This is a genomic window from Nisaea sp., assembly GCF_039990255.1.
In the GTDB taxonomy this organism is placed as follows: domain Bacteria; phylum Pseudomonadota; class Alphaproteobacteria; order Thalassobaculales; family Thalassobaculaceae; genus Nisaea.
In genome coordinates this window covers 685,237-1,590,523 of sequence record NZ_JBDXGG010000018.1, presented here as the reverse complement: position 1 = coordinate 1,590,523, position 905,287 = coordinate 685,237, and the positions used below count along the sequence as shown (strand labels likewise).

Sequence of the window (905,287 nt, the reverse complement as noted above, 5' to 3'; positions counted from 1 at the left end):
TGTCGAACGACAGTGTTCGACTAGATAGAGTTTTTCTAAGAAAAAACGCCGCCCCTCGGGGCGGCGTTAAGCTTGTTTAACAGAATACTCTCAGTCGTCTTATTGTATCGATCAAGCGTCCTGTTTGCGCTTGTCGTCAGAGTCATCGATCGCCGCCTGCGCCGCCGCCAGGCGGGCGATCGGGACCCGGTAGGGTGAGCAGGAGACGTATGTTAGGCCGACTTCGTGGCAGAAGCGGACCGACGCCGGGTCGCCACCATGCTCACCGCAGATCCCCATCTTCAGGTCCGGGCGGGTCTTTTTGCCTTTTTCGGCACCCATGCGTACGAGGGCGCCGACGCCATCCCGGTCAATGGTGATGAACGGATCGGCAGGCAGCAGGCCGCGCTGCAGATATTCGTCGATGAAGGACCCTGCATCATCCCGGGAGAAGCCGAAGGTGGTCTGCGTCAGGTCATTGGTGCCGAAGCTGAAGAATTCAGCCGTCTCCGCAATTTCGTCCGCGACCATGCAGGCGCGCGGCAGCTCGATCATGGTGCCGACCATATATTCAAAGTCTTCGCCGGTTTCCACTTTCACCGCGTCGGCGATGCGGCGGACGATTACAGCCTGATCGTCCATTTCGGCCTTGGTGCCGACCAGCGGGATCATCACTTCCGGAATGGCCTTGATGCCGTCCTTCTTTACTGCGACGACGGCTTCGAAGATCGCCCGGGCCTGCATTTCACAGAGTTCCGGATAGGTCACACCAAGACGGCAGCCGCGATGGCCCAGCATCGGGTTGGCTTCATCCAGTTCCGCTTTTCTGATCTGCAGGGCGCGGAGCGAGACGCCGGCGGCGTCGGCAACTGCCTGCATTTCCTCGTCCGTATGCGGCAGGAATTCGTTCAGCGGCGGGTCAAGCAGGCGAATGGTCGCCGGGAGGCCGTTCATGATGCGGAACAGGGCTGTGAAATCATCGCGCTGATACGGCAGCAGCTTGGTAATGGCCGCGCGGCGGGCTTCAGGATCACGGGCCAGAATCATTTCGCGCATGTGAACGATCCGCTCGGGATCGAAGAACATGTGCTCTGTGCGTGACAAGCCGATGCCTTCGGCGCCGAAATCGACGGCGGTCTGGGCATCCAGCGGGGTTTCCGCATTTGCCCGGACACCAAGGGTACGGAACTCATCCACCCAGCCCATCAGCTCACCAAAATCGCCGGTAAGCTCTGGTTTGATGGTGGCGACTTCGCCCTTCATCACCTCGCCGGTGGTGCCGTCCAAGGTGATAACATCACCTTCGGCGAATTCACGTCCGCCAGCCAGCATCACCTTGTTCTTGCCATCGACCTTGATTTCACCAGCACCGGAGACGCATGGGGTGCCCATGCCGCGAGCCACAACGGCCGCGTGGGATGTCATGCCACCGCGTGTGGTAAGGATGCCCTCGGCCACATGCATGCCTCCGATATCCTCGGGGCTGGTCTCGTTACGGACAAGGACAACCTTTTTGCCGGCCTTCACCCATTCTTCCGCCTCTTCGGCGGTGAACACGATCTGTCCATTTGCGGCGCCGGGAGAGGCTGGGAGGCCGCGGCCAACAACATCGCGTGTAGCATCAGGATCGAGGGTCGGGTGCAGCATCTGGTCGAGCTGCGCCGGATCGATACGCTGCACGGCCTCGCGCTTTTCGATGAGGCCTTCGCGCACCAGATCGCAGGCGATTTTTAGAGCGGCGGCCGCCGTGCGCTTGCCATTCCGGGTCTGCAGGATCCAGAGCCGGTTTTGCTGAACCGTGAACTCCATGTCCTGCATGTCGCAATAATGAGCTTCAAGTTTGTCGCGGATGGCAACGAGTTCCTTGAAGACGTCCGGCTGGGCCTCTTCCATGGAGGCGAGACTTCCGCCGCCTTCCTCGCGCTCGGCGATGGTCAGCGGCTGCGGAGTCCGAATCCCCGCAACCACATCTTCGCCCTGGGCGTTGACCAGGAACTCTCCATAGAAGCGATTGTCACCGGTCGAAGGGTTGCGGGAGAAGCAGACACCGGTCGAGCAATCATCGCCCATATTGCCGAATACCATGCTCTGCACGGAAACGGCGGTGCCCCAGGATTCGGGAATGTCATGCAGGCGCCGGTAGGTGTTTGCGCGCTGGTTCATCCAAGAGCCGAACACGGCGCTGATAGCGCCCCAGAGTTGTTCCTTCGGGTCTTCCGGGAAGTCCTTTCCCAGAACCTCTTTCACCCGCGCCTTGTATTCGGCGACGATGGCCTTCCAGTCGGTAGCCGACATTTCCGTGTCGAGACTGTAGTCCTTGAGCTCTTTGTATTCTTCGAGGATTTCCTCGAAATTGTAATGCTCCACCTCCAGCACGACGTCGCTGTACATCTGGATGAAGCGCCGGAAACTGTCATAGGCGAAACGCTCGTCATTGGTCTCGCGTGCGAGCGCCGCGACGGTGACGTCGTTAAGGCCGAGATTAAGGACAGTATCCATCATCCCCGGCATGGATGCGCGGGCGCCGGAGCGGACAGAAACCAGAAGCGGCTTCTCCGTCGAGCCGAAGCCGCGTCCAAGAGCTGTCTCAACCGCCTTCAGGCCGGCTTCGACCTGATCGGCGAGATCGCTCGGGTAGGTACGGCCGTTGGCATAATAATGCGTGCAGACCTCGGTCGAGATCGTAAAGCCCGGGGGAACAGGCAGCCCGAGATTGGCCATCTCAGCCAGGTTGGCGCCCTTGCCACCCAGAAGCTCCCGCAACTTGGCCGAACCGTCGGCCTTGCCCGCTCCGAAATTATACACCCACTTAGCCAAGAGCCGCACTCCGAGTCATTGTTCCGGTGCCTGGTGTCCGGAAAACTCTCGTCCGGGACGATTGGCATCGTTCGGTTGTTGCACCTGCGAAAAGGTCCAACGGGGTCGGATGGTGTTTACTCAAAGAAATGCGTCGTTGAAAGGAAAGAGTCACAGTTCGTGGCGGAAATTGACTCTTCCGTAACGCTGATTTTGTGAATCAGTGCGCCATCAGGACTGGAACGTTCAGGTTTTCCAGAACGTCGCGCGTGGTTCCCCCGAAAATATCCTCGCGGATGCGTGTCCTGCTATAGGCGCCCATAACGAGAATGTCCGGATTCGTGCTGTTGCAGTGCGTCAGGATCGTATTTGCGATGCCGCCCTTGTCTGGGAGGACAACTTGTCGGGCGTCGATTCCATGCCGTCGGAGATGGCGGAGAATGTCATGCCCGCAGTCGGGCGGTGTGTCTTTCGGGACAACGGTGACGATATCGATCCGGCTTTTGGTCTCCAGGATCTGCATCGCGTCCGTGAGGGCGCGGGCGGCCGGACGGCTTCCATCCCAAGCGACGACGGCAAATTCGTTGAAGGGGCGGTCCTCATAATGCTTGGGCACGACAATTACGGGTTTGCCGGAAAGCAGCACGATATCCTCGGGCCGAATTTCCGCTTTCACCCCGTTTGACGCAGTGAATTGACCGACCAGCAGGATGTCGAAATAGCGCGCACCTTTCGCCAAAACCCTGTTCGGCTCTCCCTGTTCAGCGATCCAGTCGCCATTGCTGGTGTGGCCCAGTGCCGTAAGTTCTTCCAGGAACTGTGCCTTGATGCCGGATACATTGTCCTGTTCCGCCTTTTGCAGGGTTTCCAGAATGCTGTCCGGTATCCACTGGCGGGTCTGGTTATCAAGATTAAGCGGCGGGTTCACATGCAGACCGGTGATGGATGCACCATATTTGGCAGCCATGCGCGCCGCCAAGCGGAGCGCAGCATGACTGTTGGCCGTGCCGTTATAGGCAACGGCCAGATCCTTGATTGCCATTCATTCCTCCCATGGCCGCTTATTCCGCGGCTTCCACACTTTCCTGCACTGCCTCGATCTTGGCAGCGCAGAATTTGAACTCCGGAATCTTGCCCATCGGATCGAGTTGCGGATTGGTCAGCAGGTTGGCGGCGGCCTCCGCAAAGCAGAACGGGATGAAGATCATGCCTTCTGGTACATCCACATCCTGACGGGCTTTCAGTGCGACCGTTCCGCGCCGGGTCGTGACCCGGACGTAATCGCCAGCCTGGACCTCCATCCGCTTCATGTCCCAGCGGTTGAGGCCGGCAATGGCTTCGGGTTCCAGCGCATCAAGCGTGGAGGAGCGCCGGGTCATGCTGCCTGTATGCCAGTGCTCCAACAGACGTCCTGTCGTGAGGATCATCGGGTAATCCGTGTCCGGCAACTCGGCAGGTGCGGTGACTTGGGCCGGAACAATTTTCGCGCGGCCGGACTCCGTGGGGAACCGGTCGCCGAAGATGATGTCGTTACCGGGCTTGTCCGGCGCATCGCAAGGATAGGTGACCGCTTCTTCGCGCTCCAGCCGCTCCCAGGTGATGTTCTTCAGGGAGGGCATGACCTCCGTCATCTCGGTGAAGATGTCGGAGGGGTGCTTGTAGTCCCAGTCGAGCCCGATACGCTGTGCCAATTCCTGCACCAGCTCCCAGTCCTGCCGGGCCTGTCCCGGAGCTGGAACCACGGGGCGGGCGATTTGAACCTGGCGGTTGGTGTTGGTGAAGGTGCCCCATTTCTCCGCATGGGCGGAGGCGGGCAGCACCACGTCGGCATGCCAGGCGGTCTCTGTCAGGAAGATGTCCTGAACGACCAGATGCTCAAGCCGGGCCAGGGCCGCCCGGGCATGGTTCTGGTCCGGGTCGGACATGGCCGGATTTTCGCCGAGAATATACATAGACTTGATTTCATCACGCAGGATCGCGTCGATGATTTCTACCACGGTGAGCCCCTTGACCGGCGGCAGGTCCGTTTTCCAGAACTCTTCATAAGCAGAGCGGATGCCGGGATCCTCGACCGACTTGTAGTCTGGGAAGACCATCGGGATCATACCGGCGTCGGACGCGCCCTGAACATTGTTCTGGCCGCGCAGCGGATGCAGGCCAGCGCCTTTCCGGCCGATCTGGCCGGTGGTCAGGGCCAGAGCGATTAGGCAGCGGGCATTGTCCGTGCCGTGGATATGCTGGGAGACGCCCATGCCCCAGAAGATCAGTGAAGCCGTCGAAGTGGCATAAAGCCGGGCGACGGAACGGATGGTTTCGGCGGGAATGCCGCAAATCTCTTCCATTTTCTCCGGCGCGAAATCCTTGATGCTGGATTTCAGCGCTTCGAAGCCCTCGGTATTCGCCGCGACATACTGAACGTCGTAGAGGTTTTCCTCGACGATCGTGTGCAGCATACCGTTCAGCAGGGCGACGTCAGAGCCGGGTTTGAATTGCAGGACTTTTGTCGCATGACGTGCGAGGCCGTTATTCTGGCCGCGCGGGTCCATGATGATCAGCTCTTTGCCATTCTTGGCCGCAGCTTTCAGGAAGGTCGCTGCGACCGGATGGTTTTCCGCCGGCCGGGCCCCGATCACGATAATGCAGTCGCTGTCCTCAGCGGCGGTGAAGGGAGCAGTCACGGCGCCGGAATTGAGCCCTTCCATAAGGGCTGCGACCGAGGAGGCGTGGCAGAGCCGGGTGCAGTGATCGACATTGTTGGTTCCGAAGCCCTGCCGGATCAGTTTTTGGAAGACGTAGGCTTCCTCGTTGGAGCATTTCGCCGACCCGAAACCGGCAAGTGCGTCGCCACCATCCCGATCAAGCACCTTTTTAAGGCCGGACGCTGCGCGCTCAAGCGCTTCTTCCCAGGTTGCCTCGCGGAAATACTTGGAGACATCGCCGCGATCGATCTGCATGTCGCCAGCTTTCGGCGCATCGTCGCGCCGGATCAGCGGCACGGTCAGCCGGTCGGGGTGGTGGATGTAATCAAAGCCGAAGCGGCCCTTGACGCAGAGTCGGTTGTTATTGGCCGGGCCGTCCCGTCCGTCGATATGCAGGATCTTGTCATCCTTCACGTGCACACGGGTCTGGCAGCCGACCCCGCAATAGGGGCAGAGGGTGTCGACGACGCGATCGGCGTATTCGGTGCGCTTGCCCTGATCGTTCAGCAGGTTGGCTTCCATCAGCGCACCGGTCGGGCAGGCCTGAACGCATTCGCCGCAGGCAACACAGGTGGATAAGCCCATGGCTTCGTCGAAATCGAATACGACTTTTGATCCATGACCGCGATAGGCCATGCCGATCACGTCATTCACCTGAACTTCCCGGCAGGCCCGGACGCAGAGATTGCAATTGATGCAGGCGTCCAGATTGACCGAGATGGCGGAGTGGGTCACATCGGCTTTAGGACGGTCGGCTGCCGGGAATCTGCTGGCATCCCCAATTTCCATCTGGTCGACCCAGTTCCAGAACTTTGAATCCGGATCGTGACTGGTTTCGCGTTCAGGCTGATCGGCGATCAGCAGTTCGAAAACCATATCTCGGGACTTTTTCGCTCGTTCGCTGGCTGTCTGCACCTTCATGCCCGGCGTCGGAGTACGGACGCAGGAGGCGGTGAGGGTGCGTTCTCCCTCGACCTCGACCATGCAGGCGCGGCAGTTGCCGTCGGCCCGGTAGTCTTTCTCCGGCTGCCAACAAAGATGCGGGATCTCGGTGCCGAGACGGTCTGCCACCTGCCAGATGGTTTCACCGGACAATGCTTCTACGGTTTCGCCGTTCAACTCGAAAGAGATGTTGCTGCTCATTTCAGGTCTCCCGGGAAATATTTAATAACAGATCGGATCGGGTTAGGTGCCGCCTGACCGAGCCCGCATATGGAGGCATCGGCCATGACTGCACTGAGGTCTTCGAGAAGATTCGTATCCCAGCGCGGCTGCTGCATCAGTTGAACAGCTTTCTCGGTCCCGTTGCGGCAGGGCGTGCACTGGCCGCAGCTTTCATCCTCGAAGAATTTCAGAAGGTTGAGGGCTACGTCCTTCATGTCGTCCTTGTCCGACAAGATGACAACCGCATGGGATCCGACGAAGGAGCCGTGTTTCTCCAGCTGGCCGAAGTCGAGTGGGATGTCGGCCATTTCCTTCGGCAGGATTCCGCCGGACGGGCCGCCGGGCAGGAAGCCCTTGAAGCTGTGTCCGTCGGCCATCCCGCCGGAATGCTCCTCGATCAGCTCGCGGGCCGTAGTCCCGGCCGGAACCAATTTAACGCCGGGGTTCTTCACCCGGCCCGAGACGGAATAGCTGCGCAGACCCTTGCAATCGTTCTTGCCTTGGTCGGCGAACCATTTGGCACCGTTCTTCAGTATCTCGGGCACCCAGTAGAGCGTCTCGATATTGTTTACCAGCGTCGGTCTGCCGAAAATGCCGTTGACCGAAACATAAGGCGGGCGGTGACGTGGCAGGCCGCGCTTGCCTTCGATAGACTCGATCATCGCGGACTCTTCACCGCAGATATAGGCGCCTGCGCCTCGGCGCAGAGTGATCTTGGTGTGTTTGGAGAGACCGGCCGCTTCCACGGCGGCGATTTCCTTCAGTAGAATTTCACGGGCAGCCGGATATTCGTCGCGCAGGTATATAAAAACCTCTTCGGCCTCGACGACCCAGGCGCCGATCAGCATTCCTTCGAGGAACTGATGCGGGTTGCTTTCAAGAAATATCCTGTCCTTGAAGGTCCCGGGCTCGCCTTCGTCACCATTGACGGCCATAAGGCGCGGGCCCGCCTCGGCCCTGACGAAACTCCATTTCCGGCCAGTCGGGAAACCGGCACCGCCCAGCCCCCGCAGGCCGCCGTCCGAAAGAGTCCCGATCACGTCATCGACAGCGCGCTTGCCAGAGGTGCAGGCCTCCAGCACGGCATAGCCGCCAGCCTGACGATAAGCGTCGAAGGCTTTGTACTCCGGGATGTGCGGATGCAGATGACCGCTTCCGGCGACTTCGAGCACTTTTTCGGATGTGCAGTTGTCGACATGCCGGTGCCCGACTTCGGCAGCCGGTGCCAAATCGCAGCGGCCCATGCAGGGCGCGCGCAGCACGCGGATGTCGGCATCGGCGTTGGTTTCGAGTTCGGAAATTAACCGCTCGGCGCCCGAAAGGGCGCAGCTCAAGGATTCACAAACCCGGATGGTCACCGGAGCAGGGCGTTCTTCACCGTCTCGGACGATGTCGAAATGCGCATAGAAGGACGCGACTTCATAGACCTCTGACATGGGAATACGCATTTCTGCGGCCAGACCGTGCAGCAAACCGGCCGGCAAACATCCCTCGCTGTCCTGTATCAGATGCAGATGTTCGATCAGCAGGTCACGCTGGCGCGGAAGGTCGCCGAGGATTTCGCGAACGCGGTCCCGGTCATCGCCATCAAGGAACCGTCCTTTCGGCAATGCTGGGGCTTTCCGTCGGCCCGAACCGGGATGGATCTTTTTCCCGACTTTAATCTGATTCATGGTCTTTGCGGCCTTTTTGTTGCTTCCTCAGCATATCCCGGACCCTTTTGACAGAATCCTGAGTTTCTCCAATTGCGTCCCGTTGAACGCTATCGACCAGTTCACAATTTGCTTCGCCCGTGCGCGTCATCATTTCGCTTCTGAGCGTCGCCTTTTATGTCTTGCGCGCTTTTCGCACGTCTACGCTTTCCTTGCCTGTCCTGATGCAGGCGGTGGCCGGAAGTCGCCAAAAAATCGAATAACCTCTTCTTTGCTGTGCTTGTATTACATCCGTATAGAACCGATCATTCTGCAGTGGCATCTTGTATACCATAACTGCACGCCATCAGGCTGTCGAGTGCTGGAGAACGTCACGTACCCGAAAACATTCAATAAATCTGCGGCGTTTTATCCGTGCTTTAGCGTATAGCGTGCCCACCTATCGTAGTGCTCAAGAGAAACTGGTATACAAGATACTTGGGCTTGGTATACCATTTTGGTGCCATGAAAAGTTGTTGGTCCTTGCTGAAAAGCCGGACTACGCTGTGGCGACGGACAAAAAGAAAAAAATAAATTTGTCCGGACACAACAAGGGAGGAGTTCAATGAAAATCTCAAGACGCAGTCTTATGGGCTTGGCTGTCTTTGCCGGCTTGGGTATGGCCGTCAATGCACCGGCACAGGCATTCGAGCCGGTAAAGCCGATCGATTTCATTATCATGGCTGGTAAAGGCGGCGGCGCCGACAAGATGGCCCGTCTGATGCAGACCATTGTTGAGAAACATAATATGGCTTCCAAGCCGTTGATCCCGATCAACAAGCCTGGTGGCTCGGGCGCTGAAGCCCTTGTGCATGTTCAGAATGCCAAGGATCAGGACCACACCATCATGGTGACCCTGAACAGTTTCTACACGACGCCGATGCGCCAGCCTGGCCTTGGCGTGGATTCCCTGAAGTTCGCGCCGGTGGCACGGATGGCGGAAGATACCTTCCTGCTTTGGGTGCATAAGGACGCAGGCCTGACCACGTTCGACCAGTGGGTCGACCATGTTAAAAGCGTTGGTGACAAGTGGGTCATGGGCGGCACCGGTAAGCTGCAGGAAGACCAGCTCATCACGGACTTCTTGAACGCCAATTTCGATCTTAAGATGAAGTATGTTCCCTATAAGGGTGGCGGAACGGTGGCCAAGCAGGTTGCCGGCAAGCACATCAACTCCTCCGTCAACAATCCTTCAGAGATCGAAGGCTTCTACAACGCTGGCGTTGCTATTCCGCTGGTGTCCTTCACCAAGGATCGTCTGGAGAAGTTCCCGAACGCTCCGACGATGACGGAAAAAGGGCAGAACTTCGCCTATTTCATGCAGCGGAGCGTTGTTGGCGCGCCGGGTATGTCGGCGGACGCCCAGGCCTATTACACATCCTTGTTCAGGAAGGTGTATGACAGCCAGGAATGGCAGGACTACCGCAAGGCGAAGAGCCTCTATGGCGAGTTCCTGTCCGGATCCGCGCTCCAGGATTACTGGAATGTGAATAACGAGACGCATCGAGCGATGCTGGCCAAGATGGGCGCCTCCTGATCGCCACACTGCGCAACCCCGGAGCCTAATAGCTCCGGGGTTGTAATTTAAGGGATCCGGCATCCCGTCTCTTTTTCTATTCATGATTGAATGAGGAAGGTCGCCGCACATGCGTCGCGCGGAACTGGTCACGGCTGTCATATTGGCAGTATTTTCCATCTATCTGATGTGGAAGAGCACCGAGCTGAATATTGGCTGGGTAGAGTATGAAGGTCCTGGAGGCGGCGCTTGGCCGTTCTGGCTGGCCGGGATGATGTTGGTTTGCAACATCTGGACGATTGTGAACTGGGTTCGAAAGGCGACGCCCCAATCGCGCTCGCAGGACCAGTTCATGGACGCCTACGCAGTCCGGATGTTCCTGCTGGTCGGTGGCAGTGTGGTTGGTCTTGTGGGCTTGGTCCATGTGGTCGGCGTCTATGGTGCTGTGCCGCTGTTCATGCTGTTCTACTTACGAGTTCTCGGACGGCATAACTGGGTACCGACCCTTGTGATCTCAGGGGTGGCGCCAGTCGTTATATTCTTTTTCTTCGATGTCGCGATGCGGATCGTGCTGCCCAAGGGATACTTGGAGCCGCTGTTCTATCCGCTCTACGACATTTTCCTTTAGACGCCGGCCTGGGGATTTAAGTTATGGAAATCATTCAACTTCTCTTGGACGGCTTTCTGATTGCGTTCGAACCGCTCAATCTAGGGCTGGTCGTCGTCGGTGTGACGATTGGCTTGTTCATTGGCGCGATGCCGGGGCTCGGATCTGTGAACGGGGTAGCGATCCTTTTGCCGCTCACCTTTCTCGTGCCGCCTACCTCGGCCATCATTTTTCTTGCCGCTATCTATTACGGCGCCATGTATGGCGGAGCGATCAGTTCGATCATGCTGGGGATACCGGGGGCATCGACCGCTGTTGCCACAACCTTTGACGGACGGCCGCTTGCCCTGAAAGGGCTGGCCGACAAGGCGCTTATCGCTGCCGCAGTGGCATCCTTTTTCGGCGGCACGATCTCGATCATTCTGTTCACCGGATTTGCGCCGGCGCTTGCCAGCGTTGCGCTCGACTTCGGTGACCAGGAGATCTTCGCCTTGATGCTTTTGGCCTTTGCGACCTTCGTCGGCCTAGGCGGTGATGATATCGCGAAGACCGTCTTCTCCATTTGTATCGGCCTGGTGTTCAGCGCTGTCGGAATGGACATCATCAGCGGTACACCACGGCTGGTGTTCTTCGATATCATCGGCTTTCTGCACGGGATCAATTTCCTGGTGCTGGCAATCGGCGTCTACGGCATCGGCGAAATGCTCTGGACGATCGATTCAACCCGCGGAAACCCGTCGATGTCCAAGGTCGAAATCTCGGCCAAGCGCACGGTCTCGCATCTGAAGGAAGTCTTGAAAGAGTGGAAGCCGGCATGGATCGGCTCACTGCTAGGGTTTTTCGTCGGTATCCTGCCGGCGGCGGGCGCGACACCAGGCTCTCTGATGGCCTATGGCATCTCGAAGATGACGTCGAAAAACCCTGATGGCTACGGCAAGGGTGAAGTCGGCGGTGTGATTGCTCCGGAAGCCGCGAACAACTCGGCGTCGACAGGCGCGATGCTGCCGATGCTCACGCTTGGTATTCCAGGCTCCCCGACGACTGCGATCCTGCTTGGCGGTATGGTTATCTGGGGATTGGTGCCTGGACCGATGATGTTCATTGAGCAATCGGACTTTGTTTGGGGACTGACTGCCAGCCTTTATGCTGCGAATTTCTTTGCGGTGATCATCAACATCCTCTTCATTCCGGTCTTCCTCTATGTGCTGAAGATGCCGTTCACCATACTGGCGCCAATTATCTTCGTACTCTGCCTCGTCGGTGGTTATGCGCCGACTGAGGATATGCACGATGTTTGGCTGATGGTGATCTTCGGCTTCGGGGCCTATCTTCTGCGCAAGCTGGACTATCCGCTTGCCCCTGCAGTGCTGGCAATTGTGCTTGGCCCGATCGCAGAGCCCGCTCTGCGGCAGAGCCTGATCATTTCCGGAGGCGACGCCACTGTGTTCTTCACGCGGCCGATCGCAGGACCAATCACGATTATCGCGATCATTCTGCTTATGCTGCCGCTGGTGCAGATTTTCCGGAAAAAGCGCAGGCAGGCGAAAAACGCCGAGGTGTGACGTCCCGATAATATCTTAGTCTGAACAGTAAAGGGCGGCCGTTGTGGCCGCCCTTTGCATTCAGCAGAGACGCCTGCCTCAGACCACGTTCACGACCAGATCGCCAACGCCTTCGACATAGCCATGCATGACATCGCCGCAGACGACCGGGCCAACGCCAGCAGGGGTTCCGGACATGATGATGTCGCCTGGGACCAGCTCGAACAGTCCGGAAAGGTAGGAGATCATTTCCGGAACCTTCCATAGCATCTGGTTCAGGTCGCCTTCCTGACGCATCTCGCCATTGACCTTGAGCCAGACGGCACCGTTTTCCGGGTGACCGATTTCGGAGGCGGGAACAATCTCACCGCACGGAGCGGACATCTCGAACGCTTTGCCGATTTCCCAGGGACGACCGGCTTTCTTCATCTGTGCCTGCAGATCGCGCCGGGTCATGTCGAGAGACACAGCGTAGCCGTAGACACAGTCAAGGGCGTTCTCGATAGGAATGTCAGTGCCGCCCTGCTTGAGTGCAACGACCATCTCGATTTCATGATGGACGTCGTTGGACTGCGGCGGGTAGGGGAACTTCAAATCAGGGACGATCAAGTTGTCCGGATTCTTCTGGAAGAAAAACGGCGGCTCCTTGTCCGGGTCATGTCCCATTTCAATGGCATGTTCGGCATAGTTACGCCCGACGCAGTAAACCCGATGCACGGGGAAGCGATCGTCCTGGCCGCGGACGGGCAGGGAGACTGCCGGGGGCGGTGTGAAAACATAGCTCATGTCGGACTCCTTGGTGGGAGGTTGCAGCGCGTAGCACGGCTTGCGCTCGCGTGCCTGTGAACAACAGCGATACATATCGGCCAGGGACATGAACCCGTCCAGTCCTATATTGGACCAGCTTTCTTCGTCATTATGATCGGGTCTCCGAAGGGATTGGGTACATGCGGGTTTCGATATTCCTGTTTACTGCCGTCATTGCGGTGGCGGTCATGCCTGTCTCCGCTGCCGAATTGGTGTCCCGTAAACTGGATCTGACAGATCCTGGCAGCAGGCTGATCAATTCGGCTGATCATGTGCTGGTGATGGCCGAGAATGGCGCGCTGTTTGAAGTCACCGGTGACGGACAGGTTATTGAGAGATCCGGATCAGCCCGCTTACCGGAGTCGAAGCCGTTGCGGTTGCCGCTCGTGAAGGACGGCCGCGTCGCAATCAGTCCGGATGGTTTGATAAGGGCTTGGTACACCGACGAGACGGAAAGCTACGGCCATGGCGCGCTTGGCGATGTGGTTGAAGCGCTGAGTCTGGTGGTACAGGAGGAGGGCGGCAAGTTGGCGGTCTACTCGGTGATCGCAGACGAAGTATTCGAGGATCTGGAGCCCCGGATTGTCGATTTGGATCGCTCACTGGCTGGTAGACCCGAAATCGTGGCCATCACGGCAACATCAACCGGTGGAGCCGGGATTGCCGTGTTCGGTATCGGCAGAGACAGTGATGGCAAGCCCGCGCTGCTCCGGCTAGCTAACTCCGCAAGGATCGGGACGCCTTACCGCTGGCTGAATATAGCAGGCATTGCCGACTTCGATGGCGACGGCTTTACGGAGATCGCCTATGTTGATCGGCCGCATATTCGCGGCGAGTTGGTCTTTCTTGAATGGCGTGGCGGCCGCCTGCGGGAACAGGCGCGCGAAGGCGGTTATGCCAACCATCATGGAGGCTCGACGGTCCAGGATATGTCGGAAGTCGCCGATGTCGACGGTGACGGCAATCCGGATCTTATTTTGCCCGTTCGGGGATATGGAAGAATTGCTGCTGTATCCCTTGCTGCTGAAGGTCTAAACCGGATCGCGGAAGTGGATATTCCATCGGCACCTCGGTCCGGCATCATCTCGACAAGCCCGCAAAGCGCGGTCTATCTCGACAGAGCTGGCGCGCTTTATGAGATCCGCTGGACGCCCTAGCGGCGCCAGACACCTTAGGTAAATCCGTTTTCCTTGAAAAAACGGTTCATCGCATCAGCCAGGAAGTCCGGTTGCTCTAGGCTTGGAATGTGACCGGCATTAGGAACTTCCACATAAGATGCATTCTTCATCGCATCGGCCATAGCCTTCACGAGAGCTGGAGGCGTTGCGCCGTCTTCCGCGCCACAGAGTACTAAAGTCGGAACGGTAAGTGAGAGGGTTGCTTCTGTCAGGTCGGCATCACGGATCGCCGCGCAGCAGCCGAGGTAACCTGTCTGTGTTGTCCTGGCGAGCAGATTGCGCCATCCCGCTGTAGCGGCCGGATTGTTCTTCCGGAAATCAGCCGAGAACCAGCGCTCCATGACACCATCGGCGATACTTTCGAGACCGTTCGCGGAGATCGCATCAATGCGATCCTGCCAAAGAGCGGCCTCGCCGATTTTGGGCGCGGTATCCATGCACACGAGTGCGTCTACCTGCTTTGGGTATCTGGTCGCAAAGTCTTGAGCAATCATCCCACCAATGGAAACGCCGCCGAGCAGAAAATGATCAAGCTCCGCATGGTCTGCGATGGTCTTCAGATCGGAACTCAGATCTTGAATGGAATAGGGCGCTTCGGATACGTCCGTCAGCCCATGACCGCGCTTGTCGTACCGGACAATGCGTCCGATCCCTTGAAGTTTCGGCAGCATCGGATCCCAAATACGGAAGTCTGTACCGAGAGAATTGGCGAGAACCAGTGTCGGGCCGGTCCCGATGGTTCGGTCGGAATAGTGAAATGTTCGTGATCCAGCTCTGAAGAACGCCATTTTATTCCCTCTTTCGCGATCTATTCCGCACCGTTTTTTGTACCCTTAACCTTAGGAAATTCCATCCTAATTCGGCGCCGCATAATAAATCGAGGTGCGATGAGCGCGGGGTGGCCGATCAGAAACTCTGAAAAGGGGCAACTTTTCAGCCGGAGCCCATCTTTTCGATAGGGATTCCTGCCCTATCTCCTAGTCATGAACTTTGTTCGGTCGAGGGAGGATTAAGATGACGAACGGTTTGAAAGCAATGACCCGGCGAGAGGCGATGTTCGCCGCTGCGGGTACTTTAGCTGCTCCGGCTGTGCTTACCAGCCTGCCGTCCGTGGCTGAGGCAGCGGCCCCGATGCAAGGGACGTCGCACCCGTCCCATTATCGTTTCAAGCTTGGCAAGTTCGAGGTGACCACGATCTCGGACGGAGCCATTCAGCTCGATGGTCCGCATCCGATTTTCGGGCAGAACCAGAAACAGGAAGATGTGGTGAGGCTCGCGGAGGAAAATCACCTGCCAGGGAACCGCATGGAGATCTCTTTCACGCCTGTAATCGTTAATACCGGCAACGAAGTTGTTATGTTCGATGCGGGTAACGGAAATGGCCGCCGGCCGAATGCGGGTCATCTCGCCGAGGCGCTGGGAAAGGCCGGGTTTACCGCGGACCAGATCGATATTGTCGTCCTGACTCATTTCCACCCGGACCATATCGGCGGTCTCATGGAGGGCGGGGGCGCATTGTTCCCCAACGCGCGATACGTAACGGGTGCGGCTGAATATGACTTCTGGTCTCCGCCGGAAGTGGCCGAGGGCAAGCTTGCGAGAGTAGGTAAGCTGGTACAGAGCAACGTTGTCCCGTTCGCGGAGAAAATGACGTTCCTCAAGCCCGGTGAGGATGTGGTGTCGGGTATTCAGGCTGTTGATGCAGCAGGGCATACTCCGGGGCATATGGCGTATCACTTCGAAAGTGACGGTCGCAGATTGCTGGCATGGGCCGACACAACTAATCACTACGTCGCATCGTTGCAGCGGCCGGATTGGCATGTGCGGTTTGACATGGATAAGGAAGCTGCCGCGGCGACACGCAAGCGCTTGCTGGATATGGCAGCGGTCGAGAAAATCCCGGCCACCGGGTATCACATGCCGTTCCCGTCCGTGGGGTATGTTGAGAAGCACGGGGCTGCCTATCGCTGGGTTCCGGCAAGCTACCAGCTTAATCTCTAGGCGTTCTGAACGCTGAAAATGCAAGAAGCGGCGCATTCTTTGAAGGCGCTGCTTCTTATACTTGCGCGAACTGTCATGAAATCTGCTACAGTTCATCAAGAGTGACGCATCATGTTACCGTTTGATAAGGAAACGTTAACCTTTGTTGCGGAACACTCAAACGCTATAAATGCAGCGGGATGTGAGGAAGCGCATGGTAAGCTCTGGTGACAGTGGCAATGGCGGTGGGGCACTTTCGGCGGCCGATGTGCAATCTCTGCTGAAAGATCCTTCTGCGGATAATCGCGCTGCGACGGTAGCCAAGGTCGCGGGTCAACTTTCGTCGTCCAGTTTTTCCTCGACGGAACTGCCGATGGCCCAGGAAATTCTCCGGGTCATGGCCCGTGATGCGGAACGCAGGGTTCGTGAAGCACTGGCCCGTGAGGCGAAGTCGGCGAAAGACCTTCCGCATGATGTTGCGCTGCTTCTTGCAAAAGACGTGGAATCGGTTGCAATGCCGGTCCTCGAGTTTTCCGAGGTGCTGCGCGAAGACGACTTGGTCGAGATCGCATCTGCTGCTGATGAGATGAAGCAATCTGCAATTGCCCGTCGGGAGAATGTCCCGGAGGCTGTTGCTGAAACTTTGATCGACAAAGGGAACCAGACTGTCGTTGAAACGTTGGTGCGTAACGAGGGCGCTGCGATTTCTGAAGAGGGTTTCAAGAAAGCGATCGACCGGTTTGGCGATGATGAAAACATCCAGGACGGTATGGTGAACCGAGCGTCACTGCCGGTCGGGATCTCCGAACGTCTGGTGTCTATTGTCTCGGATCGTCTGCGTGAGCATCTCGTAAAGCATCACGATCTGCCGTCAAATATTGCGACCGACTTGCTGCTCGAAGCCCGCGAGAATGCGACGCTCAGCCTTGTTTCCAATGGTGCGGGAGCGCAAAAGGTTGAAGATCTTGTCGCCGAACTGCATCGGAACCATCGTCTTACAGAGTCGATCGTTGTCAGGGCGGCTTGTCTTGGAGACCTGTCCTTTGCCCAGGCGGCATTGGCCGAACTGGCATCCGTCCCATTGCTCAATGCACAGAAGCTGTTCGACGATGAAGGCAATCGCGGATTGAGAGCGCTGTTCGAACGATCGGGTCTGCCGAAACGCTCTTTCCCGGTTCTGCGCAAGGCAATCGATGTGATGCGCGACACTGATTATGACGGACTGGAGAGTGACAGGGAGCGTTTCAGTCTCAAGGTGCTCGAACGTCTGCTGACAGCTTTTGAAACGGATGACTTCGGCCTCACTGAGGAAGATGTAGAGTATCTGTTGAAGCGGCTTACAGCTCTGACCTCAAGTACGGCTGAAGCGCGGGAGCACCTGCACTGATACCCGGTATTCGACGCTTGCCGAACGCCGCCTTGTAAGTTTCTTCAGGTATCCGCGTTACGGGAAATGCGCACGGTGAAGGTCGATCCTTCACCCAGGCTGCTTTCGACAGAGATGGCGCCTTGGTGGGCCTCCACTATTGGCCGGCAGATGCTCAGTCCCAAGCCGGTGCCGCCACTATGCCGGTCGTCGGCACTGTCCACCCGGAAGAAACGTGTGAATATCTGTTCTTGTTGCTCCTGGGAAATACCTTCCCCAAAATCCTTGACTGAAAATGTTAGTGTGTCTGCCGTACTTTTGGATCTGACTTCGACTTGCTGGCCGGATTTTGAAAATTTTATGCCGTTCGATATCAGGTTCGTAATGACCTGAGTGATCCGGTTTGAGTCTCCCATGAATACAGGATCGTCAGCCTTCCCGCAGATCTTGAGTCTGACACCGAACTTGTTCGAATACGGCTGCATGCTGACAACGCAGTCAGCAATCAACTGATCTATATTGCTCTCCTGCATATCGTAAGACATCTGGCCCGCGTCTATCTTCTCGATATCCAGAATATCGGTCACCAAGGTGCCGAGACGCTCACTATTCCGGTAAGCAATGTCGATGATATTCTGCATCTGCTCTGACAGCGAACCGACAGCACCACTGCGTGCGAGACCGAGGGCGCCGGTGATTGAGGTCAGCGGCGTTTTCAGCTCGTGACTAACTGTGGAAATGAATTCTCGCTTGATGCGCTCAAGCTGCTTGCGCTCAGAAATGTCACGGATAATTCCGACAAACCTCAAGTTTTCGCCAGAGAACATTTCACCGACCGCAAGTTCTACCGGGAAAATAGTGCCGTCCGCTTTTACAGCGGTGAACTCCCTGCTTTTACCAATCACGTTCTTGGTATGGCCGGCAAAATAATTTGCGATATAAAGCGAATGGTTTGTGTGGTGCTCCCCGGCCATGAGGGTATTGACGTTTTTCCCGAGAGCGTCTTTGCGTCTGATACCGAACATGCGTTCGGCCGCAGGGTTAAACGTGAGGATAACGCCATTGCTGTCTATTGTAACAATCGCGTCCACCACCGTGTCGAGGATGGCGCGAATGGACTCAGCGCGTTCGGCAAGAACTTCGGTGTTTCTGACATGTTCGGTTACGTCATGCGCAACGATCATGTGTTGAATGACTGAGCCATCGGTGTCCCGTATCGCCTGGCGTTCGAATTCGATCCAGATCGGATCACCGGTTTTCTTGTAGTGAAGCATTGTGCCGCTTACTGACTTGCCATCGTCAATGTCCTTGTCGACGGCTTGCGTGACCGACTTGTCAGTGTTTACTCCACGCATAATCGAGCGCGGGTCTTCGCCGGCCAATTCATGAATTGTGTATCCTGTGATTTCTGTGAATGCAGGATTTACCCATTCCACGCGACCATCCTTGTCGAGAATCGTGACCATGGATTTGGTACGGTCTGCGACAACAGACAGACGGCGAGCTTCAAGCTCGCTCTTCTGCAATCGTGCGAGAGTAGCCTTTAGCTCAGCTTCGTTCTGCTTCAGCTTGGTTATATCGATCCTCAGGCCGATACGCATGCCGTCAACTGTTTTGCGCTCGGCGATCCGGAGCCACCGACCGTCATCGAGGAGTTGTTCAATTTCCTGATCGGATGTCAGATGTTTAGCCAGTCGCTCCTTGAACCACTCTTCTTCACGTCCGATTGCATGTGTGTATTCGCCAGCGTCTAGCCCAGCCCGAATTACATCGGAGAATGTTGCGCCTGGTATCATCGCATGAGCAGATTTCGGATACAGATCGCGATATCTCTGATTGCAAACGACGAGACGGTCGTCGGAATCGTAGATGACAAATCCATCGTGTAATACATCTACGGCGTGGAGCAGTTTTTGTTCAGCCGAACGGGCGCGCTCCGCAAGGACCGTATTATCGGAAACGTCCTTGATGATGCCGCGGACAATCGATCGTTCTTCGTCTTGAAACGGGTCGACTCTCAGCATGTAGGTCACGGTGGAAGCGCTGTCGTCTGCCCGGGCTTCAAAGGTGATCGGATCTGGAATAGCGTTGCTGAAGATCATTTCGAACGTCTGACGCAACAGAGGCTGACTGGACGGGGCTACCAGCGAGGTGTCAATTTCACCGCTCGGCAGTAAATCTGGCTTCCAGATGGAAAGCATTTCAGCAGCATGAAACCGGAACTCTCTCCGCTCTGAATCCCATTCCCAGTAAAGCGCCTTCGCGAGTTGCTGGATTGCTTTCATTCGGTCCGCATCGCTGAAGCCTGGAGCAACGCTGGTCATCTTCAGTTTTTGCATCAAGCCCTCATCATTGCCCAATTGGCAGGCGCGCAACGCCGAGGCGCGCTTATGGCCAGCCATGATGCTCAATCCCCCTTTAGCCTGATGATCTCGGGAAACAGCCAGCACGAAACTGTGACATAGAGGAGTTAATACTTCGTTGTTACCTTATGAGGCGGTCGCCCTGCCGGATAAAGGGATGGTCTCGCGAATTTATTGACGGCCTTAACCTGATTTAAACCGCTGCCAGATACGTTATCCATCAACATAAATAGGCAACCAGCGCTTGGTTTGTTGGACAAGGCTCGGGATCGTACCCGATAAGTTGCTGAACGGAGATGTAGAGGCTCGAATGAAAAAAATGGCGCTTGGGAAATGACGGACGGCGGTCTTCGGCAGGCATTTCTGGCACTCCGTGACGAATTTCTTGAGATTTGTCGCGGCAGGATTGGTGTCGTCGAGCGGAACTGGTCGGAGATCACCTCCGGGTTAGCAGATGAAAACACCGCTGAGGCTCTGGAGTTCATTAAGCGCGAAGCGCATACGATAGCAGGGTCTTCCGGCACCTATGGTTATGCCGATATGTCGAAATCCGCGAGAGAGCTTGAAGTTATTTGCGCCAGGTTGATGGACGAGAAGGTTGGCGACATGAGCGTCGCACAAAAAGATGAACTTGAGGCAGCAGTGACTTTTTTGCGTGAGGAAAGCACACGCATGTTCGCGGACCCCGAAATCGGCACTATTCCGTTCTGATGATGGCGACAGTCAATCAATCAACCGGTAGGACGGGCGTTCCAGATGCGCTCGACCTCTTTGCTCAGTTGCATGGGGTCGAATGGTTTTGCGATCACGCCGATAGCTCCAACCTCCATGAGGCTGTCGATCTCGTCTTTCTGGCTCTTAGCTGTCATGAAGATAACCGGTACCCGGCTCGCACCCGGAATTTTCTGAAGCGCTGCGAATGTTCTCGGGCCATCCATCTCAGGCATCATGACATCCATGATGATCAGATCCGGCTCGGCCTCGGTAACAGCGGTCATCGCCTCTTTGCCAGAGGCGCAGGAGGTAATGTTGAACCCTCCTATCGATTCCAGGGCGAGCTTGGTAATCGACCGGATGTCGGCTTCATCGTCGACATGCAGAATTTTTATCATGCGTGTTGTTTTCCAAGCCTCCGAGTCCGGCGGGAGAGCGGAAGCACTTCGTACTTTGAGTATCGTGGCGTAAATGGCGCTACTAATTCCACTAGAAACTATAGAATCAACCCTAGCGCAATGGCGTCTCGCCAACGAGTGGTAACGTATGCCATATGATTTTGAGTGTTTGCGCAGGGTCCGGTTTGACGGCAAAAGGAAGGCTCGGTAGCTGATGGAAGATTTTGAGAAGCATCTGGCGCGGCTGCACCAGGAATTCATCGACTCTGCGAATGACAGCATAGGACAGCTCGATCAGATGCTCGACGGCGCTGCACAGCGAGGCGAAATTTCCCCACTGGAAATGGTCGACCTCGCTAGGATTGTTCATTCGCTGAAAGGGTCGGGAAGTACTTTCGGCTTCCCGAACCTGACAATCCTTGCGCATCGTTGCGAAGATTACATTTCAGCATCGGATTCCGGCGCGCCGCTCAAAATTTCCGATGTTCGTCTTTTTGTGGATCGGCTTGGAGATGTTATCGATGGACGGATTTCCAACGATGGCCCGATTGATACTGTTGTCCGATCTCTTCCGATGCGGTCCCGGTTCAATGTCTCTGACGTCACGGCAACGGAGGTTGAAGTCGGACTCGTCATGGAGCCTGGTGCACAAGCACGCCTCGTGACGAAAGAGCTTGAGGCTTGCGGTTATCGCGTGACTGGCATGCAGTCGTCGATCCAGGGCATCAGTTACATTTATCAGACTCGTCCGGACTGTGTATTTGTTTCGGCCAACATGCCGGGTATGGACGGTGTGGATCTTATCTGCGCCTTGAAAGCTATGAAGGTGACGAAAGACATTCCCTGCGCCCTGCTGACCTCCTTCACCAAGGACAACAAATTGCTGAAGGCGCTTCCAGAAACGGTTCCGATCGTGCGCAAAGGCAAAGATTTCGGAGATGATCTGGCGGAAGCTTTGCAGAAGCTTGGATTAATCTGATTTCGCTTGAATGCGTCGACTGGGAAATAAAAAGCGGAACAAAAGCTGGCAAAATTCGCCGGGTATTATATCCATCTTTGCTGGAATATTGGCCGCTCTTGTTTTATTGAGGGTGAATAGATTGAGAGTCGCCACCTTCTGTTAAACCTCCCGTCGACAACGAGTGACAATGACGCAAACTTGGACCAGCAACTTTGCCGTTGCCGTTGAAGAGGTTATAGACGGCGCCTTCGATGTCGCGCCAGATCCCGCGCGGGATGGTATTGTCATATGGAACTCCGACGGTCGTCTTAGCGCCTATAATCGGGCGATCTTTGGGCTGTTCGATTTACCGGACGGAACGCTGTCGCTTGGAATGGAAGAGCGGGATATTCATTCCCTTCAGTCCTCCTATGGTGACGCGAAGTTTCTCAACGGCTCTGGCGCGGCGCAGCTTGATGGCTCGGGGGCACCCGGTTCGGGAAATGAATATTGGCGTGCCGTGTTGCAGTCCGGCCGGGTCGTCCGCGTTGACACAAGACCGTTGAGGCAAGGGGGGGTTGCAACGGTTATTGCGGACATGTCGGAGAGTCCTTCCCGGCCGGTGGTTGAAGAAGAGGCTGCGGTGCTCCGCAAAACGATTGAAGATTGTCCGCTCGGCGCGCTCGTACTGAGTTGCGACAGTAACCGGTGTCTGGTTGCCAACTCTGCCCTTGTGACCTGGCTCGGTGAGGATTTCATCAAGACTCTCGCCGAGATTGCCCCGCAACCGGTCGGTGAGAATACAGACCGTCTTGAAGCAGTGCTGACTGACCCGGAATTCAGCGCCCGGCTCGCCGATTACGAGGTTCAGTGCACGGCGGCTGACGGTGAGACGCATTGGATCTTGTTGTCTGGGAGCTCACTCGAGTTTGAAGGATGTGCGGCGCGGATTATCTGGTTCCGAGATATCTCTGTTAGGCGGCGTCAGGCGCACGATCTTCAGATCAAGGTCGCTGATAAGACGCAGCAACTTGAAGAAGCTCTGCATCGCGCCGACCTAGCCAGCCTGGCAAAGACCCAGTTTCTTGCCAATATGAGCCACGAATTGCGAACACCTCTGAACAGCATCATCGGGTTTTCAGACCTTCTGCAAAAAGAGATGTTCGGGCCGATCGGCAGTGAGCGCTATACCGAGTTCGTCCAACATATTCATTCTGCCGGCGCCCACCTCCTCGAACTCATCAACGATATTCTCGATGTTTCGCGGATCGAGTTGGGAGAGATGGGACTGAAGGAAGATCTGTTCGACCTCGGCCGTTCGGTCTCAGCCACAATTGCCATGATCCGTCCGAAGCTTGCCGAGAAGTCACAACATTTCACGGCCGAGCTGCCGGACAGGCCAGTTGGGTTTACCGGGGACGAGAGGCAGATCCGTCAGGTTTTGATGAATTTGCTGACTAACGCCGTGAAATTTACCGACACGAATGGTGAGATCGCTCTTCGGCTGACCATCGATCCGGAAGAGGGCGCTGTGCTTGAGGTGAAGGATAACGGAATGGGGATTCGCGCAAGCGACCTTGATCGTGTCCTCAACCCCTTCGAGCAAGCGACGGACGAAACCTATAGCCGCTCGATCGAAGGGGCGGGACTTGGCCTGTATCTGACGCAGGCGATTGCCAAGTCCCATGGCGGTGATCTGAAAATAAGCAGCCAGTTGGGCGTCGGAACGATTGTTACCGTCACCTTGCCGGCCACCCGGATCGAGCCGCTTGGCTGATCCGGTCGTGCCGGTTTTGTTTATTCCAGATGTGCCTCAACTGGAACGCCGGCTGGCGTACGGATAAAAAGGGCAAGTACCGCACAGGCAGCGGGATACAGGGCGAGCCCCTGGATCATAAGGGTCGGCGATCCGAAATGATCGAACGCATAGCCGATCGGTAACGGTCCAATGGATGCGCCGACAACCCCGATCATTTGTCCGACACCCTGAATACTTCCAAGATGCGCCCGTCCGAAAAAGCGCGGCCAGACATAGCCGAAAAGAGTCATGCTGCAGGCATTCAGAAGACCGAACAGGGTTGCATAGGCAATGGCAGTAGGTACGTTGGTCACTTGCGTCACCATGAGCAGGGCCGATGCCTGGATCAGCAGGGCAATGGAGAATGCGTATCGAGACTTGATCCTGTCGAGCGTCCGCCCGACCAAAGGCATCATCGCCACCATTGTGCAAGCCGAGATCGGGAACATCCACGCGGCGACCTGTTCTTCCAGTCCCTGAGCGCTGAAGATCTTTACCTGATAGAAATGCAGGCTGGTCACCAGCATGGCGATGGAAACCATTCCGAGCCAGAGAAGGTGAAAGGTCGGTGTCCGAATCGCTTCGCCGAGGGACAGGCCCGTCATAGAGTCTGTTTGAACGGCGGCATCGTCAGCCTGTTTTTCCGGCGCGATCCCGTCGGGATGAAGGCCCTTTTGCTCAGGCTTGTCATGGACGAGCAGCCAGACGACCGGAAGCATCAGTATCCAGGTAGTCAGGCCGAGCACTGTCCATGCCTGACGCCAGCCCACAGTATCGATCAAATATTGCCCGAGCCTCGGGTGGATCGCCATCGAGGCGGCAAAACCAAGCGCCATGAGCCCCATGGCATAGCCCCGTTTTTTGCTGAACCATTGTGAGGTCATGTTGGCGCAGCTCAGCATGAGCGAGCCCTGACCGAAAAACCGCAGCAGAGCGAACCCTATGCCAAGCCAAAGCATGTTAGCGGCCGCACCGAAGAACAAGCAGGCAAAGCCGAGCAGGATGACGATCACACTGGCCATTATGCGAGGACCGAAACGATCGACGAGGCGTCCTGTAAACGGCAGACAGAATGCGGCGAGCAGGGTGGCTGTTCCGTAAGCCGACGCTATCTCGGTACTTGATATGCCGAGATCTTCACTGATCGGGTCGATGAAAACGCTGAAAGTGTGGGACTGCCCCGGGCCGCTGACAAAAAGGCCCAGTCCGGCGACGGAAAGAATGACCCATCCGTAAAAGATGCGGTCGTTCAGGTAGCCGAACAGCTGATCGCGAAGCGTCGCGACGGACATTTCTACCTCCCAGGTGATTTTTATCTTCGAGTTGAACTGCTCGATTACCTAAAGACTGTAGGTAAAAAGATCACAGAACAAGACAGATATCCGTCTCTTGGTTGAATTGCTCGACCCTGCTGATTGGTCACTTCCTGTGCGGCAACGGTTGACGCTGCTCGACATTCCGGACAAGTTCCGTAAGAGCGAATAAAAACAATGGAATGGGTAGCCCGTGGTCAAAATTGTCGAAGCCAGGTTCGGTATCGGCGCGGTTGTTCGGCACAAGATGTTCGATTTCCGGGGCGTTGTGTTTGATGTCGACCCCGAATTTGCCAACACCGAAGATTGGTATCTCGCCATTCCGGAAGATCGCCGCCCGAGGCGCGATCAGCCATTTTATCACCTTTTTGCCGAGAATCCGGAAACCTACTACGTCGCTTACGTGTCGGAGCAGAACCTGCTCGATGACAGCGACAATGGACCGGTGAACCATCCTTCTATTTCAGAGCAATTCACGGGGTTCGATGACGGCCGCTATATCGTTCGTCACCACGAAGCCTGACTCTGACTCACATCTTGTTGATGGCAATCCCGCCGGTCCTTTTGCGATCGGCGGAATAAGCCGTCTATGGTTTCGGCTTGTCTGTTCCAGTCGAATCTCCCGGATCAAGCGTTGCTTAAAACCAAAGACCCTTCGAAAATCAGTTTCGTCCGGCTACCGGAAATCGCTCTGGGCGAGATTGCTGTGCATATGTCAGATCCTCGCGTCGTCGAGCATATGCCGCTCGCGATAGGAGACTGGAATCAATCGCGCTGTAAGCAGTTCGTCGCGTACAAGGAAGAGTTCTGGCGCCGCGATGGTCTTGGCCATTGGGCCATTCTTTGCGATGGCGTTTATGCCGGGTGGGGAGGGTTTCAGAAAGAAGCCGGTGAATGGGATTTTGGCTTGGTGCTCAAACCGGGCAACTTTGGGCTCGGGATCCGGATTGCCGGGAGGGCGCTGGAATTCGCCCGATCCGACATACGCATTCCCTTTGTCACATTTCTGCTGCCGCTTTCGCGAAAGCATTTTCGCTGGACGGATCGGTTGGGCGCTGAGCTGGTCGGCGAGGTAGATTATGCTGGCAGTCTCTTCCGCAAGTATCGTTTGGACACCGAATGAGGCAAGTGGTGGAGAATTCCTCGCGGGTGTTCAGGCGGCGCTTTGACGTTGTCCCGGCCGAGCTGCTTGTTCCGAGTCATGTTTTTTGAATTTCCATACCCGGGCAGGCGGTAAATTGCGCCACGCCGTACCGACATGCTTAGCATTGATCCCGAGGCCATCCCGTAATGTTCGTGACACCGGACAGCTGGGGCCGTAGCTGTATTGGATGAGGCAGCCGTTTTCTCCCAACACCGCGAACGCTTCGGCGAGAATGACACTGCGTTGACTGCGAGGCAGCGATAGCAGGGGCAGGCTGGAAACGATCCGCCGAACCGGGCCCGCATTGTTCGATGCAAGATGACGCTGAAGATGCTCTGCATCCCCGGTAACGACCGTTACTTCCGGGAAAGCGCGCCGCAGCCAGTCGGACAAAGCCCGATCCCGTTCCAGAACGACCATGCGGTCTGGAGCGATACCGTTCTCAATCAAGGCTCTGGTTACCGCTCCCGTTCCGCCGCCAAGCTCGACGATCCAATCGTCAGGTGCCAGGTCGGCGACCGTGCCGGCGATCAATCGAGTCAGGTCCCGTCCACTGGGGCGGACAGACCCAGTCTTGAGTGGGGCACGAAGCCATCTTGAGAGGAAGAAAATTTCCTCTCTGGCTGTTCGAAGACCCATGAAGCACTCCCTGAATTCGGGTCACATTATTGACCTTGAGCTTTCATAGATAGGCGCAACGATCTTGCATCAAAAGCAGAAAAATCGAGGCCCTATGCCTGATACCCCGAACACCTCCCAATATTCTAGGTCTTTGGCAGTTTTGCTGCACGCCGAAGTTTCGGATCAAGCAGATCGCGAAGGCCATCTCCAAGCAGGTTCAGGCCGAGCACGGTGAACGCGATGCAGAATCCGGGGAGAATCGCCAGCATGGGCGCGAAGTACAGCATGGTCTGTGCTTCGTGCAGCATTTTACCCCAGCTCGGTTGCGGCGGCTGGGTGCCGAGACCAAGATAGCTGAGACCGGCCTCGGCCAGGATGGCGAGGGCGAACTGGATAGTTCCCTGCACGATCAGCGGGCTGGCAATGTTGGGTAGCATGTGGCGAAGGGCGATCTGCAGGGGCGGCACGCCGACAGCGCGGGCTGCCGTGACATATTCCATCTTCCAGACCGAAAGCGAGACGCCGCGGGTCAATCGGGCGAAGACCGGGATGTTGAAGATACCGATGGCGATGATCGAGTTCACGGTTCCTGGCCCGTAGATCGCCGTGATCATCACTGCTGTCAGCAGGGCGGGAAAGGCGAAGGCGAGGTCGCTTGCTCGCATCACAGCTTCGCTGATCAACCCGGGCCGCATTGCCGAGAGGAGCCCGAGAGGGCCGCCGACACCAATGCCAAGGCCGACCGCGACCAGACCAACTGCCACGGAATTGCCCGCGCCGACCATCAGCATGGAGAGGATGTCTCGGCCGAAATGGTCCGTACCGAGCGGGTGCGCAAAGGATGCAGCGTTGAGCTTTTCTGCAATATTCAGCACGGTGACAGGGTACGGCGTCCAGATCAGCGCGAGGACTGCTATCAGCAGGACGGACAGGGAGATGGCACCGCCGATCAGAAAGCCGGGGTGACGCATCGCACGGCGCCAAAAACCGGTTCGTTGGCGAATTGAGCCGAGAGTGGCGATATCAGACATTGCCGCCACCCTGTCTGAGACGCGGATCGGCCCATGCGTAGAGGATGTCGACGATGAAATTCACGGTGATAACGATGGCCACAAGCAGAACGACGATATCCTTCACCACGATCAGGTCCCGCTGTGCGATGGCCTGAAACATCAGACGACCCAAACCGGGTAGATAGAATACATTCTCGATGATCACGGTCCCAGCGAGCAGGAAGCTGAATTGCAGGCCCATGATGGTCAGCGGGGCGGCGAGCGCGTTGCGCACGGCGTGCCGCCAGATAACGGTGCCTCCGGGCAATCCCTTTGCGCGGGCCGTCCGGATGTAATCCTCGCCGAGTACCTCAATGACCGAAGAGCGTGTAACCCGGGCCAGAATGGCCGCCTGAGGCAGCGCCAGAGCGATGGCCGGTAGGAGAAGGGAGCCTAAGGCGGGCATGACGCCGTCCTCAAAGCCGGGGAAGCCGCCGGCGCTGGTCCAGCCGAGGGTAACGGCGAAAAGCAAGATCAGCAGAATTGCGAACCAGAAGTTCGGCACTGCAACGCCGAGCTGGGCAATCCCCATAATGACTGTATCGGCCGGCCGGCCCCAGAGCATGGCGGACAGTACACCGCTCGGAAGCGCGATGAGCGTTGATATCAGGATGGCCATCAATGCCAGCGGCAAGGTGACGACCATACGCTCTCCGATCAGCTCGGAAACCGGTACATCGTAGGTATAGCTGATCCCAAGGTCGCCGGAGAGGAAAGCGAAGATCCAGGCGACGAACCGTTCGGGAGCGGGACGGTCTAGTCCCATTTGCGCGCGCAAGGCCGCAAGCGTGTCCGGTTGCGCATTCAGGCCTAGCATGACCTCCGCCGGATCGCCCGGAAGCACTTCCATGACAAGGAAGACGATCAGGGCGGCGACCACCAGGGTCGCCGCCAGTGCCAATAGGCGTCGTACGATAAATTCAAGCATGGAGCAAAGTCCGGCGGGTTCGGCTTACTCCCAGTAAGCCGCGGTCACATCGTTGGCCTGGATCGGACGGTTCGTCCACAAACCCTTGACGCCTTTTTTCCAGACGCCGTTCTGGGCCAGCTCGAAAAGGAAGCCGTTGACGCTATCTTCCGCCAGAATTTTCTGGGCCTCTCCGATCAACTCTTTCCGTTTGGCTGGATCAACGGCTTCGGTCAGATCCGCATAGACCTTGTTAAAGCGCGCGCTCTTGTAATTGAAATAGTAGCTGTCGCGCGCATAGATGCCGATATCGAATGGCTCGGTGTGGGAAACGATGGTGAGATCGTAATCCGTCGTCTTGAATACCTGTTTGAGCCACTGTGCCCACTCTACGGGGATGATCTCGGCCTCGATGCCGACAGCAGCGAGCTGGGCCGCGATCACTTCACCGCCACGGCGGGCATAGCTTGGCGGCGGCAGGGTCAGGCGCAGTTTAAGGCCGCTCGCGTAACCGGCTTCCGCCAGCAATGACGTGGCTTTCTCCTGATCATGTGAATACATGCCGGTCAGATCGAGATAGGCCGGGTGATGCGGGGCAAAATGACTGCCGATGGGGGTGCCGGAGCCGAACATGGCGCCGTCGATGATGGCCTGTCGGTCAATGGCGTGGGCGATAGCGCGGCGGACACGGATGTCGCTGAGAGCTTTGCTCGTATTGTTCATGGAGAGGATGGTCTCCCCCTCCGTGGTGCCAACGACAACATTGAAGCGTGGATCGGCACGGAACTGCTCCAGCAACTCCGGCGCTCCGAAATTCGGGAAGACGTCGATATCACCGGACATCAGTGCGGCGGCCGAAGAGGCGGCGTCGGGCATTATCTTGAAGCTGACTTTCGCCAGTTTCGCAGCATCGCCCCAATAGGCATCGTTCCGCGTGAGGCGGATCTCGGAGCCCTTTGACCAGCGATCAAAAGTGAACGGGCCGGTGCCGACAGGTTTGGTCTTGTTCGTGTCCGCGCTTTCCGGCGCGACCATGACAACATCGCCCCAGCCCAGATTGAACAGGAAATGTCCTGTCGGGCGCTTCAAGGTGATGGTGACAGTGTTGGCGTCAGACGCCTCAACCTTGGCAATCGCCTCGAACAGGCCTTTCTGGGCGTTGGTGCTGTCTTCCGCCATGGCGCGGTCGATCGAGAAGAGAACGTCGGCGGAATCGAATGCCGTGCCATCGTGGAATTTCACACCGTCGCGGAGTGCGAATCTGTAGGTCAGGCCGTCGTCAGAGACGGTCCAGCTTTTTGCCAGTCCGGGCAATACGGCGCCGTCCGGACCAATCCGGGTCAGCCCCTGGAATATGTTCTGATAGACGACTTCATCAATCGCGGCGGCGGCGCCTGCGGTCGGATCCAGATGCGGCGGCTCAAGGGTTATTCCGAGCATCAGGCTATCTTTGGCGATAGCTTCCCCAGCTATACCGAGGCCAGCAGCCATAAGCGCCGCTGCGAACAGCTTGGTCTTCATTGTTTGTCTCCCTGTTCAAAGCGGCTCCGCACGAGGAGGCGCCCGAAAGGGAGCAAGCCTTACACGACCTCTGTTGCGCTGCAATAGCTGGAATGGAAATGTGGGATGCTTTGAGGGATGGCCTGCTGGGCTAGCTGTGGTCCTGCAAAATGCTTGTGAGCTTCGCAGATGCCTCAGCGAGAGCGGCTCGCTGCGGTGCTGCGATTTCTGCATTTTCGAGACAGTCGGCGGTTGCGGACAGGACATCCGCCAGGAGGTAATCGTGGAGATGGAATGACGCGACACGCTTGTCCTCTCCTGAGTGAACGAGCTTTACCGCGATGCCATCATCGTCACGCACCACATCGAATGTACTGTCGCGGCGGAAATAGCCGAGATAGGCCTTGTCGGGAAATTCGATGGAGACTTCAGCTCCATCTGTTATCGGTTTGCGCATAACTGCTCCAGTCCATCGATCATAATACGAATGCCGGTTACCTAAATGCTCGCGCGATGACTGGAGAACATTGATCCATATCAATGTTTTTGCCTTGTTTCCGGATATTGTTGAGAGTGACACTAGTACTGAATGAATCGCCGCGACGACGGCCCGGGATCGCCGGGCAAGCAATGAGAGCGGGCAAGAAAGACCGGAGGAATTTAATGGTGTCGATGGATACCATCCAGGCGCAAGGCAGCCGGATGGAGCCTGACGAACCTTGGGAATGGCTGGCAGCCGGGTGGCGTGACATCCTGGCGCGGCCGGCAATCAGCCTGACTTACGGGATCGCATTCTCCGTCGTTAGTCTCGGCCTTGCCGGTGCGCTGTTCTATTTTGATATTCCGCATCTTCTGCTGCCTCTTTCGGCCGGTTTCATGTTGATGGGGCCGATGCTGGCTGTTGGTCTCTATGAGACCAGCCGACGGCGTCAGGCGGGAGAGCCTGTCTCCCTGAGAACGGCGCTATTCGTACCGGTTCGCAATCCGACTCAGCTTGCCTCGCTAGGTGTGATTCTGATGGCTGCTCACCTGATCTGGATCCGCATCGCCACTCTGCTTTACGCGCTGTTTTTTGGCACCCAACCCTTTCCCGGGCTGGAGCAATCCATCAGCATTCTGTTCTTCACTTTCGATGGCCTTGGTCTGCTTGTCGTCGGAACGGCATTTGGAGGCGTGTTGGCGGCGGCGGTCTTCGCACTGACCGCCTTCTCCGTGCCGATTTTGATGGTACGGGACGTGGATGCGGTCACGGCCGTGCTGGAAAGCGTGAAAATGGTTCGGCAGAACCTCTGGCCAATGCTGGTTTGGGCTTGGCTCATTGTGATGCTGACGGCGGTTGGGATCGTGACCTGTTTCGTCGGTCTGGCGGTTACTTTCCCGCTGATCGGTCATGCGACCTGGCATGCCTATCGGCGTGCCTTTGACGGTGTCAGGCCTGACTAACCGGCCGGTTTTGCCTTTGCCGCGTCGTTGAGCCAGTCGAAGGCGCGCGGATACCAATCCTTCGGGGCTGCGTGGCCTCCATCATAGAGGCAGAGCGCGAGGCGTGATCCTCCGTCGCAGTCGTTCCATTCCTTGCAAAGCAGGCCGTTTGAACCCGTGCTCTCGATTTCCGGCAGCTTGCAATGATTATGGCCGCGCAGAAGCTCGAAGCTTTCAAGCACATCTCCCTGACGCCATTGACCGCGAATTGTGCGGCCCTCGAGTGGCATGACTTTGTCCCCGCGCCCATGCACATGGATCATTGTGACCGGACCTGCCGGGCACGCTTCCGGATGCGGACGCCAGAACGAGCCAGAAACCGGTAGAAATCCGGCATAGCGATCCCCGGCCAGACAGGCGATATCCCATGCCATGGAGGCGCCGAGAGAGAAACCGGAGACCCAAAGGCGGGACTGGTCAATGGGCCAGCGCCTGGCAACATCTTCAATCACGGCTGTCGCGAAGGCGATTTCGTCTCGTTTGTTCGGAGGCGCGCCGCGGACAGACCAGGCCTTGTCGATTCCGTTCGGGGCAATGATGAGCGCGCCGACGTCATTGGCTGCTTTGGTCAGCGCTTTCATCGCCATGACGGAGCGGCCTGTCTGTCCATATCCGTGAAAATAGGTCAAGACGGGAAGGGGACTTTCTCCGTCCCAATTAGCAGGTACTCTTGCGTGATAACTGCCGCCGTCAAGAATGCAGGCGTCTCTTGGGCCACATATGGGGGTGGCGCTCTGGGCTGCTGTAGAGGGCATGCCAGCAGAGAGGAAAAGCGCGAAAAGCGCAGCTTGAAGGATGTGCAACCATTTCATGGAGCTTAGTTTGGCCCGGTCGCACGCAATTTTAACCTGAGAACTTTCTCAATAACGGCGTTGTGACGACATGTCAGTCGTCGTCCAGCATGCGGTGTGCGGCGCCGTCCAGATCCTCGAACTGTCCGTTCTTGAGTGCCCAGAGAAAGGCGATCAAACCGATAAGCCCGAGAAACAGCGCGGCGGGAATAAGGAAGCTAAGGGCGGTCATTGTGAGGCTCCGGCAGGACCTGGCCGAGTTTAGTGCGTAGGGCATTCAGCGTCACCACCAGTGACGATGAGGACATTGCGATGGCGGCGACCAGCGGCGTGGCGAAGCCGGCGGCGGCAACCGGAACCGCGATCAGATTGTAGGCGAGGGCGAGGGTGAAATTCTGCATCACCAACGCGCGGGAAATTCTGGCGGTCTTTAGGCACTCCAGAACCGGTGCGAGATGCTGACCCTGGAAGATAAAGTCCGCTGCCGTCTGGCTCGCGTCTGCGGCGGTGCCGGGCGAGACCGAAGCAAAGGCGGCGGCAAGCGCCGGTGCATCGTTCAGGCCGTCGCCGACCATGCAGGCCAGACGTCCTTGTGCGCTGAGAGCGTCTAGCCGGGCGATCTTTTCCTGCGGTGTGCAGCCATGGCGCCAAGTCGTAATTCCGAGCTCCTTCGCAATCCGGGCAACCGCATCCTCTCGATCACCGGAAAGGAGCTCAATCGCGTAACCGTCCCGCTTCAGCGCGGAAATTACGGACGACGCATCGGACCGGACGGTATCGTTGAACCGGAACTGGACGTGACGGCCATTCTCGGAAAGCCAAAGCTCGGGTCCGTCATGGGCTAAGCCTTCACCAGGCGAAATACCCGCAAACTCACGCCGACCGAGGCGGATTTCGTTCTCACCGTCCGTGGCTATGAGGCCCTGACCTGGGATTTCCTCAACTGATTGGAGCGCGGCGACCGGGCCGGCTACCCGGCGCAGGGCGAGGGAAAGCGGGTGACGGCTGGCTGCAGCCAACGCAGCGGCGCGTTTCAGATCGGCGAGTGCGATATCGTGCTGGTCGAGCAACTCAGGCTGGCCGAGTGTAAGCGTACCGGTCTTGTCGAAGACCAAAGTGTCGACAGCGGCGAGCCTTTCGAGACCGTCTCCGGATTTGGCCAGGATGCCTGCTTTCAGCAATTGCCCGACAGCTCCCGCCTGGACCGCTGGAACAGCAAGTCCCAGAGCACACGGGCAGGTAACGATCAGAACGGTAATGGCAATCAAGAGCGAGCCCTGCCAACTCATCCCGCCTATCAGGAACCAGCCTAGGAAGGTGGCCAAAGAGACGGCGTGCACAACCGGGGCGTACCAGCGCGCCATTCGGTCGGCCAATCGGACATACCGGGCCCGACCTTGCTCGGCGGCTTCCATCAGTCCGACAATTTCGGAAAGCAGTGTTCCTTCGTCAGTAGCCGTCACTGTCACGGTGACCGGCGCTCCGATATTAACTGTCCCGGCGAAGACCTTGTCGCCGATCCGTGTCGCTCGAGGCAGGCTCTCGCCCGTGACCATGGACGTGTCGATCTCTGTCTGACCGCTGGCCAGCACGCCATCGACAGGGAAGCGCTCACCGGCGGCAACCGCGACACTCATCCCGGAGCGGATGCTGTCCATCGGCATTGAGACATAGCTGCCGTCCCGATTGATGACGGTCGCGGAGACGGCTTTCAGGGCCAGAAGATTCTGGGCCGCCGACTCGACCTTGCGCCTTAGTGAACGATCGAGAAAGCGTCCGATCAGCAGGAAGAAAAGCAGGCTGACGGCGGCGTCGAAATACACATGCTCGCTGCCCCGGGTGGTTTCGAACAGGCTCATCCCGCATGCGAGCAGCACCGCGAGCGAGATCGGCACGTCCATATTGGTGCGGCCGTGCGAGACGGCGGAGAGAGCAGAGCGGAAGAACGGGCGCCCGGCATAGGCGACGGCAGGCAGCGCGATCAGCGCGGCAAGCCAGTGCATCAGCGTCCGGGTGGCCTCGCCCATGTCCTGTGCAAGGCCGGCCCAGACAGCGACGGAAATCAGCATCACGTTGGCAGCGGCAAATCCGGCGACCGCCATGGCCTTCAGGAGGTCCCGGTCGTCCGTGCTGGCCGAAGCCGCGAGTTTAACCGGATCGTAGGGGCTGACTTCGTAGCCGAGATCAGCCAGGACGCCAACGAGGGAGGCCGCGTCTGTCTTTGCCCCGTCCCAGCGCAGATGCAGGCGGCGTGTTGTTGCGTTGAGTCTTGCCGTCAGGACGCCGGATTTTTCATTCAGGCTGCCCTCGATCTGACGAACGCAGGAGGGGCAATGCATGTTCCGGACAATAAGATGCAGGTCGGAGATACCGTCTTCACCGGCGGTGACGTAGGAGGCGACGTCCGCCGGACGGATGACGTCATCCGCGAGATCCATGGCCGCCGCAATCTCGCAGCAACTCGAGAGAGGGATCGCTTCTGTATTGCGTGTGCCTGTCGGCATGTCGGACGTGGCGTTCATGCTCGTGCCTATTCTATCCAGAGCGTTCCGTCCTGGCGGAACGGGGTCCCGTCAGCCATTTCCGATGTAAGGCGTGTGTCCCAGTTGCCTGTGACAGGAAGGGTAGCCTGCCCGACATAAAGTCCGTTGGTTGTCTCGGAGAGCGTCACAAGCTGGTCGTAGGTCTCGTTGATCGGGTGGCGGAAAGCGAGGGTGATGCTGTCGGGCATCAACGCCTTGCCAGCATTGTCTGCGAGGCGTGCCGAAACGGACATGGTGATGATCCCCGGCGGGGTCTGGTCTCGCAAAAACTCGATCTCCACCTGCCAGCCTCGCGCCCGCTGTGCTTCCGCGTCGCGGATCGCCGCGTTGTAGGTCAGTCCCTCCTGATAGGATTTGTGGCTGGTCAGCCCGGTCCAGGTGTCGAGGGCGACGAAGACGAAGGTGACGTTCACCGCGATCACGATGCCAAAGAAGGCGAGTAGCATCAGCAGGACATGTTTGCCGTTGATCTTCATGGGCGTGCTCATATGGGTGTCGCTCATTTTTCGGGGCCTCTGAATACCGTGTCGTTTACGGCGCTGTTGCCGTCGGCAAGGTCTGTGACGACGAAGTTGAAATCCTCTCGCCCGTCCGGTGCATTGGCTGCCGGGACGGCAACGAAAACTCGGAACTGGGCGAGACGATCGGCCGGAACCGTGAGGCCGCTGGTGCCGTCCAGTCCGATAACGCTGATCAACGCATTCTCCAGTCCCTCGACCGCGATCTCGAAGCGCCGTATCTCGTGCTGCTTGTTCAGGATCTTGATCGTATAGCCATTCCGGATACCGCCATCGGACAGTTTGACGAACAGCGGGTTCCGGTCATGCAGGATATTGATATCGAGTGTGGAACGGGTAACAAGGGCCGCCAGCATGATCAGCCCGACAATCGCTATCAGGGCCGCGTAGATGACGGTCCGGGCGCGGAAAATCCTTGGTCTCTGCTCCGGCTCGCCCGCCATTCGCCGCTCGTGATTGACGTAGGTGTCGTAGGAAATCAGGTTTAGCGGCCGATTAATCCGCGTCATCACGTCGTTGCAGGCGTCAATACAAAGTGCGCAATGGATGCATTCCAGTTGCTGGCCGTCGCGGATATCGATCCCCATCGGGCAGACCGCGACGCACTGATTGCAATCGATGCAGTCGCCTCGTGTCTCCCAGTTCATATCCTTTCTAAATGGCGCGCGCGGTTCTCCCCGGTCGTCCTTATACGAAACGATCAGCGAGTCCTCGTCGACCAATGCGCCCTGAATGCGCGGCCAGGGGCACATGAAGGTGCAGACCTGCTCGCGCATCATACCGCCGAAAATGTATGTGGTGGCGGTGAGTACCGCGACAGTGCTGTAAGCGACGATCGGGGCTTGCAAGGTGAAGAGATCGACCAGCAGCGTCGGCGCGTCGGCGAAGTAGAAGATCCAAGCCCCGCCGGTCGCCATGCCTATCAGCAACCAAAGCACGTGCTTGATGGCTTTGCGGGCGATCTTGTTGGCGGAAAATGGTGCTTTATCGAGCCGGATGCGGGCGCTGCGGTCTCCTTCGGTCAGACGCTCGACCCAGATAAAAAGGTCGGTCCACACCGTCTGTGGACAGGTATAACCGCACCAGATCCTGCCTGCGAGACTGGTTACCAGGAACAGGGCGAGGGCGGCGATAATCAAGAGCCCCGTCAGGTAATAGACTTCTTCGGGCCAGATCTCGATGAAGAAGAAGTAGAAACGCCGGGTCGGAAAATCGATCAGGATTGCCTGATCGGGCGCGTTCGGGCCGCGATCCCAGCGGATCCACGGCGCTAGGTAATAAACAGCCAGCGTGGCGGCCATGACCAGCCATTTGAGCTTTCGGAACACACCCTTGGCACGCTTCGGGTAGATCTTGACGCGCGCCTGGTAGAGGGAGCGTTCCTCCTTCTTGTTAACCGCATCGACATCGATCGTCTCGACATTTGCTGATGACGCCTTGACTTGGCTGGCTGCCTGGCTGGCCTGGTCCATTTGGGTGACCTGTTTGTCGGTTTACTGACGGGGGTCGGATATGGCCGGCCCCGGATCACGCACGAGATGGTCTGCCGCCGGCAAGCCGGCGGCAGACACAGGGGTTATTCGCCGCCGCCAAGCGAGTGAACATAGATGGCAAGCTGCTTGATGGTCGCCTCGTCGAGGCGGTTGGTCCATGCAGGCATTACGCCGAAGCGGGCATTGTTGACGGTCTCCCGCAGGGTCTGCCGGTCGCCGCCATAGAGCCAGATCGCATCAGTGAGGCGTGGTGCTCCGAAGTCGCGCATGCCTTCGCCCTTGTTGCCGTGACATGAAGCGCATTGCTCGACGAAGACTGTCTGACCTTCGGTAGCCTCTGCTTCGTCATGCTCCTGTCCCGAGATCTTCAGGACATATTCAACGACCTGATTGATCTGTTCCCGCTCCAGCAATTCGTCCCGGCCAAAGGCCGGCATTTCGCTGTAATGGGTGTCGTCATGGTCGGAGCGGATACCGTAATGGATGGTTGCCGAGATCTCTTCCGGCAAGCCACCCCAGATCCAGTCGTCGTCGTTCAGGTTCGGGTACCCTTTGAAGCCCTGAGCGCCCTGACCGTGGCACTGGGAGCAATTGACGGCGAAAGCCGACTTGCCGCCCGCGAGCGAGAAGTTCAGCAATTCGCTGTCATTCCGGATGTCGGCCAGCGACGCGACCTCAATCCGGTCGAGATACTGGGCCTGGGCCGCTTTTGCATCAGCGATCTTGTCCATCACATCCTGGCGGGAGGAATAGCCGATCACGCCCTTGGTATGGCTGCTGATCAGAGGCCAGGTCGGATAGATAACCCAATATCCAATTGACCAAATTATGCAGGCATAGAAAGTCCAGAGCCACCAGCGCGGGAGCGGATTGTTGAGTTCCTTGATCCCATCCCACTCATGACCGGTTGTCTCGATGCCGGTCACATCGTCTTTTTCAACATTGTGAGCCACGGTCAATCCTCCTCAAGCGGCACATGCGCGGCTTTCTTGAACTTGCTCTTGTTGCCGGGCCACAGCGCATAGACGACGGCGGTGCTGAACATCACGACCAGGAACACCAGGCCCCAGGATTGCGCGAAGGCGGAAACAGTCTGATATGTCATGGATTCCTCCTCCTACCTGAGTGCGGGGTCTTTGGCGTAGAGATCGAAGTCGACCAGAGTGCCGAGCATCTGGAGATAGGCGACCAGAGCGTCCAGCTCCGACAGCTTCTCCGGATTGCCGTCGAAGTCCCGTACCTGGGCTTTCGGATAGCGCTCCATGAAGGCATCGAAATCGTCGGCATCCGGATTGACCTGGGTGCGGGCGTCCTCAACGGCCATCTCGATCATCTCATCGGAATAGGGAACGCCAACGCCGCGATTGGCGGTGAGGTGTCCGGCGAGATTCTCGATCTTGAGTGCCTTTTCCGCGAGGAACGGATAGCCGGGCATGATCGATTCAGGCACCACTGAGCGCGGATTGTTCATGTGAGCCACGTGCCAATCGTCCGAGTAGCGTCCCCCGACCCGGGCGAGGTCTGGCCCGGTCCGCTTGGATCCCCATTGGAACGGATGGTCGTACATGCTTTCCGCAGCGAGGCTGTAATGACCGTAGCGTTCGGCCTCGTCACGGAACGGCCGCACCATCTGACTGTGGCAGTTGTAGCACCCTTCACGGATGTAGATGTTGCGCCCTGCCAGCTCCAGCGGAGTGTAGGGCCGCATGCCCTTCACCTTTTCGATGGTGCTCTCCAGGTAGAAAAGTGGTGCGATTTCAACCAGGCCGCCGATGGCGACGGTGATCAGAACGCCGACACAAAGCAGGATCGAGTTCTTCTCGAAGATCGCGTGTTTATTGAGAAGCGACATTGATCATTCTCCCGCCGCGACCGCAGCCTGGGGCGCGCGCACGGGCGCTCCCACAAAGGGGGCTTCATCGCGAAGATCGCCCCGCATGGTGCGGTAAAGATTATAGGCCATGACCAGGGAACCTGCGACGAAGACTGCTCCGCCAAGAGCCCGGATGACGTAAAAGGGGTGCATGGCTTCGACGGTCTCGACGAACGAATATTCGAGGAAGCCGAGGCTGTCATAAGCCCGCCACATAAGGCCTTGCAGGATACCGGACACCCACATCGAGGTGATGTAGAGCACGATGCCGATGGTCGAGATCCAGAAATGCCAGCCGACGAGGCGCAGCGAATAAAGCCGCTCCCGGCTCCACATGATCGGAACCACGCAATAGAGCGCGCCGAAGCTGACCATGCCGACCCAGCCGAGTGCACCGGAATGCACATGGCCGATGGTCCAGTCGGTGTAGTGGCTGAGGCCGTTCACCGCCTTGATGGACATGACCGGGCCTTCGAAGGTGCTCATGCCGTAGAAGGCGACGGAGGTCACCAGCATGCGCAGGACCGGGTCGGTGCGCAGCTTGTCCCATGCGCCCGAGAGGGTCATCAGGCCGTTGATCATGCCACCCCAGGACGGCATCCAGAGCATGATCGAGAAGGTCATGCCGAGAGTCTGTGCCCAGTCCGGAAGAGCCGTGTAGTGCAGGTGGTGCGGGCCAGCCCAGATATAGAGGAAGATCAGTGCCCAGAAGTGGATGATGGAGAGCCGGTAGGAATAGACCGGACGCTCCGCCCGCTTCGGGATGTAGTAATACATGATGGCGAGGAACCCGGCTGTCAGGAAGAAGCCGACGGCGTTATGGCCGTACCACCACTGGGTCAGCGCATCCTGGACCCCGGAGAAGGCTGAGTAGCTCTTCGCACCCGTCAGGGAAACTGGCAGGGAGAGGTTGTTCACGATGTGCAGCATCGCAATAGTGATGATGAACGCGAGATAGAACCAGTTCGCCACATAGATATGCGGCTCACGGCGCTTCCAGAGGGTGCCAAGGAAGACCAGGAGGTATGCTACCCAGACGATGGTGAGCCAAAGATCCACATACCATTCCGGCTCCGCATACTCCTTACTCTGGGTGATGCCGAGCAAGTAACCGGTTGCCGCCAGCACGATGAAAAGCTGATAGCCCCAGAACACGAACCACGGGGCGAGGCCGCCCGCAAGGCGTGCCTTGCAGGTGCGCTGTACGACATGGAACGACGTCATGATCAGCACGTTGCCGCCGAAGGCGAAGATAACGGCGGAGGTGTGCAGCGGGCGCAGCCGACCGAAATTTGTCCAGGGTAGATCGAAATTCAGGGCCGGGAAGGCGAGTTGCAGGGCAATTACCAGGCCGACTGTGAAGCCGACCACTCCCCAGAAGGTGGAAGCAATGGCACCTGCACGGATGACTCCGTCCATATAGCCGACATCGTCACCGGTAACAGGAGCTGCCGGGCTCTCGGACAAATCGTAATGGCGTTTCACCAGCACGAAACAGCCAAGTGTGAAGAATGCGAAGAACAGGAAGGCGTGGAAAGCCAATTCAGGGCTTGCAGCCTTCGCCATCCAAAGCAGACTGACGATGGAGCCAAGCGCAAAGAACACGCCCATGATCCATGCGCCGCCGCTGTCGCGGTTTGCGGTTAGTGTGCTGTTCATGACTTCCCTCGCGATACTGAACACACCTGATTGACCGCTCCATTCACGGAGTGGCCGCTAATGGGACGCTAGAAGCACTCGACCATAAGGACATTGATCCAGGTCAATTTCTTACGTCACCTCGGGCCCTAGGGCCGAAATTCTCTCGAAAGGCGAAAGCCGGCCATGTGGTCGGAACGCGCAGCGGCAATGCGCCGCATATTCAGTCCCGGAGTAATCTCCCGAGATCAAATGGCCCCCGAATGCCGGGCTTTTCCGGCTTGCAGATATGCGTCGAAGCTGGCTGCAACGACGCGGATATATGGTTGTCCGGCTGGAGTGATCTCGAGCATCTCCCCATCCCAGCTTAGGAGGCCGTCTGCCTGCATTTCATTCAGATCGGCCTGTTCATCGAGGAGTGCGCTGGTTGCAATTCCGGCATTGGCACAAAGCGCGACTAAGTCCGCCTTGCCTTCGCACATCAGACTTTCAATGATCTGCCGACGCAGCCGGTCGTCGGCACTGACCGTGATGCCCCGGGCGACCGCCAGCCCAGATTCTCTGACACTTTCCTCATAAAGCCGCGTGTCGGCGATATTCTGAACGTAGCCATTGGGCAGGGAGCCGATAGACGAGGCACCGAACCCGATCAGTGTGGATGCGCCGTCGGTGGTATAGCCCTGGAAATTGCGTTTCAGGGTGCCCGCTTCGATTGCTTTGACCATGCTGTCATCCGGGCGGGCGAAGTGGTCGAGGCCGATTTGCACATAGCCTGCTGCAACCAAAGTGTCGGCCATTGCCTTCGCCTGATCGCGCCTGATTTCTGGCGTCGGAAGAGCGTCGGTCGGTATCAGGTTCTGGTGTTTGCGCATCCATGGAACGTGCGCGTACCCAAATACAGCGACCCTGTCGGGGGCCAGGGTCAGGGCCAATTCGAGACTACGGACTGCATCGGAAATACTTTGATATGGCAGCCCGTACATCAGATCGAAATTAAGCGCATCGATACCGGCCGCGCGGAGCGCGCCGACGCGGTCGGCAACCAATTCGAACGATTGCTCCCGGTGAATGGCCTCCTGCACAGAAGGGGTAAAGTCTTGCAAGCCAAGGCTGGCCCGGTTGACACCGGCAAGTACGTAGGCTTCGACGAGACTGTCATCAAGGCTGCGCGGGTCGATTTCTATGGCAATTTCCGCATCTTCGGCGAAGGGAAAACGGCGGCGCAGCAACGCCATCAGACTGCTGAAATCGTGTGGGTTCAGGCGGTTCGGCGATCCGCCGCCCCAATGTAGGTGACGGACAGTTCCGGGGTGTCGAATGTAACCCGAGACGGTCTCGATTTCCTGCTCGAGAACACGGGCATATTCAGAAACAGGCCCATATTTCCGGGCGACCTGCATGGCGCAACCGCAATACCAGCAGAGCGCTTTGCAGAACGGCACGTGCAAGTAGATCGATAAAGATTCGTCCGGGCTCAGTGCGCCTAGCCATTGTTGGTAAGTTGTAGCGTCGATGCCCTCATGGAAGTGCGGAGCCGTAGGGTAGCTCGTGTAGCGCGGCACATTCCGCATTCCGTACTTTTGCAGGAGCGCATTCTTTGTCACACCTGCGGTGCGCATCATGTTCATTTCTTGATTCACCTGAATTGCCTGATGGCTGGGTTTTTTCTAGAGGCGCAGCTTGTGATCGCCGGGAGCATGGTCGTTGGCTGGCTCCCGTGCGCTCTGCCAGTCCATGATTTCCTGCCGCAAGGCCTCGAACTGGCCTTCCTTCTGACTGCCGAAGATCGGGTCCGCGGTGTCTGAAAGCTCAATGTCCAGTGAGGTCCAGTCTTCAGCGGTCAGAACACGCAAGGCCGTCGGAAAGAAGATGCTCTCCTCCATCCGGATGTGTCGGCGCTGGGATTCGATAAATTCGAGCGCCGCATTGGCGAACTGGCTGCGGGTGATGATGCCTGCGCCGAGGACATTCGACAGGGCGGCTGAGAAAGCCTTTATGAAAGCCTCACAGGCTTCATGCTCTTCTTCGAGCTGGCCGATCTCTTCTGCGGCAGAGGCATCGCGGGCGACAATTTTTTCGTAAATCCTGTCTTCGCGAGCGTGATGGAACTCGGCCGGGTAGGTCAGGAAATAGTCAACGATCGCGGACACGGTCTCGTAGTCGGGCTCACCTGTAAGATGTGCGTCCTTCACCTGATTCTCGAGGATCGACAAGAGAATGTCGTGATGCCGATGATCCTTTTGTAGTATTTCCAGTATCTTAGGCATAGAGACCTCCCTTGCTTAGGTCTTTGATGCCTGTAGCCTATGGAAGGTGGACCAGGTCGGCGTTGACCTATGTCAAGGCAACCCGAGCCGGGATTTTACAATGGCGAGCGTCGCTGCGGTGGTCCCCCCGGCCTTGATCTTCTCCCAGTCGCCGAGTGCCCCGTGTCCATGCTGGGCCTGTGTCAGCATCACTGTTTCGGTGGCATCCGATGCGTCATTGAACCGCGCGACAATCCTGCGTGCCATGACCTCTTCGGGGACCTCGAGCCAGAAACCCTTGAACGGAACGGAAAGAGATTTTGCCAGGGCCGCTATGGCGTGGCGGTCTTCTGGGCGATCGTTCACTGCATCCATGATCACGGGATAGCCAGCCTGCAATGCTTCGCCGGCTCTGGTCAGCATCGTGCGATAGACCTTTGCGCTGACGTCGGAGCTGTAGGCGGAAGCCGGAAGATGCTCTGTTAGGGCGTAGCCATGCTGTCGCTTCCGGATCACGTCGCTGCGCAGATGGATGGCGCCCCGGGCTGGGGATAGATGTTGCGCGAGAGCTTTCGCCAGAGTCGATTTGCCGGAACCCGAAAACCCTCCAACCCCGATCAGGACTGGTTTTGCCGGTTTGATCTGACGTTGTGCTGCATCAAAGGATTGGCGCGATTGCTCCAGCATTGCCTCTCTGATCGACGCGTCTTCTTGAGCTTCGGCGCCACTCACCATGATTTTCGCGCGCACGGCGGAGCGGGTCGACAGAAACAGGGGTAGGCACGGGAGCCCATCATAACCGCCATCAATGAAGTATCGGTTGAAGGCTATGCTGGCGAGGTCGGGAAGGCCCCGGCTGGTCAAATCGCTGAGGAAGTACGCCAGGTCGTAGAGCGTATCAATGCAGGCAAAGCGCGGATTGAATTCGAGGCCGTCAAAAAGGATCGGGTTTCCGTCGATCAGGCAGATGTTCCGGAGATGCAAATCGCCGTGACAATGTTTGGCATGACCGCTTTCGACCCGGTCATCGAGCAGCCGGGAGAGCTGTGAAAGCGCTTCGCGGGCGCGGGCTTTATAGGCGGCCGTTTCGTTTGGAGCGAAATGCTCCGGCTGGGATGCAAACTCCTCGAGGTTTTCCTCGATCACCCAGCGCATTCCCTCGGCGCCGGCTCCGGGCGCATCTTTGGCCGAAAGTGGCTCGGCGGCATCGTGAAAGGCGCGAATGCGCTCGGCCGTTTGCTCGATCAAATCCGGCGTGAGTTTGCCGTCTTCCGCCATTCTGTCGAGCAGGGCGTCCTGACCGAAGCGTTGCATTTCCAGAACATATTCAATGGTCTCTCCCGGCCCATCGAAAGCAAGTGCCCCGTCTGCGGCGCGGGTCAGGTGGCGAATGCCGATATAGAGCTCGGGCGCGGCGCGGCAGTTAAGCACCAGCTCTGCTTCTGTGCATTTTTTCCGGCGCTCCAGCGTGCCGAAATCCATATACGGGAAAGAGACTGCACGCTTGAGTTTGTAGGCCCTATCTCCTGCCAGGAAGACATGCGAGCCGTGTGTGACTATGTGGACCGGCTCATCAACCGGGCGGGGATCATAGTTTTCCGCGCGGGCCAGAAATTCCAAAGCCGCACTTTGGTCCTCTGTTTCTTTCGTGGTTCGATGGCTCATGGTGATCCGGTCCCGCATTCCCGTTGAGCGCCGATGCTGGCGCAGTGCTGGGCGCTCGACCATGACATGACTCAATTCGGGACGTGACTCAATCCGGCCTATGACTCAATGGCTCGGGCGAGCGAAGGAGGAAATTGTGGGTAGAGCGAGCCTCAATGATGCGGAGCAGGCAGGGCCGTCAGCGGCAACACGTGCGCTGGCGGACTGGATCGTCTCAACCGGCGTCGAAGATATTGGAGCCGTGCCGCGCGCCTGGGCGACCGATGCGGTGCTTGACTGGTTCGGGGTCACCGTCGCTGGAAGCCGTGAGCCGCTGAGCCATATCGTCTCTGAAACGATGGGAGAAGAGGGCAGCGGCCCGGCGCGTCTGATCGGTCGGGAGAATGCACTGAGCCCTCTCAATGCCGCGTTGGTAAACGGTGCGGCGTCCCATGCGCTCGATTATGACGACGTGAATTCCCGGATGCTGGGGCATCCGACCGTTCCGTTGGTTCCGGCATTGCTCGCGATTTCCGACATGCAGCCGGTGTCCGGGCGTGCCTTCCTCGAAGCTTTTATCGTCGGCTACGAAGCGGAAGTTCTGACAGCGGAAATGATCGGCCAGGGCCACTATGACCTCGGCTGGCACATGACTGCCACGGTCGGGACTGTTGGCGCTGCCGCAGCGTCGGCTCGCTTGCTCGGGCTCAACGCCGTGCAGACAGCCCACGCACTTGGTCTTGCCGTCGCGCAGGCTGCTGGTCTGAAGTCGATGTTCGGTACCATGTCCAAGCCATTCCAGGTCGGCAAGGCGGCGATGAACGGCTTGATGGCAGCCAGACTCGCAGAAAAAGGCATGACTTCGCGGACTGATGCGATCGAGTGCGCGCAAGGCCTTGCGGACACCCAGTCTGACGGGTTTTTTCCGGTCGAAATGACGTCGGGTGGTAATCGGGCTTTTGCGGTCGAGGAGAATCTCTTCAAGTATCACGCGGCCTGTTATCTGACCCATTCGCCGATCGAGGCAGCGCGCCGACTTCGGGAACTACATTCTATTGCGCCTGACGCGGTGGAGCGCGCGACCATCGAGGTGAACAAGGGGGCTTTGACCGTGTGCAATATCGAACGCCCGGAAACCGGCCTGGAGATCAAGTTCAGCCTGAAACATACGGTCGGATTGGCTCTGAGCGGTATGGATACAGGAGATCTTGACACATATTCGGATGAAAATGCCCAGGATGAGATGCTGCTCAAGTTTGGCGAGCGTTCGATGGTTGTTGGGATCGAGAGCGATATCTGGAGCTTCGGCCGGGTTAAACTCGACCTGAAAAATGGAGCGTCGGTCGAGGAAACACAGAATGTCGGAGTCCCGGCGTCAGATCAGCCGGAACAGCGTCGGCGCCTGCTGGCCAAGTTCAGAACCGTGAGTGAGCCGGTTCTAGGTATCCGCCGGAGTGATGAGCTTGCTGACAGTATCCTGTCGCTGGACGATATCTCTGACGCCAGCATCCTTTCGGAAATGGCGCAACCGAATTAAAGGCGTTCAGATCGCCCCTACTGCGACATTCGAAAGTGCTTTCAGGTCGGGGATGATGACCAATGACGGTCGCGGAAGTCGGATGATCGCGGCTTTCTTGAAGCTGGACATGATCCGGCTGATGGTTTCCGGTTGCATGCCCAGATGGTCGGCGATGCGTTCCCGCCGCATGCTGAGCTTCAGCTCTACTCCACGTTTGGTGGCCCGGCCGGTTCGATCGGCAAGATCCAGCAGAAAGCCGGCGAGGCGTTCGGCTGCGGAAGAGCGCGCGAGCAAGAACATCCGGGATTGGGTCCGGCTTACCTCATCGCGGGCGGCACCATAGAGAGCCTTCACCAACCCAGCCGCATCGGGTGTACTTTCTGTGATCGGATCGACGGAAATAATGCAGAGTTCGGTCGGTTGGACGGCTTCGTAATACTCCCGGATATCGCCTGGCTCCTGTTGCGGCAGTGGCCACGACAGATCGCCATTGGTTTTAAAAGCTGCGATATGACGGCGACCATCATTGGAAACATGTTCCTGCATAAGCATACCGTTGACGACACGAAAAACGGTGTCCGGCGCAAAGTCTGCAACATCCAGCTTTTCGCCCGCACGAGCTGAAACACGGCTAACAGCATTAGGAGATCCGGAGAGCCCGGCTGCGCCGACCACTTGACGGATTGGGCAAGTCAACTCTTCGCACCCACAACAGGGTCCGGTTTCAGCTCGTTCCATCAGTATGGTAGGTGCTCCATCCATCGCCGGTTCGCTTCCTTGTTTCATGGGTCGGTGGCATGAAAACAGATGAAGCATGCATACCGGAATTCGGACCGGCATTGATCCAGATCAATTGAATCGAAGAGGGGTCACCCCCGGGCGGCGAGGCGCATCTTGATCGGGCCACTGGCCCGGCTATTAATCATCTGGTCGAGATAGGGATTGTCTGCCGTCGTAACATTATTGCGCTTTCCGGACCATTTGATCTCTCCGTCGAACAGCATGGCGACATTATCGAAGCGGCTGCGCGCTGCCTTCATGTCGCCGGTCACGACAAGCACGGTCGTGCCTTTTCCAGATGTTTCACGCTCGATCAGAGAGAGGATCGTATTGGTCAGGATCGGATCGAGCCCAGCCGTCGGGTCGTCGAGGATCAGCAGCTCCGGGTTGCCGATCATGGCCCGTGCCACGCCGACCCGCTTTTGCATACCGCCCGACAATTCAACCGGATAGAGATCCGCCATTTCCTCGCCAAGTCCGACGGAAGCCATACGATTTATCGCTCGGTCACGGGCCTCGGCGCGTGCGACTCCCTCGTGACTGATCAGACGAAAGGCGATGTTTTCCCAGATCGTCATGCTGTCGAAGAGGGCATTCTGCTGAAAGAGCATGCCGACCCGGCCCTGGAAATCGCTCCACTCATCGGTACTCAGGCCGCTGAGTTCGAGATCGCCATAGCGCATGTGGCCGTTATCGACCTGCATCAGGCCGACCAGACATTTCAGCAAGACGGATTTACCACTCGCCGACGGTCCGATCAGGACCGTCGACTGTCCGGCGGGGATATTCAGGGAGACAGACCGAAGCACCTCGATATCGTTGAAACTCTTTGCGAGCCCATCGAGACGGATCTCCTGCGCACTTCCTGATCCCATGTTTTTCTTCCCTGGCTCCGCTTTAGCTGGTGGCGCGAAGATCCTTCGTTCGAGCTTCGTCCACCAAGCCTTTTCCATCGACGGCGACACCATATACCGTCTCTGCTGCTTCGGGCGAAACAAAGCCGAGCAGGACGTCGCGTGCAACCTCTGACGGTTCGCGTTCGTGCGGACTTCCGAGACCGCCGCCTCCCGGCATCGAAATCACCAGCTTGTCGTCTCCGTTGACGCTCTGTCGGCCTTTCGAGTTCAAGTGGCTGCCGTCATTTGCCCGTTCAATGATACCGGCCGTGCCATCACCGCCGCCATTTCGGCCGCGCGGGGGGTAGGTCACCCGGTCGAACATGCAGTTGATGGCGAAGGGGGCGTGCTGGGAATGGGAAATCTCCATCACCTGACCGACGCCGCCTCGATATTTTCCAGCGCCGCCGCTGTCGGCCCGATATTCCTTCCGCCAGATGATCAGGGGGGCGATGGTCTCATTCACCTCGATCGGGGTGTTGCGCACACCGGATGGGAAGGCGGTAGCGTTGAGGCCGTCCTTGTCCGGGCGGGCGCCCGTCCCGCCGGCATGGAAGGTGTTGATGGCGAACGGTGTCGCATCGCCATAGTCCGAATAAGTCAGGCCGTGCCCGCCAAGCAGGACGGGGTTCCAGAGACACGATGTGCCCTCAGCCGGTACCCGGTCCGGAATCACCTGATTGAGACAGCCAAGCACGACGTCCGGCAGCATCTGGCCGATCACGTGGCGGGCTGTTACGGCACAGGGGTGTGGCGCATTCAGGATGCTGCCTTCCGGCGCAGTGATGATGACCGGGGCAAGGGAGCCCGCATTGTTCGGGACCGCCCCGCCAACGACGCAGCGGATGCCGAAGCTGGCATAGGCCTGCGTGTAGGTCAGCGGCACGTTTATCCCAAAGCTCGATATGCCCGAGGTGCCGGTGAAATCGACCTCGATTTCCTCGTCACGGATCGTAAGCGCGGCAACAAGATCGATCGGGCTTTCATAGCCGTCGATCCGCATGGAGTTGTGGTAGGTGCCATTCGGCAATTCGCGGATTTCCGCCGCCATGCCTACCCGGGCACTCTCGATGACATAGTCGGCGAGCGTGTCGAGTGTCTCCATGCCGAACTCGCGCATCATGTCGATCAGGCGCGTGCCGCCGACATCGTTGCAGGCGGCGAGTGAGTAGAGATCGCCTTCGACTTCGATCGGATTTCGGACATTGTTTCGGATGATGGCTAGCACCGGTTCCACGAACTCGCCGTTCTCGGCGAGCCGTATGATCGGAATGTTGATGCCTTCCTCGTAGATCTGCCGGCCATCGGGGCCAAAACCCTTGCCGCCGACATCGACCACGTGGGTGGTGCAGGCAAAGAGGGCGACGATCTCGTTACCGAGGAATGTCGGGGTGACCACGGTGAAGTCGTTCAGGTGACCGGTGCCGCGCCAGGGATCGTTGGTGACGAAGACATCGCCGGGCTTCATGGTCGAAAGCGGGAACTTTTCCATGAAGAAACCGACCGAGGCGGCCATGGCATTGACGTGCCCCGGTGTGCCGGTGACCGCCTGGGCCAGCATGCGGCCATTGCAGTCATAGACACCTGCGGAAATGTCGCCGGCCTCGCGGGCCGAAGTGCTGAAAGCTGTCCGGATCAGGGTCTGGGCCTGCTCTTCCACGACGGAGAGCAGCCGGTTCCACTGGATCTGCATGCGGATCTGGTCGAGGGCTGAATTCTGGCTCATGTCTGTGCTCCCTCAGGCCGCTTGCTTGCGGGTAAGGATGAGGTACCCGAGTTCGTTGACGCTCGCGTCAAACGCGGAGGTCACGATGGTCGTTGTCTGGGATTCGGAGATGATCGCAGGCCCCGGAACAGATGCGCCAACTGGCAGACTGTCGCGCCAGAAGGTCTTGGCCTCGACATAAGTTCCGGTGGCAGGATCGAACAGCTCGCGATTGCCGGTTGCTTCCGCCGCACCGCCGCTGGGTGCGGTCAGTTCAGCCGGAACCTGCGGGCGCGGTGCGGTCATGGTCAGTGTCCAGCTCAGGATTTCCGGCTCCGGTCCGGGAATGATCCGGCCATAGAGCCGCTTGTACTCGCTCTCGAACGCGGCCCGGATTGTTTCCGCATGATCTGCTGTCAGGGCCCCGTCGGGCAGGGGGACGGCAATTTCATGGCCCTGTCCGACATAGCGCATGAAGGCTGTCCGGGTCTCCTGAAGCGCAGCACCGCCAGCACCGCTGGAAACAATGACACGCGCCTCGTCGGCCATACCAGAGAGCAGGGTATTGATTTCGCCCGCATCGAAGTCCGAAAGCTTCACATATCTGGAGCGGACGACTTCATAGGAGATTGGCGCGCGAAGGAAGCCGATCGCCGAGCCGACCCCGGCGCCGGTCGGCACCACGACGGTCGGAATATCGAGTTTCTCGGCCAGTCTGGCGGCATGCAGAGGTGCAGCGCCGCCGAAAGCGATCATGGCCCGGGCCGCGATATCCTTGCCCCACTCGATGGCATGGACGCGGGCCGCGTTGGCCATGTTCTCGTCGACGATCTCACACACACCGAAGGCGGAAAGCGCTTCGGAAAGGTCCATGTTGTCGCCGACTTCGGCCTTGAGGGCTGCTTTGGCCTTTTCGGGATTGAGGGTGACCGAGCCTCCGGCGAAGCTCGCCGGGTCTATCTTGCCAAGCACAACGTCCGCGTCGGTCACGGTCGGCTTTGTGCCGCCCTGATCGTAGCTGGCCGGTCCCGGGTCGGCGCCCGCGCTGTGCGGACCGACCGCAATCCGGCCAAGTTTGTCGACTGCCGCGATGGAGCCGCCGCCGGCGCCGATCTCGACCATCTCGATGGCGGGAATGCGAACAGGCCAGCCGCTGCCCTTCATGTTGCGGTAGACGCGCGCGACCTCGAAGGTGCGCGTGGTCTGAGGCATGAAGTCGTCCAGCAGGCAGATCTTCGCGGTGGTGCCGCCCATATCGTAGGAGACAACGCTGGCAAGGTCGCATTCGCGGGCAATCTCGCTCGCCAGGATGGCGCCGCCGGCAGGACCGGATTCGACCAGCCGGATCGGAAATTTCATTGCCGTGTCCAGTGTGGTCAGACCGCCGCCGGAGGTCATCAGCAGAACCGGGCAGGCGAACCCGCGCTTCTTCAGATCTTCGCGCAGGATGCCGAGATAGCGGGACATGATCGGCTGGACATAGGCGTTCGCCGATGCGGTTGACTGCCGTTCGTACTCGCGGATTTCCGGGCAAACCGCGCTCGACAGCGTGATGCTGAGGTCCGGACGCGCCTTGGTCAAGATCTCGCTCACACGCTCTTCATGTGCGCCGTTGGCGTAGGAGTGAATAAGGCCGATGGCGACAGAACCGATTTCATGACTGTCGATCAGCGGGATCAGCGCTTCGACGCTTGCTTCGTCCAGTGGGATCAGCACCTCGCCCTTGAAATTCAGGCGCTCGCGTACGGACCAGCGCAGATTGCGCGGAACCAGCGGATCAGGCCGATCAATATTGATATCGTATTGCTCGAACCTGTTCTCGAAGGCCATTTCTACTGAGTCCCGAAGGCCCTCCGTCGTAATCAGCGCCGTCTTTGCGCCTTTACGTTCGATCAGGGCATTCGTTGCCAGGGTGGTGCCGTGGATAATCAGTCCGATATCGGCGGGAGAGGCATTTGCCACCTCGAGCGCTTTCTCGATCCCCTCCATCACGCCGCGCTCGGGCATTGACGGGGTCGTCAGCACCTTCGCTGTGAAGCGCTTTGGGCCAAATTCGAGAGCGACATCCGTAAAGGTGCCGCCGACATCGACCGCGAGGCGGCCTTGCGCAGAGGTCTCAGTCATTTTGATACAATCGATTTTTACAAGAAAGTAGTCGGAGAGGATCTGGCGTTAGTAAAGCCGTATGGCCGCCGGCCGTCAATGAATGACACGGGTCACAAGCGGACAACATTGCCCGGCTCCGTTTTCAGCACTTCGACGCAATATCGCCGCGCCTCGACTTCCGCCTGCTCCTGATCCTCGTAGAGTGCAGATGCATGCGAGGATTCGACCTGACGGCCGTCCTGCCAGATTGACCACGGATACCGAATTCCGTCCGGGCTGGCCCAGCATTCTATGTAGATCTCGATCATGACCTCGATCCCAAAGCCGGTTGGATGAATTGCAGATATAAGCCGGTTGCGCATCCACTCTTTGACACTGGCTTATTTAATCATCTTGTCGGGGGGCATGGCGAGTGTCTGGTTCCGGTTTTTAGGCAGAAAGGGAATACCGGATTGAGGCAGTGGGTAAAATCAGATTGGGCGGGATGCATCTGTTCGGAACGCTCTACCGTGATCAGGAGATCGTTCCCTGAAACCGCGAGAAATATGCGTCTGACGGAGGTGGTAGAGAGCCATCCACTCCGCTGGCTGTATTCTCCAGATACGACTGTGCCGGCTGCTTGAGGATATCGTATATCCGCGCGGCAAGTTCGGTCGCCTGGCGTCCGCTCCATGTCTCCGGCATGATATCGGCCGGAAGGCCGGGGTCACGGAGCAAGGCGCGCCGGTAGACATGGATCATCAATATCCGCAGCGTGAAAGCGGTCTCCGGGGTCAATGACTTCCGGTCATTTTCCAGCGCGTTCAGTATCGGCGCGAAGCCATTAATAAATGCCCGGTACGCGCTATCGGTCTCTTCCAGATCCCAGGTTTCACGGCATAAGGCGCGTAAGGTCTCTATTGGGGAGCCTGGAGCGGCTTCGAACAAGGCAACCCTGCCTTCAAGCCCAAGATGTGTGAGCTCCTTTTTTGCTGCGTCCAGAGTGCCGCCGATGCCCAGTAGAACTTGTGGGCCGAGTGAACCGTATCCAATCCAGCCCAATGCTTTTCTGAGATTGTCCCGCTCCGTGCTGTCGATAGTGCTAGTGAGCAGGGCAATCTGCCAGGGTGCGCCGGTCGCCTCACGTACCCGGACAGGGGCATAGATTCGCCTTTGCGCGGCGTCGAAGTCTTGGTGGCCGCTTTCCGTCAAGGAATAGACGCTGCGGCGACCGATCTGCTGCGCTGTCAGGATGTCATCCTGTGCCAGCCTGAACACGGCCGTGCGAACAACCCGTTCGCCGATGTTGAAAATTTCCATCACCTTGATCAGATCACTGAGCCAGGCGGCGCCGCCATGCGGCAGAATCGCGTCCCCGTAGACGGTCACGATCAAGGATCTCGCACGCGGTTTCAGCCTCGAAAGCGTATCACGGGCGAGTATCGAAAGTATGTCGGGGCTGTTGGCGACGGTCATTATTGCGGCGCAGCACCGACAAGGGCACCGCCGATAGTGCGGGATTTTCCGCGAAAAAAGGCGACGCGCGTGCCATCGGATGTTTTCACAACGGTGTCGTAGATCCCAGAGCGGCCCCGGTGAAATTGTTCTTCGCAGGTAGCGATCAGATCGTCGCCTTCGCGTGCGGGATTAACGAAATTGATGTCACAGCTCTGGGCCACCGACAGAGCATTTCCTGAATTGCAGGCGAAAGCAAAGGCGCTGTCGGCGAGGGTAAATATCATGCCCCCGTGACAGGTTCCATGACCGTTCAGCATGTCCGCACGGACAGTCATTCGAAGTTGGGCATATCCGGGTGCAATTTCCTCCACCTGCATCCCGAGGGCCTTCGTCGCCGGGTCATTCGCGTACATCCAGTCGGCAACGCGCCGGGCCGTCTCTTCTGCGTTCTCCTGTGCGCCGCTGTTGGTCTGGCTATCGGTCATGCTGTCCTGTCCTCGTCATAAATTATGATACAGTTTTTCCTGGACGACTGGGAGATTATGTATCACATTGTTGGTGCTATTCGGCAACGTCCGAGTTAAGCGAGGAAACGCAATGGTGGAAAGCCAAAGTCCGGGTCAAGTCTCTGATATCGAAGAGGCGGCACGTTTCCAGGCGCGGGTCGATCAGGAAATCAAGATCGAGCCGCGCGACTGGATGCCTGAAGGTTATCGAAAAACTCTGGTTCGTCAGATTTCCCAGCATGCTCATTCCGAAATTGTCGGTATGCTTCCGGAAGGCTGCTGGGTTACCCGTGCGCCGTCCCTGCGCCGTAAAGTACAGCTTCTGGCGAAAATACAGGATGAGGCCGGTCACGGCCTTTATCTTTACAGCGCGGCCGAAACTCTCGGCACACCGCGCTCTGAGATGATCGACGCGCTGCATAGCGGCCGGGCAAAATATTCTAACATTTTCAACTACCCGGTTCTCTCCTGGGCGGATATTGGTACGATTGGCTGGCTGGTGGATGGTGCGGCCATCATCAACCAGATTGCGCTCTGCCGGTGCTCGTACGGACCGTATGCACGGGCGATGGAACGGATCTGTCGGGAGGAGAGTTTTCATCAGCGCCAAGGCTATGAAATTGTCATGTCCATGGCGTTTGGAACACCGGCGCAGAAGCGCATGGCGCAGAGCGCGCTGGACCGTTGGTGGGGGCCGTCTCTGATGATGTTCGGACCCAGCGATCGGGACACCGCGCATTCTTCCCAATCCGTGGCCTGGAAGATCAAGCGTGTCTCCAATGACGATCTGCGGCAGCAATTCGTGGATATGGCGGTGCCGCAGGCCGAATATCTGGGGCTTAAGATTCCCGACCCGGATCTGAAGTGGAACGAGGAGCGCGGCCATTACGATTTCGGTGAGATCGACTGGGCCGAACTGAAACGCGTCGTCTCCGGCGACGGACCCTGTAACAAGGAACGCATGGCGGCCCGGATCAAGGCGCATGAAGACGGTGCCTGGGTTCGAGAGGCCGCTGTGGCCTATGCGGAGAAGAAACGTCAGCGCGAAAGCGCGGCACGTATCGCCGCCGAATAATAGAACAAGAAACGTGGGCCGGAGCACTCGCGCCTGGCCGATCAGGAGAGAGAGCATGACAGCCGGGAACGACTGGCCGCTTTGGGAAGTTTTCATCCGTGCCCGCGAGGGCCTGTCCCACAAGCATGTAGGCTCATTGCATGCGTGCGACGCCGAGATGGCGCTGCAGCATGCCCGCGACGTCTATACGCGGCGGCGCGAAGGCGAGAGTATCTGGGTGGTGCAATCGACCGATATCATTGCTTCCGCTCCTGCGGACAAGGAATCCCTTTTCGATCCTGCCGATGCCAAGATCTACCGTCATCCGACCTTTTATAAAGTCCCGGATGAGGTGGAATGCCTGTGATCAGGACCTGATGGAGCGCATGACATGACGGCCGCTGCACAACGCGAAGCGCTTTTCGAATATCTGCTCCGTCTGGGGGACAATTGCCTGATCCTCGGGCACCGTTTGTCCGAATGGTGTGGCAAGGGGCCGGTACTGGAAGAGGACATTGCTCTTTCCAATATCGCGCTCGATCTCGTCGGCCAGTCGACCCTCTGGCTCGATCTGGCGGCAACGGTGGAAGGTGCCGGCCGGGATGCCGATGCCCTGGCCTTCAAGCGCGACGTGCTTGATTGGCGGAATTTCCTGCTGGTCGAACAGCCGAATGGCGATTTCGCCCAGACCATCGTCCGCCAGTTCCTGTTCGATTGTTTCCATGTCGAGTTGCTTCAGGCTCTGACGAAATCGGCCAACCAGGAAATTGCGAACATCGCAGCAAAAGCGATCAAGGAAGCGGTCTATCACCGTCGGCATAGTGGCCAGTGGGTGATTCGCCTCGGAGACGGTACGGAAGAGAGCCGGACGCGGGCACAGGCGGCGCTCGAACAGCTCTGGGGTTACACGCGCGAGCTGTTCGACGGCGATGCCGTCGACGAGATGATGATGCAGGCCGGGATTGCGATCGATCCGGGCGATTTCCATGAGAACTGGCGTGACGCGGTCACTGCTGTCCTTGGAGAGGCGACTCTCGCGGTTCCGGAAGCATCCTGGTCCATTGGGGGCGGCAAGAAGGGCGTTCATTCGGAGCATCTCGGATTCCTGCTTGCGGAAATGCAGTTCCTGCCGCGCGCCTATCCGGACGCAAAATGGTGAGGTGTGACGATGGCCGAACCCGCACCTACACCTATCCCTATCCCTGAAGGTCCGGAAGTGCGCCTCTGGCGTGCTCTTGAAGCCGTATCCGACCCTGAAATTCCGGTTCTGTCGGTGGTTGATCTCGGTGTGGTGCGGGACGTCGAAGTCTCCGGCGATGCTGCGGTCGTGACGATTACCCCGACCTATTCCGGCTGTCCGGCCATGGCCTATATCGAGATGATGGTACGTGACGCCTTGCTCGGAGCCGGTTTCGACAAGGCGGAAGTAAAGACGGTACTGGCGCCTGCCTGGACGACGGACTGGCTGAGCGAGGCCGGTCGGGAAAAGCTCAAGGCCATCGGTATCGCCCCTCCGGCGGAGCAATCCACCTCCAAGAAGTCATTGCTCGGCATTGATCCGGTCGTTGCCTGCCCGCGCTGTGGCTCGGAGCATACCGAAATTCTCAGTCAGTTCGGGTCGACCGCCTGCAAGGCGCTCTACCGGTGCGCTGACTGCGCCGAACCATTCGATTATTTCAAGTGTCTCTAGGGAGTGCTGCCATGGCGCGTTTCACCAGTCTGAAAGTGCGCGACGTGCGTCCGGAAACATCCGACAGTGTGTCCATCGCGCTCGATGTGCCGGAAGAGCAACGCGCCGCATTCCGGTATCTGCCGGGGCAGTATCTGACACTGCGCCACGAGATTGACGGTCATGACGTGCGCCGGTCCTATTCCATTTGCAGTGGTTTGGATGATGGCGAGATCAGGGTGGCGGTAAAACGGGTCGAAGGTGGCGCCTTTTCCGGCTTCGCGAATGACGCGCTGAAACCCGGGGATACGCTCGATGTCATGGTGCCGGAAGGGCGCTTCACGGCTAAGCCTGACCCGAACGCGACACGCACTTATGTGGCATTTGCAGCCGGAAGCGGAATCACGCCGGTTCTCTCGATCGCAAAGTCCGTTCTGGCTGCTGAGCCGGAGAGCCGCTTCACCCTGTTCTACGGCAACAGGTCGGTCCGGGAGATCATGTTCCGCGAGGCTTTGCTGGATCTGAAGAATCGTTATCCGTCGCGGTTCAGCGTTTTGCATGTGCTCAGCCGGGAGCCGCAGGAAGCGGCGCTGCTGAATGGCCGGATAGACAAGGAGAAATGCGAGAGCTTCTTTCGCGCGATCCTTAACGTACACGCGGTGGACCGGTTTTTCCTCTGTGGGCCGGAAGGCATGATCGGTGATGTGCGGGCTGCTCTGGCGGCGCATGGCGTCGAGGAGGACAAGATTCTCTTTGAATTGTTCGCGCCGTCAAACGATGCGGCGGCGAAAGCGGCCGCGGCCCGGCGCAGCCGCCTCGTAAATGAATCCGAAACGGTGCGCGCGGGAGCGGACGTCGCCATCATTCTCGATGGGGTGCGTACAGAGTTTACGCTCGGTGCTGACGACGTCTCCATTCTCGACGCAGCCCTTGGGGCAAGACCGGATTTGCCCTACGCCTGCAAGGGTGGGATGTGCTGCACGTGCAGGGCAAAGGTCTTAGAAGGCCGCGTCGAGATGGATCTGAATTACACACTTGCCAAGGAAGAGGTTGAGAGGGGCTTCGTTCTGACGTGTCAGTCTCATCCGGCAAGCGAGAAGGTGGTTCTGGACTTTGATGCCCGGTAGGCAGAGGCAGAGAGGGGTGCCGCGACGTTGAGGCCGCGACGCCCGCGAGGTTTTAGCGAATCCAGAACGGTTTGCTGACTTCGTACTCGACATCGCTGTGGCTGATGCCCATGTCGGTGAGCGAACGATCATCGAGCTCCAGAAGGGTCTGGCGCTGACGCAGCCGGTCCTGCCAGGTGAGCAGCGTTGTGACGATCGCATGCGCAACTCCATGACGGCCGCGCTTGTGCGTGAAGACCGAGCTATTGGTTCCTGCTGTCATGCATGCGGCAGGAGCGACGTTCAGGGTTTCGTTCTTGAACATGAAAGTTCTCCTTAATCAATTCGTCACACACGCTCATTCGTGTCTGTCGGTGTTTGAGAATTTGGGCTACAAATGACGGTTCATCAAACGAGTTAATCTGCCATATGGATTAGTTCAGCTAAATCATGTTGAGTCGTCTTCCCCTGAATGGCCTGCGCTGCTTTGAAGCGGCAGCGCGGCATATGAGTTTCAAGCTTGCGGCTGGCGAGCTGTTTGTGACGCCGGCTGCCGTCAGTCAGCAGATCAAGGCTCTGGAGGCGGAGCTAGGCTGTTCTCTGTTCCTGCGGCGTCCGAGGGCGCTTGAGTTAACGCCGGAAGGTGCGCGGCTTGCGCCGGCCGTGAGAGAGGCTTTTTCCCGCTTGTTGTCAGCGGTCAATGACCTTAAGGAGCATGAGGAGGGGCGCCCGCTGACGGTGAGCGTCCTGCCATCCTTTGCCGTTAAATGGTTGATCCCGAGACTGTCGCGGTTCCGCATGCGCTATCCTGAAATCGATGTTCGGATCGCGGCGGAAGACCGGAGGGCTGACTTCGTCACTGACGGTGTCGATGTGGCGCTGCGTCTTGGTGAGGGGAAGGAAGAGGGTGTCTACATTCAGCAGATCATGACCGAGTGTATCTATCCTGTCTGCAGTCCGGAATTAGCAGCCAGGCCACCGGGTCTGAAACGTCCGGAAGACCTGAAACACTACCCATTGCTGCATGACGTCAACAGTTTTGCCGGTGAAACCTGGGCGCATTTTCTTGAGCATTTCGGTATTGAGGGTGTGGATGTGCGTCGCGGAGCTTTCTTCACGCAGATGGACATGGTTCTGCAGGCAGCCATCGAAGGGCAGGGAGTTGCATTGGCCCGTTCGCAGCTGGTGACCGAGGATTTGCGTGCTGGGCGCCTGATCCGGCCGTTCGAAGTCGAGACACCGGCGCCGCTGGCTTACTATTTCGTTTGCCGGGAGGAATCCCTCCGTTCGAACAAGGTCTCTGTATTCCGCGACTGGATTCTCGACGAAGTCCGCCGGGATGGAGATACCGCAGACACTGTCTGATGGCGGAACGCGGACACTGGGACACCCGGATCGCTTTCATTCGTGCCGCGATCTGGTCTGTAACCCCCTGAGTTGCCTTGCCCGCTTGATCCCATTGAGCCGGGCGTCAGAGTGTTAGCGGCTGAAGTCGTAAATGCCGGGATGCGATATGGCGCCGGGATCTGTATCGTCGCGCTGTTTGCTCGCGACAGGCTCGCGGAAAGGATCGATTGATGACCAGAAACACATCCGAAATCCTCGGATACCACGCCCATATCTATTTTGGCTCGGAGAGCGCGGAGAATGCGCGCAGGCTCCGCGAAGCAATAGAGCAGCAGTTCGATATTGAAATGGGCCGTTTTCACGAAAAACCTGTTGGCCCACATCCTCAGTGGAGCTACCAGGTCGCCTTTAAGCCGGAACAGTTCGGGCAGATCGTTCCATGGCTCGCGCTTAATCGTGGAAACTTGACCGTCTTTGTCCATGCCGAGACTGGGAACGACTTGGCTGATCACACGCAGCATGTGATCTGGCTCGGCCCGTCCGATGATCTGAAAACGAGTATGTTCGAGGCGTAAAATCCGTCGACGCTTATGGTATCAGCCAGGTACCGGTCCCGCTCAAAACGTCGAGACGGTATCGGCGGTTGCCGCTCCGTGCGAGTTGCAGGATATCGACTGTTTCGGTTGTAAAGGTAAGCACGCTGAAATTCTCGAAACCTGACAGAGCGCCGGACGGGGCGATGCCGTCACCAGCAGCGCTGATTGCAGAACCTGTTGACAGGCTTGCCCGATAGTTTGGCCGGGTACTTGCTGGAAGCTTCTCCCAGATAGCTTTCAGTGCCGCCTTGTCTAGTTTTTGGCTAATTGTCCCTTTGAGCCGAAGCTGCATGCTGGCCTGTTGGTCATAGAACACCAGCATCGCCGCATCGTTTGCGGCGAGTTCTGCAACTTTCTCGGCCCGGCTGTCAGTATGCAATGTCGCTTGCCATGTTGCCGGGTTTGCAGTCCTGAGCACGAGCGTACGCCCGTTAGGACTCCCGTCCCGTGCGACCGTCGACAGCACGGGATAGCGGAACGGTGCATCGGCGTTTTCGGGAGCCTTTGAGAAGAGTGCGGACGCCCGGTCGATCAGGGCTATTGCTTCCGGATCCATGTCCTGCTTTTCGCTCATTCGGCCGGAGTTTTCTGTTCCAGCGGCTCGGGCGCCTGATTCTTGAACAGGAAGAGGCACGCCAGAGCGCAGCATGCGCCGATCATGACGGTCACCGCGAGCGCGATGAAGTCCGTATCGTTCTGGAAGTAGCCGACGGTAACGGTCGCAACACCGCCGAACACCATCTGCATGAAGCCCATGAGACCGGACGCCGCGCCAGCGATCAGTGGATTGACGCTGACGGCCCCCGCGATTGCGTTGGGTTGGCTCATGCCATTTCCAAACGCGACTAGGGCGAAGGGAAGGAAGATCGCTAATGCCGACAGAAACTCGAGGGTCGCCAACGCAGTCAGAACCAGTGCGCCTCCCATGGAGAAGCAACAGCCAAGCAGGATCATGCGATCAATGCCGAGCCGCCGCGATATCCGGGTAGCGACAAAATTGCCGGAAATGTAGGCCAGGGAAACGATAATGAAGAAGAATCCGTAGACATGCGGCGGGATCTTTAGGATCTCGATTGTCACGTAGGGAGCGGACGAGAGGAAGGCGAAGAAGCAGCCGATCGAGAAAGATGTATTCAGCGTATAGCCGAGATAGGCGCGTGATGTCAGCAGGGCGCCGTAGCTCCGGGCAATACTGCGAACATCGATCCGCTCGGCGCGAGCATGGTGCGTTTCATGCAGGGTCGGTATGGCATAAGCGAGAGCTGCGCCACCCATCGCGGCGACGACATAGAAACCTGCGTACCAGCCAAATGCGCTGTCCAGAAAGCCCCCGATGGCGGGGCCGATCATGGGGGCAACGGCCATGGCCATGGTGATGAACGCGATCACCGGGGCCGCTTCCTCGCGCTCATAAACATCCCGCACAATGGCACGCCCAAGAACCATCCCGGCACATCCGCCAAGGGCCTGGAAAATGCGGCCGGTAATCAGCCACTCGATGGAGCCCGCAAAGGCACAAAGGAGACTGGCGAGTGTATATATCGCCAGCCCAGCCAGCAGAGTCGGCCGGCGCCCGATCCGGTCCGAAATAGGACCGTATAGAAGTTGGCCAATGGCGATACCTGCGAGATACAGCGTCAGTGTGTATTGAACGGTATGATAATCGGTCCCGAAAATCGGCACGAGGCCAGGCATTGAGGGGACAAAAAGATTCAGAGCAAGTGGCCCGGTCGCTGTCGCGATAATGAGCACAAGAATTGGGGGAGCCTTACGTTGGGCTGTCACGGATTACCTGCTCTGATTTCGATGCTGGGGAGGACGATACCAATTTAGTCCGGAAGCTGAGCATCAATAGTGCAAATCCTGCGGGTTACAATTCTCAATTTGTGCGGAAGAGCACCTGCCTGTGATGCCGCCCTAGTTGACTGAAACGGGCTAAAGACTTAATTTGAAGTTTCGAATTGGCCCGGACAGAATTTCCGGCAGCAAGGGATAAGAATGGTCTCTGGTGTCGATACTAGTCTCATCATACGGATAAACAGCACGATATCCGCTGCGGGATTTTCCCAACAGACCGATGAAGACAATTCGCAAAACACGATCGACAGGACAGCTGCGCCGACGGCAGCGGGGCTGACAGATGCATCCGTACTGACGCCGTTTGATAATGGCGGCCAGGACGAGGAACCGATCTTTCTCTCGGGCTTGAACAGCTTGTTGGCGCCGCGTGGTATCGCTGCTGTCCAGGAAGAAAATGGAAGCTCCGAGCAGCGGGGCACTGCGGTTGATGGGGCACCAAGTGTTGCTTCCGATCCTGACGGCGGACCGGCGGAAGCTGCAAGCTCGGAAGATGAGGAAGGTCCCGACGGGCTGACCGAAGAAGAACAGGAAGTGGTTGACGAGCTGAAGCAGCGCGACGCCGAGGTGCGCCGCCATGAGCAGGCGCATAAGGCAGTCGGTGGCCAATATGCGGGAGCGATCTCCTACACCTATCAATCCGGGCCTGATGGGCGTCGCTATGCAGTCGGTGGAGAAGTGCCGATCGAGACGGGTCCGGTTGCCGGAGATCCGGAAGCAACGATCCGCAAGCTGGAGCAAGTACGCCGGGCCGCACTGGCCCCGGCGGAACCTTCTGCTGCAGATCAGGCTGTTGCGGCGCAGGCCAGCAAGGGTATTCAGCAGGCTAGAGCCGAACTGGCCCAGCAGAGTGCCGAGGAGTTGCAAGCCCTGACCGAAGGCGGAGAAGATCCAGGTGCAGAAGCGGGACAGGGCTCTCCTGGAGCGGCTGATTCGCCAGCTGAACAGGTGTCTGGGGTGGCCAACGGGTTCTTGCAGCCTCAAGGAGATGGTATCTCTGAAGGCGCTCAGAGGCTCCGCGGGAGCGAAGCAGCTTTGAGTGGCGCTTCACCGTTTTCGATCGCCGGTCGAAGTGGTTTCGAGAGCCTTACGGAAAAAGGTGATGATGATCGGGGTACGGGGTTCGGAGACCTTGGCCCGTCAGGCCAGTCACCGTTTGATTTCACGCCATCAAGTGGGCGGACAACGCTTGATGTATCAATATAATCAGACTCTTATCGCTCTTTATTCAGGCATTCTTTAAAGCTCTGTTCAGACTGATCCGGGCTCTCGCTACAGCTGACGAAACGGCTGCGGCAAGCTCCATAATCCGTATCGCTACCAACGAACCGGAGTTCTTCGCAGAAATCTAGATAGTGGCGGGCGACTGTTTCGAAAGTCTCGCTGCGGCGTTGTTGAGCAACCTCAGGCGCTTTCTTGAGCGGCGCGATGTTGAGCATTTGGGCGATGGCCTCGTTCGCGCGTTTCAAAGGGATTTCTGCCTGTTCCATTTCGTCGGTTGAGGTCCAGTAGCGAACGTTGAGCGTTTCGCCGAGCATGAAATTACGCAATGGTGGAGGAACCTGTCCCCGCTTCAATGCGCCCCAGAGAATGAATTGAACGCCTTTCTCACTGATCTCGTAAAGCGTGGGCTTGAAGCCGACTTCCAGCTCTTTCAGGGACTCAAGATTGACCGGATCATTTCCGTCGATCCAGTATGTGGGAAGGCGCTTTCGGCTTATTGCTTTCTCGATATGCCGCGGCATGCGGAACTCTGCCCAGAGCGAGTTATCATCCCGCTTCATGAAGTGAAAGCGGTAACCGCGGCGGGACAAAATACGTGCCTCAAGAATGGGAGCCTTGGTGATAGGGTCCGTCAGGACCTCTATGTACCACTGGATGGTCTGGGCTCGGACCGGCGTGGCCGTGATGAGAAACGGCACTAGCAACGCAAGCAGAAGGCCAGAGTGCCAGCCAGTACGGAAGAGGCGTTTGTCCATACCAGTGCGCGATCCTTTTGTTCATCCGAATGAATTTACTCACATAACACGTTACGGCAGATGGCGCACGCGGCGGGCGAAGACGGGTTTTTCTTGTAAAAGCGGCCGCTGGAAACTATTTTTTAAACCGATCAGGTTATTGGTAGGCGCATGAGCATTTCAGGTGCATTGAATACAGCGATGAGCGGCATTCTTGCGGCGGGTAACCAGACCCGTAATGCGGCAAACAATCTCGCCAACATCTCTAGCGTCGCTGCGCCGGCGGATGAGGTTTTGCGCCCGGGCCAGCCGATCCCCGAAACCAATGCCAATGGCGAGACGATTTTCCGTCCGACGGAGATCCAGTCAACCACTACCGGCGCCGCTGGTGTACGGACGCAAACATCGTTGGTCGATCCGGCGTCTTTTCCGATTTATGACCCGAGTGCGCCAGATGCGAATGCGGAGGGCCTCTCCTCTGTGGCGAACGTTTCAATCGCGGATGAGACGGTGAACCAGATCCAGGCCCAGCGTCAGCTCGAAGCGAATGTCGCGGTGCTGCGGACCGGCGATGAGCTACTCGAAGAAACCATCGATATTCTCACCTAGAACGCCGGATTTTTCTCCAGAGCGTCTTTCAGAGCATTAACCGTGGCATCGAATGGCAGGCGCACGCAGTCGTGCCGCGATTTGAAATCCCTCACAGGCGCAAACCTCTCAAGCTCCGACCACTCGGGGCTGTCTTCGCGGGTCCCTGCGAGATAATCCAGGAACTGTTGGCGAATCTTTTCCAGCTCGCTCAGGCTTCGGCCAGGGGCGTTCAGTTTGATCAGAGCAGCGGACGCCTCGCAGAGTGCGCATCCTTGGACCCGGTGTCCGACCGTGGAGATCGTCCCGTCGCTCATTTTCAGATCAACGGTCACCCGGTCGCCGCAAAGGGGATTGTCGACACGGGCAGAGCCGTCGGCATCCTCAAGTCTTTGATTGCCACGACCTTCCTTGGCCAGCCGGAGGATTTCCGCCTGATAGAGCGCGTCGCTCATCTTACTCCGCCTTCTCAAGCGTACCGCCGGCATCGGCCAGCATTTCCGGGGTGTCGATATCGAGATGGATCGCATTATCAGGCGCATCCACTTCAGCAACTAAATGAGCGAACTCGGCAAGTAGCCCGCGTGCACCCTTGTCGCCTTCCAGCTCCTGCATTTCCTCGAAGAATCGATGATCCCACAAGATGGGATTCCCGCGTTTGCCTCCGTGCACCGGCACCACGATGGCGCGCCCTTCGACCGGATCATAGGCCGCGATCAAGGCATCCAGCATTTGCGCCGTCATGGTCGGCATATCGCCGAGGCAGACGAGCGCTGCATCCGTGCCATCAGGCAGGGCGGAAAAACCCGCCTTGACGCTGGTGCTCATCCCAAGGGCGTATTGAGGGTTGTGGACGAATTCCGCGTCCAGACCTGAGAGGGCAGCGCTAACCTTTGTCGCCTCATGGCCGGTTACGACGATGAGGCGGCCTGCCGTGGATGCAAGGACCGCTTCCGCTACCCAGCGAACCAGTGGCTTGCCATCCAGCGTGCCGAGCAACTTGTTGGTTGCGCCCATGCGCGACGATTGTCCGGCCGCCAGCAGAATGGCAACAATGTCCGCACGGCGCGCCTCCGGTTCCCGAGCAGCGGGGGCATTGTCCGTGCGCCTGGCGCTGGCCCGCGGTAGCGGGCGATGAGGAACGTCCTTCAACAGGCCGCCCGCACCCATGCGCATAATGTCCCGGGGTTGAATATCGATACCGGCGCAGAGCCGCTGCAAGGCCCAGTCGAAACCGTTCAGTTTCGGGGAACGCGCGCAGCCCGGCATGCCGATGACCGGAATGTTGCCGATGCTCCCGATCAGCATCAGGTTCCCGGGATCGACCGGCATGCCGAAATGCAGGATTTCGCCACCAACACTTTCAATAGCGCTCGGTATGACATCGCGCCGGTCGACAACGGCGGAGGCGCCGGAGACCAGAATGAGCTTTGGGTCAGCCGCGACAGCGCGGCGCAGCGCATTCATGAGTGAGTCGTGATTGTGCTCACAGCGGGCTTCGGAGACCAGTGCGGAGCCGAGAGTGTCCAGCCGGTCTGATGTGACGCGCAGCGTACTATCGAGAACGCTTTCCTTGGTACCCGGTAGCCGGGACTGAATCATGATTGTGTTGCGCGGCTGGAACGGGGCAACTCGCAGAAGTGGCGTATCTTGGTTCGCCAAAGCCTCTGCAATACGAACGGGGCTTTCGGGCACGGCAAAGGGGATGATCTTCAGTGTGCCGATCATCTGGCCTCGCGTTACAGCTTGGTAGGGCGATACCAGTCCGAGGGTGATGGTCTCGTCAACCAGATTGAAGCCATCAAGCCGCTCTGGGTCGTACAGGACAATGCCGTCTGCTTCCGCGAACAGGTTCGCACGTCCGGTAAATGCCGGGCCGACACGGACCTGTGGGCCGCAACAGGCGCCGGCGAGTAGATCCGCCGCTTTGTCCTCCGGAATGTCATTCTCTTCGAGACGGGCGCAGACTATCCGTTCGATCCCGGCCGCCTTCAGCGCGGTAAGGTCTTCATTGTTGAGAACCCGGCCTTTTTTGAGAACCCGGCCATCCAGCCTGCGGCTATGGGCCAGGATTGAGCCTTCGGCCTCTGCGACCGGCTGTTCGCCGAAATACATATGCGTCTCAGGCCGCGGCTTTGAGCGGCTCGGCTCCATGTTTGATAGCGGTCATCTCCGCCATCACAGATATGGCAATCTCTGCCGGGGAGACAGCGCCGATGGGCAAGCCCGCAGGGCCGTTGAGACGGCGGAAGTCGGCGTCGGTGAAGCCTTCCTCGCGCAGCCTCTCTAGACGGCGTGCGTGGGTCCGTTTGCTGCCGAGGCATGCGATGTAGAAGGCATCGCTTTTCAGCGCCACATGAAGGGCTGGGTCGTCGAGTTTTGGATCGTGGGTCAGGGTGATAATCGCTGTGCGGCTATCCGGCTTGAGCGTTTCCATGGCTTCATCAGGCCAATCGTCATTCAGCTCTATGCCGGGGAAACGGTCCTCAGTCGCAAAGGAGGCACGCGGATCGATGATCGTTACTGTATAGCCGGAGAGCGTGGCCATGGGGGCCAGCAACTGACTTATATGGACCGCGCCGACAATGACCATGCGCAATGGCGGATTATGGACATGGGTGAAATGACTGCCGTCCGAACTGATCCCGCTGCGGTCGTCCCGTACGCGGGTGCGTGCTTCGTCGATCTGTGCGTTCGAAAGGTTGAGCACGCCTTCCGTGCCGGATGGCGTGACCAGTGCTTGTGCACCATCTTCCAGACGCGTGACCATTGCCACCGGCAGCTTTTGCTCCCGGTATGCCATCAGGGCGTCGAACAGCTCGGCTTGCATCTTATTGTCCTTCGATCCGTTCCACGTAAACTTTCACCTCGCCGCCACAGGCGAGCCCAATATCCCAGGCCTGCTCATCGCTGACGCCGAAGTCCAGCGTCCGGGGCAGGCCGTCCTGGATGGACTGCATGGCCTCGCGCACCACGGCGCCCTCAATACAGCCACCAGAAACCGAGCCGATCATGGCCCCACTGTCGTCTATGGCGAGTTGGCTGCCCACCGGGCGCGGAGAGCTGCCCCAGGTCTTGATAACCGTTGCCACCGCGATACGGCGCCCGTCGCGCCGCCACTCTGCGATCCGTCCAAGAATATCGTCCTGCTGCGCAGGATCGTATCTGTCCATTGCCGGTCTCCTTCTCGTCAAAGGGTCCGCAATTCCGGACCCAAATGCAGGAGAGGGGCTCCCTATGCCACCTCCGCCGCTTCGATCTCAGCCAGTTTACCGAGCCAGCCTGTCATGCCGCTCCGTCTAATTCCGGCAGGTTTTCCCAACAGCTCCGCGAGATCTTCAAGGCTGTCGAGCGAATGGACCGGCCGGAACTCGTCCACATGCGGCAACAAAGCCCTCACACCCATTGATTTGGGTGCGAAGCCATCGTACCGCAACAGCGGGTTCAGCCAGATCAGCCTGCGGCAGGACTTATGCAGTCGTTCCATTTCAGCACCAAGGCCCTTGCCGGCTTCCCGGTCGAGACCGTCGGTAATCAGAAGAACGACCGCTCCCTGGGTCAAAACCCGGCGGGACCAGTCACGGTTGAAGTCCTGAAGGCTATGCCCGATCCGGGTACCGCCGGACCAATCCTCCACCGCGCCGCTGATCTTGTCCAGAGCCTCGTCTACGTCCTTGTGCCGAAGATAGCGGGTGACATTGGTCAGGCGGGTGCCGAACAGGAAAGTATGCACCCGGTCCCGGTCGTTGGTCACAGCATGCATGAAATGCAGCAGCATGCGCGAATAGCGTGTCATGGAACCGGAGATGTCGCATAGCACGACCAGAGGGGGCGGCCTGGTCCGGCGTTTCTTGAGCTGCAGTGGAATAATATCCCCGCCAGACCGCAGGGACTGGCGCAGAGTGGCGCGCAGATCGACCTTATTGCCATACCGGCTGGGTGAGAAACGGCGGGTCGGAATGTCCGCTAGGGGCAGGCTCATTTTCTCGATGGCCCGGTGGGCAGCGCGAATTTCCTCCGCGCTCATCTTCTCGAAATCCATACTCTGCAGCAGTTCCTGCTCGGAATAGGTCATCACAGCGTCGAGCTGGATTTCCTGTTCTCTGTCCTCTTCAGGCGCACTGCTCTCTGTACCCGCTTCCTGCTGCTGGCTCAGCGCATCCGCGACACGGCGGCTGATTTCCTCAGCCTCGTCGTCATTACCGTCACTGGCGAGTTTCATTTCCGGCAGCACCATCTGCATCATCTTCTCGAGAATGCGAGGGTTGCGCCAGAAGATGTGGAAGGCTTGGTCGAAGATCTCGCGCTGGTCCCGACGGTTTACGAACACGGCATGCAGAGCCCAGTAGAAAACTGTTCGATCGGTGATGCCGACCGTGCGCACTGCCTCTATAGCGTCGAGCACCTTTCCGGGGCCGACCGGTAGGCCCGCTGCGCGGAGGACGCGGGCAAAGAACAGGATATTAATGACCAGCTTTCCGCTGCTGCCTTCGGGCGTTTCCGGAAGAGCAGGGAGTTCGCCTGGCGGTAAAATGTCGTCGAGCGGCGCCATGGCCGTTCTAACCGGCCATAGCCAACTCGCTCCTGACCTGAGTCAGGATACGGTTGGCTTCGCTGCCCTGGATCTTCTGGATGTCGTCCTGATATTTCAGAAGCACGCCGAGGGTGTTGTCGATGGCCGCCGGATCGAGCGCCAAATAATCGAGCTGCACCAAAGCGTGGGTCCAGTCGATAGTCTCGGCCACGCCCGGTTGCTTGAACAAGTCCATCTTGCGCAGTTCATTCACGAAAGCGACGACCTGTTGGCTCAGGGCTTCTGGTGCACCCGGCGCCTTCTTGCGCAGGATTTCCAGCTCGCGCTCAGCGTCCGGATAGTCGACCCAGTAATAGAAACAGCGACGCTTCAGAGCGTCGTGGATTTCTCGGGTCCTGTTCGAGGTGATGATCACGATCGGTGGCTCTTCGGCTTTGAATGGGCCGATCTCCGGAATTGTGACCTGATAGTCGGACAGCACTTCCAGCAAAAAAGCCTCGAATGGCTCGTCGGTCCGGTCCAACTCGTCGATAAGCAGAATGGGAGCGCCACCTTCGGTTTTCTCCAACGCCTGTAGGATCGGACGCTTGATCAGGAATTCATTCGAGAAAAGATCGGCTGCCAGAGCTTTCCGGTCTGTGCCGCCTTCGGCCTCCGCCATACGGATTTCCAGCATTTGCCGAGAATAATTCCATTCATATACGGCGGAGGAGACGTCGAGTCCCTCATAGCATTGCAAGCGGATCAGCTCCCGCCCCAGTGTCTCCGACAGGACCTTAGCAATCTCCGTTTTGCCGACACCTGCCTCGCCCTCAAGAAACAATGGGCGCTTCAGTTGCAGTGCCAGATGCAATGCAGTGGCTAGCGGTGTATCGGCGACATACTGTCCCTCGCCAAGGAGGGAAAGCGTATCGGCCACGGAAGCGGGAAGCGAAACGGTCATTGACTGGTCCGGATCATTGAGCGGTGATGGCCTTCAGATAGCATGCGGCAGGGGTGTATTAAAAGGGCGTGCGCCGCCGGAGCCGGTCTTGGGCCTGTTCTTGCTGCATTTTTGAAAGCAGTAGAAGCGATGTCATATGGCACCGAGCGGAATAACCACGCGTGGCGCGTCATCCCGCTCGAACCAGGTGGTTTGTCGGTCCGTGGTTGCGCTGATGCCGGTACAGTGCTCTGTAGACACGCGGCTTAATGTTCCGGCGACATATCGTGGAACACCTTCAGCGTCTGCGAACGGGCATCTTATGACTTCTATCTGGCTCCATTCCTGCTTTGAATAGACAACGCGCTCCGTTGTGGCGATGACGATTGGTTCAGCAAGGCAGCGTGTCAGCATGGTGTTAACATGATTGAAGTCCGACTCTTCCAAAACCTCATGCATGAAGCGCTTGGAATGCTCTCTACCTATAATGTCTGCTATTTTTGTGCCGAAAAGACGGAAGAAAAAACCCTGCGGCGGCGCTTCGACGATAAAGATCGTACTCAATACCGGCATGAGCACCTCCGGCATCAAGGCTTCCTTAGAGGGAACAGCGCTGCCTGCTGATAGTTGGGAGCGATAAAATTTGAGGAACCATTGCGCCTCGTCCGATCTGAGATTCGAAATATCCATTGGCATGCCAAATAGTTAATTTCGACCTTAGCCGGCAGGTCATTTAAACAAACTTGATCGCAGAATTTCCCCGGTTACAAAATTATCATATGTGCTGTGTCAGGGGGACTGCTTTACTGCGCCGGATTGCAGCAGATCATCAATTTTACCTTGTGCTATACCCACTTCGGCGAGGATTTGCAGGCTGTGTTCCCCAAGCTTCGGGGCGCCGAGGCGATATGATGCCGGTGTCGAATCGAAGCGAATTGGTTGACCCACTAAACGAATCTCTCCCTCACTCAGATGCTCAAAGAGAGGCCAGAATCCGATCTCGTCGAGATGTGGGTCTTGCAGCAAGGCCTCCGTACCCATGACCGGCATGGCCGGTACGTCGATCTTTGCAAAGAGTGCCAACCATTCCGCCGTGCTTCGGCCTGCCGTTGCCTCGGCGACGATCTCGTAAAGCCGACCTATATGACGGGAGCGGTCGGCTGGATCGGTCACCCAGCTCTCGGATGTAATGTCACTGCGCCCGATGGCATCGAGAAATGCGATCCAGTGCCGCGTCGTATAGGGCAGCAGAGCAACGTGCCCGTCACTGGTGCGATACGGCTTGCGATGCGGGGCGAGGACTCTTTCGTAACCGGTCGCACCGAGGGGAGGCTCGAAGCTCGCGCCCTGAAGATGTTCGACATGCATGAAAGCGACGAGGCTTTCGAACATCGGTACTTCGACGAACTGTCCCTTGCCGGTCCGGCCCCGGGCCACCAGCGCCATGGAGATGGCGGAGAGGCACATCAGGCCGGTTACCTTGTCGGCAAGCACTGTGCGACTGTAGGCCGGTGCGCCGTCCGCCCGTTCATGCAGGTCGGCTAGGCCACAGGCAGCCTGGATGATGTCGTCATAGGCTGGTCGACCTGCATAGGGACCGTTCTCGCTGAAGCCATAAGCGCCACAATAGATTAGCCCAGGATTGAGCGGCTTCAGGTCCTCGTATGAGAGGCCGAGGCGGCGCATGGCTCCAGGCCTGATCGAACAGACCAGTACATCCGCCTCTGGAACCAGTTTGAGGAATGCATCCCGTGCGTCGGCGTTCTTCAGGTCAATACTGAGCGACCTTTTGTTGCGATTCACATTCATGAAAACCGCGCCCATGCCAGGTGTCTTGAAGGGTGTCACGTTGCGGGTCACGTCTCCATCGAGAGACTCGACCTTGATGACATCGGCGCCCATGTCGCCCATGATCTGCGTGGCATAGGGTCCAAGCAGGACCGATGTCATATCCAGAACCCTGAGTCCCGCAAGGGGCCCGGTGGCAGTTTCACCAGCCATGTCGATCAATTTTCCCGAGAAGAGCCGTGACAGACGCACCGATCATAGAGACCGGATACGAAAATCTGAACCCTGTCGAGGAGGCCGTGTCGCAGCGCCGGTCCGTTCGTGCTTTCCTGCCTGAACCGGTACCTGAGGAAACCGTAGCCCGTATCCTCTATCTCGCTGGCCGTGCGCCAAGCGGGACCAATATGCAGCCCTGGAAGGTCGAGGTGGTGACCGGGAGCGCCCGTGACGCGCTTTGCGCGGATCTGGTGGAAGCGCACCATGAAGGCGGTCACAGCGGCGAGTATCAGTATTATCCGAAAGAGTTTTTCGAACCCTTCAAGGGGCGACGGCGCGCCGTCGGCTGGGCACTTTACGGATTGCTTGACATCAAGAAGGGGGATTTTGAGAAGACCAAGGCGCAGCATGCCAGGAACTTCACCTTCTTCGATGCGCCGGTCGGACTGATCTTCACCATCAATCGTGGGCTGGAAATTGGCAGCTGGCTTGATTTCGGCACGTTCATGCAGAACGTCATGGTGCTGGCCCGCAGCCATGGTTTGGAGACCTGTCCGCAGGCAGCCTTCGCTACCTTCCACAAGGTCATCCGGAACCATGTTCCGCTCGGTGACGAGGATGTGGTCGTTGCCGGTATGGCGCTGGGCAAGGCAGATTGGTCGCAAGCCGAGAATACACTCATTACAGAGCGCGTGCCGCTGGAGGATTACGTCCGCTTTCATCGGGGTTAAACTCATTTCAAACGAAATGAAAAAAATGACCCGGAGGAACGTTCATGGATTTCCAGCTGACCAGCGCGCAGCGCGAATTGCAGGAGGCCGCGCGCAGCTTCGCGACGCAGGAAATGACAGAAGTTGCCCGCGAACTTGAGGAAAAGGACGAGGCGCCGTCCCGAGAGCATATAAAGCGCTACGCGGAGATGGGCTTCCTCGGGATCAATGTGGCGGAAGAATATGGCGGGCTCGGCCTCGGCAATCTGGAAGCGCTGATCGTCCTTGAGGAATTTGCCAAGGTATCACCTGCAATCGCCTTTCCGATCTTCGAGTCCTCGGTTGGCCCTTGCCGCGCGGTCGAGCATTTCGCTTCGTCGGAGCTTGCAAAACAGGTTCTGCCCAAGGTCTGCGCCGGCGAGCTGACTGTTGCGGTCGCCATGTCTGAGCCTGATGCAGGATCGGCACTGACGGATCTGAAAACCCGGGTTCGCGAAGTGAACGGCAAGTTGATCCTGAACGGGCAAAAGCGCTGGTGCTCCGGTGGCGGCCATGCAGAGGACTATGTGGTCTATTGCAAAATGTCCGATGCACCGGGCGCCAAGGGAATCGGTGCAGTCTATGTCGAAAAGGACATGAACGGCGTCAGCTTCGGCGAACGGGAACGCCTGATGGGCTTCCGGGGCATTCCAAGCGCTGACATCTTCTTCGACACTGTAGAAATCCCGAAAGAGAACGTCATCGTTCCGGCAGGTGGTTTCCGCCAGCTGATGGAAGCGTTCGACCTGGAGCGCTGCGGTAATGCCACCATGTGCCTCGGCATCGCCTCGGCCGCCTTCGAGACCGCGCTTGCCTATACCCAAGAGCGCAAGGCCTTCGGCAAGGAACTGGTGGAGTTCCAGGCAGTGCAGATGAAGCTCGCCGAGATGGCCATGCGGGTCGAAGCATCGCGCCTGCTGATCTACCGCGCCGCCAAGAATGCCGAGGACGGCCTCCCGTCCGTACTGGATTCCAGCCTCGCCAAATGTTTCGCCAACGAGATCGTCCGCGATGTTGCCGGGTCCGCCCTGCAGGTCATGGGAGCTTACGGCTATTCCAAATCCTACGGCATGGAGCAACGGTTGCGTGACGGGTGGGGCTGGGGGATCGCTGGCGGGTCCATCGATATCCAGAAAGTGAATATCGCGGCTGCCCTGGTTGGCCGACGGTTTAATCAGCGAGCGTGAATGGGGAACAGAGAATGACGAAATTGGAGCCAGGTCTCGTCTGGGGGCCAGGTCTCGTCTGGGGGAAGGACTACAAGGCGCTGGTTTCTGCCTGCAAGGCCGGTGGTTATGCACTGCCGACTGTCAATGTGACCGGAATGAACTCACTCCAGGCATCAGATCGACCCCGTGAGCGGCGAGCCTTACAAAAAGCTCTATGACCCCAGGAAATGGCTGCGGTCCGGCGAAGAGGGCATTATTGCGCGTCTTGGGCAAGCGTTTGAGGAACTCGGATCTGCCGGGAAAAGCATCGCATTAGGCTGAGAATGGCTGTCTCTTCAGACAAAGGCTCGGAAATAGGCGATCGTCTTCTCAAGGCCGTCCCGTAGCCCGACTTTCGGCTCCCACCCCATAAGCTCTCTGGCTTTTGCGATGTTCGGCTGGCGTTGCATTGGATCGTCCTGTGGAAGTGGGTGGTGGGATATCCCATTCTTCCCGCCCGCGAGTCCCGTAACTGTCTCTGCCAACTCCTTCACGGTCATTTCCGTTGGATTGCCGATGTTGATAGGACCGGTCACGCTGTCTTCGCTGTCCATCTGCTTCGCCATGCTCAATAGACCATAGCGTTGCCCATCATTTGCACCTTACTAAGATAATGATTATCATTTGCAATTAGTGTGCGTATTTTAGCCGTTCACTTTTTCTTGATTAAGGTGCTTTTGAGTATGGGGGTATTTAACCCAGTAAAAAAGATTTTGCATGATTTTTGGAAATTTTCGTATCTGACAATCCTGCTGATCATTGCGATTGTGATCATCTCCTCCCTGAGTTCGGTATATGCGCCATACCTGTTTCTCACGGCTTGTGGACGAAGCGGCTTCCTCGGCTTCATATGAAAGCCTCCTGTACGGTTTCATTGCCTATGCATTGTTCATGGGCCTAGCCCATGCTTTGCAGCAATCAATCATCTATTTATCCACCATGTGTTCGGAGAGCCTGAGCTTCATAGCCTCGATCAGTTTTTTCAAAAAGCTGACGCGGAAGCGCGGGGATTTCTTCATCGAGCGCAATCCTACTGAGATACAATCTGCCCAGGCGCAGGGTAGGCAGGCCCTTGCCTCTCTGATGCAGCTCGGCCTGATTGTTTTTGCCCCCGGTATTGTCCGGATTCTGATGACGCTGTCGGTCCTCGGTTATGCGATCAATCTGGGTGTCGTCGCGGCCGTCCTTGTTTATGGCGTTGTTTTTGTCGGGCTGACTTATGTCGGTGCCCAACGTTCCCGGTCTTACCTGGATGACGCTATAAAGACGCAGCAGGAAAACGCCAAACTCGTAGGTAACGCTCTGAACTCAATGGAAACATTGCAATATTTCAGTAGTACATCTTGGATAACGGAGAGGTTCACGGAGGGCGCGCGAAGCGCTTACGGGAGTTGGAGGGTTTTTTGTCTAAATAAGTTGGTCTTTACCGTTTTCTTTGGGGCGGCGCTGGCGATCCAGATGGCTCTGACCTTGACGATGCTGATCCCCCGCTATCAGGACGGTGCAATCTCCATCGGGGATATAGTTCTGTTCAATACCTTGTTGCTCCAGCTTAACATCCCGTTTCAGATGATAGGCGGTGCTATCGATGATTTGAGCAAAGCATTCGCCAAGCTATCTGTTTTTAAAGATATTTGGGATGCACCTGAGGAAAGCGCGCAGGTTGGCTTGTTATTCTTCACACCCGAGGCCGGTGATCTAGAATTCCGGAATGTCTCTTTCAACTACGGGGAGGGGAGCGGCGTAGAAAATGTCAGTTTTACCGCTAGAAGAGGCCGGGTCACGTTCATTACCGGGAAAACGGGGGCTGGAAAGTCCACTCTCCTGAAACTCGCCCTGAAATCATTGGAACCAAGCAGCGGCGCCGTGTTCCTCGATGGAGTGGATGCGTTGAAAATTGACAAGCCTTCATGGCTACAGTCTGTCGGGGTGGTGCCGCAAGAGATCCTGCTGCTGAACGACACGTTGGGTGTGAATATTACCCTGGGGCGAGAGCAGGATCAGGATCGCTTGAGGCAAGCTGCGCGGAGAGCCTCGATCCTCGAGCGTATCGAGGCCATGCCGGACGGTTTCGACACAATCGTCGGGGAACGTGGGTTGAAACTCTCAGGGGGTGAGCAGCAACGGGTTGCGATTGCGCGGGCGCTCTATTCCAGTCCTGATTTCCTTATTCTCGACGAAGCGAGTTCGGCGCTTGATGAAGCGACTGAGCGCGAAATCATGGAATATGTGCGGCTCTTGGTGGATGAGGTGACGGTGCTTGTCGTCACGCACCGGAAGAGTTCGATCCGCCCGAGCGACTGCGTTGTCGAGCTCTAACGCTCATACAAATGCGCGGAAATAGTCGATTGTCTTGCCGAGGCCGGTGCGGAGATCGAGCTTTGGTTCCCATCCGAGCAGTGCCTTGGCCTTGGCGATGTTCGGCTGGCGTTGCATAGGGTCGTCCTGAGGTAGCGGGTGGTAGGTGATTCCGTTCTTCCCGCCCACGAGTGCCGTAACTGTCTCTGCCAACTCCTTCACTGTCATTTCCGTCGGATTACCGAGGTTGATCGGACCGGTCACGCTGTCTTCGCTGTCCATCAGCTTCATCAGGCCATCGACCAGATCGTCGACATAACAAAACGACCGCGTCTGGCTGCCATCGCCATAGAGTGTCAGATCCTCTCCTCGTAGGGCGGAGAGAACGAAGTTGGAAACCACGCGTCCGTCATTTGGATGCATGCGGGGGCCGTAGGTGTTGAAGATCCGGGCCACTTTTATTCGCAGATTGTGCTGGCGCAGATAATCGAAGAAGAGGGTCTCGGCGCAGCGCTTGCCCTCGTCATAACAGGCACGGATGCCGGTGGTGTTTACGTTGCCCCAGTATTCCTCGGTCTGCGGATGCACCGTAGGGTCGCCATAGACCTCTGATGTCGAGGCCTGCAACACCTTTGCCTTCACCCTTTTAGCCAAGCCCAGCACGTTTATGGCGCCGATCACGCTTGTTTTCGTCGTCTGAACCGGATCGCGCTGATAGTGGATCGGAGAGGCGGGGCAGGCGAGGTTAAAGATCTCGTCCACTTCGACATAGAGCGGGAAGGTGATGTCGTGCCGCATCAGCTCGAAGTTCGCATGATCGAGCAGGTGGGCCACATTATGCCGCATACCTGTATAGAAATTATCGACACAGAGAACGTCGTCGCCGCGCTCAAGAAGGCGCTCGCAAAGGTGAGAGCCGACAAAGCCGGCGCCTCCAGTCACAAGAACGCGCTTCGGAACTGTTTTCATGAGGCGCCCGCCGAGCTGTCACGTAAAAAGCATATCTTCATGTCTGCATACCGCATCCGCTTGCGTGTGAAAATGGGGCAGGTAAGGGCGCGGTTCAGGCCCCTGTTTGAGTCTTGTGAGAACGTTTCGCCGTAAGTCCTTGAATCGGTGAGAATCGTTTCGATCATTCCGAATCACCTTGTACAATATCCACTAGAAGGAGTAGGCTTGCCCTTACGTCGGCACAACATATTGCGTCTCTCAGATGCAGCGCGCACCGGATTAAACCGGGGGACAGCCGACAGTGGAACTTACATTTGGAGGGCACAATGGCTGATAGCGCAGTCAGCGCATGGACCGAGGATCGTCTGAGCCAGCTTACCCAGCTTTGGGCTGATGGATTGTCGATCACACAGATCGGAAACGAGCTCGGTGTTTCTCGGAATGCCGTGGTGGGAAAAGTCCACCGAATGGGATTGCCGAAGCGGCAGTCGCCGATTGTCCGTTCCGACAAGCCGGTTGAGCCGAAGAAGCGGAAAGTATCTCCGCTCGCGGCCCAGGAATGGGACCGGAACAAATGTTCCTGGCCCATCGGCGACCCGAAGTCTCCGGACTTCAAATTCTGTGGTGAAAAAGTGTCGCCCGGGCGGCCATACTGCTCCACGCATTGCGCGGTGGCTTACACCAACATGCGGGAAACCAAGGCGGCCTGATCCGTCTGGATTCGTTTCAAGATATGTTAGGGGGTGCTGCAGAATGCTGTGGCGCCCCTTAATTTTTGTTCGGCCTCCGCCACAATCCTAGGCACAAGGTCAGATGCGGACGGCACATCCCGGATGATGCCGGAAGCTTCCCCGGCAACGACCGGCGCAATATCCATGTTGGCCACTGTCGCTGCCTTTTCGAATTCCGCAATCGCGCTCTCCGGAAGGTCTTTGCCTTCCCAACGCTCGGCAAAACTATTCTGGAACGTGCGCAGAGCGTATGGAGCAGGCCAATTGAAGCCGCGTGCCTTGTCGAACGTACTGCCTTTCACGGTAACATCGCCACTTTCACTGGCTACGGCTTGTTTCGCGGCCTCCGGTGCCAAGGACTCTTCCGTTGCAACAAAGCGAGTTCCCAAAAGAACGCCACTTGCACCAAGCATCAAAGCGGCGGCCAGCCCGCGACCATCAGCGATGCCGCCTGCCGCGACGATGGGAGTCCCAGGCAAGGCATTGACGACTTCCGCTACGAGGGAAAAAGTGCCCCGGTTGGCGCCATGGCCACCCGCTTCACCCCCCTGAGCAATAACGATATCGGCTCCCGCATCCGCCGCCCGCTTGGCTTGATCCAGACTCTGCACTTGGGCGATGAGCGTTGCTCCGGCGGCTTTGATCTTGCCTGCAAATGGCCTCTCGTCGCCGAAAGAAAGCATCACGGCAGCCGGTTGGCGCTCAAGTGCGTGGTCAAGGGCACCAGGAAGCTGTTCAAGGCGCCAGGTAATAAAGCCGATGCCGATTCTGGCATTACCCGCAGCCGTTAACTCATTATTGATCCAGTCCTGATCGCAATATCCCCCGCCAATCAGGCCGAGGCCGCCTGCCTGGGACACCGCGGCTGCCAGCTTTCCTCCTGAAACCCGCGCCATTGGGGCGCAGAGAACCGGATGCTCGATGCCGAGAAGTTCCGTCAGTGCCGTGGTTATTGCCAAATCACCCTCCCCATTTATTGTTGAGTGAAGCCTAGTCGTCTCACAGGCGCGCCGCAATCCTTCCTCCCGCCCGCTGCGCGTGCTCAGACCCCGGAGATATCGATGCGCCTCAAAGACAGAACCGCGCTTATTACTGGTGCAGCTTCCGGCATCGGAAAAGCCATCGCGCTCCGATTTGCCGAAGAGGGCGCACGGATCGTAATTGCCGATCAAACGGATGAGCCGCGAGAGGGCGGCGCGAAGACTTTGGGTGAGATCGAGGCAATGGGCGGAGAGGCCGTCTTTACGGAAATGGATGTCGCGAACTGGACCTCTGTCGATTCGGCTGTCTCTTTTGCGGTCGAGAAATACGGCGCGCTCGACATCATTGTGAACAATGCGGCCATCGGGGTCAGCAAGCCGATCCTGGAGACGACTGAAGAGGATTGGGAGCGGGTCATGGGCGTGAATGCTCGTGGCGTCTTCTTCGGCTGCAAACGGGCCATTCAGCAAATGTTGACCCAGCCTGAGCGGGACGGAGTGCGCGGCCGCATCGTCAACATCTCTTCGCAGCACGGCATGGTTCGCTCGCCGAACGATTTCGCTTACGGGACGGGAAAGGCTGCCGTCGTTTATATGACGCGGCAGATCGCGGGCGATTATGCTGCGGACGGGATCGTTTGCAATGCCGTGGCGCCAGGCAAGATCCTGACCGGAAAGAGCGGTCCAGCCTCCGACCCGGCGATCCTGGCCTACTCGCATGCACGCACGCCCTGGCCACGGCTTGGCCTACCCCGAGATGTCGCCAATGCGGTTCTGTTTCTCGCCAGCGACGAGGCCACCTACATTACAGGCGAGAACCTGATGGTCGATGGCGGCTGGATGGCCAACTGACCCGACTAACCCCAATACACCGAATTGCGGAGCTGAAATGGAACGCGTTGGAAACGCCCCCCGAGCGAAAGTGAAAAATCTGGCGGACTATTCACCGCCGACTTTTCTTATCGACACGGTCGACCTCGATTTCGATCTCCGTGACGGTGAGACAATTGTCACTGCTACGCTGAAGGGGAGGCGTGATCCGCAAGGAGGCTCGGCGTCCGACATTCTGGAGCTGGACGGTCAGGATCTCCGGCTGGTTTCCCTGAGTCTCAACGGGGGTGCGGTTGGAGAAGACCGTTACGAGATTTCAGGCGATCGTCTGACGTTGCGAGGAGTGCCTGATGCATTCTCGCTTGAGGTGGTGACAGCGATTGTGCCGGAGAAAAATACGGCGCTTGAGGGGCTTTACATGTCTGAAGGCATGTATTGCACCCAATGCGAGGCCGAAGGCTTCAGGCGCATTACCTACTTCCCAGACCGGCCCGACGTGATGGCGGTCTATACGACGCGGCTCGAAGCAGACTTCGAGCGGTTTCCGGTGTTGTTATCCAACGGAAACCTGATTGAGACCGGTGAAGCACTTGAGGGGCGACATTTCGCGGTCTGGAACGATCCGTTCCCGAAGCCGTCCTACCTGTTTGCAGCGGTTGCCGGTGATCTCGCCTGCGTCTCCGACAGTTACCAAACGGCCTCTGGCCGGGACGTGGCGCTCCGTGTCTATGTCGAGCACGGCAACGAGCATCTTTGTGCCCACACCATGGACAGCCTGAAACGCTCCATGCGCTGGGACGAGGAGGTGTTCGGTCTGGAATACGACCTCGACCTCTTCATGATCGTCGCCGTCAGCCATTTCAACATGGGTGCGATGGAGAACAAGGGGCTCAATATCTTCAACAGCAAGTTCGTGCTGGCCGATCCGGAAACGGCGACAGATGCCGATTACGAGCGGCTGGAGGGGATCGTTGCCCACGAATACTTCCATAACTGGACCGGCAACCGCGTGACATGCCGGGACTGGTTCCAACTCAGCCTGAAGGAAGGCCTGACGGTATTCCGGGACCAGGAGTTCACTTCCGACACGCATTCGCGCGGGGTCAAGCGGGTTGCTGACGCCCGCTTGCTGCGTGCAGCGCAATTCCCCGAGGATTCCGGACCGACCGCCCATCCGATCCGTCCGGAAAGTTATACCGAGATCAACAATTTCTACACCGTGACGATTTACGAAAAGGGCGCCGAGGTCATCCGCATGATCTACAACCTGCTCGGCGCCAAGGCGTTTAGGCAGGGGATGGATCTTTATTTCAAACGGCATGACGGTCAGGCGGTCCGCTGCGAGGATTTCGTCGTCGCGATGGAAGATGCAAGCGGTGTCGATCTTGGCCAATTCAGGCTCTGGTACAGCCAGTCGGGAACGCCGGAGCTTGAGGTCTCACTGAGCCATGACATGGCGACGAAAACTGCGACGCTAAAGGTCCGCCAAACAGTACCGCCGACGCCGGGGCAGCCAGACAAGAAACCGATGCTGGTCCCGCTCTCGATGGCGCTGCTCGATAGCGCGGGCGTAGAGATGCCGTTACAGCTGCGCGGGGAAAGTGTGGAAGAGGTGCCGGTAAGCCGGGTTCTTCCCGTTACCGAGCAGGAACAGGAGTTCGTATTCGAGAATGTCGAAACAACACCGGTTCCCTCTTTGTTACGTGGATTCTCCGCTCCGGTGAAGTTGCGGAGCAACCTCGGCGGGGATGGGGAACGCTTTCTCTTCCAGCATGACAGCGATCCCTTTGCGCGTTGGGACGCCGGACAAAGCTATCTCACCCGAATGCTGCTCGATGCGGCTGTAGATGGGCGGGAAACCGTTCTTGAGGCGGCCTTCCACGACGCTGTTGCAGATATTCTGCGAGACCCGTCGATAGAGTCGGCCTTTGCCGCTGAACTTCTGACACTGCCTGGTGAGTCCGTGCTCGCTGAATCCATGCGGCCGGCCGACCCAGAGGCCATTTACCGGGTGCGTCGTGCAGCGTGGAAGGAAATTGGCCTGAAGCACGCCGAAGTTTTCAAGGCACTCTATGAGCGTCTGGCCGGGGCCTATGCGCCGGATGATATGTCGACGGATGCGATGGGCTCACGCGCTCTCAAGGCGCTCGCCGTGGGCTATCTGGTTGCTGGCGGAGAGGCGGATGCGCGTGCACTTGCTGCCCGTCAGGCATCGAATGCTGTGACCATGACGGAGTCAATGGCGGCCCTGCAGGCGCTGAATGGCACGGATTGTCCGGAACGGACGGCGGCTCTCGCCGCTTTTCATGACCGTTGGGAAGACACACCGCTGGTGCTCGACAAATGGTTCACTCTCAGGGCCACCAGCAGCTTGCCTGCCACTTTGTCCGAGGTTGAGGCACTGTTGGAACATCCGAAGTTCGATCTTGGGACGCCAAACCGGGTTAGAGCGCTCATAGGCGCTTTCGCTTCAGGAAATCCGGTACGGTTCCATGCGCTGGACGGCGCCGGCTACAGTTTCCTCGCCGATCAGATCATCAAGCTTGACGGTCTTAATCCACAAATTGCGGCTCGGCTTGTGGCCCCACTGACGCGCTGGAAGAAGTACGACGAAACGCGTCAGCGGATGATGCGGGAATGTCTTGAGAGAATCGTGAGGCAACCCGGCTTGTCGCCGGATGTCAGCGAGCTGGTAACCAAGGGACTGGGATAAGGGGAAAGCATGTGACGAAACCAATCGTCGTCATCAATCCGAACAGCACCGAAGCCGTAACCGAGGCGATGAGTGCAGCGCTCGACCCGTTGCGCCTGCCGGGCGGGCCGGAAATCGAATGCCTGACCAACGCGGACGGTCCGCCGGGGATCGAGAGTCAGGCAGATGTCGATCTTGCCGCCGTCCAGACAAGAGATGTCGTCGCCCGGCGTGCGAACAGTGCCTCGGCTTTCGTAATCGCCTGTTACTCCGACCCAGGCATTCATGCCTGCCGGGAGGCGACGGAGCAGCCGGTCTATGGCATCGCTGAATCGGGGGTGCTGAGTGCCATGAGTATGGTGGAGCGCTTTGGTGTGGTCGCGATCCTGGATAAATCCATCCCTAGGCATCTTCGCTATATCCGCACTCTCGGGTTCGAGTCGCGGCTTGCCGGAGAGCGTGCTCTTGGATTGGGAGTGGTAGAGCTTTCAAATGAAAGTGTGACCTATGGGCGCCTCTTGGAAACATGCAGACAGTTGAGGGATGTCGACGGAGCCCAGGCGATTGTCTTGGGCTGTGCGGGAATGGCACGTTACCGGCCATCGTTGGAAGATGACCTTGGCCTTTCAGTTATCGATCCAACTCAAGCAGCGGTTAGCAATGCATTAACCATTTCACTGCTAAAATCCTCATGAAATCAATACAATTCAATGTAAATTCAAGTACTATTGTAACTTTTAGTTCTTGAAAATATCAACAAAGAGCCGCTCTATAACCGTTGATGTATTTGTTACTGGGCGGCGGCGGAAAATATTCTCGATGGACGAAGCCACACTTAAAGAAGTTATAGTGCTCCACCGAGGATTCCTCGACGGCGTGCCCGGATGCAAGCGTGCGGATTTAAGAAATGCAAGCCTCAAAGGACTGCGCGCTCCCAACGCTAAGTTACACAATGCACTTCTGTCCGGCGCCGACTTGACCAGCGCGGCTTTTGTCCGTGGCGATTTTTCCGGTGCGGATATGTTCGGCGCGGTAATGCGTCGGGCAAACCTCGCCGGGTGTAACTTCTTCCGGGCTGATCTTCGCGGTACCAAGTTTACCGGCGCCCGTCTGGGGGGGGCGGATTTCCGTGAAGCTGACATGCGTCCCGGAGATATCCGGGACGCCGGCATGCAGCGGACGCAAAGCGTCGATATGTCGGACGCAGTGCTCGATAAATCAAACTTTTCGCGTGCAAACATGGAGGAAAGTAATCTCGAAGGAGCCTCCCTCCGCAACAGCAATCTTTCGGAAGCAGAGCTTGTTGCTGTGAATTTCTCTGGCGCTGATCTTGAAGGTGCGAACCTGGAATTGGCGCGGATGAAAAACGCGGTGATGGCCGGGACAAACCTCACCGGCGCAAGCCTGCGGGGGGCTGATCTTGAGGGAGCCTTGATGCGGAACGTGGACGTTTCGGTCTGCGATTTGAAGGGGGCACGCCTTGATAATTGCCGAGTCTTCCTGGGGATCCGTGATCTCAAAGAGGAACTCAAGGTCAAAGTCCAGCGCCATATGAAGTGGCTGGCAACCGATGGCAAGGAGGGAGAGCAGGCGGATTTCTCGGGCGCGGATCTATCCGGGATAGATTTTCAGTATGCTGATCTGAGCGTTGCCAAATTCACGGGCGCAAATCTCAAGAAGTGTAATCTTGGAAAATCATTTCTGACCATGGCCGATTTCACAGGAACCAATCTCGTGGAGGCCAATCTGAGAGGTGCCGATATGCGGGGCGTGATTCTTATGAACTCAGATTTGGCTTCGGCCAATCTGGCCGATGCCGATCTCAGTTTCGTAAATATTCTCAGTACCCGAGGTGACCGACGCGTGGTCCGCTTCCCGTCGACCCTGACGGGCGCCAATCTCGATAAGGCTATTTGTACCAACGCCGATTTCAGCGGTGCGCGGCTCGATGGTGTGTCGTTTGAAGCCGCCGCTACGGACGGCGCGATATTCGGTTCAGCCGAAGCTGACGGATCAGAAGCGCCTGAAGAGGCGTTTAAATCCGCCTAATCAACGCTATCCAAATGCTTTGAAGGTGATGATCGTGAATGTGTCCTTCACGCCTTTTATGCTGTGGATTTTTTCGGTCACGAACCGACCGATATCCGTATCGTCAGGCAGATAGCATTTCATCATCAGGTCATATTGCCCTGAGGTGGAATGCACCTCCGACACTTCTTCGAAATCCATGATGGCAGCGTCGGCGACATTATAGGCTTCGCTGAGTTCGCACTTAACCTGAACAAAAATCGTCTGCATCGGGGAACCCGGTATGTGGAAGCGAGAATCTTCCGATGGTTTCCAAAAAGGGCGCCACAATCAAGCGGCGCCGTCGGTTTGAGCCGCTTTCCTACTTGCGCAGAAGGAAAGCCGGAACATGATCGCCGAGGCCGACGACTTTTTCATTGTTGCCGGAATCGTCATCCCGATCACGACGGGATTTACGACTACGAGCCTCTTGCGCTGGGAACTCGGTAACGTTTCCTGGGCCCGGTGTCCGTTCTCCAGGGTAGGCGCGTTCCCGCTCCCGACCGCCACGCGATCGAGGCTTTTTTCGTCCGTTACTATTATCGCGGCCACCGCGTTTCTCGTCACTGCCCTCGGCGCTGTCAGAGCTTGCCACTTCGGCTGTATCTGGCGTATCCGCGGCGGGATTTTTGGCAACAGGTTTATCGGCTGCAGGTTCTTTAGCGGTTGGCCGCGCCTGCTCTTCGAAGAGAGGAATCTCCTTACCAATCAATTTAATAATGGCCTGGAGGTATTTACCGTCTTCAGGAGAGGCGAATGTAAAGGCGCGGCCTTCCTTGCCTGCGCGCCCGGTTCGTCCAATCCGGTGCACGTAGTCTTCCGCGTGAGACGGCACGTCGTAATTGAACACGTGGCTCAGGTCGGCAATGTCAAGTCCGCGAGCAGCTACATCGCTGGCGCAAAGAAGGTCAGCATCGCCATCCTTGAAGCGCTGAAGCGTCTTCATGCGGTCTGGTTGCGACATATCGCCATGCAACTCGACGGCATTGTAGCCGGACTTTTTCAGCGAACGATGCACGACACCGACGTCGCGCTTGCGATTGCAGAAGATGATTGCGTTGGTCGGCTTTTCACTGTCGATCAGGCGACGGAGCGTGTCGCGCTTGTCTTTCGTACCCACATTCACACGCCACTGGGTAACCGTCTCGGCAGCAGAGGAGGCGGCTGCAACGGTAATCTCGCGCGGATTAATCAGAAAAGCGTCCGCCAGTTTACGGATTTCTTTCGACAGCGTAGCAGAGAAGAAGAGGGTCTGCCGGATACGCGGCAGCAGCCCGACGATACGCTCGACGTCCGGGATAAAGCCCATATCGAGCATCCGGTCGGCTTCATCAATCACCAGAACCTTGACGTCGGTCATCAGGATCCGGCCGCGCTCGAAATGGTCGAGCAGGCGGCCTGGGGTCGCGATCAGAACATCGACACCACGATCAAGCTTCTTTTCCTGTTCGGCAAAGGCCACGCCACCGATCAGAAGAGCCATATTCAGTTGGTTGTATTTGCCATACTTGACGAAATTATCCGCGACCTGAGCTGCAAGCTCGCGCGTGGGGCAGAGGATCAGGGAGCGCGGCATCCGCGCTTTGGCTCGTCCAGCCGCCAGAATATCGATCATCGGCAGGGTGAAGGACGCGGTTTTTCCGGTGCCGGTTTGTGCGCATCCGAGAATGTCTCTTCCCATGAGAACATGGGGAATTGCCTGCTCCTGGATAGGAGTGGGTATTGTGTAACCAGCATCGGTTACCGCAGAAACAACTGCGTCGCTAAGTCCAAGGTCTGAAAACGTCAAGGTACCGCCTATTTTATCGCGTTGGCTGAGATTTACAGATTGTCTGCAACGTACTCGGCGCGAAGTTGAAGCGGATATTATGTGTAGCGCAGCCGCTGTCAACAAAGAGATCGTCTAATTCGCGCGCATCAGCCATGTTTTATGGTGTGTGTAGTATCCGTACCATACTTTCGTAATAAATATGAAACTCTACCTGCAATCGGTAATTCTGTCGTCGCTTTCCCTAGCCGTGATCAGACGTCGATATCCGTGACGAATTTTGCGTTTTCCTGAATAAATTGGAAACGAAGCTCAGGCTTCCGTCCCATCAGCGTTTCAACGGTCTGTTCCAGAGCCCGTCGTGCCTCTGCATTTTCGCTTTCAGGGTCGAGCCCCGCCAGAGCCGGCGGTACGGCGACTCGAAGCAGGATACGTTTTTCCGGGTCCATCGTGGTTTCTTTGAGCTGTTTAGGCGGCATTTCGCCAAGGCCTTTGAAGCGCGAGACTTCAATCTTGGCCCGCCCGGTCATTTCCGTCCGGATGAGTTCTTCACGATGGGCGTCGTCCCTTGCGTAGACCGATTTGGTTCCCTGGGTCAGGCGGTAGAGGGGGGGAAGAGCGAGATATAGATGGCCCTGCTCGACCATCTTGGGCATCTCCCGGAAAAAATAGGTCATCAGCAGAGAAGCGATGTGGGCGCCATCAACGTCGGCATCCGTCATGATGATGACCTTGCCGTAACGGAGTTGTTCCTCGTCATAACGATCTCCAGTGCCGCACCCTAGGGCAAGAGAGATGTCGGAAAGTTCCTGGTTGGCGCGCAGTTTTTCGATCGAGGCGCTGGCGACATTCAGAATCTTGCCCCGCAGGGGCAGGATGGCCTGGGTTGCACGATTGCGGGCCTGCTTGGCAGAGCCGCCGGCGCTATCGCCCTCGACCAGAAAAATCTCGGTGCTTTCTTGCTCTGATTTGCTGCAATCTGCAAGCTTGCCGGGAAGACGCAACTTGCGGGTCGCTGTCTTGCGGGAAACTTCTTTCTGTTGACGTCGGCGCAAGCGGTCGTCGGCCCGCTCTGTGACCCGTTCCAGTAACTGGTTGGATGTTTCGGGACTGGCAGAAAGCCAGTGATCGAAATGATCTTTGACCGCCTGCTCGACGAGCTTGGTTGCATGAGCGCTGACCAGTCGCTCTTTCGTCTGGCCCTGGAACTGAGGGTCTTTGACAAAGACCGAGAGCATGATGCAAGCGCCGCCCATGACATCTTCTGCGGTGATCTGTGCAGCTTTCTTCTGGCCGCCGACCATCTCTGCATAAGCACGAATGCCGCGTAGCAGGGCTGTGCGCAAGCCGGCTTCGTGCGTTCCGCCACTGGGTGTGGGAATCGTGTTGCAATAGGCGTTCATGAAGCCATCGTCGCGGTCGTCGGGCCAGGTCACTGCCCATTCGACCCGCTCACGCGTGGCGCCTTCCTCTTTGTCGCCGGAAAAGGCCTCACCGATCAAGGCGCGGTCACCGAGCGTGCTGGTCAGGAAGTCTGCAAGGCCGCCTGGATAGTGAAGGGTCGCTGCGGCCGGCGTCTCGTCCCCGTCGCCGATCAGGGCGGTGTCGCAGGACCAGCGTATCTCCACGCCCTTGAAGAGATAGGCTTTGGAGCGCGCGAGCCTGTAAAGATGGGACGGGCGGAAACGGGCCTTGCCGAAAATCTCCTCGTCCGGATGAAAGCGTACGGTTGTGCCGCGCCGGTTTTGCACCGGTCCCTTGGACTCAAGCGGTCCTTGGGTTATGCCGCGGCTGAAGCGCTGAGCATATAGCTGCTTATCCCGGGCGACTTCGACTTCCATCTCGTCGGAAAGCGCATTCACCACCGAAATGCCGACGCCGTGCAGGCCGCCTGAGGTGCTGTAGACCTTGTCAGAGAATTTACCGCCGGCATGCAGCGTCGACAGAATCACCTCAAGAGCAGACTTGTCCTTGAACTTGGGATGCGGATCGACCGGGATCCCCCGACCGTTATCCCGGATGGTGACGGTCATGTCGGCGCTGAGGTCGATCTCGATCCGGCTCGCGAACCCCGCAACCGCCTCATCCATAGAATTGTCCAGGACCTCGGCCACGAGGTGATGCATCGCTCGCTCGTCGGTGCCGCCAATATACATTCCAGGGCGCCGACGAACCGGCTCCAGACCCTCGAGAACCTCGATATCCTTCGCAGAATAGTCGTCATCGCTGCGGGCGGCGTTGCTTTGGAACAGGTCCGACATGGATGGTGTACGTCCTCAGAAGCCAGAAAATTGGTTTATCCTGTAGTCTGTCAGGCGAATACTACAAGATATGGGCGACACTCGCCAAGCAAACAGGAGTGATTATGACAGAAGTTGCACGTCAGCCGGTAGGGACGCTGCAGGTCCGCACGATCGCGATGCCGTCGGACACGAACCCGAGCGGCGATATTTTTGGTGGCTGGGTGCTCAGCCAGATGGATATTGCCGGAGGCACAGCCGCGGCGCAGCGGGCAAAAAGCCGCGTGGCTACGGTCGGCGTCGAGGCCATGTCCTTTCACAGACCAGTACGTGTCGGTGATGTCCTCTGCTGCTATGCCAGCCTCGAAAAGCAAGGCACGACGTCGCTGACCTTTCGGATCGAGGCATGGGTGATTCGTGCCGGAACCTATCAGGGCGATGAAGTTCTCGTGACAGAGGGCCATTTCACGTTCGTTGCGCTTGACGAAAGCGGTAGGAAGCGGAAGGTTTAAAACCTCTAAGGTGGGTTGCAAATAGAATGTCGGAGGCGTACTGTGTGCGCATATTTGACGTGATAAGTGATCGTCAGACATGGCATCGTATCAGCCTCCATGCGGCTGTCGCAGGGCTTTTTATGACCCTTGCCGGAGGCGCAGTGGCCGGTCAGGCAGACGTTGAGACTGTAAGTGTCGAGCGTGCTGCTGATGGCACGTACAGTTTTCACGTAACTGTGAGCCACGCCGATACGGGTTGGGACCATTATGCGAATGCCTGGTCTGTATTGGCACCGGACGGCACTTTGCTTGGCGAGCGCGTGCTCTATCACCCGCACGTCAACGAGCAACCGTTCACACGGTCGCTTTCCGGCGTTTCCATACCGGACGGCATCAGCAAGGTAATTGTGAGAGCGCGCGACAGCCAGCATGGCGAGGGAGGGCGCAGTCTCGAAGTCGAATTGCCGTGAGTCTGCCTGCAAAGGACCTTTACGGGGCGCGAGCCGCGGCAACGAAACGGAGAGATGATGTTTACCATTGCGGTAGCGAATACCAAGGGCGGCGCCGGCAAAACCACGCTGGCGACGACACTCGCTGCACACTATGCGGGTCGCGGCTTGCAGACAGCCTTGGGTGATTTGGATCTGCAGCAGAGCTCATTGGGCTGGCTACGCAGGCGTCCATCGGAAGTGCCGAAGATCAGCGGTGTCGATCTTGAAGAAGAAGGCGCCAAACCGCGCAAGAAGACAGATGTTCTCGTCGTGGATTGTGTCGCCGCGATGAGCCGGGATGTGGTGAAGGACGTGGTGAAACGCGCGGACGTCATCGTTATCCCTGTTCTGCCGTCAGCGTTCGACGAAGACGGGACCAGGCGCTTTATCGAACAGCTCGCGGAACTCAAGCCAATTCGTAAGAACAAGCGGGCGGTTGCGTTTGTCGGAAACCGGGTGCGTCTGCGCACCAAGGCGGCTGAGCGTCTGAATCATTTTCTCGAAGATCTTGGCTTCCCTACCGTCGCGATGCTGCGGGATACGCAACTCTTTGCTCAGGCCGCGCAGAATGGCATCGCCATAATGGAATTACCCAGCCGTCGCACCTACGATCATGTAATGGATCTTCAGCCGCTCATCGACTTTATCGAGGAATCACGTTTGTCCGCGTAGTTTCGAATTGGCGTCTCTCCTGTACATTTTTGTTCTTTCAGACTTCTAACAATGTTTGTTGCGGCTGGCTCCAGTGCTCCCGATGATCCGCCGATAGAAAATCTGACAGGACTCAGACAATGCCGGCGGGATACGCGTTTAAGACAGCTGTTCTTGTGGTGGTATCTTGTGCCTTTTTTGCAGGGGCCAATGCCTGCGCCAAGGGTGTGCAGATCCTGGAAGTCGGACCGGATCTTCATCCGCTGCAAATCGCCTTTGCACGGTTTGCATTCGGGTTTCTGACACTTCTGCCGTTCATTCTGCGTCGTGGTCGTGTTGTCTTCCGAACACAAGTGCCGGTCTAAACATGGGCTGCGCATCGTCTTTGGCGCGGCCGGCGTCACGGCGTCCTTTGCGGCTGTCGGAATGATGCCGTTGGCCGACGCGATCGCGATTGCCTGGACCAGCCCGATCTTCGCCATGATCTTCGCGATCCTCTTCCTGCGTGAGAGCATTGTGCCATTGCGCTGGGTTGGCGCCGCGCTTGGGCTTGTCGGAGTGGTGGTTATGAACCAGCCCGGAGCCGGTGTGCTTCAGGCCGGAGCCCTGGTGGCGCTCCTGTCTGCGGTTCTGGTCGGGGCTGAGGTGGTGACGATCCGTCTGCTCGCTCAATCAGACGATCCCCTTACCATCCTAGCCATTAACAACCTGGCGGGGGCGGTTATATCGGGATGTGCGGCAATTCCCGTCTTCCAGGTGCCTGACATCGCTCAGCTCCCTTATCTTGTCGGGGTTGGCTCAATCATGGTCTGCGGACAATTGCTTTTCATCCGGGCTGCGGCGATGGGTGAGGCCAGCTTTATCGCGCCGTTTTATTATAGCACGCTGATTTACGCGGCTCTTTTCGGGTTGCTGTTTTTCGGAGAGATCCCGGGGCTGAACCTGCTTGCCGGTGGTGCTCTTATCGTCGCCAGCGGTTTGGTTATCGCATTTGCCCGGCCACGCGCCGCCGCTTGAGCCGGCCCGCTGTCTTTACCTCACACGCGGTCTTTACTCAGACGAACACAAAAAAGGGCCGCGCGAGGCGGCCCGAGTTTTGGGAGGAAGCCTGTCACCGGATACAAGAGCACCGGTGACAGGACTTGGAGACGCCCAAGGCGAAGCGGCCGGAAAGCCCGGCCGCCCGTTGCCTTAGACGGAGTAGTACATCTCGAATTCGACCGGATGCGGGGTCTGTTCGAAGCGGATGACTTCATCCATTTTCAGTTCGATATAGGCATCGATCTGATCGTTGGTGAAGACATCGCCCTGTGTCAGGAACGAACGGTCCGCATCGAGGCTTTCCAACGCTTCGCGCAGGCTGCCGCAGACGGTCGGGATGTCGGCCAGTTCTTCCGGCGGCAGGTCGTACAGATCTTTATCCATCGGGTCGCCCGGATGGATCTTGTTCTGGATACCGTCAAGGCCGGCCATCAGCATGGCAGAGAAGGTCAGGTAAGGGTTGCCGGCAGGATCCGGGAACCGAACCTCGACGCGCTTGCCCTTCGGGCTGTTCACGAACGGGATCCGGCAGGAAGCGGAACGGTTGCGCGCGGAGTATGCGAGCAGAACCGGTGCTTCGAAACCGGGAACCAGACGCTTGTAGCTGTTGGTCGTCGGGTTCGAGAACGCGTTCAGAGCTTTGGCGTGCTTGATGATACCGCCGATATAGTAGAGGCACATTTCGGAGAGATCGGCATAGCCATTGCCGGCGAAGAGCGGCTTGCCGTCTTTCCAGATTGACTGGTGAACGTGCATACCGGAGCCGTTGTCGTCAGCGATCGGCTTTGGCATGAAGGTCGCGGTCTTGCCATAGGCATGAGCGACGTTATGCACGACGTATTTGTACATCTGCAGGGCATCTGCGGTATCGAGCAACGTGCCGAACTTCATGCCGAGTTCGTGCTGGGCCGGAGCGACCTCGTGATGGTGTTTCTCGATATCCACACCCATTTCGCCCATGACCGCGAGCATTTCGCTCCGCAGATCCTGTTCGCTGTCTACCGGCGGGACCGGGAAGTAACCACCCTTGACGCCCGGGCGGTGACCCATATTGCCCTCTTCGTAGGAGCGGGCAGAGTTGTACGGGCCTTCCGGGTGATCGACTTCGTAATATCCGATATTGGAGCCGGTTTTGATCTTCACGTCTTCAAAGATGAAGAACTCGGCTTCCGGGCCGAAGAACGCGGTGTCGCCGATGCCGAGGCCATTCAGATGGTTCAGCGCAGCTTTTGCCGTTGAGCGCGGGTCGCGCTCATAAGGCTGACCGGTAATAGGATCCATGACGTCGCAGAGGATCATCAGGGTCGGCTGAGCGAAGAACGGATCGACACGCGCCGTGGACAGGTCCAGCTTCAGGCTCATATCGGATTCGTTGATGGCTTTCCAACCGGCGATGGATGAACCGTCGAACATGAAGCCTTCAATGAGGCTTTCTTCGTCGATCGTCTCGATGGCCTGCGTCACGTGCTGCATCTTGCCGCGCGGATCCGTGAAACGGAGATCAACGAACTTGCAGTCGTGTTCCTTGATCATGCTCAAAACGGTGTTCACATCAGACATAGTCTTCCTTCCTGACTTGATGGGTCGTTGCCTCTCGGGGCGTTCGGAGCAACCTTTGGCGGTTTGTCCGAAAGCCTTTCTGGCCGAGCGTCCCTGGTTTGACGGGGTTCCGGAATCGTGTCCAGCCCCGACGAATTCATTAGCCCAGCCATGTCAGGCTGGACGGTTCTCGTCTTCCAACTAGGAGGACGGGTTCATTGGTCCCTAGAGGGCGTCGCCCCCGGCTTCACCGGTTCGGATTCGGATAACGTCGTCGACGGTGGATACAAAGATCTTTCCGTCACCGATACGGCCCGTGCGTGCTGCTGACTGAATGGCGTCCACTGCGCGCTCAACCAGCGAGTCCTCCATAACGACCTCGATTTTCACCTTCGGGAGAAAATCGACGACGTACTCGGCCCCGCGATAGAGTTCGGTGTGCCCTTTTTGACGTCCGAATCCTTTTGCTTCAGTCACGGTGATCCCCTGGATCCCGACTTCGTGCAGCGCTTCCTTTACCTCGTCCAGTTTGAAGGGCTTGATGATGGCTTCGATTTTTTTCATTGCGCCTTGCTCTTCTTCATTGATGTCCCGGTCCTCGGGTCACGCCTCCCTAAAAGCATGCTGCATGCCAGTTGGTCCGAAAATCGTAACTATCTGAAACTATTGAGAAGGCGGAGCCTGTCTAGAGGCATGCGAGGTGTTTTTATGCCCCAATTTCGCGCATCTGGTCAAAAAACGGGCAGCAAAAAACAGGCAGAGTTTCACCGGCGCGCGCTAGGCCAGGCATTTCCTGATGCGAGCGATAGCCTCGATGATGTTTTCTGTCGAATTGGCGTAGGAGAAGCGGAGATAGCCTTCGCCGAAGCCGCCAAAGCTTGTGCCGGCAATCACGGCCACACCGGCTTCCTCCAGAAGCTTCTCCTGCAGGGCCTGCGCTTGCATTCCTGTGCCCTCGATATTCGGGAAAGCATAGAATGCGCCGCCTGGCTCTATGCACCGAAAGCCGGGGACGTCGTTCAGTTCCTTGACGATCACCTTTCGGCGCGCGTCGAAGGCCACGAGCATTTCCGAAACGGCGTCCTGGGGCCCGGTCAGAGCTTCAAGGCCGGCGAACTGAGCCGACGCGTTGACGCAGGAATGAATGTTCACACACAGCTTCTCGGCGTGCGGGAAGATGTCTTTAGGCCAAACGCTGTAACCGAGGCGCCATCCGGTCATGGCATAGGTCTTGGACCAGCCGTCGAGCAGGATCAGGCGATCCGCGATTTCAGGATATTGCAGCAGGCTGACATGCTCGCGGCCGTCATAAAGCATCTCGCTGTAAATCTCGTCGCTCATGATGGCGACGTCCGGCCAGGCTTGCAGCCCGGCGACCAGTTTATCGAATTCGGCACGGGGCACGACGCCGCCGGTCGGGTTGGCCGGGCTGTTGACGATGATCAGCCGGGTTCGCTCTGTAATGCCTGCCAGAACTTCCTCGGCCGAAAAGGCAAAACCGTTCTCTTCGCGCAGCTGAATGGAGACAGCTTTCGCGCCGGAAAATTCGATGGCGGATTGGTAGATTGGAAAACCGGGGTCAGGAAACATGATTTTAGCGCCGGGTTCGCCGAAGATCATCATAGCGAGGAACATTGTTACCTTGCCGCCCGGGACAACCAGAACCCGGCCCGGATCGACTGCAACGCCATGCCGCTTTTCTAGGTTGGCGGCGACTGCTTCGCGGAGTGCCGGAATGCCGTTTGCCGGAGTGTAACCGTGATGCCCATCATGCAAGGCTTTTACCGCTGCCTCGACGATATTGTCCGGGGTCCGGAAATCCGGCTGACCGATTCCAAGATTGATGATGCTACGGCCTTCGGCAGCCAGTTTGTTGGCCCGCGCCAGAACGGAGAATGCGGTTTCCGTCCCAAGATGATTCAGTCGTTCCGCGAGCTTGGTCATAACCCTGTTCCTTCCGATTTTATCGGGAATTTATTTTTTCCGTGCCGACCTTATAGCGGTGCGGAAACGGCCGCTCAATTGGCAGTTTCGTCTTGTGCAATAAGTGTTGCGGTGCAGCACCGGTGCGGGAGCCTTGCATTGGCTGCGGCCTTGGGCTAAGCGCCATTCCTCTCTTTTTTGCGGAATACCTCGGAGTCGCGCCAATGAAGCCTGCAAACAGCCTCTTGTCCTCGTTCGGAACAACCGTGTTCGAGGTCATGTCGCGTCTGGCGATCGAGCACGGTTCCATCAATCTCGGACAAGGGTTCCCTGACGACAGCGGGCCGGACGCGGTTTTGCAGCAGGCGTCGAAATTTCTATTCGATAAGCCGAACCAGTATCCGCCAATGCTTGGTGTCCCGGAGTTGCGTCAGGCCGTCGCCAATCACAACAAGCGTTTCTATGACCTTGATGTGGATTGGCAAACGGAGGTCATCGTCACCACCGGGGCGACTGAAGGACTGGCCGCCTGTTTCTTTGGCCTGATCGAGCCGGGAGACGAGGTTGTATTGATCGAGCCGACGTATGATTGCTATCAGCCGATCATCAAGCGGGCAGGGGGGATTCCTAAGGTTGTGACTTTGAGGCCACCGGAATGGAAGCTCGACATTGCTGCCTTCAAGGCGGCGTTCACTGATAAGACAAAGCTCGTGGTCCTGAATTCGCCCATGAACCCGGCTTCCAAGGTATTCACCGAAGCCGAGCTGAAAGTAATCGCCGAGACCGTGATAAAGCACGATTGCTACGCGGTTTGTGACGAGGTTTACGAGCACATGGCCTTTGATGGCCGGCAACATCATCCGCTGATGACACTGCCGGGAATGCGTGAGCGCTCCGTCCGGATTGGCTCTGCCGGTAAGACTTTCTCGGTGACCGGGTGGAAGGTGGGCTATGTGACGGCGCCTGCCGATCTTTTGCAGCCAATTTCCAAGGCACACCAGTTCCTGGTTTTTACCACAGCACCAAATCTGCAGCGTGCAGTTGCCTTTGGTCTTGGACAGGATGACTGTTATTTCAATGGGTTGCGGGATACCATGCAGGCCAAGCGGGATCGTCTTGCCGATGGACTCAGCCGGGTCAACGGATTTGAATGTGTTGAGTGCGAGGGCACTTATTTTCAGTTCGTCGATATTTCCGGGCTCGGCTTTGATGGGGACGATGCTGCTTTTTGCCGCCATATCACCATAGAAGCCGGCGTCACGGCTTTGCCGGTTAGCGGCTTTTACTCCGGTGAGGCGTCGAAGAATTTCATTCGCTTTTGCTTCGCCAAGCAGGACGCTGTTCTGGACGAGGCGGTCGGCCGTTTGGCCGCGCATTTTGGCGGCTGATATGAACGGTAAGAAGGACTCGGTAAACCGGTTGACTGGCCTGCTGTGTTACAGTAGGTAAACGGCCCTCGCGATTGCGCGAGCGAATTTGTGGCGGGTGTAGCTCAGCTGGTTAGAGCGCCAGATTGTGGATCTGGAGGTCGTGGGTTCAAGACCCATCACTCGCCCCACTACCCATTTTCTAAGTACCTTCTACCGAACGGGCTCCGGCAACACCGAGAGTGAGCCATCCGAGCATGATGGATATGCCCCCATACGGCGCGAGCGCTGTCGGCGTGGCGCCTCCGCTGAATGCGCTGGCATAGAGCGATCCCGAGAAAAGCAACATCCCGAGCAGGAACAGGCAGGCGCTTGCCATGGCTAATGATGAGGCTTTCCGCCCGTTGAGCAGTAATGCAGCGGCTATCCCCGATAAGTGAATCAGATGATAGAGCAAGGCGTTGGTAAACCGGTCATTGGCGACGCGGTCGAACCCGGTTGCATGTGCGCCGTAAGCTCCAATGCCAACGGCAACGAGACCGGCGAGGCCGAGGGCGATCCACAGGGCGCGGTTCAGGGCTGTCATCGGGAATTCCAGAACTTGTTGTGAGCGCGGCGACTGAAGTAGCGCGGATTTACCGCATTCCATGACCGGCACTCTCGTCCTATCCTCCGCCCGACTCAAGGGCTGGAGAGGAATGTGGACGATCTGACGCTGCTCAGTGTCGAGGAGATGGGGGAGGCGGACCAGATAACGATTCGTGGCGGTACGCCCGGTATCGAGTTGATGGAAACCGCCGGTGCGACTGTCTCTGATGCTATTGCGGCCCGGTTTACGCCGCGCAGGACGCTTGTCGTCTGTGGTCCCGGGAACAATGGGGGTGACGGTTTTGTCGTTGCACGATTGCTGCGGGAGCAGGGCTGGGACGTTGCGCTGACGCTATTGGGGGAGTGTGACGATCTTCGGGGTGACGCTGCGCTTGCTGCTGCTAAGTGGGATGGCCAGGTTGCAGCGTTGACGCCTGATCTGCTCGATGGGGTTGAGTTGCTGGTCGATTCGCTTTTTGGCGCCGGGCTCGCGCGCGATATTGACGGTGTTGCGTTCGATTTCCTGGAGCGCGCCAGGACGATGGTGAACGATGGGGCTCTGACGTCTGTTGCGGTCGATATGCCGAGCGGCGTTGATGGAAACACCGGCGCAGTGCGCGGGGGCGCCGTCCCGGCTGTGATGACAGTTACGTTCTTCCGCAAGAAGCCTGGGCATATGCTTTATCCAGGACACGCCCTGTCGGGGGAAATCGTCGTTACTGATATCGGGATCAGGGCGGATGTGCTGCGCGAGATCGATCCCGCCACTTTTGAAAATGCGCGGGAGCTATGGGCTTTCGCGCTGCCGAGGCCGGATGTGGCCAGTCATAAATACACGCGCGGCCACGCTGTTATCAGCGGGGGAGCGATGACAGGGGCCGGGCGTCTCGCCGCGAGGGCTGCACGCCGGACCGGGGCCGGGCTATTGACTGTTGCTGCCCCCTCGGACCTGTGCCCGTTGTTTTCCGCCGACGCGCCGGGCGTTATTATGGCGCCAGTCGATGATGTTGCGGCATTCAGCGATCTCTTGAGCGACACTCGGAAGAACGCTGTGCTGGTTGGGCCCGGTCATGGTGTTTCCGAACACACGCGTTCAATCGCAGAGGAGGCGCTTTCGGGGGAGCGGGCTGTTGTACTTGATGCGGATGCGATTTCGGTTTTCGCAAGCGAGGTGGAAGCTCTCTCCAGCTTGATCCGGGCACCTGTCGTGCTGACCCCGCACCAGGGTGAGTTTGCACGCCTGTTTCCCAACCTGTCTGGCAGCAAGCTGGAGGTGGCGCGCGCTGCCGCAGAGCTGGTTGGCGCCGTCATTGTTTTAAAAGGATCAGATACGGTGATCGCTGCGCCAGACGGCCGGGCAGCAATTAACGGCAATGCGCCTCCTTGGCTGGCAACCGGTGGGACCGGTGATGTCCTCGCAGGGACGGTCCTTGGATTGCTGTCACAGGGTATGCCTGCTTTCGAAGCAGCCGCAGCGGCGGTTTGGATCAATGGTGCAGCGGCCAGCCGCTTCGGGCCGGGCCTGATTGCTGAAGATTTGCCGGAACTTTTCCCACGGATTTTTGCGGATGACCTCGGCTGGTCCGACATTTCCTCAAATTCTTCATCAAGAGAACGTTGAAGAGAACATGCAGCTGGGCCATCATTTAAGAATGCCAAATGATCAACCGACCAGTTTCATCGACCGGACCCTTTTGAACCTGCGCCAAGCATGGTCGGGGCTTTCGGATTCCACGCGTCACATGTTCTCTGGTTTGCCGCGTCCAGATCTTCCCGATGAGGATCTTGAACGTGTCCGTCAGCAAATGGAGAATTGCCTGACGGTTCGCGCGGACGAGGTTTCTGCCCGGGCACGTGCAGCCGACCTTGGACGGATGTATCTGGCACTGGAGCCAGCCGGTCAGCTGCGTTTTCTGAGGCTTCTCGCCGAGAATTACGGAATCGACCGTGCCGCCGTCGATACGGCGATTGATGGCGTCAAGGACGCGAAGGACGACGCGGCGCGCACAAAGGCGGAAGCGACATTGCGGCGTGCTCTAGAGCCGCGCTGGCGCCGTCTCCTGAAACGCTTCACGACATTACCCGAAGGCGTGAAATTCCTCGTCGACATGCGCGTGGTGATGCTTGAGTACGCCCGAACCGAGCCGGCGATCAAGGCGCTCTCGGACGATCTGCGCGAAATGCTGAGTGCGTGGTTCGATGTTGGGCTTCTGGAGCTGACGCAAATAACTTGGGAAAGCCCCGCGGCGATTCTAGAGAAGCTGATTGCCTATGAAGCCGTGCACGAAATCCGATCATGGGACGATCTGAAGAACCGGCTCGATTCCGACCGGCGCTGCTTCGCATATTTCCATCCGGCCATGCCGCACGAGCCGCTGATCTTTGTTGAAGTCGCCCTGGTGCCGGAAATGGCGGCCAACGTGCACGATATTCTCGATGCGGACGCGCCGATGGGCGATGTCTCGGCGGCGACGACGGCGATCTTCTATTCGATCTCGAATGCGCAGAAGGGGTTGGTTGGGATCAGTTTCGGCAACTTCCTGATCAAGCGGGTGGTCGAGCTTCTAAAGCACGATGTGCCGAATCTGAAAAAGTTCGCGACCCTGTCGCCTATTCCGGGCTTCGGTAAATGGTCGAAGCAGACGCTTGATGAAAACGCCTTCGAGCTGACCAACACGGAGCGTAAGGCGCTGGGTCAGCTGGTTGAAGGTGGGACCGACGGCGAATTGCTGAAATCCGCGCTCGGCCGGGCGAACTGGTTCAAGGACGAGCATCTCACGATTGCTTTGAAAACGCCGGTCAGCCGCATGGCGGCGCATTATCTCCATGGAGAACGCCGCCCGGACGGTAAGGCGAAAGACCCAGTCGCGCATTTCCATCTGTCGAACGGCGCTCGCATGGAACGCCTGAATTGGCTCGGAGATACGTCGCAAAAAGGTCTCGCACAAGCCCACGGCATGATGATCAATTACTTGTATCGGGTAAGTGACATTGAGGGTAATAGCGATGCCTATTCCTCCTCTGGAAAAATAGCGGTCTCTTCCTCCGTCAAACCGCTGCTTCGCGACTAATACCATAACAGTTGACGCGCCGGGCCGGTTCGGATAGCCATGCCGGTCCTATACGAGATGGCGCCTCCATGGACGCCGAGAGGGCTCGCGGGTGTGGTGGAATTGGTAGACACGCCAGATTTAGGTTCTGGTGGCGAAAGCCGTGGGGGTTCAAGTCCCTTCACCCGCACCATCTAATTGACCATGGCGCGAGTATCGTGGGCGTACGCAGACGAAGCAGATTGAGCGAAAACCAATGCAGGTTACTGAAACTTCCTCCGACGGCCTGAAGCGCGAATTCCAGGTCGTGATTCCCGCCGAGACCATTAACGGCGAGGTCGATGCGCGTCTGACGCAGATAGCCCCGACCATCAACATGCCGGGTTTCCGCCCGGGCAAGGTCCCCGTTGCGCTGCTTAAGAAGCGTTATGGCCCTTCCGTGATGGGCGAAGTGCTTGAGAAAACCGTCAATGAGACGTCTCAGAAGACTCTCGATGAGCGCGATCTCCGTGCAGCAACGCAGCCGCAGATCGAGATCACCAAATTCGACGAAGGCGGCGATCTCGAATTCAGCATGGTGGTCGACATCATGCCGGAAATTACTCCGATCGATTTCTCGACCCTTGAGCTTGAGCGCCTGTCCGCCGAGCCGAGCGATTCCGATCTGGATGAAGCCATCGGCAAACTCGCGACTCAGCACAAGAGCTCCGAGCCGATCAAGCGCAAGCGGAAGTCCAAGTCTGGTGACACAGTTGTCATCAACTTCAAGGGTACAGTCGACGGCGTGGCATTTGATGGCGGCGCCGCAGAAGGTCATCATCTGGAACTCGGATCCGGGACCTTTATCCCCGGCTTTGAAGAGCAGCTGATTGGCGTAAATGCCGAAGACAAGCTCGATGTAAAAGTTACCTTCCCGGAAGATTATGGTCAGGCCACCCTGGCGGGCAAGGAAGCGGTCTTCGAGACCGAAGTCACCGAGATCCGCGAGACCACCGATCCGACGATCGATGACGAGTTCGCCAAACTGTTCGGCATGGACGATCTCGACACCCTGAAGGAAGCGATCAAAGGCCAGCTTGCACAGGAATATGTCGGCGCTGCTCGCACGAAGCTGAAGCGGACGCTTCTCGATACGCTCGAGAAGCAGCATTCCTTTGAAGTGCCGGATGGCATGGTGCAGGCTGAATATGACGCGATCTGCCAGGCTGTGAAGCCTCAGGATGACGATCATGACCATGACCATGATAAGGAGCATCAGCACGCCGCTGACGAGTCGCTCAGCGACGAGGACAAGGCTGAGTATCGCGGTATCGCCGAACGTCGGGTCCGTCTTGGTCTCCTGCTGCAGGAAGTCGGCCGCCTGAACAATATTTCGATTGGTGACGAGGAAGTCGCCCGGGCGATCTATCAGGAAGCCAGCAAGTATCCTGGGCAAGAGCAGCAGGTTGTGCAGTTTTACCAGCAGAACGCCCAGGCTCAGGCCAACATCCGGGCTCCGCTGCTTGAGGACAAGATAGTCGACTTTATTGTCGAGATGGCCAAGGTGACCGACAAGACGGTGGCCGCGGAAGATCTCTTCAAGGAAGACGAAGACGATTCGGCCTCCGAGGACAAACCTGCGAAGAAAGCTGCGGCCAAAAAACCGGCAGCAAAAAAGAAAGCACCGGCGAAAAAACCCGCTGCAAAAGCTAAAAAAACAGACGACGCTGCGGAAGGGTAGTCATCTGGGGCTAAACGTCCCATATGCTGTCCACTAACCGATTGCGACGTAACCCGATGAAGGCCGACACAATGCATGATCCCGCAGAGATCTATATGAACTCCTTGGTCCCCATGGTGGTTGAACAAACCAACCGCGGGGAGCGGGCCTACGATATCTATTCCCGCCTCCTGAAGGAGCGGATCATCTTTGTTGTCGGCCCGATCAATGACGCGATTTCGAGCGTTGTATGTGCTCAGCTTCTGTACTTGGAAGCCGAGAACCCGAAAAAAGACATCTCGATGTACATCAACTCGCCGGGCGGCGTGGTCACTTCGGGACTGGCGATGTACGACACGATGGAATACATCCGCCCGGACGTGTCGACCGTCTGCATCGGTCAGGCGGCTTCCATGGGCTCTCTGTTGCTGACGGCAGGTGCCGCAGGCAAGCGCTATTGCCTCCCGAACGCAAAGATAATGATCCATCAGCCGTCTGGCGGATTCCAGGGCCAGGCCAGCGATATAGAGATCCATGCCCGTGAAATCCTCAAGACACGTGCACGCCTGAACGAAATTTACGTGAAGCATACCGGACGCAAGGTCGACGAGATTGAGACCGGTATGGAGCGCGATAATTTCATGGTGCCCGATGAAGCTAAAAAGTTCGGCTTGATCGACGAAGTCGTTGATAAACGGCCTGTCGATGCGAAGGAAGAAGACGCCAAGAGCTGACGGATCAGGTACGAGAGTGGCCCCGCCCGAGATGGCTGACGGGGCTGTTCTGCGGCATGTCCGCACCTGGCTCTAATGCCGTTGTTAGACATGACATGATTTTTTCACGTTGTGCGGCTTCGGCGCCTTTGGCTAACATGACCAATCAGCCGTCCCGTAACGAATGTGGATAAGATGAGCAAATCCGGCGGAAGCACGAACGGTGGTGATTCGAAGAACACCTTGTACTGCTCGTTCTGCGGCAAGAGTCAGCACGAGGTCCGCAAACTGATCGCGGGCCCAACGGTCTTTATCTGCGACGAATGCGTCGAGCTCTGCATGGATATCATCCGTGAAGAGCACAAGACCACGCTGGTAAAGTCGCGCGATGGAGTCCCGACCCCCCGTGACATTATGGATGTGTTGGACGATTACGTAATCGGTCAGCCCTATGCGAAGCGGATTCTGTCCGTCGCGGTGCACAACCATTACAAACGCCTTTCCCACTCCAGCAAGAACAACGATGTAGAGTTGGCGAAATCCAACATTCTTCTGGTTGGTCCGACTGGTTGCGGTAAGACGCTGCTGGCACAGACCCTGGCCCGGATCATTGATGTCCCCTTCACCATGGCGGACGCAACGACCCTGACCGAAGCGGGCTATGTTGGTGAGGATGTCGAGAACATCATCCTGAAACTTCTTCAGGCTGCCGATTACAATGTCGAGCGCGCCCAGCGTGGAATCGTCTATATTGACGAGGTCGACAAGATCAGCCGCAAGTCCGACAACCCGTCGATCACCCGCGATGTGTCGGGTGAGGGGGTACAGCAGGCCCTGCTGAAAATCATGGAAGGCACCGTTGCCTCCGTGCCGCCGCAAGGCGGGCGTAAGCATCCACAGCAGGAATTCCTTCAGGTCGACACGACCAACATCCTCTTCATCTGTGGCGGTGCCTTTGCCGGCCTCGAGAAGATTATCTCGAACCGCTCCCAGGGCTCTTCCATCGGCTTTGGTGCCGACGTGAAGGATCCGGACGACCGCCGCACCGGTGAGGTGCTGCGCGAGGTTGAGCCAGAGGATCTGCTGAAATTCGGACTTATTCCGGAATTCGTCGGCCGCTTGCCGGTCGTCGCTACGCTGGAAGATCTCGATAACGACGCACTGGTCGAAATTTTGACGAAGCCGAAGAACGCGCTCGTCAAGCAGTACCAGCGGCTGTTCGAGATGGAGAACGTCAATCTGGAATTCCGTGAAGAAGCCTTGAAGGCAATCGCCGACAAGGCCATCGAACGGAAGACCGGTGCGCGTGGTCTGCGATCCATCATGGAAGGCATTCTGCTCGATCCGATGTTTGATCTGCCCGGCATGGAAGATGTCGAGGAAATCATCATCAACGGTGAGACGGTCGAGAACGGTGCCGCGCCGATTATGGTGCACGGAGAGCGCCGTGAGGATGTTGGTTCCAGCGCATAAATAGCTCCCGACTTGAACGGTGTCGGGAGAGTGCCATCTAAATAGCGGTTCGCCGGGCGCTCTCCCCATCCCGGCAACCTTTTTGCAGAGGGGAGCGAGTTGAAAGACTGATGCAAGAGACAGGCACCTCGAGTTTCCCCGTCCTTCCGCTGCGCGACATCGTCGTCTTTCCGCACATGATCGTTCCGCTCTTTGTGGGCCGAGATAAATCTGTGCGTGCCCTCGAAGACGTTATGAAGGACGACAAGCAGATCCTTCTGGTGACGCAGAAAAACGCTGCCGATGACGATCCTTCACCTGATGACATCTATACTGTCGGCACAGTCGGTACCGTATTGCAGCTTCTGAAATTGCCCGATGGCACTGTTAAGGTGTTGGTTGAGGGCATTCAGCGCGCGCGGATCACCGAGTTCAAGGACAACGAAGATTTCTTCGAAGCCTTTGCAGAGCCGATGGTCGATGAGGAAAGTGACGATCCCGAACAGGAAGCGCTGTCCCGTGCCGTGGTCAGCCAGTTCGAGCAATATATTAAGCTGAACAAGAAGATCCCGCCGGAGGTGCTGGTTTCAGTCAACCAGATCGAAGATCCAGCCAAGCTGACGGACACCATCGCTTCCCATTTGGCGCTGAAGATTGCCGAAAAGCAGGAACTGCTTGAGAGCGAGACGGTTATTGAGCGTCTTGAGCGGGTCTACGGCTTTATGGAAGGCGAAATCGGCGTTCTGCAGGTTGAGAAACGCATCCGGAACCGTGTTAAGCGGCAGATGGAAAAGACCCAGCGCGAGTACTATCTGAATGAGCAGATGAAGGCCATTCAGAAAGAACTCGGCGAAACGGACGATAGTCGTGATGAATTGGTCGAACTTGAAGAGCGGATTCGCAAGACGAAGCTCAGCAAGGAAGCACGCGAGAAAGCCGATGCGGAGCTGAAGAAGCTGCGTAACATGAGCCAGATGTCCGCTGAAGCGACCGTTGTCCGTAATTATCTGGACTGGCTGCTGGCGATTCCGTGGAAGAAACGCTCGCGGGTTAAAAAAGATATCAAGCACGCCCAGTCGGTTCTTGATCGGGATCATTTCGGCCTTGAGAAGGTCAAGGAACGGATACTCGAGTACCTTGCCGTGCAGCAGCGTACTGGCAAGGTAAAGGGGCCGATTCTCTGCCTGGTCGGCCCTCCGGGTGTGGGTAAGACCTCACTCGGTAAGTCCATCGCTGAGTCGACCGGGCGTAACTTTGTTCGTATGTCGCTCGGTGGCGTCCGTGACGAGGCTGAAGTGCGCGGGCATCGCCGGACCTATATCGGCTCACTTCCGGGCAAGGTCATTCAGGGGATGAAGAAGGCCAAGTTCTCAAATCCCCTGTTCTTGCTCGACGAGATCGACAAGCTCGGTAACGACTACAGGGGGGACCCGTCTTCAGCTCTCCTGGAAGTGCTTGATCCGGAACAGAACACAACCTTCCAGGATCATTATCTGGAAGTCGATTACGACCTGTCGGACGTGATGTTTGTGACCACAGCGAATACGTTGCGTATGCCGCAGCCGCTTCTTGATCGGATGGAGATCATACGGATCTCTGGCTACACCGAAGATGAGAAGGTGGAGATCTGCAAGCGTCACCTGATCGGCAAGCAGGTGGAGCAGCACGGACTCAAGAAAGGCGAGTGGACAATCACAGATGGCGGTCTTCTTGATTTGGTCCGCTATTATACACGGGAGGCAGGAGTCCGTAATCTTGAGCGCGAGCTCGCCAATCTGGCGCGTAAGGCGGTCAAGGAAATCCTCATGGACGGGGTCAAATCAGTAGAGGTGACCCCGGAAAATCTGGAGAAATACGCGGGCGTTCGGAAGTACCGTTACGGTGAGGTCGAGGAGAGCGATCTGGTCGGTGTCACCACGGGCCTTGCCTGGACCGAGGTCGGCGGCGAACTGCTCTCTATCGAATCGGTGACCGTGCCCGGTAAAGGCAAAGTGATTTCGACCGGCAAGCTCGGCGACGTTATGCGCGAATCGATCCAGGCGGCTGAGAGTTTCGTCAAATCCCGATCATTCATGTTTGGGATTTCGCTGAAGAGCCTCGACAATCGGGATATTCACGTGCATGTGCCGGAAGGGGCTACACCGAAGGATGGTCCTTCTGCTGGCGTCGGTATGGTGACGTCGATCGTATCGGTCTTGACCGGTATCCCAGTGCGCCGCGACGTCGCCATGACCGGGGAAGTCACGTTGCGTGGCCGCGTTCTGCCTATCGGGGGTCTCAAGGAAAAACTCCTGGCGGCGCTTCGGGGCGGCCTCAAGGTTGTGTTGATCCCCAAGGACAACGAGAAAGACCTTGCGGAGATCCCTGACAACGTGAAGGAGGGCCTGGAGATTATCCCGGTCTCATCCGTCGATGAGGTTCTTGCAACAGCGCTGACAAACCCCTTGGTGCCGATCGATCCGGAAGAGATTGTTATCGAACCAGTGGCTGCGGCAGGCGGCAAAAAAGAAAAATCTCTAACAACACATTAGGTTGTTCAGCCAAAAGACAGGCGGAAACAGAGAATTGAGGTTTATCCCGGCTTTCGAGCCGGGGTTTCTTCATTTTGAACATTGTAAATTACCCGAATAATACCGGATTAAATTTGAGCAATCGCGAAAATCCCTGCAAACCTGCGGGAATCTGCCGGTTGTTCGATTGACGCCTGCGTTTTCTGCGATTTAAACTAAGATACCAGTTGGACCGGTAATCCGGCCAATTTCTGGGTGATTCTATCAATTGATAGGGGGCTATAAAGTGAATAAGAATGAGCTTGTCACAGCCGTTGCCGGTACCGCTGATATTACCAAAGCTGATGCGACTTCCGCTGTCGAAGCTGTCCTGGATTCCATTACTACCGCGCTGAAATCCGGTGATGAGGTGAGACTCGTCGGTTTTGGAACCTTCAGCGTTGCGTCCCGCGCTGCAAGCGAGGGCCGTAATCCGCGGACTGGTGAGAAAATACAAATTGCCGCGTCAAAACAGCCGAAATTCAAGGCTGGAAAGGGTCTGAAAGACGCTTTGAACTGACACTTACTATTTCTTCTCTTTTCGAGTGACGCCGTCCCTGTTAGAAGGGGCGGCGTTTTCGTTGGGGCTTGCCCCGATGCGGAACGGGCGCTTAGCTCAGCTGGCAGAGCATCTCGTTTACACCGAGAGGGTCGGCGGTTCGATCCCGTCAGCGCCCACCATCCTTTTAGGACACTAAACCTGTTCGAACGCTAGATGTGCCGACCTTGCACGATGGCATATCGGTACATAGCGTGCAGGTCGGCCCTGGTCTTGGGGCTCACCCGGTTCTCAGAAATTTCATTTGAATAGTCACGGATGTCCCGTTTGGTCTCGACCGAGACTCGTGGACTGGCCAATAGAATGTCGAACATCTGTTTTGGTGAGGCCTGTGTAGGGTCCGGCGGTTCGCTGTTCTTGGGCGCGACCGTGAGATCGTCACTCTGCGCGTCACGCACCTTCAGGAACTTCCTGGGCAGCAGGAGATCGTTCCAGACCAGCCCATACTGGTTCAGGAGGTTGCTTATGGCATCGACTGCGTTCAACACCTCTCCGTCATTCTCGCTGGCCAGCATGGCGGTGAGTTTCGTGAGTCGGCCGTAATCGCGTTCCGTCATCATCGGGTAGGGATCCTGTTCTGGTCCATAAGTCTTGTTTTTGTAACTTAAGCTTGGATGTCGGTCCGGGAAAACAAAGAATTTTCCGCGGAAAACCGGACAATTACAGCGGTTAAGTGAGGTTGGTCCAAAAAAGTGTAATTTTTCCAATCTATCGCGCTTGACACTCCATGGGGGGGCACGTAAATAAGCGCCTCCTCGTCGGGGGCGCCGCCAAACGGACGGCACCGCGGCCCAGAAAACGGGGGTGTAGCTCAGTTGGTTAGAGCGCCGGCCTGTCACGCCGGAGGCCGCGGGTTCGAGTCCCGTCACTCCCGCCATTCATCTTTAGTTAAATCAATTCTGAGATTGTAAGCGACCCGGTCTTTGACCGAGGTCGCAAGAAGCGTTCAAGCGCTGGAATTTAAAGAATTCTTTCGGTCGTTCTATGGCGACACGGGCTTTTCTTGGGCGCGCTATGGAACTATAGTGCGCCCGGTAACAAGGCGTAGGTGTATCTTTGAGATCACTTCAACGCGCCGGGCATGAGAGAGAGCTGACGATATGAGCGATATCCTCCGGGAATATTTGCCTATTCTGATTTTCCTCGCCGTTGCGATCGGGCTTTGCCTCGCAATGGTGATCGGATCTCTGGTGGTCGTGAAACAGCGGCCTGATTCGGAAAAGGTTTCGTCCTACGAATGTGGCTTTGAAGCGTTCAACGATTCCCGTGGCCAGTTCGATGTACGGTTCTATCTCGTTGCCATCCTCTTCATCATTTTTGACCTTGAAGTGGCCTTCCTGTTCCCCTGGGCGATCTCGCTCGGCGGAATCGGCCTCTTTGGTTTCTGGTCGATGATCATCTTCCTCAGCGTATTGACGATCGGTTTCGTCTACGAATGGCGCAAAGGGGCATTGGAATGGGAGTGAGACCCGTTATGCAGGCTTCGCAGGATCTTCGTCCGCTTCCGCCGGGTGCCGACCAGGATGCTATCCTGAAGGCTGTCGGTGACGAGCTGAATGAAAAGGGCTTTGTCGTTGCTCAGGCGGACAAGCTCTTCAACTGGGCCCGCAGCGGCTCGCTCTGGCCGATGACCTTTGGCCTTGCTTGCTGTGCCGTCGAGATGATGCATTCGGCAGCAAGCCGTTATGATCTTGACCGGTTCGGCATGGTCTTCCGGCCAAGCCCGCGCCAGTCGGACGTGATGATTGTAGCCGGGACGCTGACCAACAAGATGGCGCCGGCTCTGCGCAAGGTTTACGACCAGATGGCTGAGCCCCGTTGGGTGCTTTCAATGGGCTCCTGCGCGAATGGCGGCGGTTACTACCATTATTCCTATTCAGTGGTCCGCGGTTGCGACCGGGTCGTTCCGGTCGATGTCTATGTGCCGGGCTGTCCACCGACGGCCGAGGCGCTTCTTTACGGGCTTCTCCAGCTTCAGAAAAAGATCAAGCGCACTTCGACGATCGCCCGCTAAAACGGGTCCGGACCAACGCCAGGCAGAGGCAGACGACAGCATGGCAGAACCGACACAAATGCAGAGAGAGCTGGCGGACTATTTGTCTGGTCAGCTCGATACCGAGCTTGTCGAGATTGGCTTTGTCCTCGACGAACTCGTGATCCGCACCCGCCAGCAATACATACTGAAGGTGCTTACCTTCCTGCGGGATGATTCGCAGTGCCAGTTCAAGTGTCTCGTCGATCTCTGCGGTACCGATTTTCCGGAGCGGGAGCAGCGATTCGATGTCGTCTATAATCTCCTCAGTGTGCAGCAGAACAACCGGATACGGGTCAAGGTCGCGACTGATGAAGCGACACCGGTTCCTTCAGCCAATGGGGTTTTCCCGTCCGCCGGCTGGTTCGAGCGCGAGACATGGGATATGTACGGGGTATTTTTCTCCGAACATCCGGACCTGCGCAGGTTGCTGACGGATTACGGTTTTGAAGGCCATCCGTTGCGGAAGGATTTCCCGCTCACGGGGCATGTCGAAGTTCGCTACGACGACGAGCAGAAGCGGGTGGTCTATGAGCCGGTAAAATTGGTTCAGGATTTCCGCAGCTTCGATTTTCTCAGCCCGTGGGAAGGCGCGCGTTCGCTCCTGCCGGGTGACGAGAAGGCGGATGAGCAGTCCGAAGAGGGGGCTTCCTGATGGCTGAAGCGCATATCAAGCCGCTTACGCTGAATTTCGGCCCGCAGCACCCTGCCGCGCACGGTGTTTTGCGTCTGGTGCTGGAAATGGACGGTGAGATCGTCGAGCGGGCCGATCCGCATATCGGTCTTCTGCATCGCGGTACCGAAAAGCTGATCGAGTACAAAACCTACCTGCAGGCTGTTCCTTACTTTGACCGGCTCGATTACGTCGCGCCGATGTCTCAGGAACATGCTTATGCGCTGGCGGTCGAGAAGTTACTGGGTATAGAGGTGCCGAAGCGCGGACAGTATATCCGGGTGCTCTATGCCGAGATCTCCCGCATCCTGAACCACCTGCTCAACATCACCACCTTCGCCATCGACGTTGGCGCCATGACGCCGCTGCTCTGGGGCTTCGAAGAACGTGAAAAGCTCATGGAGTTCTATGAGCGGGCCTGCGGGGCGCGTCTTCATGCGGCCTATTTCCGCCCGGGCGGCGTGGCCATGGATATCCCGGCTGGCCTGCTGGACGACATCATGGCCTGGACCGAAACTTTCCCCGCCCTGATGGACGATATTGAGAGCCTGCTGACGGAAAACCGGATTTTCAAGCAGCGGACCGTCGATATCGGCATAGTTACGGCTGATGAGGCGCAGGCGCTCGGCTTCAGCGGCCCGTGTATTCGTGCTTCGGGTATGCCATGGGATCTGCGCAAGTCGCAGCCTTATGACGTCTATAATGAGCTCGATTTCGATATTCCGATCGGCAAGACCGGTGATTGCTACGCGCGCTATCTGGTGCGCATCAAGGAAGTCCGGGAGAGCCTGAAGCTTATCCGGCAGTGCGTCGAGAAAATGCCGGACGGCCCCGTCAAAACAGAAGACCGTAAAGTCGCCCCGCCGAGCCGCGGCGAAATGAAGCATTCGATGGAAGCACTGATCCATCACTTCAAGCTTTATACTGAGGGTTATCACGTGCCTGCTGGCGAGACATATACAGCCGTGGAAGCGCCGAAAGGCGAATTCGCAGTGTTTCTGGTCTCTGATGGCACCAACAAGCCCTATCGCTGCAAAATCCGGGCACCTGGATTTTCGTTCCTGTCCGCCATGGACTTCTTGTCTAAAGGCCACATGCTGGCCGATACGGTCGCCATCATTGGCTCGCTTGATATTGTGTTCGGGGAGATTGACCGGTGAGCGGTATCGACATCGCCGAGAACCAGCCCGAGAGCTTCGCCTTTACGCCGGAGAATATGGCTAAGGCAGATGCAATCATTTCCAAATATCCGGAAGGCCGTCAGGCCAGCGCGGTGATGCCGTTGCTCGACCTGGCCCAGCGCCAGCACGACAACTGGATTCCGCTGGCCGCGATCGACGTGATCTCCGAGAAGCTGAAAATGCCCCGGATTCGCGTTCTGGAAGTCGCTACCTTCTATACGATGTACAATCTGAAGCCGGTTGGGAAATATTTCCTGCAGGCCTGCACGACGACGCCGTGTTGGTTGCGCGGCTCCGACCAGATGATGAAGTGCATCAAGGATAAACTCGGCCTCGACAATCACCAGACCACCGACGACGGCATGTTTACCCTGCTTGAGGTCGAATGCCTCGGAGCCTGTGCCAACGCGCCGATCCTGCAGGTGAACGACGATTTCTATGAGGATGTCGATTACGAAAGCACGGCGAAGTTGCTCGACGCTCTGAAGAAGGGCGAGGTGCCGCCCGTGGGTTCACTCTCCGGACGAAACGTTTCCGAGCCGGAGAAGGGCGCGCAGACGCTGGTGACCTATAAGGACAGTGACGCCGCGCGGACATATGACGCTGAGGTCAGCGCCGGCAAGGCCACTGACGCCAAAGTGGGAGAGAAGTGATGTTGAGGGACGAGGACCGCATCTTCACAAATCTCTATGGCTGGTTCGACTGGGGGCTTGAGGGCGCCCGCAAGCGCGGCGACTGGAGCACGACGAAACAGATCCTTAGCCGCAGCCCGGAAGACATCGTTGAAGATGTGAAGAATTCTGGTTTGCGCGGACGTGGCGGTGCGGGCTTCCCGACCGGTGTTAAATGGTCCTTCATGCCGAAAGAGGTTAAGGACAAGCCGCATTATCTCGTGGTCAACGCGGATGAGTCTGAACCGGGCACTTGCAAGGACCGGGAAATCATCCGTAACGATCCGCACAAGCTGGTTGAAGGCTGTCTGATCGGCGGTTATGCGATGCGGGCGACTGCGGCTTTCATCTATATCAGAGGCGAGTTCTACAATGAGGCGATGCGCCTCCAGGCAGCGATTGATCAGGCTTACGAGGCCGGGCTGATCGGGAAGAACGCCTGCGGTTCTGGCTACGATTTTGACGTCATCCTGCATCGCGGTGCCGGCGCCTATATATGTGGCGAGGAAACGGCGCTGCTGGAAAGTCTGGAAGGCAAGAAAGGCCAGCCGCGTCTGAAGCCCCCGTTCCCGGCTGGTGTGGGTCTTTATGGCTCTCCGACGACCGTTAACAATGTCGAGAGCATTGCGGTTGTGCCGGAAATCTTGCGGCGTGGATCTCAGTGGTTTGCCGACCTTGGGACTCCGAAAAACTCCGGCACGAAACTTTTCTGCATTTCAGGGCATGTCGAACAGCCGTGCAATGTCGAGGAAGAGATGGGCATTCCGCTCAAGGAACTGCTCGAAAAGCATTGTGGCGGTGTGATCGGCGGCTGGGACAATCTATTGGCCGTCATCCCGGGCGGATCGTCCGTGCCGATGATGCCGAAATCGGTTTGTGACGACGTGATTATGGATTTCGACACCCTGCGTGGTGTTGGTTCCGGCCTCGGTACTGCCGCGGTTATCGTCATGAACAAGCAGACCGATATCGTCCGCGCCATCGCGCGTCTCTCTTACTTCTATAAGCATGAGAGCTGCGGCCAGTGCACGCCATGTCGCGAAGGCACCGGCTGGATGTACCGGGTCATGGACCGGCTGGTGCGGGGCGAGGCCGAGGTCGAGGAAATCGACGCGCTTTATCAAGTTACCAAGCAGATCGAAGGTCATACGATCTGTGCGCTGGGCGATGCGGCAGCTTGGCCGATTCAGGGGCTGCTACGGCATTTCCGGCCGGAAGTAGAGCGCCGGATAGCGGCCCGCAAGGCCGGCGAGCCGGTCGTACCGGTAATGGAGGCTGCGGAATGATGCGCCCGACGGGAACGCGCTTGCGGGGAGATCGCAATGCCTAAATTGACAGTCAACGGGACGGAGGTTGAGGTTCCGGCTGGTGCCTCCGTGTTGCAGGCCTGTGAAGAGGCCGGCGCCGAAGTGCCGCGCTTCTGTTACCACGAGCGCTTGTCGATTGCGGGTAATTGCCGCATGTGCCTCGTTGAGATGGAGCGCTCGCCGAAACCCGTCGCGTCATGTGCGATGCCGGCCGGCGAAGGCATGGTGATCCGCACGGATACCGATCTGGTCAAAAAAGCGCGGGAAGGGGTGATGGAGTTCCTCCTCATCAACCACCCGCTGGACTGCCCGATTTGCGATCAGGGCGGCGAATGCGACCTGCAGGATCAGGCGATGGCTTTCGGTCATCATTCCAGCCGCTATGACGAAAACAAGCGGGCCGTCGAAGACAAGTATATGGGCCCGCTGGTCAACACGATCATGACCCGCTGCATTCATTGTACGCGCTGTGTCAGGTTCTCGACCGAAGTGGCCGGTGTCACCGATATGGGCCTGCTCGGTCGCGGTGAGAATGCCGAAATCACGACCTATCTGGAGAAGGCGCTCGATAGCGAGCTGTCCGCCAACGTGATCGACCTTTGTCCGGTTGGCGCATTGACATCAAAGCCTTACGCGTTCGTGGCCCGGCCTTGGGAGCTGCGTAAGACCGAGACTATCGATGTGATGGATGCACTCGGCTCGAACATCCGGGTCGATGCCCGCGGCTCTGAAGTTCTCCGCGTCCTGCCGCGTCTGCATGAAGAGGTCAACGAAGAGTGGATCTCGGACAAGACGCGTTATGCCTGTGACGGTCTGAAACGCCAGCGGCTCGACCGGCCGTATCTGCGCAAAGATGGCAAGTTGCAGCCAGTGTCCTGGGATGACGCTTTCGCCGCTATCGCTGCGAAGCTCAAAGGCCTGAAGGGGGACGAAGTCGCCGCTGTTGCTGGCGATACGGTCGATGTTGAGTCGATGTTTGCCCTGCAGGGGGTGATGGCAGCGCTGGGGTCGCCGAACCTGGATTGCCGGCAGGACGGCGCGAAGCTCGATGCGACGACACGGGCCGGTTACCTCTTCAATGCGACGATTGCCGGGATCGAAGACGCCGACGCCATTCTGATCGTTGGTGCGAACCCGCGCTGGGATGCGGCCGTTCTGAACGCACGAATCCGCAAACGCTGGCTTGAGGGTGGTCTTAAGGTCGGTGTTATTGGTGCGCCGGTCGACCTGACATACAAATACGATCACCTGGGGGCCGGTACTCAGACCCTGACGGAACTGGCGGATGGCAAGAACGCTTTCGCTTCCGTTCTGAAGGACGCTAAGCGGCCGATGATTATCCTCGGTATGGGCGCGCTCACCCGTGACGACGGGGCGGCGGTTCTGGCGACGGCTCGGAATATCGCGGAAAGCACCGGGATGCTTGTGCCCGCCTCGAAGGACGAGGAAGGTAACGAGGTTCCGGCGTGGAATGGATTCAGTGTGTTGCACACAGCCGCATCCCGTGTCGGCGGCCTCGATATCGGCTTCCTGCCGGGCAAAGGCGGAGCGGATGTTGCTGGTATGCTCGACGGTGCTTCAAAGGGCACGATCAAGGCGGTCTACCTTCTTGGTGCGGACGAGATCGATACACAGCGTCTCGGCGATGCCTTCGTGATCTATCAAGGGCACCATGGTGATCGTGGCGCACACCGCGCGGACGTCATTCTTCCGGGTGCGGCCTATACTGAAAAAGACGGTCTTTACGTTAATACAGAAGGTCGGGTGCAAATGGGCTTGCGGGCCAGCTTCCCGCCAGGAGAAGCGCGCGAGGACTGGGCCATTATCCGGGCTCTATCGGCGCATCTCGGTGCGGCATTGCCCTATGATAGCCTCGAGCAGCTCCGTGCTGCTCTGCGTAAGTCGAACGAGATCTTTACAGAGGTCGATATCGCACCGGAAGCGGCTTGGGGGCCGTTTGGTGCCGAAGGCGAAATGTCCGACACAGGTTTTGGTACCACGGTTGAGAATTTCTATATGACCGACTCGATCAGCCGGGCCTCCCAGACAATGGCCGAATGCACGGAAGTCTTTGTCCTGTCGAAGCAGGCAAAGACTGGGACCGAGGGGTGAGGAGTTAAGTGGGTATGGATGCGATCCTCGAAACCTACGTGATCCCGACAGCGATCATCTTGGCGCAGATCCTCGCCATTGTGGTGCCGCTGCTGGTGGCCGTCGCGTATCTCACTTATTTTGAACGCAAGGTGATCGGCGCCATGCAGATGCGGAAGGGACCCAACGTTGTTGGCCCGTTCGGTCTGCTGCAGCCTCTTGCCGATGGCGTGAAGCTGTTCGCCAAGGAAACGATCCTGCCGGCGGGTGCGAACAAGATCATGTTCGCAATGGCGCCCATGCTGACCTTCATTCTTGCCATGATTGCCTGGGCTGTGATCCCGTTCGATGCGGGGATGGTCCTGGCGGATATCAATGTCGGCGTGCTGTATCTCTTCGCAATTTCCTCGCTCGGGGTCTATGGCGTGATCATGGCTGGTTGGGCGTCGAACTCGAAATACGCCTTTCTTGGCGCGCTTCGGTCCGCGGCGCAGATGGTGTCCTACGAAGTCTCTATCGGTTTCGTCATGATCACTGTGCTGCTCTGCGTGGGCTCGCTTAATCTCAGTGCTATTGTCGAGGCACAGAAGACGGTCTGGTTCGCCATTCCGCTGCTGCCGATGTTCGTGATCTTCTTCGTTTCGGCGCTGGCGGAGACTAACCGGGCGCCGTTTGACCTTCCTGAAGGAGAGTCGGAGCTGGTTGCGGGATATTTCGTCGAGTATTCCTCGATGACCTTCGCCCTGTTCTTCCTCGGTGAATACGCGAACATGATCCTGATGAGCGGGATCACCGTGATCCTGTTCATGGGTGGCTGGTTGCCGTTGTTCGATATCGCACCGTTCAACTGGATACCGGGACCGATCTGGTTCTTTGCCAAGATCGCCTTCGTGTTGTTCTTCTTCCTCTGGGTCCGGGCGACCTTCCCGCGCTACCGCTACGATCAGCTGATGCGGCTGGGCTGGAAAGTGTTCCTGCCATTCTCGCTGCTCTGGGTCGTGCTGACTGCAGGTGTGCTAGTGGCGTTCGACTGGGTACCAGCGCCGGTGCTGGGATGAGGACGGATCAAATGATGCCAGACGCGACTGAAACGCGCACGATGGAGAGAGGCTGAGCCATGAGCACGTTGCAACAAAGCGCGCGCGGCCTGCTGCTGTGGGAACTGCTTTCGGGGATGTATCTGACCCTGAAGTACTTCTTCAAGCCGAAGGTGACCATCAACTATCCCTACGAGAAGGGACCGATCAGCAGCCGTTTCCGTGGTGAGCACGCCTTGCGCCGGTATCCGAACGGGGAAGAGCGCTGCATCGCCTGCAAGCTGTGCGAAGCAATCTGCCCTGCGCAGGCCATCACAATCGAGGCCGAGCCGCGTGATGACGGTAGCCGCCGGACGACTCGCTATGACATCGACATGACGAAGTGCATCTATTGCGGCTTCTGTCAGGAAGCCTGCCCGGTCGATGCCATCGTCGAAGGCCCGAACTTTGAATTCGCCACGGAAACCCGTGAAGAGCTGTTCTACAACAAGGACAAGCTGCTCGCGAACGGGGACCGCTGGGAGCGCGAGATCGCGCATAATCTGACCGTCGAAGCGCCGTACCGTTAAGGCTGCTTGGGGGCGAGGGAACATGAAGAAAGCCGATAAAATGGCTGAGATGACTCACAAAATGTCTGCCGGACTTCCGGCGGACCGGGGGCGCGGATGATCCAGGCACTCATATTCTATGTCTTTGCCGCGATCACCATTGCCTCTGGCGTCATGGTGGTCTCGTCGCGGAACCCGGTTCACTCGGTCCTGTTCCTGATCCTCGCTTTCTTCAATGCCGCGGGCCTCTTCGTTCTGATCGGCGCCGAATTCATCGCAATGATCCTCGTGGTGGTCTATGTCGGCGCGGTTGCGGTGCTGTTCCTGTTTGTCGTCATGATGCTCGACATCAATTTCGTCGAGTTGCGTCAGGGCTTTATGAAGTATCTGCCGATCGGACTGCTGATCGGGGTGGTGATCTTCGCTGAACTGTTCTTCGTGGTGACCAGTTGGGTTATCGCACCGGAACTGATTACGGCGGCACCGGCACCTGATCCGGCGGCTGTGACCAATACACATGCGATCGGCGCATTGCTCTATACCCGCTATGTCTATCTCTTCCAGTCGGCTGGACTGATCCTTCTGATCGCCATGATCGGGGCCATCGTGCTTACGCTCCGCAGCCGTCCTGGGGTCAAGCGCCAGCGTATCTCTGAGCAACTTTCCCGGACGACGGACGAGACAGTTGAAGTCGTAAAAGTGCAGCGTGGGGAGGGGGTCTGATCATGTTGGAAATCGGCCTGGCACACTACCTGACGGTTGCCGCCGTCCTCTTCACGCTCGGTATGTTTGGGATCTTCCTGAACCGAAAGAACGTGATCATCATTATGATGTCGATTGAGCTCATGCTGCTCGCTGTGAACATCAACTTGGTCACTTTCTCCGTCTTCCTTAACGATCTCGTTGGCCAGGTATTTGCACTCTTCGTGCTGACCGTAGCCGCGGCGGAGGCCGCCATCGGCCTTGCCATCCTCGTGGTGTATTTCCGTAATCGCGGAAGCATCGCGGTCGAAGACATCAACCTGATGAAAGGGTAAGGCCGGATGTACGCCGCAATCGTCTTCCTGCCGCTGCTCGGCAGTCTCATCGCTGGCTTTGGTAACCGTGCCATCGGGGATCGCCCGGCACAGCTTGTTACCTGCGCCGGAATGTTCGGTGCGCTTGGGCTCTCGATCATCGCTTTCTTTGATGTCGCGCTCGGCGGTAACCCGATTACGATCGAGCTGTTTACCTGGATCTCTTCCGGGTCAATGGAAGCGTCCTGGGCGCTCAAGTTTGACACCCTGACTGCGGTCATGCTGATCGTTGTCACCGGCGTGTCGACCATGGTGCATGTCTATTCCATCGGATACATGAGCCACGATGCGTCGAAGCCGCGTTTCATGGCATATCTCAGCTTCTTCACCTTCTCCATGCTGATGCTGGTGACGGCGGACAATCTGGTACAGATGTTCTTCGGTTGGGAAGGTGTCGGCGTTGCCTCCTATCTGCTGATTGGCTTCTGGTTCCACAAGCCGTCTGCCAATGCAGCGGCGATGAAGGCCTTCATCGTGAACCGGGTCGGTGATTTCGGATTCGCTCTCGGTATCTTCGGCACCTATCTGCTGTTCGATACGGTCGTGTTGGACGATATCTTTGCGGCCGCCCCCGAGAAAGCGGGCATGACGCTCGAGTTCCTCGGCATGGAATGGCATGCGCTGACGATCATCTGCATGCTGCTGTTCATTGGCGCCATGGGCAAGTCGGCACAGCTCGGCTTGCACACCTGGCTGCCGGACGCCATGGAAGGACCGACGCCGGTCTCAGCGCTCATTCACGCGGCAACCATGGTCACGGCCGGTGTTTTCATGGTCGCGCGTCTGTCGCCGATGATGGAATTTTCGCCTGACACACTCATGGTCATCACGATCGTCGGGGCCACAACGGCCTTTTTCGCGGCGACCGTCGGTCTCTGCCAGAATGATATCAAGCGGGTGATCGCCTATTCGACCTGTAGCCAGCTCGGCTACATGTTCTTCGCCTGCGGTGTTTCCGCCTATTCCGCCGCCATTTTCCACCTGATGACGCATGCCTTCTTCAAGGCGCTGCTTTTCCTCGGTGCTGGCTCGGTTATCCACGCTATGTCGAATGAGCAGGACATGCGCAACATGGGCGGCATCTGGAAGCACATCAAGCTCACCTACATCATGATGTGGATAGGGAGCTGGGCGCTTGTCGGCCTTCCGCCGTTCTCCGGGTTCTTTTCAAAGGATCTCATCATTGAAGTGGCGTACGCCCGTCACACAGGCGTAGGTGATTACGCCTTCTGGCTCGGTGTCGGGGCGGCCTTCATGACCGCCTTCTACAGCTGGCGTTTGCTGATCATGACCTTCCATGGCGCACCACGTGCCAATAAAGAAGTCATGAGCCACATTCATGAATCCCCGCCGGTCATGACAATACCTCTGATCGTTCTTGCGATTGGTGCGGTGTTCGCAGGCTGGCTTGGCTACCAGTATTTCGGTGGCGATCTTCGCGATCAGTTCTGGGGAGCCGCGATCTTCGTGGCTGAGGGCAACGATACGATTGAGGGTGCGCACCATGTTCCGACATGGGTGAAACTGCTGCCGATCGTGGTCACCGTCGCCGGTATCGGACTTGCTTATCTGATGTATATGTTCGTACCTGGTTTGCCGGCGAAGGTCGCCTCGACCTTCCGGCCGATCTACCTGTTCCTTTTGAACAAGTGGTATTTCGACGAGTTGTACGACACCATCTTCGTGCGGCCTGCCATGAAACTGGGCCGCATATTCTGGAAGCGTGGTGACGGGGCCATCATCGACGGCTTTGGCCCCGATGGCATCAGCCTGATTACCAAACTCGCGGCGGTCCGTGCCGGCAAGATGCAATCCGGATATGTCTACCATTATGCTTTTGCGATGATGATCGGCGTGGTTGCGATCATCTCCTGGTACATGCTGATGAGCGGGAAGTAAGACCATGAGCGATTGGCCTCTCCTCTCTCTGGTAACATTCCTGCCGCTGGCAGGGGCATTCTTCATCGCGCTGACTCGCGGGGAGGAAGAACAGGTTGCCAAGAATGCCCGCTACGTGGCGCTCTGGACCTCGCTTATCACCTTCGTGGTCTCGCTGCTGATCTGGGCCGGGTTTGACCCGACCACAGCTGACTTCCAGTTTGTCGAAAAACGCGAGTGGCTGCCGGACTGGGGCATCGGCTATCACATGGGTGTCGACGGCATCTCCATGTGGTTCGTGCTGCTGTCCACGCTGCTGACGCCGATCTGCATTCTCTCAAGCTGGGAAGCGGTGCAGAAGCGGGTCAAGGAATACATGATCGCCTTTTTGGTCCTAGAGACCCTGATGGTCGGCATGTTCTGCGCGCTTGATATTCTGGTCTTCTACATCTTCTTTGAAGGCGTGCTGATCCCGATGTTCCTGATCATCGGTGTCTGGGGCGGTGCCCGCCGCGTCTATGCGGCGTTCAAGTTCTTCCTCTACACGTTACTCGGCTCCGTGCTGATGCTGATTGCCATCCTGACGATGTATCTGCAGGCAGGAACGACGGATATTCCGGCTCTGATGGAAGCAGGCTTCGCGTCGGAACTGCAGACATGGCTCTGGCTTGCTTTCTTTGCGTCATTCGCGGTCAAGGTGCCGATGTGGCCGGTCCATACCTGGCTGCCTGATGCGCATGTTGAGGCGCCGACGGCGGGGTCCGTGATTCTGGCAGGCGTGCTCCTGAAGATGGGCGGTTACGGTTTTTTGCGCTTCTCCATTCCGATGTTCCCGGAAGCGACCGAGTATTTCGCGCCTATGGTCTTCGGTCTCAGCATTGTGGCGGTGATCTACACCTCGCTTGTCGCTCTGGTTCAGGAGGACATGAAGAAGCTGATTGCATATTCCTCAGTTGCGCATATGGGCTTTGTCACCATCGGGATGTTCACGCTGAACACCCAGGGCGTGGAAGGCTCGATCTTCCAGATGCTGAGCCACGGTGTGGTCTCAGGCGCGCTCTTCCTCTGCGTCGGCGTGGTCTATGATCGGATGCACACTCGTGAAATCGCGGCCTATGGCGGTCTGGTCGAGCGCATGCCGCGCTATGCGTTGGTCTTCATGATCTTCACCATGGGCTCGGTTGGCTTGCCGGGCACCAGCGGGTTCGTCGGCGAATTCCTGGTCCTGATGGGTGCCTTCGAGGCCAGCACCTGGCTTGCAGCCTTTGCTGCGACCGGATTGATCCTCGGTGCTGCCTACATGCTCTATCTCTATCGCAGGATCATTTTCGGTGCGCTCGACAAGGAAGCTCTCAAGCAGATCCTTGACCTGTCGCCTCGAGAGATCGCGATCTTCGCACCGCTCATCATCCTCGTTTTCTGGATGGGCATTTATCCGTCGACTTTCCTCGACATCATGTCGGTGTCTGTCGATCACTTGATCAGCAACTACCAGGTTGCGCTCGGCGAAGCCGGCGTGGCCGTGGCCGCCCGTTAGAGCAGGAGTACGACCGATGGATGCGATCACAACGCTTCCCGTGATGAGCCCGGCGGCCGGGGAAATTTTCTTGGCGGCCGCCGCCATGGCGCTGCTCATGTTCGGCGTGTTCAAAGGCGGCAAAGCGCAGGACGCGACTTCCTGGCTCGCTGTTGCGGTGCTTCTTGTCGCCGGCGGTCTGGTGATGAGCGACGGCGGTGACACCACACTGGCCTTCTTTGGTATGTTCAAGACGGGGCCGTTTGCGCAGTTCGCCAAGCTTCTTATTCTGGCCGGCTCAATTCTCTCTATCATTATGTCCCGGAGCACGTTCCGGCAGGACAGTTTTGAGCGCTTCGAGTACCCGGTTCTGATTGTGCTCGCGACGCTCGGCATGCTGATGATGGTCTCAGCAAACGACCTGATTGCGCTCTATGTCGGTCTCGAGACCCAGAGCCTGGCGCTTTACGTCATTGCCTCTATCCGCCGTGATACGCTGAAATCCACCGAAGCCGGCTTGAAATACTTCGTGCTTGGTGCGCTGTCGTCCGGGATGCTGCTTTACGGATCTTCAATGGTCTACGGCTTCGCCGGGACGACCGAGTTTGAGGCTCTAGCGACCGTATTCTCCGGATTTGATGGTCAGCAACCTTCCGTCGGCCTGATCATCGGCCTCGTGTTCGTGATCTGCGGTCTTGCCTTCAAAGTTTCCGCCGTTCCGTTCCATATGTGGACGCCCGATGTATATGAAGGCGCTCCAACCCCGGTTACGGCACTGTTTGCAGTTGCGCCGAAAGTCGCGGCATTGGCGCTCTTCCTACGGGTTCTGCTGGAGCCGTTCGGTGCACTGGTTGGCGAGTGGCAGCAGATCATTTCCCTGATTGCGGTCCTCTCCATGGCGATCGGTGCCATCGCGGCGATTGTGCAGACCAATATCAAAAGGCTGATGGCCTACAGTTCCATCGGTCATATGGGCTATGCGCTGGTCGGCCTTGCCGCTGCGAATGAAGCAGGCGTAAGCGGCATTCTGGTTTATCTCGCTCTCTACCTCTTCATGAATGTTGGTACCTTTGCCTGCATCCTGGCGATGCGCCGGCAGGGGCGCCCTGTCGAAGGCATTCATGACTTGGCGGGGCTGTCGAAGACCCATCCGGGTATGGCCGCGATGATCATGATCTTTATGTTCTCGATGGCCGGCATTCCGCCGCTTGCCGGTTTCTTCGGCAAGTGGTTCGTCTTCATGGCGGCCGTCAATGCTGGGCTTTTCGCTCTCGCGATCCTTGGTGTGATCGCCAGTGTGATCGGCGCCTTCTATTATCTCCGTATCGTTAAGATCATGTATTTTGACGAGGCGGAAGAGCCGCTGGACAGCGCTGTTCCGGGGGATCTGAAGATCATCATGACGGTGATGGCAGCCGTGACGTTGCTGTTCTTCATCGTTCCCGCGCCGCTGGTCAGCAGCGCCAAGGCGGCGGCATCAGCCCTGTTCGCCGGTTAAAGTAAGCGGCCCGGACCTGACTGAGTGTCGCGCCGGGCCACGAAGGACCTGAATATTTGAACGACGAGCGCCAGAGCCACGGCTTCAGGATTGTTGGCTACGATTCTGTATCCAGCACGAATGATGAAGCAGGCAAGCTGGCGCAGAATGGGGCTCCTAATCGGACTTTGGTCTGGGCCCGGAGCCAGAATGCCGGACGAGGACGTCTTGGCCGAACCTGGCATTCTCCTGAAGGCAATCTCTATACAACGGCTCTGTTGGACCCCGGATTGCCGCTTAGTCGTTTGCAAGAACTCTCTTTCGTTGCGTCGCTCGCCGTTCACGATACCGTCTCTGGGCTGTTGTCTGATGTGGATCTGGTGCTGAAATGGCCAAACGATGTGTTGCTTGGCGGTGCCAAGATTTCCGGCATCCTGACGGAAACGCGTGTTTGTGGAGATCATGTTGCCGCGCTGCTCGGTGTCGGCATCAATCTCGCCCACGCTCCGGAGGCCGCCCGGTACCCGACAACGTCACTCGCGGATCATCTTGCCGTACCGCCGACGGTCGAGGGACTGCTTGATCTCTATCTGACGGCGCTGTCGGCACGCTATGCGCTCTGGTGTTCAGCTGGCTTTGCACCCATCAGAGCTGCATGGTCGGAGCGATCTCGCTGGATTGGGCAGAGAGTGTCCGTCGAGAACGGCGAGCAGAAGATCGTTGGTCGATATGATGGGGTAGAGGCTGACGGGGCGATGCTCGTCACGGTCGATAGCGGTGAGAAACACAGGATTTCTGCCGGCGATGTTCGGCTTGCGGAGGGCGGCTGATGCTGCTGACGATTGATTGCGGCAATACGAACACGGTGTTTGCGGTGTTCACAGGAAATGTGAAACGCGGATCCTGGAGAGCGTCGACCAATGTCGCGCGGACTGCTGATGAATATGCGGTCTGGCTGACCCAACTGATGGCGCTTGAGGGTATCGACCGGAGCGATATTGCCGACGTAATTGTGGCAACAGTCGTTCCTGAGGTGCTCTTCAATCTGGAAAACCTGTCCCGAAAGTATTTCGACGTGGATCCCATAATCGTTGGCCGTAAGGGCGTGGATCTCGGGATCGATGTTCGGATTGAGCGGCCGACTGAGGTCGGCGCGGACCGGTTGGTGAATGCCGTGGCCGCGCATGCGGCCTACGAGGGGGCTCTGATCGTCATTGATTTTGGCACCGCGACGACCTTCGACGTGGTTGAAGCGGATGGCGGATATGCAGGTGGGGTTATCGCGCCGGGGATCAATCTTTCACTCGACGCGCTTTACCGTGCGGCGGCGCAGTTGCCACGGCTTAGCATTCGGCCGCCGGAGATGCCGGAAGAAGGATCGAACAGCCCTGTGCGGGTTATCGGAAAATCGACGGTAAGTGCCATGCATTCGGGAATATTTTGGGGATATATCGGCCTGATCGAAGGGCTGGTATCCCGCATCAAAGCAGAATACGGAACTGATATGACGGTTATTGGAACGGGCGGACTTGCGGCGATCTTTGCCGACTGCACGCCGGTTATTGAACATGTGGACGAGTCGATCACGCTACGCGGTCTGTTGCTGATCCATGAGCGGAATAAAGCGCAATGACAGCTGTGCCGAAGATCAAGGATGAAGACTTCCTGTTCCTGCCTCTTGGCGGTAGTGACGAAATCGGGATGAACCTCAACCTTTACCATTATGGTGGTAAGTGGCTGATGGTGGATCTCGGAATCTCCTTCGGCGATGACACGATGCCCGGCATCGATGTTGTATTGCCTGATCCGGAATTCATTGAGCAGCGCCGGAAGGATCTGGTCGGGCTGGTTATCACCCACGGTCACGAAGATCATATTGGGGCTATTCCCCATCTATGGCCGCGCTTGCGCTGCCCAATCTATGCGACACCCTTCACCGCCACACTAATTCGCCGGAAGCTTACCGAAGTTGGAATCCTTGAACAGGTTCAACTTATCGAGGTCGATATCTCTGCGAATTTCGTTCTCGGCCCGTTCGAGCTTCAGTTTATTACGCTGACGCACTCCATTCCGGAGGCCAACGGATTGGCGATCCGGTGTGGCGGTGGCACCGTGATGCATACAGGAGACTGGAAGTTCGATCCGGACCCGGTAATCGGGCGGACAAGCGATATCAAGGCTCTCCGTGAACTTGGCGACGAAGGTGTCCTCGCTCTGATAGGTGATTCGACGAATGTCCTGGATCCGGGCCGGTCCGGTTCCGAAGCCAGCCTGACCGAGTCTCTCGCCGAATTGTTCCGGCAGCACGATCAACGTATCGCCATCACCTGTTTCGCTTCGAACGTTGGCCGGCTTGCTAACATATCGGCTGCGGCGGCAGCTGTCGGGCGTAATGTTGCGCTGGTCGGCCGCTCGCTTTGGCGCATGTATGAAGCATCCCTGCAGAATGGCTATCTCCGTGACATTCCCGAATTTCTTTCGGAGAAGGACGCAGGCTTCATTCCGCGCGACAAGCTGGTCTTGATCTGCACCGGTTCTCAAGGAGAGTCGCGGGCCGCTCTTGCCCGAATTGCCGAGAACGCACACCAGGAAATCACGCTCGAGCGCGGTGACGTCGTCATTTTCTCGTCTCGCGAGATTCCCGGAAACGAAACGGCGATTGGTCGAGTGCAGAGCCGGCTCGTGGCACGCGGTATCGAGGTGGTGACGGAGCGGGATCATCATGTCCATGTCTCGGGCCACCCAGCGCGCGAGGAAATGGTCGAGATGTACCAGTATATCCGCCCGAAAATTGCCGTTCCGGTGCATGGGAGCCCACGTCACCTGGAGGCACATGCTCGGCTCGCACGCGAATGCCAGGTGCCGGAATCAGTCGTGCCGGGTAACGGCAGCCTGATCCGCCTTCAGGAAGGTAACGTAGAGACAATCGGATGGGTTCCGACCGGTATGCTGACCGTCGACGGCGGTAGGATAATTCCGCTTGAGTCGAGCGTGATTGGTGACCGGAAGAAAATGCTGTTCAACGGTGCAGTCTCGGCGACCGTGCTGCTGAACGGGAAGGATCAATTACACAGCGATCCGGTGCTGACCTTCAACGGAATTGCCGATGAGGGCGAAATTGACGCATTGAGTGACACCGCGAAAGATCTCATATGGGAGACGGTTGGCGCGCTCGGCAAGAAGGCGCGAGCAGACGATGACGAGGTCGGAGAAGCGGTGCGCCGGGCTGTTCGCCGTGTCGTTCGTGCTGAATATGGAAAGCGCCCAGTCACGACAGTGCATGTGCTGCGTGTCTGACGAAGAATAAAGGGGAGAAAGCCATGATCGGCCGCCTGAACCATGTTGCCATTGCCGTGCCGGATCTGGATGCTGCATGTGCGATGTATCGCGGCGCGCTTGGCGCCGGCGTCAGTGCACCGGAAGATTTGCCCGAACATGGCGTGACCGTCGTTTTTGTCGATTTGCCGAATACCAAGATCGAGCTTTTGTATCCGCTTGGGGATTCTTCACCGATTTCGGCTTTCCTTGAAAAAAACCCGTCCGGGGGCATGCATCATGTCTGCTACGAGGTGGACGACATCCTCGCGGCGAGGGATCGCCTCAAGGCTGAAGGTGCTCGCGTTCTTGGGGACGGAGAGCCGAAGAATGGCGCTCATGGCAAACCGGTTTTGTTTCTGCACCCGAAAGATTTCGCCGGCACGCTGGTCGAGCTTGAGCAAGCCTAGTCGGAGCGCACGGGTATGAATGACTGGGTTTCTATCGTTGTTGTTTTTCTGCTGCTCTGGTGGTGGTTCTTCCTGATGGCTCTGCCGATCGGCGTGCGCGTTGTGGAGGAGCCCGAGGAGGGGCATGCTCCAAGTGCACCCAAGCGACCGCATCTCTGGAAGAAAGCATTGGGAGCCACGATTGTGGCACTCCTTGCCACAACCTTGATCAACTACATCATTGCAGCCGATCTGTTCTCGTTCCGGGATGCTATTCAGAATTGGTAACGGCTGGGCCGGGAGAGGCCGGGGCTGACAAGGAACCAAGTCTGATAAAGAAAAGGTGGCACCAAGAAAAACGGCAAGATCCATAAGATCTTGCCGGCGAATTTTTTTTATGATTCGACCGCAGCGCTTTAACGCTGTGGTTCGCTTCCTCCCTAAACTCGGGCCAAATTCGCGGCTCGGACTTATTCTTTTTTTTATTAATGGGGACCATATGACATGTTGGTGAAGGCGTCACTATTTTTTTTGCGCCTAGGTCAAATGATATCGATTCTCATCTAATTTTTGTTATCAAACGTCGTCTGGGGAGCGAATAGAGACATGATCATGTGCTTTTATACAAAGTTGAAGTTGTCGGCCCCTTTTCTGATTGTCGGAAGCCTTCTCCTTGCGGGTGCGGGATCAGGAAATGCTTTGGCAGATGAGCCGAAAGGTATCGAGATTTCGAAAGAGGATTGCGCACGGCTCATTGCCCATCAGCCTTCTGCCGATGTTGAGTACAAGCCGGGTGTCGATACCGCGGGAAGGCCGGTTGTATCGGCTGACTTGCCCGGGTCGGCCATCATCGAGGCGCCGACAAAGATCATCATTCCGCTCACACTTGATGTCGCCGATCTTTTCTCATTGCCGGAAGGTGTGGCAGGGGAAGCGGGTATCGGAGCAATAGAATACGACATCATGTCGGGACGGCTTGAATATAACGGCCAGCAGCTCACCGATCCGCAGATGGCGGCAATTTCCGCAGCCTGCGCGAATATGAAGAAATAAAAACGGCGGCGCCCTCAGGACGCCGCCGCTGGTATTCGTTCCGTGTGTCGCGTCAGGCGCCGGTGAAGGCCTGAAGCCCGGTCTGTGCACGGCCCAGGATCAAGGCGTGAACATCGTGGGTGCCTTCGTAAGTGTTCACGGCTTCCAGGTTCACGACGTGCCGGATCACATGATATTCGTCCGAGACGCCATTTCCGCCATGCATGTCGCGGGCAACGCGGGCGATGTCCAGAGACTTGCCGCAGTTGTTGCGCTTCATCAGAGAGATTGCTTCCGGCGCACCGTGGCCGCTGTCCATCATCCGTCCGAGACGCAGAGCACCATGCAAGCCGAGTGTGATCTCGGTCTGCATGTCTGCGAGCTTCTTCTGAATAAGCTGGTTAGCGGCGAGGGGGCGACCGAACTGCTTGCGGTCCATCGTGTACTGACGGGCCTGGTGCCAGCAGAACTCGGCGGCTCCGATGGCGCCCCAGGAAATGCCGAATCGGGCCTTGTTCAGGCAACCGAAAGGCCCCTTCAGGCCAGACACGTTCGGCAGCATGTTCTCTTCCGGGATCTCGACATTATCCATGACGATCTCGCCGGTGACGGAAGCGCGCAGGGAGAACTTGCCTTCAATCTTGGGCGCGGTCAGGCCCTTCATGCCTTTTTCAAGGACGAAGCCACGGATCTGGCCGTCGTCGGTCTTTGCCCAGACAACAAAGACATCGGCGATCGGTGAGTTGGTGATCCACATCTTCGCGCCATTGAGCAGATAGCCGCCCTGGACGCTTTTCGCGCGGGTGACCATGCTTCCCGGGTCGGAGCCGTGGTCCGGTTCGGTCAGGCCGAAACAGCCGACCCATTCGCCGGTTGCCAGCTTCGGCAGGTACTTCTGCTTCTGCTCTTCGCTGCCGTAAGCATAGATCGGGTGCATGACCAGACTGGACTGGACGCTCATGGCTGATCGGTAACCACTGTCGACCCGCTCGACTTCACGGGCAATCAGGCCGTAGCAGACATGGTTCACACCGGCGCAGCCATATCCATCGATAGTGCAGCCGAGAAAGCCCAGCTCTCCCATCTCGCTCATGATCTCGCGATGGAAGACTTCATCCCGGAAGGCCTCCTGAACCCGCGGCATTAGTTTGTCCTGACAATAAGCGCGCGCGGCATCGCGGATCATCCGCTCTTCCTCGGTCAGTTCCTGCTCGAGGAGGAGGGGATCTTCCCAGTCGAATTGCGGTCGTGAGGCTTTCGACGACTTCACGGAATCGACAACGGGTTGGACGGACATGGGGAGACTCCCAAAGTTGCTGAATTTATTGCAGAGGTATATACGCCGAAGCTGTTGCAGCTTCAAATTTCCGTTGGGGCACTGTTGCCGTTCCATGGCGCTTGCAAGAACAGCTTTTACTGCCGGGGAGAAAGATGGCGCGAAAGTTAAACGAGCAAAGGGTGATAATCGAGTTTTTGCAATCCGGGAGCTATGTCAAGGTCAGTGCCTTTGATCCCGTGAGCATGGTTGAAGTCTCGATCGTCGGTGATCCTGCCAGCGGTGAGGCCGTCCTTAAGCACGCGGTGTTGCGCAAACTGAAATACGTTCTTGAAAAGAAATCTCAATCGCAGCCGCGCGGTCGCGGGACGGTAGTTTGATTTTAGGCGTCAGGTTTGGTAAGCGCCAAGTCTGCAAAGAAGAAGCGCCGGATAATACCGGCGCTTCTTTAAAAACAGGCTTTGATGGGGTCAGGCGGTTTTCCGCTTGCGCCCACCACGTTTGACGGCGTTCCGGCCAAGGCCGATTTTCTTTGCGAACTCTGACCGCTGAGCGGCGTAATTCGGAGCAACCATAGGATAGTCTGCCGGCAGGCCCCATTTGACGCGGTATTCTTCCGGCGTCATATTGTAGGTCGTCCGGAGGTGACGCTTCAGCATTTTGAGGCGCTTGCCATCTTCGAGGCAGATGATGAACTCCGGGGTAATCGAACGGCGGATCGGCACTGCCGGTTTAGCGGGCTCGGCTTCCGGTTCGCTAACCTCAGTATTGAGGCGCGTCAGTGCTTCGTGAACCGTGCTGATAACCTCTGAAATCTGCGACGCTGCCACAGTGTTATTTCCAAGGTAAGCGGATACAACATCCGTGGTCATACGGAGTAGTTCAGAAGAGTCCAGATTGTCTTCACGGGTTTCGTCGGTCATTTCTAGATCCGAAATTTACAATGTATTGATTAGGGTGTCCTCGGAACATTGTCCCGGGCGAAATAGTTGTCAAGAAATAATGCTGCGTTCCGTTTCTTAAATCCTGAATACAAGTGTAATGATTTTCTGCCCTTTTTTGAGAACAGCTTCTTTCTGGAATATGCGGTCAAAATATTGCGGTGAATATTTTGTGGCGCGAGAGCGTATTCTTTTGTGCATCGCAGATGGCACGGGAGCGCAAATAGTGGTTCGCGGGCCTTCATGCCGTGTATATAGTAGGTACTTCTCTTGCTGGAACAATGAGCCTGACAGGTAATGACAGATAACGTGATCGTGATCGGTTCGGATCATGCCGGATATTCTCTGAAACAAGTACTGATAAGTCACCTTGAAGAAAAGGGGTGGCAGATCATCGATGTCGGCACAAACGGGGCGGACTCGGTCGATTACCCCGATTTCGGTGCCGCGGTCGCGCACGCTCTGAAGGATAGGAAGGCGCCTCGCGGAATAGCCGTGTGCGGAACAGGCATTGGCATAAGCATCGCAGCGAACCGGCATGATTGGGTCCGCGCGGGCCTTTGCCACGATATCACGTCGGCACGTTTTTGCCGGCAGCATAATGACGCCAATGTTCTTGCACTTGGTGCGCGCCTGATTGGTGAGGAAGTCGCGAAAGACTGTGTTGATGTCTTTCTTGCAACAGAATTCGAAGGCGGTCGGCATCAACGTCGGGTCGATAAACTTGGATTCGCCGAGAGCGCATAAATCACGTCCTTGCACTGCGATGCCTGAGCGAGTAGGCCACGGTGCATTGCGGGATACGAACAGGAGCTGTCATGTCCGCCTTTGAAACGAGCACAACCGATAACCCTTTCTTTGCCAGAGCCCTATCCGAGAGCGACCCCGCGCTTTACAGCGCGATCTCAGAGGAGCTGGAGCGGCAGAAAGACCAGATTGAACTGATCGCCTCGGAGAACATTGTCTCCCGCGCAGTCCTGGAAGCGCAGGGTTCTGTTCTGACGAACAAATATGCCGAAGGTTACCCTGGCCGACGGTATTATGGCGGTTGCGAATTCGTGGACAAAGCCGAGGCGCTGGCTATTGAACGCGCCTGTAAGCTGTTTGATTGCAGCTTCGCAAACGTACAGCCGCATTCCGGCGCACAGGCAAACCAGGCGGTCATGCTGGCACTTGTAGAGCCCGGCGATACAGTCATGGGCCTGTCTCTCGCGGCCGGGGGGCATCTTACCCATGGCGCGCCGCCGAACCTCTCCGGTAAATGGTTCAAAGCGGTCCAGTACGGTGTCCGCAAGGAAGATGCGCAGATCGATTTCGACCAGGTGAAGGCGCTTGCTGAAGAGCACAAGCCGAAGCTGATCATTGCCGGCGGCTCTGCCTATCCGCGTGAGATCGATTTCAAGCGATTCCGTGAGATCGCCGATTCCGTCGGTGCTTATTTCCATGTGGATATGGCGCATTTCGCTGGTCTCGTCGCTGGCGGCGCGCATCCGAGCCCGTTGCCCCATGCCCATGTGGTCACGACGACGACGCACAAGACCTTGCGCGGTCCGCGTGGGGGCATGATTCTTTCGAACGATCCGAATCTCGGTAAGAAAATCAACTCAGCTGTGTTCCCTGGCCTTCAGGGCGGCCCGCTGATGCATGTGATTGCGGCCAAGGCGGTGTCCTTCGCCGAAGCCTTGAGACCAGAATTCAAAGCGTATTCCCGTCAGGTCGTCGAGAACGCGAAGGCGCTCGGCGAAGTGCTGAAGTCGCGCGGCCTGGATATCGTCTCAGGCGGCACAGACACTCACGTTTTGCTCGTCGATCTGCGCCCGAAAGGCTTGACGGGCAATGTTGCAGAAGCCGCTCTTGAGCGAGCCGGTATCACCTGTAACAAAAACGGTGTTCCCTTCGACCCGGAGAAGCCGATGATCACGTCTGGGGTGCGTCTTGGCACACCGGCGGGGACCACGCGCGGCTTTGGCGTGGCGGAATTCCAGGAAATCGGAAACCTTATTGGCGACGTTCTGGATGCCGCCGCGCAGAATCCGGACGACAGCTCGTTGGCCGAAGAGAAGGTCAGCGGGCAAGTCAGGGTGTTGTGCGACCGGTTCCCGATCTACTAATCCCGGTCGCGGCCCGGGGAGGCCGCTGCCAGTTGACTGATTGAAGGGGGAAGACCATGCGTTGTCCGTTTTGCGGCCACACCGACACTCAGGTGAAGGACTCCCGTCCAACGGAAGACCATGCGGCAATTCGGCGGCGCCGGTTTTGCCCGGCCTGCGGTGCTCGTTTTACGACCTTTGAACGGGTTCAGCTCCGTGAGTTGACCGTGGTCAAGAAGACGGGCAAGCGCGCCCCCTTCGATCGGGACAAACTGGTCCGGTCTGTGCAGATCTCGATGCGCAAGCGCCCGGTCGAGCCGGAACGTATTGAGCGGATGGTGACCAGCATCGTCCGGCGTCTCGAAAGCATGGGCGAGGCAGAAATTCCGTCCGAAGTGATTGGTCAGATGGTTATGGAATCCCTCGCCAACCTGGACCAGGTTGCGTATGTCCGGTTTGCATCGGTCTATAAAAACTTCCGCGAAGCCAAAGACTTCGAGGAATTCGTTGAAGAAATCAGTCACGACGGCGACGACTGACCGTCCTCGCCGCCCGGCGTCTGGTGTTTCGCCCAAGATTTTCGCCTTTGGGTCAGGGCCGTGACGGGAGCGTGGAGCAATGAGCCAAGATATCTCCTTTATGCGGCATGCCTTGGCACTCGCCAGGCGCGGGCTCGGGAGGGTTGCGCCTAACCCGGCAGTCGGCTGTGTCATTGTCCGTGACGGCCGGATCATTGGCCGCGGCTGGACCCAGCCCGGCGGGCGCCCGCATGCGGAACCCGTTGCGCTGGCCGATGCTGGAGAAGCGGCTCGCGGGGCGACGGTTTATGTCTCTCTGGAGCCCTGCGCGCATCATGGCGCATCACCACCTTGCACGGATGCCCTGATCTCGGCTGGTGTGGCGAAGGTGGTCTACGCCCTGCGTGATCCAGATCCCCGGGTTGACGGCACAGGCCATACAAAGCTTGCAGAGGCAGGAATTGACGTTGTCTCTGGTGTTCTGGAAAAAGAAGCTGGGGAACTCAATCAAGGATTCCTCACCCGTATCCAGAAAAAGCGCCCATTTGTCACCTTGAAACTGGCAACCTCACTCGACGGCAAGGTGGCGCTGGTGAATGGGCGCAGCCAGTGGATTACTGGGCCGGGCGCCCGGGCAGTCTCTCACCAGATCCGCGCCAGTCATGACGCTGTCATGACCGGGATCGGGACTGTGCTGGCGGATGATCCGGCGCTGAGCTGCCGTTTACCAGGACTGGTGGCGCGCTCGCCGGACAGAGTGATCCTTGATGGCGCGTTACGGCTGACAACGGACCAGAACGTCGTTGAGACAGCGCGCGATATCCCTACGACGGTTTTCACAGCAATTGCCGCTGATGATCCCAAAGTGCAGGTTCTGACCGAGGCCGGAGTTGATGTGGCCGACGGAGTGGCGGTCAAGGACGGGCGGCTCGATCTCGACGCCGTCCTTCGCTTGCTCGCTGAAAGAGGCGTTACCAGGCTGATGGTCGAGTCAGGTGGTGAACTTGCCAGCACATTCGTGCGCGAGGAACGGGTCGACGAGCTGGTCTGGTTTCGCGCGCCCGCCATCATCGGCGGCGACGGATTGAGCGCTGTTCGGGATCTCGGTCTTGAGCTTCTCGAATTCATGCCGCGTTTCGAACGGCGTTATGTCCGGTCCGTGGGTGAAGATCTGGTGGAAACATACCGCCGTCGAAACTAGGTTACGGCCATGTTCACAGGAATCATCACGCATATCGGTACGGTCCGCCGTATCGAAAAGAGTGGCGACACGCGCATGACCGTGTCGGCCGCCTTCGATATGGACAGCGTTGCGCTGGGAGCGTCAATTGCCTGCTCCGGCTGCTGCCTAACCGTTGTCGACAAGGGGGACGGCTGGTTCGCTGCAGATGTCTCTGCTGAGACTCTCTCGAAGACCAATCTCGACGGTTGGGAAGAGGGCGTGCGGATCAATCTGGAACGCGCCCTCAAGGTTGGGGATGAGCTTGGCGGTCATATCGTCAGCGGGCATGTCGATGGGCTTGCGGAGATCGTTTCCATCGTTCCTGAGGGTGACAGCCGCCGGCTGACGCTCAGGCCCGATCCTTCGCTGGCCGCTTTCGTGGCGCCTAAAGGGTCGGTAACACTCGATGGTATCTCTTTGACCGTAAACGAAGTTTCCGCCGACACCTTCGGTGTGAACATCATCGACCACACCTGGAAAGAGACCACGTTGAGTGATCGGAAGCCCGGTGACGAATTGAACATGGAAGTCGACATGCTTGCCCGCTATGTTGCGCGCCTGTTGGACGTCCGGGAACCACGGAATGACTGAAACGGTTGAACCGCTTGGCGAGCTCTATCGCACTGCTCTCTCATCCATTGAGGAGGTGGTAGAGGAGGCGCGCCAGGGCCGCATCTTCATCCTTGTTGATGACGAGGATCGCGAGAACGAGGGTGATCTCTGCATCCCGGCCCAGATGGCCACGCCTGAAGCAATCAATTTCATGGCCAAATATGGCCGCGGACTGATCTGCCTCTCCATGGAGCGGGAGCGGATCGAGAAGCTCGGCCTGCCGCTGATGTCTTCGAACAATGGTACCCGGCATGAAACTGCTTTCACCGTTTCTATCGAGGCGCGCGAAGGGGTGACGACCGGTATTTCTGCGCATGACCGGGCCAGGACCGTTCAGGTTGCCATCGATCAGAAGGCGGCACGGGACGATATCGTGACGCCGGGGCATGTGTTTCCACTGATGGCCCGGGATGGCGGGACTTTGGTTCGGGCTGGGCACACGGAAGCCGTTGTTGATATCGCGCGGATGGCTGGGCTTAACCCGTCCGGCGTGATCTGCGAGATCATGAATGACGATGGCACCATGGCGCGGTTACCGGATTTGATTCAGTTCGCGCAGTTCCATGGTCTCAAGGTCGGAACGATTGCCGACCTGATCGAATATCGACGACGGACCGAATCCGTTGTGCAGCGCTCGGTCGAGACCACGCTTGACAGCGAGTATGGCGGCGACTGGCGGATGATCGTCTATGTCAACAAGATCACCTATGCCGAACATATAGCCTTGGTGAAAGGCGACATCACTAAGGGCGACCCGGTGCTGGTCCGCATGCATGCCCTGAGCATCATGGAAGATGTACTGGGTGACAGGACTGGGAAACGGGCCGGCGGTGAGCTACAGAACGCCATGCGCCAGATAGGCGAGGAGGGGGCTGGCGTTGTTGTCCTGATCCGCGAGCCGTCCGCAACGGCGCTTTCCGACAGGGTGCGCCGCAAGCTCCGCGCGGAGGTCGATGGCAAGAAGACCGAGAACGAATTGCGGGACTATGGTGTCGGTGCGCAGATTCTGCTGGATCTTGGCGTGCGTGAGATGATTTTGCTGAGCAACCACGACCGCAACATCGTTGGCCTTGAGGGCTACGGTCTGAGCATGATCGAGCGGCGCGGCGTGAAAACCGAGGACGAAGGAGCCGGCGAATGAGCCGTATTCTGATCGTAGAAGCACGTTTCTATGAGGATATCGCGGATGAATTGGTGAAGGGCGCCATTGCGGCGCTTGAGGAAGCCAGTGTGGAATTCGATCGGGTTGAGGTGCCGGGCGCGCTGGAAATTCCGGCTGCGATCGCCATCGCCTCGCAGCGTACGGATGCTGAGCCATATGCTGGCTATGTCGCCCTCGGCTGCGTCATTCGCGGCGAGACAAGCCATTACGACTATGTTTGCGGCGAGAGCGCCCGTGGATTGCAGGATCTGGCGCTTTGGGAAGGACTTTCCATCGGCAACGGTATCCTAACCGTTGAAAACCGGGACCAGGCATGGGCCCGCGCGGCAGTTGACAAGAAAAACAAAGGTAAGGATGCGGTGCAAGCCGCCCTCGCGCTGGTGGCGCTGAAGCGCCGCTTCGGTGTCGAGTGAGCAAAAACATGACAGTTTCCAAAGATCGTCTTCCAGAACGCCAGCGTCGAACCGCAGCACGTCTTGCCGCAGTTCAAAGCCTCTATCAGATGGCGATTACCGGGATTCCAGCTCCGCGTGTGATTTCAGAATTCAAGGAACTGCGTCTCGCCGGCGGCGCCGAGAACGAGAGTTTCGGCCCAGCCGATGCTGCCTTTTATGAGCGGCTTACAGCTGGGGTTACGTCTGATCTGGAAACGGTCGACGGGCTTATCTCAGGGGCTTTGTCCGACGATTGGTCGATTGATCGGCTGGAAACCATCGTCCGGAATATTCTGGAGTGCGGTGCGCATGAACTTCTGACCCATGGCGATGTTCCGGCTGCGGTCGTGATCTCGGAATATGTCGATGTGGCCCACGGATTTTTCTCTGAGAAGGAACCGGGCTTCATCAATGGTGTGCTGGACCGCATCGCACGCACCGTGCGTGATAACGAGAAGGAGCCCGCTCCGTCCGGCTCCGAAAGCGAATAACATGCCGGAGCTCGGCGAGTTCGAGCGTATTGCGCGTTTTTTCTCTCCCCTCGTCGAAGGCCAGAGCGATGCTCTTGGGCTGACCGACGATGCTGCTCTGGTAACACCTCCACCTGGCAAGCGTATGGCCGTTACAGCCGATGCGCTGATCGCCGGGGTTCATTTCCTAGCGGACGATCCGGCCGACCAGGTCGCGCGCAAAGCTCTCAGGGTCAATATATCCGATCTCGCCGCAATGGGGGCTGAGCCCTACGGCTACACGATCACGCTGGCATTGCCGCGCGGTATGGCGGATGCGGAGGCGTGGATTGAGCGGTTTGCCCGGGGGCAGGCCGCGGATCATGCGGAATACAACATCAGATTACTCGGAGGAGACAGCGTCTCCACGCCGGGACCACTATCCATATCTGTAACAGCATTCGGCTGGGTACCGTCGACCCTGGCACTTACACGCGGCGGAGCTAAGCCGGGAGACGATATCTATGTGTCCGGCAGCATTGGTGATTCGTTTCTGGGACTGGCTGTGCTGCAAGGCGAGGGATTTGACCTTACTGAGGCCGAACGTGCGATGCTTGCTGACCGGTATCTGCTCCCGCAACCGCGGCCGCGGCTTGGCCAACTGTTGCTTGATGTGGCCAGCGCCGGACTCGATGTGTCCGATGGACTGGTTCAGGATCTTGGTCATATTTGCGAGGTTTCCGGGTTTGGAGCAAAAGTTGAGCTTTCGCTCATCCCTTTCTCAGGCTTGGGACAACGACTGGTGCAGTGTGGGGCCGTGCTTGCCGAGGATCTCGTGAGCGGCGGGGACGATTACGAACTGCTTTTCACTGCTCCTGAAAGTGCGCGCGACACTGTGTTCGGCCTTGCGGGGCAAGCGGGTGTCCCGTTGACCCGGATCGGCAAGATGCACCCCGGCCGTGGTGTCGATTTACTGGACGCCACCGGAAAAATCATGGCCTTGGACAGGCGGGGCTATACCCATGCCTGACACGCGGGTTAAATGAAGCCATGAAAATCGTCGTTATCCTTGTTTTATTACTCGTACTTGCCGGCGGCGGCGTATTCGGAATCTCCATGTTTGCCCCTGGACTGCTCCCGCCGATGGTGCTTGAGATGCTGGGCAAAGAGGTTCCTCCGGAAGAGGAAAAGGTCGAAGTGCGGCCGGCTGTCACAGTCTTGGTCGATCTTGAGCCTCTGAGCATTCCGATTTTCAGCGATGGTCAGGTCGACCGCTTCCTGGTTTTGCATCTTTTGATAGAGGTTCGCCCTGGAGCGGATTTCGAGCTGATAAACCTCAAGAAAGTGCGGATCATTGATGCGATCCTGAAATATGTGCATGCGCTTTCCTCGCTTGATATCAAGCCCGGGGTGAACGACAGAGGCTTCCTGAAAGAGCGTCTTCTGGCGAAAATTGAGGAGGTCGTGGGCGAAGGGATCGTTGTCGAGCTTTTGTTCCAGAACGTTTTCGAGCGTCCTTTGTAGGGGAAAGAGGCGTCGGCGTGACCTCTCATATCTGGTCGCTTCGCCGACGCCGTGCTACCAGACGGTCCCCGTTTCTTTGAACTGCGAAAACCATGACCAGCTCGGCTGTTGAAGACCGCGACCCGACGGTTCGCAATGTAGTGCTGTTGGCGATCTGCCAGGCACTCGCCATGACCGGCATGTCTGTCAACATGACCGTGACAGCTCTTGTCGGTCAGCAGCTTGCGTCCGATCCGGCCTGGGCCACCGTGCCACTGGCGTTGCAATTCACCGCGACAATGCTGACAACTCTGCCCGCGTCTTTCCTTATGCGACGTATCGGCCGCCGCGCGGGTTTTGCCCTTGGTATCACTGTCGGCATTCTGGGAGCGTTGATCGCGTTCCACGGCATTTTTGAGAAGAGCTTCCTGATTTTTACCGCCGGATCGATGATGATCGGCTGCTTTCAGGGGTTTGCCGTATTCTACCGGCATGCTGCTGCGGATACCGCCAGTCCGAGTTTCCGCAGTAAGGCGATTTCTCTGGTTTTGGCGGGCGGTGTCTTTGCCGCACTGGTCGGACCGGAACTCTCGAAATGGTCCTACGACCTGTTCTCGCCAGTGATCTACGCCGGTTGTTTCATTGTTGTGGCGTGTGTTCAGGCCCTGTCATTCGCGTTTCTGTACTTCGTTCGCATCCCAACGGCTCCCAAGCCTGTCGAGGGTGTTCATGTCCGCCCGCTTTCTGTCATTGTCCGGCAGCCAACATTTCTGGTTGCCGCAATTGGCGCGATGATCGGCTACGGCGTTATGAGTTTTGTCATGACGGCGACGCCGCTGGCGATCATGGGATGCGGATATGAGTTCCGTGACGCGGCATTCGTGATTCAATGGCACGTATTGGCAATGTATGCGCCGTCTTTCTTTACGGGCTCATTGATCCAGCGATTCGGTGTTCGCCAGGTCATGTTGACGGGAGCCATCATTCTGACGGGAGCCGTCGTTGTTAACGTCGGCGGCATTGAAATCGAGCGCTTTTGGCTCGGCCTCGTGCTGCTTGGTGTCGGCTGGAACTTCATGTTTGTGGGCGGTACGTCGTTGTTGGCGGAATGCCACACACCCGAAGAACGGGCGAAGGTACAGGGATTGAACGATTTCCTAGTCTTTGGAACGGTTACAGCCTCATCCTTCGCATCTGGTGCCCTGCTGAATGCTTTTGGCTGGAACGCTGTGAATTACGGTGTGCTTCCCCTGCTTGGATTGGCGACTTCAGTGATCGCTATTGCTCTCTGGCGTCAAAGGGCTAGCGCGTAAACACCGTAAATGTAATTGCGTATTCAGTTAGACTCGCTTTACAGCCTTAGATTTTTTGCTACGGTTTCAACCTCTTCGATAGGTGGGGCGGGGACCGGCGAAATACTTTCCGCTGTCTGCCTTTTTCACCCTTCGATTTGATGTGCCAGCCGGAGCCCGGCGTAAAGACCGGGCCTTGCTGGGAGGAAATGTGCACAAGAGGAAAGAAGGGTTTCCGATATGAGCGGAACTTTGGCTTTTGTTATCCTTTGCGGGGTGGCAGCCTTGCTCTATGGGCTTTGGGCTATCCGGTCGGTACTGGCCGCGGATGCCGGGTCTGCACGGATGCAGGAAATTGCTGGCGCGATCCAAGAAGGCGCGGCGGCCTACCTAAATCGGCAATATACAACCATTGGAATCGTTGGGGTCGTTGTAGCCGTTATTCTCGGTCTGACGCTCGGCATGACTGTCGCGGTCGGCTTTGTTATCGGAGCGATCCTTTCGGGGGCCGCTGGCTACATTGGTATGCATGTTTCCGTGCGCGCCAATGTTCGTACAACGCAGGCCGCCACTGTTGGTATGGCCCCGGCTCTTAACATCGCTTTCAAGTCCGGCGCGATTACCGGAATGCTTGTTGTCGGCCTCGGGCTGCTCGGCGTTGCCGGGTACTATGCGGTCCTGCTCAATTTTTACGACGCAGGAACGGAAGGAGGCCTTAGGCATATTCTGGAAGCGCTTGTTGCGCTCAGTTTCGGTGCCTCGCTGATTTCCATCTTCGCCCGCCTTGGTGGCGGGATCTTTACCAAAGGTGCCGACGTAGGCGCCGACCTTGTCGGTAAGGTCGAAGCCGGCATCCCGGAGGACGACCCCCGGAACCCGGCCGTTATCGCTGACAATGTCGGCGACAATGTCGGCGATTGCGCGGGCATGGCGGCGGATTTGTTCGAGACCTACGCGGTGACCGTGGTTGCGACGATGCTGCTGGCGGCAATCTTCTTCACCGGCGAGGCCATGAGCCTGATGCTGACCTTCCCGCTCTTGATCGGTGCGGTCTGTATTCTGGCATCCGTGGTCGGTGCTTTCTTCGTCACGCTTGGACCCGACAAGAAGGTCATGAAGGCGCTTTATAAGGGCTTTATCGTCAGCGCCGTTCTGTCGGCGGTCCTGATCGGCGGCGTGATCAGCCAGACGCTTGGCTGGGATGCGGCGATGGTCATGAAGAACGGCCTGGAGGTAACCGGAAAAACGCTCTTCGGTTGCGCGATCGTCGGTCTTGTCGTCACTGGTCTCATTGTCTGGGTAACTGAGTATTACACCTCGACCGAATACCGTCCGGTGCGATCAATCGCGAAATCCTCGGAAACGGGTCACGGTACCAATGTGATCCAGGGGCTTGCGGTTTCCATGGAGGCCACGGCACTTCCGGCTCTGATTATTTCCGGCGGTATCATTGCCGCACATATGCTGGCTGGTGTCTTCGGCATTGGCATTGCGGCAACCACGATGCTGGCGCTTGCAGGTATGGTCGTTGCGCTCGATGCCTACGGTCCGGTGACGGACAATGCCGGCGGTATCGCGGAGATGGCGGACTTGCCCCCTGAGGTGCGCGAAATCACGGATGCGCTGGACGCAGTCGGCAATACCACCAAGGCAGTGACCAAGGGCTACGCGATCGGCTCCGCTGGTCTTGCCGCCCTGGTGTTGTTTGCGGCCTTCACCGAGGACCTGGCGCACTATTTCCCCCAACTGAACGTCAAGTTCGAGTTGCAGGATCCCTATGTCGTAGTAGGGCTCTTCATCGGCGGTCTCTTGCCGTACCTGTTCGGTGCGCTTGGCATGCAGGCTGTCGGCCGGGCAGGTGGGGCCGTCGTGGAAGAAGTGCGGCGTCAATTCCGTGAGCATCCGGGGATCATGAAGGGCACCGAAAAGCCCGAATACGGCCGGGCGGTCGACATGCTGACGAAAGCGGCGATCAGGGAAATGATCATCCCGTCGCTGCTGCCTGTGCTGGCTCCGGTCGTGGTCTACTTCGTGTTCAGCATGATTGGCGGGCAGGGCGCAGCCTTCACTGCGGTTGGCGCCATGCTGCTGGGAACCATCGTTACTGGGATCTTCGTCGCCATCTCCATGACCGCCGGTGGCGGTGCCTGGGACAATGCGAAGAAGTATATCGAGGACGGTAATCATGGCGGCAAGGGCTCGGAAGCCCACAAGGCTGCCGTTACTGGCGATACGGTCGGTGATCCCTACAAGGACACGGCCGGTCCTGCCGTGAACCCGATGATCAAGATTGCCAATATCGTTGCGCTGTTGCTGCTTGCGGCACTCGCCACCTAAGGATTCTCACTCGACCTGCGATTAAAAAGGCCCCGCTTCTGCGGGGCCTTTGACTCTCAAGCCAACGATTTGAGTTTTTATTGCAGGGTATCCTGATTAAAGCGCCCGATATTGCCAAACAGCTGCTGCAGGAAGGAAATGCGCTGCCCTGCAGTTTCCGTCTCTCGGTTTACATATTCGATCTGCTTGCCGTCTTCCTTGTTGAGTCGGCCGATACTGTCGACAACGCCGGTTTCGTCGAAGGCGATATAGATCACCCGCTGATCGATGACCTCTTCGGCGAAGAAAGCCGTCTGTTCTGTATGCCTGGCGATATACATCCAAGTTTCCTGGCCGTACTCACTCTCGGTCGAAGGGGAGCCGAGCAGGGCGAGGACGCGTCCTTTGTCACTCTTACCGGGCTCAATCGCCGCAAGATTATCGATATCTACCAAATTCCCATGAATCTCTACCCGCGGAGTGCACGCTAGCAGCAGCAGGGCAACCAGGGGAAAGGCTAGTCCGGTGCGCCAGAACGGAATGCGGCTCACTCACTGTCTCCGTTACATCTCGTCATTGCCTGAGGTCTCGCGCTGCCGTGAAATTTGCGCTAACGCTTGTGCGGCGGCGTTGCCAAGCATTCTGGCGACAATTTGGGCACGGCAGAGGCCAAGGTCAACATTCCTCTTAGCCGGCGTTGACGACTGAGGCCCGCGCCGCCATTTTGCGGCAAATGCAAACCGGAATTGGAAATCCCCGCGTGTTCAGCAAGTTTTTTAAGCGCGACGAAGTCGCCGACGCAGCCAGGGAAGCCTATCAGGCTGTCATTCGGCAGGCCCGGCAGCCGGATTTCTATACCCGGTACGGTGTCCCGGATACCCTGGACGGACGGTTTGACCTGCTCGTGCTGCATGCGGCGCTTATTCTGATTCGTCTGAAGCGGGACCGGGCCGAATCGGAGCGCTTTTCGCAGGCGCTGTTCGACACGCTGTTCGTCGATCTGGACCAGTCCTTGCGGGAAATTGGTGTCAGCGACATGTCCGTCGGGAAAAAAGTTAAGCAGATGGGGAAGGCCTTCTACGGTCGGCTGGATGCTTACCGGCTTGGCCTTGAAGCGGCGGACAGTGATGACGGACTGCTACTTGCCGATGCCTTGCACCGTAACCTGTATCGCGGCGCGCCTGAGGCTGAGCGTGAGAGCGCGCCGATGGCAAGCTATGTGATGCGGCAGTCGGCGCATCTTGATACGCTTCCCTTGGCGGAGATTATTTCCGGTAAGATAACTTTCGCCGCAGCGTAATTCTCTGTGCTTTGATGGACCATTCTCTTGTAGTTCTTGAGAGGCGGCGTCCCTGAGCATATTGTTCGCGTCTCATGGAAAACACACAGAATATAGAACTCGCCCGGCCGGTCCGGATAAAGGACCTTAAAAAACGGGTCACTCACGTCGATATCGAAGCCTCGGCAGAGGAGCTTTTGGCCCTCGCGGCGCGGTTCGGGTTGCCTGGCATCACCGGATTTCAGGCCAAAGTTCGGATTGAACGATTGGCGCGTGATCGGGCCGTGCGTGTCGAAGGAACGATATCGGCAAGGCTTTCTTACCAGTCGGTCGTTTCCCTCGAGCCATTCGAGACTGTTATAGAAGATTCTTTTTCGGAAATCCTAAGTGGTGAGGCGGCTCTGGATACTGACACGGAAATTGAGCTTACGCCGGATGATGAAAATATGGGAGTGATTGAAGACGGCGGGTTTGACCTGGGCGAGGTACTCTCTCAGAATTTGGCTCTGCTGCTCGATGATCATCCCAGAAAGCCGGAGGAAGAAGATGCTCCGGACGGCGTCATCTGGGCGGACAAGGATACAGAAGAAGCGAAGCAAAACCCGTTCTCGGTTCTGTCGGACATACGGGATCGATTGCGGAATGGGGACTAAAAATATTGAATTTTTGTGAACCTTTGCATATGACCCTCGATCACCTGCCTTCCCGTGGCGCGTCTATGTGGAAGGTTAATGACCGAGAGGTTTCGAAACGCGCCGTGTCGGCTGCGTCTTCAGCCCGGATGATGTCGAACATATGGTAGACGGTCCAACACTCGCCCTGGACGCCATGGGCGGCGATAACTCGCCTGATATTGTTGTTCGCGGAGCGGATATCGCTCTCGAACGGTTGCCTGACCTCAAGTTAATTCTGGTCGGTGATGAAACCAAGGTTCGCCCGCTGATCGAGAAGACCAAGCGGCTGCGGAATAGCAATTACACTTTGATCCATACGGACAAGGAAGTAGCAGCCTCGGAGAAACCATCCGTGGCGCTGCGGTCCGGACGTGATTCGAGTATGCGTATTGCGATCAATCAGGTCGCCGAGGGGGCGGCGAACGGGGTCGTTTCTGCCGGCAATACTGGTGCGCTGATGGCCATGTCGAAATTTGTGCTTCGTATGTGTCCAGGCATTGAACGCCCCGCGATAGCCAGTTTCTTTCCGACCAAACGCGGCGAGACCTGCATGCTGGATCTCGGCGCCAATGTCGATTGCGATGCGGAAAACCTGTTCCAGTTCGCTTTGATGGGAGAGATTTTCTCCCGCATGGTACTCGGCCTCAATAAGCCGACGGTCGGCCTGCTGAATGTTGGCAGCGAGGAGCAGAAGGGCAGCGAAGCGGTGCGCGGCGCTGCAGCCAAGTTGCGCGAGACCAAGTCCGACAATTTCGAGTATATCGGCTTCGTTGAAGGCGATGACATTACGGCCGGAACGGTCGACGTAATCGTCACGGACGGATTTTCCGGAAACATTGCGCTGAAGACCGCCGAGGGTACATCACGGATGATCACGCAGTTCCTGCGTGATGCTTTCCGATCTTCCTGGTCCGCCAGGATCGGCTACCTGCTGTGCCGCGGTGCGCTGGAACAAATGCGCAAGCGGCTCGACCCAAGGCGTTACAACGGGGCTGTGTTTCTTGGCTTGAATGGCATCAGTGTAAAGAGCCATGGCGGCACTGACGAGTTCGGTTTCGCCAATGCTGTTTGCGTGGCTGCCGATATGTGCCGTTATGACTTCCTGGACAAAGTAAAAGAAGAGATCGCGCTGTACGGAAATTCCGAAACCGCGGCCCTGACACGCCAGACATCGGTAGCTTCATGAATCTTAAAAAGTCTCTGTTGGTCGGCTGTGGCTCTTATTTGCCGCAGCGGATCGTGACGAATGACGAACTCTCCAAGACCGTTGATACCTCTGATGAGTGGATCACGAAACGGACGGGGATCAAGCAGCGTCACATCGCGGCGGAGGGTGAAGTCACCTCCGATCTCGCGGTGAATGCGGCGCGGGATGCGCTTGAGCGCGCAGGCATGACCATAGCCGACATTGATCTGATCATTGTCGCCACGACAACTCCCGACGATACCTTCCCGTCGACTGCAACGAAGGTTCAGGCAAAGCTGGGTATGGATCACGGCGCAGCCTTCGATATTCAGGCTGTGTGCGCTGGCTTTATCTACGCCCTTGCGACGGCCGATAACTTCATCAAAGCGGGGCAGGCGCAATCGGTGCTTGTCATTGGTGCTGAGACCTTCAGCCGTATTCTTGATTGGGAAGACCGTACAACCTGTGTTCTCTTCGGAGACGGTGCAGGCGCCATTGTGCTGCGCTCGGCAGAGGGCGGTGAGGTCGAGAGTGACTTTGGGGTGATGTCGACGCATCTGCATTCCGACGGTCGCCACCGGGACGTTCTTTATGTCGATGGCGGACCTTCATCGAGCCAGTCGGTCGGTCATGTCCGCATGGCTGGGCAGGAAGTGTTCCGGCATGCAGTTTCAAAACTGTCTGGCGTGATTGATGAGGCCTTGTCAGCTAACGGGCTGGATTCGTCAGCGGTCGACTGGCTGATCCCGCATCAGGCGAACAGCCGTATTATCAAGAGCATGGCGCAGAAAATGAAGCTGCCGGAAGAGAAGGTTGTTTCGACGATTGCCCGGCACGCAAATACCTCGGCGGCGTCTGTTCCGCTCGCATTGACGGAAGCTGTCGGAGATGGTCGCGTGAAGAATGGCGATCTGGTGCTGTTCGAAGCGATCGGCGGGGGGCTTGTATGGGGTGCCGGACTAGTCCGGATAGGTACTCCCTGAATACCTCATTGCGGTTGATAATCTATCGGAAATTGTCTTGTCGAACGGTGTGGTTGATGCCGTAATTCGTTGTCAAATCAGCGTGATAGAGCCCGATTCGGAAAGGCTTATTCGAAATGTGGTTTGGGGCTTCTCGTGGTTCGAAATTAGTTAAGAAAACCGCTCCAAATTCCTGTAATAAGTAGATTAATTGACTGTCTCAAATTTCCACGATACTTTGGGCGTCTAGGATGGGGGTGGCAATGACTGGTAAGACGGTTACACGGGCTCAACTGAGCGAGGCAGTGTATCAGGAAGTCGGTCTTTCTCGTAATGAGTCGGCCGAGTTGGTTGAATCTGTTCTCGAGGAAATCGCGCAATCCTTGTCTCGTGACGAGGTGGTCAAGATCTCGTCATTCGGAAGCTTTCTGGTTCGCCAGAAAGGGGAGCGCATTGGTCGAAATCCGAAGACCGGTGAGGAAGTTCCGATCCTGCCGCGTAAAGTCTTGGTCTTCAGGCCTTCCCACGTCCTCAAGAATCGGATCAACGAAGGGCTTGGCGGCGACGCCGGGTGAGTACGGAGGCATGACGCCTTATGGCTATGCAGACCGACCATCAAAGCACTGGGACTCGTAGAAACGGCAAGTCGGCTTCCGCTTTTCGTACAATCAGCGAGGTTGCCGACGATCTGGAAGTGCCTCCGCACGTCCTCCGTTTTTGGGAAACCAAGTTCTCGCAGGTGCGGCCGCTGAAACGCGGCGGTGGACGCCGCTATTATCGACCGGAAGATGTCGATCTGTTGCGGCGCATCCGTACTTTGCTTTACCAAGACGGCTACACCATTAAGGGCGTTCAAAAACTGCTCAAGGATGGCGGCGCCCGCGCAACTCTAAGGCACGATGAAGGCGGCGAATACGATCCGGAAATTCCGGGACCATCAGCCGCGCGTGTTGTCGAGGATGCGGAGCCTACCTTGCCGCTTGAAGCAGCCATCCAGGATGCCTCGGAGGCCGAGTCCGCTCCGATCGGAACGGACGCGTTGCAGGAGGTCCGCGCGGCGCTTGGTGAGCTGCAATCCCTGAAGAATGCACTCGACAAGGTGCGTCGTTAAGCATTGACACGCATGATGAATTCTAGGGATACGAAGGCGCTTGCGTCCGGCTGTCCGACAGGCTAGAGAAGCCCTTACAGATCGGTCGGAGCGTAGCGCAGCCTGGTAGCGCACTTCACTGGGGGTGAAGGGGTCGTGGGTTCGAATCCCGCCGCTCCGACCAAATCTCTGTAAATTGCGGAATGATGGATGGCTTTAAGGCCACGGTATCTCTGCTGGGACCATGCCAACACGCTTGAAATAGGCATTGAAACTGGTGTCCGGGCCGACCAGGCTATGCATCAGTCTGGCAACCTTCATGCGCCTTTCCGGCACCTTGTAGGGCGCCGTTTCCACATTCAGGGGCTGCGGTAGAATGCAGCGCCAGTTGTCAACGGCAATCAGTTTCTCCCGATAGACCAGCGCGCCATTGAACAGGAAGTCGAGAATGACGGTGTCGCCTCGTTTGTTCGCCAGCTTTTCAAGCCATGGCTCTTTGTAATTTTTGTTCGCGACCAGGCCCCAAGCCATTGAAAATCTGACATCTTCAGTGAAATTCAGCAGCACATTATGTTCCTGCAGCTCGAAGTCAGAGCCGGGCGTTCGGGACGGAACGATGCGGTGCATAAAAGTCGGAACGTTCGAGGCACGCCAATGATCGGGTTTGCTGCCGATGATGGTGCTCAGATACTCCTCAAGTGTCATTCCGCCTCCCTGAGCGGGTTTGCGCGGATTTAGTTGGTCCGCATATGAGGCACGTGTAACGGCGTCTAAATAGCGCTCTTACGGTTAAGAACAGCGCGGCCCTGATCGGTGATTTTGCAGACGAGCCAGTTTGGTTTTAGCGGGTTCTCAAACCATGGCTCGGCCCAGCCATGATCCAGACAGGACTTTACCATGCGATCATTGACCCTCTGCCCCTCAGTGGTGAAAAGCGGCAACTTTCCGCCAGGTTCGTCGAGACCGCGCGCCAGCCAGGAAATCTGGGCCTTTGTCGGCCGCTTGTCTCTGTGAGAGGTCGATCCTTTACTGGACGTCGGTGTGTCGGACTTTGTCGGCATCGTTACGGTTCCCGGCGGCCCGGCGTTCGGGCAAATCAGGGGCATGGTAAATGCCTGCCGGAATGAGTCAAATGCACAAAGAAGAGTTGTGAGCTAGTCGGCTTACTGCGACTGTTGGGCTTCAGAATCTGTGGAACCATCACAATGAGTGCTCTCTCGGATCGCTTGTCTCTGGGCTTTTCCAGTATTGGACACTTTTATTCTCACTTTTTCATGCTGCTCTATCCGACAGCGGTGATTGCTCTGCAGCGTGTGTTCGATGCCCCGTATCATGAGCTTATCGGATTGATGTTCCTGGGGAATTTGCTGTTCGGACTCTGCGCCATTCCGGCTGGGTACCTTGGGGACCGCTGGAGCGCGACGGGGATGATGGTGGTGTTTTTTCTCGGCACTGGCGCCATGTCGATCCTAACCGGATTTGCGACGTCGTTGTTCCAGATAGCGGCGGGCCTGACAGCGATTGGCTTCTTTGCGGCGATATATCATCCAGTTGGTATTGCCTGGGTTGTGCGGCATGTGACCAATCGCGGCAAGGCGCTTGGGATCAACGGTGTTTTCGGCAGTCTGGGGGTGGGTTCCGCTCCACTCATTGCCGCACTGCTCTCGGACCTTGGGTCGTGGCGTCTGGCCTTCATCCTTCCGGGGATCATCTGTGTGCTGACGGGTCTGTTTATGGCTGTTGGAATTTGGAAGGGATGGATCGAGCGTGATACCCGCAAAGGCGCTCCCGTAGCATCAGAGACGAATCGTAAGGATATGAGGCGCGGAGCGTTGGCTCTGGCTGTAACGGTGTGCTGTTCGGGCCTGATCTACCAGGCGACGTCCTTTGCCCTGCCGAAACTGTTCGAGGACCGTCTTGGCACGGGTGAGGGGCTTGTGGGGATCGGTCTTCTTGTTTCGGCGATCTATTTTTGCTCCGGCGGAGCGCAGATTGCTGGTGGGTGGCTGGCAGACAAGTTCAACAAGAAGCGGGTTTATGTGACTGCCTGGGTTCTGCAGATCCCGCTTTTGGTGATCGTGGCATTGCTGAATGGTTGGCTGCTGTTTCCAGTCGCGATTTGCATGGTGTTGTCGAACACTATCGCTGTTCCGACGGAGAACGCACTGTTCGCCCGCTTCACACCGCCGGCCTGGAGAGGCACGGCGTTCGGTGTGAAGTTTCTGCTGACGCTCGGCGTTTCGGCTGGAGCTGTGCCACTGTTGGCCTGGATTTACAGCGTGACCGGTGATTTCGAGTGGCTGTTCTTGATCCTGGGGGCTTTGGCGTTGGCAGCGCTTTCTGCCGCAGCTCTCTTGCCCACAGAAGAGACGCGAAATTCTCCGGACCTAGCCCCAGAGCCGGCGGAATAAATTTGGTTTAGATGTGCTCAGCAAGGCGTTGATTAATAGAAAAAATAAATGTTTTTCGGCTCCGTTTATCGTCTTGAAACGAATGTGAAACAGTTCGTCAGCTTGTACGCGCTGCGAATTTCACTGCTTCGTCGGCCGCGCGGAATAATGCACGGGCCTTGTTCACCGATTCCTGATATTCGCCTTCTGGGTCGCTGTCCGCCACAACGCCGCCGCCAGCCTGGACGTACATGGTCCCGTCCTTCACTACGGCCGTACGGAGGGCAATACAGGTATCCATCGAACCGTTGGCGCTGAAATAGCCGACAGCACCCGCATAGACACCGCGACGGGATTTCTCAAGCTCGTCGATGATCTCCATCGCCCTTACCTTGGGCGCGCCGGAGACAGTTCCGGCCGGAAAGCCACCCCAGAGGGCATCCAACGCATCCAGACCATCCCGCAGCTTTCCGTCGACATGGGAGGCGATATGCATGACGTGGGAATAATACTCGATCACGAACTGCTCGATAACTTTCACCGTGCCGATCTTAGAGACCCGACCGACATCGTTCCGTCCTAGATCCAGCAGCATTAGATGTTCGGCCCGCTCCTTCGGGTCGGACAGCAGCTCCGCGGCCAGTGCCTTGTCTTCCTCTGCCGTGGCGCCGCGCTTGCGGGTGCCGGCGAGGGGGCGCAGCGTGACGTCGCCGTCTCGCACGCGGACCAGAATTTCCGGGCTTGAGCCAACGATCGAGAAATCGCCAAAATCGAAATAGAAAAGAAACGGTGACGGGTTTAGCCGACGTAGCGAGCGGTACAGTGCCAGAGGCGAGAGTTTGAACGGCACGGAGAACCGTTGAGAAGGCACCACCTGGAACGCATCGCCAGCGGCAATGTAGTCCTTGGCCTTCTCCACCATCTGGTGGAACTCTTCATGTGTCGTATTTGAGCTTGGTTCTGGCTGCGGAGTCGCTTCGCCAACACCCTGACGGGTCATCGGCAGGTTCCTGTCGAAATCCTGCAGCACTTCCGCGAGCAGAGTGCGAGCCGCGTCATACGCCGCTTCCGCCGATAGGCCCTCGTTCGGCCGCACGGGCGTTACAATGGTAACGACATCCTCAAGCCTGTCGAAGATGCAGATCACTGTTGGGCGGAGGAACAATCCGTCAGGAACGCCGAGATCGTCTGGGTTCTCGTCCGGAATGCGCTCGGCCAACCGGACCGCGTCATACCCCATATAGCCGAACAGGCCCGACGCCATCGGCGGCAGATTCTCGGGCAGCTCAATTTCCGATTCCGCGAGCAGGCTGCGGAATGAGGCCTGCGGATCTTCGGCACAGGGCTCGAAGGCATGTGGATCAATCCGGGCTTGCCGATTGATTTCAGCCTGATTTTTCTTGAAACGCCAGATCACATCGGGCCGAAGACCGATGATCGAGAACCGGCCGCGTACGCTGCCACCTTCAACGGATTCCAGCAGGAACGCGTTTGCCCGGCGTTCCGCCAGTTTCATCATTGCCGAAACCGGTGTTTCCAGATCCGCAACAAGCGTCGTCCAGACGACCTGAGGAGCCCCGTCCGCGTAAGTCTTGGAGAACGGGGAGATTTCAGGCGAAACCTGCATCAGAACATTCCACCACTTTGATGCGCGTACCCGCCACCTTGACCCACACCTTCGATCACGCTGAGCGGCAGAGCCGGGTTGATGGATACGTCGTGGTTCTCGCGCAAGGCAGTAATGAGGCTCTCGACGGCATCCGAAGCGATCCCGGCCTTGAGCTGCTGGCCAAGCGGGCCCTCGGCGTCGTCGCTCCCCTCAGCGTCCTGGATGGCGGAAAGCTCCGTGATGTAGACCTGGGTCAGATCTTCGGACATGCCGATATCTCCGACCTTGAGGCCAAATGCGATTTCCGCGACATCTGCCGGCGCACCTTCAGGCAGGCCATCGCCTGTGCGGGCAAATGGCTCGGTTGTGACAACATCATAGCCTGCTTTCTCGGCAGCTGGCGACAGGCCGCCGGAGGCCGCAGCCTTCACCAGTTCCTGCGCCCGAACGAGATTCGCTGAGGCCCGCTGCTCTTCCATGTAATTGAGCTTTACCTGATCTTTCACCACGTCCAGCGGGCGGATCGCAGATTCGGAAATCCCGTCAACACGCAGGATGAAATATCCGCCGTTGCGGGTTTCCTCAAGTTGGCTCTGATCGTTCAGGGGCGTTGCAAAAAGCGTGGTGCGGAAGGACGGATCGCGAACAATCCCGTCGACCTGATTGCCGTCTGCATCGCGGCCCTGATTGTCGAGCGCCGCAAAATTCTGCACATCGACATCAACCGTCTTGGCGGCCTCCTCGATCGTATCTCCGCCGGCCAAAGCGTCTTCGATCTGATTGGCGATCTCGAAAATCCGGTCCAGCGCATCATTCTGAGCAAGATCGGTTTTGAGGCGTTCTTTCACATCGGCGAAGGGGTGGGTGGTTTCCTCGGTGATGTCCGTTACGCGGAAGATATGCCATCCCAGATCGCTCTCGACGGGCGCTGTCGGAACATTAAGCTCTGCGCCGAAGATCGAGTCGGCAAGGGCGGTTCCATCAAGATCGGCGCGTGTGATCGTTCCGAGCGATAGAGCGCCTTCTGGCAAATCGGCAACGTCTTTGGCTACAGCATCGAAGCTCTGACCCTCATTCAGCGCTGCGGCGGCTTTGTCGGCAGTTTCTTTATCGGCGAGGAAGATTTGATCGACCGTGCGCCGCGCGTCAGTACGGAATTCGTCCAGGCGTATTTCATAGGATTCAAGCAGGCGATCCTCGGAGATCTCAATATCGGCTGCCAATGCCTCAGCTGTCAGAGAAAGGACGGTCGCGGACCGATATTCCGGGGCACGGTATCTTTCCTTGTTCTCATTATAGAAACTGTCGAGCGCACTGTCTGTCGGGGCCGCCGGTTCCGGCAGGTTTTTGACATCGAGAGTAATCAGTTTGGCCACGCGGCGTTCGTTCCGGTAGCGATAAAGCAGATCTGTCACGACCTTCGGCGCTTCGATGCCGGCGGTCACAGCGTTGACGATCTGATCGCGCATGATCTCCTCACGCAGCAGCCGGACAAACCCGTCTTCGCTCAACTGAGCCCGGTAAAGCACCTGACGGAACATGTCTGGGTTGAACTGGCCCGTCTGATCCTTGAAGGCCGGCATGTCGCCGATACGCTGACGCACCAGATCCTCACCGACGGCAAGACCGAGGTCATTGCTTTCGGCGATGAAGAGGGCGCGGTTGGCAAGATCGTCCATGACCTGTTCGAGGACGCCGATCTCGGCGGCTTCCTGGGCGGTCATCTGCAGGCCGGTCGTGCGGCGTACGCGTTCGAACTCGTCCAGCACCTCGGCTGTTGTGATTTCTACACTGCCGACTTCGATTGCGGCCTTGCCGGTCGGCGAGCCGAGGAAGATATCCCCTATGCCCCAGACAGCGAAGGATGCAATCAGCAGAACAAACAGCGCCTTGACGAAGATGGATGTGACGCGGGATCGGATCAGTTGAAGCATGAGTAACGTCGCGGCCTTTTCGGGTTTCACGGCCCCTTATGGGGAGGCGCATAATAGAAGCGGCGCAATCTATGCCGCAACTCGCAATTCAGAAGGAATTTCCTGCCTCCCTCAGTCGTGACATGTGTGGTAAGCCGAACCTAGGTTTTCAAGCAAGCTCGAGGGAAGTGACAGAGATGACGCGCCGTGTCCTGATCGCCGGAAACTGGAAGATGAATATGCTGCGCGCCGATGGCGAGGCTTTGGCGACTGCCTTGGCCTCAGGCGTCGCGCCGGGATCTGCTGCGGATCTGCTGGTTTGCCCACCTGCAACTCTGATTGCGTCGGTAGCGGCGAAGCTGTCTGGCAGTGCTGTTTCCGTCGGCGGACAGGATTGTCATATGAATGAGAGCGGAGCCCATACCGGTGATATAGCCGCTGCGATGATCAAGGATCTTGGCGCGGGGTACGTCATTGTCGGTCATTCCGAGCGTCGGGCCGATCACGCTGAAAGCGACGAGACCGTTAAATCGAAGGCCTCCGCAGCGCTTGCTGCGGCGCTGATTCCGATTATCTGCGTCGGAGAGACCGAAGGCGAACGCGATGCCGGAAAAGCCGAATCTGTCGTGGGCTCGCAGCTTTGCGGGTCAATTCCTGAATCTGCGACAGAAGACACCATCGTCATTGCTTACGAACCTGTCTGGGCGATCGGCACCGGCCGGACGCCAACGGTTGATGACATAGCCGCCATGCATTCCCATATGCGGCAGGTGGCAGGCAGTGTGCTGGGCGGATCGGACAATCTTCGTCTGCTCTACGGGGGCTCTGTGAAGCCGGGGAATGCCATGGAAATCCTCGCGCTTAGGGATGTGGACGGTGCCCTTGTCGGCGGCGCCAGCCTCAAGGCGGAAGATTTTCTCGGTATCGCCGCGGCCGCTGAGTAAATCCGCCAGATAGAATTCGTCCTAGCCAAGCGCGGGTGAGGGAGCTAAAACGCGGCTTCAATGATTATGCCTTTCGGGGCGCGTCTATGTCGCTGCGTCGAAAGAGAGCCTGGAAAGAACCATGATCGAAGTCCTGCTTGTCGTTCATCTGATGATCGCTTTGGCCCTTGTCATTGTCGTTCTGCTGCAGCGGAGCGAAGGTGGCGGGCTCGGTATTGGCGGCGGTGGCGGTGCTGGTGGCGGTTTGATGTCCGCGCGCGGTACGGCCAACCTGCTGACCCGCAGCACCGCGATTCTTGCAGCCTGCTTCTTCGGCACCAGCATCCTGCTTGCGATTCTCGCTGAAACGAACACACGCGGCTCGATTGCCGACCAGGTTCCGGTGAGTTCTGAGCCTGCTGTTCCGACTGGTCCTGCGGCGCCAGTCTCAGAATAACTCTTAGTTTCCTGCGTGTTCGGCGCCCCGCTCGAAAACGGGCGGGCGTACGGGCGCGTTTTGTCTATGTCAGTTTCATCAATTCGGATATAACGCAGCTCCATGTCTCGCTTTATTTTCATTACCGGCGGCGTGGTTTCCTCCCTCGGCAAAGGTCTCGCCTCGGCAGCTCTCGGCTCGCTCCTGCAAGCCCGAGGCTATAAGGTCCGTCTGCGCAAGCTTGATCCTTACCTGAACGTGGATCCGGGCACGATGAGCCCGTATCAGCACGGCGAAGTCTTTGTCACCGACGACGGCGCGGAAACCGATCTCGATCTAGGCCATTACGAACGCTATACCGGGGTCTCTGCGACCAAGAACGACAGCGTGTCCACCGGCCAGATTTATATGGACGTGATCTCGCGGGAGCGGCGCGGAGATTATCTCGGCGCCACTATCCAGGTTATTCCGCACGTTACCGACGCCATCAAGGAATTCTGCAAGTCGAACCTCGGCGATGAGGATTTCGTGCTGTGCGAGATCGGTGGTACCGTTGGTGACATTGAAAGTCTGCCGTTCCTTGAAGCCATTCGGCAACTCGGTAATGAGCTCGGTCGCGAGCGCTCCCTGTTCGTCCATCTGACGCTTGTGCCTTGGATCGCCTCGGCTGGCGAGCTTAAGACCAAACCGACCCAGCACTCGGTGAAGGAATTGCAGAGCGTCGGCATTCAGCCTGACATTCTGCTTTGCCGCTCCGAGTACGATATCCCCGTCGAACAGCGCCGTAAGATTGCACTGTTCTGCAATATCCGGCCGGAAGCTGTGATCCCGGCGCTTGACGTCGATACGATTTATCACGTGCCGGTCGCCTATCATAATGACGGGTTCGACGTTGAGGTTTGCCGCCATTTCGGTTTGCTGGAAGAAGGCGAGCCGGAGCCGGATCTGAGCCGCTGGACCGATATCACCCACACCGTCCGCAATCCGGAAGGTACGGTGAAGATCGCTGTCGTTGGTAAATATACCAGCCTGCTCGACAGCTATAAGTCTCTCGCCGAATCCTTGGCCCATGGTGGTATCGCCAACAAGGTGAAGGTTGAGCTGGACTGGATCGACAGTGAGATCTTCGAGCGTGACGACACTATTCACCGCCTTGAGGATGTCCATGGCATCCTGGTGCCTGGCGGTTTTGGCGAACGTGGAGCTGAAGGTAAGGTCAAGGCTGTCACTTTCGCCCGTGAGCACAAGATTCCCTATTTCGGAATCTGTTTCGGCATGCAGATGGCGGTGATTGAAGCCGCTCGTGCGCTGGCCGGGATGGAAGGCGCGGGCTCGACGGAGTTCGGCCCGTGCGAGCTTCCGATTGTCGGTCTACTGACCGAGTGGGTTCGCGGCAACGAGACGGAACAGCGCGCCGCTGACGGCGACCTTGGCGGCACCATGCGTCTGGGCGCCTATGATTGCCGCCTAGTCTCCGATTCCAAGGTGCGTGAGATCTACGGCACCGAGATGATCAGCGAACGCCACCGGCATCGCTATGAAGTGAACATCAATCACAAGGCGGCTCTGGAAGCGGCTGGATTGCGATTCTCGGGCCTGTCCCCGGATGGTGAGCTGCCGGAGATTGTCGAGCTGCCGAACCACCCATGGTTTATCGGGGTGCAGTTCCATCCGGAGCTGAAGTCGAAGCCGTTCGATCCGCATCCGCTTTTCACCAGCTTTATCGAAGCAGCCGTTACCCAGTCCCGCCTCGTCTAGGGTGAGGCGGGCCTTTTAAGGCTTGGGAGACTCCATATGAGCGCGAAAACCGTCAAAGTCGGTTCCGTTGAGTTTGGCAATGATAAGCCCTTCGCGCTCATCGCCGGGCCTTGCGCCATGGAGAGTAGGGAACACGCGCTTGAGATGGCCGAGGCCCTGACTGGCATTTGCGGTGATCTCGGCATCGGCTTCATCTACAAAAGCTCCTACGACAAGGCGAACCGGACGAGTGCAGGCTCAGATCGCGGTATCGGCATGGATAATGGCCTGCCGATCCTGTCGGAAGTACGCGAGACATTTGGCTGCCCGGTGTTGACGGATGTGCATGAGCCGTCCCATTGCGCCATGGCCGCCGAGCATGTTGATATCCTGCAGATCCCTGCTTTCCTGTGCCGTCAGACTGACTTGCTGCTCGCCGCTGCGGCGACAGGCAAGGCTGTAAATGTGAAAAAGGGCCAGTTTCTTGCGCCCTGGGATATGCCCAATGTGGCGGCGAAGGTCGCAAGCAACGGCAATGAGAACATTCTGCTGACGGACCGGGGAACAAGCTTCGGCTACAACACGCTGGTCAGCGACATGCGCGGCCTGCCGACCATGGCCAAGACCGGCTACCCGATCATTTTCGACGCGACCCATTCGGTACAGCAGCCGGGCGGGCAGGGCGGTACGTCCGGCGGCCAGCGTGAATTCGTACCCGTGCTGGCGCGGGCGGCAATCTCTCTTGGGATTGCGGGCGTTTTCATCGAGACACACGAGAACCCGATGAGTGCGCCGAGCGACGGTCCGAACATGGTTCCTCTTGCGGAAATGCGTGCGCTGCTCGAAACTCTGAAGGCATTCGATACACTCGCGAAAGCGAATCCCATATCACTCGAATAAGCCTCAGGAGCGGAAAATGCCGGTTTTCTCGGACGGTCTCGGACTTTCAGTCACAGCAGCGTCCGAAGAGGCAGCCGCGGCTTTCGGCAGCACAGTCGACGGCTATGTCCGTTTTACCCGCGATACCGGTGACCGTTTGAAGGGTACCCTGACGGCCGATCCGGACATGCCAATCGCGCATGTGACCAAGGGCTATTTCATGAAGCTCTTCGGCACCAAGGCGATGGCATTGCGGGCTGACAAGGCGCTCGGAACTGCGAAAGAACTCTCCTCCAGAATAGCCATCACCGAACGGGAGCAGGGCCACCTCGCTGCCCTCGACAACTGGTGCGCTGGCAATATAGACGGCGCGTCGGATGCCTGGGAGAGCGTGCTGCTCGATCACCCGACCGATATGCTCGCTCTCCGGCTTGCTCACTTCGCCCATTTTTACGCGGGTGACGGCGCGAAAATGCGGGATAGCGTTGCTCGTGTGCTACCCGCCTGGGACCGCTCACATCCTCTCTACGGCAACCTGATCGGCATGTATGGGTTCGGGCTCGAAGAGTCCGGCGATTACCGCCAGGGAGAGAGGATGGCCCGCGAGGCCGTCGATATCGATCCGAAGGATGCCTGGAGCGTTCATGCCGTCGCCCATGTCATGGAGATGGAAGGACGCCACAAGGAAGGGATCGACTGGATCCAGGGCCTCGAGCCGCACTGGAGTTCCGTCCATAATTTCCGCTTCCACGTCTGGTGGCACCGCACGCTGTTTCATCTTGAGCGCTACGAGTTCGATACCGTGCTGGAACTCTACGACAGCCAGGTCGCCAGCGATCTTGAGGCAGACCAGTATCTCGACGTGGTGAACGCAGCGGCACTGCTCTGGCGCCTGGAGCTTTACGGCATAGACGTCGGGCCGGAGCGCTGGTCCGCACTGGCGGAGCTCGCCAAGAACCACCTGGATGACCACGAGCTGGTTTTCGTCAGCCTGCATTACCTGATGGCATTGCTCGGCGCAGGCCGGATGGAAGAGGCGGGGGAGCTGGTTGAGAAGCTGCGCGCCTATGCGGACGGGGAAGGCACCCGGGACGAAACCCAGGCGATGGTCACGAAGAAGGTCGGCCTCGCCCTGGCCGACGCCATGACAGCCATCCGCACAGGCAACCCGTCCCGCGCAGTCTCCCTGATCTGGCCGGTGCGCTACGACATCCGCCTGATTGGCGGTAGCCACGCCCAGCGTGATGTGTTCGAGGAAATGCTCGTCGATGCCAGCCTGAAAGGCAACGACCCCCGCATCGCCCGCGCCCTGCTGGCCGAGCGGACCACCCGCAAGCCGAACAGCGCCTGGAGCTGGCAGCGATACGGGGATGCGCTGGGGGACACTCCCGAGGCAACGACCGCCAGGTCCCGCACGGACGAGTTGCTCGCGTAAGCCTGACGACGCCTCCCCTTATTATTAGCCGTCACCCCGGCGTAGGCCGGGGCCCAGTGATCATGAAGCACGGTCCGTCATCCTTCTGGGGCCGGTCCTCCGACGGGATGACAAACTAGGGGGCGCGATGACGGGACTGGGAGGGATGACGCTGTTGGGGGAAGGGCGTCATCTCTCTTTCATCAGTCCAGCACGAGCTGCGGCGCGCCGTTTGAGGTTTTCTGAGGCGTTCTGCCATCAGGTGTCAGCGTGCAGGTGACGCGCTGGCGGAAGGACGAGAAACTTTCGAATGACACGACGTCCACCGGCTCGTCGAAATGCAGGGTGACACGGAAGCGGGCGTGCATCTCCATCGCGTGGACATCCAGAACGGTTGCCGTGAATGGCTGGCCGAGATAGCGGCCGGTCACGCGGTCGCCCTTGGAGGCTGGGCTGCGGATTTTTGGCCGGCTCGCTGCCGCCGACAGGTTGTTCCAGTCCTTGAAGCCCATATCGTGGGCAACCCGCTCAAGGGCCTGGCTGTGGGAAATGATGATCCCTTGAGCCGCGAGGTCCCGGCGTAATTCGCCGGCGCTGTATTTCAGCTCTTCGATAGAGGGAAGTGTTTCGGTGTCGGACATGATAAACCTTTCATCGTCACGACATGCGGAAAGTGAATGGTGCTCGCCTTGCCATTCCCGCATGCCGGAGACATCGGTTTGATCATCTGAACGCTCGGGCATTTCACCGTGGCAGTGCCGCGAGCGGCGGGCATCCCCTAGCCCGTCCGCGGAAAATACCGGCAAAAGCGTTCAAGTCAACAGCCCCTCAATAGGGCGTTCCGTCTTTTTTCTGGAACTGGTGATCCCCGTCGACCCAGTCGACGCGGAGATCGAGCCCCGGGTAAGCCACCTGGTCGCCGGGTGTCCTGTCTCCGATCTCAAGATAACTTGCCGGGGCATCGGACCGGTTCACCAGACAATGCCCATCGGGTTTGTTCTTCGGGAAGGCGGCGCACATGCCGGGTGTCAGGAGTTGCTCACCCGTATCGGTGATCAGTGTTAGCTCACCAGAGACGATAAAGACGAATTCATCCTGCATGGTGTGCCAATGGCGCAGGGCGGAGCCTTGTCCGGGCGGCACGGTCGTCAGGTTGACGCCGAAGTTGGTGAGGCCTCCGAAATCGCCGAGCTTACGCTTTTCGCGCAATTTGGAGCCATCCTGGAACTGGGCTGGGTAGTCGCTACCAACCCGTGCCGGAACGTCCATCGGGTCGAAGGCGGGGTTTGCCGGTTTGTTCATTTTAGTCTCTCCCACATTTGGTTAACAGGATCATAGAGGAGGCTTGCTCACACACAAATTCACCGTGATGGCATTGCAACCTTTCCCCGCGCCGAGTATGCCTCTTCCCGCCGGGCTTTCCGGCGATTTCAGATCCGATCACCGTCATTCTGGAGAACGAAACCATGAGCGCCATCGTCGATATTACCGGACGCGAGATTCTCGACAGCCGCGGTAACCCGACCGTCGAGGTTGATGTGACCCTTGAGACAGGCGCCATGGGCCGCGCCGCCGTGCCCTCAGGTGCCTCCACAGGCGCTTACGAGGCTCTGGAGCTGCGCGATCAGGATGCAGGGCGCTATGGCGGCAAGGGTGTGCTGCAAGCGGTCGACGCGGTGAATGGCGAGATTTTCGACGCGCTCTACGATATGGACGCGAGCGAGCAGCTGATCATCGACAGGACACTGCTCGATCTGGATGGCACCGATAAGAAGGAGCGTCTGGGCGCCAATGCGATGCTCGGTGTCAGTCTTGCCGTCGCCAAAGCTGCTGCCGACGATCACGAAATGCCGCTCTATCGCTATATAGGCGGGGCTTTTTCACATCTGTTGCCGACGCCGATGATGAACATCATCAATGGTGGGGCGCATGCGGATAATCCGATCGATTTCCAGGAATTCATGATCATGCCGCTCTCCGCTCCCAGCCTGGCGGAAGCTGTGCGCGTCGGCGCCGAAGTGTTCCACGCACTGAAGAAGAAGCTTTCCGAGGCCGGGCACAGCACCAATGTCGGGGATGAAGGTGGTTTCGCGCCGAACCTGAAGAGCGAGGAGGAAGCCCTCGGTTTTGTCATGTCCGCAATCGAAGCGGCGGGCTATAAGCCGGGTGATGACGTTGCCATCGCGCTCGATCCGGCCTCGACGGAATTCTTCAAGGACGGCAAGTATATTCTGGCCGGGCAGGGCAAGACGCTGGATGCCGGCGGCATGATCGATCTTTATGAAGATCTCTGCGCCCGTTTCCCGATCGTTTCCATTGAGGACGCACTCTCCGAAGATGACTGGGACGGTTTCAAAGCCCTGACCGATCGTATTGGCGGCAAGGTCCAGATCGTTGGCGATGACCTTTTCGTGACCAACCCGGCCCGGCTGCGCGAGGGCATCGTCAAAGGTGCAGCCAACTCCATCCTGGTCAAAGTGAACCAGATCGGCACCCTGAGCGAAACCCTGGAGACCTGCGAGACGGCGCACAAGGCAGGTTATACAACGGTCATGTCGCACCGTTCGGGCGAGACAGAGGACTCGACAATCGCCGACCTCGCGGTTGCCGTGAATGCAGGCCAGATCAAGACCGGTTCGCTCTCCCGCTCCGACCGGATGGCGAAATACAACCAGCTGATCCGGATAGAGGAAGACCTTGGTTCGGCGGCCCGCTATGCCGGTCGCGCAGCCCTCGGCCCGCGCGCCTAAAAAATTAGCGTGACAACCTCACTCGGAGGCACATAAGCCGCCTCCGAGTGAGTCCTTTTGGCAACATGTTGTTCTGATTGAGAACCTTAAATTGAAGGTTCTTATTTCGTTCACGTTGACCGTCCGATTCGCGAGTGATTCACTCGGATCTATTGGAGACAGGTCATGACCCTCGCATTTGAGATCAAACGGCGCGCACGGCACGTGGTTGGCCCGGTCATTGGCTGTCTGCTTCTTGGCTATTTCGTTTTCCATTCCGTTGAGGGCGACCGCGGCATCCATGCCTGGCGTGCGCTCGACAGCAAGATCGAAATCGCGGAGGCCAAGCTTGCCGTGCTCAAGGGCAAGCGTGAGTCGCTGGAAAAGAAGGTCGCCATGCTGCACCCGGACAGCATCGATCGTGACCTGCTGACAGAGCAGGCGCGCCGGGTTCTGAACTACCTGGATCAGGACGATTTCGTTATCTCCGGGATGTCGGCCACGGAGGTGCCAAATTCCGTTGGTGCGACGCAACAAGTCATTGATGCAGTGCAGCAATTTCCGAAAATGCGCGCAATTTCAACAGCTTCAGGCGTTAATTAGCCAAAATCAGGTTAAATATAGGATATCTCTTTATTTTCAATAAGTTAACTCTATTGAAAATCTAGGTAAATTGCATTACTTCTCTTCTTACATTTAATGAGGCGTTTGCGATCAACGGCGCCTTGTTCCGGTTGAAAGGGAGAGAGATGGCTCAAGCGAAGTCAGCTGCCGGCGCAAGCCGCAGCGCACCCACACGGACTCGTAAATCCCGTCCTGCAAAGCCACCGAAGAACAATGCTGCGGAGCTGCTGCCGTTTTATCGCGATATGCTGCTGATCCGCCGGTTCGAGGAAAAAGCGGGGCAGATGTACGGGATGGGCCTGATCGGCGGCTTCTGCCATCTCTATATCGGCCAGGAAGCGGTCGTTGTCGGTATGCAGTCCGCCATCGGCAAGGGCGACAAGGTGCTGACAAGCTATCGTGACCACGGCCACATGCTTGCCTGCGGTATGGATGCGCGCGGTGTCATGGCTGAGTTGACCGGCCGGATCGGCGGTTACTCCAAAGGCAAGGGCGGCTCGATGCACATGTTCAGCCGCGAGAAGGACTTTTACGGCGGCCACGGGATCGTCGGTGCGCAGGTTCCGATCGGCGCTGGGCTGGCCTTCTCGAACAAATATAAGGGTACGAACGAGGTCAGCCTTACCTATCTCGGAGATGGCGCCCTGAATCAGGGGCAGGTCTACGAGACTTTCAACATGGCGGCGCTCTGGAAGTTGCCGGTGATTTTCATCATCGAGAACAACAAATACGCCATGGGCACGTCGGTAACCCGGGCGGCTGCCGGTATTTCGCTTTACCAACGTGGCGCGGCCTACGGTATTCCGGGCGCTGAAGTGGATGGCATGGATGTCGTTGCAGTGCAGGAGGCGGCCGAGAAGGCCGTCAAGCATTGTCGCTCCGGCAAAGGCCCGTACATCCTGGAAATGAAGACCTACCGCTATCGAGGCCATTCCATGTCCGATCCGGCGAAGTACCGGACCAAGGACGAGGTCAACAAGATGCGTCAGGAGCATGACCCGATCGACCAGCTGCGCGCCAAGTTGTTGGAAATCGGTGTCGAGGAAGACGAGTTGAAAGGCATTGACCGCGAGATCAAGGCGATCGTCACCGACGCTGCCGATTTCGCTCAGTCCAGCCCGGAGCCGGATCCTTCCGAACTCTTCACGGATATTTTGGTCGAAGCCTGAGTAAGCGCGTGCTGCCTGCGCAGGTATTGCGCGGCGCCGCGGGAGGAAAAGCGAATGAGCGTACAAATCCTGATGCCGGCCCTGTCGCCGACCATGACCGAAGGCAAGCTTGCCACTTGGATGGTCAAGGAAGGGGACAGTGTTTCCGCCGGTGACGTTATCGCCGAGATCGAGACAGACAAGGCGACGATGGAAGTCGAAGCCGTGGATGAGGGGGTCATCGGCAAGATCCTGGTGGATGCCGGGACCGATGCCGTGGCGGTTAACACGCCGATTGCTGTACTGCTGGAAGAGGGCGAGGACGCAAGCGCTGTAGACAATGCGCCAGCCGCGCCAGCCCCTGCTGTCGCCGAAGCACCGGTTGCGGAGCCTGCCCCCGCAGCTGCACCGGTTGCGCCAGCGGCCGTGGCGCCAGCAAGCGACGAGGACAAGTATTTCGACAGCGTGAAAACCCAGACCATCCGCGAAGCCTTGCGCGATGCCATGGCCGAGGAAATGCGTGATGACGACCGTGTCTTCGTAATGGGCGAAGAGGTTGCTGAATATCAGGGTGCCTACAAAGTAACCCAGGGACTGCTGCAGGAATTCGGTGACAAGCGGGTTATCGACACGCCGATCACCGAGCATGGCTTTGCCGGCCTCGCCGTCGGTGCGGCCTTTGGCGGCCTGAAGCCGGTCGTCGAATTCATGACATTCAACTTCGCCATGCAGGCTATCGATCACATCATCAACTCTGCGGCGAAGACGCTTTACATGTCTGGCGGTCAGATGGGCTGCCCGATGGTATTCCGCGGTCCGAATGGCGCCGCCGCACGTGTCGGTGCGCAGCACTCCCAATGCTATGCCAGCTGGTACGCGCACTGCCCGGGCCTGAAAGTTGTGGCTCCTTATTCGGCGGCCGACGCCAAGGGGCTTCTGAAATCCGCCATCCGCGACCCGAACCCGGTGATCTTCCTTGAGAATGAAGTGCTCTACGGACAATCCTTCGACGTCCCGGTGAGCGAGGATTTCACGGTTCCGATTGGCAAGGCGAAGGTTGTCCGTGAGGGTACGGACGTCACCATAACAGCCTTCTCCATCATGGTCGGCAAGGCGCTTCAGGCGGCCGAAAAACTGGCGGAGCAGGGGATCAGTGCCGAGGTAATCGACCTGCGCACCATTCGGCCGTTAGACACCGCCACGATCATTGCTTCTGTGCAGAAAACCAATCGCCTCGTGACCTGCGAGGAAGGCTGGGCGACGTGCGGCATAGGCTCCGAAATTGCCACCATGGTGATGGAGCAGGCTTTCGATTATCTGGATGCGCCGGTTGCCCGTGTTGCCGGTGAGGACGTACCGATGCCCTACGCGGCTAATCTGGAAGCAATGGCTCTGCCGCAGGCGGAGAATATCGTAGAGGCGGCCAAGTCCGTCTGCTATCGCGGCTGAGGGAGAGACATAATGGCTATACCCGTTCTGATGCCTGCCCTGTCGCCGACCATGACGGAGGGAAAACTTGCCACTTGGATGGTAGCCGAAGGAGACAATATCTCCGCTGGTGACGTGATTGCTGAGATCGAGACAGACAAGGCGACAATGGAAGTCGAAGCCGTCGACGAAGGTGTGCTCGGCAAGATCATCGTTGCTGCCGGTACCGACAACGTGGCCGTGAATGCACCTATCGCCGTGATTCTGGAAGAGGGCGAAGACGCAGGCAGCGTGGATATGAATGCTGTGGCAGGAAGCGGCGGTCCCGCTCCGAAAGTGGAAGCAAAGCCGGAACCGGCCGCTGCGGCGCCGGTGCCTGCAGCTCCAGCGCCCAGACCTGATCCGGCGGCCCCGGCCGCTTCTTCCGGAGAGCGTGTGTTTGCCAGCCCGCTCGCGCGTCGTATGGCGGAGCAGGCCGGGCTCGATCTTGGTCAAATCGCGGGCTCCGGTCCGAACGGCCGTATCGTGAAGCATGATATCGAGAATGCGATCGCCGGCGGAACCGGCAAGGCTGCTCCGGCCGCTGCACCGGTACCCGCCGCCGCGCCGGCTCCGGCACCGTCTCTCGGTTCTGCTCCAAGCCCGGACGTGCCCGGCTTGCCGGCGTTCGATGAAATTCCGAACACCAACATGCGCAAGGTCATCGCCAAGCGTCTGGCCGAGTCCAAGCAATTTGCCCCGCACTTCTATCTAACCGTCGATTGCGAGATTGATGCGCTGTTGAACGTGCGCAAGGAACTGAACGCCAAGCTCGACGGCGAAAAAGTCTCGGTAAACGATCTTGTTATCAAGGCTTCAGCCCAGGCTCTGAAGAAAGTGCCTGCTGCCAATGCGAGTTGGACTGACGAAGCGATCCGGATCTTCAAATCCGTTGATATCTCCGTCGCGGTCGCCATTGAAGGCGGTTTGATCACTCCGGTTATTCGCGGCGCGCAGAACAAGGGCGCTCTTGATATTGCCCGTGAAATGAAAGACCTCGCGTCCCGTGCCCGTGATGGCAAGTTGATGCCCGAGGAATACCAAGGCGGCACCTTCTCGATTTCCAATCTCGGTATGTTTGGGATCAAGGATTTCTGCGCCGTGATCAATCCGCCGCAAGGTGCGATCCTGGCCATCGGTGCCGGTGAACAACGTCCGGTCGTGAAGGACGGCGCGCTCGCCGTTGCCACGGTCATGAGCTGCACGCTCTCGGTCGACCACCGGGTTGTCGACGGCGCGGTCGGAGCTGAGTTTCTGGCTGCCTTCAAGAAGCTGATCGAAGATCCGCTGACCATGCTGCTCTGATTGTTCGGGCGGCTAGGATGCCGCCCGTCCCATTTCAGGCGTTTCCAATTTCCGGAGCCTATAGGCCCAAGGGGCAGCGGCTTCGATCCGGAGGAAGTTATGGCTGACACCCAGTTCGATATCCTTGTCATCGGCGGCGGCCCGGGCGGGTATGTCTCCGCGATCCGTGCTGCCCAGCTCGGAATGAAGACGGCGCTGGTTGAGCGCGAGCATCTTGGCGGCATCTGCCTTAACTGGGGCTGCATCCCGACAAAAGCGCTGCTGCGCTCCGCCGAGATCTTCGATCATATGAAGCATGCCGAGAGCTTCGGCCTGAGCGCGGGCAACATCGGCTTCGACCTCGACAAGGTCGTGCAGCGCTCTCGCGGTGTGGCTAAGCAGCTCAATCAGGGCGTCGGCCATCTGCTGAAGAAGAACAAGGTCACGGTCTTCATGGCAGCGGCAAAACTCGCTGGTTCGGGCAAGGTCGAGATCGACGAGAAGGGCAAGAAGCAGACACTATCGGCAAAGCACATCATCCTGGCCACCGGCGCCCGCGCACGTGATCTGCCGGGCCTAGAAGCAGACGGAAAGCTGGTCTGGAACTACAAGCACGCGATGGTCGCGGACACCATGCCGAAGCGGCTTCTGGTGATCGGATCGGGTGCTATCGGAATTGAATTCGCCAGTTTCTTCAATAGCCTCGGGGCCGACGTTACAGTGGTTGAGGTGATGGATCGCGTGCTCCCGGTTGAGGATGCAGAGATCTCGGGCCTGGCCCACAAGGCCTTCGAGAAGAAGGGCATGAAGATCATGACGGGGGCAACGGTGAAGGGCCTCAAGCGCGGGACCAATGACGTCATAGCCACCATCGAGAAAGGTGGTAAAGCGATTGAACAGACCTTCGACCGGGTGATCTCCGCTGTCGGTATCGTCGGAAACGTTGAGGATCTCGGCCTTGAGGGCACCAAGGTGAAGGTCGACCGTACTCATGTTGTGATCGACGAATGGTGTCGCACTGGTGAGCCAGGCGTCTATGCCATTGGCGATATTGCCGGAGCGCCATGGCTGGCTCACAAGGCAAGCCACGAAGGTGTAATCTGTGTCGAGAAGATCGCTGGGCTGAAGGGCGTTCATCCGCTCGATGTGAAGCGGATTCCGGGTTGCACATATTGCCAGCCGCAGGTCGCCAGTGTCGGCCTGACCGAGGCGGCGGCGAAAGAGGCCGGGTATGAGCTGAAAGTCGGCCGTTTCCCCTTCATGGGCAACGGCAAGGCTATTGCTCTTGGTGAGCCGGAAGGTCTTGTGAAAACCGTGTTCGATGCCAAGACCGGGGAGTTGCTCGGCGCACATATGATCGGTGCGGAAGTAACAGAGCTGATCCAGGGCTACAGCGTTGCCAAAACTCTGGAGACTACGGAGGCTGATCTGATGCATACGGTGTTCCCGCATCCCACCCTGAGCGAGATGATGCACGAGTCTGTCCTTGACGCTTACGGGCGTGCGGTCCACTTCTAGGCTGATGACGGTCGCTTATCGGCCATTTAGATTGCGGATGTGACCAGATGGATCTGGACCTGAAACGGATCAAAGCATTGGATGGTGTGACGGCCATTCTCGTGCGGAGCAGCGCTGAAACTGAGGGTGACATCTCGCAGGAACTTGTCATCAAGGTGAACTTCCCGCTGGACGGCCCGGACGGTGGCAAGCACCGTAAGAAAGCGGACGCGGTTATTGAGACTGCGGAAGACGTAATCTCCGGCGGAGATTATTTTGACCGCGTCACGATCGAGCAGGTGCTCTGGTCGCGCGAAAGAGAGCTGCAATGAGCGAAAGCCAAGTTAAATCGCCTCGTATTGGCGCTGCACGCCACCCGGAAAAAGCACATCGCCCAGATAACGAGGTGAAGCGGAAGCCGTCCTGGATCAGGGTCAAGGCGCCAACATCCAAGGTGTATCTTGAGACCCGGCAGCTCATGCGGGACCATAAGCTGGTTACTGTTTGCGAGGAAGCGGCCTGCCCGAATATCGGCGAGTGCTGGTCCAAGAAGCACGCGACGATGATGATCCTCGGCTCGGTCTGCACCCGCGCTTGCGCCTTCTGCAACGTCGCTACAGGGCGTCCGGACAAGCTTGATCCGCATGAGCCGGACGAGGTTGCGGAAGCTGTTGCCAAACTCGGCCTGCGCCATGTGGTGATCACCTCTGTCGATAGGGATGATCTGGACGATGGCGGAGCCGGGCACTTCGCGCAGGTTATCCAAAAGATTCGCCTGATGTCTCCGGAAACCACCATTGAGGTGCTAACGCCGGACTTCATGCGCAAGGACGGCGCTTTGGAGATTGTCGTCGATGCTCGCCCTGACGTGTTTAATCACAATCTGGAGACGGTACCGCGTCTTTATCCCTCGATCCGTCCCGGTGCTCGCTATTTCCATTCCCTGAAGATCCTGGATCGGGCGAAGGAACTCGATCCGACGATCTTCACCAAGTCCGGCCTTATGGTTGGCTTAGGTGAAACGAAGGAAGAGATGTATCAGGTGATGGACGACATGCGCTCCGCCGATGTCGACTTCATCACCCTCGGCCAGTATTTGCAGCCGACCCCGAAGCACGCGGTGATTGATCGTTTCGCGACGCCAGATGAGTTCGAGGCATACAAGAAAACAGCCTACGGCAAAGGTTTCCTGATGGTGGCGTCATCTCCGCTTACGCGTTCCTCGTACCATGCAGATGAGGATTTTGCGCGGATGCGGGCTGAGCGTGACCGGCGCCATATCGGCGAGCGGGGAGGTTTGCGTGCTGATCTGTCGCTGACTGATCTTGCCGAAATGGCAGTATCCGCGTCCAAATGACGTGATATAAGCCCACCGATGCCCACCCATGCAGAACAGCGGGTTGTTCCATTTACCTCGGAGCAACTTTTTGACCTCATCGCGGATATTCAGCGTTACCCGGAGTTTCTTCCGTGGTGCGTTGGCGCGCGGATACGCAAACGCGACGGTAACCGGATCGTCGCGGACCTGGTGATCGGGTACAAGTTGATCCGGGAGCGTTTCACCTCGACGGTGACCCTCAGTCCTGAGCAGAACCGGATCGATGTCGAATATACCGACGGTCCGTTCAAGTATCTCAACAACCACTGGGTCTTCGAGCCGCATCCCGAAGGCTGCATGATCGATTTCTATGTGGATTTCGAATTCCGCTCGAAAATGCTGCAGAAGATCATTGAGGTGTTCTTTAATGAAGCTGTCCGCCGAATGGTGGGTGCGTTCGAAGCACGGGCGCATGAGCTGTATGGGCCCAAGTGAGGGTGCGCATGCAATCGGCTGGAAAATATAATTAAACTAAAATATTAGTTATTTAACTGAAAAACGGGTTTTCCATTTCGTTCGCGTTATGACCGGTTGGTGCCCGCTCAGCTATCCTCACCAAGTACGCTATTCGCGCTAGTCGCACTAATTTCTTCCCTGAAGGCATTGATACAGTCACGAACGATCTGTGACGGCGGAACGGCCGGAGGCCGCACAAGCAGGGTGCGGAATTCCAGCGACGGGCTGAAGGGCCGCAAGGCAATGCCCTTGCCCAGAAATGGCTCCGCGCAGATCGGGTTGATAAAACCAATCCCCAAACCGGCCTGAACCATGGCGCAAATGGTATTGGCAAAGGGTGTCTCAAGCACGGTCTTGACCCGGCTTCCGGAGCCGTCCAGCACCCGCTCCAGATCCTGACGCGTCGTATCTTCAGGAGAAAGTGCGATGAAGTCCTGATCGTTCAGGTCATGCGGCTCCAGATGTGCCTTGCGGCACAGAGGATGGTCATCCGGCAAGGCGATGGCTCCGCGAAACCTGGAGAGTGTCTGTGCTTCAATACCCGACAGGTCGATTTCGTCCGCAGCCAATCCCAGATCGAACTGACCGGCTGCCACGAGCTCCTTAACGGTCGAGGACATATGCGTCTGCAGTGTGATCGATACATCAGGATGGCGTTTGCGAAACCGGACCAGAGCACGGGGGACGATATTGGTACTGAGAGCAGAGAGCGTCGCAATCCGGATTTCGCCAGACCCAAAGTCGCGAATACGAGCAGCGGCGCTTCGCAGGCGGGAGAGGGCGGCGAAGGATTCCTCGACCTCGCGGAAATAGAAATGAGCTTCCGCCGTTGGCACCAATCGCCGCCGGGTCCGGTGAAACAGCGCAAAGCCGAGCTGCCGTTCCAGCTCCTGGATAGCCTTGCTGATGCCCGGCTGCGAGATATGCAACACTTCGGCGGCACGCTGGGTGGTTCCGTTGACCATGACAGCGTGAAAGATCTCCACCTGTCTTAAATTCAATGGGTTTTTCAGCATTGCATAACTAAAATATATCAATTGGTCTTAAATATGTATTTTTTTGATAAAACGACTCCGTCTACCGTCTGTGTAGTGGCAGATGGAGTTTCCGATGAAAGACCAGACAAGATGCGTTGTAGCGCCCGAGGTTAACGAGTCCGGGTACCGGTCCCTGGCCCCGGCAGTCCATCGTGCCTCGACAATCGTTTTCAAGGACGCGGCTGATTATGCGGCGCGCAGCGAACGTGGCCCTGACGGGTATTCCTATGGTCTCTACGGCACGCCGACCACGCGGCAGCTTGAGGCGAAGCTGAACGGGCTCGCCAGGGCGGCGAGAACGCTACTGGTACCGTCGGGACAGGCCGCCAACGCGGTTGCGGCTATGGCCCTGCTCTCGGCGGGAGACCATGTGCTGCTTGCGGATACCACATATCCTGTAATGCGTGCTCTTGCGGACGCGGATATGAAACGATCGGGAATCGAGCCCGAGTATTTCAATCCGACTTCGCTTGAAGACCTGGCCGGGCGTATCCGGCCGGAGACCAAACTCGTCTGGTGCGAGTCGCCAGGTTCCACCACACTGGAAGTGCAGGACCTTCCGGCTATCGCCGAAATTGCTCATAAGGCAGGCGCGCTGGTCGGGTGCGACAATACCTGGGCAACCTCGCTGGGCTGCAAGCCGATTTCTCTCGGTGTGGATATCGTGACCGAAGCTCTGACAAAGTATGCGTCAGGCCATTCGGACTTGCTGATGGGGGCGATGTCCTTTGCCAGCGACGATATTGCGCTGAATGTGCGCGACTTTATGGGCCGAATAGGGATTGGTGTTTCGCCGGACGATGCGGCTCTTGTCCTGCGCGGCATGGAGACCATGGCACTGCGCTTCAATCATGCGGCCGAAGGGGCGAGGCGCCTTATAGAGCGCCTGCAAAACCATCCGGCCGTTGCCAATATTCTCTGGCCGCCTTTGGAAAGTAGCCCAGGGCATGCCCTCTGGCTCAGGGATTTCACTGGTGCCGCCGGTGTATTCACGGTGATTTTGGCTGATGGAGCTTCAGCAAAGTTGGATGACGCGCTCGGCGCGTTAAAGACCTTTGCCATTGGCGCGTCTTGGGGCGGCACGCGAAGTCTGGTAGCACCAATGTCTATCGGGCACAGCCGCAGTGTCGGTCAGGTTGCTGGTGAGGATCTGTTCCTGCGTTTCAGCGTTGGTCTTGAAGCGCCGGAGGACCTGGATGCCGATATCGAGGCGTTTTTGGCGGTGCTTGGCTAGGAAGTCGCAGCGGAATCCCAAAACGCCCGGTAATGTGTAGATATTGCTGGAACATCGTTCGACCCGATTTAGCTGGTGGTTCAAGCTTGGTCTCGCCAAAGGTTCATCGAAGGGATGGCAATGAGCGTTCAGGTTATCGAAGAGTTTCGTCCCCGTGCTGTGTTAAATCTTGGTCTCTGGGAAGTTGGCCCGCTCCAGATCAAGGTTTACGGGCTTCTCGCTGAGGGTAGAGAGATCGCAGAAGATTTGTTGTCCAAGGCTGAGGCGTTTTTGATCAAGGATGTTCTGCCGCGTGTTGCTGCGGAAGGCGAAGACAATGGCTTGGGCTTTGTCATTCTTCACCCGGGTGATCTCGGGGTTTCGATTTCGGCGCATTGGTGGATACAGGGCTCGGTACTTTGTCAGCACAACTATCGTAAGCTGTACGATGCGAATGAGCCTATGAACACCGTGGAAAGACCTGCGGTCGCCTGTGTCTGGGAGCTGGCAATCATTAATGCCGAGCAGGAAGCCTGGCGAGAAACGATGATGACCCGTGCGCCTGATCAAAAGGCTTATTTGGAACGCCGAGCCGGTCTCTAGGTTGCCCCTAAATCCAATTTCACACCATCGCTTCTGCACGGAAAAGCATCATCTTGAGGGCATGCTGAACTGTCTGATGCCTGACGGCGCCCCTGTCGCCCTCGAAAACCCGATGTTCGGCGATGATGCCGTCGGGGGTTGCGGCGGCGAAATGCACGAGGCCGACCGGTTTTTCGGCGGACCCGCCGCCGGGGCCAGCGACGCCGGTGACGGCGACTGTCACCGTCGCATCCGAATTGGCGAGCGCACCTGACGCCATGGCGCGCGCGGTTTCCTCCGATACGGCACCATGTGCTGCAAGGGTTTCACGGGAGACGCCGAGCATCTGCATCTTTGCTTCATTTGAATAGGTGACGAAGCCACGATCTACGACATCGGACGATCCGGCGATTTCAGTCAGCGCTCCCGCGATCAGGCCGCCGGTGCAGCTTTCCGCTGTCGCCGCTTTCCAGCCGAGTGCCCTGCAGTGCTCCAGAACCGACGTCGCCAGTGTGCGCGTGGTTTCATCGAAATTGTCCATTTTCAGGCCCCCGACAATAGGAAGTACTGGGCGGCTAGTACGATCAGTGCCGCGTATATTCCGGCGAATATGTCGTCCAGCATGATACCAAGCGCGCCGGTCAGCTTCTTGTCGGCCCAACTCGCCGGAAATGGCTTGGTGATGTCGAGGATTCGAAAGGCGGCGAACCCGATAGCGAAGCTGACCGGATCGAGCGCTGCTGGCAGTAGTGCGATCCACTGCCCGGCCACTTCGTCGATCACAACGGACCCGGGGTCTTCATATCCAAGAGACTCGGCATAACGGCCGGCTGACCAGAAGCCGACGAGCGTCACGACGACAGCGGCTGCCAGCAGCAGCTGCCAGCCGCCGAGCCAGAGGAAAAGCCAGGCGAAGGGCAGGGCCGCGAGGGAGCCCGAGGTGCCCGGCGCGAAAGGTGCTTGCCCGCTCCAGAAGAAAGTGGCGGCGACCCTTACTGGATGACACAGCGGAAGCGGCCTGGTCATTGGTCGATTTCCGCCGGCAGCATAACTGTTGCTGCAGCCTGCGCCGCGATGCCTTCGCCACGACCGGTAAAGCCGAGTTTTTCCGATGTGGTCGCTTTGACGCTGATCCGGCTTTCCGGCAGATCCATGATCTCCGCGATTCTCCGGCGCATGGCCGGGCGATGCGGTCCGATTTTGGGACGCTCGCAGATCAGGGTGACGTCGATGTGCGTAATCCGACCGCCTTTTTTCACTACAAGGTCACGGGCATGCGCCAGAAACTGGTCTGACGCAGCACCTTTCCATTGCGGATCGCTTGGCGGGAAATGGCTTCCTATATCGCCGTCGGCAATGGCACCGAGCAGCGCGTCGGTGATGGCATGCAGGCCGACATCGGCGTCGGAGTGTCCGATCAGTGCGCGGTCATGTGCGATGTCGACACCGCAGAGCATGATACTTTCACCGGGGCCGAGCCGGTGCACGTCGAACCCCGTGCCGGTGCGCGGCTCCATGCTCGACGCCATCATGCATTCAGCCCGCATCAGGTCGGCCTCCGTGGTGATCTTGAAAAGGGATTCTGCGCCTTCGACAAGCTGGACATCCAGGCTATTTGCCTCAAACAGCGCCGCATCGTCCGTCGTGTTGGACTCCGCTGCCTCATGGGCGTCGAGGAGAGTGCGATAGTGAAACCCTTGCGGTGTCTGTGCCCGGAACAGGGTGTTGCGGTCGACCGTTCCCTTAATAGGCTCCCCAAGTTTCGCTGCCTGTTTAAGCGTGTCTGGCACTGGCAGGGCGGGAATAGCACCGGGGGCATTATCCAGTGCGGCGATCACGCGGTCGATCACGGCGCCATCGACAAACGGCCGTGCAGCGTCGTGGATTAGGACCGTTTCTGGGGCCTCTTCGAGCAACGCGCGGAGGCCGTTCAGCACGGAATGACTCCTCTCGGCTCCACCTTCGATCGGCGGCGGCAGATCGATTCCGGCCACGGCCTGCTCATAAAGACTACGATGATCCGGATCGATCACCACGCGAACGGTCCCGATCGCTTGATGCGCGCGGAAGCGAAGCACTGCGTGGCGCAGGACTGGCATCCCGCCGACCTTCAGATACTGCTTTGGAGTTTCGCTGCCGAGCCGGGTACCACGCCCGGCGGCGACGATCAGAAGAGCGGTCTTTGACCGGGACACAAATCACCTCAATTTGCTCTGGCACTTCGGAGCGGAGCGCATGATATAGTGCGGTCATGCCAATGTCTTTGCTCTTGAATATGTCAGCCTTGCTGGCTCTGGTTCCGGTGGGTCTGTTCTCGTTGCGCACGCCGCAGCGGACAGGTGGCCTTTTCTGGTGCCTGCTTTGCGTGGCCGCTGCCGGACCGTTGCTGTTTGTGCTGGTGTCCGTTGGCACTGCGTGGCGATCGGATCTCGCCATGGCGCTTTGGCTGGCGGTTTGCGCCAGCATGCTGATATATCTGCCGCTCTGCTGGTTCAAACTGGAAGCACGTGGGCTGACCGTTCTGCTGGTACCCTATCTCTTCCTTCTGACTCTGATCGCGACAATTGCCGGCGCAGCGCCGCATATCGTGTTGAACGAGGGGCTGCCGGGTACCTGGTTTTCAGCCCATATTGCCGTGGCGCTGACGACTTATGCCCTGCTGACACTTGCGGCCATCACGGGGCTTGCGATTTTTATCAAGGAGCGGGCCCTCAAACTGAAGCGTAGCGCGAGCGGAATTGCACCGATCCTCCCATCTGTCGCAGATTCCGAGAAGCTGCAAAGCCAGCTTCTCGGGGCAGCGGTCATTGTTCTGCTTTGCGGTCTGGCGACCGGTATCGCGTTGCAGAATTATCTGACCGGTCATGTACTCGAGTTCGACCATAAGACGGTTTTGTCGCTTGTCACTTTGGTAATAATGGCCTTCCTCTGGCTGGTGAACAGCCGGTTCGGCATGCGTGGCCGGACTGTGGCGAGACTGGTCCTCGTTGCCTATCTTCTGCTGACTCTGGCTTACCCAGGGGTGAAATTCGTGGCGGAAATTTTGAGCTAAATTAGTTTTTGTTCTAACGTCGTTTATTCGACATACAAAAATACCATTTTGACAATTTTGCGTGCAGTTGCTTAATTCATGGGCAGTGAATTGCGGGTGCATAGTTTATGACCATTCAAATCGGCCCAACAACTCTCGATAACCCGGTGTTTCTCGCTCCCATGTCCGGGGTGACGGATCGCCCGTTTCGCCGATTGGTTCGGGAGTTCGGGTGTGGTCTGGTCGTCTCTGAGATGATTGCAAGCGCCGCCGTTCTGCGAGACGTCCGTGAGGAAATGTTCAAGATCCCGGATGACATGGATGCCGAGCGCCCGTTGGCGGTGCAGCTCGCAGGCTGGGATCCGGAGATCATGGCGGAAGCAGCGAAATTCAATGTCGATCGCGGCGCCGAGATCATCGATATCAATATGGGATGTCCTGCCAAGAAAGTAGTCAACAAGCTCGCGGGCTCTGCACTGATGCGTGATGAGGCGTTGGCAGGCAAGATCATGGAGGCCGTCGTCAAGGCGGTGCCGGTTCCGGTGACACTAAAGATGCGGACGGGCTGGGATGACAGCGACCGGAACGCCCCGCGGCTTGCCCGGATAGCAGAAGAGGCAGGAATCCAGCTTTTGACAATCCACGGCCGGACCCGGTGTCAGATGTATAACGGGCATGCGGATTGGAACTTTATCCGCGAGGTTAAGAGCGAGGTCTCTCTGCCTGTCGTGGCCAATGGCGACATTGCGAATCTGGCTGATGTCGATACATGCCTTGCCCAATCGGGCGCTGACGGGGTGATGATTGGACGCGGTGCCTATGGGCGGCCCTGGTTCCCGGCTCAGGTGGCGGCCCATATCGCGGGCCGGCCAGTTCCCGCGGATCCTTCATTTGCGGAACGGGGTCAAATCATGCGTCGACATGTGGATGATATGCTGACGCACTATGGGAGTGCGCTTGGCCTCAGAATGGCCCGGAAGCATATAGGCTGGTACGCCAGCGGCATCAACGGTTCGGCCGAGTTCCGGAAGACAGTCAACAACACCATGGACCGCCGGGTCGTCGAGGATGCAATCCAGCGCTTCTTCCATGACGGGGCCGAACTGGACCGGCAGGCGGCATGAGTATGGTTGTTGAAACGGCGCCACGTTCGGTGTCGGCAGAACTTGACCCGACAGGCGTGCTCCATGCTGTGCCGACACCGGTAATCGGTCTCGATGAGAGCGACAGCATCGTCTATGTGAACATGGCAGCTGAACATTTCCTGCAGGGAAGTGCGTCGGTTCTTCAAGGCACAAAGCTTTCGGATCTGTTGCCGTTCGACAGCCCGGTCTTCAGCATGATCAGTCAGTCCCGGCGGCAGTCGTCGGTTCTGTTTGATTATGATCTGATTCTCGAAGGCCCGCGCATTGGCTCACATATCGTCAGCGTTCAGGTCTCTCCGGTAACGGACCGGGCAGGGGCTGTGATCGTGTCGCTGCAGATGCGATCTATCGCCAATCAGCTGTACCGGCAGTTCAATTTCAAAGGCGCGGCCCGTTCCGTGACTGCCATGGCGTCGATGCTGGCGCATGAGGTGAAAAACCCGCTGTCAGGCATCAAGGGTGCTGCGCAGCTGCTGGAGCAGAACGCGGTCGAAGCGGATCTGCCACTGACCAAGCTGATCTGTGACGAGACGGACCGAATCTGCAGTTTGGTCGACCGTATGGAAGTGTTCTCGGACGACCGTCCGATCGAACGCAGTCCAGTGAACATTCACGAGGTGCTGGACCACTGCCAGCGCATTGCGGAAACCGGCTTCGGCAGCTACGTGAAGTATCATGAGCGGTATGATCCATCGTTGCCGCCTGTGCTCGGCAACAGGGATATCCTGGTTCAGATTTTCCTCAACCTGCTGAAGAATGCATCCGAAGCTCTCGGCGAGATGGACGGGGGTGGAGAAATTCACATGTCGACGTCATATCGTCATGGCATGCGGGTTACCGTTCCTGGTTCGTCGCAGAGGGTGAATCTGCCGCTTCTGGTAACGATCCGGGACAATGGCCATGGAATTCCCGAGGACATGAAGGCGACAATCTTCGATCCTTTCGTCACATCTAAACGCAACGGGTCCGGCCTTGGGCTCGCCTTTGTTGCCAAGGCTGTTGCGGATCATGGCGGCGTGATCGAGGTCGATTCAGTGCCTAGGCGCACCGAGTTCAGGGTCTCGCTTCCCATCGCAGATATTTCAAAGGCCGACATACGGGCATGACAATGGACAACGCTTCGGTCCTGATCGCCGATGACGATCAGGCAATCCGTACTGTTTTAACCCAAGCCCTGACCCGGATCGGCATGGATGTTCGCTCGACGGGGAACGCGGCGACTCTCTGGCAGTGGGTCGAGCATGGGGAAGGGGATCTGGTTATTACCGACGTGGTGATGCCGGACGAAAATGGTCTCGATCTTCTGACCCGCATCCGAAAGGTCCGCCCGGACTTACGGGTGATCGTCATGAGTGCTCAGAACACATTGTTGACTGCGGTCAAGGCGAGCGAACGCGGCGCGTTTGAATATCTGCCGAAACCCTTCGATCTGGCCGAACTTGTACAGGTCGTGCGCAAGGCATTGATGGCGCGCTCGGAAAATCGCGTCCCGAAGCAGGCCGAGATTTCCGAAGAGGAATTGCCGCTGATCGGTCGTTCTCCGGCGATGCAGGAAATTTACCGCGTGCTGGCTCGTCTGATGGCAACGGACCTGACGGTGATGATCGCCGGCGAGTCGGGAACCGGCAAGGAGCTGGTTGCCCGTGCACTGCATGATTACGGCAAGCGTCGCGATGGCCCGTTCGTGGCTGTCAATATGGCAGCAATCCCGCGGGAGCTGATCGAAAGCGAATTGTTCGGGCACGAGAAAGGCGCCTTCACCGGTGCAACCACCCGGTCAAGCGGCCGGTTTGAGCAAGCACGGGGCGGCACGCTTTTCCTCGATGAAATCGGCGATATGCCGATTGAAGCGCAAACTCGTCTTCTGCGGGTCTTGCAAGAAGGTGAGTACACTACTGTTGGCGGGCGCTCGGCCATTCGCGTGGATGTTCGCATCGTTGCTGCCACACACCGTGATCTTAGGCAACTGATCCGACAGGGTATGTTCCGGGAAGATCTGTTCTATCGCTTGAACGTCGTTCCGATCCGCCTGCCTCCATTGCGGGAGCGGAAAGAGGATATTCCCGATCTCGTTCGGCATTTCCTGGCCCTGGCGCAAAGAGAAGGATTGCCGGAAAAAAGTGTTGATGGTGCCGCCATGCAGCGGTTGACTGCCTATAATTGGCCGGGGAACATCCGTGAGCTGGAGAATTTGGTTAAGCGCCTGGTTGCGCTCTATTCCGAAGAGGTAATCGGCTCAGCTGCTATTGACGAAGAGCTGCTGGACAGTCCCGCCGATGCGGACGAGGAGGCTTCCGACAAAAGCGAAAATCTTTCTGATGCGGTTGAACGGCACTTGCGCGCCTATTTCGGAGCTCATGGCGACAATTTGCCGCCAGCTGGACTGCATGACCGGATTTTGCGGGAAGTTGAGCGCCCACTGATCATGTTGTCTCTTGATGCGACCAAGGGAAACCAGCTTAAAGCCGCCTCAATGCTTGGTCTCAATCGCAATACTCTGCGCAAGAAGATCCGGGACCTTGGAATACCCGTCGTCAGAGGCGCGCGTTAGATAGAGCGGATCACAAGCGTGCGTGCGTAGGCCGATTAGGTTAAAAGTCATTTCGCGATCTGTCCTTTAATAGGTGAGACATGCCAGCGGAAGCAGGTACAGACGCCCATCACACTGAGGTTGCCCTGCCGCGTTCTGAAAACCGGCTCGGAAGCTATACACGGCGGTTCCGTATCTGGGCCCAGCGGATTGGGTTCGAGCGTAAGGCTGCCTATGTTCTGGCCGCGCTCGCCATCATGGCGGGGTTGGGGACCTATGCGGCCTTTACCCGTGCCGGTCCTGCTGGACCGGACCCGGATGTTGTTCTGGGTATCCTCTATCTCGATTTCTCCTTGCTTCTGTTGCTCGGTGTACTGGTGGCATACCGCCTGGCCCGTCTCTGGGTGGAGCGGCGGCAGGGGCTCGCCGGATCGCGGTTGCATGTTCGCCTCGTCGCCATGTTCTCTGTTCTGACCGTGGCTCCGACGATCCTGGTCTCTGTTTTTTCTTTGGTAATGTTCGATTTCGGTATCCGCTCCTGGTTCAGTGAGCGGGTCTCAACGGCTGTAACAGGCTCTGTCGCAGTGGCGGAGCGCTATCTTGAAGAGCATCGGCAGGTCATCCGCGGCGATGTTCTGGCTATGGCGAACGATATCAATCGGGAAGCGCCGTTCCTGGTGAACAACTCGGCGCGTTTCTCTCAGGTTCTGCGGGCGCAAGCCGCGCTCCGCAATTTGACGGAAGCCGTGGCATTTGACAGTACGGGCAGGGTTCTAGCCCGCACGAACCTTGCTCTTTCCTTCGATTACGAGCCGCTTCCCGAGGAGGCGATGGCCAAGGCTAAACTAGGCGAGGTGGTTGTCTTGACCACCGATGCGGATGATCGGATCCGTGCTTTTGTCCGGCTCGACCGATTTGTTGATGCCTATCTGTTTGTCGGCCGTTTCGTTGATTCCGAGATCCTCACCTATATCGAGCGTACGAAGGAGGCCGTTGACCAGTTTACCGAATTGGAAGGACGCCGGCTGGATATCCAGGTTTCCTTCATTATGATTTTCGCCATGGTAGCGTTGCTGCTGTTGCTGGCTGCAGTCTGGATCGGCCTCAATCTCGCCACCTGGTTGGTTCAGCCTATCAGTGACCTGATCGGGGCTGCTGAGCGGATTAGCTCTGGCGATCTCACGGCCAGGGTTACGGGACCGGTCGAAGCGGACGAGATGGGACTTCTTGCTAGAGCCTTCAACCGAATGACTCGGCAACTGGAAATGCAACGCAGCGAGTTGATGAGCGCCAACCGTCAGGTCGATGCGCGGCGCCGGTTCACAGAGGCTGTGCTTGGCGGGGTTTCCGCCGGTGTGATTGGTCTCGACGCGGATGCCAGGATCAATTTGCCGAATAGATCGGCTGCCAGTCTGTTGGGGGTGACAATCGAATCTCTCATTGGCCGGATGCTGTCGGAACAGATTCCGGAGATGAGCGAGCTTCTGGAGCAGGCAAGGCACAATCCTTACCGGCAATCCGAAAAACAGATCGAGCTAAACAGGGAAAGCGGAAAGATCACGCTTTTGGCACGTATCAAGGCCGAGATCGCGGACGGTAAGGTTTCGGGGTACGTTCTGACTTTCGATGATATTTCGGCGCTTCTTTCGGCGCAAAGGATGGCCGCTTGGGCGGATGTCGCGCGCCGGATCGCGCACGAAATCAAGAATCCCCTGACTCCGATTCAGCTTTCCGCCGAACGCCTTAAACGTAAGTATTTGAATCAGATAAGCGATGATCCTGAGACTTTTGTTGAATGTACCAGCACGATCGTTCGACAAGTCGGTGATATTGGCCGCATGGTTGATGAATTTTCAGCCTTCGCGCGGATGCCCGCCCCAGTTATGCGGTCTGAAAACCTGATCCAGCTGATTCGCGAGCAGGTGGTTCTTCAGAAGTCGGCGCAGTCCGGCATCGTATTTGATTTCGATGGGGATCAGGAAGCGGTCGAGCTCGAGTGCGATCAACGCCAGATCAGGCAGGTTTTGACCAACTTATTGCAGAACGCGATTGACGCAATCGATGCCGTCAATCCGTTGGAGCCAGACGGAAAGCGAGCACCGGGGCAACGGATCTCTGTTGCAATTAACCGGCAGGATCGAAGGATCGTGATTGACGTCGAGGATACGGGCCGGGGGCTTCCCTCGACGGACCGTGACCGCCTCACGGAGCCATATGTGACGACCCGGGAAAAAGGCACCGGGCTTGGTCTGGCAATTGTGAAGAGAATCATGGAAGATCATGGAGGCTCGATTTTGCTGATGGATCGCGAAGGTGGGGGGACAAGGGTCCGCCTGGTTTTTGGATCGGACATAGAAGTACGTCTGGATGAAGCGACATCGGACTCGCACGAAAATGACCTTGGGCTGAGCCATCATGGCGCATGACATTCTCATCGTAGATGATGAGGCCGATATCCGGTCTCTGCTCGCTGGCATCCTTGAGGATGAAGGCTACAAGACGCGGCAGGCGCGCAATAGTGACGAAGCTCTGGAAGCTGTCGATATTCGTCGCCCTGACCTCGTCATTCTTGATATCTGGCTGGAAAACAGCACGCTCGACGGTCTTAGAATTCTGGAGCGATTGAGTGCGGGACACCCTGATGTGCCGGTAATCATGATCAGTGGTCACGGCACTATCGAGACTGCGGTTTCTGCCATCAAGATCGGTGCTTACGATTTCATCGAAAAGCCGTTCGAGACCGAGCGTATGTTGCTGCAAGTCGGCAGGGCACTGGAGGCCGTGCAGCTCCGGCGTGAAAATGCGGAACTCCGGGCCCGGTCGGATACGGATGACAGACTTATTGGGGACTCTGCCGGAGTTACCCAGGTAGCGCAGGCTGTGGAGAAGGTGGCGCCGACGAACAGCCGGGTGCTGATCACCGGACCTGCGGGTGTAGGCAAAGAAGTCGTCGCCCGCATGATACATACGAATTCCGCACGTTCGAGCGGCCCATTCACGGTGTTGAACTGCGCGACGCTCAGCCCGGAGCGACTTGAGATTGAGCTGTTCGGTGCGGAACGGCGGGACGGTGATGCTGACGATGCAGTCCGCACCGTGGGGATGTTGGAACAGGCCCATAACGGTACGCTGTTTCTTGACGAGGTTGCGGACATGCCGAAGGAAACCCAGGGCAAGATTGTCCGGGTCCTGCAGGAGCAAAGGTTCCGGCGGGTCGGTGGAGAGCGAGAAATTGCGGTTGATGTGCGTGTCGTTGCGTCGACCAACAAAGACCTTCAACAGGAGATTTCTACAGGCCGTTTCCGCGAGGATCTCTATTACCGGCTGAATGTGGTGCCGATTATTGTGCCGGCCCTGTCCGAACGCCGTGAAGATATCCCGCTGCTCTGCCATTACTTTATCGAGCGCTCCGCGCGCAGCTCGGGTATGTTGCACCGGGTCCTCGCTGAGGATGCCATTGCGGCGCTGCAATCATACGATTGGCCGGGGAATGTTCGACAGCTTCGCAATGTAATCGATTGGCTGCTGATCATGGCTCCGGGTGACGCGAACGAGCCTGTGAAGGCTGATATGTTGCCGCCGGAAATTGGCTCCTCCGCGCCGATCAGCCTCAATTTCGACAAGGGGGTCGAAATCATGGGGATGCCACTGCGTGAGGCCCGCGAAATGTTTGAGCGGGAGTATCTGCTGGCTCAGGTCAACCGGTTCGGGGGCAATATCTCCAGGACAGCCAGTTTTGTGGGTATGGAGCGGTCTGCTCTGCATCGTAAATTGAAGTCGCTCGGCGTCAGCGCCGAACGCTCTGCTTAAACACCCTCTTCAGGACGGGATCACGGCATGAAAGTCGTCATCTGCGGGGCCGGTCAAGTCGGCACCAGCATCGCTCAGCACCTCGCGGGCGAGAACAACGACGTGACGGTCATCGACCAGGATGCGGCTCTGGTTCGAAAGATCACGGAAACGCTCGATGTGCGCGGTGTGCACGGGTTGGCATCTCTGCCGTCAATTCTTGAGGGGGCGGGGACCCGTGACGCGGACATGCTGATCGCGGTGACCTATTCCGACGAGGTCAATATGGTGGCCTGTCAGATCGCACACTCGCTCTTCAATGTGCCGTCGCGGATCGCCCGAATTAGGCAACAGGACTATCTGCAGCCTATTTGGGCGGATCTCTTCAGTCGCGAGAACATGCCGATTGACCACATCATTTCGCCGGAACGAGAAGTGGCAAAAGCAATCGGAAGGCGGCTTCAGGTGCCCGGCGCGTTCGATGTGCTGCCGATGGCGGACGGGAATGTCCGTGTCGTTGGCGTGCGCTGCGACGAGGAGTGCCCTATCGTCAACACGCCGTTGCGCCAGCTCACCAGCCTGTTCTCGGACCTCAGCATCGTTGTTGTCGGCATTATCCGGGATGACCGAGGGATCGTGCCAAAGCCGGACGATCACATGTTGCCGGGCGACGATGTCTATTTTGTCTGCGATGTCGATCATCTGTCTCGTGCCATGGCGGCGTTCGGCCATGAAGAGGAAGAGGGGCGGAGCGTTATTATTGCCGGCGGTGGCAATATCGGCCTGATGCTTGCCGAAGAGATAGAATCAAAGCATTCCGGCGTTAGCGTAAAGGTCATCGAGTATGATCGTGAACGGGCCAAGCTCGTCGCACAGACGCTTGATCACACCATGGTGCTGAACGGAGATGCGCTGGATACCGAAGTCCTTGAAGAGGCAAACGTCTCCAAGACGGAAACCTTTGTTGCCGTCTCCAACGACGATGAAGTGAACATTATCGGCTCGCTTCTGGCCAAGAGAGCCGGGGCGGACCGGACCGTGGCCCTTATCAACAAGGGCACCTACGCGTCTCTGATATCGACCCTTGGTGTTGATGCCGTGGTCAACCCCCGGGCTATTACGGTCTCTACGATCCTGCAGCACGTTCGTCGCGGTAGAATTCGCGGTGTCTACTCCCTGCGTGCCGATTTTGGCGAGGTGATTGAAGCGGAGGCTCTTGAAACATCATCACTCGTAGGTCATCCGCTGCGCGAAGCGAAGCTGCCATCGGGTGTGATCATCGGAGCGATCTATCGTGGGGGAAAGGTCTTGGTGCCGCGCGGGGACACGGTGATTCAAGCTAAGGACCGGGTGATCCTTTTCGCTACTTACGAAGTTGTAAAAAAGGTAGAGAAGCTGTTTGCCGTCCGGCTCGACTTTTTCTAGGCGGAGGCACTCCAATCATGTTGAAACCAAGCGCTGTTCTGTTCGACTGGGACAGCACGCTCGTTGACAATTGGCCGGGCGTGACAGTCGCCATGAATGCGGCACTTACGGCATTCGAGCTGCAAACCTGGACCGAGACGGAAATGCGCGCGCGGGCCAAGCGTTCGATGAGAGAGAATTTTCCCGGAATTTTCGGTCCGGAATGGGAAAGAGCTCGCGATATTTTTTATGCAACTTTCGAGGAGCGGCACCTCGATGGGCTGCGCGCATTGCCCGGTGCGGAAGAGTTGATCACTGAGCTTCAAGATCGGTCGATCATGCTCGGCGTGGTGAGCAACAAAAACGGAGATTTTCTTCGTGCTGAGGCGGAACGTCTTGGCTGGGTTGGATATTTCCACCGTATCATCGGCGCAACAGATGCCGCACAAGATAAGCCTGCCCGTGATCCGGTTGATTTGGCGCTCGCGGAGTCGGGCCATGAGCCAGGTGAGCGGGTATGGTTTGTTGGCGACTCCCTGGTGGATTTACAGTGTGGCCTGGCGAGCGGATGTGTCCCTGTTCTTGTCGGAAATGATCCGATTTCCGAGGAGGATCTGGAAAAATGGCCCCCCGCATTCCATTTCAGGGACTGTCACGATATGCGGCTATCTCTGACCGATTGAGTCATAGGGACAAATGGTTATATAAAGGGGGTGCTTATTTCGCATTTGCGAGATGAGGGCGGTGCCCAGGCTTTTTTGGCATGCGCTGAAACGAAACGAACAAAAGGTCCGTGCAATGGCCAACGAAAAGAATCAGAACGTTCAGGAAGTGTTCCTTAACGCGATCCGGAAGAACAAGACTGCGGTTACGATTTTTCTTATCAACGGCGTGAAACTTCAGGGCATCGTCACCTGGTTTGACAACTTCTCCCTGCTGTTGCGACGTGATGCTCATTCGCAGTTGGTCTATAAGCACGCGATTTCGACGATTATGCCATCTCAGCCAGTTCAGTTGTTTGAACCGGCGCGGGAAGAAGAAGAAACCACTTGATCCTGAAAGATCGGGGCGTGCATGGGTAGCACGCAGGACGCGAGCAGTGGCCTAGCGCTCGTCGTCCATCCTTTTGAGAAACAGAGAGCGGGTGAGCCCGCGGCGATGCGAGACCCGGAGGGGCGTCTTGCTGAAGCTGTCGGGCTTACGGCTGCTATAGAGCTCGACGTGGTGCACGCCGAGACCGTTTCGTTGTCCAAAGTCCGGCCCTCGACCTATCTGGGAGGCGGGGCCGTGGAACGGTTGGCTGGAACGGTCAAGGGGTTGGAAGTCGATGTTGTTATTGTCGACGCTTCGCTTTCACCGGTGCAGCAGCGCAACCTTGAAAAAGAGCTCGAATGTAAGGTTATCGACCGTACGGCCCTGATCCTTGAGATCTTTGGTGCCAGAGCACGGACCCATGAGGGGCGGCTTCAGGTCGAACTGGCGGCTCTGACTTTCCAGCGCAGCCGGTTGGTCCGGTCATGGACGCATCTAGAGCGACAGCGTGGTGGATTTGGTTTCGTCGGCGGGCCTGGCGAAAGCCAGTTGGAGATCGACAGGCGCTTGATCCTCGAACGTATTTCCAGGATCAAGAACGAGCTGGAGGATGTGAAGCGGACGCGCGAGTTACATCGCGAATCTCGGCGCAAAGTTCCATATCCGATTGTCGCGCTCGTTGGCTATACCAATGCTGGAAAGTCGACACTTTTCAATCGAATGACTGAGTCCGAAGTATTCGCCAAGGATTTGCTGTTTGCGACTCTGGATCCGACCATGCGCCGGGTCCAGCTGCCGTCAGGGCGGACGATTATCCTCTCCGATACGGTCGGTTTCATTTCAGACCTGCCGACACATTTGGTCGCCGCTTTCCGTGCGACGCTTGAGGAAGTTCTTGAGGCGGATATTCTGTTGCATGTTCGCGATTTCTCTCATCCGGACAGCGATGCGCAAAGAGACGACGTGCTTTCTGTCCTGCGGGATCTGGGGCTAGGTGAGCAGAAACTCGAAGACCAGATGGTTGAGGTTCTGAACAAAATCGACCTGATGGATGATCCAGCCAGTATCGATATCTCCGCTGAAACTGGCCGGCGGATTGCGGTTTCCGCACTCACAGGCGCCGGATGCGAAAACGTTCTTGCTCTACTGGACGAAATGATCGGCGCGAAGGATGTCATGCGGACCTTCGAGCTGGATTTCACTGACGGGGCGGCTTTGGCATGGTTGTACGAGCACGGGCGGGTCGTTGAGCGTGATGACCGAGAAGCCGATATCCAGGTGAAAGTGCGTTTGGCGCCCGTGGACTCGGAGCGTTTCGATGCGAAATTCAGTGTTTGAACAGGATATGCGTTAAGGTAAATAAGCTCGCTATTAGGAAGAGGTCTTTCCGGCTATCCCGTCAGACTCGCGCCGCACCGCCCGCATGCTCCATGTAAAAGGATCACATGATCAGACTTCCAGATCCCACCGCTGTCATCGACATCATGCGCGAAACGGCTGATGCCGTTATCCTCCCTCGTTTTCGGTCCCTCGAGACTGGAGATATTCGGGAGAAGACCGGGCCTGACGATCTGGTCACCATCGCCGATATAGAATCCGAGCGCCGCATGACGCCACTACTTCAGGAACTATTGCCAGGCTCAAGTGTGGTCGGTGAGGAAGCCGTTGCGCTCGATGCCGCGGTTCTCGATAACCTCACGGCTGACGTGCCAGCCTGGATTATTGATCCAGTGGACGGGACCCGGAATTTTACTAAGGGCAATTCCAAGTTTTGCGTCATGGTCGGCTTGGTCCATAGGCGTCAGCCAGTTCTGGGATTTATTCTCGATCCACTGGGGCAACGTTGTGCTTTTGCCATGCGCGGTGAGGGGGCCTGGATGTATGGCTATGACGGGCGAGAAGAGCGCCTTTCGGTACTCCAGGCGGCGCCAAGCGCTGATATGCGTGGAGCACTCAATTTCCGCTTCCTGCCGTCACCGCTGAAAGAAGAGATGAAGGAACGGGCGAAAACAGAAGTGGGTGAACATTTTCGTTTTGGTTGTGCCGGACACGAATATCTGAGCCTTCTAACCGGCGAAGCGCATTTCGCCATGCATCCAAAAAACATGCCGTGGGATCACGTTGCCGGTTCATTGATGCATCAGGAAGCGGGCGGTTTTCATGCTCGCTTCAACAAGCGTCCCTATTATCCCGATCAGCTCGATGGCGGCTTGCTAATGGCTCCAGACGAAGGATCCTGGGACGAACTCAGGGAAAAGCTCTGGCCGTAACAGGATCGAGGCTCAGGCCGCGCGCTTGTAGGAGAGCCCGAGACTTTCTTCCAGACCCAGCATCAGGTTCATGTTTTGAACCGCTGCACCTGAGGCGCCTTTGCCGAGGTTGTCGAGCGTCGCCGCCAGCATACAGTGTCCGCTCTTCTCGTTCGCAAAAACATAGAAGCGAATCATGTTGGTGTCGTTTTGCTCTTCCGGGTCAAGACGGGCAAGCGAAGCAGACCCGTCCAGCGGAGCCACTTTGGTGAAAAGGTGGCCGCTGTAATGATCGCTGAGGCACTCATGGATGCGGGCAGCACTGATACCGCCCTTTAGCGCCCAGAGATGCAGCGGCACATAGACAGCCATTCCTTTGTAGTAACGCCCAACGCTCGGCTGGAAGACCGGTGCATGCTCCAGCATGGAATACTGCTGCATTTCCGGCAGGTGCTTGTGCTGCAGATTAAGGCCGTAGGCGAATACGTTCGCGGAAACATGATCTGCGGAATTCGTGTCTTCCATTGATTGGATCAGTGCCTTGCCGCCGCCGGAATAGCCTGAGATGGCATTGACCGTGATCGGATGATCCGCCGGTAAAAGGGCATTCTCCACCAGCGGCCGGATCAGGCCTATGGCACCGGTCGGATAACAACCAGGATTGCTGACAAAGCGGGCATGGCGCACGGCTTCTTCATGACCGGCGCTGAGCTCCGGAAAACCATATACCCAATCGTTATCCACCCGGTGCGCGGTCGAAGCATCAATCACCTTGGCATCCGGGTTCTCGATAAGGGACACGGCTTCAATAGCGGCCGAATCCGGCAGGCACAGAATGGAGAGATCCGCTGTGTTCAGCGCACGGCGGCGGGCTTCGGTGTCCTTCCGTTCTTCCGCGCCGAGGCTGATCAGGGAGACATCGTCCCGTCCCGTCAGCCGCTCGCGGATCTGCAGGCCCGTCGTCCCGGCTTCACCGTCGATGAAAATACTTACCGCCATGGCGGATCTCCTCAATGCGTAGCCCAGTTGCCGCGCTTATTTCCGTACAATATTGAAAGGTTTGAAGTCTTGGCAACCCGCCATGACTTCAATCATCACCGCACGTGCGCTCGTCGGGCGATAATTGGTTCAGGAAACTTGCGTGTTCATCAGGCTTTGTCGAACTTCTTCGCGCGTTGCCAGAGCTCTTCAAGCTCTTCCAGTGCGGTCTGCTCCATCGAGCGTTTGGTCTCATCCTTAAGCATCGTTTCCATGGCGCGGAATCGGGTCTCGAATTTCCGGTTGCAGCGCCGGAGTGCACTCTCAGGATCGACATCGAGTTTGCGGGCCAGGTTGACGCAAACGAAAAGCAGGTCGCCTATCTCGTCCTCTATCCTGTTTGGATCGCGCTCTTTTAAATTGTCTTTCAGCTCGGCTTGGACTTCGGCGATTTCTTCTTCCAGCTTGTCGAAAACCTGATCCACTTCGGGCCAGTCGAAGCCGACGCGACCGGCGCGCTTCTGTAATTTGACGGCGCGCATCAGGGCGGGGAACGCTGATGAGACGCCATCGAGAGCACTTTCGCGGACATTATTTTTTAATGCCTTACGTGCGCGCTCCTCGGCTTTTTGAGACTCCCAGTTCAAGGTCTGCGTTTTGGCATCGGCGACATCAGCCGAGCCGAACACATGAGGATGTCGTCTGATCATCTTCTCGGTAATGGCGTGCGCCACGCTATCGAAGTCGAAATGCCCTGCCTCTTGGCCAATCTGGGTGTGATATATGACCTGGAGCAGCAGATCTCCGAGTTCTTCTTCCAGATGCGGCATATCTCCCTCGGTGATAGCGTCGGCCACCTCGTAGGCTTCTTCAATCGTGTAGGGAGCAATTGTCTCGAAACTCTGCTCGATATCCCAAGGGCACCCTCCATCCGGATCGCGCAGGTGCGTCATAACAAGCCGGAGTCTTTCAACAGGTGAAAGATCTAGAGAAGGAATTGGTTTCATCGGTGTTTTCCGGTTGATGTCGTTCGGTTGACGCCATTGTACGGTAGGATTTCGCGCATAAACGTCGCAATCGGTTTGCGAATGGTGGCCCCGGAGGGACTCGAACCCTCACGTCCTAAGACTCGCGATTTTAAGTCGCGTGCGTCTACCAGTTCCGCCACGGGGCCTGCCGGTCAATCGATTGCGGATACCTACAGGAACTCTCCGTCCCAGCCAAGATGCGATGCGGCGCATATCAACAGGAAATATACTTGCGTATTTGCCATTTATTTTCCCTACTGTCCCGCATCCTATCCAAACCACGAACAACGATGCGTGGATCCAACTGCAGTCACTTCCGGCTGCAAAATAAAAAATCGACTGAGGGAGCCGAAACCATGAAACGCAATTTTCTTGGCGCTTTTGCCGCTGTGGCGCTTTCTTCCAGTTTGGCCATTGCGGATTATCCGGAACGGGAAGTGCTTGGCGTTGTGATGTGGGGCGCCGGCGGCGCGACTGACACTGTTGCCCGCGCCGTTAATCCGGCGGCCGAGGAGGCTCTTGGCACGTCCATCGTCGTCTTGAACAAGTCGGGCGGTGCAGGGGCAATTTCGACGGCGTTTGTGAATGCTGCTCCGGCCGATGGTTATACTTTCCTCTATGGCGCCGAGAACCCGCAGCTTCATCCGGTTATGGGGGTTTCCAGCCTCGACTATTCCGCCTTTTATCCGATCAACATTCTGGGCCGAGGCGTCGCTGTGATCGCAGTTCCGGCGTCATCGAATTACAAGACAATGGGCGATCTCCTGGCTGACATAAAAGCCAACCCAGGTGTTGTGAAAATGGGATCGACCGGACCCGGCGGCTTGCCGAGTACGATCAGCGCATTGATCGCAAACGCAGCCGATTTCGAGGTCACCGCCATTCCGTTTGGAGGTGAAGGCCCAGGCCTGACCGCTATGCTGGGCGGTGAAGTGGATTTCATGCCGTCCGGTATTTCCGCTGCGGCTGAGCAGATCAAGGCAGGCAAGATGCGCGCGCTCGCAGTGGTCAATCCGGCTTCTGTCGACACGTTGCCGAACGTTCCGCCGATCACAGACGCGGTTCCTGAAATGAAGAAGTTCCTCCCGTGGGGGCCGTTCTATGGAGTTTTCGTGCGCAAGGATGCTCCGGCGGAGGTGAAGGCAACGCTTGAAAGCGCTTTCGGTAAGGCAGCAGAAAGCGCCCAATTCACCACGCTTATGGCCAATCGAGGCAATGTCGTAATGAATATCTCAGGCAGTGAAGCGGAAGCGTTCCTGAAGAAGTGGCAGCAGGTCACGGTCTGGGCTTTGCAGGATACAGGGGCGGCAAAAGTCGATCCGGCGTCTCTCGGTATCAAGCGGCCGTAAATGGTTGAACGCAGGCCCGCCTTTATGCGGGCCTGCGGCTGCTTTGAAGCTAATGAAAATTCGTGATGTTAAGGGGCGAGGCGAGGCTCTGTTTTCGCTGGTCCTTGTTCTGTTCAGTGCCGCTGCGTTTTGGCTGTCCTATGGTATTTCAGGATTTGGCGGTCTGACGACTGCTGGCGTCTTTCCCATGCTCGCTTCTGCGGCCATGCTGGTTTCTGCTTCGGTTTTATTGACCGAAGCATTGCGGAAACGTTCGCCTGACGGCGCTACAGAAAATGCGACGAAGGAAAGGGGGAGCGGCAAAGTATTTTCTAGAGATCTGGTGATTGTCGTCGCGATGGTCTCGGTCTATGTCGCGGTGATGCCATACTTGGGTTTCGTGGTGTCATCTGCCCTGTTCCTGTTCGCTGCGTTTTTCTATCTTTGGCGCAAAGGTGTATTGGCATCCTTGGCCATTACCGCGCTCTCGATCACTGTAATCTATGTTGTTTTCCGCCTCGGGTTTCAGGTTGTCCTGCCGGGCGGCACGTGGCTGCGGGGCATTTTCTGATATGCTGGAAATACTCTCCAACCTCTCGATTTCGTGGTTCGATCCCTGGTTGCTGTTTCTCACAGCAGCAGGAACCATGGCCGGCATCTACGTTGGAGCGATACCTGGCCTTTCAGTGACGATGGCGACGTCTATTCTGATTTCCTTTACATTCAAGTGGCCGGTGAACGACGCGCTTGCACTGATAGCGGGTGTCTTTGTCGGCGGTGTCTATGGCGGCGCGCGGACAGCCATTTTGTTGAATATCCCTGGCGCGCCAAGCGCTGTGGCGACCGCTATTGAAGGCTATCCGATGGCCCAGCGCGGCGAGGCCGGGCAGGCGATCGGCCTGACGACGGTGATGTCGGTTCTTGGTGGTTTGGTCGGGATTCTGGCATTGGCAGTGTTCGCACCAGCCATTGCGAATTTTGCGCTGATGTTTCAGTCACGGGATTATCTCTTACTCGGTCTGATCGGTATTCTGCTGGTCGGGGCATTGTCCGGCGAGAGTTTCGCCAAGGGTGTTTTTGCGGGCGCCCTCGGTGTGCTGATCGGGATGGTCGGCCTCGATCCGATGACGGCTGAACAGCGGCTGACTTTCGGGTCCGTTCAGTTGATGGGCGGTATTCCCTACGTTGCCGCCATGATCGGTTTTTTCGGTGTCGCCGAGGCCCTGGTGCAACTTCACAATCTTTCACTTCCGCCGATCCGACAGAAAATCGGTAGTGTAATTCCTGGGCTCAAGGACATACGACGTTTCCTCGGTTTGGCTCTGCGTTCCTCAGGTATCGGGACAATTATCGGAGCGTTGCCCGGAACTGGCGGGGATATTGCGGCGCTGCTTGCATACGATCATGCCAAGCGGTCAACAAAGTCCCCCGAAGTGCCGTTTGGGAAGGGAGCGAAGGAAGGATTGGTGGCGCCGGAAACGGCCAATAACGCGGCGGTAGGTGGCGCGTTCATCCCAATGCTGACACTCGGTATTCCGGGCGATGCGGTAACCGCAGTGATCATCGGCGCTCTGTTCATTCACGGCTTGAAACCAGGCCCGCTGCTGCTTGTCGAAACGCCGCATCTGTTCTGGTTCACCGTCGGTAATCTGACGCTAGCGAACCTGTTTCTGCTGATCTTCGGGCTGAGCGGTATCCGGATCTTCACCAAAATTGTCGAATGTCCGAAAGCCATCTTGATACCATTGATCATCGTGCTTTCAGCAGTCGGTACATATGCCATCCAGAATAACCCCGTCCATATTACCTGGATGCTGGGCTTTGGCATTGTCGGTTATTTCATGAAGGTCTTCGGTTTCCAGGTTGGGCCTGTCATTCTCGGGGTGATCCTGGGGCCGATGCTGGATAGTAATTATCGGCGGGCCATGATTGGCGCACGTCACGATGTGGGCGATTTCCTCTGGAACTTCATCGCCCATCCGATATCGCTCGTATTGAGCATATCGTTCCTGTTGCTTTTGTTGTCGCAAACGCCCTTCTGGCGCCGTTGGGTGAGCCCGCGGTCGCAAAAATAGAAGACTCCTCCACACCTTGTCGGTTCAGATATGGAGGAGTTTCTTCCTTACTCGGCGGCCTTTGCGGCTTGGCCGGAATAGACAGGCAGGCGCCATTCAGGATGGCTTTCTGTCTTGCCTTCACAGACATCGAAATAGGTCTGCTGCAAGCCTTTGGTAATTGTGCCGATGGCGCCGCTGCCGACGGGCAGACGGTCAATCGAGAGAATCGGCGTCACTTCCCAGGCGGTGCCGCAGAAGAAGGCCTCATCGGCGGCGGCGAGTTCGCTGCGGTCGATATCCCGTTCCACGGTCTCGTAACCGGCCTCACGGGCGAGCTGCAGAGCAGTTTCGCGGGTGATGCTTTCCAGCACGTCGCTTGAGGTATGCGGGGTGATGACCTGATTTCCGCGCACCATGAAGAAGCACATGCCGGGTCCTTCTGAGACCTTGCCGCGGCTGTTCAGGAAGAGGGCGGTGTCATATCCATCGACTGTCGCCTGCACCGTGGCAAGCCGGCCATTATTGTAATTGGCGTTGCATTTTACCCGCATTGGCATTGCGTTGTCCGGTACCCGCATCCAGGAGCTGACCTGAACGTTCACACCGTTCAGCACGTTGGCAGACCGGGGACGCTCCAGCGCTGTAATGGCGAGACCGACCGGACCACAAGCACCAGGGCCGCCCATTCCGGCGACATAGCAAGAGGTCATGATGTGCAGGTTCGTTCCCTTGAACTCGTTCGCATGTATCAGCTCGAGCGTTTTCTCTCTTACCAGCTTCGCTGGGATGGCATCTTCGAAGCGCATAAAGCGCTGGGAGAAATCCAGCCGATTCATATGTTCGGCCATGCGAAACAGGTAGAAGTCTTCGTCTTTCGCATTCCAGTAGGCGCGCAGGCCTTCGAATACAGTAGTGCCGAATTTGAAAGCGGCCGAGGCGACATGAACCGTCGCGTTTTCCCAGGCCACGATTTCGCCATCGATAACAGCATATTTCGGCGTCGACATAGCCGGTTCCTTTCATCTGAACTTGAGGTGGGATGCGGGACTGCCAAGAGGCGCCGGACGCTTATTGGCAGTCTGCTCCCGTGAATTGTTCTGGTGACAATCAGGCGTTTGTTGTCGCATTCGCCCGATGTCATATTCCGAGCCTAGAGCGTAGCCGGGCTGGTCACAAGCGCCCACGGCTCCTCCGTAAAAAAGGAATAAGCAAATGTCAGGTGCCAGCGGAAGCCAGGATTACAATATGCGGCTTGCCTATGTTGCGCTGTTTTGCGGCGGGATTATCGGCGCTCTCTCCTTCGGCATCCGATCGGGATTCGGTGTTTTTCTGCCACCGATCACAGCGGAACTCGGTGTAGGTCGTGAGGTTTTTGCCTTCTCTCTCGCTGTTCAGAACCTGATCTGGGGCGCGACCCAACCTTTCGCCGGCGCTATCGCGGATCGTTACGGACCGTTTCGGGCGATCTGCGGCGGCGCAATCGTCTATGCGGCAGGTACGGTTATGATCGCCTTCTCAGCCACACCGTCGATGCTGCATCTGAGTGCGGGAATGCTGGTTGGTGCCGGTCTTGCCGGTACGTCGTTTGGGATTATTCTCGGCGCGGTAGGTCAACTCTTCCCGCCGGAGCGGCGATCCTGGGCACTGGGTGTCACCGGAGCGTCCGGCTCACTCGGGCAGTTCCTGCTGGTTCCGGTCGCGGGCAGCCTCGTCGCCAGCTTCGGCTGGAAGGATGCCGCGCTCTTCATGGGGCTTGGCTCGCTGGTGATGGTGCCGCTTGCGATTGCCTTCTGGCCGATCAAGGGAACCAAGGCGAACCCGCTTTCGTCCGGTCAGAGCCTCGGCCAAGCGCTACGCGAGGCGTTTGGTTATAAAAGCTTCTGGCTGCTGACCAGCGGTTTCTTTGTCTGCGGTTTCCAGGTCGCTTTTATCGCCGTGCATCTGCCTGCCTATGTGAGCGATCTTGGAATGCCCGTCACAGTCGGCGCCAGTGCCTTGGCGCTGGTCGGGTTGTTTAATGTGATCGGTTCCTACAGCGCCGGTGTGCTGGGAGGTAAATTCTCGAAGAAGTATCTGTTGAACATGCTTTATCTCGGCCGCGCCGTGGTGATTGTGTTCTTGCTGCTGATGCCGCCGAGCGAATTGATGATCTACGTCTTTGCGTCGGCCATGGGTTTGCTCTGGCTTAGTACAGTGCCTCTGACGTCGGGGCTGGTGGGTCAGATTTTCGGCATGCGTTATATGAGTATGCTTTTCGGCATTGTCTTCTTCAGTCACCAGATCGGATCGTTCCTGGGGGTCTGGCTGGGCGGCATCGTTTTCGACCAGACAGGCTCCTATGATTTGATCTGGTATGTGTCGATCGCCCTTGCGCTGTTCGCCGGTTTCATCCACTGGCCGATCAAAGAAGAGGCTATCGAGCGGGCACCAGCTCCGGCGGAATAGAATCTGGAAGTTGAAGAGTCGGAATGGCTCTAGTAGTTGCGCAATAACTGTTCGCCTTCGAGCCGGAGCCGGTTAGCGATTTCTGGGCCAAGCAACAGTTCGGTGAGCCGTACCTTGGCGAAAAGCTGGCGCTCGGCTTCTTCCGGTTCGAGGGCGGCATGATCACGCTTTCTAAGGGCGTCGAGCAGGTTCCTGGATAGTTCGGCGACGTTTTCTTCTAGTTCGGCCAAACGCCTGTTTACGTCCCGATCAAGGCCCAGTTCGTCTGCAAACCTATCGGCGATCTGAAGTGAGATGATCCGGTCTTCCAAGCCTTTCTGGGCGGTGATCTGCTCTCTGGCGCTCGCACCGCCGCCAAGGCTGCTCATGTTAGCTGATGTAAGGTTATCCTGCGCTTCCAGCATTTCGCGGCGGACAAGATTAGCCATCTCGGTCTTCGTTCGTGCGACCTGTCGGCTTTGCATGCGGGACCCGGAATTACCAATGGCACTGGCGGCGCCAACAACCTCTTTGACGAAGGTTTCAGCTTCCAGAGCCATGTTCTTGCAGCTTGTAGATGAGTTGATTTTTTCCCCGAGTGTCCGGATTTTTTCTTCAGTTTGACTGACGATCGCCTCGTTAGCGACATTCGTCACTGCGGATACATCGGCCAGGGTGCCTGCTTCTTCCACGCGCTGCATGATCTCAACGATCATTGCCGGGCTGCGGAGGCGTGCAAGGATGACGAACACAACGAATTCCGCATTAGCCGGGCGTTTCTGGTGGACGGTGTTCAATGCGGCGCAAATATGCTCGAGGTTGGCGTTGGTAACATGGCTCATCCCCGTTGATGGCAATGCCTTGCGCAGCTCCATGATCGGGACGGCGACTTCCAGCACACCCAGAATCTCCTTGAGTGCAGAATAGAGGAACGGATCACCAAGACCTTCAATCAGCGCTTGCTTGGCTGCCTTGTCCCGTTCAGCCTCATCGACAACCCGGCGCAATTGCCCAGACGCATAGCGCCAAAAACCCGTGCCGAGAGTCATAAGGGCTTCATCGTTATCCGGCTCTATGGCATCGAGATCGTGCTGGTAGCGATTGATACGGGATGGCTCAGAGTGCTCCTGCAAGAGTTTGTAGCAGGGGACAATGGCGGTTCGCGGAATTCGGCCTACCGGTTTGCGCGGCTCGCCTGTGGTGTAGAGTAGATCCGCAAAGGGCTCGGCGAAGAAACGAACCAGCGTGGCTTGTCGTTGCGGCTTCAGGATGGCAAGCCTAGGGCGCAACTGGTCCAGGATTTTACCCACGCCCGGCGCCTTGCCGGGGTCCTGAGCGCGACGCTCCAGTTTTGCCACCAGTTCGGTCAAATCCTGTTCAGGGATTTTGAAGAGCTGGCCCTCTAGGTTGCCGAGGGGAATGTCGTTTGAATTAGAGCTCATGCACGGTTAACCAAGGCTCCGGGCTAGGACCTGTTCCTGCCGCAGCATGTTTTCGATACCGATATCGTTCTGGCTCCTCTGTTCATTCCGCGCGGCGAGCAGACTCAGCCGTTTGGCAAATTCCATCCAGTGCGGTCGGCGGTCCGACGCCACCTCATCGCGAGGCATGAGCGGTAATCCGGACAGTATAGTGCTGACGGTTTGGAGGCGGTTATCGTGATCTTCATGCAAAGCGTTTTCCCACATTGCGAAGATGACAGCCCATCCGTCTTCCAGCCAGGGTATGCGGCCACTCAAAGCTTCCAGAACGCTTTTGGCCTTGTCCCAGTTCTTGAGTGTAGAGCCTGGATCGTGCGCATAGACATCGGCTTCCTTAAAGGCCTTTTCCCAACTGAGAAGAGTTTCAGTGAGTATGTCTGAAATGAGTGTGGCCGGGTGATCGTCCGCAATGTCTCCGGTGCGCATCCAGTCGGCATAGGATGTCAGAAAGTGTGAGGCTTCGTCCAGAATTCGGCGATACCTGCCGCGGGGTTTATGATCAAGGACACCAAGCGCTTCGAGCAAATCCCCCCATTCCGTCAGCACACGGGAGAGGGTCTCCGGAGCAATCTCTTCTTTGCGGGCAATCCGGCCGAGAAGGTTCTGGACTTTCTGCTGACCGGTAGAGGTCGCAAGTTCTGCAAGGCCAATTTCCAGATCGTCTTCAAGGAAGTGTTTCACCAGATGCTGTGTCAGGGCGAGGCTGATCTTGATCCGGTCTTCGGTGATCTTGCTGCTCGACTGAATTGCCGCTTCGGCGGCGTCCTCTCCGGCCAGTCCAGTTGTTGTGGCACGAAGCACTGCTTCCCGCACCGTATCCGGCGTAACAGTATCGATCGTCTGGATATGCTCGTGCAGAACCCTGTCAAAAACCGTCAGTTTGAACGTCTGAGGAACAGCGCTCCAGCCGATAACATAGACGCCGCGGCTGCCGGAGAGGCCCGAAATCACCAGTTCTAGCCGGCCGCGCTCATCATTTCGTACACGTGCCATCGCGACGCTGGGGGTCGTAAAGGGCACGGCAATTCCGCGCTCTGCGAAACTGGTGGGCCAGAAATGGGTCGCTGTTGTCGAGCCGTTCGTCATACCTGCTTGTGGTTCCGTATTTAGCCCCACCAATCGCCCCCAAAATCGGGCGCTTTTTACTTGTGGCGGATACAGGGGTGATTTTCAATGGAATTTCTATGTTTTTTTAATAAAACCAAGACTCTACAAGTCCTTGGCTCCTTGTGGCCTGCTATTCACCGTAGAATCAATATTTGTCAGCATATCGTTCAGTTGCTCAAGCCTGAGCGTGTCTCTGGTGCCTTCCGATAGACAGCGCTCAAATATGTTCCGTGTGTGTATGAGCGCTGTACAGCAATAGCCAAGGAGCCAGTACCGATAATGTGATGTAATCAGGACATTTCGGAAGACTATCGGGTCTCCGTCATTGATAAGTTTGAGATAGTATGTGTCAAAATTTTTAAATATTTGATTAATATTAGCGAGCACATTCAGTGTTTTTTCAATACCTGCTGCTTGAATATTTCCTGCTGTGGGGGGAAGGCAACATGTTCTCGATGGTCAGTCGGCGTGGCGTTTTCCGATTTTAGCCACCAGATAATCTCAGCAATCAGAGGTTTGTTGATTTCGAACTGATATTGGTAAAAGGAAACGCCTTTCCATGCGCTGAACACATTCGCGACTTCCTCGCCGTCAATTTTGAACGCCTGGATTAATAGGGCTGCTTCCGGAATGGTTGGGTCCCAGATCACGGACTTGATTTTGTCCTCTTCGTCATCCCCCATCGTCAAATAGGCGGGATTGCACATCAATTTATGGCGCTCGAAGGCGGTTTTCAGCAAGAGCGGGTCCAGGGATGGAAGGTCATCGGGTCGTTTGCAGAAATGAGAAATCCCGCTTCATCTCATCCGTCATGTCATTCTGGGAGATCCCGACATAACGTTGCAGAAGTTTCTTGGCATCTTTCTGCCGTAGATAAACCGCATACCCGCCTTCATGCGGCCGTTCTTCGTCATTCGGGATGTAGAGCGCGGTTTCTACGGGCCGATCGTCCGATAGCTAGGCGTCCTTGTTCGTAAAATTGGCCGCAGCGGCATCCGATACCTCAACCTTGAAGTTCGGATACTTGAAAATGATAACGCGGTTCAGGCTGGCGATCTTGAAAAGCGGATCTCCGCTTTTCTGCTTCCGTGTCAATTCATGGATGTTCCAGGTGACGTTGGGCAGGCCATGGATAATCTGGTCCAGATTAGGTGAAAGTTTGCGCTTTTTTGCGATTTTTTAGTTGTTTGATCCTGCAACAGCATCTTGAACCTCTGAGCGATTCAGGTGTCATCAGTGACCTCATCTGCTCGCGCAGGTTGTGCCGGAACGTGCGTTCCGAATCCAGCGCCAGACGCCGTCAGATGGCGAGGGCCATTGTGCCATGCGTGTCTAGGTGCTGGGGCCGCCCAGAATACGAAATCGCTTGATATAGGCTTGTTTCGCGGCCGTCGGTGAGATTGGTTCGATCACGACATCGAGCCCGGCTTTCGGTTTCCCGAAAATCTTATTTGCTTCCGGCAAAGAAAAGCCGGCCAGCTGTGTTGCTTCGAGATAAGCGGCGATTTTATCGGCGCGTTTGATTTTCTTTACGGTGTCGGCTGGTAGGGCTGCGGGCAGACCAAAGCGGACATGAACCGCTTCTTCGAGCCGCCTCTCGACGGTTTTATAATCCGATCCAATAATCGACTTGAACGGAGTGATCATATCGCCAATCACATACTCGGCTGAATCGTGCAGTAGCGCTGCGAGGCGCCATTTCAGAGCAAGATCCGGATAAAGCCGGTGAATGAGGTTCTCTACCAGGATGGAGTGTTCGGCAACGGAATAGGGCCAGCGGCCTTCTGTTTGCCCATTCCAGCGCGCGACCCGGGAGAGGCCATGTGCGATGTCCTCTATTTCAATGTCAAGTGGGGACGGGTCTAGAAGGTCGAGCCTGCGTCCGCTGAGCATGCGCTGCCATGCCCGCGCGGGCGGACTGGATTTAGTGGATTTACCTGGTTTCACGAAGACTGTCCCTTTCCCCTTGACCGGCCCTGTGACCGGCGGCGTCTCAGATAGACGAGAAGCCCCAATCCGATCAAGGGCGGGGCCGCGCAGGCAAGAACCCGGTTGGCGGTCATGATGCTACGGGACTGAAAATGCTCAAGTTCCATGATCAGTAGGCAGCGGTCTTGTGCGTCCTGCTCCCGATAACTGGCTTTGCATGTCTGCGCTCGGAGCAAGTACGTGCGGTCGACCGGTGCCAGGTCTTGATCCCACCGGTTCAGGAAGAAAAAGGCGAGCGGGATAAGCCAGATCAGCGATATCAGGGCCCATGTAAATGAAAACCGGCTGAACAGTGCGGATACATGTGGCATTTTCTACATTCAGATTATTAAAAATCATAAAAATCAATAATTTGAAGGAATTTGTTCAGTTTTTTGATCTTGTTCTGATACTGTTGCCGCCGAATGAAAGTAGCACAATGAAAACGGAGATTTTACTGTGCATTTTAAGCGTTTCACCAAAATCGCATGTGCTGCTGTGGTGATGATCACCTGTGCCTCCGTTGTATCGGATGTAGCGCGCGCTTACGATCCGAGGGCGATGACCGGCCCGGGCTTTCTTGCTTTGGCGTCGGGTCGGATGATTTCCGGCTGGTTGAGCAACGGTAATCGTGCCTTCTACCTCAGGGTTGAGAAGGGCAAGGTCTATTCGATGACGGTGCCTGCCCAGAATGGTTTCCCTGAAGTGCATGAGACCGGGACGGTCCGGCCGACCAAGGAGCACTATTGTCTGACACCTTATGGCGGTGCAAAAGAGCGCTGCCTGCGAGTTCGCTTGCTGGAAGATAATGAGTTCGAAAGTACTGACGATTCAGGGAACCGGATTGCCCGCTGGTGGTTGGCACAACAGTAATCCCGTTTCGGGCGAGAGGGCGTACTTGACCTCTCGTCCTATGAGTTCCAGTTTGCAGGCAAATATCAGTTTTTCCGCCTGGAACCCAAAATGACCGCCGAAACGCATGCCGCACCGCCGGAAGGCGGATCACTTGCCGACTTCAAGGTGATTGGCCTTATCGGCGTCGCGCATTTTTTCAGTCATCTGTTCATTCTTCTTCTGCCGCCGCTGTTTCTGACGCTTCGCGACGAGTTCAACGTAAGCTTTCTTGAACTCGGTCTGATCATGACCGTGTTCAGCGGTGCCACGGCGAGTACGCAGCTTCCGTTCGGCTATTTAGTGGACAAGTTCGGAGCGCGCTGGATTCTGATCGGCGGCCTCGCTGCCGAATCACTGGCCTTTGTGATGATCGGTTTCGGGGACGGTTTCTGGGGCCTGCTTATGATGATGGCTATCGCCGGAATTGCTAATGGCGTTTATCACCCGGCGGATTATGCGATCCTGTCGGCCTCGGTTTCAGGGCCGCGCATGGGGCGTGCCTTCAGTTTGCATACCTTCGCAGGGTTTGCCGGCTTTGCCGTTGCACCGCCGCTGATTATTTTTCTGAGTGACGCTATCGGCTGGCGGATGGCCCTGGTCGGCGTTGGCGTTGCCGGTCTTGCGACTGCCGCTGTTCTGCTGGTGTTTGCTGGTAGTTTGCATAATAAGCAAAAGCCAGCGGCAGAGGAGACAAAGCGGGCCGACGCATCCAGTCGAGCGCTTTTGTTCTCGTTCCCGATCCTGATGTGTCTCGGCTTTTACATCATGACGGCGCTTGGCTCGGGCGGGCTCAACAACTTCCTGGTCTCAGCTCTTAACCTTCTGCACGGCACGGCCATTCCAATTGCGACCGGCGCTCTGACGGGCTATCTCGTCGGCACCACCGCCGGGATTCTGTTTGGCGGATATCTGGCGGACAAGACCTCCAATCACAATGTGATCGCGGCCTTCTGCTTCCTAGCGACGGCGGTGATGATTTCTGTTGTCGCGCTTGTCGACATGCCTGAGCCACTGCTGCTGGCATCGCTGACGCTGCAAGGCATCATGCACGGCGTTATCATGCCATCGCGGGATATGATCGTTCGCTCGGTCACGCCGGACGGGCAATACGGTAAGGTGTTCGGTTTCGTGACCACCGGCTTCAGCATTGGCGGGATTATCGCGCCGATGATCTTCGGTTTCATTCTCGACAAGAATGAGCCCGCTCTGGTGTTCTATGCCATCGCCGGGTTCATGTTCCTGTCGATGTTTACCGTTTTCACGTCGGCTCGCTGGCGCGGGCTTCGGTCGGCGTGATCTGTCGGATACGGGTTTCCCTCAGCCAGATATAGAGACCGGCGCCGATAATGAGTGTGGCGCCTATGCTAGTCCAGACGTCGGGAAGGCTGTTGAAGACGACCCAGCCCAGCAGTGTGGCCCAGAGCATCTGAATATACTGGAATGGCGCCAGCAGGGAGGCAGCGGCACAGCGGTAGCCGTGCACCAGGCATAACTCGGCCAAGAGAGCGAGCAAGCCGATCAGAATCAAGGTACCCCAGCTTGAGCCGGCGGCGATTGGCCAGGCATCGGCGAAGGGCAACAACGCGGCGGACCCGATCACGCCTGTAACTGCCGTCAAAAACAGGGTGGCGAGGGCCGGGGTCTCTTTCCCGGCATGCCGGGTCATCAATGAAAATGCTGAAAAACCAAACGCCGTGCCGAGCACCATAAGGTGCGCCATGGTCAGTTCTTGCAGGCCTGGCCTTAGAATGATCAGCACGCCCAGAAATCCGGCCGCAACCGCGCTCCAGCGCCGTATGCCAACGCTTTCTTTCAGGATCAATGCGGAGAGACCGACGGTCAGCACCGGTGCCATGAAGCTGATGGCTGCCGCTTCCGCGAGCGGCAGGCTGGCAATGGCACCAAAGAACAAAACGGTCGAGATGAACAGGAAAGCTCCGCGGATGGTCAGAAAACCGAGATTTGAACCCCCAAGGAAGGTCCTGATGCCGAAAAACGGGATAAGAACCATCAGCAATGCCAGATGCGCGGCATAACGTACGAATGTGATGTGCTCGATCGCAAATGTCTCGGCGCTGTGCTTCACCAACGCATCCATACAGGAGAACACGGTGAACCCGGAAATGATCAGGCAAATGCCGAGGGCAGGGCGAGGATGGTGTGCGCCTGACATGATCTTTTCCGTCTTTTGTACTTTGGGAGATTAATGCTGTGTGAGGGAGGTTGGCTTGATCCGTCGTTCACGGATCCAGACATAAATTCCGGCGATAACAATCAGAGCTGTACCCGCGAAAGTCCAGATATCCGGCCGGTCGCCAAAAACGAAGTATCCGTACATCGTTGCCCAGATAATAATGGTGTATTGGAAGGGTGCGAGTAGAGAGGCGCTGGCGTATCGAAAACCGAAGATAAGAATCTGGTGAGAGATGCCGCCTATGACGCCAATCACCATCAGTAAGCCCCATTCCCGGAGAGACGGTGTTTCCCAATAAAGAGCGGCCAGCATGCCGGTTCCGATAAAGCCGACCAGAGCTGTGTGGAAAAGCATTGCGACCGGATCTTCGGTACGGTTGAGCGACCGCGTAAGGAGGCTGAAAATGCTGAACATCGTGGCCATGGCGAAGACCAGTAAATAAGCCCAGTGGATTTCGTTGAATCCGGGCCGCAGCACGATCAGGACACCGACAAAACCAATCCCGACGGCAGACCATCGCCGAAGGCCGACTTTCTCTCGCAGCGCAAAGGCTGAAAGTGCGACGGTGATGAGCGGAGCCACGAAAACAATCGCATTTGCATCTGTCAGCGGTATCAGAGAGATCGCTGTAAAAAAGCAGATGGTGCAGCCGAGCAGCAGAAGGCCGCGTATGGTTACTTTCATCGGGTCGTTGACATGGAATGATCGCCGGATGCCAAGCAGAGGAAGCATCAGAACCATAGCGACGAAGTGAAAGAAGTATCGCCCCCAGATGACCATTTCGACCCGGATTGTCTCTGAAGAATATTTCGCCAGCGCATCCATGGTCGCAAACATCGATATTGCGACTATGGTCAGCCCGATGGCGCGGGCAGGATTGCTGAGCCCGCCATCTTCAAGGATTGCAGGACTTTTTTCAGTGTTCATCAGAGGACCTGAATTGAGAAGCGTTGATCGCGTCCGATGCTTATCCTGTCCCGCAGGGGCGCGCAATCCATTCCCGGTCTTGGCTCGCCGGCGGGTAGTCGAAAGGCTTAGCGTGCGATCCTGACGGCTTGACAGAACTGGCGCTTAGCTTTCATGGCGCTACAGGCCTGAAGAGCGTCTGCCCGGGTTTTGAAGGCCGCGCCAACCAGCCGGACGAATGTGCCGCGTCCGTCACCAGCATCAAATTCGACGGTCTTGAAGCTGAGATCCTTCAACTCGTTCGGGTACCGCTTTTCAAGAGCGGACCAGCCGCGCCGGGCACCCTGCATGGTTCTGTAGGATTCCAGATGGATGCCGTATTTGCCGTCCGGGCTTGCCGTTGCCATAGAGGATTTCGGATCGCTCTGACCGTCCGTTTTAGCGGCAGATTTCATCTCCGGCTCCGCTTTCGGAGCCATCATCTTGCCTTCGGACATGGTCTCCAGTTTGTCGACCACGGCTTCTAGCCGGGAGATCAGCGTCAGCATCCGGCTGTCGTCCATCTCCTCGTTCATTTGTTCAGCCTTTTTAGGCGCCGCCATCATTGCGTCCGGCTTGGCCATAGTCCCATGTGTGCTGGTCGCTGGGGCAACCATGTCAGTTAGTTTCGCCGGTTGATCAACTGTAACCGGCATCTCCGCCGTGCGGTTGTCGGCCAGGGAAACGGACATGAGTTCCTTGCGAGAACGAGAGTTCGCAAAAGTCCGCTCGCGCAACACGTAGTTCTGTGCAACTGGGGCATAATAAAGGCTGGAATCGACATTCTTCCGCTTGCAGTCGATCCGGTAGGTCGTGAAGGTTCCGGCTGGCACCGTGACATCTTCCTGTCCGGCTACCACGCAGCGCACTTCATCTTCCCACCCAGTTGGCACCTTCTCGCTGCTGCCACGGATTCCGTAGGCGACAATATTGCCTTCCTGCAGCGGGAAGAGGGTGCCCGGATTACCGATAATGCTCTGACGTCCGCGTCCGAGTTCCGGATGGGAGGACCAGGACAGTTGCGGTGTGACCAGCTCGTTCGTCGTGGTCCAGATCAGGCCGGAATCGTTGGTCCAGGTCACGCGGTCCGGCGTAACGCCGACAACCTGTTCCTGCACCACGTTCCCGTCGTCATTAAACACATAGGTATCGCCGGGCTGGTACAACGGCTGCGGTGCCGGCGGGAGCTGTGCGAGCGGAGCCTTGGCAGGAAGCGTATCGCTTTCGCTGAAGAGATCCAGATCCGGCATTTCGAATGAGCAGGCGGTAAGCGTGCCGACCAGAATGACAGGAACAAAGCGTCGGAACAGTTGCCGCATCGAAATAAAATCGCCGCCTGAAAGGGGCAGTCAACCCCGGATAAATAACTGGAAAAATATCCAATATCTTGGCGTTAGTGTCAACTGAACCCCAATATGATGTTGTTGTTTCAGGATCGAGAGAGACCCACGGTCGGGGCGTTGACAGAGCGTCTCTTCATCCGCAATCTGAGCATTCCTCCCGGCAGGCTCCCCGCATCTCCTCAGGGTTCGAGCTGGCCAGCACCGAAAGGAATTGCGACATGGTGACGGCGAAAGCTGATCTGGTATTGCGTGGCGGCAAGGTGTTCCTCGGCTTGGGGTCCGGCTTCACCGAATCGGTCGCGATCTGGGGCGGACGTGTCATCGCGCATGGCAGTGATAGTGAGCTCGAAGGGCTGGTCGGTGCCAATACTCGCCTGATCGAATTGAATGGTCGTCTGGCAGCACCGGGGCTGAACGATGCGCACCAGCATCTGATGTCCGTTGGCCTTGGTCTTTCGGAGGTCGATTGTAAGACCGACACCCAGTTGCAGGCGATGCTGGCCAAAATCAAGGCGCGCGCCGACAAGGCGAAACCAGGGGAATGGATCTTTGGCCGGGGATTCGATCATTTTGAGCTCGACGCCAAGCGTCATCCGTTCCGCGAAGAGTTGGACATGGTCGCGCCGAACAACCCGGTCTATGTCAAGCGCACCTGCGGCCATATGGGAGTCGCGAATAGTGCGGCCCTGAAACTTGCGAAGATTGACGAGGACACGGAACAGCCAGATGGCGGCCATATCGAAAGTCAGAACGGAAAGCTGACTGGCCTGTTGCAGGAACGCGCGCAGGAATTGATTACCAAGGTCCTGAGCGATCACACGATCGATGCTTTGGCGGAGGGTGCCCGAGCTGGACAGCAGCATAATCTCGCGCTGGGTTTCACCAGCGTTACCGATCCAGGTGTAGGGCTGCGCCAAGGCTATGACGAATGGCTTGGCTATCAACAACTCCGGCGTCAGGGCGGTTTCGGTCTGCGCATGCATCTGATGCCGCTTGCTGGCGCCAGCGGTTGGCCGGACCGGGCGATGGACCTCGGCCTGATGACCGGCGACGGCGACGAGTGGCTGCGCGTCGGCCCAATGAAGCTTTTCACCGACGGCAGCGCTGGCGGCAAGACGGCGGCGATGTTCGATCCCTATCTCGGTGAACCTGAAAATCGCGGCATTATGATCTATGAGGATCAACAGCTCTTCGACTATGTCCGCGACTATCACGACAGGGGCTATCAGGTTGCCGCCCACGCAATCGGAGATCGGGCCATAGAACAGATCCTGACTGCCTATGAGCTGGCCATTGGCAACGATGTCGAGACCCAAAGCAACCGTCGCCACCGTATCGAGCATTGCGGTTTCCTCAATGCGGACCAACTTGCCCGCATGCAGCGCATCGGCGTGTTGCCGGCACCGCAGTCGATCTTCATGTATGAGTTTGGTGATCTTTATGTCGACGTGCTGGGAGAGGATCTGTCAGCCAAGGCTTATCCGTTTCGTTCCTTTCTCGAAGCGGGGCTTCACCCGTCTGCCAGCTCCGACGCGCCGGTCTCCAGCACCAACCCATTCCAGAATCTCTATTCGATGGTTACCCGCAAGACCAAGCGCGGCACCCTGCTCGGCGCCAACGAAGCCTTGAGCCTGGAAGAGGCACTGCATTGCTACAGTTATTGCGGCGCCTACGGGTCTTTCGAAGAGGACATCAAGGGTACCTTGAAGCAAGGCCAGCTTGGCGATGTGACAGTGTTCGACCGGGATCTGTTCACCGTCGAGCCCGAGGAAATTCTGGAAGCGTCGGCGGACCTTGCCGTTGTCGGCGGTGAAATCATGTTTGACCGGCAGGCGGAAGCCGCCTGACACGAAAGACGAGGCCGGGAAGGCCCGCGAAGGAGAACCGGGATATGTCGAAAACAACTTTGATCAAGAACGCGTCCTGGGTGATCGGCTGGGAAGCAGACAAGAATGGCAGCGATGCAGGGCACCGCTTCTTCCGAAATGCCGACGTCGCTTTCAAGGACGGTGTTCTGATCCATGTCGGTCCGGGGTATTCCGGCACCGCGGACGAAACCATCGACGGCAGCCGTATGATGGTCATGCCGGGCTTCATAAGCATCCACAACCACCCGACCTCAGAGCCCGGTAACAAGGGCTTGAACGAGGAGCTGGGCAGCCCGAGACTGGGCCAGAGCGGGCTCTATGAGTATATGCCGGTTTTTCGGATCATGCCGGAAGCAGCGCCGTATACCAGCCGCTATGCCATTCACGAGATGCTGAAAAGCGGCGTGACCACCTATGCCGATCTGTCCGGCGCCCGTGAGAACTGGGTTGATGAGGTCGCTGATACCGGCATTCGCGGCGTGCTCTGCCCGATGTACCGTTCTGCCGCCTGGTCCACGAAGAACGGCCATTCGGTCGTTTATGACTGGGACCCGGAGGCTGGAGAGCGCGGCATAGAGCGCGCCATCGAGATCGTCGAGGAAGCGGATCGCCATCCGTCTGGTCGGATGTCCGGTATGATGGGGCCGTCCCAGATCGACACCTGTACGCCGGAATTGATCCAGGCCTCCCACGCGGAGGCGAAGAAGCGCGGCATCAAGATGCAAATCCACGCGGCCCAGAGTGTGGTCGAGTTCAACGAGATGACCCAGCGCCACGGTTTGACGCCGCTGGAGTGGCTGGACAGCATCGGTGTGCTCGACGAGAGCACCATCATCGGCCACTGTATTTTCCTGAACGATCATCCCTGGCTGCACTGGCCGCAGGCGGACGATTTCAATCTGTTGGTGAAGTCGGGCACTTCCGTCGCCCATTGCCCGACGGTGTTCTGGCGTCGCGGTATCGCCATGAACAATGTCGGCCGCTATGTGAAGGCGGGTATCCCGCTCGGGCTCGGAACCGACACCTTTCCGCACAACTTCATCCACGAGATGGAAGTCGCAATGATCGTCGGCCGCATCATGTCCGGGGACTATACCAACGCCTCGACGGAAGAGATCTTCGATGCCGGGACCATCGGCGCCGCGAAGACACTCGGCCGAAACGATATCGGCCGGCTCGAGGTCGGCTGCAAGGCGGACATGGTGTTGGTGGATCTCGATCACGCCTATATGCAGCCGGTCCGCGATCCGCTACGCAGCTTGCTTTATTCCGCCGGCGACCGCGCGGTGAAGCATGTCTATGTCGACGGCACACAGGTGGTGCGCGATGGTGAGGTGATCACGATAGATGTTGCCGAGGCAGCAGCAAAGATGACCGAATATCAGCAGGTCACCATGTCGAGCGTCCGCCAACGCGATTGGGCGCAGCGTCCGGTCGAGGAGCTGTCGCCACTGAGTTATCCGGAAGCGACGAACTGAGGAACGGGTCCATGAGCGAATTTGATCTGGTTATCCGCGGCGGTACCGTCGTCAACGCATCGGACACGGTGAAGGCCGATGTCGGCGTTCGTGATGGGCGCATTGTCGCCCTGGGTGAGACGCTGGGCGCGGGAACCAAAGAGCTGGATGCATCCGGCAAACTGGTCATGCCGGGCGGCGTTGACAGCCACTGCCATATCGACCAACCCTCGAGCACTGGTGGCCGAAATGCCGAGACCTTTGAGACTGCAACTCGGTCAGCCGCCTGCGGCGGCACGACCTCAGTGGTCTGTTTTGCTCCGCAGCAGAAAGGCGTTGGTCTGGCCGAGGGCGTCGCCGCCTATCATGAGCGGGCCAAGTCTGCCTGCATCGATTACAGCTTCCATATCGTGATCAATGATCCGAATGACGAGGTTGTCGGCACCGATCTGCCGAAACTGATCGGGGAGGGGCACCGCTCGATTAAGCTGTTCATGACCTATGCCAGCAATCGGGTCGATGACGGCCAGATCCTGCGCATTCTGGAAGTTGCGCGGCGCAATAAGGCATTGGTCTGCGTCCATGCCGAGAACCATGACGCCATCATGTTCATGACAGAGAAGCTGCTGGCGGCGGGCCATAACGGCACAAAATACCATGCCTGGTGCAAGCCTCCGCTGGTCGAGCGCGAGGCGACCTACCGGATGATCGCACTGGCCGAGCTGATGGACCAGCCGATCCAGATTTTCCATGTCACCTGTGGCGAGGCGGCGGAGGAAATCCGCCGAGCGCAGCAGCGCGGCCTGAAGATTTTCGCCGAGACCTGCCCGCAATATTTCGTCCTGACCGAGGATGATCTCGACCGTGACGTGCGGGAAGGGGCGAAATACCTGTGCTCCCCGGCACCGCGCACCAAGGCGGAGCAGGAAGCGCTCTGGGACTATGTGAAGTCAGGTACGCTCGGCAACGTCACCTCGGACCACGCACCCTACAATATTGGCGATCCGGACGGCAAATTTTGGGCTGGGGACAACGCGCCTTTCAGCTCCATCGCCAACGGCGTGCCGGGCCTGGAAACGCGGATGCCGATCCTGTTCCATGAAGGGGTAGTGAAAGGCCGGATCGACCTGCAGGACTTCGTTGCCATCACTTCGACCAACGCCGCCAAACTGTTCGGTCTGCATCCGCAGAAAGGCACGGTTTCAATAGGCGCCGACGCGGATATCGTGGTCTGGGACGCGGAGAAGAAAACCACTATCAGTCAGGACATCCTGCATCACGCAACGGACTACACGCCGTACGAGGGCATGGAAGTCACCGGTTGGCCGGCAGCCACGGTTGCGCGAGGGTCCGTGGTCTGGAAAGACGGCGAGGACTTCTGCGAGCCGGGCTTCGGCAATTTCCTCGCGCGCGAGCCGTACGACTACATCAAGCCGCGTGGTGTGTTCCCAACGCCGTTCAATCCTGTGGCCGATTAAAAACTGATATAATCCGGCTTAAACCGGAGGAACTTGAACAAGGAGATATTGATGTCCCGCATCGTTACCATCGGCGCCGCCCAACTCGGCCCGATTGCGCCGGATGAGTCCCGCGCCAGCGCCGTCAACCGCATGATCGAGCTGCTGAAGCAGGCGGGTGACCGCGGCTGTAATTTCGTCGTCTTTCCCGAACTGGCGCTGACCATTTTCTTCCCGCGCTATTACGAGGAAGACATCTCGAAAATGAATCACCATTACGAGCGCGAGATGCCGAGTGCGGAGACGCGGCCGTTGTTCGAGGCGGCGGCGGAGCGGGGGATCGGGTTTTATCTCGGTTATGCGGAGCTGACGCCGGACGGGCATCGCTATAACACGGCGATTCTGGTCGATGAGACGGGCAAGATCACCGGTAAATACCGCAAGGTGCATCTGCCGGGCCATTCCGAATACGATCCTAACCGTCCGTGGCAGCATCTCGAGAAGCGGTATTTCGAGCCGGGCGATCTCGGTTTCGGTGTCTGGCGCCAGCATGGCGGCATCATAGGCATGGCTATTTGTAACGACCGGCGCTGGCCGGAGACCTACCGGGTGATGAGCCTGAAGGGCGCGGAGGTTATCGTGCTCGGCTACAACACGCCGGATGTGAACACCTCGGCCTTCGAGCCAAACCATCTGCGCATGTTCCACAATCATCTGACCATGCAGGCCAATGCCTATATGAACTCCGCCTTTGTGGTCGGAGTGGCGAAAGCCGGCATGGAAGACGGCTGCATGCTGATCGGCGGCTCCTGCATCATTCAGCCGTCGGGCGAGATCGTCAGCCAGGTGTCATCCGTCGATGATGAGCTGATCACTTATTCGGCAGATCTCGACCTGGCCAAAATGGGTAAGGAGACGGTGTTTAACTATGCCAAGCACCGGCGGATCGAGCATTACGGTACTATCACGACGCAAACCGGTGTTGAGCTACCCCCCGAACTTTCCGAGGCGGCTGAATAGCTTCACGTCCTCGTCAGCGCAGGTGAGGCGGGCTTGGCGCTATAGTGGGATCACTATAGACAGATGGCCCGTCTGTCCGTGAAGCCGAGAAACAAGTGCCGGAGTTCTCATGTTACGGTTCGCCCGCTCATTCGCATTGGTTTTGCTCGTGGTTTTCCTGTCGATGCAGGGTGCCCGTGCAGATGATGTGAAGCGGATCCGTGTCGAGGGAGAGCTGATCGATACCTGGTGCTATGTCACCGAGATTATGTACGCACGCGGCTCCGCCCATTTCCAGTGCGCTGTCTGGTGTGCGGTCGGTGGCATTCCTGTAAGCATCCGAGCGAATGACGGCACGCTTTATATCGTGCTCCGGGTCGAGGATGACAGCCAGAACGTCTCCAACTCGGCAATGATCCGGATTCAGAGCCATCAAGTCACTGTCGATGGCGATTTGATAGAGCGGGACGGGGTCAAATATCTGCTGGTCACCCAGGTCGCCGATGACAAGGGCATCATCGATCTTACGCACGAAAAGTTCGGCATCCAGCCATGGGGGATGTGATCATGCGCAGGCTTTGCTCTCTTTTCATCGCAGCCGCACTTTATACAGGGGCGATCGTTCCGGCGGACGCGGCCCAGAAATGGGGCATCGATGGCGAGATGATCGCCCAGTTCGAAGCCAAGGTCGTCGATCTGCTCTGTGAGCTTAGCGGCGATTGCCCGGCGTCCTGCGGAGGCGGCAAACGTCAGCTTGGTCTGGTGCGGGATGACGGTACGCTGCTGCTTGCGGTGAAGAGCAACACTTTGTTCGCGGGCGCCGCGCTTGATCTGCTGCCCCATTGCGGTGAGCGCGTAGAGGTCGATGGCTTGATTATCTCCCACCCGGCCATGGTCATTTACATGTTGCAGCGCCTGCGCAAGCCCGGCGACACGGATTGGGTGAGGGCCACAGCCTTCGCGGAGGATTGGAAACGGCGCAATAATACGGAAAACGCCAAACGTTGGTTCCGTCGCGACAGCATTTCGGGCGAAGTGATCCGCACTTTCGGCAAGGTCGGCCGCCCTGATATCGTGCCGCCGCCGTCTGAATAATCGGATGTCTCGGCGCCGCACCGGTTTTTCTACGTTCATATTGATTGCGAGCCTGCTCGCTTCCGGCATGGCCGGGGCCGGGGAAAAAGTGCCGCGCCTGCTAAATCTGTTCGGCGGGCCGTTTCATCTCACCGATGAGCTGGGCCGACAGGTCAGCCCGGACACCTATGCAGGAAAGTTTATGCTGGTCTATTTCGGCTACAGCTACTGCCCGGATATTTGCCCGACTGATCTCACAATCATGGCATCCGCTTTGGATGCACTGGGCGAAAGTGCTGATCAAATTGAACCACTGCTGATCTCGGTCGACCCGCGCCGGGACACGCCGGAAGCACTTCGGGAGTTCACCGACGCTTTTCATCCCAACTTGATCGGGCTGACCGGAACGGAAGCGGAAGTCGCGTCAGTTGCGAAGGCGTACCGGGTGCATCGCCGCCGGTTCCAGATGGAAGGCATGTCCGGCGACGACTACCTCGTGGATCATTCAACGCTGACGTACCTGATGGGGAAGGACGGGCGCTTTGTGACCATGTTTCCTCGGGGCACGACGGCGGAAAAAATGTCGGAAACGCTCCAGAAATACATCCGCTCTGGGAGCTAACGGGGAGGGCGCCAGCCATGAAGATTCCCGATGGTCTGAAACATCTCAAAGGCTCACTGGAGGCGGCGCCATGGTTCCGAAATCTCCCAGCTTTGCTAAAAGAGATCGCCGCGGAATGGGATCTGACGCTGGGCGAGCCTTACGAGCGTTGCCATGTCTCCTACACAATGCCGGTCGGATCGCCGTTCGGTCCCACCGTTCTGAAATTGCAGTGGCCCCGCCCGGAATGCCTAATGGAGGCTGACGCGCTTATCCATTGGAATGGTGCCGGCGCGATTAAGTTGCTGGCGCATGACCCGAAGCGTCACGCGTTGCTGGTCGAGCGGTGCGAGCCCGGCAGGGCGTTTACCGAGTGTGAAACAGAGGACAGGATTGCCGTCTATCTGGATCTTCTCCGGCAATTGTCAGTGCCGACAGGTGCGCCGTTTCGCACTCTGCGAGAGGAGGCGGCGGAATGGCAAGGCTATCTGCTGTCCCGTTGGGAGGCCGCCGGGCGATCCCGTCCCGAGGCTCATATCCACGTGGCGCTAGACCTGCTCGAATGGCTCCCGGACAGTCAGGGCGAGCAGGTGTTGCTGCATCAGGGTCTGCATCCTGGAAACGTGCTCACGGCAAGCCGCGCGCCGTTTCTCGCCATCGATCCAAAGTCGCTTGTAGGTGAACGGGAATTCGCCCTGTCACCGATTATCAATGCCTTCGAACTAGGGCATTCCCCGGAAGACAAAAGCGCCCAGCTAGAGCGCCTGTGTGATGGTCTTGGACTTGATCGCAAAAGGGCACGGGGCTGGGCAATTGTTCAGGCTCTTGCCTGGAGCTTCAGCACGCCGTTCGCCGCCTATCGGCACGACACGGCGCGCTGGCTTATCGAGATGAGCGATTAGTCCGCTGTTTCAGTCTGGGCGGTTCATCTCAAAGACTTCACCGACGGCGCAATAATCCATGTAACCAAGGCGGCCGACCGGCTGGTACTTGGTCACATCGATACGGCCGTCGGCGACATACTTCTCGTCGATATGAATGCCGACAACTTCGCCGAGAATCATCCGATTGACCATAGTCTCGCTGACGGAGGGCAGCTCGATTGTTTTCAGGTATTTGCACTCAAGATGAACCGGCGCGTCCTTGACCCGGAGAGGCTTGATGTACTCGGACGGTATTCCTTCGAGGCCGGAATGCTGCATCTCGTCGGTACCGTGCGGGAAATGGATGGCAGTCTGGTTCATCTGCTGCGCCTGCGCCTTGCCGACGATATTACAGACGAACTCACCGGTTTTGGCCGCGTTCAACGCGCTATCCTTCGGCGATCCGTCGGGCCGTGAGCCGCTGGAGAAGACAACGCAGGGCGGAGCCCAGGAAACAGCATTGAAGAAGCTGTACGGGGCAAGATTGGTGACGCCGTTCTCATCGATTGTCGAGATCCAGCCGATCGGCCGAGGCGAGATGGTCGCCTTGAACGGGTCGAAGGTAAAACCATGGTTCTTGTGATCGCCGGGCTCGAAAAACATGCACCTGTTCCCTGTTCTTAACTATTCGCTGATGCGGAATGCCATAAAGCCGAGAACGGTGCAACGCCAGGCCGTCGCACTGGTGCCATTCCCCAGAGTAGTGGATCGTGCTACCGCTCAAGCGTGGGAGAGAAACGCAGATGACCGCATCGCCGGAAGAAGATGAAGCCCTGCTTGAGAACCTTCGCGCCGAGTTCGGCAAGAAGGAGACGATGGAGAAGTTGTTCCACACCGTCATTCCGCATCTGGAAGAGGGGAAGCGGACGCTTGTCTACATTTTGGCGCAGGTCGACCGGATCGGTCATACCGCCATGGAGCCTTTCTTCCTTAAGACCCTTTTCGGCCCGCATTATGATCGCATTATCCTGATCACGGGGCAAGGCGAGGGAGCGGGTTACAATCCCTTTATCCTGCAATGCCCTGGGGCGGAATTTGTTCATGTTTCGACGCCCGATCCGGTCCTTCCGATGCTTGGTTTCCTCGATGGAGGGGTGCTGGACCTGAAGCTGTTTCATCTTTGCCTTGCCTCGCCGCAACGGGTTGTGCGCGATTTTGGGCGCCATGTTACGACAGGCGGGGAGATTCGTTACTTCGAGCTGCCGGAAGCCATCCGCGTCGCCGGGGAAGCCTTCCTCAAAGAGGTCGGCATGCCAGTCGAAACGCCGTTCGTTGTCCTGCATGCGCGCGACATGAGTTACTTGCCGGAAAAGGCACATCATGCCTTCCGCTGCGCGGACATTCGCACTTATGAAGAAGCTATCCGGCGGTTTGTCGAGGCGGGCTATTGGGTTTTCCGACTGGGTGATAAGGGCGGCGTGCCGCTCGAAGGCTATCCTGAGCAGGTTGTCGATCTGCCGCGCCATCCATTTTACAGTCAGGCCTTGGACGTGTTTCTGTCCGCCCGTTGCGCCTTTGCGTTCAATCAGGCTTCCGGCCCGGAAGCACTAGTCAGGGCCTTCGGCCGTCCTGCCGCGACAGTAAATCTGGTCTACGAGCTCTTGCGGCTGCCTATGATAAACGACCTGTTGTTGTTCAAGCATTACCTCTCGGCACGTACTGGCGAGATCTTGTCATACGCGGAAATCCTGGAGCGCGGACTTCCGGCAATCGGAAAGGGAGAAGATTTCGAGGCGAACGGTGTCTCGATCCGTGAGAACAGCGCCGAGGAACTCGCCGAACTCGCTGAGATCATGATCGAACGTGACCGTTCTGGTGCGACGGTCGCCCCGGACGCCGACCGTCTGGCTCTGTTCCGGACTCTCGGCCGGAACTACGAGCGGACTGTGCTGGCAGATCCTGCGATGCAGACCGACAATCAGGATTTCTATGCTTATGCGCATGATTTCGGGCGGCCCGCGCCATCCGTTCTGCATCGCAAAGGATTTCTGGACCGTTTCTGAGCGCTGGTCTATCACCGTCGCGCCCCGCCACCCACGGAACCGCCTGCATGCTTTATCAGTTGTTCACGATCATCGTGCCCGTCTTCATTTGTGCTGGTATCGGCTATGCTTGGGCGCGCCTGAAACTGCAGTTCGATAACGAGACTATAACGTCGCTTGTGACTCTGGTTGGCACGCCCAGTTTGGTGTTCGGCACCCTGGTTGGCCTAGAGCTGTCGATGGAATCCTTGCTCCGTCTCGGCGCTGGCAGCGCTCTTGTGACCGCTGTCACGGTTGCTGTGGTGATACCGATCCTGTTTCTAGCCAAAAAGTCGGTGCGCGCCTTTTTGCCAGCTCTGATGTTTCCGAATACAGGCAATATTGGCTTGCCGCTGTGCCTTTTTGCATTTGGACAAGAGGGACTAGCGCTGGCGATTTCCTATTTCGCCGTGCAGGCCGTGGTGATGTTTACCATAGGCACCGGGATTGCCTCCGGTCAGTTCGGTCTCTCCTCGCTGACTCGTAACCCGATTATCTATGCGGTTGCCGCGGCGCTTGCCTGCATCTTCACCGATATCCAGGTACCAAAATGGATTATTGATACGGCGGATCTCGCCGGCGGTATGTGCATTCCGTTGCTTTTGTTCGCTTTAGGCGTGTCTCTTGCCAAACTCCGGGTCTCCAACCTGATGCAAAGCTTCGGAATCTCGGCTTTGCGGCTGGTGCTGGGGTTTGGTTCCGGGGTTCTTGGTGTCTGGATATTGGGAACTACCGCGATGGAGACAGGCGTGCTGATATTGATGTCGAGCATGCCCGTCGCGATTTTCCCTTATCTTTTCGCCGTTCGCTACAATCGGGAACCGGAAACCATTGCGGGCTGTGTCATCGTGTCAACAATCATCGGTTTCGTCACCATGCCGGGGCTGCTCTATCTGGTCTTCCGGCTTTCCGGCACGGCTGGCTGATTCCGAAAGCGCAACAATGCCGCTTTAAAGCTGAGGGGCATGAGTTGATCCGGGAAATGCGATCAGGCGAATTCGAGCGCAAGATAGGAGTTCATCACGCTCTCCACCGTTTTCTTCTCCAAGTCCCGGACGATGAAAACGAGGCGGGAGCGGCGGTCTTCGCTCGGCCATTTCTCGATCTTGGCTGGGGGATGGAACATGTGCTGGACGGCATGAACGACGACCGGCTGGTCGTTACCGAGCTCTTTCAGATTCAACAGACCCTTTATGCGCAGGATGTTAGCGCCGTGGGTCTGGGCCATCATGTCCAGCGCACCGGCGATCCGGTTCCATTCCAAAGGCTTGTCGAAATAGAGCACGAAGGAATGGATATGATCGCCGTGCCGATTGACATCGTGGTGGTGATGGTGGTCATGGCCATGATCTTCATCGTGGCTATGACCATGACCATGACCATGACCGTGATGATGCACATGGCCCTCGGTCGCCCTGTAGGCTTCCTCGCGCAGCCACTGGCCGACATCCGCGCTCTTGGTTTTGGGGTTATAGAGCCCGGCATCGAATAGCATTGACGGAGCCACGTCTCCCTGGACGGCCTTGATGACGGGGGCCGCGGGATTGAGCTCGTAGAGCCGCTTTTCGACTGCAGCGACCGACTGTGCGTCCGTGACGTCGATTTTGGTCAGGACGACCCGGTCGGCGACGGCGGCCTGCTTGATGCTCTCGAACTGTTTGTCGAACTGCTCCATCGCATGATGCGCGTCGACCACAGTGATGACGCCGTCGAGGCGGAATCGAGTTACCAGGAATGGGTCAGCCATCATAGTGTGCAGGATTGGCGCCGGGTCGGCGAGCCCGGTTGTCTCGACCACGATGCGGTCGAAATCGGGGATATTGCCTTTTGCCCGATCCTTGAACAGGCGTTTCAGCGTATCGACCAGATCGCCGCGCACGGTGCAGCAGAGGCAGCCGCTGTTCAGCAGCACGACATCCTCGTTCGACTCCATGACCAGCGCGTCGTCCAGCCCGACCTCTCCGAACTCATTCACGATGACGGCAATTCGATCCATTTCCGGGTGATGCATCAGTTTCGAGAGCAGGGTCGTTTTCCCGCTGCCTAGAAATCCGGTAAGGATGGATACTGGTAGCCGCTCCGGCTCGCTTGTCGTGCTTGTCATCTTAGTACTCTTGGTTTTTGGGCCAGTGTCGGTTGGCCGGTATGTAAGCGGATCAGTGATGATGGCTGCAATGGGGACCGTGTTCATGATCATGGGTATGATCGTGGTCGTGACGATAGGGCACAACGGCGGCTTCGTCCAAGCGCCCGAACAGGGCGCGGAAACTCGGATTGCGCTCCACTTCGGCCGGATGGCCGGTGCAGCAGACATGACCGTTGAGGCAGAGCACCCGGTCCGTGCCACGCATGACCAGATGCAAATCGTGAGAAACCATGATGACAGCGGCGCCGGTTTCCTCACGGATGGTTCCGATCAAGCGGAACAACTCCGACTGTGCAGCGACATCCATGCCCTGGGTCGGCTCATCCAGCACCAGGAAATCCGGCTGTTTCATGATTGCCCTGGCGAGCAGTACGCGCTGGGTTTCGCCACCGGAGAGGCCCGTCAGTTGCTGATCTAGCAGGTGGGTGATTCCGGTTCGCTCTGCCGTCTCCGTGACCCGGCCGCGCGCAGACTTCATACCGAGCGAGAGAAAACGGCGGGGCGTCAGCGGCATGGAATTATCGAGCGCGAGCCTCTGAGGCACATAACCAACGCTGGTGCCGAGTCTTAGCTGTGCCGTACCGCTGTCGGGGGTAAGCAATCCAAGAATGACCCGGAGCAAGGTGGTCTTGCCGCCACCGTTCGGGCCGATCACGCTCATGATCTCGCCACGGTCGAGGCTGAAACTGATTTTGTCGAGTATTGTCCGGCCGCTTCTGAGAACAGTGAGGTCGGAAACGTCGAGCAGGGTCGCGGCGGCTTTCAACATGGGTCAGGCCGCATGGGACTTACAGGACGGACAGAGTCCTTCGATCTCGACGGTGCTACGCCGTGACTCGAAGCCGTGCCGACTAGCAAGTTCGGAGAGCAGGTTGCTGAGAGCATCGTCACCGATCTCCAGTGCCGAACCGCATTCCTGGCAAATCAGGAAGCCGCAATCATGGCTCCCCTCCGGGTGGCTGCAGCCGATGTAGGCGTTCTGGGATTCAACTTTGTGTACAAGGCCCTGTTCTATCAGAAAATCGAGCGCCCGATAGACTGTTGGAGGGGCCACTTTCGCATCTGGCTTTCCGTCTTTCTCTGCATCCCGCTGCATCTCCGACAGGATGTCATAAGCTCCGATAGGCGCGTGACGCTGCCAGACCAGCTCCAGCACTCGGCGGCGGGCCGGCGTGATCCGCACGCCGCGCTCGGCACAAAGCCTCTCTGCGGCGCGGAGGGCGTCGTTCATGCACCGGCCATGGTCATGGTCCGGTTTTGGAAAGCTGTCACGGGCATGTGCCAATATGTGTGATCCATCGCGTTCGAAGCTGCGTCATTGCAATAGTATATCGTTTCGCACGCGCGATCCAAGGCCCGGCATTGATCCGGGCTTGTACTGCGGACGTAAAGTCATATGCGATCAATAACTGCCGATCGTTCACCGAGGCTTTCTGAGGGTTAGCTAAATGAGAAATCCGCTGTTTCGGGTCCGTCTGATTCCGGCTTTTCTCCTGCTTATTTCAATTGGAGCGTTCGTATTTTCGCCGCCAGTGCAGGCGAATGCACCGTCCGGCTGGGCGGAAGACGGGCTTATCAAATTTCGGGTCTTCAGGAACGACGCTCCATTGGGTGTCGTTATGCTGCGATTTAACATTAATAAAGATAAATACATCGTTGATACACAAACGTTATTTGATTATAAAATAGGTCCTTTCACACTCTATTACTACGCGCTCCGGGCGCGGGATGAATGGAATGGTACGCTCCTGCTCAAGGCCCGGGGGATGGTCAATGACGATGGTGAAATCTTCCGGGTGGAGGGGGAATCCGAGCCGAACGGTTTTCGGTTTTCTGGTGGCGAGGGAGTGCAATTGGCGCCGCTCGACGCGTCCGTTCCGTCTACCTATTGGAACACCGCGCTGACCAGGGCGAGCAAGTTGATCGACCTGCAATATGGCAAACTGCGCAAAATCACCATGACGAAGACCGGTTCGGAAACCATCCTGTCTGAAGGCAAGGAGATCGAAGCGGTCCGTTATGAGATGCGGGGCGAGCTTGACCTCGACATCTGGTACGACAAACGGGGCGAATGGGCGAAGATGACTTTTACCGTCAATGAGTCCGACTTTGAGTATGTCAGGGTCGTCCCACGCGCTGGTGACGAGGTCCGTTTTCTGGATCTGGAGAGCGTAAAGGATGTTGGCTCCGAAGAGATCCGGAATGTTCTCAAGGAACTTGAATAGCCTTACGTATGAGAGGGACCGGTATGGTGGCACGGTGTGTCTGGATTACTGGGGCGAGCTCCGGTATCGGGCTTGCTCTTGCTGAGCGAATGATGCGCGATGGCTGGATTGTTGCCGGCTCGGCCCGTTCAGCGGGTAGGCTTGAGGATTTGGCGGAAAGGCATCAGGGCAGGTTCTTCGCCTATCCGCTGGATGTGACAGACGCGGACGCGGCGGCTGTTATTGTTGCCCGCATCCGGGAGGAACAGGGCGGACTGGATATGGCTGTGCTCGCCGCCGGAACACACAAGCCCGTAGAGATCGAGGACTTCCGCATTGAGACGTTCCGTGACTTGATCGGTATCAACCTCATGGGAGTGGTGAATTGTCTGGCTGCGGTTACGCCGGGCTTTATTGCCACGCGCAGCGGTCACGTAGCCGTTGTCTCTTCTGTTGCCGGCTATGGCGGTTTACCGACCGCATCGGCGTACGGTGCGACCAAGGCAGCACTGATCAATCTCACTGAAGCGCTGAAACCGGATTTCGACCGGAACGGCCTGAAACTGCAACTGGTTTGCCCGGGCTTTGTCCGCACTCCGCTGACGGACCGGAATACGTTTCCAATGCCGTTTCTGATGGAGCCGGAGGATGCGGCACAGGCATTTTATCGTGGGCTTCAGTCAGACCGTTTCGAGATAACCTTCCCACGGATTTTCGCTGTTTTGTTACGTTTATTGAACATGTTGCCCTATAGCCTTTATTTCCGATTTTTGAAGCAAGGGACTGGCAAGTGACGGTGACTGGCAGAGCAGCGGCACTTGCAGCTTACGCGATCTGTTTCGAGGAGCTGCGTCCAGGTCGCCTCGAGACTCTTTCAGCGTTTCTTGCAGAAGATGTCCGTTTCCGGGACCCCTTCAGCGATGTCCAGGGCCGGCAGGCTGTGCTCGGTATTTTCAGTCATATGTTTGAAGCGATGGAGGACCCGGTCTTCGTCGTCCTAGATCGAGCCATTGGCGGAGAGGCATGTTACCTCAAGTGGCGGTTTTCCGGGTGCGTACGGGCAGGCGGCCGACGGCAGGTGGAAATCACCGGCATGAGCGAGGTGGTTTTCGATGAAAACGAGCGCGTCGTCTCACATGTCGATCATTGGGACGCGGCGTCCCAGGTGTTCGGTATGTTTCCGGTTCTCGGCCCGCTTTTGCGCTGGCTAGGCCGCGGTTTTTCGCCGGTCAGATGATGCATTCTTCGGCTGTGCGCCTTTTTTGAAAAACAGTGTGACAGTTCCAATCGTGATTCCGAATTTCGAGACATCGGCTTTGTTAATCAGCACACCGTCCGGCTGCAGGAACATCCAGTCGTCGAAACGGACCTTTACCCGGCTGTCGCCGATATTAAGCATCAGATCGTAAGACCAGTTCAGTGCCTTGCCCCGGGCAATGCCATTGGCAATACCGACCACATCGTCCGCGCGGCCTTCATAAATTCCGTCACCAGTTTTGGTGATACGCCAGATTCTCTGCTCCTTCTCACCGTCTGCATATTCGAAATCCTCGGTCAGAGTGAGCGTGCTGCCGTCCCAGTCGCCCTGCAGGTCAACGGTGAATTCTCGTTTCAGGTTACCAAAACGGTCCTCGAACATGCCCCAGGCCCGGCTTTGTCCGGCGAAATAGGTTTCCGGACGGAAGTCGGGTCCGGTCCCCGTGAAATCATCGATCTTCATTGAACTGCATGCTCCAAGGATCAACAGCACTACAATCAGATACGGCAGGCGACGGGTCATGGATCATCTCCGGAAGCTGTTGATCGGGCGTTTTCAGCGATCCTGCGTTGCAACTCGGTTTGCCGAGCCGCGGTGAGGGGAAATCCGCGCATGATGGCAATGGCTGTGAGTTTCAACAGAACGGGGACCGCGCCATAAAGCAGGGAAAGCGTTAGCAGGGCGCTTGAGTCATTGCTGCCATTGGCATCGAAACCCACTGCATCCAGCACTGGAAAGGCAATCCCGACGGCAAGGGCAAGGGCCAGCTTCGTCGCCATTCCCCAGAGAGCGAAATAGAGCCCGGTTCGATGACTGCCACCTTCGGCGGTATCGACATCCACCACGTCGGCCTGCATCGACGGAGGAAGTACGAGATCGGCGCCAAGACAGGCGCCTGTGCCAATGCAGATGGCAAGAAAGGCGAGATAATCGCCGGGGCCGAGCAGGGGCACGAGCGCGAAGATCGCACTGTTCGCCAGCATGGCGGCAATCCAGATACGGTGCTTGTCGGCTCGACGGCTGATGGTGAGCCAGACAGGGACGCTGAGGATCCCGGCAAGGAAGTAGACCAGCAACAGGCTGTCGGTCTCCTGCGGCATGCCCAGCCCCTTATCGACAAAAAGCACGAAGAGGGTAGCGGCAAGTCCGTTTGCCAGGCCGTTTAACAAGTAAGCGAGGATCAGTCTAAGAAAAGGCTTGTTGCGGAGTAGAAGTGCAACGCCGGCCTGCCAGTCGGGCGTGATCTTCTGGAGTGTGGCGGGTTTTGGGCGCTCCGGCATGATCGCTGTCGCGAGTGTTATGGCGACCGGAAGTGCAACGATCAGGAACAGCGCCAAGACGGTGAGCACGGTGCCGGTATCGTCACCACCGCCAGCAGCGGAGACGATGGCGGGCATTCCGGCGGCAACCAATGTGCCAAAAACCAGCATGCCTTCACGAAAAGCAGTGATGCGGGAACGTTCGTGATAATTCCCGCTAAGCTCTGCGCCCCACGCCGTATACGGCAGTTGCACCATGGTCCAGCCGAGATACAGAACGGCACTCCAGCCGAAGAGGTGGAGCGTGCCGGCGCCTTCGGGCGGGACGAACAGCATGTAGATTGCAAAGCATGTGATCGGGGTCCCGAGGAAGAGCCAGGGTTTTCGCCGGCCAAAGCGGGTTTCTATCCGGTCACTCAGCATCCCGATCAGTGGATCGGAGACGGCATCCCACAGTCGGGCCAGCAGCAGTGCGAAACCAACGGCCTCAAGGCTCAGGCCCTTGCTCTGTGCGTAGAAAGCAGGAAGGAAGATGAACAGCGGCACTCCGAGCCCGGCCAATGGCAATCCAGGCAACCCGTAGGCCAGAAGTTGGCCCCGCGAATAACGCGCTGGAGTGTTCTCGACCGGTGCCGTGGCCTCCATCCGTTCAGGCGTGCTTCAGCGCGATTTGCCGCACATCTATAAGCCCTGCGCGGAAACCGCCTTCGCAGTAGCAGAGGTAATATTCCCACATCCGCCGAAACCTCTCGTCGAAACCGAGGGAGGCGATTTCCGGCCAGCGGGCGAGGAACCTTTCCCGCCATAAGGCGAGCGTGCGCGCATAGTCGATGCCGAACCCATCATTGGCGACACACTTCAGACCAGAGGCGTCGAAGTGATCGGCCAGGCGTACCTCCGACGGCAGCATGCCGCCGGGAAAGATATATTTCTGGATGAAATCCGGGTTCCGGCGGTAGGACTCAAAATCCCGATCATTGATGGTGATGATCTGCAGAGCGGCGCGACCAGTATCGGTAAGCCTTGCTTTTAGCTGGTCGAAAAAGACAGGCCAGTATTGTTCGCCGACCGCCTCGAACATTTCGATGGAGGCGATATGGTCGAACCGTCCATCAATGTCGCGGTAGTCACAAAGCTGTATCGAAACCTTGTCGGCGATGCCCTCGCGTTTGGCTCGCTCGATCGCATAGTCATGTTGTTCCTGGGAGAGGGTGAGGCCGACGATTTTGGCCCCGTACTCGCGTGCGGCGACGGACGCAAAGCCTCCCCATCCGCAGCCAATTTCCAGCACGGTCTGGCCTGGCTCCAGCTGCAGCATGTCCGCGATGCGTCGGTACTTCCGGCGTTGCGCCGGTTCGAGATCTTCCACACCTGGATCAAAAACGGCAGATGAGTAGGTCATGGTCGGGTCCAGCCACTTCCCGTAAAAGGCGTTCCCGATATCGTAATGATGGGCGATGTTGCGCCGGCTTCCGCTTTTGGTGTTCCGGTTGGAAAAATGCCCAAGTGTTCTCATAATCCGGCCGAGGCGGGTTCCGTCGAGCGCTTTGGCGAGCGCATTGCGGTTCGCAGCGCCGAACGAGAGCAGCGCGGTCAAATCCGGCGTGTCCCAAGTGCCATCCATATAATCTTCGCCGAAACGGAGATCTCCTCCAAGCAAGAGGCGTCGGCACACGGCGTCGCTATGTAACTGTAAATGTGCTTTCGGGCCGGGTTCAGCCCCTTTGATGATATGCAGCTGTCCGTTGGGTGTCTGCAAATGCAATTCCCCCATCCGAACCGCCTTCAGCATTATCAGCACAGCCCGCGTCCAGGGCATGAATAAGTCCGGTTTGGTTGGGAAGGTTCCGCCGGACAAAGTGGATGTTTCGCAAATCTCGCGATCAGTCATTTCAACGCGCCCCAATTATGATCACTCGACTTACGCAGCACGTGGCCCAGTGGATGATTTATCTATGACGGATATCGGCTGTTCCGGAGCCGCAGGTCGTTTGTGGAAGACTGCTCCCTTGATCCAAAGCTTCAAGGCTTCCCAATGGATGCCTGCAACGACCTTGGCTGTGAGAAGCGGATACAGCAGGGCCATCTTGAGGAGAGCCTTGTCTGATATTGCCTCTCTGACTCCCGTGTGGGTCGCGACGAGGGTTTCTCCTTCCGGCGTTTCTTGCCGGATAAGGATAGAAAGCTTTTCGCCGGGTTCTTTCAGTCGGAAGCGATAGGTCGCGGTCATTTCCATGAAGGGAGAGACATAGAAACTCTTGTTGCAGCTCTGCCGGATCGGTGCACCGTCCCGCTGGTCCGGTGCGACCGGAATGAGGTAGCAGTGTTGCTGGCCGAACGTGTTTTTCACCTCATACAGGATCGCCTGCAGATGGCCGTCTCGATGGTGACAGAAATAGATAGAAAGCGGGTTGAACACATATCCAAGAATTCTGGGAAAACAATGTACTAAGACTCTTCCTTTATGTTGATCATAGCCCGCGTGTTGAAGCTGATGGCTGATCCATTCACTGACCGGTCTGCCGTCGCGTGAGGCGTGGTCTTTGTCGAAGAATGAGAACAAATTGAAGCGGTTATGGGAGAACAAATTAAGCCTGTTGGCGAGTGAATCGATCTCTCCCAAATCCAGTAGCATGGAGAAAACCCTATAGGCAAAGCGGTGCCGGAAGGGGATCAAACGCGCGTGCGTGACCATGCCCCTATAGAGGCAGGATTTTGCCAGTAAGGCCGTCTCGTTATCTCCGGATACTTCCATCTCAGTCGTCACCCGCAGCCTGTGCGGGGGCATCCGCTCCGTTTAGATTGAGCCAGTGCTGGCTTGCCGGAACGACCTCGGTTTCCCATGGAGGCACAACGCCAAGACTACGGGTGACGGCAATCGCTGCCTTCAACCCATCTTCATGGAATCCGTATCCGCAATAGCTGCCGCAGAACCAAGTGTCACGAACGCCCTGAATTGGCACTAGCTCGCCCTGCGCCCGGATGGCTGCACTATCGAAAACCGGATGGGTGTAGTTGAAACGCGCAAACTCAAGCGCAGGGTCGGGCTCCTCGAGCGGGTTCATTGTCACGAAGAGCGGAAATTCCTCGTTGATACCCTGCAGTCGGTTCATCCAGTATGTCAGCGCGACCGCGCGGTCCATATCGCGTCGGCCTTCCGAAAGATAGTTCCAGGACGCCCAAGCCTGACGACGTTTCGGCATAAGGCGTGGGTCTCTGTGCAGCACCGCGACATTGTCCTGATAACTGAAGCAGCCGAGCAAAGCGCGTTCCGCATCGCTGGCGTCACTCAGCATGGCGAGGGCCTCGTCGCCGTGGGCGCCAATGACGACCTGATCATAAAAGGTTTCTGAGCCGTCCGGTTCCCCGATCATGACGCCGGCCTCAAGGCGGCGGATGCTGCGAACGGGGGTGCTCGTCCGGATTTTGCCACCGCGCTGCTCAATTTCCGCGGCGAGCCGCATTACATAAGAGCGGGATCCGCCGTCGACAGTGAACCACTGAGGCCGATTGGTATGTTTAAGCAGGCCGTGGTTGACGAAAAAGCGGACAAAGCTGCGTGCCGGGAAAGCCAACATGGTTTCGACCGGACATGACCAGATCGCGGCACCCATCGGCAACAGATGATCGTAGAGAAAACCGTCACCATAACCTTCACGTTTCAGGAAGTCGCCGAGGGTGAGGCCCGGATCGCTTTCTTCCTCAAGCAGTCGAGGGGCGGCGGCGAAGAACCGCGCTACATCGGCCAGCATTTTGTAGTAGCTCGGTTTTAGGAGGTTGGTCGGTTGCGCAAAGAGTCCCTTGAGTGAGCCTTCATATTCGAGTGCACCGTTATCGACAGAAACACTGAATGACATATCGCTGAGCTTCGTCGGCACATCGAGGGCACCGAACATGCTAATCAGGTTTGGGTAGGTCGCTTCGTTGTAGACGATGAAGCCGGTATCGACCGGGATCTGCCGATCGTCATAATCAACGGAAACAGTGTTGCTGTGCCCGCCAAGCCTGTCGTTCGCCTCGTACACGGTAACCTGATAGCGCGAAGATAATAACCAAGCCGCGCTAAAACCGGCGATACCGCTTCCGATTACAGCTATGCGCATTCCAATGCCCCCAGGGAAAACTCTAATCATTATCGTGCTGACTATGCAGCATATCTCGTGTGGTTAAGCGCACGCGGCGATGTCGGAGGGAAGTCCCTCATTCAGCCGTTTGAACGCTGTAAGTGCTCTGGCGCGGCCGAAAGCGAGATCAACGATAGGCGAGTTATAATCCGGTGCCGAATTCTCCGGCGCCTCCCAGGGTTTGTGCAGGTATCGGTCAGGAACATTTGAAAGCTCCGGGACCCAGTGGCGCGTATATTCACCGTGTTTATCGAATTTTTCGCCTTGCAGAACGGGGTTGAATATTCGGAAGTACGGCGCTGCATCGGCGCCGGAGCCGGCGACCCATTGCCAGGAAGCGGCGTTACTCGCGAGGTCGGCATCTACCAGCGTATCCCAGAACCATGCCTCGCCCGCGCGCCAGTCCACCATCAGATGTTTCACCAGGAAGGATGCGCAAATCATCCGCACCCGGTTGTGCATGTAGCCGGTTTGCCAAAGCTCCCGCATGCCCGCATCGACAATCGGAATGCCAGTTTGTCCGCGCTGCCACGCCCGCAAAGGTTTTTCCGATCCGATCCACGGAAAGCCCTCATATTCCGGCCGCAGGCAGGCGTCCGGTAGGGTAGGGTTGTAATAAAGCTGAGCGTGAGAGAATTCACGCCAGACCAGTTCTTTGAGGAAATGCTCCGTCGACCCCGTGAAAGGATCGCGACCTGTCGTGATGCAATGCGCGACTGTGCGGTGCCAAACTTGGCGCGGGCCAATTTCACCGAAATGAAGATGCGGAGAGAGGCGCGAGACAAGAGGCTTTGAAGGGAAATCTCGGCCGGTTTTATAGTCTTCAAGGGCGTTTTCCAGAAACCGGTCAAGCTTGTTGAGCGCGCTCTGCTCACCCGGCAGCCAGAGCGCCGGGAAACCGGACGCCCAGTCGGGCTGGCTCGGCTGCAAGTGCCAGTCTTCAATCCGATCGCCTGCCGGAATTTCTCTGAGACGCGAGATCTTCTCGGGTGCGGCGCCTTCCGGTTCCGGGTCGCCGAGAAGGCGAATGGCCCGCCAGTAGGGCGAATAAACCTTCGGCGGTGTTCCGGATTTGGTCTTTACCTGCCAGGGTTCGAACAGAAGCGCCGCATTGAAACTCTCGACCTCGACGTCATCATCCTTAAGCGCGTTTTTCAGCGCGGTATCGCGGAGGATGGCGAAAGGCTCGTAGCACCTGTTCCAATAAACGGCGCGTGCATCGGTTTCCGCAACGAGCGAACGGATGACTTCTGCCCCAGTGCCGCGCCGCAACAGCAGCGGGCAGTCTATGGCGGCAAGGCTTTGTCCGAGTGCATATAGGCTCTGATGCAGCCACCAGCGGGATGCTCCGCCCGGTGACCATTTGCCCGGCGTTTCCTCATCGAGAACGAAAACTGGAAGGATTGGGGCTCCAGACGCAACCGCTGCCGCAAGGGCGGGATTGTCGCCGAGCCGGAGATCCTGGCGAAACCAGAGAATTATCGGTCGTTCGGTCACGCTACCATCCGTAAAACATTCAAAGTGAAATACGGGCCCGTTCCAGACTCGGATCACTTCCGTTCAGCAAAGTCCGTCTGTCGGAAACCGATAGATCCGTTTAGGCCCAAGGAAGAGAACATCGAATTGGTGGCCCAGGACGGCGCGAATGGCTGCGTCACGAACCGTTAGGCCGCCAGTTAATGCGCCGAAGGCCGGCATAATCAGCTTGTCACCGTTGTGAGCAAAACAGCGACCGCTCAAATAGCGCTGCCGGGTCCGTATTTGTGCCGACGGATGATAATGACCGCTGATCTCGCCACTTACCATGTGCCGAGAAGCCTCGTGGCGAAAGGTGAGGGCGCCAACGGTTTCTTCTGTCATGCATCGTCCGGGAAGGTCATCGGGCAGTTCAGGATCGTGGTTGCCGGTGATCCAGCGCCAATCATGCGCGGCAACCAGGTTTTCAAGAGTGTCTCGGTCGGCTTTTCCCATCCGCTCCGGCCCACCGGTGTCGTGAAAATTGTCACCGAGGCAAATCACGGATTCAGGCCTGTAACGATCGCAGACCTTTTTCAGCCGTTTCAGTGTGACGGCGGTATCGTAAGGCGGCAGATGAATGCCTTTTGCGGCGAAGCTCGACCCTTTCTCCAGATGCAGATCGGAGACAATGAGCAATGACCGGTCCGGCCAGAACAAGGCGCCGGTGAGATCTGCGAGAAGGGAGACGGTATTGAGGTGCAGCGGTTCAGAAGTCATGGCGTTGCTTTGGCCGATCCAAGGAACCGGGTCAACGGTCAAACCGAACAATACACAATGTGTAGTCGCGCCCTGGACCTCTGTTTGGCTGAGGAGGTGAATGTTTCAAAATGATGAAAACAGGGGATTGCGACGTAAAATAACTTGCGATTGCGTATATAGGTCCTATGTGTCTGTAGCGTTTAGAATTCGCTGTTAAAAGACTGCCTCGCCGCTTCGCCGACGACCAAGTTCCTTCTCCGATATTTTGAGCGTTACCCTAGGTCCGGCGCATTGGGCTTCGGATCGCTTCATTTGTCGTGAAAGGAAAAGTCATGACCATTGGTACCGTAAAATGGTTCAACGCAACCAAAGGCTACGGCTTCATCGAGCCGGAAGATGGGTCTAAAGACGCTTTTTTGCACATTTCCGCTCTTGAGCGTGCAGGCATTAATAGCGTCAGCGAAGGCCAGAAGGTCTCGTTCGATCTGGTTCCCGGTCAGGGCGGTAAATCGTCTGCCGAAAATGTAAAGATCGTCGACTAAAGTACTGATTTATAGAAATAGGGGCGGTTTCTGATCGCCCTTATTTACCCAGACAGCAGGTCGCGTTCGATCAAATTTGATCCGCCACTTCCTTAAGCTTTCTGCCAACTATCATGATCACGCACGGATAATATGAACTACGAATCTATTTTTCTTACAAACTACGGCCTTCAGAATTACGTCTCTTTTTCCCGATCAAGCGGTGCGAATGTTTTTTCCATTAAAGGCACCGAGAATTCCAAAATGATCGCGCATGCCCAGACCATCATCTCTGAAATGTATGGTGGGACGCCGACCATCGTCGTGAATTAACGCGTCTGGCTAGATCGGCAGATTTGCCTGCATTTGACCGCCGGTCGCTTCGTTGACCAGGTTGGCTTCCGCTTCCTCCAATAGGGTGTCGAGTGCGCCGCCGTAGACCTGTTCTTTGCCGATCTCAAGAAGAATCGGCACCGCGAGTGGTGAGACCTTGTCGAGGTGCCTGACGTCAATTTTACCATGCACCTGGACCAGAAGCTCGGCCAGACGGCGGATGTCCGTCAGGCCGCGTGCCGCGTCAGCGCGCGTGGCGCGGAGTAGGACATGATCTGGCTCATGGCTGCGGAGTACGTCATAAATCAGGTCGGCATTGAAAGTGACTTGCCGGCCCGTCTTCTCGTGCCCCGGCAGCTTGCGTTCGATTAGACCGGCAATCACCGCAACGTTGCGGAATGTGCGCTTCAGTAGCGTCGACTCCGCCATCCACTCCTCAAGATCGTCGCCCAGCATGTCTTGATCGAAAATGGCGGCGACATCTTCCGTCGTTGGCTCCTTCAGTCCCCAGATGGCAATCACATAATCACTGGCAACGAAACCGAGCGGATCGAGACCCGCCCGTTCCATCCGCCGTGTCAGCAGCATGCCAAGAGTCTGGTGCGCGTTCCGTCCGGCGAAGCAATAAGCGACAAGATAGAATTTCCCGCCTCGCGGAAACACTTCAACCAGAAGCCTGTCCTTTTTCGGCATGACCGAGCGCCATTGCTGCATGCGCAACCAGTCCTCGACGGGGGCGGGCAATGTCGGCCAGTTCCGGTCATCCTCAAGCATGGCGCGCACCCGGTCAGACAGGTGCGTAGTGAAGGGCAGGCGGCCGCCCATATACGCCGGAATTTCCGGATCATCTCCCTTGCCCGGGCTGACCTCGACAATTGTTTCGCGGACGCCCTCGAATTTCAGGAGTTGGCCCGCAAACAGAAAGGTGTCGCCAGGCGTCAGGCCCTGGACAAAATATTCCTCTATCTCGCCAAGGAAGCGCCCACGGCGCATCCGGACTTTAAGCGTGATCGCCTCGACAATGGTGCCGACATTCATTCTGTAGGATCGGGCGACTCGCTGATTGACAACGGTCAGCAATCCGTCGGGCGTCGGCCGTAAGCGGCGGAACCGGTCGTAGGTCCGCAAGGCGTATCCGCCATCCGTGACAAAACGAAGAACCGCATCGAAATCCTCCCGGCTAAGATCTGCATATGGCGCAGCGGTAAGGATTTCTTCATAAAGCTGATCCGGATGAAACAGGCCGGCACATGCTGTGCCGAGAATATGTTGTGCTAGTACGTCGAGAGTGCCTTCGCTCGGCAACTCTCCATCGAGGGTCATCTCGTTTACTGCATCAATGGCCGCCTGGCATTCCAGCACCTCGAATCGGTTCGCTGGAATCAGGATGGCGCGACTAGGCTGGTCGAGCCGGTGATTGGCACGTCCGATCCGCTGTAGCAGGCGAGAGGAGCCTTTTGGCGCGCCCACCTGAATGACCAGATCGACCGCCGCCCAGTCGATCCCGAGATCGAGGGATGAGGTCGCGACGACTGCCCGCAATCCGCCTTTCGACATGACAGCTTCGACCTTGCGCCGTTGCTCCGCTGCGAGCGAGCCATGATGCAAAGCGATTGGCAAGTTCTGCTCGTTGATCTTCCAGAGCGCCTGGAACAGGATCTCAGCCTGCGCCCGTGTGTTGACGAAGACCAACGTGGTCGCGGCACAGCAGATCTGCTCGTAGATATCCTCGACCGCGTAGCTGCCCATATGGCCGGACCAGGGAAAATGCCCACGCCCGATCATGATCCTCACATTGGCTGCGACCGCACCGCCACCCGTGACGCATTCAACCATCCCGCTTCCCGTCCGGCCGGTAGGAGATAGATAGGCTTCCAGTGCGTCGGGATAAGCGACAGTGGCCGAGAGCCCGACGCGGCGTGCTTCCGGTGCGAGTTTAGCCAGGCGGGCTAGGCCGAGCGACAGGAGCTCCCCGCGCTTGTTGGGGGCCAATGCATGCAGCTCATCGATGACAATGGTGCGCAGACGGCGGAAGATCTTCGGCGCGTCGGTATAGGAAAGCAGCAGGGCGAGGCTTTCCGGTGTTGTCAGCAGGATGTTGGGCGGGTTGCGACGCTGGCGTTGCTTTTTAGCTTGAGGAGTATCGCCGGTTCGGGTTTCCGCCGTCACCGGCAGGGCCATTTCCGCGATCGGCTGCGTCAGATTGCGATGGATATCGACAGCAAGGGCTTTCAACGGCGAGATATAAAGCGTGTGCAGACCGTCATAAGGTGATTCGGCCAACTCAACCAGGCTCGAAAGGAAACCTGCGAGGGTTTTACCGCCTCCGGTTGGCGCGATCAGCAAGGCATGTTTGCCCATACGTGCAGCTTCCAGCATTTCAAGCTGGTGCTGGTGCGGGTGCCAGTTTTTTCCGGCAAACCAGTCTCGGAAAGTTTTTGGCAGGCCTGTCATATCGGGTCGGGACTGAGCGGCTTTATCCAGCATGGTCCAAAAGTGGTCGCTGAGCGGGATTACAGCAAGCGGCTATTGCATTTCCGGCCGAGGGCCAGTGAGGGCCCATGCCGTTGCTTCCGCATGATCCTTGAAGCACTTGAATGTGCTGCCTGGAAAGATCGGGCCTAAGGCTTTGTTTACAAGCTGAGTGATCCAGTAATTCTCGGTGACGATGGCGACATGTTTGCCAGAGTTCCTGCCTTGTGCGTATGCCTGCCATTCCTGGGCGATAGTGAGCAGCCCGTTCCAGCTCCAGTTGTTTGTTTCGTCATTGCGGTGTTGATCGACAACCACGTTGAACCAGATGATGTCCGGATTTTCTTTCCAAATTGTCGGAATATGCTTTGTCAGGTCGTAATCTGTAAAGCCTGACGCCAGATCAATAAACAGCAATTGTCTATCCGTATCCACACGCCAGGACAGGGGCTCAACCTCGTTTGAGGGTGTGGCGCTCACTTTGGAAAGGGTCACGTTATGGCTGTGGGAGGTAGGTCGCTGTCAGTCGATAAAGCGAGGTGGGTAAGGAATGTCTTCATTTACTCCGCGCTCAATCCGGTTGCGATGGACTGTTGTGTACTTGGCTACGACGTTATGGCCAACATACGCTACTACCCATGATAAAAAAAAGATAAAACTGTCAGCTATGTAAGAATCAACCACCCAAACGGAACCCCACCGGGGATCGAACCCTGCCAAGTTTAGAATGTGACTTCTCAGGTCGCTCCTGGATACCAGGACGGCTCACGTTTCTCTGCGAAACTTGTCAGGCCTTCGGAGGCTTCATCCGATTGGCGTTTTGCCGCGTGCTGCGCGACCAATCGTTCAAAATAGGCATCTTCAAGCGCGATGTTGGCGTGTTCCAAGATGACCTGTTTGGTCTGTGTCATCGCCTCAGGTGCTGAAAGCAGCAGCTGGTCGATCACAGGTGCTGCGGCCTCGTCGAGTGTGCTGGTCGCGCAGACTTCATGCACTAACCCCATTTCTGCTGCCTTCGCAGCCTTGAACCGCTCGCAGGTAAGGGCGTAGCGGCGGACATTGCGCGGCCCCATGGCGGCGTTCAGGTGAGGCACGATTATCCCTGCCATCACACCCCAGCGGGCTTCGGTAATGGCGAAAATCGCATCCTTGCTTGCAATCACAACATCACAGGCAGCCACGATACCGACACCGCCCCCGAAACAACCGCCATGCACCAATGCCACGGTCGGTTTCGGAAAATCGTTTAAGCCGCAGACGGCAGAAGCCGTGCGACGCGAAACTTCGACATTTTCTTCCGGAGAGAGTGCGCCGATGGTGTTCAGCCATTTCAGATCGGCGCCGGCCTGGAAATGCTTACCGTTACCCCTGAGTACCACGACACGGACTGCGTCATCCGCGGCACAGTCGCCGAAAGCATCGATAAGCCCCTGGATGACGTCGCCGTTATAGGCGTTGTTTACCTCGGGTCGGTTGATCGTAACGGTAGCAACACCGCGTGTGTCTTTAGAAAGCAGAACAACGGGTTCGGGCATTGGGGGGCCTCTTCGAACGCTGAATATATGCTCCGGGTGGAGCCAGCGAAGAGTAGGCCGTGCTATCCAGTAATCCAACCCTGAGGCTGCGCTAACCGTGGGATCGGGCCGGGGAACAAAAAGCCGGAGAAACTGTTTTAGTCTTATTCGAATTTTATGTTCGCAGTCGCAATACTGTCAGGCGGCTTTCTGGTCTGCCGATGCAGTTTGACTTTCTGTATCGGTTGCATCGTTGTGACGTGCTAAGCCGTCGATCATTTCCTGAGCTGAGGCAGCCTGCAAAGTCGACCATTTGCGCTGTGTGTCAGAAAAATAGACCCGGGGTCGTTTGGTTTTTTCAGTGAACATGTACAGCTCCTGTTCGGGCAACAACATCTTGCGATCTTGTGTAGAAGATCGTCACGAGAGCGCGAATTGAAAATGTTGCAATGCAGCATTGAATTAACGCCAACTGATCACGAATAGGCCTGCAGCATGAAGGCTGATGAAAGAAACACTGCGTCGTGAGGCTGGAGTCTCATCCAGCGGTCGGCTAAGTTCCGGCATCTGGAAAACCTGATATTTCGAGGCTCCCTTGAACAGTTCCGACATCACTTCCCGCATCAAGATGATTCTGGATGCGGAAGCCGCAGCCATCAACGCGATCAAGGTCGATGAAAGCTATGAGAAGGCGCTGGATATTCTCCAGGGTACGCCGGGCAAAATCATCACGACCGGTATGGGCAAGGCGGGTTTCATTGCTCATAAATTTGCGGCGATCCTGAGCTCCACGGCATCACCGGCCTTCTTCATTCATCCGAGTGAGGCCGCACATGGCGATTTGGGCATGGTCGCGCCAGGGGATTGCATCGTTGCGTTCTCGACCAGTGGCAAGACCAGAGAAGTGCTGGAATTCATCGAACTCAGTCGTCATGTCGACGCCGGCAAGGTGATCGGTATCACCTCGCATCCTGATAGTGGCCTGCGGGACTTGTCGGACGTGATCGTCGATATGGGCGCGGTGAAAGAACCGTGTCCGTTGGGGCTTACACCGTCGGCGAGTATGGCCGTCATGTCCGCTGTCAGCGATGCGCTGGCATTGGTGCTGATGGAGCGCAAGGGCGTCTCGCGGCACGAATATGGACTTCGTCATCACGGCGGCTATCTGGGTAAGCAGGCACGTACGGACAATATCGAGTAGGAATGGCCAAAGCCGCGCGCAGGGCAAGCTGGATTAGGGTCAGGCCGGAAGGCCTGCATGTCGAGCCGGGCGGCTTTCATGTCGATCCGACCCGCGCGGTTGATCGTGCGATAATCACCCACGGCCACGCGGACCATGCCCGTCCAGGGCACGGCGCTGTCGCTGCCACAGCCGAGACGCTCGCCATTATGCGGGTCCGCTATGGCGAGATGCCGTTCAAGAGCAGCCAAGCCCTCCGCTTTGGAGAGAAGATCACCATCAATGGCGTGACGGTCTCGTTGATGCCGGCAGGGCATGTGCTTGGCAGTGCGCAGGTCGTCCTGGAATACAGGGGCGAAAGGGTCGTCGTTTCCGGTGATTATAAACGCCGACCCGATCTGACATGCACCGGTTTCGAGCCGGTGCCCTGCGATGTTTTCATCACCGAAGCGACGTTTGGTCTGCCGGTTTTTCGGCATCCGGAGGACCGCCATGAAATAGCAACACTGATGCATTCGCATGCGCTGTTTCCGGAGCGCTGCCATGTGATCGGAACTTATTCCCTTGGCAAGGCACAACGCCTGATATCGCTGATCCGGGCTGCGGGATATGACCGCCCGCTTTATCTCCATGGTGCGTTACTGCCTCTCTGCGCACTTTATCAGGAGCATGGTGTGGATCTTGGTGAACTGCTGCCCGCCACTGCGGGCGAGAAAGGCCAGCCACGCAATGCGTTGAAGGGTGAGATCGTGCTGGCACCACCATCTTCCATCGTCGACCGATGGGCCCGCCGACTGCCGGACCCTGTGATCTGTATGGCGTCTGGCTGGATGCGGGTGAAACAGCGGGCGAAGCAGGGCGGTGTCGAGCTTCCGCTAGTGATTTCGGATCATGCCGACTGGGATGAATTACTGGCGACGCTGGACGATGTCGGAGCGCCAGAGGTCTGGGTAACACACGGCCGCGAAGAAGCCCTGGTTCATGCCGCAGGTCTGAAAGGTATGGAGGCTCAGGCGCTCCGGCTCATAGGATATGAGGAGGAAGGCTGATGAAGCGTTTCTCCTACCTCCTCGACCGGTTGCTCTACGCGCCGCAACGCACTGTCAAACTGAAGTTGATGGCGGATTATTTCACGCATGCGTCCGACCCGGACCGGGGCATCGCTCTTGCGGCTCTGGCTGGCGCACTGGATCTTAAAAGCGCGAGACCTGCCCTGATACGGCAATTGGGCATGCAGCGCGTCGATCCGGAGCTATTTGGCTGGTCATATGACTTCGTCGGCGATCTTGCAGAGACCGTGGCGTTGATCTGGCCCGAGCGGCCAACAAATGCGGCCCCGCCTCGCTTGGGAGAGATTCCTGGTCAGCTTGCAGGTCTTAAGACGGCTGAAGCGGGTGAGCAGCTTGAACACTGGCTCGACACGCTTGATGCGACCGGACGCTGGGCCTTGCTGAAGCTGGTCACCGGCGGGCTGAGGGTCGGGGTTTCCTCGCGTCTCGCCAAGACAGCGCTAGGGGATGCTTTCGGGACATCAGCGGACGAAATAGAAGAAATATGGCACGGGCTGGAGCTGCCCTATGAGGCGCTGTTCGCCTGGCTGGAGGGGCGGGCGCCCCGTCCGGACATGAGTGACCGCGCTGTTTTCCGTCCTCTGATGCTGGCCAATCCGCTGGAGCAACTGGAGCTGGAGAAGCTGGATCTTGCGGACTATGCGGCGGAATGGAAGTGGGACGGGATAAGGGTTCAGCTTGCGGCCCGAGGCGGCGAGAGACGGCTATATTCCCGGACTGGCGACGATATTTCTGCAGCCTTTCCAGATATCGTTGATTCTATGACGTTCGAAGGTGTTCTCGATGGCGAGCTGCTGGTAGTCCGGGAGGGCGAAGTCGCTCCCTTCAACGATCTGCAACAGCGCCTTAATCGAAAGCGTGTGACCGCAAAGATGCTGCAACAGCATCCAGCCCATGTTCGGCTATACGACATCCTGTTCGACGGTATTCAGGATCTGCGTGGTCTCGGTTTTGAAGAACGGCGCACACGGCTGGGTGCCTTCTGGGATCGTGAACAGCCAGAACGCATGGACCTGTCGGAGCTGGTCTTGTTCGACAGTGTGGAAGCGCTTGAGGCGCTAAGGGCCGGATGCCGTGGCGAGCAGATCGAGGGGCTGATGCTGAAGCATCGGGACAGCGTTTATCAAGCCGGGCGACCTAAAGGGCCTTGGTTCAAGTGGAAACGGGATGCGCTCACCGTGGATACAGTCATTATGTATGCCCAGCGTGGTCACGGTCGGCGCTCGTCATTCTATTCGGACTATACGTTCGGTGCCTGGCGGGACGGGGAGGCGGGGCCGGAACTCGTTCCGGTCGGCAAAGCCTATTCCGGATTTACCGACGAGGAACTGAAAAAGCTGGATAAGTGGGTGCGCGATAACACGGTGAACCGGTTCGGGCCTGTTAGAGAGGTGACGCATTCACTTGTTGTCGAGGTTGCTTTCGACAGCGTGCACCGCTCATCTCGGCACAAGAGCGGGGTCGCCATGCGGTTTCCGCGCTTTCATCGTATCCGCTGGGATAAACCGTCGGAAGAGGCGGACCGTCTGGAAAGCCTTGAGAATCTGATTGACTGAAGTGATTTCTCGATCCTGCCTTTCCAAACCAAGCGTTTTCTTGATAAAGACTGGTAACGTCTTGGAAAACCGATATGAATGACCGCGCCGCTGATCGCATCCTGTTCCAACTGAAAACCCGAGGTCCGCAGACCATCGGAGAACTCGGAGCGCATTTCTCGATGACCGGGGAAGCGGCTCGCCAGCATCTGGCGAAACTCGCTGATGCCGGTTTTGTCGAGCCTGAGGACCGGCGCCAAGGGCGGGGACGGCCGAAGCGGTACTGGATGCTGACCGAGACAGGACACGCTAGGTTTCCAGACAATCACGCACAGCTGACCGTTGAGCTCCTGCAGTCCGTCCGAGAGCTGTTCGGGGATGCTGGGCTCGACCGTTTGATCGAGAAGCGACGGGTTGAAACCCTGAATGCCTACAGGGCTCAAACCGATGAAGCTGCAAGTCTCACGGACAGGCTCGATCGGCTGACCGCAATGCGGGAACGGGAAGGCTATATGGCCGATTGGTCGGAGGCGGAAAACGGCTCGTTCCTTCTCATTGAGAACCACTGCCCGATCTGTGCGGCAGCAACGGAATGCCAAGGCATATGCCGAGCCGAACTGGAGCTTTTTCAAGATGTTCTCGGACCGGATTGCGTGGTAGAGCGGACCGATCACATTCTTGCGGGCGCACGTCGTTGTGCCTATCGGATCACGCCTCAATGAATTCCATACGTCTATGAATCGCATACAACGGCACAAGGTTTCCGCGCTGGTCGGCCTGCGCAAAAGAGCGCCCATTGGCATCGGTCACAATATGGGGCCACCTCTGAGCAATGCCTACCATCTCAAATACTGGCGCAAAGCCGTTGCCAAGGCGTGGGAGCCGCCGCCGGACCGCCTGATCCTGCAGCGCCGGCTCAAGCGTGCGAAAGAACTCGGCATGACCTATCGGGAGTACATGCTGGAGATTCTAGAGCGCGGGCGGCATCTTTAGCGACCGCCGTTCCGCTTCACCATGCTGAAATTCTCTTCCACATAGGCCATCAGTTCGGCGACGGATTCATTCACTGTCCGATCCGCTGTCTCGACCGTGACTTCCGGCGTTACAGGTTCCTCATAGGGCGCTGAAACGCCCGTAAATTCCTTGATTTCGCCAGCTCGGGCCTTCTTGTAAAGGCCTTTCGGATCTCGTCCTTCGCAGGTCGCAACATCGGCCGCGATATAGACCTCGTGGAACATATCCGGGGCGATAGAGCGGGCTCGGTCGCGGTCGGCACGGTAAGGTGAGATGAAGGCCGTGATGACCAGCACGCCTGCGCTGGCGAAGAGTTTGGCTACCTCGCCGACGCGGCGGATGTTCTCCACCCGGTCTTCCGGGGCAAAGCCGAGATCGGAGGATAGCCCGAAGCGGACATTATCTCCGTCCAGCACATACACCTGATAGCCTTTGGCGAAGAGCTGCTGTTCCAGTTCAATCGCGATGGTTGACTTGCCTGCGCCGGAAAGGCCGGTCAGCCAGAGAATTCCACCCTCATGTCCGTTGGCATTGGCGCGCAACTCCGGTGTCACCCGGTGCTCGACTGCTGTGATGTTGGTCGAGCGCACGTCGGTGCGGGTGCGCTGGTCCGGGTAGCCTTCCATGAAGATCGTGCCGCCGCCGACTGTGTCGTACCCGTCGACGAGGACGAAGCGTCCTGTTTTCGGATTGTCGGAGAATTCATCAAGCGCCAGCATGGCGCGGGCGCGGAGCGTCACCTCTCCAATGGCGTTGCGCTCCAGCCGGTCACCCATGCCGGTCGTCAGGTTCTCGACATCGATCACGGTCTCGATCGACTGGACCTCGACAATCTGCTCGTTGGTGGCGAGCTTCAGTTTGTAGCGCTTGCCGACTTCCAGCGGATTGTGGCCGAGCCAGAAGATCCGGGCACGGAATACATTGGTTTCGAACGGAGCATTGGACTCGTGGCTGATCATCTGGCCGCGCTCGATGAAAAGCTGCTCGCTGAGCGTGATACCGACCGACTGACCGGCCGAAGCGCTGATTGCTGTTTCCTTGGTGCTCCAGCTCTCTATGCTTTTGACCGTCACTGTCTTGTTGGACGGGGATATCAGGATCGTGTCGCCTGTGTGGATGCGGCCGCTCTCGATCCGGCCTGCGATGATCCGTCGCTCATCGAACTTATAGACATCCTGCACCGGAAAGCGCAGCGGCCGCTCTGTAGGCAGCACCGGAGGCGTGAAGTTGTCGAGCACCTGGACGAGGGAAGGGCCTCGGTACCAGGGCATTTTGTCCGGCTCGGTGATCAGTCCCTGTCCCTCACGGGCGGAGACTGGGATGATGGCGGAAGCCTCGAGGCCCAACTCGGACAGATAATTCCGGACTTCGTTGGTGAGTTCCTGGAAACGTTCCTCGCGATAGTCCGCGAGATCCATCTTGTTGATGACGACCGCAACCTGCCGTACCCCGAGCAGGTGCAGGATATAGCCGTGCCGCCGGGATTGCTCCTGCATGCCGTCCTTGGCGTCGATCACCAGCACGGCCGCATCCGACAATGCCGCACCGGAAACCATATTCTTCAGGAATTCCTTGTGACCGGGCGCATCGATGATGACATAATTGCGATTCTCCGTATTGAAGAAGATCTGTGTCGTGTCGATGGTGATCCCCTGGTCGCGCTCCGCCTGCAGGGCGTCTAGCACGAAGGCCCATTCGACCGGCATGCCGCGCCGTTCGGACATGGCGATGACAGCCTCGGCCTTGCCGTCCGGCAGCGAGTTTGTCTCGTGCAGGAGGCGCCCGATCAGGGTCGACTTGCCATGATCGACATGTCCGACGACGACGAGCTTAAGAGGAGGAATTTCAGAAGAAACGTGCATTTTTAATTCTCGTGACCGGTCAAGTGCGGCAAAGGTTCTTACATATAGCCTGCGGTACGGAGCCGTTCGAAGGCGTCTTCCGCCTCGTGGTCCATGGCGCGGCCGCTCCGTTCGGCGATGGTGGTTCCTTCGAGTTCAGCAATGATCTCTTCGATTGTCGCCGCCTCGCTCTCGATCGGGTTCGTGATGTCCTGATCGCCAAGAGAGCGGTAGCGTTTGCCGTTTTTCGAGAAATACAGATCGACGATCGGAATGTTCTCTCGCTGGATATAGCGCCAGATGTCCAGCTCGGTCCAATGCAGGATCGGATGGATCCGGATGTGGGTGCCGGGCGCAAAATCCGTCTTGAACTGGTCCCAGAATTCCGGCGGCTGATCTCGGAAATCCCATTCGGCATTCGTTCCGCGTGGACTGAAGACGCGTTCCTTGGCGCGGGTCGCTTCTTCGTCCCGGCGAATACCGGCGACCACGGCCTGCATGTCCTGCTCGGCGATGAGACGCTTCAGTGCTTCGGTCTTACGGGCGGCGGAGCGCGTGGCCGGAGGCAGCGTCGGATCGATCTCCTCGATCGGCGGGCAGTCTCGGACGATAAGGTTCACACCCCACTCGGCGGAGTACTTCTTCTGGAAGTCGTACATCTCCGGAAATTTCTTTCCGGTGTCACAGAACATCAGCGGGAACGGGACATGGCCCAGGAACGCCTTGCGGGCGAGCCAGACCATGACATTCGAATCCTTGCCGAGGGACCAGAGCATGCCCATGCGGTCGAACTTGTTAAAGGCTTCACGCAGAATGTAGACACTCTGCGCTTCCAGCGCGTCGAGATGATCCATCGGGCCGGGTGTTCCGTTTAAAATCCAAGTGGAGCGCGGTTTCTAGGCGTCATATGGCTCCTTGTCAAAAGCACAAAAGAGCGTTGGGAACGATTTGCATAGTTCGGTCCTCTTTTTGCGGTCCGCAAGGAATTCCTAGTCTTTCTGTCCCGGTTCTGCAGAAATTATTTTCCCGCTCAGGATTCTGAACCTGTGAAGTAGGCTGCATCTGCAAGCGACGGGCGATCCGGAGCGAGATCGGCAATAGCGAGTCCCTCGGCTGCGACCTTATCGGGGAGGGGATTGCCTTGCGCCAGCGCGGCTGACGTCATTCCCATGGCGGCGGAAGTCTGGATGCCGTATCCGCCTTGTCCAGCAAGCCAGAAGAAGCCATCCAGATCGGGCTCGAAACCGACCACAGGGGATTTATCTTCGACGAAGGAGCGGAGGCCCGCCCAACGGCTGTGAAAGCGCCCTACCTTTAGTGTGGTGGCATTCTCGATCCGGTCGACGGCGATAGCGAGGTCGAGATCCTCAGGCTGTGCATCCGTCGGCATGGATGCGGTCTCATCTGCGGGGGAGCCAAGGAAGCGTCCGCCTTCCGGTTTGATGTACCAGTCCTCGTTCACGTTCACGACTGCGGGCAATGTATCCGGATTGATCCCTTCCGGTGGATCGAAGGTGAAGGCAGTGCGCCGTTTCGGTATAAGCCCGATCGGCTTGGCGCCGGCCATCTTACCGATCTCGTCCGCCCAAGCGCCGCCGGCATTGATGACAACGGGTGCAGTGAAGGTTCCGGCCCGTGTCTCGACCGTCCAGCCATCCGCAGTCCGGGTCAGCCCCTGGATTTCGGCGTCTGTCACGATTTCTCCGCCACTGGCGCGCATGCCGCGGATAAAGCCCCAATGGAGGGCATGGACATCCATGTCCATGTCGCTCGGATCGTAGAGGCCGCGCACGGTCTTGGCGGGATCGATAGCCGGGAATAGCTCCAGCAGGCGGGTGCCCTCGACGATCTCGATTCCGGTCGTGTTTGCCGCCAGTTCTTTATGTATGTCGGCCAGTGCATCGAGTTGATCTGCTTCGGCCAGAATCAGTGAGCCGCGAGGGGTCAGTATCGGGTCTTGGGCGAAGCCCTCCGGCGGGTTCAGAAAAAACGGCTTACCAGCACGGTTCAACGCGCGGATCGCAGCATTTCCATAGCTCTCGATATAAAGGGCAGCGGAGCGTCCGGTCGTGTGATAGCCGGGTTGGCTTTCCCGCTCCAGCAGCAGGACGGAACCATGCGGCGCAAGAAAGTAAGCGCAGGACGCGCCCGCCATACCGGCTCCAATGATGATGTAATCCGCGTGGCGGGTCGTGCTGGAAGTCATGTCGTGATCCACTTCGAGAGGGACCCAGAGCCTACGCCGTGACTTTCACCAATCTCAAGGTTTGTCCTACTTGTGCTGCTGGGCTCCGGCATAAATTCCGCCGCGGCCATTGACTTCATGCGCGCGTCCTCGTCCGATCTAGCCTGGAAATACCTAGGCTGAGGGGAACGGGTAATGGCAGAAGCAGGGTTCGATATCGTTTTGGAAGGCGGCGATATCGTCGACGGCACTGGAGCGCCGAGACGGCGTGCTGATGTCGGTATCCGGGATGAGCAGATTGCAGCCATCGGTGATCTGTCCGAATCGGACGCTGGACGACGGATTGATGTCAGCAACCGCATCGTTGCCCCGGGCTTCATCGACGTTCATACCCATGACGACCGTATGCTGCTGTGCGAGCCCGATTTCGATATGAAGGTCAGCCAGGGGGTGACGACTGTCGTCGTCGGCAATTGCGGCATCAGCCTCGCACCGCTGGTGACCGACGTGCCACCGCCGCCACTCGATCTGATCGGGGACGCTGACTGGTACAAGTTCGCCACATTCGATTCCTTCCTGAGCGCCGTCGAGCAGGCGCCGGCATCAGTGAACGCGGCTTTCCTCGTCGGCCATTCGACGCTCCGGGTCGGCATTATGGATCGCCTCGACCGGGCGGCGACCAACGAAGAAATCAAGTCCATGCGCGGTCTACTGGAAGAAGGACTGGAATCCGGTGCCGTCGGTTTCTCCACTGGCCTTTTCTACGCACCGTCGCAGAAAGCGCCGACTCAGGAGGTAATTGAACTTTCGCGCAGTCTGAAAGCTTTCGGCGCTCGCTATGTGACGCACATGCGGAACGAGTCAGATCAGGTCATCGACTCGCTTGAGGAAACCTTCTCCATCGGCCGCGAGGCGGACGTTCCGGTGATTGTTTCGCACCACAAGGTGCAGGGAAAACACAATTTTGGCCGCAGCTGCGAGACCTTGGCCTGCATCGAGAAACACATGCACCACCAGGATATCGGCCTTGATATCTATCCTTATGCGGCTTCCTCGACCGTGTTGAAGGCGGATGCAATTGCACTTGCAGAGAAGGTGAAAATCACTTGGTCGAAGGCGCGTCCGGATCTGGCGGGACGTATGCTCGATGATATTGCCAAGGAATTCAGCTGTGATGTCTTCGAGGCTGCCGAAATGCTGCAACCGGCCGGCGCGATCTATTTCAGCATGAGCGAGGAGGATGTGCAGTGCATTCTCAAGTTCGAGCATGCCATGATTGGCTCTGATGGTTTGCCCCATGACGAATTCCCGCATCCTCGGCTCTGGGGCACGTTTCCGCGCGTGCTGGGCCACTATTGCCGCGATCTCGAGTTGTTCGCGTTGGAAGAGGCGGTGCGCCGCATGACAGGACTTTCCGCCGATAAGTTTGGTCTGAAGGGGCGTGGCCGTATCGTCGAAGGTGATTTTGCCGATATCTGCGTGTTCGACGAGAAGACTGTGATCGATCGGGCCGATTTCGATAACCCCACAGCGCCGTCCGGCGGTATCGAAAGTGTGTTCGTGAATGGCCGTATGGTCTGGGGGGCAGGCGCCCACACGGGGGCACGTCCAGGCAAGGCCCTGCGCCGCGGCATGGGGCCGCTTGCTGCTTAAAGCGCTAAAGTGCGCAAACCGGAGAAAACCAAAATGAGCGATACGCCGAAAACACTTCTCCAGATGGCTGGCGTGCCCAACACGCCGCCAGCCCTCGGGGAGGCTGTTCTGTTGCTGATTGACGCCCAGAATGAATATGTCAGCGGTGCCCTGGCGTTACCGGGTGTGGCACCCGCAGCGGATGTGCTTGCCTCGGTGCTAGCGAAAGCACGGGCGGCAGGTACACCGGTCGTCCACGTCCGCCACAAGGGAAACCCTGGCGGGGCGTTCGATCCAGAGACGGACCGGTTTGACATCATCGACGCGGTGGAGCCGCACGCGGGCGAGGAAATTGTCGACAAGAAGCTGCCGAATTCCTTCGCAGGTACCAATCTTCAGGCCGTGCTTGAAGCTACAGGTCGGAAGAAGCTCATAATCGGCGGTTTCATGACCCACATGTGCGTCAGCTCAACCACCCGTGCGGCGTTGGATCTTGGCTGGAGTTCTGCGGTGATCTCTGATGGTTGCGCAACCCGTAATCTGCCGAGCCCCACGGGCGGCAAGGTCGTTGATGCCGATATGCTGCACGAAGTCAGTCTGGCGGGACTCTCGGACAGGTTCGCCATCATAGCGCCGGGTTCTGCATTTTAACGGGCGCCGGATTACTTGATGTAATGCGCTCTCATACTGTTGGCGATGGCAATCAGTTGCGGGTCACCGATGCTGTCGAATTGTACATGGACGCCGTTTTCGGTGCTGCAGACGACCCGAGCTGCCACGTTTCCGGCTTCCGGAATGTTCAGTTCAATTTCGGCGTCCGGCTTGACGGGCCAATCAGCGATGATAAAGGCGCCGCCGATTGACAGGTCCTCGATGGCGCAATCGACTTCCTTGCCGTCAATCCGGAAGATGGATATATCGCGGCGCGGCTCTCTCAGGTGGCGCCGCCGGTCTCTATCCTGTGGCAGACCGATGAGGAGACGGAGGGCCGCAAGCTCATGCAGCAGGTCGGCAACTTGGGAGGCGACAGTGTCTTCCGACATCCCCAAGTAAGCGTTCGGCCTGTCCCTGAATGCTTGAGAGGCCCTCAGAGAGGGTTTTAGTCTGGTCCGGATTCAGGTCAGGCATCTCAGCTACCTCTCACTATCGTGATTTAGGTCACTGTCCCAGTATGAGTATTCGCTTCTTTTCGCGATCTGTACAGGCTCGTGGTTGAGCGTTTTCAGCCGGCGATTGGCATTTTGAACGGACAAAGAGCTTCATAAGCAGCACTTGCCTGCAGCACTTTATCTTCCCGATATTTTTGTCCGACTATTTGCAACCCAGCAGGCAAACCCTCGCCGGTAAACCCGCATGGAACCGATGCCGCCGGATGTTGGGTCAGGTTGAACGGGTAGGAGAAAGCGGTCCATTCAGTCCAGCGTCGCATGCCCGAACCTTCCGGAACTTCAAGTCCGGCGTCGAAAGCCACGGTCGGCATTGCCGGTGTCAGCAACAAGTCATAGCGGTCCAGCAACTGATTGACTTCAAGCCCCAGTCTTTCCCTAGCCTGGATCCCATCCTGATATTCGGGGAGAGTGATTTCCAATCCTTCCAGGCAGACCTCAGCGAACCCGGGATCGAGCATCTCACGCTGTTCGGGGCTGAGGTTCCGGTAGGCATTAGCGGCACCGGTAAACCAGTGAAGTCTGAATGTTTCGGCGGAGGAGGAAAAGTCGAGATCGACTTCCTCTATGTGAGCGCCGAGTTCGGCCAGGCGTTTCACCGCCGCTGCGACCAGATCCGCAATCTCACGGTCGACTTTGGCGAAACCCAGATCAGGACTGTAAGCGATACGCATGCCCCGAACGGATTTTCCGGAGAGCTGTCTGAAATCACAGCCGTCATCGGGTGCTGTGTACCAGTCCATCACATGAGGACCACTCATGACGGTAAGCATCAAGGCTGAGTCGGCAACCGTCCGTGTCATCGGGCCTGCATGTGATACCGTGCCCATCACGCTCGCAGGATATTGCGGCACGCGACCAAAGGTCGGCTTGAGCCCGAAGATACCGGTATAGGCCGCAGGAATACGGATCGAGCCACCGCCGTCTGTCCCTTGGTTGAGCGCGCCCATGCCGAGTGCCGTCGCCACGGCCGCACCGCCGGAGGAGCCTCCTGGGGTTTTTGTCGGGTTCCAGGGATTGCGCGTAATGCCGCTGAGCGGGCTGTCTGTCACGCCTTTCCAACCATATTCCGGGGTCGTGGTCTTGCCCATAAAGACCGCGCCATGGTCGCGCAGACGGGCGACAAAGGGGGAATCCGCTATACTTCTGAAGTTGGGATCGCTGGTTCTGGAGCCGCGCCGGACCGGCCAGCCTTTAACTTCGGCCAAATCCTTGATCGTGGTCGGGACACCATCGACGATGCCTATTGGTGTGCCTGCCTTCCAGCGCTCTTCCGAGGCTTTTGCGGCCGCTAGAGTTGTGCCCTCGTCGATGTGGACAAAGGCATTGAACGTCTCGTTGTGCTTCCTGATCTCAACTAATGATGCCTTCACCACTTCGACCGGCGATATAGTTCCGGCGGCATAGGCTTGGACCAGATCGGTCGCACTCATCATTGCGAGATCGCGGCTCATAACAATACTCCTGGACTAAATTCTTTAGCGGACCGGGGAAGGCCAACTGGAATCCCTGAATTCCTGGATCTCGAAACGATAAGCACCGATCCCCCGAAAAAAGGCTGAATAGACGTTGAAGGTCTTGCTGTAGGCGGGCGGGGCATCGAAGACGACGCCCTTTGCTTTCATGCATTCGTAGAAACCGTCCACATCGTCTGACACAAAAGAGATCGTTACGGCCGGATCGTCTGCAGGAGGGCGGTTCGTACAAACGCCAAGAAAGGCGTTTGGCGCCACTTCGAAGATATGACATCGGTCATTCTGATTGAGCGCGAGGCGAAACCCGAGGGTCTTTCCGAGAAATGCGGAGGCGGACGCTAGGTCATCCGTGTAGATGAAAGACAGCATCTGGCCGATGGATGACATGGCTATTTTTCTCCCGTGGGCCGTGGCGAAGGAGAGGGGCCACGGAAAATCGAACGAAGCGGGAGTTTAGGACGCGAATTAATACATACGCAATTGGGTCATTCCGGTAATTCAGTATTCATATGGGGTGATCGCGTCAGCCTGAAGGCTGTAGCCGACTTCGGCCAAGTCCGTTTCCTCATCGAGGATACCAAGCACACCGGAGACATAAACAGGTTCGAACATCTCGCGCGGATTATAGGATTGCGCGATCCTGACAAGAATAAGCTGGTTCGGCGGCGGCGGCGGGACGTGAATGCAGGCGCCGACATAGGGCACGAGGATGAGCTCGTTCACGCCTTCGCCGCTATAATCCAGAGGAATGATATATCCTGGAATCCTGACATTGGTTCCGGCAAGCTCTCTGACAACGTCTTTCCCGACGGTGCTGTAAGCCGGAGCGGCGCGACTATGATCCGGAGCGGGTCCGATATTATCGAACAGTGACGTGCTTTTATCCGTTGGCTGAGGCGCACTGTCAAAGCCTGGAAGCAGGTCTTCCCAGAGAATATCGCGGGGCTTACCGGCGGCAAGAGCCGGATGGCGGCCTACCAGAAATGTCATGGCGGAGGCCGCCGCAATGCGCAGCGAGGCTCGGCGGCTGAATGCGAAATGTTTCATAGCGCTCTCCTCATTGCCGGACAGTCATACCATCAGCCAGGGACATCCGGTAGGCGCCGACGGCGGGCACAAGTCCAGAAAGAATACCACCGCAAGCGAAGCCGCCCAAAATCAAAAGCTCTTTCGCGGAGGGTAACGAGAAAGGCAGGAAGAGCCCATAGGCTTTGTCGACAATCGGGCCAGCGATAGCGAGTCCAGCAAGAAACAGGAAGGTTCCGAAAAGAGCACCTGCGAGAGCAAGGGTTCCAGCTTCCAGGACCATCAGACACCCAACTATTGAAGGTCCCGCGCCTGCGGCTCTCAGGATTGCCATCTCCCGTCGCCGTTCCGAAAGACTGGACAGGATTGCCGCCACCATGCCGATCATGGCTGTGAGCACCACCATACCTGAAATTCCGGCCAACGCCGACTCAGCGACGCCGATCAGGGACCAAAGCTCCTGCAGCGCAACTCCGGGCAGGACTGCGAGCAAGGGTTCTTCCGGATACTCGTTGATCCGGCGCTGCAGACGGAAGGTCTTCAGCTTAGATGTCACACCGACCAACACCGCTGTGATGCTCTTCGGTGTCAGATTCATAGTCCGGACCACATCGGCACCAGTGGATTGGCCCGGCTTGCGTGCGCCGCTTTGCCAATCGACATGGATCGCTTCTATTGCTTTCAGACTTACATGGACCGTGCGGTCAACTGGCGTGCCTGTTTTGTTGAGGATACCGGCGACACGGAACGGCATGTCTTCATGTTTCGTGAAACCGACTGCACCGAGACCGTGCGCCACGACAATCGGATCCCCGACCTTGTAGCCGAGATTCGCAGCCACGTCGGCGCCAAGTACGGCATCGAAAAGATCGTCGAAACGTTCACCCTCGGAGAAGGTAAGCGGGGCATTACCGCGAAACTTGTAATGATCGAAATAAGCGCCGGTCGTGCCCATGACGCGGAAGCCGCGGTGACTGTCACCGAGCGAGATAGGTACAGTCCAGGCTACTTCCGGCTGGTCGGCGATGTCGCGGTAGCTCTCCCAGGTAATGTTGTTCGTGGCATTGCCGATCCGGAACACCGAATAGAGCAATAATTGAACGCTGCCGCTGCGCGCGCCGACGATAAGATCGGTTCCGGCGATGGTGTTCGCGAAGCTCGCCCGGGCGCCTGTTCTGATCCGCTCCACACCAAGGAAGAGGGCGATACTGATGGCGAGCGCGAGAATGGTCAGCAGCGCCGTTGAACGCCGGTTCGCCAGTGATTGAAGGCTAAGACGCAGCAGCATCGGGTATTTCCTCGTGACGCTGTATGTCCGTCAAGCGAACCACGCGGTCGAACCAGCCAGCCAATCGTTCGTCGTGGCTGACCATCAGAAGCGATGATCCGCTTCGGTCCAGTTGTTTGAAAACCAGATCGAGAAAGGCTTTCTGGGATTCTCCGTCGAGAGCAGAGGTCGGCTCGTCTGCAATCACGAGTTCCGGGTCGCCGATCAATGCCCTGGCAGCGGCTACACGTTGCTGCTGACCTGAACTGAGCAGAGATGCGGGTTGCCCCGTCTGGATGTTTTCCGGCAGGCCGAGTGCGCTCAGGAGCCGTGCAGCCGCAGCCTCGGCTGTTTCCTGTTCCCGGACCCGGCGGCTTCGGTGCGGGGCGAAACTGAGGCCGATGCGGACATTGTCGAGGGCTGACGCATAGGGCAGCAGGTTGAACATCTGAAAAATGACGCCGAGATGTTCCGCCCGGAAGCGGTCGCGTTGCGCCGAAGAGAGGTTGGTCAGATCTGTTCCGAGAATTTCTATCCGGCCTTCCTGTGGTTGGGAGATCCCGGAAATCAGGCCGAGCAGAGTAGATTTTCCGCCTCCGGACGGGCCGAGCAGCAAAACCCGCTCGGCCCTTTCAATTCTGAACTGGTCTAGTCCGAACCGGAACGCGCTGCCTGGCCATTGGAACGCAATGTGTTCCAGAAGGACAGTTGGTGTTTCCGATGGTTCGGAGGGCTCGGTCATGGTGCTCAGTTCAGTGTCAGTGCCGGTTCGTCAGGGCTTACCTCAAACTGGAACTGACCTTTTGGCGAGACAATTTGAACTTCTAGCTCCTCGCTGTTCGGAAACTGTTTGAAGAAAGGAAAGGAAAATCCGGAGATCTTGGCAGTGTCCTCGCACGAGAAATGATAGCTCACATGGAATTCCATATGTTCTTCGTCATGCTCTGCTTCAGATGATTTTTTATCGTGGTCATGGTCATGATCTTCTTCCTCATGGAAATGGGTTTCCTTGAGGGCACAACCGGCTTCGCCGACGACACTGAACAAAGCATCACCTTCGGTGAGTTTGGCTTTTCCGGCATCGAATGCCTTGTGCTGTGCGTCCGTCTCCGGTGCATGCTCGAAGCCGACAATGTCCATGCCCGGGATTTCAATTTCCATTTCAACCTCAGCACCCGCTATGGCTATGGTGAGTTGGCCATGGCCATGTTCGTGTGCATCTGCTTGGCGCGTTTCACTGGCTGTAGCCAGGGTGCTCGTCGCGGTTAACGTAACTGCGAAGAGAAGGGGAAGTCGGATCATTTTCGAAGCTCCTGGGAGGGAAGACCGGGATTTAGAACAAATGTTATAACGTTACATTTTCTGCTATGGATCAACCGTTTTCTTCACGCTTCAATCCTGAGGTTGGATTTTGATTTGTGCTCCATCTCTGGGTGTGCAATCACCGCTAAGCCATTGCTGAACCATACTTTCCTTGCAGGCAGTCCAGGGGCGGTCGACGCCACCGCCAATTTCTTCCTGATAGATCGTTGCAAACACGACGACCAAGAGAATTGCGGCTAGGATCCACATATTCCGACTCATGACTTTGCTCCTCCGTTCGGCTTCAGATGGGAACCTTCTGATGTCGAGAAAAGGGTTAACGCTGCATTTTCCTATTCGACCCACTCGACAATATGGTCCAGTAGTTTTTCATCCGGCACAAACTCCTCGGACACAGCCCGGCCACGGACAGAGATACCTGCGGCATGAACCATGTCTGGATCGCCACAGACAAGATAATGCCAGTGCGGCAGATCCCGTCCTTCTTTGACAAGCCGATAGGCACAGGTCGAGGGCATCCAGATAAGGTCTTCCAGCACGCCCGGAGTCAGTATGACGCAATCGGGAACCTTCGCTTTGCGGTTTGGGTAATCTCCGCATCGGCATGAATGACAGTCAAGCAGGGTACAGGCGACATCGGTGTAGTGCAGCTCGTCTGTCACGTCGTCGATCAGCTTGACGAGGCAGCACTTGCCACAACCATCGCAAAGGGCTTCCCACTGCTCCGGATTCATTTGTTCCAGCGGGGTGGTTTTCCAGTACGGCGTCTCTGCCTCGTGTTGATCCGGAGCCATTCAGTCCTTGTCCGCAATTTTCGCCAGCACCGGGAGGATATGCTCTCGGAAGGCCGCCGGATTCTCCGACATGGGGAAGTGCCCCATATCGGCCATGATGATTGCTTCTGCACCTGGAATACGCTCTGCGGTACGCAGCGTGTCTTCCGGCGTGCAGGAGTAATCATATTCTCCGGTCATGAGATAGACGGGACAGTGCCCCGTGTCGATGGTGCTGCTCTCCTGGGCATAGTCGCTGTCAGTGCGGTAGAAGTGCATGTCGCCCTTAAAGACCTCCGGCCCGCCCTGATAATAATGCCAGAGAGTCTCCCAGCGGAATTCATTCGGGCTTTGCGGAGCAACGAGGCCGGAAACCAGAGCGGCACAGAAATCGCCGCGCAGGAACTCCGGGCTTTCAAGCCAGCTGTTATCGTACCAGGGCGAGGGGCTGTCGGAACCCTCAAGCCCAATGACACCGCGGAGGGCTTTGCCCTGTTCCAGAGCCAGCCGGACCACGACCCGTCCGCCCATGGAGCAGCCCATGACCACCGGACGTTCCAGCGCCATCGCCTGTGAAAAAGCGTCTATTACCGCCACGTAGAACTGGTCGGTCAGCTTGTATTCCTCGCCTTCCCAGCCGACGGGTGGGTTCGATTTTCCGTGCCAGGGAAGATCAAAGGCAATAACCCGAAATCTGTCCGTCACAGCCTCGTCGCACATCAAGTGCCTGTATTGGCTGGAATGGGCGCCGGCGGTATGGAGGCAGAGCAGAGGGATACCGCTGCCTGCCTCTTCGAAGTAGATCCGATAGGACCGTCCCTCGATATCCAGATTGATATAGCGTCCTGTGATCGGCTCGATACGCGCGGTCATTCTCCTGCCTCCTGGCGGAGGGTACGCGGCAGAGCCAGCAATTCCTTCACATAGCGAAGGTTGTGCAGCAGGGGCGCCGTGTTTCCTTCAAGGCTGGCATGACCGTAGCGGGTCATAGCAAATAGATCCTGATAACCAGGGGGGGGTATGTCCGAGCAAAACACGTCCCAGACATCCTTTGGTGCCCGGATGGCGAAATCCCAGCTCCGCATCTTGAACGGCCCAGTGTCGACCGCGGTTACGTGACCGTTCTCGACCGTGACATGATAGGGCGTGTCGCCGACCTCGATCAGGAACCGGGCATGCATGTAACGGCCGATCCGCTGCAGATCAGGTCGTGCGGCGACGGCATCTTTCAGGCATTCGTACACGGAAAATTTCCTTCTTCGGGAGAGCCTGCTCAGACGAACATGAGATCAGTAGACGGTGCGACCACCGGAAACATCGAAACAGGCGCCGGTACTAAAGCTGCACTCTTCGGAGAGCAGCCAGCACACCATGGAGGCGCATTCCTCTGCTGTTCCGAGACGCTTCAGCGGGCTTTTCGAGATCATGACCTCCACATGTTCGGGATCCATCCGGTCCACCATCTCTGTCTCGAGTGCGGCAGGGGCAACCGAATTGACCAGCACGCCGGTGCCCGCAAGCTCCTTGCCCATGGATTTGGTCAGGGCGATGACCCCGGCCTTTGCCGCGCTGTAAGCGGGCGCATTAGGGGTGCCCTCCTTGCCAGCGAGCGACGCGATATTCACGATCCGGCCGTATCCTCGGCCGACCATGCCTGGGGCGACGGTCTTGGAGCAGAGAAATACACCCGTAAGGTCAACATTCAGCACGCGTTGCCAGTCGGCGAGAGTATAGTCGATTGTGGAGACGGTCGGGCCCGCAATGCCAGCACTGTTTACCAATAGATCGATCGGCCCAAGAGCGCCCGTTGCCGAGGCATGGGCGACGCAGACGTCTGATTCGGAAGAGACGTCGACCGCAGTGGTGATCAGTCCATCCGGAGCACCGAGCGCTTCGGCAGCGGCAGCGAGGGCATCAGCGTCCTGATCCCAAAGGGTGACTTTTCCACCGTTTTCCAGAATCCGTATCGCGACGGCGAGACCGATACCCTTTGCGCCACCCGTCACAATCGCTGAGCGGCCGCTGAATTCCCCATCCTTCAAGGCGTTTCTCCCCAACGCATTCTGTAACTGGGCTCTTAACGGCCACTTGTTACCTGATTCCGAATCTTATTTTGGCACTGATCGCTACTTAGAGGCCCAATCGCTATTTTGGGGAAAGCGTAAATTCTCCCTCGCGAATGCGGTCCGGCCATTCGGCGACCATGTCCGCGACAGCTTGCTCACCATAGTTCTCGATCATATCCGTCAAGGCAGCAAAGATAGCGGACGAGGCGACCATTTCCGGGGCGCAACCGTTATCGACCGCTTCATCCCAGGCTTCGAGGATGAGTTTCAGGGCGATGCGTTTCTGTTCATCATCTGGCAAAACGCCCGCATCTGAGTCCGACATGTTTCTCTCCAGAAAGTATTCGGTTCCAGCTCCGTTTTGAGTGCCTCGCATTGTTTTAGTGTTGCTTGAGGCTGGAGCCTGCCGAAAGCTAGACTGAAACGATAAGCAGTGGGAGGAAAAACATGTCTGAACCTCATGACTTCTTGCATCACGTTGGCGACGAGCATCCATTCGTTGCGCGTGGTCTGAGAAACTATTTCGAGTATCGCGATCTGGGAATCGAGGGCGCATCGAAAGGCGATGTCGTCTCGCACGTCATCCGTGCCCGGGAAGGTCATAACGCTACTGGCGCCTGGCATGTGCATGATTGCAAGTTCCAGATGTTTTATGTGCTGAAGGGATGGGCCCGCTTCGAGTATGAGGGGCAGGGTGTGCACACCATGAAGGCTGGCGATTGCGTGATGCAACCGCCGATGATCAAGCACCGGGAGATTGAACATTCGGCGGATCTTGAACTTATCGAAGTGGTCTCTCCGGCCAATTTCAAAACCTACGAGGTCGACGGGCCCGAAGCCTGACGCCAATGGTCTGACACATGCCTGATCGGTCGATTCCGGAGGATCCAATGTCGGCGGACATGGCCTGGAAAGAAGGCGATTCTCCTTTTTCCGGCCGCTTCGGAGACGTCTATTTCTCGGCGGACGACGGGCTTGCGGAGAGTCGCCACGTCTTCCTGAAGGGAAACGGGTTGCCATTAGCATGGGCCGGGAGAAGTGATTTCACCATCGCGGAAACCGGCTTCGGGACGGGGCTGAATTTTTGTGCGGTAGTACAGCTTTGGCTGGAAATCCGGCCGCGGGGCGGGTTGCTACACTATGTCAGTGTTGAAGGTTATCCGCTAAGTGCCGACGAGTGTTTCCGAGCGCTTGCACGCTGGCCTGAACTGGGGGCAATCGCGGGTGCTTTGAGGCAGCGCTATCCAAAGCCCGTACCTGGAATGCACCGTATTCATTTCCAGGAATGGGGCGTTGTCCTGACGTTGGCCATCGGTGAGGTGGGGGCGATGCTATCCGGCCTGCATGGGCGCATTGATGCCTGGTTCCTTGATGGATTTGCCCCCTCCAAAAACCCGGAAATGTGGCGTGATGAGGTCCTGTCCGAAGTTGCAAGGCTAGCGGTTCCGGGCGGCAGCCTCGCCACCTTCACTGCGGCCGGGGCTGTCAGGAGAAGTCTTGCGACACTTGGATTCGAGATCTGCAAGGTGCCTGGATTCGGGCGGAAAAGAGAAATGGTCGTCGCTCGAAAGTTGCCTAGTTTACCGGACAGCAGGGCGTCTTTGTCAGCGCGGGCAGTGACGGTTCGCGAGCGGTCGCGGCTGGATCGGGTTGCTATTGTCGGCGGGGGCATCGCGGGCGCGTCTCTGGTAAGAGCCTTGCGGCGGCGCGGTATTGACCCGGTGTTATACGACGGAGCTGGGCAATGTGCGGGCGCATCCGGCAATGCTTTCGCACTCGTGACGCCACGGATGGACGCTGGAGACAGCGCTGTGGCGCGGTTTTTTGCGGCAGCCTACCGGTATGCGATTGCACAATATGATGAGGGCGCTGGTTGGGATCCGTGCGGCGTGATGGTCATGCTGGAAGATGAAGACACGCTGTTGCGGGCCAGAAAAGCCCAGGGCTTTACGTGGCAGCCGGCGGCTAGCGGCAATTTGCTTGACCGGTCACAGGCCAGCCAGGAAGCGGGGATAGAGTTGGGGTGTCCGGGGCTGTTCTATCGGTCTGCGGGACTTTTGCAACCCACGCGCCTGATCCGTGACTGGATCGGCTCAACGACGATTATTGAAACCGATATCGACCGCGTCTTGCGAACCGCGCGAGGATATTCATTATTGGATTCAAATGGAGGTCAAGCGGGGGAGGCGGATGTAGTCTTTCTTGCTGCTGGGGATGGCAACCGGCGCTTTGCAGAAACGCACTGGATTCCGCTTACGCCTGTGCGCGGGCAGGTTTCCGAGGCCCCGGCGACGGGTGCCGGCCGTGCTTTGAAATGCGCTCTGTCCTGGAGTGGATATCTTTCTCCGGTCCGGGATGGTCGCCATATGCTCGGTGCGACCAACGATAGAACCAACAGAATTGGAGGCGATTGGGGCTGGGCAGTTCTTGAGGAAGACCATCGCCATAACCACGGAAATATGCCGGAGTCCCTCGCGCATCTCGTGGACAAGCCTGATGCCGCATGGTCCGGGCGGGCTCGGTTGCGGTCGGCCACCCCTGATCGCGTTCCCCTGTTCGGTGCTGTTCCGGATGTCGCCAGTTTGGCTGACGCTTTCCGCAGGCCGGCGGGCCGGGGCTATGTAACATTTCCGGAGGGCGATCTACTTATCCTTGGAGGGCTGGGCTCACGCGGCTTTGTTACCGCACCACTTGCGGCCGAATTACTCGTAGCTCGTTTATTAGGTGAAGTCTGGCCAGTGGAGCAGTCTTTAGGAATCACCGGCGACCCAGCCCGGTTCGCGAGCAGAGCTCACCGGCATTCTCGGATTGACGAATTTCTAGGCTAACGTGTCAGACGAAAATAGTAACTTAACTATTAAAAAAGGAGTTTCTGTAAATCTCATGGCTGGAGAGCGGCTGCGGCCTGATGAGTTCTCCGCAGCGCGTTTATCGGTGTTCTCTCTGATGTAACAAGGTGGGAAGCAGATTGAGCGGTTCGAATAAATCGGATAACGGAATCTCGTCTGGTCTGCGAGCGCATCTCACTGCGTCTCCTCTTGTTGTCGCCGGGATTGCTTTTTTCGTCGTTCTTTCTGTTACGCTCTACGCCCATTTCACCATCGAAAAACGTGAAGATGAGGAACGGGTTGCTCATCATGAATTTGCTCGTGCGCACATTGGTCAGAATCTGAAAAGCTATCTTGAGGCCCGGTTTCTCTCGGTGAAAGGCATCGCCGCAGTATTGGAGAACGAGAGCCAACCACCAAGTAAAACTGAGTATGAGGCGCTAGCGCGACCGTTCCGTGAAAATTTCAGAGGCGTTCAAGCTGTTAACTGGGTTGATAGCTCAGGGACGGCGCGCTGGATCGTCCCCCTCGATGGTAATGAGCAGGTCAGAGGCAAGGATCTGACAGCTCTCAGGATTCCGAGCATAGCCATTGCTGCTGCGCGTTCAGATGGACTGGCTCACGCCACATCACCGATCACCTTACTTCAGGGCGAGATTGGTTTTGCGAGCTATTTTCCGGTTAGCCTAAATGGTGAAATTAGCGGCTTCATCAATGTCGTGTTCCGTTTTGCAGATCTTCTAGACAGCATCGCCGGTTTGGACCCGAGGGGATCGATCTCAGTGGCGCTTCACTATGACGGGGAATACTTGCTGTCCCAATCGGAGGGACCACGTGGCGAGGTTCAAAGTTCTCTTTTTTACGATCTGGATATACTTGACCGCACCTACCAGATTGAAATCCGGTCCCATGAAGCGCCAGTCTCATATATTGATCCGATCTTGCTCATCATTGTCGTCAACTTGTTGTTCGCAAGCGCTATTTATCTGTTGCTGAAGCAGATTGGATTATTGGCCAAGAGCGAGGCGCGTATTCGCGATTATACCGAAATTGCCTTTGACTACCTTTGGGAGTCGGATCAGGAGCAACGGATTACGTACCTTTCACCACGTTTCGAGGAAATCACCGGGCGTCCGGCAAGTGAATTCCTTGGGCGAAGGTTGAGTGAATGCAATATCCAAACCGCCACGGAGGATGGCCTCAGAGAACACGCTGATATGATGGCCCGCAAACAGCCTTTCGAGAGTTTTGTGTTTGCATCAGATACCGAAAACGGGAGAAAGACGTGGATATCATCATCGGGAAAACCACGTTTCTCGGCAGGGGGGCGTTTTCTTGGCTACAGGGGCGCAGACCGGTCCATCAATGAGCAGGTCAGCACGGAAAAACGTTTGCGTCGTGCTTGGGAACACGCTGAATCGGCTAATCAGGCAAAGAGCAATTTTCTCGCCGGTATGAGTCATGAGCTGCGGACACCCCTTAACTCGATCATAGGCTTTTCCGAAATCATCCGTGATCAGATGCTCGGCCCGGTCGGCAAACCGCAATACGCCGAATATGCGAGCGATGTTGTGTCATCAGGCAGACATCTGCTTTCGCTGGTTGATGATGTGCTCGATTTATCGAAGATAGAATCCTCCACATTCGAGCTGTCTGAAGACTCGATCGAGCTCGCCGATGCATTTGAATTCGTGCGGCGCGGGTTCAGGCGGCATGCGGAAGCGCGGGGGATCAGTATTCATCTTATTGTTGCAGATGACGCTGCCTTTATTCGTGCGGATACACGTATTGTGCGCCAGATGGTGATGAATCTCGTCTCGAACGCCATAAAATTTACGGATTACGGCGGTGTGATCAAGATCACCTCGGAACGTGACACTAACGGAAGTGTGCACATTAAGGTCACCGACACTGGCGCCGGCATCCCAAAAGAACATCTCGATCGGGTGTTCGAGCCGTTTGTCCAGGTTCGTGAGACGGCCTTACTGAGCCATGAGGGATCCGGGCTTGGTCTTTCCCTCGTGAAGAGATTTATTGAACTGCATGGTGGTACGATAGATCTGGTAAGTCGCGTTGGCGAGGGAACGTCTGTCGACCTTACATTTCCAAAACATCGTTCTCACTGAACACAGCTATCAGTAATAATAAGGGCTTATGTTCTTCTAATTATACTAAAATCCTAATGGAATTAATTTGAATTAACCTATAGGGTGCATTTTATCCTAAGGGTTATCAACGGTCCAAAATCAATTTTCGTCCCGCATCGATGTTCAAAATTTATGAAGGTTCAACGTGGCTAACAAAAATCGATCCTGCCTCGTTCGGCGCCATTTTCGTTTACGTGGAACTGATGGAGGTGAGCTGCGCCGCTCAATCGCTCTTGAACCAGGGTTTTGGTCGGCTTTAGATGACATTGCGCCGGGCGAAAAACTAAGGCTATTGATAGAAGAGTGCTTGGCGGGACTGTCTCCAGAAGAATCTCTCGTATCAATTCTGCGATGCTCTGTGCTGAACCATTATCGCGTTCTATGCAATGAACGGCGACCGGAGGTGAGGCCTAGCGATACTGAGGGGAAAAACGAGAAACTGGTCGCGGCGCAGAATCAATAACAATGGCCTTAAGATAGCATTCAATGAACGAGCTGTCGGCAATGGTGCCGGTTGAGGGACTTGAACCCCCGACCCCCTGATTACAAATCAGGTGCTCTACCAACTGAGCTAAACCGGCTATCAAACTGCGAAGCGGAATATCGCGTTTCTCGGCCACGGTCAACGGGATAGCACTTACAAAAATCAGTTTCGTCCAAGATGGACGTTGAAACTCTTTTTGGGCACGTTTCTAGCTGTTTGAAACGACGAGGCGTGGCCTCTCATAACGAGGCTGCGAGCCGGCGGCTACAACTTTGCGCGCTGCATCCATCAGGTTAGTAAGGGGGGCATCCTCCGAGCGCAGACTTGCCAGCATGCTGACTGCCCGTTGCAAAGCTGAAATCTGGTTGTCTGAGTAAACGAGAGCCTTGCGGGTCTGAACTGCGGCTTCTTCAAAGCGCGTAACGAGTTCGGATATCAGAAGGGATGTATCTTTAATCGCGCAATCAAGTTCTGTCCTTCCGCAGGTTGAGTTTTTCAATTGATAAAGCTGAACATTCAGCTCGAGCAGTGAATAAACCTGTTGGTGGCGGACATAGAGTTCGCGTCCACGGGGATCCCGATTGGTTAATTCTAAACGTTCGAGCATCTATCACTCCAAGTCGGTTGTAGCTGTGATTTGGTTTGCCTCGCGTCGCGGTTATGCGAGACGCCGTGTTTGTCTGAAGAGACTTTAGGCTTCAAAACGTGAATCGCTCGTGAATCATCAGCGCAAAAATCATGGAAAAAAGAAAAAGAAAAAAAGTATCCGTTTTGATCTCTTTATGTTCTTTTTATGTTCATGGTTTGCATATCTTTTTGCGTCGAATATAGGGTGAGATTTTCCGAAATTTGGCGTTGAATAGCCATTAGGCTTTTTTTAAATGAGACAATTTCGACGACATATCAGATTTTGGCTTTTAGATCTGAAAGCCGATATGGAAATGATGTATCGTCTACGAACTAGGTCGCAAGCTGTTTCGGCGGATACTGATGTGCTTATGTTTATTAAATCTTAAGCTCAATGGCTGATAAGTTGCGCGTGTACGGGACAAGAAAGAGCGCTTTTTATGAGTGTGGATTTGCAGGATAAAAAGTCGAACAAGGTCGAGGTTGACGAGGATGCCCTCGATTCGCTTCATACCTTGCCGCTTTCAATCATCCCCTTGCAGACGCCAGGTCTTAAGAAAGCCTTCATGATTAAGAATGCGCGCTTAGAAAGCGCGATTGAGCTTTTTCGTGATGGCGGATCGGGAAGCGGCCAGGTCGAGCCAAAGGAGCTGCACGGATATTTCCAGGATGTCGGCGGCGCTTTGTCTCACGACCTCATCATTCTGGACAGGCTGTCCTCCCTTGAGTCTTTTGACGTCTATTCGCTTCGCCTCGAGCTGCGCAATCTCGATATCGGATTTGAAGATTTTTCGGCATTGCAGCTTTCCGAATCCAAGCGCGCTGAACTGACCGAATATATGCGTGCCTTCACACGTCCGTTGATTCAGCGTGTTTATGGTGGCGATCAGTCGGACGAGATAAACGACGTCGGACAGATCATCAAGATGATGGCTTCTCCAAACCGGAACGAAGCCATGGCAAAACTGAAGCTTCTTGCCGAAGAGCTGAATACTGAGTTGACGGAAGTGCCGAAGTTTCTTGAACGCTATGGCGACATATTCCTGTCCTTGTCATATTTCCGGAACTGCCTCGACAAGATCATGCAGCAGCTCCCGCCCTTCATCTCCTGGATGGAAGAGCTGCATAGCAACTATCAAGTCCAAAACGACCGAAACCAGCTTAAAATCCTTAAGGAAATAGAGTCCGATCTGAATGAGATTTCGACATCCTTGGTTGGTCGATTTGAGTACTTCAACCACCGCTCCCACGATTTCTGGGACAATATCAGTGCGGACTCATTTCAGTCGTTCCAGGAATTGGTCACCGCACACCATGTGAGCATTGGTGCTGTTCTCTGTGGTCTCGCCGTGAAGATGGATCTCTACGAGACACGGTTTCCCAACCATGGAGGAGGGCCGGTGAAGCGCCTGGAGTTCATTAACTCCGAGATTAAACCGGGTTTAAAACGTATCAAGGATATCGAGCAAAGAGTGGGCGCGGTAAAATAACGCTGCATCCAACTTACCTCCGAATCTGGATCTCTCAATTTGAGACCGCTGAACGGATTGTAAGGTTTGGATTTTGGTAATTTTATCTTTCGGCAAACGCGGTCTGATGGCCGGCGTACGTTTACCTCTATAAAGTCAGGTTAATGACCTTGTATTCAGGTAGTGCCTTACTCGTCCGGAACGCGCTGCTCGCTCCGTATTTCCTTCACGGAATAGATGGCTCCAGCGAGAATCACCAGTGATCCGACGATAGTAAGTAGGCCCGGTGTCTCCTGGAAAAACAGAATCCCGATCAGACCCGCGAATAAAAGGCGGGTATATTCCATCGGCTGTACAGCAGATGCTTCGCCGTGTTTGTAGGCTTGGATATTTGAATATTGGGCCATGGACATGAGTCCGCCGATCAACACCATCGCGATGAGTTCAAACGCAGTCGGTGTTTCCCAATAAATATAGGCTGGAATCGCGAAGACGACGGCTAGTCCGAATGATTGGTACGTCATGATGGTCACCGGGCTCTCTGTCTTGGTTAGGACCCGGGTGACAATCATGACAACCGCGAGGAAAATCGCAGAGGCGAGCGCCAGGAAAGCGTAGTAATCGATCCCGTCGAAGCTGGGTTGCAACACGATCAAGACGCCAATGAATCCGAATATCGTCGGACCCCAACGCTTGAGGTCAACGACTTCCTTAAGCATTACAACCGCAAGCAGCGTGATGAACAATGTGCGAGCGAATGAAATCGCGGTCACATCGGCCAGAGGCATGTGAATCACCGCCGTGAAGCCGGTTGCCATGGCGCAAACTGAACAAAATATGCGTGCTCCATGGAGTTGCAGACGGTCGGTTTTGAACGCGTGCGGAAAGGACCGCAGTATCCGGGGGGAGAGGATGACGATCACACAAATCTGACGAATGAACAGGATTTCCCAGACCGGAATCCTTTGTCCCACATCCTTGATGGCCGCCATCATAATTGTAAAAATAAGCGAAGCGAGCATGAGCCAGATGCAGCCCTTCAGATTCTCGGGCAGGCGACTCCAGATTTGGAACGCCTTGCTCTGCACCTGTCGGCTTCCGAGCAGGTCTTTCCGAGATTCCAAGCTTTCAGGCATAAAGTTCGCTTACATATTTCTTGACGACGGTATTCGTGATGTATTTTAGGGTGTTGTCAATTGCTTTGTGCCCGAATCAACACTGATAAGTTGCTGCCTCATGCACCGTGGAATGGTCCTAAAACGGAGGGCCAATCTGCCTGCATATATGCTACAGACCATCGCTATTCCTATCCAGAGATTGAAATTCCGCGATTCTCATGTCTGAAAAATCTGCTGCAAAGGCAAACATCAAGCCTTTGATGGAAAACATCCTGAAGACTCTCCAAGAACAGGCACAGGTGATCGAAACTCCATGCGGTGATGGCCAAATGGTCTGGCGCAAATGGGGCGAGGGACCTTACATTGTTCTAGTGCATGGTGGATTCGGGTCGTGGAATCACTGGTGTCGGAACATCATGGCGCTGGCGCGTGAATTTACCGTGATTGCGCCGGATCTTCCGGGACTCGGCGATAGCGATGCGCCGGAAGATCCGAAAACGGCGGAACATATTGGCGAAATCCTGACCGATGGGCTTGATCGGGTCATCCCATCAGACGCCGGGTTTCATTTAGGCTGTTTCTCTTATGGTGCCGTTCCCGGAAGCGTAGCTGCTGTTCGCCATGGGAAACGTGTGAACAGCTTCACTCTGGTAGGAGCTGCGGGATTCGGCCCGCGCGAGCGACCGACTGACGGTCTGATCCGGATTCAGCCGAAAATGGATGCGGCCACGCGACGCGCAACAGCGCGTAACAATCTTGCGGTACTTATGTTTGCCGATCCTAGGAGCATTGACGATCTGGCTATTGATATTCAACTCGCAAATACGGCGCGGGCGAGATTCCGGTCACGACCGCTTTCGCTCTCTGACACGGTGTTGAGGAATTTGCCTCTGATTTCCGCGAGGCGGAATGCTATCTGGGGCAGGGAGGACATTACGGCGAAGGGCATGCTGACCCATCGGAATGCAGCCATAATGAACGCGGATTCTGGCGCTCAAATTGTCGTTATGGATGGTATTGGACACTGGGTTCAGTACGAGGCGGCTGACGCGTTCAATAAATGCTACCTCGGGATGCTCAAGCAGACACCCTGAGGTTCGACGATCCGGCAATCCAAATGCCGGACGAAAATATTGGAGGAAACAAGACATGAAGCTCGTTGTTCTGCCCGGAGACGGGATCGGTCCTGAAATTGTCGATGCTACACTGACAGTTCTGAGGGCCGCAGATCAGCGGTTTGGGCTTGGGTTGCAACTCGATGAGCATGCGATCGGCGAAGTTTCGCTCGCACGTGATGGCTCGACCCTGCCGGAGCCCGTATTCGAGAGTGCGTCGGCGGCGGACGGGGTTATTCTCGGCCCCGTCTCTACAGCAACTTATCCTTCGCCCGCTGAAGGCGGTCTCAATCCATCGGCCGAATTCAGGCGCCGTCTGGATCTGTTTGCCAATATCCGTCCGAGCCGATCAGTCGGACATGATGCGGCGTTGGTCAAGGATATGGACTTGGTGATCGTGCGCGAGAACACAGAGGGTTTTTATGCGGTTCGCACGATGTTCGCCGGCGGCGGAGAATTTATGCCGGATAAGGACATGGCCCTCGCCGTGCGCAAGATCACTCGACAGGGAGCGGAACGAATTGGCCGTGCTGCTGCCGAGCTCGCTATGACTCGACGCAAGAAACTGACAATCGTCACCAAGTCGAATGTCCTGAAACTGAGCGATGGGCTGTTCTTGGAGGCTGTGACTGCGGGCGCGAGCGCATTTCCGGATCTTGAGATCGAGGAAGTACTTGTCGATGCCATGGCATCTCACCTTGTCCGAAAACCGGCGGCGTTTGACGTTATCGTTACCTCCAATATGTTCGGCGATATCCTCTCGAACGAAGCGGCGGAGCTCGCAGGCGGGCTCGGTTTTGCTGGGTCGCTCAATGCCGGGAGCCGGCATGCTGTTGCTCAGGCCGCCCATGGATCGGCGCCGGATATAGCGGGTAAGAACGTCGCCAATCCGAGTTCCGTTATGCTGTCGACAGGAATGTTGCTCGAATGGCTCGCGGATCGCAGCGACAGCAACGCGCTGCGTGAAAGCGCGCGCGCAATTGAGCTGGCTGTCATGGCGTGTGTTGCGGATGCCGCTACCAGAACAGCGGATATGGGCGGCGCGCTGAGCACGGATGCATTCGGCGCCGCAGTTGCCCGACGGGTCGCTGAGGGTTGATTAAGTAATACTGCAATGAAGGAACGGACGATGCGCACCCTGACACTTCCGGACGGCCGTAATGTTTCGGCTCTTGGTCTCGGCACTTGGTATATGGGTGAGAGCGGCCGCGCCCATGAGGGTGAAGTCGGGGCTTTGCAGGCAGGTGTGGATCTCGGGATGACCCTGATCGATACGGCTGAAATGTATGCCGAAGGCGGAGCGGAAGAGGTTGTCGGCGACGCCATCAAGGGAAGGCGCGACCAAGTTTTTATCGTATCCAAGGTGCTGCCTTACAATGCCAGCCGGAAAGGGACGGTCGCCGCCTGTGAGGCCAGCCTCCGGCGGCTCGGAACCGATCATATAGATCTGTATCTATTGCATTGGCCGGGCTCCCATCCGCTTGCAGAGACGATTGAGGCCTTTGAAGCCCTGCAAGTGTCGGGGAAAATCGGCGGTTATGGTGTCAGCAATTTTGATGTGGCGGAGATGGCCGCATGGGAAAAGGCCGCCGGTCCTGGCGCCTGCCAGACAGATCAGGTGCTGTACAATCTCTCTCGACGCGGAATCGAGTGGGATCTTGTGCCGTGGGCGCGCGAACGGATGATCCCGCTTATGGCTTACTCGCCGCTTGAACAGGGGCGTTTGCAGGACGAGAGTCTGGATTTTGTTGCAGACAAGCACAATGTAACGGCGATGCAGGTCGCGTTAGCATGGGTCTTGAGGGACCCTTCGGTTATGGCTATTCCGAAAGCATCGAACCCTACTCATGTGCAGGCGAACAGGGCAGCCCTTGATCTTGTTCTCGATGATGACGACCTGGCATTGCTCGACCGTTCCTTTCCAGCACCGCGTCGAAAACAGGCATTGGAAATTCTTTAAAAACCTTCATCGAGACGAACTTTCGTCATTTAATGTTCATGTCCAATTTGCTTGGCATGTTGAAGGTGTTGTGGTTGTTAGGCGATTAATCCGGTGATGAATCAGTGAAATCGCATTTGCTATAAAAAGGGCTTGGAAAAATTTGGCCGAATCACCACAATATAAAGTATTGTGGCTTGAATACGCGACAACTTGGAGTAAAGGCAATGAGTGCCGTCGATAGTAAACATGTTGAGCGTAAGAGCCTTGAGATCCTCGCTGAAGCGATTGATCGCACGGTTGGGTCAGGCTTTGTCCACTCAGCAATTGCGAAAGCGGCCAAGACTCTCGAAGAGAAAGAATTCAATGCCGCGGATAAGGCATTCCGTATGCTGAACCCGCGTGAGACCCGAAAGGTTGAGAAATCGGCTCTTGAGAGCGCGTCGCTTTTTGTTGAGCACGGCGAGTATTCGGATCCGACCGATGATATGAAGCCGAATCCTGATTACAGCGAGATCCGGGCGCGGTCCGTAAAGCTGGGTTCCTGAGTTTATAAGCTTTTTCTGGCACCTCGAGCAGCCAGTGCGATTGTGCCTGCTCCGGTAACCGCCAGTATAGCGGTAACCATGAAGCTGCCGCTGTATGTGCCCAGCAACTGGTAGCCGAGTGTGAAAATTGCTGGCCCTACAATCACACCTGAAAATGTGAAGAAGAGCGCGGCGCCAGTCATGTTGCCAGCTTTCCCGTCAGGGCTGTGTTGAACGACGGCAGAGGCGAACACTCCGTTCCAGCCCATGGCAGTGAACCCGAAGACAAAAAACAGCGCATAAACAAGGCCAACGGGCCAATCTGGCGCGATGAAGACCGTCGCTAGTGCGGACAGTGCCGTGAGCAGTGCATTGATGATAAGCGCGGCAAATCCGCTCCGGATACGATCCGCAAGAACTCCCCATGCAATACGGCCGATGACGCCGGCAACCTGAACGGCAGTCAGCGCGAGACCTGCCGCGACCAGCGTATAGCCGGTTTCCTCAACCAAAAAGGTGACGGCGAACGCATTCAGGGAAAGTTGGATCGCGGCCAGAAACAGCCCGGTAAAGCAAAGCCAGCGGATAGCAGGCAGTTTCCAGGCGGCTTTGATGTCAGCAAGCGGGGACCGAATGAGCGGGGCTGCACGCGAACGGTCGCTATCCCAATGCTTCCGGAAGAACTCCATGACGAGCGCCATTGAGAGTGCGGCGAGGATGGTCACCAGCATGCTGCTCTGCCAATCCAGCGCCAGGGCAATGGCGGGGGCAAAGGTGCTGGCGGCGATGCCGCCGAGTGGTACGCCGGTAAACCGGATGGAGAAGACGAGATTGCGGTTCTTCGGTGTGACAATCTTCGACATCAGATGGGCCGCCGGCGGATTGATCAAGCCATAACCTAAGCCGATGATGAAGGAGCCGAGCGCCATCAGCGGCAGCTCTCCGCTGGCAATCACGAGGTGAGCAAGGGCGAACAGACAAAGGCTGACCTGGGAAACCCGCCAGGCACCAAGCCGCGCAACCAGACCTCCGGCAAACAGGCTGGTAACCATACCGCCGATATAGACCACAACGACCTGCAGGCCGATGAGCGAAGCATCGACGCCGAGCGCTGCAGCAGCCTCCGGCGCGATTGCCGGCAGCCATAGGGATGCCATCGAGCCAATCAGTTGAACCCAGATCATGAAGAAGACAACCGTCACCGTGTCGCGGAGAGGCGGTGACTGTCGGGGTTCTGTGGGGTGTGTCATTTCGGCGAGCGCCGTCAGTTCGGATGCAATGCCTTGTCCGGCCCGAGCACTGCACTGCGGAACGTGTTCTTCACGAACTTCCCGTCGCGTGGTGGCATGATAGTCTCACCGGTTGCTACATCGATTTTGATCACGGCAACGAGAGGGAACTGACCTTTTTCCAACACTGCGACCAATTCATCCAGTTCTTCATCATTCCGGACCGTCATTGTGTTGCCGATGCCGGCGCCGGCTGCCATTGCGGCGAGATCTGTGCCGCGCCCGGTTGGTGCGGCCTGCATGCCTGTCTCGCCGTAATGCTCATTGTCGAGCACAATGATGGCTAGGTTTTTCGGTTGTTGCAGGGCGATGGTTGAGAAACTGCCGACGCCCATGAGTTGTTCCCCATCTCCTGTCAGCACCCATATCGTGCGATCCGGTTGTGCCAGAGCAAGACCGAGCCCGGTCGGTGCCGCGCCGCCCATGCCGCCCCAGATATAAAAATTCTCCGGGCGGTGATCGATCGCCGCAAGGTCCCATGTTGGGGATCCGAGACCACTGATACACAGCGCATTACTACGTACTGCCATCAATTTTTTTACAACGTCGCGGCGGAAGAGTTTGTTATTGTTCAATATTCAATCTCCTGTCGCATCTTGCGCCGCTGGCGCTGCGAACGCTTTCGCACCGATCAGTTTCTGACTGATTAGAACGGCGACAGCCTCGCCACCATGAAAAGACATCATCAGTCCCGCTTGAATTGCATCTGCGGCATCCTCGGCTGTATCCGCGCGCAGGCAGCGCACACCGACCGCTTCAAGCACAGGCTCGACCGCACGCCCCATAGGCATTTGCCAGGGATTTGATTCGCCGTAATCACCGCGCATGGTGACGATCATGAAAAGCGGGAAGGCGCAGGTTGTGGTCAGGGATGCGATCATGTTGATCGTATTGCCGACGCCGCTGCTTTGCATCATGACTGCGCACTTCTGGCCGCCGAGCCAGGCACCTGCGGCAACCGCAACGCCTTCTTCCTCGGTTGTCAGCGGCACTGTCTGGATGTCGTTGTCTGCAAGGCTGGCTTTGATAATGCCGCTGAGGCCTGCATCCGGAACATAAGCGACCTGCTTGATTCCATGTTCCTTGAAGAGGCTGTGCGCGTTAGCGCTCCAATCGCCGCCCATCTGTTTCCTGCCCGTCTATTTGATTTGCAACATCATGGCCTGCCGCCGTTGCAACTGTCCATGCGCGGGTGGCAGGTTATTCGGCACCGGTCCCATTCCGCGATGTCCATATTGCCAAGCATTCCATTGTCTTGATCTGGCGGCTGTCTCATAGTCGTCGCGGATAGAAACCGGGAATTGACCATGTCGCTCAAGACCGACCGCCGCCTGATACCGACATCTGCCCATTGGGGTACCTATTTCGCCGAGGTTGAGAACGGCAAGCTTATCGCTGTGCGCGATTACGAGAAAGACCCGGCGCCGGCCATCATCGGTCCGGGCATTGTCGATGCGATCGATGACGAGGTGCGGGTGCGCCGCCCGATGATCCGCAAGGGCTGGCTGGAGAACGGACCGGCCTCGCGCGACGGGCGCGGCAGCGATCCTTATGTTGCCGTTCCATGGGACGAGGCGCTCGACATGGCGGGCGCTGAGTTGAAGCGGATCGCTGACAGTCACGGCAATGAGGCGATCTTCGGCGGCTCTTACGGCTGGTCCAGTTCAGGCCGCTTTCATCACGCGCAAAGCCAGGTACACCGGTTCCTGAACTGCATGGGCGGTTATGTGCGCCATGAGGGAACGTACAGCTATGCGGCAGGGCAGGCGATCACACCGCATGTTGTCGGTCACTTTAAGGAGCTGCTTGACGGGCACACGACCTGGCCTGTGATTGCCGAGACCAGCGAGTTGGTCGTGATGTTTGGCGGAGTGCCTGTGAAAAACGGGCAGGTGACGTCCGGCGGTGTTGGACGGCACACTGTTTTCGAAGGACTGAAAACCGCCTACGAGATGGGGGTTGAGTTCGTTAATGTCAGCCCGATCCGGAACGACGTTATCGAAATTGTCGAGCCTGAATGGATCGCGCCGCGGCCGAATACTGATGCGGCGATCATGCTCGCACTGGCTCACACCCTCTATACTGAGGGACTGCACGACGAGGGTTTCCTCGACGAGTATTGCGTTGGTTTCGACAAGTTCTTGCCCTACCTACTGGGCACGACTGACGGGCAGCCGAAAACGCCGGAATGGGCTGAAGGGATCTCCCAGGTCCCGGCCGAGACCCTGCGTTCGCTTGCCCGGCGTATGGCTGGCGGCCGTACCATGATCATGGTCGCCTGGAGCCTGCAGCGCGCGGATCATGGAGAGCAGCCTTATTGGCTCGCTATCCTGCTCGCTGCCATGCTCGGGCAGATCGGTTTGCCTGGGGGCGGTTTCGGGCTTGGCTATGGCTCCGAGAACGGCGTCGGCAATCCGGTCGAAATGTTCAAATGGCCGGCGCTGCCGCAGGGACGTAATCCGGTCGACAAGTTCATCCCGGTCGCGCGGATCTCTGACATGCTGCTCAATCCCGGCGGCAGTTTTGAATTCGACGGCGGAACGCATACCTACCCGGATATCAAGGCCGTCTATTGGGCGGGCGGAAACCCCTTCCATCATCATCAGGACCTGAACCGTCTGGTGAAGGCGATCCGCCGTCCGGACACCGTGTTCGTGAATGAGATCTGGTGGACGGCTCTGGCGCGGCATGCGGATTTTGTCTTCCCGACAACCACGGCTCTGGAGCGCAACGATCTATCGATGACGCACTGGGAGCAGACCATCGTCGCCATGCAAAAAGCTATCGAGCCGGTCGGCGACTCTCGGCACGACTATGACGTCTTTACCGGTCTTGCCGAGCGGTTGGGCGTTGCCGAAGCATTCACCGAGGGCCGGGATGAGGAAGCCTGGTTGCGCCATCTCTGGGATCAGGCACGCCAGCGTGCGGCGGAGGCCGATTTCGAGCTGCCCGATCTCGAGACCTTTCGCGAGATAGGCGCTATGGAGGTGCTTCAGCCGAAAGAACCTGTCGTTCTGCTGCGGAAGTTCCGGGAAGATCCGCAGGCCAATCCTCTGACCACGCCGAGCGGAAAGATCGAACTCTTCTCGGAGGCCATCGCGGGATTTGGTTATGCGGACACGCCGGGTCATCCAGCCTGGGTTGAGCCATATGAATGGCTTGGCTCGCCATTGACCGAGACTTACCCGCTGCATTTGATTTCGAATCAGCCGAAGACGCGCCTGCATAGCCAACTCGACAGCGGTGCTGTCAGCCGCGGCTCAAAGATCCAGGATCGGGAGCCGATGAGCATGAACCCGGCGGATGCCGCTGCGCGCGGTATCGAGAATGGGGACGTTGTGCGGCTCTACAATGACCGTGGAGCCTGCCTTGCCGGGGTGATTATCTCCGATGCCGTGCGGCCGGGTGTTGTGCAACTTTCGACCGGTGCCTGGTATGATCCTGAGGAGCCGGGCGTGGTCGGATCGCTCTGTAAACACGGCAACCCGAACGTGCTAACCCGCGATATCGGAACCTCCCGGATCGGGCAGGGGCCGAGCGCGCAGTCAGTGCTGATCGAGATAGAGAAGTATGAAGGAACGCCGCCGCCGGTGACGTCTTTCGTGCCGCCGAAGATTTTGGAGAAAGAATAAGGCACGGCGTTTAGTAAGCCGGGAAACCGATCAGAACTGGAAATACGATGATTCATTCCGCTCCAGCGCCGCGCACCAAGACTGAAGAGTTCTACCCCGGCTTCCGCTTCACGGAGCAGCCGGTGATCCGGACACGGGAATATCAGGACAGTCGGCTGAAAGCCTGCGGTGTTGATCCGGCGCTCTATGGCGATCAGGCGGCGGCCGGGCTGTTCGGGCAGGAGTGTTTCAAGGCAATGCGCGCGGCTGGTCATCAGGTTGATGGGCTGGTGCAGACAGAGCAGAGGTTCCGGCAGTTGGAGCCGGTCGCTGTCGGCGAAACCTTGACGCAGCGCGGCTGGATCGAGGCGTATGAAGAAGTTCCGCGTGGCCACCGGTTGCATCGTAAATTTGAGTTCGTATTGAAAGACGGCACAGTCGCGCTTACTGCGGATGTGATCGGCTTGGTACCCGACAAGGAGAAATGGGCCGCAGCCGCGACAGGGAAATCAATATCTCCACCATCAGATCCGCGTCTCGGATTTGAGTTGGAGTCAGAAAAAATGATGACACCAGAAGATGTTACGTTGTTTTCTTCTGACGTCGGAAACCTGATCCATTTCCAACCGGAGTTCGCTGCCAATCTCGGTTATCGCGCACCGCTGGCGCAAGGACTGCAGACTATGGTCTGGATGATGGGCAAGCTAACCGAGGATGGACCGCCGGCGTCTTTTGAATTGGTCGCGACCTTTCGGCGGCCGGTGTTCTGGGATGAAGCAACGAGTCTCTGGCTGAATCGGGGGAAGACAGGCTTTATAGACTCCATGCGCACCTTGAACGAGAGCGGTAAATTGACTGTCGAACTCATGGTCTCCTCGCTTTCCTATGTCTGAACCGTCGAGCGGAAAGACAGTCCGGAACATCCTCTTTGTGATGTGCGACCAGTTGCGTTGGGATTACCTTTCCTGCGCCGGTCATCCTCATCTCCAGACGCCTCATATCGACGCGCTGGCCGCGCGCGGGGTGCGATTCGACAGGGCGTTCTGCCAGTCCCCGATCTGCGGGCCGTCCCGTATGTCTTTCTATACGGGTCGCTACATGTTCAGCCACGGCGCCGGGTGGAATAATTATCCGTTGCGTGTCGATGAATGGACCCTTGGCGATTATCTCCGTCCGCTTGACCTAAGGGTCGCGCTGGCTGGTAAGACCCACATGAAGGAAGATCGCGCGGGAATGGCGCGGCTTGGCCTCGATCCGGTTTCCGAACACGGTGTGCTGGTCTCTGAATGCGGCTTTGAGCCTTTTGAGCGGGATGACGGCCTGCACCCGGACCGGAGCGTCGATCCGGATCTGCCCTATAACCACTATCTCCGTCAGAAGGGGTATTCCGGCGATAACCCCTGGTCCAGTCATGCGAACTCGGTGCTTGGCGGCGATGGCGCGACGCTGGACGGCTGGTACTGGGGACATTCGAACGGCGCCGCGCAGGTCCGGGAGGAAGACAGCGAAACGCCCTACATGACCGATCGGGCTATCGACTTTATCAATGAGATGGGCGAACAGCCCTGGTGCCTGCACCTGTCATATATAAAACCGCATTGGCCTTATGTTGTTCCTGAGCCCTACGCTTCTCTCTACGGGCAGGAGCATATCCTGCCGGTGCACCGGGATGCGGGAGAAGAAAAGGACCCGCATCCGGTCTACGGAGCGTTCATGCGGCATAAGGACAGCCGCCTGTTCCGGCGCCCGGAGGCGCGGGCGACGGTCGTTCCTGCGTATATGGGCTTGATCAAGCAGATCGACGATCATTTAGGTCGCCTGATGGCCGAACTGGAACGGCTTGGCCGCCTGGACGACACCATGATCGTTTTTACCTCCGATCACGGCGATTATCTTGGTGACCATTGGCTTGGCGAGAAGGACCTGTTTCACGAAGCGTCCGTGCGCATACCGATGATCGTCTACGATCCGCGTGTGGCAGCGGACGCAACGCGAGGGACTGTCTCCGATAAGCTGGTCGAGGCCATTGATCTCGTTCCCACTTTCGTCGAGGCGGCGGGGGGAGAGGTTCCCTATCATCGGCTGGAAGGCCGCTCCTTAATCCCGTTGCTTGAAGGCAGAGATATCGGCTGGCGGTCCTTTGCGGTTTCGGAGAGTGACTATTCAGGCCGAGATGCCCGTGCGGATCTCGATCTCGACCCGATGGACGCGCGCTGTTTCATGCTTCGGACAGAGCGTTGGAAGTATGTTTTTCATGAGAAGTTTCGCCCGCAACTCTTTGATCTGAAGGCAGACCCGGACGAATTCATGGACCTCGGCGCGGACCCGGACTACGCTGCAATTCGCGCCGATCTGCACGAGAAATTTTTTACCTGGTTCCGCAACCGAAGGCTCCGCGTCACGATTTCTGACGACGAGATCATCGCCAGAACCGGCGGTGCGGACAGGCAAGGGATCCTGATAGGCTATTGGAGACCGGATGATCCTTGAGCTATCGGCTGAACAAGGCAATTGCGTCGTTGTGCTGCGGAACCCAACCAAGTTCCCGTCTTATCTTCCCGCTGCCCATTCGTTGATCCAGCGCCGGGCCTGCAGCCCATGCGCCGTGACGGGTGATAGCATCTGCGACCGGAAGGATAGTGTGCGGTGCGGCTGAACCGAACCGCGCTCTGAAAGCATCAGCAAGAGCGCCGGTCTGGACCCCGTCTTCAGCCGCTACACAATAACTTTCACCGGAATTACCTCGCTCGAGAACGAGCCTGTAGGCCGATGCCAGATCGGCTCGGTGGACGAGTGGCCATCGTGCCTCTGCTGAACCCCATATCTCTATCGAGGTACCTTGGGTAGCCGCATCGATATAGCGATGAAGGACACCGCCAGCCAAGTCATAGACCATCGCCGGGTGAACAAAGGTGGGGGCAATGCTCGATTCATTGTTCAGCCATTCCCAATTATCCGCCATCCAGGCAAAGCTTGGCAGCGGACTGAATGGCGTGCGTTCGTCCGCGATTCTGTCGCCGGTTTCGCCGAAAAGCCAGCAACCCCCCGTATAGATCAAGCGGAGAGGGGCGTTACGTGCTGAGGCTGTTGCGGTGATCGCTTTGAGGGCGGCCTTGTCGATGGAGCCCATGTCGGTATCGAAAGCGGCGGCAACCTGAATTACGGCATCAATTTCGGCTGCGACCGGCACCCATTTACTTGGTTCTGTGAGATCTCCCGAAAGTGGTTCGGCACCTCTTTTGGTAAGATGCTCCGTCGCCGCGCTTGAGCGGGCGAGGGCGGTGACATGATGGCCGTGAGCAATCAGGTCTTCGAGGATGGCTGAACCGATGGAGCCGGTGCCACCGAGCAAGAGGACGTGCATATAAGATATTCCGGGCTGGATGGTGTGTGACCACTCGATTACAGCCATGCCCGAAATAAAAAACAAGAAAAATCTTGATAATAAATGCGCCGGACAAGGTTACGTCGCCCGGCGCATTCAGCTCAGTCGTTCGTCAGAACCACGCGGCCGACGATCTTGCCAGCGCGGAGTTCATCCAGGCTTCGTTGAACCTGGTCCATCGGACGGTTCTCGATGGGCACCTGCTTCACCTTGCCTGCCTTGACCAGTTCCATGAGCTCCTTCAGCTCCTTCAGGCTGCCGACATAGGAGCCGATGACCGAGGCAGCGCGAAGCGGAAGAGTGGGCAGCGGGATGGTGAAATCGCCGCCATAGAGACCGACAATGACATAGCGACCGCCCTTGACGAGCGATCCGTAGCCAAGTTTGGCTGTTGGATTTGCCCCGACCGTATCGACCACCGCACGCGGTCCGCCACCTGTCGCTTCGGCGAGGGCCTTGGCCACATCATCCCTGGAAATATTCAGGGTCGCCGTCACGCCCATATCCTTTGCAGCGGCCAGCTTATTGTCATCGATGTCACAGGACAGGATCTGTTTGATTCCCATGGCGCGGGCGATACCGACAGCCGCAAGGCCAAGCCCGCCAGCGCCCATGATCACCAGCCACTCGTCGTCGAGCACGGGCTGCGCCTTGCGTAGGGCGCTGTAGACCGTCACGCCGGAGCAGGCAAAGGGCGTTGCCTCAGAGGGGTCAACATCGCCAATATCGACCAGGAACATCGCGTGCGGGACGAGGATATATTCCTGATAACCGCCGTCCCGGTAGACCCCGAGGGTGCGCGGTTTGGCGCAATGATTTTCCTGTCCGGATTTGCAAATCGAGCATTCTCCGCAGCCGATCCAGGGATGGACCAGCTTGGTCTCGCCGGTCGGAACCGGGCCTGCATCGGGGCCACCCTTTACCACCTCGCCAAGGATCTCGTGACCCAGAACGTGGGGCAAAGGCACGCCGCGGTCGCCCATGTTGAGGCGCCCGGCGGAACCGAGGTCGAAATAACCGTCCCCGATATGCAGATCCGAATGACAGACCCCGCAGCGTGTCACTTTCACGAGCACCTCAGTACCTGTCGGCTCCGGAATTTCATGCTGGATCATTTCCAGCGGCTTCCCGAAATCGGTGACTTTCCAACTCCGCATTTGCATGGACCTGTTTCCTCCTGTTAATCGCTATTGCGAAATTCAATTTCGTTTTCGTAACTCTAGGCGGTCTTATGTGCCGCCAACAAGGTGCGAGACTGGCATTGTGTCGAAAAGCATTCTCGCGGAATCCGAAGGGGTTGCCGAGAATAGATCGGCGATAATCCGGCAAGAGACCGGAATCGACCGGATCGGGGAAGGGAAGAATAATGGGCGTGAGAACCGTTTTGGTTACAGGCGCGAGTCGTGGCATCGGACGATCCGTTGCCGCCTATCTTGCAGATCGTGGATATAGCGTTGTCGGTCTCGCGAGAACAGAGCCGACGGGGAGCTTCGACGGTGCTTTCAGAACTGCCGATCTTAGTGACGCGGACGCGACGCGTAAGACGTTGGCCGCAATAACCGATGAGTTCGATATCGATGTCCTGGTGAACAATGCGGGCATTGCACCGTTGGGCATTGTCGAAGAGGTGACGCCGGAAATTTTGCAGCAGCTGATGTCAGTTAATGTCCGGGCGCCATACCAATGCATGCAGGCAGTCTTGCCCGGCATGCGGCAGCGCGGGTTCGGACGTGTGATCAATATCGGCTCACGGGCAGCCCTCGGCAAATACGGGCGTAGTGCCTATGCGGTGACGAAAGGCGGTATCGCAGCCGCGACCAGGACTTGGGCCATTGAGGCCGGCCCGGACGGGATTACTGTGAATTGCGTCGCACCGGGTCCCATCGCCACGGAAATGTTCGAGGATGGTAATCCTGTTGGCTCGGACAGCCGTAATGCAATCGAGGCGGCGATTCCGGTCGGCCGGATCGGCCAGCCGGAGGATGTCGCCTCCGCTGTGGCGTTCTTCGCGGGCGAGGATGCCGGGTTCTGCACAGGTCAGGTTCTCTATATCTGCGGGGGTCTCTCTATAGGATCGGCACCGCTATGAACGACTTGAGCGATATCCGGAAACGCAATCTGGCGCGTCTTGTCGCGCCAAAATCCATTGCCGTAATTGGTGCGTCGGACGATCCGATGCGGATCGGTGGCCGTCCGATCGATTATTCCGTGCGTCATGGCTACAAGGGCGCGATATATCCGGTGAACCCGAAGCGGGAGACCGTTCAGGGCTTCAAGGCCTATCCGACGATCAACGATGTGCCGGAAGCCGTCGATGCCGCTATCATTGCATTGCCGGCCCCGATGGTTGTCGAGACGATAGAAGCCTGCGCTTCCAAGGGCGTCGGTGCGTGTATCGTCTTCAGCTCGGGCTTTTCCGAGCTTGGCGCCGAAGGCGAGGCCATGCAGGCGCGCCTGACGGAAATTTCCCAGAGGACTGGAATTCGCGTCCTCGGGCCAAACTGCCTTGGTGCCTTTAATGCATCAAGCGGCTGGACCGGTACCTTCTCCTCCTCGCCGCAAGTCGACCCGCCGGAACCGGGCCCCATCGCCATTGCCAGCCAGAGCGGCGCTTATGGCGGTCATATCTACAATCTCGCGCGCAAGCGGGGCCTCAAGGTTGGGCGTTGGATCACCACGGGTAACGAATCCGATGTCGAATTGTCGGAATGCATCTCCTACCTGCTCGACGACCCCGAGGTGAAGGTGGTGATGTCCTATGCCGAGGGCATTCGCGATGGAGAGGGGCTCCGGGCTGCTTTTGAAAAAGCGCGTACTATGCGCAAGCCAATCATCATGGTTAAGGTTGGGCGCAGCGATATAGGTGCGGCGGCGGCGGCCTCGCACACAGCAGCCCTGGCGGGTACAGATGCCGTCATCGACGGTATGTTCAAGCAGTACGGCGTCTATCGAGCGGACGATGCGAACGAGATGCTCGAGGTAGCCTATGGCTGCCAGCAAGGGCATTTTCCGGATGGTAACAAGATCGGTTTTATTACCATCTCTGGCGGGCTTGGCGTGCAGATGGCGGACAGCGCATCGGCGCTCGGCCTCGATGTCTCGAAATTCCCTGAGGCCGGGCAGAAGAAGATGCTGGAGCTTCTTCCTTTTGCAGCACCTCGCAATCCTGTGGATGTAACGGGACAGGTTTTCAACCAGCGCGATGCGATTGCCGCGTGCCTGAAGATCATGATGGAAGAGGGCGATTATGATGTTGTTATCTCGTTCTTCACTGCTGTCGCGGCCCGCCCCGAAATTGCACAGGACATTATCGAGACCCTGAAACCGCTCCGGCAGAGCCGTCCGGACATGCACCTGTTCTTTTCGATCCTGGCGAACGAAGAGAACACGCGGTTCTATGAAAGCAGTGGTTATCCGATGTTCGACGATCCGGTGCCAGCGATCACGGCGGCGAACGGTTTGATGTATTTCGGCCGTGCCTTCGCGGCGGCGCAGGGAACCGTTCCGAGCTTGCCGGCAAATGCAGAAACGGTGCCGGATCATCCGACGGCGGAGCATGAGGCAAAGCGGCTTCTTGCTTGTGCCGGGTTGCCTGTTGTTCGTGAGGAACTCGCGACTTCGGCTGAGGATGCCGTTTCGTATGCGGCATCTTTCGGCGGCAAGGTCGTGCTGAAGATTGCTTCGCCCGATATCGCCCACAAGACGGAGATAGGCGGTGTGCTGGTCGGACTTGAGGGCGCGGATGCTGTGCGGGATGGTTTCGCCACCCTGATGGCTCGGGCGGCGGAAATGCGCCCCGATGCCGTGATTGACGGGGTGATCGTCTGCGAGATGGTCTCCGGCGGGGTGGAAACGGTTGTCGGGGTGCAACTTGATCCCGTGTTGGGGCCGGCGGTCATGTTCGGGCTCGGCGGGATCCTGGTTGAGGTGCTGAAGGATGTTAGCTTCCGGTTGGCACCGTTCTCGGTCGAGGAAGCCTATCGGATGATCCGCGAGATCAAGGGATACAAAGTGCTTGAAGGTGTTCGCGGCGCACCACCCGCTGATATCGCTGCATTGGCAGATGCACTGTCGAAACTTTCCGTCTTTGCTGCGGCGAATGCGGAGAAGCTGGATAGTATCGATATCAATCCGTTTATCGTGCTGCCGGAAGGTCAGGGCGCTGTTGCCGTCGATGCACTGATCGTTCCCTCAACCAGCAGGAAGGATTGATCGCAATGAGGCCGCAAAGCGTCCGAACACGGATCACCGATCTCTTCGGCATCCGTCACCCGATCCTCTGTGGCGGCTTGATGTGGCTGTCCGATGCTAATTATGTCGCTGCCGCTGCCAATGCGGGATCTATCGGCTTCATGACAGCGAAGACCTTTCCTGACCCGGGCCGCTGGAAAGAGGAGTTGGAGAAAGCGAACGCGCTTTCGAAAGGCAATCCCATCGGCGTCAATCTCTACATCTCCCAACGTCCGGAAGAGAACGAGATGCTGACGGGACATGCCGACCTGGCTTTGCAGGCTGGTGTGCGCAGGTTCGAGACGGCAGCCATGCCGCCGGCAGAACTGGTGAAGCAGTTGAAGGATGCCGGTGCGGTTGTGATTCATAAGGTCGCGTCCGTTCGTCACGCCGTCTCGGCGGCAACCAAGCTCGATATCGATGCGGTGTCGGTTGTCGGCATGGAGTGTGGCGGCCATCCCGGGCTGAACATGATCGGTAACATGGTGCAGGGGGTGCTGGCAGCACTCCGCGTCGATATTCCTGTCGTGATTGGCGGCGGTATAGGTCATGGGCGGCAGGTGGCAGGTGCGCTGTCCTTCGGGGCGGAAGGCGTTATTCTTGGCACGCGTCTGCTGGTGGCGTCCGAGATCTGGAGCCACGATGCGGTTAAGAAACGCGTAATCGAGGCAGACGAAACCGGCTCCCGCCTGGTTCTGGCCTCGATGCGCAACACCTATCGGGTGATGGATAATCAGACAGCACGCACGGTTGCGGAACTCGAGGCGGCCGGGGCAAATGATTACGAGAGCTATCGCGCGCATGTACGCGGCACTCTCCAGAGGGAAGCTTATGAGGAAGGGGACCCGGAGAAGGGGCTTCTCTCCATGGGCCAGTCGGCCGTCTTCGCGGACCGTATTGAACCGCTGGGCGATATTATCGACAGAATGGTCGACGAAATGGATGAAGCACTGGATCGCCTCACTTCTCTTCGTGTGCCCAATAACGTGGCGGCGGAGTAGGGAGGCTGTACTTCCTCAGCCATGCTGATGTCGTCATTGATCCGGAAATCCCAATCACGGATTGGTGCCTTTCGGAACGTGGCCGGGAGCGAATTGTTGCGGGTCTTATGCAGCCTTGGCTGTCTTCAGTTACCGCGATCTGGTCGAGTACTGAGCGCAAGGCCCTCGATACAGCGGAGATTCTCGCGGATTTTCTTGGCTTGGAAGTGCAGGAGAGAGCCGATCTCGGCGAGAATGACCGCTCTTCCACGGGATATCTACCACGCGCGGAGTTCGAGAAAACAGCGCATGCATTCTTTGCCAACCCTGACCGTTCCGTGCGCGGTTGGGCGCCGGCCCGTGTAGAGCAGGGGCGAATTGTTTCCGCCTTTGATGAGGTCCGGCGTTTGGAGCCGAACGGCACACCACTGATCGTCTCTCACGGTGCTGTCGGAGCGCTGTTGCTGGCGCACTTGCTTGACCAGCCTATATCGCGTGACCTGGATCAACTGGCCAATGGCGGCGGAAATTGGTTCAGCGCCTTTGATCCATCACCGTCCTGGAAGGTGTTCGACGATTAGCAGACCTAGCTATCCAAGAAGTAGATGCCGGTGAGCAACTTGGTACAAGTCTCACCGTCGGTGCTGAGTGGGAGGACCAATCTCTCGGAGATGCGAAAGTCCTCGGCACCGGTATAGTTGATGAACGCGCCACGGAATTTAACAGGAGCCATCTCTGAAGCGGCAAGATTGTATTGTGCGAGAATTGACTGGCTCCGCCCGGCGAAGTTGATTTCCGATGCCGTCTTGCCGGAATCGTCCCGACCGAACTGTTCAGTAATCCAGGTTCCAATTACGCGAAATCGAATATCGGTGCCGTCATGCAGCAAATCTGAAAGCATCAAGTGTGGCAGCCACGGCAGTAGCTCGGGGACATCAAAATCATTTCGCGCCGGGGCTTTTCGGCCACCAGATTTTTGTTTCCAGAACTGGAACAATGACGAAAGCTCCGGTCGTATCAAGTCGTCCGTTCGGGTGACCTCTGAGAAAATTGTGTCAGTCGTTTTTGATGCCACAACGGCGTTGTGTTTATGTTTAGACAACGATCTAACCTCATGTAATACACGCGTGATCAAATATTCGTACGAAACGGAATCTTGGTCGCCGCCGATACGAGGAGTTCACCGCACCCGCTCGTATGTGGAGACCTAATCGCAGCGCGAAGACAAGAATGCTTTCGCCTTTGCCTTCACGAAGCGGGGCATAATGGTCAGCTTTGCTGGCTCGTCAATCACTGCGTGTGTGTTTGGGGCTGCGGCATGTCAGATATGCGGGATCGTAATGGGATGGACCCAGCATCCTGAAATTTAAATATCGCTGAATATGTTATTTACTATAGTGGCTTGTCAGCCCTCGTTAAGGTAGTAAATAGCGGAAATGACCTTGTTACAGGTTCGCCCATCTGCGCTAAGCGGTAGCATAAGGCGTTCTGCATTGGTGAACGCCTTGATCCCATTCTGATCATAAAAAGGGCGAGTAACACTTTGTGGCACCATACTTGTTGCAGTTACGAGAAACTCACTCGTGACTTCCTTGAGTTGTTCCGTCAGGCCGATTTCTGACATCGTCTGACCTGTATTATCCTCTCCATAACGCTCTACGATCCAGGTGCCGATGACGCGGTAACGAATGTCAGTGCTGTCCTCGATGACGTCCACGAGTTGAATGTGCGGTAGCCATTTTCTGAGTTCCAGAACGTCGAGATTTTGCCGGGTGGGCGCGGCACGGGTGCCGGTTTTGGTCTTCCAGAGCGAGAAGAGTGCGCGTAGTTCCGGGTGCACCAGATCGTCCAATGCGCTGACCGGAGCGAGATCTTTAAATTCGAAACCTGTCAATGGGTCCCTTGGTGGTTGGCGTGTTGCCATGGCATAGGCTCCGAACGCGCTATTGAGTGTCACTGAGCTGTGAGCGCCGGATCGTTGGCTATTGTAAGCTCGATTGGAGCGCTTGATCCAGATCGGCGATGATGTCCTCAGAAGTCTCGAGCCCGACCGAGATACGCATGACGTCATCTCCGGCACCTGCTGCAGTGCGTTGTTCTTCGGTGAGTTGCCTGTGCGTTGTCGAGGCTGGGTGCAGAATAAGTGATCTGGTATCGCCAATGTTGGCGAGGTGGCTTAGCAGCTCGACTCCCTCGACGATCCTGGTGCCGGCCTCATACCCGCCCTTGACCCCGAAGGTGAAGACCGAACCGGCTCCGCCGGGCAGGTATTTCCGGGCCAGTGCGTAATAGGGACTGCTTTCGAGGCCGGCATAGGAAACCCAGGATACGGCCGGATGTTTATCCAGATAGGCGGCAACCTTGGCTGCGTTGGCAACATGTCGTTCCATCCGCAGAGGCAGGGTCTCGATGCCGGTTATGGTGAGATAGGCATTCATTGGTGCCATGGTTGGCCCGAGGTCGCGCAAGCCGACTGCGTGGCCGTACGTGGTGAAGGCCAGATCGCCGAAACTCTCCCAGAACGAAATACCGTGATAGGCAGGCTCTGGCTCGGAGAGAGACGGGAACTTGTCGTTTTGGCCCCAGTCGAATTGCCCGGAATCGACAACGGCTCCCCCCATGGCATTCCCGTGGCCGGAGAGAAACTTGGTGGTCGAGTGCACGATAAGATCCGCGCCGTGCTCGAACGGACGGCAGAGATAGGGGGTCGCCATCGTATTATCGATGATCAGCGGGACGCCTGCCTCATGCGCAATTTCGGCCAGTGCCGCGATGTCACTGATCACGCCGCCCGGATTTGCAAGAGACTCAGCGAAGAGCGCCTTGCAGGATGGATTGGCGACAGCGGCACGTACCGCCTTCAGATCGTCCATATCGACGAAATCGCAGTCCCAGCCGAACTTCTTGAATGTCTTGCCGAACTGGGTAATCGAGCCGCCATAAAGCCGGGTGGAGGCAACCAGTCTGTCTCCCGGTTGCATCAGCGGGAAGAGGGCGAGCATCTGGGCTGAGTGTCCCGAGGCCGTGCAGGTTGTTCCCCGGCCACCCTCAAGACTGGCGATCCGCTCTTCCAGCACAGCAGTCGTCGGGTTCGAGAGGCGCGAATAAATATTGCCGAAAGTCTGCAGGTTGAACAGCGAGGCGGCGTGATCCGCATCCTCAAACACGTAAGCCGTGGTCTGATAGATCGGTGTCGAGCGTGCGCCAGTTGTCGGGTCCGGCGCCGCGCCAGCATGAATAGCGCGGGTCTCGAACCCGGCCCTTTCCCGAGGGGCGGCAGCCGGATTTGCTGCCTCCTCGGTACCTGGAGTGCCTACGGCGCGGCGCTTCGAGGAAATGACATTGCTGTCAAAACCGTGCCAGGAAAGCTCGCCATAGAGCCGGGAGAACTCGATTTTCGGGCAGCGGTTCATCACGACCTTGAGTCCGGCCTTTTCGGCTTTCTCCGCGCCTGCATCGTGGCGCACGCCAAGCTGCATCCAGACCACGTCGGCACCGATTTCGACGGCTTCCTCTGCGATCGGGCCTGCGGCTTCCGAATTTCGGAAAATATCAACCATATCAATCTTGAATGGGATGTCTTTAAGAGAGGCGTAGACCAGCTCACCGAGGATTTCTTGGCCCTCGATGCCGGGATTAACCGGAACGATCTGATAGCCCTTACCCTGGAGGTACTTCGCCATGAAGTAGCTCGGCCTGGTCCATTTCTGGCTTGCCCCGACGACAGCAATTGTGCGGACGGAGGAGAGGATCTCCTTGATGTAGCTATCCGGATAATTCTCGTGATCAATCGGGCGGGCAGCTTCGCTCTCGACCATCTTTATTCTCCAGTCCATTCGGGAGTCCGCTTCTCTATGAAAGCGTCGATCCCCTCCGCCGCATCGCGGGCCTGCATGTTGTCGACCATTACTTGGCTGGTATAGGCGTAGGCATCTGTGAGTGTCATTTCGAGCTGCCTATAAAAGGCCTTCTTACCCGTCGTCAGCACCAGCGGCGATTTTGATGCAATCTTCCCGACCATCTCCTGCACCGCATCTTCGAGCTCGCTCTCCGAAACCGCGCGATTGATCAGGCCATGGGAAACAGCGGTCTGGGCATCGATCATCTCGCCGGTCAGCAGCATCTCCATCACCTTCTTGCGCGGAATGGCTCGAGAGACCGCGACCATAGGGGTAGAGCAGAACAGGCCGATATTCACGCCTGGTGTGCCAAACAGGGTGCTCTCGGTCGCGATGGCCAGATCGGCCGTTGCGACGAGCTGACAGCCAGCGGCGGTCGCGATGCCGTGCACTTTGGCAATAACTGGCTGGGGCAGGTCCGTGACCGTCAGCATCAGCTTCGAGCACGCGGCGAACACCGTCTGATGAAAGGCCTCATCAGTGCGGGAGCGCATCTCCCGGAGGTCGTGTCCGGCGCAAAAACCTTTGCCGGAGCCTTCGATTATCACGGCCTTTACGGTCCGGCTGGCGGCGATCTCTTCCAGTTCGTTCTGGAGAGCGGCCATCAAGCCAAGTGAGAGCGCGTTATAGGCTTTCGGTCTATTCAGGGTGAGTCGGGCGATACCGTCCCGATCTTCGCGCAAGATAAGATCGGCCTCTAATTCTGCCGCGACAGACATGCATTCCTCCCGATTGGCTTTTTCGCCTTAGTTCATCGCGAACACTAACGCCGCAACGCGTCGAGTAACAGTCATGACGGCGGGATTTCGATGAATTGAGCGGCGAATTTAGCTGCTGACTTTCAACCACGTCATCATGCCGGCTGCGGCATGCTCGACCATATGGCAATGCAGCAGCCAGTCGCCGGGATTGTCGGCGACGAAGGCAATTTCTGCGACCTCGCCGGATTGAACCAGAAGTGTGTCGCGCAGCGGCCCCATACGCTCTTCTTGAATGACCTGCCTGAAATGATGGCCATGCAGGTGTATTGCGTGGGGCCAGCGGGACAGGTTGTCCATTCGAATGCGCACGGTCTCTCCGGTCCTGGCTGATAGCAAGGGCGTATCCGTCATCTCTGCGTGCCCGTTGAACGCCCAGGCCTTGCCCTTCCTGACGAGTGTGCGGATGTCGGTGTCAGTCTCATTCAGCATCGCGCTACGCATTCCGCCCATGGCGCCGCCATCCATCACAAGGTCGACCACTCGGGCACTCTGAAGCGGACCCGTTTCGGGGACGGGGTTTGCCGGGAGTGCTCCCGGGCCTTCACTTCGTCGCTCCGCCTCGGCTTTGTCGACGCGAAAGACGGCAACGGCATAACTGCCGCCGCGTTCGTGAGAGACCAGGGAGGCTTCAGTGCCAGCATCCGCCGTGACGTCAACAATAAGATCGACACGTTGTGCCGGAGCGAGCACTAGCGTTTCCGCTGGGTGAGGCTTCGAAAGCGGCTGACCGTCGAGCGCGATGACCCAGCCGGAGAGCCCTTTCAGGCTGAGATTGAAAATCCGCGCATTTGAAGGATTGACCAAGCGAAGGCGCAGCCGGTCATTCTGGCGTGCGTAGGACGTCCAGTAACCGTCGCCATTGACCGTGATCCAGTTGCCGATCCGGCCGCCATGGGACCAGTCGTGCATGGCGCCGAAGTTTTCTGCGATCTGCGCCGTTTCGGTCAGTCGCCAGTCGTCAATAAGCAGGACTTCGTCCCGGTCGACGTCAGGCGCTTCGGGTTCTTCGACGATGAGGGCGCCGTAGAGACCGCGCGCGAGTTGCTCCCAAGTCCGGTTGTGCGGATGATACCAATACGTGCCTGCATCCGGCAGGATGAAACCGTAGTCGAATGTTCCACCCGGAGGGACGGCGGCCTGGGTCAGTTCAGGAACCCCATCCATCGCATTGTCGATCCTGATGCCATGCCAGTGGATTGTGGAGGCTTGCGGCAGATTGTTGAGAAACTCCCGGTCGACCCGTTCGCCCTGCCGTACACGGATCGTAGGGCCGGGCACGCCGCCGTCATATCCCCAAATCGGTGTGGGCTCGTACTCTGCCGGTGCCAAGCGCGCCGTCCCGGGCCGTGCTTCCAGGCGTGTCTTCGACGTTACGGCAGCAAATCCCTGACGGCCGTCAACAGTACACGCAATGCCCGTCGCGCCCATGGCTCCGAGCAAGTTCCGTCTGGAGAGCTTCATTGCCTGGTCCGCCTTTCCCGGTTCTTCCGACCAGTCATGATATGGAGCTACCGAACGCCAAGGAAATGCAGAAGCAGGCCAATGGTGCCAAAAGACAGAAAGGTGGAGATCAGCATCGATGTGGCGGCGGCGGGTGCGCCGGCATCATAGCGGTCGGCAAACAGATAGACATTCACCCCGACCGGTAGCGCGGCCATAATGACCGCGATGTCACGCCAGAGTGGGGCCATGATGAAGACATGGGTCGCGATCACATAGGTGATGGCAGGAAAGGCGATCAGTTTCAGGACACTTCCGGCTAGAGCTTCCCAGATCGCCCCGGAAATCCTGTATCTGGCAAGCGAAGCGCCCATGGCGAAGACCGCGCAGGGCAATGCGGCGCGGCCGAGGAACCCGGTAATGTCGACAACGGGTTGGGGCAGTGGCAGCGCAAATATGTTCCAGGCGAGGCCCAGCAACAGCCCGATCAGAATCGGATTTTTTGACAGGCTTTTCAAGATGATCCAGGGAATCCCTATCATCGTACCCTTTTGCCCGCGGCCACCTTCGACAAGGATGGTGACGACCGCGAACCATTGCCAGGAGTGGAAAGCGATAATCAGAAAGACAGGTAGAGTTCCGGCGTCTCCGAAAGTGGTCAAAATCAATGGGATGCCGAGCAATACCGTATTGCCGAACGCGCCAGTCATCCCTGCCAACGAAGCATGAGCGAAGTCACGCCCGAACCACCAGAATGACAACAGCATGCCGAGTATCCAGACAAAATAACCGGCACCGAAGAACGAGATCAGGAACTCCCATTCGATTGGCTCGGGAAGTGTCTGGCGCGACATGTTGTGGAACAGCATTGTCGGGATGGCGAAATTGAAGACGAACTTGGACAGACCATCGATCGCCGATTTCGGAAACAGCCTGAGACGAACCGCGAAATAAGCAATGAAGACAGTGCCGAAGACCGGCAGGATGATGTCGATCAGGATTTCCATGAACGGTCCGGTACGGAAGAGAAGCGCCGTTAAAGCAGCTCGTAACTCTATCCTCGATAACGGAAAAACCCTTTAGATGACAGCCAAGACAGAGATCATCGATTCTACGGCGCATCCATTTCTGGAGGGGCCGATTGCCAGCAAGATCCTGCGACTGGCCGCTCCGGGGCTGCTCGGCAGCCTGCTGCAATCTGTTCTTTTCGTGGCGGATGGCTGGTTTGTCGGCAGGCTTGGTCCGCTGGCTCTTGCCGGTGTCGCACTGGTGTTTCCGTTGTTTGTCCTCTCCGTGATGTTCTCTGCCGGTGCGGTAGGTGGTGCAGTTGTCGCCGCAACTGCAAGGGCGCTTGGCGCGAAGGATCATGAAGCAGCAGGTGCGCTCGTGCGGACTGCGCTCATCCTTGCCGTATGCGGCGGGATTTTGAGTGCGTTGATCGTCTGGCTCTTCGGTCCGGCGCTTTTCCGTTTTCTCGGCGGTGAGGGGGTAATCCTGCAAACGGCAGTCGATTATGCGGCGGTGATTTTTCCCGGCATTTCTCTTGTCTGGCTGTTCAATATGCTGGCGAGCCTTATGCGCGGCAACGGAGATATGCTGCGCCCGTCTCTGGGGCTGGGTGTCGTTGTGCTTGTGCATTTCATAGCCGCATCGTTCCTGGTAACGGGGGCGGGTCCGGTGCCGTCACTCGGGATCAAAGGCGCAGCTCTGTCGATCCTCATCGGCTACAGCATTGGCTGCCTGTATCTCGCGGCCTATCTGTTCAGCATTAAACGGCCGGAATGGGTGCAGCTTGCAGGCACCATCCGATGGCAGCAGGTTCTGGTCGTCGGGCGTCGGGGGGCTCTCGCCAGCGTGCAGTCCGCGCTGACCATTGCAATGGCGATGGTGGTGACTGGCTATATGGCGCGAATTGGCCCTGAATCCCTCGCAGGGTACGGCATCGGCGTCCGGCTCGAGTTAATCCTCATTCCAATCATTTTCGCCTTCGGCAGCGCGAGCATAGCCATGGCGGGGCTTAGCGTTGGGGCCGGACTGCGAGAGCGTGCCTTGCGGGTCAGCTGGACTGGGAGCGGGTTCGCTGCTCTGTTTGTCGGCCTGATAGGCACTGTTCTTGCCATGGCGCCCTGGTTGTGGAGCGGGCTGTTCACCGACAACCTGGAAATCGCGGCAACGACGGCGCTCTACCTGCACATAGTTGGACCGGCATATGCGTTTTTTGGGCTGGGCTTGTGTCTCTATTTCGCAAGTCAGGCAATGAACACGTTACTTTGGCCGGTTGCCGGCGCCGGAATCCGGTTTGTCGTTCTGTTGGCGGGTGGGAGCCTTTTACTGGAGCCAACGACGCTCAACGAGACATCAATATTTGTTCTCGTAGCCGGTGCTATGGCGACCTACGGCCTGTTCAATGCCCTGACATTGAGACTGGGCCCCTGGCGGCACTAGAGAGCTGTCTAGCGGACTTGCAGCAGGCTGAGAATGATTGCAATGGTGCCAAATGACAGAAGTGTCGACAGCAGCATCGACGTCGCTGCTGCCGGCGCCCCGGCTTCGTAACGGTCCGCGAAAAGATAGACATTAAGGCCGACAGGAAGCGCCGCCATGACCACGGCGACATCGCGCCAGAGTGGCTCCATCGTGAAGATGTAGGTGGCTGCAAAGTAGGTGATGGCGGGGAATGCAATCAGCTTCAGCAGGCTGCCTGCGACGGCTTCTCCAATGGCGCCGGTAATGCGGAACTTCGCGAGAGACGCGCCCATGACGAAAACCGCGCAGGGCAAGGCAGCACGTCCCAGAAAGCTGGTGATGTCCGCAACTGGATCCGGCACCGGAATGGCGAGAATGTTGAACATCAGTCCGAGCATCAGCCCGACCAGGATGGGGTTGGTGGCAAGGCTTTTAGCGATGGTCCAGGGCAGAGCTTTAAGGGTGCCATTCTGCCTTCGGCTGCCCTCCAGCAGGATCGTTACAAGGGCGAAGAACTGCCAGGCATGGAAGGCGATGATCAGGAAAATCGGGATGGAGCCGGCGTCGCCGAAGGTGGTGAGCACCAGCGGCAGGCCAAGCATGGTATTTCCGAAGGCAGCGGTCATGCCGGCAAGGGAGGAATGCGCGAAATCCCGTCTGAAGATCCAGCGCGAGATCAGCAAACCGGCGAACCAGACCAGATATGCGGCACCAAAGAACGAGATCAGCAGTTCCCACTCAATTGGGTCGGGTAAGGGATGACGGCTGACATTGTCGAAAAGCAGTGACGGGACGGCGAAAGTGAAGACGAAGGTCGCAAGCCCCTCGGTCGCCTTTTTTGTAAACAGTCCTGTCCGGGCAACCAGATAGGCGACGAACAGCGTGCCGAAAATCGGCAACACAATGTCGATCAATATTTCCATGGATGGCCTGCGCCAATTGAGGAGAATACACTAGGTCAGTATTGCTTACATGTTTTCGCATTTTGTGCGATGCAGCAATAGTGTTTCTGCATGCCTTATCTGGCAGAGGCATGACTCTCAGCTTATAGTCGTCGAAAAACTAAGAATGGGAGGGAGAAATGGCCAATCTGGAAATCAATTCCGGTAACAGTCTCTACTATGAGTATCAGTCGCCGGGTGCCAAGGGGCAGACTTTCGTCTTTGTGAACGCGCTGACCGGCAATACCGGGATGTGGGAAGTCGACGGCATCGGCCCGGCTCTTAGGGCCGCCGGTTACGGCACGCTCGTCTATAATTTCCGTGGTCAGGCGGAAAGTACTTTCACTCCGGATGCAGATCTCGGACCGCTGACCATCGTCGATGATTTGAAACGGATCGTCGATCATGTGGCGCCGCCGCGTCCTATTCTCACCGGACTGTCCATTGGCGGACTGTTTGCCGCTCAGGCCTATCTGAAAGGAGCCTCTGCCGAAGGGCTGGTGCTGATCAACACTCTGCGCAAGCCGAGTCTCCGGTTGGAATGGATCAACAGCGCTATGGTCCGCATGGCGGCAATCGGCGGCGCGCAGCTCATCATGGAAGCCAATCTGCCGATGCTGGTCAATCCGGACCAGCTGGCGAAGATGCGGCCAACCTTGCTGCAGGGCGATTACCAAGGCATGAAAGACGGCGAGGGCCTTTACGAGCTGATGAAGGGATCGGTCAGCACGGAATGGGATTTCCCATACGAGAAGCTGGACATTCCCGTGCTGTTGATGACGGGGGAACATGACCGGGTGTTCCGTATCGAGGCAGACATTGCGGAGCTTGAAGCCCGGATCTCGAAGAAGTCCCATGTCGTGTTCGGTAACGCAGGACATCTGATCCCGGCAGAGCGGCCGGAGAAATTTTCTTCTGAAATCATGACGTTCTCCGCTTCTCTTTAAGCAGATTGCCCCTCTGGAGCGTCGCCTAGCGGCGCTCCTCCCCTCTGGCTTCGCGTACGGCGCTTTCAATGCTGTCTGAGTAGTGCACCAGGGGTGGCCGAAGGCCGTGCGCGACGAGGTCGCGGCGGGAGTCCGGGACCGCTCCTGTGAGATAAACGGAAACACCCCGCCGTTCGGCTTTCTGTGCGAGCACTTCTATCGTATTCGCAGCAGTTGAGTCGACGAAGGGCACGGCGCTGAAATCGATGATCAAGGCCCGGTGCGTGTCGGCTATCTGGTCGAGTACCGATCCTATGGAAGCGGCGGCGCCAAAAAAGAACACCCCCGAAATACGATAGATGACGATCTCGGGATCGTTCTCCGCATCCTCCTCATAGGGCGCTCGGTGACGGTTGGAATTGTCCGCCTCATCTTCCATAACGAACGGTCGCTGGGTCTCGATGGCCGTGGTCTTCGACATCCGGTGAATGAACAGGACCGATCCCAGGGCAAAGCCGACAATGATGGCTTCTGTAAGGTCCCTGAAGATGGTCAGCAGGAAGGTCGTCAGCAGAACGGCCGCATCCCCGCGTGAGGCCCGGAGCAGGGTGATAAAGGCGTGCTTTTCGACCATGTTCCAGGCCACCAGCGCCAGGACACCTGCGAGGCTGGCGAGCGGAATAAAACCGGCGAGCGGGGCCGCGATCAGAATGAAGGCCAACAGGAACAGCGCGTGCAGCATCCCCGCTATCGGGCCATGTGCGCCCGCCCGGACATTTGTCGCCGTCCGGGCGATGGTCCCGGTGACGCAGATCCCGGAAAACAGGCCCGACACGACATTGGCAGCGCCTTGCGCCACCAACTCGCAGTTGGAGCGGTGCCGTCGTCCTGTCATGCCGTCGGCAACCACTGCGGAGAGTAGGGATTCGATGGAGCCGAGCAAGGCAAAGGCAATCGCGTTCGGCAGAACGGCCACAATCTTTGCCGTGTCCAGAGATGGCAGGGACGGCAGGGGAAGGCTGCTGGGCACGCCGCCGAATCTTGACGCGATGGTGGCGACAGGAAGATCGAGCAGGGTGGTTGCGACTGCGGCACCGGCGACCGCGATGAGCATGCCGGGCCAATGCGGGCGGAAATATTTGAGCCCGGTGATGACGGCGATGGTCGCTGCCGCCATCACTATAGTGACAGGCTCGGCGGTCGGCAGGTCGATCCAGAGCGCGGGCAGTTTTTCCAGCAGCGGTCCCGGCTCCGGCTCGGAGAGGGTTAGGCCGAGCAGTTCCTTGATCTGACTGGCAAAGATGATGGCGGCAATGCCAGCGGTGAAACCGACAGTCACCGGATAGGGGATGAACTTGATGTAGGTGCCGAGTTGCAGCAGGCCGATGGCCGCCAGTATCAGGCCGGAGAGCATGGTGGCGATGATCAGCCCGTCCATGCCATGGGCCTGTGCTGTGGCTGCCACTAATACAATAAACGCGCCTGCCGGTCCGCCGATCTGGAACCGGCTGCCGCCGAGCAAGGAGACTAGAAAGCCGCCGAAAATCGCAGTGTAGAGGCCCTGTGCCGGGGTTGCCCCCGAGGCAATGGCGATGGCCATGGAAAGCGGCAGGGCAACAATGGCGACGGTCAGTCCAGCGAGAGCATCGGCCCGCAAATTCGCAAGCCCATATCCCTCGCGCAGGACTGTCACCAGCTTTGGGGTGAAAGCTTCAAGAAAGCTCGGCTCTTTGGATGCGGGAGAGGGGGCGACGTTGCTGCTCATGCGATGAAGCCGATCGGGCCGGGCGGCGTTAACCGGTCAATCCAAGTTGATGGTTAACAGATGAAAGCAAAAAAGGCCGGGACTGTCCCGGCCTTTTCCATGTGCAATAGTGCCGCAGGTCAGAGTGCGTCGTCGCCAACTTCGCCCGTGCGGACGCGAGTGGCTTTCGAGACGTCGAGTACAAAGATCTTGCCGTCGCCGATCTTGCCTGTCTTCGCGGCCTGGGCGATGGCCTCGACGGCCCGGTCAGCCAGCGTATCGCTGGTGACCACCTCGATCTTCACTTTGGGGACGAAATTGACCGTATATTCGGCGCCGCGATAAATCTCGCTATGACCACCTTGACGGCCATACCCTTTTACTTCGCTTGTTGTCATTCCGTGAACACCGACCTCGTTAAGCGCCTCGCGTACTGCGTCGAGGCGATGCGGTTTCACAATCGCGATAATCATCTTCATCACCGGTCTCCTCAGGTTAGGTCGTAGCCGCGCTCGCCATGCGCAATGATATCAAGGCCTTCGATCTCGCTCTCTTCGCTCACGCGCAGACCGATTGTCCGGGAAATAATCTGGGCAAGAACCCAGGTAATCACGCCAGACCAGAGTGCGACGGACAGGATGCCGATCATCTGTACCCAGAGCTGATCCGTAATCGTAATACCTTCAGCGAGGCCAAGGCCTCCGAAGTCCGGCATGGCGAAAACGGCAACCAGCAGCGTTCCTATAATGCCGCCAACACCGTGGACCGCAAAGACATCTAGAGAATCGTCTATCTTGATCTTGAATTTGATCCAGGTTGTGAACCACTGGCAGACGAAACCTGAAATCAGGCCGATGGCGATCGCGCCCATTGGACCGACAAATCCGGATGCGGGCGTGATGGCAGCAAGGCCGGCTACCATGCCCGTCACGATGCCGATCACGCTCGGTTTTCCAAATCTGAAATACTCAGTGACGGCCCAGACGAGAGAGGCAACCGCTGCTGAGATATGGGTCACGGTCATGGCCATTCCGGCATTTCCGTCCGCTGCCAGAGCGGAACCGGCGTTAAAGCCGAACCACCCAACCCACAGCATTGCCGCCCCGGTCACAGTCATGCCTGGGCTGTGCGGCGGGCGAATTTCATGCGGGAAGCCGCGACGGGGGCCAAGGACGATGGCGAGAACCAGCGCGGAGACACCGGCCGTGACATGAACGACGATACCGCCGGCAAAATCAAGCACGCCCATGTCAGAGAGCCAGCCGCCACCCCAGACCCAATGACAAGCGGGTGCGTAGACCAAAAAAAGCCAGGCCAGACTAAACGTCGCGACAGCGCCGAAGCGAATGCGTTCCGGATAGGCACCTACGATCAAAGCCGGTGTGATGATCGCGAAAGTCATCTGGAACATGAAGAACACGGTCTCCGGGATCGTGCCCGAGAGAGTGTCGGTACCGACACCGTCTAGGAACATCTTTCCGAGTCCGCCAATCCACTGTTGATTGGCGCCACCATCGTCGAAGGCCAGGCTATAGCCCGCGACTAGCCAGGCAATCGAGGCCACGCAGGCGACGGCAAAACAATGCATCAGGACGGACAGCACGTTACGGGCGCGCACGAGCCCGCCATAAAAAAGCGCCAGACCGGGCAGGGTCATAAATAGCACGAGCGCGGTAGCCGTCAGAATCCAGGCCGTATCCCCGCCGCTCAAAGCATCTGCCGCCCTGGCCTCACCGATGCCGAACCCGAAGGCGGCGGCAGTGGTGAAGCCGAGGGAGGCGAGCCTCCGGATATGTGTCATGAAAAGTGTTTCCCCCTAAAAGTAGGTTTTCGTCACGGGTACCCCCGTACCCGTCAGGCCGGAAGACTAATCACCATTGCCTGTTCCGCAAGCAGAAACGCAACCTGCATATTTTTTGACCAGAACTGACTATTGTACTTCCTGCTTTAGGGTCCAAAATTGTCTCGATACATTTGGTGACGAGACATGTCCTCGGCTGCTATACCGAAGACATGAAATGCGAACTCGTTATCTTTGATTGTGACGGTGTGCTGGTTGCCAGCGAAGCCATTGCAAACCGGATCATAGCCGCCGCCATGACCGAAGCCGGTGTCGAGATCATGGCTGAGGATGCGCTTAAGCGTTTTCTCGGCGGCAAGCTCACCTTCATCCAGAAGGACGTGGAAGCGATGCTTGGCCGGGAGCTGGGCGAAGACTGGGTCCCGAACATCTATGCCAAGCAGTTCAAGCTCTATCGCAAGGAGCTGCGGGCCATTCCCGGGATCGACAGCGCACTGTCCATAATCGCGGACTCCGGTACGAAAATCTGTGTTGGTAGCAACGGGCCGGTCGAAAAGATGGATGTCACGCTTGGTGTGACGAACCTGAAACGACATTTCGAAGGTCGTATCTTCTCGGCCGACATGGTCGGTATTCCGAAACCGGAGCCGGACCTCTATCTCTATTGCGCGGAGCGCATGGGGGTGGCGCCGGAGAACTGTGTCGTGGTCGAAGACAGTCCGACGGGCGCCCGCGCCGGAATTTCAGCCGGCATGCGGGTCTTTGGATATTATGCTGATCACGGCCCGGAAGGACTCGCCGCCGTCGGGGTACATGAGCTGTTTGACGATATGGCAAAGCTGCCAGAGCTACTGGGGATCGCGACCCCGGATGTTCCGTCGCGCGAAGTTGGCTGAAAGGGGAGCCGATCAGCCTCGTTCCAGCGGACGGGTAAGGCAGGTCGGTCCGCCACAGCCCTTGGCAGATATCTCTGACCCGTCATAGATATGAACGTCGACCCCGGCCTTTTCCAAGCACTGCCGGGTCACCGGATTGCCTTCCAGCATCACAGCAACCCGTGGGGCAACTGCCAGTACGTTGCAGGCCATGCTGTCATATTCCTCGTCCGGTACCTCGACCAGCGCGATACCGCGGTCTTGCAGCCAGTTGCGGAAGAAGACCGGCATCATCCGGGAGTAGACCAGCGCCAGGTCCGGTGCGATGGGGCTGATGAAAGACATCAGATGCAACACATCGCCGGGGCCATTCCAATGCGGCAGCGGGACGGTGATGACTTCGGAGACAGCATCTCCGAGAAGAGCCGTTAGCTGCCGGACACCTTCCGCATTGGTCCTGTAACCGTTGGCCACACATAGGACATTGCCGTCCAGCCAGATCAGATCGCCGCCCTCAATCTGCCCGGTACCGTCAATCTGGCCGAGGACAGGCGCTCCAGCCTGCTTCAGCCCCGGCGCCATCGCCGCAGGTTCCGGACGACGCGCTTCCTTGCCCATCCGGCAGAGGACAAGCCCGTTGTCTGAGGCGATAGCATTGTCGCGGACATAGATGGAATCGATACTGACTGTTTCGTCAGCCGCAAGCCATTCGACGGAACAGCCAAGGCTGATCAGAATGTCGGCCAGAGCGTCCGACTGGGCGCAAGCCTTCGAAAAATCCGGCTCCTCCAGATAGTTCAGGCTACGCCATTCAGAAGCCAGTTTTCCCTGGGAAACAAAGGCATCCTTGGCATGCTTCATCAACACCCGGCGGATCTGGCTGGTTTCATTCTGCATGCGTTTGCGTCCTTTGAAATTGTATGTCGAGTGTACCCGCGAAGAGGCGTGCTATGTGGAGGTTGATATTCAGCCGGCAGATGATCTCTACTTAATCAAAAAATATTGGGGAGGTTTAATAATTGCCGATAGACGTCCGTGAGCATGACGGCCTTGTTGAGTTTGTGGGCATTGATGATCTGTCTGCCAACGAAATAATGTCGGTTTCCGAGACCTATCATTCAAACAGCCCGAAAAAGCTCGCGCTCTGGAATTTGCTTGGAGCGCGCATTTCATCTTTCAGAGCCTCAAACTTTCAGAAAGTTGCTACGAAAGGCTCGGAGCTCTCCAGGTTACGCGGTCCCGGGGCCCGGAATGCGATTGTCGTCGGCATTCCGTCGGAGTATCAGCTGTTACAGGCCTTCAGCAACATGGCAAGCGCAGTATCTGCAGTAGAGCACGCAGTTTTCTACTGTCGAGAAGAAGCAATAGCCTGGCTAAAAAGCAGTAACAGTGGCGTCTGACTGAAGGGCCGTATGGTTCACGGCTATTTACTTCAATGTGGCGCCGGTCCATAGATCCGGCGCACAACGCGCATACTGCGCCGGGTAGGTAATGCTCTCACCCAACTCCTGAGCCGCGTGCCAGGCCCAGCGCGGGTCGTCCATCACGCCGCGGGCCAATGCGACCATGTCAGCTTCGCCTTTGGCTATAATGTTTTCCGCCTGCTGTGCTCCGACGATCATGCCAACTGCCATGGTCGGGATACCGGCTTCTTTTTTTACCTTTTCGGCCAGAAACACCTGGTATCCGGCTTTGACTTCGATTTTCTGGCGTGGGTCGAGACCACCTGTTGTGACGTCGATAAAATCACAGCCGAGGGATTTCAGCTCCTTCGCATAAGCCACTGCCTCATCAGGTGTGAAACCACCATCGACCCAGTCTGTCGCCGAAAACCGGACAGCATAGGGTTTTTCTGCCGGCCAGACTGCACGGCAAGCCTCGAAAACCTCAAGCGGGAAGCGCAGGCGGTTCTCGAGGCTGCCACCATAGCTGTCCGTTCGCTGGTTGCTCAGCGGCGAGACGAATTGATGCAGCAGATACCCATGTCCGCCATGCAGTTCGGCGAGGTCGAATCCCGCTCTGTCCGCCCGTATGGTGCTCTCGACGAATTCCGCTTTGACCTTGGCCAGCCCGGCATCATCGAGGCCGAGCGGTGCCGGCCAGTCCGCATAGCCAATAGGAGAGGGGCCGACGGGCTGCCAGCGGCCTTTGCCCTCGGCAACGGGCGTGCCGCCCTTGCCCGGGGGATTGGTCGAGCCTTTGCGGCCCGAATGACCGATCTGAATGCCGAGCTTTGCAGTACCGTATTCTTTGCAAAAGTCGACGAACCGCTTGATCGTCGCTTCGTTCTCGTCCGAATAGAGACCGAGGCAATTGGGTGAGATCCGCCCTTCGGCGGAGACATGCGTCGCCTCGGTAATCAGCAGCCCGCCTGCGCCCATGGCCAGATTTCCATAGTGCATCAAGTGCCAGTCATTCGCGGACCCGTTCTCGGACGCGTATTGGCACATGGCCGAAACGGCGATGCGGTTATCCAGAGTGAGGCCACGAAAACTGATCGGGGAAAAAAGATGACTGCTCATACGGCTCTATCCTAGTTTTTGTCCGCACATGCTGGCGCGTAAAATATCTTATGAATACAACAATATCGGTATTTCGCCCCCGGAGGAGGACTGAATGACGAAGTTGAGCAATGCCGAAATGGACCGGATCGCTCGGGAAGAAGTGCCTGCGGTTGGCCAGTACGGCGTGCGGTTTGAGGAGATCGGCGACGGGACGGCTCGGGCGGTTCTGCCGTATCAGGAGGATTTCTTGCGTCCCGGCGGCACGGTAAGCGGTCCGGTTATGATGGGGCTGGCGGATGTCGTGGTTTATGCTTGCGTGCTGTCGCGCATTGGGATTGTGAAACTCGCCGTGACCACCAGCCTGAATGCCAACTTCCTGCGCCGTCCGAAGCCGGCTGATCTGGTCGCCGAAGGGCGTTTGCTGAAATGCGGCAAGCGACTGGCCTATGGTGAAGTGACGTTGTTTAGCGCCGGTGAGGAAGACGACCCTGTCTGCCATGTAACAGCGACCTATTCGATTCCGCCGCGAGATCAGCAATGATGACCGATTTTGTCCTTCGGCTTTCGGACGGTAGTCTGTCTGCCGAGATTCTGCCTGAAGATGGTGGCCGTATCGCCGCATTCTGGAGTGAGGCTGGTGGGAATCGGACGGACTGGTTCGTGCCCCGGCCGCAACCCGGAGACTCAGATGCTGGATCGACTGCTTGGGGCAGTTTTCCTTTGGTGCCGTTCTCCAATCGTATCCGTGATGGCCGCTTTACGTGGGATGGTAAAGAACACCGGATTACCGCTACAGAGAAGAACGCGTCCCACGCCATTCATGGCCATGGCCGTACGGTACCGTGGGAGGTGGAGAGCCTTTCTGAGATGCGCGCCGAACTGTCCTATGTTTATCCAGGTGACGACTGGCCTTTTCCTTACAAGGCGCGACAGGCGTTCGAACTGATGGACGGAACGCTTGCAATTTCAATGAGGCTCGAAAACACCGGAACGAAAGCTATGCCCAGCGGGCTTGGCCATCACCCGTATCTGCCATGGCGGTCCGGTCCATTGTTGGCAACCTCGTTCGCTTCGATATGGCCGGCTGTTCATGGGGTTTTGCCGGTGAGCTCGGAAGGTGTTCCAAGACATCTCGATTTTTCCAGGGCAGAGGAACGTGCTCTGCCGCGTGGACTGGATACAGGTTTCAGCGGCTGGAGCAGTCATGCTCTGCTACACTGGCCAAAAGAGGGGCTGAGCCTCGAAATAGAGGGCAGTGAGACGCTCTCCCATTGCATTTTGTTTACACCAGAAGACAAGCCGTTCTTCTGTGTCGAGCCAGTCACCCATTGTATAGATGCCATTAACTTGTCGGCTGCCGGTGTTGCTGGAACAGGGATGCAGACGGTTCCGCCGGGCGGAAAACTTGTCGCTTCGATGCGGTTCAAACCAGTTCTTGAAGCACAATAAGCCTTTCATACTGTTATAAAACGACTTAGATGCACGGTAATATGTTACCGTTCTTGTAAAGCTATTGAAAAACCGCGCTTTTTCGCGCTTGACTTCACAATACGTATCCGTATTTTACGCCAACCGCTGCAGGGGGCTCCGGCCTTTGTGCGGCTATTGAATTTCGCAGCATCACTGGATGGTTAGAGAGATGCGTACTTACTCGGCTAAACCGAGCGAGATCGAGAAGAAGTGGTGGATCGTTGATGCCGAAGGCATGATCCTGGGCCGCCTCGCGACCGTTCTTGCAAACTACCTGCGCGGCAAGCATAAGCCGACCTTCACCCCGCACATGGATTGTGGCGACAACATCGTCGTGATCAATGCTGAAAAGGTGAAGCTCACCGGCAACAAGCGGACCGACAAAACCTTTTACTGGCACACCGGTTATCCGGGCGGCATCAAGTCCCGTACTATGGACAAGATCCTGGACGGAAAGCATCCGGAACGTGTGCTCGAGAAGGCCGTACAGCGGATGATCAGCCGTGGCCCGCTGGCCCGTGAACAGATGCGCAATCTTCGTATCTATGCCGGTACCGAGCATCCGCATGAGGCGCAGCAGCCTGAAGTGCTGGACGTCGCCGCGATGAACCCGAAGAACAAGAGGTAAACCATGTCCGTTGAGACCGAAGCGACCAACGAAGGCGCAGGCATGGAAGCGCTCGAAGCTCTGAAGCAGGATGCTGTTGAAGAGGCTGCGAAAGCTGAGCCGAAGCTCGACAAGTTCGGCCGGGCCTATGCCACTGGTAAGCGTAAGAACGCGATTGCCCGCGTCTGGATCAAGCCGGGTACCGGCAAGATCGTGGTCAACGGCCGGGATGACAGCGTGTACTTCGCCCGTCCCGTGCTGCGCATGATCATCAACCAGCCGTTCACGGTTGCGGACCGCACTGAGCAGTTCGATGTCTATGCGACCGTCACTGGTGGCGGCCTTTCCGGTCAGGCCGGTGCCGTTCGTCACGGTATCTCCAAGGCGCTCACCTACTTCGAACCGGGCCTGCGCTCGCCGCTGAAGAAGGTCGGCTTCCTGACCCGTGATCCTCGTGTGGTCGAGCGTAAGAAATACGGTAAGGCGAAAGCGCGCCGGAGCTTCCAGTTCTCCAAGCGCTAAAGCGATCAAACATATCAGACGGAAAAACGCGGCCTTGTGCCGCGTTTTTTTTATTTGGCTGTTCTGTTGTGATTAAACCGATCCCGTATGCTTCCATGCACTAAGCCGGAAACACGGGAGGATTAGGTGAATATCTTTCTTACTGGAGCGAGCGGATATATCGGCGGCTCGGTCGCTGTCCATTTTTTAGAGAACGGCTTTAGCGTTCGCGGTTTGGTTCGGACAGAGGAAAAAGCATCACTCGTTCGGGCGCGGGGTGTAGAACCGGTTATAGGCAGCCTTGATGATGGCGCTCTTCTGAAGCGCGAGGCGATAGCGGCAGATGCAGTTGTTAACACGGCGAGTGCGGATCATCGACCTGCTGTCGAGGCTTTTCTCGAAGCGCTTTCGGGAAGTGGCAAGACCTTTCTCCACACTAGCGGATCAAGCATCGTCGGACAACGCGACCAAGGGCGATATCGGGACGTTGAATTCGATGAGGACACGCCGTTCGAACCTTCACCGGCCCGAATGGCGCGTGTAGCCCTCAACAGGGATATTTTGGCGTCGACGGAGAATGGGATATGTCCCGTGATAATTGCTCCGAGCCTGATCTACGGAGCGGGGCTGGGCGTTAATCCGGATAGCATGCAAGTCCCGTGGTTGATTGATCTTGCGCGCTGTACTGGTGGCGCGCGCCATATAGGGCCTGGCACAAACGTATGGTCTAATGTTCATATTCAGGATCTTGTCGGGCTCTATTTCATGGCACTGAACCACGCCCCGGCCGGGGCGTTCTATTATGCCGAGAATGGTGAAAGCACCATGCGCGACGTCTGCGGCGCTATTAGCGAAATGCTGGATTTTGGTGGTGAGACCGTCGAAATGCCAGTCTCTGAAGCAGCTGAACACTGGGGCGACGGGCCGGCTAACGACACGATGGGATCTAATAGCCGCGTGCGGGCGGTGCGGGCCCGGAACGAGCTTGGCTGGGCGCCCAGTGCGCCCAGCCTGATTGAAGAGATTAAGAGCGGTTGCTACGCTGTTGCCTAGACCGGCACGTTGACGGAGGCGGGAGCTTCTCGTTCTCTAAGTACCCAATTATGTTACGTCGAAGCCATAATCTGCGGCGCTCCCCCTCAATGGTGGCGCCGCTTATCTTTTTCGACTTGGCTGTGTTTTATATTTTCGAGCGCAGACCAAGAAAATGGTCTCATTTTTACGTTTTATTGTGTGTTTGCCGAATTATGTCGTTTTGAAACAAGTAATTATGGGGACATCTTAAGTAAAAGCAATTAGCCGGTTATAAAAAAAATTTAGGGTGGAATTCGATGGGTATTCCTTTTCTTTCGGTGTCACGCAGACTGCGCCGGACGCCTTTCTCCGAAGGTGTAGAGCAGGCCGGTGTCCGCGCCTTCACGGTTTATAATCACATGCTTCTACCAACCGTGTTCCGGTCGGTCGAAGAAGATTATCGCCACCTCAAAGAAGCCGTGCAGGTCTGGGACGTCTCTTGCGAGCGCCAGGTGGAGATCCGCGGACCCGACTCTGGCCGCCTCGTTCAAATGCTTACCCCTCGCGATCTGAGAAGCATGTTGCCAGGCCAGTGCTCATACATACCGATCGTGGATGAGACTGGGGGGATGCTGAATGACCCGGTGCTGCTTAAGTTAAGCGATAACAGATGGTGGATATCCATCGCAGACAGCGATTTGCTCTATTGGGTTAAGGGGCTGGCCTACGGGTACCGTCTTGACGTGCTGGTGGACGAACCTGATGTTTCGCCCCTGGCTGTTCAGGGGCCGAAAGCAGAGGACCTGATGGCCCGGGTTTTTGGCGATTCTATCCGCCGGATACGGTTTTTCCGCTTTGGCCATTTTGAATTCAAGGGACGGGATATGGTTGTCGCCCGCTCAGGATATTCGAAACAAGGCGGTTTCGAAATCTATGTCAATGGGTCCGATATGGGGATGCCTCTATGGAACGCCCTCATGGAAGCCGGGCGCGATCTGGATGTGCATGCCGGATGCCCAAATGTAATTGAGCGTATCGAGAGCGGGCTTCTTTCCTACGGAAATGACATGACCGACGACAACACGCCGCATGAATGCGGATTGGGGAAGTTCTGTAATACGCAAAGCGCCATCGGGTGTATCGGGCGGGATGCTCTCTTGAGAGTGGCAAAGGAAGGCCCGGTTCAACAAATTCGGCCGATCTCGATTGATGGAGACCCTGTCCCTGTCTGTGAAACGTTCTGGCCAATTAAGGCCAACGGCCGGACGGTCGGACGCGTGAGTTCGGCAGTATGGTCGCCGGACTTCAAAACGAATGTCGCGATCGGCATGGTTCATGTAACGCACTGGGACGCCGGTACAAAAGTGAACGTAATCACTCCTGATGGCCCACGACAGGCCGAAGTTCATGAAAGTTTCTGGAACTGATTGGGCATTGGATTAGACGCGAACGGTCGGCCTGATTGAGTATCCGGGCGATACAGTGTCTCAGGATCATCCCTGCAGCACGTGTCGCTCGGTATGGAAACTTTTTGATACCCAATCTATTGCTTTACGGAGATACGGAAATTGTTCTGTCTCCGGGGGGATGATCATCCAGTATTCCGCAGCCAGCTCCTCTATCGGTGATGTTACGCGGACGAGGTGCTGATCAGTATCGCCGATAAAGCAGGGCAACAGGCCAAGGCCCGCGTGCCCCCTGATAGCATCACGCACGAGATGTGTGTCTGTTACACGCAGGGTCGGTGTTAGCGGAGCCAGGCGCTCTTCTTGCCAGCGCATGCTTTTGTAGTGCGCCTGCTCTTCCGTGAAGAGAACCCAACTACAGGCCTGATAACGGGCCTCTGTGAAAGCCTCCTGATGGCTCTCGGCATAGTCACGGCTTGCATAGATTGCCGATCTGATAATCCCAACCTTGCGCGTAATGAATGTTCCTGTAAGCGGCAGGCCATGGCGAACCGCGATGTCTGCTTCCCGGCGGGCGAAGCTTTCCGTTCGCTCTGAGGCGACCAGCTCAATTGCAAGACCGGCATCGCGAGCTGCTCTAAGGTGGCGCGCGAGGAATGCAGCCGGCCATTCCATGACACTGATCCTGACGGTTCCTCCGGCTGATGCTTGCAGATGCTCGCTTTGCCGGGTGAGTTCCGCCGCTGATTGTTCCATGGCTTCCGCCGTGGGCCTTAATGCTTCTCCGGCGGTCGTCAACAGATGCCCCGAGCGGCCCCGTGTGAACAAGGCAACGCCAAGGGCATCTTCCAGGGTCTGTAAACGGCGCCCGACTGTTGGCTGCGTTACGCCTGTTTTTGCTGCTGCTTGCCGCAATGTGCCTGTGCGCGCGATTGCGAGGAATATGCGGAGGTCATCCCAGTTCACATCTTGAAGCCTATTGTTAGAAAAATGTATCGTAATTGCCAATAATATATCTATCGCGTTAAAATTGTATCGGTAATCTTTGCGTCGTAGATGCCTTAATTTTTCTCGGATCAATGATAATGCAGAAATCGGTTCTCCCGATTTTGATTTCCGCCGTCGCGACATGGGCGTTGTTGCTGGTTTGTAGCCGTGCCTTGGTCATTGGACTTAGCCTCGACCCATGGATGTTCACATTCCTGCAAATGGGATCTGGAGGCCTTTTCTTCATCGTGATTTCACGGGGAGCTGAAGCTGGCATCAGTGCTCTTTGGCGGACCGATACATGGCTCATTGGTGTGTTCAGGGTCGGAACGGCAGCGCTGTACATGGCAGCGCTGATTCATGTCGACGTGCTTCAGGCCGGGTTTTTTGCGTCCATCAGTGTTCCGATGTCCGCACTCGCTGTTTGTTTTCTGTTTAACCGACAGCCAACTCGCCTTGAGTTGATGGGACATCTCCCGCTTATTGCCGGAGCCGCCGCAACTGCCTTCGGGTTCGAGGGCAGCATTCAGAACCCGGCATTTTTATTGTTGGCTCTGTCGCAAGTCTGCGTTCTGGCTGCGAGCCTGTTTGCCGAGCGGCATCCACACATGATGGCAATGGCGCCGCGGACGCGCCTGCGTCTCACCGGGATTATCCTGCTGGTGACCGCGATGGGCTTTGCCGTCTGGCGCATTCTTCAGTCAACGGTGGGGTTGGCCGGAGATGCGGATATTACAGAGCTTATGAGACCGGAACTCTGGGCGGCGGGACTTGGGCTTGGGATTACGCTGAGGGGGCTGGCGACATATCTCGGCTTACGCGCAGCGGCTGTCGCCGGCACGCATAACTACCTTGCGGCGGCGCTCGCCCTGCCAATGGTGGGGGCGGTACTGGAGTGTTTTGTTGCCTGGTACGGCTATGGCGCCTGGCCGGATATCGGACCGCTTCAAACGATCGCCGGTACGCTGATCCTAGGCGGCGGAAGCGTGGTAATTTACGCCCGGAAGCGGGCAGGAAAGATGGCCACCCAGACCACTTGATGGCCTGGGTGGTTCGATGATGAAGGCCTATAGACCGAGCTTGTCGATATCTGCTGCGGAATGCCGTTCTTCGAGTTGTTCGCTCGGATCGCCGGACACGCGATTGACGACGCGGCCACGCTTTACCGCTTTGCGGGCGGCAATCTCCTTGGTCCAGCGCTGAACATTCTTGTAGCTCTCTACCTCAAGGAAGGTCCCGGAATCATTGTAGATCTTGCCTTGGGCGAGGATTCCATACCACGGCCAGATCGCAATATCGGCTATGGTGTACTCATCTCCGGCGATGTACTGGGTTTCGGCAAGCTGGCGGTCCAGAACATCGAGCTGACGCTTCGTTTCCATAGCAAACCGGTTGATCGGATATTCGTATTTCTCCGGCGCATAGGCATAGAAATGCCCGAACCCGCCGCCGAGATAGGGCGCGCTGCCCATTTGCCAGAACAACCAGTTCATGCATTCGGCCCGCTCTGCGGGGGTAGTGGGAAGGAAGTCGCCAAACTTTTCAGCGAGGTAGACCAGAATAGAGCCTGACTCGAAAACGCGGGTCGGTGTTGGCGTGCTGCGGTCGAGCAGGGCCGGGATCTTGGAGTTAGGGTTGATGGCGACAAAGTCGCTGCCGAACTGGTCGCCGTCACCAATACGAATGGTGTAGGCATCATATTCAGCGCCCTTGTGGCCGCGCTCGAGCAGTTCCTCAAGCATCACGGTGACCTTGACACCATTCGGTGTCGCCAGAGAGTAGAGCTGAAGCGGGTTTTCGCCAACGGGGAGCGTCTTTTCGTGCGTAGCGCCTGCAATCGGCCTGTTGGTGCTGGCGAATTTGCCGCCATTCTCTTTATCCCAGGTCCAGATTTTAGGGGGCGTATAGGGCGTTTGATCGTTCATGAAGCCTCATCCATTCAAATGATTTCGGGCCCGGGCCGACGCTCCGGTTATTAGCCAGATGGGAGATGGCCACATTTGAACAAGCTTAAAAAGCGGATTTTGACCTCAGGAAAAAGACTGTTTCTGTTTTGCAAGCGAGTGGTGTGTGACGTTGGCCTGCCATTTTAGATCAATTTCGCGCTAGCGGCGTCCGTGCGCGAGTTTCATGGAGGCCGGCATTGCTCGCAACCGGGCCATAGCTAGCACGCCGAGGAACGGGCCGGCAGCCAGTGGAACAAACGCGCCGCTCCAGCCGAACCAGTCAACGAGATATGGCACCGCATGAATGGTTGCGATCGTGAGAACGAAGCCAATACAGGTCTGTGTTGTGACCATGGTGCCCACATAAGCGGGTGGGGAGAGCTCGATCACGCTGGCGGAGAACTGGGCTGAGTCGGCGATGATGGATGTGCCCCACACCACGCAGAGGATGACCAGCACATAAGTAGGCATGCCAAACGCGAAACCGGCGAAGATGCAGCAAAGACCGCTGATGGCCATGGCTCCGATGGTAAGCCGGGTGCGGCCAATCCGGTCGGCGAGAAAGCCACCCGCGATGCTTCCCGCGGCGCCAGAGCCGATCATTGTGAAAGCGAGTAGTTTTGCCAGCTCCGGTGCAGAATCTCCGCCAGGATACATAGCAAGGCTGGACGCGAGGAACAGGCCAATCCAGGCCCAGACCGCATAAAGTTCCACCATATGTCCGAAATAACCGAAATTGGCGAGCCTGAGTGCCGGGTCGGTCAGGGCCTGAAGCATTAGTCCGGGCTTGAAGGCCGCAGCCTTGGAAAAGGGACGTCCAGGCTCGAAGAGCTGGCAAAGAAGCCCGGCGACAGCCGCCATGGCTGAGCTGGCGATAATGGTGAAACGCCAGTCGAGGCCGCCGAACAGATCGATCAGGTGCGGCGCTCCGGAGCCCAGTGTCAGGGCCGCGACCAGCAGGCCGACCAGGAAACCACGATCTTTTTCTGTCCACGAGGAAATCAGAACCATGCCGACCGGATAGACTCCGGCCATGCAGGCACCAACGATGAACCTAAGGACAGGCATCCATGGGCCGGCCGGATCAATCGAAAGCGTCGCCAAGTTTGCGGCGGCAGCCGTGAGAGCGGAAAACATGAACAAGGTCTGGGGCTTGACCCGGTCAACAAGTGTGAAAAAGGCACTTGTCAGAGTGCCGGCGACAAACCCGAAAGACACGGCGCTTGCCATGGCGGCAGCCTGACTGTCACTCAGAATCATTTCCTGACGAAGCCCGGGAATGATGGCCGAGCCGCTGAACCAGAGTGTCATCGCCAGGACTTCACAGAAAGTTAGCAGGGCGACGTTGCGCCACTTCCCGGTCAGCACGATCCCGTCTCCTGGAATGAGCGGGAGATATAGATTGCATCTGGTTCGCCTTCTTCGTTCTGAGAGCCATCACGTAAGGCAGAGCAATGGAAACCATGCCTCTCATAAAACCGGCGTGCGTGTTTGTTTTCTTGAAAGACACAAAGAGAGACTGGGCCAGGCTGTGATGACATAGCGTTGTGAAGTAGTTTTGAGCCGATACCTTGTCCCTGTGCTTCCGCAGCCACGTAGAGATGTTCCAAAAAATTTTCTCTAGCTGCAGCAAAGCCCACAAGGTTTCTAGAGCAGAGGGCGACGGTGACCGCATTCCCTTTCAAGACAACGTGCTCCATCCACCTTAGGGTCTCCTCGCGGCTGTGAATTATCGGAAGATATGGCATGCTGATATGGCGCACGGTGATGAACAGTTCAGTCATTGGTTCCGCATCGCCGGTATGTGCGGCCCTCAGTTCGACTTCCATTGATGACCCAGTAAGACATTCAATCAGCTTGAGCGGTTTTGGGCTTCCGCTCCTGAGAATTCAAGTCCCGATTCGGCATGACAAGCGGGACTGATCCAAGTGTGATGACATGAAAAGGCTAAAGGGAGACAAGCGTGCCGGCACTTTTGAGACGCGTTAAGGGGAAGATGCCTTCAGTCGCGACACCATCCTTTCTGGCGGAAACGGCGGCGTTGATTGGCGATGTTACCGTCGGAGCGGAGAGCAGCATCTGGTATGGGGCCGTCTTGCGCGGTGACGACAATCCTATCCGGGTCGGGCGGCGCAGCAACGTCCAGGATGGAACAATCGTACATGTAAGCTCAAAGGGGCAGGGCACCGAGATTGGAGATGATGTGTCGATCGGTCATGCGGCGATCATCCATGCCTGCATCTTGCAAGATCGCTCTTTCGTTGGCATGGGCGCTACCGTGATGGATGGGGCCGTTGTTGAAAGCGGAGCTATGGTTGCCGCAGGGGCGCTCGTCGCTCCGGGGAAGATAGTGCGCACGGGCCAGCTTTGGATGGGGAATCCGGGACGATATACCCGCGACCTGACGGATCAGGAGAAAGACTATCTCTCATATGTGTCGGTCCATTACTGGGAGTTGGCGCAGGAATATCTCACGGAAAGCTGACTCCGAGGGGAGCCCGAAGATCTCTCAGTCCTTATTCTGGACTTTCACATAACTTCCCGGTGCATCCTCGATTGCTGTCAAAGCGCCGTCACCGGGGATCCTCGCCTCGACCTTACCGCCTCCGTGCCGAGACATCCATTTGGCCCATTCAGGCCACCAGGTGCTTTCGTGATAGGTTGCTCCTTCGAGCCATTTATCCGGTGACTTCGGTCGGCGGCTATTCGTGTAGTGTCCATATTTAGGCTTGTCGCTGGGCGGATTGACCACGCCGGCGATATGCCCCGAGCCTGCAAGGCAGAATTTGATGGGACCGGAATAAATCTGTGTCGCCCTATAAGTCGATGTCCATGGGGCGATGTGATCTTCCTTGGTCGACAGAATAAACGCCGGCGTCTTGATTGTGCGGAGGTCGATCGGAGTCCCGGCAAGAGTGATGGCGCCGGGCTCTATCAGTTTGTTTTCCTGATACATATTCCGCAGATAGAAGCTGTGCATCACCGCCGGCATCCGGGTCGAATCAGAGTTCCAGTAGAGCAGATCAAACGGGAACGGGTCTTTGCCGAGCAAGTAATTGTTTACGACGAACGACCAGATCAGATCGTTGGCGCGCAGCATGTTAAAGGTCGAAGCCATTTCCGAGCCGTCGAGGTACCCACGTTTGTTCATCTTGTCTTCGAGTGCAGCGAGTTGCTCCTCGTCGATGAAGACGCTGAGCTCTCCCGCTTCCTCGAAATCAACCATCGTCGTGAAGAAAGTGATCGACTTTACGCGATCATCTTTCTTGTTGGCCATGTAGGCGAGGGTGGCCGCCATCAGAGTGCCGCCGATGCAATAGCCAATGACATTTGCTTCTTTCTCGCCTGTCGCTTGCTCTATCGCACCCAAAGCGGCCAGGGGGCCTTCAAGCATGTAATCCTCGAAGGATTTCTGGCTCAGAGTCTCATCCGGATTGACCCAGGAAACGACGAAAACCGTGAAGCCCTCTGATACAGCCCAGCGGATAAAGGAATTCTTTTCCCGTAGATCCAGAATGTAGAATTTGTTGATCCACGGGGGCACGATCAGCAGCGGACGGCGATAAACCGTCTCGGTCGATGGTGCGTACTGGATCAGTTGCATCAAGTCGTTCTGGTAGACGACCTTTCCCGGAGAGGTGGCGATGTTCTTACCAACTTCGAAGGCATCGGGATCAGTCATCCGGATCGACAGCTTGCCTTTGCCGCGTTCGAGATCTTCCAGCAGGTTCTGCAGGCCATGAACGAGGTTATCGCCATGGGTTTCAATGGTCGTTCGCAGCACTTCCGGATTGGTCATCAGGAAGTTTGTCGGCGCCATCGCGTCGACAAACTGCCGGGTGTAGAAGTCGACCTTCTGCTGGGTTTTCGGATCGAGCCCTTCGGTCTGCCCGACAAGATCCTGTGTCCAGCGCGATGTCAGCAGATAGCTCTGTTTGATGAAGTCGAAGACAACATTTTCCTGCCATGCCTCGTCACGGAAACGGCGGTCGGGCACTTCCGAGGAAACTGTCGGCTCTGGTTCCTTTCCGAGCCAGCGTTGCGCGGACCGGTTCCAGATATCCATGTAGCCTTGCCAGAGATCCATCTGGGCCTGAACGAGATGAGCCGGATTGTTCATCATCTGGTTCGTAAGGGACATGAAAGCATCAGCCAGATGCAGAGGATCGGGTTCGGCGGCTTTGCCCTCAGTTTTCTGTCGCTCCACGAAGCCGTTCACGAGCTTTTGCGAACGCGTGGCGATGTCCTGCATGGTGCTTGCGAATTCAACCGGATCGATCTGCTTCATCTCCTCCGAAAGCTCATGCATCCCAACCTCACTTATTCAGCCAACGATTTGAAATCAATTGTAGCAATAGTAGGGATTGAGTGTGGCATTTCAAAGAACCATACCCTTAATTTCAGATAGTAATCTGTGTTTTTCCAAGCAACTATGGTAAATCCGTCCGCAGCAAGTTTACTGTCGATGGCCAGTGTTCGCATGACCTGTCCCATGGGCGGAGTTTCTGAAGGATGACGGGTATGTATAAAGGGCGCCACAATTCGGCTTTGGGTCTTGTAACGGCCTTGAGTATGACACTTGCTGGGTGCTCATCCGTGCCGGACGCGCTTAATCCGGTTGAGTGGTACAATGATTCCGCATCTGCCGTCGGCGGCTGGTTTGATGATTCTGGTGCCGATACGTCTGGTGACACAGGCGCCTATCCGAATGTCTCTTCTGTTCCCGATACTCCGGCACCACGGACGACTGCGTCAGAAAGAGCGGATATCAAAGACAAACTGGTCTCTGACAGGGCGAACGCGCAGTATGACGATAAAGACTCCGCACCATCAGTGACGGATGCCAGCACTGCATCTCTTGCGCAGATTCAGCCGAAAGCTCCTGCTGCTGTCGTGCCTGCTGGAGGGACCGAAAGTGTTACCTCAGAACAGATTAAACCGCTCCGGATGACTGCTTCGGATGAAGCTACCAAGCAGATTGAGGAGCCGGTAAATGCTGCAGCATCATCGCTGCCGTCTCAAGCTGCGATCGATACCGGGAACACATCGCGGCGATCCAGCTTGTGGCCGAATTCGCCGGCGCCTGAAACTGGTGGGGATCGCCCGGTAACGAGCGCCAGGGTAGGAGAGCCGACAGCGCGTGATAACACCGCAAACCGTACCCGCACCGGGACGCTTGGCGCGCGTTACAAACGGTTGATCGCTGGTTCAGAGTCCAATTCTTCCGAGCCCGTTGTAGCAGAATCTGAACCTGTTGTTGCAGAGAGTGCATCCGCTCCGGAGACGGTCCTTGAACAAGTGCCGACAGCGGAAACTGTAACACAGACAGCAACTGTTCCAACGACCCCGGAGCCAGTCACCGAACCTGAACCCGCTCCGGTGCCAACCGCTCCAACTCCTCTCCCTGCTGAAACGGGCCCGCTGGCGCTCAGCATTCCGGAGAACGGGGCCTTCAATTTCGACGATCCGAGTGTGATCGTTGACGAGAGTGCTTTGCCAGGTGGCTTTGGAAGCTATCCAACTGCCGGCGGCGGTTCGTACCAGGCAGGAGTAATCAGGTTTACCAACGGGTCTTCACGTCTATCTGCTTCGGATCGCGGCGTAATACGCGAGCTAGTGCCATTGATTCGGGAATATAATGCAAGCGTCGAGGTTGTCGGGCATGCGTCGAGCCGTACCCGGAACATGGATCCGTCCGAGCACAAACTGATTAATTTTGAGGTTTCCCTGAAGCGCGCGAATACTGTTGCCGAGGCGCTGATCAATGCAGGAGCGCCGTCGGATAGGATTTCCGTGCTCGCTGTTGGCGACAGCCAGCCTCTGTCATCAGAAGCGATGCCGGCAGGTGAGGCCGAAAATCGCCGGGCTGAAATCTATCTCATCTATTGACCCGCGATCCCTGCGGGGTATGAAAGCGGTGCTTTGGCGGCTCGGCCGCTGGGTCGCACGTTAAATCTGGCGCGGCGGGATTCGTGACATGACGGATTCCGGCGCAGGTCCGTTAGGGAGAATGAATCCATGCAGCCGTTCAGAGTAGCAATCGCCGGACTGGGTACTGTCGGGGCGGAAACGGCGCGTATTCTGTTGACTGACACGGAGATGCTGAGTGCCCGTGCCGGTCGTCCGATCGAGTTGAAAGCTGTTTCAGCGCGGGATAAGACCCGCGATCGTGGTGTCGATCTTGATGGCGTCGACTGGGTAGATGATGCGGCAACACTGGCTGCACGCAATGACGTCGATTGTGTGCTGGAACTCATCGGCGGTTCGGAAGGCGTGGCGCATGACCTCGTTTTGGATTCCGTAAAATCCGGTAAGTCAGTCGTGACGGCAAACAAGGCTCTGATCGCGCATCATGGATCTGAAATAGCAAAAGCCTGCGAAGAGAACAAAGTCGGTCTCGGGTTTGAAGCTGCTGTTGCCGGCGGCATTCCGATTATCAAATCGCTGCGCGAAGGTCTGGTCGGGAACCATGTCACACGGGTCTATGGAATCCTGAACGGCACCTGTAACTACATCATGAGCGTAATGCGAGAGACCGGTAGGCCATTCGATGACGTGCTGGCTGATGCCCAGCGCCTTGGTTACGCCGAAGCCGACCCGTCCTTCGATGTAGACGGGATCGACGCGGCGCATAAGCTGGCCATACTTTCTGCCATTGCTTTTGGGCATCATGTCGATTTTGACAATGTCCATGTCGAAGGTGTTCGTCATGTATCGCCGCTGGATATCACCTTCGCCGAGGAACTCGGTTACCGCATCAAGCTTCTTGGGATCGCCGAAGAATCGGATGCGGGCGTGCAGCAGCGAGTTCATCCGTGCATGGTGAAGGCGGACACACCCATTGGGCAGGTTGAAGATGTGTTCAATGCCGTGGTCGCGGAAGGCAGTGCTGTTGGAACGACTCTCTCTTACGGCCGCGGCGCCGGAGCGGGCCCGACTGCGTCGGCGGTGATCGCCGATGTGATGGACCTTGCTGCTGGCCGGCGGGTGCCGGTATTCGGTCTCGATTCAAGCAAGCTTTCACCGGCGCGCACAGCACCCATCGCTTCTTTAACCGGATGTTACTATCTACGTTTGATGGTGATAGATCGACCGGGTGTGCTCGCCGATGTAACGGCGGTGTTCCGTGATCATGAGGTCTCTATTGAGGCGATGATCCAGCGGGCTCGAAATCCGGAAGAAGCGGTGCCTTTGGTCCTGACCACACACGAAACGTCGGAAACGGCGATCAAGGCATCGTTTGAGGAACTGGCGAGGTTGGATTGCGTGCTGGAAGAGCCTCGTCAGATCAGGATAGAAGACTTCTAATTTCCGGAGGCCATTGCCCTCGGGACGATAGTGATCAAAACCAAGACGAAAAAAGGACGATAAATATGGCCGAGAGGGAAACGCAGGGCGCGCTGACCATGGACCGGAACCTTGCGCTCGAAGCCGTGCGGGTGACGGAAGCTGCGGCGCTCGCGGCGTCTCGCCTGATGGGGCGTGGCGACGAGAAGGAAGCCGATCAGGCGGCAGTCGACGCCATGCGGAGCGCCCTAAACAACCTTGAGATCGACGGCACTGTGGTTATTGGCGAAGGCGAACGAGACGAGGCGCCGATGCTCTACATCGGTGAAAAGGTCGGCAAGGGTGGCCCGAAGATCGATATCGCACTCGATCCGCTGGAAGGCACCACGATTACTGCCAAGGGTGGCCCCAACGCTCTTGCGGTCGTCGCCATGGCCAATGAAGGCGGTTTCCTGAATGCTCCGGACGTTTATATGGACAAGATCGCCGTTGGCGGCGATCTGCCGGAAGGTGTTGTCGACCTCGACAACAGCGTCGCTGAAAATCTTGCCAATCTCGCCAAAGCGAAGAAGATGGAGATTGAAGATCTCGTCGTCTGCATCCTCGACCGTCCTCGCCATAGCGATCTGATTTCCAAGGTGCGCGACGCGGGTGCCCGGATCATGCTGATCGACGATGGTGACGTTTCGGGTGTGATTGCCACCTCCCAGCCGACCAGCGGTGTTGACCTGTATATGGGCTCGGGCGGCGCTCCTGAGGGCGTTCTGGCCGCGGCAGCACTTCGTTGCATCGGTGGCCAGATGCAGACCCGTCTATTGTTCCGGAACGATGATGAGCGCGGACGGGCAACCCGACTGGGAATCACTGACTTTGATCGCAAGTACGGTTTGCTTGATCTGGCCAGCGGCGATGTGATGTTTGCTGCGACCGGCGTCACCACCGGCACCATGCTTCAGGGCGTGCGCAAGTATCAGGGTGGGGCGATGACCCACTCGATCATCATGCGTTCCAAGACCGGTACCGTCCGTACCGTAGAGGCGCACCACGACTGGACCCGGAAATCCGCCGAAACCGGTTTCGATAAAGACCAGTAAGACCGTGCAGAGTTTCCTCGGGATTGAGCGCTCCTTCAGCGGTAAACGCTGGATCCCGCGGCATGGCACGGACTCCGAGACAGAGCGTGTCGGGCTCGCCATTGCCCAGCGCTTTGGATTTCCCGAGCTGGTGGGACGGATGATTGCCGCGCGCAATGTCGGACTGGACGAGGTCGAGGGGTTTCTCGACCCGACGCTGAAGTCACAGATGCCTGATCCGGGTACCTTGCAAGACATGACATGCTGCGTCGAGCGTATCGCGAAAGCGGTAAGGGACGGCGAACGCATAGCTGTTTTTTCGGACTATGACGTTGATGGCGCGACCTCGGCTGCCATTCTGATCCGTTACCTCCGCTGGATGGGTGTCGATCCGCTGCTCTACATTCCTGACCGGATCAATGAGGGGTATGGGCCGAATGCCCCCGCTCTTCTGAAACTTAAAGAGCAGGGCGCCTCTGTAATCATCACACTCGATTGCGGCGTGACTGCCTACGATCCACTGCGTGCTGCGGCGGATGCTGGTATTGAGATGATCGTCGTAGATCATCACATGGCGGAACCGGAGCTGCCGAGAGCGCTCGCGATAGTCAATCCGAACCGGATCGACGAGGACGGATCGCTTGGCCATCTTGCGGCCTGCGGTGTCACGTTCCTCGTTACCGTTGCGCTGAACCGGGCTCTGCGGGAGGCTGGCTATTTCAGCGGTCGGCAGGAGCCAAACCTGCTGCACCTTCTTGATCTGGTGGCACTTGGCACAGTGTGCGACGTTGTGCCTCTGAAGGGCCTGAACCGTGCCTTCGTTATCCAGGGGCTGAAGGTCATGGCCAAGCGCGGTAACAAGGGATTGGTCGCACTTGCTGACGTTGCCGGTGTCGACTCCCGGCCGGAACCTTACCATCTAGGCTACATACTCGGGCCGCGGGTAAATGCGGGTGGCCGTGTTGGCAAGAGCGACCTTGGCGCGCGCCTACTTCTTACCGATTCTCCAGAAGAGGCTGCTGCACTGGCGGCCGAACTCGACAAATTCAACACGGACCGCCGTGAAATTGAGGCACAGGTCCTGGCGGAAGCTGAGGCGCTGGCCGCCGAACAACCCGACGACGCACCGGCAATTGTCGTGGCCGCCGAGAACTGGCATCCAGGCGTGATCGGTATCGTTGCCGGACGCTTGAAGGAGCGCTACGCTCGACCAGCCTGCGTGATCGCCTTGGATAATGGAGTCGGCAAGGGGTCCGGACGTTCAGTTCCTGGTGTGTCCCTCGGTCCGGCGGTGATTGCTGCTCATCAGGCTGGGCTGCTGGTTGCCGGCGGCGGTCATGCCATGGCTGCGGGCTTTACAGTCGAAGCAGACAAGCTGGACACCTTCCGGGCCTTTCTCGCCGAACGAATTCACAGCGAGCTGGAAGGCGAACCGATTGTGCCGACCCTTTCTGTTGATTCGCCACTCGCCATTGGCGGTGCAAGCCGGGATCTGGTCGACACTATCCAGAAAGTCGGCCCTTTTGGCGCCGGAAATTCAGAGCCGCGTTTTGTGCTGACTGATGTCCGCCTTGTCGATGTCCGTGAGGTCGGTACGGGTCATGTGCGCTGCGTCTTCACTGGTGCCGACGGCAAGCGTCTGAAAGGCATCGCCTTTCGCGCTCTGGAAGGTGATCTCGGCCCGGCGCTGCTGAAAAGCAGCGGGCGCCCGATTCATGTTGCGGGCCATCTTCGGCCGGATGACTGGAATGGCCGCAGTGATGTACAGATCATGATCGACGACGCCGCCGACGTCTCCTGACAAACATAAAGCGGTGCCCGAAGGCACCGCTTTTCAGATATGGCAGTAAAGTCTTCTAGCGGATTGCGAGAGGAGCGCCCATTGAGCCCGTGGCGCCCGCCACCGGGGTCGGCGTGTACATATAGGCGAACTGATAGACCCCGTCGGCTGCCAGTTCCGATAGCTTCATGTTTTCCTGATTCACGATACCGTGTCGTGTCTGCAGGAAGGTGTGAACACAGAACACGCAGGCCGGGTCCGGGTTCGGCACCGCATCGACCGGCCATGTATCGGCCCCCGTTACGCCCGCTTTGACATCTTCGGCAACCCATCGGGCGACTTCCATGCCGATCCCTGGACAGCCGTTGTTGTAAGTCTCTGCATCATTCCAGTGCTTTTCCCAGCCAGTGCGGAAGATGATCGCGTCACCTTCTGCAAACTGAAAGCCTTCCATACCCTGTTTTTTCAAAGCTGCCTCTACATCGGCCATCGTGATCACGTCACCGGCGACCATCGACTCGACCCCGCGCACAGCCGCGATGTCCAGCATGATACCGCGGGCTACAATCGGATGCAGTTTTTCGGTCCCGAGCTTGGTTAGCCCGTAAGGCGTGATCATCTCGTCGGCAGTGACGCCGTTGTACCAGCGCATCTCGCCTTTGTTTCCGGCCGTTCCGCTATTTACACCTATATGGCCCAACCCATCGAACTGGGTCCCGACCTGGCCTATTTCGGTTGCCAGAAACTCGTCGTTCCACAGCACCTGATTGCCCCCGAATGCCCCTCCGGTTGGTGCTCCGGGAATGCGGAGCGTGAATTTACGGGCGCCGAACAAAGGCATATCCGCTGTGTATGGGTGCCCAAGCTTGTAGGTCTTCCCGGTTTTGATCTGCGAGATCGCCCGCATGACCACCTCAGGTTTCAGGTACCAGTTGGTCGAACCAGCTTCGTCTTCAGCGCCCCATAGCGGATTTGGCCACCATTTCGAGCCGAGCGGTGTTTCCATCTTGTCCCCGTCGACCCAGGGTTTTCCTGCGCACCCTTTCCAGTTTTGAGGTGTGCAGTCGGCATCCGCCGCACCGCCGAATCCGAGCGTTCCGGCAATTGCCATTACGACGAGTGTATATTTTCTCATTATTTCCTCCCTGGTTTGTGGGCGGCGCGTTTAAGGGACAAAGTGGCCGTCCGTGCTCCCAACGCAATTATTCGCGACTTTTCAAAGAACAGCAAAAAGGTTTTAACGCGTGTGGCGCGAATAGAGATTCTGAGCTTGATTTCCCAAGAATGAACGAGTACACCAACGCCTCGCTCGACGACGACCCCTTCGTCTAGAGGCCTAGGACACCGCCCTTTCACGGCGGCAACACGGGTTCGAATCCCGTAGGGGTCGCCACTTTACCTCGGAGTATCGAGCGGTTGGAGAGATTTGGTTTCTCCTTCGACGACCCCTTCGTCTAGAGGCCTAGGACACCGCCCTTTCACGGCGGCAACACGGGTTCGAATCCCGTAGGGGTCGCCATTCACTTTTTGCCGCTCTATAAGGCTGATGACAGACTTGTCTACAGGCCCCTTCGTCTAGCGGTCAGGACGCGGCCCTCTCACGGCTGAAACACGGGTTCGATTCCCGTAGGGGTCACCAACATTTAATTTTCCCAAGACCTGCCTAGTCACCCCCTGTAAAGCTTAACGGGGAGGGGCTGATGATCATTTCTAAACATTTTCTCGTTGCTGTCGGACTTGGCTTGATCGGCGGCACGGCATTCGCGGCTGATATCCAGCCGGAAGGGCCGAGCGGTCTGACGGAGCAAACCGGTGCGACGGCCAAGCGTTTCATGGTCGCAGCAGCCAATCCGCATGCTGTCGAAGCCGGGTACGATATCCTGAAGGCTGGTGGCACTGCCATCGACGCTGCGGTTGCCGTGCAGACGGTACTTAACCTCGTGGAGCCGCAATCGTCCGGAATCGGCGGCGGTGCCTTTCTCATCTACTGGGATGCGACAACAGGGCACCTTACGACGTATGACGGGCGTGAGACCGCGCCAGCTGGTGCAGGAACGGACTACTTTCTGAAGCCCGATGGCAGCCGTAAAGGGTTCTGGGAAGCCGTTAATGGCGCTGGTTCCGTTGGTGTGCCCGGCACGGTTGCGTTGCTCGATATGGCGCACGAGGCGCACGGTGCATTGCCTTGGCCGGATCTGTTCCAACCGGCAATCCGATTGGCGCGCGACGGTTTCGAAATCTCCCAACGGCTGGGCGGAGCTATTGCTCGAGCGGCACAACGAGGATTGTCTGACCAAAAGTCCGGCAGCGGTGCCTATTTCTTCAATTCTGACGGCACGCCGAAAGCCTCCGGGACCTTGCTAAAAAATCCGGCCTTTGCCAACAGCCTGGAGGCGATTGCGGCCAGCGGTGCTACGGCTTTTTACGAAGGAGATATCGCGGAGAGCGTGTTGGCCGCTTTGGCATCGACACCGGACAATCCCAGTCTTATGACGCCGGCGGATCTCGCAGGATACCGTGCGGTTGAGCGAGCGCCGGTCTGTATCGGCTATCGTGCTTACGAAATCTGCGGCATGGGGCCACCGAGCTCTGGTGCTCTTACTATCGGCCAAATCCTGGGTATGCTCTCTGAATTCGACATGAAGGCCATCGGCTATGGGCCTGTTGCTGCACATCTTTTTTCCGAGGCGTCGCGTCTCGCATATGCGGACAGGGCGCTCTACGTGGCGGACGACGATTTTGTGGACGTTCCGGCGCGGGGCTTGCTTGATCCGCACTATTTACGGGCGCGGGCGGCGATGATTTATGCGGGACAGGCCATGGGAAAAGCGGAGCCTGGAACCCCGCCTTTTGCCAGAAAGGGCGATCTTTCCCCGGACCAGCAGCCTGAGCGGGCAGGGACCAGTCACTTCGTTATTGTTGACGCGGCTGGTAACGCGGTTTCCATGACCACAACGATCGAGACTGGTTTTGGCAGCCGTCTTATGGCTGGCGGTTTTCTGTTGAATAACGAGCTGACCGATTTCTCGTTCCTTCCGGAGAAAGACGGCAAGCTGATTGCCAATCGCGTCGAAGGCGGAAAGCGCCCCCGCAGCTCCATGGCGCCGACGATTGTTCTCAAGGATGGCCGCCCGGTGATTCTGATCGGCTCGCCCGGAGGCAGCCGTATTATCCCCTATGTGGCCTGGGCACTGATTGGGATGATCGACTGGGGCATGGACCCGCAACAGGCCATTAATCTGGGACATGTCAGTAACCGGAACGGCTCGACGGACCTGGAAGAGGGAACACCTGTCGCTTCCTGGCGTTCGGCGCTCGAAGCGAAAGGGCATACTGTCAAGGTCCGGTCGATGAATTCGGGTCTGCATGCCATCAGGATACAGGATGGCATGCTCACCGGCGGAGCGGATCCTCGGCGCGAAGGAACGGTGAGGGGCGATTGAGCACTCACCAGTAGACTGGATACTTTTTGCCCGGGCGCAGATTATTGAAAATCAACGCGACGACGACGATCAAAAGCGCGCCGGACAGGACAGGCGTGGGCAAAAATGCCGGGCCCGGTTGAAGAACGAAGATCACGGCGGGATCGGCACCCGCCGGTGCGTGGCCGGTTCCGGTCCACATCATTGCGGAAACAGCTAGCCCGATTGCCAGCGCCATGGCGGGCCAGTCGGGACCGAGGACAGCCAGAACTGAAAGGCCAACGAGGCTGGATATCAGGTGCCCGAAGACGATGTTGCGGGGCTGCGCCAAGGGGCTTTCCGGCAAGGCAAAAGCGAGGAAACATGACGCACCGAACGGCACCATCATCAACACGGCGTCCAGCATTTCCGAAAGCCCGGCGGCGAAACCGATGGCAAGCATAGTGCCAAGGCCGCTGAGGAGTGCGGCGGCCGGTCGCACTGGTTCAGGGCAGACGCCTCCACCGGTCATTTTCTTGAAAAGAAATGGCACGTGATCAACCCTCCAGTTCGGCCAGTCGGGTTTCCAGAAAACTCAGACGGTCGCGCAGCGGCGCAACCGCATCGGCGATGTCGGCTTCCGTGAACCGAGGCGTGATATGCTGTGGGCAATTCCAGTCGGTCGCCTCGATGTGCAGGACGACGGCGCGTTCAACGCGCGCCCGATAGTCCGGAAGCTGTAGGCTTTCCAGAATTTCCGGTGCGTCCTCGTTGTGCAGGATTTCTGCCCGTGCCAGGATTTTGAGCCGGCGCCGGTTTGCATAATCCATCAGGATCATCGCGACCCGGTCGTTTCCGTTTATGTTGCCGACGCTCAAATACTGCCGGTTTCCACGGAAATCCGCGTATCCGATGGTCTTCTCGTCGAACACTTTTAGAAATCCGGCAGGGCCGCCGCGGAACTGTACATAAGGCCAGCCGGTCTCTGAGACGGTTGCCTGATAGAAACCATCCCGGGCCTGGATGAAAGAGACCTCTGCTTCGGTCAGTCCGGTGAAGTCGTCCTCGCCGGACGACTGGAAGCGACTCATCTGCGTCCTGCTGCCATAGCGCTCCTGCGCTGTCTGGACATTTGGAGTAAAGCTGATTTCTGCGAATGGTCTGGCCATGATCCAGGCTCCTGCATTGCGGGGGAGGAGGGACGGCAAAGCGCCGCCCCTCCGGAGGGGCTCAGGCGGCCTGTGCCGTCAGCGCGACCTTCGGGAAGTCAATATCCACTTCAGTCGATTTGGCGAGAATGTTGGTCAGCAGGTTCATGCCGACATGGACCACGATCTCGACAATTTCTGCGTCCGAATAGCCAGCATCGCGGACAGCGCCGAACTCGGCCTCGGTCAACGCGCCTTTGTGTTCACTCAATGCCAGAGCGAAAGCGACGGCGGCAGCAGCCCGTTTGTCGGTAGACCCGCCGGACCGGTTCGCGGTCATATCGTCGTCCGTCAGGCCGGACTTGCGGCCGATGGCGGTGTGGGCGGACAGGCAGTACTGGCAGCTATTCCTGTCCGCGAGAGCAATTGCGATCCGCTCCCTTGTCTGCGCATCGAGAGCGCCGGCACCGGCGATTTCATGCAGGCCGAGGAAGGATGTCAGGGCTGTTGGTGATTGGGCGAGAACGGCGAGGAAGTTGGGAACCATCCCGAGCTTGCCTCGAATGGCGTCAAGCAAGGCGCCCTGTTCAGAGGTTGCGGTTTCCTTGGTGATCCTAGCAATGCGGCTCATATCCGATCCTTTCAGCGCCAGTGGTTATGATTGGGGGAAAGCTGTGATGTCCGGCGTCTGAAATAGATCGTCTATTCCGTTAGAAGAATGAATGAGCATATAGTGAAAAAAACCATTCCACTTAATGGAATAAAATGGACCGATTTCGCGAGTTACAAGTCTTCATAAAAGTGGCTGAAACGGGTGGCTTCGCAGCAGCAGCTCGGTTGCTTGCCATGTCTCCGCCAGCGGTGACGCGCGCGGTCTCCGCACTTGAGGCGCGTCTGAATGTCCGGCTTCTGGTGCGAACTACACGGTCTGTTCGCCTGACCGAGAACGGCCGGAGGCTGCTGGCGGACGGGCGCTCCGTTTTGAATGCGCTGGAGCAGGCCGAGGAAGCGGTTGGAGGCTCCCCGCAGGCCCCCAGAGGCCATATCCGTATAACGGCACCGGTTCTGTTCGGCTGCCACGTCGTTGCGCCTGTGCTGGGGGCGTTCCTGGACCAGTTCACAGACGTGACGGCCGAGACGCTGTTCGTTGACCGGGTCGTCAATGTCGTGGAGGAGGGGCTGGATGTTGCTATCCGCATTGGGGACCTGCCGGACTCATCCCTGACCGCGATCCGCGTGGGGTCAGTCTGTCGCGTGGTCGCTGGCGCTCCCGCTTATTTCGAAGAGCACGGGGTGCCGGAACACCCGTCCGATCTTGTAAACCATCGCCTTATCAATCCATTGGCATTTGGCAGACGGATCTCATGGATTTTCGAGCAGAATAGAAAGCCGATTGTTTTTGAATCAGAGGCGCGTCTGGCACTCAATACGAACGATGCGATCCTGGAACTGCTGCGTGGGGGATGGGGAATATCACGACTACTTTCCTATCAGGTCGCGACTGGGGTCAGGAATGGCACGTTGATGACCGTACTCGACGCATTTCGGCCCACGCCTGTACCAGTGCATGTGGTTCATCCTGAGGGACGTATAGCCTCGGCAAAAGTGAGGGCGCTGGTGGACTTTTTGGTGGAAAACCTCAGGCGTGATGAGATTTTGCAGATGGCCTGACATATTGGGGTGCGGGTATCCACTTGCACGGAGTGACTATGAAACTGACCACACTCGGCTTTGATGCCGACGACACGCTCTGGGAAAACGAGCGGTTTTTCAAGCTGACGGAGGAGCGTTTTACTGAACTCCTGATCGATTTTGCGGAACCCGATCATCTCAGTGAACGATTGCTGGCAGCTGAGCGACGCAATCTCAAAATTTACGGCTTCGGCATTAAGGGCTTCACCTTATCGATGGTCGAGACCGCAATTGAAGTGACGGACGAACGCGTTCCGGCACATGTGATAGAGAAAATCCTGTCAGCGGGCAGGGAGATGCATGCGCATCCGGTCGAGACGCTTCCTTATGTACGCGAAACCCTGGAACAACTCGCGCCAGATTACCGCATGGTTCTGATCACCAAGGGCGACCTGTTTGACCAGGAGCGGAAATTGGCGGCATCCGGGCTCGGAGAGTTATTCGATGCAATCGAGATCGTCAGCGACAAGATGGCGGAGACATACAGTCGGATTTTCTCAGAGACAGGTACCGACCCTCAACATGCAATAATGGTCGGTAACTCATTGAAGTCAGATATTATTCCTGCAATCGAGGCCGGGAGCTGGGGCGTGTATATTCCCCATGACCTGACATGGGCGTTTGAGCATGCTGATGAACCAACTGAAGCAAAGAAATTCCGTCGATTGGGTCATGTAGGTGAGGTGCCTGCGCTGTTACGTGAGATATTTTGATCCAACATCATGGCGAGCTCTTGGCCTTGATGTTCGGACGAAGGTTTTAGAGCTGAGCTATCATCAAACGAAGCGCAGTCAGACCAATCCAAGCGGGTGCAACTGCCCGAATGAAGCTTGCAAGAGTGCTACCCCGAGCAGAATCAAAATGGCACTGCCGGTAAGTGCAACTGCATCACCCACCGGCTCAAGAGTATTGTTCCGCCACTGCGTCGCGGATGTAGCCCACCTTCGGGCGATAACCGCCAAGAGAGCCAGGCACGCCACAGCGATTGCGGTTCCGAAAGACATGGCCATAACAGCGGCAATACCGGCTCCCTGAAGCCCCATGACGGACGAGAATACGAGAACCAGGATCGCACCGGTACAGGGTCGAAGACCGATGGAGAGAACCAGACCAAGTGTTGTGCGAAAACTGGCCGTTTCGTTGATCTGCTCAACAGATGGCGAATGAATATGGCCGCATCCGCAATGCTCGCTATGGACATGTGGCGCTTGTTCAATCGAGGGTATCTCGTGGCCTGAGAATTGAGCCAGGGTACCGGATCGTGAAATTGCGGCTTTCGGAATCAGACGGACATGTCTCATTCGGACGAATAATGACCGAAACGAGCGGAACGCCAGTAAACCGCCCACAAGGACGACAAGCGTATAACTTGCGCGTTCAGACCAAAGGGTTGCTGTCGATGTGTCGCGCGGAGCAAGGCCCGCAAGCCATGTGATGCCATAAACGAGCAAAATCGCTGTGCAGCCTTGGCATCCTGCTGAGAGCGCGGCAAGTCGGACACCTTTGGAGACACGTTCCCTGTGCGTAAGCAGATAAGTGGCAAGTATTGCCTTTCCGTGTCCCGGACCAGCCGCATGCAGGAGCCCATAAAGAAAGCTCACCGTTATCAATGTCCAAGCAGCCCGGACACCGCCTTCGTCCTTCAAGTGCCTTAGGTTCTGCGTGAGCTCCCGATGAAACAACCGTTGTTGCTCGAATATCCAGATGATCAAGTCGGTGAGTGCGGAGCTGTCGGAGAAGGCGTGGCCCAGCAACAAGACACTCACAATGACCGCGCACGTTAGCAACATTGGGCGAAGCCAGGATGTCATCAGCAGGACACCTCAACCCTCTCCGCGAAAAGGTCGCCAAGACCATCATCGCCCGATTGGGTTCGGTCTAGATTTGCGGCGCTGACAATCGCTTCCAATGTGGGTTTTGGAGCAATCAGTCGGTAATCACAGCCGACGGGTGCTTCAATCAAGCTTATGGCATCGTCCGACTGCGCGTGAAGCACCTCAATGTAGTAGGTCGGGTCGTAGATTTTGTATGAGATTGGTTTGCCATCAAGATTAATTGCTTCGGCTAACGGAATGACGAATTCCATCTCGAGGCGGGACCCACGGAGTGTTGATGCCATTTCCGCAATTGAGCCGAGTTTGATCTCCTTCCCATCATGAAAAACTCTGGTGAAGTATGTGTATTCAGAGAGATTTTTCATATTCTCGCGCATTAAATCATCGATTTCGCTTTGGGATGGCGAGGTTCCCTCAGTGCGATAGGAATCCAGAGCGAAAGCCGTATAGAACTCGTCCAGCAGCCAGTATTGGCGGAGTCCGTAGACATCCCCGGCGCCATCGAACAGAACCTGAATTGAGGCATCGATCCATGCGTGAGGATGCGCGTTTGCCGTACGCTCCGTGAGCGCGATGAGAAAAAAAGCCGCAAGCAGCCCGACAAGCTTGGTGTGAAATCGGCGAGTGCTCAGGTCAAACATTTCTCTTTCCGAACATGGCCGCGATGCGCGGGGGCGCATCTCCCAGGAATGCGCCCCCGTCAAATCAGGAACCGCCGAGTGCCGCCGTCAGGCTGCGGTAGTTATGCCGCATCATTTTCACGTAAGTACTCGCCGGCTCGTCCTGTTCCGACAAGGCATCCGAATAAAGAGTCCCACCGATAACCGCACCGGTTTCCCGGGCAACCTGCTGCAGCAAGCGCTTGTCCGAAATGTTCTCCACAAAAACGGCGGGAATATGTTCCGCTTTGATTTGACGGATCAGTTTGGCCACATCACCGGCGGAAGCTTCCGACTCGGTGCTCATACCGACGGGCGCCAGGAAGGTGATACCGTATTCGCGGCCGAAATAGCCGAACGCATCATGAGAGGTCACAACTTTGCGCCGGCTTTCCGGCAGCGTATCGATCGCTGCATGAATTTCAGCATCAAGAGCATCGAGGTCACTCAGATAGGACCTCGCGTTCGCGGCGTAAGTCTCTCCGTTTGCCGGATCCATCTTGGTCAGAGAGGCGAGGACATTCGCTACATAGATCCGGATGTTAGCGACGCTCTGCCAAGCGTGAGGGTCGAATTCACCATGATGATGGCCGTGCTCGTCGTCATGCTCATCTTTCTCGGCATGGCCTGCATGCTTTTCGGAGCCATGATCATCATCGTGTTCCGGTTCTTCATCAATCTTGATCGCCTCCAGGCCTGCGGTCGCTACAGTTACCTCTCCTTTGTAACTGGCAGCGGCAATCAGGCGGTCGAGCCATCCCTCGAAACCAAGGCCGTTTACGATGACGAGGTCTGCACCGGCAACAGAACGGGCGTCGGTCGGCGTCGGCTGGTAGACATGCGCGTCGCCATTCGCTCCGACAAGCGTTGTAACTTCAATCAGGTTACCCCCGACCTGTTTGACGATGTCGCCGAGAATACTGAAGGAGGCGACGACTTTTGGATGGTCGGCGGCGTTGGCGCCCGGGGCGAAAGTCAGGCCTGCGACAACGATCGCAGCGCCAAGAAACGTACGTCTTCTAAGCACGGAGTGTTCTCCTTTGGGTTGGTTGTTGGATCAGGCTTCGAGATGCCGTTTTTCGCGCAGCCGGGTCATGGGAGTGCTGTAAATGCCGAGGCAAAGCGAAAGAACGTAAAATAATCCGGCCGTAAGAATTATCGCCGGTCCGGAGGGAAGACTCAGATGGTAGGAAAGTAACAAGCCGACGGCGCCGGAGAGGAAAGCGGCTACACTGCTGATAATGAGCAGCATTGTAGTGTCGCGCGCCCAGAAACGCGCAGCCGCGGCAGGCAGTATCATGATCCCAACAGACATCAGAGTTCCGAGAGCATGAAAGCCACCGACCAGATTCAGTACAGTAAGAACCAGGAAACCATAATGAGCGACGGGACTTAGCGGGCTTACGGAGCGCAGGAAACCGGGATCGACACATTCCATAATCAAGGGGCGATAGAAGACAGCAAGGGTGAGGAGGGTGAACGTGGCAATTCCCGAGATCAGGTAGATCGCATTGTCATCCAGCGCCAGAACAGTGCCAAAGAGCACATGCAACAGATCGACGTTGCTACCCCGCGTGGAAACGATCAGCACGCCGATTGCAAGCGAGATCAAATAGAAGGCCGCTAGACTGGCGTCTTCCCGGGCAACCGTGTTCCGGGCAACCAGACCAGACAGTATAGCAACAGCTAACCCAGCGGCGATGCCCCCCAAAGTCATCGCGCCAAGAGAAAGGCCAGAGATCAGATAGCCAATTGCAGCTCCCGGAAGAATCGCATGCGCCATTGCGTCACCAGTCAGGCTCATCCGACGTAAGGTGAGGAAAACCCCGATGGGTGTCGCACCAAGGGACAAGGCAAGGCATCCGACCAGTGCACGCCGCATGAAACTGAATTCAATGAAAGGTGAAATGAGGTTTTCATAGATCACGCGACTTTTTCCCTGCTGCAGGGTTCCGCGTCGTTGTCGAAGGACTCGCAGAGCTGACGCGCGCGGGTGAGGTTGTTATCGGTCAGAACGCGTGATGGCGGACCGCTTGCAATACATTCGCGAGCCAGGAGCAAGGCTTGCGGAAAATGGGCCCTAACCTGAGCGAAGTCATGCAGAACCGCGATAATGGTACGGGATTCCGAATGCCAACGAGAAATGAGTGCGAGCAAGTCCGCAGCCGTTTTGGCATCGATTGCCGCGAAGGGTTCATCGAGCAAAATAAGATTCGCGTCCTGTAACAGCAACCTGGCGAAAAGCATGCGCTGCAATTGCCCCCCGGAAAGCGATCCAATGGAGCGGCGCTCGAAACCGCTGAGACCGACCGCTTCCAGGGCTTCGGCGATGCTTTTGGCATCACGCCGCTTGAATTGACCAAATGCGCCAATTCGGCGCCACAGCCCCATCGAAACCATGTCCCACACGGTCACTGGAAAGCTGCGATCGATATCCGTCTGCTGCGGTAAGTATGCGATGCGGTGGCTGTACGCATCGTCAATGACTATTCGGCCTTCGTATGGAGAGAGAACTTTGGTTATGCCCTTGAGAAGCGTTGATTTCCCGGCTCCGTTGGGGCCGACAAGAGCGGTCAGTGACCCGGCACCGATGACAGCGCTCAGTTGGTGAATAGCCGGGTGCTGATCATATCCAAGTGTCAAATTTTTAAACGAGATCGACGGTCCCACCGACGCGCTCATTGCAGAGCCCAGATGACACCAGCCCACAGCAGTGCCGCGCAGATGGCAGAAATTGCAAGGCGCGCAGGAGCGCCCAGGCTCAATGGAGAGAGCAGGGGGATGCGGCTCGCCAGATCAAAGCGCGGCCTGTTTCCATGACGGGCGAAATGGGAGTTTGTATTGTCCACGGACATTTTAGCTCGCTGGTTCCGGTTCTAGTTCGGGTTCTGTCTCTTCCCGACTACTCGCGAGAGTCGTGATTGCATCGAAAAGAGTTTTCACCGTTGCTTTCGAGATGCCGCGTGTGATGAAGACGATTTTGCTCCGGCGATCTGTATCGGGCCAAGCGTCTAGCCAAACAGGATCGTGAAAAACGTGCTGGACGCCGTGGATCACCACCGGCGTCTCAGGCTTATCCAGAATATTCAGAATGCCTTTGACCCGTAGGAGGTCAGCGCCTTTCGACGAAATCAGAAGATCAAGCGCGAACGTGAAGGCAGTGCTGCTGATCGGCTCGTCGAAGACAAGACTGAAAGCCTCGATATCGTCACCGTGCCGGTTGATGTCGTGATGATGCCCGTGCCCATCTTCGTGGTGGTGGTCATGACCATGATCGTGTTCATGCGCATGTTGATGGTCGTCCGCATGAGCGCTTTCACTGTCCTCGTAAGCCTCGCTGTTCAGCCAGCGCTGGACGTCGATGCTCTTCGTTGCGGGATCGTAGAGCGACGTGTCAAAGAGCTGCCTGAGGTCGAAACCGGCATCGTGCCTGTCAACGATACGTGCACCGGGATTGAGACGCTGAAGATCGGATTTCAGGATCTCTAGATCGGATTTCGACGTCGGGTCGAGGACCATGTCCGTCTTGGTCAGGACAATCCGGTCCGCGACAGCCACTTGCTTAACGCTTTCGGCATGACGTTCCAGCGTCATTTCCGCTGTAACCGCATCGACGGTCGTGACCACGCCGCCCAGCATGTAACGGTTTGCGAGCCGAGGCTCTGTCATCAGCGTATGGAGGACGGGAGCCGGGTCAGCGAGCCCGGTGGTTTCGATAATGAGTCTCTCGAAGGCAGGCACTTTGCCTTCAGCCTGTCGTCTATGCAGGCTGAGAAGTGTTTGCCGTACATCACCTCGGATGGTGCAGCAGAGACAGCCTGAGGTCATTTCAACGGTCTGTTCAAGCGAATGCTCGACAAGAAAGCCGTCCAGACCGACCTCACCGAATTCGTTCACGACCACTGCCGTATCGCTGAATCGCGGGTCGCGCAGAATACGGCCCAGGAGCGTCGACTTGCCGCTCCCGAGAAACCCGGTCAGCAGGATAACGGGAATAGGAGCGGTTTTCATCGGACAGCCTCGCGTTTTTCGTCATTGGAGCGGCACCCTGAGCACCTACCGCGCATCTCGATGCTGCCGGCGCGCACACCAAATCCCATCTGTTCTGTTATCTCTTGCAGTCTTGTCTGCATCATTGCGTCGGAGAACTCGGCAACAGTCCCGCATCCATCACAGATGGCAAAAGCAGGCTGCGTGCAATGCTTCCGCTCTCTGCAGCGCACATATGCGTTGAGAGTCTCGATACGGTGGGCGAGGCCCTTTTCCAGAAGCTTGTCCAGGGCGCGGTAGACGGTCGGAGGGCCCGAAATTCCATCTTCCCGCAGCCGGTCGAGAATTTGGTAGGCTGTCAGCGGTCCGTTCGCGCGCCGCAATACGCGCAATACGAGTTGATCGTTCGTCCGCTTGGTCTTTGTTGAGTGTCCGTTTTTGCTCATGGGCTTGTCTTTGAAGACAGGCTGTAAGCCGAAAAGCGGAAATTGTTATACACCTTGCGAACCAGGATGTGGTCGGCATTCCGATCTCTATATGTGGTGCGCATTGGACACTCATTATACAGCTGATGTTGGGATAATATGTTATGATATAACATAACATTCAAGGCATTCTTTTTGCTGCGAACGTAGACCTCGAAAAACCTATCCAAAGGGATAGTGATCGAGGGAGCGCATATAGCGCCAATATGATGCGGTTATTAGTTTTGGCGGCGTCGGATTTGATAATGAATGGGATATCCGCGTTTTAGCGATGTTGCGTAGAACAGAAGGCATTAGGCAGACAGCCGATCGCCCCAGTCTTGCCTGATCCAAGACCGTACCTATCCCAATGAGAACAGGCCTTTAATATCCTATTTGGCTGACGCATTACTAAAATGCCGCTACATATAATGATGTCATAATGTATATTATGGGAAATTATGTTTGGCACCAACTTTCTAGTTTACCTATTTACCGCCGCTATAGCTCTCAGGTGCCGCAGAAGGTCTGATATACACGCTCGTCAGGCTGTGGAGGCTTCGCGTAGGTCGCGTGTTCCGATCGTGCTGTGTAAGGATCGGAAAGAACTCTCAAGAGATCCTCGAACGGTTTGAAATCACCATCGAGACCCGCCGTTATCGCAGCGTCAACAAGATGATTGCGCGGAATGAATAACGGATTTATCTGATTCAAACCCGATGTCTCGATGCCACCACGGCCACGCCAATCGCTCAACCATCTGTCAAAAGCTTTTGGGTCGCGGAATTGTTCGCGCGCCGATCCGTTTGAAATCCCTCTAAAAGTCAGGGTGAAGTCGGCTTCGGCCTCCTCCATAACTTTAAGCAGGTTTTCAATCAGGACCGCATCCCCCTCTTCGGCGCCGGCGAGTCCCAGTTTGGTCCTCATCTCGGTTAACCACGCGTTTCGGAAAAGATCAGAGAATGCATCGACGGCATGTCGAGCGGCTTTCAATGTCGCATCTTCATCGCCTGAAAGAACAGGCAGGAGCGATTGTGCCAGACATGCGAGGTTCCACTGCGCGATACGTGCTTGATTGGCATAGGCATAGCGTCCGCCATGGTCAATGGATGAGAAAACACGCAGTGGATGATATGAATCCATGAACGCGCATGGCCCGTAATCGATCGTCTCTCCGCTAACGGTCATGTTGTCCGTATTCATAACCCCGTGGATAAATCCCAAAGCCATCCACCGGGCAACCAAAGTTGCCTGACGCCCCACAACGCCTTGCAGGAAGGCCAAGGCCGGGTCCTCTGCCTCAGCTGCATCCGGGTAATGCCGCTCAATCGCATGATCAGTAAGAAGGCGAACGGCGTCGCTATCGCCGCGTGCTGCGAAGAACTGGAAAGTACCGACGCGGATATGGCTCGCCGCAACGCGCGTCAGAACAGCACCGGGCTCAATCTCATCCCGGTAAACGCTGTCACCCATCGCGACCAAGGCCAATGACCGAGTCGTTGGAACACCGAGCGCGGCCATCGCTTCAGAGATGATGTATTCCCGAAGAACTGGCCCCAGCGGCGCACGTCCGTCCCCACGGCGCGAGAACGGCGTCCGCCCGGAGCCTTTCAACTGAATGTCGAAGCGATAGCCATCAGGCGCAACCATTTCGCCCAACAGGATCGCGCGGCCGTCACCTAGTTGAGGGTTCCAATTGCCGAATTGATGCCCGGCATAAGCCTGAGCAAGGGGTTCGGCACCTTCCGGCAGGACGTTTCCCGCCAGGGCCGCAACCATGCCGGGTCTCTCGAGCGCGATTGGATCCAAACCTAGGCGAAGCGCCTGTGTGTGGTTCACTTTGATAAGATTTGGCGCCGAAACCGGCTCGGGCGAAAGTCTCGCATAGAACCGCTCCGGAAGCCGCGCAAAGCTGTTTTCGAAAGGGATTACAGTCATGGAGGACAGCTTCGAGGCTCACGTTAAGAGAAATAAACCGACATCGGTAGATAGTTGTTTTTGACTGGTACGAATACAAGCGGCAACCATCATTAGGGCTAGCTTTTATCTATCGGATCATGGCTCGGTGGGCCAACCGTCGATGCCTCTAGAGCAGTTGCGTCGAAAGACTCAGCAAGAGCATTTCCGCCCAGATGCCCCTACTCCTTAACAAATCATGCGGAACGGGCGATTGTGGACTGAGTCGAACCATCACCGGCCTGGACCGCATGTAAGCTGCGATAACGGCCATTAGGCCGGGCCAGCAACGCGCTGTGGCTTCCCTCTTCGACGATACGGCCTTCTTCGATCACCAGGATACGGTCTGCATTAACGATCGTTGCCAGGCGATGGGCGATCACCAGCGTCGTGCGGCCATCCGAAAGATCTGTCAGGGATTGTTGAATGGCACGCTCGGTCTCCGTATCGAGCGCCGAAGTCGCCTCGTCAAGGATCAGGATCGGCGGGTTTTTCAAGAAGATACGTGCTATGGCCAGCCTTTGCTTCTGCCCGCCGGAGAGTTTTACCCCGCGCTCGCCAATAACGGTGTCGAGATCATTCGGGAGTGCAGCGATCACATCCTCAAGCCGAGCGCGACGCACCGCTTCGGCAATCTCTTTGTCTGTCGCTTCAAGCCTGCCATAGGCGATGTTCTCCCGGATCGTGCCAGCGAACAGGAAGACATCCTGTTGCACGATACCGATGTTGGAACGCAGAGACTTCAGAGTCAGGGCACCGGTGTCGATGCCGTCGATCGTAATCGCCCCGTCAGTAACCTCGTAAAAGCGCGGCAACAGAGAGCAGATCGTCGTCTTGCCCGCCCCGGAGGGTCCGACAAAAGCGATCGTCTCCCCCGCCTTAATGGAAAGGTTCAGATCCTCGAAGACCGGAGTCCCGGGCTGATAATCGAACTTCACGGCGTGGTATTCGATATCGCCCTTAAGACGGTCGACGGTTTGCGCGCCGTCTCGGTTCATGATGTCCGGCCGGGTATCGAGAAATTGTGTGTAGCGCTGAAAGCCAGCAAAGCCTTTCGGATAGGTTTCGATGACGGAGTTGATCTTCTCGACAGGACGGAAAAACACTCCAATCAACAGCAAAAAGCCAACGAATCCTCCCGCCGTGAGCTCCCCATGCACGACGAACCAAGAGCCTGCCAGCATTACCACGACCTGCACGAAACGCATGGACAGGTATGAGAGTGACATGGAGGCGGCCATCACCTTGTAAGCTTCGAGCTTGGTGTTGAGATAACCTGCATTGTTCTCGGCAAACAGCTTGCGCTCGTGATCTTCGTTGGTGAAAGCCTGCACCACACGGATACCGCCGATATTCTCCTCAATACGGGCATTGAAGTCAGCGACCCGGCCGTAGAGCGCATGCCATGTCTTGGTCATTCGCCGGCCATAGCGCGTCGTTACCCATGCTGTCAGCGGAACGATCAAAGCAGTCAGAATCGCCAGCGGCACATGCACCCAGAGCATCAGGACAAACGCCCCGATCAATGTCATCAAGGCAATGAACAGATCCTCTGGGCCATGATGGGCAACCTCGCCAATCTCTTCCAGATCCTTGGTAAGCCGCGCTACCAGATGGCCAGTCTTCTGATTGTCGAAGAAACCGAAGGACAGTTTCTGAAGATGATCGAATGCCTTCCGCCGCATCTCTGTCTCGATCTTGATACCAAGCATATGTCCCCAATAGGTGACGATGACCTGGAGCCCGGCATTGAGCATATAGATGAGAAGCAAACCGAGAGCCGCGAGCGCGATCAGGCCGAGCTCGTTGGTTGGCAGAAGACGATCGATAAATATGGTTACCGCGATTGGGAAGGCGAGCTCCAGCAGCCCCGCAACCACGGCGCTGGAAAAATCGAGCGCAAACAGACCGCGATGCGGTCGATAATAGCCAGCGAAACGCTTCAGCAGATCAGTCACAACGTGACCCCTGTCGGATGAGTTGACGGCGGAACTTTACAAACGAGCAATCGGCTAGGCTTGCTGCAGATCTGTCTCTAACAGCTGTATCTGGGGCTGTCACTGGTACCAGCCAAGCTTTCAGCCATCCCGCTCTGTTCTGCTCACTTTTCCCAAGGAGGCCAAAGGTCCGACTGTCGCGCGACTTTACAATCTGTACTGCATCAATCGTTAATTTGGATCGATCAAATATTTCGGGCCTGAGCTTGATGAGCCAAAATGGCTTGCCGATCAGAACTTCGCCGGTCGAGAGCGTTGACCTGGGCGACAAGACATCGTCGACTTTTAGGGAAACGGCTGCCATGCAGAAAGCCACCCTGCTCTTCTCGGATGATCTCCGGCATATGTTCCACCGGACCGCTTACAGCTCCCAATCCCTGAATGCGCTGCCCCATCGTTTAATCCTTCAGAGCAATCTTCGCGGCAGGCGCGCGGCCCTGTGAATCGACAAGGGTCTTGAAGGTCGTCCGCGTGTCAGATTTCTCAAAACTCTTGGAAAACCTGATCATCCCGTCCGAAGTTCGCAGCAACACATGATGTTGTCGGCAAAGCGCGGCGAGATCCCCAAGAAAAGCTGCAGCTTCTTCCTTTGAAAGAAGCATTTTCTGGTGATCTTTCTGTAACTCGCCGATCAGATTCGGGTCTATCATCGAACTCGGGTCCCTCGGTCACGGTCATTATCTGGATTTCTTGTGGGCAGAATAGCACTTGAGGACGCTCTGAAGAAACCTGGTCGGGTGATTACCTGGCATGCGGGCGAGCACAACAGATCGCACAAGAGCTCACAGCGCGAGGATTACATTACGGTCGTCCCGAAAGAGCTTGCGGGCATGTTGCACGCAATCGGTTCGACCACCACGCTCTATGAATTTCTCGAAGTCTTTATCGAGGATCTTCTCTACGAGCGATTTGCGGCATTTAATTCCGATAGGGTTGAATGCCCCGGACCGTCAGATACGGGCGCTGAACCTGTTCTGGAGTTACGCGGGTATTTTGATCGCTGGATGGAATTCTATGTCCGGGAGGTAATCCCGCCCCTGCCCGACCCATCTGGACCAGCAGGCGCCACTGGGTTCGTTGAGGCCATGAGGCGTCAGCAGCCCCGATGGCTTATTCTTGCGAACCAGAATGCACGTGACGAAGCGCGCTGCATGGAAGGGTTTGAAACCTTGCTTGATGTCGCTGAAACGGTATCGAAGCGCTTCGACTTGCGTCTCGATCTCGAAATGGCCCGCAACGGTTTCAGGAGCATGCTGCGCAGGCGCGCGGAGTCAGAAGGAAAACCGGCTGACTGGGCTTTGCTCGATCTGGATCTTTCATAGTTTGATTGTTTGACTTCTTCTTTTAACCAATTAGAACGCATTAATATTGTGGGTTATCAAATTTCTGAGTTCCGAAAGCAATCAATATGTCGAAAAACAAGAACGCCTCCGCGTCTCACATGCGCGGTTTTGGGTACGCTGGAGCCTGTGATGACAATGAGTTCGAAGACTGGTTGTCCGAAAAGCCGATGCGCCAGCAGGAATGGGAACAGTATCTATCCGTTTTGCAAAATGGGCCGCGCAAATCAGAGTTCGATCCGAAAGACATGAATACGCCTTGGGTGCATTCTCCATTTTTTGGCCGTCTCTTGGCGGAAAAAGATTTGTCTGGCGACAAGGCAGAGTTGGTACGGGAGTTTCACGAAAACGGCCTCATTAAGATTGATTTGCGGGAAACGATCTGTGACGGCACCGCCGAGAAGTTGATAGAGGAACTCGCAGAAGGTTACGACGATCCTGTTCGAATTCAGGATGCGTGGCGGTCCAACGAAAAGGTCAAGCAGATTGCCCTGTTTCCGAAAATCCTGGACACCCTTGAGCTGATTTATGGTCGCGATGCAGTGCCGTTCCAGACACTCAATTTCCGTGTTGGAACCGAGCAGGCAGGCCATACTGATACTATCCATTTCGACTCCCTACCACATCGCTTCATGTGCGGTGTATGGGTGGGACTGGAGAATATCGACGAAAATAATGGCCCGCTATTCTACTATCCAGGCAGCCATCTCCTCCCGATCTATGACTTTTTCGATGTCGGACGGGAAGGCAGTAGGAACCCCGACGAATCCTCTGCGGCTTATGCGGTCTATGTGGATTTCATCGACCAATTGATGTCGGCGCACGGACTACAGAAAGAAACTCTTACTGTCGAAAAAGGTGAAGCAGTGATCTGGTCGGCGAACGTCATCCATGGCGGTAGCCCCATTCTTGAGGACGGACGCAGCCGACACAGTCAAGTGACGCACTACTATTTCAAGGACTGCAGATATTTCACGCCGCTGCAGTCAAATTGGCACAAGGCAGACGTACTCTACCGCGACATCGTCAACATCCGAACCAATGAAGTGGTTCCGAATGCGCACTTGTCCGATCCGGCAACGACTCCCGGGTCGCAGCCAATAGGAAAACGGCGTGCATTGAAAGTGCTTCTGGGACTGGCACAATAAGATCGTGAAAGGGCCGGATCAGAAACTGGTGCGGCCCTTCAGATCCTGAAACGGGATCATTACGTGCTGACGATATGCGGGCCGTTCCTTCAAGCGTTCATACCAAGCCGCAACCCGAGGCACAGCAGGCCATTCCAGATCCATGCCGAAAAGCCGGTAGAGATTGGTTCCCGCTGGAATATCGGCCAAACCGAATTGTGAGCCGCCCAGAAAGTCACGGCCGTCCAGTGCTTCGTCCAGACGTACCAGGCATTGGTACGTAAGCTTTTGCTTTTCCCTGATAGATGGCCAGTCTCGCTGCGCTTCCGGCGTGCGAAAATAGCCCCAGAATATCCCGGTCAGAAATGCCGGCTGAAGACTTGTCTGTGACCAGTCCATCCATCTGTCGGCCTCCGATCGTGCCGCCGGGTCATTCGCCCAGAACGCGGTATCTCCGGTGATGGCCGCGAGATAGCGCAGAATGGAGTGGGATTCCCAGACGATTGTTCCATCGTTGTCGATCACCGGAACTTTGCCGTTCGGATTCATGGCGAGAAACGCCGGGTCATCCAGCCCACCCGTCGCACCTCCAGCTTCTGTGTGCTTATGCGGCAACCCGAGCTCACCGATCAGCCACATGACTTTCTGCACGTTGAAGGCGCTGCGACGACCCCAGATTTTTAACATTAATATGCTCCGGTAACAGTATGATATTACGATCATAAAGTGATCAAAAAACTAACTCCAGATCAACGGTTCACGATCGCAAGCCGCAAGACGGATATCAGACTTCTATGACCAACCCATCATAGCCAGGCGCAACGCCAGGCGGGCATTTTTCGAGGGTCTTCTCATAGTCAAGAGAGGCGGCCATGTGGGTAAAAATTGCTCGCGCCGGCTTCACGCGCTCTATCCAACCGAGTGCTGTTTCAAGGTTAGCGTGACTTCGTGCCGGATCGATGCGGAGACAATCTACGATCCAGACTGAGATATTTTTCAGCCGGTCCAGCTCAGCATCGGTAAAAGCTGCGACATCTGTTGAATAGGCGAAGGCACTGTTGACTAGCAGCCCGAGTGAGGTGCCACTGGGACCGTGATCCTGCTCCGATAGCTCAATCGAGAGCGGACCGATCTCGAGTGTATCGCCTGCAGAGATTTCCCGCGCTTTTAGCGGTGAGCGGAAATGCGGCGGACTTCCCGGCGTTTTCTCGAACATGTATCCGAACCGCTGGAAGAGGTCCTTGCGGGTCTTGGCATCCATGTAGGTCGGGATCTGCTTCCCGGTTCCCCAGCAGAGCGGACGGATGTCGTCGATACCGTGCACATGATCCGCATGGCTGTGCGTGTAGATGATTGCATCGAGATCTGTGACCTTCGCATCGACAAGCTGATCGTGGAGATCAGGTGTCGTATCCACCAGGATGCTTGTGCCGCCCTCCTCAAGCAGGATCGACGGGCGCCTTCTGCGGTTTTTCGGGTTTGACGGATCACATGCTCCCCAACCGTCACCGACAACCGGAACGCCGGAAGATGGCCCGCATCCGAGCATGGTGATCTTCATGATGGTGGTCAGTCTCCGTCGTTGAGGGTGATGGCCTCAGGCACAGAAACTCGGGAGAACAGACGGAAGAAATTCTCCGTCGTCAGTTTTGCCATTTCCTCGACTGAAACGTTGCGTAACGCGGCCAGCGCCTGATGGGTATGGGCGACATAAGCCGGCTCATTACGCTTGCCGCGCTTTGGAACGGGCGCGAGGTACGGAGAGTCCGTTTCGACCAGCAGGCGGTCCAGTGGCACGTCTCTTACTGTCGAGCGTATATCTTCGGCATTCTTGAAGGTGATGATGCCACTGAGCGAGACATAAAAGCCGATCTCCAGCGCCCGCTCAGCCAGACGGTGGCCGCTGCTGAAGCAATGCAAAACACCCGTATAGGGCTTGCGGGCATATTCTGCTTCCAGGAGTTCGGCGGTGTCGTCATCCGCATCACGGGCATGGACAATCAGCGGCAGTCCGGTTTCCTGGGCCGCCCGGATATGGGTGGTGAAGCTGCGTCGCTGCGCGTCGCGCGGGGAGCTGTCATAAAAGTAGTCAAAGCCCGATTCGCCTATGCCGACCACTTTCGGATGCGCGGCAAGCCCAACCAGTTCCTCAACGGAAACCTCCTGCTCCTCCCCCGCCTGATGCGGGTGAATGCCGACAGAGCAGAAGACATCGTCATACTGCTCCGCGATAGCGCGGATCTTTGGGAAAGTCGTGACCCGGGTACTGATCGTGACCATGCGGCAGACGCCCGCTCGGCGGGCCCGCGCGATCACCTCGTCCCGTTCTTCCTCGAATGTTTCGAAATCAAGATGGCAGTGAGAATCAACGATCGCCGGCACGTTCACTCAGACCTCCGCCAATTCCGGTTCGACATAACGCGGGAAAACCGGACTTGGCTTAGGCAGTTCAGTTCCAGGAACCAGCCGGTTTCCGAGAGCTGCAAACTTCCGGTCCTCTTCGCCGAGTGCAAGCTGATCCAGCATCTTCGATGCGCTATCCGGCACAACCGGCTGCATCAGCACGCCGAGCACACGGATAGTATCGGCCAGCACATAGAGCACGGTCGCCATCCGGTCCGGGTCGGTTTTCTTGAGCCCCCACGGAGCCATCTCATCAACATAGCGGTTGGCGTCCCCGACGATTTGCCAGATCTGATCGAGTGCCTTGTTGAAGGCTTGTGCATCATATGTCTGCCGCACCGTCTCAAGCAGGCCGGCTGCCGCATCCATTAGAACCTTGTCCGCATCAGTAAAATCTCCATGCGTCGGTACCCTACCGTCGCAATTCTTGGAGATCATCGAGAGAACGCGCTGAGAGAGGTTGCCGAAATCGTTGGCAAGCTCGCTGTTCACCCGGTTGACCATGGCAGTGTGGGAATAGTCGCCATCATTGCCGAACGGCACTTCCCGCAGCAGGAAGTAGCGCACTTGATCGAGTCCGTACTTCTCGATCAATTCCAGCGGATCGATCACGTTGCCGATGGACTTAGAGATTTTCTGGCCTTCATTGGTCCACCAACCGTGCGCGAAGACACGCTTCGGAAGCGGCAAATCCGCAGCCATCAGGAAAGCTGGCCAATAGACCGCGTGAAAGCGGAGGATGTCCTTGCCAACCATGTGAAGGTCCGCTGGCCAGAAGGCCTTGTACTCAGCACTGTCGGTATCCGGATATCCGGCGGCCGTGATGTAGTTCGTCAGCGCATCCAGCCAGACATACATGATGTGCGCATCGTCGCCCGGAACCTGCACCCCCCATTTGAAACTGGTGCGCGACACCGAAAGGTCGCGCAAGCCGGACTTCACGAAGCTTATGACTTCGTTGCGCCGCGCGGATGGGGCGATGAAGTCAGGATGCTCCTCGTAATATTTCAGGAGCGGTTCCTGCCATTTGGACAGATCGAAGAAGTAGCTCGGCTCTTCCACCCACTCGACGGGCGCTCCGGTCGGCGCCTTACCGTCGACGACCTCGGTCTCGGTGAAGAACGCCTCATCGCGAACCGAATACCAGCCCTCATAAGCGCCGAGATAGATGTGCTCCTTCTCCAGCAGCTTGTTCCAGATCGTCTGGCACGCCTTCTTGTGGCGCTCTTCCGTCGTCCGGATGAAGTCGTCGTTCGAAAATTTCATCGCGCCCGCAAGATCGCGGAAGTTTTGAGACACCTTGTCGGTGAAGGCCTGCGGATCGACGCCAGCATTCGCCGCCGCGGTCTCCACCTTCTGACCGTGTTCGTCGGTGCCGGTCAGGAACTTAACGTCATAGCCATCCAGACGCTTGAACCGGGCCAGCACATCACAGGCAAGCGTCGTGTAAGCGTGGCCGATATGGGGCTTGTCGTTGACGTAGTAGATCGGCGTCGTCAGGTAATAATGCGCGCTCATGGAAGTATCCGATCGGCGGACGCTGTCCGGCCAGGCGGACAGTCTGTTAAATTTGGTGTCATGAGGTACCGCCCGCATCCATCAGTTTCAAGGCGAAACGTCAGGTAGCAGCGTGATCCGGAGCCAGAGAGTAGAACACATCCATCAGCAATTGCCGCTTATCAAGGCTGAGGCCGATGCCCTTCCCCAGAAGCGATGCGATCCGTGAGCGGCGCTCTGCGATACCGGCAGGACCAAGGGTTTCGGTCAACCGCATTGCGGCGGCGCTCATCCCCTTTACCTGATCGACAGGAGGCTGTCCGGCTGCCGCATCCCGCGCAACACGGCCGAGCCACCAGTCCAGCAAGTTCATCCCGGTCAAGAAAGGATCGCTTTCCTCCGCCTTGACCGCTCTGGTCCAGCGGTCGGCCAGTTCCAGCAGCGCGAGATCCTGAATCTGTGGGTAGGAACCAAGTGCTCCGAAAATGTCCTCAAGCGCAGAGATGCCGCCCTCCGCCGCAAGTCCTAGAGCGCGGCCAATGCTGCCTTCGGAAAGGGCAACCAGGGTTGCGGAAGTTTCAGGTGAAAGCTCTGGCTGATGGATGGCCAGTAATTCAGTTACCTGATTATCGGAAAGTGGGCCGAGCCGAACAGTCCGGCAACGGGACCGGATCGTCGGCAGCAGCCGGCCCGGCGTGTGGCTGACCAGTAAGATCAGAGCCTGCCGTGGCGGCTCTTCCAGAAGTTTCAGGACCGCGTTGGCCGCGTTCCGATTCATTTCGTCCGCGCAGTCCAGAATGACAATGCGCCAGCCGCCAAGCGATGGGGTCAGGCGCAGGAAACTGCCTATCTTGCGGACATCGTCGACCACGATTTCGCCGCGCATTTTCTTGCGTTTCTCGTCGTAGCCGCGCTCGATGACCAGCATGTCGGGATGGCTTCCGGCAGCTATCTGCGCGAACACGGGATCATCGCGCGACACAGCAAGGCTTGCAGTTGCCTTTGGCAATACATCGCCGAAGAGACCCGGTCCCTCCTCTTCCGCGCCACCGGACAATACGTAACGGGCAAACCGGTAAGCCAGAGTTGCTTTACCGATACCGGCCGGCCCTGTGATCATCCAGGCGTGCGGGATGCGTCCTGAGGAAATAGCGTCATGAATCGCCGTCTCAGCAACTTCATGGCCGATCAGCACGTCGCTCTCTCTTGGAAGCGAAAGGTGTTGTTCTTCGCTCATAGAGTGACGCCAAGCCTGTCTCTAACCAACATGGAAATGGTTTCACTCACGTGGCTGGTATCGGCAGCTGCATCGACGAGGACAACCCGCGCCGGCTCACCCACAGCAATTTCCCGGAATCCGTCCCGCATACGCTGATGGAAGGCAACCTCCATGCGTTCGAACCGGTCTTCGGCCCCGCGCCGCTGCGCTTCGTCCGTAACGCGGGTGCGGGCCAGGCCGATTTGGGGATCAAGGTCGAGAATAATTGTCAGGTCTGGACTGAGAGGGCCGAGCACAATTTTGTGCAGGTCTGCGATCTTGTTGCGGTCGAGGCCATGACCGTAGCCCTGATACGCCATGGTGGAGTCAGCAAACCGGTCGCAGAGCACCCATGTGCCTTCTTCAAGCTTCGGCTCGATCAAGCGCCGTACATGATCCCGGCGAGCCGCATAGAGTAGCAGCAGTTCCGTCATGGCGTCCCAGCGTTGAGGATCTCCGGTAACTAGCAGTTCGCGGATCTGCTCTGCTCCGGCAGAGCCTCCAGGCTCACGTGTCAGGCAGATATTCCGCCCGGAACTCTCAAGCGCTGCAGCCAGCACCCGGATCTGCGTGCTTTTGCCAGCACCTTCACCGCCTTCAAACGTGATGAAGCGCCCTCTTTCGGTGACAGCGGGATCAACCACCACTGCCCCAAACAAGATATTCGACAGCAGCACCGACTTTGCCAAAGACGCCAAGCTGATTTACATCGGCACCGGCATAGAGCGGGATCGTTACATCTTCCATCTCAGGGGCTGAGACTTTCAGTGTTGCCAGTTGCGTGCCCGCAGAAATGGGCGCTGGAATTGGCCCCTCATAAACCACGCTGACTTTCATCTTCTGGCGTGCAGTCCGCTTGAGCGTAAGCAACACATCGTTATCCGTCACCAGTGGCACGGTCTTGGAATTCCCAAGCCACACATCAGCGTTAGCGACGACTGAGCCTCTTTCAAAGAGACTGTAGTTCTCGAATTCGCGGAAGCCCCAGTCAATCAAGGCCTCGCCTTCACGGGAACGAGCGGACACGCTTTCCAGCCCGTTGACGACAAGAATCAGACGTCTGCCGTTCCGGACCGCAGACGCGGTCAGACCGTATCCAGCGGCTTCCGTATGCCCGGTTTTTAGACCGTCTGCGCCCATATTCTTGTAGAGCAGCGGATTCCGATTTCCTTGCTTGATCTTGTTGTAAGTGAATTTCGTTTCCGAATAGATCGGATAATACTCCGGGAACCTGCGGATGGTTTCGATGGCGAGACGCGAAAGGTCGTGGGCCGTCATCCGATGCTCCGGATCCGGCCATCCGGTTGCATTGCGGAAGGTACTGCCGGTTAGTCCGATCTCGTGGGCGCGCCGGGTCATCTCCGCTGCAAATGCTTCTTCGGTGCCGCTGAGGGCCTCGGCCAAAGCGATCGCAGCGTCATTTCCACTTTGCACGATAATGCCATGCAGAATGTCGCGTATAGCGACACGGGTATCGACCTTCACGAACATCTTCGAGCCGCCCTTGCGCCAGGCCTTCTCGCTGATCGCGATGGTGTCGTCCATCGAAAGCCGGCCATCCTTCAAGCGCTCGAACGCCATGAAAACAGTCATGATCTTTGTCATGGAGGCCGGCGGCATTGGCTTGTCCGCATCCTTTTGAAACAGGATCGTGCCTGTATCGTAGTCGACCAGGATAGCCTCACGTCCACTGGTCTCGAGCGCGGACGCTTCCTGCGCATACAGGAAACTGCCTACAAGCAGCGCGGAGACGCCAAAAGTAATGCAGATGCGTCCGACTGCTGCGTTCAGTTTTCTCGCGAATTTCGTCATTAGATCCCCACCCGTCCGCATGACGAGACGTTTTGATCAAACAGGTTTTTGGCTTCTATAGCCCCAAGCGGCTGTAAACATAATGCACAAATTTGATTGAAATGAGACATAAGCCCACCCCGCAAGGATTTCGCGGCCAGTAAACCGGCGCTATTCAACGATCACGCGTGCGCCGGGATATCCTTTGCTAATTATGGCCTCGAGAATGCGGTCGGCATCTTCAACAGTGTCCAGAGGGCCAAGGCGCACACGGTAGAAATATTTACCTTCAATCTGGCGCGGATCTATCCTTACCGGGCCGACATCGGCGAGGATTTGCGTCAGCTTGTCCGCATTGTTCGCATTCGTAAAAGCGCCCGCCTGAACGAAAATCTCCGTCCGTTCCGGCTCCGATTGAATGACGTTCTGACTGCGGGACTGACGGGCAAGATCAATGGCACTGCCTTGATCCGAGGCACTTGGCGCTGTGGATACGGGCGCTGGGGGCGGTGTAAGGACGACAGTCCCCGGTATTTTTGAAACGCTGCCTTTTGAAACAGCAACACTCGGGGCCGCGGTTGGTGTCGGAACCGGTTCCGGGTTGAGGCTGGCAAGCCGCACAGGTTTACCCGATTTATAGGCTTCAGCGATCTTACGGCTCTCTTCCGGCAGGATTTCGACCCTTACTTTTGCCGTACCTTGGCGCTGGAAACCAAGGAGCTGAGCAGAGCGGCGGGAGAGATCGATGATCCGGCCATGAGCAAACGGCCCTCGATCGTTGATCCGAACTACCAAGGCGCGGCCGTTTTCCAAATTGGTTACCCGCACAACACTGGGCATAGGCAAAGTGCGATGGGCCGCGGTGACAGCATTCTGATCGAACACCTCACCATTAGCGGTGTCCTTATTGTGGAAATTTGGTCCGTACCAGGAGGCGATACCGGTTTCGACATAACCGTAGTCTACTTGAGGGTAGTACCAGACATTGTTGATTGCGTAAGGAGACCCAACCTTGTACCGGCCAAGAGGTCTCCCGTCTGATGCAACGTTCTGGACCTGCTTGGCCGTATGAACCACAAACTCCGTTTCCGCACATGCGGACAACAGCAAGGCAAGCGTCATGAACGAGAGCGTGGCGAGAGGTTTCATGTCTGTCCTTCTGGTCCGTTCGGCGCACGACTTACAACGGGTATGAAATTTCGACCGCGATGCTACCACATACTGCGGCATATCTCGTGATCGAATTCATGATGAACTATTCCTGACCGATAGCTTCTGCGAGTGTTCCCACCGCTGTCGCGAAATAGCTCGAGCGGTTCCATTTCAGGATGACCTCGTAGTTCGAATAAGCGAGATAAGCTGGCGCCAGCTCTCCATCTCCAGGAACGATCAGCTGGCTGGTTAGGTTACGGCTGGGTAACGGGGTACCGTCACGCCGCGTCACGCCAAGTGCTTCCCATTCGCGCATCGTCTTGGTCGTTTTGGAATCAACAAGAGTCTTGTCGAATGTTGCAGGCAGGCTGACGGGCCGGCCCCAGGTCTCGGTGTTGTTCCAGCCGGATCTGGAGAGGTAGTTGGCGATAGATCCGAAGACATCTGCTTTGGTACCCCATATATCTTTATGACCGTCACCATCGTAGTCGATAGCGAAATTGTGAAAACTAGAGGGCATGAACTGACTCTGCCCCATGGCGCCAGCCCAGGATCCCTTCATATCGGCGTGCGCAATATGGCCCTGCTCCAGGATCTTTAGTGCCAGTAACAATTCCTTGCGGAAGAAAGCACTACGGCGCCCGTCATAAGCGAGGGTCGCCAGAGAAGCGACGACAGGAAAGCCGCCGGTAATGCGCCCGAAATCCGTCTCAACGCCCCAAAGGGCGACAATGAAGCGCGGTTGGACCCCGAACCTCTCGGAAACTTCAGTCAGCAGCGCTTTGTTCTGCTGGAGAAGTGCGCGCCCTTTCTTTATCCGGGAGTCCGGTACGACTCGGGTCAGATATTGCTCAAAAGTCAACGTGAACTCGGGCTGCTTGCGATCCAGCTCGATGATGCGCGGGATAGGCGCCACTCCAGCAAAAGCCTGATCCAAAATGGATCGGCTGATCCCCTGCTGTTCTGCTTCGGTTTTTAGTTCCGTGACCCAGGCATCAAACGACTGCGTCGTGGCGGCATGGGCTGAGGTGAAACTGACCGCCGAAAGCAGTCCCGCAAGTACCAGAATTTTTTTCAACATGTTCTACGCCCAATGCCTAGCCTGTGTCGCCAAATGCAATACCGCATGTTGTGGCATAGGGGGCAAGCGCTCGCAAGAAAGCGCAGAACCGCTCTGCAAGCCATTGATCCAAGACGACAGTTTTAACGCGGAATAAGGCCCTCCACTGGGCGCATTTGCGAATCTAACCGGATCAAACGGCGGCGTGAGCATGGTAACGACCGGTCCTGGTGGATTCGGTCAAAATTCATTCTAGACAAAATAATCATACTAGGTATCCTGAATATCATAATTAATCATACCTAAGAGATGATTAATGAGACGAGTACTGCTTACCGGTGCCGGTGGAGGCATTGGCCGTCGCATGCGACAGACGCTCGCCGGCGCTTACCCAATATTACGCGTATCCGATATGGTTGACTTGGGGCCCGCAGGAGATGGTGAAGAGGTCACCCTCGCCGACCTCACGCGTAAGGAAGATATTGAGCGGATTGTCGATGGAGTCGATGGGATCATTCATCTAGGCGGATTGTCCGTCGAAAACGCGTGGGACGATATCCTCCGCACCAACATTGACGGGGCATACCGGTTCTATGAAGCCGCCTACAATGCGGGTGTAAAACGGATTGTTTTCGCCAGCTCGAATCATGCCATCGGATTTTATCCGCGCGGCCAGATCCTGGATGGATCGGAGCGACCGCGCGCTGATTGCCGCTATGGCCTCAGCAAAGTCTTTGGTGAAGCGTTGTCGCAATATTTTGCGGACAATTATGGCCTTGGCGTCCTCTCCATCCGGATTGGTTATTGCTTCGAAAAGGCCGAAACACAGAGAACTCTCGGGTCCTGGATCAGCATCGGTGATTTGACGCAACTCTGCCGGATCGGGCTGGAGGTTCAGGATTTACACCACGAAATCGTCTACGGCATGTCCGATAATTCGCGCACCTGGTGGGATAACAAGACCGCGAAGCGCCTGGGGTATCAGCCAAAAGACTCATCCGATGTCTGGGCAGCGGAAGTGGATAGTTCCGGTGTCCCGGAGCCAGGAGACGCTGTTGGTCTGGCGGTCCAGGGCGGTCCTTTCGCGAGCGAAGGATATCAGGGCGATCCCAGCCGTGTTGCCGTGCAGGGCGCGAAGTCGAACACCTGACCCACACATCGCCCCTTCTTATCAACCCGTATCGGGAGATCTGCCGTGTCTCTTTCACCCCAGGAGCTCAAGGCCCGTATGGCGACCGGCCTTCTGTCCTTTCCTGTCACGCATTTTGACGACGCGCTAAAATTCGCACCACAGCCCTATCAGGATCATGTTTCCTGGCTGGCTTCTTACGACGCGGCGACGCTTTTTGCCGCCGGTGGAACCGGTGAGTATTTTTCGATTGGTCAGGACGAATTTCCTGGCATTATCCGCGCCGCTGTCGAGGCAACGGACGGCCGTTGCCCAGTCGTTGCAGGATGCGGTGTGAATACAGCTCGGGCTATCGTCGATGCGCAGGCTGCGGAAGCGGCAGGAGCGGACGGCCTGTTGCTGTTGCCGACATATCTCATGGCAGGAACGCAAGCTGGGCAGATGGCGCATGTCAAAGCTGTTTGCCAATCTGTTTCCATCGGGGTCGTGGTCTATAACCGCGCCACGTCCGTGCTCACTCCCGATAGCGTCGCTCGTTTGGCTGAAGAATGTCCGAACCTGATTGGCTTTAAGGACGGCGTCGGCGAAATCGATCTTGTGACCCGGATGCGGACTATGCTCGGGGACAGGCTGGTCTATGTTGGCGGGATGCCGACCCATGAGTTGTTCGCCGCAGCTTATGATGCTGCCGGGTTCAGCACTTATTCCTCTGCCGTGTTCAATTTCGTGCCTGAGCTGGCACTGAAATTTTATGCTGCCATGCGAGCTGGCGACCGGGCGGTGATGGACGATATTCTGAAGAATTTTTTCTACCCATTCGCGCATATTCGCGACCGTGTCCCTGGTTATCCAGTTAGCCTGATCAAAGGGGGGTTACACGCGGTCGGCAGGGAGGCTGGAGCAGTACGTCCCCCTCTTTCCGCTGCTACTGACAAGGATATCGAAGACCTTGCAGCGGTAATCGAGTCTTCCGGGTTGGCCGTGGCCGCTTAGAAGTAAGATTCATTTCTCGATAGATTGACCAATTGTAAAAAGGAGGCATACTTATCCGAAGGATATAGACGGCGCATCAAGTGCCGCATTCCGCAACAAGCACCGCATAAGAAAAACAGACCAGCGGTGCATCGGTCCCGAGCACACAGTCGGGACTAAAAGGGAGGAAATACAAAATGTCGATTATTCACAAAATCGGATCTGCCGCATTTGCAGTCGCATTGCTGGCAGGCGGCACAGCCAATGTTGAAGCCGCTGAATGGAAGGGCTGGAATATCCATAAGCCCGGATATCCCAACACAGTCGCCATGGACAAGTTCGCCGAGCTTCTGGCGCAGAAGACCGACGGGCGCCATACGCTGAAGATGTTCCATTCAGGAGTTCTCGGAAGCCAGCCGGATGCGATTGAGCAGTTGCGTATCGGCGGCATTGAGATTGGAAACTTCAATCTCGGGCCAATCGGGCCTGTCGCTCCGGAAGCCAATGTTGTCTCCTTACCCTTTATCTTCAAGGACATGGAGCATATGCATCGGGCCATGGACGGGGAGCCAGGCGATCAAATCAGCGCCGGCATGGCGAAGAAAGGCATGGTTGCGCTTGCCTGGTATGATTCAGGCGCACGATCTTTCTATAATTCCAAGCATCCAATCAATAAGCCCGAAGACGTCGAGGGTATGAAGGTCCGGGTGATGAACAACGATCTTTATTCCGGGATGATTTCCGCGCTCGGCGGCAACCCGTCTCCGATGGCATTCTCTGAAGTTTATCAGTCGCTCAAGACCGGTGTCGTCGACGGAGCCGAGAACAATTGGCCCTCTTATGAGTCGACCGGTCACTTCGAGGTCGCGGGATACTATTCTCTATCCCAACACCTGATTATCCCGGAGTGCGTCTGCGTTAATGCCGACGTCTACAATGGGCTTTCCGATGCAGACAAAGCTGCTGTGAAAGCCGCAGCCCGTGAGTCAGCAGATCTGCAGCGGAAATTGTGGGCAGAACGGGCGGAAGCCAGCCGTCAAATGGTGATGAAGTCCGGCGTTAAATTCAATGACGTGGCCGACAAGCCAGCATTCCAGAATGCCATGAAGCCTGTTTTTGAGAAGTTCTTGGCAAGCAATGAAGAACTGAAGCCGCTCGTCGCCGCAATTCAGGCAACGCAATAAAAACTCCTGTCCCGTGGCCGCCGGAAGTAACTCACTAAGTGAGTCTTTCCGGCGGCACTTTTTGACACTCGTCAAGCTGCGTGCCGCATGCGGCACTTAACGAGCCGGGGTTTCAGATGAACTCTATGCATCAGACCGGTCCTGAGACCGGCGCCTATTCGTCAAAGACTCCCGGCCCGCCAATGCTGTTGCGTCGGTTTTATCTGGGGCTGGATACACTATGCCGCATCAGCCTTTGGGTTTCCGGGACTGCAATGGTCGTTTTGACTGCCATGTTCGGTTGGCTTGTATTCGGCCGCTATGTGCTTAACGCCACGCCGACTTGGGTCGAGCAAGTCGCTCTCCTGCTAGTCGCCCTGATCGGTTTCGTCGGAGCGTCAACCGGCGTCCATGAGAGATCCCATCTCGGTGTTTCGTTCTTTCGCGACATAGCACCACCCCCACTGCAGCGGGCGATGGATTTCCTCGTCCATCTGATTATGGCCGTCTTCGGCGCAATCATGATGGTGCAGACTTATAATCTCGTGCTGTTCAAATGGAGTACACAGATACCCCTCATCCACGTCCCGGAAGGGCTCCGTGCAATACCTCTGACCTTCTGTGGTGCGGCGTGTCTCATTTATTCAGCTGGCCATCTGATCCGGTTCTTCCTGAACCGCGAACCGCCCTCTTCTTCTCCGCGCTAATCGGGATATTCAAATGGGACTTCTTATTCTGCTCGGCGTATTCGCCGTATGCGTGGTTATCGGCGTGCCGGTGGCTTTTGCTTTGGCTGTCGCAGCCGTTACGGCGTTTTTCATCGAAGGGCTGCCGCTGGTCGTAGCCTTCCAACGCATCATCTCCGGCATCAACGTATTCTCCCTGATGGCGATCCCCTTTTTCATTTTTGCTGGGGAGTTGATGTTTCACGGCGGTATCGCCATCAGACTCGTGCGGCTCGCGTCCGCAGCCGTTGGCTGGGTGCGTGGCGGTCTTGGCGTTGTGAATGTTTTCTCGTCCATGCTGTTCGGCGGCATTTCCGGGTCAGCCGTGGCAGATATCTCGGCGCTTGGCTCGATCCTAATCCCTGTGATGAAAGAAAAAGGCTATGACGACGATTATGCCGTGAATGTCACGGTGACCTCATCGATCGCGGGCATTCTGGTGCCGCCATCCCATAACATGATCCTGTTTGCGATCGCAGCCGGCGGCGGTATTTCGATTTCCCAGCTCTTTCTTGCCGGCGTTCTTCCTGGTGTCCTGATGTGTCTCTGCTTAGCGGCGGCTGCCTACATCATCGCGGTCCGCAGGGGGTACGGGGTTGAGCCGTTCCCCGGATTATACGCTTTGTTCATCAGCTTCGTTACAGCCCTGCCCGGGCTTTTCACAGCGGTCATCATTGTCGGCGGCGTACTCTCCGGCATTTTTACCGTCACAGAGTCTGGTGCATTCGGAACACTCTACGCTTTTGCGGTCACCTTGATCGTCTACCGTTCCCTGAGCTGGACGGCTTTCAAGACGGCTGTGCTCAATTCAGTCCGCACCACATCGATGGTGCTGATCCTTGTCGCCTCGGCGACGGCATTTGCCTATATGCTGACCTTCTATCAGGTCCCGACCCGGATGATCGATTTCATGACCGGGGTGACTGAGAACCCGATTGCCATCCTGCTGATGATCAACCTTATGTTGCTTATACTCGGCATGATCATGGACATGGCGGCTTTGATCCTCATCTGCACTCCAATATTTTTGCCCGTCGTGATCTCACTCGGAATGGACCCGGTTCAGTTCGGCATGATTCTGATGATGAATTTGGGGCTGGGGCTTTGCACACCGCCGGTTGGAGCATGCCTGTTCCTAGGATGTGCGGTAGGGAAGGTTCCGATTGAACGCGCCGTCCGGACAATATGGCCGTTTTACGCAGCCATTCTTTTCGCGCTTATGCTGACGACATTTATTCCTGCAATCTCCCTGACACTGCCGCGTCTTATCGCAGGATAATGGGGGCTAGGTCAGGCTACACAGGGCGGCGGTGCATAGCCCTTCACACCGGGCTCACAGACCAAAATGCCGCCAGCGTAGGGCTGGCGGTCTTCGGTTCCCGGTGTGATCAAACCTTCTCCCATGCTGGTAATATAAAGCTGTTCCAGTTTGGCGCCACCGAAGGCGAGACAAGTGGGTTTTTCGACCGGAACCGAAATGGTGCGGTCGACCGCTCCGTCAGGTGTAAGCCGGAGAATCTGCCAGCCATCTACACCGGCCATCCAATAACACCCATCCGCATCCATTGCCGCGCCGTCCGGCCGGCCGGCCACGGCATTCGTATCAAAGAAGGTACGTCGGTTCGAAGGGGTACCTGTTTTGATATCGTAATCGAAGACCCAGATTGTCTGGATCGGTTTGTAGCTATCAGAAAGATACATCCGTGTTCCGTCCTGCGAGAACGCAAGCCCGTTCTGGATGTAGAGACCTTCCAGGAACGACCGGCAGGTCCCGTCTGTATCCAGACAAAACAGCGTTCCATCTCCTGCTTCTCCCGCCGCCGCATCGCGCGGACCGTTTTTCGGCATGGTACCGGCCCAGAATCGTCCTGCCGGATCGACGGCGCCATCATTAAAACGATGCGTGGCGAGCCCGGGTGCCATGTCGTTCAGCAGGTGGACAGAACCATCCGCTGGGTCGAAGGCGCACCAGCCTTCTTCAAGCCCGACTATCGCCCCGCCTGACTGACGGGGGGCGACGCATCCGATGGCTGACGGCATTGACCAGGTTTCGTTACGCGTCAATCCAGGATGAAACCGGTGCAAGGACGGCGCCGCAATGTCCACCCACCAAAGGGCGCTTGACTCAATATCCCAGACCGCGCCTTCGCCAAGTCTGGCTTTGGCTTCGAGGACGCAGTCAACCGCGACATTCATACCCGTCTCCTAGAATTCAGGTCTGCTGGATCGTTACGAAGAAGCGACCTATGAGGAAAGGGAATTCCTGTATCGGGTGATGCTCCCGCTCAAATGGTCACGCATGGCACACCGGGCCGCGTCCGGATCACCGGCGGATATTGCGTCTGCTATTGCCCGATGCTCCTTGTTCACCCTCTCGAGATAGCTTTTGTCTATTAGACGGTCGCGTTCCTGTTCTGAGAGACTGCTCCGTGGAATGGCATTTTTCCCAAGTGATTTCAGGAAATTGGCGAACAATTCGTTGTTGGTTCCCTGTGCGATGGACAGATGAAAGGCTGCATCCAATGCAACAGAGGACGCACCGCTCTCTACGGCGCGTTCTAACTGATACAGGTTCTCACGAATTCGGGCATCTTGGGAGAGGCTGCGACGCGTAGCAGCAAGGCCTGCTGCCTCAATCTCAACCGCCATGCGCAATTCCAGAAGGTCGAGCGTACCGTGAACATCTCCGGGCAGGAACGACGCGATTCCCTTGTTCCGGTTGCCGTGCGGGTCACGGACAAAAATACCTGCGCCGCGTCTTGGTTCGACCAAACCATCCGCCTTCAGGACGGCGACGGCCTCTCGAATAACAGTCCGGCTGACGCCAAACTCAGCTTCAAGCTCTTTCTCCGTTGGCAGACGGTCACCGGTTTTCATAGGCCCAGCGGCGATTTTTGCACGCAGTGCCGCCGTCGTTTCCTGGGTGAGATTCCGCCCAGCTTGAACCTTCTGAGGCATTGATATCGCTTCCCGTTGCGTCTTCGAGGTATTATTAGTGGCCGGCATATGTAGTATTAATTTAGATGATTGATCAATTCGATTCTGAACATAAGGGTGACCCCGCTGCCCCCCAATCAGCCTTATGCAAACCAGAAAACGTGAAGCCATCGCCTGGAAAACTCATGAACTCAGCATGGTTCATCTGTTCTCTGTCGCTGGGCGCGGCTGGGTTGCATACAGCCCCCGTCATCGCTCTTTTTAGCGGAGCGCGCATTCGGGGCTAATTAGCTTCGGGTCCAGCCGTTCAGAAAAGGCCTCTCAAACCTGCAAATGAGGTGTGGCGGGACGCATATGAACAAGTGCAAGAGCCAATCCAATTCTTTGACTTAGCCGAACGAAAGCTTAGAGACGCGTAAGTCAGATTCTGGCAACAAGATGCCCTTGTAAGCGATGAAGGACGAGCATAATTTCAACGCAACTATGTTCTAAAAAAGCTATACGATCAGCTAGAGAATGGCACATATGCTCAACGAATTGCCCGAGGACTTTGACCCGGAAGTCTATTTGAGTTTGCACCCCGATGTGGCTGCGGCAGGCGTGGATCCATTACAACACTATTTATTACACGGAGCCTCAGAAGGGCGTGCGTATCGTCGAAAAACAAATTCCACAGCTTTCGTCACTGCGGTACCGAAAACTTCAAGTATCACCGAATTAAATAGAAAAGAAAAAAATACATTTTCAGGAATACATGATTTTTCCGACGATGAGATCCCCCAAGACGCAAAAGATAGACCAGGACTAGAAGGCCTTTTTTGGTCAAATAAAGGATCAATAATACATAAATGGCATCATTATCTACCAATTTACGAAAGATACTTCGCAACTTACAGAAATCGGAGGCTAAGATTTCTTGAAATTGGTGTTTCTGAAGGGGGGTCATTATCCCTTTGGAGGAACTATTTTGGGCCTGATGCTGTGATTTTTGGGATTGATATTAATCCTAGTTGCGCTGCCTTGGATGGCCAAAGCGGTCAGGTTCGCATTGGCTCTCAAGACGACCCGGAATTCCTAGCCAAAATCGTAGAAGAGATGGGAGGCGTTGATATCGTTCTTGATGATGGCAGCCATGTCTCCAAGCACATTCGAGCGTCCGTTAATACATTGTTCCCGCTCTTAGCTGTTGGGGGCATATATATGATCGAAGACCTTCACGCGACGTATTGGAAAACGCATGACGGTGGCTACCAGGAACAAGACTCATTCATTGGAGATATTCGTCAGATGTACGACGATATGCACCATTGGTATCATGGAGAGGGTCAGAAAATTGATGGTACCGCCGATTATCTCGCAGCACTCCACCTTTACGATTCCATCGCAGTTCTAGAAAAAAACAAAGTTTCGCGACCTCGCCACAGCAAGGTTGGGACAGCGACACTCGCTTCATAAATAAACCGTTAACTCGTTACATAAGCCTCTCCATTATCATCAGCTCGGGATTGATGTTGTTCTAAACTCAGTGATCGAATCGGATCGCCCATATCAAGATGATTGATCAATTCTATTCTGAACGTGAGATTACGGCCATTCCCCTCCCCCGATCAGCCCTATGCGAGGCCGAAATCGCGAAGCCGTCGCCTAGAAATTTTGTGAACTCGGCGCGGTTCATCTGTTCTCTGTTGCAGGGCGCGGCGGGGTTGCGTATAGACATCCCTCCTCGCTCGCTTTGGCGGGGCGGCATTTGAGGTTAATTTGCTTTTCGGGCAATGCCCTGAAGCAATATCGAATGCCAATTGCGGATGGGTGGCCGAGCGGTTGAAGGCACCGGTCTTGAAAACCGGCAGGCGGGAGACCGTCTCGTGGGTTCGAATCCCACCCCATCCGCCATACCGCTCTTCATTGCCAGACCTCGTTTCAGAACGTTTGAAATCGCTACTGCTGAGCGTGTCCATGCTTGAGCTCGCAATTCAATCTGTGCAGGGTGCTAAACAGTGCGTGGCCTGATGCAGGCCTGCGCGAAAGTTTCTTCTGGAGCCCCTTCTATGGCGATCACCTGCCAACGGGATCTTTTCGATCTGCCGACCGGCCTGACGTATTTCAACACGGCCAGCCAGTCTCCTTGTCTCACGGCCAGTTTCTCCGCCGGTGAACGGGGACTTATGCGCAAGCGGCAGCCATGGAACGCCGAACGTTCGGCCTTGCCGGGGGAAATGGAGCGCTGCCGGGAGTTGTTTGGCGGTCTGCTCGGTGCCACGGCAGACGATGTCTCGATCGTTTTTTCGACCAGTTACGGAATTGCTTCCGCTGCGGCCAATCTGACTTTGGCTCCGGGGCAGGATGTGCTGGTGCTTGAAGCACAGTTCCCGTCGAACGTTTATGCGTGGCAGAGACTGGCGGAGCGGTCAGGCGGCGGAATTCTCTATGTCCCGCGCGGCGCGGATTTCGACTGGACCGGGGCGGTTCTGGAGGCACTGGACGATGGTGTGGGTATCGTCGCGCTGCCGAACTGTCACTGGTGCGACGGGGCGCTAGTCGATCTCGAGCCGATTGCTGCGGAGTGTGTGCGGCGCGGGATACCGATGGTCGTGGATGCGACCCAGTCACTCGGCGTAAAGCCGCTTAACCTTGAAACTGTTCCTGCGGATTTCATCGTCGCCTCGGGCTATAAATGGCTGCTTTGCCCGGACATGATGGGCTTCATGTATGTCGCCCCCAAGCACCATTCGGGCATGCCGCTGGAGCTGAACCACGCGTCGCGGATCGACGCGCCGTCGATGGAGACCGGCAGCGGCCTTGGTGGGCGTCTCAAGCCGAATGCCCGGCGCTTCGATATGGGGGCAGCGGACAGCATGATCCACATTCCGATGTGCGTATCCGCACTGGAACAGATCACGGAATGGATGCCAGAGGCGATCCACGCCTACCTGGTCGGGCTTGTTGATATGATCGCAGGGAAGGCGGAGGAGCGCGGCTTCACCTGCCCGCCGAAAGCCCGCCGCATCGGGCATTTCATCGGGATTTACCGGAATGATCCATGGCCGAAAGATCTCGCTGCACGGCTGGCGGCACGCGACGTTCATGTGGCCTTCCGCAACGGCGCGCTGCGGATTAGTCCTTATCTCTTCAATGACGAGGCCGATGTGGATCGGCTCTTCGAGGCGCTGGACGCGGAAATGCGCTAGACCCGCCGGAAATCCACCTCGTGGCTGTTGCCGCTGATTTTGACTGTGCTGATCTGCGGTGGCGCTTCGGCAATGACCTGGCCCCGGCGGATGACAAACAGCCTGTTCGGTTTCAGGCGGATGGCTTCCATTGCATCGCCCGCCTGCAGGATTATCAGGTCGGCATTGGATCCCTTCGAGATGCCGTAGCCTTCCAGCCCCATGGCATCTGCCGAGTTTTCGGTGACGGCGGCGAACATTGCCTTCATCTCGTCGACGCCGGTCATCTGGCCGACATGGACAGCCATATGCGCGACTTCCAGCATGTCGTGGCTACCGAGGCTGTACCATGGGTCCATCACACAATCATGGCCCAGCGCGACATTGATGCCGGCGGAGGTCATTTCCTTTACCCGAGTCATGCCCCGGCGCTTTGGATAGCTGTCGTGCCGACCTTGCAGGGTGATGTTGATCAACGGGTTCGGGATCGCGTGTATCTGGCTTTCAGCCATTAACGGCAACAGCTTCGAGACGTAATAATTGTCCATGGAATGCATGGAGGTCAGGTGCGAGCCGGCCACCCTGCCCTCCAGCCCGAGGCGCTTGGTCTCCGCTGTCAGTGTCTCGATATGGCGCGACATCGGATCGTCCGTCTCGTCGCAATGCATGTCGACCCGCAGGCCGCGCTCGGCCGCGATCTCGCAGAGTGCGCGGACCGAACGGGCGCCGTCTTCCATGGTGCGCTCGAAATGTGGAATGCCGCCGACTACGTCTACGCCCTTGTCGAGCGCGCGGGCGAGGTTCTCCGCCGCACCGGGCGAGCGGAAATAGCCGTCCTGCGGGAAAGCGACAAGCTGGATGTCGATATAGGGCTTCAGTTCTTCCCGTACCTCGATTAGGGCGTCGACATTGATCATGCGGGGATCGGACGTGTCGACGTGGCTGCGAATGGCGAGCGTGCCCTTGGCGATGGACCAGCGCGCCAGTTCCCGCACCCGCTGCTTGATCGCGTCCCCAGTCAGGTGTGGCTTCAGCTCACCCCAGAGCTGGATGCCTTCCAGCAGGGTGCCAGACTGGTTCAACCGCGGCTCGCCGAGGCTGAGGGTGGAATCCAGATGGAAGTGAGGGTCGATGAACGGCGGCGTCACGAGACAGCCGCCCGCATCGATCACCCTGCCTGCATCGCCTGTAACAGCCGGGCCGACCTCGACGACACGGTCGCCCTGAATGGCGATGGATTGCCCCGTGCGGCCGTCGGGCAGTGTGGCATTCGTGATCAGAATATCGAGCATAAGTCAGGCTTTCGTTAAACGCGGTCGCCGCGCCGGAATGGTACCAGTAGCGCTTTCGGGTAAAGCGCCCGCCGGGACATCACCACCATCGCAGCAATGGAGAGGACGTAGGGCGCCATGAGGAAGAACTGGTAGGGGATCTGCGCGCCGGCAAGCTGCTGCGCACGGACCTGCAGAGCGTCGAGCCCGGCAAACAGCAAAGCGCCGAGCAACGCCTTGCCGGGGCGCCAGGAGGCGAAGATCACCAGTGCGACGCAGATCCAGCCACGGCCGTTGATCATGCCGAAATAGAATGCGTCGAACGCGCTCATGGTGATGAAGGCACCGCCGATGGCCATGAAGGCGCTGCCGACCATGACCGCGCCGGTCCGGACCGCCAGCACATCGATACCCTGTGATTCGACGGCGACCGGGTTTTCCCCTGCCATGCGCACTGCGAGACCGAGCGGGGTGCGTTCCAGCACGTACCAGACAGCCGGAACCGAAAGCAGCGCCAGATAGGTGAGCGGCGTCTGGCTGAACAGCGCTTCACCGATCACGGGAATGTCGGAGAGGCCAGGAATGGCATAGGGCTGGAAGGGGACGATCTTCGGTGGTGTCGTCGCGTCCGGAAGCAGCATGCGGAAAACATAGTAGCTGAGTGAGGAAGCAAACAGCGTGATACCGATCCCCGTCACATGCTGGGAAAGGCCCAGATAGACCGTAAAACTCGCGTGAAACAGACCGATCAGTGCACCAATAAACGCGGCGAAGACAATCCCGCCCCACAGGTCTCCGCCCTGAAAGACCCACATCCATCCGGCCATGGCACCCATTGTCATGATGCCCTCAATGCCGAGATTGAGCACTCCTGCCCTCTCGCAGATCAGCTCCCCCAGAGTCCCGAGAATGAGGGGGCTGACGATCCGGATTGTCGCGGCCCAGAAGCCGGCGGTGAGGAGGATTTCGAGGATGTCGCCGATCATTGCCTCAACTCCAGCGGATGCGGTAGCGGGTCAGCATGACACTGACCAGAATGGTCAACACCGAGAGGCCGACCAGAACGTCCGCAATGTAGGTTGGAATATCGGTCGACCGGCTCATCGCATCGGCGCCGACATAGATGGCCGAGATGAAGAAGGCCGAGAGGATGACACCGAGCGGATGCAATTGCGCCAGCATGGCGACGGCAATCCCCGCATATCCGAAGCCCGGTGAGAGATCGAGCGTGAGATAGCCCTTGAGCCCAGCGACTTCGCTAACCCCGGCAAGACCGGCAAGACCGCCTGATATCAATGCAGTACGGATCACCGTTGCATTGACGCCAATGCCTGCAAAGCCGGCGGCGGACGCATTCAGGCCAACGGCTCGGATCTCGTACCCCCAGACTGTGAAGCGCATCAGCGCCCAGGCAAGCAATGCGGCGACGATCGCGAAGATAAAGCCGAGGTGCAGGCGCCCCTTGGCCAACAGCGGCGGCCAGATGCCTTCATCCACAATGGGGGCGGCCTGTGGCCAGCCGAGTGACATCGGGTCCTTCCACGGCCCCTCAAGCAGGTATCCGGCCAGCAGAAGGATGACGAAGTTCAGCAGCAGCGTCGTTACGACCTCATCGACCTTCATGTGGGTCTTCAACAAAACCGGCACGATCAGGATGGCGCCGCCTGCCATGGCGCCGACAATCATCAGGAACGAAACCATCAGGACGGGCGGCAGGGAGATCAGGCCCGTACCGAAGAATGTCACTGCCAGTGCCCCGCAATAGAGCTGCCCTTCGGCGCCGATATTGTAGAATTTAGCCCGGAAGGCGACCGCTGCTGCCAAACCTGTGAAGATCAGCGGCGTGGACCGCGTCAGCGTCTCATTCAAGGCAAAACTGGATCCAAGGGAACCCTTCAGCAGAGCCCAATAGGAAGCCAGCACCGGCTCTCCCGCCCAGATGATCAATCCGGCGCCGAGCACCAGTGCGGCCAAAACGGCCAGGACCGGGGCCAGCATCACACGCCAAAGCGTCACGTCCTGTCGGGCTTCAATGCGCATGGGCGGCTTCCCCGTCATGGCCGGACATCAGCAGGCCGACATCGCCGACCGTGAGGTGTGCCGTCTCTTGCGGGGCTGTCAGCCGACCGTGATACATAACGGCAATCCGATCACTGAGAGCGAAGAGCTCGTCCAGATCCTCGGAGATCAGCAGAATACCGGCGCCGTCGGCGCGAGCCTGCAACAAGCGGCTCTGGACATAGGCAATGGCCCCCTCGTCCAGACCGCGGACCGGCTGGTTCGCGATGATGAAGCGTGGCCCCTTCGAGAGCACGCGCGAGAGGATAAGCTTCTGCATGTTGCCGCCTGATAACAAACGCGTTTCTGCTTCCGGACCTTCACATCGAATATCGAACTCATCGATTAGGCGGTTTGTTCGCTGCACAGCCCTGGCCTTGTCGATGATGAAGCCGGCACGGGCAATTTCGGGTCCGCGCCTGTCTTCGCTGATCAGGTTTTCCCAGAGCGGCATTTCACCGACCACACCTGTCGCGTGACGGTCCTCGGGAATACGCCCAACACCACGCCGGACAAGTTCTGTCGGATCGGCCACACCTGGCGCACCGAGTATATCGACATGACCGGCCTCGGCTGTCGTAAGGCCGGACAACAGGTTTGCGAGCGTCCGCTGACCATTGCCAGCCACACCGGCAAGTCCGATGATCTCATGCGCCCGGATCTCAAGGCTGACCTCTTTCAGGCTCTGCGATTCACTATCCGCGCGGCATGAGACGTCAGTCAGGCGCAGAACCGCATCGCCCGGTGTCATTGCTGTCGCTTTCGGGCGGTTCACTTCCTCGCCCACCATCATATGCGCCAATCCGGCGCGGTCTGCGTCGGACGTTGTTACGGTTCCAGCAACGGCGCCCCGGCGCAGCACCACCACCCGGTCCGTATGATTGAGGATCTCGTTCAGCTTATGGGAGATGAAAATGACCGCAAGTCCATTGGCCGTCAGCTTCTTCAAAGTCTCGAAAAGGCTGTCAGATTCCTGTGGCGTCAGAACCGCTGTCGGCTCGTCCAGAATGAGGATGCGGGCGTCGCGGTAGAGAGCTTTTAGGATCTCCACCCGCTGCCGTTCACCGACCGAGAGCGCGCTGACCGGCTTGTCCGGATCAGCATGCAGGCCGTACTCGGAAGCCATTTTCGCGATTTTGGCCCGGGCGGCCTTGATGTTCCGGCGCCAAGCAAACAGCGGCTCGGTACCGAGCGTGATGTTCTCCAGCACCGTCAGGTTTTCGGCCAGGGTGAAATGCTGGTGCACCATCCCGATACCAGCCTGGATAGCTGCGTCAGTCGAACCGGGAGGCAATGGCGCGCCATCCACCATGATCTCACCCTCCTCGGCCACGTAATGCCCGAAGAGGATGTTCATCAGCGTTGTCTTGCCGGCCCCGTTCTCGCCCAGGAGCGCAAGGACTTCTCCCTGGTTTAGGTCGAGCGATATCGCATCGTTCGCGACCAGCGGGCCGAAACGCTTGGTGATGCCCCTGAAGGATAACAGGGGCATCACTGAGGAAGGTCTATTGGTCACGTGCGTGACATCCTAAAGAATCAGAACGTGGATTTAGGCTCGTTGTCGTTGATCTCGACCACGAAATCGCCGGCCAAAATCTGCTTGGAAAGCTCGGCGACCTTGGCTTTAGCATTTGCCGGGATTTTATCCTCGAACTCATAATACGGGGCAAGGCTGGCGCCGCCCTTCTGCATCATGGTCCATTCCTTGTAGTCTTCGGCTTTGAAGCTGCCTGCCTTGACCTGCTCGATGGCGTAATCGATAGCACTTTCCATGTGCCAAAGGGCAGACGTCACGACCACACCCGTTCCATTCTCTTCCTTGTTCATGTCGTTCACATTACCAAAGGCAAGAATGCCTTTTTCACGAGCCGCATCAACCACGCCAGCACGTTCAGCATAAAGGATATCGACACCGGATTCGATCTGGGCGAAGGCAGCTTCTTTTGCTTTTGGCGGATCGTACCAGGAACCGATGAAGGTCACCTTGAACTCGATCGACGGATCGACGGACTTGGCGCCTGCCATGAACGCGTGGAACAGCCGGTTTACCTCACCGATCGGATAACCGCCGACCATGCCGATCTTTTTCGACGTGGTCATGCTGCCGGCGATGATCCCCATGAGGTAGCACGGCTCATGGATATAATTGTCAAAGACCGAGAAGTTGCTTCCATGCGGCTTGAAGGGGTCGCCCATTACGAAGGCGACGTTCGGATATTCGTCCGCCACCTTGCGAGCCTCGCGACTGATGCCAAAGGCCTCGCCAATGATCAGCTGCACGCCGCTTTCGGCATATTCGCGCAGCACACGGATATAGTCGGTATTAGAGACCTTTTCCGAAAAGGAATACTCAATTTTGCCCGCGGCCTTGGCGGCTTCAAGTGCAAGATGCAGGCGCGCATCCCATTTTTGCTGGATTGGTTGGGTATAGATCCCAGCAACCTTGATCGTGTCTGCTGCGTTGGCGATGCTGGCCGGCAGCACTGAGGCGGCGCTGAGAGCGGCTAGCGTTGCCATAACCTGGCGGCGCGAAAAAAGTGTCATATCAGTCCCCCGAAAAGCGAAACGGCACGTGCTCCGGATATTCTCCGTTGCATCAAGCCGCTTTCTGTTTTGCCAAATCCTCCCGTCTCATCCGTGGTATTCTTCTTGGCGTTCCTGTTTTCGGAGCGCCGTCCCAATTCGGGACTGTGATTCCATCGCATGTGACAGATCAATTTCAGCGATTTGGTTTCGCATTGTCAATCGAACCCGAAAGAATACGAAAAAGGAGTATTTGGCGGCGCCACCCTATGTCCCAACGGGCGAGTTTTTGACGCTCCCCGTATCCTCACCCTCGTGCTCTGGGGCAATAACGGGAATCAGGAGTTTGAAAACTGAACCCTCGCCAAGCGTGCTCTCGACCGTCAGGCTTCCGCCAAGCACGTTAGTCGCCGCGTTATAAGATATATTCAACCCGAGACCGGTGCCACCCTGCCCCAATTTGGTGGTGTAAAAGGGGTTGAAGACCTTCTCCGCCACGTCCGGCGGCATTCCGACGCCATCATCCCGCACTGATATTTCAATCTTTTCCTGGTCGGTTTCTGCAACTGAAATGTGGATGTTTCCGGATCTGTCCGGAAATGCATGCTTTGAGGCGTTGTCCACAAGATTGGTAATAATTTGCCCGAGCTCTCCTGGATAGCTGTCAATCTCAAAATTCTCAGGCATATCGTCAATTACGACTTGGATGTTTTTCCCGATGGACGGCTGCAAAGTCAAAACAGTGCCAGAAATAAGATTGTGCAGATGAAACTTCCGCCGAAGTGACGTTGTCCTGTCCACAGCGACCTGCTTGAAATTTGTAACCAAATCGCAAGCACGTTCAACATTCATGAATGCAACTGAGGTCGTTTCACGAACATGAGCCAGGAACTTCATCAAGTCCGACTTTCGCAGGCCCTTTTCCAGCAGCGCGTCGAAATTCCGGATTTCATGTTCCTGAGAAGACAGGCTGAGCTTGCTGTTTCCCAAAGGCGTGTTCAACTCGTGTGCGATGCCGGCGACCAGACGTCCAAGTGCAGCCAGTTTTTCGGCCTCTATCAATTCATTCTGAGTCTTCTGCAGATTTTGTAAGGCTTTCGAAAGATCCAAATTAGAGTTGGCCAAATCGTACGTACGCGTCCGGACCCTGTTTTCCAGATCTTCATTCATTTCCTTCAAGGCTTGTTCACGGCTGACAAGGGCGTCGGCCATGGCTTCTAGGTCTCCTGAAAGCTGGTTGAACTCCTTTATAAAGCTTATCGGCCAGTTCTCGGGCCGGCTGCCGGATGCAACAATACGGGCGCGCCGGATAACGGATTGCACGGTGCGCGACAGAGTCTGAGCCCAAAGAGGAGCCAATAGCGCACCGATGATGGATGTGGATATGAATCCCGTAATGATTATGGCAACAAGTTCCCGTGTCGCGGGATTATCCATCCCGCGCGGGATGCGGCTGACAAAGAGCCATCCAAGAGATTTGGAGAATTCCGCCCAAGCATAGAAATCCTGCCCATCATAAGAAAGGCGGTCCGGGATCTCTGTCCCATTTAGCCCGGCCTGAACGATTGGCAGATGTAGAAGATTCCGCCGGCCAAAACTTGTGACTCTTGTATCCGCCACAACTTCGCCGAGACGATCCAATATCCAGAGATCAAGTTGCCTGTCGCTACGGGAGAACTTGCTTATGGAGATAATCTGGTCGAGAGGTACCTCGCCGATTATGGAGGTTTTACTTCCTTCGACCGGAATCGCCACGCCAACAGTTACGGTTCCTGAGACCGTGGAAAGTTGCGTATCGCTCCATGCCTGTTTTTGTGTATCGGAAACTGTGCGAAAAAGCTTATTGGCGGACATATCGATCCCGACGATCTCGTCGATATATTGCCTGCCGTAATTCTTCACGCTGGCGTCAATCAGAAGGCCCTTTTCGTCGATCAGATAGATTGCATCAAATTCGTCCCCGCGCGCGGCCACCAGTAATTGATAGACATCGTCCCTAGGAACGTTTGCGACCGCGGCCGTTAAAACCTTGAGACGATGTTCGAGAGAGCGCAAATACTCCTCAACTCGCGCCGCCATCTCTGCAGCCGATTCCCTAGCTATAGATCTGTTGTCATCCATAATCTGGGGTAAACGGATGGCAAGCGTGGTCGACCCAACAATCACGAGCGCGACCAGCGGAGTCAGAACAAATAAAAGCGAGAGTGCAACGCGCAGAGACAGTGCTTTTGGAACCTTCATTTAGGTATGAACTTCCCCTCCTGAACGGTGATCGTAGTGATTTTTCGAGTACTGTCCCCGAAATCGTCAAATTCTACTATTTGCTGCAACCCTTGAAAGCGTCCAATCGCATCGATCGACGATTTTATACTTTCATCTTCTGCCAAGTTTTCAATGACAGAGAATAAAACAGTCACGCCGTCATAAGCCGCAATACTCGCGAATCTTGGACTTGATTGAAACCTGGCACTGTAAGAGTCGCCGAACGCGATGTAACGCTCCGATTTATCAAATCCATCATAAGCTTGCAGCAGGGTAATCCCGTCGATTGCTCCTCCCCCGAGCGTAAGAAGACTGTCTGAAGTCGCCCACTGGGACGCGAGAAGCGCCACCTCTGTGTCATGTTTTCGAATTTGCTGGGCAAGCAAAGCAGTATCGACCGCGTTGGCGAGTAATATCAATGCGTCGGGATTCGAGTCCGATAATTCTATAGCCAACCGGGGAATATCGCCTCGAATGGTACTGTTAAATTCCCGAAACTCGATCAGCGTTCCACCAAGCGCCGTGAAGGCTTCGTCAAACGCGTGTATCAAATTCATAGAGTAGAGCTGATTCTTTCCATCGAAACCAATGGCAACCTTTTGATGTCCGGCATCAATGCAGTGTTTGGCATAGCTCTTTGCTACTTCGTGCGTAGATGAGTTTATACGATAAAAATAATCATCCTGACCGACAAAGTATTGAGAAGCGACGGTCGGAGAAATTGCTACAATTTCAGCCTCGTTTATCACCGGCACCATGCCGCCAGCGACTACGCTGAGATTGGGGCCGATAATTGCTTCAACACCCTCTGAAATCAGCGACCGGGCGGCTTCCGCGCCTCCTTCCGCCGTACCGTGGTCGTCACGAACGAAAACTCTTATCTGACGCCCGTTTATTCCTCCTGCTTCGTTCCTGGCATCGACAGCCATGCGAACAGCGCTCAATGACGCGATGCTGATCTCTGATGCTCTTCCTTCGAGGCGGCCGACAAAGCCCAAACGGATCACCTCCGGATCGCCACAGGCCGCTAACTGCAGCAAAAACATTGCTACCGCAGGTGTTAACACATATGGCCGCATGACCGATTCTCCGGTATTTAACTACCTGAAGGTTTTCATGATTTGAATAAAATTTAGTAAATATCTCTCTATTGGCAATCAGTTCCGATCCGACAGATAATCTATTTTGGTCTTGCAAAACGGCCATCTCTAACCATCACAACGGTCAAAGTCCTTCTGCTATCTCCATAAGCATCGAACGTGATTTCTTGTTGCAGGGCTTTATATGATTCTGAGTTCAGCAAAGCGGCTTTTAAGTTTCCTCCCTCACCGGCTGTCCGCAATGCCGCAAACAATGTTGTTGCAGCATCGTAAGACGCAACACTTGCGTGGTTTGGTGGAGCCTTAAATTTCCCTTGGAAGCCTTCGCGAAACCCTAAATAGCGCTTGCTCTGGTCATTCCTATCATATGTATCGGCCAGCATTATTCCTTCAACTGCCCTGCCTCCATGGGTTATTAGGTTGTCAGACCCAGCCCAGGAAGTCGCAAGTAATTGAATATCTCCATCACGCTTTCTGAATTGCTGCACAAGTTGGGCGGTGTCTATGCCGTTTGCCAAAATGAGAACCGCTTCAGGTTTGTCAGCAAGCAGAGAAACAACGACATGTTTCAACCCGACTTCCTTTGCTGCATCAAAAGGTACAACTGAAGAAATCTTGCCACCATACGCACTAAACGCTGCGGTGAATAACTTCATCCAGTTCTCTGTGAATGCTTTGTTGTGAGCATCGGTAGCCGCCGCGATTCTGCTAAATCCGGCCTCATGGTAAACTCTCGCGTAATCGGCAGCTGATTGCTCACCCGATGAATTCAATCGGAAAAAAAAGTCGTCTTTTCCGACAAATTTGGAAGAAATAACCGTCGGAGATACCGTCACAAGTCTAGCTTCGTTGATGACGGGCACGACGCCGCCAGCCACGACACTTAGGATCGGCCCAATGATCGCTGTAACCTTCTCGCTGACGAGTGAGCGTGCAGCCTCAGCTCCCCCTTTGGCAGATCTCTTGTCATCACGAATAACAAGTTCGATCTGACGCCCATTGATGCCGCCATTTGCATTGGCTTCATCAACCGCCATTTGTACGGCGTTGCGCGAGGCAATTCCGAGAGCTGACGCACGGCCTTCCAGCCCGGCAATAAATCCGATGCGTATCGGACCAGGTTCGCTACACCCTACCAAAACCGATAAGCTAGCGAGAAAGGCAAATTTTTGTATGGCTCGCATGATTTCAACCAATTAAAGCCGATGTGATCACCCATCTTTCTTTGAAATAGATAAGATTCAGTTAAACATGATTTGGGCAAGATTTTTCATCAAGATGCAAATAGGCTTAAACGCTGTAAATAGCGCGGCAGACTGTAGAAAAACAGGAATCTGCGCTATCAAGTGCGTTCTGTTCTGTAGGAGGCTCTCATGACTGATCTTGAAGTTTATTTGTCCGGTGAAATTCACACGGACTGGCGCTCTGAAATCGAAGAAGCAGTGAAAGCTGCCGGATTGCCAATCATCTTCACAGCACCGGTAACCGTTCACGAAAATAGCGACGATTGCGGCGTGTCCATTCTCGGCGGTGAGGACAATCCATTCTGGGCAGACCACAAAGGCGCGAAGGTCAATGCGATCAGAACCCGAACGTTGATTGAACGTGCTGACATTGTCGTTGTTAGGTTCGGTGACAAGTACAAACAATGGAATGCCGCATTCGATGCTGGATATGCGGCCGCTCTCGGAAAGCCTCTGATCGTTCAACACGATCCGTCTCTTACCCATCCGCTGAAAGAAGTTGACGGCGCGGCGTTGGCCGTTGCGGAAACGCCTGCGCAGGTCGCTGCGATCCTGCATTATGTGATTACCGGAAAGCTTTAAGGTCAAGCGTATAAGCCGATGAAACATTGAGTTTTCATCGGCAGTTTGGCCGCAGAGCTGGAGCTTCGGCTTTTTCGTTCAGGATATTTAAAACGATGTGCCTTCAACTTATTTTCGGATGAATTCTCCGTCTTTCACGACCACAAGCGTTAGTGCTCTGTCCCCGTCTCCAAAGCCGTCGAACCCGATTTCCTGCTGTAGCCCCTTCAGCCCCCTGATACCCAGCAATTTCGATTTCAAATCCGCAGCACCATCCGTGTTTCTCATGGCCGCAAACAAGATCTGTGCCGCGTCGTAAGAGGTAATGCTCGATTGAGAGGGAAGAACACCAAATAGCCCGGTAAATGCGTCGCGAAACCGCACATACTGCGCGCTCGTGTCATTCCGGTCATAATTCTCGCCAAGCAGCATGCCTTCAGCGGCGCGGCCGCCAAGGACAACCAGATTTTCAGATGCGGACCAGGAAGTCGCCAACAGCTGCATATGTTCATTTGTTTTTTTGATTTGCTGTGCAATCTGCGCGGTATCGATGCCATTTGCCAGAACAAGAACCGCATCAGTTTGCGCCTTAAGCAATGCCGCAACAGTGGCGCTCAGACCTTTTGAATTTCCCGCGTCAAACGGAATTGACGCTGTAACGGTGCCGCCATTTTTCTCGAACTCCGCGCGAAACGTCTCCACCCAGGGGCCGGTGAACAGTTCATTATTTGCATCTGACGCGACAGCGATCTTGTTATATCCTTCGGCATACAATCTTCTTGCATAATGTTCCGCATCCTTGCGGCTGCTTGATGCCATTCGGAAAAAGTGATCATCTTTTCCGACGAGCGATGCCGCAAGCACTGTTGGAGAGACAGTCACAATCTCTGCCTCATTAATAATTGGAACGACGCCGCCCGCCACGACGCTCCGAATGGGGCCGATGATCGCGCGAACCTGAGCTTTTACAAGGGAGCGCGCAGCATTAGCCCCCCCTTCTTTCGTGCTCATGTCATCGCGAACGAGGAGTTCAATTTTGCGCCCATTTATGCCGCCCGCCGCATTGACTTCGTCAACAGCCAGTTGAACGGCATTTCGCCCTGATATACCCAGTTCCGATGCGCGTCCTTCGAAATCGGCGATGAATCCTATTCGAATGGGTTCCGGCTCACTGCATCCAAATAGAAAAAAAAGGCCGCCGAAAACAAAAATAAGGCGTTGAAAACGGCACATATAATTCATCGCATGAAAGTTGATGATAGCCTTATATCTGCAGCAAAAAGTTACATTTTCGTAAATTTCCGCAGAAACCAGAATTATCTCCTTCTGGACTTTCGAAAGCTTTTCAACGAACCCGAATTCTCACGATAGAGTTTCGAGGTATCACGCGGTGAAAGTCAAATGGGGGGTAATTGATGACTGATCTTGAAATCTGTTTGGCCCATGAGTTTCCTACGAACTGCCGTTTGGAAACTGAATATGCAGTTTTTGAGATCCTGAAATATGTCGTTACCGAAATTTTTTGAGATAAGGCGCATAAGCCAATGAAACATATTGGAATCGTCGGCTGCTCAGCCGAAGGCGCAGCACTGTGCTACAAAACGATCTGCACTGAAGGTGCAAAGCGCCTCGGCGCACACAGACATCCTGAGATATCGATGCATACACCATCGCTCTCAGAATATGTCAGATACCTGGATGCTGGCGATCTGAATGGAGTTGGAGATTTGGTGCTCGATTCCGCGCGCCGGCTGGAACGTGCCGGCGCCGACTTTCTAGTCTGCCCGGATAACACAATCCACCAAGCGTTTGATTATGTGGTGGAACGATCCCCTCTTCCCTGGCTTAACATCGCCGAAGAAACTGCGATGGTTGCGCGTGAACTCCAGTCTAAGAAGGTCGGAATTCTCGGCACGCGATGGTTGGTTGAGAGTAACGTTTATCCGGAGAGATTTGAGGCGTTCGGCATTGATTGGATGAGGCCGGATCCAGAGGAAATTGCTGAAATCGACCGCATCATCATGGACGAACTCGTTCCGGGCAATTTCCTCGCAACATCAATCTCGTATTTCCAGGAGCTTATTCGGAAAATGAAGAACCGCGGGGCCGATTCTGTTGTGCTTGGCTGTACAGAGATACCGCTCATCATTAGAGACGATAACAGCGCGCTCCCGACCTTGGATTCGACGCGAACGCTGGCACGCTCCGCACTCGAAGCAGCGACCGCCTGATCCCTTCCCTCGAACAACAAAACGCGCCGCTCAAGAGCAGCGCGTTCCGCAGTTTTTCGGATGTAGGGGGAATTATCCGAAAGTAATGTATTCAGCCCAGATCTGATCCAGTTGACGCAACGTGGCGGTCGCGTTTTCCATACCACGCAGAAGCTCACCGCGACCGCTGGTGAATTCCATGTGGCGCGCTTCCAGTTCCCGGAGCCGGCTGACAATGTCCCTGCCCTTAGGAGACAACCGCAGGCGCACTGAGCGGCGGTCATGTGCGGCGCGCTCCTGTTCCAGGTATCCATATTCGGACAGCTTCTTGACGTTATAAGAAACGGTCGAGGCCTGGTAACCCTTGCGATGGATAAGATCCCGGACAGGGATATCCTCGTCCCCGATACCGACAAGCATCAATGCCTGTGACGGGTTGATGTTGTTGATCCCCATGGATTCGAGTTCCACGCGAACAACATCGAGATACCGGCGATGCAACCTGTCGAGCATCGAGGTCAGTTCCAGATAGCCCGACCGCACGGTTTCGGCGGATGCGCCGATGCCGATATCAGCCGTATCGATCTTCAGAGCAGAGCGTCGAAGTGTCTGTACGGTCATGGTGTGTCTCCGCATTGCATGAGCAGTTGCTTCCGATTTGATGCTATTCCATCAAAATGGTTTCTATTTGTAAAGCTTAATCGATAAATGACGTTACGAATGATTGTCATCAAATTGTATGCGCTTACATTGCTTCGCTAATAGCCTGATTTCCTTCTAAAAATTGAAAAGAAATTCACAGAAAATATCGCGCTGCACAAGCGTGGCTCTCTGAAGTTTGCCGTTTTTGAAGAGGTGATGGTTAAATTTTTATGCCGTTAGCCATTCGGGAGAGCGATTGACCAACGCGACCGCTCAGCGATTATAAGAACAGGACCTCAACGCAAGGCAGGGCAAGGAAGTCGGTTTCTGTACAAAATCCGGCTCAAGAACCTCCGATAGAAGATGGAAACGAGAATGACTGACCTGGAGCGGCGCAGCATTGGATATGTGGACACATATTACGGCCGAACCCTCAAGGCGCCCATCTCACGCCCGTCTCTAACGCACGATCTCGACTGTGATATCTGTGTTATCGGAGGCGGTATGGCTGGGCTTGCTACGGCCCTGGGTCTTGCAGAGCGTGGAAAGAATGTTGTCCTGCTTGAGGCCCATCGGGTTGGTTGGGGAGCATCAGGCCGCAATGGCGGATTTGTAAGTAGCGGTTACAGCCTTGGGTCGGATGATATCGAAGCCGTAGTTGGCAGCGAGGATACAGATGCGCTTTTGCGTCTTACCCTCAACGCCCTTGCCCTGATCCGCTCACGGCTTGATCGATATGGCATAGATGCCGGGCCGATGCGGAACGGGATTATGAAAGCGTCCTGGTACAAGAATGCCGATGGCCTGAAAGCCAGTGCAGAGAAGATGAACAAGCGGTTCGATCTCGGACTCGAATTCAAGAATCGCGAGGAGATGAAGGAACTCTACCGCACAGAGCGGTACCATGAAGGCCTCCTGGACCCGACGGCATTTCAGTTTCATTCCCTGAACTTCACCAACGGTATCGCGGATGCTTGCACCAGTCTGGGAGCAACAATCTTTGAAAACAGCGCCGTAACTCATATGGATCTCAGCGCGGACAAAAAACGGATCGATACGGCGACTGGTAGCGTAACGGCCAATCAGGTCGTGATCTGCTGTTCGGGCTATATCGGCAGCCTGCATTCGAAGCTGTCTCGTGCCACTTTGCCGGTCGGTACGTATGTGGTCCTCACTGAACCACTCGGCGATCGGTTAAAAGATGCTATCAGAACACCCTATGCGACGTCCGATAGCCGTATCGCCAATGACTATTACAGAGCCCTCCCCGATACCAGGTTGCTATGGGGCGGACGTGTCAGCTCCAATCTCTCGCCGCGTAAGTTGGGCCAGAAGATGATTAGCGACATTCTCAAGATTTATCCCCAGCTAGAAGGTATCCGGGCCGAGGTCGCCTGGCCCGGGACCATGGGTTATTCGGTGCATAAGATGCCTCAGATAGGCCGTCTGCAACCGGGTGTCTGGTACAATCAGGGTTATGGCGGGCATGGCATGTGCGCAACCACGGCCGGCGGAGAGGTCGTCGCAAAAGCGATCGCCGAGGATGACGAGACTTATCAGCTGTTCTCCCCCTTCGGCCTCAATTTTGCTGGTGGACCGCTCGGTCCACTCATTGCCCAATGTGCATATTGGGGCTTTCAGATACAGGACCGTTGGCAGGCCTGGCGCTCGCGCTGAAGGTCAAGCACCTAGGCCATCTGCTCCTTCACTTTCAGGAATGTGATCTTCGGCCAGTTCTCGGCCGTGTGCTGCAGGTGCCAGCCATTGCGGGCCATGAAGACCGGCATGTTGTCGTGATCGTCGCCCAGGTCGCCCTGGTTGGCATCAATGAACTTCTTCATCTCCGCCGGATCGTCGGCTTCCAACCAGCGCGCTGTGTGCAGGCCCGCGGTCTCGAAGCTCACAGGGACGTCGTATTCGGTACGAATCCGGTCTGCCAGCACCTCAAACTGTAGAGCGCCGACAACGCCAACGATCCAGCTTCCGCCAATCCGGGTCTTGAAAGCTTTCGCAGCCCCCTCCTCCGCAAGCTGGACGATGGCTTTCTCCAGATGCTTGGCCCGGAGCGGGTCTGTCGGACGCACCCGTTGTAGCAGTTCCGGCGCAAAGCTCGGTATACCGCTGAACTGCAGATCTTCACCCTCGGTCAGAGCGTCTCCGATCCGCAGGTTTCCATGGTTCGGAATGCCGATGATATCGCCCGGCCAGGCTTCGTCCGCGATCTCACGGTCCTGGGCCAGGAACATCACCGGGTTATGAATATTCATGGTCTTGCCGCTGCGGACATGCTTCAGCTTGGCGCCACGTTTGAAATGGCCGGAGCAGATCCGGGCGAACGCGATGCGGTCCCTGTGTTTCGGGTCCATATTCGCCTGAATCTTGAAGACGAAGGCCGAGACCTTTTTTTCATCTGGCGTCACTTCACGGGATTTCGTCGATTGCGGTCGCGGCTGGGGGGCGTAACGGGCGACACCGCCAAGCAGTTCGCGAACCCCGAAATTATTCACCGCACTGCCGAAATAGACCGGTGTCATGCTGCCGCCGAGGAATGCTTCCGGATCAAAATCCGGGCACAAACCACGCGCCATCTCGACTTCCTCTCGAAGCTGATTTGCGGCAGACGCAGGCAGCAACTCGTCAAGTTTCGGGTCATCCAGCCCGTTACAGGTCAAGCCCTCGTCCGGCGCGTCGTGACTGCCTCGATCCATCAGGATCAGCTTGTCGTTCAGAAGGTCGTAACAGCCCTTGAAAGCTTTGCCCATGCCGATCGGCCAGCTCGCCGGCGTCACGTCCAGCGCGAGTTTCTGCTCGATCTCGTCCAGCAGCTCGAAACTGTCCCGCGCCTCGCGATCCATCTTGTTCACGAAGGTGATGATCGGCACATCGCGAAGGCGGCAAACCTCGAACAGCTTCAGGGTCTGTTCCTCGATACCTTTCGCGCCGTCGATTACCATGATCGCGCTGTCGACAGCCGTCAGAGTCCGGTAGGTGTCTTCCGAAAAGTCTTCGTGGCCCGGAGTATCAAGCAGGTTGAAGGTATTGTTCCCATAGTCGAAGGTCATGACCGACGAGGCGACGGAAATGCCGCGCTCGCGTTCGACCTTCATCCAGTCGGAATGAGAGCGCCGCTGCTGACCGCGCGCTTTCACGGCACCGGCCATCTGGATTGCGCCACCGAACAGGAGCAGCTTCTCGGTCAGGGTGGTCTTACCGGCATCCGGGTGCGCGATGATCGCGAAAGTGCGCCGGCGCCCCACAGCGTCGTCAAGGGAACTCATCTAATCGTCCTTATTGGGGATCGCCGTCGTATATAAAGACTTTGTCCGGTCAGTCCAATAGCGGATCCTGACGAGCGGCTATGCGGAAACAGGAGGCCTTTAGAAGTGCAGCCGGGGAAACTCAATCTAATTACCGATGTTTCGGGCCTCCTTGTGGGCAATGCCCATGGCGAAGACTTGCGGAGCGGTGTCACCGTTCTGGTGCCGCACGGCGAATTAGTTGCCGCGGTTGATTCGCGTGGTGGAGGGACCGGATCGCGCGAGTTCGACCTGTTACGGCCCGAAGCAACCGTTCAGAGTGTGAATGCGATTGTCCTGAGCGGCGGGTCCGCCTTCGGGCTCGATGCGGCAGGCGGCGTGATGGCCAGCCTGCGGGCAAAAGGTATCGGATATAGAGCTGGCACTTCAATTGTGCCCATTGTTCCCACTGCAATCCTCTTCGACCTCAATAATGGCGGTGACAAGGACTGGGGAGACTCATCGCCATATCCGGCCCTTGGCCAAACAGCCTTCGACTCAGCATCAGTTAATTTCGACCAGGGCAATGCAGGGGCAGGATTTGGCGCTAATGCAGGCGGGTTCAAAGGCGGACTCGGCAGTGCATCAGTTCAGGTTGCCGATGATGGCACAACGGTCGGCGCATTGGTTGCCGTAAACTCGGTCGGCGCTGTCACCTATCCCGTTTCCGGGGCATTCTACGCTTGGGGCTCCGAAGCGGGTAACGAATTTGGCGGCGTCCTGCCCGTCGCCGAAGACAGAGGAAATGCGGTGCGTATGCCTAAACTCGCAGGACCGAGGGAAAACACGACAATCGGTATTGTGGCGACAGACGCGGCACTGACCAAATCCCAGTGCCAGCAATTCGCCATTATGGCGCATCAGGGATTAACCCGCGCCATTCGCCCTGCAAACACACCATTTGACGGAGATGTGGTTTTCGGGGTTTCCACTGGTATCCGGCCTCTTGCGGATCCGGTGCTCGATCTGGCAACACTTGGCGCACATGCTGCGGATTGTCTGGCCCGTGCAGTTGCGCGCGGGATCTTTGAAGCTGACAGTCAGGGTCAATCCGTAAGCTATCGGGAAAAGTTTGGATTTTCATGCCAGACGAACTGAAAACTTCCAGTCAAAGGATCAGTATCCGCACCTTATTGCTGAGGGATGTTGGCGGATTGTTTTTGATCGCCCTCGTGGCGGTGATGGCTGTTACGCTCTATTTTGGCAATCAGGGCGGACTGGCCGTTGTCAGGGAAAGTGCCAACGCCACGATTGGCACGATCAAGCAAACATTGTCGGCACATACGCGACCAGCTCTGAAGGCTGCAGAATTCGTCGGCAAGAACATCATGCCGAAAGGTACCCTGCTGAATGCTGCCTCGCGGGAAATGGCGCAGACTGTTCTACAGCTGGAGCCCCATATTCGCGCACTGGCCTTTGTCTGGGATGGCGGTCCGCTGATCTGGATCGCATCCGATGGAAGCAGCGGCAAACGTCCCGTACCCCCGGGATCTTTTGACGATGAGGCCGTTCATGAAGCACGCCGGATCGGAGCCCCGTTTCTTGCGTCGGCGTTTTATTCGAAAAGCGCCGGAACCGCTCTCGTCAGCGCGCGCAGTCCAGTTTTCGATAAGGATGGCGCTTACATCGGTGTTTCAGCCGCGGTATTTTCACCGTTGGATATCTCTGTATTCCTGCGGGATGCAGGCATTGGAGACGGCGCTGTATTTGTATTGGATGAGAAGGATCGTTTGCTTGCCCACCCGATCCTGACGGACCCAAGCATGCAAGCGCTGATGTCCGAGGATAAGCCGCTGCTTAATGCAACCGAACTGGGCGACCCGATACTGGCCGCTTTACTTGACCCTGAACGCCGCGACGCTGGAACGCTCGATAAAGATACCGGCCTGAAATACTGGACGGCTGAAATAGAGGATAAAAAATATGTCGCTCTTGCTCAGCAGGTCTCCGTAACACGCGGAAATCGCTATACGGTCGGTGTCTATATCGACCAATCAGATTCAAGCTATACTGATATGATCCGCTACTTGGGCTTCGGCGCAATCGCAGGGTTGATTGTGATGGGCCTTGCAATGCTCAGGCTGCGACAGCTTGCCGAACGGATTAGCCAACCGGTCACGGAATTGGCGTCCGCGTCCAACGCAATTGCAAGACTCGACCTTGAAACGGTACCGGAAATCCAAAGTAATCCGGTCCGCGAGTTCAATGACGCAGCGGACGCGTTCAACGCTATGATCGCCGGTCTGGCGCAGTTCCGGGTCTATGTTCCGCGATCACTTGTCATGGAAATTCTTCGGGAACGCGGCAGCAAAGGTGTGCCATCCGTTGAGCGTGAGGTGACAATTCTGTTTTCGGATATTGTCGGCTTCACGGGAATTTCGCAAAAATATCCGCCGGATGAGCTTGTCGAGATGCTCAATGACCATTTCACACTGATGAACGGTGCGATCGAGGCGGAAGGCGGCAATATCGACAAATACTCGGGCGACAGCGTGATGGCTTTCTGGGGCGCTCCAGCGATACGAAAGGACCATGCAGCAGCCTGTTTGCGGGCAGCCAGTAGAATTTCCCATTTACTTCGCGAAGATAACCAGCGGCGGCTCGAACAAGGCGCTGACCCGATCCATATTCGGATCGGCATTGCGACAGGCAAAGCCATTGTCGGCAACATCGGAGCGCCAGACCGGATCAATTATACGATCATCGGCGATACGGTAAATGTGGCAAACCGGTTGGAGCAATTGGGGAAACAAGTATCGCCGGACGCGGATATCTGCGTTTTGGTTGCTGCGGAAACAGCGGCATCGGCAGACAATCCCGAGAACATCTCCAATGTAGGCATGTTCGAACTGCGTGGCAGGACCGGTTCGGTTCAGGTTTTCCAGATGAACCTTGAGGACGCCCCCTCTTAACGAACCAGAAGAATATTGCTTTCATCCGTATTCGCGTCTTCCGAGCGAGTTCAGCTAAGCTCCCTCCCGAACGGTACAAAAACGCCGTCAGGGAGGAAGCAAAAATGAAAATAAAGTCAGTCGACGTCATTCCCCTGCAGATTCCATTCGAGGACGGAAGCACCGGAAGCGGTCTGATGCCAACCAAATGGACCACTCTCGAAATCGTGCTTGTCCGGATAGAGACGGAAGACGGCATTGTCGGGTGGGGCGACGGATTCGCTTATTCCTGCCGCCGGGCAGTGGCAGCGGCAATCGAAGATATGGTCGCGCCCCTGCTCGTGGGGCGTGAAATAGATGACATAGCCGCGCTGAATTTGGAATTGCAGCAGCGCCTCCATCTGCATGGCCGGTATGGCATCACAATGTTCGCCATATCCGCCATCGATATCGCCCTTTGGGATATCGCTGCGAAGCATGAAGAGACGTCGCTCGCCAGACTGCTGGCCGTTCGTCCGAGAACGTCTCTACCAGCATATGCCAGCCTTATGCGGTATGCGGAGCCGGACCTTGTCCGCTCCTTCGCGGCCAAGGCTGTCGCTGAGGGTTACAAGACCGTCAAACTGCATGAAATATCCCTCGATGCCATCAAAGCCGGCCGACAGGGTGCTGGGACGGAAACCAAGCTTGCGACGGACGTAAATTGCAACTGGTCCATCGAGCAGGCACACGAAATTATACCTCATATGCGGCGTTTGGACCTTTATTGGGTCGAGGAGCCAGTGTTTCCTCCGGATGATGCGGAAGCTCTGGGCATGCTGCAGGCCGAATACGGTGTAGCAATTGCCAGCGGCGAGAATGCCTGCACTTCGGTAGAGTTCGCCCGCACCGCGCCGCACATCAAGTACCTTCAGCCGAGCGTGACCAAGGTCGGCGGTGTCAGCGAGTTCCTGAGAGTCTGCGATGTTGCAGAGGAATACGGTGCATCTGTGATGCCGCATGCGCCCTATTTTGGCCCTGGCTACTGGGCAACGATACAGCTCACCGCCGCGCGCGAGATCTGCGAGCAGTTCGAGCATCTCTATATCGAACCTGAGGCCTATCTCGATCCGTCGATCCCGCTGCCGTCCAGCGGCGAAGTGGAAGTCCTGGACCGTCCGGGAATAGGCTTTGAGCCCGACCCGGACATAATCAAGAGATTCAAGATCTAAACAACACCCTGTAACAGCAAGAAATCAAAGATCTTTTGCCTTGTCCCGCAATACAAATTTTTGAATCTTGCCGGTAGATGTCTTGGGCAGGTCGCCAAAGACGATGGTGCGCGGTGCCTTGAAAGGCGCCATATGCTCACGGCACCATTCCGTAACCTCTTCCACACCGACCTCACCGGCACCGGGGGCGAGAGTGACGAAGGCACAAGGCGTTTCGCCCCACTTCTCGTCTGGCTTGGCGACCACAGCGGCTTCCATGATTTTCGGATGCTTGTAGAGAACTTCCTCAACCTCGAGAGAGGAAATGTTCTCGCCGCCGGAAATGATAATGTCCTTCGAGCGATCCTTGACCTCAGCATAGCCATCGGGGTGTAGAACCGCTAGATCGCCTGACCGGAACCAACCGTCGGTCAACGCTTCCGCCGTAGCTTTCGGGTTCTTAAGATACCCCTTCATCACCGTGTTGCCGCGCAGGCAAAGCTCGCCAATGGTTTCTCCGTCCGCCGGCACAGCCTCACCAGTATCCGGATCACTCACCCGCATGTCTTCCAGCGTCGGGTACCAGACGCCTTGCCGGGCCATGCGTTGGGCCTTCGTATCCAGGTCGAGAGCGTCCCATTCCGGTGGCCAGGCACAGATTGTCGAGGGACCGTAAGTTTCAGTCAGGCCATAGAGATGGGTGACCGAAAAGCCCATAGTTTCCATGGAAGAGATGACCGCGCTTGGCGGAGCGGCTCCACCGGTGGCGATATTTACGCGCTGGGAAAACGCTTTCTTCTGCTCCGCCGGAGCATGAATGAGCATGGTCAGCACAATCGGCGCCGCACACATATGACTGACGCCATGCTCTGCGATCTGCTCGAAAATCAACGCCGGATCGACCTTTCGCAGGCAGACATGTGTGCCGCCGACCGCGGTTACCCCCCAGGTATAGGTCCAGCCGTTGCAATGGAACATCGGAAGCGTCCATAGATAGCTGCAGCTGGAGGTCAGACCGAAGGCAATTGCATTGCCCATGGCGTTCAGATAGGCGCCACGATGGTGATAGACTACGCCTTTCGGGTTGCCAGTGGTTCCGGATGTGTAATTGAGCGACATGGACTGCCACTCATCCGTGGGCCGCGGCCAGTCCGGCGCAGGCTCGCCCTCGGCGAGCAGCTCTTCATATTCTTTCTCTCCGAGTGGCTTGCCGCCTTCGGCCAGCGGATCGTCGATCCAGATGACCGGCGGCGGGTTTTCGATCTGCGCCAGCGCTTCTTCCATCACCGGCGCAAACTCTTTATCCACCAGCACCAGCTTTGCCTCGGCATGCACGAGGATAAAGGAAATGGTCATGGCATCGAGGCGGGTGTTGATGGCATTCAGCACCGCGCCCGCCATAGGAATACCATAGTGCGATTCGAGCATCGCCGGCGTGTTTGGCGCCAGAACCGAAACAGCATCACCCTGTCCGATACCGCGTTTCCGTAAAGCATCGGCTAAGCGTCTGCTACGATTCAGAAAATCACCGTAGCTGCGGCGCAGGGCGCCATGGATAATGGCCGTTTTCTGAGGAAATGTTGCCCCCGCACGCTCAAGGAAATCGGATGGCGTCAGCGCCGCATAGTTCGCCCGATTTTTCGAAAGCCCCGTTTCAAAGATCGACATGACCGCCCGCAAATGTTTCTCTGTCCCCGTTAAGTGACATGGTTTCTTCCTTACGATAAACCGTCAAGCACTGGAAGAATGCTGTTGCGCGCTAGCAGCACGCGATCCAGACAGAACGGGCTCCGGAGCCGCACTATGACCCAAATCGATATATTCTCCGACGTCATTTGCCCATGGTGTTTCATCGGCAAACGGCGTCTTGAACGGGCATTAACGGCTCGGCCACTGCCGAACTTGACCATTCAGTGGCGGGCGTTTCAGCTGAATCCCGAAATGCCGCCCGAAGGCATGGACCGGCAGGCCTATCTTGAAAACAAATTCGGCGGCCCTGATCGGGCAACGCAGATCTATGACAACATCAAGCGCATGGGCGACGGAGAGGGCATTGATTTCCGCTTTGACCTTATCCAGCGCACACCGAATACGGTCCTCGCCCACCGCACAATCAATCTTGCGACCGTGATCGGAACGTCGGATGCGTTGATGGAGCGGATGTTCGTGGCCTACTTCACCAAAGGCGTCGATATCGGCGAAATCGACAATCTAGTGGAATTGGCGGAACAGTCCGGCATGAAGCCGGATGATACCCGCGAATGGCTCGAAAGCAGCGGCGGAACCAGTGAGGTGATGGCCGAAACCCGGTTTGCTTACGAGAATGGCATCAACGGCGTGCCTTGCTTCATCTTCAACCGGCAATATGCGGTATCGGGCGCACAGGAACCGGAAGCCTTCTTCCCTCTCTTGGATATGGACAGCTCGGACAATACGGTAGTGGCTAATCAGGCCTAACTGCCGAAGACCTTCTTCAGCAAATCCGTGGATCGGGCGACAGGATCTGTCCTGATCGCCTTTTCCTCTATCGCGAGGTAATGGAAGAGTCCGTCCAGCGCCTTCCCGACAACGTGCGTCGACAGTTCGGCCTTCGCATCCGGGACGAAAGGTATTTTCGCATATTGCCCGACGAAAGCGTCGTAGCTCTGCACCACGCCAACTTTGGACATCGAGCTCTCCACAACCGGCGTAAAGCGGGCCGTCAATTTTTCGCTGGTTCGCTGTTGGAACCATCGCGTGGCCGAATCGTCGGGGCCCTCGTAGATTGCTTTCACATCCTCAAGGCTCATCGACGAAATCGCATCGGAGAATATGGCGCCAGCTTCTGGTGCTGCAGTTTCCGCCGCCCGGTTCATCCGCAACTCCAAATCGTCGGCAAGAGAGCCAAAACCGGCTGTATCCAGGAATTTCCGCGCTGTCTGCAGACTCTCCGGCAACGGAATATGCACGGCGCTGTCACCGAAATAACCATTCGATGCGCTAAGCTGGGCGACGATTTTCTCGGTACCGACGCTGAGCGCCTCCTTCAAACCGGCGAATATGGTTTCGTTATCGAGCCCCGTGACTGATCCGGCCTGGCTGCTGCCGCCCAACGAGTTCAAAAGCCCCTTTGCCGTTCCGAACAAATCGCTCTGGGCACGTGCTGTGCCCGCGGTAACTGTCACCGAGAGCGAAACAGAGGCGCCAAGGAAACCGCGGCGGGAATACAGTCGTTCAATCACAGGCATATCGTCTCTCTGCGGTTAGAGGGCCGATGTCGTATCGGTAATCACTCGCTGTTTCGTCTGATCCAGGCGATTGTGATCATCAGGTACAACATAACCATTAATTGGATCTGAGGATGCTTCAACTCCGGCCAAATTGCGAGCTTTGCGACCAAGGTCATCCGCCGGCCTCTGACGATGCCGTAATACTTTATTATGAACACCCACGCCGATATCGACGCTCATGGGGCCCGCACCGACGATATTGCGCCTGAAGAACGCTGAGTGCGGTCGGCCTATAGGCCCGGTCTGAAATGGTCCTGCCAGAGCAAGGCATTCGCAGCCTTTCGCCGGTTAACCTGTATCAAAGCGTCCTCAACCGAGCCACCTTCATCTGCCGTTCCGTGTGTTCCCAGTTGGCGCAGCCGCTGCGTATACCATGCCGTGACGCCACCTGGCGGCGTTGAGGAAAATCGAGGAAAAACAGTTTCATCCCCGGATTTTCTCATCCATTTACCCGGCAATCTCGGGTCAAGCGCCAGAGCCCGAGCCAATCCGATCATATCGACAGCACCAGATAATAGTGCCTCTTCCGCTTCCGCCCGTTTTTTGAAACCACCCGCCGTCATCAACGGCTTGCCAGTGCGGGCGCGTGCCGACCGTGCGAAATCGAGAAAATAGGGACCGGCTTTGGTACCGTCACTGGCAGCGGCCGCTCCCGGGAAATAGGCACCGCCGCTGATATCGATCAAATCGATATCCGTCTCGTCCAGCATCGTAACGAGGTCAAGTGCCTCCGTTTCCTCGATACCGCCCGCAAGCTGATCGGTTGCGTTGATCTTGACGGCGACAGGGAAACCGGGACCGACAGCGGTTCGTACCGACGCAATGATATCGAGCAAAAGCCGTGCGCGCCGTTCATGACTGCCGCCCCAATCGTCGTTTCTGCGGTTGAATAGTGGGGACAGAAACTGGTTGAGCAGAAAGCCGTGGGCCGCATGAATTTCAACGCCGGTAAAACCGACAGATCTGGCATTAAGAGCCGCTTTTGCATAGGCAGCAGGCAGTGCCCTTACCTCTGTAGCCGTCATTTCAACGGCATGAATCCCCGATACATCGAGCGCCGATGGCGCTTTCGCCGGACCGGAAACCGGCACCGCCAGCGCGCCGGCATGGCCAAGCTGAGCCCAGAAATGGCTATCGTTGATGGTTGCAGCGTCTGACAAGGCGCGGAAGCGCTCCGGGGCGCTTAGAGGCTCAACAACGAGGTTCCCATAATTTTCGGGCGCCCATGGGGCGATTTGCACCTCGCCGACCAAAGACATCGCAGCGCCGCCGCCGGCCCAAAGCCCGTAAAGATGCTGCTGTGCATCAGTCGGCGCGCCTCGGCCATCGCCGAGATCGTCGGACATGGCAGCTTTGGCGATACGGTTCTTCAGAACCGCGCCGCAGGGAAGGCGCAACGGTTTGTCCAGCATCAATGCTCTCCACCATCTCGATAACGCGGAAAGGCTAACGTACCGTCCGGCCGCGCATTAGTTCTCTCTCAGAAAGGCTTCCCCTCATCCGCCCTGGGAGGCAATTGCCACCAGCTCTTGCATCAGTCCGGTTAGACCCCGCACCCGCACGTCCTTCTGCTCCCATGCCCGGCGATAAACCAGTTTGTGGTCCGGCCTGAGCTGAACAGAGCCAGCCTGCTTCGCAATAAAGCCGACAAGCCCGCGTGGATTGGAAAAATCGTTGTTCCGGAAGGTAAGAACGGCACCCTTTGGCCCTGCATCCACTCGCTCGACCCCGGCCAGTTTGCAAAGCTGCTTGATGGCGATGATCTTCAGAAGATTCTCGACTTCCGGCGGCAAGGTGCCGAATCGATCCGCCAGCTCGGCCGCAAAGCTGTCGATCTCCGCCTCGTCCACCAAATTGGCGATCCGGCGATAGAGGCTGAGCCGGACCGTTAGGTCCTGGACATAGTTTTCCGGGATGAGAACCGGCGTGCCGAGGGAGATCTGCGGGGTCCACTGCTCCTCCGGCTCCATGCTCTCGAAGCCCCCTTCCCGTGCCGCCTGAACAGCTTCCTGCAGCAGATGCTGGTAAAGCTCGATGCCGACTTCCTTCACCTGACCAGACTGTTCCTCGCCCAGCAGGTTACCGGCGCCACGGATATCCATGTCGTGGCTGGCAAGACTGAAGCCGGCGCCGAGACTATCGAGGGTCTGCATCACCTCAAGCCGACGCTTGGCGTCCGCCGTCAGGACCTTGGTCGGGTGCGTGGTGAGATAGGCATAGGCTCTGGTCTTGGAACGTCCAACCCGGCCACGCAGCTGATAGAGCTGTGCCAGACCGAACATGTCGGAACGGTGGATGATGATGGTGTTTGCGTTCGGAATATCGAGACCGGACTCAACAATATTGGTGCTGAGCAGGATATCGTAGGCTCCGTCGCAGAACTTGGTCATCACGTTCTCAAGCTCAGTCGGACTCATCCGGCCATGTGCTGTGGCGATGCGAACTTCCGGTACCAACTGGGTCAGCCGGTCATGCATGCGCGGCAGATCGTCGAGGCGCGGGCAAACATAGAAGGTCTGACCGCCACGATAATGCTCGCGCATTATGGCTTCACGGATGACCAACCCGTCATAAGGCATGACGAAGGTGCGGACGGCCAGGCGGTCGACCGGCGGCGTGGTGATCAGGCTCATCTGCCGGACCCCGCTCAACGCCATCTGCAGCGTCCGTGGGATAGGCGTCGCGGTCAGAGTTAGCACGTGGATGGCCGAACGCAGTTCCTTCAGGCGCTCCTTCTGAGCGACACCGAAATGCTGCTCCTCGTCGACAATCACCATGCCAAGATTGGAGAAGCGAATACTTTTCGCCAACACGGCATGAGTGCCAACGACGATACTGCAATCGCCATTCGCCAGTTCTTCCTTGATCGCTGTCTGGTCCTTGGCTGGCACCATGCGAGAGAGCTGCCGCACCTTGACCGGCAGGCCCTTGAACCGCTCTACGAACTGGCTGAAATGCTGGCGGGCCAACAGCGTTGTCGGCACCACGACGGCAACCTGATAGCCTTGCATCGCAACCACCATGGCGGCGCGCAAAGCCACTTCAGTCTTGCCGAAGCCGACATCGCCACAGACCAACCGGTCCATGGGGCGTCCCTTGTTCAGATCATTCAGTGTTTCCTCAATGGCGCGAAGCTGGTCGTCCGTTTCGGTATAGGAGAATTTGGCACAGAACTCGTCATAGGCGCCGGTTGGCGTCGGAACTGGGTCGGTCTCTCGCACTTCGCGCTCAGCGGCAAGCCGAATCAGCTGTTCCGCCATGTCGCGTAGACGTTTTTTGACCCTGGCCTTCCGGGCCTGCCAGGCGGCACCGCCAAGTTTATCCAGTTGCCCACCTGACTCCTGAGAGCCGTAGCGGGACAGCACATCAATGCTTTCAACCGGGACGAACAGCTTGTCGCCACCGAGATAGAGAAGCCGCAGGCAATCATGCGGCGCGCCGCCGATCTCGAGGGTCTCCAGTCCGTCATACTGGCCGATGCCGTGTTCCACATGAACGACATAATCGCCCTCGTTCAGGGCGGAGACTTCCTGAAGAAATTCCTCGCCCCGGCGTCCGCGCCGAATTGATGGCCGGGCCAAACGCTCCCCGAGGATATCCTGCTCAGCGATGCAGAGTAGGTCGTCGCTGGCAAACCCCTGCTCAATCGGGAGTACAATGGCAGCGGCTGTGCCTTTCGGAAGCTTGCCTACTTCTTCCCATGACCCGACTGGCTGCAAACGCTCCAGCCCGTGCTCATGCAACAGAGAAACCAGCCGATCCCGAGAGCCGCTAGTGTATCCGGCAACCAATACCCGTCGATCTTCCGGCTCGTCCAGAATTCGGTCACGCACGGCGGCATAGAGATCTATGTCCGGCCGGGCCCGCGCCTCGGCAAAACCGACACCGCCATGTCCGCCGCAATCTAAAACCGTGGCGCCGTCGGCACCACTCTCGGGCAGATCGAATGGGGTGAAGCGCGCCCTTGGCAGGGATTGTTCAAGACTCTGCCAGTCGCGTTCGTTGAGATAGAGACTGTCCGGCGGTAACGGCCGATAGACACTGCCGCCGTCAGGCGTGCCGCGAACATAGAGGCTTTTGCGAGCTTCGTAGTATTCCTGGATCAGATCGAAACGCGCGCTCATAGCCGCGTCGACCTGATAGTCGAACGTCACCGGCGCCGAGCCCGTATAATCGATCAGGGTCTCCAAATCCTCATGGAACAGCGAAAGCCAGTGCTCCATGCCGACATGGCGTCTCCCTTCGCTGACTGCCTCGTAGAGTGGGTCCTTGGAAATTTCCCCACCAAAATGGGTCCGATAGCCGGAGCGAAAGCGTTTGATGCCTTCTTCGTCGAGGCGGAACTCTCCAACAGGGAAAATTTCGAAGGAGTCCAGTTTACCAGTCGTACGCTGGCTGACGGGGTCGAAGGAGCGGATTGTTTCGAGCTCGTCCCCGAAGAAATCGAGCCGCAACGGCTCTTCCGCACCTGGCGGGAAGACGTCGATAATGCCGCCGCGCACCGCGTATTCCCCAGCCTCCCGAACCGTCGCCGCACGGGTGTAACCATTTGCCTCGAAAAACCGGGCGATATCCTCAACCGGCTTGCTGTCACCAGGCTTCAGGGCAAGGCCCACGTCGGTGAAAAAGCTGCGTGAAGGAACACGCTGCAGCAAGGCATTCACCGTCGTTAACATCACGGCGCCGCCGGAAAGCCCTGTTGAGGCAAGCCGCGCAAGTGTCTCTACCCGCTGGCTTATCAAATCGCCATGCGGGGAAACGCGGTCATAGGGCAGGCAATCCCAGGCGGGCATGCTCAGGACCGTCTGTTCCGGCGCAAAGAAGCCAAGTGACTGGCGTAGGACGGCAAGACGTGAGTCGTCCCGTGCCACATGCACAACACCGCCATGGGCATCGGCCACTTCCAGCAGGACACGCGCGTCATGGCCTTCGGGCACGGATGAAAAGGCGGCGGACCCTGCATCCGCAAGGACAGATTTGTTATAAATCAAAAGACTATTCAACAAGTTTGAAGTTGCGAATCATATCGAGGATAGGCGTTTCATATTCCTCCGGCGCTTCTTCCTGGCCGGTAATCCACTTGTAGAGCCGTGGGTCGGGAATTTCGAGAAGGGTTTCATACGTGTCGAGCCCTTCTTCATCAAGATCCGCAATATGGGCGCGGGCAAAGGCGCCGAGCAAAAGATCGGTTTCCTTGGTGCCGGTGTAGGCGCTGCGGTAGATCAGCTTCTTCCGCCTCTCGTCGAGACCGGTCATTCGGCGCACTCCTTGTTTGTCAACGCGTTGCGCTAGGATATAAATCGAAGTCCTGGCATGTCAGCCCCCGGAACAGAGGCCAGCGGCTCCAAGCCGCGCCCTTAATAGCATCGGCGAGTAATTTGCGACCGGAAATTCTCTACTCCCTTTTTGCCGATACGACCCGCCTTCCCGGCGTGGGTCCGCGTATCGCGAAATTGCTGGAGACCTTGGCCGGGCGCGCGGTGCTGGATCTGCTTTGGCATCTGCCAAGCGGCATTATCGACCGCCGCTTCAATCCCCAGGTTGCCGACGCGCCGGATGATGTCATCGCAACCTTGATCATCAATGTCATAGAGCACCGACCGGGACGCAGCCGCAAGCAGCCGTACCGTGTGCTGGCCGAGGACGAGAGCGGTCAGCTCGATATCATCTTTTTTAATGCCAAACCGGACTATGTGGCCCAAATGCTTCCCGTCGGCACACGCTGTGCCGTCAGCGGCAAGGTCGAGCATTTCAATGGCCGTGCGCAGATGACACATCCGGATCACATGGTGCCGGCGGATGATGCTCAGAGCATCATGCAGGTCGAGCCGACTTATCCGCTAACAGGCGGCCTGACCCAGAAAACCCTGCGCAAAGCCATCACGGCTGGACTTGCAGGCGTTCCGGAATTGCCAGAATGGGGCAACAAGCCATTTCTGGCCGTACAACAGTTTCCGGCCTGGCGAGAGGCACTGTTGGCGGCCCATGCGCCAGGCTCGCTTGAGGATATCGATCCGCACGCTCAGCCGAGACGCCGCCTTGCCTATGACGAGCTGCTGGCAAATCAGTTGGCGCTGGCGCTCGTTCGGGCGCACCAGAAGCGCCAGAAGGGACGTGCGCTGACCGGTGATGGCCAGCTCCGCCGGACCGCCGAGCAATCCCTGCCCTTCACGCTGACAACGGCACAGGCGACGGCACTGACCGATATATATCGGGACATGACAGCGCCAGAACGCATGTTGCGGATGATCCAGGGCGATGTCGGCAGTGGCAAGACAGTTGTCGCGCTTCTGGCTATGTTGAATGCGGTCGAGTGCGGCGCTCAAGCCGCCCTGATGGCACCGACGGAGATTCTGGCACGGCAGCATTTTGCCTCCATGCAGCCGCTGGCGGAAGCAGCCGGGGTGCGGATCGCAGTGCTGACGGGCCGGGACAAAGGCAAGGCCCGGGAAAAGCTGGTCACAGAGATCGCCGAGGGCACGGTCGATATTGCCGTCGGAACCCATGCGCTATTTCAGGAAAGCGTGGTCTTCAAGGACCTGGCACTGGCCGTGATCGACGAGCAACACCGGTTCGGCGTGCATCAGCGCATGAGCCTTAGCGAAAAAGGCCTCGCAGTCGATACGCTGGTGATGACGGCGACACCGATCCCCCGGACATTGACCATGACAGCCTATGGCGATCTTGACGTCTCTCGGCTCAATGAAAAGCCTCCGGGGCGTCAGCCGATCGACACGCGGACCATTCCTCTCAATCGCCTTGCCGAGGTCGCCGAGGCCGTTGGCCGTAAAGCAGCGTCAGGCGACAAGGCCTATTGGGTCTGCCCATTGGTAGAGGAATCCGAAAAACTGGATGTTGCCGCCGCCGAAGAGCGGTTCCAACACCTGAGTCGGCTCTACCCAGACCGCGTCGGCCTCGTTCATGGCAAGATGAAAGCGGCGGAAAAAGACGCGGTGATGGACCAGTTCAAGAACGGTCCGCTGGATATCCTGGTCGCCACCACGGTGATCGAGGTCGGAGTCGATGTGCCCGCCGCGACGGTCATCGTGATCGAGCATGCGGAGCGCTTCGGGCTGGCACAGCTGCACCAGCTGCGCGGCCGGGTTGGCCGGGGGAGCGCGGCCTCCACCTGTCTACTGCTCTTCGGCTCCCCGATCTCTGAAGCCGGCCGTGCCCGGCTGGCCGTGATGCGTGATACCGAGGATGGATTTCGCATTGCCGAAGAGGATCTGAAGCTGCGCGGCGCCGGCGAAATCCTCGGCACAAAACAAAGTGGCCTGCCAACATTCAGGCTGGCCGATCTTGCCGCACACAGTGAACTGCTCGCCGCCGCCCGTGACGATGCCCGACTCGTGCTGAACAACGATCCAGATCTGAAGGGAGAGCGCGGCGAGTCACTTCGGGTGCTGCTCTACCTTTTCGAACGAGACGCGGCTATCCGGTATTTACGCGGAGGCTAGTCTTCTGCCTGGCAGATCGCTTCCGCCTCTATCTCCACGAGCCAGTCCGGATCGACGAACCCGGGGACTTCCATAACGGTACAGGCCGGGCGTATGTCAGCGAAGACCTCTCCATGTGCCCGGGCCGCCTCTTCCCAGGTTTTTGCGTCCGTCACAAGGATGCGAGTCCGGATTACATCCTCAATCGAGCCACCGGCGTCTTCTATGGCGGCCTTCACTATTTCAAGGCAGCGCACGGTCTGTCTGTAGACGTCACCGACTCCATCAGTCTTTCCATCGATCCCAATCGGCGCTGTTCCGGCAACCGAAATGAAATCTCCGACACGGACAGCTCTGCTAAAACCGATGATCGGCTCAAGATAAGAGCCGGAAGAAACAAGCTTACGCTGCATAACGAACCATTCATTTGTGACGTTTAATGGACAGAATTAGTCAGATGTCTCGACATGAATAACAGGCTTCGCCTGTTCTTCCATCGGGCGGCGATCCGGCGGTGTGACGATTCCTGCGGAGATCACCATCTTGATCCCCTCTTCCACGGTCATGGAGAGGCGATAAACATCCCGGTTCGGAAGGAACAACAGGAATCCTGATGTCGGGTTAGGAGTGGTCGGCAGGAAAACATTCACCATTGTTTCGTCTGTAACATGCTGCACCTCGCCAACGGTGCCGCCAGTGATAAAACCGACCGCCCAGATACCCCGACGCGGATATTCGATCAGGACCACTTCCCGGAAAGCGTTCGATTGCTGCGCCATCACGGTTTCCATGATCTGCTTGATCGCGCTGTAAACATTTCGAACCACGGGCATTCGCGCCAGCAGATGCTCACTGAACCGGATCATCCAGCGACCGAGAATGCCAGCCGTCAGCCAGCCGATCAGGGTCAAAGTGATCAGCATAACGATCAGGCCGATGCCTGGAACGGAGAATGGCAGGAAGTTCTCAGGATTATAGCGTTGCGGGATCAGTGGCATCACCTGGTTATCGATGAAATGGACGATGACCCAGGTCAGATACAAAGTAATACCGATAGGCGCTGTAATCAGAATGCCCGCGAACATATAGGCACGTAGACGGCCAAAAACTGTTGGCCGGACGACGCCCGGGTTTTTCTCTTTGGTCATTTGGATTGCCGCCTGATGTTCGATGCCCCAGCCTGACCATATAGGCACAAAATACCGGGACGCAAACGGTCTACTCGATGCTCAGGAACCCTTTGAGTTCTTCCAGGAGCCGACCTGGCACTTCTTCGGGGATATAATGCCCCGACGGGACGACGCTTCCGGTTACCGCACCGGTGGTATAGCGCTGCCAGACAGCCAACGGCTCGTAGAGCCGCCCGATGATCCCTTTCTCCCCCCACAGCGCATGGATCGGAATGTCGAGCAAGTGCTCGCGGTCGGCACGATCATGCTCCAGATCGATGGTGGCACCGGCACGATAATCCTCACAGGTGGCGTGGATAGTCTCCTGCATGGCGAAGCAGCGTTTGTACTCGGCCATTGCTTCCGGCGTTATCGCGGTACCGTCGGCCAGGAATTTAAGTTTCTTATCAAGGTAGAAATCCGGATCCTGTCCGATCATGCGTTCCGGATAGTCGGCAGGCTGGATCAGGAAGAACCAGTGATAATATGCCGCCGCGAAGGCCATATCTGTCGTCTCGTACATATCCAGTGTGGGGCAGATATCGAGTGTGCAGAGGTGAGTCACACGCTCCCGATGATCTCGGGCCAGGCGATGGCCGACACGCGCGCCCCGGTCGTGCCCGACCACAGCAAATTTCTCGATCCCTAGTGAGGACATTACTTCAGCCTGATCCCGTGCCATCTCCCGTTTGGAGTAAGGAGTATGCGCCGCATCAGTCGCCGGTTTTCCGCTGTCCCCGTAACCGCGCAGATCTGTTGCCACGACAGTGAAATGCTCCGCCAGAACCGGCGCAACCTTGTGCCAGATGACATGGGTTTGCGGATAGCCGTGCAACAGGAGGAGTCCGGGGCCGCTGCCACCAACCACCAATTCGATCTCTGTTCCGGAGGTCGTTATCCGACGTTTCTCGAAGCCTTCGAACATGTTCTTTCGCCCCATCTTTGGTCATGCCATTGTTTGGTGGTGCAATTCTGGCGCGGACCATATCAGAGTGAGTTTCATGGATACATCTCTACACCCGAACGACGCTTTTGCTGGATTCGGCAAACTGGTCCGCTCCGACTTCGTGCTGGAGCGGGATTACGCTCACTTAAACCACGGCTCCTATGGGGCCACGCCTGTTTCCGTGCTTGCCGCCCAGCGGGTTTGGCAGGATCGTCTGGAGCTTGAACCGAGCCGGTTCATGCGACGCGAGTATAAACCTGCGATGCGAGCTGCCGCCGAAGCGCTGGCTCCGAGGCTAGGTGTCGAAGCGGATGGAGTAGTTCTGGTCGAGAATGTGACCCAGGCCGTGAATGCTGTCCTGCGCGAACTCGATCTGTCAGCGGGCTCAGAGATTCTCCTCACCGACCAGACCTATGGCGCAGTCAGAAACACAGCCCGGCATATCAGCAAGCGCAATGGCTGGACACTGCGGGATGTCGCACTCCCTTTTCCTGCCTTGTCAGCAGATGAAATTCTCACGACGTTCAAGGCTGCGCTTACCCCGGCTCCAGCGCTGGTTATCATCGATCATGTTACGTCGCCGACCGCCTTGGTGATGCCGGTCGCCGAAATGGCAGCAGCAGCGCGTGAGGCAGGAGCTTTGGTTTTGGTCGACGGTGCCCACGCGCCCGGAATGCTCGACCTGGATATCTCCAAAATCCCCTGTGACTGGTACACCGGGAATTGCCATAAATGGATGTTCGCGCCGAAAGGATGCGGGTTTCTTTGGAGCTCGGAGTCCCGTCGCGACGGCATGCACCCGCTGGCAATCTCTCATTGGTATGAAGAAGGATATATAGCGGAGTTCGACTATGTCGGGACCCGCGATGCATCCAGCATGCTTTGCATGTCGAGCGTTCTGAGTTTCATGGACGCCCACGGCCCGGAGCGAATACGGGCGCACAACCATGCACTTGTGAACGATGCGGCTGACATGCTCGCCAAAGCCTGGAAAACCGAGCGCGGTGCCGAACAGGCACTTACAGGCTCAATAGCCATGGTGCGCCTTCCCGACGGCCTTGGGGCTACTCTGGAAGAAGCCGATACGCTTCGAAACCGTTTGGTCGATGAGTTCCGGGTCCAAATACCGATCAATGCACTGACCGGCACGCTTTGGTGCCGTCTCTCGGCCCAGATTTATAATGATATCGGCGATTATGAACGGCTGGAATCGGCGGTCGCAGAAATTTCCTGATAAGTTTTTTAATTCAGCTTGCTGCGAAATTTTCTCTCGAGATAAGAGAGGATTTCACTCTTGTGGGCGCCGTTATCCTCGCGCGCCAGCTTGAACAGCCTGGATGCTTCATTGTCCTGTGGCGGTTCGGGCTTTTGTCCCATTTGCGCGAGCGCTGCCTGTCGAGCCTGTTCCAACACCCGGGGGTCAATCTTCTTGCGGATCTCCCGCATCATCAGGAGCAGTTTCTTACGTTCATCCATGATGGACTACCTTACTGCAAAAGCGTCCGGCTGTTTTGCCGATTTAAGCCCAAACCGAGCCGTAAGAAACATACCAGAAACAGACAATCGGTTCTCTAGTGATCGTATGGCTTGATCGTGAATGCGGCGGCCAGAGCGTTTCCCGCAATCTTGGTCACAACAGCCTCCGCGGAACCTTTCATCTTGTGATTTCCCTTCGAAACATCGATCTCGAAGCGGAATCGCTGACTCTTGACCAAGATGTCCTTATCGTAGGGTTCAATGATGAACCCCTTTAAATTGTAGTCCTTCACGACGAAGCTGAAACTGTCGATTTTGATGATACCGCAGGACTCAAGCTTCCCCTTGGCTTTGACACTCTTGATGCCTTGAGCCTTGGTCGGCCTGGCCGGCTTTTTATTTTTGGCCCTGACACTGAGGAAGTCAAAAAACCCCACACTATCGTCCTTCTAGTTCAGAACGCCGCGGCGGCGTTTCCCGGTGCAGTGATAATACTAATATAAGCTAACTGATAATTCGAAAAAGCTAAGCAAGTTAGTTTTTCCGGAAAACAGATGCTTTGTAAGTACAATTAAGGGTGATTCTCTGAGTATATGATCAGGATTTCAAGTCATATGGGGTACGGTTTAGTTAACCGAAATGATTCGCATTTTATCCAATATTCTGAACAATTTTAATTCATGATAAGTACACGCTGGCACTTTGCCGGATCTGGTTTGATCTACCTGGAATGAACGCGTCAGGCGGCTTTGAAAGGAATGAACGCGACATTTCAGCGTACGTACGCAAACCCATCCTAGTGTTCATTCAGTCAAATAACTTCAATGCCGCACTTGATAGCCTACGTCTTATGGCAAACAGCCAAAGCATTCATATGTCGGGAGGAATGGTGAGCGCGACAGGGTTCGAACCTGTGACCGTCTGATTAAAAGTCAGATGCTCTACCAGCTGAGCTACGCGCCCCCCGAAAGGAAGCCGGAACCTATGCAAACAGCGCGGTCCGGTCAACCTCTTCCGGAAAGTTTTTTTCTCCGGCTTATTGGAACTTGTCCTGAACCCGTGCAACCACGCGCTCAGGCACAAACTGGTCAATGGCACCGCCCATATTCGCGATCTCCTTTACCAGACGAGACGATATGAATTGGTTACTGTCGGAGGCCATCAGAAACACCGTTTCGACGTCCGCATTGAGACGCGAATTCATGCCGACCATCATGAACTCATACTCGAAATCCGAGACGGCACGCAGTCCGCGAATGATTGTCGCAGCGCCATTCTGTTCAACGAAATGCATCAACAGGTTGCCGAAAGACATGACGACAATCTCGCCGTGAACGCCACTATCCTTTCGGGAAAAGTTCAGTTTCTTGATTTCATCCTGCACCATCTCAACCCGCTCATCCAGGCTGAAAAGCGGGCCTTTTCCCGCATTGCGGGCGACGGCAACGATCAACTTGTCGACCAGTTTGCTGCCGCGCCGGATGATGTCCAGATGCCCGTTCGTAATCGGATCGAACGTGCCCGGATAAACCCCAATCCTCATGTCTCCAAGTCCCCCGTTAGCTCTCGGCGGTGTCTCCGTTGCCGCCTTCGTCTCTGCCTATTTCATCCTCACCTTCCACATCGTCTCCGTTTTCATCGCCGGCCAAGCCCACGGATACGACTTTCTCGCCTTCATCGACTCGGAAGATCCAGACACCCTGGGTTCTGCGCCCAGTGATGCTGATTTCACCGACCGCACAGCGAATCACCTGTCCGCCGTCGGTCACAAGCATGATTTGATCGTTATCGGCTACCGGGAACGCGGCAACAACACCGCCGCTGCGCTTGGTGAGCTCCATATTGGCAATACCCTGCCCGCCCCGGTTGGTGATCCGGTATTCATGGGCTGATGTCCGCTTGCCAAGCCCGCTTTCAGTCAGCGTGAGGATGAATTCCTCCTCCGCTCCGAGCTGGGCGAATCGTTCCGGCGTCAGGGAGCCGGTCGCCGGAGCGTCGCTATCCTCGTCGCCTTCTCCCGTCGCCCGACGCAACTGTCCGGCAAGCTTCAGATAAACATCGCGCTCGAGTTCGTCGGAGCCCGGAATGTCCTGATAATCGACATGGTGCAGGATCGACATGGAAACGACTTCATCACCAACTCCTAGCCGGATACCGCGGACACCAAGCGAATCGCGGCCACGGAACAGCCGCACGTCAGTTGCCCGGAAACGAATCGCCTTGCCGTCCCGCGTCGTGAGGAAGACATCATCGGCTTCCATGCAAGGCTGTACGTTGATCAGGCGGTCATTCTCATCCAAACGCATAGCAATTTTGCCGTTGCGCTTGATATTGGTGAAATCTGACAGCGAGTTACGGCGGACTGTGCCGGCAGAGGTCGCGAACATGATATGCATGTCCGCCCATTCTTCCTCTTCCGCAGGCATCGGCATGATGGTCTGGATCCACTCGCCCTGCTCAAGCGGCAGCAGGTTGACCAAGGCCTTGCCACGCGATTGCGGCGTGCCGATCGGCAGCCGGTAGGTCTTCATCTGGTAGACCATGCCGCGCGAGGTGAAGAACAGAATCGGCGTGTGGGTGTTGGCAACGAACAGCCGGCTTACGAAATCCTCGTCCCGTGTGGCCATACCGGATCGGCCTTTGCCGCCACGCTTCTGGGCCCGGTAGGTCGAAAGCGGCACACGCTTGATGTAACCGTTATGGCTGACCGTGACGACCATATCCTCGCGCTGGATCAGGTCTTCCATGTCGTGCTCGAACTCGGCATCGATAAGCTCGGTCCGGCGCGGTGTGGCGTAAGCTTCCTTGGCAGCGACCAGTTCGGCGCGCAGCACTTCCAACATCCGAGGGCGCGACTGCAGGATTTCAAGATACTCGGCGATCTTGGACGCGAGCTCCTTGGTCTCCTCGATAAGTTTGTCGCGTTCCATTCCGGTCAGGCGCTGCAGGCGCAATTCCAGAATGGCCCGGACCTGGGCGTCGGAGAGACGGTATTTTCCGTCAACGACGCGGTGCCCAGGATCGTCGATGATGCCGATGAACTCCGCTACATCTTCGGCAGGCCAATCGCGGCCCATCAGCTTTTCTCGGGCGTCGGCCGCATCGCGGGAGCCACGGATGACCCGGATAACTTCGTCGATATTGTTAACGGCAACCAGCAGGCCGGCTAAAACGTGCGCCCGGTCCCGCGCCTTGCGCAGCAGGAATCGGGTCCGTCGGGTAATAACAACTTCGCGGAAAGCGATAAAGGCGACGATCACGTCGCGCAGGTTCATCTGTTCCGGCTTGCCGCCATTGAGTGCCAGCATGTTGACGCCGAAGCTGGTCTGCAACGGGGTGAAACGGTAAAGCTGGCTCAATACCACGTCCGGCACTGCATCGCGCTTGAGTTCAACAACCACGCGCACGCCGTCACGATCGCTCTCGTCCCGTAATTCGGCAATGCCTTCGATGGTTTTCTCGCGCACAAGTTCGGCGATTCGCTCCATCAGGCGAGATTTATTCACCTGATAAGGGATCTCGCTGACGACAATGGCGTGTCGGTCCTTCCGGATTTCCTGGATATCCGCCTTGGACCTCATCATCACTGAGCCACGCCCGGTGTGATAAGCGTCACGGATGCCGTTTTTGCCGAGAATCATGGCCCCGGTCGGGAAATCCGGCCCCGGCACGATCTCGATCAGTTCATCGATGGTGATACCAGGATTGTCCACATAGGCGCAGCATGCGTCGATAACCTCGCCAAGGTTATGCGGCGGGATGTTCGTGGCCATGCCGACGGCGATACCGCCGGCGCCGTTCACCAACAGATTTGGATATTCGGCAGGCAGGACACTAGGTTCGGTCGTCGTCTCGTCATAGTTGGCAACGTAGTCGACCGTATCCTTGTCGATGTCGCGGAGCAGGCCTTCAGCAGATTTCGCGAGGCGTGCTTCTGTATACCGCATTGCCGCGGCCGGATCGCCATCCATCGAGCCGAAGTTACCCTGGCCATCGACCAGCGGCAGGCGCATGGAGAATTCCTGCGCCATGCGGACCATGGCGTCGTAAATCGCGCTGTCGCCGTGCGGGTGATATTGCCCCATGACCGCACCGACAATATTAGCCGATTTACGGTAGGGCTTGGACCAGTCGTATCCACCTTCCTTCATGGCGTAGAGAATACGACGGTGAACCGGCTTCAGGCCGTCACGCACATCGGGGAGCGCCCGGGACACGATCACGCTCATCGCGTAATCGAGATAGGAGCGCTTCATTTCGTCTTCGATCGAGACAGGCGAAATGTCGAATGAGGAGGATTCGGATGAGGTCAATTCACGCGATTTCCGGTTGGTTACGTCCGTATCGACGGCGGTGGTATCCGTTTAAACGTCAGCCCTCCGCCAGGACCTTCAGAGTCCTTGGATTTATAACAGAACGGTAACGAAGGAACAATCTTTACGGTGTTTTTTTCGTGCTTAATTGTCTCTTTATTACAATGGCTTGCGAGCCGATATTGAATAACTCATCGGAAGCCGTGGCATACCCTCGGGCAAACGGTACAGACCATCATCGCACAGCTCCATGAAAGCCAGCGCCTTCCAGGTCACCGTATCGAACTCATGCAGGTACTCAATCCGCAACCCGGCATCGACTAAAGCGGTCACGACTTCGCCGACCGGATGGGTCCATTCATAGGACCGCATCGTCTTCAAGGTCGCGTTCTCGTCCGAATATACGCTGGTATCGTCGATAGCTATTGGATCCGGCTTATGAAAATAATCATAGACCGGCTCATGCGGTGCCGGCGCATGATCATCGAAACTCAGCACAACCGGATGCTGGTCCAAAAAATAGAACCGGCCACCGGGTTTTACAAAATGCGCAATCACACGCGCCCAGCCCTCGATGTCGGGCAGCCAGCAGATCGTACCCCAGGTGACGTAAACGAGGTCAAACACACCATCGATAAGCTTGGGAGCGTCGTAAAGATTACCCTCGACGAAGGTTACGTCTGTATCGGTCGCTACAGCCAAGGCACGTGCATGCTTGATTGCCACCGGTGAAAAATCCAAACCAGTAGCGCTCCGAGCGCCAGAACGCTTCAACCGGATAGTGTCTTTTCCGAAGTGACACTGGAGGTGGAGGATGTCTAAACCTTCGACGGACCCAAGCTCCTTGCGTTCCGTTTTATTGAGCCCCTCCACGCCGTCAGCGGCCGCAATGAAGGACTGAACATCGTAATCGCTACCGGGCGAGCGGAAATTCACCTCCGCCAGTTCGTTCCACTTTTGCTTATTGGCTTCAAGGTGCTCACTCATTTAACCGCTCCGCTTGACAGACTCTATGATGCCGTTACGGAAATCGATGTCCAGCGAGGAACTACGAAGATCACAGATGTTTCGGATCGGATCTGACGCCTTTAAAGGGCCTAAGAGTTAAAAATCCATATAGGCGATTCATTTAACGCAAAACACATCGATAGATCGTTCTTCGCCGCAATAAAATTATTCATAAGGGGTTTCTCATACCGACAGAAACGGCCTGGGGCGTAAATGAGAAAGCTGGAGAAGTTTTGAGTGACAGCGGAGAGTTTTCAACAACCAAGAAGAGCACTGGAGAATTTCAAATTAACTGCAATGATGACTTCGACGTCACTCTGGCTATCGTTGGATCTCAAACGTCCTTCGGAAGTGACGATCAAAATACATTAGATAAAGTCGTATTTCCGTTCTCGAACAAAAACGGCGCCACGGCGTTAACTGGAGACTCTAGCGGCAACAAATCAAGTCGCCCGTTTTCCTTCGCCGCAATCGGTACCAGATAAAAACCAAATATTCACATTAGTCGAGGCGTGCGGTTTCAATCACACGCCTCGACACACAATCAACATAGTCGGTCAGTTGGCTCTAAAACGAACAGCCGAACCTAGAACGGAATTTCGTCGTCAAGATCGCCCGGGCCGCCGACAGGAGCTGGACCGCTGCCCCCGCCGCCATAGCCACCACCCTGGTTACCACCACCAGAACTGCCGCCGTAACCGCCGCCCTGATTATAGCCATCGTCGCCGCCATAGCCGCCGCCCTGGCCACCTCCGCCCTGTCCGCCGCCTTCATTGCGGCCATCGAGCATCTGCAACTCGCCACGGAAGCGCTGAAGCACAATCTCTGTGCTGTATTTCTCCTGACCTGACTGGTCGGTCCATTTTCGGGTCTGCAACTGACCCTCAACATAGATTTTCGAACCTTTGCGAAGGTATTGTTCAGCGACCTTCGCGAGATTCTCATTGAAGATCACAACACGATGCCACTCAGTCTTTTCCTTGCGCTCACCGCTATTGCGATCGCGCCAGGACTCCGAGGTTGCAACGGAGAGGTTCACGACCTTGTTTCCGTCCTGCATGCTCCGGATGTCCGGATCGCGTCCGAGATTGCCGACAAGGATGACCTTATTGACGCTGCCTGCCATGGTTCTACTTCCACTCTGCGAATTTGTTTGCCGGACTGTCCCATATCCTAAGCGGCTAATCCAGTCGCTATGCTTTCGGTCCGGCAATCTTCGGGATTTGCTGCACCTGCAAAATGCAGGTGGCCAAGTCCGGTTGCGCGCCTTATAAATGTTTCTGTTTCGTTCTTAGTCCGGATTCCGCCAATGTCAGCCTCTTCCGAACCTAAAGATATCCGTGTCCAGGGTGCGCGTGAGCACAATCTGAAAAGCGTCGATGTCTCCATCCCCCGGAACAGCCTGACGGTTCTGACCGGGCTCAGCGGCTCGGGTAAATCCTCTCTGGCCTTCGATACGATATATGCCGAAGGGCAACGTCGTTATGTAGAGAGCCTCTCGGCTTATGCCCGGCAGTTCCTCGAACTGATGCAGAAGCCCGACGTGGATCTGATCGAGGGGCTTTCCCCCGCGATTTCCATTGAACAGAAGACAACGTCCCGAAACCCGCGCTCCACGGTCGGCACAGTGACGGAGATCTACGATTATCTGCGGCTGCTCTATGCCCGGATCGGTATCCCCTACTCGCCCGCGACCGGCCTGCCGATCGAGAGCCAGACCGTCAGTCAGATGGTCGATCTGATCCTCGAAATGGAGGAAGGCACCCGGCTCTATCTGCTGGCGCCGATCGTGCGGGGCCGCAAGGGTGAGTATCGGAAGGAGATGGCTGAGCTGCGCAAGCAAGGGTTCCAGCGCCTCAAGGTTGATGGCGAACTCTATGAAATCGATGAAGTTCCGGCGCTTAACAAGAAGCTGAAACATAATATCGAAGTAGTGGTGGACCGGCTCGTCGTCCGGGAGGGGATTGCAACCCGCCTCGCCGACTCCGTGGAGACTGCGCTGGATCTGTCTGACGGTCTGCTGATTGCCGAGGATGCTACCAGCGGCGAGCGCAAGACATTCTCCGCCAAGTTCGCCTGCCCGGTTTCCGGCTTCACCATCGATGAGATAGAACCGAGGCTGTTTTCCTTCAATAATCCCTTTGGGGCCTGTCCGGCCTGCGACGGGCTCGGCAACAGCATGTATTTCGACCCGGACCTGATTGTTCCGGATGGCAGCAAAACCCTGCGCAAGGGAGCGATTGCGCCATGGGCCGCTTCCTCCTCGAAATACTACATACAATCCCTGGAGAGCCTGGCAAAGCACCTGGATGTCTCACTCGACACCGCGTTCAAGGATCTGCCCGAAGTGGCTCAGCGTGCCTTGCTCTACGGTACTGGCATTGAGCGTGTGGTGATGACCTTCGATGACGGCTTGCGTAGCTACCAGACCAACAAGCCGTTCGAAGGGCTGGTGCCGAATATGGAGCGGCGCTTCCGGGAGACCGATTCTGCCTGGAGCCGGGAGGAGTTGTCAAAATACCAGTCCGTGGCACCGTGCGAGGTCTGTCATGGCCAACGCCTGAAACCGGAAGCGCTGGCAGTAAAGATCGAAGGCCGCAATATCAGCGAGCTGACGGAACTGTCGATCTCCGAGGCCGTGAAATGGTTCACAGGGCTGAGCGACAGCCTGACGGGCACGCAGGCGGAAATCGCCGAACGCATCCTGAAGGAAATCAACGAACGTCTTGGTTTCCTTAACAATGTCGGTCTCGATTACCTCACCATGTCGCGTGCTTCCGGCACGCTGTCCGGCGGCGAGAGCCAACGTATCCGCCTAGCATCCCAGATCGGCTCCGGCCTGACTGGGGTACTCTACGTTCTGGACGAACCGTCCATCGGCCTGCATCAGAGGGACAATGACCGGTTGCTGACCACCCTCGTCCGCCTGCGCGATCTCGGTAACACCGTGCTCGTGGTCGAGCATGACGAGGATGCGATCCGGGCTGCCGACTATGTCGTCGATATGGGCCCCGGCGCCGGGGTACATGGCGGCACAGTGGTCGCGGCCGGCACGCCGGAAGAAGTCATGCGGGCCCCGCAAAGCCTGACGGGACAGTATCTCACCGGGCTCCGGCAAGTGCCGATTCCGGCGAAGCGGCGTAAAGCGATCAAGAAACGGCATATCCGGTTGACCGGCGCTACGGCGAACAATCTGGACGACGTTACGGTCTCTATCCCGCTCGGAACCATGACCTGCGTCACCGGAGTTTCCGGCGGCGGCAAGTCGTCGTTGATCATTGAGACACTGTGGAAAGCCATCGCCAAGAAACTGCATGGCGCACGTGAACACCCGGGACCGTACGACGAAATTCATGGGCTCGAGTTTATCGACAAGGTCGTGGATATCGATCAATCGCCAATCGGCCGCACGCCACGCTCGAACCCGGCGACCTATACCGGCGCCTTTACCCCGATCCGAGACTGGTTCGCCGGGCTGCCGGAAGCCAAGACCCGTGGGTACAAGGCCGGCCGGTTCTCCTTCAACGTGAAGGGTGGACGGTGCGAGGCATGCCAGGGTGACGGCGTCATCAAGATCGAGATGCACTTCCTGCCGGACGTCTATGTCCAGTGCGACGTCTGCAAGGGCAAGCGCTACAATCGGGAAACGCTGGAGATCACCTACAAGGAAAAATCCATCGCCGACGTGCTCGCGCTCACGGTCGAGGAAGGTGTGGAATTCTTCAAAGCTGTGCCGTCGATCCGCGACAAGCTGGTGACGCTCGAACAGGTCGGTCTTGGATATGTCCAGATCGGTCAGGCGGCGACCACCCTCTCCGGCGGTGAAGCTCAACGGGTGAAACTCTCGAAGGAGCTGTCCCGGCGGGCGACGGGGAAGACGCTCTACATTTTGGACGAGCCGACGACCGGACTGCATTTCGAAGACATCCGCAAGCTGATGGAAGTGCTCCATACACTGGTCGATCAGGGTAATACGGTGATTGTCATCGAGCACAATCTGGAGGTCATCAAGACTGCCGACTGGATCGTGGACCTTGGCCCCGAGGGTGGCTCCGGTGGCGGCAAGATCGTTGCCGAAGGGACGCCGGAGGCCGTTGTTGAGACAGCGGGCAGTTATACTGGCAAATATCTGGCGCCTTATCTGGCTTCTTCCGGGGTGAAGAAAACGGCCTGATTGGAAAATTTACAAAGACCGGGTCCAGCCAGCGGCCCAGTCGCCAAGCGGTTCCAGATGCTGAAACAGCGCTGTGCCTGCTTGCGTCAACGCGTATCCATTTTCTGCCTTCTCAACGAGCCCGGCAGTTCGCAGTTCTTTCAGGCGCGTATTGAGCACGGTCGGCGAGACCGAGTCGCAGCGGCTCTGTAATTCACGGAACGTCAAAACCTCTCCGCTTAGGTTCCACAAAATTCCCAAGGCCCAGCGCCGTCCCAATAGGTCAAACAGGACCATGATCGGCTGACCGGTCCGCGATCCGCGAACGGGTTTTCCAGGGCGGGGAATCTTAGTCAGATTTTCTCTTGTCATATCGCTATTAAAAACGTAGCAGTATTGCTATTATTTTTGTAGCGCATTTTCGTTCGCCCCGCCACCCCTGAAACTGGAGGCCATGATGCATTTGATAGTTCTTTGGGTGATCCTCGCTTTGCTCTGGAGTGGCTCCTATGCGGCAGTAAAGATCGGTCTGGATGATTTCGGACCATTCACCCTGGTATCCACACGCCTGCTAATCGGCGCCGGATTGCTCTATCTCATCCTGTGCCTGAGATCGGGACACTTGCCACTCAGCGGGCGTGCATTGATTGACTATGCCGTTCCGGCAATCTTCGGAAACCTGGTCCCGTTCCTTCTCATCGGATTCGGAGAGATCCATGTAGATAGCGGCCTGGCAGCCCTGCTGATGGGAATTGCACCGGTAGCAACGGTTTTCCTGGCCCCGCTCCTGATACCGGACGAGCATCTAACACCACGCTCTATTCTCGGGATTGGTTTTGGCATCGGGGGATTACTGGTGCTGGTCGGAGCGACTGCGCTTTCCGGCCTCGGTCATCATGTCACGGGGCAATTGGCGATCCTCGGCGCAGCACTCTGTTACGCCGGGACAACACTCTATGTCCGCCGTTGGATAACCCTGCCGGCCTTGCAAATGGCGACCGGCTCCCTTGTCATCGGGGCAATTCCGGCAACGGTCGGGGCATTTATGTTCGAACATCCCTTTAGCGTGGTGAGCGCTGACATGGCCCCAATCCTGGCAATCCTCTATCTCGGCGTCTGTTCGACGGCCATAGCAACCCTGATCTACTTTTATCTGGTGCCCCGTCTCGGGGCCGGACGTATGCAACAGATCAATTTCATGGTCCCAGCTGTGGGAACCTTGTTCGGGGTTGCCTTACTGGGCGAGCGGTTGGAGGCGAAGACCCTTGTCGCTCTCTCCCTGATCACCATTGCGGTCTATTTGGTGACATCGGCCCGGCGTCACATTCCAGCCGCTAGCCCAAACATTGGGGAGACTTCGTAAATGCTGCTCGGCGCTCTTGCGGCTACCAGTGCTTCCTTTGGTTGGGCAACGGGAATGATGCTCGCTCACGCACCGGCACGGCGATTGGGTGCATTCGAGTTCACCCGCATACAGTTGCTGTCTTCCGGTTTCACGATGGGGCTCATTACAGCCCTTCTCGGATATTGGCCAAGCGTCACCTGGGGAGAGTGGCCTGCTTTCCTCGTGAGCATTCTGTTTGGAGTAATTCTAGGGAATCTGGCGATGATCGAATGCCTGCGCCGTTGCGGCCCTCAGGAGACCGAACTGGTCATCTCCCTGAAAGCGCCCCTTGTCGCGCTTATGGCATTTCTCTGGCTCGGCGAAACACTGGCTCTGCAGGACATAGTTGGCGGCGCTATCGTGCTTGCCGGTATCGGTCTGGCTGTAACAGCTGGCGCGAACCGGACGAAAAGAGCGCGAGGAAAACATATCGTCGCCGCCCTTTTCTTCGGGGGAATTGCAGCGGTGTCTCAGGGCGTGGGGTTTCTTGCTCTGAAACCTGCCATGCTGGCAGGTAGTGAGCCCATTGCACTGTCCGCGATACGGCTGCTCGGTGCGGCGCTTCTGATTTCCCTAGCCGCACTCTGGCCAGATTCTACTGCCAATGCGAACGCGGTACTGACGCCGACCCTGCTAGTCCGTACCATTATCCCAGGCCTGATCGGCTACGGCATATCAACGTCATTGCTGCTTTATGCCTTCGCTCATACCGAAGCGGGAATAGCGGCAGTTTTAGGGTCATTATCACCAATTCTGATTTTACCGATTGCCTGGATAGCCGAAGGCCGTCGGCCGTCGCATCAGGCTTTTTTTGGCGCGCTACTTTCTGTGTTGGGCTGCGCAATAATGGTTCTTTGGTAACGCTCTCGTGTTTCAGGCAATCTTGAAGACAGGTCCGAAAGCACTGAGCGCCGGAACCACTCCGGGTCCGTCTACATAATCGCAATGAACTTTGCGTGCCGTGGTTGCCGTGTCGAGGTCCGGGGCGTCGAATATGAATGTCCGAATTTTGCGGCCATTATTCTTCACCACGAAGTTGCGCAGCTCCTCGACCAGGGAAGGCGTGATCCCTTCTGCATCTCCAGTACTGCAACCGGTCCCGATCAGCCCCGCTCCCTCCAATTGCTCAGCACGGGCGAAGGTGCGGGAGAACGTTCCAACAAATCCGGCACAAAACGGCGAGATGTAAGCGAAATTATTGTGCAGAACGGTCTGTGGCACATCATCGTCCAGCCCCATGATCAACAGCAGGAGACGGCGCTCGGCCCATTCCGGGAGAAGCTTGAGTTCGGATATAATGGCTTCCCGGAACTGCTTGTTGGTCAGGGAAGTAATGTGCAGAGGCAATAAGAGAAACGGCTTCGCCTTTGGCGTATCCTTCATCATGGCCTGCGCCAGTTGAAGGGCCGCGACATCCATCGCACATTCAAGAGCGCCCGTTTCACGTTTTTCTTCCGGCATCGTTCCGTCTGGTATCGACAACTCGGCGCGATACATTGAAACCAGACGCTTGCGGATATTGGTGATCGGCCAATAGACCAGCTTGATTGTTTCCCGGGCCTTCTCAAACGCCTCGGTCTCTCCCACCTGTTTCTCTTGTCGCGCTTCTTCTACTGTCTCGGTGAGTGCCTTTACGTCCGTCAGCTTCTCCGGCTCGTCACGAGGGATCTCAAAGACCATGGATTTAACTGTGACGCCGTGAAACCCGCTATCAGCACTGCTACCATGCAGGCGCCGGTTCACCTCCTTGGCAATCTGTTGCGCCTTCTTGTTTGCAACGTCCTTATCGCATTTGCCGAACAGCACAATGAACTGCTCCGCGTTGGCGAGCACGTAAACATCATTCGGCGTAATGACCTGCTTGATGATGGTCTCAGTCAGTAGATGAACCTTGCCCCTGACTTTGCCCCAGTTCGGACCGAATTTTTCCTTGAGGCTCTCCAGACCGAGCATCTCGACATTGCCGGCCATCAGGGCATCGGCCGCCATCGCGTTCGTGCGGCAAAAATCGATCATGGCGGACTTGAAACCGTCCTTATCGGTCGGATCCAATTTCTGGCGGTCGAAACTTTCGAAATACCCTGTGTCGCTCATCAGATCTTTAGCCGGTTATCCGCAGTTCGCTAAATCACTGCATTATATGAGCATTACCATATAAAAAATAATGAAAACATGGTTAACGCGAACACATCCCCGCTGTGCCGCGTTGATGTTGGTGCTTTTAAGGTCTATCTGTCTGCCAATTGCCACCTGCAGTCAGAATATTGGAAGTTTGATGGATAACATACGCCCGGTTCATGTCATTGGCGGCGGCCTAGCCGGATCCGAATCGGCCTGGCAACTTGCCGAGTCAGGTGTCCCGGTCGTGCTGCATGAAATGCGCCCAGATCGTTCGACCGAAGCGCACCAAACGGATGGGCTCGCGGAACTCGTCTGCTCCAACTCCTTTCGTTCGGACGATGCGGAAGGAAACGCTGTAGGCGTGCTGCATGAGGAGATGCGCCGGGTTGGATCGGTCATCATGACCGCGGCGGATGCTCATAAGGTGCCCGCGGGCTCCGCCCTCGCTGTCGACCGGGATCATTTCTCGGCAGCGGTGCAGGAGGCCCTTACCGGGCATCCAATGATCACTGTCGAACGCGGCGAGATTGACGGATTGCCTCCAGAGGATTGGGATTCCGTCATCGTTGCAACCGGCCCACTAACCTCACCCGCGCTTTCCGAGGCTGTAGCGAAACTGACCGGACAGGACTCGCTCGCTTTCTTCGATGCGATCGCGCCGATCGTACACAAGGAAAGCATCGATTTCGACAAAGCCTGGTTTCAGTCCCGCTACGACAAAGTCGGCCCCGAGGGAGACGGCAAGGACTACATCAACTGCCCTATGGATGAAGCACAGTATGACGCTTTCATTCAGGCTCTGCTTGATGCGGAGAAAATGGAGTTCCGGGAGTGGGAGAAAGACACCCCCTATTTCGAAGGTTGCATGCCGATTGAGGTGATGGCTGAGCGTGGGTCCGAAACCCTGCGGTTCGGACCGATGAAGCCAGTAGGCCTGACCGACCCACGTACCGGAACCAGAGCGCATGCCGTGGTCCAGCTGCGTCAGGATAATGCCCTCGGCACGCTGTACAACATGGTCGGGTTTCAGACCAAGATGAAGTACGGGCCGCAAACCGAAGTCTTCCGGAGCATTCCCGGGCTCGAAAAGGCAGAGTTTGCTCGGCTGGGCGGCATTCACCGCAATACCTTCATCAATTCACCGCTGCTGCTGGATGGCACGCTGCGCATGAAGGCAATGCCTCGCTTGCGCTTTGCCGGGCAGATCACAGGTGTCGAAGGCTATATCGAAAGCGCCGCCATAGGCATGATGGCCGGACGTTTCGCTGCCGCGGAGCGACTGAACAGCGAACTCTCCCTGCCGCCGCGAACCACAGCGCTCGGTGCACTGCTTGCCCACATTACGGGCGATGCCGATATCGAGACCTTCCAGCCAATGAATGTCAATTTCGGACTGTTCCCGACGGTTGAGCCGGAAATCACCCCGAACGGAAAAAAACGAAAACTGAAAGGCCGTGATCGCAAGGCAGCCATGGCCGGACGCGCTTTACGCGATATAGATGCATGGCTGTCGGGCAACAAAGCTGCCGCCGCAGAGTAACTCAGTACCGCCGGATCAGCCTTGCCACCCAGAAGCGCCAGACATCGAGCGGGTCATGGTCGGCAAATTCCGGTCTGAACGGATCATAATCCAGTTTGGCCAGTAAAGCGGTCCGCGCTCGGGCTTGCCGAGCAGGCAACAACAAGGGCGCAAGATGTGGGTGCTTAGGTGTCCGCGACACCCCTCGTAAGATGAGGCTTTGCGCGTGCTCTGCGATCTCTCTCACCGCTTTACGGGCACCGTCATCCGCCTTTAGCTCCGCAAATTGGCGGCTTTCCCCGCCATGTGCTTCAAGACTCGCGCGAGACAGAAAAGGGCGTCGGACTGATTCATCAAAAGCTGCCGCGCGTAGTTTCCCGACCAGAGCATGTCCGGCGGCAATATCAGCAAGACCGTCCGCATCCGAGCTTTGGCCTGGCGCCAGTATTCGAGTTAGCAGGTTAACCAGAGGCTGGGTGGTGGCGCGAAGATAGGATTCGGTTTCCGCCAAGTTCGCCATCGGACGGTCTTCAAGGTCCCGTTCCCGGGCGTCGATCAACGCGTCGAATGCCTCACGCGGTAACCCGTAATCTGAGACACATGCCGCAAGTGGTCCAATCACTTCATGATCGCGCGGCGCTCCGCTATAAATCCCCTCGATACTGTCACGCCACCATTGCAACCTGATCGCGCCGATCATGGTCTCGCTCACACTTTCTCTGGTCTTCGCCACCTCGTGATTGAAGGCGAACAGAGTGAAAACTGCCTCGCGATGCTTCGCCGGTGCAAACAGAGCGAATCGAAAGCGATCCAAATCATGCCGCCGGACGAGTGCGGCTGGCGCCGAGAGAGTGAGAGACTGAGGCGTCATGACGGGACTTGCGAGGCCAGCAACTTCTTCCGGAGCGCCTGCTCGAGGGCCGGTGCATCAGCCATCCCCGCGAAGTAATCCGCTGAAAAGCGATCGAAGAGCGATTCGTAAATTCCAATTAGTCCAGACAGAGCCAATTGTTCGCGCCGCCCGATGAGCGGTCTGAGGGGCTGCAAACAATCGCGTCCGGCATTGAGATGAAAAGATGCCCGCTCCCGGAGATCCGCAGCAAGAGAACCGACACGTGGATCACGGGCTCTGATGGCGTCCGAGAGCCCGATCTTCTGCAACTCCGCGTCCTCAATCAGGGAATCGGGGATTGTAACCAGCCGCTCCGACCGTTCAGCATCCTTTGCCAGATCGCGGAGAATATGTACGAGGTAGCAAAATATGCCAAGGTCGGCTGCGTAATGCACCGGCAGCTCCGGCAGATCCCAGGCAAAACCTCGCTCCGCTGGTTTCGCGCCGAGCAGGTAGATAAAAATGGTTGCTGGAGCTACGGTCGCCCCCGCCGCATAGCCGAGGAAATCATCCCAGTCTGGCATCGGCTGTTCATAAACATCGCGCCGCATGGCATCTGCGAGCCCGGTCCAGGGCGTCTCGCCAAGATCGGAACGTTGCGCCGTCGCTTTCAGGGCTCGATAGACCTCCGCTGGAAGCGGACCCTGTTCCCTTTTGCCGAGACATTGGTCCTGCCAATTATCGATATCGGCCAGCATGGCACTGCGCTCATGCTCTCGCTCTTCAGTCGGACGGCAGAGAAAACCATCGTCAACCGCGTCGTCGATCAAACGCATGGCTGCGTAGGTTGCGAAGAAAAACTCCTGCCGTGCTGTCGGAAGAAGGCGCGCGGCATGCAGCAGGTTCGCGTTGGCCCGTCCGGCTATCTCTCGGCAGAATGCTAAATCCTCTGCCATTGGCCGATTGTTGTTTGAAGAATCAGTCAACGGGTAATAGCGCGGCGGCGACACGGCGCCCTTCGGCAAGCAAGACATTGTAGGTTCGGCAGGCGGCGCCCGTATCCATGATATCCACAACAGGCCCCTTTTCCCGGACCTCCGCGCGGATAGAAGGCAGGATGAACTCCGTGCGCGGGCCGGTGCCGAGTAGCAGGATCTCCGGAACCGTCTCTCTATCCGTGACCGGCGCGAATGCCGCCGCCGTCAGCCCCTCGACACTGGCCTGTTGCCAGAACTGTGTTTCGTCAGGGAAAACAAAAACTGCGCCCTCATAGCGAACGCCGGTGATCCGGAACGCCCCGTCGCCATAGGCCTCTATGAGCTGAAGGCCTTCCGGGATCAGGGGCGTCACATCCATTTGATCAGTCCTTTTTGTCGGCAGCTCCCTGCCGCTCGTATTCCGGCATCTGGACCGGAGAGTCCGCGTCATCATCCTCGTCGCCCCGTCGCGGCTGCATGTAAAGCAGCAACGGCACGGCTATAAAGATCGAGGAATAGGTCCCGATAATAACACCCCAAATCATCGCTAGTGCGAAATCGGCCAGCACGGCTCCGCCGAAGAAATAGATCGCTAACAATGCGAGCATGGTAGTGACCGAGGTCATCGTGGTGCGCGAGAGGGTTTCGTTGATCGAAAGATTGAACAAATCCGCGAACGTCATTTTCTTGTACTTGCGGAAATTCTCTCGCACCCGGTCAAACACAACCACGGTGTCGTTGATCGAGTACCCGGCAATGGTCAGGATCGCGGCAACCGTCGGAAGATTGAACTCGTGCCCGTTGAGAGCGAACAGTCCGAGAGTCGAGAACACATCATGGCTAAGCGCAATCAGGGCGCAGATACCGAACTGCCACTCGAAGCGAAACCAGATATAGATCAAGATGGCCGATAGCGCGCAGATAACTGCGATCAAGCCAGCTTCCTTAAGCTCCTCGCCAACGGTCGGCCCAACAAACTCGGTGCGGCGATATTCAACACCTTCACCCAGAGTCTCTTTCACCTTTTCGACGGCAGTAAGCTGTTCCGCTTCCGATCCGTCCTGTCGCTGAATACGGATCAGGACGTCGTCCTCGGCCCCGAATTCCTGAATGCTGACATCACCAAGCTCAAGACTACCGAGCGCGGTTCTTATCGACGGAATGTCGGCCGGACCGTCGGTCTTCACCTCCATCAGGATGCCGCCCCGGAAGTCGATACCGAAATTAAGGCCGTTGACGACGAGGCCGCCAAGACTGACCAGCATCAGCACAACAGAGAAAGCAAAGGCCTTATAGCGATTGGCAACAAACGGCACATTGGTTCCGTGGGGAACGATGCGAAGTGGTCTGAACATCTATCTATTCCCTCAAATCGGAAGTTCGATCGGCCGGCTGCGCCGCATCCAGAGCACGATGAAAAGGCGACTGACCAGCGTCGCTGTGAAGAGAGACGTCAGAATGCCGATGCCCAGTGTCACGGCGAATCCTTTCACTGGACCTGACCCCATGAAGTAGAGGAAAAGCGCCGCGAACAGGGTCGTCAGATTCGCATCGACGATTGTCCGGAATGCGCGCTGATAGCCGGCCTCGATGGAAGCCATCGGCGTTCGGCCGTTCCGGACTTCCTCACGAATACGCTCGAAAATAAGAACGTTTGCATCAACCGCCATGCCAACCGTCAAGACAATCCCCGCGATCCCGGGAAGGGTCAGGGTTGCCTGCAGGCTGGAGAGCACGGCCACGATCAAAGCCATGTTGAAGAACAGGGCGAAGTTGGCCAGCAAGCCGAAGAATCCGTAAGCGACGATCATGAAGCCGATCACCAGCAACATACCGATGACACTGGCAAACTTGCCGGCGGCAATAGAATCGGCACCAAGCCCCGGTCCGACTGTACGCTCTTCAAGAACCTGCAACGGGGCCGGAAGCGCACCGGCTCGCAGCAGCAGCGATAGATCCTGAACTTCCTGCACGGTGAAGCTGCCGGAAATGATACCGGAGCCGCCAAGAATAGCGGTCTGGATCACGGGCGCGCTGATGACCTTGCCGTCCAGAACGATGGCAAAAGGACGTCCGACATTTTCGGTCGTCGCTTTGCCGAAACGGCGGCCGCCAACAGTATCGAACCGGAAGCTGACGACGGGCTGTCCATCCTGGAAACTCGGCTGAGCATCAACGAGGTTCTCACCGCTGACCATAACACGCCGTTTAACAACGTAACTCTGCGGTGCCCCTGGGCGTTCGTTGGCTGCCGGCAGCAATTGCGAACCCGGCGGCACGCGGCCCTGAACTGCATCCTGAACGGACGCGGTCGAATCAACCATCCGGAATGTCAGTTTCGCGGTCTGGCCGAGCAACGCCTTGATCCGTTCCGGGTCGTCAACGCCCGGCAACTGCAACAGAATACGGTCTTCACCTTGCCGTTGGATCGTCGGCTCGCGCACACCGGTCTCATCAATGCGCCTGCGCACAATCTCAATCGATTGAGCAATGGCCCGTGCTTTGAGATCGCGCATCGCAACTTCGGTCAGCGTGATCCGGATCGTATTTCCGGCCCCGGTTTCCGTTTCCGTCTCCGGATCGATCCTGCGGACAGACTGTCTCGCTTTTTCAAGATCTTCGGGATTTCGAACTGTGAAGTGGACCGCATCGCTCGCCACACCAAGACCACGATAGCCGATCCGCTCCTGGCGCAGGTTGCGCCGGGTCTGATCAACAATGGCTTCCAGCCGTTCGGCAACGACAACATCCACGTCGACTTCGAGAAGAAGATGTGAGCCGCCCTGCAAATCAAGACCGAGATTGATCTTCTTACCAGGAAGCCAGGAGGGAAGAACCTGGGTCAGATCGCGCTCAATCACGTTTGGTACTGCGTACAGGACACCCAAGGCGCAGACCAGCGCAACGAGAACGGTTTTCCAAGGCTGAAATTGGAGCATCTTTATGTGCCTCTAGCCATGACGGCCATCGCCATAACGGGTCATCGGATATGTCAGCGGCGCCCGTGAGGGCGCCGCGAAGACTCTTACTTTTTGTCGTTGGATTCGGTCGTCGCGGGTTCGGTTTTCGCGCGAACGTCGGAGAGCATGCTCCGGGCAACGCGGACCTTCACACCTTCGGCGATTTCCACAAGGATCTCATCTTTATCGTCGATCACCTTGGTAACCGTCCCGATCAGCCCGCCATTGGTGACAACAACATCATTCCGGCGGACTTTGGACAGCATTTCCTTGTGCTCTTTCACCCGCTTTTGCTGCGGACGGATAAGCAAGAAATAGAAAACAACGAAAATCAGGACCAACGGCAGAAATGCCATTACATCGAAGCCGCCGCCGAGACCGCCAGCCGCTTGGGCATAGGCTGGTGAAATGAACATCAAGTTCTCCCAATTCAAACGCAAAGATCAGCACGATCACTATCGATTTTCGCGCACACTTCGCTCACATAGTCGCTCCCAGGCGTCTCGGCCAGCGATTTCCACTGGAACACGCCGAAAACTCGGAACGGCGGACTATACCGGTCCGGCGCGCTTTTTCAATGGCCGGAAAGCCCGTGGAAATCACAGGCCGGGGAATTGACGGACAGGCGGCGTATGATACCTTCCCGCCGCGCCGGTAACTTGGCCGGTTGAAAGCTTCGACGATTCTTCTTTTTCAAGGTCCAGTGACATGTCCGACGCCCGAGAGCTTGAGATTCTCGCCCGTATTGCCGACGCTCTAGAGCGTATCGCACCGCCGCCCGCCAAGGCCGCTGATCTCAGCGATGCAGAAGGCTTTGTCTGGAATGCGCAAGCGGGTCAGGTCGATCCAGTCAAGCGGATCAATCGCGTCGATATATCTCTCCTGAAGGGGGTTGGGCCTCAACTTGACCAGCTGCGCGAGAATACGGACCGGTTCGCCCGTGGCCTGCCCGCCAACAATGCATTGCTCTGGGGCTCACGCGGCATGGGCAAGAGCTCTCTGGTCAAGGCAGTGCATGCCCAGGTAAACGAGAAGCGAGACGGCATCCTGGCCCTCGTGGAAATTCACCGTGAGGATTTGGAAACGCTTCCGCGCCTACTTAACCTCGCACGGGATACGGAGCGTCGTCTGATCGTGTTCTGCGACGATCTCTCCTTCGACTTCGCCGATAATTCCTACAAGTCGCTGAAGGCCGTTCTTGAAGGCGGCGTCGAGGGCCGTCCCGACAATGTGCTCTTCTACGCGACGTCCAACCGCCGGCACCTGATGGCCCGCGACATGATCGACAATGAACGCTCTACGGCCATCAACCCCGGCGAAGCGGTCGAGGAGAAAGTCTCGCTTTCGGATCGCTTCGGACTCTGGCTCGGCTTCCATTCCTGCGATCAGGACACCTTCCTCTCCATGATCGAAGGCTACGCCTCGGCCTATGATCTGCCGATCAGCTCGGAAGAGCTGTTGGCCAAGGCGAAGGAATGGCAAGTCACCCGTGGCGCCCGTTCCGGGCGTGTTGCCTGGCAGTTTATTCAGGATCTGGCCGGAGATCTCGGCAAGAAGCTGACCTGATTGACCAAAGTCTCAGATGCTATCGAGATATTGGCGCGGATCTACAGCCCGCTTTTCCCGACGCACCTCAAAGTGCAGCTGAGGCTGATCCACACTGCCGCTTGAGCCCACTGTCGCGATGGTTTGGCCTCGCTGCACAATCTCACCGCGTTTCACCAGCAGGCGGTCACAGTGGGCGTAGGCCGTGATCCAGCCATTTGCGTGCTTCAGCAGCAACAATTTGCCGAATCCGGGAAGCCCGTCCCCCGCATAAGCGACCACACCATTGTCGGCGGCCGTCACCGCAGCACCGCGCGGGGCGGCGATATTGATGCCGTCATTATGAAGCCCGCCCTTGCGTGGTCCGAAATTTGCAATAATTCTCCCCCGAACCGGCCAACGGAACTTTGAACCCGCGCGTTTCGGCGGTCGAATCTTCGCGACCTCAAGGCCGGTTTTAGCCTTGGTCGCCGGGACGGGCGCCGCACGGGGTTTTACAACGGGGGGCCGAAGCACAACTGTTTGTCCCGCTGACGGAGCAGCGTTTCGCGGATTAAGCCGCGGCAAGGCAACAGTCCCAGGTGACAGCAGCGCCGTTCGGGTCGTGCTACCGCGACTGCCAGGCCCCTTTGGAAGTTGCGGGGCGCTAAGCGATGTTCTGGTGTTGGAGGCGACGGTCGCGTCTTTAGCGATCTCCTGCGATGGCAGACGCATCTCCTGTCCAACCCGGATCTGGTAAGGCGGCGTGATGTCGTTCATCTGCACGACCGTACGCATATCGACATTGAAGCGCCGGGAGATCGAGAAAACCGTGTCTCCCTGCCGCACCACATAGCTGCTCGGTGCCGGCAGACGCAGGTCCTGCCCTACATAGAGTTTGTAGGGTGGCTGAAGCTGATTCGCGAGGATGATGTCCCGCACCGGAACACCGTATCGCCGGGAAATCTCATAGACCGTGTCTCTCGGGCCGGCACTGATCCTCCCACCAGATGGGATGGCAAGATGAGACGACGCTTTTCCTGAAGGGCTATAGGCAAGACGCGGTGCGCCCGCGCCGCAGGCAGCGAGCAGACTGGCCAAAACAAGAAGGGCCAACCAATTTCTAATACGTGGGAACGTCATTGCCATGGTGCGAGTTTAGGTTTTGCAAAGCACCTTCTCAAGCAGAGCTGACAGGTCCGCGCCAGGAGCCGCTCAACACTGGAACAGTCAAGCGCTGTCCCGCACTTCGCTCTCGACCAGAGGCACGAATCGCACCGGCAGAAGGCATTCATCCTCAATTCCGTCCTCTGTCCGTGTAAAGCGATGAATATGCTGGGTGCCGTCTTGCGGGCCGATCGGAACGACCATGATACCGCCCTCGCCCAGTTGCTCCAGCAAGATTTCCGGCACGCTTTCCGATGCCGCCGTGACGAGTATGCGATCAAACGGTGCCTGTTCCGGCCAGCCCTTGCTGCCGTCACCGACCCGGGTCACCACTTTATGCAGGTCTAGAGCTTCGAAACGCTCTTTCGCTTCATCAGACAGGGTGGGATGCCGCTCTATCGTGTAGATACGACGTGCCAGACGGCCCAGAATCGCAGTCTGGTATCCAGACCCGGTGCCAATCTCGAGAACCTTGCAGCGATCGTTGATAGTGAGGGCCTGCGTCATGAAGGCGACCACGAAGGGCTGGCTGATTGTTTGGCCGGCCCCAATGGGTAGCGCCCTGTTGTCGTAAGCAAAGGTCTTGATAGGCGCCGGGATGAAGATTTCCCTCGGAACGCGCTCAATAGCGCCCAAAACGGCACTGTCGGCGATCCCCTCGCGCCGCAGCTCCATGATCAGGCGTATCTTGCTTTCCTCAAGAGTCATCGCTGCTCAATCAGTTGAGTGTGCCAGTTGAAACGCACCCTGAAGCGACTTCAGAGTCTCATTGTCGGTCATGTCCATCTTGATCGGTGTCACCGAGATGTAGCCTGCATCGACTGCAGCGAGATCGGTACCCTCCGCGTAAGGCTTCATGCTTTGCATATGCCCGATCCAGTAATGCCGTGCGCCGCGTGGGTCTGTCACCTCCATAATATCGTCGCCACTTTTACGACGGCCCTGAGACGTGAGACGGATGCCTTTAACCTGCTCTGCGGGAACAGGAGGGAAATTAATATTTAGCAGTGTGTTAGCCGGAAAACCTTCATGCAGAATTCGGCGCAATAAATTTGGCCCATAGCATTCAGCCGGGGTCCAATCCGCCGGTTGGCCCTCGATCAATTCCTGACTGAAAGCAACAGCAGGTACACCAAGGATGGTTGCCTCCATGGCAGCCGAGACCGTGCCAGAATAGGTCAAATCATCTGCCAGATTGCCATGCCGGTTCACGCCGGACAGCACAATGTTGGGGCGCTTACCTTTCATCAGCTCATTTACAGCGAGCAGCACGCAATCAGTCGGTGTGCCGTTCACGGAGAACCAGTTGGGTTGATGCTCACGGGCCTGCAGGGGACGTCTGAGGGTAAGGGAATGCCCTGCCCCGCTCTGTTCGCTCTCCGGCGCCACAACCCAGACATCTTCCGAAAGTGATCGGGCAATCCGCACCAGGACCTGAAGCCCCGGTGCGTAATAGCCGTCATCGTTCGAAATCAGAATGCGGGCTTTGCTGACGTCGAGAGGCCAAGTCATGTTTCGCGCTCCTGTCAGCCCACGGCCGAGATCTTTTCCAACCCGCCCATGTAGGGGCGCAGCACCTCCGGAATACTGACGGAGCCATCTGCTTCAGCATAATTTTCCAGCACAGCAATCAGTGTCCGGCCAACCGCAAGCGCAGAGCCGTTCAGCGTATGCACGAACCCGTTTTGCTTACCGCCATCGACACGGTAACGGGCTTTCATCCGGCGGGCCTGGAAATCGCCACAGTTGGAGCAGCTTGAAATCTCCCGGTACATGCCCTTACCGTCGTCCTGCCCCGGCAACCACACCTCTATATCATAGGTCTTGCGCGCGCCGAATCCGGTATCCCCCGAACAGAGTGTGACGACACGATAAGAAAGCCCGAGGCGCTTCAGCATTTCCTCGGCGCAACCGGTCATCCGCTCATGCTCTTCAATTGATTTATCGGGATGCGTGACCGAGACCAGCTCGACCTTGCTGAATTGGTGAAGCCTGATCATGCCGCGCGTATCCCGGCCAGCAGAGCCCGCTTCCGAACGGAAACACGGCGTATAGGCCGTGAAGCGTAACGGCAGTTCCTCTTCTGCCAGGATCTTGCCAGCTGCGATATTGGTTAGCGGTACTTCTGCAGTCGGGATCAGCCAATGATCCCCTGTGGTTTTGAAAAGATCCTCGCCGAACTTCGGAAGCTGGCTCGTGCCGTAAAGCGCTGTATCCCGCACGAGATAAGGCGGCGACACCTCCGTATAGCCGAACTCTCCCGTATGGATATCGAGCATGTAGTTCGCCAGGGCCCGCTCCAGACGGGAAAGCTGGCCGCGCAGCAACGAGAAGCGAGCGCCCGAAAGCTTCGCCGCTGTCTCGAAATCCATCATGCCAAGACCTTCGCCGATGGCGACGTGGTCCGGAGAGGCTTCGTTCGGACGGTGAGCGTCGCCGACAGTGCGCAGCAAGACGTTTGCGCTCTCGTCGGGGCCGTCCGGCACATCGTCGTCCAGCACGTTCGGCAAGCCGGACAGCACGGCATCCAGCTTCTCGGAATGGACACGCCCCTCTTCCTCAAGGCTTTGCATCCGATCCTTGATATCGGCAACTTCCTTCATCAGGGCATCGGCATCGCCGCCCTGGGATTTCACCTTGCCAATTTCCTTGGAAGCTTCGTTACGGCGCTGCTGCAGGCTCTGCAGCTCGGTTGTCGTATCGCGCCATTGCTTGTCGAGGGCTTGGATAGCGTCGGCCTGCGAGGCAAATCCGCGGCGCGCCATGGCCTTGTCGAAGGCCGCTCCGTCCTCGCGAATCCATCTGATATCGTGCATCTCACACGTCCATTCTGTTCGGAATTCCGGTTTGATCTTATAGGCAGTGCCACCCGACGGGTCCAGCGGCAGGCCCCGATCCGTTGCCGGGGCGCCGCATGGTCAGGTGGCGGTGCTAGACGAGGTCTCGTCTTCGTCCTCATCATCTTCGTCGTCATCAGCCTGCTGGCCGCGCTTTTTCTCGATGATGCGCGCGCCGATGATCGAGATCTCATAGAGAATCGCAACCGGAATGGCGAGCAGGACCTGGGAGATGACATCCGGTGGCGTCAATATGGCGGCGACGACGAACGCGATGAGAATCGCGTATTTCCGCTTCTTGGCGAGCCCCTTGGAACTCACCATGCCGACCTTTGCCAGCAGGATGATGAGTACCGGTAGCTCGAAACATACGCCAAAGGCGAAGATCAGACGCATGACCAGAGACAGGTACTGATCGACTTTCGGCTCAAGAACCAAAGGCAGTGAGCCGTCAGTACCCGGATGTTCAAAGCCTAGGAAGAATTGCCAAGCCAGCGGGATGACCAGATAATAGACCATGGCCGCACCGATAGTGAACAGGATCGGCGTCGCGATCAGAAACGGCAGGAATGCCGTCTTCTCATCCTTATAGAGTCCGGGAGCGATGAAGCTCCAGATCTGCATCGAGATGATTGGAAAAGCCAGACAGGCTGCCGCAAAGAAGCCGACTTTAAGGTAGGTGAAGAAGGCCTCGTGCAGTGCCGTGTAGATCATCCTGCGGCCCGGTTCACCCTCGGTCAGACTGGCAAGCGGCTCGACCAGAAACGCGAAAATCGGCTCGGCGAACGCATAGCAGACGAAGAAGGCGATAATAAAAGCGGCAAAAGAGTAGATCAGGCGGCTGCGCAGCTCCACAAGATGGTCGAGCAGAGGCATCCGCTTTTCTTCAGTATCCTCAGTCATGGATCATTGTCCTGCCGCGGCGCTTTCCGGCGCGTTCTTACCGTCTGATTTTGAGGGTTTAGCCTCGGTCGGTTCAGCAGTAACAGGGGCTTTCGCATCCTGTATGCTCTCGGCTTCTATCTCATCCGGCGCCGATTCGACCGGGCGTGACGACGCCACATCCCGCGCCTGACCGGCGATCCGCTCCATCTCCTTCTTGGTGTCCCCGCCCGGGTCCACCAAGTCGGTGACGCGCTTTCCGAAATCGCCGCTGGAGATGCTTTTGGCTTCCTTGCGGAGATCGTCGAGTTCGGCTTCGCGGGCGACTTCTTCCAGACTACTCTGGAAGTCACGGGCAATCGTACGTGCCTTTCGGATATAGGAGCTGACCGAGCGCACGAGTCGCGGCAAGTCGCGGGGCCCGACAATGACCACCGCGACAAACGCGATCAGCATAAATTCCTGCCAGCCGAGATCAAACATCAGCGCATACCATTATTCACGCCACGGCACCTGATGGCCCGTACGTGGTTCGTTTCCGGCATTGTGGCCGGTTAACCAGCGGATTTCGTCAGCTCTTCTGTGCTTCGTCAGCCTTAGGCTGCGCAGCAGCAGCGGGCTGCTCGGCATTTAGGCTCTTCGAGGAATCGCCCTCGGATGCCTGATCGCCATCCTCGTCCTTAATGCTTTTCTTGAAGTTGCGCAGACCTTTGCCGAAGTCGCCCATGAGCGAGGAAATTTTCCCGCTTCCGCCGAAAAGCACGACGACGACCAGCAAAACAACGAGCCAATGCCAGATACTACCGAAACCCATGAGCGAACGCCCCCGTCTGTCTAGATTAGTTACGTCCCGTACTAGGACTTTTGCCGTATATAGGCATGATCATGGGTCCTCTGCAACGTCCAGCGGGGCATTTGGCCAAACGAATTCAGTCTTCCTGCGCGGGAAACACGAAGATTTGCCCCGGGTCGAAATCTACCCGCAGCCGCGTTCCTACATCCGGCAGGAATATACCGGGCATTCGGGAGTGGAAATGCCACTCTTTTGTACTGCCATTCTCACCTGACTGAACATGCAGATGAATCAAGCTGCTGCGCCCAAGCAGACGTGCCTGCATGACCAGAGCCGTATAGTCACTCTGACTGGCCTGAGACGTGGTCACATGCAGTCCCTCGGGCCGGACCACCACTGTTGCCTGCGAGCCTTCCGCAAGATCCCCGGCGACAGCTGGTCCAACCGGTGTTGCGACGTGACCATCTCTCACCGGTCCGGTAAAGGCATTCACTTCTCCGAAGAACCCGGCAACAAACGCCGAGTCCGGATAGCAGTATAGACTGTGCGGAGAGCCTTCCTGCTCGATCCTTCCGTCACGCATCACAGCGATCCGATCCGCCATGAACATGGCTTCCTCTGGATCATGGGTGACCATCAGCGTGGCGGCACCGCTCTCCTTCAGGAGATGAAGGACATCGTCACGAACCTGAGCCCGAAGCGCGCTATCCAGCCCTGAATAAGGCTCATCCAGCAGAATGATCCTTGGATTAGGAGCAAGTGCCCGTGCGAGCGCGACGCGCTGCTGTTGACCACCGGACAACTCATGCGGAAATTTGTCGGCGGCACCATGCATACCGACACGCCGCAATTCAGTAAGCGCCTTCTCCCGGCGAACCGGCTTCGCGAACTCGGAGAGACCGAAAGCCACATTGTCGATGATGTTCAGGTGCGGAAACAGCGCGTAATCCTGAAACACGAGACCAATTCCGCGTTCCTCTGGCGGCGTCTGTAAACCGGGTCCAGCGACTTCTGTATCGCCCATCAATATTCGGCCGGTTTGGAGCGGCTCGAGACCGGCTGCTATGCGAAGCGCCGTTGTTTTCCCGCAGCCTGAAGGCCCCAGCAGACAAAGCACTTCACCCTGCGCGATATCCAGAGTCAGGTCATCGACCACGCGCATACCGTCGAACTGATGGCTGACGCTTTCCAAGCGAAGAACAGACGTCATTCTCCGCTCCCGCTCCAGATGCCGGAAAGTATTGGCGCTTTACGCTTCGAAACGCGATTAATTTGCAATGTCATGACACACAGGGAGGTATCAGAAGGCACACGTGCGCTCAAGCACCGAGGCATCACAACAACTCAAGAAGAGCGAGCCTATGCGCCGTCATCACTTTCCAGAAGATCGAACTGCCCATCATCCTCACCATCGCCGTCGTCCGGCTCAATGCCGTCTTCTTCCCCCATGGCGATTGATGTCAGGCCGGGCCGTTTGTCCAGCATCCCAGTCGCCTTCAATTCTTCCAGCCCCGGCAGGTCACTAAGTGCCGTCAGGCCGAAATGATCAAGAAATGCCTCCGTCGTACCCCAGGTCAATGGGCGCCCCGGCACCTGACGCCTGCCCCGCGGTTGAATCCAGCCGGCCTCAAGCAACGCATCGAGCGTTCCCTTGCTGACTGCAACGCCCCGAATTTCCTCGATATCCGCCCGGGTAACCGGCTCGTGGTAAGCAACGATGGACAGGGTTTCAACCGCCGCGCGGGACAACTTCCTGCGCACAGCCATCTCGACCCGTAGCGCATCTCCAAGATCGGGCGCGGTTCGGAAAGCCCAACAATCCTTGACCTGCACCAGATGAACGCCGCGCGTGGAGTAGCGAGCCTGCAGGATTTCCAAAATACTTTCAGCGGAAACGCCATCGGGTAGACGCTCGGCAATTTCGGAGATCGGCAACGGGTCTTTACTCGCGAACAACAGAGCTTCAACGATTCGTTCAGATCGGCTTGGGCCGGAATTCTCGGATGTATCAAAACTCACGCATCGCCCTCCCGGGAGCGAAAATAGATCGGGGCGAAGGTCCCAGCCTGATTGATCTCCGCCTTTCCGTCCTTCACCAACTGCAGAGAGGCAACAAAGGTCGAGGCAACGGCAGAGCGCAGACGAAGGCCTTTGCGCAATCCGCTCGGCAGGAAAGAAAACAGGGTTTGCCATTCCGGCACGGCGCCGAGAACACGGCTGAGGCGCTGGACTGCATCCTCAACGGAGTAAAGGTGGGTTGCCTCAATGCGCAGGGCCAACCTGTCGTGGCGCACCCGATGATCCGCATAGGCGCGCAGCAATTCATATAGCGTCACGTCGTAAATCGGACGCCTCCGGACGGAAATGCTTTCCCCCTGCCCTCTGGCAAAGAAGTCCGCACCAAACTGTGGAAGGGACATCAGCGCCTGACCGGCCTGTTGCATCGCCTCCAGGCGCATGAGCTGGAACCGCAAGGCTTCCGCCATCTCTTCCGGGCTCTGCTCCTCCTCTTCCTTCTCGTCAGGCGGCAGAAGCAGACGCGATTTCAGATAGGCGAGCCAGGCGGCCATCACCAGATAATCAGCGGCGAGTTCCAGGTTGAGTTTCTGGGCCTGATTGACGAAGCCGAGATACTGCTCCGCGAGTTGCAGGACGGAAACATGAATGAGATCGACTTTCTGATCCCTGGCAAGTTGCAGCAGAACGTCGATCGGTCCTTCGAAACCATCGATATTCAGGAACAGTGAAAGCTGAACCGGCTCCCGCCTGCGGCGGTGATCCGGAAACGGGCTTTCGAAACTGTCACTCATTGCCTGCCTCAGATTTGCCCCGTGAGCATCAAAATAAAGTGTAGCAGATTTTTGACGCCGAACATGACGATCTGCATGGCGTAACTGAGATCGACGCCGATCTCGCGGCCAATATAGGGCAGCAGAAACATCAGGCCGATGACAATGAAAAGGCCGAAACGCTCAAGCTTGGAGTAGCGGACAGCTAACTCATACGGCAGGAGACCAGTGACGATCCTTCCGCCGTCAAGTGGCGGAATCGGCAGCAGATTGAATACAGCCAACACAAGATTGAGCAGGATGCCGTTGATCAAGGTCGCTTGCCACCAGGCGCTGAACCATTCCGGAAACCAGGAGACAGTGTGCAATAGTACCGCTGCGCAAAAGGCCAGCACTACATTGATGGCCGGACCGGCTGCGGCGACCAGCATCATGTCGCGGCGCGGGTTATTCAATCGGGACACTGCAACGGGCACCGGTTTAGCGTAACCGAAGACGAAGGGTGTTCCTGCGAGAGCCCATCCAGATATCACGCAGAGAACCGGCAGGATAATTGTGCCAAACCGATCGATATGAGCGAACGGGTTCAGGGTTACGCGGCCCATCAGGCGGGCTGTTGGATCCCCCAGCATATTGGCGACATATGCATGCGCCGCCTCATGCATCGTGATCGCGATCAACACTGGTAGCGCCCAGATAGAGGCCGTGAAAAGGACGTTGGAAATCAGGTCTTCCATAAGGGTTCCGTCTATTCCGCGCCGGTCAGCGCAACAAATGACGCAAGAAGCTCTTCGTGCACCACCGGTTGGGCCTCCCGCCGGATACGTTCGAGGAAGCCCCGCACCATTTCCGCACGGGAAAGAGCCTTGCCGGACAGAACCGGAGCCGCTCCGGCGACTGCCTGCATCTCCGTCATATCGCCATTGCAGTGCAGAACAACGTCACATCCTGCCTCAAGTGCCTTAGCGGAAGAGATCTCCAAAGGATCAGCGAGCGCCTTCATGGAAATATCATCGGTCATCAGCAGACCGTCGAAGCCGATTTCCTTGCGAATTATATCTCTGATCACGACCGGCGATACCGTGGCCGCCCGTACCGCATCGAACGCTTCGTAAACGACATGCCCCGTCATCGCCATCGGCAGATCCCGAAGGTCCCTGAACGGAGTAAAGTCGATAGAAGCCAGTTCGTCCCGTTCTGTATCGTCTCTCGGCAGGGAATGGTGACTGTCGACACCTGCCCGGCCATGTCCCGGAATATGTTTCATCACCGGCGCCACTCCGCCGGCCGCAAGGCCCTCTGCCTGCGCGCGTCCTAGGCGGGAAACGATTTCCGGTGTGTAGGCAAAAGCTCGATCACCGATAACGTCATGAGCGCCATCCTGCCGGACATCAAGCAACGGCAGACAGTCGACATCGACGCCACACTCCGTGAGTTCCGCTGCTATCAGGCGGGCATTGATCCTTACAGCTTGCTCCGCGCGGATCGGGTTATCTGCGTAGAGCACGCCAAACAAGGCTGCCGGCGGTGCGGCACGCCATTGTGGTGGCTTCAGACGCTGAACGCGTCCGCCTTCCTGATCAATCAGGACCGGCGCGTGTCGGCCGACACAGTCGCGCAGATCTTCGGTCAGCATGCGGATCTGCGCGGGACTTTCGCAATTCCGCTGGAACAGAATAAACCCAAATGGATCGATATCGATAAAGAACTGGCGCTCGGCCCGGCTGAGTTCCGGTCCTGCACAGCCGAGGATCAAGGCGCGCATTGGCGTTTTCCTGTCTAGCGTTTTACCACGAGGCAGGCCTGACCTTTTTCTTTAAGGGCAGTACAAGTATCTCGCGCGGCCTTTTCACTCAACGGTCCGCCCTGCACCCTGAAAAATACCCCGTTGGAGGTCGTCACACGCTGGTAAGTTGGCCGGAGTGCGCCAAGCAAAGCAGCATTAGCCGCTTTCACTCTGTTCCATTCCTTCGCGCCTGCATCCTCGCTCCGCAAGGCGGCGATCTGGATATTGAAACCGCCTGCGGCGACTGGTGCAGGTACTGGAGCAGGTGCCGGTGACGGTTTGGGTGTCTTTGCCGCGATGGTCTTCGGCGCGAGAGACGTGACCGGGGTTTCGACCTTCGCAGCAGGAACAGCGGGCGGCGGCGGAACAAGTGTTTTCGGCGCCGTGTCCGCAGTTTTCTTCGCCGGTGGAATCACAGCGGTTGCCGTCGAGGTCGGATCCGGGGACGGCGTCGCATCGGGCACACTCGGCGTCGGGGATTCCGCAGCCAGTGTCGCATCATTCGTCGGGATCGAAAGGGGTTCTGGCGGCGGCAGCGGCGTCTCGGGTGGGGGCAACAGGCGTTCCACCCGGCTCTCGCTGTTCTGTGCACCACGGCCGGAGCCCAGATCGTCGAGCACCAGCTTGTCCTGATGCGGAACTTCCATTCCGCCCGGAGCATCAGGCCGGACCTTTGACGGCGTTGCATCGGCTTTGATTAGCGGTGCAGCGGTTTCACTACCTATCCGGCGCCCCTGATCATAGGCGTACCAGACGATGCCCGCAAAGGCTGCAACCGCGAGCGTTGCGGCAATGATCGTCAATCCCCTCCCCTTGGTCTTTTCTTCCGACATGAGTGGCGGTGGGCCAGGACGGTCCTCTTCCTCGATCATTCGCGGCCGTTCCGGCGCTCCCGAATGCAAACTCATGCGCGCAGCTCCTCCACAGGCTCAACCCCGATCACTGACAGGCCGGACGCGAGGACGGTCTGCGTTGCCCGAACCAGAGCCAGCCGGGCCATAGTCAACTCGCGGTCATCGTCGACCAGGAACCTCAAAGTCGTGTCTTCCTTGCCCCTGTTCCACAAACTGTGGAAACCGGTGGCAACCTCGCCAAGAAAGAAAGCGATCCGGTGCGGTTCGTGCGCTTCCGCAGCACCTTCAACCGTACGAGGCCATCCGAGTAACAGTTTCATGAGACCAAGCTCGGCAGGATCGGTCAAGCGGTCCAGCACTACCGGCGCCAATCCGGCACAGGAAACATCCGTACCCTCAAGTGCTTCAGCGGCATGTCTTAAGACGGAATGACAGCGCGCATGCGCATATTGCACATAGAAAACCGGGTTTTCCCGGCTTTGCTCGGTGACTTTCTTGAAATCGAAATCGAGGGTCTGGTCGTTGCGCCGGGTCAACATGATGAAGCGCAATACGTCCTTGCCTACCGAATCGATGACATCGCGCAGGGTCACAAAGGTTCCCGCGCGTTTCGACATCTTCACAGGCTTGCCGTCATCCATCAGATTCACAAGCTGACAAAGCTTGACGTCCAACGCGCCCTTGCCATCGGTCACGGCCTTCACCGCAGCCTTCATACGCTTAACGTAACCGCCGTGATCCGCCCCCCAGACATTGATCATCTCGGCAAAGCCGCGGTTGTATTTATCTAGGTGATAAGCGACGTCATTGGCGAAATAGGTCCAGCTGCCGTCAGACTTCTGGATCGGCCGGTCGACATCGTCTCCGAACTGCATAGCCTTGAACAAACGCTGCGGGCGCGGCTCCCAGTCATCCGGCTGCTTGCCTTTAGGCGGCTGCAGGACGCCGGTATAGAGCAGGTCGCGGTCCTCCAACGTCTGCATCACGGCATCGACAGAATCGGCCTCGACCAAAGCTTTTTCGGAACTGTAAATCTCGATATCAACGCCGAGCCCTGTCAGATCCTCCTTGATCCCGTCCATCATCATCGAGATCGCAAAGGCGCGCACTTCAGGAAGCCACTCCTCGTCCGGGGACTGCATCCATTTTCCGCCATCGCGCGCCGAAAGAGCCTCACCGACATCCTTCAAATATTCGCCCGGATAGAAACCTTCGGGAATGGAACCAATATCCTCTCCCCGCGCCTCCCGGTAGCGGAGATAGGCAGAACGGGCCAAGACATCTACCTGAGCGCCAGCATCGTTGACGTAATACTCGCGGGTTACGTCGAACCCTGCCTTGGTCAGCAACGAGGCCAGCGCGTCCCCAATCACGGCACCACGGGCGTGAGCTGCGTGCAGCGGGCCTGTCGGGTTGGCGGAAACGTATTCCACCATCACCTTCTTGCCTGCGCCGATATCAGACTTGCCGTACTCCAAGCCTTTTTTCAGCAGTCCGGCAATGCCGCTGCGCCAGAACCCGTCGACGATGCGAAGATTGATGAACCCTGGTCCAGCGATCTCTGCCTCGCTCACCTCGTCCCATGCTCGCATCTTAACGATCAGCAACTCGGCAATATCGCGCGGCTTCATTTTAGCGGGCTTGGCCAGCACCATGGCGGCGTTCGTGGCAATGTCGCCGTGGCTCGGATCGCGCGGGGGCTCAACGCCGGCCCGGCTGATATCCATGCCCGAGGGTAGTGCTCCCTCGGCAACCAGCGCCTCAATCGATGCATCAAGTTTGTTCTGAAAGTATCTGAAAACGTTCATTTAAGTCTTCGCGTTTAGATCAAAAAGACGAGCATGCTCAATCACTGCAAAGCGGTCGGTCATGCCTGCGATATAGTCGGCGACAAGGCGCGCCTGTTTGGTATCGTCAATCTGGCCCGGCTGGTCGTTGCCGGTGCGCTGCCATTGCGCCGGAAGGCAATTAGGCTCTGCCATCAGCAACTCGAACATGTCCGTTACCACCCTGCGGGCCTTGCTGGCCATGCGATTCACTTTGTAGTGACGATACATGTTGTGGAACAAAAACGCTTTCAATGTCCGGTTTTGTTCCTCCATTTCGGCGGAGAAAGCAATTAGCGGAACGGGCGCACTGCGGACGTCATCGGCGGAATTTGGACGGTGTTCTGAAAGTCTTCGCCGCGTTTCGCCAAGCAAATCCTCGACCATGGCGCCAATAAGACGGCGGACAATCTCTTGCACCATTTTGGCGCGGGAGAGGGTCCCGTAACTTTCCATTACTTCCGAGACGATGGGGCCGATCAATGGCACATCGCGCATTATTTCGATATCGAAAAGATCTGCATGCAGCGCATCGTCAATATCATGCGCGTGGTACGCTATATCGTCGGAAAGCGCCGCGATCTGGGCTTCTGCGCTGGCAAAACCACTTAACTGCAAAGAAAGTTTCGAATCCAACTCGGTAATAATCGGTGGTACGTCACCAACTCCGTCCCGATCAGTCAGCGGGCCGTTATGCTTGATGATACCTTCGATGGTTTCCCACGTAGGGTTAAGGCCATCAAATGACGCATAGCGCTGTTCCAGAAGAGTGAGAACCCGAACGGTCTGCACATTGTGATCAAAGCCACCATAAGGCTTCATCACGGCGTCCAAAGCGTCCTCGCCGGCATGGCCGAACGGCGTGTGGCCGAGGTCGTGCGCAAGCGCCAGGGCTTCCGCCAGATCCTCGTTCAGGCCTAGGGAACGGCTGATCGAGCGGGCTATCTGCGCCACTTCAAGGCTGTGAGTCAGCCGGGTGCGGTAATAATCGCCCTCGTGATAGACGAAAACCTGGGTCTTGTATTCCAGGCGCCGGAAAGCGCCGGAATGCAAAACCCTATCCCGGTCTCTCTGGAACGGTGTGCGCTCACGTGCTTCCGGCTCCGGGAACTGCCGGCCGCGGCTGTTCCTGAAATCCGCAGCATAGGGCGCGAACTGCTGTTTGAACGTCCAGTTTTGGGACTCGGGCATTTACGGGGACCAAGTGCGATTCGAACTGGGCGGAACCTACTCTCGGGCGCACTTCTGCGCAATGCCAAGGGCCCGAAAACAGTTGAATTCAGGGCCTGAAGCATTACTTTCTCATCAGGGACGTGATTATGATCACGGTCATAAATTTGAACGCGATGATCGGAGCGGCGATGAGCCTCACTGAAAACCATGGTGACAGTGCTGTTGCAGCACCTCCGGGTGCTGGTGTGCGCAGCTTCGGGTTAAGCGAAAGCGCGGCCCGGCGGATCAAGGTCCTGCTGGACATGGAAGAGAATAGCGACGGCAAATTCATGCGCGTCGGCGTCGAGGGCGGCGGCTGCTCCGGCTTCCAGTACGATTTCGGTTTCGACGATGTGATGAAAGATGACGACCACGTGTTCGAGAGCCACGGTATGAAAGTGATTGTGGACGATACCTCTCTCGACCTGCTGGATGGTGGCGTGCTCGATTATGTCGACGAATTGCTCGGCGCCTATTTCCAAGTTACGAATCCGAATGCCTCATCTTCCTGCGGCTGCGGTACGTCCTTCTCTCTCTGACCGACGCTAACGCACCGGTTTCCTTGATATCAGGCAAAGTACCTTGGCCGCGCGACGGAGCGTGGGCAAACTGACAGTTCGTACTCTCCAAGCTCCTTCGGAACGGATTCCCCATGAAAGCGGCCACATGGAACGTCAACTCGGTCAAGGCGCGGCTCCCGAACCTGCTGGAGTGGCTCGACAGCTTCCAGCCGGACGTCGCCATGCTCCAGGAAACCAAAACCGTCGACGAGAACTTCCCACGCCTCGAGATCGAGGAACGAGGCTACAAGATCCTGGCGCACGGGCAGAAGAGCTATAACGGCGTCGCCATTCTCTCTAAGCACGAAATCGAGGATCCTCTGATAGGACTGCCCGGCGATGACAGCGATGAGCAAGCTCGCTATGTCGAAGGCACCATCTCCGGTATCCGTTTCGCCTCGATCTATCTGCCGAACGGTAATCCCGTCGCGACCGAGAAATTCCCCTACAAGCTGGGCTGGATGAATCGTCTTAAGGTTCGGGCGGAACAGCTCCTGCAACGCGAAGGCCCGGTCGTGCTCGCCGGCGACTACAATGTCGTGCCGATGGATGAAGACGTGCATGATCCGGCCGGCTGGGCCGACGATGCGCTGTGCCAGCCGGAATCCCGCGCCGCATACCGCTCCATTCTCAATCTCGGCTATGCCGACGCCTACCGGATCTACAGCACCGCACCGCACCGCTACAGCTTCTGGGATTATCAGGGCGGCGCCTGGCAGAACGATCACGGCGTGCGGATCGACCACCTGCTGCTTTCGCCACAAGCAGCCGACCGGCTGAAAGCCTCCGGCATCGATTCAGGCCCGCGTGGCAAGCCCAAAGCCTCGGACCACACCCCGGTCTGGATTGAACTAGCGGCGTAATTAGATTACGTCGTCATCGCTTTTTAGACGTCATCCCGGCCGGAGCCGGAACCTAGATGATCATAGAGCTCTATTGGCCTTCCTTGGGTCCCCGCGTGCGCGGAAGCCGATTTAGAGTGAGCTCAACCCGCCTTAAAAGGCTCCCCCAGCGGCCGTGTCCTCAGCCCTTCACGCAGATGTTTCCACGGTAGCGCCGCCGGATCCGCCAGAACTGGGCCCGGAGACGCACATTCGATGATTTCCGCGGCAATCGGTGCGAAATCAGCGCGGTAGTGCACCGAGCTTTTGTTCACAAGGATCTTCATTTGTTCCGGCTCGATTCCAAGGAACCGGTACATCATCCGATCCGCCATCTGCACCTTGCGTGAGCCGACCAGAACCTGCACGCCATTGATGCTCACCCGCGCGGATGGACCCAGTCGCAATTGACTGCCTGAATAGAACGGCCCGGTCGCCGTAAACTCGCCATCCGACAATGCCTCGACCCGGAACGTACCGTCGAAAGGGGCGTCTCCCGGGACACGGGACTTGCCACCGAGAGACAGCACCACGTCAGCCCCTTCACCGGCCTCATGCGCGGTCAGAGCCGCCTCTGCATCGACCACAAGGCCGATAGCAGCTCCCTCGGCGCCGTTGCGTACCAATGCACGCAACAGCCCCATCGTATCGCTGTCGGCGCCGCCGCCGGAATTGTCCTGCACATCCGCAATGACAACCGGGCGGTCCGCCGAGGCCGCAACCCTCATTGCTTCACGCACGGCTTCGTCCGGATTGGGCAAGGCGGCCGAGAAGTCTGCCTCCTTGGCGCAAATGGCATCAACCAATTGTTTCACCGACTGTTTCACACCTTCCACGGTGTCTCCATAAGCAAAAACAGAGGCGCCGCAATGATGGATATCGGTTGCCGGGAAGCCCGTTGCAAAGGAGAGCGAGACGCCATGTGCCGCCTCCAGGTCCGGGATCATCGCGTAGAGGCCGGCAGCAGGCTCTGCCATTGTGCATTGCCGGACCAGCGGCATCAGAAAAGGAATTTGCTCGAAAGTGTGGACGGGTTTGCGGCCTGACTTCAGGAGAGCATCCAGCCGGCGCGCGACCCGCCCCCCTGTATCAGCCATATCGATATGCGGATAGGTCCGGTAGGCGTCGAGCCCGTTAGCCCGGGAGACCATTTCCGGCGTGACATTGGCATGCAGGTCGAGGCTGGCCAGAACCAGCATATCCTCGCCGACGAGCGCACGTATCCGGCGCAGCAGCTCTCCCTCACCGTCTTCATATGTCTCCGTCGCCATCGCGCCATGCAGGCAGAGATAGATGGCGTCAGCCGGCAGGGCCTCTTCAATGCCCTTCAGAACCAACCCGGCGATATGTTCGTAGGCGTCGTCCGTTACATGGGCGGAGGGAGACGCTGCGGCCCAGCTCGTCGGCACCAGCTCATGTCCGAGCTTTTGGGCCTGCTCGATAAAGCCCGCGACGGACAGGTTGATGCCTTTGACGGCTTCGAACAGTGGCGCGCCCGTGACCAGTGCTGGCCAGCTTCCGGGGCTGGTGAAAGCGTCCAGTCCCGCCTTGCTTGGCCCGAATGTATTAGTCTCGTGCTGAAAGCCGCCGATGATGATCCGCGCCATTCTGGCTCTCCTGTCCGATTGAGATGGCTAAACTAGTTGATGCCGATGGCGCCGCAGAGTGCGACCCAGACGTCCTGGAGGATGTAGCTGTCCCGCACAAATGGCAGGACGGCCACGCAGATGAGAAGAAAGGCGACAAGACCGATAAACTCGGAGCTACGCCAGCGGCGCGGCTCCTGTTCAATCCCGGTCCTGTCTCCGTGCTGTACCATTCAGATTCCGTACCCTCGGGGATGAGGCGGCGTTGGCAGACGGTGCATCTGCCTGTAATCAATGCATGACATCGCATGACATCTTAATCATGGGCCGTGCGCGATAGCAATTTGCCCGGAACCATTCTTCTGGAACCGCTCCGGTTCCAAAACCCGACCGACTGAGGGACTGACAGGCATGTGCGCGAGGGAATATCTGACGTTCGACGATAGCTGGGCCGGGTATCTGCGCTGGTCGCACCGTTTGCCGCCCGCACCGCCGCCCGTCACGCCGCGCCGGATAAGCGGCATTGCCGAGATCATTGACGATTTTGACGCCGTGATCCTCGACAATTTCGGAGTTCTCAGCCTCGGCCCGCCGGTCATCCCCGAGGGTCCTGCGGCTTATGAGTGTATTCGCAAGGCAGGCATTGCCGTCCGCGTCGTCTCGAATGACGGCTCAAAGAACATCGCGGCGATGTGCGAAAGCCATCGCACACGAGGTTATATGTTTGACGAATCGGAAATTTTCGCCGGTGTCAGCCTGCTGGAAAGCATGCTTAAGAGTGGAGGAGATGGTTTCTGGGCGGCTATCGGCCTCGATCCCCGCCTTATCCCTCAAGGAGGCCATGACATTCGTGCCTGGCCGGGTAACAACGTAAATGTCGACGAGGCCTCCGGCCTGTTGCTGCTCGATTGCGATGATTTCTGGAGAAAGGATTTCGCGCCGATCCTCGAGAGCTTCAAGCGCCATCCCCGCCCGGTCATAGTCGGCAACCCGGACCTGACCGCTCCCTATACTGACGCAATGAGTCTGGAGCCCGGATTTCTCGCGCATCAACTTGCCGACGAAGCGGGAATAGAGCCTGTGTTTTTGGGCAAACCCTTCGCCCCGGTTTACGAACTTGCCATGCACGACCTGGCCCATATCCCGCCGGAGCGAGTGCTTTGTGTTGGCGACACACTGCACACTGACGTACTCGGTGGTCGGGCACGCGGCATGAAAGCCCTATTGGTCGAAACTGGTTTCACACGTGGAAAAGATCCCCTCAGACTTGCAGAAGAAAGCGGAATCTGGCCTGATTTCATCGCACCGTCGATTTAATCATGGAGCGACCGCATGCATGCGCCAGTTCTCTTGCTATCGATGCTCTTCTGTCTGACCGGCTTTTCCAATGCCCCAATAGCGGCAGAAAAGGAGCCAATCGTCGTCGAGGGCGAGGCCCGCGTTATTGATGCCGGGACCATCCAGATAGACCGAAACGTGATCCGATTGTTCGGGATTGTTGCACCGACCCCCCGTCAGAAATGCCTGCGCGGCTCCTTGCCCTGGCTCTGCGGCGCCGCTGCAAAGAAGCATCTTCAGAAACTGGCGGATCGCAAGCAGGCGCGCTGCGTCGCCGTGGAGACCTTCAACGCCCGATGTATCGTTAATAGGAAGGATCTATCGAACGAGATGGTGCTGTCCGGCTGGGCAGTTGCCGATGAAGCGGGCGATGCCTACAGACCTGCCGAACAAAAAGCCCGCGCCGGGAAGCGCGGGCTTTGGGAAAGTGTTCCGGACTAAGGTGTTAGCAGCCTAAAGCGCAGCGATCCGCTCCAGCGCGGCAGCCAGCTTGTCCCGCTTGGTCTTCTCGTCGGTCAGCCGTTCGCGGTTTTCTTCCACCACTTCCGCCGGCGCGCGGGAGATGAAGCTCTCGTTCGACAGCTTCTTGTCCAGCTTCATGATCTCGCCATCGAGCTTCCCCAGATCCTTTTCCAGGCGCACGCGTTCCTGAGCCAGATCGACCACATCGGCGATCGGCAGAACGAGCATCGCCTCGTCAATCACGCCCTGCACCGCACCGGTCGGAATATCGTCCGTTGCCGAGATATTCTCCAAGCGAGCGAGACGGAGGATCACATCCCGGTTCCGCTCCATCCGCTCCACTGTCTGAGCGGACATATCCTTCAGCAGCAGATCGATCTTAGCGGCAGCCGGCACGTTCATTTCCGAGCGGATAGAGCGCACTTCGGAAATCAGCCGCACCACCCAGTCCATCTCGGCGATGGCATCCGCGTCCGCAGCTTCCTGCAAACCATCCGGCCAAGCTGTGGTAATTAGTTGGCCCTCGCCGCCGAAAGCAGACCACAGCTCTTCGGTAATGAACGGCATCAGCGGGTTCAGCAGATTGATCGCCTGCATGAGCACCCAGGCGGTAGCTTTGCGAGTTTCCTCCGCAGCAGCCTTGTCGGCACCGGAGAGAATCGGCTTGGTAAATTCCAGATACCAGTCGCAGTAGGTTCCCCAGATGAAATGATAGAGCGCACCCGCCGCGTCGTTGAACCGGTAACCCTCGATAGCTTTGGAGACCTTGGCTTCCGTGTCTGCCAGCTCGGAGATGATCCAGCGATTCACGGTCTGTGTCGCGGCTTTTGGATCGAACGATGCATCCCACTGACACTCGTTCATTTCCGCGTAACGGGCGGCGTTCCAGAGTTTGGTGGTGAAGTTCCGGTAACCTTCGATTCGGCTCTCCGCGAGCTTGATGTCTCGGCCCTGCGCGGCCATGGCAGCCAGCGTGAAACGCAGCGCGTCGGTGCCAAACTTCTCGATAAGATCGAGCGGATCCATCACGTTGCCCTTGGACTTGGACATCTTGGCGCCGTGTTGATCGCGCACCAAAGCGTGGATATAGACCGTGGAGAACGGCACCTCGCCCATGAAGTGAATCCCCATCATCATCATCCGGGCGACCCAGAAGAAAATAATGTCGAAACCGGTGACGAGCACGTCGCCAGGATAATAGCGATTCAGCTCCGGCGTCTGTTCCGGCCAGCCAAGCGTGGAGAACGGCCAGAGCGCTGAAGAGAACCAGGTATCCAGTACATCTTCATCACGCGCGATCTCGGACGCTGCTCCATAATGCGCATCCGCCGCAGCCTGTGCTGCTTCTTCGGACTCCTCGACGAAAATAGTGCCGTCCGGGCCGTACCAGGCCGGGATCTGATGCCCCCACCAAAGCTGACGGGAGATGCACCAGGGCTGGATATTACGCATCCAGTCAAAATAGGTGTTCTCCCAGCTCTTCGGAACGAACTGGGTCTTCCCGGTCTCCACGGCCTCAATAGCCGGTTTCGCCAGAGTTTCCGCGTCGCAGTACCACTGATCGGTCAGCCAAGGCTCAATCTCGACACCGGAGCGATCGCCATGCGGGACCGTGTGCTGGATATCTTCAATCTGCTCCAGCAGCCCTGCTTCTTCCATGTCCGCGATGATCTTCTTGCGGGCGTCGAACCTGTCGAGCCCCTGATAGGCCTCGGGCGCATTCTCGTTGATGCGCGCGTGGCTATCGAAGATGTTGATCTGTCCCAGATTGTGCCTGCGACCGACCTCAAAATCGTTGAAATCATGGGCAGGCGTCATCTTGACCGCGCCGGAACCTTTTTCCGGATCGGAATACTCGTCCGCGACAATCGGAATACGGCGTCCCACCAGCGGAAGAATGGCGAATTTGCCGACCAGATCCTTGTAGCGCTCGTCGTCCGGATGAACGGCAATGCCGCTGTCGCCAAGCATGGTTTCCGGACGAGTCGTCGCAACAACGATATGCCGGCTGGGATCGTCTTCCAGCGGATAACGGAAATACCAGAGATGGCCTTTGCTCTCGACCTGCTGGACCTCCAGGTCCGAGATCGCCGTATGCAGCTTCGGGTCCCAATTCACAAGGCGTTTATCCTTGTAGATCAGACCTTTCTTGTGCAGTTCGACAAATACCTTCGCGACGGCTTCCGAGCAGCCGTCATCCATCGTGAAACGTTCGCGTGGCCAGTCAGGCGAAGCACCGAGAGCACGAAGCTGGTTAGTGATGGTACCACCGGACTCGGCCTTCCATTCCCAAATCTTCTCGACAAACGCGTCACGACCGATATCCCGCCGGTCGATCTGCTTGGCGGCGAGCTGACGCTCCACAACAGACTGGGTGGCGATTCCGGCATGGTCTGTTCCGGGCTGCCAAAGCGTATCCTGTCCTTTTTTCCGCTTATAGCGGACCAGAACGTCCTGAATGGTAAAAGTGAGCGCATGGCCCATATGCAGACTGCCGGTGACGTTCGGCGGCGGCATCATGATGGTGTACGGGACCTTGTTCGAACTCGGATCAGCGGCGAAAGCGCCTGCCTTTTCCCAGTTCTCGTAATGGGTCCGCTCAACCGCGGCCGCGTCGAATGTCTTTCCAAGCATGATGATGCCCTTGGCCTTGTCATGAAACCGGTATCAGGAAACGAATAGAGCCCGCTCCCCGAAAGGAGAGCAGGTTTAGGGCATCATCGATTGGAATTCTAGCCCGGAAAGCTGGGACACAAAGGTTCTTACCAGGGATCGCGCCGCTGAGACTGCATCACCAGCCGCTCGATCTCCTCACGAACCAGCCGTTCAACCATCATAGGCAGGTGCTGATCGAGCCACTCCTTGAGCATCGGACGCATCAACTCACGCGTCAGGCGTTCAAGCGTAATAGCCCCGTTGCCAATAGGCAGCTCGTGATAGTCCTCGTTCAGCTTTTCGTTAAGACGGCTGAACGCATCGACCGTTTCGGCAGCCTGAGGTGGCGAAACCAGCCCCTCACTCGCCGGCGGTTGTTGCAACGGCGGCGGAGGTGGTGGCGGAGGCGGTGCGGGAGCAGGTTCCGGTTCGTCGTCGGTAAATTTCTGCTCTTCGAAAAGCGGCTCCGGCTGTTCTTCCTCCATATCCGTCAGATCGAGAACGTCTTCTTCTTCCTCGAAATCAGGTTCAGGCTCCGGCTCAGCTTCAGGCTCTGCTTCAGGCTCCGGCTCTGCTTCAGGCTCGGACTCCGGTTCCGGAGTCGGCTCTGGCTCGGCAGCTTCTTCGGGGGGTGGGGCTTCCTCGCCCTCCTCACCGTCTTCGGAAATAATTCGCCTAATCGAGGCGAGTATTTCCTCCATCGACGGTTCTTGCGCCGTATCACTCATCCAGACTCAAACCCACAAGGAATCAAGAGACTTAAAGGGTATCCTACAAGTTTATGAAACGCCAGCCTGACGTCCGAGCAGTAGTCCCAGGAGGTCAGGGAAGTTTTCCTGACACATCTGTACCCCAGACACGATCGATGACATCCCGGTAGTGCTTGTCGTAATCGTAGAACTCGACCGGAAGGTCAAGATCTTCCGCCGTGAGTTTACCCATGGCGAGCAGAAGCGTATACGCAGCCACGACTTCGTCCCGGTTTGCGCTAACAAGGCTGACCTGAGAGTCGAGGAGCTCCTGTTCCGCATCGAGAACATCGAGCACAGTCCGAGCACCAACGGTAGCTTCCTGCTGGACACCGTCGAGTGCGATTTCGGCGGCATCGACGCTGGAATTAAGAGCCGAGATTTGCGCTACCGAAGTCTGCCAAGCTTCATATGCACGTGCGGCAAGGTCTACCGTATCGCGGCGAATCGACTCAACGACGATCCTGGAGCGGTTTGCATTTTCCTTCGCGGCGCGCACACGGGCTGAGACTTGGCCCTTCTGATAGATAGGGATGACGACTTGAGCCGTAACAGAAAGTTCAGTCGTTTTGTCGTCGTTAAAACCGCTATCCTCGACATATTCGGCAGAACCAACAAGATTCACAGTCGGCAGCAACTCACCGAACACCAGATCAACCGTTTCGCCAAGCCGAAGTTCATCAAATTTGGCAGCGATCAGGGAAAAATTATTGATAACTGACTGCTCGACAGCCTCTTCCCGACTTTCCGGAAGGGCTGTATCAATGTCGGGATCTTCCAGATCGGTCGGTACAGTACCAACGATCCGTTCGTATGCGACCCGGGAGCTAATCAAATTACCTTCTGCCTGAATCAAATCGGCATCGGCAATAGCGACTCGCGCTTCCGACTGCGCGACGTCGGTCCGCGTCACTTCACCGACTTCGAAACGATCCCGCGTTGCCTGAAGCTGGGTTTCCAGGCGCGCCCGGTTCTTTTTCTGGAGCTCCAGAACGGACTGGTCCCGAATTACATTCATGTAAACGGTAAGCGCATTCAGCAGCGTATTCTGTTCGGTATCGAACATATTGGCGCGCTCTTGCTGCACACTATAATCCGCAGAATTCACATCCGCTTCCGTACGCCCACCGCGATAGATCGGCTGAGTTACCGTAACGGTGGCCGATTTCGGCGTCGTGTTGCCGTCACTGGACGTTAAATTGGTGTCAACGTCGGTTCTCGCATAGCCGAGAGAAAGTGTTGACGAGACCGTCGGCAGCCAACCGCCCTTAGCCCGCGGAACGCCTTCATCGACGATACGCAGGTTCGCTCTGGCTGCATTGAGAGTGGGATTGGTTCGGTACGTATAGGCAAGAACCTCAGAAAGCGTTTCGGCAGTAACTGCAGGTGCAGAAACACCAAGAATGCAAGCTGACACTGTCAGCATCGCAGCAGTGCGATGCAGTTTCTTCATACCGATCACCCGTGTCATTCGAGAATTTTCCGCTTCAATAAAAACAAACTTGAGAGTCTAAAAAACAAATTTCGACTCATTCCGGAACTCCGGCAACAACGGCACGGAGGCGTCGAAGACCACCCGTTTCGAAACCGTAGATCCGAATTTTTCGATAAGCACTGCGTTACCCTGCCGCGCTCCGTTCTCATATAGTATCGTGACCAGCCTTCCGCCATCGGTAAGTTGATCGATGATCGATTCCGGGATCCGTTCAACCCCGCCGCCAATAACAATCAGGCTGTAAGGCGCTTTCTTTGCATAACCGTCAAGCGGGTCCCCCGCGACAATCGCCGCATTGTCCACATCAAGAGACCCGAGCCGTTCGTTGGCGCCACTGACAAGCTGCTCATCCTGCTCAATACCGTAAACCGTCCCGGCCAAACGAGAGAGGATTGCCGTCGAATAGCCACACCCGCAAGCGACATCCATTACCTCGTCTGTTGCATCAGGCAAGGCTATCTGCAGCAATCGCGCGAATACCATCGGTTCCATCAGAACCCGGCCGTCGCCAAGGTTCAAATCTTCGTCGACATAAGCGACGCCCATCAGGTGTTTGGGGACGAACAACTCCCGGGGGACATCCTCGAAAGCGTCAATGATCGCCGTATCGGTGACCTTGTTCGTCCTGATCTGACTCTCGACCATATTGTGGCGTGCAGTGGCAAAGTCCGTCATTTCGCGACAGTGCTCCAGCATGTGAAAAGGCAGGCCGATACGCGGCCTTGTGGCTGTTATACTTTGAGGGGTTTTTGAACACAATCCAGATACCGCCCTAGGGAGGAACGGCCCGTTATAGGCCGCAACGATAATGAGCATGAAAAAATACCAAATTGCCGCTGTCCCAGGTGATGGCATTGGTCCGGAAGTTGTCGATGCCGGCGTCGAAATTCTCGAATCACTCGCATCCAGCAGCGAAGAATTCGAGCTCTCGTTCGAGCATTTCCCGTGGGGCGGCGACTATTATCGCAAGCACGGCGTGATGATGCCGGAGAACGGCGTCGATACCTTGCGCCGATTCGATGCAATCCTTTTCGGCTCCGCCGGCGACCCGGATATTCCTGACCACATCACTCTGTGGGGCTTGCGCCTGAAGATCTGCCAGACGCTCGATCAATACGCCAATGTCCGCCCTGCCCGCCTGCTTCCTGGTATCAAAGGCCCACTCGCAGGCGTCACGGCAGAAGATCTCGACTGGGTGATAGTCCGTGAAAACTCGGAGGGTGAGTATGCCGGAGCCGGCGGCCGCTCTCATGTCGGCATGCCAGAAGAAGTCGGTCTCGACGTTTCCATCTTCACAAGGGTAGGCGTCGAACGAATCCAGCGCTTTGCCTTCGAGCTCGCTCAATCCCGTCCGCGAAAAAAGCTGACGCTTGTGACCAAATCCAATGCCCAGCGGCACGGGATGGTGTTCTGGGACAGCGTTTTCGAGCGAATCAAATCAGACTATCCGGATGTCGAGACGGACAAGATGCTAGTCGACGCGATGACCACGCGAATGGTGCTAGACCCTAAGAGCCTGGATACGGTTGTTGCCACAAACCTGCACGCCGACGTGCTCTCCGATCTCGCTGCCGCCTTGACCGGTTCACTCGGCATAGCACCGACGGGGAATTTGCGGCCAGAGAGAGATATGCCCTCCATGTTCGAGCCCATCCATGGCTCGGCCTTCGATATCACGGGCAAAGGCGTGGCGAATCCGATCGGAACATTCTGGAGCAGTGCCATGATGCTTGAGCATCTCGGCGAGACCGAGGCAGCGTCACGATTGATGTCCGCCATCGAGCGGGTGACTGCGGATGGATCTGTTCTTCCTCGCGATCTCGGCGGCACCGCGACCACGCGGCAAGTGACCGACGCCGTTCTGGGAGCGCTGGCAGCAGGTAACGTGTGATCTTGAAAGCGCAAGCGGCAGCAACAATTAAGTCCCAAAATAACTTACATGCCTCAGAAAGCGGAAATCAGTATTCCGCTTTCTGACTAACCGCCATCAATTCGTCCTCAAATGCGGATAGTGCCCACATCCATATGCCGGAATAGTGCCATCAGTCACTTGATGGCTCGCGAGATTAAAGAGATCTCCACGAGCACAGATAATGGTGGAGATGATGGAAAGCACGGCAGTTAATGGAGGCAATCGGCGCCGGGATACGGATCTCGGGATCCGGCGCGTTCTGATTGTCGACGATATTCATGAAATCCAAAGCACGCTTCGACGGGTATTTCGCATGGCCCGTGTCGAAGAAATCGTAACCGCCTCGAATATTGACGAGGCGCGGGAACAACTCGAACTCGCGACTTCAACTCAACAGCCTTTCGACATTGTCTTCATGGACCAGATGATGCCTGGAGGAACCGGAACAGAACTTCTTGAAGAAGTCGTTGCTCGCGGTCAGGACTTCGTCGACCGTCGCTTCACGGGTTTTTTCATCCTTTCAGGCATTACGGAAACTGGTTTCCGGGAAAAAGCCAAATCAGCTGGTGCCGTAGACGTCATGCAAAAGCCATTCAGCGCCGAGCAACTCCTCCAATATGGCCGGAAGTGGGTGCAATTCAGAACGCGGGTGCAGGCGAAGCAGGCAGAACAGAGCTGACGACACATTATTGCGGCACGGCTAACCGAGGAGATTTTTCATGACAATCGGCGTTCTATTTGTAGATGACGATCAGAACTTTCTCGAAGGCCTTCGCCGTTCACTTGCAAAGTACAGGAACGAATGGCGGATAGAGGTCGCTGTCGGCGTTGAGAGAGCCTTCGATGTCCTTGAAAAACGCAAGGTGGACATCATCGTTGCGGACCAGGACATGCCCGGCCAGTCCGGCGACTATCTGCTTGAGGCAGTCGGTGTTCGCTGGCCGTCGACAGTAAGGGTCACGCTATCAGGACGGTCAAAGTCGGAGATTGCCTCCCGGCTTATCTCCAAAGCCCATTACATCCTGACTAAACCATGCAAATCCGAAGAAATCGCCCAGTACGTAACGCGGGTCGCAGAGCGTAGCAAAGAGCTTAAGAACGATTTTGTTCGGGCGGCAGTCACGCGCTACACAACGCCTATTCTGCCGAACAGCACAAAGCGCAGCCTTCGAGAAGGCCGAATGGATACCGATCTGATCACAGGCGCCGGTTTACTCCAGATAGCAGTGAGTCATCTCTCCAGCGACGAGAACAATTCGGCGCCAACAGTGACGGACGCAATGATGCGTCTTGCTGTCGAGCAACTCATCCAAATCAATGATGACGTTAAGATCGGGTCATATTCGAACACTCAGGTTCAGCGACTATGGGACGAAACCATTGAGATTGCAGAGACAGCAAAAGCTATGGGCGCGGCAGCAGGGCTGACAGAACAACCAGCCCGGTCACTCGAGGTTGCAGCAGCCTTTTGTAACATCGGATCAATCGCACTCGCCGACCAGTTTCCTGATCTTTACCAGAACCAGATAGGGGAACTGGACACCCCCGAACGATGGGAAGCAGAAAATAAGTATTTCGGTGCTACTGGCCTGATGGTCGGAGCCTATCTTCTCGGAATATGGGGTTTCAGCGATGCGGTGATAGAGGAAGTCATTAATCAGAATGTGACTCTCAGTACCATGGCCGGTCACGACGTCAACGAACGCGTACTCTCTGCTGCTCGGGACCGGGAATGGCCAAAACCGATAGAGATAGAGAATATCGAATCCGGCGATAGGTCACCGAGTAACGAAGGGGTGTCGGCGCAATGATGCATGGCCCATACATGCCCATCGGACACCGCAACAAAGGTGCAAATTATCGCCTGGCCGGAAAACCAATACAACAGGTATTCGGATTCAAATCCGGCGGTCAAATCCGGAAGAAAACACACGGGATTTTCTCCCCTCGACCGATTTTGACGGGAATACAAGGTAGCAAAGTATGAGCAGTAACATCACGAAACCTGTCATTCTCTTTGTGGATGACGAGCCTAACATTATCAGCGGTCTACGGCGGATGTTGAGGAGCATGCGAAATGAGTGGGATATGGAATTTCTCGTCGGAGGTCAGGAAGCCGTCGATCGCATCAACGCCGAACCATTCGATGCCGTTGTGACCGACATGCGAATGCCCTCAATCGATGGAGTAGCCGTACTGACTGCAGCAGCCGAGAAAAACCCGGAAAGTATCCGTTTCATTTTGTCGGGGTTTGCAGAACAGGAAGCAATGCTCGCCGCTCTTGGATATGCGCATCGGTTCATTGCAAAACCGTGTGATGCAGATCTCCTCATCGGAGCACTCCGCAGCACATTCTCCGTGCGGGATTTACTACCGGTAAAAAGCCTTCGTATTCTCCTCGGCGAAATGAAGAGCGTTCCTGTCCTTTCAGAACGCTATACGCGGCTTCTGAAAGAGCTCGATGATCCACTCAGCACAACGGTCGATATCGCAAAAACTATTGAAGAGGATCTGGGGCTATCAACCCAGATCCTAAGGTTGGCGAATTCTGCATACTTCAACCTCTCCCGAAAACTCTCTAACTGCGGTCAGGCTGTTGATGTTTTAGGAATCGAAACTGTGCGCGCGCTCCTCATGGTGTCGGAATTCTATGTATCCGAAACAGCCGATAGCGCCGAAACATGTGAGAGTAAAATTCTGGCTGAAAGGTCATTGATGATAGGAGGGCTATCGCGCCAGATAGCTCTAACGCTTAATCTCGGTGAAGCTCAAGTCGACGAGGCGGCGACGGCAGGTGTCCTTTGCCATATTGGTACCGCCATTCTTCGCCTTAACCACGTCGAAAAATTCACAGCCGCGATGAGCCTCGTCGAAGCAGGAACGATGTCTGTCATTGAAGCAGAACGAGAAGTGTTCGGAGCGTCACATGCTGAACTGGCAGCCTATCTGATGGGCCTTTGGGGATTTCCCGACGGCGTCGTCGAAGCGGTCGCATTTCACCACGAGCCGGCGAAGAGTGGCAAGACCGAGGTTTCACCTTTGTCCGTGGTCCATCTGGCTCAAGCTTTTGTTGGCTCTTTCAACAGCTCGGAAAGCAATATGTTCATAAGAGCTCCCCTGCATTATCCGACGGATGAGGCGTATATCGAAAGCATCGGATTGGCGAATCGCATTGATGATATCAAGGCAAGCACTCAAGTTTCAATGAGTCGCGAGTGACACCAGAACTGTACGTACAAGTTCAGCCTGACGGGATACGCCGACTTTCAAGAAGATACTTTTGAGATAGGTCCGCGCCGAACTTTTTGTAATTCCGCATTCAACAGCGGCTTCTTCTATCGAAAGGCCCTTCGATAGTTGCGACGTTAGTCGTGACTCCGAAATGGTAAGACCGAACATCTCCATGAGGAGTTTCGGGGCTGGCATAGATACCTCGGACTCGGAAAAAAGAAACAGTCCAACGTGCCCAAGCGTAGCCCCGTTCTTGTCATCAAAAGGCTGGACAGTAACTCGCAAAGGCTGTTCGGAATCGGACCCTAGAGTGAGTGCGGTCATCGCACTCTCTTCCCGTGCCTCTGAAATCGCATTGCGTAGCTTTTGAGTTTCCTCAACATATCCCGCTCTCAACCGATGCTCGGTATCAAGAGACAAACTCTCTTCGTTTCCAAGAATCCGGCTTGCACGAGAGTTCACGAATATTGCTTTTCCATCCGTATTGCAGACGACAACGCCATAAGGAATCAGCTCAAGTCCAGTTGTCGAAATTGCAGCAAGCCTGCTTCCAGGCTTTGGCTCTGATACTTCTGCATTTACCGGCAGAAATCTTTCGCGATGATGTTCAATAGCTTCTGTGATCCCACAGATCAGCTCCTCAACAGGGCACGGCTTCACATAATACCGAAAAATATTTGCATCATTTATTGAAGATACCGCCAGATCAAAATCTGTCGAACCCGAGAGAATAATACAAACTGTATTATGCCCATATTCTCTGATTTTACGAGCCAGCTCAATGCCATTCATATCCGGCATTCGAATATCGACAACAACTACAATCGGTTCGTTCTTGCGGAATGCATCAAGTGCATCGACGGGGCTATCAAAAAAGGTCATTTCCCAATGGGCTATTTGCCCTCTGAGGCGCCTTTTAAGGCCTGCAAGGACCCGTTTCTCATCATCTACGAAAGCAATTTTGGGCAAAGACAACATGTTTCTAAAAGAACCCGCTCAAAAAGAAAAATTTCCGCAAATATTGCCCCCAAATGCGGATAGGCCAGACAACAGAACGGCCGGAATATGCTCCCAGAAAAACTGTAACTCAGTTGTCAGGACACCGTGAACCGAAACTTAAGATCAAACAAGGATCATTCATTTGCTGAGCTGAGCTCAGGCAGCACTTCAACGGACCGGACAACATTCAAATAGGTCGTTTTGATCAATCAGGAGGAGTAAAATGAAGGGAGAGATCTTTGTTGAGTTTATCAATCTTGTTGAAGATCAATTCGGCTTGGCAACCGCTGACGCTATTCTCAGCGACCCAGAATTACCCTCTGGTGGCAGTTACAGCCGGGTCGCAACCTATTCGCATGAAGAGATGGTCCGGCTTGTTCTAAGCCTCTCTTCTGAAACCGGCGTGGATGCCATCTCCCTGCAAATGGTATTCGGGCGCTTTCTATTCGGCCGCCTGCTTAACGCACATCCTACCTTTGTCGCTCCTTATGCGGGGTGTTTCGAACTCCTGCATGCTATTCACGGCGTGATCCACACTCAGGTCAGGACGCTTTACCCGGACGCTGATTTACCGAAAATCATTGTTACGGACGAATCTGCGGAAAGCCTCCTCCTGAACTATACCTCGGAACGCGGTTTGGGGCATGTGTGCCACGGGTTGATCGAAGGGTGCATCGAGCATTTCAACGAACCCATTCAGGTGGAACGCCTCGATCTGGCAAACGAAGCTCTTGTCTTCAATGCCAGTTTTCGCCTGACCCGTTTGAACTAACGGTGGAAGAGGAATGACTATGTCGAACGAACATGTTGCCGATCCGCTTGAGAAAGTTTCCCTTCTCGAACGTAAGCTTGCCCGCGAGACAAAAGCCCGCGAGGAAGCAGAACAACTTTTGAACACAAAAAGTGTTGAGCTGTTTCATGCTCGGGAAGTTGCGGAAAGTAACCTTCGGATGCTGAAGGAAACGCTCTCGATCATGAAGGACGGTTTCGCGATCATCGGGCTCGAATGCGAGATGGTGTTCTGGAACACAGCGGTTTTGAATCACTTTAACATTCCGGTAAAAACCGACATCAAGAACTATTCGATCAAACAGGTGATCGAAGCCTGCAATCCTGTCCGAATAACGCGTGAGAACGGGCATCTTGCGGAAGAAATCGATGGTGTCTTCGATGTCATTGAAGACCAGGACGTGATCGAAGTCACGACTGGGGATGGCAGAATCCTCGCAATCAAGCCCGAACCTCTCTCTTCGATGGGACGGCCAATAAATATCCGCGACTTGACTGGACGCCGACAGCTCGAGCAGCAACTCATGGTCGCCAACAAGCAGGAGGCACTCGGTACTCTTGCCGGCGGAATCGCACATGAGATCAACACCCCGACCCAATATATCTCCGACAATCTTCGTTTCCTGCAAGATGGATTCGACGACATGTTCGGCGCACTCGATACCATGTCCGAAAAGCTAGAAGCCGTCCCGGATGCAAGCGAGGTGATGAAGGGCATTCAAGCTGAATTCGATACCGACTTCCTGCGCGAGGAGGTGCCCCGGGCAATCTCACAGGCACTCGAAGGGACCGGACAAATTGCCAATATCGTCAACGCTGTCAGGCTCTACAGCCACCCAAGCGGCGAAAAGCTTGAGCCTGCAAATATTGTCGATCTGGCAAACAGCGCGTCAGTTATATCAAAGAACGAATGGAAATATGTGTCGACCTTGGAAATCAAGGCTCCTGATAACATTCCCCCGGTACCGATACGTTCGGATGGCATTAAACAAGTCCTGCTCAACCTGATAGTTAACTCAGCGCAAGCGATTGCAGATAATCGAGACCCGAGTGCGGCAATTCTGGATCACATCCAGATATCTGTGGGGGCAACAGCGCAAGAGGTTTCGGTCTTGATTGAAGATACCGGACCGGGTGTACCTGAAGCACTAGTCGATAAGGTTTTCGATCCTTTCTTCACGACAAAAGCGCCAGGCAGGGGAACCGGGCAAGGGCTTGCCATCTGCCACCGCATCATTGTCGAGGAGCATCAGGGTGAATTCGAATACCAAAAAAGTAAGCTTGGAGGGGCCGGCTTCAAAATCAGTCTGCCCTTGGCGTAACCCGGATTCGCTACCGGCACTTCCGTCACATTGATAGAGCGAACACTTTACATTGATAGAGTGAACACTTTTGCCGGGCCAGGGTAAGAACGGTCACACAGCCACTATCTATTGGAAATTTTTTTGGGTCTCAGCTGAGCTGGCACTCATTAGAGAAAGAAAAGCACTATAAATGCATTGACGGATGATGGCACCGAGGCTACCAATCGCGCCCTGTTGGCCCGGTGGCAGAGTGGTGATGCAGAGGACTGCAAATCCTTGTACGTCGGTTCGATTCCGGCCCGGGCCTCCAACTTCCCTTCCAAGATTTCGTCGATAGTCCAGAAGACCTCGGTACCGTTGCGGCCTTCAGTGCCTGTTTTCGGGCGTGAGAACGCGCCATCCAAAATGCTCTCACGAAAATCGGCAAAACGTTACGTTTCGCGTTTGCACTCTCAGAAAAGCGCTGCTATATACCGCCACCTCGTCGGGGCAAACACCTCGGCGAGCTGCTGATCCCCGGTAGCTCAGCGGTAGAGCAAGCGACTGTTAATCGCTTGGCCGGCGGTTCGAATCCGTCCCGGGGAGCCAATAACAAGAACGGTCGAAACTTTGGTTTCGGCCGTTTTTTGTTGTTCAGCAAAAACCTTCTCAGCATTGCCGCGGGTTCGCAATACAGCGACCATGTGTCCCCATGCCCGAACAGCTGGATACCGCACATGTTGTCTGATGTCCGTATCATCGAGATTGAGGCTATAGGCCCCGCTCCATTCGCCGCCATGCTGCTTGCCGACCTTGGCGCTGACGTAATCACTGTGCACCGCAAGGCCCCAGCGGATGCTCCAGGTAAGAGCGACAATAACCTGCTCGACCGGGGCAAGCGCTCAATCGCCCTCGATCTCAAAGCGCCGGAGGATATCATTACCCTGAAAGCCTTGCTGAGAGGGGCCGACGGGCTGATAGAGGGGTTTCGACCCGGTGTAATGGAAAGATTGGGGTTGGGACCGGATGAGTGTTTCGCGGAGCAATCACGACTTGTCTATGGCCGCATGACGGGATGGGGGCAGGCCGGCCCCAAAGCCCGCGAAGCCGGTCATGACCTGAACTATATCGGACTGTCAGGGGCGCTCTGGTATGCCTCTCCGGCAGGCGCTACGCCTTTCCCTCCCCCAACCCTTGTCGGCGATATAGGCGGCGGCGGTCTTTATCTCGTGATCGGCATGCTATCCGCCCTGTTAAAAGCCCGTGCTACCGGCCGGGGTACCGTTGTGGATGCCGCTATTGTCGACGGCTCGGCGCATATGATGAATCTGCTGATGTCGCTTCGCGCTGCAGGCTCTTTCGCTACCGAACGGGGGCACAGCCTGCTGGACGGGCCACATTGGAGCCGCACATATCAATGTGACGACGGCCTGTTTCTCTCCGTTCAGTGTCTGGAGCCGAAGTTTTACAAGATCTTTCTGGAGCGCTTGGGACTTGCAGGTGATGCAGAATTCGAACAGCAGTTCGAGAAGTCCCTTTGGCCAGATCTCAGCGCGCGCCTTACCGATCTGTTCGCCGGTCAATCGCGTGCGCATTGGTTAGCACTCTTCGATGGCAGCGATGCCTGTGTCGGTCCGGTACTCTCGCCAGATGACGCCAAGGCCGATCCCCATATGGCAGCACGCGGGGTTTGGCAGACTACGGACGGACGGTTGCAGGCAGCAGCGGCGCCTCGATTCGATGGCAAGAAACCGGCACCCGCGCCACCAAGTCCTTACAGAGGCCAGCACACAGCTGAAATCCTTGCCGAACTCAAAGGTGACGCATCAAATCGCTGAGCGATTTGGTTTTGGCCAGAATCGCCCAGCATCCAGAAACCGGTTCCATGCATCTTCGATCTCATGATCGGCGCGGGCCATTTCCGCACCATGCCAGCCAATGACAATTCCCGACGCCTTCATCAGGTCCCGCATGTTCGCTCCGGCTTCCGGGGCAACAAGAGTCTCCATTTGCTGAATGCACACGGCGTAGTCGTTCGCGTAGCCGAGCAGATCCTGCAAACGGGCAGCAGACTTGGAAAAGATCTTGGCTTTTCTTGGCTCGAACAGGGACGCGAAGAATTCCGATGCATAGCGCATTTTTTTCATTTCAAGCCGGAGGTCATGTTTTGCGACAGTATTCCCCCGGAGCGCCGTTCGCCCCATTCTTCGAACCTTGCGATAGCGTTTCTCCAGCATAGAGGCGGCAAATTCCTCGCTCCGGGCAAGATGGTCGAAAGCACCCTTTTTCTGTGAACTTGTCAGCGTTTCTATCAACAGACCAAGGTGCAGCTGGAAAGAAGTAAACCGGGAAGATGCAACAGCTGCCCGGGCGTCTCTGTAGCCAACCTCCTGCCGGGCCTCGGCAAGTGCCCGAAGTTCCCTCAAAGCCGGAAAGTCTACACCGAGAGCGGCTTCGACGGGTTCATGCAGATCCGCGATATAGACGTCCCATTCCCGCGCCTGACCGAGGGAGCCTGCGAGCCATTTTCCCTCTTCACGGACGCCGTCAATCAACTCCTTATCGGCGAATGCCCTGAACATACCGAGCGCGGCTCTTAACCGGCGCACCGCCACCCGCATTTGATGTGGGCCTTCGGGAGCCATACTCTCGAGAATCGGAAATTCATTCGCAGCGATCTGCGTCTGACAAGCCTTCAGGATCGCAACGGCCGATTCATTGATTCGGCTTGCCTGTACCAACTTAGGCCGCCGCCCTTTGACCGGCTTCGGCTCCTGTGCGTTTTGTAATTCCCCTGCCCTCGTCGCCTTTCCGCGATACTCGATGCGGACCGGAACATCTTCGTTGATCGCACACGCCAACTCGAACAACGTGGTTGGTGCACCGTCCTTCAGCTCAAGTTCCAGCTCACAAACAGCCATTTTCCGAGTGCCGGAGCGAATCTCCCCGATATCGAGATCAGCTGAAACAAGGGCATTGCCGAACCGCCCGTTATATCTCAAAAGACGACAGGTTCTCCTGAAGTCCGTTACAAAAGCGGGCACCAACCGCTCCCATAGCCCGCCCCGGGTAAGCAAATCGCGAATTTCTGGGACATGAATAAGGTCAAGGGTCGGCTCTTCGCCGCTCACCCAGCCTTCGATCTCTATCCGTTTCGTGATGCCCGCCTGCCAGCCGCTACCAATCTTCAGGGTTTGCAGTTTGCGGCGCCCCATTTCCCGGATCCGCAAATTAATGCCGACACCAGCAAGCTCTTTGTCCGGCGTGTCAAAATATGTCGACTTCAGATGGGTCGTCTTCGCCCTCTCGCTTGCTGACTTGACCAGCAATGGCAGTCGCTTGAGCCTATTCCCCCATTTCCCAGAAACCGCGAGCCGCAATTCCGATTCTGTCGGCAGGGGCACAGCTTTCTTACTCATACGAGATCCTTTGGAACCACAAAGCGACGTAGCTGCCCTTTTCCGGGCGCGATGTCTTTCCAAGCGTCGATAGCCAGCTCAATTGTCGCCAAAGCGCCAGTCGGAAACTTCTCCTGCACGCGGTACAGCTCTTCACCTCCCACTGTGCCGCACAGAGACAGGGTCAATTGTTCCAGGCCGGGATTGTGCCCGATAACCAAGGGTTCTTGAACATTGTCCGGAAACTCGGACAGAACCGTAAAAACATCCCTCACGCTTGCTTCATAAATCCGGGAGGATTCCTCAACCGGGCAATTGCGAGGTAAATAAGGGCGAATAATGTCTCGGGTCTGCAAAGTCCGGCGGGCCGATGAACAGAGAACGAGGTCCGGAAAAATCTTCTCCTGCTTCATCATTATGCCCACAACCGCCGCCGACCGTTCGCCGCGCCGGTTCAACGGCCTCTCGAAGTCGCTGTCGGCCAGAGAGCTCCAGCTGGACTTGGCGTGACGCAACAGCAACAGCGTTTTGCTCACCAGGCAACTCCGGTGTTCTGAGGACAATCGTCTGTCATTCTTCGGCACCGCCTCAGTTTAGGCCCCTTTTACCAAGCGCTAAATTGACAGCGTCGAGCTCTGCCGCCAAGGTCAAACGAAGCGGTTGGCACGAACCGCACCCTGTTTATCCAGTGGAAATTTAGATGAGCGCCGAAACGACACCTCACCATGCCGCGCTCATCGACCCTGCCGCGGAAAGCAATAGCGCGGCCTCAAGGAAAGTAGCCGATATCCGTCCGCTCGATCCAAAGGACGTTGATGGGCTAGCGCTCCTCGCTCAGGAACTCCTGGCTTTTTATGGCCTGCCGGCGCGAAACCAGCGCTCCTATATGGCGCACAAGATGGCTGAGGAGCTTTTCGAGCGCGAGAGCAATCTGAAGGTATTGGTCGCCGAGACAACGGCCGGGTTGCAGGGATTTATCGCTTATACCGAAGTCTTCGCTCTCGCCAGCTGCCAGCGTAGTTTTTTCATTCAGGATCTTTTCGTGACGCGTCGAGCTCGTGCATCCGGCGTAGGCGCAGGCCTGATGGCCGAACTGGTACGCCAGGCGGAAGAGTGCGGTGTCGAGCAAATCGACTGGACAGCAGATCCCTGGAACGAGAAAGCGACGGCCTTTTATGAAAAGCTCGGCCCATTGTTGAAGAGCGATAAAATCCTCTATCGCCTTGCCGGATCTTCTCTGCGCCGATCCATGCAGGAACAGAAACTGTGAAATCCGCACCCGGCCGCTCACATTAAAGGCATACGAACTGGTAAGCGAACGGTTCGAACACTAAGTTCGGAGCCTGATGGCCCGCACGTAATACCGGAGAAAAAGAATGCAAATTCGCGATGGCTTCGTCGGCACAATCGGCAATACCCCGCTGATCAAACTGAAGCGCGCGTCGGAGGAAACCGGCTGCACCATCCTCGGCAAAGCCGAGTTCCTCAATCCCGGCGGGTCGGTAAAAGACCGTGCGGCGCTGGCGATCATTCGCGATGCCGAAGAACGTGGAGATCTGCGTCCTGGCGGCGTGATTGTTGAAGGGACTGCCGGTAACACCGGAATCGGCCTTGCTCTCGTCGGCAACGCCCTCGGCTATCGCTCCGTGATTGTGATGCCGGAAACTCAGAGCCAGGAGAAAAAAGACATGCTGCGCCTCGTCGGCGCGGATCTCCGGCTGGTTCCTGCAGCCCCTTACAAAGACCCGAACAATTACGTGCGGTACTCAGGCCGTCTGGCCGAAGAAATCGCGGCGAGCGAGCCGAATGGCGCTATCTGGGCCAACCAGTTCGACAATGTCGCCAACCGCCATGGCCACTACACCACAACCGGCCCGGAGATCTGGGAGCAGACTGACGAAAAGGTCGATGGCTTCATCTGTTCCGTCGGCAGCGGCGGGACCATCGGTGGCGTCAGCATGGCCCTGAAAGAGCGCAATCCGAATGTCACCATTGGCCTGGCGGACCCGATGGGATCAGCCATCTTCAACCACTACGCCCATGGTGAGCTCAAATCCGAGGGCGGCTCGATCACCGAAGGAATCGGTCAGGGCCGGATCACAAAAAATCTGGAAGGCATAACGGTCGATGCCCCCTTCCAGGTGACGGACGAGGAAGCGCTTGATGTGGTATTCAAGCTGCTGATGGAAGAAGGCCTTTGCATGGGCGGCTCAACCGGCATCAATGTCGCCGGCGCCGTAAAGCTCGCCAAACAAATGGGTCCAGGACATACCATCGTGACCATTCTGTGCGACTGGGGGCACCGCTATCAGACCAAGATTTTCAATCCGGAATTCCTGAAAGAAAAAGGATTGCCGGTGCCGAGCTGGCTGGCCTGAAGGCCCGGAGCGGGAGGAACGACAATGGAATACAAGAACCCAGAAGCGCTCGTCGAGACAGCTTGGCTGGCAGAGAATACCGGTAATCCGGCGGTCAAGATCCTCGATGCCAGCTATCATCTGCCTGGGATAGATCGCAATGCCGACACGGAGTATCTCGAAAAGCACATCCCTGGGGCCGTGCGGTTCGATATCGATGATGTAAAAGACCCCGCAGCCAGCCTGCCCCATATGATCCCGGATGCCGGGACATTTGCGGCGAAGGTCGGCGCGATGGGGATCTCGAACGATGACCTCGTCGTCGTCTACGATGTCTACGGCATGATGAGCGCCGCCCGGGTCTGGTGGATGTTCCGGCTGTTCGGTCATGACAATGTCGCTGTACTGAATGGTGGATTGCCAAAATGGCTGGCCGAAGACCGGCCTGTGACATCCGGCGCGGAAACACACCCAACGGCCAAATTCACCGCGACCTTCCGCAAAGCACTGGTCACTGACCTTCAGGCCCTCAGCGAAAATATCGACAGCGGCACCCGGTCTGTTCTTGACGCCCGTGCCGCTGAACGCTTTGCCGGTACAGCTCCCGAGCCCCGGGCAGGGCTGCGCAGTGGTCACATCCCAGGCAGCCTCAGCATGCCATTCGGAACCCTGTTGAACTCGGACAAGACGTTCCTGCCTGCAGGCGCCTTGCGTAGCCGTTTCGAGTCCGATCTGGGCCTTGATTTCGCACAACCCGTCTCGACGACCTGCGGGTCCGGTGTAACCGCCTGCATCCTGTCGCTCGGCCTATATCTTGTCGGCAAGGAAGACGTCGCCGTTTATGACGGTTCCTGGAGCGAGTGGGGTGCGCACCCGGAAACGCCAGTCGAAACATCCTGAAGGAGGCCAGTGTGGCTTTGCACGTGCGTCCGGTTGCGGACGGCGATATAGCGTCCGTTATTGCCCTTTGGGGTGCGGCTGGCCTCACTGTGCCGCACAACGATCCATTCGCAGATATCAAGTTCTGTCGGTCCAGTTCTAATGCGGAGATTTTGCTCGGGTTTGATGGCCAGGAACTTGTTGCCACTGTCATGGTCGGTCATGACGGGCATCGCGGCTGGTATTATTATGTCGGGGTGGATCCACGCTTGCAGACCGGCGGTCTTGGCCGGGAAATCATGTCCGCCGCCGAGGAATGGTTGAAAGAGCGCGGTGTCGGCAAGGCCCAGCTCATGATCAGGTCAGCCAATACCAAGGTGAAAGACTTTTATAAGCGGCTCGGATATGTCGAGGAAGATCGCCTTGTGATGGCGAAGCGTTTTGCCCCGGTACCGGATTGGCAGAACGGACAAGTCGAGACGATGGTGCTTCATCTCGAAATGCTTTCCAGACCAGACCGGGAACCGGCTCAACCGCCGGAGATCGGTAAACGGATCGTGCTGGAACGGATGACCATCCCCAGCGTCCGATTCTACCGGTTCCTCTATGATGGGGTAGGCGGCGATTGGACCTGGGTGTCTCGCCGGATCATGGATGACGAAACGCTGGCAGCAACCCTCTCACGCGCAGGAGCCGAATATTACCTGCTGAGTGTGGATGGAGAGCCCGCGGGGTTCTGTGAGCTTGAGCGCAGCGAGAATGGCAAGGACGTGGAGCTGTCCTATTTTGGCTTGTTGCCTGGCTTCATCGGGATCGGGATCGGGCGCTATTTCATCGACGCGGCAATAGATCTCGCATGGCAGCCGGAAACAAAACGCGTCTGGGTCCATACCTGTGACCTCGATCACCCCCGCGCCCTCGGTAATTACCGGAGAGCCGGGTTCGTGCCCTACGCACGGGAGGTCGAGATCTTGCCAGACCCGCGGCTCGCCGGGCTTCCGCTCCCTCCGCGCTCTTCGGAACGCGGGCACGCGCCGAACAGCCTGTTCCTTGATCATGCGGCAGCCGAAAAGCTTCCTTTGGCCGACGGTGCCGCGCGCTGACCTCAACTCCATGAGTTAGAAATGCGAAGGGCGCGCGCGAATTCTCGCAGCGCGCCCTTCCGGAGGGTCCCCCGTTAGTCCCCCCCTCCCAGACTTTGTAAGCCCCGACCATATAGGCCCGGGCTTGTGGGTTAGTGCGCCAGGATCTGGCTTAGGAACAGTTTTGTACGATCAGAACGCGGGTTCGTGAAGAACTCTTCTGGTGTGTTCTGTTCGACGATCTCTCCGTAATCCATGAAGATCACGCGATCGGCCACCCGCTTGGCAAAGCCCATCTCGTGGGTCACCACCAGCATGGTCATGCCGGATTCTGCGAGCTCGACCATCACGTCCAGCACCTCGGAAATCATTTCTGGGTCGAGAGCCGAAGTCGGCTCATCGAACAGCATGATCTGCGGGTTCATGCAGAGTGAACGCGCAATGGCGACACGCTGCTGCTGACCGCCCGAAAGCTGACCCGGATATTTTCCGGCCTGCTCCGGGATCTTCACACGCTTCAGATATTCCATCGCCAGCTCTTCAGCTTGCGCCTTCGGCGTCTGCTTCACCCAGATCGGAGCCAGCGTGCAATTTTCCAGCACTGTCAGATGCGGGAACAGGTTGAAGCTCTGGAACACCATGCCAACATCGCTGCGGATCGCGTCGATGTTCTTCAGGTTATTGTCGAGCGTCACGCCGTTGACGATGATATCGCCGCCCTGATGCTCTTCCAGACGGTTGATGCAGCGGATAAGTGTCGATTTACCGGACCCAGACGGGCCGCAGATAACGATCTTCTCACCCTGATGGACCGAGAGATTCACGTCTTTCAGGACGTGAAACTCGCCGTACCATTTATTAACGCCGGCAAGTTCAATGACGACTTCATCGCCCTTGGTGGACTTGACCGTTGGTTTTGTTTCGACCTGAGCGTCCATGCTCATGTTGTTAACTCCTTGGCTCGATACGCTGAAAAGGAAATGGGCGTGACCGGGTTATCTCCCGGCCTGCCCTGCTCCCAGCGTCCGTTCAAGATGCTGGCTGTATTTCGACATGATGAAACAGAGAACGAAATACAAAGCTGCTCCGAAGACAAGCGGCTCCGTGTGAATGCCGTTCCATTGCGGGTTCTGGCTGACTGCCTTGAGCATCAGAAGCAGATCATAGAGACCGACGATGGAGACCAGTGTGGTGTCCTTCAGAAGGCCGATGAAGCTGCCAACAATGTTCGGAATCATCAGTTTCAGGGCCTGCGGCATGACGATCAGAGTCATCATTTTCCAATAGTTCAGACCTAGGGCTTGCGCCGCTTCATACTGACCCTTTGGAATTGCCTGAAGACCGCCACGTACCGTTTCCGCCATATAGGCCGAGGAGAAAATACAAACCGCGATGATCGCCTGAACGATCTTCACCGGGTTGATTGCCTCAGGCAGGAATAGCGGCACCATGGTGACCGCCATGAAAAGCACTGTGATCAACGGAACCGAACGGAACAGCTCGATAAACGACACGCAGAAAACCCGGATGACCGGCATTTTCGAGCGACGCCCCAAAGCCAGTACGATGCCGGCCGGCAGCGAGACCGCAATCCCAATCCCTGAAATCACCAGAGTGACAAACAAACCGCCCCAGAGGTTTGTTGATTGCCCGCTGATATCCCAGCTGGCTTGCCAAGCAAAAGCTACGGCGAACACAACCAGAAAGGCAGCGATCACCGGATACTTCTGCGTGGATTCCGCCTTCGCAGAAAACCCGCTGGCCTGAACGATGAATGTCCAGAGCGAGTTGCCGGTAGCCATAGACAGAATGGTATGGGCCCAGCAGAAAACGAAGGACGTGATCGCAACAGAGACCATGACCTGCAGAAAAAGCCCCTTCTCGCCACCGGCAAACAGATAACCGAGCAGGAAAGGAGCGATCAAAATAGCTGATGCACCAATGGCGATCTTCGAGGTCACCCGGGGAAGCCAGAACGGAAGCATCCATAGGATGAGCGTTCCGAAACCGAGATTAATCCGCCAGATTTCCGCATCGGGATACCGGCCGTAGATGAAGTTCTTCATCCAATGGCTGACACCCGCCCAGCACGCTCCTGAAAGACCTACCTTGTCGAGACATTCACGACGTGAATTGGCTTCCCAGACGGCATTTACGATCGCCCACTCGAAGGCATTGGAAACAACCACCCAGATCACGTAAAGCGACAGGATCGTCAGAAAGGCATTCAGCGGACTGCTGAAAAGATTCTTCCGAATCCAACCCACAACACCCACGGTATTGGGCGGCGGAGGCAAGCTTGGTTTCGGATTGAAGACAATGTCGGAAGCAGATACGTCAAGATTTGCCATGGCTCACCGCTCCTTCAACTGAACGAGCTTGTTGTAGTAATTGAGTGCCCCGGAAATCGTAAGGCTTACGGTCATGTAGAAGAACATCACCATTGCCACGATCTCGATCGCATGACCGGACTGGTTGAGCGAGGTCTGCATGAAGACTGCAACCAGGTCAGGAAAGCCCACGGCAATTGCCAGGGACGAGTTCTTGACCACATTCATCCAGTTACTGATCAGCGGAGGAACAATGGCCCGCATGGCCTGCGGAATGATAACCAGCCGCAGCGTAAGCGACGGCTTCAGCCCGAGGGAATAAGATGCTTCGGTCTGACCGTGGCTCACTGACAGAATTCCGGCCCGCACCATCTCTGCGATAAAGCAGGCGTGGTAGATCACGAGAGCAATGAAAACGGCCAGGAATGCTGGCGGAACAGATGATCCACCAGAAAAGTTGAAGCCCTTCAGAACCGGGATATCCCATTGCAGTGGTGAACCGGTAACCAAGAACATCAGCAACGGGACGCCGACGATAATGCCCACGCCGGTCCAAAAAGCGGGAAACCTCTGTCCGGTCGCGTTTTGGCGTTTTTTGGCCCAAACAGCGATGCTGTAAGCAACAATCACGCTGATCAGAAGCGTGACCATCGTAAGCCAGAAAAGCTCGCCCGGAACCGGCGCCGGGAAATAAAATCCCCGGTTGTTCAGCTGAAAAACCTCAAGGCCGAGAACATCCAGGCTCTGCTTCGGGCGCGGCAGAATCGCGAACACAGCCAGATACCAGAACAGGATTTGCAAAAGCAGCGGCGTATTGCGCAAGATTTCGACGTACCAAGACGCCAGCTGCGCAACCATCCAGTTTTTGGAAAGCCGCAGAATACCGATGAAAAACCCAAGAAGTGTCGTCGCCACGATAGCGAGAAACGACAACAGAAGCGTGTTGGTGATGCCTACCAGATAGACCCACAGGTAACTGTCACCGGCTTCGTAGGGAATGATCGAGAACGCGATAGAAAATCCGGCGGTGCTTCCAAGGAAGTCAAACCCGGAGCTCATCCCGCGCGCTTCAAGATTTTCGGATGTGTTTGTAAATAAGTACCAGCCGGCCCACATAACGGCTGCAAACACAAGAATTTGGTAGAATACGGACCGGTAACGTTCATCGTTTACAATTACTGAAAACGATGAATTCTGTCCCGACGCCCCTCTGTCAACGACAGCCATATAGCCGATCTCCGCGTAAGATTAAGTGATCCAAAGGACAGAGGCCCGGTCGAATTTCGACCGGGCCTGCTGCGTTGGATATCTTACCGGAACGGCGGGGAGTACATCAGACCGCCTTCGGTCCACAGTGCGTTCGGGCTACCCGCGCGCGGGATACCAATGGCGAACTCGCCTTTGTTACCCATGTACTCTTCGTACACTTCGCCGTAGTTGCCGATATGTTTGATGATGCGAACAACCCAGTCTTTCTCAAGACCGAGGCCTTTGTTCAGATCACCCTCAACACCGAGCATACGTGCCATTTCCGGAGTAGCCGGATTGGCTGCCATATCCATGATGTTGGTGCTGTCGATGCCCATTTCCTCGGCCTGAACCAGAGCGAAAACGGTCCATTTCACGATGTCCATCCACTGGGAATCGTTCTGGCGAACGACCGGGCCAAGCGGCTCCTTGGAAATCGTTTCCGGAAGAACGACATACTTGGATGCATCCGGGAACTTCGCGCGAGTGGAAGCAAGGCTGGACTTGTCATTGGTGATCGCGTCACAGCCGCCCTTGGCGAAGGTATCGTCACGGACGTTCGAATCTTCGAAGACGACCGGCTCGATTTCCAGGTTATTAGAACGACTGAAATCGGTCAGGTTAAGTTCTGTCGTGGTGCCGGTCAGCACGCAAACGGTCGCGCCCTTAAGCTCAAGAGCACTGCTCACGCCGAGGTCTTTGTCGACCATGAAGCCCTGTCCGTCATAGAAGTTGACGGCGGTGAAATCGAGGCCGAGCTGCGTGTCGCGGAACAGCGTCCAAGTCGTGGTGCGGGAAAGCACATCCGACTCGCCGTTGGCCATTGCGGTGAAACGCACCGCGCTGGTTACGGACTGGAATTCAACTTTGCTCGGATCGTCGAAGATCGCGGCTGCAATAGCGCGGCAGACTGCAACGTCACTGCCGTACCAGTCACCCTTTTCGTCGAGCTGGTAGAAGCCCGGAGCTGGCGTGCCAACCTGGCACCGCAAAAGTCCGCGCTGCTTCACAATATCCAGCGTGCTTTGCGCGGACGCCATTTCGGCTGTGAAGCCAAGACTGGCAATCATGCCAAGCCCAAGGCCCAAAAGACTCAGTTTCTTCATCCTGAAACCCACCCTGTTATGTTTCGGTTAACGACGGCCGGTTGTCCCGGTCTGCATACCCCTGACTAAGACTTTAGGATCGCCCCCGTTGATCCCGGTCGTTGTTCACCATCACGTTTTCCGGCTTCTCGGCTTTTATCTTCGCCTCTAGTTCGCTGATCTAGAGCGAAACACGGGCTGCCTTGGAGCTAGTCTGCGTGACAGTAGATACAATTCCAACACGCCGTTGTGGTGTTTTGCAAGTGCGAGAGGGACCGAACGTTCAGGAATGTCCATGACCTTACGGTCACTCGTGCGGATTTTCGGCGGACATCCGTGCCTTTTTGACAATAAAATCTCAAATGCAGATTCTTCATGACAGCCACCAAAACTTTCGGAGATCAGATGAAAACCGGCTCCAAAACTCGAACACGCACGCTTGTCACCAATGCAGGGCGCGCTCCGCACCGCAATCACGGGGTCGTCAACCCGCCAGTTTATCATGCTTCCACGATTTTGAAGCCGACCCTCGCAAAGCTTGAGGAGTCCAGAAAAACAGGTTTCGACGGATATCGATATGGACGCCGGGGAACGCCGACAAGCCGTTCCTTTGAAGAGGCGGTTGCAGCTCTATACGGAGCCGACGACGCGATAGCGGTCTCTTCCGGTCTTGCTGCAATCTCTTGCGCCATCCTCAGTCAGGTTTCAGCCGGGGATCACATCCTGCTGGCGGACAACGTTTACTTCCCGACACGCAAATTCGCAGCCGGCTTCCTTGAGAGGTTCGGAGTCAATTCTAGCTATTTTGATCCAATGAAACCGGAACAGCTCGTCGAACAGATCCGGCCGGAAACTAAGATCGTTTATCTGGAAGCCCCAGGAACCATGACGTTCGAAGTCCCCGATATCCCAAAACTGGCGGCAAGCGCACATCAACACAATGCGACCGTCATCATGGATAACACCTGGGCAACAGCATTGTATTTCAATGCACTGGAGCACGGTGTCGACATCGTTGTCGAAGCGGTAACGAAGTATATCTGCGGTCATTCCGACATCATGATGGGAGCAATCGTCAGCCGGAACGCTCATGCCGACGCGATCCGCGACATGGTCTACATGCAAGGTAACTGCTCCGGACCGGATGACCTGTATCTGGCACAACGCGGCCTCAGGACAATGTCAGTGCGACTCGCACAGAACGGAGAGACGGCCCTTACGCTGGCCAAATGGCTGCAGGACCGACCCGAAGTAGATCGGGTTCTGCACCCCGCGCTTCCCTCCTGCCCCGGTCATGATCTCTGGAAACGGGATTTTACCGGCTCAAGTGGGCTATTTGCCTTTGTTCTAAAACCAGTCGCCAAATCAGCGCTCGCCGCGTTCCTGGACGGGCTCGAACTCTATGGCATGGGCGCGAGCTGGGGCGGCTATGAGAGCCTTATCCTTCCGGGCGACCCGGCCGCGGCCCGCACAGCGACTAAATGGGATGAGGCGGGGCAGCTCCTGCGCATTCATGCGGGGCTGGAAGATGAAAAAGACCTCATTGCGGATCTCGAGGCCGGCTTCGAGCGCATGGCCGCCCTCGTATAGCCGGAGCTGGTTTAACCAGCCTCAGACGGCAGATGCCGGTGTGTTCATCAGGTCCGATAAGATCGGAAGCTGATGCCGCCGGCACGCCCAATCTGCTCGACCAGGGCAACTTCCCAGGTGAGATAGGCATTCATACGACGCTCCATCTCCGCTTTGCCTGCCTCCTTGTCATAGGGGCGCATATAGACGTCATCCAAAACAGCCAGTGGCGCGCCCATGCCTGCCGCCATAGGGAGACCGGCGGCTTCCCAGGCATTGCTACCGCCATCAATGACCGTGCAGCGAATACCGCTATCTGCAAGATCGCCAGCCGCCAGGACGGCTAATCTGACATCGACGGCTGTCAGGATGACTTCCGACGCGTCTATCGCCAAAAGATCGCCTGCCAGGCTCTCTCTTTTGCCCCAGCGGGCACCCTCGGGATGATTCTCCCGGTAATCCAGGCTTCGTGTCAGGTCAACGAATGCAATTCCTGCCGCGACCTTATTCTGTGCGTCCTTCGGAGAAATCAGATCTGCAGCTGGCAAGTCACCGAGCAGGATGGATGTGCGCGGACCGCTTTCCAGTTTCTGACTATCAAGCGTGGCTTCAAGGACATAAACCTCCTCCCAGCCGAGCTGCCTGAGCCAACTTGCGGACATATCTGCACGTACCATCTCCGGATCGACCAGAACCACCCGCGCACGATGGGTCGACATGAAGCTATCGGTCGACTGAACAAGCTGGCCACCCGGCGCATGACGCGATCCAGTGATGTGGCCCGCCGCGAATTCCTCTGCGGTCCGCACATCGAGAACATAGAGGGTCCGTTCAGCGCTCTCCGACCTCCAGCGATCGAGAGTGGCGGCGTCAACACGCCGGACGCCGAACCGATCGGCCGCAGCACGGGACCGTTGCCGCGCAAGATTGCCGCCTTCGGGACTGACCTGTGGCGGTGGACGCATGTTGCCATGCTCAAGCTGATAACCGGCCAGATGCCATCCCATTGTGCCATTGCGCAATGCGACGACCTTGTTCGGGATACCGGCATTGATCAGAGACTGGGCCCCGATAATGCTTCGGGTCCGACCAGCGCAGTTGACCACGATTGTGGTGTCAGGATCGGGCGCTGCTTCCTGTACCCGATAGACCAGTTCCGCGCCGGGCATATCGATACCGGTCGGGATATTCATTATGGTGAATTCGCTCATTGGCCGCGAATCCAGCACCACCATATTTTCCCCCTGCTCCATCATCTGGTGCAGTTCCTCGGCGGAGACCGAAGGAGTTTCATATTCGTGCTCGACATATTCGCCGAAGGCTTTGCTTGGCACAAAGAGCCCGCTGAAAAGCTCCAGACCTGCGGCTCCCCAGGCGTTCACGCCGCCTTCAAGGATACTCAGATCCGTATAGCCAAGACCGGCCAGGCGTTGAGCGGCAAGCTCCGAAAGCCCCTCACCGCCATCGCACAAAACAACAGCTACCGACAACCGGGGCACCCGGTCAGCCATGCGTAGCTCAAGAAGACCAAGCGGAATGTTGGCGGCGAGAAGGATATGATTTGCACCAAATATCGCTTCCGGCCTTACATCAATGAGGGCTATTTCACCGGTTCCGTTTAGCGCGTCGTGAAGTTCGCGCGCATTGATCGTCCGGGCCATGACTGCCCTCCTCCCGCTTTAATCTGTTTCTTCCAGGGCCGCTTCTGCTTCCAGCCACTCTGCTTCCACGGCTTCCAGCTCCTGATTCACTGCTTCTTTCTTCAGGATCAGCGCCTTCATGTCCGATGTTGGTCCTTCATACAGCTTTGGATCGGCAAGCTGTGCTTCGAGTTTGGCTTTACGCTGGTTCAATTTCTCGATGGTTTTTTCCAGCTCGCGGGCTCGCTTTCGGAGATCCGCGGTTTGCTTGCGGCGTTCAGCTGCATCCTTGCGCGCCTGCTTGCGGTCATTTTTCTTCTCCGGTCCACCCGAGCCATTCCCCGCGCGGGCCGCGGCCCGCTCTTCCTGACGCAACCAATCCCGATACCCGTCGAGATCGCCGTCATAGGGTTTCACGCGCCCCCCGGAAACAAGCCAGAGACGATCTACCGTGAGCTCCAGCAGGCGTCTGTCATGGCTAATCAGGATCACAGCGCCGGTATAGTCGTTCATCGCCTGCACCAGCGCGTCACGAGCATCGATATCGAGATGGTTCGTCGGCTCGTCGAGGATCAGCACATGCGGGCTGTCATAGGTGATCAGGGCCAGAGTCAGGCGCGCCTTCTCACCTCCGGACAAATGCTTCGACTTTGTGGTCTGCTTGTCCTGCACGAGGCCGACACCGCCGAGCCGCGCCCGGACCTTATCCGGAGCCGCCCCCGGCATCAGCCGCGCCATATGATCTGCGGCCGTTCCTTCTGGGTCGAGGTCCTCGACCTGATGCTGGGCGAAGAAACCAACCCGGAGCTTTGCCGTACGGTGCTCTTCGCCGTCGAATCTCGCCAACCGTCCGGCGATAAGCTTCGCCAGTGTCGATTTGCCGTTACCGTTTCGGCCAAGCAGGCCGATCCGGTCATCGCCGTCAATTCGCAAGCCAAGCCCACTCAGGATCGGCTTTCCGGGCTCATAGCCGACACTGGCATTATCGAATGTCACCAGAGGCGGCGGCAGCTCTTCCGGATTGGGAAAGGAGAACCGCGTCGTCGGATCGTTCACTGCGTCCGGCAGCTTCTCCATCTTTTCGAGCGCCTTGATCCGGCTTTGTGCCTGACGTGCCTTTGAGGCCTTGTAGCGGAACCTCTCAATGAAGGCTTCCATATGCTTGCGCTGGGCGGACTGTTTGGTGCGCTGTGCCTCTACCTGGGCAAGCCGCTCTTCCCGGGTTTTCTCGAACCGGTCGTAACCGCCTTGATAGAGGGTCAATTGGTTGTTCTCGAGATGCAATATTGCATCGACCGCCTTGTTCAACAGGCCTCGGTCATGACTGACGATCACCATGGTCTTCGGGTATTTCGCGAGATAGGTCTCCAGCCAGACAGTGGCTTCCAGATCAAGGTGGTTCGTCGGCTCATCAAGTAGAAGGATTTCCGGTTCCGCGAACAGCACCGCCGCCAGCGCGACGCGCATGCGCCAGCCGCCGGAGAAACTCGACATGGGCTGCGATTGCATCGAGTCCTCGAACCCAAGACCGGCCAAGATCGCCGCAGCTTTGGCCGGCGCGGCATGAGCGCCTATATCGGCAAGCCGCGTCTGCACTTCAGCAATCCGCATCGGGTCTTGCGTGGTTTCGGATTCCTGTATCAGCCGCTCCCGCTCCTTGTCGGCGCGCAACACGACCTCAAGCGGTGTGTCCGGCCCGCTAGGAGCTTCCTGGGACACCATGCCGATCGGGTCATCCACACCGCGCCCGCCGCTGACGAAGATATCTCCGCCATCCGGGTGATATGTGTCGGTGAGCAGTTTCAGCAGGGTGGATTTGCCCGTGCCGTTTCGACCGACAAGGCCGACCTTGTGCCCATCCGGGATCGTCGCCGATGCGGAGTCGAAAAGAGTGCGGCCCGCAATGCGGAAAGTCATGTCTGTAATCTGGATCATGGCACGCCTGATAGCACTTGCCTCGACTAACGCCAATCCCACGCGAGTTCGCTTGCAAATTCAGGAGGATAGGTAGAGGGTCTGAACTCTGCCAAAGGACTTCTCCGTGTCTCCGAAAAAAGAAATCATCGCAGGGGGCTCGATCTCACCCGCCTCTGCCGTTGCTCCGGTCACAGCACCAATCGCCTCTTCCGAAGAAAGCCCGAGGCTCGGGTGGATGTATGGTGCTGTCTGCATGACCGGCGGCATCGGCCTGGTGACATTGAATGACGGGATCGCGAAATGGCTGACTGATGTCTATCCAGTGGGACAGGTTATCGCCCTGCGTGGTGTGCTGGTTCTGGTGCTGATCTTCGGATTCGCCTTCATGACCGGACGGCGCCGTCAGCTTCACGTCACCCATTGGCGGTTCCAGCTCATCCGTGCCGCGATCATTGTGTTCAGTACCTACAGCTTCATCTGGGCCCTGAAACTCATGGCGATTGCCGATGCAACGGCCATTGCTTTCGCTGGTCCTATCGTGACGGCGGCCCTTGTCGTGCCTCTTCTGGGCGAACAGGTCGGCTGGAGGCGCTGGATGGCGATCCTGGTGGGTTTTTGTGGCGTGCTAATCATGGTGAAGCCCACCCCAGAGACCTTTTCCGCCGTGGCGCTGCTGCCTCTGTTCGCGACTGTCATGGGATCCTTCCGGGATATCGTGACACGCAAGATGCACCGGACCGAGACCACGCTCTCCATGCTGGCTGTCGGCATGAGTTTCGTAACGCTTTCCGGTTTCGCCAGCTATGCATTCACCGATTGGCAACCCGTTGCGGTTCCCCACATCCTGCTTTTCGGTGTGAGCAGTATTTTCGTCGGCGCTGCGCAGTTCCTGATGATCGAGGCATTCCGCTATAGCGAAGCCGGATTTGTAACGCCGTTCAAATATACCAGCATGATCTGGGCTGTGCTGATTGGGTTCTTCGTCTGGGGCGATGTCCCGGATCTTTGGATCCTGGGCGGGACTGTGCTGGTGATCAGTAGCGGACTCTATATCCTGCATCGCGAACGGGTGCGGCGACGACAGGTTCAAGTGCCATCAGAGTGCTGAAATCTCAGCTCTCTTTGGCGAGGTTTTCGGACCCAGAAATGTGTATTCACGCACACCGGCAGCGAGCGCAAAACAGGCCAACTCCACTGCTTTTGGTATATCGAGCGACTCACCGTCTCGTTCGCCCTTTTCATAATACTGGATCATTCGGCGCTTCAGACCGAGCGCTTCCGCCATTTCCTTCTGCGAGAGCTTCAGGAACTTTCTGAGCTTTTTAAATTCACCCGACGTCATACCGCCTCCTTGAGAAGCGCATTATATGCGCATTCGAAGATGATGGCATCGGAGAATTAAATTCGTCGAACCGAAAGGGGCGGATCCACACGCCCCTTTCGAATTTTCAACTAGAAGGTCAATTTGATACCTGTTACGGCATAAGCCGCCTCGACATCGCTGACGCTGGCAGTGTCACTGGTATATTCGGAATAGCCGAGCGTGCCTTGCAGGGAAACGCCCGGGCCAAGGATGTAACGTCCGCCGAGGGCAAATGTATCCCGGTCAGCCTGGGCGCTGCCGGAGGCAATGCTTCCGGCGAGACCGTCGCGCTCACCATGGAGATAAGTGGCGCTCACCCCGAATTTGTCGAAGTCATAGGCGGCACCGACGACGTAAGCATCACCATCGTTGATACCTGAATCCCGGAAGCCGGCGTAGGAGCCACCGACCTGGAACCCCGCATAGTCAACTGTAAGACCGAAGGCATAGGCTTCCGGTTCCGGGTTGTCACCCGACGCCTCCAGGAACGTCCCGTACCCGGCGGATGCGGCAACCTTCACGCCATCGAAATCATGTGAATAGTCGATCGCGGCCATGACGCCGTCAGTCAGGCTGCTGGTCTCGCGGTCCGGCAGGACATTACTGTCCTGCTCGCTGTCCGGCGAATAGGACAGACCGACGCGAATACCTTCTATGCGAGGTGTGTAGTAGGTCAGTTTTGTCGAATCGTTGGCCCGGCCCGGCTCGATAAAGGTACCGCCGAAAGGTGCCCGGAAATAACCGGAGTCGCTGATGGAGGTATTCCCGGTCAGTTCCCATTGAACAGTATCGCCGGAATTGATCCCGATGCCGTATTCCTTCGGCGCGACGTGTGTTTTGTAAAGTGCCGAGTTCTCGTCACCGATATCGATCTGACCGAAATTGCCGCGAACGGTCAGATAGCTCTCGTCGATCTGATCGCCACTGTTGCTGTTGCCCTCAAGCTGGACGTTGATCCCGACTTCAAGACCGTTATCCAGTTTGGTAGAGCCCTTGAAATGAATTTCCGTATCCGATTTGACATCGAACCCGGACAGATCCTGATCTGTGTTCCCGTCGTCCTCAATGTCCGTATAGCCAAACCATTGCTCGGCATATCCGCCGACACCGATCTTCAGCTTTTCCGCAGCACCCGCGGGCGCTGCGGAAACGATAAAGCCTGCCGCGACAAGCGTTGTGGTCTGAAGCAAAACCCTCTTGGGCTGCGCATAATTTCTCATCCGTTATCCCCATGCACCCGACAGGAACCGCCCGTCAAAATGCTATCTGATATACAAAACCAACCGGTAGCCAGTAACACTATGCTGACCGACTGCCGTTAGATGTGAATAAGTACACAGATGTACAATAGTCTCGATTGGCACGAAATTGTGAGCTGTGCGTGGCTGAGCGGAAGACACAATCTCCACAACTGGTTCCGAGAATTACTCCTCGTTGGAAACAAACAGTATCGGATCGCCGGCTCTTGAAAAACGGACGCCGACGCACCTAAAAGAATTTCGGTCGATGCTTATCCGCAGAACTGCTCTGTGATAAATGCCCCGTTACGCTACCGGAGATTAATCCGGATAAGCTGAGACCATTGCATCCATGGACGCAACACAGCGACTGAAAGCCAATTTTCATAATAGAATAATGGAAATTGGCGACCCCGGCAGGACTCGAACCTGCAACCGTCGGATTAGAAGTCCGGTGCTCTATCCAGTTGAGCTACGGGGCCGCGAAAGCAAGCACTGATCAGTGCGTCCAGGTACCCCAGGTCGCGAACCGCTCGGCCGCGAAATTGTCGGCATAGGCTTTCGGCTTGAGGCTGCGCTTGTGATCGCCCTGCACGATGTAATCGAGTTCGTGCTTCTTGGCGTAGGCAACCGCCTCTTCCTTGCTCTCGAATGTCAGCCGGATCTGATTATTGGTATCGCCGCTGCTGACCCAACCCATGAGAGGTTCCGGAAGTCTGGCGGTTTCGAGGGTAGGCTCCAACACCCAGTTCTTAGTCTTGGCGCGCCCTGATTGCATGGCAGTCTTGCTCGGCCGGTAAATCCGCACTGACATTGAAATCTCTCCTCGTACCTCGAGACCCTTCCGGGCCCTCTGCACGCCCACAAAAGAGCGTCCTCGGGTTTCGTATGGCTCAAAGGCGTTGCGAGGTCAATGCGGCAGAGACTCAGCTTTTCGGCCAAACGATCTTCGGGCCGAGATTTTCAATAACCTCTTTGGCTATATAGACGTTTGCTTTGTTGCCGGAAAGCTTCGGGCCACCAACGACAATTTCCGCAATCGCCTCATAACGGGTAATCGGAACGCTCTCATCGGGGCCAGCAAAAACACGATGCCGGAAATAATACCCTCCGCGATAGCCGTAGTAACCATATCCAAAGGAAGCGCGGGAATAGGTCAGATAACGGTCGGTCTTTTCAACATCCCGCTCTACCACGACGAAATAGTCAGCCCCCTTCTCCAGTGTGAGCTCCGCAGCGCGATATAACAGGTACGTTTCGACCGTTTCACGGTCCGTAGACGAGTTTCCGCTGAAACTCACCCGGTGTCGGTTACTTTCGATACTGCTGTCTTTGTAGCCGAACTGATCGGAAAGAGGCGCATATGGCGAGGGTGAAGCGCATCCAGCAATAATTGGAAGCAATAGAGCCAGCAACAGAAATGCCGGAGTTCGCATCTGCAGGGCCGAAAAGTGCGATAATTCAAAGGTCATGACTTTGTTCCCCACTGCCGGAGGCGTAATTGAAAGAGAGTTAACTCCATGAAAAGATAATAAGAAGCATTCGCACTTACCAGACCTAAGAAAGAATTAGGCGGCATAGTGAACATCAATAAAGTGTGAGTGGTCGGGGTGGACGGATTCGAACCGCCGGCCCTCTGCTCCCAAAGCAGATGCGCTACCAGGCTGCGCTACACCCCGACAAAGCCCGCAGCAACAATTCCAACGGGCGCACGCTTGGTAATGCTTTTGAGCGGCCAGCGCAACACTGGATTGTCATATTCCGGCTTTCAGCGTCCCCTCGCCAAGCGAGCATGCTCCACGCGATCACCAGCGCGGAGGCCAAGGCGCACAACAGTTCCTGCAACGACCTCAAGAACCGCCTTCACACGAAACCGCGAAGAGATGACCTTCGTCGATAAAGGCGTTGTTCGTTCGGCCATGTGCAGAATCGTGCCGTCCCGGTCGAGGAACAACATGTCGAGTGAGATCAGCGTGTTCTTCATCCACATCGAGATCTTTTGTTTACTGGGATAGATGAACAGCATACCGGCGTCATCCGCCAACTCCTTTCGGAACATCAGCCCTGAAGCCCGGCCCTCGGGTGTATCCACAACCTCGACTGTGAAGACATGCTCTGTCTCTCCACGGTGCAAAACCAGACGCTCACTATCATCGGCCGATGCCATGGAGGGAACGACCGCCAACAACCCAAGCAGAAATATTGCGTGAGTGATTATCTTTATGATTTGGGTCAACGCGATTTCTGCCAGTTCATCATGGAAGCAAAAGAGCAAGGTCCCGCACAGCGGGTCTCACCTCGCCCTCTAACGGCGCATCAGCCAGAGTCGTGAACCAATGCTCTGGTGGATTACGGCCACGGCTATGGTTCCAGAACAAGCCCCGCAGAATATCTTCGGCTTCACTTCCTAGAGAGACGTCGCGCGGATCGGTTCCGTTCAAGTGCGCCCAGATGCCGGTCCAGCAGCGGGCGACGGCCCAGGGGTTATAACCGCCCCCTCCAACCACAAGAACGCGAGGAGCGAGAGCTGAAAGGCGCTGAATTGCCTCCCAGATCGCATTGTTCGAAAGCGACAACTTGCTTTGAGGGTCGTCGGCCAGCGCATCGCATCCACTTTGGATGACAATCGCGTCCGGACGGAAAGCATCTCCTATCGGCAGGGTCGCTTCCTCGATCAGAAAGCGGAATTCGGTGTCATTCATATCCTTCGGAACCGGAAAGTTCCGGGCCATGCCGCCGGCCCTGTCTTCCGCGGGTCCTGTCCGGGGCCAGCGGTTATCCTCATGAATGGAAACCGTCAGGACACGATCCTCGGCGTGAAAGGCATCCTGCACACCGTCGCCATGATGAGCGTCGAGATCGACATAGAGGACACGGGATAGTCCCCCGTCCAGCATGGCCAGGATACCGAGCACCGGATCGTTGAAGTAGCAGAACCCGTAGGCCATCGCAGGGCGGCCGTGATGGGTACCTCCCGCGAGAGAATGGATGGTCCCACGCTCGACCGCGGCCAGGGTTCGTCCGGCCAGCAAGGATGCCCCCGCCGCCGTTGCCGGACGGCTGAATATCTCCGGGAAGACCGGGTTTCCGCTGCGGCCGATATTGTACTGCTCCTTCACCTCCTCACTGACATGCCCGTCCCGTTCAGCCGCAACCACGGCGGCGATATAGTCGGGAGCGTGAAAGCGGGCGAGCTCATCCGGTGTCGCCATCGGGCTGTCCACGAAGCGGCTTTCGTCGAGCAAGCCGAGCGCACGGGCGAGATCCATCACCGGCGTTACCCGCTGGATCGAGAGAGGGTGCGTCGCGCCGTACCGTGATTTTCGGTAGATCTCGCTGCCGATCAGAATCGGGCGGTCAGGAAAAACATCTGGTATGGCGGGGTCCAGACGCGCCTGCAGCGGGGTGTCATGCTCTCTCATGCGGTTCTGCTGATCACGGCCTGCTGGGGCGCGACCTCCCCTTCCTCATCGGGAAGCAGGAATTCGGGCAGGTCATAGGCTTTCAGACTTTCCCAGTGCTGCTCCACGTCTTCTGCCATCAGATCCCGGACGATCCCCGAGACAAGACGCGGAACCGCGAACTTCATCGCGTTGATGGAAGACCCGGAGGGTCCGAAACTGAGCGTTGCGCCATAGGTGAAGAGCCGAACATTCCGGAGCCATCCGGCCATCCCTGCATCCCGCTCCTGAAAGGCGTATGTCGGATCGAGATAAGGATAGGATTGGAGACGCGGGTTTTCCTCACCGGCCGGCGGGCTGTATCGGTCGCGCCAGGTAGCCGCCGACGCGGCGATCTCGGAAAACTCCGGCCGCGCCGAAAGATCGATCGCGAAGCCAGTTCCGACGATCAGGAAATCTGCTTCCAGTGTTCCTTTCGGCGTCTCAATGTCGATTTGGTCGCCTGTGATTGCACAGGACAGCCATGGGGCGCCGGTCAGGAGTTCGAAGTTCTCGTGCTTCGCGACCCTCTGCCAGGTCTCTTTCGGGAAGGCTTCGCGCAAGCTCATAAGATGGTTCATGAAGCGCCAGCGCCAGGTATCGTCTAGATCCGCGAAATGCCCTAGAAATCCAGGAAAGGACAGCCACTTGAAGGGCTGCACCCGCTGCAGGTCTTCTCGCCGGCAGCAGACGCTCACCCGGGCGGCACCTGCCTCCAGCGCCGTCGCAGCATTGTCAAACGCCGATGCACCGGCCCCCAGCACGGCCACGCGGCGGCCGCGAAGTTTCTCGAAATCGATAGTCTCGGAAGCATGTGACCAAAACCGTCTGTCGAGCGCACTGATTTCCGGCGGTGTCCACCAATTCCCGGGCGTTTCGATGCCGGTTGCGATCACAATCTTTCTCGCCAGGACCTGCTCTCGGATACCGGATCGCAGACCAACGAGGTCCACGCAGATCAAATCGCCATCCGGGGCGGGCGCAATCCGCTCCGCCGAGACGTCGTTTTCGATGGAGATATCGAGAACCCTGCGCAGCCAGAGCAGATAGCTGGCCCAGTCTTCCTTTACGATCTTGTTGAGATCCTCCCAGGCCGCGCTGCCGTGCTGCGCGACGAACCATGACCGGAACGCGAGTGAGGGAATATCAAGATCCGGGCCGTTGACCTCTTTCGGCGACCGCAGTGTGGGCATCCGCGCATAGGTCAGCCAGGGGCCTTCAAACCCTTCCGGTGATCGGTCCACGATGCGCACCCGATCTATACGGGCCCGCTTGAGGGCGTGGGCAACAGCAAGGCCGCCCTGCCCGCCTCCTATGATCAGCACATCGAGGACTGGCTGTCCGTCAGGAGATCGCCGCTCTGGCACCCAGGCCGCATCGGGATAGGAAACCGTCCGGAGATCCTCCGCGACCCGCACTTCAAGTGCATCAAGTCCAATGACCAAGCCTGCGTCGCTCACATGATCCCCACAGAACGTCTTGTTCCCCCTGTCACTAGGTAGCGCGCTTTGGCGCTCTCATCCAGTGGGGCGCAATCTGACGGCTTGCTATGGGCATAAAGCTCGCCCATATTTGCCGCTCATTCAGGGGAGCTACAATAGTGGCTGAGAGGTTCCGGGAGGAACGACCCTAAACCTGATCCGGGTAATGCCGGCGTAGGGAGAGCAAATGACCCGGTACATTCTTTTCAGCAAGCCTCCGACTTTCCACATTATTGGTGCTGGTGGCGGCTCATGAATGCCGTCCGCGGGGTGATCATATTCGCCGGCATACTGGCTGCCTGGCAACTCATCGTCAGCATAAGCGGCACGCCCGTCTACATCCTGCCGGGGCCGGTTCCCGTCGCGGAAGCCTGGATCCGGTCAGCCTCCCTGATCGCCGGGCATGCGTCGATCACTCTCGCAGAGATTCTGCTAGGCCTCACTCTGGGGACTCTTTTCGGCGGTTCGACAGCGCTGATGCTGGCCTGGTCAGCACGGATACGCCCATGGCTTCTGCCGGTTCTGGTCATCAGTCAGGCAGTGCCAGTCTTCGCGCTGGCGCCGATCCTTGTGCTTTGGCTTGGCTACGGCATGGCGTCCAAGGTGGCCATGGCCGCACTCATCATCTTCTTTCCGGTGACGGCAGCGATGTATGACGGCCTGCGCCGGACAGATCCGCTATTTATCGATTGCGCCCGCACGCTTGGCGCCAATCGCCTGGAGCTGCTGCTGCATGTCCGCCTGCCGGCCGCCCTGCCCGCTTTCGCTTCCGGGTTGCGCGTGGCAACCGCCGTGGCCCCCATCGGAGCGATTGTCGGCGAATGGGTCGGCTCCAGCGCGGGCCTCGGCTACCTGATGCTGCATGCAAATGCGCGGCTGCAAATCGACGTCATGTTCGCCGCACTCTTCACTCTCTCGATCCTCGCCATCACGCTTTATTACGGGATCGATTTCCTGCTCAGGGCAGCCATGCCCTGGCAAGCCGGCGAAGCTCGGCCAACATCGCATACTGGAGGATTTTGAATGTTCACCCGGACCGCGGCGCTTCTCGCCGCGCTGATCGTTCTTGGCACAGCGCCAGCCAATGCCGCTGACAAGCTGACCGTCCTGCTGGACTGGTTCGTCAATCCCGATCACGGCCCGCTGATCGTTGCCGACAAAAAAGGCTTCTTTGCCGATGAAGGCCTTGAGGTCGAACTGATCGCCCCGGCCGACCCGAACGACCCGCCGAAGCTGGTCGCCGCTCAAAAAGCCGATATCGCCGTCTCCTATCAGCCGCAGCTCCATATCCAAGCCGCTGAAGGCCTGCCGCTGGTGCGGTTCGGCACGCTGGTCGCAACACCGCTGAACACGCTCGTGGTATTGAAGGGCGGGCCGGTAAAGTCCATTGCGGATCTTGAGGGCCGCAAGGTCGGATATTCGGTCGGCGGCTTTGAGGACGCGCTCCTTGGCGCCATGCTGACAAAGCACGGCCTGTCACTATCGGATGTCGAGCTGATCAACGTGAATTTCTCGCTCTCGCCGTCGATCATCTCGGGTCAGGTCGATGCCGTGATCGGCGCTTTCCGGAATTTCGAGCTGAACCAGATGGATATCGTCGGCAAGCCGGGTAGGGCTTTCTTTGTCGAAGAGGAAGGCGTGCCGCCCTATGACGAGCTGATCTATATCGCGCACAGGGATCGCCTCGATGACCCGCGCCTGAAGAAATTCCTCTCCGCCGTGGAACAGGCAACCCAATACATCGTCAACCATCCCGGCGATGCCTGGGCCGCATTCATCGACGGTCGCAAGGAGCTGGACGACGAGTTGAACAAGCGGGCATGGCGCGACACCCTGCCCCGGTTCGCGCTCCGTCCGGCGGCGCTTGATCGTGGCCGCTATGAGCGGTTTGCCGCATTCATGAAGGAAAGCGGATTGATCACTAAAGACGTAAAAACAGAGATTTACACGACAGAGCTACAGTAAAAACAGGCCCCAGGCATTGATCCCAATGCCTGGGGCCTGCGGACCAAGCGACTACTCCGCCGCTGCCTGAATAGCGCGCGTGTTGTCGACAAATCCCATATAGAGTTTTCGCGCTCGCTCAAACACCGGCCCCGGTGTCAGAACGCGGTCTTCAAAGCGGTTGATTGCCTGGATTTTCCCGAAATTACCGCAGACGATAATCTCGTCAGCTGCGCGCACGTCCGCTGCAGTCAGCGTGACCTCCTCAACCGGAATGCCATCTTCCCGCAACAAGCCTATCACCCGGCGCCGGGTGATACCTGACAGAAAAGTGCCATTCGCCGCCGGTGTCCGTGCCACGCCGTCCTTTACGATCCAGATATTGGCTGTTGAGAACTCAGCGACATTACCATTGGGATCAAGCATGAGCGGCAAATCGAAACCACGGTCTCGTGCTTCCTTAAGCGCCCTTTGCCCATTCGGATAAAGCGAGCCGGTTTTGGCGTCTGTTGGTGCCTGATCAGTGGCGCAGCGCCGGAAGCTTGAAAGACAGGCCGATCCGGCGACAGCATTCGGCAAGGGCGCCTCGAAGACAGCGAGTACAAATTCCGTATCGTCCCCCTCAGGCGCCACTCCCTGGCCAGTGGAGAAGAACATCGGCCGTACATAATAGTCCAGCTCCTGCGGGAGCCGTTGCACCGCCTCGCGACAAAGAGCCTCGATTTCAGCCGGCTTAAGCCCCGGCGTCAGCAACATCGCCTTCGCTGAGCGGACAACTCGCTGACAATGCAAATCGATGTCAGGCAGTGCTCCCTTGATAGCGCGCGCACCGTCGAAAACCGTGCTTGCCGACCAAAAAGATATCTGTAATGGGCCCGACAACATGGGTTCTTTTGATAACCATTCGCCTTGATACCAGAAAATTTGTTTCATTTGATATCCTCCACACGCAACATAATAGGACAATAATATTGACCTTTAGTGTGAAGGTGACCAGTCAAACTTTGTCATGGTGACAATCGAAACGCTAAGCCGAGAGCCAATTAGCAGAAGATCAGGTATCCGTATCTGGCACTACACTGGCAGCAATAGTTCCATCCAGCGCCTCATACTCTCCGTAGCCGATATGATCGTAGATATCTCTCCGGGCCATAAGGCGGTCGAGAAAACCTTCCTGCCCGCCATGTTCCGCCAGATGCTGATACAAAGCGCGGACAATCCCCGCCTCGGCCCGCAAAGACGTAACGGGCCAGATCACCATGCTGAAGCCCCATTCCTGGAATTGCTCAGCAGAGAAATACGGAGTCTTGCCGAATTCCGTCATGTTCGCCAGCAGGGGAACGTCCAGCGCTGCGGAAAACGCTCTGAAATGTACTTCGTCGGTGAGCGCTTCGGGAAAGATCGCATCCGCTCCGGCAGCGACATAAGCCTTGGCCCGAGCGATTGCACCATCGAGCCCCTCGGACGCCATCGCATCCGTCCGAGCGATAATCCGTAAATGAGTCCGAGCCTTTCGGGCCGCAGCAATCTTTGCGCTCATTGAAGCGGTGTCATTCAGCAGTTTGTCTGACAGATGACCGCATTTCTTGGGCAGCATCTGGTCCTCAAGCTGAACGGCGGCGGCTCCCGCCTCTTCAAGCTCCCTGCAGAGCCGCATCACATTCAAGGCTTCGCCGTATCCGGTATCTCCATCGACGATAAGGGGAATCTGAGAAGCCCGCACGATGGTACGAACCTGATGGATCAACTCCTCCATCGTCATCATGCCGAGATCGGGAAGAGCCAGACTTGCAGAGAGTGCGCCACCCGAAAGATAAAGCGATTCGAAGCCTGTATCCCTGGCAATGATTGCCGAAAGCGCATCATGGGCTCCAGGGACCCGCAAAATTTCACGCCGCTCCCAAAGCGCAGCCAGGCGGTCACCCGCTGGAGTCGCAACCTGTTTTTGCAGGAGCCATGCCATATTCATTCCTTCCGCTGCCGCACCGACTTGCCGGGCGTTTCATTATTAATTTCGTTCGTCGAAGATTGCACTCAGCTACAGCCTCGTGTCATTTCATTGTAACCACCATATTGACAACGCAGGCACGCTGTCGGATTGGTCCTGGTACACGAGATAGCTGTCTGCGGATTGAAAAACGAATCTGGTCAATAAACGCGAGGGAGACGCGTCGATGAGGCACATATTAGGTCTGGGAGCGAGCCTTGCCGCTTTCTGGATGCTGTTGTCTGGATCGATCAGTCTCGACCATAAACTGGTCCTAGGCTTGGGAATCGCCTCCGTAATCCTGACGATTTTCTTCGCCATCCGCATGGATCGTCTCGATGGTTTCCCCGTTCACATCCGTCTCAGCCCGAAACTTATCCAGTATTGGATCTGGCTCGCCAAAGAGATTGGAAAGGCGAATTTTGACGTCGCCAGGATTGTTCTCTCGCGAAAAATGAGCATTTCGCCGCGCATGGTCCGGATTAAGGCAAGCCAGCAGACCGATGTCGGCATTGCAACTTTCGCCAACTCCATCACGCTGACACCGGGCACGGTTTCCGTAGATATCGACAATGACGAGATCCTGGTTCATGCGATCACCGACGAGATGGCAAAGGGATTGATCGAAAGTGATATGGATGAACGGGTTACGTCCATGGAGTTGAAGTACCGATGATGTTTGCCGTCGCCGCCGCAGGCTTGATCATTCCGATGCTGATGGCGCTGGTTCGCGGCCTCGCAGGACCGACCCTTTATGACCGGGTGCTCGCCGGAAACAGCTTTGGTACAAAGACTGTTCTGCTTATCGCCGTGGTTGGATTTATCGGCGGTCGGCCGGATTTTCTGGACATCGCCCTGCTCTACGCCCTGATGAACTTCATCGGAACCATCGCGATCCTGAAATTCTTCCGCTACAGGAACCTTGGTGTCGCAGACAGTGCTGACATCAGAAATGGGACTGACAGCCAGAACGGGGGCGCGGCGTGATGGACCTGATCATTGACCTCGCTTCCTGGGGCTTCATTCTCGCCGGGGTGTTCTTCATCTTCTCGGGCACGCTCGGCATGTTGCGGCTCCCGGACTTTTATACGCGCCTGCATGCCGCCGGTATTACCGACACATTGGGCACTGAACTCCTCCTCATCGCCATGATGCTGCAGGCTGGCTGGTCCATCGCAACGGTTAAACTGTTGATGATCTCTCTGTTCATATTTTTCACAAGTCCGACCGCAACGCATGCGTTGGCAAACGCGGCCAATGCAGTGGGCCTGCGGCCATTCGGCGTTCCGGAATCCGATCTCCGGCCGAAAAAGACGGAGGGAATGTGATGGACTCAGGAATCGTCAACACTCTCGTCGATATCTCTTTGATGACATTGCTCGTTATCACCGCCGTCGGCATTGTGCGATCCCGCAATCTGTTCGCGACCGCCATGCTTTCCGGTATCTACAGTTTGATTACCGCAGCGTTGTTCGTAACGCTGGATGCGGTTGATGTTGCCTTTACCGAAGCCGCTGTCGGCGCGGGTATCTCAACTGTCCTGATGCTCGGGGCCATGACCCTCACCAGGCGGAGCGAGAAGCACGCGATAAAGCTTCATATCGGCCCCCTTCTCGTAACGTTCGGTATCGGCGCCGCTCTGATCTACGGCACGGTCGACATGCCGCCGTTCGGTTCGACCGACGCTCCCGGATTTCAGCATATTGTCCCGGAATACATCGCTGGCTCCCGGGACGACATTCAGGTGCCGAACATCGTTACCGCCATTCTGGCAAGTTATCGCGGATTCGATACGCTGGGTGAGGTCGCTGTGGTTTTCGCAGCTGGCATTGGGGTCCTGTTCCTGCTCGGCCGCCGCCGCGAGGAAGATGAGGCCGATGCTGAAACAGACAGCAGAGAGGAGAAGGACGCATGAGACATCATCTGATTTTGCGTGTGGTCTCGAAGCTTCTGATTCCGTTCATCCTGCTCTACGCGCTTTACGTACAGTTCCACGGAGATTATGGACCGGGAGGCGGTTTTCAGGCCGGGGTTATCTTCGCTGCTGCCATTGTTCTCTACGCTCTGATTTTCGGCGTTCAGGCCGCACGGAAGGCTTTTCCGGACAGCTGGCTCGACATTCTGATTCCGCTGGGTCTCCTGATCTTTGCCGGTACCGGTGTAGCGTCGCTCCTCCTCGGCGGCTCATATCTCGACTATGACGTTCTGGCATCCACGCCGACCGGTGGGCAGCATCTCGGCATTATCGTCGTCGAATTCGGCGTCGGCGTTACCGTAACGGCCGTGATGATAGCCATCTTCTTCGCCTATGCAGGCCGTACACGTGAAATTCAGGATGACGACTGGTAAGCCATGCTCGATCTGTTCCTAGATAAATACAACTACTGGATCGTCATCGTCCTGATGATGATTGGTCTCTATATCGTTATCGATCGCGGCAACCTGGTGAAGAAACTGGTTGGCCTGAACGTGTTTCAGACCTCCGTCTTTCTGTTCTACATCTCTCTCAGCAAGGCTGAAGGTGGTACGGCGCCAATCCTGAGCGGCAAGCCAGAGCTGTTCTCAAACCCTTTACCGCATGTCCTGATCCTGACGGCCATCGTGGTGGGAATTGCGACAACATCGCTCGGCCTCGCTCTGGTGGTGCGAATTCGTGAAAGCTACGACACCATCGAGGAAGACGAGTTGGACGGAATGGATAATACCGTCGTCACGAAAGAGCGTGCGCGCCTCAGCTCCGGGGATGCATGATCATGATCGCCGTAGACCATTTGCCGGTTCTGCAGGTTGCCGGTCCGCTCATTGCGGCCCCTATCTGCAGCCTTCTCCGGACCCGAAACGCCGCCTGGCTTTTCACCCTGCTGGTCAGCATCGCCGCCTTCCTGTGCAGCGCCTATCTGATGCAAACGGTTCTGGAAACAGGCCCGATCAGTTATGAAATCGGTGGATGGGCCGCACCGCTCGGCATCGAATACCGTGTCGACGCGAGTAACGCTCTCGTGCTGCTGATAATTTCCGGTATTTCATCCGTTGTACTGCCCTTCGCAAAGCGCAGCATCGAGGCGGAAGTCCCTGAAAAACAACACGCTCTGCTCTATACCGCATATCTTCTCTGCGTTACGGGACTGCTCGGCATCACAGCCACGGCAGATGCCTTCAACGTTTTTGTTTTTCTGGAGATTTCATCGCTTTCGACGTATGTGCTGGTTTCAGCTGGCGCAAAGCAGGACCGCCGTGCCCTGACTGCCGCCTACAATTATCTGATCCTCGGAACCCTGGGTGCGACTTTCTTCGTGATCGGTGTCGGCTTGCTCTACATGGCGACCGGCACGTTGAACATGGCGGACCTCGCGGCACGTATCGAACTGGTCGGCACCTCGCGCACAATCGATGTCGGCTTCGCCTTTATCGTTATCGGCCTGTCCCTGAAGCTAGCACTCTTCCCGTTGCACGCCTGGCTGCCGAATGCCTACACATACGCGCCAACCGCAATAACGGCCTTTCTCGCCTCGACCGCAACCAAGGCTGCCGTTTATCTGCTGTTGCGCTTCTCATTCACCATTTTCGGCTCAGGCTCTTCCTTTATGGCTCCGATGGTCGGGTTTGTGCTCATGCCACTGGCGCTGGCCGCCATGTACGCAGGTTCGATCTCGGCGATCTATCAGTACAATCTCAAACGGATGCTGGCCTATTCGAGTGTTGCGCAGATCGGATACATGATGCTCGGCGTCAGTTTCCTAAGCGTCACCGGGCTGATGGCAACGACCCTGCACCTGTTCAATCATGCCCTCATGAAGGGCGCGCTCTTCATGGCACTTGGTTGTGTCTACTACCGGATCCGCTCGGTCCATATCAGCGACCTGTCCGGGATCGGCAGGCAGATGCCTTGGACCATGGCCGCATTCGTAATCGGCGGTCTCAGCCTGATAGGTGTTCCGTTGACGGTCGGCTTCATCAGCAAATGGTATCTGATTTCAGCTGCGCTGGAGCAGGAAGAATGGCTCATCATAGCCCTGATCCTGGCCAGCTCCCTGCTCGCAGTCATCTATATCTGGCGCGTCATCGAAGTGGCCTATCTCAAAGACCCGATCCCCGGCCGGACCGTGTCAGAGGCACCTCTCTCCATGCTGCTGCCAACCTGGGCGCTGGTTCTTGCCAATATTTACTTTGGCATTGATGCCAGCCTGACGACACGGATCGCCCGGGTTGCTGCCGAAGGCCTCGTGGGAGCGGCACAATGAGTATGGAAACAGCCCTCCTCGCCACCATCATCCTGCCGCTTATCGGCATGGTGCTTATCTGGCTGACCGGCAAGTCACCGAATCTGCGCGAAGGCGTAACGCTGGTAACCGCCGTTGCACTTTTCGCCATCGTGCTTGCGCTACTTGACGCAGTACTGTCGGGTGAAGCCCCGGGACTGACGCTGCTCGAAGTGATGCCCGGCCTGGAGATCGCTTTCAAGATCGAGCCGCTGGGTATGCTGTTCGCCTGCATCGCCTCCGGTCTCTGGATCATCAACTCGCTCTATTCCATCGGCTATATGCGCGGGAATGACGAGAAGAAGCAGACTCGTTTCTACATGTGTTTCACGATAGCAATCTCCAGTGCCATGGGTATTGCCTTCGCCGGAAACATGTTCACGCTCTTCATCTTCTACGAAGTGCTGACCCTTTCAACCTACCCACTGGTTGCTCATAAGGAGACTCCGGACGCCAAGCGCGGGGCGAGGACCTATCTCGGTATCCTGATCGGCACTTCCATTGGCCTGCAGCTGACCGCCGTAATCTGGACCTGGATCGCAGCCGGAACGCTCGACTTCACAAAGGGCGGAATCCTGGCGGATCAGGTTGAGCCCGTCCTGCTGCCTTTCCTTCTTGCGCTCTACATGTTCGGCATAGGCAAGGCTGCCCTTATGCCCTTCCACCGTTGGCTTCCGGCCGCCATGGTGGCACCGACGCCCGTGAGCGCCCTGCTGCATGCCGTCGCCGTCGTGAAGGCCGGCGTGTTCACCGTGCTGAAGGTGGTTGTCTATATCTTCGGGATCGACCTGCTGACCCAGACCGGGGCGGCACACTGGCTTATCTGGGTGGCTTCCTTCACCGTACTCGCTGCCTCCCTCGTCGCAATGACCAAGGACAACCTGAAGGCCCGGCTCGCCTATTCAACCGTAAGCCAGCTCGGCTACATCGTCCTCGGCGCGGCGCTCGCTAACCACTATTCGATCCTCGGCGGTGCTCTGCATATCGCCACCCACGCTTTCGGCAAGATCACGCTCTTCATGTGCGCGGGAGCGATCTATGTCGCGACCCACAAGACAGAGATCAGCGACATGCAGGGACTGGGGCGCGTCATGCCCTTTACCTTCGGCGCCTTCTGCATCGGAGCGCTCTCGATCATTGGCCTGCCGCCCTTCGCCGGAACATGGAGTAAATGGTATCTCGCGCTCGGTGCTGCAGAGACCGGCATGATCATTGTGGTCGCGGTCTATATGGTCAGCTCTCTGCTCAACATCGCCTATCTTATGCCAGTTGTAGCGCGCGGTTTCTTCCGCCCTGCACCAACCCTCGTCACAGCATCGGCAGGCGCCGCCGTGTCGCCGGCAAAAGGCGGAATTCAGGAAGCGCCATTCTTCTGCGTCCTGCCTCCCTGCCTGACGGCCTTAGGCTGTCTCATCCTGTTCTTCTATGCCGACGCGATCATCGCGTTGCTGCGTCCGATCGTCGAGTGAGGCTGTCCGATGACCAAATCCGATAATCCGGAGCTCCTTTCAAAGCCTGACGAACAACCTCGCTGGCTCGACACTCAAAGCAACGTCAACAAGATCATTGTTGCGGTCTTGGTTGTCTGCGCCCTGCTCTTTGCCGCAGACGGATTTTATCACAAGCACCCGTATTTCGAAGCTGAGGCATGGTTTGGCTTCTATGCCATCTACGGCTTCGTCATGTGCATTGGTCTTGTGCTGGCTGCGAAACTGATGCGAACCTTCCTAACGCGGGACGAAGATTATTATGACCATGATCGCTGATCTTTTTTCCCCGCTCAGCCCCGGTCTGCTGTTGATTCTCGGTGGGCTGCTTGTTCCGTTCCTCGACAACCGCATCGGACGGTTCTATGTGCTGCTCCTCCCGGCCGTTTTGCTGGTTTATCTCTTCGCCTTGCCGGATGGAAACCATGCCACGGTCACGATGCTCGATTACGAGCTCGAATTCCTTCGCCTGGATAGCTTGTCACGTATTTTTGCGACGATTTTCCTGATCGCCGCGCTGCTTGGAAACATCTATGCGTGGCATGAACCTGACCGAGTGCAGCGCACTGCCGCGCAAATCTATGCAGGTAGCGCCGTCGCAGCCGCTCTTGCAGGCGATCTGGTTTCGTTGTTCATTTTCTGGGAATTGACCGCCGTCTCTTCGGTTTTCCTGATCTGGGCCAGCGGAACCGAAACCGCTTACCGCGCCGGTATGCGATATCTGATCATCCAGGTGGGCTCCGGCGTCATCCTTCTCACTGGCCTGATCGTCCATGTCACCGCGACAGGCTCAATCGCGTTCGATCATTTCGGACTTGAAGCTCCCGGCGCCTGGCTGATCCTTCTGGCCTTCGGCATCAAATGCGCATTCCCGCTACTGCATAATTGGCTGCAAGACGCCTATTCCGCGGCAACAGTCACCGGCACAGTGGTGCTCTCAGCATTCACGACAAAACTTGCCGTCTATACCCTCGCGCGAGGTTTTGCAGGCACTGAGATGCTGATCTGGATCGGCGCAGGAATGATCCTGTTCACGATCTTCTATGCCGTGTTGGAAAACGACCTGCGGCGCACTCTGGCTTACAGTCTGAACAACCAACTTGGCTTTATGGTGATCGGCATCGGCATCGGTACCGAACTTGCGCTTAATGGAACGGCGGCGCATGCCGTCGCCAGCATCCTCTATAAGGCACTTTTGTTCATGGCAGTCGGCGCCGTTCTGTTCAGGACGGGAACCAGCAAGGCATCAGAGCTTGGCGGTCTCTACAGGTCCATGCCCTGGACAGCGGCATTATGTATGGTCGGCGCTGCATCTATCTGCGCTGTTCCCTTGTTCTCAGGCTTCGTCTCGAAGTCCCTGATCTTATCGGCCTCCGGCAAAGAAGGATATTGGTTCGCTTGGGCAGTATTGCTGTTCGGGTCCGCGGGAGTCGTCCTGCATTCCAGTATCAAAATTCCTTACCTAGCCTTCTTCGCGCGTGATCGTGGCCTCCGTCCGCAAGAGGCACCGCTGAACATGCTGGCGGCAATGGGGGTCACGGCCATCCTTTGCATAGGTCTCGGTGTATGGCCGGCGCCGCTCTATGCGCTGCTTCCGTTCAACATCGACTATGATCCCTATACGACGTCGCATGTCATAACGCAGCTACAGCTTCTGTTGTTCTCCGTACTGGCTTTCATCGTTCTCACGCGAACGGGTCTCTACCCACAGCTATTGAAAGCAACGATCCTGGACTTCGACTGGGTCTACAGGCGTTACCTGCCAAAAACGTTAGGCCAACTGGGAAATGCTATTGATATCAGCTACCAAAGCATCACGGACAACGCGAAAACAGTCATGAGAAACGCAATGTCAGCGTCCGCAACAATGTTTGCGCCCGGTGGTCTATCCGGACACATTGCCCGCGTCGGCAATGCAGCTGCAATCGTCGCCTTCCTGTTGCTCGTGGCTTTGATTGTCAGCTACTCAGCCGTCTGAGCTGCCCCGGCTGCCAGCGGCCGCGGCTCCCTTCCGATGGATTTCCACCTGATCCAGCTTGTCTGGAACGGTGGCGAAAAAGATGATAATGGCAACGCCTCGGGTTAATGCCCTTGTGAAGAAAGGTTCACCGCTATGGACATGACTGGCGAACATCTGGTTCCGGCGCCGAAGCAGGCTGTATGGGAAGCGCTGAACGATCCCGAAGTCCTCAAACTGTGCATCCCCGGCTGCGAGGAGGTCAACAAGACCTCGGATACCGGTTTCGATGCCAAGGTTTCAGCCAAGGTCGGCCCGGTGAAAGCGAAATTCTCCGGTGCCGTAACCCTTTCAGACATCGATCCGCCGAACGGCTACACGATCAGCGGCGAAGGAAAGGGTGGCGCAGCCGGATTTGCCAAGGGTGGCGCGAAGGTCGCGCTCTCGGAAGCTGAAGGCGGAACGCTGCTGAAATACGAGGTTAATGCTCAGGTTGGCGGCAAGCTTGCACAGATCGGCGCACGCCTGATCGATTCGACCGCGAAGAAAATGGCGAACGATTTCTTTAAGACGTTCAGTGAAACCGTCGCTGCTGGTTCCGGCACCTCAGACACTCAGGCGGCCGAAGAAAGGACGCCGGCAGCAACCGACCATGGAAAGGAAAATGCAATGAGTGAGAATGGGGTTCCCGCAGAGAACGTGTATCACGGCTTGCACTGGATGGTGATCCTGACAAGCGGCCTCGCGATCGCCAGCCTGGTCTGGTACGCGATGCACGGCCTCGACTTCTAGACAGGCAGAATTTCTCCCGGGACAAGGTTCCGGCCAGAAAGAAACGGCGCGAGACGGGAGTTTCGCGCCGTTTTTGTGTTTGGATTTCGCCGCTTCGAGAGATATCCGCACTCCGTCGGGACAGCAAGGGTTTCCTGCCGCACCGGATTTCTGTGCTTCTCCTATCCTCGCTTGACCTTGGACCGAACGGCGGAGAGACTGTCTTCGAAGTCGAGAATTCAAACATTCGACACAGTCGGAACCTTGAAGTCCAGGAGCCGGCAAACGGCGCCTTGGAGAGATAACTGGGAGAGAGCCTATGGCCACCGTATCCATGACGGTGAACGGGAAGTCTGTAAGCGGTGAAGTTGAGCCGCGCACCCTTCTCGTTCAATTCATCCGCGAACAACTCCACCTGACCGGCACACATGTCGGCTGCGACACCAGCCAGTGCGGCGCCTGTGTCGTGCATGTGAACGGCGATTCCGTGAAAAGCTGCACCATGCTTGCCGTTCAGGCTGATGGTATGGACGTCACAACCATCGAAGGCCTCGCCAACGGCGACACGCTGCACCCGATGCAGGAGGCTTTCCGCGACAACCATGGCCTGCAATGCGGTTTCTGCACTCCGGGCATGGTGATGAGCGCTGTCGATTTGCTCAAGAAAAACCCGACGCCGAGCGAAGGCGAAATCCGTGAGTGGCTGGAAGGCAACATCTGCCGTTGCACCGGCTATCACAACATCGTCAAAGCCGTTCAGCAGGCGGCGGAGGCTTAAAGACCAGGCATAAAAAGCTGCAAAAGACAGGCAGATAAACTGCCATGCGAAACGGGAGGAAATAATGCCGGACGGAACGACAGGTACGGGCATAGGCGCCGCCGTAAAGCGCGTCGAGGACTTCAGATTTCTGACTGGAAAAGGTAACTACACGGACGATATCGATCGCCCGGGTCAATCCTACGCATATATTCTGCGCAGCCCGCATGCGCATGCAAAGATTACCTCAATCGACTGCTCGACGGCCAAGTCTGCAGAGGGTGTGCTTGCGGTTTTCACGGGCGAAGACATGCAGGTCGGCTCCCTGCCCTGTGGCTGGCAGATCCATTCCAAGGATGGCTCGCCGATGCTTGAGCCGGAGCACCCGCCGCTTGCCAAAGGCAAGGTCCGATATGTAGGCGATCAAGTCGCTGTCGTGATCGCAGACACCTATAGTCAGGCGAAAGATGCGGCTGAGAGAATCACCGTCGAATACGAGGTCCTGCCAGCCGCCGTCAGCATGGCCGATGCCCTTACCGACAAGGCTCTGGTGCATAACGATATCGGCTCAAACCTCTGCTTTGACTGGGAAATAGGCGACGAGGCTGCTGTTGACGAGGCCATGTCGAAAGCCGCGCATATCACCAAGATTGATCTGGTGAATAACCGCCTAGTCCCGAACGCGATGGAGCCGCGTGCCGCAGTCGGCGAGTACGACGCCGCATCGGGTGAGTACACACTCTACACCACAAGTCAGAACCCGCATGTGATCCGTCTGCTGATGGGTGCCTTCGTGCTATCCATTCCCGAGCACAAGCTCCGCGTGGTGGCGCCGGATGTTGGCGGTGGTTTTGGCTCAAAAATCTACCACTACGCCGAAGAAGCCATCGTCACTTGGGCTGCACCGAAAATCGGCCGACCAATCAAATGGGTAGCGGACCGCAGCGAGGCCTTTATCTCTGACGCGCATGGCCGGGACCAGATCAACCACGCCGAACTTGCACTGGACGCGAACGGCAAATTCCTTGCGTTGAAGGTTCAGACCCAGGCGAATATGGGAGCCTATCTCTCTACGTTCGCGCCCTGTGTGCCGACCTATCTTTCCGCCACCCTGCTTGCCGGCACCTACACAACGCCGGCAATCCACGCCAATGTGAAGGCGATCTTCACCAACACTGTGCCAGTCGATGCCTATCGCGGCGCAGGACGGCCTGAATCAACCTACCTGATCGAACGTATCGTCGATCAGGCAGCGCGCGAAACCGGGATCGACAAGGTGGAAATCCGCCGCCGGAACTTCATCCCGACCGATGCCTTCCCCTACCAGACGCCAGTGGCTCTGCAATATGACAGCGGCGACTATGAAGCGACCCTGTCCTCTGCCACCCAGATCGCAGATGTTGCCGGTTTTGCCGCCCGCAAGGCGGAAGCCGCCAGCCGCGGCAAACTACGCGGGATGGGGTACTCGACCTATCTCGAAGCCTGCGGTATCGCGCCGTCGGCCGTTGTCGGCTCTCTCGGGGCTCGTGCCGGGCTTTATGAGTCGGCAGAGGTCCGGGTGCACCCGACAGGCTCCGTGACCGTATTCACAGGCACTCACAGCCATGGTCAGGGACATGAGACCACATTCGCTCAACTCGTGTCGGACCGTCTTGGTCTGCCGATGGAGAGCATCGAGATCAGCCATGGCGACACCAACAAGGTGCAGTTCGGCATGGGCACCTACGGCTCAAGGTCCCTCGCCGTCGGTGGCGAGGCACTGATCCGGGCTGTCGACAAGATCATCGACAAGGCCAAGAAGATTGCGGCCCATGTGCTCGAGGCATCGGCCGACGATATCGAATTCAAGGACGGTAACTTCACGGTGGCCGGAACCGACCGCTCCATGGCATTTGGCGAAGTTGCTCTCACGGCCTATGTCCCGCACAACTTCCCGCACGATGAACTGGAGCCGGGTCTGGACGAAAAAGCCTTTTACGATCCGGCAAACTTCACCTACCCCGGCGGCTGCCATATCTGCGAGGTCGAGATCGATCCGGAGACCGGCGTTACCGAGGTGATCAAGTTCACGGCAGTAGATGACGTGGGACGGGTGATCAATCCGATGATCGTCGAAGGCCAGGTGCATGGCGGTGTCGCCCAGGGAATCGGGCAGGCGCTTCTTGAATTTGCCGCGTATGATGATAGTGGGCAGCTCGTGACCGGTTCCTTCATGGACTACACGATGCCGCGTGCCGACAACTTGCCGAAATTTGATGTGGCGACGCAGGGCACGCTCTGCACCCACAACACGCTCGGCGTGAAAGGTGTTGGAGAGGTCGGAGCCATCGGCTCTCCTCCCGCCGTTATAAATGCGGTTATCGATGCGCTCTGGGACCGGGGTGTCCGGGATATGAGCATGCCGGCGACGCCGGAAAAAGTATGGTCGGCCCTGCAGGCCGCAGAGTAAGCGAAAGCCAGGAAGGAAGACTCAAAAGATGTACGAGTTCGAACATCACAAACCGGCCAGCGTCGCGGATGCGGCGAGCGCCATGAAGGGTGCGGATGACGGAAAGCTGCTTGCCGGCGGCCAGACCATGATCCCGACCCTTAAACAACGCCTTGCCAGCCCGTCCGATCTGGTCGATCTCGGCGGCATCGCGGAGCTGAAGGGGATTGCGGTCAGTGGAGGCACCGTTACAATCGGTGCAATGACGAACCACGCGGCAGTCGCCTCCTCCGCCGATATCAAATCCGCCCTGCCCGCGCTTGCGGAACTCGCGGACCATATCGGCGATGCACAGGTGCGAAACCGGGGCACAATTGGCGGGTCCGTTGCGAACAACGACCCCGCGGCGGATTATCCGGCGGCGTGTCTTGCGCTCGGTGCTACAATCCACACCAGCCAGCGTGACATTGCAGCAGACGATTTCTTCACCGGTCTGTTCGAGACCGCCCTTGAGGAAGACGAGATCATCACCAAGATCTCCTTCCCGGTCGCGAACAAGGCCGCCTATGTGAAATTTCCGAACCCTGCCTCGCGCTATGCGCTGGTTGGAGTATTCGTTGCAGACGGCCCGGCCGGCACACGTGTTGCCGTAACTGGCGCCGGTCAGGATGGCGTGTTCCGCGTTCCAGAGATGGAAAATGCTCTGTCTGGCAGTTTCTCGGCCGACGCGATTGCAAATGTGAAGGTTGCAGCAGACGATCTGAATGCGGATATCCATGCAAGCGCCGACTACCGCGCACATCTCATCACTGTGATGGCGAAACGGGCCGTCGCTAAGATCTGATTGACGTTCGTATCAAGATCCTGAAAAGCCCCCGGCACAATGCGTCCGGGGGCTTTTGATTTCAGCAATCAGGAAGCCGACCGTGTCCGCCGCTCGTTGTAGTTGGATATTGCGCCGCTGATTTGCCCGACGAGATCGCTGGTCTCCTCGCTAGGGAAGAACGCTTCAAGAATAGCGCGTGCCAGCGGTTTCAGCAGTTCGACATCATCCGGAGCAGCTCTGTCCGGTTCCGCCGCTATCCGACTGGACAATTTGTGTAGCGATTTGCAGAGCTGCGATACAGGCTCATACTTCGTATTTTCGAGCCGTTGCACCGCTTCCTCGGTCATTGAGGCCAATCGATCGAGATTTGTCCTCAGCTCGACGTCGAACTCACCGACACCGAACTCCGGCAGAATAAGATCGACCAGAAAGGAAATCTGAAAGCCGATACGGCGCAGCTTTTCTTCTGTGATCTCAGTATTGCTCTTTGCTATCTGCTCTCGAATGCCTGCCGCATCGACGTTCTCACCATTCTGACGCATGCGCAAGGTATTCGGCGGCTCGTATGTCGGAATATCGCACTTCCGCATCGGATCACGGCGCCGCTCCGGGCCTACATAATCGCTGGTTACGATGAAAGGTTTGCGATCCGTGATCATCTTCTTGATGCGTTCGAGTAACTGCCCTGTTGAATAAGGAGCAACTATCAGATCATCGACACCGCAATTTATCGCAGCGCGAATTGAAACGGGATCGTTGGCCCAGGTTGTCATGATCGTGACGACAAAGGGGTTCTCACCCAGATCACCGCTCCGGATCTCTTTGACGGTCTGGATCGCGGCGCCCTCGTCCAGAGCATGATCGGCGACAATCAGATCCGGAATTCCTGACACGGTCCATCGGCGCAGATCTTCGTCAGACCTGATCCACTCGGTGTCGAGATAGCCGATGCTCATAAGCTCCGAGCGGACAGGAAGCAACACCTGCCGGTTCTTACCGCAGAGCGCGATACGAATCCGTCCTAGGTTCGCCTTGACCGGATCTTTACTCATACACTACCTAATCGGCACAGCGCCGGACCGAGTTACTACGCACTGATTCCAAAGTATTGCGCGGAAATCAGTTCGATTTACTGTCCATTTGTGTACCCGATGGTGCGTCCACGTCAAACTTTACTGAAAACACCCCAGGAATTCGCCAATTAAATCAATCTGTTTATCCAGCATATGTCGGCCATATTGAACGTTACAGCCATTCTTCAAAGCTGATTCGAGCAGCCGTGTCTTTTCCGGGATCATGATTATTTCAGCCACAAGAAGATCTGGCTTGAGGAATTTGTCGTCGATCGGCAACGGGTCACCGTCATGCAGTCCGGCCGACGTGGTATTGATCACGATCTCGCAGCCATCCGGTTCTGCCGCACCAACCGAGACAGGAATCTCGGGATAAGCAGCTGAGACAGCCGCTGCCAGTTCTTCGGCCTTTGCACGTGTCCGGTTATGGATGACCAGCCGGGAGACGCCGGCATCAGCCAGGGCAAAAGCGATTGCCCTGCCCGCTCCACCAGCGCCCAATTGCAGCACGGAACGACCAGTGACCTCATGTCCTTCCGCGCGCATCCCGGCAACGAAACCCGCTCCGTCGAAATTATCGCCAATCATACGCCTTTGCGCATTGAACCTGACCGCGTTGACGGCCCCGACGAGGCGGCCCTGACGGCCTACCTCATCACAGAGCCCCATGATAGCGAGTTTATGCGGGACGGTTACGGCAAACCCTCCAAAGTTGGGCTGTGCCTTCAAACCATCCAGAACGATCTCCAATTGGTCTGATGGGGCGTGCACCGGCACCATAACCGCGTCTGTGCCCCGTTGCTCGAACAGCGGGTTGAAAACAATCGGCGCACGCACATGTGCGATCGGATCGGCAATGACTCCGTAAACACGGGTCGTCCCGGTAATATCGAGTGTTGCGGACATCGGCTCTAGAACTTCACCATGTCGCCGCCCTTGAGCGCCAACATCTCACGAGCTTCCGCCGGGGTTGCCACCTCAAGAGAGAGATCCTCGACAATGCGCCGAATCTTGGCCACCTGATCCGCATTACTCTCGGCCAGTTTGCCCTTTGAGATGAACAGGCTGTCCTCAAGCCCGACCCGAACGTTACCGCCGAGCATGGCCGCCATGGTGCAAAAGTTCATCTGGTGACGGCCCGCCGCCAAAACGGACCATTCATAATCGTCGCCGAACAGCTTGTTGGCGATCCGGCGCATATGCATGAGGTTTTCCTCATCCGCACCGATACCGCCCAGAATTCCAAAGATCGTCTGCACAAAGAATGGCGGCTTCACCAAGCCACGATCAGCAAAATGCGCCAACGTATAAAGGTGGCCGACATCGTAGCATTCGAACTCGAAGCGCACGCCATGGCCGTCCCCGAGCTCTTTCAAAATGTACTCAATGTCCTTGAAGGTGTTCCGAAAGATAAAGTCGCGGGAATTTTCGAGGAACTGAGGCTCCCACGGATGCTGGAAGTCCTTCATTTTGTCGAGGATCGGGAACAGACCGAAATTCATCGACCCCATATTGAGCGAGGTCATCTCCGGGCTGGCTCGGAATGCAGCCGCGAGGCGCTCTTCCAGACTCATGCCGTGACCACCGCCGGTGGTGATGTTTACGACCGCGTCGCAGGACTGTTTGATCCGCGGCAAGAACTTCATGAACATGTCAGGATCGGGCGTCGGGCTGCCGTCTTCTGGATTACGGGCGTGCAGGTGAAGGATAGATGCTCCGGCTTCTGCTGCCGCTATCGCATCGGCGGCGATCTCATCCGGCGTAATCGGCAGGTGCGGGCTCATTGTCGGTGTGTGAATAGAGCCTGTGACCGCGCAGGAGATGATCACTTTCTTACTTGCCGACGCCATTACTTCCTCCAGAATTTTTTTTTAATTCGTTTAACAGCTTGGAGGCTACTCCCGGGATCGGTCGTTTAAAAGAGCCTCTCAGGAAAAATAGTTTATTTGCACCAACAGCGACGGATTTCGCATCGGCCCACGTTTTATGGATATCCCCGTTGATTGAAAACGGGACAGTCCAGTGAAGGAACTGACGATATGAAGAAGTTGTTTGCTGTCGCCCTGCTCGGCACCATCGCCCTTACCCCGGCGCTTGCACATAGCGAAGGCATGAAAGGCAAGCATGGCGGCGAAGAATTCAAGGCTCGGATGATAGAGCGCTTCAAAGCCGCCGACGAAAACGGTGACGACAAGTTGACAAAGGCTGAAATCTACCAGTCCCGTGGCAAACGCGCGGCCGAGATCGACACGAACGATGACGGTGTGATCGATGTCGAAGAAATCGATGTTGCCCGGAAAGAGATGCGCCTGAAACGTCAACAACGCATGCTAAACCGGATGGACACGGACGGCGACGGTGCCGTCAGCACCGACGAGTTCGCCCGCTCCGGTACCAGGATGATGCAGCATATGGATCGTGATCGCGACGGTGTCGTCACGATGGAAGAAGCCACAACCCGGCCAATGAAAGGGTATGGCAAACATCACGGCAAAGGATTGAGTGACACGCACGGCGGCATGTCTGGCTGCAAAATGGAATGCACGCGCTAGACCTGTCAAAGCGGTTCGTGGAATCGGGAATGTGCATGACTGAATCTGATAATGAGCTGCTCTGTCTCGTCGCCGATGGTGGCGAGATAGCCTTCGACAGACTCGTTTTGCGCCATCAAGGGCCGATATCCGCCTTTGCCTACCGCATGCTCGGGAACCAGAGCGATGCCGAGGATATTTCGCAAGAAACCTTCGGCCGCGTCTGGTCCCATGCCCCGCGGTGGAGCCCGAACGGCAAGGCGAAGTCCTGGATCTACAGAATAGCCCATAACCTGTGCATCGACCGTCTGAGAGCCCGGCGTTCGACGGTCGATATCGCGGATCAGGAAATCGAGGATAGCACTCCCGGTCCTGAACAGACCCTCGCCCGGAAAAGAACGGAGACGAACGTGCGTGATGCGGTGGATCTTCTGCCCGAGCGCCAGAGAATCGCGATCTCGCTGTTCCATCTCAAGGACATGACGGCCGACGAGGCTGCGGAAACGATGGATATCAGTATCGATGCTCTGGAATCATTGCTCCGGCGAGCACGGAAGAAACTGAAAGAGATCATGCTGGACCAACAGTCCGGCACATTTGAAACAGCAGCTGTCGGAGAACACTGATGACAAGCATGAGTGAAGCAAGATTCAGGGAACTGGCGGATGCTTTCGGAGGCGATCCATCAAAATGGCCGGAGCATGAACGACCACTGGCACTCCAACTTTTGGAGATCCATCCGGCTCTCCAAACCGTACTCGACGAGGCTGAAACTCTGGATTTCGAACTCGATGCCATGATGGCTACGCAGGAAATAACCATTGTTCCATCGCCGGACAAAGTCCGCGCGCCAGCAGGGCTGAACCTGAAAGGGCTGCTAAACACCTTATGGCCGTTCGGTGGTTTGTGGCAGCCCGCAGCGGGTCTGGTCGCGGCGAGTGCGGCGGGTTTCATCGTCGGCATCACCTTCACGGACTTACCTGCAGAGACCGATACGACTTTGAATGATCAAGTGACTATGATTGAACGTGCGCTGGGCGCAGACGTTGAGGAGAATTTCCTATGACCTGGACCCGGACACGCACTCTTGCTTTGGCCCTGTTTGCATCGATTGCCTTGAACCTGTTCTTCGCGGGCATCATGATTGGCCGTTTCGACCGCTGGCATGGTGAACCGAAGAGTCGGGACCACGGCGCGTCGATGACCCGGAAAATCGAGAGGGCCCTCGGAGACAGTCTGACGCCAACTCTTCGCGAGAGATTGGAGGCGCATTCAGAGACTATGCGGGAATCCCGCCGAGAATCCCGCGATAAACGGGACGCAATTCGCGACACTCTTTTGCAGGAACCGTTCGACAGGACCGCCTATCTCCAGGCGTTGGAATCGATGAATGAGGTCTTCGACCGGATGCGGGCAGAAACTCATTCCTTCATGATCGATATCGTCGAGCAATTGACGCCGGAACAGCGGCGCAAACTCGTCAAATCTCTCGGCAGACATCGCATGGATGACAACGATTAAGCGTTGTCGTTCAGAGGCGGCTTAGGGACTTTGTCCAAAAGCCGCCTCTGAAACAAGGACACGCTAAAACGAAAAAGCCTGATCTCAGCTGGCCTTTTCCAAGGCACTTTTCCTGATGGCAGAGAGTGTGGTTTTCGGCGTGATAGCTTCCGGATCGATCTTCACCTCGATCACGGTCGATTTGTCTGATGCGAGGGCCCGTTCGAACGCCGGCTTGAATTCCGATGTTACAAGAACCGTCTCACCATTCGCTCCATAGGCTTTTGCCAATGCCGCAAAATCAGGGTTCTGGAGTTCGGTATGCTTCACCCGCCCAGGAAACTCGCGCTCCTGATGCATACGAATGGTGCCATACATGTTGTTGTTGATGACGATGGCAATGATCTTCGCACCATGCTGCATTGCGGTTGCCAACTCCTGGCCGTGCATCATGAAGCAGCCATCGCCATTCATCGACACGACAACCCGTTCGGGATGCACAAGTGCTGCAGCAACCGCCGCCGGCAGACCGTACCCCATCGACCCGCTGGTCGGTGCAAGTTGCGTGCGGTAGCCACGATATTGATAATAGCGATGCATCCAGTTGGCGTAGTTTCCGGCGCCATTGGTGATGACCGCATCGTCCGGCAGTGTGGCGTTCAGCCAAGCGGCAATTTCGCCCATCTGCACATCGCCCGGAACCGGTAACGGCTCAAGCGTTGCAAGATAGTCAGCATGGCCCTGGGCAATAGTCTTCGACCGGCTGGCGCCATCGACCGGAACCATTGCCTCCAAAGCCTCCGCAAAAGCTCTTGGCCCGGAATTGATCATCATATCGGCCTGATACACCCGGCCAAGCTCTTCCGCGCTGCCATGGATATGCACGAGCCCCTGCTTCGGGCGCGGAATGTCGAACATAGTGTAGCCGCCGGTGGTCATCTCCCCCAGTCGGGTGCCGAGCGCGATCACCATATCGCTTTCCTGAATGCGGGCCGCGAGGGACGGATCGATGCCAATGCCGACATGGCCTACGTAGTTCGGATGCCGGTTGTCAAAATAGTCCTGACATCGGAAGGAAGCGCCGACCGGCACGCCGTTGGCAACAGCGAACTTCTCGATCCGCTGGCACGCCTCACGATCCCAGCCGCCACCGCCGACAATCATCACCGGCCGTTCCGCCTTGTCCAGCATAGCGCGGAAATCGGCCATTTGCTGCTGTCCGGGATGCGGCTCGACCGGTACATAGGGCGCGATCCCGGACACATCGGCATAATCCATCAGCATGTCTTCGGGCAGCGCCAGCACTACCGGGCCCGGACGGCCAGAAACAGCCGTGTGGAACGCCCTGCTTATATATTCAGGAATGCGCGCCGCATCGTCGATCTGCGCCACCCATTTGGCCATCTGGCCGAACATCCGGCGATAGTCGATTTCCTGAAACGCCTCGCGCTCAACCATCCAGCGCGCCACCTGACCGACAAGCAACACCATCGGCGTCGAATCCTGAAACGCAACATGTACGCCCGCACTGGCATTGGTCGCGCCGGGACCTCGGGTCACCATGCAGACGCCGGGACGGCCGGTCAGCTTGCCATAAGCATCGGCCATCATAGCCGCGCCACCTTCCTGGCGGCACATCACGGTACGAATACCGTTACGCTCCTGCAGGCCATCGATAACCGCCAGATAGCTTTCGCCCGGCACGCCGAAGACAAGATCGACCCCCTCCTCAACCAGCGCATCGACAAGAATATGGCCACCGAGACGACCAAGGCCGACACTGTCACTTGAGAGAGAGGAGCTCATCTACATAACTCTTATATCGTTGGGATTTCGGTTTACGGCGATCCGCTTCGTTGAGGTAGTGGATCGAACTCTTGCCTTTGACATCTTTCGGCAACAGGAGCACCCGAATGAAACGTGTGCATTCCTGTGAGCAGGCTTCCGCCCAGACAGTCTGGGAACCTGGCTCGAACCAAGCATCACCCGGCATATAGTCCCTGGAGAGCGTATCCGTCGAAAGTGTAAGTTTGCCGTTTCGAATACAGCGAATACCCGGGCCCAAATGGCTATGCGGAACGGCAGTGCCGCCCGTCGGGAACAACACGCTGTCGCATCGGATCAGCCAGTCTTCGATATTCTCAACGGTGGGAACCTCATTCGACTCGACGATTTGGCTCTGAATGCTCTCGCCCAGATCCACTTGCGGTTCAGCTGACGTCTCGTCCAGCTCCCAACGCCATAGTTCACCGCCTTCGGTCCCGGCCCGCACCGCCATGCCGGAACGCATGAATCGCGCCTCATCCGGCTGTAGCACCGAGCCGCCCTCGAAGCTCAAATCACCGGCGTTGCAATAGACAATCCGATATCCGTCGGGCAGACGTTTTGAGACCGCATGTGGAGAAAACACGTCTTTGATCAGACGCAGAACGTAGGTGGATGTTGCCATCTATCCTATTGGCGGGATTGTTTCCCGCCTCCCTTTTGTCGTCCCGCTTTGCGCAGGTTGAATTGCTGCCTCTACCTCGCGCAATGCAACGCCGCCGGTCAAGGATCGCTTTGCGATAAGTTTCATTCGAATCTGCGACGAACACTCGCCTTGATTAGGCTGATCAGCTTTCGAATACCAGCTGAAAGCGGTCCGCAGCGTATCGGGCAACACCATATTCGATAGGCATGCCAGTCGGATCCACATTGATGGATTCGATCACCAGCACCGGCCGATTGCGCGGTTGCTGCAAGTGTTCAGCATCTTCGGCGTCCGGCATCCGTGCCGTTACACGAGTCTCAAGGCGCGTGTATTCGCCATAGCCAAGATGCGTCAGGACCTTGGTGATCGAGTTCAGTTCCTCATGCAATTCCGCGAATCCCGGAACCCTGGCAGCCGGAAAATAGTGACTGCCGACAGAAATAGGCCGACCGTCCACTTCACCGATCCGGTCAAGCCGGACAAGATGCGTCCCTCGGGATAGACCGAGCTGTTTCAGAATGGCGGGATCACCGACCTCCTCCGTCAGAAGCAATGTCCGGCCGCCTGGGGTCCGCTTCTGCCGCAGCACATTGTCCGAGAAACGCGTTTTCTTGGCAACGAGATAGTCCAGCACATGTTCCTGGACGAAGCTTCCCCGCCCCTGCTCCACCCGGATGACGCCCGCTTCTGCGAGTTCTGAAACAGCCCGTCGAAGCGTATGCCGGTTCACGCCATATTGCTGCGACAGCGCGGCTTCGGTCGGCAGTTTGCTGCCGGGCGGATACGTGCCTGAACGGATGGCGTCCGAAATGTTGTTTGCGATCTGACGCCAAAGGGACTGGCCGCTTTTTCGTTCAATCAAGGCACCCTCACCCGATGAGTCATCAAAATGTCACTGCACTCCTGTTGCAGCGGAGCGCCGACATCCGTATAACAAAGATAGATATAGACATCTAGACAAATTAGAAATTTGTCGAGAAAAAAGGATAGACCGATGGGGACTCAGTCACCACAGCATCAGTCACCAGCTCGGAAGCGATGGATGTCGATCCTCGCCAAGGCCTCCTTCGAAGACTTGCGTAGTCTCTGGCAAAACCTGCCGGACCAGCCCTCCTGGACTCGGATCCGCCCGGCGGAAATCGGCATGGTCATGGTGCGCGGGCGCATGGGCGGCACTGGCAACCGCTTCAATCTCGGCGAAATGACGGTAACCCGTTGTTCGGTCGGGCTCGAGAGCGGAGTCCTCGGACACGGATATGTCTCGGGCCGGAACAAGGAACATGCAGAAATTGCGGCGGTAATCGACGCCCTGATGCAGCACGAAGAGCGTGCCGAAACAGTCGAGCACTCGATCATCAAGCCGCTGGAACTCCGTCATCAGCAGAGCCGCGATACTGCGAGCCGAAAGGCCGCGGCCACGAAAGTCGAGTTCTTTACCGTGGCGCGGGAGAACTGAAGATGTCAGCGAACAACTCACTCCAAACACTGAAGCCGGGCTTCTCCGATCCGGTCAGCCAATCGCAACTGGTGTTCCGCCATCTGCTCGACGCCATGGCACGTCCGGGAAGCATCGAGACTGTAGATCTCGGCATTGAAGGGCCAGAGTCACTCGATCTCGCCGCAACCGCCATTGCCTTGGCGCTGGTCGATTTCGAAACCCCACTCTATCTCAGCCCTGCATTATCGAGTGAAGCCGCAGAAACCTATCTGAAATTCCACTGCGGCACGCGGATCGTGCCCGGCACGAAGGACGCCGCCTTCGCCATTCTTGACGGCACACCCGACGATCTCAGCGCGTTCAATACGGGCACGGAAGAGTATCCCGAACTAGGCGCCACCCTGATCATCCAGGTCGAAACAATCACGACAAACGGTCCTCTCGTCCTGACAGGCCCTGGTATCAAGGAGAGCGCACAACTTGGCCTGCCGGACGTCCCGGCGGCGTTCTGGGAATCGCGCACGAAACTGCAACGCTATTTTCCGCGCGGCATCGACCTCGTCTTTGTGTCGGGCGCCTCCATGACGGCATTGCCCCGCACCACAGACGTCACCCTGCAGAGCGGAAAGGAATAGCCCCATGTACGTGGCTGTAAAAGGTGGCGACAAGGCCATCGAGAACTCGCTGCACTACCTAGCCGATATCCGGCGCGGAGACCGCCGGGTTCCGGAATTGTCCATCGAGCAGATCCGCGAACAGCTCCCCCTTGCTGTCGACCGGGTAATGACCGAGGGCTCGCTGTACGATCCCGATCTTGCTGCCCTGGCCATCAAGCAAGCTAACGGAGACATCCAGGAAGCGGTGTTCCTGCTCCGGGCGTATCGCACCACCCTTCCCCGGTTCGGTGCATCGGAAGCAATCGATACCGGCGCCATGCAGATCCGACGACGAATTTCCGCCACTTATAAAGACTTGCCCGGAGGCCAGATCCTTGGGCCGAGCTTCGATTACACACACCGTCTGCTGGACTTCACCCTGGCCGCAAACGGCGAGACGCCGGAAGCTCCGAAATCGGAGGAGCCTGTCGCTGACGGCATGCCGCGCGTGGCCGATATCCTCGACCATGAAGGCCTGATCGAACTCGATCTGCCAGATGACGAGGGTGGCCCGGTGCCCGACCTAACCCGGGAATCGACGTCCTTCCCGGCGGACCGTGCGACACGGCTTCAGAACCTCGCACGCGGTGATGAAGGTTTTCTTTTGGCCCTTGGGTATTCGACCCAGCGCGGCTTCGGAAATAATCACCCCTTTGCCGGCGAGATCCGCATGGGCGAGCTTGCCGTCTCCTTTGAGCCGGAGGAACTCGGCTTCGAAATCGAGATCGGCGAGATTACCGTTACCGAGTGCCAGATGGTGAACCAGTTCAAGGGCTCGGTGAAAGTGCCGCCGCAATTCACCCGCGGCTATGGCCTGACCTTCGGCCATTGCGAGCGCAAGGCCATGTCCATGGCACTGGTCGACCGGGCTCTCAGAGCCAAGGAGTTCGGTGAAGAGATCACCGCTCCTGCCCAGGACGAGGAATTCGTCCTCTATCACTCAGACAATGTCGAGGCATCTGGCTTCGTGCAGCACCTGAAATTACCGCACTACGTCGACTTCCAGGGCGAACTCGTGACTGTGCGCGAATTGCGCAAGGAGATCGAAGCCCGCGAGAAGGCGGAACGCACCGATGACGATGAACTGGCCGCAGCCGAGTAGGACGAGATCCATGAGCATGACGCAAGAAGCGCAGCCCTGGCAGGCGCCGGAGCACGACAAGCCGGTCGAACAGGTCGAGGGTTATAATTTCGCCTATCTGGACGAGCAGACGAAACGGATGATCCGCCGGGCGATCCTGAAAGGCGTCGCCATTCCCGGCTATCAGGTGCCGTTCGGCAGCCGGGAAATGCCATTGCCTTATGGCTGGGGCACCGGGGGTATGCAGGTGACCGCTGCCGTGATTGGCCAAGAAGACACGCTGAAGGTCATCGACCAGGGCGCGGACGACACGACGAACGCCGTCAATATCAGGCGTTTCTTCGCCAAAACAGCAGGCGTGGCGACAACCGAGAAGACGGCAGATGCAAGCCTGATCCAGACCCGTCACCGGATTCCGGAAAAGCCACTGACCGACGATCAGATCTTGATCTATCAAGTGCCGATCCCGGAGCCGCTGCGCTGGGTCGAGCCGCGCGAGACCGAGACCCGGAAGATGCATGCGCTTGAGGAGTATGGCGTCATGCATGTCAGCCTCTATGAGAGCATCGCCCGCTTCGGCCGCATCACGACCGCCTACAATTACCCGGTGCAGGTAAACGGCCGCTACATCATGGCGCCGAGCCCGATCCCGAAATTTGACAATCCGAAGATGCACCAGATGGCCGCTCTCCAGCTGTTCGGTGCGGGGCGTGAGAAACGGATCTATGCGGTACCGCCATATACGGATGTGAAGAGCCTCGATTTCGAGGATCACCCCTTCACCATCCAGAGTTGGGAGCAGTGTTGCGCGCTCTGCGGCGCGGATGACAGCTATCTCGACGAGGTCATCACCGACGATGCCGGCGGCAAGATGTATGTCTGCTCCGACAGCGACTATTGCGCAGAACGCCGGGAGGCCGGCCATGTCGGCGATCAGGGTGAACCACAGAATCCCGCAAAGAAGGGAGCCGCCAAATGATGGCGCTGCGTGACAACGGACCTTTGCTTGAAGTCGAAGGCCTGACCCAGAAATACGGTCATCAGATCGGCTGCGAAGATGTGGATTTCTCGCTCTATCCCGGCGAGGTGCTGGGGATCGTTGGTGAATCCGGCTCCGGAAAATCCACCCTTCTGCGCTGTGCTTCCGGTCTGATGCAACCGACGGCCGGGTCCGTGCGCTTCAACACGCGGGTCGACGGCCTGCAGGAGATTTACGCCCTGTCAGAAGCCGAACGGCGCATGCTGATGCGGACGGACTGGGGGATCATCTTCCAGAACGCCCGCGACGGGCTGAGGATGAACGTCTCCGCCGGCGCCAATGTCGGCGAGCGGCTGATGGCCGTCGGCGAACGCAATTACGGAAGCATCCGGGACGTCTCCTCGGAGTGGCTTGAAAAGGTCGAGATGGATCTCGGCCGTATGGACGACCTTCCCCGGACCTTCTCCGGCGGCATGCAGCAGCGCCTGCAGATCGCCCGCAACCTTGTCACCAAACCGCGCCTCGTCTTCATGGACGAGCCGACAAGCGGCCTCGATGTGTCCGTCCAGGCGCGACTGCTCGATCTGGTGCGCGGGCTGGTGCGCCAGCTCGGTATCGCCTGCATCATCGTCACCCACGATCTCGGCGTTGTCCGGTTGCTGTCGGATCGACTGATGGTGATGCGGCGGGGCCGCGTCGTCGAACAGGGCCTGACAGATCAGGTGCTAGACGATCCGCAGCATGCCTATACCCAGCTTCTCGTCTCCTCGATCCTGCCGGTGTGATGACCATGACCAGTACAAACAAAGACATGATCCGCGTCGACAGCCTGATGAAGAGCTTCACGCTGCATAATCAGGGCGGCGTCACTCTGCCGGTTCTGGAGGATGTTTCCTTCACTGTCGAACAGGGAGAATGCGTCATCCTCGCCGGGCAGTCAGGTGCCGGTAAATCGACCCTGCTTCGCTCGCTCTACGCTAACTACCTGCCGCAATCGGGACAGGTCCTGATCCGGCACGACGATGAACTCATCGATCTGGTCAGCGCCGCGCCGCATGTCGTGCTCGATATCCGGGCCCGGACGCTTGGGTATGTCAGTCAGTTCCTGCGCGTCATTCCCCGCGTCGGCACGCTCGATCTCGTGGCCGATTCCCTTCTCGCCCGCGGCATCAACGAAGTCTCGGCCCGCGAAAAAGCGGCGACCTTGCTCGCCCGCCTGCGCATCCCGGAAAGCCTCTGGTCCCTACCGCCCGCGACCTTCTCCGGCGGGGAGCAACAACGCGTGAATATCGCCATGACCCTTGTGCAGGATTACCCCGTTCTCCTGCTCGACGAGCCAACGGCTTCGCTCGATGCGGAAAACCGGCAAACAGTCATGGACCTGATCACCGAAGCCCGGCAAAACGGGGCGGCCATTGTCGGCATCTTCCACGATCAAGCCGTTCGCGAAGCGGTCGGTACCCGGACATACGAACTTCAACCTGCAAGGAGCGCGGCGTGAGCATGAGCGAGGCCCCCGATGCCATTCTGACCAATGCACGGATCATTCTGGCCGATGGTGAAGTGCATGGCACCGTTACAATTCGGAATGGCAAGATCGAGGACATTTCCGAAGGACGCACCGCAGCGCCCGGCGCTATTGATTTCGACGGCGACTATCTGATCGCCGGTCTGGTCGAGCTGCACACGGATAATCTCGAAAAGCACCTGATCCCGCGCCCGAAGGTCCATTGGCCGGTCATGTCCGCCCTTTTGGCACACGACGCACAAGTCACGGCGGCAGGTATCACGACAGTGCTCGATGCGGTTGCCGTCGGCGGCACCTTGCGGGACGACGCCCGGGACAAGATCCTGATGGAATCCGCCGATGCCATCCGTGAGGCGAGCGCGCATGACATGCTGCGGGCCAGCCACTTCCTGCACATGCGCTGCGAAGTCGGCAATCCGAGCGCCCTCACCCTGTTCGAGCCGTTCAAGGAAGATTCGCTGGTCAGGCTGGTCTCCCTGATGGACCACACGCCCGGCCAGCGTCAATTCGTCGATCTGGAAAAGCTGAAGATCTACTACACCGGCAAGCACGCCATGAGCGATGCCGCGTTCGATGCCATGGTCGAGGACCGCAAGAAGAACCAGGTTCTGTATTCCGACAAGCACCGCCGGGCCATCGCCGCTGCCTGCCGGGATATGGATGTGGTGACGGCCAGCCATGACGACGCCACGGTCGGTCATGTAAACGAGGCGCATGAGCTGGGCCTGACCATCAGCGAATTTCCGACCACGCTGGAAGCAGCCCAGCATGCCCGCAAGAAAGGCCTCACCAACATCATGGGCGGGCCGAACGTGGTCCGTGGCGGCTCGCATTCCGGCAATGTCTCCGCCGGCGCGCTCGCCGAAGCGGACGTGCTTGACGCGCTCTCTTCCGACTATGTCCCGGCCAGCATGCTGCACGGCGCTTTCATGTTGCATGAGAAGCACGGCCTATCCCTGCCAAAAGCCCTGGCGACGGTCACGTCCAATCCGGCCCACATGGTCGGCCTCGACGACCGTGGAGAGATCCTTCCCGGCAAACGGGCCGACCTGATCCGCGTCCGCCAGGCCAAAGACGGCACCCCGGTGGTCCGCAAGGTCATGCGGGGCGGTACGCGCGTCACCTGACGCTTTTTTGAACGAAAGACGGAAAGCCCGCCTCATGGGACAGACACAACTCTCCTCGATGCCGACTGTGCATGAAACCGCCCAGGTCCGGGACTGCGAGCTTGGCGCCTGGACGGAAGTCGGCGCCCGTACCTCTATCATCGAGACCGAGATGGGCGACTATTCCTACGTAGTGAATGACAGCGACATCATTTACGCGACGATAGGAAAATTCTGCTCAATCGCCTCTCATGCGCGCATAAATCCCGGAAATCATCCTAGCACCCGGGCGTCGCAGCATCATTTTCTCTATCGCGCGGCTGCGTACGGACTGGGAGACGATGACGAAGCGTTCTTCGACTGGCGCCGCCAGCATCACTGCACCATCGGACACGATGTCTGGATCGGCCACGGCGCGACTGTGCTTGCCGGTGTGAATGTCGGAACGGGCGCTGTTGTCGCGGCTGGAGCCGTCGTCAGCAAGGATGTTGCACCTTATACAATCGTTGGCGGTGTTCCTTCAAAGGAGATCAAACGCCGGGTGAATGAGGAAACAGCCGAAGGTTTGCTGGAACTGGCCTGGTGGGATTGGCCACATGCCTTGCTGAAAGAGCGCATGAGCGACTTCCGGACTCTGCCGGCGGCCGATTTCCTGGCCAAATATCGTTAAGCACCTATCGAAATATCGGATTTTACCTATATTTCGCCTATTGCGTGAATATTGCCGTGAATGCTGCGATCGATTCTTCAAGCGGCCGGTCGTTGATGAAGGTGATCACGCCCGGCCCTTCGAGCGTGAAGGCCTCGGCCCGCTCCAGACGTTTCTGGATATCGGCCTCACTCTCCCGCCCCCGTCCCCTCAGGCGGCTTTCCAGAACCGCGCGCGGTACCGTGATATTCACCACGCGCACATCCGGAAACATCTCGCGCGCCGTGTCGATCAGCGCACGCGACACATTCACGATGACATGCCGTCCGGCAGACAATTCCGCTTCAATCGCCTTGGGAATGCCATAGCGCAGATCGTGGGCTTCCCAGCTCAGGCAGTAGCCGCCCTCTTTCTGCGTCGCCTCGAATTCCGCGACCGACACCGGATTGTGGTCCTCGCCACCCGCATCTGCCGGGCGCGTAATGTCACGGCGGACGAAATAATGGTCCGGACTGTCCAATAAAGCGGCCTTGGCACCATCCAGAAGGCTGTCCTTGCCGGCACCGGACGGCCCCACGACGAGCCAGAGAGTACCGGTGTTGGAGCGACTGTTCATTCGGGAAAACTCACTTGGATAAGGAAGGCTATTACTAGCTCCTCCTCCCCGGCATGGCGAGGCTCAAGCGCGCATTTCACAGATCCTTAACATGCGGGAAACAGGCCTCGCCCGATGGTTTGGCGAATTATCCGGGCGACTTGTTCGTATTAGGCACTTTCCAGTCACACGCGCGCTGACTAATGTCCGCAACCATGACACAGGAACTTACCTATCTGCTCGGAGACACGCGGCCGGAAGACGGCGCGCTCCTTGAAGTCGCGCCGGGTGTGCATTGGCTGCGCCTGCCGCTGCCCTTCTCGCTCAATCACGTCAATCTCTACCTGCTGGAAGACGATGCCGGCTGGGTGATTGTCGATTGCGGCCTGAACTCGGAAGCTTGCCGGGCGGCCTGGACGAAGATCCTGAAGGACGTGATCGGGGACGATCCGGTGCAGGCCATCATCGGCACGCACTTTCATCCGGATCATGTCGGTCTCGCCGGTTGGCTGCAGGAGCAGACCGGCGCCCCGCTCTGGATGAGCCGGACCGAATGGCTGAATGCCCGCGCCTACTATCTCGACACGTCCGAGGATTTCGTCGACCAGATGGTCGATTTCTACGGACGGCTCAGTCTCGGCGAGGGTATCGGCGGCGAAATTCGCAAGATCGGCAACGAATACCGCAAGCTGGTCTCGCCCATCCCGCCATCATTCAACCGTATCGGCCCGGATACGAAATTCAAGATCGGCGGCCGCACCTGGCGCCCTTATTTCGGCGCCGGCCATTCACCGGATCATGTCTGCCTGTTCTCCGAAGCAGACAATCTGATGCTCGGCGGCGATCTGCTGCTGCCCCGCATCACGCCGATCATTGCCGTCTGGTGGACCGAGCCCGACGGCAACCCGTTGCAGGATTTCTTCACCTTCCTCGACAGCATGAAGGGCGGAAAGGACGAAATCCTCGTCCTGCCGGGACATGACGGCCCCTATCGCGGCATCAATTTCCGGATCGACGCACTCCGCAGTCACCATGATGAACGGCTGGAGGAAACCATCGCGGCCTGCGACCGTCCGTCGTCAGCCGCCGAGGTGATGAAAATCCTCTTCACGCGCGAGCTCGACCTGCACCAGACCCGCTTCGCCGTCGGCGAAACGCTGGCCCACCTGCATATGCTGATCGAGGACGGGCAGATAACGCGGGAGCTGGCTGAGAACGGAACGTATCGATACGGGCGGGCTGCCTAGACCTCACTATTGCGAGGCTCCAACCACATTGAGCCAACCTGCAGAGCCTGATTGCCTATCCGGCCTCTCCCGACTCTTTGCGGTCGTTGCGCGATTGTCAATATCATGCAATGCGGAGTGCCAAATCCGTCCAATAAGGGCCCGAATGGGCCGACCGAATTAAGTTGGCAATTCCCTATGGAGCATTATCACCGGCAGGGCCTTCGTCACCGCCTACTAAACCTATTGCATCATTAGTTTGAGCAGTCGCGGTATTGGCATTGATGGCGACGGCGGCCACCTCAGAAGCTACCTGCTCCACGCCTATTTCGTTTCGGTCCGGCAGGGCGACATAGGCGTCCCCCATCATCATTTTGTAGTGACCTGCATGCCCCGACTCTTCGAATATGCGCTGAAAGACTCTTAGATACCGGCCAATTTGTCCAGGATCACAGGACATAAATAGGTCGTCGTTCGCAAAATGAGAGCCGTCGTTGATCCAGGAAAACAGCGAGGCGCAGATCATCTTCTCTTGCCCCTCGAATTTGTCGACAATCTCTTCAGGCGTGATACCGCCGAAAAACTTAAAATAGTGCTCAATGATGCGGCGCATCACGTTCTGGATTGCAGTTTCTGACGGCGGATTCTGCCTGATTTCCCTCCACAGCAGCTCATAGCTGGACTTGATTGGATTTTCCAAAGATGGAACAAGTTCGGACCGTGTTGAGGTTTTCCGAACGATCCAGAAGGTTTCGTCGCGCATCGCATCGGCACCACTGCGATTTTTATGGAATGTGATTTCCTTGTGAAAATAGATGTTGTGCGTCAGCACAAACACCTGCTTGATCGCGCTGTTTCCGGCGCGCATCTCGTTGATAACCCCTTTGATCAGGTTGCACACGATGAATAGGATATCGGCATCGAGGCTCGATACCGGATCATCGAAAACCACGATGCGGTCGGTGTTTGCGCCGATTGCGGAAAACGATCCTTTGATATGGTGATAGAAATACAAGAAGGTGATGAAAGATTTTTCACCTTCACTCAGTGTTCCCTTGGCGTCTTCGCCGTCAAGCCGCTTAACTTCGTAAAAGCCCTCATCGGCACTTTCCAAGAGGCGAAAATTCACGAAGCCGAATGATTTCAGCAATTTATTGATCGCTTCAATCGTCGGCTTGATACTCGTGATCTGCTTCTCGGTGTCCTCGACTTCCTGCCGTTTCTCTTTCAGTTCTTCTTCGCGTTGCGTAATCTGATTCGTCAGATTGATGATCGCCGTGTCCAAGTTCCCGCTGGCCGTCTGGTATGTTTCAAAAAGCGGCTTGGTATCTTCGAGTAACCGCCGCCACACCTGCGCAATCAGGGTTTTCTTACGGGCGTCGAGATTGTTCAGCGTATCGTTATTCTCCTGAACCCTAGCATTCGAAGCATCCACATGGTCATCCACCGCTGCGACAAGTGGCTGCGTGTCTTTGAGTGTGACCGGTGTACTCGGTTCCTTCTTTTTTCCTTCGATGGCGTTGCGGTTGACCTCAAGGGCAAGCCGCAGCGCAGTAAGGTCACTTTCGAAGGCATCGCGGTCCAGAAACGGCGAGTCGATCACAGCCGGAGCCTGGTATGCTACGAGCAGTGCCCTTGCTTTTTCCTCATAGTCGGTGCGCAGGCTTTCGATGGCGGCGAGATCACTGACGTAGCTTTCATCAAAATATTCTTCGAGACTTTGCCGAAAGGACCGGTCCGTCTTCTGTTGGCAAAATGGACACTGATCATCCAGTTGATCGAAATAGCGCCGCCCTTGCTGGACCCAATCGCTGTTGCTCAGCTTTTCGATCACGGCAGCAATATCCACGTCATCTTTGCCGATGATTTTTTTGCCCAGAATTTCCGATGTTTCCAGCGCCAGGAGCGGCTGGCCGTCCGGTTTTGGAAGAGCAGACGCCTGCATCAGGGAATTCGAGAACACCGTTGCGGCGTCATTCCGTAGTGCCCCGATTTCCCATAGCTCAGCTTCGTTCTTTTCGGCCTCTGAAAGGTAACGCTGACAAAATTTCTTTTTGTTGTTATTCAGGCCGGAGAAGGCGTCATCAAGATCGCTGCAACCCCGCTTGGCTTTCCAGACATCCTCGACCAGCTTTTCGCTGAGATCATCCCGTTCTTTCTGCTTGCCACCGGCGCCGTCATCACCGTGGAGTGTCTTTTTCAGGTTCTTGAGCTTCTTGTCGATTTCGTCTTCGTCGGATTTGAGCTCTGCAACCTTGTTGACCGCTTCGACATTGCCTTCGCCAAGGGTGTAAACACCCCTGATGCTTCCTGGCGTGTCGAAGTGCTTTACAACGAAATCGCGATTGTAGACCCGTGTATCGAGCGAGTTTCCCGCCACCCAGCTCAACATGCTCCCAGCATTGACATTCGTACCCGCGATGACACGGGAAATCGTCGTTTTTCCGGAACCGTTTGGTCCGAAGATAAAATTCAGCGCCCTAAGACCATTCAAACCGGTTCCCGTTGCGTCGTAGGAACCTTCGTTTGCTAAATGTATTTTCTCAATCATCCAATGCACGACACCTAGAATACAACACCTCTATAGGTTGCCATCTAGGGCTGTGTGCTGACAAGTTTCTTTGAAAGTTTTCGGTCGGTTTGCAGTAATTCGTTCAAGCCGCAGCGAATTCACACTTTTCACCCATTGCTGACCTAGGCGGTCAAGTGACCGACTTCCGAGATTTTACCGAAAGTAGTCATCGGCACGCGCCCGTTTATGAAGGCCCGCCCTACACAGCCTCCCCATTATGCACCACGCCGCTGATCAGATTTTCCTGATAAAGCGCGGTCTCGTCGAGCCAGGCCGCCGCCGGGCTCAGTGATCCGATCAGCCTCTTGATCTCCTTTTCCTGCTCCCGGCGCGCTTCTTCAGCCTCGGCAACGCTGACTTCCGCGAAGGACAGGGTATCGCCCGGCTTCAGACGGCCAAGACGCGGGATATCGGCGGAAATGACGGTGCCGATTTTCGGGTATCCGCCCGTTGTCTGGTGATCCGCTAAGAGGATGATCGGCAGGCCGTTGCCGGGCACCTGGATGGCGCCGGTGACGATGCCGTCCGAGGTGATGTTGTAGCCGCGCGCATGTTCCAACGCCGGTCCTTCCAGGCGCATTCCCATCCGGTCCGCTTCCCGGCTGACCTTGTATGCGCTGGTCAGGAAAGCGGCGGCGCTCTCGTCGGTGAAATAATCCCGCTGCGGGCCGAACACGACACGGACCGGGCCACAAGCATCGAGATAGCCGGGGTTCTCCAGCCGAAGTTCGCCGCGCTCGGGAGCTTCGTTCAGACGCAACGGCAAATCGTCCCCGTCCTTCAGGGCGCGACCTTGAAACCCGCCGATCTGGGAGCGGCCATAGGTGGAAAGGCTGTCAAACACGGCGGGAAGGTCGAAGCCTCCCTCGACGCAGAGATAGGCGGCTCCGCTGTCTGTCACCGGATTGACGGAAAGCCGGTGCCCGCGTTTCAGCATGACGCTCTGATATGACGGCAGCTCGGTGCGCTCCCCCGCCTCGACGACAATCCCGGCACGGGTGCCGACCAGCGCGACACGGACGCTTTGGGCCATAACTTCAAGAACCGGCCCGATCATCCGGAACTCGATGGCGGCCGTCCCTCCGTTATTCCCGACCAGCGCATTGCCGATCCGAAGAGAAACCGGGTCAAGCGCTCCCGATACCGGGACGCCCCGGTTCTGGAAAGCCGGGCGGCCGAAATCCTGCAGGGTCGGCGCGAAACCGGCCTGGATCACCCTGAGCCCGCTCATGCGCCCTCTCCCGGTGCGATGTCCTGCACGACCGGAACATAGTCTCCGGACTCGACGGCTTTTCGCAGCTTTTCGTATTCGGCTATCGGCACGGCCTCGAAGTGAATCCGGTCCCCGGCCGCGACCAGAATGGGCTCATCCCGTTTGGGATCGAAAAACTCGATCGGCGTGCGGCCGATCAGATGCCATCCGCCCGGGCTCTCGACCGTGTAGACCGTTGTCTGACGGACCGCGATGGAGATCGAGCGTGCGGGCACCTTCACCCTCGGCTCGAACCGCCTCGGAACGTCGAATGTCTCGGGCAGCAGGCCAAGGTAGGGAAAACCCGGCAGGAATCCCATCATCAGGACTTCCTGCGGTGCGGCCGTGTGACCGCGAACCACTTCCGAGGTATCCAGTTTCATGTCCCGCGCCACGCTTTCCAGATCGGGCGCGCACTCGCCCTCATAGCAGACTGGAACGGACCACAGCCGGTAGCCGTCCTCGCCCTCATGCTGATGATGCAGGATTTCCGAGATCGCCGATTGCAACTCGGAGGAACGCGTCACCAGAGGGTCGTAATGCACCATCAGGGAGCGGATCGTCGGCACGATATCGACGATACCGGCCAATGACAGCTCGCGCAGCTTGGCCGCGACATGGCGCACCTGGCGGTTTACGGCCGCGTCGACGGCTTCACCGAACTGCACGACAAGGGCCGTATCCCCGGCGGGAAGAAAAACAGGTTCCGACATCACAATGGTTCTATTCCGGAGATGGACCGCACGAAAGCTTTGGCGCTAGTCTTCAGATCCTATCGACCCATCGCCCCTCGACAATGCGTCCCGGACCCGCGACCCGCGCATCCAGACAATAGCCACGGACCGTAACCATGACCAAAGTGAATTTGAACGCCGACATGGCCGAAGGCTTCGGCGCCTACGATATCGGCGACGACATGGCCATGCTGAAGATTGTCGGCTCCGCTAATGTGGCCTGCGGGTTCCACGGCGGGGACGCCAACGTGATGGACCGCGTTGTGGGAACGGCCAAAGCGGAAGGCGTCAGCATTGGAGCGCATCCGGGTTTCAACGACCTCTGGGGCTTCGGCCGCCGCCGCATCACCATGGCCAAGCGCGAGGTGGAGGCGATGATCGCCTACCAGATCGGCGCACTACAGGCGATGGCGGCAATGCACGGTATGAAAGTCACCCACATGAAGCCCCATGGCGCGCTAAACAACATGGCCTCCGAGGACAGGGATCTCGCCGAAGCCATCGTACGCGCGACCAAGGCGGTCGACCCCGATATCATCCTGCTGGCGACAACCGGGTCAGAGCTGATGAAAGCAGGCGCGACGCTTGATGTGCCGACAGCCTCCGAAGTGTTCGCTGACCGGACCTATGATGCAAAAGGCAACCTGACAAGCCGGAAGCGCGACGATGCCATGATCCGCAACCCCGAACAGGCGGTCGAGCATGTCCTGCGCATGGTCGAGACCGGCAAGGTTCGCTCGACCGATGGCGTGGACGTTCCCGTCACCGTACATTCGATCTGCATTCATGGCGACGAGCCGACCGGCCCAGCCGTCGCTGCCTCCGTCCGGGCCGCGCTTGAGGCAAAGGGTATTGACGTCGTCACCCTTCCAGAAGTCCCGCTTAACTGATCATCGATATTGCCAAACCAGGAGCTACCCTAGTGAGTCGTGAGCAAGCCATCGCCGCAGCCGCAGATTATTTCGATAGAGGCGCTTTCTTCGAGGATATGAGCAGGCGGATCGCCATCCGCACCGAAAGTCAGCTTTATGCCGACCGTAAAGCCGAGATAGACGCTTATCTGGACGAGATGCAGCAGACGCTGGAGCCCATGGGCTATAGCTGCACGAAACTCCCCAATCCTTCCTCCAAGGCCGGGCCTCTGCTGATCGCGGAACGTATCGAGGATCCGAGCCTCCCGACTGTCCTGACCTATGGACATGGCGATGTTGTAAACGGCATGGAAGGCCAGTGGGACGAGGATCGCGATCCGTGGACCCTGACCGAAGTCGGCGACCGGCTCTACGGGCGCGGCATCGCTGATAACAAGGGCCAGCATTGCGTCAATATCGCCGGACTTGCCGCTGTTCTGAAGACCCGCGGCAAGCTCGGTTTCAACTCCAAGATCCTGATCGAGAGCGGTGAAGAGTGCGGCTCTCTGGGCCTGGCGGAGTTTGCAGAGCTGCATAAGGAGAAACTCAAGGCCGACTTTCTGATTTCCTCGGATGGACCGCGTTTCAACGCCAGCAAGCCGTGTGTCTTCATGGGCTCGCGCGGCGGCTATGTCTTCGACATTACCTGCGATCTTCGTGAAGGCGCGCACCATTCCGGGAACTGGGGCGGGTTGCTGCCCAACCCCGCCATCATTCTCGCGCACGCGTTGGCGACGATTACCGACAAACGCGGCCAGATCCGGGTTCCGGAATGGCGCCCAACGACCCTGACACCGGCTGTTCGCAAGGTTCTGGCGGAGTGTGAGTGGGAAGTTACTCCCGGCTCCCCCGCAATCGACCCGAACTGGGGCGAGGAATCCCTGACTCCGATTGAACGGGTCATCGGATGGAACAGTTTCGAAATTCTCTCCTATATCGCGGGTCAGCCGGAACGGCCGGTAAATGCCATACCAGGCAAGGCAACCTGCCGGGCACAGCTTCGCTTCGTCGTCGGTACCGATCCGGAAGAGATCGTCCCGGCCCTACAACGTCACCTGGAGCGTGAAGGCTTCCCACAGGTAACGGCCAAAGCCGTTGTAGAGCGAGACTATATGACCGCCACCCGGCTTGAGCCGGACCATCCGCTCGTCGAGTGGGCCGTGGCCTCGATCAAGAAGACTTCCGAGAAAAACCCGACCATCCTACCAAATCTTGGTGGCTCCCTGCCGAACGAAGTCTTTTCCGACACGCTCGGCTTGCCGACGATCTGGGTGCCGCATTCTTACTCCGGCTGTTCCCAGCACGCCCCGAACGAGCACAACCTGAAACCGATCCTGCGCGAGGGGCTGGAAGTGATGGCCGGGCTGTTCTGGGATATCGGTGACGGCACCCTGCCGAAAAGCTGGTAGGCAATGACCGCGCGGCGTGTCCTGTCGGCCGAAATCAGCCACGAGACCAACACGTTCAGCGTGCTCCGGACCGGTATGGATGCCTATCTGCGTCGGCAATGCTATTTCGGCGACGAGATTGCCGCGCATATGTCCGGCACCGCAACGGAAATTGCGGCGCATATCGACGCCGCGCGGACCTATGGCTGGGAGCTAATCCCGACCGTCGCAGCCCATGCGACACCAAGCGGCATGACCACAGCGGAGGCCTGGGAGGAGCTTTGCAGCGTTGTTCTGGCCGGTCTCGACACGGGACCGGTCGACGGGATCATGCTCGCCCTGCACGGCGCCATGGTGACCGAGAGCACCCAGGATGCAGAAGGCGACCTATTGAAGCGGTTGCGTGACCGTCTCGGTAATAATGTCCCGATTGCCGTGACGCTCGATCTGCATGCGAACGTGACGGACCGCATGGCCACGCTTGCCGACATTCTGGTTCCCTACCGGACATATCCGCATATCGATCAGTATGAAGTCGCGACGGAGGCGGCTTCGCTGCTCCAGCGGGCGATGGAAAAGGACATCAAGCCGGTTACCATTGTTGCCAGGCGGCCGACGCTTGATGGCCTCAACCACGGCCGCACGCAGGAGGGTCCGATGGTGGAGCTGCTGGCACGGGCCGCGGAGATCAAAGCGGCCGATCCATCCGTTCTTGAAATTGGCCTCTGTGCAGGTTTCGCCTGGTCAGACATCGCCGAGACCGGCCCTTCCGTTAGCGTCACGACGAACGGCAACGCCGCAAAGGGCCGGCAAATTGCTCAGAGTCTGATGCAGTTCGTCTGGAACACACGCGCAATCAATACTGTCCCCCTGCTCTCCTTGTCTGACGTTGCTATCAGTATGAAGCAAGGTCAGACCGGCAACGGGCCGCTCGTCATTGGCGATACCACGGACAATCCCGGTGGCGGCGGTTATGGGGATGGCGTGCGCCTGCTGGAAACACTTATCCGGAACGGCGTCGAGAACGCGGCGATGGCAGCCATCTGCGACCCGTCCGTTGCCGAACACGCTCATGCCGAGGGCATTGGTGCGCGCATCGCAATCTCCCTTGGAGCCAAGATCGCCCCCGGGACCTACGGCCCGCCGATTGAGACAGACGCCACTGTTATAGCCCTCAGCCAAACCGGGGCGTTTGTCTGCGACGGTCCCATGTGGGCCAACATGGAAGTACGTCTCGGCCGCTCTGCCTTGCTGGATATATCAGGGGTGAAGACTGTCATCGCCAGCAGCAACCTTCAGATCACCGACCAGCAGGCTTTCAAACTTTTCGGGATCGATCCGGCTGCACTCGATGTGATCGCCGTCAAGTCTTCCCATCATTTCAGGGCAGCTTTCCAACCGATTGCCTGCGATGTCGTATTGGTGGATAGCGGTTGTCTCGTGTCTCAGAATTACGACAGCTTTAACTATAAGAATCTTCGACGGCCTATTTGGCCGTTAGACAAAAATTTGAAATGAAAGAATCATCCTCAAGCATTATTTTCCTTAAATTTTAATCAATTATGCCCCTGGTTGATTTTGCAAACTCTTCGGTGAATTTTTTCCTTATTTTTCCAATGCCTTATGAAATATTGAGATTCCGATGCCGGTTAACGGGCTGAAAATTAAGCATTCGTTAATTTTTCGCCGACATAAGAACGCTTGGGAACGACCGGCTCTTGGTTAATGCAACCAAGGTCACCCGATTCAGCAATATTGATCCTTGGAGAATTCTTTCTATGCTCAAGAAATTCATCGTCGCCGCAGCAATGCTTTTCACCGCAGTGACCGGTGCAAACGCGGCGGATTTCGGCACGGAAGCTGAAGCCAAAGCGATGGCTGATAAAGCGGCCGCACATATGAAATCCGCAGGATTCGATCCCGCCATTAAGGATTTCATGGCGCCTGGCGGCGCATGGCACGACCGCGACCTCTATGTTTTTGTCTTCGATCTCTCTGGCAAGACAATCGCGCACGGCGCCAAAGCGTCTCTCGTTGGCCGTGACCTGTCCGGCCTGCGCGATGTCGATGGCAAGCTGTTTGTTCAGGAAATGACAAAAATTTCCAGCGATGGCTGGGTCGATTACAAGTGGCAGAACCCAACCACAAAAGCAGTGGAGCCGAAGACGTCTTACATCATCCGGGTAGCGGATCACATTGTCGGTGTGGGCGCTTACAAGCGCTAATTGCTTTGTTAAGAAGCCGGGAGCGAACAACGTCGCTCCCGGCTCAGAGATCTGTTGGGGACCGGGATCGCCTAAAATGCTTAAGAACTTACCGATAATTCAGAAAACACTTATTGCGCCGGGCATCGCGTGCGTGATGATTCTAGTCATCGCCACTGTGTTCTTTTTGTCCTCTCAAGAAACAGGCGACCTTAGGCTCCAGGCGGCGCGCGCAGGGGAACAAGTTCTTCAGACAAAAGACCTGCGCGTACAGGTGAACGCCGGTCACGCCACCCTGTTCCGCGCTCTAAGCTGGCAACAAGCCGGAGTTGCAGCAGCGGACGTAGAGAAGGCGGCGAAGGAAGCAGTCGTAATCTTCAACGAGGTCGACTCGCTCATTGGAGAAATCGCTGCAAACGCGCACGCCAACGACCTGGATGCCGTAAACACACTAAGGGAAAGCTACGGAGAATATCAAAAAGCCGCGACTGAAACGCTTGATACCGTAGCCGTTGACGCATTCCTCGCCTCAATGCTGATGACAGATGCCCATGTCCGTCTGCTCGACGTTTCCGGCAAGATCGAAGAACTATCACGTGACATTGTTCAGCTTGCAAAAAATTTGCAGGATCAGGCCGATGCAGCTCAGAATATTGCTGAGCTGCAGGTAATGGGTGTTGTTGTCGTCTCATTCATTCTTTCTCTTACCGTCAGCATCTTTACTGGCCGTGCCATCACAACACCGATCAGCCGCATTACAGCGGTCATCAAGCAAATCGCGGCAGGTAACAGCCGCACAAAGATCACGGACCAGGACCGCAAAGACGAGGTCGGCGCCATCGCTAACGCGCTTGATGTCATGAAGGAAGGGCTGATCGAGCGCGAGGAAATGCGCGCGCGACAGGAAGGTGAAGAGCGGGAACGATCGGAGCGCGGCCACAGGATTGAAGAGGCAATCGCTCGTTTCGAAAGCCTGATAGGCCAGTCCATGACCGAACTCAATGACATGGCATCAACACTGAACCAGACCGCCAATGCGATGACTGATGCCGCCGGGGAAACCAATGTCCAGTCGGATCAGGTGTCATCAGCAGCATCCCTCGCCTCGACCAATGTGAATACAGTCGCTGCCGCAACCGAAGAGCTCTCCGCATCAATCGGAGAAATTACCAGCAAGGTCTCGGATGCCTCCCAGATCAGCGCTTCTGCTGTGACAGAGAGCGAGAACACCAATGAACAGATGCAAGCCCTGGCCCAATCCGCCGAAAAAATCGGTGAAATCGTTACCTTGATCCGCGATATAGCTGAACAGACGAATTTGCTCGCACTGAACGCCACAATTGAGGCTGCGCGTGCCGGTGATGCAGGCAAGGGATTTGCTGTGGTCGCGAGCGAGGTCAAGAGCCTGGCCAACCAGTCCGCCCAGGCGACCGAAGAGATTTCCACGCAGGTTCAGGAAATACAGCAGTCCAGCACGGCAGCCGTCGAGGCGATCAATCGCGTCACAAGCCTCATATCGACACTGTCTGAATCCTCAACAATGATCGCCGGCGCGGTCGAGGAACAATCTGCCGCGACATCCGAGATTTCACGTAATGTCCAGGATGCAGCGTCAGGGACGGACGAGGTCACGAACAGCATTGCTCTTGTGAACCAGGCGACGGTGAAAACCAGCTCGGCAGCAACAGATGTAACCGGCACAGCATCGCGCATGAATGACTCTGTCAGTGCTCTACGCAGCCAGGTCGATGCATTCCTTTCAGAAGTCCGCTCCGCCTGAATTGAGAGAAACATCCACTCATATGAAAACGACCGGACAAATGCCCGGTCATTTTTTTTACGCCTCTTTGGTCTCGACCGGCCCGTCCGCTTTGAGCCACTCGCCGAGACCGCCTTCGAGATGGGCCACTGGCGTAAGCCCCATATCCTGCGCTGTCTTGGCTGACAGCGCCGAGCGCCAGCTCGCAGCGCAATAAAACACGAAGGTTTTGTCCTCGCCGAAGAAGTCCTTGTAATAAGGGCTCGCCGGGTCGATCCAGAATTCCAGCATGCCGCGCGGGACGTGTCGCGCCCCCGGAATGCGGCCGGACTTGGCGATCTCGCGCACATCACGGACATCAATGAACGTCACGTCGTCATTTCCGACCATTGTCTTCGCATCCTCTACGGACACGATGCGGACCTGCTCGTTGGCCTCGGCCACCATGGAGTCGACTGTTTTGATGGTTTTCTCGGCCATTGAGGCCCTCCCTCAGTATTATGTTTCTGGGAAGAGCCTAGTGTGCGCGGCGCGCAAACGGAATGGCCTTTCGGGAACCGGACTGATGCTCCAGTTCCCGCCGGAAGATTGCTAGAGGTCAGCCTTCGGCAGCGACCTTGCGGGCGTGCTTCTTGCGCTCGTGAATATCGAGATAGCGCTTGCGCAGCCGGATGTGATTCGGTGTCACCTCGACCAGCTCGTCATCGCCAATATAGGAGATCGCCTTTTCCAGGGTCATCCGGATCGGTGGAGTGAGAACGATAGAATCGTCCTTGCCCGATGCCCGGAAGTTGGTGAGCTGCTTGGACTTCAGCGGGTTAACGTCAAGATCGTTACCCCGGCTGTTCTCTCCGATCACCATACCCGGATAGATATCCTCACCGCCGCCGATCATCAGCGGGCCGCGCTCTTCCAGGTTAAACAGCGCATAAGCCGCTGCCTTGCCCTTCTCCAGGCTGATCAACACACCGTTACGGCGCGCCGGTATCGGCCCCTTGTAAGGGCCGAAGGAGTCGAACACCCGGTTCATGATGCCGGTACCGCGGGTATCGGTCATGAATTCGCCATGATAGCCGATCAGGCCGCGCGACGGGCAGCGGAAGGTCACACGCTGCTTGCCGCCACCGGACGGACGCATGTCCATCAGCTCAGCCTTGCGCTGCTGCATCTTCTCCACGACGGCGCCGGAGAATTCCTCGTCCACGTCGATGACGACTTCCTCGATCGGTTCCAGACGCTGTCCGGTCTGCGGATCGGCCTGGAACAGCACCCGGGGACGGCTGATCGACAGCTCGAAGCCTTCTCGGCGCATCTGCTCGATGAGCACGGCAAGCTGCAATTCACCGCGACCGGAAACCTCGTAGGCATCCTTATCGGCCGTTTCGGAGACACGGATGGCAACGTTGCCTTCCGCTTCCTTCTGCAGCCGGTCCCAGATCACCCGGCTCGTAACCTTGTCACCATCCTGACCACCGAGCGGGCTGTCATTGACGGAGAAGGTCACGGCGATGGTTGAGGGGTCGATCGGCTGCGCAACGATCGGCTCGGTCACTTCCGGCACACAGATCGTGTCGGCGACTGTTGATTTAGAAAGCCCGGCAAGCGCCACGATGTCACCGGCCACAGCTTCTTCCAACGGCACACGCTCCAGACCACGATAGGCGAGGATCTTGGTGATCCGGCCCTGCTCCAGAATCTTGCCGTCGCGGGACAGCGCCTTCACGGTCAGGTTCGGCTTCACCGTGCCGGTCTCGATACGGCCTGTCAGCAGACGGCCGAGATAGGGATCGGCCTCGACCGTAGTCGCCAGCATCTTGAAAGGCGCGTCCTTTTCGACGTCTGGTGCCGGAACATGCTTCAGGATGAGTTCGAACAGCGGCGTCATGTCGGTGCCGACTTCTTCCGGTGTCTCACTCGCCCAGCCGGCCTTGCCGGAGGCGAACAGCGACGGGAAGTCGAGCTGATCTTCATTCGCCTCAAGCGCGGAGAACAGGTCGAACATCTCATCCTGCACTTCGTAGGCGCGCTGTTCCGGCTTATCGACCTTGTTGACCACGACCATCGGGCGCAGGCCAAGCTTCAGGGCCTTTGCGAGCACGAATTTGGTTTGCGGCATCGGCCCTTCGGCCGCGTCCACCAGAACGACAACGCCGTCCACCATGGACAGGATACGCTCAACCTCACCACCGAAATCCGCGTGGCCCGGTGTATCGACGATATTGATACGGGTGCCGCCGAATTCGACCGAGGTACATTTGGCGAGAATGGTAATACCGCGCTCACGCTCGATATCATTGCTATCCATCGCCCGTTCCTCGACCTGCTGGTTCTCGCGGAACGTACCGGTCTGTTTCAGGAGCACGTCGACAAGCGTCGTCTTGCCGTGGTCAACGTGGGCGATGATGGCGATGTTTCTCAGTTCCATGGAACGACTCCGAACAGGTCCGCCGCGCGCCGCTATTACGGCGCGGTGCCAGGCGTGCAAATCTGCGTTGATTTAGCCCAGGGCGGTTCAGGCCCGGCAGTGTCAAAATGACTCGGCGCTAACATACTTATATTGCAGCGCGAAACAAGGGCTGGATTGCATGGCTGCATCCCACTTGAAGCCCCGCTTGTGCTGACTCTTGGCATTGCCCTTCGATGTGATGCCGCCCTGTCTTGCCAGCAACCCGATAAACGGGAACAATAAGAGAACAAAAAAAAGAGGGAGTGAGCATGGCCGCATCGAGAGAACTCGCGGACTTCATCACCGACATGCTGGAGCCGTTAGGCGATATCCATGCTCACCACATGTTCGGTGGCTATGGCATCAAATACGGCGAGGTAAATTTCGCCCTGTTGCTGGGGGACCTGCCCTATTTCCGCGTAGACGACGGGAATCGCCCTGCATTCGAGGAACGTGGCAGCGAGCCGTTTCGCTACAATACAAAGAAAGGCGAGGTCACGGTCGGCAGTTACTGGGAGGTTCCGACAGACATAATGGAGGACCCAGAGTTGTTTTTAGATTGGGCCCGCGCGGCCATCGACGCGGCCCTCAAGGCACATAAACCTAAGAAAAAACGAAAATATAATTAACAAAAAAATCCAAGACACCCATCCAGACGCTTGCGTTTAAGGATTATTTAATACAAATTAATATCCATTAAATAAACGTCCAGACGATAAAAAGAAACATCTATGGTTCCCGAATCAGACCGGATCGAATTCGATTCTGGCGACGTCATCTGTGAGCATGATGATCCGTCGGACTATGTCATGTACGTCCTCAGTGGCGAGATAGCGATGGAGCACAGCCCAGGTCTCTATATCGAGCTGGACGGAAAGGTCACGACCTTCAAGCGCGGCGCTCTGCTCGGTGAGAGTTCTGCCATTCTGAAGCGCCCCTATGCCAGCACCCTTGTCGGCTTCTCCAAAGGCGCCTACGCCCGCGTGCGCGCAGACCGCATCCGTGCTGATATCGCAAAATGCGCGAAACTGCCCAAGATGATCATCCTCAATCAGGCCCATAAGCTCGATCAGGCCTACAGCTTCATCATGAAGAACTACAAGAATGCCAGCCGCAGTCAGGTCAAAGAAGTCTTCGAACCTAACCACAGCCTTGGCGATTTTTTCGAGGAAGGCGTCGCGAAGTAAGACAAATGACGGCTACCCCGTCAGCGCCACCCGACCTTCCAACGGATAAGCCGGATCATTGTAGCCCGGCGTGGACGGGTGACCTTCCGGGACCAGACCGTTGATCAACGCCTCATCCTCTTCGGTAAACTCGTATTCCAGCGCCTTTGCGTAGGATTTCCACTGCTCCATCGTGCGGGGACCTGCGATGGAGCCGGTGATGAGGCCGTTGTTCAGCACCCAACCGACCGCAAGGTCGATGATGCTTGCACCCTTGGCTTCCGCATGGGCCTTGATCTTCTCCGCAATCACCAGGCTTTCCTCGCGCCATTCGGTCTGCATCATGCGGGTGTCGGCGCGGGCGGCGCGCGTGCCTTCGGCGGGTTCGGCACCCGGCTTGTATTTGCCGGAGAGCACCCCACGGGCGAGCGGGCTGTAAGGGAAGACGCCAAGGCCGTAATAGTCGCAAGCCGCCAGATGCTCGATCTCCGGCATCCGGTTCATTGCGTTGTAATAAGGCTGGCTGACGACCGGACGGTCGATCCCCGCCGCATCGCACAGATTGCAAATCTCCGCCACCCGCCATGAGCGGTGATTGGAGACGCCGAAATGCCGGATCATGCCAGCATGGACCAGGTCCGCCATGGCATTCACGGTCTCTTCAAGAGGCGTCGAATGGTCTTCCTTATGCAGGTAGTAGATGTCTATATATTCGGTATCGAGCCGTTCCAGCGATTCCTCGCAGGCCTGCAACACCCATTTCCGCGACAAGCCACGCGCGTTCGGATCGCCCTCGCGCATCGAATTTCCGAGTTTGGTCGCCAGCACCCAGTAATCCCGCTCGGCGGCGATCCCCTTGCCGACCACACGCTCGGAATTCCCTTTGTAATAGGCATCGGCGGTATCAATGAAGTTGACCCCTAAATCCCGCGCTTCGGCAATGATCTCATGAGAATCGGCCTCGCTTGTCGGCCCGCCGAACATCATGGTGCCGAGGCACAGTTTCGAGACCTTCAGTCCCGAGCGCCCGAGATTGCGGTATTCCATGGTTTCTTCCCCAATAGTTTGCCGCCCGGTTGCGTCAGGTGCGGTTCTGGAATGACAGAATAGCCGGGATTAGCGACGACCGCACTTGAGGATCGTGAACTCTCCATGCTCTGATGCAGTCCAATGAAAAAACCGGCACCGGGAGGACCTTCAATGACCGGACTGAGCGACACGGCACGGGAAAAGCTTGCGCATGTCAGCACCGCGACCCTGACAACGCAGCTTCTGAAGCGCGGCTTGCGCAATCAGTGCCTTCAGGGCGTCAGCCGCCTGACGGCACATGACCGCAACATGGTCGGCGAGGCCTTCACCCTGCGGAACATCCCGGCGCGCGAGGATATCGACCAGATCAGCGCTTATGACGATTACGATCACCCGCAGCGCAAGGCCATAGAGACCATACCAGCCGGCAAGATCCTGGTGGTGGATTGCCGTCAGGACGCCAGCGCTGCCTCCGCCGGCAACATCCTGATGACCCGCCTGCAGGTGCGCGGCGTTGCAGGGTTCGTCTCCGACGGCGGCATCCGCGATTCCTACGAGATCGCGGAATACGACATTCCCTGCTATGTCGGCGGCCCCTCCGCCCCAACCAGCCTGATCAAGCACCATGCAGTGGCCGAGTTGAACACCCCCATCGCCTGCGGCGGCGTCGCTGTTTATCCGGACGACGTGCTGGTCGGTGACGCGGAAGGTCTTGTGGTTCTGCCCGCCCATCTAGCCGAAGAGATCGCCGAACAGTCTTACGATCAGGAGAAGATGGAAGTTTTCATTGCCGAGGAAGTCGCGAGCGGCAAGCCTTTGCGCGGGACCTATCCGCCAGACGATGCAACCAAGGCGCGCTATGTGGAATGGCAGAAGAAGCGGGACGCCGAAGCGTGAGCACTACCGAGACCGATAACGAAGCACTGATCGCGGTCTACGATCGCGACGCGCGGCGCTTCCGGACGGAGTGGTCCGCAGGCTCGGAATCAGCTACCCACAGCGATAAATTCATCACCTTCCACACCCCGTTCCTTCCCCCGGCGGGAAGCCATGCGCTGGATATCGGCGCCGGTTACGGGGCCCATGTAAACGGCCTTGAATCCCGGGGGCTGGAAGTGGTCGCGGTCGAGCCCGCCGCCGGCATGCGCGCGGAGGCCAAGACGCTCTATCCAGACTCCCGGGCGACCTGGCTCGATGACCGCCTGCCCAACCTCGCAAAGGTCCATGCGCTTGGCCGACAGTTTGATTTCATGCTGATGAACTCGGTGTGGATGCATCTGCCGCACGACCAGCGGGATCAAGGCATGGAGTGCCTCGCCACGCTGCTCGCGCCTGGTGGCCGTTTCTCCGTGCTGCTGAGACACGGACCGGCACCGGCGGACCGGCCAATGCTCGAGTCAGACGCAGATCCCTTCCTGGCCCTCGCCGAAGCGCAGGGGCTTTCCCTTATTCATCGCGAACAAAACGGCGACGAGCTGGAACGCGACAGCGTTTCATTCACCCGCCTTATTCTTAAGAAATTAGGTTAATTCAATGACATACGAAACCTTGCTCTTCTCGATCGAAGACAACATCGCCCGCATCACACTGAACCGGCCTGAGCGGATCAACGCCATCACGGCGGTCATGCACGAGGAGTTGCGCGACGTCTTCACGCGCTTGGAAAAACCGGCCTCCGCCCGCTGCGTGATCATGACCGGCGCCGGTCGCGGCTTCTGCTCCGGGCAGGATCTCGCAGACAGGAAAGTAAACAGTCCGGACGAGCGGCGCGATCTCAGCCAGTCTATTCAGCAGAACTACAACCCGCTGGTCAAACGCATGGCCGCGCTGCCGATGCCGATCATCTCGGCGGTCAATGGCGTTGCAGCCGGTGCCGGCGCGAGCCTGGCTCTGGCCGCCGACATCGTGCTGGCTGGCCACAACACAAAGTTCGTGCAGGCCTTCGTCAATATCGGTCTGGTGCCGGATGCAGGCGGAACCTACGTACTGCCGCGCCGGGTCGGGCTCGCCCGGGCCCTTGGCATGACACTGATCGGCGCGCCCGTGACAGGCAAACAGGCGGCCGACTGGGGCCTGATCTGGTCATCAGTCGAGGATGACTCCCTGCTTAAAGAAGCCGAGGCGCTGGCACAAACACTGGCAGCGAAGGCTCCAATCGCACTCGCCAGCATCAAGAAGATCATGCGCGCCTCACTCGATAACGGGATGGCAGAACAGCTCGATATGGAAGCGGAATTCCAGCGTCAGTGCGGCTATACGGACGACTACCAGGAAGGCATCGCCGGTTTCCTAGAGAAACGCGCGCCAAATTTTCAGGGAAAATAGACCGGAGCATCCCAATGAGCGTTGTCATCTATCACAACCCGCGCTGCTCAAAATCACGGCAGACGTTGGAGTTACTTCGAAATAAAGGAGTCAAGCCGGAGATCCGGGAGTATCTGAAATCCCCACCGAGTGTTTCGGAGTTAGAGGAAGTGCTCGGTCTTCTGGGCATAGAGCCGCTGGATTTAATGAGACGCAAGGAAGCAGCATTCAAGGACCTCGGGCTCGGAGACGGCTCAAAGGACCGTGCAATGCTTCTTCAGGCCATGCATGAAACCCCGGTTCTTATCGAGCGCCCCATCGTCCTAGCCAACGGTAAGGCAGCCATCGGCCGCCCGCCGGAAGACGTTCTCAAAGTCCTCTAGGCGACGAGGTCAATAGACCTGGCCGGAGACCGAGTTCCGCAACATGAGGGAACGGGTTTTCTATCCTCAAACGCGGAACTGGTCTTCTTCGTTCAGTATCTCGCTCTCGGTAGGATCACGCTCAATTCAAAACGCGAATGAGCTCTCCTGCGTGCCAGGCTTTGATGTCTTCAACCATCTCGCCGTAGAATAGCTTGTAGGTTTCCTCGGTCACGTAACCCATATGCGGCGTGAGCAGAATATTATCGAGCGTCCGGATAGGATGATCCGCAGGAAGCGGTTCCGGTTCGAAGACGTCAACGGCAGCGCCAGCGATCCGGTTGTTCTTCAGCGCCTCGATCAATGCATCCTCGTCAACGATCGGGCCGCGCGCTGTGTTCACCAGCAGCGCTGTCGGTTTCATCTCCGCCAAAGCGGCGGCATCAATCAGGCCTCTGGAACGATCGCTGAGCACGACATGGATCGAGACAATATCAGCCTGTCGCAGAAGGTCTTCCTTACTATCCGCTTTGCGTACGCCAACTTCCGCACACCGTTCCTCGGTCAGATTCGGCGACCAGGCGACGACATCCATACCGAAAACCTTTGCAACACCAGATACCTGGCTGCCAAGTTTGCCGAGGCCGATGACACCTAGCGTCCGCCCCATCAAATCGACGCCGATCCGGGTTTGCCATTTGCCTTCCCGCATCATCCGATCGTCATGCGCGACCTGCCGTGCCAATGCCATGAGCATGGCCCAGGTGTGTTCCTTCGTCGTATTCCCGCTGGTCGCCGTGCCGCACACCGGAATGCCGCAGGCACGGGCCGCCGGAAAATCGACCGCGTTGTTCCGCATGCCGCTGGTCACGAACAGTTTCAGGTTGGGCAGACGCTGGAAAATCTCGGCCGGAAACGGCGTGCGCTCCCGCATGGCACAGACGATCTCAAAGTCCTTCAAACGGTCGACCAGCGCGTCGTGCTCTACCAGATTATCGGTAAAGACGACCGTCTCGTACCCCTCCGGCAGGCTTCCCCAATCCGCCATGCGCAGAGAAACATTCGCATAGTCGTCCAGAATCGCAATCTTCGGCATTTCCTCACCTGTCACTTTAGTTTATTTTTATAACAATTTGTTTTACGGACATTTTTTATCCGGTTCACATAGTTTCTATTCGTCCTCTTGCTTAAGATCGAGCGACGCCGAATTGATGCAGTAGCGCAAACCGGTCGGCTGCGGCCCATCCGGGAACACATGTCCGAGATGGGCTTCGCACTTCGCGCAATGCACTTCGGTCCGAACCATGAAGTGGCTCCGATCGGTGGTGCTCTCGATATTTGCCCCGTCGATCGGCTGATAGAAACTCGGCCAGCCGCAGCCAGCATCGAATTTCGTCTCACTTTCAAAAAGCGGCTCTCCGCAACAGACGCAGGTATAGGTCCCCGGATCCGTGGTGTCAGCGTACTTACCCGTGAAAGGGCGTTCCGTCGCATGTTTGCGAGTCACCTGAAACTGCTCGTCTGTGAGCTGCTCCCGCCACTCGGCGTCACTCTTCACGACCTTATCCATCATGCCCTCCGATCCCCTTGTCAGGGCTGAAATTGTGCCCATGCGCGGTTCAGGCAAGTCACCTTTCCGCAATCCGTTATTTTGCCTTGCGCCGTTCCTCGACCAGAACACCCTGATCGGCCAGAGCGGTGATCTCTGATTCGCTAAAACCATGCTCGGCAAGAATGGCGCGGCCATGCTCACCGAATTTCGGCGGCACCGATTTCACCGAGCCGGGTGTGCGGGAAAGCTTGATCGGGATTCCCCATGATTTGTACCAGTCTAGCTCGACTGCCATATCCCGGTGCTTGGTGTGCTCATGGGTCATGACATCCGCTGTATCCCGGATCGGCCCGACAGGCACTCCCGCCCTCAGCAGGCGGTCACAAATCTCGTTTCCGTCCTTATTCTTTAACAGAACTTCAAGCTCTGCCCGCAAGGCATCACGGTTGGTCACACGATCCGCATTGCTGGCAAACCGAGGGTCCGTGGCCAATTCCGGCTTTCCAAGCTCTGCCGTCATACGCTGCCAGGCCCGGTCATTGCCGCCCGCGACAAAAATGTCACCTGTCTGGGTCGAGAACTTGTCATACGGACTGATATTCGGGTGCTGGTTGCCGGTAATCCCCGGCACTTTGCCCGAAAGCTCATAGTTGGCGACGTGCGGATGCATCAACGACAGGCCACAATCGTACAGCGTCATGTCGACATACTGGCCGAGGCCGGAGCTGTGTCGTTCGAACAGCGCCATCATGATCGCGTTCGCGGCATAGAGCCCCGTTCCCATATCGACCATCGGAATGCCTACCCTGGTCTGATCAACGGGTGTCGAGCCGTTCACGGAGAACCAGCCGGTCATGGCCTGAATGATGCCGTCATAGCCCGGAAAACCGCCATAGGGACCGTCGGAGCCAAATCCGGAAATCCGGCAATGCACCAGCTTCGGGAACTTTTCCTTCAGCACGTCCTCATAGCCGAGCCCCCACCTCTCCATCGACCCGGGCTTGTAGTTCTCGACTAGGACATCCGCATCCTCAAGCAGGCGCAACAGTACCTGCTTGCCCTCTTCCTTCGAAAGGTCGAGGCCGAGGGATTTCTTGTTCCGGTTCACACCAATGAAGTAGGAGGCATCGCCTTCATGGAATGGCGGGCCCCAGTCCCGCACCTCGTCGCCCTGCGGCGGCTCGATCTTGATGATCTCCGCGCCGTGGTCCCCAAGCATCTGGGTGCAATACGGACCGCCGAGCACGCGTGTGCAATCGACAATCTTGATCCCCTGGAGCGCGCCGGCGGATGCCGCAGTGCCACTCATTCCGTTACTCCTCAATTCTCAAGGCTGGAACCGGTCAAAACGATCGGTCATTCTGGAAACCCAGTGGTACCGGGTCAATTATCAGGCTGCTTTTCCGATCCCGAAGACCTCGGCTGCGAAGCCCGGATAGATTTCAGCAATCTGCGTGGCAACCGGCCCTCGGATGGTCTCAAGGGTTTTGGCATCCGGCAGCCGTGTCTCGGGAACGTCGGCCGGCTCGTCATACTCGAAACCTGTCTGCTCCCTGACTTCCTCGACCGTATGCCCAGGATGGACACTCGCGAGACTGAAACGCCCCTTCTCACGGTCGAAATGAAATAAACAGCGGTCGGTGATCAGGGCATAAGGCCCACCCGGCCGGTAGATATTCGGCTCGGATGTTCCGGGCGCGCTGATGAAATCGACTTTCTCCACCAGGGTGCGCGCTGTGTGCTCCAGACGGAACAGGATTACGCGCGGCACGGTGAAGTACATGTAGGAGGACCCGAAGGAGCCCGGAAACCGGACCTTCGGCTTGTCCGGATCGCCGACCGAGACGAGATTGATATTCGCCTGCCCGTCGATCTGCGCGCCGCCGAGGAAGAACGCGTCGATGCGGCCCTGCCCGGCGCAATCGAACAGCTCCTTGCCGCCATCGGTGAAGAAGTTGTTGTCTTCACTGCCCAGCACAGAGACCCGCGTCCGGTCCGGATGCCGTGCTCGGGCCAGCATGGCCGCCGCTCCGGGCACCGGGGAGGATGCGCCGACGGCGATATGGCCGAGCCCGTCCAGCATATCCGCGATGGAGGCGATCAGGATTTCCTCGGCGCGTACGCCATCTGTCGTTGCTGTCACCGTATCACTCCGCCGCCACGGCCTTGGTGCCGGCCATATAGGCTGCAAAACCTTCTTCAGTGCGCGCCATATCGACATAGCGCGCCAGCTCGTCCTGGTCCGCGTCATAGCCGCCCGGAATGCCCAGCGGCCAGGCGCCCTGCTCCGCTTCGGCAATGGCGCCGACATAAAGCCCAGGGATTGTCCCGGCGGCGCGCACCGGATCGTCCAGCAGGTTCCCGTCGACGATCTTCTCCGCCGTCACCAGGCTGGATTTCGCCGCGTGCGCCATCAACATCAGCTCGCGCCGGACACCAACCCAAACATTGCCGAACCGATCTGCCAGCGGAGCATGAAACATGGCGAAGTCAGGCTGGATCGCCTTGACCATGAGGATCGGGTCGTTCTCCGCGAAAGGGTTCTGGCCGATGACCCAGTCATCCCGGCGTTTCTCGACATCGGAGCCGATGACGCCGCGCAACGGCATGAACGGCACGCCCTTCTCGGACGCCTGCAAACCAGCATGGATTGCCGGGCAGGTCGCGTCCAGCATGCGAATAGAAGCGGCCTTGATGGATGCACTGAACCGGGGCGCCAAACCAAACTCGCCAAGCGTGACAGCAGCCGTCTCGACTGTGCCAACGCATCCGGCGCCGATCAACTGGTCGGCCTGGAAGCCGAGCGCCGGGACACCGACCAGATGAAGATCCCGGACATTGCGAGCAATGATCGCGCGCACCAGCGCCATAGCGCAGTACGAGTAATCCGGCGGCAAAGCGATTTTCGCACCGTCGCTCACCCGAGCCGCCAACCCCTCAAGGTCAAGCCGGATGGCATCCATCGTCATTCCTCCCAGAATGTTTCCCGCATCCTACGCGAACGGGTACCGGAATAAAGCGGCAACCCGTCATGACATCGTTTCCAAAGCAGTAGGCTGCAAATCAATCGACGGCAATCGACCGGACGCATATTCTCCCAGCAAATGAAGCGATTAAAGTACCAGGGGAGTAACGGGGTGAGCGAAGTTTACGACTATATCGTTGTCGGTGCGGGCTCGGCTGGCTGCGTCGTTGCCAACCGGCTGTCCACCGATCCTAAAAACCGCGTCCTCCTGCTGGAAGCCGGCGGCAAGGACCGCAATCCCTGGATCCACATCCCGGTCGGTTATTATCGCACCATGTATCATCCCGATATTTCATGGGGTTACGAGACAGAACCCGATGCTGGCGTGAACGACCGGGTGATGGTCTGGCCGCGTGGCCGCGTGCTCGGCGGCTCAAGCTCCATCAACGGTCTGCTCTATGTCCGTGGCCAGCATCGGGACTACGATCACTGGCGCCAGCTTGGCAACGAAGGCTGGGGCTGGGATGACGTGCTCCCCTTTTTCAAGAAGTCCGAAAGCTTCGAGCGCGGCGGGAATGAGTTGCGTGGAGGCGACGGGCCGCTCTCTGTCTCCGACATCACCGACCGGCGGCCAGTCTGCGAGGCCTTCCTTGAAGCCTGCGAGGAAGTCGGCATTCCGCGTAACGAGGATTACAACGGGGCAGTCCAGGACGGTGCCGGCTATTATCAGACAACCAGCCGGAATGGCCGCCGATGCAGTGCCGCAGTCGCTTTTCTCAATCCGGTCAAAAACCGGAAGAACCTGCATATCGAAACCCGCGCCCTCGCCTCTAAGCTTGATCTGAAGGACGGACGCGCGAGCCGCATCACCTATCTACGCGACGGCATCGAATACAGTGCAGAGGCAACGCGCGAAATCGTACTTTGCGGCGGGGCCATCAACTCCCCTCAGCTGCTGCAACTGTCGGGTATCGGTCCGGCGGAGCATCTGCGCAGCGTCGGCATTCCGGTACAGCATGAGCTGCCCGGTGTCGGCGACGATTTGCAAGACCACTTTCAGGTCCGGGCGATCTATGAGCTGGACGGCCTTGAATCTCTCAATACCGATGTCGGCAATCCGCTGAAGCGGATCGCCATGGGCCTGCAATATGCCCTCACCCGAAGCGGCCCGCTCACCGTCAGCGCGGGTCAGGTCTATGTCTTCACCAAGACCCGGGAGGAACTGGAAACGCCGGACATCCAGTTCCACCTCATCCCGTTCAGCGCGGACAAGCCGGGCCAGATGCTGCACCCCTTCCCCGGCGTCACCTCCTCAATCTGCCAACTCCGCCCGGAGAGCCGGGGCACTATCATGGTACAGTCGGGTAATCCGCGAGACTATCCGAGCATCAAGCCGAATTACCTTTCGACCGAGGGAGACCGGCGGACAATCATCGACGGCATGAAACTTAGCCGGAAGATTTCTCAGTCCCCAGCTTTCAAAAAGTATCTGAAAAACGAATACGAGCCCGGCCTCGACCGCGCAGATGACGACGGTCTCCTCGCCTATGCCCGCGAAAAAGGCGGCACCATCTTCCACCCGACCAGCACCTGCCGGATGGGCTCCGATCCGAAAGCCGTGGTCGATGCCCGGTTGCGGGTCCACGGCATAGCGGGATTACGGGTCGCCGACTGCTCAATCATGCCAACTGTTGTCTCCGGCAACACCAACGCGCCGGCCATGATGATAGGCGAGAAAGCCTCGGCAATGATTTTAGACGACAACCAGGGATAATGACGTTCACTGCGATGCCCTAAATATACGGCCCCGTAAGACACAAATGGATCCTAGGGAGAGAACAGGATGGATTTCAGCGAGGATCCAGTCATTGAAGCCGTGCGTAATACGGTGCGCCGCGTCTACGAAGCCGAGATAGCCCCGAAGATTGCCGTTTATGAAGCCTCAGGTGACTTTCCCTATGAGATCATTCGGGCGATGGGTGATGCGGGTTTGTTCGGCGCCGCCTTTCCCGAAGAATTGGGCGGTACCGCTTTGGGGTTTTCTGCTGTTGGCGCGATCGCCGAGGAGATTTCCCGTCTCTCGCCGGGTTTTGGCTATGCCATGAACATGCAGGCCATGACCTGCCCGTTCACCATTCTGAACTGGGGAACCGAGGAGCAGGCGCGGCATTTCGTTCCGGAGCTGATCTCGGGCCGCAAAATCGGCATGTTCGCACTGACTGAGCCCGGCGGCGGTTCCGATCCTGGCGGCGCGATGCGGACCGTGGCAAAGCGCGTCGGCGACAGCTATGTGCTGAACGGCTCCAAGATCTGGATTACTTTCTCCAATGCAGCCGACGTGGGTGTGCTTTTCGCAAGAACAGATCCCGCTGCTGGAAAGCGCGGTATCTCGGCATTCATCGTTGAGCCGAAGAGCTCTCCGGGGTTCACTGCCCGGCCGATCGAGATGCGGCCTCTGTCCAACTGCCTGCGTTCCTGCGAGGTCTTTCTGGAGGATTTCCGGGTACCGGCGGAGAATTTGCTCGGCCGTGAGGGTGATGGGTTGAAAATTGCGCTCAATGCCCTGGAATATGGGCGCCTGACCGTTTCCGGGCGGCTCGTCGGTCTCGCTCAAGCCTGCTTCGATGAGACCTTGCGCTATGCACAGGAACGCGAGGTGGGAGGGCAAAAAATCGGCGCATACCAAATGGTCCAGCACCCGATAGCCGATGTTGCCGTCGGCATTGATGCCGCGCGTCTCATGATGCGTCGTATGGCCTGGCTGATGGATAAGGGAGAACGCTCGACAAGGGCAGCGGCGCGGGCAAAATATCTGGCTTCGGAAGTCGCCCAGAAAGCTGCTCAAACCGCCAGGGACACATTCGCGGCCTATGCGCTCGCAGAGGAGTATCCGATCAATACATTTACGGCCTACGTGAACATGCTAACGGTCGGCGAAGGGACCCCGAACGTACAGCGAATTCTGATCGCAGAGGACGCACTCGGCTTCAAAACCGCAAACCGGCACCCTGTGATGAATCCACTCAGGAGCCAGCTGACCTGAATAAATGAAAAGGCCGCCCGAAGGCGGCCTCTCAGAAAAGATCTTTCGTCAGAGCAATCGTTTAGAGCTTTTCGACGTTCACACCGATGGTGATGGCTCCAATTGGCTTACCGCCATCACTGATCGTCGCGGACATCTGAGACTGGAAAGCGCCAGAGCTTTCGTCGAACTCAACCTCGTCAATGAAGAGCGCATCGCCGCCGGAACCATATGTTTTCTGATGCTTGCCTTCATCGCCCTGCATGTAGTCGGATGTCAGGTCGCTCAAGCCAACGTTAAGCCCCTTTGCGTCCATAACAAACGCCTCGGCAATCTTTCCGCCTGCCTCTTCCTTCTTCGCCTTCAGCCAAGCCGATAGCGGGTTGGCGGAAACTTTATCCACGAGCGGGCCACTACCCGCTTTTGCTTCGGCGCGCCACTGCTTGTCGAGCGTGTCGATCTTCGCCGCATCAAAGCCAGACGTTTCTCCGTTCTGCGCCTTGATCGCTTCAATTACTGCCGGGTCGGTAAGCCAAGCCTTAACCGTGCTGTTGTAGAATTCCTTGATCTGCGGCTCGAAATCATTTGCCGCCGCTGGCAAGGCAAAAGCCATGGTCAAGGTGAGTACGGCAAGTCCGTTCAACATTTTTTTCATGAGGGTCTCCTCCTTCAGCTTCCTTTCGGAATGGAACAGCAATCTTGTGAATATATGATTAACGATATTGCTCAAAACTTTGTTAACGCCTTCTTAAATTGTGCCCGTCATTGTTCTGATATTAAATAATTTTAAACCACAACAGTGTCTGGGTTTGCCATGCGCATTGGATTTCGGATCGCTTCGGGCTTCGCTGTTACTCTTTTGATTGCTGTCGGCGTTGGATTAATCGGATATTTCGGCCTCACCCGGTATGACAAAGATATCACGCTCACCCTCAACCTGCTGGGTGCAGTCGATACCTTCCGCAGTGCGAACAGCCAAACAGACCTCTATGCGCTTAGTAGAGAGGAGGCGTATTTCGGTCAGGCAATCACAGGCATCAACGAAACAATCGAGAAGCTAACTGATATTTCATCAGGTGGCACAACAGACTCTGCCATCACCGAAATGAGCGGGGAAGTCGACTCCTACCGGGCGAAACTTGATGAATTACACACTGTAAACATAGAAACCAAAGCAATCACCGCCTCCATGGCCAAAGAAGCGGAAGACATCAAGGACAGTGCAGAAAAGCTGAGCGTAGTAGCATCGGAAACGCTCGACATAAATCGCGAAGCCGAGGATTCGGCGACGAAAAATCGTGAGAGCAGCATCTCTGTGATGAACGCCTCGAACGCACTTCTGGCGAATGGTAATGCGATCCGCGCCGCCGAAGCTTCCTATCGTCTGGAACGCAATGATCAAAACCGGACCGAGCTCGAGAACGGCACAAAACGTCTCTTTCTAGATGCGCTATCTCTTCGAAAATCGGCGAAGGGTACACCGGCTGAAGCGGCCGCAGGAAAAGTGGCGCAACTCACCGTCGCTTACCGCAAACTCTTCTCGTCCCTTGTGGAAGACATCGCGGATGGAGGCGGCCAGGCTTCAAGCCTGTTCGCAAAACTGTCTGAAACGAGCAAAGCCCTTACACAGACCGCACAAGAGATCCTGAAAGACCGAGCGGCCGCTCTTAAGGACGCAAACGCCGCATTCGAAGAAGCAAAAATTCGCGGCTCAGAAGCCACTAACGCCCGCATTGCGGCCCTTGAAATGGTTATCGCAGCGGAGGCGATGGCAACCGAGACCCGGTCTTACATTGTCACGACAGAAGACGCTGAACGCGCGGCGATACGAGCCTCCATCAGCACCCAAGTCTCCCGAGTTTTCTCTAAAGCCCTCGTCGTTAAAAAAGCGCTTCCAGCAGAATTCGGTAAGATCGCTATCGATGCAGCCAAAGCGGCAAAGAGTTTTCGCAGTCAGGTTGACACGGTCGACGCGGCCTTGGCGAAACAAGCAGAGATCGAAGCCCAGATGCGCCGGGCAGAGGAGCAAAACGAAGAACTCACCAGTAAATTCAAGGCTGACAAGCTGGAAAACCTGAAGGATTTGAAAGAACAATCCGTGCAATCGATCCTGTTTGGCACTGTCGGCGGCGTGGCGATTGGTTTCGTTCTCGCATTCCTGATTGCCCGCAGCATCGTACGGCCGATATCCGCAATCACAGGTTCCATGAAGGGTCTCGCCGACGGCGATCTCGAAAGTGAGATTCCTATGATCGACCGCAAGGACGAGATCGCCGAAATGGCCCGCGCGGTTCAAGTCTTCAAGGACAACGCAACCGAGATGAAGCGCATGGAAAGCGAACAGGAAGAGTCAGAACGCCGAACAGCGGAAGAAAAACGCCGTCAGATGGCGGAGCTTGCGGACAATTTTGAGAGTTCAGTGAAGTCCATTGCACAGCGCGTCGCCGATGCCGGCGGCACAATGGAAGGATCTGCAGGTGAAGTGAGTCAGGCGATCGCCCAGACGCACGATCAAGCAGCCGCTGTCTCCGCGGCATCAACCGAGGCCAGTTCTAATGTTCAGACCGTGGCAGCGGCGACATCCGAGTTAACCTCATCTATTCAGGAAATCAGCCGCCAGATTGCAGTTTCCAATGAGAAATCAAACGATGCCTCCCAGCGGGCGGAACAATCCGTCGCCCTGATGGGAAATCTGCGCAAAGCCGTTGGCGAGATCACCGAAGTCGTGCAGCTGATCCAGGAAATTGCCGAACAGACCAATTTGCTTGCCCTCAATGCCACGATCGAGGCTGCGCGTGCAGGTGATGCCGGTAAAGGTTTCGCCGTGGTCGCCTCCGAAGTGAAAAACCTGGCGACGCAGACCGCGCAGGCAACAGAACGCGTCTCCGAACGCGTGGCTGCCATTCAGCAGGAAACCGACAGCGCTTCCGTGAACATGGAATCTGTGTCGAAAGTTATTGAAGAGCTTGGCGAAATCTCGGCCAGCATCGCGGCCGCAATGGAAGAGCAGACGTCCGCGACGCAGGAAATCGCCCGCAATATCGAAGAGGCCAGCGTTAGTGCGGATGATGTTGCCCGCAATATCGAAGGCGTGAACTCTAGTGCTGAAGTCTCCGGCAGCGCCGCCGATGCGGTCAGCGAACGGGCGCGCGAGCTCACGACGCAAATCGAGAACCTTAACCGCCAGGTCGAGGAATTCCTTGTTGAAGTTCGTCAGAAGTAGACGCGTTAGTCAGCATCGGGTGCGGTGCCAACAGTCCAGAAAAGGCCCGCCCCGATCAGCGCTGCCAGAGTGCAGCCGATGAAAGCGGCTGTGTAGCCGCCGGTAAGGTCAAACAACAGGCCCGAAAAAAAGGCACCTGAGGCAGCTCCCAGGCCCTGCCCGAAATTCGCGGCTCCGAGAATGGCGCCGATGCCTGATCCGGAGAAACGGCGCGCCATCAGTGTCGTGATGATCGGTCCCCGGGCCCCCATGCTGAGACCAAAGCAGACAATAAATACAACCAACGAAATGCCCGAACTGTCTGTCGGCACCAGCGCAAGCGCTCCGATGCCGATCACGGTAAGTCCATAGCTGCTCGTCGCGACGATCCTATGCCCGAACCGATCCGCCGCCATCCCGGTCGCCGTCATCCCGAAGAAAGACAACATCCCCGCCGTACCGAATGCGAAGGCGGCCTGCTGCTCGCTCATGCCCCCGCTGACCAGATAGGCAACCGATTGCAGACTGATGCCGTAAATCGAAACGGCAGTGACGAAAAAAATTATGAAAAAAGCCCAGAACTCCAGGGACTTCAATGCGGCCTTCAAAGTAGGCCCCGACCGGCCCGCCGCTGCGATATGACGACGCGGGTTGCCGGGAGCGCCTTCCGCGATCCGGCGCCAGGGCAGGAACAGCACAAAACCGCACAAGACCGCGAAAACCAGGGCATACCAGCCATAGGCGTTCCGCCACCCCTGACTGGCGATCAGGTATTCCGCCAGTGGCGCCATGATCAGGGTGCCGATACCGAGCCCGCCATAGGTCATGGAAAGTGCCGTCGCCAGACCTTTGTCGAACCAGCGACTCACGACAGCCTGTGCCGGAGCGAGGCCGATCAGCGCGGCCCCAAAACCGCAGAAGCCACCAATCGCAATCTGGAACTGCCAAAGCTGGGAAAGAGATCCGGCAGCAAAATAACCGACCGCAAGCGCTCCGAGCCCCACTGCATAGACCAGGCGACCGCCAAACCGGTCGAACAGGTGGCCCGCCAGCGGTGCGAAGAAACCGGTCGCAGCCATGAAGAGCGAATAGACAGAGGTTGCCGATGAGCGATCCCAGCCAAGCTCTCCCGACAAAGGGAGTAGAAAGACGGCATAGCTTTCCCCTGCCCCTCGACCGAGTGCTGTCATGCCGAGACATAAGGCGAGAACACCGAGAGCGCCAATCGTGGCAACTCCCGCTCCGCGTAACAGCCGCATCTGGAAACTCTCCGGCAGCGATCAATGTCGAGCTGCCAGACTATGGCCTGAAGGTTGCTTTCGGAAGACGCCGCTCCGGCACTTCAGTCACGCGTTTTCCTGAAAAGCTGGGTCAGGATCAGGAGCGAGGAGGAAATCACGATCATGATGGTCGAGATTGACGCAATGGTCGGATCAATCTGGTCCCGGAGCGCATTGAACATGTTTCGGGTCAGGGTCGAGTTGTCACCGCCCGAAACAAACATGGCGACGATCACTTCGTCGAACGACGTCAGGAAGGACAAGAGAGCTGCGGTCAGGACTGAAAAACGGATCTGCGGCAAAGTCACGTCCATAAAGGCCGTGAAGCGCGACGCGCCGAGGCTGCGGGCCGCCATTTCCAGGTTCATATCAAAGCTCTTCAGAGCCGCGCTTATCACGATCAAAACCAGCGGCAGCGCCAGGATGGAATGCGCGATCACCAGCCCGAACATGCTGTTGACCATCCTGATCTGCACGAAAACGTAGAAGGCCGCGATGGCGATCAGAATGACGGGGATCATAATCGGTGTGATCAGGAGGACATAGAACATCCGACTGAGCGGATGCTTAGTCACGAATAAGCCGTAGGCGGCAGCTGTGCCTACCGGTGTTGCCACACACATGGTAAAGAACCCGGCTTTCAACGACGTCCAGGTCGCCTGAATCCATTCCGGCGAATTGAGATAATGCTCATACCAGCGGAGCGACCACTCCCGTGGTGGGAACTCGAGATATTGCGACGCTGAGAAAGACATCGGGATCACGATCACCGTCGGTGCGACCAGTAGGATCATGATCACCGTCGCTAGAATGTAGAGCCAGAGACGCTGTCCGTGGGTGACCTGGGTCTCGGAAGCGGGCTTATTCAACCAACTCATCAATGACCTCCCCCAAGCACGCTGTCGAGTTTCAGCAACCGGGAAGCTGCCAGCAAGATCGCTAGGGTTATGACCAGCAGAACAACGCCAAGCGCACTGGCAGCGCCCCAATTGAAGAACAGCTCGATATTGCTGGTGATCTGCATGGAGACCATAATGACTTTGCCACCGCCGAGCACCGCTGGAGTGACGAAGAAACCGAGGCAGAGCACGAAGACGATCAGCGCACCGGCGAACAGACCCGGCAGCGACAGCGGGAAAAAGATATTCCAGAAGGTCTGCACCGGGCCAGCCCCAAGATTGGATGAGGCTTTCAGGTAATCGGCACTGATCGCTTTCATGGAGCCGTAGAGCGGTAGCACCAGAAACGGCAACATGATGTGTACCATGCCGATCAGCGTGCCATTCAGGTTGTGCACCAGTTTCAGAGGCTCATCCCAGAGCCCGAGATCAATTCCCCAGCTATTGATCAGTCCCTTGCGCTGCAACAGCACCAGCCAGGCGTATGTCCGGACCAGAAGCGAGGTCCAGAACGGCAACAACACGGTCAGCATACAGATCGCGGCCATGCGCGCGGAGAGTTGCGAGAGGAAGTAGGCCAGCGGATAGCCGATCAGGATGCAGAGGCCAGTGGTTATGAAGCTAACCTCAAACGTCGTTACAAAAATCCGGCCGTAGGACTTGCTCTCCAGCATCCGATTGTAATGCTCGAGCGAGAAACTGCCGTCATCAGCCAGAAAAGACAGGTAGAACAGCCAGCCGACCGGAAGAACCATGACAATCAGAACAGTCAGTATCGCGGGCGATGCCAGCCCAAGCAGCGCCCATTCCTCTCTTCTGGACTGCTTCAGAAGAGTCCCCTCGTTGGCACGGGAATCCGATCCGATACTTACCTCGGTCATCGAGTTCACCCCTCCTCACGCGGGATCAGAACGGCGTCCGCGCTTTTCAGGCCAAGCTCGACCTTATCCCCGACAGAGGCTTTCTCTATCGGCTCGCCCGAACGGGTTCCGGCCCGGACGGTCAGGTCCGTCCCATCCGCAAGCGTGACATAGGCCAGGACCGTATCGCCCTGATAAACCATCTCCCGGATGGTACCGGAAAAAACATTGGTATCCTCTGGTACCGGGCCATCGAGGACGCTCAGACGTTCCGGCCGGATGACAAGAGACAGTTTGCCTTGAGCAGGGAGCGCTCCCGTTTTCAGTTCCGATCCGGAAAAGCTTACCCGGTCTCCATCGCGGTCAACCTGCAGAAAGGTGGACTCGCCGATGAACTCGGCGATGAAACGGTTGGCCGGCCGCTCGTAAATCGTGCGCGGAGTATCCAGCTGCATAAGCCGGCCGTGATTGATCACCGCAATGCGGTCCGACATGGTCAGCGCCTCGCGCTGATCGTGGGTCACATAGACCGTGGTCATGCCCAGTTTCTCGTGCAAATGACGCAGTTCGATCTGCATATGCTCGCGCAAATTCTTGTCGAGCGCGGACAACGGTTCATCCATCAACAGGATGCGCGGGCTGAAAACGATGGCGCGGGCAAGCGCCACACGTTGTTTCTGACCACCAGAAAGCTGACTGACCCGGCGCTCGCCATAGCCGCCGAGCTGAACGGTTTCCAGAGCGTCCGCCACAAGTTTTTCGGTCTCAGCCTTCGATGTCTTCCGAAGCTTCAGCGGATAGCCAACATTCGCGGCGACGGTCATATGCGGGAACAGCGCGTAGTTCTGGAACACCATGCCTACACCGCGTTTGTGCGGCGGCATGGAGATGATTTCGTCTTCTCCGAAACGGATGCTTCCGTAATCCGGCCGGGTGAACCCCGCGAGTGCCATCAACAATGTGGTCTTACCCGAGCCGGATGGACCCAGCAGCGTCAGAAATTCACCGCTCTGAACTTCCAGGTCGACACTGTTCAGGGCGAAAATATCGCCATAGGCCTTCGTCAGACCGGAAATAGAGATCGGAAGCGCTTGCTGCTTCGACATGCCAGAATCACCGATTGTCGCTGGAATGATAACATAGCCGGACAAAGCCGGCGACGGGACGGCAGAGAACCGCCGTCCACGTCCGTTCGGAAGCGCTAACGCTATTCGGTCAGCATATCCTGATACATGGCAGCGGCTTTCTGCTCCCACTTGGCGTACCAGGCGAGGCTGACAGGAAGCTGCATTGCCGCATTTTCAGGGTGAGACGGCATCATACGCGCCATCTTGTCGTCGATCTTGCCGATCTCGTAGGCCTTCTTGTTGGTCGGACCATACGTGATGTGCTTAGGCAGGTTTGCCTGGATTTCCGGCTTGCTCACTTCGGCCAGGAACTTCATGGCCAGATCTTTGTTCGGAGCGCCTTTCGGAATAGCGAAACAATCATAGTCGAGCAGGCCCTGATTGAACGTATAGGCGACTTTCGCGCCATCCTTCTTGGCCACGTCGAAGCGGCCGTTCCAGCCAGTCGTCATATCGACTTCGCCGTCTTTCATGAGCTGCGCATGCTGGGCGCCAGACTTCCACCAGACAGCAATTTCCGGCTTAAGCTCGCGGATCTTGTCCAAGGCGCGCTTGATGCCTTCCTCGGAATCCAGAACCTTGTAGACATCAGCCGGCGCAACACCGTCCGCCATCAGTGCAGGCTCGAGCGCACCGGCAACCTTGTTGCGATAAGCCCGCTTACCCGGGAATTTCTTTACATCCCAGAAATCTGCCCAGCTCTTCGGCCCACTATCGCCAAAGGTGGCCGTGTTGAATGCCATCACAGTCGAGAAAACATCGCTGCCAACGCAATAGTCTGTCTTCAGCGTCGGATAAAAATCCGAGACATCGATAACACTGTAATCCAGTTTCTCAAGCAGGCCTTCGGCTGCAGCGCGCGCAGCACTCCCGGAACCACTGGAGACAATGTCCCAGGACACCGCACCGGCCTTCACTTTCAGACGCACGTCGGACATACCGCCGTAGGTCTCTTCCTTCACGGTGATACCCATAGACTTCGACGCCGGCTGAAACAGCGCGAGGCTTTGCGCTTTCTGATACGAGCCGCCCCAGGAGGCAACAGTCACCGAGCCATCCGCCTGAGCGGGAATTGCCGTCATGGACATCGCCATGGCGCCTGCGGCAACCGCCAGCAAGCCACGACGTGAGAATTCTGTCTTCTTCGTCATAAGAACGTTCTCCGCTGTTCGATTTCTGGGTCTTTTTCAAAGCCGGGCATCCCCGCCCGGCTCCCGGATTGATTTCAATCCTGCCCACTATCGGGAATTGAAGGCCTCAATTGGACTTAACAACAGATCCATTCTCAATAAAACATCAGACCAATCTTGCCAAAACTTCTCGCCCTTATTCGCTTTCCAATTACCTGTTGAGGCCATCGCGCCACCTGTAAAATGCGACGGATGCGGACAAAAACCAGGGTCGTCCGGTATAAAGTGGACGCGAGGGAAAACTGATCACGTCGAACCCGGTCCGGCCTTCCTTCAGCCCCAGCATCTGCTGCGCAACCCTCATCCCCAAATATCCCGACATGGATACACCCGACCCGCAGTATCCCATCGCATAGTGGATGTTTTCATGACAGCCGACATGGGCAAGCGTATCGAAGGTGTAAGCGACAAATCCCATCCATGAATGACTGACCCGAACACCTGACAACTCCGGGAAGAGCCGGATCAGCTCCTGACGCAGCAATGGAGCGCTTTTGAGCGGATCGGTTTCGCTGCTGGAAACGCGCCCCCCGAACACGATACGGCTGCGATCAGGCGACGGACGGTAATAGTAGACGACCTTTCGGCTATCCCCGAGCATCCGGTCTGTCGGCATAATCCGGTCCATCAGACCCTTGGGAATAGCATCGGTTGCGATAACATAGCTGCCGATAGGAATGACCCGCCGGCGCTGCCAGCCTGATTCCGCGCCCGTATAGCCATTGGTGGCGACAAGCACGTTGCGGGCCCGCACAATGCCGCCAGGCACCTTCACCCGGAAGCCCGGAGCAGATTCTTCGATTTCGGTAACAGGGCAATGCGTCATAACCGTGACACCAGCCTCGCGGACCCTTTGCAGCATCCCTTGATGGAACATTGCCGGATCGAGCGATGCCGCGCTGGTGTTTACGATGCCGCCGTAATAAGCGTCGGTCCCAAGCTCACGCTGTTGCTCCGCTCTCGTGACGACCTCAAGCGGTTCTTCGAGACCCTCGGGCTGGTTCTTGGCGGCCCGGGCCATGGCTTCGAACTGGGTTGGATTGTGGGCACCGGTGAATTTCCCAGGTACCGCGAAGTCACATTGGATATTTTCCGATGCGACAAAACCTTCTACCCATTCCAAGGCCCGCGAGCCTTCGCGAATGATCTCAAAAGCTGTGTTTGCGCCGTAACGCCGGGTGAGTTGCTCATATCCCGGTTTGACCGACCGGCTGATCTGCCCGCCATTCCGAGTACTGCAGCCCCATCCCGCATCCTCAGCATCGAAGACCAGAACGGAACGCCCCGCACGGGCCAGCACCAAGGCTGCGGAAAGACCGGTATAGCCTGCCCCGACGATAACGACATCCGCCTTCTCCGGAAGCGGCGGGGCACTGATATCAGGCCTCGGAGTCCTCTCCCACCAGTAAGGCTCAGTCTTGAAATCCTCGGTAAAGATGTCGCTCTGCATGGTTCCGTGTCCGCGTTTCAGCTATCGAGCTCGCTGCACTGATATTGCGCATTTTCCAGCCAATCGCGCCTGATCTGAATGCCCCAGCCCGGCTCCGAGGGTATTTGAACCTTGCCGTCTTTGGCTATCGGGAACGGATCATAAAGGTCTTTCTGCCATGGATAGTAATCGAGCCCTTCAATGGCAAATTCCACATAGGGTCCCGCCGCCTCTATCGCGCCCATCAGATGCAGCGTGAAGATGGTAACAAGCGAGAGGTTCGCCGAATGCGGCGTGCAGGCCATCTCGTACCGCTTCGCCAGCTCCGCAACCCGCATGGTCCGAGCGATGCCGCCGAGATAGCAGATGTCAGGCTGCAGCACATTGACCGCCCCCATAGACGCCATGCGGCGCCAAGTCGCCAAATCACAGTCCTGCTCTCCGCCGGTGACGTCGATGTCGAGCGCGTCAGTAACTTCCTTCGTCCAGTCGAGCTCCCAGTAAGGGCAAGGTTCTTCGAAATGAGAGAATCCATTATCCTCAAGCATCCGGCCAACCTCGATCGCCCGGGCCGGTGTGAAACAGCTGTTGGCGTCGGCCAACAAGGTTGCCTTCCCGCCAAAGGCCGCGCCCATCGCAATGATTATGGCCTCGGTCCGACCAGGCCATTCATCGACATCGTGACCGTATTCACTGCCGACCCTGATCTTGAAAGCGTCGTAGCCGCATTCGTCCTGCAGTTTCTTGAGCCGTTCGACTTCATCCTCCGGAGTGATATCGCGCCGCATGCTGGACGCATAAACCCGAAGTGGCCTGGGTGAGCCGCCAAGAAGCTCGCAAACGGTCTTGTTCTCGCGCTTGCCGTAGAGGTCCCAGAGCGCCGTATCGACGCCGCCGATGGCCCGACGCAGATAGGCGCCGGGAAACTTGTGCTCCTTCTCCGGTATGATATCGACCAGCCCATTCAGATCGAACGCATCCCATCCGAGCGCATAAGGCGCCACCTGCCGATGCAGGACGAGGGAGGAGATATCCGAGTTATAGGTCGAAACCTGCCCCCAGCCTTCGCTGCCGTCTTCGGTGGTCACTTTTACGAAACCAACGAACTCCGTGCTGAAGGTCTCGATCTTCGTGATTTTCATCCGTGGCTTCCCATGCGTTTGGATCAAAAGCGGAAATTAGCAGCCCAGCAGAGACTGAATGACGAGTCATCTTGACGAGCAATTTGGATGGAATTTAAGGTCCATTATCGACATATAGCCAAACCAATTTTTGGCAACATTGCAAAACATTCGCTACAGCGGTCGAAAGAACAGTAATGGTGAAACGAGCCGCCGGCGCCCTGCTTAGCGCAATTCGCATCGATCATGGATCGTCGCGCCTGCTCGCAACGCAAATAGTTTCCTCCATCCGTGACATCATTCTAACGGGCGGCCTAAGAGCAGGAGACCGACTGCCGGCCACACGGACACTCGCCAACGATCTCGGCGTCTCGCGCACAACAATGGTCGACGTATTCGAGCGTCTGACCGCGGAAGGGTTACTGGAAGGGCGGACTGGCGCCGGAACGTTTGTCAGTCAATCCGTCCGGATAGGGACCCCACCAGAAGAAACAGTGATTGATATCGCAAATGCCGGGATTGAGCCGCAAGCCAACAGCGCATTCCCGTCCCCTGCTCCCGCCGGTTCCGATTTCGTCGAGCGGCTGCCACATACCATCCGGGCGTTTACGACCGCCCTTCCCGCCGTGGATATGTTTCCGATCGCACAATGGACCCGTCAGTCAAACAAGCACTGGCGCGAGCGGCGCGACGTGGTTCTCGGCTACGGCGACGCCTCCGGCTTCCCACCGCTTCGGCGCGCCATTGCAGCGCATCTGCGCGCCAATCAGGGCATCAATTGCCAGGAAAGGCAGATCTTCATCACCAACGGGGCACAGCACGCCTTCCATATCATCGGCTCGATGTTGCTGAACGGGGGAGACAAGGTCTGGTTCGAGAATCCGGGCGCAATAGGAGCATATAATGCCTTGCTGGCGGCAGGCGGCGAGATGATACCACTGCCGATCGACGATCAAGGCATGATGGTGTCGGAAGGGCTCCGGCGCGCGCCTGACTTCCGGATCGCATTCGCGACACCACTGCACCAGCAACCGCTCGGCGTGACCATGAGCCTGGAACGCCGCTTTGCCCTGCTGGAAGCCGCCGAGGCGGCCGATGCCTGGATCATTGAGGATGATTACGACGGTGAATTCTACTACGGAGATCACCCCATCCCGACCCTGAAGAGTATCGATCATGCCGACCGAGTTTTCTATGCCGGCACCTTCAGCAAGACGCTGTTCCCCGCCCTCCGGCTTGGCTACATGTTGGTGCCGACAGCCTTCGTCGAACGTCTCGAGCAAATGTTCGCCGCCTATCTGCCGAGCGCGCCCCTGAACCAACAGGCAATAGTCGCGGGCTTCATGGATGAAGGCCATTTCTCGACGCATCTGAGACGCATGCGGCGAGTCTATACGGAACGCTATCAGGTTCTGAAAGCCTGTGCCGACCGGAAGCTAAACGGTTTGCTGAAACTGAAGCCAACCGATACCGGCCTGCACACAATTGCGCATCTGCCTGACGAACTTGACGAAAATTTAGTCGCAGACGCGGCGGGCAAGGCCGGCATCACGGTGACACCCTTCAGGCGTTATGCGACAGCTCCCCTCACCCTCAATGGCCTTGTGCTCGGTTTCAGCGGGGTTCCATCAAGCGATATCGAAGTAGGGACCAGTGTCCTGGCAAGTGTTCTCGACAATGCGTTCCGCGACAGCCGGAAGGCGAAGACAGTAAGGGTTTGAGAGTTGGAAGATCAGTTTGACTACATCATCGTCGGCGCCGGGTCGGCGGGATGTGCGCTTGCGGGACGCCTAAGTGAAAATGGACGGCATCGCGTGCTTTTGCTGGAAGCGGGAGGTGATGATCGGCGGTTCTGGATTCAAACGCCCATCGGCTACGGGAAATCCTTCTACGACCCGGCTGTGAACTGGATGTATATGACCGAGCCCGTGCCCACAGCCGGCAACCGTCCCAGCTATTGGCCGCGCGGCAAAGTCCTCGGTGGTTCGAGTTCGATCAACGCGATGGTCTATATCCGCGGTCAGGCTGGCGATTTCGACGATTGGCGCGATGCTGGCAATCCCGGGTGGGGCTGGGACGACATCCTTCCGTTTTACAGAAAGATGGAGACCCACGAATGGGGCGAGAGTGAGTGGCACGGTGGCTCCGGCCCATTGCATATAGCCGCGCCAAAGGACGACCTGCACCCGCTCTGCGAATCCTACATTAAAGCTGGAGAAGAAGCGGGCCTGACGCGCAACGATGATTTCAATGGTACCAGTCAGGAAGGGATCGGCACCTACCACGTCACGACCCGGGATGGCGTTCGCATGTCGGCCTCGCGTGCCTATCTCTGGCCTGCCCGTCGGCGATCAAACCTGCGGATCGAGACGCAGGCTATGGCCGAGCGCCTGCTGTTTGAGGGAACTCGCGCAATCGGGATCGAATACAGATGCCGTGGAAAGCTGATACGCGCACACGCCAAAGCCGAGGTGATCGTCTCAGCCGGCGCAATCGGCAGCCCTCTCTTGCTCTTGCGGTCTGGTATCGGCCCGGCTGAAGACCTGAAAGCCGCCGGCATTGATGTGCTTGTCGACAGGCCCGGCGTCGGTCGGAACATGCAGGATCACTACATTGTCGACCAGACGCTGAAATCCCGCCTTCCGACGCTCAACAACACACTGACGCCATGGTGGGGAAAACTCTGGGCCGGGATGCAGTATGTGGTCGCACGACGCGGCCCGATGTCGCTAAGCCTGAATCAGGGCGGCGGTTTCTTCAAGACCCGTCCGGATCTCGAGCGCCCCAATATGCAGCTCTATTTCTCCCCCTTGAGCTATCTTAAGGGGCCTCCCGGTCAACGAGCCTTGATGCATCCGGATCCATTCGCCGGCTTCATCCTGAGCATTTCGCCCTGCCGCCCCACCAGCCGGGGCTATCTCCGACTGAGTTCCGACGACCCGGATGCAGCGCCGGAGATTCAGCCCAACTACCTCGCGACCGACGAAGATCTGCGGGACAATCTTGAAGGACTGAAGTTCCTTCGCCAACTCACCAGCACGCCTACGATGAAGGGCATCGTGCAGGAAGAAGTCTTCCCTGGTCCCAGTGTCGATAGCGACGAAGCCATGCTCGACTACATCCGGAACAAGGGCGGCAGCGTCTTCCACCCTAGCTGCACCTGCATGATGGGCCCCGACACGCAGACCTGCGTCGTTGACCCGAGCTTGAAGGTATATGGCCTTGAGAATCTGCGTGTCGCAGACGCGTCAATCTTTCCGAATGTGACGTCCGGGAACATCAATGCGCCCTCGATCATGGTCGGTGAGAAGGCGAGCGACATCATTCTAGAGGCTGCGAAAAGTGCCTAAAACCAAGATCTTCTTCCGAAACCGGCCTTGTCCATCCCGGCCGCTCAGAAAAAAATTCGCTCCGAAGAATGCATTCATTGACAGTAGGCAGGCCGCCGCATAGAAGGGGCGCTGCATACGTCGTGCGGTGGGTTTACCCGCTGTGTCGCTCCGGCGGAGGGGTGGCCGAGTGGCTGAAGGCGGCGGTTTGCTAAACCGTTATACTGGGAAACCGGTATCGAGAGTTCGAATCTCTTCCCCTCCGCCATTCTTCCTTCTTTTAATTCCCCGAGAACAACCATTGGCAACCGGATCGGCCCTAGTCGATCCTCAAGCCATTTGATCAGGCTGACAAAAACCTACCCGACATTTCCTTAGCCATGCTTGATACTGCCATTTTCTAAATGCTCGCTGAGGTGCATGGGAGATTTGTGATAGCGCAGTAGGATTGAACTACACCGCGCTGGTGCTCCCCCTGGATATGGTTCTCATCTCAGAAGGCGAAACAGACTGCCCCAAGAAACAGTTCGAGGTTATGGAAGCGATCCGTGCGCAATTGGAAGAGCATGAGATTGATGCATGTGCGTTAATATCGCCAATGCCGCATTGAGTCAGCGCCAATCCGCCGAGCACTGGCTTCACAATCGCATCGCGCATTACTGGCAGTAGCGTTTCCACATCTGCGTCAGAGGGATTCAGAACGGACTGTCAGCCTCGAAGTCCGCGCGGACGACCATGTCGAAACGACAGCGAACCCAAAAGAATAAGCGGCCCCGCCTAAGACGTTTTTACGACGGGCCAATAAGCAGGCACTACAATAAAAACGGGCCGGTCGCATTACGACCGGCCCGCAATAGTGCTGTTGGAAATTCCGCGTTAGAGCGCCCGGACATTCCCAAGGAACTGATCGATCTCGCCTTTGAGCTTGCGGTTCCGGTCGCTCAACTCAGTGACAACGGTCTGCTGGCTCTCGGCTAGCTGGCCGGTTTCTCCGGCCGCAGTGGACACCGTCTCGACGACCTGCGCAACCGTCTGGGTGCCAGAAGCAGCCTGTTCGATATTCTGCGCGATTTCGTTGGTCGCAGCCCCTTGCTCCTCAACCGCGCTGGCGACCACGGCCGTCAGTTCATCAATCTTGTTGATCGTGTTCCCGATACCAAGAACAGCATCCGCAGCGGCACTGGTTTCGCTCTGGATCTCCGCGATCTTCTGACTGATTTCCTCGGTTGCCTTACTGGTCTGGGTCGCCAGGCTCTTCACTTCGCTGGCAACAACCGCAAACCCTTTACCGGCCTCACCGGCCCTGGCGGCCTCAATGGTCGCGTTCAGGGCAAGCAAATTGGTCTGCTCGGCAATCTCATCGATGATCTGGATGACCTGGCCGATGCTTTCAGCCGCCTCATTGAGAGCGCCGACCCGCGTGTTGGTCGTCTCGACTTCGCCGACAGCGGCACGGGTTACAGTTGAAGCCTGGGCCATTTGAGAGGAGATCTCGTTGATGGACGACGACAGTTCGGTCGTTGCGGACGCCACAGTCTGAATATTGGCGTTTGCTTCCTCAATCGCCGCCGCCGCATCCTGAGAGAGGCCGGTCGTATTCTGTGCGTTGGACGCCATCGTTTCGGACGAGACACGGACACTGTTGACCGCTTCTTCCACAATTTTCAGCGCGCTTACCATCTCGGCGTCGAAAGAGCGGGTGTAGCCCTCCATTTTCTGATGCCGCTCGCTCTCCTGCGCCTGCTTCTCCGCCTCACGGGCCTTTTGCTCACGCTGCTCGAGGCCGTTGCGTTTGAAGACCTCGACGGCTGCCGCCATGCTTCCGATTTCGTCTTTCCGCTCTGTACCTGAAACCGTGATATCGAGATTGCCTTCAGCCATCTCGCCCATCAGTTCAGTCATGGAGCCAATCGGAGTCGCTATCGAGCGGCTCATTGCAAGGGCCGAGACAACAGCAACAACTATGACCAAGGCGATTGAGACGATCATTGTTACCGTGAAACTGCCAAGCGCCGCCGCGCGCTGTGCAACAGCATTGGACGATATGCTGGAAAGTTCCTGCTCCAACTTCATGGCTGCATTAGTGAACTGATCGATCGCAATCTGTGGCTCACCAGTCACCTCAATGGCCCGCGCTTGGTTCACCGTCAGATAGTTACTCATAAGCCGAACCTGCTCGGCAGCATATACGTCGAGCCAATTCTTGTAGTCCAGAACGAGCGTATTCACGAGTTTGGAGACCGCTGGAATATCAGCCGATTGATCGCGAAGCGATGCAACAGCGGCGTCGATCTTCGGTGACATCTCGTTGAATTGATTTAGCCCGGTACGATCTCCAGTGAGAAGGTAGTAAAGCAGGCCCTGACGTTTAAGGGCAAAAGCCCGCTCATACTCGATATAGATATCGCCAAGCTGCTCGGCTTTCTGACTCTCGGCTTCCGCCGACTTGATTTGCTCCATGGCTGCAAATGCCAGGATCGCTGTCAAAACCGTCATTGCGATAATGATGGAGAAACTGAGACCGAGCTTCCGTGAAATCTTGAGGTTCTGAAGAAAATTCATTTCATAGGTCCTTAGTAAACCGCTGGTCAGGCTGCGTCACATTATTCCCCGGCGACGCGCCAGCTCGCTCAGGTTGTACTCGACGGTAACCGCGCCTATCGGCTTTCCGTCCTTGGCGAGGGTCAGATTCACCTGAGTACGCCATGTCTTGCTCTTCTCGTTAAACTCGGGCTCATCGACAAAAACGGCCGTCGGGCTGACAAGGAATGTCTTCTGGTATTTAGCCTCGTCTCCCTGCCAGAAATCGGATGTGATCGCACTTTGCCCCACGTTGAGGCCGACGGAATTCATGACGAAAATCTCCGTGAAAATTCCGCCTGATGCCGCTTGGATCTGTGTCAGGTAAGTCGAAAGAGGGCTGCTGAGCGTGGCCGCGATTAGAGGCTGGTCCGCGCTGTCTCTCTCCGCACGCCATGCTTTGTCGAGCTCATCGATCTGTGTCTGGTCAACGCCTTCATACAGCCTGTTGTGCGCAGTCACCGACATCTCAACGACTGGATTGGAAAGCCAGTCACGGATTTCAGCAATCGCTTTATCGTCGAGAATTTCCACTGGCGGAGGATTTGTCTGTGCCCCGCTCTCCGAGGCCATGACTGGAAACGCGACGATCAAAAGGACGGCAAACCGCAAGAAGACCGTATTCATTGCAACCTCACATTCATACCATGATGCAGACCGCCTGACTCTCAAGCAGCTTGAGGTTATTAACGCCGCAAGGAATTAAGAAAAATTTAAATTAAGTCAAAATTTCCACTCCAGACACGATCTAAAGCATGATCCTGCTGGTTTTTTGATGTTAGTCATTTTTTTCTTTAGGGTTAATAATTCAACTTAAAATATGTTTTATGAAAGTAAAATTCCGTATGCATGATGATCCGTAACGTAAAAACTTGACCGCAACTCGACGCAACGATCCGCAATATCATATGCCTTGCGTTCAACACGCATGACCGGACGAGACAAAACGATCCCTAATGCAGAAGCAGTTTCCTGATCAGCCGCTTCGGCCTTGATGCTTTCGTCCGCGCGTACGATCGCAATCCTGAACGCTTGCTGATATAGGGCGTAAAGAGCATTCGGCAGCGGTGTGCGCTCCGCCAGACCAGGAAAAAGCACAGTCGACACGACCGACTTTTCATAAATCAGCCGTGCACCATCGATCGTCCGCACGCGAACGATCTCATGTACCTTTTCTGGCGCACCGGACAATTGCCCCGCCTCACATGCCGCCGCCTTTCTCGATGACACAGTTTCCTCAGCGAAATCCGGGACAGTGTGAGACCCATCGGGGTTACGAAGCCTGAAAAATTGAAACAGGGCATTCTCGGGCGTTCGAACGGCAACGAAGCTCCCCACTCCCTGACGGCGTTTGATAATCCCTCTTCGCTCCAGCTCTTCAAGCGCCTTCCGAGCGGTGCCCTGACTAACGCCGAGCTCCGTGCCGAGATCATGTTCACTCGGCAACATCGCTCCCGGCACGAGTTCACCCGAAATGATGCGATCGATCAACGTTCCGATCACGGTTTTGTAGAGCGGTTCAGTCATCTGCCTCGCCTGGTCCCATCCGGATTCCATCACTGTATGGACGTCATGTAGCAGATCTCGGTGCATCAGTCTTGTATAAGAGTTCTGCTACATGTAATGACATAGGCTAACGAAACTCAAAAAATCAAACCGAGGGAGCAAACAAATGACCAACATCCCCCAATTGCTGGTCCATAACCCGGACGACACAGTCGGTGTCGTCGTGGTTGAAGACCTGAAAGCCGGAACCGAGATGCTTTGCGTTGTCACGCATGACAACTCGGATTTCCGCGTCACCGCCAAGGCGGATATTCCCATCGGGCACAAGGTCGCCCTGAAGGATCTCAGCACTGGCGATACGGTCATCAAATATGGCGAGGATATCGGCAAGATGGTCGGCAATGCCGGCGTCGGCGAGCACGTCCATACCCACAACATGAAAACCAAGAGGTGGTAGAGATGGCCGATCTTGCAAATACGAGTGTGAATGCCTGGCGCCGGGAAAACGGCCGCGTCGGCGTCCGTAACCACGTCCTCATTCTGCCCGTTGACGATATTTCCAACGCTGCCTGTGAAGCCGTGACGAATAACGTCAAGGGCACCATGGCGATCCCTCATGCCTATGGCCGCCTGCAGTTTGGTGAAGATCTCGACCTGCATTTCCGAACCATCATCGGCACTGGCGCGAACCCAAACGTTGCCGCCGTTGTGGTTATCGGTATTGAGCCTGAATGGACCAAGGTGATCGTTGACGGGATCGCCAAGACCGGCAAGCCGGTGACCGGATTCTCCATTGAGCAGAAGGGCGATCTTGAGACGATCCGAGCCGCCTCCTGGCAGGCCAAGGACTATGTTCACTGGGCCACGGAACTGCAAAAGGAGGCCGTGCCTCTTACCGATATCTGGGTCTCGACCAAATGCGGCGAGAGCGACACTACCACCGGTCTTTCCTCCTGCCCGACCGTCGGCAACATGTACGACAAACTGCTGCCGCACGGCCTCTACGGCTGTTTCGGCGAGACATCGGAAATCACCGGGGCGGAGCATATCTGTGAGGCGCGCGCCAAAACACCGGAGATCGGCGCCAAGTTCCGCAAGATCTGGCAGGCCTATCAGGACGACGTGATCTTCGCCCACCAGACCGACGATCTTTCAGACAGCCAGCCGACCAAGGGCAATATTCTCGGTGGCCTGACGACGATCGAGGAAAAAGCCCTCGGAAACCTGGAAAAGATCGGCCGGACCTCGACCTATATCGATGCCATTGGCCCCGCGGAGTCTCCTGAGAAGGGTCCTGGTCTCTATTTCATGGACAGCTCATCGGCGGCCGCTGAGTGCGTTACCCTGATGGCAGCAGGCGGCTATGTCATCCACACCTTCCCGACGGGACAGGGCAATGTGGTCGGCAACCCGATCGTGCCGGTCGTCAAGATCTCCGGTAACCCACGCACCCTGCGCACCATGTCCGAGCATATCGATGTGGACGTAACCGGCGTGCTCACCAGGGAGATGACCATCGACGAGGCCGGAGACTCCCTGATCGACATGATCATCCGGACCGCGAATGGCAGAAACACGGCAGCGGAAGCCCTCGGCCACCGGGAATTCTCCATGACCAAGCTCTATCGCTCGGCGTAATGGGCGCCTAAATCAGAGAGAAAGCCGGCCCGAATGTGCGGCCGGCTTTTTCGTTCACGCCACGCATGCACGGCTGTCTTTGCCAGCCGGGCGATTGATCCCGTTCAGGACGCACGTCATCATTCTGCTAAACGACGGGAGTGAAAGATGCGCGAAGACGCAGCAGGTAAAAGCACGGCAAGACAAACTCACGCCGAGCGCTATGACGCGCTGGTCATCGGCGCCGGGTTCACCGGCCTCTACCAACTCCACTGCCTGCGCGACCGACTCGGCCTCAATGCAAAGGTGCTCGAAGCGGCGAACGGTGTTGGCGGCACCTGGTACTGGAACCGTTATCCGGGCGCGCGCTGCGACAGCGAGAGCCATTCCTACTGCTATTATTTCTCCAAGGAACTGGTCACCGACTGGGAATGGTCAGAGCGCTATCCAGGTCAGGAAGAAATCCGGCATTACCTCAATCACGTCGCCGACCGTTTTGATCTGCGCGAGGATATCCGCCTAGGAGACCGCGTGATTTCCGCCCATTTCGACGATGCCGAAACCCTTTGGCATGTCACGACAGAAGACGGCAAGCAATATGAAGCACAGTTCCTGATTACCGGCGTCGGCTGCCTGTCATCCGCAAACGTCCCGGAGATTCCAGGGCTCGATAATTTCAAAGGCGACTGGTATCATACCGGCTCCTGGCCCCATGAAGGTGTCGATTTCACCGGCAAGCGTGTCGGTCAGATAGGTACAGGATCGACCGGCATCCAGAGCGTTCCGGTCATCGCGGAAACGGCGAAACATCTGACCGTTTTCCAGCGCACGGCCAATTACAGCATCCCTGCCCGCAACGCCCCGCTGAGCGATGACTTCAAGCGCTATACCAAGGAACACAGTGACGAGATTCACGAGATCATGCTGGCCGGCCCGAACGGTCACCCATTTCGCATAGAGGACCGTCCCGTCTCCAGTGTCACGCCAGACAAGCAGCAGGAGATCTACGAAGCTGCGTGGGAGAAAGGCGGCCTGCGTTTCCGTTCCGTCTTCAAGGATTTGCTGACAAGCAAACCCGCAAACGATACTGCCGCCGAATTCATCAAGTCGAAGATCCGGGAGATCGTCAAAGATCCGGAAACGGCGGCCCTGCTCTCCACCATCGATCATCCCTTCGCAACAAAACGTCCCCCAATCGACAGCCACTATTTCGAGACCTTCAACCGGGACAATGTCAGCCTGGTCGATATCAAGACCAATCCGATCACCCGGATCACACCGACAGGCATAGAGACCTCGGCCAGCCACCACGACCTCGACATCATCGTCTTCGCTACGGGTTTCGACGCCATCAGCGGCCCGCTGCTCGCTATGGATATACGCGGCACGAACGGTGTCTCTCTGAAAGAGACATGGGCAGAGGGACCGAAGACCTATCTCGGCCTTCAGATTGCCGGCTTTCCCAATCTCTTCACGGTAACGGGCCCCGGAAGCCCATCGGTCCTGACCAATATGCCGGTCGCCATCGAACAACATGTGGAGTGGATTACGAACTGTATCGATACGCTTCGGAAAAGCGGTAGGAGCCGGATCGAGACAACCGCGGAAGCAGCTGAAGAATGGGTTGGCGAGACCAACGCGGCGGCCAATGCCACCCTGTTGCCTCAGGCCAACTCTTCCTGGTATCTGGGCGCAAACGTCCCTGGTAAACCCCGCGTTTTCATGCCCTATGCTGGCGGAATGGCACGTTACCGAAAGCGCTGCAACGATGTCGCAGCGGACGGATATAAGGGATTTGTGCTTAGCTGATCCGGCCGGTGTCTATGTCGGCTGTTTACGCCAATGCCCCGGTGATTCACCGGAAACACGCCTGAAGACCTTCGCAAAGTGACTGGGATTGCTGTAGCCCACCGCGAAAGCGGCTTCGGCGACATTGAAGCCTTCGTCCTTCAGCAATTTCTGCGCGGCTTCGACCCGGGCGGATTCGAGCCTGTTATGAATTGTTTGGCCGAGCACAAGACGGAATCCGCTCTTCAGCTTGCGCTCGTTGATACCTGTTTCCGCCGCCAGTCTGGCAATCGTCCAAGGCTCGTCATAGCGCGTGCACAATGTATCGGCCGCCGCCTCGATCCGCCGTCTGTCGCGCGCGTTCACACTTTCAGGGATACTTTTCGACGCCTCACACATCGATGCTACATGAGCCAACACCTCAAGGGCTTTCGCTCGGAGATAAAGCCGGCGCGGCATGCCCTCCAGCCTGCACCCGACGGCCTGCTCAGCGATCAGGCGTAGAGCCCCGGTGAGAGGGCGGTGCATGAACAGGCTGACAGAACTGGGGCCGCCCAAATGGTCATCCCGGCTGCCAATCTCCAAACTCCGCACGAGGCCGATCCGCCGCAGGACGGGAATGGAGAATCTGAATTCAGCGCCCCGGAGACGGGTATTGGCATACATCCGGTCACGGCCACGCGTGGCCGCTTTCGTCAGAAACAGGAACATGGATCCGGCGCCGAACTCAAAGCTCGGCCCGTCTTCAACCTCGAAACACCCCGTGCCCTGCAAGAACAGGCTGACGCTGAAGACCGGCGGCCCCTCGACCATATGGGTCTGATCTTCGGTCACAAGGCAATCGACGACACCTACGCGGCACTCCTCGCCAATCTCGTCGCAACGGAACTGCTCTTTCCAACCACCCTCATTTTGGTCATCCGCACGCGAGAATAAACGCGGGTCCGCGCCAAAGCGATGACGCGGCGGTGTCAGATCCATTTTTGCCCCCGATTCATAATTGCCCCAATTATATTGAAAATGATAACTAATCGCAAATAAAGTCCGGATCGTGGTTGCTTTGGCCCTCATCGTGGCCGCCAGAATCGGCTTGCATCAATAAGCTCGCCCTAGATTCTGAATTGGGGAAGTAAGCCATGCAGGCGAAAAACAGATACCGGTCCCGCGCTCTTCGCGCTCTTCTATGCAGTACAACTGCGGCAATTGCAGTGACGGCTCTGGTCCCGGCACAGCTTCAGGCCGAGGAAATCGCCGAGATGGTGTATCTCGACACCATTCAGGTGACCGCAACTAAACGGTCTGCTCCACTTGGCGAAGTGGACGGCTCCGTCAGCGTCAAAACCGGAGAAGACCTGGAAGAAGCCGGCGTAACCTCAACCGAAGATCTCGAAAAACTGATCCCCGGCCTGATTATCCGGGAGCGCGGAAACCGAACCTATTCCAGCTTTTCCCTGCGCGGGATTTCATCGCCCGATTATTACAATCCGTCAGTTCAGGTCTATGTAGACGGCGCGCCGCAGGACACATCCTACTTTTCCCAGGAATTGTTGGAAGTTGAACGGGTTGAAGTCCTTCGCGGACCGCAAGGCACCCTCTACGGCCGCAACGCTCATGGCGGTGTCATCAACATCATCACCAAGCAGCCAAGCAACGAATACCACGGCTATGCTGGCGGCGGATATTCGACACATCACTGGCAATCCGAAGCCGGTATGTCGGGGCCACTTGTGAAGGACACCTTATTCGGGACGGTCAATATCAAACGACTGGACTATACCGGCCAGATAGATGACCTCTCGACGGGCAACGAGGATATCGACAACAGCCGGAACTGGCTGGGCAATGCAAAGTTCCTGCTCTCCCCCAAGGATGAGCCATTCGAGGTGGAGTTCACTGCCGGCCGCGATAATTTGAAGAGCCATGAAGAACTCTACATTTCGGAAGCCAATCTCGGCGATCTGAAATTCGATAGCGCGTCCCAGGGGGGCGTCAACGAATACAGTCGTGATGTATCCACCTACGCATTGCGCGCGTCATATGCATTCGACAATGCGACAGTGACCAGCGTCACCTCCTATCAGAACAGGGATATGGGCAAGCGTCTGATTCAGGGCTTCGATACACCTGAGTTTCAGGACACTGTCTCGGAAGAACTTCGGGTCAACTTCGACCTCGGCAGTCGCTGGACCGGTATTGGCGGTGTCTATATCCAGGACAGCGAATTCCGCCGAGAAACACCCGCTTTTGGCGGGTTTGTAGGGCAGTCACAGAACCTCGTCGACACGACATCAACAGCCTTCTTCGGCGAAGCGACCTATGCCGTGACGAGCAGCATTGACCTGACTGCGGGCCTCAGATGGTCACGGGAAGATGCAAGTGTCGAATACAGCCGCGTCTCACCTGGGCCTCTCAGCCTGACCGACGATGACAGCTTCACAGACCTTTCGCCGAAACTGTCCATCGGCTGGCAGATCAATGATGCGAACCGCGTTTACGCGCTCGCCAGCCGGGGCTTCAAACCCGGCGGATTCAACCACACGGTCGGCTTTACCGAGTTCGATGCAACTCAGAATCTCCGCTACGAGTCTGAAACCTCGACCAATATCGAGGCCGGCTGGCGTGGACGCCTGTTCGGGGACGTCGTAGAGGCTGGAGTCTCCGCCTACTACGTGCTCACCGACGACAAGCAGTTCTATACCGGCCCGCAAGGCTCGCAATATATCCGCAACGCGGGTGAAGCCGAGAGCTATGGCCTTGAACTCGACGCCCGCGCTCATATCAGCCCTGCATTATCTGTCGATTTCGGCGGCACCATCGGACGCTCAACTTTCACCAGCGCCGGCAATCCGGATACCGGCGAAGAGTTCGACGGCAACACGATACCCTTTGCTCCGGACTACACGTTCCAGGCCAGCGGCCGCTATATCATCCCACAGAAGGTGTTGCCGGGCGATGTCAGCATCCGCCTTGCCGGCAGCTATTCGGGGCAAACCTATTTCGACGAGTCGAACACGCTCTCCCAAGATGGTTATTTGCTGCTCGACACATCTCTCGACGTCCAGCTCGATAACGGCCTGACCATGCGGCTCTATGTCGACAACATTACTGACGAGATTTACCGGACTTACAGCTACGCCTCCGGCAGCAGCGTCTTCAGTTCGGTCGGTGAAAGCCGCGTGATCGGTGCCAACTTCCGGTACACCTTCTGATGACCGCTTCGGCACTTGCAGATCCGCAGCGGGCGAGGCTTCCCCTCGCCCGTCTGCTTTTCCTGATGGGCGGCGTATACACCGTACAAAGTACGGTGGGCGCGATGATGTTCCAGGGTGTCCCGACGGTTCTCCGAAGTTCCGGCGCGGCCCTGGACATGATCGGCCTGGTTTCACTGTTCATGATTCCGTGGGCTCTCAAGTTCCTATGGTCCCCCTTTGTCGAAAGCTGGCGCATTCCGGTGACAGGGCCGCGCCGCTCCCGTGTCATCATTGTCACAGGTCAGGTCGTCATGGCCGCGCTGCTGGTCGTTCTCGCCCTTCACGGGATTGAGCAGGGCTTCGGCTGGCTGTTCATCGGTTTTGGGGTTATTGCCGTAATAGCCGCGACCGTTGACATCGCCGGTGACGGTTTCATGATCGAGCAGCTCAAGCCAGAGCACCGGGGGTGGGGCAACGTTATCCAGGTCGGTGGCGGTTATGCCGGGATCATGATCGGGGCAGGCTTGTTTCTGGTACTTGTCGACCGGTTCGGCTGGTTGTTTGCCGTGGCTGCGATGGCAGCCATCGCCTGTTTCCTTACAGCCCCGTTCCTGTCGGCCCAGGAACTTTCCTCCGGTGACAAAGCTGAAGAACGCCCACGCCCATCCTTGCGCAACGCATTTGCCCGCACCGATATCCGCTGGGGATTGCTGACCATCATCGTCAGCCAGATCGGCCTGCGCATGATCACGGTCATGACTGGCCCTTTTCTGATCGACAACGGCCTGACAGCATCAACGATAGGCATTCTGACAGGAACGGTCGGCACTGCGCTCTGCATTGCCTTTATAGTGCTTTCCGGGTTTGCCATACGCCGATGGACGGCACGGCGTACCCTGATCGGTATGCTCGCCCTGCAAATACTGAGTTTCGGTCTGTTCACGCTGTTCGCCCTGGTACCGCAGCAGGAAACAGTCCTGAGCGGGTTGTTCCTGATCCAGTCCGCCATCATCGCCGGGTCCTTCGTGGCACTCTATACGGTGATCATGGACTGGACATCCGCACATCAGGCAGGAACGGATTTCACCATTTTCCAGTGCACGGACGCCCTCGTATCCGTCGTTGCCGGGTTTGGCTCGGGAATCATCGCAGAACATTTCGGATACGGTATCAGTTTCGGCATCGCCACAGGCTTCGCCGCATCTGCGCTGGTGCTCCTGCCCGTTATCATACGGCGTACGGACAAGGCTGGCGCCAATGCATGATAAAACTGCGTTGATCGTTGGCGCCGGTGTCGGCGGCCTGGCCGCTGCGTGGTGGCTGCGCAAGCATGGCTGGCAGCCAATCGTTCTTGAAAAAAACCCTCAAATCCGGACGGACGGCTACATGCTTGGGCTGTCTGGGCCCGGTTACACGGTCGCCGGTGAAATGGGATTAATGCCAGAGCTGCGCAAAAAGCACCGGCCCATCCACGAGAATGTCTATTACGGCCGGGACGGACGGGAGCTCTGGCGCGCGAAATACCAAGAACTTCTGGGGCACCAGGACTGGATCACCCTGTCGCGCACGGACCTCGTACACACTTTGCGCCAGGCATTGCCGCAAGACCTCGATCTGCGGTTCAACACCTCCGTGACGGCTATTGAGGAGGATGAGAGCGGTATCACTGCGACCCTGAGCGATGGAACCATATGCCGAGCGGCGCTTCTTATAGGTGCGGATGGTGCACGTTCATCCATCCGTCGTCTCCATTTCGGCCCGGACAGCACCTTCATCCGAGCGCTCGGATACCGCTTCGCAGCCTTTCAGCTAAAAGACACGCTCGGATTAGGGCATGATTTTCTGTCCTTTGCCGAACCCGGCCGTCTCACTGAATTCTACACCCTGTCCGAAGGACGCCTTGCGACGCTCTATGCCTGGAAGTCGGACGATCGTGGCTATGTCGCACCAGAAGATCGGCTGAGTACACTCCGCAAGGCCTATTGCGATGCGCACGAAAACGCCCTGCACTTCATCGACAGCCTGACGGACATCAGCACACTCTATTTCGACAATCTGGAATTGGTGGAAATGCCGCGCTGGTCTTCAGGACGGATCGTTCTGCTCGGAGATGCGGCACATTGCCTGACACTAATCTCCGGACAAGGAGCCGGCATGGCGATCACGTCTGCGAAGATTTTGGCCGAGGAATTGTCAGAACGCTCTGTTCCAGAAGCACTTGCCGGACACGAAACACGTCTCCGACCGGCCATCGAGAAATTACAGTCACGCAGCCGCAAGATTGCTCCACTGTTCATTCCGTCGACAAACAGGGCGTTCGCCATACGTAATTTCGTCATGCGCCGCGCACCGAAAAAGCTTCTTGGCTGGTATCTGTCCCGCTCATTCAAGGCAGAAGCGCTGTCCGCAACCGCCGTGCTTCGGTCAGACCCGCTCTAGATATTACCTCCATCAACTTTAAACTCCTGGCCGGTGCATCCGCGTGATGCGCTTGAGGCCAGGAACAGCACCATCTCGGCGACATCGTCCGCCTGCATCGGGCGTTTAAGGCACTGGCGGGCGATAATGTCGCGCTTTGTCTCTTCATCAATCCATTCACGAAGCTGGCGGGGAGTCAGAATAGCGCCGGGCACGACCGAATTTACACGGACCCCGGCCTGTCCGAAATCACGTGCGAGGGAACGCGTCAGACCAAAGGCCGCTGCCTTGCAGGAGGAATAAACCGCGAGGTTCTTCACGCCTTGAGTCGGTGCGATCGAGCCGAAATTGATGATCGACCCTCCGCCATTTCCGGACATGATCCCGAAGGCTGCCTGTGCGGCAAAGAACTGGTGCTTCAAGTTTACCGCAACGATAGAATCCCAGTCCTCTTCCGTTACGTCTTCCGCGACGAAGCGCTGGTCATGCGCCGCATTGTTGACCAGCGCGTAGAGAGAGCCAGTCGCATCTGAGGCCCGCGTTATCGCGCTTTTCAACTCCGCAGTGTCCGTCACGTCGCACCGGTGGAAAAAGGGTACGTTCCCCGTTTCTCTCGCCAAGCGCTGCATCAGTCCTTCAGCAGCCTCGACATCGATGTCGACAAAATAGGTATGCGCGCCTTGTACGGAAAATGCCTCGACGATGGCTGCGCCGATTCCTGTCGCCCCGCCACTGACAAAGACTGCCTGTCCTTCCAGATCTGGATACCGTGCTTGGTATGCGCCCATTTCAACATCTCCATCTCAAACCCCTCGCAACCGGACCAAAGACAGCCCAAGCAGCTTACAGGGTACGAAAAGAAACGGCCCCGGGAAGTAAATTATTGACGCCGAAAAAGGCTTGCGGCAACATATTTTTTGATCAAAAAAATAAATTAAAGGGCGAGTCAACGCCATCTCAAAAGGGAGGAAAAAATGAGGGTACGTTTCCCTGGATTACTTGCTGCCGGGACATTGCTTCTCGGTGGAATGATTGCAACCTCACAACCAACCAAAGCAGCCGATCTTGTTATCGGCGTAAGCTGGTCAAATTTTCAGGAAGAACGCTGGAAAACCGACGAAGCGGCGATCAAGAGGGCTCTGGATCAGGCTGGCGCTGAGTATATCAGCACGGATGCGCAAAGCTCTACGGCCAAGCAACTTTCCGATGTTGAGAGCCTTATCGCACGTGGCGCCAATGCCCTTATCATCCTGGCGCAAGACGCTTCTGCCGTAGCACCGGCGATAAGAAAGGCCGCCGCCGAGGGCATACCGGTGGTCGGGTATGATCGCCTGATCGACGACCCGGATGCGTTCTACATCACCTTCGACAATATCGAGGTCGGACGCATGCAGGCCCGCGCGGTGTTCGCGTCCCAACCGAAAGGCAACTTCGTCTTCATCAAGGGAAGCCCGCAAGACCCGAACGCTGATTTCCTTCATGACGGCCAGATCGAAGTCCTGAAAGCTGCAATCGATAAAGGAGACATCACGGTCGTCGGAAATCAATATACGGACGGCTGGCTACCAGCGAATGCCCAGCGCAACATGGAGCAAATCCTCACCGCAAACGACAACAAGGTCGATGCGGTAGTTGCATCCAACGACGGCACTGCTGGCGGCGTTGTCGCCGCCCTTACGGCGCAGGGCCTCGACGGCATTCCAGTTTCCGGCCAAGACGGCGATCATGCGGCTCTCAACCGTGTAGCGCTTGGCACACAAACGGTTTCTGTCTGGAAAGACGCCCGTGAACTCGGCAAACGAGCCGCTGAAATCGCCGTGGAGCTCGCAAAAGGCGAAGATGCCTCGAAGGTTTCCGGCGCTGTGCAGTGGACCAGCCCGAACGGTAAGACCCTGAGCTCGCTCTTCCTCGCACCTGTGCCAATCAGCCAGGACAAGCTCAACGTCGTGATCGATGCCGGCTGGGTGTCGAAAGACGTGGTCTGCAAAGGCGTCAAAAGCGGCTCCGTCGCCGCCTGCAACTGATCCACCCCTGTCCACTGGCCGGCACCATCGGTGCCGGTCTTTTCTTCTCTGCGAACTGGATCCGCTGAATGGGCGACCGCGTTCAATCACTCTCTGACATGAAACAATCCGAGATGCCGGCATCGCCAGGAACCAGAGGCGGCATAACCGGTATGGTCCGTACGATGGACCTCGACCTTCGCCTGCTTGGCATGGTCGGAGCCCTCCTGCTCATCTGGATTGTTCTGGACCTGCTGACGGGCGGACGCTTCATTACCCCGCGCAACCTCTTCAATCTTTCCGTCCAGACGGCCTCGGTTGCAGTCATGGCGACCGGCATGGTCTTCGTTATCGTAACGCGCCATATCGATCTCTCCGTCGGCTCCGTCCTCGGCGTCATCGCCATGGTCATGGGGGTGGTCCAGGCGGAAATCCTGCCCGAAGTCCTCGGATTCAACCATCCGGCAAGCTGGATTATCACGATCCTTGTAGGGCTCTGCCTCGGGCTTCTGATCGGCGCTCTTCAGGGTTGGGTGATCGGATATCTTGCCGTGCCGGCTTTCATTGTCACGCTCGGCGGCCTCCTTGTCTGGCGCGGCGCCGCATGGTGGGTCACGACCGGCCGCACGGTGGCACCGCTCGACTCAACCTTCATCCTTTTCGGCGGTGGCGTCGCCGGCACCTTGGGAGAAACGGCCAGCTGGGTTTTCGGGGCATTCATGGCTGCGCTGGTACTTTACGGGATCTTGAGGGGGCGTCGCAGGCGTCAACTCTTCGATTTCCCACTGAAACCGCTCTGGGCCGACTGGCTGAATATCGGCGTTCTGACTTTGGCCATCTTTGGGTTCGTCGCGGCAATGAACGCCTACCCGGTACCCGCCCGTGCTGCCAAACGCCTGGCAGAAGCCAAAGGCTGGGAAATTCCCGAAGGCGGGTTGGAGCTGATGCATGGGATCGCCATCCCGGTTGTCATCGTTGCCTTGGTCGCCATCGCAATGACAGTCGTCGCTCGGCGCACCAAATTCGGCCGCTATGTCTTTGCCATTGGCGGAAACCCGCAGGCGGCAGAGCTTTCCGGTATCGATACCCGCCGCATGACCCTCTACATCTTCACAATGATGGGCGGGCTGTGCGCCATCTCGGCCGTCATTGCTTCCGCTCGGCTACAATCGGCGGCCAACGATCTTGGCACGCTAGACGAGCTGCGCGTGATCGCCGCCGCCGTTATCGGTGGAACATCGCTTGCCGGAGGCATCGGTACTATCTATGGCGCAATCCTTGGCGCGCTCGTCATGCAAAGCCTGCAAAGCGGAATGGCTTTGATCGGCACCAACACATCACTGCAATCCATTGTCATCGGCCTTGTCCTGGTTCTCGCCGTCTGGGTTGATCAGGTCTACCGCCGCCGGATCGGGGAATAGACGCCATGCCGACAGATACCGCTCGTCCCCTCGTCGCGCTAAACGATATCCATGTCTCCTTCGGCGGCATCAAGGCTGTTGATGGCGTGTCCTGTGATCTCTATCCGGGCGAGGTTGTCGGCCTGCTGGGCCATAACGGTGCCGGGAAATCAACCTTGATCAAGGTGCTGTCCGGTGCCTGCCATTCGGACTCGGGCGAAATTCGGATCAACGACCAAAAGGCCGTTATCCGTAATACGCGGGATGCAAGAGCCTGCAATATCGAAACGATTTACCAGACACTCGCCCTTGCCGATAATCTTGACGCCGCCGCCAATCTCTTCCTCGGGCGGGAAATCCAGACCTCTTCAGGAATGCTGGATGATGTGAAGATGGAGGACGAGACCCGCAAGATAATGGGGCGTCTCAATCCGAACTTCCGGAAGTTCGCAGCCCCGGTGAAAGCGTTGTCGGGAGGCCAGCGTCAATCGGTGGCTATTGCGCGCGCGGTTTATTTCGATGCCAAGGTTCTGATCATGGACGAGCCGACTGCAGCGCTCGGGGTTCAGGAAACCGCCATGGTTTCGGAGTTGATCAAACAATTGAAGGCCGAAGGCATCGGCATCTTCCTGATCAGCCATGACATTCATGACGTGTTCGATCTTTCGGATCGGCTGACAGTCATGAAGAATGGGCGCCTGGTCGGAACTGTCCGCACCGAAGAGGTTTCGAAGGAAGACGTGCTCGGCATGATCATTCTCGGAAAAATGCCAAGTCACCTGGAAAAAAGCTCAATCGCGGGCACTCCCCCTCCTCAATGAACCAGCATGACCGCCGCATCGGACGGCACATATCCGATCCAGTACGGGCGCAAAACAGAAAAGCGATAGTCGACTGCCTCCGGCGGCACCAAGCAGCAGCTCGGATCGAAATCGCAAAGCATGTCGGCATCAGTCCCGCTACAGTTACGGTCATCACCTCCGAGCTGATCGAGGACGGCGTGATCCGCGAGGAAACAGTGGTAGCGGACAGAATCCGGCCGTCGCGCGGACGTCCTCGCACACGACTGGAACTGAATCCTGAAGCCGGTTTCGCCGTGGGCATCAAAATCTCGATGCACCAGGCCTCCATCTCCCTGACGAACCTCTCAGGAGAAATACTGGGATCCAAGATCGTTCCCATGCGGGCAAACCGCGACGCGCCGGAACGTATTGCTGAGATCTGCATGACCCAGATCAAGGAGGTCATCAGCAATACAGGGATCGATCCGGAACTGGTCCTCGGCGTCGGAATTGGTGTTCCTGGATATGTGGAATATCCATCCGGATTAGTCAGATGGGCGCCGGTCTTCTCGCGACCTGACGTGCCCTTTCGCGAAATCGTCGAGCAAAAGACTGGATTTCGAACCTTTATCGACAATGACGCCAACATGACGGCCCTCGCCGAGAAATGGTTCGGGGTCGGACGGCAATTCCAGACCTTCATGGTCGTCACCGTCGAGCATGGCATCGGCATGGGGTTGGTTGTCGATGAAAAGCTCTACCGAGGTGCCCGCGGCTTCGGAGCTGAATTCGGACATACCAAGATTGTCGTTGGCGGCGCTCTATGCCGCTGTGGACAGCGCGGATGTATCGAAGCCTATGCCTCGGACTATGCCATCGCCCGCGAAGCGAACGTCCTGGGGTCAACAACCGATATCGACGACCCGTTCGCCTTGCAGGACCGGATGGCGCAACTCATCAAGCTGTCCGATGAAGGCTCGCCAGCCGTAACATCGATCTTCAAACGCGCGGGAACCATGCTCGGCACCGGCATTGCCAATCTTGTCGATGTGCTGGACCCGCCTGTCGTTGTACTGTCCGGCGCCCGATCCAGATCCGCCAAAGCCTTTTTCACAGCTCTCTCCAGCGCAATGGAAACGAATACATTGCTCGAAGGCCAGACCAAAGTCGATCTGAGGGTCGATCCCGGCGGTGACGAGGTCTGGGCGCATGGCGCCGCCGCGTTAGTGCTTGAAGAAACCCTTATTTGACCCGGCTAATCAGACGCTTGCGAGTGCCTTCAGACGAGCGGGGTCGAGCCCGTAGACCATGTCACGCAGATCATCGAGCAACGCTTGCCGGTCGTTCCCGTTGGAAAGCTCCGATGAGCGGACCGGTGTGCCGACATGCGCCTGCACATCGTCGCCAATCCGGCGCGCCACCTCATTCATCAGCAAAGCTTCCCGCAGGGCCTCGCTGAAACGGCTTACCAGATGAAACAGGAAGCGATTTTGCCCTTCAAAGAAGATCGGAACAACCGTTGCGTCCGTCTGCGCGATCAGCTTGCCCACAAACAGCTTCCAGGGAGCATCGGTCGCTCGGCCGAATAATTTCTCCGACGTCGACACCCGTCCCGCCGGGAAGATTACCAACGCTCCGCCATCATTAAGGTGCGCCAGGGCCTCGCGCTTCGATTCGACATTACCGCGCACCGCACTTGAAGCCCCGTCGAACTCAATCGGAATCAGATAGCGCCGTAACGGCTCCACGCGCCCGAGCGCTGCGTGTGCCAAAAGTTTGAAATCATCGCGGACGAGCGATGTGATATGACAGGCCGCAATCCCGTCGAGCACCCCAAACGGATGGTTCGCAACAATGATCAGCGGGCCTTCAGCCGGAATCGCGTTGAGACTGTTCCGCTCGAAATTGACGGATAACCTCAGATAATCAACAGCCGAATGCCAAAAATTATCGGTGCCGTGATGTTTACGGCAGTAATCATCGTACATCCGTTGCAAGCGTGGCTGGCCGCTGAGCAATTCAACGAAACGGATCAGCACCTGTCGGGTAAGGGAGTCGTCTGGGTTGCAGTACGAAACAACCGGAGTCCGCTTTTCGAACTCTTGCCGGACCCAGTTCTTCCCAGATTTTCCGAACATTTCATCCCGCGTCTTTTGTGTAAAAGACGGACGTTAGCGGCTGCGAATGACAGCTTGATGACCGATTAATTGCAATCTTTCTGCCCCCACCCTTCGAGCCTCCATCACTCAAGAGAGGAATGAGCCTCAAGCCCCCTCTTTCTAACTAACCGGCTGACTCACCTGTGCGGGTACCGTTGATCCCGCATTGCTTTCCCGATGATCCGACAGAATTTTTAATTCGGCTTCGTTCCTTGGGTGGCGGATATTAAGGTCTGGTCTATAAGGTAGAATCAGATGATGCACTCTCGGGTAACATGGTCGACTCTTCCTACAATTTGACGGAACACCCAAACCCTGTCGGCACTGCTTCGGCCTACCCGAAAGCAGGTCCGCAATCAGCTCTTATCAAAATTAGTTTGCTTGGCGGTTTTTTGATCGAAGCGCCAAGCGGAACAGTCGATTTACTAAGCCGAAAAGCGCAGGCCATTCTCGCCTACCTGATACTGTTACCGTCTCAAAAAGCGACCAGAGAGAGCATTGCCGGGCTACTCTGGAGTAATGCCACAGAAGATCATGCGCGCGCATCTCTGAGACAAGCCCTTCGCAGGCTTAACCAGTATTTTGATGCAATTGGCATTGTTGGAATTGACGCGACGCGTAACGAAGTCCGTCTCAACAATAAGGTGTTCGAGACCGATTTGTGGGCGATCCTGGAAAACGACACCGGTGCACCGGTTCACCCAACCCTGTTGGAACGCTCCGATATTTCGGCTTCTCTGTTGCTCGGCTTCGAGGACCTGGACGAGGCTTTTTATTCCTGGGTGCTCACGCAAAGGCAAAATCTGAACGACCGTCTGGTTGCGAGTCTGGAGCTACGCCTGGCCCAACGCTCCAAGCGTGAAGGCCATGATGCGGCTCACTCGACCAAGAATGCAGCACTCGCCCTCGCCAATCTTGACCCGACCCATGAAGGCGCATGCCGGGAGCTGATGCTGCAGCATGTACGTGCAGGTGACATCGGCTCAGCGCTGAAACGCTATAACCGCCTTTGGTCTCTGCTTGAAAATGACTATGACATGGAGCCGTCGGACGAGACCAAAGCGCTCGTCGCTTTGATCAAGACTGGCGCCGATGAGGCTGACGAAGAACCAGGTTCGAGGTCTTCCAGACCAGATCCGTCAGGAACTCCCCGTCTTGTTGTCGAACCGTTTAGTTTTGGGGGCGTACCGGACCCGCTGAAATTCATGGCCCGCGCTTTCCGTCATCAATTCATGTCCAGTCTCCTCAAATTCAGGGAATGGCTGGTGGTTGACGGCGAATACATCGAGCGCCAGAAGATTGTGCTCCCGACTAACCCGGTCTTCAGAATTTCGGGCGATACCTATGTTAAAGACACAATCCTCTATGTCGTGATTTCGGTCCGTGACTTCAGCAATGACACCTTGCTCTGGAGCGAAGAGAACCCGGCAAGCCTGGATACCTGGCCGCGGACGCTCAGACAGCTCGTGCAGAAACTCGCCATAGCCATCAACACCCATGCCGCGAGCAACCGGCAGATCACCAAACGCGAAGAGCCGAACCAGTCCCATCCGGTTTACGACAGATGGATGCAAGGCCGTCGGCTGAATCATCTCTGGACCCCTACCGGTTGGGCCGAGGCCGAGGAAATCTTCACCTCTGTGCGCAACGATCAGCCCGACTTCGCGCCAGGTCATTCCAGCCTTTCATTCTGCGCCAGCCTTAAGCGGTTCGTTTATCCAGGGTTCCGGGACGAGCCCGGTCTCTCACTCTTGGCCATCGAACATGCAAAACGCTCGATAGAGCTCGGCCCAAGGGACGCAAAGGGCTACCAGGCCTCAGGCTGGGCTCACATTCTGGTTGGGGAGTTCGAACGGGCCGCAGTCTGCTTCGGTATCGCCGAAACCGTGAATGAAAACGACATTGGAGTCGCCGTGTCCGCCGCCCTAGGTCTGGCCTATTGCGGAGACTCCGAAGAGGCTTTGCGACGGTTGGATCACCTGCATGAATCCGGCTTCGTCTACCAGTCTATACACTGGTCCTTTGAAGCCGCCTGCCGTTTCATTTGCCGGGATTATCCGGGAACACTCTGGGCGGCGGCCAAAGCAAACGAAGGCGCATTTTACCCTCAGGCTTGGTCGGCCGCAGCCTTTGCCCAACTCGGGGACGACCGCGCGGCTGAACGAGAAGCCCGGAAATTCCTCGTCGCGGCCCGCGAGAACTGGACCGGCGAGATGCCCCCTCTACCAAGCGATATTTCCCGCTGGTTCCTGTCGGTTCAGCCTTTTCGCAACCCGGCAGACTATTTCCATATGAAACACTCCCTGGAACGCGCCGGCCTTACGACCCGCTGAGAAAACGCCCCAAGAATATCCCCAGATCTTATTGGCCGACCCGATGCTCCATCCGGCTGAGGATGCGAACCACGGGCCAAAGAATCACAAGATACATCGCTGCCGCCATGACAAGTGGCGAGGAATTGTAAGTGAGTGATCGTGCCATATCGGCCGAGTACAGCAATTCCTGGAATGACACGACGCTGGCGATTGATGTCAGCTTCACGACCTCGATGCTATTGCTAAGCAGGTCCGGCAATACGTTCCGTGTGGCCTGCGGCAGCACAACGTAACCCATGGTCTGAAACGGCCCCAGTCCGGTTGACCGCGCCGCCTCTGTTTGCCCAGCCCCGATACTCTCTATGCCAGCGCGGAAAATCTCGGCGAAATAGGCTGAATTGTTCAGCAAAAAGGCAATACAGACAGCCGCAAAAGGCGAGATATCCAGGCCAGCGAATGGCAAACCCGCATAGACGAAAATAAGCAGAACGAGGGGCGGAACGGCACGAAACAGATCGATGAACGCGATTACTGCATAGCGTAGAACCGTGTTCCGGGTGCGGGCCGCAAGTGCGACGATCAAGCCACCGAGCAACCCAAGCGGGATCACCGCCGCGCACAACAGCAGGGTTTGCCCCACACCGCGGAGCAACAAGGGGTAGGCTTCCGCCATAATCTCGAAATTGAAGAAATTGTAGATCAGCAAATCCATATCAGGCACGCCTCCACTGGAACCGTGTCTCGATCCATCGCCCCACAATGACGACCGGGATGAAAAGCAGAATGTAGGCAATCGCTCCCATCATCAGCGGCGTTGCGCTGCCGGAGAAGGATTGCGCGGTCGATGCCTCGTTCAGGATTTCACCAACCCCGATCACTGTACCGAGCGCCGTATTCTTGGTGATGGCGATGGTCCTGTTGGTGAGCGGCGCGACTGTCATTCGAATCGCCTGCGGTACCACCACATATATCAGGCACTGATTGAACCCAAGACCAGTGGACCGTGCCGCTTCCCATTGTCCCTTGCGGACAGAGAGAATCCCGGCCCAGAAAATCTCCTCGGCAAATGCCGCGAGCACCAGTGTCAGAACAAGCCAGAGAACGAAAAAACCTGAGAGTGTCAGACCAACCGTCGGCAGGCCGAAATAGATCAGCAGAATGAGAACCAACGGCGGCAAAGACCTTAACAAGTCAACCAATCCGACGATGATCATTGACAGCGCGGTGATCCGGTAAGCCCGCACAATCGCCAGGAGCATGCCTAGTGCGAGACCACAGATGACGACCAGAACCGCTATCTCGCAGGTAACGATGACGCCTTTTCCAATTGCACCGGCATACTGATCGATCAGATCCGGCCGGAAAAAGGTTTCAATGAAGCGCGCCCACGTACCGGCTTCCGGTGCCGTACTCATTGACCAATCTCTTGCATGAATTCGCGGGTCCGGGCGTGTTCGGGAGCCTCAAAGATCTTGTCTGGCGTTCCTTCTTCCAGAATTTTCCCGTCCGCCATGAAGATAACCCGGTCTGCTGCCGCGCGGGCAAAACGCATCTCGTGGCTGACCACAACCATCGTCATACCGGCTTCGCGCAGCTGCTGCATAACTTGCAAAACACTGCCGACCAATTCCGGGTCGAGCGCGCTTGTTGGCTCGTCGAACAGCATGACGGAAGGCTCCAGCGCCAGCGCCCTGGCGATGGCCACACGCTGTTGCTGGCCGCCTGACAGTGCGCCCGGGTGGGAGTGGGCCTTATCGGCCAGACCAACCCTGTCCAGCATGTCTTCGGCAATTTCGTTCGCTTCGGCCCGGGACTTGCCCAGCACCTTGCGCAGGGCCAGCGTGACATTATCCCGCGCCGTCAGATGCGGATAGAGATTAAACTGCTGAAACACCATGCCAAGGCGCCGCCGCATCAGATTGATATCAACTGACCGGTCCATCAGATTCACGCCATCGAACATGACCGAACCGTCTGTTGGCTCTTCAAGCCGGTTGAAGCATCTGAGCATGGTGCTTTTACCGGACCCTGAAGGGCCGATGACGAAGACGAGTTCGCCAGTATTCAGGGTGAAATCGACACCTTTCAAGGCATCGAAATCGCCAAATGATTTCCAGAGACCCCGGGCCTCAAGGATGGCTGCCATGGCTTATGGCTTTCTTTAACGCTTTAGGGAGGAATGGCGGCGGGTCATGTTATGCCGCCGCCATTCGAGACGTGAACTCTTCGGCCGCAGGCCGATCAGCTGCAATCAGGTGTATGAGCGGTAGGATCGTAGCCCTCAACACCTGGCTGTCCGAAACCGGGCTGCGGCGTGACTGCCGCTGATCCCGCTACCGGAGTGACACCGAACCATTTTTCACTGATCCCGATGAAAAAACCGTCCTTTTTCATGCATTCGAGAGCGGCATCAACCTTGTTCCGCAACTCAGCGCTGTCCTTACGGAATGGAACAGCGAAGACCAACCCTGTGGAGTGAAGGTAGGAAAGCTCTAGAAGCGGATTTTTCTTAACTGCCCAAGCAATCACGGTATTACCGGCGGCGACAGCGAAAGCCCGTCCCGACATGACCGCCTGCACAGCGTCTGTGGTGGTCCCGTATGACTCGACCTTCCAACCGACTTCACCTTCAAGGTTCCGCGCCCAACGATCATAGGAAGAGCCTTTGTTGACTGCGATCGTTTTACCCGAGAACTGCTTAAGATCCGTAACGGACTCAGCCCCCTTTTTTACGGCGAACTGGTAATCCGTGTTCAGGTATCCTTCGCTGAACAGCATGCTCTTTGCCCGCTCTTCCGTCAGGGTGGTCGGCGCCACAAGGAAATCGTAGGTGCCTGCCTGCATCCCCGGCAGCAGGCCCGACCATTGCGCCGCAGTGATATCCATCTCCGCACCCAGCCGCTTGCCAAGTTCGTTGGCGAAATCGACATTAAACCCTTCAACGCCACCGGAAAGTTTCGGCATGGCATGCGGAGCAAAAGTTCCGTCCAGCCCGACCTTGTAGGTCTTTGCCTCCGCATTTCCGGCAAATGCCATCGCGACGACCGCGCCGATAGCCGCAATTTTCAAGAAATTCATAGTCAGCCTCCTTGTTTTTGAACCGCCTGCCCGCCGCTTCATTTTGAATAACGCCCGTCCCCACAGGCATTATGTCGGCTGAGCTCCACGAAACAGCCCGCAGGACGCGACCCTATCTCGCAGCAGCGAATTGTTCGGAGAACAGAAGCTCCAAACGATTGAATGTGAAGTCTAGACCGAGATTTTGCAGTGCAACAATATGATTCTTCGAATGAAAGCCCCACAGTTGACTCCATAATGGATCAATTTGTCTGGTGCCGTTTGCGCATGTTGCGCCGAACAATTTCATGGGCTAATGGGAGCTATGCCTTATTCTGACGAGGCTTCTTGTACCGGCCCTTCCCACTACCCAAATGCGGCTATTGAGCCGTTTAGTCCTGTGACGGGCCAACATTCACTGAGCGAGCGCGCGGCTCGACTAAATGCCGCGGGAGGATCAAATGGAACGCAAGACCGATTTCTTTATCGATGGAAAATGGGTAGCGCCTGCCAGCGCAAATGACTGCGAGGTCATCAACCCGGCCAATGAAACTGCTTTCGCGACGATTTCCCTCGGCGGCGAAGCCGACGTGAATAAGGCTGTCGCAGCCGCCAAGACAGCATTCGCGACCTGGAGCAACACGCCCCACGACGTGCGTATCGGCTATGTCGAAAAGCTGGCCGAAATCTACCAGGAGCGCATTGAGGAGATGGCGACCGCTATCTCCAACGAAATGGGTGCGCCGAAGAACATCGCCAGCACACAGCAGGCAGCCGCCGGGCTTGGTCATATCAAGGCCTTCATCCGGGCGCTGAAGGGGTTCACTTTCGAGCATCCGTTGAACGAAAAGTTCCAGACCGAATATATCATAAATGAGCCGATCGGCGTCTGCGGTTTGATCACGCCATGGAACTGGCCGATGAACCAGGTGACTCTGAAGGTCATACCGGCAGTTGGCGTTGGCTGCACTGTGTTGCTGAAGCCGTCCGAAATTGCGCCGATGTCCTCCCTGCTCTTTGCCGAATTCATTGAGCAAGCAGGCTTCCCGGCTGGTGTGTTCAACCTCGTCAACGGCGACGGCCCGACTGTCGGCGAAGCGATGAGCAAGCACCCCGATATCGACATGATGAGCTTCACCGGCTCCACTCGTGCAGGCATCGCCGTCACCAAGGCTTCCGCCGACACAGTCAAGCGCGTTTCGCTTGAACTTGGCGGCAAAGGCCCGAACCTTGTTTTCGCCGACAGTGATGTTGCCAAGGCCGTCAAGCGTGGCGTGCTTCACATGTTCAACAACAGCGGCCAGAGCTGTAACGCCCCAAGCCGGATGATTGTTGAAAAGTCGGTCTATGGCGAAGCTGTTGAAGTTGCGAAGTCACTGGCCGAAGCTCAAGAGATCGGCGATCCGACCCAGGAAGGCCGTCAGATTGGCCCGGTGGTCTCGCAGGCTCAGTACGACAAGATCCAGGGCTTGATCGAATCTGGTATCAAGGAAGGCGCAACACTCCTTGCAGGCGGTCTTGGCCGTCCGGATGGCCTCAACCGTGGTTATTATGTCAAGCCGACTGTCTTCGCTGACGTGAAAGAAGACATGACCATCGCTCGGGAAGAGATTTTCGGCCCGGTGCTTTCGATCATGTCTTTCGAAGATGAAGCAGACGCGGTGCGTATAGCTAACGATACACCGTACGGCCTTACATCGTACGTGCAGACCGGTGATCCGGAACGGGCCAAGCGCCTCGCCCGTCAGCTCCGTGCCGGCATGATTCAGATGAATGGAGCCAACCGTGCGCCGGGCAGCCCGTTCGGCGGCTACAAACAGTCCGGTAACGGACGTGAGGGCGGCGAACACGGCCTCATGGAATTCCTGGAAGTGAAGGCAGTCGCCGGCTGGCCAGCCGAAGCCGCAGAATAACATTCCAGATACCCGGAAAAAGCGGCCGCATCCACCCGATGCGGCCGTTTTTTTATCCGTATTGATCCAGTGGATTGTCCGTTAAGACAGGTACCCGAACCGCTTCATCACAGGACCATGATCTCTGGCAAGACGCGCGAGTTGTTGCTCACTGAGCGAACGCTGCCCCTCGCCACTGCCCCCGGAGCGGAAGAAACGTTGCATATGTGGCGGGCGTTCGGAGAAACCATTTTCCTCTTCCTGCCGACTGAGCTCTTCGAAGGATGAATGCCGGATCGACCGCGCCAACCGCTCAGGATCAAACGGTAGTCCGAGCACTTTGAGAACCTGTCCAAAAGCCTTTTCCGGATTTGCGCAAAGGTCTTCGTATCTCACTAGGCAAATCGGAAGCGAACTGCTTCCGTCTATCCAGCTTTCGACATGCGCTCCCCACCGGCCCATATGGGTCAAAATCTTTACATCAGCCTCAACTGTCGCATGATCCAGATCAGCCATGATCTCAATCGCCACGTCGGGCGTCACGCCCATATGGCTGGCATAGGACGGCACGATATCGACGGGATTTCGGATAATGTAAACAGCGCCAGCAGAGACCGAACGCTCTATGAGAGGTGTACCGTTCAGTTCACCGAAACGTGAATGGGTCTTGACGAAATGATCGTGCTCACGCGCTGCGGCAAGTCGATGCTGCGCCTCGGGGCGCACTGTCACGCTCTCTTCAACCGTCATTTCCTGGACGGGTTTTGTCAGGACTTCCGCATAGAAACGCGGACGGACGTCACTCAGCGAAAAGGCGCGCAAATCCTCAATAGGAACCGGTTTTTCCCGGCCAAGGAGATAGTTGGCGAGGAAAGCGCGCATCCACGTGTTCCCTGACTTGGGATAGGACGCAAGCCATATAATTCGTGGCATCTCATATTCCGATAGGACAAAACTACACCGGGTAGTTTTGTCCTAATTAAGTCAAATTCAAGATCCGCGCGATCACTTTTTGTAAAAACCGATCAGTTGGATGGAAACTCTTTCAACACAAAAACCAAAGGCGTTGAGAAGAACAGCCTATTTGCATTTACGTAATTGATATGGAATGATTTTTAAGATTTTCCAATCGGCCCTAAATTCATCCGATTTCGAATTTTTGCATGACTGCTTTGCGCGATCTGGATACCAGACACCGACGTATTTAGCGAACAAACAGGTGCGCTGAATTAAGGTTTACACCCCCTGGCCGAGCCAGTCTGCCAAGAGCCGCACCGTCTCTTGAGGTGCCTCTAACGGCAGCATGTGACCGCACTCCTCGACGATCTCTAGTCTTGCATACGGTATTCCATCTGCAAGCTCCTGCGCCTCCTCTAGACTGCGTAACGCATCCTGACGAGACCAGACGACCAGAGTCGGACAGGTAATCCGGGCCAGCAGATCATGTCCGTCCCGGCGCACCACACCGATCTGGTTTACGAATCCGTCCTTGCCGATCAGGTCAGCCATTTCACGGATCTTCCCCACAAGCCCCTCGTCTGCCTGTCGTTCCGGGTGAAGAGAGGAAAGGATGGAGTGGCGCGAAAGTCCACGAAATCCACGACCTTCCGCCGCTTTGGCAAGGCCAGCCTTGCGGGCTGCCTGTTCGGGACTGTCGCCGCGCGCGCTGGTGTTGAGCAACGCGAGGCGCTCAACCCGCTTCGGCGCCATCAACGCGATCTCCCGCGCAACAAATCCCCCCATGGAAAAGCCGACCAGTGAGAAACGCTCTGGTGCCCCGGTCAAAACATGCTCCGCCATAGCTTCGAATGTCCGGTCCCGGGTGAGGTCTCCGAAGTGCAGAGACCCGAGCTGCTCCAGGCCGCTTCGGGCATCGTCCCAGAGATGCCGGTCGCACATAAAACCGGGAAGAAACAGAATATCGGTCATGGAAAGCCTTGAGGATTAATGGAGAGTATTCGCAGGAGAGATTACTCCGCCACGATGCGAAACATCCAGTCAACTCAAGGCATGCGGAGATCGTTCCGTCGCGGAGCCTCAGCGCGGAGCCGAGAAGAGATCCGTATAAACCAGTGTCTGGTTCGCATGCTCACGCATCATCGACTCGGCACGCTGCGGATCGCGGGTCCGGATCGCATCGAGGATCAGCTTGTGCTGCATATTGCCGAGACGCAGGCGCATCAAGTCGGCCTCGCAATTTTCTTCATTGAAGACGACGGTGCCCAGCTTGATCATTGGCAGCGTCTCCATCCGGCCGAAGGTGAAAGCGACATAGGGATTGCCGCAATCCTTCATGATGGTTTCGTGAAAGGCAACATTGCCGTCCTGATAGTCGAGCGCCTTACCCGAGGGATCCATGTCCGCATCGAGAGCGATCGCCATCGCGTCGACGGCTTCCTGCAACCTGGCATCGGCCGTCTCGGATATGCCGGTTTTAGCCATCGTCCCCGCTGACAACCCTTCGAGAACACCACGTACTTCGTAAGCTTTCTTGATATCGCCGAGATTAAACTCCTGGACGGTGAACCCCCGCCCCTCGCGCTTCCGGATAAGCCCCTCGACCTCAAGCGCGCGGAGTGCAAGGCGTGCGGGCGTTCGGGAAACGCCGAACATCTCAGCAGCAATGACTTCGGAAATCTTTGTGCCTTCCGACAGCGTTCCATCGATGACCATGCGGCGCAATGCCGACAGAACGCGCTTGTCCGCGGAGCCTTCATCGGCTGAAGAGCGCATCAAATGGTTCACCCGGTTTTCCTCCCGCCGCTTCCGATCATAGTGCGGCAACAATTTTCCATATCGATTATGGATACATATTTTTGATCTTATTTCCAATTCGAACCTGGAATCAGCATTTCCTTGCCATGCTCCCCACATTATGGATTCATTTTAAGGCAGCCGCGAAAAAAGAGCTGCAACCAAGGGAGGACAATCATGAATCGACGCAATTTCGCGATCGCATCGGCAGCGGTCGCGTTGAGTTTCGCGTTTTCTGAGGCCCCGCAGGCCCAGGAACCCATCAAATTCGGGATGGTCGCGCATCTCTCTGGCCCCCTGGCGGGCGGCGAGGCCGTGACGCATCTTCCGAACGTGCAGCTCTGGGTCGAGGAGGTGAACGGACGCGGCGGCTTGATGGTGGATGGCAAGCGCCGTCCGGTCGAGATCGTGCAATATGACGACAAGACCAATCCGGCTGAGCATATCAAGGCGGTCCAGCGCCTCGCCTCTCAGGACGAAGTCGATTTCATGATCGCGCCCTACGGAACCGGCTTCAACATTGCCGCTGCGCCGATCTATGCGCGCTACAAGTATCCACTGGTCGCCGTCACGGCGATCACCGATGAGATCCATGAGCTGACCGCTAAATTCCCGAACATGTTCTTCACACTCGGATCGACGAGCGGGTTTGTCGAAGGGGCCACGAACACACTGAAGACCCTGCAGAGCGAGGGCGTGATCGGCGACAAGGTCGCCATGGTCAATGTGGCCGACGCCTTCGGCATCGAGCTCGCCGGCGTGGCCCGGGAGAAGTTCAAGGAAGCGGGCTTCAATATTGTCTATGACAAGTCCTATCCGCTTGGCACACCGGACCTTTCACCGGTGATGAAAGGCGCGAAAGCGGCTGCCCCGGATGCCTTCGTTGCCTGGTCCTATCCGCCCGACAGCTTCGCGCTGACCGAGCAGGCCATCATCGAGGATCTCGACGTGAAGGCCTTCTACACAGCCGTCGCCACGGCTTTCCCGGCATATGGCGGGAAGTTCGGCAACGCCATCGAAGGCAATCTCGGCGCCGGCGGCGTGAACCCGAATACCGACGCCATGAAGGCCTACCGCAAACGGCATCAGGACGTGACGGGCAAGGCTCCGGATTACTGGGCGTCCGCCACCTACTACTCCGCCTTGCAAGTGCTGGAACAGGCAATCGAAGGTGTCGGCAAAATCGACCGCGAGGCCGTGACCGAGCACATCAAGAACAACGCTTTCGAGACCGTGATCGGAACCATCAGGTTCGACAAGCACAATAATTCCGAGCGCTACTGGTCGGTCGGCCAATGGCGCGGCGGACAGTTTGTCGCCGTCGCCGATACCGGGATGGGCGACAGCGTTGCACCGGTTGCGAAAAAGGGCTGGAAGTAACCTGCCCTGGGCCGGCTTTCGATGCCTCGGGCCGGCCCATTTTTTCCAGGCCCAATTGCTGCAGGAATGAAATCTATATGGACATTGTGATCTCGGGCTTGCTGCTCGGCGGAGCCTATGCGCTGGTCGCGATGGGGCTGAACCTGCAATACGGGGTCGCGCGGATCATGAACCTCGCAAATGGCGAGATCCTGATCCTCGGCGGCCTCGCGGCTTTCTGGGCCTTTGTCAGCTTCGGTCTCAGCCCTCTTCTGACGCTGTTCATTGTTGCCCCGCTTGCCTTCTTTGGCAGCTGGGCAATGTACAGGCTGCTGCTGCGTCCTCTGGTCAGACGTGCCAAATCCCGCGGTCAGCTGGAGGTGGATTCGATCCTCGCCACCTTCGGTATCAGCTTCTTCCTTGTCGGGGTAATGGTCAGCCTGCGTGCCGAGTACTTCACCTATTCCTTCCTTGCCACGCCCGTTCATATGCTTGGGACAACCGTCGCCGCCAACCGCTTGGTAGCGGCGCTCATTGCCGCCGCCATCGGAGGCGCGCTCTATGTCTGGCTGAACAGATCCCGCCCCGGCATGGCCGTGCGCGCTGTCGCGGTCTCACCTGAAGCCGCCGGGCTGGTCGGGATCAATGTCGACCGGATCTCGGCCTTCGCCTTTGCCCTCGGTGGTGCGGTGACCGCGCTCGGCGGATGTCTGATCTCGACCTTCGTGACCCTCGATGCGTCCTCCGGCGTCATCTTCACCATGAAAGCGCTGATCATCGTCATCATGGGAGGCGTGGGCGACATCAGGGGCGCGATCATCGCTGCCCTGATCCTCGGGCTCGTCGAAACCGCCGTCGCCACGATCATCGACCCGGGGCTTACCCTGGTCGCCGCCTATGCGATTTTCCTCGCCGTCCTGCTCTTCCGGCCCCAAGGCCTCTTCGGACAGGGGAGCGCCTGATGCAGGATATCCTTCGCGGCGGCACGATCCTGATGGCCCTGCTCGCAGTAGCCGCCCTGCCATTTCTGGTCGACGGCTACTGGCTCTCCATCGCCGTCACCATCATGATGTACACGGCGCTCGCCACCAGTTGGGCCCTGTTCTCCGGACCGACGCACTACATCGCCCTGTCGACGGGTGCCTTCTACGGCATCGGCGGATATCTGGTCGCCACGGGGATGAGCGATTTCGGCACCTCCTTCTGGAGCATGATGGCGATTGCTCCCTTCGTCGCGGCACTGCTGGCCGGAGCGATCGGTATCGCCACTCTGCGCCTTTCCGGCGTCTATTTCGTGATTTTCACACTTGGGTTGGCGGAGATGATCCGCAATCTCGTGAGCTGGGTGCAGAACAATTTCCTCGGCTCTAAAGGCCTTTATGTCCTGACCGAACTGGAGGAGCGCCACATCTATTGGATGCTCCTCGCCGTCACTGTCGCGGTCTTCCTGTTCGGCTGGCGTCTTGACCGCTCGCGCATGGGTTTCGCACTCCGCATTCTCGGCAATGACGAGGAGGTCGCGCGGCATGTCGGAATCGACACGGCGCGAACGAAGGTCCTGCTTTTCATGACGACCGGGTTCTTCGCCGCACTGGTTGGCGCCATCGTCGCGCCGCGCTACTACTATATCGAGCCTAATGTGGTGTTTTCCCCGGAGCTGAGCTTCCTCGTCGTCATCATGGCGTTGCTGGGCGGCACCCGGCGCCTCTATGGCCCGCTTTTGGGGGTTATCCCCTTCACCCTGCTTTGGGAAGTGGTCTCCGCATCCTTCCCGAGCGCAACGACCATGGTGCTCGGCCTCGCCTTCCTGCTCATCGTCTATCTGATCCCCGACGGTGTCACCGGCCTGATCGAAAAACTCGGCAAGCGGAGCGTGTCATGACACCGGGCGAGACCATCCTCGAAGTGCGCGGACTGACGAAGCGCTTCGGCGGCCTGATCGCCGTCAACGATCTCTCGTTCGATGTTCGCGAGCATGAGGTCATGGGTGTGATCGGGCCCAACGGCTCAGGCAAGTCCACCACGATCAATCTGATTTCCGGAGCCCTCCGGGCAACCTCCGGGTCGGTTTCGCTCGAAGGCCATGATCTGACGGCTGCACGGCCGCACGAGACAGCGCATCTCGGGATCTCCCGCACCTTCCAGCTGGTCCGGATCCTACCCGCACTCTCTGTTCTTGAGAACGCCGTCGCGGGAGCCGTCTTCGGTCACAAGCGGCGTTGGGGACGTGAGGCGGACGTGTTCGCGACGGATCTGCTCGAACGGGTCGGGCTCGCGGACAAAGCCGCTGTTCCGGTATCCGCCCTCACTTATATCGACCAAAAGCGCCTGGAACTCGTCCGCGCACTCGCCGGGGAGCCGGAAGTGCTGCTGCTCGACGAATGGCTGGCAGGGCTCAATCCTTCTGAGCTTCAGGTCGGCATCGACCTGATCTCCTCTCTCCGGGCCGAAGGCCGGACGGTCATCCTCGTTGAACATGTCATGGACGCTATCCGGTCTCTCTGCGACCGCTGCGTTGTCATGAATTCAGGCAAAAAGATCGCCGAAGGCACGCCAGCGGAAGTCCTCTCCGATCCGCATGTCATCGAAGCCTATCTGGGAGACGCCTGATGCTGAAAGTCCAGGATATCAGCGTTTCCTACGGCTTGCATGAAGCCCTTCATGGCGTATCGCTGACTGTTGATAGAGGCGAGATCGTCGTTATTCTCGGGGCGAACGGTGCCGGAAAATCCTCCCTGCTACGCGCCATCGCCGGGATCTCGGACGGCAAGGTCCGTGGCGCCGCCTCTCTCAATGCGCAGACTCTCACCGAGAAGAAACCGGACAGTATCGTGGAGACGGGCTTGGCCCTGGTGCCCGAAGGACGCGGGATATTTGGCGCTCTCAGTGTCGGCGAGAACCTGACGCTCGGCGCCTATCCGGCACGCGCGCGGGCTGCGGAGAAAGAAAATCTGGCGAAAGTCCTGGAACTCTTCCCGAAGCTCAAAGACCGTAGAGCGCAGATTGTCCGTACCATGTCCGGAGGCGAGCAGCAGATGGTCGCCATTGGCCGCGCCATCATGTCCAACCCCGATGTCCTGCTTCTGGATGAGCCCTCGCTCGGCCTGTCCCCGATCCTCTGCCAGGAGCTGTTCCACAATCTCGCGAAGATCCGCGACACCGGTATGGGCGTTCTGCTGGTCGAGCAGAATGCCCGTCAGAGCCTGGCGATTGCCGACCGCGGCTATCTGATAGAAAATGGACAGATTATCGGGGCCGGTAGCGCGCTCGAACTGGCAAACGACCCGGCGGTCCAGAAAGCCTATCTCGGGGCCAGCACTTCATAAGCGCATGAAAAAGGCGGCTCTGAAGCCGCCTTTTCCGGACCGATCTGAAGCGCTGCTTATTTCAGCGCCTTGTTTGTGATCATGTGGGTCCAGGCATTTTCCGGCCGCTTGGTAATAACCGGGCTGGAGCCGCCTTTCAGAAGGGTGTTCACTGTCCGCTCGTAATCTGCTGGATCGAGCGAGCCATTGGAGCCTGTCGTAAGCTTGGCGATTTCCCGCATCATACGGCGCTGGTGCTTTTCGGTTTGGGCACCGGAAGCGTCGTTCTCGAGCACGATATCTGCCGCCTCGTCCGGGTTTGCCTCTGCATATTTCCAGCCCTTCATAGAGGCTTTAACGAAGCGCGCCATCTTGTCGACGAAAGCCGGATCCTTGAGATTCTTCTCGAGCACGTAAAGGCCGTCCTCAAGCGTAGCAACGCCCTGGTCCTGATACTTGAATACCACCAGCTCATCCGCCGGAAGGCCGGCATCGATGACCTGCCAATATTCGTTGTAGGTCATGGTGGAAACGCAGTCCGCCTGCTTCTGCAGCAGGGGGTCAACGTTGAAGCCCTGCTTCAGCACGGTGACGCCACCAGCGCTTCCGTCGGTCTTGATACCGAGCTGAGCCATCCAGGACAGGAACGGATATTCATTGCCGAAGAACCAGACGCCCAGGGTCTTGTCCTTGAAGTCAGACGGTGACGTAATGCCAGTTTCCTTTCGGCAGGTCAGCATCATGCCGGAGCTCTTGAAAGGCTGAGCTATATTGACCAGCGCGACGCCCTTCTCTCGGGACGCGAGAGCGGACGGCATCCAGTCGATGATCACGTCGGCACCACCACCGGCGATGACTTGCGGCGGCGCGATGTCCGGACCGCCCGGCTTGATTTCGACCTCAAGCCCCTCTTCCTTGTAGAAACCCTTGTCGGCGGCGACGTAATAGCCGCCGAACTGGGCCTGGGTCACCCATTTCAGTTGCAGCGTGACCTTGTCCGCGGCCATTGCAGTGGTCGCCATCAGGCCAACCGCCCCCGCGAGCAATCCTGTCAGCATCTTTTGCATGGTTACTCTCCTCATTCGATGAAGCCTGTCTGACCCCGGTTCTTATCTGTTTGACGGGTGCCAGAATGTAAGGGAGCGCTCGATTAGAACGAGCGACCCGTAGAACGCGGAACCGGCAAAAGCCGCAACCGCGATTTCCGCCCAAACCATGTCGACATTCATACGGCCGACCTCAGTTGATATACGGAACCCCATACCCACAATCGGCGTTCCGAAGAACTCCGACACGATGGCGCCAATAAGCGCCAGTGTCGAATTGATCTTGAGGGCGTTGAAGATGAAGGGCAGTGCCTCGACGAGACGCAGTTTAAACAGCGTCTGGCCATAGCTGGCGGCATAGGTGCGCATAAGGTCCCGTTGCATCGTGCTGGAGGCAGAGAGGCCTTCCAGCGTATTCACCAGCATCGGGAAGAACGTCATTATGACGACGACGGCCGCTTTCGACTGCCAGTCGAAGCCGAACCACATCACCATGATCGGCGCCACGCCGATGATCGGCAGCGCACTCACCATATTGCCGACCGGGACAAGCCCGCGTTTCAGGAACGGCGAACGGTCAACCAGGATCGCCGTTCCGAAACCAATACTGCAACCGAGCACATAGCCCGCAAGCACGGCTTTCATGAAGGTCTGCACGAAATCCGCCCAAAGGATTGGCAAGGACGTTATGAGCTTGGCCCAAACGGCGCTGGGAGCCGGTAGCAGCACCTGTGGCACGCCAGCGCCACGCGTGATCGCCTCCCAAATCAAAATCAGCCAGACCCCAAAAATAAACGGGATCAGAAGATTGACCGCTTGTCTGGCCGATGGCGGCACGGACTTGGCAGCTGCCGTCAGCCGGGTGACGCTTGTCCAGGCGGCCAGCCAGCCAGAAACCAGAAGCGCCCAGTAGGCTGGCCCCATAGCGCCTTCGCCGTGGCCAATATGTCCGATCAACGGAATAGCCGCGAGATGCACAGCGATCAGCAACAGCAGCGCCGCCGCCGCACCATGCCGCATCACGATCGCAAGGACGTAGGAACCCGCCAGCAACGCTAAGGCGAACCCATAGGACGGTGACCATATAGCCTCTGAGGAGACGATCTGGATCGCAAGCCCGACCAGCAGAGCAATACTGCCACCCAGCACGGTAAAAGACAGGGACCTGCTCATCGCGCTATCCCCATGCGGCGGCGTACCGCCTTGTCCGCAAAACCGACAATGGTCACCAGCATGGCCGCCAGAAAAGCCGCGCTCAGCAGGGCCGACCAGATCTGTACTGTTTGCCCATAGTAAGAACCAGCGAGTAGCCGCGCGCCAAGCCCGGCGACAGCCCCGGTCGGCAGCTCACCGACAATGGCGCCTACAAGACTGGCCGCAATGGCGATCTTCATTGAGGTGAAGAGGAACGGGATCGAAGACGGCCAGCGCAGTTTCCAGAAGGTCTGGAAGGAGGACGCGCTGTAGGTCCGCATCAGGTCCAGCTGCATCGGGTCGGGTGAACGCAGGCCTTTCACCACACCGACCGTGACCGGGAAAAAGGATAGATACGTCGAGATCAGCGCCTTCGGGATCAGCCCGGAAATCCCGATTGCGTTCAACACCACGATAACCATCGGAGCAATCGCCAGGATCGGGATGGTCTGTGAGGTGATGATCCAGGGCATCAGGCTGCGCTCAAGGCTTTCCACATGGATAATAGCCGCTGCCAGAGTAACACCGAGAACCGTGCCCATAACAAACCCGAGCATAGTTGAGGAAAGCGTTATACCACCATGATAAACAAGACTTTTTTTGGAAGTAATGCGTTTCTCTACAGTGGTGTTCCAGATCTCAACAGCGACCTGATGCGGGGCCGGCAGGACTGGCCGTTTCTGGTTCAGTGTCGCTTCGATGAATTGCCCTGTCGTCGGGTTGAGTTTTGCCCGCTCGTCCAACTCGCGCTGGAAAGGCGCGTTCAGCAGAACCGCGCTGAAATACCAGATCGCCACCAGCACCAGCACAACCGTCGAAACTGCGAAGGTCTTTGATTTCAGGAAATCATTCATCGTCATAGGCGTGCCCTGCCCTGAGCCCGTCCCGGACCCTGTGGGCGATTTCCAGAAACTCCGGCGTCTCCCGGATATCCAGAGTGCGCTCGCGCGGCAGATTGCAGTCGATCACGTCATGCACCCGTCCGGGGCGCGGCGACATGACGACGATCTTGGTCGACAGGAACACCGCCTCGGGGATCGAGTGCGTTACGAAAATGACTGTCTTGTTGGTCCGGTCCCAGAGCCGGTTGAGCTGCTCGTTCAGGTGATCGCGGACAATCTCATCCAGGGCGCCGAATGGCTCATCCATCAGCAGCAGGTCAGGCTCGACCGCAAGCGCACGGGCAATGGAGGCCCGCTGCTGCATGCCTCCCGAAAGCTGCCATGGGAATTTCCGCTCGAAGCCCGCAAGGTTCACGAGTTCCAGATTTCGGGAGATCCGCTCTGCCCGCTCCGCCTTATCCAGCCCCATAATTTCCAGCGGCAACGCGACATTGCCAGCTATCGTCCGCCAAGGATAAAGGGCGGCTGCCTGAAATACATAGCCATAGGCGCGCTTCTGTCGCGCCTCTTCCGGAGACATCCCGTTAACAGAGATTGTACCGGCAGTCGCCGTCTCCAGATCTGCGATAACCCGGAGCAACGTTGTCTTGCCGCAGCCTGACGGACCGATGAAGGAGACAAACTCCCCGCGGTCGACCGTCAGGTCGATGTTTGAAAGCGCGTGCACCGGGCCGTCATTGGTCTCGAATGTCAGGCAGAGCTCCCGCGCATCGATAACCCGGAAAGCATCGTCTTCAGCCGTGCCGCCCGCCGCGTTACCCGTCCCTGGGGCCGCACCGGTTGCCTGGATGTCTGTCACCATATTCTCCAAATCGGCGGACCGTCCGACCCCTGTCGGCGGTCCGCTTCTGCTTTATCCGGTATCTTCTGGTCCGGTCTAGACGCCGGCCGGCATGTTTGCGGCGGACCGCACCACCTTGCGCGGCGCCGTCAGTTCCTTCCACTTGGAAAGTGCCTTGTTGGTGGCCGGATACGGGTCGCGGCCAACAAATTTTCCGCGCCCTTCGGCGGCATCGACCTTGCCCTCGGTCGCCACCACATCACCCCGACTGAGGGTGAAGCGCGGCAGCCCCATGACATCGATGCCTTCAAAGACATTATAGTCGATGGCAGAGGTCTGCTTCGCGGCGGAAATGGTCTTTGTCGCCTTCGGGTCCCAGACCACCAGATCGGCATCCGCGCCAACCATCACCGCACCCTTTTTCGGGAACACGTTCAGAATCTTGGCGATGTTTGTTGATGTTACAGCAACGAACTCGTTCGGCGTCAAACGGCCGGTATTGACGCCACGCGTCCAAAGCACGGGTAGCCGGTCTTCAAGACCGCCGGTTCCATTCGGGATCTTGGTAAAGTCGCCCAGTCCCATGCGCTTCTGGTCCGTGGTGAAGGCACAATGGTCGGTCGCCACGCATTGCAGCGAGCCTGCTGCCAGACCTGCCCAGAGGCCATCCTGATGCATCTTGTCCCGGAATGGCGGGGACATGACACGGCGCGCGGCATGGTCCCAATCAGGGTTCGCATATTCGCTCTCGTCCAGCACCAGATGCTGGATCAACGGCTCACCGAACACCCGCTTGCCGTTCTGCCGGGCCCGGCGGATCGCCTCATGTGCCTGCTCGCATGAAACATGCACGATGTAGAGCGGCACGTTCGCCATATCAGCGATCATGATGGCACGGTTGGCGGCCTCGCCCTCGACTTCCGGCGGACGAGAATAGGCATGTGCCTCAGGGCCGTTGTTACCCTCGGCCAGCAACTTTTCCTGCAGATGCGCAACGACGTCGCCATTCTCGGCATGAACCAGAGGCATGCCCCCGATATCCGCACAGCGCCGGAAGGAGGCGTACATCTCGTCGTCTTCAATCATCAATGCGCCTTTATAGGCCATGAAATGCTTGAAGGTATTAATGCCGCGGTTCACCACCTGTTGCATCTCGTCGAAGACCTGCTCCGACCACCAGGTGATGGCCATGTGGAAGGAATAGTCCGTAACCGCCTTGGAGCTTTTCTGATCCCAGCTTTGCAGCGCCTGCATCAGGGACTGGTCCGGCACCGGTAGGCAGAAATCCACCACCATCGTGGTACCGCCGGCAACCGCCGCGGAGGTTCCGCTCTGGAAATCGTCCGCCGAATAGGTGCCCATGAAAGGCATTTCCATATGCGTGTGCGGATCGATCCCACCCGGCATTATGTAGCAGCCGGTCGCATCGATGGTCTCGTCGCCCTTCAGGTTCTTGCCGATAGCAGCGATCACGCCGCCTTCGATCAAAACGTCGGCTTCGAAACTATGGTCTGCGGTGACGACGGTCCCGCCTTTGATGACTTTGGACATGAACTCATTCCTCTCCCGGTTTTATTCGACGATCTGTGCGGCCTCGACCACTGCATGAAACAGCACATCGGCGCCTGCGGTCGCCCACTCCTTGCTGATCTCCTCGTCCTCATTGTGGCTGAGGCCGTCGACACAGGGGCACATGATCATGGATGTCGGAGCAACCCGGTTGATCCAGCAGGCATCGTGACCGGCGCCGGAAACGATGTTCCGGTGCGTATAGCCAAGGCTTTCCGCGGCATTGCGAACCGCTGTAACGCAGCCCTCGTCGAAGGTGACCGGGTCGAATCCGCCAGTCTGCTCGATCTCGATACCGAGTCCGATTTCCGCTGCGATCTTCTCCGCGCCAGCCCGCAGCTTGGCATCCATCTGCTCCAGCGACGCCTTGTCCGGATGCCGGAAATCTACGGTGAAAACAGTGCGGCCCGGGATGATGTTCCGGGAATTCGGGTAGAGTTCGAGATGGCCGATGGCACCAACGCCGTTCGGGCCATGCGCAAGGGCGATCTCATTCACCAGTTCGGTGACGCGCGCCATACCAAGCCCGGCATTGATGCGCTTCGGCATCGGTGTGGAGCCGGTGTGGCTTTCCTTACCGGTCAGGGTGATCTGGATCCATTTCAGGCCCTGGCCGTGTGTTACCACGCCGATATCAATATTCTCGTCCTCGAGGATCGGACCTTGCTCGATGTGCAGCTCGAAGAAAGCATGCATCTTGCGCTTACCGACCGGCTCATCGCCCTTGTAGCCGATGCGCTCCAGTTCGTCGCCGAGCCTCAGGCCATCCGCGTCCGTCCGGTCGTAGGCCCAGTCCTGGGCATGAATACCAGCGAAAACACCTGAAGCGACCATCGCGGGCGCGAAACGCGTGCCCTCCTCGTTGGTCCAGTTCACTATTTCGATCGGATGCTTGGTCTTGATGCCGAGGTCGTTCAGCGTGCGGATTACTTCCAGCGCGCCAAGAACGCCAAGAACACCGTCATACTTACCGCCTGTCGGCTGGGTATCCAAATGGCTGCCGAGCATCACCGGGAGTGCGTCCGGGTCCGTGCCATCCCGACGCGCGAACATGTTGCCCATGCTGTCTACGCCCATGGTTAGGCCCTGGTGCTCACACCATTTGGTGAACAGATCGCGACCCTGTTTGTCAGAATCGGTAAGGGTCTGACGGTTGTTGCCACCGCGCACCCCAGGCCCGATCTTCGCCATGTCCATTAGGCTGTCCCACAGCCGCTGCCCGTTGATCCGGATATTGCTGGCCGGTTCAGTCATCCCAAACTCTCCTGTTCGCTCCGTCCCTTCACGAGACGATTTTGATCGGCATCGACTAATTCTCATAACGGGACGAGGACTTGCCGGTACCGACATTTGAGGGCATTTGTGCTCACACCCTTCTGGGGTATAAGCAAAGACATAATTGACCATTTGATCAAGATTAAAGTGTAGGCAATCATGGAGGACGCTTGCCCAGCAAACATGCAGACATTCTGGTATCTCCCCACGTACGCGCTGCCTTGCTGTTTCCTTTCGCCCTCCTCCCTGAAAAAGACTCATAACATGCTGGATTGAACGAATGGCTGTGACTTCTGAGAATGGCGGCCGCACACGAATTCAGCAGGAAAACCGCGAGCGTATTCTAAAAGCCGCGCTCGATATGTTTTCCCGGTCGGGCTATCGCGGCACCACGCTGGACGAGATCGCTGCTGCGGCCGGCATGTCCAAACCGAACATGCTCTACTATTTCCCGACCAAGCAGGAACTGTATCAAACAGTTTTGCAGGAAACCCTGGACGATTGGTTGACTCCGTTCGCCAAACTCGACCCGCAAGGCGATCCAGCCTCCGAACTCGGCGCCTATATTTCCGCCAAACTGGCCCATGCCCGGCTAAACCCCAAAGCCTCCCGCCTGTTCGCCAACGAAATTCTGCAAGGCGCTCCACTGCTTGAAGACACGCTAAAGGGGCCGCTCAAAGATCTGGTTGAAACCAAATCAAACGCTATCCGAACCTGGATAGCGGACGGCAAGATGGCCCCGGTCGACCCGCTGCACCTGATATACATGATCTGGTCCTCGACCCAGCATTACGCCGATTTCGAGACCCAGATGGATGCCCTCGAAGGCACCGAGCCGGGCACCCGTGCCAAACGCTTCGAAGGAGCCGAGAGAACACTGTTCACCGTGCTCTTCAACGGTCTGAAACCGCGTTAACCTGAACAACCCCAACCTCCCTTCACCGTCATCCCGACGCAGGTCGGGATGACGGTGAAGGGTGCATCCCCTACTCAGCCGCGACCCGCATCGGGTTGTTCGGATGGGTCGTCCAGTTGCCGTATTCAGGATTGATCGGCGCTCCGGTGCGCGCATCCACGCCGTCGGTCTGCTGCTCCATCGTGATGCAATTCTCGACCGGACAGACGCTGACACAGAGATTGCAGCCGACGCATTCCGTATCGTTGACTTCGAAATGCCGCTGCCCGTCCTTTTCCGCCCAGATAGCCTGATGGGACGTGTCCTCACAGACGATGTGACAACGGCCGCACTTGATGCAGGAGTCCTGATTGATCTTGGCTTTCACCACGTAATTGAGGTTCAGGTACTGCCAATCAGTAACGTTCGGTACCGCCATGCCGACAAACTGGTCGACGGAGGTGTAGCCCTTCTCGTCCATCCAGTCCGACAGCCCGAGCTTCATCTCCTCGACGATCTTGAACCCGTAGGTCATAGCAGCGGTGCAGACCTGAACAGTACCGGCACCAAGCGCCATGAATTCCGCCGCATCCCGCCAGGTGGTAATACCGCCGATAGCCGAGATCGGCAGACCACTAGTCTCTGGATCGCGAGCGATCTCCGACACCATGCTGAGGGCGATAGGTTTCACCGCCGGGCCACAATAGCCGCCATGTGTGCCCTTGCCGTCAATATGCGGGCTCGGCGCCATGACATCGAGATCGACGCCCATCACCGAATTGATGGTGTTGATCAGCGAGACCGCATCAGCACCGCCGTTTTTTGCGGCACGAGCAGGCTGACGGACATCGGTGATGTTCGGCGTCAGTTTCACGATGACCGGCATGCGAGTGTGCTGCTTGCACCAGCGCGCGACCATCCCGACATATTCCGGCACCTGACCGACAGCCGCCCCCATACCGCGTTCCGACATGCCGTGCGGACAGCCGAAATTAAGCTCGATCCCGTCCGCGCCGGTATCCTCGACCAGCGGCAGAATCTTCTTCCAGGCTTCCTCCTCGCACGGCACCATCAGCGAGACGATGATGGCCCGGTCTGGCCATGCCTTCTTTACCGCCTTGATCTCGCGAAGATTGACCTCCAGTGGCCGGTCGGTGATCAACTCGATATTGTTGAGCCCGATCAGACGGCGGTCGTTGGAATGGATCGCCCCATAGCGCGGGCCGTTGACGTTCACAACATGGGGGTCTTCGCCCAGCGTCTTCCAGACCACACCACCCCAGCCCGCCTTGAAAGCGCGGGTGACGTTGACCTCCCGGTCGGTCGGTGGTGCCGAGGCGAGCCAGAAGGGGTTGGGGGATTTGATACCGAGGAAATTCGTTTGTAGATTTGCCATGATCTCTCTCCCGATCCGGCCTACGCGCCTGTCAGCGCGTTATGGATGGAAAGCGCGGCTTGCTTGCCGTCTTCAACGGCCGCGACGGTGAGATCCTCACCGCCGGCAACCGCATCGCCCCCCGCCCAGATTTTCGGATGACTGGTGAGCCGGTCTGCGCCGGCCTTGATCCGGCCGGCTTCCAGAGCCACCTCGACTGAACTGCTTTGAAGCGGCACCGGCACAAAGGTCTGGCCAATGGCTTTCAGCACCATGTCAGCTTCAAGCGTGAAATGCGCGCCAGTGTCGGTCAGCTTCCCGCCCTCGTCTTTCGTCCGGGCAAAACTGATCGAACCAACCTTTCCGTCCGGTCCGGCATCGATTTTCTCCGGCCGGGCCCAATGACGCAGCACAACGCCCTTTTCCTTGGCGAGAGACTGCTCGTAAGGGCTGGCATTCATTCGGTCCGCCCCGCGGCGGTAAACCAATGTCACCTCGTCTGCGCCGAGCAATTTCGACTGAACCGCCGCATCGATCGCCGTCATCCCGCCGCCGATGACAACAACATTGCTTCCAACCGCGACTTTTTCCATCGCCGTCGCCTGACGCAGGTCCTCAATAAAGTCGACCGCATCGGCCACGCCATCGAGCGCCTCTCCATCAACGCCAAGGCCATTGGTTGCCCCGAGGCCGAGGCCAAGGAAGACAGCATCAAAATCCGCGACCAGACTGTCGAGCGTAACATCCCGGCCCAGGGCCATTCCGTTTTTCAATTCGACGCCGCCAATGGACAGCACAAAGTCGAGCTCTTTCTGGGCGAATTCATCGACCGCCTTGTAAGCGGCAATGCCGTACTCGTTGAGCCCGCCACCCTTCTCCTTCGCTTCGAAGATGGTGACGTCATGCCCCAGCATGGCGAGACGATGTGCACAGGAAAGACCGGCAGGACCGGCGCCGACTACGGCAATGGTCTTGCCGGTCGGGGCTGCGCGCTCAAACGGCTGCGTGCCCTTTTCCATCAGATGATCGGTGGCATAACGCTGCAGCTCACCGATCCGCACCGGCTTCTGTTCTATCTCCCGAACGCAAGCCTGCTCGCACAGGGTTTCCGTCGGGCAAACCCTGGCGCACATGCCCCCCAGGATGTTCTCGCTCAAGATCGTCTTGGCCGACCCGGAGGCATTGTCGGTCAGGATCTGGCGGATGAAGAGCGGGATGTCGATGCCGGTCGGGCAGGCCGTGACACAGGGTGCATCATGGCAGAAATAACAGCGGTCAGCCTCGACAACAGCTTCATGCTTGCTGAGCAACGGGTGGAGATCGGCGAAATTCGACTCGACCTCCGCCGGGGACAATCTGTCCCCTCGGATATCAGACGGCATAGTCTCTCCAGTTCAGAAGCCACGGTGCATTTGCACTCGTTTTTTTACTATTTGATCAAAAATTAGAGACGCCGTCAAACCGAAGACGCAGTTTCTAAGCAAAAAAACGAAATCGGAAAATTCGCTCATTTTGAATAGGGTCAGCATATCTATTCAAGATGAGCCCACTCAGATAGCGGAACGGCGCTGATACCCCATGAAGACCAGTCACCTCGTTCAGTCCGGCAGCGCTTCAATCGCTGCGGAAAGCATCGGCAACGGGCCGCCCATCGTCTTTCTCCATGCAAATGTCGCCGACAGCCGAATGTGGCGCGCGCAGATGGAAAGCATCGGCACAGATCATTTGGCGATTGCCTATGACCGGCGCGGATTTGGGAAAACCGTCACAGGACCTGAGCGGTTTTCTGCCGTATCCGACTTGATGACCGTCATCGACGCCACCTCGGACAGCTCTCCGGCAATCCTCGTTGGCTGCTCCCGTGGCGGACGGGTCGCAATCGACGCCGCCCTGCAGTATCCGGAACGGTTTCGCGCGCTGGCGCTCATAGCACCTTCGATAAGCGGCGCGCCGGAAGTCACCAATCCTTCTGAAATCCGGGACCTGATGCGGCACGCAGCAGAAGTCGAAGAGTCAGGCGATCTTGATAAATTGAATGCTGTTAAGGCGCGTATGTGGCTCGACGGACCGCTTGGCGCCGAGGGCCGGGTCAAGGGCGATGCCCGCCGGTTGTTCCTCGACATGAACGGCACTGCCCTCCGCCTGAAGGCGGATATGGAAGCAGAAATCGAAACTGCGCCTGCCTATCACCTGCTAGGCAATATATCGATGCCAACTCTCGTTATTTCCGGCGACCTCGACTTCCCCTTCATTCAGGAGAGGTCCAGGCATATTGCAAAGACAGTGCACAAGGGTACGCACCATGAAATGCACGGCGCCGCGCACCTGCCAAGCCTTGAGCAGCCGGAAGAGATCACGGAGCTGCTCGCCGATTTCATCTACGCCAACCGGACATAGAAAACGCCGGAGAATATCGTCCGGCGTTTTCATTTACATCAGTATGCACGGGCGCTTCAGCCGCCCGCCATATTAGTAAGCCCAGCTTGCCAGCACGGCGGGCTCAACACGTGCATATGCGCCGCCGTGACCGGATGTTGCGGTCTCCGCCTTGTCCATACAGGTGCCTTCAATCACATCGAGCGCCGGCTGGTAATACCCCTTGAAACGGCGATTTGCCCGCAACCAGGCTTCCAGCAATTTCTCGTCCGCGACCTCGACCGCGTCGACGCCGCAGCGCTGCAGGAACAGGAACTGGTCCTGAATGACGTGTCCGGTGGCCCTGATCTCGCCCTTGAAGCCGAAGCGGTCCCGCAGCAGGCGGGCCTGGGAGAAGGCCCGGCCGTCGTTGAATTTGGGAAACACCAGGATCACAGCGTCGAGATCCGCCAGATCCTCACGGATATCCTCGACATCATCGGCATTTTCCAGCCGGACAGCCCGCCGGTCGAAATTGGCGACCAGCGTCTCGCGTCCCGCCTTCCATTCATCGAGGCTGACAAGCACGGGCGTGTCCCGACCCAGCGTTGCCGAATCCCGATCCGTCAGCGAAACCCAGATATCTTCCTGGATACGGCCATTCTTAATGATTGGCATAGAGAGTCTCCTTGAAGGGGGTAATGCCGACACGGGACACCGTGTCGATGAAGGTCTCGCCTTCGGTGCGGATTTTGCGGAAGGTTCCGATCAGGGTGTCGATGGCATCCACCACCCCTTCAGCCGGGAAGGACGGGCCGAGGATCTTGCCGACGGCGGCATTCTCATCCGCGATCCCACCGATGGTAATCTGGTAGTGCTCGACGCCTTTTTTATCGACGCCGAGGATGCCGATATTGCCGACATGGTGATGCCCGCAGGCATTGATGCAACCGGAGATATTGAGAGTGACCGGACCGATTTCTGATTGCAGCGCCGGATCGGAGAAATGCCGGCTGAGACGCTGAGCGATCGGAATCGCCCGGGCGTTTGCAAGGTTGCAATAGTCGAGCCCCGGGCATGAGATGATGTCCGTAATCAGGCCGATATTTGCGTCGGCCAGGCCATGCTCGCCGAGGGCCTGCCAGAGCACATGCAGGTCCTGCTTGCGGACATAGGGCAGCACGACATTCTGCTCATGCGCGATACGCAGCTCGCCGAGCGAATATTTCTCCGCCAGATCGGCAAGCACTTCCATCTGCTCGGCCGTGGCATCGCCCGGAACGCCGCCCGCAGGCTTCAGAGACACCGTGACAATGGCGTAGCCCGGCTGCTTGTGTGGGAAAAGATTGGTCCGGGTCCAGGCGGAAAAAGCCGGATCGGTGAAGCGCGCGGCATCGTACGGAACAACCGACTCCGCGATGGTCTCGTAGGTCGGCGGCGCGAAATGCTGTTCGATCTCCGCTATCTTCGCGGCGTCCAGCGTCAGTGCGCTATCCTTGATCGCCAGCCACTCCTCTTCAACCATCTCGGCAAATTTCTCGATACCGACGGCGGCGACCAGAATCTTGATCCGGGCCTTGTAAAGATTGTCCCTGCGGCCAATCAGGTTGTAGGTCCGCAGGATCGCCTCAAGGTACGAGAGCAGGTGCTGCTTCGGCAAAAACTCGCGGATTGTCTCACCAACGATGGGGGTACGCCCCTGCCCGCCGCCGACTATCACCTCGAAGCCGACTTCGCCCGCCTCATTACGGCGCATGCGCAGGCCAATATCGTGCAGCTTCACAGCAGCCCGGTCGTTCTCGGAGCCCGTGATAGCGATCTTGAACTTGCGCGGCAGAAAGGTGAATTCCGGATGCAGCGTCGACCATTGCCGCATGATCTCGGCCCAGACACGGGAATCCTCGATCTCATCGGCGGCAACGCCTGCGAACTGATCGGCGGTCACATTACGGATGCAGTTGCCGCTGGTCTGGATGGCATGCATCTCGACGTCGGCGAGCGCGTCCAGAATGTCCGGCACATCGTCCAGCTTGGTCCAGTTGTACTGGATGTTCTGACGGGTGGTGAAATGGCCCCAGTCGCGATCCCAGCGCCGGGCGATATAGCCGAGCTGGCGCATCTGCACGGCGGAAAGCGTGCCATAGGGGATTGCGACCCGGAGCATATAGGCATGAAGCTGCAGATAGAGGCCGTTCATCAGGCGCAGCGGCTTGAACTCGTCCTCGGTCAGCTCACCGGCGATCCGGCGGGCGACCTGATCGCGGAACTCCTCGGTTCTGTCCCGAACGAAGGCGTGATCGAATTCGTTATACTTGTACATCGCGTCAAACCAGTGGGGTTGTTGCGGGAAGGTCGGTGCCGACGGTCGGCCCAGCGGCGCGGATGATTTCGCGCTGGCTCACCGGTGCAATACCGGTGTCGGAAACGGAGACGGCGAACAGATAGGTGCTCACGACTTCCTGCCGGGCAGCCGATGCGGCGGCACGAGCCTCAAGGGCAGCTGTTGCCTCATCTCCGTCGGCGACCTCAGCATCGTCGAGCGCCAATACCCAGTCGTTGTCATCGGCGAGATAAACAACTGCGCCATCGCCCAGACGGTTGGCGGTCATGACCTTGGTCGTCACTTTCATTCTCTTCAGTTCCTATACGGCGAGGCGCCGGCCCTCGGGGGCGACGGTCTCAAAAATTTCACCTTCGGCAAGCGCGGCCACATCACCGAGAACGATCAACGCGGGTGCAGAAACCTGCCGCTCGGCAACCATTCCGGCGAGATCGGCCAGAGTTGTTTTCAGAATGCGTTGGTCCGGCAGGGTGGCCTTTTCGATAACGGCAACTGGCGTCGAAGGGACACGGCCAGCGCCGAGCGCTGTCTCCATGATCCGAGGTGCCGCGCCGAGGCCCATATAGATGACGACGGTACCTTTGGTGTCGGCAAGAACATGGCTGTCGAACTCGGACACTCCGTTCCGGTCATGCCCGGTCAGTATGGTCAGCCTGTTGGCGTGATCACGATGGGTCAGAGGCAGACCGGCGGCGGATGCAGCGCCAAGGGCCGCTGTCACACCAGGTACGATTTCGACGGCGATGCCGCGCTCTTTCAGATAGGCCAGCTCTTCACCCCCACGGCCGAAGATGAATGGGTCCCCGCCCTTCAACCGCACCACGCGGCTACCTGCCTCGGCATGCTCGGCCAGCAGCGCGTTGATATCGTCCTGGCTGTACGAATGCTGCCCTGCCCGCTTGCCGACATCGATCCGGATCGAATCCCGCCGGACATAATCCAGCATGGTCGGGCCTATCAGCGCGTCATGTACGATCACATCCGCATCCTGCATCAGACGCAGCGCCTTCAAGGTCAGTAGATCCGGGTCGCCCGGCCCTCCACCAACAAGGGCAACACTGCCCGATGCGCCGCCGCGCTGATGGGATGAGCCATTCACCAGCCGCAACATGGCTTCCCGCCCGGCAGCTTCTCTTCCGGCAAGCACGTCTTTTGCGACGGCCCCGTCAAAAACATTCTCCCAAAACAGCCGACGCTCACCGCCATCCGAGATGGCGGACATCACTGCACTGCGAAAACTCTGTGCAAACCGGGCCAAAGCGCCGAGCCGAACCGGCAGGGAGCGCTCGATCTGCTCGCGGATGCGGCGCACCATGACCGGTGCCGTGCCCTCACTACCAATGGCAACCACAATCGGATCGCGATCCACAATGCCGGGAATAATGAATGTCGAGAGATCCGGACGGTCGACGACATTAGTCGGGATACCAGTGTCGCGGATCTGCCGCGCCAACCGGTCCACATCCAGGGCCTCCGCATCGCCGACGATAGCCAGCCGGACATTGTTGAGGTCGCGCGCCTCGAACCCGCGCCGATGCAGTTCAATGCGTCCGGCAGCGGCTTCCGCCTCGATCTCTGGATAAGGGTCCGCCGACACGACGCGAACCACCGCTTCGGTTTTCAGCAACAGGCGCAGCTTGCGAGCCGCATCTTCATTGCCCCCAACCAGAAGCACATGCTGCTCGGCGAGATCGGCGAATATCGGAAAATACTTCATAAGTGACTGTCCGCTTGGAGAAACCTGATCTGAAAATCGGCCGCGTCCCCGTCTCCAGGATCGGAGAACTATTGAACTCTCAACACTCCTGAAATATCATTATTTTTTCCACATGGACAATATGAGCCCGCTAAAAAGAAAATATTGTTCTCATGACTAGCAAGACGAGAACGCAACGGTCACAAAACAGGAAGTTTGAGAATGGATGACATGGACCGGAAGATCCTGCGGCTTCTGCAGGAAGACAGCAGCATCTCCGTCTCGGATATCGCCCGTCATGTCGGGCTTTCCGCGTCGCCGTGCTGGAAGCGTATCAATCGTATGCAGGCAGAAGGATTGATCAAACGGCAGGTTGCCGTGCTGGATGCGGATAAGCTCGGATACGGCCTTACCGTGTTCGTCAGCATCAAGACCGGGGAACATTCGGGCGACTGGCTGAAATCCTTCGCCGAGACCGTCCAGGGCATGCCGGAAGTTCTCGAATTTCACCGTATGGCCGGTGAAGTGGATTACATGCTGAAAGTCGTCGTGCCCGACATGAAAAGTTTCGATTTATTCTACAAGAAACTGGTGGAACTCACGGCACTGAGCGAGGTCACTTCACGCTTCTCTATGGAAACCATCAAAGAGACGACGGCATTGCCTGTGTGAGGCGCGCCCTGATTCGACCATATTTCGAGATGTAGAATCGGGAAATTGATATTTTCTAACCCTAGGGAGGGGCCATTGAGCAAATTTATACCGCATTGCGGCAATCGACGTGAAGAATGGTTGCCAAATTAGGATTTCGAACGCACTAATTTCCGCGAGCTGTGAATAGGCACTTGTATGGTGTGTAGTCTATGGCTTCACTCTGCGATCCAATTCGCACCGTTGAACGAAACAAAGTATCTAGGGAGCTTCATCATGAAACGTCGCGATTTTATCACTAAGGCAGGGCTTGCGAGCGTTGGCGGCGCAACAGCCGTTGCCGCAGCGTCCTCCTTCCCGAAACCGGCCCTCGCCCAAGAGCGCATCGAGATGGTGATCGTCTCTACCTGGGGCCGCGATTTCCCGGGCCTTGGCACCAATGCCCAGCTAATGGCAAAGCGCCTCGGCGATGTCTCCGACGGCCGCATCCAGGTTGAATACTTCGCCGCCGGCGAACGCGTTGGCGCGTTCGACTCGTTCGACGAAGTTGCTTCCGGTAACGCGCAGGCCTATCACGCCGCCGATTATTACTGGAAAGGCAAGCATCCGGCTTGGGCATATTTCACGTCCGTGCCGTTCGGCCTTACCGCCAGCGAAATGGGCGCCTGGATCCACCACATGGGCGGACAGGAACTCTGGGACGAACTGGCAGGTGAATACGGCCTCAAGTGCCTTCCGGCCGGTAACACCGGTGTGCAGATGGGCGGTTGGTTCAACAAAGAAATCAACAGCGCCGATGACCTCAAGGGTCTGAAGATGCGTATCCCGGGCCTGGGCGGCGACGTCATGGCCAAGCTTGGCGCTTCTCCGGTTTCCCTGCCGGGCGGCCAGATCTATGAAAACCTTGTTTCCGGCGCCATCGAGGCAACGGAATGGGTCGGCCCGTGGAACGATTATGCGATGAAGTTCTACGAAGCCACCAAGTACTATTACTTCCCGGGCATGCATGAGCCGGGCGGGTACGACTCCCTCGGCATGAACGCCTCCTGGTGGGGTACCTTGAGCAAAGCCGACCAGGCTCTCATCACCGCCGTTGCCCATCAGACCAACGACTGGATGATGGCCGAGTACAACGCCAAGAACGGTGAATACCTCCGTAAACTGGTCGACGAGCAGGGTGTTGTCGTCAAGGAATTCAACGACGACGTCTATGACGCGTTCGGTGGAGCTGCGCAGGAAGTGTTCGAAGAAACGAAAGCGCACAGCGATCTCGCGCTTCGCGTTCACGAGAGCTTCGAGAAGGCCCGCAGCGCGGCCGGCGGCTGGCTGAAGCTTGCCGACATCGGTTATTCCGAGAAGCGCAACCGGGTGCTTGGCCTCTAAAATCAGCGTTTTCCTAACGCGTGCCGAGGCGGGGTTTTTAAACCTCGCCTCGGTCATATAAGAGATTTCAAGAAATGTCCGACTCAACCAACGTCACCGGGTTTGCCCCTGTCGGCGCGAGCTATCAGACGCCCGTCTCCGCTTTTACCCGCATATTCTGCTGGGCGAGCGTAGCCCTCACGCTGATGTTCATCGTCAACAATTACCTGATCTTCTGGCGGGATTGGCCTGGTTTCCTAACGCTCGTCGATCATCTGGCGATCTTTGGGCCGAGCAGCTTGAAGAAACCGCTGGACGGAAGCGCACAACTTCTCGGCTGGCTCCAGGCGGTGAGCTATTTTGCCTGCATCGCCGGCGCTGCTCTGTATACCAAGCGCACACCCGACAGGCCCTTGCGCCAAGATTCGGAGCTCATGGTGGACATTGCGGCCTACATCGTACGCGCCGCTTTCTGGGCCGTGATCTTTGTTGGTCTGGCCGACATGATTATTTCCTTCCTTCGGGTTGAAGGCCTCCTTCCGGCTGTACTCGGCGACGAGCTGGCAACCGCACTGGGACGTTCGCAGTTTCGCGGCTCCTATGTTCATATTCCGCTGGTTCTGGTTGGCGCACTGGTGGCCTGCTTTACCCGCTCGCTCGGTTTCACCTGGCTCGCTCTGCTCGTTGTGGGTGCAGAGCTTGGGATCGTGCTCAGCCGCTTCATTTTCTCCTATGAGCAGGCGTTTCAGGGAGACCTCGTGCGCTTCTGGTATGGCGCCCTCTTCCTGTTTGCCAGTGCCTATACGCTCTATGAAGACGGCCATGTCCGCGTAGATGTTTTCTACGCCGCGCTGACATCCCGCATCAGAGGGTTGATTAACATCTGGGGTTCGCTTCTGCTCGGCATGTCTCTTTGTGTCACCGTGATGACCATCGGCATGTGGAGCAAGTCGGCGATCATCAACAGTCCGATGCTGAGCTTCGAAGTTTCCCAGTCCGGCTTTGGCATGTATGTCAAATACCTGATGGCAAGCTTCCTTGGAATCTTCGCAGTCACCATGATGATCCAGTTTGCCAGCTATATCCTGGAAAGCCTTGCCGACTATCGAGACGAACCCGGCCGACGTGAAATCGGCGGGTCCTCCGCACATTAAGACCTGAAGAGCGAACCAGACCGATGGAACTCGTATTCCTCCTCCTCCTTGTCGTGCTCATGGCCGGCGCGCTTGCATCCGGCTTCCCGGTTGCATTCGCGCTTCCGGGCTCTGCAATCATCACCATCGGTCTTGCGGCCGTCACCGGCGAGTTATTCGCCGGTGACGCCTCGGCCTATTTCGCGCAAGGCGGGCCCGTCAACTGGCTGACGGCCGGTGTTACGAACTTCAGGGGGGTCTACTGGGAAGTAGAGCGAGACACGCTGATAGCGATTCCCCTTTTCGTCTTCATGGGCATCATGCTGCAGCGCTCGAAGATCGCGGAAGATCTTCTGGTTGCGATGGCGCAGCTGTTCGGCCCTATCCGTGGCGGTCTCGGCATCTCCGTCGTTTTCGTTGGCGCACTGCTGGCCGCGACGACAGGTATTGTCGGCGCGACCGTGGTTGCAATGGGACTGATTTCCCTGCCGGCCATGCTGCGGAATAATTACTCACACTCACTTGCGACCGGGACGATCGCCGCATCCGGAACGCTCGGACAGATCATCCCTCCCTCCATCGTTCTGATTATCCTCGCCGATCAGCTATCGAGCGCGGTAGATCAGGCAGGAATGGCCCGGAAGGCTTACTTCAAGGAAACCACCGGCGAATTCTCCATGCCGAGTTCCTTCGGTGTCGGATCTACCAGCGCCGGCGACATGTTCATGGGCGCTTTGTTGCCCGGTCTCGTTCTTGTCGGCCTCTATATGGCCTACATCCTGATCGTCGCGTTTCTGAAACCGAAGATCGCCCCTTCAGTACCGTTCGAAGGCCAGTATGATCGGAAATTTGCCGCCCGCGTACTGCTCGCGCTGATTCCACCGCTGACTTTGATCTTCGTCGTTCTCGGGTCGATCATCACCGGTATCGCAACCGTCAACCAGGCTGGCGCGATCGGCGCAGTCGGTGCGATGGTCATGGCCGGTTACCGGCTCTACGACGGCCGCAGAGGTGCCTTCTATCCAGCCATCCTGGCAATGGTGTCCCTCATCGTTATTCTGGTGCTGAACAGCGTTCATCCGATCAATATCCGGAACGTTCAGACTTCGGCCGACACAATTGCGGTCGTGATCGCTGTTGCCGCAGTCGTCATGTTCCTTGCCGGCATCATCTGGAGCGGTGTCCGCGCGTACTACATTGAAGATACCCTGCGCGGCGTCATGGTCGAGACGGCCAAGACCTCCGCCCTGGTCTTCATCATCCTGCTCGGCGCAGCAATGCTGACGGCGGCCTTCCGGGCCTTCGGCGGCGAGGAACTGGTACGTGAATTCCTGACCGGCCTGCCAGGCGGGTTCTGGGCCCAGTTCATCATTGTCATGGCCGTGATCTTCATTCTCGGGTTTTTCCTCGACTTCATCGAAATCGCCGTGGTCGTGGTTCCGATCGTCGCACCGATCCTGTTGGCAGATCCCTCCGCCAACATCACGGCTGTCTGGCTCGGCGTCATGATCGGCATGAACATCCAGACCTCGTTCCTGACACCGCCTTTCGGATTTGCGCTGTTCTATCTGCGCGGCGTCGCGCCAGCCGCTGTCAAGACCCTGTCGATGTATAAGGGCGTGATCCCGTTCATCTGCCTGCAGCTTTTCGCCCTCTTCATTGTCGGCATTGCGCCGCAACTGGTGAATTATCTGCCGAACAGAATGTCCCTCACCTCGGAGAGCTCACCGCCGCCTAAAAACCCGCGGTTGCAGGCCTGTGTCGAGGATTATGTATTCGCGACTTTCGCAGAAACAGGAGAAGCAATTCAGGCCTCTATCTCCGATGCGAAGAGCTGGGACCTTTCCGCCTTGCCTAAATCGGTGCAGAAGGATCTCGATAAGAGTTTCGCTTCAGCGGAAAAAGCGTTCCCCGCGCTTGACGAGGCATTTGCAGCAACAGCCGCTATTGAGGCTGCTGCAGTAGAGTATCGCCCGTTGCATGTATCCGTCCGCTCTATACAGCGGGATATCGGCAAGCATGTTGATGAAATCGAAAGTCTCGAGCAGCTCATCAGCAGCCTGAATCGGCAAAAAGATGCGAAGCCAGGCCAGATCGAGAAAGCAACGGCGAAGATCGAACGTCTGACTGCCGAAAAGACCGAACTGGAGAGTCAAATCCCCGCAAACTGGGAAGCTGATCATAAGGCCTTCAGCAAAATCCTAGCCGCAGAGAAGAAGGCACGCCTGATGTATCGGAGAACCGCAGATTCGGCATACGAGCCGATCCAGGTCCTTCGAGCAACCATCCAGGACGCAGATGCACTGGCTGCCTTGTCAAATGACATTGATGCACTGGCAAAAGCGGTGACTGACCTCGAGCCCAAGCAAGCCGAACAGGCGATCAAGGATGTCGAGTCCAAGATCGGCCGGATCGTCGAAGCGGGGTCCATCCGGTCGGCGGTCAGCAAGGTTCGCCGTGCAATCAAGGGCAAGACTCCTGACCCCGAGAAGGCATTGGGCGAATTGCAAAAGGCCAAAGCGCTTTTCGACGAAGAAGTTGCCTGGCGTCAGGCGGCGGTAAAATCGATCGGAACAAAGCTGGGCGAGTATGACGTTGCTATACGCAATACAATTGGCCTGCGTTTGCAAGACCGTCTCCCGCGCGACGCCGCCCTAGATGTCGCTGCGTGCCAGTCCAATCACGTAGACATCTCACTTCACTTCTAATTCGGCCCAGCAAGGGTTCGAACGAAAAGCCGGGGAACGTTAAGTTCCCCGGCTTTTTCTATACCGCGCGTCTCACCGCACGGCAGTCAAACGTTCAAACGCACATAATCCGTTATCGAACCGTCATAAAACGAACAGTATTTCCGCAACAAAACGTCTCTAGCTTTCGCCTCGCATTCATTTGAACACACATGCGAAAGCGATTCAGTGGCTCCCAACCTCTCCTCGAACGCTTCCAAGCGCCGGGCCGAAATCACCGAACTGGTGCGGGTCGCCGGTTACCAGTCGATCATCGATCTCGCTGACCGGTTTGCAGTTACCGAACAAACCATTCGCCGGGATGTGAACCAGCTTTGTGACAGTGGCCTGCTGCGCCGACGTCATGGCGGGGTCGAACTCCCCTCACCGAACACGAACATCGACTTCGACCAACGCATGATCCTGAACGCCAATGCCAAGGCGAGAATTGCCAGCGCCGTAGCGGCTCGCATCCCGGATGGAGCGTCAATAGCCGTAAGCATTGGCACTACGCCGGAGATGGTCGTTCGCGCCCTGCGCGCCCATACCGGCCTGCGGATCGTCACTAACAATATCGCCGCAGCACTCACGGCGAGCGCCAACCCGACCTTTGAAGTCACCATCGCGGGTGGACGCATCCGCTCCGAGGGACGCGATGTGCTTGGCCGGCAGGTCGAACAGTTCTTCTCCGCCTACAAAGTAGATTTCGGCCTCTTCGGTGTTGGTGGCGTGGATGCGGACGGTAGCCTGCTGGACTTCACCGAGGATGAAATCCGGGCGCGCGAGACCATCAGCCAGAATTGCCGGACCAAGATCGTGGTCCTCGACCACACGAAATTCGGGCGCGCGGCCTATGTCCGCGGAGGTCACATCTCCGATCCAGATCTGGTGTTCTGCGATGGTGAGCCACCGGCGGACGTCGGCGCGATGATCAGCGACGCCGGTCACGAGCTGATTACAGTAGGGAACGACAGCTCCGCCCTTGTTCTTCTGCCCGAATTTGCGGAAGTCAGAGTATGACCGGGATCTCCGTTACGGGGCTGACAAAGCACTGGGATACGGCAACAGCCGTGGATGATGTTTCGTTCGAGGTCGAACCCGGGTCGTTCGCCGTCCTGCTCGGTCCATCCGGGTGCGGCAAATCCACCATTCTAAGACTGCTCTCGGGCCTGGAGTCCGCCAGCGCCGGAACCATCACCATCGGCGGCAAGGATGTGACCGACCTTCCCCCGGCAGAACGTGATCTGTCGATGGTCTTCCAATCCTACGCCCTGTTCCCGCATCTGACCGTCGCCGAGAACATCCTTTTCGGACTCAAGGTCCGCAAGATCGCCAAGAACGACCAGCGAAAACGGCTCGCACGTGTGGCGGAGCTGATCGGCCTCTCGGCGTTGCTCGATCGGCGCCCAAATCAGCTTTCCGGAGGTCAACAGCAGCGTGTCGCACTCGGGCGGGCGATCATCGCCGAGAAACCAATCTGCCTGATGGACGAGCCGCTCTCGAACCTGGACGCCAAGCTACGGCACGAGATGCGAGTGGAAATCCGAGCCCTTCAGCGCAAGCTCGGCATCACCATGGTCTATGTCACCCACGATCAGGCCGAGGCCATGGGGATGGCCGACCGCATCATCCTGCTGAAGGACGGCCGGATCGAGCAGAATGCCACACCGGCGGAAACGTATCGGAAACCAGCCACGAGCTTTGCCGGACGCTTTATCGGCACGCCGCCAATGAATGTTCTGGCGCTTGAATGGAGTGGAAACGATGCGCGTTTTACCGGGCAAGATGCTGAAAGCACCGCTCCCGTTTTCTCTGGGAAGCCGGATATGCCCGTCTCCATCGGAATACGGCCGGAGGAAATCTGCTTCAGTGCCGGAAGCCCATGCCGGGCCATGGTTGAAGCCGTCGAGTATCTCGGCGCCGACACGCTGGTCGACTGCCGCATCGGCAGCGAGCGCCTGACAGTCCGCACCCGGAATGCCGACACCCTCACAACAGGCAGCGAGGTCGGCCTCTCGTGGCCGCGCGACTCCATCCATCTTTTCGAAACCGTCTCTGGTAAGCGGCGGGACGATCTTCTGATCGGCACAGACGCATAGCGCGAGCACCGACCAGGAATTGGCGCCCACCCCATAGGGCGCCGGAGCATGCCGGGCGGGTTTCGCCTGGAAATCAGTTTCAGACAAGAGGACTTAAAAACGATGCACTTCACGAAAAAACTTGGGATCGGCGCCGTCGCGGCTGCGATGTCGCTCTCCCTCGCCGGCACGGCCCAAGCCGTGGACCTGCAGTTCTTCTTCCCGGTCGCCGTTGGTGGCAAGGCAGCGGACACGATTGAAGCACTGACAAACGAATATGCCGCTGCTCATCCGGACGTGAAAATCGACGCCGTCTATGCTGGCAGCTACCAGAACACTGTCACCAAGGCACTGACCGCAGCACGCGGCGGCCAGCCTCCGCAGCTCTCCGTGATCCTCTCGGTAGACATGTTCACCCTGATCGAGGAAGAAGCCATTGTCGCCTTCGACGATCTGATCAAGAGTGACGAAGACAAGGCATGGCTGCAAGCCTTCTACCCGGCGTTCATGGAAAACAGCCAGACCGGCGGTAAGACCTACGGTATCCCGTTCCAGCGCTCCACTCCGGTGATGTACTGGAATAAGGAAGCCTTCAAGAAAGCAGGCCTCGACCCGAACACCCCGCCGGCAACTTGGAAAGAGCTGCTCGAATTCAGCAAGAAGCTGACAGTCAAGGACGCCTCCGGAAACGTCACCCAGTGGGGCGTGCGCATTCCGAGTTCCGGCTTCCCCTACTGGCTGTTCCAGGGCCTGACCACCGAGAATGACGTCATCCTCGCGAACAGCGACGGCAACAAGACCAACTTCGCCGATGCGAAAGTGGTCGAAGCCCTGCAGTATCTCGTCGATCTCAGCGCCAAGCACAAAGTCATGGCGCCGGGCATTATCGAGTGGGGCGCTACGCCGAAAGCCTTTTTCGAAGGTGAGTCCGCGATCATGTGGACCTCGACTGGCAACCTGACAAACGTCCGCAACAATGCACCATTCGATTTCGGTGTTGCCATGCTCCCGGCCAACAAGCGCCGCGGTGCGCCGACCGGTGGCGGCAACTTCTACATCTTCAAGGACTCCACGGACGAACAGAAAGCGGCATCCCTCGATTTCATCAAGTGGATCACCGCGCCGAAACAGGCCGCCAGATGGTCCATCGCAACCGGCTATGTTGCACCGCGCCCCGATGCATGGGAAACCGCCGAAATGAAGGCTTATGTCGCTGATTTCCCGCCTGCACTGGTCGCCCGCAACCAGCTTGAATATGCGGTTGCAGAACTCTCGACCTACCAGAACCAGCGCATCACCCGCATCTTAAATGACGGTCTCGAAGCCGCCATTACCGGCAAGTCCTCGCCGGAAGAAGCAATGAAAAATGCGCAGCAGAAGGCGGAAAAGATCCTCAAGGACTACCGCTAAAACTCCGGGACCCGGCGGCGTGCCAAGGCCCGCCGCCGGTCTTTTTATCCGATCACTGAAAGCACCGCACGCTATGGGCCCCACAGCAAAAAGAACCTGGATCCATGCCTGGCTGTTTCTCAGCCCAGCCATGATCCTGCTGATTGCCTTCACCCACTATCCGGCAGCGGTCACCCTCTTCCACAGCTTCTTCTCAACGCCGCGCGGCAAACGCGAGGCGAAATTCGTCGGTCTCGAAAACTATCAAACACTCATCGCGGACGACACGTTCTGGATCGTGCTGGTCAACAATCTCTGGTACGCGCTTGTCACCATCCCGCTCTCGATTGTCATAGCGATAGCCATGGCGCTCTGGGTCGACAGCAAGCTGAAGGGCCGGTCCTTCGTCCGCATGGCCTACTTCACCCCGACTGTGCTGCCGCTGATCGCTGTCGCCAATATCTGGATGTTCTTCTACACGCCCGGCTTCGGCCTGATCGACCAGATCAGTGGCGCCTTCGGTTTCGCGCAGCAGAACTGGCTGGGCGATCCTGAAACCGCGCTGAATGCGGTGATCGTGGTCGCGATCTGGAAGGAATCCGGCTTCTTCATGATTTTTTATCTGGCCGCACTACAGACCATCCCAGCATCGCTAAGGGAAGCTGCCTCTATCGAAGGCGCCGGGCGCTGGTACTTCTTCCGCCGCATCACCTTCCCGCTACTGATGCCGACCACCCTTTTCGTCTCAGTGAATGCCATCATCAACGCGTTCCGGCTGGTCGACCATATCTTCATAATGACGGAAGGTGGCCCGGACAATGCCAGCTCACTGCTGCTGTTCTACATCTATGAGACAGCGTTCCGTTTCTGGGACACAGCCTATGCCTCGACCCTGACAGTCGTGCTGCTGCTGATCCTGTTCACCGTGGCCATTGGCCAGTTCCTGCTTCTCGACAAACGGGTGCATTACCGATGAGCGCCGCAAGAGCCTTCCGCTTCGACTATGACGGGGCGCTGAACACGACAGCCGCATGGGCGCTCGCCCTCGTCTGGTTCGCCCCGCTGATCTACGCCGTCTGGACCGCGTTCCACCCGACCGAATTCTCCACCCGCTTCGTGCTGACAGCACCGCTGACGCTGGAAAATTTCACCGCCGCCTGGAATGCCGCGCCGTTCGCGCGATATTTCCTCAATACCGTACTGCTGGTGACGTCGATCCTGATCGGCCAGTTCGTGCTCTGCACGCTCGCCGCCTTCGCGTTCGCCAGGTTTGAGTTCCGCGGACGGGATACGGTCTTCGTTCTGGTCCTGCTCCAGCTTCTGGTCATGCCGGACATTCTGATTGTCGAGAATTACCGGACCATGCGGTTCCTCGGCCTGGTCGACACCATCCTGGCCATCGGATTGCCCTATATGGCGTCCGGCTTCGGCATCTTCCTGCTGCGGCAGACCTTCAAGACCATCCCGAAAGAACTGGACGATGCCGCCCGGGTCGAGGGCGCAGGGTTCTTCACCATTCTGATGAAAGTCTATGTGCCGCTGGCCAAGCCGACATATCTTGCCTACGGCCTGGTCTCCGTCAGCCACCACTGGAACAGCTTCCTGTGGCCGCTGATCATCACGAACTCGGTCGAGACACGGCCGGTGACGGTTGGCCTCAGCGTCTTCTCCTCTACAGACCAGGGCATCGACTGGGCCGTCATCACCGCCGCCACGCTGATGACCTCCGGCCCGCTGCTGATCGCCTTCCTGTTGTTTCAGCGGCAATTCGTTCAGAGCTTCATGCGCGCCGGGATCAAGTAACTTCAGGTATCAGGAACAACCTTGCCAGGGTTCATGATCCCCTTCGGGTCGATTGCCTTCTTGACCGCCTGCATAAGGGCGATCTTAGAGGGCGAGCCGTATTTCACGAGGTATGGCAGCTTCTCCGCGCCGATCCCGTGCTCGGCTGAAATACTGCCGCCGAGCGCGACCGTACTGTCATACATACGCTCGGAGAGGCCGGGCTTTTTGATTTCCCATTCCTCGTCGCTCATGCTCTCAGGCCTGCGGGCGGTGTAATGGATATTGCCATCCCCCATATGGCCGAAACAGTTGAAGGCCATACCCGGCACATAGTCGCTCAACACGGCCTGAGACTGATCGATGAATGTAGCCACCTTGGAAACCGGGACCGAGACATCACCTGTCATGCGCGGCAGACCGTCACGGCGCCCGGCCTCCGCCTGCTCTTCCCGGATACGCCACAGATCCCGGCGCTGCCCCTCGCTCTCGGCAATCACACCGTCTGTTACCCAGCCCTTCTCCATCGCCTCTTCGAAGATCGCCTCCAGCTTGGCGCGGAGATCGTCCAGTGGCGACGGTGTGGCCATCTCCAGCAGCACGTACCAGGGAGATGAAGACGACAATGGATCGGTGATCCCTTCGATGTGCTTGAGGACCAGGTCGAAGGCCATACGGGGCATGATCTCGAAGGCGAGGATGGTGTCGCCGGAAAGCTCCCGCGCACTCGCCAAAAGATGCTGTGCTTCGTGCGGCGACGGTACGGCCAACATGGCCGTCTCACGCACGCGCGGCAGCGGCATAAGACGGAAAGCCGCGGCGGTAACGATCCCAAGCGTGCCTTCCGCGCCGATGAACATCTGCTTCATGTCATAGCCGGTATTGTTCTTGCGCAGCGTTTCCAGCCCGTCGAACACAGAACCGTCCGGCAGCACGGCCTCGATACCGAGGATCTGCTCCCGGGTATTGCCGTATTTGATCGTGTTGTTGCCCCCTGCATTGGTCGAGAGCGTGCCGCCAATCGTGCTTGAGCCTTCAGACGAAAGCGAGAGCGGGAACAGCCGTCCCGCATCTGCGGCAACCGCCTGCATGTTCTGGATCACGCACCCTGCTTCCGCGATCATCGCGTAATTCTCTGGGTCGAGAGACCGCACGGCCATGAGCCGGTCGGTCGAGACAACAATGGTCGGACGCGGCTCCGTCGGAATCGAGCCGATGGCAAGGCCGGTATTGCCGCCTTGAGGCACGATGGCGATATCCGCCTTTGCCGCAACCCGGACGACCGCCGCCGTCTCTTCCGTCGAAACCGGACGGGCGACGCCAAGCGCATCGCCGGTCGGCGCGCCGCGCCAGTCGGTGCGGTATTTCAGCGTGTCATCCGGATCTTCCAGCCAGCCCTTCGGCCCGAGAATGGACCGGATTTCCGTAAGCGCAGCATCGATGGACTGGGGCGTCTGATCGTTCACCCACTCTCTCCCGTTGAGATAACTTCACGAGGGAGGCTATCAGCGATCTAGGAATGCGCCAATTAGACGGGTAATCTGTTTATGGAAATTCTCTCGGTCAGTTCCAGACGCTGTGCCGCACCGAAGAGTGCGCCGATGCGCCGGGCCACCTCCTGCATGCCGCCGTCGAAATCCTCTTTCGAGGTCTCGGCCCGCACCATGGAGAGTGATTGAGAAAGGGTTTTGTCATCCTCGGCAACACTCAGCAGCGTCAGGATCAGGGCTGCCAGATCGCGATCCGGCACATTCTCCGGATCTTCAATAAGAGTCTGGGTGGATAGTAGAGACATCTAAACCTCCTCCGGTGCACCCCGCCCGGGTTAAATGTGAACACAGCGTTGGCAGGTTTCCTGACTCCCAGCTCTTCAATCCGTGCCGCCTTCCCAGCCCATCAAGAGCCAGTGGCATACCGGTCGGATCTAGCCGGTTACAGTTGCGGGGGCAGTCCCGGACTTGCGGCGATAAAACCGCGCACCGGATTCCCTTTTGTCCCGAAGGACACCAACGATGGAAGGCTCGTCTTTGCGGCCTCCTCTGTCAAGGAAGGAGGCTGGAAATCACTCGCGGATGAGCCGCTCCAGCTCACGGATGAAGGTTTCCCGGTCTCTTTTGGAAAAAGCACCGCCTCCTCCGGAGACCTCGCCCATGGCGCGGAGGTCGGACATCAGATCGCGCATTGCCATCGCCATGCCGATTCCCGCCTCGGTGAACTCCTTACCGGAATGGCCAATCGCCTTGGCGCCGCTCTCGATCACCCGGTGCGCCAGGGGGATATCACCGGTAATAACGATGTCTCCCGCCGCCACCTTGCCTACGATCCAGTCATCCGCGGCGTCGAACTTGTCGGAGACAAGGATGTTCTGCACATTCGGCCGGTCACCGGTCCGGAAGCCACGATTGCTGACGACGAAAACCTGGATGTCGTGCCGGTCGGCAAGCGACAGGATCTCGTTCTTCACCGGGCAGGCATCGGCGTCGACATAGACAGACTTCATTGCGTGCTTTGACCCTATTGTAGCCAATCAGTCGTGCTAGGTTCCGAGCCCGACCTGATTGCATTGAACATTAAGCTGGCCAAGAAACACGGATGTACACAGTCCTTCAAGATTTGATAGTCGTCGAGGGCGCATCTTTCATCGCCGCCCCCTCCTGTACCCTGAACATGCTGCAGATGGGCGCAACGGTGATCCGCTTCGACGCCATCGGCGGAGGTCTCGATTACCGGCGTTGGCCGAAAGCGCCAAATGGTACCAGCCTTTACTGGGAGGGTCTGAACAAGGGCAAGAAATCCGTGGCGCTGGATCTGCGCAATCCGGAAGGCCGGGAGCTTGCCCTTCAGCTTGCCACCGCCCCCGGTGAAGGACGCGGCCTGTTCGTGACCAACTACCCGGTCTCCGGTTTCCTCTCGCATGAGGCATTGAAGGCACGGCGAGAGGATATCATCACTGTCCGCGTCATGGGTTGGGCGGATGGCACCCAAGGGGTCGATTACACGGCCAATGCAGGCGCCGGATTCCCGCTGATGACCGGCGAGCCCGGCCCCGTCGGCGAGAAGCGTCCCGTGAACCATGTGCTTCCCGCCTGGGACCTGATCGCCGGCGCCAATGCCGCGTTCGCCATGCTGGCCGCGGAGCGGGACCGTCAGAAGACCGGCAGGGGCGCCGAAATACGCCTGCCGCTCGGCGATATCGCGCTTACCACGCTTGGAACACTGGGCCAGGTTGCAGAAGTCATGACGGAAGAAGAAGACCGGCCAAGCTATGGCAACGATGTGTTCGGTGCCTTCGGCCGGGACTTCAGGACCAGCGACGGCCATTACCTAATGCTTGTCGCCCTCTCCCCCCGGCAATGGACCGGTTTGCTGGCATCGCTCGGTATCGAAGCCGAAATTGCCGCCATCGAGGCCGAGACCGGGATCAATTTCTCCAAGGACGAAGGCTTGCGGTTCGAGTACCGGGAAAAGATCAATCCAATTGTCGAACGCGCGGTCGCAGCGGAGACGCTGGATGCGCTGGCGCCGCGCTTCAAGGATAACGGCGTCTGCTGGGAGCCGTACCGCACCGTGCGGGAAGCAGTCGCGAGCGAGCGGTTCAAGACCATGGGCAAGCCTTACAGCGACGTTACCCATGGCAGCGGCCTGACTTACCCGACATCCGACACGCCTATCGATTTTCACGGACAGGCCTCTGAGAGGCCGACACCGGCGCCGCGCCTTGGTCAGCACACGGATGAGGTACTGGCGGACTTTCTCGGCCTCGAAAGCGGCGCCATCGGACGGTTGCACGATGAAGGCATTGTCGCTGGTCCCGATAACACCGGTTGAGCTGGACCATGACCCTTTCGAAAATGACACGGGAAGAATTCGCGGCCCTTGATGCCGCTGATCCACTTGCCCCCTTCCGCGCGGAATTCGAGCTGCCGGAAGATGTCATCTATCTCGACGGCAATTCCCTCGGCCCGCTGCCCCGGATCGCGCGTGAACGGGTTGCCGCCTGCGTTTCAGAGGAATGGGGCAATGGCCTGATCCGAAGCTGGAACGATGCGGGCTGGATCGATCTTCCAAAGCGCGTCGGTAGCAAGATCGGCGCGCTGATTGGCGCCGAGCCGGACAGCGTCATCGGGGCTGATTCGACTTCGGTCAACCTCTTCAAATGCCTCTCCGCCGCTCTGGCACTCCGGCCGGACCGTACAATCATCGTCTCGGAGAAATCGAATTTTCCGACCGATCTCTATATGGCTGAAGGTCTGTCGGCGCTGCTCGGCGGGCGGCATGAATTGCGGTTGGTCGAAGACCCGTCCGAACTCCCGGGCGCTCTCACGGACGATGTTGCCGTGCTGATGCTGACCCATGTGAACTACCGCACCGGCTACATGCACGACATGAAGGCTGTGACCGATGCCGCGCACGCCACCGGAGCGCTGACGCTCTGGGATCTCGCCCACTCCGCAGGAGCCGTCCCGGTCAACCTCACCGCCGCCAACGCGGATTTCGCGGTCGGCTGCAGCTACAAATATCTGAATGGCGGGCCCGGCGCCCCGGCGTTCCTCTATGTCGCCCCACGCCGCCAGCAGGATGCCTCCCAGCCCCTGACCGGCTGGTTCTCGCACAAGACACCGTTCGCCTTCGATCACCGGTTCACACCGACGGACGGAATCGGGAAATTCCTCTGTGGTACGCCTCCAGTGTTGGCCATGACTGCGCTCGACGCGGCAATGGATATCTGGGCCCGTGTCGATATGGATGCCGTCCGGGCAAAATCAGTGGCACTGACCGAGAACTTCATCACCCTGGTCGAAGAGCGCTGCGCCGGTCTCGGTCTGATGCTGGCAAGTCCTCGAACCCCGGAGCACCGCGGCAGCCAGGTCTCCTTCGCGCATGAAAACGGTTATCCGGTGATGCAGGCCCTGATCGCCCGGGGTGTGATCGGCGATTTTCGCGCGCCGTATCTTCTAAGGTTTGGTTTCACACCGCTCTACACCCGGTTCACGGACGTCTGGGACGCGGTCGAGCATTTGCACGACATCCTTGAGAGCAGCAATTGGGATCAGCCCAAATTCCATGCCAGGGCAGCAGTCACCTAAGCTTCCGGAAAACACTCCCGGAACCGTCGTTCACCCTCACTGGTGAAGGAGACCACCCGGGAGCCTTCGATCCGATGTGCCCAGCCAAGATCGTAGAACCGGTCCAGCAGCCCGGTGCCAAGGGCACCCGACAAATGGGTGCGCCGCTCGCTCCAGTCGAGGCAGGAACGGCACAGTGGACGGCGGGAATTTATCAAGTCCGGCAAAGCGATGCCCAGCTCACCAACAAAAGCCTCACCGGCGTCGGTCAGGGAGATTTCTTCCCCTTCTTCCACCAACAGCTCTCGCGCCACCATGCTGTCGAACAGTCGGACACCGAAGTCACCGGCCAGATGGTTGTAGCAAACTCGCGCTTTGCGCAGCGCGGGATCGCGCGGGCCGGTACGGGCTCTCATATGCCCGCGTTTCGCTGCCAGTCCCATCATCGCTTCCAGCAGATTTCCGACCTCGTCATCTGCGAGCGCAAAATAGCGGTGCCGCCCCTGCTTGCGCTGGCTCAGCAAACCAGCCGCCTCCAGCTTGGAGAGGTGTGAGCTTGCTGTCTGCGGGGTGATACCGGCCTCGGCGGCAAGTTCGCTCGCCGTCAAAGCCTTGCCGGTCATCAACGTGGTCAGCATGTTCGCCCGGGCCGGGTCCCCAATCAGGGAGCCGATGAGCGCAATGTCAGGTCCTTCTTTCATACTTCGACCATAACCGAAGCATGACCATTCGCCAAGATGGGATTGTCCTCCCATCACATTGGAGGACAACATGCTTACCTGCTTTATCCGCTATCACATAGACCCGACCAAGAAAGACCAGTTCACGCAATATGCCCGGAACTGGGGCGAAGCAATCCCGCGTTGCGGCGCCGACCTGATCGGCTATTTCGCCCCGCATGAGGGTTCTACGACACTGGCCTATGGTGTCTACAATATCGAGAGCCTGGCGGCCTATGAGGCCTATCGCGCGCGACTTTCGGCTGACCCGCTCGGCAAAGAGAATTATGAATTCGCGCAGAAGGAAAAGTTCCTGCTGCGTGAAGACCGGACTTTTCTGATCAATGCGTCAAATCCGACGCCAAAGAGAAACGCATAGGGAGAGACGCGCCATGATAGCCGTCATTTTCGAAGTTGAACCGCATCCGGACCACAAGAACGGATATCTGGAAATAGCCGCCAGCATGCGCGCGCTGGTCGATCAGGTTGACGGTTTCATCTCGGTGGAACGTTTTCAGAGCCTTACAAACGAGGGGAAACTTCTATCCCTTTCCTATTTCCGTGACGAGAAAGCGGTCGAAGACTGGCGGAACCTCGTCGCCCACCGCCAGGCACAGGCGAAGGGCCGCGACAAATATTTCAAGGATTACCGTTTGCGCATCGCCTCCGTGCTGCGTGATTACGGGTTGAATGATCGGGAACAGGCGCCCGCCGACAGCAAGGACGTGCACAAGGCGGGCACCACCTGATCCCTTTAGCGCCCCTCGAAGCACGGGGGGCGTTTCTCAATAAACGCGGCGATGCCTTCCGTCAGATCATGGGTCGGAACCATGCGGGCAAAGTAACCCGCTTCAATCGCCAACCCCTCGTCAATCGGCACATTGATCCCCCTGGTTACGCTGCCGAGGCAGGCAGCAACGGCCAGTGGGGAAAAATCTGCGATCTTGCCACTCAAGGCGAAAGCTTCATCCAGAAGCTTTCCCTTCGGCACGACGTCGTTGATGAGTCCGAAGTCGCAGGCCTGCCGGGCGGTGATCGGATCGGCCGTCAACAACATCCGCAACGCCCGTTTGCGGCCAATGAGGCGGGGGAGCCTTTGAGAGCCGCCGAAAGGAGGGGCGAAACCGAGCCGGATTTCAGCCTTGCTGAACGTTGCCTCCTCACACGCAAGAGCAAGGGGGGCGGCTTCCGTGATCTCGCAACCACCACCATATGCTAGACCATTCACGGCGACGATGACGGGTTTGGGATAAGTTTCTATCCGCGCAGTCATCGCCTGCCCCCGCCGGACAAACTCGCGCAAGGCGGTCTCCTGCCCCGCTCGGACGCTCGGCGCAAAATCCTCGATGTCCGCGCCTGCGGAAAAGGCACGATCCCCCTCACCTGTGAGAATTACCGCCCGGATATCGCCCCGCGCCTCGCATTCGTCGAGACAGCGCACCAGATGATCAATCAAGTCATAGTTCAGCGCATTCAGCTTGCTGGGGCGGTTCAGGGTCAAGAGTGCCGTCTTGCCATGCTGTTCGAAGAGAACCGGGTCCGACATTTTCATACCTTTCAAAGAGTTGCATGTCGGACTGACTGTCAATGAGGTGCGAATGACTGTACATTCACTAGACGGTATACATGACGCGGATATGATCCGCCCGACCCGAACACTGATCATCGAGGCCGCCGCGAAGCTCTTCTACGAGGAGGGCATCAGAAGCACGAGCGTGGAGGCCATCGCCAGCCGGGCCGGTGTGACGAAGCGCACGCTCTACTATCATTTCACCAGCAAGGACGAACTTGTCGCAGCCTATCTCGAAGCGCGCGACCAGCCGACGCTTGCCCTATACAAACGCTGGTTCGACGAGACACCCGGTCCGGTAAGCAACAAGATAGAAGGAATTTTCATGGCCTTCGCCAAGGCTTCCAACGATCCCTCGTGGAAAGGCTGCGGGTTCATGCGAACTGCCGCCGAACTGGCCGCCCTACCGGGCCATCCCGCTATCGCTGCCGGAGCCCGTCACAAAAAGACGTTTGAGGAATGGCTTCGCGGGCAACTAACAAACGCAGGCGATTCCAATGCCGCCGATACGGCACGACAGATCCTGTTACTTCTGGATGGCGCCGCATCGGTCATGCTTATCCATCGCGACCCGTCTTATGTGGAAACAGCCGGGAAACTGGCTGCATCCCTTGCAACGCCAAAACCTTCTAGCCAGCCGAACGCTTGTCTATGATCCGGCGTGCCTTACCCTGTGAGCGCTCGACGCTTCCGGGCTCACCCACCCGTACCGACGCTGTGACACCGATGACACTCTTGATATGGTGCGCCAACTCCGCGCTGCTGGCGTCTCGTGCCTCCTTGCCGGCAGCATCCGGAGCCGCCTCGCCCAGCACGGTCATGTTGTCCATCCGTCCACTGCGTGTCAGTTCGATCTGGTAATGCGGCGCCAGTCCCCTGCACTTCAGGATCTGTTCCTCGATCTGGGTGGGAAACACATTCACGCCGCGCACGATCATCATGTCGTCCGAGCGGCCGGTGACTTTCTCCATCCGCCGCATGGTCCGCGCGGTTCCCGGCAGCAAGCGGGTCAGATCACCCGTTCGGTAGCGGATCACAGGGAAGGCTTCTTTTGTCAGTGATGTCAGCACGAGCTCGCCACGTTCGCCGTCCGGCAGCACTTCGCCGGTGGCGGGATCTATCACCTCCGGGAAGAAATGATCTTCCCAGATATGCAAACCGTCCTTGGTCTCAACGCACTCATTCGCCACGCCCGGCCCGATGATCTCCGACAGCCCGTAGATATCGACCGCGTGGATACCGAAAGCCTCCTCGATCTCGGTCCGCATGGAGCCTGTCCAGGGCTCCGCACCAAAAATCCCGACCTTCAATTGCGTATCCTTCGGGTCCAGTCCCTGTGCGCGGAACTCATCCAGAATCGAGAGCATGTAGGACGGTGTCACCATGATCACCTGTGCGCCGAAATCGCGGATCAGCGTGACTTGCCGTTCAGTCATCCCGCCCGACGCCGGAACCACGGTGCAGCCCAGTCGCTCCGCGCCATAGTGCGCCCCAAGCCCGCCGGTAAAGAGGCCGTAGCCATAGGCGACATGCACCACGTCCCCTGGCCTCCCGCCTGACGCGCGGATGCTGCGGGCCATCACCTCGGACCAGATATCGATATCATTCTTGGTATAGCCGACGACCGTCGGTTTCCCCGTCGTGCCAGAGGAAGCATGCACACGGGCCAACTTTTCCCGCGGTACGGCGAACATGCCGAACGGGTAGTTCTCGCGCAGTTCGGCCTTCCGGGTGAACGGCAGCCGCGCCAGATCTGCAAGTGAAGAGACATCGCCCGGATGCACATTCACATCCTCGAACTTCTTCCGGTAGACTGGCGAGTGCTCAAAAGCGTGTCCGAGACTCCAATTCATCCGGCTCAGCAGCAACGCTTCAAGCTCATCCCTGCTGGCCCGCTCGATCGGATCCAGATCTTCCTGCTTCGGCGCAATATCCTGCACGCCTGCCTCCCTTGTATCGTGCCGCCTCATACCGGGCGGCTTCGCTCTTCAGCGCAACGTTAGTGTGGAGAAGACGTGACTGCAATCGCGCGCCGGAGGTTGACCGGAACCGGCGGCCCGACGTCTAATCCCCTGCCTTTCAAATTCTTCACTCCTGCACGGACACATCTCATGACCGACTTCCAGACCGCCAAACCTTCCGCGCTCGGTTTCAGCGACAAGCGCCTGGAGCGGATCGGCGACTGGATGAGCCGCTATGTCGATGGCGGCAAACTGCCCTTCGCCGAAACTTTGATCGCCCGTCGGGGAGAGATCGTGTTTCACGAAACCGTTGGACATCGCGATGTCGAGAATGGCCTGAAGGCGGAGCCGAACGGCATTCACCGGATTTATTCGATGACCAAGCCGATCGTCAGCACGGCGATCATGCAGTTGCTGGAAGACGGCAAACTGCAGCTCGACGATCCGCTGGCCTGGCATATCCCGGAGCTGGCAAACCTGAAAGTGCTTGAAGAGGATGGCGTAAGCACACATGTCGCCAAGACTCAGCCGAGCCTGCACCATCTGCTGACACATACATCCGGCCTGACCTATGGCATTTTCGATCCAGGCCCGGTCGGCAAGGCACTGCGCAAGGCGAAGATCGATTTTTCCGAGAAGAACGGCCGGCTGGACGAGACCGTCGCCAAGCTCGCGGACATTCCGCTGGTCTTCGAGCCCGGCACACGGTGGAATTACGGTGTCTCGACGGATGTGCTCGGCCGGGTGGTGGAGACCGCCTCCGGTATGTCCTTGCCCGAATTCCTGCATGACCGAATCTTCGAGCCGCTCGGCATGGAAGACACCTTCTTCGCTGTCCCGTCCGACAAGCTGGACCGGTTCAGCGCCTGCTATGCCAAGACCGAGGATGAAAGCATCCGGCGGATCGATGAGATCGAGGACAGCCGCTATGCAAATTCGGTTACGATGTTCTCCGGCGGTGGCGGGCTTTGCTCCACGACGAAAGACTATCTCCGTTTCATGGAAATGATCCGCACCCATGGCGGCACGGGGAGCGACCCGATCCTCGGACGAAAATCTGTCGAGCTCATGCTGATGAACCATCTGCCCGGTGACATGGCCTCGATCGGCCAGCCAGTGTTCAGCGAAATGCCGATGAAAGGTATCGGTTTCGGCCTGGGTGGTTCGGTCGTGATCGATCCGGCGAGGACACAGGTGCTTGGTACAACGGGCGAGTGGGCCTGGGGCGGCGTGGCCTCAACCGGATTCTGGATCGATCCGGTCGAAGAGTTGAGCGTGGTGCACATGACCCAGCTCATGCCCTCCTCCTCCTACCCGCTGCGCCGCGAGTTGCGCACACTGGTCTATCAGGCCATGACGAACTGACGCCCCCGGCGGCGCTTGCCTGCCGCCGGACGGATTGCAAAAATTATATAAAACGACTTCAGGGATGGAACGACGTGACCAGGGACCTCGGGACCTACGATTACATCATTGTCGGCGCCGGCAGCGCCGGTTGCGTGCTGGCGAACCGGCTGTCCGCCGATCCGGCGAACAAGGTCCTGCTGCTGGAAGCCGGGGGTAACGACAACTATCACTGGATCCATATCCCCGTCGGCTATCTCTACTGCATCGGCAATCCGCGCACGGACTGGCTGTTCAAGACCGAGGCCGAACCCGGCCTTGGAGGGCGGGCCCTCAACTACCCGCGCGGCAAGGTCATCGGCGGCTGCTCGTCCATTAACGGCATGATCTATATGCGCGGTCAGGCGCGGGACTATGACCAGTGGCGCCAGCTTGGCAATCCGGGCTGGGGCTGGGACGATGTGCTGCCCTATTTCACCCGCTCCGAAGGCTTTCAGGTCCGCGACGAGAATGGCCGCAATCCGGACGGCGAGCTGCGGGTCGAGAACCAGCGGCTTTCCTGGGAAATTCTCGACGCCTTCAAGCAGGCCGCTGTCGAGGCAGGCATTCCGGAGACGGACGATTTTAACCGCGGTAACAACGAGGGTGTTGGCTATTTCCACGTCAACCAGCGCAAAGGCATCCGCTGGAGCGCCGCCACAGCCTTCCTGAAACCGGTCAAACATCGCTCCAATCTGCATATCGTTACCCATGCCCATGCCAAGGCGCTGGAATTTGACGGCACGCGCTGCACCGGAATATCGCTCTCAGTGAAGGGCAAAGACGCCCGCGCCACATGTAGCGGTGAGATGGTACTTTCCGCTGGCGCCATTGGCTCCCCGCAGATCCTGCAACTTTCAGGCATCGGCGATCCGGAACTGCTGAAGCAGCATGGCATTGAAGTGCGACATGCAAATGCCGAGGTCGGCGGCAATTTGCAGGACCATCTGCAAATCCGCTGCGCCTACAAGGTGTCTGGCGTAGAAACCCTCAACCAGAGAGCCAATTCTCTGATCGGCAAACTCGGCATCGGCCTCGAATATGCCCTGTTCCGGCGCGGCCCGATGACCATGGCTCCGTCTCAGCTCGGCCTGTTCGCCAAGTCTGATCCGTCCAAGGACACGCCGGACCTCGAATATCACGTCCAGCCGCTTTCGCTTGATGCCTTCGGCGATCCACTGCATTCCTTCGGTGCCTTTACTGCCAGCGTCTGCAATCTACGTCCTGAAAGCCGTGGCACGGTCTCGATCAAGAGCGCGGACCCGATGGCGGCACCAGCGATCAAGCCTAACTATCTTACCTCCGAAGCGGACAAGAAAGTCGCCGCCGATGCGATCAGGCTGACCCGGCGCATTGCTGCGCAGCCTGCCCTCTCCCGATACAGCCCAGACGAGTTCAAACCGGGCCCGAACTATTCGGATGCGGACGAGTCTCTTGCGGAAGCTGCCGGTCAGGTCGGCACGACGATCTTCCACCCTGTCGGCACCTGCCGCATGGGCGACGATCCGGCGGCCGTGGTCGATCCGGAGCTGAAGCTGAAAGGTTATCAGAATCTTCGTGTGGTAGACGCCTCTGTAATGCCGACCATCACCTCCGGCAACACCAATGCACCAACGATAATGATCGCTGAAAAAGCAAGTGACATGATCCTGGCTGCCGCACGGCAAGCTGGATAGAAGCGCCGGTCAGAGGCGCCGACAGAGCGTGAAGAAAGCCAGCGTCGCAATCAGTCCCGCAGCCCCCATTACGACGCACATGGAAAAGGCCGTGCCATCATGCAGCGCGCCGACAGCCAGTGCAGCAAGCGCGCCAAAGCCGAACTGAGATGCCCCGAGAGTGGCGGCTGCAGCACCTGCATTCTTGGGATAATGCGCCATCAGCAACGCCATGCCGTTGGCGCCGATAATCGGTACCATTGAGACAAACGCCATCAGGCCGGCCATAATCGTAAATGGTCCTTCAAGATCGCTAAACTCGATCACGACCAAATAAAGCCCAGCCGCGAAAGCAATTATCATCCCCGCCGAAATAAGGCTCTTCAGTTCAAAATGCCGGGTCAGGCGGCTGTTCGCGAAAGCAGATACCATGATCGCCGCAGAAATCATGGCAAACAACATGGCATAGAAGCCCGGCGTCATGCCGAAGTGCTCGATGAAGACGAAGGACGAGCCCGCGATATAGGCGAACAGTCCGGCAAAGACGGCGGAGCTGGCAACCGTCAGACCAAAGGCCGGGCCATTCGAGAGAATATGCCAGTAGGCGCCAAGCGCTTGCATCATGGTTATACCGCCCCGCGCCTCTTTCGTATGGGTCTCGGGAAGTAATAGCAGCACCAAAAGAATGGATACTGTCCCGAAGCCAAGCAGCACGACAAAGATCGCCCGCCAATTGGCAACCTCCAACAGCGCTGCGCCCGCCAAAGGTGCAAGAACCGGCGCGAGAGTAGTGAGGACCATCATCAGCGAGAGAACACTGGCCGCTTCCTGCGCGGTAAAAAGATCCCGAACCACTGTCCTGGCAAGGATTGAAGCCGCACCGCCGCCGATTGCCTGAAACAGGCGTGCGACGATGAGCTGATCGATACGCTCCACATAGACACACGCGAGCGAGGCGATGATAAAAATCAGAATACCAACCAGCATGACCGGGCGGCGCCCGAACCGGTCCGAAATCGGGCCGTAAATCAACATTCCTACAGAGAAACCAGCCATGAAGATGGCGAGCGTGGCCTGCACCTCGCGCGCTGGCACACCGAGATCGCGCGCGATCGCAGGCAGGGCTGGCAGATACATGTCAATTGACATTGGAGCAAAGGCTGCGAGAGCTGCCAGCAGGACCACAAGCCACGATCTGGGCAGCGTAAAACGCGCATGCGCGAACATTTAAGACTTTCTCCTGACAGGCGCGAACCGTGGGGGGCCGATCCGATAGTAATTAGGTGAATCACAGTCCCGTTTGGCAGAGCGCCGGAAGCGATTTTAAACGGAATACCACATCATGCCGCAGTGCAGCGTGGTAAATGGAAAAGCCCTTGCCCAACGCGTCTTACACACTACGATATTTGCACATTTTCCGTCGCGTCCGCGATCGGCTTACTGCGTCTGACCTTACAGGGAAAGAATTATGGATTCTGTCGTCGAAGACAATCAGCTCGGCATGATGAAATACGGGATCGGACAACCGGTGACCCGTTCCGAAGACCCCAAGCTGCTGCGCGGCGAGGGCAATTACACCGACGATGTAAACCTCGACGGCCAGGCCTATGGCGTAATGGTCCGCAGTCCATATGCTCACGGCACCCTGAACGGAATCGACATTGCGGAGGCGAAGGCGGCTCCCGGCGTCCTCGCAATCCTGACCGGGGCCGATCTGGATGCGGCCGGCCTCGGAACGATGAAATGCGGCTTGCCCTTGAAAGGGCGGGACGGCAGTCCGATCAACTACGTGCCGCGCCCGGCGCTGGCGACGGAAAAGGTTCTCTATGTCGGCGATCCAGTGGCCATCGTCATCGCGGAAACATCTCTGCAGGCCCGAGATGCAGCGGAACTGGTAGAGCTCGACATCGATCCTCTGCCCGCCGTCACGGATGCCCGTGCGGCCGCCGGAGATGGCGCACCACAGCTTTATGAAAGCGTCGCCGGCAACACCGCCATCGATTTCCAGTATGGCGACACGGCTGAGGTCGATGCGGCTTTTACAAAAGCCGCTCATACCACCAGTCTGCCTATACGTAACAACCGGATCGTCGTAAGCGCGATGGAGCCTCGCTCGGCCGTCGCCTCGTTCGACACAGCAAGCGACGGATATACCCTGCATGTCGGCTGTCAGGGCGTCTTCGGCATGATGAACACGCTGGCCAAGCAGGTGTTCAATATCGAGCCGGAAAAGATGCATGTCATCACGGGCAATGTCGGTGGCTCCTTCGGCATGAAGGCCGGTGCCTACCCCGAATACATTTGCGTTCTGCACGCCGCGAAGGTGCTGGGTCGGCCGGTGAAATGGACAGACGACCGCTCCGGCAGCTTTCTCTCCGACTGTCATGGCCGGGATCACGACATGACGGCGGAACTGGCTCTGGATGCGGATGGCACGTTCACCGCACTCAGGATCACCGGCTACGGCAATGTCGGTGCGTTCCTGACTGCCGTCTCCCCGATGATGCCGACCCTGAATACGCTGAAAAATGCCAACAGTGTCTATCGGTTGCCGTTGATCGAAATGTCTTCCAAGGCTGTCTTCACCAACACGACACCGGTCACAGCCTATCGCGGGGCCGGACGGCCGGAGGCGAACTACTACATGGAACGGCTGATCGAAACAGCTGCGCGGGAAATGGGTATCGACGCCATTGAACTGCGCCGCCGAAACCAGATCCTGCCGAGCGAAATCCCCTACGCCGCCGCGAACGGCATGAATTACGACAGTGGCGATTTCCCGACCATCATGCAAAAAGCCGTCGAAGCGGCGGACTGGGACGGATTCGACGGTCGCAAAGCTGAGAGTGAGAAGCGCGGCAAGCTGCGCGGGCGTGGCGTCGGCTGCTATCTTGAAGTCACCGCGCCGGTGCAGGAAGAAATGGGCGGCATCCGTTTCGAAGAAAACGGCGACGTCACCATAATTACCGGCACGCTCGATTACGGCCAGGGCCACTGGACCCCATTCGCCCAGGTGCTTCACCAGAAACTCGGTGTCCCATTCGAGCGGATTCGGCTGATTCAGGGCGACAGCGCCGAGCTGATCGCAGGCGGTGGTACGGGCGGTTCCAAATCCATCATGGCCAGCGGCGCCGCCATTCTTGAAGCCAGTGACATCGTCATCGACAAGGGCAAAAAGATTGCCGCCCATGTGTTCGAGACGGCGGTCGAGGACATCGTCTTCGAGGGCGGTTCTTTCCAGGTTGCGGGTACGGACCGAACCGTCACAGTCACCGAACTGGCGGAACAACTTCGTGGCGGGCTGGACCTGCCGGAGGAGCTGCCCCGGGATCTAAGCGTCAAGCACATCTTCGACGCCGCCCCGTCGGCCTTCCCGAACGGCTGTCATGTCTGCGAGTTGGAAGTCGATCCGGATACCGGTGTGGTCGAGATCGACCGGTACAACATGGTCAACGATTTCGGAACCGTGGTGAACCCGCTGATGGTCGAGGGTCAGGCCCATGGCGGCATTGTGCAGGGCCTCGGCCAGGCATTGATGGAAAACGCCGTCTATGACTCGGAAGGCCAGCTACAAACCGGAAGCTATATGGATTACGCGGTGCCCCGCGCCAGCGACGTGCCGAATTTCACCTTCGCCACCCATGCCGTTCCAGCGACGACGAACCCGCTCGGCGCAAAGGGTTGCGGCGAGGCAGGCTGCGCAGGCTCACTGCCCTCGATCATGAACGCCCTTGTCGATGCGCTCGCGCCTCTTGGCGTCAAACACATCGATATGCCGGCAACGCCGGAAAAGGTCTGGGCGGCGATCCAGGAAGCCAAGGCCGCCTGAAAAGGCGGCCTTGGCCAAGTTTAGAACGCTTCACTCTGGGCCTTCTCAGACCGCCAGAAGCGCCTGCTCAAGGTCTTGAATAAGATCGCCGACATCTTCGATCCCTATTGAGAAGCGCAACAGGTCAGCCGGAACCGGTGTGCCCTTGCCCTCGATCGAGGCGCGGTGCTCGACCAGGCTCTCGACGCCACCGAGCGAGGTTGCCCGGTGGATCAGCTCGAGGTTCGCCGCCGTCTTGATCGCGGCCTTCTCACCCCCGTCAATCCGGAGCGACAGCATGCCGCCAAAACCGTCTTCCATCTGTTTCGCCGCGACATCGTGCGTAGCGTGGGTCGGCAGCCCAGGATAAAGAACGGACGCAACTTTCGGATGATTGTGGAAATGCTCCGCAATCGTCATGGCGTTCTCCGATGCCTTGCGGACCCGGAGATGCAGCGTGCGCATGCCACGCAACAGGAGCCAGGCCTCGAACGGCCCCATAACCATGCCGTGAGCCGTGCGGACCCGTCGGATATCGTCCCACCACTCGTCAGCCTTGGCAGCGATCAGGGCACCCCCGAGCACGTCGCTGTGCCCATTCAGATATTTCGTCGCCGAATGCATGACCAGATCAGCGCCATGGTCAATCGGCCGCGACAAAACCGGACTTGCCGCAGTCGAATCAACACACAGCCGGGCACCAGAATCGTGAGAGAGTTGTGCGAACCAGGCAATGTCGAGGCAATCCCAAAGCGGGTTTGCGGGAGTTTCAATCCACACCAGCTTTGTATTCCCCGGCCGGACCAGATCCGTGGCACTCTCCGGTTTATTCACATCGAAAAAATCGATCTCGATATTCCACTGCGCAGTGAAGTCCAGCAGCCAGCTACGCAGGGCCCAGTACATCACTGTCGGAGCCAGCACATGATCGCCCGGACGCAGGGTCATGAAAGGGGCCACCGCCGCAGACATCCCTGCGGAGAAAATCAACCCGCCCGCTCCGTTTTCAAGCCGTGCCAGCAGATCTTCGGCAACGTCGTATGTCGGATTCTCGCTGCGCGTGTAGACGAACCCCTTGGGATAGCTGTTGTCGGCATTCCGTTCGAACGTCGTCGATAGATGAATCGGTGGCGTCACCGCCCCCGTCGTCTCGTCGACATGGCCGAGTGCCTGTGCCGAAAGGGTCTCGGGCTTCAGGTCGTTATTGCGCATTACCGGCTCCGGCAAGAGTTGGAACGATGGACCACATATGAGCGGATCGCTTATGCCTCTATCATGGGGCGGGAAGCGTGGGAATTGCCCCGATTGTCCCGTGACAAATAAGGCTGCAGTGATTTCCATCGTGCGGAAATCTCTGCAGCCTCATAAAAAGCCGGTCAGACGGTCCGGATGTCCAAAAGAGTCAGTAAGGACACCAATTATCGAGTGGGTCTCCGATACGCGGCGATGAGGGGCACTGCCGCAGTTCGTACTGTCCGCCCGGCGGGGCAATTGAACAGGTCGATAGACGAGCACTGTCATTCTTAACGTATGATACGGGCAGTCAAACTGATAATTCTCTTTTAAAGCATCGTATTAGTTCCTATAACGAATGAATAATTCCGTACCGTTCAGGGGAAATGCGCTGAAATGGATACTTTAACGGCGATGAAGGTTTTTTGCTCCGTAGTCGAGAATGATAGTCTCGCCGGCGCTTCGCGAACCCTCAATGTCTCGCCCTCGGTCGTGAGCAAGCAGCTCTCTGGACTTGAGGACCGGCTCGGCGTCCGCCTGCTGAACCGGACAACGCGGCGGGTAAGCCTCACTGAGGTCGGTTCCGCCTATTACGAGCGCTGCAAACGCATCCTGGCCGATGTGGACGAGGCGGAAATCGCTGTCTCCCAAGCGCACTCCGCGCCTCGCGGACTGCTCAAGGTTACTGCACCGACGACCTTCGCACACCGCCATGTAGCCCCTCACCTGCCGGAATTTCTCGACCGGTATCCGGAAGTTGAGGTGCAGTTGCTGGTGAACGATCGCGTGGTGGATCTCGTCGATGAGGGGATCGATCTCGCCATCAGGATCGCTCAGCTTAAGGATTCCAGCCTAATTGCACGCAAACTGGCAGTGAACCATCGCATGATCGTTGCCAGCCCAGACTATCTCAAGAAATGGGGCCAGCCTGAAACGCCGGACCAGTTGAACGACCACTCTCTGATCACCTACGCGCCGGGCAACCCGATCAACGACTGGCACTTCATGGTCGACAACCAGCAGAAGATCCTGCGCGCCAAGGGAACGTTGGCCATGAATAACGGCGACTCGGTTCTGCAAACCGTGCTGTCAGGCGGCGGCCTCGCCATGCTGGCGGCCTTTATGGCTGGCGAGCATGTCAAAAGCGGCAAGCTGGTAACCCTGCTGGAAGACTATGTCCGCGAGGACGTGCCGATCTACGCCGTCTATCCGAGCGGACGCCACCTGTCACCAAAGGTCCGGGCGTTCGTCGACTTCCTGGTCGATCTCTACAACCCGACGCCGTACTGGCTGTAATGCTTTAGACCGTCATCCCGTTGAAAACGGGATGACGGATATTGTGAAAGTTTAAAGGGCTTTAGATTAGCGCCAGCTCTCGTCCAGCTCGGTCGGCTCGCTCGTATAGCCGGCTTTCTGGATACCCTTGCAGGCACAGAACTCGTCTTTCTCGGATAGATCGCCGCTGACGCCGACGGCGCCAATCACCGCACCATTTTCGAGGATGAGCGAACCACCCGGAACGGCCGCGAACTGACCGTCAAACGCGCTGGCAGCCGCGACCTGGAAGCCAAGACGTTCTTTCAGGCGGCCACCAAGATTGCGGGACGATTCACCGAAACCGAGGCCACCCCAGGCTTTCGCCGTCGCGATCTCGACACGGCCAATGCCGGAGCCGTCCTGACGCTTCAGACACACCACCTGACCGCCGGCATCGAGCACAACAACGGTCATTGGCAGCATCTTTTCAGCGGTTGCGACGCTAAGGGCCTCATCGGCGATAATTTCCGCCTTGGCCAACGGTAGTGCGACGTGGAGCGGGAAGTTCCCAGCCATAATTAGTCCCCCTAAATCAGGATCATCACAAAAAGTGCTAAATGCTGCGGTGCTTATAACATCGCCCTGCACCGCCACGATACGAAGCCGACATCCGCATCGCGGAAACAAAAAAGGCGGTCGGGAGCTCCGACCGCCTTTTCATTCAGCCTGATATCAGGATCACCCGGCGAGCTTCTTCTTCAGTAGCTCGTTGACCATGGCCGGGTTGGCCTTGCCCTGGCTTTGTTTCATCACCTGACCGACGAAGAAGCCGAACAGCTTGTCCTTGCCGGAGCGATACTCCGCAACCTTCTCTTCCTGGGATGCCATAACGCTGTCGATCAATTCTTCGATCGCGCCCGTGTCGGTGACCTGTTTAAGTCCCTTCTCCTCGACAATCGTGGCAGCATCCTTGCCGCTCTCGAACATCTCGGCGAAGACGTCCTTGGCGATGCGGCCAGAGATCGTATCGTCGGCGATCAGATCGATCAGTCCGCCAAGCTTCGCCTCGTCAACCGGCGAGTCAGAAAGATCCTTGCCCGCTTTGTTGAGATTGCCGAACAGCTCGGTGATCATCCAGTTCGCGGCCAGCTTCGGGTCGCGCCCGTTTGCCACCTTCTCGTAGAAGGCCGCCGTCTCCTGCTCTTCCACCAGGATCGCGGCGTCATAAGGGCTGAGCCCCCAATCGCTCATGAAGCGTGCCTTCTTGGCGTCCGGCAGCTCCGGCAATTTAGCCTTCTCCGCAGCGACAAACTCCTCGCTGAAACTCAGCGGCAGCAGGTCGGGGTCCGGGAAGTAACGGTAATCGTGCGCTTCTTCCTTCGACCGCATGGAACGGGTCTCGCCCTTGTTGGCGTCGAACAGGCGGGTTTCCTGATCGATACTGCCGCCATCCTCGATGATCTCGATCTGACGGCGCGCCTCGTATTCGATGGCCTGCTGCATGAAGCGGATCGAGTTAACGTTCTTGATCTCGCAGCGGGTACCCAGCTCGTCTCCAGGCTTGCGCACGGAGACGTTCACGTCGGCGCGCATCGAGCCTTCCTGCATGTTTCCGTCGCATGTGCCCAGATAACGCAGAATGGACCGTAGCTTCTTCACATAGGCCGCCGCCTCTTCCCCAGACCGCATGTCCGGACGGGAGACGATTTCCATAAGCGCCACACCGGAGCGGTTCAGGTCGATATAGCTCTTGGTCGGGCTCTGGTCATGGATCGACTTGCCGGCATCCTGCTCCAGATGCAACCGCTCGATCCCGATGGTTTTGCTGCGCGGACCCGGCAGATCGACGGTGATCTCGCCCTCGCCCACGATCGGCTGTTTGAACTGGCTGATCTGGTAACCCTGCGGCAGGTCCGCGTAGAAATAGTTCTTCCGGTCGAACACGCTGAAGCGATTGATCGCGGCATTCAGCCCAAGGCCGGTGCGCACGGCCTGCCGGACGCATTCCTCGTTGATCACAGGCAGCATGCCCGGCATGGCGCTGTCGACCAGCGACACCTGGCTGTTCGGCTCGGACCCGAAAGTCGTCGCCGATCCGGAGAACAGTTTAGAGTTGGAGGTTACCTGAGCGTGCACCTCAAGACCGATGACAATTTCCCAGTCACCCGTGTTGCCCGTGATCAGGTTTGATTTTTCCGCCGTCATCTCACTTCACTCCCGTCAGGAAGCCCGGCAGGGCATCGAAGCCTGCCGCCTGTTCCAGTACATGGCCAACCTTGAGGACGGTTTCCTCGTCGAACGCCTTGCCGAGTATCTGAAGCCCCAGCGGCAGACCTTCCCCGGAGAGCCCAACGGGAACCGAAATGCCCGGCAGACCGGCAAGGCTGGCCGGCACGGTGAAGACGTCATTCAGATACATCTTGATCGGGTCGTCCTGATTCTCGCCCACGGCAAATGCTGCGGACGGCGCCGTCGGGGTTAGGATCGCGTCGACCTGACTGTAGGCGTCATTGAAGTCTTTCTGGATCAGCGCCCGCACTTTCTGCGCCTTCAGATAGTAGGCATCGTAATAACCCGCCGACAGCACATAGGTGCCGATCAAGATACGGCGCTTCACCTCGTCGCCGAAACCTTCGGCGCGGGTGTTCTCGTACATCTCGATAAGGCTGTCGCCATCGACCCGGAGGCCATAGCGGACACCGTCATAGCGGGCCAGATTGGACGAGGCTTCTGCCGGCGCGATGATGTAGTAGGTCGGCAGCGCGTATTTGGTGTGTGGCAGGCTGATATCGACGATCTCCGCCCCCGCGTCCCGGAGCATATCCGCGCCTTTTTTCCAGAGCGCATCGATTTCATCCGGCATGCCGTCGACCCGGTATTCCTTCGGAATGCCGATCTTCATGCCGCGAACGTCACCGGTCAGCGCTGCTTCGAAATTCGGCACCGCAATGTCAGCGGATGTGGAGTCCTTCGGATCGTGCCCGGCCATGGCGCCCAGCATCAGGGCTGCGTCGGAGACGGTCCGGGTCAACGGGCCGGCCTGGTCGAGCGAGGAGGCAAAGGCCACGACACCCCATCGCGAGCAACGGCCGTAAGTCGGCTTGATGCCGACAATGCCGCACAGGCTGGCAGGCTGACGGATCGAGCCGCCGGTATCAGTGCCCGTCGCGGCAATGGCGAGACGGCCGGAGACGGCAGCGGCGGAGCCGCCGGAGGAGCCGCCGGGTACCAGCTTCGCGTTATCGCCGCCGGACCGGCGCCACGGGTTCTCGACCGCACCGTAATGGCTGGTCTCGTTCGAGGAGCCCATGGCGAATTCATCGAGATTGAGCTTGCCGAGCATCACCGCGCCAGCGTTCCAGAGGTTCTGGCTCACCGTCGACTCATATTCCGGCTTGAAGCCGTCGAGGATGTGCGAGGCCGCCGTGGTCAGCACGCCTTTGGTGCAGAACAGATCCTTGATCCCGACCGGCAGACCTTCCATGGTCCCGCCTTCACCCTTGGCAAGCTTCTCGTCGGAGGCCTTGGCCATCTCTCGAGCCTTGTCCGGCGTCTCGGTGATGAACGCGTTCAGGCTCTTGCCCGCTTCCATGGCGCCGATATAGGCGTCGGTCAGCTCGGCGGAGGATGTCTTTTTCGTCTTCAGCGCATCGCGCGCCTCTGTAAGACTGAGAGAGATAAGATCGCTCATTATTCGACCACCTTCGGAACAGCGTAATAGCCATGCGCCCGGTCCGGCGCGTTCGCCAGAACACGTTCGGGATAGGCGCCGTCGGACACCGCATCGGCGCGCAACGGCAGGCCGTGGCCTGTGACGCTCGCCAACGGCTCGACATTGTCCGTATTCACTTCGCTCAATTGCTCGACGAAGCCGAGAATGGTGTTCAGATCACCGACCATTGCATCCAGTTGTGCGTCATCGGTCTTGATACGCGCGAGATGCGCGATTTTCGCGACAGTGGCTTTGTCAAGCGACATCGGATAAGGCTCTCCGTAATATTCGGAATTTCGCGGCAGCCCCATACATCAAGCACAGAGCCGCAAAACGGTGGCGAAGGTATCACTGGCACATGACATTCTGCAACCCTGCCGACCTGCCCGCAAAGATGGGCAAGCTGACCCGGATTCTGGGGCTGGACCTCGGCTCCAAGACCATAGGCATTGCCGTCTCCGACCCGTTCCTGCGCGTCGCCTCTCCAATCGAGACAATCCAGCGCAAGAAGTTCACCAAAGACGCGGAGCATCTGGCCCGCATCTGCGAGGAAAAGAATGTCGGTGCCTTCCTGATCGGCCTGCCCCTGAACATGGACGGCACCGAGGGTCCGCGCTGCCAGTCGACCCGCGATTTCGCGAGGGAGCTTATCTTGCGAATCGACCTTCCGGTTGCCTTCTTTGATGAACGCATGAGCACCATGGCCGTCGAGCGAGCGATGATCGACGCGGACATGACACGGAAGAAACGCGCGGCCCGGGTTGACCAGCTCGCCGCCGCTTACATCCTGCAGGCCGCGCTGGATTCGATGCCGGACTGAACAGGCCTGCCCGCGAATACCGAGACAAGACCAAATCCAGAGAGACCCGATGTCGATATTATTCATTACCTCCACACGGATCGGCGACGCGATTATCTCGACCGGTATTCTCGCCTGGCTGCATGAACAATATCCCGAAGACGGCATCACCATCGCCTGCGGCGGCCCGGCATCGAAGGTGTTCGGTGAAGTGCCTAACCTGGAAGCACTGCACATCATCAAAAAGCAGCCCAATCATGGCCACTGGTGGAAGCTCTGGCGGGCCATGGCGCCCCGGAAGTGGCGCGTCGTCGTCGATCTGCGCCGCTCGGCCATGCCGTGGCTGTTGCTAGCCGGAAAGCGCTACAGCGTCCCGAAGGACCGGACCGGACGGCACCGAGTGGAGCTGAACGCCTCGATGTTCGGCTTGCCGTCACTGGACCCGAAGATCTGGACCGCGCCGGAACATCGGGAGACGGCGGAAAAGCTGCTCGCGGGAGCGAAGAACCCGATCGCCCTCGCCGTCGGCGCCAATTGGGCCGGCAAGACCTGGCCCGCGGACCGCTTCGCAGAGCTTGCGGACCGCATCCGGCAGATGAAAGCCTTCTTGCCGGGTGCCAAGATCGTGCTCGTCGGCGGTCCCGACGAGCGGGAGGCCGGCGCGACGCTGCTAGAGAAACAGGATGGAGGAAGAGTGATCGACGCCTTCGGGCTGGATATCCTCTCGACCTACGAGCTGCTGAGAAAATGCAGGCTAATGGTCGCCAACGACTCCGCCATGATGCATCTCGCGGCCGCTTCCGGCATTCCGACCATCGGCCTGTTCGGGCCGACCAAGGACCAGCATTACCGGCCCTGGGGCGAAAATGGCTTCGTTGTCCGCACCCCGGACAGCGCCGAAACCCTGATGGACCGCCTGCACAGCGACAACGCTGCGGTCTCGACCCTGATGGACGGCATAGAAGTCGATCACGTCCTCGCCAAAATCGGGGAGCTTGAGGCCCGTGGGTTGTACAAAGCCGAAGCGGACGGAAGCGCGCCCAGGTGAGCATAGTTGCGCCGTCCAAGGTCGAGCTGGAACGCATCGCCGTTGACGTCCGCCGGTTTCTCGAAGGCATCTGGCCCGCGTGGCACAAATTGCGCGGCCGCCCTCTTCCCGATCCTCTTTCAATCGGCACCTGCCAGACCAGCAGCCTTTTCCTCGCCACAGTGCTCCAGGAATACGGGTTCGACGCCCGCGTCGAACAGGGCAATGATCCGGCGCAGGACGAAGGCTTTTTCAACGACGGCCGCTGGCACGGCCATGCCTGGGTCGTATGTGGCGGCTGGATCGTGGACGTCAGCGCGGACCAGTTCGGGTGCCCGCCGGTCAATATCGAGCAGGAAAACGCGGCCCGGTACCGCAAAGGCAGCGAAGACACGGCTTTCGACGTCGCCAAGCAACAACGGCACCGCCTCGTTAACGCCGCCCTCTCCGAATGGAGCAAAAACAGCTGACTCTTAATCGGCAGGCCGCGCCGTATCCTATCATCGCCAGCACACACCTCGTCGTCATCGCGCCCGCATCGTCGTCATCCGGCGCCCATCATCGTCATCCCGGCCCCCTCGTCGTTATCCCAGACTTGATCCGGGATCTCCTTCATCATAAGTCGGTGCCTGACACAGAAAGGTCCCGGATCAAGTCCGGGATGACCGATGCAAGAGAGTGTTGAGGAGTGTTTGGCGAGGATCGCTGATGCTGATGAACATCCAGCCCACTCTTTTTAACGCCTACGGCGCGCGTCTTCGTCCGCCCACCATCCGTCTTCAAATTTAATGGACTTCTCCGGTTACAACCCCGAACCTTCAAGGCGTTCCGGGCGCATGCTCTTCCCGATTTCGGTCAGGATCGTCTATGCGGCCCGGACACCCTAAACAGGCTAGGAAGACCTGAGGGTAAAAGGGAGGAATGTCCATGTCGAACACGCGAGAGAACACCGGAAGCGAACCCTGGAACGGCCCGCGCTGGGCCACCAGCAGGCATAATTTCGATCCGGCGATCGCCGTACCGCCCCGCCCGGTCGAACTGCACGACCTGACACTCCGCGACGGCGAGGAATCCGCCGATCTCGCCTTCACGACGGCGGACAAGGTGAGGATTGCCGAGGCTCTGGCCCGCCTCGGAATCAAGCGCACCGAGATTTTCCTGACGGTGCCGGGCTGGCAGGAAGTCATTCGCGAAATCATGCGCCGGGATCTCGGCATGGATTTCTGGGTCACCTGGCAGCCGGGACGGGTCGAGAAAGCGCTCGAGCTCGGCGTGCGGCATGTCATGGTCTGGTACCATATCGGCGACGAGATGCAGCGCCACGTCTTCAAGACCAGCCGCGAGGCGCAGTTCGCAAAGATGATCGAGGAAGTCCGGGCGGCCCGCGCGGCGGGCTGTGTCGTGAACCTGTTCATGCCGGAGACCACCCGCGCCGACCTCGACCACATCACGCGCGCCGCCAAGGCGGCGGAGGCGGAAGGTGCCAATTACGTTACCGTTGTCGACAGCCAGGGCATCGCCCGCCCCGCCGCGATCCGCTTTCTGGTCAGCCACCTGAAGGAGCACACGGGCCTGAAAGTCGAGGTCCATTGCCACAACGATTTCGGCCTCGCCGTCGCCAACGTGCTCGGCGGCTATGAGGGCGGCGCCGATGTGCTGCAGGTCTCGATCAACGGGATCGGCTATCGCGCCGGAAACGCATCCATGGAGTCCGTCGCCGCCGCGCTCAAAATGATCTACGGCGCCGAAACGGGCCTGCAGCTCGACCGGCTGCCGGAGGTTTGCCAGCTCGTCGAGAGCATCAGCGGCCTGCCGATCGACTATTACAAGCCGGTCGTCGGCAAGGGCGCGTTCCGGTACGAGCAATGGCGCGCCATCACCGAATTCACCAACGAAAACGCCCGCCGCTTCGCCTTCCCGTTCGAGCCGGAAGTCGTCGGCCGGACCGCGGAGCTCGTCATCGGCAAATGGAGCGACTCCGGCGCAATCGTCCAGAAACTGGCGGAATACGGCCTGACGGCAACACCCGAACAGGTCGGCCGCATCCTCACAAGAAGCCAGCGCGCCGGCGCGTCGAGGCACCGCCCGCTGGAGGATAGCGAGTTCCTGGTCATCGCCGAGCAGGAAGGGGCAACCGACGCCGAGAGCTGAGGCGCGCGAGACCTGCCGGACGCTGACGACAACTGGGGGCCGACTTACCTGCTTGAGGAGGTCGTGCGGATGACCGCGCACCGGAATGCGGAGCGGCGGTTCGGGTGGGAGGTGTCGACTGAGTTGGCTGGGAGGATGAGACGTTGGGGACAATCAGGGAGTGTGTCCCTTTAATTCAGTTGGTTGGGGTGCAGCAGGCGCTAGTATAGCGAGAAAACGAACAGAACCCTATAATCAGAGCGCGAATTAAAGTCGTGCCCTATAATCTCGCGTGTTCCCTGTAATTCTGTGGCGGTCGCAATGGATGATTACGTTACCGGTGACATTTTTACATTTAATCCCCCTCAACAGACACTCTCAGCATGGGCGCCATTTTGGGACTGTGTTTCCATACTTTTTAACTTCCGAACATCAGAGATTTCGGACGGTGACGAGGAGTATGTGGAGTGGAGACTCTTTTGGGTTGCAGGGGTAGCACTTCTCAGGACAGTTGGTCATGTCTTGGCAAAAGTCGATACGAACGCATCTGAAGAACACGCCCAAGCCATCGCCAGCTGGTGGAAACAAATTAGATCTAACAAAGAAAATTCTTGGATCTTTTGGCAATTCATCGAGAAAGAGAGAAATAACCTTCTGAAAACATATACATTTGGCGCCCAATTCTCGCTACACGGAGATGAAGCAAAGATCATATTCGAGGATGGAGAAGACGCATTTGAACGGTTCCGAGAGGCCGTATACTGGTGGCGGCATCAACTATTGACGCTTGAAGGTCAACTATCTGAGATCACTTTTGATTGAGCTTCTCGCGAACGTACTCAAGCCATTTATCATACCACCACCAATCGCCCGGTCTGAGCTCAACGCCAAACTTAAGAGACGGGTTTTTCCCATCTGCCTCTAACCAAAGAAGTTGATGCGCATACTGATTAAAGCTGCTGTGACCTTCTTTCCGCATAGTCTCAATTATGTCTTTAGGTTTGTATTTTCTTCGCTCTGATTCCTTGACTAAAACTCGACTAATCTCTTGTCCCTCAGCCGACTCCGGCCTGATGAATTCGACAACTTGATCTGCCTTGCCCTTGGAGTTGATTGATTGCTCAACGTAAGCGACGCGATACGAGTATTGCGGGTCTCTGATAATTGTTTCCGGCAGGTTGTCTTCGAAGGCGATGTGAGCAGCCAAAAAATTCGACGGTAACTCGGCGTCTTTTAACAACAGATCTCGCTGTGGCTTTGCAATTCCTGCAAATTGTAGAGCAAGGCCCAATTCACGATCCAATCCGTACTCCTTCCCAAACAAATTCTTCAGGGCTTGATTGAAATTCAGGCAACAAGCCTGAAGCTTGGCGCTGATCAGATCGTCAATACGACGCGTCATCTGGTGTTCAATTTCATGACGGATTTCGATAAGAAATTTTAGGTTTGTTTTGGCTGCTTCATCCAAAGGGCAAAAGGGACTGTCAAGGCAACTTCCTAACTCCCAATACTTGTCAGCACCATGGCGGGTTTTGAGAACACTTCCCGTTTTCCTATCTCGGTATCTGTAGTCCAATCCTAAATGCCTAAAATGCGAGTGCATAAGGTAGGTCCAGGCAATCACTGCCGTCACAATGAAAACTTCAGACTTAAAAAAAGCTCGTGGATTATTGAACGCTTGCACCGCCTGCAGCATCGCTTCGCGCGCCTTAATAAGCAGTTCGTCACCTAACAGATGGAGTCCTTTACCGTCTAAATTTGGCCATTCGTCAAGAAATGCAGCCAGTTCCTCTGCACTTGCCGGAGCGACGTTAGAGTGTGTCTTCCCATCACGAATATCTTTAATTCGTCCATGATTTATCGAACGCGTGGGCCGAGTGAAATAAGCTAGAATATCTTGATCATTTTTACGCGGGGACGCAGCAATCATTGCCTTAATGATCGCTACCTCCCACCGCTCGAGTCGGTTCTTGGTTTTCTTAACCATGAATTATATCTACACACGCTCTTGTAGAAAAAATAAGCCCCCCACCCCCCCCTAACAATGATCAGAATGACTGAAAATGTTCAATCCAGATCTAACAAAAGTGCAACTAGCAGAACTCATCCATGGCATGTCGGACCTCGATGTAGCTAGGCTTCTCTATTGTCAGGAAATCGCTGGCGCCTATTTGGCTGTGGCAAGTTTTGAAGAAACGCTGATTACCGCCATGCTAATGTGCGACCTTGTAAAAATTAAAAAGGTTTTAGGGTCAGACTCTGACAATTGGCAAAATATACTAAGCAAGAAAACACTACTTCAAGATTCAACTTTAGGATCGTTAATAAATATACTTGAAAAACATGATATAAATCAACACGATATCAACTACTTAAGGTGGATGAAGAACAAGCGGGACTATTTCATTCATCGTTTATTCCATGACGGCGATTGGCCGGGAAACCTCGACGAGGAGAGTTGTCGAATAATGAGTCGCCGACTGCTCGCCATTCAAATGTGGATGACACGCGCAAGTCATCGAATATGGCCGATTTTCGAACGCGCCGGCCTATACGAAATAAAATACCTCCGTGATGGCAGCATTTTGGCGTTCAACCGCGACCTCTTCGAAAACGATGCATCACCCAACACTTAGAATCTTTAGAAGATGCGATGATCGGAATGGTTTTCCCCAAGAAGGTAATTGGTAGGCTCCCATACCAATACTTCTACCCCCATCACTCCCCCTCATACCGATACCGAAAATCACAGTGGCTAGCCCCGCTCATGATGGTCTGGCCCCGTTCCATCGTGATATTGTCCGAGTATTCCTCACCGAAATTAAGGAGACATACGATTTAATTCACGGTCCCAAAAGCCCAAGTCTCATATCCCATCACCCGGCTCATTCCCCGAAAAAAGCCCGTCAGCCGGATCGCTCCCCCGCCTCAACCAACGCCTTCATCTTCCGAACCGCTGCTTCCGGCGCGGTCAACACCGGCCGGTCGGTCACGGCGCGGCAGGCCGGGGCGGCTGGGGCCATGGAGAAATGAGCCAGCAGGTAGACATCCGCGTCCGTTGTGCGGGCGACCGCCTCGGCGATGAGGCGGTTGTGGGTTTCGGCGTCGCCGCCAGCCAGCGCCTCCCGGGCGCCCTCCGCGAAAACCGTCGTCAGGCCTGCTCCGGAATTGCGCCGTGCGGCCTCTTCGCGGAATTCCTCTGCCATGCCCTCGACCGCCGCCGGGAAGGTGTAGATCATCGCAACCCGGGGTCCGTGGCCGAAGGCCTCCTCGAACATGGCTTCGTTCGGTTTCAGGACGGGCAGCGGAGAGGTGCGCGCGGCCTCCTCGATTGCTTCGCCGAAGGCCGAACAAGTGTAGAGGATACCGGCTGGTCCCGTTCCCTCGGCATAGCGCGCGAGGGAGACGATCCGCGCCGCCAAATCTGGCGTCAGCGCGGCATCTTTCGCGCGGTCGACCGACAGCCCCTCGTCCAGCAGGGAGAGAATTTCAGCCTCCGGCCATGCCTCCCGGAAAGCCGCCTCTATCGGGGCCATGGCGAGCGGCGTTGCGTGGATCAGGGAAATGCGGAGCGCGTCAGACATGTCTCTGTGGTCCTCAGACCTGGTCCTGCGCCGTCCGGCGCGCGAGAAAGCCCGAGAGGCGTTCCAGCCCCTCCCCAATGATCGCGGGCGTGTTCGCGTAGCCGATGCGCACATAGCCTTCCATGTTAAGGGCCGCGCCGGGGGTCAGCATGACGCCGGTCTCCTTCAGCAGGGCTATGCAGAAGTCTCGCGAGGACATCGGCAGATCGTAGCGCAGCAGCGCCGTCGTCCCGGAGCGCGGTTTGACCCAGGAGATGGCGGGCTCCCGCTCGACCCAGTCCGCGAGCATGGCGAGGTTGCCGCGGGTGATCTTCTGGCTGCGCTCCAGCACCCGGTCCTTGTGTTCCAGTGCCAGGGCCGCAAAATGATCGTCGATCATGCCGACGGAGATGGTGTCGTAATCCCGGTGGATCGAGACCGCCTCGATGAGCGTGCGCGGAGCGGCGATCCAGCCAAGGCGGAGGCCCGCGAGCGAGAAGGCCTTCGAGGTGCTGGCGGTGCTGATGCCGCGCGCACTCACGTCCGCCATGGAGACGGTGAGCCCGTCGCCCTCCTGGTCGGTGCCGCGATAGACCTCGTCCGAGAGGATCCAGGCCCCGGCCGCCTCGGCGATCCGGGCGATCTCCTCCAGCATGGCCCGGTCCATGAGCGCGCCGGTCGGGTTGTTCGGATTGTTGATCGCGATCAGCGTCGTTCCCGGCACGGCCAGCGCCTTCAGCTCGTCGAGGTCGGGCAGGAAGCGGTTCTCCTCGCGCAGATGCAGGTGATGGACATCCGCGCCGATGCTTTTCGGAATCGAGTAATGCTGCTGGTAGGTCGGCACCACGGAAATCACCCGGTCGCCGGCACTGACGAGAGTCTTGTGCACCAGCATGTTGGCACCGATCGTGCCGTGGGTGACAACGATGTTCTCCGGCGCCTGCTTCTCGTAGAGCGCCGCGATCGCCGCCCGCAGGCGGTCGGAGCCCTCGATCGCGCCATAGGTCATCTTCATTGACAGGAGAGCCGAAAGGTCGTCGTCGTTCTTGCCCGCGAGTTTCAACAGCTCGGCTATGGTCAGGCTTTCAACGCAGGTTTCGGCGAGATTGAGCTCGCACTTCGTCTCCCATTCGTTCATCCAGATCTCGACACCGAACGGTTCGATATGCATGCAGAAGTCCTTTCCTGAGGGGCGCGGGCGCTGCGCGGGGATTGCCGTTCATGCCTGCCGGTCTATCACCGGGTCAGACGTTCATCCGACGCTCACCCGTCCCCTTCATACCGATACCGAAAATCACAATGGCTCGCCCCGCTCATGATGGTCTGGCCGCGTTGCATTGTGATCTTGTCCGAGTACCCTTCGCAGAAGCTGCCGTCCCGGTTGCAGGACAGGAGGTGGCCGATCTCGCCGAGGCCCATGTCCTTGTACATCTCGGCATAGCGGCAACGGGTGACATTGAAATGATAGGTATCCTCCGTCGCCTCCAGCACGTCGGTTTCCAGCGCCCCTCCCTTGGTCCAGAGGCCGTACAGGTCCTGGAAGTCGCGCATGTTCCGGTCAGGGCCGTCGCGCTCGGCGAATGTCTGGGCTTGGGCGATGGCGGCCTTGCGGATGGCGTTGCCGAGGATCTTCTGGGCCGCCGCCGTGCCGATCTCCGCCACCATCTCCTCGTAGAGCGGTTTGATCACGTTCGCCTCGATGCGGCGGAGTTCGATGATGGGAAGATCGGTCATGGCATGTCTCCGTTAACTCAGCGGCCGGGTTCTTTGGCGGCCCAGCTCTTTAGCGGCCCGTTCTAGCGGCCAAGCGTGCCGCCCTTTAGGGAGCGCGGGTCGCGCAGGCCCCAGCGGCCGGCCTCAACCTCGTGGAAGAAGTCGAGAATGGTGCGGTTGAAAAGCGCCGGCTCCTCGATATTGAGAGTGTGGCCTGTATTGGGGAACACAGACATTCCGGCGGACGGGATGGTGCGCTTCATCAGCAGGCCCGGCTCGAGGCAGCTTTCGTCCTCGTCCCCGTTCACGATCAGGGTCGGCACGGTCAGCTCGGCCATCTTGTCCCGAAGGTCATAAAGCGACGGCCGGTTGGCCTGAACGCCACGCAGGGTGTTGGCGGAGCCTTTCGAGGAATGCTCGCCAAGCTGCGCCGCGAACTCGGCCCAGCCGCGCGGGTCCTTGTTCTGCAACTGCACCCGGGCAGGCTCCAGCGCATAGCCCGGAGCGATCTTGTCCATCCCCTCACTCTTGATGCGCTGCGCCAGTTTTTCGGACTGGACCTTGAAGTCATCGCGCCGGTCCGGATCGGCGCCATAGCCGCAGCCTGCAACGACCAGCGACAGAGCACGCTCTGGATAGGCGAGGCCGAAATGCAGCGTGGCGAACCCGCCCATGGAGAGGCCGACAATATGCGCCGCCTCGATATCGTTCGCATCCAGCACGGCCTTGATATCGTCCCGCGCGCGTTCCTGCGAATAGCGGGCGGGATCGTCCGGCACGTCCGACGGCGGATAGCCGCGCGAGCCATAGGTGATGCAGGTGTAATAGCGGGACAGCGCCCGGACCTGCGGCTCCCAGCTCCGGTGATCTCCGGCAAATTCATGCACGAAGACGACAGGCGTCCCCTCACCGGTCGTCTCGCAATAGAGCGAGATACCGTCATCCGTACTCACATAGCCCACGCCAGCCCCCCGTTTTTATTGGTTGGCAATAACTATGCAGGATCAGGCGGCGGCACCCAAGGGGCAGGATTGAGAATAAACTGTTCCGGTTACGGCGCTGTTCCGGCCCGGCTCCAAACGTCAGACGAAGCTGTGAAAGGGCGCAATCATAACCCCCGCCGCTTCCAGCGATGCTAGCAGAGCCCGCGCCATGCCGACGGCAGCCGGATTGTCCCCATGCACGCAGATCGTATCGATCCGGCCCCCGATGCGCTTGCCGCTCTGGGTGATGACAGCGCCTTCCTGCAACATCCGTAGAACCGAATCCGCCGCTTCCTCCGCATCATGGATCACTGCGCCAGGCTGGCTGCGCGGCACCAGATTGCCGTTATCCTGATAGGCCCGGTCGGCATAGATCTCGCGCGCCATGCGAAGGCCGCACACCCCGGCGGCGCGTTCCGTCGCCATGCCGGGCATGACGACGAGGATCAAGTCGGGATCGACCGACTTTACGGCTCTGGCCACCGCTCCGGCAACGCCGTCATCCTCCGCCACCAGATTGCCGAGCGCGCCGTGGGTCTTCACATGGGTGACTTTCGTACCCTCAAGCGCCGCCACCCCCATCAGCGCGCCGATCTGGTAGGCGATCTGTTTCTCGATTTCCTCCAGACTGTCGCCGGCGATCTTGCGCCGCCCGAAGCCCCAGAGATCGAGATAGCCCGGATGCGCCCCGATGCCGACACCGCCATCCCGCGCCCGGATCACGGTCTGCCGCATCACATCCGGATCGCCCGCATGAAATCCGCAGGCGACATTCGCGCTGGAAACAATCGACAACATGTCCGCATCGGCCCCCAGCTCATAGGTGCCCCAGCTTTCCCCAAGATCGGAATTGAGATCGACGCGCATTTTTCTCAGGCTCCGGTTAAACCGCCCGATATTCATATATCGACAGTGTCCGGTATTGAAGCGCGGCAGTGAAGAACGACCGTCTTACCAGCCTTGCTTTATGTCGAGCGTGACCAGCCGTGTGCTAACATCGTCGGGGGACGGAGCCTCGACGAAGCCGAGATCACTGCAGAGCGCGAGCATCGCCCGGTTCTCCGTCATCACGTAACCGAACATTTTTTGCAGGCCACGCGAATGGGCATGCCGGATAAGGTCTCCCATCAGGCGACGGCCAAGCCCTTGCCCCTGCTGGTCGGTCCGGACCAGAGCAGCGAACTCACAGGTTTCAAAATGCGGATCTGCCGTCAGGCGAGCGACACCGAGGATTTCACCATGGTTCTCCGCAACCAATGCCATCTCCCGGTCGTAGTCGATCTGGGTAAGACGCGCAGCCGTTTCATGCGGCAGGGTTTTGACCGGTGCGAAAAACCGCCGGCGCAGATCGTCGAGGGAAGATTTCTGGATCAGATCGAGCAATGCCGGCTCGTCTTCCGGGCGGATCGGGCGAACCGTCAGCGCCAGTCCGTTATCGAGACTGATATGCCGCTCCAGTTGCTTCGGATAGGGCTGGATCGCTACCGGGATCGCCTTTGACGGATCTTGCACACGGACCCTCGCATCGAGGGCCAAGATGCCGAAATCGTTGATGTAGAGCGGGTTGACATCGAGCTCCCGGATTTCCGGGAAATCCATGGCGATCTGCGAGAGTTTGACCAGCGCCATCGTCAACTCCTCGATGGCTGCCGCCGGACGGTTGCGGTAACCCTGCAAAAGCGACCAGATCCGGGTCCGCTGGACCATATCGCGTGCCAGCGGAATATCCAGCGGCGGCAAGGCAACCGCGCTGTCATCCGCGACCTCGACCTCGACACCGCCTTTACCAAACAGAATGACTGGCCCGAACACACGGTCGGTGGTGATGCCGATGATCAACTCTTCCGCATGCGGCATGGTGGCCATTCGCTGAACCGCAAATCCGTCGATCCGGGCTTCCGGCTTCACGCGCGCCACGGTCCGGAGCATTTCCTCTGCCGCCGCCACGACCTGCTTACGTCCGGTGAGATCGAGACGAACACCTCCGACATCGCTCTTGTGCGTGATGTCGTGGCTGAGAATCTTGAGCACAACATGATTGCCAAGCTCGACAGCAGCCCGACCAGCCTCATCCGGCGTCTGTGCTATCACTGTCTCCACAACCGGAATGCCATAAGCGTCCAGCACGTCTTTCGCTTCCGGCTCAGTCAACCATTCGCGACCGTCATCAAGCGCCTTCTGGACGATCTTCCGTGCGCGTTCGGTCTCCGGGTGATAGCCCTCCGGCAGCGACGGCGGCGTTTGCATCAGCATGTCGCGGCGGCGCTTGTAACGCACCAAATGCATAAAGCCGGTCACCGCCTGGTTCGGCGTGTCATAGGAGGGAACAGAGGCCCTGTAGAAAGCCTTTTTCGCCTTTTCCTGCGCCCCTTCGCCGACCCAGTTCGTCAGGATCGGTACACGCGGCTTTTTCGCGACAGCGTGTTGCACAACTTCCGCCGCCTTGAAACTGTCCGCAATCGCAGTCGGACAATTCAGCACCAGAACCGCATCCACATTCGGATCCTTCACAACCTCTTCGAGTGCGGCTTCATAGCGCTCCGGCGGTGCATCCCCGATAATGTCGACGGGATTTCCGCGCGACCAGGTAGAGGGCAGCTTGGTGTCAAGCGCCGCAATGGTTTCGGGCTTGAGGTCAGCTAAACGTCCGCCCAATTCGATCAGGGTCTCGGTTGCCAGCACACCAAGGCCGCCTCCATTGGTAACGATCGCCAGACGATCATTCGCAGCCTTGAGGCCGGTGCCGAGCGTGTTCACCGCGTCGAACAGCTCAAGCAGGTCATACACGCGGAGGATCCCGGCCCTCCGGAAGGCTGCGTTGTAGACTGCATCGGAGCCCGTGAGTGCGCCGGTATGAGACGCCGCAGCCTTGGCTGCTGCCTCATTACGTCCCGACTTGATGGCGATCACAGGCTTGTTCCGCGCCGCCGCGCGCGCGGCTGACATGAACTTGCGGGGGCTGCTGATCGACTCGATATAGAGCAGGATCGCCTTGGTATTCGGGTCCGCAACCAGATAATCCAGCATGTCGCCGAAATCGACATCGGTCATGTTGCCGAGCGAGACCACATGAGAGAAGCCGATATTGTGATGTGCCGCATGGTCAACAACGGCAGAAGCGACGGCCCCGCTTTGGGTTACGAAGGCGAGATTACCCGCAGGCGGCTGGATATGCAGGAAGGACGCATTGAGCCCGATGGTTGGCACCATGATGCCAACACAGTTCGGCCCGACCACACGGATCGGATAATGCGCCTTGATGCGCTTGATCTCTCCGGCCAGATCAGCGCCATGACCATCACCCTCACCGAACCCGGCGGTAACCACCACAGCCGCCTCGGTTCCCTTGGCCGCCAGATCCTCCAGCACCGAAGGCACTGACGCGGCCGGCGTGCAGATAACAGCGAGGTCCGGAACGATTGGAAGATCAGCGACGCTATTGTAGCAAAGCGTGGATCCAATCGAGTCCTCATGCGGATTGACCGGCAGCACAGGCCCATTAAAGGAATCGCCCAGCAGGTTTCGCGAGAGAACCTTGCCGACCGACTGCTCGCGGTTGCTGGCCCCGATGATTGCGACCGACCTCGGCTGAAAAAGCTTATCAAGATTCCTGATCGACATAGGGCGGCCTCATTATGTTGCAATGCAATATAATAACTATGCCGCCGGAACGTGTCAGTCGTAATGCGCGCAGAAGATAATTTGTCGCAGCGCACAATATACAGCGAGCATCAGTTCGGTTCCCGGCCGGCACGCGCGCTATCGACCATGCGCTCCAGTTCGGCGATATCTTTCACCACGTAAGCGCCACGGGTCCGCTCCAGCAAGTCACTGCGCTCGAGAGCCTTCAACTCCCGGGTCACCGCTTCACGATGAGTACTGATCCGGGCCGCGATCTCGGCATGTGTAGGCGGCGGAGAAATGCGCCCGGTTCCATCAACAATGCGCCCCGCCCGCGCGAGACGCAGCAACTCGGCATGAATACGGTTGCGCACCCCGAGCGTACTGAACTCGACCACACGCTCTACCAGGGTCCGGATCGAGCCAACCATGCGCTTCATCACGATCTGCGACATTTCAGGGGTTTCGGCAAGCAGCTCCCGGAACATCTCGGCAGACATGCAGCCAACGACCGTTCTGCTCAGCGCGACGATGCTCGCGGAGCGACGCCCACCATCGATTGCCGCGAACTCACCGAAGTGATCTCCCGTCTTGAGATCATGAATAATCACGGTCTTTCCCGTTTCGGAAAAAACGGTCACACGAACATCGCCCCAGGTGATGAAGTAAACATCGGTCGATTCATCGTCGAGATTGATGATCACCTGATCTGCTTCAAAATTCCGCCAACGGCATCTCCGGTCGAGATCAGCGATTTTCGCTTCAGGCAAGCACCGCAGCAGATGGCAAGCCCCAAGGCTGCGATTCATAGTCGACACATGCATCTCCCCCCAATGGCCGGAACATAGCATCAATCACCTGAACCGGCATCGTCCCTGCACCAAGTCACTTTATCTAGCTACAGCGCAAGCCCACTCACAACCGCGCTTCGATCCCGCATTTGTCCGCCTTGCTAGGCGAAGTTCTTCTAAGAGCCGACGTACCGTGCGGAATCCCACACCGGCCTGATCAGAACGTCCCTATCTTTCAATCAGAGAGGAAGGGATCGGAACAGCCGCCATAACAGCGTTTCCCCAGCGTCGGCGGTCTCCCCCCTTCCCTCTGGATAGAGCGAATTTTCATGAGAGTCATCTTCAGGACCGCGCCAAAAGTGATAGATCAGGGGCACCCCGCCTCCCTCATCAATCCGGCGCGGTCTCTTTTTGTGGCAATTCGCCCTTTCCGGGCGCATCTCAGGCGTTACCGTGCTTGTCGCCAAATACTACTTTTAATCACAAATTCACTTGCCGCACCAATATGCCCGCCCTATTTCAATCTTGTCTGTGGACGGCTTTATAAACGGGGTGCCTTCTGCTGCTTAGTGCCGATCGTCTCTCCTAAAGCGTGTCTAAGAGTAAGTAACTGAGTGAGTTTATTGGAGTTTGTGAAGAGGAGAGGTATCCAGTCATGCCAACGGGTACAGTGAAGTTTTTCAAGACCGACAAAGGGTACGGGTTCATCACCCCCGAAGATGGATCGCGCGATGTCTTCGTGCATGTTTCTGCAGTTCAGAATTCCGGGTTGGCGACCATCTCCGAAGGCCAAAGGCTGAACTTCGAAGTTCAGGAAGACGCTCGCGGCCCCAAGGCCGTCGATTTATCGGTCGCGGATTAATTAGAGCGCACCGCTTGGTCTTTAGCGGTGCATGAGTAGATAGAGACAACAGTTCCAGCTATAGCTCGACATAGCTGGCCCTTTGGTATGCCCGGCTGTGTTACCTTCGAATTGCCCTCAGCTCATCCTGACATCACGGCCCCAACGACGTATTGGACAGATTCAAGCGCATTGAAGCGTGTTGACGCTTCACAGACCGCAGTCGAATTGTCATATTCGCGATCGTCCGGACAGAACAAAACCCGCGACCGGTTAATGACCGTTGTTCCGGAGGTTCGGAAAATAATACGGGAGGATTACCCTCTAGGCGCGAGAAGACCGGCAATCAGTCGGCTGGCATCGCCTCAAGGCTTCACAAATTCAGGAGATCTCAATGATTAGAGACATCGTGCGCGCCCTCCTCGGCGGCGCAGGTTTGGCGGCGACGGTGCTGGCTGTGGGCGTCGCTCCCACCAGTGCCAATGCGGATGAACTCAAGGTCGGCTTCGTTTATGTCGGCCCGGTCGGCGACCATGGCTGGACCTATCGCCATGATATTGGGCGCCAGGCCATCGAGGCGGAGCTTGCCGGCAAGACAAAAACAACGTTCGTCGAGAACGTGCAGGAAGGCCCCGACGCAGAGCGTGTCATCCGCCAACTCGCCAGCGACGGCAACAAGCTGATCTTCACCACCTCCTTCGGCTTCATGAACCCGACGCTGAAGGTCGCGAAAAAGTTCCCGGATGTGAAATTCGAGCATGCGACCGGCTACAAACGCGACAAGAACGTCTCGACCTATGCCGCGCGCTTCTATGAAGGCCGCTATGTCGCCGGCCTGATCGCTGGCAAGATGACCAAGTCAAATGTCATCGGTTATGTCGGTTCTTTCCCTATCCCAGAAGTTATCCGCGGCATCAATGCCTTCACACTGGCAATGCGGTCGGTCAATCCGAAAGCCGAGGTGAAAGTTGTCTGGGTGAATTCCTGGTACGATCCGAGCAAGGAAGGCGATGCCGCCAAGGCCTTGATCGATCAGGGAGCGGACATCATCCTGCAGCATACAGACTCTCCGGCACCGCTACAGGTCGCCGAGTCCCGAGGCGTCCACGGCTTCGGTCAGGCGTCCGATATGGCCAAGTTCGCTCCGAAAGCCCAGCTTTCGGCGATCATTGATAACTGGGACAGCTACTACGTGGCCCGCGCCAAGGCGGCTCTGGACGGCAGCTGGGAGTCTACGGACACCTGGGGCGGTCTGAAGTCAGGCATGGTAGAAATGGCTCCCTTCGGCGCTGCCGTACCGGATGACGCAAAAAAGCTGGCGAACGATGCGATCGCCAGCCTCACGGATGGTTCGATCCACGCTTTTGACGGTCCGATCAAGGATCAGAGCGGCGCTATAAAGGTCAAGAAGGGGGAAACACTTGATGACGGTGCCCTGCTTGGCATGAATTGGTATGTAGAGGGTGTTCAGGGCAAGATCCCGAACTGACCCGACCAACGAAACAGCGAAACGGCCCCGCCCGCACCCGGCGCGGGGCCGTCTTCATTTGAAAGGCTTCTCCATGACCCCAGAGGAAATCCGCGACCGGGTAGTACATCGGGATGGACTGATCCTGGTCATCGACAAGCCTGCCGGATTGCCAGTCCATCAAGGTCCCGGCGGCGGTGACAACCTCGAAGCCTACTTCAAGCATCTGACATACGACATTCAGCATGTCCCGGCGCTCGGGCACCGGCTGGACCGCGACACGAGCGGCTGCCTCGTCCTGGGGCGCAATCCGAAAGGGTTGAAGAAGCTAGGAAAACTGTTCCGTGAAGGCCTTGTCGAGAAAACCTACTGGGCGATAGCCAACGGCGTCCCTAAAGAACCTGAAGGCAGGATTGAGCTCCCTCTTCGAAAAATCAGCAGTAAAGACAAGGGCTGGCGCATGGTTGTGGACCGGAAAGACGGCCAGCAAAGCATGACCGACTACAGGGTCGTGAGCACTGCTGATGGAATTAGCTTCATTGAGTGCTTTCCGCGCACCGGCCGGACACATCAGATCCGTGTCCATCTAGCCGCTATCGGCTGTCCGATTGTCGGAGATCCGATATATGGCAAGACAACAGACGGAAATGAGCCTCTACAGCTCCACTCCCGGGCTCTGCGCCTGCCGATGCAAGAGAGTAAACCACCGGTCTACGCGAAAGCGCCGCCGCCTGCACATATCGCTGCCTATTTGGAAAGACTTGGAGCTGGTCTGGATACGGAAACGTGCCAGGGTGACAAGTAAGGCTGCGGCATATAGGGTGTCAGGCAAGGCTCAGAGCCAAGGGAAGAGATCCATGGACATCAAAAGCACCATCGCCTCACAGACTATTGCGAGCACGCAGGCTAAACCTGTCCAGCGCAATGAAGGGTCGCAGGCACCTGGTCAATCTCAGCCATCGGCAGGCGCCGTGTCCGTGTCGGTAACTGGTGAAAGCCGGCAGTCGGCAGAACTTGGCGAAGGCGTGAATGACAATCTCTCTAGAGAGGACGCGCTCGCACTTGCCGGAAATATTGCGGAACAGCTTGCTAACCTGCCAGGCGATACCGGAATCGTCAGCAATCCGGCACTGCTCGAAGAAGCTGCACGCGGCATAAGCTAAGTACTATAGAACGTCATTGCTCTATGAATTCGGAGGTCCTTCTTTAAAAGGGATGACGATCTCAAGAGCCTCGGGAAATGAAAAGGGTGCCCGATGGCGCCCTTACGTATTGTGACGAAATGCCAGTGTCACACTTCTTTGTTTTCCAGTTCGCCCCGGGCTGCGCCAGCAATCATACGCTCCCTGACTTCAACCATGATTTCTTCCGGCGTCTTGTTGAGATAGTCGAGCAATGCGGTCACGACCGCCGATTAGCCAGCATTGGCATTCACCGCACGAGCCTCGGCCTCGGCCGTCCCTTCAATGGCTGAATTGTAGACACCGTTGAAGGTCGTTTTGAACCCACCCACGTTCGATATGCCAAGACTTTTTAGCTCTTTGCCGTTCAGGAGAGCGCTGTCGCTTTCCGCATATGTAATTGCTTCCATTGTTCCGCTCCTCGTTTGAAGATCAAACAATCACACGCAATATTTACGCCTAATGGGCGGTCCGAAAATCTGATCCATGAAGGCGGGAACACGAAGAACAAGCAGATGCCCCCTCGCTTAAGCGGCCTCGCCCTTGGTCCCCGTCCCCACCTTGACCTGGGAAGTTTCTTCCGGCTCGGCAAAGACTGCCCCGATCCGGCTACTGTAGACGCCAGTCGGGTGCATCCGGAAGTCCCCCTCGAAAAGCTTAGTAAGATCAATCTTTTCCCAGCCTTCCTCAACCGAAGAAGAGGCCGCGATGCCGGGTGCAGAATCTCTGTAGGTAACAGCTTTCACAATTAAAGCTCCTTTGCTGGATGATACCTAACCAATCCAGAGCAAGAAGCGTGCCCGGCGCTGTTAACTAAAAATGCGGCCAAAGCATCCGGGAAACAGCAAACGTCGCCATCTCCACGTAAAGCAGCATGAAGCCGAGCATGATGTAACGGTGAACATCGCTGGCAAACCGCGACTTCTGTGCCAGCGCGGTGCGGGTAAGCTCTCCGAGATGCGCGCGCATGAAAGACTGTTTCCTAGCTTCTGAGCTTTGCCAGCCCTGCAGCATCAGGATCGTACCGACTGTCGCGAGACTGAAAAGCCAGACGAGGTAAAATAGGAAGCCGATCAGGCTGACGTCGCCCCAGCGGAGCCAGACACCGACAGCAACCACACCGACGCATAACGCGGAAAAATAAATCAGCGTGTTCCATTGCTGCGCCTTAGCAAAGCGAATGTTCTCAGAAGCGTCGGTATAGAGTGCGAGAAACTCCTGCCTGGTATCGGAATCAATGTCCAGATGAGTCGTGTCGTGATGTGCAACCGTCCGGCGCACACGTTTCGGATCCTGTGGGTCCGCTCTGGACAGTCCATCAGCCATGGAAGGTTCCTCCAGCCAGCGTGTCTTAACAAATTATGCGCTTCCGTTCGTCATTGAATCAACTGCTTAGGATCCAATAAGGGACAGAGTTTCAGGACAATTTGCGCCTCCCCCTGCCGGATCAGCTCCGGCTCGCCACCGCGCTTTATCAGGTAAGTTCGTCGCGGTTCCGGCGCGGACCAGGTCAGAACCTGTTCAACTTCGACCCTGTCACCGGATATCCGATAGCTTGAGCGCCCCATCTCAAGGACCCGGTCTCCCGAAAGAGTGCCATGTTTCGGCAGGGCGCGAACATAAATCCCCCCGTGGAACACCAGCACCGCCGTACCACTGCATTTCGGCTGACCATCCGGCCCGGCTATGCCCCAAACGCCCTCGATTTTCGGCTCAGCCGCTGAGGCACTCCACGCCGTACTTGCAAGCGCGAGAAGAAACAGCAGCGCAGATGCCCGGCCGCGTGCCATAGCTCAGGCGGCACCCTTCTTCTTGGCCAAGAATGCCTCCATCATGACCTGCGGCTCACCCGTCTCGTAAGCGGCGGCAAAGGCTTCGATGCCCGCCTCGATGCCTTCTTCAAGCGACTCCTCTTCCCACACCTTCATCAATTGCTTCTGGATACGGACCGCTGCCGGACCGGCCTTGGCGATCTCTGTTGCCATATCCTCGGCCATCTCAAACAGCGAGTCCGACGTCACCATGCGTTCAATGAAGCCCCAATCACGGGCAGTGCGGACGTCAATCGTGGCGCCGGTATAGATCAGGTAGGATGCCTTGCCCCAGCCGATCAGACGCGGCAGCAGGGCCGCCTCGATGACCGACGGGATACCCACTTTGACTTCCGGCATGCCGAACTTGGCATTCTCTCCGGCAATCCGAATATCGCAAGCTGCTGCGACCTCCATGCCCGCGCCAAGGCAGTAGCCGTCGATGGCGGCGATTACCGGAACACGGCACTCCCGGATCGCCTTCATCAAGCCATGCAAACGCGAGATGAAAGCCTCTGCACTGTGAGCATCGCAAACAGCCATCTCATTAATATCGGCGCCACCGATGAAGGCCTTGTGCCCAGCACCACGCAGAATGACAGCACGGACTGTGTCGTCGTTCTCCAGAGCGGAAATCGCTCCGGTCAGCGCCTCTATTCCTTCAGAGCCGACAATGTTGATCTTTGTGCTGTTTTCCCAGGTTATCGTCACGACGATACCTGTGCCCAGCTCTCTGCGGTCTATTTCAACCGGCATTCCCTTTCACCCCCACGTCTTATCGCTCCCCATCGCCTTCCGGGCGCGCTTCAAACGGCTCGCCGCCAAACTCTCTTATCATTTGCCGGATCGCCTCTGCAGCGTCTTCCAGCATAGCCTCGTCCGTGCCGCGTGCCACCAGCGTGGTGCCGAATCCGCCAGCCCGGTAGTAGGGATAGCTGCCGATCTCGACATCGGGGAAACCATCCTGGATGGCGCCCAGTGCGACGGCAACAGTTCCCTCTCCGATAGTGCAGCTGACGGAGCGGGATTTCATCTTGGTGCCGTGTTTCAGTCCTGGCAGCAACTCCAGTATCATTGCCTGAAAGACGCTCGGCACGCCGGCCATCACATGAACGTTGCCGATAATGAAACCCGGCGCCACGGAAACGGCGTTGTCGATCAGCGTGGCCCCTTCCGGGGTTTCCGCCATCTTCTTGCGGGCCTCATTGAACTCACGCCCGGTCGTCTCATAATGCACTCTCATGCGCCGCATCGCTTCGGGATGACGGATCACCGGCTTGTTGAAAGCCGCCGCGATGGAGGCACAGGTGATATCATCATGAGTGGGGCCGATACCGCCCGAAGTGAATACATACGTATAGGCTTCAGAGAGAGCCTGGACAGCCGCGACGATCTCGGCTTCCTCGTCCCGCACCACTCGGACTTCTGAAAGCCGAATACCGGTTTCGGTGAGTTTCTCGGCAATAAAACCCAGATTCTTGTCCTTGGTGCGTCCGGACAGGATTTCATTACCGATGATGAGAAAGGCGGCTGTGACGGTTTCGTCTGACATGTTCGTCCGGGATTGCTATGACGGATCAGGAAACTAGAGCCCCGGAACCATGAGACAACGGACGCCCCGATGCAACTTCCGTCGCCGCTTTACGAAGGCACGCTGATCCAGCGCTACAAGCGTTTCCTGGCTGATGTTCGGCTTGCGGACGGGACGGAGGTCACGGCGCATTGCCCCAATCCAGGCGGCATGATCGGCCTGAAGGACCCGGGCTCTCGCGTCTGGCTCTCCAAATCAGACAACCCGAAGCGGAAGCTCGCTTACACATTCGAGCTGATCGAAACCCCCGGCGGTCTTGTCGGGATTCATACCGGCCATCCCAATGCCATCGTAGAAAAGGCCGTGCTGGACGGTACCATCACTGAACTTGCCGGATACGCAAGCCTGAGACGCGAGGTCAAATACGGCGAAAACTCCCGGATTGATCTTTATCTCGAGGATCCGGAAAAAGGCATCTGCTATGCCGAGGTGAAGAACGTTCACCTGAAGCGCGACGATGGACCAAACCCTGGCGCCGCCGAATTCCCTGACGCGGTGACGAAGCGCGGGGCCAAACACCTGGTCGAACTTGGCAATGAGGTGGCAAAAGGTAACCGGGCCGTCATGGTTTATCTGGTGCAACGGATGGATTGCGACCGGTTTTGCCTCGCCGAGGATATCGATCCGGGCTATGCGGAAGCGCTCAGGGTTGCCCGTGATGCCGGTGTCGAGGCGATCTGCTACGACACATCAATCACAACCGACGCCATCTCAGTCCGTCGCCCACTTCCCATTGTCTGGCCCTGACTGCGCCTTTTGGACCAGATTGACTTGACGCTTGCGCCGTCGGGTCGCATGTATGGCAGACACATTTACTGACATTGCCCGGCTCGCGCCGCGCATCTTGGAACAGCATGCAAGATCCTTCAGTCGCCCAGGATGAGAATTACCGCGCCATCAAACTGCATGGTCCGCTGGACTTTCAGGGCATGCGCCAGGCCGGACGTCTGGCAGCCGAGACACTTGATTATCTGACGCCGTATGTGAAACCGGGTGTGACCACGGAAGAGCTGGACCGGCTTTGCCACGAGTTCATTTTGGAGCACGGAGCCACCCCGGCACCGCTTGGCTACAAGGGGTTTCCGAAGTCGATCTGCACCTCGATCAATCACGTTGTCTGTCACGGTATTCCAGGCCCCCGGAAGCTGGAAAACGGCGACATCCTGAATATCGACGTCACTGTTATCCTGAATGGCTGGCATGGCGACACCAGCCGAATGTTCGGCGCCGGCAAAGTCGGCGTGAAGGCGCGCCGGCTGATGGACATCACCTATGAAAGTCTGATGCGCGGTATTGCCGTGGTAAAGCCCGGCGCGACGCTCGGCGATATCGGCTACGCCATCCAGACTTATGCGGAAGGCGAGCGCTGTTCCGTGGTACGCGATTTCTGCGGCCACGGCCTCGGCCGGACCTTTCACGCTGCTCCAAGCGTGCTGCACTACGGCGAGAAAGGCACCGGCCCGGTCCTGCAGGAAGGTATGTTCTTCACCATCGAGCCAATGCTCAATGATGGCAAATATGCCGTAAAAATCCTGCCCGATGGCTGGACCGCAGTGACCCGCGACCGATCCCTTTCCGCCCAGTTCGAGCATTCGATCGGCGTGACGGCAGACGGCTGCGAGATCTTTACGGAGTCCCCCAAGGGTTATACCAAGCCGCCCTACGCGGACTGATTTCCCTGCCGGCCGGAAAAACGCACCCGCCCCTTCCATGATCATTTCAGCGAGTGATCGAAGGGGAGGCTTTATTCGTGCCACGGGACCTAGTGAGTCCGGACTTTAATTCCGGGCACCGGCGCCGGCTCCGGGAACGTTTCCTGAAATCGGGCCCGGATACTATTGCGGATTATGAATTGCTTGAGCTGGTGCTGTTCCAGTCCCGTCCGCGCGGGGATGTAAAGCCACTCGCCAAGTCCCTGCTGGATCGGTTCGGCAGCTTCGCTGAAACCATCTCAGCCCCGGCGGAAGACCTGATGAAGGTTCGCGGCGTCGGGGAAAGCACGGCGATTGCGCTGACAAGCGTCCGTGCCGCAGCCGTAAGACTGATGCGACAGGAAGTTCAGGAACGCGCCGTTGTCTCCTCCTGGAACCAGCTCATCGCCTATTGCCGCGCCGCGATGGGTTTCTCGAAGCGTGAGCAATTCCGCGTGCTTTTCCTCGACAAGAAAAACCGGATTATCGCCGACGAGGTATTACAGGAAGGCACCGTCGACCACACACCGGTTTATCCTCGCGAGGTGGTGGCACGCGCGCTCGATCTCGGGGCGACTGCGCTGATCCTTGTGCACAACCATCCGAGCGGAGACACCACGCCGTCAAAGGCCGATATCGACATGACCGGCCAGATTCAGCGGGCAGCATCGGCACTCGGCATCGTACTGCACGACCACATCATCGTCGGCCGGGCGGCGCATACTAGTTTCAAGGCGCAAGGGCTGATATGAAGGAATGCGGGTCAGCAAAAGGCCCATTCTTCGCTTATCAGCCATACAAGGAGCCGCTGCCATGGATCTCCCGCTGATTCTGCTTGCCGCCCTGGTAGCGACCGCGAGTCCCGGCCCCGCCATTATCGCCATCGCAGGCACCTCCATGACATCCGGCCGCCGTGCCGGGCTTTCTGTCGCCTCTGGCGTGACTGCGGGCTCATGGATGTGGTCCGTAATGGCCGCCTTTGGTCTCGGCGCCGTCATGCTGTCCCATGTCTGGCTGTTCGAGACCATCCGGATAGCCGGTGCCGGCTACCTGCTCTTTCTGGCTTTGAAATCGGCACGAGCGGCGCTACGCCGGGGAAGCATGGAGATCACCAGAAAGCATGTGCCGTCCCTACGGCGCGCCTTTGGCAACGGGCTCGCGCTTCACCTGACCAATCCGAAGGCCATCCTATTCTTCGGATCCCTGTTCTCCCTCGGTGTTCCGCCCGGCTCTACCTGGGAGCATCTGGCAACAATCATTGCTGCTGTCGGACTCCAGAGCGAACTTGTCTTCCACGGTTACGCGCTACTGTTCTCCAGCCCGCACATGGTCCGTGTCTACAGTCGCTTCCGACGCGCATTCGAGGCAGTTTTTGCATGCGTTTTCGGCGCAGCCGGTCTTCGGATTCTGACCGCACGCGTGGACGCCTGACAACAGCACTCTTATTCGAGCTCTACCAGTTACGGATCGGCCAAGACCGCGTTACAGACGCATACGGCTTTATCCAGGACGGCCGGGCCGATGTCATCGGTCCCTCACTTCCCGGATGAAGCAGGCTGCCGCCACTCCGGCAAGGCAGCACCAGGGCAGCACCTGCAAGGCAAAACCGAAAGTCTCGACGGAATAGACACGTGCTCCATCCACCATCCGTCCGTCCCAATCGAGATCAAGCAGGTAGCCTATAGCGGGCTGGAGCACCGCGCCGCTACCGACAACGAAGCTGTTGATGATACCCAACGTCGCACTATTGGCCCATGGCGGGTTGTGCTCCCGTGCCACGGCGAAACTCAGCACCATGGATGACGACCCGAATCCCTGCATCACCAGAACCGCCTGAAGTAACGGTAACGGCATCGTCGGGAACAGGATGGTCAGCGAGATGCCCGCAGTAGCCAGCAGGCCGCCCGAAACCATGAAGGGCCGGCGCTTGCCGAACTTGTCGGAAAGCCACCCGAAGAGCGGCGCGCCGACGCCCCAGCCAAAAAACATGACAGACGCCAATGCAGCGGCTTCGGGCTTCACAAGGCCCCGCGCCTCAATGAAAAACGGCACGCCCCAAAGACCGCCAAACGCCAGCATCGCCCCGGTCATGCCAACGCCGAAAGCGGCCGCGAGCCAGGTCTGGTTGTTACTCAGGGCACGCTTCAGTCCTTCAAGTAACGGCCGCGACGGCTCGGCGCTGTCCTGCGGCCGATCGCGTACCGTGAGGAAGAGGCAAATAGTGAGGACCGCACCACCAACTGCAACCGCCCAATTGGTATCACGCCAGCCGAACTGCTCAACAGCATACCCGAACGGCGCCTGCCCCAGCACACCGCCGAGAACACCAAGCATCTGTGCAAGACCGCCCAGCAGGGCAAACCGCCCGGGGAACCAGATCGCCGCGACAGAGAGCGCGGCGACGAAACTGCAGGCGCAACCAAGGCCGATCAGAAAGCGCCCGAAATATGCCACCCAGAGCGAATCCGCTCCGGCGAACACCATTACCCCGACGGTACAGATCGCCGCAGCACCGGTTGCCAAACGCCGGGCACCAAGCCGGTCAATCGCAACGCCAATCGGGATCTGGATACTCGCATAGACATAGAAATAGACTGCCGAGAGGTTTCCAAGAATAGCGCCGCCGACCGCAAACTCCCTCATCAGATCGTCGACCATGACCGACGGTGAGACGCGCAGCACGAAGGCATAGAGAAAGAAAACCGAGGCAAACAGCCAGCCGGCGAGCAGCATCGCGCGTGGTGGTGAAAAAGACGGCGTCTTGGCTTCGGCAGTCACACAGCATGCTCCGGAAACGGTGCTTTCACCGAACTGAGTGACACGCAGGCACAACAGCGGTCAATCATTCCACGTGGCAGGACAGCCGCATTGAATTGTCATCAGTCTCTCCACGCGACACACTTCCCGCCAAAGGCAGCATTACGAGGACTTCATGCAGGACAACGGCACGGACGAGCGCAAGACAACGCACGATGCGGAAGATGATCCACGCAACCGCGACATCAAGATCTATATAAATGGCAGATTGGTTCCGCGCGCCGAAGCCACTGTTTCTGTTTACGATTCAGGCTTCATGCTCGGAGATGGCATGTGGGAGGGAATGCGACTGCACAACGGCAAATGGGTGTTTTTCGAAGAGCACATGACCCGTCTATTCGAAAGCTGCAAAGCAGTCTCCCTCAATATAGGCATGGACAGCGCCGGCATCCTCTCCGCCTTGAACCAGACCGCTACCGCCAATAAGATGCATACCGACGCGCACTGCCGTCTGATGATCACACGCGGTTTGAAGGATCGGCCGTTCCAGCATCCCTCGCTTTCCCGCAGCGGGCCGACAATCGTAATCATCCTGGAGCATTCGAAACCGGCGAGCGGCCTTCACCGGCGCGGCATCCGGCTGGCGACGGTGCCCCAGGTCCGGGGCTTGCCGCATTCACAGGACCCTAAACTGAATTCTCACTCAAAGTTGAACTGCGTCATCGCCTGCCTGCAGGCCGAACAGGCCGGGGCCGACGAAGGGTTGATGCTTGACCCGCACGGCTTCGTAAACACGACAAATGCCTGCAATTTCTTCATTGTCAGACATGGGGAAGTTTGGACATCCACAGGCGACTACTGCATGAACGGCGTCACCCGTCAAAAGGTCATCGATCTATGCAGGCAACATGAGATCCCGGTGTTTCAGAAGAATTTCTCGCTCGTCGAATGCCATGGCGCCGACGAGGCATTTCTGACCGGTTCATTCGGCGGCATCACGCCTGTCGCCGAGATTGACGGCAAGACAATCGGCTCCAGCAATTTCCCCGGGCCCATGACGCAAAAACTACACACACACTACAACACTCTCGTTGAAAATACGTTCATTGAGCATCCAAACCAATGCAATTAAGTAATCAGTCAAATATTAGTATACTCGCCACACACTTATATTCTAATCATAATGCGTCACATTCAAGAAAGATCCAGCCGACGCCATGAAACAAAACATTACGGATCAAGACATATTTTCGTCCGTGATCGAAAATGTGAGCCAAGGTCTCTGTTATTTTGATCAAGACCTCAATCTGGTTGTCTGTAACCGGCGTTATCTTGATTTATTTGACTTCCCGGACCGAATGGGAACTCCAGGGACTCCGTTTGACCAGTTCTTGCGACACAACGCCGAGCGTGGCGAGTACGGCCCCGGGCAAATAGAAGACCTGGTCAGCGAGCGGATTACAGCAGCGCGTCAGGCGGAAGCCCACAGCTACGAACACGAGCGGCAGGACGGAATGGTTCTCCGTATTACCGGCACTCCCGTCAAAGGCGGCGGATTCGTAACCACTTACGACGACATCACCGAATTGCGGAAATCCCAGCGCGCGCTTGAGCAATCGAACGAACATCTGGATGACATTGTCTGGAAGCGCACCGCACTGCTTCAGAAACGAGAGAGCGATCTGTCGGCCCAGACCAAAGCACTGGAAACCATCCTCGACGCCGTGAATTACGGCATCACCCTTTTCGGTCGCGACCTGAAGCTGGTCGCAGCGAACCGTCAGGCCTTTGACATGATAGGCCTACCCCAAGAACTCAATCACCCCGGAGTGCGGTATGAGGATCTCGCGAGGCTCCTGGCCACGCGTGGCGAGTATGGCACGGGCGATGTCGAGGTGCTGGTGCAGGAGCGCGTGGATCGAGTCAAAAACCTAGTGGCGCGGCGATTCTTTCGAGAACGATCAGACGGCCGGATCCATGACGTCTGGAGCCGCCCGGTCGAAAACGGGTTCGTGACAACCTATGTCGATGTGACCGAACAGAAACAGCTGGAATCCCTCTTACGTAGCAATAACAAGGAACTTGTCGAAAAATCGGCGGCTCTCGAAACTATTCTGGAAACGATGAGTGACGGCATATCGCTATTCGATAAAGACCTGAATCTGGTTGCCGCAAACCCGCAGGCATTCGACCTGATGGCCGTACCGCATCATTTCAATCAGCCAGGCCGCCATTTTACCGAATTCCTTCGATATCAGGCGGAAATGGGCGAATTTGGGCCGGGCGACATCGACGAAACTGTAGAACGGCATGCCGCAGCAGCAACGGGGGACAAGCCATATAAATCAATTCGGCAACGCGTGGACGGGACCATAATCGAAGTAAATCGCCGCCCGATCGAAAACGGTTTCGTGGTGACCTACAGGGATGTGACAGAAGAAAAGCGTCTTGAAGCCCTTCTGCGCTCGACTAACGAGGAACTCGAAAAACGGGTCGAGGAACGTACGTCCGAGCTGAATAAGCAACTGCAAGAAACCGAACGCGCGGAAGCGGAAATGCGGGAGGCGAAAAGCCGTGCCGAACATGCCGACAGAGCGAAGTCGGATTTTCTTGCCCGCATGAGCCACGAAATCCGCACTCCATTAAATGGGGTCATCGGTCTGAACCGCATCCTTGCGGATACGGAGCTGACAGAAAGACAGACAGATATCGTTGCCAAAGTGCGCTCCTCATCGGACGCTTTGCTCAGCGTTGTGAATGATGTCCTTGATTTCGCGAAAATCGAAGCTGGTCAGCTCGATATCGAGTTAATTCCCTTCAAAGTGAGCGATGTTCTGGACAGGGTCACATCCATTGCCGCGACACGCGCAGAGGAAAAGGCGCTCGCCTTCGAAGTAATCTCGAATGGAATTGAAAAGATGCAATTCCTCGGGGACCCTTTCCATATTGGCCAAATTCTTACGAATTTTTGCAGTAACGCAGTGAAATTCACCGATACTGGCAACGTTCGGCTGAGCGTAACCTCGGGAGCCGAGAGGAACGGGATCAAACATGTCCGATTTTCCGTCTCCGATAGCGGAATCGGTATAGAAAAGGAAATTGCAGAACGCATTTTTATGCCTTTCCATCAAGCGGATGCATCAACAACACGCCAATTTGGAGGAACCGGTCTCGGACTAGCCATCTGCCGGGAACTTGCTCATTCGATGAATGGAGAGGTCTCGGTCGAAAGCCAGCCAGGTCAGGGAAGCACGTTTCACGTAGACCTGCCTTTGAAGTCGGTGACGGATGAGAATGCCATCCCCCTTGGTAGAGATCTGGACTGGCGTGCCGCGTGCAATGGTCTTCGGGTTCTGCTGGTGGAAGACAACTTGATTAACCGCGAAATTGCGAGAGTCCTGCTTGAAGGCGCCGGTATCCACGTGACATCGGCCGAACACGGCAAGGAGGCTGTCGACATCATGCTTTCCGATGCACCGCCAAAAATGGATGCCATCCTGATGGACCTACAAATGCCGATAATGGACGGTCATGAAGCGACGAGACGCATTCTGGCCGATCCAAGGCATCGCAATCTGAAGATTATCGCGCTGACCGCACACGCAGTAGCAGAAGAGATGGGAAAAAGCCGCGCAGCTGGAATGTGCGGCCACATCACCAAACCTTTTGAACCCGATACTCTGTTCCGGCATCTGGCAGAATGCAGCGCCTGCAACGGTTCAGAATGTACCTAGACGGTGATATCGAGAATAGAGCCACGCGGTAGGTCTGCACTGACCTCTTCGAGTGGAATGGCTTGCTGGCGTTGCGGAGTGCGTTGATCAGCATTTTGATTCGTGCCAGTCAGTTCCTGCGCAAAACGGCTGGTTGCCGGATCCAATGATCCGGCATTATTTCGCCGATCTTCAGCACCACTGGGCTGAGATGGGACCTGCCTCTGCCCGGTTGGAACCGGTATCAGAGGGAAGTTGTTTATCGGACCAATTGCCATACCAACCCTGATCACTCAGGCCGGTCTCCAGCACGTATTCTGCCGCAAACCGGTCAAATAATCCATCGCCATATCACGAGGATATATTTATATTGGATTTTAGATAAATATGTCAATTATGCGCTTTACATTAATTGACATCCGGCAGATCCGCCCTTGGCAGAACCATATCGATCAATCTCAACTCTCCGGCGGCAACGCCCTTTTTTTCAATGTCTTGACGAAACCCACGGGATCTTGCAGCGGATCATGTTCGCCCGCCGCATCCCGAACGGACTCGCTGATCTGACGTCCTGCATTCTCCAGTTTTGGCTTTGCCCGGACATAAACCTCCGCAGCAATGTCCGTCGCACGCTGCTGAACCTCAGGGTTCTGCACGATCCGCCGAGCAGCTTCCCACAAGAGACTTTTACCGAACATTGACCCCTCCTTGTGCTTCCGAACCCGGTTCAGCGTCCACCATAACCGGTGACGCCGAACTTCGTCGCGACTTTCTCGATCTCTTCATCCGGAAGGATCGCCGGTTGGCCGATCTGCAGAGCCCGCCAATACATGGCAGCCAACGTCTCGGCCTCGACAGTCAGTGCCAGAGCACGCTCCAGATTGGGCCCCAGCACAATCAGTCCATGGTTCCCAAGCAGACACGCCTTGCGCCCTTCCAGCGCCGTCAGCGCATGATCGGATAGCTCCTGAGTCCCATAAGTGGCATATGGGGCGCAGCGGATCGTAGGCCCACCGAAAAGCGCAATCATGTAATGAAAGGCCGGAATTTCCCGGTGCAGACAAGCCAGCGTGGTCGCGAACATGCCGTGGGTATGAACGATGGCACCTGCGTCCGGGCGGGCCCGCATGATGTCGAGATGGAACCGCCACTCACTGGAAGGCTTGTGCTTGCCCTCCACATTTCCTTCCAGATCCATTCGGACGATGTCTTCCGGGGTCAGCCGGTCATAGCGAATGCTGGACGGCGTCATGAAGAAGCCTTCTGCAGGGTCTTCCCCGCAACGCACACTGACATTACCGGATGTGCCCTGGTTCAAACCCAACTCGTTCATGCTCAGACACGTATCGATGACTTCCTGCCGGAGTGCCCGCTCAGCCTTACCTATTTTCACAGTCATTAATCCTCACCCGCCTGACGCATTTCCGGGAACAGCTGCAACAGCCCCTCCTCACTCGCTTCCGCAAGACCTCGCTCCGTCAACAAACCAGTGACAAGACGCGCCGGCGTCACATCGAATGCCGGGTTAGCCGCCTTGCTCTTTTCCGGCGTGATCGTCACCGTCGCCACTTTGCCATCCGCCATACGCCCGGTGATTTCCGTCACCTCGCGGAAATCACGCTCTTCAATTGGAATGTCACGCACACCGTCAGCGATGGTCCAGTCGATGGTCGGAGACGGTAGGCCAACATAGAAAGGCACGCCGTTATCAAATGCCGCCAGCGCTTTAAGATACGTGCCGATCTTGTTGCAGACATCACCGGCCCGCGTCGTTCTGTCCGTCCCGGTGATTACCAGATCGACCATGCCATGCTGCATATAATGACCGCCCGCATTATCCACGATCACCGTATGCGGCACACCGTGATTGCTCAGCTCCCACGCTGTCAAGCTAGCGCCCTGGTTGCGCGGCCGGGTCTCGTCGACCCAGACATGAACCGGAATACCCGCATCGTGCGCCAGATAGATCGGCGCGGTCGCGGTTCCCCAATCCACTGTCGCGAGCCAGCCCGCATTGCAGTGGGTCAGCACGTTGATGGTCTCGCCCGGCTTCTTGCGTGACTGGATATCCTTGATCACCGCGAGGCCTGCCTCCCCGATGGAGCGGTTGATCTCCACGTCCTCGTCACAGATGTCACCCGCCAGCGTGAAGGCGGCATTCGCCCGAGCCTCCGGCGCCAGAGGGCCGAGCTTCGTCCGCGCGGCATCAAGTGCCCAACGTAGATTGACCGCCGTCGGCCGGGTTTCGTAAAGCCGATCATAGGCGGTCGACAGGCCTGCGTCTGAGGCATCCTCGCGCATGGCCAGCCAAATGCCGTAAGCCGCCGTCGCCCCGATCAACGGCGCGCCGCGCACCAGCATCGCCTTGATCGCATGGGCTGCGTCCTTCAGCGTCTCAAGCCGCGCGATCTCGAACCGGTGCGGCAATTTTGTCTGGTCGATGATCTCGACCGCATTGCCGTCAGGCGTCGGCCAGATCGTGCGATGCGGCTTGCCGTCGATCTTCATGGATACGCTCCCTCTTGAGCTGTCTTCTTAACTGTCCCGCCCACAGCGTGACTCAAAGCGGCGGCAATGATAAAACCCCGCCTGCCTGATTGCCATCACGCAATCGAGCAGGCATTCCGGTATCAATCGCACGCAGCAGTCACCCGAGGATACACATGATCCCGCGCTATTCCCGCCCCGAGATGGTCAAGATCTGGGAGCCCGAGAACAAATTCCGCATCTGGTTCGAGATCGAGGCCCATGCCTGCGACGCACAGGCCGAGCTCGGCGTGATCCCGAAGGAAGCCGCCAAGGCTGTCTGGGAACGCGGCAATTTCGACATTGAACGGATCGACGCAATTGAGCGTGAGACCAAACACGATGTCATCGCGTTCCTGACCAACCTTGCCGAATATGTCGGCGACGAAGCCCGCTTCGTGCATCAGGGCATGACCTCCTCGGACGTTCTCGACACGTGCCTTGCGGTACAGCTCACCCAGGCGGCGGATCTGTTGCTGGCCGATCTCGACGCCTTGCTGGCGGCGATCAAGCGCCGGGCCTTCGAGCACAAGATGTCCCCGACCGTTGGCCGCAGCCACGGCATCCATGCAGAGCCACTGACCTTCGGTGTGAAGCTGGCCGGGTATTACGCCGAGTTCGACCGTAACCGGGCACGGCTGTTGGCCGCCCGGGCCGAGATCGCCACCTGCGCCATTTCCGGTGCCGTCGGTACCTTCGCCAATATCGATCCGCGCGTCGAAGAGCATGTGGCCGAAAAGCTCGGCCTTGCTGCCGAGCCGGTATCCACCCAGGTCATCCCACGCGACCGACATGCAATGTTCTTCGCCACCCTCGGTGTCATTGCCAGCTCCGTCGAGCGTCTCGCCACAGAGATCCGGCACCTGCAGCGCACCGAAGTCCGCGAAGCCGAGGAATACTTCTCTCCGGGCCAGAAGGGCTCGTCGGCCATGCCGCACAAGCGGAACCCTGTGCTGACAGAAAATCTGACCGGCCTCGCCCGGCTGGTTCGCTCCGCCGTTGTCCCGGCAATGGAGAATGTTGCGCTCTGGCATGAGCGGGACATCTCCCACTCCTCCGTCGAACGGATGATCGGCCCGGACTCCACCGTAACACTCGACTTTGCCCTCACCCGCCTGACCGGCGTGATCGACAAGCTGCTGATCTACCCGGAAGGCATGCAGGCGAACCTCGACCAACTCGGCGGTCTCGTCCATTCCCAGCGCGTACTGCTCGGCCTGACCCAGGCTGGCATGAGTAGGGAAGACGCCTATCAGGCAGTGCAGCGCAACGCGATGCCGGTATGGCTGGAAGGTAAGGACTTCCTGACACTGCTGAAAGCTGATGATGCAGTGACAGCGCTGCTCGACGCTGCTGCGCTCGAGTCCCTGTTCGATCTCGGCTACCACACCAAGCACGTGGACACGATCTTCAACCGGGTATTCGGCGAAAGCTGATCCCTTGGAGGGTCAAAAAACGTAAAACGGCGCCTCAAGGGGCGCCGTTCTTTGTTTCTTCGCATGAAACGCGGAGAGTATCAGCCCTCGTTCTGGATCTGATCGACCGCGATTCCCATGAATTCGTCCAGTTTATGGCGGATACGGTGCTCTGAGAGATCGGCGCCGGTGCCTTCGATGCTCTTCAGCACGAACTCCACCACATCGTCGATTCCCGGCTTCTCCATGTCGGCCATGACAACTTCTTTTGCATAGGCAGCGGCTTCGTCACCGCTCTTGCCGAGGAATTCTTCCGCAACCCAAAGGCCAAAAAGCTTGTTGCGGCGGGCGCTTGCCTTGAACTCGAGTTCGGAGTCATGAGCAAACTTGGCCTCCTCACCTTTTTCGCGTTTGTCGAAACCTGACATTGGTGGAGTTCCCTTTCGTCGTTTTCAATCCGCTGCTCGTCATGCCGTCTATCATGTCGGCATTTGACGCAACATAAATCTTTGCAAGAGAGCGCAATTTACCAGTCCTTACGCTCTCTGTTAAACGGCAGATGGGGAGCGATAGACTTCTTGTCAAAAATTGTTTCGACTTTCGTTTCCCCATCGTACGGTCCAGCCATGTGCACCCTCATCATTTTGCGCCGACCGGGCCATTCCTGGCCGGTCCTCATCGCCGCCAACCGGGATGAAATGCAATCCAGACCCTGGACGGCACCAGATCGCCACTGGCCGGATCGGCAGCATGTTATCGCCGGACTGGACAAGTTGAGTGGCGGCTCGTGGCTCGGCGTGAACGATCACGGTCTGGTCTCAGGCATACTGAACCGCCGCGGTTCGCTCGGACCAGCGGACGGAAAACGTTCTCGGGGGGAAGTCGTCCTCGAAGCGCTGGACCATGCAGAAGCCGAGGCGGCCGCCAAGGCTCTTGGTGAGCTGGACGGAACCAGCTATCGCAGTTTCAACATGATGATTGCCGATACGGAGAAAGCTTTCTGGCTTCGCAACGAGGCAACTGACGATGGCGAGATTGATGTTTTCGAGATCCCGGAAGGGGTTTCGGTCTTCACAGCCTATGACGTCAACGATCCGGAGAGCCCACGCGTCCGGAGGGCTCTGCCCCGTTTTCGTGTTGCAGAAACACCCGACCCGGACAAAGGCGACTGGGCCGCATGGGAGACCCTCCTCGCCGACCGGACACAAGCCGTATCAGACGATTATGGCTCAGCCATCAATCTCGATAACGGGGCTGGATTCGCAACTGTTTCCTCTTCGCTGATCGGATTGCCCGCCGACACTGGACGTAATCCGGTCTGGCGTTTTGCAGCCGGACCGCCAGACAGGTCCAAATTCACTCTTGTCGATATATTGGACTGAACTTTTGACTGCAAAGAGGCCCCCCCAACGAAAAACGAAAAGCGCGCCACTATCGAGCGATTCCATAATCGCCGCCGCGATCCATTTGTTGGACAGCCAAGGGCTGGATAACTTTTCCATCCGCAACATCGCCAAGGCCCTCGGCGTCTATCCCACAGCGCTTTATTGGCATGTGCCGAACCGGCATCAACTGATCGCCAGGCTTATGGCAGCGCTGTTTGCCGATGTACTGCCACCCCCTGATCCTGACTGGCAAGCGTGGCTGAAAGCACTGTTCCGACGCTATCGCGACGTTGTGCGCGCGCACCCGAATATCTCGCCACTGATTGGCGGACATCTGGTCTCGAGCGCCAGCGTGGATCTGGATCTTGTCGAGGGCATTCTCGCAACCTTGCGAAAGACCGGCTTCGCCAATGACGATCTGGTGGATGCTTACAACACGGTTATCGCCGGTTTATGCGGGTACGCCACTCAGGAATTCGCACATGTCTTTCCTGATCCGGCGGGAGATCTCAAACACTCGCTTACCGCCAATATCAAGGCGGCTGACCCGACCCTTTACCCGACCCTCGCAGCAGAGCGGGACAGGCTACTGAACCACGCCCTCATGCTGCGATGGCAGAACGGAAGCGGGTCGTCTCTGGAGTCCGGTTTCGAGATGTATACGGATGCTCTGATCGCCGGATTGGCGCGGAAAGCAGCTCAGATTAAGAGTTCTGTTTGAATTTTATTGTACAGTGTACAATGTTGTGATTTTCTCCGCCTTGAAAGTGCTTTTCTCAAGTGTGGAAATCAGACAATGGCGGCTGAGCTCAACGGAACCGGCGGTACCTTCGGCAGCCATGGCGGGCCGATCGATGTTTTCTATATGCCCGAAGGCAGCAAGCGACACCCGACGGTTTCTCATGGCAAGGGTGCCTGGATCTGGGATACCAAGGGACGGCAGTATCTGGATTCTTGCTGCGGACCAGTGGCAACCAATCTCGGCCACGGAAACGAGCGCGTCATCACCGCCATGACCGATCAGGCGCAAAAAATCTGTTTTGCCAGCAGACAGCATTTCGAGAACCAGCCCAACATTGATCTCGCAGATCTGGTCGCCGGACAAGCAGGGTCGGGCTTTGAAAGAGTCTTCGTCTGTTCAGGGGGGTCTGAGGCGAACGAAGCCGCTATCAAGCTGGCAAGACAATATGCCATCACTCAGGGCGAAACCGCGCGCTGCAAGATATTGGGGCGCGACCCCGGCTATCACGGATCCACTCTCGGCGCCGCGGCGATCAGCGGAGACCCGGCTTCCGAAGCCGTATTCTCCGGTTTGATGAAGGTGATGCCAAAAGTCCCGGCGCCCTTCAATTACCGGCTGCCGGACAATCATGATATCGACAGTTACGCCCGGCATGCGGCCGCCATGCTGGAGGCGGTTATCCTTGAGGAAGGCCCGGAGACTGTACTGGCTTTCATCATGGAACCGGTCGGCGGCCTCGCCACGGGAGCATTGGTGGCGCCCAATCATTACTACAAAGCCGTGCGTGATATCTGCAGCAAACATGGCGTGCTGCTGATCTATGACGAGGTGATGTGCGGCGCTGGACGCACCGGGACTTTCCTTTGTGCGGAGCACTGGCCCGAGGCAAAGCCCGACATGATCACCCAGGCCAAGGGTATCGCCGCCGGCTACACCCCACTCGGCCTGGTGCTGGCACCGGCAACCATGGTGGATGCCGTCACCCGTTCGGACGGATTCATGCATGGCCATACCTATGTCGCCAATCCTCTGAGCTGCGCTGTCGGCCACGCCGTGGTGAGCGAGCTTATCGACAATGATCTGATGGCAAATGCCACAAAGATGGGCAACCGCCTGCGGGCTGGATTGCGCGATCTGGAAACACGCAGCGGCATTCTTGGCGATGTGCGTGGCCTCGGCTTGCTAAATGCTATCGAGATCGTTCGGGACAAGGAAACCAAGGAGATCCTGCCCGCGACGATTAAGGCCGTCTATCGCTTGATCGAGATCGGTATGGAGCACGGCCTGCTGCTTTATTCACGGCGAACAGCGAACGGCAAATACGGCGAATGGCTTATGGTCACCCCTCCCCTCACCGTCACCGAAGAAGAGATCGACGAGATCGTTGTCCGCCTGGGTAAGACCCTTGCCGCCTTCGAAAAAGAGCTGGATTAGTCCTTTTCAGCGGGATGTTTCCCGCCTAGGCTTCACGTATTCCAAGGGGTGCCCTTACGGGCTGAGAGGCATTGCGCCGACCCTTCGAACCTGATCCGGGTTATGCCGGCGTAGGGATGGAAACGCGTTACCGCTCTCGAAGCCATACGCACCCCATTTATCCTGAAGCCTCCCCGGATCTCTGTGCAACCGACTGCAAGGGATCCATCTTATGAACAAGCACACGCCCATCGCCGCCGTCACCACGGGGCCGTTACCGGCCTCGCGAAAGATCTATGTGCCAGGCAGCATTCATCCTGATATCCGCGTGCCCATGCGCGAAATCGCCGTGCACCCGTCCGCCGGAGAACCGCCGGTGACGGTCTATGACCCCTCCGGCCCCTATACCGACGCCGACGCCCAAATCGATATCGAGGCTGGGCTGCCCACCCTGCGCCGGGACTGGATCATCGCCCGAGGCGATGTCGAGACCTATCAGGGCCGCGTGGTGAAGCCGGAAGACAACGGCAATGTCGGCGACGCCAATCTGGTGACAGAATTCGGCGCGATCCGGCCACCGCTGCGCGCAAAGCCCGGCAAGCGACCAACACAGCTTGCCTATGCGAGGGCCGGTATCGTGACCGCGGAAATGGAATTCGTCGCCATCCGCGAGAACCAGCTCCGTGAAGAGCTGAAACAGACCGCGCGGGACGGCGAGGATTTTGGTGCGTCTATTCCTGATGTGGTGACGCCCGAATTCGTGCGCGACGAGATAGCACGGGGCCGGGCCATCATCCCGGCCAACATCAACCATCCGGAAACCGAGCCGATGGCCATCGGGCGGAACTTCCTGGTCAAGGTGAATGCCAATATCGGCAATTCCGCCGTTACCTCCTCCGTCGCGGACGAGATCGACAAGATGGTCTGGGCTATCCGCTGGGGCGCCGACACGGTGATGGATCTCTCCACCGGCCGGAACATCCACAATATCCGCGAATGGATCATCCGGAACTCACCGGTACCGATCGGCACCGTGCCGCTCTATCAGGCACTGGAGAAAGTCGACGGCGTTCCGGAAGCGCTGACCTGGGAAGTTTATCGCGACACTCTGATCGAGCAGTGCGAACAGGGTGTCGACTATTTCACCATCCATGCCGGTGTCCGTCTGCCCTTCATTCCACTCACCGTGGACCGGGTAACCGGCATCGTCAGCCGGGGCGGCTCGATCATGGCGAAATGGTGCCTGGCCCATCACAAGGAGAGCTTCCTCTACGAGAATTTCGAGGAAATCTGCGAGATCATGGCCGCCTACGACGTTTCCTTCTCCCTCGGAGACGGGCTGCGGCCAGGCTCAATCGCGGACGCCAACGACAAGGCACAGTTCGCAGAACTGGAGACGCTGGGACAGCTCACCAAGATCGCCTGGAAGCATGACGTACAGGTGATGATCGAGGGTCCGGGCCATGTGCCAATGCACAAGATCAAGGAGAACATGGACAAGCAATTGGAGGTCTGTGATGAGGCCCCGTTCTATACGCTTGGCCCGCTGACCACGGATATCGCGCCCGGTTACGATCACATCACCAGCGGCATCGGTGCGGCCATGATCGGCTGGTTCGGCTGCGCCATGCTTTGCTACGTTACGCCAAAGGAGCATCTCGGTCTGCCGGACCGGGACGACGTTAAAACGGGTGTGATCACGTACCGTATCGCCGCCCATGCGGCGGATCTGGCGAAAGGTCATCCAGGAGCGCAACGACGGGATGATGCGCTGTCACGGGCGCGCTTCGATTTCCGCTGGGAGGATCAGTTCAATCTGTCGCTCGATCCGGAGACGGCCCGCGGTTTCCATGACCAGACACTACCGAAGGAAGCGCACAAGACGGTGCATTTTTGCTCCATGTGCGGCCCGAAATTCTGCTCGATGCGGATTTCACACGAGCTGAAAGACGAAGCAAAACAAGGCATGAAAACCATGGCTGAGCTTTTCAGGGACAAAGGCAGCGAGATCTATCAGGCGCCGGACGTCAAGGCCGGATAAACAGAACCGGGCCCCGGCAAGACCGGGGCTCGGCTCTAACCGGTTACATCGCCCGGACTTTATCCAGAAACCGGTCAACTTGCTCGTTCAATCCGCCAGCCTGCTCCGACAGTGATCGCGCGTAGCTCAGCACATTCGCGGTCGAGGTTCCGCTTTCCTCGGTTGCCTGGGAGACACCGCTGATATTCACGGAAACCTCCTGCGTGGCCGCTGATTGTTCCTCAACGGCGCTGGAGATTGACGTGCCAATCTCGTCAACCTTGGAAATGATTTTGGCAATGTCGCCAATTGATTCGGCGGTTGTGTTCGTGGAGTCCTGGATCTCCTTGATCTGCTGGGCGATTTCATCTGTTGCCTTGCCCGTTTGAGTTGCCAGACTCTTCACCTCGGAGGCCACGACAGCAAAGCCCTTGCCAGCTTCACCCGCCCGTGCGGCCTCAATGGTAGCATTGAGCGCCAGCAAGTTCGTCTGTTCCGCAATGTCGGCGATGATTTTGGTAACTTCACCAACCTTCTGAGCGGCGGCAAGCAAATCATTCACCATCTTTTCCGATTTACCGGCCGCTTCGACAGCGCTGCCAACAGCATTGGTGGATTCCGAGATCTGGCGTGCGATCTCGCTAACAGAAGCAGAGAGTTCTTCCGTCGCCGAGGAAACTGTTGCGGTCTGCTGGTTTGTCTGCTCCGAATTGGCCGCCAGCGACTGCGCGGTCGCTTCCATGTCTGCCGCAGATGCAGAGACAGATTCAACTGCACGCTTTACGCCTTCCTCGAAGGCCTCGGCCAGTTCAACATTCTGTTGTTTTCGGCCGGTGATGTCGGTGGCGAACTTGACGACTTTAATCGGACGCCCATCGGGATCAAAAACAGGATTATATGAGGCCTCGATCCACACTTCATTACCGTCTTTTCCGAACCTTCTATACTGCCCGGCCTGAAATTCACCGGCTGCAAGTTTTGCCCAAAAATCTCGGTATTCCGGAGAATCCTGCACCCCTTTCTCGACAAACATGCTGTGATGCCTGCCTATAATTTCCTCAAGCTTATAACCCAATGTCGTCAGAAAATTCTGGTTCGCTGTCAGAATCGTCCCATCAAGCTGAAACTCGATTACCGCCTGAGACCGATCAATGGCTGCAACCTTGCCCACAAAGTCCGCATGTTCCATCATCTTACTGGTGATGTCCGTTGCGTACTTGACGACTTTGTAAGGTATACCCCGCCCGTTCAGCAGCGGATTGTAGGACGCTTCGATCCAGATTTCCTTTCCGCCCTTGCCGAACCGCTTATACTGCGCCTGCTGAAACTCACCCTGACCGAGCTTTTGCCAAAACTCTCTGTATGCTGGAGCGTCGCTTTCATCCGGATCGACAAAAATACTATGGTGCTTGCCGACGATATCTTTGAGTTCGTAGCCCATCGCCTTCAAAAAATTCTGGTTGGCGGTGATGATCGTGCCATCCAGCTTGAATTCGATCGATGCCTGCGACTTGTCTAGGGCGGCCAACTTAGCTGAAGCATCGCCACCAAAAGCCATTATCGACATTTTTGTTCCCCAGCTTAAAAGACTAAAATTCTACGTAACATGCATGCAAAACATGAATAAATTAATAACCCGGCACGCATAATAGAAGCGGCTTCCATTTTCAACCCAATGTGCACATTCAGTCTGCAGCCCCGGCCTGGAAATCACTTGATAATCTGGCATATCGTCTTGCAGGCAGCACAGTGCGCAACATCGCAAGGTCGGCTATTCCGGGCATAACACAAGCTGACGAGTTAACCAGCTTCCCTGATTGTGTTTGCCTTGCCTTGTGTTTATATGAAGCGCGCATTTCCTGCCGCTGACACCTGCAGGCTTCCCGCACTTCGGAAACCGACCGCCAATCAACAGGCGGGGAACCCATGGCACGACGCAGAAAAATTTACGAAGGCAAGGCAAAGGACCTTTATGAAGGCCCAGAGCCCGGTACCCTGATCCAGTATTTCAAAGATGACGCCACCGCTTTCAATGCAGAAAAGCAGGGAACCATCACCGGTAAAGGCGTGCTGAACAACCGCATCAGCGAATATCTGATGACGCGGCTGACCGAGATCGGCATCCCGACGCATTTCATGCGCCGCCTGAACATGCGCGAGCAGCTTGTCCGGGAAGTCGAGATCATTCCGGTCGAAGTGGTAGTCCGTAATGTTGCCGCAGGTTCTATAGCCAAGCGGTTTGGGCTAGAAGAAGGTACACCGCTGCCGCGCTCAATCATCGAGTACTTTTACAAATCCGATGAGCTTGGCGATCCGATCATCTCTGAAGAGCACATCACGGCGTTCGGCTGGGCGACGCCGCAGGACATTGACGACATCATGGCCCTGTCGCTTCGGGTGAACGATTTCCTTGCCGGTCTCTTCATCGGCGTGGGTTTGCGTCTCGTAGACTTCAAACTCGAATTTGGCCGGTTCTATACCGAAGATACACTACAGATCGTGCTGGCTGATGAAATCAGCCCGGACAATTGCCGGCTTTGGGACGCGGAAACAAACGAGAAGCTGGACAAGGATCGGTTCCGGCAGGATCTCGGCGGTGTTCGCGAGGCCTATCAGGAAGTCGCCCGACGCCTTGGCGTATTGCCCGAAGCAGGCCCGATGGACCTCAAAGGTCCGAAAGCTATCCAGTAACGCCGCAAACCGGCACCGGTGATGAACGAATTGGTGAGAATATGAAAGCCACAGTCCATGTCACGCTGAAAAACGGCGTCCTCGATCCGCAAGGCAAAGCCATCGAACATGCGCTCGGCGCGCTCGATTTCGACGGCGTCAACCAGGTTCGCCAGGGCAAATTCCTCGAGCTGGATCTAAGCGAGACAGACGCGGACAAAGCACGGGCTCTGGTCACCGACATGTGCGAGAAGCTTCTCGCCAATACCGTCATCGAAAATTACTCGGTTGAGATTGAGGACTAACGGCGACGACATGGCCGCCCTCCGCCTTCTCCGTCTCGCCGAGGCACAGCAGCATCTTCAGACCATCGCCGCATGGAATTACTCGGAATGGGGCAAAAGCTCAGGATCGTCCCTGCAGAACAGCATGGAATGGTTCCAGTCGATAATCAGCGCTCCGAGCGAGGAATGCGTGCTCGCCGAGCAGGACGGCGTTGTGATCGGTATGGCATCACTTGTCGATCACGATCTTGATGAGAGACCGGATCTTCTGCACTGGCTCGCCAGTGTTTATGTTCTTCCTGCCTTCAGGAAATCAGGTGTTGCCTCCGCTCTGATCGAGGCCGTCGAGCACGAAGCAGCATTGCGCGGCATTGCCTGCATGTATCTCTATACGAATACTGCCGAGCAGCTTTACACCCGTCTCGGATGGGAACTATCAGAGCACTTTCAACGCGGTCCGGAACATTTCGCAATCATGCGGAAGGACCCGCGCGGCTAGGCGAGCGCATAGTGGTTCTTGCCATTCTTTTTGGCCTCGTACATGGCTTTGTCGGCACGCTTGATGAGCGATTCGGACGTATCCGAGGCGCCGTTAAAAAAGGCGATACCGATGCTGGCCCCGATATTCGTGCCACCTTCCTCGAAGCTGAATTCATCGGAAAAGCTGCTCAGCAAGCGTTCGGCCAATGGCACCACAACATCCCGAAAACCAAGTCCAGTAAGAAGAATGAGAAATTCGTCACCTCCGATCCTGGATACGGTGTCCACCTCGCGGAAACATCCAAGCATCCGTTGCGCGACTTCCTTCAGGACCTGATCACCGGCATCGTGTCCGTACGTATCGTTGACGGGTTTGAACCCGTCCAAGTCGACGTAAAAGACCGCCAAAAGAGTCTGGCTGCGCTGGGCCTGCGCCATGGCCTGATGCAATCGATCATGACAGAGCCTCAGCGTCGGCAATCCGGTCAGACTATCGTGATTGGCAAGCTCCGCCATTTTCCGCTCTGACTCAGCGAGGCGCGTCGCCAAATTCTCCAGTTCGGCTGTCTGCCGTGCCATCCGTTCTTCACGATCACGCAGCTCAAGAACCTGAATTTCCAGCTCTTCTCGGCTCCGGATCTGGCTTGCTTCGAGTTCCATCCGGTCAGTGATTTCATAAACCCACCCTAAAATGCACTCCTCACCGTGGTATGAGAACGGACGACATGAAGCCAGCACCCAGAAATGGCATCCGTCTTCTCTGACAAGCTCCACTTCTTCATTCTCAACCGCGCCGCCTTCCGATATTCGGTTCATCATCCGGTCGCGCAGACCCGGATCAGCATAGTGTTTTCCTGCTTGGGATTCCCGGATCGCTGCTTCGGACAAGCCCAGCATCTCCCGCATCCTTCTGTTGCTGTACCGGCGCTGTCCGTCCTGGCCGACGATGTTCACACCGATCGGGCTATCATCAAGGATTTGATGAATGTGACGCTCCTCATCGAGAACAGCCTCTTCGGAGCGATTAAGTTCAGAAACATCCCTGAAAGTAACAAGATAGCCTGACTGCTGAAGCGGTAAACCGCGTATCTCGCAAACAATATCACCCACCGCGATTCGCTGACATTCGACCGCGACGCCATTGGCTGAGGCTCCGACAATTGACGCGGACCAGCCGGTATCGCTGAGGCCCGAACGATCAAGCGTATCAAAGAGCGTACCGATTTGCTGACCGATCGGAGAACCGTTCAGCAAAGGCTCGAAAAGCGTCATGAAATGGGAATTTGTGGCACATACTTTGCGCTGTTCATCAAACAGCAGCATACCGTAATCGATGGCAGTCAGAATCGTCTCAACTAAAGCGGTATTGCTCGCGCTATCGACGTCGATTCTTTCCACTGAAATCGCTCCCGCCTTTCCCGACACAGCCGTGAGCGGTTTAGACCGGCTCATCGCTCCATTATTCAGGATTTGCGTCAATCAACCTACTATTAGCGACCTAGGCCGCTATGACGCCTGCGTTGAATTGATCCAGGCGCCCCCCGGCAAGCCCGGAAACCTTCGGCGCGACGGTGTCCCGACTTGCACTTCAGCCCGGCCTCCCGTACTTTCCGCCGCGCCGATCCAGCCCCAAATAAGAGGCCCCAGCGTTGAAATCAGCGATCATCGTCTTCCCAGGCACGAACAGAGAGCGCGACATGGCGATCGCGCTTGAAAAAGCGAGCGGCACGGCGCCGTTCATGGTGTGGCACAAAGACAGCGAAATCCCGGATGTGGACCTGATCGTGGTCCCCGGCGGTTTCTCTTACGGTGACTATCTGCGCGCCGGTGCCATGGCCGCCCACTCTCCCGTGCTGCGAAGCCTGAAGGAAAAGGCGAACAAGGGCACGCCGGTGATGGGCGTGTGCAATGGCTTTCAGGTACTGACCGAAACCGGCCTGCTGCCGGGCGTCCTGATGCGCAATGCGGGCCTCAAGTTCATCTGCCGCAATGTCGGCATGAAGGTCGAGACCAGCCAGTCTCTCTTCACTGGTGGCTACGAGGACGGACAGGTCCTGTCGATTCCGGTCGCCCACAATGACGGCAATTACTTCGCCGACAGTGAAACGCTGGACCGGATCGAGCAGAACGGTCAGGTCGCGTTCCGCTATGTCGACGACGACGGTGCTATGACCGAGGCCGGAAACCCCAATGGTTCCGCCCGCAACATCGCCGGCGTCTTCAACAAGGAAAAGACGGTGCTCGGCTTTATGCCGCACCCTGAAAACGCAATCGACAGCGCGGTCGGCGGCACCGACGGACGCGGTCTCTTCGACGGACTGGTGAGGGCCCTCTCGTGAGCATTTCCAATACGGCAATCACCCCGGAAATCGTCGCTGAACACGGCCTTTCCGAAGACGAATATGCGAGCATCCTGAAAATCCTCGGCCGCGAGCCGAACATGACGGAACTCGGCGTTTTCTCGGCCATGTATTCCGAGCATTGCTCCTACAAAAGCTCGAAAAAATGGTTGAAAACGCTTCCGACCGAAGCGCCGCATGTCATCCAGGGTCCAGGAGAGAATGCCGGCGTGATCGATATCGGCGACGGCGAGGCCGCGGTCTTCAAAATCGAGAGCCACAATCACCCGAGCTTCATCGAGCCCTACCAAGGCGCAGCGACCGGTGTCGGCGGCATCATGCGCGACGTCTTCACAATGGGCGCGCGCCCTATCGCCAACCTCAATGCACTCCGCTTCGGCAGCCCGGATCATCCGAAGACCCGCCATCTGGTCGGCGGCGTTGTCTCCGGCATCGGCGGCTACGGCAACTGCATGGGCATTCCGACAGTTGCCGGCGAAGTGAACTTCCACCCGGCCTATAACGGCAACATTCTGGTGAACGCGATGACCGTTGGTCTCGCGTCCGCTGACCGGATCTTCTATTCCGCCGCCGCAGGCGCCGGGAACCCGGTGATCTATGTCGGCGCCAAGACCGGTCGCGACGGTATTCATGGCGCGACCATGTCTTCGGCCGAGTTCAACGAGGATTCCGAGGAGAAACGCCCGACCGTACAGGTTGGCGATCCATTCACCGAAAAACTGCTGCTCGAAGCCTGCCTGGAGCTGATGGCGACCGACACCATCATCGCCATCCAGGATATGGGCGCGGCCGGCCTCACCTCCTCCGCTGTGGAGATGGCAGGCAAGGGCGGCCTTGGCATCGAGATGGATCTGGCCAAGGTTCCGGCCCGCGAAGAGAAGATGACGCCTTACGAGCTGATGCTCTCCGAAAGCCAGGAACGGATGCTGATCATCCTGAAACCGGGTGCGGAGGCGGAAGCCGAGGCGCGTGCGATTTTCGACAAGTGGGAGCTGGATTTCGCCGTCATCGGCAAGCTCACGACCACCGGCAATCTGGTTCTGAAACTGGGCGAGGAGACCGTCGGAGACATTCCGATAGCGCCGATGGTTGCCGAATCCCCCGAATATGATCGTCCGTGGGAAGAAACCCCGGCATCCCCGGTGCTGGACGCGGCCTCCGTGCCCCCGCCCGCGAGCCTCACCGGCGCGCTGAAAGAGCTGATCGGCAGCCCGGACCTTTGCAGCCGGCGCTGGATCTGGGAGCAGTATGACCATCTGATCATGGGCGACACCGCAATCCGTCCGGGCGGTGATGCGGCCCTGGTGCGCGTGCGCGACAGCAAGAAGGGCATCGCGGTCTGCGTCGACTGCACGCCCCGCTATGTAAAAGCCGCACCGGAGACCGGCGGCGCGCAGGCGGTTGCCGAGACCTGGCGCAACATCACCGCGACCGGCGCCAAGCCGCTTGCCGTGACCAACAACATGAATTTCGGCAATCCGACCAAGCCGCACATCATGGGCCAGTTCGTCGGTGCGATTAACGGCATGAAGGCAGCCTGTCTCGCCCTCGACTACCCGGTCGTCTCCGGCAACGTCTCGCTCTACAACGAGACAGAGGGCGCAGCAATCCTGCCCACCCCGGTCATTGGCGGCGTGGGCGTCATCGCGGATATCGAAAAGCGTGCGACTGTCGCCTTCAAGGCGGCGGATGAAGCCGTTATCGTGATCGGCGAGACCACGGGCTGGCTCGGCCAGTCGGTCTATCTCCGGGAAGTCGAAGGCCGCGAGGAAGGCGCTCCACCGCCGGTCGATCTCGCGTTGGAAAAAAAGAACGGCGATTTCATCCGCGATCTGATCGAAACCGGCAAGGTGACGGCCTGCCACGATGTGGCCGACGGCGGTCTTGCCATAGCACTCGCGGAAATGGCGCTCGGCGCCAAGGGACTCGGTGCGGATGTCGCACCGGCTGGCGATTTGCCCGCCCACGCCTGGGCGTTCGGCGAGGATCAGGCGCGCTATGTCGTCACCGCCGGTAATGCGGACGAAATCCTGAAAGCCGCCGCGGATGCCGGGGTTCCGGCCACCGTGATCGGCAGGACGACCGACAGCGGCGAATTGAAACTCGGCACCGGTGACTCCATATCCGTCTCAATGCTACGGTCACAGTTCGAGGATTGGCTGCCGGATTACATGGCCGCATCCTGAGACGGTAAGACAAGAAACCCAAACGGGCAAAAAGGATAAGAACGCATGGCAATGGAAGCCGGAGAGATCGAACGCCTCATCAAGGAGACGTTTCCCGATGCCCAGGTCACGATTGAAGATCTGCGTGGGGACGGCGATCACTATGCCTGTCACGTTCTGTCTACAGCCTTTGAAGGCAAGACCCGCATCCAGCAGCATCAAATGGTCTATGCGGCCCTCCAGGGCCGGATGGGCAACGAGTTGCACGCTCTTGCCCTGCAGACCGGCACGCCAGCCTGATCATACAGAATTTGTTCCCTACTAACCCGACGGCACACGGACCCATGAAAGGACCACGCCATGCTTGACGAAAATACCCGCCAGAGAATCCAGGACGAAATCGGCGATACCGACGTTGTTCTCTTCATGAAGGGTACACCAGTCTTCCCGCAATGCGGCTTCTCCGCTGCCGTTGTCGGTGTGCTCAGCCATGTCGGCGTGAAATTCAAGGGCATCAACGTCCTTGAAGATCCGGCCGTGCGCGAAGGCATCAAGGAATTCTCCAACTGGCCGACCATCCCGCAGCTCTACGTGAAGAACGAGTTTGTCGGCGGCTGCGACATCATCCGCGAGATGTATGAAACAGGCGAGCTGATCGAAATGTTCAACACCAAGGGCGTCGACGTGCAGATTGGTGCCGAAGCGTAAGCGACTTCCCTATTTATCTGTCATTCCCGCGCACGCGGGAACCCAGATGAACACGGGGTGGAGTTCCGTGTCCCCTAGGTCCCTGCTTGCGCAGGGATGACGATCAAGGGACGGATATCTAGCAGATGAAAAAGGCCGGCTTCTCGTCGGCCTTTTTCTATGCCTGCTTGACGCGCCTCGGACGAAACAGCCGCCCGTCAATCGCAAGCAACCCCACTGCGATCAGTCCCATACCGGCGACATGACTCGGCGCAAGAGACTCACCAAGGAACGTCACCCCAAGCAGGATGGCGCTGACCGGCACCAAAAGTGTCACCAGCAGCAGGTTCATCGCCCCCGCCCGCTTCAGCAACTCGAAGTAAAGAATATAGGCGAAGGCTGTGCACAGCAGGGCCAGACCGATAAGAGCCGCGATGGTTGTCCCGCTTGGCATCGGTAGCTCCCATGGCCGGTCTACGAGGATAACGGCGGGTATCATGAGAATGCTGGATGCGGTCACCTGACCCGCCGCGGTTTGCGCGGGTTTAACACCCATCGCCTTGAAACGCCGACCAAAAACGCCGCCAAAAGCGTAACTAAGCGCTGCCCCTAAAAGAGCAAGCTGGCCAATGAGCGTGCCGGAGAATCCTTCTGACAAGTCATTCCCAATCATCAGCGCAACGCCTCCAACCCCAAATACCACACCGAACACACGCAAGGGCGTAATCCGTTCATCGTCAGTCAGGAAATGCGCTACCAGAACACCGAAAATCGGCGTGGCGGCGAGGAAGATTGACGCAAGGCCACTGGCGATCTGGGTCTGGCCGAAGACAATCAGAGAGAACGGAACCGCATTGTTCAGAAACCCCATGAACAGAAACGCCCGCAGGACTTTCCAGTCCGTCGGCATGCGCAAACCAAAGAGCGGCAGAGCAATCTGCATTGCGATGGCCGCCAGCCCCACCCGGACCAGCACCATGGTCAGCGGCGGCACCTCGTGGATTGCCAGCTCGACGAAGAAAAACGACCCGCCCCAAACAGCGGAGAGCAGTATGAGGATGCCCCATTCCATCGGTCCCATTGTGAGATTGACCTTGGCGTTCATGTCCGCTCCTGACCTCATCTACTCAATCTGACTTCAATCGTCCCGGTCACTCTAAGCGACGCAAAAAGAGGCGCCGCCGCAAAACAGGATCAGAACTGGCAAATAGCACATGCCGGCCGGAACGCTTCTCCGTTTCTTGCGCGGTTTATCGTCAACACCAATTCGGCCATTGAGCAGCCTGAGGCCTCTGACTAGTGTGTACCGCAAAATCAAGGGAGTGACGTTTATGCAGGCGCGCGAAAGCCGACCCGGAGTTGCACCGGTTCTGGATAGTCTGAAAGATCGGTTCGCGGACCGGCTCTCGACAGCCCCGGCCGTCCTCGAACGGCATGGCCAGGACGAGAGCTATCACAGAGCCGTGCCGCCGGAAGGCGTTGTCTTCGCCAACAGTACCGAAGAAGTAGCAGAAGTCGTGAAACTCTGCGCCGAACATGGCGTTCCGGTTATTCCTTTCGGCACCGGAACTTCGCTGGAGGGCCATATCGGGGCGGTTGCCGGTGGAATCTGCATCGATCTATCCCAAATGAATGCGGTCTTAGACGTCAATGCCGAGGATCTGGACTGCCGCGTACAGGCCGGAGTGACGCGCAAACAGCTCAATACCCATTTGCGTGATCAGGGCCTGTTCTTCCCGATCGACCCTGGCGCCGATGCGTCTATCGGCGGCATGGCGGCAACACGTGCTTCCGGCACCAACGCGGTGCGCTACGGCACCATGCGCGAGAACGTGCTGTCGCTGACCGTGGTGACAGCCAGCGGAGAGATCATCCGCACCGCCCGCCGGGCCCGCAAATCATCCGCAGGATACGATCTGACGCGGCTGTTTGTCGGTTCAGAAGGCACACTCGGCGTGATTACCGAAGTTACCCTCAAGCTCTATGGCATTCCGGAAGCGGTCTCCGCGGCCGTTTGTCAGTTCGATGATCTTGAGAGCGCCGTCAGCACGGTAATACTGACCATCCAGACCGGCGTGCCAATGGCCCGTATCGAGTTGCTGAATGACGATCAGATGGAGGCCTGCATACGGTTCTCCAAGCTTGAGGGTTACGAGAAAAAGCCGACCCTGTTCTTCGAGTTCCACGGCAGCGAGAGCGGCGTGAAAGAACAGGCCGAAATGGTCGAGGGGATCGCGTCCGAGTTCGGCGGCAGCGCTTTCCAGTGGGCGGAGAAAGCCGAGGACCGTAACAGGCTCTGGGAAGCTCGACATAATGTGCATTACTCGATCAAATCCATGCGCCCGAACTGTGAAGTCATGGCAACCGATATCTGCGTGCCGATCTCACGGCTGGCAGAAGCCATCCTGGAAGCCCAGAAAGACCTGATCGAAAACGGCCTGACCGCCGGTATCGTCGGCCATGTCGGAGACGGTAATTTCCATGTCGGCTACTGCATCGATCCGAACAACGCTGAAGAGGTCGCCGCCGCCAAGGGCCACAACGAACGCATGGTGTTCCGGGCTCTGGAAATGGACGGCACCTGTACCGGCGAGCACGGCATCGGCCAAGGTAAGATCCGCTACATGGAAGCCGAGCACGGGTTGGCCCTCAACGCCATGAGGGCGATCAAGCAGGCGCTCGATCCGCAGAACATCATGAATCCGGGAAAAGTTCTGCCGTCCTGAGGGTGTCGCGGCTCAAGACACAACACACACATTCAAAAGGCCGCCCCCGAACTGGGAGGCGGCCTTCTATTTCCGGCTGAGAGAAAGGAATCAGGCAATCATCAGGCCGAGACCAGCGGCAACGGTCAGGCCACCAGCGCCACGCACAACGGCCGATGCCATAGCGGCGCGCTCCAAGAAGAGCTTTTCAGCCAGCAGACCAGCACCAAGGCCAGCGCCATGCAGCAGCGCGGTCGCGGCAACAAAACCGGCACCATAGGCAAATGCCGTCGCACCGCCGATTTCACCGCCATGGGCATGTCCGTGGAACAATGCGAAGGCACCGACGACAACAGCACCGACAATTGCCGGAAGCTTCACCGCGCAGGCGACCAGCAGGCCGAGCGCGACGACGGATGCAAGAATAGCGGGTTCAACGAACGGCAGAGCAACGCCCGACAGCGCCAGCCCGAAGCCCAGCGCCATGCAACCGACAAAGGCGAGCGGTACGCCAACCAGCCCCCGGCCGCCCATCTGGAAAGCCCAAATACCGACCGCGACCATCGCAAGAATATGATCCGCACCGAGCATCGGGTGTGAGAGGCCCGCGGCGAAAGAGCCATGTTCTGCCGGGTTCAGATGCGCCAGGGATGGGGATGCGCTGGCAACAAGCATTGCGGCGCCAAGAGATAAGGCTTTAATCATGTCTGTGATCCTTTGAGGAAGTCGATCATGCGCCCCTGATTGGGTCGCGCGCGTCAACGGTTACACATAAGGTTAACGAAGCCAAGAGCCCCCCTTCCCGATGCCTGATACCCTTCCCGAAATCCGCGCCATTCTCGAAGCCTCTCCTTACGCTTACGAGGTAATGGAGTGCGATCCGGCGCTTGCCGACACAGCCGTATTTTGTGAACGATATGGCAAGGCCCCGGAAGACTCGGCCAACACGATTCTCGTCCGCTCCAAAACGGGCGATCTGAAATTCGCCGCCTGCGTGGTGCTGGCGACGCATCGGCTGGATGTGAACAAGGTGGTACGCAAGAGGCTCGAAGCGCGAAAGGTGTCATTCGCTAGCGCGGAAGAGACGAAAGAACTCACCGGCATGGAAATCGGCGGCGTTACGGCGCTTGGACTTCCGGCGGATCTACCGCTCTGGATCGACGCCGATGTAATGGCACGAAAGGAAATCATTCTCGGCGGCGGCAACCGGTCCTCAAAGCTGATCGTCGATCCGAAACTGCTGACGGATCAGCCAATGGCAGAAGTAGTCGAGGGATTGGCAAATCCAATCACTCTGTGATCGTAATCTGTGACACCCTCAAAAGCGGGCTCTAATCCTACCCTCTCTTACCCTTTGCAGGTATTCTGTTCGCATAATTCGCGTGTCAGGCAGATCGAAGATCCAGTGCCCCCGCGCCGTGGATCGGCCCATTTCCCCGCGCCTGCACGAGGACCGACAACCGGTCCGTGGGCATCCTGGCGGCACTGCCCGGAATGCGGAATTTATCCGCCTTGCCATCCCAGCTGCCGAGAGACCGGTAGAACCGGACCACGGCGAAATCCTCCAACGTCCGGCCTCTGTTCTCACCGCGCGGGATCTCGGTCACATGCCGCTCATCGCTACCAACAAGGAGAATTTCTGCACCGGCATAGTCGGTGCCCTGCCTTGCATCCAGCAACAATTCGAAATCGCCGCCGTCACGGTTAAATGTAACGTCAAGGCCAGGTCCGCCACGCTGTGCCCGGCGCCGCTCCAATTCCTGCAGCACAATTGAGCGGCGGGAGCCGACCAGATCCGCTTCCCCATCAATGACAAGCTGCGGCGTGTAAATCGTCCTCAGCTTCATGGCATGCGCATAGCGCCGCTGGCGGTCGCTCATCTCCTTCGAGGAAAACGGGTCTTCCCAGCCAATATAGTTCCAATAGTCGACATGATAGGCGAGCGCGACCACATCCGGTTCCTTAGCCAACTCGCCCAGTAACTCATCCGCCGGTGGACAGGATGAGCAGCCCTGACTGGTAAAGAGTTCGAGAACAATCGGACCTGAACGGCGGGTTGCCGCTATCACGGGCCGGCTCGGGCGCGCCAGGGATGCGAGGCCGAGAGCGCCTGCGGCGGCGATGCCGCCGAGTAGGGTGCGTCGCGATGTCATCATGGGACACGAGACTATGCGCGCTTGCCCCTTGGTGCGAATCAACATCCGTCACGGGTCAGTGACCGATAACCTAGCTCAAAGATCATGCTTGAAGTGTGCCCGAGCCTGGCTACCCATCTAGCCTTGGTGGGGGCCTGTTGTGCCTGGACTGTCTATCACACGGCACGCCTGCAGAAATTCTATGCACGCCGCCTCGGGTAGCGGGCGACTGAAAAGATAACCCTGAAATTGTGTGCACCCAAGGGCGATCAGCATGTCCCGTTGCGGCTCTGTTTCAACGAATTCCGCAACAATGGAGACCCCCCTTGTTTCGCCCAACGCAGCAATACTCCGGATGATGTCCGCATTGGCCTTGTGGGTCAGGACATCGCGCGAAAGCGAGCCATCGATCTTGATCGCACCGACATTAAACCGCCTGAGGTACAGTAGAGATGAATAGCCCATTCCGAAATCATCCATGGAAAGGTGGACACCGATTTCCGACAACCGGCGAAATGCAGAATCTGCTTGTTCGCTATCCGGGATCGCCTGGGATTCAGTTATTTCCAACTCCACCTCATCGGGCGCAAGCCCGCCGCGCTCCAACGCTCGGGCGACCTGCTCCGGCAACGCCGGATCTTCAAGCTGCATAGGAGAGACGTTAAGAGCCATCTTGAGCCCCGTGTATCCAAGAGCGTTAAGTCTTGCCTTGCAGGCGCAAGCTTCCCCGATTACCCAGCCACCCAACTCGTTGATAAGACCACCGTCCTCGGCCAGCGTTACCGCGAGTATCGGCGCAAGCGGACCGTGCCGTCGATGGTTCCATCGCAGCAATGCCTCGAGACCGACCACCGTCTCGTGCTTGTCCAGCTTCGGCTGGTAATGCAACTCCAGTTCGCCGCGTGCTATGGCCTGCCGCAGATCGACAAGCATAGCCCTGGCAACGAGACCGACATCGTCTTGACGGCGAATGACGGGGGAACGCTTCTTCTCTTCCATGATGGCATCTGCCGCTTTCGCGACAAGATCAGCCTGATAGTCTCCACGCCGACGTTCAGCCAATTGGACGAAGGGAAAATAAAGCGCCGTGCTGAGCGCGATCAGAAATGACTGCAATGCCGCGCCGCGCCAGGATTCGGTAGCCATCCAGCCCGAAATTAACGGCGGCGTTGTCCAGGGCGCAGATGTCTCGCCGAGCGAAATGAAACCGCTCTCAAGCGCTCCGATGGTAATCAATGCCAGTAGCACCGGTACTCCGACGAACGGCGCCAGATATATCGGATTGAGCACAACCGGCAAGCCGAACAACACGACTTCGTTAATGTTGAAGAGTGACGGCACCACCCCCAACCTTGCTACCCGAAGCTGACTTCCTTCTCGCACGGTAAGAAAAATAGCAAGTAGCAAACCGAGCGTACTCCCGGAACCGCCCATCAAGACAAATGCGACGAATAACTGTTGGAATTCGAGCGAGAACAGATGGGGCTCACTTGATCCCGCCAATAAGGTATCCGAGGCCGTTCTGAGCACGGATCCACCGTGTGCGCCAAAGAACCACGTAACCTGATTCACAAATGTGGCGGCTAAAATTGACCATCGGGAATCAGTTCCGAACGCCCACTCAAACACCTGCTGCGGAATTGCAGACAGCGCTGGAAGCAACAGAACGGCACACAACAGAATAGTAAAAAGCGCGGCTACGGCAGTCGGAATACATGCCTGTAAAGCCCGAGAAAAAACCACATCCGTGTCATAGGCAAACTGCCACGGCCACGGAACATGCCAGCGCGATAAAACGTCCGGTACGATGGCTGAGGCAAGTCCGATCAGAATGGCAGCCGACATAGCCCCACTGCTGAAACCATCCGCAAGAGATGTTCCGCTCATGAAGACATAGAGCATGAAATTAACAAGCGCTGAGAAGGAAATCATGAAGGAGGGCATGGGTCCTCGGTCAGCAGCCTGACGCGAGAGCCTCTGATGCGTATAAACAGCGATGGCCACTGCCGTACCGACGGTCCAAGCCGCAACACTTGCGTCAATCATTTGGCCGACAACAAGCTTCCAGCCGTTGCCGAATACCCCGTTCATCATCTCTTGATAAGCAGGGAGGGGCAGTTCCTGCGCCAGTTCTGCCATCACCTTACAGAAGGTCAGCGGCAACAACGTGATGAAGGCATCCCGAATTGCAAAAAGATAAAGACGCAAATGCGTACGCAACATGACCGGTCGTTTCACCCCAAGCCAACCGAAGGCCTACCGATCCAACTGATAGTCCGAGGATCAGCCAGTCGAGTCCGCAGATGAAAATCTGCACGAAGCAGTTCCGCAACTGTCTTCGTTGCAGAAGCTTACGTCACCCCAACTTATACTCTGTTCAGATAAAGTTAATTCTAAAAATCCGTGACACCCCGAAAACTTTCTAAGCCGTTCGAATATCAGTAATAATCTCGACACCGAAGTTTTTTCCGGTCACGTGCTCTACGATTTTTGCGCCAACCTCTTCCGGTGAAGCCAGTGCTCCGGTCGCCTTGAGTTCTACGAACTGGGCGCGCAATGCGAAGTCCTCTTCCGAGGTTCCACGTATCGTTGACTGCATGCCTGTATCAATCACGCCAGGCGCCAGGCTCTCGATCTTGAGCCCCGGCAGAGCGTCCTGACGAACACCGTTTGCATGATGATCCAGCGCCGCCTTTGTTGCACAATAAACGCTCCATCCAGTATAAGCATGCCGGCCTGCTCCACTGGAGATATGGACCAGCCTCCGGTCGGCCACATTGGTGCTTGTGGCCGCGAAGGCATCCGCCAAAACCAACGCGGCGCTGACATTCACCGTAACCGCCCGGGCGATTGCGGCGGAACCTTGCCGACCAAGCGGCGCGATCGGCTCGACAATCCCTGCATTGTTGATCAGCAATGCACTCTCAGCGCCTTCCAGAAAACTCTCAAGCTCCCCACCATCTAGCCACGCGGCAAGGGCATCGACATCGCCAAGATCAAGAGCGACCTGCTCAAGACCTGCCTCAAAGCCAGGCAAGGCGGACCGGGATAGGCCAAGCACATTGTATCCGTCAGCCAGCAGCGCAGCGGTAATCCCGGCTCCGAGGCCTTTACTGTGTCCTGTGACAATGGCTTTCTTCATGGTGATCCCTCCGAGGAAATACAGCGGCCCGCGCCGAATAACATTTCCTCATCTAACATTCGAGGCCACCGCTGTCCCGCCTCTCGGCCTCCCTCAATCAGGAAAGGCTCCTACGCGCCCAAAATTGAGGTTATCCGGGGCGTTCCGCACCGAAACAAAGGCATTCGATCCAGCTAAATAGCGGCACTTTATGCCGCGCACAGACAGCCTGCGGCTATCTATCCATCTAGCGCATCAGCAGATTCGGCGAGCCTCTTTCAACGGGCGCGCCCCCCGCAACTTCCTTCGGTCCGAGGCAGACGGCGATCTCGTTGCGGTCAAGCGTCTCCCTCTTCTCAAGATCCTTGATCAGCCGGAGCACTTTCTGCTCGTTCTTCTTCAGCAGTGCCACTGCACGCTGTTCGGCCTCTATGAGATACTTACGGACCGCGCCGTCCGCCAGTGCTGCCGTCGCTTCCGAGAAGTGCCGCGGCTGCGCCATCTCACGGCCGAGAAACGGATGCGACTCACTCTCCCTCACGTCCACCGGGCCGACCTCTTCCGACATCCCCCATCGCCCGACCATGGAGCGGGCGATCTGAGTCGCCATCCGGATGTCCTCATCGGCCCCCGAGCTGACCGAACCGAGAAAGACCTGCTCCGCAGCACGCCCGCCGAGGATGACCGCCAACCGGTCGTTCAGATAGTCCTCGGTAAGCGTATGCCGTTCGATCTCAGGCATCTGGTGTGTTCCGCCGAGAGCGCGGCCGCGCGGAATGATTGTCACCTTGTGCAGCGGATCCGCGCCGGGCAGGAAATTCGCGACCGCGGTATGCCCTGACTCATGGACCGCCAGCCGGTGTCGCTCCTCCGGATGAATCGCCAACGTGCGCACCGCCCCCATGATAATGCGGTCGCGCATCTCGTCGAAGTGCCGAGGATCCACCTTGAGCTGGTTTTCCCGCGCCGCTGCCATTGCAGCTTCATTGACCAGGTTCTTCAGATCAGCGCCGGAAAAACCGGGCGTTCCGGTCGCGATCACATGCAGGTCGACGCTGTCGGCCAGAGGTACATTGCGACAGTGCACCTCCAGGATTGCTTCCCGGCCCTTCAGGTCTGGCAACTCCAGCGTTACATGCCGGTCGAAACGACCTGGGCGCAACAGAGCGGGATCAAGGACGTCCGGCCTGTTGGTAGCGGCGAGCACCACCACAGCCTCGTGTCCCTCGAAGCCGTCCATCTCGGCCAGAATTTGGTTCAGGGTCTGCTCGCGCTCGTCATGCCCACCGCCAAGACCGGCACCCCGCACCCGGCCGACACTGTCGAGCTCATCAATGAAAATTATGGCCGGGGCCGCCTTTTTTGCTTCATCAAACAGGGAGCGGACGCGCGAAGCACCGACACCGACGAACATCTCGATAAATTCAGAGGCCGACATATGGAAGAACGGCACCCCCGCTTCCCCCGCCAGCGCGCGAGCAAGCATGGTCTTACCGGTGCCTGGCGGTCCCTGCAGCAGAATGCCGTGCGGGACTTCCGCGCCGAGCCGCTGATAGCGTTCGGCGTCACGCAAGAATTCCAGGAGTTCGGAAACCTCGGCCTTTGCGTTTTCTTGCCCCGCGACATCGGCGAAACGGATCTTCGGCGTCTCCGCCTTCTTGACGGCCTTCATCCGGCCCCTCAGGAAATCCCCTGTCCCCCCGCGACCACCGAGACCACCGAGACCACCAGGCATAGCTCCCGACATCCGAGACCACATGAAGAACCAGAACCCCAGGATCAGCAGCCAAGGCAAAAGACTGACAAGCCAGGACCCTTCTTCGGCGGGACGGGACTGAACCTCGACACCCGCTTCCTGGAGCGCGTTGAGCAGCGCTGGATCGCCGGTCGGGGGAACATAGGAAACGAAAGCGGTCGTCGCTCCTTTCGGGCCAGTCGCTGCTGCTCGCAGCAGACCTTCAATCCGCTCGCCCCGGAAGAGTACGCTCTCCACCTGACCTGCGGCGACCAGTGACTTGAAATCCGTGTAACTCCGGACCGCGCGCGTGTCGGTCCCGGGAAGGAGCCGGGAAAGAACAAGAATGGCCATAAGCACCAGAGCCATAGCCGCAAATTTTATTAGGTGTGGCTTCCAGTCTTTTGGGTTTTCTTCCATTCCGTCACCTGCGCCCCACGGTTGCAATGCCGTCTTGAAGCTAACAAATGAAGATACAGAAAGTCTTTGATCCAATTCAGGATCGAGGTCAGACGGCATGTAGAACAATCGATTCCTAAGAACTCAATTGCAAGCACCCGGAAATGTAATCGCGCCTTTACCGCCGTAGCTCCGGCACGCACCAGACCAGCAAGGCCGTCGCTGCAAGGCCTTCGATTGCGATCACCGACAGAGCTGCGGAACCGCCGATCAGTGACGCAAGCCATCCCACATGCAAAACGCCGAGCGGCCCGGCGCCGATGCAGACAGAGAGAATCCCCATAAGCCGGGAACGGATCTCCGGCGGTGCCTCGGAGAACATGATGGCACTCTGCATTGCCGCGAAACCTGCAATCCCGAAGCCGCCGACCGCCAGGATGAACAGCGCGGCGATGTAGCTGGTCACAAGCGAGAAGGCCAGGATGCAGATAACGAAGAGTATTGAGCCCAGCAGATAAATTAGGCGGAACCGGTTAGGTGCGGCGACAAATGCGATCAACAATGCACCGGCAAAGGCGCCGCCACCTTCAACCGTCAGCAAAAGGCCAATCCTGACAGGATCGATATCAAAGGTCTCCCGCCCGACCACTGGCGCCATCGAGGCATATGGAAAGGCAAACAGGTTGACGATGACGGTGATACCGAGATGGCCGAGCAATGCCCGGCTTTTGCGCAGATAGGCAATTCCCTCGCCAATTTCCCGGAACAGCGCGAACGGGCGTGGCGTCTTGTCTGTCACCTTACAGACAACAAATAGCGCGAGAAGAACGGCCACAAAATAGAAAAACGCGGCGACAGCGTAGGTGCCCTCCATACCGATTGCAGCATAAAGCCCCCCACCGGCAATCGGACCAAACATCCTGGTGGCGTTGTTTGAGGCACTGTCCATCGACATCGCCGGGCCGAGCCGGGCATGCCCGACGCTCTCTCCAAGAATCGTCCGGCGAACGGGCAAATCTGTTGACCAGCCCATTCCGGAAAGGAAGGCGCCCAGCCCGACCTGCCAGACCGTAAGCGTTCCGGCCCAGGCCGAGACCGCCAGCACGCCTGCGGTACCCGCCATCAATGAGAGCGAAAGCACCAGCAAGAGCTTTCGATCGAGCCTGTCCGCGATCACCCCGACAATTGAGCCGAAAAGCGCGAGAGGCGCCATCCGGAGCATTGTCATCAACGCCACGAGAACGGGAGAGTTCGTGAGATCGTAGACCCAGACTCCGACGGCAAGCAGCTCGAGCCAGCGCATCGCCCCCATCAGCACGCCGATAAGCCAGAGCTTGCGGAAGGTCGGATCGGCAATCAGGGAAAAGGCACTGGCCGACCGGCTCGCTTGCTGGCCGTCTCCGGCGTGACTGTTCATCGCGAAACGGCCATTAAACGACCGACCATTCCGGCGGAACGCTCTGTGGCGGCGGTACTGGGCGGCCCGGAGGGTTAACGGGAAGCGTCAGCCTGAAGCTGTCACGCGCCGAGAAGCGTTCGAACCAGTGTGCGAGATCGGGACAGTGAGCACGCCAGGGAAGCGTCTCATAGCGAAAGACGATATAGCCGAGCGCTGCCGCCGTCGCGATCTGGCCATGGCACATTTTTTCACCCGCATTCCAGCCCACAGCCTCCCGGTTCAGCCCCAGAAGGGCATGAGAGATCGCATGGTCCTGACGGTCGATGAATTCCCTGGAAATCAGGCTTTCCGGAGTCCGCAAGGCCTCGTTCCGCCGCAGATTGGCCGCATCCGCCAGGCCGTCCGCCAGGGACTCCGTCCTGAGCACCTGCCAACGCCCAGCCCCACTCTCCGGGATCAAGCGGGGACCGTCATGCTGCGTGTCCAGATAGGCGCAGATCACGGTCGAGTCATAGAGCGCAATTCCCTCGTCCGTCTCCAGCGCCGGGATTTTTCCGAGCGGGTTCAGCGGCCTCAGAATCTGCTCGTCCGCAGGGTTTGTATAAACCTCCGAAACCCGCTCGGAGAGACCGGTTTCGATCAGGAAAATCTTCACTTTCCGGACATAGGGCGAGGTGTAGGAGGAATGCAGATGCATAGCTCTCGATCCGGCGTGTGATGTCGTCTTTTGCTCGCAGGGACGCGATTGGTCCGGCAAGGTTGCCGGGCAGACTGGTGTATCAGCCTACCTCATACTCACGGCGTGCGCACGCTACTCCGCAGCCGCTACGCCGCGCCTGTCTTCCATATAGGCGTTCAGCTTCGGCCAGACTTCCTCGGCCATGCGTGTGAAGGAGCGATGCCACAAATCCTGCCTTCCCTCCATATCGTGCCCGGTCAGCATCAACGTGCCGAAATCGCCAATCTCGTCACGGAAGGCGACCAGCTTGTCGAGCACGGTCTCCGCCGTCCCGGCGATAACGAATTCCCGCGCCTTCTGCATCGATTCACGCTTCAACACATCCCAATCGATAGCGCCGGGCGCGTCACCATTCGCGAGACGGCCCTGCGCCCCGAGATACTGATAATACCAGGAGAAAACGCCGTCGGGATCTGCCAGCATCTCTTCGGCCTCCGCATCACTATCGGTGATCAGCACTGAGCGTCCAACCCGCCAGATAGACGGGTCCGCCACGCGTTCCGCCTTCTCCGCGCCCGCCACATAGGTCGGCCAGTGGGTGGCAATGTCGGCGGCGGGCACGAAGTTTCCGGACACCATGTACCAGCCGCGCTGACCGGCGAAATTGGCTGTCATTGAATTGGCGCCGCGCACGGACACGGCGATTGGCGGGTGCGGCTGCTGGTAGGGACGGATGAAACGACCAATCCCCATTTCCGGCAAGACCCTTTGCTCCATGCGCGCGGTGAAGTGCGCGCCCTGGTGGTTCCATGGCGGGTCCTCGGTCCAGACCTTCCGGATCAGATCGACGGCTTCCACCATCGCCATGGCCCGGGCCTTGTGGTCGAGATTATCGAAAATCTCCCAATCGCTGGACAGCCCGCCGGAGCCGATCCCGAAGATAAAGCGCCCGCGCGCCAGATGGTCGAACAGGGCCGCATGGCCCGCCACCACGACGGGGTGCTGCTGCGGCAAGGAGATCACCCCGCTGGCGAATGTGATCTGTTTGGTTTCGGCGATCAGCGAGGCATTGAACAGCAGGGGCGAGGCAACCGGCTCGGCGGTGGAGGTGTAATGCTCCCCCATCCACGCTTCCGCATAGCCGAGCTTGTCGGCCAGGATGACAAGCTGCCGGTTTTCTTCCAGCACATCCGCAAAATCCCGCGACGGCGGATGCAGCGGCATCATGAACAGACCGAGCTTGGCCATATTCGCCTCCCTGATTTTATTGTTTTGACGGAGGCTAGCACCGGGTTTGGTGGCGGGGAAGCGGTCTGGCGCCGACAAGATTCTTTTCCCGGCCACCGAGCCGGGACCTTGGCGATCGTGTGACTGCGCCCTCCATCCCGAGGTCCTCGGTGTGAATTGGCAATGTCGGAGCCGTTTGATCGCCAAGGTCCCGGACGGGGTCCGGGAAGGCGACTTTGAAAGCCCCGTACCGCGCACATAAAAAGGCCGGGGCAGCTTCCGATGCCCCGGCCTCCTCTTCTCGTCTTTATCCCGCCCCGATCAGAACGCCTTGTCGGTTTCCGGACGGTATTTGTTCTTCGGCACGAAACCGGACCGCTCGGCGACCCGCTGCTCGCGCACCCAGACCTCGCGGTTCGGGTGCAGACCGGCGCCGCGGCTTGCCGGGACCGCCGTGTGGCGGGCGCGGTGCAGCAGGCGAGTGTCGGCGTTGCCGCAAAGCGGGTGCACCCCGCCATTATCGGCCACGACCTTGTCCCAGGCCGCCTTGCGGGCCGCCCTCACCGCCGGGTCGTTCAGCGCGGTACAGATCAGCTCGTTCGTCGTCAGGTCGGCGACGATCTCGTCCCCGTCCTCGACCAGTGCAATCGGGCCGCCGAGCGCCGCTTCGGGGCCGACATGGCCGATCACCAGACCGACAGAGCCGCCGGAGAAGCGGGCATCGGTCATCAAGGCCACGGTGATATTCCGCTCACGGCACAGCGTGGTGATGCGCGAGGTCGGATCGAGCATTTCCGGCATGCCCGGCGCGCCGCTCGGACCGGCATAGCGGATGATGGTGATATCGTTGTCCTGGAACACGTCCGGCGTCTCGTCCAGAGCCTTCAGCAGGGCCGGCTCGCCCTCGAACACCCGGGCGTTACCAACGAATTTGTTATCTTCGAGACCACTCTCGACACCTGCCAGCTTCAGGATGGCGGAGAAGTCCGGCGAGAGATTGCCGCCGAGCACGCGCAAGCCCCCGGTCGGCTTGTAGGGCTTTTCGACCGGATAGATCACGGTGCCGTCGACCTTCTTCGTCTCCAGTCGCTTCACCTGCTCGGCCAGCGTCTCGCCGGTACAGGTCAGCACGTCGCCGTTCAACAGGCCCGCTTCCAGCAGCTCGCGCACAATCACCTGCACGCCGCCGACGCCGTCGATATCGACCATCGAGTATGTGCCGTAGGGCCGTGCGTCGGTCACCACCGGCACAACATGCTCGGCCAGATGGTTGAACTCTTCCGGCGTGATCACCTCTTTCCAGAAATCGGCGAACCCGGCGGCGCGGGCGATTTCCGGCGCGTGCAGCGTCACGTTGGTGGAGCCGCCGATGGCCATGGCGACGATCATGGCGTTGCGCAGGCTGTCCCGGACCACGATGTCGCGCGGCTTCAGGTCGTTCTTCATCATCTCGGAGAGAATCTGCACCAGTTCGGCCGGGAATTCCTTCAGGCGGCGCGGATCGTCGGAGGCCGGGGCCACCATGTGCAGCGGCTGCATGCCGACGACGCCGATGAAGGTCTGCATCGTGTTGTAGGTGAACATGCCGCCGCAGCTGCCGAAGCCGGGGCAGGCATTGCAGGAGATCCGGTGCCGGAATTCGGCGTCCGGGTTCCCGGCGACCTGATAGGCGGACACGATATCGAGGGTGTCGCCGGTCTCCGGGTCCGTGCCCGGGCGGATCGGCCCGTCGGACATGATGATGGAGGGCTGGTTATGCTCCAGCAGAGCTGCCAGCGTGCCGACCGGCGGCTTGTCGCAGGCGACCACGGCGATGGTCCCGGCGAGGCCGGTGGCCTCCAGATGCTCGCACAGTGCGTCGTTGGTGACCTCCCGGCCGATCAGCGAGTAGCGCATTTCCGGCGTGCCGTTACGCACCCCGTCCGAGGTGGCGATGGTGAATTCCGGCTGCACCAGACGGAACGGCAACTTGCCCGCCTCCCGGCCGATCCGGCCCTTCAGCGCCTCGTGAATCGCCTCCACCTTCTCCGCCACGCCAAGATAGCACTGGCTGTCCCCCTTGGTGCCGACCACGCCGACGGACGGCTCGTGGATCAGCTCCGGATCGGTGCCGAGCGCATTGGCAAGGCCGATAGTCTGGGCCGAACGGCCCGGATGGCGGTCGATAAGGACGGTTTTTGAATTCTTCACGGGAGCATTTCCTCAGGGTGGGCGCATATCGCTCGGACGGCAACGGCGAGGCTGCCAGCTTGTTTGAGCGGGATATTAGGACATGCGGGGGCGTGAGGGAAAGGGTGGGGGGCTGGGAGGTTAAAAATGCGACTAGTGTCGACGGATGAAAACTTGGGTCCCGTGCCAACCGCTCGCTGAGGTTAAGGGCTGTACCTCCCCAGCTAATGGTAGCGCTAGTTAAGAGTAAGTCACTTTAATTTCCTAAACTTCGTAGGAGGTTATAGGTACCAAGGAATCGCACAGAATGCCGGTCGCGACTCGATAACACTGCGAGTCGCTTTTCCGAGATTTTAGAAGGACGGCGCACATAAAAATGTCGCTACGTTTTACGCCAACACCAATGAAAGCAACCCTACAAGATCCTGATAGACCTATTAAATTAACCATTCCGAAACGAGGGTCTCAACAGATTGAAAACTCGTATAAAATTCATACTTCCAGCGCTTTCTGCTAAAATAAGTAGAGCGAGTTTGGCGGCAAGAGCCCCTAATGAAAGCGGCATCAATCTGGTTAGTTAGGCCAAAACTCAGCAAGTCTGCTTGTCAATCAGCAATCTGGTCCGTACGATCTTGCGCATAAACTTAAGAGATAAAAGATTAATGGATTCCTATCTCGAGATCGCACACAAGGTACTTTCTGAAGCAAGGCAGCCACTGTGCGCCCGGGAAATGCTAAAAGCTGCCTATCAGATGCAAATTGTTCCAAACGACCTATATGGGAAGACGCAGCACAAAACGCTGCAGGCCAGACTTTCAACCGATATTTTAAAATATAAGAAAAATAGTAAATTTTTCCGAACCGGCCCAGGTCTCTTTTATCTGCGTTCTTTGTTGGACAAACAATCATCGACTGCACACCATACGCAAGAATACATCGCACCACTAAGGTCAGAACAGTTAGGCCGGTTTGATGTTCTCACCTTTTTAAGGAATGATGTTTTTTCATTACAAAAAACCGGAACAACCCAAGTTAATCTAAAAGACCTAGTTTCAATTAAATGGAAATATCGGCGATTGAGTGATTTAAAACTAGAACCAGACACTATTTCTCTTCAGTTTTTAATCATTATATTCGACGGACGTCGCGTTGCTCTGAATAAAACCCACACACCAACTGATGAAAGTATTTTTAAAAGACTTTCATTCGGTTTTGAAGGAATCGTTCGGAAAGAAGACAGGTCTCTTTTCTCCAATGATAGTTTTGGTCTAACAGAGGCTGCAATTAGAACGCTAACTCAACAATTTTCATTATCTGAGACCGCAATTAATATTTTGGAAGAGAGTTCTCGCTGGTCCTTCCCAGTCACTTTTTATGAAACAGCTGGCCCACCGGGATCCGATGATCTACTGGCAATCATATCGTTTCAAAGTGCTGGTTTCCCAGAGCTTATTGAAACAATTGATGATCTCGAGACGATGGAGTGGGCAACATTTCCTCCGAGAATTAACGACACAAGCCGACTAGGAAGATGGTCCGCCCGGATTGCCGAAAACATTGAGGACCAACAAGCAATATCGCCGATTTAAAATTTACTCAACATATATTTTAGCGGTAATTTCTCGATTAAGTTGGCTATAGTAGCTACACCTAATCGGCGCCATTTGTCATCTGCTTTTGCTGGGTCTGCAAGATCTGAAATAGCACGAAGCATAGCGAATTTAACATTATATACTTCAGCAGCGGCACACACGCCGCCAGCTTCCATTTCAACACCCAAGAGTTTTTCTGCCGCTTTTAGCATCTGATTTCGCCAGTCATCACTCGAAACCACTTCATCGGCGCTTGCCATTGCTCCAAAGCGAATTGCCGGTCGACGATCATCATCCCAACCAAGACTACAAGCCTCTATGGCCCATTCATCACGGTTAAATGCGTTTAATGTTCTCTGGAAAACCGTTGCCATTCGGTAATCTTTTCGCCGGAAATTATGAGAAGTGCCTCCGTCCTCAACATCGCGAACTTTCCGGATCCCAAGATCCACACAATCTGTCACACAGACTATGTGACCGACCTTGCTTTCGTTTTCTTCAAATCCCCCGGCTATGCCAACAATCATTATAAGTTTTGGGATATCTTCAGATCTTTTAGCCAAGTAATCTGTAACTGCAATTCCTGCAGATACTCTTCCCATGTTAAGTGGGCATATTATTTCTACGGGAGTTTCTCCAACTAAACCGGATGCTGCAATCTCATCGGAATATCTAGTTAACCCCCACGAATCAACTAGAACTTTCAATTCTTCTTCCAATGCAACAAATATAACTAACTGCGATCTGCTTCTCGACATCACTGCAATTTTTCCATTTTGTTTTTCACTTCCCTTGTCTTTTTCACCGAAATCAGCTGCCCGTCTCTCTAAGTCGAGATGTGCTGAAATTACATCAGCGGCCTCTTGAAACGCGTGATCCATCTCGAATATTTGAACTGGGGATAGGTCAAACAAGTTTCCTTTGAGGCGAGGAACCGTATTCCACTCATATTTCGTCGCGCGTCGCGCTCGGTCCGCATAATATTTTATCTCAAGTTCATTTTTAGATAGTTTGACAAGCTTCCTAGCCGCACCAACATAAGCATCAATAAAACTGATAAACCCAGACCGCCGACGAAACTCTAAAATTAGGTCTGCTGATCCATCCAAAAGCAAATCTGATAAATAAAAGACATCCAAAAACGACCTCAACACCCTGTAATCATAAGCTTTATCGGTCGGAATTCGAAAATCTCTTGTAATATTTGGTATGCTCACAAGGCCAACAAGCCCAAATTCTCGGCAATATTGCCCAAAATATACATGCTGAAGAACATCTCTTAATTGAGCATTCGCAACCGAAGCCTCTCGAGGCAATACTGGTTGGATAGCTGCCCATGTGAGAGCGACTCCATCTTCATATAATTCAAGTGGCTTTTGCGATATCCGATCAACATCAGAAGGGGTCAGCAACTTTTTAACCGGGCCCCAAATATTTTTCCCGATTTCCGGTCCTTCTTGCCATTCTTTTATTATATTTTCTGTAATATGCGTTTTCCTATTAATTATTCCTGTTGCGTTATCTCGAAGAAAACCAATTCGTGTATTATCAAACAGCCCGGAATATCTATCACGCATTGGCTCATAACCAATCCGCTTTTTATCGGCAAACTCAGCTAAGCTACTCTCACGCATAGGAAACCTGAGGATCCCATCGGCAAGATACGCCGATTGAGCAATTGCGAGATCGAACGCGTATTGATCCTCTACAATGAATCCTGGGGGCACTATGCACTGATCCTCGCACAATATTACTGCTGCGTTTAGTGCCCTCTTAAGTAAGCCAGAATGCCTCTCATCCAGCATATCGTATACACCAAATATTTCCCTCGTATCTCTATTCAGAAAATGTAAAAATATGTCTCGACGCACTTATCACCTATAATACATTGAAACAATAGAGCATTTCAAATGGGCAATAGAGTTCTCGTTTACGATTTCGTTATCTACAGAAACACCATCGAGTTCAACCTCAGACCTATGATTTCCATCACTCTCTAGAGAAAACACCTGTCCACGTTCTTGTAACCTCTGCACTCGAATAGAATCTTGAGCCAAAATCCGTAATATTTTGCACCCATTATATTTAGCAAGAGATAGATCAGATGAAAATCTAATAGAATCGATAATATACCCATCCATATCAGTTACACCTCTAAGTGCTGACTTGAGAAATATGCTCCCGTCAATTTGAGTTAAAGCATCATCCAACATCTGCGTTGATCTTTTATCCTCATTTCCGAACAATATTTTTGAAACTTTTCTGCATACAGCACCAGTTTTAATAATTGGAACGTCGAATTTTTGACTTAATATTTCGGCCACAGCAGACTTTCCTGAGCCACTTTTCCCTATCAACGCGATTCGAAACACCTCATCCATCTCTTCATTCCAATGAATTTTTCCCATACACCTGTCGACTTACGAAAACTGTGATCAGAAAATATCGCTCCGATCTCCAATCTTACATTTTCTTTTTCCATCAAAATCTTGCCCGCACCATTTGTGCATCAAAATGCGAACAGATCGAAAGCTTAGGGGAGTAATCTACAACCAGCGCAAATTTAACACCCTATTTTCACCCTATTTAATAGAAATTAACCTAATTTGTAACGAAAAATTGCAAAATTGCATTGCCCAGATTTGAATTGCTCAGTTTCTTAATCGTGACCAACGGTAGATAATAAATCGCACAAGGTATCTGACTCCGGGCGTCTTGCTTTGATAGTTGATATCCCGCCCCCTCAAATTAGTCATTCCATTGTCAAGGATTGCTGCATGGAATTAGGGGCGCACATTCCTTGATTTACCTCTTCGTCTCTCCCACTCAAAATTGCCCTAGCCCCTCACCACTCTCCCACTCCGGCAACGGACGCTCCTCGTAAGGGCACCATTCCGCGCAATTCTCCCGCCCGATGACCTCCACCGGAAGCGTGATCACCTCCGGCACCGCCTCCCCCTCCAGTATCCGCAGCGCCGCCATCAGCGCGGTGCAGACCAGTGCCGGGGCGTCGAAGCTGACTGTGGCGAGCATCCGGCCCGCGCGGATTGCCGTGATGGCTTCCGGCATGGCGTTCATGCCGACCATGGGGATCGACAGGCTGGCCGAGTCGGGGGCTTCCAGGACACCGAGGGACATCGCGCCGTTGTCCGGCCAGCAGGATCGCCGAGCGGCCGTGCATGTGCGGTAACGGGACATGCGGGCGCGGGCGCGTCGGCAGTTGCGGAGTCCGCCTAACGCCCTTGTTCCGGCGCCATTCGGCTGCGCGTTCGGCTCGCAGCGTCGCGGCACAGGGCACCCGCACGCGCGGCCCCGCGCTGCCTCATGCCACCGTCCATGTCTCCTCTGACATCCCGGCCCCGGCTTTTCATATATGGCTGAATTCTATACCCTTTGGTTCTTGCGGAAATGGAGGGGCGTCTCGCGTCTTGTCCATGCCGCCACATTCGGACCCGTATCTCCGCGCCGGCAGCGCCCGAAAATCAGAGATAAGAACGAAGACTGCCAATCGGGAACCGAGATAACAGGGAGGAAAAATGAATGTCATCCCCTAACCAAACCGGCCCTAACGAACCCGGGCAGGTCGCCGACACCGGCCCGATGAAGGGACTTCATGCCGGCATGGGCATCGCGGCCAAGGCCATGGTGCTCAGTTTTGTCGTCTTCACGATCCTCAACGTGGATTTCGCGAATTCGATCTATTCGTCGATCCGCGGCTGGATCGAGAGCTCGTTGAGCTGGTACTACATTCTGGTCGCCATGATCATGATGTTCGTCTGCTTCTATCTGATGTGCTCGCGCTATGGCGAGATCAGACTGGGCGACGACGATTCGCGGCCGGAATTCAGCAATTTCTCATGGTTCGCCATGCTGTTCTCGGCCGGTGTCGGCATCGGTATCCTGTTCTTCGGAGTCGCCGAGCCGATCTTCTATTTCGATAATTCCGGCGGCTTCGGCTATCCGAACAACCCCCATGCCGATGTGGCGGGCGCGACGGCAATGGGAATGGAACGCGCGGTGCATGCCATGCGGGTCACCTATTTCCACTGGGGTTTCCACGGCTGGGCGATCTACGTGATGATCGGGCTGTGTCTCGCCTATTTCGGCTTCCGCAAGAAACTGCCGCTGACACTTCGTTCCGCCCTCTATCCCATCCTAGGTGACCGGATATACGGGCCGGTTGGCCATGCCGTGGACCTGCTCGCCGTTTTTGGCACGGTCTTCGGGGTTGCCACCTCGCTCGGGCTCGGCGTCAACCAGATGGCGACAGGGCTGAACGTGCTGTTCGGCACCGATCCGGGGATCACCACGCAGATCATCCTGATCGCCGTGATTTCCGTGATCGCAACCCTGTCCGCTGTTTCCGGCGTCGGGAACGGCATCCGGATCATCTCCGAATGGAACATCTGGCTCTCAATCGCGCTCCTGGCGTTCTTCCTGTTCGCGGGGCCGACACAGTGGCTGATGGGCTTCTTCGTCACCTCGATCGGGGATTACCTGTGGAACGTGATTCCCATGGGCTTCTGGACCGCCGGGACCGAAGAGCATTCCGCCTGGCAGGGCGGCTGGACGATCTTCTATTGGGGCTGGTGGATTTCATGGGCACCGTTCGTCGGCATGTTCATCGCCCGCATCAGTCGCGGCCGGACGATCCGGGAATTCATGGTCGGCGTGCTGTTCGTGCCGACCACGATCGCCTTCTTCTGGCTGTGCATGTTCGGCGGCAATGCCATGTATCTGGAGCTTAACGCTGCGGGTGGTGTCGGCACGGCCGGCATTGCCGAGACGGTGATGAACTGGAACCTGCCGTCCGCACTCTACGGCACGATCGAGCGCATGACCGACATCGGGGCTCTCCAGTGGGGCGTGTCCGCTCTGGCGACGTTCCTGTTGGCGACATGGTTCATCACCTCGTCCGACTCCGGCACGCTGGTGATCACGACCATGCTGTCCATGGGAGACGACAACCCGCCGCAGCGCTTCCGTATCGTCTGGGGCATGGGTGAAGGTGTCGTTGCCGCCGCCCTGCTCCTGGCCGGCGGCCTGAAGGCCTTGCAGACCGCCTCCATCGCGGCGGCTTTGCCGATCTCCGTCATCATGCTGATGATGGCCTACGGGATCATGAAGTCCCTGCGCGAGGATCCGTCTGCGGTTGCGGCAGCACCTGCAAGAGCGGCTCCGGACGGAACCTCCCTCGCGGGCGAGTTGCGCGCCTAGGCGTCCGGTAGAAACATACGTCCACATACGGGACGGCAGAGCGGGCGGAGCCAACAGGTTCCGCCCGTTTTGTATTTGCGCGCCCTCGGGATTTGCATCCCCAGCCGCTGCACCATAAATAAGAACAAGGCGCTTCGGCGCCATACTGTATTTCCGGAGGCACAGCCCATGACGACCACCATTCCGCTCAAGAGCTGGCCCGAGGCCGCACCGCGTCTTGTTGCTGTTGCCGCCGGGCGAGAGGCGGCGGATCTCGTCATCCGCAACGTGCGGCTGGTCAATGTGCACAGCCGCGAGGTGCTGGACTGGCAAGTCGCCGTGGCCGAGGGACGGGTCGCCTATATTGGGCCGGACGCGGCGCACTGCATCGGCCAGGAGACGCGGATGATCGAGGGCGGTGGGCGCTATCTCATTCCGGGGCTGTGCGACGCGCATATGCATATCGAGTCCGGCATGCTGACCCCCGCCGAGTTCGCCGCCGCCGTCATTCCGCACGGCACCACGACCATGTTCACCGACCCGCACGAGATCGCCAACGTGCTCGGCCTTGCAGGCGTCCGGATGATGCATGACGAGGCGCTGATGCAGCCGGTCAATATCTTCACCCAGATGCCCTCCTGCGCGCCCTCCGCGCCGGGGCTGGAGACAACGGGTTTCGAGATCGGCGCCGAGGATGTGGCAGAGGCCATGTCCTGGCCGGGGATCATCGGGCTGGGCGAGATGATGAACTTTCCCGGCGTGATCAACGGCGATCCGCAGATGCTGGCGGAGATCGCGGCGACCATGCGGGCGGGAAAAACCGTCGGCGGGCATTACGCCTCCCCTGACAAGGGCATCGCCTTCAGTGCCTATGCGGCGGGCGGTCCCGCCGACGATCACGAGGGCACCGAGGAGGCGGACGCGCTTGCAAGGGTGCGGAACGGCATGCGCTCGATGATGCGGCTGGGTTCGGCCTGGTACGACGTCGAAAGCCAGATCACGGCGGTGACCGAGCGCGGCCTGGATCCGCGCAATTTCATCCTCTGCACCGACGATTGCCATTCCGGCACGCTGGTGAATGACGGCCACATGAACCGCGTCGTCCGCCATGCCATCGCCTGCGGCTGCGATCCGCTGGTGGCGCTGCAGATGGCGACGATCAATACCGCCAGCCATTTCGGGCTGGAGCGGGAGCTGGGCTCAATCGCCCCCGGCCGCCGGGCCGACATGATCCTGACCTCGGACCTGACCACGCTGCCGATAGAACACGTCATCGCGCGCGGGCAGACCGTCGCCGTCGACGGCAAGATCACCGTGGAGTGCCCACATTACGACTGGCCGGACTCGGCCCGTAATACGGTGCATCTGGGCAAGGTGCTGGCGGCAGCGGATTTCGCGGTCCCTGCCCCCGAAGGCGCGAACGCGGTCACCGCGAAAGTGATCGGTGTGGTCGAGAACCAGGCGCCAACCAAGGCGCTCACCGCCGAGCTGCCGGTCGTGGAGGGTGTGGTTGAAGGAGAAGGCGATACCTGCCAGATCGCGCTTGTCGAGCGGCACCGGGCCACCGGCGGCGTGGTGAACGGCTTTGTCTCCGGCTTCGGTTATACGGGGCGGATGGCCATGGCCTCCACCGTCGCCCATGACAGCCACCACATGATCGTCGTCGGCACCGACCGGGAAATGATGGCGCTGGCCGCGAACCGTCTGGGCGACGTCGGCGGCGGCATCACAGTCTGGAAGGACGGGGTAGAGATCGCGCTGGTCGAGCTGCCCATCGCCGGCCTGATGTCCGACCTCCCGGCAATCGATGTCGCGGCCAAGGCGGACCGCATGGTCGCCGCTATGGCGGAATGCGGTTGCACGCTGAACAACGCCTACATGCAGCACTCCCTACTCGCACTCGTTGTGATCCCGGAGCTGCGGATCAGCGATCTCGGGCTGGTGGACGTAACGAAGTTCGAGTTGACAGAGTTGATTGAGGGCGGCGCATGAGCCTCCCGGATCTACGCGCCCAGTTCCCAGTAACGGAACATTCCATCTATCTGGATCACGCGGCGGTCTCCCCCATCTCGCTCCGTGTGCAGGCGGCCATGCTCCGGCAGACCTCTATGCAGTCCAACCACATCATGAGCACCAGGCCGCATTTTACAGAGACCTACGCGCGGCTTCGGGAAGCCATCGGCAGACTGGTCGGCACATCCCCCGGAAATGTCGCCTTCATCCAGAACACCTCGCACGGACTGTCACTGATCGCCAACGGTCAGCCGTGGCAACCGGGCGACAATGTCGTCGTTCCGGCCATGGATTTTCCCTCGAATTTTCTGGTCTGGAAGCGGCTGGAAAGCCTTGGTGTCGAGTGCCGGACAGTCGAGGTGCCGGACGGACGGATCACACCCGAGGTGATCTCGAAAGCGCTCGACGCGCGCACCAGAATCGTCGCTCTCAGTGCCGTGCAGTATTACAATGGCTACCGTCCGGACCTCGCCGCAATCGCCGATGTTGTCCACCGGAACGGCTCCTTCCTGGTCGCGGACGGAACGCAAGGCGTGGGGGCTTTCAGAGCGGACCTGTCAGAGCATGCTATCGACGCGCTGGTGGTCAGTGCTCACAAATGGATGCTCGGCCCCCTTGGTGTGGGCTTCATGGCCATGTCCGGGAGATTGCTGGAGCGGACCGAGGTCACACAGGTCGGCTGGCTCAGCGTTGAGGAGCCCTTCGCTTTCCGGAGAGAGCTGGAACTCCTACACACTGCGGAACGGTTTGAACCCGGAACCGAGAATTCCGCCGGACTATTCGGATTATACGAGCGCCTGAGAGAAATAGAGGAATTCGGCCTGCAGCAGATCTCCGAAAGGATCCTAAGCCTGACAGATCGCCTGGCGGACCGTTTGCGCGGTCTCGGCTGCGTCATCGACAGCCCTTGGGAGACTGGGCGCCGTTCGGGAATTCTGACGTTCCGCCACAGCGCGCTGGATACAGATGCGGTGGTCCAATCCCTGAAAGCGCGGCGGTTCTATGTCAGCGCCCGGCACGGAAACCTCCGCGTCTCGCCTCACTATTATAATTCGGAGTCCGAGATCGACGGTTTTGCCGAGCAGATCGAAAATCTCGTGACCAGCGGCCATAAATAGCCAACGGATCAAGTTCGCCCAGTTTCCCGCCGCTCAATAGGGTGTCAGCTCCTTTTTCAGTTCTTGCGGGATGCCCTTCCGAATCAGATCGGCAGCGTGGTGCCGGCAAAGGTCGGCACCTGTCGCGACGTGACGCCGGACTCACCTGCCTTTCGGTATGAATCCGTCACGCCTCGGTCCGCCTTCAAGCCGAGAGCCAAGCGCGCCCCCGACCACGCGGTCACTAGGGCTGATATTCGGGCCGGAAACGTCCAAAAATATTTCTTATAATTGTATTAGCCGTAAATTTTTATTCTTTTCCGTGATTAATTTTTGATTTTTCTCAGAAAAACTGTGCACGACGATTGACAGTCTTGATCAACTGGTATGATCATAATATATGTGATGTTCAGATTTGAATGAGAAGAACCCACGTTTCAGCCCGGAAGCACCGGATAAAAAATCCGCCATATCCGCAAATACCCGACAGAAGACAGGCACACTCGCCTGAAAACCAAGAAGGTCCACCGGGATGCCGGAAGGACCGAATACGGGAGGGGTTATCAATTGGCTCCAACACGGGCAGACGCCGCACGCGCCGCCATGCCGCAAATGGTCGGCCGCCGTAAACCAATGTCACGGGACAGGCAGATCGGACTCCTTCTGCTGGTTCCGCTGGTGGTGCTCGTCATCGGGCTGACCGCCTACCCGATCCTTCAGGTCATCCAGCTCGCGTTCCAGCAGCAGAGCCTCTACAGCCAGGAAGCCTCATTCAACGGGTTGGCAAATTTCGAAGCGGTTATTGGCCATGAGGGCTTCACCCGCTCGGTGAAGAACACCTTCGTCTTCACCTTTGGCAGTCTGGCGCTGCAAATGGCGCTCGGCCTGCCAATCGCCATTCTGCTCAGCAAGGAATTCCCCATGCGCGCCCCGATCCGGGGAGTGATGCTGTTTTCCTACCTGGTGCCATATGTCGTGGCTGCAATGACTTGGAAGTTCATGTTCTCCGATGCAACGGGAATCCTGAATTATTGGGTGCGCGCCCTGAGCTTGCCCATGCCTGCATCTCCGTTCGGCTCGCTCGACTGGTCGATGGCCGGGGTGATCCTGGTGAATTCATGGAAGAACTTCCCGTTCATGGTGATTGTCTTCCTGGCCCAGTTGCAAACCATCGATCAGCAACTCTATGAGGCTGCCTCGGTCGACGGGGCGACGGCATGGCAGAAATTCTGCAAGATCACTTTGCCGTCGCTGATCCCGATCATGCTCGTCGTCGGCATGCTCCGTACGATCTGGAACTTCAACAATTTCGAGGTTGTTTTCCTGCTCACCCAGGGCGGGCCGATCGGGCGTACAGAGACATTGCCACTCTATATCTACCGTTTCGTCTTCGGTGAATTCAGCCTCGGACGCGGAGCGGCACTGGCTGTCATCGTCTTCTTCGTCCTGCTGATCATGTCACTGATCTACTGGCGGCTCTATGAGCGCACGCAGGAGCAATTCAAATGACGCAACGCACGCGGGAAGTCCCGAAACTCGTAGTCAGCGACCGGTCACGCCGGGCTGCAGCAAAGAAGCGGTTCGAGAAAATTCTTCTGACACTCTGCGCAATCGCTGTGCTGATGATTGTCCTGTTGCCGTTGTTCTGGATGCTGGCGTCGAGCTTCAAGCCGAATGTGGAGCTGTTCAAGCGGCCACCGACGTTGCTGACCCAAACGCCGACATTCGAGCATTACCGGGAGCTTTGGGACTTCACCAGTTTCCCGCGCTATTTCCTCAACACATTCCTGGTGGCGGGGATCTCCTGCGTTGCCGGCGTGGCGATCAGCCTCGTCACTGTCTATTCGGTGACCCGTTTCGAATTCATCGCGGCCCGCGCCTTTACGTTCGGCGTGCTGTTCATCTACATGCTGCCGCCGATCCTGCTCGCGCTGCCCTTTTTCCGCATCTGGTACAAACTCGACCTGCTGAACAGCCTGCCAGCGCTGGCAATCACATACCTCACCATCACCTTGCCGTTCTCGTTATGGATCCTGCGGCCCTATATCGAGGCCATTCCGCGCGCACTGGAAGAAGCAGCCATGATCGACGGCTGCACCAGATTCCAGGCGTTCCGCAAAGTCATCGTTCCCCAGGCATGGCCGGGCATTGTCGCATCTTTCATCTTCACCTTCGTGGTGGTGTGGAACGAGCTGCTCTATTCGCTGGTCCTGATAAGCGACGAGGCAAAACGCACCGTGTCTCTCGGCATTGCATCACTGATCCTGGAAACCTCGGTCTATTCATGGGGGCTGGTCAATGCAGCCGGTGTCCTGGCCACCGTCCCCGTCCTGTTCCTGTTTGCCTTCGCCGCACGACACATCGTCTCAGGCCTTGGAGCAGGCGCGGTCAAGGGATGAGCGAAACAGCAGATTAATCAGAACGGGACAGTGAAGAGAGCGAACAAACCCAGCGTGTGCAGTGGTCGGAGTGGCACGCAACTCAATGGGTAAAGAACGATCGCCAGACGATCGCAAAAAAATCCGGCCGATATCAATAGGGAGGTACTGGAATGAAACTGCGATCAATGATCGGCGCAACAGCCCTGATCGGCCTGAGCATGATGGCCGGGGGAGCGAGCGCGCAAGGTATTAATGTCGTGCGCTACCTCAGCCAGGAAACAGACCCGGCTGTAGTCCGCATACAACGCGAATGGGTGAAAGGGTTCCTGGAGGAAAATCCGGGTTCCGACGTCATTCTGGAAAGCGCCCCGGCCGGGGTGATCAACCAGCGGATCGCCACCTATGTGCAGGCGGGCGCCCCGCTGGATGTCGTCCACTCCGATCCCGGCACAGCGGCGAGGCTCGCGGTCGAGGGGCTTCTGGCCCCGCTCGATGACGTCGTCGACGCCCTGGGCGGACGCGAGGCCTTTCTCAACAATCGGCTTCTGATCGTGAACGACCATGTCTATGCGATCAACCAGGCCGCGACCTCACCACAGCTATTCTATCGCAAGGACCTGTTCAAGGCTGCCGGAATCGCGCCGCCGACTACCTGGGCAGAGGTCAAGGCCGCTGCAAAGGCGTTGCATTCTGACGACGTGATCGGAATTGCGCTCGCGGGCGGTGAGAACCGGATGACCACGATCATGGCCGGCACGATGCTGTGGCAGAACTGCCATGACTTCTTCGACGGCGACCTGAAAGTGATCCTCGATGATCCCAAAGCTGTCGAAGCTGCCGCACATTATGCTGATCTGCTCAAGTACTCGGCACCCGACGCCGCTGCTTGGTCGTTCAACGAGCCGCCGGAGTCCTTCTGGTCCGGCCGAGCAGCAATGGTTATTCACTGGCATGTTCTCGACCTGATGATGCGCCAGAACCCCGACATGGTGAAGAACGTCGCAGTTGCCCCGGTGACATCGAACAAGATGACAGCGACCCAGACCGGCGGACGCTATGTGGCCCTGTTCGCCAACTCCCCGACGCTCGATACCGGCAAGAAATGGATCGAGTATGTCTTCACGCCGGAAAATGCGGCCAAGCTGACCGGAATGGGGCCGCTGCTATATCCGCCGGCGACCGGTGCGGCAATGGATGCATTGCGCAAATCGGACGCCCCGACGATAGCAGCCTTCGGTGATCTGCTGTTCGATCAGGTCTATCCGGCTGCCGTACATGGCTATAGCGAAATACTGCATGCTGGCGGGCTGGATACCGGGACATGCGCGTTGCAGGCAACCGGTGTGGTCAATCCCTTCACCAGTGTGGTCTGGAACTCCAATCTCTATGCCCGTGCGATCCAGAAAATCGCCTATGAGAATGCGGACCCGGCCGTTGCAATTGCCGAAGCCGCAAAGCTTCTGACCGAGCGTGTGGACCAGGCCCGCAAGGAAATGGCACAGAAATAAATGCATGCGTAAACGGCGCAGACCGGCCCCTGCCGTGGGCCGGTCTGTATCCTGTTCGATGCTCACGCGCTCCCGGCGCATTTTTCCGGAGTCTGCGAGCAGCAATTCCGGCCGGCACGCGCCGCACTTACCGATATCCCGCATACCTCCAGAAGGCCCTCCAGTCCGGAACCCAAGAAAGTCCGGAAACGTTGGGAATGTTAAGAAGGAACTGACATGGCATCGATCCGCATCAAAGACGTGTGGAAGGCATACACGACCGATCCAGTGATCTTCGGGATCGACTTTGACATCCCGGACAGTGCGTTCGTGGTTTTGGTTGGCCCCTCGGGGTGCGGAAAATCGACACTGCTACGAATGATCGCCGGTCTGGAAGACATCAGCGCTGGTGAAATCCTTATCGGCGACAAAGTGGTCAACGACGTGCCGCCAAAAGACCGTGACATCGCCATGGTGTTCCAGAATTACGCGCTATACCCGCATCTTACAGTCAAGGAGAACATGGCCTTCTCCCTGCGCTTGCGTAAACAGAAGCGCGATCAGGTCGAGGAACGTGTGCGGGAAGCCGCTCAAATCCTGGGCCTGACGGATCTGCTGCACAGATATCCGCGCGCACTTTCCGGCGGTCAACGGCAACGCGTAGCGATGGGACGCGCAATTGTCCGAGACGCCTCTGTCTTCCTGTTTGACGAGCCTCTGTCTAACCTAGACGCCAAGCTACGCGTACAGATGCGCACGGAGATCAAGGCATTACATCAGCGGCTCCAGACCACCACAGTTTATGTAACGCATGACCAGATCGAGGCCATGACCATGGCCGATGTGATTGTGGTGATGCAGGACGGCGTGGTGATGCAGATGGGCGCGCCCCTGGAGCTTTACGACCGGCCGGCAAACCGGTTTGTCGCCGGCTTCATAGGCTCTCCTGCTATGAATTTCTTCGACGGCAGGATCGAGAGCGGATCTTTCCTGACCACCGAAGGTCACAGGCTCCCCCTGCACGCTACCATGTCAGCGCACGAGGGCGTATCGGCAACATACGGCATCCGGCCGGAACATCTGACGATCGATCCTACAGGGATGCCTGGCATCGTCTCGGTCGTCGAGCCGACGGGATCCGAAACCCAGATCGTGGTCGGTCTCGGTGGCAGACAGGTTCTGGCTGTCGTCCGCGAAAGGCATGACCTGCACCCCGGAGACGAAATCCGCCTCCGACCGGCCCCGGATTCGGCACATCTTTTCAACAGTGAAAATGGCGAGCGGCTCTGACGTCACCCAACGCCCGCTCCCGAACGATCATATCTCGATTCTACAACTCATCCGCCAGATTCGCTGAGCTTGTGGATGTAGTCGAAGTGGGAGCCTCTTTCTGGTTAACCCGGTTGATCAGGTCCTCGCCGGTTTCTTTCCGCTCACTGTAGCGATCGACGAGATAATCCGAGCGATCCCGTGTCAGCAGGGTGAATTTCACCAGTTCCTCCATCACGTCGACCATCCGGTCGTAGAAGGACGACGGCAACATCCGGTCGCTGTCGTCGAACTCGAGAAAAGCCTTCGGGGTCGAGGCCTGATTCGGGATCGTCAGCATCCGCATCCAGCGTCCAAGAATGCGAAGCTGATTGACCGCGTTGAAGCTCTGAGAGCCGCCGTTTACCTGCATGACGGCGAGTGTCTTGCCCTGAGTGGGACGAACCGCGCCCAGAGACAGCGGAATCCAGTCGATCTGTGCCTTGATGATCCCGGTCATTGAACCGTGCCGCTCCGGTGAGCACCAGACCATGCCCTCGCTCCATGAGACGAGATCCCGTAGTTCCTTCACCTTGGGATGATCCGCGTCGGCGTCGTCCGGCAGCGGAAGGCCGCTCGGATTGAAACTCCGTGTTTCCGCCCCGAAACGTGTCAGTATCCGGGCCGCTTCCTCCGTCATCAGGCGGCTGAAGGAACGGTCGCGCAGGGAGCCATAGAGCAGCAGGATACGCGGCGCGTGCATAGCCCGCTCAGCGGTAAACAGCCGTTCCGGGTCAATTGCCCGGAACTGCACTTCATCGAGGTTCGGTGTGTCAGTCACCTTTTTCTCCGGTCTCATCCAAAAGCCAGCGGAAGAAATATGTCGCCAGGAATGCCGAGACCAGCTGCACCCCTATGAAGGCACCAACGTCCGCCGGAGCAATCCCCGCAAAGGTATCGGAAAACCCGCGCGCGATGGTCACGGCCGGATTGGCAAAGGATGTGGACGAGGTGAACCAGTACGCCGCCGTGATATAGAGACCAACCGCCATTGGCACCGCCGCCGGACGCGCCTTCAGGCACGCCAGGATGGTCCCGACCAGGCCGAAGGTAGCGACGAACTCCCCGGCCCACTGCCCTGCCCCCGTACGCGCTTTCATCGAGGGATCGATCAGCGGATGCTCGAACATAAAATGGGCAGCAAGCACGCCGCAAATCCCGCCGATCACCTGCACCACCACATAGAGCGCCGCATCGCGCCGATCAATCTCTCGCCGCAGCGTAAAACAGAGCGTCACAGCCGGGTTGAAATGCGCCCCGGATATCGGCCCGAACACGGTAATCAGTACGACCAGGATAGCACCGGTCGGAATGGTGTTGCCGAGCAGCGCGACCGCCACATTCCCGCCAGCCAGGCGCTCCGCCATGATGCCGGAGCCGACCACCGTGGCCAAAAGCGAAAACGTTCCAAGCCACTCAGCCATCAGGCGACGGTCAAGGGTCATCACTCGGTCTCCAGTAAACTGTGGAAGCGGCCGACGTCAATGTTACCACCGGTGATTACGGTGGCGACGGTTCGGCCGGAAATGCCGATACGACCGCTGAGGATTGCTGCGAGCCCCACCGCCGCTCCCGGCTCGACAACGATCTTGAAATATTCAAAGGCGAAACGCATTGCCGCGCGCACCTCAGAATCGCTGGCGACCAACCCTCCCGCGAGCAGGTCAAGGTTGATCGGAAAGGTCACCTCGTTCGGGATCGGCGTCATGATGGCGTCGCAGATCGTCCGCTGTCCCTTGGGATTGCCGACACGCTCGCCCGCCGCAAGAGACCTCCGGGTATCATCGAAGAGTTCAGGTTCGACGGCATAAACCTCCGTGCCCGGTGAGGCCTCAGTCATCACGATCGCGGTCGACGCTGTAAGCCCGCCACCGCCACAGGGCACCAACACTGCGTCAAGCCGTGCCTCAAGCTCCTCGGCCTGTTGCACCATTTCGAGGGCAGCCGTTCCAGCGCCAGCCAGCACCAAAGCATGCGCGCTCGGCGGAACCTCGATCCGTCCACTATCTTCTTCAATGCGGCGGACCACATCGGCGCTACTTTGGCTATCCCGGTCAAAGGGCACAATCTCCGCCCCAAGCGCTCGCACGGCCGCCATCTTCGCTGCGGGCGCGTCAGCAGGCATCACGATCACAGCGGACGACCCCAGCAATTTCGCCGCCCGAGCCACGCCAAGCGCATGGTTGCCCGACGAATAGGTCACCGCGCCCCTCGCCCTCTCTTCCGCGCTCATATGCAGAATGCGCCAATAGGCGCCCCGGATCTTGAACGCGCCGGTCCTTTGTAGATTCTCCGCCTTCAGCAACAGCCTGCCACCGAGCATCGCATTGACGTCCGCGTTTTCGAGAAGCGGAGTCCGGCTGACAATGCCCCGGAGGGCGGGCGCAGCCGCGCGAACAGTCTCAAGTGAAACGGGATGGGTCAGGCGCAAATTGGTTTCTCACAATCAGTCAACGTCCGGATCCCGAGACAGACGGTCAGGTTTTCCGAAACCTCGTATTTCGGCAAGTACCGAATTGACTATGGGTAAGTCGGCGCCACGGGTCTAGTCAAGGTTCGATACTTTGGCTATTACCGAAGCATGGATCAGGAACACGCCATCGATGCCTTCGCGGCACTCGCTCAGCCAACACGGATTGCAGCCTTCCGCTTGCTGGTTCAGGTCGGGCCCGGCGGACTGCCAGCGCTGGAAATATCACGCCGGCTCGGCACCATACCGTCAACACTGTCTGGGCACCTTGCGATCCTCAAGCGCGCCGGCGTTCTGACGTCTAGCCGACACCAGAGAGAGATTCACTATGCCGCCAACCTCACCGCCGTGAACGATCTGGTGAGTTTCCTGATCGCGGATTGCTGCGGCGGCAAAGTCGAGAACTGCTCCGAAATACTCACTTTACTCAAGCTCCAGAAATAGGGTGAACACCACCCTCCGATTCTGAAACGGAGGGAATGAAAACCGAGAACAATAAAGGTGGAAGTGAGTAGTCTCGATCCAAGGACGCTTCAGAGAGACGGTACTGAATATCCCTCCCCTGCCCGCACTTACTTCAGCATCCGAAGCACAGCTTCCCGACCCTTAAACAGCCAGTCCTCGACATGCATAGCAGTGATCGGCGTGTCGCTGCTCTCGGCGCCGAGCAACAGCAGGCTGATGGTGTTGTAGGTACCACGGCCGAGATTGTCGTCCTCCCAGGAGACAAGCAATTCGCCTTTCCCATCACCAGTCCAATCGGCCGCCGCCAGCAGGGAGAGTTTCCGGAACCAGGATTCCTTGCCTTCATAGCGGGAGAGATATTCAAAGCTGTCCTGGCGTCGGGTCAAGACGGCATCCGGATTCGTCCCCGGCGCACCGAAAAAATAGCGGAGCGTGACCGCCCCCTGTCCGTCCGGCAGGGCTGGACCGAGCGACCAGCGGAAGGAGCCGATATCGAGCCGTTCCACGATGTCCGGGACCGGATCAGTCATGTTGATACCACCGACAGGCGCCGGGCGAGCCGTCTTTTGCAGAACGTGCAGCAGGCAGGGCTGCAAAAGGAAATGATCCCACGCCAACATGCTGGCACGGAAGTCTGCCACGTCGCCGGCAAGCAGATCCAGCAGCCGACTACAATCGGATGGGGTCAACCGCGTTAGATGCGGATGATCAGAAAGGCCGGGCGGTGACGGGTCTTGTGATGCGAACTCCGCGAAACGAGGCTGCCAATACGGGAATCCGTTGATGTTTTGCGGCCGAGATAGCGTCTCGCCTGAAGCACCGGATAGAGGGAGGAAGACCGTAAGCGAACAAGCGAGGAGGACTGCAGGAAGAACTGGCTTCAGGACACGGTTTGCCACTTCAGCTCTCCCTTTCGCCCTAAGAAAACGCCCGGCCGAAGCCGAGCGTTTCAGTATCAGGTTTTGGATATCACCCCGGAGTCTCAAGCCGCCTTTGCGATATTCCGCAGCACGAACTGCAGGATGCCGCCGTGACGGTAGTAATCCACCTCGTCCGCGGTATCGATGCGGCAGAGCAGGGTCACATCCCTGGTCGAGCCATCCGCGTAGGTGATCTTGCAGGGCACGTCCATGCGCGGTGTGATGCCATCGGCAATGCACGTGATATCGAACTTTTCCGTGCCCTTAAGGCCCAGCGTTTCTCGGTTCTCGCCATCCTTGAACTGAAGCGGCAGCACGCCCATGCCGACGAGGTTGGAGCGGTGAATACGCTCGAAGCTCTCGACGATCACGGCCTTAACGCCGAGAAGACGGGTGCCTTTCGCAGCCCAGTCGCGGCTGGAGCCGGTGCCGTATTCCTTGCCGCCGATGACGACCAGAGGCACGCCTTCCTTCTCGTAGCGCATGGACGCGTCGTAGATCGCCATCTGCTCGCCGGAAGGATGATGCACGGTGTAGCCACCGCTCACGCCCTCGACCATCTCGTTCTTCAACCGGATATTGGCGAAGGTGCCGCGCATCATGATCTCATGATTGCCGCGCCGTGCGCCGTAGGCGTTGAAGTCCACCGGGCGGACCTGCCGTTCGCGCAGATAGTCGCCCGCCGGGCCATCCGACTTGATGGAGCCGGCCGGAGAGATATGGTCGGTGGTGATCGAGTCCCCGAGGATGGCAAGCTCGCGCGCGCCGGTGATGTCGGTCAGCGCGCCCGGTTCCTTCGCCATCCCCTTGAAGTAAGGCGGGTTCTGGACGTAGGTCGAGCCGTCGTTCCAGTTGTAGGTCAGGCTGCCGGTGGTCTGCACCGCCTGCCATTCCTTGGTGCCTTCGAACACGTTGGCATAACGGTTCTGGAACATCTCGCGGCTGAGATCTGCCTCCAGGAGGTCGCTGATCTCCTTGTTTGTCGGCCAGATATCCTTGAGGTAGACCGGATTGCCGTCCGGGTCCTCGCCGAGCGCGTCCCTGTAAAGGTCAACGTTCATGTTACCGGCAATGGCATATGCAACGACCAGCGGCGGCGAGGCGAGATAGTTCGCCTTGACGTGCGGATTGACCCGACCCTCGAAATTCCGGTTGCCGGACAGGACGGATGTGACGACCAGGTCGCCCTTCTCCACCGCTTCCGCGATGTGAGGCTCAAGCGGCCCCGAATTGCCGATGCAGGTGGTGCAGCCGTAGCCGACCAGGTTGAAGCCGAGCTTATCGAGCTCGACCTGCAGATTGGCCTTTTCCAGATAATCGGTGACGACCTGGGAACCCGGAGCGAGCGAGGTCTTCACCCACGGCTTCACCGTTAGACCTTTGGCCGCCGCGTTCCGGGCGACGAGGCCGGCGGCAATCATCACCGATGGGTTGGACGTGTTGGTGCAGGAGGTGATGGCGGCAATCACCACGTCGCCATCATCCAAATTGTAGTCATGCCCCTCGACCGGGATCGAGCGCGGCGCGACACCGCCGGCGAGATCCTTGAGAGCCTTGGCGAATTCCGGCGCCGCGTCGGTCAGCAGAACACGGTCCTGCGGACGTTTCGGTCCGGCAATCGACGGCACCACAGTGTCGAGATCGAGAGACAGGGTATCTGTGAAGACCATTTCCTGACTGTCATCGCGCCACATGCCCTGGGCCTTTGCATACTCTTCGACCAGCACAACCCGGTCATCTTCGCGGCCGGTCAGCCTGAGGTAGCCGAGGGTCTCGTCGTCGATCGGGAAATAGCCGCAGGTGGCTCCATATTCCGGGGCCATGTTGGCGATGGTTGCCCGGTCCGCCAGGCTAAGATGGCTAAGGCCAGAGCCGTGGAATTCGACAAACTTGCCGACCACGCCCTTCTTGCGGAGCATCTGCACGACGATCAGCACAAGATCGGTCGCTGTCGCGCCTTCTGGCAATTTGCCGGTCAGCTCGAAGCCGACAACCTCGGGGATCAGCATGGAAACCGGCTGGCCAAGCATGGCGGCTTCCGCCTCGATACCGCCGACGCCCCAACCAAGCACCGCCATACCATTCACCATCGTGGTGTGGCTGTCCGTGCCGACCAGCGTGTCAGGATAGGCAATCATCTTGCCGTCCTCGTCCTTGGTCCAGACTGTCTGAGCCAGATGCTCCAGGTTGACCTGGTGGCAAATGCCGGTTCCGGGCGGGACAACGCGGAAGTTGCGGAAGGCCTTGGAGCCCCAGCGCAGGAACTCGTATCGCTCGCCGTTCCGTTCGAACTCCAGATCGACGTTCCTCTTGAACGAGTCGGCGCCGCCAAAGGCATCCACCATGACCGAATGATCGATAACAAGGTCGACCGGCGACAGCGGATTGATTTTTTCCGGATCGCCGCCGAGCTCGGTCATCGCATCGCGCATGGCGGCGAGATCAACCACGGCCGGCACACCGGTAAAGTCCTGCATCAGGACCCGGGCCGGGCGATAGGCTATTTCGCGGGAAGATTTCTTGCTTTTCACCCACTCGGACAGCGCCTTGACGTCGTCCAAGGTTACAGTGCGCCCGTCTTCGTAACGCAGCAGGTTTTCCAGCAGCACTTTCAACGAGTGCGGAAGCTTGCGAATCTCAGGAAACCCGGCATCCGCCATGGCTTCAAGGCTGTAATAATCGTAATTTTTACCGGACGTTTTAAGAGTACGTCGGGTGTTCAGGCTGTCTTGGCCAACAGTCACTATCATCTCCTATGATTTGTGATGGTGGCCGCCCGAGGAGCGCCTCGGCCCGGTCTTTTCCATGATTCTTTGTGGCGCGGGAGGAGAGCGCTCCTGACTGCGCATACTATTTATAGGAAATTCCACCGACGAGTGCCAGCACCCAGTGCATGCGTTGGTTCGGTGAATTTGCGAAATTCAGTTCCGCAAAATGCCCCTATTGAAATTATCTTGTTGACGTTGGAACGAGTGCATCCAAAAATCGGCACAGATATGGAGCCTGTCGCAATGTCGTCGGGCCCTGAAAATAACAAAGGTCCGAAGCTGATCATCTGCGGCAAACGTGGAGGTCAAGGGCCAGGGCAGACAGGGAGGAAAGGCTCGCGGCACAGATCCACGAGTCTAACCGTGGCTTTTTCGATAGCCGAACTTCGTCTGCGCCTGCCCGGTTTTGGTCCGTGTATTAGGGACGGAACATGGCGTACGAATACCCGGACGCTTCGGTTTACGACACGTTGCCGAAGCTCCTCCGCTACAATGCGGAACGGTTTCCCAATGACGTAGCGCTCCGCGAGAAGGATTTCGGTGTCTGGACCGAGTTCACCTGGGCCGATTACCTGGAACGGGTTCGCAACCTCGCGCTGGCCCTGAACGAGGCCGGGCTGGTAAAGGGCGACGTCTTCTCGATCATCGGCGATAACAATGTCGACTGGATCTGCGCCGAGCTCGCGGCCCAGTCAGTCGGCGCGATGACCATCGGCTTTTATCGCGACGTGCTGGAAGACGAGATCGCCTATCTCACCGGCTACAGTGCAGCCCGAATGACCTATGCCGAGGATCAGGAGCAGGTCGACAAGTTCCTTAATCTCGGTGACCGCGCCGGAACGATAGAGAAAATCATCTACTCCAACCCTCGTGGTATGCGTAAATTCGATGATCCGCGCATCGTCAGCTTCGACGACCTGGTCGCCCGCGGCGCTGAGATCCATACCGCGTCGCCGGAATTGTTCGACCAGATGGTCGATGCCGTGACCGGCGAAGATGTCGCCATTCTCTGCACCACCTCGGGTACGACGTCTAACCCCAAGCTCGCTGAGCTACCGCACGGCAATTTCGTCCGCCACACCCAGCTATATTTGAAACATGACCCGAAGGATGCAACGGACGAATATGTATCCGTGCTGCCAATGCCCTGGATCATGGAGCAGGTCTATACCGTCGGCTTCGGCCTCAATTCCCGCATGAAGGTGAGTTTCCCGGAGAACGAGGAAACCGCAATGAACGATATGCGCGAGATCGGCCCGACCTTCCTGCTGCTTGCCCCCCGGGTGCTGGAGCAGATCGCCGCCGACATGCGCGCACGTGTGATGGATGCAGGACCACTGACCCAGTGGATCTTCGACAAGGGTGTCGAACTGGGACGCGACGCACTCGACAAGGGTGGCAAGTCCTGGCTCGCCGATGTTGCCCTGTTTAGCGCCCTGCGCGACCGGCTCGGTTTTGCCAATGTGCGCTCCGCCGCCACCGGCGGGGCCGCTATGGGTCCCGATACTTTCAAGCTGTTCCTCGCCATGGGCGTGCCATTGAAGCAGCTATACGGCCAGACCGAACTGCTCGGCGCCTACACCCTGCAGGATGGCAAGGAAATTGACGTCGACACGGTTGGCATTCCGTTCGAAGGCTGCGAGGTGAAGATCATCGATGCCGACACAGACGGCGTCGGCGAAATCATCACCCGGCACCCGAACATGTTCCGCGGTTTTCACAAGAACGAGGAAGCCACCAAGGAAGACATGAAGGACGGCTGGATGCATACCGGCGATGCTGGTTTCTTCGATGCCAAGGGTCGCCTGACAGTGATCGACCGGGTGAAGGACATCGCCCAGACCCGCACCGGCACAAAATTCTCGCCGCAATACATCGAAAACAAACTTAAGTTTTCACCATATATCGGCGAGGCGGTGATTCTCGGCGCCGGTCAGGATTATTTGACGGCTATTATCTGTGTCCGTTTCTCGATCGTCTCGAAATGGGCAGAGAAAGCCCGTATCCCCTTCACCTCCTACACCAATCTCTCGGACCGGCCGGAGATCTATGAGCTGATCCGCGGCGAAATCGCCCATGTGAACGAAAGCCTGCCGGACACCCAAAAAATCCGAAAATTCCTGCTTCTCTACAAGGAGCTGGATGCGGATGACGGCGAGCTGACGCGCACCCGAAAGGTTCGCCGCAGCGTCGTTTCAGACCGGTATGGACCGATCATCAAAGCGCTCTACGGCGATGGCGACCGGGCGGAGATGAATTCCGAGGTAACGTTCGAGGATGGCCGCAAAGGCAATATCCAGGCGTCCATGCAAATCGAGCAAGTCGACGGCGCCGCAGCGCCGGCAATGAAAAAGGCAGGCTGAGCCGTGGCAGAAGCACAGGTAATCGAGTCCGGCGGGACGGCCGAGACCTCCGGGACCGTCGATACACGGACCATCGGCGGCCCAGTCCTCGCCGTAGAGAACATCGTCGTGAAATTTGGCGGCGTGACCGCTATCAACGACGTGAGTTTCGATGTCCGCAAAGGCGAGATTCGCGCCATCATCGGGCCGAACGGGGCTGGCAAATCCTCGATGCTGAATGTCCTGAACGGTTTTTACAAACCGCGCTCCGGACAGATCAAGTTCGCCGGCAAGACTTTCCCGTCGATGGACCCGTATTACGCGGCGTCCAACGGCATCGCCCGGACCTTCCAGAATATTGCCCTGTTCCGCGGCATGAGCACGCTGGACAACCTGATGACCGGTCGACTGCTGAAGATGAAAAGCAATTTCTTCTGGCAGTGCCTCTATTTCGGCCCGGCCCAGAAGGAAGAGCTGGAAAACCGGGAGCATGTGGAAAGGGTCATTGATTTCCTCGAGATCCAGCCGATCCGCCGCACGCCTGTCGGCCGGTTGCCTTACGGGTTGCAGAAGCGGGTCGAACTCGGCCGCGCACTGGCGATGGATCCGGACATCCTCCTGCTCGACGAGCCTATGGCCGGCATGAATGTCGAGGAAAAGGAGGACATGTCCCGCTTCATCATGGACGTGAACGAGGAATTCGGGACCACCGTGATCCTGATCGAACACGACATGGGCGTGGTCATGGACCTTTCCGACCGCGTCGTTGTGCTGGATTACGGCAGCAAGATCGCAGATGGCACGCCCGACGAGGTGCGCGCCAATCAAAATGTCATCGACGCCTATCTTGGCGTGAGCCACGACTGACACGGCGCGCCAAGGGAGTCCGAACGTGGAATTTATCTATGCATTGCTGGTGCAGCCCTTCGTGGACATGTACCTCGACCCACTCATCTTCATCGAAACTGTCATCAAGGGCCTGATGGCCGGAGTGCTCTACTCTCTGGTTGCCCTTGGTTTTGTTTTGATCTTCAAGGCATCCGGTGTTTTCAACTTTGCCCAGGGTGTAATGGCGCTGTTCGCCGCGCTGACCCTGACAGGCATCATGGAATATATGCCCGACGGCTTGCCCAAATGGCTCACAGTCGTTGCCGCGCTGGGCATCACTGTCGTGATCATGATCCTTCTCGCCGTCATCATTGAAAGAGTCGTACTCAGACCATTGGTCAATCAGGAGCTGATCATCCTGTTCATGGCTACACTGGGCCTCTCCTACGTACTGGAGGGGGCCGGCGACCTGATGTGGGGCAGCGACGTGAAGGTTCTGGATATTGGCCTTCCGACCGACATCTGGGATATCGGCGGGGTTTATGTCGAGCAGCTCGACGTGACGGCGGCCATCGCCGCCGGCTCGCTCGTCGCCGTGCTCGCGATATTCTTCACCAAGACCCGGATCGGTCGTGCCTTGCGCGCTGTGGCTGACGATCACCAAGCCGCCCTCTCCGTCGGTATTTCGCTGCAGCAGATCTGGGTAATCGTATGGTCCGTCGCCGGCATCGTCGCGCTGGTGGCCGGCATTATGTGGGGCAGCAAATCCGGGGTGCAGTTCAGCCTATCGCTGATCGCGCTGAAGGCCTTGCCCGTCCTTATCCTTGGCGGCTTCACTTCGATCCCCGGCGCCATTATCGGCGGCCTGATTATTGGGCTCGGGGAAAAAGTCGTCGAAGTCTTCTGGTACAGCGTCCATGGCGGTGCCGTGGAAAACTGGTTCGCCTTCATGCTGGCACTCGCCTTCCTGATGTTCAGGCCGCAAGGACTGTTCGGCGACAAGATCATCGAAAGGGTTTAAGTCCATGCTGTACCGTGAAACAGGCCAGTTCAAACGGAACTATGCGGCCGATCAGCAGCTCTTTCCGATCTTCCAGGACAAGATCCTGCTGGCAGCCATCCTGGTGGTGGCGTTAGCCATCATTCCCTTCGTTATCAACGACTACTGGTCAAAAGCTATCCTGCTGCCGTTCATGGTCTATGCGCTGGTCGCGCTCGGCCTGAACATCCTGGTAGGCTATTGTGGCCAGATATCACTCGGCACCGGCGGCTTCATGGCCGTTGGGGCCTACAGTTCCTACAAACTCTGCACGGCTTTTCCAGAGCTGAATCTGGTGTTTGTGATCCTGTTCTCCGGCGGCTGCACGGCAGCGGTCGGCGTCCTGTTCGGCCTGCCCAGCTTGCGGATCAAGGGCTTCTATCTTGCCGTCGCGACATTGGCGGCGCAGTTCTTCCTGATCTGGATGTTCAACAAGGTGCCGTGGTTCTACAATTACGAAATGAGCCAGATCACGGCGCCACCGCGCGAGGTGTTCGGCTTCCTCGTCTCCGGACCGCAGGCCGAGCCTGCCGCACAATATCTGTTCGTGCTCGGGTTCATCATCGTATTCACATGGATCGCGCTGAACCTGGTACGCGGCCGCGTCGGACGCAGCTGGATGTCGATCCGGGACATGGATATCGCTGCGGAACTTCTGGGCATCCGTCCGCTGCAGACGAAGCTGCTCGCCTTTGCCGTCTCGTCTTTCTATATCGGCATGGGTGGCGCGTTGATCTTCCATATCTGGCTCGGCACGGTTGAAGCCACGGAAGCCTTTGATATCCTGCAATCCTTCTTCGTGCTGTTCGCCATTATTATCGGCGGTCTTGGCAGCGTGCTCGGATCGTTCCTCGGTGCCGCCTTCATGGCGCTGATGCCGGTTGGACTGAAGGTTGTCCTGGTTGACTGGATCGGGATGGTTCCGGTGACGGCGAAACATATCGAGTTCATGCTCGTCGGCTCGCTGATCATCTTCTTCCTCATCAAGGAGCCGCACGGTCTGGCACGCATGTGGCAGATCACAAAGGAGAAGCTCCGACTTTGGCCATTCCCCTACTGACCCTCGCTTGGGCATGGGAACAGGCTCCGCGTGGCACTTCACGCACAAACCTGAACGGACCGCGAAACATGCGGCCATTTTAAGGGAGGCAACTAATGAGACTATCGAAGGCAAGCATTGCCATCGCGGCGGCGGGCGTTATCGCTGGCGCGACCTGGGCGGAAACGGCCCGGGCGGACTATGACTCCTACACCGTTCCGAACCTAGTTTACCGGACGGGCGCCTATGCTCCGAACGGCATTCCTCTGGCGAACGGCTTCATCGACTATTTCAACATGCTCAACGAGCGTGACGGCGGTATCGAAGGCATCAAGGTCGATGTCGTCGAGTGCGAGACCGGCTACAACACCAAGGTCTCCGTCGAGTGCTATGAAAACCTGAAAAACGAAGGCGACTCAGGCGCTCTCGTCTTCAACCCGCACTCCACCGGTGTGACCTACGCGCTGATCCCGAAGGCGAGTGAGGACAAAATTCCGATCCTCTCCATGGGATACGGCCGGACCTCAGCCGCTGACGGCACCGTCTTTCCTTACATCTTCAACTTCCCGGCCACCTATTGGTCCCAGGCCAGTGCGTTCGTAAAATATGTCGGCGAAAAAGAAGGCGGCATGGACAAGTTGAAGGGCAAGAAGATCGCCCTCGTCTTCCACAATTCCGCTTACGGTAAAGAGCCAATCAAGACGCTCGAAACACTCGGCGCCAAATACGGCTTCGAACTGATGCTTCTGCCGGTCGACCATCCGGGACAGGAACAGAAGGCCACATGGCTGCAGGTCCGTCGCGGCAAGCCCGACTGGATCTTCATGTGGGGCTGGGGCGTCATGAACCAGGTGGCCATCAAGGAAGCCGCTGCAATCCGCTTCCCGATGGACAAGTTCATTGGTGTCTGGTGGTCCGGTTCCGAGAATGACGTTGCTCCGGCTGGTCCGGCTGCGAACGGCTATCTCGCGGGCACCATGCATGCTCCGGGCGCTGACTTTGAAGCTTTGAAAGAGATCAAGAAGCACGTTTATGCCAAGGGTAACGGCTCCGGTGAAGAAGGCCGTGTCGGAGAGGTCCTTTACAACCGAGGCATGCTCGAAGCCATCTTCACAGCCGAAGCCATGCGCAATGCCATCAAGATCCACGGCACGAAGGACATTCGTGGTGTGCATGTGCGTGACGGTTTCGAGGCAATCGACCTCAAAGAGGAAGACTTCGACAGGCTCGGCCTGAAGGACTTCATGAAGCCGATCAAAATCACCTGCGAAGACCACGAAGGTGGTGGGCCGATTGCCATCCAGCAATGGGATGCTGCCGCCGGCAAGTGGAACATCGTTTCCGAGTGGATCGAGCCGATGAGCGACATTGTCCGGGCACTTGTGAAAGAAGATGCCGCGGCTTATGCCAAGGAAAACAACATCACGCCGCGCACTTGCAGCTGATGACCTGATACGGACGCGGCGCCATTTGGTGGCGCCGCGTCCAACCATCCGGAGGAATAGGAAGTGACAGCGGTCGAACAGGATACCGGGGCGGAGCAGCCGATACTGCGCGTCAATAATATCGAGGTCATCTACGACCACGTCATTCTGGTCTTGAAAGGCGTCTCGCTTGAGGTACCGCGCGGCGGCATTGTCGCACTGCTCGGCGGTAATGGCGCCGGCAAGACCACCACACTGAAAGCTATCTCGAACCTGCTCAAGTCAGAGCGTGGCGAGGTGACTAAAGGCACGATCGATTTCGAGGGCAAACCGATCCAGTCGATGAATCCGCATCAGCTCGTCGAGCGGGGCGTCATCCAGGTCATGGAAGGCCGCCACTGCTTCGAGCATCTGACCGTCGAAGAAAATCTGATGACCGGCGCGTTCACCCGCGGCGGGGACAGGGCCGGCATCGCCCGTGACCTGGAGATGGTCTACAATTATTTCCCGCGCCTGCGCGAACGGCGCACCAGCCAGGCCGGATACACATCAGGCGGCGAGCAGCAGATGGTTGCCATCGGCCGCGCATTGATGAGCCGTCCGAAAACCATCCTGCTTGACGAACCCTCCATGGGTCTTGCGCCGCAGTTGGTCGAACAGATCTTCGAGATCGTCAAAAAGATTAACGAGCAGGAAGGCGTCTCCATTCTGCTGGCCGAGCAGAACACCAATGTCGCTCTGCGCTACGCCAAATATGGCTATATCCTGGAAAGCGGCCGTGTCGTTATGGAAGGCGACGCGGAAAGCCTGCGCTCGAACGAGGATGTGAAAGAGTTCTATCTTGGCATCAGCACCGGTGGGCGAAAGAGCTTCCGCGATGTAAAGCATTATCGCCGCCGGAAGCGTTGGCTCGGCTAACGCTTCGTCACGCAATCAAGAGTTGGGGACCGTACCGAAATGAGCGGCGATTTTTACGACACGCTTGAAACCCGCAGTACCGACGAACGCGAGGTCGCCCAGATGGCGGCCTTGTCCGCTCAGGTTGACCTGGCCAGGGGCAAGACCGCCTATTTCGGCAAACTTCTGGCGGATGTAGGTCCAGGTGCGATCAACAGCCGCTCGGCCCTCGCTGGCCTCCCCGTCACCCGAAAGGGCGATTTGCTCGACCTGCAGAAAAGCACGCCTCCCTTTGGCGGCATGACCACTGTCGCAGCGAACGGCCTCGCCCGGCTCTATATGTCACCGGGTCCGATTTACGATGCAGAAGGCCCCGAGTCCGATCCCTGGAGATTCGCGCGCACGCTTTACGCCGCCGGATTCCGTAAGGGCGAGATCCTGCACAATTGCTTCTCCTATCACCTGACGCCCGCTGGCATGATGGTCGACAGCGCTGCGCGCGCTATTGGCTGCGCCGTATTTCCGGGCGGTGTTGGTAATACCGAAATGCAGGTTCAGGCCGCTGCAGACCTTAAACCTGCCGGTTACGGCGGCACGCCAAGTTTCCTGAAGATCATCCTGGAAAAGGCACGGGAACTCGGCACCGATATCTCCTGCATGAAGAAGGGGCTCGTCGGCGGCGAGGCACTGCCCCCGAGCCTGCGTAAGGAGTTATCCGATCTCGGCTGCGATGTGCTGCAATGCTATGGCACGGCCGATCTCGGGCTGGTCGCCTATGAGAGCCCAGCCCTGGAAGGCATGATCCTGGACGAAGGCGTCATCGTTGAGATCGTCCGCCCCGGCACAGGCGATCCGGTAGCCGAGGGCGAGGTGGGCGAAATCGTCGTCACCAGCCTCAATCAGAGCTATCCCCTCATACGCTTCGGCACCGGCGACATGTCAGCGGTTTTGACGGGCACCAGTCCGTGTGGGCGCACGAACCAGCGCATAAAGGGCTGGATGGGCCGTGCGGACCAGACAACCAAGATCAAAGGTATGTTCGTGCACCCGGGGCAAATCGCAGAGATTGTGAAGCGCCACCCAGAAATCTCGAAAGCGCGTCTTGTCGTGACCGGCCGGACCGGTGACGATGTGATGACTCTGCATTGCGAGACGACAACATCCGAAGACACTCTCTCCGACACAGTTGCAGCCAGCTTGCAATCCGTCACGAAGCTTCGCGGGACGGTGTCTTTGGTCACCGAAGGCAGCCTCGCCAATGATGGCAAGGTGATTGAGGACGCGCGTAGCTACGATTGATCGAACGCGGCTGTAAGTCCGGGCCTTAATTGCACCTTGAGTAAATAAGTACTTTTATTCAGTTGCCATAAACGATAACATAAAATACACTTTTTACGAGTTTTTTGAAAATTGAGCACCACCACGCTCTATGGAGGTTGTATGCGCACTTTGCGAAACGTCGTGGCCGGAGCGATGCTGATTCTACTTTCCGCTTGCGCAACACCACCCGAGGTCAAACAGCTTTCAACGGCGCAAATTCAGTATTTCGATACGGCGATCCAGGCCGTAGCCACCCAGTCCGAAGCTCTTGTCCTTGCCTCCACGAAAATCCAGAAACAGGCGGAGGAGCGGATTGCCAAGCGGGAAGCGGATAGCAACGCGCAATTGGTGAAACTCCTGTCCGATAGCAACAAGGGCGACAGTACGGACGAGCGAAAGTCACTTGCGGAGAAAGTCCTGACGGCGTCCAAGTCATCGGCCAAATCAGCGGCTGATGCACGTGCAAAGCTGCAGCAGGACCTGGACGCCATAAAAGCAAAATCAGAAGAGCTCGGACGGTATATCGCCACGATGAAGGACGTGCAGATTGCCCTGGATGCTTACATCCAATCGGAAAAAGCAGGCGAGAAAATCGTCAGCAGCGTCCTCGGCCAACCCTCTGTCTCACATCTGATAGATAAGGTCCAAAAGACCATTCCAAACGTGACCGGTGCAGCGAACGATCTGAAGCTCCTCCTGTCCGGTCTGGGCGGCTAACGCCCCATCTCTCCCTCCCCGTATTCTTCCGGAAGGATTCTCCATATGACCCGCGATGAACTGAATCAGAAGATCGCTGCGCTGGAAAGCGCCGCAGGCTCCCTTGAAGAGCCAGACCGCACCTTGACCACGGTCAAGATCAACGATCTGAAAAACGAGATCGACGGGATGTCGCTTTCTGAAATTGCAGCGAAGATGGCGACCATCAATACGCCAACGATCGCGGATATGGACAAAAAAATTGCAGCGGCGAAAGACGCAACGGCAGCTCAGAGCATGCGTGTCGATGCGATCAACTCTGTCATCGGACTGATCAAGAAAGGCGTTGGATTGGTTCTCTAGGAAAATACGTCTTTTCTTCGCCATTGGCTGGCGCTCTGAAGCGCTTCACTTCACAATCGAAAATCGGCAAAGACCGACGGCGACTGTGGGGGGAAAATGAGCGCGAAAGTATCGGCAATTGAGACCATTCGGATCGAGGAATTTCCAAACCTGCTCTGGGTCCGCGTCATTGCAGATGATGGCTCGGATGGCCTTGGAGAGACATTCTACGGTCCCGGCGCCGCCGAAGCACATATTCACGACATTATTGCCCCCTACCTGCTTGGCAAGGATCCGCACCGGATCGAACAGCATCAACGCGATATGACCGGCTATGTGGGCTTCAGCGGAGCTGGCGCGGAAATGCGTGGCCGCTCCGCGGTCGACATCGCGCTCTGGGATCTGTTCGCGAAATCAAAAGACATGCCGCTGCACCAGGCGCTTGGCGGCGCGGTGCGGGACAGTATCCGCGTCTATAATACCTGCGCCGGCACGCGCTACGTGCAGAACCGACCGACCCAGGGCACGGATAACTTCGGCCTCGACGCCAATCAGGGAGGTTTCGAAGATCTCGACGCTTTTCTGAACCATGCCGACGATCTGGCCGCCAGCCTGCTGGAAATGGGCATCACGGCAATGAAGATCTGGCCGTTCGACTATGCCGCCGAAGCCAGCCGGGGCCACCATATCAACCCGCGCGATCTGGCAACAGCCATGGCCCCGTTCGAGAAGATCCGGGAGGCCCATGGTGATCGCATGGATATCATGGCCGAGCTGCATTCCATGTGGGACCGGCCGACTGCGATCAAGATCAGCCGTGCCCTGGAAGCCGTCGACCCGCTCTGGGTCGAGGATCCGGTTTTCATGGACAATCTCTCCAGTCTCGATGAGGTCGCCCGTGCCACTGCCGCGCCCATTGCCGTCGGAGAGACACGTGGCGGCCGCGCCGACTATCGGCAATTACTGGAAATGGAATCACTCAGCCTAATCATTACTGATATCGCCTGGGGCGGGGGAGTATCCGAAGCCCGCAAAATGGCAGCCATGGCGGATGCCTGGCACGTTCCGGTCGCCTTCCATGACTGCACCGGCCCGGTCGTGCTCTCCGCCTCCACTCATCTTGCCATGAACACGCATAACTGCTTTATCCAGGAAATGGTACGCGCCTTCTATTATGGCTGGTATGGAGATCTCGTCACACAGCTTCCCCCGGTCACCAACGGCGAGATCACGGCACCGGACGGTGCCGGACACGGCCTCAGCCTGCAGCCAGACATTCTCAAAAGACCCGATTGTCATATCCGCCGGTCATCGCTTTAACTAAAACTCACAAACCACTGAAATATAGGTTTTTTAATGATCGAACTCTGGATTCCGATCACCATCGCTGCAGCCTTCTGCCAGAACCTGCGATCCGCACTGCAGAAGCATCTGACATCGAAGCTCAGCACGTCCGGAGCAACCTTTATCCGCTTCTTCTATGCCGTTCTGCCGGCCTGGCTCTATGTCTGGTTCCTGCATGACGGGGTGGGTCTCAGCATGCCGGAGCCGCAACCAGCCTTCTGGATCTATGCGGCTATCGGCGGAGCGACTCAGATCGCCGCCACAGCCCTGCTCGTTTATCTCTTCGCCTTCCGGAACTTTGCCGTCGGAACCACCTATTCCAAGACAGAGACAGTGCAGGCCGCGGTCTTCGGCATTGTCATTCTTGGCGATCCACTGACCGCCGGCGCAATGGTCGCGATCCTGATCAGCTTCATCGGGGTGCTGGCCATTTCTGCCGCCAAGCAGGCCACGGGGATTTCCGGCATCGTCCGGTCCCTGACCAGCCGGACGGCCATGATCGGTCTCGCCTCCGGCGCCTGCTTCGGTATCTCGGCGGTATCTTACCGTGCGGCATCGCTTTCCCTCGGCGGTGAAGGATTCCTGATCCAGGCCGCCTTCACGCTCGGTTGCGTCACCATCATGCAGACCGTCGCGATGGCGGGCTACATGCGCATCCGAGACCCGGGGCAGATCACGGCGGCGCTGCGGAACTGGAAAGTAGCGGGCATTGTCGGACTCAGCGGCATGGCCGCTTCCGCCTGCTGGTTTACCGCAATGACGATCCAGAATGCCGCCTACGTCCGTGCGCTCGGCCAGATCGAACTCGTTTTCACCTTCGCCGCCTCCTATCTCTTCTTCAAGGAGAAGAGCAGCCCACTGGAGCTGGCCGGGATCGGCCTGGTGATCACCGGTATCTTCTTCCTGCTGCTGTCGACATGATCCGCCGAAGAGGTCATCCGATGCAGCCTCCTCTGCGTAGAGAGAAGGATTGGAGATCACGGTCATGCATTTCCGCACCTCACACCTCGCAAGAGCCATCCTTACCGGGCTCCTATTGATGCCCCTGGAACATGCGAAGGCGACGAATGCCCACGATTTTGACTTCGTATCGATAGAGGGCGAGCCGTTTTCATTGAAGGATTACGCGGGAAAGGCCGTGCTGGTCGTGAACACCGCATCATTCTGCGGCTTCACCAAGCAGTACAAGAGTTTGCAGACACTCTGGGAGCGTTACAGGGAGCGCGGTCTTGTGGTTCTCGGCGTGCCATCCAATGATTTCGGTGCGCAGGAGCCTGGAACGGCGGCCGAGATCAAGGAGTTCTGTGCAGTCAATTTCGCTGTCGATTTCCCGATGACGGAAAAACAGACGGTCTCCGGCAAAGATGCTCACCCGTTCTACCGTTGGGCGGCGAAAGAACTGGGAACACTCTCCAAACCACGATGGAACTTCTATAAAATCCTGGTCAACGCCGACGGCAAGGCCATCGACTGGTTTGCATCCACGACGCCCCCCTCTTCCGCAAAGCTTATCAAGGCAGTTGAGGCTGCTCTGCCGCGATAGACCGGCGCCTATCTGCGAACTCTGATAGCGGCCCTCTCAGCGCGACCGGAACCGGGGTTTTGCGTATCCGTGATAATCCGGTGCCGGACGGTCATGCCACCGTCATCGTCATCGCCATCATCCCCCCGGCCGCCAAAACTCATGACCGCTGCTCCCATCGCCAGCGCGCTGAAGGAAGCAAAGAAGGAAAAGCAGAGCAGAAACGGGCCAAGCCATGTCGGTTCGGACTTCATGCTCAGGCTCGCAAGACCGGCAACATCGAACGCGAGCAGGCTGACCGCAATCGCGATACCAGCCCCGCCGCCGATCACCCCGTGACCGAACAGAAACCGCAGCATGGGAGATTTGAGATGCATGATTCAGCTCCCTTTAGAAGATACACGCAAAGAGTGGCCCCTTTATCGGGCCCCTTCAATGGTTCAGGATGACGCATGGTTGCGAAGAATGTTGTCGCACCCCATTCTCTTCACTTGCGAGTTGAGCTATCAGAGAAAAAACAGGACACGTTAGTCCGGTCAAACGCCTTGGGATAAAGTATGAGTGACGAGTTGAACGAGAGCTATAATAGGACCGGCTGGATGCGTGATATGACCGAACAGGAGCGCCGCGCATTCGATCGCGTGGCATTCCATGTCGACGCTGAACTGGCACTTCCCGACGGATCAGTCGTCAAAGGCGAAATCGTGAACGTCTCGTTGATCGGCTTTCTGTTCACATCGGAACCCTCAATTGAATTTCGTGGCGAAGCCTTGCTTTCAATTGGCGATGAGATTTCCGGCTTGAAGATCAAGATCATCGACACCAGCCAGGTCGGCCTGCATCTCGAAACCTATCCGGGCGAGACCGACATACGTGACCTCGCCCAGAAACATCCTTCGATAGCACGCCTATTCCTGCCGTATATCTACAATTACGACAGTGCGAAGTAACGCCTTCTAACCGGCAAGTTACGAGCGCAATCGTGCCGTCCGGTTAGAGCTTTCTGTAGACGGCATAGATAGCTTTCACCTTATCCGCAAAATCGGGATGGCCGGGCAGATAAGGCATCGGCCTGGAGACATGTAAGGCTTCCCAACGGCCCTCCAGTTCCAGGCGATTCAGCATTTCAGCAATGCCGCGAGACTGCCAGAAATCGTCCCTGCTTGTGAACACGGCAATGCCTCCGCCACGCAGCACCCTTAACCACTCCCTGAATATAGCCTCTTCTTCAAGATAGGTAAGAACTCCGATGCAGAGGATGCCGTCCACGGACTCATCCTCGAGCGGGAGGTGTTTATTGAGGTCCGCATGTTCCAGGCGGTCATAAACGTGCTTCTGTTTCGCGGTCTCGAGGCTGGATTCCGATGCATCCAAACCTGTCAGTCGACCGCGCGCGCCCGCGGCCCTGAGCGCCGCTCCGGTCAATCCGGTTCCACTTCCGCAGTCGAGAATTGCCGCCCCGTCGAAACCGGGAAGATGCCCTTTCAAAAGCCCTGCTGCTTGCTCCGGCGCTTCATAGCCCCAGTTCGCAAGCTCCCTGTCATAGTCACTTGCCCAGTCATCGTAGCTTTCCGCATTGACAGCTCCGATGCGGGACACGTTTCCGTCGGTCCTCAAGATCTTATCCTGCGACATAACTGCGTCCTCCCCTAATTGGAGAAAGCCTATCATCCGGAACAGCAGGTTTATGCAGCGATTTCAGAAAGATTTACCGTAATTCGCTTTCCATGAGCGTTCCGGAAAAAAATGCGGACGCAGTAAAGCCGCGTCCGCATGTATTTTTGATTTAGCGGTTCTTGAATTCAGGCTTACGCTTTTCCATGAAGGCCCGGCGACCTTCGATGTAATCTTCGCTGGCGAAACAGGCCGTGACCAGCTCGTCACACTTCTTCAGATCCCGCTCGCTTTCCGGCGCGACTGTCTGATTGGCGATGAACTTCACTGAATTAACCGTCATCGGCGCGTTCTCGGAGATGGTCTTCGCATAGTCGAGGCAGAATTGTTCGACCTGATCATCTGGAACCACTCGGTTCACAAGCCCCATAATGCGGGCATCCTCGGCCTCAAAACGGCCAGCTGTGAAGAAGATTTCCTTAGCGAAGCTCGGCCCGACGAGCGCGGACAGGCGAGCAATTCCGGGATAACCATATCCGAGACCAAGCTTGGCAGCAGGGATCGCGAACTTGGAGCTCTCGCCACAAATCCTGAGATCGCAGCAGACCGCAAGCGCAACGCCGCCGCCGACGCAAAAACCGTTGATCTGCGCAATGACCGGCTTGGGAAAATCGGCAACCTTGTCATAGACCCGTTTGGTGGTCGCATTGTAACGGGCGACACCGTCGGCGCTGGCACGTTCGGATTCGAATTTGGAGATATCGGCGCCGGAGACGAAAGCCTTCCCGCCCGCGCCGGACAGGATCAAGATCCGAACGCTGTCATCCGCCGAATACCGGTCGAGCGCGACTTCAACGGCTTCCCACATTTCCAGCGATACAGCATTGCGCTTTTCCGGCTGGTTAAAGACGATCCGGGCGATCGAGCCTTCCTGGCTGGTGAGAATCTTGTCAGTCATTTGTCTCTTCCCTTGGATAATTTGGACGCTCAGATCACACCGTCGCGTTTCATTGTTTAGATATCATCCGCAATGCAATCGATATCCGCCAACATTTCTATATTGTCGACACCGACATCACACGGGATTCAGCAAAGTTGACTTCGCTTGTCGTGCCCGAAATTCCCCTATTCATCCGCTATTGGAACACCCCGGAAACGCCAATCCTAAGGCGCAAATCGACACGAGTGAAATTCTGACCGATTAGGAAAACTGATCCCGACATCCTTGACAGCCGCAGGCCCTTCTCGCATTTTCAACGCATGGGGCCCGCGAGCGCCTCGTGAGGCGACAGCCCAAGTTTCGCGTCCTTTAACCCCGTATTTTGGGAGGACGCGCCATGCCGTCACCAGATATCATTACAGTTTCTCAACTCGCCCGCCTTATCGGCACGCCAGAAGCGCCGGTCATAGTCGATGTATGCGTCGATGATGATTTTAACGCAGATCCGCGCCTGATACCGGGATCATTCCGGCACCCGTTTAGCGACATTGAAGCCCTGATGCCCCGGTTCCAAGGCCATAGGGTCGTCGTCGTCTGTCGAAAGGGTCACAAACTCGGCCAAGGGGCAGCGGCTCTGCTACGAACCAACGGAATTGCAGCCGAAAGCCTCGAAGGCGGTGTCGTTGCCTGGCACGAAGCAGGAGAACCTGCAGTCCCCGCAACGGCTATTCCGCCACGTAGGGAGTCCGGCGAGACACTCTGGGTGACACGTCATCGTCCGAAGGTGGACCGCATCGCCTGCCCCTGGCTTATTCGCCGCTTCGTCGATCCGTCTGCACGTTTTCTTTTCGTTGCCCCGGCCGAAGTGATGGACGTGGCCGACAGGTTCGGAGCCACTCCGTTCGATGTCGAGGGTGTGTTCTGGAGCCATCGCGGCGAAGAGTGTAGTTTCGACACAATGGTCTCGGAATTCGGCCTCGGAACGGAACCGCTGAAGCTGCTGGCAACCATCGTCCGCGGTGCCGATACAGATCGCCATGATCTGGCACCGCAGGCAGCCGGGCTGCTTGCCGCGTCGCTTGGCCTCTCGCGCATGTATCGGGACGATCTGCGTCAAATCGATGCCGGTATGTTGCTTTACGACGCCTTCTACCGGTGGTGCCGGGATGCAGTCGATGAAGGGCATGACTGGCCGACTGGCAAAGTGAAAGCCTGAAATCATGACCGACACATATACCGAAACCGTCGCGGCGGGGCGCAATGCCCCGTCGCTCGGCACCCTGTTCCACGTTTTCCTGAAAATCGGCCTTCTCTCCTTCGGCGGTCCGGCAGCTCAGATTGCCCTGATGCACCGGCTGCTGGTGGAGGAGCTGAAATGGCTCACCGAGCAGCAATACCTGAACGCCCTGAGTTTCTGCATGCTGCTACCGGGGCCCGAGGCCATGCAGATCGCCACCTATGCCGGATGGCGTCTTCGTGGCATCGCGGGTGGCCTGATCGGTGGCTTGCTCTTCGTCATACCGGGGGCCGTACTGATCCTTGTCCTGGCGGCAATCTATGCCCTGTTCGGCCAACTACCACTGATCGACAGTCTGTTCCTCGGCGTTAAATCAGCGGTCTTGCTGATTGTCGTCGAGGCCTTGCTGCGGGTCTCGAAACGGGCGTTGCGCGGGCGCGCTGACTGGGTCGTTGCCGGGCTCGCCTTCGCGGGGATCTTCATCCTCGACCTGCCCTATCCGCTCATCGTTGCCGCTGCGGCTCTCTGGGGCTGGGCGGCAAGCAGCGCGGTATCAACGTCTGATAACATTTCCGCGCCGATCAGCCGTTCCTTCGGCGGAACCATGCTCACAATCACCATCGGGCTCACTATCTGGTGGCTTCCGGTTTTGCTCGTCGCCCAGCTCTCCGGGTTTCCGGTCCTGACCCATCTTGGCCTGTTCTTCTCCAAGCTCGCGGTGGTTACGTTCGGCGGCGCCTATGCCGTGCTGGCCTATATGGCACAGGACGTGGTCGGCACCTTCGGCTGGCTTAACGCGGGTGAAATGATGGACGGCCTCGGTCTCGCTGAGACCACACCCGGCCCGCTCATCCTGGTGACGGAGTTCGTCGGCTTCCTTGCCGCCTATCGTGACGGCGGCATCGTGCTCGGGATCGCCGGCGCGGCACTGACGCTCTGGGTCACGTTCGTGCCCTGCTTCCTATGGATATTTGCCGGCGCGCCCTACATCGACTGGATCTCTGCCCAGCCCAGACTTAAGGGAGCACTCTCGTCCATCACCGCAGCGGTGGTCGGCGTGATCCTGAACCTGTCACTCTGGTTCGGCCTGCATGTGATGTTCGGGGCGATCACACGGCAGGACATCGGCCCGTTCACGCTCTGGCAGCCCGACCTTGCAACATTCGACTGGCGCGTGGCGGTATTGGCCGCGCTCAGCGGCCTGTTGTTGCTTAAATTGCACTGGGGCATCGGCCGGGTACTGGCGATTTGCGCGGGACTCTCCTGGCTGATGGTCAATAGTCTGTGACAGATCAGGCTTTGCCGGGCCCGGGCGCACCAGCGCCCGGGTTCAGATCCGAATAGAGCAGCATCGCGTCAAAGAAAATTCATAGAGTTGATTGAAGACGAGCTCCCGACCGACGCTTGGCAGGCTGCCCCCACCCTACTCAAAAACAAGGCTGAGAGAGGGTGCAAAAGTGAGGATCAACGTTACCAGGCTCATCATCACCACGAACGGAAAAGTCCCAATGAAAATGTCGCCAAGTGTTGTGTTGCGGTCGGCGATCGTCGCCTTGACGACGTAGACCGTAAGCCCGAACGGTGGGGTCAAGAGCCCTATCTCCACGGCGATCACCGTCACAATACCGAACCAGATCAGGTCGCCGCCCAACCCGGCAACGATCGGAAGAGATAGCGGCAGCAAGATCAGCATTATGGAGGTCGAGTCGAGGATCATGCCCATGACGATCACGAGCGCAAGATAGATCAACGTGAAACCGAACAAGCCGAGCCCGGCATCGGCGAACAAGACCGTTACTTCCTGCGGGATCGTCGAAAGCGTCAGCATCCGGGAATACATCGACGCAGCGATGATCAGCAGCAGGATGGCGCTCGATACAAGGCCAGTATCGACCAGCACGCGCCAGAACCGCGCCAATGTCAGGGTTCTTTTGGCGAGCGCCACGGCGATTGCCGCGGCGGCACCGGCCGCTCCGGCTTCCGTCGGCGTGAAGAAGCCTGAATAGATCCCGCCGAGCACGATCACCACAAGCGTTGCAATAGGGAGAAGCTTCAGAAGCGCTGTCTTCCAGGTTTCTCCCTCGATCCGGATCGGCCTTGCGGATTGCATGACCATACGGGGCTTGAAGCGCGCCATTAGGTATATGCCGACCGCAAAAACGAGAGCCAGCAGTGCCCCCGGAACGATGGCAGCAAGGAACAGGGCGCCGACGGACTGTTCGGCCAGTACCCCGTATATGATCAGCAACAGGCTCGGCGGGATAAGCATGCCAAGCACCGACGACCCGGCAACCACGCCCAATGCGAACCTTTTGTTGTAACCGTTGGCCACCATCTGCGGGACGGCAACGCGAGAGAACACCGCTGCCGAGGCAATGGAAATCCCAGTGATCGAGGCAAACACCGCGTTCGCGGCGACTGTCGCGATGCCAAGACCGCCGCGTATCTTCTGAAGCATCCAGGCTGCCACGCGATAGGCATCGCGGCCGATATCAGCGACATCGACAATCAACCCCATCAATACGAAAAGAGGAACAACGCCGAACAGGTAACGATTGATCGCGCCGTCGGCTGCCAGCGCCAGAGACCGGATCGCGACATTGGGATTATCGCGGATCAGCCAAATCCCAAGAAAGCTGAGGACGATTAGCACCACCGCAATATGCGCGCCCGAGAAGATGAGCAAAAGCATGAAGACGATTGCGGCAACACCGATCTCGATGCGGCTCAGGTCAGTCAGGAGCACAGCATACCCGATGGCAATCAATGCCCCGAATGCGATGATGTAGGGCCAACCCCGGGGTGAACGGATCACAGTGTGGCGAACCGTCAACGGCTCCGCGCGGCCATGATTCACAATCTCCTTTACGTCTTTCAGGACTTGCGTCGCGAAGGCCAGACACGTCAGCAGCGATCCGGCAAATAGACAGGCTTTGATCGGCCAGACGGGAGCAGTGAAGACACCTTGCGCGCCGAAGAATTCATTCTCGACCCAGGCATCGACAAGTTTCGGCCATGTGCCTTGAGCGATCACGGCAAAGACGCCGATGCCGGCAAAATGGAAGACTAAGCGGATCACAGCGGCGGAGAACGGACGATCCTCCTCCAAACCACCGATCAATATGTCGGTTCGCGTCATCCTGCCGCTCATCAAGGTGTGAGCGGCCTGCAGAAAGACAATCGCGACAATCGAATTCGAGACGATCTCAGAAACACCCTGAACCGGCGCATTCAGCAATGATCGCCCCACAATGTCGGCACAGATCAGGATCATCAGGCAGAAGATCCAGATCGACGCCGCTCCGCTCACGCCTCCGGTGAGCGCGGAAACCGCGCGCACCGTCAGGTCGGTACCGTAGCGAAATTGTCTGGCAATGCTGGCCACGGCACCGCTCCCGATTAGCGTTTGGACCAGTCGATCCTAGGCGCGAGACCCGCATCCTGAACCTTATCCATGTAGATAGAGAGAATCTCCGCAGCCCCCTTGCCCGCATTGGATTCTGCCCAGTCCCCGGCAAGATCCGGGAGCCCTGCGGCCCAGGCCTGGATCTCACTCTCCGGCAACTTCGACACTTTCGCCCCAGCACCCGGCAATTTAGCTAGGAATGCTTCATAGCGCGCCATCACTTCCTCCGCATGAGCGACAGTGTACTCCTCGCCGAGGTCAATCAGCACTTTGCGGACGTCGTCCGAGAGGCCCTCCCACACATCTTTGTTTATTCCGAGCCCTCCAGTCATCTGAGCCCCCATACCGACCAGGGTCACGTAAGGCGCAACCTCATGGTGTTTGTTCGGGAAAGCGCCGGTAATGATAACCACCACGCCATCGGCGACGCCTGTTTGGATCTGATTGTAGTACGTCGGCAGCGCGCCGTTCACAGGTACCGCCCCCACACTCTTGATCCAGTTGGCAGACGGCCCGGGAGCAAGGATCTTGCGTCCCTCGAGGTCCTTCAAGGATGTTACCGGGAAATTTGTGAACAGGTGGTAGGTCTCGACACCGGACGCGCCAAGGAAAACAACATTCTGATCTTCCCAAGCTTTCTTGAGCTGCGGTACTTCGCGGTGCATCTCGTTCATGATTTTTAGAGTCGCGACGAGATCGTCGCTAACGAACGGCGTAAAATAGGTCATGTTCTGGAGCGGCATCTTCGAGCCCTCCCAGAGCGTGCCGACCCAGCCGGCATCGGTCAGCCCGTCGCCAACAGCCTCCAGCGTGTCCTTGAAACCGAAGAGAGACCCACCATAAGCCTCGGTCCATTCGATCCGGTCAGACGATCCTATGGCCTCCAACCGCTTGTTCGACTCACCAACAACAAGGGTCGAAAGTTTGCCGACCCAAGGCAAAATTGTTGGATGGCTGGATGCCATGGTCAGTTTGTAGGTCTCCGCACTCGCCGCGGAGGCGACGAGGGCAAAAGCAGCGGCTGCAATAAAATGCTTCATGGTTATTCCTCCCTTATTTTTCTGCTGTCGAAAGACGGCTTAATTTCCAGACTGGAGCTTTGCTTCCAGCTGTTTTGCGGTTCCCATACGTGGTCTCAGGTGACAACTAGAACCGGTACAGTTTGGGCAATCATAGCGGCGCGAATCTCACGTTTTTTTAGAGGGTTTGACATACATCGCCGTAGGAGAGCCGGGGCAAGCGACGGAAAATTTTTGATGTATCCGCGTAGCCGAGATTCACCAGAAAATTCGACTTCAACGAGGTCCCGTGGAAGAACTCCTCGTCGACCTTGGCATTGTCAAAGCCTGACATGGCACCGACATCCAGCCCGACCGCTCTCGCGGCAAGCATGAAATAGGCACCTTGCAAAGTGCCATTCCGGAAAGCATTGACCTCGGCTGCCGTCGAGTTGTTCTTGAAGATATCCTGGGCGGCCGGATTTGGCGGGAAAAGCTGCGGCAATTCTTCCCAGAAGTTGAGGTCGTAGGCGATGATCGCTGTGACAGGCGCTGTTCGCATCTTTGGCCGGTTGGCATCCATCAGACACGGCTCAAGACGATCCTTAGCCTCCTCCGTGCGGATAAACACGACACGCATGGGCTGCTGGTTCATCGAGGTTGGCCCCATCTTGGCAATATCATAGAGCGCCTGAAGCGTTTCCTCCGACACGTCGCGAACCTGCCAGCCATAGTGCGTGCGCGCCTCTGTGAAGAGAAGTCTGAGCGTATCGTTTTCAGCGCTCAGATTTGAGTCCTGAAGGGCTTTCGCTCCGGCGCGCGCGGCTTCGTCAGCGGCAACATTCGGATCGGTCATTATCTGCTCCTGTTAATTATTCAATATGATCCGGCGAGGCATGCCCATTACTCAGTCCACCGCCGGGATCAGCACGAAATCGTGCTCGACGTCAAAGTAACGGCCCTCGAAACCATGTTCGGCTTGGCGTACCGGGTCGTCCACGGGCTCAAAACCCGCCATGAGGCTTTCCTTCACCCCGAAAACGGCATCGGAGTGAATGTATGGATCGTCCGGATCAAAGATATGCGTGGTGAGCGGATCGTACCCGTCCTTGGTAACGATATAATGGAGGTGTGCTGGCCTGAATGGATGCCGACCAAGGCGCTTCATCAACTGTCCGACCGGCCCGTCATCAGGAATGGGATAGAACCGTGGCTTTACGCCCTTGAACCAGTACCGTCCATCAACGCCAGTTGTGAACTTGCCGCGCAGGTTGAATTCCGGCTGGATGCCTTTCTGCTGAACGTCGTAGAAACCCTCATCGTTGGCCTGCCAGACATCAATGGATACGCCCGCCAAGGGTGAGCCCTTGCCATCAAGAATGCAGCCATGAACGAGCATTGGCTCGCCCTTGCCGTCGAGGCAGATATTGGCGCCCATCGGAAGTACCGGCGCGCCATCAACATGAAATGGCCCCAGAACCGTATTCTCGGATGCTCCTGTCGGTCGCCGAGAATTGATTGCATCCACAAGCATCGAGACACCCAACGTGTCGGAGAGCAGAATGAACTCCTGGCGCCAGTCGTCGCACATGTGTCCCGTCTTCGTCAGAAACTGAATGGCTGCCATCCACTCATCCTGCGTCGGCTCTATCTCCTTAATCGCCGCGTGCAGGTGGCGTATCATCACAGCCATGATCTCTTTCAGACGGGCATCCTCGCATTTATCCATGCGGCTGATGACGACCTCAGCCGAGTTCTCCTCGGTGAAATAGCCCTGTTCGTGCGTATCCATCGCACCGGTTCCTTCCCTGTTTCCCGCAGCCATGCCGGCTCTGTTTTTCCTATGCGCCAGGCGGGTTTCCCGCCCAGGCATTCCGCAATATCGCCGTCAGCCCCTCAGCAGTGACCTCGCGCGGGTTCCAGTACGGATTCCTCATCGAAATCTCGACCGCACGATCGATTTGATATTCCTCCATCCCCAGATCTCGAAGCGCGAGCGGAGCCTTCATCCGTTTGCCAAACTCCCACAATGCCCAGCCCGGATCGCGTCCGTCGAGTAACGTTGCCAACGGCGCGAGCAGGTCTGGGACGGCCGCAGAATTATAATGAATGGCATGTGGCAGAATCACTGCGTGGACATCGGCATGCGGCAGGTCAAACGAGCCGCCAACCGTGTGACAGAGCTTATGATGCAGTGCCATCCCGACCTGACCCAGCACAGTTCCGCAAGCCCAGGCCCCTCGCAACGTTCTCTCGCGCGCGTCCAGATCGGAGAGATCCGCGATAACGTTTGGCAACCCAGTGACAAAAGCTTGGAGGCCGACAAGCGCGGTTTCGGTGCTGGCAGCCGTTCTCTCGCGCGCATAGAGCGCTTCGGCAGCATGCGCCACGGCATTCAATGAAGAACTTACAGTCATCTGCTGCGGCAACGACACGACCAGCTCCGGGTCGTACAGAATGATTTCCGGCAAGATCTTCTTGTCGATCAGCGTTGTTTTCACGCCGTTCTCGGTCTGGCCAAGAATTGGTGTCGCCTCGCTCCCGGCATACGTCGTCGGGATTGCGACTTGAGGAAAGTCAGCTCGGAGAGCCAACGCCTTGGCCAGCCCGATCGTCGAACCTCCACCGACCGCCACAAGACTGTCAGCGCCGACGGAGCGCGCATGTGCGAGTGCCTCCTCCGTTACGGCAACAGGCGTATGCATGGCCGCCATAGTGAAGATGCCCGCCGCGCACTCACCGAGATCAGCAGCAATTTCAAGCGCCATTTCGGCTTGACCCGGGGTCGCAAGCACCAACGGTCGCCCGGCATTCAGCGCGGCAAGCTCCGTTCCCACCTCATGGCGAATACCGCGGCCAAACCGCGCTCGCGGGACCGTATTGCGCACTTGGATTTCCCCCACAGGATTGCGTCCGTTCTGATGCGGATAGCTCAAGATCCGGAAAACCCTACCTCAAGACTCAGATCAACTTGATCGAATTACAAAAAAATAATATAACTCAATGTTATGAAATTCGATCCGCGACACTTGGAGATACTCGCCGCCATCGTCGAAGCTGGCGGATTGACGGAGGGTGCGGCAATGCTTGGGAAGTCGCAGCCTAGCGTTTCGCGCAGCATCGCCTTTCTCGAAAGCCGTATCGGTCAGCGGCTCTTCGAACCGAAACGACGGCCTTTGAGACCTACGGCAATCGGGCTTTCTCTGGCACAGGAAGGCAAGAAAATCCTGGAGGCGGGGCGGGCAGCAAGTACGATTGCGGATACCTTCGCGCGCGGTGTGGCGGGCGCGGTGAGGGTCGCGGGAACACCAATTTTCATGGACGGCGTGATCTCCGGAGTGATCGCCGAATTCCAGGGTAACTATCCGAATATCCGCATAGACCAGAGCTATGCCTATGCTGACGAAGCGCTGGAAAAGATCGCGCAGGACCTGCTGGACCTCGCAATTCTGCCGATGCGCCCCGGAACCTATTCGGACGATTTCGCGTTCCACCAGATTTTACCCGGACGCAATGTCATCGCATGCCGGACCGGACATCCGCTCGCCGGACAAGCAGACCTGAAATCAAGGGACGTAGAGAGTTATCCGTGGATTGCCCCGCCAGCGAACAGCCCGCTATTCAGCGATCTTCGGGCGTTGCTCGATAGGATCGACCAGAGGGAGATGAAGATAGGCTTCACGGGCGGCTCGTTAAGCGCAGTTTTGAATGTTCTCGTCGGTTCCGACTCTCTGACAGTCCTGCCATTCTCAGTCGTTTTCATGCTGCAACGTCAAAACCGGATAGCCGCACTTCCGATCGAGATTGGTGACCCCGAACGAAATCTCGGGATTTTGACCCGACGGTCAGCAAATCCGCATATGGCCGCCCGGCGCTTTACCGACTTCATCACATCCCGCTTCGATACAATCCAGCGCGAGATCGCCGCAGCTGTCTAAGACCAGTCTGTAACCGGCGGCCGCGAGACACGCGGATAAATCGAATCAGGTTTCTTTACATCAGCACAGCGATGCTGCCGCGCACCGACGCCATGCACATCCAACCTACGCCTGCTGGCGTATTCGCGGTGTTACCGGCGGCCCGATCGGCAGTTTGTTGTTGCTGCGATGGCACTGGGCATCGACCGGTTGCTCGCTCTCTGCGCAGACCTCTCCCGGCTGATGGTGGACGATTTGTGACATTACCTGCCTCAACCATACCCGGGTGCTCTCACATCCAAGTCTGAGCCTGCATGATACCGGGCAAATCGGTGCCGTTGTCGATCGATAGACGGCACGGTCTGCAAATGAATTTCTCCTTCCATTCCCACATGAAAACTTTGCTGAACCTTCGGATACAGACGATTGGACGAGAAAAAATAGATCAGACCAATTACCGCACAGTGACTCAATTGAGCAGAAATTGATTATGCATGTGTCATACAAAACGTTGCTCGCAAAGCGCTCACACGATAGCTTTCCGTTGGTGACTAACGTGTCATCGAAATAAGCGGTCTAAAATCGACGCATGAATTAACATCACGCGAGCTCAATCGCTGAGGGAGGAAAATCGTGACTATTAAATCAGCATTCATGGGGGTTGGTGCTGCGGCGTTGCTGGCTACCACTGTTATGGCGGAACCGGTTACCCTGCGCATCCAGAACCACTATTCGACCGAACATCCGATGGGTAAAGCCATTGCCGAGTTCGTAGACGACATTCAGGTCATGTCGGACGGCGATATCACGATCGAGATGTTCTACGCCTCTTCGGTCGTCGCAACGACCGAGACCTTCGATGCCGCGATCAGCGGCATACTTGACTGCGATATGACAGGCGGCGCCTATCAGACCGGAAAGAACCCGGCCTTCCAGTTCGTCGGTGATATTATGGGCGGTTATGACACGCCCTGGCAGCAGTACAGCTGGCTGCATTATGGTGGCGGCGATGCCGCAGCGCAGGCGCTCTACAACGAGCAAAACATGCATCTGGTCGGCTGGACGATCTACGGTCAGGAATCCCTGTCCTCATCGCGCCCAATTGCCAGTTTCAAGGACTTGAAGGGCTGGAAATTCCGGTCTCCCCCAGGGATGGAAACCGAAATTTTCGAAGAGCTGGGTGCATCGCCCATCGTGATGGACTTCACGGAAATCTTCACCGCGCTTGAGACAGGCATTATCGACGGCGCCGATGCATCAGGCCTTAACAACAATGTCGGCCTCGGCCTCTACGATATCGTCAAGCACGCGACCTATCCCGGCTTCCATTCGATGCCTTCGGATCACCTCGCGTGCAATCTGGATGTCTGGAACGGCCTGACTGAGCAGCAGCGCCGGATCATCGAGACGGCGATGCAGAAGCTGGGTTTCCACGTCGCCCTGGCAAACGAGAAGCTGAATTCCGAAGCCGCAGCCAAGCTGCAGGCCGAAGGCATCACGTTGTATGACTGGTCTGCTGAAGATCGCGCCACATTCCGCGCAGCCGCCCAGACAGCCTGGAGCCGTTGGGCAGAAAAGAACGAGCAAACACGTAAGCTCGTCGAGAGCCATCGCGCCTATCTGACGCAGCTCGGCCTGCTGAAATAGGTTTCGACAACCTAATTCCTGGAAAGTGAAGAACGCGAGCCCCACCGGGCTCGCGTGACACCGGTTTCTTGGGCCGTCGAAACGCCCGGAGAGGCAATGGGTATGAATTCGGAAAGCTTGTGGTTGGGCGGGATGCGGGAACCGGTCCGGCTGGCCATGCTGGCCTTCACCGGCTCAGCTGTTCTGCTGTATTTGTGGATCATCGGAAACGCGCTTCTGTTCGAAGACGCCATCGACATGTTTGACATGATCCGGCCGAAAGGACGGTTTGTCGTCCTGGCCATGCTGGTTTCCCTGACCGGCGCCATCCTGCTTGCATCGATCTACTTTTCCGACACAAGAGGCGCGATCGAACAGAAGTCAGACGGCTTCTTCGACATCGTCTCCCTGGTGACGTCGCGGCTCTCGATGATCATGGTCGCGGGCATCGTGTTGGTCATGTTGTACGAAGTGGTCTCCCGCTACGTATTTGCCCGGCCGACGCTTTGGGCAAATGAGTTGTCCCTGTGGATAGCTGGCTTCGTGTTCCTGTTCGCGGGACAGTACGCAATGCAGCAACGCAGCCACATCCGGATCTACGTGATCTACGATATGATGCCCCGCTGGATGCAGAAAACGGCGGATGTGCTGTCGCTGAATCTGCTCCTGTTCTTCACTTTCGCGCTCGTCTGGGGAGGCTATTCGGACGCGATGCGGCGCATGATGCGCATGGAGACCTTTGGCACGGCCTGGGACCCGCCCCTCCCTGGCACGCTGAAACCTGCAATCCTGATCATTATTCTGCTCGTCACCATTCAGGCGATCTCGAACCTGATCGCGGACTGGAACAAGGCGCCGGAGCATCACAGCCCGGCGGGCGATATCGACGAAACCGAGATCGACAAGATCCGAAAGACGCTGGGAACCTGACCGCATGGAATTTCTCGATCTGTTCGCATGGATGAAGGTCGGCGACGTCGCGACGCTCAGCATCATTCTCTTGCTCGTGATGTTTTTCCTGCTTGCCATCGGAATGCCACTTGGCTTCGCCTCGGCATTCCTCGCTGTCTTAGTGCTGATTATGAAATTTGGGCCCGATTTGCTGTTCAGCAGGTTCGGGCACGGGCCGCTCTCGGTCGTCGGCCAGGCGGTCTATCGACAAATGACCAACTACGTCCTCATTTCCGTGCCGCTGTTCATCTTCATGGCGGCACTGCTAGAACGCTCCGGCATCGCGAAGGACATGTACACTTCCTTGAATGTCTGGCTCAGCCGAACGCGGGGCGGTATTGCTATCGTGACGTCGATCATGGCAGTGATCATGGCGGCGATGTCGGGAATCATCGGCGGCGAGGTTGTGTTGCTCGGCTTGATCGCGCTGCCACAGATGTTACGGCTCGGCTATAACCAGAATCTCGCGATTGGAACGATTTGCGCCTCCGGCTCGCTCGGCACAATGATCCCGCCATCCATCGTTCTGATCTTCTACGGGCTGGTGACAGAGACATCGATCAAAGCCCTGTTCACCGCTGCATTTCTTCCGGGCTTTGTCCTGGCCTCGTTCTTCATCATCTACATTCTGGTTCGGACCAATCTCAACCCCAGCCTGGCACCGCTTCCCGAGGAAGACGCCGACGCGCCCAAGGGCCGCGAAAAAGCCTTGTTATTCATCGGGTTTCTGTCGCGTTTCACACTCTGGCTGACCGGGTTCCTGCTGCTCCGCGCACTGTTCTTTACTGTGACCGGCGAAAATGTCGTGCGCGAAGGCGTGGATCCGATCGTGCTCGGTATGGTCTCCGACATTCCCTACATCGCCGGGGCGGGGGCGCTCGCGCTCTCTATCATGCTGTTTCTGGTCGGCAAGGAACGCTCCCAAAAGGGTTGGGAGATGGGCAAAGGGCTCGTCCCACCGATCGTGGTGATCGGGGTCGTTCTGGGATCGATCTATATGGGGATCACAGGCATCACCGAGGCGGCCGGCATGGGCGTTGTTGCGGTTTTCGTGATCGGCCTGCTTCGGCGCGAGATGACGTTTGAGATCGTATGGGACAGCCTCATGCGAACCCTGAAATCCACCGGGACGATCATCTGGGTTACCATCGGCGCGGCCTCTCTCGCCGCCGCCTATACACTTTCCGGCGGCCCGACCTACGTCGCCAACACCATCATTTCGGCGGAGTTGCCGACGATGGGAATCATCCTGGTCATGATGCTTATTTTCCTGGTGATGGGCATGTTTATGGACTGGATCGGGATCGTGCTTCTGATCATGCCTGTCTTTCTCCCCATTGTGCTGAAGCTGCCGGTTCAGGAGATCGGATTTCTGGGCAGCCTCGACCCCAAATTCGTGGCGGTTTGGTTTGGTGTCGTGTTCTGTATGAACATGCAGGTCAGCTTTCTGTCGCCGCCTTTCGGCCCGGCAGCGTTCTACCTGAAGTCGGTGGCCCCTTCGCATATCACCCTGACAGCCATATTCCGCGGGTTCCTGCCATTCATCGCGCTGCAACTCCTGGCTTTGTCCGTCCTGTTGATCTGGCCGTCGATCGTGACGCTGTTCTTGTAACTGGCGGAGCGCGCGACCGGATCAGCTGTTACCGCTAACGTCGCGCGTCTTCCAAGGGTATGCGGGGTATCTGAATGGATGCACTTGCGTTACCTGGCGGTAAAACCAACCGTCGGCTGTATGGAGACAAATACAAACACATGGCGAATTTCCTCCACGAAACGCAGCGTGGGTCCGCACAGATTCTGTGCTCCATGGGCTTCGAAAATCAGAGCCAGATCCGGCCTGACACGCTGCACATTCAAGCGACGGACCCGGATAGCATCCTGCGGCACCGGCTAACCTCTGGGGCCTTACCCGGGTCGGCAGCTTCACGCCCACGGACATAGCCAAAAGGTCGACCTCAGCGCCCCACACGCGGGCAGAACCACACTCTTAGCTCAGCAACAGATCGGCGTTGTGTCCGAGACCTGTTCAATCGCCCGCCGGAGCGAGGTGCGGATCCGTCTGACAGCGCTGCCAAGAAGTCGCTTCATGCCGTTGCCCTCCCGTTGTCTTCAGCGTTGTCGCGAGCGCGCTGACGGCGGACCGCAACAAGCTCTGCCATGATGGAAAGCGCGATTTCCTCCGGTTCGATGGCGCTGATGTCGAGTCCCGCCGGAGCCTTGAGCGTTTCGAGCCGTGCCTCCGGCAGCCCGCGCTCCGCCAAACGTGTGCGCATTACGTTCGCCTTGCGGCGGCTGCCGACGAAGGAGACAAAACCGGCACCGCTGTCGAGCGCCCCCGCCAGTGCTTCACGGTCGCGCTTGCCCTGCGTCGCGACAACGACGAAGTCGCGCGCCGCCAGTTCCAGCTCTTCGAACGCGAACCCCTGGTGTCGCACCACATCGGCGGTGAATCCGGTGAGATCTTCCGCCAGCGCCGCAGCCGTCACCCGGTAGCCGAGGGTGACGGCGAGCCGCGCGAGCACGGTCGCGACCGAAGAGCCGCCACAGATCACCAGCCGTGGCGCCTGTCGCATCGGTTCGATAAAGATGTCGACGGTACCGCCGCTCGGACAGCCACTCTTGTGCAGCTCGACACCATCGCGGTCGAGCCGCTCGACTACTTCGTCACCGGGCTTCACCCGGATCAGGCGGGGCTCCCCCGCGTCGAGCACCGTTTCCGCTGAGCGGCGCACGGCGCCCTGCACGCAACCTCCGCCGAGAAATCCCTTGATCGTCCCGTCCGCGAGCACCACCGCCTTGGCTCCGGCCTTGGCGCTGGTCGCGTTCTCGGTCCGCACCACGGTCGCAACGCAAAATTCCGCCTCCGCCGCCATCAGGGCTGCGATCGTGGTGAAAACGTCATCGTGCTGCCGTTCCATTCATCCGCCTCCCTATAAGCCCGCCAGCTCGTGCTCAAGCGCGGCCAGCGCCTGCAGGCTGTTCGCAGCGGCAAAATGATCGATATGGGGCAGCGCCGCCGCCATGCCCCGCGCCACAGGCTCGTAATCCCTCCAGCCGAGCAGCGGATTAAGCCAGACGATGCGGCGCGCGCGGGTTTTGAGCCGCTTCAGTTCCCGTGCCAGATGCTCCGGCGGTTCGGTGTCGTAGCCGTCGCTCAGGATCACCACGACGGTCCGGCTGTCGATCGCCTGCTTAGCGTATCGCGTGTTGAAATCCTCGAGCGCACCGGCGATCCGCGTGCCCCCGCCGAAGCCCTCAATCATCAGTGAGAGCTTAGCCAGCGCCCGGAACGGGTCCTTGTCCGTAAGCGCGTCAGTCACCCGGACGAGACGGGTATGGAAAAGGTAGGCGTCGGCCCGCATCCAGCGGCAGAGCAGGCCGCGCACAAAGAGCAGGAAATAACGGCTGTAGAGCTTCATTGAGCCGGAGACGTCGAGCAGCACCACGATGCGCACGGGACGGTCCGGCCGCGTCCGTTTCAGCAGATCCACCGGCTCGCCCCCATGGGCGATATTGCGCCTGATGGTGCGCCGCAGATCGAGGCCGCGCCCCCGTGCCGAAGGTTTGCGTCGGCGGCTGAGACGGTAACGCATCGCCCTGGCCAGGCTCTCCGCCACCTTCTCCGCCTCGGCGATATCTTCTTTCGCCGCGATCTCGCGCAGGTCAGTCTTGAACAGACTGTCGCGACGGTCGGCGGCGACCCTGTGTGGCGCGGATGGGGAGCTCTCATCCTCCTCCCCGTCACTGGCATTTGTCGCCTGCGCCGCCGAACCGATCGGGCGACCCGCCCGCTCTTCCGGCGGCAGCACCTTGTCCCAGAGCGCCGGGCGCGCCCGCTTCGGCGTGCTGGTGTTCTCCCCCCGAAGGATGTTCGCGCGCCTCACACCCTCGCCAAACCAGAAGGCCCGGAACAGCGCCTCGAAACGCTCCCAGTCCTCCCGGTCGCCGCAAAGCGCGACCTTGAGCGCCGCCTGGACGCCGTCCGGTGTCGGCCTGTCGAGGCGCCTGACGATGTCGAGCGACAGGGCCGTCTCAGACGGACCGAGAGTGAAGCCGTTCAGCCGGAGATGAGCAATGAAGCCCCGCATCCGCTCCCGCGCGCCCGGGGGCACCGGGACGACGTCGTTCTTGCCGGACTCCGTAATTGTCACGCGACTTTTCCCATCAGGCGCTGGGTGACTTCCGGCGCGATCGCGCGCTGATCCGCCTCTGTTTTCAGCAGGCAGATGAGGCTCGCCTGCAGCAGATCGAGATTGTCCTCAAGCTTCTCCACTTTGAGGCCGACAAGCGCCATCGCCCAATCCAGGGTCTCGGCGATGCCGGGTACCTTCTCCAGCTCCTCGCGGCGCAGTTGCTGTACGAAGCCGACAATCCGCCGGGCGAGTTCGCCGTCGATCTTCGGCATACGCGCGGCAAGGATCGCCTGCTCCTTCTCCGCGTCAGGATAATCGACATAGGAATAGAGACAGCGCCGACGGAGCGCATCGGAGAGCGCGCGGGTCCCATTCGAAGTCAGAATCACATGCGGAATCGAGACCGCTTCGATGGTGCCGAGTTCCGGGACTGTCACCTGATAGTCGGCGAGCAGTTCCAGCAGAAAGGCTTCAAACTCCTCGTCGGCGCGATCGATCTCGTCGATCAGCAGGACCGGCGGTTCCAACTGGCTGATCGCTTCCAGCAGCGGCCGGCGCAAGAGGTATTCCTCGGAGAAAATATGGTTCTCCAGGGTCTCTGCGGAGTCCGCCCCGTCTGTTGCCTCCCGTGCCCGGATGGACAATAGCTGACGCTGATAGTTCCACTCGTAGAGCGTCGCGTTCGCATCCAGCCCTTCGTAGCACTGCAGCCGGATCAGCCGTGTGCCGAGCAGCCTCGCCAGCGCCCGTGCGATATCGGTCTTGCCGACTCCCGCCTCCCCCTCCAGCAGCAGAGGACGGTGGATCTCCGTCGCCAGCGTCAGCGCCATCGCGAGACTTTCCTCCGCGATGTAGCCGGCCTCAGCGAGTTCTGCCTGCAGTTCTTTGTAATTTTTCATGGCTTGAAAACCCGGACCGAACGACGCGCGATCTGCCGTCCAGCCCGGAGTTGGGTTCCTAGGTCGTGATGCCGAGCCGCTCGGCCGTCTTCCACACACGCCAGTGATCATGCGGCATTTGCGTGTGGGTCAGACCGAGGTGGGCGAAGGCATCGTTGACGGCGTTGGAGAAAGCCGAGACGCCGCCGACATTCGGCGACTCCCCGACACCCTTCGCACCGATCGGGTGGTGCGGCGACGGCGTGACAGTGAAGTCGGTCTCCCAGACCGGCGTTTCCACCGCGGTCGGCAGGAAAAAGTCCATCAGGCTCGCGCCCTTCACGTTCCCCATTTCGTCGTAGGAGATCTCCTGGCCCATGGCGATGGCAAGCGCTTCCGTCAGGCCACCATGCACCTGTCCCTCGATGATCATCGGGTTGATCCGGGTACCGCAATCGTCCAGCGCGTAGAAACGGCGGATGTCGGTCACCCCGGTATCAACGTCGATATCGGCGACGCAGACATAGGCCCCGAATGGATAGGTCATGTTCGGCGGATCGTAATAGCTGACGGCCTCCAGACCCGGCTCCAGACCCGGCGGGACGTTGTTGTAGGCGGCGAAGGCGACTTCGGCCATGGTCTTGAAACGCTCCGGCGCCCCCTTGACCACGAACCGGTCGACGTCGAACTCGACATCATCGTCATGCACCTCGAGCAGCCAGGCGGCGATCATCTGCGCCTTGGCCTTGATCTTCCGGCCCGCCATCGCCGTCGCGGCACCCGCGACCGGCGTCGAGCGGGAACCGTAGGTCCCGAGGCCATAAGGCGCGGTGTCCGTATCGCCTTCCTCGACCGTTATCTGATCCGCCGGGATGCCAATCTCGGAGGCCAGGATCTGGGCAAAGGTCGTCGCATGACCCTGCCCCTGACTGATGGTCCCAAGCCGGGCAATCGCGCTGCCGGTCGGATGCACGCGAATTTCGCAACTGTCGAACATGCCGAGCCCGAGGATGTCGCAGTTCTTGATCGGACCAGCACCGACGATCTCGGTGAAGAACCCGATCCCGACCCCCATCAGGGAGCGGGTCTCACCACGTGCGAAGGCCTCGCGGTTGGCTTTCTGTTCGTCCCGGAGCGCCTTGTATTGAACGGTCACCAACGCCTTTTCCATCGCGGTATGATAGTCACCGCTGTCGTACTCCCAGCCAAGCGCCGAGGTGTACGGGAACTGCTCCTTCCCGATGAAGTTCTTTATCCTGAGTTCCGCCGGGTCCATCTCCAGCTTGCGGGCGAGTACGTCGATCATCCTCTCGATGAAATAGGACGCCTCGGTCACCCGGAAAGAACAGCGGTAGGCAACGCCGCCCGGCGCCTTGTTGGTGTAGACGCCATCAACGGATACGTGGGCGACTGGGATATCGTAGGAGCCGGTGCAGATGTTGAAGAAGCCGGCCGGGAACTTGGTCGGGTCGGCGCAGGCATCGAAGCCGCCATGGTCGGCGAGCACGTGGCATCTGAGCCCCGTGATCCGCCCGTCCCTGGTCGCTGAGATTTCCCCCGTCATGTGATAGTCGCGGGCGAAGGCCGTCGACTGCAGGTTCTCGATCCGGTCTTCAATCCACTTCACCGGTACGCCGAGCACGATGGAGGCGACAACGGCGCAGATATACCCCGGATAGACCCCGACCTTGTTCCCAAAACCGCCGCCAATATCCGGCGAGATCACGCGGATCTTGTGCTCCGGGATGGTGGAGATCAACGAAGCCACGGTGCGCACCGCGTGCGGCGCCTGGAAGGTGCCCCAGAGCGTCAGTTGGCCGTTCACCTTGTCCATGCTGGCTACGCAACCCGCTGTCTCGAGCGGGCAAGGATGGACACGCTGATAGGTGATCAGCTCTTTCGCCACCACCTCGGCTTCGGCAAGCGCCTTGTCGGTCGCGTCTTTGTCGCCGACTTCCCAAGTGAAGATATGGTTGTGGTGACGGCGGGGGCCATGCGCCCCTTCGGTCTTACCTTCGAGATCCTCGCGCAGGATCGGCGCATCCGGGTCCATCGCCTTAACGGGATCGACCAGAACCGGCAGTTCCTCATAATCGACTTCGACCAGCTCAGCCGCGTCAGATGCCGCATAGCGGTCGTCGGCGACGACAAAGGCCACTTCCTGGCCCTGGAACAGGACCTTGCCATCGGCGAGCACCATCTGCACGTCACCCGCGAGAGTCGGCATCCAAGCGAGATTGACCGGCTTCAGGTCGTCTGCGGTGAGCACCGCCTTGACCCCCGGCACAGCCAGCGCCGCCTCCTTGTTTACCGACTTGATCCGGGCATGGGCATATGGCGAGCGGACGAAATCACCGAACAGCATGCCTGGCAGCTTGATATCGTCGACATAGTTTCCCTTGCCCTGCACGAAACGGGCATCCTCGACCCTGCGGCGGGAAGATCCCATGCCTTTTAGGTTCTGTTTACGTTCCTCGACGCTGGCGACTTCGGCGTTCATTGCGCAGCCTCCTTGCTCGCATTCAACTCGTCCGACGCGGCCTGGATGGCCTTGACGATGTTCTGGTAACCGGTGCAGCGGCAGAGATTTCCCGAGATGCCGTGGCGGATTTCCTCCTCGCTCGGGTTCGGGTTTTCCTGCAGCAGCCTGTATGCTCTCGTAATCATGCCCGGGGTGCAGAAGCCGCATTGCAGGCCGTGATGCTCGCGAAAGGCTTCCTGCAGCGCGTGCAGGGTGCCATCGGCATTCGCGATGCCCTCGATCGTGGTTACATTTGCGCCATTAGACTGGGCAACGAAGACAGTGCAGGACTTCACCGACTTGCCGTTCAGATCGACGGTGCAGGCGCCGCAATGGCTTGTCTCGCAGCCGATATGCGGGCCGGTAAGGCTGAGCTGCTCACGCAGGAAATGGATCAGCAGGGTGCGCGGCTCCGCAAGGCCTTCGACCTCGGCGCCGTTGACGTTCATTTTTACATGCATCTTTGACATCAGTCGGCTCTCCCTCAACCGGCGTTCTTCTGGGCGCGGGCGATGGCGCGGCGCACCATGATCCCGGCGACATGAGTCCGGAAATCGGCCGGCCCCCGTCCGTCGCTCGTGGGTTCAGTGATCTCTTCGGCGAGGCGAACCGCCGTGTCGACCGCGTCCGCTCCGAGATCCGTTCCAACGAGCGCGCCTGCCGCAGCTTCCGCGTAGAGCGGCGTCGATCCCACATTGGTGAGCGCGATAGATGCCGAGGTGCAGCGCCCGGCTTCCACGGTCAGGATGACGGCGGCCGCAGCGGTCGCGTAGTCACCGATCTTGCGCTTCTGCTTCTCGTAGGCGGCGCCGTGCCCGGCGGCCGGGGCAGGGATTCGGATCTGGGTCAGAACCTCGTTTTCCTCGAGTTCGGTGAAGTAGGCGGCTTCGTAATAGTCCCGCGCCGCGATGTCCCGGCTGCCGTTCGGGCCGACCGCGCGGTAGCGCGCGCCGAGCGCCTGCATGATCGCAGGCATGTCATTGCCCGGATCACCGTTGGCGACATTTCCGCCGATCGTGCCACAGTACCGCACTTGAGGGTCAGCTATCAGAGCGGCCGCTTCCGGGATGAGCGGACATTTGCGGGCAAGCGGGCCGGAGCTCAACACCTCGTGCTGTGTGGTGAGCGCGCCGATGACGATCTCGCCGCCATCTTCCGAGATGCCGGACAGACTATCGATGGCCTGCAGATCGACGATGTGCGACGGCACCGCCATGCGCAGCTTCATCATCGGTATTAGACTGTGCCCACCCGCGAGCAGGCGGGCCTCGTCTCCATGCTCGTTCAGCAAGGCGACTGCACCGTCGACGGATTCCGGGCGATGATATTCGAATGATCCTGGGATCATTATGGTTACCCTCCCTCAAGGACTGCGGCTCTAAAGGCCTCGTTGCCGATTTGCCGACACTTGAAGGACAGGATGAGTGCTTATTCGCGGGTGCATAGATGGTTACGCGTCCCGGTCGTCTCCTTTGCACGAATAGCGAAATAGCTGCACGAACTGCAGCGGTCACTGACGCCGGGGCTACAATCCCAGCGCCTTACGCACGTCCCCCATATGGGATCGACTGACCGGTATCGCCTCCCGGCTCAACCCGGCGACCAGCACGAAGGCCTTGTCCTTCTGCCGCTCAAAACCCGCGGCATGCTCCATGTTGAGCAGAAAGCTGCGGTGCGTGCGGAGGAAGGCAGTACCTTTCAGCATTCCCTCCAGCTTGGACAAAGACCACGGGCAGAAGACATGCGCCGCGCCATCATAGATCTCCGTGTAGTGACCGTCGGCCCTGATGGAACGGATGTTATCCGGGGTCAGGAAGTACGTCGTGTTGTTACGCTCGTAAGGAATGCGGATCCGGCCAAGCGACATCGCTGGCGCCGAACGGACCTGTTGCACCGCGATTTCCGCGTACGGCGACAGACCGGCAAGAACGAGGGCGTCTTCGCTCGTCCCGTTCGCTTCCGGTGCCTGCGTGTCGCGGTCCGGACGAGGGCCGTCCATTGGAAGCGCAGAAAGCAGGAACAAACCGCAGACGACAAAGGCGGCGACCGCGACCACCAACGCCAGATAGGTGTCGGGCAGCATCGGGCGCTCAACCAATATGGTGGTCGCGGTTCGGCTGAAGGCCGTAAATGCCATTGCCGAATAATGCATTCCGGATATCGTGACCCCCAACACCAGCGCTCCGAGACTGAGCTGTATCAGGGTCCGCTTTTTATAAGCGAGCGCCAGGGCACAGGTAGAGGACAGAACTGCAATCATGGTCGGCAGCACGAAGCCGAATGGGCTGTAGCTGACGATGCAGCTCCCCTGCAGGGCCTCCATGCCCACATAATGCATCGCCACGATCCCGCATCCGATGAGAGTTCCCGCCGCAACGGTCTTTGACGGCGAACGGGCGCCCAGATGCATGAGCGCCAGGCCGGCGCCCGTGATCAGGATTGCGATCAGCACGGAGCCGAGCGTGTAGAGCAGGTCGTAGGCCACCGGGACTGGCAGGCGCAGAGCCAGCATTCCGACGAAATGCATCGACCAGATCCCGCCGCCGATCGCCATCGCCGCCTTTGCGAGCTGCGCCTTGCGGGTCGCGCTGTCCAAATAGCGCAATCCGGTCAGCAGCCGCAGCCCGGTAAAGGACGCCATCGCCGCGACCGCCACCGACGCGACAACCAGAAGCGGATCGTATGAGACGATCATTTCGCCACCACCCTCATGCTCCTCCCTAAATCGAGCCGGTTTGCCAGCTTCATCGTTCAATTATTCAGTGTAACAAACATCGACGCGTTTAAGGAAGGCGATCGGTACTCACCGCAGCCGTGGTCGACGTAACCCTTAACCTGTCACTCTGGTTCGGCCTGAATGTGATGTTCGGGGATGTTACGAGGCAGGAAGTCGGCCCCTTCATGCTTTGGCAGCCCGAGCTTGCAAAATTCGACTAACGCGTGACGATGCTCGCCGCTCTGAGTGGTCTGTTGTTGCTGCGATGGCACTGGGGCGTCGGTCGGGTATTGGCGATCTGCATGGGGCTCGCCTTTCTGATGGTCAATGGTTTGTGACACACTGAATTCTAACGAATCCGGGTGCATATGTTCCCGGGCTCAAACCCGAAAATTACTGAAATGACTTGGGGGATTTTTTGGTGGAGCCGAGGAGGATCGAACTCCCGACCTTCGCATTGCGAACGCGACGCTCTCCCAGCTGAGCTACGGCCCCACCGAAGCCGGGCGATCAAGTGCTCCGGCGCGATTCAGACAGATAAAAGAAGCAACAATGCATTGCAAGGGCAAAGCTCCTCTTATCCAGGGCTTTGCAAATGGCTCTACCTGCCACATATAAGCAGGGTTAAAATGAGCAACGCCAAGCGCTTGCCCAGCGCGCAGCCGGGCGGTACGGTCCGTTGCGCAATATATCCCTGAAGGACGGAAACTCGCACATGCTGTCGTTGCTGAATCTCGTTAGTACAGTCATCCAGCTCTATATCTACGCGCTTTTCATTTTCATCATCCTGGGATGGCTGGTGCAGTTCAACGTGATCAATTCGCAGAACCGGTTTGTCTATCTGGTGATGGACTTCCTATACCGTGTCACCGAGCCGCTGTTGCGCCCGATCCGGAATGTGCTGCCGAACCTAGGCGGCCTCGATGTGTCGCCGATTGTCCTCGTTCTCGGCCTGAGCTTTCTCCGCAGCCTGATGTGGGAATATCTCGGCTAGGAATAGAGCCTCGAAGCCGCGCCCGATGGCCACCCTGCCATTCGAGGCCACGGCCGAAGGGTTGCGTCTCCGTGTTCGCCTGACGCCTAGTGCATCGCGCGACGGTATAGGCAGTGTCGCCACGGATGCGGAAGAGGTCGCATGGCTGACAGCCACGGTCACCTCAGCTCCGGAGAATGGTCGAGCAAACAAGGCTCTGATCAAGATGCTGGCGAAAAGCTGGAGATTGCCGAAAAGCATCATCAATGTTCGATCGGGCGCGACGCAGCGGCGCAAGACACTGCTGATCGCCGGAGACGGGACGGCTCTGGCGGCACAACTGGAACACTGGCTAACGCAACACGCGCCCGGATAACAAAGAGCACGGGCAATAAAGGGAAATACCCCATGGGCAAAGCCGCACTGATCGACGGAAAGGCCTTCGCGGCCGGGCTGCGGGACCGCATCGGCACCGCGATTACGGATCTGAAAAGCAAACATGGCACAGTCCCCGGTCTCGCCGTGGTGCTGGTCGGCGAGGATCCCGCGAGCCAAGTCTATGTCCGTAACAAGGGCAAGCAGACAATCGAGAGCGGCATGGCCTCGTTCGAGCACAAACTCGATGTCGCGACCAGTCAGGATACTCTGCTGAAACTCATCGCGGACCTGAATGCCGATCCGGCGGTAGACGGCATCCTTGTGCAGCTTCCCCTGCCCGATCACATCGACGCCCAGGCCGTGCTCGACACTATTGCGCCGGAAAAGGACGTGGACGGCTTTCATGTGGTCAATGCCGGTCGTCTGGCGACCGGCGGGGACGCGCTGGTGCCCTGCACCCCGCTCGGCTGCCTGCTGCTGCTACGCGATCAGTTGGGCGATCTGACCGGCAAGCATGCGGTGATCGTCGGCCGCTCCAACATTGTAGGCAAACCGATGGCTGCTCTGCTTCTGCGCGAAAGCTGCACGGTGACAGTCACCCACTCCCGCACACAGGATCTGCCGGCGGAATGCCGCCGGGCCGATATTCTGGTGGCTGCTGTCGGGCGCCCCGAGATGGTCAAGGGAGACTGGGTGAAACCGGGAGCTACCGTCATCGATGTCGGCATCAACCGGATCGATGCGCCAGAAAAGGGCGAAGGCAAAACCCGGCTGGTCGGCGATGTCGATTTCGCCAGCGCGTCTGAGATTGCCGGTGCCATCACCCCGGTGCCGGGCGGCGTCGGCCCGATGACCATCGCTTGCTTGTTGCGCAACACCGTGGAAGCCGCCTGCCGCCGCCGCGGCTGGGATATGCCGGAGCTTTAGAAGAAACGCTTCGGCTCAGTGGTCGGGCGTGGCCGCGTACCGGATCACGCCCTTCGCCTCGGCCAAGGGAACCGGCTTGCCCTTACGCAGAGCCACCAGAACGCCTTCAGCTTCAAGTGCCACAGCGACTCGCTCGATCTGACGTAACAGCGCCCGCCAGGCCGGTTTCGGGCCCATCGGATCGCCGCTTGCAGCTGCGCCAATCTGGTTCGGGGACAGTCTACCATCCCCTCCGGCGGAGCCGAGCATCTCGCACATCAGCTTCTTCAGGCTTTCGTCATCCATCGTTGCATCCAGACCGGCTACACTTATATGCCTGTGATGACCTGAAACCGGCGACCCGTCCACCACAAGAGTCGAGCGCCGCGACCTACAACTGCTTTGGGGGCGGTATGACTGGAAGTCTGGACGCACTTTTCGCTGCCGTCGTGGCCTTTGTCGGCGGGCACTTCTTGCTCGGCTGGCCAAGTATCCGTGCCGCTCTGATCGAGCAGATCGGCGCCAACCGGTTCCGGGCGGTGTTTTCCCTGGCCGCAGGCGTCGCGATGGTCTGGATGGTCCTGGCCTATGGCGATGCCCCCTATGTCACAATCTGGGAGCCGCCGCTCTGGACGCGCTGGATCCCGAATGTCGTGATGCCATTCGCTGCAATTCTGCTGGTCTGCGGTTACAATCCGTTCAGTCCGACAGCAATGATGGCCGACGAGGATTTCGACGACCCGCATCTGGTACGTGGTATCCTGACGGTGACGCGACACCCGGTCATGATGTCCATCGGACTCTGGGCGCTCGCGCACCTGACCGTGCGTGGCGACGCCGCATCAATGCTGTTGTTCGGTGGCATGGCCGCGCTCGCTTTCGGCGGCATGGTCAAAATCGACTTCAAAAAACGAGCCGAATTCGGCGCCAAATGGGCCCCCTTCGAGCTCACCACGTCTGTGTTGCCGTTCCGGGCAATCCTTGAAGGCCGGACGAGGCTTGATTGGAAGGGTATAGGGTGGCTCCGTCTCGGCGGCGGGCTGGCACTTTGGGCCGCGCTGTACAGCGCCCACCCCTATATCGCCGGGGTCAGTGCAGTACCGATGTAAGCACCACTGCTTATCGGGTTACTCGACCTCGTAGCGGCCCCGCGTCAGTAAAATCAGTAGCACGAACATCACAGGCACTGCACACAGCGCCGGAATAATGATTCCCGGATATCCAAAAAACGCCGCCGACAATATCCAGAGCAACCCGCAATTCACCAGAAAATACATGAAAGCCGACGCGCCGCCAGTTTGCAGATCTCGGAGGCACCATCCAATGATCGGAATCGCGTGAAGCACTTTGAGCACAGATTGGCCCTCCGGGTTCTTTTGAGGTAAAGCGTCTAGGTATGGGTCAAGGCGGCATCACAACCTGATGCACTTGACCGGTCTTGCAACACACAGTCTGACAGCTGCCAGTCCCACTGGTCACTGCGCCTTATTTGGCAAAAGCCTTGCAGCGCAACAATGTGCGATTTTGACGCAGATCAAATTTATGGTTATGCGGCCAGCCGCTAATGGTGCCCGGACAGAGCAACCGCGATCCAAGCTCCAAGGCGTGCATTCGCTCGAACCAGCTCTACATTGGCAGTGAGACTGGCGCCGCCGGTCGCGTTACGAATCTGCGACAGAAGATAGGGCGTCACCTGTTTGCCCGATGCTCCCGTCCGCTTCGCCTCGAACAGGGCGTCGTCGATGATCCGCTCCATTGTAGCTCGGTCAAGGGCATGCTCTTCCGGCACCGGGTTGGCGATCAGCATGCCGGTCTCGAGGCCCATATCCCGGCCCGCACGCCAAGCGGCAGCAATCTCTTCGGGGCTGTCCAGACGTAGCGGCACCGGCAACCCGCTGGAGCGGCAGAAAAAGGCCGGAAACTCGTTCGTACCGTAACCAATCACCGGCACCCCCTTCGTCTCCAGGACCTCCAGTGTCTTCGGCAAGTCCAGAATGGATTTCGCCCCGGCAGAAACCACCATCACCGGAGTTCGGGCCAACTCGTCCAGATCGGCGGAAATATCGAAATCCAGTTCAGCCCCGCGATGCACCCCGCCGATCCCACCGGTCGCGAAAATCTCTATCCCGGCTCTGGCAGCAAGAATCATCGTGGCGGCTACCGTGGTACCGCCAGTCCACCCCTTGGAGAGCGCCACGCCGAGATCGCGGCGGGAGAGCTTGACCGCACCGTCCGTGGAGCAGAGCCGAACGAGATCCGGCGTTGAAAGCCCGACGCAGGCAGTCCCATCGAGCACCGCTATGGTCGCGGGCGTTGCTCCCGCGCTACGGATTTCCGCCTCTATCTCCTGGCCAATATGGAGATTGTCGGGCTTCGGCAGGCCGTGGGTGAGAATTGTGCTTTCAAGCGCGACAACGGGCCGCCCCTCGGCGAGAGTTGCCTGCACTTCCGCTGAATAGACCAACCCCGTCATAACCGTCTCCTCAACCGCCATCCCGGATTCGATCCGGGATCAACGGATCATAGGGCGATAAACGCCTTCCGTGGATCCCGATTTTTACCGGGATGACGAAGGGGAACAGACTGACTAGCCTTGCAGCATCTTGTTCAGGCGCAAGCGCAGCGCGTTCAGCTTGATGAAGCCGGCGGCATCCTTGTGATCGTAGGTGCCAGAGCCTTCCTCGAAGGTCACGATATCCTCGGAATAGAGGCTGCGGTCAGCTTTGCGGCCGGTGCAGGTGACGTTGCCCTTGTAGAGCTTCATCCGGACGGTGCCGGTGACGTTACGCTGGCTGTGATCGATCGCGGCCTGCATCATCTCGCGCTCCGGCGAGAACCAGAAGCCGTTATAGATCAGCTCGGCATAGCGCGGCATCATCTCGTCCTTCAGATGCGCCATGCCGCGGTCAAGAGTCAGGCTTTCCATCGCCCGGTGGGCATGGTGCATGATCGTGCCGCCCGGGGTCTCATAGACGCCGCGGTTCTTCATGCCGACGAAACGGTTCTCGACGAGATCAAGCCGGCCGATGCCGTTGGCACCGCCATATTCGTTCAGCGCAGTCAGCAAGGTTGCCGGCGACATCCGCTCGCCATTGATCGCAACCGGGTCACCATGCTCGAAATCGATCTCGATGTCGGTCGCCTTGTCCGGCGCATTTTCCGGCGAGACGGTGCGCTGGAAAACATACTCTTCCGGACTCTGCCACGGGTCTTCCAGCACCTTGCCCTCAGAGGAGGAGTGCAGCAAGTTCGCGTCGACGGAGAACGGCGCTTCGCCGCGCTTGTCCTTGGCGATCGGAATCTGGTGCTTCTCGGCAAACTCGATCAACCTGGTGCGGGATGTGAGATCCCATTCGCGCCAGGGCGCGATGATCTTGATGTCCGGCTGCAGCGCGTAATAGCTAAGCTCGAAACGCACCTGATCGTTCCCCTTGCCCGTCGCGCCGTGGGAGACCGTATCGGCGCCAACTTCCTGGGCAATTTCGATCTGGCGCTTAGAGATCAGCGGCCGGGCAATCGAGGTACCGAGTAGATAAGTGCCTTCGTAGAGCGCGTTGGCACGGAACATCGGAAACACATAGTCGCGCACGAATTCCTCGCGCAGATCCTCGACATAGATTTCCTTGATGCCCATCATGCGGGCTTTTTCGCGCGCTGGCTCGACATCCTCTCCCTGCCCCAGATCGGCGGTGAAGGTCACCACCTCGCAATTGTAGGTGTCCTGCAGCCAACGCAGGATGACGGAGGTGTCGAGGCCGCCGGAATAGGCCAGGACAACTTTATTGACGCTCTCGGACATGGGTTCGCCTTGACGGTAGAGGGCCCGGCGGGGCCGGTGAAACACAAGCGGGGCGCGGCAAAGAAGCCGCTGCACCACCAACGGCGCGGGAGTATAGGCAAACTGTCATGATCGGCAAGGAAAAGGCCGCCCAATTGACGCGGCATTGTGACCTGAAACCCGGAAATTTTGCCCTATATCAGGGAATGAGCGATGCTGTGAGCAAAGGGAGTAGATTTATGAGCACGGAACGAGAAACCGCCCTCCTCGCTGGAGGCTGCTTCTGGGGCATGCAGGACCTGATCCGCAGGCACCCGGGCGTCACCATGACCCGCGTGGGCTATACCGGCGGCACGGTAACAAATGCGACCTACGAGGATCTGAAAACTGGTCAAAGCGGGCATGCAGAATCCATACAAATCCAGTTCGATCCGGCAGAGACGAGCTACCGGGCGATCCTGGAGCTGTTCTTCCAGATCCACGATCCGACCACGGTGGATCGACAAGGTAACGACCGCGGTCCGCAATACCGCTCCGCGGTCTTTTACCTGTCGGAGGATCAGAAGAAAATCGCCGAGGACACCATCGCCGATGTCGAGGCCTCTGGCCTGTGGCCCGGCAAGGTCGTCACGGAAGTCACCCCCGCCAGCGATTTCTGGGAGGCCGAGCCAGCCCATCAGGATTATCTGCTGCGAATCCCACATGGCTATACCTGCCATTTCCCCCGCCCCAATTGGGTGCTGCCGAAGCGTGCGGCAACTATGGCGGCGGGAGAGTAAAACGGCCGACGTTTCCGCTCTTTTCGAAAATCGCCTTCAATAGAAAGACCGCTCTCAGGAGCGGTCTTTTTGTTACCCCTCCACTTTCCCAGACGATGAGACTGAAATACTGACGCACTTATCGACCACGAAATTATATCAATCTTATGGCCTTATAATTTTCCGACAAAATACGTCATAAGACTTGACCTGTTTTTATATTGCGCCGCAACATATACATCCAAAAGTACTTTAATTTGCCGCTTTTTAATTAAATAGTGGAGATCGATCAATATGCTGCGGCTTCGGGTTGGAGGGCGGATTACCGCCGGATTTTTCATTGTTTTGCTGGCCCTGTTCGCAGTGGGGGGATTGGCATTCTGGTCGTCACAACAGCTGTTTGGAATGACAGAGAAATTGCACCGCAATTCCCTGGCCGTGACCAATGCCGCGCTAGCCGCCAATGGACATATTCTCGACATGCGGCGGAATATGGCTGCAATCCTCGAAATCCGCCGCGATGCCGACCGGCTGGCCGAACTCTCTGGTGAAGTGAACGCACGCGCAGCGGATGTCGAAAACGCCTTTGCCATCGTTGAAGAGCGCTTCCTTGGCGATAAAACGCTGGTCGCGGCAGCCAGGGCTGCGTTTGCCGCATGGGGGCCGGTGCGGGATGAGGTTATTGCTCTGGTCGGCAAGAAGAAGCGCCTCGCGGCCGATGCGCTGACGAAGGACAAGGGCCTGCCACTCATCCAGGAGATCGACGATGACATGCATCAGTTGATCCGTATCACCAATGAGCAGGCCGACGCGTACATGGCCAATGCGAGCACAGTCTTCAAAAGCGTCGTCATCTGGATTGGTGCCGCGACGGGTGGGGCATTTCTGCTCAGCCTGATTGCCGCTGCCCTCGCCATGCGCAGCGTCACCCGCCCCTTGTTAAAGCTCACCGATGCAATGCGCGGTCTCGCCGACGGCGATAATGATGCGGAGATTCCTGGGACCGGATCCGCCGACGAGATTGGTGAAATGGCGCAAACCGTTGAAGTCTTCAAGACCAACGCAATCGAGAATGCCCGCCTCCGCGACGAACAGCGTGCGATGGAACAGCAGGCAGAGAACAATCAGAAGCAGACCATGCGCACACTCGCGGACGAGATCGACAGCCTGATCTCCTCCGTTGCCGAGAAGGTTGCTCAGTCCGCCGATGCCTTGCGCAATCAGGCGGGCGAGTTGACCATGAGCGCAGGAACCGCAAAATCCGTCTCCCATGATGCCACCGGAAACGCCCACCAGATGCATACCGACATCGAAACCGTCTCGAACGCCGTGCAGGAACTGTCCAACTCGTTCCGGGAAGTCAGCGATCAGGTTTCCCAATGCGCGGACATGTCGGTCTCCGCTGTCCAGACCGCAGATCAGACGGCGGGCACGGTCCAGAACCTCAATCAGGCTGTCGACCAGATCGGCGAGATAATCACGTTGATTCAGGATATTGCCGAACAGACCAACCTTCTCGCCCTGAACGCAACCATCGAAGCCGCACGGGCCGGAGATGCCGGCAAGGGCTTTGCTGTTGTCGCAAGCGAGGTGAAGAATCTCGCCACCCAAACGGCCAAAGCCACCGTCGATATCTCCGAGCAGATCACGCAAGTCCAGACAGTGACGCGATCCGCTTCGGATTCTATGACCGAGATCCGTGACACCATCTCCGAAATCAGCGAACGCGTGGCCGTTCTCTCCGCCGCAGCAGAGAAGCAATCAACCACGACAGACGAGATCAGCCATACAGTACGAAGCAGCGTCGAGCGGACCGATGCCGTCCGGCAAGGTCTCGACACGGTGGGCTCGGCCATAGATCAGGCGGCGTCGATCTCCGGAGGCGTATCGGAGCAAGCCGATGCCTTCGCCGCCGACGCTTCCGGATTGCGCCAGGCCGTTTCAGGCTTCCTGGAGAAATTGCGGATGGCCTGACCAACATCACCAACCGCAGCCCCAAGAATCAAAAAAGGCCGCTCCGAAGAGCGGCCTTTTCCGTAACGTCTTGATCCCGGTTTAACGGGAGTAGAATTCGACCACGAGATTCGGTTCCATGTGAACCGGATACGGGACGTCTTCCAGCTTCGGGACCCGGGTGAAGGTGCCGCGCTTCTTGTCGAGGTCAACATCCATGTAATCCGGAATGTCGCGCTCGTTCGACTGAGCGGCTTCGATCACCATCGGCATTTCGCGGGACTTTTCCTTGAGCTCAACCACGTCGCCTTCCTTGACCATGTAGGACGGAATGTTGACGCGCTTGCCGTTCACCATCACGTGGTTGTGGCTGACGGCCTGACGTGCAGCGAACACGGTCGGCACGAACTTCATGCGGTAGACAACGGCGTCCAGGCGGCACTCCAGGATACCAACGAGATTCTCGCCGGTATCACCGCGGCGCCGGACCGCTTCTGCAAAATACTTACGGAACTGCTTCTCACCGATATTGCCGTAGTAGCCTTTCAGCTTCTGCTTCGCCATGAGCTGAATACCGAAATCGGAAGGCTTGCGGCGGCGCTGACCATGCTGGCCCGGGGCATATTCACGATCATTGAACGGGGACTTCGCACGGCCCCAGAGATTGACGCCAAGGCGCCGGTCAATTTTATGCTTCGAGTTAAGGCGCTTGCCCATAACCCATCTCCTTTGGTTTTCTTCATTTTGTCCCGATAGTGCCCCGGGCCTTTGAGAGCCTTGGGCCGGGGACCGACGGCTTATCCGCCTGCCCCACGTTCTCGGGAATTGAGGCGCGCACTATACGTATAGCGGCCTCCAAGTCAAGCACCTGAGCGACGTTAACAGTGAGGCGGCGCACTGCAGGACGGAACCGGATAAAATTCGGCATGTTCTAAACTTAAGCAGGCAATGCAGCCGAAGAAGCACATCAGCCACAGAATCGATTCTGGACCCGGCGATCTGGAAGAACCTCGCTGCCCTACTGCGGTCGAAATACTCGATCTGGTAGGGCGAGCGTTACCAAAGAAGGCGGCAGGCTAAGCTTCGTGTGAGCAGTTACTGCAGGGTGACCCGTCAGCCTTTTTTCCGAACCTTGTTCTTCAACAACGTGCTGACCACACCATGCATCGTTCGCACATCCTGATCCGTCATCTGCGCGCGGTTAAAAATGTTGCGGATATTGCGGCGGATGGTCGGCGCAAGGGTTTCAGGAAACAGAAAACCACCGTCGTGCAGCTCGTCTTCCAAGCGGGTCAGAAAGTACTCCCTATCCTCAACGCAGGCGGGATCGCTTTGGCCGCTTAGGACAAGATCAGGGGTTTCGTCTCCGGCCTGGTACCATTCGTAACCAAGCAGGAGAACCGCCTGCGCGAGGTTGAGCGAGGAGAAGGCCGGGTTCAACGGTACATGCACAATCGCATCGGCCAGCGCCACCTCGTCATTCTCCAGCCCTGACCGTTCCGGCCCGAACAGCATACCGCCACGATGGCCGCTGCCTATATGGCGTTTCATTTCCGCCGCGCCCGCACGGGGCGTGAAAGCGCGCTTTACCTGATCCCGGCTTCTGGCCGTGGTTGCCAGAACCAGATTAAGATCGGCAATCGCGTCTTTCGTAGTCTCGTAGACCCTTGCATTTTCAAGGACTGCGACAGCGCCGGCCGCCATGGCATTCGCCGCCGGGTTCGGCCAGCCGTCACGCGGAGCAACAAGCCGCATATCTTCCAGCCCGCAATTCAGCATGGCCCGTGCGGCGGCGCCGATATTCTCTCCCAATTGCGGGCGCACAAGAATGACCACCGGCGCATCCGCATCACCGCGGGCGCCCGCCTTGCTCTTATCTGTTCCAGCCATGGCTCAGGCGTCGACTTTCGCGGCGGTTCCGGATTTGAGCAGCCGATAGTTCAGACTGTCTGAAAGCGCCATGATCGACGCGTCGATGATGTTGGCGGAGACACCAACCGTGCGCCACATGGAACCATCCGGCCCGGCGCTTTCGATCATCACCCGGGTCACGGCGTCTGTACCATCACTGTTCGGCGGCGGCGGCAGGATACGCACCTTGTAGTCCATCAGCTTCACATCATCGATATTCGGGTAAGCGGTGCTCAACGCCTTTCTGATCGCGAGGTCCAGCGCGTTCACCGGGCCGTTTCCGACAGCGACTTCGTGCAGGCGCTGACCGGCGACCACAACTGTAGCTGTTGCTTCGGACTCGATCACCATTTGCCCCTTCGCATTGAAACGGCGTTCATCCATCACCCTGAAGCGTTCGATGGAGAAGTAATCCGGCACGGATTCAACGGTACGGCGAGCCAGCAATTCGAAACTGGCTTCGGCAGTGTCGAAGGAATAGCCAAGATACTCCTTCTCCTTCACATCCTCGACCAGACGCTGGATCTTCGGGTTTTTTGGGTCGATCTCGACCCCGATCTCGGCAAAACGGGCAAGAATGTTCGAGCGCCCCGCCTGATCGGAGACCAGAATGTGTCGCTGGTTTCCAACCAGCTCAGGATCGATATGCTCGTACGTTCTCGGATCTTTTTGTACGGCCGAAACATGCAGACCGCCTTTATGGGCGAAAGCAGCATCGCCGACAAAGGCCGCATGCGAGTTCGGCGAACGGTTCAAGCGGTCATCCAGCATCCGTGACAGCTTCTTCAGCTGCTTCATGCCTCTCGCATCGACTCCCGTCTCGTAACCCATCTTGAGGCCAAGAATGGCCGTGAGCGTGATTATGTTCGCATTGCCACAGCGCTCGCCCAGACCGTTGATCGTACCCTGCACTTGGCGCGCTCCGGCCCGCACAGCCGCCAGCGTATTAGCCACCGCATTCTCGGTGTCGTTATGCGTATGAATCCCGATATGACTGCCAGGCACCACCTTGACGATTTCGGTGACAATCGCCTCGACCTCATGTGGCAGCGCACCGCCATTTGTGTCGCAGAGCACCACCCAGCGGGCACCGGAGTCGTATGCCGCCTTGACGCAGGACAGCGCATATTCCGGGTTAGCCTTGTAACCGTCAAAGAAATGCTCGCAGTCGAACATCGGCTCGAAGCCGCGCTTGATCGCCAGCTCCATGCTGTCGCGAATCATCTGGACGTTTTCGTCCCGCTCGATCTGAAGCGCGACATCGACATGAAAATCCCATGTCTTGCCGACCAGGCACGCCGCGCCCGCTTTCGAGCCAAGCACGCCGGCAAGCCCTGGATCATTGTCCGCGCTCCGCCCCGGACGCCGCGTCATGCCAAAAGCGACAAGGGTCGCCCGCTTCAACTCAGGCGGTTCGGCGAAAAACCGGTCATCCGTGGGATTGGCGCCCGGCCAGCCGCCCTCGACGTAATCAATCCCTATCTCGTCCAGAGCACGCGCAATCGCAATCTTGTCCGCCGGCGTAAAATCAACGCCGCGGGTTTGCTGGCCGTCTCTGAGTGTCGTGTCGAAAAGATAGATACGATTATCCGTCATAAGCTCAATCCTGTTTATGCGTGACGCTGTTCTAGCATTGCCGCGACAACTGGCACAAAGGCATAAGCCTTGTACGACAGAAGTTCCGGCACAACGTATGACGACGGAGACTCATGATCGGTGATCCCGTACTAAATGAGGATAGATCTCCAAATAAATTTTGCGGGCCCTTTAACTGAAAATTATTCAAATCGGCTCAATGAGACCCGACGAGTTCACATTCATGCTGACCAGTGAGCGCACCATTGCGAGACGAATTCATATACGCGTCGATTTCCGCCGATGACTCGAATCTGCAAAGACTTTTGCCAGATACGCGAAATTACACGTTGCGTAACTATGCTATCTCAGCCGTTCGCAACGCAGATCTAGACATCAATCAGTTCATCCACCCGCAGCATCGCTGTTTGGTGGACTGGTTCAGATCGAAATACCGGACTGACATCGACGGAGTCATCTACAAACTCTTCGATCCGCTAGACGTAAAGCCGGCTCTCGGAACTATTGTTGTCCTGGAGCCGACAGACGATTACGCGGATTACCGTTACCGACTCTATGGCTCGCGCGTTGTCGACACCTATGGAGCAGATCTCACAGGTCGTACAGGCGGGGACCTGAACACGGAATCGACCCGAAATGTCCGGCCGCAGTACCAAACATCAGCGCGCAACAACATCACGGTCTACACTGAGCACGACCGCGAACGGACACGCGAGTTGGACAAAATTACTCGCTGGGATCGCTGGTCCCGCCTGATCCTTCCCCTTGTGAACGAAGAGAACAGAGTGAAGCGGCTTATCGTCAGCATGGTTGCAACCGAGATCCCCTTCAACAGCGCCTGAGACCGGGCGATGTCCCTGCCTAGCCTCTCCGCCAGGCCGTCCCGCCGGCACCGTCCTCAAGCACGATGCCTGCCTCGGCAAGTTGGTCGCGCACACGGTCTGCCTCGGCGAAGTCCTTCGCCTTGCGTGCTTCGATACGGCGCGCGACCAGTGCCTCGATCTCGTCATCGCTGAGACCTTCCGCCGCCGCGTCCGGCATCCAGCGGAACCAGGCATCCGGATCGCTTACGAACAGCCCCATAAGCTCGCCCGATGCTTTCAGCAGAGCCTGTGCCCGAGCCTTCTTTCGCCGGGTCGGCGCCTTGTTGGCTTCTGTCGCAATTGCATGCAGTCGTGATATCGCGAGCGGTGTGTTGAGGTCATCCGCCAGCGCTTCGACCAATTTCGGATCGGGCTTGGCATCCGGGAGCACGTCCACCTCAACGTTACGCAGCACCAGATAGAACCGATCGAGCGCGGCTTTCGCTTCCTTCAGACCGTCCTTGGAGAAATCCAGCGGCGCCCTGTAATGGGTGGACAGCAAATGATAGCGGATCACCTCGCCCTGCCAGTCCTTCAGCAGATCGTGGACGGTGTAGAAGTTGCCAATGGACTTGGCCATCTTCTCACCCTCGACGGTGACGAAGCCGTTATGCACCCAATAGCGGGCCATGCGGTCAGTATCGTGCGCGCAGCAGCTCTGTGCGATTTCGTTCTCATGGTGCGGAAAGATCAGGTCCAGCCCGCCTGCGTGTATATCGAACTCCGCGCCGAGATACCGCGCACTCATAGCCGAGCATTCGATATGCCAGCCGGGACGGCCGTAACCCCAGGGACTTTCCCAGCCCGGCGTTTCATCGTCGGATGGCTTCCAGAGAATAAAGTCTGCCGGGTCCTTCTTGTAAGGCGCCACTTCGACACGGGCTCCTGCGATAAGCTCGTCCCGATTGCGCCGGGAAAGCCCGCCATACGCTTTCATTGACGGCACGCTGAAGAGGACGTGGCCGTCCGCCGCATAGGCGTGGCCTTTTTCGATCAGGGTCCGGATCATCTCGATCATGCCGTCGACATTCTCAGTGGCACGCGGCTCGACCGACGGGGAAAGCGCTTCAAGTGCCGCCATATCGGCCCGGTAGACCTCGGCCGTACCGTCCGTCAGCTCGCGGATGGAGATGCCGGACTCCTTGGCCCGCGCGTTGATCTTGTCGTCAATGTCCGTGATGTTGCGAACATAGAGCACATGCTCTTCACCATAAGCGAGCCGTAGCAAGCGGAACAACATATCGAAAGCGACAACAGGCCGCGCATTACCGATATGTGCATAATCATAAACTGTCGGGCCGCACGCATAGAGCCGCACGTTCGACGGATCGATCGGCTCGAAGGTTTCTTTTTGACGCGTCAGTGTATTGTGCAAATTGATGGTAAAGTCGGACATCGCGCGGGCTTCCGTTTCGCGTGGAATAGAGACTGATTGGGGGGATCGGTCGGAGCCGATCGGGACATTTAGGCGCGACAGAGATCGCCGGCAAGAAAAGCCGGAACATTGATCACGTCATGCAATTTGCGCGAAAACATCGAGAGTTCCTCAGGCGCGGGAGCCTTGCAGCCGTGCGAGTACTTTCTCGCGCGGGATCAAAGGTAGCAGCTCACCCATGTCCGGTCCACGGCTTTGCCCCGTCACGGCCTCGCGCAATGGCATAAAGAGCTGTTTCCCCTTGCGCCCGGTCTCCGTCTTTACCGCATCCGCCCATGCTTTCCAGGTGCCATGGTCCCAAGGCCCATCCGGCAGGACAGCAGCAGCAGCAGAAGCGTACTCAGCATCCTCGATCAACGGATCGATCTCGCCCGTGCAGACATCCCACCAGAGTTTCGTGTCCGGCAGCAGTTCGAGATTGCCGCGCACAGCGAGCCAGAACGGCTCTTCACCGGTAATACCCATCTCCGACAAACGCTCCTCAACAGAGGTGAACGCCTTATCGTGAAGGATCTTTGCATTCAGGCCGTGCAATTCAGCAGGATCGAACCGGGGCGTGGCGCGGGAGAACTTGGAAATATCGAAATCGGAGACAAGCTGATCAAGGGACTGCCTCGGTTCAACCGGATCGGATGTCCCGAGCTTGGACAGCATCGTGTTGATGGACATGGCCTCCAGACCATCGCCTCGAAGTTGCTGAAGGGAGAGAGAGCCCAGCCGCTTTGAGAGCCCCCGTCCTTCCGCATCTGTAAGCAGCGACAGATGGCCCATCTGCGGCGGCTCTGCATCAAGCGCCTTGAAGAGCTGGATCTGTGCCGCGGAATTGGTCAGATGGTCTTCGCCGCGGAGGATGTGGGTGATACCAAGTTCGATATCATCGACCACGGAAGCCAGCGTATAGATCGGCCGCCCATCTGCGCGCAGCAGCACCGGATCGCTGAGGCTTGCCATGTGGTAGTGAGACTCACCACGTACCAGATCGGTCCAACGCTCTTCCTCGTGGATCAGCTTGAAGCGCCAATGCGGATTGATACCGGCCGCTTCTTTCTCAGCTTTTTCGGCATCCGTCAGGTTGAGCGACGCCCGGTCATAAACAGGTGGCCGTCCGGCGGAGAGTTGCGCTTTACGCTTCAGGCCGAGTTCATCCTGGGTCTCGTAACAGGGATACAGCCGCCCGGAGGCTTTCAGTCGCTCGACAGCCGCGTCATAACGGTCCAGACGATCTGACTGGCGTGCGAACTGGTCCCATGTAAGACCGAGCCATGTCAGATCCTCTTCAATGCCCTGCGCAAACTCTTCGGTGGAGCGTTCATCATCCGTATCGTCCATGCGCAGCAGGAAAGTGCCACCCGCCTTGCGTGCAAACAGCCAGTTGACGATTGCGGTCCGGGTGTTGCCAAGATGCAGCCGACCCGTTGGGCTCGGTGCAAACCGGACTGTCACATTGTTCAAAGAGGTCATTCTGCGGCCTTGGATACGGGCGACGCGACATAGGCGCCGAGAAATGCGTTCGTCAGCGGATAACGACGGTCACGACCGAAGGCTTTCAACGTCACCTTGACACCCGGAGGGGCCTGACGGCGCTTATATTCCGCTCGGTCCAGAAGACGCCATACCTTGAGTACTGTCTCCGCATCGAAGCCCTTGGCCGCGATATCGGCGATTGGCGTTTCGTTCTCGATCAACTCTTCAAGGATCGCGTCCAGCACCGGATAGGGCGGCAGGGAATCCTCGTCCTTTTGATCCGGGCGAAGCTCCGCAGACGGCGGCTTTGTTATGATCCGCTGCGGCATGACCGCTCCGTCCGGGCCGAGAGCGCCAGTGGGCTTGTTCTCGTTACGCCAGCGGCAAAGCGCGAAGACGGACATCTTGTAAACGTCTTTCAGAACGTTGTATCCACCGCACATGTCGCCATAAAGCGTGGCATAACCGACCGACATTTCTGACTTATTGCCAGTAGACAGCACCATGTAGCCGAACTTGTTGGACAATGCCATCAGTGCCATTCCGCGCGAGCGGGACTGGATATTCTCTTCCGTGATATCGCTGTTCGTGCCTTTAAAGAACGGTGCAAGCATTTCGTCGAAGGCGGCCATGGCCGGACCAATATTGATCTCGTCCAGACGCACGCCAAGCAACCGGGACGCTTCAGCCGCGTCTTCCAGACTCTCCTGGCTGGTGTAGGGCGACGGCATCATAACGCAATGCACCCTGTCGGGGCCCAACGCATCGACAGCAACGGCGGCACTGAGAGCCGAATCGATACCACCAGACATGCCGATCAGCACGCCCTTGAATCCATTCTTGTTCACATAGTCGCGGACACCGCAGACCAGCGCCTGATAAAGCGCCGCGTCCTTGGTCTCGATTTCCAGAGTATCCGTCGGCGCGCAAACCCAGCCGTCCGGACCATTGCGCCAATGTGTAACGACAAACTTTTCCTGCCATGCGGGCAATTGCGCCGCGAGGGTGCGGTCGGCATTGAGCACGAAGGACGCGCCGTCGAACACCAACTCGTCCTGGCCACCAAGCTGGTTCAGATAAACCAGCGGCAACCCACTTTCGATCACACGGGAGATCCCGAGTTGCTGGCGCTGATCCGTCTTGCCTGCCTCGAACGGAGAACCATTCGGGACCAGAAGAATCTCGCCACCGGTCTCGGCAATGCATTCGACAACGTCCGGAGTCCAGATATCCTCACAGATCGGAATCCCGATGCGCACGCCTTTGAAAGCGATCGGCCCGGGCATGTCACCAGCGGCGAACACCCGCTTTTCGTCGAACACACCGTAATTCGGCAGGTCGGCCTTATAGCGTTCGCCCGTGACCTTGCCGTCCTCGATCAGCACCATCGCGTTATAGACCCGCCCGTCATCGCCGCACCATGGCGTGCCAAGCAACACGGCCGGGCCACCATCCGCAGTTTCCGCAGCAAAGGCATCCACGGCGATGCGAATACTGTCGACAAACATCGGTTTCAGGATCAGATCTTCCGGCGGGTAACCGCAAACATACAGCTCGCTCGTCAACAGCAAGTCCGCACCATGCGCCGCCGCCTCGGACCGCGCTTCGCGCAATCGTCCCAGATTGCCCTGGAAGTCCCCGACGGTCGGGTTCAACTGGGCCAGTGCGATCATAAGTGTCTCGGTCATGGCGCCTGTCTTAGCGCGGCCCGGGTAGGCTCTCAAAGCGAAAACAGACGTCCCGCCTTTCAGGCCTCGATGATGTGCCGGGCTTTGATCTCTTTCAGGACGGGCATGAAGTCATAGGTCGGGTAAAATTCTGTATCGAACGCACCCCAAGCACTTTTTTCTATTGCCAGATTGACTTCACGCAACCGATGCCCCGGAACCCGGAGGATGGCAACCTGCCCAATCCCCATCATCACGTACCAGTTGACTACTTCAATGCCTTCGGGCGGAAACCGTTTCCAGAACTCCGCGTTCTCCAGCTTTTCATTGATTTCGCTAAGATTTTTGTCCTTCTGATGCTTCAAAAAGACCGTCAGCAGAATTTCTCCTTCGCCCGCGCTCATAACGTCCTCCCTCGACATTCCATTGATGCGTGTCGAGAACTGAAGCATTCGCCCCGCCGATTGGCAACAGGCCGCCAGAAACCGCTATTGTGGGCGAAGCATAATTCAAACAGGGGAAACACGATGCCGGCCGGATATATTATTGCCCAGATTAACGTCTCTGACGCCGCCGCATTCGAAGAATATCGCGCCCAGGTCCCAGCAACGATCGAACAATATGGCGGTGCGTACATTATTCGCGGCGGGAAACAGGAGGATCTTGAAGGGTCTCCAAATCCGCGCACCGTGGTCGTCCGCTTCGACAGCTTCGAGCAGGCCAGAAAATGGTACTATTCCGACGAGTACGAAAAGCCAAAGGCTCTTCGACAGGCAGCCTCCACAGGTAATGCCGTCCTTGTAGAAGGAGTATAGAGAGCCGAAAAGCGCGCCGCTACGGACGATCTACGGGGCGGCACGCTTTGATACAATTTTGTGCGTTACGATACGATAACCGCCTAATTTATTGGCAGCCCAGTACAAACCTCGGGCTCTGCCACCCGTCTCTCCCTCGCCCGTCTCCCACGGGCTTTGGCTGGTTATCTCTCATTTCTTAGCTACAGCGCTCAGTTGGCACATGAGTTGCGACGTGCTCCCGACCCTCCTAGCGACTTCAGATCGCGAAACAATGCTTACACATGTCACCAAACGACTTTTCGTTTCCATACCTGTTCTGTTCGGGGTGCTGTTTATCGGCTTCATGCTGATGCAGGTCGTGCCGACGGATCCTGCGACCGTTCTCGCGGGGCCGACGGCCAGCGCGGCGGACATCGAGGCTATCCGGGAATCGATGGGGCTGAACGAGCCAGTCATCGTCCAGTTCGGCATCTATCTCAGTCGGGTACTGCAAGGCGATCTCGGCCGCTCCATGATTTCCAACAGCCCGGTGATCGACGAGCTTGCCAATACTGTTGGCCCAACCATGGAGCTCATGGCGGCAAGCCTGATCTGGGCCATCCCGCTCGGTATTCTGTTCGGCACCCTCGCGGCGGTGCGGCGCGGTAAGATTTCGGATCGTATCATCATGGCGGCCTCCGTCGCCGGTGTCTCCATGCCGATCTTTTGGTTCGGCCTCATTCTAATCCAGTATGTCGGCTTCAAATGGCAATTGCTGCCGTTCCAGGGACGCGCTGGGCCGCTCTGGACGATAGAGGGAATTCGGCACATCATTCTGCCGGCGATCACGCTCGGCGGCGTTTTTATAGGCCCTGTCGCCCGCATGACCCGCACCTCGCTCCTAGAGGTCTTGAACAGCGATTTCGTCCGCACCGCCCGCGCCAAAGGTGTTTCGGAACGGGCGATCGTTCTGAAGCATGCCCTGCGCAACTCGCTGATCCCCGTAGTCACGCTCATCGGGCTGCAGATCGGCTTCCTGCTCGGCGGTGCGGTTGTGACGGAAACCATGTTCGCCTGGCCCGGTGTCGGACGCTTGGCTGTCGGCGCCATCGTTTCCGCCGATTATGCCTTAAGCCAAGGCGCCATTCTCGTCCTGGCGGTTTCGTTTATCGCGGTCAACATCATCGTCGACCTGCTTTACGCCGTGCTCGATCCACGCCTGAGGACATCATGAACGCCACCCCCACAACTATGTCCGCATCCGCCCTCGAAGACGAGGCCCCCAGCGCCGGGATGTCCCTACGCCGGAGCACGCTGCAGAAGCTGAAGCGTGACAAAGGCGCCGTCATATCCGCCAGCCTGCTCGCCATCGTCATACTCGCGGCCCTGCTTGCGCCGGTTCTCTCGCCGCATAATCCGTACGACAACAATCTGCGAAACATGCTGAAGCCCCCGGTCTGGGCTCCAGGGGCAGTTGCGGATCATCTGCTCGGCACCGACGGGCTGGGGCGGGATATCCTCACTCGCCTGCTCTACGGCACCAGGACAACGCTGGTCATGGGCATCTCGGCCGTACTGGCGGGTGGCACCATCGGCGCCTTTCTCGGGTTGATCGCGGCCTACTACAAGTGGCTCGAAGGTCCGATCATGCGGATCGTCGACATCCTCCTCTCCTTCCCATCAATCCTGTTCGGCCTCGCCATCGCGGCTGTTCTGGGCTCGGGTATCTTTTCCATCGCGATCGCACTGACCGTTTCAGCTATCCCCAATATCGCGCGGATCACCCGCGGCGCCGCCGTCGTCCAAATGCAAATGGAATACATAACCGCAAGCCGCGCCATCGGCATGAGCGACGCCCGGATCATCTGGATTCATCTTCTGCCGAACAGCGCTTCAACGATCTTTGTCTATCTGACGCTTCAACTAGGCCAGATTATCCTGTTAGGCGCAGCGCTCAGCTTCATCGGTCTTGGCGCCCAGCCACCGACCGCCGAACTGGGTACCATGGCGTCGGAAGGGCGGAATTTCCTGTTCTTCGCGCCGCACGTTTCGACCATCCCCAGCCTGGCGATCCTGGTCATCGTGCTCTGCTTCAACGTGTTGGGAGACGCGCTGAGGGACGTGCTCGACCCCCGGCTGCGTCAGTAAGAACGCGCCCGGGTCCAGCCCCGGGCCGAAACCGGATGCCGACCGGTACTCCGGAACAAAAAAGGAGGCTTCATTATGGAACTTCGCAAGTTGTTGCTTCGCGCCGCGGCCATAGCCCTGACCGCGAGTCTGCCTTTAGCGGCTTCTGCCGGCGCAGAGACATCTATCAGCGTCATGCGCACCATCGACACGGATCGGTATGACCCCCACACATCGACATCGCGGGCAACCGCAGAAGTCATGTTCATGATGGGGGACACACTGGTCGCACTCGCTCCCGACATGAAGGAAATTCGCCCGCTATTGGCGGAATCCTGGACCGTTTCCGAAGATGGCAAGCTCTACACATTCAAACTGCGGGAAGACGTCACTTTCTGCAGCGGCAAGAAACTGACCGCAGCCGACGTGAAGGCGACAATCGATCGCTGGCTCGCACTGGAAAAAGGCGTGGTCAAGAACCGCGCCGGCGATGTGAAGGAAATCCGGGCCGTCGGCGACTATGTCGTCGAATATGAGCTTGAGCAGCCTTATTCGGAACTGCTGTATCAAATGACACAGCACTTCCACACGATCCTGAATGTCGATCAGGTGAACGAACTCGGCGACGATTTCGGCGTGAAAGGCTTCGACGGCACCGGTCCTTACTGCTTCGACAACTGGGAGCCGCGCAACCAGCTCGTTATGACCAAGCACGACGCTTACAAGTGGGGACCGGATTTCTACAAAAACACAGGTCCCGCAAAGCTCGACAAGGTCGTTTGGAAAATAGTTCCGGAAGACAACAACCGGGTTGCCGGCATCCAGACCAACCAGGGCGACGTGACCCAGTATCTGCCTTATTGGTCAGTCGATCAGCTCCAGGCCAACCCGCAGATCTCGGTCACCTCTCCGCCGTATTATTTCTGGACCTACTATGTCGGCTTCAAGATCACCCGCGACATCGTGGATAACATCGAAGTCCGCAAGGCGCTTAACCTCGCGGTCGACCAGAAAGCCATGGCAGAAGGACCGTTCTTCGGCAAAGCCGCTCCGGCCTATGCCTATACCCACTCCGGTACGCTCGATTATGCGTCCGATCTGATCGACGAAAGCCTGTTCGGATACGATCCGGAAAAGGCAGCTGCGATCCTCGACGCCGATGGCTGGAAAATGGGCGACGACGGGTTCCGGGTCAAAGACGGCAAGAAGCTCGAACTGGTGGCCTACAGCTTCTCCAACATCTGGCGCCAGGTGATGGAAGCCCTGCAGGGCGATCTCCGTAAAATCGGTGTCGATCTCAAGGTCGAGGTGTTCGACGCCACGGTCATCTGGGGCAAGCTGAAGACCCAGGATTTCGATCTCTACACCATGAGCTATCCGTACGTCTCAGCGGGCGATGCTCTGAACCTGTACTTCCCGTCGGCCAACATGCCGACGCCGAACCGGATGAACTGGGACAATGCCCAGACAGACGCGTGGCTGAAGGAAGGCCGCGGCGCCCTCACCGAGGCCGACCGCGCCACAGCCTATGGCAAGGTGCAGAAGCAGGTACATGACGCCGTTGTCTGGATCCCGATCGTTCACGAGCCGATGTTCGTAGCCGCGGGACCTCGCCTGAAGCCGGTTGAGGCACATGGCATTTACGGCGCCGGTCTCTACAAGGGACTCAGTCTCGAACTGAAGTAGGCTTTCCCGTAAGCAAATTTGATAGGGTGGAGCGAATGAATTCGCTTCACCCTTTTTTTTGTACACATACAAAAAATTCAGTCTGACAGGAAAACCAGATGAGACTGCTAGGGCAGCCAAACTCGATCAATGTTCGCAAAGTGCTCTGGACCTGCGTGGAATTGAATCTGGAACCAAACATTGAACACTGGGGTGGAACAGAAGACAACCACGCCACTTCAAGCCCGGACTTCAGAGCCGTTAACCCCAAAGGATTGGTGCCCGTTCTGATAGACAGAGATACTGCTCTGTCAGAATCGAACACAATTTGCCGCTATCTGGCCGCCCGAGAAAATCGCACCGACCTCCTCCCGGTCGCTCTAGTGGAACGGGCCACCGTCGAAGTTTGGATGGACTGGCAGCAGACTGAACTGAATAACGCTTGGCGAGCAGCATTCATGGGGCTCGTTCGCCATGACAGAGCTTATTCGGATGTCGTATCGCAACAAGCGAGCGCGAATGCATGGAACGAGCAAATGTCACTGCTCGATACACATCTTGCCAACTCGGGGTCGTTTGTTTGCGGGGACGCTTTCACGCTCGCAGATATTGTGCTCGCACTCTCAGTCAACCGCTGGGAGATGACCCCGATAACTAAACCGTCGCTTTCGAATGTCGCGGCCTGGATGGAACATCTCTCTAGCCGCCCCGGATTCCAGCTTCACTGTCGGAACGGCGTGCCATAAAAACTTTAATGAAAGCTAGCAACCAGAAGACTAGTCGGCCGCATCCATCACCGCGCGCGGGGAGCCGCGCAGGCCGAGCCAATCCAGCGTCGCCCTGCCCCACCGATCAATGCTGTCGCTGAACATCTCGAATCCCTTGATATGCGCTTCCTTGGGCTGTGCCCCCGGAAGCTCCATCCGATGTGCGGCGCCTGCGGTCCAGCGCTGGATCATCTCAAGCGTGATCTCCGGATGAAACTGGATGCCGAGCTTGTTGTCGCCGTAGAGGTAAGCCTGGTTCGGAAAGCGGGTACCGGTGGCCAGCAAACTAGCCCCGTCAGGCACATCGAAGCCTTCCTTGTGCCATTGATAGAAATGCTCGGAATGCTCAAAGTACGGGCGCCCCGTCTCGGTCGGGTTAATCTTCGTATAGCCGACCTCGACATCGCCCTGATCATGCAGATAGACCCGCGCGCCGAGGGCCCGCGCCAAGAGCTGACCGCCGAGGCAAATGCCGAAAAACGGTGTGTCGGACGCCAGCACCGTATCCATGAACTTGAGCTCGGCGCCAATCCCGTCAAGATGCTCGTCATTGGCACTCATCGGGCCGCCGAACACCACCACGCCGGCGTGGTCGTCGAGGGTTTCCGGCAATTGATGCCCGATCATCGGGCAACGCCGGTCCAGCCTGTAGCCGCGCTCCTCAAGTAGTACGCCTACATGCCCCGCGACGGAGGTTTTCTGGTGTACGACGATCAGAACTTTGGAAGTCACGGCAGCCCTATCTGGTTTTATCCAACAAAAATTCGCGCCCAACCTTGACGCGCTCTTCGCCATCGTAGCGCACGATGTCGGCGGTCGCATAGGTCTCGCTCCATTTATCAGGGAGATAGGACCCGGTGCCAATCACGTCAATCGGGGCGTCGGCAAGCGCCATGACCCGGCATTTCTCCGGGGAGAACCCGCTGGAAGCGACGATCTTGACCGCCTTAAAACCATCCCGGTCCAGCCGCTCGCGCATATGCCAGATTGCAGCAGCTGAAACGCCGGTGCCGATCAGGTAGCGCAACTCGTTGTCAGTCCGGTACCCCCGGATCGCCCGCGGCGCTGTCCGATCGAGCACCTGATAGGACATGCCGATATCCATATCTTCGACATAACGTCCGCCATGCGTATCGAGCCGGACCGCAACCTTACCGGCAGCAGCCAGTTCCGGGAACCGTCGGCAGACCGCCAGCGCGTCGGTGAATTCCTGCCCGAAGTAATCCACCAGAACGGTCAGATTTTCTTCCGGATGGGTTTCGTTGAACATTTCCGCCGCACGCACGGTCGAACCGGCATAGCCGATCAGGGCATGCGGCATCGTGCCGTAACCCCGGTCCTTGGCAAAGAAATGCGCCGTTTCGTCCGAAGCGTTCCCGATGAACCCGACGGCGCCAAGTTTGCGCTGCGCCTTGGCGGAGCCGACGCTGGCACCATAAGCCATCATCTCGGCCATCTCGGTACCGGCACAGTGCCGGGCATCCATGGCGAGAAAGGCAGTTTTCGGCATCTCCGCGCACATCACATAGGAATTGTAAGCGGCGACGCAGCAGGCACCGAGCTTCTGCAGAAATTGGGTTTCCAGATCAATCAGGTGATAGAGCGAGCCAGAGACATTCATGATCGGCTCGCCTGCGCCGACCCACGAGCCTTCCTTCTGCTTCAGATCGACCTTGAGCTCAACGCCGCGCGCCTTCGCCATCCGTTCGAGCCACTGCATGGCCAACCGGGGGGCCGATGTCACCGGGCGCCGCATGAAAACGGCATAGGTAACATCGACGTCGCCGAACTTGGCGACCACCTCCTTGGTACGGAGGAAGTATTTGTCGACGAAACGCGGCAGATCGGATTCCGCCGGATGGCTTACCGTCCGTGGTGTTTCGTCCGGTGTAAGCGACGCGATACCTTCAGAGCCGTCCATGAGCCCCAATCCTACTCAGCTGCGTATCAGGATGCCGCAGCCATGCTTGCAGTGCCGCCGTTCACACGGCTCTGCTTCATCATATCCGCAATCAGGAATGCAAGCTCCAGCGATTGGGATGCATTCAGACGCGGGTCGCAATGCGTATGGTAGCGGTCCGCCAGGGCATCATCGGTGATCGCCTGGGCGCCACCGATACATTCGGTAACGTCCTGACCAGTCAGCTCGAAATGCACGCCACCTGCATGAGTTCCTTCGGCCTGGTGTACTTCGAAGAACTCCTTCACCTCGCCCAAGATACGGTCGAACGGCCGGGTCTTGTAGCCGCTGGTGGCCTTAATGGTGTTGCCATGCATCGGATCGCAGGACCAGACCACGTTCTTGCCCTCGCGCTCGACGGCACGAATGAAGCGCGGGAGATGCTTATCCACCTCGCCCGCTCCGACGCGCACGATCATGGTCAGACGGCCCGGCTCGTTCTGCGGGTTCAGGACATCAATCAGACGCAGCATGTCGTCAGTCTCAAGGCTCGGCCCGCATTTCATACCGATCGGATTGGAAACACCACGCAGGTACTCGACATGCGCGCCATCCAGCTGACGGGTCCGATCGCCAACCCAGAGCATATGCGCGGCAGTGTTATACCAGCCGCCATGTTCGGTGATGGTGTCCTTGCGGGTCAGTGACTGCTCATAGCCGAGTAGCAGCGCTTCATGGCTGGTGTAGAACTCGGTCTCGCGGAGCTGCTGGTTGTTCTCGGCCGTAATGCCGCACGCCCGCATGAATTCCAGCGCCTCGTCGATGCGTGACACCACGTTTTCGAAACGCGCCCCCTGCGGCGAGTTCTCAACAAAACTTAGGGTCCAGCGATGGATCTGCTCCAGATTTGCGAAACCGCCCTGGGCGAACGCGCGCAGCAGGTTCAGAGTCGACGCAGACTGGTTGTAGACCTTGAGCAGGCGGTCAGGATCGGGGACGCGATCTGTTTCTGTGAAGTCGATGCCATTGACCATGTCACCGCGATAGCTCGGAAGTTCGACACCGTCGATGGTCTCCACATCGGATGAGCGCGGCTTGGCGAATTGACCGGCAAGCCGGCCGACCTTCACGATCGGCATACCCGCGCCGAATGTCAGCACCACCGCCATCTGCAGCAGCACACGGAAGGTGTCGCGAATATTGTTCGGGGAGAACTCGGCAAAACTCTCGGCACAATCACCGCCTTGCAGCAGGAACGCCTCACCCTTTGCCACCCGGCCGAGGGAGGACTTCAAACGCTGTGCTTCCCCTGCAAAAACCAGGGTCGGATAACCGCTCAGTTCTTTTTCGACAGCCGCGACACGGGCCGCGTCTGGATAGGACGGAACTTGCTTGATCGGTTTACCACGCCAGCTGTCGGGGCTCCATGTGCCGGACATTGCTGTTCTCCCAAGTTTAGAATCTGCCGCTTGCCCGCCGATTTCAGCGAATGCGGACGCGTTTTGTACCAGCGGAATTCCGCGAATACCAGTGCGAGTACTGCCTAGCAGCGCATTACAACCGCCCCGGCGTCAACCCGATAGAACAAAAGCCCGAGTTTATTCAGCCGCCTGACGCTCCGGTTCCGGCCGCTTCGTGCGCATGGTGACAAACTCTTCCGCCGCCGTCGGATGGATGCCGATGGTCGCGTCGAATTCGGCCTTGGTGGCACCGGCCTTGATGGCGATACCAAGGCCCTGGACGATCTCCGGCGCGTCGAGGCCGACCATGTGGGCACCGACCACCCGGTCAGACGCGCGATCAACGATCAGCTTCTGCATGCCGCGCTCTGGATTGTCCGTCAGCGTATATTTCATCGGCCGGAACCCGGCGACATAGACATCGATATCGCCATACTGATCGCGCGCTTCCGCCTCCGTCAGACCAACGGTGCCAATTGGCGGCTGGCTAAAGACCGCGCTCGGCACGTCCCGGTGATCGGCCTGCATCGGGCGGTTGTTGAAGACGGTCTCTGCAAAGGAATGTCCTTCGGCGATGGCGACCGGGGTCAGATTGATCCGGTCCGTCACGTCGCCGACTGCATAGATGCTGGGTACGGAGGTCTGGGACCATTCGTTCACCACGACGGCGCCGCCCTTGGTCAGCGCGACACCGGCTTCCGCAAGACCGAGGCCCTTGGTGTTCGGGTGGCGCCCAGTCGCATACATCACCTCGTCAACTTCGAGGGTAGAGCCGTCATTCAAGTGCACCTTGTAGACATCACCGATCTTCTCAATCCGGTCCGGCAGAGTGCCCGGGTGCAGATGCATGCCCTTCTTGGACATTTCCTCGGTCAGCGTATCGCGCACATCCTCATCGAAGCCGCGCAACACCTTGTCGGCGCGATAGATCAGATGGGTCTCTGAGCCAAAACTGTTGAAGATCCCGGCAAACTCGACGGCGATGAAGCCGGAGCCGACAATAACGATCCGGTCCGGTCGCTTCGGTAGTTCCAGTGCCTCGTTCGAGGTAATCGCGTGCTCCGAGCCCGGCACGTCCGGCACGCTCGGCCAGCCGCCGACTGCGATCAGAATACGTTCCGCTGTATAGTGCTTGTCGCCCACCGCCACAGTGTGCGCATCAACCACAGTGCCGCGACCGTGAATGCGCGTTGCCCCAGCATTTTCCAGCAGGCTGACATAAATGCCGTGCAGCCGGTCCAGTTCCTTTTCCTTGGCGGCGATCATGGCCGGCCAATCGTGGCTTACATTGCCCGCTGACCAGCCGTAGCCGCCGCCGTCCTGCATGTCGTGGCCGAAATGGGAGCCATAGACGAACAGCTTCTTGGGCACGCAGCCGCGCAGAACGCAGGTGCCGCCCTCGCGCTCTTCCTCGACAACCGCGACCTTCGCACCGAAGGAGGCAGCCAGCCTGCTTGCCCGGACACCGCCGGAGCCGGCACCAATCGTAATCAGGTTAAAATCATAATCGGACACGGGCTGGCTCCAAGGATCGCATATGGTTTCAGGACACGGCTAATCTGTTGATGGTCAGATAGGAACGCAATTGATGCCTGTCCGCCACAAGACAGTCAACGAAGCGGGACCTAATCGTCCTGACGGAGATGCTAATTGTTCCGGCGCCTGCGGCTATTTGCCTGTATGTCAGTATTTTACCCGATAAAGGCAGGGCGCTAGAGTCCCCTCTACGCGCTTACCCACATTTCCGAAAGGCTCACCAGATGAGCGGAGTTACGCGCCGCGATCTACTTGTCGGCTCCGCCGCTGTTCTTGCGGCTCCTGCCTTTGCGGGAATTGCCGCACACCGGACATTTGCCGCCGTCGATCAGTCGATCGAGATGCACAACCTTACGCACGAGATAGTGCAGGACATGCCGACGCCCGGAATGATGGGGTTCTCAGCAGACGGACCGCCTCCGGTTATTCGGATGCGGCAAGGCGAGACGACAGCAATAGAGGTCCGCAACAGGCTGGACGAGGCCTCAACGGTGCATTGGCACGGGCTCCGTATCAAAAATGCGATGGACGGTGTTCCCTATCTGACGCAGTCGCCCATCGAGGCAGGCGAGAGTTTCCGCTACCGTTTTACACCGCCAGATGCTGGGACCTTCTGGTACCATCCCCATTGCAACACGCTGGAGCAGATGGCTCGAGGCATGACGGGCGTTCTGGTCGTTGACGATGCTGAAGATCCGGGCTTCGACCAGGATCTGCCGCTCAATATCCGGGATTTCCGGATCGGCAGCAAAGGCCAATTCCTGGAGTTCTACAAAGCCCGCAATACAGCGCGTGGCGGGACGCTTGGGACAATTTCCACGGTCAACTGGCGGATCGACCCTTCATATGACCTGCCAGCAGGGTCGCTGATCCGATTGCGTCTCGCTGTAACGGACCTGACACGTGTCGGGCATTACACCCTGAAAGGTGGCGAGGCACACGTCATCGCACTGGATTCCAATCCTGTCCCCGCGCCCATGACAATTGAAGCAATCGAGATGGGGCCAGGTCAGCGGGCGGATATCGCGCTCAGAATGCCAGACAGCGAAGGCGAGCAGGTCGAACTGATCCTGCGCAAGCCTTCCGGAGACCTTCGGCTCGCCTCCTTCAGGGCCACAGGACAAAGCGCCCGGCGACAGCTCGCCGAGTTGAAGCCGCTGTCCCCCAACCCGATCCCCGAGCCCGACCTCGCGAGCGCGGAAATAATGGAGTTTGTATTTGGCTGGTCCCCGGCCGGAGATGCACCAGCCAATCCGATCTGCGGAAGCCTCGGATATCTCTTCTGGTCAATCAACCGCATTGCCTGGCAAGGCGATACACCAGATCCGCTCGCTCCACTGGCGATCATGAAGCAGGGGAAATGTTACATCCTGCGCCTGCGCAACGAGACGCCCTATGACCATCCAATCCATCTACACGGGTTGACGTTTCGGCTGCTGCGGTCGAACAAACGCCCGATCCCTCCCTTGCTGACCGATACCGCGTTGCTGCAGGCCGAAGAGACCATGGAAGTTGCCCTGGTCGCGGATAATCCGGGCGACTGGGCCTTCCACTGCCACGTGATCGAGCATCAGAAAACTGGGTTGACCGGATTCATTCGAGTCGAGACCTGATGACAGAGACATAAAAAGCATCCTCGATGCTTCCGGAAGACTCAGGGCTATGAAAAATTCTCGGGCCACCCGATGGCATCCGGAAAATCTAGATTTTTCGACAAACACTTCGACACACATCGAAGCATATAAAGTCTCATCGCTGATAAGACACCGTGCAGTAACGCTCACGGAGGTCTCCAATGCTGCTCAACTATCTCTATTCACATTTCCTGGAAGAAAGCGCCTTTGCAGAAACCTGTGGCATACCGCTGCACGACTTGCTCAGCCTTATGAATCGACGGATATTTCCAGCGCCATCCTATATTTATGAAAGTAACAGCAGGTCGGTGTCGTTTGTCAGCGACTTTGACGAAGACGCAACCTATCGCTTCCATCTACGGGGTCATGAAGCCTGGTTCGACGCCATTCGCCTTTTCGGATTTGAAAAAGAAGAGCGTGCGCGCCGCTATTTTTTCAGCCGCTACGAGACAGCCAAGCAAACTTTTCTGACGAGTGAGCTTGGCCGAAAGCTTGCCGAGATTGTTCCAGACGTCCCGGAGCAATTCAATTCCAGCCACGCAGACATGACCTGGGAAAATTTCCTCAAGGGTGTTTATGGCGTCTGCACCCGGGATGGTCAGCCGGAATCCGTGTTTCTGAAACAGGCCGGCGTGATGTTCATCGAAGAATTGACGTCGACTGGTCCCGGCTCACTTGCGACACCAGAGCTTCGACTGCTTGCACAGGCCGTGACATTGCTGGACAGAGTAGAGTCGGAGTTTGCCCCACACGAAGCCCTTCATGCATCGCGCCAGCGCTGCATTGTAGACGTACAATCCAAATTTCTGGATAAAGCGGCTGCTTGAGCAAAAGATCCAACGACTCTGCAACTGACGCTCCATTAAGACAAACCCCGCCAGGATAGACGGGGTTTGTCGTTGCTTGGAGTGAGTCCGGCACCGTCATCTCACCGCAGATGGAACAACGGATCAGCCGTTAAGGCCGCCCATCAGCAGGTACTTGATCTCGAGATAATCATCGAGGCCGTATTTCGAGCCTTCCCGGCCAAGACCGGATTCCTTTACGCCACCGAAGGGAGCGACTTCGGAGGACAGGATGCCCTCATTGATCGCGACCATGCCGTATTCCAGCGCTTCCGCCACCCGCCAAACCCGGCCGAGATCACGGGCATAGAAATAAGAGGCAAGGCCGAATTCGGTATCGTTGGCCAACTCGATCACCTCTTCCTCCGTCTTGAAACGGAAAAGCGGGGCCACCGGACCAAAGGTTTCCTCGCGGAAGATTGCCATGTCACGGTTTGCTTCGGTCAGTACAGTCGGCTCATAGAACAGCGCGCCGATATCGCTGCGGGAGCCGCCAGCGGCAACCTTCGCACCCTTGGCAACTGCATCCTGCACATGCTCTTCGACCTTATCGACTGCCGCCGCCTCGACCAGCGGGCCGACGACGACACCGTCATCGAAGCCGTTGCCCATCTTCATCGCTTTTGCCGCCGCTGCAAACTTCTCGGCGAACGCGTCATAGATACCGTCCTGCACGAAAATCCGGTTAGCACAGACGCAAGTCTGACCCGCATTACGGAATTTGCAGATGATCGCGCCCTTTACGGCTTCATCGATATCCGCATCGTCGAAGATGATCAGCGGCGCATTGCCGCCAAGCTCCATGGAGACCTTCTTTACCGTCGAAGCCGACTGCGCGATCAACGTCTTGCCGACCTCGGTTGAGCCGGTGAAGGTGATCTTGCGAACCAGCTTGCTGTGCGTCAGCTCATTACCGATGGCGGACGAACTGGCACCGCAGACGACGTTGAAAACGCCTTTCGGGATGCCCGCCCGTTCTGCCAGAACCGCAAGCGCGATGGCGGAGAACGGCGTCATCTTGGCCGGCTTGGAGACGAAGGTGCATCCCGCCGCCAGCGCCGGAGCAGCCTTGCGGGTGATCATCGCGTTCGGGAAGTTCCATGGCGTGATCGAACCGACGACACCGACCGGCTGCTTCAACACGACGATCCGCTTGCCGTCGGCGGTGTTTGGAATAATATCGCCGTAGATCCGCTTCGCTTCCTCGGCATAGAACTCGACATACGAGGCGCCGTAAGCGATCTCGCCCATGGCCTCAGCTAGCGGCTTGCCCTGTTCGGCGGTCATGATGATGCCAAGATCGCGCTGGTTCTCCATCATCAGGTCGAACCATTTGCGCAAAATGGCTGAGCGCTCTTTCGCCGTCTTGGCCCGCCATTCGGGCCAGGCCGCATTTGCAGCAGCAATCGCGCGGCGCGTCTCGTCTGCACCCATGTCAGGGATCGTACCCACCACAGCGCCCGTCGCCGGGTCTGTCACATCGACCTTGCCGCTGCCATCAGCATCAACCCAGGCGCCATCGATGTAGCCCTGCTCACAGAACAGGGAAGGATCGGAAAGTTTGCTTCTGATATCCATAAGGGGCTCCTCCCTCTTTCAACCGGTAGCCGACAGCCGTCTCCAGCCGGGCATCACCGGACCATTACCCCCCGACACATACTGAACAGGCGCCGGGAAACGTCAAAAAATTGAGTCCTAACAGAGCACGCTATCAGGCCACGTGATTTCGTTCGTGAGACCTTGCCCCAGCCGGCACAAGCCCTAGGCTTCCAAGATGACCGAGCGCAGGCACCGTACGGTCAATACCGGCAAGGCGCAGCATGTGCCAGGCCAGCACCTGGTTACTGCACAGGAACGGTTTTCCCGTGCGACGCTCTACCTCCTGAATGACAGATGCTGCACGCAGATTGGTGCAGGAGGCGAAAACCGCATCGACGGATGCGTTAGCCGCAACCGATAGTGCCGCTTCGATGATCGAGTTCAGCGAGATCCTCGCCACCGCCCTTTCCTCTTCTTCACCGAAAACCACCGCTTCGACGAATGGGCAATCGCTTTCGGCCATCTCAGTCTCCAGTGCTTCGGTGACGGAGCGAATATAGGGGCTGACCAGCCCCAACCGCTTGACACCAAGTGCCGCTGCTGCCGCTTTCAGGCCGGAGAGCGGGTTCGTCACCGCGCTTTTCGGATGGGCGGTACGGACCAGTTCAGCGACTCTCTCTTCACCAAGCAACGTCGATGCGGATGTACAGCCATAGCCTACGACCGAAAGCGGTGTGTCCTGCGGAAGCAGAGCAGCCGAACCCGGAATGCGCTCTTCCATCTGCCGCAGCGTTTCAGGCGTCACGTTCGGAGCGCTCTCGATACGGCTGTGGTAAAGCGCGATGGAAGCGTCGGCGGCGAAGAGCCGGAAATCCTGCTCGATCGTTTCATCCGTCTTCAGCACAATCAGCCCGATCCGATATTGCCAGGGCAAGTCCGCATCAATTTCGTGATCGCGCATGGTGGCCTCGTTAGAGAAAATCCAGGACAGGGTTCATATTGCGCCGGAAAGCACAAACCCCGAGCCAGAGTTGTAAACAGATTTCCTTTTTCCTACACCCGATCCACACTGATTTCCAAAGCGAAACCGGAACTGGATGGTTTATGCAATGGGCGATCAGCCAGAAACAATGCGCGCTGTCCTGTTGACCGGGCATGGCGGATACGACCAGCTCAGTTATCGCACCGATGTCCCTGTTCCAAAGCCCGGACCACATGACGTTCTGGTGCGTGTCGAGGCTGCAGGGGTGAACAACACTGATATCAACACACGAATTGGCTGGTACTCGAAAGGCGACGGCGATCCGGACGATGCCGGTTGGGGCGGCTCAGCGCTTGAACTTCCGCGTATCCAAGGAGCCGATATCGCCGGACATATCGTTTCCGTGGGGGCCAATGTCGATCCCGGACGAGCAGGTGAGCGGGTTCTGGTCGAACCCTGCCTGCGGGAATTGCACGGTGAAACGGTCCAGAATTTTGCTTATGTCGGCTCGGAATGTGACGGCGGTTTTGCCGAATACGCCGTTGTCCCGGCCCGGCACGCGCATTCGATAAAGACCGATCTCAGCGATGTCGAACTGGCGTCTTTCCCCTGTTCTTATTCAACCGCTGAAAACATGCTCACACGTGCCAGAGTTACGTCCAGTGACCGGGTTCTGGTAACCGGAGCCTCGGGCGGCGTTGGCTCGGCAACAATCCAGCTCGCGAGGGCTCGCGGCGCTGAAGTAATCGCGGTCACCAGCCGGTCGAAAGCGGAGGGGCTGCGCGCGCTCGGTGCCATGGAAACCATTGGCCGGGAAACAAGACCGACAGAAATTCTGGGCCATGACGCTGTCGATGTCGTTGTCGATCTGGTCGGCGGCGCGCATTGGCCGGATCTGCTCGACCTCATGAGGCCAAGCGGACGCTATGCCGTCGCCGGCGCAATCGGCGGCCATACCGTCCCGCTCGATCTGCGGACGCTTTACCTGAAGGATCTGAGTTTTTTCGGATGCACCGGTCTGGAGCCGGAAGTCTTCTCCAACCTTGTCCGCATCATCGAAACCGGCGCGATCCGCCCCCTCGTCGCGGCAACCTATCCACTCCGCGATATCGTATCGGCGCAGAGAGCTTTTTCGGAAAAATCCCACACCGGAAAGATCGTTCTCGACGTCGCGGGGAGTGGCTAGGTTACGACTGGAATCTCAGGGGACGCACGGCGCGTGATGAGTTCTGCGCCATGCTCACCGATGAAGATATTCTCTTCATGAACCATCATTTTGCCCGGCGCATATTCAAGCCCAGGCTCAAGGGTGAGGACCATGCCAGGCTCCAGCACCGTCATGTCGGTTGCCGTAATCGACGGCCATTCGGTCAGTTGCATGCCAAGACCGTGCCCGAGCCGGCCAACATCGCCGACCTGGGCACCGCCCGCCTCCAGCACGTCCGCCATCGCCCGAAAGAGATCGGCACAGGTCGCGCCGGGCCGGGCCGCCGCCAGTCCTGCATCGGTCGCGGCATAAGCAGCCGCATAGGCAGAACGCACATCATCGGACGGCGTTCCAATGGCAAAGTTACGGTCAAAGTCACAGAAATAGCCGTCGTGCATGCTGCCCGTATCGAGGATCAGCACGTCTCCGCCGGTGATCTTGCGATCCGTCGGTGGCGAGATGATATCGCCATACCCTCTGGGTCCGGCCCCGCCGACCAGATAGGACACGTCATCCACGCCCGCTTTCAGGCAGGAGATCTTGAACTTGCGGAAAACCTCCCGCTCGCTCATCCCCACGCTGAGCCAGGATGACCAGTTCTCGAACACGCCTGACACCATCTGGCAGGCTGTCCGGATCTTTCCGACTTCGGCCTCCGACTTGATCATGCGAAGACGCCGATGGATGCCTCCATCATCCCGAAACACCGCATCCGGCAAAGACGATCGGAGCGCCGCATAGTCCGAGAGAGGCAATCGAAGATGGGTTTCAGGGCCGGATGGAATGCCAATGACCGGTTTGTCTCCACCCAGCTCCGTGATCGTCTCCGCCAGCAGAGACAGCCCCTCATCCTCGGGGCACGGGGAGGACCAGGTTCGGATGTCGTCGAGCCAGGTCCGCTCCATTGCAGCGGCACCGATACCCGGGATCACTGCCACCGGTTTGCCCGCACGCGGCACGAGCAGAAACCAAGGGCGCGTCGGGCTTTGCCAGAACTGGGTAAGGAAACCGCTGAAATAACGCACTTCCGGCTCTGTGGTCAGCAGCAGCAGGTCGAGCCCCTCCGCCGCCGTCAGACCCTGCGCGCGTGCAACCCGTGCCTCGAGTTCAGAGACGGGGAAGCCGCGCATCGCGCTCATGCCGCCAGATCGCCGACAATCGATTTGTAGATTTCGGGGTCCGTCGCGCCTTCGCTGCCGATCAGCAGTATCCGACTGTCCGGCCCGAGCCCGAGCTGTTCCTTGAGAGCAGGGTTCGCGGCCGCCGCCAACAGACCAACCAGCCCCGCGACACCGGATTCACCACCCGTAATCTTCGCGCCCGCCTCGCCCGACGCCAGCAGACGCATGGCCGGACCGACGCCTTCTTCACCGACGGTGATGTAATCGGTGCAGCCGGCGGAAAGGATCGGCCATGCAACCAGAGACATTTCCCCACAGGAGAGGCCGGCCATCAGGGTTTCCTCGTGGATCGGCACGATGGCGGGTTTATCCTGCCGGGCGCTCTCAATGGCGCAGGCGGCAAGGTCCGGCTCGACAATGACCGTACGCGGAGCTTTTTCTCCATACCCCTGCCAAAGCCGAGCTACCATCGCGGCGGCAAACCCTCCGACACCGGCCTGCACGAACATGTGTGTCGGCGCTTCTTCGGCCTGCCCCAGCACTTCGCTCGCCATCACCGTATAGCCAGCCATCACATCGCGCGGGATATCGAGATACCCCGGATAGGAGGCGTCGGAGACCACAAACCAGCCGTTCGCCTGGGCTTCGTTCTCGCAATATTTCAGTGACAGATCGTAGTCACCGTCGATCCGCCGGACATCGGCACCGAACGCTTCCATGGCCTGCTTCCGGCCCTGGCTGACTTCGGCATGGATGAAGATGACGCAAGCGCAGCCCGCCATCTCGGCGCCCCAGGCGACGGACCGGCCGTGATTGCCGTCGGTCGCGCACGTCACCGTCATATCTTTCAAGATACCGGCAAATTTCCCGGAGCGGATATCAGACAGTTCCGCATCGCCGTGCCCCTTCTCAGCCAACCATTTTCGGGCCAGCAGCATCACCGCATAAGCGCCTCCAAGAGCCTTGAAGCTGCCGAGGCCGAAGCGCGGTTCCTCATCCTTGTAAAGAACAGCCCCGATGCCGAGATGCTCGGCGAGCTTTCCGAGCGAATAGAGCGGTGTCGGCGCATAACCCGGCCAGGATGAAATCTCCGCAATGGCCGCTTCTGCCATCCCCGTCGGGAAATCAGCCTCCAGCGCACGCGGGTAGGTGCCACCGTCGGTGTCATGCGTCGCGTGCTGACGAAGCAGTTCCGGCGCCAAAAGTTCGCGTTCCATCGTCATCCTGCGGGCTCCTGCTTAAAATCAGTCTGACCGCGTTACTCCACGGTCACGCTCTTTGCAAGGTTACGCGGTTGATCAACGTCTGTTCCTTTTTCTACAGCCGTGAAATAGGCCAGCAACTGAACCGGCACCGAGTAGAGGATCGGCGCCACCATCGGATCGCATTCCGGCATCTCAAAAGACCATGTTGCGCGGTCGCCGAGCCGCTCGATCCCGGTTTTGTCGGATAGCAGGATCACCTTGCCACCTCGGGCGCGCACTTCCATGGCATTACTGGCGACCTTCTCAAACCAAGGGTCCATCGGCGCCACCATGATGACCGGCAGGCCTTCCTCAAGCAGCGCGATGGGCCCATGCTTCAACTCACCGGCGGCATAGCCCTCGGCGTGGATATAGCTCAGCTCCTTCAGCTTCAGAGCACCTTCCAGAGCGACCGGATAAGACAGGCCGCGGCCGAGATAGAGTACGTCGCGGGCCTTGGACAATTCATGACTAACAGGTTGCCAGCGCTCCATATCTTTCAGCACCTCACCAATCTGCGCCGGGAGATGTACAAGACTGTCGAGCACCCCGTTCAGCACCTCATCAGACGCAGTACCGCGCTTCCGGGCGAAATCTACGGCCATGGTCAGCAGAGCGACGAGCTGGGTGGTGAAGGCCTTCGTCGAAGCGACGCAGATTTCCGGCCCGGCCAGGGTTTCCAGCACCACATCGGATTCCCGCGCGATGGTGCTTTCCGGCTGGTTGACCAACGCAAGAATGTGCTGATCGGCCTCGCGGGCATGCCGCAAGGCCATCAGCGTATCCAGGCTTTCGCCGGACTGGGAGATGAACATCGCGGCTCCGCCCGGCGGCATAACCGGGTTGCGGTAACGGAACTCGGAGGCAATATCGATTTCGACCGGCACCCGGGCCAATGTCTCGAACCAATATTTCGCCACCATACCGGCGAGGAAGCTGGTCCCGGCGGCAACAATCGTCAACTTGGGCAGGCCGACAGGATCGAACGGCATGTCCGGTAGCGCGATGGATCTGTCCCTGGCCCGGTAGTACTGGAACAGGGTATAGCCCATGACTTCCGGTTGCTCATGGATTTCCTTCTCCATGAAGTGCCGGTAATTCCCCTTGCCAATCAGCGCCCCTGTCGCCTCGGTCAGACTGATCTTGCGCTCGACTTTTGCCCCGGTATCGTCATGGATTTCGGCGCCTGCACGGCGGATGATCGCCCAATCCCCATCTTCCAGGTAAGCGATCTTCCGGCTGAAGGGGGCCAGCGCCAGCGCGTCGGAGCCGATGAACATCTCGCCTTCGCCATAGCCAAGAGCCAGCGGCGATGCCCGGCGGGCACAGAGCAGCAAATCTTCCTCGCCATCAATCATCAAAACCAGCGCATAAGCGCCGGTTACCCGTAGCGCGATTTCCTTCATCGCCGCTTCTGGGCTTTTTCCGGCGTCGAGCAATTTTTCGAAGTAGAGCGCGACGATCTCGGTATCTGTCTCACTTTCCGGCGCTATGCCTTCAGCCGCGAGTTCCGCTGCCAGCTCCTGATAATTCTCGATGATGCCATTATGGACGATGGTTACCCGGCCGGCCCGGTGCGGGTGGGCGTTGCGCTCGGTCGGTGCACCATGCGTTGCCCATCGCGTATGCCCGATCCCGATGGCACCGGAAAGCGGCTGCTCGGTAACGGACTTCTCAAGATTGAAAAGCTTGCCTTCCGCCCGCCGTCGCTCGGCCGGACCGCCGTCAAGCGTCGCCACCCCGGCGGAGTCGTAGCCGCGATATTCCAGCCGCTTCAGCGCGTCGACAATTGGTCCGGCAACAGGCCGGTTCGCGATCATTCCGATGATGCCGCACATCCGTCGGGCGTCCTTTCAGTCTGATTTACGTTTACTTGGATTTATTTGCCGCCTTGCGGGCCGCCCGGGTCTCTCGGAACCGCTTCGCAGCTCCCTCGCCGACCGTCCGTTCGCCACGCACAACCGCGATATCATCCGGCCCCACATCGTCGCCGATCGTGCTTCCTGCCCCGATCAGGGCGCCGTCACCGATACTCACCGGCGCCACCAGTGAGGAGTTCGAGCCAATGAAGGCACCAGCGCCAATCTCTGTCCGGTGCTTTTCATAGCCGTCATAATTGCAGGTGATGGTCCCGGCGCCGATATTTGCCCCGGCACCAACGCTGGCATCACCGACATAGCTCAGATGATTGGCTTTGGCGCCTTCGCCAAATGTTGCGTTCTTCACCTCGACGAAATTGCCAATATGCGCCCCCGCCCCGAGATCCGCACCCGGCCGCAACCGGGCGTAGGGTCCAATCCGTGCGCCGTCCGCGACACTTGCCCCTTCGAGATGCGAAAAACTCTTGATCTCGACGCCTTCGCCAACAGTCACACCCGGCCCGAAAACGCAATGCGGCTGCACCACACTGTCCCGTCCGATCTTCGTATCGTAGCTGAGGAACACTGTCCCCGGCGCAACGAGCGTCACACCGTCTTCCATCAAACGGCGGCGCAGGCGATCCTGCATCCGGGCTTCGGCTTCGGCGAGACCCAAGCGAGAATCGACCCCCATGGTCTCCACCGGATCAACCCAGACGACAGCCCCCCGGCGTCCTTCCTCCAGCGCAAAAGCCAGTAGATCGAACAGATAGAACTCGCCCTGCGCATTGTGCGGCGCCAGTTTGCCCAGCCAAGCCGCCAGTCGTTTCCCGTCGACGGCAAGCGCGCCGCCGTTGCAAAGCCGGATACAACGCTCCTCGTCTGTCAGGTCCGGCGCCTCGATGATCTTCAGCAGGCTTCCAGCATCATTCAAAACCAGCCTTGCATAGCGTCCGGGATTATCGCTCTCGAAGCCAAGAATGACGAAAGCCGCACCATCCGGTCCTTCCGTCGCGGCCACCATCCGTGTCAGCGTGTCCTCGCTCAGCATCGGCGTGTCACCGAACAGCACCAGCACGGTACCGGTAAAACCTTCCAGCTCACCGAGCGCCGCGCGAACCGCATCGCCTGTTCCGCGCGGCGGATGCTGGATTGCTGTCGGGATCGGCGCCACGCTTGCCGCAACCTCCTCCTGCCCCGGCGCCAGCACCACAACCCGGCGCTCCGGCGAAAGTGTTTCCGAGGCCGCCAGCACATGATGCAGCAGCGGCCGTCCTGCAATCGGGTGCAGCACCTTGGGCAGATCCGATTTCATTCGGGTGCCCTTGCCCGCAGCAAGGACGACGACAGCAACAGGAGAATCAACAGAAGAGTTCATATACCGGCGAATTTCCGAGAGAGTCCAAAAGGGGTTAAACGCAGGGCAAAAATGCCACAGGGCATCGAGCCGAAACAGTCACGTTTTCTTACTCTTCACAACAGCTTGCTGTCAGGCTCCGGCACGGTCGCGTATCTGGTATCCGGCGCGACTGCGGGTCCGGTATATAGAGTCGTCAAATTCGGCACAATGACGGCGTCCCCCCGTGCTATAGCGATCATTCCAAGCAACAGAATGACCCGGCAAGCTCCATGACGCGCAGCATCTCCCACATCGTTTTCGATCTGGACGGCACCCTGATCGATTCCGTGCACGACCTGCGTGCCGCCGGCAATCTGCTGCTGGAAGAGCTGGGCCTCGCCCCGATCGACCTTGCGACCGCGCGCAGTTTCATCGGTGACGGCGGGCAGGTCTTTGTCAGGCGCTCCCTCGAACTTCGCGGCCAGTCACCGGACGCGGCCGCCCTCAGTGCCGCGACGGAACGTTTCATCGCGCTGTATGAGGCCAATGCCAGCAACCGGACCATCCCCTACCCGGACGTCCCGGAGACTCTGACAGCTCTGAAAGACAACGGCTTTCGACTAGGCATTTGCACCAACAAGCCGGAACGGGCAACCCACAAGGTGCTGGCCCTGCTCGGCCTTGACCATCTGTTTGAGGCCATTGTCGGCGGCGATACCCTGCCCGTACGGAAACCGGACCCGGCCCACCCTGCCGCAGTGCTCGAACGTCTTGGAGCCACGCCTGAAACCGCCTGCATGGTCGGCGATAACGAGCATGACGCCCATTCCGCCAAAGGCGCCGGCATGCCCTTCATCCTGATGCGCTACGGCTATGCCCGCACACCGCTGGACCAGATCCCGGCAGCGGCCCGGCTTGACCATTTTCGTGATTTGCCAAAAGCCATCGCATCGCTCGCTTGACAGCGCAAAGCCCGCCCCTTAAGAGAGCGGTCCGTCAAGCGACGGGCGCGTAGCTCAGCGGGAGAGCACTGCCTTCACACGGCAGGGGTCACAGGTTCAATCCCTGTCGCGCCCACCATTTCGTACTCTGTTTTATTCAGTACAAAAAATATCGCGACCCGGCTTTCTGCCGGATCGCGATGTCGGGAGTGAGCGGAACGCCCCGCCACGGCAACCCCGACAGGGAAAACAGGGCTGCCTGACCTGAAAGACTTATCTGCTAGAATCGGCTAATGGACTGCGGCAGGATACCGGGTCTCACCGCTTGCCTGTCACCGGTGTAAAAATCACTTGGCACCATGGCGTTTAAAGGGATTTTGAGCTGTTGCCCCTTGAGTAGTCTCGATAATATGGAATTTGGCCTAAGCGTTGCGGCAGTTTCAGTATCGCCAAGCGCCGTAACTAGGCTTTCGATTCTAGCATTCGCCACTTTGATCGAAGAAACTGCGCTAGCTGGATAGATCGCCGCGATGGTGGCCCGGTCACCGTCGGACAACTCTATGTTCTCTTCACTGTAGCAACGGCTATCCTTACCCGTTTTGTAGAACTCAGGTGGGAAGTAGTACTTCATGATGGAGTTCTTATCCAACTTCGTGCTCTGGACATTTCGGTCCCGGATAGAGCGTAGATTGTAGTCCACCTTCTTGCTGTTCCAGAAATTCGGCGGCCCAGCAAGGTGGGGATAGATCCGATCGAACGCGAAATCGTCCTCGCAGGTAGAGGCGGCATTCTGGTGCGCATGGCGCAGACCAAGTGCATGGCCGAATTCGTGTAAGACCGTCGCTCGCATCTCGCGGGTCGAGACGCCGGCAGAGGGTGCGCCCCATCGTCCAAAATTCATCGACTGCTCGCCCTGAGACGCGATCAAGACGGAATCCCGCCCGACCAACGACCAGTATCCGGTTGGCTCGAAACCGATACGGATCTGATACGACCCTGAGCGGTCATCACAACGATTCAAGGCAGGATAAAGCCCGAAATCAAATCTCACCCCAGTGTCAGCGCTTTCCCATTCAGACGCGTATTTAGCAATCTTCAGAAGCACGTCCGAGCGATTTGGAAAGAAGCAAACGCGGAGCGGGAACGAGCCCGGTTCCCATATCCTTTGCACATCGATGACTTGGCCCGCAGCCGACGCATTACCCAGATTGAAAGCGACATCGGCCTCATATGCCTCGATGCGGGAGGCTAGGTACCGGGGCAATCCTTCAAAGGTTCGTTCCTGACTAGGCGGTGATCCGCCTGTTTGAGACTGTGCTGAGAATGAGACAACCAGAGCGCAAATAATTCCGAGCGTAAGTGACCTCAACATGATGTTTCTCCTGTTTCGAAATAGAGCCATGCGTCATTTGAGAGAGGCGACACATGTTCCCGGGTCCCCCAGCAGTTTCAGAACGCCATCCGAGATAGTGGTGACATTTTCCGATTCTTTCTTGAGCATTTCGATATCGTCGATCGTCGCAGTCAGATCCGCCGTCCGGAGACTGTTTTGCCCACCAGGCGCGAGGCTCGCCGCGAGGCTGAGGTTTTCCTTCGCATCCTTTGCGTCCTTGATGCTGTCGTCGCCACCCTCCTTGAGGTTCCTGGCCTTTTCGGTAAGCAGCTTGTTGGTAGAACCGACTTGATCGAGCGCTGCTGTGAGTGCATCACCGGGCGTGATCGGAAGGTTGTCGACCTTCGTGTTGACCGCCTCGACGATGGTCCGCACCGCTTCATGTATTCGCATTCCTCGGGAAGCAATGGCTGCTGTGAGACTATTAGCAAGATCGTCCGCGTCCCTACGATGCTCCTTGACGGAATTGGCAAGCCGAGCGGTCTTGGCACCGGCAAGGGCTCGCATCACCGCGAAGGCAGGTGCATCGTTTTCACCCGACGGAGCCAACAACATGCCTGAGCGTGACTGCAGCGAGTTCAACTCGTCGCTACTCACCGGCCGATCAGCTGCTTGGGAACTGCGCCTCCCGGCGATCAGCTGCAGGCTTGTGATTGAGGTCACCAGAGCCCCGGCCGGGTCGCCTACAGTTATGTCTCTTCCTTCTGCGAGACTTTTAATGCCCGTAACTTCTTCTGAAGTCATCTCTTGCACGCCGAGACTGACCGTCGACATAACGCAGGCGATGGCAGTTGACCCTTTCCGGTATACAGCCTTGCGGTCGCGGAATGGCAGAAACGAGCGTCCGGCATAAGCAGTACCGGCGCCGAGCGCCGCGCCGTAAACCGCGTCCGAATGGGCGTCATAGATGCCTAGAGCGAGCCCGGCGATCCCAGCTCCCACCAGCAATGAGCCGGTCGCGAGATCGAATTGGTCCAGATCATCGGCGCGCTTGTTCAGCTCCTTGATCGTAAACTGGGCCATTTTCTTTGCGTCCGAAAAGGTCGGATTGGTCGGGAAAGGGCCGCTGCCGTCGGTGCCAATACCGACATGCGGAATCGAAGGGTTGGTCAATCCGCTACAAGCCCCAAGCGTCAAGCTGCCAGCGACGGCGAGAGATCGAACGGACAGGGTGAAAACACAAGGGCCGGGCCAGAGGCCCCGGCCAAACCATGATTTTTTCATTATTGCCTCCTCTTGAAACATCATCGGCATCGATATCGGAAAGCAGCTTAATTGCGCCCCCGGATCGTCTGGACGGGTCCATAAGATCAATCAAAGCGAGAGACGAACGTGATTTGAGCGTAAAACCGATGTGAGAAATGGCGAATATCGATAAAAATGAATTTCCAGCGACAAGAGGAAACTGCAAAAAGCAATACTTAATGTATTATAAAATATAGTATTTTAACGAATTCACTCGCGACCACGAATCAGAAACCCTGACTTTTTACGCCATTTTCACGATCTCCGAACGCTCGGCCTCCGCACTACGCATACTCTATCCACTGGCAAAATCGGATGGACAGGCGAGGATTTTCAAGCATGGCGAGCAAAGATACCATCCCAGTATCGGGAGATGCAGAAGATCTCCTCGAAGCACTGCGCAAAAGGGCCTTCCTCTCCGAAGAAAAAGCCAAACTGGTTCTGACCAACAATGCCCCCGCGAAGTGGAACACGATGATTGTAGCTGCGGGCGTCAAGTTCTTCTTCAGAGACGGAACAAACTTCACCGACGGTCCGCGTGAGTTGCAGCTGCCAACCGGAGACCGAACGGTCTTCTCCGGCAACGACCCACGCGGGTGCGTTTTTCAATATGTTGTTGCCACCCTGGTCATAGTCGATGACGACATTCCCGAAATAATCACCTACCGCGACGGCATGGCACCGGGTCAGTGCATGCAGCGGGCGACGATATCCCTGCAACTGCCGACAACAATCTCTGAAAGCAGTCTCGCCAGCGGACGCAAGAGCGCGCGTCTCGGCCTGAGCTCCGTAGATTGACAGTGATCATGCCACCAATCACTCAACTCAACCACAGTATCGATTTGGCCTGCGAGATGACTTGCAAGCGCCCCTCACCTCTCGAATTCGCCCAGCAAATGCATGATCTGCATACCCGTGAAAAACACTCTTTTAAAGAGAGTTTTAAATGGACTTCAGAATCATTTTGGTTGCAATCTGCATCCGGAGACACCAGCGAGCAGGCACACAACCCGCTCGAATTGCTGTGTCTAATTGGAAGGATGCCGAAACAAGATCGTTTGCGCACGAAGACATCAGAAATACTTGGCGCAGCCGCGCCGTATCGTGGCAACGAAAAGCTCGAAACAGCCGTCTCCACCGAGAGTGCACTGGCCAGTATCCAGTTAATTGGCCCAATGAGGGCAGCAGCCGCAGATGGCTCCGACATTCTGCCCCGCGGGCGCAAGACCAGAGCCTTGTTCGCGTTTCTCTGCCTAGCCCGAGGCGACCGCGTGTCGCGCAGCAAGCTGGCGGGTCTCCTGTGGGACCGTTCCAGCGAGCAGCAGGCGAAAACCAGCCTGCGCCAATCTCTTGCGGAACTCATAGCGATCATACCGGAACAGGTTAAGCCTCTTCTTGAGGTGGACCGTGAACATCTGCGCCTTAATATTTCATTGTGTCGAATAGACGTGTTTGACCTGCTCGATAACAGACTGGATGGTCCAGACTCTTTGTTCGACGATTTGCCGGAGATTTGCAACGAACGCCTGCTGGAAGATTTTCTCGGACTAACCGCGAGCTTCGATCAATGGTTACTCAGCGAGCGGGCACGTCTCGGAGATACCCTCCGGAAACGCCTTGAGATTGCCATCGAACAAGTGAACGAGAGCGGAACAGGGCCGGAAGTCCAGGTAATCGTGACCCGGCGGCTGGTCCGTTTCGACCCCACTCACGAGGTGGCCGTGCGAAACCTAATGAAAGCGCTGGTCCAGCTCGATGACCGGCCCCAAGCAAGCCGAGAATTCGAGCGCTGCCGTCAAGCCCTGCGCACACGCCTCGATCTTGCGCCATCGCAGGAAACGACCTCGCTCTACGAGTCACTTCGTCACGTCGTCACGAAGCGGCCACCGTCAGCAACTGCCGAGACATTTCTGCTAGAGCCCCGACGGGAACCCGGGCCGACCAAGGAATTCGCCCCCGCTTCACCTGATGATTCCATATGCGGAATCTCTTCCGGGCAAACCTTCCAAGACCGTCCATCGGTCGCCGTGCTGCCCTTCGTCGAATATGGAACCTCCGTCAACGAAACCTATTTCGGCGATGGCGTCGTCGAGGAAATCGTCAGCGTTCTGTCGACAGTACCAGAGCTCTTAGTCATCTCCCGCATTTCGACCCTGTCTTATCGTCAGGGTCTCTTAGACATGAAGGCAGTCGGCGAGGCACTTGGCGCACGCTATCTGCTCTCGGGCAGCGTCCGGCGCGACCGCAACCGGGTCCGCATCTCGGCCGAACTGTGCAATGCCGCGAACCAGACCGTACTCTGGAACGAGCGGATCGAAGGCACCGGCGACGACCTGTTCGAACTGCAGGATCGCATCGCTGACAGAATCATACGGTCCATCGTCCCACACGTGCGCGACGCCGAGACACGCCGGGCACTGCGAAAGCCGCCAGAGAATCTCGACGCCTACGACTGTTTCCTGCGCGGTCTCGATGCACTCTACAGGCTCAATCGCCCGGAATTCGAGCGCGCGGAGGGCCTCTTTTCCCGAGCAGCCGAACTCGACGATAGTTACGCCGCGCCACGCGCCTACAAGGCGCTCTGGTACAGCATTCGCATGGACCAAGGCTGGTCGCCCGACCCGACACGGGACCGCAACGCGATGAACGAGTTGGCCAACGCGGCACTCGAGCGCGATCAGAGGGACATTGCCGCGCTCGCGATCTGCGGACATGTTCGGGCTCTGCGTCTCCGAGAGTATGACAGCGCGATCGAACTGTTCGACCGTGCCCTTACGACAAGCCCGAACTCCGCCCTCGCCTGGGTCCGGAGCAGCCCGGCCTACAGCTATATGGGGGACGGCGCAGAGGCACGGCGGCGGGCGGAGATTGCCCTGCGGCTATCGCCGCTTGATCCTTGCCTGTTCTTCACACATTGCGCTCTTGGCCTCGCCGCCTATACGTCCGGCGATTACGACACGGCGGTCGCCTGGCATCGCCGGGCGTTCGCGGGAAATCCCAAATTCGCCGCCAATGTGCGGCTGTTGACCGCCAGCCTGTCCGCGTCGGGCCGCATCGGCGAGGCTCGAAAGATGGCGGCTCAACTGCTCGATCTCCAGAACGGATTCCGGGTCCGGCGATTTTGTGCCGGATACGCGATCCGGGACAACGGAGGCCTTGATCGGTTCGCGGCACATCTGCTCACGGCCGGGCTACCCGAATAGGGACTGAACCAACCTCGTCCGTAGGACGACAATCATAAAAAGGGGGACTCACATGTCTGGGTTAGCATCAAAAAACATGAACATGAACATGAATATGAACATGAGCTCAGGAGCGGAACAGAGCATGTTTCGGGTAGCCCGGTTCAACAGCTTTGTCTTCCAGAAGATGATGGATTATTCCGAAGACGATTTCGTCGCCCAGAACCCCGGTGCAGATCACCCAGAGTTCTGGCATGCCGACTTGCAAGCTCACATGTACCTGCGGGATTTTCTTGAGAGAAATCCAGGCTGGATGGACGAGTATAAAATGGCTGCGGAACGCGCAGGAGCACCGGCGCAACAGATGTCGGTCAAACAGCTCAAAACCCAAACCCTGCACATCATCGATGCAACATCGGAACGCGAAGGCCGGTTTGCAGAGGCGATTCACCAGGACGACGGGAACAGCGCGATTGGATACTGGCTCGGAATGATCGGCGTTGACCCCGTTCGCCACCCAGCGACCTATTTGATGATCCGCGTGGCGCGGCTGGTTGGTGAACATGTGGTGATGTGCCTCAAAGGGCATTACAGGGGCAGCAGGCCGTCAATCGTCTGTCCGGCGATCGTCCCGCTGTTCGATCCGCCGGCGACGCCCTCTTTTCCGAGCGGGCACGCGCTGCAGTCCTACCTGATCTCAAACGTCATCGCGGGAGCACTCTTGGAGTTTCCCCAAAGCAGTCCACCGAGCAACGAGGAAGAACCCGGCGCAGGTCCGCTCTACGATCTCGCCAAGCGCGTTGCATATAACCGGGTTGTCGCCGGGGTGCATTTCCCCTGCGACAACGAAGCCGGGCGCAGGGTGGCGTACCAGTGCTTCCTGCATCTCAAGAACATCCCCAGTTTCTGGACCGATCAGGACTCCCTGAAAGCGAGAGTACAGAGAGAGTTCCCACACTACGCCAGCTAGGCTTCTCGGGGCCCAAATCGGGCCCCGAGAAACGCGACACGCCCTCATTAGGAGACTGATGATGTTTGGACTTCACGTTAACGAGATGGCCGAGAGCGAACTTGAAAAATTGGTCACGGACTATGAAAGACAGATCATAATAGGACAGCCTACGACCGAGGGGGAAACGACAGTATCCGGAATTAAACCTGCCGCCCCGGAACTGCTGGAAGCCTTCGCAGAAGACAACACACGCACAATCATGCAGTTCAGATGCGGCGATTGGACCATTTCCCTGGTGCATGTCGACATACCCTCCTGGAAGGTGGGAGAACGCATCGAGTCGATGCAGCAATTTCAAGCCATCGCAGGGGCAGAGGGCTGGGTCGAGCGCAATGCTCGATTAAACTTCCTGCAGCTCCCGGTCACGGACCCGCTGCAAGAACAGCAATGGGCCCTGGAAAAAATGGGGGCACCCGCAGCCTGGTCACGCCTGGCAGAGCTTGGCCAAAACGGCACACGCCGTTCAAACGACACGGTCGCCCCTGTCAAGGTCGCGATTGTCGATTGGGGTGTGTTCACAGGGCACGAAGATCTGCGAAAAGCGAAAATCAGCGGTAAAAACATCCTGCACCCGTCGAAAAGCTGGAACGATGAGAATGGCCACGGCACGCTGCTAACCGGAACCATCGCGGCGGTCGCGAATGGTCTCGGCATCGTCGGCATGACGAAAGGAACGGAGATTTCAGCGCTCAAGTTCGTCGATGCCCGTTCCACGCCAACGGCGGGGTTGGCCGCCATTGCGGTCTGCGAGGCGGTCTGCAGCGGCGCCAAGGTAATCAACGCCAGCTGGGACATAGGCCACGACACTTCAGAGACTCTGCGACGAGCGATCAAGTATGCCGCGAAGAACAACGTAACCTTCGTCGCGGCCGCCGGAAACAGCGGTTCGAACAACGCTCGGGATCCGGTGCTTCCGGCAAGCTACAATTTCGACAATGTAATTCCGGTCATGGCGTCGGATCGGAACGGCGAGAAACCGGGCTTTTCCAACTATGGAAGCAACGTCGATATTGCCGCACCTGGCGTAGATATCATGAGCACCCATCCCTATTTAACCGACCCTGAAAATCAACCAGATGGGGGGCTAGGGATCTCCTATCGCAATTACTCCGGCACCTCCGCCTCGGCTGCGCATGTGACCGGTGCGATAGCCCTCCTCCTGCAACTCGATCCGGGCCTAAAGCCACGCCAGATCAAGGAACATCTCGTGGCGTCGGCAATGCGGACGCCGGATCTCGAAGGCAAGTGCCGTGCAAGCGGCTATCTCGACTTGCGCCGCGCGATACTTGGGCCGCTCGCCGTGATCGTCCCGCGCGGTGGCGAACGGCTCCGTCGCGGAACCCTCTGCGAAGTGGAATGGCGTTCGGACTATGAAACCGAACTCGTCAGAAAGCGTCTGCTAGCGGTTTTCGACCTGCAGACCATGACTACGGTAGGCACCCCCGTCGAAGTAGGGCCAGAGGGCCAGATCCATCTCGAACTGCCTGACGTAAAGGTCCGGCGCGCGGTAATCCGCATCAAATCGGACAACGGTCTCTTCCACGCGGACTCGAAGCCGTTTTCGATCATCTGAGACGGCGGAGCACTTATTGATACCCAAGCATGTAACTCAACGGGAGAGCACTGCCTTCACACGGCAGGGCGCACAGGTTCAATCCCTGTCGCGCCCACCAGCTTTTTCAATGATTTAGATCGAAATAAGCAGCGCTCTCTAGTTCAATTGAACCGGGGCTGGCAATTTTATGTCTCGCTAAACATCAGTTTTCATCAAGTTCAACGGAAACCTGCGCCCTTAGGCCCTGCGTCCACGCATTGACCGTATTGGTGCGCCAATACGAGCGAGCACCAACCTGAAACGTCTCGCGACGCAATTCGGAAAACGGGCCGAAGATCTCTGCTCTACCCCACACACCTGAGCCCCATTCTAACCGCGTAGATTGTGGAAATGGGTCTTTGCCGAGCAGGTGAGGAACGTCGTCAGCCCCTCGTCCGCCCTTTTCGGCAACTGCACCAGCAGCGTCTCATACCTCCCTAACGCTCCCGCAGATTGTTCCCCACGCCCACTTGTTACACGCCGTCTCCCCACCGACTCAGCCGACACAGTATGCGGCATGAAAATTACACAAAATTTTTCTTGTAATAAATTTCTACTCATAATATTTACACTTTAAGATTGCATGTTTTGGACATCACTCCAGCAACAAAAATTATCGCTTGGGACCAACATCCCAGGGAGAGGCAGGATTGAAGCCGATGAAAATGTCCAACAGCGTTAACGGTATCCACCGTTAGGTAAAATCAGCCCCGATAAGGCCGACTATCCGTCTCCAAACAAGCTGCAGAATCGAAACTGATTGAGCGCATACCAGCGCTCTGATGGACCGCACACATCCGATCAACCAAATGGAGAAATTTTCGGTGGGAAACGAAGAACAGATCGACTTTGAGAATAAACTCAAAACTGCTTACGAAGAATTCAAGGAGAAAGTCAGTGAAGCTGAGCTCTTGCGGTTCCAAAGCTTCATCAAATCCGTCCACGAGAACGCCTGGCAAGTTATCGAGGGAAAATCGGATAAGCTCGAATACCCAGAGTTTGCGTGGGCGCTCTCAATTCTGGAGCCTGAGTTAAGCAGTCTCCCCCCGCTCCCCAAGACCAAGTATGGTTGGATCAAACTTGCAATAGAATTAAGAAAATTACTGGAAGAGTTACCCAAGGTCATGGGCGACGGCAGCATAGTTGGCTTTGGCAAATGGGAACAGCTTGACATTGGCTGGGCTGAGTGCGTTCTCAGCTGGTTGAAGAACTATCACACACCATTCATTACGAACCCGGTTCACAACACCATTCCCGACAAAGTAAGTCTGTGCATTGCGGGAGACTGGGGAACAGGTGAGTGGCGGGAAGATCCCAAAGGCCCCTCACAGTTAGTCGGCGAGCAAATAGCCAAGCTCAAACCAGATATCACACTGCACCTGGGTGATGTCTACTATGCCGCTACGCAGACGGAGGAACAGAACAACCTCATCAATATCTGGCCATCCGGAAACGAAGGCTCCTACACGCTGAATTCAAATCATGAGATGTTTGACGGCCCAATTTCCTATTACGACGCACTGAATACGCATTTCACGAACCAGGGCGGGTGCAGCTACTTTTTACTTGAGAACAGCAACTGGCTGTTTGTCGGTCTGGACAGCGCCTATCACGCGGATCGCAACGATCTTTACCTGACAGGAAACCTTGGGGACGACCAAATCAACTGGCTCAAAGGCCTGCCTCCGAAACAGGGAATCATCATTACGTCGCATCACAACGGGTATGAGCTGAAAGGTGCCGAGATGATGGCGCTCTATTCTCAGGTGATGGATGCCCTCAACGGCGAAGATGGAAAATGCCGGTATCAGAACGTCTACTGGTACTGGGGACATGAGCATAATGCGGTGGCTTACAAAGACCGCCAAGCCAATGGTGCTACGCTTAAAACCCGCTGCATCGGCCATGGAGCGCTTCCCTATGGCATAGCCTCAGAGCTTGAAGGCCATCCCAAGGTAACCTGGTTTGAAACCCAATCCGCCAACGACCCGGACATTCCTCTCCGTGTGCTCTGCGGGTTCGCACATGTCCAACTGGACGGCGCCAAACTGACCGAAGCTTTTATCGGCGAGGACGGTTCCGTGCGATGGTCACAGGACCGATAGATACCCTCTCGGGTCCGACGGACAACCCAAGCTCAAACGTGCACGCGTGAAAGCACCAATCGTTAGCTTGCTTGCACAAGCACCTGCCCACCCGAACCTCCAGAACGTTTCGTTTCAAACGGAGGTTCGGGACTCTCAGGAACGCCCGCAAACGTCCGGGTCATCCTTTTTTGCCAGCGCCTGACAGGTTTGTTTCACCGGATTGCCTTATGTACCCTTGGTGACGCTGATCGACTCGTAAAGCGCATCAGCAATCATCGAAACCTTTCTCTGGAATTGAACAGATTGAGGGAGGAGAATAGCGCACTTCATTCGGGAGGGTCCGCAAAGGATCGGTGGTGCTCGTAAGTTTGAAACGCGCCAAATAATAAACGCCCCCCGGTAGAGACAAACCACGGGAGGACATAAAGATGCTTGCTGCGGACGATATCGCGTTCTATCGCGAGAACGGCTACCTCATGGTCGAGGATGCGGTGAGCGCCGAGCAACTCGCCAGGCTTAGGGAAATCACCTACGCGCTGATAGAGAAGTCACGGGCCGTCTCAGAGAGTGACGACGTCTATGATCTCGACAACGGCCACTCGGCAGATGCGCCGCGACTGACCCGGATCAAGCTCCCGCACAAACAGGACCCTTACTATTGGGACGTGCTGCAAGACTCCCGCATGACCGGCGTGCTGACTGCACTGCTCGGCACGGACACTGCGCTGCAGACGAGCAAACTCAACACCAAGGCGCCCGGCGGCGGAGCAGCTGTGGAATGGCATCAAGACTGGGCCTTCTACCCGCACAGCAATGACGACATGCTTGCCTTCGGGCTGATGCTTGAAGATGTCGAGCAGGAGAACGGGCCGCTGCAGGTCATCCCGGGATCGCACCGGGGCCCGGTGCTCTCCCATCATTCCGCTGAAACCGGCGTGTTCTGCGGGGCGATCGACCCGGACGATCCTCTGTTTCATCCGGAGAAAGCCGTCACGCTCACCGGCAAGGCTGGCTCCATGACGGTGCATCATGTCCGAGCATTGCACGGCTCGGCACCGAACCTGTCAGACCGCAACAGGCTGATTCTGTTCTATGAATGCCGTGCCGCAGATGCATGGCCGCTGGTCGGTTCGGCCAGCTACGGCAAGCTCGCATCCGGCGGCGCTCAGGCGCTCTGGGATCACTTCTCTGAGCACATGATCACTGGCGACATGACCACGGAACCACGCGCTGAGGCCGTGCCGATGCGACTACCGCTCCCCCCTGCCCCACATGCCGGATCGATCTTCAAGACACAAAAGTCCGGTGGGGCCCGCAGTGCGTTCAGCGGCCGCGAGAAAGTCGAAGCATGAGAGCGCAATTAGAGCAATATTAGACTGCAAAGATTTCATCTGCCTGATCGCCGTGGTGTCGTCGGATGACGCGGCATACACGCTGGAGTCCAATTGCGCCCGCCACCAACACGCCTCCATGCCTCCCTATTGATCAGTCTGCCGGGAGACCTCCAACCTAGTGCGACGTTCCGCTGCGATGAGCATCTCGACGAACGCCGTCACTTTGGTCGGCCGGAAACGGGCTGCGGGATAGACCGAGTAGATTCCACCCGACGGCAAACGCCATTCCGGGAGTGCGACACTGAGCCTTCCCGAAGCCAGATCGTCTGCAACAAGAAAATCCGGCAAAACCGAAAGACCGCCGCCGGCGCGCACAGCCGCCAGCACTCCCGGCGTCGTGTCGATGGCAATGCTTGCCTGCATGTTCACGGCCCGCCGCTCCAAGTCTCCACGGGAGAAGTGCCAGCGTAATGGCTCGCGCAGCGCCATATTCGCGATGAACGGAAGCGCTGCGAGATCCTCCGGATCACGGGCGGCCGATATTTGATCCGCGAAGGCCGGGGCGCCGACCAGGAGCTGTCTGAAAGAGCCTATCTTGCGCGCCTGCAGACTGGAATCCGCAAGCCAACCGACACGGATAGCCATGTCAATTCTACCCGAGACAAGGTCGACGGTATCATCGCTCAGTGTTAGCTCGACCCGGCAGGCAGGATAGCGCGCCGTGAAGGCGGCAAGAACTGCGACAACAACGGCCGTGCCGTAGTCATTCGGAGCTGTGATCCGCAAGATCCCAGTCGGCTCCGCCGCCGCCTGGGCGAGTTCGTCAAACGCATCCTCCGCTTCGCGAAGGATCAGGACACACCGCGCGTGAAACATCCGACCCGCCTCGGTCGGCTGAACGCGTCGCGTTGTTCGAACGAGAAGCGTTGTCCGGAGATCCTGTTCAAGGTGCGCGACCTGCTGGCTGACGACGGCTTTGGTAACGCCGAGCCGCTCCGCCGCTCGCGTGAAAGATCCTGTGTCAACGACAGCGGCGAAATATGCAAGACGGTTAAGGTTCATGGATCTGGATCTATTCCTGTGGATCTAATTGTATACCTATAACAAACATTTTGTCATTTTTGTTGGTATTTTCCGATCATTAAGGACGTGCCATTGTCTCGGCCAAGGAGATTCCCATGGCAGCGACTACTCACGTTACATGTCTTTACGACCCGCTCTGCGGCTGGTGTTACGGCGCTTCAGCGATTCTTGAGACGCTCGCCAACCAGCCGGGATTCGCCGTTGATTTCATGGCCACCGGTCTCTTTGCCGGAGACGGCGCACGCCCTATGGATGACGGTTTCGCGGAGTTCGCCTGGACAAATGATCAGCGGATTTCCCGCCTGACCGGCCAACCCTTCAGTGACACCTATCGTCAAAATGTTCTGACTGACCGGAAACGCCTGTTCGACTCCGGCCCAGCGACACTGGCGCTCACCGCTGTCACCCTAGCGGCGCCGGATTTGGCGGGCGCGGCTCTCAAGGCCATCCAGACCGCCCGTTATGTCGAGGGCCGCGACATAACGGACATTGAGGTGCTTTCGGATGTATTGCGCATCATGGATCTGGCGGAAGTCGCGGATCACCTGGAGCATCCCGACGAGTCGTTAATGGCCGCCTATAGCAGCGGCATAAATGCTGCGCGCCTGGAGATGCACCGCTTCGGCGCCAATGGTGTTCCGGCGTTGATTGTCGGTGCCGGAGATAACCGTCGCCTCGTTCAGAGCAATGCTCTCTTCGTCAGTCCTGACGATCTAATCGCCAGACTGAGGGCGATGAGCGAAGGCAGCGCATAGACAGTCAACGAGCCGGGTCACCGGAGCTGAAATTCGGCCGCCCGAAACCAATCACCACTCACATCAAGCGAGAAAAATCATGATCACAAGACGAACCATGATGACGTCAACTCTGGCTGCCGGCGCCCTGTTTGCTTTAGGTGGGATTGGGCATGCAGCGGGTAAACTCACTTGGCAAAATTTCCCCGCAGGTCCGAACGGTTTCTTTCGCGCCCCTGTCCTGATCTCCGGGGCCTCGGAAGCGGTCCTGATAGACGGAGGCTTCACACTGCCCGATGGAAAGGCTGTCGCTGAAGCAATCAAGAAAACAGGCAAGCGCCTCACGACGATCTATGTCAGCCAGAGCGATCCTGATTTCTATTTCAGTCTTGGGCCGATCAAGGCAGCTTTCCCGGAGGCCCGCGTGCTTGCTGCGCCCGCTGCAGTCGCCGCCATCAAGAACAACGTCGAGAAGAAGCTGGCAATCTGGGGCCCCCGGCTCAAAGAGAACGGCCCGCAGACGCTCGCGGACGTGGTTATGCCGGAGCCTTTTGACGGAAAGACACTGACTGTCGATGGCCAGACCATCGAGATCGTCGAGGCGGAAGGATTGGCCAACCGGCGTTATCTCTTTGTGCCCTCCCTGAATGCAGTGTTCGGCGGCGTGATGATCTTTTCGGGCGTTCATGTATGGACCGCAGACACGCCGACGAAAGAGCAACGCACTGCCTGGATTGCAAACCTGGAGAAGATCCTGGAACGCAAACCGTCGGTCGTGGTTGCAGGTCATATGGCGCTGGAAGTACCGACCGATATTTCAGGTGTCGAACACACAATCGCCTATCTGAAGGCATTTGATGAAGAGCTGGCAAAGGCCAGTGATTCGGGAGCGCTCAAGGCCGCTATGGAAGCGCGGTTCCCAAACCTCGGCATGGGGATCGCCCTCGACATCGGCTCCAAGGTCGCAACCGGCGAGATGAAGTGGGGCTAAGCCCTCCGGCACTTTTCCCTGCGCGTTGTTTTTCCGATCCATCCATACGATCGACTTCGACAGTAGCATTCAAAAAGGACTTTTTATGATCACGATCGCCAATTCCCGGACCGCCGATCACGTCATTGATCCGCTCTTTCTCGAGCGCTGGTCGCCGCGCGCCTTCAAGGACGAGGTGATCTCCGATGCGGATCTCATGTCTATGTTTGAGGCTGCACGTTGGGCACCGTCCGCGTACAACTCCCAACCGTGGCGCTTCATCTATACAAAGCGCGACTCGATCAGTTGGGAGCTCTTCCTCGGGCTTCTTAACCCCTTCAACCAGAGCTGGGCCAAGAACGCCGGCGCCCTGGTGTTCCTGGTCTCAAATCCGATGATGCGGACACCTGGCGCCGAGCAAGATGTTCCATCACGCAGTCACTCTTTCGATGCCGGGGCGGCCTGGAATTCACTTGCTTTGCAGGCAGCCCGCCTGGACTTGCAGGCTCATGCCATGGTCGGCGTTGATTTCGACAAAGCGGCCAGTGATCTGGGCGTGCCCGCAGACTTCCGGATTGAAGTCGCTGTCGCAATCGGTCGCCCCGGCGACAAGGCACAACTCCCCGAGGCACTCCAGGCTCGCGAGCTGCCAAGCCCGCGCAAGCCGTTGGCCGAGATTGTCTCCGAAGGACGCTACGCGTTCTGATAACGATCGGGGCTCCAGCGTGATGACACGCTGGAGCCGTCCGGCAAAACCGGTGGTTTAACGCCCTCTGTTCGCGACGCGGCGTCTCTCAGTTTTCCTCAAGATGCGCCGAGATCCGCGCCTGCACGTCCTGCGGCTGGGCATTGACCGCGTCGGCGAGCCGGTGCAGCTCGTGGCGCAAGCCGTGCACCTGGTCGAGCAGCGGCAGGACGACGTCCAGAGCATCGTCGTCCAGTGCAAGATCGGTACGGAATTCGACAATCAGACGCAGCCGGGCCACGTCGATTTCCTGAAAACGGTACCCATCGCCGCCGCGCGTCGGCGCCAGCCAGCCGCGCTCGATCCAGACATGCAGCGTCTCGCGCTGAAGTCCAGAAAACAGGCCGAGGATTTCTGCTTCTTCCCGCATCTCTCAGCCCTCCTTCTCGGCGCGCGGATCGTAGGCATGGGTCTTCGCCCATTCCTCAAGGAAACGCGTCAGCTCCTCGTCTGGCTCCTTCGGCAGTTGCACACGCAGCGTCACCACCTGGTCGCCCGCCGTGCGTCCTTTAGCGGCAGGCACACCCTTTCCGCGCAGCCGCAAGGTGTCGCCGCTGTTGGAGCCGGCCGGAACACTCATCGTCACGGCGCCGGTCACTGTCGGCACCCGGACCTTGGCGCCGAGAACCGCTTCATGCAGGGCAATGGGAAGGTCTGAATGGATGTTGTTCCCGTGCCGACGAAACCCGGGATGCGCCGCGATGTGAATCTCGACATAGGCATCGCCAGCCGGCCCCCCGCCATATCCCGGCATACCCTGGCCACGCAGCCGGAGTATCTGGCCCTCATGCACGCCCGCTGGAATACCAATTTCCAGCGCCTTGCCGTTCGGCAGGGTGACCCGCTTTTTCGCGCCGTTTACGGCTTCGAGAAAGGGAACTTCTATCGAATACCGGGCGTCGCCGCCGCGCATGCGGAAGTCGGCGCCGTCACCCCTCTGGCCGCCACCCTGGCCGCCACTCCGGGCATGGGCGCGGAAAATATCCGAGAAGACGTCGTTGATATCTTCGTACCCAGCGCTCGACCTGTAAGCATGGTCCCCGCCCGCGCCGGCATAATCCCGGTAATAGCGCTGCTGGGTCTCGTTTCCTTCGGCATCTATCTCACCGGCATCGTACTGTTTCCGCTTTTCCCGGTCGGACAGCAGGTTGTTGGCGGCCTGAAGTTTTTTGAACGTCTCCTCAGCCGCCTTGTCACCTGGATTGAGGTCCGGATGATACTTCTTCGCCAGCTTTCGGTAGGCTTTCTTGATGTCATCGCTGGACGCGTCTTTGGAGACGCCCAGCACCTCGTATAATTCGTCCGCCACGGTGGCACTCTTTCTCTGCGGTTACGCAACTGGAGTTAGAAAGACACGATACGTCATTCGGGAAGGTCCGCAATGGATCGGTGACGCCTGTGGGTTTTGGCCGCACCTTTAAGTAGCGTGTCCCTTTCCTTTAGATACCCTCTACAGCCGGAACCGGTTCCGCAGGCCCAGACCAATCAAAAACAGCAGGACGAAGCTCAACGTTCCCTGGACCACCATGACAATGTCAACCCACAGGCTCGTCGTCTCGCCATACAACGCCTCGCTAGCGTCCAAACGCAGGGTCCTGGACTGGGGCAAGAAGGGAAGGCTATTGCTGAGCGATAGCCGGGCCGCCTGCCAACAGTCCGCATATGCCGGACAGGCAGCGCACCGGTAGAACATCGCGGCAATCACCCCGAGCAAACACAGCCAGACGAATGGCCGTAAAATGCTCTGGCCGTAATTACTGGTGCCACTGAAAATCATATCGAGAACAGAGGCGAGCCGGGGCGTCTCCCGCCACCGCCGCGCCCGGTTCTCATCCGCCGAAAAACGCAGAGCGGCGTGATGATCTCTGTTCGCTTCAGCGATCTCCTTTAGCCGGCGCAGCTTAGCCGCGTCTTCGCGGTCAGACGCCAAGCGTGAGAGCTCCGACAGAGGCCAGAACGGGAAAATCGAATCTCGCTTGAGCTCTACCGAGAGCTTTCCGAGCTCCACATGATGCGCTGCCTTTACGCTCCGGAGATCCGGCGGAGTGGTTAAATCTCCCTCCAAGGTCAACGGACCGTTGAATGAAGACCCGCTCAGGTCGAACTGTTTCAAGCTTTTTGCAGAGGGAGGAAGCCTAAAAATGGCCGGCCCATCCACTTTCATTCCGCAGGCAGTGATGCTACCCGAACCTATAACCTTGGGACTGAATGTTATTTTTGAGCACTCGACGTTATCGAAAGACACAGCGCAATCACCGAACACAGCCTCCTCAAAGGAAACACCGGATTTGACGAAATTGGCGCCATCGAAGGACACGTCGCCGCCTCCGAATTCAGCGCCGTCAAAGGATACGTCGCCAATTTTAGAAGTGACGGCGTTGAAGGACACGCCGGACCTACCGAACAGGAACCCACGGAACGATTGACTGCTATAGGGTTCCGAACTGCTCCCGAAATCGACATCACTGAATTCAATCTTCGCGACTGGATTCTTAGTTACCCAATCATTCCAGACGCCCTTGCCTTCCTTCCATTTTTCAACGGCCTTGCCACCTTTCAGGACAACCGGCTCAGATACCTCAGGCGGATCCGCATCGGTCATTGCGCCACACCTTCCCGCTCGCCCCGCATGACACCTCCCCCGAATGAGTTAACTTCGCACGCAAAACTCTAGCATCGGGGGCACCACAGCCAAAGCCCCTCACTCCCTGATCCCGGGCCGGGCGGCAGAGCAGATCGCCGTAGATGCCCATGCCGTCGACGTAGGTGGGTCATCGTCCAGAAAGGCGGGTTCTCATATTTCGCGGACCATACCGAAAACTGTCTCGTAAGCCGTGCGGCTAAATCAACTGAGCGCGCCAATCAAAAACGGCGGCCGGATCTCTCCGCCGCCGTCAGTGAAGCCTGCATGTCGCGGGCGCACTAAATCCAGTTCATCAGCAACCTACTGTTATTACTGGAGGGTGAACGTATTATCTCCTGTTATCAGCCCGCCAATCGGCGTAATCCCAATACCGGTTAAAACCCAACTTGACTCAATTTCTTTTAAGCTCGGATTTGGGGATTCTAGAACTGTAACAAATTCTCCGCTCCATATCGTTGAGGTCCCACAATTACTTGGATGAGAGTTTTGCCAGTTTACCGTCCAGGTCACGTAATTTTGGGTATACGAGCCAGTTACAGCATAGGAATCTACAGCGCAGGGAAACGCGGTCGTCTCGCCGTTCACATAAGTTCCGGTGAATGCTCCGTAAGGTCCAGGGTTATGCGTGCCCCGTGTCCCGACAGGAGAAACCGTACTTATGGTCAAGGTAGAGTTCCCCTGGTTTTCCCAAACTTGCCCCACCGCTATTGGTGCGGACGAAGATTGAGCATCCGCCGGTGTCAAAGGCGTCACCAAAGAACCAACAAGTAAGACAAATGCAGCAACTATCATTGATCGCATGAGCATAATCGTACTCCCTACTAGTTCAAATAGAAAAATACACGTATCATGCGAAATATTAATTATCAAAATAAATCAAAAGGCGTTTCTTGGCTCAACTATCGCCGCTCAGTGCGCTAATGCAAACCTCATCTGGGCATAAACGCTCAACCGACACACGAGCGGGGGCCAATATGACGCACCCTCACCGACGGGCCCGGACCTGATCGCGGAGCCACGTATAGTTGCCGCCAGCCTCCACAGTGGCTGAATCGAGCGACATCACCGCCACCACGCCCACCAGACGGTCATTGAAAGCGTGGCTGCACTCCTTCAGTGGCGGACAGAACGATGGCTTAGAGCACTTCCGATCAAAGGGACACACTCCTTACTAGTACGCTGACCGGAGCGACGGAGCCATCCGGATATGATTGCTCCCACGCCCTCCCCTTGCCAGACCGCCCACCCCGTCCGACACTCTCCCCCATCTCGCGCCCAACCGGCGCACAAAAACAAAAAACATTGGCGAGGAAGCGATGAGCAAGCGGTGGAAGAACCGTCCCGAGGGGTCGACCTGGGGGGATTTCGGGGCGGATGACGAGAAGGGCCGGATCAACCTGCTGACGGCCGAGAAGGTTCGCCAGGGTGTGGCCGAGGTGCAGACCGGCGAGACGTTCTGCCTGTCCCTGCCGCTGGATTATCCGGGCAAGCGCCTGCTCAACCCGCGGCGCTTCCCACCCCGGCATTTCGCGACGGCACGTGGCGGGCTGGCGAATTTCAACTTCCCGCTCAGCCTCAACGACGAACGCCTGGTGGATGTGATCTCCGACGATTCCGTGCTGCTGTGCCTGCAATATTCGACCCAGTGGGACAGCCTCTGTCATATCGGCGCGCGCTTCGATGCGGACGGCGATGGCGAGGCGGAGATCGTCTACTACAACGGCTGGCGCGGCGGCGAGCATATCACCGGGCCGACCATGGACCAGCCGGGCAACGAGCATACCCGCTTCGAGGGCACCGACGCGAAGCGGCTCGGCATCGAGAACATGGCCGAGACCTGCGTGCAGGGCCGGGGCGTCCTGATCGACATCGAGAAGCATTTCGGCCGGGAACGGACCTATGTCGGCTACGACCAGCTCATGAAGATCATGGACGCGGACAAGGTGGTCGTCGAGAAAGGCGACATGGTGCTGCTGCATACCGCCTTCACCAAGGTCATCATGGACATGAACAAGGAGCCGGACGAGAACACGCTGCTGCATGCCTGCTGCGTGCTGGACGGCCGGGACGAGCGCCTGCTGAACTGGATCACCGACAGCGGCCTTTCGGTCCTGATCGCGGACAATTACGGCGTCGAGGACCCGCACGCACCGCTGCCGGACGACGCCACGGTGTTCATGCCGCTGCACCACCATTGCATCTTCAAGCTCGGGGTTCACCTTGGCGAGCTGTGGTACCTGCACGACCTGGCGCTGTGGCTGCGCGCCCAGAACCGGTCGCGCTTCCTGCTGACAGCACCGCCGCTGCGCCTGCCGGGTGTCGTCGGCTCGCCGGCCACGCCCGTCGCCACGGTCTGATTCCGGACAGGTCTTCGCCGCCCGCCATTCCGCTGGACAGTGGGCGGCGATGCCTGTCAATTGACTTTCCACAAGCGGCACGGCGTTCGGGATCGTGCAGCACCGGCAGAGGGCGCGCCTGAGGCATGACGATGGATCGTTACAGCGCGTCCGAGGACGCCCAAGGCACGCGCGCCGGTATCGGCATCATGTTCGCCGTCACCTTCGCTTTCTCGGTGATGGACACGCTGACCAAGATGGCGGCGCAGATCTATCCGGCACCACAAATTCTCTGGGTCCGTTACATGGTGTTCGGCAGCGTCACCCTGGCGCACGGCCTGCGCAAACGGGGCCGCCGGGTTTTCGCCTCCCGCGCGCCGCTCCTGCAGCTCACCCGCGGGTTCCTGCTGGCCGGTGAAATCCTTGTTTTCATCGTGGCCCTGCGCCATCTGCCGCTGGCGGATGTCCAGGCCATCGCCGCCGCCGGCCCGCTGATAACCACCGCCCTTTCCGTGCCATTGCTGAGGGAGCAGGTCGGGATCCGGCGTTGGAGCGCGATCGGTGTCGGTGCGATTGGCGTGTTAATCATCATCCGGCCGGGCTTTGCCGCCTTCGACGAGATGCTGCTGGTGCCGCTGTTCGGTATTGCCCTCTTCGCTGTCTACCAGGTCCTCACGCGCAAGGCAGCGCATTACGACGACGCCAGCACGACGGTGCTCTATACGGGCATAACCGGGCTCATGGCGATGACGTGCGTCGGCCCGTTCTTCTGGATCATGCCGGACTGGCAGGGGCTGGCCCTGATGGTCGGGATCGGTGTCATCGGCCTGACCGGTCACGGATTGCTGATCAAAGCCCTGTCACTCGCACCGGCGAGCGTGCTGCAACCGTTGAACTACCTGATGCTGCCCTGGGCGGTCTTGTGGGGATACCTGATCTACGACGATCTGCCGGATCTGGCGACAATCGTTGGCGCCACAATCGTCATCGCCAGTGGTATCTACACCTTCCACCGTGAACGGATCGTCCGCAACGGCGGTTGACCGGCAACAAAAAACGCCAACCCACAGAATGGATTGGCGTTCTTCAGACCGTCACGGAAGAAGCTCAGTGAGCCGCTTTCCAAAAGGCCGCCCCGGAGGCTCAGTTCTATCGAACAAAACCAACCGGGGTTATGTCTGAAAGGTCTGGCTTAGACCATTTTCAGGTTAGCAGCGGAAGACTTGCCGCGCTGGCGATCTTCTTCGATGTCGTAGCTGATCTTGTCGCCTTCGTTCAGGCCGTGCATGCCTGCACGCTCAACGGCAGTGGCGTGAACGAACACGTCGTTGCTGCCATCATCCGGCTGAATGAAGCCGTAACCTTTGGTGGTGTTGAACCATTTCACTGTACCTGTAGCCATGATCATATTCCTTATACTGATCGTTGTGGTCTGGTGGTCGTTCCTGTTGCCGCCTTCAGGCGGGGACAGCTGGTGTTGTGGCGCCGATATTGCCCAACATGCGGAGAAGTCCCGCCGTCGGAGCATCGGGGCCAGGTGTGCGTTCGCCCGACATGTCGGTACGTCGCGCATTCTTTTCAATCCGGCGCGGGTCCAACCCGGACCGACGGGACTGAATCGGGGACGAACTCTTGGCCGCATTCGCAGGATGCGACATACGCCCAGCCACCTGCATGGCAGGGGTCACTTCGTCCTGAATGGGAGTTGGAGCGGTAATGCTGTGTCCTTCGGCGGGTACGGCTCGAAGGTGGGACTTGGCTTGGCCAAGGTCGTTAAACTGTTTCAAGTAGGCTCTTTCACTGGTCACCCCCTGATCGCGCCGAACTGGCAGCGGGAGATGGCCCTTTTCTGTTCTGGAAGCTTGCGTAGATCAGCTGCCGTATTGTTAATCTGCCCAAGTGGGCGTTCTGGCAACGATCGATACGACGTATTGCTAGAATGACCGCTACTGACGATAAACTCATCATCTACGCGTAGCGCACGTCCGAAAAAAGCCACGTTGCAGCCTCAGTTGCAAGAGAAATCTTTCTGACACCCCGAATGTGGCTCTCCACCCTGAAACCCACTCCTCCTCAAAAAACCAACCTATATTCACGTAGCCTTTGAGACAGTTCATTTCCGAGCCTGGGGCGATTTGCGACAAAGCCGCCGCTCCACATGGTGGAACAGGCTTTCATTTCACTGGTATTTTGTATCCCAGAGAGGCAATACTTATCCAAGGGGACATTAACCGGTCCGCCGTGCAGGAAGAAGCACGAAACGCCGGATATGGGAGGAGATGAGTGATGAGTGACCGTATCGCGCGGGATCTGCCGGTCGATCTGGAAAAAGCGACGCTGCTGGGCAGGGTATCCACACCGGAGGGTCCGGCTGTCTGTACCGTGCGCGGTGAGGATGTCATCGACATCACCGCCCGAATCCCGACCATCACCCATGCTCTGAAGGCCGCCTGCCCGGCCAGCATTGTGCGCGGCGCCGAAGGTACGGTGATTGGCAAGATCGGCGACATTCTGGAAACAAGCTTCGATCCGAAAGCTGCGGGCCCGCGCTTGCTGTCCCCCATCGACTTGCAGTCCATCAAGGCAGCCGGGGTGACTTTTCCGAATAGCATGATCGAGCGTGTGGTCGAGGAGATGACCAAGGGCGATCCGCTGAAGGCGGACGAAGCCAGGTCGCAGCTCGGCCGGGATATCGGTGACGATATTTTCTCCATTGTCCCAGGCTCGGACGAAGCCATGAAACTGCGCGAGACCCTGCTGGCGAAGGATCTCTGGTCGCCCTATCTTGAGGTTGGCTTCGGCGTGGACGCGGAGATCTTCACCAAGGCGCAACCGATGTCGTCCGTTGGGCACGGCGCCGGTGTCGGCCTGCATCCGCGTTCGGACTGGAACAATCCGGAGCCGGAAGTCGTTCTGATCTGCGGGCCGGACGGAAAGATCGTCGGCGCCACTCTCGGCAACGATGTGAACCTGCGCGATTTCGAGGGCCGCAGCGCCTTGCTGCTCGGGCGCGCCAAGGACAATAATGCCTCAGCCAGCCTGGGTCCGTTCATCCGGCTGCTGGACGATCACTTCACCATGACCGATATCCGTAACGCCGACCTGTCGCTGGAGATTACCGGTACTGACGGCTATACGCTGAGCGGCTCCAGCACCATGCGGGTCATCAGCCGGGCCCCGGAAGACCTGGCCCAGCAGATGTTCGACTGCCATCAATACCCGGACGGTGCCGTACTCTACACCGGTACTCTCTTCGCCCCTACGGACGACCGGGACCGCCCCGGTGAAGGCTTCACGCACAAGCTCGGCGACGTCGTTCGGATTGCAAGCCCGCGACTCGGGTGCCTGGAGAATGTCGTTGGCCGTTCAGATACCCTGCCGGAATGGCAGGACGGTGCGCTCGCCCTCTTCCGTTCACTCTCCAAACGCGGCATCGCACTCTGAGCCGTTAGTCTTCCCGGAAATCGAAGCCGTCAAAATACAGACCGGCTAACCGCCCATCGCCGACTACGGCGTGCGCGGTGGCGCCGAGTGTTGTGCGTAGCGCGGGTTTTCCTGGCAAGGCTGATGACAGCCTCAATCGCGAGAAAGATAAGGCACAACTGACGATAGGATTTCTGATAGGAAAAAACCATTATCCTATTAAAACTCTTACACAGACTTTCCTGACACAACGAAAAGAAGCCCGAGGCTTCGATCCTCTTGCGTCGCGCTATAGGCGGCGTAAGCTCCCCTCCGATTTAAAACCCGGCTCGTAATGGCGCCGGAACTGAGAGAGGGAACTCATGACACTGCACCGCAATCTGATCGCCGGAGACTGGGTCGAAGGCACGAACGCGAGCGATAACATTAATCCGTCCAACACCGGCGACGTGGTCGGCCAGTTCGCGCAGGCTGATGCCGCCGCGACCGAACAGGCCATCGACGCCGCCGTCGCCGCCTCACACGCCTGGGCTCGCAGCCCGATCCAGCAGCGCCACGACATTCTGGCAGCCGCTTCCGCCGAGATCATGGCCCGCAAGGAAGAACTCGGCCGTCTGCTTTCCCGTGAGGAAGGCAAGACCCTGGCGGAAGGCATCGGCGAGACCATCCGCGCCGCACAGGTGTTCGATTTCTTCGCCGGTGAATGCCTGCGTCTGTCCGGCGAGAAGATCGCCTCCACCCGTCCGGGTCTCGAAGTCGAGATCACACGAGAGCCGATCGGTGTCGTCGGCATCATCACACCGTGGAACTTCCCGATCGCCATCCCGGCCTGGAAGATCGCCCCGGCGCTTTGCTACGGTAACGCCATCGTCTTCAAGCCAGCCGGCCTGGTCCCGGGCTGCGCCTGGGCTCTGGTCGATATTCTGAAGAAGGCCGGCCTGCCTGACGGCGTGCTGAATTTGGTGATGGGCAGCGGCGGCACTGTCGGCGAGGCAATCCTCTCCAGCACGAAGATCAATGCCGTGACCTTCACCGGCTCGGTCGCGACCGGCGCGCATGTGGCGGCGAAATGCTCCTCCACCATGAAAAAGTACCAGCTCGAGATGGGCGGCAAGAACCCGCTGGTTGTGCTGGACGATGCAGATCTCGCCACCGCCGTCGATGTTGCCGTGAACGGCGCTTTCTTCTCGACCGGCCAGCGCTGCACCGCCTCCTCCCGGCTGATCGTAACCGAAGGCATTCACGACAAGTTCGTCGCGGCCTGCATCGACAAGCTGAAAGGCCTGAAGATCGACGATGCGCTTGCCGAGGGCACGCATATCGGCCCAGTGGTAGATGCCAGCCAGCTTGCGCAGGATGAGGAATACATCAAGATCGGCCAGCAGGAAGGCGCCAAGCTGGCCTTTGGCGGCGAGCGGCTAGAGCGGTCCACGCCGGGCTTCTATCTGCAGCCGGCTCTGTTCACCGAGACGACCAATTCCATGCGCATCAACCGCGAGGAAGTTTTCGGCCCGGTCGCCAGCGTCATCCGAGTGAAGGACTATGACGAAGCCCTCTCCGTTGCCAATGACACGAGCTTCGGCCTGTCCTCGGGCATCTGCACCTCCAGCTTGAAATATGCGAGTGACTTCAAGCGCAATTCCGAGGCCGGCATGGTCATGGTCAATCTGCCGACAGCGGGCGTCGATTATCACGTCCCGTTCGGTGGCCGGAAGGGCTCCAGCTATGGCGCCCGCGAACAGGGCCGTTACGCATCGGAATTCTACACAACAGTAAAGACCGCCTATATCCTGCCAATCTGACGAACACAGATTGAGGGACGCGCCGGCGCACCATTGCGCCGGCGCCTTTCATGACCGGAGAAATCTCATGTACACACCGCCGCATTTTCGCGAAGACGACGTCGCCCTGCTGCATGAGACGATCCGCCGTATCGCCTTCGGCACGTTGGTGACACTCGGTCCGGACGGGTTGGTGGCAAGCCATGTGCCGATGCTGCTCGACGCCGACAAGGGCGAGCGTGGCACCCTCACCGGACACTTGGCGAAAGCGAATATCCAGACCAGGACCGAGGCAACGGAAATCGAGGCGCTGGCAATCTTTCAGGGGCCAGAGGCCTATATCACACCGAACTGGTACGCGACAAAGCAGGAGCACGGCAAAGTCGTGCCTACCTGGAACTATGTCGCCGTCCATACCTATGGGCCGATCAGCTTCTTCGAAGATGAGGAACGTCTGCGCGAACAGGTCTCCCGGCTGACCGACCGGCACGAGGCCGCAAACTCCGAGCCCTGGGCGCTGAACGACGCACCTGAGAAGTTCGTTCGGGGTCAACTCAAGGGCATCATCGGCTTCGAAATTCCGATCACCCGAATGGACGGCAAATGGAAGCTGAGCCAGAACCGCCCGGCGGCAGACAAGGAAGGCGTGATCCGTGGCCTGGAAGCACGCGACGGCGAAGATACGCCGATTACAGCCGAAACGCGACAGACCCTTCGGTCATCCTGATCAGCAAAAGACAAAGCTCCGAGAGCCCGTCCGGGGCCACGATCTGACGCCAGAGAACCTCGCTAGGACCAAACGAAACGGGCGACCTGATCGATCTGCGCCTCCGTCGTGTCCTTACCCGAAACCCGTACAACCGGACAGGGCAAACGCTCCATCCACGCCTCATGCATTTTCAGGCTGCGGATTTCGGGACCACCTGTATCGTAAGACGCTGCCCACTCGATGAAGGCCATATGCGCGTCATAATGCGCCCCGCCCGGCTCTAGAGCTTCAGCGCCAAAGCGCCCTTCCTCGCGAGCGATCAGGCGCTCCAGGCGCAGATTGAAGGGTGTGTAGACAAAGACGGCGAGCTGGAAATTGTCGGTCATCGGCTCGCCCCAGGACACCATCGAGCCAGTCAGTATCCAGTTGCCGGCCTCGTCGAAGGCCTGTTTCAACAGCCCGATACGCTCCTGAGCCGGACGTTTTTGCTGAAAAGGCGGTTCGGTCGGCACCCAGTAAAAATCGTCTGTGTCCAGATGCTTGTGACCAAAGCGGTCGGCCCAGGCGCGGCCAAAAGTGGACGTGCCCGAGCCGGAGGCGCCAAAGACATGCAGTCTCTGCGGCAGATTCCGCTCTGCCGTCCCAGTGGCGCCTGTCATGACCTCATGCCGATCTGGCGAGCCGGGTTTCGACCAGTTTGCTCCAATAGCTGGCGCCAACGGTCAGGGCTTCGTCATTGAAGTCGTATTCCGGGTGGTGCAACCCGGCGGTGTTGCCATTGCCGCACCAGATATAGGCGCCCGGCTTCTCAAGCAGCATGTAGGAGAAATCCTCGGCGCCCATGCTCGGCGGCAGTTCCCTGTCGACCGAGCCCATGCCGCCGGCAATTTCGGCGCAGACCGTGGCTGCGAAATCAGCTTCCTTCTCAGTATTCACTGTCGCCGGATAGCCGGAAATGTAATTCAGCTCGGCCGTCGCCCCGTAGGTCGCAGCAATTCCGTCCGCCACCTGCTTGATCCGCTCCGGCAGGGTTGCCTGCAGCGCCGGGTTCAACACCCGGCAAGTGCCACGCAGGACAATATCGTCCGGGATCACGTTGAAAGCGTCACCGGCATGGAACTGGGTAGCGCTGATGACCAGCGACTCTGCCGGATCGGTGTTCCGGCTGGTGATCGTCTGCAGGGCCATGACGATGTTCGCGCCGACCACAACCGGGTCGACGCCCTGATGCGGCATGGCGGCATGGGCGCCACGGCCGGAGATGAAGATTTCCCAGTTATCCCGGGCGGCCATCACGGGGCCTGCAGAAACGCCGAAGCTGCCAACCGGCATTTCGGGCCGGTTGTGCATGCCGTAGACTTCGTCCACAGGGAACAGCTTGAAAAGACCGTCCTCGACCATCTTCTTGCCGCCTCCCTTGCCTTCCTCGGCTGGCTGGAAGATCAGCTGCACGGTACCGGCGAAATTGCGGGTCTCGGCAAGATACTTGGCGGCACCAAGCAACATGGTTGTGTGGCCATCATGGCCGCAGGCATGCATCTTTCCATCATTCTTCGAGCGGTATTCCGGCGTGCCTTTTTCTTGGATCGGCAACGCGTCCATGTCGGCTCGCAGACCGATGGCAGGCCCGTCGCCACCATTGCCCTTGATACTCGCCACCACGCCAGTGCCGCCGAGACCGCGATGGATCTCCAACCCCATTTCCGTCAGCCGTTCAGCCACGAAATCGGCGGTCTCAAACTCTTCGAAACCAAGTTCCGGGTTTTGATGGATATGGCGTCGCCAGCCGGTCAGTTCAGCATGGAAATCGGCGATGCGATTGACGATAGGCATAAAGTTGCTCCTTGCGGGCGGGAAGAATTCTCAAGAATGGAACAGCGTACACGATGGCGCGACCTGCGGCCCTGTCAAGTGCCGAACAGGCGCTTAAGACTTACACCTGCAGAACCTACCAGTCATACGCGACTTGAAGGCTTTTAGAGTATCCTCTCGACAAAAAACGGGAGGACATGATGACTGCATCTACACCATTGCTCTTTGAGCCGATCCAACTCAGGGGCATTACCTTGCCTAACCGCATCGTGATCCCGCCCATGTGCATGTATTCGGCCGAAGAGGGTTTCCCGACCGACTTCCACATGGCCCATCTCGGTAAATTCGCCCTTGGCGGTGCTGGCATGGTCATTCTGGAGGTGACAGCGGTGAGCCGCGACGGGCGCATCACGCATGGTGACCTCGGCATCTGGGATGACGAACACGCCAAAAGGTTGGCGCCGCTCGCGACATTCCTGAAGTCTGAAGGCAGCGTGCCCGCGATCCAGATCGGTCATTCAGGTCGCAAGGGCAGCATGCAGCGCCCCTGGAAGGGTAACGGTCCGCTGACACCCGAAGACATCGCCGATGGCGACATACCGTGGCAGCCGGAAGCTCCGAGCGCCGTGCCGCTCGCAGACGGCTGGCTGACCCCTCGCGAGCTTGATCTCGATGACATGAAGCGGCTGCGGGGCGCTTTCGCCGACGCGACGAAACGCTCGGTCGATGCCGGGTTCGAGTCCGTCGAGATCCATTGTGCCCACGGCTACCTGCTACAGACTTTCCTCTCGCCGCTCGGCAACTTCCGAAACGATGCTTACGGCGGCGACCTCGAAGGCCGCATGCGCCTGTCGCTGGAAATTGCCGAGGATGTCCGCGCTGCGTTGCCGGACAACCTCCCGCTGTTTGTCCGCATCTCATCCGTCGACGCCATCGAAGGCGGCTGGGAGATGGAAGACAGCCTGACTTTCTCGCGAGAATTGAAAGCGCGCGGCGTGGATGTCATCGATTGCTCTTCAGGCGGTCAATCCCCAAAAGGAGCGACCAACTTCAAGCTGGTCCGGGAGCCGGGCTATCAGGTGCCTTACGCCGCCCAGATCCGGCGCGAGGTTGATATCACGACCCAGGCTGTCGGCCTGATCACCGACCCACATCATGCAGAGGCCATCCTGCAGGCCGGAGACGCTGACCTGATCGCCATCGGCCGCGAGGCGCTATACGACCCGTTCTGGCCGCGTCATGCGGCGGATACTTTCAAGCTGGATCCTGATTTCAAAACCTGGCCTCCGCAATATGCCTGGTGGCTGGAAAAACGGGCAGCCGGACAACGCGCGCCGGCCGCTTCCTGACTTCTGCTACCGGCACTCGCGCCGCGCACACGATTGTTTGAGCGAGCGTGACACACCATACATGTGCACTCATGACACTCTCTCCTGAAACAAAAAACAGGCTTCGAAACGGTTGCCTATCTTCAGGAGAGAGAGATGAAATTCACAAAAGCGCACCTCGTTCTGCTTTCGGCATCGGTAGGTCTTATGGGCCTCGGCATTACCGCTGGCTTGCCCGCGCAGGCCGAGACCGAAAGCATGGACGAGCTCGAAGCCAAACTTGACGCGGTCTGGGAACACAGTAACCAACTTGCAGCCTCGACCAGCAAATGCACCGTGCAACGGGTAGAAGACGAATGGAAGGCCTCCGGCAGTCCGAAAAAGGTCAAGGGAAAGGCCGACTTGACGGATGAGGAAGCGATAGCTGCTTACGAATGCATCAAGGAAACGATGTATCCGCGTTTCGCCAAGTCCGACCTGCCCGGCGCCAAGGATTTTCATACCTGGAACAAGTACAACACCATCCCCTACCAGTCCGGCACGCATGGCAATCGGTATGTGAACAACTGGGGCGATGATATCGGCAAGGCCTATGGTGGGTTCGAAGAAACCAAGTCCGTCCCAGTCGGCTCCGTGCTCGTCAAGGACGGCTTCCACGTCACCATGAAGGGCGAGGTCAAACGCGCACCTCTTTTCACGATGGTGAAGAAAGAAGATGGCTTCAACGCGGGCACACTTAACTGGGAATACGCGCTGATCTTTCCGAACGGGAAAACAATGGGTGTCACCAACGGGAAAAACAGCAAGAAGGTTCAGTTCTGCGCCGATTGCCACAACGCAGCAGAAGAGAATGACGGCATGTTCTTCCTGCCCGACGAGTATCGGGTGACATCAAACTAGCAGGACGGATATCAGCGATCAGTTTTTCGCGCCCGTATTTACACGTCCTTGCCGGTTGACACTGTCGTGCCTGGCCCGAATATCCGCGGGCCAGGTACTCTTGATGAAAGACAGCACCGCCACGATCTCCCGGTCGCTAAGCACACCCTCGAACCCCGGCATATCGCTTTCGTACCCGTCGCCGACAATCCTGGCCGGACCAAGTTTCGTAAGAGCAAACAGCTGCCTGTCGGAGTGATGCCAAGTGTGTCCGGACGGGTCGTGCGGCGGAGCCGGAAGTCGGCCGTCCGGCTTACGCTGTCTCCAGTTCGCCTGACCTTCAAGAGCCGCACCGTGACAGCTCGCACAGGCCTCCGCATAGATCTCGCGGCCGTCCGCGACCAGTCCGGTGTCACCGGGCCGCAGCCTGATTGCAGGGCTCTTATCGGCATCGGTTGCGCCCGGAACAATCTTGGAGATCACGGACGGGCGTTCCGGGTCCTGCATCCGCGAATAGCCAGCAAGGCCGAGCACTATCAGGACGGCGACGCCGGATGCCAGGAAGCGCCAGTTCACGCGCCATCTCCAATGCCCGCGAGATCGTTCAGGATCGGACAATCGGGCCGCGCGTCCCCGTGACAGGCATGAACCAGATGCGCCAATGTTTCACGCATCCCTTTCAACTCACGGATCTTGCGACCAATCTCATCCAGATGTGCTTCGGCAATGGCCCGGACGTCCGCGCTCTCCCGGCCCGTCTCGTCGTAAAGCGACAGCAGCGCCCGGCAATCCTCGATGGAGAAGCCGAGTCCCCGCGCCCGCTGCAGAAAACGCAACCGGTGCACATCCTCCGCCGAGTAATCGCGATAGCCGTTATCCTGTCGGTTTGGCCTGATCAGGCCGATTTCTTCGTAATAGCGGATGGTCTTGGCCTGCAGCCCCGCACTCTTTTCGACCTCCTTGATCAGCATGACTTGCCTCCTCAGAGTTTAGTCGACCGGAGCCTCAGTGCATTGCTGATAACCGACACAGAACTGAGACTCATCGCTGCCGCCGCCAGCATCGGGCTGAGTGTCAGCCCAAGCAGCGGGTAGAGCAAACCAGCCGCGACCGGAACGCCCAGAGCATTGTAAATGAAGGCGAAGAAAAGGTTCTGACGAATATTCCGCATCGTCGCCCGACTCAACCGCCGGGCCTTCACCAATCCACGCACGTCGCCTTTGACCAAAGTTACGGCAGCGCTTTCCTTGGCAATGTCGGTGCCGTTGCCCATGGCAATGCCGATATCGGCAAGCGCTAGCGCAGGAGCATCATTGATGCCGTCACCAGCCATGGCAACGATACGCCCCTCGGCCTTCAGATCTCGAATGAGGTCCGCCTTGTCGGACGGCATCAATCCACCACGCACGTCCGGTATCCCGAGTTCGGCACCGATGGCAGCGGCGGCTTTCGGATTGTCGCCAGACGCCATGACCACGCGAATGCCGTCCCGGGTCAGATCGGCGACAGCTTCCACCGCGCCATCCTTGATCCGGTCGCGTACAGCAAGCAAGCCGATGGCCGAACCATCATGCGCAACATAGAGCAACGTCGCACCGGCTTCCGAATATGTCGCCGACGCCTCCGAAAGCATGGATATATCAACATTAAGGGTTTCCATGAAACGCGCCGATCCGGCGGCCACCTGCGCCGCATCGACGAGCCCGCGCAAACCGAGACCAGCTTCGACCTCGACACCCGCCGCATGCTCCACCGGAACGCCCCGCTCCATGGCAGCCCGGATAACCGCCGCGGCCAGCGGATGCTCACTGCCGCGCTCAATCGCGGCGGCGAGGCCAAGAACCCGGTCCTCGCTCGCACCCGCTACCGTCGCAATATCGCTCATGTTGGGACGGCCCTCGGTCAGAGTGCCGGTCTTGTCGACCACCAGCGTGTCGATCTTCTCGAACCCTTCGATAGCCTCTGCATCGCGGATCAGGACACCCGCCGACGCGCCGCGCCCGGCACCGACCATGATCGACATCGGCGTTGCCAGACCGAGCGCACAAGGACAGGCGATGATGAGGACCGAGACAGCCGCGACAACACCGTGCGCCAGCGCAGGCTCGGGACCGAGCAGCGCCCAGGCCACGAAGGCGGCCACCGAAGACAGTACCACGGCAGGCACGAAATACCCGGCGACGGCATCGGCGACTTTCTGCACCGGCGCGCGGCTCCGCTGTGCTTCCGCCACCATTGTCACGATGCGGGACAAAACCGTGTCTTGCCCAACAGTGACGACTTCCATTACAAGCGTCGAACGGCCATTCAGTGTACCGCCAACAAGGCTGTCACCCACGTTCTTCTCAACCGGCAAAGGCTCACCTGTCAGCATCGACTCGTCGACCGCGCCGGTGCCCTCCAGAAGACGGCCATCGACCGGAATACGTTCCCCCGCGCGAATGCGGATACGGTCGCCCTGACGGATATCGTCAATGCCGATTTCTTCGTCATCCCCACCGTCGGTCAGGCGTCTTGCCGTTTCAGGCGCAAGACTGAGCAACGCTTTCAGTGCATCCGATGTCCGCTCGCGGGCGCCGAGTTCCATCACCTGTCCCGACGCCACCAGGCAGATGATGACGGCGGCCGATTCGAAATACAGACCGACATGCCCGTCTGCGCCCCGGAAACCCGCTGGAAAAAGATCCGGCAGCAACAAGGCTGCAAGGCTGTAGAGATACGCAGCCCCGGTGCCGATGGCGATCAGCGTGAACATGTTGAAATGCCCGGTGCTCAGCGACGTCCAGCCACGCTGAAAGAACGGGAACCCGACCCAAAGGACAACTGGTGTTGCCAGCACAACCTGTACCCAGGCATTCCATTGGCCTGCGACCAGATCGGCCAGTCCGGGCACCATCTCCCCCATCGAGAGGATGAATACCGGCAAGGTCAGAGCGGCCCCGATCCTGAACCGCCGGCGCATGTCGAGATATTCCGGATTGGGCGGCGTGTCCCGGGTGATCATCTCCGCCTCAAGCGCCATCCCGCACATCGGGCAGCTATCCGGCTCCGGGGCCCAGACACTCGGGCACATCGGGCAAATATAACCGGGCCCCACACCTTCAGGTTTACCGGTCATGACCGCTTTACCCGAACTGGCGCCGCCACCACCATCGCCGTGACCGCAGCAGGTGCTGACAGGCTTTTCTACCACAACATGACAGCAGGATTTAGGTGCCTCGGCTTTTTCAGGTTCATGGCAGGACATGATGGCTCCGTGGGATGGTTCCTTAAACCGGCATGATCCGGCTTCATGTCCCTGCATAAACGTTCCAGCGGCTGGAAGGTCAAGCGCGAACCGTACGTCTCAACCTAGTTACCAAGCAGATGCAGAACGACTTCGCGGCGATGCGGCGCGCGGCGGTGTTCAAGCAAATAGACCGCCTGCCACGTGCCAAGCAGCATCCGTCTGTCGGCAACCGGAACCGGCAGCGATGTCTGGGTCAGCATGGTGCGGATATGCGCGGGCATGTCGTCCGGCCCTTCGATCCCGTGCCGGTAGCGGCCCGGATCTTCCGGCGCGATATCGGCAAGATAGTCAGCCAGATCAGCACGTACATCCGGATCGGCATTCTCCTGGATTGTCAAAGAGGCCGAGGTGTGGCGGACGAAGAAGGTCAACAAGCCCGTCGATATGCGGGTCTCCGCCAGCCAAGAGGACGCATCCCTTGTCAGATCGTAGAAGCCGTGTCCTGTCGTCCGAACCGTCAAAATATCCTGTGCCTGCCGATCCACATTCAACATGGCCACGCTATCCCATTACAGTGCTTAACAAATTCACGGGTCAAATTTCCACGCAGGAACTATGCTCACGACATTGCATTGGCACAACAAGACAGCGGCACGATTGAGGGCAGCCATGACAGGCACCAAGAGCCAGGAGAATGCTCTTCACCACGCCGTGATCGAGTTAACGCGGCGCGATCCAGACATCGAGTTACTTTATAAGAAGCTTGGTCCACCGCCATCAAGGCGCGAGCCTCCCGGGTTCGCCTCCTTGATCCGTATCCTCACCGCGCAACAGGTCTCGCTCGCGTCCGCAAGCGCCATTTGGGCACGCCTCAACCAGCAGATCGACGTCACCCCAGCTGCTGTTTCCCGGGCGACGGACGAGGATTTCAAACAAGCTGGCTTTAGCCGCCCGAAGGTTCGCTACGCCCGCGCCCTTGCCGAGCACGTGCTAGATGGACGGCTCGATCTTGAAAACTTGCAGAACCTGGATGACGAAGCCGTCGCCCAGACGCTGACATCCGTTCCCGGCATCGGCCGTTGGACATCGGACATCTATCTCCTGTTTTGTCTCGGCCGATTGGATATCTGGCCCGGCGGGGATCTCGCCATTCAGGAGGCGTTGCGGGCACTCAAAAAACTGGAGGCCCGTCCGCGGGAAAGAGACACTCATCCAATTGCAGAACACTGGCGACCGTACCGCGGTGCGGCAGCGCAATTACTCTGGCAGTACTATCGGATGCTAAAATTTGGGGGTAAAACCTCGGGAATTGGAGTGTTTCCCGTGACAGACGCGGCATCGCCCTGATATCTTTCGGAAAATCGACACGGAACCAGGGCATTGGAAATGCCTGAACAACTGATCTCCTTGCCGCCAGCATCAGTCCAGCGGACACCTCCTATCAACGGAACGGAGAGTCAGAATTACGCAGTCCAGCCTGTAACTGTTACCTTATGGGAAGAGGGTTTGCGCGGCATGGGAAGTAAAGTGACAGAATGAGCATGACCAAGCTGGCAGCTCTTGAGAACCATCAAACTGAACTGCTATGCGCTCTGGAAGAAATTCAGGTCGGCCTCTGCCATTTCGACCAGAACGGTGGCATCACCTCCTGGAATGCTCAGTTTATCGATCTCTATCCCGAACTCGAAGGTATCGCGCTGGTCGGGAGAACTCTCGACAGCCTGCTGAACGAGCCGGAAATAGTAAAACGCTGGATTACCGACACCCCGTCTGACCGTCCCGATCTATGGCAAGAAAGGCGGCTTCAAGCGCACCATGAACCAGGCGGGCGCGTCCTGCTCCACGACCGCAAGAACCGCTGGATCGAGGTTACGGAACTCCGAACCAGCAGCGGTGGTTTGTTGAGCTTTCACCGGGACATCACCGAGGAAAAAGCGGCCCGAAAACATGCTGAAGACCAAACCATGCTGCTGCGCGCAACGCTGGATAGCATCGATCAATCCATCGCAGTGTTCGATTCAGCACTGACGCTTAGGGTCTGGAACGCCAAGCTGGTTGAGATGTTCGATTTCCCAGAGCATCTGATGCGCATCGGCACACCGGTCTCCGATTTGGTGGATTTCATGATGGCACGGGGTGACTTCATGGAAATCGACCGCGCAAAGGTTCTTGAAGAGGTCGTCGAGTATCTTCGGCTGGAACGCTCTATGACCAGCAACCACCGTCTGGCGTCGGGCCGTATCCTTGAGCACTATTTCACGCCGATGGCGAATGGCGATGTCATCATGGCCAGCACCGACGTGACTCTGACCGAAACAGCCCGCCAGGGACTTGCCGAGAGCGAGGAACGGTACGCTCTTTCCGCCGCCGGCTCAAACGACGGCCTGTGGGACTGGGATCTTCGTCGGGAAAAAATCTATCTGTCCCCGCGCTGGAAGGAAATGCTCGGCCTGGACGACGAGGAAATCTCGGATAACCCGGTCGAGTGGTTCAGCCGGATTCATCCGGATGACGTCGCCCGCGTCACCACGCAGATGGATGCCCACCTCGCTGGGAAGATCACCCATTTCGAATGTGAGTTCCGGATCCGCCACGCGGATGGCACATTCCTCTGGATGCTGACACGAGGCCTCGCGGTGCGCGGTCAAGACGGCACAGCACATCGCGTAGCTGGCAGCCAGACGGATATCACCGGGCGCAAGAAGGCCGAGCAACAACTTGTACATGATGCCCTGCACGATGCATTGACGGGCCTTGCTAACCGGACACTGTTTCTCGACCTCGTGCGCAGGGCATTGGAACGATTGCGCAAAGATCCCGACGCCCGATTTGCTGTCGCCTTCCTCGATCTTGACCGTTTTAAAATCGTAAATGAAAGTCTGGGACACGTTCATGGCGATGACCTGATCTTTGCCACAGCCCGGCGGTTCGAGAGTACATTGCGCGAGAGCGACACCGTCGCTCGCCTGGGCGGGGACGAATTCGCCATCCTTCTGGAAAACATCAAGACGCCCGAAGAAGCGACCAGCCTGACAGAGAGCCTGCATCAGACACTGGACACGCCCTTTCGCCTCGGCGGTAAGGAAATCTTCGTCTCAGTATCCCTTGGCGTAGCCCATTCAGAACAAGGCTACGAGCGGCCGGAAGACATCCTGCGCGATGCTGAGCTTGCCATGTATCAGGCCAAGGAACGCGGCAAGGCTCAGAGCATCGCCTTTCAGGACACCATGCGGGTCTGGCCAGTGACCCCGCTCGACCTCGATTCGGATCTCCGCCGTGCGCTGGAACGCAACGAGATGCAGCTGTACTACCAGCCGATCGTCGATATGCGACGCGGGAAGATTGCCGGGTTCGAAGCCTTGCTCCGATGGTTCCATTCCGAGCGCGGGGAGATTTCTCCGGTTGAGTTCATTCCGGTTGCAGAAGAAACGGGAACCATTTTCGCGCTCAGCCAGTGGGCCCTTCATACTGGCGGGATGCAGTTGGCGGCCTGGAACGCCGACCGTCCAGATGACGATCAGCTGGAAATCAGCGTCAACCTGTCGGGCCGGCAATTTGCCCGCCCGGAAGTCGTGTCCGGCATTATCGATTGTCTGGAGGGCGTTGGCCTGCCGGCAACACAGCTCAAGATCGAGATCACCGAAAGCACGCTGATGCAGGATGTCGCGCTGTCGACCCAGATGCTGGATCGCTTGAAGGCCGCGGATATCAGAATTTGCGTCGACGATTTCGGTACCGGCTATTCGTCCCTTTCCTATCTGCACACGTTCCCGATCGACACTCTGAAGATCGACAAGTCCTTTATCGAGGACATGACCAGCAACTTCCAGAATCTGGAGATCGTGCGCACAATCACGATGCTGGGACAGAACTTGCGCCTGGACGTGATCGCCGAAGGCGTCGAGACATCAGAGCAGCTTGCCCAATTGCGGGCGCTCGATTGTCATTACGCTCAAGGGTATTTGTTTTCGAAACCAATGAACGCCGAGAATGCAACGGCGTTTCTTGCGGAAGACAAGAGTTGGTAGCACGGTTATCATCGGGTCCGTCATGAAGCGATATGCGCATTATTACCTCCAGTCCCGCCCCGCCACAGATCGTAGCGGCCCTTGGGAAACTGTCGAGCAGGCCCGTGCCTACTCCGTCCTGAAGTCCGGGTTGGCACGGGAAATCGCGAATGATCGCGGTGCTGAAGTCCGGCTGGTCGGCGCCTATCACGACGACGCATCCGGCGACTGGCAATATGCCCAGCTGTTCTATCTCGATCAGTCCAGCATCGATCTGGCGATGATCGCAGATCAGTCCGCTGCAGATTTCGAACCAGACCTCGACGATGATGCTGTGGACGGTTTCGGAGAGAATTCCGAGCTGGAAGATCCTTACTCGGAACGCACCGAGGCTCCGCGCCGGGACGAAAGTATCTCGATGAGCTACGAGTCCCCGCCAGAAAGCGAGGACGACGATACCTGGCAAAGCGGACCGGACGAAAAATCCGGGCGTCCGGCGTATGATGATCTCCCGCCTGTCTTCCGGAAACCTGTGCCCCGGAAGAAAGGCTCCGCGCTCAAAACAATCATCCTGCTGATGCTGGTATTGTTTCTCCTTGGTGGCGGCGCAGTGTCGGTAATGCTTTATCTGCAGCATCCTGCGATGCTCTCTCTCGCCGACAAGGTCGGACTCGGCAGCTACGCCCGCATGTTTCCGCACGCCTCGGTGGCACCAAGCGGCCCGGAGATGGACAGTCAGAAAGCGGAGGAACCGGTGGTGATGCCATTGACCACTGGAAATGTGATCCGTTATCGCGGCATCGCGCCAACGCTGGTCGGCCGCTGGTCACCCGACAATTGCGGGCAGAATTACGTGATCTTCACCGAGACCGGCTATACCGTGACCCGTGAAGGTAATACCTCCCCCGAAACCGTCAGCATCACTGAAACTCTGGAAGACGATTTCCAGTTTTATCTCCGGCGCTCGCCCACACTTGTTGAGCACCTGCAGAAGCTCGGCCCGAACGATATCCAGATGGCGGGATCGACCGGCACCGGCGGCTTCATGGCAAGCGGCAACACGATCCAGATTTTGAACCGCTGCCCCCGGGAGTAACGCCGGCCTCGATTAAAACAGGGACCCCTGCCGGGGAGCTGGAGGTTGAGCTTCTTTTTGCTCCATTTCGACAACAGGCTCGATCAGGGATCGATCGTCGTTCCGAACATTGCCGACACGGTTCGAGACAGGCGTGAAAACCAGGTCTGCTCCCCCATAGGGTCGCAGCAATGCAGCCCTCTCCTGCACATCGCCCGCAAGCCAGCGGGCATATTCCTCCTGCTCCGACAGCATCACCGGCATCCGGTGGTGAATATGCTCGATCCTGGGGTCCGCATCCGTCGTGAGCAGGGTGAAGGTCTCGACTGGCTCTGTGCCTCTTTCCCAGCGCTCCCAAAGACCGGCAAACGCAAATGGGCGCTCTCCCTCAAGCGAGACCCGGTAAGGCTGCTTCCCACTCCCCACCTTGCGCCATTCATAAAAGCCGTCCGCCGGCACCAGACAGCGCCGCTTCGAATAGCCATCGCGGAAAGACGGCTTCTCAGCGACCGTTTCCGACCGCCCGTTGATCAGTGATGCGGCCCGGCTCTCGTCCGGTGCCCAGCTTGGCACCAGCCCCCAACGGAGCCCGTCCATATGGCGTTTTCCGTCACGCTCACGGATCACCGGCGCGGCCTGCATTGGTGCCATGTTGTAGCGCGGCTCCAGATTGAGCATGTCCGTCACCGCGAACAGGCGGCGCAGGGCCTCTGGTGCCGTAGTGATGCTGTAGCGACCGCACATGCCTGTTCAAATCCACTCGGTTCCGGTATTCCAGATCGAAACTACGACCGCTCATGCACCCCGATCAACACTCAGCCGGACAGACCATGGACAAACAGACGTTGCTGAACGAAGTCATCCTGATTGCCCGGGACGCCTCCGCACTGATCATGAAATATTATGAGGGTGAGATCGAGGTCGACGAGAAAACGGATGGCTCGCCGGTCACCGCAGCCGACCGGGCAGCCGACGCGCTGATCTTCCCGGCACTTGAGAAACTGACGCCGGACATCCCGATCATCTCTGAGGAGAGTTTCGCCGACGGTCACAATCCGGATGTCTCCGGCGGCACCTTCTGGCTGGTCGATCCGCTTGACGGAACCAAGGAATACATCCGCCGCAACGGCGACTTCACCGTGAATATCGGTCTGGTGGAGAATTTCGAGCCTACCCTCGGCGTGGTGCTGACCCCGATCGATGGCCGGGCCTCTGCCGGTTTCGTCGGCGGTGGTGCTTTCGAGGAAGAAAGCGACGGCACCCGCACGCCAATTTCGGTTCGCGAGGCCAAACAGGAAACGCTGACAATTGTCGGCAGCCGCTCCCACCGCTCGCCGGAGCTTGAGGCATATATCGAGACCCTGAAACCTGCCCAGTCCATATCGCGTGGTTCGGCTTTGAAGTTCTGCCTTGTCGCCCGTGGTGAAGCGGATGTTTACCCGCGCACCGGCCCGACTTGCGAATGGGATACCGCTGCCGGTCATGCCGTGCTGAATTCAGCCGGCGGCACTATGACCGCGTTCGACGGTACTCCGTTCCGCTATGGCAAGTCCGGGGAGAAATTCCTGAACGGGATGTTCATCGCCAAAGGCCGCAACGTCTAGGTCACAAGATCGCTCAACCAGCGGCTTTCAGCACCGCCTTGGCGAGAGCGTTGATCTCTTTCGCCGCAACGCTGCTCTTGGCGAATTCAACGACACCAAGCCCGTCTGCCATGCTACTCGCCAACGCAACGCGGTTACCAATCTGCGTATTGGCCACCGGCACCTTCAGCTCAGCAAGCGCGGCAACCATGCGTTCCGTCAATTTCGCCCGAGGCGGTACCCGGTTGAGCACCAGCAGCACCGGAGTCTTCTCTTTGTCGGCCATCTCCAGGGTCGGTTTCGTCGCCCAGACGTCCATCGGGCTGGGCTGGACCGGCACGACAGCCAGATGCGCATTGCGGACCGCGATCCGCGCCTCGGTTTCTGCATGCGGAGGGGAATCAACGATGACCACGTCGTTTTCCCTGGCCTGGCGCTCGATCTCGGACGCTGCGCGCCAGCCCGTAACCTGCAAGATCTCCAGTGCGCCCTTACCCTTGTAGACAAGGTCTCCATGCATCTCTGCGCGCATATCGAACCAGGTGGAAAGACTCATTTGCGGGTCGATATCGATTGCCGCGACCCGCTTGCCGCTATGGGCCAGGGCGACAGCAAGTTGGGCCGCCAGGGTGGTCTTGCCCGCCCCGCCTTTCTGCTGCGCAATAGTGATGATAATTCCCGTCATGGCCGCACTCCCGGACTGCATCACGACTGTATCGCAAGCATCACGTTAACACCATTATTGTGCATCGCAACATAAGACCGCCTCTTGACCAATCCCGTCAGACCGGCGGATAAGCGGCGGTCATGATTGAAACACGGGTTCTGAAACCAACCGACGCGGCGCTTTACGAGGCCGCCGCAACGCTTGCGGCCGGCGAGCTTGTGGCGTTCCCGACCGAGACCGTTTACGGCCTCGGCGGCGATGCGACCAGCGACACGGCCGTCGCCAGAATATTCGAGGCGAAGGCGCGCCCCAGTTTCAACCCGCTGATTTCCCATGTCCAGGATCTGGACGAGGCCTTCATGCTCGGCGACTTTGACGAGCGCGCGCGCTCCGTTGCAGAGGTGTTCTGGCCGGGACCGCTGACCCTCGTGGTCCGGCGACGGGAGAAATGCCCGATCTCCCTGCTGGCCAGCGCCGGGCTGGATACTATCGCCATCAGGGTGCCCGCACACCCGCTCGCAGCCGAACTGCTGCGCGCCGTCGGACGGCCCATCGCCGCTCCGAGTGCCAATCCCTCCGGGCGGGTCAGCCCGACCATGGCGGAGCATGTGCTTGCCGGGCTGGCAGGTAAGGTCTCGATCATCCTGGATGGTGGCCCCTGCTCCGTCGGGCTTGAATCGACCGTCCTGGACCTTTCCGGCAATGTGCCATCCATCCTGCGGCCCGGTGCTGTCACGGTGGAGATGCTCGCCCCGCTTCTGGGATCGCTGACAACCGCCGACACCACTTCGAAAATCGTCGCGCCGGGTATGCTCGAAAGTCATTACGCACCGGTACTTCCCGTTCGTCTGAATGCTGAAACAGCAAAGGATGGTGAGCTGTTTCTCGGCTTTGGAGAGGAATCGGGATCAACCGGTGCGGAAACCCTCAGCGCATCCGGCGATCTGACCGAAGCAGCTTCCCGCCTGTTCGCCCTGCTGCGTGCACTCGATCTGCCCGGTGCAAGCGGCATCGCAATCGCACCGATCCCGGAAGTAGGCCTTGGCGTGGCCATCAATGACCGCCTCCGCCGCGCCGCTGCGCCGCGCGCATAGGTGCCTTCTCGGAGCGGCGGGTTGTCGTTCCCGCGCTGCTGCATAATATTGCTCACGATTTGCATTCGCTCTGGAGATCCGTCTTATGTCCGCCCCGCGTTCCACGGCCCTTTCCGACGCCCCTTACGCGCCGACCGCAGCCGAAACCACCGCCCTTGAACAGATCAAGGCGCTGGTCGGCCCAAAAGGCTGGACGACTGACCCGGCAGACATGGAACCCAACCTCGTGGAGTGGCGCGGTCTGTACAAGGGGCGCGCCCTGATGGTGGTGAAGCCGATCACGACCGAAGAGGTCTCCGGCGTCCTGAAAATCTGCAACGGGGCGCACATTCCGGTCGTCCCACAAGGCGGGAATACCAGCCTGTGCGGCGGCTCCGTGCCGTTCGAGACCGGCAACGAAATCGTGCTGTCCCTTGCCCGAATGAACAAAGTCCGCTCGGTCGACCCGCTGAACTACACCATGACCGTCGAAGCCGGCTGCGTGCTGCAAAGCCTGCAGGAGGAAGCCGCCCGAGCGGACCGCTATTTCCCGCTCAGCCTCGCGGCCGAGGGCAGTTGCATGATCGGCGGCAATCTCGGCACCAATGCCGGCGGCACAAACGTGCTGCGCTATGGCAATACACGCGAGCTGACGCTTGGCCTTGAGGTCGTTCTGCCGGACGGCAGGATCTGGAATGGGCTCGGCAGTCTGCGCAAAGACAATACCGGCTACGACCTGAAGCATCTTTTTGTCGGCTCTGAGGGCACGCTCGGAATCATCACGGCTGCGGTCCTGAAACTGTTCCCGAAGCCGCGCGATATCCGCACTGCCTTCTGCGCCATCCGGGATGTGGATGCGGCGCTAGAGTTGCTGCAACGCGCCCGGGCGGAAAGCGGCGACAGTGTCGAAACGTTCGAGCTGATCCCGCGGCTTGTCATTGACCTTGTGCTGAAGCACATGCCGGACTGCCAGGATCCTCTGGGTAAGCGGTACGAGATGTATACGCTGATCGAACTGGTAACCACGTCCGACAATGACGAGGGCATCGAGGAACGCTTCGAGGCCATCCTCGGAACAGCAATGGAGGACGGCCTGATTCTTGATGCCGCACTCGCCCAGAATGAGCACCAGCGTCAGGAGTTCTGGAAACTGCGCGAGAACGCCTCTGAATCCCAGAAAGTCGAGGGCGCCTCCATCAAACACGATGTCTCGGTGCCTGTGGCCAGCCTACCGGCCTTCTACAAAGCTGCCGCCGAAGCAATCCGCAACGTGGATGAGAATGCCAGGATCGTCGCCTTTGGTCATGCTGGCGACGGCAACCTGCATTACAACGTGGCAGAGCCCGAGGGCGGCGATTCCGATGCGTTCCTGAACCGGTGGGACGACTATAATCGGGCGGTTCACGATGTCGTCGTCTCATTCGGTGGCTCGATCAGCGCCGAGCACGGCATTGGTAGGCTGAAGCGCGAGGAGCTGGCCCACTACAAGGATCCGGTTGCACTCGACCTCATGCGAACACTGAAGGCAGCAATAGATCCGAACGGCATCATGAATCCCGGCAAGATGATCTGAAAACTCTGCGCGGCTGACCGGATCGTTTGACCTGGCTCAATGAGCGTCCGGCGGCGACACTCTATTCTTCTCTATCTGAGCATTACCGAATGCTCCTGAGCGAAGGAGAAACGCCACGGGAAACGTAACAGCAAGTAAGAGTTCGGAACCCGCCAAGACATATGCCGATCCCTTTTCCGCTCTTCGCGCCGAAATGGACCGTATGTTTCACAGCTTCCTTCAGGCACCGGCCTTTTCCATGCCAATGCCATTCGCCAGCATGCAAAATAGCCTTGCGTTCCTACAACGGATATGAAGGAAGGTGACAAAGAAATCACCATCACGACGGAACTCCCCGGCATGGGCGAGGAGGATGTCGAGGTCACGATAAAAAGTGGCTCAGTCACCGTGAAGAGCAAAAAGACCGAGGAAAAGAAGGACGAGAAGGACAATTACTATCTGACGGAACGCCGCTACGGCCAGTTCCAGCGCGCCTTCAGAGTCCTAGAAAACATCGATGAGGCCAAGATCACGGCCGCCTTCGATAAAGGGATTCTTACCATTTCGATGCCGAAGAGCAAGGATAGCACCGACTCAGAGCGCCGCATCAAGATAGGTGCTTGATCCTTTCGTCCGGCTCCATTCAGGAGCCGGGCCTTTCTCATGACTTCCACATCTTGCGTTCTGCTCTATTTGGATTGCAACACGTGCTTCAGGCACTAGACTGCGACAAATTATAGGGAACCTGGCGCCACAGCCCGGACCGACCAAGTGTGAGGAAACCAATGTCTGTTTATTCTGCCCCGCTTGACGATATGCGCTTCACCCTGCGCGAGATTGTCGGTTACGACAAAATCGCCGCATTGCCGGGTTTCGACGGCGCCGACGAAGCACTCGCGGACCAGATCCTGGAGGAAGCCGGCAAATTCTCGCGCGACGTCCTCGCCCCCCTGAACAAAATAGGCGATCAGGAAAAGGCACGGCTGGAAAATGGCGTTGTCCGTCCGGCCGAAGGCTTTGCCGAGGCATATAGTCAGTTCTGGCAAGGCGGATGGAACGCCATGCCGTTCGAGGAGGAATTCGGCGGCCAGAACCTGCCTATGTCCCTGACCACAGCGGTCTGGGAGATGTGGAACGCATCCAATCTTGCCTTCACCCTCTGCCCGCTCCTGACCCAGGCCGGCATCGAGGCTATGAGCAAACATGCAAGCGCTGAGCAGAAGGAAAAATACCTGCACAAACTGGTTTCGGGTGAATGGACCGGGACAATGAACCTGACCGAACCGCAATCAGGTACCGATCTCGGCAGCATCCGGACCCGGTCCGAGCGGCACGGCGACCATTACCGGCTGAAGGGCCAGAAAATATACATCACCTGGGGCGAGCACGACATGACGGACAATATCGTCCATCTGGTGCTGGCCCGCTCGCCGGACGGCCCGCCAGGCTCCAAGGGACTGTCACTCTTCATTGTGCCAAAGTTTCTGGTGAACGACGATGGCTCTCTCGGTGACCGGAACGACGTGCGGGTGGTCTCGTTGGAGCATAAGCTCGGCATCCACGGCAGCCCGACCTGCGTTATGTCATATGGCGATAACGACGGCGCTATCGCCTATATGATCGGCGAGGAAAATCGCGGCATCGAGTACATGTTCGTGATGATGAACAATGCCCGGCTAGCCGTCGGCCTGCAGGGCCTCGCTATTGCCGAGCGCGCCTACCAGCAGGCGGTGAGCTTCGCCCGGGACCGGGTGCAAAGCCGCGCCATCCAGGGAAGCGAGGGGCCCGTCGCGATCATCCAGCATCCAGATGTGCGGCGCATGCTGCTCGACATGAAGAGCCAGATCGAGGGCATGCGTGGTCTTTGCTATTACACTGCGGCCGAGATCGACCGGGCCAACCGGCACACCGATCAAGACGCAAAGGCACGCGCTCAGCGCCGGGTCGATCTGATGATCCCCGTCGTGAAATCGTGGTGCACCGATACAGGTCTCGCCATCACCTCGACCAATATCCAGATCCATGGCGGCATGGGGTTCATTGAGGAAACCGGCGCCGCCCAGCATTACCGCGATGCCCGGATCACCACGATCTACGAAGGCACCAACGGCGTGCAGGCGATGGATCTCATTGGCCGCAAGGTGGCACGTGACGGCGGTGAAGCGGCGAAAGAGCTGTTTGCCGACATCCGCGCCGACCTGGAGCCGCTGCGCGTCAGTGATGAATTGTCCGCCCGCTCCATCGTCCGGAACATGGACACCGCGCTCGCGGCGGCTGAAGACGCCGTCCAATGGCTGGTCACGACCTTCCCCAAAGACGCCGCCAAAGCGGCATCTGGCGGCGTCTCCTTTCAGAACCTGATGGGTCTGCTCTGTGCCGGCTGGCTGCTGGCCCGCGGCGTGAAGGCAGCGTCCGAGCAGAAACAGAATGCCAACGGAAACGCGGCCTTCCTGGAGAGCAAACTGATCAGCGCCCGGTTTTTCGCTGACTATCACCTGAGCCAGGCTCCGTCGCTGCTGACGCAGATGACGGAATCCGGCGATAGCGTGATGGCCATGGCGCTGGACCAGTTCTGATCACGCGTTGAAGAAATCTCTGGTCATTACATCGCAGAACAGCCCGGACGGGCTGCTTTGTGTCGATGTTTTTCAAAGGCAGGACGGCAGTTTCGGCTTTGAGGAATTCCGCCGCGATCCGGAGGATGCATCGGGCTGGTATGCGGTGGGCGGCTTCAACGCCCTTCGTTTCGAAACAGCCTATGATGCCGATAGAGACGCGGCAGACCGCGTCTCTTGGTTCGGAACAGATTAGAGCTATTGCCACAGCGGCACTGCCGCAACTGCATCGCTAAAAAATCGACAGGGGAAGACTGTCGCTATCCCTGTCGCGATCCCGTTCAATCGGGAAAAGCTCGTTGATCAAGGTACGGATCATCTTGCGAAACACAGGATCGCTGCTCCCCGCCGGAGTAGGCGCAGCGGACCATGCCGTACTAAGCGGCTCTGACTTGCTACAAAAAGCTGCATCCAGTCGCAACTTTCCGGCTATCTGGCGCGTCGGGATGGTTTCTTCTTCACACAACTGATCGGTTGAGCCGACAATATCGGCATTCGCCAGAATGACGATCCGATAATCCGGGTGGTCGGTATTGGCGCAGTCGGAGGTGAAACGCGCCGAAGAGCCCAGAATCGCACCGGACGCAAATTCCGCAGCAGCGACCGCAACATCAGAGGGTTTTGCCGCATGGTCCACAAATGCCGAGCCAGTAAAGGTCAGGCAGACGGGTGTACTCGAGGCCGCGTAGCTCAGATAGTCGCGCTTTCCCTCATTATCAACGCCGGAATATCCATGCATTGAAGTCACACACCCACTCAGCACCATCGCGGAGAGAAGGGCTCCCGCCGTCATCGCTTTCCCTGCCATGGGTTTCTGCTCCATTTTCCCTCGTGTCTGACGCACTCAAGGCGCCGCTTCAGAAAATATGGGTCGTTAACGACGACGCATCAATCAAAGCTGCGCAATACGTCCTTTACCTGGAACAAAGATCATAGAATTCCTTCGAACGGATTCAGTTTGATCCGCGGCTTCGGATCGAACTCGAGAATGCCGAGGCTACCAGTGTCATTCGCATCGCCCTGGAACATTTCGAGCGCTGCCTGAAGCAACAGATTTCGATATCTTGGATCCGTTAGTGACGTCATACGGTCCGAGCGCGCCTCGACTGCTGCGATTGAGATGTCCTGCCGGCAAAATACCATGACGAGAGTCTGCCGGGTATCGCGCCGGTCATAACTGAGCGGTTTCTGGGCGCTGGCCGCGCAAACCTGATCAGGTGATGTCGAGGTTGGCGGATCAAAGGCGATCCTGAACCTGAATTGCGGTGCTCCGGCAATCGCCGGGTTCAGAGTAAAACCGCGCGGAACTTCGGGATAGACGCCGGAGAGAATGCGTGCGGAGGTCGCCGCCGTTTCACCCTTGCCCTCCTGGAACGGCTCACCGGAAACCTGAAGCAGCATCGGCCCCTGCTCCCCCGCGAAGGCCAGTACCCGCTTCTTGGCTCCGCCACTCACCCCCGTCGGGGACTGCACGACAGACGTACCGCAACCGGCAACGAGCAACAGAACGACAAGCGGCAAACAGTATTTTCTCAACGCGCGGATCATGTTCTCTCCAGGCTGGACCGGTAGCAGGCGACTATCCCACTGCGGGTTCCAGTCATTACTTGGATATCCACAGGACGGAAGTCCAGTGCATTTACCTTGCGCATGCTGGCGGTTTATCGTTCCCGCTCACCGGGACTAAGTCAGGGCAGAAATATGCGCGACATTGAGCAGATACACAGTTTCTGGTTCGAGGAATGCTCCGAAAAACAATGGTTCGAAAAGGACCCGGAGCTCGACCAGCAGATCCGGAAGCGGTTCGGCGCGCTTGTCGAGTCCGCGTCGAATGGAGAGCTGGAAGACTGGCTGGAAACACCACGCGGCGCTCTCTCCTACATCCTGCTGCTGGATCAATTCACCCGGAATATCCACCGCGGATCGGGCCAGGCCTTCGCCGCCGACGCGAAAGCCCGTGCTGCCGCCATGAAGGTTCTCGTCAATGGTTACGACCAGGAACTCTCAGACCGGGAGAAGACTTTTCTTTACCTTCCGTTTGAGCACAGCGAAAATCTGGAGGATCAGGAACGCTGCGTCGCCTTGTTCGAAGCAATCGGCGACGACAAGCTAATCGATTACGCGGTGCGTCACCGTGACATCATCGCCCGGTTCGGCCGTTTTCCACACCGCAATGACGTTCTTGGACGCGAAAGTACCGAAGCTGAACAGGAATTCCACAAACAACCGGGCTCATCTTTCTGATCCAAACCGGCACCGACATGCCTGGAACAAGGCCGCAAGAAAAGGAAACATAAAGTGGCAGACAAACCTCACGTCCTAATCCCCGCTCCGTATTACAAGCCGGCAATGGATCGGCTGGACGAGATCGCCACCACGCATCACCTGTACAGTGCTCCGGACCCACAGAAGATGCTGGACGAGGTCGGAGAGAAGTGCGTCGCCTTCGCCACCTTCATGAAATGCGACCCGCCGCTATTGGAGCAGGTCCCGAACGCCAAGCTGATCGCCAATTTCGGAGTTGGTTACGACGCCATCGATATCGACGATGCGAACCGCCGGGGCGTCAAGGTAACCAACACACCAGACGTGCTGAACGACTGTGTCGCTGATCTTGCGCTCGGCCTGCTGCTGTCCGCGCGCCGCCATATCGTCAATGCGGACCGTTTCGTGCGCGCCGGCCAATGGCCGGTTAAGGAACTCTATCCTTTCGTAAACAAGGTGCACCATTCCAAGGTGGGAATCGTCGGTCTTGGTCGCATCGGGCTGGAGATTGCCGATCGCTGCGCCGCCTTCAAGATGGACATCTCCTATCACAACCGCTCCATGAAGTCGGACGTGCCCTACCGCTATTATCCCGATCTGGTGGAGATGGCCCGGGACGTGGAAATCATGGTCGTGATCACGCCGGGCGGTGCCGCCACAAACAACCTGGTGAACGAAGCGGTGCTGGAGGCACTCGGCCCTCAGGGTCTACTTGTCAACGTCGCGCGTGGTTCCGTCGTCGATATGGATGCTCTGATCGCCTGCCTGAAGGACGGTCGCCTCGGCGCCGCCGGACTCGACGTGTATCCGGACGAGCCCAACGTTCCGGAAGAATTGTTCGGCATGATGGAGAACGTGGTACTCACCCCGCATATCGCAAGCGCCACGCACGACACCCGCATGGCCATGGGCATGCTGGTTTATGAGAACATTAAAGCCCACTTCGAGGGCGCGGAACTTTTGACGCCAGTCAACTGAGGCACTCTTTCGAACGCCGAAAGATCAAGCGCGGGAGAAGGCGCGGCGCAAACTGTCACTCATGGCGGCACACAGCGCCGGGTCAGCGCCTTCTCGCCGCTCAATCACCAGGAAGGACGGCGGCAGGTCGGAAAACCCGTCCACCGGCGAGAGCGTAACCAGATCGTCCTGAATTACCGAGCGGTTGAGGACGCCCACAGCAATCCCGGCGCGGATAGCCGCTGCCACACCGGCGGCCGTTTCACTGGAATAAACAACGCGGTAGCGGCGTCCGCTGTCCCGCAAGCACGAGATAGCCACGTCCCGCCACCAACAGGCCCGATCGAACAGCGCGACCGGTAGCGGGTCATCCCGTTGCACTGAATGCGCTCGTGACCCCGCCCAGGCGATGGGCTCGGCCCAGAGCTGCTCCATCCCCGGGCCAACACTGCCGACCTCATGCACCGCAAGATCCAGACGTCCTTCGGCCAGCGCCTTCGGAAAGCCCGCGCTGAAGGTACAATGCACGCTGAGTTCCACCCCAGGGTGTTTTCGGGCGAAGTCGGCGATCACACGAGACAGCAGGCCTTCACGATCATCGTCAGGAATACCGACCCTTAACGTGCCCGAGAGCGCATTCCCCGTCAGCTCGGCCAGGGTTTCATCGAGCTGGCGCACCACACCGCGCGCGACAGGCTCCAGTTTTTCTCCGGTCGTTGTCAGGCGAACACCACGGCCATGACGCTCGAACACATCCGCCCCGAGCAGGGCTTCAAGTTTGGCAATCTGGGTGCTGGCGGCAGATTGGGAACGGTAGATCCTTGCCGCGCCGCCCACAAAACTTCCGGCATCACTGATCGCCAGGAAAGTGCGCAACAGGTCGCTCTCAAGATGGGACATTCACATCCATCGATTAATTGAATACCTGGATTTCATATTATTCGTTTTTCAAATCTCTTCTCAAGCAACAATCTGTCTGGCAACAGAGACAGGAGTCGAATTGATGAGCGAATGTGCATCCACGGCGCCGGTTATGACGCGCCGAACCATTTGGGTTCTCAGTACGGCATTGACCGTGTTCCTCGGACTCACGCTGGTATTTCCGGCTCGCAGTATCGCCACGATCCATTTCGTTGGCTGGAGCCTTCTGGAGGTCTCTCCCCTCGTCATTCCTGGTATCTTGCTTTCCGCCTGGGTTCGGGCCAGCGGCGCAAGTGGTCGGATATCCGAGATATTCAGGGGCAACATTCACCGCACGATCCTGGCGGCATCCGCGATTGGCGCGGTCACGCCGGTTTGCGGTGTCTCCGTCCTGCCGCTGATGGTCGGTCTTCTCGCTGGCGGCGTCCCGCTTGCTCCGGTGATGGCATTCTGGCTCTCCTCCCCTGTTACCGATCCGGCCATGTTGGCCACGACCGCCGCTACGCTCGGCGTCGAATTCGCCATCGGCAAAACGCTTGCCGCCTTCTGTATCGGGCTGGCTGGGGGAAGCCTGACGGCGATGATGGCACACAAGCACTGGGCCGTAACATCATTGCGGGAGAACTCAATCGTCGGCAATCTCGGTCAGGTCTGCCAGCCGGACGGCTTCACACCTGCGATATGGAAGGATGTGGACAAAAGGGTCGGCTTCTATCGCGAGATCAGGGCGACGGCGCGCCTTATCCTGATCTGCCTGATACCCGCTTTCGCCACGGAGCATCTGCTGAGCTACATGCTGGCGCCTGAATCCCTGTCGGCCTATGTCGGCGCGGAAAACTGGTGGTCAATACCGCTGGCCGTCCTGATCGGCGGACCGCTCTATCTCGACGGTTTCGCCGCCCTGCCTCTTACGCGCTCCCTCTTGGATCACGGCATGTCGCCTGGAGCGGCCATGGGGTTTCTGATCTCGGGCGGCGTCGTCAGCACCTACGGAGCCATGGCGATCCTGCCCGTGCTCAAGCTCAAGCCGTTCCTGCTGTACCTGTTCACGGCCCTCGCCGGCTCACTCGTTGCCGGTTGGGTCTTCGATGCTGTTGCGTGAACCTTCAGCCAGCACCAGGCGGACCCGCAAGCGTCATCAATTTGTCTCTGACATTGCCCGGGATCGGCATTGATTTCCGGGCCTTCATGTCGAAACAGACCCCGACTACGCGGGCCAGACCGGTGAGCTCGGCGTTGAAAAGGATTGCCTGGCGCATGACGAGGGAACTGTTGCCCAACTTCTCGATCCGGGTGCCGATACGGACCGCCCCCGGATAGTACATTTCCTTCAGGTAATCGACCTCCATCCGGGCCACCACCCAGGAGAACCCACCTCGATCCCCGCCATACATTTCGCCCGCCGCATCCGCGAACAGCGTCACGCGTGCTGATTCGAGATAAACCCCGATCGCGTTGTTGTTCACATGGCCAACGGGATCCAGATCAGCGAACCGGATCTTCTCCTCGATCCAGTAGCCGTAGCTTGCCGCGTCGCGCTCATCGAAGCTTTCGAAATCACTCATCCTGTCCCCGCATACAAAAGGGCCGCGACAGTGCGCGGCCCCGACTTCTGTTTCCGCCCGACTCAATCTCCGTCGGGTTCGGGCAGGTCCTCGCGCGTGATGCGGTCGCCCGGACGGTAATCGAGGATCACCGAAAAAACCAGCAGCACCGCCAGCGCCATCGTGATGCCGACGAAAGTGTTAAATTCGCTGACATGCAAGTGATAGATACCGGTCACCCAGAAGCAGGCGGCAACAATCACAAGAAGCAGCCAGTGCCGAGCTTTGCCGAGAAAAATCGTACTCATCTCACTCCTCCTACCGCGCTGGCTGGACGGCGGGAACAAAGCGCCGCCAGGCATAGATTGATCCGGAGGCAGCCAGGCCGATACCAACGATAAGAACACCAGGAATACCGAACGGACTTCCCGTGACCGGCACCATCAGGAACAGGGCAGACACCAGGAACACTGCTCGTTGCACAGGCCCGATCCGCCCCCGGCACCAGCCTTCGAGCCCAAACGAAAGCACCCAGAGCCCGAACAGCACAAGAGCGGTCGAAACGATCGTCATCCAGGTCGGGCCTTCGACCAGCAACGACGGGTTATAGACGAACGCAAAGGGCACCAGGTATTTCGCGACCCCGACTTTAGTGGCCTCGAACGCAGTTGCCATAGGCGGTGTGCGGGCAATAGCCGCTCCCGCGAATGCCGCCAGCGCCACCGGAGGCGTGATGGTCGACACCACCCCAAAGTAGAATGCGAACATATGCGCGGCAATCGGGTGGACGCCAATCTTCTCAAGCGACGGCACGATCAATGCCGCGACAGTGATATAGACGGCTGTCGTCGTCATCCCCATGCCGAGCAGGATCGCGGCGACCGCGGTCATGCTCAGAAGCAGCGCGAGATTGCCGCCCGACATTTCGATCACCGACTGGGTGAACTTCAAACCAAAGCCGGACGCGAAAATCGAGCCGATGATAATCCCCGCACAAGCACAGGCGACCGACACCGCGACCGTCGATCGCACGCCGGATTCAAAAGCCGCGAGAATATCGACGGGACTCATCCGTGTATGCGGGTTGATGAAACTGAGTGCGATCAGGCTGATAATGCCCCAGAACGCGGACTTCATCGGTGTGTAGCCAACCATCAGGAAGGCGATGAGGATGGCAAGAGACAGCAAGAGGTGCCAGCCGCCCTTGAACACTTCCCAGGCCTGCGGCAGGCGCTCGGCCGGAATGCTCTGGATGCCATGCTTCTCTGCTTCCAGATGCACCATGAAATAGACGGTGACGAAATACAGGAATGCCGGAATGGCGGCGGCAATGATCACCGTGAAATAGCTGACCTGCAGGTTCTCGGCGATGATGAAAGCGGCGGCCCCCATAATCGGCGGCGTGATCTGCCCGCCGGACGAGGCACAAGCCTCAACGGCGGCTGCGAAGCGACCGCGATAACCGGTCTTCTTCATCAACGGAATGGTGAAGGAGCCAGTCGTCACGACATTGGCGACGGCAGACCCCGAAACGGTCCCCATGAAAGCGCTTGAAAGGGTCGCGGCCTTGGCCGGGCCACCGACACGGTGACCTGTGAGAGCGACCGCGAGATCGATGAAGAAGCGCCCGGCGCCAGACCTGATCAGGATGGCTCCGAAGACGATGAAGAGCACGATATAGGTCGACGCCACATAAAGCGGAATGCCGAACACGCCGTTGCTGCTCATGAACATGGTATCGATATATTTCGAGAACCGGGTCGGCGGCCCATAGAAGATCCCGAAGAAATAGTGCGAATAGAGCGTGTGCACGACGAAAAACCCCGTCACGCAGACCATGGCGAGACCAACGGCCCGACGCGTGCTCTCAAGCACCAGCCCGATCAATATCGCGCCGAAGAACATATCCAGAGGCTCCTTGGAGCCGAGACGCATATGGAAAGCGTCGATGTCCAAAAGCGTCCAGACCTGAATCACGATCACGAATCCGACAAGGATCATATCGATCCCGAAGCCCGCAGCGCGCAAGAGATTACGCGGATCGCCGGGCAGCAGGATCGGATCCTTGTGGCTTTTACGGAAGAGCGGATTGACCAGAACCGCCAGGGCCAGCATCACCGTCAAATGGATGGATCGGAAGGACCGCCCCTCCGGTGTGCCGTACAGAGCGACATAGAGATGGAACAGCGCCAGCGCGATGCTGATGGTGCAGCAAACGAGCGTGACGATATAGGCAAGGTTCACGCGCCGGGAGACGAGAAGGTCTTCTAGGAAGGAGTATTCCTTGACCTCATCGTACTCTAAGCGCCCTGCCGGCGCGGGCTGGCTGGCTTCGCTCATGATAGGTCCGATGTTCTGAAAGAAGGTCGTGGACCGGGGCGAATCCCGGTCCACGCAAAAAAGTCAGCTTCAGCCGGCTTTGACACCAAGCTCGTCGTAGCACTTCTGCGCACCCGGATGGACCGGGATGGCCGCGCCGTTCAGAGCGTTCTCCACCTTCACGCGGTTCCACACTTTCTTCACCTCGGCGAAGGCAGCATGGTTTTTCCAGAAGGACTTGCACATCTGGTAGACGGTTTCATCCGGCAGGTCCTTGCTCACCACCATGTTGGTGACGATACCGAGGGACGGGATATCGCCGGTCAGGCCCTCATATGCATCCTTCGGAATTGAGCCTGTGATGAAACCCGGGTTGTCGTTCAGGATCTGCTTCATCTTGTCGTCAGACAGGCCGATGAAACGGATGCCCGGGCTGTGCTGCAGTTCAATGAAGGAGGCCTGCGGCACCGAGGTCGCCGCCATAAAGACGTCGACATGGCCGTCTTTCATCAGCGCAACAGACTCTGTGTAGCTCACATAGTGAACCGTGCCGCCGTTTTCTTTGATTTTGGCAAAGTCGAAACCGTAGGCTTTCAGGATCGACTCGGCGAAGGCGGTACCGGTCCAGCCGGCCTTGCCCGGGCTGACATTGGCGGCCTTCATGTCATCAAAGGACTTGATCGGTGAATCGGCACGCACCGCAACCTGGAAGGTTGCCGGATAAAGCGTTGCGAAGTGGCGAACATTCTCATGCTTGCTGGTGAATTTTCCGCGTCCGACAAAGCCGTTGTAAGACGTGTGAGCATAGGACCAGCCGATTTCCGCATCGCCGCCATCGACAGCCTTCACGTTGGAAATGCCGCCGCCGGACGTGTTGGACGTCGAGATGCCTGGCACTTCGTCACCGAGTACCTGCATGATTTTCGCACCCAGCGGATACCAGGAGCCGCCGGCCGGGCCGGACACCATACGGACGAAAGTATCGGCGTCGGCGGCAAATCCGGTCAACGCCAAAGGAGCGGCGACAAGCGCCGCCTTAAAGACATGCTTCATTGTTTCCTCCAAAGATCGCGACCTTGATGGCCGCTTACTGACAGCACCCGATAAGGTGCAATCTCGGCGCCCATACTTCAGGACAAGTGCGCCCGCTGCAAGTCCGGGAACCGAGGCGATTGCCTCTTTAACGGAAAGACGGCGGCGACATTTGCGAATATGTCGCCGGAATATATGTGTGTTTTCTAGTGAATTTCAGGCTCTGGCGTCGGCGCCGTGCCTTCCAGCACATCGAAATCGCACCCCTTATTCGCCTGCGTTATATGGGCCGCATAGATTGCCCCGAAACCGCGTGCGAATTTGGCTTCCGGCGCAACCCAGACAGCACTTCGAGCCGCAAGTTCTGCATCATCAACCAGAAGCTTGAGTGTCCGCCCCGGAATATCGAGGGCAATCATGTCCCCGTCATGAACATGGGCCAACGGCCCGCCGACAAAGCTTTCCGGAGCCACATGCAGCACGCAGGTGCCATAGCTGGTACCGCTCATTCGTGCGTCGGAGATACGCACCATATCGCGAACGCCTTGCTCCAGAAGCTTCTTCGGGATTGGCAACATGCCCCACTCCGGCATACCGGGTCCGCCCTGCGGTCCGGCATTCTGTAGAACGAGGACCGAGTCCTTCGTCACAGGCAGATCGGGGTCATCGATCCGCGCCGCCATGTCATTGTAATCCTTGAACACTACAGCCGGGCCGGTATGCGTATGCAACGAAGGATCGGCGGCGATGTGCTTGATGATAGCACCGCCTGGCGCCAGATTGCCGCGCAATACTGCCAAGCCACCCTCGGCCGAAAGCGCGTTGTTCCGCCGCCGGATAACGTCCTCATTGTAGATGTCTTTACCCTCGATATTCTCGCCCAGGGTCTTGCCGTTCACCGTCATGCAGTCGAGATGCAGGATGTCCTTCATTTCGTTCAGCAACCCCGCAAGGCCACCCGCATAGAAAAAATCCTCCATCAGATACTTACCAGACGGCCGAATATTGGCGAGGAACGGGGTGCGCTTGGAAATTTCGTCAAACCGCTCAAGATCCAGCTCAACGCCGAGACGCCCGGCCATAGCGACCAGATGGACTACTGCATTGGTAGAGCCACCCATCGCCATCACTGTCGTGATCGCATTCTCGAACGATTTCTCGGTGAAGACGTCAGACGGCTTCACGTCTTCCCAAACCATATCGACAATACGGCGGCCACAACGCGTCGCCATCCGGGCATGGTTGCTGTCCGCGGCCGGAATCGAGCCCGCATCCGCCAAGGTCAGTCCAAGCGCCTCGGCAGCACACATCATCGTCGCCGCCGTGCCCATGGTCATGCAGGTGCCGGGTGTCCGGGCGATGCCGTCCTCGATCTCTTCCCAATCATCCTCGGTGATATTTCCGGCCCGCAGCTCGGCCCAGTATTTCCAGGTATCGCTACCGGAGCCGAGGGTCTTGCCGCGCCAGTTGCCGCGCAGCATCGGCCCCGCCGGCACGAAAAGCGCCGGAATGTTCATGCTGGCCGCGCCCATGAAAAGGGCGGGTGTGGTCTTGTCACAGCCGCCGAGCAACACCGCGCCATCGCAGGGATAGGAACGCAGCAGCTCCTCCGTCTCCAGCGCCAGCAGGTTACGGTACATCATCGTGGTCGGCTTCTGGAACGGCTCGGACAAAGAGATTGCCGGCATCTCAACCGGGAAACCTCCTGCCTGCCAGACGCCCCGTTTCACCTCTTCCGCACGGTCGCGGAAATGGGTGTGGCAAGGATTGATATCCGACCAGGTATTGATGATCGCGATGACCGGCTTTCCAGCCCAATCCTCACGAGCATATCCCATCTGCTTGGCTCTGGAGCGATGCCCGAAAGAGCGCAGGTCGTCAACTCCATACCAGCGGTAACTCCGCAATTCCTCATAGGATTTGCGCGTCATAAATTCCTCCCATTATCTCCGCCGTATGAAGCCCGCGGCGGGTCGGGTCTGCCTTACCGGCATGTTCTTTAGAGTGTTGTTCTAGAGTGGTTTTTCCAGGACAAGTTCCATCGGGTCAAAGCCAAAACCACGGTAAGCGGCGAGTCCCGCAGCATTGCGCGCGAGCGTATGGATACGAAGCCGTCTGGCTCCCTGATTCTTCAGATGGTTTTCAATCGCCACGAGAAGCTGCAAGGCAATGTCCTTGCCGCGCCATCGGTGCAATACGAAGACATCCGAAACATAGCCGTGCGAAGCCAGTTCCGGAAAATTCAAAGGGTCTTGATCGAGCGCCATCCAGCCGGCAACGAATCCGGCAATGTCTGCACCTACCCAGGCAATAAAGATAGCGCCGGCGCCCTCTTCGGCAGAATGGATCAAATAGTCAACATGATCCGCCGCGACCCTGTCACCCGGCTGCCGTGCCTGATGCAGGTATCGCTCGAAATCTTTCAACTCGCGTACAAGGTCGGTCAGCCCTTCCCTGTCACTTGCGCGAGCTGGCAAAATTTCTACTGCATCCATGACTTAGGAACGTCCCCAGTAAAGCTGCACGGCTCCTGCCGCATTAAGAAACGCAGTGAAACCGGGGATCCGGATCGAGTCAACCAACGCGAATATTAGACCGCGGGAGCGGACAGGATACTGCAGTCCGGCGCCAAGGTCAGTTCAGGCTCAGTAAGCTCCTGAAGTCCAGAAAGCGTCAGTCCCTCGACCATTTCGCGGACAATCATCCCCTTGTCGGTCACGTCGATCACAGCGAGATCCGTGAAGATCTTCGTCACCACATGCTTCGCCGTCAGCGGATAGCTGCAGCTTTTGACGATTTTCGGCTCGCCCTTGCGGGTCACGTGGTCGGTCAGGACCCAGACCTGTTTGGCTCCGGCCGCAAGATCCATCGCGCCGCCGACACCCGGCGGAAATTTCGGGTTCTCGGTAGTCCAGTTCGCGAGGTCGCCTTTTTCGGAGATCTCGAAGGCGCCGAGCAGTGCGAGATCGATATGGCCACCACGGATCATGACGAAGGCATCCGAATGCACGAAGAATGAACCGCCTGGAACCAAGGTGATCGGGTCTTTCGAGGCATTGATCAGTTCGGGGTCTTCGGTGCCCGGTTCAGGAGCGGGACCGACGCCGAGGATGCCATTTTCACTATGCAAAACAATCTCGCGGTCCTCGGGCATGAAATTCGCGCAGGTGGTCGGCAAGCCAATCCCGAGGTTCACGTAACTGCCGTCGGGGATTTCGTTGGCTGCACGCCAAGCGACCTGATTCCGCGTCAATTTAGTCACTGCGATATCCAGTCCCGCCGCTTCCATGGCCATCCTGATGCTCCAGATGCGTTATAAGTCGTGCCGTATAATAGCGCCTCACACTCGCTTTTGAAGTGTTGCCGCCTCGCGCGACTGACCATATAACTCAGGTCGCACGTCCCGAATAGACGGGATTCCTTACGGATCACCCAAAGAGAAACGTGGATAGTGCCGGATCGTTGCCGGGTTAAGCTTGCTGTACCGGCGTTCCGGCGCGGAGAAACAGGAGCTACGGATATGTCTGGTTACAGCGTCAAGCGCGGTCGGAACCTGCTTAACACCCCCGGCCCGACCAACGTGCCAGAGAGGGTCCAAAGGGCCATGGTCCGGAACCCGATGGATCTTGGCGATCCTATCGCGCTTTCCATGATCGAGACATGCTTCGAGGACCTGAAGAAAGTCTTCAAAACCAAGCACGAGCTCTTCATGTATGCCTCGAATGGGCATGGCGCCTGGGAAGCCGCTCTGGTCAACACCATGTCCCCGGGTGATCTGCTGCTTGTCCCGGAACTCGGCAATTTCTCGACCGGCTGGGGTGAGATGGCAGAAGCGCTGCAGATGCGCACTGAAACCTTAAAGGGCGACTGGCGTCAGGCCATAGACCCGACCAAGATTAGGGATCGCCTCGCCGCCGACAAAAACCACGAGATCAAAGGCATTCTGCTGATCCAGACGGATACCGCCACCAGCGTCACCTGCGACGTTCCGGCGATCCGCAAAACAATTGACGATGCGGAGCACCCTGCCCTGCTTCTGGTCGATACGATCCCGACGCTCGCCGTCACCGATTTTCGGATGGATGAATGGGGTGTCGACGTTGCCGTGGCCGCCTCCCAGAAAGGCCTGATGATGCCGCCAGGCCTCGGGTTCGTGGCCGCTTCTCCCAAAGCACTCGAGGCGCACAAGAAAGCAACGTCACAGCGACGCTACTGGGACTGGTCCTTGCGGCTCGCCTCGGAAAGCTACAGGACGTTCTGCGGCACCAGCCCGCAGGTCCAGCTCTATGGCCTACGTGCCGCTCTCGACATGCTGCTTGAGGAAGGTCTGGAGAATGTTTTCGCCCGGCACAAACGGCTGGCCCAGGCCACCCGGCTAGCGGTCGAGCATTGGGGCCAGGCCGGCGCCATGGAACTGAACGCGATCAATCCGGATCAGCGCGCGGACGGTGTCACCACAATCCTTCTTAAGGAAGGCATCGACGGCACCCAGATCCGCGATGTATGCCGCGACGAATTGCAATGCGCCCTGGGTGGCGGCTTGCGCAATCTCAGCGGCAAGGCTTTCCGTATTGGCCACATGGGCGACATGAACGAGCCGATGCTTTACGGCGCACTCGCCAGCGTGGAAGCCACCTTCGCCTATCTCGACATCCCTTACACGCCTGGTGGCGTGACCAAGGCAATCGAGTATCTGGTGGAATGCCGCAAGCGCGGCTGCAAAGCCTGAGTCCAGCGGCCTCAGGTTTATTTTCAACAAATCCAGCCCCAGCCGCCCTCAGGCGGCTGGCTGTAGCTTACCCGGCATCTTTAGGCAGCTATGGCAACTGCCGGAACGTGGAAGACGCGGTCCACGAAAACTCCCGGCGTCACGATGGTCTCAGGGTCAATTTCGCCCAGATCAACGATCTGACGTGCTTCGACGATGGTGCACTCAGCAGCGGTGGCCATGACCGGACCGAAATTCCGGGCTGACTTATTGTAAATCAGATTGCCCCAACGATCGGCCTTCTCGGCCTGAATCAGTGCCACGTCACCTTTCAGGGCATATTCCAGAACATATTCCCGTCCGTCGATCTCACGGACTTCCTTGCCTTTGGCGAGCTGCGTGCCCACACTTGTTGGCGTGTAAAACGCGGCAATTCCCGCTCCAGCTGCGCGCATCCGTTCGCTGAGCGTTCCCTGCGGCACCAGTTCCAGTTCAATCTTTCCAGCAGCATACAACTCATCAAAAGCGATGGAGCCAGCGGAACGTGGATAGGAGCAGACGATCCGGCGGACCCGGCCCTCTTTCAGAAGGGCGGCAAGTCCCCGATCTCCAGTCCCGGCATTGTTCGAGACCACCGTCAGATCGCGGGCGCCCTGGTCGAGCAGTGCATGGATTAGTTCCGTCGGCACGCCAGCGGCACCGAATCCGGAGATCAGGATCGTGCCCCCATCCTTCACACCGGATACCGCGTCAGCGCGCGCCTCAACGATCTTGTTAATTGCCACACCGAACCCCTTATATACAGCACCTGGACCATCAATCCGCCTTTATGCCGGTGCGCTGCTGCTCCGTCCAGCCTCGATTAAGTGTCCTCAAGCTCTTGGTTAGCACCACTCTTAACGAACCCTTAAACAGCATCCTATAGGGTGAACAGCATGAGCTCTCTCAATTACATCTCGAAAGAGTCCCTGGAAAACACCCTGCACCAGCACATGCTGTGGCTGGATGATTCAACGCTTGGAAAACCTGCGGACCTTTCGGAGACAAACCTGTTCGGCAGTGATTTTCGCAGCAAGAAGATGCGAAATATCCTGTTGCGCGGCGCCAACCTTCAGGGTGCAAACCTGGAAGGCGCTGACCTGTCTGGTGCCGATCTGTCCGGTGCTGACCTGATGTCTGCGAACTTCCGCGGCGCTAAACTGGAGAAGGCAAATTTCACCTCGGCAGTTATCGCATCGGTCAACTTCACTGACGCGGATATGCGTGGCGCCAATTTGTCCCGTACCAGAGGGCGTTTGACCGAAACCAAATGGTCCGGAAGCGAAAGCGACACGACGCCGCTCAATCTGTCCGATGCCAAGTTGCATCACGCCAATATGGAGCGGGCGGACCTTTCCGGTGCAATCCTGGAAAATGCGGACCTGTCCGGCGCGAACATGGAACGCAGTAATCTGTCCAACGCAAGACTGAGTGGCGCGACACTGCGGAACGCCAAGCTTGTCGGCGCGGCACTGGATGCAGCCGACCTCAGCCAGTCCATCGCGACCGGAGCCGACCTGAGCGGCGCCACCTTAAAGAATGCGATGATCAAGGGCGCTGTTATGATCGGCGCCCTGATCAAAGATGCGGATCTTTCCGGCGTCGACATGAAAAGTGCGCGACTGCACGCAGCAATGGACCCGATGTCCGTAGAGCTGCATCGTCAACTCATTGAGCATGATTTTTGGGTTTCGACCGGAGGTGCGAGAGGCGCACGCGCCGATCTCGAGGGCGTTAACCTCGACAATGCGGACCTTAGAAACCTCAATCTCAGTGGCGCTCAAATGCGTGATGTCAGTTTCAGGGGAACGCAGTTCAATGGCTCTATGCTGATCCTGGCAGATCTCACAAATTCCGATTTCGAGATGGCGAGCCTGCGCGGATGCAATCTATCTGGTGCCTGCCTGTGGGGCTGCAATCTACGCCGGGCAGACCTGACAGACGCATCAATCCAACCCGCACCGATCAGCTCAAGCGACGGCTCAAAAGCAGGTCGCGTTCAGAAAACGAACCTGCGCGCGGCGAACCTTGAGAACACTTTACTCGAACCGCTCAACCCGGATCACGTCCTGATGGACAGCCCCCAGGTCGCATCCTGAACCAAGCCTTCGATCCTGTTCAGAGCGGATTATCCAGGGAAAGCCTCCGCAATCAGTCTTTTGGCCGGGAGGAGCGCACTCTGTGGCGAAGTTCCGTAAGACTCACGGTCGCAACGCTCTTGAGCGGCAAGAGGTCGCCAAGCCCCATGCGCAGCGTGTGCTCAATCTTTTCTTTTGAATAGCGCGTTACAGGATCACTGACCGCCAGGGAAAGTGCGCCAGAAAGTGCTTCGCTAATCCGCGACCGGTTCGCGAGAATTAGATCGGCAACCTCTGTATCGTAAACGTTGATCAGAACACGTCCCAGACACTCGAACTTATCGATTTTCGGATCGCCCGTATTTGGCGAAGCGATAATCTCGTCAGGAAACGGAACGGCATGGATCGAGTTTTCAACCGCCACCAATCGTAACCGAAGCAAGTGAGCCACCAAGGACATTCCGGTAAATACGCCTGTCACGCGCATCATACCGAGGTAATTTGGATCTCCGACGAGAGAAACACCAAAAAACAGATCGAAGACAAAATTGAGTATCAAGAGCCCAAGGGCCATCAGCATACTTACGGAAGCAAGAATAGCTGCCGCGATAGTTGCCAACCAAAGGAAGTATTTGAGATCAAGTCCCGAATCCGGGGCCTGCGTATGCTCAGTTTTTTTGGGCGACGGTTTTAAGCTGCCACCCGCCGACGGTGGGCTCGGTGCTTTACTGTCTGCCTCTGGCGGTTCTGTACCCGCATCCTGCTTCTGGTTTCCGTCCTCAGACACAGATTCAATCCCGCACTTCTCTCAGAGCGTTTGGACACCAGCCAGCTATAAGTGATAGAGACTGCTCATGCAGAAAAACAGGGCACATACAGGGGATCTCACACAAGAATCGCCATGTCTTGATCGATCTGATTTCGGTATGAATGCGTGTCACGCAGCCGGGTCTCTACATCCTCCGGCGTCAATGGTTTATCGAACAGGTAACCTTGAGCGAGATCGCATCCATACGATTGGATATCAGCAAGCTGCTTACTCGTTTCAACACCTTCCGCGACGCAGACAACTCCCATCGCCTTTGTCATGGCAACGATGGCCTGGACGATCGCATTACTGCCCTTGCTCGCCTCCATTGTCTGCACGAATGATCGGTCAATCTTCACAACATTGACCGGCAGATCAACGATATGGACAAGCGATGAATAACCGGTGCCGAAGTCGTCGACAGCCGTCGGCACCCCCATTGCAACGAGTTGATCGAAAAGCTGTTTCGCCGACCGGATGTCGGCAACAATACTTGTCTCGGTCAACTCGCACTCAAGAGCACCAGGCTCAACCCCGGCATCGTGGAGGAGGTTCGTCAGAAATGGCACTAGCCGGTTCTCACGTACATCCTCCGCACCGATATTGAATGCGACGGGAACAGTACGGAGCCCTGACGCTCGCCATTCCTTGATCTGCGCCACAAGTTGTTCGAGCACGATGAATGTCAGGTCCGATGAAATACCAGCCCGACCAGCAATCGGCAGAAACTCATTCGGCCCCACGATACCGCGTTTCGGGTGATTCCAGCGTATCAGCGCCTCAAGTCCTGAGATCTCACCGGTTTGACAGTCGACCTTCGGCTGATAGGCGAGCCAGAACTCCGCCCTACGCTCCGAAACCGCACGCCGGAGATCGTGCTCGACAACCAGATTCCGGACCGCCTCACGGTGTGTCTCGTCTTCGTAAATCTCTGTACTGCCAATCGCTTTCTGCATCGCTGCATTCAGGGCAAAACGAGCTTTACGCACGATGTCCTCGGGATCGAGGTCTGGATCGTTGATCCGGCTGATCCCGAAATGCGGGACGATGCGCGCAGCATTTTCGCTCGGCGAGTAACTGACCTCGACACAAGCGCGCAACTTTTCAACCAATCCCGCGAGATCTTCCGCTCCGCCTTCAGTCGAGACCACAACACCGAGGGTGGAATCGTCTAGCAGAGCAACTTCAGAGACAGCCTCCAGGCGCCCCAGCCGGTCCCCCGCTTCCCTGACAATCCGGGCACGCGTTGCTTCGCCAAGCGTGCCTGCAAAAAAACCAAGGCGCCCCAAGGAGATCGCAATGACCATTGACGTGCCATCGAGCGAGAATTCACCGGCATGAACGCGTTGTCCAACCCGGCTGCAGAATCCGACCAAATTCGGCAATCTGGTTGCTGGATCGTTGAATGCGGCCCAAACAAGCTTCTCTTCCAGAGAAACCCTGCTGCGCCGATCACGCAGAACCAAAAGACAACATCTGTTAGCATCGCGGTAGACAACCGATGAACGGCCTTCGAGCAACAAGCCGGAGCCGTCACCGCGGCGCCCGTTGATCTCGACGACATCCCCCTCCCCTCCGGGAAAAAGCATGTCGCTATCAGGAAAATAATTCGAAAAAGGGCTACCGATCAGTTTCAAAGCCGTCAGCCCAAGCGTTTCGAGTGCGGACGTGTTTGCCGCAACGACGAGACCGCCTGAATCGATCAGAAACACGCTATCATGCAGCGCATTGAAAGAACTGAACTGGTCAGCGATATCTGTATCACTCATCAATTGGTCCAGGAGTCCATGCTGGCTTACTAATCAAGCCAGCGAAAACGGCTTTACTTGTCGCATACCGTTAACTGACGAAATTAGTCGCGGTGAACCTAAGAAACGGTAAACGCACCGGGTTTTATTGAGTGGGGAGTGTTCATAGGTAACCATAATCGCGTCTAGCCGCAGCCCCAAGAACCGCGCCGCATAATGGTGCGTCGCTGACACCAACATCGCTAACCGCCAGCTTCTTCCAGCACGGCGGTAAACTCATCCGGCATATCGACCATGATATCATGTCCGCAAGGAAAACTCCTTACGTCCCAGTCCGGCCTGCCGCTCAATTTCTCGACACAAGCGTCGAATTGCGGGGCTTTATACGCGTCTGCCCGGACGTAATACTTGGCGGAAATTCGATCAACAGCGCCAGTCAATCTGACCGGTTGCGTAAAACAAGACATTGGAAAATTCGTGCATTTCGCATCGACCCATGCCTGATCCGCCTCGTTCACACGAAATGACGCTGCCGGGGTTGGCGGCATCCACCAGCCTTTGCCGACAGACCTCACTTGCTCGAAGGCCAGCTTGACCCGCTCAGGCGGTCGCAAGTCCATTGCGCTTTCCCCGTCCGAGGGCACAAAGGCATCGACATAGACAAGTGATTTGATCCGGGGCGCTTCCCGGTCTGCGGCACCGGTGATCACCATCCCGCCATAGGAATGTCCGCACAGGATCACAGATTCCAGATCTTCCCAAGACAACAGGTTCGCAACATCAAGGATATGGGTCTGGAGCCTGACCGAAGGTGACAATAAATGCGAACGGTCAGCGAGCCCCGTCAGGGTCGGCGTATAGACATCATGTCCCGCTGCACGGAGCCGGTCGGCGACCCGCCGCCAACACCAGCCACCATGCCATGCTCCATGAACCAGAACGAAAGTTGCCATACTCAAGCCATTCCTGAACGATCGACCACTAACCCCACACTATTTCCATGGTGGTGTGGGAGCACAGGATGGTGACACCGCCAGATGTGTCCGACAAGCGATGAAACACGTCTGGTATGTATCATCGGGAAATGTGCTTGCCGGAAGACAGATGCATAGCAAAAACGGAAACGCGACTCGCGGCTACCAAAGCCGTCCAGCACTCCAAATCAGACGAAATCCACCTCGATACGACCGAGTTCGCCAAGATCCGCAACACATTGGGCCGGCTCGTCAAAATGCACCGTCTTGATAATACTGCCTAGGAGCACGAACTCTCCTGCCCTGAGCGGGCGCCCCTGCTTACAACGCAAATTTGCCAGCCAGGCAAGCGCTTCGAACGGATGGCCGAGAATATCGGCTCCGACACCGGCTCCAGCATCTTCCCCGTCGATATAGAGGTTACCGGTGATCGCCGCGAGATCGAGATGCTGCCAGTTCATTACCGGCGCCCCGAGAATGGCTCCCGAATTGAAAAAATTATCTGCCACGAGCATTGGCACCGGCAGGGACGGATAATCGGTATAGCGGTCATCAACGAGCTCGACCGCAGGCATTACCGCCTCGACGTAACCACTGACAGACTCCCGGGTAAAAGCCTCGTCCTTGGCGAGATCATGCGAGAGCAGGACCCCGATTTCGACCTCAATGCCGATCCGGTGATAAAGCTTTATCTGAACATCCGCGCGCTCATGAAACTCCATGGTGGCGAAAACCTCGCCGGCACATGGCTCGCTGATCTTCATATAATCCTGCATCACTTTCGTAGTGCAACCGATCTTGTGGCCGACAACCGGCCCGAAACCTGACTGCGTCAAATGTGCATTGAGCTGGTTCTGCAGTTCGTACCCGTCAGCAACCGTCTCCGGCATTAGCGCGTCGGGAAGACGATCGGTCGGCCCACCGCCGAGGCGCGCCGCTGCGAGGACCTCGACAGCGCGCGCCGTGTTTTCGGCTGAGGTCATGATGTCTCCTTCTGGGAGGTTTTGAGGATGGACGCAGTGGCATCGGCGAGCACCTGGCACCCGGCAACAATGTCTTCCTCATGGCTGTCCTCGGCGAAATCATGGCTGATGCCCCCGATAGACGGAATAAACAACATGGCACAGGGTAATGCTTCGCTCAGTACCATCGGATCGTGTCCGGCCGCACTCGGCATGCGTCGCCACTTGCCCGGAGAAGTCTTCTCCGCAGCAGCCGCCAGATGAGCCTGGAAACCGCCATCCATGTCACATGGCGGGACCGGCGTGCGGGAGCGTTCGGCACTCGCCTTGATGCGGCCCTCCGCATTTACCTCAGCGATCAGCTCAGCGACAATTTCCTCGAACTTGTCGAGCAGCGCTTCTTCGCTGTCCCGGAATTGCAGCGTGAGCTCGGCATAACCCGGCACGATAGATGCCGCTCCCGGCTCGATCTCAACCCGCCCGAGCGTCCAAACCGTGGTCGGCTTTGCATGCTTCGGGAATTCTTCGTGGATACGACTGGCCACCTGGAAAAGGGCCGTAGCCGCGTCCTTGCGGCGCGCCATCGTGGTCGTCCCAGCGTGGTTCTGCTCGCCGATAAATTTAAGCGTCATGCCTCGGATGCCTACAATACCGGTGACGACACCGATCTGCTCGCAGGCATCTTCCAGCCAGGCACCCTGCTCGATATGCGCCTCGAGATAACCGACATAGCGGCCCTCTTCCATGCGCAGGCGCGGAACATCGGTCAGCCCCGCATCCTTCAGCGCATCGGTCAGCTTCACACCATCCCGGTCGGTCGCGTTCGCTTCCACTTCAGGATCAAGCGTACCGATCCACGACCGGGACCCGATGCAGCCATAGAACCGGCTTTCCTCGTCCTGCCATGAGATCACATCAACGGCGAGATCCGAGGTTTCCGGATCTTCCGCGAGAGCGCGCGCCACCTCGAGGCCGTAAATCACGCCGAGGGCGCCATCCAGCCAGCCACCGCGCGGCTGAGTGTCCGAATGAGAGCCAACGATAAGGGCCGGTCCATTCTTCCGGGACCGGCCGAGAACGTTGGCGACGCCGTCGAGAGTCGTGTCCAGACCTGCCTCTTCGAACTGCTTCTTCAGCCAGCGCCGCGCCTCCAGATCCTTATCACTCAATGCGGGCCTGACGACCCCCGTTTCGACCGCTCCAATAGAGCGCAGGGTTTTCAGGTCGTTCAGCAGGCGCTCGGCATTGATCTTAGGCATGGGGTCCCTCTTACTAAATCAGCGCGCATCCTAAAGACCTAAGGCGCCGGACATAACCCCGTTTACCTGAATGGGACCGTTCCTTGCCTCACGCCGCCGTTTTAACGGAACCGTTCCGCAGGCAATCTCCATGGTGTAGCCTCCTGCCCAAACGCGGACAAAGGCCCGACGGCCAATTAAGGATAGAGAACAATGACTGTACCGGCCCTGACAACCGTCTCCGAAGCCAAGGCCTTCGGTGGAAAGCAATTCGTCTTTTCCCATGCCTCCTCCGAGACCGGGACCGATATGCGATTTGCCGCCTATCTGCCGCCAGCCGCGGAAACGGCGAAAGTTCCGGTTCTCTGGTTTCTCTCTGGCCTGACCTGTACCGAGGAGAATTTCACGGTGAAGGCAGGTGCCCAGCGCGATGCCGCTGAATTGGGCATAGCCCTGATCGCTCCAGATACCAGCCCGCGCGGCGACAACGTTCCTGACGATCCGGATGGCGCATACGATTTCGGTCTCGGTGCCGGTTTCTATGTCGACGCCACTGAGGCCCCCTGGGCCGTCAACTACAGGATGCGCAGCTACATCGAGAAGGAACTGCCTTCTCACATCGAGCAGGCCCTGCCACTCGATATGACACGGCAAGCGATCACCGGGCACTCGATGGGCGGTCACGGCGCGCTGACCATCGCTCTCAGAAATCCTGACCGGTTCAAAAGCGTTTCCGCCTTTGCCCCTATCTGCTCACCGATTAACTGCCCGTGGGGCAATAAAGCACTCAGCAATTATGTCGGGGCGGACCAGGCCGACTGGCGGCAGTATGACGCCTGCGCCTTGATCGAGGATGGCGCCCGGGTGCCGGATATCCTTGTCGACCAGGGGTTGGCCGACGGTTTTCTTGAAGGCCAGCTAAAGCCCGAGATGCTGGAAGCCGCCTGCGACAAGTCTGGCATCCCCCTGACTATGCGGCGCCAGGACGGCTACGATCATTCCTATTATTTCATTGCCAGCTTCATGCAGGATCACATGCGCTGGCACGCGGAACGGCTGGAAGGTTAACACCCGTGTCCACCGTGATTACCCGGGAACCCGGTACCGGTAAACATTGGCGCTCATGGATTCCGGCACTGTATGTACTTCCTCTGACTTCCAGTCCGGCAGCGCGAAAGTGCTCGTGATCACCACAGCACCCGGCTGCAGATCGTCGACGAGTTTCCGCTGTAGACCGCGCATCGGCGCGACCATCAGGTAACAGAATACGAGATCCGCATCCGAGAGATCGCTCTTAAGGAAATCACCACGGTGGATTTCAAGATTTAGACGACGCTGAAAAAGTCTCCGTATCTGGCAAACAAACCAAGGGACTGGCGAGAGCTCGATGGCAACCACGCGTGCAGCCGGGTACCGCGCGGCCAGCTCGAAAGCGATACCGCCCCAGCCGCAGCCGAGCTCATAAATCGTTACCGGTGAGAAATCCCCCGGGATCAGCCGAAACACGGCCTTTCGGGCTGACGGGTGTGACGGCATGGGCGGCACACCGGTGCGTAGGGTGTAATAGAGGATCGAAATCCCGGCGAGCAGCAAGACAGCAAACAGTGAGGCTTCGAGCATCCCATGATCAATCAACTCGCCTAGGAGATTGCCGAGAGACGAGGCTTGCGTGCTAGTTTGGTCAGCCATCTTTATGTGTCCTTGCCCAATGGCTCGCGGCGGACGGCAGACCAGTAACCGGAAATACCCATGTCCCTTTCCGAACGCCTGACCGGCCTACCACTTCGGGAAAACTTTCCCATCGCGCTTGTTGGCCTCGGCCACGGCGCCATCCATTGGACGAGTGCTGTCTTCTACCTGCTGCTCCCAGCCCTGTCGACGGCTCTCGGGCTTAGCTACACGGAGACTGGAGCACTGGTCAGTGTGCTTCATTTCAGTGCTTTCGCTGCGAACTTTTTCAGCGGGCCACTGGTGGATCTTTCCGGCCGCCGTGTGATCTTTCAGGTACTGTCAGTCGCCATCGGTGCTTTGGCCTTAATGGTTATGGGGCTTGCCACCACCTTCTTCGCCCTCGCCGGGCTTGTCGTGGTGCTCGGCGTCACAAGTAATCTCTGGCACCCACCGGCAATCTCATTCCTGTCAAACCGATATCCAAAGAGCAGGGGCTACGCCTTGTCCATTCACGGGCTCGGCGCCAGTGCCGGCGATACCGTGGCGCCGCTCACCGCCGGTGCCCTGATGGCCGCTTTTGGCTGGCAGCAGGCGGCGGAGATCTCCGCCCTGCCAGCGCTTGCTGTTGCCGGCATCCTCTTCATCGTTCTCATGCGCTACGAGACGACAAAGTCAGAAGACGCGACGGCACCTGGTGTTGGTTTGTCTGAATACTTCGCCGGTATCCGCTCTGTCATCGCCAACCGAGCCATCCTCGGCCTGTGCATTATGAGCGGATTCCGTTCCATGACCCAGGGCGGTTTGTTGGCTTTCCTACCGCTGTATCTGGCGGACGTGATGCAGTCCAGTCCCGTCATGATCGGCATCGCCATGGCCGCCATGCAGGTCGGCGGCGTCATCGCAACACCAGCGGCGGGAATATGGTCCGACAGGGTTGGACGCCGGACAGTCGTGCTCGCCGGGCTGACAGCCTCCACCGTGCTGATTACAAGCCTCACCTTCCTCGGCAGCCAGGCGGCCTTTGTTGCCGGTATATCACTACTCGGCTTCGTGCTTTATGCGGTTCGACCTGTAGTGCACAGCTGGATGATGGACCTCACTCCGAGTCGTCTGGCCGGGTCAGCCACCAGCCTGATGTTCGGAACCCAAAGTGGCTTCTCCATTGTCATGCCGGTCATCGGCGGCATGCTGGCGGATCAGTTCGGCCTAGCCTCCGTCTTCTACATGCTGGCTGGGACCATACTGATGACCAATATTCTGACCCTCCGCCTGCCCAAAGAACGGCCCGAGACATCAGGTTAGGTTAAGGTTACGCCGGATCGCGGTCGCAGCATCGCCGATCAGTTCATGCGCCAGGTCCACCATCCGGGTCAGGTTGATGAAAGCATGACAAACACCGGGATAGAGTTTGTATTCCACGGGCACCCCTGCCGCTTTCATCCGCTCATGCATGACGATTGAATCGTCTCGCAGCGGATCAAGTCCGGCCGGATAAAGCTGGGTCGGCGGCAATCCTGCGAGATCCGCCTTCAGCGGACACGCCAGGGGGTTCACTGCATCCTCATCATCGCGCAGATAGTGATTCCAGTACCACCGCATCGACGCAGAGGAGAGACCGAAAGAGCCGTCGCCAAACAAGGTATGGGACTCATCTTCGAGATCCCGGTCGAAGCAGCCATAAAACAGGGTCAGAGAGCGGATAGGACTGGCACCCTTGTCGCGCATCGACAGCGCCGACCCGAGCGCCAGGTTTGCGCCCGCACTATCGCCGCCGACAGCAATCTTTTCGACATCTAGGCCCCAGTCAGCCCCATTGTCCCGGACATATTCGATCGCCGCGACACAATCCTGCAGGGGCGCCGGAAACTTGTTCTCCGGCGCGAGGCGGTAATCGACTGCGACCACAGCGCATCCGCTCTGCAGCGCGAGATAACGCATCGCCCGATGATGGGTCTCAAGCGAGCCGACAACCCAGCCACCACCGTGGAAATAGACCAGAACAGGTGCCGGGCGCGGTACGTTTGGGTAAAGCAGGCGCACCCGGATCGGGCCGTTCGGGCCATCGATATGCTCTTCGCGCACATCCGCCATTTCCGGCAAATCCTGATTCCACCAGGATCGCTCCGCTTCCATCCGGACACGGGATTCCGGCGGGCTCGGGTCAATGGAGAGCGGCGGGAGCCCTTCCTCTTCGACAATCTTGATCATCCGCTCCATGGCCTGCGCCATCTGCGGATCAATCGAATAGTCAGTCGCCTCGCTCATAGCATCCCCCGAATGCACTCTCTGTTTTCAGCAACTTAGCAGCGCTTTGCAGGCGCCGCCAAGATGCGGCACAGGACCGGACCAATCAGCGACCTGCGACGGATCACTACGCCTGCTCATAATCACTCCGCAAAGCTCTGCAGGGTTCGTTAAAACCGCTCGGCAAAGCTCCGCTCTACTGGCCCCTCAGCCGTTACTTCAATCCCGTTCAAAGTGCGCTCGCTCATCGCCTGACGCCAGGAAAGCATCCCGCGAGCCGCTTCCAATTCCTCGGCTGCATAGTCCGGGTTACCGGAGAGATTCACAAGCTCATGCGGATCGTTCTCCAGATCGAAGAACAGCGGAGGAAGTCCGGCAAAATGCACATACTTGAAACGGTTCTCCCGGCGCACAGCGAGTTGGCACTGATCAAGCCGAAGGCCAAGCTCAGCTTCCGGAATGCCACCGGTAACATCCCGAAAATCGAATTCCCAATGGGCCGCATCGCGCCAAGTAGACGGCTCCTTGCCTTTCAGGAACGGCAACAGGGACCGGCCATCATATTGCAACGGTGTCGGGATACCGGACCATTCCGCCAGTGTCGGCGCGATATCGATGGATTCCGTGAACCTGTCTACTTGGACACCACGCGGATTGTTCGTTCCAGGCATCCTGACAATGAGCGGAATATGATAGCTCTGCTCGAAATAGCCGAGCTTGCCGAACAGGTGATGGTCTCCCAGCATTTCAGCATGATCGCTTGTCAGTACGATCAATGTGTCGTCATAGGCTCCTGCCTTCTTTAAGCCTTCAACCAGCAGGCCGAGCTGCGCATCGACCTCCGCCACCATGGCGAAGTAGACCGCCCGAACAGCCCGGATTTCGTCCTCGCTCCAATCGGTCACCAGCCGGTCGCCGCCGCCAGGCACGAAATGCTTCGACGGCACACGCCCCAGCATGAAACGGAGGAACGGATGCTGCGCCGCTTCCGCCTCAACCGTTTCCGCCCTGTTCGGTTCCGGAACCAGCCCGTCCTCAATCATCGAATTGTAGGGCTCCGGCACCGAAAATGGCGGGTGCGGCCTGATGAAGGATAGGTGGGCGAACCAGGGCTTGTCCGCGTCCTGCTGCCCCAGATAATCCAGGAACCGTTCAGTTATGTAGCCAGTTTCCGTGTGCTCCGAGGCGAATTTTGGCGTCAGGTCGGCCCGGCTGAACGGACCATCTTTCGGCACCGAACCGTAGACGCCCTTGAGACCTCCCGACGCATCCTCACCCTTGCCTTCCAGCCAATGCAGCCAGTCGTACGCGTCCTCATCGTATCGGGTGTGGCGTTCAAAGCCCGGCAGCACCTCTTCATACGTGGTGAGGCGCGGGTCCTTGGCGTGCCGGATCCGCGGATCGAGGGTCTGATCAGTATAGCCAAGCAGAACAGGACCGTACCCGGCACGTCGTCCCTCCTGCGCGATATTGGTAAAGCGCGCATCTAACGGACTGCCGTTACGGCAAACCCGGTGGTTCATCTGGTAGAGCCCGGTATAGAGAGAGGCGCGGGCCGGTGAACACGGTGCAGCCTGACAATAATGCCGCTCGAATAAAACGCCATCTGCCGCCAGCGCATCGATATGCGGCGTTCGCACCGCCGGATGGCCAAGGACCGACAAGCAATCGCCACGCCATTGATCGGCAGTGATAAGCAGGATATTTCCGGGTAACGCCATGACGACTCGCACTCACACTTTTCTGGCACACACTTATGGATACAGTGGCCGCAACGCTGACAACTTGTCCCGATCAGCTCAACAGATATTTCCGTTACGGCAATGGTGCCAGTATGTGGCTGTTTGCTAGTCTCTCCTCCTTCACGGCTTTCGCCACCTTCCCCATGGACTGGACCAGATGAGCATCCTCGAATTCATCGATCACGCGTTTTCCGAAGATTACCGTCAGGCCCGCGAGCGCTTCCTCGCGGCGGCCGAGCGCGAAGGCGCCACGGTCACGACTTACGAGAACCCTAATAAGGGTCCCTATGGCGAAACCCTCGCCTGTGACGCCGCCTGGGTTGGGCCGAAGGATGCCACGAAAGTTCTGGTGACGATCTCCTCTACCCACGGCGTGGAGGGTTTCTGCGGCTCGGGCGCGCAGGTCGACTGGTTCCTGTCCGGTGCCCGGCAGGGTCTCGACGCAGACATGGCAGCGCTGCACATCCATGCGCTGAACCCGCACGGCTTTGCCTGGCTGCGCCGGGTCACCGAAGAAGGCTGCGATCTGAACCGTAACTATATCGACTTCACGAAGCCCATTCCGGAAAACCCGGGCCATGACGAGTTGGTCGATGCCCTCGTCCCGCAGTCCCTCGATGAAGAGACCATGACAAAGGCAAAAGAAGAGATCGCCAACTACCGGATCGAACATGGCGAAAGCGCTTTCCAGACGGCTCGCAAGGCCGGACAATACAAGCACGCACACAGCATGTTCTTCGGCGGTTTCGGCCCGTCATGGGCGCGCCAGACGCTAGAGAAGATCATCCGTGACTTCAAGCTTGCGGACCGCTCTCTGGTAAGCGTCATCGATTACCACACCGGCCTTGGCCCCTATGGATATGGCGAGCCGATCTGTGCCCACCTTCCCGGCAGTGCTGGCATGAAGCGGGTTGTCGAGATGTATGGGGATTCCGTTGGCGTGCCCGAACTGGGCACGTCGTCTTCGATTCCGTTGCACGGCACGTCTCGCGAGTTATGGAATGCCAAACTAGGCGATGATTACACCTATGTCGCCCTGGAATACGGCACCTTCCCGACGGACCGTGGTCTGACTGTGCTCCGCGAGGACCACTGGCTGCACAATCAGGGCGATGTTGACTGGTCGGCGCCGGAGACGAAACGCATAAAACAGCAGATCCGGGATCACTATTCCCCGGACAAAGCCGACTGGAAGGAAATGGTGCTATGGCGGTCCCGCCAGATCATCCGCCAGACCCTGCAAGGCCTCGCCAAATTCGGATAACGGTCCGAACTCCGATAACGGATTGCATAAAAGCGTAGCAAAAAATAAGGCCGCCCGAAGGCGGCCTTATTCCTATTTGGTGTCCGCTTGTTAGCGGATGATTTCGATCTTCACGCGGCGGTTCTCAGCTTCGCGAACACCATCCTCGGTCTTCTTCTTATTGTTCTTCTCGCCATAGACCTTGATCTCTGTGGACCCGGCGATCTTCATACGCGACCGAATGTCGAGCGCCCCCATGACGGCCTTCGCCCGGCGCTCCGAGAGCGCCATGTTGTAGGCTTCCGGACCGGATCGGTCAGCATACCCGGACAGGATGATGGTGCTTGCCTTCATCTCGTCGACCGCCATGCCTGCATCAGCGATGATCTGGCTGGCCTTGCCTGTGATCTTGTCAGAGTCAAAGTCAAAGTTGACGGTGTAGGTCGCGGCCATACGCTGCGGAGCCTTCGGCGCCGGAGCAGGTGCCGGAGCGGCAGCTGCCGGAGCCGGTGCAAGCGCGGAACGTACGGCTTTCATCGATGCCATGTAATCTGCGCGGCAGCGGGCGATATCGTCAGGCTGGAAGTTTTCTTCCTGCTCCTGCATCCAACACTCGAATGCGGCCTGTGCCTGCGCGGCGTTAACAGAGGCTTTCTCGGTCGCCGTTGCAGCCAGGGCCTCGACCAACTCGCGGCGGGCTGTTGCAAGTTCGCCCTGGTTCGCTGGCGGCAGATTACGAGCGCTTATTTCTTCCGGGGTGGTCGGGTTATTGTTAGCGGCTGAGATTGCCCGCAGCGCAAACGCATCGGAATCACCATAATCGCCTTCTAGGAATTCGAGCTCAGAGAGAGCCATGTATTCCTTGTAAAGCGAAGTGCTGAAATCACTTCCTTTTGGTTCAACCATGCGTGCATTGTCGAGCTGCATGCCGGCACAGCCGGATAGAAGTACCGCTCCAAATACGGCAGCGGACTTTTTCAATATTGGGTTCTGAAAGCGTTTCATGCTTCTCCCTTTCAAACTGGATTCTCGTAAATGCCTATGAGTCCCCACGGGACTCTTATCCCATGAGACGCCGCAAGCAATGGTTTTCTCAACATGATAGTCTGTAAGCTAGGTTTGTCAGACCCCCGTAATATGAATATGCCAACCTGAACGAGAGCTAAAAGCGACCGGCACTGAACGGCATCAAGTCAATGGAAGGCACCCGGCCAGAGACCAGATCAGCCAACACATAACCGGTACGCGCCGCCAGTGTAAGCCCGAGATGGCCATGTCCGAACCCCAGGAACACATTCGGTATCCCCGACGCAACCCCAATCACAGGCTTGCTATCTGGCGTAGACGGTCGGCATCCGACCCACTCCCGGGTGATTTTATCTCCCAAACCGGGAAGAGCCTTTTGAGCCAGCGGCACCATACGCCTGATACTCCTGAAGTCCGGAGGGGCATCAATGCCGGCAAATTCGATACCGCTGGTCAGCCGAATGCCGTCCTGCATCGGCGCCAGCACAAAACTGTGGTCACCGACCACCACCGGGCGGCTAAGCTTCGGGTTATCTTCGGCACCTATGTTGAGATGATACCCGCGTTCCGTGTCCAGAGGCACACTGAAACCGAGCATTTCACAGATCCTCCCGGACCAGGCACCAGCGCAAACAACGACATTGTCCGCTTCATGCATGCCGAGATCTGTAATCACTTTGCGCACCCTGGCGCCGTCAAATTCGAACCGCGTCACCTTCTCGCCGAGGAACCGGCCACCCAAAACGATGAGAGCTTGGGCATAGGCCTCAGTCAGCTTGAGCGGACTGGTGACGAAATGGTTGTCGGGCTGAAAGGCGCCATGGGTGAAGTGTGGCGACAGGGCTGGCTCCAGCTGGCGAAGTTCGTCCTGGTTCAGGAGCTGCACGTTCGCCCCCAAACGCTCAATGGTCTGCCGCTCCTCAAGCGGGCCCGCGAAAGACTTCTCCCCGGCATAGACCTTTAGCCAGCCGAGGGGCTTGACGATGCCCTCGATCCGATGAGCCTTCATCAGCGACAGATGGGCCTCGGCGGCCGACGGAACGATACTTGCCAACTCGCGGGATATCTGTGCCACCCGGGACGGCCGGCTCGCCGCGAAGAAACGCACGAGCCAGGGCATTATTCGCGGTAGGTAGGACCAGCGAATGGAAACGGCCGAGGCAGGATCCATCAACATTTTCGGCACCTGCTTCAGATTTCCTGGAGACCCAGTCGGATACATCCCGCCAATCGCAATCGACCCGGCATTGCCAAACGACGTCGCGGTTCCGGGAGACTTGGGATCGAGCACCGTCACCCGGTGTCCCTCCATCTGGAGGCAAAGCGCAGTGGCAACGCCGACGATCCCGGCGCCGATAACGATCACGGATTTTCCAGGACCGGCCATTTCAGTCTTTACCCTTTCACCTGAAGCATCTTGAGCAAGGCAATAAGCTTTTCATCCCGCTCGGCCTCTAGCTGGTCGATGGACCGGCCGGCCGCTTCCGCGTCGACGCCCTCAATCAAATTCGCCCGGAGATCCGCATCCAGCTTTGGCGTTTCCTGCATGGTCTCCCACCAGGCTTCCATAGCCGGGCCGATATGATCGTAGAAATGTCCCATGCCGCCTTTCCCGCCTGCCAGACCGAAGATCATGTGCGGGCCCATAAGGGCGAGCCGCAGCCCCGGTCCCTGCGCCATTGCGGCGTCGATATCCTCGATGGAGGCAACATCCTCTTTCACCGCCATCACAGCCTCACGCCAGAGCGCGGCCTGCAACCGGTTCGCCAGATGGCCCTTGAGCTCCTTCTTCAGACGGATTGGGTGCTTGCCGACATGCCGGTAGAAATCCATCGCCCAGTCCGCCGCCGCCGGATCTGAGTCTTTCCCGGCGACCACCTCGACCAGCGGGATCAGGTGCGGCGGGTTGAACGGATGGCCGACGACGAACTGGCGCGCATTCTTCAAGCCCTCTTGCAGATCGCTCATCACCAGCCCGGATGTGCTGGAGGCGAAGATCGTCCGCTCCCCGATCACAGCATCGACGCGGGCATAAAGCTCCTGCTTGATATCAAGCCGTTCCGGCGCGCTTTCCTGAATAAAATCGCAACCCGCGACCACCTCTTCTGGCGTCGCGACGAACCTGAAGCGCGCCACGGCGGCACCGGCGGAAAGCCCAAGCTCGGTCAGCTGTGGCCATGCATTGTCGATGAAAGCCCGCATCTTGGCTTCGGCATCCGGTCCCGGATCCCAAGCCACAACGTCATAGCCTCTGGAAAGGAAGAAGGCGGACCAGCTCGCGCCAATCGTGCCGCCACCGAGAATGCCAATTTTGCGGACCGCGTCGACCGCCGGATAGTGAGCCACTTTGAGCCTCCCTGTTTATTTCACTGTTCTTGGAACAACTAAACACCAGGGAGCAGCGCCGGAAAAGAGATCAGTCGGAAGGGCTTTCGTTGCGGCAGAGCACGCCAAAGGCAAGCACGGTGAAGCCGATGATGCCGAGCCACGTCTCCTGCCAGAGGCCATAGGAGACGGCGGCGATCACCAGCCCGCAGCAAAGCGCCGAGATCGCAGCGGCCCGAGCCGGACGCGGCAGCCCGTCGGATGCCACAACCAGACGCCAGATCAACGCCAAGGCCGCCAGGATGCCGCCGAGGCCGAGCTCCAGCCAGATCTGGATTGCCGCGTTATGCGGATGGATCGTGCCATGCTTGAAGAAGCTGTATGTCGCCCTCACCGCCTCCGGCACCTCAAGACTGCGCATTGCCCCGAGACCAAAGCCGATAAATGGCTGTTCCAGTGCCACCATGGATGCGCTGTGCCAAATCTCCAGCCGGTCCGCGAAAGACGGCGGGAATACCGCGACATAATCCGGGACCCAGACCAGCAGGTTGCCGAGCAGCCAGGGCGCGGCAATCATCAAAGGTAACGCGAGCAGGAACACGAACCGGGACGCGATCCGGCCACTCAGAGCCGCCAATGGCAGTATCAATAGTCCAACCACAGCCGCAAGCATTGCCGAGGAGGACTCTCCAATAGAAGCCACGGCCAACCCGGCCAGAACAAGCACCAGCGCCACCGCACGGCGACCGGCGAGCCACAGACCCGCTGCGGCAGGCCAGCTCAGCAGGACGAGCGCGGTACTGCCCCGGTTGAACCGGGACGGAGCCACGTCAACATCCCATCCCTTACCGGAGAAAAACCGGTAGAGCGGTGCATCAAAATTCAGCTCGATTGTGAAAATCATTGCGCCGAGAAGAATTCCGGCGCCCAGACACAGCACAAGCGGCCGCGTCGAGAACCCCGCCCTGATTTCCGGCGCGGCGGAGACGCATACCAGTAGCAGAGCAAGCAAGCCTAGCTTTTTCAGCATTCCGGCAATGTGCAGGCCATTTCCGCCGAACCATGCGCCGAGCATCGACAGGGCGACAATGGCAGCAAAGACAATCAGGACCGGCTTTTCCGGCCATGCGATCCGCCGCCGCTCCAGCCAGACAACGCCGAGCAGCAGGATGGCCAGCGCGATGAACAGCGTCGCCATCGCCTGCTTGGCCAGCACACCGACCGGCACGAACAGCAGCAGCACGACTGCCAGAGCCCAGAACCGGAATCGCGCGAAACGGGGATCGGGCGCCATCGCGCCGGAAAATGTCATGCCCGCCTCACTGGCTAGCCGTCTCCGGCGGGAGATAATCCTTATAGGACTTCTCTTCGACAAGGGCGGAGCCAAGCAGAAGATTGATCTCTTTCTTGATTGCCGCCCGCTGGTCGTTGACGCGGTAGACGCTGCGCGCCAGCTCGATGAATTTCGGCCCGAAATCGCCGCCACGCTCGCAATCCCGGATATCGTCCTCGATCACCCAGAGCGTCTCGTTCACCGCTTTCAGCCGTGCATAGGCACCGGCCAGCTCCGGGCTCTCCGGGATCTTCTCTCCGCGAACCTTCTGCAGCATTGTGTGTTCGAGTTCGACATTGGCGCGCTTCGCCACGTCCTCGATCCGCTCCAGCTTGATTTCCAGGATCGTGATCTTGTCCAGCATCTCGCCGGGCGCAACGGGGACCAGAATTGTATCGCTCATAAGGGCTTTCCAGTTATCTGCCGAGTATATGCCGACCAAACAAAAAATGGTCCGCTTGGCTACCATGTGTGGTTTTGGAAGCAAAGATTCGTAATAGTGCGGACCCGCGACAAAATGAACCGATCACGCGCCATGACATCCAAGCCCGCCGCTTCGCAAACGCCCGAGACGATCCTGATCTATTCCTGCGGGGAAACCATCGGCGACGGCCTGTTCAAGCTGCCGTTCCTGAAAGATCTCCGGACGCGCTTCCCCGAGGCGCGGATCACCTGGCTGGCGGGACTCGGCCCGTCCATGTATGCGGGCCCGCTCGCACCAGTGGTCGCCCCCCTGCTGGATGAGGTGATCACCGAAGCCGGGATCGGCGACGATATGAACCATATCCTGCCCTGGGGCACGCGCCCTCTGGACGGCCGGCACTTCGATCTTGTGATCGACACCCAGATCACTTTGCGCCGCACCCTCTCCGTCCGCCGGATCAGGCACAGCCGGTTTATCAGCGCCTGCGCGGGCTACTGGCTCTCCGACGCGCGCCCGACAGCGGCCCAGAAGCCGGGCCGCCACCTCTTGAAAAACCTCACCCTGCTGCTCGACCTCGCCGCCCCGGAGCGGATGGCGCACGCCCATAAAGGCCCGATCGACGTGGTGGCGCCGGAACACAAGGCACTCGCCGCCGAACTGCTGCCGGACGGCCCCGTCTATATCGGCATCGCTCCCGGCGCCGGGGACAAAGTGAAGGTCTGGCCGGAAGCGAACTTCCTCGCCGTCGCAAAGGAGCAGGTGGCAAAAGGCCGGACCCCGGTCTTTTTCGCCGGACCGGAAGAAGCGGCAAAAGTCCCTGAATGGCGCGCGGCGGTACCGGAAGCCCTCTTCCCGGAATGGAACCGGACGGACGACAAACCCCACCTGAAAGGCCCGGTCCTCGCCATGGCGCTCGCCGGCCGCCTGCACGCCGCCCTCGCCAACGACAGCGGCACCGGCCACATGATGGCCACGGGCGGCGCCCCGCTGGTCTCGCTCTTCAGCAAGCACAACCCGGCGAAATACGCGCCAAGCGCCGTGCGGCTGAAGATCGTCGATGCGAAGGATTACGGCGGGAAGGACCCGGAGTTGATTCCGGTTGGCGATGTGATTGGGGCGATGGAGACAATGACCGAAAGAATGGTATGTGGTCCGTCCGCTTGAATCTCTGGCGTCCACCCACTTTGTTCCGACTGTATGAGTGAACATTATGCCTGAAACTCCCATTCGCGCCTTGCTCAGCTCCCTAGTTGCGGTCCGGCAATCCGAAACGCAGAGCGAAGTACTCCTACTGAAAAGGACCCGAACGCCGGCTGGCGAATGGTGCCAGATTTCCGGCAGTATCGAAGAGGGAGAAACCGCCTGGCAAGCGGCGTTGCGCGAGTTACAAGAGGAAACCAGCCTGAAGCCCGTCTCGCTCTACTCCGGCGATATCAGCGAGCAGTTCTACGAGGCGGCGCGCGATGCGATCATTTTGGCGCCAGTGTTCGTCGCTTTCATCGATCAGGCACATAAGGTGATGCTCAATCATGAACATAGCGAATACCGGTGGGTCGGATTCGACGAAGCGGTGGAGATGGTCGCATTCGGCGGCCAGAGGCGGGTTCTCCGCTGGGTCGAAGACGAGTTCGTTAAGCGAACTCCAAGCGAATATCTGCTGATCAGTACGGCCGCGACGCCGAAGTAGGGGAGCCGGGGTGACGGCGTTTGTGGGCTGACGCCAACCAAGAACGACGAGATGTCGATTGAAGAGCCGATGGTGCTGAACTGTGTCCCCCAAAAACCGTCATCCTCGCGAAAGCGGGGACCCAGGCATCGTAAAGTCCCGCCTTTGTTCCCTGGGTCCCCACGTGCGTGGGGATGACGATGTTAATAGAGCGCGGCGCCCCTATTTCCCCTTGCGAATTAAGGGGCTAATTAAAGGGACACGATACTTCATTTCCCCGCCTTTCCAAGGTCATCCCGACGCAGGTCGGGATCCATACGCCCACCGTCACCGCTCTATGAAAAAATGGGCCCCGCCTCTCGGACCGGGATAACGACGGTGGGAAAGGGGTGGGGTTTGCGCCTTTCGGCAGGCAATTTCCCAGTTCCCGGCGCACGGCAGTGCATCGGCTTACCGCTTGCGGTCGTGAAGATCATTTCTTATTTTATCAAGCATAATCTTTCTAAATTAGGAGACATCTGATGATCGTTCCCATTAAAGGTCTCTACGAGGCTCACCTTACCGTTCGAGACCTGGACCGTTCCGTCTCCTTCTACCGGGATGTGCTCGGTCTGCCGCTGGCTCATATCGTCAAGGATCGCAACGTCGCCTTCTTCTGGGTGCCGGCTCCGGAAACGGCGATGCTCGGGTTGTGGGGTGTCGGGTCGGCGCCGATGGGGATGAAGCTGCATATTGCCTTCAAGGTCGCGCTGGAGGATGTCGAGCGGTCGGTCGCGAGGCTGAAGGCCGCAGGGCTAACGCCAACCAAGAACGGTGAGGAGGCGATTGACGAGCCGGTAGTACTGAGCTGGATGCCCGCCGCCAGCGTCTATTTCGACGATCCGGACGGGCACTCGCTGGAATTCATCGCAATGTTGCCGGAAGACCCGCGTCCGATCCCGAGTTTCCTGCCTCTATCGGAATGGCGGGCGGGCGCCGGGTTGTGAAGCCGATCAGCTCTGGGCGTCGTCCCGGCCGGAGAGCCGGGACCTTTCTGTAACAGGCGCCGCTTCACGATCAAAAAGGTCCCGGATCGGGTCCAGGATGACGATGTTAATTGGGAATGGCGGCCAAGAAGAGGCCGGGCGTACCCCCCCTATTTCCCCTTGAACACTGCCTTGCGCTTCTCGTTGAAGGCCCGCACGCCCTCCAGCCGGTCCTCGGTCGGGACCATGCGGTTATAGGCCTCGATCTCGAAGGCGTAGCCGCTTTTCAGGTCGAGCTGGGTCGACATGTCGATGGCTTTCTTCACCTGGCGTGTGGAGATCGGCGCGTTGCCCGCGATCTTTTCCGCCGTCGCCAGCGCGTCTTCCAGCAGCTTGCCTTCCTCGCACAGCTTGTTGGCGAGGCCCCAATCCATCGCATCACTGGCGCTGAAAGGGGTGCCAGTCAGGATGATTTCCTTGGCCCGGCGAACACCGACCGCGCGCGGCAGGTTCTGGGTACCGCCCGCGCCCGGCATGATGCCGAGGGTGACCTCGGTCAGAGCAAAGCGGGCATTCGGCGCGCAATAGACGAAATCGCAACAGAGCGCGATTTCGAGGCCGCCCGCGAAAGCGGCGCCGTTCACAGCCCCGATCATCGGGATCGGGCAATCCATCATCGCCCGGACAGCCTGCTCGAACAGCGCATGCTGCGTCTGCCAGGCCTCATCCGTCATGTTGTTGCGCTCTTTCAAGTCGCCGCCCGCGCAGAATATCTTCTCGCCGCGTCCTGTGATGACGATGCAGCGGATGCCCTGCTGGTCGTGATAGAGCGCAGTGAAGAGATCACGGAGATCGAAGCCCATCTGGGTGTTAAGAGCGTTGCCGCGCTCCGGCCGGTCCAGGGTGAGCAACAGGACGTGCTCGGACGGCATCTCGAGACTCAGGGTTTCGAACGGACCCGGAAGACTGGCGGGCATCTGTATTCCTCCATGACTTTCTTCTGGCCGGTCACGCGACCGATGACGGCATCATCCCGCCCCGGTAACTTCGGAACAAGTCCGCACCCGGCATCTCACCCTGTCCCAAGTGCGAGCAAAAGGCAGTGCTAGCGCAACGCCGCTGGCAGGCTCTTCAACAGCAGGTCCGTCGAGACAGCGAAATTCACGCCGATATCGGAATCCGAATCCTTGGTGAAGATCGCCGATAGCATCCCGACCAACCCGCCTTCCAGATCAACCAGCGCACCACCGGACGAGCCCGGATTGACCGAAGCATCGGTCTGGATGAAATCCTCCGTGTGGTTGAAGCCAATGCCAGACCGCTTGCTCGCGGAGACCACGCCGCAGGTAATACCGATACCAAGACCGAACGCGTTTGAAAGCGCGCAGACTGGTCCACCGGTTTCCGGCCGCTTGTCGGCCAAAGCGATGGGAGTGGTGTCGATGCCGATGCTCAGAAAAGCGACATCGGTTTTCTGGTCGATGGCGAGGATGGTCGCCTCAAGCCGGGTGCCGTCCGGCGCGCGGACATGGACCTCGGTCGCCTTCGAGACGACATGCGCCGCCGTGACGATCAGGCCCGGGCGCAGGATGGCAACGCCAGTACCTTCCGGCGCGGTGCCCGCCGGTGCACCGAAGCCCGGCCGTTGATAGCCGGGCCACGTCGGCTCCACCTCGAAGATCGATGGCGAGGCGGTGGCCCAGGCAAGCCGCGCATCTGTCTGTGCCCGCGCATCTGTCGCCGAAAGCAAGAGCGTGACAGCGAGACACGCTGCGACAATTACGCGAACGATATCAGTCATCCAGAACGCCTCCCGCTGATTGCTCCTGCGACTCTAGCAGAGTGCGTTGCCGTACTCCTCATTGCAGAATCGAAACTCTTCTCGCAGGCATGAAACCCATATTTCAGATACACCCGCAAACCGTTATAGATTACCCGCTCTCCGGCTGAGCAAGGAGCACATCATGAACGACACACCGATACCGCTGATCCTCGATCTCGTGGAATGGGTCGCCGAAAAGCCGCGTCCCTATGGCGAGGTCATGGATGCATGGCGGACGTCCTGCCCCCGCCTCACCGTCTGGGAAGAAGCCGTCGACCAGGGCCTCGTGGTCCGTCGCTACGTCTCCGGAGTTGGCGCCATTGTCGAGGCAAGCCAGAGCGGCAGAGACGCTCTCGTCAGCCACGGACGCGCCTGACCTCCGATTCGAGGTACCGTAAACTGGGGTTTCCACGCACGCTTCTGCACGGGCTGAGTGCTGCTTTACCCTGCGGCTCCAGATTCTCTAGCGAGCATTCCAACGCAAGAACGGACTCCTGGTAAATTTCATAATATTTCATTATTTCAATATACTATTTATTTTTATTAATCTAAAATATTAATATTCCACACAATTTCTTCGACGCACTTCCCTGGCACAGGGATCCGCATCTGTCTGTATTGCCGCAACAAAGCTGCAACATGAATCCCGTATGAGGGAGGGCGAGATATGGACCGGTCCGGCGGCGTTCGCGCGGAACCGCGCCATCCGGGAGAGTTCGCCCCCATGACCGCCAACACCCTCCTCACCGACGCAGTCATCAAGAACAAGCAATTGTCGAAGCGCGGCATCCTTGAGCGGATGTTCACAATGGCCTTCAAGGGCTTCGTCTATCCGCAAATCTGGGAAGATCCCGAAGTCGATCTGGAAGCGCTGCAGCTCGACAAGAACAGCCGTATCTTCACCATCGCGTCGGGCGGTTGCAATATCCTGAACTATCTGACGGAGCAGCCAGCGCATATCCAGGCCGTCGATCTCAACCCCGCCCATGTCGCCCTCACCCGGCTGAAACTGACGGCGCTGGAACAGCTCCCCGACCACGAGACGTTTTTCCGCTTCTTCGGCCATGCGGACGAGCGGGAAAACAAGCGTGTCTATTTCCGCGACCTCGCCCCGCATCTCGACCCGGAGACGCGGGCCTACTGGAGCAAGCGCGGGCTGCGCGGCCTTCGGATCGACATGTTCACCCGCAATGTCTACGAGTTCGGACTGCTCGGGCGCTTCATCGGCCTGCTGCATTTCGTGGCCCGGCTGCATGGAAAAAACCCGCGCCATATCCTGCGGGCGGAGACCATGGAGGAGCAGCGCACCCTGTTCGAGGACGTGATCGGTCCGGTCTTCGACAGCCGCGTTGTCAAGGCGCTCTGCCGGATGCCGGTCTCCTTCTACGGGCTCGGCATTCCACCGGCACAATTCGAGGCACTATCGTCCTCGGCGGGCGGCGACATGGCAGGGCTGATGCGTTCCCGCCTAGAGCGGCTGGCCTGCGATTTCTCGATCGACGACAATTACTTCGCTTGGCAGGCATTCGGACGCGGCTATGACCGACAGCACCGGCAGGCCATCCCGCGCTATCTCAGGGACAGCAATCACCAGATCCTGCGGGACAATGCATCGAAGGTGGATGTCGTACAGGCTTCGATGACCGACTTCCTGGCAGACTGCGACGCCGAAAGTCGGGACCGCTACATCCTGCTGGATTCCCAGGACTGGATGAACACAGAGCAGCTGACGGCCCTCTGGTCGGAGATCCTGCGCACCTCGGCGCCGGGTGCCCGGGTTATCTTCCGCACCGCTGGCGAGGAAAGCCCGCTACCCGGCCGGGTGCCCGCGGAAATTCTCGACCGCTGGGATTATCAGGCCGAACAGTCCCTCGATCTTGGCCGGCGCGACCGCTCGTCCATCTATGGAGGCTTCCATCTCTACATCCGCAGAGATTGATCGTCCCGGGGAAGATGCCGGGGAGAAGATGGACCGGATCTACCGGATCCAGCGCCACTTCTACGACCTGACCCGGAAATACTATCTGCTGGGCCGGGACCGCCTGATCCGGGAGCTGGAACCGCTTCCGGGTCAGACTGTCTGCGAGATCGGCTGCGGCACGGCGCGTAATCTGGTGAAGATGGCCCGGCGCCATCCGGACTGCCGCTATTTCGGAATCGACGCCTCGGCCGAGATGCTGGAGACAGCGGAAGCCTCCCTGCGTCGCGCGGGCCTTGAGGTGAAAGTGCGTCTCGGGCTCGCCTATGCGGAAGAGTTCGATCCGAAGACTACTTTCGACGAGGCCGGTGGTTTCGACCACATCGTTTTTTCCTATTCGCTTTCCATGATCCCGCCCTGGCAAGACTCACTGGAACGGGCCGTCTCCCTGCTTCGCCCCGGCGGCACGCTGCACATTGTGGATTTCGGTGATCAGCGCGGCATGCCCGTCTGGTTCCGGCGGCTGCTGTTCACCTGGCTTTCCTGGTTCCATGTCGAGCACCGCCCCGGACTCCGCGTCTGGGTAGAGTGTCAGGCGGCTGGCGAAAACCTGACCGTCTCCACCACGTCTCTCGCCGGACACTATGCCGACCTTTACAGGCTACGGAAGCCGGAACCTCAGTATGATAATCCGCAAAGCTCTTCGGACACTGAGATTTCTACGACAGCATCCGCTCGACGGTGGTGATCAGGTTTGGCAGTTCCACCGGTTTGGGGATCGATTCATGCGCTCCGATCATTCGAGCGTATTCCAGAACCTGAGAATTGCCCATCGACCCGCCGGTGGACATGGCAATGATATGGACATCGGGATAAAGCGTGCGGATCTCTTTGATGGTTTCCATGCCTTCCTTACCCGGCATGATTATATCAGAGATCACCATCTCGAAACGCGTACGCGCCATCAACGCCAGCGCTGCGTTTCCTTCCTCTGCGGTTTCCACGTCGTAGCCTCGTTCCCGAAGCACTACTGACAGCAAATCCCTTAGAGACTTGTCATCGTCCACGACGAGAATTGCTGTCATCAGACCCCCAAAACGCCTTGGCGCTGGTCACTATGGAAAAACTAAGGGCGAATGTTATCAAGAATTCGCGTCAGGGTTAACGTTTATTCATCTTTGGACTGATAACAGGTTCAAACCGGCAAGGATTCCTCGACAACGGCACCGGTCTCTAAAGTGACATAAATGTGCTTCTGAAACTCGGGCAAATAGCGCACTTCTGTATTTTGTCTCGGAACGATCTCCGCCGTCGCACCTACGAGACCGAGCATGGTCTGGCCATCGTCGGAAAGCGGCAGCAAGATTCGCTCGCCATGAATAGGATTGTTTGTTTCTGCGTAAAGCCGTCCATAGACGTACAACACGGCGGGGAAATCGACGACATTTTGGTAATAACGATGAACGCGCGGATAATAGTCAGGGTCCGTATTGTCATCGAGATAGTGCTTCGAGAGTTTGTGGCCGAACCGTTTCGCCACTTTCTCGCCAGTCAGCCTGTAGCGGAACCGGTCTACGTCCCGCTCATAATCGCAAAGCCATACGCTTGAAAGAATCTGTACCAATTCCGATGGGTCAATCCGGTGCCGGCTCGGCGCCGGATCGGTCCCTTTGATCGTGCGCCAATGGTGCAGCAGATTACGCGTACTGGCTGTACGCAACCTGCCTGCAATCTGGTCAAGGGCATCGCCAATTGGTGAACCCGAGTCTCCAAAGGTCATTGCTCTGACCGCCCCACACAAACACGATAAATTTACTAGAAACCAATCAAGGCTATCTCTTTCAACGTAATAGTAACTATTCGGTCCTAGCACAAACCCGTATCAGAAACGCGAAGTTTCATTTTGCGACGCAGATTTTCCGAACGGCTGAGAGACGCGCTCAGCGCTCAAAGCTAATGTCACACCAATCCTCCCATAGCTTCGCCAATGACGCGTAATCCTGCCCTCCCATTTCCATCGATTCGGCAATCTCATAGGGAGTATGCGCAGCCAGAGTGGCAAATATCGGCACACCAAGCTGTTGCGCGGTTTCAAGGGCCAGCACGGAATCCTTCCGCGCATTGCTGACGGACATCCCGCCAGTGTAATTGCCATCCTGCATCCGCTCTCCGACACGATGAAGCAAAGGCCTCAACAGGCCTTCCTCCCTGTTCAGGATTTCAATCAGCGTATCCGTCGGAATGTCGAGCTTGCGCGACATGGCGAATGCCTCAATCAGGACGACCATGACCGCGTGCATGACGCCGTTATTGACGACCTTCGTCCCCATCCCCGCTCCGACCGGACCAAGGTCGTGAATCCGCGTGGCGATACGGTCCAGGATCGGTTTCGCTGCCGCCTTGTTTGCGTCTGTACCACCAAGGAAAAACGTAATCTCTCCGGCCGCCATACTGGCAACACCGCCGGCGATCGCGGCATCGACGAAGCCTACCCCGGCGGCTTCCAGAAGTGCTGCCGTTTTCTGTGCGGTCTCCGGCGTCACCGTGCTGGTTTCGATAACAAGTGCCGGAAGGCTTGACCAAGCGGCAATGGTCCCCGACACCGCCAGAGAAGCCTCCGGCTTGGGTAAAGACAGCAGAACGGCAGGCGTCCGGCCATCGAGATCTTTGAGAGTCTCCACCACGTAAACACCGGCATCCTGCGCCAGCTTGCAGCGTTCCTTTGAGCGATCATACCCAAAGACAGGGCCATGCTTCAGCAGCGCCGATGCCACTGCGAGACCCGCGTTACCGAGTCCCACTATTCCTGTTGCTTCCGACATCATTTCCCCCGTTTGTCGTTTTTTCAAAGAGGGTAGTCGAGCGACAGGGCGATTGCGAGCGGGCTACAGGTCGTATATCGGAACTTGAGAAATTCAGTTGATAATCTGCGGCCAGTTTTGATCTGCAGAGCGAATATTCCCAGAAATATCCCGCTCCCAGCGCATCTGGATATCCGTATTGTAATTCAGATAGAGCTTACCGTTGACGACCCGCCAGTTCATCGGATCCCCTTTAGCCGTATACCCTTGCGAAACGGCCCAGGCACAATAGCCTCCATATTGCGGTGCATATTGCTCAGGGTTCTGTCTGAATGCATCGCGATTTTCCGAGGAAACAAAGCGCCACTCGGCGCCCTGGTACTCAAGCGTGTGATCGGAACCGCCTTCAACCGGCCGCCCTTCTTTGAAATAGGCAACGGGATCGTAGCCATTCACAGCGAGATTGGAGAGAAATCCCGTATATACAGGACGCTCGCCCGCTACGACCGGAGCCGGAGTCAGAAACAGAGAGCCGGCCACCATACCAATGGCGATCAATCCGAAACGTAGAAACAGACGTGGTGACACAGACAACCTCCAAAGCAGGAATTCGAATGTCCGCTGTTTTGCCACGATTTCCGGCAGGCCTTTGTTCAAACCTCAATCACATTGACGCGACAGGTAACAATCGCATTACCGGTATGGGAATATCAACTTGCGTCCCGGGCTCGAATTACCGTCAAAATTGATTCATACTGGCCCCACTCTGGAAAACAAACGTCTTTCCGGATGCCTTAAAGATCGAAATCAACCAAGCTGCCGGCACGGGACAAACCATGGATTTACATACTTTCATCCAGGATCCTTCAGCGGAAGACCTCGCCAGCGATGCTCAACGCGCCATGTATGAGTACTGGCAGACCGCACGAAATGACTCCCAACTGGCGCCAAAGTCAACGCTCGACCCCGTGGAATTGCCTCGTCAGTGCTTGCCACTACTTGCCGTACTGGAACCCCTAGAAGGCAACGATTTTCGCATCAGAATCGTCGGTACAGGCGTCCGTTCGTCGATCGGCAGGGACATTACCGGCCAGTTGGTCAGCCAGATCAAAGGCGCGGAAGACTTTTTGGATTGTCTGCGCCAGTGCTGCGGTAAGGAATCCACATATTATGCCGGCGGCCCTGCAAGTTGGGCCAGCGGGCGGCAAGAATTCTTCACGTCTCTCATGCTGCCGTTTGGCTCACCCGGGCATATTGAGCGCATTCTGATTGTGTTCAAGTTCACTCATCACATGCCAGCGTCTCCCAGAAAGTCCCCGCCACAGGTATCGGTTCAACAAGCCTGAACCAAAAGAAACTGCGGCGTTCGCAGCCTCTCTCTGGAAGATCAAACTAAACGCCTAGGCGTAGAACATGTTCCTAACACCCAGATGTGCACTTTCCGGAACCGTCGAAAGCCATGGCTTTGCCACTGAGTGGTAAATGCGCCGGAACCTTTAGTGCTTTGATAAAAATATCCGTCTTGCTGCCAGCGACGACCTTGCCTCCCCTGGTTCCGACCTCGTTAGCGTGCGAGGGGATTACCGAAGCGGGCTTAATCAATTCATTCACGACAAAAGCCGCCTCGGTGGGGCCGGTGGTGTAAGTATCGCCAATATTCATCACCACAAGCTCGGCTCCGTACTGCTCGCCAACCACCGTGCGCTGCTCCGATGTCACGCCAGTGTCGCCTGAAAGATAAGCAACAAGTCCATTGCTGAAAGTCAGCACATAACCAGTCGGCGGCCCGGCATAAGCCGTCAGTCCTGAAGCATTCAGCAGTTTGCCGAGTTCCCCACCGATAAACGAACCCGCCACCCCATTTGAATGAACTGCCGGGACAGTCGTGATAACGACACCGCCAACCTTGCGAGATGCACCGAAGCGAACGAGCTGGGATTTTTTCGGGTCGCCGCCAAGCGCCTTAAGCTTGCTGGCGAAAAACCGCGGCATCTCGCTTCCGGTGACAATCAGCGCGGATTTGCCAAGCGCGATGTTCACGCTGTTGGTATTCGGCACAACCACCTTCGTCATAGCCGGCGCGCCGCACTCCCCTGCATTGACCGCATCGATGTGACGGTCACCCACATGATCGCCGTGCATATGGCTGACAAGCAACGCATCCACTTTGCCGAGACGCGGGTCATCTACCCCGGCAACCGTGCGCCCCGCATCGTACAGAATACGTGTGCCATCCGGGTCTTCGAACATCATGGCCCGATCGAAACGGCAAAACTCGCCTTCATGGCTGCCAAGCGGCGTTACACTCACGGTCTGCGCTTCGACAGCCTCTGTCGAGAAAGCCAGAGTTCCAACCAAAGCAACTGCAAATCCTATGGATCTCGAAAGCATTGTTACCTCCCTGCGAATACTATCTGAAACTGCGCTATACTTCGGACCATCCAGACACGAAACGACACAAACAGCACTCAACCATTCCTGACGACGTCAGATACCCTGGTTTTCACGCACCGAAATACAATCATCCTTCTGTCTTTTCCGGATTTCCGGTTCGGCGACTGAACTGCATCAGCCTGTCTTTGGTTCTATGAGGTATTAAGTGAACCATTTAGTTGACTAATAAAACTGCACCCAGTATAGTCAACCAATCAGTTCACTGTAGAGCGTGAGTAATGCCAGCACTCGATCAGACATTCGCAGCCCTTTCGGACGAGACACGCCGGGCCATTCTAGCCCGCCTGCATGAGGGAGAGGCCGCGCTGTCGGATGTCGCACAACCGTTCGACATGTCACAAACGGCCGTCTCCAAACATGTCCGCGTCCTGTCCGATGCGGGGCTCGTCATCGTCCGCAAGCGCGGCCGGACCCGCTACTGCGCCCTCAATGCCGGGCCGATGAAAGACGCAGCAGCCTGGCTTAATACCTACAAGCAGTTTTGGGAGGATGGCTTCAAAAGCCTCGCCCGTTATCTGGAGCAAGAGAAATGACATTCGCCTATCTGAAATCACCGCATGGTGCCGACCCGATCATTGTCGAAGGCACCTTCCCGGCATCACCCGAACGCGTCTTCCGGGCCTTCACCGATCCGGAAGAGTTGGTTCAGTGGTTTGGCAACAAAGCGCTGAAAACTGCCAAGGTCGACCTCAAGGTCGGCGGAAGCTGGACATTCACCTTCGCCGAGAAAGACGGCGAAAGGGATGTCCTGCAAGGACAGTACGAGGAGATCGATCCCGGCCGGATACTAGTCTTTACCTGGCGCCATCATAAAGAGACCGCCACCGGGAAGGGCGAAACTTCTCCAGCATCGGAAGTCGCCATATATTTCACAGAGGTGGCGGACGGGACCCGTGTCCGGTTGAGCCATTCGATGGTGGAAAGCGAAAGCACGCGGCTCAACATCTGCGGTGGCTGGGACGCCTGTTTCAGCGATCTTGACCGGATATTGCGGAGCCATGACGCAGCAGCAGCTATTGCCTGACGTGACTTCGGATACCTGACTGAATCACCCTCGCCGCTTTTGGTTTCCAATGCTAGAGACCCAGCATGGATTTGCGAATAGCGGCGAGAAGCGGACATGACGAAGCAACGAGGACTTCAGGAGTTTTTTGACGATCCGGCCACCATTGCCGCCCGCCATAAGATGAGCGCATCCGCGTCGGAACCCGTCGGCCAGGCCGAGCTCCTCGCGCTTGAGCCAGATGCAGCGGAGCAGTTTATTGATCTCGGGCTCGACTATCCGGAGCGCTTCGGTCCATCCACCCTGCGGACAGCAATTGCGGCGAGATTCAATTCTGTTCCGTTTGACGGTGTGCTGATCACCAGCGGACTTGATGAAGGTCTTGCCCTACTCGCAACCGCACTAATCGAGCCGACGGACCGGGTGATCGTGCTGACGCCTTGTTATCCACAGCATCTTCTGCTGCCGGAATGGCGTGGTGCGGAGATCGTTCCCTGGCCGGCAAGGCCGGAAAAAACTGGGTACCGGATCTCGACGAGCTTGCCGGCCTGCTATCGAATCCGACAAAAGCTGTCATCGCGACATTTCCTCAAAACCCGACTGGCTTCATGCCGGATGAGGCCTATCTCTCCACCTTTTTGGCGCTGCTGGAACGCTCCGGTACGTTATTGTTCTCGGATGAAATATATGCGGGCTTGCCTGCCGATACCGCTGTACCGCGCCTCGCGGATCGCTACGAAAAAGCCGTCTCGCTACACGGTCTCTCAAAAACATGCGGATTGCCCGGCCTGCGCTTCGGCTGGCTCGCCAGCCGCGACATGGAAACCATGCGCGCGCTAACGCGCTTGAAAGACCTTTTCAATTGCTATGTTCCTGCCCCCGTGGCTTTCCTCGCCGACATCGCCTTCCGGAACGAGGAAAAGCTGATCCGGCGCAACAGCGACATTTTGGAGGCGAGCATCAAGGCCACCGAAGCCTTCATCACCCGGCACAACAACCTGTTCTCATGGGTGCCGCCCCGTGCCGGAACCGTCGCTTTTCCGCGCTGGCACGGTCCCGGAGGTACGCAGGCACTGAGCGACCGAATGGTGAGCGAAGCATCCATAGCGCTGGCACCGAGCCTCTGCTTCGATGCGGGCGATGAGCATGTCCGCTTCGGCTTATGTCGGCGCAGCTTTCCGGACAGTCTCGCGGCGCTGGAGAAGTTTATCTCCAGCGCCCTCTGATCGCGAAACAGATCATGCGTTCGCGATGGTCTTAGGAACGCCGAACTCCTCCCGACAGACCTCAGCGAGTGCCGCCACCCCCTTGCGGATAGTTTCAATAGGAGGGTTGGCATAACAGATTCGGATCGCCCGCTTCGCCCCTGGCCCTTCAATAGACCATTCGGCACCCGGATTGACCTGGATACCGTGCTTGGCCGCTTCCGCCGCAAGGCGTGACGTATCGACCTCGGCCGGCAGTTTGACCCAAAGGAAGATGCCGCCCGGCGGCGCTTCGAATTCCGCCACCGTGCCGAAGTTCTTCTCCATCGCCTCGACCAGCACATCACATTTCTGCTTCAGCACCTTGTTCAGCCCGGCGACATGATCTTCGAAATGCATGTTGCAGAATTCGGCCAACACCATTTGCTCAAGGGCGCCGGAACCTGCGTCGGTCTTGCAGGACAGCAATCGCGCCAAGAACGCCCAGGGTGCAACGATGAAGCCGACGCGAAGGGCCGGAGCGATGGATTTGGAGAAGGAGCCGACAAAGACCACACGTCCGCTCTTGTCCAGCGCATGCAAGGCAGGGGGACGCTTGCCATCCCAGATCAGGTCCGAGTAGCACTCGTCCTCAATCACGGCGACATCGTACTGCTCGGCCAGCCGCAGCAACTCCTCGCGGCGGTCCAACGGCATAATTGAGGCGGTCGGGTTCTGCACGGTCGGGATGACGTATATGAATTTCGGCTTTTTTCCTTCGGAAGCCAGTTTGGCCAGGGTCTCGGCCAGATGGTCCATCCGCATGCCCTGTTCATCCAACTTGATACCGATCGGGGTAACGCCGAGGCGCTGGAACCGCGTCAGGCAACCGCCGTAGGTCGCCTCCTCGATCAACACCGTATCCCCCGGCGCCAGCATCACCTCATTGATAAGGTCGAGCCCCTGCAGGGAGCCGGAAGTCAGAAGCACATCGTCCGCCGTACAGGTCATCCCCGCATCGCGGCCCAGTTTCCCGGCAAGGAATTCACGGAGCGGGCGATAGCCTTGGGGGCCGCTTTCCAGACTGTAGGTTGCGAGAGTCGCCCCCTCGCGCTGCAGAACGCGTGTCGCCGCATCAACCAGAGCGTCGGTTGGAATGCTCTCCGGCGCATTGTGACCACCAACGAAGTTGAAGTCCGGAAACCCATTCCAGCGCCCCGCCGGCGCCGGCAGGTCCGGCCGAACCACGCCTTCAAAATCAAACTCCTGCGATGTCATCGCGCTTCCCCACCTGATGATTCCCCAATTGGAACACAGCGTGGCGGGGATCAGAGGTCAGGACAAGGTCAGGACGCACAAACGACGCGCACTAGTGACGTTCCAGTTTCCGCAGATACGCCTCGCCAAAACGCGTTCCCAGCATGGCATCGCGGGTCAGCAGTGCCCGCAGGGCGACGTCGAAAGAGCTGTAAACGTCATGCATGATCAACGCAATTTTCAGCAACTGCACTGGGTTCAGCAAGTCGAAGCGCGTGAAATCCCGAATGAAGATCGCATCGGCCCACACGAACTGGCTAAGACCAGCATATGGATTGCTATCAACGGTAAGCGGCTTGACCACCCTGCTCACCTGCTGAACGAAGCGATGAAGCATGAACCCATGTTGCCGCAAGAACAGATCGACGTCTGAGAACAGAGGTTGGTTCTCATACATCGGCATGAATTCGACTTCAGACTGAATAACAAGACAGTTTGCGAGTTTGTCGGTCCCGTTCCGAAAGACTTCCAGCTCAGCACCCTGAATGTCGATTTTCAGAAAGTCGAGATTATCAATCTCGGCAACGTCATCCAGGCGAACCGTCTGGACCGTCTCTCGGCCAATTACCTGGCCCCATTCGTCGAAGCCGTGAAAACAGTTCAGCACCGCTGGATTGGGTTCCAACAAAGAGGTCATACCCGGCGCTTTACAGATCCTCAAAACCTGCTCAGTTCCATCGTAAACCGCATGGGGAAGATAGGTTTCATGTGCGCTTTTCTGCGACTGCAGCTCAGCCAAGGCATCCATGTTAGGCTCGAACCCGACGAGCCGCACCTTCCCTGCTTCAAGAAGATCCTGATAAGGCGGGCGGCCATCGACCGCAATCGGATTGGCGCCTATATCGACGACATCGAGCGTCACTTCAATGTCGAGCATTTCCGTCAGCGACGGTCGTTCCGCACTCATCTTGCCCCCACGAGGAAACATGTCACCGATTTAACTGTGGAGGCTCGCATCTCCCGTCCAGCCCGGCAACAGAAAGCAATTTTCCCGGCATGCAAACGGCGCCCCTGTTTCCAGAGGCGCCGCAGAAATGAATTATCGTTTGCGGACTAGCCGGCGCGCGGCAGCTCCGCCTCTACTAGAGCCGCCCACAGGCTGGCACCTGTGGTCAGGGTCTCGTCGTTGAAGTCATATTCCGGATGGTGCACCGAGTGGGTGTGGGTTTCGTCGCCACCGCCAAGGAAGATATAGGCGCCCGGGCGCTCTTCCAACATGAAGGAAAAGTCCTCACTCCCCATCAATGCTTCGGTCTCAGGGTCAACAGCTTCCATGCCGACGACGCTGGCTGCGGCAGAGATGACCCGATCGACCTGAGCATCATGGTTAGACGTGACCGGGTATCCCTCGTGGTATTCGCATTCGATTTCAATCCCGTTAGCCAGCGCCAAACCCTCGCAGAGCTTACGGAACTTCTCCTTTATCAGCGCCTGGACCTCTTTGGTCATGGTGCGGACAGACGCATCCAACGTGGCCTCGCCCGGAATGACATTGTTCGCCGTACCGGCATGAAACTGTGTGATGCTGACAACGGCAGTATCGAACGGATTGATCGAGCGGGAAACGAAGGTCTGGGCAGCCTGATAGATCTGTGTTCCGATGGCAATCGGATCAATTGCCATGTGTGGCATCGCCGCATGGCCGCCGCGGGCCTTAATGGTGATGGTGACCCTGTCGGCACCTGCCATTAGCGGCCCCTTACGGATGCCGAAGGTGTTCTTTGGAAGCTGTGGCATATTGTGCAGTCCATAGACGGCGTCGCACGGAAAACGCTCAAACAGGCCGTCCTCAATCATCGTCCGGGCCCCTGCACCGCCTTCTTCAGCGGGCTGGAAGTAGAGGTTTACGGTGCCGTCGAAATTCCGTGTCTCTGCCAGATATTTCGCCGCGCCGAGCAGCGTAGACGTATGCCCGTCATGGCCGCAGGCGTGCATCTTGCCGGGAACCGTCGACTTATATTCCGGGCTTGAGACTTCCTGCATCGGCAGCGCGTCCATATCCGCCCTGATGCCTATAGCACCTGTTCCGGAACCGTTACCCTTGATGACGCCAACCACACCGGTCCTGCCAACACCTTCATGAGTTTCAATCCCCCAGGAGCGCAGCTTTTCAGCAACAATTCCGGCCGTCCGCGTCTCTTCGTAACAGAGCTCCGGGTGCATATGAAAGTCATGGCGCCATTCGCGCATTTCGCCCTCGAATTCGGCGATACGGTTCTTGATTGGCATTACTACCTGTTCCTTTTCAATTTCCCATCGCAGCGGCAAAGCCGGGCGGGTGCGTTGACGCCGCCATATCGGTCGGCCATGTCGGGATAGTCCGGGGGAAGGTTGCATGGGCAACCCAACAGTCACTCTGATTGTGACCAGAAAAGAGTATTTACTTTACAACAACCGAGCCCAGCACGGGAAGCAACAAGCTCCAATTTAGCGGAAAGAGACCGTTTACCCAAGACGAAGCGCCAATGCCGTTCATCCTGTTCGCCGCAGCAATCAGGACTTACCGCAAGCGCACATGAGAGACACCACCCAGAAAGATTCCGAATTTACGCATGTTTCCAAAAGCATTAACACATCGTTAATAATATGATATTAATCATATTAAAAGAACACTAAAAGTAGAAAAACACTTAAAAAAATAATTAAATACCCACTTATGCACCCTAGATTCAACAATAGGGAGATATTCATGATCCCAATAAACTATAATCGGACAATAAAAATGTTTTAGTTGTGCAATTTTTAGCACAACAACTTACTAAATGATCACGTAAAGGGTTGCTCGACATGTTTACCAGTCTCTCGATCCGCAAGAAAATAGTAGCCGTATGCCTCGTCACTCTCCCGCTTCCACTACTTGCTCTGGCTTATGCCGTATATTCAATGAACCTGATAGGTATGGAACTCAAAGAGATTGCAGAAGAGGACATGCCAATCACCCGGCAATTGACAGAAGTAACCGTATTGCAGCTCGAGCAAGCGATTCACTTCGAAAAAGCCCTGCGGTTTGCCGGAATAATGAAAAATGGCATGGATGTCGAGGCCACAGTCTCCAAAGAAATCAAGAAATTCGAAGAACAGAGTAAGGCCACAGACGAAATATTCATTGAGCTCGAAGAAAAACTTAAACACGCCATCCAAATCGCCACATCTCATGGCTCAACAACCGCAGTTGAGGAGTTTAATTTAATCTCCGCGCAGACGAAAGAAGCCAAGTTGATTCATGCTGATTACGAGGCTTTCGCCAAATCCTCGTTTGAAGCAATTCGGGCTGGAGACATTGAAGCAGCAACGGGTTTCGCCGAGAAAGCTGAAGATCTGGAAATCGTCCTCGATGAAAAGATGAAAAATACTCTTACTGAAATCGAAGACTTCACACAGCACTCGCTCTACATCGCGGAGCAACATGAGCGAGAGAGTTTGAAGATCATCATCGTTCTTGCCGCCATCGGTCTTATCGGCGGGCTTTTTAGCGGCATGTTCATCGGTAATGCGATTGCGCGCCCGATCGTAAAACTGACATCCGCCATGGCCCGTCTTTCCACGGGAGATAACAGTGTGGAAGTGCCCGCGCTAGAACGCAAAGACGAGATCGGAAGCATGGCGGAAGCCGTTTCGGTTTTTAAGGAAGCCAACATCGAGCTCGAGCAGATGACCGAATCCCGACAGCAGGAGCAGGAAGAACAACAGCGCCGGTTGCAGGAAGAGATGTTGACCCTCAGCAACCAGCTGGAGGATGAGCTGAAAACTGCGGTCGCCTCTATCGCCACGGAGATGGAGCAAATGCGCCAACGCTCGGAAACCATGAACCAGTCGGCGGATAATGTGAGAGAAGAAAGCATGGCTGTCGCAGCCGCCTCCGAGGAAGCAACAGTTAATGTTAATACCGTCGCCGCAGCATCCCAGGAGATGTCCCAATCGATTCAGGAGATCAGCCGTCAGGTCGGCTCGTCAACCAGTATCGCAAGGGATGCGGCAACTGAGATCGAGAAAACCAACACAACGGTCGAGGGGCTGGCGAGCGCAGCAGAGAAGATCGGCGCTGTGGTCAATATGATCACGGATATCGCTGAGCAAACCAATCTTCTGGCCCTCAATGCGACAATCGAAGCGGCCCGCGCCGGGGAAGCAGGAAAAGGATTCGCGGTTGTTGCATCGGAAGTAAAATCACTCGCCAACCAAACCGGCAGCGCGACGGAAGAAATCGCCGGGCAAGTCCAGAGCATCCAGAACATCGCCAGCGATGCGGTTCAGGCAATGCGGGGAATCGGCGATACCGTGTCGCGGATAAACGAAATCTCGGAAGAAATCACGTCCGCGATTGAGCAGCAAACCGATACGACCAATGAAATCACACAGAACGTCCAGGAAGCCGCTATGGGCACCCAGGAAGTCTCAGGAAAGATCACGGGTGTTGCCTCTTCGGCCGCGGAGAATGGTAACATATCGAAGGAGATCAGTTCGTCCGCTAGCGTGATCACTGAAAAAATGCTCGAACTGCAAGGCCGATTGACTGCAATCGTTCGGGAATCTGCGGCGGGAAATCGGCGCGATGCAGAGCGTAAATCGCTCATGACAACATCCAGGTTCCGCGCCGGAAATACCTGGTATGATTGCAATATCCACGACATCTCGGAGTCTGGACTTGAGATTGGCACCGACCAGCTTGTACCGGAGGGCTCGGTAATCGAAATTGACCTGACTGGGCTCGGCACTGCCCGTGCGAAAGTTGTCAGGCAACGCAAGCGCGTCAAAGGCTTCGGAGCAGAGTTCATTGAGCTCGACGAAGCCATCCGCGATTCGATTAGCAAATGGGGCAGTGGCAACACTTCTCTGGCCGCCTAACGAACATAGAGGCGCTCTATCGATCAGCCGTTACCGGGGAGCTTATTCTAACGCGCTTATCGAAGGGACAGATTTGAGGTAACGGGCGATCGCGCGGCGATCCTCGTCACTCAACTGGCTGGTATTATCTACCACCTCAACCATCGAACCTCCGACAGTATCAAAATCCGGGGTGAACCCGGATTTCAGGTATTCCGCGATATCGGCTTCCGACCACGACGCAATCCCCTTGCCGGCCGGAGTCAAGTTCGGGATGGATCCTTCCCCGTCCGGATTGGGCCCACCTGCCAGCCAGTGCGAAAGATCGGGGCCACCGATAGCAGAGCGTGGCGTATGGCATTCCCCGCAATGGCCCGGCCCTTCAACCAGGTAACGCCCTCTCTCCAAATCGACGCCGACCTCCACCACCGGACCAGGATCGAGATAGAGCCGTTTCCAGAGGCCTAGACCTCGCCGGACCGAAAACGGGAAGCCGACTGCGTGTGGACTGTTCGCCTGACCACTCGCTGGCAGCGCCCTCATATAGGCCCAGAGGTCCAGCAGGTCTTCGGTCTTCATCCGAGCGTAAGAAGTGTAGGGGAATGCCGGGTAGTAATGGCTGCCATCGGGCGAAACGCCATGCTTCATGGCATTGACGAAATCGACAACATCCCAAGCCCCGATGCCAGCATCGGGATCGGGAGAAATGTTCGGGGCATAGAAGGTCCCGAAAGCGGTGACGAAAGGCCGGCCGCCCGAAAGGACCAGCTTGCGCTCTCCCTTAGCGTCATCCGCCGCGTGACAGGAAACGCAGCCGCCTATAGCGAAAATCGTCCGGCCACGTTCAACATCACCGCCGACGGCCGACACACTATTATCCGGCACCGTTTCAGGCGCAGTCAGAACCCACCCGGCGACTGCGCCAGCAACAACCGCAACCCCGAGGAACGCCCTGCGCACTCCACCTGTCATCTTACCTTCTCCCGCGCGTCATGCGGAGCCCGGCATTAAGCCAGGCTCCTACAGAACGAGGTTCGCCTATTTGGGCGCGCGGAAGGGTTTATGGCATCCGCCACAACTTTTACCGACATCGCCCATCGCCCCTTGCAAGGCCGGCAAACCATCACCGGCAACCTTGGCCATCGCGGCCGAAGCATCCGCGAGCGCTTTACTCTTCCCGCTGATCTCTGGGTAGGTCGACCAGATTTCCGCCTTGGCGCGGGTCTTGTCGGGCATCGCTGTTGCGTCCGAGCCTTTCGGCCACATTGCCCCCTGGCTCAGAGCAGCCAGCGCGGCGAGGTTACCAGCAGCGGCACTTGCCGCAGCCGCATCATAGGCGACATTGCCTTTAGCCATCGCACCAAGTTGGCCAAGATTGAAGGAATAGAGCTGCATCGCCGCCTTACGAGCTTCAATAGCTTTTTCCAGGTGGCCATCCGCAAACGCTGGGGCCGCTACAAGAAGAGCGGCGGAAAGGCCGATACCGGCCAGTATTGTTTTGATTTTTTGCATGTTCGATCTCCCACTGCAGGCAAGTTTGCCTGCCTTCAGGCTACAGCAGGCAAACTTTCTGTATAATCACTAACTTGTAAGTCATCAAAAAATCGCTGATCTGAACGACACCAAACACGCTGGCACAGCTAACGTGTGACACCTGAGTCACCTGCCCCCCTGTGCAAATACCGGCGCAGATCTAAATCTGTTCCATGACCTGTCGCGCGCTCATCATCATCCTTTTCATACTGCTATCTTCGGCGGCGCGGGCGGACCTCGCCGTGACCTTCGTCGAGGCTGCGCCTAAAGACCTATTCATCGTGGAAAATCGCATGGATTGCGACCTCTACGATTTCGGTCTGCAGATCGACCTGAGAAGCTCCGCAGGTGGATTGTTGTTTGACATTTCCGAAGGTGGCGCGGGCGCAAGCGTCTATCAGCCATTTGAAATAGCCGAAGGACACGGGGCCATCAGGAGCTTTGAACCAGTCACGGACGGAGACCGCGTTGTCTCCATCTTGTTCGACAGGCTCGACGGGCGCAGTCGCGTCGTCTTCACAGTTGATGTGGACGACACGCTCCCCGAGGGGCCTTACGGACAGACGATGATCGACGGATTAGAGATTGCCGGCTCAAAGGTATTCATGACCATGGTCGGAGAACCGCCGTCGATGGCTGCCTTCCTCCCGAGTGGTGAGGCGACAGTCAAGCACAGGGGATGCGGGCCAGTTTCATAACGGCCCAATAACCACGTCCACGTGTCAAAGCCGGATGAATGGCCGATGTAATCGGGAGAGGCATTCACGGGCGGAGAGTGGTGGGCGCACAAGGACTCGAACCTTGGACCCGCTGATTAAGAGTCAGCTGCTCTACCAACTGAGCTATGCGCCCGCCCGTCGAAGGAGCGGATAGATACTAAAGGCGTGATCCGATTGCAAGCGGGTTTTGGACTATTCTCCGGAGGGTGCGGACCTACGCCAGGTTTGGCCGGAGCCCGGGCCGAGCAACTGTTCACGCAGCTCCTGCAGCGGGTCCTTGTCTTTGTTACTTCCACGTAGAGTCGGATCGTCAGGCAGGGCCTGCCAATTCCAGTTCCCCTCGCCGTCATCCGATAGCGGCGCTTGAGCCGTTGGTCGGGGCGATTTCGGGTCACGAACTCGGTTTTTTTTCTTGCGCGACACCTCCGGCGCGCCTTCAGGCTTTCCCAGAACCCAATCCAGTCCGAGCATATCGCGCTCTTCTTCAGCTTGCTCCGCCGGCGCCGGCGGACGGCCCCGGGTTGCTTTGGAAAGTTTCGCCTCGATCCGAGCCGTTTCCGCCTGCTCTACAGCACCGCTACCGATACTGCGCCGTTCTTCCGGCGGCAGGGAATCGAAGCTGTCCCGCGCACGATCATAATCTTGGAGATCGCCGGTTTCAGCCGCCGCATCAAGGTTACGCGTGAGATCGGTATCACCCTGACTCTCACGCGTGGAGTCGGCGAGAATTTTAAGGCTCTTGCGTTCAATCTTGTCCAAGGGTCACCAACCTGTTTGGACCTGCCCCGGAAACAGCGGACGGCATGGCCGCTAACAAAACTCTCAATCGTACAAGTTTAACAGAAAAACCCCTTAAAAGTCTATTAAGTCGCTTTTCTGATTACGGAAAACTCAACATTAGAACATTTCAACCGCCGCCTATCACGGTCGTCAGGCTCAATCTTCGTCTTCAAACCCTTGCCGACCGATCTCAATGTCACGGTGAACATAGCAGTTTATGATCAGGCCAAAACCGATCATTGCGGTCAGCATCGCTGTTCCGCCATAGGAAATCAGCGGCAACGGCACGCCGACGACCGGGATCAGCCCCATTACCATGGCAATGTTGATGAACATATAGAGAAACAACGTCGTGGTTGTTCCGAGCGCCAACAGGCGACCGAATTGACTGGAACAGCGCAGCGCAATGGCAAAGCCGTATCCGAGTGCCAGGACATAGAGCAGCAGCAGGAACAACGCTCCCGCCAGACCCAGCTCTTCGGCCAGCATGGTGAAGATGAAATCGGTCTGCTTTTCTGGCAGGAAATTCAGATGGCTTTGAGAGCCTTGCAGGAACCCTTTACCGAATAGCCCGCCGGAGCCGAGCGCGATCTTCGATTGCAAAATGTGATACCCGGCGCCGAGAGGATCGTTCTCCGGGTTCAAGAACGTTAAGATCCGGTTCTTCTGATAATTATGCAGGAACTGCCAGCCGATCGGGATAGCAGACAGGCCAAGCACAAGAACGGTGACGAACTTCCAGATCCTTACACCGGCGAGGAAGAAAATCGCTCCACCACCGAGAATGATCATGCCCGCCGTGCCCAGATCGGGCTGTCGCAGCACCAGTATCGCCGGAGCGAAGACCAGAACCAGCGGCACGAAAAGGCTGCTGATGCGGCCAACCTCCTCGAATGTCTGGCGATGGAAGTACCGCGCCAGAGCGAGCACCAGCGCCAGTTTCATCAGCTCGGAAGGTTGCAGACGAAAAACGCCGAGATCAATCCAGCGCTGTGCGCCCATGCCGATCTCGCCCGCGACCTCGACAACTCCAAGCAGGCCGAGAGACAGAAAATAGAATGCATAAGCCCAGCGCATCAGGAACCGCAGGTCGACGAGCGCGATGCTGAGCGTGATCACCAGTCCAACGCCGAACCGAATAGCCTGACGCATCGCCCAGGGCGTCCAGCTACCGTTGGCGGCCGAATAGAGCATGGCGAAGCCAACGGAAGCGATCAGCGTCAAGAGCAGGATAAGCCCCCAGTTGATCTGCTGCAGCTTGATGCCGAGCGTCAGCTCCGGCGGATTGAGAGAATTTGAGTGCATGCCAGTCGCCATGACTTAACCCTGATCCGTTTCAGGCTGGCTTTGTGGCAAAATCTCGACGGGCTCGGCCTCAGATGCTTCAAAGCCATCCACCGTCATCGCTCGGGCGAGAATGTCGCGGGCAATAGGCACCGCATATTTACTACCGCCGCCATGCTCAAGCACCACCGCAATCGCATAGCGCGGCGCGTCCGCCGGAGCATAACCGACAAACAAACCGTGGTCACGTTCGCGCCAGGGTAAATCCTCGTTTTGAATAACGCCGGTCGCCCGCTCCGCTTTGGTGATCCTCCGGACCTGGGCTGTTCCGGTTTTCCCACCGACCTGAAAACCGGATTCAGGGATTTTGGCGCTCCGTGCCGAGCCATTTGCACCGTTCACCACCCGCCGCATGCCTTCAAGCACATGGGCAAGATTGCCGCGCGAGACATTCACTTTCGGGATCGGCGCGTTGCTTTCCTGACGCTGGATAAGAGTCGGCCTCACCGCATAGCCACCATTGACCAGCCGTGCTGTCATCACCGCGAGCTGGAGCGGTGTGGCCAGAACAAAGCCCTGACCGATACCGGTAATCAGGGTCTCGCCCTTCTGCCAACGCTCACCGCGCACGGCAAGCTTCCACTCCCGGGTCGGAATCAGGCCGCTGCGCTCACCCGGCAGCTCAATCTCGAGTGTCTCGCCAAGGCCGAAGCGGCGCGCCATTTCCGAGATTCGGTCGATCCCAACCCGTTTTGCGGCCTCGTAAAAATAGACGTCACAGCTCTGCTCAAGCGCATCCTTAACATCCATCTTGCCATGCCCCCACCTCTTCCAGCAGTGGAAGCGGGCATTGCCAAGATCGGTGTGGCCGTTGCAATAGACTTCCGTCTCGGGCCCAATAACTCCGGCTTCGAGTGCGGCAAGCGCCACGATCATCTTGAAGGTAGAGCCTGGCGGGTAAGTCCCGGCGATTGCTTTGTTGGTCAAAGGGTGGCGCGGATTGGAAAGCAGGTTTTCCCAATCCCGGGCGCTCAGGCCTTTGTTGAAATTGTTCGGATCGAAACCCGGCGTCGAAGCAAGGGTCAGCACCTCACCAGTATGCACATCCATGACAATCGCGGCGCCGCTTTCGCCTGGCACAATTTTACCGCCGTTGTCGAGGAACACCGTTCCGTCGTCGTTCTCCAGATAGCGCTTCGGCACACCGGACCGCGCTAGAGCTTCCTGAACCCGGATATCCGCAATGGGAACCCGTTCAGAGCTACCGCGCTCAAGCCGTTCGTGCGCGAAAACCTGCAGGTTCATGTCAAGGGTAAGGTGAACATTCTTACCTTGTTGTCCGTCGTCGCCTGGAAGTTTCCGGATGATCCGGCCGAGCGCGTTTACCTCAACCTGGCGCCGGCCCGCAGAACCGCGCATTTCCTTATCGTAAAGCTTCTCGATACCGCTCTTACCGATGCGGAAGTCCGGTAACTCAAGCACCGGATCGCCGGTCAATTCGGTGTCGGAGACAGCCGCCACATAGCCCGTTATATTCACTGCCTTTGAGGCATAAGGATAAACCCGGGATCGGCCCTCCTCGATCCGGATACCCGGCAGATAAGGTGCATTGACCGCAACCCGGCTGATATCATCGCGGGTCAGATTTTCCACCACCGTCACCGGCACGAAGCTGCGCTTGCGGGCGACTTCTTTCAGCACCCGCTTTACGTCCCATTCGGCCACATGAACCACCTGACGCAACGCATCGATGGTGGCGCGCACATTACTGGTTTGTTCGGGCACGAGATCGACCCGGAAATTATCCTCGTTCGAGGCAACCAGAATTCCATTACGGTCCAGAATCAAGCCACGGGTCGGCGGCAGAAGCTCCAGATTGAACTGGTTTTCTTCGGACAGCGTCCGGTACCGATCCGCTTCTACGACCTGCAGATAGTAGAGCCGCGCACCAAGCGCACCGACAAGACTGAGCTGGCCCGCGCCGAGTAACAGCGAGCGCCGGGTGAAGGCCCGCTTGGTATCCTGATCCTTTGGGTTCTTCATCCGCATATTATCGCACCAGATAGCGGTGAATGCGAACGAAGAGCCAGGCCATGGCCGGGAAAAGTGCCACCGTCAGCCCAAAGCGTGCCAGCACTGTATCCGGGGCGATCCAGGCCAGCGAAAACAGTGACATGAGCGTCCAGTCCAGCAGAAACGCGCCGAAGGAAATGATGACAAAACCGCCCCATGCAATGAAGAAGGGTTTGGTCAGGAAAGTCTGACGCTGGGTTGTGGCCACACCATAGACAGCGAGGAAGATGATGGCGGTCAGGCCGAGCGGAAAGCCATGCACCAGATCCTCAGCCAGACCGGTCAGGAAAACCACCGAAGGCGGCGTGAGATCCGGTCGGTAAACGGCCCAGTAGAACACAGCCATCAGTGTAAAGGCAGGCGAGACCTGCGCGTATCCTGGAATTCCGAGCGGTACCGCGCTCACGAGCACCAGCAGCAACATCGTCGCGGCAGGCATCAGATGGCGCGCCCAAAGATCCATTCTTTGGACGAAACTTGTCTTCATCTATCGGTCTTCCCGCGGGTAACCCCGAGACGTTCAACCAGCGTCGGCTCAGGGTCCGGCGCCAGCACAGTGAAGGGCGGCGGATCCATCGGACCTGCGATCACGCCTTGCATCAGGTAATCGACGATGCGGACGAACTGAAGGTGCGTCCAGTCCACCACCGGCTTTACGCGAATACCGGATTCCGAAACGGAGGAAACAGTACCGACCGGCAAACCGGCGGGCAACATCCCGCCATGACCGGAGCTGATCACCAAATCGCCGGGAGAAACGCGATTATTCTGCGGCAGATAGAGAATGCGCGGATGGTTCGTATTGTCGCCGACAAGAATGCCCGGCTCCCGCGCCGCGCCAATCAGAACCGGAATCTGGGCATTGAGGTCCGTCACCAGAAGCATACGTGCATGCAACTCGCCAACTTCGACAACGGTCCCGGCAAGTCCGTCTTCCGAGACCACACCCTGGCCGCGCCGGACACCGCTGCGACGCCCGGCATTCAACAAGGCACTCCGGACGAACGGGCCGCCAGCCTCGGCGATCACACGGGCAGAAATGTAGCTTACAGGCGGCGGTCCGACATGCTTTGTCAGACGTTTAAGCGCCTTATTCTCCGATTCCAACAGATGAGCGACATGCTGCCACTGTTTGAGGCGACCATTCTCTTCACGCAGCAGCTCGTTCTCCGCATGCAGGTCACGCAGAGAAATGACGGTTTCCACACCTCTGGAGACGGCAGCAGCAGGGTGCGAAAGGGCATCGAGAATAGGTGCTACGGCGTCAACCGCCGCAATCTGCAATCGCTTGACGACAACAATGTCGGCTTTGCCAAGCAGCATCAGACCGAAAGCCGCCAGAACAAGGGCAGTGAACGCAAAGCGTTGCCAAAGGGTTCGCACAGGCTGGGCGACGCGGGAAAATGATGCCGGTCTACGCCCCATTCCTTGCCTGCTCCTTCCTAAGCAAACGCCATTACCACAATCTCACCGGTCAGTAGGCACCGATAAGAACGTTGCGGAGTACCTTCATTTCCTCGAGGCAGCGTCCGGTACCGAGGGCCACGCAGGAAAGCGGATCATCGGCGATGGAGACCGGGAGGCCCGTCGAATGTCGCAGCACGTAATCGAGATTGCCGAGCAGCGCACCACCACCGGTGAGCACGATGCCCTTGTCGACGATGTCCGCCGCGAGTTCCGGCGGGGTCTGCTCCAGGGCGACCTTGACCGCCTCAATAATCTGGCTAACCGGCTCGGCAAGACTTTCAGCGACCTGGCTCTGGTCGATGACCAACTCTTTCGGCACACCATTCATCAGATCACGGCCCTTGATTTCCAAGGTCTTGCCAACGCCGTCTTCCGGCGGGAAGGCAGAGCCGATTTCCTTCTTGATCCGTTCCGCACTGCCCTCACCGACCAGCAGGTTATGGTTCCGGCGGATATAGGCGATGATAGCTTCGTCCATCTTGTCGCCGCCGACCCGAACCGAGCGGGAATAAACAATACCTCCGAGCGACAGCACGGCGACCTCTGTGGTGCCACCACCAATATCGACGACCATGGAGCCTGTCGGCTCCGTCACAGGCAGGTTGGCACCGATTGCGGCAGCCATCGGCTCCTCGATCAGGAACACCCGGCGGGCACCCGCGCTCTCTGCACTTTCTTGAATGGCGCGGCGCTCAACAGCTGTCGAGCCGGACGGAACGCAGACAATGACCTGCGGGCTGGCAAAGCTGCGCCGGTTATGCACCTTGCGGATGAAGTGCTTGATCATTTCCTCGGCGACTTCGAAATCCGCAATGACACCATCGCGCAGTGGCCGGATCGCCTGAATATTGCCTGGCGTTCGGCCAAGCATCTGTTTCGCTTCGTCCCCGACGGCGAGAACCTGCTTCTTGCCGCGCACAGTGGCGATAGCAACAACCGACGGTTCATTGAGAACAATGCCCCGCCCCTTCACATAGACCAGCGTGTTCGCGGTCCCAAGGTCAATCGCCATATCGGCGGAGAGCATGCCAAGTAGGTTTGCAAAAAACATTTAGGTTCAGCCCGGTCGCGCGCTTCGGAATCGGTTCAAATACAGTGTCGCCGCCGGAATAGACCAAAGTTCGGTTTGGCCTTGCAACGGAAAACGGTCATTCGTTGCATTTACCTCTCTCCGTCCACCCGAATTCGGTGGCGCCACGGAGGAATCATATCAAAGAATCAGCTTACTATGTAATTTAATTGTCGCGGTGCTTTAGCAAAAATTTTCTAATGCGCGAAAGTGGCGGCGCGGCGGCGAAAGAATCGCCGCCGCGCTACCCTCAGGTTAGTTCTGCCAGATTTGCGCTGACAAATCAGTTCTTCGCTTTGTCGACGAGAGCGTTCTGGGAGATCCAGGGCATCATAGCGCGCAGCTTCTCGCCGACCACCTCGATATCGTGCTCGGCGGCGCGACGGCGCATGGTCTTGAAACCAGCCTGCTTGACCTGGTTTTCCAGCATCCAGCGGCGCGCAAAGTCTCCGGACTGGATATCTTCAAGAACCTTCTTCATCTCCGCCTTTACAGAATCGGTGATGATGCGTGGGCCGGTGACGTATTCGCCATACTCCGCCGTGTTGGAGATGGAGTAGTTCATGTTGGCGATGCCCCCTTCGAAGATCAGATCGACGATCAGCTTCACTTCGTGCAAGCACTCGAAATAGGCCATTTCCGGCGCATAGCCGGCTTCGACCAGAGTTTCATAGCCAGCCTTGATCATCTCGCAGAGACCGCCACAGAGGACGGCCTGCTCGCCGAACAGATCGGTTTCGCATTCTTCCTTGAAGCTGGTCTCGATGGTACCGGCCCGGCCACCGCCAATGGCGGAGGAGTAGGAAAGCGCGATCTCGAGCGCATTGCCGGAGCCGTTCTGGTGCACAGCGACCAGGCAAGGCACGCCACCGCCACGCACATACTCTGAACGCACGGTGTGGCCCGGGCCCTTCGGTGCGATCATGAAGACATCGAGGTCGGGACGCGGATCGATGAAGCTGAAATGGATGTTGAAGCCGTGCGCGAATGCAATGGCGGTGCCTTCACGCATGTTGTCTTTCAGATCCTGATCATAGATGTCGGACTGACCTTCATCCGGGGTCAGCATCATGACGACGTCAGCCCACGCAGCCGCTTCTGCTGCGGTCATGCATTTAAGACCGGCAGCTTCGACTTTGGCACGGCTCGACGAATCTTCCCGAAGCGCGACGACGATGTCCTTCACGCCACTGTCTTTCAGGTTATTGGCGTGGGCGTGCCCCTGGCTGCCGTAACCGACAATCGCAACCTTCTTGTTCTTGATCAGATTGACGTCGGCATCCCGATCGTAATAGACGCGCATTTCTAGGCCCTCTCGTTTCCGTTCCTGTATCTCAATACTTCAGTGGAGCCCCGTGGCTCCCACCCGGCGAAGATCGCCGGGCAGAATTAATCGGGCAACGGGTCGGGCTCCGGTAACTCCCGCTGCCTTAGGCCCGTTCAGGCCTTTTTCTGTGCCTTCTTGCGGTTGACCTCCAGCGTGCTGGAGACAGGCATATCCAGATTGCTGCCCCGGGCGATCGCGACGACGCCGGTGCGGGAGACCTCGATGGCGCCCAGCGCGCTCATGAGCTCGACAAACGCCGTGATCTTTGACGGGCTGCCTGTCAGCTCGAAAACAAAGCTTTCAAGCGTGCTGTCGATGGCGCGAGCGCGGAACACATCCGCGATACGAAGCGCCTCAATACGATGCTCGCCGATATTGCGGATCTTGATCAGCGCCAGCTCGCGCTCCAGGTGCGGGCCTTCGAGCGTCAAATCGTGCACGGCATGAACCGGCACCAAACGACCGAGCTGAGCCTTTATCTGGGCAATGATCAGCGGTGTCCCTGTGGTCACAATGGTGATCCGGGACAAGTGCGCCGCCGTGTCGACCGACGAGACCGTCAGGCTTTCAATGTTATAACCGCGACCGGAAAACAGGCCGATGACACGCGCAAGCACACCCGGCTCGTCGTCCACCAGCACGGCAAGAGTGTGGGTCGCTTCTGCGATTTCAGTGACTGCGTTCACTATACGCTCCGAATTCTGGGCGGCCGACCGGCCGCCGATACCTTATAGAGTGAATGGACGAATGGCGCCCGCGCCTTTTCCGGCAAGCGGGCGACAGACCTTCAGACAGGGTTTCTAGACCAGAACCATCCCGTTCTCCGACGTCTCCAGCTCCGCCTTGTCATCCGGCCCAAGGAGCATCTCGTAATGCGCCGCTCCGGACGGAATCATCGGGAAGCAGTTCTCGTCCTTCTTGACCATGATATCAGCCAGCACGAAACGGTCCGTCTCAAGCATCTCCATGATGACATCATCAAGCTGATCGACAGTCTCGGCCCTTAGGCCAACGCCGCCGAAGGCTTCCGCGACCTTGATGAAGTCCGGCAAGCTCTCCGAATAGCTCTCGGAATATCGGCCACCATGGTTCAGTTCCTGCCACTGCCGAACCATCCCCATCCACTGATTGTTGACGATGAAGGACTTCACCGGCAGCCGGTACTGGGAGAGAGTCGACAATTCCTGAATATTCATCAGGTACGATGCCTCACCGGCAATATCGATCACCGTAGAGTCCGGATGCGCGATCTGCACGCCCATCGCCGCAGGCAGGCCGTAGCCCATGGTGCCGAGGCCACCGGAGGTCATCCAGCGGTTCGGCTCTTCAAAGCCGAAATACTGGGCCGCCCACATTTGATGCTGACCGACTTCGGTAGTGATGTAGGTATCACGGTCAAGTGTCAGCTCGTACAGCCGCTTGATCGCATGCTGCGGCTTGATGATCGACGTGTCTTCCGTAAACGCCAGGCACTTACGTGCGCGCCATTTCTCGATCTGCGCCCACCACTTTTCCATCGGCTTTGCGTTAGCTGTGTAGCCCTTGGCCTTCCAGACCTTCAGCATCTGCTCCAGGATATTGGCCGCATCGCCGATGATCGGCAGGTCCACGACCACGTTCTTGTTGATCGAGCTCGGGTCGATATCGACATGCACTTTGGTCGAATTTGGCGAGAAGTCGGAGATCCGTCCTGTCACCCGGTCGTCGAACCGTGCGCCGATATTGATCATCACGTCGCAATTATACATCGCGAGGTTGGCCTCGTAGGTACCATGCATGCCAAGCATACCGAGGAACTGACGATCCTGCGACGGATAGGCACCGAGGCCCATCAACGTCAGGGTAGTCGGTGCCTGGGTCAGACGCACCAGTTCTGCATAGAGTTTCGAAGCCTTCGGACCGGCATTGATCAGGCCACCGCCGCCATAGAAGATCGGCCGCTTGGCTTTTGCCAGCAGATCGACTGCACGCTCAATGGCGCTCTCATCACCTTTCACCTGCGGCTTGTAGCTCGGGTGCTCATTGCCGTTCGGGGCATAATACGGCCCTTCGGCAAACAGGATGTCCTTCGGCAGATCGACCACCACCGGGCCCGGACGACCGGTTTTGGCGACATAAACCGCCTCATGAATGGTGTCGGCGAGCCGCGTGACGTCTTTCACAAGGTAATTATGCTTGGTGCACGGCCGGGTGATTCCCGTTGTATCCGCTTCCTGAAACGCGTCATTGCCGATCAGATGCGTCGGTACCTGTCCGGTCAGGCAGACAATCGGAATAGAGTCCATCAACGCATCGGTCAGACCGGTCACGGCATTGGTCGCGCCCGGACCGGACGTCACCAGCACGCAGCCGACCTTGCCGGTGGAACGCGCGTAACCTTCCGCCGCATGCACGGCCGCCTGCTCATGGCGCACAAGAATGTGGCGGATACGGTTGGACTTGAAGATCTCGTCATAGATCGGCAACACCGCCCCGCCGGGATAGCCGAATACAACCTCTACACCCTGATCCTGCAGCGCTTTGAGAATGATCGCCGCCCCATTGATCTGGGCGTCGGGTTTTCGGGCATTCGGCGTGCGCGGGGTAGGCATTTTACCGTTCCTCTCTCAAATCACATTCGCAGTTGCGGCAAAAGCCGCGCCCACTCTCAAGCGGGACTGATCAGATAAAAATCTGTCAAATCAATTAGATCGACAGAAATGCAGACAAATATCGCGACACCGGAGGCGCCGCGACGGGCCGGAACCTAGACCGTCAGATATGACCGGTCAACAGAAATTGACGAATATTCTTAAAGATTCTTCTGTCCGATCTTTCCGAATATTGCTCACAGAGAGTAAAATTTGCATGAACCTGATTTCGGAACCAGGTCATCTGCCGTTTTGCATAGCGTCGCGTGTCCCGTTGCGCGATCCGGACGCACTCCTCACGAGCCATATTTCCATTAATTAATTCAATGAGTTGCGGAACACCCAATGCCTTCATAGCCGGCAAAGCAGGATCAAGATTAAGAGCCATCAATGCCTCCACCTCCTCCGACGCACCACGTTCCAGCATTTTTTCGAAGCGCACATCGCAGCTGCGATACAAAGACGCACGTTCCGGCAACAGTGTGACAGTGAAGAAGTTGATGCCTTCCGGCGGCTCCGCCGGACGCTCCTGCCAAGCGGAAAGCGGCTGCCCCGTTTCTTGCAGAACTTCCCAGGCCCGGATCAGCCGTTGACTGTCTCCGTCGTGCAGGCGCGCAGCCAGTACGGGGTCACCCTCAGCCAGCTTTTGCCGGAGTGCCGCCCCTCCGACCTCCGCATGCAATCTGCGCGCTTCGGCCCGCACTTCTGGCGAGACCTCGGGCATTTCGGAAAGGCCATGTGTCAGGGCGCGCAGATAGAGGCCGGTACCGCCGCAGAGGATCGGCACCCTGCCCGCCCGAGCGGCTTCGCGAATTTCCGCAAGGGCATGTTCACGCCAGAGTGCAGCTGAGCAGACTTCAGCAGCACCGAGAAACCCGTAAAGTCTGTGTGGCGCCCGTTCCAGGTCGGCCGGGTCTGGTCTGGCGGTGATGATCTCCAGCTCCCGGTAAACCTGCATCGAGTCCGCATTGATAACGGTCCCGCCCAGCGCCTCGGCAAGATCGACTGCGAGCGCAGACTTGCCGCTCGCGGTCGGTCCGCCGATGACAATGGCTCGGGTCGCAGTGGCGCCGGCTGTGCCGGAGCCGTCTTCTGTATCTGAAACTTCGCTGGACATGCCCATGGCGATTACGCGATAAGCCGAGCCTATGCAATATGTCCTCACGCTTACAGCGAATCCAGCAGCTCCGTCCCTGAACGCCGCTGCAGTAGCAGAAGCTGAAGAAGCCCTTCGCAGCAATGGTCTTAGCGTCGGCACAGCCGACTGGCTCTCTTCGGAAATTGCCGTCGATCTGCCATTCGACGGCACCCTCGCCGAAGATCTTGCGGACACTCTGCGTTCCGCGCTTTCCAATCTGTCGGCGGATATCAATATCCAGCCTTCAGCCGGACGCCGAAAGCGACTGCTGATCGCCGATATGGATTCCACCATCATTACGTCCGAATCTCTTGATGATCTCGCGACCTATGCTGGGATCGGCGACAAGATCGCACCGATCACCGCACGGGCCATGCGGGGCGAGCTTGATTTCGAGGAGGCCCTGAAGGAACGGGTCGCGATGCTGGCGGGTCATCCTTCCAGTCTGCTGGACCGACTTCTGGCCGAAGTAGAAGTCACCCCGGGGGCGCAAGCACTTGTCGCAACCATGCGCCGCGACGGAGCTTATACCGCGCTCGTCTCAGGCGGCTTCACCTCGCTGACCGGTCCGGTGCGCGAACGGCTCGGCTTCCATACCGACCGCGCCAATACGCTAAACGTCACCGATAATTGTTTTAGCGGGACCGTCGGAGAGCCGATTCTGGGGCGGGATGCAAAGCTCGTTGCTCTCAACGATTTTTGCGCCGAACTCGGCATCGATCCAGCGAACGCCGTCACGGTCGGTGACGGAGCCAATGATCTGGCCATGTTGCAGGCCGCGGGCGTGGGTGTGGCGTTCCGGGGAAAGCCGGCAGTGCGCGAGGCGGCCACCTTTCGGATCGATCACGGAGACCTCAGCGGCCTGCTTTATCTGCAAGGATACAAACAGTCCGAATTCGCCGACTGACCGAACTGAGGTCTGATCTATCTTCGATTAAATCTGGATCTATATCTGACTGGCGCCAAAAACAACGGCGCCGGTCTTTCGACCGGCGCCGCGCGTCGCACTCGCTAGGGCTGCCTGGGGGGGCGGGGGAGAATTAGCCCTCAGTAATGCGGAGTGCGACAAACCTCATTTCACCACCGCGATTGACCGTTAGCAGAACCGACTTCTTGCCGGCATCTTTGGCCGTCGCGATGCCCTTCTGAACGCTGGACGGCGATGTCACGGGTGTCTGCTGCACCTCGACAATCACATCGCCCGGGCGCAAGTCGCGGGCTGCGGGTCCGTTTTGATCAACGTCCGTGACCACAACGCCTTTGGCATCGTCTCCAAGGGAGAACTTACCCCGCATGTCGTCGCTGATTGCCGACAATTCAAGGCCCAAAGATTCAACCCGGTCTGGTTTAGCCGGTTCTGGCAACGGACCACCACTGGTAAGCAGAGCTTTCTTCTCAGCTTCCTCAAGCTCACCGATATTCGCGGTGACCATGACTACCTTGCCTCCGCGCCAGAGCTCCACCGGCACATCCTTGCCAATCGGCGTCTGCGCCACGATTTTCGGCAGCTCTCGCATTGAGCCGACGTTTCGGCTGTTGAACTTGAGGATGACATCACCGGCACGGATGCCCGCTGCCTTGGCGGGGCCCTTCTCGTTGACATTGGCGACAAGAGCGCCACGTGCGCCATCGAGCGAAAGACTCTCGGCCACTTCCTCCGTCACTTCCTGAATCCTCACACCGAGCCAGCCCCGACGGGTCCGGCCGAATTCACGAAGCTGCTTCACAACAGGATCAGCCAACGCTGAGGAAACCGCAAAACCGATACCCACGGAACCACCGGACTGAGAGAAGATCACAGTGTTCACACCGATCACCTCGCCATCGATATTAAACAGCGGACCACCGGAATTGCCCTTGTTGATCGCCGCGTCAGTCTGAATGAAGTCGTCATACGGACCCTGCCCGATATCACGACCGCGGGCGGAAACGATACCGGCCGTGACCGTGCCGCCGAGACCAAATGGATTACCGATAGCGACAACCCAGTCGCCGACACGCATCTTGTCCGAATTGCCGAACTTTACCACCGGCAGGTCAACATCAAGTGGGTCGAATTTCAGCACGGCAATATCGGTTTTCGGGTCGGTACCGACGAGCGTCGCTTCGAACTCCGTATCGTCCTGCATGCGGACCACGATCTCGTCCGCATCGCGGATGACATGATTGTTAGTCACCACGTAGCCAGCCTTATCGACAATAAAGCCGGAACCAAGTGACTGTGCCGGACGGGAGCGCGGCTCACCGTTCGGACGCATCCGATCTTCGAATTCCTTGAAGAATTCCTCAAATGGTGTGCCGGGCGGCAGCGCACGCTCACCGCTCGCAGCTGTGATAGTTTGCGTCGTGGATATATTGACCACTGCCGGAAGCAGCTTCTCTGCAAGATCCGCGAAAGTCTCCGGCGCGGCTCTGGCAACTGCGGGAGATACCGGCATAAGTACCGGCACGGCCATAGCAATCGCCATGAAACCGGCCACTAATCCGTTCCTCAAGCTCCAGCGGGCCGAATGTGAGATTTCTGAGGGGACGCCTGTCATAGTTTCAACGCTCCTTGGCAAAGCTTGTATCGATTTTGGGTATCGGGACCCTATCCCGGCCCGGAAGCGGCGGGCCTGTGGCCCGTCGACAGAGGTTAAGTCTTTTCGCCCCGTTTAGTACGACATCAAAGTAGGGACGATCGAACGGCTTTCAACGCTGCCCCTCGATAATGTCAGATATAGCGACTGGTTGTGGCGGCAATATGGTGCGGATAGATCAACTATGTCCGAATTGCGGCAATTACAATCTTCTGCCGATCCTGACGGCTGCAGCAGCCTCAATCGGCGCGCAATATCCAGGCCAGCACGAAACCCAGAACCATTGCCGCGAGGCCAGCGCGCCGGAGCACAACCTCATCCAGTTCGAGCGCCATCCGCATCATCGCCTTCATTCGGCCCGGCATCAGTGCGTAAAGACAGCCCTCAATAAAAAAAACGAGGGCTAGCGCCGTCAGGAAATCCGTCACGGCACTGCCCTCGTCTATTTTCGAGCCGCGTCGGCCCCGCTATTGCGGAGCCGTCGCGCCTTCGATGTTCTTGAAGTATTTGAAGAAGTCGCTGTCCGGAGACAGTACCATCGTCGTGTCGCCGCTCGTCATCGCTTTCCGATAGGCCTGCATTGACCGGTAGAAAGCGAAGAACTCGGGGTCCTGGCCGAAGGCATCCGCATAAATCCGGATTGCTTCGCCATCGCCCTGACCACGCAGGATCTCGGACTGCTTCTTCGCCTCGGCGACGATCACCACACGCTGCTTGTCGGCGTCAGCACGGATCTTCTGTGCTTCTTCCTGACCTTGCGCACGGAACTCCTTGGACTCTCGTTCACGCTCAGACTTCATCCGGTTGTAAATGTTGAGGCTGGTTTCTTCCGGATAGTCCGCGCGGCGAATTCGCACCTCGACCAATTCCATACCGAGCGGCCGCGCATCATCATTCGCCTGCTGACGAATGCTGGCCATAATCGAGATCCGCTGATCGGAAAGAATGCTGAGCAGCGTTTCGTTACCGAGCACACGGCGCAGCGACGAATTGATAATCGGGCTGAGGCGCGAACGAGCTCCTGCTTCGTCCTTAACGGTCTGGAAGAACAGCAACGGATCGACGATCTTGAAGCGTGCATAGGAATCCACGTCGAGACGCTTCTGGTCGGACAGGATGACCTGTTGCTTCGGCGGATCGAGATCCAGCACACGCTTGTCGCGGAACACCACATTCTGCCAGGGCAGTTTAACCTTGAGGCCCGGATCCTTGACCGCGGTAATCGGTGCACCGAACTGCAGAACGATAGCTTGCTTGATCTGCGGAACAACAAAGAGAGAGTTATAGGCGACGATCCCGGCAATCAGGATCACGACACCCAAAACGGCAAGTCCTCTATTCATTGCGTGCCTCCCGTGGAGGTGCTGTTCTGCTTCATCTGTTTCTGGATCTCCGGAAGCGGCAGATACGGCACAACACCGCTGCCACCATCCGCACTGTCGATGATGATCTTATTCACATTGCCAAGGACCTCTTCCATTGTCTCCAGATAAATACGCTTCTGGGTGACGTCCTTCGCAGCCGAATAAGCCTTGTAGATAGAGTTGAAACGGTCCGCGTCACCGATGGCACGGTTGGTCACTTCCTGCCGGTAAGCATCCGCCTCCTCAATCATCTGGGCCGCTTCGCCTCGTGCCCGCGGCACCACATCGTTCCGGAATGTCTCGGCTTCATTCTTAAGCCGGTCCTTGTCCTGACGGGCACGCTGGACTTCGTTGAAGGCATCGATCACCTGCTTCGGCGGATCGACTGCAAGCAACTGAACCTGACGGACGGTTACACCCGCACCGTACTCATTCAGCAGACTCTGCAATTCTTCCTGAACCGTGCTTTCGATCAACTGTCGGCCTTCGGTCAGCGCAACCTGGATCGGCCGCTTGCCGATTGCGTCGCGCATCGCCGATTCAGCCGCCATCTTCACTGTTTCGGCAGGCTGCTGAAGGTTGAACAGGAAATCCCCAGCTTCCGCGATCCGCCAGAACACGACGAAATCAATATCGACGATATTCTCGTCACCGGTGATCATCTGGCTTTCTTCTGGAACATCCCGCTGCACGGAACTGCGGCTGGAGCCATCGCCAGAGCTTCTATAGCCAACTTCAATCCGGTTTTCTCGAGTGACATCCGGTTTGATCACCGAGCCGATCGGCGAAGGATAATTCCAGTGCAAGCCAGGTTCTGTCGGCACGCCGGTATAGCGGCCAAAAACAAGTTCTATGCCCTGCTCGTTCGGCTGGACTCGATAAAGACCAGAGAACAGCCAGAGAGCGAGAAGGCCGATCACAACAAGAGTGATCCCCGTCGGTCCGCCCATGCCGCGTGGCAGCATGCTTTTCAGGCGGGCCTGGCCCTGACGAATGACCTCGTCGATGTCAGGTGGCTGTTGACCGCCGCCACCTGGGCCGCGACCACCCCACGGGGACTTACCGCCACCGCCATTACCGCCGCCAGCACCGTTACCACCGCCGCCGCCCCAAGGACCGCCGCCGCCGCCACCTTGATTACTCCAAGGCATGTATGTTTCCCCTCATCATAAAGCGCGTCGTCGCTCTTAGCAGATGCCCCCCCTGTTGCAAAGGAATAGGGGAAGCGTATATCTGCTTTCGCGCGACATTACGTTGCAATCGCATATTGGCTAAAAGCCGGAGAAATCAAGCATGGCACGGGTAACCGAAGAACAAATCCTCGCAGTCCTGAAAGCTGTCGAAGACCCCGACAAGGGGCAGGACATCGTTTCCCTTGGCATGGTGAGCGGCCTTGTCGTGAAAGACGGAAATGTCGGTTTCGCTATTGAGGTCGACCCGCAACGCGGCCCTCAGCTTGAGCCTTTGCGACAGGCCGCGGAGAAAGCCGTGGACACGGTTCCCGGTGTGCTATCGGTCACAGCCGTTCTGACCGCCCACCGTCCCGGTGGTCAAAATCAGCCCCCCCCGCAGCCGACGGCACAGCAGGCCCCGGCAGCAGCCCCTCAAGGCCGCCCGGCACAGAATACGCAGAAAACCCTGGTGCCCGGCATCAAATCCATCATCGCCGTCGCCTCTGGCAAAGGTGGCGTCGGCAAGTCCACCACCGCGATCAACCTCGCCCTTGCCCTGAAGGCCTCGGGCCTGACCGTCGGCATGCTCGACGCGGATATCTATGGCCCGTCACTGCCCCGTATGATGGGAATCTCCGGCCGCCCCACAACGGAAGACGGCAAGACCCTGAAGCCGCTTGAGCGGTTCGGCATCAAATGCATGTCCATCGGCTTCCTCGTGCCTGAAGACAGCCCGACCATCTGGCGCGGACCTATGGTGATGAGTGCGCTGGAACAGATGCTGCGCGACGTGCTGTGGGGCGAACTCGACGTGCTCGTCGTCGACATGCCGCCGGGCACGGGCGATGCTCAGCTCACCATGTCTCAGCGCGTGCCTCTGGCAGGTGCGGTCATTGTCTCCACTCCGCAGGACATCGCTCTGCTGGATGCACGCAAGGGCCTCAACATGTTCCGCAAGGTCGATGTACCGGTGCTCGGCATCATCGAGAACATGAGTTATTTCCTCTGCCCGAGTTGCGGCGAGCGGTCGGATATCTTCGGTCATGGCGGCGCCCGCGACGAAGCCGAGCGGATCGGCGTCGATTTCCTTGGCGAAGTGCCGCTGCATATGGATATCCGCGAGACATCGGACGCCGGAAACCCGATTGTGGTTTCAGCTCCGGACAGCGCGCACTCCGTTGCCTACAAGGCAATTGCAGCGAAGGTGTGGAGCAAGATCGGCAGCGGTGACACGGGGAGCCGGGCGGCTCCAAACATCGTATTCAACTAGTCGCTAACCTAGCAACCGGCAATGGCGCTGCGCCGCTCCATGATCGTGGTGTCGCGCCATTGCCCGGCCATCGGGCCGTAGGTCATTTTCGCAATCCGCTCCCGCGTACCCATGATCCGGAAGCCATAAGCTTCATGCAGCCGGATACTGGCTTCGTTTTCCGGGAAGATGCTGGTTTGCAGGGTCCAGAACCCGGCCTGTTCGGACTGCTCGATGAGCGCTTCAAGCAGTTTCCGACCGATCCCCATGCCGCGCGCCTCCGGCGCAATATAAATGCTGTGTTCCGCGACCCCACGATAAACGGCACGGGTTGAAACCGGTGTCAAACCGACCCAACCCATGACAACTCCGTCATTAAACGCGACCAAACGGCATTCAGTCAGATATTTTGCATCGAATGCGACCCAATCCGGCGCCTTAACCTCGAAGGTCGCATGACCGGTATCGATCCCGGCCTGATAAATCGCAAGCACCTGCGGCCCATCGCCCAGCTCCATGGCGCGTAGGCTGACCACCTTACCGCTCATCCCTCAGCCCCGTTCAAGCGTGACGAAACTGTGTGCAGGCGTATCACCCTCCGCCGGGTGGTCTTCCCGCTCTGTCTCGTGCCACTCGGCACGGTCGAAATCAGGAAAACGGGTCTGGCCCTCGGCGTCGATATGGATTTCCGTCAGATGCAGGCGTTTCACCTTGTCGAAGGCCTGACGATAAATCTCGGCACCGCCAAAGACGATAATCTCATCGACACCATCTGTCAGTGCCACGCGGCGGGCGAGGTCCAGCGCCTCGTCGAGATCATGCACAACCTCGATACCATCGGCCTTGAAGCCACGCTCACGGGTGACAACGATATTTGTCCTGCCCGGCAAGGGTTTGCCGATCGACTGGTAGGTTTTTCGGCCCATCACCAAGGGTTTTCCCATGGTCATCCGCTTCACCCGCTTCAGGTCCGCCGGCAGGTGCCAGGGCATTTTCTCGCCATCCCCGATCACCCCGTTGTCGGAGACCGCGACGACAATCACCGGGACCGGGAACTGCACCACCTTGTCTTCAATGCTCATGGCTAAACCGCGACCGGTGCGGCGATATGCGGTGCGGCCTCATAACCGGTGAGATCGAAATCCTCAAAGCGGAAAGCAAACAAGTCTGTGACCTCCGGGTTGATACGCATCGTCGGCAGTTTGCCCGGCACGCGGCCAAGTTGCTCCCGCGCTTGCTCGAAATGATTGCTGTAGAGATGGGCGTCACCGAGGCTGTGCACGAAATCACCGGGCTTAAGGCCTGTAACCTGCGCCACCATCACGGTCAGCAGAGCATAGGATGCGATGTTGAACGGCACACCCAGGAAAATATCCGCACTGCGCTGGTAGAGCAGACAGGAAAGCTTGCCATCAGCGACATAGAACTGGAATAGGCAATGGCAGGGCGGCAGCGCCATTTTCGGGACGTCGGCAGGGTTCCAGGCAGTAACAATCAGGCGCCGGGAATCCGGCCGTTCTCGGATATCGTCAAGCAG

At 57.7% G+C, this 905,287-nt stretch carries 855 protein-coding genes, 20 tRNA genes, 1 pseudogene and 3 riboswitches (1 of these 879 cut by a window edge); of the genes and pseudogenes, 430 read left to right on the top strand and 446 right to left on the bottom strand.

Annotated elements, in window-relative coordinates; translation table 11 throughout:
• Positions 1-111: 111 nt before the first annotated feature.
• From ppdK to ABJ076_RS17840, 4 genes are all read right to left on the bottom strand, one after another.
• On the bottom strand, positions 112-2,796 hold the full coding sequence (ppdK, locus tag ABJ076_RS17855; protein WP_348198714.1) for a pyruvate, phosphate dikinase: 2,685 nt from the start codon (positions 2,794-2,796) through the stop codon (positions 112-114).
• A gap of 199 nt (positions 2,797-2,995) precedes the next feature.
• The gene (locus ABJ076_RS17850) at positions 2,996-3,817 is read right to left on the bottom strand and encodes a universal stress protein (RefSeq protein WP_348190223.1); all 822 of its coding nucleotides are present in this window, start codon (positions 3,815-3,817) and stop codon (positions 2,996-2,998) included.
• Between the two features lie 19 nt (positions 3,818-3,836).
• Complete coding sequence (gene fdhF, locus ABJ076_RS17845; protein WP_348190221.1) at positions 3,837-6,617, bottom strand: formate dehydrogenase subunit alpha; 2,781 nt, start codon at positions 6,615-6,617, stop codon at positions 3,837-3,839.
• Complete coding sequence (locus ABJ076_RS17840) at positions 6,614-8,311, bottom strand: NAD(P)H-dependent oxidoreductase subunit E (protein ID WP_348190219.1); 1,698 nt, start codon at positions 8,309-8,311, stop codon at positions 6,614-6,616. The genes fdhF and ABJ076_RS17840 overlap by 4 nt, the downstream gene beginning before the upstream one ends.
• Positions 8,312-8,894: 583 nt before the next feature.
• Here ABJ076_RS17840 and ABJ076_RS17835 point away from each other — a divergent pair.
• From ABJ076_RS17835 to ABJ076_RS17825, 3 genes are all read left to right on the top strand, one after another.
• Positions 8,895-9,866: a tripartite tricarboxylate transporter substrate-binding protein gene (locus ABJ076_RS17835; RefSeq protein ID WP_348190217.1), complete on the top strand. Its 972-nt coding sequence runs from the start codon at positions 8,895-8,897 to the stop codon at positions 9,864-9,866.
• Between the two features lie 109 nt (positions 9,867-9,975).
• Positions 9,976-10,473, top strand: coding sequence for a tripartite tricarboxylate transporter TctB family protein (locus ABJ076_RS17830; protein ID WP_348190215.1), 498 nt, complete (start codon positions 9,976-9,978; stop codon positions 10,471-10,473).
• 23 nt (positions 10,474-10,496) lie between these two features.
• Positions 10,497-12,014 (top strand): tripartite tricarboxylate transporter permease, encoded by a 1,518-nt coding sequence (locus ABJ076_RS17825; RefSeq protein WP_348190213.1) that lies wholly within the window; start codon positions 10,497-10,499, stop codon positions 12,012-12,014.
• 78 nt (positions 12,015-12,092) lie between these two features.
• On the opposite strand, the gene ABJ076_RS17820 is transcribed toward ABJ076_RS17825, so the two are convergent.
• Entirely contained in the window at positions 12,093-12,779 is a 687-nt protein-coding gene (locus ABJ076_RS17820) for a fumarylacetoacetate hydrolase family protein (RefSeq protein ID WP_348190211.1), read from the bottom strand.
• A gap of 161 nt (positions 12,780-12,940) precedes the next feature.
• Between ABJ076_RS17820 and ABJ076_RS17815 the strand changes: the two genes are divergently transcribed.
• The gene (locus tag ABJ076_RS17815) at positions 12,941-13,957 is read left to right on the top strand and encodes a VCBS repeat-containing protein (RefSeq protein WP_348190209.1); all 1,017 of its coding nucleotides are present in this window, start codon (positions 12,941-12,943) and stop codon (positions 13,955-13,957) included.
• A gap of 14 nt (positions 13,958-13,971) precedes the next feature.
• Here the strand turns inward: ABJ076_RS17815 and pcaD are convergent, their stop codons facing one another.
• Entirely contained in the window at positions 13,972-14,766 is a 795-nt protein-coding gene (gene pcaD, locus ABJ076_RS17810; protein WP_348190207.1) for a 3-oxoadipate enol-lactonase, read from the bottom strand.
• Between the two features lie 226 nt (positions 14,767-14,992).
• On the opposite strand from pcaD, the gene ABJ076_RS17805 reads away from it, so the two are divergent.
• Complete coding sequence (locus ABJ076_RS17805; RefSeq protein WP_348185900.1) at positions 14,993-15,979, top strand: MBL fold metallo-hydrolase; 987 nt, start codon at positions 14,993-14,995, stop codon at positions 15,977-15,979.
• A 193-nt stretch (positions 15,980-16,172) separates the two neighbouring features.
• A complete protein-coding gene (locus ABJ076_RS17800) occupies positions 16,173-17,345 on the top strand; it encodes a DUF2336 domain-containing protein (RefSeq protein ID WP_348185897.1) in 1,173 nt (390 codons plus the stop codon).
• A 44-nt stretch (positions 17,346-17,389) separates the two neighbouring features.
• Here the strand turns inward: ABJ076_RS17800 and ABJ076_RS17795 are convergent, their stop codons facing one another.
• The gene (locus ABJ076_RS17795) at positions 17,390-19,726 is read right to left on the bottom strand and encodes a PAS domain S-box protein (RefSeq protein WP_348185895.1); all 2,337 of its coding nucleotides are present in this window, start codon (positions 19,724-19,726) and stop codon (positions 17,390-17,392) included.
• Positions 19,727-20,020: 294 nt separating this feature from the next.
• On the opposite strand from ABJ076_RS17795, the gene ABJ076_RS17790 reads away from it, so the two are divergent.
• Entirely contained in the window at positions 20,021-20,398 is a 378-nt protein-coding gene (locus ABJ076_RS17790) for an Hpt domain-containing protein (protein ID WP_348185893.1), read from the top strand.
• A 20-nt stretch (positions 20,399-20,418) separates the two neighbouring features.
• On the opposite strand, the gene ABJ076_RS17785 is transcribed toward ABJ076_RS17790, so the two are convergent.
• Positions 20,419-20,799 carry a response regulator gene (locus tag ABJ076_RS17785; protein ID WP_348185891.1) on the bottom strand — a complete coding sequence of 127 codons (381 nt, stop codon included), beginning with the start codon at positions 20,797-20,799 and terminating at the stop codon, positions 20,419-20,421.
• 214 nt (positions 20,800-21,013) lie between these two features.
• Here ABJ076_RS17785 and ABJ076_RS17780 point away from each other — a divergent pair, with 214 nt between their 5' ends.
• Entirely contained in the window at positions 21,014-21,778 is a 765-nt protein-coding gene (locus ABJ076_RS17780) for an Hpt domain-containing protein (RefSeq protein ID WP_348185888.1), read from the top strand.
• Between the two features lie 169 nt (positions 21,779-21,947).
• Positions 21,948-23,516 carry an ATP-binding protein gene (locus ABJ076_RS17775; protein ID WP_348185886.1) on the top strand — a complete coding sequence of 523 codons (1,569 nt, stop codon included), beginning with the start codon at positions 21,948-21,950 and terminating at the stop codon, positions 23,514-23,516.
• A gap of 20 nt (positions 23,517-23,536) precedes the next feature.
• Here ABJ076_RS17775 and ABJ076_RS17770 read toward each other — a convergent pair whose 3' ends face one another.
• Positions 23,537-24,829 carry an MFS transporter gene (locus tag ABJ076_RS17770; protein ID WP_348185883.1) on the bottom strand — a complete coding sequence of 431 codons (1,293 nt, stop codon included), beginning with the start codon at positions 24,827-24,829 and terminating at the stop codon, positions 23,537-23,539.
• A gap of 214 nt (positions 24,830-25,043) precedes the next feature.
• On the opposite strand from ABJ076_RS17770, the gene hspQ reads away from it, so the two are divergent.
• Together hspQ and ABJ076_RS17760 are read left to right on the top strand one after the other, a co-directional pair.
• Positions 25,044-25,373 (top strand): heat shock protein HspQ, encoded by a 330-nt coding sequence (gene hspQ / locus ABJ076_RS17765; protein ID WP_348185880.1) that lies wholly within the window; start codon positions 25,044-25,046, stop codon positions 25,371-25,373.
• Between the two features lie 111 nt (positions 25,374-25,484).
• Positions 25,485-25,973, top strand: a complete 489-nt coding sequence (locus ABJ076_RS17760) for a hypothetical protein (protein WP_348185877.1) — start codon at positions 25,485-25,487, stop codon at positions 25,971-25,973.
• A 30-nt stretch (positions 25,974-26,003) separates the two neighbouring features.
• Here the strand turns inward: ABJ076_RS17760 and ABJ076_RS17755 are convergent, their stop codons facing one another.
• The 5 genes from ABJ076_RS17755 to ABJ076_RS17735 all read right to left on the bottom strand — a co-directional run bounded on the left by ABJ076_RS17755 (position 26,004) and on the right by ABJ076_RS17735 (position 30,531).
• Positions 26,004-26,633, bottom strand: a complete 630-nt coding sequence (locus ABJ076_RS17755) for an rRNA adenine N-6-methyltransferase family protein (protein ID WP_348185875.1) — start codon at positions 26,631-26,633, stop codon at positions 26,004-26,006.
• A 125-nt stretch (positions 26,634-26,758) separates the two neighbouring features.
• Positions 26,759-27,646: an ABC transporter permease gene (locus ABJ076_RS17750; protein ID WP_348185873.1), complete on the bottom strand. Its 888-nt coding sequence runs from the start codon at positions 27,644-27,646 to the stop codon at positions 26,759-26,761.
• A complete protein-coding gene (locus tag ABJ076_RS17745; RefSeq protein ID WP_348185871.1) occupies positions 27,639-28,595 on the bottom strand; it encodes an ABC transporter permease in 957 nt (318 codons plus the stop codon). Before ABJ076_RS17745 ends, ABJ076_RS17750 begins: the two co-directional genes overlap by 8 nt.
• Before the next feature lie 24 nt (positions 28,596-28,619).
• The gene (locus tag ABJ076_RS17740; RefSeq protein WP_348185869.1) at positions 28,620-30,095 is read right to left on the bottom strand and encodes an ABC transporter substrate-binding protein; all 1,476 of its coding nucleotides are present in this window, start codon (positions 30,093-30,095) and stop codon (positions 28,620-28,622) included.
• A gap of 130 nt (positions 30,096-30,225) precedes the next feature.
• Positions 30,226-30,531, bottom strand: a complete 306-nt coding sequence (locus ABJ076_RS17735) for a hypothetical protein (protein WP_348185868.1) — start codon at positions 30,529-30,531, stop codon at positions 30,226-30,228.
• Between the two features lie 206 nt (positions 30,532-30,737).
• Between ABJ076_RS17735 and ABJ076_RS17730 the strand changes: the two genes are divergently transcribed.
• Positions 30,738-31,517 (top strand): DUF2189 domain-containing protein, encoded by a 780-nt coding sequence (locus tag ABJ076_RS17730; protein ID WP_348185866.1) that lies wholly within the window; start codon positions 30,738-30,740, stop codon positions 31,515-31,517.
• On the opposite strand, the gene ABJ076_RS17725 is transcribed toward ABJ076_RS17730, so the two are convergent.
• From ABJ076_RS17725 to ABJ076_RS17670, 12 genes are all read right to left on the bottom strand, one after another.
• Positions 31,514-32,311, bottom strand: coding sequence for a hypothetical protein (locus tag ABJ076_RS17725; protein ID WP_348185946.1), 798 nt, complete (start codon positions 32,309-32,311; stop codon positions 31,514-31,516). The two genes, ABJ076_RS17730 and ABJ076_RS17725, sit on opposite strands and share 4 nt — an antisense overlap.
• A gap of 130 nt (positions 32,312-32,441) precedes the next feature.
• Entirely contained in the window at positions 32,442-32,579 is a 138-nt protein-coding gene (gene ccoS, locus ABJ076_RS17720) for a cbb3-type cytochrome oxidase assembly protein CcoS (protein WP_193170465.1), read from the bottom strand.
• Positions 32,566-34,869: a heavy metal translocating P-type ATPase gene (locus ABJ076_RS17715; protein ID WP_348185862.1), complete on the bottom strand. Its 2,304-nt coding sequence runs from the start codon at positions 34,867-34,869 to the stop codon at positions 32,566-32,568. Before ABJ076_RS17715 ends, ccoS begins: the two co-directional genes overlap by 14 nt.
• Before the next feature lie 8 nt (positions 34,870-34,877).
• Positions 34,878-35,393, bottom strand: a complete 516-nt coding sequence (locus ABJ076_RS17710) for a FixH family protein (protein WP_348185859.1) — start codon at positions 35,391-35,393, stop codon at positions 34,878-34,880.
• On the bottom strand, positions 35,390-36,880 hold the full coding sequence (gene ccoG / locus ABJ076_RS17705) for a cytochrome c oxidase accessory protein CcoG (RefSeq protein ID WP_348185856.1): 1,491 nt from the start codon (positions 36,878-36,880) through the stop codon (positions 35,390-35,392). The genes ABJ076_RS17710 and ccoG overlap by 4 nt, the downstream gene beginning before the upstream one ends.
• A gap of 104 nt (positions 36,881-36,984) precedes the next feature.
• Positions 36,985-37,854 carry a cytochrome-c oxidase, cbb3-type subunit III gene (gene ccoP, locus ABJ076_RS17700; RefSeq protein WP_348185854.1) on the bottom strand — a complete coding sequence of 290 codons (870 nt, stop codon included), beginning with the start codon at positions 37,852-37,854 and terminating at the stop codon, positions 36,985-36,987.
• Positions 37,855-37,856: 2 nt separating this feature from the next.
• On the bottom strand, positions 37,857-38,006 hold the full coding sequence (locus ABJ076_RS17695; protein ID WP_348185852.1) for a cbb3-type cytochrome c oxidase subunit 3: 150 nt from the start codon (positions 38,004-38,006) through the stop codon (positions 37,857-37,859).
• 12 nt (positions 38,007-38,018) lie between these two features.
• Positions 38,019-38,753 carry a cytochrome-c oxidase, cbb3-type subunit II gene (gene ccoO, locus ABJ076_RS17690; protein WP_348185850.1) on the bottom strand — a complete coding sequence of 245 codons (735 nt, stop codon included), beginning with the start codon at positions 38,751-38,753 and terminating at the stop codon, positions 38,019-38,021.
• Between the two features lie 3 nt (positions 38,754-38,756).
• On the bottom strand, positions 38,757-40,193 hold the full coding sequence (gene ccoN, locus ABJ076_RS17685; RefSeq protein ID WP_348185943.1) for a cytochrome-c oxidase, cbb3-type subunit I: 1,437 nt from the start codon (positions 40,191-40,193) through the stop codon (positions 38,757-38,759).
• A 467-nt stretch (positions 40,194-40,660) separates the two neighbouring features.
• A complete protein-coding gene (hemN, locus tag ABJ076_RS17680) occupies positions 40,661-42,034 on the bottom strand; it encodes an oxygen-independent coproporphyrinogen III oxidase (RefSeq protein WP_348185847.1) in 1,374 nt (457 codons plus the stop codon).
• Between the two features lie 45 nt (positions 42,035-42,079).
• Complete coding sequence (locus ABJ076_RS17675) at positions 42,080-42,679, bottom strand: hemerythrin domain-containing protein (RefSeq protein ID WP_348185845.1); 600 nt, start codon at positions 42,677-42,679, stop codon at positions 42,080-42,082.
• A gap of 72 nt (positions 42,680-42,751) precedes the next feature.
• Positions 42,752-44,386 carry an AAA family ATPase gene (locus tag ABJ076_RS17670; RefSeq protein ID WP_348198719.1) on the bottom strand — a complete coding sequence of 545 codons (1,635 nt, stop codon included), beginning with the start codon at positions 44,384-44,386 and terminating at the stop codon, positions 42,752-42,754.
• 73 nt (positions 44,387-44,459) lie between these two features.
• Here ABJ076_RS17670 and ABJ076_RS17665 point away from each other — a divergent pair, with 73 nt between their 5' ends.
• On the top strand, positions 44,460-45,839 hold the full coding sequence (locus ABJ076_RS17665; RefSeq protein WP_348185840.1) for an MmgE/PrpD family protein: 1,380 nt from the start codon (positions 44,460-44,462) through the stop codon (positions 45,837-45,839).
• 6 nt (positions 45,840-45,845) lie between these two features.
• Here the strand turns inward: ABJ076_RS17665 and ABJ076_RS17660 are convergent, their stop codons facing one another.
• From ABJ076_RS17660 to paaI, 7 genes are all read right to left on the bottom strand, one after another.
• Positions 45,846-46,583, bottom strand: a complete 738-nt coding sequence (locus ABJ076_RS17660; protein ID WP_348185838.1) for a Crp/Fnr family transcriptional regulator — start codon at positions 46,581-46,583, stop codon at positions 45,846-45,848.
• A 107-nt stretch (positions 46,584-46,690) separates the two neighbouring features.
• Positions 46,691-47,476 (bottom strand): ATP-binding cassette domain-containing protein, encoded by a 786-nt coding sequence (locus tag ABJ076_RS17655; protein WP_348185835.1) that lies wholly within the window; start codon positions 47,474-47,476, stop codon positions 46,691-46,693.
• Positions 47,477-47,498: 22 nt separating this feature from the next.
• The gene (locus ABJ076_RS17650) at positions 47,499-49,223 is read right to left on the bottom strand and encodes a hydantoinase B/oxoprolinase family protein (RefSeq protein WP_348185832.1); all 1,725 of its coding nucleotides are present in this window, start codon (positions 49,221-49,223) and stop codon (positions 47,499-47,501) included.
• A gap of 12 nt (positions 49,224-49,235) precedes the next feature.
• The gene (locus tag ABJ076_RS17645; RefSeq protein ID WP_348185829.1) at positions 49,236-51,326 is read right to left on the bottom strand and encodes a hydantoinase/oxoprolinase family protein; all 2,091 of its coding nucleotides are present in this window, start codon (positions 51,324-51,326) and stop codon (positions 49,236-49,238) included.
• A 92-nt stretch (positions 51,327-51,418) separates the two neighbouring features.
• Positions 51,419-51,616 carry a hypothetical protein gene (locus tag ABJ076_RS17640; protein WP_348185827.1) on the bottom strand — a complete coding sequence of 66 codons (198 nt, stop codon included), beginning with the start codon at positions 51,614-51,616 and terminating at the stop codon, positions 51,419-51,421.
• Between the two features lie 205 nt (positions 51,617-51,821).
• Positions 51,822-52,763 (bottom strand): PaaX family transcriptional regulator C-terminal domain-containing protein, encoded by a 942-nt coding sequence (locus ABJ076_RS17635; protein ID WP_348185824.1) that lies wholly within the window; start codon positions 52,761-52,763, stop codon positions 51,822-51,824.
• Positions 52,763-53,230, bottom strand: coding sequence for a hydroxyphenylacetyl-CoA thioesterase PaaI (gene paaI / locus ABJ076_RS17630; protein ID WP_348185822.1), 468 nt, complete (start codon positions 53,228-53,230; stop codon positions 52,763-52,765). Before paaI ends, ABJ076_RS17635 begins: the two co-directional genes overlap by 1 nt.
• A gap of 112 nt (positions 53,231-53,342) precedes the next feature.
• On the opposite strand from paaI, the gene paaA reads away from it, so the two are divergent.
• The 5 genes from paaA to paaE are packed head-to-tail and all read left to right on the top strand — an operon-like array spanning position 53,343 to position 57,101.
• The gene (gene paaA / locus ABJ076_RS17625; RefSeq protein ID WP_348185819.1) at positions 53,343-54,326 is read left to right on the top strand and encodes a 1,2-phenylacetyl-CoA epoxidase subunit PaaA; all 984 of its coding nucleotides are present in this window, start codon (positions 53,343-53,345) and stop codon (positions 54,324-54,326) included.
• 55 nt (positions 54,327-54,381) lie between these two features.
• Complete coding sequence (paaB, locus tag ABJ076_RS17620; protein ID WP_348185817.1) at positions 54,382-54,672, top strand: 1,2-phenylacetyl-CoA epoxidase subunit PaaB; 291 nt, start codon at positions 54,382-54,384, stop codon at positions 54,670-54,672.
• A gap of 24 nt (positions 54,673-54,696) precedes the next feature.
• Entirely contained in the window at positions 54,697-55,464 is a 768-nt protein-coding gene (paaC, locus tag ABJ076_RS17615; protein ID WP_348185815.1) for a 1,2-phenylacetyl-CoA epoxidase subunit PaaC, read from the top strand.
• 9 nt (positions 55,465-55,473) lie between these two features.
• Complete coding sequence (gene paaD / locus ABJ076_RS17610; protein WP_348185813.1) at positions 55,474-55,995, top strand: 1,2-phenylacetyl-CoA epoxidase subunit PaaD; 522 nt, start codon at positions 55,474-55,476, stop codon at positions 55,993-55,995.
• A gap of 11 nt (positions 55,996-56,006) precedes the next feature.
• The gene (paaE, locus tag ABJ076_RS17605) at positions 56,007-57,101 is read left to right on the top strand and encodes a 1,2-phenylacetyl-CoA epoxidase subunit PaaE (protein ID WP_348185811.1); all 1,095 of its coding nucleotides are present in this window, start codon (positions 56,007-56,009) and stop codon (positions 57,099-57,101) included.
• 52 nt (positions 57,102-57,153) lie between these two features.
• Here the strand turns inward: paaE and ABJ076_RS17600 are convergent, their stop codons facing one another.
• Entirely contained in the window at positions 57,154-57,405 is a 252-nt protein-coding gene (locus ABJ076_RS17600; RefSeq protein ID WP_348185809.1) for a DUF1127 domain-containing protein, read from the bottom strand.
• 125 nt (positions 57,406-57,530) lie between these two features.
• On the opposite strand from ABJ076_RS17600, the gene gcvA reads away from it, so the two are divergent.
• Positions 57,531-58,445 carry a transcriptional regulator GcvA gene (gcvA, locus tag ABJ076_RS17595; RefSeq protein WP_348185807.1) on the top strand — a complete coding sequence of 305 codons (915 nt, stop codon included), beginning with the start codon at positions 57,531-57,533 and terminating at the stop codon, positions 58,443-58,445.
• 212 nt (positions 58,446-58,657) lie between these two features.
• On the top strand, positions 58,658-59,002 hold the full coding sequence (locus ABJ076_RS17590) for a DOPA 4,5-dioxygenase family protein (protein WP_348185804.1): 345 nt from the start codon (positions 58,658-58,660) through the stop codon (positions 59,000-59,002).
• A gap of 13 nt (positions 59,003-59,015) precedes the next feature.
• Here the strand turns inward: ABJ076_RS17590 and ABJ076_RS17585 are convergent, their stop codons facing one another.
• Together ABJ076_RS17585 and ABJ076_RS17580 are read right to left on the bottom strand one after the other, a co-directional pair.
• On the bottom strand, positions 59,016-59,597 hold the full coding sequence (locus ABJ076_RS17585) for a pyridoxamine 5'-phosphate oxidase family protein (RefSeq protein ID WP_348185802.1): 582 nt from the start codon (positions 59,595-59,597) through the stop codon (positions 59,016-59,018).
• Positions 59,594-60,808: a multidrug effflux MFS transporter gene (locus ABJ076_RS17580; RefSeq protein WP_348185800.1), complete on the bottom strand. Its 1,215-nt coding sequence runs from the start codon at positions 60,806-60,808 to the stop codon at positions 59,594-59,596. The genes ABJ076_RS17585 and ABJ076_RS17580 overlap by 4 nt, the downstream gene beginning before the upstream one ends.
• 213 nt (positions 60,809-61,021) lie before the next feature.
• On the opposite strand from ABJ076_RS17580, the gene ABJ076_RS17575 reads away from it, so the two are divergent.
• Complete coding sequence (locus ABJ076_RS17575) at positions 61,022-62,086, top strand: putative metalloprotease CJM1_0395 family protein (RefSeq protein WP_348185797.1); 1,065 nt, start codon at positions 61,022-61,024, stop codon at positions 62,084-62,086.
• A gap of 8 nt (positions 62,087-62,094) precedes the next feature.
• On the opposite strand, the gene ABJ076_RS17570 is transcribed toward ABJ076_RS17575, so the two are convergent.
• On the bottom strand, positions 62,095-62,859 hold the full coding sequence (locus tag ABJ076_RS17570) for a hypothetical protein (RefSeq protein ID WP_348185795.1): 765 nt from the start codon (positions 62,857-62,859) through the stop codon (positions 62,095-62,097).
• Between the two features lie 150 nt (positions 62,860-63,009).
• On the opposite strand from ABJ076_RS17570, the gene ABJ076_RS17565 reads away from it, so the two are divergent.
• Positions 63,010-63,447: a flagellar basal body rod C-terminal domain-containing protein gene (locus ABJ076_RS17565; RefSeq protein ID WP_348185792.1), complete on the top strand. Its 438-nt coding sequence runs from the start codon at positions 63,010-63,012 to the stop codon at positions 63,445-63,447.
• Here the strand turns inward: ABJ076_RS17565 and ABJ076_RS17560 are convergent.
• The 8 genes from ABJ076_RS17560 to ABJ076_RS17525 all read right to left on the bottom strand — a co-directional run bounded on the left by ABJ076_RS17560 (position 63,444) and on the right by ABJ076_RS17525 (position 70,883).
• Positions 63,444-63,881 carry an iron-sulfur cluster assembly scaffold protein gene (locus ABJ076_RS17560; RefSeq protein WP_348185789.1) on the bottom strand — a complete coding sequence of 146 codons (438 nt, stop codon included), beginning with the start codon at positions 63,879-63,881 and terminating at the stop codon, positions 63,444-63,446. The two genes, ABJ076_RS17565 and ABJ076_RS17560, sit on opposite strands and share 4 nt — an antisense overlap.
• 1 nt (position 63,882) lies before the next feature.
• The gene (locus ABJ076_RS17555) at positions 63,883-65,541 is read right to left on the bottom strand and encodes a molybdopterin-binding/glycosyltransferase family 2 protein (protein WP_348185786.1); all 1,659 of its coding nucleotides are present in this window, start codon (positions 65,539-65,541) and stop codon (positions 63,883-63,885) included.
• 7 nt (positions 65,542-65,548) lie between these two features.
• Positions 65,549-66,256 (bottom strand): XdhC family protein, encoded by a 708-nt coding sequence (locus tag ABJ076_RS17550; protein ID WP_348185784.1) that lies wholly within the window; start codon positions 66,254-66,256, stop codon positions 65,549-65,551.
• Between the two features lies 1 nt (position 66,257).
• A complete protein-coding gene (locus tag ABJ076_RS17545) occupies positions 66,258-66,599 on the bottom strand; it encodes an XdhC family protein (protein WP_348185781.1) in 342 nt (113 codons plus the stop codon).
• Between the two features lie 62 nt (positions 66,600-66,661).
• Positions 66,662-67,978: a VWA domain-containing protein gene (locus tag ABJ076_RS17540; RefSeq protein WP_348185779.1), complete on the bottom strand. Its 1,317-nt coding sequence runs from the start codon at positions 67,976-67,978 to the stop codon at positions 66,662-66,664.
• 7 nt (positions 67,979-67,985) lie between these two features.
• Positions 67,986-68,903 (bottom strand): MoxR family ATPase, encoded by a 918-nt coding sequence (locus ABJ076_RS17535; RefSeq protein ID WP_348185777.1) that lies wholly within the window; start codon positions 68,901-68,903, stop codon positions 67,986-67,988.
• Between the two features lie 132 nt (positions 68,904-69,035).
• Entirely contained in the window at positions 69,036-69,572 is a 537-nt protein-coding gene (locus tag ABJ076_RS17530; protein WP_348185774.1) for a PAS domain-containing protein, read from the bottom strand.
• Between the two features lie 99 nt (positions 69,573-69,671).
• A complete protein-coding gene (locus tag ABJ076_RS17525; RefSeq protein WP_348185771.1) occupies positions 69,672-70,883 on the bottom strand; it encodes a CoA transferase in 1,212 nt (403 codons plus the stop codon).
• A 26-nt stretch (positions 70,884-70,909) separates the two neighbouring features.
• On the opposite strand from ABJ076_RS17525, the gene ABJ076_RS17520 reads away from it, so the two are divergent.
• From ABJ076_RS17520 to ABJ076_RS17510, 3 genes and pseudogenes are all read left to right on the top strand, one after another.
• A complete protein-coding gene (locus ABJ076_RS17520; RefSeq protein ID WP_348185769.1) occupies positions 70,910-71,617 on the top strand; it encodes a nitroreductase in 708 nt (235 codons plus the stop codon).
• A gap of 44 nt (positions 71,618-71,661) precedes the next feature.
• Positions 71,662-72,822 (top strand): acyl-CoA dehydrogenase family protein, encoded by a 1,161-nt coding sequence (locus tag ABJ076_RS17515; protein ID WP_348185766.1) that lies wholly within the window; start codon positions 71,662-71,664, stop codon positions 72,820-72,822.
• 150 nt (positions 72,823-72,972) lie between these two features.
• Positions 72,973-73,125 (top strand): annotated as a pseudogene (locus ABJ076_RS17510) (class II fructose-bisphosphate aldolase); the annotation flags it as partial.
• A gap of 14 nt (positions 73,126-73,139) precedes the next feature.
• On the opposite strand, the gene ABJ076_RS17505 reads toward ABJ076_RS17510, so the two are convergent.
• The gene (locus ABJ076_RS17505; RefSeq protein ID WP_348185763.1) at positions 73,140-73,409 is read right to left on the bottom strand and encodes a hypothetical protein; all 270 of its coding nucleotides are present in this window, start codon (positions 73,407-73,409) and stop codon (positions 73,140-73,142) included.
• Between the two features lie 229 nt (positions 73,410-73,638).
• Between ABJ076_RS17505 and ABJ076_RS17500 the strand changes: the two genes are divergently transcribed.
• The gene (locus tag ABJ076_RS17500) at positions 73,639-75,162 is read left to right on the top strand and encodes an ABC transporter ATP-binding protein (protein WP_348185760.1); all 1,524 of its coding nucleotides are present in this window, start codon (positions 73,639-73,641) and stop codon (positions 75,160-75,162) included.
• Between the two features lie 3 nt (positions 75,163-75,165).
• Here ABJ076_RS17500 and ABJ076_RS17495 read toward each other — a convergent pair whose 3' ends face one another.
• Positions 75,166-76,110, bottom strand: coding sequence for a UDP-glucuronic acid decarboxylase family protein (locus tag ABJ076_RS17495; protein WP_348185758.1), 945 nt, complete (start codon positions 76,108-76,110; stop codon positions 75,166-75,168).
• Between the two features lie 308 nt (positions 76,111-76,418).
• Between ABJ076_RS17495 and ABJ076_RS17490 the strand changes: the two genes are divergently transcribed.
• Positions 76,419-76,802 carry a GcrA family cell cycle regulator gene (locus ABJ076_RS17490; RefSeq protein WP_348185756.1) on the top strand — a complete coding sequence of 128 codons (384 nt, stop codon included), beginning with the start codon at positions 76,419-76,421 and terminating at the stop codon, positions 76,800-76,802.
• Positions 76,803-76,828: 26 nt separating this feature from the next.
• On the opposite strand, the gene ABJ076_RS17485 is transcribed toward ABJ076_RS17490, so the two are convergent.
• Positions 76,829-77,782 carry a nitronate monooxygenase gene (locus ABJ076_RS17485; RefSeq protein WP_348185754.1) on the bottom strand — a complete coding sequence of 318 codons (954 nt, stop codon included), beginning with the start codon at positions 77,780-77,782 and terminating at the stop codon, positions 76,829-76,831.
• Positions 77,783-77,884: 102 nt separating this feature from the next.
• Here ABJ076_RS17485 and ABJ076_RS17480 point away from each other — a divergent pair, with 102 nt between their 5' ends.
• The 4 genes from ABJ076_RS17480 to ABJ076_RS17465 all read left to right on the top strand — a co-directional run bounded on the left by ABJ076_RS17480 (position 77,885) and on the right by ABJ076_RS17465 (position 83,375).
• Positions 77,885-78,655, top strand: coding sequence for an SDR family oxidoreductase (locus ABJ076_RS17480; RefSeq protein ID WP_348185751.1), 771 nt, complete (start codon positions 77,885-77,887; stop codon positions 78,653-78,655).
• 37 nt (positions 78,656-78,692) lie between these two features.
• Positions 78,693-81,347 carry an aminopeptidase N gene (gene pepN, locus ABJ076_RS17475; protein ID WP_348185748.1) on the top strand — a complete coding sequence of 885 codons (2,655 nt, stop codon included), beginning with the start codon at positions 78,693-78,695 and terminating at the stop codon, positions 81,345-81,347.
• An 11-nt stretch (positions 81,348-81,358) separates the two neighbouring features.
• A complete protein-coding gene (locus ABJ076_RS17470; RefSeq protein WP_348185746.1) occupies positions 81,359-82,021 on the top strand; it encodes an aspartate/glutamate racemase family protein in 663 nt (220 codons plus the stop codon).
• A gap of 124 nt (positions 82,022-82,145) precedes the next feature.
• Positions 82,146-83,375 carry a pentapeptide repeat-containing protein gene (locus tag ABJ076_RS17465; RefSeq protein WP_348185743.1) on the top strand — a complete coding sequence of 410 codons (1,230 nt, stop codon included), beginning with the start codon at positions 82,146-82,148 and terminating at the stop codon, positions 83,373-83,375.
• 6 nt (positions 83,376-83,381) lie between these two features.
• Here ABJ076_RS17465 and ABJ076_RS17460 read toward each other — a convergent pair whose 3' ends face one another.
• The 3 genes from ABJ076_RS17460 to parE all read right to left on the bottom strand — a co-directional run bounded on the left by ABJ076_RS17460 (position 83,382) and on the right by parE (position 87,422).
• On the bottom strand, positions 83,382-83,624 hold the full coding sequence (locus ABJ076_RS17460) for an Lrp/AsnC ligand binding domain-containing protein (RefSeq protein ID WP_028464819.1): 243 nt from the start codon (positions 83,622-83,624) through the stop codon (positions 83,382-83,384).
• Positions 83,625-83,715: 91 nt separating this feature from the next.
• Positions 83,716-85,182 (bottom strand): DEAD/DEAH box helicase, encoded by a 1,467-nt coding sequence (locus ABJ076_RS17455; protein ID WP_348185739.1) that lies wholly within the window; start codon positions 85,180-85,182, stop codon positions 83,716-83,718.
• Positions 85,183-85,415: 233 nt separating this feature from the next.
• Positions 85,416-87,422, bottom strand: coding sequence for a DNA topoisomerase IV subunit B (parE, locus tag ABJ076_RS17450; RefSeq protein WP_348185737.1), 2,007 nt, complete (start codon positions 87,420-87,422; stop codon positions 85,416-85,418).
• Between the two features lie 104 nt (positions 87,423-87,526).
• Here parE and ABJ076_RS17445 point away from each other — a divergent pair, with 104 nt between their 5' ends.
• The 5 genes from ABJ076_RS17445 to ABJ076_RS17425 all read left to right on the top strand — a co-directional run bounded on the left by ABJ076_RS17445 (position 87,527) and on the right by ABJ076_RS17425 (position 90,054).
• Positions 87,527-87,913 carry an acyl-CoA thioesterase gene (locus ABJ076_RS17445; RefSeq protein WP_348185734.1) on the top strand — a complete coding sequence of 129 codons (387 nt, stop codon included), beginning with the start codon at positions 87,527-87,529 and terminating at the stop codon, positions 87,911-87,913.
• A gap of 44 nt (positions 87,914-87,957) precedes the next feature.
• Entirely contained in the window at positions 87,958-88,365 is a 408-nt protein-coding gene (locus tag ABJ076_RS17440; protein ID WP_348185732.1) for a hypothetical protein, read from the top strand.
• Between the two features lie 57 nt (positions 88,366-88,422).
• Positions 88,423-89,058 (top strand): ParA family protein, encoded by a 636-nt coding sequence (locus tag ABJ076_RS17435; protein WP_348199288.1) that lies wholly within the window; start codon positions 88,423-88,425, stop codon positions 89,056-89,058.
• A gap of 119 nt (positions 89,059-89,177) precedes the next feature.
• Positions 89,178-89,402, top strand: coding sequence for a hypothetical protein (locus ABJ076_RS17430; RefSeq protein ID WP_348185726.1), 225 nt, complete (start codon positions 89,178-89,180; stop codon positions 89,400-89,402).
• Positions 89,365-90,054, top strand: coding sequence for a DMT family transporter (locus tag ABJ076_RS17425; RefSeq protein WP_348185723.1), 690 nt, complete (start codon positions 89,365-89,367; stop codon positions 90,052-90,054). The genes ABJ076_RS17430 and ABJ076_RS17425 overlap by 38 nt, the downstream gene beginning before the upstream one ends.
• Positions 90,055-90,228: 174 nt before the next feature.
• Here ABJ076_RS17425 and glnA read toward each other — a convergent pair whose 3' ends face one another.
• The 3 genes from glnA to ABJ076_RS17410 all read right to left on the bottom strand — a co-directional run bounded on the left by glnA (position 90,229) and on the right by ABJ076_RS17410 (position 93,561).
• Entirely contained in the window at positions 90,229-91,638 is a 1,410-nt protein-coding gene (gene glnA, locus ABJ076_RS17420) for a type I glutamate--ammonia ligase (RefSeq protein WP_348185721.1), read from the bottom strand.
• A gap of 204 nt (positions 91,639-91,842) precedes the next feature.
• Positions 91,843-92,181, bottom strand: a complete 339-nt coding sequence (locus ABJ076_RS17415) for a P-II family nitrogen regulator (protein WP_348185718.1) — start codon at positions 92,179-92,181, stop codon at positions 91,843-91,845.
• A 213-nt stretch (positions 92,182-92,394) separates the two neighbouring features.
• Positions 92,395-93,561 (bottom strand): pyridoxal phosphate-dependent aminotransferase, encoded by a 1,167-nt coding sequence (locus ABJ076_RS17410; RefSeq protein WP_348185715.1) that lies wholly within the window; start codon positions 93,559-93,561, stop codon positions 92,395-92,397.
• 203 nt (positions 93,562-93,764) lie between these two features.
• Here ABJ076_RS17410 and ABJ076_RS17405 point away from each other — a divergent pair, with 203 nt between their 5' ends.
• Both ABJ076_RS17405 and ABJ076_RS17400 read left to right on the top strand, forming a co-directional pair.
• On the top strand, positions 93,765-94,928 hold the full coding sequence (locus ABJ076_RS17405) for an aminotransferase (RefSeq protein ID WP_348185712.1): 1,164 nt from the start codon (positions 93,765-93,767) through the stop codon (positions 94,926-94,928).
• A gap of 93 nt (positions 94,929-95,021) precedes the next feature.
• A tRNA-His gene (locus ABJ076_RS17400) sits at positions 95,022-95,098 on the top strand.
• An 11-nt stretch (positions 95,099-95,109) separates the two neighbouring features.
• On the opposite strand, the gene ABJ076_RS17395 is transcribed toward ABJ076_RS17400, so the two are convergent.
• Complete coding sequence (locus ABJ076_RS17395) at positions 95,110-95,493, bottom strand: DUF423 domain-containing protein (protein ID WP_348185709.1); 384 nt, start codon at positions 95,491-95,493, stop codon at positions 95,110-95,112.
• Between the two features lie 114 nt (positions 95,494-95,607).
• On the opposite strand from ABJ076_RS17395, the gene ABJ076_RS17390 reads away from it, so the two are divergent.
• From ABJ076_RS17390 to ABJ076_RS17350, 9 genes are all read left to right on the top strand, one after another.
• Complete coding sequence (locus ABJ076_RS17390; RefSeq protein WP_348185707.1) at positions 95,608-97,116, top strand: NAD(P)H-hydrate dehydratase; 1,509 nt, start codon at positions 95,608-95,610, stop codon at positions 97,114-97,116.
• A 31-nt stretch (positions 97,117-97,147) separates the two neighbouring features.
• Complete coding sequence (locus ABJ076_RS17385) at positions 97,148-98,566, top strand: malonyl-CoA decarboxylase (protein WP_348185704.1); 1,419 nt, start codon at positions 97,148-97,150, stop codon at positions 98,564-98,566.
• Positions 98,567-98,653: 87 nt separating this feature from the next.
• Positions 98,654-98,738, top strand: a tRNA-Leu gene (locus ABJ076_RS17380).
• 63 nt (positions 98,739-98,801) lie between these two features.
• Positions 98,802-100,265 carry a trigger factor gene (tig, locus tag ABJ076_RS17375; RefSeq protein WP_348185701.1) on the top strand — a complete coding sequence of 488 codons (1,464 nt, stop codon included), beginning with the start codon at positions 98,802-98,804 and terminating at the stop codon, positions 100,263-100,265.
• 71 nt (positions 100,266-100,336) lie between these two features.
• Complete coding sequence (gene clpP, locus ABJ076_RS17370; protein WP_348185940.1) at positions 100,337-100,978, top strand: ATP-dependent Clp endopeptidase proteolytic subunit ClpP; 642 nt, start codon at positions 100,337-100,339, stop codon at positions 100,976-100,978.
• 174 nt (positions 100,979-101,152) lie between these two features.
• Positions 101,153-102,430 carry an ATP-dependent Clp protease ATP-binding subunit ClpX gene (gene clpX, locus ABJ076_RS17365; RefSeq protein WP_348185699.1) on the top strand — a complete coding sequence of 426 codons (1,278 nt, stop codon included), beginning with the start codon at positions 101,153-101,155 and terminating at the stop codon, positions 102,428-102,430.
• Positions 102,431-102,540: 110 nt separating this feature from the next.
• Positions 102,541-104,940, top strand: coding sequence for an endopeptidase La (lon, locus tag ABJ076_RS17360; RefSeq protein WP_348185696.1), 2,400 nt, complete (start codon positions 102,541-102,543; stop codon positions 104,938-104,940).
• Between the two features lie 265 nt (positions 104,941-105,205).
• A complete protein-coding gene (locus ABJ076_RS17355; RefSeq protein WP_348185694.1) occupies positions 105,206-105,478 on the top strand; it encodes an HU family DNA-binding protein in 273 nt (90 codons plus the stop codon).
• An 85-nt stretch (positions 105,479-105,563) separates the two neighbouring features.
• A tRNA-Val gene (locus tag ABJ076_RS17350) sits at positions 105,564-105,639 on the top strand.
• A gap of 30 nt (positions 105,640-105,669) precedes the next feature.
• Here ABJ076_RS17350 and ABJ076_RS17345 read toward each other — a convergent pair.
• Positions 105,670-106,077: a hypothetical protein gene (locus tag ABJ076_RS17345; RefSeq protein ID WP_348185691.1), complete on the bottom strand. Its 408-nt coding sequence runs from the start codon at positions 106,075-106,077 to the stop codon at positions 105,670-105,672.
• A 240-nt stretch (positions 106,078-106,317) separates the two neighbouring features.
• Between ABJ076_RS17345 and ABJ076_RS17340 the strand changes: the two genes are divergently transcribed.
• The 21 genes from ABJ076_RS17340 to ABJ076_RS17240 all read left to right on the top strand — a co-directional run bounded on the left by ABJ076_RS17340 (position 106,318) and on the right by ABJ076_RS17240 (position 125,761).
• Positions 106,318-106,394, top strand: a tRNA-Asp gene (locus tag ABJ076_RS17340).
• 223 nt (positions 106,395-106,617) lie between these two features.
• Positions 106,618-106,983 carry an NADH-quinone oxidoreductase subunit A gene (locus tag ABJ076_RS17335; protein ID WP_348185689.1) on the top strand — a complete coding sequence of 122 codons (366 nt, stop codon included), beginning with the start codon at positions 106,618-106,620 and terminating at the stop codon, positions 106,981-106,983.
• Positions 106,974-107,531 (top strand): NADH-quinone oxidoreductase subunit B, encoded by a 558-nt coding sequence (locus ABJ076_RS17330; protein ID WP_193170529.1) that lies wholly within the window; start codon positions 106,974-106,976, stop codon positions 107,529-107,531. The genes ABJ076_RS17335 and ABJ076_RS17330 overlap by 10 nt, the downstream gene beginning before the upstream one ends.
• Positions 107,532-107,571: 40 nt before the next feature.
• Positions 107,572-108,204, top strand: a complete 633-nt coding sequence (locus ABJ076_RS17325; protein WP_348185686.1) for an NADH-quinone oxidoreductase subunit C — start codon at positions 107,572-107,574, stop codon at positions 108,202-108,204.
• Positions 108,204-109,382, top strand: coding sequence for an NADH-quinone oxidoreductase subunit D (locus ABJ076_RS17320; protein WP_348185683.1), 1,179 nt, complete (start codon positions 108,204-108,206; stop codon positions 109,380-109,382). The genes ABJ076_RS17325 and ABJ076_RS17320 overlap by 1 nt, the downstream gene beginning before the upstream one ends.
• Positions 109,379-110,056: an NADH-quinone oxidoreductase subunit NuoE gene (gene nuoE, locus ABJ076_RS17315; RefSeq protein ID WP_348185681.1), complete on the top strand. Its 678-nt coding sequence runs from the start codon at positions 109,379-109,381 to the stop codon at positions 110,054-110,056. Before ABJ076_RS17320 ends, nuoE begins: the two co-directional genes overlap by 4 nt.
• On the top strand, positions 110,056-111,360 hold the full coding sequence (gene nuoF, locus ABJ076_RS17310; RefSeq protein ID WP_348185678.1) for an NADH-quinone oxidoreductase subunit NuoF: 1,305 nt from the start codon (positions 110,056-110,058) through the stop codon (positions 111,358-111,360). The genes nuoE and nuoF overlap by 1 nt, the downstream gene beginning before the upstream one ends.
• A gap of 36 nt (positions 111,361-111,396) precedes the next feature.
• Positions 111,397-113,493 carry an NADH-quinone oxidoreductase subunit NuoG gene (nuoG, locus tag ABJ076_RS17305; protein ID WP_348185675.1) on the top strand — a complete coding sequence of 699 codons (2,097 nt, stop codon included), beginning with the start codon at positions 111,397-111,399 and terminating at the stop codon, positions 113,491-113,493.
• Between the two features lie 14 nt (positions 113,494-113,507).
• Positions 113,508-114,530, top strand: a complete 1,023-nt coding sequence (nuoH, locus tag ABJ076_RS17300; RefSeq protein ID WP_348185672.1) for an NADH-quinone oxidoreductase subunit NuoH — start codon at positions 113,508-113,510, stop codon at positions 114,528-114,530.
• Positions 114,531-114,589: 59 nt separating this feature from the next.
• Entirely contained in the window at positions 114,590-115,078 is a 489-nt protein-coding gene (gene nuoI / locus ABJ076_RS17295; RefSeq protein WP_036553121.1) for an NADH-quinone oxidoreductase subunit NuoI, read from the top strand.
• 96 nt (positions 115,079-115,174) lie between these two features.
• Complete coding sequence (locus tag ABJ076_RS17290) at positions 115,175-115,780, top strand: NADH-quinone oxidoreductase subunit J (RefSeq protein WP_348185669.1); 606 nt, start codon at positions 115,175-115,177, stop codon at positions 115,778-115,780.
• Between the two features lie 5 nt (positions 115,781-115,785).
• Positions 115,786-116,094 carry an NADH-quinone oxidoreductase subunit NuoK gene (gene nuoK, locus ABJ076_RS17285; RefSeq protein ID WP_348185937.1) on the top strand — a complete coding sequence of 103 codons (309 nt, stop codon included), beginning with the start codon at positions 115,786-115,788 and terminating at the stop codon, positions 116,092-116,094.
• A 6-nt stretch (positions 116,095-116,100) separates the two neighbouring features.
• Positions 116,101-118,032, top strand: coding sequence for an NADH-quinone oxidoreductase subunit L (gene nuoL / locus ABJ076_RS17280; RefSeq protein ID WP_348185667.1), 1,932 nt, complete (start codon positions 116,101-116,103; stop codon positions 118,030-118,032).
• A gap of 4 nt (positions 118,033-118,036) precedes the next feature.
• Positions 118,037-119,548 carry an NADH-quinone oxidoreductase subunit M gene (locus tag ABJ076_RS17275; RefSeq protein ID WP_348185665.1) on the top strand — a complete coding sequence of 504 codons (1,512 nt, stop codon included), beginning with the start codon at positions 118,037-118,039 and terminating at the stop codon, positions 119,546-119,548.
• Positions 119,549-119,564: 16 nt separating this feature from the next.
• The gene (gene nuoN, locus ABJ076_RS17270; RefSeq protein ID WP_348185662.1) at positions 119,565-121,025 is read left to right on the top strand and encodes an NADH-quinone oxidoreductase subunit NuoN; all 1,461 of its coding nucleotides are present in this window, start codon (positions 119,565-119,567) and stop codon (positions 121,023-121,025) included.
• A 56-nt stretch (positions 121,026-121,081) separates the two neighbouring features.
• Positions 121,082-121,834, top strand: a complete 753-nt coding sequence (locus tag ABJ076_RS17265; RefSeq protein WP_348185659.1) for a biotin--[acetyl-CoA-carboxylase] ligase — start codon at positions 121,082-121,084, stop codon at positions 121,832-121,834.
• Positions 121,834-122,637, top strand: coding sequence for a type III pantothenate kinase (locus tag ABJ076_RS17260; RefSeq protein ID WP_348185657.1), 804 nt, complete (start codon positions 121,834-121,836; stop codon positions 122,635-122,637). The genes ABJ076_RS17265 and ABJ076_RS17260 overlap by 1 nt, the downstream gene beginning before the upstream one ends.
• Positions 122,634-124,301, top strand: coding sequence for a ribonuclease J (locus tag ABJ076_RS17255; RefSeq protein WP_348185654.1), 1,668 nt, complete (start codon positions 122,634-122,636; stop codon positions 124,299-124,301). The genes ABJ076_RS17260 and ABJ076_RS17255 overlap by 4 nt, the downstream gene beginning before the upstream one ends.
• A gap of 23 nt (positions 124,302-124,324) precedes the next feature.
• Complete coding sequence (gene mce / locus ABJ076_RS17250; RefSeq protein WP_348185651.1) at positions 124,325-124,729, top strand: methylmalonyl-CoA epimerase; 405 nt, start codon at positions 124,325-124,327, stop codon at positions 124,727-124,729.
• A gap of 15 nt (positions 124,730-124,744) precedes the next feature.
• Complete coding sequence (locus ABJ076_RS17245; RefSeq protein WP_028464852.1) at positions 124,745-124,996, top strand: DUF1467 family protein; 252 nt, start codon at positions 124,745-124,747, stop codon at positions 124,994-124,996.
• A gap of 411 nt (positions 124,997-125,407) precedes the next feature.
• Positions 125,408-125,761, top strand: coding sequence for a hypothetical protein (locus ABJ076_RS17240; RefSeq protein WP_348185648.1), 354 nt, complete (start codon positions 125,408-125,410; stop codon positions 125,759-125,761).
• Between the two features lie 52 nt (positions 125,762-125,813).
• Here the strand turns inward: ABJ076_RS17240 and ABJ076_RS17235 are convergent, their stop codons facing one another.
• Positions 125,814-127,037 (bottom strand): acyl-CoA dehydrogenase, encoded by a 1,224-nt coding sequence (locus tag ABJ076_RS17235; RefSeq protein ID WP_348185646.1) that lies wholly within the window; start codon positions 127,035-127,037, stop codon positions 125,814-125,816.
• Between the two features lie 134 nt (positions 127,038-127,171).
• Between ABJ076_RS17235 and ABJ076_RS17230 the strand changes: the two genes are divergently transcribed.
• Positions 127,172-127,396, top strand: coding sequence for a hypothetical protein (locus tag ABJ076_RS17230; RefSeq protein WP_348185643.1), 225 nt, complete (start codon positions 127,172-127,174; stop codon positions 127,394-127,396).
• A 90-nt stretch (positions 127,397-127,486) separates the two neighbouring features.
• Here ABJ076_RS17230 and ABJ076_RS17225 read toward each other — a convergent pair whose 3' ends face one another.
• Complete coding sequence (locus ABJ076_RS17225) at positions 127,487-127,939, bottom strand: MucR family transcriptional regulator (protein WP_348185641.1); 453 nt, start codon at positions 127,937-127,939, stop codon at positions 127,487-127,489.
• A gap of 315 nt (positions 127,940-128,254) precedes the next feature.
• Between ABJ076_RS17225 and rpiB the strand changes: the two genes are divergently transcribed.
• The 12 genes from rpiB to ABJ076_RS17165 all read left to right on the top strand — a co-directional run bounded on the left by rpiB (position 128,255) and on the right by ABJ076_RS17165 (position 139,576).
• Positions 128,255-128,704, top strand: a complete 450-nt coding sequence (gene rpiB, locus ABJ076_RS17220; protein WP_348185639.1) for a ribose 5-phosphate isomerase B — start codon at positions 128,255-128,257, stop codon at positions 128,702-128,704.
• Between the two features lie 71 nt (positions 128,705-128,775).
• Complete coding sequence (gene glyA, locus ABJ076_RS17215) at positions 128,776-130,068, top strand: serine hydroxymethyltransferase (RefSeq protein ID WP_348185638.1); 1,293 nt, start codon at positions 128,776-128,778, stop codon at positions 130,066-130,068.
• Positions 130,069-130,124: 56 nt separating this feature from the next.
• A complete protein-coding gene (gene nrdR, locus ABJ076_RS17210) occupies positions 130,125-130,586 on the top strand; it encodes a transcriptional regulator NrdR (RefSeq protein ID WP_348185636.1) in 462 nt (153 codons plus the stop codon).
• Between the two features lie 79 nt (positions 130,587-130,665).
• Positions 130,666-131,766 (top strand): bifunctional diaminohydroxyphosphoribosylaminopyrimidine deaminase/5-amino-6-(5-phosphoribosylamino)uracil reductase RibD, encoded by a 1,101-nt coding sequence (gene ribD / locus ABJ076_RS17205; RefSeq protein WP_348185633.1) that lies wholly within the window; start codon positions 130,666-130,668, stop codon positions 131,764-131,766.
• Between the two features lie 9 nt (positions 131,767-131,775).
• Entirely contained in the window at positions 131,776-132,378 is a 603-nt protein-coding gene (locus ABJ076_RS17200; RefSeq protein WP_348185630.1) for a riboflavin synthase, read from the top strand.
• Positions 132,371-133,540 (top strand): 3,4-dihydroxy-2-butanone-4-phosphate synthase, encoded by a 1,170-nt coding sequence (ribB, locus tag ABJ076_RS17195; protein WP_348185628.1) that lies wholly within the window; start codon positions 132,371-132,373, stop codon positions 133,538-133,540. Before ABJ076_RS17200 ends, ribB begins: the two co-directional genes overlap by 8 nt.
• Complete coding sequence (locus tag ABJ076_RS17190) at positions 133,537-133,974, top strand: 6,7-dimethyl-8-ribityllumazine synthase (RefSeq protein ID WP_348185625.1); 438 nt, start codon at positions 133,537-133,539, stop codon at positions 133,972-133,974. The genes ribB and ABJ076_RS17190 overlap by 4 nt, the downstream gene beginning before the upstream one ends.
• A gap of 8 nt (positions 133,975-133,982) precedes the next feature.
• A complete protein-coding gene (gene nusB, locus ABJ076_RS17185) occupies positions 133,983-134,486 on the top strand; it encodes a transcription antitermination factor NusB (RefSeq protein WP_348185623.1) in 504 nt (167 codons plus the stop codon).
• Between the two features lies 1 nt (position 134,487).
• On the top strand, positions 134,488-135,474 hold the full coding sequence (gene thiL / locus ABJ076_RS17180) for a thiamine-phosphate kinase (protein WP_348185621.1): 987 nt from the start codon (positions 134,488-134,490) through the stop codon (positions 135,472-135,474).
• Positions 135,475-135,494: 20 nt separating this feature from the next.
• Complete coding sequence (locus ABJ076_RS17175; RefSeq protein ID WP_348185618.1) at positions 135,495-135,968, top strand: flagellar basal body-associated FliL family protein; 474 nt, start codon at positions 135,495-135,497, stop codon at positions 135,966-135,968.
• A 92-nt stretch (positions 135,969-136,060) separates the two neighbouring features.
• On the top strand, positions 136,061-137,260 hold the full coding sequence (locus ABJ076_RS17170) for an MFS transporter (protein ID WP_348185616.1): 1,200 nt from the start codon (positions 136,061-136,063) through the stop codon (positions 137,258-137,260).
• Between the two features lie 219 nt (positions 137,261-137,479).
• The gene (locus tag ABJ076_RS17165) at positions 137,480-139,576 is read left to right on the top strand and encodes a sodium-translocating pyrophosphatase (protein WP_348185614.1); all 2,097 of its coding nucleotides are present in this window, start codon (positions 137,480-137,482) and stop codon (positions 139,574-139,576) included.
• Between the two features lie 77 nt (positions 139,577-139,653).
• On the opposite strand, the gene bamE is transcribed toward ABJ076_RS17165, so the two are convergent.
• Positions 139,654-140,106, bottom strand: coding sequence for an outer membrane protein assembly factor BamE (gene bamE / locus ABJ076_RS17160; protein ID WP_348185611.1), 453 nt, complete (start codon positions 140,104-140,106; stop codon positions 139,654-139,656).
• Between the two features lie 209 nt (positions 140,107-140,315).
• On the opposite strand from bamE, the gene ABJ076_RS17155 reads away from it, so the two are divergent.
• The 7 genes from ABJ076_RS17155 to ABJ076_RS17125 all read left to right on the top strand — a co-directional run bounded on the left by ABJ076_RS17155 (position 140,316) and on the right by ABJ076_RS17125 (position 144,930).
• Positions 140,316-140,855 (top strand): ubiquinol-cytochrome C chaperone family protein, encoded by a 540-nt coding sequence (locus tag ABJ076_RS17155; RefSeq protein ID WP_348185608.1) that lies wholly within the window; start codon positions 140,316-140,318, stop codon positions 140,853-140,855.
• 74 nt (positions 140,856-140,929) lie between these two features.
• On the top strand, positions 140,930-141,487 hold the full coding sequence (locus ABJ076_RS17150) for a DUF177 domain-containing protein (protein WP_348185605.1): 558 nt from the start codon (positions 140,930-140,932) through the stop codon (positions 141,485-141,487).
• A gap of 142 nt (positions 141,488-141,629) precedes the next feature.
• Positions 141,630-142,694, top strand: coding sequence for a phosphate acyltransferase PlsX (plsX, locus tag ABJ076_RS17145; RefSeq protein ID WP_348185603.1), 1,065 nt, complete (start codon positions 141,630-141,632; stop codon positions 142,692-142,694).
• Positions 142,691-143,677, top strand: a complete 987-nt coding sequence (locus tag ABJ076_RS17140) for a beta-ketoacyl-ACP synthase III (RefSeq protein WP_348185601.1) — start codon at positions 142,691-142,693, stop codon at positions 143,675-143,677. The genes plsX and ABJ076_RS17140 overlap by 4 nt, the downstream gene beginning before the upstream one ends.
• A gap of 242 nt (positions 143,678-143,919) precedes the next feature.
• Positions 143,920-144,231, top strand: coding sequence for an integration host factor subunit alpha (locus ABJ076_RS17135; protein ID WP_036553124.1), 312 nt, complete (start codon positions 143,920-143,922; stop codon positions 144,229-144,231).
• A 20-nt stretch (positions 144,232-144,251) separates the two neighbouring features.
• Positions 144,252-144,767, top strand: a complete 516-nt coding sequence (locus ABJ076_RS17130; protein ID WP_348185597.1) for a MerR family transcriptional regulator — start codon at positions 144,252-144,254, stop codon at positions 144,765-144,767.
• Positions 144,768-144,853: 86 nt separating this feature from the next.
• Positions 144,854-144,930: transfer RNA gene (locus ABJ076_RS17125), tRNA-Pro, on the top strand.
• A 32-nt stretch (positions 144,931-144,962) separates the two neighbouring features.
• Here ABJ076_RS17125 and ABJ076_RS17120 read toward each other — a convergent pair.
• Both ABJ076_RS17120 and ABJ076_RS17115 read right to left on the bottom strand, forming a co-directional pair.
• The gene (locus ABJ076_RS17120; protein ID WP_348185594.1) at positions 144,963-145,451 is read right to left on the bottom strand and encodes a hypothetical protein; all 489 of its coding nucleotides are present in this window, start codon (positions 145,449-145,451) and stop codon (positions 144,963-144,965) included.
• Positions 145,452-145,516: 65 nt separating this feature from the next.
• On the bottom strand, positions 145,517-145,807 hold the full coding sequence (locus tag ABJ076_RS17115) for a hypothetical protein (protein WP_348185592.1): 291 nt from the start codon (positions 145,805-145,807) through the stop codon (positions 145,517-145,519).
• A gap of 144 nt (positions 145,808-145,951) precedes the next feature.
• On the opposite strand from ABJ076_RS17115, the gene ABJ076_RS17110 reads away from it, so the two are divergent.
• Entirely contained in the window at positions 145,952-147,157 is a 1,206-nt protein-coding gene (locus tag ABJ076_RS17110) for an MFS transporter (protein ID WP_348185589.1), read from the top strand.
• Positions 147,158-147,254: 97 nt separating this feature from the next.
• Here ABJ076_RS17110 and trpE read toward each other — a convergent pair whose 3' ends face one another.
• Positions 147,255-148,763: an anthranilate synthase component I gene (gene trpE, locus ABJ076_RS17105; protein ID WP_348185587.1), complete on the bottom strand. Its 1,509-nt coding sequence runs from the start codon at positions 148,761-148,763 to the stop codon at positions 147,255-147,257.
• Positions 148,763-150,679, bottom strand: coding sequence for a SurA N-terminal domain-containing protein (locus tag ABJ076_RS17100; protein ID WP_348185584.1), 1,917 nt, complete (start codon positions 150,677-150,679; stop codon positions 148,763-148,765). The genes trpE and ABJ076_RS17100 overlap by 1 nt, the downstream gene beginning before the upstream one ends.
• Before the next feature lie 176 nt (positions 150,680-150,855).
• Here ABJ076_RS17100 and tpiA point away from each other — a divergent pair, with 176 nt between their 5' ends.
• The 5 genes from tpiA to ABJ076_RS17075 all read left to right on the top strand — a co-directional run bounded on the left by tpiA (position 150,856) and on the right by ABJ076_RS17075 (position 156,068).
• Entirely contained in the window at positions 150,856-151,602 is a 747-nt protein-coding gene (gene tpiA / locus ABJ076_RS17095) for a triose-phosphate isomerase (RefSeq protein ID WP_348185582.1), read from the top strand.
• A 121-nt stretch (positions 151,603-151,723) separates the two neighbouring features.
• Positions 151,724-152,038, top strand: coding sequence for a preprotein translocase subunit SecG (secG, locus tag ABJ076_RS17090; RefSeq protein ID WP_348185579.1), 315 nt, complete (start codon positions 151,724-151,726; stop codon positions 152,036-152,038).
• Positions 152,039-152,140: 102 nt separating this feature from the next.
• The gene (locus ABJ076_RS17085; protein WP_348185576.1) at positions 152,141-153,775 is read left to right on the top strand and encodes a CTP synthase; all 1,635 of its coding nucleotides are present in this window, start codon (positions 152,141-152,143) and stop codon (positions 153,773-153,775) included.
• A 36-nt stretch (positions 153,776-153,811) separates the two neighbouring features.
• A complete protein-coding gene (kdsA, locus tag ABJ076_RS17080; RefSeq protein WP_348185573.1) occupies positions 153,812-154,654 on the top strand; it encodes a 3-deoxy-8-phosphooctulonate synthase in 843 nt (280 codons plus the stop codon).
• 16 nt (positions 154,655-154,670) lie between these two features.
• Positions 154,671-156,068 carry a tetratricopeptide repeat protein gene (locus tag ABJ076_RS17075; RefSeq protein WP_348185571.1) on the top strand — a complete coding sequence of 466 codons (1,398 nt, stop codon included), beginning with the start codon at positions 154,671-154,673 and terminating at the stop codon, positions 156,066-156,068.
• Between the two features lie 182 nt (positions 156,069-156,250).
• Here the strand turns inward: ABJ076_RS17075 and ABJ076_RS17070 are convergent, their stop codons facing one another.
• The gene (locus tag ABJ076_RS17070; protein ID WP_348185568.1) at positions 156,251-156,688 is read right to left on the bottom strand and encodes a glyoxalase superfamily protein; all 438 of its coding nucleotides are present in this window, start codon (positions 156,686-156,688) and stop codon (positions 156,251-156,253) included.
• 187 nt (positions 156,689-156,875) lie between these two features.
• Positions 156,876-157,349, bottom strand: a complete 474-nt coding sequence (locus ABJ076_RS17065) for a cupin domain-containing protein (RefSeq protein ID WP_348185565.1) — start codon at positions 157,347-157,349, stop codon at positions 156,876-156,878.
• A gap of 164 nt (positions 157,350-157,513) precedes the next feature.
• On the opposite strand from ABJ076_RS17065, the gene eno reads away from it, so the two are divergent.
• The 9 genes from eno to ABJ076_RS17020 all read left to right on the top strand — a co-directional run bounded on the left by eno (position 157,514) and on the right by ABJ076_RS17020 (position 166,609).
• Complete coding sequence (gene eno, locus ABJ076_RS17060) at positions 157,514-158,797, top strand: phosphopyruvate hydratase (protein ID WP_348185563.1); 1,284 nt, start codon at positions 157,514-157,516, stop codon at positions 158,795-158,797.
• A 165-nt stretch (positions 158,798-158,962) separates the two neighbouring features.
• The gene (locus tag ABJ076_RS17055) at positions 158,963-159,379 is read left to right on the top strand and encodes a septum formation initiator family protein (protein ID WP_348185561.1); all 417 of its coding nucleotides are present in this window, start codon (positions 158,963-158,965) and stop codon (positions 159,377-159,379) included.
• Positions 159,380-159,525: 146 nt separating this feature from the next.
• On the top strand, positions 159,526-160,569 hold the full coding sequence (pdhA, locus tag ABJ076_RS17050; RefSeq protein ID WP_348185560.1) for a pyruvate dehydrogenase (acetyl-transferring) E1 component subunit alpha: 1,044 nt from the start codon (positions 159,526-159,528) through the stop codon (positions 160,567-160,569).
• A 54-nt stretch (positions 160,570-160,623) separates the two neighbouring features.
• Positions 160,624-161,997, top strand: a complete 1,374-nt coding sequence (locus ABJ076_RS17045) for a pyruvate dehydrogenase complex E1 component subunit beta (protein ID WP_348185557.1) — start codon at positions 160,624-160,626, stop codon at positions 161,995-161,997.
• Positions 161,998-162,009: 12 nt separating this feature from the next.
• Complete coding sequence (locus ABJ076_RS17040) at positions 162,010-163,320, top strand: pyruvate dehydrogenase complex dihydrolipoamide acetyltransferase (protein WP_348185555.1); 1,311 nt, start codon at positions 162,010-162,012, stop codon at positions 163,318-163,320.
• Between the two features lie 99 nt (positions 163,321-163,419).
• Positions 163,420-164,817, top strand: coding sequence for a dihydrolipoyl dehydrogenase (gene lpdA, locus ABJ076_RS17035; RefSeq protein ID WP_348185553.1), 1,398 nt, complete (start codon positions 163,420-163,422; stop codon positions 164,815-164,817).
• 47 nt (positions 164,818-164,864) lie between these two features.
• On the top strand, positions 164,865-165,128 hold the full coding sequence (locus tag ABJ076_RS17030; RefSeq protein ID WP_348185551.1) for a hypothetical protein: 264 nt from the start codon (positions 164,865-164,867) through the stop codon (positions 165,126-165,128).
• Positions 165,125-166,153, top strand: coding sequence for a lipoyl synthase (lipA, locus tag ABJ076_RS17025; protein WP_348185548.1), 1,029 nt, complete (start codon positions 165,125-165,127; stop codon positions 166,151-166,153). Before ABJ076_RS17030 ends, lipA begins: the two co-directional genes overlap by 4 nt.
• 18 nt (positions 166,154-166,171) lie before the next feature.
• Positions 166,172-166,609 (top strand): type II toxin-antitoxin system RatA family toxin, encoded by a 438-nt coding sequence (locus tag ABJ076_RS17020; RefSeq protein WP_348185546.1) that lies wholly within the window; start codon positions 166,172-166,174, stop codon positions 166,607-166,609.
• Positions 166,610-166,716: 107 nt separating this feature from the next.
• Here ABJ076_RS17020 and ABJ076_RS17015 read toward each other — a convergent pair whose 3' ends face one another.
• The gene (locus tag ABJ076_RS17015) at positions 166,717-167,631 is read right to left on the bottom strand and encodes a LysR substrate-binding domain-containing protein (RefSeq protein WP_348199088.1); all 915 of its coding nucleotides are present in this window, start codon (positions 167,629-167,631) and stop codon (positions 166,717-166,719) included.
• A gap of 109 nt (positions 167,632-167,740) precedes the next feature.
• On the opposite strand from ABJ076_RS17015, the gene ABJ076_RS17010 reads away from it, so the two are divergent.
• The gene (locus tag ABJ076_RS17010) at positions 167,741-168,901 is read left to right on the top strand and encodes an aminotransferase class I/II-fold pyridoxal phosphate-dependent enzyme (protein ID WP_348185540.1); all 1,161 of its coding nucleotides are present in this window, start codon (positions 167,741-167,743) and stop codon (positions 168,899-168,901) included.
• Positions 168,902-169,021: 120 nt separating this feature from the next.
• Complete coding sequence (locus ABJ076_RS17005) at positions 169,022-169,483, top strand: hypothetical protein (RefSeq protein WP_348185538.1); 462 nt, start codon at positions 169,022-169,024, stop codon at positions 169,481-169,483.
• Positions 169,484-169,502: 19 nt separating this feature from the next.
• Here ABJ076_RS17005 and ABJ076_RS17000 read toward each other — a convergent pair whose 3' ends face one another.
• The 3 genes from ABJ076_RS17000 to ABJ076_RS16990 are packed head-to-tail and all read right to left on the bottom strand — an operon-like array spanning position 169,503 to position 171,657.
• Entirely contained in the window at positions 169,503-170,003 is a 501-nt protein-coding gene (locus tag ABJ076_RS17000) for a CinA family protein (RefSeq protein WP_348185536.1), read from the bottom strand.
• 2 nt (positions 170,004-170,005) lie between these two features.
• Complete coding sequence (locus ABJ076_RS16995) at positions 170,006-170,488, bottom strand: phosphatidylglycerophosphatase A (RefSeq protein ID WP_348185534.1); 483 nt, start codon at positions 170,486-170,488, stop codon at positions 170,006-170,008.
• Positions 170,485-171,657: a bifunctional 2-C-methyl-D-erythritol 4-phosphate cytidylyltransferase/2-C-methyl-D-erythritol 2,4-cyclodiphosphate synthase gene (locus tag ABJ076_RS16990; protein WP_348185531.1), complete on the bottom strand. Its 1,173-nt coding sequence runs from the start codon at positions 171,655-171,657 to the stop codon at positions 170,485-170,487. Before ABJ076_RS16990 ends, ABJ076_RS16995 begins: the two co-directional genes overlap by 4 nt.
• A gap of 62 nt (positions 171,658-171,719) precedes the next feature.
• On the opposite strand from ABJ076_RS16990, the gene ccsA reads away from it, so the two are divergent.
• The 11 genes from ccsA (at position 171,720) to ABJ076_RS16935 (ending at position 184,663) form a co-directional block, all read left to right on the top strand.
• The gene (ccsA, locus tag ABJ076_RS16985) at positions 171,720-172,514 is read left to right on the top strand and encodes a cytochrome c biogenesis protein CcsA (RefSeq protein ID WP_348185528.1); all 795 of its coding nucleotides are present in this window, start codon (positions 171,720-171,722) and stop codon (positions 172,512-172,514) included.
• 107 nt (positions 172,515-172,621) lie between these two features.
• Complete coding sequence (gene dusB, locus ABJ076_RS16980; protein WP_348185525.1) at positions 172,622-173,617, top strand: tRNA dihydrouridine synthase DusB; 996 nt, start codon at positions 172,622-172,624, stop codon at positions 173,615-173,617.
• Entirely contained in the window at positions 173,614-174,744 is a 1,131-nt protein-coding gene (locus ABJ076_RS16975; protein WP_348185522.1) for an ATP-binding protein, read from the top strand. The genes dusB and ABJ076_RS16975 overlap by 4 nt, the downstream gene beginning before the upstream one ends.
• A gap of 2 nt (positions 174,745-174,746) precedes the next feature.
• Positions 174,747-176,189 carry a nitrogen regulation protein NR(I) gene (gene ntrC, locus ABJ076_RS16970; RefSeq protein ID WP_348185934.1) on the top strand — a complete coding sequence of 481 codons (1,443 nt, stop codon included), beginning with the start codon at positions 174,747-174,749 and terminating at the stop codon, positions 176,187-176,189.
• Positions 176,190-176,269: 80 nt separating this feature from the next.
• Positions 176,270-178,594, top strand: a complete 2,325-nt coding sequence (locus tag ABJ076_RS16965) for a PAS domain-containing sensor histidine kinase (RefSeq protein ID WP_348185520.1) — start codon at positions 176,270-176,272, stop codon at positions 178,592-178,594.
• Positions 178,584-179,978, top strand: a complete 1,395-nt coding sequence (locus tag ABJ076_RS16960) for a sigma-54 dependent transcriptional regulator (RefSeq protein WP_348185518.1) — start codon at positions 178,584-178,586, stop codon at positions 179,976-179,978. Before ABJ076_RS16965 ends, ABJ076_RS16960 begins: the two co-directional genes overlap by 11 nt.
• Positions 179,979-180,005: 27 nt before the next feature.
• Positions 180,006-181,382 (top strand): Trk system potassium transporter TrkA, encoded by a 1,377-nt coding sequence (trkA, locus tag ABJ076_RS16955; RefSeq protein WP_348185515.1) that lies wholly within the window; start codon positions 180,006-180,008, stop codon positions 181,380-181,382.
• Between the two features lie 17 nt (positions 181,383-181,399).
• Entirely contained in the window at positions 181,400-182,044 is a 645-nt protein-coding gene (locus tag ABJ076_RS16950) for an HAD family hydrolase (RefSeq protein WP_348185512.1), read from the top strand.
• 115 nt (positions 182,045-182,159) lie between these two features.
• Positions 182,160-182,414, top strand: a complete 255-nt coding sequence (gene hfq / locus ABJ076_RS16945; protein ID WP_348185509.1) for an RNA chaperone Hfq — start codon at positions 182,160-182,162, stop codon at positions 182,412-182,414.
• Between the two features lie 21 nt (positions 182,415-182,435).
• A complete protein-coding gene (gene hflX / locus ABJ076_RS16940) occupies positions 182,436-183,731 on the top strand; it encodes a GTPase HflX (RefSeq protein WP_348185506.1) in 1,296 nt (431 codons plus the stop codon).
• A 107-nt stretch (positions 183,732-183,838) separates the two neighbouring features.
• Positions 183,839-184,663, top strand: coding sequence for an inositol monophosphatase (locus ABJ076_RS16935; RefSeq protein ID WP_348185503.1), 825 nt, complete (start codon positions 183,839-183,841; stop codon positions 184,661-184,663).
• A gap of 12 nt (positions 184,664-184,675) precedes the next feature.
• Here the strand turns inward: ABJ076_RS16935 and argC are convergent, their stop codons facing one another.
• From argC to ABJ076_RS16920, 3 genes are all read right to left on the bottom strand, one after another.
• A complete protein-coding gene (gene argC, locus ABJ076_RS16930; RefSeq protein ID WP_348185501.1) occupies positions 184,676-185,641 on the bottom strand; it encodes an N-acetyl-gamma-glutamyl-phosphate reductase in 966 nt (321 codons plus the stop codon).
• 149 nt (positions 185,642-185,790) lie between these two features.
• Positions 185,791-186,627 carry a nucleoside triphosphate pyrophosphohydrolase gene (mazG, locus tag ABJ076_RS16925; RefSeq protein ID WP_348185498.1) on the bottom strand — a complete coding sequence of 279 codons (837 nt, stop codon included), beginning with the start codon at positions 186,625-186,627 and terminating at the stop codon, positions 185,791-185,793.
• 82 nt (positions 186,628-186,709) lie between these two features.
• Positions 186,710-186,794 (bottom strand) — tRNA-Leu (locus tag ABJ076_RS16920).
• 210 nt (positions 186,795-187,004) lie between these two features.
• On the opposite strand from ABJ076_RS16920, the gene ABJ076_RS16915 reads away from it, so the two are divergent.
• The 3 genes from ABJ076_RS16915 to ABJ076_RS16905 are packed head-to-tail and all read left to right on the top strand — an operon-like array spanning position 187,005 to position 190,051.
• Complete coding sequence (locus tag ABJ076_RS16915) at positions 187,005-187,997, top strand: tripartite tricarboxylate transporter substrate binding protein (protein WP_348185496.1); 993 nt, start codon at positions 187,005-187,007, stop codon at positions 187,995-187,997.
• Positions 187,998-188,049: 52 nt separating this feature from the next.
• The gene (locus ABJ076_RS16910) at positions 188,050-188,547 is read left to right on the top strand and encodes a tripartite tricarboxylate transporter TctB family protein (RefSeq protein ID WP_348199260.1); all 498 of its coding nucleotides are present in this window, start codon (positions 188,050-188,052) and stop codon (positions 188,545-188,547) included.
• Between the two features lies 1 nt (position 188,548).
• On the top strand, positions 188,549-190,051 hold the full coding sequence (locus ABJ076_RS16905) for a tripartite tricarboxylate transporter permease (protein ID WP_348185491.1): 1,503 nt from the start codon (positions 188,549-188,551) through the stop codon (positions 190,049-190,051).
• 47 nt (positions 190,052-190,098) lie between these two features.
• On the opposite strand, the gene ABJ076_RS16900 is transcribed toward ABJ076_RS16905, so the two are convergent.
• A complete protein-coding gene (locus ABJ076_RS16900) occupies positions 190,099-191,040 on the bottom strand; it encodes a branched-chain amino acid transaminase (protein WP_348185489.1) in 942 nt (313 codons plus the stop codon).
• A 205-nt stretch (positions 191,041-191,245) separates the two neighbouring features.
• Between ABJ076_RS16900 and ABJ076_RS16895 the strand changes: the two genes are divergently transcribed.
• The gene (locus ABJ076_RS16895; RefSeq protein WP_348185486.1) at positions 191,246-192,478 is read left to right on the top strand and encodes an MFS transporter; all 1,233 of its coding nucleotides are present in this window, start codon (positions 191,246-191,248) and stop codon (positions 192,476-192,478) included.
• 29 nt (positions 192,479-192,507) lie between these two features.
• On the opposite strand, the gene ABJ076_RS16890 is transcribed toward ABJ076_RS16895, so the two are convergent.
• The 5 genes from ABJ076_RS16890 to ABJ076_RS16870 all read right to left on the bottom strand — a co-directional run bounded on the left by ABJ076_RS16890 (position 192,508) and on the right by ABJ076_RS16870 (position 196,992).
• A complete protein-coding gene (locus ABJ076_RS16890; protein ID WP_348185483.1) occupies positions 192,508-193,899 on the bottom strand; it encodes a hypothetical protein in 1,392 nt (463 codons plus the stop codon).
• Between the two features lie 6 nt (positions 193,900-193,905).
• Positions 193,906-195,024: a hypothetical protein gene (locus ABJ076_RS16885; RefSeq protein ID WP_348185481.1), complete on the bottom strand. Its 1,119-nt coding sequence runs from the start codon at positions 195,022-195,024 to the stop codon at positions 193,906-193,908.
• A gap of 410 nt (positions 195,025-195,434) precedes the next feature.
• Positions 195,435-195,785, bottom strand: a complete 351-nt coding sequence (locus ABJ076_RS16880; RefSeq protein ID WP_348185479.1) for a hypothetical protein — start codon at positions 195,783-195,785, stop codon at positions 195,435-195,437.
• Between the two features lie 217 nt (positions 195,786-196,002).
• Positions 196,003-196,140, bottom strand: a complete 138-nt coding sequence (locus tag ABJ076_RS16875; RefSeq protein WP_348185476.1) for a hypothetical protein — start codon at positions 196,138-196,140, stop codon at positions 196,003-196,005.
• A 237-nt stretch (positions 196,141-196,377) separates the two neighbouring features.
• On the bottom strand, positions 196,378-196,992 hold the full coding sequence (locus tag ABJ076_RS16870) for an HD family hydrolase (RefSeq protein WP_348185473.1): 615 nt from the start codon (positions 196,990-196,992) through the stop codon (positions 196,378-196,380).
• 480 nt (positions 196,993-197,472) lie between these two features.
• On the opposite strand from ABJ076_RS16870, the gene ABJ076_RS16865 reads away from it, so the two are divergent.
• A complete protein-coding gene (locus ABJ076_RS16865; RefSeq protein WP_348185470.1) occupies positions 197,473-197,886 on the top strand; it encodes a hypothetical protein in 414 nt (137 codons plus the stop codon).
• A 90-nt stretch (positions 197,887-197,976) separates the two neighbouring features.
• Positions 197,977-199,203, top strand: a complete 1,227-nt coding sequence (locus tag ABJ076_RS16860; protein WP_348185468.1) for an MFS transporter — start codon at positions 197,977-197,979, stop codon at positions 199,201-199,203.
• On the opposite strand, the gene ABJ076_RS16855 is transcribed toward ABJ076_RS16860, so the two are convergent.
• From ABJ076_RS16855 to ABJ076_RS16845, 3 genes are all read right to left on the bottom strand, one after another.
• The gene (locus ABJ076_RS16855) at positions 199,166-200,080 is read right to left on the bottom strand and encodes a DMT family transporter (RefSeq protein ID WP_348185465.1); all 915 of its coding nucleotides are present in this window, start codon (positions 200,078-200,080) and stop codon (positions 199,166-199,168) included. The genes ABJ076_RS16860 and ABJ076_RS16855 overlap by 38 nt on opposite strands.
• 30 nt (positions 200,081-200,110) lie before the next feature.
• On the bottom strand, positions 200,111-201,028 hold the full coding sequence (locus ABJ076_RS16850; protein WP_348185462.1) for a DMT family transporter: 918 nt from the start codon (positions 201,026-201,028) through the stop codon (positions 200,111-200,113).
• Positions 201,029-201,135: 107 nt separating this feature from the next.
• A complete protein-coding gene (locus ABJ076_RS16845; RefSeq protein ID WP_348185459.1) occupies positions 201,136-202,365 on the bottom strand; it encodes a hypothetical protein in 1,230 nt (409 codons plus the stop codon).
• Positions 202,366-202,607: 242 nt separating this feature from the next.
• On the opposite strand from ABJ076_RS16845, the gene ABJ076_RS16840 reads away from it, so the two are divergent.
• From ABJ076_RS16840 to ABJ076_RS16805, 8 genes are all read left to right on the top strand, one after another.
• Positions 202,608-204,236: an amidohydrolase gene (locus ABJ076_RS16840; RefSeq protein WP_348185457.1), complete on the top strand. Its 1,629-nt coding sequence runs from the start codon at positions 202,608-202,610 to the stop codon at positions 204,234-204,236.
• A 44-nt stretch (positions 204,237-204,280) separates the two neighbouring features.
• Entirely contained in the window at positions 204,281-205,735 is a 1,455-nt protein-coding gene (locus ABJ076_RS16835; RefSeq protein WP_348185454.1) for an amidohydrolase family protein, read from the top strand.
• Between the two features lie 11 nt (positions 205,736-205,746).
• The gene (hydA, locus tag ABJ076_RS16830) at positions 205,747-207,192 is read left to right on the top strand and encodes a dihydropyrimidinase (RefSeq protein ID WP_348185452.1); all 1,446 of its coding nucleotides are present in this window, start codon (positions 205,747-205,749) and stop codon (positions 207,190-207,192) included.
• A gap of 51 nt (positions 207,193-207,243) precedes the next feature.
• Complete coding sequence (locus ABJ076_RS16825) at positions 207,244-208,191, top strand: N-carbamoyl-D-amino-acid hydrolase (RefSeq protein WP_348185449.1); 948 nt, start codon at positions 207,244-207,246, stop codon at positions 208,189-208,191.
• Positions 208,192-208,300: 109 nt separating this feature from the next.
• Positions 208,301-208,735: a hypothetical protein gene (locus tag ABJ076_RS16820; RefSeq protein ID WP_348185446.1), complete on the top strand. Its 435-nt coding sequence runs from the start codon at positions 208,301-208,303 to the stop codon at positions 208,733-208,735.
• Positions 208,736-208,737: 2 nt separating this feature from the next.
• Positions 208,738-209,265, top strand: coding sequence for a hypothetical protein (locus tag ABJ076_RS16815; RefSeq protein WP_348185444.1), 528 nt, complete (start codon positions 208,738-208,740; stop codon positions 209,263-209,265).
• Positions 209,266-209,269: 4 nt separating this feature from the next.
• Positions 209,270-209,866 (top strand): SCO family protein, encoded by a 597-nt coding sequence (locus tag ABJ076_RS16810; RefSeq protein ID WP_348185437.1) that lies wholly within the window; start codon positions 209,270-209,272, stop codon positions 209,864-209,866.
• Positions 209,867-209,883: 17 nt separating this feature from the next.
• Entirely contained in the window at positions 209,884-210,747 is an 864-nt protein-coding gene (locus ABJ076_RS16805; protein ID WP_348185435.1) for an aminoglycoside phosphotransferase family protein, read from the top strand.
• 9 nt (positions 210,748-210,756) lie between these two features.
• Here ABJ076_RS16805 and ABJ076_RS16800 read toward each other — a convergent pair whose 3' ends face one another.
• Positions 210,757-211,371 (bottom strand): flavin reductase family protein, encoded by a 615-nt coding sequence (locus tag ABJ076_RS16800; protein WP_348185432.1) that lies wholly within the window; start codon positions 211,369-211,371, stop codon positions 210,757-210,759.
• Positions 211,372-211,511: 140 nt separating this feature from the next.
• Here ABJ076_RS16800 and ABJ076_RS16795 point away from each other — a divergent pair, with 140 nt between their 5' ends.
• Positions 211,512-212,771: a TIGR04372 family glycosyltransferase gene (locus ABJ076_RS16795; protein WP_348185429.1), complete on the top strand. Its 1,260-nt coding sequence runs from the start codon at positions 211,512-211,514 to the stop codon at positions 212,769-212,771.
• Positions 212,772-212,818: 47 nt separating this feature from the next.
• Complete coding sequence (locus tag ABJ076_RS16790; RefSeq protein ID WP_348185427.1) at positions 212,819-213,715, top strand: AEC family transporter; 897 nt, start codon at positions 212,819-212,821, stop codon at positions 213,713-213,715.
• A 62-nt stretch (positions 213,716-213,777) separates the two neighbouring features.
• On the opposite strand, the gene ABJ076_RS16785 is transcribed toward ABJ076_RS16790, so the two are convergent.
• The 3 genes from ABJ076_RS16785 to ABJ076_RS16775 are packed head-to-tail and all read right to left on the bottom strand — an operon-like array spanning position 213,778 to position 216,166.
• Positions 213,778-214,893 (bottom strand): GTP-binding protein, encoded by a 1,116-nt coding sequence (locus ABJ076_RS16785; RefSeq protein ID WP_348185425.1) that lies wholly within the window; start codon positions 214,891-214,893, stop codon positions 213,778-213,780.
• Positions 214,894-214,945: 52 nt separating this feature from the next.
• On the bottom strand, positions 214,946-215,704 hold the full coding sequence (locus tag ABJ076_RS16780; protein WP_348185422.1) for a metal ABC transporter ATP-binding protein: 759 nt from the start codon (positions 215,702-215,704) through the stop codon (positions 214,946-214,948).
• A 3-nt stretch (positions 215,705-215,707) separates the two neighbouring features.
• The gene (locus tag ABJ076_RS16775; protein WP_348185419.1) at positions 215,708-216,166 is read right to left on the bottom strand and encodes a transcriptional repressor; all 459 of its coding nucleotides are present in this window, start codon (positions 216,164-216,166) and stop codon (positions 215,708-215,710) included.
• A 217-nt stretch (positions 216,167-216,383) separates the two neighbouring features.
• On the opposite strand from ABJ076_RS16775, the gene ABJ076_RS16770 reads away from it, so the two are divergent.
• The 3 genes from ABJ076_RS16770 to ABJ076_RS16760 are packed head-to-tail and all read left to right on the top strand — an operon-like array spanning position 216,384 to position 218,376.
• Complete coding sequence (locus ABJ076_RS16770; protein ID WP_348185416.1) at positions 216,384-217,160, top strand: DUF6134 family protein; 777 nt, start codon at positions 216,384-216,386, stop codon at positions 217,158-217,160.
• Between the two features lie 23 nt (positions 217,161-217,183).
• Positions 217,184-217,933, top strand: a complete 750-nt coding sequence (locus tag ABJ076_RS16765; RefSeq protein WP_348185414.1) for an SDR family NAD(P)-dependent oxidoreductase — start codon at positions 217,184-217,186, stop codon at positions 217,931-217,933.
• The gene (locus ABJ076_RS16760; RefSeq protein ID WP_348185411.1) at positions 217,930-218,376 is read left to right on the top strand and encodes a nuclear transport factor 2 family protein; all 447 of its coding nucleotides are present in this window, start codon (positions 217,930-217,932) and stop codon (positions 218,374-218,376) included. Before ABJ076_RS16765 ends, ABJ076_RS16760 begins: the two co-directional genes overlap by 4 nt.
• Here the strand turns inward: ABJ076_RS16760 and ABJ076_RS16755 are convergent.
• From ABJ076_RS16755 to pdeM, 7 genes are all read right to left on the bottom strand, one after another.
• Positions 218,347-218,919 carry a DUF3833 domain-containing protein gene (locus tag ABJ076_RS16755; RefSeq protein ID WP_348185409.1) on the bottom strand — a complete coding sequence of 191 codons (573 nt, stop codon included), beginning with the start codon at positions 218,917-218,919 and terminating at the stop codon, positions 218,347-218,349. The two genes, ABJ076_RS16760 and ABJ076_RS16755, sit on opposite strands and share 30 nt — an antisense overlap.
• Complete coding sequence (locus tag ABJ076_RS16750; protein WP_348185406.1) at positions 218,916-220,301, bottom strand: MFS transporter; 1,386 nt, start codon at positions 220,299-220,301, stop codon at positions 218,916-218,918. The genes ABJ076_RS16755 and ABJ076_RS16750 overlap by 4 nt, the downstream gene beginning before the upstream one ends.
• A gap of 4 nt (positions 220,302-220,305) precedes the next feature.
• Positions 220,306-221,547: a cyclopropane-fatty-acyl-phospholipid synthase family protein gene (locus tag ABJ076_RS16745; RefSeq protein ID WP_348185403.1), complete on the bottom strand. Its 1,242-nt coding sequence runs from the start codon at positions 221,545-221,547 to the stop codon at positions 220,306-220,308.
• Positions 221,548-221,577: 30 nt separating this feature from the next.
• On the bottom strand, positions 221,578-222,351 hold the full coding sequence (locus tag ABJ076_RS16740; RefSeq protein ID WP_348208911.1) for a DUF1365 domain-containing protein: 774 nt from the start codon (positions 222,349-222,351) through the stop codon (positions 221,578-221,580).
• A 61-nt stretch (positions 222,352-222,412) separates the two neighbouring features.
• On the bottom strand, positions 222,413-223,759 hold the full coding sequence (locus ABJ076_RS16735) for an FAD-dependent oxidoreductase (RefSeq protein WP_348185397.1): 1,347 nt from the start codon (positions 223,757-223,759) through the stop codon (positions 222,413-222,415).
• Positions 223,760-223,822: 63 nt separating this feature from the next.
• A complete protein-coding gene (locus ABJ076_RS16730) occupies positions 223,823-225,277 on the bottom strand; it encodes a deoxyribodipyrimidine photo-lyase (protein ID WP_348185394.1) in 1,455 nt (484 codons plus the stop codon).
• A gap of 63 nt (positions 225,278-225,340) precedes the next feature.
• Positions 225,341-226,015: a ligase-associated DNA damage response endonuclease PdeM gene (gene pdeM / locus ABJ076_RS16725; protein ID WP_348185392.1), complete on the bottom strand. Its 675-nt coding sequence runs from the start codon at positions 226,013-226,015 to the stop codon at positions 225,341-225,343.
• A 314-nt stretch (positions 226,016-226,329) separates the two neighbouring features.
• On the opposite strand from pdeM, the gene ABJ076_RS16720 reads away from it, so the two are divergent.
• On the top strand, positions 226,330-226,539 hold the full coding sequence (locus tag ABJ076_RS16720) for a cold-shock protein (RefSeq protein WP_348185389.1): 210 nt from the start codon (positions 226,330-226,332) through the stop codon (positions 226,537-226,539).
• Between the two features lie 321 nt (positions 226,540-226,860).
• Here ABJ076_RS16720 and ABJ076_RS16715 read toward each other — a convergent pair whose 3' ends face one another.
• From ABJ076_RS16715 to ABJ076_RS16700, 4 genes are all read right to left on the bottom strand, one after another.
• Complete coding sequence (locus ABJ076_RS16715) at positions 226,861-229,305, bottom strand: ligase-associated DNA damage response DEXH box helicase (protein ID WP_348185932.1); 2,445 nt, start codon at positions 229,303-229,305, stop codon at positions 226,861-226,863.
• Positions 229,306-229,377: 72 nt separating this feature from the next.
• Positions 229,378-229,818 (bottom strand): STAS/SEC14 domain-containing protein, encoded by a 441-nt coding sequence (locus tag ABJ076_RS16710; protein ID WP_348198032.1) that lies wholly within the window; start codon positions 229,816-229,818, stop codon positions 229,378-229,380.
• 242 nt (positions 229,819-230,060) lie between these two features.
• Positions 230,061-230,858: an enoyl-CoA hydratase-related protein gene (locus ABJ076_RS16705; RefSeq protein ID WP_348185382.1), complete on the bottom strand. Its 798-nt coding sequence runs from the start codon at positions 230,856-230,858 to the stop codon at positions 230,061-230,063.
• 177 nt (positions 230,859-231,035) lie between these two features.
• Entirely contained in the window at positions 231,036-231,206 is a 171-nt protein-coding gene (locus ABJ076_RS16700; RefSeq protein WP_348185379.1) for a hypothetical protein, read from the bottom strand.
• A gap of 226 nt (positions 231,207-231,432) precedes the next feature.
• Between ABJ076_RS16700 and ABJ076_RS16695 the strand changes: the two genes are divergently transcribed.
• The 5 genes from ABJ076_RS16695 to ABJ076_RS16675 all read left to right on the top strand — a co-directional run bounded on the left by ABJ076_RS16695 (position 231,433) and on the right by ABJ076_RS16675 (position 235,615).
• Entirely contained in the window at positions 231,433-232,038 is a 606-nt protein-coding gene (locus ABJ076_RS16695; protein WP_348185377.1) for an SIS domain-containing protein, read from the top strand.
• A 2-nt stretch (positions 232,039-232,040) separates the two neighbouring features.
• On the top strand, positions 232,041-233,066 hold the full coding sequence (locus tag ABJ076_RS16690; RefSeq protein WP_348185375.1) for a ligase-associated DNA damage response exonuclease: 1,026 nt from the start codon (positions 232,041-232,043) through the stop codon (positions 233,064-233,066).
• Positions 233,066-234,643, top strand: a complete 1,578-nt coding sequence (locus tag ABJ076_RS16685; RefSeq protein ID WP_348185372.1) for a cisplatin damage response ATP-dependent DNA ligase — start codon at positions 233,066-233,068, stop codon at positions 234,641-234,643. The genes ABJ076_RS16690 and ABJ076_RS16685 overlap by 1 nt, the downstream gene beginning before the upstream one ends.
• Before the next feature lie 74 nt (positions 234,644-234,717).
• On the top strand, positions 234,718-235,344 hold the full coding sequence (locus ABJ076_RS16680) for a metalloregulator ArsR/SmtB family transcription factor (RefSeq protein ID WP_348185370.1): 627 nt from the start codon (positions 234,718-234,720) through the stop codon (positions 235,342-235,344).
• A 13-nt stretch (positions 235,345-235,357) separates the two neighbouring features.
• Positions 235,358-235,615, top strand: a complete 258-nt coding sequence (locus ABJ076_RS16675) for a hypothetical protein (protein WP_348185367.1) — start codon at positions 235,358-235,360, stop codon at positions 235,613-235,615.
• Here the strand turns inward: ABJ076_RS16675 and cysC are convergent.
• From cysC to ABJ076_RS16660, 3 genes are all read right to left on the bottom strand, one after another.
• Positions 235,612-237,498, bottom strand: coding sequence for an adenylyl-sulfate kinase (gene cysC, locus ABJ076_RS16670; RefSeq protein WP_348185364.1), 1,887 nt, complete (start codon positions 237,496-237,498; stop codon positions 235,612-235,614). The genes ABJ076_RS16675 and cysC overlap by 4 nt on opposite strands.
• 38 nt (positions 237,499-237,536) lie before the next feature.
• Positions 237,537-238,331: a sulfate adenylyltransferase subunit CysD gene (cysD, locus tag ABJ076_RS16665; protein ID WP_348185362.1), complete on the bottom strand. Its 795-nt coding sequence runs from the start codon at positions 238,329-238,331 to the stop codon at positions 237,537-237,539.
• 176 nt (positions 238,332-238,507) lie between these two features.
• Positions 238,508-239,683 (bottom strand): FAD-binding oxidoreductase, encoded by a 1,176-nt coding sequence (locus tag ABJ076_RS16660; protein WP_348185359.1) that lies wholly within the window; start codon positions 239,681-239,683, stop codon positions 238,508-238,510.
• 174 nt (positions 239,684-239,857) lie between these two features.
• Here ABJ076_RS16660 and ABJ076_RS16655 point away from each other — a divergent pair, with 174 nt between their 5' ends.
• Complete coding sequence (locus tag ABJ076_RS16655; protein ID WP_348185356.1) at positions 239,858-241,315, top strand: D-aminoacylase; 1,458 nt, start codon at positions 239,858-239,860, stop codon at positions 241,313-241,315.
• A 33-nt stretch (positions 241,316-241,348) separates the two neighbouring features.
• The gene (locus tag ABJ076_RS16650) at positions 241,349-241,945 is read left to right on the top strand and encodes a cysteine hydrolase family protein (protein WP_348185353.1); all 597 of its coding nucleotides are present in this window, start codon (positions 241,349-241,351) and stop codon (positions 241,943-241,945) included.
• Positions 241,946-241,956: 11 nt separating this feature from the next.
• Here the strand turns inward: ABJ076_RS16650 and ABJ076_RS16645 are convergent, their stop codons facing one another.
• From ABJ076_RS16645 to ABJ076_RS16590, 12 genes are all read right to left on the bottom strand, one after another.
• Positions 241,957-242,337, bottom strand: coding sequence for a PilZ domain-containing protein (locus tag ABJ076_RS16645; protein WP_348185350.1), 381 nt, complete (start codon positions 242,335-242,337; stop codon positions 241,957-241,959).
• 179 nt (positions 242,338-242,516) lie between these two features.
• Positions 242,517-243,914, bottom strand: coding sequence for an amidase (locus ABJ076_RS16640; protein WP_348185348.1), 1,398 nt, complete (start codon positions 243,912-243,914; stop codon positions 242,517-242,519).
• A 24-nt stretch (positions 243,915-243,938) separates the two neighbouring features.
• The gene (locus ABJ076_RS16635) at positions 243,939-244,322 is read right to left on the bottom strand and encodes a VOC family protein (protein WP_348185346.1); all 384 of its coding nucleotides are present in this window, start codon (positions 244,320-244,322) and stop codon (positions 243,939-243,941) included.
• A 111-nt stretch (positions 244,323-244,433) separates the two neighbouring features.
• Positions 244,434-244,982, bottom strand: coding sequence for a DUF3299 domain-containing protein (locus tag ABJ076_RS16630; protein WP_348185343.1), 549 nt, complete (start codon positions 244,980-244,982; stop codon positions 244,434-244,436).
• A gap of 10 nt (positions 244,983-244,992) precedes the next feature.
• On the bottom strand, positions 244,993-246,249 hold the full coding sequence (locus ABJ076_RS16625) for an ABC transporter permease (RefSeq protein WP_348185341.1): 1,257 nt from the start codon (positions 246,247-246,249) through the stop codon (positions 244,993-244,995).
• Complete coding sequence (locus ABJ076_RS16620) at positions 246,233-246,970, bottom strand: ATP-binding cassette domain-containing protein (RefSeq protein WP_348185339.1); 738 nt, start codon at positions 246,968-246,970, stop codon at positions 246,233-246,235. The genes ABJ076_RS16625 and ABJ076_RS16620 overlap by 17 nt, the downstream gene beginning before the upstream one ends.
• Positions 246,971-246,975: 5 nt before the next feature.
• Entirely contained in the window at positions 246,976-247,530 is a 555-nt protein-coding gene (locus ABJ076_RS16615) for a DUF2796 domain-containing protein (protein ID WP_348185336.1), read from the bottom strand.
• Positions 247,531-247,883: 353 nt separating this feature from the next.
• Positions 247,884-248,345 (bottom strand): YcgN family cysteine cluster protein, encoded by a 462-nt coding sequence (locus tag ABJ076_RS16610; RefSeq protein WP_348185333.1) that lies wholly within the window; start codon positions 248,343-248,345, stop codon positions 247,884-247,886.
• On the bottom strand, positions 248,346-249,197 hold the full coding sequence (locus ABJ076_RS16605; RefSeq protein ID WP_348185330.1) for an alpha/beta hydrolase: 852 nt from the start codon (positions 249,195-249,197) through the stop codon (positions 248,346-248,348).
• A complete protein-coding gene (locus ABJ076_RS16600) occupies positions 249,194-249,568 on the bottom strand; it encodes a hypothetical protein (RefSeq protein ID WP_348185327.1) in 375 nt (124 codons plus the stop codon). The genes ABJ076_RS16605 and ABJ076_RS16600 overlap by 4 nt, the downstream gene beginning before the upstream one ends.
• A gap of 45 nt (positions 249,569-249,613) precedes the next feature.
• Positions 249,614-250,366: an SDR family NAD(P)-dependent oxidoreductase gene (locus ABJ076_RS16595; RefSeq protein ID WP_348185325.1), complete on the bottom strand. Its 753-nt coding sequence runs from the start codon at positions 250,364-250,366 to the stop codon at positions 249,614-249,616.
• 103 nt (positions 250,367-250,469) lie between these two features.
• Entirely contained in the window at positions 250,470-250,715 is a 246-nt protein-coding gene (locus ABJ076_RS16590) for a hypothetical protein (protein ID WP_348185322.1), read from the bottom strand.
• 122 nt (positions 250,716-250,837) lie between these two features.
• On the opposite strand from ABJ076_RS16590, the gene ABJ076_RS16585 reads away from it, so the two are divergent.
• From ABJ076_RS16585 to ABJ076_RS16570, 4 genes are all read left to right on the top strand, one after another.
• On the top strand, positions 250,838-251,233 hold the full coding sequence (locus tag ABJ076_RS16585) for a cupin domain-containing protein (RefSeq protein WP_348185320.1): 396 nt from the start codon (positions 250,838-250,840) through the stop codon (positions 251,231-251,233).
• Positions 251,234-251,280: 47 nt separating this feature from the next.
• Positions 251,281-253,218, top strand: coding sequence for an FAD-dependent 5-carboxymethylaminomethyl-2-thiouridine(34) oxidoreductase MnmC (mnmC, locus tag ABJ076_RS16580; RefSeq protein ID WP_348185318.1), 1,938 nt, complete (start codon positions 251,281-251,283; stop codon positions 253,216-253,218).
• Positions 253,219-253,358: 140 nt separating this feature from the next.
• The gene (locus ABJ076_RS16575) at positions 253,359-255,344 is read left to right on the top strand and encodes an ATP-binding protein (protein ID WP_348185316.1); all 1,986 of its coding nucleotides are present in this window, start codon (positions 253,359-253,361) and stop codon (positions 255,342-255,344) included.
• 166 nt (positions 255,345-255,510) lie between these two features.
• A complete protein-coding gene (locus ABJ076_RS16570; RefSeq protein ID WP_348185314.1) occupies positions 255,511-255,828 on the top strand; it encodes a ribbon-helix-helix domain-containing protein in 318 nt (105 codons plus the stop codon).
• Between the two features lie 42 nt (positions 255,829-255,870).
• On the opposite strand, the gene ABJ076_RS16565 is transcribed toward ABJ076_RS16570, so the two are convergent.
• Together ABJ076_RS16565 and ABJ076_RS16560 are read right to left on the bottom strand one after the other, a co-directional pair.
• Positions 255,871-255,946: transfer RNA gene (locus ABJ076_RS16565), tRNA-Thr, on the bottom strand.
• Positions 255,947-256,057: 111 nt separating this feature from the next.
• Positions 256,058-256,456 (bottom strand): hypothetical protein, encoded by a 399-nt coding sequence (locus ABJ076_RS16560; RefSeq protein WP_348185312.1) that lies wholly within the window; start codon positions 256,454-256,456, stop codon positions 256,058-256,060.
• Between the two features lie 460 nt (positions 256,457-256,916).
• Between ABJ076_RS16560 and ABJ076_RS16555 the strand changes: the two genes are divergently transcribed.
• Positions 256,917-257,966 carry a hypothetical protein gene (locus tag ABJ076_RS16555; protein ID WP_348185310.1) on the top strand — a complete coding sequence of 350 codons (1,050 nt, stop codon included), beginning with the start codon at positions 256,917-256,919 and terminating at the stop codon, positions 257,964-257,966.
• Between the two features lie 167 nt (positions 257,967-258,133).
• Here ABJ076_RS16555 and ABJ076_RS16550 read toward each other — a convergent pair whose 3' ends face one another.
• On the bottom strand, positions 258,134-259,081 hold the full coding sequence (locus ABJ076_RS16550) for a DMT family transporter (protein ID WP_348185308.1): 948 nt from the start codon (positions 259,079-259,081) through the stop codon (positions 258,134-258,136).
• A 200-nt stretch (positions 259,082-259,281) separates the two neighbouring features.
• Between ABJ076_RS16550 and ABJ076_RS16545 the strand changes: the two genes are divergently transcribed.
• The 4 genes from ABJ076_RS16545 to ABJ076_RS16530 all read left to right on the top strand — a co-directional run bounded on the left by ABJ076_RS16545 (position 259,282) and on the right by ABJ076_RS16530 (position 262,665).
• Positions 259,282-260,157, top strand: coding sequence for an alpha/beta hydrolase (locus ABJ076_RS16545; RefSeq protein WP_348185306.1), 876 nt, complete (start codon positions 259,282-259,284; stop codon positions 260,155-260,157).
• 55 nt (positions 260,158-260,212) lie between these two features.
• Entirely contained in the window at positions 260,213-261,277 is a 1,065-nt protein-coding gene (locus ABJ076_RS16540) for an isocitrate/isopropylmalate family dehydrogenase (RefSeq protein ID WP_348185304.1), read from the top strand.
• Between the two features lie 30 nt (positions 261,278-261,307).
• Positions 261,308-262,138: an aldo/keto reductase gene (locus tag ABJ076_RS16535; RefSeq protein ID WP_348185302.1), complete on the top strand. Its 831-nt coding sequence runs from the start codon at positions 261,308-261,310 to the stop codon at positions 262,136-262,138.
• 206 nt (positions 262,139-262,344) lie between these two features.
• Positions 262,345-262,665 carry a hypothetical protein gene (locus ABJ076_RS16530; RefSeq protein ID WP_348185300.1) on the top strand — a complete coding sequence of 107 codons (321 nt, stop codon included), beginning with the start codon at positions 262,345-262,347 and terminating at the stop codon, positions 262,663-262,665.
• 2 nt (positions 262,666-262,667) lie between these two features.
• On the opposite strand, the gene ABJ076_RS16525 is transcribed toward ABJ076_RS16530, so the two are convergent.
• The 3 genes from ABJ076_RS16525 to ABJ076_RS16515 are packed head-to-tail and all read right to left on the bottom strand — an operon-like array spanning position 262,668 to position 265,057.
• Complete coding sequence (locus ABJ076_RS16525; RefSeq protein ID WP_348185298.1) at positions 262,668-263,894, bottom strand: MFS transporter; 1,227 nt, start codon at positions 263,892-263,894, stop codon at positions 262,668-262,670.
• Positions 263,895-263,908: 14 nt separating this feature from the next.
• Entirely contained in the window at positions 263,909-264,463 is a 555-nt protein-coding gene (locus ABJ076_RS16520) for a thiamine pyrophosphate-dependent enzyme (protein ID WP_348198976.1), read from the bottom strand.
• A 48-nt stretch (positions 264,464-264,511) separates the two neighbouring features.
• Positions 264,512-265,057 carry a thiamine pyrophosphate-binding protein gene (locus tag ABJ076_RS16515; protein ID WP_348185294.1) on the bottom strand — a complete coding sequence of 182 codons (546 nt, stop codon included), beginning with the start codon at positions 265,055-265,057 and terminating at the stop codon, positions 264,512-264,514.
• A gap of 183 nt (positions 265,058-265,240) precedes the next feature.
• Between ABJ076_RS16515 and ABJ076_RS16510 the strand changes: the two genes are divergently transcribed.
• From ABJ076_RS16510 to ABJ076_RS16500, 3 genes are read left to right on the top strand one after another with little or no spacing between them, the layout of a single operon-like run.
• Positions 265,241-267,565, top strand: a complete 2,325-nt coding sequence (locus ABJ076_RS16510; protein WP_348185292.1) for a molybdopterin guanine dinucleotide-containing S/N-oxide reductase — start codon at positions 265,241-265,243, stop codon at positions 267,563-267,565.
• Between the two features lie 47 nt (positions 267,566-267,612).
• Entirely contained in the window at positions 267,613-268,437 is an 825-nt protein-coding gene (locus tag ABJ076_RS16505) for a MaoC family dehydratase (protein WP_348185290.1), read from the top strand.
• Positions 268,430-270,034, top strand: a complete 1,605-nt coding sequence (locus tag ABJ076_RS16500) for an alkaline phosphatase family protein (protein ID WP_348185288.1) — start codon at positions 268,430-268,432, stop codon at positions 270,032-270,034. The genes ABJ076_RS16505 and ABJ076_RS16500 overlap by 8 nt, the downstream gene beginning before the upstream one ends.
• A 1-nt stretch (position 270,035) precedes the next feature.
• On the opposite strand, the gene ABJ076_RS16495 is transcribed toward ABJ076_RS16500, so the two are convergent.
• Positions 270,036-270,908 (bottom strand): NAD-dependent epimerase/dehydratase family protein, encoded by an 873-nt coding sequence (locus ABJ076_RS16495; protein ID WP_348185286.1) that lies wholly within the window; start codon positions 270,906-270,908, stop codon positions 270,036-270,038.
• A 122-nt stretch (positions 270,909-271,030) separates the two neighbouring features.
• Positions 271,031-272,092, bottom strand: coding sequence for an alcohol dehydrogenase (locus tag ABJ076_RS16490; protein WP_348185284.1), 1,062 nt, complete (start codon positions 272,090-272,092; stop codon positions 271,031-271,033).
• 203 nt (positions 272,093-272,295) lie between these two features.
• Here ABJ076_RS16490 and ABJ076_RS16485 point away from each other — a divergent pair, with 203 nt between their 5' ends.
• From ABJ076_RS16485 to ABJ076_RS16470, 4 genes are read left to right on the top strand one after another with little or no spacing between them, the layout of a single operon-like run.
• A complete protein-coding gene (locus ABJ076_RS16485; RefSeq protein WP_348185282.1) occupies positions 272,296-273,018 on the top strand; it encodes an SDR family oxidoreductase in 723 nt (240 codons plus the stop codon).
• Positions 273,015-275,141: an acetate--CoA ligase family protein gene (locus ABJ076_RS16480; RefSeq protein WP_348185281.1), complete on the top strand. Its 2,127-nt coding sequence runs from the start codon at positions 273,015-273,017 to the stop codon at positions 275,139-275,141. Before ABJ076_RS16485 ends, ABJ076_RS16480 begins: the two co-directional genes overlap by 4 nt.
• Positions 275,142-275,146: 5 nt before the next feature.
• Complete coding sequence (locus ABJ076_RS16475; protein ID WP_348185279.1) at positions 275,147-276,160, top strand: nitronate monooxygenase; 1,014 nt, start codon at positions 275,147-275,149, stop codon at positions 276,158-276,160.
• Between the two features lie 5 nt (positions 276,161-276,165).
• The gene (locus tag ABJ076_RS16470; protein WP_348185930.1) at positions 276,166-276,720 is read left to right on the top strand and encodes a histidine phosphatase family protein; all 555 of its coding nucleotides are present in this window, start codon (positions 276,166-276,168) and stop codon (positions 276,718-276,720) included.
• 5 nt (positions 276,721-276,725) lie between these two features.
• On the opposite strand, the gene ABJ076_RS16465 is transcribed toward ABJ076_RS16470, so the two are convergent.
• The 6 genes from ABJ076_RS16465 to ABJ076_RS16440 form a co-directional block, all read right to left on the bottom strand.
• Positions 276,726-277,136, bottom strand: a complete 411-nt coding sequence (locus tag ABJ076_RS16465; protein WP_348185277.1) for a PAS domain-containing protein — start codon at positions 277,134-277,136, stop codon at positions 276,726-276,728.
• A 408-nt stretch (positions 277,137-277,544) separates the two neighbouring features.
• Complete coding sequence (locus tag ABJ076_RS16460; RefSeq protein WP_348185275.1) at positions 277,545-278,063, bottom strand: PAS domain-containing protein; 519 nt, start codon at positions 278,061-278,063, stop codon at positions 277,545-277,547.
• A 58-nt stretch (positions 278,064-278,121) separates the two neighbouring features.
• On the bottom strand, positions 278,122-279,957 hold the full coding sequence (locus ABJ076_RS16455; protein WP_348208904.1) for an O-acetylhomoserine aminocarboxypropyltransferase: 1,836 nt from the start codon (positions 279,955-279,957) through the stop codon (positions 278,122-278,124).
• A gap of 2 nt (positions 279,958-279,959) precedes the next feature.
• Positions 279,960-280,757 carry an enoyl-CoA hydratase gene (locus ABJ076_RS16450; RefSeq protein ID WP_348185271.1) on the bottom strand — a complete coding sequence of 266 codons (798 nt, stop codon included), beginning with the start codon at positions 280,755-280,757 and terminating at the stop codon, positions 279,960-279,962.
• 108 nt (positions 280,758-280,865) lie between these two features.
• Positions 280,866-282,260, bottom strand: coding sequence for a multicopper oxidase family protein (locus ABJ076_RS16445; RefSeq protein WP_348185269.1), 1,395 nt, complete (start codon positions 282,258-282,260; stop codon positions 280,866-280,868).
• 47 nt (positions 282,261-282,307) lie between these two features.
• Complete coding sequence (locus tag ABJ076_RS16440) at positions 282,308-283,246, bottom strand: AEC family transporter (RefSeq protein ID WP_348185267.1); 939 nt, start codon at positions 283,244-283,246, stop codon at positions 282,308-282,310.
• Positions 283,247-283,322: 76 nt separating this feature from the next.
• Here ABJ076_RS16440 and ABJ076_RS16435 point away from each other — a divergent pair, with 76 nt between their 5' ends.
• Complete coding sequence (locus tag ABJ076_RS16435) at positions 283,323-284,684, top strand: MATE family efflux transporter (protein ID WP_348185265.1); 1,362 nt, start codon at positions 283,323-283,325, stop codon at positions 284,682-284,684.
• 8 nt (positions 284,685-284,692) lie between these two features.
• On the opposite strand, the gene ABJ076_RS16430 is transcribed toward ABJ076_RS16435, so the two are convergent.
• Positions 284,693-285,628 (bottom strand): AEC family transporter, encoded by a 936-nt coding sequence (locus tag ABJ076_RS16430; protein ID WP_348185263.1) that lies wholly within the window; start codon positions 285,626-285,628, stop codon positions 284,693-284,695.
• A gap of 158 nt (positions 285,629-285,786) precedes the next feature.
• Here ABJ076_RS16430 and ABJ076_RS16425 point away from each other — a divergent pair, with 158 nt between their 5' ends.
• Positions 285,787-286,593 (top strand): alpha/beta hydrolase, encoded by an 807-nt coding sequence (locus ABJ076_RS16425; RefSeq protein WP_348185261.1) that lies wholly within the window; start codon positions 285,787-285,789, stop codon positions 286,591-286,593.
• Between the two features lie 25 nt (positions 286,594-286,618).
• Here ABJ076_RS16425 and ABJ076_RS16420 read toward each other — a convergent pair whose 3' ends face one another.
• The 3 genes from ABJ076_RS16420 to ABJ076_RS16410 all read right to left on the bottom strand — a co-directional run bounded on the left by ABJ076_RS16420 (position 286,619) and on the right by ABJ076_RS16410 (position 290,117).
• A complete protein-coding gene (locus ABJ076_RS16420) occupies positions 286,619-288,337 on the bottom strand; it encodes a SulP family inorganic anion transporter (RefSeq protein ID WP_348185259.1) in 1,719 nt (572 codons plus the stop codon).
• A 119-nt stretch (positions 288,338-288,456) separates the two neighbouring features.
• Positions 288,457-288,795 (bottom strand): P-II family nitrogen regulator, encoded by a 339-nt coding sequence (locus tag ABJ076_RS16415; protein ID WP_348185257.1) that lies wholly within the window; start codon positions 288,793-288,795, stop codon positions 288,457-288,459.
• Positions 288,796-288,806: 11 nt separating this feature from the next.
• Complete coding sequence (locus ABJ076_RS16410) at positions 288,807-290,117, bottom strand: ammonium transporter (RefSeq protein ID WP_348185256.1); 1,311 nt, start codon at positions 290,115-290,117, stop codon at positions 288,807-288,809.
• 176 nt (positions 290,118-290,293) lie between these two features.
• Between ABJ076_RS16410 and ABJ076_RS16405 the strand changes: the two genes are divergently transcribed.
• Positions 290,294-291,013 (top strand): HAD family hydrolase, encoded by a 720-nt coding sequence (locus ABJ076_RS16405; RefSeq protein ID WP_348185254.1) that lies wholly within the window; start codon positions 290,294-290,296, stop codon positions 291,011-291,013.
• Positions 291,014-291,025: 12 nt separating this feature from the next.
• Here ABJ076_RS16405 and ABJ076_RS16400 read toward each other — a convergent pair whose 3' ends face one another.
• Complete coding sequence (locus ABJ076_RS16400) at positions 291,026-291,889, bottom strand: arginine deiminase family protein (protein ID WP_348185252.1); 864 nt, start codon at positions 291,887-291,889, stop codon at positions 291,026-291,028.
• A gap of 122 nt (positions 291,890-292,011) precedes the next feature.
• Here ABJ076_RS16400 and ABJ076_RS16395 point away from each other — a divergent pair, with 122 nt between their 5' ends.
• A complete protein-coding gene (locus ABJ076_RS16395) occupies positions 292,012-292,392 on the top strand; it encodes a hypothetical protein (RefSeq protein WP_348198497.1) in 381 nt (126 codons plus the stop codon).
• 27 nt (positions 292,393-292,419) lie between these two features.
• Here ABJ076_RS16395 and ABJ076_RS16390 read toward each other — a convergent pair whose 3' ends face one another.
• On the bottom strand, positions 292,420-293,514 hold the full coding sequence (locus ABJ076_RS16390) for an NADH:flavin oxidoreductase/NADH oxidase (RefSeq protein WP_348185250.1): 1,095 nt from the start codon (positions 293,512-293,514) through the stop codon (positions 292,420-292,422).
• A 94-nt stretch (positions 293,515-293,608) separates the two neighbouring features.
• Here ABJ076_RS16390 and ABJ076_RS16385 point away from each other — a divergent pair, with 94 nt between their 5' ends.
• From ABJ076_RS16385 to ABJ076_RS16360, 6 genes are all read left to right on the top strand, one after another.
• On the top strand, positions 293,609-294,037 hold the full coding sequence (locus ABJ076_RS16385; protein ID WP_348185248.1) for a PaaI family thioesterase: 429 nt from the start codon (positions 293,609-293,611) through the stop codon (positions 294,035-294,037).
• On the top strand, positions 294,034-294,945 hold the full coding sequence (locus ABJ076_RS16380) for an aldose 1-epimerase (RefSeq protein ID WP_348185246.1): 912 nt from the start codon (positions 294,034-294,036) through the stop codon (positions 294,943-294,945). The genes ABJ076_RS16385 and ABJ076_RS16380 overlap by 4 nt, the downstream gene beginning before the upstream one ends.
• Before the next feature lie 190 nt (positions 294,946-295,135).
• Positions 295,136-295,594 (top strand): 50S ribosomal protein L13, encoded by a 459-nt coding sequence (gene rplM / locus ABJ076_RS16375; RefSeq protein WP_348185244.1) that lies wholly within the window; start codon positions 295,136-295,138, stop codon positions 295,592-295,594.
• Positions 295,595-295,636: 42 nt separating this feature from the next.
• On the top strand, positions 295,637-296,095 hold the full coding sequence (rpsI, locus tag ABJ076_RS16370) for a 30S ribosomal protein S9 (RefSeq protein ID WP_348185927.1): 459 nt from the start codon (positions 295,637-295,639) through the stop codon (positions 296,093-296,095).
• 126 nt (positions 296,096-296,221) lie between these two features.
• Complete coding sequence (locus ABJ076_RS16365) at positions 296,222-297,127, top strand: NAD-dependent epimerase/dehydratase family protein (protein WP_348185242.1); 906 nt, start codon at positions 296,222-296,224, stop codon at positions 297,125-297,127.
• Positions 297,128-297,405: 278 nt separating this feature from the next.
• Positions 297,406-298,515 carry a dimethylsulfoniopropionate demethylase gene (locus tag ABJ076_RS16360; protein WP_348185240.1) on the top strand — a complete coding sequence of 370 codons (1,110 nt, stop codon included), beginning with the start codon at positions 297,406-297,408 and terminating at the stop codon, positions 298,513-298,515.
• Positions 298,516-298,581: 66 nt separating this feature from the next.
• Here the strand turns inward: ABJ076_RS16360 and ABJ076_RS16355 are convergent, their stop codons facing one another.
• Complete coding sequence (locus tag ABJ076_RS16355; RefSeq protein ID WP_348290373.1) at positions 298,582-299,250, bottom strand: substrate-binding domain-containing protein; 669 nt, start codon at positions 299,248-299,250, stop codon at positions 298,582-298,584.
• Between the two features lie 329 nt (positions 299,251-299,579).
• Between ABJ076_RS16355 and ABJ076_RS16350 the strand changes: the two genes are divergently transcribed.
• Positions 299,580-300,521 (top strand): hypothetical protein, encoded by a 942-nt coding sequence (locus tag ABJ076_RS16350; RefSeq protein WP_348185236.1) that lies wholly within the window; start codon positions 299,580-299,582, stop codon positions 300,519-300,521.
• A 27-nt stretch (positions 300,522-300,548) separates the two neighbouring features.
• On the opposite strand, the gene yghU is transcribed toward ABJ076_RS16350, so the two are convergent.
• From yghU to ABJ076_RS16335, 3 genes are all read right to left on the bottom strand, one after another.
• On the bottom strand, positions 300,549-301,406 hold the full coding sequence (gene yghU / locus ABJ076_RS16345) for a glutathione-dependent disulfide-bond oxidoreductase (RefSeq protein WP_348185234.1): 858 nt from the start codon (positions 301,404-301,406) through the stop codon (positions 300,549-300,551).
• 180 nt (positions 301,407-301,586) lie between these two features.
• Entirely contained in the window at positions 301,587-302,795 is a 1,209-nt protein-coding gene (locus ABJ076_RS16340; protein WP_348185232.1) for an MFS transporter, read from the bottom strand.
• Positions 302,789-303,256 carry a GNAT family N-acetyltransferase gene (locus ABJ076_RS16335; protein WP_348185230.1) on the bottom strand — a complete coding sequence of 156 codons (468 nt, stop codon included), beginning with the start codon at positions 303,254-303,256 and terminating at the stop codon, positions 302,789-302,791. Before ABJ076_RS16335 ends, ABJ076_RS16340 begins: the two co-directional genes overlap by 7 nt.
• A gap of 134 nt (positions 303,257-303,390) precedes the next feature.
• Here ABJ076_RS16335 and ABJ076_RS16330 point away from each other — a divergent pair, with 134 nt between their 5' ends.
• The gene (locus ABJ076_RS16330; protein WP_348185228.1) at positions 303,391-303,912 is read left to right on the top strand and encodes a gamma carbonic anhydrase family protein; all 522 of its coding nucleotides are present in this window, start codon (positions 303,391-303,393) and stop codon (positions 303,910-303,912) included.
• Positions 303,913-303,936: 24 nt separating this feature from the next.
• Here ABJ076_RS16330 and phaC read toward each other — a convergent pair whose 3' ends face one another.
• Complete coding sequence (phaC, locus tag ABJ076_RS16325; protein WP_348185226.1) at positions 303,937-305,736, bottom strand: class I poly(R)-hydroxyalkanoic acid synthase; 1,800 nt, start codon at positions 305,734-305,736, stop codon at positions 303,937-303,939.
• A gap of 287 nt (positions 305,737-306,023) precedes the next feature.
• Here phaC and ABJ076_RS16320 point away from each other — a divergent pair, with 287 nt between their 5' ends.
• From ABJ076_RS16320 to recJ, 4 genes are all read left to right on the top strand, one after another.
• Entirely contained in the window at positions 306,024-307,316 is a 1,293-nt protein-coding gene (locus ABJ076_RS16320) for an OmpA family protein (RefSeq protein ID WP_348185224.1), read from the top strand.
• 129 nt (positions 307,317-307,445) lie between these two features.
• Entirely contained in the window at positions 307,446-308,735 is a 1,290-nt protein-coding gene (locus ABJ076_RS16315; protein WP_348185222.1) for a homoserine dehydrogenase, read from the top strand.
• A 98-nt stretch (positions 308,736-308,833) separates the two neighbouring features.
• Positions 308,834-309,808 (top strand): class II fructose-bisphosphatase, encoded by a 975-nt coding sequence (glpX, locus tag ABJ076_RS16310; RefSeq protein WP_348185925.1) that lies wholly within the window; start codon positions 308,834-308,836, stop codon positions 309,806-309,808.
• A 4-nt stretch (positions 309,809-309,812) separates the two neighbouring features.
• On the top strand, positions 309,813-311,588 hold the full coding sequence (gene recJ / locus ABJ076_RS16305) for a single-stranded-DNA-specific exonuclease RecJ (protein WP_348185220.1): 1,776 nt from the start codon (positions 309,813-309,815) through the stop codon (positions 311,586-311,588).
• 55 nt (positions 311,589-311,643) lie between these two features.
• On the opposite strand, the gene ABJ076_RS16300 is transcribed toward recJ, so the two are convergent.
• The gene (locus ABJ076_RS16300) at positions 311,644-312,702 is read right to left on the bottom strand and encodes a cyclase family protein (RefSeq protein ID WP_348185218.1); all 1,059 of its coding nucleotides are present in this window, start codon (positions 312,700-312,702) and stop codon (positions 311,644-311,646) included.
• Positions 312,703-312,884: 182 nt separating this feature from the next.
• Between ABJ076_RS16300 and ABJ076_RS16295 the strand changes: the two genes are divergently transcribed.
• The 4 genes from ABJ076_RS16295 (at position 312,885) to ggt (ending at position 315,010) form a co-directional block, all read left to right on the top strand.
• Positions 312,885-312,960 (top strand) — tRNA-Glu (locus ABJ076_RS16295).
• A 50-nt stretch (positions 312,961-313,010) separates the two neighbouring features.
• Positions 313,011-313,086: transfer RNA gene (locus ABJ076_RS16290), tRNA-Glu, on the top strand.
• A 45-nt stretch (positions 313,087-313,131) separates the two neighbouring features.
• Positions 313,132-313,206: transfer RNA gene (locus ABJ076_RS16285), tRNA-Glu, on the top strand.
• Positions 313,207-313,267: 61 nt separating this feature from the next.
• A complete protein-coding gene (gene ggt, locus ABJ076_RS16280) occupies positions 313,268-315,010 on the top strand; it encodes a gamma-glutamyltransferase (RefSeq protein ID WP_348185216.1) in 1,743 nt (580 codons plus the stop codon).
• A gap of 4 nt (positions 315,011-315,014) precedes the next feature.
• Here ggt and ABJ076_RS16275 read toward each other — a convergent pair whose 3' ends face one another.
• From ABJ076_RS16275 to ABJ076_RS16265, 3 genes are all read right to left on the bottom strand, one after another.
• Positions 315,015-315,521 (bottom strand): HPP family protein, encoded by a 507-nt coding sequence (locus tag ABJ076_RS16275; RefSeq protein WP_348185214.1) that lies wholly within the window; start codon positions 315,519-315,521, stop codon positions 315,015-315,017.
• Between the two features lie 4 nt (positions 315,522-315,525).
• Positions 315,526-316,137: a pyridoxamine 5'-phosphate oxidase family protein gene (locus ABJ076_RS16270; RefSeq protein ID WP_348185212.1), complete on the bottom strand. Its 612-nt coding sequence runs from the start codon at positions 316,135-316,137 to the stop codon at positions 315,526-315,528.
• Positions 316,138-316,198: 61 nt separating this feature from the next.
• A complete protein-coding gene (locus ABJ076_RS16265) occupies positions 316,199-316,747 on the bottom strand; it encodes a carboxymuconolactone decarboxylase family protein (RefSeq protein ID WP_348185210.1) in 549 nt (182 codons plus the stop codon).
• A 134-nt stretch (positions 316,748-316,881) separates the two neighbouring features.
• Here ABJ076_RS16265 and ABJ076_RS16260 point away from each other — a divergent pair, with 134 nt between their 5' ends.
• The gene (locus tag ABJ076_RS16260) at positions 316,882-317,787 is read left to right on the top strand and encodes a LysR substrate-binding domain-containing protein (RefSeq protein ID WP_348185208.1); all 906 of its coding nucleotides are present in this window, start codon (positions 316,882-316,884) and stop codon (positions 317,785-317,787) included.
• 38 nt (positions 317,788-317,825) lie between these two features.
• Positions 317,826-318,521 carry an HAD family hydrolase gene (locus tag ABJ076_RS16255; protein ID WP_348185206.1) on the top strand — a complete coding sequence of 232 codons (696 nt, stop codon included), beginning with the start codon at positions 317,826-317,828 and terminating at the stop codon, positions 318,519-318,521.
• A gap of 78 nt (positions 318,522-318,599) precedes the next feature.
• Here the strand turns inward: ABJ076_RS16255 and ABJ076_RS16250 are convergent, their stop codons facing one another.
• From ABJ076_RS16250 to ABJ076_RS16205, 10 genes are all read right to left on the bottom strand, one after another.
• Positions 318,600-319,619 carry a nickel/cobalt transporter gene (locus ABJ076_RS16250; RefSeq protein WP_348185204.1) on the bottom strand — a complete coding sequence of 340 codons (1,020 nt, stop codon included), beginning with the start codon at positions 319,617-319,619 and terminating at the stop codon, positions 318,600-318,602.
• On the bottom strand, positions 319,619-320,284 hold the full coding sequence (locus tag ABJ076_RS16245; RefSeq protein WP_348185202.1) for a DUF1007 family protein: 666 nt from the start codon (positions 320,282-320,284) through the stop codon (positions 319,619-319,621). Before ABJ076_RS16245 ends, ABJ076_RS16250 begins: the two co-directional genes overlap by 1 nt.
• A 64-nt stretch (positions 320,285-320,348) precedes the next feature.
• Complete coding sequence (locus tag ABJ076_RS16240) at positions 320,349-321,329, bottom strand: metal ABC transporter substrate-binding protein (RefSeq protein WP_348185200.1); 981 nt, start codon at positions 321,327-321,329, stop codon at positions 320,349-320,351.
• Positions 321,330-321,359: 30 nt separating this feature from the next.
• Complete coding sequence (locus tag ABJ076_RS16235; RefSeq protein WP_348185923.1) at positions 321,360-322,184, bottom strand: metal ABC transporter permease; 825 nt, start codon at positions 322,182-322,184, stop codon at positions 321,360-321,362.
• A gap of 41 nt (positions 322,185-322,225) precedes the next feature.
• Positions 322,226-322,984: a zinc ABC transporter ATP-binding protein AztA gene (aztA, locus tag ABJ076_RS16230; RefSeq protein WP_348185198.1), complete on the bottom strand. Its 759-nt coding sequence runs from the start codon at positions 322,982-322,984 to the stop codon at positions 322,226-322,228.
• Positions 322,985-323,158: 174 nt separating this feature from the next.
• Positions 323,159-324,313 (bottom strand): GTP-binding protein, encoded by a 1,155-nt coding sequence (locus ABJ076_RS16225; RefSeq protein WP_348185195.1) that lies wholly within the window; start codon positions 324,311-324,313, stop codon positions 323,159-323,161.
• Positions 324,310-324,738, bottom strand: coding sequence for a Fur family transcriptional regulator (locus tag ABJ076_RS16220; RefSeq protein ID WP_348185193.1), 429 nt, complete (start codon positions 324,736-324,738; stop codon positions 324,310-324,312). The genes ABJ076_RS16225 and ABJ076_RS16220 overlap by 4 nt, the downstream gene beginning before the upstream one ends.
• Before the next feature lie 528 nt (positions 324,739-325,266).
• Positions 325,267-326,694: a protein adenylyltransferase SelO gene (locus ABJ076_RS16215; protein ID WP_348185191.1), complete on the bottom strand. Its 1,428-nt coding sequence runs from the start codon at positions 326,692-326,694 to the stop codon at positions 325,267-325,269.
• Between the two features lie 215 nt (positions 326,695-326,909).
• Positions 326,910-328,661 carry an ABC transporter ATP-binding protein gene (locus ABJ076_RS16210; RefSeq protein WP_348185921.1) on the bottom strand — a complete coding sequence of 584 codons (1,752 nt, stop codon included), beginning with the start codon at positions 328,659-328,661 and terminating at the stop codon, positions 326,910-326,912.
• 446 nt (positions 328,662-329,107) lie between these two features.
• A complete protein-coding gene (locus tag ABJ076_RS16205) occupies positions 329,108-329,359 on the bottom strand; it encodes a hypothetical protein (RefSeq protein WP_348185187.1) in 252 nt (83 codons plus the stop codon).
• 42 nt (positions 329,360-329,401) lie between these two features.
• Between ABJ076_RS16205 and ABJ076_RS16200 the strand changes: the two genes are divergently transcribed.
• A complete protein-coding gene (locus ABJ076_RS16200) occupies positions 329,402-330,031 on the top strand; it encodes a hypothetical protein (RefSeq protein ID WP_348185185.1) in 630 nt (209 codons plus the stop codon).
• Between the two features lie 86 nt (positions 330,032-330,117).
• Positions 330,118-331,197 carry a phytanoyl-CoA dioxygenase family protein gene (locus ABJ076_RS16195; RefSeq protein WP_348185183.1) on the top strand — a complete coding sequence of 360 codons (1,080 nt, stop codon included), beginning with the start codon at positions 330,118-330,120 and terminating at the stop codon, positions 331,195-331,197.
• A gap of 18 nt (positions 331,198-331,215) precedes the next feature.
• Here the strand turns inward: ABJ076_RS16195 and ABJ076_RS16190 are convergent, their stop codons facing one another.
• The 9 genes from ABJ076_RS16190 to ABJ076_RS16150 all read right to left on the bottom strand — a co-directional run bounded on the left by ABJ076_RS16190 (position 331,216) and on the right by ABJ076_RS16150 (position 340,358).
• Entirely contained in the window at positions 331,216-331,863 is a 648-nt protein-coding gene (locus tag ABJ076_RS16190; protein WP_348185181.1) for a glutathione S-transferase family protein, read from the bottom strand.
• 97 nt (positions 331,864-331,960) lie between these two features.
• Complete coding sequence (locus ABJ076_RS16185) at positions 331,961-332,737, bottom strand: MBL fold metallo-hydrolase (RefSeq protein ID WP_348185179.1); 777 nt, start codon at positions 332,735-332,737, stop codon at positions 331,961-331,963.
• An 8-nt stretch (positions 332,738-332,745) separates the two neighbouring features.
• Positions 332,746-333,564: a TatD family hydrolase gene (locus tag ABJ076_RS16180; RefSeq protein ID WP_348185178.1), complete on the bottom strand. Its 819-nt coding sequence runs from the start codon at positions 333,562-333,564 to the stop codon at positions 332,746-332,748.
• Positions 333,565-335,097, bottom strand: coding sequence for a methionine--tRNA ligase (metG, locus tag ABJ076_RS16175; RefSeq protein WP_348185176.1), 1,533 nt, complete (start codon positions 335,095-335,097; stop codon positions 333,565-333,567).
• Between the two features lie 100 nt (positions 335,098-335,197).
• Positions 335,198-336,313, bottom strand: a complete 1,116-nt coding sequence (locus ABJ076_RS16170) for a DNA polymerase III subunit delta' (protein WP_348185175.1) — start codon at positions 336,311-336,313, stop codon at positions 335,198-335,200.
• Positions 336,310-336,978 carry a dTMP kinase gene (gene tmk, locus ABJ076_RS16165; protein WP_348185173.1) on the bottom strand — a complete coding sequence of 223 codons (669 nt, stop codon included), beginning with the start codon at positions 336,976-336,978 and terminating at the stop codon, positions 336,310-336,312. The genes ABJ076_RS16170 and tmk overlap by 4 nt, the downstream gene beginning before the upstream one ends.
• A complete protein-coding gene (locus ABJ076_RS16160) occupies positions 336,971-338,146 on the bottom strand; it encodes a D-alanyl-D-alanine carboxypeptidase family protein (protein ID WP_348185171.1) in 1,176 nt (391 codons plus the stop codon). The genes tmk and ABJ076_RS16160 overlap by 8 nt, the downstream gene beginning before the upstream one ends.
• Positions 338,147-338,296: 150 nt before the next feature.
• Positions 338,297-339,274, bottom strand: coding sequence for a septal ring lytic transglycosylase RlpA family protein (locus ABJ076_RS16155; protein WP_348185169.1), 978 nt, complete (start codon positions 339,272-339,274; stop codon positions 338,297-338,299).
• Between the two features lie 106 nt (positions 339,275-339,380).
• Entirely contained in the window at positions 339,381-340,358 is a 978-nt protein-coding gene (locus tag ABJ076_RS16150; protein ID WP_348185167.1) for a lytic murein transglycosylase, read from the bottom strand.
• Positions 340,359-340,653: 295 nt separating this feature from the next.
• Between ABJ076_RS16150 and ABJ076_RS16145 the strand changes: the two genes are divergently transcribed.
• The 5 genes from ABJ076_RS16145 (at position 340,654) to ABJ076_RS16125 (ending at position 345,605) form a co-directional block, all read left to right on the top strand.
• On the top strand, positions 340,654-341,487 hold the full coding sequence (locus ABJ076_RS16145; protein ID WP_348185165.1) for an NAD(P)-dependent oxidoreductase: 834 nt from the start codon (positions 340,654-340,656) through the stop codon (positions 341,485-341,487).
• A 45-nt stretch (positions 341,488-341,532) separates the two neighbouring features.
• Positions 341,533-342,459 (top strand): 5-dehydro-4-deoxyglucarate dehydratase, encoded by a 927-nt coding sequence (kdgD, locus tag ABJ076_RS16140; RefSeq protein ID WP_348185163.1) that lies wholly within the window; start codon positions 341,533-341,535, stop codon positions 342,457-342,459.
• A gap of 176 nt (positions 342,460-342,635) precedes the next feature.
• A complete protein-coding gene (locus ABJ076_RS16135) occupies positions 342,636-343,622 on the top strand; it encodes a TRAP transporter substrate-binding protein (protein ID WP_348185161.1) in 987 nt (328 codons plus the stop codon).
• Between the two features lie 116 nt (positions 343,623-343,738).
• Complete coding sequence (locus tag ABJ076_RS16130) at positions 343,739-344,308, top strand: TRAP transporter small permease (RefSeq protein ID WP_348185159.1); 570 nt, start codon at positions 343,739-343,741, stop codon at positions 344,306-344,308.
• Positions 344,309-344,321: 13 nt separating this feature from the next.
• Complete coding sequence (locus ABJ076_RS16125) at positions 344,322-345,605, top strand: TRAP transporter large permease (protein WP_348185157.1); 1,284 nt, start codon at positions 344,322-344,324, stop codon at positions 345,603-345,605.
• Positions 345,606-345,616: 11 nt separating this feature from the next.
• On the opposite strand, the gene ABJ076_RS16120 is transcribed toward ABJ076_RS16125, so the two are convergent.
• Complete coding sequence (locus ABJ076_RS16120) at positions 345,617-346,522, bottom strand: SMP-30/gluconolactonase/LRE family protein (RefSeq protein ID WP_348185155.1); 906 nt, start codon at positions 346,520-346,522, stop codon at positions 345,617-345,619.
• 48 nt (positions 346,523-346,570) lie between these two features.
• On the bottom strand, positions 346,571-347,434 hold the full coding sequence (locus ABJ076_RS16115) for a FadR/GntR family transcriptional regulator (RefSeq protein WP_348208902.1): 864 nt from the start codon (positions 347,432-347,434) through the stop codon (positions 346,571-346,573).
• Positions 347,435-347,788: 354 nt separating this feature from the next.
• Between ABJ076_RS16115 and ABJ076_RS16110 the strand changes: the two genes are divergently transcribed.
• The 3 genes from ABJ076_RS16110 (at position 347,789) to ABJ076_RS16100 (ending at position 350,451) form a co-directional block, all read left to right on the top strand.
• Positions 347,789-348,718 carry a class I SAM-dependent methyltransferase gene (locus ABJ076_RS16110; RefSeq protein ID WP_348202616.1) on the top strand — a complete coding sequence of 310 codons (930 nt, stop codon included), beginning with the start codon at positions 347,789-347,791 and terminating at the stop codon, positions 348,716-348,718.
• A gap of 348 nt (positions 348,719-349,066) precedes the next feature.
• Positions 349,067-349,156, top strand: a tRNA-Ser gene (locus ABJ076_RS16105).
• Between the two features lie 155 nt (positions 349,157-349,311).
• Positions 349,312-350,451, top strand: coding sequence for an aminotransferase class V-fold PLP-dependent enzyme (locus tag ABJ076_RS16100; RefSeq protein WP_348185149.1), 1,140 nt, complete (start codon positions 349,312-349,314; stop codon positions 350,449-350,451).
• Here ABJ076_RS16100 and ABJ076_RS16095 read toward each other — a convergent pair.
• The 8 genes from ABJ076_RS16095 to ABJ076_RS16060 all read right to left on the bottom strand — a co-directional run bounded on the left by ABJ076_RS16095 (position 350,448) and on the right by ABJ076_RS16060 (position 360,828).
• Positions 350,448-351,722: an amidohydrolase family protein gene (locus ABJ076_RS16095; RefSeq protein ID WP_348185147.1), complete on the bottom strand. Its 1,275-nt coding sequence runs from the start codon at positions 351,720-351,722 to the stop codon at positions 350,448-350,450. The two genes, ABJ076_RS16100 and ABJ076_RS16095, sit on opposite strands and share 4 nt — an antisense overlap.
• A 14-nt stretch (positions 351,723-351,736) precedes the next feature.
• Positions 351,737-352,687: an ABC transporter permease gene (locus ABJ076_RS16090; RefSeq protein WP_348185145.1), complete on the bottom strand. Its 951-nt coding sequence runs from the start codon at positions 352,685-352,687 to the stop codon at positions 351,737-351,739.
• A 4-nt stretch (positions 352,688-352,691) separates the two neighbouring features.
• The gene (locus ABJ076_RS16085; protein WP_348185143.1) at positions 352,692-353,741 is read right to left on the bottom strand and encodes an ABC transporter permease; all 1,050 of its coding nucleotides are present in this window, start codon (positions 353,739-353,741) and stop codon (positions 352,692-352,694) included.
• Entirely contained in the window at positions 353,731-355,275 is a 1,545-nt protein-coding gene (locus tag ABJ076_RS16080; RefSeq protein ID WP_348185141.1) for an ABC transporter ATP-binding protein, read from the bottom strand. The genes ABJ076_RS16085 and ABJ076_RS16080 overlap by 11 nt, the downstream gene beginning before the upstream one ends.
• 20 nt (positions 355,276-355,295) lie before the next feature.
• Entirely contained in the window at positions 355,296-356,303 is a 1,008-nt protein-coding gene (locus ABJ076_RS16075) for a BMP family protein (RefSeq protein ID WP_348185139.1), read from the bottom strand.
• Positions 356,304-356,549: 246 nt separating this feature from the next.
• Positions 356,550-358,523 carry an ATP-binding protein gene (locus ABJ076_RS16070; RefSeq protein ID WP_348185137.1) on the bottom strand — a complete coding sequence of 658 codons (1,974 nt, stop codon included), beginning with the start codon at positions 358,521-358,523 and terminating at the stop codon, positions 356,550-356,552.
• On the bottom strand, positions 358,520-359,623 hold the full coding sequence (locus ABJ076_RS16065; RefSeq protein ID WP_348185135.1) for an ABC transporter substrate-binding protein: 1,104 nt from the start codon (positions 359,621-359,623) through the stop codon (positions 358,520-358,522). The genes ABJ076_RS16070 and ABJ076_RS16065 overlap by 4 nt, the downstream gene beginning before the upstream one ends.
• A 101-nt stretch (positions 359,624-359,724) precedes the next feature.
• Positions 359,725-360,828, bottom strand: a complete 1,104-nt coding sequence (locus ABJ076_RS16060) for an ABC transporter substrate-binding protein (protein WP_348185133.1) — start codon at positions 360,826-360,828, stop codon at positions 359,725-359,727.
• Between the two features lie 189 nt (positions 360,829-361,017).
• Here ABJ076_RS16060 and ABJ076_RS16055 point away from each other — a divergent pair, with 189 nt between their 5' ends.
• Positions 361,018-361,470 carry a YtoQ family protein gene (locus ABJ076_RS16055; protein WP_348185131.1) on the top strand — a complete coding sequence of 151 codons (453 nt, stop codon included), beginning with the start codon at positions 361,018-361,020 and terminating at the stop codon, positions 361,468-361,470.
• Positions 361,471-361,578: 108 nt separating this feature from the next.
• Here the strand turns inward: ABJ076_RS16055 and ABJ076_RS16050 are convergent, their stop codons facing one another.
• Positions 361,579-362,682 carry an ABC transporter substrate-binding protein gene (locus tag ABJ076_RS16050; protein WP_348185129.1) on the bottom strand — a complete coding sequence of 368 codons (1,104 nt, stop codon included), beginning with the start codon at positions 362,680-362,682 and terminating at the stop codon, positions 361,579-361,581.
• Between the two features lie 311 nt (positions 362,683-362,993).
• On the opposite strand from ABJ076_RS16050, the gene ABJ076_RS16045 reads away from it, so the two are divergent.
• Complete coding sequence (locus tag ABJ076_RS16045; RefSeq protein WP_348185127.1) at positions 362,994-363,680, top strand: amino acid racemase; 687 nt, start codon at positions 362,994-362,996, stop codon at positions 363,678-363,680.
• Positions 363,681-363,752: 72 nt separating this feature from the next.
• Here the strand turns inward: ABJ076_RS16045 and ABJ076_RS16040 are convergent, their stop codons facing one another.
• Positions 363,753-364,280, bottom strand: a complete 528-nt coding sequence (locus tag ABJ076_RS16040; RefSeq protein ID WP_348185125.1) for a MarR family transcriptional regulator — start codon at positions 364,278-364,280, stop codon at positions 363,753-363,755.
• Between the two features lie 396 nt (positions 364,281-364,676).
• On the opposite strand from ABJ076_RS16040, the gene ABJ076_RS16035 reads away from it, so the two are divergent.
• Complete coding sequence (locus ABJ076_RS16035; RefSeq protein WP_348185123.1) at positions 364,677-365,978, top strand: FAD-binding oxidoreductase; 1,302 nt, start codon at positions 364,677-364,679, stop codon at positions 365,976-365,978.
• 11 nt (positions 365,979-365,989) lie between these two features.
• On the opposite strand, the gene ABJ076_RS16030 is transcribed toward ABJ076_RS16035, so the two are convergent.
• Positions 365,990-367,579 (bottom strand): peptide chain release factor 3, encoded by a 1,590-nt coding sequence (locus ABJ076_RS16030; protein WP_348185121.1) that lies wholly within the window; start codon positions 367,577-367,579, stop codon positions 365,990-365,992.
• 105 nt (positions 367,580-367,684) lie between these two features.
• Here ABJ076_RS16030 and ABJ076_RS16025 point away from each other — a divergent pair, with 105 nt between their 5' ends.
• From ABJ076_RS16025 to ABJ076_RS16015, 3 genes are all read left to right on the top strand, one after another.
• Positions 367,685-368,695, top strand: coding sequence for a P1 family peptidase (locus tag ABJ076_RS16025; RefSeq protein WP_348185119.1), 1,011 nt, complete (start codon positions 367,685-367,687; stop codon positions 368,693-368,695).
• Between the two features lie 56 nt (positions 368,696-368,751).
• A complete protein-coding gene (locus ABJ076_RS16020) occupies positions 368,752-370,509 on the top strand; it encodes an adenylate/guanylate cyclase domain-containing protein (protein ID WP_348199773.1) in 1,758 nt (585 codons plus the stop codon).
• 104 nt (positions 370,510-370,613) lie between these two features.
• Positions 370,614-371,699, top strand: coding sequence for a mandelate racemase/muconate lactonizing enzyme family protein (locus ABJ076_RS16015; protein ID WP_348185115.1), 1,086 nt, complete (start codon positions 370,614-370,616; stop codon positions 371,697-371,699).
• Positions 371,700-371,723: 24 nt separating this feature from the next.
• Here ABJ076_RS16015 and ABJ076_RS16010 read toward each other — a convergent pair whose 3' ends face one another.
• On the bottom strand, positions 371,724-373,346 hold the full coding sequence (locus ABJ076_RS16010) for an acyl-CoA synthetase (protein WP_348185113.1): 1,623 nt from the start codon (positions 373,344-373,346) through the stop codon (positions 371,724-371,726).
• Positions 373,347-373,481: 135 nt separating this feature from the next.
• Here ABJ076_RS16010 and ABJ076_RS16005 point away from each other — a divergent pair, with 135 nt between their 5' ends.
• Complete coding sequence (locus ABJ076_RS16005) at positions 373,482-374,135, top strand: DsbA family oxidoreductase (protein WP_348185111.1); 654 nt, start codon at positions 373,482-373,484, stop codon at positions 374,133-374,135.
• Here the strand turns inward: ABJ076_RS16005 and ABJ076_RS16000 are convergent.
• The 5 genes from ABJ076_RS16000 to ABJ076_RS15980 form a co-directional block, all read right to left on the bottom strand.
• Entirely contained in the window at positions 374,132-374,905 is a 774-nt protein-coding gene (locus ABJ076_RS16000) for a DUF4197 domain-containing protein (RefSeq protein WP_348185109.1), read from the bottom strand. The genes ABJ076_RS16005 and ABJ076_RS16000 overlap by 4 nt on opposite strands.
• 15 nt (positions 374,906-374,920) lie before the next feature.
• Entirely contained in the window at positions 374,921-375,127 is a 207-nt protein-coding gene (locus tag ABJ076_RS15995) for a hypothetical protein (protein ID WP_348185107.1), read from the bottom strand.
• Positions 375,128-375,177: 50 nt separating this feature from the next.
• A complete protein-coding gene (locus ABJ076_RS15990) occupies positions 375,178-376,359 on the bottom strand; it encodes an oxidoreductase (RefSeq protein ID WP_348185106.1) in 1,182 nt (393 codons plus the stop codon).
• An 84-nt stretch (positions 376,360-376,443) separates the two neighbouring features.
• Complete coding sequence (mfd, locus tag ABJ076_RS15985; RefSeq protein WP_348185104.1) at positions 376,444-379,938, bottom strand: transcription-repair coupling factor; 3,495 nt, start codon at positions 379,936-379,938, stop codon at positions 376,444-376,446.
• 4 nt (positions 379,939-379,942) lie between these two features.
• On the bottom strand, positions 379,943-380,203 hold the full coding sequence (locus ABJ076_RS15980; protein ID WP_348185102.1) for a succinate dehydrogenase assembly factor 2: 261 nt from the start codon (positions 380,201-380,203) through the stop codon (positions 379,943-379,945).
• A 122-nt stretch (positions 380,204-380,325) separates the two neighbouring features.
• Between ABJ076_RS15980 and recG the strand changes: the two genes are divergently transcribed.
• Complete coding sequence (recG, locus tag ABJ076_RS15975; RefSeq protein ID WP_348185100.1) at positions 380,326-382,407, top strand: ATP-dependent DNA helicase RecG; 2,082 nt, start codon at positions 380,326-380,328, stop codon at positions 382,405-382,407.
• Here the strand turns inward: recG and ABJ076_RS15970 are convergent.
• From ABJ076_RS15970 to ABJ076_RS15960, 3 genes are all read right to left on the bottom strand, one after another.
• Positions 382,404-382,799 carry a RidA family protein gene (locus ABJ076_RS15970; RefSeq protein WP_348185098.1) on the bottom strand — a complete coding sequence of 132 codons (396 nt, stop codon included), beginning with the start codon at positions 382,797-382,799 and terminating at the stop codon, positions 382,404-382,406. The genes recG and ABJ076_RS15970 overlap by 4 nt on opposite strands.
• A 36-nt stretch (positions 382,800-382,835) precedes the next feature.
• Entirely contained in the window at positions 382,836-383,534 is a 699-nt protein-coding gene (locus ABJ076_RS15965; RefSeq protein WP_348185096.1) for a DUF502 domain-containing protein, read from the bottom strand.
• Positions 383,535-383,604: 70 nt separating this feature from the next.
• Positions 383,605-384,480 (bottom strand): alpha/beta hydrolase, encoded by an 876-nt coding sequence (locus ABJ076_RS15960; protein ID WP_348185094.1) that lies wholly within the window; start codon positions 384,478-384,480, stop codon positions 383,605-383,607.
• A 76-nt stretch (positions 384,481-384,556) separates the two neighbouring features.
• Here ABJ076_RS15960 and ABJ076_RS15955 point away from each other — a divergent pair, with 76 nt between their 5' ends.
• The gene (locus tag ABJ076_RS15955; protein ID WP_348185092.1) at positions 384,557-385,735 is read left to right on the top strand and encodes an aminotransferase class V-fold PLP-dependent enzyme; all 1,179 of its coding nucleotides are present in this window, start codon (positions 384,557-384,559) and stop codon (positions 385,733-385,735) included.
• Positions 385,736-385,743: 8 nt separating this feature from the next.
• On the opposite strand, the gene ABJ076_RS15950 is transcribed toward ABJ076_RS15955, so the two are convergent.
• The 6 genes from ABJ076_RS15950 to ABJ076_RS15925 all read right to left on the bottom strand — a co-directional run bounded on the left by ABJ076_RS15950 (position 385,744) and on the right by ABJ076_RS15925 (position 391,277).
• A complete protein-coding gene (locus ABJ076_RS15950; protein WP_348185090.1) occupies positions 385,744-385,977 on the bottom strand; it encodes a hypothetical protein in 234 nt (77 codons plus the stop codon).
• Positions 385,978-386,072: 95 nt separating this feature from the next.
• Positions 386,073-386,414 (bottom strand): hypothetical protein, encoded by a 342-nt coding sequence (locus ABJ076_RS15945; RefSeq protein ID WP_348185088.1) that lies wholly within the window; start codon positions 386,412-386,414, stop codon positions 386,073-386,075.
• A 450-nt stretch (positions 386,415-386,864) separates the two neighbouring features.
• A tRNA-Lys gene (locus ABJ076_RS15940) sits at positions 386,865-386,940 on the bottom strand.
• Between the two features lie 73 nt (positions 386,941-387,013).
• Complete coding sequence (gene coaD, locus ABJ076_RS15935) at positions 387,014-387,520, bottom strand: pantetheine-phosphate adenylyltransferase (protein ID WP_348185086.1); 507 nt, start codon at positions 387,518-387,520, stop codon at positions 387,014-387,016.
• 16 nt (positions 387,521-387,536) lie between these two features.
• Positions 387,537-390,290 carry a DNA gyrase subunit A gene (gyrA, locus tag ABJ076_RS15930; protein ID WP_348185084.1) on the bottom strand — a complete coding sequence of 918 codons (2,754 nt, stop codon included), beginning with the start codon at positions 390,288-390,290 and terminating at the stop codon, positions 387,537-387,539.
• 159 nt (positions 390,291-390,449) lie between these two features.
• Positions 390,450-391,277, bottom strand: a complete 828-nt coding sequence (locus tag ABJ076_RS15925) for a class I SAM-dependent methyltransferase (protein ID WP_348185082.1) — start codon at positions 391,275-391,277, stop codon at positions 390,450-390,452.
• 254 nt (positions 391,278-391,531) lie between these two features.
• On the opposite strand from ABJ076_RS15925, the gene ABJ076_RS15920 reads away from it, so the two are divergent.
• Positions 391,532-391,783: a hypothetical protein gene (locus ABJ076_RS15920; RefSeq protein ID WP_348185080.1), complete on the top strand. Its 252-nt coding sequence runs from the start codon at positions 391,532-391,534 to the stop codon at positions 391,781-391,783.
• A 101-nt stretch (positions 391,784-391,884) separates the two neighbouring features.
• Here ABJ076_RS15920 and ssb read toward each other — a convergent pair whose 3' ends face one another.
• The gene (gene ssb / locus ABJ076_RS15915) at positions 391,885-392,424 is read right to left on the bottom strand and encodes a single-stranded DNA-binding protein (protein ID WP_348185078.1); all 540 of its coding nucleotides are present in this window, start codon (positions 392,422-392,424) and stop codon (positions 391,885-391,887) included.
• Between the two features lie 183 nt (positions 392,425-392,607).
• Here ssb and uvrA point away from each other — a divergent pair, with 183 nt between their 5' ends.
• Positions 392,608-395,472, top strand: coding sequence for an excinuclease ABC subunit UvrA (gene uvrA / locus ABJ076_RS15910; protein ID WP_348185076.1), 2,865 nt, complete (start codon positions 392,608-392,610; stop codon positions 395,470-395,472).
• Positions 395,473-395,481: 9 nt separating this feature from the next.
• Here uvrA and ABJ076_RS15905 read toward each other — a convergent pair whose 3' ends face one another.
• Positions 395,482-395,748, bottom strand: a complete 267-nt coding sequence (locus ABJ076_RS15905) for a helix-turn-helix domain-containing protein (protein WP_348185074.1) — start codon at positions 395,746-395,748, stop codon at positions 395,482-395,484.
• A 160-nt stretch (positions 395,749-395,908) separates the two neighbouring features.
• Here ABJ076_RS15905 and ABJ076_RS15900 point away from each other — a divergent pair, with 160 nt between their 5' ends.
• The gene (locus tag ABJ076_RS15900; protein WP_348185072.1) at positions 395,909-396,814 is read left to right on the top strand and encodes a DMT family transporter; all 906 of its coding nucleotides are present in this window, start codon (positions 395,909-395,911) and stop codon (positions 396,812-396,814) included.
• Entirely contained in the window at positions 396,815-397,696 is an 882-nt protein-coding gene (locus ABJ076_RS15895; protein ID WP_348185070.1) for a DMT family transporter, read from the top strand.
• 12 nt (positions 397,697-397,708) lie between these two features.
• Here ABJ076_RS15895 and ABJ076_RS15890 read toward each other — a convergent pair whose 3' ends face one another.
• A complete protein-coding gene (locus ABJ076_RS15890) occupies positions 397,709-398,929 on the bottom strand; it encodes a hypothetical protein (RefSeq protein WP_348185068.1) in 1,221 nt (406 codons plus the stop codon).
• Between the two features lie 181 nt (positions 398,930-399,110).
• Between ABJ076_RS15890 and trmFO the strand changes: the two genes are divergently transcribed.
• The gene (trmFO, locus tag ABJ076_RS15885; RefSeq protein WP_348185066.1) at positions 399,111-400,496 is read left to right on the top strand and encodes a methylenetetrahydrofolate--tRNA-(uracil(54)-C(5))-methyltransferase (FADH(2)-oxidizing) TrmFO; all 1,386 of its coding nucleotides are present in this window, start codon (positions 399,111-399,113) and stop codon (positions 400,494-400,496) included.
• Between the two features lies 1 nt (position 400,497).
• On the opposite strand, the gene ABJ076_RS15880 is transcribed toward trmFO, so the two are convergent.
• The 6 genes from ABJ076_RS15880 to yajC all read right to left on the bottom strand — a co-directional run bounded on the left by ABJ076_RS15880 (position 400,498) and on the right by yajC (position 405,660).
• Entirely contained in the window at positions 400,498-401,346 is an 849-nt protein-coding gene (locus ABJ076_RS15880) for a squalene/phytoene synthase family protein (RefSeq protein ID WP_348185064.1), read from the bottom strand.
• Entirely contained in the window at positions 401,343-402,263 is a 921-nt protein-coding gene (locus tag ABJ076_RS15875) for a squalene/phytoene synthase family protein (protein WP_348185062.1), read from the bottom strand. Before ABJ076_RS15875 ends, ABJ076_RS15880 begins: the two co-directional genes overlap by 4 nt.
• A 22-nt stretch (positions 402,264-402,285) precedes the next feature.
• On the bottom strand, positions 402,286-402,663 hold the full coding sequence (locus tag ABJ076_RS15870) for an Mth938-like domain-containing protein (protein WP_348185060.1): 378 nt from the start codon (positions 402,661-402,663) through the stop codon (positions 402,286-402,288).
• Positions 402,664-402,667: 4 nt separating this feature from the next.
• Positions 402,668-403,639: a protein translocase subunit SecF gene (gene secF, locus ABJ076_RS15865; RefSeq protein ID WP_348185058.1), complete on the bottom strand. Its 972-nt coding sequence runs from the start codon at positions 403,637-403,639 to the stop codon at positions 402,668-402,670.
• 12 nt (positions 403,640-403,651) lie between these two features.
• Positions 403,652-405,223, bottom strand: coding sequence for a protein translocase subunit SecD (secD, locus tag ABJ076_RS15860; RefSeq protein ID WP_348185056.1), 1,572 nt, complete (start codon positions 405,221-405,223; stop codon positions 403,652-403,654).
• An 86-nt stretch (positions 405,224-405,309) separates the two neighbouring features.
• Positions 405,310-405,660, bottom strand: coding sequence for a preprotein translocase subunit YajC (gene yajC / locus ABJ076_RS15855; protein ID WP_348185054.1), 351 nt, complete (start codon positions 405,658-405,660; stop codon positions 405,310-405,312).
• A gap of 292 nt (positions 405,661-405,952) precedes the next feature.
• On the opposite strand from yajC, the gene ABJ076_RS15850 reads away from it, so the two are divergent.
• The gene (locus ABJ076_RS15850; RefSeq protein ID WP_348185052.1) at positions 405,953-406,810 is read left to right on the top strand and encodes an ATP-binding protein; all 858 of its coding nucleotides are present in this window, start codon (positions 405,953-405,955) and stop codon (positions 406,808-406,810) included.
• Between the two features lie 12 nt (positions 406,811-406,822).
• Here the strand turns inward: ABJ076_RS15850 and ABJ076_RS15845 are convergent, their stop codons facing one another.
• The 15 genes from ABJ076_RS15845 to ABJ076_RS15775 all read right to left on the bottom strand — a co-directional run bounded on the left by ABJ076_RS15845 (position 406,823) and on the right by ABJ076_RS15775 (position 420,893).
• Positions 406,823-407,884 (bottom strand): LysM peptidoglycan-binding domain-containing M23 family metallopeptidase, encoded by a 1,062-nt coding sequence (locus tag ABJ076_RS15845; protein WP_348185050.1) that lies wholly within the window; start codon positions 407,882-407,884, stop codon positions 406,823-406,825.
• 114 nt (positions 407,885-407,998) lie between these two features.
• A complete protein-coding gene (locus ABJ076_RS15840) occupies positions 407,999-408,643 on the bottom strand; it encodes a protein-L-isoaspartate(D-aspartate) O-methyltransferase (protein WP_348185048.1) in 645 nt (214 codons plus the stop codon).
• 6 nt (positions 408,644-408,649) lie between these two features.
• On the bottom strand, positions 408,650-409,447 hold the full coding sequence (gene surE / locus ABJ076_RS15835; RefSeq protein WP_348185046.1) for a 5'/3'-nucleotidase SurE: 798 nt from the start codon (positions 409,445-409,447) through the stop codon (positions 408,650-408,652).
• Between the two features lie 14 nt (positions 409,448-409,461).
• A complete protein-coding gene (gene serS, locus ABJ076_RS15830; protein ID WP_348185044.1) occupies positions 409,462-410,751 on the bottom strand; it encodes a serine--tRNA ligase in 1,290 nt (429 codons plus the stop codon).
• Positions 410,752-410,853: 102 nt separating this feature from the next.
• A complete protein-coding gene (tatC, locus tag ABJ076_RS15825; RefSeq protein ID WP_348185042.1) occupies positions 410,854-411,675 on the bottom strand; it encodes a twin-arginine translocase subunit TatC in 822 nt (273 codons plus the stop codon).
• A 3-nt stretch (positions 411,676-411,678) separates the two neighbouring features.
• Positions 411,679-412,137: a Sec-independent protein translocase protein TatB gene (tatB, locus tag ABJ076_RS15820; protein ID WP_348185040.1), complete on the bottom strand. Its 459-nt coding sequence runs from the start codon at positions 412,135-412,137 to the stop codon at positions 411,679-411,681.
• A gap of 88 nt (positions 412,138-412,225) precedes the next feature.
• Positions 412,226-412,468: a twin-arginine translocase TatA/TatE family subunit gene (gene tatA / locus ABJ076_RS15815; protein WP_348185038.1), complete on the bottom strand. Its 243-nt coding sequence runs from the start codon at positions 412,466-412,468 to the stop codon at positions 412,226-412,228.
• Between the two features lie 115 nt (positions 412,469-412,583).
• A complete protein-coding gene (locus ABJ076_RS15810; RefSeq protein ID WP_348185036.1) occupies positions 412,584-413,657 on the bottom strand; it encodes an ABC transporter ATP-binding protein in 1,074 nt (357 codons plus the stop codon).
• Between the two features lie 149 nt (positions 413,658-413,806).
• The gene (gene scpB, locus ABJ076_RS15805) at positions 413,807-414,466 is read right to left on the bottom strand and encodes an SMC-Scp complex subunit ScpB (protein ID WP_348185034.1); all 660 of its coding nucleotides are present in this window, start codon (positions 414,464-414,466) and stop codon (positions 413,807-413,809) included.
• Positions 414,463-415,257, bottom strand: coding sequence for a ScpA family protein (locus tag ABJ076_RS15800; protein ID WP_348185032.1), 795 nt, complete (start codon positions 415,255-415,257; stop codon positions 414,463-414,465). Before ABJ076_RS15800 ends, scpB begins: the two co-directional genes overlap by 4 nt.
• 8 nt (positions 415,258-415,265) lie before the next feature.
• Positions 415,266-415,973, bottom strand: a complete 708-nt coding sequence (locus ABJ076_RS15795; protein ID WP_348185030.1) for a site-2 protease family protein — start codon at positions 415,971-415,973, stop codon at positions 415,266-415,268.
• Positions 415,974-415,984: 11 nt separating this feature from the next.
• Positions 415,985-417,001, bottom strand: coding sequence for a beta-N-acetylhexosaminidase (nagZ, locus tag ABJ076_RS15790; protein ID WP_348185028.1), 1,017 nt, complete (start codon positions 416,999-417,001; stop codon positions 415,985-415,987).
• A gap of 14 nt (positions 417,002-417,015) precedes the next feature.
• On the bottom strand, positions 417,016-417,930 hold the full coding sequence (locus tag ABJ076_RS15785) for an SPOR domain-containing protein (protein WP_348185026.1): 915 nt from the start codon (positions 417,928-417,930) through the stop codon (positions 417,016-417,018).
• Positions 417,927-419,684, bottom strand: a complete 1,758-nt coding sequence (gene argS, locus ABJ076_RS15780; protein ID WP_348185024.1) for an arginine--tRNA ligase — start codon at positions 419,682-419,684, stop codon at positions 417,927-417,929. The genes ABJ076_RS15785 and argS overlap by 4 nt, the downstream gene beginning before the upstream one ends.
• Entirely contained in the window at positions 419,685-420,893 is a 1,209-nt protein-coding gene (locus ABJ076_RS15775; protein WP_348185023.1) for a deoxyguanosinetriphosphate triphosphohydrolase, read from the bottom strand.
• Positions 420,894-421,063: 170 nt separating this feature from the next.
• Between ABJ076_RS15775 and erpA the strand changes: the two genes are divergently transcribed.
• Together erpA and xth are read left to right on the top strand one after the other, a co-directional pair.
• Positions 421,064-421,453 (top strand): iron-sulfur cluster insertion protein ErpA, encoded by a 390-nt coding sequence (gene erpA, locus ABJ076_RS15770; RefSeq protein ID WP_348208897.1) that lies wholly within the window; start codon positions 421,064-421,066, stop codon positions 421,451-421,453.
• Between the two features lie 113 nt (positions 421,454-421,566).
• On the top strand, positions 421,567-422,337 hold the full coding sequence (xth, locus tag ABJ076_RS15765; protein WP_348185019.1) for an exodeoxyribonuclease III: 771 nt from the start codon (positions 421,567-421,569) through the stop codon (positions 422,335-422,337).
• A gap of 122 nt (positions 422,338-422,459) precedes the next feature.
• On the opposite strand, the gene ABJ076_RS15760 is transcribed toward xth, so the two are convergent.
• Together ABJ076_RS15760 and ABJ076_RS15755 are read right to left on the bottom strand one after the other, a co-directional pair.
• Complete coding sequence (locus tag ABJ076_RS15760) at positions 422,460-423,962, bottom strand: M81 family metallopeptidase (protein WP_348185017.1); 1,503 nt, start codon at positions 423,960-423,962, stop codon at positions 422,460-422,462.
• A gap of 32 nt (positions 423,963-423,994) precedes the next feature.
• Positions 423,995-424,174, bottom strand: coding sequence for a hypothetical protein (locus ABJ076_RS15755; protein WP_348185015.1), 180 nt, complete (start codon positions 424,172-424,174; stop codon positions 423,995-423,997).
• Positions 424,175-424,352: 178 nt separating this feature from the next.
• Here ABJ076_RS15755 and ABJ076_RS15750 point away from each other — a divergent pair, with 178 nt between their 5' ends.
• Both ABJ076_RS15750 and ABJ076_RS15745 read left to right on the top strand, forming a co-directional pair.
• The gene (locus ABJ076_RS15750) at positions 424,353-425,258 is read left to right on the top strand and encodes an HAD hydrolase-like protein (protein WP_348185013.1); all 906 of its coding nucleotides are present in this window, start codon (positions 424,353-424,355) and stop codon (positions 425,256-425,258) included.
• A 15-nt stretch (positions 425,259-425,273) separates the two neighbouring features.
• On the top strand, positions 425,274-425,720 hold the full coding sequence (locus ABJ076_RS15745; protein ID WP_348185011.1) for a thermonuclease family protein: 447 nt from the start codon (positions 425,274-425,276) through the stop codon (positions 425,718-425,720).
• A gap of 12 nt (positions 425,721-425,732) precedes the next feature.
• Here the strand turns inward: ABJ076_RS15745 and ABJ076_RS15740 are convergent, their stop codons facing one another.
• From ABJ076_RS15740 to ABJ076_RS15725, 4 genes are all read right to left on the bottom strand, one after another.
• Complete coding sequence (locus ABJ076_RS15740) at positions 425,733-428,375, bottom strand: valine--tRNA ligase (RefSeq protein ID WP_348185009.1); 2,643 nt, start codon at positions 428,373-428,375, stop codon at positions 425,733-425,735.
• 128 nt (positions 428,376-428,503) lie between these two features.
• Positions 428,504-429,124: a DUF2497 domain-containing protein gene (locus ABJ076_RS15735; RefSeq protein ID WP_348185007.1), complete on the bottom strand. Its 621-nt coding sequence runs from the start codon at positions 429,122-429,124 to the stop codon at positions 428,504-428,506.
• A 94-nt stretch (positions 429,125-429,218) separates the two neighbouring features.
• Complete coding sequence (locus ABJ076_RS15730; protein WP_348185005.1) at positions 429,219-430,616, bottom strand: TolC family outer membrane protein; 1,398 nt, start codon at positions 430,614-430,616, stop codon at positions 429,219-429,221.
• A gap of 39 nt (positions 430,617-430,655) precedes the next feature.
• Entirely contained in the window at positions 430,656-431,315 is a 660-nt protein-coding gene (locus ABJ076_RS15725) for a protein-L-isoaspartate O-methyltransferase (RefSeq protein ID WP_348185003.1), read from the bottom strand.
• 139 nt (positions 431,316-431,454) lie between these two features.
• Between ABJ076_RS15725 and ABJ076_RS15720 the strand changes: the two genes are divergently transcribed.
• The 4 genes from ABJ076_RS15720 (at position 431,455) to ABJ076_RS15705 (ending at position 435,771) form a co-directional block, all read left to right on the top strand.
• Positions 431,455-432,531 (top strand): tartrate dehydrogenase, encoded by a 1,077-nt coding sequence (locus ABJ076_RS15720; RefSeq protein ID WP_348185001.1) that lies wholly within the window; start codon positions 431,455-431,457, stop codon positions 432,529-432,531.
• 202 nt (positions 432,532-432,733) lie between these two features.
• Positions 432,734-433,231, top strand: a complete 498-nt coding sequence (locus ABJ076_RS15715) for a response regulator (RefSeq protein WP_348184999.1) — start codon at positions 432,734-432,736, stop codon at positions 433,229-433,231.
• A 40-nt stretch (positions 433,232-433,271) separates the two neighbouring features.
• Positions 433,272-434,363 (top strand): response regulator, encoded by a 1,092-nt coding sequence (locus ABJ076_RS15710; RefSeq protein ID WP_348184997.1) that lies wholly within the window; start codon positions 433,272-433,274, stop codon positions 434,361-434,363.
• Between the two features lie 172 nt (positions 434,364-434,535).
• Complete coding sequence (locus ABJ076_RS15705) at positions 434,536-435,771, top strand: response regulator (protein WP_348184995.1); 1,236 nt, start codon at positions 434,536-434,538, stop codon at positions 435,769-435,771.
• Here ABJ076_RS15705 and ABJ076_RS15700 read toward each other — a convergent pair.
• The gene (locus ABJ076_RS15700; RefSeq protein WP_348184993.1) at positions 435,754-436,761 is read right to left on the bottom strand and encodes a response regulator; all 1,008 of its coding nucleotides are present in this window, start codon (positions 436,759-436,761) and stop codon (positions 435,754-435,756) included. The two genes, ABJ076_RS15705 and ABJ076_RS15700, sit on opposite strands and share 18 nt — an antisense overlap.
• A 244-nt stretch (positions 436,762-437,005) precedes the next feature.
• Here ABJ076_RS15700 and ABJ076_RS15695 point away from each other — a divergent pair, with 244 nt between their 5' ends.
• From ABJ076_RS15695 to ABJ076_RS15675, 5 genes are all read left to right on the top strand, one after another.
• Positions 437,006-437,554, top strand: coding sequence for a heme NO-binding domain-containing protein (locus ABJ076_RS15695; protein ID WP_348184991.1), 549 nt, complete (start codon positions 437,006-437,008; stop codon positions 437,552-437,554).
• A 19-nt stretch (positions 437,555-437,573) separates the two neighbouring features.
• Positions 437,574-438,893, top strand: coding sequence for an ATP-binding protein (locus tag ABJ076_RS15690; protein ID WP_348197907.1), 1,320 nt, complete (start codon positions 437,574-437,576; stop codon positions 438,891-438,893).
• 218 nt (positions 438,894-439,111) lie between these two features.
• Positions 439,112-439,185, top strand: a tRNA-Cys gene (locus ABJ076_RS15685).
• Between the two features lie 203 nt (positions 439,186-439,388).
• A tRNA-Asn gene (locus ABJ076_RS15680) sits at positions 439,389-439,463 on the top strand.
• 128 nt (positions 439,464-439,591) lie between these two features.
• Positions 439,592-440,692 (top strand): CaiB/BaiF CoA-transferase family protein, encoded by a 1,101-nt coding sequence (locus ABJ076_RS15675; RefSeq protein WP_348184987.1) that lies wholly within the window; start codon positions 439,592-439,594, stop codon positions 440,690-440,692.
• Here ABJ076_RS15675 and ABJ076_RS15670 read toward each other — a convergent pair.
• Both ABJ076_RS15670 and ABJ076_RS15665 read right to left on the bottom strand, forming a co-directional pair.
• Positions 440,681-442,273: a CYTH and CHAD domain-containing protein gene (locus tag ABJ076_RS15670; protein ID WP_348184985.1), complete on the bottom strand. Its 1,593-nt coding sequence runs from the start codon at positions 442,271-442,273 to the stop codon at positions 440,681-440,683. The genes ABJ076_RS15675 and ABJ076_RS15670 overlap by 12 nt on opposite strands.
• A complete protein-coding gene (locus tag ABJ076_RS15665; protein ID WP_348197905.1) occupies positions 442,270-442,836 on the bottom strand; it encodes a histidine phosphatase family protein in 567 nt (188 codons plus the stop codon). Before ABJ076_RS15665 ends, ABJ076_RS15670 begins: the two co-directional genes overlap by 4 nt.
• Before the next feature lie 116 nt (positions 442,837-442,952).
• Here ABJ076_RS15665 and ABJ076_RS15660 point away from each other — a divergent pair, with 116 nt between their 5' ends.
• The 4 genes from ABJ076_RS15660 to ABJ076_RS15645 all read left to right on the top strand — a co-directional run bounded on the left by ABJ076_RS15660 (position 442,953) and on the right by ABJ076_RS15645 (position 446,591).
• Positions 442,953-443,522, top strand: coding sequence for a GNAT family N-acetyltransferase (locus ABJ076_RS15660; protein ID WP_348184983.1), 570 nt, complete (start codon positions 442,953-442,955; stop codon positions 443,520-443,522).
• 106 nt (positions 443,523-443,628) lie between these two features.
• Entirely contained in the window at positions 443,629-444,630 is a 1,002-nt protein-coding gene (locus ABJ076_RS15655) for a cysteine synthase A (RefSeq protein WP_348184981.1), read from the top strand.
• A gap of 24 nt (positions 444,631-444,654) precedes the next feature.
• Positions 444,655-445,509, top strand: coding sequence for a 3-mercaptopyruvate sulfurtransferase (sseA, locus tag ABJ076_RS15650; RefSeq protein WP_348184979.1), 855 nt, complete (start codon positions 444,655-444,657; stop codon positions 445,507-445,509).
• Between the two features lie 11 nt (positions 445,510-445,520).
• Positions 445,521-446,591 carry a GNAT family acetyltransferase gene (locus ABJ076_RS15645; protein ID WP_348184977.1) on the top strand — a complete coding sequence of 357 codons (1,071 nt, stop codon included), beginning with the start codon at positions 445,521-445,523 and terminating at the stop codon, positions 446,589-446,591.
• A gap of 131 nt (positions 446,592-446,722) precedes the next feature.
• Here ABJ076_RS15645 and ABJ076_RS15640 read toward each other — a convergent pair whose 3' ends face one another.
• The 4 genes from ABJ076_RS15640 to ABJ076_RS15625 form a co-directional block, all read right to left on the bottom strand.
• Positions 446,723-447,508 (bottom strand): amino acid ABC transporter ATP-binding protein, encoded by a 786-nt coding sequence (locus ABJ076_RS15640; RefSeq protein ID WP_348185915.1) that lies wholly within the window; start codon positions 447,506-447,508, stop codon positions 446,723-446,725.
• A 57-nt stretch (positions 447,509-447,565) separates the two neighbouring features.
• A complete protein-coding gene (locus ABJ076_RS15635; protein ID WP_348184975.1) occupies positions 447,566-448,921 on the bottom strand; it encodes an amino acid ABC transporter permease in 1,356 nt (451 codons plus the stop codon).
• Between the two features lie 3 nt (positions 448,922-448,924).
• Positions 448,925-449,959 (bottom strand): ABC transporter permease subunit, encoded by a 1,035-nt coding sequence (locus ABJ076_RS15630; RefSeq protein WP_348184973.1) that lies wholly within the window; start codon positions 449,957-449,959, stop codon positions 448,925-448,927.
• A gap of 251 nt (positions 449,960-450,210) precedes the next feature.
• A complete protein-coding gene (locus tag ABJ076_RS15625) occupies positions 450,211-451,254 on the bottom strand; it encodes an amino acid ABC transporter substrate-binding protein (RefSeq protein ID WP_348184971.1) in 1,044 nt (347 codons plus the stop codon).
• A gap of 354 nt (positions 451,255-451,608) precedes the next feature.
• On the opposite strand from ABJ076_RS15625, the gene metC reads away from it, so the two are divergent.
• Entirely contained in the window at positions 451,609-452,823 is a 1,215-nt protein-coding gene (gene metC, locus ABJ076_RS15620; RefSeq protein WP_348184969.1) for a cystathionine beta-lyase, read from the top strand.
• A 47-nt stretch (positions 452,824-452,870) separates the two neighbouring features.
• Here the strand turns inward: metC and ABJ076_RS15615 are convergent, their stop codons facing one another.
• Both ABJ076_RS15615 and abc-f read right to left on the bottom strand, forming a co-directional pair.
• Positions 452,871-454,463 carry a rhodanese-like domain-containing protein gene (locus ABJ076_RS15615; protein ID WP_348184967.1) on the bottom strand — a complete coding sequence of 531 codons (1,593 nt, stop codon included), beginning with the start codon at positions 454,461-454,463 and terminating at the stop codon, positions 452,871-452,873.
• A gap of 18 nt (positions 454,464-454,481) precedes the next feature.
• Positions 454,482-456,377 (bottom strand): ribosomal protection-like ABC-F family protein, encoded by a 1,896-nt coding sequence (gene abc-f / locus ABJ076_RS15610; RefSeq protein WP_348184965.1) that lies wholly within the window; start codon positions 456,375-456,377, stop codon positions 454,482-454,484.
• 106 nt (positions 456,378-456,483) lie between these two features.
• Here abc-f and ABJ076_RS15605 point away from each other — a divergent pair, with 106 nt between their 5' ends.
• Complete coding sequence (locus ABJ076_RS15605; RefSeq protein WP_348184963.1) at positions 456,484-457,467, top strand: DMT family transporter; 984 nt, start codon at positions 456,484-456,486, stop codon at positions 457,465-457,467.
• Here ABJ076_RS15605 and ABJ076_RS15600 read toward each other — a convergent pair.
• The 9 genes from ABJ076_RS15600 to ABJ076_RS15560 all read right to left on the bottom strand — a co-directional run bounded on the left by ABJ076_RS15600 (position 457,456) and on the right by ABJ076_RS15560 (position 463,860).
• On the bottom strand, positions 457,456-457,701 hold the full coding sequence (locus ABJ076_RS15600; protein ID WP_348184961.1) for a helix-turn-helix transcriptional regulator: 246 nt from the start codon (positions 457,699-457,701) through the stop codon (positions 457,456-457,458). The genes ABJ076_RS15605 and ABJ076_RS15600 overlap by 12 nt on opposite strands.
• A gap of 110 nt (positions 457,702-457,811) precedes the next feature.
• Entirely contained in the window at positions 457,812-458,942 is a 1,131-nt protein-coding gene (locus ABJ076_RS15595) for a porin (protein WP_348184959.1), read from the bottom strand.
• A gap of 423 nt (positions 458,943-459,365) precedes the next feature.
• Positions 459,366-459,442: transfer RNA gene (locus ABJ076_RS15590), tRNA-Arg, on the bottom strand.
• Positions 459,443-459,459: 17 nt separating this feature from the next.
• Positions 459,460-459,774, bottom strand: coding sequence for an ETC complex I subunit (locus tag ABJ076_RS15585; protein ID WP_348184957.1), 315 nt, complete (start codon positions 459,772-459,774; stop codon positions 459,460-459,462).
• Positions 459,775-459,886: 112 nt separating this feature from the next.
• Positions 459,887-460,447: a hypothetical protein gene (locus ABJ076_RS15580; RefSeq protein ID WP_348202614.1), complete on the bottom strand. Its 561-nt coding sequence runs from the start codon at positions 460,445-460,447 to the stop codon at positions 459,887-459,889.
• A gap of 115 nt (positions 460,448-460,562) precedes the next feature.
• Positions 460,563-460,639: transfer RNA gene (locus ABJ076_RS15575), tRNA-Pro, on the bottom strand.
• An 89-nt stretch (positions 460,640-460,728) separates the two neighbouring features.
• On the bottom strand, positions 460,729-461,127 hold the full coding sequence (locus ABJ076_RS15570) for a DUF192 domain-containing protein (protein ID WP_348184953.1): 399 nt from the start codon (positions 461,125-461,127) through the stop codon (positions 460,729-460,731).
• A gap of 88 nt (positions 461,128-461,215) precedes the next feature.
• Positions 461,216-462,382 (bottom strand): acetoin utilization protein AcuC, encoded by a 1,167-nt coding sequence (locus tag ABJ076_RS15565; RefSeq protein ID WP_348184951.1) that lies wholly within the window; start codon positions 462,380-462,382, stop codon positions 461,216-461,218.
• Positions 462,379-463,860: an NAD(P)/FAD-dependent oxidoreductase gene (locus tag ABJ076_RS15560; protein WP_348184949.1), complete on the bottom strand. Its 1,482-nt coding sequence runs from the start codon at positions 463,858-463,860 to the stop codon at positions 462,379-462,381. The genes ABJ076_RS15565 and ABJ076_RS15560 overlap by 4 nt, the downstream gene beginning before the upstream one ends.
• Positions 463,861-463,975: 115 nt before the next feature.
• A riboswitch (TPP riboswitch) is annotated at positions 463,976-464,079 on the top strand.
• Between the two features lie 54 nt (positions 464,080-464,133).
• Here ABJ076_RS15560 and ABJ076_RS15555 point away from each other — a divergent pair.
• Together ABJ076_RS15555 and ABJ076_RS15550 are read left to right on the top strand one after the other, a co-directional pair.
• Positions 464,134-464,904, top strand: a complete 771-nt coding sequence (locus ABJ076_RS15555; protein WP_348184947.1) for an ABC transporter permease — start codon at positions 464,134-464,136, stop codon at positions 464,902-464,904.
• Positions 464,905-465,846 carry an ABC transporter substrate-binding protein gene (locus ABJ076_RS15550; RefSeq protein WP_348184945.1) on the top strand — a complete coding sequence of 314 codons (942 nt, stop codon included), beginning with the start codon at positions 464,905-464,907 and terminating at the stop codon, positions 465,844-465,846.
• 51 nt (positions 465,847-465,897) lie between these two features.
• On the opposite strand, the gene ABJ076_RS15545 is transcribed toward ABJ076_RS15550, so the two are convergent.
• Both ABJ076_RS15545 and prpB read right to left on the bottom strand, forming a co-directional pair.
• The gene (locus tag ABJ076_RS15545; protein WP_348184943.1) at positions 465,898-466,758 is read right to left on the bottom strand and encodes a branched-chain amino acid aminotransferase; all 861 of its coding nucleotides are present in this window, start codon (positions 466,756-466,758) and stop codon (positions 465,898-465,900) included.
• A gap of 121 nt (positions 466,759-466,879) precedes the next feature.
• Complete coding sequence (prpB, locus tag ABJ076_RS15540; protein ID WP_348184941.1) at positions 466,880-467,788, bottom strand: methylisocitrate lyase; 909 nt, start codon at positions 467,786-467,788, stop codon at positions 466,880-466,882.
• A gap of 211 nt (positions 467,789-467,999) precedes the next feature.
• Between prpB and ABJ076_RS15535 the strand changes: the two genes are divergently transcribed.
• The 14 genes from ABJ076_RS15535 to ABJ076_RS15470 all read left to right on the top strand — a co-directional run bounded on the left by ABJ076_RS15535 (position 468,000) and on the right by ABJ076_RS15470 (position 480,315).
• Complete coding sequence (locus ABJ076_RS15535) at positions 468,000-468,488, top strand: Na+/H+ antiporter subunit E (protein WP_348184939.1); 489 nt, start codon at positions 468,000-468,002, stop codon at positions 468,486-468,488.
• Positions 468,485-468,799 carry a monovalent cation/H+ antiporter complex subunit F gene (locus ABJ076_RS15530; protein WP_348184937.1) on the top strand — a complete coding sequence of 105 codons (315 nt, stop codon included), beginning with the start codon at positions 468,485-468,487 and terminating at the stop codon, positions 468,797-468,799. Before ABJ076_RS15535 ends, ABJ076_RS15530 begins: the two co-directional genes overlap by 4 nt.
• Positions 468,799-469,140 (top strand): monovalent cation/H(+) antiporter subunit G, encoded by a 342-nt coding sequence (gene mnhG, locus ABJ076_RS15525; RefSeq protein ID WP_348184935.1) that lies wholly within the window; start codon positions 468,799-468,801, stop codon positions 469,138-469,140. Before ABJ076_RS15530 ends, mnhG begins: the two co-directional genes overlap by 1 nt.
• Complete coding sequence (locus ABJ076_RS15520) at positions 469,140-469,727, top strand: DUF4040 domain-containing protein (RefSeq protein WP_348184933.1); 588 nt, start codon at positions 469,140-469,142, stop codon at positions 469,725-469,727. The genes mnhG and ABJ076_RS15520 overlap by 1 nt, the downstream gene beginning before the upstream one ends.
• Entirely contained in the window at positions 469,724-470,161 is a 438-nt protein-coding gene (locus ABJ076_RS15515; RefSeq protein ID WP_348184931.1) for a Na(+)/H(+) antiporter subunit B, read from the top strand. Before ABJ076_RS15520 ends, ABJ076_RS15515 begins: the two co-directional genes overlap by 4 nt.
• Positions 470,162-470,164: 3 nt before the next feature.
• Positions 470,165-470,563, top strand: coding sequence for a cation:proton antiporter subunit C (locus ABJ076_RS15510; protein ID WP_348184929.1), 399 nt, complete (start codon positions 470,165-470,167; stop codon positions 470,561-470,563).
• 2 nt (positions 470,564-470,565) lie between these two features.
• Entirely contained in the window at positions 470,566-472,053 is a 1,488-nt protein-coding gene (locus tag ABJ076_RS15505) for a monovalent cation/H+ antiporter subunit D family protein (protein ID WP_348184927.1), read from the top strand.
• A complete protein-coding gene (locus ABJ076_RS15500) occupies positions 472,050-473,540 on the top strand; it encodes a monovalent cation/H+ antiporter subunit D family protein (RefSeq protein ID WP_348184925.1) in 1,491 nt (496 codons plus the stop codon). Before ABJ076_RS15505 ends, ABJ076_RS15500 begins: the two co-directional genes overlap by 4 nt.
• 9 nt (positions 473,541-473,549) lie before the next feature.
• A complete protein-coding gene (locus ABJ076_RS15495) occupies positions 473,550-473,837 on the top strand; it encodes a hypothetical protein (RefSeq protein WP_348184923.1) in 288 nt (95 codons plus the stop codon).
• Positions 473,821-475,536: a Na(+)/H(+) antiporter subunit D gene (locus ABJ076_RS15490; protein WP_348184921.1), complete on the top strand. Its 1,716-nt coding sequence runs from the start codon at positions 473,821-473,823 to the stop codon at positions 475,534-475,536. The genes ABJ076_RS15495 and ABJ076_RS15490 overlap by 17 nt, the downstream gene beginning before the upstream one ends.
• A 135-nt stretch (positions 475,537-475,671) precedes the next feature.
• Positions 475,672-476,307 carry a carbon monoxide dehydrogenase subunit G gene (locus ABJ076_RS15485; RefSeq protein WP_348184919.1) on the top strand — a complete coding sequence of 212 codons (636 nt, stop codon included), beginning with the start codon at positions 475,672-475,674 and terminating at the stop codon, positions 476,305-476,307.
• A 298-nt stretch (positions 476,308-476,605) separates the two neighbouring features.
• Positions 476,606-477,064, top strand: a complete 459-nt coding sequence (locus ABJ076_RS15480) for a (2Fe-2S)-binding protein (protein WP_348184917.1) — start codon at positions 476,606-476,608, stop codon at positions 477,062-477,064.
• 64 nt (positions 477,065-477,128) lie between these two features.
• Entirely contained in the window at positions 477,129-479,492 is a 2,364-nt protein-coding gene (locus ABJ076_RS15475; RefSeq protein WP_348184915.1) for a xanthine dehydrogenase family protein molybdopterin-binding subunit, read from the top strand.
• A 28-nt stretch (positions 479,493-479,520) separates the two neighbouring features.
• A complete protein-coding gene (locus ABJ076_RS15470) occupies positions 479,521-480,315 on the top strand; it encodes a xanthine dehydrogenase family protein subunit M (RefSeq protein WP_348184913.1) in 795 nt (264 codons plus the stop codon).
• Positions 480,316-480,383: 68 nt separating this feature from the next.
• Here ABJ076_RS15470 and ABJ076_RS15465 read toward each other — a convergent pair whose 3' ends face one another.
• The 3 genes from ABJ076_RS15465 to ABJ076_RS15455 form a co-directional block, all read right to left on the bottom strand.
• Positions 480,384-481,349, bottom strand: coding sequence for a hypothetical protein (locus ABJ076_RS15465; RefSeq protein ID WP_348184911.1), 966 nt, complete (start codon positions 481,347-481,349; stop codon positions 480,384-480,386).
• A gap of 120 nt (positions 481,350-481,469) precedes the next feature.
• On the bottom strand, positions 481,470-482,276 hold the full coding sequence (locus ABJ076_RS15460; protein ID WP_348184909.1) for a shikimate dehydrogenase: 807 nt from the start codon (positions 482,274-482,276) through the stop codon (positions 481,470-481,472).
• Positions 482,277-482,281: 5 nt separating this feature from the next.
• Entirely contained in the window at positions 482,282-483,220 is a 939-nt protein-coding gene (locus ABJ076_RS15455) for a 3-keto-5-aminohexanoate cleavage protein (RefSeq protein WP_348184907.1), read from the bottom strand.
• A gap of 189 nt (positions 483,221-483,409) precedes the next feature.
• Here ABJ076_RS15455 and ABJ076_RS15450 point away from each other — a divergent pair, with 189 nt between their 5' ends.
• From ABJ076_RS15450 to ABJ076_RS15435, 4 genes are read left to right on the top strand one after another with little or no spacing between them, the layout of a single operon-like run.
• Complete coding sequence (locus ABJ076_RS15450; RefSeq protein ID WP_348184905.1) at positions 483,410-483,922, top strand: EF-hand domain-containing protein; 513 nt, start codon at positions 483,410-483,412, stop codon at positions 483,920-483,922.
• Between the two features lie 35 nt (positions 483,923-483,957).
• Positions 483,958-484,527, top strand: coding sequence for a sigma-70 family RNA polymerase sigma factor (locus tag ABJ076_RS15445; RefSeq protein WP_348184903.1), 570 nt, complete (start codon positions 483,958-483,960; stop codon positions 484,525-484,527).
• Positions 484,527-484,967: a hypothetical protein gene (locus ABJ076_RS15440; RefSeq protein WP_348184901.1), complete on the top strand. Its 441-nt coding sequence runs from the start codon at positions 484,527-484,529 to the stop codon at positions 484,965-484,967. The genes ABJ076_RS15445 and ABJ076_RS15440 overlap by 1 nt, the downstream gene beginning before the upstream one ends.
• On the top strand, positions 484,964-485,422 hold the full coding sequence (locus ABJ076_RS15435) for a periplasmic heavy metal sensor (RefSeq protein WP_348184899.1): 459 nt from the start codon (positions 484,964-484,966) through the stop codon (positions 485,420-485,422). Before ABJ076_RS15440 ends, ABJ076_RS15435 begins: the two co-directional genes overlap by 4 nt.
• Before the next feature lie 84 nt (positions 485,423-485,506).
• On the opposite strand, the gene ABJ076_RS15430 is transcribed toward ABJ076_RS15435, so the two are convergent.
• The 3 genes from ABJ076_RS15430 to phnF form a co-directional block, all read right to left on the bottom strand.
• The gene (locus tag ABJ076_RS15430) at positions 485,507-487,207 is read right to left on the bottom strand and encodes a thiamine pyrophosphate-binding protein (RefSeq protein ID WP_348184897.1); all 1,701 of its coding nucleotides are present in this window, start codon (positions 487,205-487,207) and stop codon (positions 485,507-485,509) included.
• Complete coding sequence (locus ABJ076_RS15425; protein WP_348184895.1) at positions 487,185-487,850, bottom strand: hypothetical protein; 666 nt, start codon at positions 487,848-487,850, stop codon at positions 487,185-487,187. The genes ABJ076_RS15430 and ABJ076_RS15425 overlap by 23 nt, the downstream gene beginning before the upstream one ends.
• A gap of 163 nt (positions 487,851-488,013) precedes the next feature.
• On the bottom strand, positions 488,014-488,733 hold the full coding sequence (phnF, locus tag ABJ076_RS15420; protein WP_348184893.1) for a phosphonate metabolism transcriptional regulator PhnF: 720 nt from the start codon (positions 488,731-488,733) through the stop codon (positions 488,014-488,016).
• A 132-nt stretch (positions 488,734-488,865) separates the two neighbouring features.
• On the opposite strand from phnF, the gene phnG reads away from it, so the two are divergent.
• Genes phnG through ABJ076_RS15380 form a run of 8 tightly spaced genes read left to right on the top strand, consistent with a single transcriptional unit; the run spans position 488,866 to position 495,329 of the window.
• Positions 488,866-489,327: a phosphonate C-P lyase system protein PhnG gene (gene phnG, locus ABJ076_RS15415; RefSeq protein ID WP_348184891.1), complete on the top strand. Its 462-nt coding sequence runs from the start codon at positions 488,866-488,868 to the stop codon at positions 489,325-489,327.
• A 2-nt stretch (positions 489,328-489,329) separates the two neighbouring features.
• Positions 489,330-489,944 carry a phosphonate C-P lyase system protein PhnH gene (gene phnH, locus ABJ076_RS15410; RefSeq protein WP_348184889.1) on the top strand — a complete coding sequence of 205 codons (615 nt, stop codon included), beginning with the start codon at positions 489,330-489,332 and terminating at the stop codon, positions 489,942-489,944.
• Positions 489,945-489,948: 4 nt separating this feature from the next.
• A complete protein-coding gene (locus ABJ076_RS15405) occupies positions 489,949-491,067 on the top strand; it encodes a carbon-phosphorus lyase complex subunit PhnI (RefSeq protein WP_348184887.1) in 1,119 nt (372 codons plus the stop codon).
• A gap of 16 nt (positions 491,068-491,083) precedes the next feature.
• Positions 491,084-492,025 carry an alpha-D-ribose 1-methylphosphonate 5-phosphate C-P-lyase PhnJ gene (locus tag ABJ076_RS15400; RefSeq protein WP_348185913.1) on the top strand — a complete coding sequence of 314 codons (942 nt, stop codon included), beginning with the start codon at positions 491,084-491,086 and terminating at the stop codon, positions 492,023-492,025.
• Positions 492,022-492,810, top strand: a complete 789-nt coding sequence (gene phnK / locus ABJ076_RS15395) for a phosphonate C-P lyase system protein PhnK (RefSeq protein ID WP_348184885.1) — start codon at positions 492,022-492,024, stop codon at positions 492,808-492,810. The genes ABJ076_RS15400 and phnK overlap by 4 nt, the downstream gene beginning before the upstream one ends.
• Entirely contained in the window at positions 492,810-493,526 is a 717-nt protein-coding gene (phnL, locus tag ABJ076_RS15390) for a phosphonate C-P lyase system protein PhnL (RefSeq protein ID WP_348184883.1), read from the top strand. Before phnK ends, phnL begins: the two co-directional genes overlap by 1 nt.
• Positions 493,527-493,528: 2 nt before the next feature.
• A complete protein-coding gene (locus tag ABJ076_RS15385; protein WP_348184881.1) occupies positions 493,529-494,680 on the top strand; it encodes an alpha-D-ribose 1-methylphosphonate 5-triphosphate diphosphatase in 1,152 nt (383 codons plus the stop codon).
• Between the two features lie 34 nt (positions 494,681-494,714).
• A complete protein-coding gene (locus ABJ076_RS15380) occupies positions 494,715-495,329 on the top strand; it encodes a DapH/DapD/GlmU-related protein (RefSeq protein WP_348184879.1) in 615 nt (204 codons plus the stop codon).
• A 37-nt stretch (positions 495,330-495,366) separates the two neighbouring features.
• Here ABJ076_RS15380 and phnN read toward each other — a convergent pair whose 3' ends face one another.
• A complete protein-coding gene (phnN, locus tag ABJ076_RS15375) occupies positions 495,367-495,924 on the bottom strand; it encodes a phosphonate metabolism protein/1,5-bisphosphokinase (PRPP-forming) PhnN (protein ID WP_348184877.1) in 558 nt (185 codons plus the stop codon).
• 194 nt (positions 495,925-496,118) lie between these two features.
• Between phnN and ABJ076_RS15370 the strand changes: the two genes are divergently transcribed.
• A complete protein-coding gene (locus tag ABJ076_RS15370) occupies positions 496,119-497,150 on the top strand; it encodes an MBL fold metallo-hydrolase (RefSeq protein WP_348184875.1) in 1,032 nt (343 codons plus the stop codon).
• Between the two features lie 175 nt (positions 497,151-497,325).
• On the opposite strand, the gene ABJ076_RS15365 is transcribed toward ABJ076_RS15370, so the two are convergent.
• The 3 genes from ABJ076_RS15365 to pxpB all read right to left on the bottom strand — a co-directional run bounded on the left by ABJ076_RS15365 (position 497,326) and on the right by pxpB (position 501,666).
• Complete coding sequence (locus ABJ076_RS15365; RefSeq protein ID WP_348184873.1) at positions 497,326-499,680, bottom strand: AAA family ATPase; 2,355 nt, start codon at positions 499,678-499,680, stop codon at positions 497,326-497,328.
• A gap of 220 nt (positions 499,681-499,900) precedes the next feature.
• Positions 499,901-500,932 carry a biotin-dependent carboxyltransferase family protein gene (locus ABJ076_RS15360; protein WP_348184871.1) on the bottom strand — a complete coding sequence of 344 codons (1,032 nt, stop codon included), beginning with the start codon at positions 500,930-500,932 and terminating at the stop codon, positions 499,901-499,903.
• Positions 500,929-501,666, bottom strand: coding sequence for a 5-oxoprolinase subunit PxpB (pxpB, locus tag ABJ076_RS15355; protein ID WP_348184869.1), 738 nt, complete (start codon positions 501,664-501,666; stop codon positions 500,929-500,931). The genes ABJ076_RS15360 and pxpB overlap by 4 nt, the downstream gene beginning before the upstream one ends.
• Positions 501,667-501,803: 137 nt before the next feature.
• Here pxpB and ABJ076_RS15350 point away from each other — a divergent pair, with 137 nt between their 5' ends.
• The 5 genes from ABJ076_RS15350 (at position 501,804) to ABJ076_RS15330 (ending at position 507,970) form a co-directional block, all read left to right on the top strand.
• The gene (locus ABJ076_RS15350; RefSeq protein WP_348184867.1) at positions 501,804-502,577 is read left to right on the top strand and encodes a 5-oxoprolinase subunit PxpA; all 774 of its coding nucleotides are present in this window, start codon (positions 501,804-501,806) and stop codon (positions 502,575-502,577) included.
• A 32-nt stretch (positions 502,578-502,609) separates the two neighbouring features.
• Positions 502,610-504,007, top strand: coding sequence for a M20 family metallopeptidase (locus ABJ076_RS15345; RefSeq protein WP_348184865.1), 1,398 nt, complete (start codon positions 502,610-502,612; stop codon positions 504,005-504,007).
• Between the two features lie 3 nt (positions 504,008-504,010).
• A complete protein-coding gene (locus ABJ076_RS15340; RefSeq protein ID WP_348184863.1) occupies positions 504,011-505,504 on the top strand; it encodes a M81 family metallopeptidase in 1,494 nt (497 codons plus the stop codon).
• Positions 505,505-505,764: 260 nt separating this feature from the next.
• Positions 505,765-506,211, top strand: a complete 447-nt coding sequence (locus ABJ076_RS15335; protein ID WP_348184861.1) for a cache domain-containing protein — start codon at positions 505,765-505,767, stop codon at positions 506,209-506,211.
• Positions 506,212-506,287: 76 nt separating this feature from the next.
• The gene (locus ABJ076_RS15330) at positions 506,288-507,970 is read left to right on the top strand and encodes a methyl-accepting chemotaxis protein (RefSeq protein WP_348184859.1); all 1,683 of its coding nucleotides are present in this window, start codon (positions 506,288-506,290) and stop codon (positions 507,968-507,970) included.
• Between the two features lie 57 nt (positions 507,971-508,027).
• On the opposite strand, the gene ABJ076_RS15325 is transcribed toward ABJ076_RS15330, so the two are convergent.
• Both ABJ076_RS15325 and typA read right to left on the bottom strand, forming a co-directional pair.
• Positions 508,028-508,429 carry a rhodanese-like domain-containing protein gene (locus ABJ076_RS15325; protein WP_348184858.1) on the bottom strand — a complete coding sequence of 134 codons (402 nt, stop codon included), beginning with the start codon at positions 508,427-508,429 and terminating at the stop codon, positions 508,028-508,030.
• A gap of 118 nt (positions 508,430-508,547) precedes the next feature.
• On the bottom strand, positions 508,548-510,374 hold the full coding sequence (typA, locus tag ABJ076_RS15320; protein WP_348184856.1) for a translational GTPase TypA: 1,827 nt from the start codon (positions 510,372-510,374) through the stop codon (positions 508,548-508,550).
• Positions 510,375-510,664: 290 nt separating this feature from the next.
• Between typA and ABJ076_RS15315 the strand changes: the two genes are divergently transcribed.
• Complete coding sequence (locus ABJ076_RS15315) at positions 510,665-511,024, top strand: TfoX/Sxy family protein (RefSeq protein WP_348184854.1); 360 nt, start codon at positions 510,665-510,667, stop codon at positions 511,022-511,024.
• Positions 511,025-511,126: 102 nt separating this feature from the next.
• Positions 511,127-511,582, top strand: a complete 456-nt coding sequence (locus tag ABJ076_RS15310; RefSeq protein WP_348184852.1) for a cyclic nucleotide-binding domain-containing protein — start codon at positions 511,127-511,129, stop codon at positions 511,580-511,582.
• Between the two features lie 12 nt (positions 511,583-511,594).
• On the opposite strand, the gene ABJ076_RS15305 is transcribed toward ABJ076_RS15310, so the two are convergent.
• The gene (locus ABJ076_RS15305; protein WP_348184850.1) at positions 511,595-512,608 is read right to left on the bottom strand and encodes an aldo/keto reductase; all 1,014 of its coding nucleotides are present in this window, start codon (positions 512,606-512,608) and stop codon (positions 511,595-511,597) included.
• A gap of 153 nt (positions 512,609-512,761) precedes the next feature.
• Between ABJ076_RS15305 and ABJ076_RS15300 the strand changes: the two genes are divergently transcribed.
• Genes ABJ076_RS15300 through arsC form a run of 4 tightly spaced genes read left to right on the top strand, consistent with a single transcriptional unit; the run spans position 512,762 to position 515,277 of the window.
• Positions 512,762-513,487, top strand: a complete 726-nt coding sequence (locus tag ABJ076_RS15300) for a ribonuclease activity regulator RraA (protein ID WP_348184848.1) — start codon at positions 512,762-512,764, stop codon at positions 513,485-513,487.
• Positions 513,484-514,119: a class I SAM-dependent methyltransferase gene (locus ABJ076_RS15295; protein ID WP_348184846.1), complete on the top strand. Its 636-nt coding sequence runs from the start codon at positions 513,484-513,486 to the stop codon at positions 514,117-514,119. The genes ABJ076_RS15300 and ABJ076_RS15295 overlap by 4 nt, the downstream gene beginning before the upstream one ends.
• A 4-nt stretch (positions 514,120-514,123) precedes the next feature.
• Positions 514,124-514,915: an enoyl-CoA hydratase-related protein gene (locus ABJ076_RS15290; RefSeq protein ID WP_348184844.1), complete on the top strand. Its 792-nt coding sequence runs from the start codon at positions 514,124-514,126 to the stop codon at positions 514,913-514,915.
• Between the two features lie 14 nt (positions 514,916-514,929).
• A complete protein-coding gene (gene arsC, locus ABJ076_RS15285; RefSeq protein WP_348184843.1) occupies positions 514,930-515,277 on the top strand; it encodes an arsenate reductase (glutaredoxin) in 348 nt (115 codons plus the stop codon).
• A 121-nt stretch (positions 515,278-515,398) separates the two neighbouring features.
• Here the strand turns inward: arsC and ABJ076_RS15280 are convergent, their stop codons facing one another.
• From ABJ076_RS15280 to ABJ076_RS15260, 5 genes are all read right to left on the bottom strand, one after another.
• Positions 515,399-516,352 carry a D-2-hydroxyacid dehydrogenase family protein gene (locus ABJ076_RS15280; protein WP_348184841.1) on the bottom strand — a complete coding sequence of 318 codons (954 nt, stop codon included), beginning with the start codon at positions 516,350-516,352 and terminating at the stop codon, positions 515,399-515,401.
• 75 nt (positions 516,353-516,427) lie between these two features.
• Positions 516,428-516,826 carry a peptide-methionine (R)-S-oxide reductase MsrB gene (gene msrB / locus ABJ076_RS15275; protein WP_348185910.1) on the bottom strand — a complete coding sequence of 133 codons (399 nt, stop codon included), beginning with the start codon at positions 516,824-516,826 and terminating at the stop codon, positions 516,428-516,430.
• A gap of 76 nt (positions 516,827-516,902) precedes the next feature.
• The gene (locus ABJ076_RS15270; protein WP_348184839.1) at positions 516,903-518,117 is read right to left on the bottom strand and encodes a CoA transferase; all 1,215 of its coding nucleotides are present in this window, start codon (positions 518,115-518,117) and stop codon (positions 516,903-516,905) included.
• Between the two features lie 81 nt (positions 518,118-518,198).
• Positions 518,199-518,951: a CoA-transferase gene (locus ABJ076_RS15265; protein ID WP_348184837.1), complete on the bottom strand. Its 753-nt coding sequence runs from the start codon at positions 518,949-518,951 to the stop codon at positions 518,199-518,201.
• Positions 518,952-518,955: 4 nt separating this feature from the next.
• Positions 518,956-519,777: a CoA transferase gene (locus tag ABJ076_RS15260; RefSeq protein ID WP_348184835.1), complete on the bottom strand. Its 822-nt coding sequence runs from the start codon at positions 519,775-519,777 to the stop codon at positions 518,956-518,958.
• 168 nt (positions 519,778-519,945) lie between these two features.
• Between ABJ076_RS15260 and ABJ076_RS15255 the strand changes: the two genes are divergently transcribed.
• Both ABJ076_RS15255 and ABJ076_RS15250 read left to right on the top strand, forming a co-directional pair.
• On the top strand, positions 519,946-521,547 hold the full coding sequence (locus tag ABJ076_RS15255; protein ID WP_348184833.1) for a GMC family oxidoreductase N-terminal domain-containing protein: 1,602 nt from the start codon (positions 519,946-519,948) through the stop codon (positions 521,545-521,547).
• 69 nt (positions 521,548-521,616) lie between these two features.
• Positions 521,617-522,816, top strand: a complete 1,200-nt coding sequence (locus tag ABJ076_RS15250) for an acyl-CoA dehydrogenase family protein (protein WP_348184831.1) — start codon at positions 521,617-521,619, stop codon at positions 522,814-522,816.
• A 61-nt stretch (positions 522,817-522,877) separates the two neighbouring features.
• On the opposite strand, the gene ABJ076_RS15245 is transcribed toward ABJ076_RS15250, so the two are convergent.
• Positions 522,878-523,450: a hypothetical protein gene (locus tag ABJ076_RS15245; RefSeq protein ID WP_348184829.1), complete on the bottom strand. Its 573-nt coding sequence runs from the start codon at positions 523,448-523,450 to the stop codon at positions 522,878-522,880.
• A gap of 159 nt (positions 523,451-523,609) precedes the next feature.
• On the opposite strand from ABJ076_RS15245, the gene ABJ076_RS15240 reads away from it, so the two are divergent.
• Positions 523,610-526,018, top strand: coding sequence for a HAMP domain-containing methyl-accepting chemotaxis protein (locus ABJ076_RS15240; RefSeq protein ID WP_348184827.1), 2,409 nt, complete (start codon positions 523,610-523,612; stop codon positions 526,016-526,018).
• Positions 526,019-526,023: 5 nt separating this feature from the next.
• Here ABJ076_RS15240 and ABJ076_RS15235 read toward each other — a convergent pair whose 3' ends face one another.
• The 7 genes from ABJ076_RS15235 to ABJ076_RS15205 form a co-directional block, all read right to left on the bottom strand.
• Positions 526,024-527,256: an MFS transporter gene (locus ABJ076_RS15235; RefSeq protein WP_348184825.1), complete on the bottom strand. Its 1,233-nt coding sequence runs from the start codon at positions 527,254-527,256 to the stop codon at positions 526,024-526,026.
• Positions 527,257-527,339: 83 nt separating this feature from the next.
• Positions 527,340-528,155: an ABC transporter permease gene (locus tag ABJ076_RS15230; protein ID WP_348184823.1), complete on the bottom strand. Its 816-nt coding sequence runs from the start codon at positions 528,153-528,155 to the stop codon at positions 527,340-527,342.
• Positions 528,155-529,057, bottom strand: a complete 903-nt coding sequence (locus tag ABJ076_RS15225; RefSeq protein WP_348184821.1) for an ABC transporter permease — start codon at positions 529,055-529,057, stop codon at positions 528,155-528,157. Before ABJ076_RS15225 ends, ABJ076_RS15230 begins: the two co-directional genes overlap by 1 nt.
• Positions 529,058-529,062: 5 nt before the next feature.
• Complete coding sequence (locus ABJ076_RS15220) at positions 529,063-530,142, bottom strand: ABC transporter ATP-binding protein (RefSeq protein ID WP_348184819.1); 1,080 nt, start codon at positions 530,140-530,142, stop codon at positions 529,063-529,065.
• 101 nt (positions 530,143-530,243) lie between these two features.
• Complete coding sequence (locus tag ABJ076_RS15215; RefSeq protein ID WP_348184817.1) at positions 530,244-531,314, bottom strand: ABC transporter substrate-binding protein; 1,071 nt, start codon at positions 531,312-531,314, stop codon at positions 530,244-530,246.
• A 190-nt stretch (positions 531,315-531,504) separates the two neighbouring features.
• Complete coding sequence (locus tag ABJ076_RS15210) at positions 531,505-532,803, bottom strand: FAD-binding oxidoreductase (RefSeq protein ID WP_348184815.1); 1,299 nt, start codon at positions 532,801-532,803, stop codon at positions 531,505-531,507.
• A gap of 17 nt (positions 532,804-532,820) precedes the next feature.
• Entirely contained in the window at positions 532,821-533,924 is a 1,104-nt protein-coding gene (locus ABJ076_RS15205; protein ID WP_348184813.1) for a mandelate racemase/muconate lactonizing enzyme family protein, read from the bottom strand.
• A gap of 176 nt (positions 533,925-534,100) precedes the next feature.
• Here ABJ076_RS15205 and ABJ076_RS15200 point away from each other — a divergent pair, with 176 nt between their 5' ends.
• From ABJ076_RS15200 to ABJ076_RS15190, 3 genes are all read left to right on the top strand, one after another.
• Positions 534,101-535,624 carry a PLP-dependent aminotransferase family protein gene (locus ABJ076_RS15200; RefSeq protein ID WP_348184811.1) on the top strand — a complete coding sequence of 508 codons (1,524 nt, stop codon included), beginning with the start codon at positions 534,101-534,103 and terminating at the stop codon, positions 535,622-535,624.
• 3 nt (positions 535,625-535,627) lie between these two features.
• Positions 535,628-537,253, top strand: coding sequence for a GMC family oxidoreductase N-terminal domain-containing protein (locus ABJ076_RS15195; protein WP_348199269.1), 1,626 nt, complete (start codon positions 535,628-535,630; stop codon positions 537,251-537,253).
• Positions 537,254-537,408: 155 nt separating this feature from the next.
• A tRNA-Ser gene (locus tag ABJ076_RS15190) sits at positions 537,409-537,500 on the top strand.
• A 608-nt stretch (positions 537,501-538,108) separates the two neighbouring features.
• Here the strand turns inward: ABJ076_RS15190 and ABJ076_RS15185 are convergent.
• From ABJ076_RS15185 to ABJ076_RS15175, 3 genes are all read right to left on the bottom strand, one after another.
• Positions 538,109-539,794: a methyl-accepting chemotaxis protein gene (locus tag ABJ076_RS15185; protein WP_348184807.1), complete on the bottom strand. Its 1,686-nt coding sequence runs from the start codon at positions 539,792-539,794 to the stop codon at positions 538,109-538,111.
• Between the two features lie 36 nt (positions 539,795-539,830).
• Positions 539,831-540,439 (bottom strand): hypothetical protein, encoded by a 609-nt coding sequence (locus tag ABJ076_RS15180; protein WP_348184805.1) that lies wholly within the window; start codon positions 540,437-540,439, stop codon positions 539,831-539,833.
• 198 nt (positions 540,440-540,637) lie between these two features.
• Positions 540,638-541,339 carry a GntR family transcriptional regulator gene (locus tag ABJ076_RS15175; RefSeq protein ID WP_348184804.1) on the bottom strand — a complete coding sequence of 234 codons (702 nt, stop codon included), beginning with the start codon at positions 541,337-541,339 and terminating at the stop codon, positions 540,638-540,640.
• Between the two features lie 145 nt (positions 541,340-541,484).
• On the opposite strand from ABJ076_RS15175, the gene ABJ076_RS15170 reads away from it, so the two are divergent.
• The 3 genes from ABJ076_RS15170 to ABJ076_RS15160 all read left to right on the top strand — a co-directional run bounded on the left by ABJ076_RS15170 (position 541,485) and on the right by ABJ076_RS15160 (position 544,744).
• Entirely contained in the window at positions 541,485-541,775 is a 291-nt protein-coding gene (locus tag ABJ076_RS15170; protein ID WP_348184803.1) for a UxaA family hydrolase, read from the top strand.
• Positions 541,776-541,777: 2 nt separating this feature from the next.
• Positions 541,778-542,956: a UxaA family hydrolase gene (locus ABJ076_RS15165; protein ID WP_348184802.1), complete on the top strand. Its 1,179-nt coding sequence runs from the start codon at positions 541,778-541,780 to the stop codon at positions 542,954-542,956.
• A gap of 147 nt (positions 542,957-543,103) precedes the next feature.
• Positions 543,104-544,744 carry an NAD(P)/FAD-dependent oxidoreductase gene (locus ABJ076_RS15160; RefSeq protein WP_348184800.1) on the top strand — a complete coding sequence of 547 codons (1,641 nt, stop codon included), beginning with the start codon at positions 543,104-543,106 and terminating at the stop codon, positions 544,742-544,744.
• A 12-nt stretch (positions 544,745-544,756) separates the two neighbouring features.
• Here the strand turns inward: ABJ076_RS15160 and ABJ076_RS15155 are convergent, their stop codons facing one another.
• Positions 544,757-545,704, bottom strand: a complete 948-nt coding sequence (locus tag ABJ076_RS15155; RefSeq protein WP_348184798.1) for an AraC family transcriptional regulator — start codon at positions 545,702-545,704, stop codon at positions 544,757-544,759.
• Positions 545,705-545,859: 155 nt separating this feature from the next.
• Here ABJ076_RS15155 and ABJ076_RS15150 point away from each other — a divergent pair, with 155 nt between their 5' ends.
• The 3 genes from ABJ076_RS15150 to ABJ076_RS15140 are packed head-to-tail and all read left to right on the top strand — an operon-like array spanning position 545,860 to position 550,353.
• Positions 545,860-547,932, top strand: a complete 2,073-nt coding sequence (locus tag ABJ076_RS15150; protein WP_348184796.1) for a TonB-dependent receptor — start codon at positions 545,860-545,862, stop codon at positions 547,930-547,932.
• A complete protein-coding gene (locus ABJ076_RS15145) occupies positions 547,932-549,179 on the top strand; it encodes an MFS transporter (RefSeq protein ID WP_348184795.1) in 1,248 nt (415 codons plus the stop codon). Before ABJ076_RS15150 ends, ABJ076_RS15145 begins: the two co-directional genes overlap by 1 nt.
• Positions 549,172-550,353: an FAD-dependent oxidoreductase gene (locus ABJ076_RS15140; RefSeq protein ID WP_348184793.1), complete on the top strand. Its 1,182-nt coding sequence runs from the start codon at positions 549,172-549,174 to the stop codon at positions 550,351-550,353. Before ABJ076_RS15145 ends, ABJ076_RS15140 begins: the two co-directional genes overlap by 8 nt.
• On the opposite strand, the gene ABJ076_RS15135 is transcribed toward ABJ076_RS15140, so the two are convergent.
• Positions 550,350-551,120: an SDR family oxidoreductase gene (locus ABJ076_RS15135; protein ID WP_348184791.1), complete on the bottom strand. Its 771-nt coding sequence runs from the start codon at positions 551,118-551,120 to the stop codon at positions 550,350-550,352. The genes ABJ076_RS15140 and ABJ076_RS15135 overlap by 4 nt on opposite strands.
• Positions 551,121-551,306: 186 nt before the next feature.
• Between ABJ076_RS15135 and xylF the strand changes: the two genes are divergently transcribed.
• The 4 genes from xylF to ABJ076_RS15115 all read left to right on the top strand — a co-directional run bounded on the left by xylF (position 551,307) and on the right by ABJ076_RS15115 (position 555,767).
• Positions 551,307-552,356: a D-xylose ABC transporter substrate-binding protein gene (gene xylF, locus ABJ076_RS15130; RefSeq protein WP_348184789.1), complete on the top strand. Its 1,050-nt coding sequence runs from the start codon at positions 551,307-551,309 to the stop codon at positions 552,354-552,356.
• Positions 552,357-552,424: 68 nt separating this feature from the next.
• The gene (locus ABJ076_RS15125) at positions 552,425-553,756 is read left to right on the top strand and encodes a sugar ABC transporter permease (RefSeq protein WP_348184787.1); all 1,332 of its coding nucleotides are present in this window, start codon (positions 552,425-552,427) and stop codon (positions 553,754-553,756) included.
• A gap of 5 nt (positions 553,757-553,761) precedes the next feature.
• A complete protein-coding gene (locus ABJ076_RS15120; protein WP_348184785.1) occupies positions 553,762-554,556 on the top strand; it encodes an ATP-binding cassette domain-containing protein in 795 nt (264 codons plus the stop codon).
• A complete protein-coding gene (locus ABJ076_RS15115; RefSeq protein ID WP_348184783.1) occupies positions 554,553-555,767 on the top strand; it encodes an ROK family transcriptional regulator in 1,215 nt (404 codons plus the stop codon). Before ABJ076_RS15120 ends, ABJ076_RS15115 begins: the two co-directional genes overlap by 4 nt.
• A gap of 9 nt (positions 555,768-555,776) precedes the next feature.
• Here ABJ076_RS15115 and ABJ076_RS15110 read toward each other — a convergent pair whose 3' ends face one another.
• Entirely contained in the window at positions 555,777-556,655 is an 879-nt protein-coding gene (locus tag ABJ076_RS15110) for a lysophospholipid acyltransferase family protein (RefSeq protein ID WP_348184781.1), read from the bottom strand.
• Positions 556,656-557,068: 413 nt separating this feature from the next.
• On the opposite strand from ABJ076_RS15110, the gene ABJ076_RS15105 reads away from it, so the two are divergent.
• Complete coding sequence (locus ABJ076_RS15105) at positions 557,069-559,009, top strand: BTAD domain-containing putative transcriptional regulator (RefSeq protein ID WP_348184779.1); 1,941 nt, start codon at positions 557,069-557,071, stop codon at positions 559,007-559,009.
• Positions 559,010-559,037: 28 nt separating this feature from the next.
• Here ABJ076_RS15105 and ABJ076_RS15100 read toward each other — a convergent pair whose 3' ends face one another.
• The 4 genes from ABJ076_RS15100 to ABJ076_RS15085 form a co-directional block, all read right to left on the bottom strand.
• Positions 559,038-559,703 (bottom strand): amino acid ABC transporter permease, encoded by a 666-nt coding sequence (locus tag ABJ076_RS15100; protein WP_348184777.1) that lies wholly within the window; start codon positions 559,701-559,703, stop codon positions 559,038-559,040.
• A 1-nt stretch (position 559,704) separates the two neighbouring features.
• Complete coding sequence (locus tag ABJ076_RS15095; protein ID WP_348184775.1) at positions 559,705-560,406, bottom strand: ABC transporter permease subunit; 702 nt, start codon at positions 560,404-560,406, stop codon at positions 559,705-559,707.
• Positions 560,403-561,137, bottom strand: coding sequence for an amino acid ABC transporter ATP-binding protein (locus tag ABJ076_RS15090; RefSeq protein ID WP_348184773.1), 735 nt, complete (start codon positions 561,135-561,137; stop codon positions 560,403-560,405). The genes ABJ076_RS15095 and ABJ076_RS15090 overlap by 4 nt, the downstream gene beginning before the upstream one ends.
• 95 nt (positions 561,138-561,232) lie before the next feature.
• Positions 561,233-562,069: a transporter substrate-binding domain-containing protein gene (locus tag ABJ076_RS15085; RefSeq protein WP_348184771.1), complete on the bottom strand. Its 837-nt coding sequence runs from the start codon at positions 562,067-562,069 to the stop codon at positions 561,233-561,235.
• A gap of 440 nt (positions 562,070-562,509) precedes the next feature.
• Here ABJ076_RS15085 and ABJ076_RS15080 point away from each other — a divergent pair, with 440 nt between their 5' ends.
• Positions 562,510-563,961, top strand: coding sequence for an aldehyde dehydrogenase family protein (locus ABJ076_RS15080; protein ID WP_348184769.1), 1,452 nt, complete (start codon positions 562,510-562,512; stop codon positions 563,959-563,961).
• Between the two features lie 81 nt (positions 563,962-564,042).
• On the opposite strand, the gene ABJ076_RS15075 is transcribed toward ABJ076_RS15080, so the two are convergent.
• From ABJ076_RS15075 to ABJ076_RS15065, 3 genes are all read right to left on the bottom strand, one after another.
• Positions 564,043-564,873: a sulfotransferase domain-containing protein gene (locus ABJ076_RS15075; protein ID WP_348184767.1), complete on the bottom strand. Its 831-nt coding sequence runs from the start codon at positions 564,871-564,873 to the stop codon at positions 564,043-564,045.
• A gap of 303 nt (positions 564,874-565,176) precedes the next feature.
• Positions 565,177-565,869, bottom strand: coding sequence for an alpha/beta hydrolase (locus ABJ076_RS15070; protein ID WP_348184765.1), 693 nt, complete (start codon positions 565,867-565,869; stop codon positions 565,177-565,179).
• 108 nt (positions 565,870-565,977) lie between these two features.
• A complete protein-coding gene (locus ABJ076_RS15065; RefSeq protein ID WP_348184763.1) occupies positions 565,978-566,685 on the bottom strand; it encodes a GntR family transcriptional regulator in 708 nt (235 codons plus the stop codon).
• A 186-nt stretch (positions 566,686-566,871) separates the two neighbouring features.
• Here ABJ076_RS15065 and ABJ076_RS15060 point away from each other — a divergent pair, with 186 nt between their 5' ends.
• The 5 genes from ABJ076_RS15060 (at position 566,872) to ABJ076_RS15040 (ending at position 571,379) form a co-directional block, all read left to right on the top strand.
• Entirely contained in the window at positions 566,872-568,074 is a 1,203-nt protein-coding gene (locus ABJ076_RS15060; protein WP_348184761.1) for an amino acid ABC transporter substrate-binding protein, read from the top strand.
• Positions 568,075-568,151: 77 nt separating this feature from the next.
• Complete coding sequence (locus ABJ076_RS15055) at positions 568,152-569,015, top strand: branched-chain amino acid ABC transporter permease (RefSeq protein ID WP_348184759.1); 864 nt, start codon at positions 568,152-568,154, stop codon at positions 569,013-569,015.
• Entirely contained in the window at positions 569,015-569,935 is a 921-nt protein-coding gene (locus tag ABJ076_RS15050; protein ID WP_348184757.1) for a branched-chain amino acid ABC transporter permease, read from the top strand. Before ABJ076_RS15055 ends, ABJ076_RS15050 begins: the two co-directional genes overlap by 1 nt.
• Complete coding sequence (locus ABJ076_RS15045) at positions 569,932-570,663, top strand: ABC transporter ATP-binding protein (RefSeq protein ID WP_348184755.1); 732 nt, start codon at positions 569,932-569,934, stop codon at positions 570,661-570,663. Before ABJ076_RS15050 ends, ABJ076_RS15045 begins: the two co-directional genes overlap by 4 nt.
• Positions 570,663-571,379, top strand: coding sequence for an ABC transporter ATP-binding protein (locus ABJ076_RS15040; RefSeq protein WP_348184753.1), 717 nt, complete (start codon positions 570,663-570,665; stop codon positions 571,377-571,379). Before ABJ076_RS15045 ends, ABJ076_RS15040 begins: the two co-directional genes overlap by 1 nt.
• 56 nt (positions 571,380-571,435) lie before the next feature.
• On the opposite strand, the gene ABJ076_RS15035 is transcribed toward ABJ076_RS15040, so the two are convergent.
• The 6 genes from ABJ076_RS15035 to ABJ076_RS15010 all read right to left on the bottom strand — a co-directional run bounded on the left by ABJ076_RS15035 (position 571,436) and on the right by ABJ076_RS15010 (position 578,104).
• Entirely contained in the window at positions 571,436-572,425 is a 990-nt protein-coding gene (locus ABJ076_RS15035) for an ABC transporter substrate-binding protein (protein WP_348184751.1), read from the bottom strand.
• Between the two features lie 42 nt (positions 572,426-572,467).
• Positions 572,468-573,577, bottom strand: coding sequence for an ABC transporter permease (locus ABJ076_RS15030; protein ID WP_348184749.1), 1,110 nt, complete (start codon positions 573,575-573,577; stop codon positions 572,468-572,470).
• Positions 573,574-574,458 carry an ABC transporter permease gene (locus ABJ076_RS15025; RefSeq protein WP_348184747.1) on the bottom strand — a complete coding sequence of 295 codons (885 nt, stop codon included), beginning with the start codon at positions 574,456-574,458 and terminating at the stop codon, positions 573,574-573,576. Before ABJ076_RS15025 ends, ABJ076_RS15030 begins: the two co-directional genes overlap by 4 nt.
• Positions 574,445-575,215 carry an ABC transporter ATP-binding protein gene (locus tag ABJ076_RS15020; RefSeq protein ID WP_348198761.1) on the bottom strand — a complete coding sequence of 257 codons (771 nt, stop codon included), beginning with the start codon at positions 575,213-575,215 and terminating at the stop codon, positions 574,445-574,447. The genes ABJ076_RS15025 and ABJ076_RS15020 overlap by 14 nt, the downstream gene beginning before the upstream one ends.
• 162 nt (positions 575,216-575,377) lie before the next feature.
• A complete protein-coding gene (gene hydA, locus ABJ076_RS15015; RefSeq protein WP_348184743.1) occupies positions 575,378-576,832 on the bottom strand; it encodes a dihydropyrimidinase in 1,455 nt (484 codons plus the stop codon).
• Between the two features lie 21 nt (positions 576,833-576,853).
• A complete protein-coding gene (locus ABJ076_RS15010; RefSeq protein ID WP_348184741.1) occupies positions 576,854-578,104 on the bottom strand; it encodes a Zn-dependent hydrolase in 1,251 nt (416 codons plus the stop codon).
• Positions 578,105-578,405: 301 nt separating this feature from the next.
• Between ABJ076_RS15010 and ABJ076_RS15005 the strand changes: the two genes are divergently transcribed.
• Positions 578,406-579,041, top strand: coding sequence for a TetR family transcriptional regulator C-terminal domain-containing protein (locus ABJ076_RS15005; protein WP_348184739.1), 636 nt, complete (start codon positions 578,406-578,408; stop codon positions 579,039-579,041).
• A 70-nt stretch (positions 579,042-579,111) separates the two neighbouring features.
• On the opposite strand, the gene preA is transcribed toward ABJ076_RS15005, so the two are convergent.
• Both preA and ABJ076_RS14995 read right to left on the bottom strand, forming a co-directional pair.
• The gene (preA, locus tag ABJ076_RS15000; protein WP_348184737.1) at positions 579,112-580,416 is read right to left on the bottom strand and encodes an NAD-dependent dihydropyrimidine dehydrogenase subunit PreA; all 1,305 of its coding nucleotides are present in this window, start codon (positions 580,414-580,416) and stop codon (positions 579,112-579,114) included.
• A 20-nt stretch (positions 580,417-580,436) separates the two neighbouring features.
• Positions 580,437-581,777 (bottom strand): NAD(P)-dependent oxidoreductase, encoded by a 1,341-nt coding sequence (locus ABJ076_RS14995; RefSeq protein WP_348184735.1) that lies wholly within the window; start codon positions 581,775-581,777, stop codon positions 580,437-580,439.
• 196 nt (positions 581,778-581,973) lie between these two features.
• Between ABJ076_RS14995 and ABJ076_RS14990 the strand changes: the two genes are divergently transcribed.
• On the top strand, positions 581,974-582,792 hold the full coding sequence (locus ABJ076_RS14990) for an alpha/beta hydrolase (RefSeq protein WP_348184733.1): 819 nt from the start codon (positions 581,974-581,976) through the stop codon (positions 582,790-582,792).
• A gap of 72 nt (positions 582,793-582,864) precedes the next feature.
• Here ABJ076_RS14990 and ABJ076_RS14985 read toward each other — a convergent pair whose 3' ends face one another.
• From ABJ076_RS14985 to cysG, 4 genes are read right to left on the bottom strand one after another with little or no spacing between them, the layout of a single operon-like run.
• Positions 582,865-583,428 (bottom strand): DUF934 domain-containing protein, encoded by a 564-nt coding sequence (locus ABJ076_RS14985; protein WP_348184731.1) that lies wholly within the window; start codon positions 583,426-583,428, stop codon positions 582,865-582,867.
• A complete protein-coding gene (locus ABJ076_RS14980) occupies positions 583,415-585,070 on the bottom strand; it encodes a nitrite/sulfite reductase (RefSeq protein ID WP_348184729.1) in 1,656 nt (551 codons plus the stop codon). The genes ABJ076_RS14985 and ABJ076_RS14980 overlap by 14 nt, the downstream gene beginning before the upstream one ends.
• Positions 585,071-585,074: 4 nt before the next feature.
• Entirely contained in the window at positions 585,075-585,380 is a 306-nt protein-coding gene (locus tag ABJ076_RS14975; protein ID WP_348184727.1) for a DUF2849 domain-containing protein, read from the bottom strand.
• 12 nt (positions 585,381-585,392) lie between these two features.
• Complete coding sequence (cysG, locus tag ABJ076_RS14970) at positions 585,393-586,808, bottom strand: siroheme synthase CysG (protein ID WP_348184725.1); 1,416 nt, start codon at positions 586,806-586,808, stop codon at positions 585,393-585,395.
• Between the two features lie 201 nt (positions 586,809-587,009).
• Between cysG and ABJ076_RS14965 the strand changes: the two genes are divergently transcribed.
• The 9 genes from ABJ076_RS14965 (at position 587,010) to ABJ076_RS14925 (ending at position 597,929) form a co-directional block, all read left to right on the top strand.
• Positions 587,010-587,459: an Lrp/AsnC family transcriptional regulator gene (locus ABJ076_RS14965; RefSeq protein ID WP_348184723.1), complete on the top strand. Its 450-nt coding sequence runs from the start codon at positions 587,010-587,012 to the stop codon at positions 587,457-587,459.
• Positions 587,460-587,714: 255 nt separating this feature from the next.
• A complete protein-coding gene (locus ABJ076_RS14960; RefSeq protein WP_348184721.1) occupies positions 587,715-588,821 on the top strand; it encodes a TRAP transporter substrate-binding protein in 1,107 nt (368 codons plus the stop codon).
• Between the two features lie 74 nt (positions 588,822-588,895).
• Positions 588,896-589,954: a TRAP transporter small permease subunit gene (locus ABJ076_RS14955; protein WP_348184719.1), complete on the top strand. Its 1,059-nt coding sequence runs from the start codon at positions 588,896-588,898 to the stop codon at positions 589,952-589,954.
• Between the two features lie 23 nt (positions 589,955-589,977).
• A complete protein-coding gene (locus ABJ076_RS14950; RefSeq protein ID WP_348198963.1) occupies positions 589,978-592,641 on the top strand; it encodes a TRAP transporter large permease subunit in 2,664 nt (887 codons plus the stop codon).
• A gap of 207 nt (positions 592,642-592,848) precedes the next feature.
• The gene (locus tag ABJ076_RS14945) at positions 592,849-593,679 is read left to right on the top strand and encodes a DeoR/GlpR family DNA-binding transcription regulator (protein ID WP_348184715.1); all 831 of its coding nucleotides are present in this window, start codon (positions 592,849-592,851) and stop codon (positions 593,677-593,679) included.
• On the top strand, positions 593,676-594,758 hold the full coding sequence (locus ABJ076_RS14940) for an ABC transporter ATP-binding protein (RefSeq protein ID WP_348184713.1): 1,083 nt from the start codon (positions 593,676-593,678) through the stop codon (positions 594,756-594,758). Before ABJ076_RS14945 ends, ABJ076_RS14940 begins: the two co-directional genes overlap by 4 nt.
• 102 nt (positions 594,759-594,860) lie before the next feature.
• Positions 594,861-596,147: an ABC transporter substrate-binding protein gene (locus ABJ076_RS14935; protein WP_348184711.1), complete on the top strand. Its 1,287-nt coding sequence runs from the start codon at positions 594,861-594,863 to the stop codon at positions 596,145-596,147.
• Positions 596,148-596,166: 19 nt separating this feature from the next.
• A complete protein-coding gene (locus ABJ076_RS14930) occupies positions 596,167-597,102 on the top strand; it encodes a sugar ABC transporter permease (protein WP_348184709.1) in 936 nt (311 codons plus the stop codon).
• On the top strand, positions 597,099-597,929 hold the full coding sequence (locus ABJ076_RS14925; protein ID WP_348184707.1) for a carbohydrate ABC transporter permease: 831 nt from the start codon (positions 597,099-597,101) through the stop codon (positions 597,927-597,929). Before ABJ076_RS14930 ends, ABJ076_RS14925 begins: the two co-directional genes overlap by 4 nt.
• Positions 597,930-597,931: 2 nt before the next feature.
• On the opposite strand, the gene ABJ076_RS14920 is transcribed toward ABJ076_RS14925, so the two are convergent.
• From ABJ076_RS14920 to ABJ076_RS14910, 3 genes are all read right to left on the bottom strand, one after another.
• Positions 597,932-599,374, bottom strand: coding sequence for an FAD-binding oxidoreductase (locus ABJ076_RS14920; protein ID WP_348184705.1), 1,443 nt, complete (start codon positions 599,372-599,374; stop codon positions 597,932-597,934).
• Positions 599,375-599,436: 62 nt separating this feature from the next.
• Entirely contained in the window at positions 599,437-599,703 is a 267-nt protein-coding gene (locus ABJ076_RS14915; protein ID WP_348184703.1) for a hypothetical protein, read from the bottom strand.
• Between the two features lie 32 nt (positions 599,704-599,735).
• Positions 599,736-599,934: riboswitch (cobalamin riboswitch) on the bottom strand.
• Positions 599,935-599,970: 36 nt separating this feature from the next.
• Positions 599,971-600,408 (bottom strand): YaiI/YqxD family protein, encoded by a 438-nt coding sequence (locus tag ABJ076_RS14910; protein ID WP_348184701.1) that lies wholly within the window; start codon positions 600,406-600,408, stop codon positions 599,971-599,973.
• Between the two features lie 92 nt (positions 600,409-600,500).
• On the opposite strand from ABJ076_RS14910, the gene ABJ076_RS14905 reads away from it, so the two are divergent.
• Positions 600,501-601,736, top strand: a complete 1,236-nt coding sequence (locus tag ABJ076_RS14905; RefSeq protein ID WP_348184699.1) for a CoA transferase — start codon at positions 600,501-600,503, stop codon at positions 601,734-601,736.
• An 8-nt stretch (positions 601,737-601,744) separates the two neighbouring features.
• Positions 601,745-602,995 carry a kynureninase gene (gene kynU, locus ABJ076_RS14900; protein WP_348184697.1) on the top strand — a complete coding sequence of 417 codons (1,251 nt, stop codon included), beginning with the start codon at positions 601,745-601,747 and terminating at the stop codon, positions 602,993-602,995.
• On the opposite strand, the gene ABJ076_RS14895 is transcribed toward kynU, so the two are convergent.
• Positions 602,992-603,675 (bottom strand): helix-turn-helix domain-containing protein, encoded by a 684-nt coding sequence (locus ABJ076_RS14895; protein ID WP_348184695.1) that lies wholly within the window; start codon positions 603,673-603,675, stop codon positions 602,992-602,994. The two genes, kynU and ABJ076_RS14895, sit on opposite strands and share 4 nt — an antisense overlap.
• Before the next feature lie 70 nt (positions 603,676-603,745).
• Between ABJ076_RS14895 and ABJ076_RS14890 the strand changes: the two genes are divergently transcribed.
• Together ABJ076_RS14890 and ABJ076_RS14885 are read left to right on the top strand one after the other, a co-directional pair.
• The gene (locus ABJ076_RS14890) at positions 603,746-604,072 is read left to right on the top strand and encodes an NIPSNAP family protein (protein ID WP_348184693.1); all 327 of its coding nucleotides are present in this window, start codon (positions 603,746-603,748) and stop codon (positions 604,070-604,072) included.
• A gap of 13 nt (positions 604,073-604,085) precedes the next feature.
• Positions 604,086-604,442 (top strand): antibiotic biosynthesis monooxygenase, encoded by a 357-nt coding sequence (locus ABJ076_RS14885; protein ID WP_348184691.1) that lies wholly within the window; start codon positions 604,086-604,088, stop codon positions 604,440-604,442.
• 5 nt (positions 604,443-604,447) lie between these two features.
• Here ABJ076_RS14885 and ABJ076_RS14880 read toward each other — a convergent pair whose 3' ends face one another.
• Complete coding sequence (locus ABJ076_RS14880) at positions 604,448-605,239, bottom strand: crotonase/enoyl-CoA hydratase family protein (protein WP_348184689.1); 792 nt, start codon at positions 605,237-605,239, stop codon at positions 604,448-604,450.
• 52 nt (positions 605,240-605,291) lie between these two features.
• Here ABJ076_RS14880 and ABJ076_RS14875 point away from each other — a divergent pair, with 52 nt between their 5' ends.
• Entirely contained in the window at positions 605,292-605,918 is a 627-nt protein-coding gene (locus ABJ076_RS14875) for a helix-turn-helix domain-containing protein (RefSeq protein ID WP_348184687.1), read from the top strand.
• On the opposite strand, the gene paaK is transcribed toward ABJ076_RS14875, so the two are convergent.
• A complete protein-coding gene (gene paaK / locus ABJ076_RS14870) occupies positions 605,893-607,116 on the bottom strand; it encodes a phenylacetate--CoA ligase PaaK (RefSeq protein ID WP_348185907.1) in 1,224 nt (407 codons plus the stop codon). The two genes, ABJ076_RS14875 and paaK, sit on opposite strands and share 26 nt — an antisense overlap.
• A gap of 258 nt (positions 607,117-607,374) precedes the next feature.
• On the opposite strand from paaK, the gene ABJ076_RS14865 reads away from it, so the two are divergent.
• A complete protein-coding gene (locus ABJ076_RS14865) occupies positions 607,375-608,589 on the top strand; it encodes a serine hydrolase (RefSeq protein WP_348184685.1) in 1,215 nt (404 codons plus the stop codon).
• A 74-nt stretch (positions 608,590-608,663) separates the two neighbouring features.
• A complete protein-coding gene (locus tag ABJ076_RS14860; RefSeq protein WP_348184683.1) occupies positions 608,664-610,283 on the top strand; it encodes a GMC family oxidoreductase N-terminal domain-containing protein in 1,620 nt (539 codons plus the stop codon).
• Positions 610,284-610,292: 9 nt separating this feature from the next.
• Here ABJ076_RS14860 and ABJ076_RS14855 read toward each other — a convergent pair whose 3' ends face one another.
• Positions 610,293-611,489 (bottom strand): Bcr/CflA family multidrug efflux MFS transporter, encoded by a 1,197-nt coding sequence (locus tag ABJ076_RS14855; protein ID WP_348184681.1) that lies wholly within the window; start codon positions 611,487-611,489, stop codon positions 610,293-610,295.
• 241 nt (positions 611,490-611,730) lie between these two features.
• Here ABJ076_RS14855 and ABJ076_RS14850 point away from each other — a divergent pair, with 241 nt between their 5' ends.
• The gene (locus ABJ076_RS14850) at positions 611,731-614,091 is read left to right on the top strand and encodes a xanthine dehydrogenase family protein molybdopterin-binding subunit (RefSeq protein WP_348184680.1); all 2,361 of its coding nucleotides are present in this window, start codon (positions 611,731-611,733) and stop codon (positions 614,089-614,091) included.
• Between the two features lie 45 nt (positions 614,092-614,136).
• On the opposite strand, the gene ABJ076_RS14845 is transcribed toward ABJ076_RS14850, so the two are convergent.
• Positions 614,137-615,282, bottom strand: coding sequence for an aminotransferase class I/II-fold pyridoxal phosphate-dependent enzyme (locus ABJ076_RS14845; protein ID WP_348184678.1), 1,146 nt, complete (start codon positions 615,280-615,282; stop codon positions 614,137-614,139).
• Positions 615,283-615,699: 417 nt separating this feature from the next.
• Here ABJ076_RS14845 and ABJ076_RS14840 point away from each other — a divergent pair, with 417 nt between their 5' ends.
• Entirely contained in the window at positions 615,700-616,599 is a 900-nt protein-coding gene (locus tag ABJ076_RS14840; RefSeq protein ID WP_348184676.1) for a LysR family transcriptional regulator, read from the top strand.
• Between the two features lie 66 nt (positions 616,600-616,665).
• Here ABJ076_RS14840 and ABJ076_RS14835 read toward each other — a convergent pair whose 3' ends face one another.
• The 4 genes from ABJ076_RS14835 to gatC form a co-directional block, all read right to left on the bottom strand.
• Positions 616,666-617,136, bottom strand: coding sequence for a heme-binding protein (locus ABJ076_RS14835; RefSeq protein ID WP_348184674.1), 471 nt, complete (start codon positions 617,134-617,136; stop codon positions 616,666-616,668).
• 162 nt (positions 617,137-617,298) lie between these two features.
• Positions 617,299-618,765 carry an Asp-tRNA(Asn)/Glu-tRNA(Gln) amidotransferase subunit GatB gene (gene gatB, locus ABJ076_RS14830; RefSeq protein ID WP_348184672.1) on the bottom strand — a complete coding sequence of 489 codons (1,467 nt, stop codon included), beginning with the start codon at positions 618,763-618,765 and terminating at the stop codon, positions 617,299-617,301.
• Position 618,766: 1 nt separating this feature from the next.
• Entirely contained in the window at positions 618,767-620,251 is a 1,485-nt protein-coding gene (gatA, locus tag ABJ076_RS14825; RefSeq protein ID WP_348184670.1) for an Asp-tRNA(Asn)/Glu-tRNA(Gln) amidotransferase subunit GatA, read from the bottom strand.
• Positions 620,251-620,538: an Asp-tRNA(Asn)/Glu-tRNA(Gln) amidotransferase subunit GatC gene (gene gatC, locus ABJ076_RS14820; protein ID WP_348184669.1), complete on the bottom strand. Its 288-nt coding sequence runs from the start codon at positions 620,536-620,538 to the stop codon at positions 620,251-620,253. The genes gatA and gatC overlap by 1 nt, the downstream gene beginning before the upstream one ends.
• 92 nt (positions 620,539-620,630) lie before the next feature.
• On the opposite strand from gatC, the gene ruvX reads away from it, so the two are divergent.
• The 5 genes from ruvX to ABJ076_RS14795 all read left to right on the top strand — a co-directional run bounded on the left by ruvX (position 620,631) and on the right by ABJ076_RS14795 (position 625,050).
• Positions 620,631-621,092, top strand: coding sequence for a Holliday junction resolvase RuvX (ruvX, locus tag ABJ076_RS14815; RefSeq protein WP_348184667.1), 462 nt, complete (start codon positions 620,631-620,633; stop codon positions 621,090-621,092).
• 49 nt (positions 621,093-621,141) lie between these two features.
• Positions 621,142-622,119, top strand: a complete 978-nt coding sequence (locus tag ABJ076_RS14810) for a glycosyltransferase family 9 protein (RefSeq protein WP_348184665.1) — start codon at positions 621,142-621,144, stop codon at positions 622,117-622,119.
• A complete protein-coding gene (locus ABJ076_RS14805) occupies positions 622,116-622,568 on the top strand; it encodes a transglutaminase domain-containing protein (RefSeq protein WP_348184663.1) in 453 nt (150 codons plus the stop codon). The genes ABJ076_RS14810 and ABJ076_RS14805 overlap by 4 nt, the downstream gene beginning before the upstream one ends.
• Before the next feature lie 457 nt (positions 622,569-623,025).
• A complete protein-coding gene (locus tag ABJ076_RS14800; RefSeq protein WP_348184661.1) occupies positions 623,026-624,249 on the top strand; it encodes a hypothetical protein in 1,224 nt (407 codons plus the stop codon).
• A 300-nt stretch (positions 624,250-624,549) separates the two neighbouring features.
• Entirely contained in the window at positions 624,550-625,050 is a 501-nt protein-coding gene (locus ABJ076_RS14795) for a hypothetical protein (protein WP_348184659.1), read from the top strand.
• Here the strand turns inward: ABJ076_RS14795 and ABJ076_RS14790 are convergent.
• Positions 625,037-626,215, bottom strand: coding sequence for a DUF3644 domain-containing protein (locus tag ABJ076_RS14790; RefSeq protein WP_348184657.1), 1,179 nt, complete (start codon positions 626,213-626,215; stop codon positions 625,037-625,039). The two genes, ABJ076_RS14795 and ABJ076_RS14790, sit on opposite strands and share 14 nt — an antisense overlap.
• Positions 626,216-626,291: 76 nt before the next feature.
• Between ABJ076_RS14790 and ABJ076_RS14785 the strand changes: the two genes are divergently transcribed.
• Positions 626,292-626,864 (top strand): hypothetical protein, encoded by a 573-nt coding sequence (locus ABJ076_RS14785; protein ID WP_348184656.1) that lies wholly within the window; start codon positions 626,292-626,294, stop codon positions 626,862-626,864.
• Between the two features lie 270 nt (positions 626,865-627,134).
• Here the strand turns inward: ABJ076_RS14785 and ABJ076_RS14780 are convergent, their stop codons facing one another.
• The 7 genes from ABJ076_RS14780 to ABJ076_RS14750 form a co-directional block, all read right to left on the bottom strand.
• Complete coding sequence (locus ABJ076_RS14780) at positions 627,135-627,812, bottom strand: arylsulfatase (protein ID WP_348184654.1); 678 nt, start codon at positions 627,810-627,812, stop codon at positions 627,135-627,137.
• A 13-nt stretch (positions 627,813-627,825) separates the two neighbouring features.
• Positions 627,826-628,962, bottom strand: a complete 1,137-nt coding sequence (locus ABJ076_RS14775; protein WP_348184652.1) for an aminotransferase — start codon at positions 628,960-628,962, stop codon at positions 627,826-627,828.
• A gap of 92 nt (positions 628,963-629,054) precedes the next feature.
• Positions 629,055-629,525: an L-2-amino-thiazoline-4-carboxylic acid hydrolase gene (locus tag ABJ076_RS14770; RefSeq protein WP_348184650.1), complete on the bottom strand. Its 471-nt coding sequence runs from the start codon at positions 629,523-629,525 to the stop codon at positions 629,055-629,057.
• A 62-nt stretch (positions 629,526-629,587) separates the two neighbouring features.
• A complete protein-coding gene (locus ABJ076_RS14765) occupies positions 629,588-630,466 on the bottom strand; it encodes an alpha/beta hydrolase (RefSeq protein WP_348184648.1) in 879 nt (292 codons plus the stop codon).
• Between the two features lie 120 nt (positions 630,467-630,586).
• Positions 630,587-631,354 (bottom strand): 5-oxoprolinase subunit PxpA, encoded by a 768-nt coding sequence (locus tag ABJ076_RS14760; RefSeq protein WP_348202613.1) that lies wholly within the window; start codon positions 631,352-631,354, stop codon positions 630,587-630,589.
• Between the two features lie 84 nt (positions 631,355-631,438).
• Positions 631,439-634,108: a bifunctional acetate--CoA ligase family protein/GNAT family N-acetyltransferase gene (locus ABJ076_RS14755; RefSeq protein WP_348184644.1), complete on the bottom strand. Its 2,670-nt coding sequence runs from the start codon at positions 634,106-634,108 to the stop codon at positions 631,439-631,441.
• A 110-nt stretch (positions 634,109-634,218) separates the two neighbouring features.
• A complete protein-coding gene (locus tag ABJ076_RS14750; protein WP_348185905.1) occupies positions 634,219-634,917 on the bottom strand; it encodes a Crp/Fnr family transcriptional regulator in 699 nt (232 codons plus the stop codon).
• A 637-nt stretch (positions 634,918-635,554) separates the two neighbouring features.
• Here ABJ076_RS14750 and ABJ076_RS14745 point away from each other — a divergent pair.
• The 4 genes from ABJ076_RS14745 (at position 635,555) to ABJ076_RS14730 (ending at position 638,371) form a co-directional block, all read left to right on the top strand.
• A complete protein-coding gene (locus ABJ076_RS14745) occupies positions 635,555-635,761 on the top strand; it encodes a cold-shock protein (protein WP_193171024.1) in 207 nt (68 codons plus the stop codon).
• A 373-nt stretch (positions 635,762-636,134) separates the two neighbouring features.
• Positions 636,135-637,229, top strand: coding sequence for a BMP family ABC transporter substrate-binding protein (locus tag ABJ076_RS14740; protein ID WP_348184642.1), 1,095 nt, complete (start codon positions 636,135-636,137; stop codon positions 637,227-637,229).
• A 73-nt stretch (positions 637,230-637,302) separates the two neighbouring features.
• Positions 637,303-638,013 (top strand): RNA pseudouridine synthase, encoded by a 711-nt coding sequence (locus tag ABJ076_RS14735; protein ID WP_348184640.1) that lies wholly within the window; start codon positions 637,303-637,305, stop codon positions 638,011-638,013.
• Between the two features lie 52 nt (positions 638,014-638,065).
• Complete coding sequence (locus ABJ076_RS14730; RefSeq protein WP_348184638.1) at positions 638,066-638,371, top strand: hypothetical protein; 306 nt, start codon at positions 638,066-638,068, stop codon at positions 638,369-638,371.
• Between the two features lie 251 nt (positions 638,372-638,622).
• On the opposite strand, the gene ABJ076_RS14725 is transcribed toward ABJ076_RS14730, so the two are convergent.
• The 6 genes from ABJ076_RS14725 to ABJ076_RS14700 form a co-directional block, all read right to left on the bottom strand.
• Entirely contained in the window at positions 638,623-638,799 is a 177-nt protein-coding gene (locus tag ABJ076_RS14725; protein ID WP_348184637.1) for a hypothetical protein, read from the bottom strand.
• Between the two features lie 117 nt (positions 638,800-638,916).
• Positions 638,917-639,135: a hypothetical protein gene (locus tag ABJ076_RS14720; RefSeq protein ID WP_348184635.1), complete on the bottom strand. Its 219-nt coding sequence runs from the start codon at positions 639,133-639,135 to the stop codon at positions 638,917-638,919.
• Positions 639,136-639,202: 67 nt separating this feature from the next.
• Positions 639,203-639,715 carry a hypothetical protein gene (locus ABJ076_RS14715; RefSeq protein ID WP_348184633.1) on the bottom strand — a complete coding sequence of 171 codons (513 nt, stop codon included), beginning with the start codon at positions 639,713-639,715 and terminating at the stop codon, positions 639,203-639,205.
• A 50-nt stretch (positions 639,716-639,765) separates the two neighbouring features.
• Positions 639,766-640,179: a hypothetical protein gene (locus ABJ076_RS14710; protein WP_348184631.1), complete on the bottom strand. Its 414-nt coding sequence runs from the start codon at positions 640,177-640,179 to the stop codon at positions 639,766-639,768.
• A 3-nt stretch (positions 640,180-640,182) separates the two neighbouring features.
• Positions 640,183-640,956, bottom strand: coding sequence for an enoyl-CoA hydratase (locus ABJ076_RS14705; protein WP_348184629.1), 774 nt, complete (start codon positions 640,954-640,956; stop codon positions 640,183-640,185).
• Positions 640,957-640,975: 19 nt separating this feature from the next.
• Complete coding sequence (locus ABJ076_RS14700) at positions 640,976-641,752, bottom strand: competence/damage-inducible protein A (protein WP_348184627.1); 777 nt, start codon at positions 641,750-641,752, stop codon at positions 640,976-640,978.
• A gap of 69 nt (positions 641,753-641,821) precedes the next feature.
• Between ABJ076_RS14700 and sfsA the strand changes: the two genes are divergently transcribed.
• The 4 genes from sfsA (at position 641,822) to ABJ076_RS14680 (ending at position 644,913) form a co-directional block, all read left to right on the top strand.
• Positions 641,822-642,538, top strand: a complete 717-nt coding sequence (gene sfsA / locus ABJ076_RS14695) for a DNA/RNA nuclease SfsA (protein WP_348184625.1) — start codon at positions 641,822-641,824, stop codon at positions 642,536-642,538.
• A gap of 107 nt (positions 642,539-642,645) precedes the next feature.
• Positions 642,646-643,464 carry a type I methionyl aminopeptidase gene (gene map, locus ABJ076_RS14690; protein WP_348184623.1) on the top strand — a complete coding sequence of 273 codons (819 nt, stop codon included), beginning with the start codon at positions 642,646-642,648 and terminating at the stop codon, positions 643,462-643,464.
• A 77-nt stretch (positions 643,465-643,541) separates the two neighbouring features.
• Positions 643,542-644,234, top strand: a complete 693-nt coding sequence (gene radC / locus ABJ076_RS14685) for a DNA repair protein RadC (protein ID WP_348184621.1) — start codon at positions 643,542-643,544, stop codon at positions 644,232-644,234.
• Positions 644,235-644,295: 61 nt separating this feature from the next.
• Positions 644,296-644,913: a LysE family transporter gene (locus ABJ076_RS14680; RefSeq protein WP_348184619.1), complete on the top strand. Its 618-nt coding sequence runs from the start codon at positions 644,296-644,298 to the stop codon at positions 644,911-644,913.
• A gap of 93 nt (positions 644,914-645,006) precedes the next feature.
• Here the strand turns inward: ABJ076_RS14680 and ABJ076_RS14675 are convergent, their stop codons facing one another.
• On the bottom strand, positions 645,007-646,260 hold the full coding sequence (locus ABJ076_RS14675; protein ID WP_348184617.1) for an MFS transporter: 1,254 nt from the start codon (positions 646,258-646,260) through the stop codon (positions 645,007-645,009).
• A gap of 154 nt (positions 646,261-646,414) precedes the next feature.
• Between ABJ076_RS14675 and ABJ076_RS14670 the strand changes: the two genes are divergently transcribed.
• The gene (locus ABJ076_RS14670; protein ID WP_348184616.1) at positions 646,415-647,371 is read left to right on the top strand and encodes an aminotransferase class IV; all 957 of its coding nucleotides are present in this window, start codon (positions 646,415-646,417) and stop codon (positions 647,369-647,371) included.
• Positions 647,372-647,456: 85 nt separating this feature from the next.
• Positions 647,457-649,973, top strand: a complete 2,517-nt coding sequence (locus tag ABJ076_RS14665) for a PAS-domain containing protein (RefSeq protein ID WP_348184614.1) — start codon at positions 647,457-647,459, stop codon at positions 649,971-649,973.
• A 437-nt stretch (positions 649,974-650,410) separates the two neighbouring features.
• Here the strand turns inward: ABJ076_RS14665 and ABJ076_RS14660 are convergent, their stop codons facing one another.
• Genes ABJ076_RS14660 through mtnA form a run of 3 tightly spaced genes read right to left on the bottom strand, consistent with a single transcriptional unit; the run spans position 650,411 to position 652,460 of the window.
• A complete protein-coding gene (locus tag ABJ076_RS14660; RefSeq protein WP_348184612.1) occupies positions 650,411-650,650 on the bottom strand; it encodes a hypothetical protein in 240 nt (79 codons plus the stop codon).
• 29 nt (positions 650,651-650,679) lie between these two features.
• Complete coding sequence (locus ABJ076_RS14655) at positions 650,680-651,351, bottom strand: class II aldolase/adducin family protein (protein ID WP_348184610.1); 672 nt, start codon at positions 651,349-651,351, stop codon at positions 650,680-650,682.
• Positions 651,351-652,460, bottom strand: a complete 1,110-nt coding sequence (gene mtnA, locus ABJ076_RS14650) for an S-methyl-5-thioribose-1-phosphate isomerase (protein WP_348184608.1) — start codon at positions 652,458-652,460, stop codon at positions 651,351-651,353. Before mtnA ends, ABJ076_RS14655 begins: the two co-directional genes overlap by 1 nt.
• 155 nt (positions 652,461-652,615) lie before the next feature.
• Here mtnA and purB point away from each other — a divergent pair, with 155 nt between their 5' ends.
• Entirely contained in the window at positions 652,616-653,914 is a 1,299-nt protein-coding gene (gene purB, locus ABJ076_RS14645; RefSeq protein WP_348184606.1) for an adenylosuccinate lyase, read from the top strand.
• An 80-nt stretch (positions 653,915-653,994) separates the two neighbouring features.
• On the opposite strand, the gene ABJ076_RS14640 is transcribed toward purB, so the two are convergent.
• Positions 653,995-654,321, bottom strand: a complete 327-nt coding sequence (locus ABJ076_RS14640; RefSeq protein WP_348184604.1) for a DUF1476 domain-containing protein — start codon at positions 654,319-654,321, stop codon at positions 653,995-653,997.
• 150 nt (positions 654,322-654,471) lie between these two features.
• On the opposite strand from ABJ076_RS14640, the gene ABJ076_RS14635 reads away from it, so the two are divergent.
• The 4 genes from ABJ076_RS14635 to thiC all read left to right on the top strand — a co-directional run bounded on the left by ABJ076_RS14635 (position 654,472) and on the right by thiC (position 659,474).
• A complete protein-coding gene (locus ABJ076_RS14635; protein ID WP_348512081.1) occupies positions 654,472-655,275 on the top strand; it encodes an NRDE family protein in 804 nt (267 codons plus the stop codon).
• The gene (locus tag ABJ076_RS14630) at positions 655,220-655,999 is read left to right on the top strand and encodes a TetR family transcriptional regulator (protein WP_348184600.1); all 780 of its coding nucleotides are present in this window, start codon (positions 655,220-655,222) and stop codon (positions 655,997-655,999) included. Before ABJ076_RS14635 ends, ABJ076_RS14630 begins: the two co-directional genes overlap by 56 nt.
• Positions 656,000-656,074: 75 nt before the next feature.
• On the top strand, positions 656,075-657,454 hold the full coding sequence (locus ABJ076_RS14625; protein ID WP_348184598.1) for an aminotransferase class III-fold pyridoxal phosphate-dependent enzyme: 1,380 nt from the start codon (positions 656,075-656,077) through the stop codon (positions 657,452-657,454).
• 34 nt (positions 657,455-657,488) lie between these two features.
• A riboswitch (TPP riboswitch) is annotated at positions 657,489-657,588 on the top strand.
• 77 nt (positions 657,589-657,665) lie between these two features.
• Positions 657,666-659,474 carry a phosphomethylpyrimidine synthase ThiC gene (gene thiC, locus ABJ076_RS14620; protein WP_348184596.1) on the top strand — a complete coding sequence of 603 codons (1,809 nt, stop codon included), beginning with the start codon at positions 657,666-657,668 and terminating at the stop codon, positions 659,472-659,474.
• A gap of 43 nt (positions 659,475-659,517) precedes the next feature.
• Here thiC and ABJ076_RS14615 read toward each other — a convergent pair whose 3' ends face one another.
• Positions 659,518-661,011, bottom strand: a complete 1,494-nt coding sequence (locus tag ABJ076_RS14615; protein ID WP_348202612.1) for a PAS domain-containing methyl-accepting chemotaxis protein — start codon at positions 661,009-661,011, stop codon at positions 659,518-659,520.
• A gap of 368 nt (positions 661,012-661,379) precedes the next feature.
• Between ABJ076_RS14615 and purC the strand changes: the two genes are divergently transcribed.
• The 3 genes from purC to ABJ076_RS14600 are packed head-to-tail and all read left to right on the top strand — an operon-like array spanning position 661,380 to position 662,906.
• The gene (gene purC, locus ABJ076_RS14610) at positions 661,380-662,144 is read left to right on the top strand and encodes a phosphoribosylaminoimidazolesuccinocarboxamide synthase (protein WP_348184592.1); all 765 of its coding nucleotides are present in this window, start codon (positions 661,380-661,382) and stop codon (positions 662,142-662,144) included.
• Between the two features lie 41 nt (positions 662,145-662,185).
• Positions 662,186-662,428 carry a phosphoribosylformylglycinamidine synthase subunit PurS gene (purS, locus tag ABJ076_RS14605; protein WP_348184590.1) on the top strand — a complete coding sequence of 81 codons (243 nt, stop codon included), beginning with the start codon at positions 662,186-662,188 and terminating at the stop codon, positions 662,426-662,428.
• A 10-nt stretch (positions 662,429-662,438) separates the two neighbouring features.
• Complete coding sequence (locus tag ABJ076_RS14600; protein WP_348184588.1) at positions 662,439-662,906, top strand: GNAT family N-acetyltransferase; 468 nt, start codon at positions 662,439-662,441, stop codon at positions 662,904-662,906.
• Here the strand turns inward: ABJ076_RS14600 and ABJ076_RS14595 are convergent.
• On the bottom strand, positions 662,903-664,285 hold the full coding sequence (locus tag ABJ076_RS14595; RefSeq protein WP_348184586.1) for a sensor domain-containing diguanylate cyclase: 1,383 nt from the start codon (positions 664,283-664,285) through the stop codon (positions 662,903-662,905). The genes ABJ076_RS14600 and ABJ076_RS14595 overlap by 4 nt on opposite strands.
• 251 nt (positions 664,286-664,536) lie before the next feature.
• Here ABJ076_RS14595 and purQ point away from each other — a divergent pair, with 251 nt between their 5' ends.
• Genes purQ through grxD form a run of 4 tightly spaced genes read left to right on the top strand, consistent with a single transcriptional unit; the run spans position 664,537 to position 668,120 of the window.
• Positions 664,537-665,226 carry a phosphoribosylformylglycinamidine synthase subunit PurQ gene (gene purQ, locus ABJ076_RS14590; RefSeq protein ID WP_348184584.1) on the top strand — a complete coding sequence of 230 codons (690 nt, stop codon included), beginning with the start codon at positions 664,537-664,539 and terminating at the stop codon, positions 665,224-665,226.
• Positions 665,223-667,433 (top strand): phosphoribosylformylglycinamidine synthase subunit PurL, encoded by a 2,211-nt coding sequence (gene purL / locus ABJ076_RS14585; protein ID WP_348184582.1) that lies wholly within the window; start codon positions 665,223-665,225, stop codon positions 667,431-667,433. Before purQ ends, purL begins: the two co-directional genes overlap by 4 nt.
• 45 nt (positions 667,434-667,478) lie before the next feature.
• Positions 667,479-667,712 carry a BolA family transcriptional regulator gene (locus ABJ076_RS14580; protein ID WP_028465332.1) on the top strand — a complete coding sequence of 78 codons (234 nt, stop codon included), beginning with the start codon at positions 667,479-667,481 and terminating at the stop codon, positions 667,710-667,712.
• A 60-nt stretch (positions 667,713-667,772) separates the two neighbouring features.
• The gene (grxD, locus tag ABJ076_RS14575) at positions 667,773-668,120 is read left to right on the top strand and encodes a Grx4 family monothiol glutaredoxin (RefSeq protein WP_348184580.1); all 348 of its coding nucleotides are present in this window, start codon (positions 667,773-667,775) and stop codon (positions 668,118-668,120) included.
• A gap of 157 nt (positions 668,121-668,277) precedes the next feature.
• Here the strand turns inward: grxD and ABJ076_RS14570 are convergent, their stop codons facing one another.
• The gene (locus ABJ076_RS14570) at positions 668,278-669,204 is read right to left on the bottom strand and encodes an EamA family transporter (protein WP_348184578.1); all 927 of its coding nucleotides are present in this window, start codon (positions 669,202-669,204) and stop codon (positions 668,278-668,280) included.
• 226 nt (positions 669,205-669,430) lie between these two features.
• Here ABJ076_RS14570 and ABJ076_RS14565 point away from each other — a divergent pair, with 226 nt between their 5' ends.
• Positions 669,431-670,825, top strand: a complete 1,395-nt coding sequence (locus tag ABJ076_RS14565; RefSeq protein WP_348184576.1) for an FAD-linked oxidase C-terminal domain-containing protein — start codon at positions 669,431-669,433, stop codon at positions 670,823-670,825.
• A 90-nt stretch (positions 670,826-670,915) separates the two neighbouring features.
• Here ABJ076_RS14565 and ABJ076_RS14560 read toward each other — a convergent pair whose 3' ends face one another.
• Positions 670,916-671,509, bottom strand: a complete 594-nt coding sequence (locus ABJ076_RS14560) for a HupE/UreJ family protein (RefSeq protein WP_348184575.1) — start codon at positions 671,507-671,509, stop codon at positions 670,916-670,918.
• 100 nt (positions 671,510-671,609) lie between these two features.
• Here ABJ076_RS14560 and ABJ076_RS14555 point away from each other — a divergent pair, with 100 nt between their 5' ends.
• Complete coding sequence (locus ABJ076_RS14555; protein ID WP_348184573.1) at positions 671,610-672,104, top strand: YbaK/EbsC family protein; 495 nt, start codon at positions 671,610-671,612, stop codon at positions 672,102-672,104.
• 85 nt (positions 672,105-672,189) lie between these two features.
• Here the strand turns inward: ABJ076_RS14555 and ABJ076_RS14550 are convergent, their stop codons facing one another.
• The 8 genes from ABJ076_RS14550 to ABJ076_RS14515 form a co-directional block, all read right to left on the bottom strand.
• Positions 672,190-672,957: a DUF1223 domain-containing protein gene (locus tag ABJ076_RS14550; protein ID WP_348198094.1), complete on the bottom strand. Its 768-nt coding sequence runs from the start codon at positions 672,955-672,957 to the stop codon at positions 672,190-672,192.
• Between the two features lie 120 nt (positions 672,958-673,077).
• Positions 673,078-675,162, bottom strand: a complete 2,085-nt coding sequence (locus ABJ076_RS14545; RefSeq protein ID WP_348184569.1) for an EAL domain-containing protein — start codon at positions 675,160-675,162, stop codon at positions 673,078-673,080.
• A gap of 199 nt (positions 675,163-675,361) precedes the next feature.
• On the bottom strand, positions 675,362-676,081 hold the full coding sequence (locus ABJ076_RS14540; protein WP_348184567.1) for an SDR family oxidoreductase: 720 nt from the start codon (positions 676,079-676,081) through the stop codon (positions 675,362-675,364).
• 226 nt (positions 676,082-676,307) lie between these two features.
• Complete coding sequence (ftsH, locus tag ABJ076_RS14535; protein WP_348198100.1) at positions 676,308-678,164, bottom strand: ATP-dependent zinc metalloprotease FtsH; 1,857 nt, start codon at positions 678,162-678,164, stop codon at positions 676,308-676,310.
• A gap of 208 nt (positions 678,165-678,372) precedes the next feature.
• The gene (locus tag ABJ076_RS14530; protein ID WP_348184563.1) at positions 678,373-679,611 is read right to left on the bottom strand and encodes an MFS transporter; all 1,239 of its coding nucleotides are present in this window, start codon (positions 679,609-679,611) and stop codon (positions 678,373-678,375) included.
• 13 nt (positions 679,612-679,624) lie between these two features.
• Entirely contained in the window at positions 679,625-680,290 is a 666-nt protein-coding gene (locus ABJ076_RS14525) for a glutathione S-transferase N-terminal domain-containing protein (RefSeq protein WP_348184561.1), read from the bottom strand.
• Positions 680,291-680,404: 114 nt separating this feature from the next.
• Positions 680,405-681,520 carry an LLM class flavin-dependent oxidoreductase gene (locus ABJ076_RS14520; protein WP_348184559.1) on the bottom strand — a complete coding sequence of 372 codons (1,116 nt, stop codon included), beginning with the start codon at positions 681,518-681,520 and terminating at the stop codon, positions 680,405-680,407.
• A 300-nt stretch (positions 681,521-681,820) separates the two neighbouring features.
• Complete coding sequence (locus ABJ076_RS14515; RefSeq protein ID WP_348202611.1) at positions 681,821-683,689, bottom strand: dihydroxy-acid dehydratase; 1,869 nt, start codon at positions 683,687-683,689, stop codon at positions 681,821-681,823.
• Between the two features lie 641 nt (positions 683,690-684,330).
• Between ABJ076_RS14515 and ABJ076_RS14510 the strand changes: the two genes are divergently transcribed.
• Positions 684,331-685,257, top strand: a complete 927-nt coding sequence (locus ABJ076_RS14510) for a winged helix-turn-helix domain-containing protein (protein ID WP_348184555.1) — start codon at positions 684,331-684,333, stop codon at positions 685,255-685,257.
• On the opposite strand, the gene ABJ076_RS14505 is transcribed toward ABJ076_RS14510, so the two are convergent.
• The 3 genes from ABJ076_RS14505 to ABJ076_RS14495 form a co-directional block, all read right to left on the bottom strand.
• Positions 685,254-686,894, bottom strand: coding sequence for a hypothetical protein (locus ABJ076_RS14505; protein WP_348184553.1), 1,641 nt, complete (start codon positions 686,892-686,894; stop codon positions 685,254-685,256). The genes ABJ076_RS14510 and ABJ076_RS14505 overlap by 4 nt on opposite strands.
• A 240-nt stretch (positions 686,895-687,134) precedes the next feature.
• Positions 687,135-687,641, bottom strand: coding sequence for a hypothetical protein (locus ABJ076_RS14500; RefSeq protein ID WP_348184551.1), 507 nt, complete (start codon positions 687,639-687,641; stop codon positions 687,135-687,137).
• Between the two features lie 445 nt (positions 687,642-688,086).
• The gene (locus ABJ076_RS14495; protein ID WP_348184549.1) at positions 688,087-688,398 is read right to left on the bottom strand and encodes a hypothetical protein; all 312 of its coding nucleotides are present in this window, start codon (positions 688,396-688,398) and stop codon (positions 688,087-688,089) included.
• 402 nt (positions 688,399-688,800) lie between these two features.
• On the opposite strand from ABJ076_RS14495, the gene ABJ076_RS14490 reads away from it, so the two are divergent.
• The 7 genes from ABJ076_RS14490 (at position 688,801) to ugpC (ending at position 698,724) form a co-directional block, all read left to right on the top strand.
• Entirely contained in the window at positions 688,801-690,477 is a 1,677-nt protein-coding gene (locus ABJ076_RS14490) for a BCCT family transporter (RefSeq protein WP_348184547.1), read from the top strand.
• Positions 690,478-690,645: 168 nt separating this feature from the next.
• The gene (gene ade, locus ABJ076_RS14485; protein WP_348184545.1) at positions 690,646-692,448 is read left to right on the top strand and encodes an adenine deaminase; all 1,803 of its coding nucleotides are present in this window, start codon (positions 690,646-690,648) and stop codon (positions 692,446-692,448) included.
• Entirely contained in the window at positions 692,445-693,587 is a 1,143-nt protein-coding gene (locus ABJ076_RS14480) for an aminotransferase class V-fold PLP-dependent enzyme (protein WP_348184543.1), read from the top strand. Before ade ends, ABJ076_RS14480 begins: the two co-directional genes overlap by 4 nt.
• Before the next feature lie 546 nt (positions 693,588-694,133).
• On the top strand, positions 694,134-695,075 hold the full coding sequence (locus ABJ076_RS14475) for a sugar ABC transporter permease (protein ID WP_348184541.1): 942 nt from the start codon (positions 694,134-694,136) through the stop codon (positions 695,073-695,075).
• On the top strand, positions 695,072-695,965 hold the full coding sequence (locus ABJ076_RS14470) for a carbohydrate ABC transporter permease (RefSeq protein WP_348184539.1): 894 nt from the start codon (positions 695,072-695,074) through the stop codon (positions 695,963-695,965). Before ABJ076_RS14475 ends, ABJ076_RS14470 begins: the two co-directional genes overlap by 4 nt.
• 152 nt (positions 695,966-696,117) lie before the next feature.
• The gene (locus tag ABJ076_RS14465) at positions 696,118-697,455 is read left to right on the top strand and encodes a sugar ABC transporter substrate-binding protein (RefSeq protein ID WP_348184537.1); all 1,338 of its coding nucleotides are present in this window, start codon (positions 696,118-696,120) and stop codon (positions 697,453-697,455) included.
• 216 nt (positions 697,456-697,671) lie between these two features.
• Positions 697,672-698,724: a sn-glycerol-3-phosphate ABC transporter ATP-binding protein UgpC gene (gene ugpC / locus ABJ076_RS14460; RefSeq protein ID WP_348184535.1), complete on the top strand. Its 1,053-nt coding sequence runs from the start codon at positions 697,672-697,674 to the stop codon at positions 698,722-698,724.
• Positions 698,725-698,764: 40 nt separating this feature from the next.
• On the opposite strand, the gene arsH is transcribed toward ugpC, so the two are convergent.
• Genes arsH through ABJ076_RS14445 form a run of 3 tightly spaced genes read right to left on the bottom strand, consistent with a single transcriptional unit; the run spans position 698,765 to position 701,173 of the window.
• Positions 698,765-699,541 (bottom strand): arsenical resistance protein ArsH, encoded by a 777-nt coding sequence (arsH, locus tag ABJ076_RS14455; protein ID WP_348184533.1) that lies wholly within the window; start codon positions 699,539-699,541, stop codon positions 698,765-698,767.
• Entirely contained in the window at positions 699,516-700,187 is a 672-nt protein-coding gene (locus tag ABJ076_RS14450) for an MIP/aquaporin family protein (protein ID WP_348184531.1), read from the bottom strand. The genes arsH and ABJ076_RS14450 overlap by 26 nt, the downstream gene beginning before the upstream one ends.
• Positions 700,187-701,173, bottom strand: coding sequence for a threonine/serine dehydratase (locus ABJ076_RS14445; protein ID WP_348184529.1), 987 nt, complete (start codon positions 701,171-701,173; stop codon positions 700,187-700,189). The genes ABJ076_RS14450 and ABJ076_RS14445 overlap by 1 nt, the downstream gene beginning before the upstream one ends.
• A 150-nt stretch (positions 701,174-701,323) precedes the next feature.
• Here ABJ076_RS14445 and ABJ076_RS14440 point away from each other — a divergent pair, with 150 nt between their 5' ends.
• Entirely contained in the window at positions 701,324-701,656 is a 333-nt protein-coding gene (locus ABJ076_RS14440; protein ID WP_348184528.1) for a metalloregulator ArsR/SmtB family transcription factor, read from the top strand.
• A gap of 128 nt (positions 701,657-701,784) precedes the next feature.
• On the opposite strand, the gene ABJ076_RS14435 is transcribed toward ABJ076_RS14440, so the two are convergent.
• Both ABJ076_RS14435 and acnA read right to left on the bottom strand, forming a co-directional pair.
• Positions 701,785-702,366 (bottom strand): hypothetical protein, encoded by a 582-nt coding sequence (locus tag ABJ076_RS14435; RefSeq protein ID WP_348184526.1) that lies wholly within the window; start codon positions 702,364-702,366, stop codon positions 701,785-701,787.
• Positions 702,367-702,659: 293 nt separating this feature from the next.
• Positions 702,660-705,347: an aconitate hydratase AcnA gene (acnA, locus tag ABJ076_RS14430; RefSeq protein WP_348199727.1), complete on the bottom strand. Its 2,688-nt coding sequence runs from the start codon at positions 705,345-705,347 to the stop codon at positions 702,660-702,662.
• Positions 705,348-705,796: 449 nt separating this feature from the next.
• On the opposite strand from acnA, the gene ABJ076_RS14425 reads away from it, so the two are divergent.
• The 12 genes from ABJ076_RS14425 (at position 705,797) to ABJ076_RS14370 (ending at position 718,179) form a co-directional block, all read left to right on the top strand.
• Positions 705,797-707,728, top strand: coding sequence for an AMP-binding protein (locus tag ABJ076_RS14425; RefSeq protein WP_348184522.1), 1,932 nt, complete (start codon positions 705,797-705,799; stop codon positions 707,726-707,728).
• 72 nt (positions 707,729-707,800) lie between these two features.
• Positions 707,801-708,574, top strand: coding sequence for an ABC transporter ATP-binding protein (locus ABJ076_RS14420; RefSeq protein ID WP_348185902.1), 774 nt, complete (start codon positions 707,801-707,803; stop codon positions 708,572-708,574).
• A gap of 25 nt (positions 708,575-708,599) precedes the next feature.
• Positions 708,600-709,556 carry a branched-chain amino acid ABC transporter permease gene (locus ABJ076_RS14415; protein ID WP_348199726.1) on the top strand — a complete coding sequence of 319 codons (957 nt, stop codon included), beginning with the start codon at positions 708,600-708,602 and terminating at the stop codon, positions 709,554-709,556.
• A gap of 4 nt (positions 709,557-709,560) precedes the next feature.
• Positions 709,561-710,634, top strand: a complete 1,074-nt coding sequence (locus tag ABJ076_RS14410; RefSeq protein ID WP_348194287.1) for a branched-chain amino acid ABC transporter permease — start codon at positions 709,561-709,563, stop codon at positions 710,632-710,634.
• A gap of 95 nt (positions 710,635-710,729) precedes the next feature.
• Positions 710,730-712,058 carry an ABC transporter substrate-binding protein gene (locus tag ABJ076_RS14405; protein ID WP_348194285.1) on the top strand — a complete coding sequence of 443 codons (1,329 nt, stop codon included), beginning with the start codon at positions 710,730-710,732 and terminating at the stop codon, positions 712,056-712,058.
• Positions 712,059-712,121: 63 nt separating this feature from the next.
• Positions 712,122-712,955, top strand: coding sequence for an ABC transporter ATP-binding protein (locus ABJ076_RS14400; protein WP_348194283.1), 834 nt, complete (start codon positions 712,122-712,124; stop codon positions 712,953-712,955).
• A gap of 39 nt (positions 712,956-712,994) precedes the next feature.
• Positions 712,995-714,233: an AMP-binding protein gene (locus ABJ076_RS14395; protein WP_348194282.1), complete on the top strand. Its 1,239-nt coding sequence runs from the start codon at positions 712,995-712,997 to the stop codon at positions 714,231-714,233.
• A gap of 141 nt (positions 714,234-714,374) precedes the next feature.
• Positions 714,375-714,971, top strand: a complete 597-nt coding sequence (locus tag ABJ076_RS14390) for a hypothetical protein (protein ID WP_348194280.1) — start codon at positions 714,375-714,377, stop codon at positions 714,969-714,971.
• A gap of 45 nt (positions 714,972-715,016) precedes the next feature.
• Positions 715,017-715,313, top strand: coding sequence for a hypothetical protein (locus ABJ076_RS14385; protein WP_348194278.1), 297 nt, complete (start codon positions 715,017-715,019; stop codon positions 715,311-715,313).
• Between the two features lie 96 nt (positions 715,314-715,409).
• Positions 715,410-716,612, top strand: a complete 1,203-nt coding sequence (locus tag ABJ076_RS14380) for a mandelate racemase/muconate lactonizing enzyme family protein (protein WP_348194276.1) — start codon at positions 715,410-715,412, stop codon at positions 716,610-716,612.
• Between the two features lie 36 nt (positions 716,613-716,648).
• Positions 716,649-717,557: a DMT family transporter gene (locus tag ABJ076_RS14375; RefSeq protein ID WP_348194274.1), complete on the top strand. Its 909-nt coding sequence runs from the start codon at positions 716,649-716,651 to the stop codon at positions 717,555-717,557.
• Between the two features lie 64 nt (positions 717,558-717,621).
• Complete coding sequence (locus ABJ076_RS14370; RefSeq protein ID WP_348194272.1) at positions 717,622-718,179, top strand: glutathione peroxidase; 558 nt, start codon at positions 717,622-717,624, stop codon at positions 718,177-718,179.
• Positions 718,180-718,187: 8 nt separating this feature from the next.
• Here ABJ076_RS14370 and ABJ076_RS14365 read toward each other — a convergent pair whose 3' ends face one another.
• Positions 718,188-718,535: a hypothetical protein gene (locus ABJ076_RS14365; RefSeq protein ID WP_348194271.1), complete on the bottom strand. Its 348-nt coding sequence runs from the start codon at positions 718,533-718,535 to the stop codon at positions 718,188-718,190.
• Between the two features lie 180 nt (positions 718,536-718,715).
• Between ABJ076_RS14365 and ABJ076_RS14360 the strand changes: the two genes are divergently transcribed.
• The gene (locus ABJ076_RS14360) at positions 718,716-719,108 is read left to right on the top strand and encodes a hypothetical protein (RefSeq protein ID WP_348194269.1); all 393 of its coding nucleotides are present in this window, start codon (positions 718,716-718,718) and stop codon (positions 719,106-719,108) included.
• A gap of 43 nt (positions 719,109-719,151) precedes the next feature.
• On the opposite strand, the gene ABJ076_RS14355 is transcribed toward ABJ076_RS14360, so the two are convergent.
• Together ABJ076_RS14355 and ABJ076_RS14350 are read right to left on the bottom strand one after the other, a co-directional pair.
• Entirely contained in the window at positions 719,152-719,793 is a 642-nt protein-coding gene (locus ABJ076_RS14355) for a class I SAM-dependent methyltransferase (protein ID WP_348194267.1), read from the bottom strand.
• Between the two features lie 151 nt (positions 719,794-719,944).
• Positions 719,945-720,730: an enoyl-CoA hydratase gene (locus ABJ076_RS14350; RefSeq protein WP_348194265.1), complete on the bottom strand. Its 786-nt coding sequence runs from the start codon at positions 720,728-720,730 to the stop codon at positions 719,945-719,947.
• 379 nt (positions 720,731-721,109) lie between these two features.
• On the opposite strand from ABJ076_RS14350, the gene ABJ076_RS14345 reads away from it, so the two are divergent.
• Together ABJ076_RS14345 and chrA are read left to right on the top strand one after the other, a co-directional pair.
• Positions 721,110-721,928, top strand: a complete 819-nt coding sequence (locus tag ABJ076_RS14345; RefSeq protein ID WP_348194263.1) for a sulfurtransferase/chromate resistance protein — start codon at positions 721,110-721,112, stop codon at positions 721,926-721,928.
• Between the two features lie 4 nt (positions 721,929-721,932).
• Entirely contained in the window at positions 721,933-723,237 is a 1,305-nt protein-coding gene (gene chrA, locus ABJ076_RS14340; protein ID WP_348194261.1) for a chromate efflux transporter, read from the top strand.
• Positions 723,238-723,372: 135 nt separating this feature from the next.
• Here chrA and ABJ076_RS14335 read toward each other — a convergent pair whose 3' ends face one another.
• From ABJ076_RS14335 to ABJ076_RS14315, 5 genes are all read right to left on the bottom strand, one after another.
• On the bottom strand, positions 723,373-725,334 hold the full coding sequence (locus tag ABJ076_RS14335) for a TRAP transporter large permease subunit (protein WP_348194259.1): 1,962 nt from the start codon (positions 725,332-725,334) through the stop codon (positions 723,373-723,375).
• Between the two features lie 14 nt (positions 725,335-725,348).
• On the bottom strand, positions 725,349-726,395 hold the full coding sequence (locus ABJ076_RS14330; RefSeq protein ID WP_348194257.1) for a C4-dicarboxylate TRAP transporter substrate-binding protein: 1,047 nt from the start codon (positions 726,393-726,395) through the stop codon (positions 725,349-725,351).
• Positions 726,396-726,552: 157 nt separating this feature from the next.
• Positions 726,553-727,209: a malonic semialdehyde reductase gene (locus ABJ076_RS14325; protein WP_348194255.1), complete on the bottom strand. Its 657-nt coding sequence runs from the start codon at positions 727,207-727,209 to the stop codon at positions 726,553-726,555.
• 51 nt (positions 727,210-727,260) lie between these two features.
• On the bottom strand, positions 727,261-728,178 hold the full coding sequence (locus ABJ076_RS14320) for an intradiol ring-cleavage dioxygenase (protein ID WP_348202610.1): 918 nt from the start codon (positions 728,176-728,178) through the stop codon (positions 727,261-727,263).
• A 16-nt stretch (positions 728,179-728,194) separates the two neighbouring features.
• Positions 728,195-729,241 (bottom strand): maleylacetate reductase, encoded by a 1,047-nt coding sequence (locus ABJ076_RS14315; protein WP_348194251.1) that lies wholly within the window; start codon positions 729,239-729,241, stop codon positions 728,195-728,197.
• A 120-nt stretch (positions 729,242-729,361) separates the two neighbouring features.
• Between ABJ076_RS14315 and ABJ076_RS14310 the strand changes: the two genes are divergently transcribed.
• The gene (locus tag ABJ076_RS14310; RefSeq protein ID WP_348194249.1) at positions 729,362-730,291 is read left to right on the top strand and encodes a LysR family transcriptional regulator; all 930 of its coding nucleotides are present in this window, start codon (positions 729,362-729,364) and stop codon (positions 730,289-730,291) included.
• Between the two features lie 105 nt (positions 730,292-730,396).
• Here ABJ076_RS14310 and ABJ076_RS14305 read toward each other — a convergent pair whose 3' ends face one another.
• The gene (locus tag ABJ076_RS14305) at positions 730,397-730,534 is read right to left on the bottom strand and encodes a hypothetical protein (protein ID WP_348194247.1); all 138 of its coding nucleotides are present in this window, start codon (positions 730,532-730,534) and stop codon (positions 730,397-730,399) included.
• Between the two features lie 369 nt (positions 730,535-730,903).
• Between ABJ076_RS14305 and ABJ076_RS14300 the strand changes: the two genes are divergently transcribed.
• From ABJ076_RS14300 to ABJ076_RS14290, 3 genes are all read left to right on the top strand, one after another.
• Positions 730,904-731,917 (top strand): TRAP transporter substrate-binding protein, encoded by a 1,014-nt coding sequence (locus tag ABJ076_RS14300; RefSeq protein ID WP_348194245.1) that lies wholly within the window; start codon positions 730,904-730,906, stop codon positions 731,915-731,917.
• Between the two features lie 96 nt (positions 731,918-732,013).
• Positions 732,014-732,826, top strand: a complete 813-nt coding sequence (locus ABJ076_RS14295; protein WP_348194243.1) for a TRAP transporter small permease — start codon at positions 732,014-732,016, stop codon at positions 732,824-732,826.
• Between the two features lie 4 nt (positions 732,827-732,830).
• Entirely contained in the window at positions 732,831-734,459 is a 1,629-nt protein-coding gene (locus tag ABJ076_RS14290; protein WP_348194241.1) for a TRAP transporter large permease subunit, read from the top strand.
• A 472-nt stretch (positions 734,460-734,931) separates the two neighbouring features.
• Here ABJ076_RS14290 and ABJ076_RS14285 read toward each other — a convergent pair whose 3' ends face one another.
• From ABJ076_RS14285 to ABJ076_RS14250, 8 genes are all read right to left on the bottom strand, one after another.
• The gene (locus ABJ076_RS14285) at positions 734,932-735,765 is read right to left on the bottom strand and encodes an XdhC family protein (protein WP_348194239.1); all 834 of its coding nucleotides are present in this window, start codon (positions 735,763-735,765) and stop codon (positions 734,932-734,934) included.
• A gap of 12 nt (positions 735,766-735,777) precedes the next feature.
• Complete coding sequence (locus ABJ076_RS14280) at positions 735,778-736,998, bottom strand: VWA domain-containing protein (RefSeq protein ID WP_348194237.1); 1,221 nt, start codon at positions 736,996-736,998, stop codon at positions 735,778-735,780.
• Positions 736,995-737,879, bottom strand: a complete 885-nt coding sequence (locus tag ABJ076_RS14275) for a MoxR family ATPase (RefSeq protein ID WP_348194235.1) — start codon at positions 737,877-737,879, stop codon at positions 736,995-736,997. The genes ABJ076_RS14280 and ABJ076_RS14275 overlap by 4 nt, the downstream gene beginning before the upstream one ends.
• Positions 737,880-737,937: 58 nt before the next feature.
• Positions 737,938-740,358 carry an aerobic carbon-monoxide dehydrogenase large subunit gene (locus tag ABJ076_RS14270; protein WP_348194233.1) on the bottom strand — a complete coding sequence of 807 codons (2,421 nt, stop codon included), beginning with the start codon at positions 740,356-740,358 and terminating at the stop codon, positions 737,938-737,940.
• Entirely contained in the window at positions 740,355-740,840 is a 486-nt protein-coding gene (locus ABJ076_RS14265) for a (2Fe-2S)-binding protein (protein ID WP_348194293.1), read from the bottom strand. The genes ABJ076_RS14270 and ABJ076_RS14265 overlap by 4 nt, the downstream gene beginning before the upstream one ends.
• A 23-nt stretch (positions 740,841-740,863) precedes the next feature.
• Entirely contained in the window at positions 740,864-741,727 is an 864-nt protein-coding gene (locus tag ABJ076_RS14260; RefSeq protein ID WP_348194231.1) for a xanthine dehydrogenase family protein subunit M, read from the bottom strand.
• A 177-nt stretch (positions 741,728-741,904) separates the two neighbouring features.
• Positions 741,905-743,074 (bottom strand): MHYT domain-containing protein, encoded by a 1,170-nt coding sequence (locus ABJ076_RS14255; protein ID WP_348194229.1) that lies wholly within the window; start codon positions 743,072-743,074, stop codon positions 741,905-741,907.
• A gap of 440 nt (positions 743,075-743,514) precedes the next feature.
• A tRNA-Ala gene (locus ABJ076_RS14250) sits at positions 743,515-743,590 on the bottom strand.
• Positions 743,591-743,810: 220 nt separating this feature from the next.
• Between ABJ076_RS14250 and ABJ076_RS14245 the strand changes: the two genes are divergently transcribed.
• The 3 genes from ABJ076_RS14245 to folD are packed head-to-tail and all read left to right on the top strand — an operon-like array spanning position 743,811 to position 745,373.
• Complete coding sequence (locus ABJ076_RS14245; RefSeq protein WP_348194225.1) at positions 743,811-744,089, top strand: YggT family protein; 279 nt, start codon at positions 743,811-743,813, stop codon at positions 744,087-744,089.
• Between the two features lie 25 nt (positions 744,090-744,114).
• Positions 744,115-744,444 (top strand): DUF167 family protein, encoded by a 330-nt coding sequence (locus tag ABJ076_RS14240; protein WP_348194223.1) that lies wholly within the window; start codon positions 744,115-744,117, stop codon positions 744,442-744,444.
• Positions 744,445-744,476: 32 nt separating this feature from the next.
• Entirely contained in the window at positions 744,477-745,373 is an 897-nt protein-coding gene (folD, locus tag ABJ076_RS14235) for a bifunctional methylenetetrahydrofolate dehydrogenase/methenyltetrahydrofolate cyclohydrolase FolD (protein WP_348194221.1), read from the top strand.
• A 15-nt stretch (positions 745,374-745,388) separates the two neighbouring features.
• Here the strand turns inward: folD and ABJ076_RS14230 are convergent, their stop codons facing one another.
• Positions 745,389-745,658: a DUF3253 domain-containing protein gene (locus ABJ076_RS14230; protein WP_348194219.1), complete on the bottom strand. Its 270-nt coding sequence runs from the start codon at positions 745,656-745,658 to the stop codon at positions 745,389-745,391.
• A 107-nt stretch (positions 745,659-745,765) separates the two neighbouring features.
• Between ABJ076_RS14230 and ABJ076_RS14225 the strand changes: the two genes are divergently transcribed.
• Positions 745,766-746,461 (top strand): NnrU family protein, encoded by a 696-nt coding sequence (locus tag ABJ076_RS14225; RefSeq protein WP_348194217.1) that lies wholly within the window; start codon positions 745,766-745,768, stop codon positions 746,459-746,461.
• A 452-nt stretch (positions 746,462-746,913) separates the two neighbouring features.
• Here ABJ076_RS14225 and ABJ076_RS14220 read toward each other — a convergent pair whose 3' ends face one another.
• Together ABJ076_RS14220 and ABJ076_RS14215 are read right to left on the bottom strand one after the other, a co-directional pair.
• Positions 746,914-747,825 carry a pseudouridine-5'-phosphate glycosidase gene (locus tag ABJ076_RS14220; protein WP_348194215.1) on the bottom strand — a complete coding sequence of 304 codons (912 nt, stop codon included), beginning with the start codon at positions 747,823-747,825 and terminating at the stop codon, positions 746,914-746,916.
• 114 nt (positions 747,826-747,939) lie between these two features.
• Complete coding sequence (locus ABJ076_RS14215; RefSeq protein WP_348194214.1) at positions 747,940-749,151, bottom strand: argininosuccinate synthase; 1,212 nt, start codon at positions 749,149-749,151, stop codon at positions 747,940-747,942.
• A 218-nt stretch (positions 749,152-749,369) separates the two neighbouring features.
• Here ABJ076_RS14215 and msrA point away from each other — a divergent pair, with 218 nt between their 5' ends.
• Together msrA and ABJ076_RS14205 are read left to right on the top strand one after the other, a co-directional pair.
• Positions 749,370-749,909 (top strand): peptide-methionine (S)-S-oxide reductase MsrA, encoded by a 540-nt coding sequence (gene msrA, locus ABJ076_RS14210; protein ID WP_348194212.1) that lies wholly within the window; start codon positions 749,370-749,372, stop codon positions 749,907-749,909.
• Positions 749,910-750,182: 273 nt separating this feature from the next.
• Positions 750,183-751,862 carry a methyl-accepting chemotaxis protein gene (locus tag ABJ076_RS14205; RefSeq protein ID WP_348194211.1) on the top strand — a complete coding sequence of 560 codons (1,680 nt, stop codon included), beginning with the start codon at positions 750,183-750,185 and terminating at the stop codon, positions 751,860-751,862.
• 81 nt (positions 751,863-751,943) lie between these two features.
• Here the strand turns inward: ABJ076_RS14205 and rpsD are convergent, their stop codons facing one another.
• From rpsD to cimA, 3 genes are all read right to left on the bottom strand, one after another.
• Positions 751,944-752,558: a 30S ribosomal protein S4 gene (gene rpsD, locus ABJ076_RS14200; RefSeq protein ID WP_348194209.1), complete on the bottom strand. Its 615-nt coding sequence runs from the start codon at positions 752,556-752,558 to the stop codon at positions 751,944-751,946.
• A 396-nt stretch (positions 752,559-752,954) separates the two neighbouring features.
• A complete protein-coding gene (locus tag ABJ076_RS14195) occupies positions 752,955-753,731 on the bottom strand; it encodes an RNA methyltransferase (protein ID WP_348194207.1) in 777 nt (258 codons plus the stop codon).
• A 3-nt stretch (positions 753,732-753,734) separates the two neighbouring features.
• Positions 753,735-755,348, bottom strand: coding sequence for a citramalate synthase (cimA, locus tag ABJ076_RS14190; protein ID WP_348194205.1), 1,614 nt, complete (start codon positions 755,346-755,348; stop codon positions 753,735-753,737).
• 329 nt (positions 755,349-755,677) lie between these two features.
• Between cimA and ABJ076_RS14185 the strand changes: the two genes are divergently transcribed.
• Positions 755,678-756,190 carry a hypothetical protein gene (locus ABJ076_RS14185; RefSeq protein ID WP_348194203.1) on the top strand — a complete coding sequence of 171 codons (513 nt, stop codon included), beginning with the start codon at positions 755,678-755,680 and terminating at the stop codon, positions 756,188-756,190.
• Between the two features lie 19 nt (positions 756,191-756,209).
• Here the strand turns inward: ABJ076_RS14185 and cysS are convergent, their stop codons facing one another.
• The 4 genes from cysS to ABJ076_RS14165 form a co-directional block, all read right to left on the bottom strand.
• Positions 756,210-757,607 carry a cysteine--tRNA ligase gene (gene cysS, locus ABJ076_RS14180; protein ID WP_348194201.1) on the bottom strand — a complete coding sequence of 466 codons (1,398 nt, stop codon included), beginning with the start codon at positions 757,605-757,607 and terminating at the stop codon, positions 756,210-756,212.
• A gap of 150 nt (positions 757,608-757,757) precedes the next feature.
• Positions 757,758-759,107: a glutamate--tRNA ligase gene (gene gltX, locus ABJ076_RS14175; protein WP_348194199.1), complete on the bottom strand. Its 1,350-nt coding sequence runs from the start codon at positions 759,105-759,107 to the stop codon at positions 757,758-757,760.
• Positions 759,104-760,798 (bottom strand): NAD+ synthase, encoded by a 1,695-nt coding sequence (locus ABJ076_RS14170; protein WP_348194198.1) that lies wholly within the window; start codon positions 760,796-760,798, stop codon positions 759,104-759,106. Before ABJ076_RS14170 ends, gltX begins: the two co-directional genes overlap by 4 nt.
• Positions 760,799-760,857: 59 nt before the next feature.
• Complete coding sequence (locus tag ABJ076_RS14165) at positions 760,858-761,181, bottom strand: hypothetical protein (protein WP_348194196.1); 324 nt, start codon at positions 761,179-761,181, stop codon at positions 760,858-760,860.
• Between the two features lie 123 nt (positions 761,182-761,304).
• Between ABJ076_RS14165 and ABJ076_RS14160 the strand changes: the two genes are divergently transcribed.
• From ABJ076_RS14160 to ABJ076_RS14140, 5 genes are all read left to right on the top strand, one after another.
• On the top strand, positions 761,305-761,592 hold the full coding sequence (locus ABJ076_RS14160) for a DUF1330 domain-containing protein (protein WP_348194194.1): 288 nt from the start codon (positions 761,305-761,307) through the stop codon (positions 761,590-761,592).
• A 253-nt stretch (positions 761,593-761,845) separates the two neighbouring features.
• Positions 761,846-762,787, top strand: coding sequence for an ABC transporter permease (locus ABJ076_RS14155; RefSeq protein WP_348194193.1), 942 nt, complete (start codon positions 761,846-761,848; stop codon positions 762,785-762,787).
• Entirely contained in the window at positions 762,784-763,701 is a 918-nt protein-coding gene (locus ABJ076_RS14150) for an ABC transporter permease (protein ID WP_348194192.1), read from the top strand. Before ABJ076_RS14155 ends, ABJ076_RS14150 begins: the two co-directional genes overlap by 4 nt.
• A gap of 75 nt (positions 763,702-763,776) precedes the next feature.
• Positions 763,777-765,366: an ABC transporter substrate-binding protein gene (locus ABJ076_RS14145; RefSeq protein ID WP_348194191.1), complete on the top strand. Its 1,590-nt coding sequence runs from the start codon at positions 763,777-763,779 to the stop codon at positions 765,364-765,366.
• Between the two features lie 98 nt (positions 765,367-765,464).
• A complete protein-coding gene (locus ABJ076_RS14140; protein WP_348194190.1) occupies positions 765,465-766,091 on the top strand; it encodes a glutathione S-transferase N-terminal domain-containing protein in 627 nt (208 codons plus the stop codon).
• Between the two features lie 30 nt (positions 766,092-766,121).
• On the opposite strand, the gene ABJ076_RS14135 is transcribed toward ABJ076_RS14140, so the two are convergent.
• The 4 genes from ABJ076_RS14135 to gor form a co-directional block, all read right to left on the bottom strand.
• Complete coding sequence (locus ABJ076_RS14135) at positions 766,122-766,844, bottom strand: GMP synthase (protein ID WP_348194188.1); 723 nt, start codon at positions 766,842-766,844, stop codon at positions 766,122-766,124.
• A 7-nt stretch (positions 766,845-766,851) separates the two neighbouring features.
• A complete protein-coding gene (locus ABJ076_RS14130) occupies positions 766,852-768,033 on the bottom strand; it encodes a nicotinate phosphoribosyltransferase (RefSeq protein ID WP_348194187.1) in 1,182 nt (393 codons plus the stop codon).
• Positions 768,034-768,059: 26 nt separating this feature from the next.
• Positions 768,060-769,451 (bottom strand): 3-deoxy-7-phosphoheptulonate synthase class II, encoded by a 1,392-nt coding sequence (locus tag ABJ076_RS14125; RefSeq protein WP_348194185.1) that lies wholly within the window; start codon positions 769,449-769,451, stop codon positions 768,060-768,062.
• Between the two features lie 159 nt (positions 769,452-769,610).
• On the bottom strand, positions 769,611-770,987 hold the full coding sequence (gene gor, locus ABJ076_RS14120) for a glutathione-disulfide reductase (RefSeq protein WP_348194183.1): 1,377 nt from the start codon (positions 770,985-770,987) through the stop codon (positions 769,611-769,613).
• A 245-nt stretch (positions 770,988-771,232) separates the two neighbouring features.
• Between gor and ABJ076_RS14115 the strand changes: the two genes are divergently transcribed.
• Together ABJ076_RS14115 and ABJ076_RS14110 are read left to right on the top strand one after the other, a co-directional pair.
• Positions 771,233-772,621, top strand: coding sequence for a multicopper oxidase family protein (locus tag ABJ076_RS14115; RefSeq protein ID WP_348194181.1), 1,389 nt, complete (start codon positions 771,233-771,235; stop codon positions 772,619-772,621).
• A 182-nt stretch (positions 772,622-772,803) separates the two neighbouring features.
• Positions 772,804-773,469 carry a DUF6058 family natural product biosynthesis protein gene (locus ABJ076_RS14110; RefSeq protein WP_348194179.1) on the top strand — a complete coding sequence of 222 codons (666 nt, stop codon included), beginning with the start codon at positions 772,804-772,806 and terminating at the stop codon, positions 773,467-773,469.
• A gap of 123 nt (positions 773,470-773,592) precedes the next feature.
• Here the strand turns inward: ABJ076_RS14110 and ABJ076_RS14105 are convergent, their stop codons facing one another.
• Both ABJ076_RS14105 and ABJ076_RS14100 read right to left on the bottom strand, forming a co-directional pair.
• Positions 773,593-775,065, bottom strand: coding sequence for an NAD-dependent succinate-semialdehyde dehydrogenase (locus ABJ076_RS14105; protein ID WP_348194177.1), 1,473 nt, complete (start codon positions 775,063-775,065; stop codon positions 773,593-773,595).
• A 133-nt stretch (positions 775,066-775,198) separates the two neighbouring features.
• A complete protein-coding gene (locus tag ABJ076_RS14100) occupies positions 775,199-775,987 on the bottom strand; it encodes an Asp/Glu racemase (protein ID WP_348194175.1) in 789 nt (262 codons plus the stop codon).
• 148 nt (positions 775,988-776,135) lie between these two features.
• On the opposite strand from ABJ076_RS14100, the gene ABJ076_RS14095 reads away from it, so the two are divergent.
• The gene (locus ABJ076_RS14095; RefSeq protein WP_348194173.1) at positions 776,136-777,194 is read left to right on the top strand and encodes an alcohol dehydrogenase family protein; all 1,059 of its coding nucleotides are present in this window, start codon (positions 776,136-776,138) and stop codon (positions 777,192-777,194) included.
• Here ABJ076_RS14095 and ABJ076_RS14090 read toward each other — a convergent pair.
• The 4 genes from ABJ076_RS14090 to glmU are packed head-to-tail and all read right to left on the bottom strand — an operon-like array spanning position 777,191 to position 782,817.
• Complete coding sequence (locus ABJ076_RS14090; RefSeq protein WP_348194171.1) at positions 777,191-778,354, bottom strand: Xaa-Pro peptidase family protein; 1,164 nt, start codon at positions 778,352-778,354, stop codon at positions 777,191-777,193. The two genes, ABJ076_RS14095 and ABJ076_RS14090, sit on opposite strands and share 4 nt — an antisense overlap.
• Positions 778,351-779,559 carry a diaminopropionate ammonia-lyase gene (locus ABJ076_RS14085; protein WP_348194170.1) on the bottom strand — a complete coding sequence of 403 codons (1,209 nt, stop codon included), beginning with the start codon at positions 779,557-779,559 and terminating at the stop codon, positions 778,351-778,353. Before ABJ076_RS14085 ends, ABJ076_RS14090 begins: the two co-directional genes overlap by 4 nt.
• A gap of 35 nt (positions 779,560-779,594) precedes the next feature.
• A complete protein-coding gene (glmS, locus tag ABJ076_RS14080) occupies positions 779,595-781,418 on the bottom strand; it encodes a glutamine--fructose-6-phosphate transaminase (isomerizing) (RefSeq protein ID WP_348194168.1) in 1,824 nt (607 codons plus the stop codon).
• A 31-nt stretch (positions 781,419-781,449) separates the two neighbouring features.
• A complete protein-coding gene (gene glmU, locus ABJ076_RS14075) occupies positions 781,450-782,817 on the bottom strand; it encodes a bifunctional UDP-N-acetylglucosamine diphosphorylase/glucosamine-1-phosphate N-acetyltransferase GlmU (RefSeq protein ID WP_348194166.1) in 1,368 nt (455 codons plus the stop codon).
• Positions 782,818-783,068: 251 nt separating this feature from the next.
• On the opposite strand from glmU, the gene gph reads away from it, so the two are divergent.
• Together gph and ABJ076_RS14065 are read left to right on the top strand one after the other, a co-directional pair.
• On the top strand, positions 783,069-783,740 hold the full coding sequence (gene gph, locus ABJ076_RS14070) for a phosphoglycolate phosphatase (RefSeq protein ID WP_348194164.1): 672 nt from the start codon (positions 783,069-783,071) through the stop codon (positions 783,738-783,740).
• Between the two features lie 43 nt (positions 783,741-783,783).
• Positions 783,784-783,858, top strand: a tRNA-Val gene (locus ABJ076_RS14065).
• A gap of 141 nt (positions 783,859-783,999) precedes the next feature.
• On the opposite strand, the gene ABJ076_RS14060 is transcribed toward ABJ076_RS14065, so the two are convergent.
• Both ABJ076_RS14060 and ABJ076_RS14055 read right to left on the bottom strand, forming a co-directional pair.
• On the bottom strand, positions 784,000-785,091 hold the full coding sequence (locus ABJ076_RS14060; RefSeq protein WP_348194162.1) for a hypothetical protein: 1,092 nt from the start codon (positions 785,089-785,091) through the stop codon (positions 784,000-784,002).
• Positions 785,092-785,124: 33 nt separating this feature from the next.
• Positions 785,125-786,336 (bottom strand): hypothetical protein, encoded by a 1,212-nt coding sequence (locus tag ABJ076_RS14055; RefSeq protein WP_348194160.1) that lies wholly within the window; start codon positions 786,334-786,336, stop codon positions 785,125-785,127.
• A 360-nt stretch (positions 786,337-786,696) separates the two neighbouring features.
• Here ABJ076_RS14055 and ABJ076_RS14050 point away from each other — a divergent pair, with 360 nt between their 5' ends.
• The 6 genes from ABJ076_RS14050 (at position 786,697) to ABJ076_RS14025 (ending at position 795,584) form a co-directional block, all read left to right on the top strand.
• Complete coding sequence (locus tag ABJ076_RS14050) at positions 786,697-787,155, top strand: hypothetical protein (RefSeq protein WP_348194158.1); 459 nt, start codon at positions 786,697-786,699, stop codon at positions 787,153-787,155.
• 242 nt (positions 787,156-787,397) lie between these two features.
• Positions 787,398-789,560, top strand: a complete 2,163-nt coding sequence (locus tag ABJ076_RS14045; protein ID WP_348194156.1) for a BTAD domain-containing putative transcriptional regulator — start codon at positions 787,398-787,400, stop codon at positions 789,558-789,560.
• Positions 789,561-789,660: 100 nt separating this feature from the next.
• The gene (locus tag ABJ076_RS14040; protein ID WP_348194154.1) at positions 789,661-790,509 is read left to right on the top strand and encodes a phosphatase PAP2 family protein; all 849 of its coding nucleotides are present in this window, start codon (positions 789,661-789,663) and stop codon (positions 790,507-790,509) included.
• 61 nt (positions 790,510-790,570) lie between these two features.
• Positions 790,571-792,124: a S8 family serine peptidase gene (locus ABJ076_RS14035; protein WP_348198329.1), complete on the top strand. Its 1,554-nt coding sequence runs from the start codon at positions 790,571-790,573 to the stop codon at positions 792,122-792,124.
• A gap of 803 nt (positions 792,125-792,927) precedes the next feature.
• The gene (locus ABJ076_RS14030) at positions 792,928-794,250 is read left to right on the top strand and encodes a hypothetical protein (RefSeq protein ID WP_348194150.1); all 1,323 of its coding nucleotides are present in this window, start codon (positions 792,928-792,930) and stop codon (positions 794,248-794,250) included.
• A gap of 410 nt (positions 794,251-794,660) precedes the next feature.
• Entirely contained in the window at positions 794,661-795,584 is a 924-nt protein-coding gene (locus tag ABJ076_RS14025) for a phytanoyl-CoA dioxygenase family protein (protein ID WP_348194148.1), read from the top strand.
• A 126-nt stretch (positions 795,585-795,710) separates the two neighbouring features.
• On the opposite strand, the gene ABJ076_RS14020 is transcribed toward ABJ076_RS14025, so the two are convergent.
• Complete coding sequence (locus ABJ076_RS14020; RefSeq protein ID WP_348194147.1) at positions 795,711-796,628, bottom strand: LysR family transcriptional regulator; 918 nt, start codon at positions 796,626-796,628, stop codon at positions 795,711-795,713.
• 116 nt (positions 796,629-796,744) lie between these two features.
• Here ABJ076_RS14020 and ABJ076_RS14015 point away from each other — a divergent pair, with 116 nt between their 5' ends.
• The 3 genes from ABJ076_RS14015 to ABJ076_RS14005 all read left to right on the top strand — a co-directional run bounded on the left by ABJ076_RS14015 (position 796,745) and on the right by ABJ076_RS14005 (position 799,059).
• Positions 796,745-797,404, top strand: a complete 660-nt coding sequence (locus tag ABJ076_RS14015; RefSeq protein ID WP_348194145.1) for a DsbA family protein — start codon at positions 796,745-796,747, stop codon at positions 797,402-797,404.
• Positions 797,405-797,483: 79 nt separating this feature from the next.
• Entirely contained in the window at positions 797,484-798,374 is an 891-nt protein-coding gene (locus ABJ076_RS14010) for an MBL fold metallo-hydrolase (RefSeq protein ID WP_348194143.1), read from the top strand.
• 85 nt (positions 798,375-798,459) lie between these two features.
• The gene (locus ABJ076_RS14005; RefSeq protein ID WP_348194141.1) at positions 798,460-799,059 is read left to right on the top strand and encodes a nitroreductase family protein; all 600 of its coding nucleotides are present in this window, start codon (positions 798,460-798,462) and stop codon (positions 799,057-799,059) included.
• Positions 799,060-799,147: 88 nt separating this feature from the next.
• On the opposite strand, the gene ABJ076_RS14000 is transcribed toward ABJ076_RS14005, so the two are convergent.
• The 3 genes from ABJ076_RS14000 to ABJ076_RS13990 all read right to left on the bottom strand — a co-directional run bounded on the left by ABJ076_RS14000 (position 799,148) and on the right by ABJ076_RS13990 (position 801,700).
• A complete protein-coding gene (locus ABJ076_RS14000; RefSeq protein ID WP_348194139.1) occupies positions 799,148-799,468 on the bottom strand; it encodes a chaperone modulator CbpM in 321 nt (106 codons plus the stop codon).
• A 3-nt stretch (positions 799,469-799,471) separates the two neighbouring features.
• Positions 799,472-800,407, bottom strand: a complete 936-nt coding sequence (locus ABJ076_RS13995; protein ID WP_348194138.1) for a J domain-containing protein — start codon at positions 800,405-800,407, stop codon at positions 799,472-799,474.
• A gap of 141 nt (positions 800,408-800,548) precedes the next feature.
• Positions 800,549-801,700 carry a hypothetical protein gene (locus tag ABJ076_RS13990; protein WP_348194136.1) on the bottom strand — a complete coding sequence of 384 codons (1,152 nt, stop codon included), beginning with the start codon at positions 801,698-801,700 and terminating at the stop codon, positions 800,549-800,551.
• A gap of 1,358 nt (positions 801,701-803,058) precedes the next feature.
• Between ABJ076_RS13990 and ABJ076_RS13985 the strand changes: the two genes are divergently transcribed.
• Positions 803,059-804,099, top strand: coding sequence for a cyclase family protein (locus ABJ076_RS13985; protein WP_348194134.1), 1,041 nt, complete (start codon positions 803,059-803,061; stop codon positions 804,097-804,099).
• Between the two features lie 125 nt (positions 804,100-804,224).
• On the top strand, positions 804,225-805,121 hold the full coding sequence (locus tag ABJ076_RS13980; RefSeq protein ID WP_348194132.1) for a DMT family transporter: 897 nt from the start codon (positions 804,225-804,227) through the stop codon (positions 805,119-805,121).
• 149 nt (positions 805,122-805,270) lie between these two features.
• Here the strand turns inward: ABJ076_RS13980 and ABJ076_RS13975 are convergent, their stop codons facing one another.
• Both ABJ076_RS13975 and ABJ076_RS13970 read right to left on the bottom strand, forming a co-directional pair.
• Entirely contained in the window at positions 805,271-805,480 is a 210-nt protein-coding gene (locus tag ABJ076_RS13975) for a cold-shock protein (protein WP_028465424.1), read from the bottom strand.
• A 55-nt stretch (positions 805,481-805,535) separates the two neighbouring features.
• Positions 805,536-805,865 carry a hypothetical protein gene (locus ABJ076_RS13970; protein WP_348194130.1) on the bottom strand — a complete coding sequence of 110 codons (330 nt, stop codon included), beginning with the start codon at positions 805,863-805,865 and terminating at the stop codon, positions 805,536-805,538.
• A gap of 499 nt (positions 805,866-806,364) precedes the next feature.
• Here ABJ076_RS13970 and ABJ076_RS13965 point away from each other — a divergent pair, with 499 nt between their 5' ends.
• The 3 genes from ABJ076_RS13965 (at position 806,365) to ABJ076_RS13955 (ending at position 810,009) form a co-directional block, all read left to right on the top strand.
• Positions 806,365-807,522, top strand: a complete 1,158-nt coding sequence (locus ABJ076_RS13965) for a fumarylacetoacetate hydrolase family protein (protein ID WP_348194128.1) — start codon at positions 806,365-806,367, stop codon at positions 807,520-807,522.
• A 341-nt stretch (positions 807,523-807,863) separates the two neighbouring features.
• A complete protein-coding gene (locus tag ABJ076_RS13960) occupies positions 807,864-809,303 on the top strand; it encodes an aldehyde dehydrogenase family protein (RefSeq protein ID WP_348194126.1) in 1,440 nt (479 codons plus the stop codon).
• 67 nt (positions 809,304-809,370) lie between these two features.
• Complete coding sequence (locus ABJ076_RS13955; protein WP_348194124.1) at positions 809,371-810,009, top strand: FMN-binding negative transcriptional regulator; 639 nt, start codon at positions 809,371-809,373, stop codon at positions 810,007-810,009.
• A 62-nt stretch (positions 810,010-810,071) separates the two neighbouring features.
• Here the strand turns inward: ABJ076_RS13955 and ABJ076_RS13950 are convergent, their stop codons facing one another.
• Entirely contained in the window at positions 810,072-810,650 is a 579-nt protein-coding gene (locus ABJ076_RS13950; protein WP_348194122.1) for a hypothetical protein, read from the bottom strand.
• A 4-nt stretch (positions 810,651-810,654) separates the two neighbouring features.
• Entirely contained in the window at positions 810,655-811,824 is a 1,170-nt protein-coding gene (locus tag ABJ076_RS13945; protein WP_348194120.1) for a M20 aminoacylase family protein, read from the bottom strand.
• A gap of 179 nt (positions 811,825-812,003) precedes the next feature.
• Between ABJ076_RS13945 and ABJ076_RS13940 the strand changes: the two genes are divergently transcribed.
• Both ABJ076_RS13940 and ABJ076_RS13935 read left to right on the top strand, forming a co-directional pair.
• Complete coding sequence (locus ABJ076_RS13940) at positions 812,004-813,152, top strand: NADH:flavin oxidoreductase/NADH oxidase (RefSeq protein WP_348194118.1); 1,149 nt, start codon at positions 812,004-812,006, stop codon at positions 813,150-813,152.
• Positions 813,153-813,287: 135 nt separating this feature from the next.
• The gene (locus ABJ076_RS13935) at positions 813,288-814,031 is read left to right on the top strand and encodes a cytochrome P460 family protein (RefSeq protein ID WP_348194116.1); all 744 of its coding nucleotides are present in this window, start codon (positions 813,288-813,290) and stop codon (positions 814,029-814,031) included.
• Between the two features lie 18 nt (positions 814,032-814,049).
• Here the strand turns inward: ABJ076_RS13935 and ABJ076_RS13930 are convergent, their stop codons facing one another.
• From ABJ076_RS13930 to ABJ076_RS13915, 4 genes are all read right to left on the bottom strand, one after another.
• On the bottom strand, positions 814,050-814,586 hold the full coding sequence (locus ABJ076_RS13930; protein ID WP_348194114.1) for a cytochrome c: 537 nt from the start codon (positions 814,584-814,586) through the stop codon (positions 814,050-814,052).
• A complete protein-coding gene (gene cueR / locus ABJ076_RS13925) occupies positions 814,583-814,981 on the bottom strand; it encodes a Cu(I)-responsive transcriptional regulator (protein ID WP_348194112.1) in 399 nt (132 codons plus the stop codon). The genes ABJ076_RS13930 and cueR overlap by 4 nt, the downstream gene beginning before the upstream one ends.
• Before the next feature lie 11 nt (positions 814,982-814,992).
• Positions 814,993-817,257 (bottom strand): copper-translocating P-type ATPase, encoded by a 2,265-nt coding sequence (locus ABJ076_RS13920; RefSeq protein ID WP_348194110.1) that lies wholly within the window; start codon positions 817,255-817,257, stop codon positions 814,993-814,995.
• A gap of 104 nt (positions 817,258-817,361) precedes the next feature.
• A complete protein-coding gene (locus ABJ076_RS13915; RefSeq protein WP_348194108.1) occupies positions 817,362-817,793 on the bottom strand; it encodes a secondary thiamine-phosphate synthase enzyme YjbQ in 432 nt (143 codons plus the stop codon).
• A 115-nt stretch (positions 817,794-817,908) separates the two neighbouring features.
• Here ABJ076_RS13915 and ABJ076_RS13910 point away from each other — a divergent pair, with 115 nt between their 5' ends.
• The 3 genes from ABJ076_RS13910 (at position 817,909) to ABJ076_RS13900 (ending at position 822,342) form a co-directional block, all read left to right on the top strand.
• On the top strand, positions 817,909-818,586 hold the full coding sequence (locus ABJ076_RS13910) for a DNA-3-methyladenine glycosylase 2 family protein (RefSeq protein ID WP_348194106.1): 678 nt from the start codon (positions 817,909-817,911) through the stop codon (positions 818,584-818,586).
• Positions 818,587-818,774: 188 nt separating this feature from the next.
• Positions 818,775-821,267 (top strand): EAL domain-containing protein, encoded by a 2,493-nt coding sequence (locus ABJ076_RS13905; protein WP_348194104.1) that lies wholly within the window; start codon positions 818,775-818,777, stop codon positions 821,265-821,267.
• A gap of 22 nt (positions 821,268-821,289) precedes the next feature.
• On the top strand, positions 821,290-822,342 hold the full coding sequence (locus tag ABJ076_RS13900; RefSeq protein WP_348194102.1) for a hypothetical protein: 1,053 nt from the start codon (positions 821,290-821,292) through the stop codon (positions 822,340-822,342).
• A 12-nt stretch (positions 822,343-822,354) separates the two neighbouring features.
• Here ABJ076_RS13900 and ABJ076_RS13895 read toward each other — a convergent pair whose 3' ends face one another.
• Entirely contained in the window at positions 822,355-823,065 is a 711-nt protein-coding gene (locus ABJ076_RS13895; protein ID WP_348194100.1) for an SOS response-associated peptidase, read from the bottom strand.
• 86 nt (positions 823,066-823,151) lie between these two features.
• Here ABJ076_RS13895 and cysQ point away from each other — a divergent pair, with 86 nt between their 5' ends.
• Positions 823,152-823,925, top strand: a complete 774-nt coding sequence (gene cysQ / locus ABJ076_RS13890) for a 3'(2'),5'-bisphosphate nucleotidase CysQ (protein ID WP_348194098.1) — start codon at positions 823,152-823,154, stop codon at positions 823,923-823,925.
• A gap of 13 nt (positions 823,926-823,938) precedes the next feature.
• Here the strand turns inward: cysQ and parA are convergent, their stop codons facing one another.
• Positions 823,939-824,589: a ParA family partition ATPase gene (parA, locus tag ABJ076_RS13885; protein ID WP_348194096.1), complete on the bottom strand. Its 651-nt coding sequence runs from the start codon at positions 824,587-824,589 to the stop codon at positions 823,939-823,941.
• A 122-nt stretch (positions 824,590-824,711) separates the two neighbouring features.
• On the opposite strand from parA, the gene ABJ076_RS13880 reads away from it, so the two are divergent.
• From ABJ076_RS13880 to ABJ076_RS13860, 5 genes are all read left to right on the top strand, one after another.
• Positions 824,712-825,665 (top strand): L-threonylcarbamoyladenylate synthase, encoded by a 954-nt coding sequence (locus ABJ076_RS13880; RefSeq protein ID WP_348194095.1) that lies wholly within the window; start codon positions 824,712-824,714, stop codon positions 825,663-825,665.
• Positions 825,666-825,750: 85 nt separating this feature from the next.
• A complete protein-coding gene (locus ABJ076_RS13875; RefSeq protein WP_348194093.1) occupies positions 825,751-827,217 on the top strand; it encodes an FAD-binding oxidoreductase in 1,467 nt (488 codons plus the stop codon).
• Positions 827,218-827,508: 291 nt separating this feature from the next.
• Complete coding sequence (locus tag ABJ076_RS13870; RefSeq protein WP_348194091.1) at positions 827,509-827,820, top strand: Hsp20/alpha crystallin family protein; 312 nt, start codon at positions 827,509-827,511, stop codon at positions 827,818-827,820.
• Positions 827,821-827,981: 161 nt separating this feature from the next.
• Positions 827,982-829,772 (top strand): acyl-CoA dehydrogenase, encoded by a 1,791-nt coding sequence (locus ABJ076_RS13865; protein ID WP_348194089.1) that lies wholly within the window; start codon positions 827,982-827,984, stop codon positions 829,770-829,772.
• Between the two features lie 7 nt (positions 829,773-829,779).
• Positions 829,780-830,007, top strand: a complete 228-nt coding sequence (locus ABJ076_RS13860) for a hypothetical protein (RefSeq protein WP_348194088.1) — start codon at positions 829,780-829,782, stop codon at positions 830,005-830,007.
• A gap of 36 nt (positions 830,008-830,043) precedes the next feature.
• On the opposite strand, the gene ABJ076_RS13855 is transcribed toward ABJ076_RS13860, so the two are convergent.
• Together ABJ076_RS13855 and ABJ076_RS13850 are read right to left on the bottom strand one after the other, a co-directional pair.
• Positions 830,044-830,619, bottom strand: coding sequence for a hypothetical protein (locus ABJ076_RS13855; RefSeq protein WP_348194086.1), 576 nt, complete (start codon positions 830,617-830,619; stop codon positions 830,044-830,046).
• A 122-nt stretch (positions 830,620-830,741) separates the two neighbouring features.
• On the bottom strand, positions 830,742-831,359 hold the full coding sequence (locus ABJ076_RS13850) for a hypothetical protein (RefSeq protein ID WP_348194084.1): 618 nt from the start codon (positions 831,357-831,359) through the stop codon (positions 830,742-830,744).
• A 153-nt stretch (positions 831,360-831,512) separates the two neighbouring features.
• Here ABJ076_RS13850 and ABJ076_RS13845 point away from each other — a divergent pair, with 153 nt between their 5' ends.
• Both ABJ076_RS13845 and ABJ076_RS13840 read left to right on the top strand, forming a co-directional pair.
• The gene (locus ABJ076_RS13845) at positions 831,513-832,055 is read left to right on the top strand and encodes a DUF924 family protein (protein ID WP_348194082.1); all 543 of its coding nucleotides are present in this window, start codon (positions 831,513-831,515) and stop codon (positions 832,053-832,055) included.
• A 54-nt stretch (positions 832,056-832,109) separates the two neighbouring features.
• Positions 832,110-833,054 (top strand): 2-hydroxyacid dehydrogenase, encoded by a 945-nt coding sequence (locus ABJ076_RS13840; RefSeq protein ID WP_348194080.1) that lies wholly within the window; start codon positions 832,110-832,112, stop codon positions 833,052-833,054.
• A gap of 24 nt (positions 833,055-833,078) precedes the next feature.
• Here the strand turns inward: ABJ076_RS13840 and ABJ076_RS13835 are convergent, their stop codons facing one another.
• The gene (locus ABJ076_RS13835; protein ID WP_348194078.1) at positions 833,079-833,933 is read right to left on the bottom strand and encodes a LysR substrate-binding domain-containing protein; all 855 of its coding nucleotides are present in this window, start codon (positions 833,931-833,933) and stop codon (positions 833,079-833,081) included.
• A gap of 103 nt (positions 833,934-834,036) precedes the next feature.
• Between ABJ076_RS13835 and ABJ076_RS13830 the strand changes: the two genes are divergently transcribed.
• Positions 834,037-835,056, top strand: coding sequence for a permease (locus ABJ076_RS13830; RefSeq protein WP_348194076.1), 1,020 nt, complete (start codon positions 834,037-834,039; stop codon positions 835,054-835,056).
• 4 nt (positions 835,057-835,060) lie between these two features.
• Here the strand turns inward: ABJ076_RS13830 and ABJ076_RS13825 are convergent, their stop codons facing one another.
• From ABJ076_RS13825 to ABJ076_RS13795, 7 genes are all read right to left on the bottom strand, one after another.
• Positions 835,061-835,519 (bottom strand): thioesterase family protein, encoded by a 459-nt coding sequence (locus ABJ076_RS13825; protein ID WP_348194074.1) that lies wholly within the window; start codon positions 835,517-835,519, stop codon positions 835,061-835,063.
• 62 nt (positions 835,520-835,581) lie between these two features.
• Positions 835,582-835,806, bottom strand: coding sequence for a hypothetical protein (locus ABJ076_RS13820; protein WP_348194073.1), 225 nt, complete (start codon positions 835,804-835,806; stop codon positions 835,582-835,584).
• 10 nt (positions 835,807-835,816) lie between these two features.
• Entirely contained in the window at positions 835,817-837,838 is a 2,022-nt protein-coding gene (locus ABJ076_RS13815) for a TRAP transporter permease (protein ID WP_348194072.1), read from the bottom strand.
• Positions 837,839-837,907: 69 nt separating this feature from the next.
• Positions 837,908-838,870 (bottom strand): TAXI family TRAP transporter solute-binding subunit, encoded by a 963-nt coding sequence (locus ABJ076_RS13810; RefSeq protein ID WP_348194070.1) that lies wholly within the window; start codon positions 838,868-838,870, stop codon positions 837,908-837,910.
• 185 nt (positions 838,871-839,055) lie between these two features.
• Positions 839,056-840,780: an L-arabinonate dehydratase gene (gene araD / locus ABJ076_RS13805; protein WP_348194068.1), complete on the bottom strand. Its 1,725-nt coding sequence runs from the start codon at positions 840,778-840,780 to the stop codon at positions 839,056-839,058.
• Between the two features lie 81 nt (positions 840,781-840,861).
• Positions 840,862-841,344: a GNAT family N-acetyltransferase gene (locus ABJ076_RS13800; protein WP_348194066.1), complete on the bottom strand. Its 483-nt coding sequence runs from the start codon at positions 841,342-841,344 to the stop codon at positions 840,862-840,864.
• A 95-nt stretch (positions 841,345-841,439) separates the two neighbouring features.
• Entirely contained in the window at positions 841,440-842,117 is a 678-nt protein-coding gene (locus ABJ076_RS13795; protein ID WP_348194291.1) for a 3-oxoacid CoA-transferase subunit B, read from the bottom strand.
• 252 nt (positions 842,118-842,369) lie between these two features.
• Here ABJ076_RS13795 and ABJ076_RS13790 point away from each other — a divergent pair, with 252 nt between their 5' ends.
• Positions 842,370-843,578: an aminotransferase class V-fold PLP-dependent enzyme gene (locus tag ABJ076_RS13790; protein ID WP_348194064.1), complete on the top strand. Its 1,209-nt coding sequence runs from the start codon at positions 842,370-842,372 to the stop codon at positions 843,576-843,578.
• Between the two features lie 80 nt (positions 843,579-843,658).
• Here ABJ076_RS13790 and ABJ076_RS13785 read toward each other — a convergent pair whose 3' ends face one another.
• Positions 843,659-844,336, bottom strand: a complete 678-nt coding sequence (locus tag ABJ076_RS13785) for a 3-oxoacid CoA-transferase subunit A (protein WP_348194289.1) — start codon at positions 844,334-844,336, stop codon at positions 843,659-843,661.
• 156 nt (positions 844,337-844,492) lie between these two features.
• Between ABJ076_RS13785 and ABJ076_RS13780 the strand changes: the two genes are divergently transcribed.
• Positions 844,493-845,695 carry a pentapeptide repeat-containing protein gene (locus tag ABJ076_RS13780; RefSeq protein WP_348194062.1) on the top strand — a complete coding sequence of 401 codons (1,203 nt, stop codon included), beginning with the start codon at positions 844,493-844,495 and terminating at the stop codon, positions 845,693-845,695.
• Between the two features lie 52 nt (positions 845,696-845,747).
• Here the strand turns inward: ABJ076_RS13780 and ABJ076_RS13775 are convergent, their stop codons facing one another.
• From ABJ076_RS13775 to ABJ076_RS13755, 5 genes are all read right to left on the bottom strand, one after another.
• Positions 845,748-846,461: a hypothetical protein gene (locus tag ABJ076_RS13775; protein WP_348194060.1), complete on the bottom strand. Its 714-nt coding sequence runs from the start codon at positions 846,459-846,461 to the stop codon at positions 845,748-845,750.
• Between the two features lie 98 nt (positions 846,462-846,559).
• Complete coding sequence (locus ABJ076_RS13770) at positions 846,560-848,251, bottom strand: EAL domain-containing protein (protein ID WP_348194058.1); 1,692 nt, start codon at positions 848,249-848,251, stop codon at positions 846,560-846,562.
• A 221-nt stretch (positions 848,252-848,472) separates the two neighbouring features.
• Positions 848,473-849,183, bottom strand: a complete 711-nt coding sequence (locus tag ABJ076_RS13765; RefSeq protein ID WP_348194056.1) for an alpha/beta fold hydrolase — start codon at positions 849,181-849,183, stop codon at positions 848,473-848,475.
• Between the two features lie 209 nt (positions 849,184-849,392).
• On the bottom strand, positions 849,393-850,187 hold the full coding sequence (locus ABJ076_RS13760) for a fumarylacetoacetate hydrolase family protein (RefSeq protein ID WP_348194054.1): 795 nt from the start codon (positions 850,185-850,187) through the stop codon (positions 849,393-849,395).
• Positions 850,184-851,425 carry a M20 family metallo-hydrolase gene (locus ABJ076_RS13755; protein ID WP_348194052.1) on the bottom strand — a complete coding sequence of 414 codons (1,242 nt, stop codon included), beginning with the start codon at positions 851,423-851,425 and terminating at the stop codon, positions 850,184-850,186. Before ABJ076_RS13755 ends, ABJ076_RS13760 begins: the two co-directional genes overlap by 4 nt.
• Before the next feature lie 192 nt (positions 851,426-851,617).
• Between ABJ076_RS13755 and fghA the strand changes: the two genes are divergently transcribed.
• The gene (gene fghA / locus ABJ076_RS13750) at positions 851,618-852,472 is read left to right on the top strand and encodes an S-formylglutathione hydrolase (RefSeq protein WP_348194050.1); all 855 of its coding nucleotides are present in this window, start codon (positions 851,618-851,620) and stop codon (positions 852,470-852,472) included.
• An 18-nt stretch (positions 852,473-852,490) separates the two neighbouring features.
• On the opposite strand, the gene ABJ076_RS13745 is transcribed toward fghA, so the two are convergent.
• Complete coding sequence (locus tag ABJ076_RS13745) at positions 852,491-853,093, bottom strand: class I SAM-dependent methyltransferase (protein ID WP_348194048.1); 603 nt, start codon at positions 853,091-853,093, stop codon at positions 852,491-852,493.
• 60 nt (positions 853,094-853,153) lie between these two features.
• Here ABJ076_RS13745 and ABJ076_RS13740 point away from each other — a divergent pair, with 60 nt between their 5' ends.
• The gene (locus tag ABJ076_RS13740; protein WP_348194046.1) at positions 853,154-854,377 is read left to right on the top strand and encodes an MFS transporter; all 1,224 of its coding nucleotides are present in this window, start codon (positions 853,154-853,156) and stop codon (positions 854,375-854,377) included.
• Here ABJ076_RS13740 and ABJ076_RS13735 read toward each other — a convergent pair.
• Both ABJ076_RS13735 and ABJ076_RS13730 read right to left on the bottom strand, forming a co-directional pair.
• Complete coding sequence (locus ABJ076_RS13735; protein ID WP_348194044.1) at positions 854,369-855,340, bottom strand: alpha/beta hydrolase fold domain-containing protein; 972 nt, start codon at positions 855,338-855,340, stop codon at positions 854,369-854,371. The genes ABJ076_RS13740 and ABJ076_RS13735 overlap by 9 nt on opposite strands.
• A gap of 149 nt (positions 855,341-855,489) precedes the next feature.
• On the bottom strand, positions 855,490-857,040 hold the full coding sequence (locus ABJ076_RS13730; RefSeq protein ID WP_348194043.1) for an alkaline phosphatase family protein: 1,551 nt from the start codon (positions 857,038-857,040) through the stop codon (positions 855,490-855,492).
• Between the two features lie 178 nt (positions 857,041-857,218).
• Between ABJ076_RS13730 and ABJ076_RS13725 the strand changes: the two genes are divergently transcribed.
• Positions 857,219-858,325 carry a M14 family metallopeptidase gene (locus tag ABJ076_RS13725; RefSeq protein WP_348194041.1) on the top strand — a complete coding sequence of 369 codons (1,107 nt, stop codon included), beginning with the start codon at positions 857,219-857,221 and terminating at the stop codon, positions 858,323-858,325.
• A 90-nt stretch (positions 858,326-858,415) separates the two neighbouring features.
• On the opposite strand, the gene ABJ076_RS13720 is transcribed toward ABJ076_RS13725, so the two are convergent.
• The 5 genes from ABJ076_RS13720 to ABJ076_RS13700 all read right to left on the bottom strand — a co-directional run bounded on the left by ABJ076_RS13720 (position 858,416) and on the right by ABJ076_RS13700 (position 863,391).
• On the bottom strand, positions 858,416-859,309 hold the full coding sequence (locus ABJ076_RS13720) for an OmpA family protein (RefSeq protein WP_348194039.1): 894 nt from the start codon (positions 859,307-859,309) through the stop codon (positions 858,416-858,418).
• Positions 859,310-859,466: 157 nt separating this feature from the next.
• Complete coding sequence (locus tag ABJ076_RS13715) at positions 859,467-860,717, bottom strand: FAD-binding oxidoreductase (RefSeq protein WP_348194037.1); 1,251 nt, start codon at positions 860,715-860,717, stop codon at positions 859,467-859,469.
• A gap of 8 nt (positions 860,718-860,725) precedes the next feature.
• A complete protein-coding gene (locus ABJ076_RS13710; RefSeq protein ID WP_348194035.1) occupies positions 860,726-861,676 on the bottom strand; it encodes a 3-hydroxyacyl-CoA dehydrogenase NAD-binding domain-containing protein in 951 nt (316 codons plus the stop codon).
• A 70-nt stretch (positions 861,677-861,746) separates the two neighbouring features.
• A complete protein-coding gene (locus ABJ076_RS13705; RefSeq protein ID WP_348194033.1) occupies positions 861,747-862,967 on the bottom strand; it encodes an O-antigen ligase family protein in 1,221 nt (406 codons plus the stop codon).
• A gap of 7 nt (positions 862,968-862,974) precedes the next feature.
• Complete coding sequence (locus ABJ076_RS13700; protein WP_348194031.1) at positions 862,975-863,391, bottom strand: DUF6165 family protein; 417 nt, start codon at positions 863,389-863,391, stop codon at positions 862,975-862,977.
• Positions 863,392-863,505: 114 nt separating this feature from the next.
• On the opposite strand from ABJ076_RS13700, the gene ABJ076_RS13695 reads away from it, so the two are divergent.
• From ABJ076_RS13695 to ABJ076_RS13685, 3 genes are all read left to right on the top strand, one after another.
• Complete coding sequence (locus ABJ076_RS13695) at positions 863,506-864,576, top strand: glycosyltransferase family 9 protein (protein ID WP_348194029.1); 1,071 nt, start codon at positions 863,506-863,508, stop codon at positions 864,574-864,576.
• A gap of 46 nt (positions 864,577-864,622) precedes the next feature.
• Positions 864,623-865,099 carry an NUDIX domain-containing protein gene (locus ABJ076_RS13690; protein WP_348194027.1) on the top strand — a complete coding sequence of 159 codons (477 nt, stop codon included), beginning with the start codon at positions 864,623-864,625 and terminating at the stop codon, positions 865,097-865,099.
• 500 nt (positions 865,100-865,599) lie between these two features.
• Positions 865,600-866,064 carry a VOC family protein gene (locus ABJ076_RS13685; protein ID WP_348194025.1) on the top strand — a complete coding sequence of 155 codons (465 nt, stop codon included), beginning with the start codon at positions 865,600-865,602 and terminating at the stop codon, positions 866,062-866,064.
• A gap of 149 nt (positions 866,065-866,213) precedes the next feature.
• Here the strand turns inward: ABJ076_RS13685 and ABJ076_RS13680 are convergent, their stop codons facing one another.
• Complete coding sequence (locus tag ABJ076_RS13680) at positions 866,214-867,020, bottom strand: enoyl-CoA hydratase-related protein (RefSeq protein ID WP_348194023.1); 807 nt, start codon at positions 867,018-867,020, stop codon at positions 866,214-866,216.
• Positions 867,021-867,148: 128 nt separating this feature from the next.
• Entirely contained in the window at positions 867,149-867,844 is a 696-nt protein-coding gene (locus ABJ076_RS13675) for a trypsin-like peptidase domain-containing protein (RefSeq protein WP_348194021.1), read from the bottom strand.
• A gap of 163 nt (positions 867,845-868,007) precedes the next feature.
• Here ABJ076_RS13675 and ABJ076_RS13670 point away from each other — a divergent pair, with 163 nt between their 5' ends.
• The 3 genes from ABJ076_RS13670 (at position 868,008) to ABJ076_RS13660 (ending at position 870,531) form a co-directional block, all read left to right on the top strand.
• Positions 868,008-868,241, top strand: coding sequence for a hypothetical protein (locus ABJ076_RS13670; RefSeq protein ID WP_348194019.1), 234 nt, complete (start codon positions 868,008-868,010; stop codon positions 868,239-868,241).
• 291 nt (positions 868,242-868,532) lie between these two features.
• Positions 868,533-869,804 (top strand): DUF3419 family protein, encoded by a 1,272-nt coding sequence (locus ABJ076_RS13665; protein WP_348194018.1) that lies wholly within the window; start codon positions 868,533-868,535, stop codon positions 869,802-869,804.
• Between the two features lie 28 nt (positions 869,805-869,832).
• On the top strand, positions 869,833-870,531 hold the full coding sequence (locus tag ABJ076_RS13660; protein ID WP_348194017.1) for a class I SAM-dependent methyltransferase: 699 nt from the start codon (positions 869,833-869,835) through the stop codon (positions 870,529-870,531).
• Here the strand turns inward: ABJ076_RS13660 and ABJ076_RS13655 are convergent.
• The 4 genes from ABJ076_RS13655 to ABJ076_RS13640 form a co-directional block, all read right to left on the bottom strand.
• Positions 870,503-870,868 carry a response regulator gene (locus ABJ076_RS13655; protein ID WP_348194015.1) on the bottom strand — a complete coding sequence of 122 codons (366 nt, stop codon included), beginning with the start codon at positions 870,866-870,868 and terminating at the stop codon, positions 870,503-870,505. The two genes, ABJ076_RS13660 and ABJ076_RS13655, sit on opposite strands and share 29 nt — an antisense overlap.
• Positions 870,869-870,978: 110 nt before the next feature.
• Positions 870,979-871,563: a PAS domain-containing protein gene (locus ABJ076_RS13650; RefSeq protein WP_348194014.1), complete on the bottom strand. Its 585-nt coding sequence runs from the start codon at positions 871,561-871,563 to the stop codon at positions 870,979-870,981.
• Between the two features lie 160 nt (positions 871,564-871,723).
• On the bottom strand, positions 871,724-872,605 hold the full coding sequence (locus ABJ076_RS13645) for an NAD(P)-dependent oxidoreductase (RefSeq protein WP_348199690.1): 882 nt from the start codon (positions 872,603-872,605) through the stop codon (positions 871,724-871,726).
• A gap of 93 nt (positions 872,606-872,698) precedes the next feature.
• The gene (locus ABJ076_RS13640) at positions 872,699-873,172 is read right to left on the bottom strand and encodes a YHS domain-containing (seleno)protein (protein ID WP_348194011.1); all 474 of its coding nucleotides are present in this window, start codon (positions 873,170-873,172) and stop codon (positions 872,699-872,701) included.
• A gap of 248 nt (positions 873,173-873,420) precedes the next feature.
• Between ABJ076_RS13640 and ABJ076_RS13635 the strand changes: the two genes are divergently transcribed.
• Complete coding sequence (locus ABJ076_RS13635) at positions 873,421-873,930, top strand: PAS domain-containing protein (RefSeq protein WP_348194009.1); 510 nt, start codon at positions 873,421-873,423, stop codon at positions 873,928-873,930.
• Between the two features lie 73 nt (positions 873,931-874,003).
• Here the strand turns inward: ABJ076_RS13635 and ABJ076_RS13630 are convergent, their stop codons facing one another.
• Entirely contained in the window at positions 874,004-874,975 is a 972-nt protein-coding gene (locus ABJ076_RS13630; protein WP_348194007.1) for an MBL fold metallo-hydrolase, read from the bottom strand.
• A gap of 281 nt (positions 874,976-875,256) precedes the next feature.
• On the opposite strand from ABJ076_RS13630, the gene ABJ076_RS13625 reads away from it, so the two are divergent.
• From ABJ076_RS13625 to ABJ076_RS13615, 3 genes are all read left to right on the top strand, one after another.
• The gene (locus ABJ076_RS13625; protein ID WP_348194005.1) at positions 875,257-875,571 is read left to right on the top strand and encodes a metalloregulator ArsR/SmtB family transcription factor; all 315 of its coding nucleotides are present in this window, start codon (positions 875,257-875,259) and stop codon (positions 875,569-875,571) included.
• On the top strand, positions 875,568-876,062 hold the full coding sequence (locus tag ABJ076_RS13620; protein WP_348194003.1) for an SRPBCC domain-containing protein: 495 nt from the start codon (positions 875,568-875,570) through the stop codon (positions 876,060-876,062). Before ABJ076_RS13625 ends, ABJ076_RS13620 begins: the two co-directional genes overlap by 4 nt.
• A 449-nt stretch (positions 876,063-876,511) precedes the next feature.
• Positions 876,512-877,267 (top strand): aminotransferase class I/II-fold pyridoxal phosphate-dependent enzyme, encoded by a 756-nt coding sequence (locus ABJ076_RS13615; protein WP_348194001.1) that lies wholly within the window; start codon positions 876,512-876,514, stop codon positions 877,265-877,267.
• Between the two features lie 12 nt (positions 877,268-877,279).
• Here the strand turns inward: ABJ076_RS13615 and ABJ076_RS13610 are convergent, their stop codons facing one another.
• The 3 genes from ABJ076_RS13610 to ABJ076_RS13600 all read right to left on the bottom strand — a co-directional run bounded on the left by ABJ076_RS13610 (position 877,280) and on the right by ABJ076_RS13600 (position 880,771).
• Positions 877,280-878,503, bottom strand: coding sequence for a PLP-dependent aminotransferase family protein (locus ABJ076_RS13610; RefSeq protein ID WP_348193999.1), 1,224 nt, complete (start codon positions 878,501-878,503; stop codon positions 877,280-877,282).
• 91 nt (positions 878,504-878,594) lie between these two features.
• The gene (locus tag ABJ076_RS13605) at positions 878,595-879,449 is read right to left on the bottom strand and encodes an FkbM family methyltransferase (RefSeq protein ID WP_348193997.1); all 855 of its coding nucleotides are present in this window, start codon (positions 879,447-879,449) and stop codon (positions 878,595-878,597) included.
• 146 nt (positions 879,450-879,595) lie between these two features.
• Entirely contained in the window at positions 879,596-880,771 is a 1,176-nt protein-coding gene (locus ABJ076_RS13600; protein ID WP_348193995.1) for a M20 aminoacylase family protein, read from the bottom strand.
• Positions 880,772-881,329: 558 nt separating this feature from the next.
• On the opposite strand from ABJ076_RS13600, the gene ABJ076_RS13595 reads away from it, so the two are divergent.
• The gene (locus tag ABJ076_RS13595) at positions 881,330-883,387 is read left to right on the top strand and encodes a methyl-accepting chemotaxis protein (RefSeq protein WP_348193993.1); all 2,058 of its coding nucleotides are present in this window, start codon (positions 881,330-881,332) and stop codon (positions 883,385-883,387) included.
• A 42-nt stretch (positions 883,388-883,429) separates the two neighbouring features.
• On the opposite strand, the gene ABJ076_RS13590 is transcribed toward ABJ076_RS13595, so the two are convergent.
• Both ABJ076_RS13590 and ABJ076_RS13585 read right to left on the bottom strand, forming a co-directional pair.
• Positions 883,430-884,338, bottom strand: coding sequence for a cytochrome c (locus tag ABJ076_RS13590; RefSeq protein WP_348193991.1), 909 nt, complete (start codon positions 884,336-884,338; stop codon positions 883,430-883,432).
• A 66-nt stretch (positions 884,339-884,404) separates the two neighbouring features.
• The gene (locus tag ABJ076_RS13585) at positions 884,405-884,878 is read right to left on the bottom strand and encodes a cytochrome c (protein ID WP_348193989.1); all 474 of its coding nucleotides are present in this window, start codon (positions 884,876-884,878) and stop codon (positions 884,405-884,407) included.
• Between the two features lie 194 nt (positions 884,879-885,072).
• Between ABJ076_RS13585 and ABJ076_RS13580 the strand changes: the two genes are divergently transcribed.
• Complete coding sequence (locus ABJ076_RS13580; RefSeq protein ID WP_348193987.1) at positions 885,073-885,597, top strand: hypothetical protein; 525 nt, start codon at positions 885,073-885,075, stop codon at positions 885,595-885,597.
• 78 nt (positions 885,598-885,675) lie between these two features.
• Here ABJ076_RS13580 and ABJ076_RS13575 read toward each other — a convergent pair.
• The 11 genes from ABJ076_RS13575 to miaA all read right to left on the bottom strand — a co-directional run bounded on the left by ABJ076_RS13575 (position 885,676) and on the right by miaA (position 897,413).
• Positions 885,676-885,751 (bottom strand) — tRNA-Lys (locus tag ABJ076_RS13575).
• Between the two features lie 59 nt (positions 885,752-885,810).
• On the bottom strand, positions 885,811-886,377 hold the full coding sequence (locus tag ABJ076_RS13570; RefSeq protein WP_348199691.1) for a hypothetical protein: 567 nt from the start codon (positions 886,375-886,377) through the stop codon (positions 885,811-885,813).
• A 177-nt stretch (positions 886,378-886,554) separates the two neighbouring features.
• Positions 886,555-887,703 (bottom strand): rod shape-determining protein RodA, encoded by a 1,149-nt coding sequence (gene rodA, locus ABJ076_RS13565; protein WP_348188011.1) that lies wholly within the window; start codon positions 887,701-887,703, stop codon positions 886,555-886,557.
• A 15-nt stretch (positions 887,704-887,718) separates the two neighbouring features.
• Positions 887,719-889,725: a penicillin-binding protein 2 gene (mrdA, locus tag ABJ076_RS13560; RefSeq protein WP_348199692.1), complete on the bottom strand. Its 2,007-nt coding sequence runs from the start codon at positions 889,723-889,725 to the stop codon at positions 887,719-887,721.
• A gap of 7 nt (positions 889,726-889,732) precedes the next feature.
• On the bottom strand, positions 889,733-890,242 hold the full coding sequence (gene mreD, locus ABJ076_RS13555) for a rod shape-determining protein MreD (RefSeq protein WP_348188005.1): 510 nt from the start codon (positions 890,240-890,242) through the stop codon (positions 889,733-889,735).
• Positions 890,239-891,180: a rod shape-determining protein MreC gene (mreC, locus tag ABJ076_RS13550; protein ID WP_348188003.1), complete on the bottom strand. Its 942-nt coding sequence runs from the start codon at positions 891,178-891,180 to the stop codon at positions 890,239-890,241. The genes mreD and mreC overlap by 4 nt, the downstream gene beginning before the upstream one ends.
• Positions 891,181-891,229: 49 nt before the next feature.
• On the bottom strand, positions 891,230-892,273 hold the full coding sequence (locus ABJ076_RS13545) for a rod shape-determining protein (protein ID WP_193171299.1): 1,044 nt from the start codon (positions 892,271-892,273) through the stop codon (positions 891,230-891,232).
• Between the two features lie 301 nt (positions 892,274-892,574).
• On the bottom strand, positions 892,575-893,594 hold the full coding sequence (gene ilvC / locus ABJ076_RS13540; protein WP_348188000.1) for a ketol-acid reductoisomerase: 1,020 nt from the start codon (positions 893,592-893,594) through the stop codon (positions 892,575-892,577).
• Positions 893,595-893,731: 137 nt separating this feature from the next.
• Positions 893,732-894,304, bottom strand: coding sequence for an acetolactate synthase small subunit (ilvN, locus tag ABJ076_RS13535; RefSeq protein WP_348187998.1), 573 nt, complete (start codon positions 894,302-894,304; stop codon positions 893,732-893,734).
• Positions 894,305-894,418: 114 nt separating this feature from the next.
• The gene (locus ABJ076_RS13530; protein ID WP_348187996.1) at positions 894,419-896,209 is read right to left on the bottom strand and encodes an acetolactate synthase 3 large subunit; all 1,791 of its coding nucleotides are present in this window, start codon (positions 896,207-896,209) and stop codon (positions 894,419-894,421) included.
• A gap of 163 nt (positions 896,210-896,372) precedes the next feature.
• On the bottom strand, positions 896,373-897,413 hold the full coding sequence (gene miaA / locus ABJ076_RS13525; RefSeq protein ID WP_348187993.1) for a tRNA (adenosine(37)-N6)-dimethylallyltransferase MiaA: 1,041 nt from the start codon (positions 897,411-897,413) through the stop codon (positions 896,373-896,375).
• On the opposite strand from miaA, the gene serB reads away from it, so the two are divergent.
• A complete protein-coding gene (gene serB / locus ABJ076_RS13520) occupies positions 897,397-898,293 on the top strand; it encodes a phosphoserine phosphatase SerB (protein WP_348187991.1) in 897 nt (298 codons plus the stop codon). The two genes, miaA and serB, sit on opposite strands and share 17 nt — an antisense overlap.
• A 133-nt stretch (positions 898,294-898,426) precedes the next feature.
• Here serB and ABJ076_RS13515 read toward each other — a convergent pair whose 3' ends face one another.
• The 4 genes from ABJ076_RS13515 to hflK all read right to left on the bottom strand — a co-directional run bounded on the left by ABJ076_RS13515 (position 898,427) and on the right by hflK (position 902,480).
• On the bottom strand, positions 898,427-899,866 hold the full coding sequence (locus ABJ076_RS13515; protein ID WP_348184486.1) for a DegQ family serine endoprotease: 1,440 nt from the start codon (positions 899,864-899,866) through the stop codon (positions 898,427-898,429).
• Positions 899,867-900,204: 338 nt separating this feature from the next.
• Positions 900,205-900,393 (bottom strand): DUF2065 domain-containing protein, encoded by a 189-nt coding sequence (locus ABJ076_RS13510; RefSeq protein ID WP_348184488.1) that lies wholly within the window; start codon positions 900,391-900,393, stop codon positions 900,205-900,207.
• Between the two features lie 39 nt (positions 900,394-900,432).
• Positions 900,433-901,308: a protease modulator HflC gene (gene hflC / locus ABJ076_RS13505; protein WP_348184490.1), complete on the bottom strand. Its 876-nt coding sequence runs from the start codon at positions 901,306-901,308 to the stop codon at positions 900,433-900,435.
• A complete protein-coding gene (gene hflK / locus ABJ076_RS13500) occupies positions 901,305-902,480 on the bottom strand; it encodes an FtsH protease activity modulator HflK (protein ID WP_348184492.1) in 1,176 nt (391 codons plus the stop codon). The genes hflC and hflK overlap by 4 nt, the downstream gene beginning before the upstream one ends.
• Positions 902,481-902,622: 142 nt before the next feature.
• Between hflK and apbC the strand changes: the two genes are divergently transcribed.
• Entirely contained in the window at positions 902,623-903,771 is a 1,149-nt protein-coding gene (gene apbC, locus ABJ076_RS13495) for an iron-sulfur cluster carrier protein ApbC (RefSeq protein WP_348184494.1), read from the top strand.
• 8 nt (positions 903,772-903,779) lie between these two features.
• On the opposite strand, the gene ABJ076_RS13490 is transcribed toward apbC, so the two are convergent.
• The 3 genes in view from ABJ076_RS13490 to ABJ076_RS13480 are tightly spaced (at most 3 nt apart) and all read right to left on the bottom strand, a layout consistent with a single transcriptional unit that may run on beyond the window.
• Positions 903,780-904,298 (bottom strand): N-acetyltransferase family protein, encoded by a 519-nt coding sequence (locus ABJ076_RS13490; RefSeq protein ID WP_348184496.1) that lies wholly within the window; start codon positions 904,296-904,298, stop codon positions 903,780-903,782.
• A gap of 3 nt (positions 904,299-904,301) precedes the next feature.
• Positions 904,302-904,832, bottom strand: coding sequence for a dihydrofolate reductase (locus tag ABJ076_RS13485; protein ID WP_348184498.1), 531 nt, complete (start codon positions 904,830-904,832; stop codon positions 904,302-904,304).
• 2 nt (positions 904,833-904,834) lie between these two features.
• Positions 904,835-905,287, bottom strand: partial view of a thymidylate synthase gene (locus ABJ076_RS13480; RefSeq protein WP_348184500.1) — the 3' portion only. It continues 342 nt past the right edge of the window; only the last 453 of its 795 coding nucleotides appear in the window; the start codon falls outside the window, past its right edge — the gene reads right to left on this strand; it ends in the stop codon at positions 904,835-904,837.

What these genes read in the sequence shown, in the direction of transcription:
- secD (WP_348185056.1), bottom strand. Translation starts at nt 405,223, where the DNA reads ATGCTCCAATTTCAGCCTTGGAAAACCGTTCTCGTTGCGCTGGTCTGC.
- ABJ076_RS16055 (WP_348185131.1), top strand. Translation starts at nt 361,018, where the DNA reads ATGACTGATCTTGAAGTTTATTTGTCCGGTGAAATTCACACGGACTGG.
- yajC (WP_348185054.1), bottom strand. Translation starts at nt 405,660, where the DNA reads ATGTTCATTTCACCAGCCTATGCCCAAGCGGCTGGCGGTCTCGGCGGC.
- arsH (WP_348184533.1), bottom strand. Translation starts at nt 699,541, where the DNA reads ATGAGACCGGAGAAAAAGGTGACTGACACACCGAACCTCGATGAAGTG.
- ABJ076_RS14660 (WP_348184612.1), bottom strand. Translation starts at nt 650,650, where the DNA reads ATGTTCGGTAAAAGTCTCTTGTGGGAAGCTGCTCGGCGGATCGTGCAG.
- ABJ076_RS17575 (WP_348185797.1), top strand. Translation starts at nt 61,022, where the DNA reads ATGGTCTCTGGTGTCGATACTAGTCTCATCATACGGATAAACAGCACG.
- ABJ076_RS14880 (WP_348184689.1), bottom strand. Translation starts at nt 605,239, where the DNA reads ATGTCGGACCCGGTTCTCTTCGAACAGCATGGCAAGACGGCACTCTTG.
- ABJ076_RS15050 (WP_348184757.1), top strand. Translation starts at nt 569,015, where the DNA reads ATGCAGGATATCCTTCGCGGCGGCACGATCCTGATGGCCCTGCTCGCA.
- ABJ076_RS15480 (WP_348184917.1), top strand. Translation starts at nt 476,606, where the DNA reads ATGGCCACCGTATCCATGACGGTGAACGGGAAGTCTGTAAGCGGTGAA.
- ABJ076_RS13825 (WP_348194074.1), bottom strand. Translation starts at nt 835,519, where the DNA reads ATGAGTGATTTCGAAAGCTTCGATGAGCGCGACGCGGCAAGCTACGGC.
- nagZ (WP_348185028.1), bottom strand. Translation starts at nt 417,001, where the DNA reads ATGCGCGCCTTGATCCTCGGCTGTGCAGGACCGGAACTCAGCCGGGCC.
- ABJ076_RS15745 (WP_348185011.1), top strand. Translation starts at nt 425,274, where the DNA reads ATGCATGCGCCAGTTCTCTTGCTATCGATGCTCTTCTGTCTGACCGGC.
- ABJ076_RS13665 (WP_348194018.1), top strand. Translation starts at nt 868,533, where the DNA reads ATGGACCGGTCCGGCGGCGTTCGCGCGGAACCGCGCCATCCGGGAGAG.
- glyA (WP_348185638.1), top strand. Translation starts at nt 128,776, where the DNA reads ATGTCCGCCTTTGAAACGAGCACAACCGATAACCCTTTCTTTGCCAGA.
- ABJ076_RS16820 (WP_348185446.1), top strand. Translation starts at nt 208,301, where the DNA reads ATGTTACGGTTCGCCCGCTCATTCGCATTGGTTTTGCTCGTGGTTTTC.
- ABJ076_RS16645 (WP_348185350.1), bottom strand. Translation starts at nt 242,337, where the DNA reads ATGTCGGAAGACACTGTCGCCTCCCAAGTTGCCGACCTGCTGCATGAG.
- ABJ076_RS14155 (WP_348194193.1), top strand. Translation starts at nt 761,846, where the DNA reads ATGCTTACACATGTCACCAAACGACTTTTCGTTTCCATACCTGTTCTG.
- ABJ076_RS16715 (WP_348185932.1), bottom strand. Translation starts at nt 229,305, where the DNA reads ATGACAGGCCTGCCAAAAACTTTCCGAGACTGGTTTGCCGGAAAAAAC.
- ABJ076_RS16385 (WP_348185248.1), top strand. Translation starts at nt 293,609, where the DNA reads ATGACGAAGTTGAGCAATGCCGAAATGGACCGGATCGCTCGGGAAGAA.
- ABJ076_RS16065 (WP_348185135.1), bottom strand. Translation starts at nt 359,623, where the DNA reads ATGCGGCCATATGTGTTAACACCTGCGGTAGCAATGTTTTTGCTGCAG.
- ABJ076_RS17755 (WP_348185875.1), bottom strand. Translation starts at nt 26,633, where the DNA reads ATGGGTCTTCGAACAGCCAGAGAGGAAATTTTCTTCCTCTCAAGATGG.
- ABJ076_RS14170 (WP_348194198.1), bottom strand. Translation starts at nt 760,798, where the DNA reads ATGACCGAGACACTTATGATCGCACTGGCCCAGTTGAACCCGACCGTC.
- yghU (WP_348185234.1), bottom strand. Translation starts at nt 301,406, where the DNA reads ATGAACGATCAAACGCCCTATACGCCCCCTAAAATCTGGACCTGGGAT.
- ABJ076_RS13690 (WP_348194027.1), top strand. Translation starts at nt 864,623, where the DNA reads ATGCCTGAAACTCCCATTCGCGCCTTGCTCAGCTCCCTAGTTGCGGTC.
- gatC (WP_348184669.1), bottom strand. Translation starts at nt 620,538, where the DNA reads ATGTCGCTTGACAAAGCCACTGTCGCGAAAATCGCGCATCTCGCGCGT.
- ABJ076_RS14755 (WP_348184644.1), bottom strand. Translation starts at nt 634,108, where the DNA reads ATGTCGATCAGGAATCTTGATAAGCTTTTTCAGCCGAGGTCGGTCGCA.
- ABJ076_RS16315 (WP_348185222.1), top strand. Translation starts at nt 307,446, where the DNA reads ATGCAGCCGTTCAGAGTAGCAATCGCCGGACTGGGTACTGTCGGGGCG.
- ABJ076_RS16660 (WP_348185359.1), bottom strand. Translation starts at nt 239,683, where the DNA reads ATGACTTCCAGCACGACCCGCCACGCGGATTACATCATCATTGGAGCC.
- ABJ076_RS15145 (WP_348184795.1), top strand. Translation starts at nt 547,932, where the DNA reads ATGACCGCTTCGGCACTTGCAGATCCGCAGCGGGCGAGGCTTCCCCTC.
- ABJ076_RS16380 (WP_348185246.1), top strand. Translation starts at nt 294,034, where the DNA reads ATGATGACCGATTTTGTCCTTCGGCTTTCGGACGGTAGTCTGTCTGCC.
- ABJ076_RS17565 (WP_348185792.1), top strand. Translation starts at nt 63,010, where the DNA reads ATGAGCATTTCAGGTGCATTGAATACAGCGATGAGCGGCATTCTTGCG.
- ABJ076_RS15555 (WP_348184947.1), top strand. Translation starts at nt 464,134, where the DNA reads ATGAATGCCGTCCGCGGGGTGATCATATTCGCCGGCATACTGGCTGCC.
- ABJ076_RS16740 (WP_348208911.1), bottom strand. Translation starts at nt 222,351, where the DNA reads ATGGTCACGCACGCGCGTTTGATCCCCTTCCGGCACCGCTTTGCCTAT.
- paaA (WP_348185819.1), top strand. Translation starts at nt 53,343, where the DNA reads ATGGTGGAAAGCCAAAGTCCGGGTCAAGTCTCTGATATCGAAGAGGCG.
- ABJ076_RS14425 (WP_348184522.1), top strand. Translation starts at nt 705,797, where the DNA reads ATGGCGTACGAATACCCGGACGCTTCGGTTTACGACACGTTGCCGAAG.
- mce (WP_348185651.1), top strand. Translation starts at nt 124,325, where the DNA reads ATGATCGGCCGCCTGAACCATGTTGCCATTGCCGTGCCGGATCTGGAT.
- ABJ076_RS14775 (WP_348184652.1), bottom strand. Translation starts at nt 628,962, where the DNA reads ATGCATATCGAACCGTTCGGTGTCGAGATCTGGATGAACGAATGGGAG.
- ABJ076_RS14950 (WP_348198963.1), top strand. Translation starts at nt 589,978, where the DNA reads ATGGAACTCGTATTCCTCCTCCTCCTTGTCGTGCTCATGGCCGGCGCG.
- argC (WP_348185501.1), bottom strand. Translation starts at nt 185,641, where the DNA reads ATGGCGGTAAGTATTTTCATCGACGGTGAAGCCGGGACGACGGGCCTG.
- ABJ076_RS15215 (WP_348184817.1), bottom strand. Translation starts at nt 531,314, where the DNA reads ATGACGAAGAAGACAGAATTCTCACGTCGTGGCTTGCTGGCGGTTGCC.
- ABJ076_RS14725 (WP_348184637.1), bottom strand. Translation starts at nt 638,799, where the DNA reads ATGGAAGCAATTACATATGCGGAAAGCGACAGCGCTCTCCTGAACGGC.
- ABJ076_RS14310 (WP_348194249.1), top strand. Translation starts at nt 729,362, where the DNA reads ATGAAATTCGATCCGCGACACTTGGAGATACTCGCCGCCATCGTCGAA.
- mreC (WP_348188003.1), bottom strand. Translation starts at nt 891,180, where the DNA reads ATGGGGCGTAGACCGGCATCATTTTCCCGCGTCGCCCAGCCTGTGCGA.
- ftsH (WP_348198100.1), bottom strand. Translation starts at nt 678,164, where the DNA reads ATGGCTCTGGTGCTTATGGCCATTCTTGTTCTTTCCCGGCTCCTTCCC.
- ABJ076_RS14245 (WP_348194225.1), top strand. Translation starts at nt 743,811, where the DNA reads ATGCTGTCGTTGCTGAATCTCGTTAGTACAGTCATCCAGCTCTATATC.
- hflK (WP_348184492.1), bottom strand. Translation starts at nt 902,480, where the DNA reads ATGCCTTGGAGTAATCAAGGTGGCGGCGGCGGCGGTCCTTGGGGCGGC.
- ABJ076_RS13870 (WP_348194091.1), top strand. Translation starts at nt 827,509, where the DNA reads ATGAAGGAAGGTGACAAAGAAATCACCATCACGACGGAACTCCCCGGC.
- ABJ076_RS15185 (WP_348184807.1), bottom strand. Translation starts at nt 539,794, where the DNA reads ATGAATTTTCTTCAGAACCTCAAGATTTCACGGAAGCTCGGTCTCAGT.
- ABJ076_RS15570 (WP_348184953.1), bottom strand. Translation starts at nt 461,127, where the DNA reads ATGGCATCGGCCGATGATAGTGAGCGTCTGGTTTTGCACCGTGGAGAG.
- ABJ076_RS15520 (WP_348184933.1), top strand. Translation starts at nt 469,140, where the DNA reads ATGGACTCAGGAATCGTCAACACTCTCGTCGATATCTCTTTGATGACA.
- ABJ076_RS17260 (WP_348185657.1), top strand. Translation starts at nt 121,834, where the DNA reads ATGCTGCTGACGATTGATTGCGGCAATACGAACACGGTGTTTGCGGTG.
- pcaD (WP_348190207.1), bottom strand. Translation starts at nt 14,766, where the DNA reads ATGGCGTTCTTCAGAGCTGGATCACGAACATTTCACTATTCCGACCGA.
- ABJ076_RS14305 (WP_348194247.1), bottom strand. Translation starts at nt 730,534, where the DNA reads ATGTCACAAATCGTCCACCATCAGCCGGGAGAGGTCTGCGCAGAGAGC.
- ABJ076_RS17065 (WP_348185565.1), bottom strand. Translation starts at nt 157,349, where the DNA reads ATGAACAAACCGGCAAACCCCGCCTTCGACCCGATGGACGTTCCGGCA.
- ABJ076_RS15055 (WP_348184759.1), top strand. Translation starts at nt 568,152, where the DNA reads ATGGACATTGTGATCTCGGGCTTGCTGCTCGGCGGAGCCTATGCGCTG.
- ABJ076_RS16610 (WP_348185333.1), bottom strand. Translation starts at nt 248,345, where the DNA reads ATGGCTCCGGATCAACACGAGGCAGAGACGCCGTACTGGAAAACCACC.
- ABJ076_RS13790 (WP_348194064.1), top strand. Translation starts at nt 842,370, where the DNA reads ATGTCTGGTTACAGCGTCAAGCGCGGTCGGAACCTGCTTAACACCCCC.
- ABJ076_RS15505 (WP_348184927.1), top strand. Translation starts at nt 470,566, where the DNA reads ATGATCGCCGTAGACCATTTGCCGGTTCTGCAGGTTGCCGGTCCGCTC.
- ABJ076_RS13675 (WP_348194021.1), bottom strand. Translation starts at nt 867,844, where the DNA reads ATGACTGATATCGTTCGCGTAATTGTCGCAGCGTGTCTCGCTGTCACG.
- ABJ076_RS14715 (WP_348184633.1), bottom strand. Translation starts at nt 639,715, where the DNA reads ATGGCTGATGGACTGTCCAGAGCGGACCCACAGGATCCGAAACGTGTG.
- ABJ076_RS14470 (WP_348184539.1), top strand. Translation starts at nt 695,072, where the DNA reads ATGACGCAACGCACGCGGGAAGTCCCGAAACTCGTAGTCAGCGACCGG.
- ABJ076_RS14345 (WP_348194263.1), top strand. Translation starts at nt 721,110, where the DNA reads ATGCCGTCACCAGATATCATTACAGTTTCTCAACTCGCCCGCCTTATC.
- ABJ076_RS17110 (WP_348185589.1), top strand. Translation starts at nt 145,952, where the DNA reads ATGAGTGCTCTCTCGGATCGCTTGTCTCTGGGCTTTTCCAGTATTGGA.
- cysS (WP_348194201.1), bottom strand. Translation starts at nt 757,607, where the DNA reads ATGTCCGACTTTACCATCAATTTGCACAATACACTGACGCGTCAAAAA.
- nuoI (WP_036553121.1), top strand. Translation starts at nt 114,590, where the DNA reads ATGAGCACGTTGCAACAAAGCGCGCGCGGCCTGCTGCTGTGGGAACTG.
- clpX (WP_348185699.1), top strand. Translation starts at nt 101,153, where the DNA reads ATGAGCAAATCCGGCGGAAGCACGAACGGTGGTGATTCGAAGAACACC.
- ABJ076_RS15405 (WP_348184887.1), top strand. Translation starts at nt 489,949, where the DNA reads ATGTACGTGGCTGTAAAAGGTGGCGACAAGGCCATCGAGAACTCGCTG.
- ABJ076_RS13620 (WP_348194003.1), top strand. Translation starts at nt 875,568, where the DNA reads ATGACATTCGCCTATCTGAAATCACCGCATGGTGCCGACCCGATCATT.
- ABJ076_RS17230 (WP_348185643.1), top strand. Translation starts at nt 127,172, where the DNA reads ATGGCGCGAAAGTTAAACGAGCAAAGGGTGATAATCGAGTTTTTGCAA.
- ssb (WP_348185078.1), bottom strand. Translation starts at nt 392,424, where the DNA reads ATGGCAGGCAGCGTCAATAAGGTCATCCTTGTCGGCAATCTCGGACGC.
- ABJ076_RS15165 (WP_348184802.1), top strand. Translation starts at nt 541,778, where the DNA reads ATGGCCGATCTTGCAAATACGAGTGTGAATGCCTGGCGCCGGGAAAAC.
- ABJ076_RS17550 (WP_348185784.1), bottom strand. Translation starts at nt 66,256, where the DNA reads ATGCAAGCCGAGCTGTTCGACGCCCTGATGGCATACCGGGAGCAAAAG.
- ABJ076_RS14255 (WP_348194229.1), bottom strand. Translation starts at nt 743,074, where the DNA reads ATGATCGTCTCATACGATCCGCTTCTGGTTGTCGCGTCGGTGGCGGTC.
- ABJ076_RS17480 (WP_348185751.1), top strand. Translation starts at nt 77,885, where the DNA reads ATGCGCCTCAAAGACAGAACCGCGCTTATTACTGGTGCAGCTTCCGGC.
- ABJ076_RS15200 (WP_348184811.1), top strand. Translation starts at nt 534,101, where the DNA reads ATGGTGAAACGAGCCGCCGGCGCCCTGCTTAGCGCAATTCGCATCGAT.
- ABJ076_RS15435 (WP_348184899.1), top strand. Translation starts at nt 484,964, where the DNA reads ATGACCTGGACCCGGACACGCACTCTTGCTTTGGCCCTGTTTGCATCG.
- ABJ076_RS14085 (WP_348194170.1), bottom strand. Translation starts at nt 779,559, where the DNA reads ATGACGATGGAACGCGAACTTTTGGCGCCGGAACTGCTTCGTCAGCAC.
- ABJ076_RS15180 (WP_348184805.1), bottom strand. Translation starts at nt 540,439, where the DNA reads ATGAATACGGTCTTCTTGCGGTTTGCCGTCCTTTTGATCGTCGCGTTT.
- ABJ076_RS17715 (WP_348185862.1), bottom strand. Translation starts at nt 34,869, where the DNA reads ATGAACGCCACGTCCGACATGCCGACAGGCACACGCAATACAGAAGCG.
- ABJ076_RS15270 (WP_348184839.1), bottom strand. Translation starts at nt 518,117, where the DNA reads ATGAGTGGCACTGCGGCATCCGCCGGCGCGCTCCAGGGGATCAAGATT.
- lpdA (WP_348185553.1), top strand. Translation starts at nt 163,420, where the DNA reads ATGGCTGACACCCAGTTCGATATCCTTGTCATCGGCGGCGGCCCGGGC.
- ABJ076_RS15440 (WP_348184901.1), top strand. Translation starts at nt 484,527, where the DNA reads ATGACAAGCATGAGTGAAGCAAGATTCAGGGAACTGGCGGATGCTTTC.
- ABJ076_RS16615 (WP_348185336.1), bottom strand. Translation starts at nt 247,530, where the DNA reads ATGATCCGACTTCCCCTTCTCTTCGCAGTTACGTTAACCGCGACGAGC.
- uvrA (WP_348185076.1), top strand. Translation starts at nt 392,608, where the DNA reads ATGTCAGCCTCTTCCGAACCTAAAGATATCCGTGTCCAGGGTGCGCGT.
- ABJ076_RS15035 (WP_348184751.1), bottom strand. Translation starts at nt 572,425, where the DNA reads ATGCAAAAGATGCTGACAGGATTGCTCGCGGGGGCGGTTGGCCTGATG.
- ABJ076_RS15950 (WP_348185090.1), bottom strand. Translation starts at nt 385,977, where the DNA reads ATGGATGAACGTAAGAAACTGCTCCTGATGATGCGGGAGATCCGCAAG.
- ABJ076_RS16795 (WP_348185429.1), top strand. Translation starts at nt 211,512, where the DNA reads ATGACCGCATCGCCGGAAGAAGATGAAGCCCTGCTTGAGAACCTTCGC.
- ABJ076_RS13855 (WP_348194086.1), bottom strand. Translation starts at nt 830,619, where the DNA reads ATGGCAGGGAAAGCGATGACGGCGGGAGCCCTTCTCTCCGCGATGGTG.
- ABJ076_RS16840 (WP_348185457.1), top strand. Translation starts at nt 202,608, where the DNA reads ATGGTGACGGCGAAAGCTGATCTGGTATTGCGTGGCGGCAAGGTGTTC.
- ABJ076_RS14150 (WP_348194192.1), top strand. Translation starts at nt 762,784, where the DNA reads ATGAACGCCACCCCCACAACTATGTCCGCATCCGCCCTCGAAGACGAG.
- ABJ076_RS13935 (WP_348194116.1), top strand. Translation starts at nt 813,288, where the DNA reads ATGAAATTCACAAAAGCGCACCTCGTTCTGCTTTCGGCATCGGTAGGT.
- ABJ076_RS15075 (WP_348184767.1), bottom strand. Translation starts at nt 564,873, where the DNA reads ATGCCACGAATTATATGGCTTGCGTCCTATCCCAAGTCAGGGAACACG.
- ABJ076_RS16155 (WP_348185169.1), bottom strand. Translation starts at nt 339,274, where the DNA reads ATGAAACCTCTCGCCACGCTCTCGTTCATGACGCTTGCCTTGCTGTTG.
- ABJ076_RS17345 (WP_348185691.1), bottom strand. Translation starts at nt 106,077, where the DNA reads ATGATGACGGAACGCGATTACGGCCGACTCACGAAACTCACCGCCATG.
- ABJ076_RS16895 (WP_348185486.1), top strand. Translation starts at nt 191,246, where the DNA reads ATGTCAGGTGCCAGCGGAAGCCAGGATTACAATATGCGGCTTGCCTAT.
- msrA (WP_348194212.1), top strand. Translation starts at nt 749,370, where the DNA reads ATGAGCACGGAACGAGAAACCGCCCTCCTCGCTGGAGGCTGCTTCTGG.
- ABJ076_RS17840 (WP_348190219.1), bottom strand. Translation starts at nt 8,311, where the DNA reads ATGAATCAGATTAAAGTCGGGAAAAAGATCCATCCCGGTTCGGGCCGA.
- trmFO (WP_348185066.1), top strand. Translation starts at nt 399,111, where the DNA reads ATGGATAACATACGCCCGGTTCATGTCATTGGCGGCGGCCTAGCCGGA.
- ABJ076_RS17830 (WP_348190215.1), top strand. Translation starts at nt 9,976, where the DNA reads ATGCGTCGCGCGGAACTGGTCACGGCTGTCATATTGGCAGTATTTTCC.
- ABJ076_RS16635 (WP_348185346.1), bottom strand. Translation starts at nt 244,322, where the DNA reads ATGTCATCCATCGGCCAGATGCTGTCTTTCATCTACACGGATGACCTA.
- ABJ076_RS15370 (WP_348184875.1), top strand. Translation starts at nt 496,119, where the DNA reads ATGACACAGGAACTTACCTATCTGCTCGGAGACACGCGGCCGGAAGAC.
- ABJ076_RS15730 (WP_348185005.1), bottom strand. Translation starts at nt 430,616, where the DNA reads ATGACACGGGTGATCGGTATGAAGAAACTGCATCGCACTGCTGCGATG.
- ABJ076_RS16785 (WP_348185425.1), bottom strand. Translation starts at nt 214,893, where the DNA reads ATGACAAGCACGACAAGCGAGCCGGAGCGGCTACCAGTATCCATCCTT.
- ABJ076_RS16555 (WP_348185310.1), top strand. Translation starts at nt 256,917, where the DNA reads ATGAGTGTGGATTTGCAGGATAAAAAGTCGAACAAGGTCGAGGTTGAC.
- ccsA (WP_348185528.1), top strand. Translation starts at nt 171,720, where the DNA reads ATGTCTTTGCTCTTGAATATGTCAGCCTTGCTGGCTCTGGTTCCGGTG.
- ABJ076_RS15500 (WP_348184925.1), top strand. Translation starts at nt 472,050, where the DNA reads ATGAGTATGGAAACAGCCCTCCTCGCCACCATCATCCTGCCGCTTATC.
- ABJ076_RS16535 (WP_348185302.1), top strand. Translation starts at nt 261,308, where the DNA reads ATGCGCACCCTGACACTTCCGGACGGCCGTAATGTTTCGGCTCTTGGT.
- ABJ076_RS15675 (WP_348184987.1), top strand. Translation starts at nt 439,592, where the DNA reads ATGTTGTCTGATGTCCGTATCATCGAGATTGAGGCTATAGGCCCCGCT.
- ABJ076_RS14165 (WP_348194196.1), bottom strand. Translation starts at nt 761,181, where the DNA reads ATGAGCGCGGGCGAAGGAGAAATTCTGCTGACGGTCTTTTTGAAGCAT.
- ABJ076_RS15840 (WP_348185048.1), bottom strand. Translation starts at nt 408,643, where the DNA reads ATGACTCTTGAGGAAAGCAAGATACGCCTGATCATGGAGCTGCGGCGC.
- ccoG (WP_348185856.1), bottom strand. Translation starts at nt 36,880, where the DNA reads ATGGACCAGGCCAGCCAGGCAGCCAGCCAAGTCAAGGCGTCATCAGCA.
- ABJ076_RS17525 (WP_348185771.1), bottom strand. Translation starts at nt 70,883, where the DNA reads ATGGCTGGTGAAACTGCCACCGGGCCCCTTGCGGGACTCAGGGTTCTG.
- ABJ076_RS15155 (WP_348184798.1), bottom strand. Translation starts at nt 545,704, where the DNA reads ATGGATCTGACACCGCCGCGTCATCGCTTTGGCGCGGACCCGCGTTTA.
- ABJ076_RS14390 (WP_348194280.1), top strand. Translation starts at nt 714,375, where the DNA reads ATGCGCACTTTGCGAAACGTCGTGGCCGGAGCGATGCTGATTCTACTT.
- ABJ076_RS15025 (WP_348184747.1), bottom strand. Translation starts at nt 574,458, where the DNA reads ATGACGATGAATGATTTCCTGAAATCAAAGACCTTCGCAGTTTCGACG.
- ABJ076_RS15360 (WP_348184871.1), bottom strand. Translation starts at nt 500,932, where the DNA reads ATGAGCGGGCTCAGGGTGATCCAGGCCGGTTTCGCGCCGACCCTGCAG.
- ABJ076_RS13600 (WP_348193995.1), bottom strand. Translation starts at nt 880,771, where the DNA reads ATGCCAATCAAGAACCGTATCGCCGAATTCGAGGGCGAAATGCGCGAA.
- parA (WP_348194096.1), bottom strand. Translation starts at nt 824,589, where the DNA reads ATGACGGGAATTATCATCACTATTGCGCAGCAGAAAGGCGGGGCGGGC.
- ABJ076_RS15625 (WP_348184971.1), bottom strand. Translation starts at nt 451,254, where the DNA reads ATGAAGAAACTGAGTCTTTTGGGCCTTGGGCTTGGCATGATTGCCAGT.
- ABJ076_RS14395 (WP_348194282.1), top strand. Translation starts at nt 712,995, where the DNA reads ATGAGCGGCGATTTTTACGACACGCTTGAAACCCGCAGTACCGACGAA.
- ABJ076_RS13900 (WP_348194102.1), top strand. Translation starts at nt 821,290, where the DNA reads ATGAAGCGATATGCGCATTATTACCTCCAGTCCCGCCCCGCCACAGAT.
- clpP (WP_348185940.1), top strand. Translation starts at nt 100,337, where the DNA reads ATGCATGATCCCGCAGAGATCTATATGAACTCCTTGGTCCCCATGGTG.
- lon (WP_348185696.1), top strand. Translation starts at nt 102,541, where the DNA reads ATGCAAGAGACAGGCACCTCGAGTTTCCCCGTCCTTCCGCTGCGCGAC.
- ABJ076_RS17800 (WP_348185897.1), top strand. Translation starts at nt 16,173, where the DNA reads ATGGTAAGCTCTGGTGACAGTGGCAATGGCGGTGGGGCACTTTCGGCG.
- ABJ076_RS15070 (WP_348184765.1), bottom strand. Translation starts at nt 565,869, where the DNA reads ATGACCGATATTCTGTTTCTTCCCGGTTTTATGTGCGACCGGCATCTC.
- ABJ076_RS16550 (WP_348185308.1), bottom strand. Translation starts at nt 259,081, where the DNA reads ATGCCTGAAAGCTTGGAATCTCGGAAAGACCTGCTCGGAAGCCGACAG.
- ABJ076_RS16720 (WP_348185389.1), top strand. Translation starts at nt 226,330, where the DNA reads ATGACCATTGGTACCGTAAAATGGTTCAACGCAACCAAAGGCTACGGC.
- ABJ076_RS14105 (WP_348194177.1), bottom strand. Translation starts at nt 775,065, where the DNA reads ATGGATATCAGAAGCAAACTTTCCGATCCTTCCCTGTTCTGTGAGCAG.
- ABJ076_RS17710 (WP_348185859.1), bottom strand. Translation starts at nt 35,393, where the DNA reads ATGAGCGACACCCATATGAGCACGCCCATGAAGATCAACGGCAAACAT.
- ABJ076_RS15350 (WP_348184867.1), top strand. Translation starts at nt 501,804, where the DNA reads ATGACCAAAGTGAATTTGAACGCCGACATGGCCGAAGGCTTCGGCGCC.
- ABJ076_RS16355 (WP_348290373.1), bottom strand. Translation starts at nt 299,250, where the DNA reads ATGGAACAATCAGCGGCGGAACTCACCCGGCAAAGCGAGCATCTGCAA.
- ABJ076_RS14580 (WP_028465332.1), top strand. Translation starts at nt 667,479, where the DNA reads ATGGCAATGGAAGCCGGAGAGATCGAACGCCTCATCAAGGAGACGTTT.
- phnL (WP_348184883.1), top strand. Translation starts at nt 492,810, where the DNA reads ATGACCATGACCAGTACAAACAAAGACATGATCCGCGTCGACAGCCTG.
- ABJ076_RS15965 (WP_348185096.1), bottom strand. Translation starts at nt 383,534, where the DNA reads ATGACCAAAGAGAAAAACCCGGGCGTCGTCCGGCCAACAGTTTTTGGC.
- ABJ076_RS17075 (WP_348185571.1), top strand. Translation starts at nt 154,671, where the DNA reads ATGCCGGTTTTCTCGGACGGTCTCGGACTTTCAGTCACAGCAGCGTCC.
- ggt (WP_348185216.1), top strand. Translation starts at nt 313,268, where the DNA reads ATGATCATTTCTAAACATTTTCTCGTTGCTGTCGGACTTGGCTTGATC.
- gph (WP_348194164.1), top strand. Translation starts at nt 783,069, where the DNA reads ATGACGCGCAGCATCTCCCACATCGTTTTCGATCTGGACGGCACCCTG.
- rpsD (WP_348194209.1), bottom strand. Translation starts at nt 752,558, where the DNA reads ATGGGCAAGCGCCTTAACTCGAAGCATAAAATTGACCGGCGCCTTGGC.
- ABJ076_RS15895 (WP_348185070.1), top strand. Translation starts at nt 396,815, where the DNA reads ATGCTGCTCGGCGCTCTTGCGGCTACCAGTGCTTCCTTTGGTTGGGCA.
- ABJ076_RS14365 (WP_348194271.1), bottom strand. Translation starts at nt 718,535, where the DNA reads ATGCATCTCAAATCTCCCATGCTGCGGTTTCTGTTCGGTCACGGGGTG.
- ABJ076_RS14735 (WP_348184640.1), top strand. Translation starts at nt 637,303, where the DNA reads ATGACCCCAGAGGAAATCCGCGACCGGGTAGTACATCGGGATGGACTG.
- ABJ076_RS17515 (WP_348185766.1), top strand. Translation starts at nt 71,662, where the DNA reads ATGGATTTCCAGCTGACCAGCGCGCAGCGCGAATTGCAGGAGGCCGCG.
- ABJ076_RS17290 (WP_348185669.1), top strand. Translation starts at nt 115,175, where the DNA reads ATGATCCAGGCACTCATATTCTATGTCTTTGCCGCGATCACCATTGCC.
- gcvA (WP_348185807.1), top strand. Translation starts at nt 57,531, where the DNA reads ATGTTGAGTCGTCTTCCCCTGAATGGCCTGCGCTGCTTTGAAGCGGCA.
- ABJ076_RS16640 (WP_348185348.1), bottom strand. Translation starts at nt 243,914, where the DNA reads ATGAGCCGCGATCTCGCAATGATGAGTGCGACCGATCTGGTCCAAGCC.
- kynU (WP_348184697.1), top strand. Translation starts at nt 601,745, where the DNA reads ATGACCCTTTCGAAAATGACACGGGAAGAATTCGCGGCCCTTGATGCC.
- ABJ076_RS14835 (WP_348184674.1), bottom strand. Translation starts at nt 617,136, where the DNA reads ATGGCTGGGAACTTCCCGCTCCACGTCGCACTACCGTTGGCCAAGGCG.
- ABJ076_RS16835 (WP_348185454.1), top strand. Translation starts at nt 204,281, where the DNA reads ATGTCGAAAACAACTTTGATCAAGAACGCGTCCTGGGTGATCGGCTGG.
- ABJ076_RS13800 (WP_348194066.1), bottom strand. Translation starts at nt 841,344, where the DNA reads ATGGATGCAGTAGAAATTTTGCCAGCTCGCGCAAGTGACAGGGAAGGG.
- ABJ076_RS16360 (WP_348185240.1), top strand. Translation starts at nt 297,406, where the DNA reads ATGGGTATTCCTTTTCTTTCGGTGTCACGCAGACTGCGCCGGACGCCT.
- ABJ076_RS16545 (WP_348185306.1), top strand. Translation starts at nt 259,282, where the DNA reads ATGTCTGAAAAATCTGCTGCAAAGGCAAACATCAAGCCTTTGATGGAA.
- ABJ076_RS16780 (WP_348185422.1), bottom strand. Translation starts at nt 215,704, where the DNA reads ATGTTGAAAGCCGCCGCGACCCTGCTCGACGTTTCCGACCTCACTGTT.
- cysG (WP_348184725.1), bottom strand. Translation starts at nt 586,808, where the DNA reads ATGAAGTATTTTCCGATATTCGCCGATCTCGCCGAGCAGCATGTGCTT.
- ABJ076_RS15635 (WP_348184975.1), bottom strand. Translation starts at nt 448,921, where the DNA reads ATGGCAAATCTTGACGTATCTGCTTCCGACATTGTCTTCAATCCGAAA.
- ABJ076_RS14000 (WP_348194139.1), bottom strand. Translation starts at nt 799,468, where the DNA reads ATGCGGGAAGAAGCAGAAATCCTCGGCCTGTTTTCTGGACTTCAGCGC.
- ABJ076_RS14500 (WP_348184551.1), bottom strand. Translation starts at nt 687,641, where the DNA reads ATGGATGAGGTGTTTCGAATCGCGTTGATAGGGAAAAGTGGCTCAGGA.
- ABJ076_RS17040 (WP_348185555.1), top strand. Translation starts at nt 162,010, where the DNA reads ATGGCTATACCCGTTCTGATGCCTGCCCTGTCGCCGACCATGACGGAG.
- ABJ076_RS15290 (WP_348184844.1), top strand. Translation starts at nt 514,124, where the DNA reads ATGACATACGAAACCTTGCTCTTCTCGATCGAAGACAACATCGCCCGC.
- ABJ076_RS14355 (WP_348194267.1), bottom strand. Translation starts at nt 719,793, where the DNA reads ATGTCGCAGGATAAGATCTTGAGGACCGACGGAAACGTGTCCCGCATC.
- ABJ076_RS14710 (WP_348184631.1), bottom strand. Translation starts at nt 640,179, where the DNA reads ATGGCACGCGGCCGGGCATCTGCGCTGCTGTTTCTTCTCGCGCTTGCA.
- ABJ076_RS16560 (WP_348185312.1), bottom strand. Translation starts at nt 256,456, where the DNA reads ATGCTCGAACGTTTAGAATTAACCAATCGGGATCCCCGTGGACGCGAA.
- ABJ076_RS13645 (WP_348199690.1), bottom strand. Translation starts at nt 872,605, where the DNA reads ATGTCGGAAGCAACAGGAATAGTGGGACTCGGTAACGCGGGTCTCGCA.
- ABJ076_RS17750 (WP_348185873.1), bottom strand. Translation starts at nt 27,646, where the DNA reads ATGTCTGATATCGCCACTCTCGGCTCAATTCGCCAACGAACCGGTTTT.
- ABJ076_RS16110 (WP_348202616.1), top strand. Translation starts at nt 347,789, where the DNA reads ATGCTCAACGAATTGCCCGAGGACTTTGACCCGGAAGTCTATTTGAGT.
- ABJ076_RS15250 (WP_348184831.1), top strand. Translation starts at nt 521,617, where the DNA reads ATGGATTTCAGCGAGGATCCAGTCATTGAAGCCGTGCGTAATACGGTG.
- ABJ076_RS15615 (WP_348184967.1), bottom strand. Translation starts at nt 454,463, where the DNA reads ATGGCCCGGACGATCAATGCGCGCGAACTTCACGACGCGCTAAACGGA.
- ABJ076_RS13820 (WP_348194073.1), bottom strand. Translation starts at nt 835,806, where the DNA reads ATGAGTACGATTTTTCTCGGCAAAGCTCGGCACTGGCTGCTTCTTGTG.
- ABJ076_RS16260 (WP_348185208.1), top strand. Translation starts at nt 316,882, where the DNA reads ATGGACCGATTTCGCGAGTTACAAGTCTTCATAAAAGTGGCTGAAACG.
- ABJ076_RS14490 (WP_348184547.1), top strand. Translation starts at nt 688,801, where the DNA reads ATGTCATCCCCTAACCAAACCGGCCCTAACGAACCCGGGCAGGTCGCC.
- ABJ076_RS15400 (WP_348185913.1), top strand. Translation starts at nt 491,084, where the DNA reads ATGACGCAAGAAGCGCAGCCCTGGCAGGCGCCGGAGCACGACAAGCCG.
- glmU (WP_348194166.1), bottom strand. Translation starts at nt 782,817, where the DNA reads ATGAACTCTTCTGTTGATTCTCCTGTTGCTGTCGTCGTCCTTGCTGCG.
- glpX (WP_348185925.1), top strand. Translation starts at nt 308,834, where the DNA reads ATGGACCGGAACCTTGCGCTCGAAGCCGTGCGGGTGACGGAAGCTGCG.
- ABJ076_RS14130 (WP_348194187.1), bottom strand. Translation starts at nt 768,033, where the DNA reads ATGGACGGCTCTGAAGGTATCGCGTCGCTTACACCGGACGAAACACCA.
- ABJ076_RS15970 (WP_348185098.1), bottom strand. Translation starts at nt 382,799, where the DNA reads ATGCAGCGTAAGCTTGTTTCTTCCGGCTCTTATCTTGAGCCGATCATC.
- ABJ076_RS17445 (WP_348185734.1), top strand. Translation starts at nt 87,527, where the DNA reads ATGACAGAAGTTGCACGTCAGCCGGTAGGGACGCTGCAGGTCCGCACG.
- ABJ076_RS16090 (WP_348185145.1), bottom strand. Translation starts at nt 352,687, where the DNA reads ATGATCGGCGACATCCTCGAAATCCTCCTCACCGCCGGCTTCTGGGCC.
- ABJ076_RS14275 (WP_348194235.1), bottom strand. Translation starts at nt 737,879, where the DNA reads ATGAAAAATTACAAAGAACTGCAGGCAGAACTCGCTGAGGCCGGCTAC.
- erpA (WP_348208897.1), top strand. Translation starts at nt 421,064, where the DNA reads ATGAGCCTCACTGAAAACCATGGTGACAGTGCTGTTGCAGCACCTCCG.
- ABJ076_RS16520 (WP_348198976.1), bottom strand. Translation starts at nt 264,463, where the DNA reads ATGGCAGTACGTAGTAATGCGCTGTGTATCAGTGGTCTCGGATCCCCA.
- kdsA (WP_348185573.1), top strand. Translation starts at nt 153,812, where the DNA reads ATGAGCGCGAAAACCGTCAAAGTCGGTTCCGTTGAGTTTGGCAATGAT.
- ABJ076_RS14480 (WP_348184543.1), top strand. Translation starts at nt 692,445, where the DNA reads ATGAGCCTCCCGGATCTACGCGCCCAGTTCCCAGTAACGGAACATTCC.
- ABJ076_RS15955 (WP_348185092.1), top strand. Translation starts at nt 384,557, where the DNA reads ATGGATACATCTCTACACCCGAACGACGCTTTTGCTGGATTCGGCAAA.
- ABJ076_RS14615 (WP_348202612.1), bottom strand. Translation starts at nt 661,011, where the DNA reads ATGGCTTTTGGTGGCGATGCTTCAGCTAAGTTGGCCGCCCTAGACAAG.
- ABJ076_RS16225 (WP_348185195.1), bottom strand. Translation starts at nt 324,313, where the DNA reads ATGAAAACCGCTCCTATTCCCGTTATCCTGCTGACCGGGTTTCTCGGG.
- ABJ076_RS14840 (WP_348184676.1), top strand. Translation starts at nt 615,700, where the DNA reads ATGGATACTTTAACGGCGATGAAGGTTTTTTGCTCCGTAGTCGAGAAT.
- ABJ076_RS15775 (WP_348185023.1), bottom strand. Translation starts at nt 420,893, where the DNA reads ATGCCCGAGTCCCAAAACTGGACGTTCAAACAGCAGTTCGCGCCCTAT.
- ABJ076_RS16250 (WP_348185204.1), bottom strand. Translation starts at nt 319,619, where the DNA reads ATGACATCCTGGCTTCGCCCAATGTTGCTAACGTGCGCGGTCATTGTG.
- ruvX (WP_348184667.1), top strand. Translation starts at nt 620,631, where the DNA reads ATGACATTCTGCAACCCTGCCGACCTGCCCGCAAAGATGGGCAAGCTG.
- ABJ076_RS13615 (WP_348194001.1), top strand. Translation starts at nt 876,512, where the DNA reads ATGGCGTGGTGCGGAGATCGTTCCCTGGCCGGCAAGGCCGGAAAAAAC.
- ABJ076_RS13530 (WP_348187996.1), bottom strand. Translation starts at nt 896,209, where the DNA reads ATGCCTACCCCGCGCACGCCGAATGCCCGAAAACCCGACGCCCAGATC.
- ABJ076_RS16590 (WP_348185322.1), bottom strand. Translation starts at nt 250,715, where the DNA reads ATGTCGGACTCAGATGCGGGCGTTTTGCCAGATGATGAACAGAAACGC.
- ABJ076_RS15240 (WP_348184827.1), top strand. Translation starts at nt 523,610, where the DNA reads ATGCGCATTGGATTTCGGATCGCTTCGGGCTTCGCTGTTACTCTTTTG.
- ABJ076_RS13940 (WP_348194118.1), top strand. Translation starts at nt 812,004, where the DNA reads ATGACTGCATCTACACCATTGCTCTTTGAGCCGATCCAACTCAGGGGC.
- ABJ076_RS17410 (WP_348185715.1), bottom strand. Translation starts at nt 93,561, where the DNA reads ATGACCAAGCTCGCGGAACGACTGAATCATCTTGGGACGGAAACCGCA.
- ABJ076_RS14010 (WP_348194143.1), top strand. Translation starts at nt 797,484, where the DNA reads ATGATCACAAGACGAACCATGATGACGTCAACTCTGGCTGCCGGCGCC.
- ABJ076_RS16430 (WP_348185263.1), bottom strand. Translation starts at nt 285,628, where the DNA reads ATGGAAATATTGATCGACATTGTGTTGCCGATTTTCGGCACGCTGTTC.
- ABJ076_RS14265 (WP_348194293.1), bottom strand. Translation starts at nt 740,840, where the DNA reads ATGCATGTAAAAATGAACGTCAACGGCGCCGAGGTCGAAGGCCTTGCG.
- fghA (WP_348194050.1), top strand. Translation starts at nt 851,618, where the DNA reads ATGACTGTACCGGCCCTGACAACCGTCTCCGAAGCCAAGGCCTTCGGT.
- ABJ076_RS17835 (WP_348190217.1), top strand. Translation starts at nt 8,895, where the DNA reads ATGAAAATCTCAAGACGCAGTCTTATGGGCTTGGCTGTCTTTGCCGGC.
- ABJ076_RS17175 (WP_348185618.1), top strand. Translation starts at nt 135,495, where the DNA reads ATGAAAATCGTCGTTATCCTTGTTTTATTACTCGTACTTGCCGGCGGC.
- ABJ076_RS15995 (WP_348185107.1), bottom strand. Translation starts at nt 375,127, where the DNA reads ATGAGCGTCGATATCGGCGTGGGTGTTCATAATAAAGTATTACGGCAT.
- ABJ076_RS16005 (WP_348185111.1), top strand. Translation starts at nt 373,482, where the DNA reads ATGACCCAAATCGATATATTCTCCGACGTCATTTGCCCATGGTGTTTC.
- ABJ076_RS17120 (WP_348185594.1), bottom strand. Translation starts at nt 145,451, where the DNA reads ATGACACTTGAGGAGTATCTGAGCACCATCATCGGCAGCAAACCCGAT.
- ABJ076_RS14985 (WP_348184731.1), bottom strand. Translation starts at nt 583,428, where the DNA reads ATGCCAATCATTAAGAATGGCCGTATCCAGGAAGATATCTGGGTTTCG.
- ABJ076_RS16255 (WP_348185206.1), top strand. Translation starts at nt 317,826, where the DNA reads ATGAAACTGACCACACTCGGCTTTGATGCCGACGACACGCTCTGGGAA.
- ABJ076_RS15475 (WP_348184915.1), top strand. Translation starts at nt 477,129, where the DNA reads ATGCCGGACGGAACGACAGGTACGGGCATAGGCGCCGCCGTAAAGCGC.
- ABJ076_RS15490 (WP_348184921.1), top strand. Translation starts at nt 473,821, where the DNA reads ATGACCATGATCGCTGATCTTTTTTCCCCGCTCAGCCCCGGTCTGCTG.
- ABJ076_RS17560 (WP_348185789.1), bottom strand. Translation starts at nt 63,881, where the DNA reads ATGAGCGACGCGCTCTATCAGGCGGAAATCCTCCGGCTGGCCAAGGAA.
- hfq (WP_348185509.1), top strand. Translation starts at nt 182,160, where the DNA reads ATGGCCAACGAAAAGAATCAGAACGTTCAGGAAGTGTTCCTTAACGCG.
- ABJ076_RS16680 (WP_348185370.1), top strand. Translation starts at nt 234,718, where the DNA reads ATGAATGACCGCGCCGCTGATCGCATCCTGTTCCAACTGAAAACCCGA.
- ABJ076_RS15800 (WP_348185032.1), bottom strand. Translation starts at nt 415,257, where the DNA reads ATGAGTGACAGTTTCGAAAGCCCGTTTCCGGATCACCGCCGCAGGCGG.
- ABJ076_RS16790 (WP_348185427.1), top strand. Translation starts at nt 212,819, where the DNA reads ATGCTTTATCAGTTGTTCACGATCATCGTGCCCGTCTTCATTTGTGCT.
- ABJ076_RS16700 (WP_348185379.1), bottom strand. Translation starts at nt 231,206, where the DNA reads ATGTTCACTGAAAAAACCAAACGACCCCGGGTCTATTTTTCTGACACA.
- phaC (WP_348185226.1), bottom strand. Translation starts at nt 305,736, where the DNA reads ATGCATGAGCTTTCGGAGGAGATGAAGCAGATCGATCCGGTTGAATTC.
- hemN (WP_348185847.1), bottom strand. Translation starts at nt 42,034, where the DNA reads ATGATGCGCACCGCAGGTGTGACAAAGAATGCGCTCCTGCAAAAGTAC.
- tatC (WP_348185042.1), bottom strand. Translation starts at nt 411,675, where the DNA reads ATGACTGAGGATACTGAAGAAAAGCGGATGCCTCTGCTCGACCATCTT.
- ABJ076_RS16975 (WP_348185522.1), top strand. Translation starts at nt 173,614, where the DNA reads ATGAGTATGGTTGTTGAAACGGCGCCACGTTCGGTGTCGGCAGAACTT.
- ABJ076_RS14505 (WP_348184553.1), bottom strand. Translation starts at nt 686,894, where the DNA reads ATGCGTGAGAGTAGCTTAGCTGAGTTTGCCGATAAAAAGCGGATTGGT.
- ABJ076_RS17540 (WP_348185779.1), bottom strand. Translation starts at nt 67,978, where the DNA reads ATGGCGCCGCTCGACGACATTTTACCGCCAGGCGAACTCCCTGCTCTT.
- ABJ076_RS14145 (WP_348194191.1), top strand. Translation starts at nt 763,777, where the DNA reads ATGGAACTTCGCAAGTTGTTGCTTCGCGCCGCGGCCATAGCCCTGACC.
- ABJ076_RS17395 (WP_348185709.1), bottom strand. Translation starts at nt 95,493, where the DNA reads ATGACAGCCCTGAACCGCGCCCTGTGGATCGCCCTCGGCCTCGCCGGT.
- ABJ076_RS14330 (WP_348194257.1), bottom strand. Translation starts at nt 726,395, where the DNA reads ATGAAGCATTTTATTGCAGCCGCTGCTTTTGCCCTCGTCGCCTCCGCG.
- ABJ076_RS14025 (WP_348194148.1), top strand. Translation starts at nt 794,661, where the DNA reads ATGCTTGCTGCGGACGATATCGCGTTCTATCGCGAGAACGGCTACCTC.
- ABJ076_RS16620 (WP_348185339.1), bottom strand. Translation starts at nt 246,970, where the DNA reads ATGACCGAGCCCTCCGAACCATCGGAAACACCAACTGTCCTTCTGGAA.
- ABJ076_RS14850 (WP_348184680.1), top strand. Translation starts at nt 611,731, where the DNA reads ATGGATTCTGTCGTCGAAGACAATCAGCTCGGCATGATGAAATACGGG.
- ABJ076_RS14260 (WP_348194231.1), bottom strand. Translation starts at nt 741,727, where the DNA reads ATGATCCCAGGATCATTCGAATATCATCGCCCGGAATCCGTCGACGGT.
- ABJ076_RS14550 (WP_348198094.1), bottom strand. Translation starts at nt 672,957, where the DNA reads ATGACATCGCGACGCACCCTACTCGGCGGCATCGCCGCCGCAGGCGCT.
- ABJ076_RS17775 (WP_348185886.1), top strand. Translation starts at nt 21,948, where the DNA reads ATGACGCAAACTTGGACCAGCAACTTTGCCGTTGCCGTTGAAGAGGTT.
- ABJ076_RS17055 (WP_348185561.1), top strand. Translation starts at nt 158,963, where the DNA reads ATGACCCTCGCATTTGAGATCAAACGGCGCGCACGGCACGTGGTTGGC.
- ABJ076_RS16755 (WP_348185409.1), bottom strand. Translation starts at nt 218,919, where the DNA reads ATGACCCGTCGCCTGCCGTATCTGATTGTAGTGCTGTTGATCCTTGGA.
- ABJ076_RS14205 (WP_348194211.1), top strand. Translation starts at nt 750,183, where the DNA reads ATGCTGCGGCTTCGGGTTGGAGGGCGGATTACCGCCGGATTTTTCATT.
- ABJ076_RS16630 (WP_348185343.1), bottom strand. Translation starts at nt 244,982, where the DNA reads ATGAAACATTTCGCATTCAGCCGCCGAGCCTCGCTGCGCATTGCGGCG.
- ABJ076_RS14520 (WP_348184559.1), bottom strand. Translation starts at nt 681,520, where the DNA reads ATGGCCAAGCTCGGTCTGTTCATGATGCCGCTGCATCCGCCGTCGCGG.
- argS (WP_348185024.1), bottom strand. Translation starts at nt 419,684, where the DNA reads ATGAACGTTTTCAGATACTTTCAGAACAAACTTGATGCATCGATTGAG.
- ABJ076_RS17825 (WP_348190213.1), top strand. Translation starts at nt 10,497, where the DNA reads ATGGAAATCATTCAACTTCTCTTGGACGGCTTTCTGATTGCGTTCGAA.
- ABJ076_RS15210 (WP_348184815.1), bottom strand. Translation starts at nt 532,803, where the DNA reads ATGCAGAGCGACATCTTTACCGAGGATTTCAAGACTGAGCCTTACTGG.
- ABJ076_RS13700 (WP_348194031.1), bottom strand. Translation starts at nt 863,391, where the DNA reads ATGAGCGATACAATTCTGGTCCCCGTTGCGCCCGGCGAGATGCTGGAC.
- ABJ076_RS14730 (WP_348184638.1), top strand. Translation starts at nt 638,066, where the DNA reads ATGGACATCAAAAGCACCATCGCCTCACAGACTATTGCGAGCACGCAG.
- ABJ076_RS13875 (WP_348194093.1), top strand. Translation starts at nt 825,751, where the DNA reads ATGTCCGCCCCGCGTTCCACGGCCCTTTCCGACGCCCCTTACGCGCCG.
- trpE (WP_348185587.1), bottom strand. Translation starts at nt 148,763, where the DNA reads ATGCAGGTTTCGCCTGAAATCTCCCCGTTCTCCAAGACTTACGCGGAC.
- mnhG (WP_348184935.1), top strand. Translation starts at nt 468,799, where the DNA reads ATGGACCTGATCATTGACCTCGCTTCCTGGGGCTTCATTCTCGCCGGG.
- ABJ076_RS16705 (WP_348185382.1), bottom strand. Translation starts at nt 230,858, where the DNA reads ATGCCCGAACCCGTTGTTCTGCTTTCTAAAGACACACGCGGTGTTGCT.
- ABJ076_RS15960 (WP_348185094.1), bottom strand. Translation starts at nt 384,480, where the DNA reads ATGTTCGAAGGCTTCGAGAAACGTCGGATAACGACCTCCGGAACAGAG.
- paaB (WP_348185817.1), top strand. Translation starts at nt 54,382, where the DNA reads ATGACAGCCGGGAACGACTGGCCGCTTTGGGAAGTTTTCATCCGTGCC.
- apbC (WP_348184494.1), top strand. Translation starts at nt 902,623, where the DNA reads ATGGCACGGGTAACCGAAGAACAAATCCTCGCAGTCCTGAAAGCTGTC.
- ABJ076_RS13580 (WP_348193987.1), top strand. Translation starts at nt 885,073, where the DNA reads ATGACCTGTCGCGCGCTCATCATCATCCTTTTCATACTGCTATCTTCG.
- ABJ076_RS17635 (WP_348185824.1), bottom strand. Translation starts at nt 52,763, where the DNA reads ATGACCGTCGCCAACAGCCCCGACATACTTTCGATACTCGCCCGTGAT.
- ABJ076_RS14555 (WP_348184573.1), top strand. Translation starts at nt 671,610, where the DNA reads ATGCCTGATACCCTTCCCGAAATCCGCGCCATTCTCGAAGCCTCTCCT.
- parE (WP_348185737.1), bottom strand. Translation starts at nt 87,422, where the DNA reads ATGTCGGACCTGTTCCAAAGCAACGCCGCCCGCAGCGATGACGACTAT.
- ABJ076_RS16010 (WP_348185113.1), bottom strand. Translation starts at nt 373,346, where the DNA reads ATGTCGATCTTTGAAACGGGGCTTTCGAAAAATCGGGCGAACTATGCG.
- ABJ076_RS15340 (WP_348184863.1), top strand. Translation starts at nt 504,011, where the DNA reads ATGACCGCGCGGCGTGTCCTGTCGGCCGAAATCAGCCACGAGACCAAC.
- pxpB (WP_348184869.1), bottom strand. Translation starts at nt 501,666, where the DNA reads ATGTCGGAACCTGTTTTTCTTCCCGCCGGGGATACGGCCCTTGTCGTG.
- thiL (WP_348185621.1), top strand. Translation starts at nt 134,488, where the DNA reads ATGCCGGAGCTCGGCGAGTTCGAGCGTATTGCGCGTTTTTTCTCTCCC.
- ABJ076_RS16825 (WP_348185449.1), top strand. Translation starts at nt 207,244, where the DNA reads ATGTCCCGCATCGTTACCATCGGCGCCGCCCAACTCGGCCCGATTGCG.
- abc-f (WP_348184965.1), bottom strand. Translation starts at nt 456,377, where the DNA reads ATGATCCAGATTACAGACATGACTTTCCGCATTGCGGGCCGCACTCTT.
- ABJ076_RS14905 (WP_348184699.1), top strand. Translation starts at nt 600,501, where the DNA reads ATGTACACAGTCCTTCAAGATTTGATAGTCGTCGAGGGCGCATCTTTC.
- ABJ076_RS16070 (WP_348185137.1), bottom strand. Translation starts at nt 358,523, where the DNA reads ATGAAGGTTCCAAAAGCACTGTCTCTGCGCGTTGCACTCTCGCTTTTA.
- ABJ076_RS15380 (WP_348184879.1), top strand. Translation starts at nt 494,715, where the DNA reads ATGGGACAGACACAACTCTCCTCGATGCCGACTGTGCATGAAACCGCC.
- ABJ076_RS15700 (WP_348184993.1), bottom strand. Translation starts at nt 436,761, where the DNA reads ATGTTGTCTTTGCCCAAAATTGCTTTCGTAGATGATGAGAAACGGGTC.
- ABJ076_RS15175 (WP_348184804.1), bottom strand. Translation starts at nt 541,339, where the DNA reads ATGACTGAACCGCTCTACAAAACCGTGATCGGAACGTTGATCGATCGC.
- folD (WP_348194221.1), top strand. Translation starts at nt 744,477, where the DNA reads ATGGGCAAAGCCGCACTGATCGACGGAAAGGCCTTCGCGGCCGGGCTG.
- ABJ076_RS14705 (WP_348184629.1), bottom strand. Translation starts at nt 640,956, where the DNA reads ATGCCGGTTGAAATAGACCGCAGAGAGCTGGGCACAGGTATCGTCGTG.
- ABJ076_RS16510 (WP_348185292.1), top strand. Translation starts at nt 265,241, where the DNA reads ATGTCGCTCAAGACCGACCGCCGCCTGATACCGACATCTGCCCATTGG.
- ABJ076_RS16400 (WP_348185252.1), bottom strand. Translation starts at nt 291,889, where the DNA reads ATGCAGAATGAAACCAGCCAGATCCGCCGGGTGTTGATGAAGCATGCC.
- ABJ076_RS13725 (WP_348194041.1), top strand. Translation starts at nt 857,219, where the DNA reads ATGAGCATCCTCGAATTCATCGATCACGCGTTTTCCGAAGATTACCGT.
- ABJ076_RS16085 (WP_348185143.1), bottom strand. Translation starts at nt 353,741, where the DNA reads ATGCGCATTGAAGCCCGACAGGACGTGACGCTTTGGCGTGTGATGCTG.
- ABJ076_RS16215 (WP_348185191.1), bottom strand. Translation starts at nt 326,694, where the DNA reads ATGACTGTAATCCCTTTCGAAAACAGCTTTGCGCGGCTTCCGGAGCGG.
- ABJ076_RS17070 (WP_348185568.1), bottom strand. Translation starts at nt 156,688, where the DNA reads ATGTCCGACACCGAAACACTTCCCTCTATCGAAGAGCTGAAATACAGC.
- glmS (WP_348194168.1), bottom strand. Translation starts at nt 781,418, where the DNA reads ATGTGCGGCATCATCGGAATGATCGCGAACCGGCCTGTTGCCGGACCA.
- ABJ076_RS15535 (WP_348184939.1), top strand. Translation starts at nt 468,000, where the DNA reads ATGAGGCACATATTAGGTCTGGGAGCGAGCCTTGCCGCTTTCTGGATG.
- mnmC (WP_348185318.1), top strand. Translation starts at nt 251,281, where the DNA reads ATGTCGGCGGACATGGCCTGGAAAGAAGGCGATTCTCCTTTTTCCGGC.
- eno (WP_348185563.1), top strand. Translation starts at nt 157,514, where the DNA reads ATGAGCGCCATCGTCGATATTACCGGACGCGAGATTCTCGACAGCCGC.
- serB (WP_348187991.1), top strand. Translation starts at nt 897,397, where the DNA reads ATGCAATATGTCCTCACGCTTACAGCGAATCCAGCAGCTCCGTCCCTG.
- ABJ076_RS15045 (WP_348184755.1), top strand. Translation starts at nt 569,932, where the DNA reads ATGACACCGGGCGAGACCATCCTCGAAGTGCGCGGACTGACGAAGCGC.
- ABJ076_RS16120 (WP_348185155.1), bottom strand. Translation starts at nt 346,522, where the DNA reads ATGAATGTCGCGGTTGACTGCGTCCTCGAAGCCAAAGCCAGACTTGGC.
- ABJ076_RS13830 (WP_348194076.1), top strand. Translation starts at nt 834,037, where the DNA reads ATGAGCGAATGTGCATCCACGGCGCCGGTTATGACGCGCCGAACCATT.
- ABJ076_RS14935 (WP_348184711.1), top strand. Translation starts at nt 594,861, where the DNA reads ATGCACTTCACGAAAAAACTTGGGATCGGCGCCGTCGCGGCTGCGATG.
- ABJ076_RS15595 (WP_348184959.1), bottom strand. Translation starts at nt 458,942, where the DNA reads ATGAGAAATTATGCGCAGCCCAAGAGGGTTTTGCTTCAGACCACAACG.
- ABJ076_RS17645 (WP_348185829.1), bottom strand. Translation starts at nt 51,326, where the DNA reads ATGACTGAGACCTCTGCGCAAGGCCGCCTCGCGGTCGATGTCGGCGGC.
- phnH (WP_348184889.1), top strand. Translation starts at nt 489,330, where the DNA reads ATGTCAGCGAACAACTCACTCCAAACACTGAAGCCGGGCTTCTCCGAT.
- mazG (WP_348185498.1), bottom strand. Translation starts at nt 186,627, where the DNA reads ATGAAACCAATTCCTTCTCTAGATCTTTCACCTGTTGAAAGACTCCGG.
- ABJ076_RS15245 (WP_348184829.1), bottom strand. Translation starts at nt 523,450, where the DNA reads ATGAAAAAAATGTTGAACGGACTTGCCGTACTCACCTTGACCATGGCT.
- ABJ076_RS15755 (WP_348185015.1), bottom strand. Translation starts at nt 424,174, where the DNA reads ATGGTACAGCACGGAGACAGGACCGGGATTGAACAGGAGCCGCGCCGC.
- ABJ076_RS15515 (WP_348184931.1), top strand. Translation starts at nt 469,724, where the DNA reads ATGAGACATCATCTGATTTTGCGTGTGGTCTCGAAGCTTCTGATTCCG.
- ABJ076_RS17405 (WP_348185712.1), top strand. Translation starts at nt 93,765, where the DNA reads ATGAAGCCTGCAAACAGCCTCTTGTCCTCGTTCGGAACAACCGTGTTC.
- ABJ076_RS15705 (WP_348184995.1), top strand. Translation starts at nt 434,536, where the DNA reads ATGAGCAGTAACATCACGAAACCTGTCATTCTCTTTGTGGATGACGAG.
- ABJ076_RS16075 (WP_348185139.1), bottom strand. Translation starts at nt 356,303, where the DNA reads ATGACACTTTTTTCGCGCCGCCAGGTTATGGCAACGCTAGCCGCTCTC.
- ABJ076_RS14525 (WP_348184561.1), bottom strand. Translation starts at nt 680,290, where the DNA reads ATGCATCTGCATTCCTCCTACACCTCGCCCTATGTCCGGAAAGTGAAG.
- ABJ076_RS15090 (WP_348184773.1), bottom strand. Translation starts at nt 561,137, where the DNA reads ATGGCAGCCATCCTTGAGGCCCGGGGTCTCTGGAAATCATTTGGCGAT.
- mtnA (WP_348184608.1), bottom strand. Translation starts at nt 652,460, where the DNA reads ATGAAGATCGACGGCAAGCCGCATCGCACGATCTGGCCGACGCCTGAC.
- phnG (WP_348184891.1), top strand. Translation starts at nt 488,866, where the DNA reads ATGGGGACTCAGTCACCACAGCATCAGTCACCAGCTCGGAAGCGATGG.
- ABJ076_RS13685 (WP_348194025.1), top strand. Translation starts at nt 865,600, where the DNA reads ATGATCGTTCCCATTAAAGGTCTCTACGAGGCTCACCTTACCGTTCGA.
- ABJ076_RS17245 (WP_028464852.1), top strand. Translation starts at nt 124,745, where the DNA reads ATGAATGACTGGGTTTCTATCGTTGTTGTTTTTCTGCTGCTCTGGTGG.
- ABJ076_RS15875 (WP_348185062.1), bottom strand. Translation starts at nt 402,263, where the DNA reads ATGGCAGAGGATTTAGCATTCTGCCGAGAGATAGCCGGACGGGCCAAC.
- surE (WP_348185046.1), bottom strand. Translation starts at nt 409,447, where the DNA reads ATGACTTGGCCTCTCGACGTCAGCAAAGCCCGCATTCTGATTTCGAAC.
- ABJ076_RS13705 (WP_348194033.1), bottom strand. Translation starts at nt 862,967, where the DNA reads ATGACATTTTCCGGCGCGATGGCGCCCGATCCCCGTTTCGCGCGATTC.
- ABJ076_RS17100 (WP_348185584.1), bottom strand. Translation starts at nt 150,679, where the DNA reads ATGCTTCAACTGATCCGATCCCGCGTCACATCCATCTTCGTCAAGGCG.
- ABJ076_RS13985 (WP_348194134.1), top strand. Translation starts at nt 803,059, where the DNA reads ATGAGCAAGCGGTGGAAGAACCGTCCCGAGGGGTCGACCTGGGGGGAT.
- ABJ076_RS16220 (WP_348185193.1), bottom strand. Translation starts at nt 324,738, where the DNA reads ATGAGCAAAAACGGACACTCAACAAAGACCAAGCGGACGAACGATCAA.
- ABJ076_RS15120 (WP_348184785.1), top strand. Translation starts at nt 553,762, where the DNA reads ATGCCGACAGATACCGCTCGTCCCCTCGTCGCGCTAAACGATATCCAT.
- ABJ076_RS14110 (WP_348194179.1), top strand. Translation starts at nt 772,804, where the DNA reads ATGCTGCTCAACTATCTCTATTCACATTTCCTGGAAGAAAGCGCCTTT.
- ABJ076_RS13490 (WP_348184496.1), bottom strand. Translation starts at nt 904,298, where the DNA reads ATGAGCGGTAAGGTGGTCAGCCTACGCGCCATGGAGCTGGGCGATGGG.
- ABJ076_RS15450 (WP_348184905.1), top strand. Translation starts at nt 483,410, where the DNA reads ATGAAGAAGTTGTTTGCTGTCGCCCTGCTCGGCACCATCGCCCTTACC.
- ABJ076_RS14995 (WP_348184735.1), bottom strand. Translation starts at nt 581,777, where the DNA reads ATGCCGTCTGATATCCGAGGGGACAGATTGTCCCCGGCGGAGGTCGAG.
- purB (WP_348184606.1), top strand. Translation starts at nt 652,616, where the DNA reads ATGATCCCGCGCTATTCCCGCCCCGAGATGGTCAAGATCTGGGAGCCC.
- ABJ076_RS16125 (WP_348185157.1), top strand. Translation starts at nt 344,322, where the DNA reads ATGGGACTTCTTATTCTGCTCGGCGTATTCGCCGTATGCGTGGTTATC.
- ABJ076_RS14410 (WP_348194287.1), top strand. Translation starts at nt 709,561, where the DNA reads ATGCTGTACCGTGAAACAGGCCAGTTCAAACGGAACTATGCGGCCGAT.
- ABJ076_RS15660 (WP_348184983.1), top strand. Translation starts at nt 442,953, where the DNA reads ATGAGCGCCGAAACGACACCTCACCATGCCGCGCTCATCGACCCTGCC.
- ABJ076_RS15510 (WP_348184929.1), top strand. Translation starts at nt 470,165, where the DNA reads ATGCTCGATCTGTTCCTAGATAAATACAACTACTGGATCGTCATCGTC.
- ABJ076_RS16390 (WP_348185250.1), bottom strand. Translation starts at nt 293,514, where the DNA reads ATGAGCAGTCATCTTTTTTCCCCGATCAGTTTTCGTGGCCTCACTCTG.
- ABJ076_RS15795 (WP_348185030.1), bottom strand. Translation starts at nt 415,973, where the DNA reads ATGGAAGACCTGATTTCCAACGTCCTTTTCACGGCCTCTATCTGGGCG.
- ABJ076_RS17335 (WP_348185689.1), top strand. Translation starts at nt 106,618, where the DNA reads ATGAGCGATATCCTCCGGGAATATTTGCCTATTCTGATTTTCCTCGCC.
- ABJ076_RS17505 (WP_348185763.1), bottom strand. Translation starts at nt 73,409, where the DNA reads ATGGCGAAGCAGATGGACAGCGAAGACAGCGTGACCGGTCCTATCAAC.
- ABJ076_RS17170 (WP_348185616.1), top strand. Translation starts at nt 136,061, where the DNA reads ATGACCAGCTCGGCTGTTGAAGACCGCGACCCGACGGTTCGCAATGTA.
- ABJ076_RS15150 (WP_348184796.1), top strand. Translation starts at nt 545,860, where the DNA reads ATGCAGGCGAAAAACAGATACCGGTCCCGCGCTCTTCGCGCTCTTCTA.
- ABJ076_RS15640 (WP_348185915.1), bottom strand. Translation starts at nt 447,508, where the DNA reads ATGGACGCTCAGGTCGAAACAAAACCAACGGTCAAGTCCACCAAGGGC.
- ABJ076_RS16335 (WP_348185230.1), bottom strand. Translation starts at nt 303,256, where the DNA reads ATGGAAGTCGAACTGAGGGCCGCACATACCGGCGATGCGGAACCAATG.
- ABJ076_RS14990 (WP_348184733.1), top strand. Translation starts at nt 581,974, where the DNA reads ATGAAGACCAGTCACCTCGTTCAGTCCGGCAGCGCTTCAATCGCTGCG.
- ABJ076_RS13980 (WP_348194132.1), top strand. Translation starts at nt 804,225, where the DNA reads ATGACGATGGATCGTTACAGCGCGTCCGAGGACGCCCAAGGCACGCGC.
- ABJ076_RS14785 (WP_348184656.1), top strand. Translation starts at nt 626,292, where the DNA reads ATGTTCAATCCAGATCTAACAAAAGTGCAACTAGCAGAACTCATCCAT.
- ABJ076_RS13770 (WP_348194058.1), bottom strand. Translation starts at nt 848,251, where the DNA reads ATGAGTGATACAGATATCGCTGACCAGTTCAGTTCTTTCAATGCGCTG.
- thiC (WP_348184596.1), top strand. Translation starts at nt 657,666, where the DNA reads ATGAACAAGCACACGCCCATCGCCGCCGTCACCACGGGGCCGTTACCG.
- rodA (WP_348188011.1), bottom strand. Translation starts at nt 887,703, where the DNA reads ATGCACTCAAATTCTCTCAATCCGCCGGAGCTGACGCTCGGCATCAAG.
- ABJ076_RS14380 (WP_348194276.1), top strand. Translation starts at nt 715,410, where the DNA reads ATGAGCGCGAAAGTATCGGCAATTGAGACCATTCGGATCGAGGAATTT.
- sseA (WP_348184979.1), top strand. Translation starts at nt 444,655, where the DNA reads ATGGAATACAAGAACCCAGAAGCGCTCGTCGAGACAGCTTGGCTGGCA.
- ABJ076_RS14115 (WP_348194181.1), top strand. Translation starts at nt 771,233, where the DNA reads ATGAGCGGAGTTACGCGCCGCGATCTACTTGTCGGCTCCGCCGCTGTT.
- paaC (WP_348185815.1), top strand. Translation starts at nt 54,697, where the DNA reads ATGACGGCCGCTGCACAACGCGAAGCGCTTTTCGAATATCTGCTCCGT.
- ABJ076_RS17730 (WP_348185866.1), top strand. Translation starts at nt 30,738, where the DNA reads ATGGTGTCGATGGATACCATCCAGGCGCAAGGCAGCCGGATGGAGCCT.
- ABJ076_RS17500 (WP_348185760.1), top strand. Translation starts at nt 73,639, where the DNA reads ATGCGCCATACCTGTTTCTCACGGCTTGTGGACGAAGCGGCTTCCTCG.
- ABJ076_RS14050 (WP_348194158.1), top strand. Translation starts at nt 786,697, where the DNA reads ATGGCGAGCAAAGATACCATCCCAGTATCGGGAGATGCAGAAGATCTC.
- ABJ076_RS16905 (WP_348185491.1), top strand. Translation starts at nt 188,549, where the DNA reads ATGCTGGAAATACTCTCCAACCTCTCGATTTCGTGGTTCGATCCCTGG.
- coaD (WP_348185086.1), bottom strand. Translation starts at nt 387,520, where the DNA reads ATGAGGATTGGGGTTTATCCGGGCACGTTCGATCCGATTACGAACGGG.
- ABJ076_RS14980 (WP_348184729.1), bottom strand. Translation starts at nt 585,070, where the DNA reads ATGTACAAGTATAACGAATTCGATCACGCCTTCGTTCGGGACAGAACC.
- ABJ076_RS14360 (WP_348194269.1), top strand. Translation starts at nt 718,716, where the DNA reads ATGAGTGACGAGTTGAACGAGAGCTATAATAGGACCGGCTGGATGCGT.
- ABJ076_RS13590 (WP_348193991.1), bottom strand. Translation starts at nt 884,338, where the DNA reads ATGACAGGTGGAGTGCGCAGGGCGTTCCTCGGGGTTGCGGTTGTTGCT.
- ABJ076_RS14740 (WP_348184642.1), top strand. Translation starts at nt 636,135, where the DNA reads ATGATTAGAGACATCGTGCGCGCCCTCCTCGGCGGCGCAGGTTTGGCG.
- ABJ076_RS14320 (WP_348202610.1), bottom strand. Translation starts at nt 728,178, where the DNA reads ATGGCTGCGGGAAACAGGGAAGGAACCGGTGCGATGGATACGCACGAA.
- ABJ076_RS14670 (WP_348184616.1), top strand. Translation starts at nt 646,415, where the DNA reads ATGCAGGACAACGGCACGGACGAGCGCAAGACAACGCACGATGCGGAA.
- ABJ076_RS17655 (WP_348185835.1), bottom strand. Translation starts at nt 47,476, where the DNA reads ATGGGATCAGGAAGTGCGCAGGAGATCCGTCTCGATGGGCTCGCAAAG.
- ABJ076_RS14640 (WP_348184604.1), bottom strand. Translation starts at nt 654,321, where the DNA reads ATGTCAGGTTTCGACAAACGCGAAAAAGGTGAGGAGGCCAAGTTTGCT.
- ABJ076_RS17085 (WP_348185576.1), top strand. Translation starts at nt 152,141, where the DNA reads ATGTCTCGCTTTATTTTCATTACCGGCGGCGTGGTTTCCTCCCTCGGC.
- ABJ076_RS17570 (WP_348185795.1), bottom strand. Translation starts at nt 62,859, where the DNA reads ATGGACAAACGCCTCTTCCGTACTGGCTGGCACTCTGGCCTTCTGCTT.
- arsC (WP_348184843.1), top strand. Translation starts at nt 514,930, where the DNA reads ATGAGCGTTGTCATCTATCACAACCCGCGCTGCTCAAAATCACGGCAG.
- ABJ076_RS17585 (WP_348185802.1), bottom strand. Translation starts at nt 59,597, where the DNA reads ATGAGCGAAAAGCAGGACATGGATCCGGAAGCAATAGCCCTGATCGAC.
- tatA (WP_348185038.1), bottom strand. Translation starts at nt 412,468, where the DNA reads ATGGGTTTCGGTAGTATCTGGCATTGGCTCGTTGTTTTGCTGGTCGTC.
- ABJ076_RS14240 (WP_348194223.1), top strand. Translation starts at nt 744,115, where the DNA reads ATGGCCACCCTGCCATTCGAGGCCACGGCCGAAGGGTTGCGTCTCCGT.
- ABJ076_RS15430 (WP_348184897.1), bottom strand. Translation starts at nt 487,207, where the DNA reads ATGAGCTCCTCTCTCTCAAGTGACAGTGTCGGCCTTGGTCGTCTCGGT.
- ABJ076_RS17255 (WP_348185654.1), top strand. Translation starts at nt 122,634, where the DNA reads ATGACAGCTGTGCCGAAGATCAAGGATGAAGACTTCCTGTTCCTGCCT.
- ABJ076_RS15060 (WP_348184761.1), top strand. Translation starts at nt 566,872, where the DNA reads ATGAATCGACGCAATTTCGCGATCGCATCGGCAGCGGTCGCGTTGAGT.
- ABJ076_RS17140 (WP_348185601.1), top strand. Translation starts at nt 142,691, where the DNA reads ATGAATCTTAAAAAGTCTCTGTTGGTCGGCTGTGGCTCTTATTTGCCG.
- ABJ076_RS17770 (WP_348185883.1), bottom strand. Translation starts at nt 24,829, where the DNA reads ATGTCCGTCGCGACGCTTCGCGATCAGCTGTTCGGCTACCTGAACGAC.
- ABJ076_RS16540 (WP_348185304.1), top strand. Translation starts at nt 260,213, where the DNA reads ATGAAGCTCGTTGTTCTGCCCGGAGACGGGATCGGTCCTGAAATTGTC.
- ABJ076_RS13720 (WP_348194039.1), bottom strand. Translation starts at nt 859,309, where the DNA reads ATGAAACGCTTTCAGAACCCAATATTGAAAAAGTCCGCTGCCGTATTT.
- ABJ076_RS17000 (WP_348185536.1), bottom strand. Translation starts at nt 170,003, where the DNA reads ATGGACAATTTCGATGAAACCACGCGCACACTGGCGACGTCGGTTCTG.
- ABJ076_RS17330 (WP_193170529.1), top strand. Translation starts at nt 106,974, where the DNA reads ATGGGAGTGAGACCCGTTATGCAGGCTTCGCAGGATCTTCGTCCGCTT.
- phnK (WP_348184885.1), top strand. Translation starts at nt 492,022, where the DNA reads ATGATGGCGCTGCGTGACAACGGACCTTTGCTTGAAGTCGAAGGCCTG.
- plsX (WP_348185603.1), top strand. Translation starts at nt 141,630, where the DNA reads ATGGTAGACGGTCCAACACTCGCCCTGGACGCCATGGGCGGCGATAAC.
- chrA (WP_348194261.1), top strand. Translation starts at nt 721,933, where the DNA reads ATGACCGACACATATACCGAAACCGTCGCGGCGGGGCGCAATGCCCCG.
- ABJ076_RS14035 (WP_348198329.1), top strand. Translation starts at nt 790,571, where the DNA reads ATGTTTGGACTTCACGTTAACGAGATGGCCGAGAGCGAACTTGAAAAA.
- ABJ076_RS17115 (WP_348185592.1), bottom strand. Translation starts at nt 145,807, where the DNA reads ATGCCGACAAAGTCCGACACACCGACGTCCAGTAAAGGATCGACCTCT.
- ABJ076_RS17600 (WP_348185809.1), bottom strand. Translation starts at nt 57,405, where the DNA reads ATGTTCAAGAACGAAACCCTGAACGTCGCTCCTGCCGCATGCATGACA.
- ABJ076_RS15470 (WP_348184913.1), top strand. Translation starts at nt 479,521, where the DNA reads ATGTACGAGTTCGAACATCACAAACCGGCCAGCGTCGCGGATGCGGCG.
- ABJ076_RS14230 (WP_348194219.1), bottom strand. Translation starts at nt 745,658, where the DNA reads ATGGATGACGAAAGCCTGAAGAAGCTGATGTGCGAGATGCTCGGCTCC.
- preA (WP_348184737.1), bottom strand. Translation starts at nt 580,416, where the DNA reads ATGGCAAATCTACAAACGAATTTCCTCGGTATCAAATCCCCCAACCCC.
- msrB (WP_348185910.1), bottom strand. Translation starts at nt 516,826, where the DNA reads ATGGATAAGGTCGTGAAGAGTGACGCCGAGTGGCGGGAGCAGCTCACA.
- metG (WP_348185176.1), bottom strand. Translation starts at nt 335,097, where the DNA reads ATGAGCGCGCATTATTACCTGACGACGCCGATCTACTACGTCAACGAC.
- ABJ076_RS15460 (WP_348184909.1), bottom strand. Translation starts at nt 482,276, where the DNA reads ATGTCCGCAACACTCGATATTACCGGGACGACCCGTGTTTACGGAGTC.
- ABJ076_RS16300 (WP_348185218.1), bottom strand. Translation starts at nt 312,702, where the DNA reads ATGAGAAAATATACACTCGTCGTAATGGCAATTGCCGGAACGCTCGGA.
- rpiB (WP_348185639.1), top strand. Translation starts at nt 128,255, where the DNA reads ATGACAGATAACGTGATCGTGATCGGTTCGGATCATGCCGGATATTCT.
- ABJ076_RS16890 (WP_348185483.1), bottom strand. Translation starts at nt 193,899, where the DNA reads ATGAGCTCTAATTCAAACGACATTCCCCTCGGCAACCTAGAGGGCCAG.
- ABJ076_RS17275 (WP_348185665.1), top strand. Translation starts at nt 118,037, where the DNA reads ATGAGCGATTGGCCTCTCCTCTCTCTGGTAACATTCCTGCCGCTGGCA.
- purS (WP_348184590.1), top strand. Translation starts at nt 662,186, where the DNA reads ATGAAAGCCACAGTCCATGTCACGCTGAAAAACGGCGTCCTCGATCCG.
- ABJ076_RS13740 (WP_348194046.1), top strand. Translation starts at nt 853,154, where the DNA reads ATGTCCCTTTCCGAACGCCTGACCGGCCTACCACTTCGGGAAAACTTT.
- ABJ076_RS16855 (WP_348185465.1), bottom strand. Translation starts at nt 200,080, where the DNA reads ATGTCAGGCGCACACCATCCTCGCCCTGCCCTCGGCATTTGCCTGATC.
- ilvC (WP_348188000.1), bottom strand. Translation starts at nt 893,594, where the DNA reads ATGCGCGTCTATTACGATCGGGATGCCGACGTCAATCTGATCAAGAAC.
- ABJ076_RS14810 (WP_348184665.1), top strand. Translation starts at nt 621,142, where the DNA reads ATGTCGATATTATTCATTACCTCCACACGGATCGGCGACGCGATTATC.
- ABJ076_RS14565 (WP_348184576.1), top strand. Translation starts at nt 669,431, where the DNA reads ATGCAGGCGCGCGAAAGCCGACCCGGAGTTGCACCGGTTCTGGATAGT.
- ABJ076_RS16765 (WP_348185414.1), top strand. Translation starts at nt 217,184, where the DNA reads ATGGTGGCACGGTGTGTCTGGATTACTGGGGCGAGCTCCGGTATCGGG.
- ABJ076_RS13780 (WP_348194062.1), top strand. Translation starts at nt 844,493, where the DNA reads ATGAGCTCTCTCAATTACATCTCGAAAGAGTCCCTGGAAAACACCCTG.
- ABJ076_RS13670 (WP_348194019.1), top strand. Translation starts at nt 868,008, where the DNA reads ATGAACGACACACCGATACCGCTGATCCTCGATCTCGTGGAATGGGTC.
- ABJ076_RS14370 (WP_348194272.1), top strand. Translation starts at nt 717,622, where the DNA reads ATGCATTTCCGCACCTCACACCTCGCAAGAGCCATCCTTACCGGGCTC.
- ABJ076_RS16650 (WP_348185353.1), top strand. Translation starts at nt 241,349, where the DNA reads ATGAGCGATACGCCGAAAACACTTCTCCAGATGGCTGGCGTGCCCAAC.
- ABJ076_RS13920 (WP_348194110.1), bottom strand. Translation starts at nt 817,257, where the DNA reads ATGTCCTGCCATGAACCTGAAAAAGCCGAGGCACCTAAATCCTGCTGT.
- ABJ076_RS14030 (WP_348194150.1), top strand. Translation starts at nt 792,928, where the DNA reads ATGGACCGCACACATCCGATCAACCAAATGGAGAAATTTTCGGTGGGA.
- ABJ076_RS15260 (WP_348184835.1), bottom strand. Translation starts at nt 519,777, where the DNA reads ATGACGATGGATGCCATCCGGCTTGACCTTGAGGGGTTGGCGGCTCGG.
- ABJ076_RS14955 (WP_348184719.1), top strand. Translation starts at nt 588,896, where the DNA reads ATGTCCGACTCAACCAACGTCACCGGGTTTGCCCCTGTCGGCGCGAGC.
- pdhA (WP_348185560.1), top strand. Translation starts at nt 159,526, where the DNA reads ATGGCTCAAGCGAAGTCAGCTGCCGGCGCAAGCCGCAGCGCACCCACA.
- ABJ076_RS17695 (WP_348185852.1), bottom strand. Translation starts at nt 38,006, where the DNA reads ATGACATATCAGACTGTTTCCGCCTTCGCGCAATCCTGGGGCCTGGTG.
- ABJ076_RS16425 (WP_348185261.1), top strand. Translation starts at nt 285,787, where the DNA reads ATGGCCAATCTGGAAATCAATTCCGGTAACAGTCTCTACTATGAGTAT.
- ABJ076_RS14965 (WP_348184723.1), top strand. Translation starts at nt 587,010, where the DNA reads ATGGATGACATGGACCGGAAGATCCTGCGGCTTCTGCAGGAAGACAGC.
- ABJ076_RS16040 (WP_348185125.1), bottom strand. Translation starts at nt 364,280, where the DNA reads ATGACCGTACAGACACTTCGACGCTCTGCTCTGAAGATCGATACGGCT.
- ABJ076_RS13815 (WP_348194072.1), bottom strand. Translation starts at nt 837,838, where the DNA reads ATGAGCGAAGCCAGCCAGCCCGCGCCGGCAGGGCGCTTAGAGTACGAT.
- tig (WP_348185701.1), top strand. Translation starts at nt 98,802, where the DNA reads ATGCAGGTTACTGAAACTTCCTCCGACGGCCTGAAGCGCGAATTCCAG.
- secF (WP_348185058.1), bottom strand. Translation starts at nt 403,639, where the DNA reads ATGTTCAGACCACTTCGCATCGTTCCCCACGGAACCAATGTGCCGTTT.
- trkA (WP_348185515.1), top strand. Translation starts at nt 180,006, where the DNA reads ATGAAAGTCGTCATCTGCGGGGCCGGTCAAGTCGGCACCAGCATCGCT.
- ABJ076_RS16460 (WP_348185275.1), bottom strand. Translation starts at nt 278,063, where the DNA reads ATGGCAACACGCCAACCACCAAGGGACCCATTGACAGGTTTCGAATTT.
- ABJ076_RS14795 (WP_348184659.1), top strand. Translation starts at nt 624,550, where the DNA reads ATGGATGATTACGTTACCGGTGACATTTTTACATTTAATCCCCCTCAA.
- ABJ076_RS13975 (WP_028465424.1), bottom strand. Translation starts at nt 805,480, where the DNA reads ATGGCTACAGGTACAGTGAAATGGTTCAACACCACCAAAGGTTACGGC.
- ABJ076_RS16490 (WP_348185284.1), bottom strand. Translation starts at nt 272,092, where the DNA reads ATGCAAATGCGGAGTTGGAAAGTCACCGATTTCGGGAAGCCGCTGGAA.
- ABJ076_RS16270 (WP_348185212.1), bottom strand. Translation starts at nt 316,137, where the DNA reads ATGGCCAGACCATTCGCAGAAATCAGCTTTACTCCAAATGTCCAGACA.
- tatB (WP_348185040.1), bottom strand. Translation starts at nt 412,137, where the DNA reads ATGTTTGATCTCGGCTGGCAGGAATTTATGCTGATCGCGTTTGTCGCG.
- ABJ076_RS16950 (WP_348185512.1), top strand. Translation starts at nt 181,400, where the DNA reads ATGTTGAAACCAAGCGCTGTTCTGTTCGACTGGGACAGCACGCTCGTT.
- ntrC (WP_348185934.1), top strand. Translation starts at nt 174,747, where the DNA reads ATGGACAACGCTTCGGTCCTGATCGCCGATGACGATCAGGCAATCCGT.
- ABJ076_RS14215 (WP_348194214.1), bottom strand. Translation starts at nt 749,151, where the DNA reads ATGTCCGAGAGCGTCAATAAAGTTGTCCTGGCCTATTCCGGCGGCCTC.
- phnN (WP_348184877.1), bottom strand. Translation starts at nt 495,924, where the DNA reads ATGAACAGTCGCTCCAACACCGGTACTCTCTGGCTCGTCGTGGGGCCG.
- ABJ076_RS14940 (WP_348184713.1), top strand. Translation starts at nt 593,676, where the DNA reads ATGACCGGGATCTCCGTTACGGGGCTGACAAAGCACTGGGATACGGCA.
- ABJ076_RS15110 (WP_348184781.1), bottom strand. Translation starts at nt 556,655, where the DNA reads ATGTTCGGAAAATCTGGGAAGAACTGGGTCCGGCAAGAGTTCGAAAAG.
- ABJ076_RS14665 (WP_348184614.1), top strand. Translation starts at nt 647,457, where the DNA reads ATGAAACAAAACATTACGGATCAAGACATATTTTCGTCCGTGATCGAA.
- ABJ076_RS15810 (WP_348185036.1), bottom strand. Translation starts at nt 413,657, where the DNA reads ATGACGTCTGTTCTTCGCTTGGAAAGCGTCAGCCATCAGTTCGACGGT.
- ABJ076_RS17030 (WP_348185551.1), top strand. Translation starts at nt 164,865, where the DNA reads ATGGATCTGGACCTGAAACGGATCAAAGCATTGGATGGTGTGACGGCC.
- ABJ076_RS17790 (WP_348185893.1), top strand. Translation starts at nt 20,021, where the DNA reads ATGACGGACGGCGGTCTTCGGCAGGCATTTCTGGCACTCCGTGACGAA.
- ABJ076_RS16995 (WP_348185534.1), bottom strand. Translation starts at nt 170,488, where the DNA reads ATGACCAGGCCGCTTCCGCTGTGTCATCCAGTAAGGGTCGCCGCCACT.
- ABJ076_RS13910 (WP_348194106.1), top strand. Translation starts at nt 817,909, where the DNA reads ATGACAGGCACCAAGAGCCAGGAGAATGCTCTTCACCACGCCGTGATC.
- ABJ076_RS13810 (WP_348194070.1), bottom strand. Translation starts at nt 838,870, where the DNA reads ATGAAGCATGTCTTTAAGGCGGCGCTTGTCGCCGCTCCTTTGGCGTTG.
- ABJ076_RS13655 (WP_348194015.1), bottom strand. Translation starts at nt 870,868, where the DNA reads ATGACAGCAATTCTCGTCGTGGACGATGACAAGTCTCTAAGGGATTTG.
- hflX (WP_348185506.1), top strand. Translation starts at nt 182,436, where the DNA reads ATGGGTAGCACGCAGGACGCGAGCAGTGGCCTAGCGCTCGTCGTCCAT.
- prpB (WP_348184941.1), bottom strand. Translation starts at nt 467,788, where the DNA reads ATGGCATGGCTCCTGCAAAAACAGGTTGCGACTCCAGCGGGTGACCGC.
- ABJ076_RS15710 (WP_348184997.1), top strand. Translation starts at nt 433,272, where the DNA reads ATGACAATCGGCGTTCTATTTGTAGATGACGATCAGAACTTTCTCGAA.
- ABJ076_RS14045 (WP_348194156.1), top strand. Translation starts at nt 787,398, where the DNA reads ATGCCGAAACAAGATCGTTTGCGCACGAAGACATCAGAAATACTTGGC.
- ABJ076_RS14680 (WP_348184619.1), top strand. Translation starts at nt 644,296, where the DNA reads ATGGATCTCCCGCTGATTCTGCTTGCCGCCCTGGTAGCGACCGCGAGT.
- ABJ076_RS15140 (WP_348184793.1), top strand. Translation starts at nt 549,172, where the DNA reads ATGCATGATAAAACTGCGTTGATCGTTGGCGCCGGTGTCGGCGGCCTG.
- ABJ076_RS14700 (WP_348184627.1), bottom strand. Translation starts at nt 641,752, where the DNA reads ATGTCAGACGAAACCGTCACAGCCGCCTTTCTCATCATCGGTAATGAA.
- ABJ076_RS15850 (WP_348185052.1), top strand. Translation starts at nt 405,953, where the DNA reads ATGTCCGACGCCCGAGAGCTTGAGATTCTCGCCCGTATTGCCGACGCT.
- ABJ076_RS14855 (WP_348184681.1), bottom strand. Translation starts at nt 611,489, where the DNA reads ATGTTCGCGCATGCGCGTTTTACGCTGCCCAGATCGTGGCTTGTGGTC.
- ABJ076_RS16160 (WP_348185171.1), bottom strand. Translation starts at nt 338,146, where the DNA reads ATGACGAAATTCGCGAGAAAACTGAACGCAGCAGTCGGACGCATCTGC.
- ABJ076_RS15445 (WP_348184903.1), top strand. Translation starts at nt 483,958, where the DNA reads ATGACTGAATCTGATAATGAGCTGCTCTGTCTCGTCGCCGATGGTGGC.
- ABJ076_RS16675 (WP_348185367.1), top strand. Translation starts at nt 235,358, where the DNA reads ATGAATCGCATACAACGGCACAAGGTTTCCGCGCTGGTCGGCCTGCGC.
- ABJ076_RS14770 (WP_348184650.1), bottom strand. Translation starts at nt 629,525, where the DNA reads ATGACCGATCTTCCCATCATCGAACTCCGCCGCATCGAGGCGAACGTG.
- ABJ076_RS14100 (WP_348194175.1), bottom strand. Translation starts at nt 775,987, where the DNA reads ATGCGCGATCACGAAATTGATGCGGACTTGCCCTGGCAATATCGGATC.
- ABJ076_RS13730 (WP_348194043.1), bottom strand. Translation starts at nt 857,040, where the DNA reads ATGGCGTTACCCGGAAATATCCTGCTTATCACTGCCGATCAATGGCGT.
- ABJ076_RS14975 (WP_348184727.1), bottom strand. Translation starts at nt 585,380, where the DNA reads ATGAAAGTGACGACCAAGGTCATGACCGCCAACCGTCTGGGCGATGGC.
- ABJ076_RS14790 (WP_348184657.1), bottom strand. Translation starts at nt 626,215, where the DNA reads ATGGTTAAGAAAACCAAGAACCGACTCGAGCGGTGGGAGGTAGCGATC.
- ABJ076_RS15750 (WP_348185013.1), top strand. Translation starts at nt 424,353, where the DNA reads ATGTGCGCGAGGGAATATCTGACGTTCGACGATAGCTGGGCCGGGTAT.
- ABJ076_RS13950 (WP_348194122.1), bottom strand. Translation starts at nt 810,650, where the DNA reads ATGACAGGCGCCACTGGGACGGCAGAGCGGAATCTGCCGCAGAGACTG.
- ABJ076_RS15125 (WP_348184787.1), top strand. Translation starts at nt 552,425, where the DNA reads ATGGGCGACCGCGTTCAATCACTCTCTGACATGAAACAATCCGAGATG.
- ABJ076_RS13635 (WP_348194009.1), top strand. Translation starts at nt 873,421, where the DNA reads ATGGATTTACATACTTTCATCCAGGATCCTTCAGCGGAAGACCTCGCC.
- ABJ076_RS15330 (WP_348184859.1), top strand. Translation starts at nt 506,288, where the DNA reads ATGCTTAAGAACTTACCGATAATTCAGAAAACACTTATTGCGCCGGGC.
- ABJ076_RS14090 (WP_348194171.1), bottom strand. Translation starts at nt 778,354, where the DNA reads ATGAGCGCGATGCGCGGCTTCCCCGTCTCTGAACTCGAGGCACGGGTT.
- ABJ076_RS14020 (WP_348194147.1), bottom strand. Translation starts at nt 796,628, where the DNA reads ATGAACCTTAACCGTCTTGCATATTTCGCCGCTGTCGTTGACACAGGA.
- pdeM (WP_348185392.1), bottom strand. Translation starts at nt 226,015, where the DNA reads ATGACTTCTGAACCGCTGCACCTCAATACCGTCTCCCTTCTCGCAGAT.
- ABJ076_RS14960 (WP_348184721.1), top strand. Translation starts at nt 587,715, where the DNA reads ATGAAACGTCGCGATTTTATCACTAAGGCAGGGCTTGCGAGCGTTGGC.
- cysQ (WP_348194098.1), top strand. Translation starts at nt 823,152, where the DNA reads ATGGACAAACAGACGTTGCTGAACGAAGTCATCCTGATTGCCCGGGAC.
- ABJ076_RS13845 (WP_348194082.1), top strand. Translation starts at nt 831,513, where the DNA reads ATGCGCGACATTGAGCAGATACACAGTTTCTGGTTCGAGGAATGCTCC.
- ABJ076_RS13650 (WP_348194014.1), bottom strand. Translation starts at nt 871,563, where the DNA reads ATGACCTTTGGAGACTCGGGTTCACCAATTGGCGATGCCCTTGACCAG.
- nrdR (WP_348185636.1), top strand. Translation starts at nt 130,125, where the DNA reads ATGCGTTGTCCGTTTTGCGGCCACACCGACACTCAGGTGAAGGACTCC.
- ABJ076_RS14450 (WP_348184531.1), bottom strand. Translation starts at nt 700,187, where the DNA reads ATGACCCTTGACCGTCGCCTGATGGCTGAGTGGCTTGGAACGTTTTCG.
- ABJ076_RS15135 (WP_348184791.1), bottom strand. Translation starts at nt 551,120, where the DNA reads ATGGGCGCATACCAAGCACGGTATCCAGATCTGGAAGGACAGGCAGTC.
- ABJ076_RS15725 (WP_348185003.1), bottom strand. Translation starts at nt 431,315, where the DNA reads ATGACGGACTTTGCCACTGCACGCCACAATATGGTCGAGAGTCAGATC.
- paaK (WP_348185907.1), bottom strand. Translation starts at nt 607,116, where the DNA reads ATGAATTGGAGTCTCGGACACGCTTTTGAGCACTCGCCAGTCTACCGG.
- ABJ076_RS13485 (WP_348184498.1), bottom strand. Translation starts at nt 904,832, where the DNA reads ATGAGCATTGAAGACAAGGTGGTGCAGTTCCCGGTCCCGGTGATTGTC.
- ABJ076_RS14745 (WP_193171024.1), top strand. Translation starts at nt 635,555, where the DNA reads ATGCCAACGGGTACAGTGAAGTTTTTCAAGACCGACAAAGGGTACGGG.
- ABJ076_RS16030 (WP_348185121.1), bottom strand. Translation starts at nt 367,579, where the DNA reads ATGAGTTCCCTTGACGACGCTGTGGGGCGCCGGCGCACTTTCGCGATC.
- ABJ076_RS13915 (WP_348194108.1), bottom strand. Translation starts at nt 817,793, where the DNA reads ATGTTGAATGTGGATCGGCAGGCACAGGATATTTTGACGGTTCGGACG.
- ABJ076_RS16415 (WP_348185257.1), bottom strand. Translation starts at nt 288,795, where the DNA reads ATGAAGATGATTATCGCGATTGTGAAACCGCATCGCCTCGACGCAGTA.
- ABJ076_RS15010 (WP_348184741.1), bottom strand. Translation starts at nt 578,104, where the DNA reads ATGACTGAACCGGCCAGCAATATCCGGATCAACGGGCAGCGGCTGTGG.
- ABJ076_RS16515 (WP_348185294.1), bottom strand. Translation starts at nt 265,057, where the DNA reads ATGGGCGGCGATTGGAGCGCTAACGCGCACAGCCTCTTCAAGGAACAT.
- nuoF (WP_348185678.1), top strand. Translation starts at nt 110,056, where the DNA reads ATGTTGAGGGACGAGGACCGCATCTTCACAAATCTCTATGGCTGGTTC.
- ABJ076_RS15310 (WP_348184852.1), top strand. Translation starts at nt 511,127, where the DNA reads ATGGTTCCCGAATCAGACCGGATCGAATTCGATTCTGGCGACGTCATC.
- fdhF (WP_348190221.1), bottom strand. Translation starts at nt 6,617, where the DNA reads ATGAGCAGCAACATCTCTTTCGAGTTGAACGGCGAAACCGTAGAAGCA.
- ABJ076_RS17465 (WP_348185743.1), top strand. Translation starts at nt 82,146, where the DNA reads ATGGACGAAGCCACACTTAAAGAAGTTATAGTGCTCCACCGAGGATTC.
- ABJ076_RS16135 (WP_348185161.1), top strand. Translation starts at nt 342,636, where the DNA reads ATGTCGATTATTCACAAAATCGGATCTGCCGCATTTGCAGTCGCATTG.
- ABJ076_RS16480 (WP_348185281.1), top strand. Translation starts at nt 273,015, where the DNA reads ATGAACGACTTGAGCGATATCCGGAAACGCAATCTGGCGCGTCTTGTC.
- nuoN (WP_348185662.1), top strand. Translation starts at nt 119,565, where the DNA reads ATGGATGCGATCACAACGCTTCCCGTGATGAGCCCGGCGGCCGGGGAA.
- ABJ076_RS15530 (WP_348184937.1), top strand. Translation starts at nt 468,485, where the DNA reads ATGATGTTTGCCGTCGCCGCCGCAGGCTTGATCATTCCGATGCTGATG.
- ABJ076_RS15990 (WP_348185106.1), bottom strand. Translation starts at nt 376,359, where the DNA reads ATGCTGGACAAACCGTTGCGCCTTCCCTGCGGCGCGGTTCTGAAGAAC.
- rpsI (WP_348185927.1), top strand. Translation starts at nt 295,637, where the DNA reads ATGGAAGCGCTCGAAGCTCTGAAGCAGGATGCTGTTGAAGAGGCTGCG.
- ABJ076_RS15485 (WP_348184919.1), top strand. Translation starts at nt 475,672, where the DNA reads ATGGACATGACTGGCGAACATCTGGTTCCGGCGCCGAAGCAGGCTGTA.
- ABJ076_RS16775 (WP_348185419.1), bottom strand. Translation starts at nt 216,166, where the DNA reads ATGAACGACGCCCTCCGCGCCGCAGAGAGGCTTTGTGCCGAGCGCGGC.
- ABJ076_RS17640 (WP_348185827.1), bottom strand. Translation starts at nt 51,616, where the DNA reads ATGATCGAGATCTACATAGAATGCTGGGCCAGCCCGGACGGAATTCGG.
- ABJ076_RS16910 (WP_348199260.1), top strand. Translation starts at nt 188,050, where the DNA reads ATGAAAATTCGTGATGTTAAGGGGCGAGGCGAGGCTCTGTTTTCGCTG.
- ABJ076_RS16115 (WP_348208902.1), bottom strand. Translation starts at nt 347,434, where the DNA reads ATGGCTTCACGTTTTCTGGTTTGCATAAGGCTGATTGGGGGGCAGCGG.
- ABJ076_RS15225 (WP_348184821.1), bottom strand. Translation starts at nt 529,057, where the DNA reads ATGACCGAGGTAAGTATCGGATCGGATTCCCGTGCCAACGAGGGGACT.
- acnA (WP_348199727.1), bottom strand. Translation starts at nt 705,347, where the DNA reads ATGATAGTGACTGTTGGCCAAGACAGCCTGAACACCCGACGTACTCTT.
- ABJ076_RS15205 (WP_348184813.1), bottom strand. Translation starts at nt 533,924, where the DNA reads ATGAAAATCACGAAGATCGAGACCTTCAGCACGGAGTTCGTTGGTTTC.
- ABJ076_RS15495 (WP_348184923.1), top strand. Translation starts at nt 473,550, where the DNA reads ATGACCAAATCCGATAATCCGGAGCTCCTTTCAAAGCCTGACGAACAA.
- ABJ076_RS16505 (WP_348185290.1), top strand. Translation starts at nt 267,613, where the DNA reads ATGATTCATTCCGCTCCAGCGCCGCGCACCAAGACTGAAGAGTTCTAC.
- ABJ076_RS15315 (WP_348184854.1), top strand. Translation starts at nt 510,665, where the DNA reads ATGGCCGCATCGAGAGAACTCGCGGACTTCATCACCGACATGCTGGAG.
- ABJ076_RS15085 (WP_348184771.1), bottom strand. Translation starts at nt 562,069, where the DNA reads ATGAATTTCTTGAAAATTGCGGCTATCGGCGCGGTCGTCGCGATGGCA.
- ABJ076_RS16690 (WP_348185375.1), top strand. Translation starts at nt 232,041, where the DNA reads ATGGCCAAAGCCGCGCGCAGGGCAAGCTGGATTAGGGTCAGGCCGGAA.
- ABJ076_RS13695 (WP_348194029.1), top strand. Translation starts at nt 863,506, where the DNA reads ATGAACCGATCACGCGCCATGACATCCAAGCCCGCCGCTTCGCAAACG.
- ABJ076_RS14800 (WP_348184661.1), top strand. Translation starts at nt 623,026, where the DNA reads ATGTCGAACACGCGAGAGAACACCGGAAGCGAACCCTGGAACGGCCCG.
- ABJ076_RS17320 (WP_348185683.1), top strand. Translation starts at nt 108,204, where the DNA reads ATGGCTGAAGCGCATATCAAGCCGCTTACGCTGAATTTCGGCCCGCAG.
- ABJ076_RS15735 (WP_348185007.1), bottom strand. Translation starts at nt 429,124, where the DNA reads ATGAGTGATACGGCGCAAGAACCGTCGATGGAGGAAATACTCGCCTCG.
- ABJ076_RS15170 (WP_348184803.1), top strand. Translation starts at nt 541,485, where the DNA reads ATGACCAACATCCCCCAATTGCTGGTCCATAACCCGGACGACACAGTC.
- ABJ076_RS14270 (WP_348194233.1), bottom strand. Translation starts at nt 740,358, where the DNA reads ATGAACGCCGAAGTCGCCAGCGTCGAGGAACGTAAACAGAACCTAAAA.
- glnA (WP_348185721.1), bottom strand. Translation starts at nt 91,638, where the DNA reads ATGTCTGATGTGAACACCGTTTTGAGCATGATCAAGGAACACGACTGC.
- ABJ076_RS16800 (WP_348185432.1), bottom strand. Translation starts at nt 211,371, where the DNA reads ATGTTTTTCGAGCCCGGCGATCACAAGAACCATGGTTTTACCTTCGAC.
- ABJ076_RS16735 (WP_348185397.1), bottom strand. Translation starts at nt 223,759, where the DNA reads ATGCGCATAGCTGTAATCGGAAGCGGTATCGCCGGTTTTAGCGCGGCT.
- ABJ076_RS17150 (WP_348185605.1), top strand. Translation starts at nt 140,930, where the DNA reads ATGGAAAACACACAGAATATAGAACTCGCCCGGCCGGTCCGGATAAAG.
- ABJ076_RS16885 (WP_348185481.1), bottom strand. Translation starts at nt 195,024, where the DNA reads ATGACGAACGGCTCGACAACAGCGACCCATTTCTGGCCCACCAGTTTC.
- ABJ076_RS13610 (WP_348193999.1), bottom strand. Translation starts at nt 878,503, where the DNA reads ATGACATCGCAGGAGTTTGATTTTGAAGGCGTGGTTCGGCCGGACCTG.
- ABJ076_RS13605 (WP_348193997.1), bottom strand. Translation starts at nt 879,449, where the DNA reads ATGAGTGCGGAACGACCGTCGCTGACGGAAATGCTCGACATTGAAGTG.
- ABJ076_RS14040 (WP_348194154.1), top strand. Translation starts at nt 789,661, where the DNA reads ATGAGCTCAGGAGCGGAACAGAGCATGTTTCGGGTAGCCCGGTTCAAC.
- ABJ076_RS17545 (WP_348185781.1), bottom strand. Translation starts at nt 66,599, where the DNA reads ATGGACAGATACGATCCTGCGCAGCAGGACGATATTCTTGGACGGATC.
- ccoN (WP_348185943.1), bottom strand. Translation starts at nt 40,193, where the DNA reads ATGGACGGAGTCATCCGTGCAGGTGCCATTGCTTCCACCTTCTGGGGA.
- ABJ076_RS16450 (WP_348185271.1), bottom strand. Translation starts at nt 280,757, where the DNA reads ATGTCTGTCGCGGCAGAATTAGAGGCCGATCTTATCTTGCGCGAAGAT.
- ABJ076_RS16495 (WP_348185286.1), bottom strand. Translation starts at nt 270,908, where the DNA reads ATGCACGTCCTCTTGCTCGGTGGCACCGGCTCCATCGGTTCAGCCATC.
- ABJ076_RS17020 (WP_348185546.1), top strand. Translation starts at nt 166,172, where the DNA reads ATGCCCACCCATGCAGAACAGCGGGTTGTTCCATTTACCTCGGAGCAA.
- ABJ076_RS16420 (WP_348185259.1), bottom strand. Translation starts at nt 288,337, where the DNA reads ATGAGCAGCAACGTCGCCCCCTCTCCCGCATCCAAAGAGCCGAGCTTT.
- ABJ076_RS16145 (WP_348185165.1), top strand. Translation starts at nt 340,654, where the DNA reads ATGAGACGAGTACTGCTTACCGGTGCCGGTGGAGGCATTGGCCGTCGC.
- ABJ076_RS13625 (WP_348194005.1), top strand. Translation starts at nt 875,257, where the DNA reads ATGCCAGCACTCGATCAGACATTCGCAGCCCTTTCGGACGAGACACGC.
- ABJ076_RS13895 (WP_348194100.1), bottom strand. Translation starts at nt 823,065, where the DNA reads ATGTGCGGTCGCTACAGCATCACTACGGCACCAGAGGCCCTGCGCCGC.
- ABJ076_RS14530 (WP_348184563.1), bottom strand. Translation starts at nt 679,611, where the DNA reads ATGAACAGTCACGCCGGAGACGGCCAGCAAGCGAGCCGGTCGGCCAGT.
- ABJ076_RS13715 (WP_348194037.1), bottom strand. Translation starts at nt 860,717, where the DNA reads ATGGCCGGTCCTGGAAAATCCGTGATCGTTATCGGCGCCGGGATCGTC.
- hydA (WP_348184743.1), bottom strand. Translation starts at nt 576,832, where the DNA reads ATGTCCAAAGTCATCAAAGGCGGGACCGTCGTCACCGCAGACCATAGT.
- ABJ076_RS13760 (WP_348194054.1), bottom strand. Translation starts at nt 850,187, where the DNA reads ATGACCTCAGCCGAAAACACGGCGCGCGCTGTCGAGGTCCTCGCAGCG.
- ABJ076_RS14910 (WP_348184701.1), bottom strand. Translation starts at nt 600,408, where the DNA reads ATGAAGTCTGTCTATGTCGACGCCGATGCCTGCCCGGTGAAGAACGAG.
- ABJ076_RS15230 (WP_348184823.1), bottom strand. Translation starts at nt 528,155, where the DNA reads ATGAGTTGGTTGAATAAGCCCGCTTCCGAGACCCAGGTCACCCACGGA.
- paaI (WP_348185822.1), bottom strand. Translation starts at nt 53,230, where the DNA reads ATGACCGATAGCCAGACCAACAGCGGCGCACAGGAGAACGCAGAAGAG.
- ABJ076_RS17460 (WP_028464819.1), bottom strand. Translation starts at nt 83,624, where the DNA reads ATGCAGACGATTTTTGTTCAGGTTAAGTGCGAACTCAGCGAAGCCTAT.
- ABJ076_RS15720 (WP_348185001.1), top strand. Translation starts at nt 431,455, where the DNA reads ATGAAAAAATACCAAATTGCCGCTGTCCCAGGTGATGGCATTGGTCCG.
- ABJ076_RS16530 (WP_348185300.1), top strand. Translation starts at nt 262,345, where the DNA reads ATGAGTGCCGTCGATAGTAAACATGTTGAGCGTAAGAGCCTTGAGATC.
- ABJ076_RS15425 (WP_348184895.1), bottom strand. Translation starts at nt 487,850, where the DNA reads ATGGCAACATCCACCTACGTTCTGCGTCTGATCAAAGACGTGTTTTCT.
- sfsA (WP_348184625.1), top strand. Translation starts at nt 641,822, where the DNA reads ATGCAACTTCCGTCGCCGCTTTACGAAGGCACGCTGATCCAGCGCTAC.
- araD (WP_348194068.1), bottom strand. Translation starts at nt 840,780, where the DNA reads ATGACGCGCAAATCCTATGAGGAATTGCGGAGTTACCGCTGGTATGGA.
- ABJ076_RS16190 (WP_348185181.1), bottom strand. Translation starts at nt 331,863, where the DNA reads ATGTTAAAAATCTGGGGTCGTCGCAGCGCCTTCAACGTGCAGAAAGTC.
- dusB (WP_348185525.1), top strand. Translation starts at nt 172,622, where the DNA reads ATGACCATTCAAATCGGCCCAACAACTCTCGATAACCCGGTGTTTCTC.
- ABJ076_RS15300 (WP_348184848.1), top strand. Translation starts at nt 512,762, where the DNA reads ATGACCGGACTGAGCGACACGGCACGGGAAAAGCTTGCGCATGTCAGC.
- ABJ076_RS14060 (WP_348194162.1), bottom strand. Translation starts at nt 785,091, where the DNA reads ATGTTGAGGTCACTTACGCTCGGAATTATTTGCGCTCTGGTTGTCTCA.
- rplM (WP_348185244.1), top strand. Translation starts at nt 295,136, where the DNA reads ATGCGTACTTACTCGGCTAAACCGAGCGAGATCGAGAAGAAGTGGTGG.
- ABJ076_RS14095 (WP_348194173.1), top strand. Translation starts at nt 776,136, where the DNA reads ATGGGCGATCAGCCAGAAACAATGCGCGCTGTCCTGTTGACCGGGCAT.
- ABJ076_RS14570 (WP_348184578.1), bottom strand. Translation starts at nt 669,204, where the DNA reads ATGAACGCCAAGGTCAATCTCACAATGGGACCGATGGAATGGGGCATC.
- ABJ076_RS13660 (WP_348194017.1), top strand. Translation starts at nt 869,833, where the DNA reads ATGGACCGGATCTACCGGATCCAGCGCCACTTCTACGACCTGACCCGG.
- ABJ076_RS15095 (WP_348184775.1), bottom strand. Translation starts at nt 560,406, where the DNA reads ATGAGTACGGCACCGGAAGCCGGTACGTGGGCGCGCTTCATTGAAACC.
- ABJ076_RS16205 (WP_348185187.1), bottom strand. Translation starts at nt 329,359, where the DNA reads ATGATAGACCCGAATCTGATCGGCGAGTTACAGAAAGATCACCAGAAA.
- ABJ076_RS15690 (WP_348197907.1), top strand. Translation starts at nt 437,574, where the DNA reads ATGTCGAACGAACATGTTGCCGATCCGCTTGAGAAAGTTTCCCTTCTC.
- ABJ076_RS16770 (WP_348185416.1), top strand. Translation starts at nt 216,384, where the DNA reads ATGAGAAATCCGCTGTTTCGGGTCCGTCTGATTCCGGCTTTTCTCCTG.
- ABJ076_RS16455 (WP_348208904.1), bottom strand. Translation starts at nt 279,957, where the DNA reads ATGGTCGAGAGCGAAGCTGCCCGCCCGATTGATCACGAGAATTATCCG.
- ABJ076_RS15870 (WP_348185060.1), bottom strand. Translation starts at nt 402,663, where the DNA reads ATGGATGTGACGCCCCTGATCCCGGAAGGCCTTCAGCTCATAGAGGCC.
- ABJ076_RS16625 (WP_348185341.1), bottom strand. Translation starts at nt 246,249, where the DNA reads ATGCTGCTGCGTCTTAGCCTTCAATCACTGGCGAACCGGCGTTCAACG.
- ABJ076_RS15925 (WP_348185082.1), bottom strand. Translation starts at nt 391,277, where the DNA reads ATGAGTGAGCACCTTGAAGCCAATAAGCAAAAGTGGAACGAACTGGCG.
- ABJ076_RS16935 (WP_348185503.1), top strand. Translation starts at nt 183,839, where the DNA reads ATGATCAGACTTCCAGATCCCACCGCTGTCATCGACATCATGCGCGAA.
- cysD (WP_348185362.1), bottom strand. Translation starts at nt 238,331, where the DNA reads ATGGATCATCTCGACGCGCTGGAAGCGCAGAGTGTCTACATTCTGCGT.
- ABJ076_RS15670 (WP_348184985.1), bottom strand. Translation starts at nt 442,273, where the DNA reads ATGAGTAAGAAAGCTGTGCCCCTGCCGACAGAATCGGAATTGCGGCTC.
- ABJ076_RS17490 (WP_348185756.1), top strand. Translation starts at nt 76,419, where the DNA reads ATGGCTGATAGCGCAGTCAGCGCATGGACCGAGGATCGTCTGAGCCAG.
- mrdA (WP_348199692.1), bottom strand. Translation starts at nt 889,725, where the DNA reads ATGAAGAACCCAAAGGATCAGGATACCAAGCGGGCCTTCACCCGGCGC.
- ABJ076_RS15080 (WP_348184769.1), top strand. Translation starts at nt 562,510, where the DNA reads ATGGAACGCAAGACCGATTTCTTTATCGATGGAAAATGGGTAGCGCCT.
- ABJ076_RS16130 (WP_348185159.1), top strand. Translation starts at nt 343,739, where the DNA reads ATGAACTCTATGCATCAGACCGGTCCTGAGACCGGCGCCTATTCGTCA.
- ABJ076_RS14655 (WP_348184610.1), bottom strand. Translation starts at nt 651,351, where the DNA reads ATGACTGTGAAAATAGGTAAGGCTGAGCGGGCACTCCGGCAGGAAGTC.
- ABJ076_RS17130 (WP_348185597.1), top strand. Translation starts at nt 144,252, where the DNA reads ATGGCTATGCAGACCGACCATCAAAGCACTGGGACTCGTAGAAACGGC.
- ABJ076_RS13960 (WP_348194126.1), top strand. Translation starts at nt 807,864, where the DNA reads ATGACACTGCACCGCAATCTGATCGCCGGAGACTGGGTCGAAGGCACG.
- paaD (WP_348185813.1), top strand. Translation starts at nt 55,474, where the DNA reads ATGGCCGAACCCGCACCTACACCTATCCCTATCCCTGAAGGTCCGGAA.
- ABJ076_RS16655 (WP_348185356.1), top strand. Translation starts at nt 239,858, where the DNA reads ATGGCAGAAGCAGGGTTCGATATCGTTTTGGAAGGCGGCGATATCGTC.
- aztA (WP_348185198.1), bottom strand. Translation starts at nt 322,984, where the DNA reads ATGAGCGCGTCGGTGGGACCGTCGATCTCGTTTAAAAATTTGACACTT.
- grxD (WP_348184580.1), top strand. Translation starts at nt 667,773, where the DNA reads ATGCTTGACGAAAATACCCGCCAGAGAATCCAGGACGAAATCGGCGAT.
- ABJ076_RS15335 (WP_348184861.1), top strand. Translation starts at nt 505,765, where the DNA reads ATGCTCAAGAAATTCATCGTCGCCGCAGCAATGCTTTTCACCGCAGTG.
- serS (WP_348185044.1), bottom strand. Translation starts at nt 410,751, where the DNA reads ATGCACGATATCAGATGGATTCGCGAGGACGGAGCGGCCTTCGACAAG.
- ABJ076_RS14510 (WP_348184555.1), top strand. Translation starts at nt 684,331, where the DNA reads ATGGATTCCTATCTCGAGATCGCACACAAGGTACTTTCTGAAGCAAGG.
- ABJ076_RS16845 (WP_348185459.1), bottom strand. Translation starts at nt 202,365, where the DNA reads ATGCGGCAACTGTTCCGACGCTTTGTTCCTGTCATTCTGGTCGGCACG.
- ABJ076_RS14845 (WP_348184678.1), bottom strand. Translation starts at nt 615,282, where the DNA reads ATGCGCAATAACGACCTGAAGCCCGAGACCCTTTCGGCACAGGCACTC.
- ABJ076_RS16500 (WP_348185288.1), top strand. Translation starts at nt 268,430, where the DNA reads ATGTCTGAACCGTCGAGCGGAAAGACAGTCCGGAACATCCTCTTTGTG.
- ABJ076_RS15715 (WP_348184999.1), top strand. Translation starts at nt 432,734, where the DNA reads ATGGTGGAGATGATGGAAAGCACGGCAGTTAATGGAGGCAATCGGCGC.
- ABJ076_RS16900 (WP_348185489.1), bottom strand. Translation starts at nt 191,040, where the DNA reads ATGTCGACGCCGAAATATGCTGTTATCGATGGCGAAATCGTGGCCTGG.
- ABJ076_RS16410 (WP_348185256.1), bottom strand. Translation starts at nt 290,117, where the DNA reads ATGACACATATCCGGAGGCTCGCCTCCCTCGGCTTCACCACTGCCGCC.
- ABJ076_RS16265 (WP_348185210.1), bottom strand. Translation starts at nt 316,747, where the DNA reads ATGAGCCGCATTGCTAGGATCACCAAGGAAACCGCAACCTCTGAACAG.
- ABJ076_RS17815 (WP_348190209.1), top strand. Translation starts at nt 12,941, where the DNA reads ATGCGGGTTTCGATATTCCTGTTTACTGCCGTCATTGCGGTGGCGGTC.
- ABJ076_RS17430 (WP_348185726.1), top strand. Translation starts at nt 89,178, where the DNA reads ATGCCGGCGGGATACGCGTTTAAGACAGCTGTTCTTGTGGTGGTATCT.
- ABJ076_RS16015 (WP_348185115.1), top strand. Translation starts at nt 370,614, where the DNA reads ATGAAAATAAAGTCAGTCGACGTCATTCCCCTGCAGATTCCATTCGAG.
- ABJ076_RS16475 (WP_348185279.1), top strand. Translation starts at nt 275,147, where the DNA reads ATGAGGCCGCAAAGCGTCCGAACACGGATCACCGATCTCTTCGGCATC.
- ABJ076_RS15465 (WP_348184911.1), bottom strand. Translation starts at nt 481,349, where the DNA reads ATGAGTAAAGATCCGGTCAAGGCGAACCTAGGACGGATTCGTATCGCG.
- tpiA (WP_348185582.1), top strand. Translation starts at nt 150,856, where the DNA reads ATGACGCGCCGTGTCCTGATCGCCGGAAACTGGAAGATGAATATGCTG.
- ABJ076_RS15325 (WP_348184858.1), bottom strand. Translation starts at nt 508,429, where the DNA reads ATGGCCGAGAAAACCATCAAAACAGTCGACTCCATGGTGGCCGAGGCC.
- xth (WP_348185019.1), top strand. Translation starts at nt 421,567, where the DNA reads ATGAAAGCGGCCACATGGAACGTCAACTCGGTCAAGGCGCGGCTCCCG.
- ABJ076_RS13680 (WP_348194023.1), bottom strand. Translation starts at nt 867,020, where the DNA reads ATGCCCGCCAGTCTTCCGGGTCCGTTCGAAACCCTGAGTCTCGAGATG.
- ABJ076_RS16170 (WP_348185175.1), bottom strand. Translation starts at nt 336,313, where the DNA reads ATGAGCGAAGAACAACACCTTTCGCTTCCAAGAGAGAGCGACGTGCTG.
- ABJ076_RS16445 (WP_348185269.1), bottom strand. Translation starts at nt 282,260, where the DNA reads ATGAAGCTCTCCAGACGGAACTTGCTCGGAGCCATGGGCGCGACGGGC.
- ABJ076_RS17010 (WP_348185540.1), top strand. Translation starts at nt 167,741, where the DNA reads ATGAAAGACCAGACAAGATGCGTTGTAGCGCCCGAGGTTAACGAGTCC.
- ABJ076_RS14895 (WP_348184695.1), bottom strand. Translation starts at nt 603,675, where the DNA reads ATGAAAGAAGGACCTGACATTGCGCTCATCGGCTCCCTGATTGGGGAC.
- ABJ076_RS17650 (WP_348185832.1), bottom strand. Translation starts at nt 49,223, where the DNA reads ATGAGCCAGAATTCAGCCCTCGACCAGATCCGCATGCAGATCCAGTGG.
- ABJ076_RS17785 (WP_348185891.1), bottom strand. Translation starts at nt 20,799, where the DNA reads ATGATAAAAATTCTGCATGTCGACGATGAAGCCGACATCCGGTCGATT.
- ABJ076_RS17495 (WP_348185758.1), bottom strand. Translation starts at nt 76,110, where the DNA reads ATGAAAACAGTTCCGAAGCGCGTTCTTGTGACTGGAGGCGCCGGCTTT.
- ABJ076_RS17675 (WP_348185845.1), bottom strand. Translation starts at nt 42,679, where the DNA reads ATGCCTAAGATACTGGAAATACTACAAAAGGATCATCGGCATCACGAC.
- ABJ076_RS14625 (WP_348184598.1), top strand. Translation starts at nt 656,075, where the DNA reads ATGGCGGCTGAGCTCAACGGAACCGGCGGTACCTTCGGCAGCCATGGC.
- typA (WP_348184856.1), bottom strand. Translation starts at nt 510,374, where the DNA reads ATGGAACTGAGAAACATCGCCATCATCGCCCACGTTGACCACGGCAAG.
- ABJ076_RS13630 (WP_348194007.1), bottom strand. Translation starts at nt 874,975, where the DNA reads ATGCTTTCGAGATCCATAGGATTTGCAGTTGCTTTGGTTGGAACTCTG.
- ABJ076_RS16685 (WP_348185372.1), top strand. Translation starts at nt 233,066, where the DNA reads ATGAAGCGTTTCTCCTACCTCCTCGACCGGTTGCTCTACGCGCCGCAA.
- ABJ076_RS14465 (WP_348184537.1), top strand. Translation starts at nt 696,118, where the DNA reads ATGAAACTGCGATCAATGATCGGCGCAACAGCCCTGATCGGCCTGAGC.
- ABJ076_RS13955 (WP_348194124.1), top strand. Translation starts at nt 809,371, where the DNA reads ATGTACACACCGCCGCATTTTCGCGAAGACGACGTCGCCCTGCTGCAT.
- ABJ076_RS15550 (WP_348184945.1), top strand. Translation starts at nt 464,905, where the DNA reads ATGTTCACCCGGACCGCGGCGCTTCTCGCCGCGCTGATCGTTCTTGGC.
- ABJ076_RS17735 (WP_348185868.1), bottom strand. Translation starts at nt 30,531, where the DNA reads ATGCGCAAACCGATAACAGATGGAGCTGAAGTCTCCATCGAATTTCCC.
- ABJ076_RS15880 (WP_348185064.1), bottom strand. Translation starts at nt 401,346, where the DNA reads ATGACGCCTCAGTCTCTCACTCTCTCGGCGCCAGCCGCACTCGTCCGG.
- ABJ076_RS16810 (WP_348185437.1), top strand. Translation starts at nt 209,270, where the DNA reads ATGTCTCGGCGCCGCACCGGTTTTTCTACGTTCATATTGATTGCGAGC.
- ABJ076_RS14195 (WP_348194207.1), bottom strand. Translation starts at nt 753,731, where the DNA reads ATGGCTGGAACAGATAAGAGCAAGGCGGGCGCCCGCGGTGATGCGGAT.
- ABJ076_RS14140 (WP_348194190.1), top strand. Translation starts at nt 765,465, where the DNA reads ATGAGACTGCTAGGGCAGCCAAACTCGATCAATGTTCGCAAAGTGCTC.
- ABJ076_RS14220 (WP_348194215.1), bottom strand. Translation starts at nt 747,825, where the DNA reads ATGACGGGGTTGGTCTATTCAGCGGAAGTGCAGGCAACTCTCGCCGAG.
- ABJ076_RS15565 (WP_348184951.1), bottom strand. Translation starts at nt 462,382, where the DNA reads ATGAGAGAGCATGACACCCCGCTGCAGGCGCGTCTGGACCCCGCCATA.
- ABJ076_RS16960 (WP_348185518.1), top strand. Translation starts at nt 178,584, where the DNA reads ATGGCGCATGACATTCTCATCGTAGATGATGAGGCCGATATCCGGTCT.
- ABJ076_RS13865 (WP_348194089.1), top strand. Translation starts at nt 827,982, where the DNA reads ATGTCTGTTTATTCTGCCCCGCTTGACGATATGCGCTTCACCCTGCGC.
- ABJ076_RS13545 (WP_193171299.1), bottom strand. Translation starts at nt 892,273, where the DNA reads ATGTTTTTTGCAAACCTACTTGGCATGCTCTCCGCCGATATGGCGATT.
- ABJ076_RS15385 (WP_348184881.1), top strand. Translation starts at nt 493,529, where the DNA reads ATGAGCGAGGCCCCCGATGCCATTCTGACCAATGCACGGATCATTCTG.
- ABJ076_RS17740 (WP_348185869.1), bottom strand. Translation starts at nt 30,095, where the DNA reads ATGAAGACCAAGCTGTTCGCAGCGGCGCTTATGGCTGCTGGCCTCGGT.
- ABJ076_RS14160 (WP_348194194.1), top strand. Translation starts at nt 761,305, where the DNA reads ATGCCGGCCGGATATATTATTGCCCAGATTAACGTCTCTGACGCCGCC.
- gatA (WP_348184670.1), bottom strand. Translation starts at nt 620,251, where the DNA reads ATGAGCGATCTTATCTCTCTCAGTCTTACAGAGGCGCGCGATGCGCTG.
- ABJ076_RS17045 (WP_348185557.1), top strand. Translation starts at nt 160,624, where the DNA reads ATGAGCGTACAAATCCTGATGCCGGCCCTGTCGCCGACCATGACCGAA.
- ABJ076_RS15890 (WP_348185068.1), bottom strand. Translation starts at nt 398,929, where the DNA reads ATGAGCGACACAGGGTATTTCGAAAGTTTCGACCGCCAGAAATTGGAT.
- ABJ076_RS17235 (WP_348185646.1), bottom strand. Translation starts at nt 127,037, where the DNA reads ATGTCCGTCCAACCCGTTGTCGATTCCGTGAAGTCGTCGAAAGCCTCA.
- ABJ076_RS17435 (WP_348199288.1), top strand. Translation starts at nt 88,423, where the DNA reads ATGTTTACCATTGCGGTAGCGAATACCAAGGGCGGCGCCGGCAAAACC.
- ABJ076_RS17225 (WP_348185641.1), bottom strand. Translation starts at nt 127,939, where the DNA reads ATGACCGACGAAACCCGTGAAGACAATCTGGACTCTTCTGAACTACTC.
- ABJ076_RS16045 (WP_348185127.1), top strand. Translation starts at nt 362,994, where the DNA reads ATGAAACATATTGGAATCGTCGGCTGCTCAGCCGAAGGCGCAGCACTG.
- ABJ076_RS16245 (WP_348185202.1), bottom strand. Translation starts at nt 320,284, where the DNA reads ATGTTTGACCTGAGCACTCGCCGATTTCACACCAAGCTTGTCGGGCTG.
- ade (WP_348184545.1), top strand. Translation starts at nt 690,646, where the DNA reads ATGACGACCACCATTCCGCTCAAGAGCTGGCCCGAGGCCGCACCGCGT.
- ABJ076_RS16815 (WP_348185444.1), top strand. Translation starts at nt 208,738, where the DNA reads ATGCGCAGGCTTTGCTCTCTTTTCATCGCAGCCGCACTTTATACAGGG.
- purC (WP_348184592.1), top strand. Translation starts at nt 661,380, where the DNA reads ATGGCACGACGCAGAAAAATTTACGAAGGCAAGGCAAAGGACCTTTAT.
- ABJ076_RS14350 (WP_348194265.1), bottom strand. Translation starts at nt 720,730, where the DNA reads ATGACTGACAAGATTCTCACCAGCCAGGAAGGCTCGATCGCCCGGATC.
- ABJ076_RS13945 (WP_348194120.1), bottom strand. Translation starts at nt 811,824, where the DNA reads ATGCCTATCGTCAATCGCATCGCCGATTTCCATGCTGAACTGACCGGC.
- ABJ076_RS17670 (WP_348198719.1), bottom strand. Translation starts at nt 44,386, where the DNA reads ATGGTCGAGCGCCCAGCACTGCGCCAGCATCGGCGCTCAACGGGAATG.
- mreD (WP_348188005.1), bottom strand. Translation starts at nt 890,242, where the DNA reads ATGAAGACAAGTTTCGTCCAAAGAATGGATCTTTGGGCGCGCCATCTG.
- hflC (WP_348184490.1), bottom strand. Translation starts at nt 901,308, where the DNA reads ATGAATAGAGGACTTGCCGTTTTGGGTGTCGTGATCCTGATTGCCGGG.
- ABJ076_RS15980 (WP_348185102.1), bottom strand. Translation starts at nt 380,203, where the DNA reads ATGACCGGTCTCGACGAGAGGCGGAAGAAGCTGATCTACCGCAGCGCC.
- ABJ076_RS15030 (WP_348184749.1), bottom strand. Translation starts at nt 573,577, where the DNA reads ATGAGCAGGTCCCTGTCTTTTACCGTGCTGGGTGGCAGTATTGCTCTG.
- ABJ076_RS16050 (WP_348185129.1), bottom strand. Translation starts at nt 362,682, where the DNA reads ATGTGCCGTTTTCAACGCCTTATTTTTGTTTTCGGCGGCCTTTTTTTT.
- ABJ076_RS16605 (WP_348185330.1), bottom strand. Translation starts at nt 249,197, where the DNA reads ATGACCGCGCGTATCGAGCCGATCACAGGACGCTATATCAATCTGGAT.
- ABJ076_RS14885 (WP_348184691.1), top strand. Translation starts at nt 604,086, where the DNA reads ATGATAGCCGTCATTTTCGAAGTTGAACCGCATCCGGACCACAAGAAC.
- ABJ076_RS17795 (WP_348185895.1), bottom strand. Translation starts at nt 19,726, where the DNA reads ATGGCTGGCCATAAGCGCGCCTCGGCGTTGCGCGCCTGCCAATTGGGC.
- ABJ076_RS16100 (WP_348185149.1), top strand. Translation starts at nt 349,312, where the DNA reads ATGGCGATCACCTGCCAACGGGATCTTTTCGATCTGCCGACCGGCCTG.
- ABJ076_RS15235 (WP_348184825.1), bottom strand. Translation starts at nt 527,256, where the DNA reads ATGCGGCTGTTACGCGGAGCGGGAGTTGCCACGATTGGCGCTCTCGGT.
- ABJ076_RS17325 (WP_348185686.1), top strand. Translation starts at nt 107,572, where the DNA reads ATGGCAGAACCGACACAAATGCAGAGAGAGCTGGCGGACTATTTGTCT.
- metC (WP_348184969.1), top strand. Translation starts at nt 451,609, where the DNA reads ATGACAGCCACCAAAACTTTCGGAGATCAGATGAAAACCGGCTCCAAA.
- ABJ076_RS16000 (WP_348185109.1), bottom strand. Translation starts at nt 374,905, where the DNA reads ATGCCTGTGATTGAACGACTGTATTCCCGCCGCGGTTTCCTTGGCGCC.
- ABJ076_RS14750 (WP_348185905.1), bottom strand. Translation starts at nt 634,917, where the DNA reads ATGAATCGCAGCCTTGGGGCTTGCCATCTGCTGCGGTGCTTGCCTGAA.
- lipA (WP_348185548.1), top strand. Translation starts at nt 165,125, where the DNA reads ATGAGCGAAAGCCAAGTTAAATCGCCTCGTATTGGCGCTGCACGCCAC.
- ABJ076_RS16035 (WP_348185123.1), top strand. Translation starts at nt 364,677, where the DNA reads ATGACTGACCTGGAGCGGCGCAGCATTGGATATGTGGACACATATTAC.
- ABJ076_RS16235 (WP_348185923.1), bottom strand. Translation starts at nt 322,184, where the DNA reads ATGCGGCGTGCACTGGTCGGATGCCTTGCCTTGTCCCTTGGTGCGACA.
- ABJ076_RS16805 (WP_348185435.1), top strand. Translation starts at nt 209,884, where the DNA reads ATGAAGATTCCCGATGGTCTGAAACATCTCAAAGGCTCACTGGAGGCG.
- ABJ076_RS17135 (WP_036553124.1), top strand. Translation starts at nt 143,920, where the DNA reads ATGACTGGTAAGACGGTTACACGGGCTCAACTGAGCGAGGCAGTGTAT.
- ABJ076_RS14540 (WP_348184567.1), bottom strand. Translation starts at nt 676,081, where the DNA reads ATGAAGAAAGCCATTGTCACAGGACACAGTAAAGGCCTCGGAGCCGGG.
- ABJ076_RS15900 (WP_348185072.1), top strand. Translation starts at nt 395,909, where the DNA reads ATGCATTTGATAGTTCTTTGGGTGATCCTCGCTTTGCTCTGGAGTGGC.
- ccoO (WP_348185850.1), bottom strand. Translation starts at nt 38,753, where the DNA reads ATGTCGCTTCTCAATAAACACGCGATCTTCGAGAAGAACTCGATCCTG.
- ABJ076_RS13755 (WP_348194052.1), bottom strand. Translation starts at nt 851,425, where the DNA reads ATGCCTAAGATCAATGCCGAGCGCCTGCTGAACGACCTGAAAACCCTG.
- ABJ076_RS14925 (WP_348184707.1), top strand. Translation starts at nt 597,099, where the DNA reads ATGAGCGCCGCAAGAGCCTTCCGCTTCGACTATGACGGGGCGCTGAAC.
- ABJ076_RS17415 (WP_348185718.1), bottom strand. Translation starts at nt 92,181, where the DNA reads ATGAAAAAAATCGAAGCCATCATCAAGCCCTTCAAACTGGACGAGGTA.
- ABJ076_RS15455 (WP_348184907.1), bottom strand. Translation starts at nt 483,220, where the DNA reads ATGGCGTCGGCAAGTAAGAAAGTGATCATCTCCTGCGCGGTCACAGGC.
- ABJ076_RS14890 (WP_348184693.1), top strand. Translation starts at nt 603,746, where the DNA reads ATGCTTACCTGCTTTATCCGCTATCACATAGACCCGACCAAGAAAGAC.
- ABJ076_RS15220 (WP_348184819.1), bottom strand. Translation starts at nt 530,142, where the DNA reads ATGTCGAAGCAGCAAGCGCTTCCGATCTCTATTTCCGGTCTGACGAAG.
- ABJ076_RS15760 (WP_348185017.1), bottom strand. Translation starts at nt 423,962, where the DNA reads ATGGCGCGGATCATCATCGGCGGCTTTCAGCACGAGACTAATACATTC.
- ABJ076_RS13585 (WP_348193989.1), bottom strand. Translation starts at nt 884,878, where the DNA reads ATGCAAAAAATCAAAACAATACTGGCCGGTATCGGCCTTTCCGCCGCT.
- ABJ076_RS14285 (WP_348194239.1), bottom strand. Translation starts at nt 735,765, where the DNA reads ATGGAACGGCAGCACGATGACGTTTTCACCACGATCGCAGCCCTGATG.
- ABJ076_RS16965 (WP_348185520.1), top strand. Translation starts at nt 176,270, where the DNA reads ATGCCAGCGGAAGCAGGTACAGACGCCCATCACACTGAGGTTGCCCTG.
- secG (WP_348185579.1), top strand. Translation starts at nt 151,724, where the DNA reads ATGATCGAAGTCCTGCTTGTCGTTCATCTGATGATCGCTTTGGCCCTT.
- ABJ076_RS15100 (WP_348184777.1), bottom strand. Translation starts at nt 559,703, where the DNA reads ATGGATTTGCTGATCTACAATTTCTTCAATTTCGAGATTATGGCGGAA.
- ABJ076_RS16150 (WP_348185167.1), bottom strand. Translation starts at nt 340,358, where the DNA reads ATGTTGAAAAAAATTCTGGTACTTGCGGGACTGCTTTCGGCGGTCAGT.
- ABJ076_RS17385 (WP_348185704.1), top strand. Translation starts at nt 97,148, where the DNA reads ATGCCAAATGATCAACCGACCAGTTTCATCGACCGGACCCTTTTGAAC.
- ABJ076_RS14560 (WP_348184575.1), bottom strand. Translation starts at nt 671,509, where the DNA reads ATGATTAAAGCCTTATCTCTTGGCGCCGCAATGCTTGTTGCCAGCGCA.
- ABJ076_RS16485 (WP_348185282.1), top strand. Translation starts at nt 272,296, where the DNA reads ATGGGCGTGAGAACCGTTTTGGTTACAGGCGCGAGTCGTGGCATCGGA.
- ABJ076_RS13880 (WP_348194095.1), top strand. Translation starts at nt 824,712, where the DNA reads ATGATTGAAACACGGGTTCTGAAACCAACCGACGCGGCGCTTTACGAG.
- cueR (WP_348194112.1), bottom strand. Translation starts at nt 814,981, where the DNA reads ATGCTGATCAAGGAGGTCGAAAAGAGTGCGGGGCTGCAGGCCAAGACC.
- ABJ076_RS17190 (WP_348185625.1), top strand. Translation starts at nt 133,537, where the DNA reads ATGAGCCGTATTCTGATCGTAGAAGCACGTTTCTATGAGGATATCGCG.
- ABJ076_RS14600 (WP_348184588.1), top strand. Translation starts at nt 662,439, where the DNA reads ATGGCCGCCCTCCGCCTTCTCCGTCTCGCCGAGGCACAGCAGCATCTT.
- ABJ076_RS13835 (WP_348194078.1), bottom strand. Translation starts at nt 833,933, where the DNA reads ATGTCCCATCTTGAGAGCGACCTGTTGCGCACTTTCCTGGCGATCAGT.
- ABJ076_RS13850 (WP_348194084.1), bottom strand. Translation starts at nt 831,359, where the DNA reads ATGATCCGCGCGTTGAGAAAATACTGTTTGCCGCTTGTCGTTCTGTTG.
- ABJ076_RS14295 (WP_348194243.1), top strand. Translation starts at nt 732,014, where the DNA reads ATGGGTATGAATTCGGAAAGCTTGTGGTTGGGCGGGATGCGGGAACCG.
- ABJ076_RS16440 (WP_348185267.1), bottom strand. Translation starts at nt 283,246, where the DNA reads ATGGAAATCCTGATCGACATCATCCTGCCGGTCTTCGGCACTGTCTTC.
- ccoS (WP_193170465.1), bottom strand. Translation starts at nt 32,579, where the DNA reads ATGACCGCCCTTAGCTTCCTTATTCCCGCCGCGCTGTTTCTCGGGCTT.
- nusB (WP_348185623.1), top strand. Translation starts at nt 133,983, where the DNA reads ATGACAGTTTCCAAAGATCGTCTTCCAGAACGCCAGCGTCGAACCGCA.
- ABJ076_RS17530 (WP_348185774.1), bottom strand. Translation starts at nt 69,572, where the DNA reads ATGGATATTTCGAATCTCAGATCGGACGAGGCGCAATGGTTCCTCAAA.
- ABJ076_RS14440 (WP_348184528.1), top strand. Translation starts at nt 701,324, where the DNA reads ATGGATCAGGAACACGCCATCGATGCCTTCGCGGCACTCGCTCAGCCA.
- ABJ076_RS14005 (WP_348194141.1), top strand. Translation starts at nt 798,460, where the DNA reads ATGATCACGATCGCCAATTCCCGGACCGCCGATCACGTCATTGATCCG.
- nuoL (WP_348185667.1), top strand. Translation starts at nt 116,101, where the DNA reads ATGTACGCCGCAATCGTCTTCCTGCCGCTGCTCGGCAGTCTCATCGCT.
- ABJ076_RS13965 (WP_348194128.1), top strand. Translation starts at nt 806,365, where the DNA reads ATGAGTGACCGTATCGCGCGGGATCTGCCGGTCGATCTGGAAAAAGCG.
- ABJ076_RS15695 (WP_348184991.1), top strand. Translation starts at nt 437,006, where the DNA reads ATGAAGGGAGAGATCTTTGTTGAGTTTATCAATCTTGTTGAAGATCAA.
- ABJ076_RS15630 (WP_348184973.1), bottom strand. Translation starts at nt 449,959, where the DNA reads ATGAGCTCCGGGTTTGACTTCCTTGGAAGCACCGCCGGATTTTCTATC.
- ABJ076_RS15040 (WP_348184753.1), top strand. Translation starts at nt 570,663, where the DNA reads ATGCTGAAAGTCCAGGATATCAGCGTTTCCTACGGCTTGCATGAAGCC.
- ABJ076_RS14325 (WP_348194255.1), bottom strand. Translation starts at nt 727,209, where the DNA reads ATGACCGATCCGAATGTTGCCGCTGACGAAGCCGCGCGCGCCGGAGCG.
- ABJ076_RS15160 (WP_348184800.1), top strand. Translation starts at nt 543,104, where the DNA reads ATGCGCGAAGACGCAGCAGGTAAAAGCACGGCAAGACAAACTCACGCC.
- ABJ076_RS16860 (WP_348185468.1), top strand. Translation starts at nt 197,977, where the DNA reads ATGACCGCCGAAACGCATGCCGCACCGCCGGAAGGCGGATCACTTGCC.
- ABJ076_RS14495 (WP_348184549.1), bottom strand. Translation starts at nt 688,398, where the DNA reads ATGTCCCTCGGTGTCCTGGAAGCCCCCGACTCGGCCAGCCTGTCGATC.
- gltX (WP_348194199.1), bottom strand. Translation starts at nt 759,107, where the DNA reads ATGACCTCTTTGAACAATGTGACAGTCCGGTTTGCACCGAGCCCAACG.
- ABJ076_RS17850 (WP_348190223.1), bottom strand. Translation starts at nt 3,817, where the DNA reads ATGGCAATCAAGGATCTGGCCGTTGCCTATAACGGCACGGCCAACAGT.
- paaE (WP_348185811.1), top strand. Translation starts at nt 56,007, where the DNA reads ATGGCGCGTTTCACCAGTCTGAAAGTGCGCGACGTGCGTCCGGAAACA.
- ABJ076_RS16915 (WP_348185496.1), top strand. Translation starts at nt 187,005, where the DNA reads ATGAAACGCAATTTTCTTGGCGCTTTTGCCGCTGTGGCGCTTTCTTCC.
- ABJ076_RS15655 (WP_348184981.1), top strand. Translation starts at nt 443,629, where the DNA reads ATGCAAATTCGCGATGGCTTCGTCGGCACAATCGGCAATACCCCGCTG.
- ABJ076_RS13905 (WP_348194104.1), top strand. Translation starts at nt 818,775, where the DNA reads ATGAGCATGACCAAGCTGGCAGCTCTTGAGAACCATCAAACTGAACTG.
- ABJ076_RS15280 (WP_348184841.1), bottom strand. Translation starts at nt 516,352, where the DNA reads ATGCCGAAGATTGCGATTCTGGACGACTATGCGAATGTTTCTCTGCGC.
- ABJ076_RS15600 (WP_348184961.1), bottom strand. Translation starts at nt 457,701, where the DNA reads ATGACGTCGGGTGAATTTAAAAAGCTCAGAAAGTTCCTGAAGCTCTCG.
- ABJ076_RS15365 (WP_348184873.1), bottom strand. Translation starts at nt 499,680, where the DNA reads ATGATTGAGAAAATACATTTAGCAAACGAAGGTTCCTACGACGCAACG.
- cysC (WP_348185364.1), bottom strand. Translation starts at nt 237,498, where the DNA reads ATGCACGTTTCTTCTGAAATTCCTCCTCTTAAGCTCGTCGTCGTCGGA.
- ABJ076_RS14875 (WP_348184687.1), top strand. Translation starts at nt 605,292, where the DNA reads ATGACTGTACATTCACTAGACGGTATACATGACGCGGATATGATCCGC.
- ABJ076_RS16195 (WP_348185183.1), top strand. Translation starts at nt 330,118, where the DNA reads ATGTCGAAAAACAAGAACGCCTCCGCGTCTCACATGCGCGGTTTTGGG.
- ABJ076_RS17535 (WP_348185777.1), bottom strand. Translation starts at nt 68,903, where the DNA reads ATGACCGTTTCGCTTCCCGCTTCCGTGGCCGATACGCTTTCCCTCCTT.
- ABJ076_RS15115 (WP_348184783.1), top strand. Translation starts at nt 554,553, where the DNA reads ATGAACCAGCATGACCGCCGCATCGGACGGCACATATCCGATCCAGTA.
- ABJ076_RS16350 (WP_348185236.1), top strand. Translation starts at nt 299,580, where the DNA reads ATGCAGAAATCGGTTCTCCCGATTTTGATTTCCGCCGTCGCGACATGG.
- ABJ076_RS13990 (WP_348194136.1), bottom strand. Translation starts at nt 801,700, where the DNA reads ATGACCGATGCGGATCCGCCTGAGGTATCTGAGCCGGTTGTCCTGAAA.
- ABJ076_RS15905 (WP_348185074.1), bottom strand. Translation starts at nt 395,748, where the DNA reads ATGGTCCTGTTTGACCTATTGGGACGGCGCTGGGCCTTGGGAATTTTG.
- ABJ076_RS13745 (WP_348194048.1), bottom strand. Translation starts at nt 853,093, where the DNA reads ATGGCTGACCAAACTAGCACGCAAGCCTCGTCTCTCGGCAATCTCCTA.
- ABJ076_RS17725 (WP_348185946.1), bottom strand. Translation starts at nt 32,311, where the DNA reads ATGCCCTCTACAGCAGCCCAGAGCGCCACCCCCATATGTGGCCCAAGA.
- ABJ076_RS14760 (WP_348202613.1), bottom strand. Translation starts at nt 631,354, where the DNA reads ATGCGCGTCGATCTCAATTCCGATCTTGGGGAAAGCTGGGGCACCTAT.
- ABJ076_RS17745 (WP_348185871.1), bottom strand. Translation starts at nt 28,595, where the DNA reads ATGCTTGAATTTATCGTACGACGCCTATTGGCACTGGCGGCGACCCTG.
- ABJ076_RS16060 (WP_348185133.1), bottom strand. Translation starts at nt 360,828, where the DNA reads ATGCGAGCCATACAAAAATTTGCCTTTCTCGCTAGCTTATCGGTTTTG.
- ABJ076_RS16185 (WP_348185179.1), bottom strand. Translation starts at nt 332,737, where the DNA reads ATGAAGATCACCATGCTCGGATGCGGGCCATCTTCCGGCGTTCCGGTT.
- ABJ076_RS17165 (WP_348185614.1), top strand. Translation starts at nt 137,480, where the DNA reads ATGAGCGGAACTTTGGCTTTTGTTATCCTTTGCGGGGTGGCAGCCTTG.
- ABJ076_RS17820 (WP_348190211.1), bottom strand. Translation starts at nt 12,779, where the DNA reads ATGAGCTATGTTTTCACACCGCCCCCGGCAGTCTCCCTGCCCGTCCGC.
- cimA (WP_348194205.1), bottom strand. Translation starts at nt 755,348, where the DNA reads ATGACGGATAATCGTATCTATCTTTTCGACACGACACTCAGAGACGGC.
- ABJ076_RS17590 (WP_348185804.1), top strand. Translation starts at nt 58,658, where the DNA reads ATGACCAGAAACACATCCGAAATCCTCGGATACCACGCCCATATCTAT.
- ABJ076_RS14385 (WP_348194278.1), top strand. Translation starts at nt 715,017, where the DNA reads ATGACCCGCGATGAACTGAATCAGAAGATCGCTGCGCTGGAAAGCGCC.
- ABJ076_RS16585 (WP_348185320.1), top strand. Translation starts at nt 250,838, where the DNA reads ATGTCTGAACCTCATGACTTCTTGCATCACGTTGGCGACGAGCATCCA.
- nuoG (WP_348185675.1), top strand. Translation starts at nt 111,397, where the DNA reads ATGCCTAAATTGACAGTCAACGGGACGGAGGTTGAGGTTCCGGCTGGT.
- ABJ076_RS14405 (WP_348194285.1), top strand. Translation starts at nt 710,730, where the DNA reads ATGAGACTATCGAAGGCAAGCATTGCCATCGCGGCGGCGGGCGTTATC.
- xylF (WP_348184789.1), top strand. Translation starts at nt 551,307, where the DNA reads ATGAGGGTACGTTTCCCTGGATTACTTGCTGCCGGGACATTGCTTCTC.
- ABJ076_RS17200 (WP_348185630.1), top strand. Translation starts at nt 131,776, where the DNA reads ATGTTCACAGGAATCATCACGCATATCGGTACGGTCCGCCGTATCGAA.
- nuoH (WP_348185672.1), top strand. Translation starts at nt 113,508, where the DNA reads ATGGATGCGATCCTCGAAACCTACGTGATCCCGACAGCGATCATCTTG.
- ABJ076_RS17005 (WP_348185538.1), top strand. Translation starts at nt 169,022, where the DNA reads ATGAGCGTTCAGGTTATCGAAGAGTTTCGTCCCCGTGCTGTGTTAAAT.
- ABJ076_RS16745 (WP_348185403.1), bottom strand. Translation starts at nt 221,547, where the DNA reads ATGACTGATCGCGAGATTTGCGAAACATCCACTTTGTCCGGCGGAACC.
- ABJ076_RS14015 (WP_348194145.1), top strand. Translation starts at nt 796,745, where the DNA reads ATGGCAGCGACTACTCACGTTACATGTCTTTACGACCCGCTCTGCGGC.
- ABJ076_RS16750 (WP_348185406.1), bottom strand. Translation starts at nt 220,301, where the DNA reads ATGGAGGCCACGGCACCGGTCGAGAACACTCCAGCGCGTTATTCGCGG.
- ABJ076_RS14055 (WP_348194160.1), bottom strand. Translation starts at nt 786,336, where the DNA reads ATGAAAAAATCATGGTTTGGCCGGGGCCTCTGGCCCGGCCCTTGTGTT.
- ABJ076_RS15305 (WP_348184850.1), bottom strand. Translation starts at nt 512,608, where the DNA reads ATGGAATACCGCAATCTCGGGCGCTCGGGACTGAAGGTCTCGAAACTG.
- ugpC (WP_348184535.1), top strand. Translation starts at nt 697,672, where the DNA reads ATGGCATCGATCCGCATCAAAGACGTGTGGAAGGCATACACGACCGAT.
- ABJ076_RS14780 (WP_348184654.1), bottom strand. Translation starts at nt 627,812, where the DNA reads ATGTCTGACGCGCTCCGCATTTCCCTGATCCACGCAACGCCGCTCGCC.
- ABJ076_RS16850 (WP_348185462.1), bottom strand. Translation starts at nt 201,028, where the DNA reads ATGAACACTGAAAAAAGTCCTGCAATCCTTGAAGATGGCGGGCTCAGC.
- ABJ076_RS17660 (WP_348185838.1), bottom strand. Translation starts at nt 46,583, where the DNA reads ATGGATGGAGCACCTACCATACTGATGGAACGAGCTGAAACCGGACCC.
- ABJ076_RS14375 (WP_348194274.1), top strand. Translation starts at nt 716,649, where the DNA reads ATGATCGAACTCTGGATTCCGATCACCATCGCTGCAGCCTTCTGCCAG.
- ABJ076_RS15785 (WP_348185026.1), bottom strand. Translation starts at nt 417,930, where the DNA reads ATGAGTTTGCATTCGGGAGCGCCGGAACGGCCGCGAATGATCGAGGAA.
- ABJ076_RS15545 (WP_348184943.1), bottom strand. Translation starts at nt 466,758, where the DNA reads ATGAAACAAATTTTCTGGTATCAAGGCGAATGGTTATCAAAAGAACCC.
- hydA (WP_348185452.1), top strand. Translation starts at nt 205,747, where the DNA reads ATGAGCGAATTTGATCTGGTTATCCGCGGCGGTACCGTCGTCAACGCA.
- ABJ076_RS14865 (WP_348184685.1), top strand. Translation starts at nt 607,375, where the DNA reads ATGACCGACTTCCAGACCGCCAAACCTTCCGCGCTCGGTTTCAGCGAC.
- ribD (WP_348185633.1), top strand. Translation starts at nt 130,666, where the DNA reads ATGAGCCAAGATATCTCCTTTATGCGGCATGCCTTGGCACTCGCCAGG.
- ABJ076_RS14125 (WP_348194185.1), bottom strand. Translation starts at nt 769,451, where the DNA reads ATGTCCGGCACATGGAGCCCCGACAGCTGGCGTGGTAAACCGATCAAG.
- ABJ076_RS15585 (WP_348184957.1), bottom strand. Translation starts at nt 459,774, where the DNA reads ATGTCAGTGCGGATTTACCGGCCGAGCAAGACTGCCATGCAATCAGGG.
- ABJ076_RS14915 (WP_348184703.1), bottom strand. Translation starts at nt 599,703, where the DNA reads ATGTCTCTACTATCCACCCAGACTCTTATTGAAGATCCGGAGAATGTG.
- map (WP_348184623.1), top strand. Translation starts at nt 642,646, where the DNA reads ATGCAAGATCCTTCAGTCGCCCAGGATGAGAATTACCGCGCCATCAAA.
- ribB (WP_348185628.1), top strand. Translation starts at nt 132,371, where the DNA reads ATGACTGAAACGGTTGAACCGCTTGGCGAGCTCTATCGCACTGCTCTC.
- ABJ076_RS13595 (WP_348193993.1), top strand. Translation starts at nt 881,330, where the DNA reads ATGTTTACCAGTCTCTCGATCCGCAAGAAAATAGTAGCCGTATGCCTC.
- ABJ076_RS17805 (WP_348185900.1), top strand. Translation starts at nt 14,993, where the DNA reads ATGACGAACGGTTTGAAAGCAATGACCCGGCGAGAGGCGATGTTCGCC.
- ABJ076_RS14225 (WP_348194217.1), top strand. Translation starts at nt 745,766, where the DNA reads ATGACTGGAAGTCTGGACGCACTTTTCGCTGCCGTCGTGGCCTTTGTC.
- gatB (WP_348184672.1), bottom strand. Translation starts at nt 618,765, where the DNA reads ATGACGGCGGAAAAATCAAACCTGATCACGGGCAACACGGGTGACTGG.
- pepN (WP_348185748.1), top strand. Translation starts at nt 78,693, where the DNA reads ATGGAACGCGTTGGAAACGCCCCCCGAGCGAAAGTGAAAAATCTGGCG.
- ABJ076_RS13765 (WP_348194056.1), bottom strand. Translation starts at nt 849,183, where the DNA reads ATGGCAACTTTCGTTCTGGTTCATGGAGCATGGCATGGTGGCTGGTGT.
- ABJ076_RS13735 (WP_348194044.1), bottom strand. Translation starts at nt 855,340, where the DNA reads ATGAGCGAGGCGACTGACTATTCGATTGATCCGCAGATGGCGCAGGCC.
- ABJ076_RS16435 (WP_348185265.1), top strand. Translation starts at nt 283,323, where the DNA reads ATGACAGCCAAGACAGAGATCATCGATTCTACGGCGCATCCATTTCTG.
- ABJ076_RS16095 (WP_348185147.1), bottom strand. Translation starts at nt 351,722, where the DNA reads ATGCTCGATATTCTGATCACGAATGCCACACTGCCCGACGGCCGCACG.
- ABJ076_RS15005 (WP_348184739.1), top strand. Translation starts at nt 578,406, where the DNA reads ATGGCTGTGACTTCTGAGAATGGCGGCCGCACACGAATTCAGCAGGAA.
- ABJ076_RS14290 (WP_348194241.1), top strand. Translation starts at nt 732,831, where the DNA reads ATGGAATTTCTCGATCTGTTCGCATGGATGAAGGTCGGCGACGTCGCG.
- ABJ076_RS17555 (WP_348185786.1), bottom strand. Translation starts at nt 65,541, where the DNA reads ATGTATTTCGGCGAACAGCCGGTCGCAGAGGCCGAAGGCTCAATCCTG.
- ABJ076_RS15740 (WP_348185009.1), bottom strand. Translation starts at nt 428,375, where the DNA reads ATGCTTGGAAAGACATTCGACGCGGCCGCGGTTGAGCGGACCCATTAC.
- ABJ076_RS17780 (WP_348185888.1), top strand. Translation starts at nt 21,014, where the DNA reads ATGGAAGATTTTGAGAAGCATCTGGCGCGGCTGCACCAGGAATTCATC.
- ABJ076_RS14545 (WP_348184569.1), bottom strand. Translation starts at nt 675,162, where the DNA reads ATGTTGCGTACGCATTTGCGTCTTTATCTTTTTGCAATTCGGGATGCC.
- ABJ076_RS16525 (WP_348185298.1), bottom strand. Translation starts at nt 263,894, where the DNA reads ATGACACACCCCACAGAACCCCGACAGTCACCGCCTCTCCGCGACACG.